The sequence below is a fragment of the Hymenobacter jeongseonensis genome (genome assembly GCF_015694725.1).
Taxonomy (GTDB): Bacteria; Bacteroidota; Bacteroidia; order Cytophagales; family Hymenobacteraceae; genus Hymenobacter; species Hymenobacter jeongseonensis.
This window is the reverse complement of record NZ_JADQDQ010000002.1, coordinates 113,803-792,033: the sequence shown is the minus strand read 5'-3', so window position 1 is coordinate 792,033 and position 678,231 is coordinate 113,803. Positions and strand designations below refer to the sequence as shown.

The following is a 678,231-nucleotide window of genomic DNA, read 5'->3' as shown; positions in this document are numbered from 1 at the left end:
AATCAGCAAACGGCTGTTTTTCACGACATCACTAGAGACCAGAGTGATACACGTTCTTTGACGTAAGGGGTAACAAAAACGAAGCGTAGCGCGCTTGCTCCGGCAACGGAGAAAGCACCTTAGCAATAAGGAGCGTTACGAAAGCGAAGTAAGCAAGAGCACACGGGGGATGCCTAGGGTCTGAGAGGCGACGAAGGACGCGATAAGCTGCGATAAGGCTGGGGGAGGGGCACATACCCGTTAATCCCAGCATTTCCGAATGGGGCAACCCCTTGGTTGGAAGAACCAAGAGCTGAGGAGCTTGACTCCCAGCGGCAAACGCCGAGAACTGAAACATCTAAGTACCGGCAGGAAAAGAAAATAACAATGATTCCCCAAGTAGTGGCGAGCGAACGGGGAGGAGCCCAAACCGGGTTGGTTACGGCCAGTCCGGGGTTGTAGGGTCGCGACATCTGATTAAATCGAGTTAGCAGAACTGCTTGGGAAAGCAGGCCAGAGACGGTGAGAGCCCGGTACGCGACAATTCTGATTTACGGTAGCGATACCCTGAGTAGGGCGGGGCCGGAGAAACCCCGTCTGAAGCGAGCGGCACCATCCGCTAAGGCTACATACTCCTCAGACACCGATAGTGAACTAGTACCGTGAGGGAAAGGTGAAAAGAACCGGGAATACCGGAGTGAAAAGAACCTGAAACCGTGTGCTTACAAGCAGTTAGAGGGAGTTCGTCTCCTGATAGCGTGCCTTTTGCATAATGAGCCTACGAGTTACTCCTCCCCGGCAAGGTTAAGTGGTTGAAGCCACGGAGCCGCAGCGAAAGCGAGTCTGAACAGGGCGCGGAGTCGGGGGGGGTAGACGCGAAACTTGGTGAGCTACCCATGAGCAGGTTGAAGGTGCGGTAACACGCACTGGAGGACCGAACGAGTTTCCGTTGAAAAGGATTTCGATGACTTGTGGGTAGGGGTGAAAGGCCAATCAAACTGAGAAATAGCTCGTACTCCCCGAAATGTATTGAGGTACAGCGTCGTGGTGAGGTCGTTGGAGGTAGAGCTACCAATAGGACTAGGGGGTGTCAGAGCCTACCGAATCCTGATGAACTCCGAATGCCAGCGGCTATACACGGCAGTGAGGCCTGGGGTGCTAAGGTCCCCGGCCGAGAGGGAAAGAACCCAGACCATCTGCTAAGGTCCCTAAATCTAGATTAAGTTGAACAAAGGAGGTCCAGTTGCTTTGACAGCCAGGAGGTTGGCTTGGAAGCAGCCATTCCTTTAAAGAGTGCGTAACAGCTCACTGGTCGAGCGACCGGGCATCGATAATACGCGGGCATCAAATCTAGTACCGAAGCAATGGATGTAACCTGCAAGACGGTTACGTGGTAGGGGAGCATTCTCCTTGCGGTGAAGGTGCGTCGTCAGGCGTGCTGGAGCGTGGAGAAAAGCATATGTAGGCATGAGTAACGATAATGGGGGTGCGAAACCCCCACGCCGATAGACTAAGGTTTCCAATTCAACGCTAATCGGAATTGGGTTAGTCGGGACCTAAGGGGAAGCCGAAAGGTGCACTCGATGGACAGCAGGTTAATATTCCTGTACTGATGATGGAAAGTGATGCAGTGACGCAGAAGTGAAAGCACCGCGGGCGGACGGAAGTGCCCGTTGAAGGCCGTAGGTATTGGGACCGTAGTTAAGTACGCGGACCTAGCCGAAAGCTGATAGTACCGTACGACCTTCGGGTCACGCGGATAGTGTGCCTAATCCGACTGCCAAGAAAACCTGCTAAGCGTTTTAATTCTATTATCACCCGTACCGCAAACCGACACAGGTAGTCAAGGAGAGTATCCTGAGGCGCTCGAGTGAATCACGGCCAAGGAACTCGGCAAAATGGACCTGTAACTTCGGGAGAAGGGTCGCTTCCTCGTTGCAAGACGAGAAGCCGCAGTGAAAAGGCCCAGGCGACTGTTTAACAAAAACACATGGCTTTGCTAACGCGCAAGCGGACGTATAAGGCCTGACACCTGCCCGGTGCCGGAAGGTTAAGAGGGGAACTTAGTCGCAAGGCGAAGGTTTGAATCGAAGCCCCGGTAAACGGCGGCCGTAACTATAACGGTCCTAAGGTAGCGAAATTCCTTGTCGGGTAAGTTCCGACCTGCACGAATGGTGTAACGATCTGGGCGCTGTCTCAGCCGTGAGCTCGGTGAAATTGTAGTCTCGGTGAAGATGCCGAGTACCCGCCACGGGACGGAAAGACCCCGTGCACCTTTACTATAGGTTGCCATTGGTGTTGGGTTCAGTATGTGTAGCATAGGCGGGAGGCGCTGAGCCGGGGACGCTAGTTCTCGGGGAGCCACCGTTGAAATACCGCCCTTACTGTGCCTGATGCCTAATCCTTCCAAGAAGGAGACAGTGGCTGCTGGGTAGTTTGACTGGGGTGGTCGCCTCCAAAAGAGTATCGGAGGCTTTCAAAGGTCCGCTCAGTACGCTTGGTAACCGTACGCAGAGCGCAATAGCAGAAGCGGGCTTGACTGTGAGGCCGACTAGCCGAGCAGGGTCGAAAGACGGATATAGTGATCCGGTGGTTCCGCATGGAAGGGCCATCGCTCAAAGGATAAAAGGTACGCCGGGGATAACAGGCTGATCTCCCCCAAGAGCTCATATCGACGGGGAGGTTTGGCACCTCGATGTCGGCTCGTCACGTCCTGGGGCTGGAGAAGGTCCCAAGGGTTCGGCTGTTCGCCGATTAAAGTGGCACGCGAGCTGGGTTCAGAACGTCGTGAGACAGTTCGGTCCCTATCTGTGGTGGGCGTTGGAAATTTGACAGGACCTGTCCTTAGTACGAGAGGACCGGGATGGACCAGCCGCTGGTGCGCCGGTTGTACCGCCAGGTGCAGCGCCGGGTAGCTACGCTGGGACGAGATAAGCGCTGAAAGCATCTAAGTGCGAAACTCACCTGGAGATGAGATTTCCCAATATTAAGGCCCGTCGGAGATGACGACGTGGATAGGCGGCAGGTGAACAAGCAGAAATGCAATAGCTGAGCCGTACTAAGTGGCCGAGGGCTTCGCCAATTAAGCAATTAATATAATCGTCGAACGCGCAACACACGCTTCGTTTTTGTCCCCTTACGTCAACGTTATTGAGTCCTGCACGAACACGCAGTGACCCGCCAGCAATGGTGGCTTTAGCCCGGGTGTTCACCTCTTCCCATTCCGAACAGAGCCGTTAAGCCCCGGTGCGCCTATGGTACTGCCTTCACCGGTGGGAGAGTCGGTCGCCGCCAACCTTATTTGCCCCAACGCCCCTGCGCCCGCCTTCACCGGCCCGCGCAGGGGCGTTTTGTATTTACAAGCCCCCACTTCCCCCCTCCGACAACTGGGCGTTATACTAGCGTTACAAGTTCTTCGCTGTCATATTAAGTGTGTAAATTTGTGTAAGTATTTAGCCTTTATTAATTGTGCAAGTTTCACCAGCACGTTATAGTCGTAGTATAGATTGGTTAACGGTATTGCTTTATGTAGTGCTGGTTGGAATAGGATGGGTTTGTATTTATGCGTCAAGTTATTCTTTTGATGCACCTGCTAACCCACTTGGAAGTTTAAGCTTTGATAAGCTGATGGCTTTTAACTGGTTCAAGCAATTACTGTGGATTGCGACGGCCGTAGTACTTGTGGTAGTGCTGTTGGTAGTGGACTACAAAGCGTATGATACCTTGGCGTACGTGCTGTATGGGGGGATGATAGTGCTGCTATTGGTGACGCTTTTTGTAGCGCGTCCCATTGCAGGGTCTCGTTCGTGGCTAGAAATTGGGCCGGTACGGCTGCAACCAGCAGAATTTGCGAAGTTTACGACTGCACTAGCTGCTTCGCGCTTTATGGCTGGTATCAATCTGCGAAATCAGAACTGGCGCGACCAAATGCTCTTGGCGGGAATAACCTTATTGCCACCGGTGCTTATTATCGCCTCAAACGAATCGGGGCAGGCATTGGTATTTGCTGCGTTGTTGCTCGCTTATTTCAGAGAAGGAATGTCGCCTTTGATACTGCTGCTTTTAGCAGCTGGGGCAGTTATTTTGTTGTTGGCACTGCTGGTGCCCAAATTGTGGCTTGTTGGTGTATTTACGGTCATTCTTTTGGCTGTATTAGGATTCAACCGTAAGATACTTCGGCATCATTTGCCGCTTGCTGTGGGGGTTTGGATTACAGTGGTAGGGATGGTAATTGGGGTCGATTTCTTTTACAATAACGTTTTACAACCCCACCAACGGCAGCGCATTGAAATACTCATTAATCCCTCGGCAGACCCGTTGGGCAAAGGATGGAATGTGACGCAAAGCAAAATTGCAATTGGGTCGGGGGGGCTGGTTGGCAAAGGGTTCCTGCAAGGGACGCAGACGAAATTTGATTTCGTGCCTGAGCAGAGCACAGATTTTATTTTCTGCACCGTAGGAGAGGAGTTTGGATGGGTAGGCAGCTTCGTGGTGATTGCACTGTACTTGGTGTTGCTATGGCGAATTATCTACGTGGCCGAGCGCCAAAAGTCAGTATTTGGGCGAACTTATGGGTACTGTGTAGCGAGTGTGCTATTCTTTCACATGACGGTTAATATGGGAATGACCATCGGACTGGCGCCCGTAGTGGGTATTCCGTTGCCATTTTTTAGTTACGGGGGGTCTTCCCTGTGGTCATTTACTATTTTGTTGTTTAGTCTGCTGGCGCTGGATGCGTACCGGAAGCAAGACCTGGTGCGCTGATGACGGCCAAGCAAGTGCCGATTTGGGTTTGGGCGGTTTTGGTCGCAGCACATGCGCTTGCTTTGGGATGGTCCCTGACTTCCGGGAAATGGTGTTTTCCAGACTCGGATAGGTACTTGCAGGCGGCTGAGAATTTGCGGCTCCATGGGGAGCTTTATGCAAGAGCATTGCCCGCTGCATTGCCCCAAGGGCAGTCAGTCCAAGAATATACTATTAGGCCAGCGGGTTATCCAATGGCGTTAATGGCTCTGAATGTCGGTAAGCTGCCTGTGCTGTTACTCGTAGTGCAGAATCTGCTCAGCTTATTTAATATTGGTTTGGTGCTGACGTGCTGGGCTTATTGGTGGACTCCATCAGCAAGAAATTGGGGCTGGGCCGTGTTGGGGTTGCTGACATTTCCGGCGCAGTACATTTATGCCAGTGCCGTGATGAGCGAAATGCTCTTGCAAACGGCGGTTGTGGCACTAGCAGTTAGTAGTATCCTGTTTATTAAGAGACCGAAATACCGCTATTTTGCTGGCGTGATGGGGGCATTGATACTGGCGTTGCTGTTAAAACCAGTTTTTTATCCTTTGACAGGTGGGTTGGCTGCGATAGGATTACTGGTCGCATGGTGGCGGAAAAAATGGAAGTTGGCCTTGTTGGGAGTGGTGCCGTTGCTCGTGGCTGGGCTGTATATGCAATGGAACGAGCAACGCACCGGATATTTTCACTTTTCGAGTATTGCTGAAATCAACCTGCTGCATTACAACGCGGCGGGGGTAGTTCGGCAACAGGCGGGACCAGCGGCGGAAGATGCCTGGGTGAAGCAGGTATTGCAGAAAGCAAATGCCCAGCCCACTTTTGCTCTGCGACAGCAACTGATTCGAACGGAGGCAACGGCCGTGTTGTGGGCACACCCGCTGGTATATGCCCGGCAACAGGCGTTGGGGATGGCCGCATTTTTCCTAGACCCGGGCCGATTTGACATAAGCCAGTTTGTGGGCTTGAAGCCCCCTATTGGCGGAGGCCTCTTGGCACAGGCCCGGTCCGGGGGCTTGTTGCAGGCGCTGGCTAACCTGCCCTGGGGGCTACTGGTGCTGCTAGCCGTAGTATTGCTGGCGAACGTGGCCCGCCTGGCGTTGGCCGTGCGAGGGCTTCTTTTGGTTAGAAAGGGTGGGCGGCTGATGCGTGCCGGGAGCTGGCTAGCGGTGGGGTTGCTGCTGTACGTGGCAACTGTGACGGGCCCGTTGGGAGCCGCGCGCTTTTTGCTGCCGGTGTGGCCGTTGCTGTTGGGGTTGGCATTGGTTGGTTTGCAGGGACCGACTAAGGGCCATCTATCCGTTTCGCAGCAAGCGGCGGCCATGCGTGAAGACTAATGCCAACGCTGCACAAAAGGCCGGAGCGAACAAGTAACCCATGCGCCCCAAGTCGCCCGAAAGTAGCATATGCAGCACTACAACGCCGAGCAAGCCAACCTCGGGCGCGCCCAACGTGGCATAGAATGGGGGAAACGAACGGCTGCGTCCTCTCTCCAACCACAAGGCGATGGGGATAAATAAGGTGAAAAGTCCAAATATGCTCAGCAATTCGCCAATGCCTTTGGGCGATAGGGCGCGGTGGACCGAGTAAGTCAGGTTCTCAATATGCTCCAGGGCATTGGAAATGGACTGAGTGGGTGGCGCACCAAGGCGGCTATCAACCAACTGGTGCACGGCAAACAGACCAGCTAAACCAATCGTCAACGCGAGCAGCTGCTTAGGCAACGAGAGTGTTTTGCGCCCAAACCAAAGCAGCCACGGCAACAGCAGAAAGAAAGATTCCTTAGCTATAGGGCCCAGGACTAGGGCCAAAATCAATTCCCAACTCCCCCCAGGGCCACGGCGAACGGCGTAATAACCCGCTCCAAAGACGAACAAGTACAAGCTGTCGGTGAGGGGCAGGCCGGCGGCATACACGGCCCACCGGCTGCTTAGAACGGCCAACATGGCGAGCGCTGCGGCCTCGGCGGAGGCGCCCGTGAGCCGAGCCGCATTGAACCAGTATGCGGCGGCGGCGGCCAGCACAAAACAGTTGACCAGATAAAAAGCAAAGCGTAGCGGCCACTGCCCGGCCGGGCGCTGCGGCCACACTTGCGCATAGGCTTTGGCCAGAGGTGCGGCAACGACTGCGGCCGCCGCGGGCAACAGCACCCGGTAGCGGTGCGTTACCCGGGTGCTATCGAAACGCCCAGAGGCCATGCGCAAGTAGCTGCGCGTATCGGGCGAATGAGAAAAATCAAAATGCACGTACATGGGATACGCCAGGCTGGCCAGCGCCGCCACTGCCACTAGCCAGGGCAGCAGCCAACGGCGGAACCGTGACCCCCCCAATACGGGCCTAGAAAAGGACGGGAAACTAGGCAAACTTGCGTTCGATGAGCTTCAGGAGCTTGTTGACGTGCTCTTCTTTACGGCTCCAGTCGTAGCGTTGAGACAAATCGCCCAAGACATAAGCGCGGGCCTGGTCGGCCGTCGTCAACGAATCGAGGTGTTGAATGGTAGCGTGGTAGTCCATGTTCTCGCCGTTGAACAACTCGTTGATGAAGCTGAAACGCTGATTGATGGAAATGGCTTCGCGCAACGTTTCAACCTTGGGGCCTGGGCGCTCGGCCACTTGGGAAGGCGCCGCGCTAGCGCGCAAGGTTTCGGCTAGGGGAGCGGCACTGGGCTGGCTGGCTTTCAGCTTTTCGTGGAGGGGCACGCTGGCCGTTTCCGGAGTGGGCACCGGCCGGATTGGAACCGGGGCGGCGGGTTCTGGAGAAACCGTAGGCGGGGCCGGAACTGGAATGGTCGCGGCCACTGGCGGCTGGACCACAGCCGCCGGAGCAGCCACGAAAGTTGGAACAGCAACGGGGACAACTTCTGGAGCCGCAACCTCGGGAACGGAGGCCGATTGGGGTTCAACCGCAGGCACAGCTGAAACGGTTGTGGTCGATACCGGGCCATCCTCGAGCAAATCGGCGGCGGTTAGCGGCAGCAGGGCGCTAAATTCGGTTACCAAGCGCTGCATAGGCTGGTGCGCCTTGTAGTTAGCTGCGTGGTACAATTCGAAGCGGTGCGTTAGAAAGTCGCGGCTCAGCTCGCTGCTGGCTGGCAGGCTGTCCACAAACCCTTCGTAAAAAGCTTTGTCCACGTCGATGTAGCGCAGGTTGGCACGCAGCTCCTGCGGCGTGAACGTCTCGGCGCTGCCCAGAATAAGGCGCTGGAAGCTAGCCGCCGGGTCCGCCACAATGGTTAGGGTGTCGGCAGCAGCTTGCGCCAGCAGGGGCTCAAAAGCGCCGCGGCTCAGGCTGATGTAGCGCGAGAGCACGTTCATGAACTGCGTGAGGGCCGCTTGCACGGGGGGCGCTTCAAAATCGAAATAAGGGCTGCGCAAGTGAGCCGTTTCCGATTGCCACTGGCCAAGTAATTGACGCACCACCAGCAGATTGAGCTGGCGAATGGGAGTGAATTTGAGCACCGCCGGGCCATCGAGGGTGGCGGTCGGCTCAGAGCCGAAATGCTGGTCGCAGAGCCGTGTGGCCAGACGGCGACCGTATTGCGCGCACTTGGCGAGGCTATATTTGTCGTTCATAAAAAGGCCGGGTTTCGGTGGCCGAAGTTAGGCATAAATGGCCCTGTTAACGATTGAAAACTTACCGGGCGCGGTGGTAGCGGTACCCGCCGATGCCACTCTACTGGCCGCCTTGCAAGCCGCTGGCCACGATTGGATGCACGCTTGCGGGGCCAAAGGCCGCTGCACCACCTGCCGCTTGCAAGTGAGGGCCGGCCTGGAAAACCTAAGCCCCCTCACAGCGGCTGAGGAGCGCTACCGGGCCGCTGGGCGGCTGCTCGCCAATGAGCGGCTGACGTGCCAGGCTCGCTTGGCTGCCGGGGAAGTAGTAGGCCGTGTGCCCGACGCCACGCAGTTGCCCCACGTCCGGTACAGCTAACCCTCAGCGCCGCCTTACCGGAATTATTGACGGCAATGCCCGGTGATGGAATCGCAGATGGTCAGCGTGTTTACCGAAAATGCCCCGGATTGGCAGCGGAATCGGTGCTTCGTGCTCGGCCGTTCGTCCCTAACTTTAGGTTTCCAACTCACCTCAAGTCCGCCTGTACTTTGTTTATTGAACCCCGCGTTGGCAACCGTCACAACGCCCCTCGCCGGGGCTGGATTGAAGTGGTGTGCGGCTCCATGTTCTCGGGCAAAACCGAAGAACTCATTCGCCGCCTGACCCGCGCCCGCATTGCCCGGCAGCAGGTGGAGATTTTCAAGCCCGCCGTCGATACCCGCTACGATGCCGAAGACGTGGTGAGCCACAACGCGGCCCGCATCCGCTCGACGCCGGTGGCTATTCCGTCCGAAATTTTGCTGCTGGCCGCCGGTTCCGATGTGGTGGGCATCGACGAAGGCCAATTTTTTGACGATTCGCTGGTAGAAGTCTGCCAACAGCTCGCCGACAACGGCACCCGCGTCATCGTGGCCGGGCTGGATATGGACTACCTGGGGCGGCCGTTTGGCCCCATGCCGGCCCTGCTGGCCACGGCTGAATACGTGACCAAAGTGCACGCTGTGTGCGTGTGCTGCGGCGAAATTGCTTCGTATTCGTACCGCAACGCCGCCAGCGAGAGCCAGGTGTTGCTCGGCGAAACCGACTCGTACGAAGCCCGGTGCCGGCCGTGCTTTGTGGCGGGCATGCAGGCCAAGTCGCTGGCTCCGGGGCCCCGCTCCGCGGCCACGCACTAAACCGTTGGGCTAAGCGTTGGCAAAAGCAGCCCCGCTGCTTGTACTTAAATCGTGTTTTTTGCTGAGCGTATGTTGCACGTTTTCCGTTGTTTGCTGGCGTTGGCCGGCCTGGTTTTATGGGCTGCTACTTCCCGTGCGCAAAGCACCGCTGGCTATGGCGATTGGCAGTTGCACTTGCCCACCAACCGCCCCCTGCGCCTGGCCGATGCCGGCGACCGGGTGTACGTGGCCACGGAAAGCAACTTTTATTTCCTGGATAAAAAGCTGAACACCACGCAGGTGCTTTCGCGGCGCGATGGGTTGAACGACGTGGGCGTGGTGGCCCTGGCCTACGACTCGGTGACGCAACAAACCGTGCTGGCTTACAAGAACACCAACGTTGACATTCTGCAGCCCAATGGCCGCGTGCGCAACCTGAACGACGTGCTGCGCAAGCCAATCCAAGGGAGTAAAGTAATTAATCAGGTGTCCATTGGGGCTGGAAAAGCCTATCTGTCAACTAGTTTTGGCTTGGTAGCGATTGATTTGGAAAAGCTCGAAATCACCGACACGTACAGCAATATTGGGCCGGGCGGCACCGTGGTAGCCGTGTACGATGCCGCGGTAGCCAACGGAAACCTCTTCGCGGCTACTTCCGTGGGGTTATTGCGGGGGGCGCTGACGAGCAACTTGCTTGATTACCGCAACTGGACCCAATACATTCCAGTGCCCCTTAGCGCCAATCCGGCGCAACTCGCCTACCGAACCCTAGCCGCTTATGCCGGGCAGGTGTATGCTGGGGTAGAAGCCAATGGGGTTTTCAAATACATTTCGGGGAATCCGGGCTCGTGGCAGTTGGTGCCCAATACGTATGCAGCCCAATTTCGCACACTTAGAAGCAGCAGCGCGGGTGTACTCGTTGTCGACGACAACGCTGGGGTGCGCCGCATTGACGGAAACGGCGCAGTGACCACCGTAGTGCCGCCAACCGGTGGAACCTTTACGCAGGACGCCGTACGCTCCCGCGACGGTAGTTATTACGTCGCCAACTATAATCTTGGCTTACAGCGCGTGCAGCCCGGCTCGGCCCAAGCACCGGAGACGTTTGTGGCCAACGGGCCTGAAACCAGCTTGGCGTTCAGCATCCTGGCCGATGCTCGAAGCAACAAAGTCAACGTTTTTACGGGAGGGTATTCCGAGCGGTACGTGCCCTCGGGCTTTCGAGCGGGCTTCTACGAGTTTGCCAACGGGCAATGGACCAATTTTACGTCGGCTACTTTGCCTTCGCTCACGGATTTTCCTAACCCGTTAAGTCCCGTGCGCGGCACCCGCACCCCAGACGGCACCCTGTACGTGGGAAACAACGGCGGTGGGTTGCTGGAATGGAAAGGCCCCGGGCAGTTTCGCCAGTTTGGCGATGGCACGCCCCCTGGCAGCCCGCTGTTGGGCACGTTTGGCCTTAAGGAACGGGTAGAAGTCACCGACGTGGCGGCCGACGCCACGGGCCTGGTGTGGGTGGTAAACCGCCACTTGCGGCCCGGCAATTCGGGCCTGTTTATTCTGGACCCGGTGGCCACCACGTGGCGCACCATTCCGTGGGTGTCCGGGTTGGAGACGCTCGAACGCATTGCGCTCGATGATAACGGCTACGCTTGGGTATCGGTAGCGCGCAAAACCGACCCGACCAATGCGGCGCTCGGAATCTTTGCCATCGACCCCGCTCCGGTTAGTCCCAATCCGCCGCGCTTTTTTACCACAGCGTCCGGTTTGCCCGACAACCAGGTATACGAGCTGGCCAAGGACCGGCGGGGCAGCATCTGGGCGGCCACCATCAAAGGCGTGGCGGTGTTCAATGACCCCAACGGGCCCTTCGACCCCAATGCCGGGTTCACGCTGCCCTTTGTGACCCGCGGCGAGGGCACTGGCTTTCCCGTGTTGTTTACGGAGGCGGTGCGCACGTTGGCCGTTGACGGTGGCGACCGGAAGTGGTTCGGTACCGATAATGGCCTGTGGCTGTTCAGCCCCGATGCCGACGAGGCGCTGCTGCATTTCACCACGGCCAACAGCCCGCTGCCGTCCAACCGCATCGTAGACGTGAAGGTGAACGACAAAACCGGTGAAGTGTGGGTGGCCACCGACGCGGGCGTGGTAGCCTACCGGGGGGCGGCTAGCATCACGGAGGGCACGCCCACGTGTGCGGCGGTGTTTCCCAATCCCGTGCGGGCCGATTTTACGGGTACGATGGGCATCACCGGGCTTGCCAATAACGCGCTGGTGAAGATTACCGACGTGGCCGGGCACTTGGTGTACGCAACCACGGCCAACGGCGGCACTGTAACCTGGAACATGAATAATCCCAACGGGCAGCGCGTCCGTTCGGGCGTTTACTTGGTGCTAACGTCGGATGCCGACGGCAAGAATACCTGCGTGAGCAAAGTGGCCGTGCTGAGCAAGTGACGGCAATAAGTGGAAGGACGTTGCTGCCGCGCAGTCCGATTCCGCCTATTTGCCACTCAACCAGCCCGCCACCGAATCAGTACAGCTAGCTATGCTAATAAAAACCCGGGGCATTGTCCTCAGCTACCTGAAGTACCGCGAAACCAGCATCATTGCCCGCATCTACACCGAGCGGCTGGGCGTGCAGAGCTACGTCGTGAACGGCGTGCGCAAGGCCAAGCCACCCGGGCGAATTGCCCTGTTTCAGCCGTTCACGTTGCTGGATTTGGTGGCCTACGTGGCGCGGGGCAGCGGCGGGCTCACCCGCCTCTCAGAATTTCGGTGTTCCGAGCCTTTCACGACGTTGCCCTATGAGGTGCAGAAGAGCAGCGTGGTCCTTTTCCTATCCGAAGTGGTGGGGCGGGCCGTGCGCGAGGAAGAGCAAAACGAGCCCCTCTTTCAATTTCTGCACGACTCCATCCTCGAATTTGACCAGCAGGCCGCGGGTAGCGAAAACTTCGCCCTCGTGTTTCTGTTGCGCTTGGCCAGCTACCTCGGGTTCGGCATCAGCTCGGGGGCCGAGCTTACCGACCAAGTAATTATGGCAGGCCACGTGCCTACCACCAAAGGTGCCACCGGCCCGGCCACGCTGCGCCTGCGTGAGTTTGAAACCTATTTCGACGAACTGTTGCGCGCCCCTGCAACGAGCAGCATCCCCAACGGCCGTGTGCGGCACGAACTGCTCACAGTACTCATCCGGTACTACCAGCTGCACGTTGAGCAACTCGGCGACATCCGTTCGCTGGACATTCTCTCGCAGGTACTGGCGGAGTAGCTTGGCTATTTGACGTCCACCAGCTCCACTTCGAAGCGGAGCACGGCATCGGCCGGAATATCGGCGCCTGCGCCGCGGGGGCCGTAGGCCAGGGCAGAGGGAATGAGGAGTACGGCTTTGCTGCCGGCACTGAGCATGGCAATGCCTTGGTCCCAGCCCCGAATAACCTGGCCGGTGCCGAGTGGGAAAGCAATGGGCTCGTTGCCGTGCTTGGCCGAAGAATCAAACTCTTTGCCGGTAGCCAAAACGCTCCCCCGGTACAGTACGCGCACGGTTTGGCCCTTTTTGGGGGGCAGACCTTTGCCCGGCCGCGTTACAATGTAGTACGTGCCGCCGGCTGTTTTCTTCGCTACGAGCTTGTTCTTCTTGAGATAAGCGTCAATTTGGGCATTGTCGCGCACTGTTTGGGCTATTGCCTTGCGCTGCGCTTGTTCGGCATACTCGGCTTTGATTTTTTCCTGGCGAGCCGTCATTTCCGCCACACTGAGCAATTCGCGGGCGCTGGCAATTACTACCAGCGCGTTGCCGCTCTTGCGGAGGAAAGGCGGCACGGGCTGCAGAAAGGTTTTGGCGAAGATGCTGTCGGCCTGAAAACGAAACACCGCGCTATCGCCGGGGAGAAGCAGGCCCAAGGCTTCTTCCAAGCCGCCGGGCGTGGGGCTGGCGGGCAGCGGCACCGGCTGCGGGGTGGGCTGCATCTGGCGCGAGTTCATCACCACCGAGTCGCGACCGGTGCGGAATTCCATAAAAACCATCAGCAGTTGGCCAGCGCGGCTGGCGTAGGGCGCATCGGTGGGCGCCAACGCGCGAGGCTGGTAGCGCCCGGCCGCGTCTTTTCGAAACAGCCGGTATTCCGTACCCGTTGGCAGGCGGGAAAATGCGCCCGCGGACGTTTGGGCGTGAAGAGGTTGCAGCAAGGCAAACAGCGCGCAGACCGCGCCAACAAGGAAATTCCGCATAAGGGAGGCTATTGGATAATCGGTAAGCAAGACAACACCACACGTTCGGGCCTTGCAAGAAATTCGCACGGTTGTCTTCTCGCTCCGAGCAAAAGAGGGAAGTTAGCGCACGCTTAGAATTTGCAGTTCAAACAGCAGTTCGGTATTTGGCGGGATAACGAAACGGCTCTCGTCGTCTGGGTCGCGCACACCCGCTACACCGTAGGCCAGGGAGGCGGGTATCCAGGCCCGTACCCGCGAGCCTTCGGGCAGCAGCGGCAGGAGTTCATCCCATCCCGGAATGACCTCGCCCCGGCCCACCCGGAAGCGTAACGGGCCGCCGGTGGCCACAGTGGCGTCGAAAATATGGCCGTCGGGCAAGAAACCGGTGTAGCGCACCGCCACCCGGCTGCCGAGTTGCGCCTGCGGGCCCGTGCCGCGCTCCCGAAACACAAAACGCACCCCGTTCCGCGTGACTTGCGGAATGGGGTGCGTCGTATCGGCGCCCATAGCGGGAGCAGTAGGGATGGACGGTACCGCCGGCTTCGCGCCCGGCTGGGCGCTGCCGGCCGTGGCAACGAGCAAGAGCCACATCAGCCACAGGCTACTCGTAATACGTGCCATGGCAGCGGCCTGCATCGTTATTGCTGGTTAAAAAACGTCAACGACTTCGACATCGAATAGCAACGCCGAGTCGGGAGGAATGCTGCCTTGCTGTCCGGTGCTACCGTACGCTAAACGGGAAGGAATGAGCAACAGCTTGCGGTCGCCTTTCTTCATCAGTAGCAGCCCTTCGTTAAAACCGGCGATGTTGCTGCCCACCGTGAAAACGGCGCATTGGCAGGCCGTGCGGTTCTCGAACGAATTATCGAAGATGGAGCCGGCGGGAAACCGCGAATCGCCGGGCGAAGCCGGATAACCCGTGGAGCCGGGCTGGGCGCCGTTGCTCAGCAGCCGTCCAATGTATTTGACGCTCACGCGCTTTCCGGCGGTGATGGGGGGGCCCTGGCCTTCAACGAGCGGAACCAGGTAAAGCCCCGAGTTGGTGCGTACCGCGTTGGTTATCTGGTTGCGCGCCAAATATTTCTGGATGGTGTCCTCGTCAATGACCCGCATCGTCTCGTCGTGCTCGCGCAGCGTTTTCTGCAAAGTCGTTTCGGTGTTGCAGCTCCACAGGGCCGGGGCCGCCAGCAGCAGGCCCAGCGCCAGGGCCATGTAGCGAGAACGCAGCAAAATATTTTTCATGAAGAAGGGATAAAAATAATCCGGCCAACGGAGGCCCGGGCAGCTGTGCCGCGCCGCCCGTTGGCCGGAATGCAGGATGCTAAAGGACTATTGGATATCAACTAGTTCCACTTCGAAGCGCAGGGGCGCATCGGCGGGGATGTCGGCGCCGGCGCCGCGGGTGCCGTAGGCCAGCGACGAAGGGATGAGCAGAATGGCCTTGGTGCCTTTGTTGAGCTGGGCAATGCCCTGGTCCCAACCCGGAATCACGGCGCCTTGGCCGAGGGGGAAGTCAATGGGCTTGCCGGCTTTATCCGACGAGTCGAACAGCTTGCCGCTGAGCAGCGTGCCGTTGTAGTTCACGCTCACGGTCTGGCCGGTTTTGGGCTTGGGGCCGGTGCCGGGCTTCAGCACCTGGTAGTACACGCCCGAGGGCAGCTTCTGCGGGTTCAGGTTGTTCTTTTTCGCGTACTCCTGCAGAATGGCGTCGTCCTTTTTCAACTGAGCCACCACTTCGGGTGCCGCCATTGCTTTGGCTTGGGCATCGGCCTGCTCTTTCATTTGCTTGGCGTACTCGGGCGAGGCCATGCGCTGCTTCATTTGGGCGGCCATGGCGCGCTTTTGCAACTCGGGCTGCATGGCCTGGGCTTCTTCCTGAGTGATGAGCTTGGGCGTGGTGGCCACGTACATCATCACCACGTTGCCGCCTTTGCGCAAGAACGGCGGCACGGGCTGGCCCGATTTGGGCTTAATCAGCGAGTCAACCTGGAAGCGGAACACGCCGCTGTCGCCGGGCTGTAGCATGGAAAGAGCTTCGTCGGGAGCTCCTTTTATTTTGATTTCCTGCAGGGGCAGGGGCACGGGCAGGCCCACGTCGCGGCGGGTGTTTTGCAAGATAGAGTCTTTGCCGGTGCGGTACTGCATGTTGCCCAGCAGGAACTTGCCCACCCGGTCTTTGTAGGTGGGGTCGCCCTCGGGGTTGATGTCGCGGCGCTCGTAGTCGTTGCCGACTTTCTTGAAAATCTTGTATTCGATGCCGGATTTGGTTTTGGCAAAGTCACCGCCGTCTTTGTTGCAAGCGGTGAGGGAAGCGAAACTCAGCACGCCGGCCGCCAAGGCCAGCTGCCGCGCAGAGCGGGAGGAAAAACGCATGAAAATATAAGAAGTGAAGAATCAGAAACGGTTCAAAGTTACGCCACCGGCGGCGCTACAGCGGCGGGCACGCCCGTAAGTTGTTCCTTGTACTCGGGAAGGATGCTCAGGAAGCGCTCCACCGTTGCATCGAGGGGCAAGTAACTGATGCCCCCGGCGGCGTTGTGGTGCCCGCCGCCATCGAAATGCCGGCGCGAAAAGTCGCTCACCGAGAACTTGCCCACCGAGCGAAAAGAAATTTTTACGGCCACGCCGCGGTCGATGAACACGGCCGCAAAGCGAATGCCCTCGATGCTCAGCGCGTAGTTAACCAGGCCTTCGGTATCGCCGGTTTTGCTTTGGTACTGGCGCAGCTCGTCCTGGGTGATGGCGATGTAGGCGGTATTGAACTCGCGGTTCACCACCAGTTTGTCTTTCAACACAAAGCCGAGGAAGCGCAGGCGGATTTCAGAATGCGAGTCGTAAATGCGGCGGTGCACCGACGAGAGGTCGATGTTGACCTTCAGCAGTTCGGCAATGATGAGGTGGACGTTGCGCGAGGTGCTGGGGTGGCGAAACGAGCCCGTGTCGGTCATAATGCCCGCGTACAGGGCCTCGCCAATGCCTTTGGTGATGAGGTCCTGGTCGCCCAGGTCCCGAATGATTTCAAAAATCAACTCGGCCGTAGCGGCGGCGCTGGGCACCGAAAAGACGATATCGGCAAAATCTTCGGGCTCCTGGTGGTGGTCGATGAGCACCTTGGTGGCCTTGGCCTGGCGCACGTACTCGCCCAACTCGTTGATGCGGCCCAGGCAGCTGAAATCGAGGCAGCAAATAACGTCGGCGCGGTTCACGAGGTCGCGCACCTGCCGGTCGTTCTGCCGCTTGTCGTACACCACCACTTCGTCGTTGCCCTCCATCCAATCCAGGAAGGCCGGGTAGTCGGAAGGCGTCACCACCGTGACGTGGTGGCCTTTTTGCTTGAGATAACCAGCCCAGGCCAGCGACGAGCCCAGCGCGTCCGCATCGGGCTTGTGGTGGGTGGTGATAACAACCTGCTGGGGCTGCGCGAGCAACGCCTGCAGGGCGGTGATGGAAGTGGACATCGACAACGTGAATGGTCCGAAAAAGAACTAAGGACCGGTGGCTTACGAAATTATTGGGCCGGCAAAAGTCGGAAGAAATCCGTTCCCAACAACGCCACCCCCCCGGAAGGTTCGACTAAACCGGTTGTAAGCTCGGCAACACCGGGCCAAGGAAACCCGTGCGCTTTGTGGCTACTTTTGCGCAACAATTACGTTTTTAACCAACCCCTCCAGCCCAACCAATGGCCACTAACCGCACATTCACGATGATTAAGCCCGATGCCGTCCAGGAAAACCACATCGGTGGCATCCTGCACATGATGGAAGAAGGCGGGTTCCGCATCGTGGAACTCCAAAAAATTAATCTTACCGCCGAGCGCGCCGGTCAGTTTTACGCCGTGCACGCCGAGCGTCCGTTCTACAACGACTTGGTGAAATACATGTCGAGCGGCCCCATCGTAGCCGCTGTGCTGGAGAAAGACAACGCTGTGGCTGACTTCCGCACCCTCATCGGCGCTACCAATCCCGCCCAGGCGGCCGAAGGCACCATTCGGAAGAAGTACGCCAAGAGCATCGAAGCCAACGCCGTGCACGGTTCCGACTCTGACGAGAATGCGCAAATCGAAGCAGATTTCTTCTTCGGCTCGAAGTAAATCGAAGTGCCTAGTTGCCAAAAAGCCCGTTCTGCACTGCGCAGGACGGGCTTTTTGTTTGTGCCAAAAGCTGACTGTTTTTGTACCAATTATGTATTGTCGCGCTTAGTTTATCGGCTGAAACCGATGCGCCCGGTGGTTTTGGCTTCGCTGAGAAAATCCGTTTTGTCGCGGTTGTAGAGGTCGGCCAGGGAGGTGGCTTCAGTCACAGGCTCCGTTTGGCCCAATGCGGTGGCCAGTGCCTGGGCTTTTTCTTTGTCCAGGGCTTCGAAGCGGTAGGAGGCAATCAGGCGGCCTTTGCGCAGCAGGGCTTTGTCGATGCGCGCCAAGTCAGCGTTAAAGGTGCAGATAATCTGGATGTGGAAGCCGTCGGAGAGCAAGCCATCGGAGAGGTTGAGCAGGTTGCTGACGGCGTTGCCGCCGTGGCCGTCGCGTTTGGCCAGCAATTCCTCGGCGTCTTCGATGAGCAGAATGGAATTGGTGTTGTCGTGCAGCAGGTTGATAAACTCCGGGTCGGCAATGCGGGTGGCCAGGTTGGGCGGGATGAAGAGCTTGGGCTTGTTGGTAAGGCCGCAGAGGTGGCGGATGTAGCTGGTTTTGCCGGTGCCGGGCGGGCCGTGCAAAATGATGATGCCCTTTTCGTCGGGCTGCTGCAGCCGCTTGAGAATGGCCTCGTGGGCTGGCAGCAGGTCGTCGTTGTAGTGGGTGGCCAAGTCCAGCGAGGGGATTTTGATGGGCAGCGGCGAAAATTCCAGTTCGCCAAACGCCAGGCGCAGCACCTGAATGCGTTCGTGCTCCAACTGGCCGGCATCGAGCTCGGCGGCCAGCAAGGCCTGCACTTGGGCCAGCTGGGCCGGGTCGGTTTGGGGGGAAAAAAACAATTGCCCCGCCCGTTCGCCGTAGGTGCCCCGCTCGTAAAACCACAGCAGCAGGTGTGGCGCCAGATTCAAAGCGTAGTGGCTGATATCGGGCGTTTTGCCCTTCTTTTCCAAATACACCGCGTGCGCCACGGTGGCGTGCTCCAAGTCGTAGGTTTCGGCCAATGCGAGGAGTACTTTTTGCCGGGCTTCGGCATTGGCCAACTGGTAAATTTCGCGGCGCGGCAGCACGCCAAACGCCGAATAGAACCAGGACACGGGCTGGAAGTACCCGTCTCGCTCGAAGGATTGAGATAGGTCAGGAGTCGCCACTGTTGGCAAGGAAGTCTTCGCACCTTTCGCTGTCATTCTCAAAAATACATTTTACTATCGGGAAAACAACCTGCTCGCATAGCAGAGACAAAGAAGCTCGTTTGCTGCAGCATAGATTATAACGACCAAAAAAGCCCCGCAAATTGCGAGGCCTTTTTGATGAACCTAAGACCGGAATGCCGCATGCAGCCCAACGGCCTTATTTAGGCTTGTTTTATTGCAAGTACTCCTTCGGGTTGCGCCTCTTGGGTTGCTTGGGGGTTGTGCTTGTGCTTGAAAATGATGACAAACAGCACGGCAATGGCCAAGGAATATCCGGCAAAAGTGAGCCAGATGCTGTGCCAGTCTTTGGCCCCGTTGGCATCGGTGAAATATTGCTGGATGATGATGCCGCTCACCGAGCTGCCCAGCACGGCCCCGAAGCCGTTGGTCATCATCATAAACAAGCCCTGCGCGCTGGCCCGGATGCTGGGCTGGGTTTGGGTTTCGACGAACAGCGAGCCGGAGATGTTGAAGAAGTCGAACGCCATGCCGTACACGATGCACGAGAGGATAATCATCCAGAGGCCATCGGCGGGGTTGCCGTAAGCAAACAACCCGAAACGCAGCACCCAGGCAATCATGCTGAACAGCATAACCTGTTTGATGCCGAAGCGCCGCAAAAAGAAGGGAATGGCCAAGATAAAGAGCGTCTCGGAAATCTGCGAGATGGACATGATAATGGCCGGGTACTTCACCGTCAGGGTATCCTGATAGGCCGGCGTCTTGTCGAAATCGTGCAGGAAGGTGTCGCCGTAGGCGTTGGTGAGCTGCAAAGCGGCACCCAGCAGCAGCGCAAACAGAAAGAAGGTGAGCATCTTCCGGTCGCGCAGTATCGCAAACGACTTGAGGCCCAGTATTTCCATCAGGCCTTGGCTGGAGGTATTGGTGGACTGCGGCGGGCACTTGGGTAGCGTAAAGGAATACAACCCCAACAGAATGGCCGCGCCGGCAGCCACGTAAAACTGGCTGGCCGATTTCTCGAAGCCCAGCAGGCTCACCGTCCACATGGCCACGATGAAGCCCACCGTGCCCCACACCCGGATGGGCGGGTAGTCCTTCACCACGTCGAGGCCTTCGGTTTTCAGCACCGAAAACGACACGGCGATGGACAACGAGAGCGTCGGCATGTAGAAAATCATGTTCAGCAGTATCACCCAGAAGAATGTGGTGGGGTTATCTACCAGCGGAATGGAGAGCAGCGTCAGGCCGCCCAGAATGTGCAGGATGCCGTAGAGCTTTTCCGCGTTGATGTACTTATCCGCCACGATGCCCATGAGCGAGGGCATGAAAATGGACGCAATGCCCATGGTGGAAAAGATGGCGCCGAACTGCGCGCCGGACCATTGCTTCGTTTGAAACCAGTACGCGCCAATTGTTATCAACCACGAACCCCAAATAAAGAATTGTAAGAAACTCAGTATGATGAGGCGCAACTTAGTATTCATGCGGAGTCGGAATAAAAGGACAGTGGGATTTAGCCGATAAAGATACACGCCTTCCCGCCAGATGTGGCAAGCAAGCGCGGCCAACTTTAGGGCTGTTTTACCCGGATTCAGGTACGCCGTTTACAATACAGTTATTCGTAGGGGCCGCAGCTGAGTGGAATACGGAGTTGCGCTCATGTGCTTAAGGCATTTTGAGGCACTAAAAAGCCCCGGCCAGTAACGGCCGGGGCTTCTTTATAATGATAATGCGCCGTTGCTTACGCCTCGTAGCTGGGCGAGAACGTGCCGGCCGGCTGGCCGTCGACAGTCGGGTAGTCGGTGTAGCCATCGGCGAAACCGTTGGGGCCGGGCGCGTAGAACGTGGCCTGGTCGGCTTCGGCCAGCGGCGCGCCGGTCTTGAGCCGCTCTACCAAGTCAGGGTTGCTAATGAAGGGGCGGCCAATGGCCACGAGGTCGGCGTGACCTTCAAGGGCTTGGTTCACGGCCTCGGTAGTGTTGTAGCCGCCGCTGAGAATGAGCGTGTTGGTGAATTTCTGGCGAATGGTGTCCACCGTCTGGGCGGGTACGGCCGGCGCGCCCATGCTCTCGTGGTCGACCAAGTGCAGGTAAACCACGCCGATTTTCTGCAATTCCTCGGCCAGGTAGGCGTAGGTCTCGTCGATTTCGGGGTAGTGCGCCATGTCGCTGGCCATGCCCCAGGGCGAAAGGCGGATGCCGGTGCGCTCGGCACCAATGGCTTCTACCACAGCGCGGGTTACTTCCAGCACGAAGCGGGCACGGTTTTTCACGCTGCCACCGTATTCGTCGGTGCGCTGGTTGCTGTTGGGATTTAGAAATTGCTCGAGCAGGTAGCCGTTGGCGCCGTGCAGCTCCACGCCATCAAAACCGGCTTCGATGGCCAGTTTGGCGCTGTGCACAAATTCGTCGCGCACCTGGGCCAGCTCCTCGGTGCGGATGGCGCGCGGGGTGGCGTTGGGCTGCATTTGCTCCTGGTCGGTCCACATGTCGCCGGCGGCGGCAATGGCCGACGGGGCCACACCTTCGGCACCCTCGGGCAGATTGTGGCCGTGGAAAATGCGGCCGGCGTGCATTAGCTGCACAAAAATGTGGCCGCCGTGGTGGTGCACGGTTTCCGTCACGCGCTGCCAGTTGGTGGCTTGCTCCTGGTTGAAAAGGCCGGGAATGCGGGCGTAGCCGAGGCCATTGGCCGCCGGAGAAGTGCCTTCCGTGATGATGAGGCCGGCCGTGGCGCGCTGGCGGTAGTACTCGGCCATCAGCTCGTTGGGCACGTTGCCCAAGGCGCGGCTCCGCGTCATGGGGGCCATCACAATGTGGTTGGTCAGGGTCAGGGCGCCAAGTTTGGCGGGTTCAAATGCTTTGTTCGACATATCTAAGAGATGGGCCGCGGTGCGTGGGGCGCGGCTGAGGTTGGATGAAACGCGGCTATAAAGCAGGTACGTACACGAATTGTTTTAACAGATGCTTTAATGGGTGGATGTATTTATCAGAAATAGGTTGAGAAACACAAAAAAGCCCGTTCATGTAATTGAACGGGCTTTTTTGAAGCAATTACTTACGCAGAATTTATTTCGCGCAATCAGGCATTACATAGGCGTGGCTTCGGCGAAACGCTTATTCACTTCGTCCCAGTTAATCAGGTTGTAGAACGCGGCGATGTAGTCGGGGCGGCGGTTCTGGTACTTGAGGTAGTAGGCGTGCTCCCATACGTCGAGGCCGAGGACGGGCAGGCCCTTGCAGCCCGAGTCGGGCATCAGCGGGTTGTCCTGGTTGGGCGTCGAGCAGATTTGCACCGAGCCGTCGGCCTGCTTGCACAGCCACGCCCAGCCCGAGCCGAAACGCGTGGTGGCGGCTTTGGTGAATTCCTCTTTGAATTTATCGTAGCTGCCAAACGCGGAGTTGATGGCTTCGCCGATGGCGCCGGTGGGCTGGCCGCCGCCGTTGGGCGACAGGATGGTCCAGAACAGGGAGTGGTTGAAGTGGCCGCCGCCGTTGTTGCGCACCGGAGCGGGTGCTTTGGCGATGTTGTGCAAGATTTCTTCGATGGATTGGTTTTCCATCTCGGTGCCGGCAATGGCGGCGTTTAGGTTGGTAACGTAGGCCTGGTGGTGCTTGCTGTGGTGGATTTCCATCGTTTGCGCATCAAACGTAGGTTCCAGGGCATCGTAGGCGTACGGGAGTTTGGGGAGTTCGAAAGCCATAATTGACAGATGTTTTGGGTGGTCAAGAGTGTAAGAAATGAAGCAGGAACTAAAACAGCCCAACTAGCTACCTAGTTACGACCGCCGCCCACTCAAGTTCAAAAGTATATTTATTTCCGCTTCAAACTAAAGAATTCTTGCATCAGGGCGGCGCATTCGGCTGCCTGCACGCCGCCCCGCAACTGCGTGCGCGGGTGTAGCAATTGCCCATGGCGCCGAAAGCCTACTTTGGGCTCGTCGGCGCCAAATACCACGGCCTTGAGCTGCGCCCAATAGCTGGCGCCGGCGCACATCACGCACGGCTCAATGGTGACGTAGAGCGTGCAGTCGGCGAGGTATTTATTGCCCAAATGATTGGCTGCTGCCGTCAGGGCCAGCATTTCGGCGTGGGCTGTCACGTCGCGCAGTTGCTCGGTTTGGTTGTAGCCCCGGCCGATTATCTGTTTCTCAAACACCACCACCGCGCCGATAGGAATTTCGTCGGCTTCCAAGGCTTTTTCGGCCTCAGCGAGGGCTTGCAGCATAAAATAGGCGTCGTTCATACCGAGTAGAGCAGTTGGGGTGAGCCAGGCGAAACAACCAAAAAGCTGCCCGAATGCCTTGGGAATGCCAAAATTAAGGCGAATAAAAAGCCCCGACTCCTGCATAGAGGTCGGGGCTCAATAGGGAATAATCAGCAACCTTATTTCAGCGCAATGGCATTCATCACGGCCTGGGCCGTGGGCTGCCACTGGGCTTGCTCGTTGGCTGGGGCCACAAAAGTGAAAACGTACAATTGCTGGCCCTGAATGGCGTATTGCACGGCTTGGTAGCGTTTTATCGGCGCCAATTGGTTGGTGCGCTGCCCGTCTGTAACAGTCGATACGAATTCGAAATAGATGAAATCGCGCCCTTTCACGGTCCGGATGTCTTCTTTCAGAAACTCAACCTTGGAATAGAGGCGCTGGATGCTGGATTTGTAAATCTTCAGCAGCACGCCGTAATCCATGCTTTCGAAAGTGGTGGGGCGCACAGCCACGCTGAAATCGACGCGGCCGCTGGGGTTGGAAAATACCGCCAACGGCTTGCGCGGCGAGGGGTACTTCGTGGCAATGCCATCGTCGGGCAACGGGGCGAACGTGGCTGGCACACCCACGCTCAGGCCCGTGGCCAGCTTGGTAGTGGTGAGCTTAACCGGGGGTGCAAAAGCCGTGAGGCCAAGCAACAGAAACATAAACAGAACCGAGGGAATCTTCATAGCAAGCAGAAACGATGCGGGGATAAAAGTAGTGCCACGACTTTTGTAGTCGTGGCACTGCCATGCGAAGAGCGGGAAAACTAGCGCCGCCGCACGGTGGGGTATTTAATCCGCACTTTTTTCCAGTACACGTAATTGCCGGTTTTAGCTTCTACCAGATAAGTGCCGGCCGGAATCCGACCCAGGTCCACCGGGGCGCCGGTGTTGGTAACGGGGTCGAGGTCGGTTTGGTAAATGACCTTGTTCTTATAATCAGTCATCACCAGCGTACCGGGCTTGGTAAACTGCTGGGTGAAGCTCAGCAAAATGCTGGTTGACTGCGGCTTAGGGTACACGTCGATGCCCGACAGCGTTTCGATGCGCTTGATGGGGCCATCGAGCGTGACGGCATCAGCCGAGCCTTTGGATTTGACGACGGTGCCGGACTCGTCGGCCTTGCTTTTGGTTTTGATTTTGGTTTGCGCCTGGGCAGCGCCGGCAAACAGCAGCGCGGCTGCGAGTGCGAAGGAGGGGAGGAATTTCATGAACTGGGAAAGGCTTGAGAAAACAAATGAACGCACTTGCCACCCGCCTTTGCATATCCCGTACCAAAAATGCTGGTTCGCTCCGTTGCGGGTTTAATTGGTGAATTGCCTTCTTGGAATGAGGGGCTAACTTTGCCCAAAACCCCATTGCCATGCTCCGTACCCACACCTGCGGCGAACTCCGCCCCGAACACATTGGTCAAACCGTCACGCTTTGCGGCTGGGTGCAGCGCACCCGCGACAAAGGCGCCATTCTTTGGATTGACCTGCGCGACCGGTACGGCCTCACCCAAATTGCCCTGGAAGAAGGCGTGGAAGCCGAAAACGTGCGCGAAACCGCCCGCCATCTCGGCCGCGAATTCGTGCTCAGCGTGACCGGCACCGTAGCCGAGCGTTACTCCAAAAACGATAAAATCCCCACCGGGGCCATCGAAATCCGGCCCGAGACGCTGGAAATCCTCAACCCCGCCAAGCTACCGCCCTTCCTCATCGAAGACGAAACTGACGGCGGTGACGACCTGCGGATGAAGTACCGCTACCTCGACCTGCGCCGCACCCCCGTGCGCAACAACCTCATGCTGCGCCACAAAATGGCCCAGGCCGTGCGCCGCTACTTGGATGGCCAGGAGTTCATCGAAGTCGAAACGCCGGTGCTCATCAAGTCCACGCCCGAAGGCGCGCGCGACTTCGTGGTGCCCTCGCGCATGAACCCCGGTGAGTTTTACGCTCTGCCGCAGTCGCCCCAAACGTTCAAGCAGCTGCTCATGGTGTCGGGTTTCGACCGCTATTTTCAGATTGTGAAGTGCTTCCGCGACGAGGACCTGCGCGCCGACCGCCAGCCCGAATTCACGCAGATTGACTGCGAAATGGCCTTCGTGACCCAGGAAGACATCCTGAACACCTTCGAAGGCCTTACCCGCTACCTCTTCAAGGAAATTAAAGGCCTGGATTTTCCCACCGTGCCCCGCATGACCTACGCCGACGCCATGCGCCGCTTCGGCAACGACAAGCCGGACACGCGATTCGCCATGGAATTCGTGGAGCTGAACGACGTGGTAAAAGGCCAGGGTTTCCCCGTGTTTGACAACGCCGGCCTGGTGGTGGGCATCAACGCTTCCACCTGCGCTCACTTCACCCGCAAGCAGCTCGACGAGTTGACCGATTTTGTGAAGCGCCCCCAAATCGGTGCTACCGGCCTCATTTATGCTCGCGTCGAAGCCGGCGGCGTGGTGAAGTCGTCGGTAGATAAGTTCTATTCGCAGGAAGAATTGCAGCGCTGGAAAGCCGCTTTCCACGCCAACGACGGCGACCTGCTGCTCATCATCGCCGGCGAGCCCAACAAGGCCCGCAAAGCCCTGAGCGAGTTGCGCCTCGAAATGGGCCAGCGCCTCGGCCTGCGCAATAAAGAAGACTTCTCGCCCCTCTGGGTGGTCGATTTTCCCCTGCTCGAATACAGCGAAGAGGAAAACCGCTACTTCGCCATGCACCACCCCTTCACCTCGCCCAAGCCCGAAGACCTGGCCCTGCTCAACTCGCCCGATACCATCGGCCAGGTGCGCGCCAACGCCTACGACCTCGTGATAAACGGTGTGGAAGTGGGCGGCGGCTCCATCCGCATTCACGACCGCGCCGTGCAGGCCCGCATGTTCGGCCTGCTCGGCTTCACCCCAGAAGAAGCCCAGGCCCAGTTCGGCTTTCTGCTCGACGCGTTCGAGTACGGCGCGCCCCCCCACGGCGGCATCGCCTTTGGTTTCGACCGCCTCTGCAGCCTCTTCGGCGGCGCTGATTCCATCCGTGACTTCATCGCCTTCCCCAAAAACAACTCGGGCCGCGATGTAATGATTGATTCGCCCTCGCCGATTTCCGGTGCGCAGCTCAAGGAACTGAGCATCGCCACGGCGGTAGTGGCAAAGTAGCCAATGAAGAAAAAGCCTCGTTTTAGTAAAAAGCAGATTGCTTATGAATACGAAATTGGCTATTCGCAAAGTGCGATTCTATTCAATTTCGTGTTCGGATTACCGCTGTCATTTGGGAGCTTGGTTTTAGCCTTCTGGTGGCAGGCATGGGTCTTTCTGTTTATTTCGGCGGCCGGTTTTTTTATGCTTTGGCGGGCTGTAAAAATGCTCCTTGACCAAAGCCCACAACTTAAAATCGGCTATCAGGGAATTTGGACTGTGAAAACAGGCCATTTACCTTGGACACGGGTGATGGCGGTAATGAAGCAAAGCATCGGATTTCGGGGTGGTGTGACAGAGCATCTGGCAATTGTTAATCGATTCAATCCGTACATTGATATTGAACAAATCTGGATTGACGAGTTGGATGTCGATATTCGTTCGCTTCGCGTGTATTTGAAAAAATGCGCCTCAGGCCAGACGTGAAAAGTATAGAAACAGAAGCGGCGACTGATATTTCAGTCGCCGCTTTTTTATTTCCTCTAATTCATGACGGATAGCTTAGATTGCTAATAGCTCAGGGTGCTTATTACAAAAAAAATGGTCCAGACAATCCATAAAATCGGTGTTTCCTGCCTAATGGGATGTCTTGTGGAATATGATATCAAGCGCATAATACCAAGCGCGATAAGTGGAAGAATTAAGTAGGTAACGGCTCGGCCAATGAGTGCGCTTGCAAGCGAGAATGCATTATTTCCTCCTGGGATGGAAGGATGAAAAACTAATTGGGTTACAATATTAATGGCTATGGATAGCCAAAACATGATAAAAAGGGTTGATTTTATTGGTCTTGTCATATAGCTCACGCAGTTGCAGACATGCGACAGGCGAATGTCTGCAACATCGAATATTGGTACCGCGAAACGAACCGTTTACCGGGCAATCAGTGCCCTTGAACGAACAGTAGCCTCATTTGACCGCAGTTGAAAATCCGACTGTGTCCGTGCCGAGTAGGTTTGAATGAATTAAGCATTTCAACACTCGCATATATGTCTAAGCTGTACATCTTCGCCGCCGTTTTCCTGTTCTGGACCGCCCTTGCCGTTTCCCTCATGCAAGTGCAACTGACGGCTTCGTCGATGCTTAAGCTGCGAGTGCCAACCTACCGTTCTGTGCCCGTGCGCGCCACGGTTATCGCCCAAATCAATACGCCAAATACCGCCGCTTCCTATAATTAATTATGTCGCCGTCGGTAGAGACGAGACTATTTATTCAATAATTACCGATTTCATCACGCTTCAGGAATTGCAGACCAAAACAAAGAGCCGCACCCATTGGGTGCGGCTCTTTGTTTTGGTCTGCAGTAGCAGTAATTAGAAGTTCCGCTCGCCCGTTTCGCGCTTGCCCAGCATTACGGAGCCAACCATTGCCGCTAGCAGCAGAATAGAAGCCAACTCAAATGGTAGCGCATACTGCTGAAACAGCACCAAGCCCAAGCGGTCGACCATGCCGATTTGCGAATCAAAGCTGGTGGGGTCGTAGCCAACGGGATTCACGTTGCGCATTGCGGCCACCAGTATCAGCAGCAGGGAGCCACCGGCGATGGCGGCTGCAAACTTGGCCAGGGCCGGCTTGTGTGGCTCAGTTTCTTCGTTCAAATTCAGGAACATAATCACGAATAGGAACAGTACCATGATGGCTCCGGCATACACGATGATGTTCACGGCCGCCAGAAACTGCGCATTCAGCAGCAAGTAATGGCCCGAAAGCGTGAAGAACGTGAGGATGAGAAACAGGACGCTGTGAACCGGATTTTTGGCCAGTACCACACCCAGCGCACTCAACAGGGCCACGAACGAGAGAAAGAGAAAGAGAGGAGACATTAGAACTAATAAAGAACGTTAGAGAAGAACGTCATGCTGAGCTTGTCGAAGCATCTCTACCGCTTCGTTGTATCGATTGAATTAGTCACCCGGTAGAGATGCTTCGGCTACGCTCAGCATGACGACCTAGTGACAGCCGTTACGCCAACTGCGAGCGCAGCTTATCGGCCTGCTCGGGGGTGAGCTGGATGCCACGCTTCGAGCGGTTGTCCGGCGTAACGGGCTCCACCAGCCGGTCTTTGCCGTAGATGAACTCGTCGCGCTCGAAGCGCGGTGGGGCCATTTTGTCGGCTTGCAGGTACACGGCGGCTTTCGGGCAGGCTTCTTCGCACAGGCCACAGAAGATGCAGCGCAACATGTTGATTTCGTAACTGACGGCATACTTTTCCTCGCGGTAGAGGTTTTCCTCGCCCTTTTTGCGTTCGCCGGCCACCATGGTAATGGCTTCGGCGGGGCAGGCCACGGCGCAGAGGCCGCAGGCGGTGCAGCGCTCCCGGCCGGCTTCGTCGCGCTTGAGCACGTGCAGGCCACGGAAAACGGGGGAGAAAGGGCGCGTCTCTTCGGGGTAGCGAATGGTGACTTGCTTCTTGGTCGCAGCCCGAAAAAAGTGCTGCATCGTAATCGACAAGCCCTGGAAAATAGCCGGCAGGTAAGCCCGCTCGGCCAGGGTCATTGGCTTTTTGGTCAGAACTTTGGCGCGTTTGCTTAAGGATTCCATGAGTCGTTATTTAATTACGCCGAACGTAATCAGGCCGCCCGTCAGCATGATGTTGAAGATGGCCAGGGGGATGAGAATGGTCCAGCCCAGGCGCATCAGCTGGTCGTAGCGGAAGCGCGGCAAGGTCCAGCGCACCCACATGAAGAAGAAGATGAAGCTGAAGATTTTGGCAAACAAACCCACCAAACCAAGAATGGTGATGATGTTCTGAGCCGTCACCAACTCCAAGCCCTGCGACGACACCAGCCAATTGCGCAGCTCAGCCTGGAAGGGAAAGTTGAAACCGCCGAAATACAGCACGCTCATCACGGCCGAGGCTACAAACACGTTGATGTACTCGGCAAAAAGGTATAGGCCCATTTTCATGGAGCTGTACTCGGTGTGGTAGCCGCCAATCAGTTCGGTTTCGCACTCGGGCAAGTCGAAGGGTGTCCGATTGGTTTCGGCAAAAGCACACACGATGAAGATGATAAAGCCCAGTGGCTGCTTCATCACGTTCCAGTTGAAGATATCCTGCCACACAAAAGGGGCGTCTGAAACTTGCTGGAAGGTGATTTCGCGTAGCGACAGCGTACCCGACATCATCAACACGGCAATCAGGGCGAGGCCCATGGCGATTTCGTAGCTGATGTTTTGCGAAGCAGCGCGGATTGCGCCGAGCAGCGAGAACTTGTTGTTCGAAGCCCAGCCGCCAATCATGATGCCGTACACGCCCAGCGACACCATGCCGAACACATAAAGCATCCCGACGTTGATTTCAATGCCTTGCAGGTGAATAGCAGTCTCGCCGAACTGCAGCACGTTGCCAAACGGAATTACGGCCGATGACATCAGCGCCGTGACCATCGCCAGACAAGGGCCGAAGACGAACAGCGCCCGGTTAGCGCCGGCAGGGAAGAATTCTTCCTTGGTGAAGAGCTTCACAGCATCAGCCAGTGGCTGCAGCAGGCCGAAAGGGCCGGCGCGGTCCGGGCCCACCCGGTCCTGCAGAAACGCGGCGATAACGCGCTCGGCGTAAGTGGAATACGTGGCAATCAGCAGGGAAACGCCGAAAACTACCAGAACGACGAGGCCTTGCCAGGCTAGGGGTGGAAAATCCATGTGTTATAATCGTTTGTCATGCTGAGCGCAGCCGAAGCATCTCGCTTGCATAACTAATTCAATCGATTGGTTTACTACCACACGCGAGATGCTTCGGCTGCGCTCAGCATGACGTGCTTTTGGTTGTTCTGTTCTATCCATTGATGCCGCCCAAGCGCAGGGGCGGGTTGCGTTCCAGTTCGCGGGTGGTGCTTTCTGGCAGATCCAGAATTACCTGCGGGTTCACCACTGGCAATTCGTAATGGTTCTGCGAAATAACTGAGGCGCGGTTGATATGCGCCGGGCCCTCGAGCACCCAATCCGAGGTTTCCTTTTTGTCGAAACGGCAGGTGTTGCAAATCCACTCTTTTACTTCGCCGTACTGGTCTTTGCGGGCCGTCACGCGGAGCACGTCCTTGCCTTTGTACCAGAGGGTTACTTTGCCGCAGCACTTCTCGTTTTCGCACTCGCGGTGGGCATTCACGGGTTTCGTGAACCACACGCGTTGCTTGAAGCGGAAGGTTTTATCGGTCAGCGCGCCCACCGGGCACACGTCGATGACGTTGCCGCTGAACTCGTTATCGATGATGTTTTCGATGTAGGTGCCGATTTCCGAGGCATCGCCGCGGCCCAACACACCGTGCACGCGCTCGGGGGTGAGCTGGTCGGCGGTGTACACGCAACGGTAGCACAAGATGCAGCGCGTCATGTGCAGCTGGATGAGCGGGCCGATGTCGATTTTCTCGAAAGTGCGGCGCTCTTCCTCGTACCGGGTAGTGCTCACGCCGTGCTCGAAGGCGAAGTCCTGCAGGTCGCACTCGCCGGCCTGGTCGCACACCGGGCAGTCGAGTGGGTGGTTGATGAGCAGCATCTCCACGATGCCCTTGCGCACATCCATAACCTGCTGCGAAGTTGTGTTTTCCACCACCATGCCGTCTTGCACCGTGGTGATGCACGATGCCACCAGCTTGGGCATGGGGCGCGGGTCTTTGGCCGAGCCGGCCGCCACGCGCACCAGGCAGGCGCGGCATTTGCCGCCCGTGCCCTTCAGCGGGGTGTAGTAGCACATGGCGGGCGGCACGATGCCGCCGCCAATCTGGCGGGCCGCGTTCAGGATGGTTGTTCCATCCGGAACTTCCACCTCAATGCCGTCGAACGTTATTTTAGCCATTGGTCTATCAGATTATAATTCTGTCGGTCATGCAGAGCGCAGCGAAGCATTGCGCTCGGGGTAGTAATTCTTTTTCAACGAAGCGGGCGAGATGCTTCGCTGCGCTCTGCATGACGGTCTTTTTTAAGCGAGTACCGCCGCGCCGCGATAAACTGCGCCAGGAGCCGTGGCCTCTTTCGGATGCTTCACGTGCCATTCAAACTCGTCGCGGAAGTGGCGCACGGCCGCAGCCACCGGCCACGCCGCCGCTTCGCCCAGCGGGCAAATGGTATTGCCTTCAATCTGTTTGGCTACGCTCACGAGTAGGTCGATGTCGTGCATGGCGCCGTGGCCGTGCTCCAGGCGGTGGAGTACCTTTTCCATCCAGCCAGTGCCTTCGCGGCAGGGCGAGCACTGCCCGCACGACTCGTGATGGTAAAAGCGGCTGAAGTTCCAGGTATTCTTTACAATACACGTGGTTTCGTCCATCGCAATGAAACCGCCGGAGCCCAACATGGTGCCCGTCACGAAGCCACCGTCGCTCAACGACTCATAAGTCATCAGACGATTTTCGCCGGCAGCAGTTTTCAGAATCAATTCCTTGGGCAGAATCGGCACGGACGAACCGCCGGCCACTACGGCCTTCAGGTCGCGGCCTTTCCAGATGCCGCCGCAGTACTCATCAGAGTAGATGAATTCCTCAACAGGCAGGCCCAATTCGATTTCGTAGATGCCCGGCTTGTTCAAATGGCCACAGGCCGAGATGAGCTTGGTGCCGGTGCTTTTGCCGATGCCGATTTTGGCGTACTCGTCGCCGCCCTCGTTCACAATAACCGGCACGGCCGCAATGGTTTCCACGTTATTCACTACCGTGGGGCGGGCGTATAGGCCCTGTACAGCCGGGAATGGCGGTTTGTTGCGCGGGTTACCGCGTTTGCCTTCCAGGGATTCCAGCAAGGCAGTTTCTTCGCCGCAGATGTAAGCGCCGGCACCGGGGTGCACGTGCAAATCGAGCGAGTAGCCCGAACCGAGGATGTTCTCGCCCAGGAAACCGGCCGCGTAAGCTTCGGCAATGGCCTTTTCCAGAATGCGCAGCACGTACAACAACTCGCCGCGGATGTAGATGTAGCTGGTGCGCGCGCCCAAAGCGTAGCTGCCCGTAATCATGCCCTCAATGAGCAGGTGGGGCAATTTCGACATCAGCTGACGGTCCTTGAAGGTACCCGGCTCCGATTCGTCGGCGTTGCAGACGAGGTAGCGCGGCACGCCTTCCGGCTTGGCCAGGAAGCTCCACTTCATGCCGGCGGGGAAACCCGCGCCGCCACGGCCGCGCAGGCCCGACTTCTTTACTTCCTCCACCACTTCGTCCGGCGTCATGGTTTTGAGCGCCTTTTCCACGGAGCGGTAGCCGCCGTGCTTGCGGTATACGTCGAAGGTTTCGATGCCTTCAACGTTGATATGTTCAGTTAATAGCTTGCGGCCCATAAGATTAAGCGTTGTGCTGATGGCCAGCCTTTAGTTGTTTTTCAGGGAGTTGGGCAGGCTGCTGTTCTCTTCCCACGATAGGATGGGCCGATGAATCTGCCCGCGCAGCTCGTTGAGCATGGCATCCACCGCTTCGGGCGTGTCGAGCTGCTCGTAGTACTTCTCGCGTACCTGCACGATGGGGGCGAAGCCGCAGGCGGCTAGGCACTCTACTTCTTTCAGGGTGAAATTGCCGTCGGGCGAAGTGCCGCCCACTTTGGCGCCGGTGATGCGCTCCAAGTTGGCGGTCAATTCATCGGAGCCGCGCAGCATGCAGGGACCGGTGCGGCAGATTTCCAGCACGTGCTTGCCCACCGGCTTGAGGTTGTACATGGTGTAGAACGACGACACCTCGTACACTTCAATCGGCTTGATGCTCAGCGTTTCGGCTACCAGGTCCTGCACTTCAGGGCTCACCCAGCCACCGAACTCGGCTTGGGCAATGTGCAGAATCGGCAGTAGGGCAGACTTGCTTTTGTCGGCCGGGTAGTGCGACAGCAGGCGCTTGATTTCCGCCTGAGCGGCGGGAGAAAATTGCGGTTTGGTGGGCGCGGTGGTCGGCTCCATAATCTGTAGCAAAAACTAGGCGTCCAGCTCGCCGGCTATGACGTTCATGGACGAGAGAATGACAATGGCGTCGGAGAGCGTAGTGCCCACGGCCATTTCGGGATAAGCCTGGTAATAGATGAAGCAGGGCCGGCGGAAGTGCAGGCGGTAAGGCGTGCGGCCACCATCCGAAATCAGGTAGAAGCCCAACTCGCCGTTGCCGCCTTCCACCGCGTGGTACACCTCGCCAACGGGGGCGTCGATTTCGCCCATCACGATTTTGAAGTGGTAAATCAGCGCCTCCATGTTCTTGTACACTTCCGGCTTGGTGGGCAGGTAGTAGTGCGGCGCGTCGGCGTGGTAGGGGCCGTCAGGCAACTTATCTACGGCTTGATTGATGATGCGCAGGCTCTGCCATATTTCCTCGTTGCGCACAATGAAACGGTCGTAAGTATCGCCGTTGGTGCCCACCGGAATGTCGAACTCGAAGTCCTCATAGGAGGAGTAAGGGTTCATGGCGCGCACATCGTAGTCGACGCCGGCGGCCCGCAGGTTGGGGCCGGTGAAGCCGTAGTTCAACGCTTTTTCCGCCGAAATCGGGCCCACGTTCACCACGCGGTCCATGAAAATGCGGTTGCGGTTGAACATGGCCTCAAACTCCTTCATCACGGCCGGGAAGCTTTTCAGCCAGGCGCGGAGCTTGTCGAGGGCAGCGGGGGAGAGGTCGCGCTCCATGCCGCCCACGCGGCCCATGTTGGTGGTGAGGCGGGCGCCGCACACCTCCTCGTATATTTCGTAAATCTTCTCGCGCTCCTGGAACACGTAGAGGAAACCGGTGAAAGCACCCGTGTCCACGCCCAGAATCGAGTTGCAGATAAGGTGGTCGGCAATGCGGGCCAACTCCATCATAATCACGCGGATGTATTGTGCCCGCTTAGGCACGGTCACGCCGAGTAGCTTCTCCACCGTCATGTGCCAGCCCAGGTTGTTGATGGGCGACGAACAGTAGTTCATCCGGTCGGTCAGCGTCGTAATTTGGTAGAAAGGCCGGCGCTCGGCAATCTTCTCAAAGGCGCGGTGGATGTAGCCGATGGTGGGCACGCCCGACACAATCCGCTCGCCATCCATTTGCAGGATGTTCTGGAAAATGCCGTGCGTGGCCGGGTGCGTCGGGCCTAGGTTCAGCGTCGTCAGCTCCTGGCTGAAATCGTTGAGCAGGGGCATAAGCTGGCCGTGGCGCTGAGCAGCGGCCTCTTCGATGATTTTGTGGGTGCCTGCCAGGGCGTCGTTTACTGCCATGATATGATTATCAGGGGCCTATCGGCCGAAAAACAGGTCGGTTTTGTCTTCGCGGGTACCGTCTTCGAGCGGGTATTCTTTCCGCATCGGGTGGTAGTCCATGTCCTCCACGTTGAGGATGCGAATGAGATTGGGGTGACCGGTGAAGATGACGCCGTAGAAGTCGAACGTCTCGCGCTCCAGCCAGTTGGCGGCGTTGTAGATGTCCGTGATGGTCGGCACCGTGGGGTCGGCCACGGGGAAGAAGATTTTCAGGCGCAGCCGGATGTTCTGCGTCAGGCTGTGCAGGTGGTAGATAACGCCCAGTTCCTTCCCCTCATTCTCGGGGTAGTTGATGCCGCACAACGTGGTCAGGAAGTGAAACTTCAACTCCTGGTCCTGCTGCAAGCCGGCAATAACTGCGTGGATGCGCTCCCGCGTGGTCGTGGCCGTGAGCAGGCCGTAAGGCTCCTCCACATCGGTAAAGGCGGCCTCGCCAAACAACTGGTGCAGCAAAGCCAGCACTCGCGCATTCTGGACCTTTATCGGGTCTTCGGCAACAGCGACTTCGGGGGCGGCGGCAGATTCCTGAGGATTCATTCGGGGTTGGTATTAGCCAGCAGTCGGAAAAAGGCGGCCTTTCTATCCGACTGCCAGCTACCTGATGCAGATTACTTAATGTTGTACGACGCCAGCAACGCCTGGTATTCAGGCGCGTTGCGACGGCGGAAGGATTCGTTCTTGGCCAGGTCCTGCACGCGCATCAGGCCGTCGAGCACCTGCTCGGGGCGGGGCGGGCAGCCGGGCACGTACACGTCGACCGGGATAATGCGGTCGATGCCTTGCAGCACCGAGTACGAGTCGAAAATGCCGCCCGAGCAGGCGCAGGCACCCATGGCCAGCACCCAGCGGGGCTCAGCCATTTGCTCGTACACCTGCTTCACAATGGGCGCCATTTTCTTGGCGATGGTACCCATTACCATGAGCAAATCGGCTTGGCGGGGCGAGAAGCTGGGCCGCTCGGAGCCGAAACGCGAGATGTCGTAGTGCGAGCCCATGGTGGCCATGAACTCGATGCCGCAGCAGGACGTGGCGAAGGGCAGGGGCCAAAGCGAGTTGGCGCGGGCAATGCCTACGACCTTTTCCAGCGAGGTGGCAAAGAAGCCAGCGCCTTCAACGCCCTCGGGGGCCTCAACCGTTTTAATTTCTGGAACGCGGGTATCCATAGAGTCGAAAAGTCAGATTGGACGGCCAAACGGCCTGATTGCGAACACCACCGGTACCGCAAAAGTTTGGGCAGATTAGGCTTCGTTCCAGCGCAGAATGCCCTTTTTGATGATGTAAGCGAAGCCCGCTAGCAGGAAAAACATGAACAGAATCATGGCAATGAAACCGTCGTTGCCCAAGGCCCGAAAATTCACAGCCCAGGGGTACATGAAGATGACTTCGACGTCAAACAACACGAATACGATGGCCGTGAGGAAGTATTTCACCGAAATCGGGGTGCGGGCGTTGCCCACCGATTCGATGCCGCATTCGAAGGAAGCGTCCTTCACGGTGCTGTTGCGCTTGGGGCCCACGAGGTGGGAAACAATCATGGCGAAGGCCACGAAAGCCAACGCCAAACCGAATTGAATGAGAATGGGGAGGTAATCGGAAGGCTGATAATTGGCAGCTGGCAGGACTAATAACATAGCAGTCAGATTAGAGCGTAGCAGCACCAACAGGCGCTGAAGGGCAAAGGTAGCGCCCACGGGTTTGGGGCGCAATGTTAAGGTTCAGGTATAACCAATAAGTGAAACCGCGCCATTCGGCTGCATCGGTTCTTTGCCGGCGTATCCTGCGCCAAGCAGACAAGAATGCGGCTGAGGTTTGATGCGGACACTGGGGCCTATTCAAGAAAACCTCAAGCTAGCGCCCACGTCTGTGGTTTAGGTTTCTTGGTCTGGCTGACGTAACATTAGTGAGAATATGTTTTCTTTTGTCAGGAAGCCGGAGGGCATGACTGCTTAGCTATGCGCAACGCCTGTAGAGAATGCCAAGCCCATGCCTCATCGCGAAAATCCAAAATATCTGACTGATAGTGCTTTGTTAGAGCGGGAACATCAGCTTTCTGTCATCTTCGACACCATTGCCGATGTGACGTTCGTGCTGAGTGTGGAGGACGACGGCCGGTACCGCTTCGTTTTTGCGAACAAAGCTTTTGAACGCACAACTGGGGTGCCGGCTGAAAAAGTAGCGGGCAGCTATGTAGACGAGGTAATTCCCGAACCGTCGCTGAGTTTGGTGCTGACGAAATACCAGCAAGCCGTTGCCACGCTGGAGCGCGTGGTGTGGGAGGAAGTGTCGGATTATCCGACCGGCCGGGTAACGGGCGAAGTGAGTGTGACGCCCGTGTGCGACGAAACCGGGCGCTGCCGCCAGTTGGTGGGCGTGGTGCACGACCTGACCAAAGAAAAGCAGGTGGAAGAAGCGTTGCGCCTGAGCAACGAGCGGTTTGCGTACGCCCTAAAAGCCACCACCGACGCCATTTACGACTGGAACATCGCCGGCGACACCATCTTTTGGGGAGAGGGATTTGAAGAGTTGTTCGGCCATCAGCTGGCCCAAAACCCGGTTCCCTTCAGCCAATGGGCCGACTACGTGCATTTGGAGGATAATTCGCGGGTGGTAGCGAGCCTGCATCGGGCGGTATTCAAAACCACCGACTCGTTTTTGGAGGAAGAATACCGGTACCAGCGGGCCGATGGCTCTTGGGCTTTTGTCGTCGACCGGGGCTACATGGTGCGGGACGCCGAGGGCCGGGCCGTGCGGATGATTGGGGCAATGCAGGACATTACGCCCCGCAAGCAGGCCGAGGAACGGCAGCGCTTGCTGACGGAAAAACTGTTTCAGCAAAACGCAGACTTGCAGCAGTTTGCTTACATCATCTCGCACAACCTGCGGGCTCCGCTGGCCAATGCCTTGGGATTTAGCGACCTGCTTTCCCGCATCGACAAGCACTCGGAGGTGTTCGACCAATCGGTGCAAAAGCTGCGCATCAGCCTCGAGCAACTCGACCAGGTGCTGGTTGACGTGAACGACATCCTGACGCTGCGGGACGAGCAGCACGACTACCGGCCCGAGCCGGTGCCTGTGGCCGCCGTGTGCCAGCAAGCCCTGCTGGAACTGGAGGGGGCGTTGCGGGCCAGTGGCGGCCAGTTCATCAGCACCATTCCCGAAACCTTGCGCCTGCCGGGCAGCAAGGCCTATTTTCATAGCATCTTCCACAATCTGATTTCGAACGCCATCAAGTACCGGTCGGATGAGCGGAGCCTGCTGATGGACGTTAGCGCGGTTGTCGGGCCTAAAGCCGATGTCGTCATTACCTGCCGGGACAATGGCTTGGGATTCGACCAGGAGAAAGTTGGCGATGAAATATTCCGGCTGTACCGACGCTTCCACGGGGGCAAAGCCGGGCGGGGCATCGGGCTATACTTGGTGAAAGCCCACATGGAGGCGATGGGCGGGCAAATTTCCGTTCGAAGCGAGGTAAACAAGGGAACCGAATTTATACTCTATTTTAGGAGCCGTGCGGATGAAAACCTACCTGATTGACGACGACAACCTCGCGATTTACCTCACCGAGCAATTGTTGCGGAGCCAAGGCTTTTCGGATTGCATCTGCACGTTCCTTTCGGCCGAGCAGGCCCTGGACACGCTGGTGACGGAGGACAAGGGCGCGCCACCGCAAGTGGTGTTTCTGGATTTGAACATGCCCGTCATGGACGGGTGGGAGTTTCTGGATGCCTTGGCCCCCTACGAGGAGCAGCTGCGCGGCAACTGCCAAATCTACATCCTCACGTCCTCACTCGCACTGACTGACCTGGAAAAATCGAAGCACTACGACCTGGTTGCGGGCTTGATTCACAAACCCCTCGACAGCGAGGAAATTCGGGCCATCCAATCAAAGCTGGAGAACGACACAAGGTCCATGAATTAGCGCCGGAGTAGGCATTGCGTTCCCTTGAAAGCAGCTTAACTTAAAATCAAAAAGCGCCGCTCCCATTGCTGAGAGCGGCGCTTTTTGATTATGATTAACAACAAGTGCTTACAAGCCCTTGTCGCGGTTCAAGTCCTCGGCTGGCTCCGAGCCCAGGAAGGGGTAGCGGTAGTCCGTGACCGGCACGAAGGTTTCCTTGATGGCACGGGGCGACACCCAGCGAATGAGGTTGAGCTGCGAGCCGGCTTTGTCGTTGGTGCCGGAGGCGCGGGCGCCGCCGAAGGGCTGCTGGCCCACCACGGCGCCGGTAGGCTTGTCGTTGATGTAGAAGTTGCCGGCGGCGTTCATCAAGCGGTTCGACGCCAAGTCGATGGCGTACCGGTCTTGGGCAAACACGGCACCGGTGAGGGCGTAGGGCGAAGTGGAGTCCACCAACTCGAGCGTCTCTTCAAACTTGTCGGCGTCGTAGACGTGCACCGTGAGTACGGGGCCGAATAGCTCCTCGCACATGGTCACGTATTTCGGGTCTTTGGCGAGGATGACGGTGGGCTCGATGAAGTAGCCTTTCGACTTGTCGTAATTGCCCCCGGCGATGATTTCGGCATTTGGGTCGGCCTTGGCGCCGTCGATGTACTTGGCCAGCTTATCGAACGACGCTTCGGTGATAACGGCGTTGATGAAGTTGCCGAAGTCTTCCACGTCGCCCATTTTGAAGGAGGCAAGGTCTTCCTTCACGTACCCGAGGATTTCCTGGGCCGTGTTGGAGGGCAAGTACACGCGCGACGCGGCCGAGCATTTCTGGCCCTGATACTCGAAGGCACCACGCGACATGGCCACGGCCACGGCCTTGGGATGCGCCGAATGGTGAGCGAGAATGAAGTCTTTGCCGCCGGTTTCGCCCACGATGCGCGGGTAGGATTTGTAGCTGGCAATGTTCTGGCCGATGGTCTTCCAGATGTTCTGGAACACGCCGGTAGAACCGGTGAAGTGGATGCCGGCAAAGTCGCGGTGCGAAAAAATGACGTCGCCAGCCGTGGGGCCGTCCACGTACACGAGGTTAATCACGCCGTCGGGCACGCCGGCTTCTTTAAATAGCTCCATCAGCACCTGGGCCGAGTAAATCTGGGTGTTGGCGGGCTTCCAGACAATAACGTTGCCCATCATGGCCGCCGACGAAGGCAGGTTGCCGGCAATGGACGTGAAGTTGAACGGCGTGAGGGCAAATACGAAGCCTTCCAGGGCGCGGTGCTCCACGCGGTTCCACATGCCGGGCAGGCTCTCGGGCTGCTGCTTGTAGATTTCCTGCATGTAGTACACGTTGAAGCGGAAGAAGTCAATCAGCTCGCAAGCGGCGTCGATTTCGGCCTGAAACGCATTCTTGCTCTGGCCCAGCATGGTGGCCGCGTTGATGCGGGCGCGGTACGGGCCGGCCAGCAAATCAGCCGCTTTCAAGAACACGGCAGCGCGGTGCTCCCAGGGCAATTCCGACCACGCGGTGCGGGCCGCCAGGGCGGCCTCAATGGCCAGTTTCACGTGGCTGGCATCGCCGGCGTGGAAGTGGCCCAGCGTGCGCTGGTGGTCGTGGGGCGGGGCAATGCGCTCCAACTTGCCCGTGCGTACTTCCTTCCCGCCGATGTACATCGGAATGTCCAGCTCCAGCTGCCGCAGGCTCTTGAGCTGCTGCTGCAATTCCAGCTTTTCTTTCGAGCCGGGCGCGTAGCCTTTGACAGGTTCGTTAATCGGGACGGGGACGTTGAAAAAGGCGTTGGCCATAAGTTTCGGGTTAGGTGTTTGCAGTAGTTTTGAGTGGGCGGGCAAAGGTAGGAAGGGAAGGCATCAGCTATAATAATGGGTGCCTTACGTGCCAGGGAGCATCGAATGATTCAGGAGATATTTTCAAGTCAAGCAGTATTGCATATAGCTGAGCCAAGTCGCTGGCGTAGTACCGTGACTCATTTAGAATTGCTAAATCCTCGTCCCCAAACTGAGCGTGGATTTTTAATAATTCGGTGTCAAATTTTGTGTCAATGACACAGTATAAATGCTGAGGATAAGTTAAATGGGGTTTTCTGTTGAGGTCATAATGAATGGATACCCATCTTCTCCACCTGCTGTCTTCACTAGTGATTTCGACTGCGATAGGCTGCTGAAGCATGTCTATTCTGTTCCAGACTTTGATAGGAATAAGCATGAGTTTATTGACTTAACGTTGGTCTATAGCCGCTTCACCAGCTCTTTCACTTGCAACTCCAAGTCTTTGAAGGAGCCGGTGTTGTAAATGGTGAAGTCGAAGTGTTGATAATCGTCCATAGCGGTTTCGCTGGGGTGGTCGTCGTCACGGGTGCCGTCGCCGCGCTGTTTCAGCGGGTCGCCTTCGATGCGAACCATCAGGCCGCCACGGGCCCGGATGGGGTCGGCTTCGTTGGCGAAGCGCACATCGGGCACCAGCACGCAGGCATCATGCGGCAGGGCAGCAAAAAAGGCATCGACCCACACCAGCGGTTCCCATATGCGCAGCGCCTGGCCTACTTGCTGCAGCATTTCGCCCCGGGTGCGATGGAATGTGGGTACCAGTTGGGCCTTGCCTTTTTGGGTATAGTAAGGCGCCACGTCTTCGCCCGTCAGGGCCGCGCAAACGGACTTAATGGAATCGCCAAACGAGCGAATTTGCCAGATGCGTACGGGCTGCAACTGTTGAAGCAGGCGCGCCACGGTGTCTTTGCCGCTGCCCCGGCGGCCCGACATGCCAATGAGATGTATCATAATGAGGTGTATACAATAAACCCGTCATGCAGCGCGCAGCGAAGCATCTCGCGTGCCACCACTAATTACTGATTGCATGCAAGATGCTTCGCTGTGCTCTGCATGACGGCCTTTCTGCATGACAGTTTTATTTCTTACAAAATATCCTTCAATTCGCTCAGGCAGCTGATTTCGTGTGTGATTTGGTTGAAGTGCCGGCGTTTATCGGGGTTGAAATACACTTGGTCGATGCCGGCGTTGTAGGCACCCAGCACGTCGCATTCCAGGTTGTCGCCTATCATCAGGCTTTCAGCGGCGGTGGCACCGGTGCGCTCCAGCGCGTGCTGAAACATGCGCGGGTCGGGCTTGAGGTGGCCGCTGTGCTCCGAGGTAATAACTTCCTCGAAATAATGCGTCAGGTTCGACGAAGCCAGCTTGATGCCCTGAATGTCGTTGAAACCGTTGGTGATGAGGTGCAGGCGGTAGTTCAGCTTCAGGTAGTCCAGCACCTCGTGGGTGTAAGGAAATACGGCGGATTTCCGGGGCAGAATATCCGTGAACTCGGCCGAAATTGTGGTCGGAATATCCGCTTCCTGCACGCCCAGCTTTGTCAAAGTGCGGGTGAAACGAATTTCGCGCAATTGCTTTTGCGAGATTTTATTGCTTTGGTACAAGCGCCACAACGCGTGGTTAACATCACTGTACACGCCGATAAATTCCTCGACCGTGAAGGTGCCGAAACGCGCAAAATCGTGGCGGTCATAAAGCGTGCGCAACGTTTCGTCGGCGTTTTTCTCAAAGTCCCACAGCGTGTGGTCAAGGTCGAAGAAGAGGTGGCGGTATTTCATTCAGTAGTTCGCAGTTAATATTTAATCCTTTAGAATGTCATGCTGAGTGCAGCCGAAGCATCTCTACCACGAGAGTAATTATTGTTGACTCAACGAATCGGCAGAAATGCTTCGACAGGCTCAGCATAACGGTCATTATTGGTAAAAAACTATCCCACGCTGCCTGCCAGCGCCATGCTGAGCACGCCCGCCAGCATGATGCCCTTGCACCAGGCACTCAGCTCCTCGAAGTGACGGCGGCGGTCGGCGCGGAGTAGCAGGCGGGCTAGCTGGGCTATGGGCAGCAGCACCAGCAGCACCAGCCACGTGCCCAGCGGCCAGTACCCGCTCACAAACAACCGGCCCGTGGCCCCCAAGGTTAGCAGGGCCAGGCAGGCCAGGAAAGTTCCGGCCACCCACTTGGTGCGGGCCACGCCTACTACCAAGGGCAGCGTGCGGCAGCCGTGCTGGGCATCGCCGCGCATGTCCTCCACGTCTTTCACAATCTCGCGCACAATGGTGAGCAGAAACGCGGCCAGGGCATAAGGCCACACCACGCTGTTGCTCTCGTTGCGCTCGAGCTGCAGCTGCAGCTCGGGCAATAGCACCAGCGCCGCTGTGAGCGTGGCAATGCTCACGTTGCCCACCAAGGCCACCCGCTTGAACCGGGCCGAGTAGCCCCACAGCAGCAGCGCCGTGCCCAGCGTCACGGCGCCCAGCACCAGATGCAGCCCGCCCGCCAGCAGCACGCCCGCGCCGCTCAGCAGCAGGTGGGCCAGCATGGCCTTGCGGCGGTTCACCACGCGGCCAATCACCAGCCGGTCGGGCCGGTTGATGGCGTCAATTTTGACGTCGTAATAGTCGTTGATGATGTAGCCGCCGGCTGCCACCAGCAGCGCCGCCAGCGCCAGCACCGCAAAACGCGGGTTGAGCAGCGCCGTGGTCAGCGGCAGCTCGGGCAGCAGCAGTCCCGCCCGTACCAGCATGAGACACAGCAGCATAATAAGCAAGTTGGGCCAGCGCACCAGCGTGGGCAAAGCCGTGCCAAGGCCTTCCACCGGGGGCGGGGGCACGGGGATGGGCAGCTTGGGCGGGAGGGACGGCATGGGGACTGGGCGAAGGGCAAAGGTCGGCTAAAGAGACGGGCTGCCGGGAGGCGGACCACAAAAAAAGCTTCTCCGAGGGGGAGAAGCTTTCTGCGGGTTGCCCCATGGTGTTGGGTTTGCTTAGACTTTGCGCACGTTGACGGCGTTGATTCCTTTGCGGCCTTCCTGTGTTTCGAATTCCACCCGGTCGTTTTGTTGCACGGTGGCCCCGTTGAGGCCGGTTACGTGCACGAAGAAGTCTTCCTTCGTTTGGTCGTCGGTCACGAAGCCGTAGCCTTTGGCTTCGTTGAAAAATTTAATGATGCCGGTTTTCATGCAAAAAAACAAAAATGGAAAGATGGGAAACTGCCCGGGTAAAGGCTGCAGGAATGCCTGAAATGGTTAATAATCCAATTCAGATGCAGCTTACGCGGGAAATCAACGGCGGGTTGGCTGCCCGTTCCCATAAGCCCGGCTGTTATTGGTTATCGCGCCACTCGTACACCCACTTGGCCTGAATTTGCTCCAGGTGGCCTTCGGTGGCCTGCTCGCGGGTGCCGTCGAAATTATTGAGGGTCAAGACCCATTCAATCAAATCGGTGAAGCGGATGCGGTAGATTTTGGCTTCGGTGAAGTCATTGCCAAACTTCTCGTAGAGGGCCATGGCAATGTCCTCGTGGTCGGCCCAGTGCATGGGCGGCTCAAAGTGGTTCATTTAGAAAGAATTAGTGGCCCAGGAAATGCTGGGGCGGAATGGTAACCACCAGCTGCATGTTGGCCTCGACCACGCACTGGCAGGCGAGGCGGGAGTTGATGCGCGGGTTTTCGGCGCGGTCAATGAAGTCCTCTTCCTTGTCGCTGATTTCAGGCAGGTCGTCGCCGCCTGAGTTGATGTAGACGTGGCAGGTGCTGCAACCGCACACGCCGCCGCAGTTGTGCTGGAGCTGAATGCCGTTGTTGAGGGCCACGTCGAGCACCGACTCGCCGGGGGCCGCCACGTGGGTTTGGGCCGGCTGGCCGTCGCTGAGTTGGAAGGTGATGGTAGTGGCGGGAACTGACAAAACGAGAAACAAAAAAACGAAAAAAGGGACGGCGTTTGCCGCCGCAAAGGTACTCTGCCCGGCCCCGGCATCAAAGTTGAGCCTGAATGCTGGCGGTGAGCTGCTCATACAGGGCCTGCCACGCCGGATGCGGGGCCAGCGCCGCCCGATGAGCGGCCAGCGCTGGAGCGTCGCGCCGCACGGCGGGACCGGTTTGCACCGCAAAAGGCGGGTTGGCCAGGGCTTTGTCCACCGTTTCGCGCACCAGCGGAGCGAGTAGGGCGGGCGGCAGGTTGGCTTCGGCCAGCAGGGTATCAGCAATGCCCAACAGGTGGTTGGTGAAATTGTTGGCAAACACCGCAGCTACGTGCAGCTGCAGGCGCTGGGCCGAGTTAAGGAGCCGCACGTGCTGGCTGAGGCTGCGAGCCAAGGTCAGAAGCCTTTCTTCGACCACTGAATCAGCGGCTTCGATGCAGAGCGGCACCGTGGGCCAATTAATGGCGCGGCCGGGGCTGAAGGTTTGCAGAGGGTAAAAAACGCCGCCGCGCACCGTGGGCTGCGCCTCAAATACGGACAGAGACAATGCGCCGGCGAGGTGCGCTACCACTGCCCCAGCGGGCCAGGTAGTACTGGCCAGCAGCGGGGCCACGGCGGCATCGGGCACAGCTAGCAGGTACACATCGGCGGCAGGAAGTGGGGCCGATAGGCTGGCCAGGGCCTGCGCGCCGGGCAGTTGCGCGGCCAAGGCTTCGGCCGCAGGGGCGGTGCGATTCCACACGAAGACTACCGTGTGCCCCGCCGCGGCCAACGCTGGGCCGAGCTGGCTGGCTACGCGGCCGGCGCCCAGGATTCCAACGCGCAGTGAATAAGCCGAGGGGTACTGCATTTAGGAGGGAATAGAGCTGAGCGCAAACCGGGCGAGGCTCCCGCACGGCGTAAAAAAGGCCGCTTCAATTATTGAAGCGGCCTTGAAAATTAATTTTAGAACGCTAGCTCACCGGCTGCGGGCGGCCAGCGTGGGCCGGGGCGGCCGCGCTGGCTGCCTCCGTGGCATCGGCCACGCTGCTCTTGCGGCCGCGCTGCCACACGCTCAGGCCAAAGCCGAACGCCATGAGCAGCGTGCCGCTCCACAGGAGGTTGATGAAGGGCTTTTCCATGGCTTTCAGGATGACGTAGTCCTTCTGCGTGGTGCTCACGGCGAAGGTGAACTTGCCGGCCGTGGGGTCGATGTTGGTGAGGCTCAGGCGCACGCCAAGGTCGTCCACCTCGTCGGGCACGCGGCCCACCAGGCGGTTGCGCACCACAAACACGGGGTGCACGTGGTACTGGCGCTTCTCGCCGTGCACAATCATGTCGGCCTGCAGGGCGAGGTCGCCTTTCTGCAGGTTGAGGCCGGCGGTTTCGTGGGCGGGCTCGATGGCGCGGAACACGGCAAAGTAGTCGTTCAGGAAAATGGTGTCGCCGACGGCCAGCACGTGGTCTTTTTCCTCGCTCCACTGCTTGTCCTTGCGCGGGTCGAGCACGGAGCTGACGTGCGAGTAGATGTCGTGGCCCCAGAACTTCTTGATGGCGGGCGAGGCCAGCAGGCCGCCTTCGCCCATCTCGTCGTTCACCTGCGCCCGGGGGTAGAGGGCAAACTGGTCACCCGTCTTCCGGTCCTTGTAATTGATGCGGTAGTAGGTGTTTTCGGGCATGATGGCGACGGTGTCGCCGGTTTTGTAGTAGGTCTTGCCACCGGCCACGATGGGCGACCGGGCCAGGGCCTTGTAGTCGTCGTCGGTGCGGAACAGGAACTGCTTGTCCACGTAGCCGGGCACGCCTGGCACGTCGAAGAACTGGCCGGTGTAGGTCAGGTCGTAGTTCTGCATGGTGGTGGTTTCGTTGCGCCACAGCAGCACGTTGTCGCGGTTCAGCGACTCATCAAATTCGCGCGAGTACAGCAGGCCCGACACGTTGCGCGAAATGATGTTGGAGTAGCCCGCCGAGGCCAGCACGCCCAGCAGCATCAGCGCGATGCCCAAGTGGGCCACGGCCCCACCCGACAGGCGTACCCCGCGCCGCAGCAAGGTGAAGATGGTGCCGAAATTGGCCAGCACGCCAAACAGGCCCGCCAGCGTGAGCACCACGTAAGCCGGCGAAATCGTGAGGCCATTGTAGCGCACCAGCAGCACCACCAGCGCCGTGCCCAGCAGCGTGAGCAGGGTAGGAGCGGTGAGGGAGTTAACCAGCGTCGTCTTGTCGTTGCGCTGCCACCACATGATTTGGGCTATGCCCGAAAGCAGCGCCACACCCACGCCCATCCACAACTGGGCTTTGGAGTAGTGGGCAATTTGGTCGGCGGGCAGGGCCACGTTGGTTTTAACCCCCAGCAAGCCCATAAAGGAATTATAAACCGGAATGCTGGTGGTGAACAGCACCTGGAACGCCCCCAGGCACAGCACCGTAGCACCTACAAACACCCACAACTCGGGGTTGTACAGCGTCAGCTCTTTCTCCGAAATTGGAATTTCCTTCCAGCGGTACACCAGCAGGGCAATGGCCAGCACCGAGAAAACCGCCATGTAAATGAACAACTGCCCCGACAGGCCCAGGTCCGTAAACGAATGCACCGAGGCATTGCCCAGCACGCCGCTCCGGGTGAGGAAAGTGGCGTACAAAATCAACACAAACGTGGCCACCACTAGCGCAAACGAGGTGCGCAAACCGGTGCGGCGCTTCTGCCACAGCACCATGCCGTGCAGCGAGGCCACCAGCACCAGCCACGGGATGTACACGGCGTTCTCAACCGGGTCCCAGTTCCAGTAACCGCCGAAGTTCAGGGTTTCGTAGGCCCAGTAGGCGCCCATTACCACGCCCACGCCCAGCACGCCGCCGCCGATGAGCGTCCAGGGCAAGGCGGGTTTCACCCAAGCCGTCAGCTCGCGTTTCCAGAGGCCGGCAATGGCGAAAGCGAAGGGCACCAGCGTGAGGGCGAAGCCCAGGAACAGCGTGGGCGGGTGAATCACCATCCAGTAATTCTGCAGCAGGGCGTTGAGGCCGGTGCCGTCTTTGGGCACGAAGTCGGGGTTCATTTTGAACACCGGCAGGTCGGTCATGAAGTCGCGCAACAGGATGAAGGGCGACGAGCCAATCTTGACGTCGCCGAGGACGATGCCGAGAATCATGCTCACCAAAAACAGCTGCACGCCGCTAAAAATGGCCATTACTGGCGCCTCCCACTTGCGGTTGAAGCGGATAATAAAGAAGCCCAGCACCACGTGCCAGAAAATCCAGAGCAGAAAGCTGCCTTCCTGGCCTTCCCAGAAACAGGAAATCATGTACTCCACCGGCAGGTGGTTGGAGCTGTGGCTCCAGGCGTAGTAATACTCGTAGCGGTGGGCCTGGATGATGTTGAACAAACACCCGATGATGGTGAGAACGGCCGCGCCGTGCACGAAAAACGCGCCGCGCGCAATGCGTAGCCAGTTGGTATCGTCGTCGCCGAGCGCCCGGCCCCGCGTGGCCTGGAAATAACTATAAGCCGCCACCAATGCCGCCGCAAACGCCACTATGACGCTCAGGTGGCCAATGTTTCCTATCAATAAATTCATGCTGTATTAATTAGCGGCCGTGGCCCCGTCCAAGTCCTTCTTCACGTACTTGCTCGGGCACTTGAGCAGGATTTTATCGGCTAGAAACACGTCGCCCTTCATCTGGCCCGTGATTACTACCTGCTCGGAAGCGTCGAAGTCCTGGGGTTTTGGTTCGAGATACACCACGCGCTGAGCCACCTGTAAGGTGTCAATTAGCGTGAAACTGAAATAGCTGGCATCCTTCATCGGGTCGTACTCCAAACCAATTGGGCGCTTCTGCCCGTCACGGGGCAGCTTGCCCACCACGTGCACTTTGGTGGTATTGCCCTCGGCCGCCCGCTGCCGAGCCTCGCCAAAGCCCACGTACACGCTGGCATCGGCCGTGGTGCTGAGAATGATAGCAGCAGCCACCGCAATAATGGCCATAACAAAAAGGTGCGACTTCTTCATATCGGGGAATAATCGGATGGGGGAATGACTCGATTCAGAATCGGGGCTATCCGTAAGTTAACAACAGCTAGCGGAGGGCATTGGGTGCCCGGCTATTTTTTTATTTGCTGCTCCAGCTTGCTCACTTTGCGGTCGAGGGAAATGAGGTAGAGGAGCAGGCCCGCCACAATAACCCCAACCACGGCCGCCACCACGTAGATTTTGCCATTGGCGCGGAGGGCGTCGGCCATTTCGGGCGCTTCGGCCGACTGCGCGAACGCCGTGGTAACCGAGAACAGCATCAACAGGAAAAAGCCAGCCAGACGCTGGAAAGAGCTAGTTTTCATCGTGTTTGAATTGCAGGAAAGCAAAGCGGCTGCTAACCTGGGTGAGCCAGAAGGCGAATAAAATCCAGCCGATGACGACCGGATAAAACAGCTTGCGCATGGTATCGTCGAGGTCGTACTGGCTGAAACCGGGGTTGCCGGTTTGGCCGGGGTGCAGCGACGGCCCGCTGAGCCGGGGCAGGATAAAGAGCAGCGGAATGACCGCCGCAAACGCGAAGATGTTGTAGATGGCCGACACGCGGGCCCGCTGCTGGTCGTCGCGGAAGGAGCCGCGCAGCACCAGGTAGGCGCCGTAAATCAGCATGGCCACGGCCGCGCCGTTCAGGCGCGGGTCGGGCGTCCACCAGGCGCCCCAGGTGAATTTGGCCCAGAGGCTGCCCGTGGCCAACCCCAGCATGCCCAGCACGATGCCGGTTTTGGCCGATTCGTGGGCCAGAATGTCGAGCCGCGCCGAGGGGTTGCGCAGGTACTGAATGGAATACCACACCGACACCAGCAGCACCATTATCATCGAAAACCACATGGGCACGTGGAAAAAGAGGTTGCGGATGCTCTCGTTCACGATGGGCAGCGGCGGCACGCTGATGAGCAGGCCAGCCGCCGAGCCGCCCACGAGCAGCACCACGGTCAGGGCCTTCCAGAGCCAGCCCGAGCTGCGCTGCTCAATCAGGCGCTGGCCGCCCCACACGCCCAGCACCGTGAAGACCAACCCCAGCACACTGCCAATAATTTTTGCACTACTCATAAAGGAAAGCTATGGGCCAGGCGCCACGGACTAGCCGCGCCACAGATAAGGAAACAACACATAAGACAGCGCCCCCACCAACATGTTTAGCGCCAAAAGCGTCAGCAGCGACTGGTGGCTCACGCTGCGGTCCAGCCCGTCCAGGGCATTCTTGCTGACTTTAATGAGCAGCAGCAACATGGGCACCATCACCGGAAATCCCAGCACAGCCATGAGCGTGGCGCCGTTGCCGCCGGCCTTGGCCGCAATGCCGGATACCAGCGTGAGCGTGGTGGCAAAGCCCACGGCGCCCAGCAGCAGATTGGCCAAAAACAACGGCGCATCTTGAATGGGATTGCCGAGAAACACCGTGTAGAGAAACAAGCCGAGCAGCGCCACCGCCACCAGCAGCAGGGCATTGTAGAGCATCTTGGCGAGGATGATGGCCTGGGGCCGTACCAGCGTGTAGTAGTAGAGTCGCTGGCCGGGACTTTCCTGCATAAAGCCCTTCGCCACGGCGTTGATGGCCGCAAACAGCAGGATGACCCACAGCAGCGCGTTCCAGGCCGGGGCCGGCGGCGTGCCGCCGCGCAGGCTAAAACTCAGAAAGCACACAAACACCGTACTGCCCACGTACAGCAGCAACCCGCCCAAGGCCGACTTCTGCCGCCATTCGAGGCGGAAGTCTTTGGCTAGCAAGGTGGTGATTTCGCGAAGTAGCGGCACGGGCACGGGTTTGGTTTCGGGCCGCAAAGATACGACCGAACCCGCCCGGAAGGGCATGAAAAAAAGAAGGTCCCGCTGAGCCTGTAAGCTCAGCGGGACCTTCTCTACTCCTTTGATACCGCTTAGAAGTCGTATCCAAGGGTGAAGTAGAATTTGGGCCCTTTGGTAATATAATTTTCCTGCCCCCAGGCCACATCCGCTTTGCCATAGAAGCCCAGCAGCGTGGAGCGTGCGCCTACGCCGTAGCCCACCAGGAACGGGTTGCGGAAGTTGATAACGGTAGCGGAGAAGAAATTGCCGTTGCCGCCGGTTACCTCGGTGTTCGACGAGTTGTCCGTGCCAAACGGATTGGTGCCGCTGTAGGCGGTGCCCGCATCAACAAAGCCGGTGAGCTGCAGATTGCGGAAGAAGCCGGAATAAATGGGCTTACGGGAAAAGTACTGCACAATGGGGATGCGCAACTCGCTATTGAACAGTACATAGCGCGGGCCGCTACGGGAACTGTAATCGAAGCCGCGCAGGTTGGTTACAAAGTCCTGGTTGAACACCTGGTCCGGAGCATCATAATTCATCGGAAAGCGGGCGTCTTCGTAGTCGGCGTTCAGCCAGTTGTCCATGCCGCCCAAGCGGAAGAGCTGCTGCCGCGGGCCAAAAAACTGCCCGTAGCTGGCTCGGTTGGCCCACACAATCGAACGGCTGATTTTCTGGTAGTGCCGCAGGTCAATCACAAACTTGCCGAAGTTGAGGCTCTTACTGTCCAGGTTGTTTTGTTGCTGCACGCTGGCTTTCAGCCGCGTGCCGGTCACCATGTTCACGCCGGTCGCAATGCTGTTATCGAACACAAGCTCGCCGTTATAGCCAATGTAGCTGGAGCTCTCGTCGTCTTCGGTCGACACATCGCCCAGCCGGGTGCGCGAGATGTTGACGAACCGGGGGCCGCCGCGTACGCTCAAGTTGTGCGTGAGCGGGTAGGCAATAGTGGGCGCTATTTCGTGGCGCCCGTAGCGGAAGCGGCCGCCGTTGATATCAAAGAAATAAGCTTGTTTCTGATAAGCCACGCCCCAGTCGTAGCGCTTGGTGAGGTTGGTGTAAGAGGCGCGGATGTTGCTGGTGCGCAGGTCAAACAACCCGAACAAACTGGCATCAATGCGCTGATTTTCCAGCACATCGGTCAAGGCAGCCTTGAATTGCAGGCCCATGCCCAGCAGCGGGTCTACAAACAGCGCGCTCGAAACGTTGTCGGCCATAAAGCGGGTGTCGTACCGGAACGGACCGGAAAGCGGGGCGTCAGCTTTGGCCTGCGCGGCCGCCGAAGCCGCCGTGGGCGTCAGGCGCCGCCGCTTGGTCTGCGAAGGCTGCGTCGGCTCGTCTTCCTCAAACTGATAATCACTCGTGTTTACGGGTTGCCCAGCCTTGGGAGCCGCGGGCCGGGGGACAGCGGCAGAGTCAGCCGGACCCGCAGTATCCGAAACCAGCGGGGAAGCTGGCACGGGCGCCGGCTTGGGAACGGCAGCGCGCGGTGCGGCCGACCGGTCTTCTAGGGTTTGCTGGCGAGCCGTTTTGGTGAGGGGCAAGCCCGTGGGCAGCGGGTAAGTCGGGTACACATACAGGATGTCGCGGGCCTGGGCCGGCGCCACAAACACCAGCCCCGAGGTCTGCGGATGGTAGTCGAAATCTTGGGTGTTAGGCAACCAATTGGTCAGCAGCGTGCGCTCTTTGGTCTTCAGCGAGTAACGGTACAGGGCCCGCACGCCGCTTTCTTCGCCCAAATACAGCACCTCGTCGTCCGAAACGGCGCGGGGCCGGGTCTCGTTCGAAATGGTGCTGACCATCGTCTCAACCGGCGTGGGGCGCCCGTCGAGGTGGTAAACAAACAGGTCGTAGTTGTTGACCACGTTCTGGAACGTGGCCGGACGGGCCTGCCCTGCCGAGTCGAGGTAGCGGTTCGAACTGAACACCAACCCCTGGCCACCGGGCAAAAACACGGGCTGGATGTCGTCGAATAAGTCGTCGGTGAGCTGTTCGGGCTTGCGACTGCCCGCCCGCAACAGGTAAATATCATTTTGGCCGTTGCGCACGGCACTAAATACCAAAGCTTTGCCATCGGGTGCGTAGCTCATGCTCAGCACCTGGTCGTACCCGGCAAACACCGACGCCGGCCGCGAAAACTGGATGGCTTCCCGAATTCGAGTAACCAAGCCGTGGCCGTCGGCATCGCGCAGGCGCAGGGCCATTTCGCCGCGCCGCACTTCGGCCGTGGCTACCTGGGAATTGCCCCGCCATGCCACCACGGGTAGCCGGGTTTCTACTTGCTGGTCAGGCGTTTTGTGACCTCCACGGCTGATGATGTGGCGGCCCGAGCCGTCGCGGTTCATCACCATCACGCGGTAGCGGCCCTGCTCGTTTTGGGCATAAGCCACCTGCTGCCCGTTGGGGCTCAGCATGGGCTGGGAGAATACATCGGCGTGGCGGTTGCGGCCACTCTGACTGAATTTTTTGTCGGGCTCAACCAGCGTGGCCACGGGCTGGCCGTTGAGCTCTCGGTAGTACGTCAGCCAATCCTTCATAAACACCTTGAAAGGCACATTCAGCGACGAGCTGATGCCCACTTCCACGTCGCGGGTGATGCGCGTCAGGTTGAGGATGTTCTGGATGGTGGTGTAGCCGTAGCGCTCGGCCACGTAGTTCCAGATGCTCTGACCCGCTAGCGTGGAGTTGCGCAGGAAAAACGGGGCCGTGCGGGTACCGGTGGGGTGCTGCTTGCTCATGTCGCGCATGAAGCCGTCCATGTCCACGCTCCAGCCTTCGGCCGCGTAAGCGGAAGCCCCGCCGATGAACCAATTGGGCAGCTGTAGCAAGTAGCTGCTTTGCAATACCTCTTTTAGCGAGCCGCCGTACATCATGTCGTTGAGCAGCACCTGCGTAATCTGGGTGCTGAGCTCGCGCTTGAACTCGGTTTCCTGCCCGGCGAAGGCAATTTGCACCTTGCTCATGCGGGCCAGCGGGGTTTCGCCCCCGTTCACCTGCTGCTGGGTGGCCGTGAGGCCGATGTTGCTTTGCCGCAGGTCGCCCACCGAGTTGTAAAACAACAGAGTGGTTTTGGAGTAGGGGTAATAGCCGATGAGCGCCGTGATGCGCTGGAGTTCTTTCTCGGCGTACTCGGCCGCCCGGCGGGCGCTGGGCTCGCCGCCGTCGTAGTACATTATGTTGAAGTTTTGGGTGCTCAACTGCTGCCACCTAAACTGCTTGTGCTGAATGCGAACGCGGCCAAACGGCTCCTGCGCCGTTTGGGCCCGCGCCGCCGGCGAAACCAGCAACGGGCAGAGCAGCGCCAGAACTCCCAGCGTGCGTTTCGCGGATAGTAGAATGTTCATAGTACAAGCAACGAGCAAAGACAAAAATTAGTCCGCTAAAACGCTAAAAATATTCCGAGTCCCCGGCCGCTTGCAGTCCGGTCTGCGGGCCGCTGAGGAGCGGTGAAGTAAAGGCAATTGGTACGAAATTGTTCCAAAGTCATACGTCGGCAAGGCAAACGAGCGGCAACTGAGTAGCTGCCGCTTTCCTAACAGGCCGTCAAGCTACGCCAACCGATTGCAGCGTGTTGTAGCGCTGCAAGCTGACGTCGGGCCAGATGTCGGCGTGTCCGTCCAGCCAGTCGGCCAAAAGCACGGCCAGCCGTGGGGCCAGCATCACGCCTTTCGAACCGTAGCCGCCGCAAAAGCTCAGCGCCGGCACTGTGGGGTGGGGTCCCAGTAAGGGGCGCCGGTCGCGCACGGCCGGCCGCACCCCGGCTTGCTGCCCCACAATGGCGAACGACAACTCGGTGATAACGGACAAGCGGGCCGCTAGTTCCTCGCGCGCCACGGCGGTAATGCCGTCGGCAAAAGGCGGCCATCGGTACGTGGCACCCACCCGGAACCGCGTCCCGCCCACAGGCACCACGTAGGCTCCTCGGTTAAGCACCTGCGCCGAACTCAAGCCGGGGCACTCCACGTCCAGTACCTCGCCCTGGTTGGGCGTTAGGGGCAGCCAGTGGAAGTAGGGGTTGCGCACGGCCGCCGCGCCTTCGCAGCAGATGACGTGCCGGGCCCGGACTTGGCCGGCGTAAACGGCGCCGTCGGAGCTGGTGGCGAGTTGCGCCCAGTCAAACGTTTCGCGCCGCAACCAGCCCGCGCGCGTGCCTTCGACGGCCAGGGCAGCCAGCAACTCGCGCACGGCCACGTGGCCGCCGTGCTGTAGCCACGCGCCGCCGAAGGGAGCATGCGTGCCGGGCAGGCCCGGGTCGGTGGTATCGAAGCCGGCCACAAAATCGCCCCACGGGTGGTCGGCGCTGCGGGCTAACACGGCATTCTGCTCTTCGAGCGAGCTGAATAGTTTGAAAATGGGCGTTTCGCTGAAAAAAGACTGCTCGTAACGCTGCTCCAGTTCCCGGTAGAACGCGGCCGCAAAAGGCAGTAGCTCGGCCCCGCGCCACGTGAGCGCGAAGCGCTTGCCGGCCACGGGATTCATGAGCCCCGCCGCCACATTCGAAGCCGAATTGGCCTGGCCGGGGTCGTACACCAGCACCCGGTGGCCCCGCTGCCGCAACACGTAGGCCAGGGTAGCGCCCGCAATGCCGTGGCCGACTACCAGAAAGTCACAGTCTGTCATGGCTGGCAAGGTAAGGAATGCCGCGCTTACTCTATTCTCAAGGTAGGAAGAAAATACGGTGGCTGGGCGGCCCGGCAGTAGGCAGCCCACGTATCTGTAATTCAAAGGCGCGGCCGATGATGGCAGCGGTGGGCAAAGGTTCGGGTTGCTGTCTTGCATGAGCGACCGGGTCAATTCTTCATTCGACGCAGCGTCGTACCTTGCCGCATTGCTCAGAGACTCTATTTCACATGACTGTCGCCGGTTTTACCTTCAACGCTTTTTCCGAAAATACCTACCTGCTGATTGACGAAGCCACCCGCCAGTGCGCCATTGTGGACCCCGGCTGCTACGCGCAAGCCGAGCAGCAGGCCCTGCGCGAATACGTTGAAGCCAATGACTTACAGGTAGCGCTGCTGCTCAATACGCACGCGCACATCGACCACGTTCTGGGCAATCAGTTTGTGCTGAATACCTGGCCGGGTACCCCGTTTCTGCTGCACCGGCTCGATTTGGCGACGCTGCGCGCCGTGCCCACATATGCGGCCAACTACGGCTTCCCGCAGTACCAGCCCGCCGAGCCCACCGGCGAGTTGGTGGCCGGCCAGCCCGTCCGCTTCGGCGACACGGAGTTGGAGGTGCGGTTTGCGCCGGGCCACGCCCCGGGCCACGTGGTGTTCTACCACGAGCCCACGGCCACCGTCATCGGCGGCGACGTGTTGTTTCAGCGCAGCATTGGGCGCACCGACTTGCCCGGTGGCGACCATGCCACGCTGTTGCACAGCATCGCAACCGAGCTGATGACCTTGCCCGACGCCACGGTGGTGTACCCGGGCCACGGCCCCGCCACCACCATCGGCGAGGAGCGGCGCAGCAATCCGTTCTTGAATTAGAACAGCCGCCGCAACTACTTAAGCGCGCTGTCCTCTTTCGGCCCGCTCACAAATTTCTAACCCCATTCAACCCTTGAAAAGACACCTGCCCAACGCCATTACCTGCCTTAATCTACTGTGCGGCTGTCTGGCGCTGACATACATTTTTGCCGGGCGACTGGATTTGGGGGCCTGGTTTGTGGCCGCCGCGGCCGTGGCCGACTTTGCCGACGGCTTGGTGGCCCGGGCCTTGCGGGTGTCGTCGGCCATTGGCAAGGATTTGGACTCGCTGGCCGATATGGTGTCGTTCGGTGTAGTGCCGGGGGCCATCCTGTTTAAGTTGCTGACGTTGGATGCCAATCTGGCTACCGGCGTCCTGCAGTGGTTGCCCTACGCCGGGTTCACGGTGAGTATTTTCTCGGCCTTGCGGCTGGCAAAATTCAACAACGACACACGTCAGACCACTTCCTTTATTGGCCTGCCCACGCCGGCTTGCACGCTGGTGGTGGCGTCGTTGCCGCTCATTCTGGCCCACGACCAATTTGAACTGGCATCGATAATCCTCCATCCCGGCCTGCTGCTGGGCCTCACGGCGGTGTTATCGGGCCTGTTGGTGGCTGAACTGCCGCTCTTTGCCTTAAAGTTTAAAAACTTGCGCTGGGGCGACAACCGGCGCCGCTTTTTGTTTCTGATGCTAGCGGCCGTGTTGTTGCTGTGGCTGCGTGCGGCGGCGGTGCCGCTGGTGGTGCTCCTCTACGTGTTGCTATCGGTGCCCAAAACGGCGGCGCGGTAGAACTTTCAGTTTAGCAGTCACAATAAATGCATTATTTGGTTGTTAAGAAGCCACCGCCCGGTGAACCTGCTGACGCGCAATGCTGTTGCGGGGCCACCAAGTGGCAGGCCTTAGCAGGGGAGGCAGGAGTTCAATAACATAATGTGTATGCGTCCTTTTTTCCGCTTTATTGCTTTTGCGGGCTTATTACTTGGCGTTAGAATCCCGGCTCAGGCGCAGGCTGGCGGACCGGTTGTAGCCCATGGCATTGTCAAATGGGGCGGCTACACGGAGGTGCCTACGTTGGGTTCACGCAAGCAAAAAGTGCCCACTTTCAACGAAGTCCACCAGGCGCTGGACGACCAAGTGGGCTGGTATAGCCTGCGGCTGAACGGTGCCGTGGGCCAGGGCGAGCTGGTGAACATGGTGTACGAACCCTTTTCCGCGGCCGATGCCAAGCTGTTCAACGCCAGCAAGCTGCCCGCTGGCCCGGAGCCCAAGCTACAGTCCGGTACCGAAATGAAGCAGGTGGTCACCCACCTCAGCCTGCGCCCCGTGCGCCGCAACCCCCAAACCGGCCAGCCCGAACGGTTGGTGTCGTTCGATTACCGCTACACTGCCGGGGCAAGCACCACTGCGGCCCGCCGCACCGCCACTACCCGCCCCCACGCCACGAGTTCGGTGCTGGCATCGGGCGACTGGTACAAGATGGGCGTGAGCGAAAGCGGCATTTATAAGCTCGACAAAACGGCGCTGCTCAGCATCATGGGCGTGAGCAGCTTGCAAGGAGTCAACCCCAATAACCTGCACGTTTACGGCAACGCCATGGGCATTTTGCCCCAGGCCAACGCCGCGCCGCGCCCGGATGATTTGGCCGAAAACAACGTGCTGTTTGTTGGCAACGCCGATAACTCGTTTGATGACAACGAATACGTGCTGTTCTACTCGCCGGGCGCGCATACCTGGGAAGCAGATGGCGGCTCATTTCGCCATCGGAACAACATTTACACCGACACGACTTTTTACTTTGTGACGGTGAACAATACGGCCGGACGCCGGGTGCCGACGGCTGCCGCGCTGGCCGCGTCCAGCACCACGCCCACCATCACCACCTTCGCCTACCGGGCCTTTTACGAGCACGACCTGGCGAACCTCATGCACACGTCCGGGCCGGGCGGTTCGGGCCGCAACTGGGTGGGCGAAGGCTTCGCCGTGAACGCGCAACGGGATTTTGCTTTCAGCAATATTCCCGACCTGCTGCCCAACACGCCCGTTCGGGTCACGGCTTCGGTGGTGGCGCGGTCCAGTACGGCGAGTGCATTTCAGCTCACGCTCAATGGCACGGCCTTGGGAAGCCAGCCGCTGGATGCGCGGCCGAACTACGATTTTGGCGCCATTGGCACCGTGAGCGTGGGCACGAAGCAGCTGCCGCTGGCCAGCCCCGGCACAGAACTGCGGGTGGGCCTGACTTACAACAGCAACGACCCCGGCGCCAGCGGCTACTTGGATTATCTGGAAATCACGGCGCAGCGGCAGTTGCGGCTTAGCGGCGACCAGTTGGAGTTTCGCTCGCTGTCCAACATCGCCCCGCAGGCCACTAACCTATTTGAACTGGCCAATGCCACGGGAGCCGTGGTGTGGGACGTAACCAACCCCCGCCGGCCCGCCGCGCTGCCCCTGACTATGACAGGCAGCACCGCCCGCTTCGTGGCCACTTCAGATACCTTGCGGGAGTACGTGGCCTTTCAACCCGGCGGCGCCTTTGCCCGGCCGCGCGCCTTTGGCAAGGTGGCCAACCAGAACCTACACGCGCTAAACAGCGACCCCAGTGCATTAATCGACTTGGTTATTGTGACCTATGCTCCGTTTAAAGCGGAAGCGGTGCGGCTGGCCAACCACCGCACCAGCCACGACAACCTGCGCGTGGCCGTGGTGACAACTGCCGAGGTGTACAACGAATACGGGTCGGGCGGGCAGGACGTCAGCGCCATTCGTGACCTGATGAAGCAGCTTTACGACCGCGCCCCGGCCGGCAAACAAATGCAGCTGCTGCTGTTCGGCGACGCGTCTTTCGATTACAAATCCGACCCGTACAACAACAAGGACTTCGAGCCAACGTGGTGGCGGGAGCGGGTGCCATTCAAGAACGACACGGATTTCGACGCACACAATCAAAACTACGTGCCGACTTACGAGTCGCGTGAGTCGCTGGCCCCTTTCTACGGCGGCGCTTATGGCCAGGCCAGCTATTCCTCGGACGACTTTTATGCCCTGCTCGACGACAACGAAGGCGAGTGGGAGGAGCAGCGGCCCGGGAGTGAGTTGCTCGACATCGGCGTGGGCCGCCTGCCGATTCGCACGCCCAAAGGCGACCCGAAGAACACGGCCCAGGCACGGCAGGTAGTCGACAAAATCATCAGCTACGATGCGCCGGCGGCTTATGGCAAGTGGCGCAACCGCATTACGCTGGTATCGGACGACGGCAACGGGGACTTGTTTGTGGGGCAGGGTTCGGAGTTGATTAGCCGCGTCATCGAAACCAACCATCCGGAGTACAACGTGCACAAAGTGTACCTCGATTTGTATCCGCAGCTGGCAGTGCCAGCCGGCCAGCGCTCGCCCGAAGCCAGCCGAGCCATCGACCAATCCATAGAACAAGGGTCGTTGATAGTGAACTACCTGGGCCACGGCGGCCCCAAAGGCTGGACCGATGAGCAAATCGTAACTAACGCCTCGGTGCTAGCCCTTCGCAACCCCAATAACCTCACGTTTTTCACCACCGGCACGTGCGATTTCAGCACGTATGACAACCCCGATTTTAATTCGGCCGGGGAAGAGTCGCTGACGGATAACCCAACGGGCGGCGCCGTGGGCCTGTTTACCACCACCCGCGTGGTAGATGCTGGCCAGAACGCCAGTTTGAACCAAGCGTATTTCAATCGGGTGCTACGGCCATACAATGGTTCGATGCCCAGCATTGGGACGGTTATCATGCTGAGCAAAAATGATTACCCCGGCGTGGGGCAGCCCGGCGTTATCAACAACCGCAACTACGTGCTGCTGGCTGACCCCAGCATGACGCTGGCTTATCCCCGGCAAACGGTGGTGGTAGACAGCGTGCAGCAAATAACCAAAGGCGTCAGTGCGCCAGCCGATACCCTCCGCGCCTTGGCGCGCGTGCAGATGCATGGCCGCGTGCTGAACAACGGCGTGGCCAATCAGGCTTTCACCGGCCGGGCGCAGGTTACCATTTATGACAAGCCGACCACCGTGATGACCTTGGGCAACGAGGTTGCCGGCGACGCACGGGACGCGCCGCGGCCCGTGGTTATTCAGGAAAACGTGATTTATGCCGGGCAGGCCGAGGTGAAAAGCGGTGCCTTCAGCCTCACGTTTGTGGTGCCCAAGGATATAAATTACAACCTAGGCATTGGCAAAATCAGTTTGTATGCCTTTGACGGTACCAACCGGGTGGATGCGCACGGCTACCAGCGGAAGCCCGTGGGCGGGTCGGCTTCCAACGTGGAGCAGGACACCATTCCGCCGGTTATCACCTTGTTCATGGATGATGAGTCGTTCGCTTTTGGGGGACTTACGGGGCAGAACACCACGTTGCTGGCCACGCTCATGGACGATAATGGCATCAATGCCACCGGCGCGGGCATTGGCCACGACATTACGGCCGTGCTCGACAACGACCCCAGCAAGCTCGTGGTACTCAACGAGAGCTACGTGTCGAGCGTGGGCGACTTCCGCTCCGGCAAAGTCAACAACCCGTTCAAAGACCTGGCGCCGGGACCGCACTCGTTGCGCCTCAAAGCCTGGGACACGTACAATAACTCGTCGGAACGAACCATTGAGTTCATTGTGGCCAACGATGCAAAGCTGGCCCTTACGCATGTGCTAAACTACCCCAATCCGTTTGCTAACTCTACTACGTTCTTCTTCGAACACAACCAAGCCGGTGGCCAACCCGACAATTTGGACGTACAAGTCCAGATTTTTACCGTAGCCGGCCATCTGGTTCGGACCCTCACGGCCACGGTGCCCAGCACCGAGGCGCAGCAACGCAGCATTACCTGGAACGGCCGCGACGAATACAATGACCAACTAGCCCGCGGCGTTTACGTGTACCGGCTGAGCGTGCGCTCGCGGCAGAACGGCTCCACGGCCTCGAAGTACGAAAAACTCGTCATCCTCAATTAATCCGCTTTTATTTGTGCCCGGCCCGCGTTGGTTGGCCTTCTTTCCCTTTCACTATGCACCTTCCCTTTTCCCGTTCGCGCGTGGCGCTGCTAGCTGGCCTGATGTCCCTGGTGGGCACGGCGCAAGCGCAGCAGAACCAAAGCACCATCACCACGGCCGTGCCCATTCTCACCCTCAGCCCCGATTCCCGCGCTTCGGCTCTGGGCGAGGCCGGCGTAGCCACGTCGCCTGATGCCAACTCGGCGTATTTCAACGCGGGCAAGCTGGGCTTTGTGCAATACAAGTACGCTGCTTCGGCGTCTTATTCGCCGTGGCTGCGCAACATCACCGACGACATGAGCTTGTCGTATTTGTCGGGCTACGGGAAAATTGGCGAACGTTCCGCCATTGGCGCCTCGCTGATGTACTTTGATTTGGGCACTATTGACTACCGCACCGGCGGCAACCTGCCGGCCGGCTCGTTCAGCCCCAAAGAATACGCCCTCACCGTGTCCTACGGCCAGCAATTGACCGATAATTTCGGGGTGGGCGTCTCGGCGCGCTACATCCGCTCCAACTTGGTTGGGACCGTGAACGGCAACGACGCCCGGCCCGGCAACGCGGCCGCCGTCGATTTGGGCGCCTACTATTCCAAAGACGCCACCATTGGCACCGGCTTGTACAATCTGGCGTTTGGTGCCTCGGTTTCGAACATCGGCAACAAGATTACCTACAACGACGCCGAGAACCCCAGCTTCCTGCCCACAACCCTGAAACTGGGCACCGCCCTGACCCGGGAGATTGACCAGTACAACAAAATCACACTCGTGTTTGATGCCAGCAAGCTCCTAGTGCCCTCGCCCTACTACGAGGACGGTGTATTGTCGACCGACCCCAGCATTGTGGCCAAGAACCGGGAAATTGCCAACAAATCCATCGTAAGCGGCATCCTGGGCTCGTTTGGCGATGCGCCCGGCGGATTCAAAGAGGAGTTGCGCGAAATCAACCTCTCAACCGGCTTAGAGTACAACTACAACGACCTGCTGTACGCACGCGGCGGCTACTTTTACGAAGCCCCCGACAAGGGCGACCGCCAGTACGCCAGCCTGGGCCTGGGCGTGCGCTATCAGGTATTCGGCATCGACGGCACGTACCTGATTCCTACCGGTAATAACTCGCAGAATAATCCCTTGGCCCAAACCATTCGGATATCCCTGCACTTCAACCTGAACAAGCTCTCCGAAGCCTTCGACGAGAACGGTGCCGGTGGCACCAGCGGCGACGTCCCCTCCAACTAATTTGGTTGCTGAGGCGCTAAGGCGCTCAGGTACTAAACAAGAAACGTCATGCCCCGCTGCTTCGGCAAGCGGGGCATGACGTTCTTTTTACAACATATTTGCTGGTGTTCGGCAGCAGCAAATCAATACATTACGTAATCAGTAAGTCAATCTTATGCTCGACCGTACCGTTGCACCTCCCGTTCAGCCGCTGGCCCGCGTTACGCTGCCTGCGGCTGAGGTATTGTCTCTCCCCAGCGGCGCCCGGCTGCACGTGCTGGCCAATAATGCCCAGCCTGTAGTTCGTCTGCAGCTGGTATTCCGGGCCGGCAAAACGGCCGAGCCACGGCCCGGCCTGGCTTCCCTCACCGCACGCATGCTGCTGGAAGGCACCACCACGCGGACCGCTCGGCAAATTGCCGACGAGGTAGCCTTCTACGGGGCCTCGTTGGAGTGCGACGCGGGCTTCGACCGCTCCACGCTCACGCTTTATTGCCTTACCCGGCACCTGCCGGCGCTGCTGCCCCTGGTGAGCGATGTGCTCACCAACCCTGCTTTCCCCGAGGCCGAGTTGGAGCAGCTGAAAACCCGCACCATCCAGAACGTGCGGGTGGAGCGCCAGAAAACCAGCTTCCTGGCCTCCGAACGATTCAACGAGTTGCTTTTTGGCTCGCACACGCCCTACGGCCAGCCCTTCGACAGCGATGCCTACCAGGCCCTGACGGCGGCAGAAGCCCAGCAATTTCACCATACGGCGTATGCCTTGAGCAACGCGGAAATATTTCTGTGCGGCGATGTGGCGGCCGAGCAAGCCCTGGTTGCCCATGCGTTCAGTGTGGTGCCAGCGGGAGGCGAGACGGTGGTTCCGGTGCCCGCCGCCAGCGCGGCCACGGAGGCGGAAACAGCGGTTGACGTGCCCTCAAACCGCGTGGTGGTGGCGGGCAGCTTGCAGGCGTCGGTGCGCATGGGCCGCGATTGGCCCGCGCCTACCCACCCCGACACCCACCGCCTGAAGCTGCTGGTGAATGTGTTTGGCGGGTACTTTGGCTCGCGCCTAATGCGCAACATCCGTGAGGACAAAGGGCTGACTTATGGCATCTACGCCAGCGTAGCCCCGCGCGAGCGGAGCACCAATCTCATCATCGGTACCGATGTGAAAGGCGAAAGCGCCGACTTTACGGTGCGCGAAATAGAGATGGAAATGCGCCGCTTGCAGGAGGAATTGATTCCAGCCGACGAACTGGAAACGGTGAAAAACTACCTGTTGGGCAAGTTTGCCAACGAATTATCGACTGTTTTTGAACAGTGTGATAAGTACAAAACATTAGTTTTCATGAATCTGCCCAGCGACTACTACACGGAGTTCGTGCAGCAAACCGAAGCTGCCGACGCAGAAACGTTACAAAAGCTGGCTCAGCAGTACCTAACCCCGGCGGCCATGAAGGTGGTGATTGCTGGCCCGGTAGAAGGCCCTGCTGACTAATAGGTTATCTGAAAGTGATTTGACTGAAATCCCGATTCCTTCAGTCATGCTTCGACTGCGCTCAGCATGAACTGAGAGGCTCAAAAATGTAAAAAGGCCCGAATCTGCACAGATTCGGGCCTTTTTGTTCCGAAGCCTTTGCCACGGAAAAACTACGCCGGTGTCTGGATAGCTGGGGGCGTGGGATTGTATTCCGGCGTGGCGGTGCGGTGCTCGGCGCTTTTCTTGCCTTTGTCGTCCTTCACATCGCGGCGGCTGAAGGGGCGGATGATGAGCCGCAAAGCCTGGTCGGAGCTGAAGTAGCTGAAGGCCCAGTCAACGAACGCCACCACTTTGTTGCGGAAGCCCACCAAGGTCATCAAGTGGACAAATAGCCAAGTGGCCCAGCCAAAAATGCCGTTGAAGTGCACATTGCCGGGAAGGTCGACCACGGCTTTATTGCGGCTCACAATGGCCATGGAGCCTTTGTTGGTGTACACAAAATTCTTGGGCGTTTCGCCGCGTAGCAGGCGCTGGAGGTTGTCGGCCAACTGGTCGGCTTGCTGCTGGGCCACAGGCGCGAGCATGGGCAGGCCACGGGGCATGTCGTCGGTCACCATGTTGGCCAGGTCGCCAATGGCGAAGATGTTGGCGTGGCCTTCCACCTGGTTCCACTGGTTCACGGTCACGCGCTTGTTGCGGGTCACCACCTCGGCGGGCAGGCCGGGTACTTCGGCACCGTTCACGCCGGCTGCCCACACCAGGTTTTCAGTGGGAATAAACTCCGTGTCGGAATAATAGGCCCGGCAGTGCTCGAAATTCTTGATAGACGTGTTGAGTAGCACTTTCACGCCGAGTTCGTCGAGGTAGCGCTTGGCGTCGGCCTGCGAGGCGGGCGACATGGGCCCAAGCAGCGCCGGACCGGCTTCGACCAGAAATATCTGCATGGCCCGCAAGTCCAACTCCGGATAGTCTTTGGGCAGCACGTGCTTGCGCATTTCGGCCAGCGAGCCGCTGATTTCCACGCCGGTGGGCCCGCCGCCTACCACCACGATGTTGAGCAGGGCCTGCTTTTCGGCGGGGTCTTCGGTGAGCAGCGCCTTTTCAAAATTCTGAAAAATGAAGCTCCGCAGGTTCAGCGCATTCGGGATGCTCTTAATCTGCATGGCGTTGCGCTCGATGCTTTCCAGGCCGAAAAAATTGGTAAGCGAGCCGGTGGCCAGCACCAAGTAGTCGTACCGGATGTTGCCCACGCTGGTCGTTATCGTGTTGCTTTTTGGGTCGACGTGCTGCACGTCGGCCATGCGGTAGAAGAAGTTTTTCTGGCCCGAAAAAATCTTCCGGATGGGGTAGGCAATGCTGTCTGCCTCCAACGCACCGGTGGCCACCTGATAGAGCAGGGGCTGGAAATTGTGATAGTTATTGCGGTCGACCACCACCACCTGCACGGGCGCGTGGCGCAACGATTTGGCCAGACGCAGGCCGCCAAATCCGCAGCCAATGATAACCACGCGCGGCTGAGCCGAAACGGGAAGGTTCGTATCCATGAAATAAAGCAAAAGGTAACCCTTGCTTTACCCGGAAAGCCCTCAATATGTTGCCGCTAAAAAATCATATAAGCTAATCGGCCACGAATGTGAAACGACAGCGCACTCCTAATAATCGTCGTTGTTCTTTTTCTTGAATTCCCCTTTTTTCACCTGCTCCACTAGCTTCAGCCAGCTGAAGGGGTTGAGCAGCGGGTTGTTGGAATACTGGTTGGGCGCCATGCCCATGCGCAAATCGTGGCTGTACTGCTGCCGGTCCATGGTTTGGCGGAAGTTGGCCACCGCGCCCATGGGTTGGGTCCGGAAAATGCGGTTCATCAATTCGGCGTTCAGGTTGGCGGCTGCGGCGCTGCCGCGCTCGGTGGGCAGGTTCAAAGCCAGAAAGGCCTTTTTGAAGTCGCGCTCGGTGGTGTAGGGAAACACGCGAACCTCCTCCAGCATGGTGGCGTCCTCCCGCAATCGAATGATAACCGAATAGCTCTGGCGTTGGAAATCAGCCGGAATTACAATGGTTTCGTTGGCGTAGCCCAGCGAGCGGATGATGACGCTGTCGCCGGCCAGCACGGCCATCGAGAAATAGCCGTAGGCGTTGGACGCCGTGCCGCGGCCGGCCTGGGGCACGTAAATGCTCGCGCCGGGCACCCCGAGCAGGCTGTCGCCGCTGGCCACAATGCCGGTGAACTGAATGACCTTGCGCTTGCCCTGGGCTTGGGCCGCAGGCGCTGCCAAGAGCAGCACGCCCAGCAAGGCCACGGCAAAAAATAAGGAGAAGCGACGAAGGCGCAGGAAATCAGGCATGTTTAAATAGGGGCGTATGACAAATATACGACGCCGGGTTCGGGGCCGATAGTAACTTTGGACGGAAAGAAACGAAGGTGTTACGCCCCTTCCCAGACAGCAGATGCGCTTGAAACATTTCACGGTTGCTTTTGGTCAGCAACTTTTTAAATCTTTGGGCGACGAAAGCCGGGTGCGCATCCTGCATTTGCTGTGGCGCAACCGCGAAATGGTGGTGGCCGACCTGGAACAAGTGCTGGATTTCACCCAGACCAAAACGAGTAGGCAATTATCGTACTTGAAAAATGCGGGGTTGGTGAGCGTGCGCCGGCTCGATAACTGGATGTACTACTCGCTGAAGGAAGAGGCGGCGGAATTGCTGCAGGAGTTGCTTGGCTTTATGGAGAAAGACCCGCAATTGCTTCAGGACCAACAGGTGTACCAAACGCTGTGGTCGAACCGCGAGTTGGCCGCGTATAAGCTGCAAAACCGGCACTGGCACGGAGGGAAGTAACTGGCGGTGGCCGCCGACAGCAACCGCCCGCGACCCGCCCGCTATTTATCGCTTCATGGACAACGACCGTCGTTTTTTTGTATGCACCAATCAGAAATCCGGAGTAGGGGAGGCCGTGGCCAAATCCCTGAAGAAGGAGCTGAAAGTGCAGGGACTGAAAAAGCTGCTCAGTGGCGGCGACCGCCAGCGCGTGCGCGTGCAAACCTGCAATTGTTTGGACCTCTGCAAACAATGCAAAAAAGGCCCGGGTGCGGCCCTGATTGTGTATCCCGAGGGCACAGTGTACGGCAACGTGCGTCCCGCCGATGCCGAAGAACTTGTGGCAGAGCATCTGGGGCGCGGGCACGTGGTAAAGCGCTTGCGCATCGATTAATCAGCGAAACAGGGAATGGGAATGCAGGACTTGGCCAACGGCATCAGGACATTAGGCCAACCGTAGACGGGAGTATTGCGTTGTTAGCTCAACTCAAAGTTTTTACTCCTTACACATGCGCTTTCCCTTCGCAGCTCTGGTGCTGACCGGGCTGACTTTTGCCGCCATTGCCCAACCGGCCGCGCCCGCGGATTCGGTTATTACCGCCACTTCTACTACGGTTCCGGCGCCACCGGTGGGCTTGCGCGCCCCTCAGGCCGATGGCAAGCCCAAGCGCCTCACCATCCTGCCCATCCCGGTTATCTTCTACCAGGCCGAAACCGGCTTGGGCTACGGCCTGGGCGGCCTGCTCAGCGGCCGTTTCTCCGACGATACCCTCACGCGGCCGTCCAACATCCGGGTGCAGTACTGGCAAACCCAGAAGAAACAGTCGCTCATTCAGTTGGTGCACACGGTGTATACGCCCGGCGAGAAGTTCTACCTCAACGGCGAAATCAGCGCCTACGACATCTTGCTCTATTACTACGGCACCGGCCCGGGTAGCAGCAGCAACGACGAGTCGGAAACGGCCTACAAGCTCTTTATTGTCAACCAACGCGTGCAGAAGCAAGTGGCTCCCAAGCTGTTCTTCGGCGCGCAGTACCGATTCACGGGCTTGCGCGACCTTGAAATCCCCGCCGGAACGGTGGACGGCGTGGGCACCAACGTAAACGTGTTTCTGCGCGACCCGCGCGTGACGCCCCGCCAGCGGGAAAACACCCGGGTTTCGGGCCTGGGCCCGGTCATTACTTATGACACCCGCGACGTGCCCTTGGCGGCATTCCGCGGTAATTTGCTCGATGCGAGCGTGATGTTCAACGGCTCCGGCATCGGTTCCGATTACCGGTTCGTGCGCTACCAGCTCGATGCCCGCCACTTCCAGCCGGTGTTTTCCGAGCGCACCATCCTGGCCATGCAGTTTCTGGGGCAGTTCCACACCGGTGATGTGCCGTTCCGGGAGCTAGCCGGTGTCGGCGCCAATCTGGGCGGCACGCTCTACAACAACGCCAACCTGATGCGCGGCATCTACGAGCAGCGCTTCCGCGACCGCCAGATGATAACCTTCCAGGCCGAGCTGCGCCAAAAACTGTTCTGGCGCATCGACGGGGCCGTATTTGGCAGCGTCGGCAACGTAAGCAACTACATCGACAAATTCAGCCTCAATCAAACCAAGTACGCCGGCGGGGCGGGCATCCGATTCAACTTCATCCGCCGCGACCGGCTCAACCTGCGCCTCGATTACGCGGGCGGCACGGGCAGCAAGCCCGGCATTCTCTTCGCCATCGGCGAAGCGTTCTAAGTCGGCTTGAGTCGCTAATATTTCCCGAAAAGACTCCTCTGCTTACAGAGGAGTCTTTTTTTGTTTGGCCTTCTCTGAATAATTGCCTTTCGGCTGTTCTATTGCCTGTTTAACTGCTGGGATTGTAATATATTTTGGCGCCGTTCACGCTTTTTAAAGCGGTTGGCTTTCAGAACAAAAGTCTGTTGGCACGGTTGAGAATAAGTAGAAACCGGCGCGCTGGGAATAAGCGCAACACTATCTTTATAATAGGGCCTGACGTACACGATTCTGATGAATCACGCTACGCCTGCCCGCTTTCTTGGCTCTCACGAAGCCACCGCCTCTACCCCGTCTTTACTGGCCTGCTCCCCCCTTGCGGGCCCGCGCCGCGGGCGCGATGCGGCGCGGTTGCATCGGCAGTTGCCGCCACCCCGCGCCGGGCTGCAAATGTGCGTCATCATCCCCGCGAAAGACGAAGTGCTAAACCTGCCCGCCACCCTGGCGGCATTGGCCAGCCAAACCGATTTGCACGGCCGCCTCTTGCCCGCTGGCTGTTTCGAGGTGATTGTGCTGGCCAATAATTGCACCGATGCCACGGCCGCCGTGGTGCGCCAGCAGGCTCAGCGTTTCCCCCATGTAGCGCTGCACGTAGCCGAGCTGTGCCTCTCGGCGGCCAAAGCCCACGTGGGCCGCGCCCGGCGGTTGCTCATGGATGAAGCCTGCGCGCGCTTAGAACAAGTGGGTGCCCCCCTGAATGGCATCATCGCCAGTACCGATGCCGATACCTGCGTGGCCCCCGCTTGGCTGGCCGCCATTCAGGCCGAAATAGCGGCCGGCGCCGATGCTGTGGGCGGCCGCATCCACACCGAAATCAGTGGGGAAGAAGAACTGCAGCCGTTGCGCCGCCTGCAAACCCACGACACCGTTTACCGCCTGCTGTGCGCTCGGCTCGAAGGCTTACTCGACCCCAACCAAGTGGACCCGTGGCCGCGCCACCACCAGCATTTTGGCGCCAGTCTGGCGCTCACCGTCCGCGCCTACCGCCTAGTGGGTGGCTTGCCCGAAGTTCGGTTTCTGGAAGACGAGGCTTTGTGCCAAGCCCTGCGCCGGCACGATTTGCTAATCCGCCACAGTCCCCACGTGCAAGTCCTCACCTCGGCGCGCCGCGAGGGGCGGGTGGAAGTGGGCTTGTCGTGGCAGCTGCGCGAGTGGCTAAATATGAGCCGCCTGCACCGCGAGCCGCACGTGGAAAGCCCGCGCCAACTAGCCGCACTGTGGCGGCTGCGCCGCCAGCTCCGAACGTATTGGACCAGCGGCCCTGCGACGGAGAGCGAAGCAGTGGCCGCCATCGCAGTCCGGCTTGGCTTGGCCGCCTCAGTGCTGCTGACCCAAATCAAGCAAGCCGCTACCTTCGGGGAGCTGTGGGAAATGGTGTTGGCTACCGCCCCGCGGGCTGTTATGGCGCTGGTACCATTGTCGCTGGCCCTGCGGGAACTACCGCTACTCATCAAACCGGCCCAAGAAGCTTGCCGCCCAGAGCCCGCTTCCTGCGAATCAAGCCTATACGCAGTGCGCTAGCGCAAAGAGTCAAGCCAATTCTTAACTCAAATCGCCCGTCATCCTGAGCGCAGCGAAGGACCTTATCAAGTCAGAACAAGTCGTTCCAGCATGATAAGGTCCTTCGCTGCGCTCAGGATGACGGGCGATTATAAAAATCTGATTGTCAAATATTTGAGATAGATGAATTATTCTTGACTTACTCAATTCTTGCGTGGCTTGTTACTTCTCGGTTTTGAGCCCAGCAGGTGGCGTGCCGCCGGGGTTTAGATTGGTTTCGAAGAGCTTGAGAATGCGCTTGTACTCGTCGGTCCAGGAACTGGGCTCCACAAAGCCGTGGTCTTCAACGGGGTACACGGCCAGCTCCCAATTCTCTTTTTTGAGTTCGATGAGGCGCTGCGATAGGCGCACGATGTCCTGGAAGTGCACGTTGGTGTCCACCATGCCGTGGCACATGAGCAGGGCGCCTTTCAAGCCGGCTGCGTAGTTGATGGGGGAGGAGCGGGCGTAGGCAATGCTGTCCTGGTAGGGTTCGTTGAGGATGTTGTCGGTGTAGCCGTGGTTGTAGTGAGCCCAGTCGGTTACGGAGCGGAGCGCGGCCCCAGCTTTGAACACTTCCGGCTGGGTGAACATGGCCATGAGCGTGATGAAGCCGCCGTAGCTGCCGCCGTAGATGCCGATGCGCTGGGGGCTCACGCCGTACTTTTCGGTGAGCAGTTTGGCGCCGTCCACGTGGTCGGAGAGGTCCTTGCCGCCCATGTAGCGGTAGATGCCCGTGCGCACGTCGCGGCCGTAGCCCGACGAGCCCCGGTAGTCAATGTCCAGCACGGTGTAGCCGCGGTCGACCAGCAGGTTATGGAACATGTACTCGCGCGAGTATTGGCTCCACCACTTGTGCGCATTCTGCAGGTAGCCCGCGCCGTGCACGAAAATCACGGCCGGGCCCTGCGCTTGCGGCGTAGCCGGACGGTACAAGCGGGCGTACACGTCGACGCCATCTTGCGCTTTGATGGTAATCAGCTCCGGGTCGCGCCAAGGGTAGGCTTCGAACTCGGTGGTGGTGGAGTGCGTGAGCTGGCGCATGGCGGCGGCGGGCCGGTTGGGCATCACGTACAGCTCCCAGGGCTTGTTGGCGTAGCTGTAGCGCACGGCCAAGGTTTTTTCATCGGGCGAGAGCGTGACTTCGCTGGCCCCGGGCTTGGTGGTGATTTGGGTGAGGGTGCCGCCTTCCAACGGCATCCGGAAAAACTGCTGCTCGCCGGGATTCGTCTTGTTGGTGATGAGGTACCAGGTTTTCTTATCCTGGCTGAGCTGGGCCTGCTGCACCTCAAACTTGCCGCTGGTGAGGGCTTTTTTCTGGCCCGTGGTCACGTCCACGGTGTAGAGGTGGGAATAACCCGACTCCTCGCTTTGGAACCACACCCGGCGGTTGTCGGCCAGCCAGCCCACGTTGCCGGCGCCGTTGCCAATGCCGGGGCCGCTAATCCAGGCCTCGTCGCGCTGCCGGTCCAGGAGGCTGATTTTTTGGGTGGCCGGGTCCAGCGATACCAGCCACCGGTCTTTGTTGTCGGCGGAGCGCATCACCAAGAAGGCGCGCTGTCCATTGTCTGACCACACCGGGCGGAAGGGAATTACCCGGCGGGTTTCGGTGGGCTTCTTTTCCTTCTTGGCTTTGGTGCTGTCGGCCGGCAGCGGAGCTTTGGCCTGGAGCTGATACTCTTTCCGATACGCCGGCAACTCGTCCAAGCCCTTCAGTTCTTTATAGCCCAGCACAAATGTGGTGTCGCGCCCAATGTCGTACAGGCCCATTTCGTAGGTCGTTTGGGTAGAGCCGACTTTGGTGCGGCTCGAAATGTCTTCCGTAAAGCCCGACGCCGTGACAAAGCTGGGCACGATGGCAACTTTCTGCTTGTCGGGCACTGCCTGGAGCGAGTAGGTCACAAACCGACCGTCGGGGCTGAGCTGCAGGTCTTCTACCGTTTTAGAGCCCAGGTAAATGGCTTTGGGACGCAGCTTGGCCAGGGCTTTTTGCTGCTTTTCCCGGGCCTTCACGTCCTGGTCGCGCTGCCGGATTACTTCAAACAAAGCCAATTGCTCGGCTTTGAGGAATTTCTCGGCTGGGCTCAGGTCGGCTCCCGCGGGCCGGGGTCCGCGCCGGAAATCGGTGCGCTGGGTGGTTTCGCCGGTGGCGGGGTCCCAGGTAAAGAGGTTGCCGCCGCGCGTGTAGCTCACCACGCGGTCGAGCAGGGCGAAATCGGCCTCCGTTTCCCGTTCTGCGGTATTGGTGACGCGCCGGACTTTTTGAGTTTTTAAGTCCAATAGATAAATGTCGCCGTCCTTCTCATACACCTTGCGCGTGTGGCGCTGGTCGTACTGCCCGCGGCTGGCCGGCAGGGCCCGTTGTTCGCGCAGGCTTACTTTTTGGGGCTTGCCACCGCCTGGCGCCACACTATAGAGCGAGTCGCGCCGCGCCTTTTCGGGGTTCCAATTGAAGTAAATGCGTTTGCCATCCTCGCCCCAATACACGCCGGATGGGGCGGCGCCCACCCACTGCGCGGGCTCGCGCATTATTTTTTCAACAGTTAGCTGGGGCGAAGTGGCCTTTCCGGCGGTTGGAGCCTGGGCTTGTGCAGCTACTGGCAGTACCAGTGGCAGTGCGGCAAGAAGAAAAAAACGCATAAATGAGGCAGTCAATGGAGAAACGCAACCCAAGAAAGACGGCAGAGTGGCCCAAGCCACGCCCGCCGTGCAAGGGCTGCCAAGTCAACAAAGCTACCCAGCAGATTTGGTTCTGCTTCACCAGATTGCGCTTCGGCAAAGACCTGACTACGCCCGCTTTTCCAATAGGTCGAGCCGGTAGGTTTCGTGCTGCTGCCCGGCAAGGTGGCGCAAGTCGCCCGCTTCCCCGGCTCGGGCAAGAAAGTATTCGTGCACGTCGTCGCCCGTCAGGGGATAGTCGTGCACCGGGGGCGTCCAGTGCACCAGCAGGAGCTGGCCGCCGGGCCGCAGCCGGGCCAGGAGTAGGTCAGCGGCGAGTGCCAAGTCCGCCGCCGACCAGTAGTAGCCCACTTCCGACACCAGAATCAGGTCGAACTGCTGGTCGGTGAGTTCTTCGGGTACCTGCATGCGCTGCACCGTTACGTGCGGCAATCTGGCGCAGCGCTGCCGGGCCTGCGCCAGGGCCGCTTCGCTCACATCGACGGCCAGCAGCTGCCCACAGCGCCGGGCCAGTTGAGCTGTCAACACTCCCAGCGAACAGCCAATTTCAAACGCTTCCGGGTAATGCTCACGGGGCAATGCCGCTAAGGTAGCCGCGTACTTTTCGCGTTCGTAGGGACTGCTTTCAAAACCCCACGGGTCGCGGTTGGCTTGATACACTTGGTCGAAATACTCCGGTGGCAGGGTGTTGGGCTGGTTCTCATTCATGACGGGAGGGCTTCAAAAAAGACTTCGTATGGACTGCTAAAGTGCGCCAGCATCTCGGCCGAGAGCAGAAATCCGCCCGGGTCATCCGTGAAAACCCCAGGCGTTACCTGCGAACGGTGAGCCGCAATGGCTCGTTGCTTCTGCGCCACCACGGCCCCGATATCCAGCCGAAACCCGGTTACCTTATCCGCGTCCGTAGGCAAATCAGCCGGGGCCGCCCGTTCCCAGGCCCACACCACGTATTCTAGCAGCCGCGGCGCGGTCGCCATGCCAGCCAAGGCCGCTTGCACGAGTTGGCTCGTGGCGCGGTGGTCGGGGTGCGGGTCGCGCCGCCAAGGCACCACCACGGTAGCGGCCTGGTATTGCTCCAGAAATTCTCGCAGTTGGGTCGCTGCTTCTGCAAAACTAGGTTCTTCGGCTGACGCAGGTACTCGACCGTCGGGCAAGCCCAGCAGGAGTGGCTCCTGGGCATCAGTGCCAAGGATGGATAGGGCGTGCCGAAACTCGGCTTCCCGCACCGCCCGCCGGGCCGGGCCGGAAAACAATTGGGAGGCCGGGTGCGACATGCTGCCGTCACTCACCAGCACTGCGGCCACGGGCATTGCCGCATGATGGAACAGTGCCATAAGCCCGCCACAGCCCAAGGCTTCGTCGTCAGGGTGCGGGGCGATGACCACTGTGGCGCCCAGACTGGCCACAAAGCTGGCGTCACGAATAGGATAGGCGGAAAAAGGAAGCGCGGTTTCAGACGACATGAGCAACGGGAGTCCCCAACCTTAGGCTACGAAATTCTTGCCGTCGAGTACAAACCGGCCGACATCGGCCAGCGCGCCATCGGGCGCGGGCTGACGCAGGTAGTGCGTTAGGTCGCGGTGCAGGCGCTCGAAGGGGAGGGGCTCAAGCAGGCCGCGGGCGCCCACGCAGCGCTCGGCCTTTTGCAGCATGTCGAGGCAGATGGTTTCAATGGCCGTGCGCGTCATGTTGGCGTAGGCCACGGTAGCTTCGGCTCCTTCATCGGTGGCCGCACCGAGGCGGCTGGCATGTTCGGCCGCGCCGCGTAGCCACTGGCGGCCACTTTCCAGGGAAAGGGCCATTTCGCCCAGACGCTGGCGTTGGTAAGGGTCGTCGGTGCGGCCCAGGCCGCGCAGGAAGCCCCGGGTTTCCTCAAACACCGCTTCGGCACCGCCCAGCTGCACGGCGGCAAACCGGATGGCCCCGCCGCTGAACGCGGGCTGCCGATAATAGGCATTGGGTTGCCCAATCAGGTCTTCGGGTTCCAATTCCAGCCCGGTCAGGTCGGCCCGGAAGCTGGCCGACGCCCGCATGCCCAGCGGCCGCCAAAAAGAAGCATCCAGCACCGGCGGCTGCGCATCGGCGGGCAGTACAAACAGCTGCCAACCCTGCCCGTCCGGCAACGCGCCCGTGATGAGGGGCCGCGCCACGTGGCCCGCACCGGAGGCAAAGGTTTTGGCGCCGCGCAGGCGGTAGCGGCCGTTGGGCAAGGCTTCCAGGTGCATGCCTTCGGCCGGATTCTCGGTATTCCAGACGCCGAACAGGTGCCCGGCGCGGGCATCGGCCGCGTAGCGCGCTACCTGTGCAGTGGTGCCGAGCTGTTGAATAAGCTGCAAAGCATTAAAATGGCCTTCGTACACCCGGCCCACGGCCAGGTTGCCGCGCCCGATGTTTTGCAAGGTTTTCAGCAGCGAATGCGTGGCGGCCGGGGTGTGCAGCTCGGCCCCGCCCAGCTTGGCGGGCAGGCCGGCCGTGAGCAGGCCCGCCGCGCGCAGCCAGTCAAATTCCTGGGTTGGAAACGCGCCGACGACATCGGTTTCGCCGGCTTGGGCAAATAGCCGGGGCGCCAGCTTGGCCGCCGCCGCTTCGGCTTGCGCGGGACTGGCCAAAGGACGGGGCGGAGCCGATGAAACCGCTAAATCAGTCGGCTCGGCGGCGGCCCAAGGCTCGGCATTAGTGGAGAGAAATAAGGCGGCCGACATAGACTTGCGGAACTGACGAGGTGGAATCAAGCTATACACTAAAACCCCCTCTATTGTTCAGTTTGGGCAGAACCGGCGCCATTGTTTTCCCAAAGCCACAATTCCGTAAGGTTTTGCCTAGGTCCCCGCCGGGTCGGGGCCGTACCTTCGCGGCGGCAATGGTGCCCTGCTTACTCGCCCTCTTTTATGTCGTCACGCCCTATTCGCGCCGCGTTGCTTTCCGTGTATCATAAAGACCGGCTGGCGCCCCTGGTGCAGGTGCTGCGGCAGCACGGCGTCACGCTGTACTCCACCGGCGGCACCCAGAAGTTCCTCGAAGACGAAGGCGCCGAAGTAACCGCCGTGGAAGACCTGACCGGCTTCCCCGAGGTCTTTGGCGGCCGCGTAAAAACCCTCCACCCCAAGGTATTCGGCGGCATTCTGCACCGCCGGCACGACGAGGGCGACCTCGCCCAGGCCGAGCAGCACGGCATTCCGCCCATCGACCTCGTAGTAGTGGACTTGTACCCCTTCGAAGAAACCGTGGCCAGCGGCGCCGAAGAAGCCGACGTCATCGAGAAAATCGACATCGGCGGCATTTCGTTGCTGCGCGCCGCCGCCAAAAACTACCGCGACGTGCTGGTTATCAGCAGCCGCGACCAGTACGAAGCCGTGGCCGAGCTGCTGACCACCAAAAACGGCAGCACCGACCTCGAAGACCGCCGCCACTACGCTGCCGCCGCCTTCGCCACCACCTCGCACTACGACACCGAGATTTTCGGCTACCTCAGCCAAGGCACCGCCGTGGCCGGCACGGCCCTGCGCCTAAGTGCCCAGCCCGCCACGCCCCTGCGCTACGGCGAAAACCCCCACCAGGCCGGCACGTTCTACGGCGACCTCACGGCGCTATTCGACCAGCTGCACGGCAAGCAGCTCAGCTACAATAATTTGGTGGACGTAGACGCCGCCGTGGCGCTGATGGCCGAATTTGCCGACAGCCAGCCCGCCTGCGCCATCCTCAAGCACACCAATGCCTGCGGCGTGGCCCAGGCCGCCACTCTTCGCGACGCGTATGTGAATGCCTTGAGCTGCGACCCGACCTCGGCGTTTGGCGGCGTTATCATTGTCAATAAGGAAGTGGATGCGGCTACCGCGGCCGAATTGAACCAGCTGTTTTTTGAAGTGCTGATTGCGCCCAGCTTCGCTGCGGATGCGCTGCCCGTGCTCCAAAGCAAGAAAAACCGCATTTTACTCCTGCAAAAGCCCGTGCAATTCCCGGCCAAGCAGGTCAAGACCTTGCTCAACGGCATCATCGAGCAGGATGCCGACCGCCAGAGCGAAGGCCCGGCCGATTTCCGCACCGTCACCCAGTCGGCGCCCACCGATGCGGAAACGGCTGCCCTCGAATTCGCCGGCAAAATCTGCAAGCACACCAAGAGCAACACCATCGTGCTGGCCCGCGCCGGCCAGCTGCTGGCCTCGGGCATGGGCCAAACCTCCCGCGTCGATGCTCTGCGCCAAGCCATCGAGAAGGCCCGCGCCTTCGGCTTCGACCTGCACGGCGCCGTGATGGCCTCCGATGCCTTCTTCCCTTTTCCCGACTGCGTGGAAATTGCCGGCGCCGCTGGCATCCGCGCCGTGGTGCAGCCCGGCGGCTCCATCAAGGACGCCGACAGCATCCGGGCCTGCGACGAGCTGGGCATGGCCATGGTGCTGACCGGCGTGCGCCACTTCAAGCACTAAGTAGAACCAGGGATTGCCAGGCCGAGGCAGAACGGCTCAGCTTGGAACTCCAAATTATCAAAAGCCCCGGTGCTGCTTAGTGTCGGGGCTTTTTATTATTCAAAATAAAATACAGGACTTTTCGGAGCCGGCTACAATGAAAAGCCGGGCGGCTGCGTTTGGCTTGGTTGCGCGGGCAAAGCCGAGCTGGCTTCTTCCTAAAATGCCATAAATCCATTCGTCGGGCCCGCCAAAACCTTCCGTACCTTTGCCCATTATTTTGCCCGGGCTAACGCCGGGGCTTCGCCTTATTGCAGCTAACTCAATGGGTTTCTTTAATTTCCTGACCAGCGACATAGCCATTGACCTGGGTACGGCTAATACGCTCATCATTCACAACGACAAAATCGTGGTGGATGAGCCGAGCATCATCGCCAAAGACCGCACCACCAATAAAGTCATCGCCGTGGGCCGCCAGGCCCAGCAGATGCACGAGAAAACGCACGACAACATCCGCACCATCCGGCCGCTGAAGGACGGGGTAATTGCCGATTTCCACGCCGCCGAGGAAATGATAAAGGGCATGATTAAAATGATTGACACGCGGAACCGGCTGTTTCAGCCCTCGCACCGCATGGTCATCTGCATCCCGTCGGGCATCACCGAAGTAGAAAAGCGCGCCGTGCGGGACTCCGCCGAGCACGCCGGGGCCAAAGAAGTCTGGATGATTCAGGAGCCGATGGCCGCGGCCATCGGCATCGGCATCGACGTGCAGCAGCCGGTGGGCTCGATGATTATCGACATCGGAGGCGGCACGACGGAGATTGCCGTTATCGCCTTGTCGGGCATCGTGTGCGACCAGTCCATCAAAACGGCCGGCGACGTCTTCAACCAGGACATTCTGGACTACATGCGCCGCCAGCACAACCTGCTCATCGGCGAGCGTTCGGCTGAGCGCATCAAAATTGAAGTAGGCGCGGCCCTTACCGAACTCGACGTGCCGCCGCCCGACCACGAAGTGCGCGGCCGCGACCTGATGACGGGCATTCCGAAAGTAATTAAAGTAACCTTCTCGGAAATTGCCATTGCCCTCGATAAATCAGTGGCCAAAATCGAAGAAGCCGTACTGAAAGCGCTGGAAATTTCCCCGCCCGAATTGTCGGCTGACATTTACGAAAACGGCATTCATCTCACCGGCGGCGGCGCCCTGCTGCGCGGCCTCGACAAGCGCTTGGCCGCCAAAACCAAACTGCCGATTCACATTGCCGAGGACCCACTGCGCGCCGTAGTGCGCGGCACCGGCAAAGCCATTAAGGACATCCAAGCATTTAAAGGCGTGTTGCTGACGTAATTTTTAGTACGAAGAAAAAACGTCATGCTGAGCGAAGTCGAAGCATCTCTACCGAGTTAGTAATCATTTACTACTGCGGGAGAGATGCTTCGGCTACGCTCAGCATGACGTTCTACTAACAGACGCTTTCCGATAATTAATTAAACCCCGTGCGGAATTTATTTCTATTTCTATTTCGCTTCCGCGGGGCGTTGGTATTTGGCTTGTTGGAAATAATTAGCCTGTATTTATTTATTACCAATAATTCGTACCAGCGGGCGGCGTTTTTTAATTCGGCTAATAAATACGCCGGCGTGGTATTGGAGCGCCGCACCCAGATTGCGGACTATTTCCATTTGGCCGAAATGAACCAGCAATTAGCGGTGGAAAATGCCAGCTTGCGCCAGCAGCTTTACCCGCCCGATTCGGTGGGTCGCGAAGCGGATTCGGTGGCCCTGCCTCCGGTCCGCACCGATTCGTTGAAGCGAATTCGGTACCAGCGGCCCGCCGCCCGGCCGGATACCATACTGCTCGGCCAGCAGCCCATTGCGGCCCGCGACCCGAGTTATCCACTTATTCCGGCCCGGGTTATCAACAATATGCTCCGTAATGTGGATAACTACCTCACGTTGAACGTGGGCAGCGCCAACGGCGTGCGTCCTGGCTTGGGCGTGATTGCGGCCAACGGTGTGGTGGGCCGCGTGAAGGTGGTGAGCGAGCATTACGCCACGGTCACCAGCTTGCTGAATTCTAAAACCAGCGTGGCTTCGAAAATCAAGCGCGACGGTACCTTCGGGACCATCCGCTGGCTGGGCGATGACCCCACCCACGCCATTCTCGACAACGTGCTGCGCGAAACCCGGTTGGTGAAAGGCGATACGGTGGTGACGTCGGGGTACAACGCGGTATTTCCAGAGGGCGTGTTCATCGGGACCATCGATTCTTTTGTCAAGGAACCCGACAAAAATTTCTGGACGGTGCGGGTGAAACTGGGAGTCAATTTTGCTAATCTTACCTACGTATACGTCGTGACCAGCCAGCCCAAAGCCGAGCGCGACACCGTAGAAGCCCGCGCGGGCGTGCCACGGGAAGGAGCCCCCCGCCCATGAGTGGATTACGGTTTTTGCTCGTCCAGATATTACGCTTCGCCCTCTACGCCGGCGTGCACGTGCTGCTGATTAGCCGGCTGGTGCTCTTCGATTTGGGCTGGTGCTTTTTCTACCTGGGCTTTCTGCTGTTTTTGCCTATTGGCACGCCCATCGTGGTGCAGTTGGTGCTGTCCTTTGCCATGGGGCTCACCATTGATATTTTTTATGACACGGGCGGGTTGCACGCCGCGGCAGCGGTGCTGCTGGGCTTTTTGCGGCCGTGGGTGCTGCGGCTGCTCACGCCGCGCGATGGCTACGACAGCGCCGATTCGGTGAACGTGCACCAAATGGGCTGGCAGTGGTTCAGCGTGTACATGGCGCTGCTCGTGATGATGCACCACGCGGCGTTTTTCCTGCTGGAGCTGGGTAGTTTCCGGCACCTAGGCCTCACGATGGGAAAAATGTTGGTCAGCGCACTCTTTACCACCCTCGCGCTGTTGATTGTGCAGTTACTGTTCTTCCCCGTGCGCCGTGGACGGAATTGAGGATAAGCAGACAGTCTCAGGCAGCGGGTTGCAAAAAAACGTCATGCAGAGCGGAGCGAAGCATCTCGCGTAACACCACTAGTTACTCCGAGCGAGATGCTTCGCTCCGCTCTGCATGACGGTTGATGCGACGGTTTAATAATTATTGGAAGTAGACAATGCAATACCTGGAAGGCCGCAAATACGTCGTGCAAGGCATATTTCTCGTGGTGGCCCTCATTTTTCTGACCCGGCTGTTTTTCATGCAGGTGCTCGATGGCACGTATAAGTTAGCGGCCGATAAAAATACCCTGCAGCGCCTGGTGCAAACGCCGTATAGGGGGTTGATTTACGACCGAAAAAATGAGCTGCTGGTGCAGAATACGCCCGTGTACGACCTGATGGTAGTGCCCCGCGAAGTGCAGCAGCTCGACTCGGCCCGCTTTTGCGAATTGCTGCAAATTCCGCTTGAAGACTTGCGCAGCAGCCTGCGGGCGGCCAAAAAATACTCCCGCAACAAGCCGTCGCCGGTGGTACAGAACCTGACCACGCCGGATTTGGCCGCTATTTCGGATAGGCTGAGCGACTTTCCGGGCTTTCGCATTCAGGCGCGCATGGCGCGGGCCTACCGCACACCCAACCTGGCGCACGCCCTGGGCTACGTGGGCGCCATCACGCCCGCCTTCCTCGAAAAACCGAAATACGCCAAGTACCGCCCCGGCGAAAACGTGGGCATTTCGGGCCTGGAGTCCTATTACGAGGAAACGCTGATGGGCCGGCGCGGCGTGCAGTACAAAATGGTGAACGTGCGCGGCATCGAAAAAGGCAAGTTTCGGGATGGGGAATTCGATACGTTGTCGGTGGCGGGGCAGGACTTGCACCTGAGCATCGACGCTGAGTTGCAGGCCTACGGAGAGCAGCTGCTGGCCGGGCGGCGCGGTTCCATCGTGGCCATCGACCCCAAAACGGGCGAAATTCTGGCCTTTGTATCGGCCCCGCATTATGACCCGAAACTTCTCTCGGGCAAAGGCTCGGGCAACCGCTACATGGCCTTGCTGAACGACCCCAACCGGCCGCTGTTCGACCGGCCCCTGATGGCCACGTACCCGCCAGGCTCGGTGTTTAAGCTGGTGAATGAGCTGGTGGCGCTGCAATTGGGCGTGGTGACGCCCTACACGCCGTTTGAGTGCAACCAGCGGCTGGTGCGCTGCACGCACCGCCACGAGCGGCCCAGCAACGTGAGCATTGCCATCAAGCAAAGCTGCAACCCGTATTTCTACCAAGTGCTGCAGGCGGCAGTGGTGCGCGGCCAGGCGCCCAACAAGTACGACGACGCCCGTATTGGCCTGGGGCAGTGGCAGAAAATGGTGAAGTCGTTCGGCCTCGGCGAAAAACTGGGTGTGGACATGAGCCAGGAAAAGCGCGGCCTTATTCCGTCGCCGGAATTCTACGACAAGAAGTTCTTCAACAAAAAAGAAAACCGCCAGCACCGTTGGAGCTACCGCAACGTGTATTCGCTGAGCATCGGGCAGGGCGAAATCGGCATCACGGGTCTGCAAATGGCCAACGTGCTGGCCACCATCGCCAACCGCGGCTGGTACTACACGCCGCATTTTGTGCGCAGCATCGGCAACGGCGGGCCGCTGCCGCAGTACCGCGAGCGGCACTACACGGCCGTCGATACCACGTTGTTTAAGCACATCATCCCCGGCATGATGCAGGTGGTGGACGGCAACGGTGGCACCGGCAACCTGGCCTCATTGGCCCAATTTGGCATTTCGGTGGCTGGCAAAACCGGCACTGTGCAAAACCCCCACGGCTTCGACCACGCCACGTTCGCCGGCTTTGCGCCTGTCAATAATCCCCAGATTGCCATCTCCGTGTTTATTGAAAACAGCGGTTTTGGCGGTACCAGCGCCGCCCCAGCCGCTGGCCTCATGATTGAAAAGTACCTGCGCGGCAAAGTGGCGCCCCACCGCAAAAACTGGGAGAACTGGGTGATGTACGGCGACTTCACCAAGCACCTGAAGAATTAAATGCGAACTGGACGGCAGTCAAGCAGCGAGGTGTTGTGTCTTAGTTGTTGTTTTTCGCCCCCGCTAACATTTCCTGCGTATTGAAGTTGTAGAGCCTCTTTCGTTCTCTTCAATTTTACTATTTATGGAATCTCTGCAAGGAAAAGTCGCCCTGGTAACCGGTGCCGGCAAAGGCATTGGCCGCGCCGTGGCGCTCGCCCTCGCCGCCGAAGGCGTGCAAGTGGGCCTTCTGGCCCGTACCGATAGCGACTTGCAAGTACTCGCCGCCGAAATCATTGCCGCCGGGGGCACCGCCGCCACGGCCGTAGCCGACGTAGCCGACCGCACCGCCGTAAACGTGGCCGTGGCCAAAATTCACAAGGAACTCGGCCCGATTAATATCCTTATCAACAACGCCGGCATTGGTCACTTCGCGAAGTTTTTGGAGATGGAGCCCGAGCAGTGGGAGCACATAATCCAGGTGAATGTGCTGGGCACTTACTACGTGACCCGCGCCGTGCTGCCGGACATGATTTCGCGCCAAACCGGTGATATCATCAATATTTCCTCCACCTCCGGCCAACGCGCCGCGGCCGGTAGCAGTGCCTACAGCGCTTCAAAGTTTGCCGTGCTCGGCCTTACCGAGGCGCTGATGCAGGAGGTGCGCAAGCACAACATCCGCGTGTCGGCGCTCACACCCAGCACTGTGGCTACGCCACTGGCGCTGGAAAACAAACTCACCGATGGCAACCCCGAAAAGGTGATGCAGCCCGAGGATTTGGCCGAGTTCATCGTTTCGCAATTGAAATTGAACCGCCGTATCTTCATCAAAGAAGCCGGCATGTGGTCGACGAATCCGTAATCTGAAAAACCCGCTTAAACGCAAAGAGTCCCCGCTGCTTGAAGTAGCGAGGACTCTTTGCGTTTAAGCGGTTGAGATGAGCCCGGCCTACAGAATGCCGCTCAGGAAGCCAGGAACAATGCCGAGCACGATGCTCAACAGCGCCAGCAGCGCCAGCGTTGCGGTCTGGATGCCATCGACGGGCACCGGCGTGGCGCCTTCTTCAGCAGGGCGCAGGTACATGGCAATGAGGGGGCGCAGGTAGTAGTACAAACCCACCATGCTCATTATCACGGCAAATACCACGAGGCCAATGTAGCCCTGCCCAGCCGCGGCGGCCAGCAGGAAAAACTTACCGAAGAAGCCGCCCGTGAGCGGAATGCCGGCCAGCGAGAGCATGGCCACCGTCATGCTGAAAGCTAGCAGCGGGTTGGTTTTGCCGAGGCCGTTGAGGGCGGCGTAGTCGTCGCGCTGGCGGTGGTCGGCCACCAGTTTCAGCACCCCGAAGGCGGCAATGGTGGCGATGGAATAAGCCAGAGAGTAAAAGAAAATGCCGCTGGCGGCATCGCCGGTGAGATTGCCCCGGCTGGCCACGAGGCCGATGAGCAGGTAGCCGGCGTGGCTCACGCTGGAATAAGCCAGCATGCGTTTGGTGCTGGTTTGAACGGCGGCGCCCACGTTGCCCAGCAGCAGCGTGAGGGCGCACATGGCCTGAATGGTAGGCAGCCAGAAGCCCTGGGCACCGGGCAGGGCCACGGCCAAGAGCTTGAGGAAGGCGGCAAAACCGGCCGTCTTCACCACGGTGCTCATGAAAGCGGTGAAGAAGGTGGGCGTGCCTTCGTACACATCAGGCGTCCAGAAATGGAAGGGCGCGGCCGAAACCTTGAAGCCGATACCGATAATCATCATCAAAATGCCGATGTATAGCATCGGCTGCAGGCTGGCATTCTCGGGCGCGGCCACTGCGCCGGCCAGGTCCGAAAGCACGAAGGTGCCGGTAGCTCCATAAAGCAGCGCAATGCCGAAGAGCAGAATCCCCGTAGCAAAGGCGCCCATGAGGAAGTATTTCAGAGCGGCCTCGTTGCTGCGCGAATCGCGCTTGCTAGAGCCCGCCAACACGTACATGCTGATGCTCAGGATTTCGATGCCCACGAAAAGCATGATGAGGTGGTTGTAGCCAATCATCATCACGGCGCCCACTAGCGAGAAAAGCAGCAGGGCGTAGTATTCGGCCAGGTTGGTTTCGCCGGCCACCACGTAGCTGCGCGAGAAGGGCAGCAGCACAATGGTCGTGAGCACCACGATGCCCGTGAAGGCCACCGTGTAGTTGTCCACCACCAGCATGTTGTTGAAATACGGCGCGTGCACCACGTTCCAGTCGGCCAAGTTGGCCCCGAACACAGCCAGCAAGAGCAGCATGGCGCCGGGCAGCAGCACCTTGTTCGAGCGCATGAAGCCCATGAACAGGTTGAGGATGCCGAAGATGGAGAGAAGAATGATGGAGGTCATGGGCTTACTGGGAGTCGGAACAACAGCGAGAAACTGTCATCCTGAGCTTGCGAAGGACCTTATCAAGGCCGCTCCGTTGAATTACTACTTCAAATCTGTGTGAGCTTGATAAGGTCCTTCGCAAGCTCAAGATGACAGGCGTTGGACCGGTCATCCACTAAAAACTACCGCCCAACCAGTGACAGAAGATTAATCACCGCTGGCTCCGAGATGTGCAGAAATGAATTCGGGAACAGGCCCAGCCAGAACACCAGCGCGATGAGTGGCACGAGTATCAACAGCTCGCTACCGGTGAGGTCGGTGATGGTTTCAGAGAATGCGGAATCGGGGCCGAGCATCACGCGCTGAAACATGCGCAACAGGTACACGGCTGAGAAAATGATGGTGAGACCGGCCACGGCGCCTACCCAGGCATTGTATTGGTACACGCCGGCCAGCAGCAGGAATTCGCCCACGAAGCCGCCGGTGAGGGGCAGGGCCACGGTGCTGAGCAGCATCACCAGAAAGCACACCGACAGGATGGGCGTGCGGCGGGTAAGGCCGCCCAAATCCGGGATGTAGCGGGTGCCGGTGCGGCGCTCAATGGCATCGGCCACGAAGAACATGCCCACTACGTTTACGCCGTGGGCCAGCATTTGAATGACAACGCCCTGCAGGCCAATTTGGGTGAGCGAGAACACGCCGGCCGCCATCAGGCCCACGTGGGAGAGCGACGAATAGGCAATGAGCCGCTTCAAATCGCGCTGCCGGATGGCGATAATGGCCCCGTAGATAATGCCGATGACGGAGAGAATGACGACCAGAAAGCCCCACTGGCTCACGCCCAGCGGCAGGACCGGCAGCAACCAGCGCATGGTGCCGTAAATGCCCATTTTCAGCATGATGCCCGAGAGCAGCATGGTGGCCGGGGCGGGCGCCTCGGTGTAGGTGTCGGGCTGCCAGGTGTGGAAGGGGAAGATGGGCATTTTCACGGCGAAGGCCGCGAAAATCAGCCAGAACAGCCACGACTGCTCGGCCGCGCTCAGCTTAAGGCTGTAGAACGCCGACAGCTCCGAAGAGTGCTGGGCTAGTGAACCAGCGGCGGGTCCGGTTTGCAGGTAGAGGTACACGAAGCCGGCCAGCATCAGCAGCGAGCCCACTACGGTGTAGAGGAAAAACTTGAGGGTGACGGCCACACGGCGCTCGCCGCCCCAGGCGCCAGCCAGGAAGTAAATCGGAATCAGGGCGACTTCCCAGAAGAAGTAAAACAGGAAGGCATCGAGCGACATGAACACGCCAAGCAAGCCCGTTTGCATGAACAGCACCAGCGCGTAGAAGGTCGAGGGATTGTCGTACTTATGCTTGAATGCCGACAGCAGTATCAGCGGCACTAGGAACGTGGTGAGGAGGACCAACAGCAAGCTCAAGCCATCGAGGCCGAGGTGGAAGTTGATGCCGGCCGAGGAAATCCAGGCGTAGTTGAGGTTGAAGGCCACCGTGCCGGTGGCTTTGAAGGCGAAAGCGGCATACACCGCCAAACCAAATTCGAGAAGCGAAGCGCCCAGGGCCAGGGCACGGGCGGCGGCTCCCTTGATGAATAGCAGCAGCAAAGCGGCAGCTAGCGGGAGGAAAAGCAGTACAGCAGTCAGCATGAACGAGCGGGTTGGGCGCGTTGCGGGGCAGGAGAACCGCCTCGCAAATTGACCGCAAACTTACGCACGGACCGGTAAGGCTCCGCTGTATTCCTTGAACTTCTGCCGTTGGAATGCTTTTCAGGGGGTTGGCGGGACTCAATAGCCAATAGAACGTGTCCTTTTGGTGTGAGCGTTTAGGTTTGTACCACCTTCTTCCTTGTTTCATTCCGATGTCTCCAATTCTGCGTGTGGCCCGGCCCACCGATGATTTACCAGCCGTAGTTCATTTTTACTGCCAGGGTCTGGGGCTGCAGCGCCTAAGTTCCTTTTCCGGGCACAACGGCTTTGACGGCGTAATGCTGGGTCATCCGGCTTGGCCCTACCACTTTGAATTTACGCACCAAGTTGGCCATCGCGTGGGGCGGGCCACTACGGCCGACAATTTGTTGGTATTCTATTTCCCCGATGCCTTAGACTGGCAAGCCGGCGTACAACGAATGGTGGACAGCGGCTATTCACCCGTGCGTTCCTATAATCCCTATTGGGACGAGCATGGCCGCACCTTCGAAGACCCCGATGGATACCGGGTTGTCCTTCAGCAAAGTATATGGCCGTTGTAAAATGCTTTTTATTTGAAAATGACTGAGCAAGGCCGTGTCATCTCGCGGCTGGCGCCCACGCCCAGCGGCTACCTGCACCTGGGCAACGCCGTGAATTTTGTGCTCACCTGGCTGCTCACGCGGCAGGCCGGAGGCGTGCTGCACCTGCGCATCGACGACCTGGACCGCGCCCGCCTGCGGCCGGCGTACCTCGACAATATTTTTCGGGTAATCGACTGGCTGGGGCTCGACTATGACCAAGGCCCCACCGGGCCCGACGACTTCCTGCGCCACCATTCCCAACTCCTGCACTTGCCTGAGTACAATGCTGTATTGCGCCGCTTGGCGCAGCAACCCGGCCTCGTGCACGCCAGCCAGCGCACCCGAACCGGCGGCCCCGAAGCCCCCGTGTCGCTCGAAACTCCTGGCGCCGCCTGGCGGGCCCGGGTACCAGCGGATACCATCATATCAATTGCCGATGCCTGGCAGGGAAATGCCAACGTGCCGCTTGGCGCGCTGATGCCAGATTTTGTAGTGCGCAAAAAGGATGGCGTGGCGGCATACCAAGTAGCCTCGGTGGTGGACGACTTGCGCCTGGGAACCTCCTTGGTGGTGCGCGGCCTGGATTTGCAGCCCAGCACGGCCGCGCAGCTCTGGTTGGCCGGACAGCTCTCGGAAACGGCACCTTTTAACGCGGCGCGCATTCAGTTCTTCCACCATCCGCTAATGACGGATGCCGCGGGCCAGAAACTCTCCAAGTCGCAGCAGTTGCCGCTAGACGCTGGTGTGCTGGCGCAGGGTGGCGGGGCACAATTCGTTTATCAAGCGGTGGCGAAGCTATTGGGTGGCGTGCCCAGTGCCATTACCTCACTCGAGGAGTTAACGTCATTATTGCCTCAAATTCACTTGGTCTAAAATCTTGTCATGCTGAGCGGAGCATCTTATCAGGTTGAGGCGAATCGTTCCTCGGAGATAAGATGCTTCGCTCCGCTCAGCATGACAGATAAATAGGGTGAAATCACCGCACTTCTTTCTTGATTTGCTCGGCCCAATAATCGGCCAGGCGGGTGGGTTCCGGTAGTTTGTAGCCGCGCAGGCAGGCTAGGGTGAGGCGGGTGGCAGTGGCTTGGTCGCAGCGATGGCCGGGGCTCACGAACAGCGGCAGCACCTTGTCTTTGCTCCGAATAACCTGGCCAATCAATTCGCCGGTTCGGGCGTCGGTGAGGGGCATGATATTGCCGCGCTCGATGCCCGGCTCCTGGAAAGTGCCCGTCAATTTCTGTTTCGCCACGCCAAAAGTGGGCATGTCGAGCAACACGCCGAGGTGCGCGGCAATGCCCATGCGGCGCGGATGTGCAATGCCGTGCCCGTCCACCATAATCACATCGGGCTTATTTTCGAGCTTGGCGAAGGTGTGAATAACGTTGGGCGCTTCGCGAAAGGAAAGAAAGCCGGGCACGTAAGGCATATCCACCGGGCCGTAGTTGTATACCTTTTCCACCAACTCCAGGGAAGGGAATTTTAGCACCACGAACACCGACAGAATGGTATCGGGCGTGGGAAACGACGAATCGCAGCCCGCAATGAGGCGCGGCTCCTGCGCCAGGGGCTCGGCGCGCACGCGCAGGCGCATTTCGTGCTGCTGCTGGGTGAGGGACTGCACCAGAACGGGGTCGGGTGGGGGGCCGGGCGGGCGGTAGTAGGCCATCAGGAGGAGAACGGTATAAATATGAAGAATGCGGCGGGGCGAAATCCACCCGGCGCCGGCAAATGGCGTATACGGGAAAGTCGTGCTTGCTTCCGACGCATCCCTCCTCATTCGAAAATTATCCCTCTTCCCGTGGCCAATCCCCATCATGCTGAGCAGCCCGCCGCTACCGGTTCCGGGCCGTGGCTGGAACGTCGTTACTTCATTGACGTGGCCCGGCCGCGCCTCACGCCGTCCCAATTGATGGCCGAAGTCCAGGCCGACGTCGCCCGGTTTGCACCCGAACTGCTGGCCGATTTCCAGAAAAAAGAAGGCTCGGAAAACGGCCTGCGGGTAGGCGAAGAATTTGAAATTACCATCCTCGGCCCCTGGAATGGCTGCGTGCGCGTGACCGAAGTAGGCGCCACGTTCTTCGAATTTATTACCCTGGAAGGCCACCCGGAGGCGGGCCGCATTCATTTTGAGGCGCATTACCTAGACGAGTCGCCCGACGTGCTGCGGTTCGAAATCCGCTCGCGGGCCCGCTCCCGCGACGGGCTGGTGGCCTTCGCTTACAACACCACCGGCATCGGCAAGCGTGTGCAGGAAGCTACGTGGGTCGAGTTCTGCCGGCGCGTGGCGGCGGCCAGCGGCGGCCAGGCCCTGAGCGACGTGACCGTGGAAACCCACACCCAAAACGAAACCGGCTCCCATGACCACGAGCGCCATGCGTAGTCCTGCCGTGCCCGGCCCGGTCACCAGCGCCGCGCCGCCGCTGTGGGAGCAGCAGAAAGCCCGCCTCGAGACCTACGCCAACACCGAAGTCAACTACGATTTCAGCCGCCAGAGCGAGTACACCACCGAAACCGGCTGGCGCCTCGATGACTACGAAACCGACCTGCCGGCCGAAGCCCCTGGACCGCCCGCCGCGGCCGGCTCCTTCGCGGCGGCACAGGACGTGTTGCAGCGCTACGCCTTTCCGCCGCCCGACCTCATTACCGGCATTTTCTCACCCGATGGCCCGCTCGAAAAGCGCATCATGGTGCTGCGGGCGCAGTTCCTGTTCTTCAAATTCTACTTTGGCGTGCGGGTGAGCGGCGTGACCGACGAGGCCGCCCGCGACACCCCCAACGGCCCCGAGCGGGTGTGGGGCTACGGCTACCGCACCCTCGAAGGCCACTTCGAGCGCGGGCAGATTGATTTCACCATTCACAAAAACCTGAACACCGGCGCGGTGCAGTTTCGCATCCACGCCGTGTCGCAGTCCGGACAGATTCGCAACCCGTTCTATTGGATTGGTTTCAAGTTGTTTGGGCGGATGCTTCAGCGCAAGTTTGCCCGCGAATCGTTGAAGCGAATGCGAACCATGGTGGACGCGGCGCTGGCGCAGGGCACACCCGCTGCGCCCGTATCGGCTGCGGCTGTCTGAGTGGGCCTGTTCCCGAGGAATCTCAGCTTGCCTGCAAAAGGCTGTTTTTAGTGGAATAGGCGCCGGTCGGCCCAAAAGGTGCCGAACGGAAACACGGACGCCACCAGCGCCAGGGCCGTCTTGCCCAAGGACCACCGGTACTGAATGGCCACCTGAACGACCAGCAGCACGTATAGCACAAACAGCACGCCGTGCGCCATGCCCACGTAGCGCACCGCCGTGGGCTGCCCCGCCAGATACTTCAGCGGCATGGCAATGCCCAGCAATACCAACAACGAAACTCCTTCCAGAAAACCAATCAGCCGCAGGCGGCCCAGCGAGGTAAGAAACAAATGAGCGGGGGTAAGGGACATAGCGCAATGCGTAGGATACTGCCGCAAAGATACCCCGCGCTTTTGGCGCCTCCCCCGCAAACCTTCGCCAACCGGTGCGGTTAGCCCACTTCCTGCTTCTAGGTATTCAAGCCTTGCGCCAACGGTGCCGACTTGGTGCCAGCTCCTAATTCAACACTAATAATTTCTCTTACAATGCTTCCTACCAAAGCCTACGCGGCCCCGGCCGCCAGCGTGCCCCTCGCACCGTTCAATTTTGAGCGCCGCGACGTGGGCCCGCACGATGTGCTCATCGACATTCAATTCTGCGGCGTGTGCCACTCCGACCTGCACCAAGTGCGCGACGAGTGGGGCGGCTCCGTATTCCCGATGGTGCCGGGCCACGAAATCGTGGGCCGCATCACGCAAGTGGGCGACCACGTCAAAAACTTCAAAGTGGGCGATATGGCCGGCGTGGGCTGCATGGTCGACTCCTGCCGAACCTGCCCCAGCTGCCAGGAAGGCCTTGAGCAATACTGTGAAGTGGGCATGGTGGGCACCTACGGCGGCCGCGAAAAAGGCACCGGCCAGCCCACCTACGGCGGCTACTCCAACCAGATTGTGGTAGACGAGCAGTACACCCTGAAAGTATCCGACAAACTGGACCCGGCCCGCGTTGCTCCGCTGCTTTGCGCCGGCATCACCACCTACTCGCCCTTGCGGCAGTGGAACGTGGGCGCCGGCCACCGCGTGGGCGTGATGGGCCTCGGCGGCCTCGGCCACATGGCCGTGAAGCTGGCCGCGGCCATGGGCGCCGAAGTCACGGTGCTCAGCACCTCGCCCGGCAAGGAAGCCGATGCCAAAGCCCTGGGCGCCCACAAGTTTGTGGTAACCAAGGACGCCGCGCAGTTGAAAAGCGTGAGCAACTACTTTGACTTCATCATCAACACCGTATCGGCTCCGCTCGACTTGGGCCAGTACGTGGGCCTCTTGCGCCGCGATGGCACCATGATTCTGCTGGGCGTGCCACCCGAAGCGCCTCAGCTGCACGCGTTTCTGCTCATCGGGAAGCGCCGCCGCATTGCGGGCTCGCTCATCGGCGGCATTGCCGAAACCCAGGAAATGCTAGACTTCTGCGCCGAGCACAACATTATGTCCGACATCGAGCTGATTGACATCAAGGACATCAACGAAGCTTATGAGCGCATGCTGAAAGGCGACGTGAAGTATCGTTTCGTAATTGACCTGGCCACGCTGAACAACTGAGACAGCCCCTTGCATAAGTAACCACAACGCCGACTTTCCACTAGGAAAGCCGGCGTTGTCTTATCCGGCGCGTTCGTGCGGCTACTGCGGCGGCGCTACGGCAATACGCTGCTGGCTGGTGCCAGCGGCTGTGGAGATGCGAAGCACATAGATGCCCGGGGCCAGCCCGGCTACCGACACGCCAGCTCCTACCTGCGCCGGCAGCCAGCGCCGTATCACCCGGCCCTGCAGGTCGGTGAGGGTGAGCGGGCCCGTGGGGGGGGCAGACAGGCGTAGCTGCAGCCAGCCATGCGTTGGGTTGGGAAATGCCTCAACCAGGGGAGGAGTAGCGGCTCCGCGCGTAGCCAAGACTGTGTTGATGAGGCGGGCCAGCCCGAAGCGCGGCTGGCCGGCTACGCTGGTGAAGTCGCCGCTGAGTATCATGGCATTGGTGCCCGGCTGCAGACAAACCGCCGTTGCCGCGGGCGAGAACGATTCATTCCCGACCACTACGGGCTGAAAAGTCGGGTCGAGGCTGCCGGTGGCGGTGAAGCGAGCTAGGCGTTGGGTTTGCGCCGTGGCGCCGGGGCCTACTACCGTCAGCTTACCATCGGGCTGCTCGGCGAAAGTCGAAGCGGCGTTGGCCGCCGTGAAGTTCGCGTCGGGGGTGCCGTTTGGCAGCAGCCGGAGCAGGCCAAAGGGCGCGGCATGGCCATTGAAAGAGGTGAAATCGCCGTTAACCAGAATTTTACCCCCGGCTAAGGGCAAGATGTTGAACAACGAGTTTGGGCCGCCCCCCGTGCCAATCGAAAAGGTATTGTCGACGGTGCCGTTTAGGCTAAGGCGTGCTATGTAGCTGCGGGTGGCATCGTTCCACAGCACCAAGGTCTGGCCATTGGCCAAGCCCAGGGGCTGCCGGAAGCCGGCCGTATTGCCGGTGCCCACTGTTGGCACCTGCCACACGGCGGAAGTCGGCGGCGCAAACTGCGTGTTCAGCGTGCCATCGGCCTGCAAGCGGGCCAGCATTTTCCGAGGCTGGCCATTCACCCGATAGAAGTCGCCAGCCACCAGCAGGCCGCCGCCCGGATGCACCGCGACGCTGGCCCCCAGCAATGGATACTGGTATTTCCACTGCAGAACCGTTGCGGCAAAAGCCGGGTCGAAAGTGCCATCGGCCAGGATGCGGCGCACCACCACGGTACTGTCGGTGTTTTGATACGTGGCGTAGAACGTGCCGTCGGCCTGCGGGAAGGCGGTATAAGAATATTCGCCACCATTGGGGCGGGGAGAGCCGGGCGGAAGTGTTAGCGGCGAGTTGTAGGTGCCGTTGGCGTTGATGCGGTGAAAGTTCAGAAAGCTCTGGCTGCTCACGTCCCGCCCGTTAAAGAAGGTGGTTTGGGGGGCACTCAGCACGAGCTGGCCGTTGTTTTGCGGCGTAATCTTGGCATTGGCGATGGTCTCCAGCAGTAGGGAATAGGTGGCGTCGGCCGTTCCATTAGGCAGCAGGCGCGCTAAGCCGCTGTTGCTCACCCCGCCAAAATCGGTGAAAAAGCCAGCGGCCAGGTAGTTGCCATTGGTGAGCTCTACAACATTCATGATGGCGTAAGCACCGCCATTGGTCGCAAAAGTGGCATCGACCGTGCCGGCCGGGCTCAACCGGGCCAGGCCATTTCGGTTGAGCCCGCCAAAAACGTTGAACGCACCCGAAACCAGCACACTGCCATCGGCCCGCAGGCCGAGGCCCAGGACCGCGCCGCTGAACGAAACGCTGGAAAAAGCGGGGTCGAGGGCGCCGGTTGGCAGCAGGCGGGCCACCATGCTGGCTCCGTTGGCAGGTCCCATCAGCGTGTTGCCTCCGACGAGGATTTTGCCGTCGGGCTGCCGCAGCATGTCGGATACTAAGGCATTGTCGACGAGGGGCGAAGCAAACGAAGCATCGCGGGCACCGGTGGGCATGAGGCGGACGATGGCCGTGCTAGCCTGCCCGTCCACCTTATCAAATTGCCCGGCCGCCACAATGTGGCCATCGGGCTGCACGATGATTCTTCGCACTTCGCCATAGGACCTCGTCGAATTAACAAAGCCGCTGCCAGTCGAGAAGCTGGCGTCGGGCCGGCCATCGGGCAGCAGCCGAATGAGGCCCTTGGTAGGCTGGCCGTTGAACTGGGCGCGCAGCTCGCCGCCCACCAGGATGTGGCCATCTGCCTGCACGGCAATGCTGCTGATGGCGCCGTTCAGCCAGCCGGTGCCGCCCGAGCCGAACGAGGTATCCAGGCTGCCATTGGCATTAAGCCGCAGAAGGCTCTGGGCGGGCGCGCCGTTGTAACTGGTCAGGTAATGTTCGGCGCCGAGCAGAATCTTGCCGTCGGGCTGCAGCGCCAGCGCCGTAATGTTGCCGTTGGGGCCGCTGCCGGCCTGGGCCCGAAATGTCAGGTCGGGGCTGCCGTCGGCATTGAGCCGCGCCACCCGCGGCGAAGCCTGCCCGTTCATCAGCTGAAAACTTCCGGAAATGAGCACCTTGCCGTCGGGCTGCTTGAGGGCGGCGAAGATGCCGTTGCCAGGGCCCGTGAGCGTGCTGGGCGCAAAGCTGGGGTCCAGCTGCTGGGCGGCGCACTGCCAGCCGGCCCAGCACCACAGAGTCGTTACCAAAAGGGTGTAGAAAAGGCGCATACCTGGGCAGATTTCGTTATAGTGTTTGTCGCCAAAGGTAAAGGCCATACTTGGGCGCGGGGCGCGCTGCTCCAACTTTATTTCAACAGGGTTGAGGCTCCGCTCGGTTTGGGCCAGTCCGAGGGCCGGCGCCGCATCGGCCCTCGATAGGCGCGCCATCGCGGAGCGGTGGCAAACGCAAAAAGCCCCGGGCAGGGCACGGGGCTTTTTTCTGAGCGTCGTAAATGCGCCTCATTGCTCTTTTGATAACCGCAGGTGCCGGGTTTGGCCGTTGTGGTAGCGTACCTGCACCACGTAGAGGCCGGGGGATAAGCCTTGCAGTTCCGCGAGTTGCAGGCTGGAGGTGCCCGCGGGCAGCGTCGGCTGCGAACGGCGCACTCGGCGGCCCACTTCGTCGAGCAAGCTCACCGTGGCCGGGCCGGCGGCGGTGGTTTGCAGGTCGAGGGTGACGGTGGAAGCAAATGGATTGGGGTAGGCCCGCAGCGCCACTGCCGCGGGCGCGCCGAAGGCGACGGATTTCGGACCGTAGAAATACTCTTGGCCGTCGAGGTCGATTTGCCGCAAGCGGTAATAGCGTACGCCGGGCTTGTTGGCCTCGGCATCGCGGTACTGGTAGGTGCGAGCGGAGCTGCTGTTTGGCGTGGCGGAGGGCATAAAGGCCAGCTTGCGGAAGGTGGTGCCATCGTCGGAGGCCTGGACGTCGAAGCCCTGGCTGTTGGTTTCCTGGGCGGTGGCCCAGGTCAGGACAGCATCCGGGCCCTGGGCCACGGCGGTAAAGTGAGTCAGCGTCACTGGCAGCGGCACGGTGCGGTCGCCGAGGGTGAAAACGGCCGCTAGCGTGCCAGGAATATTGCGGCGTATGAGCACATTGCTGGCCACGGTGGTGGCCGACAGGTTCTGGAACGGCGTTCCGCCCGTAAGCGAACGGAACAAGACCAGGTTGCTTTCCAGAATGCCGTTCAGCTCCCCGGTCAGATAGCGAAAGCCCAGGGTGAAGTCCAGGTTGTCGGGGTTGGCGGGCGTGAAGGCGAAGCTCCGTTTGACGCTGACGCTGTTGCCCGCGCCGTTGTACACGAAGCCGGTGAGGCGCGTGACCAGCGTAGTGCCCGGGCTGCCGCCTTCCGCCATCAGGCTGATGCCGATGTTGCCGAAGGAATTGGTTTCGAAGCGCTCAAGCCGGCGGTCGGGGGCGCGCAGGATGCCCAGCACGTAATTGTCCTCGTTTTCGCCCTCTACCTGCGCACTGGTGCCCAAGTCGACGTTGTAGAGAATGGAATTGTCGGTGCGGGTGACGAGGACGCCGCCCGGCTCGGCAAACGTGAGGCGGTTGGTGACTTCCATGCGGTTGGTGAGGGTTTTGGTGCCCCCGCCCTGGATTCGGATGCTGCGAAAGACGGCTCCGTCGAAGGTTTGGGTGCCGCCGGCCAGTGTAAATACGCCGCCGGTTTGCCCAAAACCACCGTGCGGGTCTTGGAAGTCGCCAAACACGCGCAACTCCCCGCCTTGCAGAAAATTGCGCGCTCCCATCACCCCGTTGTTGCCCTCAATGCGCAGGGTCCGGACTTGGGCCACGCCGCTGCGGATGGTGGGGTAGCGCCCGCCTTGGAAGTAGCCAACGGTGACGTCAGTAGTCGCGGTAGGCACTGTGCCCGTCGACCAGTTGGAGGCCGTGAACCAGTTGTCGTTGGTGGTGCCCAGCCACTGCACCGGCACGCTGCCGGTCACGTCGAAGGTAGTGGTGTAGGTGGTGTTGTTTCGGGCGCGGTCGAAAATGTCGTAGTCGGCGGCGCCGTTACCGGCTATCACGGTGCCCTGGAAGTACAGCTCCAGCACGTAGCGGCCGGGGCCGCTGGTGGCGGCCAGCAGGTTGGGGCTGGTGGTGGTGTTGGTCCACCGCTTGTTGTTGAGGCTGCCATCAGCGCCGGCCGCTTGAAATTCCAGGTTCAGCGGCACAAACGTTCCAGGGGCATCATTTTCCGCGTACACCCGGTAGAATAATTGCACCGATTGCACGTCGTCCCCGTTGGTATTGAAGGTGTTGGCTTCGGCGCCCAGCCGCAACTGTCCCGACCCACGGTCGAAGCTGCCAATGTTGCGCAGCCCGCTAAATGGCCGCGGGCAGGCCGGGCCATTGCACGGCGTCGTTATGGTGTAGTAAGTCGTTCCGTTGATGATGACGAAGTCTTTGTAGAAGCCCGCGTCGGCCGCAGCCGGCTGGGCAAACCCCGTGAGCAGGCAGAAAAGTAGCCCGGTGGTGGGCACGGCTTTCTGGGTCCAGAATATCCGCAGCACCTGTAGGCAGGGCACGAATAAATGCAAGTATAAGATATTCTGCATGGCTTTTAATATATAAAATAGTAGGACGGAGGACTACTAAATATACGAAAAAAGCCCCGAATTTGGGCAGGTTAATTCAATGTAAAAGTGGTTAAATCATATTAAATGCTCGTGGGTGTTATTACAAAACTCGCAGTCAGGCCCACAGAAAGGACCACCCACCGGGCGGCCCTTTCTATGTAAAAAGAAGAGGGTGCTAACGACGCTTTAAACCGCCGCAATGCGCATCAGGGGCACCGCGGGCCAGGGCATGTGCGTGAGCTGCACTTCGGGCCACAGCGCTTGCTGGCCGAGGTAGTGCAGAAACACACGAGCCGTGGTGATGACGTCCTTCTCGCAGTAGGTGACGATGCGCTTGAGGTCTTTTTCCGTCCAGTACGTGTGGCCTACCTGCGAGCCGTCGATATCGTCTTTGGGTGAGGGAATGCCGAATACGCCGGCCAGCAGGGCCAGGGAAATGGTGCCCTTGAAGTCCCCGAATTTCCAAAGGTCCATGGTGTCGAGCAGGTGGGGTAAGTCCCAGCCTTTGTAGCCCGCAATGTCGAGCATGGTCGGAATGGCCTGTCCGCAAATCAGCATGCGCCGGCCCAGGTAGCCGTAGTCGAACTCCCGGCCGTTATGGGCGCAGAGGTAATGGCCGATGCGTTTGGCGTCGTCGTGCTGCCGGGTGGTGGTGGCAGTGGGCAGCTTGGTGCCGTAGGGTTTGGCCTCGCCCAGGGCCCGGGCAAAGCCCCGTAGCACCTCGCACTCGTCGTCGCTGGCAAAGGACTTTACCTTGAACTCGAGCGTCTCGTCGGCGCGCTGGTAGAATTTGCCCACCGAGATGCACACAATCTTGCCGAACTCGGCGTAGAGGCCGCCGTTGGCAAACAGCTCTTCGTGCGACTGGCCGTCGGCCAGCTCGCGGGCGTGGCGCTTCTCGCAGAATTTCTTCCAGAGCGACTGGTGCGCCGCCGGCAGTTCGGCGTGGGTAGCGTGGCCGGGCACGGTTTCGATGTCAACAAAGAAAACGCGGGTCAGGTCAACGTTGCGGAGGATGTTCATGGCAGGGGCAGAGGAGAGCGGATATGAAGGTAGGGCCTGCGGTTCCCGCCGCGCAAATTCTCGGGCTTAAACACCGCCGATTCGCCGCCGGGCAGTTCCTTTGCCGGGTGGCCGTTGGCGGCGCACCCGGCCCGTGATGTTGTTTCCTTTGTTCTCCTCCGTTTTCCTGTTGCCCATGGCTGGGCCAGCGGCGGCCTTGGCGGTGCTGCTGGGGTTCAGTGCCGGCCGGCGTCGGGCCGTGCCGGGGCTGCTGCTGGCGTTGGGGCTGTTGGTGCCCACTTTCCTGCTGGCGCAATGCCTGCTCAGCGCGGCGGGCTGGTGCGTCAATCCCATCGACCCCGCCGTGCCCGGCCCGCTCTACGTGCCGTGGCCAGCCGAACTACTGCTGGCGCCGGTGTGCTACCTCTACTTTCGGGTGCTGGCCAACCCCGCGCTGCGGCAGCCGGGGGCATGGCGGCACCTGCTGCCGGGGTTGGGGCAAGTGGGCTTGTTTGCGGGCGTGGCCGTGCTGGGGCTGGGCTACCAGCACGGAGCAGGAGCGGTGCCGTTTGGCCGGCCGGGCACGGCGGCCGAATTGCTGCATTACCTGGTAACGCCGCTGGCCTTGGTTTGCTACGTGTCGCTTTTGCTCTATGGGTTTAAGACGCTGGACGACTACCGCCGCTACCAGCAGCACTTGGCTGCCCATTACTCGGACGCCGAGCGGCCCCGCTTTCTTAACCAGCGCCCTTTGCTGCTCGTGCTAATAGTCGGGTTTGGGCTGGGCCTGAGCTTTGTGGCGCTCGATGCCTGGTTTGGCCCGTTCAATAACCCCGAAATTTGGTACGGCTTTGCCGTGCGCGGCGCGCTGGTGTTTGGACTGGCGGTGGTTGGGCTGCAAGCTAGCTACGCCGCCACCGGCCCGATGCCGCGGTTGGGGATGCGCGTGGTAGCTTCCAGGCCGGGCACTGCGAACCCCAATTGGCCGATGGAACCCGCCGCTGGGCACGCCGGCGGCCTGGTGCCCGTGCCATTTGATGCCGAATCCGCGTTGCCGGCGTCTGGACCCGCTGAGCATGGGCTTGCGGCGCGCGCTGCAACTCCGTTGCCAGTGGCCCTGGAACCGCTACGAGCACAGCTACTGGCCTGCATGGATGCGGAGCAGCTTTGGCTGGCCCCTGAATTGACCCTGACCGACTTGGCCCAGCGCCTGGGTACCAACCCCGGCTTTCTGTCGAAAGTCATCAACGCGGGCTGCGGGCAGAATTTCAACGACTTTGTGAACAGCTACCGGGTGGCCGAGGCCCAGCGCAAGTTGGCAGACCCGCGCTTTGCGCATTTCTCGTTGGTGGGCGTGGCCCTGGAGAGCGGCTTCAACTCAAAGTCAACCTTTAACCGGGTGTTTAAGAAGCTGACGGGCTACCCGCCCAGCGAAGTGACACGGCCCAAATCATAGGTTGGGACGCCTCAAACCATAAACCAGGGCGGTATGCCCGGGGCAGGAGCCGACCTTTGCCTCGGCATTTGCCAGCAACCCTTGACGCTCCCAACACACTCGCAGCCGAGCTAGCTGGCATTTGCAACTCAATTCAATATCGGATTGATACAATAATTCAAGGTATCGCTGCGATATATAGCGGTGCATCACCTGACGGCTTGATTTGCAACTGGCTAGAAAAGATACAGCGCACCTCCTGCAACGACGAGGTTAATTCTAGTCTCCTTACAATACTTTTTATTCTTTCAATAACACTTTTCACTTAGCCTGTTTTACCCATTCTGTTGCACATGGCCTATTCCTACCGCTTTCTGTTGGCGTTTTTGCTCGTCGCGCTTGCTTTCACTTCACCGGTTTGGGCCCAACAGCCGGCTTTGCCCGCGGCCCCGCCCGCCGGTACCGGTTCCATCACGGGCGTGGTGCTCGACTCGCTGAACCGCCAGCCGGTGCCCTATGCCACGGTGGTGCTGCTGCCCCCCGCGCCCAACGACAAGGCCATCACGGGCGTGGCGGCCGACGACAACGGCCGCTTCAGCCTAAGCAAGCTCGTGGCAGGCCCGGCCCGGCTGCGCATCAGCTACGTGGGCTACGGTACCCAGACGCGGGCCGTCACCATCACAGCCGGGGCCACCGACGCTGGCACGTTTCGGCTGCCCACGGCCGGTACCGCGCTCGATGAAGCGCTGGTTATCGGCACGAAGCCGGTGGTGGAAGTGCGGCCCGACCGCATTGTGTACAACGCCGAGCAGGACGTGACCAACACCGGCGGCACCGCGGCCGATGTGCTGCGCAAAGCCCCATTACTGGCCGTGGACGGCGACGGCAACGTGCAAATGCGTGGCTCTAGCAACTTCAAAGTCCTGGTGAACAACAAGCCTTCGCCCACAATGGCCAGCAACCTGGCCGATGCCCTGAAAAGCATCCCGGCCGACCAGATTAAGAGCGTCGAAGTCATCACCACGCCGCCGGCCAAGTACGATGGCGAGGGCACGGCCGGCATCATCAACATCGTGTTGAAAAAAGGGGTGGACCGCGGCGTGAATGGCCGGGTAGGCGTATCGGGCGGCAACCGGAGCGCCAACACCAACGCCTCGCTCAACTTCAAAAAGGGCAAATTCGGCTTTACCTCGTCGGGCAGCGTGGGGCGCTGGTTCGGGCCCAACGAGTTTGAGCGGGTGCGAACCGGCCTGCTGGATGCCTCGACTCTCACGCAAAGCAGCGCGGGCCGCAACAACGGCGGCTTCTACTACGGCAGCCTGGGCCTCGACTACGACGTGAGCGAACGCAAAAGCTTCTCGCTGGCCGGCTCGCTGAACGGGTACGGCGGCGAGAGCACCAACTCGTTGGCCAGCCGGTTTGCGACGCCCGACGCCGCGCAAAACAGCTTGTTCTTCCGCAACACCGACAACCTGTTCAGCGGCCTCAACGCCGAGGTGACCGGCACTTACACCCAGACCTTTGCCCAGGCCCGCCGTGAATGGAGCGTGCTGGGCCAGTATTCGCGCAACGACAACACCTTCGGCTACGACTACGACCAGTTCGACAACTCGACGGTGCCGCTGGAAAGCGGGCAGGCCAACTACCGCGAGCGCAGCCGCGGCCGCACGCCCGGCTCGGAATACACCTTCCAGACCGACTTTGTGCAGCCTTTTGGTGAGAAGCAAACCTTGGAAACAGGCCTCAAGGCCATTTGGCGGCGCACCGGCTCCGTGGCCGACGTGGACGGCCTGCGCCGGGGCGAAACCACTGATTTTGTGCGCCTGCCCGGCCGCTCCACCGACTTTAGCTACGACCAGAACGTGCAGGCGGCCTACGCCACTTACTCGTTTGCCCCCAGCAAAAAGCTCAACGTGAGCCTGGGCAGCCGCTTGGAGCGCACGGCTTTATCGGCCGACTTCCAGACCACGGACTCGGGTTTCGAGCGCAGCTACGTGTCGCTGCTGCCCAACGGCAACGCCCAGTACGCCATCAGCGAATCGAACAGCCTGCGTCTGGCTTACAGCCGCCGCATCACCCGGCCCTACATCTATTACCTGAACCCCTTCCGCAACCTGGGCGACCCGCAGAATATTTCCTTCGGCAACCCCAACCTCAACCCCGAGCTGACTGACTCCTACGAGCTGAGCTTCAATACCAACGGCAAGGCGGGCTCACTCAACGTGTCGGCCTCGGTGCGACGCACCGACAACGCCATCGAGAGCGTGCGCCGGGCCACCGCCACGGTGGGCGTGACGGAAGAAACCTACGCCAACGTAGCCTCCAACGCCTATTACCAGCTCAACTTCTACGGGTCGGCCAAGCCGGCCAAGGGCTGGGACATCAGCGGCGGCCCCGATGTGCAGTACATCGTGCGCCGCAGCCCCACGCTGGGCATCGAGCGCACGGGCTTCACGGCGGGCCTGAATTTCAATACTTCGTACAAACTCCCCAAGAGCCTCACGGCGCAGGCGTTTGCCTACGCCTCGCTGCCCAGCCCCGAATTGCAAGGCCGGGGCGCCGCCAACCTCTACTACTCCGTGGGCGTGAAAAAGGGCCTGCTGAAAGACAAAGCCGACCTAACGGTGAACGTCACAAACCCATTCAACGCCTACTGGGCCTATCGGTCCACGGTGAGCACCCCGTCGTTTAGCGAGCAGCAGGAGTTTCGGGGCTTCCAGCGGGGCATTCGCGTGAGCTTTGGCTACCGGTTTGGCCAGGAGCAGCAAGGCAAGCGGCGCAAATCCATCTCGAACGACGACGTGAAAGGCGGCGCCAGCAAGCAGGGCGGGTAAGCCAATATATAAATGCCGTTATGTAGTATTGGTATGCCGTTCTTCTGGCAAAATAATCGAGGTAAAATGCTGTGAAATAATTGATTAAAGTTATTTCATAAGTGAGGGTAGAAAATGCCGAGGCAAAAGTTGATGACGTGTCGTTTCTTCGGGTTTAGCTTCTAAGACTCTGCTCTTCCCTGCTTGATGAAGAAATTCCGCAAACCGCTTGTCTTTGCCTTGTGTGCGCTGTTGGGCGCCGGGGTGGGCGTGCTGGGGGCTCGGTACGGGCCGGCCTGGGCGCATCCGGGCGGTGCCTGGAGCCGGGGGCAAGTGCTGGGGCTACTGCTCTCGCTGCCGCTGGCTTGGCTACTGGCCGTGCTGCTGCACGAGCTAGGGCACGTGGCGGCCGGGCACTGGCAAAGCTTTAGGTTCTACTGGCTAGCCGTGGGGCCGTTTATGTGGAAAAAGAAGGCCGGGCGGGTTCGTTTTGAGTGGAATAAAAACCTGAACACTGCCGGCGGCATGGCCCTGAGCGTGCCGCCCGACGACCACGAGCTGCGCCGGCGCTTCATCGCCTTTGCGCTGGGTGGCCCGCTGGCCAGCTTGGTGTGGGCCGGCGTGGCGATAGGACTATTTGCGCTGCTGCCCGCGGCTCCGGGTGCGGGACAGGTGCTGATGGGAACGATAGGCGCCAGTGGAGGCATTTCGGGACTATTGGTCGTGCTCACGCTGGTGCCCATGCAACTCGGCGGCTTCAGCACCGATGGGGCGCGGGCGGTGGCCTTGTGGCGCAACGGCCCCGCCGGACAGCTCGAGCTGGCAGTGCTCGCGGCCACGGTGCGCTCCATCGCCGGCGTGCGGCCCCGCGAGCTGCAGGGCCCGCTGCTGGAAGCTGCCGCGGCCCTGCCCGATGAGCTGCCGTTCAAGCTGTACGTGTACCATTACCTCTACCTGATGGCTCTGGACGCGGGCGCCACCGAAGCGGCTGGCCGCCACCTAGCAGCCTACCGCGACCGACTGGCCCAGATGCCCACTGCCATGCACGCCAGCGTTTGGCTCGAATCGGCCTTTTTTGCCGCCGCCCACCAGCACGACTTGGCGGCGGCCCGTGCGTTTCAGGCCCAGGCCCAGGTCACGTCCTTCACGCCCGCCGACCTACCTGCCCGCGTCGAAGCGGCCCTGGCCCGCTTCGCCGGCGAGGCCGACCGCGCCCGCGCCCAGGCGCAGCTGGCCCTGCAAGAGCTACCCAACAACCTTGACCAGGGCAGTGCCCAACACTACGCCGAGTGGCTGAACGACACGCTGGAATGGGCGAGTCAAACTGACTCCAATCCTGGCCGGATGGCGCTAGTTCTGAAATAAATAGCTTTCTTACGCCAATTTGCCTCCATGGCCTCGCCAGCGAGTTGGCCAGTAGGAGTAAGTAGGCAACCCGCACGGGTACCCACGCATCTGTTCGCTTTCATCTTTTTGTTTCCTTTTTCTGTAAAAACACATGGCCCTTACGATTACCAATCTATCCAAAACCTACGCCAACGGGGTGCAAGCCCTGAAAGACGTGAACCTCACCATCCCGACGGGCATGTTTGGCCTGCTGGGGCCCAACGGCGCCGGCAAGTCGAGCCTGATGCGCACCATTGCCACGCTGCAGGATGCCGATTCGGGCTCCATTATGCTCGACGAGCTGGACGTGCTGAAGGACAAAGACGGCGTGCGCCGCGTGCTGGGCTATCTGCCGCAGGAATTCGGCGTGTACCCGCGCGTGTCGGCCGAGGAGCTGCTTGACCATTTGGCGGTGCTCAAAGGCATCGGCAACAGCAAGCAGCGCAAGGAAATTGTGGAGTCGCTGCTGCAGCAAACCAACCTCTGGAACGCCCGCAAGAAGAACCTGGGCGGCTACTCGGGCGGTATGAAGCAGCGCTTTGGCATCGCCCAAGCCCTGCTCGGCAACCCCAAGCTCATCATTGTGGACGAGCCTACGGCCGGCCTCGACCCGGCCGAGCGCAACCGCTTTCACAACCTGCTCAGCGAGATTGGCGAGCACATCATTATCATTCTGAGCACGCACATCGTGAGCGACGTCACGGATTTGTGCCGCAACATGGCCATCATCAGCCAGGGGCAAGTGCGCCTCACCGGCGACCCGCTCACGGTGGTGGAGCAGCTGCGCGGCCAGGTGTGGCGCAAACTGGTGGACAAGGACGAAGTGGCCGGCCTGCAGGCCGAGCACCACGTCATCAGCTCGCGCCTGTTCGCGGGCAAAACCATCGTGCACGTGCTGAGCGACAGCCGGCCCGATGGCACATTCGAGGAAGTGAACCCGGATTTAGAGGACGTGTACTTCGCGCAAATCGCGGAGCGCAAGTCCGCCGTGCTGGCGTAGGCCTCCGCTAATCCAATTGTTCACAATACGCGAAGCGCGGCTTCGCGCAAAATCCTACGAACTCATGTTCCTCCCTATTTTTCTGTTTGAACTCAAATACCGCCTGCGCCGCCCGGCCACGTGGATATATTTCGGCATTCTGCTCATCATGGGCGCGCTGGTGACGGCGGCGGCCGGCGGCATTTTTGGCTCCGGCGTCAACGTCAGCCTCAGCGCCGACGGCGGGCACGTCAAGGTCAACTCGCCGCATTCCATCAGCGGGGCCATTGCCGTGCTCAGCTACTTTGGCCTGCTCATCACCTCGGCCATCATGGGCAACCCGGTGTACCGGGACTTCGAGCACCGCACCCATTCGCTGTTTTTCACCACGCCCATCACCAAAGCCGGGTACCTGGGCGGGCGGTTTTTGGGCTCTTTCGTGATTTGCGTGCTGGTTTTCACCGGCATTGCGTTGGGCGTGGCGCTGGGCGGCGTGCTGCCGGGCGTGGACGCTACCAAGTTCGGCCCCTACCACCTGAGCTACTACGTGTGGCCCTACCTGCTGTTTGTGATTCCCAACGTGCTGTTTACCGGCGCGGTGTTTTTTACACTGGCCACGCTCACGCGCAATATTCTGAGCACTTACATCGGCTCGGTGCTGCTGTTGGTGGCGTATCTGATTTCGCAGTCCTTCCTGCGCGACCTCGACAACATTACCCTGGCCGCCATGCTCGATGCCTTCGGCTCGGGGGCTATTTACTACACCACCCGCTACTGGACGGCGGCCGAGAAAAACACCCTGCTGATGCCCCTGAGCCAGTATATCCTGCTCAACCGGGCTCTGTGGCTGGGCGTGGCGGTGGCTCTGCTGGCGTTTTGCTACGCTCGCTTTCAGTTCTCGGCTTTTGCTTCGGACAAAGCACCGTCCAAGAAAACGCGGGCCGCAGCGGCGCTGGCCGAGCAGGTGGCCGCGCCCATGGGCGGGCGGCTGGTGCTGCCGCGCGTCACGCAGTTTTTCACCAACGAGATGAACCTGCGCCAGTTCTGGAGCCTCACCAAGCTGGAGTTTCGAGGCATCGTGCGCAGCGTGTATTTTGTGGCCATTGTGGGCGCAGGCGTCCTGTTCCTGTTCGTAACCGGCTGGCAGGTGGGCAAGGTTTACGACACCACCACCTACCCCGTTACCAACGAAATGGTGGCCTTGCTCAGCGGCACGTTCTCGCTGTTCATCCTCATTATTATCACCTACTACGCCGGGGAATTGGTGTGGCGTGAGCGGGACGCCGGCGTGGCCCAGATTACCGACTCGCTGCCCGTGCCCAACTGGGTGCCGTTTTTGAGCAAGCTCACGGCCCTGGGTTTGGTACAGGTGGTGCTGCTGGCCGTGGTCATGGTGTGCGGCATTCTGCTGCAAACCGCGAAGGGCTACTTCAAGTACGAGCCCGGCCTGTACATCCAAACCTTGTTTGGCTTGCGGCTGGTCGACTATCTGCTGCTGTGCGTGCTGGCCATGCTGGTACAGGTGATTGTGAACAACAAGTACCTGGGCCACTTCGTGATGGTGATTTATTACCTGACCGGCATTTTCCAGAGCCAGTTGGGCATCAACCACAAGCTGCTGGACTACGGCGGCAGCCCCAGCACCCCGTATTCCGACATGAATGGCTATGGCCACTTCATCACCGGCTTCACCTGGTTCAAGCTGTACTGGGCCGCGGGCGCGCTGCTGCTGGCCCTGGCCGCCAATATCTTCTGGGTGCGCGGCACCGATTCGGCCTTCACGCGCCGCCAAGCCGAAGCCAGCCGCCGCTGGGGCCGCCCCGCCTGGACGGCCCTCGCCCTGGGCCTGCTGGTGATGCTTAGCGCCGGTAGCTTCATTTTCTACAACACCAACATCCAAAACGAATACATCACCCCCAAAGCGGAGGAAAAGCAACAACTGAGTTACGAGCAGAAATACCGCCGCTACAAGGACATGCTGCAGCCCCGGCTCGTGGCCGTGAACCTGCGCACCGACCTCTACCCGGCCACCCGCTCGGTGGACATTGCGGGCAGCTTCTGGCTGAAAAACCGCAATGCCCGGGCGCTCGACTCTATCCTAATCAGCGTGCCTATTGGGGCCAAGGTGCGCCAGCTCAGCATCGGCCAGCCCGCCGCTAAGCTCCTGCTGAATGACAGCGTGTTGTACACCCGCTTCTACCGCCTGGCCCGGCCGCTGGCTCCCGGCGACTCGGTGGAAATGACGGCCACCCTGCACTACGGCGAAACCGGTTTTCCCAACTCCGGCTCCAACACCAGCATTGTCGAAAATGGCATCTTCATGAACAGCCAGGCCTACCTGCCCGGCTTCGGCTACCGCGAAGGGGCCGAGCTGAGCGACGACGACGTGCGCAAGCGCAATGGCCTCAAGCCCAAAGACCGCCAAGCTCCGGCCACCGACGTGAAAGCCCTCCAAAACATGGGCCTGAGCCAGGACGCCGACTGGATTCGCTTCGAAACCGTGCTCAGCACCAGCGCCGACCAGCTGGCCGTAGCGCCCGGCCGCCTGCTCAAGGACTGGACCAAGGGCGACCGCCGTTACTTCCACTACAAGATGGAGCAGCCCATGCTCAATTTCTACACCTTCCTCTCGGCCCGCTACAAGGTGTATAAGGACCAGTGGGTGGACTCGGCAGGCCGGCGCGTGGTGCCCATCGAAATCTACTACCAGCCCGGCCACGAGTACAACCTCAAGCGCATGGCCGCGGCCACCAAGGCGTCGTTTGCCTACTACACCAAGCACTTCGGGCCGTATCAGCACACGCAGGTGCGCATTCTGGAATTTCCAAAATATCAGAGCTTTGCCCAGAGTTTTGCCGGCACCATTCCGTTCTCGGAAAGCATCGGCTTTATCGCCAAAGTCGACCCCAACGACCCCGAAGACGTGGACTACCCGTTCTACGTGACGGCCCACGAAATTGCCCACCAGTGGTGGGGCCACCAGATTGCGGGCGCCAACGTGCAGGGCGAAACCATGCTCGTCGAAACCATGGCCCAGTACTCGGCCCTGATGGTGATGAAGCAGGAATACGGCGCCCACACCATGGCCAAGTTTCTCGACTACGAGCTGAACAGCTACCTGAACGGCCGGGCTTTCGAGCGTAAGAAGGAAGTGCCGCTGTCCAAGGTCGAAAACCAGGGCTATATCCATTACCGCAAGGGTTCGGTGGTGATGTACGCCCTGCAGGACTACATCGGCGAGGCCAACGTGAACAAGGCGCTGCACAGCTTCCTGGAGCAGCACAAGTTCGAAACCGCGCCCTACACCACGGCCCCGGCCCTGGTGGCCGAGTTCCGCAAGGTCACGCCCGACTCCCTGCAAGGCCTCGTGACGGATATGTTCGACCGCATCACGCTCTACGAAAACCGCCTTACCGACGCCTCGGTGAAGAAACTAGCCAACGGTAAGTTCCAGGTTAGCCTGACCGTGGACAGCAAGAAGCTGGTGGCCGATAGCCTCGGCACCGAGCGTCCGGCCCCGCTCGACGACTACCTGCCCGTGGCCGTGTTCCCCGCGTTGGGCAAAGACAAGAAGCCCGTGGCACCGCTGCTACTCACCAAGCGCCGCTTCCGCGCCGGCACCAACAAGTTTGAGTTCATCGTGAACCAGGAGCCTGCCAAAGTCGTCGTCGACCCCTACCACGAGTTCATCGACCGCGTGCAAAAAGACAACGTGAAAGAGGTCAAGCTCTAATCAGTAGTGACTTAAAATATGAAAGCCCCGGCCACATTTGGCCGGGGCTTTTTGCTTCCGAAAGGAGTCGGTTCAAGTTAGGAGATGGCCCGTTGGCTTGGGTGCATTCATTGGCTACACGCTGCGGCCCGCTTATGCTGCCTCCCGCAGTTTTTCTTCCTGACGGAATACCCAAAACGAGTAGCCGTAGCAAAAAGCCACCGTTCCGATGATGAGCACCAGCGTTACGGCCTCCATGAATTGCATGGGCACCACCAATGCCAGCGCCGCCAGCAGCAAGCCCGCACCGAAGAAAAGGTAACCGCCCACCCGGTGAGTCCGGGCCTACACCGTGGAGTTTTCCAACGTCCAGGGCGTGCGGATTCCTACAAAATAGTTGGGTTGAACAGTGGTAAAGTAGTTGCCTAGCAAGGCGAAAAACAAGCCAACCAACACCAGCACAACCCGCTCATTGCCAGCGGCCGGATGCAAGGCCGCGTAGATGCTATAGCCGGCCATGCTGCTAGCGAAGGCTACCAGAGCCAAGCGTAGCTTTTGAAAATTCACGGTGCTGTTATCAAAGCGTCGCTTGGGGTCGAGACGCGGCAGCACGGTAAGCAAGGCCGCAATGCCCACTGGCAAGGCAAACGCAATCAGCCACATGTTGCCGCGGCTAGTGTAGCCATTGGCGCTGCCGGAACCGCTGAAATGCGTGGGCACTTGCTCGGGAAGCGCCGGCCACGCATAGGCGAGGTATAGCACCGGCATGAGCAATGCCGCAAGGGTCAGGAGTTGCCAGGGAAGCAGGTTCTTTTTCATGAGGAAGACGAGAACGACGTAAACAGAAAAAATCAGGACTTGAATTGGTAAAGCCAGCCCAGTAGTTCGTCAAAGACGGTCATGTTGAGGGTATAAACCACAAACTGCCCTTGTTTTTGGCTGGTCACAAGGTCGGCTTGGCGGAGCAGGTCGAGGTGGTGGCTGATGGTAGGGGCAGAAAAATGGAATTGCTCGGCAATGGCCCCAGCGCTAGCCGGGCCGTTCCGGAGCCGCTCCAATATGGCCCGCCGCGTGGGGTCGTTTAGCGCTTTGAAAAGGGCGTTCATTCTGATGTTTCGTTAATTAGACAAATGTCTAAGTAAAGTTGGAATAAAAAAGCGCGACTCCCGGAAAAGGAGCCGCGCAGCTAAAATATAGTTGGTAATGATACTCTTGGGTAGCGGTAGTGGCTAAGCCGGTTGGCGGGTTTCCGCTTGGGCATCGGGCGTTGGCCGGCGCATGAAGGTCATGCCGCAGCGCTGCTGCATTTGTTGGCGGAATTTCTCGCGCTCATCGGGGCTGAGGGTTTCCATCCGGCCAGCCATGCGCTGCTGCCAAGCCTTGCGGCGCCGGGCCCAGTCGCCGGACTGCCCGCCCCGGAACCAGCCGCCGAACAAAATGCGGCTCAGCACCAGCAAGCCAAAGGTTTGGGCCAGCGTGATGGCCGGGCCGTTGAAAATTTCCGGCACCAGCCAGTTCCAGAGGTACTGGGTCAGGAAAACGGCCGCCGTGAGAAACAAGGCCGCGAAGAGCAAGAATCGGAGGCCGCGCAGCAGCCAGAATTTACGGTCCATTCGGAGGATGAGGTTAATGGTCAGGAAAAGTTTTTCCGTTGCGTCATCAATTTCAATGGGCAACTTGGCTTGTTGGAATGCAACTCAACGCCGGCTGCCGGCGAGCTATTCGCAACGGAGTAGCTACTAGTCAGTAAATAATTCGGTGTAAAGCTTTTGTAGCCGTTTGCGCAGGTGCAGCACGGCGTAGTGCTTGCGCGAAATGAGGGTTTTGAGCGGTACGCCGGTTTCTTCTTCCATCTCGCGGAAGGTTTTGTCTTCCAACTCGTGCCACACAAACACCTGGCGCTGGGCGGCCGGCAGCTCAGCCAGCGCTTCGGATAGGGCGTCCATCAAGGTTTCGCGCAGCAAGCGGTTTTCGGGCGAGTCGTCGGGGGCGGGCAGCAGGTCGGCCAACAGTAGGCCCTCGCCGTCATCGGAAGCCTCGGCCGCACCGAAGGCTTCTTCCAAACTCACCGGGCGTTTGCGGCGGTAGAGGTCGGTGATGCGGTTGCGGGCCACCCGAAAGAGCCAAGCCGCGGCCTGTTCCACGGGCTTGAGCATCCGGTAGCTTTCTACCAGCTCGGCAAAGACATCCTGCAGGAGGTCTTCGGCCTCGGCTTCGTCGGGGATGCGGCGGCGGATAAACTGCAGCAGCCGCGGCCGCTGCTGCCGCACGGCATCGGCAATCTGGCGGTCTTGCTGCGTAGCCGTCATCGGGGCAAGGGAGGAGGGGAGCGAAAGAGCCATGGTTTCCATTCTGAACAACTAGACGCAGGCCCCCCGAATTTACTTTAACTTTTTTTGGGCCACCCCGTAGCGCGGGCTTTGCGAGTCCGCACATAGAAGAACGTTCCGCTACGCGCGGACTCGCAAAGTCCACGCTACATAAAAGGGACCAGGTTTTTCCTTTTTCAAGGATACCTTTGCCGGCCGGCCGGCTGCACTGTTCTCCCGCCGGCCCTTTTCGCATGGACCAAACTATTCCTGAAGTAATCCGCACTGTTCCGCTGCAGTACTACGTCTTTTTCGCCTCGGCCCTGTTTGCCATCGGCGTGACGGGTGTGCTGGTGCGGCGCAATGCCATCATTATTTTCATGTGCGTCGAGCTGATGCTCAACGCCGTGAACATTCTGCTCACGGCATTTTCGGCCTACCGCGCCGACCCCAACGGTCAGATTTTCGTGTTCTTCATCATGGCTGTGGCCGCCGCCGAAGTTTCGGTGGGTCTGGGCATTATCGTCATGATTTACCGCAACTTCCAGACCACCGACGTCAACCTGCTCAGCCGGTTGAAGTGGTAATTATCCTGTCATCCTGAGCGGCGCGAAGGACCTTATGCCAGTTGAACGGTTAGCGTTCTGGCGTGATGAGGTCCTTCGCGTCGCTCAGGATGACAGTTCTTTTAGTATCGCTAGCATAGCCCTACAATGCAAGAAACTGTTCTCCCAGGCGCCAACGCCCCTTATTCAACGCTTCTCTACGTCCTGATTCCGCTGTTGCCCTTCTTGGGTTTCTTGCTGAACGGTTTGCTGAACCGCAAGCTGTCCGGTACCGTGGCCGGCCTTATTGGCAGCGCCACCGTGCTGGGTTCGTTCCTGATTTCGGTGATGCTGTTCCTCAACTTCGAGTATCAGTACACCGTGCAGCTTTTCGACTGGATTTCGGTGGGCTCGCTCCAAATCCCCTTCCAGTACCAAATCGACCAGCTCAGCCTGATAATGCTGCTGTTGGTGACAGGCGTGGGTTTCCTGATTCACGTGTACAGCATCGGCTACATGCACCACGACGAGAACGTGGGCAAGTTCTTCAGCTTCCTGAACCTCTTCATCTTCAGTATGCTGCTGCTTGTGATGGGCGCCAACTTCGTCATCCTGTTCATCGGTTGGGAAGGTGTGGGCTTGTGCTCCTACCTGCTCATCGGCTTCTGGAACAAGAACACCGCCTACAACAACGCCGCCAAGAAAGCCTTCATTATCAACCGCATCGGTGACCTCGGCTTCCTGCTCGGCATCTTTCTGATTTACCTGACGTTCGACTCGGTGCAGTATGCTGAGGTCTTCCAGAAGGCCAGCACCATGCAAATCGGAACGGGCGTTATCACGGCCATTACGCTGCTGCTGTTTGTAGGTGCCATGGGCAAATCGGCCCAGCTGCCGCTTTATACCTGGCTGCCCGACGCCATGGCCGGCCCCACGCCGGTTTCGGCACTTATCCACGCTGCTACCATGGTAACGGCCGGTATCTACATGGTGCTGCGCGCCAACGTGCTGTTCACCCTGGCGCCCGATACGCTGCAAGTTGTGGCCATTGTGGGCGCGGCCACGGCCCTGTTTGCCGCCACCATCGGCTTGGCGCAGAACGACATTAAGAAAGTGCTGGCGTACTCCACGGTGTCGCAGCTTGGCTATATGTTCCTGGCTCTGGGCGTGATGGGCTACAGCACGTCGCTGTTTCACGTGCTCACCCACGCGTTTTTCAAGGCGCTGATGTTCCTCGGGGCTGGCTCCGTGATTCACGCCATGAGCAACGAGCAGGACCTGCGCCGCATGGGCGGCCTCCGCAAGGCGCTGCCGATTACGTTCCTCACGTTCCTCATCGGCTGCTTGGCCATTTCGGGCATTCCACCGTTCTCGGGCTTCTTCTCGAAAGATGAAATCTTGGCGCACGCCTTCGAGCACAACAAAGTGCTGTGGGCCATGGGCTTGCTCACGGCGTTCCTCACGGCGTTTTACATGTTCCGCCTGCTGTTCCTGGCGTTCTTTGGCGAGTTCCGCGGCACGGCCGAGCAGAAGCACCACCTGCACGAGTCGCCGGCTTCGATGACCTTTCCGCTCATCGTGCTGGCCGTTCTGGCGGCCGTGGGCGGCTTCATGGGCGCGCCGATGTTCACGGGCGGGCACCACTACCTGGCCGAGTATCTGGCCCCGATTTTCACCTATTCGCAGCGCCTGCTGCCCGCCGCTTTCAACGCGGAGCCTGACCACAACACGGAGTTGATGCTGATGGGCTTGTCAGTAGCGGCCGGCCTGCTGGGCATCATTCTGGCGTATGTGTTCTACGTGGTGCGTGCCCAGCGGCCAGCCGAGGAAGAAGCGCAGCGTTCGGGCCCCGAGAGCTTGGTGTATCATAAATACTACATCGACGAGCTGTACAACGCGGTATTCACGCGGCCCATTATGGCGCTGTCCAACGGCCTGTATAAGTTCGTCGAAAACGGCATTATCAACCCGGTGGTAGGCGTGTTTGGCCGGGCCGTGAATGGCGGTGGCACCCTGCTGCGCTACGTGCAAACCGGCGCCGTAGAAACGTATTTGATTCTGATGGTCATTGGTATCGTGCTGATTCTGGGCCTGAATTTTGGCCGGTTTTAAATAGAGTATAATTAGTGGATTTTGACAATTCTGTCATCGACACATTTTAAAAGACATTTATAAATGCTTATTCAAGATTTATCAATAAGTGACCATGGCAGTTTACGGCGGCTATCGGCTACAATTGTATGGGAAACAAGCAAAACAGAAACGCAATTTGTTTACTTTGATGTTCCAGCAAAGTATGCGAGCTACCTGTATGAATCATATGATTGTTTCTTAGCCGGTGCTATTGTTCCCGCGTTTTTTGCTGGGGAAAAAAGAATAAAAATTGATGGAGAAATATGTCCTGTTCTGAGAAGAGGACTCGTTCATAACATGCACTGGCTTGCGCATTGGTATAAACCCAGTACATCGATTCCTGAAATTGAAAGTCAAACAAAAACGGGCTACGATTTGCCAAATAATCGCCATGCAGCGTCATTTTTATCTGGTGGAATTGATTCATTATCTACGTTGCGACTGAATCAACTAAATTTTTCCGAAGACCATCCACAGCGAATAAAAGATGGCATAATGGTGTTCGGGTTTGACATTGCTGGGCGTGAGCATGAAAAAAATCATGAGGAACAATTTGAAATTGCACTTCAGGCTCTCGAGAACATTGCGAGCGAGTCAAACATCAATTTAATTCCAGTTTATACTAACATCCGCCATTTAAATGACGACATAAGTTTTTGGATGACTAAATCGCACGGAGCTGCTTTAGCTGCTGTTGGTTTAGCTCTTAGTAATCGAATTAACTCTGTTTATATAGGTTCTTCCTATGATATTGCAAACATGCAACCCTGGGGTTCGCATCCAATTTTAGATAGCAATTTCAGTAGTCAATACTTAGCCGTTCATCATGACGGAGCGGAATTGTCTCGACTTGAGAAAACTGAAATTGTCGCCAATTGGAATCTTGGCTTAAATAACATTCGTGTTTGTGTTGCGAACGAGGGCGTACTAAATTGTGGTAAATGCGAAAAGTGTGTCAGAACGATGTTTCAACTTTACGCATTGAATAAACTTCAGGATACCAATGTATTCCCTGTGAAGAATGTTGAAGCGGGAATGCTAAAGACCATATCAATAGGCAGCAAATATGCTGAGATTTGTTACCAAGACTTATACCCAATATTCAAGAAAATGGGGCGCAACGACTTGGCGGAAGCTGTTAGTGGTTTGGTGAGCCGCAGGAAAAATTATTTGGTGAAAAGGAAAGTCATTGATTTTGCTAAAATCTACTTGAAAAAGTAGTTATGCCATAAGAGCAAGACTGGGTGTCGCGTGTGAGTGATTTCATACGCAGTTACAGTGCCTTAAACTTAATTACTTTGCTTCGGTCATCTGCTTTCTTCTATTGCAACGCCTGTAGAACTGCTTGGGTAAAGTACTAAGTGGCATTTTCATCTTTTGTTACCGTTAAAAAAGCCCTCTTGTTTAACAAGAGGGCTTTTTTATTTCATTGTGGCCGCTAGTACGGCCCGGTTTTGCACGCCCCAGGCTTGGATAGCGTCAATTACCGGTTCAAGAGAACGGCCGCATTCCGTAAGCGAATATTCCACGGTGGGAGGCACGGTGGGGTAGGGGCGGCGCGTAACGATGCCGTGGGCTTCCAGGAGTTTCAATTCCTTGATGAGCATGCGGGCGGTGATGCCGGCCACGTCGCGCTCCAGGTTTTTGAAGCGCAGGGTGCCGTGGTGCAGCAGGCTGTGGATGATGGCAAATTTCCACTTTCCCTCCAGCACGTCCAGCGTTTCGCGGAAGGGACAATCCAAAACCGGTTTTTCTTTCTTGATGGGCATATTTTAATTGCTTGATTATGAGCAAGAGTTACACGCGCGTCGCTAGTATACATCGGTGTAACTACTTGCAAAAGTATACCATTGAGCGGACCTTTGTTTGGTAACCACGATAATTCAACGCCTTATGTCTCAATCCGTCCTGCACCGCGCCGATACGCGCGGGCACGCCAACCACGGCTGGCTCAATTCTTACCATACTTTCAGCTTTGCCGGGTATCACGACCCCGAGCGGATGCACTTCGGCGTGCTACGCGTGCTGAACGACGACACCGTGGCCGGCGGCAAGGGCTTCGGCAAGCACCCGCACGACAACATGGAAATCATCTCCATTCCGCTATCCGGCGACTTGGAGCACCAGGACTCCACGGGCCGCCAAGCCGTCATCCGCGAAGGCGACGTGCAGGTGATGAGCGCCGGCACCGGCCTGGCCCACAGCGAGAAAAACCACAACTCCGATAAAGAAGTCAAATTTTTGCAAATATGGGTGTTTCCGAATCAGCGCAATGTGGCCCCGCGCTACGCCCAGGAAAGCTTTACGGCCGAAGACCGGCACAATAAGTTGCAGCAAGTGCTGTCGCCCTCGCCCGATGATGCCGGCGTCTGGATTCATCAGGACGCCTGGTTTCACCTCGCCGATTTGGATGCCGGTGTGAGCCTCGACTACGAGCTAAAACAGGCCGGCAATGGCGTGTACGCCTTTGTGTTGGAAGGGGATTTGACTATCAACGGCCAAGAATTACACCGCCGCGACGGCTACGGCCTGTGGGAAGTCGATAAGCTAAACATCAAGGCCGATGCTACGGCTCGGCTGTTGCTAATGGAAGTGCCGATGCTGGGCTAACGAGAGCAGCAGCGAAAACCGAACTGCTAGACTTCTTAAGTGCTTCAATACAAACGAGCACGCGTGTGCTTGTTGGGGTCGCTTTGCATTGCAATAGCAACTTTTTTAGATAGTAGGGGTATAGGAGCACATCTGTCACTGGCTTTCCTGGCCAGTGGCAGATTCACGCCTCTTTCACCCCCACTTTTTTATGCACCTAAAACCTCAACTCCTGCGCGGCCTCGCGTTGGGTACGGTAATGCTCGGCATGGCTGCCCCGCATTCGCAGGCCCAAACCGCTGATAAAAAAACCGCCGTCAGCCTATTCGGCAGCGGCTACCAGTACAAGGGCAACTACGGTTCCTATTTCTGGGACGGCAGCAACACCAACGGTGGCCCCGGTATCTCGCTGAACCGCTACGTTTCCAGTGGCCTCGACATGGGCGTAGCCCTCGGCTACGTGGAGTTGAAAGGCAGCCAGCCTTTAAATCCCGCCAATAAATTCAGCACCAACGTCATCAATGGCAACCTGACGTTCAAGTTCAAACTGAACAACGGCTGGGCCCTCAAAGAAGACGCCCGCATTCAGCCCTACCTGATGGTGGCGCCGGGCTTGGCTTACTTCAGCCGGGATGCTACCTACCGGGGCACTACCACCGACGAAAGCTCCACGAATTTTGACCTGTTCGGCGCTGCCGGCATCAATTTCCGCCTCAGCGATGGGGTGGGCTTGTTCATCCAGACCGGTCAGCACATTCCCTTCGGTGGCAACATCGACGGCGACCTTGTGCGCGACGACAACAGAATTGACGACCGGTATCTGCAGCATTCCGCTGGCCTGACCTTCGCCTTCGGGCAGATGAAGGACGAGGACAAGGACGGCGTATCCGATAAAAAAGACAAATGCCCCGGCACGCCCGCCGGCGTGGCGGTGGACCCCAACGGTTGCCCACTTGATAAAGACGGCGACGGTGTTCCGGACTACCAGGACAAGTGCCCCGACGAGAAAGGCTTGGCCGCCCTCGAAGGTTGCCCTGACCGCGACGGCGACGGTGTGCGCGACAGCGAAGACAAGTGCCCCGATACCCCCGGCAAAGCCGAGCTCGGTGGCTGCCCCGATGCCGATAACGACGGCGTAATCGACCAGAACGACAAGTGCCCCGATACCCCCGCCGGTGTGAAAGTGGACGCCAACGGCTGCCCGCTTGACCGCGACGGTGACGGTGTGCCCGACTTCCAGGACCGTTGCCCCGACCGTGCCGGTCCGGCCTCGAACCGTGGCTGCCCTGAGGTAAAAGCCGAAACCAAGAAGCGCCTGCAGGAAGCCACGAAGTACATCAACTTCGAGTTCAACAAGGCCGTGCTGCTCCCCAGCTCGTACCCCACGCTGCAGGACCTGGCCAAAATCATGGCCGAATACCCCGACTACACGCTGGGCATTTCGGGCCACACCGACAGCAAGGGTGCTGATAACTACAACCTGCGCCTCTCGGACGACCGTGCTGCTTCGGCCCGTGCTTACATGCTGAGCCAAGCCGTGCCCGCCGACCGCATTGTGTCGCACGGCTACGGCGAGACCAAGCCCATTGCTGACAACGCCACGGCCAAAGGCCAGGCCTTGAACCGCCGCGTGGAGTTTGACCTGTACCTCACCGGCGACCCCAACGCGTCGGAAGTGAAATACGGTCCGGCCCCGACCATCGCTCCAGAGCCGGTGAAAGCCGCTCCGGTGAAGAAAGCTCCCGCCAAAAAGGCTCCGGCCCGTAAGGCGCCCGTGAAGCGTAAGTAAGCTGCCTGCAGCAAACGCTAAGTGAAAAAAGGCCCGCTCGATGAGAGCGGGCCTTTTTTGTGTGACATTCCCAGACCTGGCGTCCTGGTTGGGCTCAGCCTACAATACTTGGTACGTGACGGCTAGATAGTAAAGTCCGCCCACGCTGGGCCCGCCCAAGTACGACTCGTAGTAGGTATTCAGCGCATTGCTGGCCCCGAGTTTGAAGCGCAGATTTGGGGCCGGTACGGTGTAGCTGAGCTGGGCGTCGAGGGTGCTGTAGGCGGCCACGTTGCCATTCACCAGAAAGGTTTGAGAATAGTAGCCCTGCTGCCAGCGGTAGTTCAGGCCAAAGCCGAAATTGCGGTAAGCTCGCTCGTTGCCCAAACTCAAATTGTAGGCCCAGCGCGGTGTGTTGAACCCGTCTTCCAGTCCGTCGCCCGATTCGGTGCGGGCTAGGCGGGTGTAGGTGACATTGGCGCCGGCCAGGTAGGAACGGGGCAACTCGTAGCGCAGGCCCAGCGAGCCACCGAAGTTGTACACTTTGCTTTGGGCGTTGGTCCAGAGACGGTAGCGGTTTTGGGTAGCCCGGGTGCTGAGATAAATCGCGGCGGAGTCCGGATTCAGGGTTTTGGGCACGTAGGCCTCCACTTGGGCAATGAAGTCGCGGTAGGTGTTGTAGTAAAAGTCGACATCGGCCAGCAACCGGCCGCCGGGCAACAACGCCGCCTTGTACCCCATTTCCAGGGAGCGGATGTGCTCGGGGTTGAGGTAGGAGTAAGGGTTTTTCACCAGCAGGGCCTTGTTCTGGGCAACGGCCTGGTTTTGAATGGCCTGGCGCTGAGCTGGCGTCGCATTCGAAGGCGTGTTGGCGTTGAGGTAGGCACTGTTTGCGGCCACAAACGCATCGACACTGGTACGCAGGTAGCTGTTTTCAAACACCCCGTCGGACATCACCCGCAGCCCGCCAATTCGTTTCACCTGCCCGCTATTCACGTTCGAAAACCCTTCAAACAAGCTCGGAAACCGGTAGCCTCTCTGGTAGCTGACCCGGAAATTGGCGCGCTGGCTGGGGGAGTACACAGCCGTTAGCCGCGGGTTGAAGCGTGCCGTGAAATAGTCGTTTTTATCTGCCCGCAACGTGGCCGTGAGGCGGATTTTCTCGTTTAGTAGCCGGGCGCCGGCTTGCAGAAAACCGCCGGTTTTGCTGTATGTCAGGTTGCTGTATGGGTCTTGTTTTCTTTTGGGATTGGTGAAATAGTTGCCATCGGGCACCACGATGTAGGTGCGGTGGTCGGCCCCAGCCAGCAGGTCGAAGTTGGCGGGCAGCCAGGTGCGGCCGCCCCGGCGCAGGGCTTCGGAAAGGTTTACCTGGCCTTCGGCGTGTAGTAGGTTGGCCCGCACGCGCAGGGCTGCGCCCACGTCCCAGTTGTTGACGTTCTGCACCCGGTTCAGACCTTCCTGAAACAGCCACGTGCCGGGCTGGGGGCGGTCCGCATCGGCGGCCGTGCGGGCGGTGGCGTGGGCCTGGGCCACTGGCTGGCCGGCCTGCGTAGCCGCGTTCCAGGCGGTGGTGTAGTCGCGGTTCCAGGCCGCATCGGGCTTGAAGCCGCGGTCAATGTTTTCGGCCGCGGAGCGCAGGTTAAAGCTCTGGCCGGTGTTTTCCTGGGTGAAGTAGGCGCGGGCCTGCACCACCGGCCCCGTGAGCTGCAGGGCGTGCTGCTGCAAGCGGTAATTCTGCAACTGAAAGCGGTTCGAGCGTTGGTACACGTTGTCGAACGCGGCCACGCGGTACGTGTAAGCCAGTTCGGAGCCGGGCGTCAAGGCGAAGTGCAGCGCGGCATCGGCCTTGAGGGTGCGCAGGTTATAGTCGGCCACGTCCTGCTCCTGGTAGCCGGTGCGGGCCACCTGGTAGTTTTTGCCGCCCAGGCTCAGCGTGCTGCGGTCCGACGATTCGTTGCCGTAGCTGTTCACGGGGTCGCGGGCGGGGTTGTCGGCTCCCAGCAGGCCGGTACTGGCATTGCCTGTGGGGTTGATGTCGGTTTGGTCGCGGGCCACCCAGTCGTACCCGCGCAGGTAGGTGCCGTTCACTTTGACGGCGAACCGGGGCGCCAGCACCGTGGCGTAGCGCAGGCTGGTTTCGGAGAAGAGCTTGGCCGCACTGCGTGGGTCGTTGAGGTGGTTGACGCCCGTTTTTTGCTGCACGGCCCGGCCCGCCGACTGAAAGGGGTTTTTGGTGCGCAAATTGGCCAGGCCGTTGATGGCATTGAGGCCGTAGAGGGCCGCTGCCGTGCCAGGCACAATTTCCACCGTGTTGATGTCCAGGTCGCTCGGCCCCAATACATTGCCAATGGGCCCGCCGATGTGCGGGGCCTGGTTGTCGATGCCGTCCACGAGCTGGGCAAACCGCACGTTGGTGGTGTTGGCAAAGCCCCGGGCATTGATGACTTTGAACCCCAGGCTGGGCGTAATTACCTGCACCCCTTTGAGGTGTTCGATGGCATCAAAAAAAGAAGGCGCCGGCGTGAGTCGCAGCGCGCGGGGGCCAAGTTTCTCTACGGTCACGGGCGACTGCAGGAAACTCTCCTCCACCTTGGATGCCGACACTACCACTTCCTCCAGTCCTACTTGCCGGCTGGTGTCGGCAGGCGCCACTTCCTGGCCGCTTGCTGGTAATCGAAGAAATAATGCAAAAGCCAGCAGGGGCACGCGCCTGCCAATGAGTACGTGAGGAAGCATAAGCGCAGTCGTTGTATTTGCAAAGATATAACGACTGCGCCTTTGAATTACGACGTGAGCTGCTGCGTCTCGGCCCGCATAAATTCGTGAAAACGAGCCTGCAAGGCCTGAACTTCGGCTATTGCTTCGTGGCCGGCAGCAGTTACCAGCGCGCCGCCACCGCGTGCGCCGCCGGTTTGGGTGGTTACCAAGGGCGTGGCGGCTTGGGCGTTCATGGAGCTCACTAGGTCCCAGGCCCGTTTGTACGACATGCCCATGGCCTGCGCGGCCTTCGAAATGGAGCCCAGCGCGGCAATCTGTTCCAGCAGCTCCAGCCGGCCAATGCCCAGAAAACGGCCGTCGTCGGTTTCAAGCCAGAGGCGGCCGTTGAGCCGGTAGGTTTTGGCGGGGAGGAGTAGCGCTTTCATGCGGCAAGTATAATGGCAGGGATTTTTGGGGCGCGGCGGGCGGCGGTAGCCGGGCGTTTCTAAGCATGGGGGCAGCCCCTGCATTGCAACAATTCAACGAATGGCTTGTCTGTGCAGGCAATGGCCGTTTTGGCGGCCGCTTGCTCCGGCCGCGGGGCGGGCCCAAAAGTTGTACTCGCTGCACTTGCCCCCGGCACTACCTTTCGACTGCGGCAGGCGCCGCTAAATCGTTTCATTCCCGCGTATGAAAAAACTGCTTCTTTCCGCCACCTTGCTGCTGGCCACCGCTGCGGTGGCACAAGCCCAGGATTTCCAGTATAAAACCCCGCCCAAGGCCCTGCAGGATATTCTGCTGGCGCCGCCTACGCCACGCGTGAGTTTGTCCTCGGACGGGAAAACCATGGCCCTGCTGCAAGTGCAGGACTTCCCCACCGTGGCCGAGCTAGCCCAGCCCGAGTTGCGCCTGGCCGGCCTGCGCATGAACCCCCGCACCAACGGCCAGAGCCGCGTGAGCTACGCCGTGGGCATCAAGCTCAAACCTCTGCCCAGCGGCGCCGAAATTGATGTGAAGGGCCTGCCGGCCCAGGCCCGCATCAGCAGCGTGAGCTGGTCGCCCGACAACAAAACCATGGCCTTTGCCCTCACCACGCCCGGCTCCGGCACCGACGGCCGCGTGGAGCTGTGGGTAGCCGACGTGGCCGGCGCCACCGCCCGCCGCCTGCTCGCCACTCCCCTAAACGACGCCTTTGGCAACTCTTTTGATTGGGTGTCGGACAGCAAAACCATCGTGGCCTTCACCGTGCCCGCGGGCCGCGGCGCCGCGCCCGCCGCCGATGCCGCGCCCACTGGCCCGGCCGTGCAGGAAAGCGGCGGCGGCAAAAAAACCGCCGCCCCCACCTACCAGGACTTGCTGAAAAGCCCCACCGATGAGCGGCTGTTCGACTACTACGCCACCTCGCAGCTGGTGAAGGTAAGCCTAGCCGATGGCGCCGCTCAACCCTTGGGCCAGCCCGGCGTGATTCAAACCGCCTCGCCCTCGCCCAATGGCAAGTACGTGCTGGTGCGCACCCGCCACCGTCCTTATGCCTACACGCTGCCCATTAGCCGGTTTCCGCAGCGCATCGACGTGCTGGATTTGGCCAGCGGCGCCTCGGTAAAAACAATTGCTGACCTGCCCCTGGCCGACGCTGTGCCCATCGGCAACGACGCCGCCGCCAGCGGCCCCCGCGGCCACGCCTGGCGCACCGACGTGCCGGCCACCCTCTACTATGTAGAAGCTCAGGACGGCGGTAACCCCAAAACGAAAGCCGATATCCGCGATAAGTTGTTCACCATTGAAGCGCCTTTTGCGGCAGTTCCCCAGGAGATGGCGGCGCTGCCGCTGCGTTTCGGCGGCCTGAGCTGGGGCACTAGCCAGCTGGCGCTGGTGGAAGGCTACCGCTGGGCCGACCGCCACCAGACCACCTGGCAGCTCAACCCCAGCAAGCCGGGTGCCCCGCTGACTGTGCTGTTCGATGGCTCGTCGGAGGATAAGTACAAGGACCCCGGCACGCCCTACGAGCACCGCAACGCCCAGGGTAAGTACGTGCTGCTCACCGGCGGCGCCATGAACCAGACCATCTACCTCATGGGCACGGGCGCTTCGCCCGAAGGCGACCGGCCGTTTGTGGACGAGATGGACCTAATCAGCAAGAAAACTGCCCGCTGGTGGCGTTCGCAAGCGCCGGTGTATGAAGTGCCGGTGGCCATTCTCGATGCCAGCGGCAAGAAGCGGATGCTGCTCACCCGCCGCGAGTCGCTCACGCAGTCGCCGAACTACTACCTGCGCGACGCCACCAAAAAGGACAAGCTCACGGCCGTAACCAAGTTCCCGAACCCCTACGCGGCCTTCGGCGGCAGCTTCCCCAAGCAGGTGCTGAAATACAAGCGTGCCGACGGTGTGGAGCTCACCGCCAACCTGTATCTGCCCCCGAACTACAAGAAGACTGACGGCCCGCTGCCCACGCTCATGTCGGCTTATCCTTTGGAATTCAAGGATAAAAGCACGGCCGGGCAGGTGTCTGGTTCGCCCTACACCTTTACGCGCCTGGGCGGCGGCTCGCCGGTGTTCTGGGTGACGCAGGGGTATGCCGTGCTCGAAAATGCCAGCGTGCCGATAGTAGGGGAGGGCATCAAAGACCCCAACGATACCTACATCGAGCAACTGGTGAGCAGCGCCAAAGCGGCCATCGACGAAGGCGCCCGCCTGGGCGTGGTCGACGCCGCCCGGGTGGGCGTGATGGGCCACAGCTACGGCGCTTTCATGACGGCCAACTTGCTGACGCACTCCAACTTGTTTAAAGCCGGTATTGCCCGCAGCGGCGCCTACAACCGCACCCTCACGCCCTACGGTTTCCAGGGCGAGGAGCGCAACTACTGGCAGGCATCAGAAGTGTACAATGCCATGTCGCCGTTCAACTACGCCGACAAAATCAAGACGCCCATCCTGCTCATCCACGGCGAGGCCGACAATAACACCGGCACCTATCCCATTCAGAGCGAGCGCTACTACGCCGCCTTGAAAGGCCAGGGTGCCACCGCCCGCTACGTGGTGCTGCCCGCCGAAGCCCACGGCTACGCCGCCCGCGAAAACCTGCTCCATGTGCTCTGGGAAACCAATGCGTGGCTCGATAAATACGTGAAAGCCCCCGCGCCTCAGCCAGCCAACTAAGTGTTAATTCGAGAAATAACCCGACGGTCGTGCTGAGCTGGCCGAAGCCTGACCGTTCTTTTTTAGCGGATTGAAGTCGATACCCGCCCGGGGCTGACGCTGGTTTTCAGCTTTCGTTTTGTAAAAAGCCCGGCCTACTGTGCAGTAGGCCGGGCTTTTTGGTAGAACGTTGGCTGTGTCTGATGTTATTCAAGCACCAGTTTGATGGCTTGATGGTGGCTGCCTTGCTGCACCCGAAGCACGTACACGCCCGTGGCCAAGTTGGTCAGGGTGCCCAGGGGCAGGGTGTTGGTACCCGTTAGCACGGTGGTGGTCTGGTTCGTCAACGTCCGGCCCAGAGCATCGGTGAGCTGCCAGCGCAGCGGGCCTGCTGCGCTGGTGCGCACTTGCAGCATCAGGCCCTCGCCGCTGCGAATGGGGTTGGGATAGAGCTGCACCGCGAAGCCGATTGCGCCCTTCACCCGCACCGTGCGCACGGGCGAGTACGTGGCCGTGCCGTCGCGGTCCACCTGGCGGAGGCGGTAGTACACCGGGTCGGCGGCGTAGCGGGCGATGCCGGGGTCTACCAATTGATACTGTTGGGGCTGGCTGGTGCTGCCGTGGCCCGCCACCTGGCCAATGCGGCGAAACACCTGGCCGTCGGGGCTGGCTTCTACGTCGAAATGGTCGTTGTTTTTTTCCGTGGCCGTGGCCCAGCGCAGCAGCGCGTCCTCGCCCTGCGGCTCGGCCGTGAAACGAACGAGCTCAACGGGTAATGGGTCGCTGAAATTACTCACCGTGAAAGTGCCTAGCTGTGTGATGCTGCCCGTGATGCTGCGCGCGGCGGCACTGGCCGCCGTGCCCTGCGGCACCCATGGGCCAGCGGCCGAGGCTGCCTGCCAGAGCTGGCCCAGCGTGGCCAGGTCGAAGCCGTTGTCGTCGTCGCTCACCCAGCTCAGGGTGAGGGCGGCAGGCGTGGCGGCGGTGGGCTGCCCGGCGTTGCTGGCCTCCACGGTCCATACCCGGTCAATGCCCGCCGGCGTCAGGCCGGCCCCGGTGCTGAGGCCCACCGTGCCCAGGCCGGCCGTGCGCGTGATGCTGACCGTGCCCAGGTTCTGCCCTTTGGGGTCGAGCACGGCGCTATTCGGAAAAGTAACGGGGTTTAGGCCGTTCACGGCCGTGCGAACGGCGCGCAGGTTGCCCTGCACGTAGCGGCCGGCCTGCTCGCCCGTCAGGCTGGCGCCTTCGGGCAGGGTGAGGGTAGTGGTTGGCGCCGTGCGCACCAAGCCGTTGAGCAAGGTAAGCTGGCCGCTGATGGTCAGGTCGGCTGGGATGCTGAGCGTGCGCTGGCCCGCGGCGCCGGCATTGTTGAGGGTAAGGTCCGCCACAGTGGCCGCGCCGGGGCTAAATACCTGGTTGGTTGTCCCAGTAAAGCGCAGCAGGCCTGTCGAAGTGAGGGTACCGGCGTTGTTCAGGTCGCCGGTAACCTCCACCGTGCCAGCGTTGAGCAGCGTGCTGGGCGCCGTGCTCTGCACGGCTCCGCTTATGTATAGCACGGCGCCGGACTGGACTGTGATGGCGGCGCCGTCGTTAGTCAGAACCTGGGCGAAGCCGGTCAGGGCGGACGAAAGCAAGCCCAGCGTGAGCGTAAAGCGAATTTTCATATCGAGGAGTAACAATGTAAATGTAAACGCACCGGAGCAGACGGGCTGCTCCGGCACGAAGGCAGCACCTAGTGCTGGGCCTGGGCGCCGCCCGCTTCCAGCGCCTGCAGCCGCTGCTCGAAGCTCTCGGTGGCGGCCGTGGCCTGGGCGGCTTTGGTTTCGGCTGAGGCGGTACGGGTCTTGAGGGCCGCGTTTTCGGCTTCCAGCGCGGCCACTTTGCGGGCCAGTTCCTGGGTGGCACTCACGTTGAGCATACTCAGGGCGTCGTAGTCCACGGAGCGGAAGTCGTCCACATACTTGCCGTACACGAACAGGCCGGCGGCGTGGGCGTCCGTGCTCGCGAAGCGCACGGAGTGGGCATTTACCACGGTCACGTCCACGTCGATGGAAGCGTTGGCAGGAGTGTAGAAGCGCATCCGGCCGCCGGTGGCGGGCAGCTCGTGGGGCTTGGCCGTGGTCACGGTCACTTGGCCGTTGGCGTAGCTCACGCGGGTGGCCTTTTCGTACACGTTGGGCAGGGCTTGGTAGCTGCGGGTAACTGATTGGGGAAGAAGTTCTTCCACTTCCTGGGCGATGACTTTCTTCACCACTTGGTTCGTGTTGTTGACTTGGTCGATGTAGGTGTAGTCGGTAATGCGCAGCTTGTTGAGCAACGCCAAGTCGGCAGCGCGGTTGCTCAGGCCTACCACGCGCTTGATGCGGCGGTCGGAGGTGGTTTGCAGTGCTCCGGCCACAATGTAGCTGTTCACCCACACCTCGCCGCCCTCGAAATAGGCCGACACGGCTTTGCCCACATTGGACTGCGTGGAGCTGACCCCTACGCCGCTGCCGGGGTTGAAAAAGGAGTAGTTACCGCCCGCGGTGATGGCATTAGTGCCGGAAATGGCTGCTTTCACGTGTAGGCGGGCAATGGGGTCGGTGGTGCCGATGCCCACGTTGCCGCCGTTTTTGACGAAGATGCGCCCGGCCGCCACAAAGCTCTCGCTCAGGTTCAGGCCGGTGTTGCTCAAGCTCCAGTTGTACTTATCGACGCCGCTGTCATTTGTGAAGCCCAGCATGGCCCCGTCGTTGTTGGCCCGCACCGTGAGCGGGTGGGCTGGGTTGGTGGTGTTCACGCCCACGTTGCCGTCGGCCGTGATGCGCATACGTTCCACGGCCCCAGAGCCGTTGGCGCTGGTTTTGAAGAGCAGGTGGCCGGTGTCGTCGAAGTCACGGGTCACGGCCTGGATGCCGGCCGAAACCACCGTGCGGTTAAAGCCCACGAAGCTTAGTTCGCCCAGGTTCTGGCCCACGCTGCCGCTCTGGCTGCTTAACTGGCCGATGCTCAGGGCCGTGAGCGGGGCAGTTTTGCCGATGCCCAACCGCTCGCGCACCAGCGCGTAGTTGTCCACTGTGATGTTGTTGCGGAAGCGGGCGTTGTCGCTCACTTCCAGTCGCTCGCCGGGCGCGGGGGTGCCGATGCCCACGTTGCCGTTGCTGAGCACCACAAACTGGTTCCGAAGTCCGTCGCCGTTGGCTGAGATGTAGACGTTGCCGGAGGTGGTGTAGAGGCCCACGTCGTTGCCGCCGCCGCCGAAGCCGCGCCGCAGGCCGTGGCTGCTATTGCCCAGGTACAGCGCCCCAAGTCCACCACCGGTCGTGCCCACCGTGATAGCCGGCGTGCCGAATTCGGCACGCACGTCAAGCTGGGTGTCCGGGCCGGTAGTGCCGATGCCCACCTTGCCGGAGCCGGAAAAAGACAAATTATGGCCGTTTAGCGGGATATCAGCCGCGGCGGTCAGGGCCGAGCCGCCCAGCCGGATGGTGGCCACGCCCCCACTCACGCTGCTGCTCAGGCCGGGGCCGGCGGCGGCGTTGGCGCCGGCTGGGCCCGTGGGGCCGGTAGCTCCATCGGCTCCGGCCGGGCCGGTGGGGCCAGTGGGGCCCGCCGGGCCTTGCGCGCCGGTTGCGCCGTTGGTGCCGTTGGCTCCCGCTACGCCGGCCGCACCAGTAGCGCCAGTAGCACCCGTAGCCCCCTGCGGACCCGCTGGCCCGGCAGGACCGGCCGTAGCCGGTAGAACCACGGTGTTGCCCCCGGCAATGCTCAGGTTTTGCCCGCTCACGCTCAGCGTGGGAGCGGGAACCGAGCCCAGCGTGCCGTCGGCACTCACGGCCACCACGCGCGGCGGGCCGGGAAAGGCGAATACCTGTAGGTTATTACTGTTAGCGTTCACCACGTAGGCCGTGGTGCCGCTCACGGCCACGCTGTTGGGCCGCTCGCCCGTGCCCACGGTGCCCAGCAGCACCGGCGCGCTGGACGTGGCCACATTGAATACCTGCAGGTTGGAACTGCTGCGGTTCGTGACGTAGGCAGTGGTACCGCTCACAGCCACGCTGCTGGGGAAGGCGTCCGTGGTTGCGGTGCCCAGCGGCACCGGCGCACCGGCAGCCGTCACGTCGAATACATGAAAGGTGTTGTTGCCTTGAGTTACCACGTAGGCTGTGGTGCCGCTCACGGCGATGCTCACGGGGAAGGTATTGATGCCGGTGTTGGCGGTGCCCAGTAGCACCGGGGCAGTGGGCGTGGCCACATCGAAGCTGTGGATATAGCCGCCGTAGGTGGCCACGTAGGCCCTGGTGCCGCTCACAACCACGCTGCGGGGCGAGCCGAACGCGCCCACAGAGGCCAGCAGCACCGGGGCGCTGGGCGTGGCCACGTCAAACACTTGCAGTCTGTTGAGGGTGCTGCCCACCACGTAGGCCGTGGTGCCACTCACCGCCACGCTGCGGGGCGCATGGTCGGTGTTGAGGGTGCTCAGCAGCACCGGAGCGCCGGTGCCCGATACGTCGTACACTTGCACGCCGGCATTGACCTGGTTTGCAAAGATGGCTGTGGTTGTCACGTAGGCCCTAGTGCCGCTTACAACCACACAGCTGGGCTGGCTGCTCGTGTTTACACTGCCCAGCAGCACCGGCGCGCTGGAAGTGGCCACGTCGAATACCTGCAAGGTGTTGCTGTTTTGGCTCACCACGTAAGCCCTGGTGCCACTCACGGCCACGCTCAAGGGCCCGTTGCCGACACTTACGGCGCCGGTTGGGGCCGTGAGGAAGCCGGCCGTGGCCGTGGCGCTGTATACCGGCGCGTTCACGCCCAGCGTGCCGTCGGGCAACACCACGGGCAGGCGGTTGGTGCTGCCGCCGAGGCCGCGCACGCGCAGGTTGCCATCAACGTCAAGCTTCTGGGTGGGGGCAGTGGTGCCGATGCCCACGTTGCCGGTCGGTGTGGCGGTCTGGGCCTGGGCGGCAGGGGCCGCGGCCAGCAGGGTGAGGGCTAGCAGCAGGGGGCTGAGCAGACGGGTAGGCCGGGCCAGCACGGCAGTAGTTAGCGAGGAGAAATTAGGCATACGCAATAAGAAATTGGAAAGGAGAAAATAGGCAGCGGCTGTAGCGAGTCAGCTATTAAAATGTATCGAAAGGGAGCTTTGAGTAGCCGGCCAATTTCCCGTCGAATAGTCGGATAGGCAGGCTCTGACCCTGGCCATCGCCTGGGGTGTCGCGCCTCGGTTTAAGGCAGCCGGGCAGCCACTGCGGCTACCTGGCTTCTTTGCAGCCATCCCACGGCCGCGGGCTGTCCTCTGGCGGCCGGACGCTGCCGGCTTCGGGGCCGGAGTCGATATCGGACCGGGGAAAGGCCCGGCCGCTGAACCAGTTACTATCGGGTAGTGAAGCATGGGGCAATAGTCCGGTGTAATAGGCGGTTTTTCCTAAAATGCAGCGTAGACAAAGTGTGTACATAATTTATAATGCATTATAAATCAGTAAACTAATTTCAGATTTCCAGCAAATGACTGGGATGGGATGGCTGCTTTCGGCAGCAGACTACAGTAGCAAAAGGCGTTAGGTTGGTAGCCATCATCCCCTGCTGGCGGCACCCGAAACGCCTCATTCGGTGGGACCAGACCGGGCGCGTGGGCGGCCAGGGCGCACTACTGGCCGGACCGGGGTTGGACCACCCCATAGTGGCCGCATTAAAGCGAAACCAGGTGGCAGGCGGCTATTTGCACACTATCTGCTCTCGCAAAAGACCGCGCCCAACCTAGCTGCGCGGGCGATTTTCACGCGGCCCAACCCCGGTCCGGCCAGTAGTGCGCCCCCAACCCGAGGGCTGGAGGCGTTGCCATTGCGAAACGAATCCGAGCCTACTTGCGGTCCTGGGTGACGCCCGCTTCCAGCGCCCGCAGCCGTTGCTCGAAGCTCTCGGTGGCGGCCGTGGCCTGGGCGGCTTTGGTTTCGGCCGAGGCAGCGCGCGCCTTCAACGCTTGGATTTCGGCCTGCTGCTGGTCGATGAGCTTTTGCTGGTCCTGGATGGCCTGCACCAGCAGGGGCGTGAGCTTGCCGTAGTCCACTGCCCAGGCCCGGCTTACCGTGGCGCCCGCGTCGCCGGGCGTCACGGCCTCGGGGTACACCCGGAACAGGTCCTGGGCCAGGAAGCCGGTGGTGCGGTTGCTGGCCGCCGTGCCGATGAAGTTGTAGTCCTGCACCCGCAGCTTGAGCAGGTCGCTCAGCCCGTAGTGGGTGGGGCGAATGTTCTCCTTCAGGCGCCGGTCCGAAGCCGTGTTGTAGTACACCGTGTTGTTGCCCAAGTTGGCCCCGATGGCGCCAATGGTACCCACGTTGGCTTTGTTGAAGATTAGCAACTCTGTGGAAGTGTTGCTGACCGAGTTGGTGGCCGGAAAGTTGAGTGTAAGCATCCCCGTGGGGTCGTTACTGGTCGAGGTGAGGATGAGCTGCTGGGCGGCGCTGCTCTCGATGTCCAGTTTGGCGTCGGGCGTGAAGGTGCCCAGGCCCAGGTTGCCGTTGTCGATGAAGCGCGCCCATTCTGTCACGTTGTTCAACCCATCGGACTTGCCGAAGCGGACGCCCGCGTACTCGTTGCCGCCGCCTTTTTGGTTAAGGAGCCAGGTTTCGCCCTCCCCGCTGGAACGGTTCCATTGCAGGTAGGCCCCCTGGCGGCTGATGGGGTTTTGCGAGCGGGCCATAATGCCCCCTTCCACGTCCAAGGCCTGCGTGGGGCCGGTGGTACCGATACCAATCTTGCCCGACCCGGAAAACGTGAGATGGTTGCTGCCCAGCGGCACGTCGGTGGCGGCGGTAATGGGACCCAGGCGCAGCGTGGTCACGCTGCCGCTGGTGCTACTGCTCAGGCCGGGGCCGGCGGCTACCAGCGGCAGCAGCACCGTGTTGCCCCCGCTGATGCTCAGGCTCGACCCGCTCACGCTCAGCGTGGGCGCGGTGCCCGACGAGAACGAGCCGTCGGGGTTCACCGTCACCGGCCGGCCGGTGCTGGCCGCGCTAAACACCCGGAGCCTGTCGTTGTCGGCATCGGTCACGTAGGCCGTGGTGCCGCTCACGGCCACCCCAAACGGCCGGTTTGTGCCCAAGGTGGAGAGCAGGGTAGGCGCACTGGGGTTGCTCACATTAAAGAGCTGCAACACGTTGCCGGTTTCGCAGATGACGTAGGCCGTGGTGCCGCTCAGCGCCATGTCGCTGGCCGCCATCGTCGTGCCGATGCTGCCTAGCTGGGTGGGTGAGCCGGGGTTGCCGGCGTTAAAAATCTGCAGGACGCTGGTGCTGGTGCTGTTGTGGCCCACCACGTACACCGTGGTGCCACTGACCGCGAGGCCGGTGGGGTACTGGATGGTGCCGATGGTGCCCACCAGGCTGATGGCGGCCGGGTTGCTGGCGTTGAAAATCTGGACGTTGCTGCTGCTCACGTTGGCCACGTACACCGTGGTGCCGCTCACGGCCACCGTCTGGGGGGCATTGCCCGTGTTGGCGGCGCCTAGCAGGGCCGGCGCCCGGGGGTTACTCACGTCGAAGACCTGCATGGTGCGGCTGTCGTTGTTCACCACGTAGGCCCGGGTGCCGCTCAAAGCCACGTCGTAGGTGTTGTTGCCCGTAGCGATGGAGCTTAGCAAAGCCGGCGCGTAGGGGTTGCTCACATCAAAGAGTTGCAGCGAGCCGCCTTGGTTGGCTACGTAGGCCACGGTGCCGCTCACCTCCACGCTGATGGGCGCCGCGCCCGTGCCCACCGAGCCAATGGCCACGGGCGCACCGGCAGTACCCACGTTAAAGACCTGCAGCGTATTGCTTTCGTTGTTGACCACGTAGGCCGTGGCCCCGCTCACGGCTACCCCGTTGGGGAAGTTGCCGGTGCTGGCCTCGCCGGCTGCCGCGGGCGTGGTGGCCGTGGGCGTGCTGGTGGTGTATACCGGGGCGTTGATGCCCAAGGTGCCATCGGCCAGCACCACGGGCAGGCGGCTGCCGGTGCCGGCCAGGCCGCGCACGCGCAGGCTGCCGTTCACGTCGAGCTTCTGCTGCGGGTCGCTGGTGCCGATGCCCACGTTGCCGGCGCTGGTCACGCGCAGGCGCTCGGCCTCGCTGCCGCCGGCCCCGGACGTGATAAGCACATTACCGCCCTCGCGGCCGGCCAGCAGCAGGTTGCCGCCGTTGGTACGCAGCACGGCGTCGCCGGGCCGGGCCAAGTCAGAGTAGTTGCCGGCGCCCTGGGCCAGACCCAGGTTGAGGGAGCCGCTGCCGTTGCTGAGGCCCACCCCAATGGCCTGGGTGGTGGTGCTGAGCCGGATGCTGCCGTCTTTCACTTCCAGCTTCTCGCCCGGAGTGTTGGTACCGATGCCCACGTTGCCCCCATTGAGCAAGGCAAACTGCGCGGTGCTGGTACCGTTGGCCGAGAGGTAGAGCGTGCCGCTGGTGGTGTAGAGGCCCACGTCGTTGCCGGTAGCGTAGTTGCGCTTCAGGCCGTGGTTGGCATTGCCCAGATATAGTGCCCCAAACACGCCATCGGTGCGGCCCACCGTGATGGCCGCGTTTTCGTCGGTCGTGCGCACGTCGAGCGTGGTAGCCGGGCCAGTGGTGCCGATGCCCAGTTGGCCGGCCTGATTCAGCGTCATCAGCGTGCTGGCAATGCCGGAGCTCTCGCCATACGTTACCCACTGAAACCGTTTATTGGCCAGCGCCGGCACCCCGTAGGTGAGGGCTTCCGACTCCATGAACAGGCCCCAGCGGCCGGCCCCCTGATATTTGCCCGAGCCAAAGGCATCCCAGCTGCGGGTGATGAGCGGCCGGTCCTGCTGGTTGAGCATCACGCCCAGCCCGCCGTTCACGTAGGCATTGCCCGTCACCGTGCTGGTGCCGCCCACGGTGCTGTTGCCCGTCACTGTGCCGTTGCCGCCGATGGTGCCGCTGCCGCTGATGTTGAAGTTGCTGCCGGCCTGCTGGGTGGTAGTATTCTGGATGAAGCCGGCCCCGGTGGCCGTGACGGCCGCCGTGGTCTGGGTGGTGCCGTCGGGGAACTTGAAGCCGCCCACGCTGCTGTACACCGTGCCGGCCACTTGCAGCTTCTCGGTGGCCGCCGTGCCGATGCCCACGTTGCCGCCGCTGCCGATGGCCAGGCCAGTACTGCCACCGTTGCCCACCAGAAGCTTCTCGGCCAGGTCCAGGTTCCGGGTGGCGGTGTGGTTGCCCAGGTTGTCGCCCGGCACGTTCACGAAGTTGCGGCCATCCAGGGCCGGGGCGGCGTAGGAGTTGGGCGAGGTCAGGATAATCACACCATTGCCCGTATTGTAGCTGGCCGTCAGTTGCACGTTGCTGCCGCCGGTGGGCGTCACCCAGGAGCTGCCGCCGCCGCCGCCGCCGCCGCCGTAGGCGAAATACAAATCGTCGGGGGAGCCAAAGCTGCCGCCCCAGTAGCCGCCCCCGCCCCCGGCGGCGTACTCGTTGGGAAAGTGGTTGCCACCCTTGCCAATAGCATTGCCGCTGCTTTGGGTGGCCCCGGCGCCCGGTGCCCCGCCCGGTGGGGATACATTGTCGGTCCGCCCATCTTCCCCGTTGGGCGCGCCGCCCCCGCCCCCGCCGCCGCGCCCGCCGCCGCCGCCGCCGCCGGCAGCGGTCAGGAGCCGGTCGGCGTAGGTATCGCCGCTGGCGCTGGTGCGAATGTCGCTGGCCCCGCCACCGCCACCGCCGCCACCCTGAGGCGGGTTAGGTCCCAAGCCGATGTAGCCGCCATTGCCGCCGCCATTGAAGCCGCCGCCAGTATTGCCCTCATAGAAAGCCGTTTCGCCCTTGCCCCCCACGTAGAGGTATAGCACTTGGCCCGGCGTCACGGTGAGAGTAGCCTGCACCCGGGCACCCCAGCCGCCGGGGTAGCTGCCCGACCGGTCGCCCCGACTAGCGCCGCCCTCCGCCCCGCGCGCCTCCACCTGCAGGCTGGTGACGCCGGCCGGCACGGTGTAGGTTTGCATGCTGCCGGTGTAGGCGAAGGTGACGCTGCTGGCTGGCCCCACAAACTGGTCGACGGCGCTGACGGCCTCGGTCCAGGCCGTGCCGTTCCAGACGTTGAGCTTGTTGGTGCTGGTGTTGTAGATGGTCAGGCCCGCCGCCGTGGCCGCCGGCCGGATGGCGTCGCGCCCGGTCTGCGTCATGCGAGGGGGGAGCAGGCCCTTGGTGCTGCTGCTCACATCAAGCGCGGCCGAGGCATTGGGCGTGGTAGTGCCAATGCCCACGGAGCCGGTGGGCGTGGTCTGGGCCTGGGCGGCCAGGGGCGCGGCGGCGAGCAGCGTCAGGCCCGCCAGCAGGGGAGTAAGCAGGTATTTCTGTGTCATCGGGATTAAGACTAAAAGCGCAGGATATTGAAGAAGACGGCGCGGGGCCGTGCGGTGGCCCTGCTGGCGCGGGGTTGCCAGGGCTGGCCGGCTACTGCGTTATGATGGCTGTGGCAAGTCGGTTCATGCTGAGCACCAACCAGTTGCTGCCGTCGCTTTGAATGGTCATCCGCTCGCCACGCCGCAGCGACGTGACCGTGGCGTCGGCCGTGTCGTCGGTGATGGTTTCGCTGTCGCGGCACACCACGAACACCCCGCCGTTGGAGGTGCGAGCATTAATCAGCACGTAGACGCGCCCGGCCCGGCCCACGGCGCTGGGTAGCGTGATGGCCGCCGCGTTCGAGACCCGCACGGTATGGTGCGCGTCGGTGACGGTGACGTTGGCCGCCGCGGTGGTGGATATCAAGTAGGGCACAGCCACGGCCCCGCCCACCGTGAGGGCACTGTTGGGGGCAGTAGTGCCAATGCCGACGTTGCCGGCATCGTCCACGGTCAGGCCACCGGTGCCGTTGTTGGAGAGCGGGTGGCCGTTGAGCTTTAGGGACTCGGTGGCGGTATGGTTGCCCAGGTTGTCGGCGGCCGCGGCGGTGGTTTGGGTGGTGCCATCCGGGAACCGGAAGCCGCCCGCGCTGCTGAAGATGGTGCCCACCACCTGGAGCTTTTCTTCCGGCTCGCTGGTGCCGATGCCCACGCTGGCTTGGTTGCCCAGCACCACGGTGTTGCTGCGGGTTACTTTCGTGTTGGCGCCCAGGGCCGTGGCATTTTCCAGGTCCATCCGGTTGTAGTCGGGGCCGCTGTTGGCGCCCAGGGCCGTCAGGTCGCTGCCGGTTTCGTTGAACAGGCCGCTGCCGTAACCCACAAACAGATTCTGGCGGCCGGTAGTGGACTGGGCGCCGGCGTTGTTGCCCAGGTATTGGTTGTTGTAGCCGGTGGTGTTGGCAAAACCGCTACGCACGCCGTCGAAGTGGTTGGCAAAACCCTCGGTGTTGGAGTAGCCGCTGTGGTAGCCGCTGAAGTGGTTGCCAGTGCCCGTGGTGTTGGAATAGCCGCTTTGGAAGCCCACAAACTGGTTGCCGACGCCGTCCGTGTTGGTATAGCCGCTCTGGTAGCCCACGAACAGGTTGGCCGTACCGGTCGCCAGGGCCTGCCCGCTCTGGTAGCCGATGAGCTGGTTGAGGAAGCCCGTGTTGGCCTCGGCATCCGGGGCCAGTCCCTGACCGGCCTGATAGCCCAGCAGCAGATTGTTGCCCAGGCCGTTCTGGCCCAGGTTCAGGCCGCCATCGGCCCGCACGCCCACGCCCACGCCATTTATGCTGGCGCCCGTGCCGATGAGGGCGTTATCCTGCAGGCCCAGGTCCTGGGTGGCGAGGTGGCTGCCCAAGTTGTCGCCGGGCACGTTCACGAAGTTGCGGCCATCGAGCACCGGGGCCGGCACCACCGGCGACGCGCTGATTTGCACCATACCATCGCCGGCCTGCTGCCCGGCCACAAACGCGAAGCCGACGTTGGCCGACGTAATCCACGAGCTGCCGCCGCCGCCGCCCTGCGAAGCGCTTGCGCCCGCAAAGCCGCCGTAGTAGCCGCCGCCACCACCGCCACCGTCGCTGCTGCTGGCCTCGCCCTGGCCCGGCGCGGAGCCGCCGGCCTGGGTGGCCCCGGCCCCGCCGCCATTGTCGCCCGCGCCGCCATTGGGGCCGCCGCCGGCGCCGCCGTTGCCGGCAGTGCCCGCCCCGTAGCCGCCGCCCCCACCACCGGCCGCCACCAGCAGGCGGTCGGTGAAGGCCGCGCCGCTGGCGCTGGTCCGAATGTCGGTGGCCCCGCCGCCGCCACCGCCGCCGGTCTGGCTGGCGCTGCTAAAGCTGCCCAAGCCGCCGCCGTTGTAGCCTGTGGCGCCGGGCGTGGCCGCCGAGCTGCCCCGGCCGCCCACATACACGTAAAGCACCTGGCCGGACGTCACGCTGAGCGAGGCCTTCACCCGCGCCCCGCGCCCGCCCGTGCCGCCGTCGGGCGTGGCCGCGCCGCCCTGGGCCCCGTAGGCGTTTAGGAACAGCGTCGTCACGCCGGGCGGCACCGTGTACACCTGTACCCCGCCGGTGTAGGTGAGAGTGGTAAAGACAGACCCCGTCGTTGCGTAAGTGGTGGAGGTCAGGCTTTCTTCCCAAGTCAAGCCGTTCCAGATGTTCAGCTTGTTGGTGCTGGTGTTGTAAACGGTGAGGCCCGCCGCAGGGCTGGCAATGGCGTCGCGCTGAGTTTGCGTCAGGCGGGGCGGCAGCAGGCCCTTGCTGGTGCTGCTCACATCGAGCACGGCTGAGGCATCGGGGACGGTGGTGCCAATGCCGACGGCGCCGGTGGGCGTGGTCTGGGCGTGGGCCAAGCGGGGCGCCGCAACCAGCAAGAGGAGGGCGGCCAGTAGGGCCAGGAAGTAGCGGTTTAGCATAAAGGTGTGGAGGAGAATACAGGAAAGGCAGTAGCAGCGAAAGCGCCTAGCACTGGCCGGCTGCTCATCCCAACTCATTAAAAAATGTTGCCCGCCACATGGCCTCCGCGCCGGAGCCGAGGGCCAACCTCTGGCTCCGGCGCGGCCGCCCAGCCCCCCGTGGAGCTGATGCCGAGTTAGTAGATGCGCGAGGGCAACGGCGATGAGTGGACGACACTTGCTACGTGCAGCAATAGTCCGGCTTAGCAGGACCAATTCCCTAAAACAGAGCGTAGACAAAGTGTGTACACCCTGTGCAACACCTTGTATGAAAGCGCGTTAATTTTCTGGCACACGGCCGCGCCCAGCGGCCTGATTCCGGGCTGGTCGGTCGGGAGTCAGGCCGCTGGGCGCGGCCCCACGGGCCAAACACGGGGTATTGGGGGCGCTAGGCTTCCGCCAGCTGCGCGTCGGCCTCCTCATCGGGCGGGGCCAAGCCGGGCTCGTTGTTGGCCGCGGCAATCTTTTTATAGAGCCTGGTTTTGGCCCGGCGCACGCTGGCCGGGTCGATGTTCAGGAGGGCGGCAATTTCCTTGGTCGAAAGATTGATGTGGAAATAGCTATACAGCCGCAGCTCGTTTTTGGTCAGGGCCGGGTACTTGGCTTGCAGCTCTTCGAAAAAGCGCGGGTGCACCTGCTCGAAGTGTAGCTTAAAACGGGTCCAGTCGTCGTCGAGGTACAGGTTGGTTTGCAGAATGGATTTGATGCCGGACAGCTCCTTTTGCTTGTGCGGATTCTGCGCGTTCATCTCCTCAATCTGCAGCTTGAGCTCGGCCAGCAGGGCGTTTTTCTGGGCCACATACAGGGTGGTGGAGGCCAGCTCGCGCTGGTTGGTTTCCAGCTTTTCCTGCAAGTCTTGGTTGGAGGATTGCTGCTGCTGGATGTCCACGCTCAGCTGTTGGGTTTCTAGCTCGCTGGCCTTCTGCCGCCGCTCCATTCTTCCGAAGGCCACCTGGATTTGTTGGTTTTCCCAGGCTATTTCCCGGTTCCGCAGCTCCTTCTGCCGGATATCGAGGGCCAGGTGATGGGCCTCCTGCTCTTTGGTCAGCAGGCTGCGTTGCAGGTTTTGGAGGCGAATGCTGATGGCGGCCGAAAAACACAGCGCGTGCGATACCACCGCCAGGTCGGGCAGCAATAAGCTGCCATCGTTGTTGAAGCCCAGTACTACGTGATGCACGGCCACGCTGATTATAAAAAGCAGCGGCAATACATTGGCTAGCAAGTAAATGCGGGCCAACGGCAGCCGGCGCAGGTAGGCTACCACGGTCGTGACCAGCAAGAGGCTCAGCACCCCCAGCACCAGAATGTTGTCGAGCAGCAGGGTGTAGTTGTTTAGGTGAAATCCGGTGGTATTGACCAGTCCCACCACCACGGTGAACGCCACGTAGCCCCCCAGCGCGTAGCGCAACCCGGCATCCAGCCGCGGCAGCCGGGCCCGTGTGGGCAGGTAGGCGCGGGTCATCTGCACGAAGCCCATGAGCAGCAGCACCACGCTCAGGTGCATCAGCACATTGTTCAGCGTGTAGGCGTAGGTGATGCCGGAGGGCAAAACAACCATGCTAAAGACCGGAGCCGGAAAAAGGACCCGAAAAAAGCCGCGGTATGCCGTGATATACAGCGCCGCGCCCACCTGAGTGCAGATATAATACAAGGTGGTGCGGTCCCGTGAGCGGGCGTAAACGTGCAGGTTGGTGAGTAGCAGCAGCAGCAGCACCGCCACCGACACCGCCCACGCTATACTGAAATAGCGCTCTGTTTCCTGCGCGGCCGATTCTTTTTCCAAATCCGCCCGCACGGAAATCGCCGGGGGCAGCGCCGCTTTCCGGCCCAGATTCACCAGCACGTAAAAAATAGCGGTGGAGCGGCCCTGCACCAGCAGCGGCAGCCGCCCTTTCATCCGTTTGGTGTCGGTGGCCACTGCTAGGCCGGCCCGCTGGCTAATCCAGGCCTGGGCATCTTCGTTGAAATAGAAAAGGGTGTTGTCGATGTTGGGCAACACCGTCAGCCGGGTGGCTTCGGCGTAGCGGCTCCGGTTAATGGCTTCTATTTTAAGCCAATATCGGTAGGCCCGCGCCGGAAAAAGCGAGTCGGATTGCGCAAATACCAGGGAGGTATCGGTCCGGATTCGTTCCCAGGAATAGTTATTGTCCGGCAACACGCCGATGCGCACCACTTCCGTGCCGACAGTGCTTACCCCGCCCGCCGCAGACTGCGCCGCAACGGGCCTCAACCCCGCCAGAAGGACGAAAAGGAGGACGCACAACGTCTTTTGCACAAAGGAGGCGTTGGTCGGCAACACCACCGGGAACCTACTATTCATGTATTATTAAATCATGTTTTATCTTATGCAAAACACTGGTAATTAAAAATTTGTCTAGTTAAGGACGAGTTCAGGGAAGAGATGAAACGGGCCAAGTTGTTCGCAAGCTGGTGCCGGTGCGCCGGGCATGCGTGCGCCCACGCTTTGGCCGCACAAAGTAAGCAAATCGGGCCGCAGGGGTGCCAGCGAGCGTAGGCGCAGCCCAATTTGGGCCGGCCAGCAGCGTTGCAGATGGCTGCCAAAACAAGGCGTCTTGACCCCGTTTCAACTTCCATTCCCGGCGCCGCCGACAGCTTCGTAAACCTGGAGCGTAGAAAACGCTTTCAAACGTGGGGCTCATGAATTTCGTTACCCTGCTGCATGATTGACAAAATTGCCTGGCTGCACCTGCACAACGGCCACCTGCTGAGCACCCGCAGCCGCGGCAAAGACCGGTACTACATCCCCGGCGGCAAGCGCGAGGCCGGCGAAACCGACCAGCAGACCCTGCTACGCGAAATCAACGAAGAACTGACTGTGGCCCTCGACCCGGCCAGCCTGGCATACGTCAGCACGTTTGAAGCCCCGGCCCATGGCCACCCCGCCGGCGTGCTGGTGCGCATGACCTGCTACCGCGCCCGCTACACGGGCACGCTGCAAGCCGCCGCCGAAATCGAAGAAGTGGTGTGGCTCACCTACCGCCACCGGCCCGAGGTATCGGCCGTGGACCAGCTGATTTTTGACTGGCTGCGCGAGCAAGGACTGCTAGCGGAGTAGGGGCCGGCAACTGCGGGCGGCAACCAATTTTTGAGGGGATAAGTACTACGGTAAGCCGCGGGCTTGCTCACTGGGCTTCGTGCATTGGCTTCGCTATTACTTCCCCGAATGACGCATAAAACTAATTTGCTGCTGGCCGGCCTTGGGCTCCTGGTCGCGTGTGGCGGCCCCAGCAAGCAGGAAAAGCAAGCGGCGGCGGCTACCACGCCGGCCCAAACCGTGACCACGCCCGCCGTCGATTCCCTGCGCTTGCCCGCGCCCTACACCACCAAGTCGGTGTCCAACCGCGTCAACATCGAGCCCTGGCCCGCCGGCAAAACGCCAACGGCCCCCGCGGGCTTCGTGGTGGCCGAATACGCCGCCGAGATGCAAAGCCCGCGCTGGATATACGTGACGCCGAATGGCGACGTGCTGGTGGCCGAGTCGAGCACCGTGCCCACCACCACGCCCAGGAAAGTAGTGGCCAAGCTGAATCTGGACAAATCCAAGTCGTTGCGGCCAAGCAGCGCCAATCGCATCACCCTTTTCCGGGATACGAATAAGGACGGCCGGCCCGATGTGCGCACCACCTTTGCCGCCGGCCTGAACCAGCCCTTCGGAATGTTGGTGCTGGGTAATTTTTTCTACGTGGCCAATACCGACGGTGTGCTGCGCTTTCCGTACCAGCCGGGCGCTACCAGAATCACGGGCGAAGGCCAGAAAATCCTCGGCCTGCCCGCCGGCGGTTACAACAACCACTGGACCCGCAACCTGCTGGCCAATGCCGACGGGTCGAAGATTTACGTGAGTGTGGGCTCGGGCAGCAACGTGCAGGAAAACGGACCCGAAAACGAAGTGCGCCGGGCCAACATCCTGCAAATTAATCCCGATGGCAGCGGGGAGAAAATCTACGCCGCCGGCCTGCGCAACCCCGTGGGCATGGACTGGGCCCCCGGCACCAACACCCTCTGGACGGCCGTGAACGAGCGCGACGAGCTCGGCGATGAGCTGGTGCCCGACTACCTGACCAGCGTACGCGAAGGCGGCTTTTACGGCTGGCCCTACGCCTATTTTGGCCAAAACGAAGACCCGCGCCGCAAGGGCGAGCGGCCGGATTTGGTGCAGAAAACCTTGGTGCCCGAAGTACCCCTGGGTGCGCACACGGCCTCGCTGGGGTTGGCTTTCTATGACCAAACGGCTTTCCCCGCCAAGTACCACAACGGCGCCTTCATCGGCCAGCACGGCTCCTGGAACCGCTCGGCTTTTTCGGGCTACAAAGTCGTGTTCGTGCCCTTTGCCAATGGCAAGCCCAGCGGTCCGCCCGAGGATTTTCTCACGGGCTTTCTGGCCGGCGGCGACTCGAAAAATGCCTACGGGCGCCCCGTGGGCGTCACCGTATTGCCCGACGGCTCCATGCTAGTGGCCGACGATGCCGCCGACCGCATCTGGCGCGTGAGCGTGGCCCGCTAGGCCCGGCTTATTGCTGATAATAAAGCTTGGGCGTTTTGGTGATGCCCCAATAGTGCAGCATCCAGCCGTTGAGCTCGGATTTTCGGTAGTCGGTGAGCGGCTGCCAGTCCATCATGGTGCAGGTGGCGGGCAGTTGCACAATGGGGGCGGGCGACTGCGCCAGCCGGGCAAACAAGTCCCGCTCGCAGGCATTGCCCTGGCTGCTTTTGTAGCGGTCGGTGAACGTGAAGATGCCCAAGCCCACGCCCACTAGCGCCGCGTAGCGCCACCGGGCCGGCTTTGGCAAGTGGGTGAGCAGGTAGTGAGCCGTCAGGCCAAAACAGCCGATAAGGACCAGGGTAACGGGCAAAATACTGTCGCGGCGCAGGATGTATTCGCGGTAGGCGCGGTAGCCGCCCAGCGGCAGCAGCAGCACGTACGCCAGCGCAAACAATGCCGCCCATTTCAGCGCCGTGCGCACCCGAGTACTGGCGGGCGTGCGGGGCTGGCGGCTGATGAGGTAGGCACTGGACAGCAGTAGGACCAGCAGCATCGGAAAGCCGAGCTTGCCCGTGAGCTGGTAGTACACGCCCAGCGGCAGCCGCCCGTAGCGCTGGGCTATGGGCAGCGTCGACCAGTCGTTTTCCAGGTTGTAGAGTCCGACATACATCGAATACAGACAAAATGCGCTGAACAGCCCAAACACCAGCAGCGGCCGCGGCAGCTGGCCCAATGCCTGGCGGGACCGGGTTAGTACCGAACCGTTGGCCGGGAGCAGGGAAAAGGCGCGGTACCAACTCAGCAGCAGCACGGCCGGGCAAACGACCAGCCCCGTGGACGAAGCCGCGGTGCCATGAAACGCCAGCACCACCGCTAGGCCCAGCAGCCCTACGTAGCTCAGCCACGACACCCGCAGCGGCTCGCCGTGCAGCGCCGCCCGCAGAAACGGCAGGAAGAACAGCAGCAGCAGGCTCATGGATAAGGCGTAAAACCCGGTGTAGGTAATCGACGCGTCAACTACCCCCATCTGGCTGTTGAAGCCGGCCGTTTGAAACAGCGGTGCCACCAGTGCGGCCGCGAGCAGAAACCCCGGGCTCAGCACATTGCGCTGGTTGCTGATGGCTACCGCCAGCACGTACACCAGCAGGCCGTGCACGGCCAGCTTCAGCAGCGCGCAGGCTGCGTACAGGCTATTGAGTGGGCTCAGCACCGGGTGCAGCCACAGCGGCACGTGCCGGAAGTAGGCGAAGAGAAAGTAATGGGCAAAGAAGCGGTTGGGCGCCGGGTACCGCTCCTGGCGCAGCAGCGGCCCCAGCCCAAACGGGTCGTGCAGCACTGGCGTATAGGGCTCGCTGGGCCACACCACGGGCGCCAGGTCACCGTCGAGCGGAAACTGCAGGTAGTGCCAGAACGAGTACCCGAAATCAAATAAGAGGAACAGCAGCAGCAGGTAATGCCAGTTTCGTTGCAGCACGCGGCAGGAGGGATTAAGAGGAAGCAGGTAGCGCCGGTGGCAGCTTAATAGCTGGGCTTGCTGACGCGCTGGCGCAGGTTGCCGCTCACGGTGTCAATATAAAAAGCAGCCCGGGTGCCCGTTTCGATAGCAAAGTGAATGCGTACTTCTGTGGGGCGGAGCGGCGCGCGAAAAATGGGTATTTGACTCAACTTTAGAATGCGCGCCGGAACGGGCTTCTCCGCCGAGATGATTCCCACTTTGCCATTGGCTTCGTCGAAGAGGTAGTGGCTGCGGGTTTGCCCTACGTACTTGGAGAGCATGCGGGAGCCGAGGCCGCCGTCTATGCTTTCCAGGTTGAAGGCTGCCAGGCGGCGCCCGTTCAAGTTCATCAATTCGGCATTGGGTCCCTTTAGTGGAAGGTGTTCGCCTTTGTTGTCGTACCCGCCCGTGTAAGCCACCAGCACCGTTTGGTCGTTCACCAGCAAGGTGCCCGCTACCTCACGGCCGGGTATGTTATCGATTTCGGTGCTCCGGCCGTTGGATTGCAGAATTTCGGTGCTGGTAAGCAGCGTGCGACCATTCGGGGAAAGCGCTGTTTCCGAGTTGCAACCCGACATCCAACGCGCCAGCTCCTTGTGGATGACGCGCCCGGTAGTGGCGTCCAGGAGCAGGAGTAACTCGCCGCCGGCATCGCTGTCCGGGGGGTAAAAGCTCAACTCGAATGCCAGGGCGTTGAAGGCCGGCAAGTAGCCCGAAAACACCGGAGGCATCGCCGCCGCTTCCACTGCCATGTCCTTCCCAACGGCTGCCCCAAAGGCTGATTTTAGGAGCTTTTGCACGAACTGGGGTTTGCCATCGGGCCGCAACAGCCGGAAGGTGTAGGTGCCTTCAAAGCCGGTAACGACGTTGCTTTGGGTGGAATCATCGGTTGAGCCGTCCACGTAAGCGGTGGGCGGCAAGGCGTAGCGTAGCGGGCGGGTGCTGTCGGTCTGGGCCGTGGTTTGGAGGCGAAACACGGTGCCGTTGATGCGTACCTGCGGGGCCACCTTCACCGAATCGAAAAAGCCGGGGAGCGTGGTGTACGGAGCAGCCGTATCGGCAAAGGCCAGCGGGCGCGGCGGGGCGATGGCGGCGGGCGCGGGCGGCGCCGGCGTTGTCTGGGGCGGGGCGGCTTCCTGCTGCGAGGTAGATTTCTGGTCGCAGCCGGCCAGGCAGAGCAACACGGACAGGAAGAAAAACGGACGCATGGGTTTCGGAAGGGTCACTTTGGGTAGCCAAAGTAACGGCCGGTTTGCGTTAGCGGCGCGGCGCGCCACGGCGGCTGCCTGGCCGGTCCGGCCTCGGGCGCGGGGGATGGCGCACCTGTGGCGGCTACCGCTTAATTTGCCTTAAATTCTCACCAACCTCACTCTATGAGAAGCTTCTATGCCTCGTGTGCCGCTGTGTTGCTAAGCGCCCCGGCCTTCGCCCAGGCGCCCATCAAGATGCTGCCCTACCCGCAGACCAAAAAGGTGGACACCGTGACCACCTATTTCGGCACCAAGGTGGCCGACCCCTACCGCTGGCTCGAAAACGACCAGGCCCCCGACACCAAAAGCTGGGTGCAGGAGGAAAACAAGGTGACGCAGGGCTACTTGGCCCAGATTCCGTACCGCGACGCCATCCGCAAGCGCCTCGAAACGCTGTGGAATTACGAGAAGTACGGCGCGCCCTACAAGGAAGGCAAGTACACCTACTTCACCAAAAACACCGGCCTGCAAAGCCAGTCGGTGCTGTACCGGCAGCTGGGCGCGGGCGCCCCGGAGGTGTTCCTCGACCCCAATACCTTTTCGAAGGACGGCACGACTTCCCTGGCCGGCATCAACTTCAGCAAAGACGGCAGCCTCGCCGCCTACCAGATTTCGGAAGGCGGCTCCGACTGGCGCAAGGTGATTGTGCTGAAGGCGGCGGACAAGTCCATTGTGGGCGATACGCTCAAGGACGTGAAGTTCTCGGGCACCGCCTGGCGCGGCAACGACGGCTTTTACTACAGCTCCTACGACAAGCCCACCGCGGGCAGCCAGCTAGCCGGCAAAACCCAAATCCACAAGCTGTTTTACCACAAGCTGGGCACCAAGCAGAGCACCGACAAGCTGGTGTTCGGCGGCGAGAAAACGCCGCGCCGCTACATCGGCGCTTACCTGACGGAGGACGAGCGGTTCCTGGTTATTTCGGGCGCAAACACCACCAGCGGCAACGAACTCTACATTCAGGACCTCAGCAAGCCCGGCAGCGCCATCGTGCAAGTGGTCGACAATGAGAAAAGCGAAGTGGGAATTCTCGACAACGTGGGCAGCAAGCTCTACATCGAAACCAACTACAACGCCCCCAACAAGCGCGTGGTGACCGTGGACGCCGCCAACCCCAAGCCCGCCAACTGGAAAGACCTGATTCCGGAAACCAAAAACGTGCTGAACGCTACCACCGGCGGCGGCAAAATCTTCGCCGACTACCTCAAGGACGCCACTTCCCTCATCGAGCAATACGACATGAGCGGCAAGAAGGAGCGGAGCATCGCCCTGCCCTCGGTGGGCTCGGCCGGTGGCTTCGGCACCAAGCGCGGCGAGAAGGAAACCTACTACACCTTCACGTCCTACATCTACCCGCCCACCATTTTTAAGTACGACATCGCCACCGGCAAATCGACGGTGTACAAGAAGGCCGGCGTGCAGTTCGACCCCAGCAAGTACGAGTCGAAGCAGGTGTTTTATAATTCGAAGGACGGCACGCGCATTCCGATGATTATCACCCACAAGAAGGGCCTCGTGCTAAACGGCAAGAACCCCACCCTGATGTACGCCTACGGCGGCTTCAACTCCAGCGTGACGCCCGGCTTCAGCACCTCCAACATTGTGCTGCTCGAAAACGGCGGCATCTACGCCGTGCCCAACCTGCGCGGCGGCGGCGAGTACGGCGAAAAGTGGCACGTAGCCGGAACCAAGCTGCAGAAGCAGAACGTGTTCGACGACTTCATTGCCGCCGGCGAGTACCTCAAGGCCAACAAGTACACCGACACCGAGCACCTCGCCATTTCGGGCGGCTCGAACGGCGGCCTGCTGGTGGGCGCCACCATGGCCCAGCGCCCCGACCTGGCCAAAGTGGCCTTCCCCGCCGTGGGCGTAATGGACATGCTGCGCTACAACCAGTTCACGGCCGGCGCGGGCTGGGCCTACGACTACGGCACCGCCCAGGACTCCAAGGAGATGTTCGAGTACCTCTACAAGTACTCGCCCTACCACGCCCTGAAGCCCGCCAGCTACCCCGCCACCATGGTCACCACCGCCGACCACGACGACCGGGTGGTGCCCGCCCACTCCTTCAAGTTTGCCTCCAAGCTGCAGGAGTCGCAGAAGGGCGACGCGCCCGTGCTCATCCGCATTGAGACCAAAGCCGGCCACGGCGCCGGTCGTTCCACCGCGCAGGTCATCAGCGAGCAGACCGATAAATGGTCCTTCATGTTCCAGAACATGAACGTGACGCCGTACCAGAACAACTAATCCGTAGCGGAATCAAAGCAAAAAAGCCGGCGGCTCCCTTGGGGCCGCCGGCTTTTTTTATTGTGAATGAAAAGGCCATTAGAACCTTTACACAAGAACCGTCATGCAGAGCGCAGCGAAGCATCTCGCTCGTTTAACTAATTTATATGTTTTTATAGGTTTGATTTTAGTGGCGGCACGCGAGATGCTTCGCTGCGCTCTGCATGACGGACTTGGCTGTTAGAGGATTTATAAAATTGAACTTAATACGCTAGCGCACTGGTAGGTTCGTCATCCAAGGCCTGAATTTGGGCGCGGTGAGCAGCAGGTAACATTGAGGCCTTCATCCAGCGCCCCAGCGCCAATTGCTGGGTGCGGCGATACACCGGCACCACGGGCCGCACCCAGGAAGTGGTGCCCAGCTGCAGGAGGTCGCGCACGGTGGCGGGCACCACCAGGCGTTGGCCGTGGCGCAGCAGCCAGTAGCGAAACGGCCCCAAGTGCTTGCGGTACTGCTGATATAAATCGGCCGTGAAACGGCTGTACTCCAGGTCGGTGGCCAAGTGTTGCTGGCGCACGGGCAGCCATTCGGTATAAGTGGCGGGCAGGCCAACAATGCCCATGCGCCGCCCCACGCGGGCAAACACGTCGAAAATTTCTTCCTTTTCGACGGTAGTTAACGGCCGCTCCAGGACCTCAAAGGCGCGGATGGAATAGTCGATGAGCAGAAACAGGACGTCGCGGTAGGCCCAGTCCGGAATGGCCATGCCGCGCTTGGCTTCCACGGCACCATGAATGGCGGCAATAGTGTCGATGGCCCGCTCGGCATCGGCCTGCGTGGAATACAGGATTTTGCGGGAGTACTCCACCGTCGAAAACAGCCGGGCCAGCGGGTCGGCGGGCAGGCGGCCGGTGAAATAGAGCCAATCCACGGCCTTGTTGAGGGCGAACTCGGCCGCCGCGCCTGCAAAAATGAACAGCACGGTGTCGGCCTTGCCCCAAATGGTGCGCACAATGGAGTGCTTCGCAACAAAATAAGCCATACCAGAAAAACGAAACTCGTCGCCTCTTAAACTAACTGTCTAACGCCAGCTGGCTGTGCTTAGTGCGACCATGCCCCACCGGGCCGGCCACACCGGGCCTGGCCGGGCTAGCGCACCACCACCAGCCGCTGCACCGAAACCGCGCGGCCCGATTCTACTTTCACGAAGTAGGTGCCGGCTGCCCAGCCGTCGGTATTCAGGGCATGGCTGCGGCCCGCTACGGGGTAGGTGCCCAGCGTGCGGCCCTGCAAGTCGTACACCGTGAGGCGGCTGTGGGCCGCGGCCGACGCCGGCAGCGCAATGGTTACCAGCGACGAAGTTGGGTTGGGGTAGAGTTGCACCGCAAACGCAGCCTTTGCACCGGCTGTAGCCGTGGGCTGTGCCAGCGCGAGGCGCAACATCCACGTTTCGCGCGCGCCCAGCGCGGGCAGCGCCGCCGTCCAATTGCTGAAACCGCCCTGCGCATTCACGGTAACCGAGCCGGCCGTCTGGCCCGAGTACAGGTCGGTGGCCTGATAGGTGCCCGCCGGCAGCGACGACACCGCCAGCGACACCGCCGCCGTGCCCGCTGCCACATTGCCAAAGTTGGACACCACCACCACTGCCTCCTGCTCATACACCCGGGCGTAGCTCAGCAGGTCGCCGCTGCTGGCCGCGAGGGGCAGCAGGTAGCCTTTGCGTAGCGCCTCGTGCGCGGTGCGTAGGCCAATCAGCTTTTTGTAATGGTTCAGCAGCGAGGCGGGGTCGGCCTGCTGGGTGGCTACGTTGAACTGCGCGTAGTTGGAGTTGACACCCCGCCACGGCGAGCCGGTGGTGAAGCCCGCGTTGGTACCGGCCGTCCACTGCATGGGCTTGCGCTTTTCCTCGTCCACGCCCGTGCCCAGCATGCCCACTTCCTCGCCGTAATACAGGAAGGGCACGCCCGGCATGGTCAGGTACAGGGCCGCCGCCTGCTTCATCAGGGCTTGGTTGCCGCCCAAAGCTCCCATTACCCGGTTTTGGTCGTGGTTGGTGAGGAAGGTAGCGTACTGCAGTTTGGGATATGTGGCGTCAACCACATTGAGTTGGTTGCGCAGGCTGGCCGGGTTGCCAGAGTTGATGCCGTTGATGATGGCCGAGGCCAAATCGAACTCAAAGCACACGTCCAGCCGGTCGTTCACCACGTAGGGCAGCACCCGGGGCGTGGTCGACCACGCCTCGCCCACGGTAAAGGCATTGGGGTTAACGCGCTTCACGGTGTCGTTGAATTCCTCCAGGATGCCAAGGGTTTCCGGCGTGTCTTCCAGGGTGCTGCCGTTTTCAACGAGGTACTTCACGGCGTCGATGCGGTAGCCGTCCACGCCCTTGGCCAGCCAGAAGCGGGAGGCGTCCCACATGGCGGCTTTCAACTGCGGGTTGCGCCAGTTCAAATCGGGCATTCCGCCCCAGAACACGCCGTAGTAATAGCTGCCGTTGCGCGGGTGCCACACGGTGCCGCCGCCCGGCCCGGTGCCCGGCACGGAGGGGCCCCAGCGGTACCAGTCGCGGTAGGAACTGGCGGGGCTGCTGGCCGACTGCGTAAACCACGGGTGCTCGCTGGAGCTGTGGTTCAGCACTAGGTCGATAATCACCCGGATGCCCCGGGCGTGCGCGGCGGCCAGAAAAGCCTCAAACTCGGCCATGGTGCCGTAATCAGGCTCGGTGGCCTTGTAGTTGGTCACGTCGTAGCCGTGGTAGCTCGGCGATTCCATCATGGGCATCAGCCAGAGCCCGGTCACGCCCAGGTCGGTGGTAGTGGCGGCGTTGCCGTCGTTCAGGTAATCCAGCTTGCTGGTCAGGCCCGCAAAGTCGCCCTTGCCGTCGCCGTTGCTGTCATAGAAGCTGCGCACGAACACCTCGTAAAATACGGCATCGTTCCACCAGTAGGTGCTGTAGCTGGTGGGCGACGTGCCGCAGTTCTGGCAAGTGCCAAAGCAGGTAGCTGCTGGCGTGTTCACATCGGCCGTGGCATCGAGCACGCGGAGTCGGGTGCCGGTGCCGTCGTCGGTGCCGCAGGCAGCGGGCACGGATTCGGCCTCGGCGAGCGTGTTGCCGTTCACAAACCGGTAGAAGAAGCGGCCGGGCGCGGGCAGGGCCAGCTGCACCTCGTAGGTGCCGTCGCCGTTGTCGTCGCGCAGCGCCACGGTGGTCGGGTCATTGTTGGCGCCGTAGCCGGCCAGGGCCTGGAAGTTGCCCACCACGTGCACGCCCGCCCGGCTCACGGTTTGGCCCTGCATGTTCACGGCCAGCCGCACCTGCGTGTTGCAGCCGCCGAAGCCCACGCTGGGCAGGCGCAGGGCCGCGGCGCCCAGGGTTACCTGGCGGTTCACGTTGCCGCCGCCATCGTTCACCCCGCAGGCGGCTGCGGGAAGCTCGGCGCCGGCCCAGGTATTTCCGTTCACGAACTTGTAGAGGTACACGCCCCCCGCGGGCACGTTCACCGTCACTTCAAAAATGCGGTCGCCGTCGGCATCGGTGAGGGCCGTGGTGGCCGGGTCCCAGTCGCCGGCAAAGCCCGCGGCGGCTTGAAAATTGCCAGCTACGTGTACGCCAGTGGCCGCTACGGTTTGGCCGGTCATGTTCACCCGGAAGGTGAGGGGCACGGCCTGCCCGGCCAGGGCCAGGGTCAGGAATACAAGCAGGAAGAAGTGTTTCATAAAGAAGGGGCGGAGGGTCGGACGCAGTACTTTGCATAAAGGTACCCCGGCCGGGCCCTATGTACACCGCCCAGCCCCACCCAAAGTGCCCCCGCAACTCCCGTGGCGCCTTACGAGAGGGCCTGCGGCGCGGGCGACGACCCGGCCGGCCGCGTCTTGTCGGCGGGCAGGGGCACAAACTCGGCGTTGTCGTTCGGCGGCAGGGCAATGCGGCCGGCCTGCCAGTCGGCCTTGGCCTGGTCGATGCGCTCGCGGCGCGACGATACGAAATTCCACCAGATGAATCGTTCGCCCAGCGGCTCGCCGCCCAGCAGCATCAGCGTGCTGGGTTCCAAGGCCACCAGCACCGGGTCGAGGCCGGCCGTGAACACCAGCAGCTGGCCCGGCGTGTAGGCGCGGCCGTTCACTTCCACGCGGCCCTTGGCTACGTAGGCGCCGCGCTCGGGATAGCCGCGGGGCAGGCCGAAGCGGGCACCCGTTTGCAGCACCACGTGCAGGTAAAACAGCGGCGAGTGCGTTTTGACGTCGTTTTTTAAGCCAAAAGCATCGCCGGCAATCAGCCGCATCCACACGCCGTTGTCGATGAAGATGGGCAACGCCTGGGGCTGATAGTTGGCGAATGCAGGGACCGTTTCCTCGTCCTTCTCGGGCAGCGCCACCCAGGTCTGAAGCATTTCCAGGGCGCCGCCGCTGAGCGTGGCCGGGTCTTCAAACCGCTCGGAGTGGGCAATGCCGGAGCCAGCCGTCATCCAGTTCACCTCGCCGGGCCGGATGATTTGCTCCACGCCCAGGCTGTCGCGGTGCGTTACCTGTCCGCCAAACAGGTAGCTCACAGTGCTGAGGCCGATGTGCGGGTGGGGCAGCACGTCGAGGGTGTGCAATTGGGCCGGGGCCACGCTCACGGGCCCGGCGTGGTCCATGAAAATGAAGGGCCCCAGCATGCGCCGCAACCGGTAGGGCAGAATGCGCTTCACTTCAAACCCCGGGCTGAGGGCGGCCGGGCGAGCGTCAATAACGAGGTCTAGCATAGCAAAGCAGGGAAAGGACAGGAGTAGAGCCGCTGTCCTGGCATCAAGTTCGCGCTAAAAATGGAATTGTGCCGTTGCGCGGCTGGCCGAGGAGGCCGGGGCCGCTGCTACCCGCCGGCGGCTAGTGGCCCAACGGCTGCAAATGGCGGTAAAGCATCGACGAGGCTGCTTCCAGCAGGGGCAAATCGGTGGTGCGCTCCTGGCAGCGCTGCATGTCGTAGTGGCACAGCGAGCCAAACGGCTGGCCCGCATCGTCGCGGATGAGCACGCCGCAGTACGACATCACGGGGGTGTCAATCAGGCCAAGCACCCGCGGGTCGGTGGCGGCATCGGTGATTTCCCAGGCAACCTGCTGCTGGCCTACCAACGAGCAATACGTGGCCTCCATGGGCGCGTCATCGCCCTTGGTCAGGCCAAGCTGGTAGCGGTCGAACAGCACTTCGCTGCGCAGCTGGTCGCCGTCGAAACGGAAAATTCCGGTGTAGCGGTGGGGCGTCCGGCCGTTCAGGAATTGCAGGGCCGCGTGCACGCCGTGCCGTTCTAGCTCCTGCCGGAAATCGGCAATCTCGCGTTGCATGCTGCTCTCTTGTTCCTGCCGGTTATCACTCATGGCTGACATTGTACAAATCGGCTTCCGTTGCGTCGGGCGGGGTTGGGCACCTAAACGCTTCAGCGTATCACTTCAAACCACCCTTTATAGGCGGTGCCGTCCGTTAATTGGCAAAGGTAGTAATAGAGGCCCGGCCCCGCTCCCTGGCCGCCGTAAGTATTGCGGTAGTCGCGGGACTGGTACACCGGCTGGCCCCAGCGGTTGAAAATGCTCAGGGCCGTGTTCGGGTAGCGCTCCACGTTTTCAATCACAAACAGGTCGTTTTGCCCGTCGCCGTTGGGGGTGATGACGTTATAGAAATACAGGCACCGGTCGTCGAGGGCAATGCGCAGGGTGGTCACGCACGTGGTTTGGGCCGGGTTGGCGGCTTGCAACACCGCCGTCGCGCCCGATGGAATGTCAATCTGAACGGCATTGGTGCCCTGCCCGCTTACAATGGTGCCGTCGGTGATGCTCCATTGGTAAGCGGCGGGCGGGCCGGCAATGCTGTAGGCGAGGCCGGTGCTGGACTGGCGGCAGTAGGCGGCCGGGCCGGTAATGGGCGGGCCCGGCTCCACGGCCACGGCCTGAAAGGCAGAGTCGGTGAGGCAGCCGGCAGCCGAGATGCCGCGCACCGTTACCGCTCCGGGGCCGTTGGTCGTCCAGCGCACCTGAATGGAGGGGCCAGCCGCCGGCCCGAGCACCTGCCCGCCCCGCACGGTCCAGCGGTAGGTGGCCGCCGCCGGGCCAATGGCGGTGTAGGTGGCCGCTGCAGCCCCGCACAGCACCGAGTCGCCTTGCACACGGGTAGGAGCGGCCGGCTTGGTTATGGTGACGCGAAAAACACCCGCGATGGTTTTGCTGCCGCAGCCGTCGTCGTTCACCGTCACGGCGAGGTCGTAAGGGGCGGTCCGGGCCAGGCCGCAATTGGCCAGCAAGCGGAAAGCGCCGGTCACGGTGCCCGTGCCGCCGATGCGGGCAATGCCCAGCGGGTTGATGGCATTGCCTCCGCCAGCTTGCCCGTTGAGCGTGGCTTGAATGGGCCCCGCTCCGTCGAGCAAAACACTGCTCACGGTCATCGCCAGGGGCTGGCCGGTGGGGTCCGTGGCTACAATATCGAAGGCCAGGGCTTGGCCTTCTTCCACCTGAAAACTGGTTTGGGCCAGGGTGGCCGCGGTGAAGGACGGGGGCGGGTTGGTGGGCCCGGAGCACGCGCGGACGACGACTTGCAGGTCGCGCCGCAGGGTGCCGAGCAGCACTTCCTCGCCGTTGATGGTCCGGTACTCCCGCACGTCGACGGCGACCAGAAAAGTGCCCTGTCGCACACCCAGGTAGCGCGACAGGCCGGTGCGCGGGTCTACTTCGGCGAAGCTGCCCGGCCCGAACGGCAGTGTGGCACTGTAGCCCGGCGCATACGCGACGAGGGCCCCGACCCCGGCCCCGTTGGGAACGCCAAAGCTGTAGCTCAGCCGGTCGCCGTCTACATCGTAGGCATTGTTGAGGATGGAAGCGGTGTCGCCGAGGCAGGCCACCACAAAGGCATCGTCGGAGAAAGCCGGCGAGGAGTTGGGGAGCAGGCCCGGCGTCATGTCCACCGAAATGGTGAAGGCTTGGCCGGAGGAAGTATTGAGGTTGGTGATGCCGGCGTTGCGGGCCGCGATGGAAACCACGGCCTGGTAGCCTTCGCGGACGAACGGCAGATTCACCGTCGTCAGGTACAGCGCCAGCGTGACGCGGGGCACCGACACGGCGCAGCCCGGGATTTCCTCGGCCCCCAGCACTGAAAACCCGTAGCGCTGCACCGTGAGTAGCGTGATGGGAACCTTGGGGGTGGCCCGGGAATCAATGCCAATGGTGATGGTGGGGTCGCCGCTGGGCCGCGTGTTGCCGTCGTAGTAAATGCGCGCCGTCAGGCTGTAGCGATGCGGCGCCCCGGCGGGGCCCCGGGCATCGAGGTATTTGTAGGTGAGCTCGCCGCCTACCAAATGGCTAGCCGATACGAACTGAGGTCCCAAAAACAACCACAACAACACTGCATTAAATAAAAATATTCGCATATAAACGGGATGAAAATACGCCCCAAGTTAAGCGCTAGGCCGAGGCAGTGGGAAGGCTGTCGAGCAAATAGTAAGGCCTGCGAGCAGTTGAGCATGGCACCTCGCCCCAGTAAAGCGATGCGCGCATGCGCATCCAACTCATAAGATGCCAATTAGCGGGCTCGTATCCAATAACCTTCGGGCAGCTATCACGGTATCACCAGCGTGCGAAGTGCTGCTTGCTACCGCCGAATGGTTGCGAAGCGAGCGATAGAAAAATTCTCCCCATCAGTTTTTAAGTCACTCATTTTGGCAGAAGATAAAGCAGTTAGCTTGCCTAGTTCGAAGGCGAACCCCGCTACCATCGTGCTGGCTGGCGCCACCGGCGATTTGGGCTTTCGTATAGCCCGGGCCTTGCTCAAGCGCGGCGCGGCGGTGCGGGCCCTGGTTCGGCCGGGCAATACCAAGCCGGAAGTAGCGCAACTGCGCGAACTGGGCGCCGAACTGGTGGAGGTCGATTTCAACAGCGTCATTGCCCTGACCCAGGCGTGCTCCGGCGCAGCCTGCGTGGTGTCGGCCCTGTCGGGGCTGCGCGACGTGATTATGGACGGGCAAAAGCGCCTGCTCGATGCGGCCGTGGTGGCCGGTGTGCCCCGCTTCATCCCGTCGGACTTCTGCATCGACTACACCAAACTGCCCGCGGGCTCGAACCGCAACCTGGACCTGCGCCGGGAGTTCAACCAGCGCCTCGACCAGGCGCCCATCCAGGCCACGTCGGTGCTCAATGGCATGTTTACGGACCTGCTCACCGGGCAGGCGCCGGTGGTGCTCTTTGGCCTGAAACGGGTGATGTACTACGGCAACGCCGACCAGCCGCTGGACTTCACCACCACATCCGACACGGCCGAGTTCACGGCCGCCGCCGCCCTGGACCCCACCACGCCCCGCTACCTGCGCGTGGCCGGCGAAGTGGCCACCGTGCGGGGCTTGCAGCGGGCCGCCACCGATGCCACCGGGCAGCCGTTTAAGCTGCTGCGGGTAGGGCCGCTGGGAGTGTTGGGCGTCCTGATTAAGGTGACCAAGGCCCTGATGCCGACCAGCGACGACGTGTTTCCGCCCTGGCAGGGCATGCAGTACCTGCACAACATGTTCACGGGCCTGCCCAAACTCGCGCCGCTGGACAACGGCCGGTATCCGGAAATTCGGTGGACCTCGGTGCGCGAAGTGCTCGCAACCCGCAAATAGTCCGTCTGGGAATCGAGTCGGCCCGCGCACGGCCGGCTCCGCGCCAGTGGCGCCCGGGCCGGCCGTGCGCGGGCCGGGGCGCCGGGTTTTTATTTCCGGTTTTGCCTACTGCTTACTACTGCCTGAGTATGAACTGATGATGTAGCAAATAGCTTATCAGTAGTATGTTGCGTGAAATTTTGCATGGCCAAAATTCCTCGAGAACAGCTACTTGGAACTAGGATTGACGTATATAATCACCTCAGTCCTAACCCTAAGCCACGTGAAAACGATGAAAGCTATTTCTCATTTCCTGGCCGCTGCCGCCCTTGTGACTGGCGCAGCCTGTAGCAGTACGAGCACCAGCACCGATACCGGCACCGCTGGTACCAGCACCGAAACCGGGAGCCCCACGGCCGGCGCTACCGGTATGGCCGCAAACGACATGGGCGCGCCGGCACCCGTCGTGACCGCTGCCGATGCCGCTACCGACGAGGCGACGTTTATGGGCACGTTTGCCAGCATGAGCGACGCCACGTTCCTGATGAACACGGCCAGCAGCAACTTGCTGGAAACGCAGGCCGGCCAGATGGCCGCCCAAAAAGCCCGCAACCCCGAAGTGCGGAAATACGCCGAGATGATGGTGAGCCACCACACCGCGGCCACACAGGAGTTGAAGGCGATGGCCTCTCCGCTGGGCGTGCAGCTGCCCCCAACCATGCTGCCGGTGCACCAGGCCATGCTCGACAAGCTGAGGGATAAATCGGGCAGTGACTTTGATGAGGCCTACATGGACCTGATGGAAAAGGCCCACAAGCTCGACATTGCCATGTTCGAAGTGAAAAGCAACGCCGCCGACAAGGTCCAGATTCAGGCATTTGCCACCAAGAGCCTGCCTGCGCTGCGCACCCACCTCACTATGGCCGACGCCATTGAGAAGAAAACCGATTAGAGGAGCAGCAGGGCTGTTCGTCCTGCTGCGCGGTACCTGAGCCTAACCCCCATAGACATGAAAACGATGAAAGCCATTCCTCATTTTCTGCTAGCAGGCGCCCTGCTGCTGGGGGCCGCCTGTAGCACCTCCAATACCAGCCGCGATGCTGTGAGCAGCACCCCCGCTACCACTACCACGCCGGCCGCTGGGGCCGATATGGCGGCTACCGGCGATACCGGCGCTGGTAGCGTGGCGGCGGCCGACGTGCCGGCCGGTGAAATTGTGGTCTTCATGAGTACGTTTCCTACCATGACCGACCCGGTTTTTCTCATCAACGTGGCCAGCAGCAACATGCTCGAAATTCAGGCGGGCCAAATGGCGGCGCAACAAGCCACCAGTCCCGATGTGAAGCAGTATGCGCAGCTCATGGTGACCCACAATACGCAGACGACGCAGGAAGTAAAAACCCTGGCCGTGCCCTTGAACGTGACGCTTCCCACCAACCTGCTGCCGGTGCACCAAGCCATGGCCGACCGGATGCTGAACAAAACCGGCAAAGCCTTCGACGAAGCCTACATGGACCTGATGGAGACGGCCCACAAGCTGGACATCGCCATGTTTGAAGTGAAGAGCAAAAACGCCGAAACGCCGACGGTGAAGAGCTTCGCCACGAGAATCCTGCCGGTGCTACGCTCCAACAAAGCGCTGGCCGACAAACTAGAGGACAAGGTTGACTGAGAGGATGAGCGGGGGGTGGCTACTGCCCACACTGGTATCAGCAACGCAATGGTGATACGAAGTCAGGCATCGCAACCGCTAAGAGCGTGTTGGGAATTTGATTGTTGGGTCATGCGGATGTCAATCAGGTCATGCTGAGCCTGGGAAGCATCTTCTCCCCAGCGAACGAGTCGTCCGAACGTGAGAAGATGCTTCCCAGGCTCAGCATGACAGAAACACTATTTTTTTCCAAGTGCCTAAAAGTTTCTGATAGCCGAAAAACGGGTTTGTTTATCGCATAAATGTCAAGCCAACCACACTAACGGGTTTACCATCAAACTGCCGCCAAGAAGCTGGCTAATAACTTTTTTGCATATTTACTTTGCAATGCAAAGTTCTTTTGTTTCATTTGTATCGTCCTCCAGCGATGGTGGATGGCAACCGTGTAGGCTGCTTCCTCGGGGTAGAACTGGGCACTCGCTCTCCGGCTCCGTTGCACTAGCTACAGTGCGTTTTAAGAAGTCTCTTTTTCTCAATTCTCAATCAAAAGCACTACTGTCATGACACTTACCCAAAGCATTGCTCGCGTTGCCCTTGGCACGGGGCTCCTGTTGCTCATCCCCCTCACGGCCAAGCTGACCATGGCTGAAATGGCTTGGAGCCCCGGCGATTTTGTCGCGGCCGGCATCATGCTATTCGGCGCGGGCCTCACGTTTGCGCTGATTGCGCGGATGGGGGACAATACCCTGTATCGTCTTGGCGCGGGGTTGGGGGTGGTAGCCGGCCTCCTGCTGGTGTGGGCAAATGGGGCGGTGGGGCTCGTTGGGAGCGAGGATAACCCCGCCAATGTGCTGTATGTGGCGGTGCTGGCGGTGGCCCTCATCGGGGCCTTCGTGGCGCGCTTCCGGCCGCTGGGGATGTCCAACGCCATGTTCGCGGCGTCGCTGACGTATGTGGTGGTTACAGCGATTGCGCTATTTGTCTGGAAGCCCACGGGCGCGGCTGCCGAACCCCAAGTGGCCCTTGTGAATGTGCTGGTAGCGAATGGGATTTTCGCTGCCTTTTGGGCCGTGGCGGGGCTGCTGTTTCGGCGCGCCAGCACCATTGGCTCGCATTCGGGCCGCCAACTGGTGTAGCAGTTGCGCACCCTGCAGCGCTCACCGCAGTTGCTACTGCAATCGGGCAAACAAAGACCGGTAAGGCTGGACCGACGGGGCCAGTTGCTTGTTCGACTGTTGCCGCATGGGCCTGGTGCTTTAATGCGCCTTTTTGGTGGCTTGGCGCGCCCCCTTGCCATCAGCGCATAGAAAAATTTATTTATCCAGTAATGCAACGGTAGGGGTCAGCGATACACCTGTTGGAAGCAGATAACAAACCCCTCCCTGCTCTCCGGCGTGCGGCCTCTCTTTACTGGTGGCTCGCTGTAATACCCCTACTTCCTCGACCACCTTTTTTCTGCACTTTTTATGAATAACCCCTTACTGCCAATGCTGGCCTTGGCCAGTGTGCTTGCTCACCAAGCCGCCGCTCAGGCACCCGCGGCCCCGGCTTCGCGGCCCGCGGGAGGCCCCAACGGCATCCCAACGGGTGCGCCGGGCGCCACGCCTCCGGCCCTGGTAACGCTGCCGACTGCCCGCGGCACCGGCCGCATCAGCGGCGTGGTACTGGATGGTGCCACCAAGAAACCAGTGGAGTTTGCCACCGTGGCCCTGCTGCCCGCCACCGGCGACAAGCCCGTGGACGGCACCGTAGCCGACGACCGAGGCCGCTTCACCCTGAAGGGCCTGGCTGCCGGCGAGTACCGCCTGCAGCTCAGCTTTATCGGCTACGGCAGCCTCACGCAGCCCGTGACGTTGGCCGATGGCAAAATGTCCCTGGATTTGGGCACCGTGGCCTTGACGGCCGCCGCCCAGCAGCTCAGCGATGTGACCGTGACCGGCGACCGCCCCGTGGTGGAAAGCAAGCCCGACCGCCTGGTGTACAACGCCGGCACCGACAACACCAACAAGGGCGGCACCGCGGCCGACGTGCTGCGCAAGGCCCCGATGGTGAGCGTGGACCCCGACGGCAACCTGCAACTGCGCGGCTCCGGCAACGTGCGCATCCTCATCAACGGCAAGCCTTCGGCTGTGATTTCGGGCGACATTGCCACCGCCCTCAAGCAGCTGCCCGGCGACCAGATTAAGTCGGTGGAGGTCATCACCTCGCCCTCGGCTAAGTACGACGGCGAAGGCTCGGCCGGCATTATCAACATTGTGCTGAAGGAAAACAACCTGCAGGGTGTGAACGGCAACGTGGGCCTGGCCCTGGGCACGCGCAACTCCAACGGCAACTTCACCCTGAACGCCCGCAAAGGGAAGCTGGGCGTGACGGCAGGGCTTAATGCCTTTTCGTTCTACGCCCCCGGCGACCAGGAAGTGGACCGCATTGACCGGGGCGTGCGCACGGTGGTTAATGGCCAGTCGATTCTGACTACGGGCCGGCTGTTTCAGCGCAACGACGGCACGGGCATGGGCGGCGGCGGCCAGGGCCGCGTTGGGCTGGAGTACGAGCCCGCGCCCAACCACGCCCTCAGCCTGACCTTCAGCACCGCCCAGTTCGGCAACCAGTTCGACCTCGACATCAACAACCGCTACACCCTTGATGAGGGGCAGCCCGCGAGCACCAATCCGCTGTTTGGCAACTACACCCGCGAGCAGACAATGGATGCTACCAACCGCAGCTACGACCTGCTGGGCTCCTACACCCGCAGCTTCGGGGCCAAGAGCCGCCGCGAGTGGACGGTGCTGGCCCAGCACAGCCGCAACCGCCGCGACAGCGAGTACGACCTGACCCAGTTTCCGCTCGTCAACCCCGATTTCAACAACCCGCAGTACCGCGAGCAGAGCCCCAACTTGGCCCGCAACCTCGAAAGCACGCTGCAAACCGACTACGTGCACCCGCTGGGCGAGAAGCAAACCGTGGAAGTGGGCGCCAAGATGATTCAGCGTACGGTGTTCAGCGACTACGAGGTGTTCCGCACCAACCTGAGCACCGGCGTATTTGGGCTGGAACCGAGCCTGACCAACAAGTTTGACTACGACCAGGACGTGCTGGCCGGATACGCCACCTACGGCACCAGCCTGGGCAAGAAGTACACGGCCCGCCTGGGTGCCCGCGTGGAGCGCACCGACCTGCGCGGCAACTTCCAAAACCAGGACGACGAATTCCGCCTGAGCTATACCAACGTGCTGCCCAACGTGGCCCTCACGCGCAACCTTAAGCAGCCGGGCTCCTCACTGCGGGCCACCTACTCGCGCCGCATACAGCGCCCCAGCATCTTCTACCTCAACCCGTACCGCAACGAGTCGGACCCGCGCAACATCTCGGAAGGCAACCCCAAACTCGACGCCGAATTCACCGACAACTACGAGCTGAACTGGAACACCTTTGCCAAAGGCACCAGCATCAACGTATCGGTGTATTCGCGCCAAACCAACAACGCCATCGAGCGGGTGTACACCACCAACGACGATGGCCGGGTGCTGGCCACCTTCGGCAACGTGGCCCGCAACCAGACCTACGGCCTCAACCTGTTCGGCTCGGCCAAGCCCCTGCCCAAATGGGACATCAGCGGCAACATCAGCGCCTTCTACGTGTACCTGAGCAGCAAAACGCTGAACACCAGCAACCGCGGCGTGGTGTACTCGGCCAACATCAACTCGGGCTACAAGTTGGGCAAGGGCATCAGCTTCCAGCTATTTGCCATGCTCAACTCGCCCCGCATTCAGTTGCAGGGCAGCAGCTCGCCCTGGCAGATGTACTCCCTGGGCCTGCGCAAAGACCTCTGGAAAGGCAAAGGCGACCTGACCCTGAACGCCGACAACCCCTTCAGCTCCTACGTGAAGCTGAGCAACGACTTCGACACCGGCCAGTCCATGTCGACCAACACCACCTACGTGTACAACCGCGGCGTGCGGGCCGCCTTCAGCTACCGGTTTGGCAAGCTGGAAAACAAGCCCAGCCGCCCCAAGCGCAGCATCCGCAACGACGACCAAAAAGCCGGCGACGGCGGCAACGGCCAGGGCGGCAATTAAACAATCCGCTGGCTAATTATATCGAGGGCAATAATTAGCAGCGCTAGAAACAGGGCCACTGTTCACGCCAGGGAAATAAACCCTCTTGGCGTGAGCAGTGGCCCTTTTTTCTAGCGCTGCTGGCTTGCCTTTCGGCGTGCACGGGTGCTAGTTGGCGCACTCCGTGGAACGGGCGTTTCGGTACCGGCGCTGCTGGTGCCGCAACCCGTGAAATGAATCAAACGGATGGCATAGCCCTGCCGGAATATAGCCCCTGAAAGGAACTGAAAGTAGCTGGATTGGAAAATGCTTTCTTAAACAAATTGCCCTAATTAATTGCGGCCCGGCGAGGAGCTAAATCAATTAGTTATACTTCGGTTTCCTTCCTCCCATTCCGTCAATTTTCGTATGAATATGAAACTTGAGCTGGTGCCGGTGCCGGTAGCCGACATCGACCGCGCCAAGCATTTTTATTCCCAACAAGTAGGCTTCAAGCTTGACCACGACGTGCGGCCCGGCCCTACGGTGCGGGTGGTGCAGCTTACGCCGCCGGGCTCTGGCTGTTCTATCGTGCTAAGCGAAGGACTGGCGGGCCTGGCCATGCCGGCCGGCTCCCTGCGCGGATTGCACCTGGTGGTAGCCGATATTGAGCAAGCCCGCGCCGAGCTGGCGGGCCGCGGCGTGGCAATGGGCGACGTTCGCGACCTGGGCGGCGGCATCAAGTACGCCGGCTTCCAGGACCCCGATGGCAATACGTGGACGCTGCAGGAAATCCCGCGCAAGTAGCGCCGGGAGGTAATACCCGTGGCACAAACTCCTTATTTGCATCTCAATAAGCAAAAACCAGCAAGATGGAAGCGCAAAAAAACGAAACGCCCCATACCCCTTCAACCCCCGACACAACACCCAAGGTGACTGGCATTGGAGGGATTTTCTTTTTTTCCGACAATCCGAAGGAAACCAATGAATGGTATGCCAAAAATCTAGGGTTTGAAACCTCTGAATGGGGTGCGACTTTTGAATCCAGAAACGCAGACAAGCCGGACGAAATAAACCAGCTCCAATGGAGTCCTTTTAAAACCGGAAGCGACTATTTCGCCCCTTCAAAAAAGGAGTTTATGATTAACTACCGGGTTCAGAATATGGAAGGGCTGGTAGCCAAACTGCGCGAAAACGGAGTAACCATTCTGGACAACATCGCTAATTCCGAGTACGGAAAATTCGTGCATATCATGGACAACGCCGGTAACAAGATTGAGCTGTGGGAGCCCTCTAGCTAGGGCCTACCAAATAGGGCGATACCCGTGAGAGCAACCAGGCTCCACAACAAAAAAGTGTAGCGCAGGCCGGGTGCTATTTTCTCCGAATGCGGGCAGCAAATATTTTTGTGGTTTCACACTTCCACTCCCATTGTTATGCGTCCCTTCCTTGCTGCTTTGGCGCTCGGAACGGCCTTCACCGCACTGTTTGGGGTGCAGGTGGCCGAAGCGCAAACGTCTGCACCCAGCCCCCGCCCTTCGCAAAAGCCCGCAGTGGCCGCCGCGAAACCTTTGAAAACCAAGCCCGGCTACAGCGTCGTGGACCTGATGCCGGACTTTAGAAAGTTTTGGGCCCAGGCCCGCGACAAGGACCAAGCCACGCAGGTAGCCCTCTTCAAAAAGCTGGTGGCTGACCCGCACCCGGAGGTATACAACCGGGATGTACTGGGCGGCCCGCCCGACAAGGCCTTTGCCGCCACTCTGCCCGAACGCTACCCCGCCATCCAGGCCTTGGTGCAGCCCAAAATGGACCTGGTGCTGCGCCTCAGCCAGCAAATTGGCCAGGATTTGCCGCGCTACGAGAATAGTTTCCGCAAGACCTTTCCGGACCTGAAGTACAACGGGCGCATCTATTTCATGTACTCGCTGGGGGCTTTTGATGGAGCCACCCGCACCGTGCGCGACAAGGAGGCGCTGCTGTTTGGGCTCGACATGATTGCCTACGTCTACGGACAGGAGGCCGACCCTGAGCCATTCTTTCACCACGAGCTGTTTCACATCTACCACAGCCAGTTTTTTGGCGAGGAACAAACCGTGGCCGCGGCGCTGTGGCGCGAAGGCCTGGCCACCTACGTGGCCCACGCCCTCAACCCCAAAGCCGCCGGGGTAAACCTCTTCGGGCTGCCCCGCAACACGCCCGAGCGTACCCAGGCGGCGTTGCCGCGCTACGTGGGCCCCTTGCGTGCCGTGCTCAATTCGGAGAAGAAGGAAGACTACAGCCGCTACTTTATGGGCATGGACGAGCAGGCCGAAACGCCCGCCCGCTCCGGCTACTACATCGGCTACCTGGTGGCCGAAAAGCTGGCGAAGCGGCATTCGCTACAAGAGCTGGCGCACGCGCAACTCAAGGACCTGCTGCCCGAAATAGAACAAGCGCTGCAAGAGCTGGAAGCCCAGCCACTGAAAAACTGAGCCTTGGTCGGTTCGGTAAAGTATGGGAATGCTGCCTTGCTCATATAAGCAGCTTGCCTGCTGCGGGTAAAGTCCCCCCGCGAAACAATCCTGCCGGGCGGGTAGTCTTAGAACGGGTCGCTTTATAACATAGCGGCCGCTACACTCGCTAATCATACGCTTATGAACATTGGAATCATCGGGGCCGGCCACATCGGTAGCGCCCTCGCCGTGCGGCTCACCAGCCTCGGCCACTCGGTATACATTGCCAACTCCCGCGGCCCCGAAACGCTGAAGGACCTGGCCCAAAAAACCGGCGCTATCCCCGTCACGGCCCGGGAAGCCGCTCGCCACGGCGAAATCATCATCGTGACCATTCCGCTGAAAAGCATTCCCGACCTGCCCAAGGACCTGTTCGAGGGCGTGCCCGCCGACGTGCCGGTCATCGACACCAGCAACTACTACCCCCTGCTGCGCGACGGCCAGTTGCCCGAGTTGGAAAGCGGCGCCCTGACCGAGAGCGAATGGGTGCAGCAGCACCTGGGCCGGCCGGTGGTGAAGGTGTTTAATAACATCTACGCCACACACCTCGAACAAAAAGGGCAGCCCGCCGGCACACCCGGCCGCATCTCGCTGCCCGTGGCCGGCGACGATGCCGCCGCCAAGCAAAAGGTAATGGCGCTGGTCGATGAGCTGGGCTTCGACGCTGTGGACGCCGGCAGCCTGCACGAGTCGTGGCGGCAGCAGCCGGGCACTCCGGCCTACGGCACCGACATGCCCGCCGCCGAGCTGCGGCAGAACCTGGCCAGCCTGGGCACCCAGCGCACGCCCGAGCAGCACACCGAATACCTGGCCAACCAAAACGCGGCCGAAAAACACCTGCAGTCCCAGGGCGTCCAGCTGTAAGGCTCCTGCTTAACCGTTAGCCGGTTGCCTTACGCCCTAACCAAAAGAGCCTCAGCAACTGCTGGGGCTCTTTGTTTTCAGGCAGGAACTAGCTTTGCCACATTGCGGCAGCAATGCACGGTGCTGCACTTTTCCTCTTAACCACTAATTGAGTATGCAAGACGCTATTCTGGACCTCGTTCGGCAGGCCCACGCCCTGACGGAGTCCACTGCGGTTACAACCAGCGACCTTACAACGCGCAAGCAACTAGTACTGGCCGATTTGTCCCTGCATCTCGTGCAGGCCGCGCTGCGCCAGGAGCAGCCCGAGCCCGCCGAGTTGAAGCGGTATCTGTTTAGCATCCTCACCGTGTGTGATGGCTTTATACCGGACCTAGACCTCAAGGCGATGGCAAACGTGGTGCTGCCGCAGCCGGGCCAGTAGAAACGGCAGAAGCGGCAGCTGCTCAAAATAATTATCGGGGCCTACCCGCCTCCCCGCCCGCTGCCCCCGCCGCTGAAGAAACAGCAGCTTCTGTGTAGCTTGCTTCAGCACAAATATTCTTCAGTACAAATATTTCAAGGTGCTACTCAAATTAAAAATCTGATAATATGCTGTATCTCGATACGCTTCAAAAATTTGCTCCATACGTTGAACGAGCTGTAAGCGCCTTGTTTGATGCAGCCTTTGATAATCAGTCTCATAAAGGGGATTTATTAATCATACTGGAAAACGGGTTTTACCAAGAGATTGACGTGCCTGGCAGAAATCTGAGTCCCTATTGCATTGGGCCTGGTAGCCAGTATTGGGATGAGCAAACCCAGTTTGAATTCTATGATAGCTATAGAAGAAATGTAGTCGATAGAGAATCTGCTTTCAAAGAACATTCAGCAGAAGAAAAAGAAAAACACATTAAAATGTCAATTCATCTGGAATTGATGGTGTACCTCAAATTTTGGGAATCTAATAGATTCTCTAAAATGCTTCTTATGCTTGTGAAGCTTGCGAATGGTGAGAACTATGATTGGAATTTTGATTTTAATAAAGTTTATGGACCTAATAAAATAACGGGTAAGAAAGAGAGAAAAGGACGCTCGTATATTCTAGAGGACTTGATTAAAGATGGAAGTATGGAAGTGTGTCCAGAATTTTCAATGTTAATGCAGGATTGTTACGCTGACCAAATAAGAAATGTAGTCGCACACTCACAGTTCTCTATGTCGCAAAGTCACATAGGATTTTCAAACTATGAGCCTGGAAAGTCATTTCACCAGTTGAGAAGTATTCCTTTTGAAAAATGGGAAGAATATATCACCATGGTAATACTGTTTTATGACTCAATTATTGGAAATATAAACCGGTACAATAACCATTACATTAGTTTGGGGGAAGGTGAGCCATTTGCTCTGCCACTTAGAATCAATCGAACTGATGGCTCTTTTTACGAAGAATTATATGCATACACAGGGGTGCGTTGGGCGTGGTACAGCAACGTACAGGGTGATTTTGCTGAATAGCAGAAATTTTGTCCATTCATTTTAGCGCTTTAATCCAATTTCCCGCCAAAAAGTCCGAAAACCCACTCTCGCACCCCGTTTGCTAGTCCCTTCGTACAAACTTCCTAACCCGAAGCACCTACTTAGAGACTCGCATCATGGACTTTAAAAACTTCACCATCAAGGCACAGGAGGCCGTGCAGAAGGCCACCGAAATAGCTGGGGGCAACCAGCAGCAGGCCGTCGAAACGGGCCATTTGCTGAAGGGCCTCTTCCAGAGCGACGAAAGCGTCTTCACGTTTCTGGCCAATAAGCTGGGCGCTAACCTCAACATCCTCACGCCGCGGCTCGATGCCATTGTGGCCGCTTACCCGAAGGTGAGCGGCGGCTCGCCCTACTTCGCCAACGAGGCCGCTGCCGCCGTGCAGCGCGCCAACACGGTGATGAAGGACATGGGCGACGAATTTGTGTCCGTCGAGCACCTGCTGCTGGGCATCCTCGGCGGCAAGGACGCCGTGGCTACGCTGCTTAAGGATACCGGCTTTAATGAGAAAGACCTGAAAGCCGCCATTCAGGAGCTGCGCGGCGGCCGCAAAGTCACGAGCCAGAGCGCCGAAGACCAGTACCAGAGCCTGAACCGCTACGCCCGCAACCTCAACGAGCAGGTGCGCGCCGGCAAGATGGACCCCGTGATTGGCCGCGACGAGGAAATCCGCCGCGTGCTGCAAATCCTCTCGCGGCGCACCAAAAACAACCCCGTGCTGCTCGGCGAGCCCGGCGTGGGCAAAACCGCCATCGTGGAGGGCCTGGCCCAGCGCATCGTGGCCGGCGACGTGCCCGAAAACCTGCGCGACAAAACCATCATGAGCCTCGACATGGGCCTGCTCGTGGCCGGGGCCAAGTACAAGGGCGAATTTGAGGAGCGCCTCAAGGCCGTTATCAAGGAAGTGACCGACTCCGACGGCCAGATTGTGCTCTTCATTGACGAGATGCACACCCTCATCGGGGCCGGCGGCGGGGGCGAGGGCGCCATGGACGCCGCCAACCTGCTCAAGCCCGCCCTGGCGCGCGGCGAGCTGCACGCCATCGGGGCCACCACGCTCAAGGAATACCAGAAATACATCGAGAAGGACAAGGCCCTCGAACGCCGTTTCCAGGCCGTGATGGTGGACGAGCCCACCCAGGAAGACGCCATCAGCATCCTGCGCGGCATCAAGGAGAAGTACGAGCTGCACCACGGCGTGCGCATCACCGACGACGCCGTGATTGCCTGCGTGGAGCTGAGCTCGCGCTACATCACCGACCGGTTTCTGCCCGACAAGGCCATCGACCTCATGGACGAAGCCGCCGCCAAGCTGCGCATCGAGTTGAATTCCATGCCCGTGGAGCTCGACGAAATCCAGCGCCGCATCATGCAGCTCGAAATTGAGCGCGAAGCCATTCGCCGCGAAAACAACAAGGACCGCGAAGCCGTGCTCAGCAAGGAGCTAGCCGAGCTGAACGACCGCCGCGACAGCCTGAAGGCCCGTTGGGAAAGCGAAAAAGCCGTGCTCTCCGGCATCCAGGCCCAGAAGGAAGCCATCGAGAAGTTCAAATTGGAGGCTGAACAAGCCGAGCGTCAGGGCGATTATGCCCGCGTAGCCGAGCTGCGCTACGGCAAGATTCAGGAGGCCGAAGCCAAGCTCAAGGAGCTGCAGGAGCAGGCCAACGCCAACAAAGACGGCGGCACCATGCTGCAGGAAGTAGTAACGGCCGAAAGCATTGCCGAAGTGGTGGCCAAGTGGACCGGCATCCCGGTGAGCAAGATGCTGCAGTCGGACCGCGAGAAGCTGCTGCACCTGGAAGAAGAGCTGGGCAAGCGCGTGGCTGGCCAGAGCGAGGCCATCGCGGCCATTTCCGATGCCGTGCGCCGCTCCCGCGCCGGCCTCCAGGACCCCAAGCGGCCGATAGGCTCGTTTATCTTCCTGGGCTCGACGGGCGTGGGCAAAACCGAGCTGGCCAAGGCCTTGGCCGAGTACCTGTTCAACGACGAGAATTCGATGGTCCGCATCGACATGAGCGAGTTTCAGGAGCGCCACGCCGTGTCGCGCCTCATCGGGGCGCCTCCCGGCTACGTGGGCTACGACGAGGGCGGCCAGCTCACGGAGGCCGTGCGCCGCAAGCCCTACTCGGTGGTGCTGCTCGATGAGATTGAGAAGGCGCACCCCGACGTGTTCAACATCCTGCTGCAAGTGCTCGACGACGGCCGCCTCACTGACAACAAAGGCCGGGTGGCGAACTTCAAGAACACCATCATCATCATGACCTCGAACACCGGGGCCGACATCATTCAGAAGAATTTCAAAGAGCTGAATGAGTACAACCACGACGAAGTGGTGGACCGCACCCGCGAGGAAGTCATCGAGCGCCTCAAGCAGCACATGCGCCCGGAGTTCCTGAACCGCATCGACGAAATCGTGATGTTCCAGCCCCTCAAGCGCAAGGAAATCCGCAAGATTGTCGACATCCAGTTCAAGCAAATCCAGCACCGCCTGGAGGAAGCCGGCATCCGCCTCGAAGCCAACGCCGAGGTGCTCGACTACCTCGGCGAGCAGGGCTACGACCCGCAGTTTGGCGCCCGGCCGCTCAAGCGTGTGCTGCAGCGCGTGATACTGAACGAGCTGTCGAAAGACATTCTCTCCGGCCGCGTCAGCAAAGACTCGGTAGTAGAAGCCGTGCTGGAAGACGGCGCAGTGAAATTCGAGAACGTGGAAATGCCAGCGGTGTAATTAATAGCGATGTAATTATTAATTGCTAATTAATTAAAAAGCCCCACCAACGTAATGCTGGCGGGGCTTTTTATTTTGAAAGTATGCGGTGGTTGGACAAGAAGCGCAATTATTTCTGTTATCACGTTCTTGGCGGCCTGCCAATCGTTTCGCTTACACTGGAAGCATTATACTTCTCCGTCACTGTCAGCCAGCGCTGTACGGCCAGCTTAGTGATGCGCTGAACTGGGATGACTGACTGGCGGCAGACTGGGCCGCTATTCCCTCGCTTGTGTGCGTGGACAGCCAATAAGACGCGGCGTCATCAGAAGATGCAGCCAACGATTTTTTCAGTGAGGTGAGTAAGTCAGCTTTATGCTTTTTGAACTGCTCCTTCGCCCAATTTTTATGAATTCGCTTAATAGCTACCGGAACAGTGGGAATGTTAAGCAGAACGGCTATTGCTAATCGATGATGGCCCTCGCCTTCCTGTTTGTGAAACTCACCGTTTCTGTCGATAGATACAGTTAATTCGTCATGAAACCGATTGCTCCCTAATTCTGACTGGGCTTTATATCCATTCCTCTTTATGTTGTCAAAATGCTTTTCTAGCCTTTTGAAGTACATGTCGATATCCTGGACCGATTTACATCCTCTTGCCTGCCAGCCAGGCCCAATTATACCAGAATCTATATACCGCTTCATTGATTTATATTGGTCAGACTCTTGGAAAGGCAAACCTTCAGAGTAAATCTGAAAAATGGTATTGCAAGAATCATTTTTCCGTAAAAAATCATGCACGGGCATTTTGGAATGGATGTCCCATTCCCCGTTTACCAACATTCGCGGAGCTGTTACAATTTTAGTAGAGTGAGCCCATTTAATCCTGTTCAGTTTTATTTTAAAAATATGCTTCTCAAATACAGCGTCTGGAAAATATTTGTATTGCTTTTCGAAGCCCATTCCCGCTAAGACGATGAGTTTATAGCGCAAGTAAACGAGATTGTTTTTTCTCTCTTTTAAAAAATATTTGAAGTCCATTGTACTAAACTTAAAGTTTTCGCATGATTATTTCTTAATTTTTTTTATCAGTTCCCATATTACTAAATCAGTATGCTAACAATTCAGTAACATGGGAACTGATAAAAAAAACACCTATCAGGTGTTTATGAAAAGGAAGGATTTATTGTAATCTTTTTGTAAAAATTACAATAAATCAATATGTTTGAAATTGATTGTTTACCTCAAAAAGCTGTCAACCAAAAGTTCTGGTCTTAGCCTCGTGGTTACTTTGCGTAAGTACATTCTATCACAATAAAAGGTTGCAGAGGCAATTGCAAATTTAGGAATACTATCTATACCTTTTATTACCGCAACGGTAGGTTTGTTTTTTAAATTTTGTTTTATTTACTTATATATAATTATATACAGTTGTCGCGGGTTTAGTGGCTTGTGACGTGTAAACATCAATGAGGCCACTCACTGTTTGGCATTTTTCGTTGAGTCGGAAAGAACCCCATAGCGCTTGATGCTTCTAATCTTTGCGCTTGCGTGCTGCTTTGCGTTCCAAACGTTCGCGGTAAGTGCGGCCAGCGGCCACGTGCTTGTTTTTGAGCTGCGCCCGGATGGCGGGCGGCAGCGGCGTGCCAGCCAGGTAGCTAGTGCGGAGCGCGTCGAATTTGGCGTCGGTGTAGGGCGCGTTGTGCAGGAACATGTACGTGACCCCACCCGTCATCAGCAGCAGGCCCAAAGCCACTTGCCCGCCGGATGGCTCGCTGCGTTGGGGCTGCTGGTAGGGCGAAGACGGGGTGCTGGTGCCGGAAGCGCCGGTCATGAGGCGCAGTCCCGGCAGGGCCAGCAGAATAGGCAATTGCCCACCTAGCCGCTTGGCATTGAAGAGCCCCTGCACGGCATCGAGGGTGTCTTGCCGGGCATCGGCCAGTAGCTGGGCTGGGGTAAGAACCGGCTGGAGCGGGGCAGAAGTAGGGGCTGGGCTGCCGGCGAGCGGGATGCTCGGGGCTATGCCTTTTGCCAACAAAGGATTTTCGGCCGATGCCGTGCCGTGCAACGGCGCGAAGTTGCCCCGCAGGCGCCGCGTCACGTTAGCGGGCAAGTGGCCGGTGGCCGCCAACTCGCTCAACACATTCCGCTCGCGGCCGGGCCGGAACTGGATGCGCTTGTTCAGGCCAATGAGCAGAAACGCCGAGCCTGCCACCACGCCGGGCGTCCAGACCCCGGCGCTGGTGCTTTGCTGGGCCGGCAGGGTAGAGGCCAGTATGCCGGCCGTGCCCAGGGCCAGCCAGCCCACCCCGCCTCCGCGCCGGCTCCGGAACAACTCATGTACGGCCCGGGCCGTGTCGGCGCGGGTGAGGGCGTTGAGCGAGGCCGACGCCGGCGCGGCTACCGGAGCGGGAGCCGACAGGGTTTGCGCGTGGGTAGTGGCAAAGCCCATTGATAGGAGCAGCGTTAGGTAGAGGCAGTAACGGAAAGAAGGACGCACGTTGGGCACCAGAATTAGGACTTGAAAATGCTTGATGAAGAGAAGTGCAACTGCCGGTTAGAATGGCCGAAAATGTTTGCACAAGCAAGCAAATGTAGGGAATGCTGGTGGCTGGCGGGGCGTATTTTTTAGTAGCAGTGACGCTTGTGTAACCTAACTCCCGGCTGCGGTAAGGTCTTGCCTACAGGGCAAAATGCCTGCGCTTTAGGCGTTGTATGACAAGTGGCGGTAGCCGTTGGCCTTGCTCATACGCTGCCATTATCGCTGTTTCCTGGGCCAGCGTAACTTCCTTATGGTGCTTCCTCCCGACAAGGTACAGCGGCACCCCCACCGCAGAAAGCAAGACCGCATTGCCAAACAAAAAAGCCCTAACCAGACCATCGTCGGTACTGGCACCTCCAATGGCTGCCACGGCACTAATTCCCATTGCAGTGCCACCCACCGCTGTTAATGCGCGGGCACTGCTTCTACGCTGGTCAAATAAGGCGCGCACAGCGCGGGCGGTATCAGCTTTGGTATAGGAAGCAGTTTGTGCAGCCGATGTAAATAATACACCGCAAAAGAGCACGCTTAGGAAGGTAGCCCGAATAAACATGGTTGTTGATTTGGTTTCTTGTGAAAACTAGCTAGCAAAGCCCCTGAATTTGTAAGCAGCGGTGTCGCCGGTTTCGGAACATCAGCCCTGGAAATCATGGAACTGCCCAGCTCGGAAAGTGACGCTGCCTATTAAGCAACGCTAAGGACCCGAGGCTGGCCCCGGATGCTATTTGGTGGTGCCAGAGGCTGCCGCATTGCCCTTCAATAAGTGCTTGCGTAGCTGGTGCTGGATTTTGCTGGGCAGGCGGTGATTGGCTTCGTAAGCCGCTACTACTTTGGCTTCGCGGCGAGGACCGTAGGCAATAAGTTGCTGGATGCCCACGCCCATCACGGGGGCGGCCACCACCCCATACACCAGGGCGAATCCGCCAAATCCTAATTCGAACAGTGGCCTATTGCCCCCAATAATGCCACCGCCGCCACCCGACTGGCTGCCCTTGCTCTCGTAGGCCGCCGATACGCCCGCCAGTGCCAAGTCCGCCCCGACGGCTCCGATGGTTAAGATGTTGCCCACGCGCTGCCGCTTGGCAAACAAGCGGCGAATGGCTTGTACTGTGTCGGCAGCCGTGGTAGGGGCAGCCACGGGCAGCGGGACAGGAGGTGCCAGCAGCAAGCCGGCCGGAGAACTTTGAGCAGAAGCTGAGCCGGCGAGCAGTAGGAAAAGAAGTGTGGAGCGGAACATGAGACCGTGAATGCGGTGAATGATGGGGCGAAGTAAGAGGCCCACTCACCGGTCTCCAAATGGGGCGGGGTTCACTATAAAGTCTGAATTATTTACCTCGTGTTGATGGAAATTCCATTGTTTTTGCTTTGGGGAATGCACTTTGGAGCTGCGTGTAATGGGTTTGAAAAGTCAGAAGTTTTCAAACTTTTAGTTTGTCACTACATCACCTCGGTAGAGATGCTACTGCGACTTAAAGTCAGATTTATTATTATATTTTATTAATAAACAAGGGTTTATGTTTGGTGTTTGGCAACGTTTCTGCTGAGGTACATACAGCGCGGCGGCTAGTTTGCTGGTTGCTGTTGGCAGCGCAAATACACAGTTCGGGAAAAACCCGACCTTCGCCCTACCGCCCGCTATTCAATGGGATTTTTAGGAATGTCTGTTTTTCAAACGTACCTGCAACTGGGGTTCTTGCACATCTGCACACCGCGGGCTGCCGACCACCTCACGTTTCTGCTGGCTCTGTGCGCGCCATATGTGTTGGCCGACTGGCGCCGAGTGCTGGCCCTGGTCACCAGCTTCACGGTGGGGCACTCGCTTACGCTGGCTCTAGCCACGCTCGGCGTGGTAGCCTTCAATCCCGCGGTTATCGAAGCGCTGATTCCAGTGACCATCATGGTCACGGCTGTGCTCAACATGCGCGGAGCCAACCGCGTGCTAACGCCGCGGGCACCAGCGGTGCTGGCTGCCGCGCCCAATGCGCTGGCCTTGGGCTTTGGCCTCATTCACGGCCTTGGCTTCTCCAACTACCTGCAGTCGTTGCTCGGGGCAACCAGCCGGCCCGTGTTGGAGTTGCTCGCTTTCAATGTAGGCGTCGAGTTGGGTCAGGTGCTCATTGTGGTGGCCATTTTGCTGGCAGGATTGCTGCTGCTGCGTGGCCTGGGGGTGGCGCGTCGCGATTGGTTGCTCACCACCAGCGGCGCGGCCTTGGGCATTGCCACCGTGTTGCTGCTCCAGCTATTGTGGCCCTGATGCCGGCAGCTTAGTGCTCCTGAGTATCCAGCATGATTTCCAGTCGCTTAGAGCGCGGCGTGTCAGCAGATAAAATTCAGCCCAACGGACACCTGATTGGCCTGCCCTCCGCAACCTCTGGTGTATCTTCGCCGACATTGTTTGCCTTCGTGTTTTCAGCTTTTTTCTCCTCATCATTTTCTCATGCGTCGTTTTCTATTTGCCGGCTTGGTGCTGGCTTTGGTCGGTGTGCAACCTGCTTTAGCCCAGAACACTAACTCGGGTACCGACAAATTCGCGCAGCTCGAAACCGTGCTGCCGTCGCCCAACTCGTACCGCACGGCCAGTGGGGCGCCGGGCAAGGACTACTGGCAGCAGCGGGCCGACTACGACATCAAAGTCACACTCGACGACGCCAAGCAGGCCATCACCGGCCGCGAGACCATCACCTACACCAACCTCTCGCCCGACGTGCTGCCCTACCTCTGGGTCCAGCTCGACCAGAACATTCTGGACAAAAACTCCATCACCAAGGCCACGGAGGTGAGCCAGTTGCAGGACCGCATGCCGTTCCAATCGGTAGAAGCCATGCTATCGGATTTCGACGGCGGTTTCAAGATTGAAAGCGTGACCGGCAAAGACGGCAAAACGCTCAAAACCGTGGTCAACCACACCATGATGCGCGTGGATTTGCCCACGCCGTTGCGCCCCGGCCAAGCCTTCGCTTTCAACGTGAAGTGGCATTACAACATCAACGACCAGCTGAAGGAAAACCAGCGCAGCGGCTACGAGTACTTTCCTGGCGACAAGAACTACCTCTACGAAATCGCGCAGTTTTACCCGCGCATGGCGGTGTATTCGGATAACCAAGGCTGGCAGCACAAGCAGTTTTTGGGCACAGGCGAATTCACCCTGCCCTTCGGCGATTATAAGGTGAGCATCACCGCGCCCGCCGACCACGTGGTGGGCGCCACCGGCACGCTGCAAAACGCCGCCCAGGTCCTGACCTCCACCCAGCAAAAGCGCCTCGAGCAAGCCAAAAACACCAAGAAGCCGGTGCTCATCGTGAGCCAGGCCGAAGCCGTGAGTGCCGAAGCCAAGCGTGCCACAGGCACCAAAACCTGGACCTTCGCCGCCAAGAACGTGCGCGACTTTGCCTGGGCCAGCTCACGCAAGTTTATCTGGGATGCCATGCAGATTAAGCAGAACGGCAAACCCGTGATGTGCATGAGCTACTACCCCAAAGAGGGCAACCCGCTCTGGGGTCAGTACTCCACCGAAGTGGTAGCGCACACCATCAAGACCTATTCGAAATTTACCATACCGTACGAGTACCCGGTAGCCATCTCGGTGCACGGCCCGGTGGGCGGCATGGAGTACCCGATGATTTGCTTCAACGGCGGCCGGCCCGAGAAGGACGGCACCTATTCTGCCCAGCGGAAATACGGAATGATTTCGGTGATTATCCACGAAGTGGGGCACAACTTCTTTCCGATGATTATCAACTCCGACGAGCGGCAGTGGTCGTGGATGGACGAGGGCCTGAACACCTTCGTGCAGTACCTCACCGAGCAGGAGTGGCAGCGGGACTACCCGTCGTCGCGCGGCGAACCCCGCAACATGGTTAACTACATGATGACGGACAAGTCGCTCCAGTCGCCAATTATGATTAACTCGGAGTCGGCCCTGCAGTTCGGCAACAATGCCTACGGCAAACCCGCCACGGCGCTGAACATTCTGCGCGAGACGGTGATGGGCCGCGAGCTGTTCGACCACGCCTTCAAGACCTACGCCACGCGCTGGGCCTACAAGCACCCCACGCCCGCCGACTTCTTCCGCACCATGGAAGACGCCTCGGCCGTGGACCTGGACTGGTTCTGGCGCGGCTGGTTCTACACCACCGACCGCACCGACCTGGCGCTCGAGTCGGTCAAGGCCTACTCCCCGAGCACGGGCGACCCGGCCGTGGAAAAGGCCCGCCTGCAGCAGCTGCAGGCCGCCCAGGTGCCCTCGATTTCGGCCCAGCGCAACGCCCAGGATGTGAAACGCACGCTGGTGGACGAGAAGCCCGAGCTCAAGGACTTCTACAACGCCTACAACCCGCTGGCCGTCACGGCCGCCGACCAGCAGCGCTACCAGGCCTACCTGGGCGGGCTGAGCCCGGAGCAGAAGCAGCGCCTGGGCCAGCAGCAGCACTTCTACGAGCTGAGCTTGCGCAACGTCGGCGGGCTGGTCATGCCCGTGATTGTGCAGCTCACCTACGCCGACAACAGCAAAGAAATCCAGACCATCCCGGCCGAAATCTGGCGCAAGAACAACGAGAAAGTGACCAAGGTGCTCGTCACCAAGCAGCCGGTCATTTCCTTCGTCATCGACCCGTTCCAGCAGACGGCCGACACCGATTTGAGCAACAACGCCTTCCCGCGCCAGCCCGCCGCCTCCCGCTTCGAGCTCTTCCAGCAGCAGCAGCAGGCGCCGGCCAACCCCATGCAGCAGGCAGCCAAATCGGCTGCTCCCACGCAGCAGGCGTCCCCGGCCCCCGGGCAGTAAGCCAAGTTATATCCAATAAAAAAAGCGGCTCAATTGAGCCGCTTTTTTTTATGTGCATTCGGACTTTGGGTGATTAGGATTTGGGGGCCTCGCCACCCACCATGCGCGAAATGAGGCCGTGGTCTTTGGTGGTTTCTGCCCATACCACGCCCACTACGTGCACCACGAAAAAGGCGATAATCAGGTACATCGTCACGTTGTGCGTCTCTTCGGCCAAGTGCTTGATGCTGCGCAGAAAAGCTACGTCATTGCCATAAATTAGGATGAGGCCGGTAATGACCATGATGGTCAGAAACGAGTAGAAAAGGGCGTAAGTGCTTTTGGCAAACAGTACCTTGCCGGCCTCGCTTTTGCCAGCGGCCGGGGTGAGGCGGTAGCGCCGGGCTACTTCCAGCAGGCGCGCCGAAAAGCGCAGCTCGGAAGGGCCACGCAGCTCCAGCACCACGCGCAACCCGAAGAGGGCCACCAGCGCCCAACCAAAGTAGATATGCCACTCCCAGATACGCTCGCTGAGGATGTGCGTGAGCGACCGGGCCTGTTGCACGCTCAGCGTAATGTTCTCCTTCGCCATGGTTTCCTGAAACTCCGGGCCGGCCGACCTGGCATTTACAATCACCTTCTGAAACAAAATGGTGATGAGCTGCAGGCTAACTAAGAGGGCGTTGCCCCAGTGCCAGACCCGCAGTGGCGCGCGGTAGTCTTTGGTGGGCGCTTCGGTGCTTGGGGCGATAGCGGGCATCATATGTAAAAAGCTATAGGGCTAGGCAGGCAAGGGGGCAGCCGTTTCCACGACGGCGGGTAGCTGCGTCTCGGTACGACCCGGGTACTCGAGCAAGGCGTGTTCGAGGCAGGTGAGGGCTGCGGCCAAGTCAGTCTGATTGAGTACGTAGGCCAACCGTACCTCTTGCTTGCCCAGGCCCGGCGTTTGGTAAAAACCGTTGGCGGGCGAGAGCATCAGCGTCTGGTTTTCGTAGGAAAAGCTTTCCAGCAGCCACTGGCCAAAGGTCTCGCTATCGTCGACGGGCAGGTGCGCCAGCACGTAGAACGCGCCGCCCGGCCGCGGGCATACCACGCCGGGCATGGCCTGCAGCCGGGCCACGGTCAGGTCACGCCGGGCTAGGTACTCGGCCTTGCTCTCGTCAAAATACGATTCCGGCAGTTCCGCCGCTGCCTCGGCCAGCAACATGCCCAGGCCGGGCGGGCTCACCCGCATCTGGGCGAAGCGAAAGGCCGCAATGTACACCTGCTTGTTGAGCGTAACCAAAGCCCCAATGCGCGCCCCGCACGCACTATAGCGCTTTGAAATGGTGTCGACTATTACGACATTTTGCTCGGCGCCCGGCAGTTGCAAGGCACTCACATATGGCGCGTCGTAGCAGAACTCCCGGTACGCCTCGTCCGAAAGAAGGTACAAATGATGCTTTTGGCACAGGCCCAAAATGCTTTCCAACTCCGCCCGGCTGTAGACGTAGCCGGTCGGATTGCTGGGATTGCAGATGAGCACGGCTCGGGTACGGGGCGTAATAACGCGCTCAAAATCAGCCAGTGGCGGCAGGGCAAACCCGTCTTCGATGTGCGCCGTGACGGGCACGATGGTCACGCCCGCCGCAATAGCAAAGGCCGTGTAGGTGCCATAAAACGGCTCCGGAATGATGACTTCGTCGCCGGGATTCAGGCAGGTGAGCAGCGCAAACAGAATGGCTTCGCTGCCGCCGGTGGTCACAATAATATCTTCCAGAGTCACGGGCAGATTGGCGCGTTGGTAATAGGCGGCCAGCTTGCGGCGGTAGCTTTCGGTGCCCGCGCCGTGGCTGTAGCCCAGCACGCGCACATCGGCATTGCGCATGGCGGCCATCGCGGCCGGCGGCGTTTCAATATCCGGCTGCCCAATGTTGAGCGGATACACAATTTTGCCCTGCTTGCGGGCCGCTTCGGCGTAGGGGGCCAGCTTCCGAAACGGCGAAACCGGCATGTCTTGCCCGCGCTGCGATACTTTTAACATAGCATAAAATTAAACTGCCCGGCAAGAAAACTGCTTGTAGCAAGCTGCCGCGAAGTAAGGAGTCAATTAGCTAAAACCTGTTTACAAGAACTTCTTATACAGGTTGAAAAGAATACGATTATCGGCTTCCGTCAGCGGCGCGTTCACGTTTTGCTGAATAAAATGCAGCTTAAACGCCTGAATGGCTGCCGGTAGATTCCGCGTGTCGTAGCCAATAATGCGCAGCGCTTCCTGGGGTTTGAATGCCGAGGTAGCGCTGTTTGCAGCCGCCAGTTGAGCGTCGATTATGGCGCTATCCGCCGGCAAAAGCACTGTGCCCGGCAACGTGCGAGGGCCAGCCAAGGCAACGAGGCTATCCAACGGCAGGGCCGGTACCGGGTCAGGGCTTGGTAGGGGCCCGGCGTCGTACCACAAGCCGAAGCCATTGTCGGCCAAGCGCTTCCAGGGGAAGAGGACGCTGGGGTCGGTTTTGCGGCTGGGCGCAATGTCGGAGTGCCCAATGAAGTTGGCGGTCGGAATGTTGTACGCCTTTTTCAGGCCCGCCAGCACGTTCAGCAAGCTGGTTAGCTGCGGTTCGGCAAAGGGCTGAAGGCCGTTGTTATCCAGCTCAATACCGATGGACGAGGAATTAATATCGGTATCGTTGCCCCACTTAGCCACGCCGCCGTGCCAGGCCCGCAGGTAGTCGTTGAGCATGTGAAACACCTGGCCATCGCGCCCAATGACGTAGTGGGCACTCACCTGCGTGCGCGTCAGAGTGAAGGTTTTCAGCGTCTGGGCCGTCGAATCCTGCGCCGTGTGGTGAATAATTACCATGTTGGGCTTGCGCAGGTTGAAGTTGGTGGTGCCCACCCAGTACTTGCCCAACAGCAGGCTATCGGCGCCTCTCGGCAGGGGCACGGGCGTCGTGCGCAAGGCTTTGGCGTAGGCCTTCACCTGCTGCTTATACGAGCGGTTGGTAGTGGCATAGGGGTTGCGCTGGACGGCGCAAGCACTTATTGCCAGGGCCGCGAATAGATAGAGCGAGCGGGAAACGAACAGGGTATTCATGAGTTGAAAGTTACGGCTAGATGTAGCTATCGCATAAAAAAAGCCCTTGAAGCAGCTGCTCCAAGGGCTTCTCTTGCCTTTTTAGGTAATTTACTTGGCGTAGGCCACGGCGCGCATCTCCCGGATTACGGTGATTTTAATTTGGCCGGGGTACTGCATTTCCTTCTCGATTTTCTGCGAGATTTCGAAGCTCAGCTCGGCGGCGCGCTCGTCGGTCACGTTCTCGGCGTCCACCATCACCCGCAGCTCGCGGCCGGCCTGGATGGCGAAGCACTGGTTCACGCCCTTGAAGCCGTTGGCAGTTTCTTCGAGCTGCTTGAGGCGCTTGATGTAGCTCTCCATCATCTCGCGGCGGGCGCCGGGACGCGAGCCCGAAATGGCGTCGCAAGCCTGCACGAGCGGCGAAATCATGGCCGTCATCTCAATCTCGTCGTGGTGAGCACCGATGGCGTTTACCACGTCGGGGTGCTCTTTCCACTTCTTGGCCATTTCCATACCCAGGATGGCGTGGGGCAGCTCGGGCTCCTCGGTGCTCACTTTGCCAATGTCGTGGAGCAGGCCGGCGCGCTTGGCTTTCTTCACGTCGAGGCCCATCTCGGCGGCCATGGTGGCGCAGAGGTTGGCTACTTCGCGCGAGTGTTGCAGCAGATTCTGGCCATAAGAAGAACGGAAGCGCATCCGGCCCACCATCTTAATCAGCTCCGGATGCAGGCCGTGAATGCCCAAGTCGATGATGGTTTTTTCGCCGATTTCGACGATTTCCTCCTCGATGTTCTTGCGGGTTTTGGCCACAATCTCCTCCACGCGGGCGGGGTGAATCCGGCCGTCCTTCACCAGCAAGTGCAGCGAGAGGCGGGCAATTTCGCGGCGTACCGGGTCGAAGCCCGAGATGATGATGGCTTCCGGCGTATCATCCACGATGATTTCGACGCCCGTCGCGGCTTCCAGTGCCCGGATGTTGCGGCCCTCGCGGCCGATGATTTTGCCCTTCACGTCGTCGCTTTCAATGTTGAAAATCGACACGCAGTTTTCGATGGCGTGCTCCGAGGCGGTGCGCTGAATGGTCTCCAGCACAATTTTCTTGGCGTCCTTGGTAGCGGTCAGCTTGGCCTGGGCCACGGTGTCCTTCACGTAGGAGCTGGCCTGAATCTGGGCTTCGTTTTTCAGCGATTCAACCAGCTGCTCGCGGGCTTCGGCGGCGGTTAAGTTTGCTATGGTTTCGAGCTGGCGTTGCACGGAGTGCAGCTGTTCGTCGGCGTTGCGCTGCTTTTCTTCCAGCTCGGCCATGGCCTCCTCGTGGTCGATGCGGCGCTTCTCGGCCTGGGTTTCCAGCTTGTCGCGCAGCTGCTGGGTGTCGGTCTGGTTTTTCTCGCGGGCTTTTTCCAGCTCCACCTCCTTGCGCTGCAGCTGCTCGAGCTGGCGCTGGGTGGTTTCGGTCAGCATCTTGATGCTTTGCTCTTGCTCCACCACGCCTTGGCGGCGTTCGGTCAGTTCTTGCTCCAAGGCCTGCTTGAGGCGGCGGCTTTCCACGTCAAACTCGTTGCGCAGGTTCTTGAACTTGTTCTTGGATTGCTCCAGTCGCTCATCGGCCTGCTTGATTTTCTCGTCGCGGAGGCGGTTGCCTTTCTCCTCGGCGTCGCGGAGGATTTCTTGGGCCTTGGCCGTGGCCTGGCCTTCGTGGTCCAGCCGGGCTTTGCCGGCCAGCTGTTTGCCAATCACGAAGCCCGCCACAAGGGCGACCACCGCGGTCAACAAACAGTACATTATTATGGGGGACATATCAGTATGGTTTGGGATGGGTAAAAAACCATAACTGGGAGGAACAGTTTTGCCCGGGCTACGGGCGGGAGCGGCCGATTGCCGCGCCGCCCTGCCGGGCCAACGAGTGTGCGGTGCCGCGCGCGGGTATTACCGCGTCAGCACCACGCCTGAAAGCAGCTCGTCGAAACGAGCCAGCCGCTCGGTCAGCGCCGCATCGGTGCCGTCCTTTTCCTTGCTCACTTTCAATTGGTCGGCCATGGTGGCCAGCGCAATCATGGCCAGGAGGTCCTGCTTGTCCTGTATGCCGTAGCCCTCCCGAAATTCGCGTAGCTTGTCGCCCAGCAGCCGCCCGGCCAGGCGCAGCCGTTCCTCATCCTGCACGTCAACGCGCATGGGATAGTCCCGGTCAGCAATACGAATTTTGATGGCTAGTTCGCTCATAAAGCGGAGGTTACGGCGGTGGGGTGAGGGTCAGTGGGTTAGTCTCTCAAATAGGCAAGACACTTGTCCAATTCGCGGATGTATTCGTTGAGGCGCAGTTTTAATTCGTTGGCGTGGGTGGGTTCCCCAGCTATGGTGTGTACAAGTTTAACAATATTTTCCTGGTTTTGTCGCTCCTTCAGTTGCCGGTCCCGGTCGCGCACATCAGCCCGCAGCTGCTGTACGGTGGTGTTGGCATCGGCCAGCTCCTCACGCAATTGCTGATAGGCAGCCACTAAGGTGGTAATCTGCCGCTCGAGGCGGTCGAGTTGCGCAAGCTGTTGGGATGAGGCCACGGTCAGGATAAATTTTTGCGTGAAGATAAAGCCAGTCCCCGAAAGCTACGCTTTACCCGGAACCCGCTTGCAACTTACTACTCAGGGCCATTTGAATTTGGCCGAACCATTGGACCCAAAAAGTAAGCCCGTCAGAAAAACCTGACGGGCTACTGGTCTCAGAGCAGGGCTTCTTTCGGCGAACGACTAGCCTTTCTTCGTCTTGGTTTTCATTTTGCCGTTGCTGTCTTTGGTCTTTGTTTTCTCATCGACGGGTGTCGTAGCCGCCGGGGCGCTAGGAGCGGCAGCTACTACCGGCTGGCCTTCCAAATCCAGTTCTACCACGGGGTAGCCGAGTTCTTTTAGGGCTGGCAGTTGCTTGCGGTCGCCCACCACCACGATGTACATCTTGTCGGCCGGCAGGTTTTTCTTGGCCGTAGCCTGCACGTCTTCCTTGGTCAGCTTTTTGAGAATTTGGCTGCGCTCGTCCACGTAAGTGATGGGCAGGTTATACTCCACAATCCGGCTCAGGAAGTTGGCTTTCTGCGGGCCGGTTTCGTAGCGCAGGGCGTCGCTCTGGCCGATGGCCGTTTGCAGGTAGCTGAGCTCATCGTCTGAAATTCCGTTGGCGTAGTTGGTGATTTCGCTCATGAACTCCTTCACCGAAGCGGCGGTGGCATCGGCGCGCACGCCAGCCTGGGCCGTGAACGGACCCGCGTAGCGGCTGCCCGCAAAACCCGAGCGGGCGCCGTAGGTGTAGCCCTTGGTCTCGCGCAGGTTGGTGTTGAGGCGGGAGAGAAAGTTTTCACCCAGAATGAAGTTGGCCAGGGTGGCGCGGTAATACTCACCCGTGGCATCGTAGGGCATGGCCAAGTAACCAATGCGGATTTCCGACTGCGCGGCCCCTTCCTTGTTCACAAAGTAGAAGCGAGTCTGGTCGGGCTGGGTGGCGGGCTGCCCCACCGGCAAGATTACCTCCTTTTTGGGCCACGCTTTGAGGAAGGCCAGTTGGGGCGTCAGGGCTTGCTGGTCCACGTCACCTACTACGGTGAGGAAGCTCACGTTGGGCGCATAATTCTGCTGGTAGAACTGCTTCACGTCGTCGAGCGTAAGGCTGCCGACGGTGGCGGTGGTGCCACTGGCCGCAACGCTCATCACGTCGGTGGGGCCATAAAGCAGGCGGCTGTACGTTTTGTCGGCAATGAGTACGGGCAGGGTGTTCTGGTTGGCAATGCCTTCCAGCGTTTGCTTCTTGAGACGGGCAAAATCAGCGGGGTCGAAGCGGGGGTGCAGCAGCCGCTCCTCCACCAAGGCCAGAGTGGCCGGCAGGTTTTTGGTCAGGCTCTGGACCGACACCACCGTGCGGTCGTCGCCAGCCGAGATTTGCACGCTGCTGCCCAGCTTGTCTAGCTCGGCCGAGAACTGCTCGCTGGTGTACTTCTCCGTGCCTTCGTTGAGCAAGGCGGCCGTGAGGCTGGCCACGCCGGCTTTGGCCGGGTTGGCTTGCTCCAAGCGGTGCCCGCCGCGGATGGTGAGCAGCATGGTCACGGCGGGAATCTCGGTGTTGCGCGTACCAATCACCTTGAGGCCGTTAGCAAATTCGTCGCGGTATAAAGCGGGTATTTTAACAACGGGATTGCCGCCCGCACCGGGCTGCTTGCTGCGGTCGAATTTGTCGGTGGCCTTCACGTATTTCAAGCTCGCATACTCGTCTTTCGGCGCTTGGTATCTGGATTTGTCCACCGTGAAGTTGTCGGGCTTGGCCGGGGCTACGCCGCCGGTTTTGGGCACCACGCTCAGGATAACGGCCTTCTTGCCGCGCAGGTACTTGTCGTACACGCGCTGCACGTCGGCCTTGGTCAACGCCTTGAGCTCCTTGGTTTCTACCGTGATGTAGTTGGGGTTATTGAAGAACGTTTGGTTGGCCGCCAGTTGGCTCACTTTGCCGCTCACGCTGGCCAGCCGGTTCACGCGCTGCGCTTCTTCTTGGGCCTTGAAGCGTTGCAAGTCGTCGTCGGTCACGCCGCGTTTCTCAAATTCGGCCATGGTGCTGCGCACGGTCATTTCGAGGCTATCGAGCCCCTTGCCAGAGAACGAGCGGGCCACCAGATTCATCTGGCCGCCCAGCTCGGCGCTTTGCTGATACGCCTGGGCTTGCACAGCTTTTTGGGTTTTCACCAGGTTTTTGTAGAGCAGCGAGTTCTTGCCGTTGCCCAGAATCTGAGCCAATGCGTCCAGCGGCAATTCGTCGGGGTGGCCGGCCGGCGCGGTCGGGAACACCATCTGCAGCATCGGGAAACGCACGTTGTCTTGGTAGCTCACGTAGCGGTCGGTGGTGAGCACGGGAGCGGGTAGCTTGGTTTTGGCCACGGCCGGGCCGCGCTTGATGGAGCCAAAATACTTCTCCACCAGCTTCACTACTTCGGCCGGCTTTACGTCGCCGCCTATGGTCAGCGTGGCGTTGTTGGGGCCGTACCAGCGCAGGAAGAACTTCTTCAGGTCCTCTACATTGGAACGGTCCAAGTCTTCCAGGTAACCAATGGTTAGCCAGGAGTAGGGGTGGCCGTAGGGGTACAGCGTTTTGCTGATGTACTCACTGGCCAGCCCGTACGGGCGGTTGTCATAATTCTGGCCGCGTTCGTTCTTCACCGTAGCCCGCTGCACTTCGAACCGCTCTTGCGTCACGGCGTCGAGCAGGAAGCCCATGCGGTCGGATTCCAGCCATAGGGCGCGCTCTAGCTGGTTGTTGGGCAGGGTTTCGTAGTAGTTGGTGCGGTCGCCGTTTGTGCTGCCGTTGTTGCTACCGCCAGCCCCAATGGTTACCTTGTCGAAAGTGCCTTTGGGGGCATGGTCCGAGCCTTCAAACATCATGTGCTCGAAGAAGTGGGCAAAGCCGGACTTGCCAATCTGCTCGCGGGCCGAGCCGACGTGGTAGGTCACGTCGACGTGCACCAGCGGGTCGGAGTGGTCCTCGGTCACAATCAGGGTCAGGCCGTTGGGCAGCACGTACTTCTCGTAGGGAATCACCAGCTGGCCCGGCTGCTTCGTTACTTTCTCCACCAGCTTCGTGCCGCCGGTAAGTGCAGTGGACTTGGTAGTGGGTTTAGGAGCCGGCTTTTGCTGCGCTATAGCCGGAGCTGCGGCTAGCAAGGCCGCACACAAAAGGGGTAACGTTGAATACTTCATGCGAGAGAAAAGGTAATTATGTCAAGAAAGCAAGATGAATCAGTCTGCAACTTAGCAACGTGGCCGTCACCAGCGCAAAAGACAGCAATTCAGTGTCCCTGCGCAAGACCACTAGACTGGAGCGAGAAGTTCGAGAATACGCTAACACCAGTCCTTTGTCGTGCCCAATAAGTCAAGGATTATTACGGCTTAAAAATCTCAGTCAACTCAACCAGCCACAACAAAAAGCGGGACGCCGGCTTTACGCCAACGTCCCGCTCATGGACTCAGTCTGGGAGTACCAAAGGAGGTTATTTACCCTTTTCCTTCTTGGTCTTCACCTTCATCTTGCCCCCGTCCTCGGTCTTGACTTTCATCTTCTCGTCGGTCGGAGCGGCGGCCTGGGCGGGCGCAGCGGCCACGGGCTTGCCGTCCACATCTAGCTCCACCACGGGGTAGCCCAGGGCCTGGATAGCGGGAAGCTGCTTGTTGTCGCCCACTACCACAATGTACATTTTGTCGGCCGGCAAGTACTTTTTAGCGGATGCTTGCACGTCTTCCTTCTTCAGCGCTTTCAGGATGTCGCTCTGCTGCTGCACGTAGCTGGGCTCGAGGTTGTACTCCACCAAGCGGGCCAGGAAGCCGGCTTTCTGCTGGCTGGTCTCGTAACGCAAGGCATCTACTTGGCCTACCGATGACTGCAGGAAGGCGAGTTCCTCGTCGGAAATGCCATTCGAGTAGTTGGTGATTTCGCTCATGAACTCCTTCACCGAAGCGGCCGTGGCATCGGCGCGCACGCCAGCCTGGGCCGTAAACGGACCGGCATACTGCGTACCGGTGTAGCCCGAGCGGGCGCCGTAGGTGTAGCCCTTGTTTTCGCGCAGGTTTAGGTTGATGCGCGAGTTGAAGGCGCCGCCCAGGAGGTAGTTAGCCAAGTAAGCACGGTAGTACGGGCCGGTGGCGTCATACTTCATATCCGTGAGGTAGCCCACGCGGATTTCCGACTGCGCAGCACCGGGCTTGTTCACGAAGTAGACCGTGGTTTTGTCGGGCTGCACGCCGGCTACATCAGCCGGAATGGTCACGTCCTTTTTGGCCCAGCTTTTCAGGAAGCCGAGCTGGGGCGTCAGGGCCTTCTGGTCCACGTCGCCCACTACTACCAAGTAGCTCACGTTGGGAGCGTAATTCTTGCTGTAGAACTCCTTCACGTCCTCCAAAGTCAGGCTGCTCACCGAAGCAGTGGTGCCTGCTACTGCAGTGCCGGCAATGTTGCTCGTGCCGTAGACCAACTTGTTGTAAGTCAGGTCAGCAATCACGGCAGGCTGCGTCGCGAAGTTGCCAATTAGCTCTAGCTGCTGCTTTTTGAGGCGGGCAAAGTCCTGGGCATCAAAACGAGGGTGCAGCAGGCGCTGCTCGAGCAAGGCCAGGGTGGCGGGCAGATTGGCGGTGAGACTCTGCACGCTCACGATGGTTTCGTTGTCGTCGGCACCTACCGAAATGCGCGAACCCAACTTGTCGAGGGCGGCGCTCATTTGCTCGCCGGTGTACTTCTCCGAACCTTCGTTGAGCAGGCTGGCCGTGAGCTGGGCAATGCCGGCTTTGCCGGGCATGGTTTGTTCCAGGCGGTGGCCGCCACGGATGGTCAGGCGCATGGTCACGGCTGGAATCTCCGTGTTCTGCGTGCCAATAACTTTCAAGCCGTTCGGCAACGTTTCCTGGTACAACGCGGGTACTTTTACCACCGGGTTGGCACCAGCAGCGGGCTGCTTGCTGCGGTCAAAATTGTCAGTAGCCTTCACGTACTTCAGACCTGCATACTCGTCTTTGCCCGGCTTGTAACCCGATTTGTCCAGCGTAAAATTGTCGGCTTTGGCAGGGGCAACCCCACCGGTTTTGGGCACCACACTCAGAATCACGGCGTGCTGGCCTTTGAGGTACTTATCGTACGCCCGCTGCACGTCGGCTTTGGTCAAGGCGTTCAACTCCTTGGTCTCAACCGTAAGGTAGTTGGGGTTGTTGAAAAAGGTCTGGTTGGCGGCGAGCTGGCTCACTTTGCCGCTCACGCTGGCCAGGCCGTTCACCGTCTGGGCGCGGGTCTGCGCTTTGAAGCGCTGTAGGTCCTCGTCGGTCACGCCGCGCTTCTCAAACTCGGCCATGGTGCTGCGCACGATGTTTTCGAGGCTGTCGAGGCCTTTGCCAGGGAAGGGGAGGGCCACAAAAGTAAACTGCCCACCTAGCTCCGAGTTCTGCTGATAAACCTGGGCCTGCACGGCTTTCTGGTTTTTCACCATATTCTTGTAAATCAACGAATTTTTGCCGCCACCGATGATGTCGGCCAAGGCGTCCAGGGGCAACTCATCGGCATGGCCGTGGGGTACAGTAGGGTATACCACCTGCAGCATGGGGAAACGCACGTTGTCTTGGTAGCTCACGTAGCGGTCAGTAGCCAGCTTAGGCGTTGCTACCACCGTCTTGGCCACGGCCGGGCCGCGCTTGATGCTGCCAAAATATTTCTCCACCAGCTTCACCACCTGGGCGGGCTGCACGTCGCCGCCCACAGTGAGCGTAGCGTTGTTCGGGCCGTACCAGCGCAAAAAGAAGTTCTTCAGGTCGTCCACGTTCGAGCGGTCCAGGTCCTCGAGCGAGCCGATGGTGGACCAGGAGTAGGGGTGGCCGTAGGGGTACAGCGCCTGGCTGATGATTTCGCCGGACCGCCCGTAGGGAGCGTTGTCCACGCGTTGGCCGCGCTCGTTTTTCACGGTCGAGCGCTGGATTTCAAACTTCTTCTGGCTCACGGCGTCGAGCAAAAAGCCCATGCGGTCGGCCTCCAGCCACAGGCCGGTTTCGAGCTGGTTGCTCGGCAACGTCTCGAAATAGTTGGTGCGGTCCGTATTGGTAGTGCCGTTGAGGGTGCCGCCAGCAGCCGTCACCAGCTTGAAGTGCATCTGGTCGCCGACGTGGTCGGAGCCCTGAAACATCATGTGCTCGAAGAAGTGGGCGAAGCCGGACTTGCCGATTTCCTCACGGGCCGAACCCACGTGATAAGTCACGTCCACGTGCACCAAGGGGTCGGAGTGGTCTTCCGAAACGATGAGCGTGAGGCCATTCGGCAGCACGTATTTCTCATACGGAATCACTAACTGGCCGGGCTGCTTCGTGACTTTCTCCACCAGTTTGGTGCCGCCGGCCGTGGTCGTGAGCGCCGTTTTGGCAGCATGTGCCTTAGCGCCTTTGGCGGCCGGCTTTTGCTGGGCGAAGCTAATGCTGGTCACCAGGGCCAAGCCCAAAGTGGACAGGAAACGTAAATTCATTTTTTGCTGGAAAAGGGAAAAATGAGAAATGAAGTAAAGAGTGTCCTCGTCTACATATTCTGCCGAGGCTTAGTGATGCGAAAGGTAAGGCCGGGGATTTATCTTTAAGGCATAATGTCGGCCTACTGATTGAACCAATCGGTCCGGTGCTTTACGACCGCTCCAACGGTCCGCCCAAGGCCGCCTTCCCGTATGGCTCAGGTTGTTCCACAAAAAAGCCCGTCCTGCTAAGCGAAGCAGAACGGGCTTTTATCGGTTACATGCCGGTGGCACCAAGCGGCTAGGACTTGCCTTTCTTGGTTTTTACCTTCATTTTGCCACCGTCTTCGGTTTTCATTTTCATCTTGTCATCGGCCGCGGGCACAGCTGCTTCGGCTGGGGCAGCGGCCGGAGCTACTGCGGCCACGGGCTTGCCGTCCACGTCCAGTTCCACCACGGGGTAGCCCAGGGCCTGGATAGCCGGCAGCTGCTTGTTGTCGCCCACCACTACGATGTACATCTTATCTGCTGGCAAGTACTTCTTGGCCGAAGCCTGCACGTCTTCCTTGGTCAGCTTCTTCAGGATGTCGCTCTGCTGCTGCACGTAGCTGGGCTCGAGGTTGTACTCCACCAAGCGGGCCAGGAAGCCGGCTTTCTGCTGGCCGGTTTCGTAGCGCAGGGCATCGCTCTGGCCAATGGACGCTTGCAGGAAGGTCAGTTCCTCGTCCGAAATGCCGTTGGGGTAGTTGGTGATTTCGCTCATGAACTCCTTCACCGAGGCCGCCGTGGCATCGGCGCGCACGCCGGCCGAGGCCGTAAACGGACCCGCGTAGCGGCTGCTGCCGAAGCCCGAGCGGGCGCCGTAGGTGTAGCCCTTGTTCTCGCGCAGGTTCAGGTTGATGCGCGAGTTGAAGGCGCCGCCGAGCACGTAGTTGGCCAGCGTGGTGCGGTAGTAGGGGCCGGTGGCGTCGTAGGGCAGGTCGGTGAGGTAGCCCACCCGGATTTCCGACTGCGCGGCACCGGGCTTGTTTACGAAGTATACCGTGGTTTTGTCGGGCTGCACGCCGGCCATGTCGGTGGGCACGGTCACATCCTTCTTAGCCCAGTTCTTCAGAAAGCCCAACTGGGGCGTCAGCGCCTGCTGGTCCACGTCGCCTACCACCACCAGGTAGCTCACGTTGGGGGCGTAGTACTTGTTGTAGAAATCCTTCACGTCCTCCAAGGTCAGGCTGCTCACCGAGGCGGTGGTGCCGGCCACGGGCGTGCCGGCGATGTTGCTGCCGCCGTATACCAGGCGGTTGTAGGTCAGGTCAGCAATGACGGCCGGCTGATTGGCGAAGTTGGCAATCTGCTCCACCTGCTGCTTTTTCACACGGGCAAAGTCCTGGGCGTCGAAGCGGGGGTGCAGCAGGCGCTGCTCGAGCAGGGCCATGGTGGCGGGCAGGTTCTTGGTCAGGCTCTGCACGCTCACGATGGTTTCGTTGTCGTCGGCGCCTACGCTCACGCGCGAGCCCAGCTTGTTGAGGGCCGCCGTGAATTGCTCGCTGGTGTACTTTTCCGAGCCTTCGTTGAGCATGCTGGCCGTGAGCTGGGCGATGCCGGCCTTGCCAGGCATGGCCTGCTCGAGGCGGTGGCCGCCGCGGATGGTGAGGCGCATGGTCACGGCTGGAATCTCCGTGTTCTTCGTGCCCACGACTTTCAAGCCGTTGGCCAACGTTTCCTGATACAGAACGGGCACTTTTACCACCGGGTTGGCCCCGGCGGCGGGCTGCTTGGCGCGGTCAAACGTGTCGGTGGGCTTCACGTACTTCAAGCCGGCGTACTCGTTTTTGGGGGCTTGGTAGCCCGCCTTGTCCACGGTGAAGTTGTCGGGCTTGGCCGGCGCAATCTTGCCGTCCTTCGATACCACGCTCAAAATCACGGCTTTCTTGCCCTTGATGTACTTGTCGTACACGCGCTGCACGTCGGCTTTGGTCAGGGCTTTGAGCTCCTTGGTTTCGACGGTGAGGTAGTTTGGGTTGTTGTAGTAGGTCTGGTTAGCAGCCAGTTGGCTTACCTTGCCGCTCACGCTGGCCAGGCCGTTCACCACTTGGGCCTCGGCTTGCGCTTTGAAGCGCTGCAAATCCTCGTCTTGCACGCCGCGCTTTTCAAACTCGGCCAGCGTGTTGCGCACGATGTACTCCATGCTGTCGAGCCCCTTGCCGGGGAAGGCCAGCGCCGTGATGCCGAATTGGCCGGCAAGCTCCGAGCTGCGCTGGTTGGCACTGGCTTGGGTGGCCTTCTGGTTCTTCACCAGGTTTTTGTAGAGCAGCGAGGTGCGGCCGCCGCCCAAAATGTCGCTCAAGGCAGTCAGGGCAATGTCGTCGGGGTGACCGGCGGGCACTGTCGGGAATACCATTTGCAGCATCGGGAAGCGCACATTGTCCTGGTAGCTCACGTAGCGGTCGGCGGTGAGCACGGGCGCGGGCAGCTTGGCCTTGGCCACGGCCGGGCCGCGCTTGATGCTGCCAAAGTACTTTTCCACCAGCTTCACCACCTGGGCCGGCTGCACGTCGCCGCCCACGGTTAGGGTGGCGTTGTTCGGGCCGTACCAGCGCAGGAAGAAGTTCTTCAGGTCGTCGAGGTTCGAGCGGTCCAGGTCTTCCAAGTAGCCGATGGTCAGCCAGGAATAGGGGTGGCCGTAGGGATACAGGGCCTTGCTCACGGTTTCGCCGGCGAGGCCGTAGGGGCGGTTATCGTAGTTCTGACCCCGCTCGTTTTTCACGGTCGAGCGCTGGATTTCAAACTTCTTCTGGCTCACGGCGTCGAGTAGGAAGCCCATACGGTCGGCCTCCAGCCACAGGCCGGTTTCGAGCTGGTTGCTCGGCAGAGTCTCGTAGTAGTTGGTGCGGTCCTGGTTGGTCGAGCCGTTGAGGGTGCCCCCGGCGGCGGTCACGAACTTGAAGTGCATCTGGTCGCCGACGTGGTCGGAGCCCTGAAACATCATGTGCTCGAAGAAGTGGGCGAAGCCGGACTTGCCGATTTCCTCACGGGCCGAACCCACGTGATAAGTCACGTCCACGTGCACCAAGGGGTCGGAGTGGTCTTCCGAAACGATGAGCGTGAGGCCGTTCGGCAGCACGTATTTCTCATACGGAATCACTAACTGGCCGGGCTGCTTCGTGACTTTCTCCACCAGCTTGGTGCCGCCGGCCGTGGTCGTGAGCGCCTTGCCAGGAGCGGTGGCCGATTTGGCAGCTGGTTTGGTCGCTGGTTTTTTCTGTGCTTCGGCCGGAGCCGCTGCGAGCATTGCCGCGCACAAAATGGGTAAAGCTGAATACTTCATTCGAGGAAAAATGGTGGTGGTAAAATGAATGCAGAACAATTCGGCCCGCAACTTAGCAACGCCCATGCAACCAAATGATGAGGAAGCGTTGAGCAACAGACGTACGGCGGGGCTTAAAGGTACCCGAAAACCAGCTTGGGTTGCACCGCTATTGCAAGCAGGAAACGGGCCTTGCCGGTTTGTTCAATTTACCGTGGCAAGCGTGTGTGGTGCGTTGTGAATTAAGTTGTTTTCACGAGGGTTTAGCGGCGCTAAGGAGTGCTCGATATATTCAACAAGAAAGCAAGGCAACGACAAAAAAAGCGGGACGTCGACCCAGTGTCAACGTCCCGCTTAAGGGCTCGGATTTGCTGACGCTAGCGCCGAATAACGGCGCCGGCCTGCTTCTCAAACTGGCCGATGAGACGCTGCATCACCTGGTCGATGGCTTGCTCGCTGAGCGTTTGGGTGAAGTCCTGCAGGGTGAAGCTCACCGAGTAGGATTTCTTGCCCGCGCCTAGGTTTTCGCCGGCGTACACGTCGAACACGTTCATGCTTTGCAGCAGCTTCTTCTCGGTGCGCTGCGCAATCTGACGGAGCTGGTCGAAGGTTACGCTGGCGTCCACCACCACGCTTAGGTCGCGGCGCACTTCCGGGAATTTGGACAGTTCGCGGGCCACCAAAGTCGGCTTGTATTTCTTGCTCAGCGCATCCCAATCCAGCTCGGCGTACCACACCGGCTGCGTCACGTCGAGGCGCTTGAGCACCGATGCCGCCACGGCCCCGAACTGCGCCACGGGCTGGTTGTGCACCAGCAGCGTGAGGCCGCCCGCCAGGTACGCCTGCTGCACCGGCTGCGATACGGCCCCGCCGAAGCCCAGCGCCGCCAGCACCTGCTGCACCGCGCCGGCCAAGTCGTGGAAAGTAGCTTTTTCCGACTTGCGCTGCCAGGTTTCGCCGGCCGCATTGCCCGTCAGGTAAATCACGAGCTTGTTCTTTTCCTGGTACTTGCCGTTCTCGTTTTGCGAGTACACTTTGCCGAATTCGTACAGCTTCAAGTCCCGCTGGCGGCGGTTGAGGTTGTGCCGAATGATTTCCAGCCCCGAATGCAGCAGCGTCGGCCGCATGGCGTTCAGGTCAACGCTGTTGTAATTCAGAATGCGCACCAATGATGTATCGGCGTCGCCTTCTTTATCGAAATACTGCGAGTTGGTGAGCGAATTGGTCAGAATTTCCGAAAACCCCTGCCCGCTGAGCAGCGAAGCAATTTTAACGCGCGTTACCTCCGGGTCGGGGTTCGGGAATTTGGCCAAATAGGAAGCCGAGTTGTTCGGCCGTAGTGCCACGTTGTTGTACCCATAAATCCGCAGAATCTCCTCGATGATGTCGGCTTCGCGGGTCACGTCCACCTTGTGCGGCGGTACCGAGAGCAGCCACGTAGCTTGGTCGCCTTCATCCAGGTTTTCGTCGGTGATGACAATGTCCAGGTCGGTCAGAATCTGGCGGATGCGTTCCGGCGCGATGTACTGGCCCACCAGCCGCTCCACGCGGGGCAGGCGTAGGCGCACCGTGGTAGGCTTGATGGCGGTTGGGTATTCGTCCACGATGGGCGCGGCCACGGTGGCTCCGGCCACTTCCTGGAGCAGCAAGGCGGCGCGTTGCAGCGCTACCGGCACCATGTTCGGGTCGGTGCCGCGCTCGAAGCGGAACGATGCATCGGTTTTCAACTGGTGCGTTTGCGAAGTGCGGCGCACAGCAGCAGGCCCAAAGTAGGCGCTTTCCAGGAACACGCGGGTGGTAGCGTCGCTCACGCCCGATGTCTTGCCCCCGAACACGCCGGCCAGGGCCATAGGCACGCCGTTGATATCGGCAATTATCAGGTCATCGGCTTTCAGGCTACGCTCCAAGCCGTCCAGCGTCACGAACTTCTCGCCGGCCTCGGCGCGCTTCACGCGAATCTGGCCGCCCGTGATTTGCTCGGCGTCGAAGGCGTGCAGGGGCTGGCCCAGCTCGTGCAGCACGAAATTGGTTACGTCCACCACGTTATTAATGGGGGAGAGGCCGATGCTGCGGAGGCGGCGCTGCAGCCACTCCGGCGAGGCGCCCACGTGCACATTCTCCAGCAGCAAGCCCGCATAGCGCGGGCAGGCTTCCGCGTCCTCAATGGTCACGCCGATGTTCATCGCCGCAGTTTCGGGCGCCACAAAGCCGCTGACATCCGGCAAGTGGCAGGGCTGGCGCAGCAAGGCGCGCAGCTCGCGGGCCACGCCATAGTGCGAGGCGGCATCGGCGCGGTTGGGCGTGAGGCCGATTTCATACACCGTATCGGAGCCCAGGCCGAAGTAGTCAGCGGCCGGCGTGCCGTTGGGCAACTCGGTTTCCAGCACCATGATGCCAGCGTGCGAGGTACCCAGGCCGATTTCGTCTTCGGCGCAAATCATGCCCTCGGAGGCCGCGCCGCGGATTTTGCTTTTCTTGATTTTGAACGGCTCGCCCTGCGCGGGGTAGAGCGTGGCGCCTTCCAAGGCCACCACCACGCGCTGGCCGGCGGCTACGTTGGGGGCGCCGCACACGATTTGCCGGGGCTTATCGTCGCCCACGTCCACGGTTGTCAGGCTGAGCTTGTCAGCATCAGGGTGGGGCTCGCAGGTGAGTACTGTGCCCAAAACCACGCCGCGCAGCCCGCCGGGAATGCTTTCCAGCTCCTCCAGGCTCTCCACTTCCAGCCCCGAGCCGGTGAGCAGAGCGCCAATTTCAGCAGCAGGTTTGTCGGTCGGAATGAGGGTTTTAAGCCAGTCTAAGGAAATGCGCATGAGGAGGTGTCAGTAGTCGGTTGCCGAAGGCCCGTGAGCAGGGCCGGACGGCAAAGGTACAAACCAGGGAAAGCCAGCTAAGAAGAAATGGGAGCTGGCTTCATAAGAATACTTGCTCCTGCCGGAGAGTCGTCAGCCGCTGCTTACTGTGCTTGTCTTTAACAGATATGCCTTAGCCATCCTGGTTGGTGGAGGCGTGGCGTGGGGCCATGCCAGGCCAACACGGGCCCTTGCACTAGCATCTTCTCAGTGGCAGAGGCAAGCAGCGAAATTCAGCTTCAAGAAAAGGGGTCAGAAAGGCAAAGGGAGGTTTTTGGCGTGCCGATTGGTCCAGCTAATGCTGGTGCCCTCAACTAATTGGTGAGTTAGGCGTTGGCACAAAAAAAACGTCCTGCCAAGCTCACGGCTCGGCAGGACGTTCTGCGGTGTTCGGTTGCCTTACTGGGCCGCTGGGTACCAGTTGCGCAGGCGCACGTCAATTTTCTTGTTAGCCGCATTCACGGTTTTCTTGAAGCCGTCTACGTCGCTCAGGCCGTTCTGGCCCCGGTAGTGGTAGGGGTACACAATGCCAGGCTTGAAGGCCAGTACGCCCTGCGCGGCCTGGTTCACGTCCATGGTGTAGGGCAGGTTCATGCACACGAAGGCCACGTCGATGCCCTTGAGGGCACGCATTTCGACAATGTCTTCGGTGTCGCCGGATAAATAGACGTTTTTTCCGCCCAAGCCCAGCACGTAGCCGTTGCCGCGGCCTTTGGTGTGCGGCGCGTCGGCCGTTTCGGGCAGGTTGTACATCGGAATGGCCGACACCGTCATCCCCAGCGTGTCGAGCCGCTGGCCGTTGTTCAGGATGCGAACCTGCGCCTTGTACTCTGCCGGCAGCTTCTCCGCCACTGCTTTGGGCACCACCATGAGGGCTTTGCCCACGGAAAGGCCCGCCAACGTTTGCGGGTCGAGGTGGTCGCCGTGAATGTCGGTGATTAGGATAACATCGGGCGCGGCCAGCCCGGCATAAGCCGCAGCCCCGCCATAGGGGTCCACGTAAATGGTTTTGCCGTTCCACGTCAGCACCACGCTGCCGTGCGTGATGGGCTGCACCGTGAGAGGGCCTTTTTTGGTTGCAATTTGGTCGGCGGCCACGCGCGGCGCAACCGGGGTGGGGGTGGCCGTTTGAGCCTGCGCCGAAGCCGCGAAAGCCGCCAGCGCGGCCGAGAGAAGAAGGGTGAATTTCATCGGTTTTTCGTTTGTTGGTTAAGAGTTGTCACTGGGATTTTCCAGTGGCTTGGCCCTGTGGCAGGAGCCGCCACCGAAAATCGTGACCATAACCCAGTTGCCTCGCACAAGTTTGCGAGCCGTTAAAGCACCAGCGGCACCAGCACCGACCGAATTACTCGTGGTACGACTTCTCGCCGGCCGGAATAGCTACCTGGAGGCGGTTGTCGGCCGGGGGCACCGGGCAGCTGTATTCGTTATTGTAAGCACAGAAAGGATTGTAGGCGGAGTTAAAATCCAGCTTCAGCTCGCCCACATTGAGCTTGGGAACCGGCGCATCGAGGTAGCGGCCGCCGCCGTAGGTTTCGCTGCCGTTGGTGAGGTCGGTGAACGGGATGAATAGGGTTGAATCTTTGCCGGACGCTTTTAAATAAATGGTTAATTGCTGCGGCTTTTTCTCTATATCAAATTTGGCCTTGCCCCAATTTAAATATTTCTCCGTGCGATTATCGCTCATTTGCATCGTTACCGTGTCGGGTTTTTCGTTGCGAGAAATAGCGGCATTAATTACAAATTCTAAATTGGCCGGATAATATTTCAGACTGTCAAAACTTGCCTTTTCTGCAGTAGCCAGGGGCGAATTTTCAGATTGGCGAAAGGACTTATTTTTTTCTTTGCGGGCTTTATTTATCTGCGCCGAAAAAGTGCTGATGTCGAGTTTTGTGTCGTTCAAGGAATAGAAAATAATTCCTATTACGGCGAGGGCAATTGCTATTTTTTTAATCATTCGAAATTTCTTTTTGAAAAGGTAGGCAACCGCAGGCACTCCGGGCGGCATCTTTGGCCCCGACTACCATTCCCGGTACTTGCTTGTTCTGCCTCATGCGCAAATTCTTCTTGCTGGCCTTCTACCTGGGCGGCCTCTTTTCGGCTTTTGCCCAGCAACCGGCCACTCTGCCTCAGCGGCCCACCGCTCGTCAGGTCAACAACTTGGTGCACACCAAGCTCGATGTTCGGTTCGACTACGCCAAGCGCTACTTGTACGGGCGCGAATGGGTGACCCTAAAGCCCTACGCTCAAGCCACCGACACGCTGCGGCTCGACGCCAAGGGCATGGACATCAATATGGTAGCGCTGGTGCAAGGCAGCACCACCACGCCGCTGAAATACGACTACAACCAGCACCAATTGCTGATTCGGCTGGGGCGCGTGGTGCCCGCGGGCGAGCCGTACACCATTTACCTCGAGTACACGGCCAAGCCCGACGAGCTGGGCACCAAGGGCGGCGCGGCCATCCGCGGGGCCAAGGGCCTGTATTTCATCAACCCCGATAGTGCCGTGAAAGGCAAGCCGGTGCAAATCTGGACGCAGGGCGAGCCGGACGCCAACTCCGTCTGGTTTCCGACCATCGATGAAACCAACCAGAAAACCACCCAAGAAATCAGCCTGACCGTGCCCAGTAAGTACGTCACGCTCAGCAACGGTAAGTTGGTGCAGCAAGTGGCCGCCGGCCCCGGCCTGCGCACCGACACCTGGAAAATGGAGGAGCCGCATGCACCTTACCTGTTTATGATGGCCGTGGGCGACTTCCGCATTACCAAAGACTCCTGGCGCGGCAAGGAAGTGAACTACTACCTCGAGCCGCAGTACGCGGCCCAGGCCCGGGCCATTTTTGGGAAGACGCCCCGCATGCTGGAGTTTTTCTCCCAACGCCTCGGGGTTGATTATCCTTGGAGCAAGTACAGCCAGGTGGTGTGCCGCGAATTCGTGGCCGGTGCCATGGAAAACACCACGGCTTCGCTCTTTGGCGAGCAGGCCCAGGGCTCGGCGCGTGAGCTACTGGACTGGCAGTATGCCGGCGTGGAGCGCGAAATTGCCCACGAGCTGTTTCACCACTGGTTCGGGGACTACGTGACGGCCGAAAGCTGGGGCAACCTGACCATCAACGAGTCGTTTGCCAACTTCAGTGAGGTGCTGTGGGCCGAGCACGAGTACGGCGCCGATGCTGGCCAGCAGCAGGCCGACATCAGCCTGCGCACCTACTTCCGCAACCCCAGCAATTTTCTGAAGCCCGTGGTGCGCCCGCAGTACCAAGAGAAGGACGATATGTTCGACGCCGTGGTGTACCAGAAGGGCGGCAATATTCTGAACATGCTACGGGCTCACGTGGGCGAGGACGTGTTTTTCCAAGGCTTGCAGCGCTTCCTCAAGCAGAATGCCTTTGGTACCGGCGAGCCCCACCAACTGCGGCTGGCCCTCGAAGAAGCTTCGGGCCAGGACCTGAACTGGTTTTTCAACCAGTGGTATTACCGCGCCGGGCACCCCGTGGTCACCATCGATTATAAATGGGATGCTGCCCGCAAGCGCCAGGCCGTGGTGGTGCGCCAAACCCAGGCCGGCGAGCCGTTCGTGCTGCCACTCACGGTAGACCTCTACACCAACGGCCGCGCCCAGCACTTCCCCGCCACCCTGCGCCACGCCGTGGACACGCTGTATTTCCCGGCCGCCACCAAGCCCGGCTTAGTGAACGTGGACGCTGCAAAAGTGCTGGTGTGGCAGAAGCAAGACCATAAAACCCTGGCCGAATTTGCCTACCAGTACCGCCACGCCCCGCGCTACCTCGACCGCCGCGAAGCCCTCACCGCCGCCCAAGCCCAGCAAGCGAACCCACTAGCGCAGCAAATCCTGGTGGCGGGCCTGGCCGACAAGTCGGCCGCGCTCCGCGAAATGGCCATCCAACTGCTCGACCTCAAAAACGTTGCCCTGCGCCAAGCCGCCGCTCCCCAACTGGAGAAGCTGGCCGTGGCCGATGCCTCGGTGCAGGTGCAAACCGCCGCCCTCAATGCTCTGAGCTCACTGAATGAAAAGCGTTACGCTTCGGTCTTTGCCAAGGCTCTCGCCAGCAAGTCGTACCGTGTGCAGGGGGCGGCGCTCCTGGGACTGGTGCCGCTGAATCCTGGGCAGGCGCTGGCTCGGGCCAAGACTTTCGAAACCGACAACAAAGGCGCCCTCACCGCTGCCTTGGTGAATGTGTATGGTCAGGCGGGCGGCCCGGAGCACTGGCCTCTAATGCTGGCTAAATACGATGCCGCCGACGCTACGGGCCAGTTCGATATGCTGCCCGGTTTCGGCGATATACTCGGGCGGCTCGACGACCCAACGGCATTGGCGCAAGGCATCGGCCGCATCAAAGACCTGACGGTAAAATACAAACCCTACATCAACTCCGAGCGCCTGATTGACCTGCTGCGGCAGATTCAGAAGCGGCAGTCCACGCGTCCCAACGGGGTTCAAGTTGCGGCGTTGGTTGAACAGGCAGCAACGGAAATTAATGCTGCGAAATGAGAGGCATGGTTGGGCCAAGGGTGAAATACCGTTTGGTCGAACTCGCTGCAACGCAGTCCATTGTACCAACTATGCGCCCGTGATAAATTTCCTATGCCTTGCCCGGACACTATGCTGTGAGAGGCGATTACGCTCGGAGAATTATACGATGGCCTTCTCTTGGCCGAGGCAGATGCCGACCTGCGGGGCGAACGGGCTGCCCGTAGCTGGTGATGAAGCTATTGCGGTTGCACAACGGACGCCACCAATTTAGTGTCGGCCCACTGCCAGGCCGCATCCAGCGCCCGTTTGGTGTGTTGCGCCTGCGCAACTTGGCCGGCCGCGCGCTGTGCTTGGTAGAGCCCGGACAAGGCCCAGCCGTTGTGCGGCAAGCGCGCCAGGTCCTGCTCGTACACGTCGATGGCGTCTTGGTACCGTTGGGCCGCGAGCAGAACGGGCCCGAGCTGGTGACGCACCGAAAAGAACCAGTCCGGCGGCTCGTTGTATTTGAGCTGGTCTTCCAGCGCAACGGCTTCGCGCAATACCGCGATGCTTTGCGGGTAGCGGCCCTCGCGGTATAGGATGGCGCCCGCCAGCTCGCGCTGGGCAATTTCCAGGATAGCCCGCATGGGGTTGATGCCGAACAGAATGCCCTTCAGCGCCGCCGTATCCCGCGCGAGCCGCCGCAGCTGCGCCAGTTCTCGCCGAGCCGGCTCAAGGTTCTGTTTTCCGGCCCAGGCCATGCCCCGGGCGTAATGGCGAATGGCTTCCGGGTACACCAGCGTGGTGTCGAAATTGGTCATAGCCAGCACTTGGTCCCAGCGCCCAAATTTCACGGCCACGTTGTAGGGAATGGTGTAAAAATGCTGCAGCGAGGGCCCCAACACCGGGTCTTTCATCAGGGGCTTGCTTACGTGGCCAGCTAGTTTGGCCGCGCCTTGCAGCGCCAAGCGGCTGGCCCCTTCGAGGGTGGCTGTGGCCGTCAGAAAGTGGTAGTTGTGCGGGTGGTAGGCCAGCGGGTAAGCGCCCTGGGCGTGGCAGGCCGCAGTGTAGGTGCTATCGGCTTGCAGGGCGCGCTGGTTGGCCAGCGTGCCTTGGTGGTAGGCCCCGGTGCGGATGTAGGTGTGCGACGGCATGTGCAGCAAGTGGCCGGCGCCCGGCACCAGGCGGGTCAGCCGCTGGGCACTGGCATTGGCCGCTTCGGGGTGCGCCGAGGCTTCGGTGGCGTGGATGTAAAAGTGGTTGGCCCCGGCGTGCTGGGAACTGCGCCGCAAAGCCTGCTCCAGGGTGGAGATGATTTCTGCCGTCCACGGTTGGGGCTGGCCATTTTTCTGCCAGATGTCCCAGGGGTGCAGGTCCATCAGGGCCTCGGCATAGAGGGCGCCCACGTCGGGGTCGTCGGGGAATTGCCGGTAGACCCCGCCCATGGCCGCGGCGTAGGCGCGGTCGTAGGCGGAGCGGTCGGGCACCGGGGTAGGCGGGTAGCGCCGGGCCAGGGCCGCAATCAACGCTTGCTCGCGGGGGGTGGCGCGGGGCGCTAGGCGCTGGGCCTGCCGCACGGCGCGGTAGGCCCGGACAAAATTATCGGCCTCCATCCCGGCGTTGTAATTGGGCCCCAGTACGTAAGCAAAGCCCCAGTAGCCCATCGCGCAAGTCGAGTCCTGGCGCGTGGCTTCGTGGAACGAGCGGGCAGCTTCGGCGTGGTTGAAGCCATATGCCAGCATGAGGCCCTGCCGAAAATAAGCCACGGCTTCCGGGCGCGGCGAACTGATGGCCATGGTGATGCCCGTGAGGCCGGGCAGCAGCGGGGCTTTTTGGCCGGAAGCGTACCACGCGGTATCGGCCGTGACGGGGGCCGCGCAAGAGGTCACCGTGAGGGGTTGGACCGGGGGTGCCACCGCACGGCCCGTCGGTGGCTGCTTGGTGAAACAGCCGGTGAGCAACGCCAGCGCTGCTACCATGGTGCAGATGCGATGAGGCTTCATGCGGGTAGGGCCTAAGGTGATTACTCCGGCTTTGGGAAGCCGAAATCAAGGCTGGCACTCTAGCTTAACCCTAAGCATTCCTAATAAGCTGAACTGGGACCAAGGTGGGAAAGCCGGCCAGGGGAAACGGGTAATAATTTAGGGTAAATCCCTCGGTATTACAAATGATTTCAGCCGCACTTGCATTCGTTGCGCTGAGCGACGGGTATTAGGCTCGTTTGCCATTGCTGCCGCGAACTCCGGGCATTCGCTACGAGGAACGGTAGGCAGGGGCGTGCTTGTATTGGGTCGATGAGCCAAGAAACAGGCGCGTTCGTTTCCCATAGCCAGAACACTCAATCTTTATATCAAGCCAATACCGCACCTGCCACCAAGCCGCCCCGGCCGGGGCAGGAGTGCCGGGGCGACGCTACAGCATGCCCTCATCGGCAAAGCTGTAGTAGCCTTGGTCGGAGTAGATGAGGTGGTCGAGAATGGGCAAATCCAGGAAGTTGCCAGCTTCTTTCAGCTTCTTGGTGAGCTGAATGTCGGCGGCGCTGGGGTTGCGGTTGCCGCTGGGGTGGTTGTGCACCAGAATAATGCTGCTCGCCAGCTGCTCCAGGGCTTCCTTGAAAATCATTTTGGGGTCGGCCACGGTGCCGGCCACGCCGCCGCGGCTGATGGCCGTTTTGCGCATCACCACGTTGGCCCTGTTGAGGAGAATGACCCAGAATTCCTCGTGCGGCAGGTCCATCAGGTTGGGGCGAATCAGCTGGTAGATGTCGCGGGAGCAGGTGATGGTGGTGCGCGGGGCGGCGTCGGCTTCTTTGCGGCGGCGGCCCAGCTCCAGGGCGGCCACTACGGTAATGGCCTTGGCCTCGCCGATGCCGGGGTGGCGGCAGAGCTGCTTCACGCTTTCCTTGGCCAACGCATTGAGGTCGTTGCCCACGCCTTGCAGCATGAGCTTGGCCACGTCTACGGCGGTCAGCTTGGTGGTGCCCGAGCCGAGCAGGATGGCAATCAGTTCGGCATCGGAGAGAGCGGCGCGGCCTTTGGCCATCAGCTTTTCGCGGGGCCGGTCTTCCTCGGCCCAGCTTTTAATGCCGAGGGCCCCAGGCGGCGCGTAGGGCGGAGTCGTACCCGGTAGGGGAGGCGTTGTAACCGGTAGGGGAGGCGTTGTAACCGGTAGAGTAGGGCGTTCGGTCAGGCTGTCAGGTGCTTCCATGCGGCACGGGGTTGGTAGAGGGGGAAATGTCAATTAAATGTAAAGCAAAAGCTCGGCGGGCACGTTTAAACACCAAGCCAGCTGTGGCGTTTAGCTACGGCGGCACCGTCCGCTTCAATTCTGATTATGCGAAATCCGTTGGTTTTATGGTTGGTTCTGGCCCTGATTGTTCTGGCCGAATGGTATGGGTATCAGGCAGTGCGCACCTTGGCGCAACACCAGTCGCTGGCGGCGCGCCGCGTTATTTCGATACTATACTGGGTGGTTTCTGTGGGCGTGTGGGGCCTGGCTTTTTGGGCCGGCTCGACCCGCCAAGCGGGCAATACCGTGCTCAAAAGCTACCTCATGAGCCTGCCCTTGCTGCTGCTGGCGGGCAAGTTTTTTATTCTGATTCCGCTGCTGCTGGAAGACGTGACCCGGCTGGTGCGCTGGGCCATGAGCTCGGCCACGAAGCCCGCGGGCGTGGACGTTGATGCCATTCCGCGCAGCGAATTTCTGGCGAAGCTGGCGTTGGGCCTCGGCGCTATTCCGTTTGTGGCGCTGCTCTGGGGCATGGTGCGCGGCGCCACCGACTACCAGGTGCGCCGCGTGACGCTGCGTTTCCCCAACCTGCCGGCTTCCTTCGACGGCTTCAAAGTGGTGCAGATTTCCGACTTACACACCGGCAGCTTCAACTCCACCGAGCCGCTGGAACGGGCCGTGGCGCTGATTAATAAACAGGCCGCCGACCTCGTGCTCATGACCGGCGACCTTGTGAACAACCGCGCCTCCGAAGTAGAGCCGCACATGCCGGCCCTGGCCAAGATTGAGTCGAAACACCCCATTTTCTCCAGCCTCGGCAACCACGATTACGGCGACTATGTGCAGTGGGAAAGCCCGGCCGAAAAGCAGGCCAACCTGCAGCGGCTGATGCAGAACCACGCCCAAATGGGCTGGACGCTCATCAACGATACCAGCCACACCATCACGCGGGGCGACGATAAAATTGCCGTGCTGGGCGTGCAAAACTGGAGCAGCCACGCCAACTTTCCCAAGCACGGCAACCTGCCCCAGGCCCACGCCCACAGCGGCGATGCGCCGTTCAAAATCCTGCTCTCGCACGACCCCTCGCACTGGGAAGCGCAGGTGCTGAATTACCCCGACATCGACCTGACGCTGAGCGGCCACACCCACGGCATGCAGTTCGGCCTAAACCTGCCCGGCCTGAAATGGAGCCCCGTGCAATACGTGTACAAGCAGTGGGCCGGCCTGTACGAGCAAGGCCGCCAAAAACTGTACGTGAACACCGGATTGGGCTATTTGGGCTACCCAGGACGCGTGGGCTTCCTCCCGGAAATCACAGTATTTGAATTGCGCCGGGCTTAGATAAACGGCCGCTGTTCAACCCGGGCCAGATAGGAAATAAACGGTTGTGGTAACATCCGTTACGGGCTTGCCGTAAAGGGCCCTCAACAACTTAACCATACCGGTTGTTTTCTTTTATTCCCTTCCCATGAAAAATTCCCTCTTAATCCTCGCGGGCGCTGCTGCCCTTTCGCTGGCTTCCTGCTCGCAGGAAAAAACCACCGATACCACCGTTGCCGCTGGCGACGGCATGACGACGACCACCACTACCACCACCACGGGCCCGATGACGGATGCCCAAATCGAAGCCCGCGCCCAGCGCATTGCCGATAAAATGGTGGCCGACATGAAAATCACGGACGAGGCCACGAAAACCAAAATCCGCACGGTGTACGTGAACCGCTACCGCCAGATGGGCGAAATGCAAACCAAGTACGCCACCGACACCACCGGCATGGCCGCCGCCATGCGCGAGTCGATGGCGACCACCGATGCAGAGTTCAAAACCATCTTCGCCGACCCCACGCAGTACCAGGCCTACGAGTCGAGCCGCATGACTTACTACGGCATGGAGGACGACGAGCCCGAGATGTCGACGACGACCGACATGAACTCGGATATGAGCACGACCACCACCGAAGGCACAATGTCGGCTGAAGGCGGCAAAATGAAAGTAAAGGCCGACGGCGACGTTAAAATCAAAGACGCCCAGGGCAACAAAACCAAGATTGATGGCGACGACGGCACCATCAAAATGAAGGAAGAAGAAGGCGGCAAATCCGTCATTAAATAACGACTAGCGGCATGCCGCTGAGCCCTGATTGGCCCGCACCTGCAACGGTGCGGGCCTTTTTTGTCTCCCTGGTGCACAACTTTGTTGTTGATTTGTGTTAGTGCGACGTGATAAATTCGGGTGTATTGAATAAAGTGCTGGCCGGCAATGGAGTTAGGAGGCGGTGGCTGCTGGCCACCGTCTTGCTGTGGTTGGGGGCGGCCGGCACGGCGCAGGCCCAGCAGCAAGTGCGGGTGAGCGGCACGGTATCGGCCGCCGACACCCGGCAGGCCATGCCGGGCACCACGGTGCAGGTGCAGCGCACCCGCCGCGGCGTGGTAACCGGTGCCGCTGGCAACTTTGCCGTGGACGCGCTGCCCACCGATACCATCCTGTTTCGGGCGTTGGGCTACAAGCCGCAGCGGCTGCTGCTGGGCGGCACCGGCCTCTCGCAGCTCATCGTGCGCATTCAGCTGGAGCGCGACAGCGTGCGCTTGGGCGAAGTGCAGGTGACCAGCGACCGCGCCGACCGCGCCCTTGTCAACCGGGCGCTGCGCAACATGAAAAAGCCTGCCCAACCGGTAGTGAAAGGGCCCCAGCGCCCCCCCAAACCCAAGCCGTTGTTTGCCGTTGACTCCGCCGCACCCAAGGCGCCGGTGCCCACCATTCAAAGCCCGGTGAGTTTGATTTACGACCAGTTTTCGCGCGAGGGCAAGCAGCGCCGCAAGATGGAGGAGCTTGAAGCCGAGCAAAAAGCTGAGAAGGCCCGCAAAGCCAAAGCGCAATACAACAAGGCGTTTAAGGACAACCGCGGGTACGAGCCGTAGGACGAAAAAGCAACGGAACAACGATGGAACGTCATGCAGCGCACCGCGAAGCATGACGGGGGGCAACCTGTTGGATAACTGCCATCCATTCTTTCCCGTAAGCTCAGGGTATGAAAATTGGGTATCCCTGCGTGAACGAGGCGATGGATTGCAGCGCCGCCAATACCTTCCGGTTGGCGTCGTACTCAGAAGAACGCCTGATTGCGGCGGTATCGGCCAACTTGGTTTGCCTGCGCCGCATGCTGGAATGGAACGTGGCCCAGGGCCTGCTCTTTTTTCGGATGGGCTCGGGCATTGTGCCTTTCGGCTCGCACGAAATCAACACCTTTTCCTGGCAAACCCATTTCGCGGCCGAATTCCAGGCCATCGGCGACTATATCAAAGCCAATGACTTGCGGGTGAGCTTTCACCCCGACCAGTTTGTGGTCCTGAACTCACCCAGTCCTGACATCGTGCGGCGCAGCATTCAGGAACTGGTGTACCAAGGCTCGATGCTGGATTTGATGGGCTTGGACGGCACGGCCAAGCTGCAAATTCACGTGGGCGGGCTGTACGGAGAGCGGGAGCTGGCCATTAGCCGGTTTGCGGCGGTGCACGCCACGCTGCCCGCGGCCGTGAAAGCCCGCGTGGTGGTGGAAAACGACGACCGGCTGTTTCCGCTGCGCAACTGCTTGCACCTGCACGAGCTGACCGGGGTACCCATCCTGTTCGACAATTTCCACCACGAGTGCCTCAACCACGGCGAGCCCATGGACGAGGCCTTGCGCCTGGCCACCGCCACCTGGCACCCCACCCGCGACGGCGTGCCCATGATGGACTACAGCTCGCAGGCGCTGGGCGAGCGCAAAGGCAAGCACACCGATGATTTGGTGGACGAGCGGTTCCGCGACTTCCTCACCAACCTGCACGGCCTCGACATGGACCTGATGTTGGAAATTAAGAACAAGGAAGCCAGCGCCCTGCGCGCCGTGGCCATTTTGCGCGAGCTAGGCCTGAGCGCGCCCGCGCCCAACATTCCCAGCCCGCCCCTCACGCTGCCGCCTGACCCCAACGCCCCGGCCAAAACCAAACGCCCCAAAAAAGCAGTGGCACAAAGCGAACAACCGTGAGCACCCAGCTTGCCTTCGTGGCCGTTTGCTCCCGCGTATTCCTCATTCTTTCCTCACCTCATCACCTTCAATAATGCCTTCCGACCACCTTCACGCCACCGTCAGCGCCCTGAAAAATGGCCTTACCAGTTTGCCCTTGGGCTCGGCCATGGATAACACCGAAACCTGGCAACACCAATTCCTGCAAAGCGGCGACCCCAGCCTGCAGGACATTGCCCGCGAACTCGGCAACCTGCAGTCGCTGCTGACCAGTGGGGCCCTGAGCGCCACGGCCATCGGCAATTCGCTTACCATGCTGGGCAACCAAACCAGCCAAATCAGTGCCCAAGCGGCCGACGATGTGAAAAAGCCGCTTGTTGAGCTGGCCGATTTGCTGCGCCGCCACGGCAGCGACCTGCTGGCCCACGCTGCCAAAAGCAAGAAATAGCGCCTCGTCGCAAGTTTTGTTAATCACACAAAGAGCCCCGCCCAGGTATTGGACGGGGCTCTCTGCGTAGCCAACGGGGTTGCGAATGATTACTGCGGAACGTTGCTGCTGTTGCTGCGGCGCGAGCGGCTTGGCACCACTTCGGTGGATTGCCGAGGGCGGCTGTCTTTGAGAATGGGCTGCTCCCGGGTATCGGGCACGGCCGTGGGCGATAGTTCGGGCGTGGCCGCCGGGGTGAAAACACCCTGGTCCGACAGCGGCCGGCTGGGCTGAGCGTCGCGGTTGGTAGCGGTGCGCTGCACCTGCGCAGGCCCCTGAATGGTGCTTTGGTTCAGGGCGGGGTTGACGGGGGGCACGGTGGTCTGCCCCTGGCTGCCCCCGCGAACGGGAGCGGTGGGGTCGAAGGGCACGGTTTGGGCTTGCGCCGGGGCGGCGAGGAATACGCTGGCCAGTAGGAAAAGCAGTTTCATGGCAGGAGGGAAAGGGTGAAAAGCAAAACACCGGCTGCTTCGTGAAGAAACAGCCGGTGTTCAGCTACTTACGGAACTCAACGGCGAAAGGTTACTCGTTGGGCTTCGCTTTGATTTTGATTTTATCTTTTTCGACTTTGGTCTTGGACTTTTTGACACCCGTGCCCATGACCTCGGTGCCCGATACGGTGCCGCTGGTGGTGCCCACGTTTCCGCCCGTGCCGGTGCCTGCCGGGGTACTCATCGCGCCCGACGTGGTAGCACTCCGCATCGAATCGGTGCTCATGCTGCCGCCGGTCGTGGTTCCGCTTGTGGTCATTCCGCTCGTGGTGCCACTTGTGCTACCGCTCGTGGTGGTGCCCGATGTAGTGCCGGTAGTGGTACCCATCGAGCCCGAAGTAGTTCCCGATCCAGCGGTGGTGCTGCTAGTGGTGGTACCGCCAGTGGTTGTCCCGGTGGTAGTTCCCGTTGTCTGAGCGAAAGCCGCGGTACTCAGACCGGTGGCCAGTAAAGTCGCTATCAAAAATTTCGTCTTTTTCATAAGTTAAGAATTAGGTAGGATAAGAGGAAATCGCACTAATGCGGGTAAGGATAAGCGATGTCAAGACTGCATTTATAGTAGGGAACTGCGAGGATTTGTACGGCCAGTAGCCGGAGGCTGTTTTCGAAGATAGGGAATAAATAGTTAGCTAATTATTTTAAGCTCAGCAATTTGCGTGCGAGTCGGTTGCCGCTTTCTTGGCTCAGAGCCGTGCTTGGTAAGAGAAGCTTGCGGGGCTGTTGCGGAAAAAGTTGCCACCTTCCTGTAACCTTCCCAACGTGGCGCGGTGTCCACAATCAAATACCCCAAAACACTACTCTTTACAGGTTGGACTCGCTATCGGACAATGCATTGATGCTGCGGGTGAAAGCCGGCGACGTGGACCGAATGGGCCTGCTCTTTGAGCGCTACCACCGGCAGCTGTTCGGCTTTCTCTACCACATGTTGGGGCGGGCCGATGCCAGCGAAGACCTCGTGCAAAACGTGTTCTACCGCATGCTCAAGTACCGCCACACGTTCACCGGTGAGGGCGAGTTTCGCACCTGGATGTACCACCTGGCCCGCAACGTACTGGCCGATTACATCAAGAAAAACCGCCACGACCGGCACCACACCGACGTGGCCGACATGGCCGAGCACCTCGGCGGGGGCCGCCGCGCCGACGAAGACCTGGAGAAAGACCAGGAAGTGGCCCAGCTGCACCAGGCTCTGGCGCAATTGAGCCCCGAAAACCGCGAAATCCTGGTGCTTAGCCGCTTCCAGGAGATGAAATACGCCCAGATAGCCCAGGTGCTGAACACCACCGAAGGCGCCGTGAAAGTGCGCGTGCACCGCGCCATGAACGAGTTGAAGACTACCTACCTCCGCATCGAAAACTAAGCTATACTATGAACTGTGAACGCACCAAAGAGCAATTAGTAGACTACTTGGGCAGTCAGCTTTCGGCATCCGAGCAGGCCGAGTTGACGGCGCATTTGGCTGAGTGCGCCGACTGCCGCGAGGAACTGCAGGCCGTGGAGAGCATGTGGCAAACGCTGGGCAAAGTGCGGGTGCCGGAGCCCAGCGCCCACATTCGGCCCGATTTCTACGCCATGCTGGCCACCTTCAAAGAATCGGTGGATACCACGCCCGACTACACGCTGAAAGGCCTGTGGCAGTGGTGGCTGAACTTGGACATTCCGCGGCCCATTCTGCGGGCGGTGTACAGCCTGTGCCTGCTGGGCGTGGGCCTGATTGGCGGCTATTGGTTCAGCAACTCCCGCACCACCGGCGCGGCCGACCAGCAGCAAATTGCCCAGCTGGCCACGCAGGTCGGCAACATGCGCCAGATGATGATGCTCGCCCTCATCGAAAACCCCTCGGCCAGCGAACGGCTGCGGGCCGTGAGCTACACCAAACAGCTCGACGAGCCCACGACCAAGGTGGTGGATGCCCTGCTGAGTACCCTTGATAATGACCCCAACGTGAACGTGCGACTCGCCACGTTGGAAGCCCTGGCGCCCTTGGCGCAAGACCCCGCGGTGCGCCAAGGGCTGGTGCATTCGCTGGCCCGGCAAGAATCGCCGCTGGTGCAAACGGCCCTAGCCGACGTGATGGTGCAACTGCAGGAGCGCCGTTCCGTGAAGCCGCTGCGGGAGCTGCTGAAGCAGGAAAACCTCGACGAGTCAGTGAAAAGCAAAATCGAACAAACCATTCAAACCCTCTCAACCGGCCGGCCCGCCGCGCCCTCAACCCCTCCACGCAATGACCAGACTAACCTTACTTCCCCGGCTCAGCGCGCTGCTGTTGCTACTGTCTAGCACCGCCTGCTGGGCCCAAACCAAAGAATTCAGCGAGAAAGTCAACCGGGAATTCACGCTGAGCGGCGACGCGGGCCGCAGCACGCTGGCCGTCTACAACATCCAGGGGTCGGTGTCGGTGCAGGGCTACGCCGGCAACAAGGTGGTGGTAGAAGCCACCCGCACCATCCGGGCCGACGACGCTAAAACCCTGGAAGAAGGCAAAGCCGAAGCCACGCTGGGCTTCCTGCAGCGCAACGACAGCGTGATTGTGTACATGGCCGGCCCCCAGGATTCCCGCCCCCGCAACAACTACCGCGGCAACTGGAACCACAAGGACATCGAGTACCGCTACGAGTTTGATTACGTGGTGAAAGTGCCCTACGCCATGAACCTGCGGGTTTCGACGGTGAACAACGGCTCGGTGCAGGTGCAGGACGTAGCCGGCCCGCTGAACGTGAGCAACGTGAACGGCCCCATCAAGCTCACCAACGTGAAGGGCACCACCAAGGCCCACACCGTGAACGGCAACGTGGAAGCCACCTACGCCGCCAACCCGCCCGGCGCCTCCAGCTACAAAACCATCAACGGCCAGATTAAAGTGAAGTACCCGGCCAACCTGGCCGCTGATATGCACTTCAAAAGCATGCACGGCGAGTTTTACACGGACTTCCCCAACCCCGAAATCCTGCCGGTGCAAGTAACCAAAAATCAGGAAGGCCGCGGCGGCGGAACCGTCTACAAGCTCACCAAAGACACCGCCGTGCGCCTCGGCAAAGGCGGCGCCGACCTCCGCTTCGAAACCCTCAACGGCAACGTGACCGTCTCCAAACTATAATTACCACCCATCCCCGATGACTAATTTCCTGAAAATAACCCTCACGCACCCCGTGCGGCGGGCGAGCCTTGCCCTGCTACTGCTGAGTTGCGCTGCGCTTCCCGGCCTGGCGCAAGACAACCCCAAAGAACAGCTCACCGTGAACCTGAGCTCGCCCAACAAGCCCGGCACGCTGGAGGTAGGCCTCGTGAACGGCTTCATCCACGTGACCGGCTACAACGGCAAAAGTGTGGTGATTGACGCCACCAGCCGGGCCGTTACCAACCGCCGCGCCGCTGCCGCCGAAACCGGCGGCCTCAAGCGCCTCTCGGCCGGCACCAGCCTCAACCTGACCGTGGAGGAAAAGAACAACAACGTGGAGATTTCCACCGAGTCCCACGCCCGGCCCGTCGACCTGACCATCAAGGTGCCCGAGAACTTTTCGCTCAAGATTAGCACCGTGAACAACGGCGACATCATTGTCGACAACGTGAACGGCGAGTTGGAAATCAACAACGTGAACGGCTCGATTACCCTGAAGCAAGTGTCGGGCTCGGCCGTGGCTACCACTGTGAACGGCAACCTGATTGCCACGTTCAACAAAGTGACTTCCGGCGCGCCCATGGCCTTTTCCACCCTCAACGGCAAGGTGGATGTGACTTTCCCGAGCAACGCCAAGGCCGCACTCAAAATGAAATCGGAGCGCGGCGAGGTCTACAGCGACTTCGACGTGGCCGTGGACAAGAGCACGCCCAAAGTGACCAAGACCAGCGAAAACGGCCTCACCCGCCTCAGTACCGACGACTGGACTTACGGCAAAGTGAACGGCGGCGGCGCCGAAGTGATGATGAAAACCTTCAACGGCAACATCTATCTGCGCAAAGCCAAGTAAAGGCTAACCCGAAAAGCGTCTGCCTGACTACAGAACGTCATGCAGAGCATTGGCAGGCAATAGGAACGTCATGCTGAGCGCAGCCGAAGCATCTCTACCGCGAGAGTATTCAATTACTTTCCCGGTAGAGATGCTTCGGCTGCGCTCAGCATGACGTTCTTTGTTTTAGCTGTCTTATAGAGTCTTTATCGAGTTTTTACAGAGTATCTGCAGAGAGTTGTGAAATTTTTTTCAGGCTCGCTGTAACGAATAGACCAAAGCCCGGTACTCCTTTCAATTCACCCCCAAATACCCACCCGTGACGACCACGAGTACGAGCGACGAAGAACTGATGGCCGCAGTGAAGGCCGACGACCTTGACCAGCTCGTGCCGTTGTTTGAGCGCTACCACGGGCCCCTGTTCAACTACCTCACCCGCCTCACCAACGACCGCGACACCAGCGAAGACCTCACCCAGACCGTGTTCGAGCGCATCCTCAAATACCGCAGCAGCTACCAGCCCACCCAGCCGTTCAAGGCCTGGGTGTACCAGATGGCTCGCAACGTGCACGCCGACTACTGGCAGCGCAAGGAAAAGCTGCGAGCCGCCGACGTGGAAGAAGTGGAAAAAACCGGCGGCCTGCGCGGCGCGGCCTTCTCCCAAATGCGCATCAGCAGCCACCACGACGACCTGCACGAAGCCCTGGCCCTGCTGCCCACCCCGCAGCGCGAAATTCTGGTGCTGAACCGCTTCCAGGGCTTCGGCTACGAGGAAATTGGCCAGCTGCTGGGCTGCACCGCCGAAGCGGCCCGCGTGAAAGCCCACCGCGCCCTGCAAGCGCTGCGCAAAATCTATTTCGCCAACTAAGCCCATGAAAACGCCCGAACTTTCTGCCTGCCACGAGCTGGAAGCGCTGCTTCCGGCCTACGTCGAGCGCAGTCTGCCCGCCGCCGAGGCCGACCGCGTGGCCGCTCACTTGGCCACTTGCCCCGGCTGCCAGCTCCAGGTAACCCAACTCCGCGCTCTGACCGACGACCTGGACGCCGCCCTGCCCGAAGCGCCTCGCACCGCCCTGCGCGCCAACTTCATGGCCATGCTCGAGGAGCAAAAAGCCTTGCTGAATCCCGAGTTACCGGTTGCTGCTGCTCCCGTGCAGCCCGAAGCCAAAGTGGTTTCGATGTGGCCCACGGCCATTGCCAACAACTGGATGCGCATCGCCGCCAGCATCGTGCTGATTGCCGCCGGCGTATTCTTAGGCCGTCAGCTCCCTTGGGGCAGCCGCAACGCTGACACTTTCGCCACTACTTCCGGCCAGCCAGAATCGACAGAGCTGCGGCAGGCGCTGGCCGGCCGCTCCACCTCTGCCAGCGACCGGATTCAGTTGGTGAGCAATTCCGGCAAAGAATCGGAACCCGGCGACCCCACGGTGCAGGTGCTGCTCAATACCCTCAACTTCGACGCCAGCCCCAACGTGCGCCTGGCCGCCTGCGAAGCCCTCTACCGCCTGCGCGAAGACCCGCGGGTGCGGGAAGGCTTGGTGAATTCCCTCGCCATCCAAACCGACCCCAACGTGCAGATAACCCTGATTGATATGGTAGTGTCGATGCGCGTGCGCCGCGCCGTGCCCCAGCTCGAACGCCTGTCCAAGCGCGCCGATGCCCTGCCTGTGGTGCGGGCCCAGGCCGAAGCTGGCATCGGCAAATTGATTTAATTAAAAGTCCGTCATGCAGAGCGCAGCGAAGCATCTCGCGTGCTTCAAGTAAACTGAAAATTGATTTTAGCCGTGGCGGGCAAGATGCTTCGCTAAGCTCTGCATGACGTTTCGGCGTGCGTTTTCCTCCTCTTTTCCTTACCCTTTTTCTGCAACGCGGCGCCGGCTTCCGGCGCCGTGCCCGGACCTCACTTGTCAAATTTTTAATAACATGAATAAGCTCATTTTACTCGCCATGGCGGGTGTGCTGGCCGCTCACACCGGGCAGGCCCAGGAATACAAGACCAAACTCGGCGGCAAGGACCGCAAAATCGTCATCGACATGCAGGGCAGCGACGTGACGGTGGAAGGCATCGACGGCAACGAGCTGGTGATAAAAGGCGACGGCTACGAAGAGCCCAACAAGCGCGCCGATGGCCTGCGCCCCATCTACAACTCGGCCGTGGACAACACCAAAATCGGCCTCGCCGTGACCCAAACCGACAACACCGTGCGCATTGTGCGGGCCTCGCGCAAAGATGCCAACTACGTGATTCGGGTGCCGCGCGGCTCTACCGTGCAGTACAACCAAACCAACTGGAACGGCGGCGACGTGGCCATCCGCGACGTGAGCGGCGACCTCGAAGTGAACGTGAAAAACGGCGACATCAAGCTCACCAACGTGACCGGCCCCGTGGTGGCCAACACCGTGAGCGGCGACATTACGGTGCGTTTTGCGCCGCTCCGCCAAGGCCCCAGCTCCATTTCGACGGTGAGTGGCGATGTGGACGTGAGCATGCCCGCCAACACCAAGGCCACCATGAAAATGCGCTCCGTATCAGGCGAAGTCTACACCGACTTCGACATCAACCTGGGCAAAGGCGACGACAACATGCGCCACATCGGCGGCCAGGTGGTCGACGGCAGCGTGAACGGCGGCGGCAACGCGTTGTCGCTCAAAACGGTAAGCGGCGACATTTTCGTCCGCAAAGCCAAGTAAGTCCACCTGAATAAAGCAGACTATAACAAATAGCCCGTCATGCTGAGCGGAGCCGAAGCATCTCTACTGCAACAGTAATCCAATCGACCCAACGAAGCGGTAGAGATGCTTCGGCTCCGCTCAGCATGACGAGCCAGATTAAAAATCCCAATTCCAGCTTTCCACCTTCATTTTCTGTAATGCCATGCGCCGCTTCCTATTCTTCCTGTTGCTGGTTCTTGCCGCGAGCGGCATCCAGTCGTTATCCGCCCAAAAAATCATTGAAAAATCGGCTAATCTTGCCAGTGGGCAGCGGTTGTTTCTCAACCTGAAGCACGCCAGTAACATCCGCATCCGGAGCGGGGCCAGCGGCAAAATGACGCTAAAAGCCACCGTGAGCATCAACCAAAACAAGCTCAACGATGCCCTGCTGCTCACCCAGGAGCAGAGCAGCGAGGAGGTGAAATTCAACTCCGACTTTGATAAGGAAATGCTGCGTAATTCCCAGCCCGGCGACTGCCCCAACGGCGGCTCCTATTACGGCGACACCTACAACACCACCATCAACAACGGGAAGGTGACTGCGGGCCGCGACCGCGAAGGCCGCACCGTAAACCAGGTGTGCGCCGACATTCAGTATGAAATCACGGTGCCGGCCGACGTGGCCCTGCGCGTGAGCACCATCAGCGGCGACATCGACATTGCGGGCCTCACCGGGTCCATCGAAGCCAAGTCAATTAGCGGTTTTGTGGATGTGACCTGGGCACCCACCAACGGTGCCGAACTGGCCATGAAAACCATTACCGGCGAGGTCTACACCGACCAGGACATTTCGTTCAGCACCGAGCCCAAGAAAAACCCCATCGTGGGCTACCTCGTCAGAGGCACGCTCAAGGGCAGCGGCCCGCTCGTCAAGCTCGAATCCATCAGCAACGACGTTTATTTCCGCAAACGGAAGTAACCATTCGCACGACCGGTAGTTTCTCCACAAAATCAGGCTCTAATACGCCTGGTGCTGGATTATTGATGTTTGAAAATTAGGGGTTCAGTTAGTCGGCAGGGCTCTTGTAGCCTTGGCGGCGAGGAAATTCCAGGCAGCGGGGCCGGGGCGCCATTGGTGGGGAGGGCTGCAACCCACTCCACCCATGGTAGAGGTTCCGGTTGGCTTTGGGTGAGTGAACACGGCCGCTTGCGCCCGCTCAGCCCCGCTGCCTGGAATCGATTTTCATCCGGAAGCAGCCAGCGATAATCTTAGGCGTCCTTCTCCACTCTTCTTCTGCAAACCGGTCACACTTTATGTTCTTTACCTCTATTCTGCGCCCTTTTTTTCTGCTTCTGGGGTTGCTGGCCCTGGTTTGTTCCCCAGCAATGGCTCAGGCGCCTGCCGCCGACAAGGACTCCGCCATGGCGACGCTGGCCCCCAAACGCCAACTGGCCGCGTTGCGCATGACCCAGCCCATCAAGCTCGATGGCGTGCTCGATGAAGCCGTGTGGCGCGAAGCAACCCCCGCCACCGACTTCATCCAGAACCGGCCCAATCCCGGCCCGCACGAAAAATTCCCCACGGAAGTGCGCGTGCTCTACGACGACGCAGCGATTTACATCGGGGCCGTGATGCACGACGTCTCGACTGATTCCATTCCACGGGAGCTCACCGACCGCGACAATTTTGGCAACACCGACTTCTTCGGCGTCTTTTTCGATACCTATCAGGACAAGCTCAACGGCTACGCCTTCTTCGTGACCACCGGCGGCGTGCAGATGGACGCCCGCTACTCGCCGGCCAGCGGCGAAGACTTCGCCTGGAACGCCGTGTGGGAAAGCCGCACCACCTTGCAAGGCACCGATTGGGTGGCCGAAATGCGCATCCCGTACTCGGCGCTGCGCTTTAGCACCGCCGAGATTCAGCAGTGGGGCCTGAATTTTATGCGGCAGCGCAAGCGCGAAAACCAGGCGTTTTTCTGGAACGAAGTACGGCCCGGTGTCGACGGATTCGTGAACCAGTGGGGGGTGCTCACGGGCCTGCGCGACCTCAAGCCGCCGCTGCGCCTTTCGCTCACGCCCTACGTGTCGAGCTACGTCAACCACTTTCCCTTCAACGAGCAGGGCAAGAAAAACACGAGCACGAGCTTCAACGGCGGGGCCGACGTGAAGTGGGGCATCAACGAAAGCTTCACGCTCGACGCCACGCTCGTGCCCGACTTCGGCCAGGTGCAGAGCGACAACCAAGTGCTCAACCTCTCGCCTTTTGAGGTCCAATTCAATGAAAACCGGCAGTTCTTCACCGAAGGCACGGAGCTGTTCAACAAGGGCGGGCTGTTCTACTCGCGCCGGGTCGGGGCCACGCCCATCGGCTTCGGGCAAGTGACCGGGCAGCTGCGCCGGGGCGAGCGCCAGGCCGACGGCAGCCGGCGCGGGGGCGAGTTCGTGGTGGAGAACCCGGGGGTGACGCGCCTGCTCAACGCCACCAAGGTGTCGGGGCGCACGAGCAAGGGCCTGGGCGTGGGCGTGTTCAACGCGCTGAGCAACGACGTGTACGCCACGGTGCAGGACAGCACCAGCGGCGTGCGCCGCGACGTGCTCACCCAGCCCTTTGCCAACTACAGCATCGTGGTGCTCGACCAGAGTTTGAAGAATAACTCCTTCGTGAGCCTCATCAACACCAACGTGACACGGGCCGGTAGCACCTACGACGCCAACGTCACCGGCGGCCTGTTCCGCTTCGCCAACAAGAAAAACGCCTACGCCGTGGACGGCCGCATGGTGTACTCGCGGCGCCGGGGCACATCTTTCGGCAGCGAGCGGCAAATCAACGACCAGGACGGCTACAAATACTCCGTGGGCCTGGGCAAAATCAGCGGCAACCTGACCTGGAGCCTCAACCACGGCATCGAGTCGGACACGTACAACCCCAACGACCTGGGGATTCTGTTTGGCAACAACAATATCTCGCAGTCCGCGCAGGTCGTTTACCAGAAGTTTAAGCCCTTCTGGAAGGTTAACAACTTTGCGATTTTTGGCGTGGTCAGCCAGACGCTGCTTTACAAGCCCACGCGCTACCAGGCGTTCAGCACCTACCTGGGAGCCAACACCACGTTCACCAAAAGCTTCATCCAAACCGGATTTGATTTTAATCTGGACGCCGCATCGCACGACTTTTTCGAGCCCCGTTCCCGGCCCCTGGGCGACTATTACGTGCGGGTACCAGGCAACGCCCGCCTGGTGTGGTTCATGAACTCTGACTCGCGCAAGAAATTTGCCTATGGCCTCAATGCCGGCATGCAGCACTACAACATCGACGACCGGCTGCCCCGGCCCCGCCGCACCGGATACAGCTTTGGCGCGTACCCGCGTTTTCGCGTCAACGACCACCTCACGTTCCGCTACAGCATCGATTGGAGCTTGGCCGTGAACCAAATCGGCTACGTCAACGGCGGCCTTGATGGAAGCCAGCTCCTCGACCAACCCATTATCGACCTCTTGGGCGGCGATTTCCGCACGGGCCGCGGCCCCGTGGATGCGCTGCTCGGCCGTCGCAACGTGGCCACGGTGTCGAACGTCGTTTCCACCGCCTACACCTTCACCAACCGCATGGCCTTCACGCTGCGGGTGCGCCACTACACCAGCAACGTGCACTACAATGATTTTGCGCAGCTGCGGCGCAACGGCGAAGAACAACTGGTGGCCTACCAGCGCAACCGCGACAACACGTACAACGCCTTCAACGTGGACGCGGTGTACTCGTGGTGGTTTGCGCCGGGCTCGCAAATCAGCGTGGTGTGGAAAAACGCCAGCGCCGACGAGTTATTCGCCGAGCGGGCCACGCCGCAGTACTTCGATAACTTCAACAGCACCATCAACACGCCGCACAACAACTCCGTGTCGGTGAAGGTGCTCTACTACCTCGACTACCTCAACCTGCGCCGGAAGCAGTAGGGGAGAATTGTAGCTAGAAGCAAACGCCTGTCGTGCCGCATAAAGCGCGACAGGCGTTTTTGTGGGAACTGCCTGCAAATTGTCCGTCCTTTGCACGGCTTTTTCACCATTCTCCGCAGCATGCCGGCAACTCCTGCCCTCGAACTTCGAACCGTAGCTGTGACGCGCTACGTGACCCCGCTGCGGGAAGGCGGCTCCCTCCCGGCCCTGGTAGAGGCCGACGACAACTTCCTTTACGTCCTAAAATTCCGGGGCGCCGGGCAAGGCGTTAAAGCCCTCATCGCCGAGCTTATTGTGGGCGAAATAGCCCGCACGCTGGGCCTGCGCGTGCCGGAACTGGTGTTTTGTGAGCTCGACGAAGCCTTCGGCCGCACCGAGCCCGACGAGGAAATCCAGGACTTGCTGCGCGCCAGCACCGGCCGCAACCTGGCGCTGCATTACCTCTCCGGCGCCATCACCTTCGATGCCCTGGTCACCACTATCGAGCCGCGGCTGGCTTCCCAAATCGTGTGGCTCGATTGCCTGACGCTGAACGTGGACCGCACCGCCCGCAACACCAACCTGCTCATGTGGCACAAAGAATTGTGGCTGATTGACCACGGCGCGGCCCTCTACGCCCACCACGCCGGCCCCGAATGGGCCAAGCCGCGCCCGCGCCCCTTCCCGCAGGTGAAGGACCACGTGCTGCTGCCCCAGGCCAGCGAGTTGGCCGAAACCGACACCGAAAACCGCACCAAGCTTACGCCTGAGCGCCTCCGCGCCATTGTGGCACTGGTGCCCGACGAGTGGCTGACCAACGGCGACGCCCCGCCCGCAGCGCAGCGCGCCGACTACGTTCGCTTCCTCGAAGCGCGCTTGGCGGCCTCCGAAATCTTTGTTCAGGAAGCCCAAGATGCCCGCAATGCAGCTATTTGAATACGCCGTGCTCCGCGTGGTGCCGCGCGTCGAGCGGGAAGAATTCCTGAATGTTGGGGTCATCGTTTATTGCCGCTCCCGGGGTTTCCTGGAAACCCGTTTTCAACTGCCCGAAGCCCGGCTGCGGGCCTTGGCGCCCGACCTTGATTTGGACGAAATAACCGCCCGCCTGCAGGCTTTCGAACGCATTTGCCAGGGCCGGGCCACGGGTGGCACTATCGGCCAGCTGCCCATTGCCGAGCGGTTTCGCTGGCTCACGGCCACGCGCAGCACGGTGGTTCAAACCTCGCCCGTGCATCCCGGCCTATGCGCCGATGCGAGTGAAACCTTGGCGCGGCTGTACTCCCAACTGGTGGAATAGGTTCGCTTCAGGCCGCGCTTTACAGCGCGAACGCCAGCCGAAAATCAGTCCCTTCTCCCGGAACGGACTGAACTTTGATGCTGCCGCCGTGCAAGTGCATTATCTGCTTGGCCAGGCTCAGGCCGATGCCGGTGCCGCCCTGCCGGGTGGTGAAAAAGGGGATAAAGATGCTGTCGAGCACGTCGGCCGGAATGCCGGTGCCGTTGTCGATTACGTCGATAACAACGTTGCCCTCTTCGGCGGCTTGGTGGGCTAGCAACTGGATGCGCGGCCGTGGGTGCTGGCGCACGGCATAAGCCGCGTTGAGCACGAGGTTGATGAGAACCTGCTCCATAAGGCGGGCGTCGACTTGCAGGGATAATTCCACGGGTTCCACCGAGGCCAGCAGTTCAATATTCGTCTCTGCCAGCTGGGCCGTCATGAGGCCGCGAATGTTGCTGAACAGTTCCTGCACGTACACGGTGGTGAGTTGCGGGGGGCTGATGGTGCTGAAATCGCGGTAGACCCGCGAGAACCGTAGCAGGCCTTCGCTGCGGTTGTGAATGATACCAATGCCCTCTACCACGTCCTCCAGCAGCGTTTGGACGGCCGGGGAGGCCGTTTCCAGCTCCCGGCGCAGGTCGCGGCGCAGGGTGTCGGCCAGCGAGGCGATGGGCGCCACCGAATTCATGATTTCGTGGGTCATCACGCGCAACAGCTTTTGCCAAGCTTCGGTCTCGGTTTCTTCCAGGGCGTGGCTCACGTTTTTGAACGCCACCAGCGTGAACTCCCGGCCTTGCAGCCGAAACGTAGTGGCCGAGAGCAGCAGCTGCATGGTTTTGCTGCCCACCGTGAGCTTCACTATGGTGGAAGCGCCCGGCTCTAGCTGACGAATGGCCTCGTACAGCACCGGCAGGCGTTTTTGCAGCGTGAGGATGTTCTTCAGATACGGCAGCTCCAGCGTGCGCTTAAACGACTCGTTGATGGACTCCACCCGCCCGTCGGCATCGTAGGAGATGATGCCCGTGTCGATGAGCTGCAGCACCGTTTGCAGGTAGGTAAACTGGGCTTCACGCTCGGCGCTGAGCTGCTGATAGGTGGCGCTGATTTGATTAAACGCCGCGTGCAGAGGCCGCAAGGCACGGTTGGGGTGGGCCTCGTTGTAATGCAGGGAGAAGTCGCGGTATTGCACGGCCAGCAGGAAATCGGCCAGGGCCCGGCTGCCGCGCGTGAGGTGCCGGCTCAGTTCCCACACGCCCAGCCCAAGCAGCAGCCCGGCCAGGGCCAGCAGCCCGTATTTGCCGTGCTCCAGCGCCCGCTCGGCCGCGTACAGCAGCCCGAACAGGACGAGCAGCCGCAGCACGATGCCAATTTCCAGCCGCTTAAAGGTCATGTTTTTCGAGGCGGCGGTAGAGGGCGGTGCGGGTGAGGCCGAGCTCTTTGGCCGCTTTGGTGATGTTGCCGTTGTGGCGCTCAATCACGCGCAGAATGGTGCTTTTTTCTACCTCATTCAGCTGCAAAGGCCCTTCGAATGGCAGCAAGCCGGCCGGCTGAGGGACAGCGGTTTCCATGGCCGAAAAGTGAAAATCCTGCGGGCGAAGGGTGTCGCTTTCAGCCAGGATAATGGCGCGTTCCACGGTGTGTTGCAGCTCGCGCACGTTGCCGGGCCAGCTGTGCTGCCGCAGCTTTTGCAGGGTGGCGGGGTCGAATTCCGGGGTGGGCTTGCGGTTGCGGGCGGCGTAGATGCCGGCAAAGTGGCGGGCCAGCAGCAGCACGTCGTCGCCCCGCGCCCGCAGGGGCGGCAGCGTGATTTCGACGGTATTCAAGCGGTAAATCAGGTCTTTGCGGAAGGACTGCTCAGCAGCCCGTTCGTAGAGCGGCGCGTTGGTGGCGGAAATCAGCCGAATGTCGATGGGCAGCGGCACGTTGCTGCCGAGCGGAATCACCTCCCGGTTCTGCAGCGCAGTGAGCAGCTTGGCCTGCTGCGCCAGCGAAATGTTGCCGATTTCGTCCAGAAACAAGGTGCCGCCCGAAGCAGCCGCAAATCGACCGATTCGGTCCTCGCGGGCATCGGTGAAGGAGCCTTTCTTGTGGCCAAACAACTCACTCTCGAAAATGCCCTCGCTCATGGCCGCGAGGTCGGCCGTGATAAAGGGCTTAGCGGCCCGGAAAGACCGTTGATGCAGGGCTTTGGCCACCAATTCCTTGCCGGTCCCGTTTTCGCCCAGCAGCAGAACGTTGGCCTCGGTGGGGGCTACTTTTTCGATTTTGTGAAAGACTTCCTGCATCGCCTCCGACTCGCCCAGCAGGGCAAATTCGGCGAACGAGGCCGCGCGCCGCGGACCGGCGGGCGCGCCTGCCGGGCGTCCTGCTTCCTTCGATGCAACAGCGGCGGCCAGGGTTTCCAGCAGTTGGGCGTTGTGCCAGGGCTTCACAATGAAGTCGGTGGCGCCGGCCTTAAGCGCCCGCACAGCCGTGCTGATTTCGCCGTGGGCGGTTATCATAATGACCGTGGCCGTGGGGTCCTTTTCGCGGATGCGGCCCAGCCAATAAAGCCCCTCGTTGCCGGTGCCGAGGGTGCTTTTGTAGTTCATGTCCAGAAAAATAACGTCGAAGCGCTGCTTGCTTAGGAGCGAGAGCAGCAGTTCGGGATTCTTTTCGGTCACAACTTCCTGCACCTCGGGTTTGAGCAGCATGCGAACCGCAAACAGCACGTCCGTGTCGTCGTCTACCACCAAAACACGCGCTTTCTTCAGGACCATGGAGCGTACCAGCTAATTCAGAATAGGAGCCCGCGCCCCGTTCCGGGTGCGAAGCACCGAAATACTAGCCACAATTGTACTACTTTCTAAAAAGCATCATGGAAGCGGCTAATGACCCTTTTTGGCGGCATCCGCTGCGCGAAGTGTATCACAAGCGAACGGTAGGTGTATCAAAACCGAACAGTTTTTGTGGCAGCAATACAGAATCGAATATTATTCCATTGATTTTCAATAAGTTATTAAATTGGCATCGTTCTTCGTTGCGTGTCACCAGTTGCCTTGCAAAGAGGCAACGCAAACACTGCCAGGGACATGGACGTAATTATCAAAAAGAAAACCTGGACCCCAGCCCGCCTGATGCTGCTCGGCGCGCTCGTGCTGGTGGTAGTGGCCGTGGTGGCCCTGCTGCTCACGTCGGCGGGCCCAGCCAAGCTGAACATTGACCCCGAGCGGGTGACCATTAGCGCGGTTTCGCGGGGGCCATTTCAGGAATTTGTGCCGGTGGATGGCGTGGTGATGCCCATCAAAACTATTTACCTCGACGCGCCGGAAGGCGGCACGGTGCAGCGCATTCTGGTGGAAGACGGCGCGGCGCTCGCGCCCGGCCAGCCCATTATTCAGCTCGTGAATACCGACCTGCAGTTGGAAATGGTGAACCGCGAAACGGCCGTGTTCGACCTGATGAACAACCTGCAAAACACGCGCAACCTGCTGCAGCAAAACCGCATTCAGCAACTCAACCAGCAGGCCGAAATCGATAACCAGCTGCGCGAGGCCAAGCGGATTTTCGACCTGAATAAGACGCTGTACGAGCAAAAAGTCATTGCGCGCCAGGAGTACCAGCAGACCAAAAACAACTACGACTACCAGCTGCGCCGGCGCCAGCTCAGCCGCCAGGCGGTGCAGCAGGATTCGCTGGCCATGCGCAACCAAATCAATCAGATGCAGCTGTCGGTGGGGCGCATGCAAAACAACCTGGCGCTGATGCGCCACAAACTCGACGACCTCACCATCAAGGCGCCCACGGCGGGCCGCATCACCTCGCTCAACGCCGAAATTGGGGAGTTGAAAACCCGTGGCCAGCGCATCGGCCAGCTCGACATGCTGACGGGCCTGAAGGTGCGCGCCACCCTCGACCAGTACTACATCTCGCGCATTTTTCCGGGCCAGAAGGGCACGATAACCGTGAACGACAAGCCCTACGAGCTGAGCGTAAAGAAGATTTTCACGCAGGTAACGCAAGGCGTGCAAGTAGACCTGGAGTTCACCGGCGCCGTGCCGCCTGACCTGCGCCGCGGCCAAACCGTGCCCGTCCGCCTGGCCCTGAGCGACCAAACCGTGGCCCTGCGCGTGCCCAAAGGCGGCTTCAACCAGAAAACCGGCGGCAACTGGATTTTTAAAGTGAACGCCGACGGCAGCAAGGCCTATAAAACCGACATCCGCCTCGGCCGCCAGAATCCCGATTACTACGAAGTCCTCGACGGCCTCAAGCCCGGCGACCGGGTGATTACCTCCAGCTACGAAGGCTACGAAAAGATGGGCGAGCTGGAATTGCGCGCCAAGAAAGAGTAGTTCAAAAATTGAAAGAATGTTATGCTGCGCGGCCAGTTCACCTCACCCCCGGACCCTCTCCCGTGAAGAGGGGAGCTGGACGAATGTAGCGTGGACTCTGCGAGTCCGCGCCCGCTGGAACGAGACCCGAACCATGTCCGAACGGCGCGACCGGGACGCGGACTCGCAGAGTCCACGCTACAGCTACCCTCCGCAACTCCTGCTTTTCTCACCTTCTGCAAAAAAGTACCTCCTAACCTCAACTCGCACTCCTTACTCCCATGATTAAAATCGAAAACCTCGAAAAGATTTACCGCACGGAAGAAGTGCAGACCAAGGCCCTGAACAACGTGTCGCTGACCGTGAGCGAGGGCGAGTTTGTGGCCATCATGGGGCCGTCAGGCTGCGGGAAATCGACCTTGCTCAACATCCTGGGGCTACTCGATGAGCCGGACGGCGGCAGCTTCGCCTTTGCCGGCACGGACGTGACCCACGCGCCCGAGCGCCGCCGGGCCGAGCTGCGCAAAAAGCACATCGGCTTCGTGTTCCAGAGCTTCAATCTGATTGAGGAGCTGACGGTGGCCGAAAACGTGGAGCTGCCGCTGATTTACCTGGGCGTGGGCGCGGCCGAGCGCAAGGAGAAGGTGGCCAAGGTGCTGGAGAAAATGCAGATTATGCACCGCCGCAACCACTTCCCGCAGCAGCTTTCTGGCGGGCAGCAGCAGCGCGTGGCCGTGGCCCGCGCCGTAGTCAACGGCCCCCGCCTGATACTGGCCGACGAACCCACCGGCAATCTCGATTCCAGCAACGGCAACGAGGTGATGGAGCTGCTCACGGAGCTGAACGAGGCGGGCACCACCATCATCATGGTCACCCACTCCGAGCACGACGCCCGCTACGCCCACCGGGTCATCCGCCTGCTCGATGGGCAGGTGGTGCTCGAACACGCGCACGTGTAGCGCCGCTCGCGCGCCTCGGTTTTTCTGATGCACTCACTCCTGATTCGCCGCACCCATGCTTCAGCATTCGCTACTCCTGATTTACCGGAACTTCAAGCGGTTCAAAACGACCTTTTTCATCAATCTGGTTGGCTTGTCGGTGGGCTTGGTGGGGGCACTTACTATTTACCTCTGGGTGCACGATGAATGGAGCTTCGACCGGTACCACGCCACTACCGGGCGGCTGTTTCGGGTGCTGGAAAACCAGCGCACGGCCGAGGGCATCAACACCTATGGCACGGCGCCGTTGCTGGCCGAGGCGCTGGCCGAGGAAATGCCCGAAATCCAGTACGCGGCCGTGGCTACTCCACCCAATTTCTTTCCTGGGTTCACGCTGGTGGCCAAGGGAAAAACAGTGCGGGCCGACGCCAAATTTGCCGGCAAAGACTTCTTCCACATTTTCTCCTACAACCTGCAACAGGGTGACGCCAGCCAGGTGCTGGCCAACAAAACCGCCGCTGTGCTCTCGCAGGAAATGGCCGCGGCGCTGTTCGGCACGGCGGCCAATGCCGTGGGCAAAACGGTGGAATGGCAACTGGCTGACCTCAAGCAAACCGTCGTTGTGACGGGCGTGTTTGGGCCCATTCCGGTCAATTCTACCGACCAGTTTGACGTGGTGCTCAGCTTTGATGCCTTCAAGGGCATCATGAAAATGGGGGAGTCGATTGACTGGGCTCAGGATGGGCCTTTTAACACCTTCGTGGTGCTGCACGAGGGTGCCGACGCAGTGCGGTTTCAAACCAAGATTTCAGGATTACTCCAACGCAAGCTGGCCACGAACAAGAAACGGGCCCTGCTCGTGCAGCCCTACGCCGACATATACCTCCACGGCGAGTATACCAACGGCATACCGTCGGGCGGGCGGATAGAATACGTGCAGCTGTTTTCGGCCATTGCGGTGTTCATCCTGGTGATTGCCTGCATCAATTTCATGAACTTGGCCACGGCCAAAGCTTCGCGCCGGCTCAAGGAAATCGGGGTGAAAAAAACGCTGGGTGCCAGCCGCTTTTCCCTGGTTGCGCACTACCTGGCCGAATCGGTGCTCATGAGCTTCATCGCGCTGCTCATTGCACTGGCGCTGGTGGAGCTACTGCTGCCGCAGTTCAACGCCATCACCAGCAAGCAGCTTGCGCTGTCCTTCCAGCCGCACTTGGTGCTTTCGGCGCTCGGCATCACGCTGATTACGGGGCTGCTGGCGGGCAGCTATCCGGCTATTTACCTGTCGGGGCTGCGGCCGGTGGAGGTGCTCAAGGGCCAGCTCGCCGGTTCGGTCGCCGACCTGTGGACGCGCAAGGGGTTAGTGGTTTTCCAGTTCATGCTCTCCGTGCTGTTCATCGTCTGCGTGTGGGTCATTCAGCGGCAGCTTGCCTTTGTGGAAAGCAAAGACCTGGGGTACAATCGCAACGGCATTATGTCTTTTGAGGCGGCAGGCAGGGCAGCGAAGCAGCCCAAAACGTTTCTGGCGGAGCTAAAGCGGTTGCCGGGCGTGGTGAATGCCTCTGGCATGTGGGGCTCGCTTGTGGGTACCTACGGCGCGGGGCGTCCAGTGGAATGGGAGGGCCGGAAAATTCTCGCCAACAACCTGGGCGTGAACTACGACATGCTCGAAACCTTGGGCATTACGCTGAAAGAAGGCCGCAGCTTTTCGCCCCAGTTCCGTGCCGACACCATGCAGATTATCGTCAACGAAGCCTTGGTGGCCAGCTTGGGCCTGCAAAATCCGGTGGGCCAGCTGCTGGACAACCAGCGGATTGTCGGCGTGGCGAGGGACTTTCACTACGAGTCGCTGCACGAGAAAGTGAAGCCCTTCATTTTTCGGCTGGAGCCGCTAACGGCCGGCACCATCCTGGTGCGGCTGGCACCGGGCCGGGAGCAGGAAGCCATCGGCCGAATCCAACAATTCTACGCCGCTTTCAACCCCGGCCAGGCGCTGCTCACCTACCACTTTCTCGACGATGATTATCAGGCCCAGTACGTCGCCGAGCGGCGCGTTGGGGTGCTGGCCCAGTACTTCGCCGGCCTAGCCATTCTGATTTCGTGCCTCGGCCTGTTCGGCCTCACGGCTTTCACGGCCGAACGGCGGCGCAAGGAAATTGGCATTCGCAAGGTGCTAGGGGCTAGCGAATTCAGTATCGTCTACCTGCTTTCGAGTGACCTCACGAAGCTCGTCGGCGTGGCTATTCTGCTTGCTTTGCCGGTTAGCTACGTGGTGGTGAAGCAGTGGCTGGAGAGCTTCGAATACCGCATAAGCCTGGAGTACTGGTACTTCCTGGGGGCGGGCCTTGTGGCCGTATCGGTGGCCTGGCTCACCATCGGCGCGCAGGCCTGGAAAGCCTCCCGAACCAACCCCACTCTTTGCTTACGGGATGAATAACCGGCTCTTTTCCAGCAAAGAGCCTTTGGCCGAAGGGCATCAATATTCTTTTTTCTGCAGGCCGTCAACCGGCCACTCCAACATTTTTCCGCCATGTTCAAGAACTATTTCCTCGTGGCCTACCGGAACCTCATCCGGCACAAAGGCTTTTCCTTTCTCAACATTGCCGGGCTGGCATTGGGGCTCACGGCCTGCCTGCTGATTGGGCTGTTCGTGTACGACGAGCTGCAATTCGACAAGTTCGTGCCCGACGGCGACCGGGTGTACCGTGTGTACACCGAGCAAACGAACAAGGAAATGCCCGATACCTACGCCCCGGTGTCGCCGGCCTACGCGACCACGCTCAAGCGGGAGTTTCCCGAAGTGGAGCAATCGGTGCGCATCCTGATGCAGTCGGCCACCAACCTGCTGGAAGTGGGCGACAAAAAAATCTACGTGGAAGACGGGCAGATTGCGGATTCGACCTTTTTTGGAATCTTTCCGCTGGCCTTCAAGTACGGCTCGGCGGCCGGAGCGCTGGACGCGCCCACCTCGATTGTGCTGGCCGAGGACGTGGCCAAGAGCTTTTTCGGCAACGAAAATCCCGTGGGCAAGGAGATAAAGATGAACAAATCACCCTTCGTGGTGAAGGGCGTGCTGCGCAACGACTTGTCGAAATTTCACCTGAAAATTAATTACGTCATCCCGCTCGCGGCAGCGCAACTGCCGGCCAAGCGCATGACGAATTGGGGCTGGCACCAGTTTTTTACCTACGTGAAGCTGCGCCCCGGCACCGATGCCAAGCAAACCGAGGCCAAGCTGCAGCGCTACATCGTGGAGAAAGTGCAGCCGACGCAGAAAGACGAGGAGATAAACGACAAGCCGTTTTTGCAGCCCCTGCAAGCCATCCACCTCTATTCGTCCAGCTTCAAGTACGACTTGTCGGTGAAGGGCAACATCACCTACGTGAAGGCGCTGAGCTTTATCGCAGCGTTTATCCTGCTGATTGCCGGCTTCAACTTCGTGAATTTGTCCACGGCCAAGTCCATGCAGCGGGCCAAGGAAGTGGGCATCCGCAAAACCATCGGGGCCAGCCGCCAGCAGCTGATGCTGCAGTTTCTGAGCGAAACCGTGCTGCTCACGCTGGTGAGCGTGGTGCTGGCCGTGGTGCTCACGGCGCTGCTGCTGCCGTCGCTGAACGCCTTCACGGGCAAAACCATGACGTTTGATTTGCTGCGCAATCCGGCGCTGCTGGGCCTGTTGGCGGCCCTGACGGTGGTGGTGGGCTTGGTGGCGGGCTTCTACCCGGCGCTGGTGCTGTCGAGCTTCCAGCCGGTGAAGGTGCTGAAAAGCGCCGTGGTCACGGACGGCATTTTTGGCCGGGTGCACTGGTTGCGCCACGGGCTGATTGTGGTGCAGTTTGCGCTGTCGGTGTTCCTCATCATTTGCGCCATCGTGGTGTTTCGGCAGGTGAGCTACCTGCACAACAAGGACCTGGGCTTCAACCGCGACCAAATCATGTTTTTCCCCATGCGGGGCGACAACATGAACCAGCACTATGACACCTTCAAAAACGAGCTGGCGCAAGTGCCCGGCGTGGCGTCGGTGAGCATCGGCTACGGCTTTCCGGGCGACCAGGTGGCCGGCGACGGCATCATGGTGCCCACCAATGGCGAGATGAAAGAGCACTCGACCACGCAGCTGATGGTGGACTACGACTACCTCAAAACCCTGGGCCTGGAGCTGGTGGCGGGCCGCGACTTTTCGAAAGCGCAGTCCACCGACAAGGACCACGCCTTCATCCTCAACGAAACGGCCGTGAAAGAATTTGGCTTCGGCACGCCGCAGCAAGCCCTCGGGAAAAAGGTGCAATGGAAGGTCTGGAGCGATAGAAACCCCGATTCGCTGAAAGTGGGCCAGATTATTGGCGTGGTGAAGGACTTTCACTACAAGAGCCTCTACGACCGGCTGGAGCCGGCCGTGCTCCAAATCTTCCCCGGCGCCTACTGGAAAGTGGCCGTGAAGCTCAAGGGCGAAAACCTCGGCAGCTCCGTGGACGGCGTGAAGCAGGTCTGGGCCAAATTCAGCCCCGAAAGCCCCATCGAGTACAAGTTTCTGGACGACAACTTCGACCAGATGTACAAAGCCGAGGACAAGCTCAAAACCCTGCTGTGGACGTTTACCGGCATTGCCATTTTTGTGGGCTGCCTCGGGCTGTTCGGCTTGGCCACTTATGCCGCGGAGCGCCGCAAGAAGGAAATCGGCATCCGGAAAGTGCTGGGCGCGAGTGTGGGCAACATCGTGGCGCTCTTGTCGAAGGAATTCCTGGTGCTGGTGCTGGTAGCGGCGCTTATTGCCTTCCCCGCCGCCTGGCTGGCCATGAGCCGCTGGCTGCAGGACTTTGCCTACCGCATCGACATGCCGCTGTGGGCCTTCCTGGCCGCGGGGCTTATCGCCGCCACGGTGGCCTTCCTCACAGTTGGGTACCAAGCGGTGCGCGCCGCCACGGCTAACCCGGTGAACAACCTGCGGGCTAACTAGCTTATGGCCAATTGAATGGAGGGCTGGGTTAATCTCACTTGTGTCCAAATTTGATTGAATTGCGAGCGTGTCAACTACCCATTTTCGCTCTCTGTTCGCCAAGCGCAACGGTAATTCCTTCGCTTGCTAAAGGCAAAACTTCGGCAGTAGTGGCTCCACAAAACCTTGTGGTGAACGGGAAAAATTCTCTGAACTAAAACAGAATCTTAAGCATAAAGAAAGGCTTTGTGAATGCTGATTCTAGCGGATTGTGAAATTTTTTATAAAAAATTTGTCATTGATAATCAGGCAGTAATGGATTAAAAACGTAAAATTTGGCATAAGCCTAACTCGCTACTTTGTTTTGCACAGTACCTGTTATATATTTGTACTGTTCGACGCCCAGTACTGGTGGCCGCACGTAACCTCAACCTTTTCACCTTTTTTCTCTGCAATCATGAAATTCTCCCTCGCCCCCCGCTCCGCCCAGTCCTTGGCTGGCGCCCCCATCCAGAACCGCATTCAGGGCCTTTCGGCAGCACCTTACTTGCGGGCTACCTTGCTCGGCGCGCTTGTCGTGTTGGGCAGCGCCGGCACCGCGTTGGCGCAGGATGCCCCAACGGTGAAAGCAAAGCAGCCCAATGCCCAGAGTTTGTGGGTAACCATCGACAACCCTGCGCAGCAGCGCATGCAGCTCCGCGTCGTCTCCCTCAGCACCAATAACTGCTTGGTAAACGAGGTCAATTCCCAGCCCTCGTACGGCACCCAATTGAATTTCCGCAACCTGCCGGCCGGTAAGTACGCTGTGCTGCTGCGCGTAGGGCAGGAGCGGTACCGCTACAATGTGCAGGTTGAAAGCCAGACGCAAACCATTATTTCGGTACCCGGCCTTACGGTGCCAAACGCCTCCGAGGCCGTGGCCTCAGTGGTTAGATAGTTCCTGTCGGCCAAGCCAAGCGTATTCCGTGAAGGCTGCGCTGAAAACCGAAAAACCCCGTTTGCGCCAGCAAACGGGGTTTTCTGTGATGATGCAGGAATGCAGGGCCTAGCTCAGACCAAAGTAATTAATGTGCTTCCTATATGTGCATTGCAAAAAAACACTGCTCGACTAGAGCAGCCGGGCAGTGCAGTGCTTCCAACAAAAAACGGGATTAGTGCGAAAAAACAGATGTGCTAACAGTTGCCTTGCCATTGGCGTTAGGCTCGGAGTACGTTAGGCGCAGCGTCTTGTCCGTTAGTTCGGTCACGGCAAAGCGCCTCGTGTAGTCGGCTTGGGTTTCAATCAACGAATCCGCCGTCGCAGTCAGGCGCCAAGTGCCATCAATTGGCGTAGAGGCCTCCCCATTGGACCGAACACCGCGTAGCAGCGAATACGTGCCGTCGGCCTTGTACGTAGCACTGGTAACCAACATGGATGGCTTGGTATACGGAAACAGGTCGGAAGTTGTAACCTGGTTGGTTGCTTCATCGGTCGCGCTTATGGTCAGGCCGGTTTGGCGCCAGGCGCCGGTGGTGAGCAAGGCAGGTCGGGCCAGAGCCAAAGCGGCGGCTGAAGATTGAGGAGAGCTATGTACTTTATCCAACTCCTTTTCGCAGGAAGCCAGCGTCAGCGCGGCCAGGGCCACACCTAATAATAAGGGCGTTTTTTTCATGCAAATAACTTTATAAATATTATGCAGCGCCTAATTCTAGGGCTGACATAGTTAGAAATAGCCTGCCTAAAAGCCAAGCAACTATAATCAATCCAGAACGGATGTCCTGTATTGCCAAGCCCAACTAATTCAAAATTATTTCAGTTCAGTTATTCGCGGAAAAATGCTATTATTTAAAATTAATGCCCGTAAAATTACATCAATGAGATTTAAGTAAAATGTTTGATTTGCAGATTGTTAATAATATTTATTTTTTGGAATGCTTATTTCCAATAGAATTTTTGTTTCATGCTTTAATGGTTATTTTATATATAAGAAGTATTAATGTTGTATAGTATGTCCAGCTCGGTTTGGAAGATTCCCTTTCCCGCATTTGCGATAACAAAGGCAGGTTGATGCAATCGAGATAGACGGCCAGCCAATAACCATTTGCAACCGCACCGGGCTAAAACCGAAAAACCCCGCCTGCTCGTCGCAAACGGGGTTTAAAGTGGAGATGCAGGGATTCGAACCCTGGTCCAGACAAGGAAATCAACGTGCTTTCTACGTGCGTATCTATGCTTGGATTTTCATGGCGGTACAGGCGCACATCAGGCCTTTGCACTGCCCCTAGCTGCAGTTGGGTTTCGCCCCCGAGTCACAGCTCCTCGAAGGCTATTTTCTACTTACGACGCTCCGAACTCCCAGGTGTAGAAACTTACCCGGGCGGAACGATGGCAATTACCTAATTCTGAACTAGGCAGCCATGGCGTACGAATAGTCGCCAGTTGTTGTTTGATAGATTTTTTGACAGGAGAGCTTCCATCAACTCCTGGCACGCTTACCCGCAATTTGCGCAAGCTGTCAATTCCGGTCATCCCCAAATGGTAAAGAACGAGTCCCGAATAACTGGTTAGGGCCAAGCGGGCCGCGAAGGTACGCGGTGAAGCTGAAACGATGGGGGAGGAGGGAAGGTTTCCATCAATGCGGGTGTTCGAAGATAGGAAGAACGAAGGCGTCTGAATAAAAAAGGTGGTCATGCAGAGCGCAGCGCAGCATCTCGCGTGAGTTACCAACTCAACGAAGCGGGCAAGATGCTTCGCTGCGCTCTGCATGACGTTCTGAATACCCAAAACCGCTTCCAAAGCCGCCCTTTTTTGGGTAACTTTGTAGACAGAACTTATGGATAATTTCGTCGTTTCGGCCCGCAAGTACCGTCCTTCCACGTTTCGTAGCGTGGTGGGGCAGCAGCACGTTACCACCACGCTGCAAAATGCCATTCAGAGCCAGCATTTGGCCCAGGCGTTCCTGTTTTGCGGCCCGCGTGGGGTGGGCAAAACCACCTGCGCCCGCATCCTGGCCAAAACGATAAACTGCACCAGCCTATCGGCCGAAACCGAGGCTTGCGGCACCTGTGCTTCCTGCGTAGCCTTCCAGGAAAACGCCTCGTTCAACGTCCACGAACTCGACGCGGCTTCCAACAACTCAGTTGAAGACATCCGCTCGCTGGTAGAGCAGGTGCGCTACGCGCCGCAGGCCGGCAAGTACAAAATCTACATCATCGACGAGGTGCACATGCTCTCGAACGCGGCCTTCAACGCCTTTCTCAAGACGCTGGAGGAGCCGCCGAGCTACGCCATTTTCATCCTCGCCACCACCGAGCGCCACAAGATTATCCCCACCATCCTGTCGCGCTGCCAGATTTTCGATTTCAGCCGCATCAAGGTGGAAGACATGCGCGGCCACCTGCGCTACGTGGCCACCCAGGAAGGCATCACCGCCGAAGACGACGCCCTGCACCTGCTGGCCCAAAAGGCCGACGGCGGTCTGCGCGACGCCCTGTCGATGTTCGACCAGATGGTGACCTTCGGCGGCAACAACCTTACCTACAAAGAGGTGGTGCAAAACCTGCACATCCTCGACTACGACTACTACTTCCGCTTAGTAGATAGCCTGCTGACCGAAAACCTCTCCGCTGCGCTTTTGCTGCTCGATGAGGTGATGCAGAATGGCTTCGACCTGCACAACTTCGTGGTGGGCACCGCCGAGCACCTGCGCGGCTTGCTCGTGTGCAAGGATGCCGTGACCGTGCAGCTGCTGGAAGTGTCCGACGGCATAAAGCAGAAGTACGTGCAGCAGGCCCAGGCCGCGCCATTGGCTTTCCTGCTCTCCGCCTTGAACCTCATCAGCCAGTGCGACCGGGAGTTCAAGCAAGCCAAGAACCAGCGCCTCCACGTGGAACTGGCGCTGATGAAGCTGGCGTATCTGAACGGGGCCGTGCAGTTTGTTCGCGAACTGAACCCCGCCAACGGCGAGGCTAAAAAAAAAACTAATGGCCTAAACGGTGGGGGAGAGGCTTCGGCCACTCCCGGGCCGGGCAGCAACGCCCACGCGCAGCATGCGCCGGTAGTATCTTCTGCGGCCATTACTCCGGCGGCATCTGGACCCTCCACGGTTTCTTATGCGGCCCCAGCAGCTTACGCCACGGAGTCGCCGGCCGCGCCTTACCATGCTGCTCCGCGCCCGGCCGCAGCTGCGGCATTGCCGATGCCGGCCGGGGCGCCCGTTGCCACTGGTCCGGCCCCGGCCGACGGTCCCGAGCCGCTGCCCGTGGAAAACGGCGTGGAGGAAATGCACGACACGCCCAGCATTGAGGCCGACCCAGTTGCCGCCATCACCGAGCGCCACCAGATGCGGGATACGCTGCCGCACGTCGAAATCGGCGTACCCAGCTTCGAGGGAATTGAGCCCGCGCCGCGCCCGACGCCGGACGCCGCCTTTGCCAAAATTCCCAGCCTCACCAGCAAGCTGCCGAGTCTCAAGAACATGAGCAGCCGCGCCGCTAGCCCCTCCGCGGCGGCGGTTTTGGCCGAGCCGCAGTTCACCAGCGGCCCGGTGGCGCCCATCGATGCCAATTTGTTGCAGCGGGTGTGGCAGGAACTGGCCGAGGAGCGCCGCGCCCAGGACCGCATGAGCGAATTCTGGGTGCTGAACCGCCCCGTAACGGCCAATGCTGAGCACAACATTGAGCTGGCCGTGGACAACCCTATCCAGGTGGACCAGTTCAATGAGATGCGGGTGGAGTTTCTGTCGGAGCTGCGCCGCCGCACCGGTCACCCGCGCCTCACGGTGCAGCCCATGGTGACGGCCGCCGCGCCTACCGCCAAGAAGCTGTACACGGCCTCCGACAAGTTTGAGTACCTGGCCGAGCGGTTTCCGGCCTTGCGAGAGGCCAAGCAGCGCCTAGGGTTGGAAGCAGACTTTTAAGGTCTCGAAGAAGGAGGGAAGCAAGGAATGAGAATAGGGTTGTGAGGGCTTTGTAGCCCAGTCACACCTATTCCACCTGTCAGATTGTACGAAGTACCCTAGCAGCTGCGAGGCATTTCTGGCAAAGCCATTCACTGCAAACGTTTGGGGTGAATTCTCGCCCTGTGACCAATGCCGTTGGTGAGGCGAAAGCAAACCGGCAAGTTAGCTGAAAAATTCGTTTTTTATTCCCCTATCAGCCAGCTACCTTTGTTTTTTGAATCCTCCCGGCTACCCTTCCGCGCCCTTCGTGAAAAACAATTTTTTGCTGCTGTTTCCGGCCCTGGCGGTGCTAGGTTTTGCCACGCAGTGCCAATCCAGTAAGCCAGCCGCCACTGCTTCGGTCGCGACTACCGCTCCTGCTGCCACGTCTGCCGCCCCGAAGGAATTCCGCTACGAAACCGTGCCCGGTGACCCGCTGCAGGTTCGTATTTATAAGCTAGACAACGGCCTGACCGTTTACTTGTCGGATTACAAGGATGCGCCGCGCATCCAGACCTACGTCGCTGTGCGGGCGGGTTCGAAAAATGACCCTGCCACCGCCACCGGCCTGGCGCACTACCTCGAACACATGGTGTTCAAGGGCACCTCGAAGCTGGGTACGCAGGACTGGGCCAAGGAAAAAGTAGAGCTCGACAAGATTGAGGCGCTCTATGAAGTATACCGTGGCCAACGCAACGACCCCGTCGCCCGCAAGCGCACCTACCACCAGATTGACTCGATTTCGGGCGTGGCCGCCAAGTACGCCGTGCCGAATGAGTACGACAAGGTGATGGGCGCCATCGGGGCCAAAGGCTCCAACGCGCACACCTCGAGCGAAGAGACGGTTTACCAGGAAGACATTCCTAGCAACCAGCTGGAGAAGTGGGCTGCCATCCAGGCTGAGCGCATGCAGGAGATGGTGCCGCGCCTGTTCCACACGGAGCTGGAAGCGGTATACGAGGAGAAAAACCGCGGACTTGACTCGGACTTCAATAAGGAGTTCGAAGCCCTGAACGCCGCGCTTTACCCCACGCACCCCTACGGTACGCAGACGACCATCGGCACGATTGAGCACCTGCAAAACCCGTCTATTACCGAGATTAAAAAGTATTTCGGTCAGTACTACGTGCCCGGCAACGTGGCCCTGTGCCTGAGCGGCGACCTGGATTACGACGCCACCATTCGGCTTATCGACAAGTATTTCAGCGCGCTGCCGGCTAAGTCGGCGCCCGCTTTCAACGTGCCCGTGGAAAAGCCGCTGACGGCGCCCATAACTCGTGAGATAGTAGGTCCGCAATCCGAGAACGTAATGCTGGGCTTCCGTTTGCCCGGCAAGTCGACCCGCGACGGCGTACGGCTGCGCATGCTGGACAGAATCCTGACCAACGGCCAGGCCGGTCTGATTGACCTTGACCTGAACCAGCAGCAGAAGGTGCTACAGGCGGCCTCGTTCACGGACATGAACTCGGACTATTCCACGCACATCATCTACGGCACGCCGCGCCAGGGACAGAAGCTGGAAGAAGTAAAGGGCTTATTGCTGGCCGAGTTAGCCAAAGTGAAAGCCGGCAACTTCCCCGATTGGCTGATTCCGGCCATTATCAACAACGACAAGCTGGAGCGCACCAAAGGCTACGAGAGCAATGAGGCCCGCGCCAGCGCCATGTACGAGGCCTTTATTCAGCGCGCTGAGTGGAAGGATTACCTGAAGCAAAAGGACGATTTCGCCTCCATCACGAAGGAGGAAATCGTGAAGTTCGCCAACGACAACTACGGCGAGAATTACGTGAACGTGTTCAAGCGCACCGGCACCGACCCCAACAAGGTGAAGGTGGTGAAGCCCGCCATCACGCCCGTGCCCGCCAACCGCGACGTGGCTTCCAATTACTACAAGCAGCTCACGGCCATGCCTAGCTCGGAGCTGCAGCCGGTGTTTGTTGATTACAAGAAGGACATCCAGGAAACGGCCATCAAGCCGGGCCTGCCGCTGTACTACACCAAGAACAGCGAAAACGGCCTGTTCAACCTGTATTACATCCTGGACATTGGCACCAACAACGACCCGCGTTGGGGCCTAGCGGCTGATTACTTGCAGTACCTCGGGGCAGGCCAGTACTCGGCGGCGCAGCTGCAACAGGAGTTCTACAAGCTGGGCTGCTCGTTCAACGTGAGCAGCGGCGCCGACCGCATTTTCGTGACCCTGAATGGCCTCGACACCAACCTGGAGCCCGCTATGAAGCTGTTCGAACAGTTGATTAATGCGCCCAAGCCCGATGCCGCGGCGTTGAAAAACATGGTGGCCGGCACGCTAAAGCAGCGCCAGGATGCCAAGCTGGAAAAGGGTGTGATTCTGAACGCGGCCATGGTGAACTACGTGAAGTATGGTCCCAAAAACCCCTTCACAAACATTCTGAGTGAGAAAGAGCTGAAAGCCATAAAGCCCGAGAAACTCACCGCGCTGATTAAGAAGCTGCCGACGTACCAGCATCGGGTGCTGTACTATGGCCCACGTGCGCAGGATGCAACGGTGTCTGTACTGACCGCCAACCACCGCACGCCTGCCAAGCTAACGCCCGCGCCGGCTGCCAAAGACTTTGCCGAGCAGCCGCTGAAGGATAAAAAAGTGTACTGGGTGGACTACAATATGGTGCAGGCCGAAATCCTGTTCCTGACCAAGGGCGACTTGTACAGCAAGGAAATGGTGCCCACCGTAGCGCTCTACAACGAGTACTTCGGTGGCGGCATGGGCAGCATCGTGTTCCAGGATTTGCGCGAGAGCAAGGCCTTGGCTTATTCGGCTTCTTCGCGGTACTCAAACGCGGATAAAGTGGGCCGCTCCAACTACAACATGAGCTACATCGGCGCCCAGAGTGACAAGCTGCCCGAGGCCATGGCCGGCATGGAAGCCTTGCTCACCGACATGCCCGTGGCCGAAGCCAATCTGGAAATTGCCAAAAACGCTATCCGCAACAGCATCAGCACCGAACGCATTACCAAAGGCAACGTACTGCTGAGCTATGAGCGCGCCCGCCGCCTCGGCCTCGACTACGATTTGCGCCGCGATGTGTACGCCAGCACCCAGAAAATGACTTTTGATGAATTGAATAAGTTTCAAAACGCCAAGATTAAAGGCCAAAACCAGGTGATTCTGGTGATTGGCTCGAAGGACCGGCTGAATTTTAAAGAGCTGGCCAAGTACGGGACGGTGCAGCAGCTCACGCTGAAGGAGATTTTTGGGTACTAACTAACCCACTACTGTCATGCTGAGCGCAGCGAAGCACCTTATCCCGTCTGCGCTCAGTTGAATTCTACTACGAAAGCCTAGCGCAATAAGGTCCTTCGCTGCGCTTAGGATGACCCCCCGATTTAAATAATACACGACCCCACATGGCAGAGCAAAAAATCACCATTAAAAATGGCAAGCTGAACGTACCGGACAAACCCACTATTCCCTTCATCGAGGGCGACGGCACGGGTCCGGACATTTGGGCTGCTTCCAAGCTTGTATTTGATGCGGCCGTGGAGAAGGCCTATGGGGGCAAAAAGCAGTTGATGTGGAAGGAAGTGCTGGCCGGTGAGAAAGCCTACAAGCAGACCAACAACTGGCTGCCCAACGAAACCCTCGACGCGTTCCGCGAATACCTGGTGGGCATCAAAGGCCCCCTGACCACGCCCGTGGGCGGCGGCATTCGTTCGCTGAACGTGGCCCTGCGCCAGGAGCTGGACCTCTACGCCTGCGTCCGCCCCGTGCGCTACTACGACGGCGTGCCTTCGCCAGTGCGCCACCCGGAGCTGACCGACATGGTCATCTTCCGCGAGAACACCGAGGACATCTACGCCGGCATCGAGTACATGAACGGCACGCCCCAGGCCCAGAAAATGCTGGAATTCTTGCAGGATGAGATGGGCGTGAAGAAAATTCGTTTCCCCGAGTCGTCCTCCTTCGGCATCAAGCCGGTGAGCAAGGAAGGCACCGAACGCCTCGTGCGCGCGGCCATCAACTACGCGCTGCTGCACAAGAAGCCGTCGGTGACCATCGTGCACAAGGGCAATATCATGAAGTTCACCGAGGGTGCCTTCAAGACCTGGGGCTACGAGCTGGCTGAGAAGGAATTCGGCAGCAAGGTATTTACCTGGGCGCAATACGATAAAATCGTGGCCAAGCAAGGCGTGGCCGTTGCCGACGCTCTGCAGAAGCAGGCGCAAGAGCAGGGCAAGCTCATCATCAAGGACAGCATCGCCGATGCTTTCCTGCAGCAGATTCTGTTGCGCCCCGCCGAGTACTCGGTAGTGGCCACCCTGAATCTGAACGGCGACTACATCTCCGACGCCCTGGCGGCCATCGTGGGCGGTATCGGCATCGCGCCGGGCGCCAACATCAACTACGTAACCGGCCACGCCATCTTCGAAGCTACCCACGGCACCGCACCCAAGTACGCCAACCAGGACAAGGTGAACCCCGGTTCGGTAATCCTGTCCGGCGTGATGATGCTCGAGCACCTGGGCTGGAAAGAAGCCGCCGCCCTCATTAACAAAGGCCTCGAAGCCGCCATCGCCAGCAAGCGCGTGACCTATGACTTCGAACGCCAGATGGAAGGCGCCACGCTGCTCAAAACCAGCGAATTCGCCCAGGAAATTGTGAACAATATGTAGTAGCTTGGCTGCTGCCTAAGCAACAATAGAAACCCCCCGCGTCGGGTTTGGCTGGCGCGGGGGTTTTGGTTTCTAACTGTTACTTTAAGGGCTATGCGTGCTTGCAAATTATAAGCGCAGTTCTAATAGTTAATTACTTAGAATATAATGCCCTCAAATTTTACTATTTAGCGTAAGCTCACTTCCTTAATTAACTTATACTCACATGAAATTCATTGTTTGGGTGGGCCTTCTAATGGGTGTGAGTAGTGCTTATGCGCAAGTATCCGTCTTGGTGAATCCTGACGGAACCCATTCTGTCGTTCATGAAAGCGGTTCTACCGCTGTCATAGTGAATCCTGATGGGACGCATTCAGTAGCAACAAAGAGCGGTAACACAGCAATTATAACAGACACAAAGGGCGGGGTCACGGTAATACCGGATTTGAGTACTAACCCAACAGTAATCGTTAATGCGAATGGTACTCACAGTGTGCTACATCGCAGTAGTAATGCCGACGTATTGGTTAATTCAAACGGTGCACATTACGTAATAACGCACACAGCGGGAGATACCATTCGTAGCCCTCTGCTGCATTGGCTTTTCAGAAAACCAAAGAAATAGCAGTTACTATCCGCCCTTTTTCAAATCCCGGAACACATTATTCAATCCCTCGGCCCAAGTCGGGTGAGCAAAAATCATATCCTGTAGCTGCTGATACTTGAGCCGCCCGGCCATGGTTACTTCGATGACGGCCATGATTTCGCCGGCTTCGGGGCCGAGCAGGGTAGCACCGAGCAGTCGGTCGTCTTTGCCGACAAGTACCTTCCAGAAGCCGCGCGCCTCGCTGGTGTGCTGGGCCCGGCCAATGGTGCGCACGGGCATGGTGGCCACGCGGTAGGGGATTTTCTGTTCCTGGGCCTGACCTTCATCGAGGCCGATGCGGGCCATGGGCGGGTCGGTGAACACCACGTAGGGGAGGGGGCGCTGGCGGGCCGAGCGTTTGTGGCCGTGCAATAAGGCGTCGCGCACCACGCGGTAGTCGTCGTAGGCCAGGTGCGTGAACTGCGGTCCGGGGTGAATGTCGCCCAGCGCGTACACGCCCTTCACGTTCGTTTGCAGGTTGTTATTGACCAGGATGTAGCCTTTGTCGTCGGTTTTGATGCCGGCGAAGCCGAGGCCCAGTTTGTCGGAATTGGGGCGGCGGCCGGTGGCCACCAGCAGGTGGGAGCCGCGCAGGCGCCGTTCGCCCGTGCTGGTAGTTACCGAAAGCGTGATGGTACCGCTGGGGCTGCGGCTCACGCCATGAGCCCGGGCGCCCATCACAAACTCTACGCCTTCATCGCCCAAGGCCTCTTGCAGGCCACGACACACGTCGTCGTCCTCCCGCTCCAGCAATTGCGGCCCCGATTCGACGATGGTGACCCGGCTGCCGAAACGCCGAAACATCTGGCCAAACTCCAAGCCGATGTAGCCGCCGCCCAGGATGAGCAAGTGCTCGGGCAGTTCTTTCAAGTCGAGCAGGTTGGTGGTGGTGAGGTAGCCGACATCAACGAGGCCGTCCACGTCAGGCTGGGCGGCGCGGGTGCCGGTATTGATGAAGATGAGCGGGGCCGTAAGGTCCTGGGTGTGGCCGGTGGCCAGCGCCACGTGCAGGGCATGCGGGCCAGTGAAGGCGGCATGGCCTTCGAATAGGGTAATGTTGGGCTGCTTCTTGGTGAGGTTGGCCCGGACGCCGTCGCGCATGGTAGCAACCACCCGGTCTTTGCGGGCCACGGCGGCGGCCAGGTCTACTTGTAGGGTAGCAGCGTTGGCCGTTTCGGGAGCCGCTACCTGGGCCGCAGTGCGCATGTGGTGCAGGCGGTCGGCGGTGGCGAGCAGGGTTTTAGTAGGCGAGCAGCCGTAGTTGATGCAGGAGCCGCCCAGCCGGTTTTCTTCGATGAGCGCCACCTTGCGGCCAGCGCCGGCCAGTGCAGTGGCAAGCGGGTTGCCGGCCTGGCCAGAACCGATGATGATGGCGTCGAAAGCAGTTGTGGGCATAAGCAGGGGAAGTAGGTCGTTGAGGTTGCCGTGCATACGGAACGGTTTGCCAATGTAACGAAGCATATCCCGGAAACATGATGGAAATAGGAGCAGCGGAGGACAAATGGCCCTTTCGACCGACTTGAATTTCCATTGCCCCACGCCAAATTCTTGGTTGCGTTCCAGCCACTAGCCAACCGTCGCCGCCTGTTGTGGTTGCCGGCGGCCAGCGGGCGAGCTTCGCCGGAAATAAGCTGGAAAGTCCAGCGAAAAGACGAAATTGCCGTACCAGGCGTTGTTTTGCCTTCTTCCTGCTTTCCCTTCCTCATGAAGCACCTGTTGCGCCTTGCCTATATTCCAGTCTTAACCGGCCTTTCCAGTTGCGCCTCGTTGTATTTCCCGCCGCCGCCCCACGCGCCGCTGCTCACGCACCAAGGAGAAGCCTACGGGTCGGTGAGCACTAATCTTCAGAATAATTTTGCCCTTCAAGGCGCTTATGCCATCACCAACCACTTGGGCGTAGCGGGCACGTTTTCATCGCTGCACCGCAGCAAGTCGCGCAAGACCGAAAACCTGGATTTTGGCGAGCTTAGTGTCGGCTATTTTACCCGCTTATCCGACAAGCGCGTGCTGGAAGTGTACGTGGGGGCCGGCGGTGGCGCCACCGAGCGCATCGAGCGCAATGCCGAAAAGATAACCACCCGCACGCTCGACGGCAGCCTCTCCAAGGTCTTCGCGCAGGTAAACTACGCCCGCAAGAAGCGCGACAACCTCCGCTTGTTCAGCCACGATTTTCCGCTCACCTATGGCGCGGCCTTGCGCATGAGCTACATGCAGCTCAACAATTTCCGCATCAACGGCGAAGTCGCACCCGGCGAAAACAACCTCTTCTTCGAGCCCATCACCTTTACCCGCACCCAAATTGCCGGGCCCGTGCAGCTACAGTTCCTAAGCGGCCAGATTTTTGGCTTTCGCAATAATAAATACCTGAAGGCCGCTAATTCGGTGTTTCAAGTCGGTATCATCGTGAACATCGGCGAAGGTTTTCTGACTCAGTAGGAGAACCTAGAAGCACAAAAAAGACCCAGCCAACTCAGCTGGGTCTTTTTTTGTGCTTAGGGCTTGCTTTCGAAAAAGTTCTTGAGCGGGCGCTTAAACAGCCCATTCGTAGTGCCCAGATACACGGTGTCGCCGAGTTGCGCGAGGTCAGAAAAATCAGCGTACCCGAGGCCATCGGTCTTCAACTCGCGTAGCTGCATCGTGGTGGCGTTCCGCCACCGCACGGTATAAATGCTGTTATTGATGACGCCATGTGTGATGCCCACCAAGCTGTCACCCACCGGGTAAAAAGTTGATAGGTTAAGCCCGGAATTAAAGCCATCCATGCGCTGCCAGCTGGCGCAGTCATTGGCCGAAGTCCAGACAGTGCCGCTGCCTTGCATGGCATAAACGACGCCTTTCCATTTGAAAATGGCCGTGGGGCCTACCGGGCCGGTGGCTTGGGCAAACGTGCCGTTTACCTGCTGGAACGAGCCATTTTGGTCGATTTTGAACAAGCCATAGTTCTCGCACCACACCAGGAGATAGTCGTCGATGGCCCAGAAGGCTTTTGAGCTGAGCTGACTCTGGCCTTGGGTGGGTATGCGAATGAGCCGCGAGCTTATCTGCGTAGTGCCAGCAACGGGTGACGCCGTGCTGGCCGTATTAACGAGCTTGCTCAAAACCAAGTGGAAGGCAAATTCGGGGAGGTTGGTGGTGCGGTAGCCGCACAGCAGGTAGTCGTTGCGGTTGATGGCCCCAAAAGGAAACCGCGAACCAATCAAGGAATTCTCAAAACGCGTGGCAGTGGGGTCGAGTTTGCGCAGGCGTAGCCGCGTGCCCCGGTCAAGAAACTTTGTTGGGTAAATGGTTAATACCGTGTCAGAAACGACGTCGCTGTAGCCATTCGGATTGGCGTAAAAGTTCGCGTTCATTGGAACGGCGTTGCGCACGTCCCAAGGCAGCGGGTCGAATGTCCAGGTACGGGACAAGGACCTGAAGCCGAAGCCCGTGTAATAGCCATTGGCAGCCTTCTCTGCAGAACCAGGAATGGGCGAGAGTACCTCAAACCTGCCAATTTGCTGCAGGTTGAGCGTGTTCGTCCCCGTCGTCACCCGCACAACGTTGCGCTGGTAGTTAATGAGGTGCTTTACCTCGGCCCAACTGTACTGCTTATCTACTTCCTGCACCACCAGCTTTTCCACTTCTTTGCGGCAGGCCGAGCCGGCGAGCAATACGCCCATGAGGAGGTAATAACCAAGTTTGCGCATAGGGAATTGGGTAGAAAAGGTGAGCGGGCGAGTAAAAATAATAGGCAATAAAAAAACGCTCCGGTAAAATACCGAAGCGTTTTCCACAATATCAATATGGGATAATACTACTTGCCGCCCAACACGCGCAGCATGGTGTCGCCAATCTCGGCGGGCGAATCCACCACGTGGATGCCGCACTCGCGCATGATGGCCATTTTAGCAGCAGCCGTGTCGTCGGCACCGCCTACGATGGCACCGGCGTGGCCCATGCGGCGGCCGGGAGGCGCCGTCTGGCCGGCGATGAAGCCTACCACGGGCTTTTTGTTGCCGGTTTCTTTAATCCAACGGGCGGCTTCGGCTTCCATGCCGCCGCCGATTTCGCCAATCATCACGATGCCTTCCGTCTCGGGGTCGTTCATCAGCAATTCCACCGCCTGCTTGGTGGTGGTGCCGATGATGGGGTCGCCGCCGATGCCGATGGCCGTGGTTTGGCCCAGGCCGGCTTTGGTGAGTTGGTCAACGGCTTCGTAGGTCAGGGTACCCGACTTGGAAACGATGCCGATTTTGCCTTTGGTGAAGATAAAGCCGGGCATGATGCCCACTTTGCACTCGCCGGCGGTCATCACGCCGGGGCAGTTTGGCCCAATCATGGTCACTTCCGGACGGTCTTTCAGGTAGTGCTTCACGGCAATCATGTCCTTGGTCGGAATGCCTTCGGTGATGGTGATAATCACCTTGATGCCAGCATCGGCCGCTTCCATGATGGCGTCGGCGGCGAAGGCCGGGGGCACAAAAATGATGCTGGTATCAGCGCCGGCTTTCTCCACGGCTTCGGCCACGGTGTTGAATACGGGACGGCCCAGGTGCTCGGAGCCGCCTTTGCCGGGCGTTACGCCGCCCACCACGTTGGTGCCGTATTCCATCATTTGCTGGGCGTGGAACGAACCTTCGGAGCCCGTAAAGCCCTGCACGATAACCTTGGAGTTTTTATTAACCAGAACGCTCATTCGGAGGTGTTTTTGGGAATATTAATGGATAGACGAGGGGAGCCCTGCCGGGCAACGGTGGTGCAAAAGTAGAGCTTTTTAAGGCTAGGGCAAGGTGGTGGCCAGGCAAACAGTTGAACCTCATGCCTGGCCTAATCAGAACGGTCTGGCTGAGCACCAACCAAGGTTGTCAACCTCAAGGGTAAGCAATAGCGCCGCCACGAAGCGGTAGTGCGGCTCCGGCTCTGCTTCAGCCGACGTGCTGGCTGGTGATTCCGTCCCGTTCAACCCCGCCTCCCCGCCATAATTCGTACCTTTGTCGCCAAATAATAGCTAGCCCCACCCAACTTTTTTCCATGTATTTCAACCACGTTATCGAGGCCGTTGGCCATACCCCACTCGTCAAGCTCAATAAAGTAACCGACGGCATCAAAGGCACCATTCTGGCCAAAGTGGAGTATTTCAACCCCGGCAATTCGGTGAAGGACCGCATGGCCATTCGCATGATTGAGGACGCCGAAAAAGCCGGCTTGCTCCAGCCCGGCGGCACCATCATCGAAGGCACCAGCGGCAACACCGGCATGGGCCTGGCCCTGGCCGCCATCGCCAAAGGCTACAAAACGGTGTTTGTGATGAGCGACAAGCAGAGCAAGGAAAAGCAGGACATTTTGCGGGCCGTGGGCGCCGAAGTGGTGGTGTGCCCCGTGGACGTGGCCCCCGAAGACCCGCGCAGCTACTACTCGGTAGCCCGCCGCCTGAGCCAGGAAACGCCCAATTCCTTTTATCCCAACCAGTACGACAACCTCTCAAACGCCGCCGCACACTACGACAGCACCGGCCCCGAGTTGTGGGAACAGACCGAAGGCAAAATCACGCATTTCGCTTGCGGCGTGGGCACCGGCGGCACCATCTGTGGCACGGCCAAGTACCTGAAGGAGCAAAACCCGGGCGTGGTTTCCATTGGCCTGGACACTTACGGCTCCGTATTCAAAAAATACAAGGAGACCGGGGTGTTCGATGAAAACGAAATTTACCCCTACAAAACCGAGGGCATTGGCGAAGACATTTTGCCCAAAAACGTTGATTTTGACCTGATTGACCTATTTATTAAAGTGACCGACCAGGATGCCGCCGTGATGACGCGCCGCTTGGCCAAAGAAGAAGGCCTGTTTGTGGGCTGGTCGTGCGGCTCGGCCGTTTTTGGGGCACTGGAATACGCCCGTGAGCACCTGAAAGAGGAGGACACCATGGTCATCGTATTGCCCGACCACGGCACCCGTTACCTCGGAAAAATCTACAACGACGAGTGGATGCGCGCCCAGGGCTGGCTGTAAGTGGCTTGACTATTGTGGGAATGCCTCGGGGCTGGTATCTTCGTGAAAGCTAGAAATCAAACGTTATACATGTCTGCGAATTTGAATCATATTGTACTGGTTGACGATAACGAAACCACCAGCTTTCTTAACAATCGGCTGTTGGGGCGTTTGGCGGTAGCCGAACAGGTCAGCACCTTTTCGCGCGCCGACGAAGCGTTTGAAAAGCTCTGGGGCGACTCCAACGGGGACGGGCAGGCGCCCGACCTCGTGTTTGTAGACCTAAAAATGCCCGGCATTTCCGGTTTCGAATTCCTGGAGCTGTACAACGCCCTGCCCCAGCCGGTGCAGGACAAAACAGTGATGGCCGTGCTCACCACCTCCATGCACGGCGCCGACACGGCCCGCGTGGCCAAATACCCCAACGTAGAATACCTCACCAAGCCGCTCACCGAAGAAAAGATGCGAAAGCTGCTCGAAAAGCGGTTTTAGTAAGCTTCAACCCTTTAAAATAAAAGGCCCCGACTCAATCCGAGTCGGGGCCTTTTATTTTGGTCTTAATCTTCTCGAAAAGTCCCTGAATACCGTCGTTCTTCTGCTTCAAGATGATATAGCGCACCGAAAAAGCCGTGGGAAAACGGGTCCAGTCAGCCGAATTAAACTCAACCGTGGGCTTAAAATCAACCGAAAGCACGACGCGGGCAAAAGGGATTTTATATTCGGCCCCCACAATGCCGTCGAAGCCCCAGAAGTTGCCATCGTCTTTGTGCGTGCCCACGTGCGCCCCGGCCCCGAAATAGTAGTTCAGGCTGGGGCCGAGGATGCCGAAGTGGCGCTCGGCCAGTACCGTGGCGCTGCGCTCGCGGGCCGAAAGCAGCGCCAGGCCCTCCAGCGTGGTGCTGGGCAATACCAGCTGCTGAACGGTGAGGCCGTAGCTGCCCCCGCCGCCCCGAACGCCCGCCGCCGTGCGGTATTTCTGCGCCAGGGCCGGCTGCGCGAGGCCCGCGCCCAGCCCGGCCGCCAATAGAATCGACGAGGGTTTCAGCCGAAAGGAAACAGAACGCAACAACTGGAAGGGAAATAACAAAAACATAATAACTAGTCGGGGCAAAGTCAGGCCGTGGGCAATGCTGCCCTTTACGGCGGTGCTTCCTACTACGTCATTGCCGCACCGAAAATTGCCTGGAACGGCACAAATCCGCGGAATCTGCTTATTTTACGGCCTCTACAAAGGCAAACTGCTGCCCGTCGAACAGGCCTTTGTCGCTTAGCTTCAGGCTGGGAATCACGAGCAGTGCCATAAAGGAGAGCATCATGAACGGCGCGCCTAGCGGCGAGCCCAACTGCTTGGCTAAGTCATCGACGGCGGCGTAGGCCCTGGCCACGGCGGGGCCTTCCTGGTCCGACATGAGGCCAGCCACGGGCAGCGGCACCAGAATTTCCTGGCCATCGGCGCCTACAGCGGCCAAGCCGCCTTTGGCCGCAATAACGAGGTTGACGGCTCGCGCCAGGCTGGCATCGTCGCAGCCCACGGCGGTGATGTTGTGCGAATCGTGGCCGACGCTGCTGGCCAGCGCCCCGTGCTTCAACCCAAAACCCCGGATGAACGCCAGGGCGGGCGCCACCTGCGGTTGGTAGCGGTTGATAACGGCCAGTTTGAGCACGTCGCCCCGCAGGTCCGGCACCACTAGGCCGTGGTCTACGTGCGCGGGCAGGTCTACCCGTGCCGTAATGAGCTGGCCATCGAAGCACTCGATGACGCGCAGCATTGGCTTCTCGGTTCGGGGCGCAGGGAGTTGAAAGTCCTCGGGCTTCACCGGCAAGGCGTGGAAGTTATTGACCGCCGCAATTGGCGCGGCCGGCAGAAGCGACTGCCCGTTTTCGGCCACCAGCACGCCGTTTAGGTAGGTCTGGAACACATTGAAATCCTGCAGATTGTCGACGGTGATAAAGTCGGCTGGGTCGCCAGCTTCCAGCAGGCCCACGGGCAGGTTGTAGTGCTTCACCGGGTTGATGCAGGCCACGCGCAGCACGTGAAAAACGTCATTGCCCAAGGCTACGGCGCGCTGCACTAGCTGGTTGATGTGGCCGAGCACCAGCGTGTCGGGGTGCTTGTCGTCGGAGCAGAACATCAGGTTGGCGTAGTGCTCGGGCAGCAGCTCGATGAGGGCGTCGAAGTTGCGGGCCGCCGACCCTTCGCGGATGAGGATTTTCATGCCCACGGCCAGCTTGTCGCGGGCTTCGGCCGCCATAAAGCATTCGTGGTCGGTGCTGATGCCTGCGCTGGCGTAATGGGCCGCGTCGTGGGCGCGCAGGCCGGGGGCGTGCCCGTCTATGGGGCGGCCGGCGGCTTGGGCAATGGCAATTTTGGCCATCACGTCGGCGTCGCGGTGCAGCACGCCGGGCCAGTTCATCATCTCGGCCAGGTAGCCGATTTTGGGGTTTTCGAACAGCTTCGCAATGTCAGCAGCCGTGATTTCGGCCCCGGCGGTTTCAAACGGGGTAGCAGGCACGCAGCTGGGCGCCCCAAAACAGAACTTGAAAGGGGAGTGGCTGGCATTTTCCAGCATGAATTCGACGCCGGCCACGCCCAGCACATTCCCGATTTCGTGGGGGTCCGATACGGTGGCTACGGTGCCGTGCGGCACGGCCATGCGGGCAAATTCGGTGGGCACCAGCAAAGAGCTTTCTACGTGCACGTGGGCATCCACAAAGCCCGGCAGGGCGTAGGGCAGGGCGGCATCGGGCGCGGAGGCGCCGGTGGGCGTGATGCTGGCAATGCGCCCGCCCGCTACCGTGATGGTGGCGGGCTGAATGGAACGGGCAAAGACGTCGACGACGTTGGCGGTGAGGGAAAAATCAGCGGAAATCATGCGGAAAGCGGAAAATCGTGGGGCAAAGCCGAGCGGTTCAGCCGGCAAAGAACCTTAACTTTGAGTAAATTACCTGCCATGAGGAAATCCCCGTTGTTTCTGCTTGTACTCGTGCTGCTGCTGAGCTTCGGTGCCAGCACCCTGAGCAGCTGCGCCCGCCGCACCACCCAACAAAAAAAAACCAGCTGGTACAAAAAGCACGGCCGCGGCAAAGCCGAGCCCTGCCCCTGCGACCGATAGCGCTGCAAAGGGGCAGGGTGCTGCGCCTCAAACGGTGGAGTAGGCCTTGCCCGTGGGTAGTTTGGCAGCAAACGGCCAACTCTGCACCCTCAACGTGAAATTCCAAGCAAGTTTACTCAACGCGTATGCGGAGGTGGCAGCTGCAACCGCAACCGCAACCCCCGCCGATAATTGCCCTGACTACTATGGCCGAAGCAACGCCCACTCCCCTCGATTCCATCCAAGCGGCTGCCGAGCAGGTGCGTGCGCAGTTAAACTTGAAAGCCTTTGACGCGGAAGGAGTGGCGCACCTGGCCAACTTCATTCGGGCCCAGCGCGGGCAGCTGAGCCCGGCCGACCGGCCCGGCGTGGTGATGGCGTTGGGGTGCTTCCTGGGGCATTGCCTGGTGCAAGTGTACCGGGGCGAATGGGGCACCGGCCGCGACGGCACCACCGGGGTTGGGCTGGGCGGAAGATTTTTTTTTAATCCCTTTTATTTAGTCGATGCGCAACTGAATGAGGGAGAAAGCGCGTCGGTAGCGGCTTTTTTTGCCTCGGTACCTGGCCGCTTGAAGACCCCACCCGCCGCTCGTAAGGCATGGATTTCGTAATCTTGCGGGGCCAATGGCCGCCCGCGTCGTTATGAAACAACTCGTTATCGCCATTGATGGTTACTCCTCGTGCGGGAAAAGCACGACTGCGAAGGCCGTAGCCGCCGCCCTGCACTACGCCTACGTAGACACCGGTGCCATGTATCGCGCCGTGACGCTGTATCTGCTGGAGCACCACATTCCATTTGATGATTTGGCCCGGGTGGAGCAGGCGCTTCACACCCTACAAATCAGCTTTCGCCGTAACCGCCGCACGGGCCGCAACGAGGTGTTCCTCGACGGCGTGAACCGCGAGGACGATATCCGCCAAATGGTGATTTCCAACTCGGTGAGCGAAGTGTCGGTCATTCCGATGGTGCGGCACGCCATGGTGGCCCAGCAGCAGCGCATGGGCCGCAAGCGCGGCGTGGTGATGGACGGCCGCGACATCGGCACTACCGTGTTTCCCGACGCCGAAGTGAAAGTCTTTATGACGGCCGAGGTGGTGGTGCGCGCCCAGCGCCGCCAGGAAGAGCTGGCCCTGAATGGCGAGCAAGTGGCCCTCGACGACATCATCGAGAACCTGCGCAAGCGCGACCACCTCGACTCGACCCGCACCGAAAGCCCCCTGCGCCGCGCCGCCGACGCCGTGCTACTCGATACCACGCACCTAGTGATTGAGGAGCAGGTGGATTTTGTGCTGGAGCGGGTGTCGGCCGCACTATTTGCGCCCGAAGTCCATAAGAACTAGGAATTCAGGAATTGCTTCACTCTCGGGTGCGCCAGCAACTTGGCTAGAAGCAGGAGAATGCCGCATAATTTAATCAGGGAGGCAACCAGTGAAATTTCACGGCCCCCAACCCAGTGCTCAATAATGAACAAGGTGCCGATGGCATCGCCGCAGAGCCCAAGGGCGTAAAGAATAAGCGCGTGTTTGGCTTTCATAACTGCTGGAATGAACGACAAATATGGACGCGCTGAATGAGAAGCTACTCCTTGTGGTAGAAAGCGAAGGAGGGAAGCGCCAAGAAGTTGGGCGGAATTTTGCTAAGCGTGCGGCGGCCTAGGCCGTACCTTTGCCCCGGCAAACTCCACGGTGCCGCGCGGTGTTAAACTTCCAGCATGAACGTCACGATAGATAAAAATTCCGGCTACTGCTTCGGCGTAGAATTCGCCATTCAGATGGCCGAAGACGAATTGGCGCAGGGCCAGCAGCTCTACTGCCTGGGCGATATCGTGCACAACCGCATGGAGGTGGAGCGCCTGCACCAGCAGGGCCTGCGCATCATCGACCGCGAGCAGCTAGCCGAGTTGCACGACACCAAAGTCCTCATCCGGGCGCACGGCGAGCCGCCAGAAACCTATCAGCTGGCCCTGCAAAACAACCTGGAGCTGATTGACGCCAGCTGCCCGGTGGTGCTCAAGCTGCAAAACCGGGTGAAGCACGCCTTTGACCTGAGCCAGCGCCAGGACGGCCAGATTGTGATTTACGGTCAGCCCGGCCACGCCGAAGTAGCCGGCCTCACGGGCCAGACCGGCAACCGCGCCATCATCGTGATGAACGAAGCCGACCTCGACCAGATTGACTTCGCCCGGCCCGTCACCCTCTTCAGCCAAACCACCAAAAGCACCGCCGGCTTCTACAAAATGAAGGCCTTGATGCAGGACCGCATCGCGGCCGCGGGCGGTGAGCTGGATAGCTTCGACGCCAACGACAGCATCTGCCGGCAGGTGAGCAACCGCGAGCCGGCCCTGGCCAAGTTTGCCGTGGAGTACGACGTGGTGCTGTTCGTGAGCGGCCGCAAAAGCTCCAATGGCAAAGCCCTGTTTTCGGTGGTAAACGCCGTCAATCCGCGCAGCTACTTCATCGAAAACGAAACGGAGGTGAACGAAGAATGGCTGATTGGGGCGCAAACCGTGGGCATTTGCGGGGCCACCAGCACGCCGCTGTGGCTGATGCAGCAGGTAGCCGAGCGCATTGAGGGCGTGAGCGCGTTGGCGTAGCGCTGGTGGTCAAATTATTCGTTTGATTTGAGGATTTCCATGGGTGGTTTTTCACGAGTACGCGTCGCGTTTGTGCTGGCGCTTGTGTGCGCCAGCATGCAGCCAACGCTTGCCCAAGACGCTGGTAGAAGCGCAGGGCCAGGTGCCGAGGCCACGGATGAAAACCTGACATTCAACCAAACGTTCGGTTTTGGAGAGGCGGTGGTGCTGACTCCGGAAGGAAAGACCCATACGATTTACATCCCACTCAGCGGGCTGGGATTTGGCAATTTGCTGCCCTATTACAAGCGGGAGGAAGACATAACCAATTTTGGAGCCCAACCGCTTTTCATCAGCGTAGACAAGGTCCAGGCCATTACTTGTAAGACCACAGGGCTATACCTTGAGCACATGGTGCTCAAGGGCAAGCGCCAGCACGTGCTGGGTGCCCGCGTGGAAGAAGGCCCGGTCGAGTTATTCAATTATACACAAACCAAGCACATCCCGGCCGGGTCTTCCCCCATCCAGACCACCTACATTGTGTATCCGAAGCGGCACTGGTACCTGCGGCGGCAAGGGGAGCTAGTTGAAGTATCCCGAGGCGGGTTCGTGGAGCAGCTGTCGGCCTTCTTTCAAGACGACCCAGTGGTGGTGGCGGCCTTAGCAGCCAAGACTTTGGGTTACCGCGACATGCGCGCCTTGGTGCGGATGTACAATGAGCACCAAACGCCGGCGCCTTCGGGGCTGATTCCCCCTAAATAGCCGCGCGGTTAGGCCGCGCCCACTTCCTGCTCGTACAGCCGCCGGTTCTCCTCATCAAAGGCCACGAAGACTACGGTGCCAGGAAACTCGTGGCTGGCCAGCCACTGCTGCACCTCGCGCACAGCAATAGCAGCCGCTTCCTTTTTGGGGTAACCGTAAATGCCGGTGCTGATGCCGGGAAAGGCCACGCTGGCCAGCTGGTGCTCGGCGGCGAGGCGCAGGCTGTTGCGGTAGCAGCTGGCCAACAGCTCCGGCTCGCCCCGGTGGCCGCCGTTCCACACCGGGCCCACGGTATGAATGACGTGCGTAGCCGGCAAGCGGCCCCCGGTGGTGATAACGGCTTCGCCCGTTTTGCAGCCGCCCTGGCGGGCCCGGATGGCGCGGCATTCTTCCAGAATCTGCGGGCCTCCCGCACGGTGAATGGCCCCGTCGACCCCGCCGCCCCCGAGCAGGCTGGAATTGGCGGCGTTGACGATGGCAGCGGCCTGTTGCTTGGTGATGTCGCCTTGAACGATTTGAATGCGGGGAGTCGCGTTAGGTGAATTCATGACGGGGAAATTGAGGAATGTTTCTCGGGGCGGTAGTGAAAAATTGCTGCCAGGACTTACGCTTCAGCCGCAGCATTTGATGCTTGGGGCAAGCCAACCGACGCTTCGGCAACACCGAATTGCGGGCCCCCGGGGGGAGCGGCTAGTTTTGACCATCGACTCCAATCACTTCCTAATCTTCACCCCGATGGAAACTTCTCACCACCCCGCCCGCAATCCCTACTTATGGCGCAAAGCAAAGTCCCGCGCCAAGTTTCGCACCGAATTGGGCGTATACGTGCTGGTGAATGCCGGCCTATGGGTGCTGTGGGCGCTAACGTCGCGCAGCCACGAGTTTCTACCCTGGCCCGCGTGGGTTTCATTCTTTTGGGGAGTGGGCCTGGTGATTCGCGGGGTAGCCGCCTACGGCAACTTCAATTATGAGCAGCGCACGCAGCACGAGTACGAGCGGTTGTTGCGCCAACACAAGCAGGGTGATTTTTCTCGCAAGTCGTAACCGTAGCTCGGCAATGCCAGTTTGAGCAAGTGTGCTTTATAGCTAACGCTGTGGCCGAGCGTTGCGAAATTGCTTGCCACATTGAGCAACCAAGCGCAGCCGTTGTGGTCCGGCTTGAACGCCGCAGGCCTCCCTATCTTCACCGCCATGAACCGTCCTATTAAACGCCTGCTGGGCCGCCGCGAGCTTGTGGACTTTCCGGCTTTTGAACTGGGCGGCATTGAGGCGAAGGTTGATACCGGGGCCTACACCAGCGCCCTGCACTGCTCCAATATCCACATCGAAACCGATGCCCAGCAACGGCCCCAACTGGTGGTGCACCTGCTCGACCCCGGGCACGAAGGCACCGACGGCCGGCTGCTGACCTTTTCCGAGTTTGCCCTGCGCGACATCCGCTCGTCGAACGGCGAAGTGCAGGAGCGCTACGTCATCCGGGCGGTGGTGCAGTTGTACGGGCAAGATTTTGAAACCGATTTTTCCCTTTCCGACCGGTCCGACATGAAGTACCCTGTGTTGCTGGGCCGCAGCCTGTTGCGCCAGGGGCGCTTCGTGGTAGACGTTTCAAAACGCAACCTTTCCTACAAATCCTTGGCCCGCGCCGCCGCCCGCCGGGCGCAGCGGTGAGTATTTTTGGGTCTGGAAGAGGCAGTGGGCCGGCGCGGGCACGACGGATTTGGGGGACTACTCCGGCCGACTTCCCTGGATTTTGCTTAATTACCCGTTGCTTCAGCTTTTCGCCGCGCTCCCCCGTACACTCGCACCCGGCCATTGGCCACCCGCATATTTACCTCCTTCCCTCCGATGAAACTGGCCATCCTCTCGCGTGAGCCGAAATCGTATTCCACCCAGCGGCTGGTGGAAGCTGCCCTCGCGCAGGGCCACGAAGCCGTGGTCGTCGACCACCTGCAGTGCAACCTGGTGCTGGAGAAAGGCCACCCCGGCATTATCTACCAAGGCGCGCGGCTGGAAGGCTTCGACGCCATCATTCCCCGCATTGGGGCCTCGGTCACGTTCTACGGCACGGCCGTGGTGCGGCAGTTTGAGATGATGAAAGTGCGCACCGCCGTCGACAGCCAGGCCATTGTGCGCTCGCGCGACAAGCTCCGCTCGATGCAGATTTTGAGCCGCGCCGGCGTGGGCATGCCCAAAACCGCCTTCACCAACTACTCCGAAGACGTGCCCGCCATGATAAACCAGGTGGGCGGCGCGCCGGTCATCATCAAGCTCTTGGAAGGCACGCAGGGCCTGGGCGTGGTGCTGGCCGAGTCGGCCAAGGCCGCCCAGTCGGTAATTGAGGCGTTCCACAACCTCAAGGCCCGCATCATTGTGCAGGAGTTTATTGCCGAAAGCAAGGGCGCCGACCTGCGCGCCTTCGTGGTCGACGGCGAAGTGGTGGGCGCCATGAAGCGCCAGGGCAAGGAAGGCGAGTTTCGCTCCAACCTACACCGCGGCGGCAGCGGCACGCTCGTCAAACTATCCCGGGCCGAAAAGGCGGCCGCTCTGCTGGCTACCAAGGCGCTGGGCCTCGGCATTGCCGGCGTCGATATGCTGCAAAGCAAGCGCGGCCCGCTGGTGCTGGAAGTGAACTCCTCGCCCGGGCTGGAAGGCATCGAAAAAGCCACCAAATCGGACATTGCGGGGCGTATTATCGAGTACACTACGCAACTGGCCGCAAAGCGCAAGAGCAAGCCCAAAGCCAAAAAAGAACCGGAGCGGGTAGACGCGCAGTCGGACGTTCCAGCGGAAAAGTAAGCTTTGGGAAGGTGTTGAACGGCTGATTTTCGCTTGATTCAATAAGCGGGAGTTAGCGTTTTGGCCATTCTCCCCGCTTTCTTTTCCCGCTTGTATTCTTTAACCGTGCCGGCACATGCCGCAAATTGTCCCCCCGTTTTACCTCAACGGCCTCACCATTCAGCCCGGTGAGCAGGTGCTCACGCGGCTGGTGATTTCCCGGCTGCCGTCGGGCACGGTGATTGACGTGCCGGTGCACGTGATGCGCTCCACCGAGCCCGGCCCCACGCTGCTGCTGATGGGCGGCATGCACGGCGACGAGGTGAACGGCATCGAAACCATTCGGCGGCTGGTGCGGCGCGATTTGTTGCAGCCGCTGCGGGGCAGCATCATCGCCATTCCCATCCTCAACATCTACGGCTTCCTGAATTTCAGCCGCGACGTACCCGACGGTAAGGATGTGAACCGCTCGTTTCCGGGGTTTCCGCGCGGGTCGCTGGCGGGGCGCGTGGCGCACCGCTTCATGCGCGAAATCATGCCCCTGATTGATTACGGCATCGATTTCCACACCGGCGGCGCGGCGCGGGCCAACTTCCCACAGGTACGTTGCCTGCTGGGCGTCGACCCCGAAGTGGATGCCATGGCCGAGGCCTTTGCGGCACCGTTTACGCTGCACGCGGCGCTGCGGCCCGGCTCCTTGCGCGAGGCCGCGCATCGGCTGGGCAAGCGCATCATCGTGTACGAAACGGGCGAAAGCCTGCGGCTCGATGAGCAAGGCATCGAGGGGGCGCTGGCCGGCACGCTGCGGGTGCTGCACCACATGGGCATGGGCCCGGCGGCGCCGGTGCCGTCGCGCCCCGGCATTGTGTGCCGCCGCCATACGTGGTTGCGGGCGCGCTTTGCCGGCATATTCCGGGCTTTGGTGGAGAACGGGCAGTTTCTGAAGAAGGGGGATATTTATGGTTCCGTGGCCGACCCCTACGGGCAGCAATCGGTGCGGCTGGAGTCCCCGTTGAGCGGCTACGTTATCGGGCTGAACCACATGCCCGTGGTGAATCAGGGCGATGCGTTGCTGCACATTGCAGTGCCGGAATAAGAAAGGGGAGAGGCTGAAAGCCGTTATCGGCGGTGGGCTAAACGGCGGCCGATGGTGGTGGCACGGTGTCCGTTCTTACTTTTGTCCTTTCCTCATCTTCACTCGTCAATGAAAAACCCCGTTCAGACAACCTTTAACATCGTGCTGCTACTGGCGGTGGCCGTTTTGTATTTCCTGCATTTTAGCAACCGCCCAGTGGCCCCGGCCATTGCGACCGATAAATCGGTGGCTGTGATGGCTTCGCCCGACCTGAACACCGCCGACACCATGGCCACGGCCGATGCCGCCGAAACCAGCACAGCTGCTGCTACGCCCGCTACAACGGCTGCCGTCGCCAGCACCGAAGGCAAAATTGCCTACGTGGAATCAACCAAGATGCTCGACGGCTACCAAGGCATGAAAGACGCCCGCAAGGCCTTCGAAAGCAAAGCCCGGGGCTGGGAGCGCCAGAACCAAGCCATGCTGACCAACTTCAAAGCGGCCGTGGAGTCCTACCAGAAGCAGGCCCCGTCGCTCTCGGCCGAGCAGCGCGCCGCTACCGAGCAGAAGCTTCAGGAGCAGCAGCAGCAAGTAGGCCAAAAGCAGCAGCAGCTCCAGGCCCAGGCCCAGGAAGAAGAAGCCAAGCTGACCCAAAAAGTGCTCGAGAGCGTGAACAAGAAAGTGGAAGCTTATGGCAAAGCCAAAGGCTACAAGCTGATTCTGATTGCGGCCCCCAGCGGCACCATTGCCTACGGCCAGAAGGACCTCGACATCACCACGCCCGTGCTGGCGTACCTGAACTCGGAGTACCGCAAGTAGCCGGCAGCCCCCATTCAGCTTTTCCCTAAAAAGAGCGTCCTGCTAAAGCGGGACGCTTTTTTTAATTAGCGGGTTAGGGTCTTAAACCTTGGTAACCATCTGGGGTCAAAGGCGGTAAAAAAAAACAGGGTTTTACCTAATCTGCTTTGGCTTATGAAGGCTCGTTCGTTTCGGTGGTTGCTGGCGTTGTTGTTTGCTGGCCAGTTGGTAGTCGGTAGCCCGGCCAGGGCCCAGGTGGTGGTGCGGGGTGGCTACTATGCACCGCCCCGGGTGTACTACGGTCCCCGGTACTACTGCCCGCTGCGCCCGGTGGTGGTGTACGCGGTGCCGCCGCCCCGGCCGGTGGTAGTGGCGGCGCCCTATTATGCCCCCCGCAGGTACTACGCGCCGCCGCGGCATTACTACGGGTCGCGGGGCCGCGGATACCACGGCCGTTATCGATAGTTTATTTTGGGATTTCAACTTGAAAAAGGCCTTGCTAAATTTTAGCAAGGCCTTTTTACCGGGGCCAATAAATCATAACGAGCCAGGCAAGAAGTGGCTTGCTTATCCGTTTTAGATAACCAGAAAGCCAAGGGGAAGGGAGATGCCGTTACTTTGCTCCCTGAAAACCTGACCGCTCCACTTTGAGGCAGGTGCCGTGCAAAATGCCTGATTCTCCGCTTTTCGCGTCCAAAAAATGCCCTTCCTGCTTCCAGTGGTCTACTTGGCAGCAGAAGCCGGATGACCGGTGCGAGCATTGCGGCAATTTGCTTGACCCGCAGGCCGCAAAAAGTGCCGTTGCGCGGGAGAAAGTGGCGAATCAAAAGACGCCTTCGGTCATTCTGATGGAAATTAACCCCGAGGACGCACCCCTAACGCGCTTTCTCAAGACCATCGTGCGGGGCGGGCAGCTGGCTTTTGCGGCCATCCTGAGCTTCATTATGTGGGTAGTGGCCGCGGTGGCGGGATGAGATGAAGCGCTGGCCCGAATTCCGCCATCCGCTGTTTGTGGGGGCCACGCTCGTGTACCTCGCCTTCCAACTGAACCGGCGCGCGCTGCACTGGCCCCTGCCGGAGCTGCTCACCAGCTACCTCGGCGATGTGGTGGCCATGCCCGTTGTGCTGAGCCTGGCGCTGGCTGCGCACCGGCGCTTGGTGGCCCGGTCGCTGGCCTTTGTGCTGCCCGATTCGTGGTTGGTTGGGGCTTGGGCCTATGTTTCGCTCTTTTTTGAGGCCTTCCTGCCCTGTGTCTCGACCGCGGCCGTAGCCGACTCATGGGACGCGGTGGCCTACGCCGCAGGCACCCTGACGTTTCGTTATTGGCTCAATCGTTCTCCGGGGCCGGTGCGGCCTGGCCATTAAATGCACTGCTTATTTGAAATGGACTTGCTGGCGTGCCAATGGCGCGGCAGCAGGGGTTTTGGCGTAGGTTTGGCTCGCATTCCCTTCGAATTTTTCTGCTTTGGCTACTGCATCGGTTCTTTCATCCGCCTCGACGTACCAGCGGCCCCGGTGGGTGCTGCCCACCATCGTGTTTGCGCAGTTTGCCTGCACCTCGCTGTGGTTTGCCGGCAACGCGGTGCTGCCCGATTTGCTGCGCGAGTCCGGCTTGGTCGGCACCTCGCTGGGCGCAGTGGTATCGGCGGTGCAGTTGGGGTTTATCGTGGGTACGCTGGTGTTCGGGCTGCTGCGGCTGGCCGACCGGGTGCCGCCGGCGCGGCTGTTCTTGCTGTGCGCCGTGCTGGGCAGCCTCACCAATGCGGCCCTGTTGCTGCCGGGCTCCCCGTCCGCTGCGGTGCTGGGGCTGCGTTTTGCCACGGGGCTGTGCCTGGCGGGAATTTACCCGGTGGGCATGAAAATCGCGGCCGATTATTATGAAAACGGCCTGGGCCGGGCTTTGGGCTACCTGGTGGGCGCGCTGGTGCTGGGCACGGCCTTGCCCCACTTGCTGCGGTGGCTGGCCGCCGATTTTGCCTGGCAGGCCGTGGTACTGGCTACGTCGGGCCTGGCGCTGCTGGGGGGCGTGCTGCTGTGGCTGCTGGTGCCGAATGGGCCGTTTCGGCGGCCGGGCGCCCGGCTGCAACTGGCAGCCGCGTGGGACGTGTTTCGCGAGCGGCCGTTTCGGCAGGCGGCGCTGGGCTACTTTGGGCACATGTGGGAGTTGTACACGTTTTGGGCGTTTGTGCCGCTGTTGCTGGCTACCCACGCCCAATTGCACCCCGAAGCCGGGCCAATAAGTCCCAGCTGGGCCTTCGGGCTAATTGCGGTCGGGGCACCGGCCTGCGTGGCGGGCGGCTACCTGGCCCGGCGCTGGGGCAGCCTGGGCACGGCCCGGGTGGCGCTGGCGGTGTCGGGGGCGTGCTGCCTGCTCAGCCCGCTGCTGCTGGCGTTGCCGCGGCCGGCGTTTGGCGTGGGCGTGTTGGTGTGGGGAATGGCCGTGGTGGCCGATTCGCCGCAATTTTCGGCCTTAGTAGCGCAGCGGGCGCCGCAAGCCGCCACGGGTACGGCGCTCACGCTCGTCACGTGTCTGGGGTTTGCACTCACCATTGTCAGCCTGCAGGTTTTTGCGGGCCTGCAGGCCTTGGTGGAAGCGCGCTACCTGTTTCTGCTGCTGGCGCCAGGGCCGGTGCTGGGGCTGCTGGCTACCCGCCGGGCCGCAAACAAATCGTCGGTGCAATAGCGCTTACAGGTCGCTGACGAACGGGGGAAACCGGCTGTGTGCCACGCTGCTTTTACCCATTTTTCGGGAAAGAGTCGCTTCCTATTCGTGTGAGAAAGGCCGTGCAATACGGCCCCGCCAACGGGCATCGTTACACCGTGTACCTTGCCGGCTGAAAACCTCATTTTCCCCTGCATGAAACCTTCGTACTTACTCCTGGGCGGGGCCGCGCTCTTGCTTGCGGCCTGCAACCAAACGGCTCCCGTTGCGGAACAGCCCACCACCGCACCTGCCTCCACGACCACCACCAATGTGCCCGCGCCGCCCCCGAACCTGGATTCTGCCGCGGCGCCTGCCGATAAGGTCGCCACGGCGCCCGCGCCCGTTGCGCCAGCACTACGCGAGGCCGAAACGCTGAAAGCTACTTTCCGCTTCAAGCCCGCCCCGAACGCCGACGACCCCAGCCACCCCAAAACCAACGCCCGCCTGCTGCTGCAGGGCGCCAAGCCCCTGGAAATCGACCTCGGCAATTTTGCCGGCAAGCCCGATGTCGTGGATGCCAACAAAGCCAAGCAGGCCGGCTTTCCCAGCGGCATGCTCATGGGGTTTCGTAGCTACCACGCCGCTTCCGGCACCAGCTCCGACCTGGCCGTGCTGAACGTAGACGGCCGCCGCCTGCGCATTGTGCAGCGCCGCGTGGAGGAAACCGCCGCCGAGCCCGGCACCTTCGAAACCTCCCGCGAGATTCCGCTGCCCGCCAACACCGCCGTAGTAGCCGCCCCTTTAAAATAGCTGCGTGCAATTTGCCAAAAAGGCTCTTGAGAAGCTTCGCTGCCGCAGCAGCGGGGCTTTTTTGGGGCAGCGGTGGGCAACTACAAAACAAGCTTGCGCAAATAGGAGGACTCAAGTAACTGGTTTTTAATTTGTAAGTTGAGGCATGAATACGAACCCGCTCCTGAGCCCCATGAAGGGCGCCACGCGCCGCGAAGTAGGCGGTGTAATCGTCGATGTGGTGCAGACCGGCAACGCCCGCGTCAAGCGCATTGTGTACCCGAAGGGGTTTCGGTGGTCCAAAAACCTGAAGGAGATGGTGGGCACACCGCTCTGCATGCACGCTCATGTGGGCTTCCTGGCCAGTGGCGAGTTCGACATTCAGTACGCCGACGGCACCATTGAGAAGTTTGTGGCGCCGCAGGCCGTGGCCATCGCCCCGGGCCACGACGGCTGGGTGGTGGGCGACGAGCCGGCCATACTCATCGAGTTCGACTTTGAGGGCGAAACCGTGGAGCGGTTGGGCTTGAAGCGCGGCTAGCAACCCCAAAAAATGGCGTTTAGGAAGTAGAGCACGCAGAAGAAGTGCGCAATTGCGAAGCGCGACGCTTGGCAGGAAAACGGTGCTGCAACCTTCGGCGCATGCCGCCGGTCAGGAGTTTGGCGGCCCCGGCTGGGGCATCTTTCTCCCATTCCTCACCCAAATTCTGCTTTTTATGTCTGTGTCGTTTGCCTTATACCGGTCGGCGTTGCTTTGCGTGGCGGCCGGTTCGCTGCTGCTGGGGTCCTGCCAAAAAAATGCCGACGTAGTGCCCGACGCGGCCGAAATTCCGATGCGCCCGCTCACGGCCGCTGAAAAAAGCACCGTTTCCAGCTCCAACGATTTTGCGTTTCGGGCGTTTGCCAAGCTCCGCAGCGGGGCTCCTACCGAAAACATGTGCGTGTCGCCGCTCAGCATTTCGGCCGCGCTCACCATGGCCTACAACGGGGCCGACGGCAGCACCAAAGCCGACATGAAGCAGACGTTGGGCTTCACGCCGCAAACCGATGCCGAAATCAACGACTCGTTTAAGTCATTGTTTGAATTGCTCACGGGCGTGGACAACCAGGTGAAATTCAACGCGGCCAACTCTATTTGGCACGGCCAGCAGTACCCGCTGGCGGCCCCGTTTGTGCAGCAAAACCAGGCGGCGTTCGAGGCCACGGTGCAAAGCGTCAATTTCGCTTCGCCCACGGCCAAAGACGCCATTAACAACTGGGTGAACACCAAAACCCAGGGCAAGATTACAAGCATTGTGGACCAGACCACGGCCAACGATGTCCTGTACTTAATCAACGCCCTCTACTTTAAAGGCAGCTGGACTTACCGCTTCGACCCGCAGCAGACGCGCCCGGCGCCCTTCACCCTCGAAAACGGCCAAGCCCGCACCGTGGACATGATGCGCCTCACCAAGGGCAAGTACCGCCTCTATTCCGATGGCCAACAGCAGCTCATCGACCTGCCCTACGGCGACCGCCACTTCAGCATGACCCTGGTGGTGCCCGAGGGCAAGGCCACCCTCAGCGACGTGGCCGGCCGCCTCACCCAGGCCCAACTCACCACCTGGCTGGCCGCGGCCGACACCACCACGCTGGAATTGCGCCTGCCCAAGTTTCGGCTCGAATACAAGCAGGAACTCAACGACGTCCTCACGCAGCTGGGCATGGGCGTGGCTTTCTCGAATCAGGCCAATTTCGGTCGCATGCTGGCCGGTAATTCCGGTGGGCTGTCCATCAGCAGCGTTATGCACAAAACGTACTTGGACGTGAATGAGGAAGGCACCGAAGCCGCGGCCGTGACGTCCATCGGCATCATCAGAACGTCGGTGCCGCCCGTGGTGCAGGTCGACCGGCCCTTCCTGTTCCTCATTCGGGAGAAGGAATCCAACGCCATTCTGTTCATGGGGCAGCTCACCAACCCCTAGGAGGAGGAAACGGGGTTGCAGCCCTGGCCTTTTTCACTAGCCCTTGTTTCCGTTTCGGAGGCAAGGGCTTTTGTTTTTGCCTAACCATCTGGCGGCTCGCTGGTTATTTCTGTCCACATTTCCTTCCACTAATTCCTTCATTACTATGGCAACAGCACCCAAGCCAGACGACATTCACGCCGCCTTCAAGAAGGACGTCAACATGACGGCCTCGGAGTTGGAGAAATGGCTGAAAACCGATGAATCCAAGTCCGTAGGCCAAGACAGCGGCGATGGCACCAGCATTGGCCATCATTCCGGCGAACGCATCATCGACATTCTGCACAAGAAAAAAGCCGACCTCACGCCCGACGACGAAGCCCACATGCACAAGGTGCACAGCTATGTGAGCCGCCACTCGGCGCAGGAGCCCCAGCACACCGCCGACGTAGAAACCTCCCGCTGGCGCTACTCTCTCATGAACTGGGGCCACGACCCGCTCAAGGACAAGAAGAAATAGCTGGGTAGGATGATAAACTCCCCTTCTTACCGAGGAGGGGAGTTTTTTATGCTTGCTGTTCAGTTGGCACCAGCACGCGCAGCGCACCGGGCTTAATCTCGGCTTCGACGTGGCTGGTGCGGCCTCGGTACTCGCCATCGACCTGAAAGTCGACGCGCCGCCGCACTTCCAGATTCACGGAGGTAGTGCAGAAGATTTCCACGGCTTTGGGGTCGAAGGGGCGGAAGCGCCAGAACATTTTCAGTAGCTCGCGGCCTACCAGGCGGCGCAGCACCACCACTTCAAACTTGCCGTCGGACACATCGCCGTCGGGGTTGATGGTGGCGCCGGTGCCGTAGACGCGGGCGTTGGCCAGCACCACCATGAAGGCAGTGCGCTCCACTTCGCCCTCATCCGTCTGGATGCGGACGCGCATCAGGCGTCGGCGCAGCAACGACCAGAACGCGGCCCGCGCGTAGCCCAGCATCCCGCTCCAGTTCTGGCGTTGGGCGTGGCGCACCAGTTGCGCGTTCATGCCAATATCACTCAGGTGCAGGCAGAGGTCGGAGCCATTGAGGTAGAGTACGTCCACTTCCTTCTCCTGGCCATGCACGGCGATGTCCAGCGCCTGCGTGGGGTCCAGGGGCAGGGTTAACTCCTTGGCCATGCCGTTGGCGGAGCCCGCGGGCAGCACGGCCAGGGGCAGGTTGGCAGCAATGGCCTGCTCGGCCACGATTTTCACGGTGCCGTCGCCACCCACCGCCACGAGGCGGTGGGGGTGGTCTTTTTCGATGCGGGCTTTGAGGGCTGCGCCGTCGTCCTGGCCGGTGAGCTCCAGCACCTCGGCAGTGTGGGGCAGGGGCTCAAAGTACTCGCGGATGGTCTTGTGCCAGTCCGTTTTCTCGGCGCTGCCCGAGGCCGGGTTTACTACAAAGAGGAAGCGTAGGGGAGAAGAAGGGGAGGGCATGGGCAAATATGTTAAGCTATTATCCGTCATGCAGAGCGCAGCGAAGCATCTCGCGTGGGGGAGTAATTCAATCAGTAAAATGGATTAGTGGTAGCACGCAAGATGCTTCGCTGCGCTCTGCATGACCTTCTGCTTTTTATAACGAAGAGCAACAGGAGTCGAAAGGCACCAGGATACCCAACTCATCCAATCCGCTCACTCCTTCGTAACGGGGTTTCCTCCCTTCCCGGCCGAACTTCTGCTTCTGATGACCGAAAAACTCCTCTCCCGGTTCCGCCTCACCCGGCAACCCACGCTGAAACTGTACCGCGGCTTTGGCAGCCCCGACTGCGTGGTGGTGCAGGGTCACGCTTTCCGGCAGAGCCCGCTGGCGCGCCGGTACGAGCGGGTGAATTTCTGGGCCAATGCCTGGGGCTTGCTGCGGCTGTTTCTGGTGCGGCCCTGGGCCGATGTGCCGGTGCGCGTGACCGTGGGCGGCCACACCGTGGGCGCCCGCACCGACGCCGACGGCTTCTTTCGGGTGGAAGTGCCGGTGCCGGCTCCCCTGCCAGCCGGCTGGCACCCGGCCATGGCCGAGCTGCTGGATACCGAAACCGGCGCCCGGCTGGCCCATGTCACCGCCGAGGTGCACGTGCCCTACGAAACGCCCTACGCTTTCATCTCCGACATCGACGACACGTTTCTGGTGTCGCACTCGGCCACGCGCTGGCAGCGGCTGTGGGTGCTGCTGAGCCGCAACGCCCGCAGCCGGGCTCCTTTTGCCGACGTGGCGGCCCACTACCAGTGGCTGGCGCAAGCTGGCCCGGCCACGCCCGCGCGGCCCAATGCCTTCTTCTATGTGAGTAGCAGCGAGTGGAACCTCTACGACTTTATTGTGGAGTTTGCGGCCCACCACCACATGCCCAAGGGCGTGTTTCAGCTCAGCCAGCTCAAACGTTTGAGCCAGCTCGCGCAGTCGGGCCAAAATAAACACGCCACCAAGCTCGACCGCATTGTGCGCATTTTCGCAGCCTGCCCCGGCCAGCATTTCGTGCTTCTCGGCGATGATTCGCAGCAGGACCCCGGCATCTATGCGGCCGTGGTGAAGCGCTACCCGGGCCGGGTGCGGGCGGTGTACATTCGGCAGGTGCACGCCGGGGGCCGGCCCGCCGCCGAAGCGGCCTTATCCGAAATCAAACAGGCGGGGGTGGAGACGTGCTACTTCGAGCACAGCCGCGACGCGCTGCAGCATTCGCAGCAAATGGTGCTGTAGCGCCAGTGCCACCGACCGCAAAACGCTTACCGTCCTGCTGGCCCGCAACAACAACCTGCTCCAGCAAATCCGGGTGTAGTTCAAGCCCTGCCAGAATTCGTCCGACAAGCACGAGGTGTGACTGCGCTTCCAAGGCTACACCAAGCTGATTGTGTTGGGCGGGAACGACCAGAAAGGCAATCTGCCCACAACGCCCGCCACCTAAGCCACAGGAGTAACAGAAAGTCCAGCCAGTTGCTGGCGGGACTTTTTTTTGTGAAATATATGGGGAGGAGATGGTAGCGCTTCGTCTAGAAATTCTACCTTTTCAATAAAAGGCTTGCCCGCGTTTAGCCTAGTGGCTGAAGCACTGGGCTACCTTCGTACGATGCCCTTTCTCCCGGTCACGCCCGCCTTCTTTGCTGCCTTGCACGACGCGGTCGTGGAGCAGTTCGTGTTCGATGCAACGGCAGGTCGCTTGCGGCTGACGCTATTGCTCGTGTCATTCACGAATAACCGGTTTTCCCACCGCCGCGAACAGGTCGTGCTCTCGGGCATCCGCCACGGGGCGGACGTGGAGGGGGTGCACCGGCTCATTGAGGCGGTGTTAAGCAAATCCGGCCAATTGGAACTTGGCTACCAACTGGACGAATGTCGCCTGCTGCCGCAAGCAGATTTCGAGCGCGAACAGGGCCGGCAGAAAGTGCTACTCGCCATCGACCACTTGCCCGTGTTGCATGTGGATTGTCAAAAAATCACCAGCCAGGCAGTAGAACTTCTATGAGTTTCCTAACTCCAAATGGCCACATCAACTAGACCCTCGTTTTCCTGAACGACTCCCACGAGGTGTAAGGATATGCTGACTGACCTGAAAGTGAACCCTTGCCTGGCTGCGTGATTTCAAGAAATTCGTTTGACTTTCAAAGTTTGCGAAAGGCTGCTTAGAGCTGATTTTCTGGAGCTTGGAGCGTGTTTGAGACTTTGCAAAAACGTTGTTTTTGTCATGCTGAGCTGGTCGAATCAGCTCTCCCGCTTCGTTGAGAAAACTCTAAATGAAGCGGAAGAGCTGATTCGACCAGCTCAGCATGACAATTCCCAAACACGTTCTTACTAGGTGGAGCGAGCAATTGCCTTTATTCAAGGTTCAGTCTGGGAGAAGCAGGCCGTTAGCGAGAATCAAAAGGTGCCGAGCGGCTGGTGGAAACGAAGGAAGCGGCAGGGTTATTAAAGCAGAGAATCTGCCAAGAAAATAAAAGCCTTAATTAAAAATCCTCGCCAGATACTGGTGGAGCTTTTTGCTGCTTGCGCACAGCGTAAGTCGGCCAATAGCAGTATCTCCAGCTGCTCTGCCGCGGCTTGCCGGGCAGTCAGTGCAACGTCGGTGGGCGGGCGGGGTCTGTGCAACGCCTGGGCATGGTGCCGGGCTATTCGCTCTTATTTCCTCGTTCTATGGTCCGCTTCCTTCTGCTGTGCCTGACGCTGCTCGCCGCCGCCCCCGCCTTTGCCATCCGGCCCGTGGCCGCGTGGTGGGCCACGCCCGATACCCTGGGCCTGAAGTACCGGCAAGTGGAGATGACCACCCCCGACCGCGTGAAGCTGGTGGCTTGGCTGATTGAGCCCTCGGCCCAGGCCACCGACCAGCACACCACGGTGGTCGTGGCCGGCGGCGATTCCTACAACATGTCCAGCAACATCTACACGGCGCGGGCGCTGGCCGAGGCCGGCTACGGCTCGCTGCTGTTCGACTACCGCGGTTTCGGCCACAGCCAGGCTGTGGTGCTCGACCGGCAGCGGCTGTACTACGAAGAGTTTGCCATTGACCTGCGCACTGCACTGGCCGAGGCCCGGCGATTGCAGCCCCGCGACCGAGTGGGCATCCTGGGCCTGTCGATGGGCGCCCTGGTTGGGTCGGAAGTAGCGGCCCGCGCCAAGCCCGATTTCCTCGTCACAGAAGGCTACCCCGGCGACTTGCCGGGCGTGGTGGCCTACCAAAAGGCCGCCTTCAACAAAACCGTGACGCTGCCCGCCGAAGCGGCGGCCTACCCGCGGGTGGCGGCCCGGGTGCGCTGCCCGTGGCTGCTCATCGCCGGTATCCAGGACAAAAACACGCCCCTGGCCGATTCGGCCGCCGTGGTGCAGGGCGCCCGCCGAAGCCAGCGCCGCCAACTCCTCGCCATCGACTGCGGCCACCTCGGTGCGCAGGAAAAACTAACCGAAACGTTCTTCGCCGAAGGCTACGTGCGCGCCATTGGTCGTTTTCTGGCCGGAGGCAAAGCCTAACTACTCGCTGGGGCGCCCGCCTACCGCCGTTCTACGAAAGTGAGGCGGTTGCCAAATGGGTCGGTGACGGTCATTTCCAGCGCCGTGGGGTCGTAGAAAGGCGAAAACAGGCTAGGGCGGTTATAATGGTAGTGCTGGGCCAGCAAGTGCTGGTGAAACGCGGTGAGGTCGGCAAAGTCGTCGATGAAGACCCGGGCGCCGGGCGAGCAGTCGCCGTGGTGCTCGGACAGGTGCAGCACCACGTCGTCGCGCGATACTTGCAGGTAGCCCGGGCTGCCCTGCGGGCGGTGCTCCCAATCTATCCGAAAGCCCAGCCAGGTCCGGTAAAATTCCAGCGCTTTGGAGTAGTCAAAAATGCGGAGGATGGGCTTCACCGTAGCCATGGCAAGAGAATTTAGAATGAAGCAGCTAGGAAAATTAACACAGCGTCCTGCCGTTCGGAATGGGTTGTTTTATTGTTTTCCCCGAACAACTTCGATGCAAACGGGCGCTTTGCTGCCTTTCGGTGCCTAGTTTTTGGTGCCGCATTCGGCACAGAACTTCTGGTCGGGCTTGAGAGAAGCGCCGCAGCCGGTGCAGAACCGTTCCTTGGGTTGGGCAGCGGCGTTGGGGGTGCCGCACTGGGGGCAGAATTTCTGGCCGGGGGCCAGTTTGGCCTGGCAGTTGGGGCACTGCACCAGCCCGTCGCGGTTCGTGAAGTCGATAGCTTTGGTGTAGTCCTGCTCGCGGGTTTTGGTGCGGATTTGCTCGCTGGTGGCCTGGGCCTGCTGGGCGCGCAGCTCCTCCTGCTCGTCGGGGGCGCAGTCTTCGCAAAGGCCAGCGGCCGCGTTCCAGCAGGCCTCGGGGCACACCCAGTGGCCGCAGCGCGTGCAGTGCTTGAAGTGCTGCTTGCCCTCGGCCACGGCCGTTTCCATGGCCGAGTCGTGGGCCTTGCCGCCCACGGCCCGCTGCAGGTGGTAAGCCGCATTCTCGGCCCCGCCAAAACCGCCAAACAAGCTACTGGCCGCGTGCAGCAAGCTATTGGCAATGCCCATGGCGTTGGGCTGAAACCGCGACATGTAGCCGTTGCGGCACCGGTCGCAGTGAAATTTGAACTGGAAGCCTTTGTCGGTGGAAAGGTCGTCGTGGTTGGCAACAAACTGTATCAAGGTGCTCATAGCAGAAAGGGTGGAGGATGGGGCAAAAGTAGGGGGCGCAACTTAGCTGGGCTGTAGTATCGAATTATTTAAGTTACTAATTCTCATTTCGCAATGCAATGAGATTGTTAGCGTGCTCCGCCAGCAAAATCCTAATTCCCAATAATGGGGCAGCTTTTGCGCCAAGGTGCAAAGCCGAAATGCAACTGGGTAATTCACCGCCTCCTGTCACGCTGAGCGGAGCGAAGCAACTATCCATCGCTGACCAAGTCGCTGTGGCGTGATAAGATGTTCCGTTCAGTATGACAAACGAAGCGGGAGGAAATGGCTTTTAAGTAGGCCAGCACTTGCTGAATGCCTGCCAATTTGCTGGAAATAGTCTTCAGATGCTGTAGCATGCTCTGCAACTGGCCGCCGCTGCTGGCGCGCAGGTTGCGGGCGAAAGCACGTACAGCGTTGGATGCTTATTGCTTTTGAGGCACGGGCGGCTGCGGCAGCCGCTGGCGTTTCAAATAGTAGTGCCAGGTGGTGGCGCCGACCAGCAACACAACCCCCAGCAGCATCGTCGTGGTCATGGCGCGCAGTGAAACAGGGTAGAGCAGGCTGCCGACGACAATGGTAGCGGCCCCCAGCCACCACAGTAGCTCTACCGGCAGTGGGGCGGTTTGCAGGCGCTGGGCGCGGAGGGCCGCCGCATCAGCGGGCGGGTAGAGCAGCCACTTCAGGCGCGGGAAGTCGTGCAGCAGCAGGCCGATGTTCAGCACCAGAAAGCCGGTGGTGAGGAAAGGGGTGCCGGTCCAGTGCTGCGACCAGGTGAGGAAAATGATGTTGAGCCACATGGGCACCAGCAGCACCGCGCCCAGCAGCGCGAACCGGCCGGAAAGCAGCAGCAAGCCAATCAGCAGCTGCGCCACGCCGATGAACTGCCCGAATATTTCCAGGCTGTGCTTGGCCAGGAAAGCGTGGTCCATGGGCGGGCCCATCAGGCCCGGTAGGTGGTTGTCGGACAGCTTGTAGAGCCCACCGCCCAACATGAGGGCGCCCAGCAGCAAGCGGCTGCCAACCACGTACAGCCGGCGCAGCGGGCCGCCAACTGCCAATGCCACCGCCGTGGCAACAACCGGAAGCGCAATGCAAAGGGTGTAGAAAAGAGTCGGCGAGGGATTCATGCAGAAAAGGCGAGCAAAGGTGAAATGTTGCCGAAAGACCCCGCAACACAAGATGCGGCTGCAATAAATAGAGAAATTCCTATTCACAAAAAAGCCCCGTCAGGAGCTGACGGGGCTTGTATTGCTTGGGCGGCTGAGCTTCAGGCTCGACCGCAATTAAGGCCGAATACTAGAACGTGAAGCGCAAGCTCACGGCCGCATCGTTATAGAAGCCGGTGTAGCCGTTGAAAACGTCGAAGAAGGGCTTGTAGTCAACCCCCACCACGAAAGGCAAATCGGGCAGCTTGTACTCCAGGCCCAAAATCAGGTCGGCGCCGAAAGCGACGTAGGTTTCTTCGTCGAAGCGGTAGTCGCGCACCAGGTACACGTCCCCTTTCCGGCCTTTGTAGTAGTAGCGCGAATCGGCGAAGTAGTACCGGCCCTGGTACGACCCGGCATGGAAGCCAGCGCCGTAATAAAACTGCAGGCCTTTCACATCGGCCACGCCATGGTGCTTCTCGCCGAGCACGGTGAGCCGGATACCGCGCGCTTTGTATTCTGTCGTGAGCAAGCCCTCGATGGCCACGCCGTTTTTGCCACTCAGGAAGTGCTTGACGGTAAGTCCCGAAGAATAGCCGCCGCCGCGCAGGCCAATGCCGGTGTTATAGCCCGAGCTGCTTCCACCGCCCCCTTTCTTGGATTGGGCGTGGGCCATGAAGCTCGGCAGGGCCAGCAGGAGGAAAAGAAGAATAAACTGTAAGCGTTTCATGTAACGATGACTGGTAAGTAACTGAAATTTGGACAAAACTAAGCGACTGGCGCTAAACTTTCGCCGTGGCTCGTTCACCAGTCGCAATCTCATCGGACAAATGGATGCGAATTCCGCCGCCGTCTTCCTCGGCTGCGCGCAGCATGGCCGCGGCTACCGTGGCTCCCGTCACGGGGCGGTATTTGTGTAGCGGCCCGCGCATGAGCGGCTTAAAAAGCCCCAGCACTACGGCGCCAATTCGCTCGCCCAGGCGGGGCTGCGCCCGCTCGCCCAAGAGCAGCGACGGCCGAAAAATGTGGATGGCCCGAAACGGTAGTTCCTGCACAGCGGCTTCCATTTCGCCCTTCACCCGGCTGTAGTAAACCGCGGCTTCGGCATCGGCCCCCAGGCTGGATACCACCATCAGCTGCGAGGCAAAATTGCCGGCCGTGATTGCCGCCAGTGACACCACATACAGGAAATCAACCTTGAAAAAAGCCTCTTTAGACCCGGCCTGCTTCATGGTGGTGCCCAGGCAGCAAAACACGTCGTCGGCAATGAGCTGCAGGCGCACGTCTTCCAGTTTGTCGAGGTCCGTCACCACCTGCGTGAGCTTGGGATGCACCACCGGCACCGCCTTGCGCCCCACCACTATTACCTTAGAATACCGCTCCGACGCCAGCAGCAGCGGCAATAAGTGCGAACCAATGAGGCCCGTGGCCCCGGCGAGTAAAGCGGTTTTGCGCATAGTTTGGAGGAAGCAAAAACAGAAACGCCTTTCCTCAGTTGAGGAAGGAATGTTCGAGCCCAGGGTTCGAACGGGGGAAGACTCGTTGAACGACTATTCAGGCGCGGAGTTGACCGGCAATATAAAACCTGTTACGATACAGCCATTCCAGTGCTGCGCAACTTCCCAAACGAAGTTCAGCGAAGCCAACCACCCCCGTTTCAACCTCTGGCTGAAACATGCCCCGTCTTGAGAATGAGGGGTGTTTCTCTGTTTTACTTCAGCATCGTGGCTTCGGGCTCGAGCAGCACTAGGCCCTGCCGAAACAGCGCCCCCAAGGCTTTTTTGAAGACCTTTTTGCTCATGCCCACGCGGCGGTACACGTCCTCGGCCAGGCTTTTATCGCCCAGCGGCAAGCGCCCGCCGGGAGCTGCCTGAATAGCTTTGAGCAGCGTATCGGTGGCCGATTCTACTTCGCCGTAGCCTTCTTTTTGCAGGCGTACGTCGAGCTTGCCATCGGTCCGCACCTGGCGCAGGAAGCCCGGCAGGGCCTCGCCCAGGCGCAGAGGCCGGAATACTTCGTTGTGAAACAGAAGCCCTTGGTGCGTGCCGTTCACGATGACGGGGTAGCCCAGCTCGGTTTCATCGGCCACAAGTAGGCGCACGGCGTCGCCGGGCTCGCCGGAGAAGGGCTCCTGGCTCAGGAATTGTTTCCACTTGGTGGAGGCTACCAGCCGGTCGCTTTCCTCGTCGAGGTACACGTACACCAGCACTCGCTCGCCGGTGCGCAGGTCGCGCCGCTGGTTGCGGAAGGGCAGGAGCAGGTCTTTCTCCAGGCCCCACTCCAGGAAAGCGCCGGCTGGGCCGTGGTCTTTCACCGTCATCACAGCGTAGGAATTGACTAGGGCCAACGGCCGGAGGGTGGTGGCAATGAGCCGGTCTTCGGAGTCGCGGTACACGAACACACGCACCACGTCGCCCACGCGGGTGCCGGGCTCGATGTATTTGTTGGGCAGCAGCAGGTCGCCGTCGTCGGAGGTGAGGTAGAGGCCGACGCTGGTTTCGCGGGCTACTTCGAGGTCGTTGTAATCGCCGAGGAGAAGGCTGGCCATGAGGTGCGGTATTAAGGGGTGAAGGGACAAAGGTCGGGAGGAAGTAGGCGAAAAGCGTGCAGAATGTGACATTAAGGCCACATAGGCCGCCGTGAACGTCATGCTGAGCGAAGTCGAAGCATCTCTACTGCAATAGTAAATCTGGTTGGATTGGATTACTACTGCGGTAGAGATGCTTCGACTTCGCTCAGCATGACGTTCATTTACACGCAACAAATAACCGTTCAAGAGACGCTAACCCCCTTATTTATGTAAGTTTGAGGCTCAGCTTTTCCTGTCGCTATGTTCGGTCTTGGGTACGCCAAATTCGATTCGATAACCTACGTTATCCAGTACAAAAACGGCAAAGTAGTACGCGAGGGGCGCGGGCTGGCCTTCTTCTACTCCACCTTCAATAGCTCGATTGCGGCCGTGCCGCTGGCCTCCAACGACCTGCCCTTCATTTTCAACGAAACCACGGCCGACTACCAGAGCATCACCATCCAGGGCCAGCTCAGCTACCGCGTGCGCGACCCGCGCCAGCTGGCCGAACTGCTCGATTTCACGGTGAAAAGCTTGGGCATCTACAAGAAAAACGACCTCGAAAAGCTCAACCAGCGCCTCGTGAACGAGGCCCAGACCGCTACCTCGGCCTACGCCCACAGCCTCACGCTGAAGGACGCCATCCGGTCTAACAAGTTCATCGAGGAGCAGATTCAGGCCGGGCTGCAGAGTTCGCCGGCCGTGGCCCAGTTGGGCATTGAGGTGCTGGGCGTGAACATCCTGGCTGTGAAAGCCACCCCGGAAATGGAGCGCGCTCTGGAAGCCGACGCCCGCGAGCGCCTGCAGCAGGAAGCCGACCAGGCCATCTACGAGCGCCGCAACTTTGCCGTAGAGCAGGAGCGCCGCATCAAGGAAAGCGAGCTGAATACCGACATCGCGGTGGAGGAAAAGCGCAAGCAGATTGACGAGAAACGCTCCGAAGCCCAGCTCCAGCGTGCCGCCAACGACCGCAAGCTGCGCGAGTTGCAGGTGCAGGCCGACATCGCCGTGGAAGCCAGCCGCGCCGGACCTCCTCACCCAGCAAACCGCCAACCAGCGCCAGGCCGCCGACGCCCAGGGCTACGTGACCGAGGCCACGCTACGCCCCTTCCGCGACTTGGACTGGCGCACCCTCACCGCCCTGCAAAACAACCCCGACCCGCGCCTCAATATCGCCCTGGCCTTCCGCGAGCTGGCCGAGAACGCCGGTAAAATCGGGACCCTCAACATCACCCCCGATTTGCTGGACAACCTGATGGGCGACGCGCCCGCGCCGTCGGCACCCGATGCGCCCAAGCCGACGCGCCGTTGAGGAGGACATCCAATATAAAAAGAACGTCATGCTGAGCGCAGTCGAAGCATCTCGCGTGTGGTAGTAACTCAATCGATTGATTTACTTCGGCACGCGAGATGCTTCGACTGCGCTCAGCATGACGTTCTGATTTCCCCGTTCTGCTAATTAGCTTTCTCACCTCCACCAAATGCCCAAAATCGAATACGCCATCATCGTGCGGGCCAAAACCCGGCTCGAACAGCTCAAGGCCCGCTACAACACCGCCGCCCAGGCTCGCTTCGTGGTGGAGCGCGCTGGGGGCAACTTCAGCGACTACGAAGCCGAACAAGCTGCCCTCGACCTCGCGGTGAGCCAAGTGCAGCGCGAGCTGGGCCAAGTGGTAAAAAGCAAGGTGGTGGACCGCGAATTTCTGCCCTCCTTCATCTTCGCCGATGACCAGGTGGTGGTGGTAGTGGGGCAGGACGGGCTGGTGGCCAACGCCGCCAAGTACGTGCGCGGCCGGCCCCTGGTGGCCGTCAACCCTGACCCCAGCCGCTACGACGGCGTGCTGCTCCCGTTCCGCCCCGACACCTGCCGCGCCGCCGTGCAGGCCCTCGTGCGCGGGGCCGACGTGCCCATCCGCACCCAGCCGCTGGCCCAGGCCACCCTGCAGGACGGCCAGCGCCTGCTCGCCTTCAACGACCTGTTCATCGGGGCGGCCTCGCACGTCTCGGCCCGCTACCGTCTCACCTTCAACGCTGCCATCGAGGAGCATTCCTCGTCGGGCATCATTGTGGCCACGCCCGCCGGCCGCACCGGCTGGCTCAGCTCTATCTTCAACATGACGGCTGGCCTCGACGAATTCCTGGGTGGCAAGCACGTGGCCGAACAGCCCCCCTTGCGCCCCGGCGAACTGCTATTTGTGGTGCGCGAGCCCTTTCGCAGCCAGCGCACGCAGTGCGGCTTGGTGGCCGGGCGGCTGCGCGCCAGCCAGCCCCTGCACGTCGAGTCGTTGATGCCCACCGGCGGCGTCATCTTTTCCGATGGCGTGGAGGCCGATTTTCTGCGCTTCAACGCGGGCAGCGTGGCCACCATCGGGCCCAGCCAGGAGGTAACGCGACTGGTGCAGCTGGGCTAGGCGCGGCGGGTACTTCTGGTGTTAAGTTTGGAAATCTATCCAACTATATTGAGTCCAATGCCCGCTTAAATTGCTCTACCCACTTTCTTAAAAGAAAAACTGCGCAATGCACCATACAAGCATGTGGTGCAAAACCCCCTGGAGAATTTCAGTGATTGGTTTCGGGTAAGTCGGCTTCCATTTTCCCCGGACTATACCGACCACGGCATTCAGCACATTGAGCCTTCATCGCATCTGCCGAGCACCCTCCGCCAATAATAGGAGCCAAGGCAACCGCCGCTCGCCCGGCCCGGCGCCGCCCGCCAGCACCTCGGTGGCGTAGGCTGGTGGAACCGGGCAGGGCGCCGCGGCTGCGCTTATGCTTCGGACACCACCAGCACTGGCACTGAGCTGTGAAATATGACCCGGGCCGTGACGCTGTTGTTGAACATCAGGCTCAGCCGGCTGTGGTGCCGGGCAATGAGCACCACCCAGTCGGCGTGCACGGCGGCACGGGCCGCGAGGATGCCCTGCTCCACTTCGGGGTGGGTGTCGTGGCGCAACTGCACGCTGGTGACGCCGCCCAGCAGGAGCTGCGGAAAGGCGAGGTCAGGGGCGGTGGTCGCGTCGGGGGCGGAGGTGCTCACGTGGGTTACGGTCACGGCGGGCTGCCAGTGGCGGAGCAAGGTATTGGCCGCTGCGGCGCTGCCCCCGAAGGTCACGGCCTCGTGGTCGGCCGCTACCAGCACCCGGGCCGGAACCTGGGCGTGCGCATATGCCTGGGGCACGATGAGCACGGGGCAGGGGGCGTCGCGCAGCAGGCTGAGCGCGGCACTTTCCACCAGCTCGTCGGGCGTTTCCTCGGTGTTGGGCTTGCCGGCGATGGCCAGCAGTGCGCTGTGCCGGCGCACGGCGGTAGCCACGGCCTCGGCGATGCTGCCACTCGTCATCTCGCTGCCACAGCCCACGCCACTGCGTTCGGCGCGGGCGCACCGCTGGTCGAGCAGGGCCTGAATCTCGGGCTCCGAGCGCTCCGGGTTTTTGCCCGTGAAGGCGTTGGGGTTCAGCAGGCCCGTGGGCTCCACGTGCAGCAGCAGCAGCCGGGCTTCGAGCGAAGCGGCCAGCACCGTCGCATAACGCAGGGCCTGGTCGGCCGCGGGCGTGAAATCAGTCAGAACGAGCAGTGTGGCCATGGCGCAGGGGAAAAGCGGGTTAGTGGAAGTACTGACGGGTGAAGTTATCAGCGTAGGCTTTCACCTGGTCGCGCACGGCCCGAAATTCATTCATTATTTTTTCGGGTGTGCCCGTGGCCTTGGCTGGGTCGGGAAAATTGTGGTGCAGCGTGGTGGCCGACGACGGAAACACCGGGCAGGCCTCCCGGGCGTTGTCGCACACGGTAATGACGTAATCGAACGGCACACTCGCGTATTCATCTACGTGGTTGCTGGTGTGGTGGCTGATGTCCATGCCATCCTCCCGCATCACCGCAATGGCTTTGGGGTTGACGCCGTGCGTTTCGATGCCCGCGCTGTACACGTTGGCTTTCCCATCGAGCAGCCGGGCGAGGTAGCCGTGCATGAGCTGGCTGCGGCAGGAGTTTCCGGTGCAGAGCACGAGGACGTTTTTAAGAGCTGGCATAAATAGAAAGGAATTATTAGGGTGCAATCAGATGGAAGCGGCAGCAATGGTAATGTTGTCAGCTCGTATCACCTCAGGCGCTAGCGGGCTCGGTGGCTGTAATTGGCGGTTGAATGCGCAGCACTCGGTCGCAGAGCACGGCCAGCAGCACGCCCGCCACCGGCCCCACGATGTACACCCAGGCCGCCTCCAAGTGGCCCCCAACCAGTGCCGGGGCCAGGGAGCGGACTGGGTTCATGGACGCCCCGCTCAGCGGCCCGGCCACTAAGGCCTCGAGCCCGACGGTGGCACTGATGGCCAAGCCCGCCAACAAGCCTTGCTCTTTCGAGCCCGCCGTGACGCGCAAAATCACCAGCATGAGCCAGAACGTAAGCACGGTTTCAACGCCCAGCGCCTCCAGGGCGGTGTGGGCTGGCCGCGTGGCGCCCAGCCCGGAGCCCGGTGCCGCCACCAAAGCCACCAGCCCGCTGCCCAGCACGCCTCCCATCAGTTGGGCCGCTACGTAGGGCAGCACCCGCCGCCCCGGAAACCGCCCCGCCACCCAAAAGCCAATGGTAACGGCCGGGTTTACGTGCGAGCCGCTCACGGGCCCCAGGCTTTGAATTAATAGGAAGACCACCAGCCCAAAGGCCGCGGCTATTCCGCCGTGGCCAAGGGCCTGGGTTTGCTCGTTCACAACTACGGCGCCGGTGCCAAACAGCAGCAGCCCCGCCGTGCCCAACGTTTCCGCTAGCAGGCATTGGCGCAGCGGTAAATTGCTCATGCCGGCGTGGCGGCAGCGCCCACCACCGGGCTGCGGCGCTCCAGCAGCAGGGTGTCGCGCCACACGCCGGCCAGCTGCCCTATTTTTTCGCGCCGGCCCACCACCCGGAAGCCCTGCGCTTCGTGCAGCTTCACGCTGGCGGCATTCTCAGGAAATATGCCGGCCTGCAGGGTCCACATGCCCCGGGCTTCCGACTCCGCCACCAACGCCGCCAGCAGCTGCTGGCCCACGCCCTGCCCGCGGGCTTCGGCCGCCACGTACACACTCACCTCGCCCACGCCGCCATACACGCAGCGCCCCGAAACCGGGCTCAACGCGGCCCAGCCCAGCACCTGCCCGGCGGCGTTGGTGGCCACCAGCCGGCTGTGGGCCAAGTGGCCGGGGTCCCAGGTTTCCCAAGTGGGCAGGTCGGTGGCAAAGGTGGCGTTGCCTGTAGCAATGCCCTGGGAATAAATGGCCAGAACAGCAGGCCAATGGTCATGAGTGAGTGGCAAAATCGTCATGGAGCAACGGGCAAGTAGGTTCGGATAGGAAACTTCACGAAAGAGGGCAATGGGCGCGGTGCTGAAATCCTGCACCGCGCCCATTTCAGTTTAGCAGCACCCGCCGCCCGGCGAGCAGCACGCGGTTTGCAGCTGGGGCAGTGCGAGCAGGTCGTTCGGAATGCCGCAGGCGTCCTGCGCCAGGCAAGCGGTTTGTTTGGCGGTCAGCACGAAGTCTTGGCCATCGAAGGCGAGCCCAAATTTGCCGATGGTGTCTTGCTGGTATTCCACTTCAATGTCCAGGTCGTCACGGCCCAGAATTTTGGCCGAAAGGTCAAGGATGTGCAGAAACTTCTGGGGCGCGAGTCGGTGGTCATAGTCGCCGGCTTCCCAGAGCTGGAAGTTGGCCGCGGTTTCGCGCCGCTCCACGCCTCCGCAATCGATAAAATGCTTGGTTACCAAGCCCACTTCCGTTACGTGGAAATGGGCCGGCAGGTAAGTGCCATCCGGCAGCCTGAAATTAACGGCCGCCAGCCCCGGCAAGGTCTGTTTCATCTCGGAGATTTTCATGACGTACTGGGTTAAAAGGTGAAAGCGTAAAACCTGAAAAAATATCAGCAGCAGCCATTGGCGGCGGGCGGTGGTAGTTCGGCCAGCAAGCCGGCCATGAGCAGCCGGGCGCGGTCCCAGCCCGCTCGGTCGATGCAGTAGCACACGCGCGGGCCGTCCACTTCGCCCTGCACCAGGCCCGCGGCCTTCAGCTCCTTGAGGTGCTGCGACACGGTGCTTTGCGACAGGGGCAGCTCCGTCACCAGCTCGCCGCACACGCACGACTGGCGCCGGGCCAGCAGTTGCAGAATGGCCACCCGCGCCGGGTGCCCCAGGGCTTTTGCTATTAGCGCAATTTCCTGTTCGGCAGCGGTGAATTGCTCGCGCTTATGAAGTGCCATTTGATTGTTAATTATGTTTATCGTCGATTAACGATTGCAAAGGTAAAAGGGTTTCCATAATCCCGCAATGGTTATGTGGGTTTATTTGAAAAGTAATATTTATTTGATGCGACGAATTGCATTTGCGAACTGGGTAAATGCAAAAACACAAAAAGATAATATTGGTAAAAGTGTATTGAAGCCTTATATTGCATAGCAAACAAGGCGGCCTGTAGTACAAAGTTCTATTAGCGCTTATTACATTATTTCCGGTTAATTTTTCGATATTATAATAAAAAGACAATTTGCTAAAACCCTGACCAAGTAATATTCGTTGGTTGGTATACTTCCATTCTTCCCTTCTGCTTTTTGCGTTTCACCTAAATTTCTACTGTTATGCTGCACTCGCTACGCGTTATTGTTCTGTTGGCTACGATAGCAGGTATGTCTGCATCCGCTGCCAAAGGCCAGGCCCTGGCCCGAGTAGGGGAAGAGGCGCCAGTTTCGTCGGCCGTCCCCCTGACGTCGGTGCCGGCGAAGGTTCGGCCGGCCGTGTACCCCGATTCGGTGTACGTGAACCCCGAGGTGCGGCCCCAGTTTACGGGCGGCGACAAAGCCTTTGCCGCATACCTGAGCAAGTCCATCCGGTACCCGCAGCAAGCCCTGCAGCGCCGCATTTCCGGCCGCGTGTTGGTCAATTTTATCCTCAACGCCGAAGGCAAGGTGCAGGACGCGCACGTGGTGAGCGGCCCGGGCAACGGCCTGAACGACGAGGCCCTACGCTTGGTGTGGCTGATGCCCGCCTGGGTGCCTGCCCGCGTGAACGGCGAGCCCGTGCGGGTGGCTTGCACCGTGCCCATTTCCTTTAATTTATAGCGCTGGTTTTTCGCCGTCTCAGCAATAAAAAAGCCCCAAGTCCTGATGCCAGGTTTGGGGCTTTTTTATTGCTGAGACAGCGCTTTATCGTTCTTATTGATAGAGCCCGGTGCCGGGTTGGCCGAGGCCAAAATCGGTAAAGGTGACGGTTTCGCGGGCCGTTTCGAACATGCGGATGCCGTTGGCGGTGTTCAGTCCGCGCGGGTAGTAGCCAATCAGCAGCTGAAAGGTGCGCAGGGCCGTGAATTCGTTGCGAAACCGCAAGCCTAGGCCAAAGCCCGTGTAGGGTGCCCCGCCGCTGAAGGGCGAGCCGCCCCGGGGCTTGTCGCTAATCCAGGCCGCATCGGCAAAGGCCAGGCCCGCCAGGCGGAAGCCCAGCAGGGAGAGCGGCGTAAACAAGGTAGTTTCGTAATTGACCACAAAGCGGCTGGTGGCAAAAATGGGTTGGGCCGGCGCAAACCCCCGCAGCCCGCGGGCGTCGGTGATGCCTTGGAGCTGCTCGCCGGGCCGGCGGTTGAGGCCCACGGTGGCCCGGCTGCTGAGAAAATGCCGGTACTGCCAGTTGCCAAAGTGGTAGAGTTTGGTGAACGACGTGAACTCGGTAGAAAGCAGGCCCTGCTCCCAACTGCGCTCGGTGTTCATGAGTTGAAACCCGCCTACATCGACCGCGCCGTAGAGGTAACCGCTGCGCGTGCTGAACGCCGCCGCTGCCATGCGCACGCCCAGGTAGCGGCGCTGCACCGCGCCACTCAGGTCGTAGCCGGCCGTGAGGCTGACCAGCGTGCCGGTGGGCACGTCCTCGGTGCGGCCAAAGCCGAACAGGTACCGGTCCTTATAATAGCGGCGCACCGAGTAGCCCACCGTGCCCAGCAGCAGGGTGCTGTTGCGGAAGTCGGGCGGGGGCGTGGGAAAGTGGACGCTCGTATCGGGTTGGGGCACGGCGCTGTAGCGGAGGTTGTAGGCCCGGGCCGAAACGATGATACGGCCGGGGTTTTCGTATCCCAGGTCGTAGGAGCGCAGGCGCAGGGCGCGCCCCACCCAGGCGTCCTGCACGGTGTAGCGCAGCGGGTAATAGGTAATGAGCTGGCCTTCGGCCGTGGGCACGAGGGCGATGTGCTGGTCGAAGGCGTTCAGGCTGAGGGCTCCGGCGTAGCGGGCGCTGGGCGAATAGAAATCGCGTTGCACCGCCACCCCACCGGAGCGGTAGTTGTACTCGTTGCGGTAGTTGGCCTGGGCGTACACAAAATTCCGAAAAGGCGCGGTGTAGCTGCCATTGTAGGCCCACTGCTGGGGAATGTCGGGGCCGTTCGGGGCCAGGTTCCGCCCGTACCGGTAGGAGTTTTTGAGCTGGTGGCCCATGCCCAGGAAGTTTTCGTCGCCGAGGGTGATGCGCCCCGCCGTGGCCGAGCCCAACTCAAAGCCGGCCGTGATGCTGAATACATCCGTAGTCAGCACCTGAATGTCGACGCTGTCGCGGGTCGAAGTTTGCTCGTTCACCAGCACGCGGGCGTCCAGAATCTCGGGTGTTTGGCGCAGCAGGCGTTCCGATTCGGCCAGGGCCTGGGGCTCCAGCAGCTGGCCGGGCCGGAATAGCAGCACCTGCCTCACCCGCGAGCGGGCCGTTTTGATGTGCAGCGTGTTGCCGGACTTTTCCCAAAACGTGCGCGGCAGCTTGGTCGAATCGGTGAGGCTGTAGCCGAACGAGTCCAAGGTTTGAATATCAACCCGCCGCACCACCTTGAAGCTGTGGCTGTCGAACTGCCGGTCTAGGAGCACCACGTCGAGGCCAGCCCGCTCTTCCTGGCGCTGGGTGAAGTCGAATAAGGCCGAAATGGCGCGGCCGGCAATGGTTTTGCGCCGCGAATACGCCTTGAGCCGGCTGAGCATGCGCTCGTCGTCGAAGCGTTGGCGCAGGGAGTCGGCCCGGTGGGGCAGGATTTCTTCGCTGGCCACCAGCGAATCGGGCGGCACCGCCGAGCGGGGGTCAAAATTCTGCGCCTGCGCCTGCCCAGCCCCCAAACCAAGCCAGAGCAGTGCAAATAAGAAACAATGACGAAAGCTCATAATGGGGCGCAACGCTGCAAATTACGAAAAGGAGCCTGCCGACCATCCGCGCCACCGAAATGGCCGCAGTTAACTCTCCCCGCCACCCGAAAACCCGCCCATTGCCAGCCAGCGCCAAGCCAGGCGGTTTTTGCTAAAGAATAAGAAATAGCTCCTCCTTTATTTTTCAATAAAAAGAAACTATTACCAAAAAAATTAGCTTAAGAACTAGCGCCAATTTGGCCGCTGTTTATTACTTTTAAGCCCGAAAGCAAGCCCTTCCTCATGAACGAGCGCATTCAAGAGAAACTAAGCATATTAGCTGATGCCGCGAAGTACGATGCTTCGTGCAGCAGCAGCGGCGGCAAGCGCAAAAACGAGAACAAAGGCCTCGGCAACGCCGAAGGCATGGGCATTTGCCACAGCTACACCGAGGACGGCCGCTGCGTGAGCTTGCTGAAGATTTTGCTGACCAACCACTGCATTTTCGACTGCGCTTACTGCGTGTCGCGCCGCTCGAACGACGTGAAGCGCGCCGCCTTCACCGTGGACGAAGTGGTGGACCTGACCATCAATTTCTACCGCCGCAACTACATCGAAGGGCTGTTCCTGAGCTCCGGCATTTTCTCGAGCCCCGACTACACCATGGAGCGCCTCGTGCGCATCGTGAAAAAGCTGCGCACCGAGCACAAGTTCAACGGCTACATCCATGTCAAAACCATTCCGGGCGCGAGCGAGGAGCTGATTGCCGAAGCCGGCCTGTACGCCGACCGCCTTAGCGTGAACATTGAGCTGCCGTCGGAGCTGGCCCTGACCACGCTGGCGCCGGAGAAAAACTACCAGGAGATTCTGACGCCCATGGGCCAGATTCGGGACGGCATCATTCAAAATAAAGAAGAGAAGGCGCTGTTCAAAAAAGTGCCCGCCTTCGCCACGGCCGGCCAAAGCACGCAGCTTATCGTGGGGGCCAGCGCCGAAACGGACCTGCAAATCATCAAGCTCACCGACTCGCTCTACCAGGGCTACGGGCTGAAGCGCGTCTACTACTCCGGCTACATTCCCGTGACCGACGACGCCCGCCTGCCGCAAGTCACGCAGCCGCCCATTATCCGGGAGCACCGCCTGTACCAAACCGACTGGCTGATGCGCTTCTACGGATTCCAGGCCGATGAAATTCTCGACCCTGCCCACCCGCACCTCGACCTCGAGATTGACCCCAAGCTGGCCTGGGCCCTGCGCAACCGCCACGTGTTTCCGGTGGATGTGAACACGGCTGAGTACGAAATGATACTGCGCATTCCCGGCGTGGGCGCCCGCTCGGCCAAGCGCATTGTGGCCGCCCGTCGCTTCGCCTCACTCAACATGGAAACCCTGCGCCAGCTGGGCGTGGTGCTGAAGCGCGCCAAGTATTTCCTCACCTGCCAGGGCGAGCACCAGCCCATCATCGGCGAGCTGAGCGAGCAGCAGGTGCGCCGCCAGATTTTGTTCGGGGGCGCTTCGGTGCGCTCGGCCTTGGTCACGCAGCAGTTGGATTTGTTCGCGCAAGCTTCTTAGTAGCTATGAATTACGACTCCCTTTTTTCGAACGGCCAGCCACCGCTGCAGAAAAGCAGCTTGGGCGGCGTGCAAAACGACATTTTTTTCTCCGTCATGAAAATCATTCACCGCCAGCCCCAGCCCGTTCGCACGGCCACCTCCGATAAAGTAGCCCGCGTGTCGTGCTGCTGCCGCATCAGCGAGCTCATGCCCCTGGTGCGCCAAATGCACGACGATGCCCGCGCCCGGCACCTGGCTCAGCTTGGCGAGCAGAGCCAGCAGGCGGCGTAAGTTGCCTTTCCCGCTGCGTATTCAGCTCTTAATGCCGAGCGTAGCGAGGCACCTCGCGTGCCATGTCAATCGTATTGATTAGTGGTGGCGAGCGAGGTGCTTCGCTGCACTCTGCCTGACGTTCTATTGAAACCCATTCGCCGCCCCTGCACCGCCCTGGCCCCTGCCGTTGTTCGCCGCACCGGCGCGCCTACGCTCACGGCCGTGCCGCTCGATTATACCTACGACGGCACATTTGAAGGCCTGCTGATGGTGCTGTTCACGGTGTACGATTGGCGGGCGGCGCCGAACAGTATCCAGCCCGAAGCCACCGCCCAGTCCGGCCTGTTTGCCCAGCCTGCCCACCGCGAAACCGACGAGACCCTGGCCGCCCGCGTGTGGGATGGCCTGCTGCGCACCATGGACCAGGAGGCCCGCGCCCGCCTCTACCACGTGTTTTTGAGCGAAGACTTGGAGCGCGAAATGCTAATCTTCCGCTACGTGGACCTGGCCTTGCGCTCTGACCGCGACATCTCGGAAAACTACGCCAACGCCGACGTGCGCCGCATCCAGCGCCTAGCCCAGCAAATGTTCCGCGAAAAGCACCGCATGGAGGCCTTTGTGCGCTTCGAGAAAACCACCGACGAGTTGTTCCACGCTACCATCGAGCCCGACTTTGATGTGCTGCCGCTCATCGCCGCGCACTTCACCAAGCGCTACGCCGACCAACGCTGGCTGATTTACGACAGCCGCCGCCACTACGGCCTATACTACGACCTCACCCGCACCGATGTGGTGCAGTTTGAGCTGGACAAGCCGCAGAAAGCGTCCGACCTGTCCGCCACCGTGCTCGATGAGCGGGAGCCGCTGTTCAAGCTGTTGTGGCAGTCGTACTTCGACCACGTGAACATTCCGGAGCGGAAAAACCTGAAGCTGCACCGCCGCCACATGCCCCTGCGCTACTGGAAATACCTCAGCGAAAAACAGCCGCGCGAAGTGCGTTTTGAGCCCATCAAGAACAAGCGGCCGCCTGTGGAGCCTAACTTGCGCCTGGAATAAAGCCCTGCTGCTCGGTTCCGGCGCGTAGTTGCCGGAGTAGCTACGGCAACGGCTGCGTTCATTCTTAACAAGTTAAGCAATGCAGAATATGGGTAGCATATTGGTTTTTGGAGCTTCGGGACAATTGGGACAGTGCTTGGCGCGCGTAGCGCAGGACCGGAACACGCCCAACTTGGTATTTCTGCCCGAAGCACAGGCCAATATCCTCAATACCGAGGCCTTGGCGGCGCTTTTTGCGCAGCACCAGCCCAGCTACTGCATCAATTGCGCGGCTTACACGGCCGTGGACAAGGCCGAAGACGAGCTGGAGATGGCCCGGAAAATCAACCGCGACGGCGTGGTCAACCTCAGCAAGCTGTGCGGGGAGCACGGCACCGTGCTGATTCAGATTTCTACGGATTTCGTGTTTGCCGGCACGGGCAACCAGCCGCTGGTGGAAACCGACGCCGCCGAGCCCATCAGCGTGTATGGCCTCACCAAGCTGGAAGGCGAGCAGGTGATTGCGGACCACACCGACCGGTATTTCATCCTGCGCACCAGCTGGCTGTACTCGGAATTTGCCAACAACTTCGTGAAAACGATGCTCAAGCTGGGCCGCGAGCGCGAGGAACTGCGGGTTATCTGGGACCAGGTGGGCACGCCCACCTACGCCATCGACCTGGCGGGCTGCATCCTCACCATCATCGAAACCCAAAACCAGCAGTTTGGCCTGTACCACTACAGCAACGAGGGCCTGACGTCGTGGTACGACTTTGCGGTGGCCATTTTTGAGCTGAGCCAAACCACGGTGCGGACCGTGCCCATTCGCACGGCCGAGTATCCCACCAAAGCCACGCGCCCGCTGTATTCGGTGATGGACAAGACCAAGGCCAAAACGCAATTGGGCGTGGCGATTCCGCATTGGCGGGCCAGCTTGCAGGAATGCATGAGCCGGTTGGACTAGCAGCAAACCAGCTTTGCCGTGGGGTTATGCCCGGCCGTAGCGCTTGCTTACCAGCAGTGCCACGGCGGTGAGGCAGCCGCCCACCACGCACACGCCCGGCCAGCCGCCGTGTACCCAGGCCAGCCCACCCAGAATGGAGCCCAGCGACCCGCCGGTGAAATAAGCCGTCATGTACACGGTGTTCAGGCGGCTGCGGGCTTCGGGTACGAGCGAGAATATCATCGACTGGTTGGAAATATGCGTGGCTTGCACCCCCACATCCAGCAGAATAACGCCCACCACCAACCCGGCCACGTACAGGCCGCCGAAGCCCAGAATAGCATAGGCTACCAGCGCCAGCATGATGCCCAGGGCAATGGTGTAGTCGGGGCCTTTCGTGTCGGCCGTCTTGCCGGCCAGCGGCGCGGCCAGTGCCCCAAACGCTCCTATCAAGCCAAAAAAGCCGGCCACGTCGCTGCCGTAGCCAAAGGCGGGGCCTTCGAGGTAGAACGCCAGCGTGGTCCAAAACACGCTGAAGGCTGCAAACAAGCTGGCGCCCACCAGCGCCGCCCGGCGCAGTGGCACTTGCTCGCGGGTGAGCGTGAGCAAGGACTTCATCAAGGAGCCATACGAGCCGGTGAAAGTGGGTTGGTCGGTGGGTAGTTTCCAGGCCAGCAGGGCGCTGAGCAACACCATCAGGCCAGCGCCGATTTCAAACATTGCCCGCCAGCCCAGGTGCAGCCCCACGTAGCCGCTCACGGTGCGCGAGAGCAGGATGCCAATCAGCAGGCCGCTCATCACGCGGCCCACAATGCGGCCACGGCTTTCTTCGGGCGCCAGGTGCGCGGCCATGGGCACCAGCAGCTGCGGCACCGCCGAGAAAATGCCGATGAGCACGCTGGCCCCCGCCAGCACCGCGAAGCTGGGTGCCACGGCCGCGAGGCCCATGCATGCGGCCGCGCCCAGCAGCATTATCAGCATCATGCGCTTGCGCTCCAGCTTGTCGCCCAGCGGCACCACAAACAGCATTCCCAGGGTGTAGCCTATCTGGGTGGCCGTAGCCACTAGGCTGGCGCTGCTATCGGAGAGGCGGAACGTGCGGCCGATGGCGGCCAGTAGCGGCTGGTTGTAGTAGATATTGGCCACCACCAAGCCGCAGGTAATGGCCATAAGCCACACCAGGGCATTGTCTAGCTTATGCGGGGTAGGTAGGGGAGAGGTTGGTAGCGGGATGAGCGTATTTTCAACAACGGATTCTTTCATAAAGGCGGACAGGCAGTGCTAGGGCCGCGCAAAGCGCAGTCTCGCCTAACAGCAGAACGCCGCCGATGGTTATAAGCCCGGCAAAACCCACGGAGTGGACTTGCGTTGAATCAGCCATGAGCCGAGGATTTACCAAAGAGGACGACGCCCAGACGCCGCCGATTATTCCGCCGCGGGCCGCGCTGCCGCCCGGCACGCCCAACTACGTCACGCCCACCGGCCTCGAGTTGCTCCGGGCCGAGCTCGTGGCCCTGGAAGCCGAGCGGGCGCAGGCCGAAGCCAACCACGATAACGACACCGACCGCACCCATCGGCTCTCGCTCTACAACGGCCGCATTGCCTTGCTCACCGAGCGCCTCGGGAGCGCCAAAGTGGTAGACCCGCGTACCCAGCCACCCAAGGAAGTCCGTTTCGGGGCCACCGTCGCGCTGCGAACCGTAAGCGGCGGCAAGGTTGGTTTCGAGCGCCGGTTTACCATCGTGGGCGTCGATGAGGCCGACGTGGCGGCTGGCAAAGTGGCGTTTGTGGCACCCATTGCCCGGGCGGTGCTCGGTGCCAAGCTGGGCAAAACCGCAACCCTGAAGCTGGGCCAGCAGGAAGAAGTGGTCGAAATTATGAGCATCACCTACCCCGAGGCGTAAATTTGGCCGCCGGGCCTTTGCCAACTTTCCGCCCGCTGATTCCTATGATTATCTACAAATCGACCGATTGGTGGGAAGCCCTGAGCCACTTGGGCTCCTCGTCCATCATCCGTTTGCTACTGAAGCGCGTCCTGTTTGTGGGGCTCTACGCCACGGCCGTTACGGCAGCGTCGGTGCAGTTCTCGCAGCTCATTTTCACGGTTGACAAGGAGTTTTTCTCGTTCCTGGGCATCATGCTCAGCTTGCTGCTGGTGTTTCGCACCAACACGGCCTACGACCGTTTTTACGAAGGGCGCCGGCTCTGGGGGCAGCTCGTGAATAACTGCCGCAACCTGGCCGTGCTGCTGCACGCCCGCCTGCCCGCCGACGACCACGCCAACCGCACCTACCTGGCGCAGGTGCTCTCCAATTTCCCCATTGCCCTAGACGGCCACCTGCGCCAGGGCGTGCGGTTCCACAAACTCGCGGAGGCCGATAGCGGCTACGTAGAGGAGTTGAAGCTAGCCGACCACGTGCCCTCACGGATTGCGTCTCAATTGCAGGAATTCTACGAGCGGCTGCTGGAAGAAGGCCTCATCTTGCCCACCCACCTCATCACTATCCAGCGGCACCACGAAGCCCTGCTCGACGTGGCTGGCGCCTGCGAACGCATCCAGAAAACCCCCATTCCATTCTCCTACAGCTATTTCATCAAGGGCTTTATCACGGTGTTCATTCTCACCATGCCCTTCAACCTGCTCGACACCTACCGCTACCTCACGGTGCCCATCACCATGTTCGGCGCCTACGCCCTGCTGGGCGTGGAAATGATTGGCGACGAAATCGAGGACCCTTTCGGCAAAGACAGCAACGACTTGCCCCTCACGCAACTCTCCAACCGCATCCGCGCCAATGTGCACGAAATCCTGCAAGTGGACCTGCACGAAGAATACCGTGCCCTGGCCGATGCGCCCTACAGCGTAGTGTTCTAGGAAGTAGCGTGGACTTTTAGTCCGCGCAGGAACGACACCTAAATGAAAGGCAAGCCGATGCGGACTCGCGGACTAAAAGTCCACGCTACACGGCTACCATCTGCTTCTTATAGGCCCCCGGCGTTACACCCTCGTACTTTTTGAACAGAGCCTGGAAGTAGGAGATGTTGTTAAACCCAGCCCGCATGCACACCTCGGCCACGCTGGCCAGCGGGTGGCGCAGCAGGCGCTTGGCCTCGCCCAGCCGTTCGCGGATGATGAACTCCACGGGCGTAATGCCGAACTCCCGCTTAAAGACGCGGAAGAACGTGGCCTTGCTCATGCAAGCCACCGCACTGAGCTTGTCGATGCTCAGGTTCTCGGCCAGGTGCTGCTTGATGTAGTCGACCACGGCGGCGAAGCGGTGCGTGGTTAGGTAGCGGGCGTAGTCGTGGAAAATGAGTTGGCGGGCCTGGGTCTGCATCAGGCGTACGAGCAGTTCCTGCAGGGTGAAGCTGGCCAGCACGTCCTTATTGGCGTCGGTGGTGCGGGACACGGCCACGAGGCGGCCCAGCGTATCGGTGAGCTCGGGGGTGTTGGTGAGGTGGGCGTACTCGGGCTGCTGCAGGGTCCAGGGCTGGTGGGCCTCGGCGCGGGGGTACCGCTCGTTGAGCAGGTCCACGGTGTGGCGGATGGTGTCGGGTGCGATGGCCACGGCCAGGCACTGGGTGGGCTGGCACAGGCAAGCGTCGGGAAAGTCAATTTCCATTAGCTCGTCCTTGTCTACCACCACCGACTCGCCGGGCAGGTAGTCGAAGGCGGCGCGGCCGGGCAGGTGCATCACCTTTTTGCCGCGCAGCATGGTGGTCAGGGCCAGGCCATCAAGGCGCAGCTGCACGCGGTGGGCGGCTTGGTGGGTTTCAAACACGTTGAGCTCAAACCCATCGAGGGAGTACACGGTGCGGTTTTCGACGAGGCTGTGCAGGCGCTCCATGGCGAGCGGGGCAACGGCGGCGGGGAGGTGGACGCGCGTGGGCATGGGTGGGATTTGGGTTAACCACGGCGCTGGGGACGCCGCAGGAGTAGGACAGGGCAAAAATGCGCAACCGTAGCCTCTAGTGGGGCGGGTTGCTCTGGCAAGTTGCGATTATTCCCGCACACTTTAAGACAATACCACAACCCGAGGAAAGGTTATTCAGAGACCTTTACCATCTGACTAACCCACTCAACCTTTTCTTTTTACAACGTCATGGCTGAAACCCTCGAAGCAACCTCCACCGTGGTGGAGCGTCCCAAGTTCAAGACTCATTACGACAATTTCATCGGCGGCAAATGGGTGGCCCCAGTCAAGGGCCAGTACTTTGAAAACCCGTCGCCCATCGACGGCAAAGCCTTCTGTCAGGTGGCCCGCTCCACCAAGGAGGACATTGAGCTGGCGCTAGACGCCGCCCACGAAGCCTTCAAAACCTGGGGCAAAGCCTCGGCCACCACGCGCAGCAACGTGCTGCTCAAGATTGCCGACATCATGGAGGCCAACCTGGCCCACCTGGCGGCAGCCGAAACCGTGGAGAACGGCAAGCCCATCCGCGAGACCATGGCGGCCGACTTGCCGCTCTGCATCGACCACTTCCGCTACTTCGCCGGCGTCATTCGGGCCGAAGAAGGCTCGGCCACGGAACTGAACGAAAACACGCTCTCGCTGGTGATTCAGGAGCCGTTGGGCGTGGTGGGCCAGATTATTCCCTGGAACTTTCCGCTCTTGATGGCCACCTGGAAGCTGGCCCCCGCCATCGCCTCGGGCTGCTGCGTGGTGATGAAGCCCGCCGAGCAAACCCCCGCCAGCATCATGATACTCATGGAGTTGATTCAGGACGTGGTGCCCGCCGGCGTGATAAACGTGGTGAACGGCTTCGGCCTGGAAGCCGGCAAGCCCCTGGCCAGCAACAAGCGCGTGCAGAAAGTTTCCTTCACCGGCGAAACCACCACCGGCCGCCTCATCCTGCAATACGCCGCCGAAAACATCATTCCCGTGACCATGGAGCTGGGCGGCAAGTCGCCGAACATCTTCTGCAAATCGGTGATGGATGCCGACGACGACTTCCTCGACAAGTGCCTGGAAGGCGCCGCCATGTTTGCCTTGAACCAGGGCGAAATCTGCACCTGCCCCTCGCGCCTGCTCATCCACGAAGACATTTACGACGAGTTTATGCCCCGCCTCATCGAGCGCGTGAAGGCCATCAAGCTCGGCCACCCCATGGACCCCAGCACCATGATGGGCGCGCAAGCCAGCAACGACCAGTACGAGAAAATCCTGAGCTACCTGGAAATCGGCAAGGCCGAAGGCGCCGAGGTGCTGGTGGGCGGCGATGCGCACTTCCACGACCACCCCGAACTCGCCGACGGCTACTACATCAAGCCCACCATCTTCCGCGGCCACAACAAAATGCGGATTTTCCAGGAAGAAATCTTCGGCCCGGTGCTGTCCGTGACCACGTTCAAGGACAACGACGAAGCCATTGAAATTGCCAACGACACCCTCTACGGTCTCGGCGCCGGCCTCTGGAGCCGCGATGCCCACGAGCTATACAACATGCCCCGCGCCATCCAGGCCGGCCGCGTGTGGGTGAACTGCTACCACGATTACCCCGCCGGCGCCCCCTTCGGCGGCTACAAGGCCTCCGGTTTTGGCCGCGAAAATCACAAGATGATGCTTGCCCACTACCGCCAGACCAAGAACATGCTCATCAGCTACAGCAAGCAGAAGCTGGGCTTCTTCTAAGCCAGTTGGTAGCTGACTGACGTAGTAGAAGCCCGTCAGTTAAAGTAGAACGTCATGCTGAGCTTGTCGAAGCATCTCTCCCGCTTAACTAATCTAATTAATTGGATTACTGTTGCAGTAGAGATGCTTCGACTGCGCTCAGCATGACGTTCTGTTTTTTCAATCCCCCGTTCAACTTTCCACTCAATGCCTACTCCCCGCGTCCTCGTAACCCAAGCCGCTGAGGCTACCATTGACCTGCTGCGCGACGAAAACGGCCCGCTCATGTTCCACCAAAGCGGCGGGTGTTGCGACGGCTCCTCGCCCATGTGCTTTGCCAAGGGCGAGTTCCGCATCGGCGGCAACGACGTGTGGCTAGGCCAGATTCACGGCTGCGACTTTTTCATGAGCACCAGCCAGTTTGAGTACTGGCAGCACACCCAACTCACCGTAGATGTCACGAAGGGCCGGGGCGCCAGCTTCTCGCTGGAAATCCCACTGGGCGTGCGGTTTCTGATTCGTTCGCGCCTGTTTACCGAGGAAGAATCCAAGGACATGGCCCCGGCGCTGCAAGGAGAAGAATACCTCGAATCACAAGCCTAGCGCCGGAGCCGCCACAGGTCCACGGTTTGGTCGGAGCTAGCGCTGGCCAGCCACTGGCCGTCGGGGCTGTACGCTACGTCGTAGGCATCGTCGGTGTGTTGGGCCAGGGTTTGCAGGAGCTGGCCGGTGGCCACATCCCAAATCCGCACCGTGACGCCTTTGTTGGTGGGGGAGAGGCCCAGGATATTCTGTGCGATTTCGCCCAGCGCCGTTTTGTCGCGGTAGGCTGCAGCAATATGCTTGTCATCGGGGCTGAACTCAAGGGAGTACACACACTCCGAATCGCCCTTAAACGTGCGCAGCAACCGGCCCGTAGTCACATCCCACAGCCGGATGCTTTTGTCGTCGCTGGCGCTGGCCAGTTGCCGGCCATCGGCGGTGAAATCTACGTTCAGAATCGCCTCGGTGTGGCCGGTGAGGGTGCGCAGCAACTGCCCACTGGCGGCGTCCCAAATCCGGATGTCGTTATCGAAGCTGGAGCTAGCCAGGGAGCGACCGTCAGGGCTGAATTTTACGCCCCACACGTTGAGCCGGTGGCCGGGCAGGCTGCGAATCAATGTGCCGCTGCCCAGGTTCCAGAGCTTCACGAGCTTGTCTTCGCCCGCGCTGGCCAGGGTGCGCCCGTCGGGGCTGAACGTCACGGCCCAGACCGTGCCCTCGTGCCCGGGCAAGGTGCTGAGTAGCCGGCCGTCGGCCACCTGCCAAAGGCGGATAACGTGGTCGTAGCCCCCGCTGGCCAGCACCTTGCCGTCGGGACTGAATTCGAGGGTGGTAACCCCAGTCGTCGGGTGTTTCAAATTGAGCAGCACCTGGCCCTGCTTGTTCCACACCTTCACGGTGCTGTCGATGCTGCCGCTGGCCAGCAGCGCGCCATCGGGGCTGAACTTGACTTCCCAGATGTGGGCTTTGTGCTCCTTGAATACGGTGTGCAATTGAGCCAGTCCGCCATCGACCTGCTGGGGTTTTTGCCCCCAGTAGGCGTACGCCAGCACCCCCGTCAGGAGCAGGACAAGGGCTAGGAGAACTGCGAAAATGCGTCTGGTGGCACTGGGCTTTTTAGGTAAGGTTGACATGAAGCAATGATGTTTTGCAGAAAAGAGAGGGTGTGTTCTGCGAAGCTAATAGCAGTCGAACGACTTTTTATCAGTTGCTTATGACGCGAATTCCAGCCCCACAAAAAAGCCCGGTCCTGTTGGGGCCGGGCTTTTTTGTGGGGCTGGAATCAAAGATTATTTCACGGCTGATTATTCTTGGAAATGGTACAGGAAAGTGACCACGCCCGCATAAGCAGGTTTCTTGGAACCCTCAATTTCCAGTGTCACGCCTACCCGGGCCTTGGCGATGCCGCGCAGGTTGGCTACCGACAGCAGGCTGGCGCGCAGCCGCACTTGGCTGTTCACGGTCACGGCCTGGTTGAAGCGCAGGCTTTCGATTTCGTAGTTCACCTGCATTTTCAGGTTTTCAATGGTTACGATTTGCTGCCACAAGTAGGGCAGAAGCGCCACCGTGAGGTAGCCGTGAGCAATAGTCGCCTTGAAGGGCGATTCGGCCTCGGCCCGCTTCGCATCGACGTGAATCCACTGGAAGTCGAGGGTGGCGGCGGCAAACTGATTAATCTGCTCCTGATTGACGGTGTGCAGCTCGGAAACACCCAGCTCTTGGCCCACGCAGGCCTCCAGCTCGGCAAGGCTGCGAATCGTTAGTTTGGACATAAAATGACGGTGGCGTACGGTTGCGGTTGAAGGGCCGCAAACATACGCCACCTAAGCGCCTCTGTGAAGCACTAGTCTAAGTTGTGATGAATAAAGACGGTCATGCAGAGCGCAACGAAGCATCTTGCGTGTGGTAGCAATTCCTGATGATTGGTTTAGTGGTGGCGGGCAAGATGCTTCGCTGCGCTCTGCATGACCGTCTTTTCGCTGCGAACTGCGCCGCTACCTTAACTGTTGCGGCCAAATACTCGGCGCAGCAACTCGGTGGTGCGGGCCACGGGGTTTTCGCGGATGTTGGCTTCCTCCTGCGCGATGAGCGTGAAGAGGCCGTCGATGGCTTTGCCGGTGGCGTATTGAGTGAGGTCGGTTTGCACGGGCTTGCCGAGGGGCAGCTGGTTGTAGGTGGTGGCCAGGTCGGTGTAGTAGCGGGTGGCGCCCACTTTGCTCAGGCTCTGCTGCATGATGGGCGCGAAAGCGCTAGTGAGCTGGCTGCTGGTGGTGCGCTTCAGGTACTGCGTGGCGGCGTCTTTCTGGCCCGTGAGGATGTTCCAAACGTCGGAAAATGTCAGGCTTTTGATGGCCGACAGGAAAATGGGCTTGGCGCTGCGGGCGGCGTCCTCGGCCCCGCGGTTCAAGCTCAACTCGAACTTATCGACCTGGCTGCCCAGGCCGATGCTGCGCAGGGTGGTGGCCACGCGCTGCGCATCGGGCGGAAACGGGATGCGGATGAGGCGGTTCCGGTAGAAGCCGTCGGTTTGTGACGCTTGGTCGGCTCCTTTGCCAATGCCCTGCAACAGCGCTTCTTTGAGGCCATTGGCGGCTTCTGTGTTCGCGAGGCCGCCAATGCCTTTGTTGCCGGTACTGCTGGTAGGCGTTTTGATGCCGGTGGGCAACTTGAGGTCTTTGAGGCTGGGGAAGCGAAATTGCGCGGAAGCGCTGAAGGACAAGCTCCACAGAAGAAGGAGAGCAGTGCTGAAGGCAAGTTTGTTCATGGAGCAGGGCGGCTGGCGAAAAGGAAAGCCGCTATTGCTTCGTTTTGCAACTGCCGTGCCACATCTGCTGCATGGCCGCTTACTGGCGGTTCAACGCCGGCGTCGTTCTATTATTCGGCGGGAGCAGCATTGGCCTGGGCCGTGGATTCATCGGCGCTGGCTTGCTCCATTTGCGCTTCCTGCTTCTGCGCCCAGATGCGGTGGCTTTCCTGCGGCATCACGATGGGCACTTGCAGGCAGATGCTGTGGGCCGGGAGCACGTGGCTCCAGTCGGCAATGAGCTGCTTGTAGGCTTTGCCCACGGGCCGGATGTTGCGGTTCAAGTCGTATAGGCCCAAGGGATTGACGCTGCCGTGGTTTCGGCGCAGGGCGGTGTCCCAGTCCACCTGGTCGGTGAGCGAATACCAGGTGAAGCCAACCACGGGCACGCCGTCGTTGCGCACGCGCAGCACGTTGGCCCATTCCTTCCAGAGCCAGTTCACGGCTTCGTCGCCGACGGAGCCTTGCCAGAGGTTGGTTTCGGTGTGCATCACGGGCAGGCGGTACCGGTCGTGGTACTGGCTGGTGATGACGTGGTAACCAAATATTTCGCCGGAAGCCTTGGTGCTCCCGTCGGCCGATACGCGGTGCTCGTTGGTCTTGTAGTAATCATTGCCCATGATGCAATGATGCTTCAAGTTGTTGTGCATGAAAAAGTGGTACTCGTTGCGGGTCATGCCGTTGTCCATCAGGTACTCGTACATCTCCGAATTGACCCGGCGGCCGTAGTTCAAATCCAACGACAGAAAGCGGCGGGCGTTCATGATTTCAGCCGGCCGGATGGCGGCGGGGTTTTCGGCGTGGAAGTACTCCGACGATTCGCTCTGAATGAAAATGGCATCGGCCCGCACTTCCAAAATGGCGTGCATGGCCAGCACGTTGGCCTTCACAATGTGCTTGAGGGCCGTGACGAAGGCAGTGTGAGTGGCCAGCTGCTCGTTCCACCACCCGAAGAGGGCCGAAAATTGCGCGCAGATGTACATTTCGTTTACCGGCGTGTAGAGCTGCACCCACGGAAACCGCTGGGCAAAAGCCTTGGCGTACTGCGCAAACAGCACCGGAAAGTCCGGGTTCTGGAAGTTGCCTATCCAATCGGGCACGCCGAAGTGGCACAGGTCCACAATTGGCGCAATGTTGCGCCGCAGCAAGTCCTGAAACGTGGCATCGGCAAACGTCCAGTCGTACTTATCCGGCCCGAGAAATGTGGTGTGAATGGGCGGCCCGTAGCGCAGAAAGCAAATGCCGAGCTCCTGCACGAGGTCGAAGTCTTTTTGCCAATGTTCGTAATGCCCGCATTTCGCCATTTCATCCATGCGCACCGTGCCGTTTTGGATGGTGGGGTTGCTGTTTTCGATGCCGGTGGCAAACATGAATTGAGGAACCATAGCGCACACGGAAAGTGAAGGAGCCAGCGTGATAACCAGGCCCGGCAGTAACCAACGTACTGTATCTGTCGGGTTCGCGTTGCGGCCAGGTTTTGGCGGCTGGTTTTCGACGCACGGGTCAGACTCAGCAGTTAAATACTCTAACCCGACTTCCCCGTTCTACGTTGTCAGAACGCCGGATTCCTCTCGGCCTCTCTCAGACCCGACTATGACGGCATTAGCGCATATTCTGGAACATAAACTGGTGGCCATCGTCCGCGGGGCCAACCCGCAGGACGTGCTGAAAATTGCGCAGGCCCTGCACGAAGGCGGCGTGCGGACCATGGAAATTACCCTGAATTCGCCCGGTGCGCTGGCTGCCATTGAGGAGATTTCGAGTGCGATGACCGGCAAAGTGCTGGTAGGCGCCGGCACCGTGCTCGACCCCGAAACCGCCCGCGCCGCGTTGCTGGCCGGGGCTCAATACATCATCTCGCCCACGCTCAACAAAAAGACCATTCGGATGACCAAGCGCTACGGCGCCGTGAGCATTCCGGGCGCCTTCACCGCCACCGAAATCCTGGCGGCCTACGAGTTCGGCGGCGACATCATCAAGGTATTTCCCGCCTCCGTGGGCGCCACGTATTTCAAGGACATTGCCGGCCCGCTGCCCTTCATTCCCCTGATGCCCACGGGCGGCGTTTCGCTCAACAACATTCAGGATTTCCAAAAAGCTGGCGCCGTGGCCTTCGGGCTAGGCAGTGCCTTGGTCGACACCAGCCAGCCCGTCACCGACGACTACCTGCAGCAGCTCACGGCCCGGGCCGAGCAGTTCGTGCAGGCGGTTGCTCCGCCGCTCACCGTCGCCCCATGAAAATCACCCGCTTCACCCTCTACCAAGTGCCGCCGCGCTGGCTGTTTCTCAAAATAGAAACCGACGCCGGCTTCGTGGGCTGGGGCGAGCCGGTGATTGAAGGAAAAGCCGCCACCGTAGCCGCAGCCGTGGCCGAGCTGATGGAAAACCTCCTCGGCAAAAACCCGCTCAACATCGAAGACCATTGGCAGGTGATGTACCGCGGCGGCTTCTACCGCGGCGGCCCCATCCTCATGTCGGCCATCGCCGGCATCGACCAGGCGCTGTGGGACATCAAAGGCAAGTACCACAACGCCCCGATTCACCAGCTGCTGGGCGGCCGGGTGCGGGATGTGATGCGCGTGTACACCTGGATTGGCGGCGACCGGCCCACCGAGGTAGGAATCGCGGCGGCCAACATGGTAGCCAAAGGCTTCACCGCCGTGAAAATGAACGCCACCGGCGAAATGGATTACGTTGACTCCTTTGAGAAAATCGACCTGGCCCTGGCCCGCATCGCGGCCGTGCGCGAAGCCGGCGGGCCGGGTCTGGGCATTGGCATCGATTTCCACGGCCGCGTGCACAAACCCATGGCCAAGGTGCTGGCCAAGGAGCTGGAAGCCTACCGCCCTATGTTCATCGAAGAGCCCGTGCTGCCGCAGAACAACGAGGCCCTGCGTGACATTGCCAACCACTGCTCCATTCCCATTGCCACGGGCGAGCGGATGTTTTCGCGCTGGGATTTCAAGCAGCTGCTCATCGATGGCTACGTCGACATCATACAGCCCGACCTCTCGCACGCCGGTGGCATCACCGAGTGCAAGAAAATCATCAGCATGGCCGAGGCTTTCGATGTGGCCGCCGCGCCGCACTGCCCGCTGGGGCCCATTGCGCTGGCCGCCTGCCTGCAAGTGGATGCCACCTGCCACAACGCCTTCATTCAGGAGCAGAGTCTGGGCATTCACTACAACCGCGAAAACGATTTGCTCGATTACCTGGTCGATAAAACGGTGTTCGATTACGAAAAGGGCTTTTGCAAGATTCCGGAAGGGCCGGGGTTAGGCATCGAAATCAACGAAGAATACCTGCTGAGCCGCGCCGCCATCGGCCACAACTGGCACAATCCCATCTGGCGCAACGAAGACGGGAGCGTAGCGGAGTGGTAGAAAGAACAGTGAAAAAGAACGTCATGCAGAGCGCAGCGAAGCATCTCGCGTGCTTCGACTAATTAGTTACCCCGAGCGAGATGCTTCGCTGCGCTCTGCATGACGAACTGGATTTTAATTCGAAACATGAACCCCACAACCACCTTTCTTAGCTGCGATTGGGGCACCTCCTCCTTCCGGTTGCGGCTGGTGGAGCGCGAGGGGCTGAAGGTGCTGGCCGAGGCTAGCTCCAAAGAAGGCAATGCTTCCACAGCGGAGCTGTGGAAGCAGGCCCACCAGCCACCGGCGCACCGCGTGCGTTTCTACCTGGCCATTCTGCAAAAACACCTGAAGATGCTGGAAGAAACCGTTAAAACCTCATTGGAGAGTATTCCAGTGGTGATTTCCGGCATGGCGTCCTCCACCATTGGCATGAAAGAGTTACCGTATAAACCGCTACCCTTTGCCACCGACGGCTCGGATTTGGTAACGGAAATCCTGCCCCCCAGCCCCGATTTTAACCACCCCACGCTGCTGGTTTCGGGCATCAGAAGCGACGACGACGTGATGCGCGGCGAAGAAGTGCAGCTCGTTGGCTGCCGCTTCGAAACCACGGCGGCGGAGCAGCTTTTCTTGCACCCCGGCACCCACGCCAAGCACGTGCGGGTGTACGATGGCCAAGCCGTGGCCTTGAAAACGTACCTGACGGGCGAGCTTTTTTCGCTCTTCTCGAAGCACAGCATTCTGGCTACCTCGGTCGAAGAAGGCGGCAAACTGAAGGAGGAAAACAACCGGCACTGGTTCGAAGAAGGCGTGCGCGCCAGCCAGCACGCCAACCTGCTGCACAATGCTTTCCTGGTGCGCACCAACGACTTATTCAAAAAAGCCAGCAAGCAGGAAAACTATTTTTATCTCAGCGGCCTGCTCATTGGCAGCGAGTGCCGCGACTTGCTCACCAGCTTGCCCGCCAGCATCCTGTTGGCCGGTGAGGATGTGCTAATCGAGCATTACAGCGCCGCGCTGCGAACGCTGGGAATTGCCGAACGGTGCCCCGTTGAAACGAAAACGGCCGTCGAAGTCACCCTCACCGGGCAATTAGCCGTTCTCCACCACCAAAGGCTGATGCAGGCTGGCGCCTGAAACCCGAGCGTTGCGTATGGAAGCTCACTCCATTTTATCTGTGCAAGCGGCCTTGGGCGAGGGGCCGATTTGGAACCCGGAAACCCGGCAGCTGTATTGGGTGGACATTGAGGGCCGCGCCTTTCACGTGTTCGACCCGAAAAGCGGCCAAGACGTTTGCTTCCCGACCACTGCGCGGGTGGGAGCGGGGGCGCCAATGCGCAACGGCAACGTGCTGCTAGCCCTGCAAACCGGCTTGCACCAACTCGACCTCCGCACCGGCCGCCTCACGTTACTCACCAACCCGCTCACCGACCCCAACCTGCGCTTCAACGACGGCAAGTGCGACCCGGCCGGCCGGTTTTGGGTAGGCACGTTTCATTTGGAGCAAAAGCCCAGCGCCGGCACGCTCTACCGTTTCGACCCCGATGGCAGCCTGCACGTGATGCTGCGCGGCATCACCAATTCCAACGGCATCATCTGGTCATTGGACCAAGCTACCATGTACTACATCGACACGCCCACGCTCACGGTGCAGGCGTTTGACTACGACAACGCTACCGGCACCATTGCCAATCCGCGGGTCATCATTCGCCTTCCCGAAGGGCCCGCCTCGCCCGATGGCATGACCATCGACGCGGAGGGCAAGCTCTGGGTGGCGCTCTGGTGCGGCGGGGCCGTGCACCGCTACGACCCGCACACTGGCGCCTTGCTACAGGTAATCAAAGTACCCGCGCCGCTCACGTCTGCCTGCGCCTTCGGCGGGCCAGATTTGAGAACCCTGTACATCACCACCGCCCGCCACGGCCTCACGCCGGAGCAGTTGGCGAAGTTTCCACTAAGCGGCAACCTCTTTGCCTTGGAGCCAGGAGTAAGTGGCGTGCCGGCTTGCTTTTATGGCGCAGAAATGGTCCCAAAGTGAACAAATCCGCCCGTCATGCAGAGCGCAGCGAAGCATCTCGTGTGTGGTAGTAAACCAATCGTTGATGATTAGTTATGGCACGCGAGATGCTTCGCTGCGCTCTGCATGACGGGAATTATTTCTTGTCTGCTGGCCCAGCTGGCGGGGTGCTGGGGCCTTCCAGTGGCGTGGTCGGGTCGCCGGGGTCTGAAGCGGGGCCGTGGCCGTGTTGCTCATGGTCCTCGGGTTTGTAGTTGGCTTGTAGCTCGGCTAGCTTGGCCTTGCCATAGGCCAGTTTGGTGATGCCGACGAACAGCACCGGCACGGCAAAAATGGCCAGGAACGTGGCCGCGAGCATGCCGCCCGTCACCGTCCAGCCGATGGTTTGGCGGGATACGGCGCCGGCGCCGGAAGAAAACGCCAGCGGCAGCACACCCAGGATAAAGGCCAGCGACGTCATGATGATGGGCCGTAGGCGCAGCGTGACGGCTTGAATGGTGGCCGCCACCACGTCCATGCCCCAATCGACTCGCTCTTTGGCAAATTCCACAATCAGAATGGCATTTTTGGCCGAGAGACCAATGAGGGTAATCAGGCCAATCTGGGCGTACACGTTGTTGGTGAGCTTGGGCAGGAACGTGAGGGCCACGATGGCGCCAAACGCGCCCAGCGGCACCGCCAGCAGCACCGAGAACGGCACCGACCAGCTTTCATACAGCGCCGCCAGCAGCAGAAACACGAACACAATGCTCAGCCCGAAGATGATGATGGTGCTGTTGCCGGAGCTGATTTCCTCGCGGCTTAGGCCCGAGAAGTCGTAGCCGTATTCGGCCGGCAGGGTTTGGGCGGCTACTTCCTGCAGGGCCGCGATGGCTTGGCCGGAACTGTAGCCGGGCTTGGCGTCGCCGTTGATTTCGGCCGCGCGGAACAGGTTGTAGTGCGAAATCAACGGGGCGTTTTCGGTCACCTTCGTGGTGATGAGCGAGCCGAGCGGCACGTTTTCGCCGGCTTGGTTCTGCACGTAGTAGTTGTTCAGGTCCGAAATGTCCTTGCGGTAGAAGGTGTCGGCCTGGGCCACTACGCGGAAGTTGCGGCCGTATTTCGTGAAGTCGTTGATGTAGGCCGAGCCCATGTAGGTCGACATCGTGGTGAAGATGTTGGTGAGCGGCACGCCCAGCTTCTTGGCCTTTTCGCGGTCCACCGTCACCTGGTAGCCGGGCGTTTTGGCGGTGAAAAAGGTGAAGGCCCGGCCGATTTCGGGGCGCTGGTTGGCGGCGGCCACGAACTTGTTCACCGTGGCCTCAAACGCTTTGATGTCGCTGGACTGCTCGCGCTGCTCCAGCTGGAAGCTGAAGCCGCCGGTGTTGCCCAGGCCCGGAATGGCCGGCGGCGGCACCACCACAATGTTGGCCCCTTTGATGGCTGTAAATTCCTTTTGCAGCCGCGCAATAATGCCCTGCAGCTGGTCCTGCTCCTCTTTGCGCTCTTCCCAGGGCTTCATCTGCACGAAGAAGGTGCCGCTGCTGGGCTTGAAGGAGAAGTTGAGGGCGTTGAGGCCGCCCACGCCGGTGTAGTTCTTGATGGCAGGCACTTTCTGGCCGATGATTTTGGCCATTTGGTCCATGATGACCTTGGTGCGGGCGCTGGACGCGCCCTGCGGCAATTCCACGGAGATAAACAGGCGGCCTTCGTCCTCCGTCGGGATAAAGCCCGACGGCTTGCCGCGGAACAGCAGGAACGTGCCCGCGTACACGCACACCAGCAAAATGAGTACGAATGGCGTGGCCTTCAGCGCCTTTTTCACGCCGTTGGAATAATGCTCCGTAGTGCGCTCAAACCATTTGTTGAACTTGTAAAACAGCTTGTTTAGGCCCTTGGAATCGGCTTTCTGCTCCGTGGGGCGCATCATCAAGGCGCACAAAGCCGGCGTGAGCGAAAGCGCCACAAACGCCGAGAGCACCACCGAAATAGCAATGGTGATGGCAAACTGCTGATATAGCTTGCCCACAATGCCCGGGATGAAGCCCACCGGCACAAACACCGCTGCCAGAATCAGGGCAATGGCAATAACCGGGGCGGTGATGTCCTTCATGGCCTTGGAGGTGGCTTCCCGCGCGGGCAGGTTCTCGGTGTCCATGTAGTGCTGCACGGCCTCCACCACCACAATGGCGTCGTCGACCACAATGCCAATGGCCAGTACGAAGCCGAACAAGGTGAGCGTGTTCACCGTGAATCCCAGTGGAATGAACATGATGAACGTGCCGATAATAGCCACCGGAATGGCCAGAATCGGGATGAGCGTGGCGCGCCAGCTTTGCAGGAAAATGAACACCACCACCGTCACCAGCGCCAGGGCTTCGAGCAAGGTTTCGAGCACTTCCTTGATGGACACTTCCACCACCGTCACCGATTCAAAAACGGCCTTGTAGACCACATCCGGCGGGAATTTCTTCTGCAGGTTGTCCATGGTGGCATAAATGCCTTTGGCCGTTTGCAGGGCGTTGCCGCCCGGCGTCTGGTTGATGAGCAGCAGGGTGGTGGGCGTGCCGTTGGTGGTGTTGTAACGCGAGTAATCGAACTGGCCGAGCTGCACGCGGGCCACGTCTTTGAGGTACACCACGGTGCCGTCTTCGGGCTTGGTGCGCACCACGATGTTCTCGAATTCCTCAACTTTGGTGAGGCGGCCGTTCACGAAAACCGTGTACTGGAAGGCCTGCGACGAGTACTGCGGCGCTGTGCCCACCGAGCCGGCGGCCACTTGCACGTTCTGCTCGCGCAGGGCATTGGTCACGTCGTTGATGTTGAGGCCGAGCTGCGCCATTTTATCGGGCTGCAGCCAGATGCGCATCGAAAAGTCCTGGCCCAGGGCCGTGACGTCGCCCACGCCGGGCACGCGCAGCAGGGCGTCGCGCACGTACACGTTGGTGTAGTTATCCAGAAAAGCAATGCTGTGGCTGCGCTTGGGCGAGTAGATGGCCAGCACCATGAGGGTGGTGGGGTTCCGCTTCTTCACGGTCAGGCCCAGGCGTTTTACTTCGTCGGGCAGGGTGGGCTGGGCCACGCTCACGCGGTTCTGCACGTCGAGGGTGGCGATGTCGATGTTGGTGCCAATGTCGAAGGTGACGTTGGTGCTCACGCGGCCGTCGTTGGTGGCGTTCGACTGCAGGTAGGCCATGCCGGGCGTGCCGTTCACCTGCGTTTCGATGGGGGTCATCACGGTTTGCTCCACCGTCTGGGCATCGGCCCCGGTGAAACTGCCCGAAATCTGCACCACCGGCGGCGAGATGTTGGGGTACTGGCTAACCGGCAGGTTGAGCAGGGAAATAACCCCCACCAGCACAATCACAATGGATATGACGATGGCCGTGACCGGCCGCCGAATAAAAACGTCTGAAATCATAAGCTAGATGGCGCGCAGCCAGGAACGTCATGCAGAGCGCAGCGAAGCATCTCGCGTGCAGTCAGTAGATTCAACCGATTGAATTGGTGGCGGCACGCGAGATGCTTCGCTGCGCTCTGCATGACGGGTTTATTTGGCGGCAGTAGGGGCACCCGAATCAGCCGGTTGAGCAGGAGCATTCGGGTCGTCCACTTTCACCACGGCACCCTGCCGCAGGTTCTGCACGCCTTCGCTCACAATGGTTTCGTTGGCTTTAAGGCCTTCGCGCACCACCACTTTATCATCTACGCGGGTGCCCAGGGCCACTTTTCGTTGGGCTACTTTGCTGCTGTCGCCCACCACGTACACGAAGAATTCGCCCATCTGCTCGGTTACGGCTTTGTAGGGGATGGTGAGCTGGCGGCCGGTGTCGTCGTTGCGCACGCGCAGGGTGGTGTTCATGCCGGCCAGCAGCAGGCGCTGGGCGTTGGGAAATTGCACGCGCACTTTCACGGTGCCGGTTTGCGGGTCCACGGCCCGGTCGATGGTCGTGATTTTGCCGGGGGCGCTGTATTCCTGCTTGCCCGCCATCACCAAGGTGTACACCGAATCCGCCTTAGCGGCGGGCTGCCGCTGGAGCTTCTGGAAACGCTGGATTTGCTGTTCGCCCACGGCCACGTCCACCGCAATGGGGTCATCGGAAGAAATGGTATTGAGCAGCGTGCTGCCCTGGGTGGCCAGGGAGCCCAGCTTCACCTGCGAAATGCCGATGGTGCCCGCAAACGGCGCCACCACCACCGAGCGTTTCAGGTTCTGGGCCACGGTGGTCACGGCCGCCTGGGCCGCGCTGATTTGCGAAGCGGCGTTGGCCACGTCGGTCTGGGCGTAGTCCACGCGCTGGCGGGCGATGGCATCTTGCTGGGCCAGGCGGTTGTAGCGCTCGGCGTCTTTGGCGGCGCGGGCGTAGTTGGAGCGGGCCACGGCCAGTTGGGCCTGGGCCTGGCGCAGGTCGGCCTGGTAGCGGGTTTGGTCCAGCTCGTACAGGCGCTGGCCTTTCGTGACGCGCTGCCCGTCTTTGATGAAAATGCCAGTCACGTAGCCGCCTACTTCGGCGCGCAGCTCTACTTCATTCAGCGGCACCACGGTGCCGGGATAGGTGTCGAAGCTGACCACCGGCTCTTCGCCCACTTTATACACCGCCACCGATACCGGCGGCGGGGGCGCGTTTTTCTTGGCTTCCTCTTCCTTTTTATTGCCGCAGGAGGCGAGGGCAAAGGCCGTGAGAATGACAGGGAAAAGCCGGGTGGAAAGGGTGTTCATAGTTGGAGAATAAGGGAAGTCAAGTAAGAATGTTGCTCACGTAAAAGGGACGGTCATGCAGAGCGCAGCGAAGCATCTCGCGTGCTGCCACTAATCCTTACGATTGGTCTACTACCCCACGCGAGATGCTTCGCTGCGCTCTGCATGACCGTTCAGATTTGAACTTTTGTTAGTTAAAACGTGATGTCGCCCAGTGCCCGCTGCACGTCCAGCTTGCTGGCCAGCACACCATATAAGGAGTTGTAATAGTTGAACTGAGCGTTTCGCAGGTCGTTTTCGGCGGTGATTACCTCCAGGTAAGTCTTGATGCCTTCGTCGTACTGCAGCTTGATGATTTTGTAGACTTCGCGGGCATCGGTCACGTTGGCGCGCTGGGTGTTCAGGTCGTTGAGGGCGCTTTTGTAAGTGGCCAGGGCCTGCTGGTATTCGGTGTTGATTTGGTTGCGGGTGTCCACCACGTCCAGGTCGAGCCGGTCTTGTTGCAGCTCGGCAATGCGCAGGTTCTGGAGGCGCCGCGTGCCCGTGAAGATGGGCACGGCCAACTGCAGGCCTATCTGCGAGTTGGGAAAGGCCGTGTTGTAGAGCTGGCTGAATTCATTGTTCTGAAACACCCGGTTGTAGTTGCCATAGGCCGAGAGCGAGGGCAGAAACCCGTAGCGAAAGAAGTCGATGTTGAGGCGCTGCAGCTTCTGCTGGGTCTGGAGCTGCTGAATTTCCACGCGCCGCTCCACGGCCAGCTGCGCGGCGGTGTCGAGCATCACTTCCTGCACCAGTTGCAGGGTGTCGTAGGTGAGCGTGAGCGGCGTTTTGGCGTCGAGGCCCATGAGCTGCTTCAGGTAGGCGTCCTTGCCTTTCAGCGCCTCGGTGGTGGTTTTGCGCTCGGCGTAGGCGTTGCGCACGCTGATTTCGGCCCGCTTGTAGTCAGTTTTGTCGGCAATGCCCACGTCGTACTGGGCTTTGGAATCCTTCAGCTGCTTTTCCTGCCGCCGGATGGCCTCGTTCAGCACCTTCAGCTGCTCCTGGGTGAGCAAAATGTCATAAAACGCCTTGCTCACGTTCGTCACCACGTCAATCTTGAAGCCCGTGGTGTTGAGCCCCGTTTGCTGGCGGATGTAGCGGGCCGAGCGCGCCGCCCGAATCACGTCGTTGCTATAAATGAGCTGCGTGGCCTGCAAGCCCAGCGTCGAGGTGTTTTTCAAACCAATCCGCACAATCTGCGGGCCGGCGGCGGGGTCGGCCAGGTTCGGAAAAACCGAAGTCGGCAGCTCTACATTGTGGGCCAGCGCCGCCGTGCCCTGAATCTGTGGCAGCCAGCTGCTGAGCCCGATGCGGATGTTGCGTTCGCCAATTTCCTGGTCAATCACCGCTTGTCGCACCGCCGGCTGGTTTTTCAGGGCAAATTCCACGCACTCCTGCCGCGAAAGGGGCTTGGCCGGCGGGGGAGTGGGCTGGGCCACGGCCCCTAACGGGGCAGCCACCGCCAGCACTCGCAGCAGCTTTGCCAGGGCCAGTTGTAGTTGTTTCATAGATAAATAAGCAGAGCAGCTAGTACGCGGATAGGTCCCATTATGATGCCTTTCGCTCCCGCCGCCCGCCGCTTCAATACGGGCTTGGCCCTGCCGCGTGTTTCCCTCCTTTCTACTCGGAAAAGGAACCCCAGCCTTGCCCCGTTGTCGACGAATTGCTGCGCTCGAAAGCCACCTTCACAGTACCACCGACACGTTTTGTCCGGGCGCCTACGCGCCTACTTGGCGCATACGCAAGCTTGGTAAACCGTTGCCCTCCGCAAAAGTTAAAAAATTAAATGCGGCGCCCGGAGCGGCCCCTACAGTTCAGCTATTTGCAGCTGAATATCCACGTTGCGCCCGTGGTCGTCGGCGCAGGAGATTTTTACGTTGCCCGTGGGTGGCCGGAAGAACACCCGCTCCGTGGCCGCCGCGGCGCGCAGAAACCGGTCGTTTACGTACCAGAATACCTGCCGTACCTCGCTGCCGGCCGCGCAGCTGAGCAGCAACTGCTGCTTTTCGGCACGGTTGAGCAGGTATTCGGCATTGGCCAGGGGCGAAGTTATAGCCAGCGCTGCGCCGGTTGCGTCGGTGCCGCGCACTAGGCGGCAGGCCGCATTGTGGGCTGGCAGGCGGGTGGCGGGCAGGCCCTGGGCTTCTCGAAACGCTAGTACTTCGGGCGCCGGGTTGGGGAACAATTGGCGCCGAAATCCCGCTTCGGGCACGCAGGCGCGGCAGTAGGAAATGGCTCCATCGGCCGATACGAGGGCTTCTTTCTGGTGCTCGCAGCGCCGGGCTGAAGAAATGCCGGACAAGTAGTAGTCGATGAGCTGGTTGGGGCAATTTTCGCCGGGAACGAGGCCGGTTTCGGCGCACACCAGCCGGAAGTCGAGGCTGGCGGGCGGGGTGGCCCAGCGGTTGGGCGAGTTGTAGGCCAGGGCGTTGAAGATGTCGAAGAGCAGGGGCGTGGCAATGTCGGTGCCTGTGAGCGCGGGGCTGCCTGCGCCGCTGAAATTGCCTACCCACACGCCCACGGTGTAGTCCTTGTTGTAGCCGATGCTCCAGGCGTCGCGGCGGCCGTAGCTGGTACCGGTTTTCCAGGCAATTTTGGGTAAGCGGGCGCTGCCTTGGTAGCCTAGCGGAAGGTCGGGTCGGGTGTGCTGGGCCAGGATGTCGGTAATGAGAAAGGCGGCAGCAGGGCTTACCAATTCCGATTTGGTCAATGGCTTTTGTTTACCCACTTTTTCAGTAAGCACAAGCGGTGCGTATCGTCCCCCATCCGCCAGCGTCACAAAGAGCCCCGTCAGCTCCTCCAGCGTGGCGCCGCAACCGCCCAGCACGGTACTGAGGCCGAGCCGGGGGGCGGTTTTGGCGACGCTTTTGAAACCCGCATCGCGCAGCTTGTCGGTGAAGGTGGGTACGCCCATTTCGCTCAACACGCGCACGGCTGGGATGTTGAGCGAGTAGGTAAGGGCGCGCTCCACGGTCACTTCGCCGCTGAAGTTCTTGTCAAAGTTCTCGGGTTGAAAGCCGCTGAAATTGCTGGGTACGTCAGGTAGTTTCAGCTTGGGCGTGACGAGGCCGCGGTCCAGCGCCAGCGCATACAAAAACGGCTTCAGCGTACTGCCCGGCGAGCGAACAGCCCGCACGCCGTCTACCTGCCCAGCGCTAGCGGCGTCCGCAAAATCGGCTGAGCCGACGTACGCTTCTACGGCGCGAGTACGATTGTTCACCACCAGCACCGCGGCCTGATTGATGCCTAATTCATGCAGACGGCGCACGTAGTTTTTGGTTAGGTCTTCGGCCTTGGTTTGGGGGCCGCGCTGCAAGGTGGAGCGAATGTTGGGCTGCCTCACAAACTGCGTGACCAAGCGCCGCGCCAAGTGCGGGGCCAGCGCAGGCGCCGCGTGGCGCTGCACGTCCAGCGGCTCGGCTAGGGCGTCTTCAATGTCCTGGTCGGGGAACAGGTGTTGCTTCTGGAACTGCCGCAGCCAGCGGTTGCGCTCGGCCACAATCAGAGCGTTGTTCTTGCCCAGCACCAGTGCCCGCGGCTGGTTCGGGATGATGGCCAGCGTCACGGTTTGGGCCAGCGAGAGGTAGTCGGGCGGTTGCTGGAAGTACAACAATGCCGCCGATTTCACGCCTTCAATGTTGCCGCCATACGGCACCAAGTTCAGGTAAAGCTGCAGGATTTCGGCCTTGCTGTAGTGGGCTTCCAACTGTACGGCGCGTAGCATCTCCTTAAGCTTATTGCCGAAGGTGCGCTCCTTAGGTTCCAGCAGCCGGGCTACTTGCATGGTGATAGTGCTGGCGCCAGTGGTGCGCCCCTTGCCAAAGATGTTTCGCCCCGCAGCCTGCACAATGGCCACGGGATTGACGCCGAAATGGTACCGGAAATACCGGTCTTCCTTATTGATGATGGCCTGCTGCAAGGCTGGCGTAATCTCCGCCAACTCGGTTTTCATGCGCCACTTCTGCGTGGGGTTGAGGTAGGCATGCAGCACGCTGCCGTCTGCCGCCAGCACGATGGGCGAATAGCGCGGTGCGGGAGGAATCGGAAAAAGTCGGTTGAGGCACAATAGAATCAGCAAGCCGCCTAAGCCCCCTGCTACGAGTCGAAATAATGCCCGCCGATTCATAGCCAAAGATATTCGCCTTATAAAACAAACCAGCCCGTCATGCAGAGCGCAGCGAAGCATCTCGCTGGATTACTACCTCAACATAGCGGGCGAGATGCTTCGCTGCGCTCTGCATGACAGGCTGGGGTTGCTGGTACCAGTTGGTAGTAGTGACTACCGCACCCGCACTACACCCGCCCCATTGTAGCTGTGGTATTCCGCATTGTACATGGCGTCCGCATTCACTGGGCCTAGCTTGAAGGTGCCTTTGCTCACGGCGCGGGCCAGGTAGTAGAACGACTTGGGCTTGCCGGTTGCGGTGGTGAAGAAGTTAATCCGGTCGTCGCGCACGTCGAGGTAGTCGGGTTGGGCAGCGTCTTTGGCCCAATCCAATTCGCGCACCGCGCCGATGCGGGAGTTTTCGATTTCCAGGCCGGCGGGTAGCAGGTCGGTGATGGCTACGTTCTTGATGGTGCCGGCCGCGTCGCCGGCTTCGATGGTAATTTTGACCACCACCAAATCATTCTGGCGGAAGGTGGGCGAGCCCAGGGGCTGGCCGGCGCGGTTCAGGAACTGGCGGCGCACTTTCAGGTAGCTGTCTTCCTCCTTCACTTTGCCGCTGGCCGATATGCCTTCGGTTTCCCAGAAGTAGTAGAGGTTGCCGCTGCCGGCGGTGCGCAGGCTCAGGTCTCGGTTGGCTACGTTGGCCATCGTCAGGTCTTTGCCCGTGAAGCTGCCGAGGGCTTTGCCATTGGCCGAGACGGTGGCTGTGGCGGTGCTCTTGGCGTCGCGCTTGGCGACTTTGCCCAGGGCCAGCAGGGCGAAGGCGCGCTCCTGGGTATTGAGCCAGCCGGCGGTGCGCAGCCGCCGGCTGAGCTGCCGGGCCAGTTCCAATACTTGCGGGTTATTGGGGTCGGTTTCGAGCAGGGCGTTCAACACGAGGCCCTGGTCGCGGATGGGGGAGTAGAAGGAGCCGTCCAAGGCGCGCTTGGCGGCTGTTTCGCCGCCGAACTTGGTGGGCAGCAGGGCCCGAAACTGGCGCTGGTTGCCGAGCAGGGCATGGGTGCAGGCCAGCAGGAACTTGGAGTCTTCGGCCAGCAGCTGGCGGTTGGCTTTGTAGTAGTTCAGGGCCACGGCATCCTGGCGGCCGGCCAGGGCCAGCACGTAGAGCGAGTAGGCGATTTCCTTGCTGGCGATGGTGCGCTCCCGCGCGATGTTGCTCGCGTCGAAGTACTGGTAGGGCTCGGTTTCGCGCTTTTTGAGGCGGAACTGCAGGTAGCGCAGGGTTTTGTCGAGCACCGACTTGTTCACGGCGAAGCCAGCGCGCTGGGCTTCCTGCAGGAAGTGGGCGGCGTAGGCGGTGGCCCACCAGTTGTCGTAGTCGCCGCCGGGCCAGTAGCTCAGGCTGCCGTTGTAGAGCTGCATCGCCTCAATCTTGCGGATGGCCTCCTGCACGTGGTAGTTGGGATTGTAGCGCTGGGCTTTAGGCTCGGCGCCGGTTTTCTGCTGCAAAGTGGCCGCCAAATCGGCGTAGTAGAGCTGCGGGAAAGCGGCCGACACGGTTTGCTCCAGGCACCCGTAGGGGTATTGCAGCAGGTAGCGCAAGTCCTTGCTGAACTCCGTGAGCGGCGAGCGGCTAATGACCAGCCGGCTGGTGAGCGAGGCGGGCAGGAAATCAGTTTTCAGGTTGAGCGGGAGCGAGGCGCCGCCGGCCAGCACGCCGCTGCCGGTGCGCTTTTCAAGCGAGGCGGCGGGGCGAACAGGTAGTTCGATGGTTTCGGTAAATATTTCTTTGCTCTGTGGCTCTCCAAGAACTTGACCCGTTGCAACAATGGTAACGCTCCCCGCTCCAATGCCTTGAGCAGCTTTGATGCGAAAAATTACTCGATTCTCTGAATTTGGAGGAATTGGAACAACGTGTGCAACGGGCTGATAACTTCCAGGAATGTCAGCGTAGGGAATAAACGGTTCAGCATTTACTAGTGGGCCGCTGAGCTTTATTTTAGCAGAAACCCCCATCTTTTTGCCAGTCGTATTCGTCAGCGTCACGGGCACGTCAATCGTGTCGCCCGGGCTCATAAACCGCGGTAGCGCTGTCGAAATCACAACCGGGTCGGCCACCTTCATCGTGTGCTCGGCGTTGCCGAACGCATCGTCCTTATAGGCCACGGCCATGATGCGCAGCGCCCCCGAAAACTGCGGCACGCGCACGCGGTAGCGCACCTTGCCGGCAGCATCAGCGGTGAGGACGCCGCTCCATTTGGCCACCAGTTTCACGCGGCGGTTGGGGACGGGGTTGGTGCGGCGGCGCAGGTCGGCGGCGTCGCCCCCGCTGCTGCTGGTGCCCAGCTCGGGCAGCAGGAAGGGGTACATGTCGAAGGCCGACACTTCCAGGGCGCGCTTCTGGTAGAAGTAGCCGTAGGGGTCGGGCGTGCGGTAGTTTTTGATTTGCAAAATGCCCTCGTCCACCACGGCCAGCGTGACCTGGGCTCGCGGCGCGGTGGTGATTTCCACTGTCTGGAACGTCTGCGAGCGGCTGGCGGCGGGCGCGGCAATGGCCACCGCGAGGCGGGCACCGGGCTTTTCCACGGTGAGCGGCACGAAGCCGCGGGCCACGGTGAGTGGCAGGCGGTTGTCGGAAATGGCGCGGATGGCCGTGGCCGTCACGTACACGTTGGGCACGTGCTCGGCCTTGATTGGGATTTTGACCTGGGCTGATTTCTGGTCGGTGGTCACGTAGAAATGGTCGAGCACGCGGCCCCGCTCCACGGTCACGAGGACGCGGCCGGCTAAGGGCGTTTTCAGCAGCAGGTTGGCGGTTTCGCCGGGTTCGTATTTGGCTTTGTCGGCTTCGATGGTCACCTCGCCCTCGTTGTTTACCTCGAAGGAATTGGCTTGGGTGTCGCCGTATCCATAGGCGTAGAAGCGTTGCGCCACGTAGCTCAGGGCGCCCGGCCGGCTGATGCGCACCTCGTATTCGCCCGAGTACAGGGGCGTGAAGCTGAACGGTGTGCCGTTGCCCACAGCCTGCGTCCGGCTCAATATCGTTTGCTCGCGCTGCTGCGAATTGTAGACGTAGCGGCCGCCCTGGCGCTCGAGCACGGTTTCCCAGAGCAGGCGCACCAGCTTCACCTGGGCCTGGGCGCTGGTGGGCTGGCCCTGCGGCGTGAGGGCCAGCAGGCGCACGGCGGTGGCCTGGCGCGTGCTCACCAGCTCCGGAATGTCCTGGATGCCGAACATCGTGGCCTGGGTCTGCACGTCGAAGGTGGCGAGGCGGTTCACGGGCCGGCCGGTTTCGTCGAACACGGTGGCGAAAGCCACACCTTCCAGCGTGCCCAGGTCGCGCACTTCGGGCACGTCGAAGGTGGCGGTGGCTCGGCCGGCGGCATCGGTCACGCCCTCGCGCACGGTTTTTTCGAAGCGCGAAGTGGGTTTGCTGGTGTTTTCTTCGTCGCTTTCCGACGTGGTTTTGCGCCGCTCGCCGCTGTTGATTGCAAAGGAATAGCCGGGGAAATTCTTGGGCTGAAACGTCTTTTCTTTCAGCGAAAACTCGACCTCAAACTTCCGGTCGGCCGCGGGCGGGCCGAATAGGTTTTGGGCGTTGATGGTGGCCGTCACGGTCTGGCCGGGCTGCAGCACGGTGGGCGCGGCGGTTACGCTCACCTTCAGGCGGTCGGGGATGAATTCTTCCACGCTGATTTGCTTGGACGTCAGCAGTACGTCGTTGCCAGTCAGCACTTCCAGCGTGTAGAGGCCGGTCATCACGGCGGGCGGCAGGATGAAGCGGCTTTCGAACGAGCCGGCCTGGCTCAATTTCTGGCGCAGGCTGCTGTATTCCTTGCCGGTGGGCAGCAGCAGGCGGATTTTCACGGGCAGGTTGGCGGGCGGGGTTTGCCAGTCTTCGGTGCGCACCACAGTGTTGGTGCGCACGGTGTCGCCGGGGCGGTACAGGTTGCGGTCGCCGTAGAGGAAGGCCTGGTAGCGGGCGGCGTTGCTGGTCAGGCCGCCCACCTCGAAGCGCGAGGTTTCGACGCGGCTTTTGGCCAAATCCAGGAAGGTGAAGTCGGCGCCTTTCGTGGCCGTTACCATGCCCAGCTTGAAGCGTTTCATGCTGGCGGCCGAGTCGAAGGCGGCCACGCCGGCCGCGTTGGTCGTCACGGTGCCGATTACCTGGTTGTTGCTGCTTACTAGGTTTACCGTCACGTCCGCCAACGGCTGGGCTGTGCGGATGGAATTGGCGAATACCAGCGTGCCGCCGGTGGCGCCCTGCTTAACAATTAGCCCCACGTCGGTCACGGCCACCAGCTTGCTCACTTGCAGCCACTGGCGCTCGGTGTCCTGCACGCGCACCACGTACAGCCCCTTCATGGCACCCTGAAACTCCAGGGCTTTCAGGTCGAGGTTGAGCAGACGCAGGCTGCCGGACTTGGGCAGACCGGTCACCGAAATAGTGCGCTCAGAAATGACGTTGCCGATGTTTTCAGTATCGTAATAGCGGAAGCTGCGGTCAATGTACTCGCCGTTCTCGTCCTGGTTGCTGCCTTCGTCCATCCCTTCGTCCTCGTCGTAGCGGGGGTAGCCGTAGGAGGGCTCGCCGCGCAGCAGTTGCTGGATGTTGTTGGCGTAAACCTTCGCGATGGTCACCTTCACTTTCTGCACCTCGTTGATGCGCAAACCCAGGTTGCGGGTGCCCAGGGCGTCGAGGTACATGGCTTTCTCGCCGCTGGCAAAGCTGATGCTGGGCCGCTCGGCCGCGAAGGAAACTGACTGGCTGTAGGGCTCATACAACTGCCCCCCCAGCAGACCGCGTGCCCCGGAGGCCAAGGTCACCTGGTAGGTTTTGCCCACCTGAAAATTGCCCTTCAGCGCAAAGCCGCTTTCCAGCGCCTCAATGGCGAAGGGCGCGCTGGGCGACACTTTGAGCGAGGTCTGAATGTCCGAAATCGCCACCGGCTGGTTGGTGAGCACCGTCACCACGGCCTCGCCGTTCAAGAGCGAGCCCGTCAGCTCGCGCACTTCCAGCAGCTGCGGCTCGGGCACTTCGAGTTGGGCTAGAAGGGGCTTTTCGGTGGCTTTGCCGCCCACGGCGGGCGTGAGGCCGGGCGCCACTTCCACCGTGAGGGCAGCGCCGGGCTTCACGTCCTGCGCGAAGCTGAGGCCCAATATCTTGTCCGGCTCGGCTGTGATGAGCTGCACGGCCACGGGCTTGCCGTCCTGGCTCACACGCAGGCGGGGGCGCAGGTCGGCTGGCCGCACGGGGTAGTTGAACACGAGGTTGGCGCGCAGCTCGGCCGTGCCCGCGGCCCTGGTCGAGCGGCCGTAGAATACCTGCGGCGTGGCCATGCCCAGGTAGGGCGTGTGGAAGCGCTTGCGGTTGAGCGCCAGCTGCTGTTTGCCGCTGGGCAGGGTTTGGGTTTGCAGCGCGGCATCGAACACGGTACTGGGCCGGAAAGGCTCCAGCGGCGAAAAGGTCAACTCCCTGTCCCCGGTCCACTTGAACTTGCCGCGCACGGCCGGGTTGAACTTCACGTACTGCGTGGTGTCCCAGCGGTTGAGTTGGGCGTCGGCCACCACAGCCTCGTCAAACGTGAAGACGAGGTTGGAATACGGGTCAATTTCTTCGCCGTCGGTTTGCTCGGTCGCGGCCTGTTCTTGGGCCGTTTTTTTGGAACACGAAGCGGTGGCCAGCAGCAGAAGTAGCAGCGGCAGGAAACGGAATCGGAGCAGCATGAATGGGGTGGGGGAAATGCGGCGGGAAGGTAGCGGTTTGCGCATATATAACAACGGTCTATTGTTCTGGTAAAGCGCTTCGGAACGAATGGCAACAATGGCGTAATGCCGCAAAGACGGGCCTTTTCTCTCGGCCAGAAATACCAGCTCGGAAAGCTGGACTGGCATTGTGATTTTACGCTAAATTTTATTAAATTAGAGATGCGCAATCGAGAAAGCAACAACGCATAATGCCTCTAAAAATTGCCGGGCAAGCACCGCTGGCGCTGTTGTAAAAGTCAAGTAATCTAGCGTTTAATTACTGCGCTGAGCATGGCCACTATCCTCTGAACTATGACAAGACCCTTTACCCGGACTCCTCATGCGACTGTTATTCTACCTGCTTTTAGCTTGGGGGCTGGCCGCTACCAGCACCAATTCTACACAAGCCCGAGCGTTGCTTCTGGCTAATGAGCAGGCGCAGAACACCCTCACGGTTGTCCCGCCGGCTGCGCTCTCGAATATCCAGAGGCTGCTGCTCGATACGGTGGCCTCGGCGGGGCTGCGGTCTTTGCAGTGGTACAACCAGCGCGCTACCCGGGCCTTTTATACCCAGCGCCATTACGCGCCTGCCTGGAGCGCCGGGCAGCAGCTCAACGAGGCCGGAGAGGTGGCCTTGGCACTCCTTCGCAAGGCCGAGGACTACGGTTTGCAGGCCGATAATTACCACATGCCCGCCCTCCAGGCTCTCACCAAAGCCCTGGCGCAGCCCGCGGATTCGGCTCGCGCCCGCGCTCAGTCGGCCCGGCTAGACGTACTGCTCACCGATGGGCTGTTGCGGTTTGTGCTGCACTTGCGCCGGGGCCAGCTGCGTGAGCTCACGCCCTCGCCCCTCGAAGAAGCCGACTCCGCATTTGTGCCCGCTGCCTGGGTAGCCAATGCCTTAGCTGGTCCCGATTTCGCGGCCGAGCTGCTGCGCTGCCAGCCCCAGCAGCGCGAGTACCAGGAGCTGCAGCAGGCGCTGGTTCGGTGGCGGAAGCGGCCCACTAAGCCGCAGGATTCCGTGCGCATCCGCCGTGCCCAGCAGCTGGCCCTCACGCTGGAGCGCTGGCGCTGGCAGGCCATTCCCGATACCAATTATGTGCTCGTAAATCTACCGGCCTACGCCCTGGAGGTGGTGGAACGCGACTCCGTGCTGCAAACCCACCGCCTCGTCATTGGCAAGCCCGAAAGCCCCACGCCCACGCTCAGCAGCCGCCTCAAGGTGTTCACCCTCACGCCAGAATGGCGGGTGCCCTACAGCATTGCCACGGAGGAAATATTGCCCAAGCTGCGCGACAATCCGCGTTATGCCGCTAGGCATAACTACTCCATTTACAACGCCAAAGGTGAGCTTATTGACCCCAAAAAGGTGGATTGGTGGGACGTGCGCAAGAAGAAGTTCAACTACACCATTCGCCAAAACCCGGGCCCGGGCAATGCCTTGGGGTCGGTTATATTCCGGTTTCGCAATCCCTACGAAGTGTTTCTGCACGCGACTTATGACACCCGCGACTTCAAGCGGCCCTACCGCGCCCTGGGCCACGGCTGCATGCGCATGGAGAACCCCATGAGCCTGGTTTCCTACCTGATGCGGGACGACAGCGTTCAAACCAAACTGCCCACCGAAGCCGAACTAGCCGCCGCGCCGGTCCCGCGCCGCATCACCCTTGAGCGCGCCATGCCGCTGCACGTGCGCTACGCCACCTGCGCCGTAGTGGCCGGCCAGCTGCGGTTTTATGCCGACGTGTACAACAAGGACGAGGAGCTGCGCCAGCAGCTGTTTGGCTCGCTCAAAGCTTTTTAGCGACATGCCGGGCCGCTGCCAGCTTCGCGAATCGCAGTAGCTTCGCGGCATTATGCTCTCCCATCCGCACGAAATCTTTTTGGAAGTGGCCCAGCGTCTGAGCTTCACCAAGGCCAGCCAGGCCTTGTTCATCAGCCAGTCGGCCGTGAGCAAGCAGGTGAAGGCGCTGGAAGAACACTACAAAACCGGCCTGTTTGAGCGCCTGGGCAGCAGCATTCAGCTCACGCCGGCCGGCCTGAAGCTCTACCAGAAGCTCCTGCAGGCCAAGCAGCTGCAGCAGGAGCTGCACCAGGAAATGAGCGAGCTGAGCACGGAGTTCGCGCCGAGCATGCACCTGCTCATCGGGGCCAGCACCACCATTTCGCTCTACGTGCTGCCGCCCGTGGTGTCGGCCTACCTGCGCCGCCACCCCAACCGCCAGCTCAGCCTCAAAAACCGCAATTCCGACAACATCCTGCGGGCCCTGCTCGACCACGAAATCGAGCTGGGCATCATCGAAGGCATTCACAAGGTGAGCAACGTGACCTACACGCCCTTGCTCACCGACGACGTAGTGGCCGTGTGCGCCGCCAACAACCCCCTCGAAACCCGCACCCTCGAAGTCCCCGACCTGCTAACCACGCCGCTGGCCCTGCGCGAAGACGGCTCCGGCACCCTGGCCGTGCTCGAAGAAGCCCTGGCGCGGCACCGAATCAAGCTGGCGGCCCTGCCGGTGCGCGTGCGCATGGGCGGCACGGAGGCGCTCAAAAACTTTGTACGCGTAGATACCTGCCTGGCCTTTTTGCCCCGCCAGGCGGTGGTGAAAGAGCTGGCCTCGGGCGAATTCTCGGAAGTGAAAATCAGGAATTTCCCGTTGAAGCGCGAGTTTAATTTCATTCAGCGCAAGGGCACCGAGAACAACGCGCCCTACAAGGATTTTCTGCTTTTTACCAAGCGCTACTATTCGAATAAGGCATAGCCTATTCCAAAATCCCATCCCAAAAAGGCATACTACGGCGGGGCCGCGCCCGTACTTTGCCTCATGAAACTGGTAGCCTCCGAATCCCTTTCGCGGTTAGTCGCGCTGCACTGCTCGGCCTGTGGCGCGGAGCATTCCGCCTTCGACCTGCAGCGCGTATCCATCTGCTGCAGCCTGCCCCTCGTGGCCGACTACGACCTGCACGAACCCCTGAGCCGCGACGTCATCGACCAAGCCGATACGTCGATGTGGCGCTACGGGGCCCTGCTGCCCTTGCTGCACCACGAAAACAAAGTGACCCTGGGCGAAGGCATGACCCCCGTGCTGAACCTGCCGCGCTTGGCCGCGCGCTACGAGCTGTCCTCCCTTCGGCTGAAGGACGAAGGCCAAAATCCCACCGGTTCGTTTAAAGCGCGCGGCCTTAGCATGGCCATTTCCAAAGCCAAAGAATTGGGCGTGGACGGCTGCATCATTCCCACGGCCGGCAATGCTGGCGTGGCCATGGCAGCCTACTGCGCCCGCGCCGGCCTGCGGGCCGTGGTGGTGATGCCGCGCCACACCCCGCAGGCCTTCAAAGAAGAATGCTACTGGTACGGGGCCGAAGTGGAGCTGGTGGACGGCCTCATCAGCGACTGCGGCGCCCGTGTGCGCCAGCGCAACGCCGACGGCGCCCTGCTCGACATCTCTACCCTGAAAGAGCCCTACCGCCTCGAGGGCAAGAAAACCATGGGCTACGAAATTGCCGAGCAGCTCAACTGGCAGTTGCCCGACGTGCTGCTTTACCCCGCCGGCGGCGGCACCGGCCTCATCGGCATCTGGAAAGCGTTCAAGGAAATGCAGGCCCTGGGCTGGCTGGCGCCCGAAACCCCGCTGCCGCGCATGGTGGCCGTGCAAGCCAAAAACTGCTGCCCGCTGCTCGAAACTTACGCCGGCCGCCAGCCCAACTGCCACAGCTACCAGGGCAGCGCGACGCTAGCCAATGGCCTGGCCGTGCCGCACCCCCTGGGTGAGGCCATGATGCTGCGCGTGCTGCGCGAGTCGCGCGGCACCGTGGTGAGCGTGAGCGAGGAAGACATGCTGGCCGGCATGCGCGACCTCGGCCAACAGGAAGGCCTATTCGTAGCCCCCGAAGGCGCCGCCGTCTGGATGGCCACGCGCCACTTGCTAGCCACCGGCTGGCTGCACCGCGACGAGAAGATTCTGCTCCTGAACACCGGCAACGGCCAGAAATACATGGACAACGTAGCCGGCCGCGCCGCACGGTAGCCCGCTGCCCGCGGCAAGGGCGTAGGTTTTCGCAGTACTTATTAGACCGTCATAGCGGAGTCGAAGCATGACGGTCTAACTCAGGCAACCGATTAGGGTTAACAGGTACTTTCCGGCTAAAACAGTCGGTACTGCGTCGTCGGTCCCGTAATTCGCACCGTGAAATCTGCTGCAACCTTTGCCTCGCCCGACGCGCTTTTCCCCATCTCGCTGCTGTGCTTATCGGGCAGTTGGGGCGGGCTGGAGCTGAACACCGTCCGCTTTGCGGACTGGATGCGGGAGCGCGGCTGGCCGGTGCAGCTTATCAACCTGCCCGATTCGCCCATTGCGGCCCGGGCCACCGAAATGCAGATGGACGTTGTGTTGCTGCGCAATCCCTGGAAAGCGGCAGATGTTCCGGCCGCTGGCCGTTTGGCTAAAATTCTGCGGGATTTTGGCGCCCGGGCGCTCATTGTCACTCGCAACGGCGACCTGGGTATGGCTGTGCTGTGCAAAACGCTCTACCTCCCCCAAATCCGGCTGGTGTACCAGCAGCACATGCAGTTGGGCCTGGCCAAGCGGGGCCTGGTGCACACCCTGCGTTACCGCGCACTCGATGCCTGGCTCGCTCCCTTGCAGCAGCTAGCCCGCGAGGTGCGGGAGAAAACCCGCCTGCCGGCCGAACGCCTGCACGTGGTGCCCTTGGGAATTGAGCTGGAAAAATTCGCACACGCCGGCCCAACCCAGGCGCAGGCCCGCGCCCAACTCAACTTGGTGCTGCCGCCCGATGCCGTGCTACTGGGCCTGATTGGGCGCTTTGATGAAGGAAAAGGCCAAGCATTTGTCGTCGAGGCGGTAGCTAAGTTGCGCAACCAATACCCTCAGCTCCAGTTACTGTTTGTTGGTGAATCGACGCGCAATGAGGGCAACGAGTACCGGGAAGCGGTGCTGGCGCGGGTGCAGGAGCTGGGCCTTGCCGATGCGGTGCACGTACGTGGCTTCACCCCGCAGCCCGAGGTTGCTTACCGAGCCCTTGATATTTCCATTACCGCCTCCACCAACGAGACCTACGGCATGGTCACCATCGAGGCCATGGCTACCGGGCTGCCCGTGGTGGCTTCGGCCACCGGCGGGACTCTCGAAATCGTGGCTGATGGCCGAACCGGCCTACTGTTTCCGTTGGGCAATGAAGCCGCATTTGAGGCTGCTATCGAGCGACTGCTGCACCCAGAATTGGCAGCGCAACTGGGCCAAGCGGCCAAAGCAGCGGCCCTGGCTACCTATTCGCACCAGCAACAGTGCGTGCTGACTGAAGAGGTGCTGCATTCGCTCTTCGCATAGGCCCAGTGTGAAAGGGCGTCACGCCAGGCAGGAGAAGCCGAACGGCACGTTGCCCGCTGGCCTCACCCATTATTAGGCAAAGCCGCAGTTGGGAAATTGATGGGCCAGGCCAGGCTTCAGCAGCTTGTAGGCCTCGCGCCAGCCCGCGCCGATTAGCGCCGCCAGGGCACACCAGCCCAGGTCGGCGGCGCCCACGGGGGCAAAATCAAACAGCCGCTGCGCCGCGGGCACCCACAAGCTCCCAAGCAGCAGTCCCAGCGTGAGGCCCAGCATCAGCCACAGCAGCCGGTTGGGAACCGCAATGGTGCGCACGAACGATTGCGAAAAGGACCGGCTCACCAGCGTAAGCACAATGTTGCTGAGCACCAGCGTGGCAAATACCAGCGTGCGCACTTCGGCCGCGGGCCGGCCCTGCTGCATGGCGATGTAGTACACGCCCAGCACGGCCAGGGCTATGCCCAGTCCCTGCGCAACGCTGCGGCCCAGCTCGCGCCGGCCCAGAAAAGTGGCCGTGAGCGGGCGGGGCCGCTCGCACATCTGGGAGGCCTCGGCGGGCTCGTTCTCGAAGGCAATGGAGCAGGTCGGGCCCATCACCAGCTCCAGAAAGATGACGTGCACCGGCCCCAGCAGGTTGGCCAGCGGCCAGCCGGCGAGCAGCGGCACTGCCACCGTGAGAATGATGGGAATGTGGATGGATACGATGTAGGAAATGGCCTTTTTGAGGTTTTGGTAGATGCGGCGGCCCTGCGCGATGGCCGTTACCATGCTGCTCAGGTCGTCGTTCACGAGCACGAGCGAGGCGGCCTGCCGCGCTACTTCGGTGCCGCGCCGGCCCATAGCCACGCCGATGTGGGCCGCTTTGAGGGCGGGGCCATCGTTCACGCCGTCGCCGGTCATGGCGACTACTTCGCCGTTGTGCTTGAGGGCATTGACTACTCGCAGCTTGGCTTCCGGAAACATGCGGGCAAACACAGCCGTGCCGGCCACGCGCTGCCGAAGCCGCGTTTCGTCCATGGCCAGCACGTCGGCGCCCGTCAGCAGAGTGTCGGCCCCGGCCAGGCCCACTTGGCGGGCTATGGCCTGCGCCGTTTCGGGAAAATCGCCGGTTATCATCTTCACCTGAATGCCCGCATCGCCAAACGTTTTGATAACGGCCGCCGCGTTTTCCTTGGCCGGATTTTCAAGCGCCACCAAACCCAGAAACGACCAGTTGAAATCGTCCTGCTCCGCGGGGTAACCGCCCGACGGAGCATCGGCCCGGGCCACGCCCAGCACCCGCAAGCCCTGCCCCGACAGCTGAAGGGCCACCGCCCGCACCCGGGCTGCTTGCTTGGTGCTCAGCCGGCACACCGCCAGGATATGCTCCACGGCGCCTTTGGCAGCTACCGCCACAGTTCCGTTGGGGAGGCGGCGCACGTGCGTCATCATGGGCGGGGTGCCAGCTAACGGATATTCGTGAATTAGCACAGCGTCGTCGGCCGGGCCGGGCTCGCTGGCGGCAAAGGCCTCCACGATGGCCTTTTCCATGGGGTCAAACGGCGTGGTTTCGCTGGCCCAGCGAGCGTAGGCTAGCACGGTAGTGGCGGTATCAGCCAGCGCGCCGGGCACTGTGCTCAGCTCATCGGTGGCGCCGTCGTACAGTTGGCGTACCCGCATGCCTTGTTGGGTGATGGTGCCGGTTTTGTCCACGCAAATCACCGTGGCCGAGCCCAGGCTTTCCACGGTTTGGGGCTGTTTGGTGAGCACTCCGGCCCGGCTCAGGCGGGCCGCCCCCAGGGCCATGAAGCTGCTGAAGGCCACCGGGATTTCTTCGGGCAGCACCGACATGGCCAGCGTGAGGCCGAACAGCAGGGCCGTAGCCCAGTCGCCGGAGCGGGCGTAGTTCACCCCCCACACCAGGGCAAAGGCACCGGCTCCCACCCAGGCCATGCGCCCCACAAACTGCGCTACCTGCCGCTGCAAAGGAGTTTTTTCGGGCGTGATGGCCTCCAGGCTGTGGCCGATGCGGCCCAGTTCGGTGCCCTCGCCCACGGCCGTGAGCGTGAGCCAAGCGCTGCCGGAAACGGCACTGGTGCCGGCGTAAATGAGGCTGTTGGCCATTTTGGTCACCGGCACGGCCTCCCCGGTCAGGATGGCCTCGTCCACGGCAAAGTCGTTGGCCGCGTCCACGGTGCCGTCGGCCGGGATGCGCCCGCCTTCTTCCACCAGCACGGCATCGCCCACCACCAACTCTTCGATCGGTACCGGGGCCAGCACGCCGTTGCGCCACACCTGGGCCCGGGGCTGGGTGAGTTCGCGCAGGGCACGCAACGCCCGGTCGCTCCGCAGGCTTTGGTACACCGAAATGCCCGCTACCAGCAGCAGAGCCACTACCAGCGTCACGCCCTCCGCCACCTGGCCCATGCTGAAGTAGAGGGCACAAGCCACCAGCAGTAGCAAAAACATCGGCTCGGTTACGACCTCCTTCACCAACATCAACCCCCCGGAGGAGTTAGCCGCAGCAAAAACGTTGCGCCCGTTGGCAGCCCGGGAGCGGACCACGGCTTCGCTGTGGAGGCCTTTGGTGGCGAGTGGCAGAGGTTGCATTGCAGCTAGGGTCTAATAGTATTGGAAGAGCACACCATCTTTTCCCGGCAGTGAATAATTCGGTTTTCGCAAGGCAAAAACTTTAAATTCAATGATATAATAACACTGGATGGGTGGAGGTAGGAAGGCTTTTTCGGAGCATTAGCAGGTGATTTTTTGCGTATCACGGCAGGAGTCCGCATAGGCGCGCCGGCTTGTGCAGCCTGGGCCGGTAGCGCCTAGCGCAGCCAGAGCGTCCGAGTTCACTGTCCCCCCTGTAGTGGAGTGCAAGGTCAGCCCCTAACTAGATGGAAAACATGACCAAAATCATCAGCGAGGCTAATATTCCGCAAGGCAGACCCTGGCAGCGTATTGACTGTCAATATATAATAGTGTTTATGTGCCGTAAGCTCGTCTGGCACCGACACGCCCTTGCTGCGCTCCTTATAAACCGCCATATTTCAAACTGCCGCAGGTGAGCAAGGGGACGTTTCCGCGGCATGCACGTTTGCGAATATCATCCGGGCTGCTCAATTCCAGCCGTCTTTGATAGGCAGAGGGAACTGGCAGAAAAATGCCGACTAGCAGACGGGCCTCAGGCACCGTGGGGCTAAGCTGCGGCCTGCAACCGCGCCAGTACTGCTTGGCCCGCCGCTTCGTCTATGCCGTCGATGCGGACTTTCTTGAACGGGGCAGTATGCCCGCTCAGTAGTTCTATGCTGCTTTTGCTCACGCCAAATACCTCAGCCAGATATGCCAGAAGGCACGCATTGGCCTTGCCATCCTGGGCCGGTGCATTCAGCCGCACAGTTACGGTGCCGTCGGCGGCGACTTGCAGCACCGTGGTTTTGGCCCCCGGCTTGGCGCGCAGGTGGAGGATAAACATGCGGGTTATTCCAAGGATGCAGCCGGTGGCGCCAGCCGGGCCTGCCCAAACGGGCACTGGTCCAGCACCACGCAGCGGTGGCAGGCGGGCGCGCTAAAGTAGCAGCATTTCTGCCCGTGAAACATGAGCGCCTCGTGGTGGTCGTACACCTGCTGGGCGTCCCAGCCGGGTGGCAGCAGCGCTTCCAGCAGCTTATGAGCCGGTCCTTCACCCACTTTCGGCCCAATCAGGGCCAGGCGCTGGGCCACGCGGTGATGGTGGCTATCCACGGGCATGGCCGGGATGCGCAGCGAGCTGAAAAGGAGGGTGGCGGCGCTGGTTTTGGGCCCCACGCCGGTGATGCTTTCCAGCCAGGCGCGGGCTTCGGGAATGGGCATTTCGGCCAGGAAATCCAGTGAGCAGGGCGCGTCGGTGCCGCAACGCTCTTTGATTTCGCGCAGCACGGCTTGGATGCGCGGGGCCTTTTGCTCGGGCCAGGTGCAGGCCCGAATGGCGTGCTGCACGGCCTCCACCGGCGCTTCCAGCACGGCTTCCCACGTGGGAAACGTCTTTCGCAGTTCCTGGTAGGCCCGGTGCGAATCGGCGTTTTTGGTCCGATGCGAAAGCAGGGCGCTAACCAGTTCGCTGAGCGGGTCTTTGGTGCTGAAGAAGCGGAACGGCGCGCCGTATTCGGCGCAAAGCCGCTCGTGCACCAGCAATGCTTTGGCTTGCCGGGTGGCAAAGTCGATGGCCAAGGCTTCAGCAGAAATAGTCGCGGCAGTGAGCTTCATGCCCGGACTACGCGTTTGGCGGACCTTGGGGTTGCGTCAGACCGAGCTTAGTCTAAAAATGGAAAGGCAGAACGCCGCATTTGCGAGTTCTGCCTTTCCATTTTTTTGATCTCATTGATTGCAGTGGTTGCCTTACCGCGCCGCGTTGTAGAGCGCAATGGCCTGACGCTGGTTGTTGGCCTGCTTGCCTTGCAGCACAATGGGAACTATGAGCACCGGAATAGCCACGTAAATGAGCGGCGATATGGACCGGCCGTTATCGGCAGGGCGCAGGGTTTGCAGCATGCCCGCTGCCAGCAGGCCGCCGCCCAAAATGTAGCTGCCCACGGTGGCGCGCTGGTAGCGCCGCGATTCGGCGAGCAGCTGCTGGGCGCCGGCATTGTCGTTGGTCGCGAGCATGAGGTTGCGAGTGCTCAGGTTTTGGATGGGGCCGTTGTCCTTGGAGAAATACTCGGTTTTCACCGTGCGGTAGCCGCCGTAGGGGTAGCGGCCAAAGCCGCCCATCCCGTAGCCTCCCATGCCATAGCCGCCCATGCCGGGGTAGCCAAACCCACCGGGACCGGAGTTGTACTGCGTCGTGGTGATGGAATACAGGCTAATACGGCCGGTTTTTTCGCGCCGCAGCGTGGTTTCTCGGGCTGCGCCGGGGAGGTTGGTGCGTACGTAGTGGCCGGTTTCGTCTTCGTAAAAACCAACTTCGGTGAGGTCGAACCGGCGCTGCCCATCCAGCAAAAGGTACGAGCGGCCAAACAGCGGCGTCTTCGTTTCCACATCGAAAGCGTTGTACACCATCCCGTTTTTCAGGCCCACTTGGAAGCGGGTCGGGCGGTTATTAGAGCCCGGCAGTTGGCCAGCGGGAGTAGGGGCATACACGGGCGCGGGCGCCGCCATGGGGCCGGGTAGGGGCGTGGTAACGGCTGCGCGCCGGGTGGTATCGGGCGGAGCCACGGGCACCGTGTCCAGTTGGCGGGGCGCCGGGTCGGTTCGGCGGGGCGCGGGCGGCGGTAGGGACGGGGGGGCGCCCAGCTGGCGGGGGGGCTCGTCCTGTGCCTGGGCCGCAGACCCGCTCAGCAACGCAGCAACCAAAGCCGGAAAAAGCACGAAAATTCTCATCGGAAGGACCATGGGACTAAACAAAGAACCAATGTGCGGCAAATATCTCAGCTCCGCATCAAAAAGCGTGCAAATGACCAGCGGCGGAGCAGAAACGCAAACGAAAGGTAGGAAGTGTAAATTCCCTCAACGCCGTGCGCATTTGGCCCACGGCCGGGGTTTGGGGCCGGCCAAGGTGGCCCTGCGGCGGGGGGGGCGCTAGTTGAGCAGCTTTTCCAGCAGGCTCAGGCTATCGGCCAGGTCGGTGCTGGTTTCGAAGTCGAGGGGCTTGAGGATGTAGCCGCTCACGCCCAGCCGCTCGGCGTCCAGCCGGTCCACGTCCATGCTGGAAGTGGTGGTGATGAACACCGGAATGTGCTGCAAATCGGCATTGGCCCGGAGTTCGGTCAGGAATTCGATGCCGTTCATGCGGGGCATGTTCAGGTCCAGCAAAATCACTTCCGGCAGCGGGCGAATGGGCTCGGCGCCGTTGCGGCCCAGCAGCAGGTCCAGCGCTTCTTCGCCGTTGAAAGCGGTGCGGAGCTGGTGCGGGACATTGAACTTGGCAAAGGATTTCTCCGCCGTCATCGTATCAAAAATATCGTCTTCGACTAGTAAAACCGAACGCATGAACTGAAGGAAAAAGAGGGGCGGGTCAGCTCCGAACCTATTGAGAGGCCGTCGGTGCTGTCAAAGCCAAAACCCCGAAAATGGGTTCCCAGGAGCGGGGTTACTTTGGCCAGGTAAAGATAAAGCCGGCTCCCTGGCCCGGGCTCGATTCGACGCGGATTCGGCCCTGGTGCTCGTTAATTATTTTCTGCACAATGCTTAGGCCGATGCCGGTGCTCTCGGCCGTGTGGCGGTCGCGCAAGGTTTGGAAAAGCAGAAAAATCTTCTGGTGGTACTCGGCCGCAATGCCAGGCCCGTCGTCCTGCACCCGGAACTCGTAGAAGCGGCCCGCGTCACGGGCGGTTATTTCCAAGTGCCCGGCGCCGCGCTGGTGGTATTTCACGGCGTTGCTGAGTAGGTTGGTGAATACCTGCTGCAAGCCCAGGCGGTCCGTCACGAGGGTGGGCATGTTGGGGCCGACGTGCAGCGTGAAATCGGGCGGCACTACCAGCTCGGCCACTTCGTCCAGGAGCTGCGCTACGTCGACGGAGGTTGCGGTTTGGGCCGTGCGCCCCACCCGGGCGTAGGCCAGCAAGCCGTTTATCAGGTCTTCGAGGCGGCTCAGGCGGCCTTTCATCTGGCCCACGTAGGTGCGGAGCTGGGGCGAGAGTTCGGCGGCCAGCTCTTCCTCAATCCACTTCACGATGGTGGTGACGCCGCGCAGGGGCGCCTTGAGGTCGTGCGAGGCCACGTAGGCAAATTGGTCGAGTTCCTGGTTGCGTTTTTCCAAGGCGCTGAAGGTGGAGTCCAGCGTTTGGGTCATGCGGTTGAGCGACGTGGCCAGGCCGCCGAGGTTATCGGCCGCCGAATCGGTGATTTTCACGGTGTAGTCGCCCTGCACAACCTGCTCGGCCAACTGCCGGATTTGGGCAATGCGCCGGCTGACTTCCGCGTTAATAGCGGCCAGCTCGTCTTGCAAGCGGCGGTTGTCGGCCAACTCTTGCACAATTTTTATGACCAGCCACACCACAATCAGCACCGCCAGCACCGCCGAAATAAGCACCACAATGGGCGTGGCCTTCTCAAACAACTCCTGGGAAGCACTGCGCTGGGCCAATAGAGCCATTTCCTGCTCCTGGATGCGGTTGTATAGCGTTCGTACCTGGCGCAGGGTTTGGCGGTCGGTGTCGAGCAGTGTTTGCATGGTCGACTTGCTGATGGAGTTATTCACCTCGGTCAGCGGCCGCAGAATGCGAAATTCCTGCTCCACCAAATTGCGCAGCGAATCGAGGCGCGCCTGTTGGATGGAATTGTCGGCGGTTAGCTCGTCCAGGCGGCGCAGGCTGGCCGGCAGCTGCCCGGTGGCCATGCTGTAGGGGCGCAGGTAGGCCGTGTCGCCGGTGAGGAGGTAGCCGCGCACGCCAGCCTGCGCGTCTTTGAGCACTGCCGTCACGTTGGAAACCTCCTGCATTACCTGGTAGGTGTGTTCCACCTGCTTGGTTTGCACGCTCAGCCCGCGAATGCTCCAGAACGAAGCCGCCGCCGTGAGCAACAAAATACCCACGGCCAAGGCCAGGCCGCCAATAATTTTAGGGTCAATTTTCGATTTCATTGGGTGCGAAGGTAGTGCGCCGCCCTACGCTTGGGCCGGCACCAGGGTTGGGCGCGGGCCCGGCGCCCGTATCTTCGCGGCCATGCCATTTGTTCCTTCCGACCGCCTCAGTAGCCCCCAAAACCCGCGCATCAAGCAGTTGCTGCGCCTGCAGCAAAAATCGGCCGAGCGCCGCGCCCTGGGCCTCACGCTGGTGGAAGGGCTGCGCGAGCTCACCATTGCAGTAGAAGCCGGCGTGGCCGTGGCCGCCGTGTACTCCTGCCCCGAGCTGGCCGGCGAGGCCGGTCTTTCGGCCCTGCAAAGCCTTTTTGCCGGAAATGCTCCGGCACCCGAGTGGTTTGAAGTGACGCGCCCGGTGTTTGAGAAAGTGGCCTACCGCGAAGGCTCCGATGGCATCTTGGCGGTGCTGCGCACACCGGCCCGCACCCTGGCCGACTTGCAACTGCCGCCCAACCCGCTCATCATCGTGCTCGAAGCCGTGGAGAAGCCCGGCAACCTCGGCGCCGTGCTCCGCACCGCCGACGCCGCTCCGGTCGATGCCGTGCTCATCGGCGACCCGCGCACCGATTTATTCAACCCCAACGTTATTCGCGCCAGCATCGGCTGCGTGTTCACGGTGCCCACGGTGGCTGCGCCGGTGGCCGATATTCTGGCTTTTCTGCGGGAGAAAGGCATTCGCACCTATGCGGCCGCCCTCGCGCCCGAAGCCCGCACCTACACCGAATGCGACTTCCGCGGCCCCACCGCTTTGGTGATGGGAACCGAAGCCGATGGCCTGACCCCGCAGATGCGCGAAGCCTGCGACGAAACCATCATCGTGCCCATGCGCGGCCGCATCGACTCGCTGAATGTGAGCGTGGCCACGGCCGTGCTCACTTTTGAGGCCGTGCGGCAGCGCGGCTAAGGGTTAATACACCACCAACTCGAACCCTAATTCTTTGGCCAGGCTGCGCACCTGCTCCACGTCCGCTTCGGCCACTATGCCCAGCGGGTAGGAGTCACTATCCAGCGTAAAGAGCACCAGCGCCAGCCCAATTTTCTCCAACGCATCCTGCACGGTGTCGAGCTGCTCGGGGCCGGGCTCGCGGCGGCCGATGAGGGTGTTGGGCAGCAGGGTTTGAGTCCGGTTTTGCCGCGCCAGTATGTCGTTCAGGCCTTCGGCAATGGCTGGGGCGGTATCCACCCAGTCACTTTCCCAGGCCAGGTCTTCCATCAACAGGGCATCGATGAGGGCAATGTCGCGCAGCTCCTGCGGGGGCAGCGCCGATAAGATGCCGCGCTCCGCCAACTCTTCTTCGTAGGCGCCCAGGTAGTTCTCTGGGTTGCTTAGCACCAGCGCAAGCCGCTCGCTCACCCGCTGGGCAGCCGCTTGGTCTTCAAGGGTAAAAATTTGGACAAACTGATTTAAGGCGGCTTGATTCATGGGAGTAGCGATGACCGGAGAACCGTTCTGTGAAAGTAACGCATAAAAAAGGCGCGGCTATTGCCGCGCCTTTTTTGTAAAAACAGCTGTGCTGAAGCTTAGTCAGCCTGCTTGGCGTAGCGCAGACGCTCGTTTTCGTCGAGCAGAATCTTGCGCATCCGAATCGACTTCGGCGTCACTTCCAGGTACTCATCCTTCTGGATGTATTCCATGGCTTCTTCCAGCGAAAATTGACGCTTGGGAACAATCTTGGCGTTGTCATCGGTGCCCGAAGCACGCATGTTGGTCAATTTCTTGCCCTTCTGGATGTTCACCGTCAGGTCATTGGGGCGGGTGTGCTCGCCGATAACCTGGCCGCCGTACACTTCCTCGCCTGGGTCCACGAAGAAAGAACCACGGTCCTGCAGCTTGTCGATGGTGTACGCGGTGCCAGCACCGGTTTCCAGCGAAATCAGCGAACCAGCAATCCGGCCGGGGATAGGGCCTTTGTGCTCCTCATAATCCACAAAACGGTGGTTCATGATGGCTTCGCCGCCAGTGGCAGTCAGCACGTTGTTACGCAGGCCAATCAGGCCGCGCGACGGGATGGTGAATTCCAAGTGCTGCAAGTCGCCCTTGGGCTCCATGATGGTCATTTCGCCTTTGCGCATGCTCACCAGCTCGATTACTTTACCGGCCGATTCCTCGGGCACGTCCACCACGAGTAGCTCGATGGGCTCGGTACGCTTGCCGTTTTCGTCTTCTTTGAACAGCACCTGGGGCTGGCCCACCTGTAGCTCGTAGCCTTCGCGACGCATGGTCTCGATGAGTACCGACAAGTGAAGAATGCCACGGCCGAAGACGAGGAAGGTATCCTCTTTGTCGGTCGCCTCCACGCGCAGGGCGAGGTTTTTCTCAGTCTCTTTGAAGAGACGGTCACGCAAGTGACGCGACGTCACAAACTTGCCTTCTTTGCCGAAGAACGGCGAGTTGTTGATGGTGAACAGCATGTTCATCGTCGGCTCGTCGATGCTGATGCGCTCCAATTGCTCGGGGTTGTCAGCGTCAGCCAGCGTGTCACCAATGTCGAAGCCTTCGATGCCCGACACGGCGCAGATTTCGCCGCTGCTTACCGAATCAACTTTCACGCGGCCGAGGCCTTCAAATACGTGCAGCTCGCGGATTTTTACTTTTTTGATGCTGCCGTCAGCCTTCATCAGGCTCATGTTCGAGCCTTCTTTCAGCGTGCCGCGGTGCACGCGGCCGATGGCGATACGACCCACGAACGACGAGTAGTCGAGCGAGGTAATCTGCATCTGGGGCGTGCCTTCCAAGGTCGGTGCGGGCGGAATCGACGAGATAACCGCGTCGAGCAACGGAATCAGGTTGTCGGTCTTCACTTTCCAGTCAGTGCTCATCCAACCTTGTTTCGAGGAACCGTACAAGGTCACGAAATCAAGCTGGTCTTCCGAAGCGCCGAGGTTGAACATGAGGTCGAAAACCTGCTCGTGCACCTCGTCGGGGCGGCAGTTTTCCTTGTCCACTTTGTTCACCACCACAATGGGCTTCAACCCCAGGGCAATGGCTTTGCCGAGCACGAAACGGGTCTGCGGCATGGCGCCTTCGAAGGCATCCACGAGCAGCAATACACCGTCGGCCAGCTTCAACACGCGCTCTACCTCACCGCCGAAGTCGGCGTGACCAGGGGTGTCGATGATATTGATTTTGGTGCCGTTGTAGCGTACCGATACGTTTTTGGAAACGATGGTAATGCCACGCTCGCGCTCCAGGGGGTTGTCGTCGAGGATGAGGTCGTCGAACTGCTGGTGGGCGTCGAAAATCTTAGATGCGTGGATAATCTTATCCACTAGGGTCGTCTTGCCGTGGTCAACGTGAGCGATGATGGCAATGTTCCGAATATTGTTGGCCATATGGGTTGTTTTTGCGGGTGCAAAGGTACGGATAAAAAGGCGTAAAGCCTTGTGGTAGTCAACTCTTACTCAGCACCCAGCCGAAGCAGGCGCTGCGCTGGCCGTCGCGCAGCCAAGCTTGTCGCCCTAAATCAATTAGCCGGGGCGTAAGGTTCCCGCCGGCTTTTCGCCAGCCCCGCAGACCGAACCGTAGCCCCGTCTCGTATGTTGGGCAACTGAATTTCACCTCACCCCCGACCATGCGTTTCCCCGTTTTATTATTAGTTGTTTCGGCCCTCACGCTCAATTCGGCCTGCTCGCAAAAGCGCGATGTAGCCGTCAATACGGCTCCTGCGGCCCGTACCACAGCTGGCAAAACCTACTTTCAGCCCAAAGTGGTGACCGGCAAACCCGACGAATTTCCGGTGCGCAAAACCGAGGCCGAATGGAAAAAGGCCCTCACGCCCGACCAGTATTACATCCTCCGCGAGAAAGGCACCGAACGCCCCTTCACCGGCAAATACCACGACAACCACGCCGCCGGCAGCTACTACTGCGCCGCCGATGGCAACCTGCTTTTTTATTCCGACACCAAGTTTGAGTCGGGCACTGGTTGGCCCAGCTTTTTCGCGCCCGCCACGGCTACCAGCGTGAAGGTGGCCTCAGACGACACCTTCGGCATGAGCCGCGACGAGATTGTGTGCGCCAAGTGCGGCGGCCACCTCGGCCACGTCTTCAACGACGGCCCCAAGCCCACCGGCCAGCGCTACTGCATGGACGGCAACGCGCTGGTGTTTCAAAAGAAGAAGTAGCCCGTCGTTTTTCAGAAAATTCACAAATGCAAGCCTCCCGACAATCCGCGTCGGGGGGCTTTTCGTTTATGTCCCTTGGCTGAATTCAAAACATTTGCTAAAGATGGGCAGTGAAAGCAGTTAGTGGAAAGGTTCTATTTTAAACGGCCTGAGTTTATGAACACTGTTTCCGACCCCGTTGCGTTTCTCCAGCAAGAAGTAGCGCACACGCGCCGCCTGTTGCTCAATAATAGCCTGTACTACCGCCTCCAAACGCTGGCCGATTTGCGGCGTTTCATGGAGCACCACGTTTTTGCCGTTTGGGATTTCATGTCGCTGCTCAAAGCGTTGCAACGGGAGTTGACGTGCGTGAAGGTGCCATGGGTGCCAACGGCCAATCCGGCCACGCGGCGCCTCATCAACGAGATTGTGCTGGAGGAAGAATCGGATGTTGACCTGCACGGCCAGCCTATGAGCCACTTCGAGCTGTACGTGCGGGCCATGGAAGAGTGCGGCGCCGACACGGCGCCAATTAGGCGCTTGGTAGCCGCCGTGAACGCGGGCCGGACGGTTTCACAGGGCTTGGATGCGGCGCAGGCACCGGATTCGGTGCGGCAGTTTGTCGAGACAACGTTTGCCATCATCCGTTCCGGGCAGGCACATGCGGTGGCAGCCGCCTTCACCTTTGGGCGCGAAGACCTGATTCCGGCCATGTTTCGGCAACTGGTGGGCGAATTGCGCACCCGGTTTCCGGGCCAGCTCGACACCTTTACCTATTACCTCGACCGGCACATTCAACTCGATGAAGAAGTGCACGCGCCCCTGGCCCAGCAAATGGTGCGCGAGTTGTGCGCCGACGACCCCGACCGCTGGCTGGACTGCCAGCACGTCACCATTCAATGTCTGGAAGCCCGCATGGTGCTCTGGGACGGCATTAGCCCCGGCAAAAGCCGCGTGGCGCAACTTGTTCGAACTACATAGCAGTTGCCCTCGTTTGAAGTCAAGCAGTCTGTTCCGACTGTTTTTCAGCTAACGGCAATGAGGAATCCCCGTTTTTTTATTGGTTACACGGCGCTGGCTTTGGGCCTTGGGCTATCGGCCTGCACGGCCACAGAACAATCGAGCGAAAGAGCCACACCGGGCGCCATTTCAAGCGGTGCCCGCCGGGACGTGGCGCCAACCGCCGCACCCGCGGTGCCTGCTGAAGTGAACACCGATGCCGACCGCCGTGCCATCTACAACAGCAGCGGAACCAGTTCTTCCGTGCCCGATGCCACCCCTAACCGGGTTCGCCTCGGCAACCAAGCCGCCGACATCAACCGGCAGAAGCGCATCGAAAATGTAAATACCGACGACCCCAACAATACTTCGCCCGAAACCCGCATTCGGCGCCTGAGCTACGACCCGCCCGTTGAAACGCCGGTTCGCAAGCCGTAGGGGATGTTTCCAGTAGAACGGCAACCAGCCAAGCGGTTCGTTGTTGCTTTATTGAAACGCGACTGCATTAGGCCCAAAAAGCCCGCCTCCGATTCGCTGGAGGCGGGCTTTTTGGGCCTAATGCACTTGGGGCTTGCGACGAGTTGCTATGCGCTTACTTCGCCGGTGCTGGGGCTATCGGCCGAATTCATCACGTCGGTAGTTTCGGGGGCCGGCGCGGCTTGTGTGCGGGGCTTGGGACCCCGGCGGGCGCCCGTAGCGGGCGTGCCCGGTTTGGGGCCGCGGCGGGCGGGGGCTGCACTGGCCGTGGCGGCAGGTTTGCGGCCCCGGCTGCTGGCCGAGGGTGCTTTCGCGGCTGCGGTGCCGGGCTTGCGGCCCAAGCTCTTGGGCGCTTCGGTGGCGGTTGCGGCGCCTTCCGATGCCTCATCGGCAGTTGCGGCGCGGGCCTTGCGTGGCGTGCCGTCTTTGTTCAGCGTTTGGCCTTTTTTGCTGCTGCGGGCTGCCGTGGTGGCGGGGCTGGCAGTGGCTTCGGTGGTGGAGTCCGCCGTTGTAGCACTGGTGCCGCCTGCCACGGAATCGTAGTGGCGCACGATGGTGTGCAGGGCTTGCTCAAACATGCGCTCCGTGTCGCCGTCGAGGCGCCGCGTGGCTTCCTTCACCACTTCCTTCAGCTTGGCCTTCGTTTCTTTGCGGATGCGAGACACCACTTCGTTCATGCGGTTGTTCAGCTCCTTTTGCAGTTGCTTCGCAGCGGTCTTCAGGGTCTTCTTCTGGCGAGCCTTATTATCGTCGCGGTCATCGTTGAGAAGAGTTGCCGCACGACCGGCTTTCTTGGCTGATTTGCGGGCCGATTTTTCTTCCGGCGTGCGTTTCGCACGTTTTTCCGTCTGTTTTGGTGAAGCAGGTTTTTTCATTTGAACGAAGGGTTATTGAAGGCTGTGAAGGCAGTGCATTACTGTCTTTTGTGCAAGAGTATTAATCCAATTTCCTCAAATATAAAATGAATTACGTGTCAAACGGCTTGCCTCGTTTTTTTGTTGATTAAATTCTGCGTTTTTTCTGTTGTTTCTTTGCAAAGCCCGATGCAAGTCGTGTTTTATAAATAAAAAAACACGACTTGCATCGGGCTTTAATTTTTTGCTAATTATGTCTCATATACCTAAGCGTTACACTGTTACCGCTGCTTTGCCATATGCCAATGGTCCCGTGCATATCGGGCATTTGGCCGGGGTTTATTTGCCTGCGGATATCTACGTCCGCTATTTGCGCTCCGCTGGTCGCGACGTCAAATTTATTTGCGGTTCTGACGAGCATGGCGTTCCAATTACCATTCGGGCCCAAAAAGAAGGCGTGACGCCGCAGCAAGTCGTTGATAAATACCACACCCTAATTCGCGATTCGTTCCGCGATTTCAAGGTGTCGTTTGACGTGTATTCGCGCACTTCATCAGCTACGCACGCTGAGGTTTCCAGCAGCTTTTTTACCAAGCTGAACGACGCTGGGCAATTTATTGAGCAAACCACCCAGCAGTATTTCGATGAGCAAGCGCAGCAATTTCTGGCCGACCGCTACATCGTAGGAACGTGCCCGAATTGTGGCAATGAAAATGCCTACGGCGACCAGTGCGAGCGGTGTGGCACGTCGCTCAGCCCCACCGAATTAATTAATCCGCGCAGCATGCTCAGCGGTGCGCAACCCATTTTGCGCGATACCAAGCACTGGTTTCTGCCCCTCGACCAATACGAGCCCTGGCTGCGCGAATGGATAATTGAAGGCCATAAAAACGATTGGAAAACCAACGTGTACGGCCAGTGCAAATCCTGGATTGACCAGGGCCTGCACCCCCGCGCCGTCACGCGCGACCTCGACTGGGGTGTGCCCGTGCCAGTACCCGGCGCCGATGGTAAAGTGCTCTACGTGTGGTTTGATGCGCCAATCGGCTACATATCAGCCACCAAAGAGGCATTTCCCGACGAGTGGGAATTATACTGGAAAGACGCCGACTCCAAACTGGTGCATTTTATCGGCAAAGACAACATCGTTTTCCACTGCATTATTTTTCCGGTAATGCTAAAAGCGCACGGCGAATTTATTTTGCCGGATAATGTGCCCGCCAACGAATTTCTAAATCTGGAAGGCGATAAAATTAGCACTTCTCGTAACTGGGCCGTGTGGCTGCACGAATACATGGCTGAATTTCCCGGCCAAGCCGATGTGCTGCGTTATGTGCTGTGCGCCAACGCTCCCGAGACCAAGGACAACGACTTTACCTGGAAAGATTTCCAGGCCCGCAACAACAATGAATTAGTTGCCACGCTCGGTAATTTCATTAACCGTGCCGCAGTCTTAACGCATAAGTTTTTCGACGGCAAGGTGCCAGCGGTAAGCCACTTGGAAGATTTCGACCGGGTCACCTTGGCGCAAGCTTCTGAATTTCCCGCTAAGGTTGGAGAGCTAATTGAAAATTACCGTTTCCGCGATGCACTAGCGGAAGTGCTGAATTTAGCGCGCCTCGGTAATAAATACCTTGCCGAAACCCAGCCTTGGCACCTCATAAAAACCGACGTGGCGCGCACTGGCACGGTGTTGCACGTGGCGCTGCAAATCGCCGCTGCGCTGGCGCCTTTGCTAGAGCCGTTCCTGCCTGAATCGGCCCAGAAACTGGCCACCATGCTCAATATCGAACTGGGCAATTGGGCCAGTGCCGGGCGTTCGGATGTGCTGCCTGCGGGCCACCAATTGCGTGAGGCGGCGTTGCTCTTCGCCAAAATTGAAGACGCCACCGTGGAAGCACAAGTGCAAAAGCTGCTCGATACCAAAAAAGAAAACCAGCTGGCCAACACGCCCGTAACGCCCGCCAAAGCCGACGTCTCGTTCGATGAATTCGGCCAGATGGATTTGCGCATCGGTACTATCGTAGCCGCCGAGAAAGTAGCCAAGACGAAAAAGCTATTAAAGCTCACCATCGACCTCGGCCTGGAGCAACGCACCATCGTGAGCGGCATCGCTGAGCACTTCATCCCGGAAGCCCTAATTGGCCAGCAAGTACAAGTGCTGCTCAATCTGGCACCCCGCGAAATTAAAGGCATCCAAAGCCAAGGCATGCTCCTGATGGCTGAAAATGCCGACGGCAGCCTGGCCCTAATGCAGCCCAGCAAAGCCGTGCGCAACGGCAGCGGAGTAGTGTAAGTAGTTTTTTTGTGAAAAAAAAGCCTGTCTGCAATTCGCAGACGGGCTTTTTTATGCAGTGTTGTTTTCGTGAATTACTTCACGTTCACCACATTCATGGCCCGGTCCAATCCCAGAGCGCCAAATGCTAAAATGGCTTCGGCTGCTTTTTCAATGCGGGTCGGTAATTCAATTAATTCGTCTGCCGAAAACGGATTCAACACGTAATCCACCTGCCGGCCTTTGGGGAAATTGGCATCCACGCCAAAGCGCAGCCGGGCGTACACATCACTACTCAGCGTGGCTTGTATATCCTTAAGGCCGTTGTGGCCGCCCGCGGAGCCCTGGCCTTTTAGGCGCAGCTTCCCGAAGGGGAGGGCCAAGTCATCGGTCACCACCAGCATGTTTTCTACCGGCACCTTGAGCGTGGCCAACCAGTGCGACGCCGCTTTGCCGCTCAGGTTCATGTAGGTGGTGGGCTTCACCAGTGTGTAGGCGTGGCCTTTGTGTTTGAACTCGGTTACGAAGGCGTGGCGGCCAATTTCGAAGCGAGGCGCGTCGAATTTAGCGGCCAGGTAATCCGCCACCATAAACCCAATGTTGTGGCGTGTGTCGGCGTATTCGGGGCCAATGTTGCCCAGGCAAAGAACCAGAAACTTCATACAATCGAATAGAAATTGCGGGCCTGCGCCCGAAGCAATTTGAGGTAACTAAAAAGCCGCCCCAAAATTGGAGCGGCTTTTCTATTTGTGCGAATTATTCTCAGGCAATGGGAATAATTCGGCCGAGCAATAATTACTTGCCAGCGGCCAGTTCGCCTTTCAGCGCACGTGGGATGGTGATGGTAGCAATGGGGGCCTCCGCGCTGGTCAGGATGGTGTAGCCCTTAGGCTCCACGGCACCTACCTTGATGGATTTGCCGAGTTCCATGCCGCCGATGTTCACTTCCACGTAGTCGGGGAGGTTGTCCATCGTAGCGCGCACGCGCACTTTGCGCAGCTTGCTCACCAGTTTGCCACCGGCCAATACGCCGGGCGAAACGCCAACGTATTTTACGGGGATGTCCATTTTAACCTCTTTGCCTTCTTCCAGTTCCAGGAAGTCAACGTGGAGGAGCATTTCGTTCACGGGGTGAAACTGGGCGTCCTGTACAATGGCTTTGTACATGGTGCCTTCCACGTTCAGGTCCACAATGTGTGCCTCCGGCGTGTACAACAATTCGCGGAACAGGATAGCGGGCACGGAGAAGTGCACGGTGTCCTTGCCGCCATACAATACGCACGGTACTTGAGCGTCGAGGCGCAATGCCTTGGCGTCCGTTTTACCGAGATTCGCTCTTTTAAACCCTACAATCTCGAGGCTTTTCATAAAAGTGGTTTTTGGGGATGAAAAATGGCCCGTTTGCCGCCGGAGTTGGTGGCAAACGGGCCGCAAAGGTACGGGAAGGGATTGGGAATTAAAAGCTAAGGCCTGCTATTGCCTCGCTATCCTTGCCTTAGACGCAGGCACGCACTTACACAAACAGCGAACTGATGCTCTCGTGCGTCACCACGTTGCGGATGGCCTGCGCGAACAGCGGCGCCAGCGTGATGACGTGAATCTTCTCGTTTTCCTCCCGCAGCGGAATGGTGTCGGTCGTAATCAGTTCGGTGAGCACGCTCTTGCGGATGCGCTCGTGGGCCGGGCCGCTGAGGAGCGGGTGCGTCACCACGGCGCGCACCGATTTGGCGCCGCGCTCCATCACCAGTTCGGCAGCTTTGCAGATGGTGCCGGCGGTGTCCACCATGTCGTCCACAAACACCACGTCCATGCCCTTCACGTCGCCAATCACCTGCATGGAGGCAATTTCATTGGCCCGCAGGCGCATTTTGTCGCAGACCACAATTTCAGCGCCGAACTTCTTGGCGAATGCCCGGGTGCGCACCACGCCGCCCACGTCGGGCGAGGCAAAAATCAGATTTTCGAGGTTGAGCGACTTGATGTAGGGCGCTGTCACGGTGGCACCGTCTAGGTGGTCCACCGGAATGTCGAAGAAGCCTTGAATCTGGCCGGCGTGCAGGTCGCAGGTCATCATCCGGTCGGTGCCCACGCTCTGGATGATGTTGGCCACCACTTTGGCCCCGATGCTCACGCGGGGCTTGTCTTTGCGGTCTTGGCGGGCGTAGCCCATGTAAGGCATCACAATGTTGACTTTGTGGGCCGAGGCGCGCTTGCAGGCGTCCACCATCAGCATCAGTTCCATGAGGTGCTCCGAGGGCGGAAACGTGCTCTGGATTAGAAACACCTCGCAGCCGCGCACGCTTTCGTCGAAGCTGGGTCCCATTTCGGTGTCGGCGAAGCGCTGGAGGGTAAGCTGACCAAGGGAGGTGCCGTAGGCGGAGGCAATATTTTCGGCAAGCGCCCGGGACGCGCTGCCGGCGAATATTTTGACCTGTTTCATAGGGGAAGGTGCTGAAGAATTGAGTTGAGGAGCGGGCTGCTCGTAGCGTCGAGGTTATCGATGCGGTGGAATGGAAAAAGCGAAAGGCGCTGACCACTCCGGAAATTTGGAGAAGCCAGCGCCTTGCGTTTACTCGAGCTTTGTCGTTGTCCGACCAGGGCTCGAACCTGGACTTTCTTGAATCAAAATCAAGCGTGTTGCCAGTTACACCATCGGACAGTTTCCCTGGCGGCTACGTGCCGTTTGGGAGTGCAAATGTACTACCGGAAAAATTCGAGGCAAGGTTTTGTTGAAAAATTTTTGCGAGAAAATTGCGGCGGCAGGGCGAAAAAAGCCTCTGATTTCACTTTTCTGGCTGACTTTCACGGCGTAATGTTGCTCAGTGGCGCGCAAACACAGTTGCCGGGCCGAATAGGGCACGGGTTGGAAAAGCCGTGCTTCTGCCGTAATTTTGCGGCCTGAAAAACGCATCATCTTTCTTATAAATACACCTCAATGGCGAATACCGGCAAAATCACCCAGGTCATCGGCCCCGTAGTGGACGTGAGCTTCGCGGGTGAAAACACGAAGCTGCCTAACATCCTCGACGCGCTCGAAGTCACCAAAGACAACGGCCAAGTGGTGGTACTGGAGTGCCAGCAGCATTTGGGCGAGGACCGGGTTCGGACCATCGCCATGGACTCGACCGAAGGCCTGACCCGCGGCGCCATCGTGCGCGACTTGGGTGCTCCCATGTCGATGCCGACCGGCGAAGCCATCAAAGGCCGTCTGTTTAACGTTATCGGTCAAGCAATTGACGGCATTCCGCAGCCTAAGTCTGACGGTCCGCTGCCGATTCACCGCTTGGCGCCTCCCTTCGAAGACCTAGCTACTTCGTCGGAGATTCTCTACACGGGCATCAAAGTAATCGACCTCTTGGCTCCCTATGTAAAGGGTGGCAAGATTGGTTTGTTCGGTGGTGCTGGTGTGGGCAAGACCGTACTCATCATGGAGCTGGTAAACAACATTGCCAAGGCCTATGCAGGTCTGTCGGTGTTTGCCGGCGTGGGCGAGCGTACCCGTGAGGGCAACGACTTGTTGCGCGAATTCATCGAGTCGGACATCATCAAGTACGGCGATGCCTTCAAGCACTCGATGGAAGAAGGCGGCTGGGACTTGTCGAAAGTGGACGAGACCGAACTGCTCAAGTCGCAGGCTACCCTCGTGTTCGGCCAGATGAACGAGCCCCCCGGAGCCCGTGCCCGCGTTGCTTTGTCCGGTTTGACCGTGGCCGAGAACTTCCGCGATGGCGACGGCACCGGTGCCGGCCGCGACATCCTGTTCTTTATCGACAACATCTTCCGCTTCACGCAGGCGGGTTCGGAAGTGTCGGCTCTCTTGGGCCGGATGCCTTCGGCCGTAGGTTACCAGCCCACGCTGGCCACCGAAATGGGTGCCATGCAGGAGCGCATCACCTCGACCAAGCGCGGTTCCATCACCTCGGTACAGGCCGTGTATGTGCCTGCCGATGACTTGACCGACCCAGCGCCGTCGACGACGTTTGCTCACTTGGATGCTACCACGGTATTGAGCCGTAAAATCTCCGAGCTGGGTATTTACCCCGCCGTGGACCCACTGGACTCGACCTCGCGCATCCTGTCGGCCGACGTAATCGGCAACGAGCACTACAACACCGCCCAGCGCGTGAAGGAGATTCTGCAGCGCTACAAGGAACTGCAGGACATCATCGCCATCTTGGGTATGGACGAACTCTCCGAGGAGGACAAGCAGGTGGTAAACCGCGCCCGTCGCGTGCAGCGCTTCCTGTCGCAGCCCTTCTTCGTGGCGCAGCAGTTCACCGGCCTGCAAGGCGTACTCGTTGACATCAAGGACACCATCCGCGGCTTCAACGAAATCATCGACGGCAAGCACGACCACCTCCCCGAGGCGGCCTTCAACTTGGTGGGTACCATCGAGGATGCCGTAACGAAAGGCGAGAAGCTGATTGCCGAAGCCAAGTAAGTAAGAACGTCAAGCGGAACGTCATGCTGAGCTTGTCGAAGCATCTCTACCGTGCAACTAATCCATTTTAGTATTGCGGTAGAGATGCTTCAGCAAGCCCAGCATGACGTTCTACTTTCGCCTGACTATTAACTCAAGAATATGCACCTAGAAATCATCACCCCCGACCGCAAGGTATTCGAAGGCGAAGTGACGTCGGCCCAGTTTCCGGGTGCCGATGGCTTGTTTGAAGTGCTGAACAACCACGCCCCGCTCATCGCCGCCCTAAAGGCCGGCAACGTTACGCTGACGAGTGCGGCTGGCCGCGAAGCCATCCGCATCGAAGGCGGCGTGGTGGAAGTGCTACGCAACAATGTGATTGTATTGGCCGAAGGCGCGGTAGCGTAGCTGCCTGCCGAAAGTTGCTGGCAAAAGCTGCCACTGAATATAAAAAAGCCGTTCTTGCTTGGCAAGGGCGGCTTTTTTGCGTTTAAGCCTTAAACAGGCCGCGTCCTTGTCAAACCATCGCCTGACCCAATAGCCTGCTATCTATATGCACAAACCTTTAAAGCCTTTTGCAGCGGTCGAGAATATCTACACGCCGCGCCAGCGGACCGTATTGCTGGTGTCGTCCCTTATCGGCTTGGCGGCCCTCATGGTGGTGGGGCTGGCGCAGTACTTGACCGCGTTTTTGGCGGCGGGTATCTTATTTGTGGTGTTTCGGCCGTGGTGGGTGGCGCTGGTGCATCGGCGCCGCTGGAATCATCGGCTCGTGACCATTGGCATCCTTCTGGTGACGGTGGTGGTGCTGGTGGTGCCGTTTTATGCGTTGAGCTCGCTGCTCTTGGAGCGGTTGGTGGCTTTTGCCAAGAACCCCGAGCAAATGCTGGACGCGCTGCACAAGCTAGAAAGGGCTACCGGGCTCAACATCACGCAACAGTTGAACGTGCGGCAGCTGCTGGTACAAGGCGCGGCCCGGGTGAGCGGCTGGCTGCCCTCGCTGGCCAGTAGTGCGCTCAATTTTCTGGTGGTGGTGGGCCTGATGCTCTTTACGATGTACTACCTCTTCATGCAGGAAACGTATTTTCTGCTAGGGTTGCACCGGTACCTGCCTTTCCGGAACGATACGCTGGAAGAGCTGGGCGTGTCGCTGAAAAACAATGTGAACGCCAATGTGCTGGGGCAAGTGCTGGTGGCGCTGGTGCAGAGCATTCTGACGGGCATCACGCTGTGGATTTTTGCCGTTCCCGACCCGCTGTTTTGGGGCGTGGTAGCTTTTTTTATGGCTTTTTTGCCGGTACTGGGCACGCCACTGGTGTGGGGGCCGGCGGCGCTGTACCAGTTTTCGCAGGGCCACAACGGGCAGGCCATTGGCATTTTGCTGGTGGGTTTCATCGTAATTATCAACGTGGATAACCTGCTGCGCATCGTGCTGGCGAAACGGATGGGCAACATTCACCCGTTGGTGACGCTGGTGGGCTTGGTGCTGGGCGTGGAAATTTTCGGGCTGATTGGGCTGGTGATGGGGCCGCTGCTGGTGTCGTACTTTCTGCTGCTGATGGAGGTGTTCCGGCGCGAAAACCGCCGAGCCCGCGAAGAAGAAGCCACGTAGCACGGAAGCTGGACGCCGTTGCCGACCTTTGCCGGACTGTTTCCCGCGCTGCCCTTATGAACCCGACGGCTATTCATCCCAAAATCACGCCCATCTACCAAACGTCCGTTTTCAAATTTGAAGACCTGGACGCTGTGCAGCAGTATTTTGACGAGCCAGGCAGCCGCTACCTGTACTCGCGCAACGGCAACCCCAACAGCGACGAACTGGCCGACGCCGTGAACTACTGGGAAGGCGGTGCTGGCGCACTGGCCACGGGCTCGGGCATGGCCGCCATTTTCGCCGCGCTGATGACCTATTGCCAAGCCGGTGACCACGTGCTGTGCGCCGCCGACATCTACGGCGGCTCGGCCGCGCTGCTGAATCTGGAGCTGTCGCGCCTGGGCATTAGCGTGAGCTACGTGCCGTTTGAGGAATTGTACGACCTGAAACCCTACGTGCAGGGCAACACCAAACTGTTGCTTTGCGAAACCATGAGCAACCCGCTGCTGCGCGTGGTTGACCTGCGCGCCATTGCCGCGGAGTGCCACCGGCACGGCTGTAAATTGGTGGTGGACAATACGTTTTCGACGCCGGTGCTGACCAAGCCGCTGGCCTACGGTGCCGATTTGGTGCTGCACAGCGTGACCAAATACCTGGCCGGCCATTCCGACGTGACGGCGGGCGCCGTGGTGGCCCGCACGCCGGAAGACGCCACGCGCTTGCGCCAAATCGGTACCGTATTTGGCCTCACCCTGAGCCCCATGGAAAGCTGGTTGAGCGTGCGTGGGATGAAAACCATGCGCCTGCGAGTGGCCGCCCACAGCCATAATGCGCACCAGGTTGCCGATTTTCTGGCGGTGCATCCGGCCGTGGAGGCAGTGTATTACCCCGGTTTGCCCAAGCACCCGCAACACTTGTTGGCCGCGTCGCAGGGGCATGGCTTGTTCAGCGGCATGCTCTCGTTTCGGCTGCCGGACGATGCAGCGGCCGTCAACCGTTTTATGCACCGCTCGGAGCGGTTTCCATTTGCGCCCTCCCTGGCGGGCGTCGATTCGTCGTGTTCGCACCCGCTCTATACCTCGCACCGGGCCCTGACCGATGAGCAGCGGACGGAGTTGGGTATTACCATGGGCCTAGTGCGCCTAAGCGTGGGCATTGAGCCGGTGGAAGAGTTGTTGGCTGATTTGGCGCATGCCCTTGCGTAGCTGAGGAAAGTAGGCTGCTTTGGAAAAACAGGGCTCGCCGGAGGCGCGGCTCATAACCCTGGCGCTATTGTTCCGTTTGGCGGGTATAGCTATTCCCGATTTCCATGCGCCGCCAGTCCCAGACCCTGCATTTCGACCCCAAACTCAGCCTCAACGCCGACAAAAAGCACGTGCGCGATGGCTTATCGACCACCTTGCGAACGGGCGAAAACCTGTGGATGAGTTGCGATGAGCGCACCACCGTGGAACGCCTGCGGCGGACCGGCGCCGCTGAGTTTGGCGAACATTGCTCCTTTAAGCTGGCAGATTTTCTGGACTTGCCGGGCGGCGCCGAAATAGAAATTGACATCGAGGGAATGGCCGAGGCCGGGCACTACCTCTGGCTGGTGGGCTCGCACAGCCTCAAACGCAAGCAGCCCGATGAAAAAGACCAGGACGTGGCCAAGCAAATCAAAAAGCTGGCGAAAACCGAGGACGACGCCAACCGCTACCTGCTGGCCCGCATTCCCATGCTCCTGAACCCGGAAACCGGCGACTACGAGCTGCATAAAACGGCGCCCCACCCCACCGAGAGCGACAAAACGCTGAGCGCGGCCCAGCTGCACGGCAACGGCGACACCAACGAGTTGATGGACCTGCTGGCCCACGACCCGCACCTGAAGGACTTCGCCAAGATTCCGGGGAAGGACAACGGGCTCGACATTGAAGGGCTGGCCGTGAACAGCCACGGGCAAGTGTTTGTGGGCCTGCGCGGGCCGGTGCTCCGCGGCTGGGCGTTGGTGCTGGAGCTGCGGCCTCGCGAAGACAAGCACGGCCGCATGCGACTGGGCAAAGTAAAGGGCGCCACTGAAACCTATTACAAAAAGCATTTTCTCGACTTGGGCGGCATGGGCCTGCGCGAGCTACGCCTGCGCGGCCACGACATGCTGCTGCTGGCCGGCCCCACCATGGACCTCGACGGGAGCATTGCCGTGTATTGCTGGCCCAACGCCACCCAACAAGCCACCGATAGCCTCATCGCCGGCAAGAAAATGCAGCGCATTTTTGACGTGCCCCACGGCCACGGCCCCACCGCCGGCAAGGACCGGGCCGAAGGCATGGCCCTGCTCGATGACCAGCACGTGCTTATCGTTTTTGACAGCCCTGCCGAGAAGCGCAAAACCGGCGACAACCAGGTGATGGCCGACTCCTACCGCCTGCCCGCCTGAGCCGGCAGCTAGAAGCACTCCGCCAGGGCGTCGGCCACGCGCCGTAGTTCGGTTTCCGTCATGGCGGTGCCGCTGGGGAGGCACAGGCCGCGGGCAAATAAATTGGCACAAACCTCGCCGCCGTACCTGGGGGCCGACTGAAAAAGCGGCTGCAAATGCAGCGGCTTCCAGAGCGGACGACTCTCGATGTTATGGGTTTCGAGTTGCTGGCGTACGGTTTCGGGCGTCACCCGAGCGGTGGCGTTGGCTGCGTCTTCCGCGGCCGTGGGCGTGAGCAGAATGGTGGTGAGCCAACGGTTGGAGCGGCTGCCGGCAGGCTCGGGTGCCAGGGCGACGGTGAGGCCCGGCAGCCGGGCCAGGTGCTCCTTGTACCACGCAAATATTTCGCGGCGGCGCTTCACCCGCTCGTCTAACAAGCCCATCTGGCCGCGGCCAATGCCCGCCAGAATATTGCTCAGGCGGTAATTGTAGCCCACTTCGGAATGTTGGTAATGCGGCGCCTGGTCTTTGGCCTGGGTAGCCAGAAAGTGCGCTTTCTGGGCCAGGCTGGCATCGTTGGTTACCAGGGCACCGCCGCCGCTGGTAGTCAGGATTTTGTTGCCGTTAAAGGAAAAAACGCCCACCGCCCCGAAGCTGCCCAATGGCTGCTTGTTGAAGGTAGAGCCCAAGGCCTCGGCTGCATCTTCCAGTATCGGCAACTCGTATTCAGCGGCGATGGCTATGATTTCCGTCAACTTAGCGGGCATGCCGTACAGGTGAACCAGTATGAGGGCTTTGGGCTTTTTGCCTCGGGCAATGCGGTCCACAATGGCTTCGAGCAGGCGCTGGGGGCACAGGTTCCAGGTGTCGGTTTCACTATCGATAAAAACCGGCGTAGCCCCCACGTACAAAATCGGGTTAGCCGTAGCTACAAACGTGAACGAGGGGCATAGCACTTCGTCGCCGGGGCCCACGCCCAGCAGCAACAGCCCTAGGTGAATGGCCGCCGTGCCCGACGATAACGCTACGCAATGGCCCACACCGGTGGCTTGGCAAATATCGGCTTCAAAGCCCGTCAGGTTGGGACCCGTTGGTGCCACCCAGTTGTCCTCAATCGCCTTGTGTACATAGTTCATCTCGTGCCGCCCGAGGTGAGGCGGGGAGAGAAATAGGCGGTCGTGGTCTTGGCTTCGCATGTAAATAGGAACTTAGTAGATAGCAATCGATAGGTGGAATAGCGGCGATAGGGGGCGGATAATGGAATTTGTCCGGTTATGCGGGGTAATTACTTACTGCTTATTGCTCGTGCCGGCACCCCCACAGCCGTGATGTTGGCCGGCAGGTTGCGCACGGCCACGGCCCCGGCGCCGAGAATGGTGTTCTCCCCAATGTGTACGCCGTGGATGACGGTGGCATTGGTGCCAAGGTAGGTGCCCGGCCCCAGTTGGGCAGCGCCGCCCACGTTGGCGTGGGGCATAAGGGAAGCAAAGTCGCCCAATACGGCATCGTGGCCCACCGTGCAACCCAAGTTGAGCAACACAAACCGCCCCAGAATAATGTCGCAAGTCAAAATGCAGCCTTGCTGCACGATGCTTCCCTCGCCCAAATCAATGCGCTGGTGCGGGCCCAACGCAACATGCGGATGCACCAGCACCGGAAACGACAGCTGCGGCGCGGTGAGCCGGCGCACCACGCTGGCCCGGCCCACGGGGCTCCCCACGGCCACAGCCACGGCCAGCGGCTCGGTGGTGGCATTCAGGTCGGCACTGGTGCCGAGGTAGGGGAGGCCCGCTACGGTAGGGGTGGCCGGCGCCTGGTCGTCGTAAAACCCGCGCACTTCCCATGTGGGGTGGGTGGCATTGATTTGTTGCAGCAACAGCAGAACCTCGCGGCCCAGGCCCCCGGCACCGAAAATGACGAGCGGTGCGCTGGGTTCGGCTTCTTCGTACTCGGAGAAAAAGAGCTTGGTCATGCGGCAATCTACGGGGAAACGGGGGGCGGTGGCGTCCCGCGGAAGGCCGCCGTAGTAGCCTCGCCGGGGGCGGCGACGCCGCTGCCGCGCAGCACCCGCCCGGCGGTGCGCCACAAGATGGTCATATCCAGCCGCCACGACAAATTATCGACGTACCATACGTCGTAGGCGAATTTTTCTTCCCAGGAAATGGCGTTGCGGCCATTCACCTGGGCCCAGCCCGTGAGGCCGGGGCGCACTTCGTGGCGCCGGGCCTGGGTGGGCGAGTACAGGGGCAGGTATTCGGGCAGCAGGGGCCGCGGGCCTACTAGGCTCAGGTCGCCGCGCAGGATGTTCCAGAGCTGGGGCAATTCGTCGAGGGAAGTGGCACGCAGCCAGCGGCCCAAGGTCGGCAGGCGCTGGGCATCGGGCAGGAGGTGGCCGGCGGCATTGCGCGCGTCGGTCATGGTTTGCAACTTATACAGCGTGAAGAGGCGCCCGTGCCAGCCCGGCCGGCGCTGGCGGAACAGCACCCGGCCGCGGTTTTGGCTGGCCGCCAGCCCGGCGGCTACGAGCAGCAGCGGCAGCGCGAACACCAGCAGCGGCAAGGCCAGGGCCACATCGAGCAGGCGCTTGCCGTGGCGGACGTAAAAAGAATCGGGAGCGGGCACGGCACAAAAGTACCTTTGCGGCGCAAGCTTTGGCTTGCGTCCTGCTCATGCTTGTTTTTCCCAACGCCAAACTCAACCTCGGGCTTTACATCACCGAGCGCCGCCCGGATGGCTTCCACAACCTGGAATCGGTGTTTCTGCCCTTGCCGTGGACCGATGCGCTGGAAATCCTGCCCGCCGAACCCGGGCATGCCACCAGCATTGCCCTCACCGGCCGGCCCATCCCCGGCGACCCCGCCACCAACCTTTGCGTGCGGGCCTACGAGCTGCTGCAAGCCGATTTTCCGCAATTGCCATCCGTTCAAATCTACCTTCACAAAATCGTGCCCATCGGTGCCGGGCTCGGGGGCGGCTCAGCGGATGCGGCCTTTGCCTTGAAGGCCACCAATGAGTTGTTTGGGCTGAATATTTCCGCTGCCGGATTGGAGGAATGCGCCCGGCGCCTGGGTTCCGATTGCGCTTTCTTCATCCAAAACAAACCCGTGCTGGCGGTGGAAAGAGGCGACGTTTTTCAGGAAATCAACCTGAACCTGAGCGGCACCGGGTGCGTGGTCGTTTATCCCAATCTGCACATCAGCACGCCCGAAGCCTTTGCGGGCATCACGCCTCGGCAGCCCGCGCACGGCTTGCGGGAAGCCCTCGCCCAGCCCCTGGGAACTTGGCGCAACACCGTGCGCAACGATTTTGAGTTGTCGCTAGCTCCCAGACACCCCGTGCTGGCTGCTATCAAGCAACAACTTTATGCTGCCGGCGCGGCTTATGCGAGCTTGTCGGGTTCGGGTTCGGCGGTGTACGGGCTGTGGGCGGCCGGGGTGCCCGCCGCCATGCCGTGGCCCGCTGAGTACACGGTGTGGCAGGGCGTGCTCTAAACTGGTAGGGCCGGCGTGGGCTCGGGGTCTTTATCCTTTAGGAGCCGCGCCACCAGCGGGTGAATGAGCACGCTGAACACAATGAGCAAGGTGCCCAGGTAAAAGCCCGTGGCCATGCGCTCCTGGGTAAATTGAGGCGCATGTAGCAGGCCTTGCATGTGCAGCCAATAAATGCCAGCTGCCATCGCAATGCCATAAACCGGCTCCAAATTGACGGTCAGGTTCACGGCAAAAGGGGAGAGGCGCTTCATCAATTCCACGGACGTTGAAAACGCATATACCGTGCACACGCCGGCCAGCAACAGCAGCCACAGCCAGTCGTATCCTTGCCAAGCCAGTTGCAGCCCCTGGCCTTGGGTGAAGTAGCGGCTATAAAACGGAAAGAACAGCACTATGCTTACGCACGCGCCCGCCATTTCGTAAAACGTGAGCCGCAGCGGCGGGTGAGTCTTTATCAGCTTGGCATTCAGGACGCTGAACAGGGCCGAAAGCCCCGCCGAGAGCACCGCTACGCCCAAGCCCAGGAGTTGGTCCAACTCGGCCTGGCTCACCAGGTACAGCCCCACCATGGTGATGAGCCCCAGGCCAACTTCGTAGCCGCGCACCCGGCGCCACAGCAGCAGCGGCTCAAGCAACGAAGTCCACAGGGCCAGCGTGGCCAGCCCTGCTAGGCACACGCTCACCGATGAAAGCCGCGCCGCCAGAAAAAAAGTGACCCAATGCGCAGCTACCAGCGCTCCCACCGCCAGCAGCCGCACCGCCTGCCCGGCAGGGATGCGCCAGACCTGCCTGCGGGCCAGCAGCAACACCGCCAAGCCAACCGACGCCAGCAGCGTGCGCCAGAACACCAGCTCCACCGGCGGCACCGTCAGCAGCTTGCCTAAAATAGCCGTGAAGCCCCACAAGAGCACGATGAAATGAAGCTTGAGGTAGTCTTTGAGCATAGAATAGAAACTAATAGACCGTCAGGCAGAGCACCGCGACGCATCTCGCTTGCGGCAGTGATAGCAGTCAATGGTGGCACGCGAGATGCGTCGCGGTGCTCTGCCTGACGGTCCTTTGATGGCCGCAAAGGGCCCTTATTTGGGTACAAAGCGATACAGCGCCAGCCCAATGCATGTGAATACCAGGCTGGGCACCCACGCTGCAATCAGGGGGTCGAGGCTGCCTACTTGCGCCAAGTTGCGGCTTAGCATCACAAAAATGATGAACACAAAGGCCAGCACAAAGCCCAGCGCAATCTGGCCGCCCACGCCCGCCCGCGATTTGCGGGCACTGAGCGTCACGCCAATCAAGGTGAGCACCACGATGGCAAACGGGTAGGAATACCGCTCGTATTTGTCGCTTAAATAGAGCTGGGTATCATCGGCGCCCCGCTCGATTTTGGTTTGGATATAGGCATTCAATTCGGGCAGGGTCAGGGTTTCGGCCAGGCGGTACGTGCTGGCAAAATCCTTCGGGTACAGGTTCAACGTAGTGTCGCGCGCGGGCACGGTTTCCAGTTTCTCTTCTCCCGTGCCTTGAAAGGTGCGAATTAATTGCGGCGACAAATGCCACACCCGTTTAGTCGAATCCCAATTAATGGCATCGGCCGTGAGGCGGCGGCGCAACATGGTGCCATCTATGGTTTCGAGCGCGAACCGAAAGCCGACGTTGTTGATGTTGTCGTAGCTCTCCATGAACACGTAGTGGCGTTTGTCCAAACGGAAATGCACGTTGCGCCCCTGAAACCGGTAAGGCAATTTGATATAAGCCCGCTCGAACGCTACCCGGGATTTGTTGCCAATGGGCAGTACCCAGCCCGTAAGGCCGAATATCAGCAGGCCCACCACCGCGCCGCCCATGGCGTAGGGCAGCATCAGGCGCTTAAAACTCACACCACTGGCCAGAATAGCCACAATTTCGGTGCGGGCTGCCAATTGCGCCGTGACGAAAACGACGGCAATAAAAATAGTAATTGGCGAAAGGAGATTGGCGAAATAAGGAAACAGATAAACGTAATAGCCGAAAATAACTTTCGACATCGGCAGATTGTGCTGAATAAAATCGTCGTTTTTCTCCGTGAAATCAATGACGCAAATCACCGAAACGAGAATAACCACCGAGAAAAAAAACGCGGCGAGAAATTTCTTGATGATGTACTTGTCGAGGATATTCACGTTAAGAGAATTATGAGTTTTGAATTAGGAGTTATGAATTGGAGGGCGGCTTTATTATCGAAACGCTAACTCCTAATCCATGACTCCTAATTACAATCTGGTCATCACCTGCTTCACCATCCGGTCTTTCCAGGGCCCAAACGTGCCGGCCACGATTTGCTTGCGTGCTTCCTTCACCAGCCACAGGTAAAAGGCCAAGTTGTGCGCCGAGGCAATTTGCGGCCCCAGCATTTCCTGGCACTGAAAGAGGTGCCGCAGGTAAGCGCGGGAATAAAACGTGCTGGCGTGCCCGCCTAGTTCGGCGTCTATGGGAGAAAAATCGGTGGACCACTTCTTATTGGTCACGTTCATGATGCCCTGCGTGGTAAACAGCATGCCGTTGCGGGCGTTGCGGGTCGGCATCACGCAGTCAAACATGTCCACGCCCAAGGCAATGTTTTCCAGAATGTTGGCGGGCGTGCCCACCCCCATCAGGTAGCGCGGCTTGTCTTTGGGCAGAATGTCGCAGACCAGTTCGGTCATTTCGTACATCAGTTCGGCCGGCTCACCCACGCTCAAGCCACCGATGGCGTTGCCCTCGCGGCCCTGCGCCGCAATAAACTCTGCCGACTTAATGCGCAAGTCCTTGTAAGTGCTGCCCTGCACAATCGGAAAAAGCGTCTGCTGGTAGCCGTACAGGCCTTCGGTGCTATCGAAACGCTGAATGCAGCGCTGCAGCCAGCGGTGCGTCATGTCGAGGGAGCGGGCGGCGTAGTCGTACTCGCAGGGCCAGGGCGTGCACTCGTCGAAGGCCATGATTATATCAGCTCCGATGACGCGCTGAATGTCCATCACGCCCTCGGGCGAAAACAAATGCTGGCTGCCATCAATGTGCGAGCGAAATTTTACGCCCTCTTCCTTGATTTTGCGGGTGTTGCTGAGCGAATACACTTGGTACCCGCCGCTATCCGTCAGAATGGGCCGGTCCCAACCGTTGAATTTGTGCAAGCCGCCGGCCGCTTGGAGCACATCCAGGCCCGGGCGCAGGTATAGGTGGTAGGTATTGCCGAGAATAATCTGGGCGTTGATGTCCTCTTTGAGGGTGTGCTGCGATACCGCTTTCACGGTGCCGGCCGTGCCCACGGGCATGAAAATCGGCGTTTCAATGGTTCCGTGGGCCGTTTCGAGGCGGCCGGCGCGGGCTTTGGTCGCGGGGTCTTGGGCGAGAAGGTCAAAAGTCATAAGCAGGGGCAAAGGTAGCCCGCCCGTTGCGCGTCCCGTACTTTTGCCGGCCCCTTCAAGTACGCTTCCCCGTTGCAGCTCACCGTCCCCACGTCCCCGTTTTTCTGGTTGTTGCTCGCGTGCGTACTGGTGCAGCTTTTTTACGCGGCGTATTTCTTCTGGCCCTTCGCCCGCCGCGCCCCCGAAGCGCCAGCTGATAGCCCCGGACCCGACACCGAACCCGTTTCCATCGTCGTTTGCGCCCGCAACGAGCTCGACAACCTGCGGCGCCTGCTGCCCCTGCTCCTCAAGCAGGATTACCCCGCCGGTTTTGAAATAATCCTCATCGACGACCGCAGCGACGACGATACCTACCTCTACGCCCAGCAGCTGGCCCAGTATTACCACGAAAAAGTGCGCTTGGTGAGCGTGGCCCGCACACCCCGCGGCTTCGCCCCCAAGAAATTCGCCCTCACCCTCGGCATCAAAACCGCCCGCTATCCGCGCCTGCTCTTTACCGATGCCGACTGCATTCCGGCCACCAACCAATGGGTGCGCCTCATGCAGCGCGGGTTTGCCGCCAACGACCAGCCAGCCGATTTGGTGGTTGGTTTCTCCGCCTACGCTGAAGCGCCGGGCTTTCTCAACCAGCTCATTCGCTTCGAAACCTTGCTCACTGCGGCGCAATACCTCAGCTTTGCTTGGCGCGGCTGGCCCTATATGGGCGTGGGCCGCAACTTGGCCTATACCCGCGGCTGCTTCACGGCCACCAAAGGCTTCGCTTCCCACATTCGCCAACTCAGCGGCGACGATGACCTAATGGTGCAAGACGCCGTGCGCCAAGGCCAGCGCGTGGCCGTGGTGGCCGACCCTGCGGCCCACACCCTGAGCGAGCCCGCCGCCACCTGGGCCGCGTGGTGGCACCAAAAACGCCGGCATTTGTCGGCTGGCCGGGCCTATCGGTTTCCCGACCGGTTGCGGGTGGGCACCTTCTTAGTAGCCAACATGTTGTTCTATTTGGCTGCCGTTGTGCTAGTATTTTCCCCAAACAATTGGATACCTTTGGCGGTGGTATGCGCCCTCCGAACCTTGTTTGTGAGCGCCGTATACGCCCGCCTGAGCCGGCGCCTCGACCAGTCCGTAATCGTCGGATTGCTACCGGTGCTTGACTTAGTTTATTTTGTTCAATATCTGGCCTTGGGAATTTCGCTGTTCCTTAATCGCACCCTTCGATGGAAGTAAACAATCAAGATATTCAAAAGCAGTTTTCAGCCAAAGCCAAGCACGACTTCAAGCTGATTCGCGCCGCCGTGGACCACGGCGACGAGAAAGCCTACGCCGAGCTGATGCACATCTACAAAAAGCCCGTGTACCACGTGGTGCTCAAGATGGTGCGCAACCAGGACGACGCCGAAGACCTGACCATCGAGGCTTTCGCCAAGGCCTTTCGCAACCTGCACAAGTTCAACCCCGAGTACGCCTTCAGCACGTGGCTGTTCCGCATTGCGACCAACAACTGCATCGATTTTATCCGCAAGAATAAAATCAAAACCATGTCGATTGACTCTGCCATCAAGGTGGACAACGGCGACGAAATCACCATCGATTTCCGCGACAACGACCTGAACCCGGCCGAGCACGCCGTGCGCAACCAGAAAATCGAAATCATGCGCCACGTGGTGTCGCGCCTGCCCGATAAGTACCAGCGCCTCGTGAGCCTGCGCTATTTCGATGAGCTCAGCTACGAAGAAATTGCCACCGAGCTCAAAGCCCCCCTCGGCACCGTGAAAGCTCAGTTGCACCGCGCCCGCGAGTTGCTCTATGACATGGTGAAGCACACTAAGCAGATTATTTAAATCAAAAAGCCCCGGCGCAAGTCGGGGCTTTTTTTATGGAATAAAACCGCCGTCATGCTGAGCTTGTCGAAGCATCTCTACCGCAGTAGTAATCAGATTTACTATTGCGGTAGAGATGCTCCGACAAGCTCAGCATGACGTTCTGGTGCGCTGCCTTTCGCACCTTTGCACCCATGAACCTCCTGCAGCACTACTTCCCCGAACTCACACCCCAGCAACTTCAGCTTTTTAAGCAACTGGAAACCGAGTTTCGGGCCACCAACGAAGCCATCAACCTCGTGTCGCGCCCCGACATGGATAATTTCACGGAGCGCCACCTGCTGCACTCCTTGGGCATTGCCAAAGTGGTGAAGTTTCCCAAAGGCAGTACGGTGCTGGATGTGGGCACCGGCGGCGGCTTGCCGGGCCTGCCACTGGCCATCATGTTTCCGGAGGTGCATTTCCACCTCGTTGACAGCATTGGGAAGAAAATCCGGGCGGTGCAGTTCATGGCCGCTGCTTTGGGCCTGGACAACGTGACCGCCGAACAAACCCGTGCCGAGCAGGTACGCCAAAAGTTTGATTTCGTGGTGAGCCGAGCTGTGGCGCGTCTCGCCACCTTCCACCCCTGGATAGCCCACCGCTACAAGCCCCAGGGTGCCCCCGGCGCCGGCCTCTACTACCTGAAAGGCGGCGACCTAACCGAAGAAATTGCCGAATCCGGCCTAAAAGCGAAAGTGACCAACCTGAGCGACTTCTTCAGCGAAGAATTTTACGAGACCAAGAAAGTCGTTTTTGTTGCCGCGAAGTAGCAAACGCCCTGGTCAAGCAAGGCGTGGTTACGCCGGCACTTCGGCCGTCAGGAACTCCACCGCCCGCCGTTCCGAGTAGTACTCGCCATCGGGCGAGCCTTCCGGAAAGCCCACGTGCCCGCCTTCTGGCGGCGTTTCCAAAAACACAAACGGCGAACTGGCCGCCACTTCCCGGGGGAAGCAAGAGGCCGGTAAAAACGGGTCGTTCTGCGCATTTACAAGCAGCGTGGGTACCTGAATGCCGCTCAGGTAGCGTCCCGAGCTGGCGTGCTGGTAGTAGGCATCGGCCGAGTCGAACCCGTGCATGGGGGCGGTGTAGCGGCTGTCGAATTCCTGAAAGTCGCGTAGCTCCTCAATGCCATTCAAGTCAACTTGCCCCGGCAGCAGCTCGGCTTTGGCCCGCACCTTCAAGCGCAATGATTTTAGAAAGCGCCGCAGGTACACTTGGTTTTGGGGGCGGCTAATGTGCACCGAGCTGGCCTGCAAATCGGTCGGTACCGAGAAAACGGCAGCTCGCTTCACCTCTGTGGGTACCCGCTCAGAGGCCTCGCCCAGATACTTCAGCGTCACGTTGCCGCCGGCGCTAAAACCCACGAGGTACACCCGCTGGTAGCGTCCGGTAGCCAGCGCGTGGCGCAGCACCAGGTCGAGGTCATCGGTGTCGCCGAGGTGGTAGGAGCGGAGCAGGCGGTTCATCTCGCCGCCGCAGCTGCGGTAGTTCCACGCCAGCGCGTCGAGGCCGGCGCGGTTGAGGGCGCGCACCATGCCGCGCATGTAGGGCCGCGAAGCGTCGCCTTCGAGGCCGTGCGAGACAATAGCCAAGCCATCGGTGGGGCGCATTGCGGGCAAGCGGCTCCAGTCGATGTTCAGAAAATCGCCGTCGGGCAGCTCCAGCCGTTCGCGCTGGTAGGCTACGTCGGGCACGGTGCGCCACAGGCTGGGTACTATGGTTTGGAGGTGGCCGTTAAAGAGGTAAAACGGCGGCTGATAGCGGGATTCGGATACGAGTGGCATGGCGCGGATAGGTTAACAAAGTAGCTGCGCAATGGTGGGAAAGGATAGGTAGTAAAGTTCGCACATAATCGGCATGCATACTAATTTTAGTTTGGGCTACTTAGACCTGGCGGCGTTGCCGTTGGCCAATGGGCTTCCCCTCAATATTTTTGCCAACATGGTTTGATATTGCCGAGCAGGTTCGTACCTTTGCCCTCCCAAACACAGAACTCAAGCATAACGCTCCCATATATTCCAACTCATGGCAAACCATAAGTCGGCCCTCAAACGCATCCGCAGCAACGAAGCTAAGCGCGTGTTGAACCGTTACCAGCACAAATCCACTCGTACAGCTATCAAGCGCCTGCGCGAAGCCACTGACAAAACGGCCGCTCAGGAGCTGCTGAAGAAAGTGTCGTCGATGTTGGACCGTTTGGCCAAAAAGAACATCATCCACAAGAACAAAGCTGCTAATAACAAAAGCAAGCTGACAAAGCTCGTCAACGCGCTCTAAGTGCGAGACGAGTTTAGTAGGGCCAGACTGCGCCGCCCCAAGGTCTGGTTCTACGCTCTTTACAAAAGCCCTGCTCCGCAACGAGCAGGGCTTTTTGCATTTGGCTTAAAGCATGCTTTGGAAGCTGTTTTCAGCAATGATTAGCGCCATGCGCCGCTGGTGCAATCTTCGAAAGCTCAGGAAACCGATTAGGGAAGGCTTTCGCCTAAGCCATTCGACGCGGGCGTGAGCTTGGGATAATCGTTGTACTTACCAACTGCGAGGCAAGAAAAAGGCTCCACCCATATGCGGGTGGAGCCTTTTTCTTGCCTCGCAGTTGTATAAACAATTACGGCGCACAAACAACAGAAGGTTACGCTACGCTCACCTTCACCATGTTGGCTTTGCCTTTATCCTGAATCGGCATTGAGCCGGTGTTGATGAAGACATCGCCGGCCTCCAAATGGCCGGTAGTGGTGAGGACGTAGCGGATATCGGCCACGGTGCTGTCTGTGCTGATGAGGCGGTCGTAGTAAAAGCCGCGGACGCCCCACACCAAGCTCAGGGAGGTGAGCAGCGGGCGGTTATCGGTGAAAATAAAGATGTTGGCTTTGGGACGGTACTTGGCCAGCTGGAAGGCCGTGTAGCCGTTGTGGGTCATGCCCGTGATGGCTTTGGAGCCCGTGTTCTTCGCCAAGTGACAAGCGGCCGAGAGCACGCTGTCGGCCATGAAATTGGCGCCGGCAGGGTCGATGGGCCACCACTTATGGAACAACTGCGGGCTGCGGCTTTCCACGCTCAGAATGGTGCCCACCATGGAACGGATTACCTCGGCGGGGTAGGCGCCCACGGCGGTTTCGGCAGAGAGCATCACCGCATCGGCACCGTCGAGCACGGCGTTGGCTACGTCGCTGGTTTCGGCACGCGTGGGGCGCGGGGCCGTAATCATGCTTTCCATCATTTGGGTGGCCACGATAACGGGCTTGCCGGCCGCGTTGCACTTGGCAATAATCATCTTCTGGGCCATTGGCACCTCCTCCATCTTCACTTCCACGCCGAGGTCGCCGCGGGCCACCATCACGGCGTCGGTGACGGCAATGATTTCGTCGATGTTACGCAGGCCGTCGGGCGTTTCAATTTTGGCCACTACGCGGGTTTTTTTGCCGGCCTCCGCAATCAGTTTTTTGATGAACAGGATGTCATCGGCTTTGCGGGCAAAGCTGAGGGCTACCCAGTCCACGTCGTTGGCCAGGCCAAACTGCAGGTCTTCCATGTCCTTTTCCGTCATCGACGGAGCCGACACTTCAGAATCGGGCAAGTTGATGCCTTTGCGGGGCTTCACGAGGCCGCCGTAGATTACTTCCACGTCCACTTCCTGGTCGCGGTCGGTAGCGAGGACTTTCAGCTCGATTTTGCCGTCGTCGATAAGAATCATGTCGCCGGCTTTCACGTCGCGGGCCAGGCCCAAGTAAATCGTGCTCAGGCGCGTGGCCGTGCTGATTTCCTTCTCGCCGCACACCAGCTTGATTTTGTCGCCTGCCTTGATTTCAACCCCGCCGCCCTCAACTTCGCCCAAACGAATCTTTGGTCCCTGCAAGTCCTGTAGCAGGCCCACTGAGGTGCGCATGTCCTTGTTTAGCCGCTGCACAGTATGGATAACCGAGAGGTGGTCTTCGTAAGAACCGTGCGAGAAGTTGAGGCGAAATACGTCGACTCCTTCCCGGATAAGCGTGCCGAGGCGTTCGTATGTATTGGAAGCGGGGCCTACCGTGGCCACGATTTTGGTTTTGTTAAAGGCAGGACGATTTTCCATGTATTGGGGGGTTGATTACAAAAAAACTCCCCTCCTTTGGTAAGGAGAGGATGTTCCAGCGAAGCTGAAACGAGGGCCGTTGAACTGGTTGACCGAAGAGCGAACAATTCCTGCGAACGGTTCTGCCCTGGGTCGGGCAATGATTCAACGGTACCAGCCTGCGCTTTGCGCAAGCATTCCCTTCCGGGGACTGGAAGGAGAATTATGAGGAGATTACAGAATTAAATTTTCCTTATATTTCAGCGTATTTGGGTCAAACTGACACACGTACTGCACGGCCTCCAAAGCTGTTAGTTGTTGCATCAATTCTTCATCGGCCAGGGCTCCGCAACCGTTGCTGACGGCCAGCAGATAGTCGTATTCTTTAATATCGGGGGCTAAGAACGGCTTTTTTAAGTTAGAGGGCGCAATGGAGCGGTTGCGCAGCAGGCGAAAAGTAAGCGTTTCGGTAGCGTGCAGGTAGTGCGTGAATACCAGGCGGCCCCGGCTGAGCAAGTTGAGCAGGAGCTCGGGTTGCTTGATGAGGCGCAGGCGCAGGGCCCGGTTCAGGGTCCAGGCCAGGGTATAGTCGCGGGTGCTGCTGACGAGCCCAAACAGGGCAAAGTCGCACTCGTAATCAACGTCGAGGGTGAAAGTCTTCATAAGGCCGCGGATAGGGCACCCGCCAAGCGGGCAGGGCAAAGCTACGGCTTGCAAGGGGGCGCTACTAGACCCGCCGCCATAATCTTATACCCGCAATTGGGAAGTGCGGGCGTGGGTTAGTTGGAAAATCTCTCGTTACTTTGCGCCGTAGTTTTCCCTAAACCCCACGGAAATGTCTGAAATCGCAGAAAAAGTAAAGGCCATTATTATTGATAAACTGGGCGTTGAAGCCTCGGAAGTTACCACCGAAGCCAGCTTCACCAACGACCTGGGTGCTGACTCGCTGGACACCGTCGAGCTGATTATGGAGTTCGAAAAGGAGTTCAACGTGAGCATCCCCGACGACCAGGCCGAGAACATCGGCACCGTGGGCCAAGCCATCAGCTACCTCGAAGAGCACGCTAAATAGTTTTTGTTACCTCGGAGCGCAACGCCGGATTTGAGCGGACTATTTTACCCGACTTTCTTGTTGCGCCCGGAATAAACAGGTAGTTCTGGGCATACCGGCCGGCCCGCCGCCGGCCGGTTTTGCTGTTTTATCCCGCTTCACATTTCGCGCCATTGGCGTTTGCTTATGTCGTCCATCCGACGGGTTGTTGTTACCGGCCTTGGGGCCATCACACCGCTGGGCAATACTGCCCCAGCTTACTGGGAAGGCCTGCGCACGGGCACAAGCGGCGCTGCCGCCATCACCCGCTTCGACCCGGCCAAGTTTAAAACCCGCTTCGCCTGCGAAGTGAAAGGCTACGAGCCCGATAATTTCTTTGACCGCAAGGAGCATCGCAAGATGGACCTCTTCACCCAGTTTGGGGTGGTAGCCGCCGACGAAGCCATTGCCGATTCCGGCATCCTGGAAAGCGGCGTGGACAAGGACCGGGTGGGCGTGATTTGGGGCTCCGGCATTGGAGGCCTGAAGTCGCTGCAGGAAGAATGCATCGCCTTCGGCCGCGGCGACGGCACGCCGCGCTATTCGCCCTTCTTTATCCCGCGCATGATTGCCGACTCCTCGTCGGGTAATATTTCCATTAAGAACGGTTTCCGCGGCCCCAACTTCGTCACCACTTCGGCCTGTGCCTCGTCGAACGACTCCATCATTGCTGCGTTCAACAACATTCGCCTCGGCCTAGCCGATGTGATGGTGACGGGCGGCTCCGAAGCGGCCATCACCGAATCGGGCGTGGGCGGCTTTAATGCCCTCAAGGCCATGAGCGAGCGCAACGACGACCCGGCTTCGGCTTCGCGGCCCTACGATAAAGACCGCGACGGTTTCGTGCTGGGCGAGGGCGCCGGCGCCCTCGTGCTCGAAGAATACGAACACGCCAAGGCACGCGGCGCCAAAATGTATGCCGAGCTGATTGGGGGCGGCATGTCATCGGACGCCTACCACATCACCGCGCCCGACCCCAGCGGCGAAGGCGTGGTGCTTGTGATGAAAAACGCCCTGCGCGATGCAGGCATCACCACGGCGGAGGTTGACTACATCAACACGCACGGCACCAGCACGCCCCTCGGCGACGGCGCCGAAATCAAAGCCATTGAGAAGGTTTTTGGCGAATTTGCTGAGAAAATCAACATTTCCTCCACAAAAAGCATGACCGGCCACTTGCTGGGCGGTGCCGGCGGCGTGGAGGCGGTGGCCTGCATCATGGCCATGCACCACGGCTTGGTGCCGCCCACCATCAACCTGCACACGCCCGACCCGGAGATTAACCAGGCGCTGAATTTTACGCCGAACGTGGCCCAGGAGCGCGACGTGCAGATTGCGATGAGCAACACCTTTGGTTTTGGCGGCCACAACACCTCGGTGATATTCCGCAAGCTGTAGGTGGTTCAAAACCGGCAGTTGAACAAGTAAAAACGTCATGCTGAGCTGGCCGAAGCAGCTCTACCGCGCAACTAATCTTGGTTAGTTTTGAGGAAGAGATGCTTCGGCCAGCTCAGCATGACGTTCTTGTTTTAAGATAATTCCCTTTTACGCGTTAGCACCTTCTACTTTGCTCGGTTTCGTTTCCCGTTTTTTTGGTTCAGATAAGGCATTCCGCCAGGCAATTAGCACGGTTACGGGCCTCACGCCAACCAATGTGAAGCTGTATCGACTGGCTTTCACGCACTCGTCGGCGGTGCGGCAGCAGCCCGCACTGGGGCGCCACCACACCAATGAGCGGCTGGAGTTTTTGGGCGATGCCGTGCTGGGCACCGTCGTGGCCGAATACCTTTTTCGGAAGTATCCCTACGAGCAGGAAGGTTTTCTGACGGAGATGCGCTCGCGCATCGTGAACCGTGAAAGCCTGAACGGCATTGCCCTCAAGCTGGGCCTCGATAAGCTGGTGCAACTGGACGCCGCCCAGGGCCGCGCCGCCCGTTCGCGCTCCGTAAATGGCAACGCGTTGGAAGCGCTGGTAGGCGCGGTGTACCTAGACTTGGGGTATAAAGCAGCCCGGAAATTTGTCCTCACTCGCTTGGTAAAAGGTTTTGTGGACGTTCATACCCTCACCACTACCACCGCCAATTTCAAAAGCAAGCTGGTGGAGTGGGCGCAGCGCCAAGGCAAAACCCTGCGCTACGATATTTCAGGCGAGGCCCGGCCGGGCGGCATGATGGAGTTTACGGCCTCGGTGCTGCTGGACGAGGAAGTGGTAGCCACCGGCATGGGCTTGAGTAAGAAGCAGGCCGAGCAGCTAGCCGCCGACCGGGCGCTGACGGCGTTGGGCGTGGCGTAAAACAAAGTCGTCAGCCCGCGGTGCGGGCTAGGCGAGGAAACGGTGTAGCAACCCGACTCGGCCATTCTGAGTTATTGGCAGGTCCTTTCTTCTAATTCTTGCCCTTCACCTATGCGCATTGCCGGTGCCGCCCTCAACCAGATTCCCATCGATTGGGAGCACAACCTTCGCAACATCCGCACGGCCATTGAACTGGCGAAGGAAAACGGCGTGGAACTGCTGTGCCTGCCCGAGCTTTCGCTCACCGGCTACGGCTGCGAAGACCTGTTTCTGAGCGACTGGATGCCCGAGGCGGCGCTGGCGCAGTTGCAACAGGTGCGGCCGTGGACGCACGGAATTTGCGTGGTGGTGGGCCTGCCCGTGCGGCTGAACATGCGCACCTACAACACGGCGGCCGTGCTACGCGACGGAGAAATTCTGGGCTTTGCCGCCAAGCAGTTTCTGGCCAACGACGGGGTGCACTACGAAACCCGGTTTTTTGAGCCCTGGGTGGCGGGCGAAACCACCTCCGTGGAGTGGGAAGGGCAGAAATGGGAGCTGGGCGACTTGGTTTTCGAGCATAAAAACGTGCGTTTCGGCTTCGAAATATGCGAAGACGCGTGGCGGCCCGACGACGTGCGGCCCGCCTGCCGGCTGGTGGGCAAGGTCGATTTGATTGTGAATCCGTCGGCCAGCCACTTTGCCATGAGCAAAACCGATGTGCGCTACCAACTGGTAATGAAGGCGTCGCGCACGTTCAATTGCACCTACCTCTACGCCAATTTGCTGGGCAATGAGGCCGGGCGCATCATCTACGACGGGGAGATTCTGGTGGCGCGCAACGGACACTTGCTGCTGCGCAACCAGCTGCTGAGCTTCAAGGAAGTGGATTTGGAGTGGATGGACGTTGATTTCACCGCCGAGCTGGCGCCCGCCGCCGAGATAGTGCCGCTGGCGGAGCCCGATGAGTACAAAGAGCTCAACCAGGCCATGAGCCTGGGCCTGTTTGACTACATGCGCAAGTCTCGCACCCGCGGCTTTGTGCTGAGCTTGAGCGGCGGGGCCGATTCTTGCTTCTGCGCCGTGGGCGTGGCCGAAATGGTGCGGCTGGGCGTGGAAGAGCTGGGCGAGGAGGAGTTCAAGCGCCGCAGCGGCTGCTTTCCGGCCGCGATTGAAACCGTGGTGCAGCAGGAAGGGGCCGGCGGCAAAGCGGCGCAGGTGGTGCGGGAAGAACCCTCGGCTGCTCCAGCGGCACTTAGCCGTAATCAGGAGTTGGTGCGGCACTTACTCAGCTGCGCCTACCAGGGCACCGTCAATTCGTCGGATGACACGTTCAATTCGGCCAAGGAATTAGCGGATAGCTTGGGGGCCCGGTTTCACAACTGGGGCATTGACGAGGAAGTGGCCGGCTACGTGGGCAAAATTCAAACGGCGCTGGAACGGGAGTTGACCTGGAAAACCGACGATTTGGCCCTGCAGAATATTCAGGCCCGGGTGCGGGCGCCCGCCATTTGGCTGCTGGCCAACGTGCAGAATGCCCTGCTCATCACTACCTCCAACCGCTCCGAGGCCAGCGTGGGCTACTGCACCATGGACGGCGACACGGCCGGCAGTATCTCGCCCATTGCCGGCGTCGATAAGGACTTTGTGAAAAAATGGCTGCGCTGGGCCGAAACCGAACTCGGCTACTCCGCGCTGCGCCATGTGAATGCCCTGCAGCCCACCGCCGAGTTGCGCCCCCTCGAGGATAAACAAACCGACGAGCGTGACCTCATGCCCTACACCTTGCTCAACCGTATCGAGCGCTTGGCCTTCTATGACCGCCTCAGCCCCAGCAAAGTACTGGCCACGCTAGAAACCGAAGCAACCGGTTTCGACCGCGAGCAACTGAAAACCTACGTGCGCCGCTTCTACTCGCTCTGGAGCCGCAACCAGTGGAAGCGCGAGCGCTACGCCCCCAGCTTCCACCTAGACGATTACAACGTGGACCCACGCTCCTGGCTGCGGTTTCCCATTCTCAGCGGCGGGTTTGCGGCCGAGCTGGCTGCGTTGTAGCTCTGCTATTGGTTGGAAGGAGCTCACGTGGAGCTGGGCTAGCGACCTGGCCTTCTACGCGGGGCTTTGACTCCGTTGTTTTTTCTTCATTAATCCAGAAGTGCGAAATATAAATTGCTGGTAGACATTGGGGTAAGGATAAGTTGGGGTAATTGGCGCAAGTTTTTGCAGCGAATAGAACCTACTAGCTCGAAAGCCATGCTGCCAGCGGATTGAAAGCCGGTGCTAAGTGGGTAATTTGTCAACACGTTAGCCCAGTACTTGTGGATTGCACGCTTCCGCTGCTCGTCGCAGTTGCTCCCGAAACTTCTATTCCCTTGCCTGTGGATTCGGGGGAAGCGGCTTTGGTAGCGGAGTTGCAGCTGGGCAGCGAAGTCGCCTTTCGCACCTTGGTGGCGCGGTACCAGGGCCGGGTTTACCGCACAGCACTTTCCTTGCTGCGCAGCCCCGAAGAAGCGGAAGATGTGGCCCAGGAGGTTTTTGTGGAAGTCTACCAGACCATTTCCCGTTTTCGAGGTGAAGCGTCGCTAACTACCTGGCTCTACCGGCTGGCCACCTCCCGGTCTCTCAAAACCCGCCGGAAGGCCCACGCTAAAAAGCGCTTTGCCTATTTCACCAGCTTGCTGGGCTTCGACAACGACATCCTGCACGAACCGCCCGACCATGCGCACCCGCAAGCGCTGCTTGAGGGGCGGCAGCAACTACAACTCTTGCTCGACCACATTGCGCGGTTGCCCGACCAGCAGCAGGTGGCCTTTACCCTGCGCCACGAGCAAGCACTGAGCTACGACGAAATAGCCGCAGTGCTAACCACCACCGTGCCCGCCGTGGAATCTCTGCTGTTTCGGGCCCGGCAAACGCTCCGCAAACACGTTCAACCCCACTTTCGCCATGTCTGATTCATCCTTTCGCACCTCGCCCGACGAGGAGTGGGCGGACCTGATGCGCCAGTTGCAAGACCAGCCGCAAGCGCAGCCCCGCCCGTTCTTTTACAACCGGGTGACCGCCCAGCTCTCCAGCCGAGCGACTGCCCACCGCCGCGGCTTGCCCGTGTGGATGCTCCGCCCAGCCTACGCCGCCCTGCTCGGCGTGATAATGCTCGCGCTGAGCGGCGATGCCAGTGCGTTGCGCGTAGCCCCGGACGTCCCCTCCGAAAGCTCTGCTGATTTTGGGCAGCCGCAGACTCCCTCGCCGCACTAAACGACCTGCTAAATGCGCTGAACGGCGACGCCTTTCCCAATCAACCCATCAAGTTCACCGGTAACAGTACCTTTGAGCCTTATTTCATCCTTGCGCTGTATGCTGCCTTTTCTCGCTTCTATTTACTGGAACGTTGACCCCATCATTCACGCCTTTGGGCCGTGGACGGTATTTGGCACCCAACTGGGGCCGATTACGCTGCGCTGGTATGGCCTGTTTTTCATGCTGCCCTTCGTGTTGGGCACCTTCATCCTGAATCATATCTACCGGTCGGAGCGCACCTCGCCGCAGTGGGTCGATGTGATTACCATTTACATGCTGGTTGGCACCATCGTGGGAGCACGGCTGGGGCACATGCTGTTCTACGACTTCGATGCGTTGGTGGCGGACCCCATGGTGGTGTTCCGCATCTGGCAGGGCGGCTTGGCGAGCCACGGGGCCACGATTGGTATCTTGTTGGCCTGCTGGCTGTTTGCGCGCAATAATAAGTTCGATTACCTGTGGGTGCTCGACCGTATTGTGATTGTGGTGGCACTGGGCGGCGCCTGCATCCGGACCGGCAATCTGATGAACTCCGAAATCGTGGGCAAGCCAACCAATGTACCGTGGGCTTTTATTTTTCCGCGTGATACCGAGCACCTCATCCAAGGCGTGGCCGTGCCGCGCCACCCCACGCAGCTATACGAGGCATTGTTCTGCATTTTCCTGCTCATCCTGCTTTATTCCCTCTGGAACCGCACCAAGGACCGCACGCCCCGTGGCCTGCTCTTCGGTTTGTTTGTGGTGCTGCTTTTCACCCAGCGCTTTTTGGGCGAATACCTGAAGGAAAACCAAGTGGCGTTTGAAGACGGCAACCTGTTCAACCAAGGGCAGCTGCTGAGTATTCCGATGATATTTATCGGGATTTGGGTGCTGTGGCGGGCGGGCAAAGACCCGCAGAATCCCTACGGCTACGCCCCGCGCGACCTAGGCAAGGAAGGCGACCCAGGAGCCACCGCCCAGGCACCGCCCCAGCCAGGCGCCTTGCCCAGTCTGAACCAGCCGCGCGGGCAGAAGAAATAAGTAATTAAAGCAAAAAAAGGCCCGCCTGGTATCCTACCAGGCGGGCCTTTTCGGTAGCGTCCATTCGGCTGCTTATGGCATCGTAAACTCGTACAGGTTGCCTTCTTCGGTGCTGATAACCAACGTATTTTCGTCTTTAAACTCGGCGCCCTCCGTTTGGCCGGCGCCCTGCAGGTCTACCTGACGGGGCGTGGCCTTGAGGATATCGGCCCACGAACTGCCGTCCAGAATAAACAGTTCGCCCCGCCCGAGGAGGACCAGCCGGCGTCCGCTGGGACTCAGGGCGGCATCGGTTACCTGGCCCGGAATGGCGATGCTGCCGGCGCGCGTGGCCGTGTGGGTGCCGGGTTGGTCGGATACGGTATAGACGTTGCTGGTTTGTTCCTGCGGGTCCTTCGTGAACAGCCACACCTTGCCCTCGTGCCACAAGGTGGCTTCGCAGTCGAAATTGCGCTGCTTTTTCTTGGGCGGGAACTCGTTCTGGTCCGGGTAGGTGAAGGAGATGGTGCCGATTTGCTGCGGATTGGCCGGATTCAGGCGCAGCAAGCGCAAGTCACGGCGGTCGGAGTTGTTGTTGCCGCAGTCGCCAATGAAATAGTTGCCTTGCGGGTCGCGGGTAAGGCTTTCCCAATCCTTGTTTTTGGCCCCGACGTCCACTTTGCTAGTTACGCTGCCCGTGCCGTCTATTTGGTAGAGCGTGGCCACGTTGCCGTTGTCGCCAAACGTGAAATAGCTGCCCGCTTGCGGACCCAGGGCCAAGCCCGAGCTTTCGGACACTCCATCGAGGCGGCCAACCCGGCGCAGGCCGGGCACGGCGGCGTCAATCATGCGGCTTTCGAGGGAGTCTTTCTTTTTCTTCTTCTTGGATTTGCCAGCCTGCTCAGTGGTCGACGTGCCTGCCGCGGTGGTTTCGTCGCTTTGGGCTTCGGAGCAAGCAGCAGAAGTGAGGAATACAGCCAACGCAGCCGGAAAGAGGGGAATTAAACGCATCGAAAATCGGGATTGATACAAGTGATAAAGCAGAAGATTACTGCTGCCTATACGGGCACAAATCCCTACGGTACGGGGTCGAAGCCGTGGCCGCCCCACGGATGGCAGCTGGCAATGCGCCGCACGGCCAGGCGCCCGCCGCGCCACGGCCCGTATTTGGTGATGGCCTCGGCCGCATACGCCGAGCAAGTGGGCGTGTAACGGCAGCTGGGCGCCGTGAGCGGCGAAATGAAGTGGCGGTAAAACCAGACCAAACCAAGAAAGAGGGCGCGAAACAACCGGGACATGGCATGAAGGTAAAGACTTGATTTAAAATGCGGAGTTTCCCCGGGGGCTACTTCGGCAACGCATTCAACTCGTCTTTCCACCGTTCCCAGTCGGGCATGAGCCGCTTTTGCAGGTCATAAAATGCCTTGGAATGGTCGCCTACCAGCAAGTGGCAGCACTCATGCAGCAGCACGTAGTCCAGGCATTCGGGGCGTGCCCGAATGAGTTCGGGGCTGAGCCGAATGCGGGCCGAGCGGGGCGTGCAACTGCCCCAGCGCGTGCGCATGTGGCGCACGAACAGCGTGGGGCGGGTGAGGTTGAACTCGGCGAAGCGCGGCCACACGCGTTCCAGCGACTCGGAAAAGTGGGCACCGGCCCGGCGGACGTACCAGGTGTGGAGCAATGCTTCCGTCTGGGGCACAGAAAGCGGCGCTGGAGAATGAACCACCAACTCATCGCCCACGATGGCTACACTGGGCCGTGCCGCTGCCACGAATCGCAACCGGTAGGGCTGGCCTTGGTAATAATGCACACTGTCGGCGTCGAAGCGCCGGGTGGGAGCGGGGGCCGGGCGGGCCGCGAAAGTGGCTTGGTGCTTCAGAATCCAATCGGCTCTTTTAAGCACCTGCTGGGCCACCCACTCGGCTGAAATACCGGCTGGGGCACTGACGTGGACGCTGCCATCGGGCCGCACGGCGAAGCCAATGGTGCGTCGCGACCGAAAGACGAGGGTATAGGTAAGCGGTTGATTCTTATAGAGAAGGGTTTCGCGGCGCGGCGCGGCAGAGAAAGAGCGGGGCATAGGGCAGCAAGTTCGGCAGTGAGGCCTGAACTGATAACCCCTGAACGGGGCAAAATAATTTCGGCTCAAACCTCAACCATTTGCCAGCAGCATGTTACCTTCCCCTCATGCAACACTGTTTACCTCGATATCTTTCAATTTTTAGTTTCTTTTTGGTTTGCTTCGGCTTGCTACCAGTTGCGTCTGCCGTAGCCCAGGGCAACGGGCCCGGGGTGCGGGGCGGGCGCGCAGCAGCGTTGGGCAACGCCTCAGTGGCACTGGCCGGCGAGGTGTGGAGCATGGGCAACAACGTGGCCGGGCTAAGCGAGATTCAGCGGCCCACGGTGGGGTTTTATGCTGAAAACCGCTACTTCAGCTCGGCCCTGAACGTGGGGGCGCTGACGGTGGCCCTGCCATTGGGCCGCCCGCTTGGCGTTGGGCCTTCGGCCGATGGTACGGCCCCTGCACCTGCCGCGGCCGCTGTTTGGGCCCGCCACGGCGTGGTCGCGTTCGAAGCCCAGCGTTTCGGGGGGCAGCTTTACAACGAAACCCGCGTGGGCGCCGGCTACGGCTACCGGTTCGGGCAAATCAGCTTGGGGGGGCGGGTCGACATGCTGCAAGTCAGCATCGAAGGCTTGGGCAGCCGGCGCGTGCTGCTGGGCACGTTGGGCGGCCAAATCGAAGTCATTCCCCAGCGGCTCAGCTTCGGCGCCTCGCTCTACAACCTCAGCCAAACCAAGCTGGCCAGCTACCAGACCGAGCGGGTGCCCACCGTGCTCAAAGCCGGCCTGGCTTATCGTCCCACCACGCAAGTGCTGGTGGTGGTCGAAACCGAAAAAGACGTGGAGCGTGCCGCCAACTTCAAGGCCGGACTGGAGTACCGGCCGGTGCCCGTGCTGGCAGCCCGCATTGGGCTTGCCACCCTCACGGAGCAAGCCAGCGCGGGAGTTGGTGTTCTGGCCGGGGCGTTTCAGATTGATTACGCGGCCACCTTCCAACAGGCCCTGGGCTTTAGCCAGCACCTGAGCGTGAGTAAATCCTGGGGTAAGTAATTTTTAATTACTAATTGAGAATTACTGATTAAAAATTGGGGATGAAAAAACGCGTTACTCTCATTCTGTTTTGCTGTTGCCGGTTAATTAATTACCTGAAAAATCAGGAGACTAATTCATGGGCTACCAGCTTTAGATTAGCACTGGTTTTCCTGGTAATTATTGCTTCGCAATTCGTAATAACTAATTCGGTATTCGCTCAGGACTACACCCGGCGGGCTCCCGACCTGGACCGCCTTACGCAGGAGCTGTTTGCGGAAATTCAATCGGACCAGGTGCCGTACGAAGACCTCTACGAAACCCTGCTCCAGTATTATCAAACGCCTATCAACCTCAACACGGCCACCCGCGAAGAGCTGCGGTCGTTGCTGCTGCTGAATGAAAACCAGATAACCACCCTGCTGCGCCACCGAGAGGCCAACGGCGACTTGCTGAGCGTATATGAGCTGCAAAGCATTGAGGGCTACGACCTGCGGACGATAAACCGCATTCTGCCGTTCATGAGCGTGCTCAGTGGCAACCAAAACGCCTCCCGTGGCTCGTTGTGGCAGCGCATTGCCAGCGAAGACAACAACGCCCTGTACCTGCGCTACGAGCGGGTGCTGCAGCAGCGCCAGGGCTACACTCCGCCCACGCTCTACCAGGGCAAGCCCACCACGCGCTACCTCGGCTCGCCCGACAAGATGCTGATACGCTACCGCGTGAGCCACACCAAGGACTTCAGCGTGGGTTTTTCGATGGAAAAGGACGCCGGCGAACCGCTTACCTGGAATCCCAAAAACGGGCAGTTTGGCGCCGATTACGTGTCGGCGCACTTGCTGATTCAGGAGCGGGGGCGGCTGAAAACCCTGGCCTTGGGCGACTACCAGCTACAGTTTGGACAAGGCCTGCTACTGTCGTCGGGATTGGGCGTGGGCAAGGGCGCCGAAACAATTACCACGTTGCGGCGCTCGTCGGTGGGCGTGCGGGCGTATTCATCGCTGCTCGAAAATACGTTTTTCCGCGGCGGGGCCGCCACGGTGCAGGTAGCGCCCACGGTGCAGGCCACGGGCTTCGTATCCCACAAAAACGTGGACGCCAACCTGCAGCAAGCCCAGGATTCGTTGGCGCAATTCGACGAATTTACCTCGGGCCTGCTGTACACCGGGTTTCACCGCACGGCCTCGGAAATAGCCAACCGCCGCCAACTGGCCGAAACCGTGGGGGGCGGCAACGTGGGCTACACCAGCCGCAACGGCAACCTGGCCGTCGCGGCCACCGGCGTGTTCACGCACTACGGCACGCCGCTACTCAAGCGCGCCGAGCCCTACAATCGGTTCGAGCTAAGCGGCCGTGATAATCTGGCCCTGTCGGTAAACTACAGCTATGTGTGGCGCAACCTGCTGGTTTTTGGCGAAACGGCGCGCACCACCAGCGGCGGCCTGGGCACGGTGAATGGCCTGCTGGCCAGCCTCGGCCCCACCGTGGACGCAGCCGTGCTGGTGCGGCACTACGACCGGGACTTCAACACCATCTACGGCAACGCTTTCGGCGAGAACACCCGCAACATCAACGAAACCGGGGTTTACATTGGTCTGAAAGTGCGCCCCGTGGCCCGTTGGGAAGTATCGGCCTACTACGACCAGTTTAGCTTTCCGTGGCTGCGCTACCGGGCCAGCGCCCCCACCGACGGCCACGATGCCCTGCTGCGTTTGGCCTTCACACCCACCAAAACCAACCTGCTCTACGTGCAGCTGCGCCAGCGCCTGAAGCCCCGCGACCTGCCTACCGATGACGCAACCCGCCCGGTGCCGCTGCCCGGCGAACAGCTCCGACAGAGCATCCTGGTATATTACAACACCGCACCGACCACCAATTTGGAGATGCGCACCCGTGTGCAAGCCTCGCGCCTACGCGACGACAACGGCCTGGCCTGGCGGCAAGGCTACGTGCTGGCCCAGGACTTTAGCTACCGCCTCAACTCCGCCCTCAAGCTCACGGCCCGCTACTCCATTTTCGATTCTGATGACTACGACACCCGCCAGTACGTGTATGAGCAGGACGTGCTGCTGGCTGTGTCCATCCCGGCCCTTTACGGCCAGGGCACGCGGATTTACGGCATCGCCGAAATCCGCGTGAACCGCGCCATCACCTTCTGGCTGCGGTATGCCGAAACGCGCTACCGGTACCAAAGCACCGTCGGTTCGGGCCTGGAGACAATTCAGGGGCCACTGCGCGGCGAGGTAAAAGCGCAGATGCGGGTGAAGTTTTAACCGAACACCAAAGGCAATTAAAAAGGCCCCGTTACTGTCAAGTAACGGGGCCTTTTTAGTATTTATAATGTTTCATCCAAACCAGCCGTCATGCTGAGCTGGTCGAAGCGTCTCTACCGCTTCGTTTAAGCAATAGCAATGAAGCGGTAGAGATGCGTCGACAAGCTCACCATGACTGTTCTTTTTGCTGCCTATTTAAATGAGTTTTAAGAAATGCCTTTGGTGCCATTCTGTTGCTCACGAAAAAAAGCGGTTATCAACTCTCCATCTTTAACAGCACGACCTGCGCTTTATCGGCAATGCTGATTTTGCGCCGGAAGTCCAGGTAGCCTGCATACGCGGAGCTGGGCAGTTGCCCGCGCTTGAGTTCGAGACGGCGAATGTATTGCACCGTGCCATCGGGCAAGGCAAGGTATTGGCTGGCGTAGGTACCGTAGGCGGTGCTGAATTGCACGGCCGTGGGCAAGGTTTCGGCCCGAAAGCCGGCGGGCAGGTGCAGGCGCACGGTGTCGGCGTGCAGGCAGGCTTCGGGCAGCCACACGGCGGCTTTGCGCTCGCCGATTTGCGCGGGCAGGGCGGGCATGCGGCTCAGCAGGTTGGCGGTGACGAACACGCGCTTGCCGCTGGGCATGGCAAAGCCCGGCAGCGAAAGCCCCAGGGTTTCGACCACGCCCGGCACGGGGCCGGCTGGGGTGGCCGCTAGGTTGAATTTGGTGAGGGTGAAGGTGGGTAGCCGGAGCCGGTCCGTCACATACTTCTTCTGTTCCGCGGGCCCGAGTTCGTGCAGCAGCTGGGAGTAAAAGTCCTGGTCCTGGCCGGTGCGCAGGGTGCGGGCCGTGGCCGTGGCACTGCCCACGGCGTCCAAAAACAAGTCGATGCGGCGCACCTGACGATTTTCGGCCGCTCCGTAACGAGGCGTGGTCACCAGTTTGCCGCCCTCGGGGGTGAGCAGCAGCGCGTGCCGGTTGCCGGTGAAGCTGCCCATGTAGCCGAATGGATTCGTCTGGCTGGTGCATTCCAGCCATAAGGTATCGGCGCGGCTTCCCTTTGCCGGGGGCACGCACAAAACAACGTGGTTGAACTGCGAGCTAGGGAAGTCGGTCCGCAGGTCCGGACGGTCGGAGCCCGCGCCTATCAAGGCCACGTAGGAAGGCACGCCTGCGGCAGCCAACAAGGCTTTGGTGTAGTTGCTCAGCGCCTTGCAGTCGCCGTAGCCGTTGCTGGCTACCGAGCTGGCCGGGAACGTTTGCCAGCCGCCCAGGCCCAGCTGCACCGAAATGTAGCGGGTGCTGCCCTGGAGCATTTCGTAAACGCGCTGGGCGCGGGCGCGGGCATCGGGCACGTCTTTCACCAAGGCAGCTACCTTGGCCAGCGTGGCGGGGGGCAACTGGTCGCGGCCCGCATTCAGCTCGTAGTTCCACTGCCCGAAGCTCTGCCAGCTGGAAGCGAAGCCCTTGTGGCCCTGCACTTCGAAGAGGCTAGGCGCCAGCATCACGGCCGGTGTGGAGTATGCCAGGGGCGGGGCGGCTTCTTCTTCGTCAACGGCAGGCAGGTCGGCTAGTTTCCATTCGTAGGTTTCTTGGCCGCCGGCTGTGGTGTGGGCCACGGTGCCGCCCGCCGGCAGCTGCCGCTCCTGGTAGCGCAGGGGCACGGCAGCGGGCGTGGTCACGCGCAACGTGGCGCTTTGCACGGCCAGGCCCTCGGCTTCCTGCGGCTGCCATTCGGGGTAAAACAAGGTGTTGTCCGACACCACTTCGTAGTCGAATTCGACGGTGTAAGGGGCCTGGGGCTGGCGCAGGTCGGCGTAGCGCACCCGCACATCGGTCATGAAGCTGCCGCCCGCGTCGCCCACGCCCTGGTCGTGGATTTCGGCGGCCCGCAGCTGGTGCAGCAGCCGGCCATCGCCGTCGTACACGGCACCGCGGAGGTAGTTCACGGCATTGAGGGCATCGTAGCTCACGGCGTGGCGCCCGAAATCGTCGCCAGCCGCATCGAGCACGGTTACTACCCGGTGCACGGTGTGCACCAGCCGGCCCGCCGATTTCACGGTTACTACTTCGTCATCGGCCCGCAGCACCGCGTGAGCACCCTCGCGCAGCGTGGCCGGAATGTCCGCCACGGCATACTTAGGTGCGGGGGCACTGGGAGTAACTAATAGAAAGCTGCTCAAAGGCAGCGCAGCGAGTAGGGGTAGCAGTGCTTTCACGGAATAACGGGGTAAGGAATTAGTAATAAGAAGCTAGGCAGAACGACGGATTAATTAAAACAAGTAAGTCCGTCATGCTGAGCTGGCCGAGGCATCGTTAGCGCTTAGTCGAGAAAGGAAATTACTCTCGTGGTAGAGATGCTTCGGCCAGCTCAGCATGACGTGCTAACGGCATAACCTTGTTTTTATCAGAACCAACAGGCCGGTCAATTACGCCTTCTTTTTAATCACCAGCTTCTCTCCCTGCTTCGCCAGCATCAGGCGGTAGAATTCGCGCAGGTGGACGTATTCCTCGGCCACGTACATGGTTTTGCGCAGGCTGAGGCGGCTGGTGAGCTGCACCACGCCCGGCGTGGTGGCGGTGACGCTGTAGAGGAAGCGGCCGCCGCCGTCGGGCATCTCTACCACGGCGGGCTTGGGGGTTTCGGCCAACTCGTAGCCGGCGGGCAGCGTCAGGGTAACCATGGTGGTTTCGTCCTGCAGTGCCCCGAAATCCACGGGAAACAGCCGGTCGTCGTGGCGGAAAGGGTTCTGCTCGGTGCCGAAGTCGCGGAGCGGGCACAGGTACAGCGTGCCGGCGGTGGTGTTGTCGTCGGCGGGCTGGGTAAACTCGTAGTCCATGGCCAGGGGCTTGTCCACGTTTTCGCGGTTGGCAACGGTGAATTTGGGCAGGGTCCAGCCGGTGTGTTGGCTGGTGAGCCCAGCAAAGTACTTTTTCTCGCCCTGCTGGCTCAATTCTTTGCGGGCATCCACGCCCGAGTAGCCGCCGTGCTCTTCGTGCACTTTGCCGGTGAGGCCGCCTTGGGCGTCCAGCGTCATGTTCACTTGCTGGTAGTGCACGTAGCGCTGACTGGGGGCGAGGTCGACCCAGCGGCCTTCGGACGCCTTTTGCGTGATGAGGCGACCGGTTTGGTTGAGGCAGCGCTCGGGTAGCACCCCGCAGGGCAGCAGCGGCTCGGTAGCATCCACCAGCAGGTCTTTGCCGTCGGCGAGGGGCACCAAGGCCACCACGTAGTTGAAGCGGTCGAGCATGGGCAGCGCCTGATTGACCCGGCCGTGGTCGCGGGTGCTGAGCATCAGGGGGTGAGCGGCAAGGCCGGCATTGCGCAACGCCGAAATAAGCAGTAGGTTCACATCGGCCGAGGTGCCGCGGTGGGCGTCGAACGCCTTGCGCAGCGAGCCCGTGGTTTTGAGGCGGTCGGTGCCATCGTAGCGCACGGCAGCCATCACTAGCTGGCGTACGGCGGCGGCGCGGGCGGCGGGGTCGGGGTATTTGGCGGTCAGGGCCAGCACTTGGTCTTTGAGGAAGCCGCCCCGGTCGAGCTGCATGCCAAAGTCGTCGTCAATCAGCAGCTCCGTGTTAATCTTTTCCCAGGTGCCGGCCACGTTGCTGTAGGCCTGCCCCGGAAACTTTACCCCCGCCAGCTGGAAGTTAATCCGGTCCACATAATCGTCCGAGGTGGTCATGTACGGCTCGTTGCGGAAGGCGGGCACGTCCTTCATGGCCCAGTGGTAGGTGGTAGTGGGCACCGTGGCCGTTTCGTTGCTCGCGGCTTCGCGGGAAGTAGAAAAGCCGCTGCCCGTGTTCCTGCCCGCCGTATGCTCCGTGAATTGAGTCATATTTTCCGACTTCTTTTGCACGGCCAGTGGGTGGTAGCCCTGGAGCAGCATCTTGTAGTCGAAGTACTCGGGAATGGACGCCCGAAATTCGCTCCAGCGGGTGGGTACCTCGCGTTGGAATGCCCAATCCTGGAAGTTAAAGAAGAAGTCCGACGTGACGATGTACGAGTACTCAATCACTGAGCCTTCGCGCACGTCGGGCAGGGTAAACTTGCGCACCCGAATGTTATTGGTGCGCTCCTCAATGAAGGTATTACTGCTTTCCAGCTTGGTTTTCTGCACTTGTCCCTTCACCAAGTTGTAGGTGACGCCGCGCAGGGACGAGAGTTTTTCCTCGTTGGTGTTGCGGTGGTAAAGTGGCACCTGCACGGTAGCCAGCTCATAGCCCGATTTCTTCAGTATTTTAATGCGCGTAGTCCGTTCCGAAATCAGCTTAAATTCATTGTTGATGTACTGAAACGTGGTGTTGCCGAAATCACACAGCACCACGGCCGACGCCGCGCTGTCGCCCACGAAGGGTTCGGGACCCAGGTCTTTGGGGTCGGCCTTGCCAAATTTGATGGGCTCGGGTTGGGCCTGGGCGGCGAAGGCATTGAGCAAGACGGCGGCCAGGATTGCCGGATAGAGTAGGGGTAATTTCATGCAAAAAGGAATAAAAAATGTAGGGTAAGATGCAGGCGCCTAAAGCCGATTAGGAGCCGATGAATAGCGGCTTTTTTGAAATGAATTGTATTGGCAGCTAAGAGTAGGCTTGGGGCTAGCTGCCGGCTTTTTTCTGGATGATGAGCTTTTCGCTCTGGCGGGCCAGCAGCAGGCGGTAGAGCTCGCGCAGGTTGGCGTATTCCTCGGCCGGGTACACGGCATTGCTCAGGGTAAGGCGGCTGGTGAGCTGCACCACCCCCGGTTTGGGACTGCCAACCGTGTAGCGAAACCGGCCGGTGTCGTGGGGCAGGTTGATGGCCGCGGGCTTGGGGGTTTCGGCCAACTCGTAGCCGGCGGGCAGCGTCAGGTTCAGCACCAGCAGTTCTTCCTGCGGCGCGCCAAAGTCCACGGCAAATGCCCGGGACTCGCGCCGAAACGGGTTTTGCTCAGGGCCGAACTCGCTCAACGGGCTCAGGTAGATGGGGCCGGCGGCGGGCTGCCCCGTGCCCGCCTGGCTGAATTCGTAATCTACACTCAGGGGTTTGTCCACGGCTTCGGCTTGGTTCACGGTCAGTTTGGGCAGGTTCCAGCCTTCGTGGCGCTGTTGCAGGCCGGCGAGGTACTTTTTCTCGCCCTGAGAGGCAATTTCGGTGCGGGCATCGGCCGCGGCGTAGCCGCCGTGCTCTTCGTGCACCTTGCCGCTGAGGCCACCCTGGGCATCCAGCGTCATGTCGATTTGCTGGTAGTGCACGTGGCGCTGGCTGGGGGCGAGGTCGACCCAGCGGCCCTCGGCGGGTACTTTGCTCACGAGGCGCGCCACGCGGTTGAGGCAGCGCTCGGGCAGCACCCCGCAGGGGAGCACCGGCTCGGTGGCGTCCACCAGCAGGTCTTTTTCGCCGGGCACGGGCACCAGGGCCACCACGTAGTTGAAGCGGTCGAGCATGGGGTATTCTTTGCTCACTCGTCCGTGGTCGCGGGTGCTGAGCAGCAGCGGATGCGCCTTGATGCCCACCTGCTCCAGCGCCGCCAGCAGCAGCAGGTTTACGTCGGCCGAGGAGCCGCGGTGGGCATCAAATGCCTTGCGCAGGGGCTCCGGGGCATACAGGTGGTCGTTGCCGTTGTAGCGCACGGCGGCCATCACCACTTGGCGCACGGCGGCGGCGCGGGCCTTAAGGTCGGGGTATTGGGCGGCCAGGCCCTGCAACTGCTCTTGCAGAAAGCCCACCCGACTGATGCGCCCCCCAAAGTCTTCCGATTCCAGGAGCCGAGCGTTGATTTTATCCCAACTGCCGGTCAGGTCCTTATAAGGCTGGTCGGGCCACTGTTCACCGGTGAGCTCAAAATCCATCCGTGCGGTGTAGTCCTTGGCGGTGGTCATGTATGGCTCAGGCTGGAAAGCCGGCACGTTCTTCAGCACCCACTGGTGGTTCTCGGTCGAAGCCGTGAGGGTCATGTTGCCTGCGCTTTGCCCGGCCCCAATGCCGGCGTTGTCTGACACTTTGTTGTCCAGCAATAAGCTCACCGAGCCCGTGCTCAGCACGTTGACGTCGAGCGGCCGGTTGCCCTGGTAAATAATATTGTACTTATAAAATGTGGGAATGCTGGAGCGGTACTCGCTCCAGCGCACCGGAATAGCGCGCTGAAAAGCCCAGTCCTGGAAATTGAACAAGTAGTCCGATGCCAGGGTGTAGGAGAATTCTATCACGGAGCCTTCGCGCACATTGGGCAGCGTGAATTTCTGCACGTTGACATTGGCGGTGTGCTTTTCGAAAAACGCACCGTTGGCTTCCAGCTTGGTTTTCTCCACTGCCCCGTTCACCAGGTTGTAGGTAACGCCGCGCAGGCTGGACACCTTTTCTGAGTTCCCTTCGCGATGATAGAGCGGGATTTCGACCGTGGCCTCTTCGTAGCCCGATTTTTTCAGGATTTTGATTCGTGTGACCCGCTCAAACACTACTTCCAGGCCGTCGCCTTTGCCCCGCAGGCGCGAGCGACCGTAGTCGCACAGCACCACGGCCGCCGCCGCGCTATCGCCCAAAAAAGGCGCGGCCGTGAGGTCTGCCTTGTCAATCTGGCCGTACTTAATGGGGTCGGGCACCGTCTGGGCCCAAGCGGTGCCCGAAATCAGAAAACTGCCGAGCAGCACGGGCAGCACCCGGCCCAACCGGCAAAGCAGTAAAGTTGCTTGCATCAACAAAAAAGAATGGGGTAGACAGTCTTCGAAACCCTAAATGTAGTGGTATTCAGGGGTTACTTGTTGATGGTGAACGGGTAATTATTTTTGGCTGAGTAGAGGTAGCTGCCCGCCATGCTGGACTATTTACTGAGCTAACCTGCATCATTCTGAGGCCCGAAGCCAAAACCGGGTAGCCTGTGAGCTGACACAACCGGGCCAATTATTTTCGCCCGCCCGGCTCCACCGCAACGGCTGCCGGCCGGTGGCCTCCATGCAGGCTTCACACCACTTCTTCGGGGGACGGTTCGGGCGCTGGTTCCGAAACCACGGGGTGCACCATGGGCCCCGACGATTTCACCATGAATAAATACACCACCGCCCCGAGCACGCACACCAAGCTCAGGCCGTGCACGTAGGGCAAGCGGCTGGGTTGGTTGGCGAAAATCCAGCCCGCCAGCAGCGCGCCCAGCCCGATGCCGATTTCGAGGGCGATGTACATGGTGGCCACGGCTTGGCCCCGGTAGTCGGGGTGGCTCAGGTCGATGGTCCAGGCGTAGAGCGCCGGCGAGTTCAGCCCCGCCCCAATGCCGAACACCACGGCCGCCGTCAGAAACCACTCCACGGACGGCGACCACACCAGCAGCGCCAGCCCTACGGCCAGTATCACGCTGGACCAGCGCAGCACCGGCACCCGCCCGTGCACATCGGATACCTTGCCCGCGATGAGGCGGATGCCCAGCGAGGCCACCGTTAAAAAGATGTAGAACAAGCCCTTGGTGGGGCCGTCCAGGCCCAGCAGCCGGCTCTGGTCGGGCACCACGGTGAGCACCGCGCCGTAGGGGAACAGGCACAAGCCCGTGACCACGGCCGGCGACAGCACCCGGCGGTCCAAAATTTCGGTCCACTTCAGGCGCAACAGCCCCGGGCGAAAGCGCTGTCGCTGGGCCTTGGGCAGGGTTTCGGTGAGGCTGCCTTGCACCAGTAGCGAGAGCAGCGCCACCGCGCTCGAGCAATAAAACATGGTGTTCAGGGAAAACGTCTGGGCTATCCAGGAACCCACGGCCGGCCCGAAAGCCAGGCCCATGGCACCGGTTACGCCCAGCAGGCCCATGGCCTCGCCGCGCCGTTCCATGGGCACAATGTCGGCGATGTAGGCGGCCGTGCCCGTGGGCTTGAAGCCCGTGCTGAACCCGTGCAGCAGCCGCAGCGTGAGAAAGCCCGTGACCGTGACGGCCCACGGGTAGAAAAACCCGCACAGAAAACACACCAGTGACCCAAACACCATCACCGGAATGCGCCCCACCGTATCGGCCAGCTTCCCTGAATACGGCCGCGAAATAGCCGCCGTGAGCGTAAACAAGGCAATGATGTAGCCCTTGTACTCGCCGCCGCCCAGCCGCGACAAGTGGTCGGGCAGCTCGGGCAGCAGCAGGTTGAAGCTCAGGAAAAACAGAAACGACGACAGACACATCAGCCAGAAGCCCAATGAATAAGTGGGGCGTGGTTTGGCGGCTTGAAAAGTGGGTTTGGACGTGCTCAAGGTGCTTTTGTAGAATCAGGGTGCATCCAGGTAGGCGAGCGTTTCACGCATCTGCCACCCTTTCTGCCACCTTTTTAGGCTACTGTGCGGGCCGTTCGCCGGTACCAGGTGAGCAACTCGCTCTCGTCGATGCCGAGGTAGAGGTTGAAGCTGGCTTCGGCTTGGTGGCCAGTGGTCATCATCACCTGGGAGCGGGGCACGCCTTGGGCGACTTTGAGGGTGGCAAACGTTTTACGCCCGGTGGGAAACAGCACCGGCAGGCGGGTGATGCCGGCCAGGTGCTGCACGTGCGGTAGGTAAAGGTAAGGGAATGTCACCCGGGGAAGGTTTTGGGGGCTGAGTTGGTGTAGCTAAGTCGGATAGAAGCAGGAGGTGTATTTCTTCTGCGATGACAGCAAAAAAGATTGGGGCGCCGCCCGACCAATGGCGTAAATACGACGACGTATTCAAGGTCTAGGCCTTGCGCCTGGACAGCGAAGGCCGCCGCACGCAGGCGGCCGCCCGGCAGTTGGGTCGTACCTGGTGAGGCATCAGCCCCAAGCTGCTTTACCGCCGGCAGCAGTCCCAACTCGTGGCCAAAGTGGGCAGCGTGGCGGTGGCACGCTACCCGTAGGTGCGCGCCCTTCTGGTAGCCAACAAGTGGCTGGCGCAGGTGCTCGATATTTAAAAAGCCTTGGTCCTCTTCGGCCAGCCGATACAGTGAGTACCTATCAGCACATCGCCCGGCGCGCCGGCTAGGTGCCTGTGCACCAGCTCTGCCACATCTTGCGGGTGGCGCCCAGCTCCTACTATACTTGGCACCTGCAGCAGAGCCAGTCCGACGCTTAGCAGGGTCAATAAGTGGTTGTTAGATAATTATTTGACTGTCGTGCTCAGTGCTATTGTACGCGCTGGCTGCGGACCGAGGTGCAGGCCCAGAGGCATCAAGTGGGCCGGGGACGTATCCGCCACATACTTCAAGCGCACAACTTGCTGGCCCATCAGCCCCGCTCGTTCGTGCCCCACACCACCGACTCCGACTCCGCCGTGCGCGCGGCCCCAACCGCCTGCTCTGTCAACGGGCCCCCACCGCCCCCAACCGAGTGTGGGTCGGCGACGTCACGCACCTGCCCCGCCAAGGGGAGACTGGCTCTACCTGGTCAGGTGGCTCGACAGCTGTTCGCGCAAAACCGTCGGCCGGGACGTGCGCGACACCGTGCCCAAAGACCTCGTGAGCGAGGCGTTGCGCCGCGTCTTGGCCGTGCGCCGGTCCTCGGCCGGGCTCCGCGTGCACTCTGACCGGGGCCGCCAGTTCACGGCCACCCGCTTCAAAGAATTACTTACAAAACACGGCGCACCGCAAAGCATGAGCCGGCGCGGCAACTGCTCCGACGCCGCCGAATCGTTTTGGAGCCGCTTCAAAGCCGAACTGCTCGGCGGCTACTACTTCCCGGGCTTAGCCCAAGCCCAGCTCGAAATCACCCACGACGTCGCCTTTTACAATGCCAAACGCCGCCCCTGGGCCCTCGGCTACCACGCCCCTAATAACTTCAAAACCCATTTTCAAACCACGTCCCAACGCTGTAAGGATTAGCTAGACTACCTCAGTTTTGAGCAAGAAAACAATTAAAGAACTTAGTCGCGTAGGAATTACCTATCTTTTTACCATTCGGGCCGTTTTCGTGAACAAAAGCGACCTTTCACAGTCGCTCGCTGAAAGTGTCTATCCGACCTGGTGAGGGAGTAGCCAAAGAAGTCGAAAAAGAATTACGGGAGGCCAACTAGAATAATTCTGCTTGCTGCGGAATCAGCACTGCCGTTATGATTGCCTGCTAGGCAATGCAAATGCCTCTTTTATCGGTAATTTCCGTCACAGCATCCTTACTAGGGACAATTTTCAACAGCCTGTATACTCCATACTAGCCATCGCGAACACTCTTGAGAAAGCAAATGGTGCATTAGTCTTGATAGCTGCGCCGTTTACTGAGCCTTGGGCGCGAGGGGCGCGTACGTCAGTTCCTGAATCTGAAAGCCGGTGCCGGAATAAACGCGAAGCGTAGAGATTGGCTCGGTAGGAAAAAACAGCTCGCTCATCACCGTGAGGCCCTGGTCGGCAAAGACTTCGACGGAGGTGGCATCGACCAGGAGCGTGAGGTCGGCTTGGGGCGTGGTGGCCAAGCGGGGTGCCGTGTGCCGGCCCGCAAACTTGTCGCTAAACCCCGTCTGGCCCGATTTGGTCCGGTCGATGAAGTAGCGGTTGGTGGGCTTATCGAAGCCGATAACGACTTCTTCGCCCTTGGCATTGGAAAGCACAACGGAGAAGCTGGCCAGCTGCTTAGCACTGATTTTCAATTGGAACTTATCACCTACGCTCTTGAGCTTAGCCGTGAGGTCAAGCTCCTTATTGACGGCAAGGTCCTTTAATGTGGTGGCCGAGGAGAAGAGCTTTGTCGTTTCTTTCACAGGCTGCGAGACTAGGTAAAGCTGCGAGCCCACTTGCTGCAAGGCCAACTCCCGGGCTACCGTGGTGGCGTTGCGCCAGGGCGCCGTGGGCACCTGGTTGGCGTAGTTCCAGTTGCTCATCCAGCCCATGAAGATGCGCCGGGGGCCGGTGTTTGCGAACGTGACGCCGGCGTAGTTGTCAGGGCCGTAGTCGGCCCATTTGGTATCGGTGCTGCTCGGGGTGAAGGTTTTGCCGTCGAAGCTGCCCACGAAGTACTGCGTGCCCGAGCCGCCATTCGGCCCGCCGGGGTTCAGGTTCACGATGAGCACCCAGTGGGTTTTGCCGTTGAGCGTCAGCGGAAACAAGTCGGGGCATTCCCACACGCCGCCGTGGGCGCCCAGTTTCTCGCCAAACTCGCTTTCCTTGGTCCAGCTTTTCAGGTTGGGCGACGAGTAGAAGGTAATGCGGTCCTTGGTGGCCAGGGTCATCACCCACTTCTTGCCGGCCTCGTACCAGCTCACTTTGGGGTCGCGAAAGTCCGCAATGCCGGGGTTGGGCAGCACGGGATTGCCCTCGTACTTCTTCCAGTTTTTGCCCTCGTCGAGGCTGTAGGCCAGGCTTTGGTACTCGTGCTTGCTCTGGCCTTTCTTCTCTTCCTCCGAGCTGTGGTGGGTGAAGATGGCCACCATGGCGTCTTTGCCAAAGCCGGCGGTGTTGTTTACATCTATCACGGCGCTGCCCGAGAAAATCCAGCCCAATTTGTCGGGGTACAGCGCAATGGGCTGCTCTTTCCAGCTCACCAGGTCGGTGCTGGTGGCGTGGCCCCAGTGCATCGGGCCCCACACCATGGCATCGGGGTAGTACTGGAAAAACAGGTGGTAGGTGCCCTTGTAGTACACCATGCCGTTGGGGTCGTTCATCCAGTGCGCGGCGGGGCTGAAATGGTAAGCCGGGCGGTATTGCGGCGTAGGCTGGGGCGCTGCAGCGGGCGCCGCCGTTTGGGCGTGGCCAAGTTGAGCCAGGCCCAACAGGGCCAACAGCAAGAGGTTCTTTTTCATGGGAGAAACAAGGCGCTGAAAAGCTTAAGAGGGAAAAGACACCGACTGCGCCTGACGCAGCGCGGCCACATCGGCGGGGGTGATGAGGGGCGTGGCGCCCTGGTAAGTGGCCACCAGCGCCCCCGTGGCGCAGGCAAACTGCAGGCACTCCTGCGGCGGCTGGCCGGCCAGCCAGCCGGTGAGCAGCGCCGCCAGAAAAGCATCGCCGCTGCCGATGGTGTCCGTTACCTCCACCGGCACGCCGGGGCTGCGGTAGAGTTGGCCGCCGGTCCAGAGCAGGGCGCCGTCGGCCCCGAGCGTCACGCACACGGCCTGCAGGTTGAAACGCGTGGCCAGCCACTCCAGCGCCGAATCATCGTCGGCACTCTTGCCAAACCATTCCAGGATTTCAGCCAGCTCGTGGTGGTTCATCTTCACCAAGTCGCTGTGCTCGAGCAGGTACTGCACCACCGGCCGGGTGTAGTGCGGCGGGCGCATGTTCACATCGAATACCCGAAACTTTGCCTGCGGCAGCAGCCGGTACAGGGTTTCGCGGGTGGCGGGGGTGCGGGCGGCCAGGCTGCCGAACACCAGCATCGCGGCCTCGGCCACGAGCTGACTCAGGCGCTCCTCGTACTGAATGTAGTCCCAGGCCACGGGCTGCACAATCTTGTACACCACCTCGTTGCGGTCGCCCACGTTGGCTTTCACCACGCCGGTCAGGTGGGTTTGGCCCTGCTGCACGTAGTCGGTGCTCAGGCCGCGCTCGTGCAGGAAAGCCACCAGTTCGGCGCCCAGGTCGTCGTCGCCGACGCGGCTGATGAGCTCCACGGGCTGCCCCAACTGGTGCAGGTGCACCGCGACATTGAAAGGAGCACCGCCGGGCTGCTTGCCCGAGGGCAGCACGTCCCACAGGGTTTCGCCGAAACAAACTATTTTGGGCTGCATAATCAAGATACCGTTAAGGAGTTAGTGAACAACCAAGGTCTTTTCCAGCTGCTCCAGGCTGGTGCCTTTGGTTTCGGGCATGAAGCGCCACACAAACACGAGCTGCAGCACCATCATGGTGGCAAAAAACGCAAACGTGTGGCCCCCGCCCAGGTGCTCGGCAAACCAGGGGAAGGTGAAGGCGATAAGTGCGGCCATCACCCAGTGGGTGGAGCTGCCCAAGGCTTGCCCCTTGGCTCGCACGTTGTTGGGGAAAATCTCGGAGATAAACACCCAGATAACGGCGCCCTGCGAAAACGCAAAGAAGGCGATGTACACGAACAGCAGCACCGGCACCAGCATGCCCCCAAACTGCTCGGTGTAGAAGGCCCGGGCCACCAGGGCCAGCGTGGCAATCAGCCCAACCGAGCCGATGAGCATGAGCTTGCGGCGGCCAAAGCGGTCGATGAAGTTCATGGCCAGCAGCGTGAAGGCGAAGTTGACCAAGCCCAGACCGGCCGAGGACAGCAGCGCCGAGCCCTTGCCCAGTCCCGTCATTTCGAAGATGCGCGGGGCGTAATAAATAATAGCGTTGATGCCCGATACTTGGTTGAACACGGCAAAGAGCATGGCCAGCAGCACCGGACCACGGTAGGCCTGGGCAAAGAGCGAGGTGCTCTCGGATTCGTCGGCCGCGTTGGTGCTCAAAATGTTGCGCACGTCCTCGTCGGCCGTTTCGGCGCTAATGAGGCGCAGCACCTGGCGGCCTTCCTCGACGCGACCCTGGCCCAGCAGCCACCGTGGGCTTTCGGGAATGCGGAACAGCAGCAGGAAGAAAGCCACGGCCGGCACAGCCTGAATGCCCAGCATCCAGCGCCAGTCGTGCTCGCCGGTGCCGGCCAGCAGGTAGTTGGAGAGATAGGCGGCCAGGATGCCGAACACGATATTGAACTGGAACATGCCCACCATGCGGCCCCGCACCGCCGGTGGCGACACCTCCGAGATGTAGAGCGGCGCCGTGACCGACGACGCGCCTACGCCCAGGCCGCCCAGAAACCGGAACACCACAAACAGCACCCAGCTACTGGTGAGCGCCGCGCCCAGCGCCGACACCAAATACAGGACGGCGATGAACACCAGCGTTTTGCGCCGGCCCAATTTATCGGAAGGAATGCCCCCGAAGATGGCGCCGAACACGGTACCAATCAGGGCAATGGCAATGGTGAAGCCGTGCTCCACGGCGCTCAGGCCCCAAAGCTGCTGGATGGCTTTTTCAGCGCCCGAAATCACGGCCGTGTCGAAGCCGAACAGGAAGCCGCCCAGCGCGACCACCAGGGACCAAAAGAATACGTTGCGGTTTTTCACTGTGGGATAGATTAAGAGTATAAGGAAAGGGGTGTTACCCTGGAAAGAGCGTTCGGGGTGCATCCAGCAGCGGCAGAGCGTAAGCATCCTCTGGCATACCAAGCCTATGTAGCCTATAGAGAGGGCTTGTGTCCACCCACCACGGTTCGGCTCAGCCGCTACCGGATGGTTCCACGTATTTGTTCGCTGTTTACCAACCTGGATTCTGCTTGTACAGGCCTTTGCTGAAGTTAATCTGGTTGATGGGGATGGGCAGGTACTCGTCGCGGCCTTTTGTGAAGCGTGCATCCTTTAAGTACAGGCGCTTGGTCTTTTCTTTGTCGAAGTAGGCGTTCAGGTAGTCGCCGGCAATGCCCCAGCGCACCAGGTCAAAGAAGCGGTAGCCTTCCATGGCAAACTCCAGGCGCCGCTCAAAGCGCAGGGCTTCGCGGGCGTACGACTGGTTCCATTGGGCGGCGCCGTACTGCCCGATGTTGTAGTTGGAAATGGCGGTGCCAGCCGTGGTTTTCAAGCGGCCCGTGCTGTTCTGGGCCCGCTGCCGGAGCTGGTTGATGAGGGGCAGCGCTTCCGAAGCGCGGTTCAGCTCAATCAGGGCTTCGGCCTTCCACAGCAGCACATCGGCGAAGCGAATAAGCGCCCAGTTCTTCGAGGAATTCATGAAGGGCGGCGTTTTCTGGAAGCTGGGGTCGGAGGGCAGCACCGTTTCCTTCATCGACATGTACACGCCGTAGGTGTTTTGGTCGCGCAGCCAGGAGGTTTCGAAAATGAACGTCGGCAGGTACTTGTAGGGGTGCGACGGAATGGCCACGGTGTGGTCCAGGCGCGGGTCCACGGTATTGGCCTGGAAGTCCGCTGGAGTCGTCAAATCAGAGCTGTTGAACGTGTTGAACAGCGGCAGGCCCTGAGCGTCGGTCTTGAAAGAGTTGACCAGGTTTTGGCTGGGCTGGTGAAACCCGCAGCAGCCGTAGTCGGGGTTCATGGGGTAGTTCAGCTCGTTGCCGCGGTTGGTGCGGCCCTTGGGCGTGCCGTCGTTGCGCGAGAACTGGATGGCAAATACCGACTCCACCCCGTTGTCGCCAATAGTGAGAAAGTTGGTGGCAAAATCCGGGTGCAGCGAGTATTTGCCCGAGGCAATAACTTGGTCAGTCAGCGCCACTACCTCCTGCAGCTTGCCTTGGTCCACGCTCGTCACGGCGTTATTGTCACCCTGCACATAGGCTTGGTAGAGCAACGTTTTAGCCAAGTAGGCTTGCGCCGCCGACTTTGTTACCCGCCCCGTTTCGGGCTGGGTTTCGGGCAGGTTGGCCACGGCAAAGCGGAAGTCATCGGCAATTTTGGTCCACAATTCGTCATTGCTCAAGCCAACATTCGACACCTCGCCGTACTGGTCCGTGGGCACCGATTGGTCGATGTACGGCACACGCTTGAACAGCTCCTTCAGCAGGAAGTAGTAGTGCCCGCGCAGGAAGCGTACTTCGCCCTGGCGCACGGCCTTGGTGGGCATAGCCGCCGCATCGACCCCATCGAGGCGGCGCAGCGCGTCGTTGCAGCGCGACACGCCGATGTACAGCAGGAACCACAGCTCGTCGGTGTTGCCGACGTCCACGCGGTTGAACGTGAAGGTTTCGTAGAAGTGAAAGGCGTCGACATCGGCCGTGCCGTTGCCGCCCTTGTAGGCGTCGCCGCCGCGCACGTTGCCGTAGGGCCACATGGAGGTGTAGGGGGCGCGGTACACGTCGTTGCCAAGTTGGGAGTAGGCGGCAATCACCTGCTTTTCAATGTTGGCGGGCGTGTTGAGCTCCTCGTCGCTGAGGACCCCGGTGGGCTGCACATCAAGGAACTTGTTGTCGTTGCAGCCGGAAGCAAATGCGAGTAGCGACAAAGCCACCACGCTGGTTTTAAATAGTTTCATGAGAGTAGCGCGGGTGGGTGGTTAGAAGGAGACGTTGAGGCCGGCGGTGAAAATGCGCGGCAGCGGGTACTGGTAGTTGGTCACCTCGGGGTCGGCGCCGGTGTATTCTTTGCTTTTGACCGTGAAGATGTTCTGGCCCTGCACGTACACGCGCACGCCCTGCAGCTTGCCCCGGCTCACCCAGCTGCTGGGCAGCGAGTAGCCCAGCTGCACGTTGCGCAGCTTCAGGTAAGAAGCGTTTTCGATGAAGTAGGTGGAAGCGCGGCCTTCGTTGTTGGTGTTGATGAGCGTCGCGGCCGGAATAGTGGAGCCGGTATTGGTCGGCGTCCAGGCACCCAGCAGGCGTTGGCCCCAGTTCTCGCCCGAAGCCAGCGACGAGAAGTCCGTCCGGAATTTGGCGTTGTTGAAGGCGTCAATGCCTTGCACCCCTTGGAAGAACACCTGCGCATCGAAGCCCTTGTAGCCGGCATTCAGGTTCAGGCCGTAGTTGAAGTTCGGCACGCCTTCCGTCAGCCAGGTCTGGTCGAAGTTGTCCACCTTGCCGTCGCCGTTCAGGTCCTTGTAGCGAATGCGGCCGGGTGCCGCGCCCACCTGCGTCGGGCCGCCGCTCACCTCGGCGAAGTTCTGGTAGAGGCCATCGGCCACGTAGCCGTACACCGCGTTGATGGAGTGGCCCAGCCGGGTTACGTCCTGCCCGTTGCCGCCGTAGGCGTTAATAACTTCATCGGGCAGGAACGTGAGCTTATTGCGGTAGGTGGAAAGGTTGCCCGTGATGCCGTAGGTCAGCCCGCCGGCCAGCTCGCTTTGGTAGCTGAGCAGGAATTCCCAGCCTTTATTTTGGATGGAGGCACCGTTCACGAACTGGTCGCCGCCTTCGCCCACCACCGCCAGAAAAGGCAGGTTCACGAGGATGTCCTCGCTGTTCTTGACGAAGTAATCGACTGAGCCGGAGAGCTTGTTTTGCATCAGGCCGAAATCAAAGCCAACGTTGGTTTGGGTCGTGGTTTCCCACTTAAGGCCCGGGTTGGCGCGCTGCACGCGGCGGTAGCCCGAGGGCAGGTTCGTGTCGTTGCCGTAGATGTCGTAGGCCGTGCCGCGGTCGTACTCGAAATTGGGGTCCAGGGTGCCCAGCAACGACTGATAGAGGCCCCGCGAAGCGAAGTTGGCAATGTCCTGGTTGCCGGTCTGGCCCCAGCCGGCGCGCAGCTTCAGGTCGGAGAGAATGGGCAGCGCGTCCTTCACAAAGGCCTCTTCGCTCAGGCGCCAGCCCGCCGACAAGGCCGGGAATACCCCAAACCGCTCGTTTTCGCCGAAGCGCGAGGAGCCGTCGCGGCGGAGGGTAGCCGACAGCAGGTACCGGTCGGCGAAGGAGTAGTTGACTTTGGCGAAGTAGGAGGCCAGGCGGAAGGCCGTGGCCCCGCCGCCGTTGTCTTTGTTGGCGGCACCCGCATCGAGGTAGGCGTAGTCGGGGTTTTCGCTGGCGAAGTTGGTGCGCGAAGCAAAGCTGCTCTCGTCGTAGTAGCTGATGCGCTCCGTGCCGGCCACCACGCCCAATTGGTGCTTGCCGCCCAGGGTCATGTCGTAGTTGAGCGTGTTCTGCCACACCCAGTTGCCCCAGAAACGGTTGTTGTCGGTGACGCGGTTATTGGCCTCGGAGAGGAAGCCCGCCTTGTAGGTCTTATAAATCTGGCGGTACTTGAAGAGGCTGTAGTCGATGCCCAGGCTGGTGCGCAGGTGCAGGCCTTTCAGGATTTCGGCATCGGCAAACAAGTTGCCGAACACCCGGCCCGTGTTGGAGCGGTTCTGCTTGTTGTCGGTGAGCAGGCGCAGCGGGTTGTCGCGGTCGCTCATGCCCGCCACCGGCCCGCCCCAGCCCACGCCATCCACGGTGCGCACCGGCACAATGGAAGGCAACTGCGTGGTGCGGTCGCGCACGAGGTTCAGGTCAAATTCCGCCCGCTGGGACTTCACCACCGTCAGGTTTTCGCCCACTTTCAACTTGCCATCCAGGAAGTTGTAGTCGGAGTTGAGGCGGGCCGTCATGCGGTCGAAGCTGGTGTGCTTCAGGGTGCCGCTGTTGTCGTAGTAGTTCAGCGAAAACAAGGCGCCGCCCCGCTCACTGCCACTGCTCAAACTCAGGTTGTAGCTCTGAATCAGCGCGTTTTGCTCCGTTTCCTTGAACCAGTCGGTGTTGGCGGCGCGCTGGGTTTTGTCAGCGTCGATGAACTCTGGCACCGTCACGCCGTTGAGCACGAGCTTCCCGCTGGCGTCGCGACTAGTCTGAAAGGTGTAGTAGGGCAGGCTGGGAACCGTGCCGTCGTTGATGGCGGCCTGGGCGTACACGCGGCCGTAGTCCTGGGTGTTGAGCAGCTTGATGTGCGGCCCCGGCTGCTGCACGCTGAAAAAGGTGGAAAAATCGACCCGCGTCGCGCCGCGCTTGGCCTTCTTCGTCGTGATGATGATGACCCCGTTGCCCGCCCGCGAGCCGTAAATGCTGGCTGCCGAAGCATCTTTCAGCACCTGAATCGACTCGATATCGTTCTGGTTGATTTGGTTGATGCCCTCTTTCGTGGGAATGCCGTCGATGACGTAGAGCGGGTCGTTGTTGCCCAACGTGCCGATGCCGCGGATGCGCACGGTGGCCGTGCTGCCCGGCGCGCCGTCGGTGTTGATTTGCACGCCCGGTACGCGGCCTTGCAGGTTGCGCGTGACATCGTTGGAGGCCATGTCCTTGATTTCGTCGGTCTTCACCACGGCCACGGCGCCGGTTAGGTCGGCCTTGCGTTGGCTTTGGTAGCCGGTTACGACTACTTCATCCAGCGCTGCGGCGTCGGCCACCATTTGCACGGCCACTGACGTCTGGCTACCCACCGCGATTTCCTGTGTCTTGTAGCCCACGAAGGAGAGCACCAGCGTGGCGTTGTCGGGCACGGTGAGGGCGAAGCTGCCGTCCGGTCCGGTGCCCGTCCCAAGAGCGGTGCCTTTTACGAGCACTGTTACGCCGGGCAGGCCTTCGCCTTTTTCGTCGGTCACACGGCCCGTGATGGGACGGTCGGCCTGGACCGCTGGTGCCGCGATAGTCTCACTAGAGTAGGCCCCATTGGGGTGCGCGGTGGCCAGCATGGGCACGGCGGCCAGCATCGACGGCAACAGCAGCCGTCGCGCCAGAAGTACTTGTTTGCGCATGGGAATTTGAAAAAGTGAAAGTGGAAAAATGCAGCGTTTGTGCATCAAGCCACACTCCTTCAGGGGCGCTTCAGTACTTACACCGCTCGTCCGGAAACGATTGTAGGCGGCAGGCAGCACGGGAGCTGCAACTGAGAGGGCAGGAAAATAAGGGAGCAGGCACGACGGCTTCATATCCCAAAGGTGGGGCAGCGCCGGGCCCAGCAGGTAGCGCGATTAACCCAAATAGTATCACTATTCGTTCGCCTACAACAAATATTACAACGTGCTGATAATCAGAAAATATACAAGGCGAATTTATCCTAAACAGTCCCTAGTCTATCACTCATGTTACCGGACTGTCAGAATTGATTCACGCGCTCGGCGTCGTGTGCAGTGCCCGGAACTCGGAGGGCGAGATGCGGTACTTGGCCTTGAAGCTGGCCGAGAAGTACGACGGCGAGGTGAAGCCCAATTGGTAGGCTACATCGGCAATATTGAGCTCAGGGTTGAGCAGTTGCTGCCGAGCTTTGGTCAGGCGGATGTCCTGGATAAAGTCAGTAACGCCCGTGCCCAGCAGGGCCTTGGTTTTGCGGTAGAGCTGCACCCGCGAGGTGCCCAGACTGCGGGCCACGTCTTCCACGCTCAGCTTGGCATTGCCTAGGTTGGCTTCCACAATGGCCGTGAGGTCGGCCAGGAATTTCTGGTCGACGCGCTGCGGCGCGACGGTGGCCGTGTCCACCGACAGCTCGCGCCGGAAATGCTCGCGCTGCCGGTCGCGGTTGCCGAGCAGGGTGCGCAGGTTTTCGAGCAGGAAGGTTGGGTTGAAGGGCTTGGTCAGGTAGAGGTCGGCACCGGCTTGCACGCCCTCCACTTGCTGCTCGGGCGCACTGCGCGCCGTGAGCAATACCACCGGAATGTGCGAGGTGCGCCAGTCTCCCTTGAGCCGGGCCACCACCTCCAGGCCGGTTACTTCGGGCAGCATTACGTCGCACACGATTAGGTCAGGGATGGTGTCGGCGGCCAGGCGCAGGCCGGTGGCGCCGTCAGTGGCGGTCTGCACCTGGAAGTGCGGGCGCAGCTTCTGGGCCAGAAATGCATTCACCTCCGCGTTGTCTTCAATGACCAGCACCAGGGCTTTGTTGTCTTTGCCGGCGCGGCGGGCCGCCGGGGTTTCTTCCGCTACGGAGAGGTCTAGTTCCTCCTCGGCCAAGGCCAGGGCCGGCGCCGGGGCTTCGGTGCTGCGCATGCTGGCCGGCAATTCCCGCGGCAGGGTCACCGTAAAGATGCTGCCTTGGCCCGGCGTACTCGTAAACGTCAGCTCGCCCTGATGCAGCCGCACCAATCCCATCGACAGGGCCAAGCCCATGCCCGAGCCCTTGGCCACGCCTTGCTGCCCCTGGTAAAACCACTCGAAGATGTGCGCCCGGTCCTGCTCGCTGATGCCGCGGCCCGTGTCTTCCACGCTGATGCGCACTTGGCCCTCGGCTGGCAGCGGCTGAATACTGACGGTGATTTGCCCGCGCTCGGGCGTGAATTTCAAGGCATTGGACAGCAGATTGAAAATGACCTTGTCCAGAATATTGACGTCGAACCACAGCCGGATGCTGGGCTCGGCGGGCAGAAACCGCAGACTGATGCCCCGCTGCCGGGCCGGCTTCTCAAACACGTCCATAATGTCCCGCACGAAGGCTACCACGTTGCCTTCGGTGGCGCGCACGGGCATTTTGCCCACGTCGATTTTGCGGAAGTCCAGCAACTGGTTGACTAGCTGCAGCAGGCGCTGAGTATTGCGCCGCACCAGCCCCAGGTCGTGGCGCTGCGGGGCCGAGAGGTCGGCACCGTTGGTGAGCAGCTCTTCCACCGGCCCCATGATGAGGGTGAGCGGCGTGCGCAGCTCGTGCGAGAAGTTGGTGAAGAAGCGCAACTTGGCCTCGGTTTCGACGCGGGCCTGCTCGGCCAGCGCCTCAATCTGGTTGCGCTGGGCCCGGATTTCCTCGTTCTGCCCGGCCAGCTTGCGCGTGATGCGCCGGTTGACCTGGAAGGCCCGCCACAGTATCACCCCCAGTACCAGCGCGCCCAGCAGCGCCGCTGCCAGGATATACAGCACGGTTTGCTGGCTGGCATAAGTGGCCAGCTGCTCCCGGAGCAGCTGCTGCTGCCGCTGGATGTCCTGCTGCTGGCTCCCCAGCTTCTCGGTCTGCATCTTCATCGTCAGCACATTGGTCGAGTCGATGACCATGGTGCTGAGTATGTTTTCCTTCTCGAAGGGCTGTTTCTGCAGAATCTTCATGGCGGTGCGAATGGCCTCTTCACCGCCCGGTGAGTACAGCAGCGTGGCCGTGAGCACCTTGTCCTGCACCAGCTGGATGCCGCCCTGCGGCCCGGCCAAGCCGTCGACCCCGATGATGCGGATGCGGCGGTCCAGCCCCAGTTGCTTGCAGACCTGGTAGGCCCCAAGCGCCATCCGGTCATTGTGGGCAAAAATCAGGTCCACCTCCGGGTGGGCGCGCAGCACGGCGGGCAGCGCCCGCAGCACCGACGGGCGCTTCCAGTCGCCCTGCACCTGCGCCACCAGGCGCATGCCCGGATAAGCAGCCAGCCCCTGCACAAACCCGCGGTGGCGGTCTTCGGCCGGCGAAGCGCCGGCCGCGCCCAGCACTTCTAGCACATTACCCCGCTGGCGCAACAAGCTGCTGGCGTAGTTGCCCGCCGTCTGGCCCACTTCCAGGTTGTTGCCGCCCACGTAAGCGGTATACAGCTTGGAAGTGGTGCGGCGGTCCAGTATCACTACCGGAACACCGCGGTTAAAGGCTTCCTCGACAATGGGCGTGATGGGCTCGGCTTGGTTGGCCGAAACAATCAGCAGGTCCACGCCTTCGTTCAAAAATTCCTGGATGTGGCGCCGCTGCAAAGCGCTGTTGTCGTGCGCGTCCTTCATCCGAAAATTCACCTGCGGATAAAAGCTAAGCTCTTTCTTCATGCCTGCGAGCATTGCCTGGCGCCAGGCATCGCCGTTGGTGCACTGCGAGAAGCCGATTCGGTAATGTTGGGAAACCGGAGCCGAACAGCTAGCTGCGGCAAGCAGCAACAGAAACAGCACGATGCCCCGAATGAGCACCGCAAGGTGCTGGAAAGCAGCAGCCAGTGGTATCATAATAGGGAAACAGGAAGAGGATAATTTGCGGAAGAGAAGCCCTTGCTAATTTTAAAGGTAGGCCGCCGCGCCACATAATGCCCAAAATATAGTATCGCCGACTCAGGGCCTGGCATTTGTCAGCCGAGGGACTCAAGCCTTGTGGTCCGCATTGGGGGTAGGGCAGGAACTGGGATGCCGGTCCATGCCGCGGCGGTACAGGTCGGCCACCAAGTCGAGCTTATGGATGTAGACCGTGTCTCCCAGGCGCAATTGCACGAGCATCTCGTCTAGTTCGACCCGCGCGGCCAGGGCGCCGGCGGCTTTCAACCGAAACAACCGGGCGTACTCCGCGCGCTGTTCCGCTGGGTGCGCCGCTAGAAAGTCCAGTTGTGGCTGGTGATAATTCTCAAGCACATGTCGGGGCTGGAGTGGCTGTTTCATGCCGTAAGAGAACGACGAAGGACGGAGAGTAGCCAATGGTGAATCAGCAAGTACCAGCCTCGAATCTCTTAGCGGGGTTTCGGTTCCTACTCTCGCACTACCCCGTTGCTACTCGGCTTCCTGCCCGGTGATAAGGCCGCGGCGAACAAGGTGTGATGATGTTCACTTGTCGGCAAGAGAAGTTTCCGTTGGCCGTTCGCAATGCCAAATCCCGTTGGAGGAAACCGGGGCTACGCATTCAAAACCAGGCCCTGACCCCGCGCTTTAGCTGGATATAAATGCCGTCATCTCCCCGGAATACGTCAGCGTGAGCTGGTGCATGGCCCGGGTGCACGCAACGTAGAGCATGCTCTTATCAACCTCCGTTTTATAAGTGCGGGCCGAGGCAAAAGGCACAATGACTTCATCAAATTCGAGGCCCTTGGCCAAGTGGGCCGTGGTGATGATGACCCCTTCTTTGAACGTCGTGGACTCGTCCGTGAGCAGGTAAATGCCGGGAGCCTGCAGCGCCTGGTGGGCTTGCTCGGCCTGCCGAAGCGTCTTGCAGATAATGCCCAGGGAATGATTGCCGGAGCTGCGAAAGGCGGTTATCATCCCCTCAATGGCCTGCAACTCCGCTTCCTGGCGGTCGAAGCGGGCGACGACGGGCGCCGGCCCGTGCCGTTCCAGGGGGATGATGTGGGAGTTAGGCGTGATGCGCTGCGCAAAGGCGGTAATCTCGACGGTTGAGCGGTAGCTACGGTACAGTCGCACCACCTCGGCTTGCGGGAACACGCGCTCGATGGTTTCGGCCGAGGAGGCGCTGTACGGATTCACCGTCTGGCTGACATCGCCCAGGATGGTCTTGCGGCAGCTAAACACGCGCGATAACACCGCGTATTGCACGGGCGTATAGTCCTGCATCTCGTCCACCAGCAGGTGCTTGACGTGGTCGTAGGCCGTGATGCCTTCCAGCCGTATCCGCAGGTAGATGAGGGCAAAGACGTCGGCGTATTCCAGGCGCATGCCGTGCTCGAAGCGGAAGAGCACGGGCTTGCCAATCCAGCGAAAAAAATCCCGGTAGAAGTCCAGCACGTTGTTGAACTTGAACATGCGGGGAATCGCCTCTCCAATGGCCCCTTTTTCCTGGCCGGTCAGCTTGCGGCGGGTGGCGTCCCGCACGTGGTTGCGCACGTCCTCGGCCACCAGCGCCAGGCGTTTCAGCAGCGGCACCCGGTGGTAGGCCTTGAACTTGGCCTGAATAAACGGCAAGGGCACAACGGTCCGGCCAACGCGCAGGTCTGTGCCAGCGAAGTAATGGTTTTCCACGTGCAGCAGGTACTGGTTGAGCTGGCTGAGGAATTCCGACGAAGACTTGAATTGCATGCGCTCGATGAACGCCGGGTCGTGCTTGTCCAGCAGCGCCGATACCTGTTCGAAAAAGGTCTGGAACGGGTAGCGGTTTTCGAGCAGGTCGGCCGCCAGCTCGTCCATGCCCAGCTCGGGCAGGTGCTCTTCCCCCAGCTCGGGCAGCACGTTGGAAATGTAGTCGGCGAAGACCTTATTGGGCGAGATGATAAGCACGTCCTGCGCCCGGATGCTCTCCCGGTAGCGGTACAGAAGGAAGGCAATGCGGTGCAGGGCAATGGAGGTTTTGCCCGAACCGGCCACGCCCTGGATGACCATCACCGGCGCGGTTTCGTTGCGAATCACCGCGTTCTGGTCGCGCTGGATGGTCGCGACGATGTTTTTCATCTTGTCGTCGCTGGACTTGGCCAGCTCGCGTTGCAGCACGTCGTCGTGAATGTTCACGTCGCTGTCAAGCATAAACTCCAGGCGCCCGTCGCGGATTTTGTACTGCCGCTTCAGCGCAATGGTGCCCTGAACCGTGCCGGACGGGGTGGCATAGGAAGCTTCCCCCAGCTCGAAGTCGTAGAACAGGGACGAGATGGGGGCCCGCCAGTCGAAAATCAGGCCCTGGCGCTTTTGCTCGTCGATGAAGGAGTAAATGCCGATGTACACCGGCAAGGAGTCTTGGTTTCGCGCAACGAAATCGATACGGCCAAAATAGGGCGACTGCACCAGCTTGAGCAGTTTCCGTTTCCGGGCCACGGCCGCTTCGCCCGTGAACGCCATGCGGTTGATGGACTGGCCGGCGGCCACCATATCCGCGTCGTCCATGCCGGACTGGTGCTCGTGGATGTACTCTTTCTTCTCGCGCAGCTCATCAGAAAACTGCCGCACCGACGCATCTACCCGCCGGATGGCCAGCGTGAGCTTCTCCTTGATTTCTTCCAGGTATTCTCTCTCTTCGTGTTCCGTCGCGTTCATCCCGAGTGGCTCTGTGAAATGGGCCACAAAGGTCACCTTAAATTCCAGCTTACCGAAACGTTTCGCCGCTAGCATGAGCCACACGCTGCTCCGGCAACCCGGCAGGCGGGGGGGCTCTACAAGCGGGCAGTTCGTGCTTTTAGCGGGCAATTTTAGTGCCGACAACGAACGATTATCGGTACTAATATTTGAGCTGCTAGATTCGTTTTGAACAGGTTATATCCTAGCACTACTTCTGCCCCGACGACTCAGCTACCACCAAAAAGAGCGGCTCCTTTTCAGGAAGCCGCGCTTTTCCGTCGGGCTTTACCAAGCCCTATTTATTGTACCGGCCTGCCCGTGGCATCCAGCAGGGTAACCTTGCCGTTGGCAAACTTTTTTACCTCGTCCAACTGCGTGGCCTTGTCGCCCACCACGACGTACACCAGCTCTTTTTCCTGCATGTATTTGCCGATGGTGGCTTTGAAATCCGACACCCCCATTTGCATGAGCTGCTGCTGGTCGTCCTCGATGAATTTCGGGGACTTGTTGAACTTGCTGATGCGCCGCAGGATGTTCAGCTTCGCGCCCTGGCTTTCGTAGACCAGGGTGTTGCCCTTCAATATTTTGCTTTTGGCAATGTCCACGTCGGCCTGGCTAAAGGTCGGGCCGTAATCGGTCAGCAGCTGGCGGATGAGCTGCAGCGAGGGCCCGGTGGCGTTGGCGCGCACGCTGGTCGACACCACAAACGGGGCCAGTTCCTTTAGCTCCTGCACCGACGAGCCCGCGCCGTAGGTATAGCCTTTTTGAATGCGCAGCAGCTGGGTCAGGCGCCCGCTGGCCCCGCTGCCCAGCACGGCGTTGGCAAACGTGGCTTTGCTCAGGTCGGGGTCCGAGCCGGCCAGCGCCAGCTTGCCGATGTAGAGCACCGACTGCTTGGCATCGGGCACGTCGATGAAGTAGACGTTGCCGCCCAGGGTTTGGGCGGGTATCGTCTGCTTCGGCACGCTGACTGCTTTGGCGGCCCAGCCGGTTTCCAAGGGCCGCAACGCCGCCGCCACCGTGTTCTGGTCGATGGCGCCCACCACGTGCACGGCCGCCCCGGAAGGCGAGATGTTCGCGTGGTAGTACGCTTTCAAATCGTCGAGCGTGAGGCCGGCCGTGGTTTCCAACGTGCCGCTGCTCGGGGTGCTGAAAATGTGATTGGGGCCGTACAGCAATTTGAGAAAGTTCTGGCTGGCCACGGCGGTGGGGTTGGCTTCCTGCCCCTTCAGGTTGGTGGCCAACGAGCGTTTGAGGCGGGCAAACTCGGCCGCGTCCCAGCGGGGCTGCAGCAGGATTTCCTGCACCAGGGCCAGCGTGGGCGCGAAGTTGCGGGCCAGGCAGCGCGCCTGCACCCGGATTTCTTCGTTGGCGCTGTTCACTGAAATGGTGGCCCCGAGCAAGTCGATGGCTTCTTCCAGCTGGGCCGGCGTTTTCTGCGCCGTGCCCTGCATCAGCAGCTGGGCCATCAGCGCGGCCGTTCCGGCTTTGGCCAGCGGGTCCAGGGCATGGCCGCCGGGAATGGTCACGTCAAACGAGACGAGCGGAATTTCGCGGTTGTCGATGCCGTATACTTTCAGGCCGTTGGCCAGCGAAGCATTCCAGATGGCGGGCACTTTAAACAGCGGGGTTTCCAGGAAGGGCGGCTCCGACCGGTCGTTTTTGGTGACGGTTTTTTCAAACTCGGCTTCCTTGCCCTGGCCCACGTCCTCGTTCTGCACCCCGGCCACCACTTTTTCCTGGTACACCGTGGCCAGTTGCGCGCCCTGCACTACCAAGTTTTGCTGGCCCTTGGGCACCACGCTGGTCATCACGTAGGGCTTGCCTTTCAGGTACTGGTTGTACACACGCATCACGTCGTCGCGCGTCACGGCCTGGGCCAGTTGGGCGGCTTTGCTGATGTAGGCAGGGTCGCCGGCAAACTCGTTGTCGCGGCCCATTTGCAGGGCTTTGCTCAGCACCGACTCCACGCCGGCGTACAAGTCGGTTTCGATTTTGGCCCGAATGCGTTGGAGCTCGGTATCCGAAAAGCCCTGGGTTTCGAAGCGCTGCAGGCCCTCCTGAATGGCGCTGTGCACCTGCTGCAAACTCGTGTTCGGATTGGCGCGCACCTGCAGGATGAATTCGCCCGCCAGTTCACTGCTGTACTGATAGGCCCCCACATTAGGCGCCAGCTTCTGCTCTTCTACAATCACTTTATAGAGAGGCGAAGTGCGGTTGCCGGCCAACAGCTGGCTCAGCACGTCCAGCGCATAGGTATCGCGGTGGTACTCCTGGATGCTGGGGAATACCACCTGCAGCTGTGGCAGGCGGGCAAAATTGTCTTCCAGATACAGCGACTTGGTTTGGGTCAGGCCCGCGGGCCGAGGCTTGAGGGGCTTCACTTCCGGACCTTTCTTGATTTCGCCAAACCAACGCTGCACCTTGGCCTTGGTTTCGGCGATGTTGATGTCGCCGGAAATGACCAGCGTGGCATTGTTCGGGCCGTAGTACTGGTGGTAGAACTCCTGCACATCGGCCAGCGTGGCGGCCTGCAAATCCGGCAACGAGCCGATTACCGTCCAGTTGTAGGGGTGGTCGGCTGGGTACAGATTTTTGCGCAGCACCTCGTTGGTAAAGCCGTAAGCCACGTTGTCGTAGTTCTGCCGCTTCTCGTTTTTCACCACTTGGATTTCACGGGCCAGGGCCTCGGCGGTCACGGTTTTAATCATGTAGCCGAGCCGGTCGGAGTCTATCCACATGATTTTGTCGAAGGCATCCTTGGGCACGACTTCGTAGTACTGGGTGCCGTCGTTCCAGGTGCTGCCGTTGCGCTGTCCGCCCCATTCCTCGATGAGCTTGCGGTTAGCCCCGACCGGCGCATTCTCCGAGTCGTTGAAGGACATGTGCTCGAAGAAGTGGGCAAAGCCCGTTTTGCCGGGCTTCTCGCGGTTGGAGCCCACGTGCATGACCGTCGCGAAGGCCACGATGGGGTCCGAGTGGTCTTCGTGTAGCACGACTTCCAGGCCATTTTCCAGCACAAATTTTTCGTAGGGCAAGGAAAACGCGCGGGCTTTGGCGGCTGCCGGTTGCTGGGCAGTTTTGCAGGAGGAAGTAGCCGCCAGCGAAGCGGCCGAGAGCAGCAGGGCCGCAAGTTTAGTAGCGTGTTGACGCATCGTCCGGAGGAAAGTAAGGAATGGTCGAGAGAAGAAAAGCAATAGTAGTGCTTATCCGCAGAACGAGCGGAAACGAGAAAGTAGGGGTTTGACCAACCGCCGCTTTACGAGGGCTTCCCCAACCACATTTGGCTTCGCATTTGCCGTGCCCCGACGAGCGGATTTAGTTTGCTCTACTTCAGCTTTTTTACTTTTTATATTTTCTTAAATTAGTGCCTCTGTTTCACGCGCGGAGTCCCTGTTGCTTTGCAATTTTCCACTTGCTGCCATCAAGCCCCGCGGATGGGGCCTAACTGCGGACAATGCTTGGGAACTCGTCCCTGGGCAACGAAGGGCAGGAATAGAGCATCTCTCGCGCTTTATCTACGGCCATGATTAAACTGGAGGGCATTCGCAAAAGCTACGCCGTGGGGGCCCACCGCCTCGAAGTGCTCAAGGGCATCGATATGCACGTGCGGGAAGGGGAGCTGGTGAGCATTATGGGCTCCTCGGGCTCGGGCAAAAGTACCTTGCTTAATATCCTGGGCATGCTCGACGACTTTGACGCGGGCAGTTACTTTTTGGCTGGCACGCGCATCGACCGCAGCATGTCGCAGGCCCGGGCGGCGCAGTATCGCAATCGGTTTTTGGGCTTTGTGTTTCAGTCCTTCAACCTGCTGGGCTTCAAAAACGCCATGGAAAACGTGGCGCTGCCCCTGTATTACCAGCAAGTGGGCCGGCGCGAACGCAACCGCCGCGCCCTGGAATACCTCGACCGGGTGGGCCTGCGCGATTGGGCTACCCACCTGCCCTCGGAGCTGAGCGGCGGCCAGAAACAGCGCGTGGCCATTGCCCGGGCCCTCATTAGCCAGCCCAAGCTAATTCTGGCCGACGAGCCCACCGGAGCCCTCGACACCCAAACTACTCAGGAGGTGATGGACATTTTCAAGCAGGTGAACCGCGCCGGGATGACGGTCGTCATCGTGACCCACGAGCACGACATCGCCGCCCAAACCGACCGGATGGTGCGGGTGCGCGACGGCCGCATTGTGAGCGACGAAACCGAAGAGCTGTCTGAGCAACCCCGCCACCTGCTGGCTACCTAACGCTCCTGTGCGATGTTCGACCTCGATAAATGGCAGGAAATCCTCGACACCATGCGCCGCAACAAGCTGCGCACGGGTCTGACGGCGTTTGGAGTGTTTTGGGGCATCTTCATGCTGGTGCTGTTGCTGGGAGCGGGCAAGGGCATGGAAAACGGCATCTTCAAAGAGTTTGGCGCCACGGCACGCAACAGCTTGTTTGTGAGCGGCGGGAAGACCTCGCTGCCGTGGCAGGGCATGAAACCGGGCCGCGAAATCAAGCTTTCGAATACGGACATGGAAGCCGTGCGCCGCAGCATCGACGGCGTGGAACTGGTGGCGCCCCGCAACCGGCTCTCGGGCGAGTACACCATTGAGCGGGGCACCAAAAACGGCTCGTATCAGGTGTTTGGGGCCAATGGAGAATTCTTCGTTATCAACGGCGAGGAGTTGAAGCAAGGCCGCTTGCTGAGCCCTCTCGACCTGGCTGAGCAACGCAAAGTGCTGGTGATGGGCGAAAAAGTCCGCAAGGTGCTGTTTGGCGACGAGCCGGCGGTGGGCCAGTACGTGCGCATCAAAGGGGTGTATTTCCGGGTAGTGGGCATCTTCACGACAACCCAAAACCAGGGCCGCAACGAGGAGCGCGCCTACGTGCCATTCAGCACGTTCCAAACCACGTTTAATCAATACAACCAAGTGCACCTGCTGGGCCTGACCACCCGCAGCGGCTTGCCCGTGAAAGACCTGGCCGACCAGGTGCGCCTGCTGCTGGCCCGCCGGCACCAGTTCGACCCGGCCGATAAGCAGGCCCTAAACCTGAACAACAACGAGGAGGAGGTGCAGCGGTTTCAAGGCTTGTTCTTGGGCATCAAGCTGTTTGTGTCTGTTATTGGGGTACTGACGCTGGTGGCCGGCGTGGTGGGCGTGAGCAACATCATGCTCATCATTGTGCAGGAGCGCACCCGCGAAATCGGGGTGCGCAAAGCTTTGGGGGCCACGCCATTCAGCATCGTGAGCATGATAGTGCAGGAATCGGTGGTGATAACCGCGCTGGCGGGCTACCTGGGCCTGCTGGCCGGGGTGGCAGTGCTTGATGGCATTCGCTACGCATTGGAGAAAGCAGGAGGGACGACCTCCTACTTCGACCGCCCGGAAGTGAACCTGACCGTGGCCATCAGCGCTATTGTGCTGCTGGTGGTGGCGGGCGCCGTGGCGGGCTTAGTGCCCGCTACCAAAGCGGCAAACATCAAACCCATTGAAGCGTTGCGGGCTGATTAAATCCACCGTTGCTAACTCCCGGCAGTCATGTTTGACCTTGATAAATGGCAGGAAATCCTCGGCACGGTGCAGCGGCACAAGCTGCGCACGGGCCTGACGGCGTTCGGAGTGTTTTGGGGCATCTTCATGCTGGCGGTGCTGCTGGCGGCGGGCAAAGGCTTCCGCAATGGCGTGGAGAAGGAGTTTGACGTCGCCAAAAACTCGGTCTTTGTGTGGTCGCAGCGCACCAGCGTGCCTTACATGGGGCTGAAAGCCGGCCGCCGGCTGCAGTTCACCAACGACGATGTGACGGCGCTGGAACGCGAAGTGCCCGAGGCGGCGCTGGTGCTGCCGCGCGCCTCGCTGCATGGCACGTTCACGGTGCAGTACGGGACCAAAAACGCGTCGTTTTCCGTCAATGGCGAGTACCCGGGCTACCCCGCGGTGCAGGCCGTCAACCTGACGAGCGGCCGGTTCATCAACACCATGGACATCACGGGGCGGCGCAAAGTCGCCGTTATTGGCGACCGGGTGCTGGACGTGCTTTTTGGCCAAGCCAACCCGCTGGGCCGTTACATCAACATCAAAGGGAGTTATTTTCAGGTGGTGGGCGTGTTCAAGGGCACGGGCAAAGCGGAAGAGGCAGAGCGCAACGGCCAAACCATCATTGTGCCCCTGACTACGCTGCAGGTGGCCTTCAACCAAACCAATCAAGTCGACTACTTCGCCTTTATCCCCTTGACGGGCACCCCGGCCTCCATCGTCGAGACCAAAGCCAAGCAGGTGCTGGGTCGCCAGCACAAAGTGGCCCCCACGGACGACCGCGCCTTGGGGTCGGCCAACGTGGAAGAGGAGTTTGCCCGCGTGCAGGGGTTGTTTTCGGGCATCACGGCCTTTAGCTGGCTGGTCAGCATCGGCACCATTTTGGCGGGCATCATCGGGGTGAGCAACATCATGCTCATTGTGGTGAAGGAACGGACCAAGGAAATTGGCATCCGCAAGGCGCTGGGGGCCACGCCGGGCAGCATCGTGAGCCTGATTGTGCAGGAAAGTATTGTGCTGACGGCGGCGGCGGGCCTGGTGGGCTTGCTGGGCGGCACGGCCCTAATGGCCGGCATCAGTGCCATGATTGAAGGCGAGGACATTAGCTTTTTTGCCAATCCGCAGGTTGACGTGGGCGTGGCCCTGCTGGCGGTGGCGCTGCTGGTGGGCGCCGGCGCCCTGGCGGGACTGCTGCCCGCCACCATTGCCGCCCGGGTGCAGCCCGTTGTGGCGCTGAAAGACGAGTAACCCACCATTCCGCACTTATCCTTCCACCTAGAGACTGTTGCTATGAAAAACGACATGCTTGCCGAACCCCTGGTTCAGGCTCCGCCCGCCCCGCCGCCCCCCGTTTCGGAGCCGTACGCCCCCGTGCCCCCGCCCGGCCGGCGTATCATTACCCTGAGCCGGGTGCTGTGGGGGCTGCTGCTGCTGGGGCTGCTGGCCGGGTTTGGGTGGCTGGCCCGCTACTTCTACCGCCAAGCCAACGCCGACCCCGTCACGTACAAAACCGAAACCCCCGTGGTGACGGACATCGTGAAGAAAACCGTGGCCACGGGCAGCATTGTGCCGCGGCGGGAAGTACAAATCAAGCCCCAGGTGTCGGGCATTGTGGATGAGCTGTTTGTGGAAGCCGGCCAGCCCATTCAGCAGGGCCAGCTGATTGCGCGCATCCGCACGGTAGCCAATGCCGGCAACGTCAACGCGGCGCAAAACAGCATCCAGGCGGCCCGCATTGCCCTGCAAACCAGCCGTGTGGAGCTGGACCGTCAGCGTACCCTGTTTGAGCAGAAAGTTATTGCGGAGCAGGAATACAACCGCTTCGTGGCCGATTTCCGGGCCAAGCAGCAGTCCCTGGATGCGGCCCAGAACGATTTGCAGATTGCCCAGCGCGGGGCCTCGCGCAACACCGGCGGCGCTTCCAATTCGGTGCGCTCCACCATCACCGGCCTGTTGCTCGATGTGCCCGTGAAGGAGGGCTCGTCGGTAGTGGAGCGCAATAATTTCAACGAAGGCACCACCATTGCAACGGTGGCCGACATGAAGAGCCTGATTTTTGAAGGCAAAGTGGACGAAAGTGAAGTGGGCAAAATCAGAGAGGGCATGGCCCTGAACTTGACCGTGGGGGCGCTGGAAAACCAGACGTTTCCCGCCACCCTCGAATACATTGCCCCCAAAGGCGTGGTGGAGGAAGGGGCTACCAAATTCTTGGTGCGCGCCAAGGTCAAGCTGCAGCCGGGGCAGTTCCTGCGGGCTAACTACTCGGCCAATGGCGACATCGTGCTGGGCCGCCGCGAAGACGTGCTGGCCATCCGCGAAAGCCTGCTGCAGTTTGGCAAGGTGAACAAAGACAGCGTGTTTGTGGAAGTAGAAACCGGGCCCCAGCAGTTTCAGAAGCGGCTGGTCAAAACGGGCCTGTCCGACGGTATCAACGTGGAAGTCCTCAGCGGCCTGCGCAAGACCGACAAAATCAAGGTGCTGGGCCCACCGGCCGAAGACAAAGAGGACTAATGCGGCATCTGGTAGATTACTTTCAAGAAGATTAAAATAAAACGACAAACGCGAGAGAAGTCGCCAACATATACTGACGGCTTCTTCCCCCTTGCGCTTCGTAGGAATAGCCTTTGCGACTTGCAACAACCGAAGTGCCCTTGTTTAATAAGCTTGGCCATGGTGGTGGGGTGGCCAACTGCTTCCCGCGCAGGTTGGAGGCCACGATGTGTCCGCTGGGGTCGACGAGAAAGTTATGGGGAATGGCCTTCAATCTGTATTGACACGCCACGGGCTGTCAAAGGCGCGCAAGTCCGAGACCTGCGTCTAGGGCATGCGGTTGTCGGCGATGGCCTGGGCCCACTTGGCGAGGTCTTTTTCCTGGTCCAACGACACCCCCAATCCCTCGAAGTTGTGCCCCTTGAAGGCCTCGTAGGATTTCGCCAGGGTGGGTTTTCGGCGCCTTTGAGCACGTATGGATAGGGCATCGGGACGGGCGTTTGGGACAAGGCTAGGCAAGGGATTAGGACCAAGAGGACGGCATTCTGCGCGGCGCTGCACGTGCGCCGGTTTGGCTGTTCCGATTTTATATCACGGTGTACGTCGTCGTTCGAACGAACCTTGTGCCACTGACCGATGTGCTAGTTTCTACGAATGAAAAAGTCGTGGTTGTCAACTCCTGTATCCGGTAACGCATCGCGGCAGGTTGGTTGGGATCGAAAACAATTTCCGTTTCGTTGGCTGCGAGGCCCCAGATACCAACCGTGGTTTGTTGGGCGCCGGAAGGAGAGCATTTACTAGCCCCTTGGTTCAGGAAATACGACCGGTCCGAATTGAAGTGGGTGAAGTCGTCATCGGCGCTCGGCTGCATGGTGTTATAAGGCAGCACATCGTTCGTTATCACGGCGCCCGAAGCCGTTGTTTGGGTTTCAGTAATGCTCGTCAAAATGCCAGTTGGGAGTAGTCAGCAATGCTTCGCGTTCCGATGGGATGGGGAGTGTTGAGTCACTGGACTTGCTGCACCCGGCAAGCAATAGCAACCCCACGGAAAGAAGCGGGGATAGCCGTTGAATTGAAGCAAGTATGAGGCAGTATGAAGCGGCTAAGACCTATTAAAAGATAAAAAAGGGCACCGCTTCGGTGATTGATAAAAGCGTGTGAGGCGACCTAAAGGGCAGTATTAGGCCAGCAACCGCGCCTTGCGGGCGTTGTACTCCTGCTCCGTAATCGCGCCTTTTTCCTTCAAACGGAACAGCTTGTCCAGTTCGTCGCTTACGCTGGAGCCGGGCGCATAGGTGTAGCCCATTGGGGGCGTCCGGCCTTGGTTGTATTCATTGTTGAAGTCCTCGTCCGACATCATCAGCCAGACGATGGTGTGGTACAGGCCGATGAGCGAGGGGATAAACGTCCAGAATAGCAGGAGGCAGGCAATGCCCCTGCCGGTTTTGCCCAAGTAGAAGTATTGGCCGCCGAAGCTGCCCAGGAAGAAGGCAATGAACATGGCGGTGATGCGGTCTTTCATGCAGGAGAGGGAAAACGGGAGTGAGAAATCAGGTTCAATGGTGGCCGAGATGACGCCGTAACTTAAGCTTATGTCGGGTGGTGGAGAGTGCGCCGCGCGAAGTTGTAAGCAATGATTTGAAGAACGACAGGGCTTATGCGTTCAATTCCTGGCAAGATAGAACGGCTCCGGTTTTCCTCTGCCAAAACGGCCGCCTTGTACTTCCGGCCCCAACCTTGCCTCGCTCGCCGCAATGCTTAATTTCCTGAAAACCATTTCCGCCAAAAATCCCAACAGTTCCCGCGGTGGCGGCGACAAGCCCCCCGTAAGCGTGCGCGAACGGGTATCGGCGCTGCGCAATCTGCCGGCGTTTCTCAAGCTTATCTGGCAGACCAGCCCGAAGCTGGCGCTTTCCAATATTGCCCTGCGATTGCTGCGGGCGGGCCTGCCGCTGGCCATGCTCTACGTCGGCCAGCTCATCATCGATGCCGTGGTGGCGCTTACCAAACTACCGGCCCCGGAGCGGGTGCTCACGCCCGTGCTCACCTTGGTGGCGCTGGAGTTCGGCCTCGTGCTGCTTACCGATGCCCTGGGCCGCGGGGTGGCCCTGCTCGATTCCCTGCTCGGCGACCTGTTCGCCAATCAGTCTTCCATCCGCATCATGGCCCACGCCGCCGAGCTGGACCTGGACCAGTTCGAGGACAGTACTTTTTATGACAAGCTGGAGCGCGCCCGCCGCCAAACCCTCTCCCGCACCGTGCTCATGAGCCAGGTGCTGAGCCAGGGTCAGGATATGGTGACACTCATGTTGCTGGGCGGCGGATTGGTGGCCTTTCAGCCGTGGCTGCTGGTGTTGCTGCTGCTGGCCGTGGTGCCGGCTTTCTTGGGCGAGTCTCACTTCAACGAGCGCAGCTATTCCCTTAGCCATTCCTGGACGCCCGAGCGCCGCGAACTCGACTACCTCCGCCAAACCGGTGCCTCTGACGAAACAGCCAAGGAAGTGAAGATTTTCGGTCTTTCCGATTTTCTGATAAACCGCTTCCGGGAGTTGTCCGACGACTTTTACCGCCAAAATAAAAGCCTGGTGCTGCGCCGGGCCGGTTGGGGCACGCTGTTCGCAGCCGTTGGTGCGGCCGGCTACTACGGCGCTTATATCTACATCATCGCCCGGGCCGTGGGGGGGCAGATTTCCCTGGGCCAGCTCACGTTTCTGGCCGGCTCCTTCGCCCGTCTGCGGGGCTTGCTCGAAGGCATCCTCAGTCGTTTCAGTTCCGTGGCCGATGGGGCCTTGTATTTGCAGGACTTTTTCGACTTCTTTGCCCTGCGGCCCCGCATTGTGCGGCAAAAGGTTTCGGGCGAAACGGCGCGGCCTTTCCCTCGGCCCATTCAACACGGTTTCGAGTTTGAAAACGTCGGGTTTCAGTACAAGAATGGTACAAAATGGGCCATCCGTAATCTGTCTTTCAAACTGGAAGCGGGCGAAAAGCTCGCGTTGGTAGGAGAGAACGGCGCCGGCAAAACCACGTTGGTGAAGCTGCTGGCGCGGTTGTACGACCCGAACGAAGGCCGCATTCTGCTCGACGGGTACGACCTGCGGGAGTACGACCCCGCCGAGTTGCGGCAGGAAATCGGCGTCATTTTCCAAGACTTTGTGCGCTTCCAGCTGCCGGCCGGCCAAAACCTGGCCGTGGGCCGCATCGAGGAACGCACGAACCAGCCCCGCATCGAAACCGCCGCTCAGCAAAGCTTGGCCGATTCGGTCATCGCTAAGCTGCCAGGTGGCTACGACCAAATGATTGGCCGGCGCTTCAACGGCGGCGTGGACTTGAGCGGCGGCGAGTGGCAGAAAATTGCCCTCGGCCGGGCTTATATGCGCGATGCCCAACTGCTCATTCTTGATGAGCCCACCGCCGCCTTGGACGCCCGCGCCGAGCACGAAGTTTTTCAGCGCTTCGCCGAGCTTACCAAAGGCAAAACGGCCGTGCTTATCAGCCACCGATTCAGCACGGTGCGCATGGCCGACCGCATTCTGGTGATTGAAAACGGCCAGTTTGTGGAAATCGGTTCGCACGAAGACCTGCTGGCGAAAGGCGGGCGCTACGCCGAGCTGTTTGCGCTGCAGGCCGCGGGGTACCGGTAAGGCTTGGATATCAGGCAGGTTTATGTAACTTAGTTGGCTACATTACCCTCCTGCTAGCCATGGCCATACCGTTACGCATTGTCTTGACCCTCAGTCTCGCGATTAGCCTGAGCAGTTGTGTCACCACGCAGGAGGCCCGCGTCGAATCCGACTACAGCTACAGCGGCAATTTCCGCCGCTACCGCACCTACGATTTCATGCGAACCCACGGGCTGCTGAGCGACACCAGCCGCTTGGGCCTGGTGCTGCGCGATGCCATCCAGACCCGGCTCCAGCAGCAAGGCTATCGGCCCACCGCCAAGCGCCCCGACCTGCTGGTGAACTACCGCGTGTTTGAGGGCGCCGTGAACCTGCGCGGCTACAACCAGGAAGAACTCGAGCAGTGGGTGGCCCAGCACGAGGAGGTGGAGGAAACCGATGCCAAAAGCGTTTCGGAGCCCAGCAGCCACCCGTACCAGCCCATTCGCCGCCTGCTCACCGATGGCACCCTGATGGTGACGCTGGTGGATGCCCGCTCGCAGCGGGCCATTTGGAACGGCTACGCCTCGGGCGTGGACGTGCCCGACAACGCCCGGGCCGAAATCGTGCTGCGCCGGTCCGTGCGCTCTATTTTCGACCGGTACCGTATTCTGGCCAAAGGCTACATTCTCACGCCCGAAGGCGTCGAGGCCGGCGGGCATTAGCTCTTGAGCTTGGGGGAGCGGCTAGACCGATTGTTTGTGATTTTCGGGCTGAACCTCAGTCATTAAGGAATTGATTTTCGTAAATGAAAGGGCCATTCATCCGTCAATCCCAACCGTTATGCGCACCGTTCTTTCCATCCTGAGCTTGGTTTGCTTAGCGGCCACTTTTTCGGCCTGCATGACCACCCGCGAAGCCCGCGTTGACTCCGATTACAGCTACCGTGGCAATTTCCGCCACTACCGTACCTACGATTTTGTGACCGGAACTGGGCTCACCGCCGACACCAGCCGCCTGGGCCAGTCCGTGCGAGAAGCAATTAAGCAACGCTTGCAAGTACAGGGCTACCGCCAAGCCAAGCGCCGGCCCGACATGCTGGTAAACTTCCGAGTGTACGAAGGCGACATGAATTTTCACGGCTTTGTGCAGGAGGACCTTAGCCAGTGGATAAAGCGCAACATTGAAGAAACCGACGACACGCCCCGCGAAGAAATGCAGGGCTACCAGCCCGTGCGCCTGCTGCTGGCCGAAGGCACGCTGCTGCTCACCCTCATTGACGTGAAAACCAACCGCGCCGTCTGGAATGGCTACGCCTCGGGGGTAAGTGTGCCCGAGGGCCCCATGGGTGAAATCGTACTGCGCCGCTCCGTGCGCTCCATTCTGGACCGCTACCGCGTCTTTACCGAAGAACTGGCCAACGGCCAACTGCCCCGCACCGAACCCGATGAACAGGGCCGGTAGCACCTCCTGAGCTACTGGCTCGGCCGGTGGCGTTCCCAAATCAGCTCGGCGGCAATGCTGATGGCAATTTCTTCGGGCGTCTGGCTACTGATGGGCAACCCAATCGGCCCGTGCAGGCGCGCCACGGTTTCTTCGGCATATCCTTCGGCCAGCAGCCCGCGGCGCAACTCGGCCACTTTGGCGGCGCTGCCCATCACACCCAGGTACCGGAAGGGCAGCCCCATCAACTGGCGCAGCACCACGGCATCGGTGCGGTAGCCCACGGTCATCACTACCACGTATTGGTGCGGGCCGGCCACGATTTCAGCGGCGATGTTCTCGTAACTGACCACTCGCCGATGGTGCGCGGCGTGGTTGGCTGCCAGCGTGGGCAAGGCGGTCCGGTCGTCGAGCACGGTTAATTCGAAATCCAGCAGTGCCAGAGTTTTTGACAAAGCCAGGCTCACATGCCCGCCGCCTACGATGGTGACTTGGTCGCGGAAGCCCAACTGCTCGCGGTAGCACCAGTTTTGGCCCGGTTGGTAGTCATAAAAATCATAGGCCTGTTCTGCTAAGCGCCGCAACTGCAGGCCAGAATCAGCGCTTAGCAGAAACTGGCTGACTTTTCCCTGTTCCAACGCTTCCACAATGGCTTCTACTACCGGCAAGTCCTCGGCTGCCAGGGGCCACAGCAGCACCTCCTGCTCGCCTGAACACATCATGCCGGAGCGGTCAGCGGGCGCTTCGCGCCGGTGAATCTGAGGCAGTAGTACGGGATTAAAGTCGCCGGCCAGCAAGCGTTGCCGTGCCAACTCGATGAACTTGTGCTCCATAATGCCCCCGCCGATGGAACCTGCCAATTCGGTGGCCGTCACGGCCATCTTGAAGCCCTGGCGGCCGGGGCTGCTGCCCGTGCTGCGCACCACGCACAGCAGCGCCACCGGCGTGCCCGCCCGCAGGCTGGCCGCCGCGAGGGCCCAAACCGGTAAGTCGCGGGGAGAAGCGGGCATGGGAAAGGTGTTTTACTTGTTCAGTGCGCCCTGTTCAATCCAGCACTTGAGAATGTCCCGTTCTTCTTGGGTCATCTGCGTCTTGTTGTTCTGGGGCATGGTCTTGGTGACCACCACGCGCTGCATAATTTTGTCTTTTAGGCGAATAATGTCCTCCGGCGTGTCGTACACCACGCCGTTGGGCGGCGACTTAAACACGTCGTCGGTGGGCTTGGCGGAGTGGCATTGCACGCAGCGGGTCTGCACTATCATGTTCACCCGGCTCATGGTCACTTCCTCGGTGCAGGCGGCGGCCGCGGTGCCGGTTTCGGATTTTGGTGCGGTCACGAACACCACGCCGAGCAGCAGGGCCACCGAGGCCGGTAGCACCCAGGCGTTGGACTGGTGCTTTTCGCGCAGGTTCAGCCAGTGCTTCACGCCGGCCGTGCCCAACGTGATAACCGCCAGAATGGCCCACGGATACGCGTGGCTGAAGGTGCTGGGGAAGTGGTTGCTCACCATCACAAACAGCACGGGCAGCGTGAAGTAGTTGTTGTGCAGCGAGCGGGCCAGGGCGTTTTTGCCCAGTTGGGGGTCCAGTGGTGTGCCTTCGGTAGCAGCCTTCACCATGGCCTTTTGGGCCGGGATGATGGTGAAGAAAACGTTGCCCACCATGAGCGTGCCCAGCATGGCCCCGAAGTGGATGTAGGCCGCCCGGGCGCTGAACACCTCATCGTAGAAGTAGGCAAACGCCGTGGCAATGGCGAAGCCAATCACCATAAACCACTTGCTGCGCACCAGCGCCGTGCGGCACAGCCCGTCGTACACCAGCCAGCCCACGATGAACGAGGCCACCCCGATGCCCACGCCCGCCAGCGGCGAAATGTCCAGCACGCGCGGGTCAATCAGCATGGAGCTGGCGTTGAAATAATACACCACAAACAGCAGGCTGAAACCCGAGAGCCAGGTGAAATAAGCCTCGTACTTAAACCAGTGCAGGCTTTTGGGGATGACTTTGGGTGCTGATTTGTACTTCTCCAGATAGTAAAAGCCGCCGCCGTGCACAGCCCAGAGGTTGCCGGCCAGTTCCTCGCGCACGTTGTCGGTGCGGTTCAGGGCGTTTTCCAGAAATACGAAGTAGAACGAAGCGCCAATCCAGGCGATGCCGAAGGTGATGTGCATGAGGCGCACCACAATGTTGAGCCACTCCATAATGTGGCCGGCCCAGGGCGAATCGCGCACCAGCACGTAGCAAATGCCCACGGCCGCCGCCACGGCCAGCAAGATGAGGGCGTAGGAGTAGCCCTCCAGCGTGAAGCCGCTGGTGCCCACCACGCCGCCATCGGGCCGGGTTTTGGCCACCCGCTGGAGGGCGAATATGACACCCAGCAGCAGCAGAAACGTGAGTATCAGGGCAAAGAGGGTAACGTATTGAATCATAGTTAAGCAGTAGTACAATAAGGGCCGCCATGCAGAGCGCAGCGAAGCATCTCGCGTGCCATGAGTAATCCAATTAGTAGGGTTAGTGGTGGCACGCGAGATGCTTCGCTGCGCTCTGCATGACGTGCCTAAACCCCTTTCCTACACCGGCAATTAATTAGCCCAGGAAAAAGTCCCGAATTTAGCGCCAAACTTCTCCTCCATGCCAAACCTTGCTCTGCGCAGCCAACGCGTCGTCACGCCCGATGGGGTGCGCGCCGCCACCATCCTCATCGAAAGCGGCCAAATCGCCGCCCTGCTGCCCATTGATGCGGAAGTATCAGGTTCTACTATCCTCGATGTGGGGACCCGCGCCATCCTGCCCGGCGTCATCGACCCACACGTGCACATCAACGAGCCCGGCCGCACCGACTGGGAGGGCTTCGACACGGCCACCCGGGCCGCGCTGGCCGGCGGCCTCACCGCGCTGGTTGATATGCCGTTGAACTCGGCCCCAGTTACCACGTCGGTGGCGAATCTGGAAATAAAACGGGCCGCTACCAAAGGCCAGCTGCACACCAACGTAGGCTTCTGGGGCGGGGTGGTGCCCGGCAACGCCCACGAAATTGAGCCGTTGATTGCGGCTGGCGTATTGGGTTTCAAAGCTTTTCTGACGCACTCTGGGATTGATGATTTTCCCAATGCGACAGAGGACGATTTGCGCCGGGTGATGCCCATTCTGGCGCGGCACCAGCTGCCGCTCTTGGTACACTGTGAGTTGTCCGAGGACAACGACGCTTGGAAGCAGAACGACCACCGCTCGTACCCGAACTACCTGGCTTCGCGCCCCAAAAGCTGGGAGGACGAAGCCGTGGTAATGATGATTCGTTTGTGCGAAGAATTCAATTGCCCGATGCACATCGTGCATTTATCGTCGGCCAATTCCATTGCGCCCATCGCTGCTGCCAAAGCCAAGGGCCTGCCCCTGACCGTGGAAACCGGCCAGCATTACCTCTATTTCAATGCCGAGGATATTGCCGACGGCCAGACGCAGTTCAAGTGCGCCCCGCCCATTCGCGAAAAGGCTAATAACGACCAGCTGTGGGCCGCGCTGCAAGCCGGCATCATCGACTTCGTGGCCACCGACCACTCGCCCGCGCCGCCCGATTTGAAGCAGCTCGAAAGCGGCGACTTTACCACGGCTTGGGGCGGCATTGCTTCGCTGCAATTTGCCCTGCCCGTGCTCTGGACGGCGGCCCGCAAGCGCGGCGCCACCCTGAATGACCTGGCCAAGTGGCTAAGCGAAAACCCCGCGAAACTGGCCGGTCAGCACTACCGCAAAGGCCGCATTGCCGTGGGCTACGACGCTGATTTGATTGTTTTCGACCCTGAAAAAACCTTTGTGGTGCAGGAGGAAATGATTCAGCACAAACACAAAGTGTCGCCTTACATTTGCCAGGAATTGGCGGGGGTGGTAGAATTAACTTTTCTCCGGGGCGAACCCGTTTATCAGCGCCCTGCCTTTACCCATCTCAACCACGGCGAACTTTTAACCCGGTAGCTGAATGCAGCACGAATACCTAGCGCGCGCGGAGCGCATCATGCAGCGCATTCAGCAATTGGCGGCCATCAGCGAAGAGGCCGACGGCGTGACGCGCACCTTCGGCACGCCCGCTTTCCTGGAAGGCCGCGACCTCGTGCAACGCTGGCTGGAAGCCGCCGGCCTGCCCACCCGCGTCGACGGCATCGGCAACCTGCGCGCCCGCCTCGAAAGCCGCAACCCCGACGCGAAAACTTTCGTGCTGGCCTCGCACATCGACACGGTGGTAAATGCCGGCAAGTTCGACGGTCCGCTGGGCGTGCTCATGGGACTCGATTTGTTGGAACAACTCATCGAGCAAAAAGCCGACCTGCCGTTTCACATCGAGCTGATTGCCTTCAGCGACGAAGAAGGCGTGCGCTTTCATACCACGTACCTGGGCAGCCAGGTCGTGACCGGGGCCTTCGACCACGCCCTGCTGGCCCGCACCGACGCCGCGGGTGTGACCCTAGACCAAGCCCTCACCATCATGGGCGGTGATGCCTCGCAGTTGGCGCTCGATGCCATTCCGGCCGCCGAGTGGCTGGGGTACTTCGAGATGCACATCGAGCAGGGCCCGGTGCTGTGGGAGCGCAACGTGCCGGTGGCGCTGGTCACGGCCATTGCCGGGCAGCAGCGCGTGGAATTGGTGTTTCGGGGCATGGCCGGCCACGCCGGCACCGTGCCCATGGCCATGCGCCAGGACGCCCTGTGCGCCGCCGCCGAGTTTGTGCTCACGGCCGAGCAATTTGCCCAGGCCCACGGCCAAGGCTTGGTGGCCACCGTGGGCAAGCTCAATATCAGCCACGCGGCCAGCAACGTCATTCCCGGCGAGGTTACCTGCACCCTCGACCTGCGCAGCCCCAATCAGGCCCAACTCGCCGATGCGTACCGCGCCCTGCTCAACTTCGCCGAAGGCCTCGCCGCCCCGCGCAACGTGGAGTTGGTGTGGAAACTGGTGCAGCAAACCGCTCCCGTGGCTTGCAGCCAGCCCCTGAACGACCTGCTGGGCCAGGCCATAACCGAAACCGGCTACGAAACCATTTCGCTGGTGAGCGGTGCCGGGCACGACGCCGTGCCCGTTTCGGCTGTTGCGCCCGCCACCATGCTGTTTATTCGCTGCTACAAAGGCATCAGCCACAACCCGTTGGAGGACGTGGAGCTGCCTGACCTGGCCGCCGCCATTGCCGTGGCCGACCGTTTTATCTCCCTTCTCCGCACCCAAACGCCCACCCGCTAATATGGAAATGTCGGCCCTGACCCGCTCGGTTGTCAAGCGCAACCACGCCATCATCGCCCCCGATGGCTACATCAACAGCAACGTGCCCGGCTGGACCGGCTGCACCGTCAACGTCATCATCAACGAGCAAATGGGCGCCCGCCTCTGCCAAACGCTGATTACGCTCACCGACGCCGGCAAACTCGTGGGCGAAACCAAGGACTCGCAGATTTTCTTCTACGTGGTGCAGGGGCAAGTTCAGGTAGCAGTAGGCGGCGAAACCCGCACGTTGGCCGTGGGGCAATACGTCTACATTCCGGTGGGCCAGGCCTATGAATTCACTGGGCCGGAAGCGGGCACGCAGCTGCTTACCTTCCACAAAGTGTACGAACCGCTGGCTGGGCACGCCACGCCGGGCGTGTTCTTCGGCGAGCGGGACTATAGCAAAGCGCCCATTTACATGAACGACGAGGCTCTGCGCATCCAGGAGCTGCTGCCGAATGTGCCGGGCTTCGACATGGCCGTGAACATTTTTACCTACGGCATCGGCGGCAACCTGCCGATGGTAGAAACGCACATCATGGAGCACGGCCTGCTGTACCTCGAAGGCCAGGCCATCTACATGCTCGACCAGTGCTGGTACCCCGTGAAAAAAGGCGACTCCATCTGGATGGCGCCCTATTGCCAGCAGTGGGCCACGGCCATGGGCCAGGAGCCGTCGGTGTACATCTATTACAAAAACGTGAACCGCTTTCCAACGGTGTTGTAGCGCGGACTTTTAGTCCGCGAATAGATTAACGGCACACACGCGGACTAAAAGTCCGCGCTACATTAAATGACATTACAAGAACTCAACCACCTCCCCAAGCCAGCCTTGGCCGATGCCTTAAGCAAATGCTGCGGCTCCACGGCGTGGGTAGAGAAAATGGGCGCCTTATTTCCCATGGCCGATACCGAAACGCTGAAGCGAGAGGCCACAACCCAATGGAATAAACTAAGCGAAGCCGACTGGCGAGAAGCCTTCACGCACCATCCCAAAATCGGCGGCGATGTGGCGGCTTTGCGTGAGAAATTTGCCACTACCAGTACGTGGGCCGAAGGCGAGCAGGCCGCAGTAAAACAAGCTTCGCAGGCAACGCTGGAAGCTTTGGCGGCGGGTAATACGGAATACGAGCAGAAGTTCGGCTACATCTTTATTGTCTGCGCCACTGGAAAATCAGCGGAAGAAATGCTGGCTTTATTGCAAGCCCGCCTGCCCAATAAGCCCGAAGATGAAATAGTAATTGCCATGGGTGAACAGGATAAAATAACCCGCATTCGCCTCGAGAAAATATTAGCCGCATGAGCCAAATAACAACGCATATTCTCGACACCACCAAGGGCAAACCCGCTGTAAATGTCACCATTGCACTATTGCAGCAATCCGGTGATAATTGGCAGGAAATTGCGCGCGGCGTCACGAATAAAGACGGCCGAATTGCGGATTTATTACCCAATTCGACGCAACTGGAATTGGGCGTTTATAAAATGAAATTCTTTACCAAAGAATATTTCGCGCAGGACGAAACGGCAAATTTTTATCCCTTCGTAGAAATCGTTTTTGACGTGGCAACGACTGAGCATTATCACGTGCCGCTGCTGCTGAATCCCTTCGGCTACGCCACCTACCGCGGCTCCTGATTTGGTGTTTACGCCATTTAAATAAAAAACGTCATGCTGAGCGCAGCCGAAGCATCTCGCGTGCCACCAGTAATTAGTTATTGCACGCGAGATGCTTCGGCTGCGCTCAGCATGACGTTCTGATTAGCTGAAAACGAACAACTGACAATTAAATTCCCACCATGAAACTCAGCTTACCCGAATCCGACAAAGCCGCCTTGCTCGACCAATTGGGCGTGGCCAACCTGCAATTCCAGCAAATCTATCCGGGCGACAAGCCCGACCGCCAGCCTGTGCACACCGTGTACGGCGGCGCCAACCTGTTCAAGGCCGATACCTGCGTGCGGATGGGCGACATTGCCCTGAATAACCTGCAGACCTACGCGCCCAACTTCGTGGAGATGGCCCGCGTGCTGCAGCTCAAAAACCACGAGCACCTGCCCACGCTGGCTGCTGATGTGGCCGACCTTACCGCTCGCCTCGATGCCATGACGCCCGCCGAGCGCAAGCACGAGCCTGCCTGGCTGGCGTACTCCGTCTACAATAAAATTGTGCAGAAGCTGAAGCGCGAAGCCGTGGAAGACTTCCGCGTGGATTTCGAAGATGGTTTCGGCAACCGCCCCGATGCCGAGGAAGACGAAACCGCCGTACGCGCCGCTCAGGAAGTGGCCAAGGGCATGGCCCAAGGCACGCTGTCGCCCTTTATTGGCATCCGCATCAAGCCCTTCACCGAGGACATGAAAGCCCGCGGCGTACGCACGCTCGATATTTTCCTGACCACGCTGCTAGCCGAAACCGGCGGCAAGCTGCCCGACAACTTCGTGGTGATGCTGCCCAAGGTGACCATCCCGGAGCAGATGACGACGATGGTGCGCCTGTTTGAGCTGCTGGAAAAGGCCAACGGCCTGGCGCCCGGCACCCTCAAAATGGAAACCATGGTAGAGGCCACGCAAATCATCATGGACGAGGAGGGGCGCAACCCGCTCATGCGCATCATCCGGGCCAGCGAGGGGCGCTGCATTGCTGCCCACTTCGGCACCTACGACTATACCGCCAGCTGCGGCATCACGGCCAAGTACCAGACCATGGGCCACCCCGTGTGCGACTTCGCCCACCACATGACCAAGGTGGCGCTCGGCGGTACCGGCATTTTCCTCTCCGATGGCGCTACCAACGTCATGCCCATCGGCCCGCACCGCGGCGATAATTTGACCTTCGCCCAGCTACGCGAAAACCAGGAATCGGTGCACAACGCCTGGCGCCAAGCATTCCACCACAGCACGCACTCGCTCATCAACGGCATGTACCAGGGCTGGGACCTGAACCCCGCGCAACTGCCCATGCGCTACGCCGCCACCTACAACTTCTTCCTGAGCAGCTACGATGACGCCGTGCTTCGCCTGAAAACCTTCGTGGAGCGCGCCGCCATTTCCACCCTCACCGGCGACATTTTCGACGACGCCGCCACCGGCCAAGGTCTGCTCAACTTCTTCCTGAAAGCGCTGAACTGCGGCGCCATTTCCGAGGAAGAAATTGAAGCCACCGGCCTGACCCGCGACGAAATTAACACCCGCTCGTTCTTCCGCATTCTGGAAGGCCGTCGGAAGCAAGTTGTGGCTTAAACGGCAACTTACGCCAGCAGTACAACAAAGCAAAGGGCCTCTCACTGTGAGAGGCCCTTTGCTTTGTAGGTTCAATTTGGAGGCTGCCTAAGAAGCTATGGATGCGGGAGTCCCAACAGCCGTAGCGTTCCAGCCTGTCTCAGCCGCCGAAAACTCCGGGTACAGGCTTACCAGCACCTTTTCCGGCGTCATGGGAGCGGAGAAGGGCAGGGCGGTGCGCGGCTGGAAGGCCCGCACGGCGTCGCGCAGGGCGAAGTAGGTGCCGATGCCGTACATGAGCGGCGGCTCGCCCACTGCCTTGGAGCGCAGAATGGCCTTGGGGTGGCCCGGCGTGTCGAGGAAATGCACGTCCAGTACTTTGGGGGCGGCGTAAATGTCTGGGATTTTGTAGCTGTTGAGCGAGTTGCTGAGCAGCCGGCCTTCGGCGTTGTAGGCAATTTCCTCCATCGTCATCCAGCCAATGCCTTGCACGGCGCCGCCCTCAATCTGGCCGCGGTCAATTACTTCGTTGAAGCTCTGGCCAAAATCGTGGGCAATGCGTAGGGCGTCCACCGTGTAGGTGCCGCGCAGGCAGTCGACGGTGACGGTGGTGATGGCCGTGCCGTAGACGTGGTAGGCGAAGGGGTGGCCCTGATTGGTCGCGGCGTCAAAATGCAGGTCGGGCGTGGCGTAGTGGGCGTTTTCGGTGAGGGCTACGCGCTTCCAGAAGGCCGATGATACCAGCTTTTCCCAGTCGGTTTCGGCCGGTACTCCGGCGGCGAGTACCTGCTCGTCGCGGATTTCCAAGCCTTCGTAATTCAGCGTGTACTCGGTGCAGGCGTGGCGCAGCAGCCGCTCGCGCAGGGCGGCGCAGGCCATTTCGGTGGCTTTGCCGTTGAGGTCGGCGGTGGCACTGGCGGCGCTGGGCGAGGTGTTGGCCACGCGGGTGGTGTTGGTGCTTTCCACCTTCACGCGGTTCACCGAAATGCCCAGGGTGCGGGCCGCTACGTGCGCAATTTTGGTGTTCACGCCCTGGCCCATTTCCACGGCGCCGGTGCTCACGCCCACCGAGCCATCGGAATAGATGTGCACCAGGGCACGGGCCTGGTTCATGGGCGTTTTGGTGAATGAAATGCCGAAGCAAATCGGCATTACCGCCAAGCCTTTCTTTTGCAGCTTGTTCTGCTGGTTGAACTGCTCGACTTCGGCCCGAGTACCTGCCAAATCAAATTCCTTGGCCGCGGTGTCCCAGGCCTGCTCGGCGTGGCACATTTCGGCGGGCTGGCGGTAGGAGAACAGGTCGTTTTCGCGCAGCAGATTCTTGCGCTGAATCTCGCAGGCCGGAATGCCCAACTCCTCCGCGGCTTTGGCAATGGCCGACTCAATGACAAACATGCCCTGCGGCCCGCCAAAGCCCCGAAAGGCCGTATTGGGCGGCAAGTTGGTGCGGCAGCTGAAGGCCGTAGCCGTCACGTTGGGCACAAAATAGGAGTTGGTGGCGTGGAACAGGGTGCGCTCCATCACGGCCGGGGAGAGGTCGGCGGCCGCGCCGGCATTCTGAAAAAACGTGACTTCATAGGCCACGATTCTTAGGTCCTTATCTAATCCAATTTTGAAGTCGGACGAGTAGGGATGGCGCTTGCCGGTCATGCGCATGTCGGCCATGCGGTCGAGCACCAGCTTCACCGGCTTTTTGGTGCAATACGCGCCCAGTGCCGCCAGCGCGCCCCACGGCGTGGCTTGGTCCTCTTTGCCACCAAAACCGCCGCCGAGGCGCGTCACGTCCACTTCTACTTGGTGCATGCCCAGGCCTAGTACGTGCGCTGTGTGGCGCTGCACGGCCGTAGGGCCCTGGGTAGACGAGATGATGCGCACGCCGCCCATTTCCGTGGGAAAGGCGTAGGCGCCCTGCGTTTCAATGTACAAATGCTCCTGCCCGCCACTCTCGGCCACGCCCTCGAACACATGCGCGCACGAAGCCCAAGTGGCCGCCGAATCACCAATTTTAAAGGTGCGCGGCGGCACAATCAGTTCGCCCTGCGCGGCGGCCACGCGCGGGTCCGTGATGATGGGCAGCGGCTCAATATCAACCTTGATGAGCTTGAGCGCGGCATGCGCCTGGTGCTCGTGGCGGGCCAGTACCAGAGCCACCGGTTGCCCCCGGAAGTGCACGTGGCCGTGAGCCAGCAGCGGCTCATCGGGCACAATGCCGCCAATCTGGTTGTCGCCCGGAATATCGTCAGCCGTGAGAATCCGCACTACCCCGGGCGCCGCTAGGGCCGCGCTCAAATCCAGATTTACAAGTACGCCATGCGCCAGTGGGCTCTCGAACACGGCTGCGAACAGAGTGCCCTGCTGCGTGGGTACATCGTCGAGGTACTGCGATTCGCCGCGCACGTGGCGCTGGGGGTCAAGGTGATTCATGGCTATGGCAGGCTGAAATAGCCCAAGATTGAACGTCATGCTGAGCGCAGTCGAAGCATCTCGCTCGCATCGTTGGATGATTGAGTTTACTATAGCACGCGAGATGCTTCGACTGCGCTCAGCATGACGGTCTTTTCTAGTGTTTAAATGAGGTTGCTTACCACTATTTCCTCCGGCGCAAACCGCAGAAAATGCGCCAGTAGCAATTGGCGCAACAGCAAGCGCTTGTATTCCACCGTGCCGCGCACATCAGAAATCGGGCTAATTTCGGTTTGCATCACCTCATTGGCCGCGGCCACGGTTTCCGCTGAAAGCTCACGGCCCACCAGAAAGTCGCTGGTGCGCGCCAGGTACAGCGGCACAGGGCCCACGCCGCCCGCCGACACCCGCGCGGCTTGAATGATGCCGTTTTCGACCCGGAGCCAAGCGGCAGAGTTCACGCTGGCAATGTCCAGATGAGTGCGTTTGGAGACCTTTTCAAAGTTGAAAAAATCGCCTGGCAGGGAAGTCGGAAAGCTGATTTCAGTGACTTGTTCGTCGGCAGTTTTTGCCAGCCTTTTGTAGCCGAGGTACACGTTAGGCAGCGCTAATTCACGAGTCGCACCGGTGAGGTCCGCCAAGGTGATGGAAGCTCCTAAGGCCAGGAACATGATGGTCAGGTCCCCAATCGGTGAGCCGTTGATGAAGTTGCCGGCCACAGTGCCCATGTTCCGAATGGGCGTGCTCGACACCAGTTTCAGGTACTGCGGCAGTTGGGGAATCAGGCTGCGCATCAACTCCGATTCGAGCAAATGGCTGGCCGTGGTGGCGGCGCCTAGTACCACGCGCCCCGCTGCTTCCTGGCGAATGCCGCGCCTTCCGCTTTGGTCAAAAACCAGGCGTACCGGCTGCTCGCGCAACTCTTCGAGGCGCTGCACCAGCAAATCAGTTCCGCCGCCCAAGAGTGGGTGCGCGGCGTGCGGGAAACTACTGCCGTGGCCATTTTGGCTCTGGGCGTGGCCGCTGGGCGACGTGGATACCGCCCCGGCATCGTTACCGGCAGTTGCGAAGGAGGCTTCGTTTAAAGCCTTAGCCTTTGCTTCCGCATCGGCCAGTTGGGTGCGCAGGCCCGCTAGCTTGGCCGGGATTCCTTCAAAATAGGCGGGCACGAACTGCTTTTCGCTAAGCCAGGCCACCGCGTTTTGCGTGGGCCGATTTGCCAGTTGGGCGGTGAGGGTAGCGGCGGCGCGCTCCAGGGATTTGTAGCCGGTGCAACGGCAAATGTTGCCGTCGATGGCCGCGATGGTACTTTTCTCCGTCGCCGGCTGCTCGCTCAGGCTGTGGCCCGTGAGCGACATCACGAAGCCCACCGTGCAGAAGCCGCACTGCGAGCCGCCTTCCTCCACAATGGCCTGCTGCACAGGCGTGAGCTGCCCAGCGGCCGCGTTGATGCCTTCCACCGTTACGATGTGCTTGCCGTGGGCATTGCCCAGCGGCGTGAGGCAGCTGGTCATGCTCTGGTAAGTTACCTTTTGTCCATCGGTAGTCAGCTCGCCTACCAGCACGGTACAGGCGCCGCAGTCGCCCTCGCGGCACCCGATTTTCGTGCCCATCAGGTGCTCGTGGTAGCGCACAAAATCGAGCAGGGCACTGGCCGGCGCCTCGGTGGTGCGAATGGGCTGGTCGTTGAGGTAGAATTCTATCATGGAATGGCGAAGAAAGACAAAAAGGCTGTCATGCTGAGCGCAGTCGAAGCATCTCGCGCGCACCGTTTAAGGATTGAGTTACTACCGCACGCGAGATGCTTCGACTGCGCTCAGCATGACAGCCTTACTGCCTAATACTCGGTTTTGCCTTCCTTTTGTTCCCAGGCCTGAAACCCGGCCAGGGCTTCTTCGCGCAGCAGCTGCGTCATGGGCAGGCGGCGGGAGTCCATGGGGCGGTCCAGTTCCTCGTAGATAAACTGGTCGTCGAAGCCGATGGCCGCGGCATCGGCCTTGGTGTTGCCGTAGAACACGCGGCGGGGGCGGGCCCAATAAATGGCCCCCAAGCACATGGGGCAGGGCTCGCAACTGGTGTACAGGTCGCAGTCATCGAGCTGGAAACTGCCCAGCTCTTTACAGGCCTTGCGGATGGCATCAACCTCGGCGTGACAGGTGGGGTCGTGGGTGCTCGTAACTTGATTGAAGCCGCGGGCAATGATTTGCCCATCTTTCACCACCACTGCGCCAAAGGGGCCGCCGTGCCCGGCCTGCATTTTCTCGATGGACAGGCGAATGGCTTCGCGCATGAATTCGGGGTTGGGGGCTTCCATAGGTGGGGCGGTGTAGGAGTACAGGAGCGGAATTTATTCAAAAAACGGGCAGCAAAGAACGCCACGGAACTCTATATCTAACCTGCCTGCTGCCACCCCGCCCGCGAAAGGGTCTTGTCCGGTTCCCATGGCAACTGGAGTAGTGCGCTACTTCAGCAGATTTGGGAGGCGAAGCTGGAAACCCACCGAAGGCACAAACGTGACCCCACTAAGCGAAGTGCTAGCCCCGTTGAGCAGCGCGTACTGCCCGTAGTTCTGGTAGAAAATGGATACCGCCGGAATCACGTAGAAGTAGCGGTAACCCAGTTTCAGGTTCACGAAGCCGCCGTAGGACGAAAAGTCGCGGCTTTGGGTAGGCAGCGCGGCAATTTTCTGGGTGTTGAGGTACACATTGTCCGGTGCAAAACCATAGCTCACCCAGCTATGGGCATACACCACGCCGTAGCTAATGGCCCCGATTTCTTCCTCAGGCCCGAAGGAATGGCTGAAAATGAGCGGCACCAGAAGGTCGTTGCGGGTGGCTTTGAAATTTAGCACCGAGTTGATGTCGGACAGAAAGGGCAGGCTGGGTAATTTGGCCCGCTGGGTGGCAAACTGCAGCCCGATGCTGGCATAGGTGGTTCCCGATGCGGCCCCGGCCCCCGGGCTTTCGGGCGAGCCGGTGGGCCCGAGTAGCTGAAACTGGGCATCGAATACGTGCGACCCAAAGGCGTATTTGTAGCCGGCATCGAGGCGCGGCATGATGCCGTAGCGGATGCTGAGGTCGGAGGTGGGCTGCACGGGGTCCAGAATGTAGGCCAGGGCGGCGGCTTGCAGGTTGGTTACGGCCCCGCCGTAGCCCACGGTGTCTTTGCCGGCGGCCGTGCTGGCGGCATCGCGCAGGGCCGAGCCGGCCTTGCCAAGCGGCGCCGTCGCCACATTAAAACCCAGGTTGTAGCCCACCCGAAATTCCCCCTGCGGCGTGACTTTACCCGTAGCCACAATGGCGCGGGGCGCGGTGCAGGAAGTAGCCAGCAGGAGGGAAGCGGCGGCCAAAACCAGGGCCGGCCGCCGAAAAGAAATGCGCAGAAAAGAGTTCTTCATAAAAGCTTACGTTAGCAGTGTGCGGCTAAAACGAAAATCGAGCCGAAACAGCCATAAACCACGGCCATAATCAACCCAAGCGTCTTACCCATCGGGGCAACCACCCAGGCGTGCGGAGCCCGGCCGCGGGGCCGCGAGCTTCCTTCCGCAAAGTGCTTGCAGGAACAATAAACGGCGCCCGTCGCGGAATTTCAGTTATTTGCCGCTTAATAACCCAGGCTGTGCACGCGCTGCCCCTTATACCCCGGCAATTCAGATGAACATCTTATACGGAGTGCCCGGCGAGGGCCTTGGCCACGCCACCCGCAGCAAAGTGGTTATCGCGCACTTATTGGCCCAGGGCCATCAGGTGTGCGTGGTGAGCAGCAGCCGCGCCTACCACATGTTGGCAGCCGCGTTTCCGGGGCGGGTGCACGAAATCCGGGGTTTTCACCTGGCCTACCGGGGGCTGGCCGTGAGCAAGGCCCGCACCGCGGTGCTCACCCTACGCACCGCGCCCGACGACCTACGCGTCAACTTTGCTAAATACCGGGAATTGCTCTGTGATTTCGAGCCGGAATTAATTATTTCCGACTTTGAGTCCTTCACATATCTGTTCGCCAAAATGCGGCGCCTGCCCATAATCAGCATCGACAACATGCAGATTATCAGCCGAGCCAAGCTTGACGTTGCCGTTCCGCCAGCGGAGCGTGGCAATTACAATTTGGCCAAAAGCATAGTGCGAGCCAAGCTGCCGCACAGCCGGCATTATTTCGTGACCACCTTCTTCGACTTGCCGCTGGAAAAAGACGAAACCACGTTGGTGCCGCCCATCATTCGGCCCGAAATCCTGGCGGCTAAGCCTACTGCCGGTAGCCACGTGCTGGTGTACCAGTCGGCTACTACGCAGCAGAATTTGGTGCCGCTGCTGCAGCAATTGCCCGACCAGGAATTTCGCGTGTACGGCTTCAATAAGGAAGAAAGCCACGGCAACGTGCAGCTGCGGGCCTTTTCCGAAGCCGGGTTTATTGCCGATTTGGCCAGCGCTCGGGCAGTGGTTACCAACGGTGGGTTTTCGTTGATTTCGGAGGCCGTGTTTCTGCGCAAGCCCATCTGCGCCATTCCCATTCCGGCGCAGTTTGAGCAGTGGCTCAACGCGGCTCAGGTTGAAAAGCTGGGCTACGGGCGGCATTTTGCCGACATCACCGCCGACAACCTGCGGGCGTTTCTCTACGGCCTGGGCGGGTTTGAAGCGGCCCTGGCCAGCTACCAGCAGCAGGGCAACGAGGTACTGTTTGCCCAACTCGACGAAGCCCTGAAGGAAATTGGTGCCGAACACCTTTCCGTCGAGCCCGCGCCACCGAAAGCTTCGTGGGGCGGGGAATAGTCCCTTGTTTTATTTGGCGACGGGCTTTTGCCGTCATACTTCCTTCGTCACGCTAATGTGGCGCATCGTTTTTTGTTCTCTTACTGGTTCTTATGGCTTTTCGCTTCCCTCGTTTCTGGCCCATGCTGCTTTTGCTGGGTGCCTGTGCTCGCACCCCGCGCCCCAGCGCCGACCAGGCCAATAAGTACCACGATGCCACCATTCGGCAGATTGGCACCGCGCAGGATGAGCGCAACACCGCCGCGCTGCTGCCCTTTCTCACCAACGCCACCCCGGCTTACCGGCGCGAGGCGGCGCTGGCGTTTGCCTCCGTGCAGGCGCCGGCCGCCGTGCCCGGCCTGATTCCGCTGCTGCGCGATGCCGACCCCAGCGTGCGCCGCGCTGCCGCCTATGCCCTGGGCCAAACCGGCGACAGCACCGCCGTGGATAGCCTGGGCCTGCGCGCCCGCCAAGAAAAAGACAACGCGGTGCGCCGCTACCTGTACGAGGCCCTGGGCCGCACCGTCACCCGCCGCACCCTGCCCGAACTGTGGCGCGTGGAAACGGCGAACGACACGGCGCGCGCGGCGGCCCTGGCCTGGGGCCTGAGCCGCGCCGCCCTGCGCGGCATTAGCTCGCCCGAGAGCATTCGCCAGGCGGTGCTGGTGCTGAATACGCCCAAAATGCCCACCCGGGCCCGGTTGTTGGCCGTGTCGGGCTTGTCGCGCACCCGCGGCTACGATGCCGATTTGGCCCGATTAGCGCAGGAAACCCTGCTGCGGCTGGCCCTGAAAGACCGTTCATACGCCGTGCGGGCCGCGGCGGCTGCCACTCTGGGCAAAATTGCCGCACTGCCTGCGCCAGCCGTTCCCCTTGAGGCGGCGACGGCTCCGGTTGCCAAACCGGCCGGCAGCCCGGCGGCGGTGCTGGCCCGGCTCGCCGTGAAGGACAGCGACTACCGGGTGCGTCTGAGCGCCATCCGGGCCCTGCCGTTTGGGCCAGAATCCTACTCCGAAAGCCGCAAAGCCGTGTTCTATGCCCTCAGTCACGACCGTGCCCCGGTGGCCCTCACGGCGGCCGAGTGGCTGCTAGCCCACGCCAAGGGCGAATCCGGACCTTTATTGGCGGCCCTCGCCGATGGCAACAAGCAAGCCTCGCCCCGGGTGCGGGCCGCGTTGCTGCAAGCCGCCGTGCGCCACGCCAGCTCCGCTTCCCGTCCCAGCCTCACCGAAACCATCCGCAAGCGGTACGCGGCAGCTCCCACGGTGTACGAAAAGGGGTTCTTATTGCAAGCGCTGGCCGAAGACCCGGCTTCGTTTGATTTTGCGCAGGTGGAAGCCGCCGCGGCCGGGCAGTCGCCCGTGGTGGCGGGCTATGCGTTGGGCGCCCTGCTGGCCATGCGCCGCAGTGCCGAATTCCCCGCGGCGCGCCACCCCGACTTTGCTGCGGCCATGCGGCAGGCCCTGGCCAGTGGCGACGTGGCCCAAATAGGGGCGGCGGCCGAAGCCATGGCCGATGCCAAACTGTACCCCGAGACCCAGGCCGCCGACGTAGCCGCGTTGCGCCAGGCGCAGGCCAAGCTGCAACTGCCGCGCGAGATTGAGGCCTGGCAGGGATTGCAGCAGGCCCTCGACAAGCTGGAAAAAGCTCCTAAGCCAACGCCGTCGCCCATTGCCACGGCGCAGCAGCACCCCATCGACTGGGCCGTGGTGCAAAGCGTGCCGCTTGGCCAGCAAGTGCGCTTGCGTACTTCCAAGGGCATCATTCTGCTGGAGTTGAAGCCCAACGAAGCGCCCGGCGCGGTGGCCAGCTTCGTTACGCTCGTGGGACAGAAATTCTACGACAACCTGTATTTCCACCGCGTGGTGCCCAATTTCGTGGCGCAGGGCGGCGACCCGCGCGGCGACGGCAACGGCAGCGCGCCCTATAATCTGCGGTCGGAATTTGGCGATATCCACTACGAAGAAGGCAGCGTGGGACTGGCCTCGGCGGGCAAAGACACCGAAAGCTGCCAGTTCTTCATCAACCACACCGCCACCCCGCACCTCGACGGCCGCTACCCCATTTTTGCCCAGGTGGTGGGCGGCATGGACGTGGCCCACAAGCTCGAAATCGGCGACCAGATTCTGGGGGTAGAGCTGGTGAAATAAGCGGCGTGGGCCCGGCTATCTTGCCGGGGTATTTCTTTACGTTTGTAGTTCCCCAACCCTTGGTCATCATGGAAAAAGTCACTTCGTACGCCCAGCAATTCCAAACCCTGGTGGTGCTCTATCTGCCCCGGCTGCTAATGGCTGGCCTCGCCTTGATAATAGGCTGGTGGCTGATTGGGTGGGCGACGCGGCTGTTGTCGCAAGGCACCAAGCGCCTGGATGTTTCGCTGAGTTCGTTTCTGGGTAGCCTGGTCAACATCGTACTCAAGGTGCTGCTGCTGATTTCGGTTGCGGGCATGATAGGCTTCGAAACCACGTCGTTTGTGGCCATTCTGGGAGCGGCGGGCTTGGCGGTGGGCCTGGCCTTGCAGGGCACACTGGCCAACTTCGCTGGGGGCGTGCTCATCCTTATTTTTAAGCCTTACGTGGTCGGCGACACCATCGAATCGCAGGGAAAATCGGGCGAGGTGCGGGAAATTCAGATTTTCAATACCATCCTGGCTACGCCGCAGGGCGACACCATTATTCTGCCCAACGGAGCCACGTCCAACAACGTGATTGTGAACAAGACGGCCCAGAACAAAGCCATGGTGGAGGTGCTGGCCGAGGTAACGAATTCCACTAGTCTCGATACGCTACGCAGCTGGGCCGTGCCCCTGATGCAGGCCGATGAGCAGTTGTTGAAAGACCCGGCTCCGCAGGTGGTTGTCACGTCGCTCACGCCGGGTGGCATGACGGTGGCGTTCCGGGCCTTCACGCCGGCCGGGCAAAACGGGCCGGCTCATGCCCGCCTCATCGAGCGGTTGCAGCGGGCCTTCGCCGAGCAGGGCGTTGCCGGCCCGGTACCGGTGTCACACAGCTACATCCGCAACCTGCCCGAGTAGAATTAACACTGGCAGGTTGCTTTCAGCCAGAATGTTGTGTTTTTCTAGGCCCCATAGATAAGGCGGGACGACGGAGTCGCTTCGTAGCAACTGGCAGCGTAGGACTCCCACAAAACCATGCCTTCGGTCTTGTTGACCTACGGCGAAGGCAAAATGGTTGTGTTCGGGAATGAATCAACTGTAATGGTTGCAATACGTTACCTTGTGTTAACGAGGAGAAACTGGATATGACCACTGCCGAGCTACAACACGCCTTGGAGCAGCAGGAAGCTGAAAACGCAGCCTTGCGCGCGGCGCTGGCCAACGCCGCGAGCGCACCCGGCCGTGCGCTAACCTCCGGCCCGTCTTTGCCTAACTACGAGCAACTGGTGTTGCTGATGCAGGAACTGTACCCTGCCGTGTTGCTGACCAATGCGAGCGGACGGGTTACGTGGGTGAATGACGGTTTTTCGACCCTGTGCGGGTTTGAACTGCACGAAGTGCTCGGGCGCTTGCCCGAATCATTCCTGCGTCCCCACCTCGATGACCCGCAGACCTTGGAGTACATCAGGGCCGGGTTGCGCGACAAAGTCCCTTTTCAGTACGAGGTGCGCAACCCCCAAGGCGGCAACCATGCTTGCTGGATTCGGGTTAAGGTGCAGCCCATCCGCAACGAAGCTGGGGAAATGGTGCTGGCGGGTTTATTGGAAGACATTTCGGAGTGGAAAAAAAGCCAACTGACCCTGGCCGAGAGCGAGCACCGATTCCGGGCCCTGGCCGAAAACGTGCCCGTTGTGCTTTATGAATGGCGCCACAACTTCGACGGCACGTTCGGCCTCAACTACATGAGTCCAAAGCTGTTCGAGCTATTTGGAATTCCGCTCACCGGCATCGGCAACGTGCTCGAATTTTCGCACTGCGACGATTTGCCCGCGCTCTGGAAGTCCATTAAGGAGTCTATCCGCACGCAGGCGCCGTGGTTCTACGAAGGGCGGGTAACCGTACCGGGCCAGCCCTTGCGCTGGCTTCGGGGCAGTTCGGTGCTCACGGGCTGCGACGAAAAAGGCTTGACCTACAGCGGTATTCTTCAGGATATCACCCCCCTGAAGCAAGCGCTCCGCGAAAACGACCTGCGCTGGCGTCTGGCCGTGGAGGGCTTCGGCGATGGCATTTGGGAACAGAACCTGCGCAGCCCACAACACGTGACGTACTCGGCCGATTATAAGGCCATGCTCGGCTACCAGGAAGATGAGTTTCCAGATGGGTACGAGTCTTTTGCCGCCCACTTGCACCCCGAAGACACCGCCCTGACCCAACAGGCCATCAGGACTTACCTGGAGGGAAATTCGACCCTGCTGGCGGTCGAGTTTCGGATGCGCTGCAAGGATGGCAGCTACAAATGGATACTCAGCCGCGGCTTGGTGACCGAGCGGGCTCCCGATGGCCAGGCCCTCATTTTCTCGGGCACGCACACCGACATTTCGGAGTTGAAGAAAGCCCAGGTAGCCCTCGATGCCTCGTCCCGGCGCCTGTCCACGGTTATCGCCAACTTCCAGGAAGGCTTGGTGCTGGAAGATGAAAACCGCCGCATCGTTCTCTCCAACGAAGCGTTCTGCAAGTTGCTGGCCGTGCCCACAACCCCGGCCCAGCTGGTGGGCAAAGACGGCGGCTGGTTGACGGAAGGCTCGAAATCCTACGTCAACAAGCCCGCGCAGTACGTGGCGCGAATTCAGGACCTGCTCAACCGCAAGCAGCCCGTGGTGGGCGATGTGCTGACCCTGCTCGATGGACGCACTATCAAGCGGGACTTTGCGCCGATTTTCGACCAGAGCGGCTACATCGGCCACTTGTGGAAGTACGAGGACATCACCACCCGTACCAAGGCCAACGAGGACCTGAAGCGGCGGGAAGAAAAGTACCGCGGCATCATCGAAAACATGTCGTTGGGGCTGGTAGAAGCCGATTTGGAAGACCACCTGCTCTACGCCAACCAGAGTTTCTGCAGCATGACGGGCTTTTGCACCGATGAGTTGATGGGCAGTCGTCTGTCGCCCATGCTGCTGACCGGCGAGGACTTGGCGCTGGTCGAAAGCAAACAAGCCATCCGGCAGCAGGGCATCGCCGATTCCTACGAAATTGCGGTAACCACCAAAACCGGTGAATTGAAGTGGCTCTTGGTGAGCGGGGCCCCGCTCTACGACGACAACCAACAGTTGATAGGCTCCATCGGCATTTACCTCGACGTAACGCCTCAGAAGGTGTTGGAAGCCAGCTTGCGCGAGGCCAAAGGACTGGCCGAGATAAGCACACGGGCCAAACAGGATTTCCTGGCCAACATGAGCCACGAAATCCGCACGCCCATGAACGCCATTCTGGGCATGAGCCAGCTGCTGGCCAAAACCGCCCTCGATGGCCCGCAAGTGAGCTACCTGAACGCCATCACTGCCTCAGCCGAGAACCTGCTGGTCATCATCAACGACATTCTGGACTTGTCCAAAATTGAAGCTGGGCGCATGGTAGTCGAAACAATTGGCTTTAGTCCCGGTCGAATATGCGCGCAAGTTGAGAAAACATTGCTCTACAAAGCCGAGGAAAAAGGCCTGACCATCCTGACCCGCATCGACCCGCTGGTGCCGGAAGTGCTGCTCGGTGACCCTTACCGCATCACCCAGATTCTCTTGAATCTGGCCGGCAACTCGGTGAAATTCACGGATAAAGGAACGATAGTCATCGTCTGCCAGCTGCTGCCTAGCGAATCGGGCGAAGCTGCGGTCGAGTTTATGGTTCAGGATACCGGCATTGGCATCGATGCCGAATACCTGGCGCAAGTGTTCGATGATTTCAGCCAAGAGGATTCTTCGGTAACCCGCAAGTTTGGCGGCACGGGCCTGGGATTGGGCATCAGCCAAAAGCTGGTGGAACTGCTCGGCGGCACCCTGCACATTGAAAGTCAAAAAAACCGCGGTACCACTAGCCGCTTTACCTTGCAGTTCCCCATCGGCACGGAGCAGGATTTGCCCCAAAAGGACCTTTCCGACGTCAGCAGCATGCAACACGCGTTGCGGGGCAAGCGTGTTTTATTGGTCGAAGACAATGTGTTCAACCGCATGCTAGCGACTATTTTCCTCACCAACGCTGGCATGGACGTGACGGAAGCCGCCAACGGGGAGGTGGCGGTAGCCGTAGCCGCGCATCAAAGCTTCGACTTGGTGCTGATGGACGTGCAAATGCCCGTGATGAACGGCTACCTTGCCACGGCGCTGCTCCGCGAGCGGTTCGGCTCCACGGTTCCCATCATTGCCCTCACGGCCAATGCCATCCAAGGCGAACGCAGCAAGTGCATAGCCGCTGGCATGAATGACTACTTGACCAAGCCCTTTCAGGAGGCCACGCTGGTGAAGATGGTGTACGATTGGGTGGCGGGCCCGCTCAGTACTTTGCAGGCACAACTGCTGCAGGCCACCCGCGACAAATAGTCGTCAGCTGCGACAGCCCAAGGGCTAACGGTTCACAAGCTTCAGGGCGCCTTCGCCGTAGCGGGCGCCCACTACTGGGTGCGCAGTCAGCAATTGCTCCAGCCGCCGCAAATCGGTTGCGGATAAGACGATTTCGGCGGCTGCGGCATTTTCTTCCAGATACTTCCGGCGCTTGGTACCGGGAATCGGGATGATGCCCGCATCCTGCGCCAACAGCCACGACAGTGCCAGCTGAGCGGTGGTGACGCCTTTTTCAGCGGCTAGTTGGTGCAGGCCGGCCACCAACGGCGCGTTGGCATCGCCTACTTCCTCCCCAAAACGGGGCATGCTCCGGCGCAAATCCTGCGCGGCCAGTTGCGGGCCCGGATTGGTGAGCAACCCGCGGCCCAGCGGCGAAAACGGAACCAGACTTACGCCCAACTCGCGGCAGGCCGGCAGAATCTCCGCTTCTACGTCGCGGGTAAACATAGAATATTCCGATTGCAGCGCCGCGATGGGGTGCGTAGCCTGGGCGCGGCGCAGGGAGGTCGCCGAAGCTTCGGAAAGACCCAAGAACCGAACCTTGCCGGCCTGCACCAGCGCCGCCATGGCGCCCACCATTTCCTCCACGGGCACGGCCGGGTCGATGCGGTGGGCGTAGTATAAATCGATGGTATCGATGCCCAAGCGCTGGAGACTGGCCTCGCAGGCCCGGGCAATGCGCTCGGGTCGCACATCAACCGTCGCTCCACCCCGGCCATCGGTCACAAACCCAAACTTGGTAGCCAGAAAAACAGACGACCGGTTCGGCACCAGCACTTGCCGCAGCAGTTCTTCGTTGGCCCCAAAACCGTAGACATCGGCCGTATCCCACAGGGTCACGCCCAAATCCAGAGCGCGGTGCAGCGTTGCCACGGCTTCGTGCGCGTCGCTGGGACCATAGGCGTAGCCGGAAGCCATCGACATGCAGCCCAGGCCCAGCGCGGATACTTGCTGACCAGTGTGGCCCAGTTCACGGGTTTTCATTGGAAGTAGTAATGGGTGAGCTATTCCTAGGAAGAAGGAGGGCTCGGAACGAGATATAAAACGACCTGCTGGGCCTCCGCCCGGCAGGCCGTCTCAGAAATGCCTTTAGGCAGCTGTGCTATTCCTCATCGCGGCCGTGCACCTGCGCCGGCGGCGAAGTAGCTTCCACCGCGGTGAAGCTCTCGAGTATTTTGTAGGTATGCTCGGCGCCTTGGGGCACCACCCACGAATTTCCGGTTTCCAGGATTACTACCTGGCCGGCCAAATGCAGCTCGGCGCGCCCACTCAGCACAAATCCTACGGTTTCGTAGGTGCGCGAAGCAGCTTCTTTGGGCTCGCCGGGCTGCTCGTTTTCCCACATGCGCATGGCCACATGCTTGCCGGAAGCGAGGTATTTTTCGCCGTCTTTGCCCTTGGGCGAGTAGCGCGAATCGACTTTGGTAATGGTGGTGTCGGACATGGTGTTGATTGTAAAAAGTCGGGAAAGAAGTACCTTTTGGCCCGGTCGTATGGCAGCGAAGCCTTCGGATGGCGCTTCCAGCTAAACGGTCAAGTTGTTCCAACCGTTGTCTGGGCGCTCCGAAACCTTCGCCATCCCGACTGGTTTACTCCCTCGGTTCTTACCACCCTTTTTCTGTTGCCGTGCTCCCTTCTTCTTTTGCTGCCGAACTGGCCCAGGCCCACTCCACGGTGCCCGATGCCTTGCCTGGCACCGCTTTCTGCGCGTTGGCCGATGGCTTGCTGGCGCTTCTTTTTCCCCAGCGCGCCGAGCGGCCCTTGTCCACGACCGACGCCGTGGCTTCCGAACTTTACCACTTCCGGTCCGAGCTAGCGGTACTGCTGGCGCAAGTGCCCGCGCTGCCCGCGTCGGCGCCCACCCTGGCCGACGAGTTTACCGCCCAACTCCCGGCCTTGCGCACCGCCTTGCTACGCGACGCCACCGCCATCTTGGCCAGCGACCCCGCCGCTCAGGGCCTCGGCGAAATTATCAGCTCGTATCCTGGTTTCTATGCCACGGCTCTGCACCGGCTGGCCCATGCCTTGCACCAGCGCGGCCTGCCGCGCCTGCCGCGCCTGCTCAGCGAGTACGCCCACCAGCGCACCGGCATCGACATTCACCCCGGCGCCCAAATCGGGGCGGCGTTCTGCATCGACCACGGCACGGGCCTCGTCATTGGCGAAACCGCCGTCATCGGGGCCAATGTGCAGATTTACCAAGGCGTGACCTTAGGGGCGCTAAGCGTTACCAAGGGCTTGCAGGGCACCAAGCGGCATCCCACCATCGAAGACCATGTTGTTATATATGCCGGGGCTACTATCTTGGGCGGCAGCACGGTGGTGGGCACCCGCAGCATCATCGGCGGCAACGTGTGGCTGACCGAAAGTGTGCCCTCGCACTCGCGCGTCTACCACCGCGCCCACATCCAGATATCGCGCAACGTCGACCCCGCCGCCGAGTTAGTATTTTCCATTTAATCCAATGAGTGAATGAGCAGATGGCCAAATGGGTGAATGAATAGTTTGCCTCCGTAAGCCTGTTTGTCAACTCATCCATCCATTCAGCCATTTGCTCATTTACTCATTGCCCTCATGAAAGCCAATTCCATTCTCGACACCATCGGCAACACGCCGCTGGTGCGCCTCAACCGCATTTTCGCCACCATCCGTCCCGACGTAGAAGTGTGGGTGAAAACGGAACGCGCCAACCCCGGCGGCTCTATTAAAGACCGGATTGCACTGTCGATGATTACGCAGGCCGAAAAGGATGGCATCCTCACCAAAGACAGCCTGATTGTGGAGCCTACCTCCGGCAACACCGGCGTAGGCCTGGCCCTGGTTGCCGCCGTAAAAGGCTACAAGCTGACCCTCGTGATGCCGGAAAGCATGAGCATTGAGCGCCGCCGCCTCATGGCCGCCTACGGGGCTACCCTGGAACTCACGCCGCGCGAGAAAGGCATGAAAGGAGCCATCGAGCGCGCCCAGGACATTGTGGCCAGCACGCCTGGCGCTTGGATGCCCATGCAATTCTCCAACCCCGCCAACTTGCAAATCCACGCCGAAACCACGGCCCAGGAAATTTTGCGCGATGCGCCCGAAGGTTTTGACTTTCATATTACCGGTGTGGGCACAGGCGGCCACATCACCGCCGTGACGGAAGTGCTGAAACCCTTATTCCCCAACATGAAAACCTTTGCCGTAGAGCCGGAAGCCTCGCCGGTTATCAGCGGTGGTGCGCCGGGACCGCACCCCATCCAAGGCATTGGCGCGGGCTTTATCCCCGAAAACCTGCACACCAACATCCTCGACGGTACCATTCAGGTGTCGCATCAGGAAGCGTATGAGATGACGCGCCGCGCCGCTCGCGAAGAAGGTTTGTTCGTGGGCGTTTCGTCGGGTGCTTCGCTGGCGGCCATTGCCAAAAAGCTGCCCGATATGCCCCAGGGCGCCCGGGTCCTGACGTTCTGCTACGACACCGGCGAACGCTACCTATCGGTCGACGGCCTGTTTGTGTAACGCAACTCCCGCTTCCGGCCAACAAAAAAGCCCGACCAGGAAACTGGTCGGGCTTTTTTGTATTCACATCTTCAGTGGAGAATATCGGAGTCGAACCGATGACCTCTTGCATGCCATGCAATTGATACTAGGTATTCTCGGCTTATTTTAGTTTGTTTTGGCTTGTATATCAAATGTTTATTGAAATAAAAATTCATTCTGATTTGCTTTTGATTAGCTGGTTTTGCTAGCTTTGTTTACACCATGTTTACACCGAAAAAAGGCATGCACACCACCGTAAAAGCCGTTCTATACACATCTAAGGTACTTAAGAATGGTGAGCATCCCATTTTGTTGCGCCTAACCCGGGACCGGAGGCAGCTTAAAATTGGCTTGGGCATCAGTTGTCACCTGGATGAGTGGGATGCCAAAACCAACCGACCCAAGCGAAAGCACGACCTATATCATGAGATTAAGCGGGCGATTGACAAGGCAGAGCACGATGCGGAAAAGGCGATTCTCGACTTTGAGAACAACGATAAGCCTTATACCCTCGAAAGCCTCAAAGCCAAACTTGGCAAGGTTCAAACACGTGAAACAGTTCTTGGCTACTTCGACCATTGGGTAGCTCGCTTGCGGGGTTCTGACCGGTTGGGCTATGCCGACATATTCCATGCCACCAAGAAAAGTCTGATGGCCTACCGTGGCGACAAGGACTTTAGCTTTTCGGATGTTAACAATGCTTTCCTTACTCGCTGGGAAGAGTACCACTTGCAGCGAGGCACCAAACCCAACGCCTTCTTTGTCTATTTACGGACGTTTAAGACGCTTATCAATTATGCTCGCAAGGAGGAAGTGGTAGCGGAAGAATACGACCCATACAAAGGAATCAACTTTGCTAAGTACCGGCGCATTCAGACAACACGCCGCGCCATTTCCAAAGCTGAATTGCAGCGCATCAAGGATTTGAACTTGGTTGATAACCCGGCCCAAGCGCAGGCCCGCCGCTACTTCCTGTTTAGCTTTTACTGCCGTGGCATCAACTTCGTGGACATGGCGTACCTGCGCTGGAAGGATTTTCGCGACGAGCGCATCTTTTATAGCCGTCGTAAGACGAAGGAGAACTTCAATGTGAACGTTCTTGCCCCTGCCCAAGAAATCTTGGATTATTACCGCGAACAAGCTTCTGCTAGCCCTTCGCCCTACATTTTCCCCATCCTGAGCGACTTTCACCAGACCGAGCAACAACGTGACTACCGGGTGCAAAAGGTGTTGCGGCAAACCAACAGTAGCTTGAAAGAATTGGCCACCTTGGCTGAGGTAGACACGCCACTAACAACCTACGTAGCCCGACATTCCTTTGCTACGGTTCTCAAACAATCTGGAGTTCCTATTGCCCAAATCAGCGAAATGATGGGGCATGATAGCGAAGCTACCACCCGAATCTATCTCAAGGGGTTTGATAACGATGTTTTGGATATGGCCAGTCAGGCTTTGCTATAGCTGATGTAAAAAACTCATAAACGGTTTGATTAAACCCCTCCCTACTTCATTGATTAATTATCATCGTTAGAATAATCACTTTCGAAATAGCCACTTTGTTCTAGGATTTTCATGAATATTCTTTTTTGCCTCGATTCATAAGTCTTTAAATCATTATTCAATGCGTACCAATGAGCTATTAATTTATTTACTTCATCCCACGAAAGCGTGAATTTTAAATTATTCCTTTTGTAATATAAGCTGGTATTATTGAATAAATTTTTGTTAGGGAAGGCTTGCCGATAAAGCGAGTAAGTTTCAAGTAGCTCTTTTAGTAGTTCAGGCAGGCCATCCATAATGCCTGCTCTCGAGTTGACATCAGTTTTGTTATAGTTTGCATCTAATTCCCTGCTACTACCTTCGGTATCAACATCATCTATAACGCCGACTTTTGTTTTACCGGAGTAATGCGATTTTATAATATGCATTACACAAGGTGAGTCGTCGGGTATTAATCTTATATTGCTAGAGCTGCCAAAGAAGCGGTGTATCGGGTCCTGTGAGAGATTGTGCCACTCCATTGAAACTACTAAGACGATGAGGCCACAACCTAAGTTTGCTGCTATTTCGAAGTTCCGTATACCTGGGTTTGCATAAGAACGCTCATATTTTCTAAATGCCTTTAAGTCCTTGTAGTCAATAATATTAATCGAAAAGTTGAATTCATTATGTTGCTTGCTTATTGATTTTCCTCGACGCCTTAGGTCTGGATACACATCATTTACTTCAACCGTTTCACCACAGGAGTTGCCGATGTACCATGATTTAGCCCGCTTGTGTGTATACATAAGTGGCTTATCACCATCGAAATGGATTAAATAATTGTCAAAAAAACTTGTTTTTTTCTCTCTGCCCGAAGCTAAGTAGGTGTTATCCCCTACGATTCTATTAAGTTCAAATATTTTATTTAAAAAAAATGAGGTGAATGCCTTATTGTCTTTTATATAGTTCCCATTGATGCTTTTTAAGGCATCATATCCACCTTGGGATAGCACAAACTTTGATACATCACATAGGCAGAACATGATGTATGATGGCTCAGATTTAAATACGTCCTGAACAGTTTTGCCTATGTGTTTTCCAAATACAAAGACTGATTTTTCATCAAAGCGCCATAGTTTGGCATTTATTACCTTTTTTTCCATACTGCCATTTCTTAATCGTTGAGCTACCTCACAATGGTAACGCAAAAAGGAGGGATGTGAATTGAGCCTTTTATTGAAGGCTTCGATATTTCATATAACCGAAAAATGCCCTGGTAATCAAATGCTTCCAACAATTGGGTTGGTGTTGTCATTCTTAGCTTTATGCCGCTCAAAATATGAAAAGTAGCAAACCAAACCAAGAATACTGGTTTTACTACCCGACGACTGTAATTGCTTTTGGAAAGTTCTCAGGCCATACAATTCATTCTGTCCTAGAGTCAGAACCTGGGTATTTGGACTACTGCTTGCGGAAAATCGATAATTTCATGTTATCTCGGCGATATTTTAGGGTTTTGGAAGCTGGAAGAAAAGATTATTGCTTCTCCAAGGAAGCAATAGAATCGCTTGGAAGGAAAATGGATATGGCTGACCTGTGGATGTCAAAAAATGTTAAAAATGATTTCATAAACCCATATACTTTTGAAAGTAAATTAAAAATGCCCATAGGTAAAGCTTTGTATAATATATGCAGCTTAAAGCGTTACTTTCATTTAATGGAGAGCCAGAAGCTGGATGAAATTGCGGAGGGCAATAAGTTATGGTTCGACAAATACTTCAGAAATTTCTGTGAAGCTGACAAAGGAGATAAAATAGGTGTTAAACTTACCTTTTTTCTAATAAATCACAGCTTTAAAAGTGTTTGGTTTCAGTGGATTAAGGAAAATTGGTTCGATTACACAGACGGTCAAGATCTGTATACTTATTGCATTAATAGCCTTGAACGCGATATAAATACTGCTTTAATAGTAATTATAGATACATCAAAATCTCTTTATTCTAAAAGTACAACTAGAAAGAGTTCTGTTTATAAAGACAATAAATCGGAGGTAGACGAATTCCCTGCTAGGAACGAATGCCTTTTACCATCTGTCGACTACTGGAGGCACTTATTAACATTTGATGGCCAAACAAAAAATAACTGGGTTTTTGATTATTTAATAAATCGACTTAAGTCATCAAGAGTTTCGAAAGGTGAGGTTTCTGTAGATGTAAAACCACCACTTTCCAGAGAGCTTGCGAATAGGGGTAGAGCTAGTTTTTATTTAGACGACCAATTATTTACAGAGTCGTTTGAGAATTATTATAAAAGTATTCCAAACAACAACTTTCTCAATCAAGGGAAAGAGAATCAAGAAATTTATGAACATTATGACCGGTTTGGGTCCTGCGAAGAGGATGAAACTAATCACGACGAAGATGCTTGGGATGCCTTAACTGACGGCCAGTATGGTGACTGGGAGGATAGAAACGATTGAGTTATCTGTTGCACCATTCAAACCCATCGTGCTTCTAGCTACGCAATGGAGAGTTGTGTATTTGCCTGATGCTATGGCACCAGTGCTTGTAATTATCATTATTAACCGCTATTGCTAAATAGGGCTAGCCTTTTGGCTTGTTCAAGCACGGTATCTATTGCCCTAACCTGTAAATCGGGTGGGTATCCATATTTATTTAGGATGCGCTTTACCAACCGTCTCAGGTTGGCCTGTACACTTTCCTTCATCGTCCAGTCAATGCTAGTATTCTTACGCACAATGTCCACCAACTCGCGGGCAATAATGCGCAACTTGTCGTCACCCATTACTTCCATCGCACTTTCACTTGCTCCGAGCGCATCGTAGAAGGCCAGTTCGTCTTTATTAAGATTGAATTTGTCGCCTCGGGCGTCCTGGTCTTTAAGCTCTTTGGCTAGCTTAATCAACTCGTCAATGATTTGAGCAGCCGTGATGACGTTATTCTGATACTTCTTCATTGCCGCATCAAGCATTTCAGAAAACTTGCGGCTTTGGACCACGTTGCTGCCGGCCCGGCTTTTAATGTCCTGGCTAAGTAGCTTTTTCAGCAGTTCCAGGGCCACGTTCTTCTGCTTCATGCCCTGCACTTCGGCCAGGAAGTCATCGGAGAGAATGGAAATATCGGGCTTTCGTAGGCCAGCTTCTGCAAAGATGTCCACCACGTCGCCGGCCACTACGGCATCAGAGACGATTTGCCGGATGGCGGTTTCTACTTCCTCATCGGATTTGCCAGTGGGCTTGCCACTGTCGGCTAGCTTGAGCAAATAGGCACGCACTGCCTGGAACAGGGCAATATCATCGCGCAAGGCCAGCACCGTAGGATGGGGGACGGCAATGGCAAAGGTCTTGAGCAAGCCAAGCGTTTGGTCGAGGAAGCGCTGGCGTCCGTTGTCGGGCAGGGCTAAGATGCAGTTAGCTAGGTCTAGGATGCCGGTTAGCTTCTCTTTGGTCGAGAGATCGAAATACCCCCCGTAATCACAACCGTGCAGCAGGGATACTACGGCTTCGTGAAAGTTGAGCGTGGCGGCTACTGCTTCGGCTTGGTCGAGAGTAGGCTTACCTTTGCCGCCGCTTTCGGTATAGGTAGCCAAGGCACGCTTCAGGTCGGTGGCAATGCCAAGATAGTCCACCACCAAGCCGCCGTCTTTGCCAGGAAATACCCGGTTAACGCGCGCAATGGCCTGCATCAGGTTGTGGCCCTTCATGGGCTTATCTACATACAGCGTATGCAGGCTAGGCGCGTCGAAGCCCGTAAGCCACATATCCCGCACAATGACGAGCTGCAACCCATCTTCTGGGTCTTTCATGCGGTCGGCTAGGGCGGTGCGGGCCGCTTTGTTGCGAATGTGGGACTGCAGGTCTTCCGTGTCGGAACTTGAGCCAGTCATCACCACTTTCATCTTGCCCAACTTGTCATCGGTGGAATGCCAATGGGGACGCAGCTTTACGATTTCAGCGTAAAGGGCGGCACAAATGCGGCGGCTCATGCACACAATCATGCCTTTGCCCGTCAGCACGGACGTGCGGGCCTCGAAGTGCTGCACGATGTCCTGTGCCACACTACGCACCCGGTCGTCGCTGCCTACCAAGGCCTCCACCCTGGCCCAACGGGCTTTCAGTTGCTGCTTGGCGGTAAGTTCCTCGCTTTCTGTCAATTCATCAAATGCCGCATCTACCAGCCCTTCTTCCCCATCCTTGAAGTTGATTTTGGCCAGTCGGCTTTCGTAGTATATGCGCACGGTGGCCCCATCTTCTACCGCCTGTTGGATGTCGTACACGTCAATGTAGTCGCCAAAAACAGCCTGCGTATTGCGGTCAGTGCTTTCCACGGGCGTACCCGTAAACCCAATGTAGGTAGCATTGGGCAAGGCATCGCGCAAGTGGCGGGCGAAGCCGTCGATGAAGTCGTATTGGCTGCGGTGGGCCTCGTCGGCGATGACCACAATGTTGCGCCGGTCGCTGAGTTCGGGGTAACGTGCGCCCTTCTCGTCTGGTAGAAACTTCTGGATGGTGGTAAATACCACGCCCCCGGCTGCTACGCTCAGCTTGCGGCGCAGGTCTTCGCGGTCTTCGGCCTGCTGGGGAAGCTGGCGCATAAGCTCGTAGCAGTCCGAAAAGGTCTGAAATAGCTGCTGGTCGAGGTCGTTGCGGTCGGTGAGAACAACCAGCGTGGGGTTGCCCAGGGCCTCGTTCACCACTAGCCGGCCAGCGTAGAATACCATACTCAGGCTCTTGCCCGAGCCCTGGGTGTGCCATACCACCCCGGCTCGCTTATCGCCGCGCACACTGGCTGCTTTCTGGGTGGCGACTACAGCTTTGCGCACGGCAAAGAATTGGTGGTAGGCGGCCAACTTCTTAATGGTGCCGTTGCGGGCGTGCTCAAACACCAAGAAGTGGCGCAGTACATCGAGCAGATGCTGAGGTTGTAGTAGGCCAGCGCATAGAGTCTCAAGCTGGCTTTCGTTGTCCGGAGCTAGGCCCTGGTCATCTTTGGCTCTCCAGGCGGCAAAGCGCGACCAGTCAGCCGATATGGTCCCGGCTTTGGCCTCGAAGCCATCAGACGCTATGAGCAGGGCATTGTACACGAACAGACCCGGAATGGCCTTTTTGTAAGTTTGAAGTTGCTGAAAGGCCTGCTTGCAGGTGGCTTTGGCATTGATGGCGTTTTTGAGCTCCAGCACCACAAGTGGCAAGCCGTTCACGAAAAGCACTATATCTGGGCGCTTATTCTGCCCGTTTTCAATGACGGTAAACTGATTGACAGCCAGAAACTGGTTCTGTTCGGGCTGCTGCCAGTCTATCAGCCATACCCGCTCACCCCGCACTTCGCCGGTGATTGGGTCGCGGTACTCTACAGGTACACCTTCAGTAAGAAGGCGATGGAAGGATTCGTTGGCCGCCAGCAGTGCTATCCCATCCCCCACGCGCAAAACCTGACGCAGGGCATCGTGGCGGGCCTCTGCTGGTATGTGGCGGTTGTGCCGCTCAATGAAGGAGCCCAGCTTGCCTACCAATACAACGTCATCGTAACGCTGGCGTTCGTCGCCGCCGTGGGGGCTATCAGGTGGGCCTAGTGTAGGGCCATATGTGTATTGGTAGCTTTGTGCTTGCAGGCATTCCAGCGCGAACTGTTCTATATCGTCTTCGGTCATCGGGGACGAAGAAAAGCTTGGTAGGAGATTAGACAAGAAGATTATGCCACCAGCTCTTCGGCCTGTCGCACCGTCAGGCGCCCGCTCAGCAGCTGCGGCAGCAGCGTGTCGCGCAGCGTGGCAAGGGTGCGGGATTGGGTCTGATTAACTAAAATCTGATCAAATAATGGCTCTATGGTAGTGTGGAATGCTTGAAGTATATTATCATCGGGCCGTGACAAGAGGATTTTCGCGAAGTTTCCAGTATTCAAATTGGGTATTGTAGAGCCACCACCCGCAAGCATTTGCAAATGCAATTTCAGGTTTTTTAAACTTAAGAAAAGAAAGTAGCGGAAGTGCTCCAAATTCGGAACTATAGAATTTATCTGCTGATTTGTCTGGCTTTCTTCAGACGTGATGCTGATAAGTCCCACTGTGCCAATGCAGCTTACACAAATAGAGTGCTTTGGTATACTTTTTTTTCTCTGGGTATTTGCGCCCTCTCTTGTTAAAGTAGCGCCTGTTTCTATTATGAATATGTTGCCATGCATATCAGGGATCTTAATAAACGGCAAGCTCCCTTTGAAAAATTCTGAATTATTAGCGGGTGTTTTACCACAAACAATTTTACCTAGTTCTTCTAGGGAGCTCACCTGCCACCCCTTTGGAATCTCGCCCAATTCCGACGTTACCAGCTCGCCGCCACTGCTGCGGTAGGGTCGGCCTGCGGTGGGAAAATCGAATGTCACGAACCACTGCCGGAACAAGGTTTGGGCCAGTTGCTCCAGCGTCTGGTTCATGCGCTGGTTTAACTCAATTTTGTCGTCAAGGCTGGAGAGGATTGCTGCTATTTGTTGCTGTTGATAAAGAGGCGGAAGAAGAATAGGAAATGATTTAAGGTATGCAACATTGGTTTTAGGTACTCCTGTAACGGATGCATCCTGTATCAGCTTTTTTCTACTAGCATCTGATGAAACCAAATAGTATATAAACAGGGGGTCAGCAAGAGCAGATTGTACCGTAAGTTTCATCTGATTTGATGAAAGGAGAAAACGGTTGTAACGATGCTTCGTAGGAATGAACCCTGTTTGACCAAGTGTGCCTTTTTTAGTAAAAATAATATCCCCTGCAAAGCATAAGCTACGCGAAAGCTTAGCTGCTGTATTTTCTGACACAAAGACAAATTCATCATCTTTGAAACGGCTACTTCCCAATGACAAGTTGGAGCCTCGAATTACAGGTATACCCTGTTCTGTGTACGATGAAGCTGGAAGATTAGAGCCAAAAGGCCCATCTACTAAACCGTTTTCACGGCATGCAATAGCACCAAGCGTAGTTTTTTGCCATTTATTTTTACTCATAACTAATTTCGATAAGCGCTTTTTTAATAGCCTTTTCCAGTAAGCAACTTTCTTCAAATTGAGCAAATAATTCGGAGGAAAGAACTTGTACCTTCTCGTTAAGTTCTTCTACATCCTCAACGTTCTCTGTGCCCACATAACGCCCTGGAGTAAGCACACAGCCTTGGGCTTGCACCTCTGACACAGGTGCAGCGCGGCAGAAGCCCGGCTCATCCTGATACAACATGGGCACTTCGCCAAGAGCTACAGTGGAGTCTTGGCAGCGCCAGTTGTGGTACACATCGGCCACACGACGGATATCAGCTTCGGTCAGCTCACGGTTGCGGCGGCTAATCATAGAGCCCACTTGACGGGCGTCGATGAATAGGATTTCGCTGCTCCGGTCACGTTGAGAGTTACTGGCTCGGTCTCGCGCCAAAAACCAGATGCAGGCCGGAATCTGAGTATTGAAGAACAACTGAGTAGGCAAGGCCACCATGCAGTCCACCAGGTTGGCTTCTACCAACTGTCGGCGTATGACATCTTCGCCGCCCGAGGAGCTGGTCATGGAACCATTGGCCAGCACGATGCCGGCCCGTCCCCGCGATGAGAGCTTGTGAACAAAGTGTTGGAGCCATGCAAAGTTGGCGTTGCCAGTGGGCGGTACCCCGTACTTCCAGCGGCGGTCGTCCCGCAGCTGCTCGCCGTTCCAGTCCGAGATGTTGAAGGGGGGGTTGGCAAGCACAAAATCTGCCTTAAGGTCGGGGAAGGCATCGTGCAGCAGCGTGTCGCCCAACTCAATGGTGGCCTCTATGCCCCGGATGGCTAAGTTCATGCGGGCCAGCCGGTGGGTAGTGGGGTTACTTTCCTGCCCATATACCGAAATATCATCCTTGCGGCCCCGGTGCTGCTCAATGAATTTGTCGCTCTGCACAAACATGCCTCCGCTACCGCACGCACCGTCATAGATGCGGCCTTTGTAGGGTTCCAGCATGGCTACCATCAGTTGCACAATACTGGCCGGAGTATAAAACTGCCCGCCCTTCTTACCCTCAGCATCGGCAAATTGGCCAAGGAAGTACTCATACACACGGCCTAGCAAATCCTTGCTCATGTGCCCGCTGCCCCCCATGCCAATGGTGCCGATAAGGTCAATGAGTTGGCCCAAGCGCATCTTGTCCAGCGTGGGCCGGCCGTAAATCTTGGGCAGCACACCCTTTAGTCGGGCATTGTCTCGCTCAATGGCCTCCATCGCTTCATCGAGCTCGGTGCCGATGGTTGGCAGCTTGGCGTGGCTTTGCAGGTACTTCCAGCGGGCCGCTGGCGGCACGTAGTACACATTCTCGGCCGTGTACTCGTCGCGGTCTTCTAGCGTGCCGTAGCGGGCCTCTGGCTCGGCCACGTAGTAGTCGCTCTTGGGGTCACTTAACTCTTGGTCGAGTTGCTGGTGCCTGGCCTCGAAGGCATCGGAAATATATTTGAGGAAAATCAAGCCGAGTACAACATGCTTGTATTCGGCGGCATCCATGTTGGCCCGCAGCTTGTCGGCTGCGCTCCAAAGAGTTTTTTCTAGTTGGTTATCAGTCATATAAATGTGCCCGGAAACCGTCCATTTGGTTTCCGGGCATGCAATATAAGCCGCTAAGCTAGCGTGAGGTGCAAGTTATCCAACCATAGTCAAGTTCGAAACCATCAAGTCAAACAGCGCTTAGAAAAGCGTTGCCGTTGCCGTGAATTCTCTAGAGAACTTAAGGCAACAGCAACGCTTTTCTAAGCGCTGATTCTCATGCCTCACCTAATAGGTTTTCTCGAAGCGTGTTCCGGATTTCTTTTGAACATCTCACACAAGCTTGTGCGGGCTCTAAGTTAGAAACTTCATCTTCTTCACCTTCTTCATTTTCCATGATTTCTTGCATTTCATGAAAATGGTCAATTATAAAGTAAAGGTCTGCTAGCCGTCTGGTAGCCGGATGGCCAGCTATCATCAATCCGGGATGCTGGCGATACTGTCTGGTGGCTTTACCTAAGTCTTCAATGAACCCATTAATATCATCGAAGGAATAATATCCCCCAATTGCCTCTATAAATTCAACTACCAAAGTAGTATATATTCTATGAAGCCGTTGAAGTCGTTTTTGGATTTGGTGGGCCTTGTTTTGAGGCAAAGTAGCGATTGCATATACCCTTCGTTTGTTTGTTTCAAGTAAGGGGGAATGCAAGGGGGGCGCTATACGTGTATCATACTCGGAATTAAAAGTAGAAGTATTTGCCTTTTCGCGGTTATGATAGCGCGATTTGCATGTCCTATTACAATACTGTTTATCAGAGCGGCCCTCCACGTTAGAGCCACACCATAGACATTTGCGATCTGTATTTTCTTGATGCTCTTTCATGAAAGTGCTGCATTTAATTACATTGTGAAGGCTTATAATGGTTTATAGACCTCTGGAAAATTCGTTTATAAACGATTGTTTACTGGGTAGTCCCAAAAAATCGGGTAGCCGTTCGGTTCCGTAATTGCCCATCGGACTGGTCCTGTCTCTAGCATTATGGGTTGAGCAAAAGCTAAAAATTCATCGGCTAAGTCCCAGTTTGACGGGCGTCCTAGGTTGGCATCTTCCAAATCGGAGTGTACTTGTACACGGAGCATAGCCTTGTGCATTTCCTTTGCACAGGCGTTCCATTTATCGGTTGCTCCTGTATCAGGAAACAAGTGAATTTCTCGGTGGCGCAAAGCCGTTAACACCTCTGGGTACTTGAACTGTGGGGCTCCACACCCACCAGTAGCCATCCATAGGAATTCTGGTAGGTATACTGAACAAATCACTGCCGTCTTTTCAGATTCCACTACTGCGATGGGCTTGGAATCACTCGCCGTCAGTAGGTGCTGACCGAAAAGGCATTGACGTAGATGAAAGTCAGATTGCCGCAACTTGGTATGTGCCCATTGAGGAAAAATGTCACTTCCATCAGGGTTCTTTTTGAGGCGGTTTAAGGTTTCTGCATCATAGCTAATGATCTTACCGGTGCGCGCCTTGTAGAGCTCATCTACTTGCCAAAATATGGTGCCACCTCCACGAGCCGTTCCGATGTAGTATCGACAGGCCAAGTCCAAGGCTACTTCCTCCGTTAGTAGAATGCTTAAACCACGCACAAAAGCATTGTTTGCGTAGTGGCCTAGCGAACGCTCAACTACGTCCGAGGGCAGAGTGCCGATGATGGGCTTAAGAGCGGCGAGTTTAGTCGAAGAAGTAGGCCTGTAAAGTGCAGTGGGCGAGTTACCATCGGGATGGTCAGCAAAGTATTGCTTGGGCGTATAGTGGTAGCTACATGAATTTTCATGATTACAGCGACCAACCCTTTCACTAACATGCTCGCCGGTTTCGGTACTTATGTAGCGTGTAAATTGTCGAACCTTCTCGCAGGAAGGGCATGTGTATCGACTAGACGGCTTTGTAAAGCGCTCTAGAATGAATTTGAAGTCATTCATTGGTCGTTAAGAAAGGCCGTCGAATTTCTTCAACATGCGTGAAACAGTGCTCTTATTGGCATACCCCAGGGCTTCAGCAATATCTGCTAGCGGTTTGCCTTCGTTCCGCATCTTAGCCGCAGTTTCACACTTTTCCTGAGTGTAGCCAGTCGATTTTTCGCCGGCGCCATCACTCCCAGCGTTTGGGAGTTTAGTAAGTGTTTCAAGGGATTGACGCTCACCTGTTTCCTGGAAAGTCAGGTCGTCATCAAATGTGAGAACATAGCTGTCCTTCTTGTCTTCCCGCCCCAGGTAGTTGCCTTTCAAAATACAGAGGTGGCGCTTTTCGGAATAGATGGGGTCTACCCGCAATTCCATCACCATGCGCATCTTCGCTTCAAAAGCTTGTGAACCTACCACATGGTGCTTCGATGGTACCTGCTCGTCGCGGTACTTACCGGTGTGGTGTAAGAGAACGATGAGGCAATCATGCTTGACTGTGAGCTGGTGGAAAGGCTTGAAGAAGGCCCGTACAAACTGGCTGTCATTAAGCCGACCCTCAAATAAATCACTGAATGCATCCAGAACGATCAAATCCACTGGGTAAAGCGATAGCAATTCATCTAGTTGGTCAACCAAGCCGTCGTGTTCGAAAAGGTATAAAAGCCCCTCATACTCTTCGATGCCATTGCTACGTCCCCTTATTTGCTTTCTAGTTAAGAAGGCCAAGCTGCGCTGGTCGTCCTCGGTACTCACGTACACGGCTCGCCCATGTGTTAGCGAGAGGGGCAAGCCCATAAACGTTTTATCCCGCAGCGCGACAGCCAAAGCGAGTTGGCGCAGGAAAGCCGATTTGCCCGTGTCGCTGCTCCCGACCAGAGCCACCAATCCCGTTTTGGGCAGGATGGGGTCGAGCAAGGTTGCCATCTTGTCGTTTCCGCCTTCTAACAGGGTCCGAGCCGAGATGAACTTTCCTAATTCACGAGGACTTAAATTGCCCTTTTTCGCGATCTGCTCCTGCAAGATACCAGGCGTAAGGTACTTGTGGCCGCCTTGTTCTTTGATTTGATTAGACATGGTGCTTTCCCTTTAATGTGGGGAAAACGCCTTCCTTCCTTAAGTTGGCATCAATGGTATTAATCGACTTCCTTGCCGTCTTATCGAAATACGCTTCCAATTCTTGCGCATCAAACTCAACGCTTTTACCAACACGGCGGGTCGAGATGGTCCGCTCCGAGGAAAGGCGGTAGAGGAATGACTTGCTGACCCTGTGCTTTTGGACAGCGTCAGAGATGGAGAGGTAACGAAGCGGCTCGGTGAGAGCGGGGCTAGGCCGTCGGACAATTCGTTCGACTTCCTCGCGGATTACTTGCCGCAGGTCGTCAGGGGAGAGAGAAATGACTGTGAGTTGCATGGGGAACAGTTGATGAGAACTGCCCCTAGAAAGCACATTACGTCACGTTCCGTAATCCCCAAAGTGTTCACAGTGATTACTTGTGTAGCTGATTACCAGTTATTAAACTTTCTCCAGGTTGTCTGGAATGCAGTCGAATATGCCAGTGTATTCTGCAGTGTATACCCTTGAATAATGGCGTTTGTTAGACTTTTCTGTCTTGTTCGGTTTGAGATAGTCTGCTATTGAAACCGCAGGATTGAACGCTCGTTGAATTGCGCCAGCTACGGGTGCAGTAATCCAGTTCTTTTCCTCAAGAACAATGAAGAGCTCCGCTAATCGGTTTTGTGGACCTTGCCATTGCATCTTTTTCAAAGGCTTGTTATTGCTGCCAACTGGATTGGTATCCTCGACTTCCTTGGCAATCTCCTCGGGGGTTGCGTGGTACAGGGCAAGCGGGCGATTTCCTGATTGATAGTTTTCATACATAGTATTCAGTTTACGTGCGGCGTAAACAGATATCAAAAAATGCCATAAATTTCTCATGCTGGGTTCACTCACAAGCGCTCCTTCGTACAGCCCAGGGAATCTATGCACTTTAACGCTTTCAACATTTCTACGGTAAATTCTGGATTCCAAAATGCCATCTTCATAGCGTTCGCGGTGGCTAATCCACGGCAGCGGTACTTTACCCCATCTTTTGACCACGATTTTATGGGTGACCTTTGGAAAGTGGGCCTCATTTTTTCGCTTCTCGGAAATTACCTCTGTTAGCAAGTGGATCAACGTTGCCCTGAGCGACAGTCCGAGTTTGTAGCTAACGTCAAAGCGATCAATAACTGCCTTACCTATTCCATCCTGGGGCTCATTGATAAGTAAGCTAAACCCTCGTAGCATGAAGTCCTTAGCGAAGCCAGGGTCATTCGCATAAGGATAGGTATTCTTAGCCCTCAACGCAAGCCAGGTAGCATATCGGTTAGTAGTAGCTTGGAACTGCTCATAGGAGAGCGTATTCGTGTTCAAAAGCTTGTGTTGGGATGAAGGCATAAGCAATGTAGAATTGGTTGTTGTTTACACCATGTTTACACCAATGATTGGGGTAAACAAAAAAAGCAGTTACGGAAAGTTCCGTAACTGCTTCATTTGCTTCACTTTACTAAGTGTGGAGAATATCGGAGTCGAACCGATGACCTCTTGCATGCCATGCAAGCGCTCTAGCCAGCTGAGCTAATCCCCCGATTTTGTGGGTTACCGCCGTGCCAATTGCGCTTTGGTTCGACAAAAGTACGGTTCGTTTGCGGTTTGGCAAGTCCACGGCGCAGTTTTTTTAGTTAATCCGTGCAAGCCCCAAGAAATCAGGCACAAAAAAAGAGGGCCGGAATTGCTTCCGGCCCTCTTGAGAGCTACGCTAAGCGGAAAAGCTTAGTTGAAGATGTAGCGGATGCCCACCTGGCCCTGCCAGCGCGAACCGATACCGCCGGTGTCCTGGCGGAAGGTGTCGGTCAGCTTGGTGCCGGTGGTCACGCTTGTGTCGGCGTTGCGAACAGGGTTCACCAGGTAACGGTACTCGTATACTGGCTGGGTCTGGGCGTTGTAGCCCACGAACGTCAGCGGGTTGGTACGGTTGGCAGTCTGGAACGTGCCCCACTCGCTGTTGATGAGGTTGCCCACGTTGAAGAGGTCAACGCTCAGCTGGAGCGTGTTGCGGTTGGTACCTAGGTTGGTGAAGATGTCTTGCAGCAAACGGAAGTCCAAACGGTTCTGCCACGGACGAGCGGCACCGTTGCGTTCAGCGTACTCGCCGCGGCGCGTGCTGAGGTAGTCATCTTGGTTGATGTAGTTGTTCAAGTCGGCCCACTGCTGGTCGGCGGTGTAGATAACAGCCGGTACGGGAGTTGCACCAGGAGTAGTAGCAGGGATGGCAGGAACCAGCGTGATGTTGCGCAGGTTGATTTCGCTCTGCGTGCGGGGCACGTACATCAAGTCGTTCGACGTCTGGTTGTCACCGTTCATGTCACCCGAGTACACGTAGGAGAAGCGGCCCGCGGGAGCGGCTTCGTAGAACAGCGAGAGCGTGGTACCCAAATGGTTCAGGTACTCGCGGCGGTAAGAAGCCGAAAGGATAACGCGGTGCTGCTGCAGGAAGTTGGAGTAGCTCAAAGCATCGGAGTTCGGGTCGCCCGACACCGCGCGGTCACGCCAGATGGACTGTGCAATCGAACCACCGTCGTTCACCGAACGCGAGTCGGAGTAGGTGTAGGCCACGCTGGCGTACAAGCCGCTGCTGAATGACTTCTGCAGCTGACCCGTTACAGCGTAAGAGTAACCCTTGTTCGTGTTCTTCATCAGGATAGCATCGCTGATGTTGGGGCGAGCGGCCGTGTTGCCACCCTGCGCAGTTGCTATCGGACCGTAAATCTGGAAGTTACGCGTCGTAGTAGCCAAGCCATTGCTGATTACTGCGGGCGAGTTCACCGTGTAGAAGATGGCCCGGGTATCGGCGCCAGTTGCGCGGTTAGCTGGGCTGCCTTCGGTGCCGGGCAGGTTCACGTTCTGGTGGTATACCGCGTTGATGTCTTTCGTGTAGAAAGCTTCGAGGGTACCGATAACGCCGCCGATGAGCTCCTGGTCAACGGCCAGGTTGGTGCGCCACACTTGGGGGAATTTGAAATCCGAGTCGGTTACAGCGAGGTTGTAAGCCGTGTTGGCCGCCGCGTTCTGTGGGCGGTAAGCGTCCACATTGGCGTTGAAGGGATAAACCGAAGCGTTGGGGCTCACAACGCCCGTGGTGGTGTTGGTAGTGGGCACCGCGCCCGAAGTGCTGAACGAACCGAACTGCACGCCGTTGTTGCTGGCCTGGTTGGAGAGCCATACAAACGGCACGCGGCCGGTGAAAATGCCCGTACCACCACGCAGCTGCGTTTTGCGGTCGTCGTTCACATCCCAGTTGAAACCAACGCGGGGCGAGAACAGCACCGTTTTGTTCGGTACGTCGCCGGTGTTGATTTTAACACCATCGCGGAAGGTCAGGGCTGCGGCATTCGTGTTCTGAACCAAGTCGGAGGTCAGGTAAGGCAAGTCAGCACGCAGACCAATGGTCAGGCGCAGGTTGTTGCGGGGCGACCATTCGTCCTGGGCGTACAGGCCCAACTGAGCGGCCGTGATGTCGGCGTAGGGGAAAGAGCCATCGGACAGGGCCGAATACTGCAGGTTGTAGCGCTGCGGACCGGGGCGGGTTGCGCCAGCGCCCAGCGGGCTGTAGGTGGCGTTGGTGCGGTCGTAGTTGAAGCCCGCCGAGGCGTAAAAGTCCTCCAGTGAGTTGAAAGAATAGTTGCCGTAGTAGTTCGGCGCAAAACCGTTGCGGAACTTGTAGAACTCGTTGTAAGTACCAACGGTCACGTTGTGCTTGCCGAGGTAAGCCGTGAAGTTGTCACCCACCTGGAACACATCGGAATTGAGGATGTTGAAGGCCGAGAAAGGCTCGTAGCCGAAGGTGGTCAGCGAGTTGGTGGCGTTGATGCCGTTGAGGCCCGCGCCGGTGCTAAGGCCAACCGAGGTACCGATGTCAACCAGTGGGAAAATGCCGCCGCTGCTCTCGCGGAAGTCGCGGAAAGCCGAGTAGCCTACGGTCAGGTTGTTGGAGTACTTGCCACCGCCGAGGGTGCTGTTCAGTTCGCCAATCAGGGAGTTCAGGTTGTTGTTAATTGTATAGTACGACGACAAGTAAGGCAAGCCGAACCGCGACTGCGAACGTTGGCCGGCAATAGCGCCCGAGGTGCTCGGAGGAATGTCAGCGTACGAGCGTAGGTAGTTGTACTTGATGTTGAAGCGGTGGTTGGCGCTGATGTTCCAGTCCAGCTTAATGGTGGCCTTGTCGCTGTTCGAACGCAGGTTGTAGTTTTCGTAGGGACCGGGGTTGTAGCCGTACTGCTCCTGTAGGAAGCTGCTGAGCACGTCGAGGTCGCGGCCCGAAGCGTTGGAAATCGTGCTGTTCTGGTCCGGAGCCGTGGTGCTGCGGTTGGCGGTGAAGTTGCCCGTGGGCGGGTCGTTACGGCGTTCCGATTCGGCGTTGACGAAGAAGAACAGCTTGTCTTTGATAATCGGGCCGCCTACGCGGAAACCGATGTTGTTCAGGTTGAACTTAGGATAGTCCGACGTCACGTCGCCAACCTTGCTGCCTACCAGGTCCTGGTTGCGGTAGAAGTCGTAGATGGAAGCCGAGATTTTGTTGGTGCCCGAGCGGGTTACGACGTTGATGCCGGCACCGGTGAAGGAGCCCTGACGAACGTCGAACGGAGCAATGCTCACCTGAATCTGGTCGATGGCGTCCAGCGAGATGGGCTGGGCGCCGGCCTGGCCGCCTACCGTCGATTGCAGACCGAAGGCGTTGTTGAAGATGGCACCGTCGATGGTGATGTTGTTGAAACCGCTGTTCCGACCGCCGAAGCTCTGGCCGTTGGCCTGCGGGGTGAGGCGGGTGAAATCGCCCAAGGAGCGGTTCAGGGTGGGCAAGCGCTCAATGGTTTCGCGCTGCACCGTGGTGCTAGCGCCGGTGCGGTCCGCACTCATGATGGGGTCGCGGCGGCCGCTCACGGTTACTTCCGAGAGTTCGGTGGTCGCATCGCTCAGCTTCTGGTCGAAGCGCAGGTTCTGGCCCAATGAGAGGCTCAGGCCTTCGCGCACCACGTCTTTATAACCAACGAAGGTGACGCGGACCGTGTAAGGACCACCCACCCGCATGTTCTGAATGTTGAAACGGCCTTCCGAATTGGTAGGAGCGGGGTACTGCGTGTTGGTAGGGGTGTGGATGGCAATAACAGTCGCACCGGGCAGGCCCATACCATCCTTGTCGGTGATTACTCCACTCATGGCCGCCGTGGTGGCGCCCTGAGACCAGCCGAGGCGGGCAGTGAAGAGCATCAACGCCAACAGCAACAAGTGGCGTAAACGTAAATTATTCATACGAAAAAAAGTTGGTGGAATTAGTGAGCTTGGTGAAAAGCGGTGCAAAGGTACGGCAGGCGGGAAAGGCCGGCATTACCACAATTTTACTATTTATCTTTTTCGGCACACTCGACCGTTTACGCCGCAAAGGTAGCGGTCTGATTTCACAGTTGAGGTCGAACAGCTCGAATAAAACGACTGAGGTAATAATCGGATTCCAAGCTGTTTTCCACTACTCCCAAGGAAGTTGAAGCGTGGATAAAATCCACGCCCTCATTATCTACCACCGTTACCATGCCCACGTGCGTGATGGTGCGGCTGCCCGGCGAACCGCCAAAAAAAACCAAATCCCCCGGCTGCAACTCGGTGGTGCGCACCGGGATTCCCCACACGGCTTGCTCGTTTGACGAGCGCGGGATGCGCACGCCCGCCTCGCCAAAGGACAACTGGAGCAGTCCCGAACAGTCGAGCCCCAGGCGCGTGGTGCCGCCGTAGAGGTAGGGGGTGCCCTGGTAGGAGCGGGCGGCCTCAATCACCGAGGCCAGGGTGCCGGTGGCACTGCCCGGGCGAGGGGTGCGTTTGGTGACAATCTTGGTTTTGTTGCCGCTGGGCGTTCTGCCAATGGTTTTGGCTTTGCCGGTGGGCCGGGTGGCGGCATAGCGGCCGCTCTTCTTCAGGCGTACCATTTCGCGGGCCGAGCGGTATTGGCCGTCGCGGTAGTTCAGCTTCTGTTGGCAGCCGGCCAGCCAGAGCAAAGTCAGCAGCAATGCCGGTAGTATCTTCGTTGTCACCCTCCCCATTGGCTGCAAATATAGTTTACGCGGCCTGTCCAGTTTATCCGCCGATGCCGTTCAACGCCTTGACTCCCGAATTAATTGTTGCGTTTGAGGCCATCGTGGGCCCCGCGCACGTCCTCACCGCCCAACGGGCCGAGGCCGCGGCAACCGCCGATGCCTACGCAGACTACGGCCGCGACCACACCGAAGACCTGCATTTCGCGCCCGATGTGGTGCTGCGCCCCGCCAATGCCGACGAAATCAGCCACATCATGCGCCTGTGCCACGAGCACCGCATCCCCGTCACGCCCCGTGGCGCGGGCACGGGCCTGAGCGGCGGGGCCCTGCCCATCCACCACGGCTTGTTGCTGAGCACCGAGCGGCTCAATAAAATCATTCAGATTGACGAGCGCAACCTGCAAGCCACCGTGGAGCCGGGCGTGGTAAACGAGGCGTTTCAGAACGCGGTGAAGGAGGTAGGTCTTTTTTACCCACCCGACCCGGCCAGCAAGGGCAGCTGCTTTTTGGGCGGCAACCTGGCCCACAGCAGCGGCGGCCCCAAGGCCGTGAAATACGGCACCACCCGCGACTACGTCCTCAATCTGCAAGTGGTGCTGCCCACCGGCGAAATCATCTGGACGGCTGCCAATACCCTCAAAAATTCCACCGGCTACAACCTGACGCAACTCATGGTGGGCTCAGAGGGCACGCTGGGTATCATCACGCAGGTGGTGTTTCGGCTGTTGCCCTACCCGCAACATAATATTCTGATGCTGGTGCCCTTTCGGCAGGAAGCGCAGGCGGCAGAAGCGGTTTCGGCGGTGTTTCGGGCGGGCATTATCCCGTCGGGGATGGAATTTATGGAGCGCGAAGCCATTGCCTGGTCGTCCGACTACCTGAAAATTCCCCTTACGCTGCCCGAAGACATCACGGCCCACTTGCTCATCGAGCTCGACGGCCAGGACCTGGACCAACTATATAAGGAAGCCGAGCAGGTGTACGGCGTGCTGGAGCACTACGACGTAGGCGAAATTCTGCTGGCCGACAACGCCACCCAGAAAGACGAACTCTGGAAAATCCGCCGCAACATCGGCAATTCGGTGCGCTACAACTCCGTGTATAAAGAAGAAGACACCGTGGTACCCCGCGCCGAACTGCCTACGCTGCTGAAAGGCGTGAAGGAAATCGGGGCCCGCTACGGTTTCAAGAGCGTGTGCTACGGCCACGCCGGCGACGGCAACCTGCACGTCAACATCATCCGCGGCGACATCGACGACGACATGTGGAACGTAGGCCTGCGCCAGCCCATCGCCGAGATTTTTGAGCTGTGCGTAAAGCTGGGCGGTACCATTTCTGGCGAGCACGGCATCGGCTTGGTGCAGAAAGGCTACATCGGCATCGCCTTGGCCGAAACCAACCTGAACCTGATGCGCGGCATCAAAAATGTATTCGACCCGCACGGGATTCTGAACCCGGGGAAGATATTTTAGGCTTTTATTGGCAACGTCCGTCATTCTAAGCTAGCTCAGGATGACGGACGTTGTTTTTATCAGGCAACCTTTTCTCCGCTCACCGTAGGCCGCAGGGTAGGGGCGGCGCGCTTGCGGCTGGCCTGCTCATACGCGTAGCCCAGGGCCAGCAAACGGCCTTCTTCATATGCCGGGCCCACGAACGACAAGCCTACCGGCAGCCCCAGCACCTGTCCCATGGGCACGGTAAGGTGCGGGTAGCCAGCCATAGCCGCGGGCGACGAAAAATCTACGCCCGTGGAATAGTCGCCATTCACCCAATCGATGCACCAAGCCGGGCCGGTGGTGATGCCCACAATGGCCGTGAGTTGGTTGTCGCGCAGCAGGCCACCCAGGGCCTTGCGTGATTCCGTAACGGTTTTTTGCACGGCGGCTTTGTATTTGGCGCTGGTCAGCCCGTCGGTTTTTTCGGCGTTGACCAGAATTTCCTGCTTGAAAAACGGCATGGCCACCGTCTCGTTTTTGGTGTTGAAGGCAATGATGTCGGCCAAGTTCTTCACGGCCGCGCCGGCATTAGCCAAGTATTTGTTCACGCCGTCCTTGAATTCGTACAGCAGCACGTCGAATTCGGCCTCGCCCAATGGGTTGGTCTGCTTCACCAAGTCAATTTCTACAATGGTGGCGCCCTTGGCTTTCAGCAGGGCGACGGCTTCTTTCAGTAATGCCGCTACGGCTGGCGGGCCGTTCAGGTGGGCTTTTTCAACGCCCAGGCGCTGGCCGGTGAGGGCGTCGGCTTTCAGGAACGTGGTATAATCGGTGGGTAAACCAGCCGGAATGGGCAGCCTAGCCGGGTCGGCCGGGTCGGCTCCTTGCAGCGCCCCGAGCAGCAACGCCGCGTCGCGCACGGTGCGGGCCATAGGGCCGGCCGTGTCCTGGGTGCTGGAAATGGGAATGATGCCGCTGCGGCTCAGCAATCCTACCGTGGGCTTGAGTCCCACCAAGCCGTTGCACGAGGCCGGCGATACCACCGAGCCGTCCGTTTCGGTGCCAATGGCCACGGCGCACAGGTTGGCTGCCACGGCTGCGCCCGAGCCGGAACTCGAGCCGCTGGTGCTGCGGTCCAGGGCGTAAGGGTTGCGGCTTTGGCGGCCGCGGCTGCTCCAGCCGCTCACCGAGTGCGTGGAGCGGAAATTGGCCCATTCACTCAGGTTGGTTTTGCCCAGCAGCACGGCGCCGGCGGCCCGCAGCTTCTGGACGATAAATGCATCCTGCTTGGCCTTATGGCCTGCCAGCGCCAATGCGCCGGCTGTGGTCATCATCTGGTCGCCGCTGTCGATGTTGTCCTTAATCAGCACCGGAATGCCGTGCAACGGGCCGCGCACCTTGCCGGCTTTGCGCTCCTTGTCCAGCGCATCGGCAATGGTCAACGCCTCCGGGTTGGTTTCGATAACGGCGCGCAGCATGGGCCCCTGCTCGTTCAAATCTTTGATGCGGCCCAAGTATTTTTCGCACAGGCTGCGAGCGGTTTCGGTGCCTTTGCCCATGCGGTCCTGCAGGTCGGCCACAGTGGCTTCATACAAGGCAAAAGCAGCGTCGTTGGCATCAGAAGCGCCAGAAGCTACCTCACCGGCCGTGTTCTCCGGGGCAGTTTGGCAGGCTGCCACGGGCAGTAGTGCGGCAGTGACAGCGGCCAGGGCCCCGCGATTCAGGAAAAGACGACGGTTCATAAATGCAAGCAGGCTTAATAGTCGGGTGAGAGCAGTACAATGGTTCTGGTTAGCAATAATACTGCGCAATCGGGGTTGCCGCTCGCTTCGCGCAGCTCTCTAAACTGAACACTTCACTGCACTTTGATGGCAGCGCCGAAACAAGAAAGCCGGCCCTGCTAGGGACCGGCTTTCTTGTTCTATAACTTTCGCAAAGTCACAGCTTCACAGGCGCCGTGACTTTCGTTTTATTGCTGCCCTTTGAGCAGGTCTTCGCCGCCGTAAGGGGCCCCGGAGCTGATGTCGCCCCGCAGGCCGCCGGTGCTTTGGCCGGTGGGAGTGCCAGTGGCCACATCGGTTGCTACCGTGCCGGAAGCCGTGCCAGTGGGGGCTTCGCCCGTTATTTCGGCGGCGCGGGCCACGTAGCGGCGTTTGGCTTCCTCCTCGGGCACGCCTTTGAACTGGTTCCAAGAGTCCCACTGGGCCTGCGAGAGGCCAGCGGGGCCGCTGGCCTGGTCGGCAGCGTTGGGGTCTACTTCGCCGGATTTCATGTTCACGTCGCCTTCGGTGGCTTGCTTGTAGAGGCCGTAAAGCTCGGTCATGTGGGCGGCGGCGGCATCGCCGGGCAGGTTGTTGACTTGGTCGGCCGCGGCCTGGAATTGCTGGTTAAGGTCCATGGAGAGGGAAGCTGGTGGGATTGAAAATGAAGTGATGCACGGCAGGCAATTGCGCTGGTGCGGGCTAAACAGGGCACGATTACGGGACCCACCGTTGGGCTAAAAATCCGTAAAGGCGGCGAAGTCGGTAGAAATCGTACTTAATTTACTCTACTGACAATACCTTACGGCTGGCCTTTAGGTTGCGGAGTCGTACTTTTGCTGGCTACTATGTGTGGAATTACTGGAGTATTTGCCTTTACGGAAACGGGTCGTCAGTCGCTGAACAACCTGCAAGCATCAACCGATGCCATCATTCGCCGCGGTCCCGACTCGGAGGGCCATTTCGTGTACGACCGGTGCGGGTTGGGCTTTCGCCGGCTGGCCATCCTCGACCTCTCGGCCGATGGCAACCAGCCCATGTCCGACGCGGCGGGGCGCTACACCATCGTGTTCAACGGTGAAATCTTCAACTTCCGCGAGCTTCGGGAGAAGCTGATAAAGCGCGGCTGTCAGTTTCATTCCCAAACCGATACCGAGGTTATTCTGCAGCTCTACATCACGGAAGGCCGCAGCTTTATCAAAAAGCTCAACGGCTTCTTTGGTCTGGCCATTTTCGACAAGGAAGAGAATTCCCTCTTCATTGCCCGCGACCGGTTTGGGGTGAAGCCGCTGCTCATTTACCGCGACGAAGACCAGCTGTTTTTTGCGTCGGAAATGAAGTCGATGATGGCGCTGGGCGTGCCGCGCAAGCTTGATTTTGTGGCACTGAGCCAGTATTTGCAGCTGAACTACATTCCTGGGCCGGCTAGCATATTTAAGGGTGTGAAAAAGCTACTGCCCGGCCACTACCTCTACATCAAGGACGGCAAGGTGGTGGGCAAAGCGTGGTACAAGATTCCCTACGACGCCAAAAAAGTTGCCAAAAACAAGCTCACCTACGAACAGCAGCAGCACAAACTGGTAGAGCTGATGGACGGTGCCGTGCAGCGCCGCCTCGTGGCCGACGTGCCACTGGGGGCTTTCCTCAGCGGCGGCATCGATTCGAGCGTGATTACGGCCCTGGCCGCCCGCCACACGCCCCACCTCAACACGTTCAGCATTGGCTTCAAAGACGAGCCTTTCTTCGACGAAACCAAGTACGCCAATCTGGTGGCGGCCCGTCATAAGACGAACCACACGGTGTTCTCGCTGACGAACAACGACCTCTACGAGCACATTCACGACATGCTGGCGTACCTGGATGAGCCGTTTGCCGACTCCTCCGCCTTGGCCGTGTACATCCTCAGCCAGCGCACCCGCCAGAAAGTAACCGTGGCCCTGAGCGGCGACGGTGCCGACGAAATGTTTGGCGGCTACAACAAGCACATGGGCGAATTTAAGGTGCGACAGGGCGGTTTCAAGGCCGAAGCCGTCACGGGGCTGGGCTTTCTTTGGGACGTATTGCCTAAGTCGCGCAACAGCTTTATTGGCAATCGTGTGCGGCAATTCCAGCGCTTCTCGCGGGGCATGCTCGCCGGCGTGAAGGACCGGTACTGGGACTGGGCCAGCTTCGCCTCGGCCGAGGATGCCCGCAATCTGCTGAGCGCCGCCAGCCGCCGCAAAGTGGGCAAAAAAGCCCTGGTCAAGCGCCGGAAAGACATCCTGGAAGACCTGCACGCCGACGGCGACCTCAACGAGGTGCTGCTCACCGACATGAAGCTGGTGCTGCCCTACGACATGCTCACCAAGGTGGACCTGATGAGCATGGCCAACTCGCTGGAAGTGCGGACGCCGTTCTTGGACTACAAAGTGGTCAATTTCGCCTTCTCGCTGCCCGTGAGCAGCAAGGTGGACGCGACCATGAAAAAGCGCATCGTGCAGGATGCCTTCCGCTCCGAGTTGCCCGTGGAACTCTACGACCGGCCCAAGCACGGCTTCGAAGTACCCTTGCTGAAGTGGATGCGCGGCGAACTGCGGTCCCTCATTGAGGACGACCTGCTGCGCGACGACTTTATCGAAAGCCAGGGCATCTTCGACGTAGACGCCATTCGCGCCCTCAAAACCCAACTCTTTTCGCGTAACCCGGGCGACGTGCACGCCCGCATTTGGGGCCTCATCGTGTTCCAGACCTGGTGGAAGCAGTATATGGCCTAAGGCCGTGGTAGCGCGGCTGATACGGTGGTGGCAGCAGTTGGGCCGGCTCCAGCAGCTTGGCGTACTAGCGATGGTGGTCCTTACATTGTTTCGGCTGAGCTTCATTGGCACGGGCACCATGGCGTTCGTGGACGAGCGTCGCTACATCACCGCCATGCTTGGCCTGCGCTCGTTGGGCGAGGGCCACGTCCGCGACTTTCTGCAAGCTATCAACTCGATGGGAGCCCGCCCCGGCGATGGCCTCTGGCGTGTGATACCGGGCCTAGGCCAAGCCGCTTTGCTAGTACTTTTTAATCTCAACCCGAACGCACCTCCTTCTTTGCAAGTGCCGCAGGCGTTCAATGTGCTCATTCTGGGCCTGAATGCGCTGCTGCTGTATAAGATTTACCGACAGTTTTTCACCGTCGGCTTTGCCCTAGCAGGCGTGGCGCTGTACTCAAGCTTGGTAAATACCAACGTGTACCTGCGGCATCTGCTGCCGTATGACCATGCGCTGTTTTTTTTCCTGCTGGCGTTGTGGCTGTTGCTTTCGCAACCCGAGTGCCATGCCAACAGTCGGCAGGGACTGGTCGGCCTGCTTTCGGGATTTAGCTACTTGGTGTATCCGGGCTATTTTATGGGGGTACTGGTGCTGTTGGGGCTTGGATTGGTGTTCGCAGCAGCTCCAGCGTATCGAAGAGAACGCCGTTTTAAAGTGGTTCAGCTTAAACCCATTGCGGCGCAATTGGCGGGGCTGTTCGTGCTGCTGGGGCTGTTTGAAATCCTCGCCCAGCTTTCCGGTACTTCCTACTTCGCTAGTAGCCGCTACATTGCCACCACCATCACCCAAGGCAGCTATGCGGAGGGATTTAGTTTCATCGCCAAGTATTTCTGGCAAGTTGAAGGCGCGGTAGGGGCGGGGCTGCTACTGCTAGCTGCAATAGGATTGGTCCTAAGCATTCGCCAACTGCCCGTATTGGTTGCCCCACGTAGCGAAAAAGTATCTGATAACCCATTACTCTTAATATTATTACTCATCGTCTTCGGCGCTTGGGTAGGCTATGCGGCCGCGGTTCAGTTTGGCCATAGTCTGGTTTTTTACGGCCGTATCGTACATTTCTTCGTACCCTTTATTGTGTTGGCAGCAGTAGCTGCCCTGAGCCAAGTAGCGGGCCAGTGTCAAGCTGCCAAACGCATCTTGCAGGTGGGCAGTGTGATGGTAGCGCTGTGGCACTTCGGGGCCTTCAGTTTGGTCTACCGAGCCGTTAAATACCCCGGCGATGTTGCCTACGCTCACGGAATTCACGATGCCCGGCAGATTGAAAGCATTGAAACGACGGCTTGCGGACGTGGCCTTATTACGTATCGGGTATTTGGGCCGCGTCTTCGCAACCAGCCTACCGCCAAGCAGCCACGCTTTCAATTAGTGAATTTTGCCTACCTCTACCCGTTACGCTGTTACCTAGCCCCTCGGCCGCGCATAGGCCGGGTGGTTTCCTCAGTACCGTACTTCATGAAATTTACTCCCTACCAATTCGAGGGGCACGATGAAGAGGAAAGAATTCTTCTGCAAAAGCAAAACTATGTTTTTGAGATATTTACTGTTCATTTGTGATGTTTAATTGCTCACAAATAGGCGGTTACGGCTGGCTTTGTTGAGGAAGTAAAAAGGGATTGCCAGCATATTCGAACTCAGTTGAAGCGTAGAAGACTAAATTTGCTTAATAAATTATTAACTCCTCGGCTTTAGGCAGCTTATGAAAATTGCAATTGTTGGAACCGGATACGTTGGTTTGGTAACGGGTACGTGCTTTGCCGAAGTCGGCATAGATGTGGTTTGTGTCGATATTGACCAAAAAAAAATAGATAATCTTCATCAGGGCATTCTCCCCATTTACGAGCCTGGCCTCGAGGAAATGGTGAGCCGCAACGTTGAGAAGGGCCGGCTTACGTTTTCTACCAGTTTGGCAGAGGCCATTCAGGACTGTGATGTCGCCTTCATTGCCGTAGGCACTCCTCCCGGCGAAGACGGTTCGGCCGACCTGAAGTACGTACTGGCTGTGGCCCGGGGCATTGGCGAAAGCATGAGCAGCTACGGCGTAATCGTGACGAAAAGCACCGTTCCGGTGGGAACGGCGGCCAAAGTGCGGGCGGAAATTGAGAAAGCGCTGGAAAAGCGCGGCGTAGAATTAGAGTTCGATGTGGCTTCTAATCCGGAATTCCTGAAAGAGGGCGCCGCTATCGATGACTTCCTCAAGCCCGACCGCATTGTGGTAGGAGTTGCTTCGCCGCGAGCCGAAGAGGTAATGACCAAGTTGTATAAGCCCTTTGTGCTCAACGGTCACCCCATTATTTTTATGGACATTCCATCGGCTGAGATGACGAAGTACGCGGCAAACTCCATGCTCGCGACCAAAATCAGCTTCATGAACGACGTGGCGAACCTCTGCGAAATCATGGGCGCCGACGTCAACAAAGTGCGGCAGGGCATTGGCTCCGATGCCCGCATCGGCACCAAGTTCATTTACCCCGGCATTGGGTACGGCGGCTCCTGCTTCCCCAAGGACGTGAAAGCGTTAATCAAAACCGCCAAGGAAAACGGCTACGACATGCAGGTACTGCGCGCCGTAGAAGAAGTAAACGAGCAACAAAAATCGGTGCTTTTCGACAAAGTAAGCCGTCACTTCGCGGGCGAGTTGCGGGGTTTGAAAATGGCTGTCTGGGGTCTGTCCTTCAAGCCCAAAACCGATGACATGCGGGAAGCGCCTTCTTTGGTCATCATCGAGAAATTGCTGGCTGCAGGCTGCATTGTCACGGCCTACGACCCCGTGGCCATGCCCGAAGCACACCATACGTTAGGGGATTCCATTACGTATGCGAAGGACGAGTTTGCGGCCCTCATCGACGCCGATGCACTATTGGTAGTGACGGAATGGCCCGATTTCCGCTCCCCTAACTTTGACGTAGTGGCCCGTTTGATGAAGCAAAAGGTGATTTTTGACGGCCGCAACATCTACGAGGCCAACGAGCTGAAAAGCTTGGGCTTTGCTTACCACTGCATCGGCGTAAGAACCGAGCACCACGAGCCGGCTGTTTCTTAGTTCTGTTTAAATGTTATTCCGCCGAAGGGAGCAACTTATCATCGCCACCTTGGTCTCCAATCTTAATCTCAATTGTGCAAGCGTGATAAGATGCTTCGCCCCGTTTTGTGCTACATGGTGAATACTGAAGAAAAAAAACGCGTCCTTATCACTGGCGGAGCTGGGTTCTTAGGCTCGCATCTCTGCGACCGATTTATCGCCGAAGGCTACCACGTCATCGCCATGGACAACCTGATTACGGGTTCGCTCCAGAATATCGAGCACCTGTTCGGGAACAAGGACTTTGAGTTCCACCAGTCCGATGTCAGCAAATTTGTATTCGTGCCGGGCAAACTTGATTACATCCTGCACTTTGCCTCGCCCGCTTCGCCGATTGACTACCTTAAAATTCCCATTCAGACGCTGAAAGTGGGTTCGTTGGGGACGCATAATTTGCTGGGGCTGGCCCGGGTGAAAGGCGCCCGTATGCTGATTGCCAGCACTTCGGAAGTATACGGCGACCCCGAAATCCATCCGCAGGTAGAAACGTATTTTGGCAACGTAAACCCCGTGGGCCCGCGCGGCTGCTACGACGAAGCCAAGCGCTTCCAAGAGGCCATCACCATGGCCTACCACAACCACCACGGCCTGGAGACGCGCATCATCCGCATTTTCAATACCTATGGTCCGCGCATGCGCCTCGATGACGGCCGCGTACTGCCAGCATTCCTCTCGCAGGCCCTGCGGGGAGAGAACCTGACCGTATTTGGCGACGGGTCGCAAACCCGTTCGTTCTGCTACGTAGATGATTTGGTGGAAGGCATTTACCGGTTGTTGCTCAGCGATTACCATCTGCCCGTCAACATTGGCAACCCCTCAGAAATCACCATTAAGGAATTCGGGGAAGAAATTGCTCGCCTCACCGGTGTAGAGTTTAAACCGACCTACCAGGCCTTGCCCGAAAACGACCCCATGAAGCGGCGGCCGGATATTACCAAAGCAAAGGAAATTCTGGGTTGGGAACCCAAAATCGACCGTGCCGAAGGCCTGCGCCGCACGCTGGAATATTTCAAAGAGCACGTCAAGTAGAACGGCATGGCCGATTATCCCGCTCCCTATCTGATTCAGTTTCCGAAGTTGGGCGCTGCGGATATCGGTTATATCTCCGTTGGTGAAAACACGAAAGACCCGCTGCCCTTTGCTATGCAGCGGGTCTTTTGGACGTATCACACCCCCGAAAGCATCCTGCGGGGCCGCCATGCGCACCACCGTACCGAGCAAGTGCTCATTGCCGTGGCCGGCCGCATTATCGTTACTACCGAGCAAGCCAACGGGGATATTCAAATATTCCGGCTCGAAGACCCTTTTGTGGGGCTTTACGTGCCGCCTTGCGTTTGGCATACCATGCAGTATTCACACACCGCGGTGCAACTTGCCTTGGCATCGCAGCCCTACGAGGAAGCCGATTACATTCGGGATTTTCAGGAATTCCGTCAGCGATGGTCACCCCAGAATTAGGCCACTTGGTGGCGGCCCGTGCAGCCGAGCTGGCGTACTACTCGCCCTATTATTTTCTGCGTCAGCTTTCGGGAGAGTTGCAACAGCAGGTATTTGGTACGGGAGCGGCCGCTCGCTGGAAACAGAAAGCCGGCCAGGAAATCCATTGCACGAGCACTGGTTCAGTGGACATACGGTGGTTGTTTCAGCAATTGGCCTGGGATACCGAGTACTTCGGGACGCCTGTATTCCGCTTGTTCACCGGGCTTTTTGCTGCACAAACAACGTTGGAGGCGCTTGCTGAGTCGGCCACGGCGTTGCGCCATCACTTTGCCGCACGCAAGGGCGCATTTTACGCCTTCAGCATCGTGCCGGCTGAAGACATTCGACTATTGCAGGGCCTGACGACTGCTGGCTGGCGATTGGTTGAAACGCGCACCACTTTTTATCATGACCAGTTGCACGATGTCGATTTTCCGCGGTACCCGGTGCGGCCCGCCAGATTGGATGAAGCTACGCACATTGGCCAAATTGCCGCCGCTGCCCGCAATCCCTACGACCGATTCCATGCCGACGCCTGGTTTGGGGCAGCGCGGGCCGATGCTTACTTAGCCCGCTACGCGGAAAACACCGTAACTGGCACACTTGCCGCAACGGTTTTGGTCCCGGACGTGCCCGGATTGGCGGTGGATTCCTTTTTAGCAATCAGCGACCTGCCCGAAGATTCAAGCGCTTTGCAGGCAAAAATTTCGCGGGTGCTGCTCACGGCCGTGGGCCCAGCCAACCGGGGCTGGCACACAAAGCTCGTCGCCGAAACCCTGCATCGGGCGCGGCTACTTGGTCTGGAAGCGGTACTGATGACTACCCAAGCCACCAACCACGCCGTTTTCCGCACTTGCGAAAAGCTTGGCTTCCGGTTCGGAGCCACCACGCACGTCATGGCGTGCCATGGCCATTAAATTTGCGGCATGAATGTCCCGTTTCTTTCCTTTGAGGCCCAGCATGCGCCACTAAGCGGCGCGCTAACGCAAGCCTTTACCCGTGTCCTCGATTCGCAGTGGTACGTGTTGGGAGAAGAGGTACACCAGTTTGAACGGGAGTATTCGGCTTTCAATGGAGTGGCTCATACCGTGGGGGTAGCCAATGGCCTCGACGCCTTAGCCCTAGCCTTGCGCGCCTTGGAAATTGGGCCAGGCGATGAAGTAATCGTTCCCTCTAATACCTACATCGCTACTTGGTTGGCTGTTACGCAAGTAGGTGCCACCATCGTTCCCGTTGAGCCCGACCTTGCTACCAGCAACCTCGACCCCGACCGTATAGCCGCCGCCATAACGTCGCGAACCCGCGCCATCATGCCAGTACATCTCTACGGTCAAGCTTGCCGCATGACCGAAATCATGCACTTAGCTGCTGATTACCAACTGTTTGTAATAGAAGATAATGCTCAGGCACAGGGAGCGGGTTTCAACGGAAAACCCACGGGCAGCTACGGCCACATTAACGGCACCAGCTTTTACCCCGGCAAAAACCTAGGAGCCCTTGGCGACGCCGGCGCCATCACGACCGACGACGAACGCCTCGCCCAAAAAGTGCGTGTGCTGCGGAACTACGGTTCCCAGCAAAAATATTATAATGAAACCATCGGCTTCAACTCTCGCTTGGATGAACTCCAGGCTGCCTTGCTGCGGGTAAAATTGCCAGTCCTGCCAGAATGGACGCGCCAGCGCCAGCAGATAGCCGCGTGGTATGAGCAGTATTTAACGGATGTGTCCGGCCTGCGCTTGCCCAGCGTGGCCGCGGGGGCCACGCATGTGTACCACCTTTACGTGGTGCACACGCCCGACCGTGCCGGTTTGCAGCAGCATCTTACCCGCCACGGCATCGGCACGCTGGTTCATTATCCCATTCCCCCTCATTTGCAACAAGCTTATCAATCCTTACAGCTATCAGTTGGAAATTTTCCGATTGCTGAAGAACTGGCGGCTACCTGCCTAAGCTTACCCATGTGGCCAGGCATGAGCGAAAGGCATGTGGCGGCTGTTGCAACAGCCATTCGCAGTCACCAATAAGTCGCTTAATTTGAATTACTACGAGCTCCATATTCTGTAAATTCCGCGCCTGCACCTGCCCTCTATGCCCAAACTTTCTGTTATTGTTCCCTGCTATTTCAACGAGGACAATATCCCCGTCACAGTTCGTGAATTGGTAGCAAATGAGGCAAGATTCCCCCCTGAAGTCACGTTCGAATACGTATTCGTGAACGACGGCTCGGGCGATGACACGCTCGGTGCCCTGCAGAAAGCACAGTCCTTATTCCCCGGGCGTATCCGTATCGTCGATTTGGCCGGCAATGTAGGCTCCTACAATGCCATCGTTGCCGGCATGGCCTATGCCACCGGCGATTGCCTCGCTGTCATCACCGCCGACCTGCAGGACCCACCCGAACTAATGGCGCAAATGTATGCCCATTGGCAGCAGGGGTTCAAACTGGTCATCGGCAACCGGCAGGACCGTGAAGAAACGGGCTTTGCACAAACCCTGGCTAAGGTTTTTCACTGGCTGATGAAAAAACTGGCCCTCCGCAACATTCCCGATGGAGGGTTCGATTTTGTCTTCTTCGATCAACAGGTCGCCGCCGAGGTATTGAAACTTCATGAGCGCAACTCCAACGTGTTTTACCTGATGGTATGGTTGGGCTTTGCGTACGTGAACATTCCGTATACCCGCCGCAAACGAACCATCGGGAAGTCACGCTGGACGCTCTCCAATAAGATAAAGCTCCTTATCGACTCGTTGATGGCTTTTTCCTTCGTTCCCATCCGCGCCATATCGGTAATGGGATTGGGATTGGGTGTAGTCGCCCTCATCTACGGCCTCTACGTCATTGCGCTAAAAATTGTCAGCCCAAACGAGCCCGCCGGGTGGACGACTCTTATGGTGGTGTTGCTCTTTGTCTCAGCCTTCCAAATGATTGCTCTGGGAGTAATTGGGGAGTATGTGTGGCGGGGGTTGGATGCAGCCCGCAAGCGGCCTTTATATGTAGTACGTGGTGTAATTGGGTAAGCGTAGCTGGAGAGAAAACCAATTATGTTCAGCTTATTGATTCCGCACAATAATGATTAGAATATGCTTCTTATCGTGCATCAAATGGATACTGACGGCTTATCTGCTCAATATGCCTAAGTTTCATATTGGAAAGGTGGGGTGCCCTTTCATTAGCAAAATAGGTGGCAACCTACAGCGGTAGTTACGTTAAAAGCCGTTCAGTATAGAGTGGTTATATATAGAATTATAAGGTGAATTATAAAGTCGTATTTATTTGCTCAGTGCATTTTAGTGGGTGTTTAGCACTCTCATTGTAGTCGTCGAGATGCCACAGGTAGCAAATCTTCAAAACAGGTTGTACGGTAACCAGCAACGAGCAATCACTTTGTTGTTTATTGTGGAGAATTGCCGCAAAAAGGCAATTTCAGGCAGCACGACTGCCGTTCGTATTGGGTCAAATGGGTAGTTTACGCCTTAATAATAGAAGGCTTTACACTGAACTGAGCGTATCATATAGGTAATTTTATGGCAACGAACGGCACTGTTTAGCCATAAAAGTCGTAGATTTGCAGATTCTAATCGTTGGTTAAACAACGACGTATTAAAAAAAATATTATATGAAAGGCGGAATTATAGCGCGTTCTCTTAATAGCATTAGATATTATCTAACTCCTTCTCAAAAGCGAAAAGCATTATGGATGATGGTGCTACTGCTCATAACATCTTTTTTGGATGTATTGGGTTTAGCATCCCTCGTTCCAGTAATGATGGTAGCCGCTGAACCAGGAGGAGTTCAGAAAAGTAAACTATTCTCACCGGTATACAACTTCTTTGAATTTGAGTCAGAGAGGACTTTCTTGCTCTACTTAATAATAATAATATTTGTCTTCTTTTTGGTTAAAAATGCATTTTCAACTTGGGTGAATTATATGCAAAACCGATTTGTAGCTAATATTGCATTAACTGTAATTAAATCACAGATAAACAAGTATATAAATTTCCCATTTTGGTATCTGAATGATTTAGGTTCGCCAAATTTAATGCATAGTACTGTCAACATCCCTGGAAATTTTGTTGGAGGGATAATGCGTCCCCTATTTATCTTTTTCTCTGAAGTGGCAATTGTATTGGTTACCGTTATAAGTATTATTCTTTATAAACCATTGCTATTCGGAATCTTAGCACTTGTTCTGGTCCCTACTACCTTATTGACTTACCGTGCATTGCGCAACAGGTCACAGATGATTGGCAGTGAAATCCATAGACTAAGGCCAATCTCGCAAGGAATAATTGGTGATTTGTTCACAGGGTTTGTAGAAATCAAACTGGCCAATAAGCAACACCGATTTCGCGATTCTCTACTTAATAATCAAGAAAAGGTACAGCGATTGGACGCTTTGAGTTACTTGTACTCGATGTTGCCATTGAAAATGATAGAAATGGTCGCCATATTAGGAATATTAACCATCTTCTTATATGCTATTTTTAGCCCTGGTAGTTCGTCTTCTCTAATATCTTTGGTGGGACTATTCGCTGCAGCAGCTTACAGGCTGATGCCATCGGTTAATAGAATGATTACCTCAATGATGCAGTTGAAAACAACTCAGTATGCAATAGAAAATTTGAGTTTATACCGAGACAAGAAGTATAATGAAACTCCGCCTGTGGAGCAATTGCCAGTGTCATTCAAGAAGACTCTGCATTTTGAAGACGTTACATTTAATTTTCCAGGCGTTTCAAAGTCAGCAGTTAAAGCCATTGATATAACTATTAAGAAGGGCGAGAAAATTGGATTTATCGGAAGTTCAGGCTCTGGTAAAACGACCTTAATGAATATCTTACTGCGCTTTTATGTAGAGCAGAGTGGTCACATATTAGTTGATGGCCAGCCATTAACATCCCAGCATTTGTTGGCTTGGTATCGAATTATTGGATATGTAAAGCAAGATACGTTCCTTATGCAAAGGTCTATTCGTGACAACATCACCTTGGGGGACAGCGATGTGAACGAAGAGCGTCTTAATTATGCACTTAAGCAGGCCTCATTACAATCATTTGTATCGGGTTTGCCAGAAGGGATTAATACCCTAGTAGGAGAGAGGGGTTCCAAACTTTCTGGTGGTCAACGTCAACGAATCGGTATTGCAAGGGCGCTTTATAAGCAGACCGAAATACTGGTGCTGGATGAAGCAACAAGTGCCCTTGATAACGAAACAGAAAGGGAAGTAAATGAAGCAATTGATAAACTCGCAGAAACTGAAATTACGATTTTAATCATTGCGCATAGAATAACAACTTTGCGAAACTGCGACAAAATTTACGAGTTGCGAGATGGGCAAATTATAGCAGAGCATCGATACGAGGAATTAGTTAAGGCTATTGTTTAGCAGTTGTTATCAGTCAGCAACTTTATCGCTGGTTGGTATATAGCTGTTCGCTGTCGATACTAAATCAGAATTTTCTCTCTCATATGTTTAGAGTATCTGTAATCCTGCCGGTTTATAATGTTGGATTGTATATTGAAAATACGATTCAAAGCATCCTGCAGCAAACTTTCAAAGATTTTGAATTAATAGTATTAGACGATTGCTCAACTGATGATACTGTAAAACGTGTACTTGCATTCACCGACTCTAGAGTGAAAGTGATTGTGAACACTCATAATATGGGTCGGGCCGGAACAGATAATATCGCGTTAGAATATGTTAGTGGAGAATATATAGCAAAAATGGATGGTGACGACATTTGCCATCCTGAACGTCTCGCTCAACAGGTAGCGTATTTAGATAAGCATCCAGAAGTGAATGTGGTTGGTAGCTTCATGCAGAATTTTGGTTCAAGCAATTACCTGAATCGTTACCCAGCACATCCAGAAGATGCACAAGTATTAACATTATTTACGCTGCCTACTGGAAATCCATCGGCAATGCTGCGTGCTAGCTTATTCTTCGAACATAAAATGCGTTATGATGCTTCTCTGCGACAAACTGAGGACTATGAGTTTTGTGCCCGCTACATCCGACAACTGCGCATTGCAACTATTCAGGCCCCCCTTATTAAGTACCGTGTTCCACCTCATATTCAAAAAAAAGCTGTACTAAACGAAAGGGCGAATGTCTCTGATGTAGTAAGAGAAAATTTGCTGCGCCGTTGGGGGATTCCATTTACAGCGCGGGAACTTCAGATTTATAATAAAATAGCTATGCTACAACCATTACAAGATATTCAACTCAGTGAAGTTGAGGCGTGGTTGTATAAAATGGTGAGTTATAACGAAAAGTTTCCTCTGTTCAACCAAAATGCCTTGCAGCGAGGCCTGGGTGTAAGATGGTTTGAGGTTTGTTACGGCCAGCCACTTGAAGGTTTTAGGAGCATGAAAATTTATAATCAAAGTGAGTTTTCATCGTATGCTTCTATTTCAAAGCGTCAACAATTGAAATTTTTACTCAAATCGTTACGTAGTTTTTAGTAACAAAATATAGGATGGCGCTACTGATTGGTTAAGGAGATATTAAAAAATAGTGTAAATTGCGCCGTTAGTTCAATGGTTTGTGAGTGCTTTAATTATTTGATTTCAAAATGGCATTGTTAATATCGGGGGAGCGACGTATCACTCGAATCAATAAGTTTAAGTAATTAGAATAATATATTTACTTTTTAACAAAGCTGATATTCAGTTTTTACTAATAGATGAGGACAATAATATTTTGAAATAATCAAAATTCGGACAAGTCAAACAAGCGACATCAATTTCAGATGTCTATTAAAAATTCAACCTGACATGAATAAGAAATTCTTTAAGCAATTCAAGGAAAGAGTATCCAATAGAGTGAAAATAGCGGCAGGTATTAAACCTGAAGATTTGTATCCGCATACTCAGGATGTTATACTTGAATTCAACCATATTAAGTTATATTACTGGCGCCCTCAGTGGACTCTTGCCCAGAATTTTGGCGACCATCTTTCGAAAATGATTGTTGCTAGAATTTTAGCTAGCCGTGAGTTTTCATTAGAGGAAGAGACGTCGAATAAACATCGCATGTTTGCTATAGGCTCCATTATGCAATTGGCTGAGGATAATGAGGTTATTTGGGGGTCGGGTGTAAATGGTTGCTTTGGGCCAGACGACCACAAGTTTAAAACCTTAGATGTCCGAGCCGTGCGTGGCCGTTTAACTGGTGATTTTTTAAGGGCACGTGGAATTCATGTTCCAGAAGTATACGGAGACCCTGCATTATTGCTGCCGTATATTTTCCCTACAAAATTTAAACGCACAAATAAGCTAAGCTATGCTGTCGTTCCTCACCACGGGGACTACAATTTGCTGAAAAAACTTGGTACTGAAAATCTCATAGATCCTATGGGGAGTTGGAATGTTATCATTTCAAAGATTTTAGAAGCGGACTTTATTATTGCAAGTTCATTGCATGGAATTATAGTAGCTGAGGCTTATGGAGTTCCAGCACGTTACTTACGCGTCTCTAATAATCAAGACCTTTTTAAGTATAATGATTATATGTCTGGAACTGGCAGAGGTGAAATCCAATATGCAACTACAGTAAAGCAAGCTTTGGAAATGGGTGGTCAAGAACCCATCAAAGAATTTGACCATACTAAGTTGTTAGATGCATTCCCTTTCGATTTGTGGGCAAGTAAATAAGTCCCTGTCGTATTTCGTGGTGATAGCTGTATTCTATTAATGCTATAGTACAATGGAAGGCTTAGTTATCTCACTGCATAATTACGTTGAGCGGTAATGCTTTTTAGTTTAAAATTTGAGCTTTATGAATAGGAATCCAGAAGGAGTTTCGGTTGTAATATGTTGCTATAATAGTAGTACACGCCTTCCTGAAACATTGCTCCACCTATCAAGGCAAGAATTTAAATCTGCAGTACCGTGGGAAATACTAATAATTGATAATGGCTCAACAGATAACACATTCAACTTTGCACTAAACGAATGGTCAAAGATTAACAGCAATGTTCCTTTCTCTGTAATTTCTGAGCCTACGCCTGGAACTGCAGCAGCTCGTGAAACTGGTATCCAAAAATCAAAATACGAATTCATATTATTTTGCGATGATGATAATTGGTTGATTTCTAGTTATGTAGAAACTGCTTACGAGGCCATGGTAAGTAATAAGTCGATAGCAGCACTGGGTGGACAAGGCAAAGCAGTATGCGAAACCACTCCCCCCAAGTGGTTTGAAAAATTTAAGCAGAACTATGCAACTGGGCCCCAGGGAAGACCAGGAAAGCCTAGCGAGATATCATTAGTGAGAGGTTTTTTATATACTGCGGGGTCTGTATTTAGAAAATCATGCATCGAAAACTTATGGAATCAGAGTTACAGAGGTGTTTGTGAAGGAAGGACAGGTAAAAATTTGAATGGTTCAGAAGATGTTGAGCTTTGCTATAATATCATTTTGAATGGCGGCCATATTTATTATGATGAGAGGCTAGTTTTTGAACATTATATGACAAGCCCTAGGCTGACTTGGCCTTATTATAAGAAAATGGTTAGAGGATTTGGTAAAGGCTTTAGTTTTACAATGCCTTATAAATTGTTGATAAATAAGGAAAGTAAACGGTTTGCAATGGGAATTTCATGGCTATACATATCGGCACTTTATTTAATACTTAAAAATGTATTTATCGCCATTCCTAAATCCTTTTTCAAAAATAATTATTTAGTAGTAAGGGCTGATTTAGAAAGCAATTTTGCTTTCTTAGTTGCATTAATCGAAAATCATACAGCTATCGTCGCATTATATAAAAATTTGTCAACTGCCCCTTGGATAGCTGATTATTATAAGCCACATAACATATCATAAGAGCTTGGGGATTGTATCTGTTATAGATGCACAGCCCCACCTATGGTGGAACTCAGTCTGAGTTGGAATGGTCCTCCTAAGCGCTTGGCCCGCGATTATGAACACCCTGCAGGCTTATTGCAAAGTGTTCATAGGCTAAGAATGCCTTCTATTTATATGAGTCATTGTTAATTTAAGAAAATAGTTATCCCTGTTTATTTGATGTGCCTGCAATATTTGTTATTTCGTCTGTTATATAAAGTGGACGATTTTTTACTTGTTCAAATGTTTTACCAATATAGAGCCCTATCATCCCTAAAACGGACAGTAGAAGGCCGGAGAAAAACCAAATAGATAGAATCAAACTCGTGTACCCAGGTTGTGAAATGGAGCCCCTCCAATAACGTATCAATGTGATGGGAATAAATAAAAATGTTCCCCCTGAAAGTATCAAACCTAACTTTACTGTTAGTATTAAGGGCTTATCTGAGTAAGCCAAAATTACCTCTAGACCTAAATGCAATCGTTGATTTAAAACGTAGCTGCTATTGCCGATGGGGCGTTCAGCATGCATTACGGATAAATAACCAATGCGAAAGCCTACCCAGCGCACCATGACAGGAAAGTAGCGAATGCTTTCACGCATGCTAAGCACTGCGTTAATTACTTTGCGATTGTAAATGCCGAAATTGGCGACCGAAGAATCCTGCTTCGTGTTTGTGAGATAGGATAATATTTTATAAAACAATCGAGAGAATAGTTTTTTGCTCCATATATCTTGCCGGTTGATACGGCGTGCCATTACAAGGTCATAGCCTTTGTTTAATTCGGCAAACAGTGCTGGGATTTCTTCGGGTCGGTCTTGCAAATCACAATCCATAATTACTATATATTCACCACGACAACAATCAAGACCCGCTGTAATGGCGCGATGTTGACCAAAGTTGCGACTGAGTCGCATTCCATGCACTCTGGTGTCTGCGGCTGTCATTTCTTTAATAAAATCCCAAGAATTATCTGGGCTGCAGTCATCAACCAAAATGATTTCAAAATTGGAAGAAATAACTACTAGATTTTTTATTAAACGCGCTACTAGTTCAATAATCGTTGCTTCGGATTGGTAAACCGGGCAAATGACGGATAGAAAAATTCCTTTATTATTAATCATTATATTTAAATATTATTCAAATTGAACGAGCTTATTATGTGCTAAAATCTGTACTAAATGAGGCCTAAAGTTCTGTCAAGAAAAGTAATGGTCTTGCATACAAAAGGGAATCTGTTGGCGCCATTTAGTAAATCCGACCAAAGATGTACGAAAGGGGCCTGACTGATACCCAGTGGCAAGGTATATAAGAAAATGTGCCTGATTTGCGCTGCTATAAGTACTCCATTTGGAAAATTGTCAATGCCTCGATAGATCTGATTAAAAACGGCAGCAGTTGCGATTGCTACCGTGCTACCTTCCATCGTTTCCGTGGGTATATGCCCGTTTTACCGCCGGTAAGCGAGCCGAATGCTGGGAAGGGCTCAACTAGGAGTTGTGGCGCTGCTCCCGGTAGCGTCCTCGCCTTCATGAAAGCCAATCCAGAGCGACGCCGTGCTTGACTCCTACTGTATGAGAGTGTAGCGAATGTTTGGGCTGGCGAAAGGTTAAGGTAGGCACAAGACAATTTTAAGCTATCCCTAGGCTCAGAGACGGCAATTTTATGCCCTTACCCATTTTCGGAGTGGTTGCTCTCAATCAGTTTGTTGCGTTAAAAATGGCAACTTAACCGCACCGATGAATGCGAAACAACTGCGACCTTTACAACCATTTATTTAGTAATCGGCACTGTAACCGTGAGGTTTCACGAACTCTAAGCGCGTCGGCTAGCATTCATAGCCACTAATTATTCTTATTAGCTTATTAGCCCGTAACCCTAGTTCGCAAATCGGCAATGACTGCTCTCGTAGTGATTGAATATAAAATGCAATGCAAGGCGTAACTTTGGTGAACGCATGGAGAGTTTGATTCCTTTTAATAAACCTTATTTTTCCGGCAACGAAACTCGATACATCGAGCAAGCCGTTCGTTCCGGGAAGCTCTCGGGTGATGGGCAGTTTACACAACTAGCGCATTCTTATTTCGAGCAAAATTGGGGCTTTCGAAAGGCTCTCCTAACTACTTCGTGCACCGATGCGTTGGAAATGGCCGCATTGCTGCTCAAAATTGGCCCAGGCGATGAAGTTATTGTGCCTTCCTTCACATTCGTGAGCAGCGCGAATGCTTTTGTGCTAAGAGGTGCTAAAATCGTATTCGCCGATAGTACTGCTGCAAACCCAAACCTGGATGCCGGTGCTTTGGAATCGCTTGTTACATCACGCACCAAAGTCATCGTACCAGTGCATTATGCCGGTATAGCTTGCGATATGGATGTGGTGCTCGCAACGGCTGCACTCCATGGGATTGCTGTAATTGAAGATGCTGCTCATGCCATTGATAGTTTCTATAAAGGGCAGCGTTTGGGCAGTTTGGGAGCTATGGCAGCCTTTTCGTTTCATGAGACCAAGAATATCATTGCTGGTGAAGGGGGGCTTTTAGCGCTCAATGATTTGCAATTTGCGCAACGGGCGGAAATCCTTCGAGAGAAAGGAACCACCCGGTCTGCTTTTTTTCGGGGCGAAGCAGTAGAGTACAATTGGGTGGATGTGGGTTCATCATTTTTGCCTTCGGAAATTACGGCTGCTTATCTCTGGGCACAAATCGAAAACTTGGCCGATATTCAGCGCCAGCGCAAAGCGATTTGGGAGCGTTATTATACGGAGTTGGCTCCGTTGCGTATTCAAGGCGTGGGATTACCTGTGGTTCCAGATTATGCTACTAACAATGGCCACCTATTTTATTTGGTGTGTCGCAATCGGGCCGAACGCAATAAGTTGATTGCGAGCCTGAGACAGCGCGGCATTTTAGCCGTATTTCACTACCTGTCACTGCACCAAAGCCCCTATTATACGGGCCGGCATGATGGCCGCGAGTTACCCTGGGCTGACCATTATGCGGAATGCCTGGTGCGCTTGCCTCTTTTTTATGAACTTAGTGCCGCCGACCAACAACGTGTTATAGAAGCAGTACTGTGCTTTTATCAGACCATCTAAATTTTACCTGTGCGAATTTTATTTTTAGTGCCTTATCCCCAGGGCAAGGCGCCATCGCAGCGATTCCGTTTTGAACAGTATTTGGACCTGTTGCAGGCCCATGGCCATACCTATCGCCTCGCTTCGTTCATCGACGAGGATACGTGGGCTATATTATATAAGTCGGGCCATACTTTGGCCAAACTGTGGGGAATTATGCGCGGTTTTGGAAGACGCGTAGCGCACGTACTTGCTGCTCCTAACTACGATTTTATTTTCATCCACCGGGAAGCTGCGCCGCTTGGTCCACCAATATTCGAATGGCTCTTAGCCAAAGTATTGCGCAAGCGCATCATCTACGATTTTGATGACGCGATATGGATACCAAATATATCGGAAGCAAACCGAGTGGCCGCTGGCCTCAAATACCACCACAAAGTAGCAAGCATATGCCGTTGGGCCTATCGTATTAGTTGCGGGAATGCGTATTTGGCGGCATATGCTCGGCAGTACAACGAATCGGTGGTCATCATGCCCACCACCATCGATACGGAGCATCTCCATAATCAGGTGCGGGACCAGCTGGCACCTGGCCCGCTCGTTATCGGCTGGACCGGTACCCACTCCACGCTCAAGTACTTGGAGCCGATTATCCCTGTACTTGCTCAGTTAGAAGACGAGGGCCTAGACTTCGAGTTTCGGGTTATATCCAACCAAGCACCAGGGTTGAAATTACGCTCGTTGCGCTTTGTGCCGTGGCGGAAGGAAACTGAAATTGCTGATTTGCTAACGTTCCACGTGGGACTTATGCCTTTGCAAGACGACCCTTGGGCAAAAGGAAAGTGCGCTTTTAAAGCACTGCAATACATGGCTTTAGGCATCCCGGCACTAGTTTCTCCAGTGGGCATGAATACCGAAGTGGTGCAGAACGACCATAACGGGTACGTTTGCTACGAGCAAGCGGACTGGCATATGCAGCTAAATAAGTTGCTCACCGACGGCTCTGGCAGGCAAGCGTTGGGAGCAAATGCCCGTGCTACCATTGAGCAGCGATACTCAGTAGTGGCCAACACGCCAACCTTCCTGAAATTGTTCAGTTAAAAGAAGTTCGTGCCATTTGGGGGGAGTTGTCAGCAACCCGAAATGACGACCTATTTCCAAGTGACTTGGCAGATAGAGTGATGCTTTGTAATATGTACAGACCACTTAGATAAAAGGGCATTAGCGGTATTTTATACCGAACCAAAGTGCCAAAATTGCCACTAGAAATTCCGACTGAAATAGCAAACACCAAGCTGAAAACGAAGCAGAGCGTCAGAACAGGTGTGGTGCTGATGGCTGTAAGGGTTTTTAGAATTCCTACTCGCCATAGTATTCGAAGGGTAAGAATAATAAAGTAGCTCGCTTCCAATGCAGAAAGCGCCATCGTGGGGTTGCGGGCTTCCCAAATGAACGGCCGGAACAACGCAACTACCAATGCTTGCGGTGCCAATTTGGCCATGCCCCCTAAGGTGCCATCCTGTTCCCCAATATTGTACCCAGAACCTTGCTCCTTGTTACTAACACCCTGCAGATAATCCGCTGTCAGCTTACTCTGAGCACCAATTTTGTCAATGTTAAACCGCGCATCGGCTGCGGAAATCTGGACGAAGGCATAGCCTGCTACCATAAGCCCAACACTTAAGAAGATAGGCTTTGCAATCCAACGCACAACTGTACTCTTGATTTTACTGGTACTCTCATTAAATACCCATAGTAAAGCCGGAGGCATGAAGGCAAGGAGAATGTAAACCTTCATAGAAAGGATAACTGCCACTGCGGCAGAGCCTAATATCGCACACCGGAGAATATTGCGACGCTCGATTGCCCCACGGTAGAATGTGTAAAACAACCACCCCAAGGCTCCCATACACAAAGAGTCCTTGAGAAGGCCGGAACCCCAAAAAAATACGGAGGGCAGGAAAAATACGGCGATGGCGAGTTCCTTGTATACTTGAGGCCGAATTTTGGCAAACGTCATGTACATGACCCACATGCCACTAAACGTAATTACTGCAAATAAGACGGCAATAACCGTATAGGTATTAAAGGAAAGAAGGGCAAATACTCCCGCGACTCGAATTACAAAGTATTCATTGCTGCCGCGTCCAAACCACCACATTCGGTCTGTGTACTGCTTAATTGCAGGGGTAACGTCGCCGGAAGTAGTTACCAGTTCAAAGCCTGCTGAAAAAGAGTCTCCAAAGGCATGGTAGATAATGCTAGCGTGCCGATAGTAATTGTTGGTGTCACCACCGTAGAGCGTATGATAAAGAATGCCCAGCGCAATAGCGCCGATAATTTTCACAGTTAAAGCAGGGATAAAATAGCGAACTGTGTATTTGTTGGTGACCGAAGAACGTATTTGATAAGCTATTATGTATATAATAGCCAAGTATATAGGGGTTATATATAAGTCTTTTAATTCCATGTTTATTATGCTCTCCCATATTTTTTAAGCCAAGCTTTCGCTTCTTTATACTGCTCTGACTTGTGAGCAGCCTTATCTGCAACGACGGTATAATAACGTTTGGCGGTTGCTATGTCCTTTTCCTTAACAGCTAGGCGAGCCAGATTCATGTTAGCGAACAGATAGAAACCGCCGGAGGTATCACCGGTGCTTTCTGAAAACACGATGCAACGCTGGTAATAATCTTTGGCTTTGGCAAAATCGCGGTAGCGGTTTTGCATTAAATACCCCAAAAAGTAACTGGCGTAGCGCCCGCTGATTCCTTCGTACCCGGGCATGCCCTTATTTATCTTATCAAGGATTTCCCGACTTACTCGCTCACAGTCCGAGAACTCGCCTTGGTCGTAGGCTAAGTGAGCGTAGAAGCGTTGGAAATAGCCATTGTCGGGAAAGGTGGTGGCCAAGGAACGAGCAACAGGCAGCGCTTCTTCGGCATTATTTTCCTCGTTTTTGAGGATGCGCATGAGATAGACGCGGGCTTCGGTAGCAGTATAGAAGCCATTTTGGGCTACGCTGCGCAACTGTTGCATGCCGACTTTCTTATCACCCTTGGGGAAAAAAAGCAGCACCGGCTTGAGCAAGGGGTAGTTTTCACCAATCCAGACGGCGTAGTAATTGAACAAGGCCTGCCCAAACTGAAATTCGGGACTCAAACTATTAGCTTCCTGGCTCTTTTTGAGGAAGTTGAGCGAGCGCCGGGCACCTACCGTAGCCTTGCGCCAATCGTGGCGCTCGCCGTGCATGCGGGCACTAAACCCATAAGCAGCGGATAGAAAAAAGCTGGCCTCGTAGTTATTATTATCCGTGTCGTACAGCTTCTGGGCCTTGGTGATGGCCGTGTCCATATAAGCAAAGAAGGGTTTGTCGTACTGCTTGGTCTGGATATTGGTGGGGACGATTTTCCACCACGTGCTCAGCCCCAATAGGAAGTAGGGCATGGGGTGGTTGGGGTAGCGCCGCCGCAGCGAGCGGAATTGCTTTTCGGCTTTGTCGTATTTGAAATTGTAAATGTTGTAAACCGCGCCGTCAAGCTCCTGCTGAATGTCTTTGTCGAGCAGAAGCCAGCCTTTGGTGTCGATGGCAGAAGGCAGAATGCCGACCGTATCGAGCGCCACCGTTTTCATGGGCGGCGGAGTACGCATTGTATCAGACTTCTGGGCTGTGCCAAGCAGCGGCATAAAAAGCAGCCCCCAACAGATACAAAACAGCGAACGCAACATAGGTAGAAAATCGAAAGCGGACCCTAGCCGTGTCCCATCCAAATTCAGGGTAGGGCAAACGGGCCTGCTAAAGTACGGAGTTTGGTCTAGCTTTGGACGAAATTCCCTTTTCCCATGCACCTGTTGCAATCCCTTTGCCGTACTGCGGCACCCGCTGGCAACGAAGTGGCTCTTAAGCGCTTTGTGCTCGATTATGTGCAGCAAGCCAAGGCCGCTTGGCAGCACCAGCCGGTCATCATCGCCGAGGACCGGTTCCAGGACTGCTTGCTGTTGGTCTTTGGCCAGCCGCGCACGGCCGTCTTTGCCCACCTCGACAGCATCGGCTTTACCGTACGCTACGGCAAGCAACTGGTCCGAATTGGCGGTCCCCAAGCCGAGGCCGGCTACCGGTTGGTGGGGCACGATTCGCAAGGAGACATAGATTGCACATTGACCATAGCCGAGGAAACCGGGGAATTGGGCTACGCGTTCCACCGGGATATTGACCGCGGCACGGAGCTCACGTTCTATTGCGACTTCCGCGAAACCGAAACTACCATCCAAAGTTGCTACTTAGATAACCGTTTGGGGGTGTGGAACGCGCTGCGCCTCTGCGAAACCTTGGAGCATGGCATTGTGGCTTTTTCCTGCTGGGAAGAGCACGGCGGTGGCTCGGTTGCCTATCTGGCGAAGTTTATCAACGAAACCTACGGCGTACGGCAGGCGCTGATATCCGACATCACGTGGGTGACCGAAGGTGTGCATGCCGGCCAAGGGTGTGCCATTTCGCTGCGCGATTCCCTGATTCCACGCCGGGCCTACGTGGACCGCATCCGGGCCATTGCCGCGCAGTCGGGCATTCCCCACCAGTTGGAAGTGGAAGGCAGCGGCGGTTCCGATGCCAAAGAGTTGCAGCATGCCGCCGCGCCCTGGGATTGGTGCTTCATCGGGGCGCCCGAAGACCATGTGCATTCGCCCGACGAATTGGTGGATAAGCGGGACATTGCCAGCATGCTAGCGCTTTATCAGGTTTTGATGCGAGAATTGTAATGCCGCCCTATATCTTTGGCACCCTTGCTTGCTAATTACAAGTTCTTTCATCAACCCTTTTTTGCTTCTTATGACCCCATATCTTTACGCAGTGCCCGCGTTGGGCGTATTTGCGTTGCTGTACACGTGGTTGCGCGCCGGCTGGGTATCCAAGCAGGATGCCGGCGACGAGCGCATGACGACCATCGCCGGCTACATCGCCGATGGTGCCATTGCCTTTCTCAAAGCGGAATACAAAGTGCTGGCCCTTTTCGGGTTAATTGCTGGCGCTTTCCTTTTTTACCTGGGTACTGCCAGCGGCAACTCCAGCCCCGTCATTGTCATCGCCTTTCTGATTGGCGCCGTGTTCTCGGCGTTGGCCGGTTTCATTGGGATGAAAATTGCCACCAAAGCCAACGTGCGCACCGCCCAAGCTGCCAAAACCAGCCTCAGCACCGCGCTGAACGTTTCCTTTTCCGGGGGCTCGGTGATGGGCATGGGCGTGGCCGGTCTGGCGGTGCTAGGCTTGGGCTCACTGTTTATTGTGTTCTATAAAATGTTCGTGCCCAGCGGCCTGGCCAACGGCGAGGAAATGGTGAAAGCGCTGGAGGTGCTCACGGGCTTTTCGCTCGGGGCCGAAAGCATTGCCTTGTTTGCCCGCGTGGGCGGCGGCATCTACACCAAAGCCGCCGACGTGGGCGCTGACCTCGTGGGCAAAGTAGAGGCCGGCATTCCGGAAGACGACCCCCGCAACCCCGCCACCATCGCCGACAACGTGGGCGACAACGTGGGCGACGTAGCCGGCATGGGCGCCGACCTGTTCGGTTCCTACGTGGCCACTATTCTGGCCACCATGGTGCTGGGCCGCGAAGTAACCGTGACCAACGACCAGTTCGGTGGTCTTTCGCCCATTTTTCTGCCGATGGCCATTGCGGGCATGGGCATCATTGCCTCGCTCATCGGCATTTTGTGTGTGCGTGTAAAGGAAGGCGGCAACGTGCAAGGAGCCCTCAATACGGGCAATTACATTTCCGTAGTGGTGTCGGCAGTGGCTTCGTACTTTTTGATAATGTGGATTATGCCTGCGGGCAATTTCACCATTCGCGGGGTGTCGTTCGATGCTATGGGCATCTTCTATGCTGTTATCGTCGGCCTTGTGGTGGGTACGCTGATGAGCATCATCACCGAGTATTACACCGCCATGGGCAAGCGCCCGGTGAACAGTATCGTGCAGCAAAGCAGCACCGGCCACGCCACCACTGTTATCGGCGGCTTGGCAGTAGGCATGGAAAGCACAGTGCTCCCAATCATCGTGTTGGCCGCAGGCATTGTACTAAGCTACGAAGCGGCGGGCCTCTACGGCGTAGCCATTGCGGCGGCTGGCATGATGGCCACCACTGCCATGCAATTGGCCATTGACGCCTTCGGCCCCATTGCCGACAACGCCGGTGGAATTGCTGAGATGTGCGAGCTGCCCAAAGAAGTGCGGGAGCGGACCGATATTCTGGACGCCGTGGGCAACACCACCGCGGCCACCGGTAAAGGCTTTGCCATTGCCTCGGCGGCGCTGACTTCGTTGGCTTTGTTCGCAGCCTTCATGGGTACGGCCAATATCACCTCCATTGATATTAGCAAAGCGCCGATTCTGGCGGGCGTATTTATTGGCGCCATGATTCCGTTCATCTTCTCGTCTTTGGCCATTGCGGCCGTGGGCCGAGCCGCCATGGCCATGGTGCAGGAAGTGCGCCGTCAGTTCCGCGAAATTCCGGGTATCATGGAAGGCACGGGCCGGCCGGAGTACGAAAAGTGCGTTGCCATCAGCACGCAGGCCGCTATTCGGGAAATGATTCTGCCGGGTGCCATTGCCTTGCTGACGCCAATTATCGTAGGATTTGGCTGCCGCGGACTGTTTTCGAATGCGTCTTCGGCCGAAGTATTGGGTGGCTTGCTGGCTGGTGTCACGGTGAGCGGCGTGCTCATGGCCATGTTCCAGAGCAATGCCGGTGGCGCTTGGGACAACGCCAAGAAGTCCTTCGAAAAAGGCGTGCTAGTAAACGGCGTGATGCAGTACAAAGGCTCGGACGCACACAAAGCGTCCGTAACCGGCGATACCGTGGGCGACCCCTTCAAGGACACTTCCGGCCCGAGCATGAACATCCTTATCAAGCTGATGAGCATCGTATCGCTGGTGATTGCCCCGCACATTGCCGAGAAAGGCGGGGAGCGTGGCGTGGCCCCGGTGAAGCTGGAAAATGAGCGGAACGAAGTTGCAGCTCGCCCGCACGTGCGTTTTGCCGATAACTTCGCCCCAACCGCCATGCGGGTGATTTATACCGCGCTGAGGGAAGTGAAGTAGTAGCGCACTATCAAGTGGCTACGTCGCCCTTTGATTTCTAAGGAAAAGCGGCGTGACCTTACGCAAGCCAGAAAAGGCCACTCTAACGGGTGGCCTTTTTTATTGATGGTACCGATGTAAAAGCGTATTTGACCACCGTCAGCCTCGGCAAAAGCCAAACGATGGAAGAGTGGCAGTAACCAATCCGTGGTTCAATCAGTAGCTTTGCACCTCATTCTTCCCGCGCCGCATGGGTCACTCCCACATCACCATCCACAACAAAGCTTTCCGCCCGTATTTATCGGTTGCCCAACTGGATGAGGCCGTGACCGCGCTGGCTACCCGCATCAGCGCCGACTATGCCGGGCGCGAGCCGCTGTTTGTGGTGGTGCTCACCGGGGCCTTTATGTTTGCCTCCGACCTGCTCAAGCGCATTGCCGGGCCCTGCGAAATCGTCTTTATCCGGGTGGCCTCGTACGAAGGCACGGACAGCAGCGGCGTGGTGCAGGAAATCCTGGGGTTGCGCGAAGAAGTGCAAGGCCGCCACCTCATCATTGTCGAAGACATTGTGGATACCGGTACCACCATGCACCACCTCGTGCCCAAACTGCAGGCCAACGGCCCGGCCTCGGTCGAAATCGCCACTTTGTTTTTCAAGCCGGAAAGCCTGCGTCACGAAATTGCCCTGCGCTACGTGGCCCTCGAAATTCCCAACGACTTCGTGGTGGGCTACGGCCTTGACTATGACGGCTTGGGCCGCAACCTACCCGATGTGTACGTGGCCGTGTAGCCCGGCTTTTGGTAACGATTGATTAACTTGCCCAAACCCACCTTCCTCTTTCCCCTCGCGCAACTTCTCTATTCATGTTGAATATCGTGCTGTTCGGCCCGCCCGGTGCCGGTAAAGGAACCCAGAGCCAAAAACTCATTTCCCGATACAACCTCGTCCACCTCAGCACTGGCGACTTGCTCCGGGCCCAGATTACCCAGGGCACCGAGCTCGGCCTCACTGCTAAAAAGCTGATGGACGAAGGCTTGCTGGTGCCCGATGCCGTAGTAATTGGCATGATAGACAGTGCCCTGCAAGCCAACAAAGCCACGGCTGGCGGCTTCATATTCGATGGCTTCCCGCGCACGGTGCCCCAAGCCGCGAGCCTCGACCAATTGCTGGCGCAGCACAATAGCAGCATCAACTGCATGATTGCGCTGGAAGTAGGAGAGGAGGAACTGGTGACGCGCCTGCTCGAGCGCGGCAAAACCAGCGGCCGCCCCGACGACCAGGACGAAAGCAAAATCCGCCGCCGCGTGACGGTGTACAACACCGAAACCGCTCAGGTAGCGGGCTACTACGCGGCCCAGAATAAATTCCACGCCATCAATGGCATTGGTCCGATTGACACCATCTTCAGCCAAATCTGCGGTCTTATCGACCAGCACAAGCCCGCCGCGCCCGAAAGCCCGGCCCAGGCAACTCAAGAGGTGAAAGCGTAACTTTACGTTTTTAACACGACTGTTTTATTGCAACTGTCATCCTGAGCGCAGCGAAGGACCTTAGCACGCTTGCACGGTTTAGCGTTACTGCAAATCGTTCGGCGGGACTAGGGTCCTTCGCTGCGCTCAGGATGACAGTTTTTTACACTCAATACCCCCATTCCCGTGGCTTCTAATAACTTCATCGACTACGTTAAACTCATCTGCCGTTCGGGCAAAGGCGGCGCGGGCTCGCACCACTTTTTCCGGGCCAAGGGCCTGCCCAACGGCGGCCCCGATGGCGGCGACGGCGGCCGCGGTGGTCACATCATCCTCGAAGGCAACTCCCAACTCTGGACGCTGTTGCACCTGCAATACCAAAAGCACGTTTTTGCCAAAGACGGTGAGGGTGGGGGCGAAAACCTGCGCAGCGGCGCGCAAGGGGAGGATATCGTGCTGCAAGTGCCCCTCGGCACCGTGGCCCGCGACCCTGATGGCACCCATTTGCTCGAAATCACGGAACACGGCCAGCGCCTCATTCTCGTGCCCGGCGGGCGCGGCGGCTGGGGCAACGACCATTTCAAGAACTCCATCAACCAGGCGCCCACCTACGCGCAGCCTGGCGAGCCGGCTATCGAGGCCATCATCATTCTGGAACTGAAGCTATTGGCCGATGTGGGCCTCGTGGGCTTTCCCAACGCGGGCAAGAGCACCCTGCTGTCAGTAGTATCGGCGGCCAAGCCCAAGATTGCCGACTACGCCTTCACCACCCTGGTGCCGAACTTGGGCGTGGTGGCCTACCGCGACTACAAATCCTTCGTGATGGCCGATATCCCTGGCATCATTGAGGGCGCAGCCGAGGGCAAAGGACTCGGTACGCGCTTCCTGCGCCACATCGAGCGCAACTCTACGCTGCTCTTCATGATAAGCTGCGACAGCCCCAACATTGCGGCCGAGTACCAGGTGCTGCTGGGGGAACTGGAACAATTTAACCCCGAATTGCTGGAAAAGAAGCGCCTGCTGGCCATCACCAAGTCTGACATGATTGACGAGGAACTGGAGGCTGAAATTCGGGAGACTTTGCCAGCAGATATTCCGTCCATCTTCATTTCCAGCCTGACGAATAAAAACATCATGCAGCTGAAGGACATGATTTGGAAGGTGTTGGAGGAAAACCGCAAGAATGCTGCGCCGGCCAAGCGCGAAGGTTTCGGCGAGGAAGAGCGCGAAGAGTGGGCGTCCTAACGCTTTCAATTAGGCAGAAACTGCTGCAGTAAGCGTTGCCTATTTTGTTTTCTAGCCTGATGAATTAGAACATCGTGTAACTTAAGAGCATCATTTATAGCAGTCGATGCACGATTAGAAAATCATCAATTATCTAATCCTTCGATGTGATAGATGCTAGGGTTCGAAAAAGCATATCGCACGATGACAGAGTCACCTTTTTGAAGGTTGTTTCTATTTCCGAAGGAAGTGGTTTGGTGGTTACCCGATTGGCTCCGGAAACTAGCTCTAAACAGCTTTTCCTTACCACCGTAGCGAGTACGTGATTCCCATGCAGCAATTACGACTCCGGTTGTAGCAATACCTTCCTTTTTAAGCTGTTTCTGTATTAAGAAGTCGACCCATCTTCCCCAAGACATTCCTAATGCAATAGGTAGTGAAACTGCGATAAGTAGGCCTAGCCTTGATGGAAACGTTTTGTAAAAAGTATAGGGAATACCAGCAAAAATGAAGGCATAAGCGAGTAGGCCCGCGAAATCCGAACTCATTGTACGCGCTGTTAGAGCCGCAAAGAGCACAAGGATGGAACCTGCTAATAGGCCAGCCCATTTGTATTTCATCGCTGTAAATATAGCGTCGACTATTTATTAGCTTCTAATGCCACTATGGCAGCCCGCAGCCCTTTGGCAAGTTCCTTGTGCCCGCCAGTTGACAAACCGGCTAACACCGTGAAAAACCCATTCCGACGAATATTTCCTAAAATGGCTGACGATAAGAACTTGCCCCAGGACGACAACCTGACCGCCGACCCCACGCACGTAGCTGGCGAAATGGCCGATGGTGACGGCGAAAATACCGCTGCCACTGAAACCGGCGCCGAGGCGACGGCTGCTCCCCACCACGAGGCTACCCGCACCGATGCGGAGCTAGCCGAACTCAAGGACAAGTACTTGCGCCTGGCGGCAGAGTTTGAAAACTACAAGCGCCGCACAACTAAGGAGCGAATTGAACTGTTCAAAACCGCTAGCCAGGAGTTGATGACGGCCTTGCTGCCCGTACTCGACGACTTCGAGCGCGCCCGCAATGCCACCGCCGAGACCACCGATGCGAACGCCGTGCGTGAAAGCATCGAAATAATTCAGACCAAGCTGAACAAAACCTTGCAGCAAAAGGGTTTGACCGCAATGGAGGCGAAGGGCGGCGACTTCGACGCTGAACTGCACGAGGCCATTACCCAAATTCCGGCGCCCAGCGACGACCTGAAAGGGAAAATCGTGGATGTGGTGGAACAGGGCTATTATTTGGGCGACAAGGTTATCCGCCACGCCAAGGTTGTGTTGGGGCAGTAAGTATCTTTGCGAAGATTAGGCCCCCGATAATTATTAGAAGAAGATGGCAACCAAGCGCGATTATTACGAAATACTAGGCATTGCCAAGAATGCGGAAGGCGACGTTATCAAGTCGGCCTACCGCAAAATGGCCATTAAGTACCACCCCGACAAGAATCCTGACGACCCGACCGCCGAGGACAAGTTCAAGGAAGCGGCCGAAGCTTACGAGGTGCTGAGCAATGCCGATAAGCGCGCGCGCTACGACCGGTACGGCCACCAGGGCATGGGCGGCAATGGCGGCGGCCCGCAGAACATGGAGGACATCTTCTCGCAATTCGGCGACATTTTTGGTGGCGGCGGCGGTTTCGAAGGCTTCTTTGGCGGCGGGCGCCAGGGCGGCCGGCGCCAGCGCAAGGGCTCGAACCTGCGCATCAAGCTGAAGCTTGACCTGGAGGAAATTGCCAACGGCGTCGAGAAAAAAATCAAGGTGAAACGCTACGTGGCTTGCCAGCCGTGCAGCGGCACCGGGGCCAAAAACGGCACCGACCTCAAAACCTGCCCCACCTGCCAGGGCCAGGGCCAAACCAAGCGCGTGGTGAACACCATGCTCGGCCAGATGGTGAGCAGCAGCACCTGCCCCACCTGCAACGGCGAGGGCAAAACCATTGTGAGCACCTGCGACGTGTGCAAAGGCGAAGGCCGGCAGCTGCACGAGGAAGTTATTCCCATTAACATCCCTGCTGGGGTGGCCAACGACATGCAGCTGAGCATGAATGGCAAGGGCAACTACCCCGAGCGCGGCGGGGTGCCCGGCGATTTGCTTATCCAAATCGAAGAGGAGCCGCACGAATTCCTGAAGCGCGACGGCAACAACATCATGTTCGAGCAGTACATCTCGTTTGTAGATGCCGCCTTGGGCGCCAGCCTGGAAGTGCCGACCATCGAGGGCAAAGTGAAAATCAAGGTGGACCCTGGCACCCAGCCCGGTAAAATCCTGCGCCTGCGCGGCAAAGGCATCAAGGACCTGAACGGCTACGGCCGCGGCGACCAATTAATCCATCTGAATGTGTGGACGCCCAAGCACGTGAGCAACCAGGAGCGCGAGCTGCTGGAAAAGCTGCGCGACTCGGACAACTTCACGCCGCACCCTGGTAAGAACGAGAAAGGCTTCTTTGAAAAAGTAAAAGAGTACTTCGCGTAAGTCTCGAAGCGTCGTTTTGAAAAGCCCCGTTTGGCCGTTGGTCAGGCGGGGCTTTTTTCGTGGGTCATGCTGAACGCAGTGAAGCACCTTGTTAAGCATAAACAAGTCGTTCGGACGTGATAAGGTGCTTCAGTGCATTCAGGATGACAGCCGATTGTAGTTATTGCGGAAATTTTCACTGGCGGGTGTAATGCCGCGCCGCTGCCGCCGATTCACTCCCTGAAAAACTCTTACCCGCCGCATGGCCGCCGCCGTCCCGTCTGCTGATTTTGTTGCCGCGCTGAACGAATACCAGCCGCTGCTGCGGCGCGTATCCCGCCTCTACTGTCAGGACGCCGAAGACCGCCAAGACTTGTTTCAGGAAATGGTGCTGCAATTGTGGCGGGCATGGCCGCGCTATGTGCCGCAGCCGGGCGTCAAGCTCAGCACCTGGCTCTACCGCATTGCCCTGAACGTGGCCATTTCGAACCTGCGCCAGCGCACCCGCCGCCCCGCACCGGGCGAGTTGGACGCCGAGGCGCTGGCCGTGGCTTTGGCGCCGGAAACCGGCCCCGATGCCGAGGACCGGGCGGCGTTGTACCAAGCCATTGGCCGGTTATCGGAAGTGGACAAGGCCTTTATTCTGCTCTACCTCGAAGACCGGCCCTATGATGAAATGGCCGACATCCTGGGCATTACCCAAAACAATGTGCGCGTGAAAATGCACCGCGTGCAGGAAAAACTTCGCTCCTTTTTACTCCACACCGTCTGATGGAACTCGATGACCTCCGCCGCCAGTGGCAGCAGCCGGCGCCCGCCGAGGCGCCACCCGCGCTCGACACTGCTGCGCTGACTCAATTGCTGGCCCGTGGCTCGCGCAACCCCGTGAGCCGCATGCGCCGCAATGTCTGGTTTGAAATGGGCTTTATGGCGGTGTGTTTGCTGGGGAGTCTGGTGGTGCTGCCTTTCACGACGGAAGCCTTCACGCAAGCCCTGCTCGGCTGGCTCATTGTGTTGTGCGTGTTCAGCGGGTTTTACTACCGCCGCAAGCTGGCCGTGCTGCGCTGCCTGAGCGACTCCAGCGGGGCCCTGCGCGACTACGTGGCCCGGCAGCTGGCCAGCTTGCGCAGGCTCGTGCAGCTGTATTACCAAGTTACCATGTGGTCGTTGCCGGTTTCCTTTGGCATTGGGTTGGTATTCATCGCCGCCAAGCTGATGCAGAAGCTGGAAGGGCAGAAGTTGCTGCTATCCATGGGTATTTTACTAGGAATCTACATCGCGGTGGGAGTGCTCACTTTCTTCGGCTTGCGGTGGTTCACGCGCTTGTACCTGCAGCGCCTCTACGGGCGGCACCTCGACCGCCTCGAAGCCAGCCTGCACGAACTGCGCGACGAGCCCACTGCTTAAAATCAGCGACATTCTTCTACATTTAACCCGTTAACCAAACCTTCTTTTTCTGTGAAACCTATTCTTGAAGCCATTGACGTGCGCAAGGCCTACGCCGCGCACGTGGCCCTCAGCGGCGTGAGCCTTGCCATTCCGGAAGGCAGTATTTTCGGGTTGCTAGGGCCGAACGGCGCCGGCAAAACCTCGCTCATTCGCATCATTACCCAGATTACGGGGGCTGATTCCGGCGAAATCCGCTTCCGCGGGGAGCGGCTCAAGCCCGAGCACGCGGCTCAAATCGGGTACTTGCCGGAGGAGCGCGGCCTCTACAAAAAGATGAAAGTGGGCGAGCAGCTGCTGTACCTGGCCCAGCTGCGCGGCCTGACGAAGGCCGATGCCACCCAGCGCATCAAGCAATGGATAGCGCGGTTCGAGCTCAAAGATTGGGTGAATAAAAACGTGGAGGACCTGAGCAAAGGCATGCAGCAGAAGGTGCAGTTCATTGCCACGGTGATGCATCAGCCCAGCCTCATTATTCTGGATGAGCCGTTCTCGGGCTTCGACCCGATTAACGCCAACCTGATTAAGGACGAAATTCTGGAACTGCGCAAGCAGGGCGCCACCATCATTTTCTCGACGCACCGCATGGAATCGGTGGAGGAATTGTGCGACAACATTGCCCTGATAAACCGCTCGCGCAAGGTGCTCGATGGGCCCGTTGGCCTGATTCGGGACCAGTTTAAGACCAATACCTACGTCGTGGAGGGCAAGGGCAAGCTCATTTTGGTGCACCCCGATTTTGAAGTGGTGGAGCAAATGGAGCGCGAAAACGGCCATTTCTATGCCCGGGTGCAGCTGCACGCCGGCGTGCGGCCCAACGACCTGCTGCGCTACCTCATTGCCAATGTGGAAGTTGAGTCCTTCCGCGAGCAGATTCCGAGCATCAACGAAATCTTCATTCGCCGCGTGCGCGAAACCATGCCGGAGTCGCTGGTTGAGGAAACCGTTTAAAATCGTTTGTCAGGCTGACGAACCGAAGGTCGGCGTCAGCCAAGGAGGCATATTACTTACGGCTGCTTCCGCTTGCAATTCAAATTCCAGCAATATGGGCGCGATAAGGTCCTTCGACCTCGCTTGATTCGCGACATGCTCAGGATGACAAAACTAATAACCTCATGGCTTCCAAATTTTTACTCGTTGCCCAACGCGAATACTTAACCCGCGTTCGCAAAAAAGCATTTATTGTTCTCACGCTCGCGGTGCCCTTGCTGATGGCCGCCTTTGGGTTCATCGTGGTCAAAGTGGCTAGCTCCGACAACGACTCTACCGACGTGGTGGAAGTGCGCGACGACAGCGGCCTGAACATCGCCAGCCGCCTGGCCAACTCCACACAGCTACAGTTCGAACCATCCGCTGGCACGTTGGCCGAGGCCAAAAAAGCCTTTCAGAAAGCCAAGCACGCCGGCTTACTATACTTGCCCGCTGGGCTCGACGTGGAAAAGCCCGAAGGAGTGCAGTTCTACGGGAAAGGCAACATCAGTCTGAAGAAGCAACAGGCCGTGGAAACCGCCTTGAACAAGGCTTTTTCGGAGCTGAAGATGCAGAAATCGGGCCTCTCACAGGACCAGCTTGACCGCCTGCGCTCCAAGGTAAGCCTGCAGGCCATTAGCCTGGATGACACCGGCAAAGAAGCCGACAGCAACGCCTTGGCCACATCGGGCATGGCCTACGTGCTGGCGCTGGCCATTTACCTGTTTATTTTCATCTACGGCGTGCAAATTATGCGCGGGGTAGGGGAGGAAAAGTCCAGCCGTATTATGGAGGTAATGCTGTCTTCGGTGAAGCCGTTTGATTTGATGATGGGCAAGATTGTGGGCATCGCGGCCGTGGGTCTCACCCAGTTTCTGCTCTGGGGACTGCTGTCGTTTGGCGTGAGTTCGGTAATAGCACCCCTGCTGGTGAGCAAAATGGATAAAAAGGCCAAAACCGAAATGGCCACCAGCGCGAAGGCTAATCCGAACAACATGGACAACGGCCCGCAATCCGGCGGTGAAAAATTTGAACAGCAAATGAACGAGCAAGGCTCCGTCAAAGTGATGACGGGTCGTTTCAAAGCATTCGAAATCTTAGCTAACCTGCCGCTTGGTACCATTCTGTTTGGGTTCATCATCTACTTCCTAGGCGGCTACCTACTCTACGGCGCGCTGTTTGGGGCCGTGGGTGCCGCCGTGGACGACCAGACCGATACCCAGCAATTCATGCTGCCCATCACCATGCCGCTCATCTTGAGCTATATCGTGGGTGTCTCGGTTATTCTGCGCAACCCCGATGGCCCGGTGGCCTTCTGGATGTCGATGATTCCCTTCACGTCGCCTATTGCCATGGTTATTCGGCTGCCGTTTGGGGTGCCCATGTGGCAGCTGGCCTTGTCCATCGTTCTGCTTATACTCGGCTTCATCGGCACGGTGTGGGTAGCAGCACGCATCTACCGCGTGGGTGTGCTCATGTATGGCAAAAAAGTGACCTACAAAGAGCTGGGCAAGTGGATGTTTTATAAAGGCTAAGAGTCCTTGACGAACTTTTAGCGCCATAGCGCTGAACTTTGAACGTCATGCGGAGCTTGCCGAAGCATCCCTCTTGTGTAGTCTCTAATGACTAATGCAGGAGGGATGCTTCGGCAAGCTCCGCATGACGTTCATTTTTAACCATGGTTTCAATGTCCCGTTTCCTTTTGATTCTCTGTTTTGCCTGCACTGGTTTCGCCTTCACCGGCGACCGGCCGGCTTACCGCCTCTTCACCGCCGCCGGCCAGCCAGCCGACTACGACCAGATGCTAACCGACCTGGCCCAGGCCGACGTCGTGCTCTTCGGCGAGCAGCACAACGACGTGATGGCCCACTGGCTGGAGCTGCAAGTGGCCAAGGACCTCCAGAAACTCAAGAAGCCCGGCCAGCTGGTGCTGGGCATGGAAATGTTTGAGCGCGACGTGCAACCGCTGGTATCTCAATACGCCACTGGCGCGCTGGCCGATACCGCCTTTGAGCGCCAAGCCCGCCCGTGGCCCAACTACGACACCGACTACCGTCCGCTGCTGCTATTTGCCCGCGAAAACAAAATTTCCGTCATCGGTACCAATGCGCCGCGCCCTTTTGCCCAAGCCGTGGCCCGGGGCAGCCTCAAGGCGCTGGACAAGCTGCCCGCCACCGACCGCGCCTTGCTGGCACCGCTGCCGCTGAAGGTTGACTACGACCTACCGGGCTACAAGAACATGGCCGCCATGTTTGGCGGCGATAGCAAAACCCACGGCGGAGGCGCCCAGAACATCATCCAGGCCCAGGCTTTGAAAGATGCTACCATGGCCCACTTCATCCGCACCAGCCGGCAGGAGGGGCAAACGCTGCTGCATTTCAACGGCAGCTACCACTCCGACCACCACGACGGCATTGGGGCATACCTGCGCCAGTACGCGCCCAAGCTGCGCGTGCGCACCCTAAGCGTGGTGAGCCAGGAACAGCTGCAGCAGCTGGACAAGGAACAGGTGAACATTGCCGATTTTGTGGTGGTGGTGCCGGCCGACATGATTAAGTCCTATTAAGCGAGGCGCATCACCTCTTTCCTTCTATTATGATTTCGACCCAAGACTACCACGGGCTGCTTGATGCCGCTAATTTGAAAAGAATCGGCAAGGCCTTGGCCGTGCTTGATGCCATCAATTCGCCGGAGCTCGAATACCGCTACTACACCTATAACGCGGTGTGGGGCGAAAATGAAGAAGTGCTGGAAGTGAGCGACGGCGAAGGCGACCAGATGCTCATCTTGTTTCGCCCGGAAGGCTGCGTAATCAACGGCTACCTCGACGGCTACGACCAGCCCGACAAAACCCAGGTCACGCGCGGCCTGCCGGAGTATTTCGACGATTTCATCTTCGGCGAGCCAGTCAATTCCATTGGTACCACTTTTTGCCTGTGGTACACCGCCGCGCACGGCTGGCAAACCGGCCTGGTAAAAAACGAGGACGATGGCTCCGAAGAGCTGCTCTTCATGCTCGACGGCAACCCCGAAACCTACGCGGAGTGGGCCGACGAGTACTACGGCGAAGAAACCGACCGCTCGCCGATGGACGTGGCAGCTGTTGCCAAGATTTATCAGGGCGAAACGCTCACCAAGGCCACCGTCCTGGGTATTGTGGATGAGGTGGCCGACTGGGCGCAGCTAGAAGAGGACTTGCAGGCCATCGGTTATCCCTATGATTTCGGCTAGGTACCAAAAGCCGGTACAGTTTGTATCTTTAATCACGCCATTTACTTCATGTTATGCTGCTTAGAGAAGCCCGGATTGCCGATATTCCGCTGATGGCCGAGGTGCGCCTTTCAGTGAAAGAAAACGCGCTGAACACCCCGGGCGCGGTGACCTACGAAGACTACGTGGAGTACCTCACGCACCGGGGGCAAGGGTGGGTGGCGGAGGTTGAAAGCCGCATTGTGGGCTTCGCCATTGCCGATTTGCAGGGCCACAACATTTGGGCGCTGTTCGTGCACCCGGCTTTCGACCGGCAGGGCATCGGCCGGGCCCTGCACGATACCATGCTCCACTGGTACTTCAGCCAAACCGCTGAGCCCGTGTGGCTGGGCACCGCCCCCGGTACGCGGGCCGAAGCCTTTTACCGTAAGGCCGGGTGGCAGCAAACGGGCACTCGGGCAAATGGGGAGGTGAGGTTTGAGTTAGAAGCGAACCGCAAAGAGCAGTAGCCGCTGGCAGGAGTGCCGATTAATAATCAGTATTTAGAAGGCCGCTAAAATTTCATGCGCTGAATGCGTACGGCGTTTAAAATCGCGAGCAGCGCCACGCCCACATCGGCAAACACAGCCTCCCACATGGTGGCCAATCCGCCCGCTCCCAGCGCCAGCACCACGGCCTTCACCCCAAAGGCCAGCCAGATGTTTTGCCACACCACGGAATGGGTGGCGCGGGCAATGCGGCGGGCAGTAGCAATTTTGCTGGGGTGGTCGGTCTGAATCACAACATCGGCGGTTTCGATGGTGGCGTCGGAGCCGAGGCCGCCCATGGCGATGCCCACGTCGGCCAGCGCTACCACGGGCGCATCGTTCACGCCATCGCCCACAAAGGCCAGCCGACGTCCCGCACTGAGATACTGCTGCACATAGCGGGCTTTGTCTTCGGGCAGTAGGTTGCCGTGGGCTTCGGCAATGCCCAACTCCTTGGCCACGCGCTGCACGATGCTGTCTTTGTCGCCGGAAAGCATCACCAGTTTGGTAATGCCGTCGGCTTTGAGCTCGCGCACGGCTTGGGCGGCGTCGGCCTTGGGCGCGTCGGCCACGGTGAGGTAGCCGGCATATTGCCTTTCGATGGCAACGACGACGATGCTGTCTACCACTTGATCAACTTCGGCCGGATAGGGCACGTTAAATTTGGCCAGCAGCCGGGTGTTACCAGCCAGCACCTCCTGGCCCTCAACCTGGCCGCGCAGGCCGTGGCCCGCAATTTCCTCCACTTCCTCAACCCGGACCCCTTGCGCTGCCGTGCCCACGTGCGCCACCACGGCTTGGGCAATGGGGTGCGTTGATTTGGCTTCCAGCGCCCCAACCAGCCGCAGCAGCTGGGCCGCAGCTGTGCCCGGGGCTGGCTGCACCTGCTGCACGGCAAACACCCCCTGTGTGAGGGTGCCGGTCTTGTCCATTACCACGGTGTCGATTTCCCGCATGACATCCAGAAAGTTGGAGCCTTTGAACAGGATACCCGCCCGCGACGCGGCCCCAATGCCGCCAAAATAGCCCAGCGGAATGCTCACCACGAGGGCGCATGGGCAGGAGATGACCAGGAAAATAAGGGCCCGGTAGAGCCAGGTGCGAAACACGTAATCGTCTGCCACGAAGTATGGCACCACGATGACCAGCACGGCCAGCGCCACCACAATGGGCGTGTAAATCCGGGCGAAGCGCGTGATGAACTGCTGCGTTTTGGCCTTGCGGGCTACCGCGTCCTGCACCATGGCCAGTATCCGGGCCAGCTTGGTGTCCTGGTACGTGGCCGTCACGGTGAGCTGCACCAATTGCTTCAGGTTTATCATACCGGCCAGCACGGCCTCGCCCACCTGCTTGGTTTGCGGAGCCGATTCGCCGGTGAGGGCAGCGGTGTTGAAGCTGGCCGGGCCCGTGCTGAGAATGCCATCGAGCGGAACCTGGGCGCCCGGCTTCACTTCGACCACGTCGCCGAGCTGCACCTGGCTGGGCGCTAATACCAACGTTTGACCGCCGCGTACTACCGTTACCTCGGTGGCCTGAATTTCGAGCAGCGCCCGAATGCTGCGCTTGGCCCGGTTCACGGCCGCGTCCTGAAACAGTTCGCCAATGGTGTAGAACAACATCACCGCCACGCCCTCCGGGTACTCGCCAATGGCAAACGCCCCGATGGTGGCCAGGCTCATCAGCAAAAATTCATTAAAGACATTGCCCGACGGAATGCTCTGGATGGCCGAGCGAATCACCTTCCAGCCCACGAGCACAAAGGCCACGCCGTACCAGAGCAGCCGCACAACGCCCGTGAAAAAGGGCACCTCTTCTGGAAAATAGTCCAGCACCAGCCCCACTAGCAACAGTACCAAGCTCACACCGGGCCACAGGTAGGGGTTGGCCGTGGAGTCAGCGCCATGGGAATGCCCGTCGTGCGAGTGGCCTGCGTGTTCTTCCGGGGCCGCTGGCTGCTGTTTGGGCTGGGGCAGGGCCGGCGCATGGTCGTGGCCCGGCACGTCGTGCCCCTGCGGCGAGGCGGCGGCATCCGGGGTGAGTTGGTCGCGGGTGAGGGCGCCCGTGTTTTCGGGCTTCACCTGCTTGGCAGTGTTCAACTCTTCGCGGGTATCGGAGGAATCAGTCATTCGTTTGTCGGGGCTAGTCAGGCGTTGGCGCGGGGCGGTTCGCCAAGTCCTCTTACGCGCTTTTTTTCAGAAGCAGCAAATTAGGCTCGACATTAGTAGCCGGGCTGGCAACGCTGTAATTTCATTGGGTTTTGGATATTGGGTAAAGGCCACCATTCACCATGGAAAATTTGCCTTATGCTATAACTCCCTCTGCCAATGCCATCTATTTCTAAGTTTTTAAATTCCGAGTCCTGCTGAGCGCAGCCGAAGCATCGCTACTCCATAGTGACTCAATGAAGCGGTAGAGGTGCTTCGACTGCGCTCAGCAGGACGGGAACCATGTTTCTTTTAACTTCCAAACACGCGCAAAGTCTCTCGAATTGTTAACCAAAAAAAGCCCCAGCCAATTCAGGCTGGGGCTTTTTTTGCGTGTTGTGCTATTTGCCGTCGCCTGTTTCGGGCTTGACTTTCTTCATCGCTTCCGTCAGCGACTGCTGCAGCTTGGCGCCAGAGTCGGCCGCTGCCTTTACATCGATTTTATACTCCTTCTGAAGTTGTTCCCAGTCTTCAATCGGAATAAACACTCCGGTTATTTTGCCTTTCTCGTCCGACAGATATTTGATGTCCATGGCGTGCTGAATTAAAGTGAGCGAGTGATGCCGGTTGCCTCCGCAGCTGCTTGCTACTGGCCCGGATGATACGTTTTTTCGGCGTTGGCTTTTACGTCTTCCGGGTAAAAACGCACCTCCTTGAAGCGGCCGGTGGTGTACAAGTCGGCTTGGTCGGTGAAGTGCGACTGGCCGGGGCGGCTGTGCTGACCGCCCGTTACCACGGAACGGGCCTTGATGCGCGGCCCAAACTCCACTACGGCCACGAAGCTGTTGCCCACGGTGCCGTAGCGCTTCTTCGTGCCCGGGTAAGCCCGCGCCCCAAAAGCGGCCAGCGACCCCCACGACGACGACGTGAAAGCCACGGGCAGGCTGGGCTTTTGGTCGTCGTAAGTTTCCTGAATATTGCCCGTTAGGCGCTGGAAGCGGTTGATGTCGCCCCAAGGCGTTTTCCAAGTGCCAAAATAGCGGGTTAAGTCATCGAGGGCTTCGGCTAAGGCCGCTACTTTTTCCGGCGGGCTGGTGTTGGCCAGCGCAAACTTGGTGAAACTGATGTAGTCGAGTTGCGGCTGGGCTGCGGGCACGCGGGCCCGGGCTTTGGCCAGCAGCCGCTCGGCCCAGTAAATGGCCACGGTTTGGGCCACGGAAGTAGTGCTGTAATTGTGGTTCCAGGCCCGCAGCACTTCAATGGCTTCAGCCATGGCCGGGGCGTTGGTTTTCTCAACGGAAGTGGGCTGGTAGGCCGTGAGCAAGGCCGGCAGCATGTCGTCGAAGGCGGTGAGGTGCGGGTCGTTGGCAGCGGCAATCAGGGTGTCGAGCGTGAAAACGGGCTTGTTGCCCAGCACGCGCACGGCGTTGAGGCCGCGGTAGTTTTCAGCGTCGGGCGCCATGTACGAGGGGAATTTAGCGGGCGCCGGGCTGCTGGACCCCGCCACGGTAAACGGCGTCGAGTTGCAGTTTTGGATGAAGCCGCTGGCCGGATTGTGCACTTGCACCAGCTCCGTTACGCCGTGCAAGCCTTTCCATTCGGTGGCGGGGTTGCTGCCGTCCACGGGTTGGCTCCAGTCGAACTTGGCGTCGCGTTTCGGCATGAAGTTGCCGTGCCAATAGGCGATGCTACCCTTGCTGTCGGCGAACACGGTGTTGTTGGAGGCATTGCCGTTCAGCTTCATCACGTCCTGAAAGCTGGCGTAGCCGGTGGCTTTGGTGCGCAGGTACGACTGCTGCAAGGCGGCCAGCGGCTCGTTCATCATGCGCACCGCCACCCACTGGTTGTCGGCTTTCTGGCCCACAATTGGGCCGTGGTGGGTGCGGTATATAGCAAATTCCCGGCGCAGGATTTTGCCGCCGTCACGATAGGGGAGGGAGACTTTTTCAACTTTCACGGGCCGCAGCTTGCCGCCGTATTTGTAGAAAATGCCGCCGTTTTTCTTTTCAATGGTTTCGAGGTACTCGTCCATTGAGTCGGCCTGGCTGGAGGTGTGCATCCAGCCGCAATTTTCATTAAAGCCTTGGTACACAAAAAACTGGCCCCAGGTTACGGCGCCGTAGGCATTCAGGCCCTGCTGGCTCACCATCTGCACTTCCGAGCGGAAGTAGAACGACGTGTGCGGGTTGATGAGCAGCAAGGCGTTGCCGCTGGCGCTTTTGCCGGGCGCAATGGCAAACCCATTCGAACCCACCGGCTCCCGCTCGCGCTTCTCGAAGTCGGCATTAATCCACGAGCTGGATTTCTTCTGGCTGTAAAAAGCCTTCAGCCGCTCGATGCTCACCACGCTGATGTTGCCGCCAATGCTGCCTTCGCTGAACATGAGCGGCATCCAGGGCTGGAAGCGGCGCAGCAGCTTGGGCTTCACGGTGGGGTGGGTGGCCAGGTAGTAGTTGGTGCCGGCCGCGAAGGCGTCCAGCAGCTTCTTCATTTCCACCGGCGTCTTCTTGTAAATAGCGATGGCCTGGGTGCTGTCCATGAAGAGACGGGCGCGCAAATCGTGGTATAGTGCGGCCTCGCCCTCCACCTCGGCCAAGCGGCCAATGGCATCGAGGTAATTCATCTCCACCCGGTCGAAATCGTCTTCGCACTGCGTGTAGAGCAGCCCAAATACCGCGTCCGCGTCGGTTTTTCCATAAATGTGCGGCACCCCGTAGGTATCGCGGGTGATGGAGATTTGCTGGGCTTGCTTCTTCCAACTGGCTAGCTCCGGCGCACTGAATTGTTGCGCTTGGGCCGAGAAAGTTGTCAACAAGAAAAACGGCAGAAACAATGGACGCATAAGGTCTGGAATTGAAGTGATAGCCGCTGCGAAAGTAAACGAAAAAGCCCCGGCCATATGGCCGGGGCTTTTCCTACATATCAGCATAATTGGCCGAGGCGGCCAGCCGTTGCGGTTTACGCCGAGAACGACGAGCCGCAGCCGCAGGTGCTCTTGGCCTGGGGGTTGTTGAAGACGAAGCCGCGGGCGTTGAGGCCGTCCTGGAAGTCAACTTCCATGCCCAGCACGTACATGGCGTGCTTTTTATCCATGATGAGTTTCAGGCCGTCGAGGTCGTAGGTTTCGTCCGCGTCCTTGGCTTTGTCGAAGCCGAGCAGGTAGCTCATGCCCGAGCAGCCACCGCCCTGCACGCCAATGCGCAAGCCGTAATCGGCGGGCACGTTCTTTTCCTGAATGATATTCTTCACCTCGACCACCGCGCGGTCGGTGAGGCTAATGGGAGCGAGGGTGGCAACGGAAGCCATAATTAAAAGACGATTTAGAACGAGGTGGACGACAAAGATACAGCGGCCGCCGGAGTAGCTCGCGGCACCGCGTCTGCGAAAGAAACAGCAGTTGGGGGGCAGTGGTTCACGGCGTAAGTTTGCGGCCGCTGCCCGCCAGGCCAGCATGTGGCGCTGCTCGCATAAACCGGCAACAATTTCGTTCGCAGGTTGGTATCAACCGCTCTTCACCGTCTCACCGTAGGTTTCTTATGGATTCAACCACTTATTTCTTCGACCTGCTCAAAATTATCCTGCCGGCGCTCATCGTAGCCGGTGCCATTTACGTGCTTTTCAAGCAATTTCTGGAAAAAGAACAGCAGCGCCGCCTGATTGAGCTACGCCTGGAGAGCAACAAAACCACGCTGCCCCTGCGCCTGCAGGCCTACGAGCGAGTGGTGCTGTTCCTGGAGCGCATTTCGCCCAATAATATCTTGGTGCGCCTGAGCAGCGCCGGCCAATCCGCGCCCGACTTTCACCGCCTGCTCCAGCAGGAAATCCGGGCCGAGTACGAGCACAACCTCTCCCAGCAGCTCTACATCTCCGGCGACGCCTGGACCATGGTCAAAGAAGCCAAAGAAAACGTGCTCACGATGGTAAACCGGGCCTTCCACGGCATCCAGAACCCCGGCCAGGCCCGCGGCACCGAACTCGCCAAGCGCATCCTAGAAGGCCTGATGATGGATGGCGCCGAGCCTACTGCCCAAGCACTGGCCGTGGTAAAGAACGAAGCGGCTGGGCTGTTTTAAAGTGCAGTAGCTGTTTTGATGCTCGACAGCACATCATGCTTTGCCCAACCCATCATCAAAAAGCCCAGCCTTTGCATTGAGGCTGGGCTTTTTGATGACCAAAGCTATTGCTTTGGTCAAATGAATTGCTTGCAGTTACACCGTTATGCCCACCGCCTCAATGGCGCGCTGGTAGCATTCCTCATACAGCGGCACAATTTTCTCCACAGCAAACTCCTCGGCGCGCGCGCGCGCGGCGGCTTTGAAACGCGGTAGGTTCTCGTCGTCCAGCACAAAAAGGGCGTTTTTGACCATGTCTTCCACGTCGCCGATTTCGCTAATCATGCCCGTTACGCCGTGCACGTTGAGCTCGGGAATGCCGCCGGCATTGGTGCTCACCACAGGCACTTCGCAGGCCATGGCTTCGAGGGCCGCGAGGCCGAAGCTCTCGTTTTCCGACGGCATCAGGAACAAGTCCCCCACGCTCAGCACTTCCTCCACGGCTTCGAGCTTTCCCAGAAAGCGCAGGTCGCGGTGCACATCGAGGTCGCGGGCCAGTTTTTCCATGCGCGAGCGGTCCGGGCCGTCTCCTACCAACAGAAGCTTAGCTGGAATTTGCTTCCGCACGCCCACAAAAATCCGGAGCACATCTTCTACGCGCTTCACGGTGCGGAAGTTGCTGGTGTGAATCAACAGTTTTTCGCCTTCGGGCGCAATGGCGGCGCGGAAATGCGCTTTTTCCTGCTTCTTGAAGCGGTAAAGGTCGATGAAGTTGGGAATGACGGTAATGTCCTTTTCCACCGCGAAGTACTCGTAGGTTTCGCGTCGCAAGTCAGCCGAAACTGACGTAACGCCGTCGCTCTGGTTGATGCTGAAGGTCACCACCGGCTCAAAGTTGGGGTCTTTGCCCACCAGCGTGATGTCGGTGCCGTGTAGCGTGGTCACCACCGGAATCTGAATGCCCCGGGCTCGCAAAATCTGCTTGGCCATAAACGCCGCCGAAGCGTGCGGAATGGCATAGTGCACGTGCAGCACGTCGAGCTTTTCGTTCTGCACGATGTCAACCATCTTGCTGGTCAGCGCCAACTCATAAGGCGGAAACTGGAAGAGCGGATACGCCGGCACATACACCTCGTGGTAAAAGAGGTTTTCGTTGAAGAAATCCAGCCGCACCGGCTGGCTGTAGGTAATAAAGTGTACCCGGTGCCCGCGCTGGGCCAGGGCTTTGCCCAATTCAGTGGCCACCACGCCGGAGCCGCCAAACGTGGGATAACAAACGATGCCGATGTTCATAGGAGAGCTAACGCGAAAATGGGCCTCGCGTTTTGCCTAACCAGATTTGGCCCGGGATGTTGGCGTCGACGCGAAATTGTTGGTAAATACCCCAACCAGCGCCGATAGTTGCTCTTATTTCCTGTGTCAAGTATTTTCCCAAGCCGCTAGAGAGCGAAGAAGTAGGTGCCCGTAAGCTGGATTCCTCGATTGTAAGCCGCGTCGCGAGCGAAATCATGGCCGTAATCGTAGAGAAGAGAAGGCTCGGAAGAATGGAGATTGACCAGACCTAACTGGTAAGCCACTTGTAGTTGCGCGGGGCCCCGTCGATAGCCAATGCCCACGTTCACGCCCGCGTCAACGCGTGAGTTGTCGGTGTCGGAGCCGTAGCGAATTTTCTCGTTGAAATGGAGCGGCGCAAATTTGACGAATGGAGAATAATTAAGCGTAGTGCCCCGCCGCCGGCCTCCTATGCCCAACGCCGCGTAAGGCCCCCCAAATAGCTGGAAGTTGCTAATAGAGTAAACCACGTTCACGGGCAACTCCAGCCAATTGTAACGGTTGGTGCTGTGAGTATTGGAACCGCTCACGCCTGCGACGCCACTCATGGAAGTTGCGGCATCAAACTGCTCGCCTTTTTGTGAGAACAACAGGGTCGGTTGCAGGGCAAACCTGTCGAACGCTATTTCCAGCACTGCCCCCGCCTGCCAGGCATAAATGGCGGACTTATCAGCCGAGTAGCTAAAATTGGAGAAGCGAGTGCCGGTGTTGGCCGGGTCAAGGGTGGTAGTGGCCCGGTTGACGCTGCCGCGCAGGCCCAGCTTGAAAGAAGGTTGGGCCGAGGCCGTGGCCGCGCTCAAAACGATGGCCAATACAGAAGTAGTCAGTAGTTTCATGGAGCAATGCAGTTAAACTTCAACTACAATTACTGCCATGAGGGCTGGCCCGCTAAAAAGGTTGCGCGGGACCTACTTTTTTGAATTCCCCGCCGCCAACGACTTATAAATCACGTCGTGAATGCGGGTGCGGATATTATACTGCCGCAGCTTGTTGTTGCCCGCATCCGGATACACCCGGTTCGACAGAAAGATGTAGAGAATCTCATTGTCCGGGTCCATCCACACGCAAGTGCCCGTGAAGCCGGTGTGGCCGAAGGTGCTGGGCGACGACAGGTTACTAGTGGGTCCGGTGGGTTTGCTCGGGTCGCCGTGGTCCCAGCCCAGGCTGTGGCGGTTGCCGGGCACCCGGCTGCGGGCAAATTCCGTCACCACCGGGTTTTGGAAGTAGCGGGAGCCGCCGTAGCGCCCGTTCTGCAGGTTCATCTGCATCAGCACCGCCAAATCGTTGGCTGTCGCAAACAAGCCGGCGTGGCCGCCCACGCCGCCCACGAGGGCCGCAGTTTGGTCGTGCACCGTGCCTTGCAGTTGCCCGCGGCGGTAATAGGTATCGTTTTCGGTGGGAGCAATGCAGCTCTTCGGGAAGCGCTGCAGCGGGTTGTAGGTCATGCTCCCCAAGCCCAGCGGCCGGTAGAAATTCTGCTGCAGAAAATCGTCCAGCGGCTGGCTGAGAATCTTTTCGCACACCCGCTTCATCACAATAAAGCTCAGGTCGGAATACTCGATGGGGTACTTGCCCTTGATTTTGGGCATGAGGCTCGACCGCATCGTCCAGGCCCACACCGAATCATCGGCGGCTTTGGTGCTGTACTCGCCGGGCGCTACTTCGTTGGGGAATTCTTCGGAGCGTGTGCTGGCGTAAAAAGTAGGCTTGAGGCCGCGGCTGTTCACCGTGCGCTCCCACGTCGGAATGCCCGGCTTGAGGCCCGCCTGGTGCATCAGCACGTCGCGGATGGTCATCTCGCGCTTGTTGGTGCGCGCCAGCTCGGGTAAGTAGGTGGCCACCTTGGCGTCCAGGTTCAGCTTGCCCTGGTCTTTGAGGTACATCACGGCCTGCAGGGTGCCGGCCACCTTCGTTACCGAAGCCAGGTCGTACAAGGTGCTGCTGGTTACGGGCTGCGACTGGTCGTAGGTACAGTAGCCGTAGCTCTGGTCAAATACCACGGTGCCGTTGCGGGCCACCAGCACCTGGCAGCCTGGTGCCGCTGCGTAGGTCTGGCTTTCGAGAGCAATGTTGTCGATTTGGGCCAGTACGCGCGAGTTCAGCCCCTGGCTTTCGGGGGTGGCGTAGCGCAGGCGCTGCAGCTCTGGCGTGGCAATGCCGGTGTTGACTTTGAGCGTGGGCGACACCGTAACCGGCAGCTTGCCGCGCGCCGGCAGCGCCCCAAAGAGCACCTGCGGCACCACCAGCTGGGCCGCGTAGTGGTCTTCGTAGCCGCAGACGAGCGTGCGGGCACCTTCCAGATACTTCAAGCCGTAGGCATTGCCCATGGCCACCACCACCGTCTTCAGGTTGGGAACGGCCTGCAGCTGCTTGATGAATTTCAACGCTCCGTCGCCCATGCCGTAGCTGTGGCTGGGCGTGTTGTTCATGCTATGCAGGCTCACCACCACCACGTTGTAGCCGCTGAGGCGGGCCGCAATTCGGGTAAACGTGCTGTCATCGGCGTAGCGGTTCGGAACTGCATACACCGAGCCGGGCTGATACTTATTAAAAATAGTAGCGTAGGGCCCTTCGGCCTGGGTGCCGATGGTGATGGCGGCAATTCGCAGGGTATCGAGCCGCCTGAAGGGAAGCAGGTTGTCGTCGTTTTTAACAACGGTGACGGCGTGCTCGAAAATATTTTGCGCCAGCACTTTCGTAGAAGTCTGGTTGAGGCTGTCGCGAAGCACGGCCAAGGGGGCCGGCTGGTACTTCGACAGACCAGCCCAGTGCTTGGCCCGCAAAATCTTTTTGATGCGGAAATCCAAATCCTCCTGGTTGAGCTTGCCCGCCGCCACGGCCTCGCGAATGCGTAGCAAGGCCGAGGGTACGTCTTCCGAAAACAGCAGCACGTCGTTGCCGGCGGCCAGTGCCATGGCGTCGAGTTCGCCGTCCTTATACAGCTTGCTCACGCTCTTCATGTTGAGCGCGTCGGTGAACGTCAGGCCTTTGAAGCCCATCTTGGTTTTGAGCAAGTCCGTAACCAAGGCCCGCGACAGGGTGGTGGTTTTGGCGTTGGTGGTATCGAAGAGCGGCATGTAGAGGTGGGCCACCATCACGCCCATTACGCCCGCTTCGAAGGATTGCTGGAAGGGCACGAGGTCCACTTTGCTCAGCCGCACCAAATCGGTGTTGATAACCGGCAGCGCCACGTGCGAGTCGGTATCGGTGTCGCCGTGGCCGGGGAAGTGTTTGGCCACTGCCATCACCCCGTTATCCTGCAAGCCTTTGATGTACTGAATGCCCAGCTTGGCCACCTGTTCCTGGTCTTCGCCAAACGAGCGGTTGCCAATGACGGGATTGCCGGGATTGGAGTTCACATCAATCACCGGGGCGAAGCTGATGTGCACGCCCAGCGCCCGCATCTTGCGGGCAATTTCGCGGCCCATCTGGAACACGTATTTGGGGTCGTCCATTGCGCCCAGCGTCATTTGCTTGGCAAAGTGGGCCGACGAATCGAGGCGCATATCCAGGCCCCATTCGGCGTCCATGGCAATGAGCAGGGGCACCTTGGCGGCGGCCTGCAAGCGGTTGGTGATGATGGCCTGCCGCTTGGGGCCGCCCTGCAGAAACATGACGCCGCCAATGTTCTGGCTGCGCACCAACTGCTCGATGCGGTTGACGTGGGCTCGGTCTTTATTGGAGTAGGCCGCCACCATAAACAACTGGCCCAGCCGCTGTTCGGGCGTGAGCGAATTGAACACGCTGTCAACCCAGGCCGTTTCGGCGGGGGAGGTGGGCAGCGGGTCGCCCGGCAGCTTGGGTACTTCGGAAAACGACAGCAGCAAGCCCGTTGCCAACAGCATGACCGCAAGGGCTAGCTGGAGAGGGATGCGCATCAGCCCCGTGGGGTTGGTGGGTTGGTTCAAGGGCAAACGGGCCGCGAAGGCCGTACTTTTGTCGTGGTTATCAGCGGAACCTGCTGGCTAGGTTTGGAGGTTCCAACCCCAACCGGCTTCGAGGCGAAATAGTCACGGCAAATGCCGTAAAATTTCGTGCCGAAGTGGTGGCATTTAGCCGCGAAGGTACGCAGAAAACCCCGTTCCGGGTTTGAAACGCGGCCGATTTCTGATTATTGCCGGTCACGTTTCCACTTGTTGACGTGCTGGTTAGCTCCATTTGTTTCCGCCAGCGCAAGCTGCAGCGTACGTCTTCTCCCATGCCCGATATCATCCACCTGCTCCCCGAATACCTCGCCAATCAGATTGCGGCCGGCGAAGTAGTGCAGCGCCCCGCCTCCGTGGTGAAGGAGCTGCTGGAAAATGCCGTCGACGCCGGCGCCACGCAGGTTCAGCTCATTGTGAAAGAAGCTGGCAAGCAACTGGTGCAAGTCGTGGACAACGGCGCTGGCATGTCGCCCACCGACACCCGCATGAGCCTGGAGCGCCACGCCACCAGCAAAATCCGCTCTACCGACGACCTGTTTCGCATCCGCACGCTGGGTTTTCGGGGCGAGGCCCTGGCCAGCATCGCGGCGGTGGCCCAGGTGGAGATTCGCACCAAGCAGCGTGAGCACGACACCGGCTCGCTGCTGCTGGTCGAAGGCTCGCAGGTGACCAGCCAGCAGCCCACCGCCTGCCCCGATGGCACCAGTATTGCGGTCAAGAACTTGTTTTTCAACGTGCCGGCCCGCCGCAATTTCCTCAAGAGCAACGCCGTGGAAATGCGGCACATCCTCGACGAGTTTCAGCACGTGGCGCTGGCCAATCCGCACATTGCCTTTTCGCTCTATCAAAACGAGTTGGAAGTATTCGGCCTGCCCGCCGGCAAGCTCAGCCAGCGCATTGTGGCACTGCTCGGCAACGGCTACAAGGAGCAGCTGGCCGCCTGCGAAGAAATTACGCATTCCATTTCAGTGAAAGGCTTTGTGGGCAAGCCGGAGTCGTCGAAGAAAAGCCGGGGCGACCAGTTTTTTTTCGTCAATAACCGCTTCATTCGCTCGGCCTACTTGAACCACGCCGTGCTGGCGGCCTACGAAGGCCTGCTGGCCCGCGATACCCACCCGTTCTACGTGCTGTTTCTGGAGCTGGACCCCAAGGCCATCGACATCAACGTGCATCCCACCAAGACGGAAATCAAGTTCGAAGACGAAAAAACCGTGTACGCCGTGGTGCGCGCCGCCGTGAAGCAGAGCCTGGGCCTGCACAACATTGCCCCCTCGCTGGATTTTGATGGCGATGTGAATTTCGCCCCTATCCGCCCGCTGCGCACTGGCAAAGGCACCGGCCAGGTCCCCACCGAAGCCGACGACCACCTGCCCGCGGCTACCTCGGCCGCCCGTGCCGCCAGCAGCGACGGCTACCGCCCCGATGCCTTGGCCGCGGCGGCAATTTCCGGTCGCCCCTCAGCCGGGCCTTCGGGTTTTGCCAACTTCAACGCCGATACCCACCGCGACGGCTACGAGCGCCAGCTGCCGCCGCGCCCCACCGAGCAGGCCCGCCGTGAGCTCGAAGCCTTTTACCGCGAGCTGGGCCAGCCCGTGAAGGACCAGCCCGCGCTGGACAGCGCCACCATGCGCAGCTTCGAAACGTCGCCCACGAGCGAGCCGACTGCGATTGGCGCCGAAGGACTGTCGTTGGGCCTTGCGCCGCCCGAGGGGCTGGCCACCCCGCCGGCCGCTGCCCGGGAGCGGGAGGGCAGCGGCAGCCGGGCCCTGCAAGTGCAGCAGCGCTTCGTGCTGGTGCCCGTGAAGTCGGGCGTGCTGCTCATCGACCAGGAGGCGGCCCGTGAGCGCATCCTCTACGAGCAGTACCGCCAGGAACTGGGCCGTGCCGTGGGCACTTCGCAAATGCTCCTGTTCCCGCGCACGGTCACTTTCAACCCCGCCGATTTTGCCGTGCTGCGCGAGCTGACCGAGCCGCTGCACGCGCTGGGCTTCATTTTTGTGGAGTTTGGGCCCAACACCATTGCCGTGGAGGCCATTCCGGCCGGCATGCCCGCTCAGGACGAGAAGGAGCTGCTCGAAAGCCTGATTGAGCAGTTCCGAACCACGGCCGGCCCGCTCAAGCTCGACCAAAGCGAAAGCCTGGCCCGCGCCCTGGCCCGCCGCGTGGCCGCTGGCACGGCCGCCACGCGCCTGCCCGAGGCCGAGCTTAGCGCCCTGGCCGACCGTCTTTTTGCCTGCCAGGTGCCCGGCTACACGCCCGACGGGCGCAAAACCCTGGTGCTGCTGGACGGGCAGCAGCTGGCCGATTTTTTCCGTAAGTAACCTTCTTCGGGTCCTGCGTCTTTTAGGCAGGACCGTTGCTACGGCCGGCCCTTTCCCACGGGCCGGCTAATTCACCGTTCACCGATTCTCCCACCAGCGCGTTGCTGCGCGGCCCCTGGTTGGGGCTTTACTTTGTTGCATGCTCAACCTGACTACGACTGTTCGAAACCTGCTTTTTGCGAACATTTTCTTCTTTGCGGCGCAGACGTATTTCCTGCCTTTGCTCACCCAACTAGGCAGCCTGTATCCCATCGGTTCTCCGTATTTCTATCCGTGGCAGTTCGCCACTTCCATGTTTCTGCACGGTAGCTGGATGCACCTTATTTTCAATATGTTCGGTCTGATTTCCTTTGGCCCGCTGCTGGAGCAGCGCTGGGGACCGCAGCGTTTTCTGGTGTTTTGGTTGTTTTGCGGCATCGGGGCCAGTGTGCTCTATGAAGGGGTGCGCTATTACGAAGTGAATAAGCTGGAGCAAGCCCGGCAGGAGTTTCGGCAGGAGCCGTCCGGCGCCAATTTTGTGGAGTTCTTTCGCGAAAACATGCCCGACCAACAAGGCGTAGAGCAAGTGGGCCGGGAGATGTCGAAAAATCCCAACGACCCCGAATACATCAGCTCGGCCAATTCCACGTTGGACGCCATTGTGGAGGCCAGCTATAAATCGGGAATGTTGGGTGCCTCCGGGGCACTTTTTGGCCTGCTCTTCGCCTTCGCTTATTTATTCCCCAACACCGAATTATTTCTGCTTTTTATTCCCTTTCCCATCAAAGCGAAGTATTTTGTATTCCTCTACGCGGCCTACGAGCTGTATGCCGGCGTGCACCGCACGCCCGGCGACAACGTGGCCCACTTCGCGCACCTGGGCGGCCTGCTCTTTGGCTTCATTTTGGTGAAGTATTGGGAAGGCGGCCGGGAGCGTTTTTATTAAAGAATCAACCCGGTTTATCCGCTAGCTGCTGAATTCGTCCCATTCGTTTACTTCGTGCCATGAGCATCGTTCAAGATATCCGCACTGCGTTTAGTCGCCGCGACAATGCCCTCATGCAGCTCATTTTTATTAATGTGCTGGTTTATGCCGCGTTGGTTGTCATCAATGCCGTGCTGGGCCTGAGCGGCGCCAATACGGCCCGAACGCTGATTGCGCGGCAACTCGAGTTGCCGTCCGACTTGTGGGTGCTGCTGCGGCACCCGTGGACGGTGCTGACCTATGCCTTCGTGCACCGCGACTTCTTTCACATTCTCTGGAACATGCTGAACCTGTACTGGTTCGGTAAGTTAATTCGGGAATACTTGGGTGACCGGCGGCTGGTGAGCCTATATATTCTGGGCGGCATCGCGGGGGCCGCGCTATTTCTGCTGAGCTACAACCTGATTCCAAAACTAGCCGATGGACCCGGCGCATTGGTTGTGGGCGCTTCGGGCGCTGTTACGGCCATAATCGTGGCGGCGGCCACCCTGCTGCCGGATTACACTTTTTCGCTCATCCTGATTGGGCCGGTCAAGATTAAGTGGATTGCGGCCGTGGTCGTCATCCTTTCCTTGGCTGGGGTAAACGGCGGCAATGCCGGCGGCGAAATTGCGCACCTGGGCGGCGCTCTGCTTGGGTTTGTGTTCATCAAGCAGCTACAGGCGGGGCGCGACCTGGGCCGCCCGGTGCAAGCCGTGGGCAATTTCTTCGCCAACCTCTTCAACCGGCCGCCGGCCATGCGCGTGAGCAGCACCCGTCGCCCCGAACCCGTGACCGCCACCTCGGTCAGCGGCAGCAAAAAAGCAACCGTGGCCAACCAGCCCTTGCAGGACGAAATCGACACGATTCTCGATAAAATTTCGCGCTCCGGCTACGAAAGCCTGTCCAAGGAAGAAAAGCAGAAACTCTTCCGGGCAAGCCAGCAGTAGGGGCAGGCCAAGATTACGCCAGCCTCAGCCAAGCCTTGGCCAATTCTACGTCTTCGAATAGCCGCATCTCAAACTGCGTGCCCACGCGGGTACTCATCTCGGAAGCTGAAGCCTGCCCGAAAATGCCCGGCGACACGATGTGCGCAAAGCGCTTCAGCCCCAAGGCCAAGGCCTCCGGCATCCAGTTGGCCGCAATCCAGTCGTTTGCGGCGCTCCACGAGCCCACCACTTTGCGGTTGTCGTTGAGCATGTGCGGGCACGGATTTTCGCGCAGGAAATCGAGAGTAGCCTGGCAGCCCTGAATAACTTTCTCGGTGGGCAATACGCCTACCCAATCGTTGTACACCCAATTGTTGGCCTTATCAAACTCAATGGTCAGAAACACCTTGTCAAAGGAGTTGGTAAGCTCTTTTTTCATACGGGTAGGTGGGTGGGAAGCTTACGGGGCCTGCAAAGTAGGAAATCTTTTGCCGCCATCAAGCAAAGAAAAACGGCCGGCCTTTTTAAAAGGTCGGCCGTTTTCACGAAGCTGAAAAAACCGCCGTTACGCGGGCTGGCCCATCTTGTCCAATGCGTCCATTACCTCCTTCACGTGGCCGCGCGAGGTTTCGAGCATGGCCTTCTCTTCGTCGTTGAGCTGCAGCTCAATCACACGCTCCACGCCGTTTTTGCCGAGGATAACCGGGGCACCGAGGTACACGCCGTTGATGCCGTACTCGCCTTGCAACTCCAGGCACACGGGAAACACGCGGCGCTGGTCGCGCACAATGGCTTCCACCATTTGCGCGGCGGCCGCGCCGGGCGCGTACCACGCCGACGTGCCCATGAGCTTCACCAGCTCACCACCGCCGTTTTTGGTGCGCTCTACAATAGCGTCGAGCTCGGCTTTGCCGATGAGTTCGGTAACGGGGATACCGCCCACGGTGGTGTAGCGGGGCAGGGGCACCATGGTGTCGCCGTGGCCACCCATCAATACGGCCTGAATGTCTTTGGGGCTCACGTTCAGGGCCTCGGCCAAGAAGGCGCGGTAGCGGGCCGTGTCCAGGATGCCGGCCATGCCGAATACTTTTTCACGGGGCAGTTTGGCGGTGAGGTGGGCTTGGTAGGTCATCACGTCGAGCGGGTTGCTCACCACGATGATGACGGCATTGGGCGAGTATTTTACTACCTGCTCGGTTACCGACTTCACGATGCCAGCATTCACCGAAATTAGGTCGTCGCGGCTCATGCCAGGCTTGCGGGGCAGGCCCGAAGTAATCACCACCACATCCGAATCAGCGGTACGGGCGTAGTCGTTGGTGACGCCCACGGTGCGCGAATCGTACCCAATAATTGGGGCTTTCTGCCAGATGTCAAGCGCTTTGCCTTCGGCAATGCCTTCCTTGATGTCCACCAGAACAATTTCGTTGGCAATTTCACGGGTGGCGAGCACATCGGCGCAGGTTGCGCCTACGTTGCCGGCTCCGACTACGGTAACTTTCATAGGAGAAGGTGTTGGGGTTGGGATTACTCGGGCAAAAGTAACGCCTGCATCGTTACCCTTCACTTGTAATTGTAGCGTGGACTCTGCGAGTCCGTGCGTGGGCAAACGAGAGGCGAACGATGCAGCCCCACGCGGACTCGCAGAGTCCACGCTACATTCTTTGCACAGTCAGCACCCGCTCGGTGGTTTCTTCCACCTTGAACCGGTCGTCAACTCGCCAGCCCACCACCCAGCAGATTTTGCCATCGGCCGAGGTCAGCACGCGCACGTCGTCTTTCAGGTTGAGGGGTACTTTTTGGTCGATGAGGAAGTCGCTGAGTAGCTTTTTGCCTTTCATACCCAGGGGCATGAACCAGTCGCCTTCCTGCCACTTGCGCAGTGTGAGCGGGAATTTGATTTTATCCGCATCGAGCGCCGCCGTGCTTTTGGAGCGCGGAATGATGAAGTGCTTGGCGTCGTCGTGCAGTTCAGCTTTTAGGCGCATGCCGTCGGCCAGCAGGTCGGTTTGGCCGGCAGCCAGCTGGAACGTGCCGAACTGGGTGAGCCGCCGCGGCGTGATAACCAGATTCTCGCGGTCCTTCACCAGCCGGTGCGTGGGCGAGTCGAAGCGCCGGCCCGACTCGCCGGGGAAAGCGGCCACAATGTCTTTCACCATCAGCCAGGAAAAGCCGAAGGGGCGCAGCATTTCGTGCAAAACCAGCGTAGTGGCGGCGGTTTTCTGCAGCGTGGCGATGTTGAGGTACGTTACTTCGGCCTCGTCGCGGCGCGCCTGGGCGGTGGTATCTTCCACGTAGCGGCGCACAATTTCTTCGGCTCCGCCCACGCGTTCGGCGGTACCGTGCATGGTCTGGTCGAGGTTGGGATTGATTTCGCGCAGCACGGGCAGCACCTCGATGCGCAGCAGGTTGCGCTGGTACACGGGGCTGTCGTTGCTGTCGTCTTCGCGCCAGCGCAGGCCGCGCTCCACCAAGTATTCGTGCAGGTCGTCGCGGCCCAGGCCCATCAGCGGGCGCACCACGAGGCCGTTTTTGGCCTGAATACCGTGCAGGCCCGCCAGGCCGGTGCCATGGGTCAGGTTCAGCAGCATGGTTTCGGCCTGGTCGCGCTGGTGGTGGGCCGTGGCGATGTAGGCCAGGCCCTGCGTAGCGCGCACCTGCTCAAACCAGCGGTAGCGCAGGAAGCGGGCCGCCATTTGGGTCGAAATGCCTTCTTGCTCGGCAAATTCCTTGGTCTGGAAAAACTCGGCGAAGTAGGGGAGGCCGTATTGCTTGGCCAGCTTGCGCACAAACTGCTCGTCGGCGTCGGCGTCTTCGCCGCGCAGGCCGAAATGGCAGTGCGCCACGGCCACCTGCACGCCCAGGCGGTGCAGCACGTCCAGCAACACCACCGAATCGAGCCCGCCGCTGACGGCCACCAGCACGGAGTCGTTTTCGATGGAAAATAAGTTGTGCTCTTCAATAAACTGGCGGACACTGTCTAACATGAATCAACAAAAAATAATAGGAGGGCAAAATACTTGCTGAGCTGTTGCGGCCGAACGAGAGGTAATTGTCGGCTAATCGCACGAACTACAAAAAAACTTATGGCAACACCGGCTTCTGCAGCCGGGCCAGCACCATTTCCAGGCGCTGCGTTTCCGACAGGTCGCCGCGCAGCTCCAGCACCGGACTGGTAAACTGGCCGAGCCAGGCGGTGTGGGTAGCCAAGGTGCGGCTGCCGCCGCAGGAATTATCATCGTAGCCGGCGGCCCAATCCAGAAAGGCTTGGGTTTGGGCAGCACGCGTTGGGTCCGTAAAAATAACGTTGCCGTAGCGCTCCAACTCGCGCTGGTGCAGGCGGCGCAGGCGCAACGCCGGTGGAAGCCACAGAAATACGACCAAATCCAAATCCGTGAGCCACTGGGTGCCCCAGCTTACGAGCGAGCCGCCCAGCACCCAGGCCGGATGAGCCGTGAAGTCTTCCGCCAGCGCGGCGTCGCGTGCGGCTGCGGGGCGGCGCACGGTGAAGGGCGGGTCCGAAGGCAACCAGTAGTACGCGTCGGTATCGAAATAGGGAAGGCTAAGCGCCTGGCCCAAGGCACGGCCCAGGGTGGTGACGCCTGTTCCGGACGCGCCGAAAAGGTACAGTTTCATAAAGTGACGGATTGCGTCGGCCCGAAATGCCCGCTTTGGGCACTAGTCTGCAAAGATGCGCGTTACGCCCGGCCTACTGCCGTACCTTTGAGCCCCGAATGGCCTTATTCCGCGTCTTTTTTCTTCTGCTCGTTCTGTTGCTGCCACTGTTAGGGCAGGCACAACGCCCGACCCCGGCGCCCGGTCAGCCGGCCCCAGCCGCTGCCAAAGGCGCGCCCATCAAGCTCCTGACGACTGAAAAACTGCTCGGCGGCGATTTTAACGGCGTGAAAATCCGCAAGCTGCTAGGCAACGTCAGCTTCCAGCAGGACGACACGTTTCTGTATTGCGACTCGGCCTACCAATACCTCGAACGCAACGAGGTGGAAGCCTTCAGTAACGTGCGCGTGCTGCAGAGCGACACCATGACCATTACGGGCGACCGCGGCTTTTACGACGGCGACAAGCGCACGGCCCGCATGACGGGCAACGTGGTGATGCGCGACACCCGCATGACCCTGACCACGCCCAGCCTGGTTTACGACCTCAACCGCAAAACGGCCTCCTACACCGAAACCGGTCACCTCACCGACCCGCAAAACACGCTCGACAGCCAGCAGGGCTTTTACGATACCAACTCCAAGGTGTTCGTGTTTACGAATAACGTGCACCTCGTCACGCCCGATTCGGAGCTGAACAACGACTTGTTGCGCTACAACACGGTTTCGAAAATTGCCTACTTCGATGGACCGACGCGCATCAAAGGCAAGAGTGGCAATCTTTATGCAGAAGGGGGCAATTACAATACCATTACCCGGGTTTCTAACTTCAAGCAAAACGCCAAAATTGATACCCCCAACTACTTGTTAGGCGGTGATGAGTTGGTGTATGATGAGGTGAAGCAATACGGGGTGGCCCGCGGCCACGTCAGCCTGATTTCAAAGAAAGACAACCTGACCCTGCGCGGCGACGTGGGCCGCTACTGGCGGGGCCTGGGCCGTACCAAGCTCTACGGCGGCCGGCCGGTGGTGCGCAATATCAGCGAAAAGGACACCTTGTACATGGCTGCCGACACGTTGATAAGCGTGGAAGCCCGGCCCGGCCAAACCACTACCCGAACGGTGCTCTACGCCTACCCGAAGGTGCAGATTTTCCGGGGCAACCTGCAGGGGATTTGCGACTCGCTGACCTACGACCGGCAGGATAGCATCATTTACCTCAACCGCGACCCGGTGCTGTGGCAGGCCAAAAACCAGCTCACCGCCGATTCCATGCAGATTCGCTCGAAGCGCGGGCGCGTGGATGAGATGCGGCTGTACGCCAACGCGTTTGCCGTGAGTCAGGACACGCTGCTGAACTTCAACCAGACCAAGGGCCGCAACATGATGGCCTATTTCCGCGACAACAAGATGCGGCGCGTGGATGTGCTCGGCAACGCGGAAAGCATCTTTTACGCGCTGGACAACGACACCGCCACCACGGGCATGAACCGCGTGCTGTCGGCCAACATGCGGCTGCTGTTTGTGGAGAGCAAGCTGAACAAGATTTCCGTACTCACCAATCCGGAGGCCAAGTTCATTCCGCCGCACGAGCTCAAGCCCGACGACGAGCGGCTGAAAGGCTATAACTGGCGCGCCAAGGAACGGCCCACCCGCCGCCAGGTGTTGGGCAAGCAATTCGACGACCGGCCTAAAAAACGACCAGCCCCCAAGAGAAAAGCGAAGTCTACGGTCAAACCCAAGGCGCCCGCTAAGAAAAAAGCACCTGCCAAGCGCGTGGTAGCGCCCAAGCCTGTTGCTCAACCCACCAAACCAGCCGCTACGGTGCTGCCCGCCAAACCGCCCGCGCGGCGGTAGTAGCTGCAACCTTTCGCGGCGGGCGGGCACTCTTGTTCCCGGCTGCCGCACCAGAAGCCGCGTTCGTTTGCCTTCGCCGGCTCAAATCGTTACCTTTGCACCCCTTATGCCGATTTCCCGCCTCACGGTTCTGTTTCTGCTCGTTAGTACGCTCATTCTGGGCTCTTGTGCCAGTAGCTACCAACGTTTGCTGAAAAGCCCCGACGTTAATAAAAAGTACGAAGCCGCCGTCGCCTATTACGACAAGGGCGACTTCTTTCGGGCGGGGACGCTGCTCGAAGAGCTGATTCCGCTACTGAAAGGCCGGCCCGAGGCTGAAAAGGCCCAGTTTTACTTTGCCAATACCAATTTCAAACAGCGCAATTACGTGCTGAGTGCCTTCTACTTCAAGCAGTTCAACGACACCTATCCCAACTCGGAGTACTCGGAAGAAGCGGCTTATTTGAATGCCCGCTCGCTGTTCCTTGACTCGCCCAGCTTTGAGCTGGACCAGACCAATACGGTGTCGGCCCTGGAATCCATCCAGGATTTTCTGAACCGGTACCCCGAAAGCAAGTTCAAGCCGGAAACGGAGAGCATGTCGCAGGAACTGCAGAAAAAGCTGGAAAATAAGGCATTCGAAAGCGCCCGGCTCTACTACCAACTGCGCTACAACCAAGCCGCGGTGGTGGCCCTCACCAATTTTCAGCAGCAATTCCCTGCTTCGGCCTATGCCGAGCAAGCCGCCTTTCTGCGCCTTAGCGCCCAGTACGCTTGGGCGCAGGAAAGCATCGAATCCAAGCAGCGCGAGCGGTTTTTGGAGGCGGTGAGCTTTTACCAACAGTTTCTGGATACCTATCCCCGCAGCAAAAGCCTGAAGGAGGCGCAGGCGATGTACGACATCAGCCAAGCCCAGATTCTCAAGCTGAAAGACGTTCCGGCGTCGGCTTCTAACTAATTTGTAATTAATATCAGCCCATGAAAGCTAATCCCAACACCCCGTCGAGCTCCATCATCACGCGCAACGTGGCCGACATCACCGGCGACAATGGCAACGTGTACGAAGCCATCGCCGTGATTTCCAAGCGCGCCAACCAGCTGTCGGTGAAGCTGAAAGAAGAGTTGAACGACCGGCTGGCCGAGTTCGCCTCCACGGTTGATAACCTGGAAGAAGTGTTCGAGAACCGCGAGCAAATCGAGGTTTCCAAGCAGTACGAGCGCATGCCCAAGCCCACCAGCCTCGCCATCGAGGAGTTTCTGCAGGGCAAAATTCAGTACACCACGCCCGCTCCGGAGGAAGTTCCGGTGCCCCGCGAGCTGTTCTAGGGTCTTTTAGAACGTATTGGCACGTCATGCTGAGCGCAGTCGAAGCATCTCTACCACGTAAGTAATTTATTTGCTTTTGTGGGTGAGATGCTTCGACTGCGCTCAGCATGACGTTCTTGTTTGTTGCAACCAAACCCCATGGCCGAATCAGTAACCCGCAGTTCCCTCCACGGCCGGCGCATTCTGCTGGGCGTCAGCGCCAGCATTGCGGCTTACAAAGCGGCGCTGCTCACGCGCCTGCTCGTCAAGGCCGGCGCCGAGGTACAAGTCATTCTTACCGAAGCGGCCACCGCTTTTGTGACGCCGCTCACGCTTGGCACGCTCTCCAAAAAGCCCGTTCTGACGGGCTTTTTGCGTGATGCCGCCGCCGGCGAATGGCACAACCACGTGGAACTGGGCCTCTGGGCCGATGCCTTACTAATTGCGCCCGCCAGCGCCAATACCATCGGTCAGCTGGCCAATGGCTTGTGTCCCAATTTGCTCTGCGCCGTATATTTGTCGGCCCGGTGTCCGGTTTTTCTGGCCCCGGCTATGGATGTGGACATGTTTGCCCACCCCGCGGTGACCCAAAACCTAACCCGGCTGCGCTCGTTCGGCAACCACGTCTTCGATTCGCCCAGCGGTGAATTAGCCAGCGGCCTCAGCGGCCCCGGCCGGATGCTGGAGCCCGAGGAAATTATGGCGGAGCTGGAGCGGTATTTTAACGATTTGCAGGCTAGCTAGAAAGAACGTCATGCTGAGCTTGTCGAAGCATCGCTACTGCGCAAGTAATCAGATTACTATTGCATGCGAGATGCTTCGACAAGCTCAGCATGACGTTCTTTAATTCTCTTTAAACAGTCATCAATGCACGTTCTGCTCACCGCCGGCCCTACTTACGAACCGCTGGACCCCGTTCGCTTTCTCGGCAACCGCTCGACGGGCAAAATGGGCTACGCCCTGGCGGAGGCCTTTGCCGCCGAGGGCATGCAGGTAACGCTCATAAGCGGCCCAAGCGCCTTGCCCGACCCCGTCAGCCCGGGCATCCGCACGGTGCGCGTGGAAACGGCGGCGCAAATGTTCGCGGCGGCGGCCGAAGTTGCGGCGGCGGCCGATGTGTGGGTGTTTGCCGCGGCCGTGGCCGACTACCGCCCGGCGGAAGTGGCGGTGGATAAAATCAAAAAATCGGGCGACACGCTCACGCTCGAGCTGGTGAAGAACGTGGATATTGCCGCCACGCTGGGCCAACGCAAGCGGCCTGAACAATTTGCCGTCGGTTTTGCGTTGGAGACTACGAACGAGCTGGCCCACGCCCAGGACAAGCTGCGCCGCAAAAACTTCGACCTCATTGTGCTGAATTCTTTGCGCGATGCGGGCGCGGGTTTCGGCCACGACACCAACAAAGTGACCGTGCTGGACGCCGCCGGCCAAATCGTTAATTTTGAGTTGCAGTCCAAGGCCGACGTGGCCCGCGGGCTGGTCAGCTTGGTGCTGCGCTATCTGAATCCAACCCCATGATGCGAAAACTGCTCGCGTTTCTGCCCCTGTTTGTGCTGCTGCTGGCAGCTGGTCCCGTTGCTTCGGCGCAGGAACTGCTGGCCGAAGTGCAGGTGACCACCCAAAACGTCACCATCACCGACCCCACCATCGTGACGCAGATGCAGAACGACATCCGGACGTTCCTCAACAGCCGCTCGTGGACCAACGGCACCTACCGCCCCGAGGAGCGGATTCGGCTGCGGGTGTTCATCGGCATCACGGGCATTCCCCAAAACGGCACTTACAATTCCACCATGCGGCTGATTTCGACGCGCCCGGTGTACGGCACCGGCTACGAAACCAACGTCATCAGCGTGGTTGACCGCAATTTCAACTTTAACTACTCGCCGCAAAATCCGCTGGATTTTTCGCCCAACAGCTTCGTTTCGAACCTGTCGTCGTTGCTGGGCTACTACGCCTATATGGTTATCGGCATCGACCGCGACACGTTCTCACGCTTGGGCGGCACGCCGTATTATGAGCTGGCCCGCAATGTGGTCAATTATTCGGCCAACCAATCCAGCACCAGCGAGCCCGACGAAGGATGGCGCGGCACCAATTCCCGGGAGCGGCATTTTTTGCTTGATAACATCACCGACCCCCAGTTCGAGTCATTTCGCACCGGCCTGTATGCGTACTACCGCCAGGGTTTGGACCTGTTTGTTGAGAAGCCCGACGAAGCCCGCGCCTCGGTCATGACGGCGCTCACCGGCATTCAAAAAGCGGCCGTCACGCGGCCTGGCACCTTATTCACCCGGGCGTTTTTCGATGCGAAATCCGATGAAATCGCCAATATCTTCCGCACCAGCCAAGACCAGCGGCTGAAGCAGCAACTCGTGACCATGCTCACAGAAGTGGACCCGGGGAATTCGGCTAAATACCAAACGGTACTGAAATAAAACAGGAATCAGAACTGCGTAACGGTTGAGTAGAGGGCCGCAAAGCATTTCGCGTGCTGCCACTAATTCGACCGGTATGCGGTTTTAATTACTACCACACGCGGGATGCTTCGCGGCCCTGTGCATGACGTAATAATTTTTTATGCTAGTCGATTTACGGATTAAAAATTACGCTCTCATTGAACAATTGGAGCTGCGGCCGTCGCCGCTTTTAAATATTATCACAGGTGAAACCGGTGCCGGTAAATCCATCATGCTCGGCGCTATTGGCCTACTGTTGGGTAACCGTGCCGATTCGCGCATGCTGTTCGATACCGAGCGCAAATGCGTGATTGAAGGCCAGTTTGATATTGCTAATTACCAGTTGCAAGACATCTTCGAGGCGGAAGATTTGGACTACGACGTGCAGTGCATTCTGCGGCGCGAAATCAGCCCGAACGGCAAGTCCCGGGCCTTTGTGAACGACACGCCCGTGACGCTGGAAGCCCTGCGTAAAATCGGCGCTAACCTGATGGATATCCACTCACAGCACGACACACTGCTGCTGGGCGACGCCGTATTTCAACTCAATCTGCTGGACTTGTATGCGGGGCTGGTGCCGCAGCGCACGCATTACAGCAACGCCTTCCGGCAGTACCGCAAGCTGGAAGCCGACCTGCTCACGCTGGAAAGCCAGGCCGCTCAGGCTAGCAAAGAGCTGGATTACAATAGCTTTCTGCTGAATGAGCTGGAAGAAGCCCGCCTCGACACCGAAGACCAGGACGCGCTGGAGCAGGAAGTGAAGCAGCTAGAGCACGCCGAGGAAATCAAATACAAGCTGAGCCAGGCACTGCACGGGCTGCGCGACAGCGAAACCTGCGCCACCGGCAGCATGAAGGAAGCCGTGATGCTGCTGGGCCAAGTAGCCAGCTACGGCGAAAACTTCCAGGAGCTGCGCCAGCGCCTCGACAGCTGCCTGATTGAGCTGCACGACATTGCCGACGAAGTAGAAATCGCCGAGCGCCGCACCGAAGGGGACCCCGCCCGCGCCGAAGAGCTGCAGGACCGCCTCAACGTGCTCTACACCCTGCAGCGCAAGCACCAGGCCCGCGACTTGCCGGCCCTCATTGAGGTGCGCGACAGCCTGCGCCAAAAAGTAAGCTCCGTGCTGAACTTGGATAAGGAAATCAACCGCCTGCGTAAGGACTCGGACGCGGCCTTGGCCGCCGTGACCAAGCAAGCTGCCAAGCTCTCGGAAAGCCGCCGCAAGTCGTTTCCCACGTTTGAAAAGCAGCTGGGCTTGCTGCTGGCCGACTTGGGAATGCCGCACGCCCGCATTGTAGTCCAACACAGCATTGGCCCGCCCGCTACCAGCGGCACCGACGTGGTGAGCATTCTCTTCACCGCCAACAAAGGCGCTCAGCCCCAAACGCTGAGCAAAGCGGCTTCGGGCGGTGAGTTCTCGCGCCTGATGCTGTGCATCAAGTACATGCTGGCCGATAAAACGGCCTTGCCCACGATAGTATTTGACGAAATTGATACCGGTATTTCCGGCGAGATTGCCGTGAAGGTGGGCCGCATGATGCAGCAAATGGCCCAGAAGCACCAGCTGGTGGCCATTTCGCACTTGCCGCAAATGGCAGCGGCTGGTGATGTGCACTACTTCGTGTACAAGGAAGACCGCGCCGACCGCACCGTGAGCCGCATCCGCGAGCTGAACCAGGACGACCGCATCAAGGAAATTGCGCATATGATTGCGGGCGCCAAGCCCAGCGAAAACGCCTTCCAGAGCGCGCGGGAATTGCTGGCACTGCGGGGCGAGGTGGCGGCTTAAGTGCGGCTGAGCAGCTGAGTGACTGAGTTGAATTGCTAACTTGCGCTGGAATCCAAGATGGCCCAGCAGCTTGCTGCTTTCACCTAGTCACTCAACCACACAGTCACTCAATGGCTAACAATCTCCTCGCCGGCAAAGTCGGTATCATTTCCGGCGCGCTCAACGACCAATCCATCGCCTGGAAAGTAGCCCAAAAAGCTCACGCCGAAGGTGCCCGCTTCGTGCTCACCAATGCGCCGCTGGCCATGCGCATGGGCGAAATCAACAAGCTCAGCGAGGAGTGCAACGCGCCCATCATTCCGGCCGATGCCACGTCGACGGAAGAGTTGGAGGCCCTGTTTTCGGGCGCGCAGGAGCAGCTGGGCGGCAAGATTGACTTCGTGTTGCACAGTATTGGCATGAGCGCCAACATCCGCAAAAAGAAGCACTACGGCGAGCTGGACTACAAATTCTTCAACCAGACCATCGACGTGTCGGCCCTGTCGTTTCATAAAATGATGGCCGTGGCCGAGAAGCAGGACGCCATGAACGAGTGGGGCAGCATTGTGGCCCTGAGCTACATCGCGGCCCAGCGCGCCTTCCTCGACTACACCGACATGACCCAGGCCAAGGCCATGCTCGAGAGCATTGCCCGCAGCTACGGCCAGCGCTTCGGCAAGCTCAAGAAAGTGCGCGTGAACACCATTTCGCAGTCGCCCACCAAAACCACCGCCGGCACCGGCATCACCGGCTTCGACGCTTTTTACAACTTCGCCGACATGATGTCGCCCCTTGGCAATGCTCCCGCCGAGGCTTGCGCCGACTACTGCATCGCCATGTTCTCGGACCTGACCCGCTACGTGACCATGCAGAACCTGATGCACGACGGCGGCTTCAGCACCACCGGCATTTCGGCTGAGGTGGTGGACTTGCTGACGAAAGCGGCCGGCGCGCAAGAATAAGCGCGGCCTGTTATAGAAAAGAAAAGAAAAGCCCGGCTAATTAGCTGGGCTTTTTTGCGTTTGCAGCTCCGGGGAAGTCAATTGTGGCAACCAAAATCCCGTCATGCTAAGCGGAGTCGAAGTATTCTTACCACGCAAGTAGTCAATTTGACCAAGCGGGAGAGATGCTTCGACTCCGCTCAGCATGACGGCGTTTTTGATTAGGTAGTCGCAACAACTGCCCTATTATCACATCCTAGTATCAGTAGCCGCGGCTCAGTTCTACCAGATTCTTTAGCGGCTGGCCGGTGCGCAACAGCGCCAGATTGCGTAGCAGCACGTCTACTTTGCCTTCGTCTTCGGAAGGCTGGCCGCCGCCGGTGTGCTGGGTGAGCAGCACGTTGGGTAGTCCCCAGAGTGGGTTGTCGGCGGGGAGGGGCTCGGTGGCGGTTACGTCGAGCACGGCACCGCCTAAGTGACCGGTTTGCAGGGCTTTGATAAGGGCGGGCTCGTCGGTGGTGTTGCCCCGGCCCACACTGGCGTAGATGCTGCCGGGCCGCATGGCCGCCACTAAATCGGCTGAGAAAAAGCCGTCGGCGCTGCCGGGGAGGCAGTTTACCACAATGTCGGTTTCGGGCAAGGCGGCTTTTAACTCTTCTTTGGAGTGAAGCTGTGCGTGTGGGTCGGTGCGAGCCAGGAGTTGCACTTGGCACTCGAAGCCGCTGAGCTGCTGCCGCACCGCCAGGCCGATGGCGCCAGAACCGAGGATGACCACGCGCCGGCCGCGCAGCAGCTGGGCGCGGTTGCGCACAAACGCGCCGCCCACCCATTTCTTCTCGGCTTGCAGCACGGCTAGCTCGGGCAGGTGGCGGTAGAGGGCAAGCAGGCCGGCCACCATGGTTTCGGCACAGGGCCAGGCAAAAAAGTCGCCCATGTTGGCCACGGGCACGTCCAGCTGTACGTTGCGGTAGCGCTCAAATCCAGAAGAATCAATTTGCCAAAACTGCAACTGGGGTGGCACCGTGGCAAACCAAGCGGGTGGCGGGTTGCCGAGCAGCACTTCAGCGGTTTGAAAAGCAGCTACCGACTCTTCTTTCGACAATTCGTGGTTGAAAGTGACTGTTATATCGGCCGGAAGGTGCTGTTGCAAGTAGGCGCGGGCAGGGGCGCTCAGGGGCGAATAGACGAAAAGACGCATAGGGGGGCCATCGAAATGGCGACTGACAAATGAAATAAGGCAGGAGCCGAGGCCCTTGTACGGCGCTTGCAAAGGTGCTGCCGACGCAAGGCAATAATTTAAGCCGGGGCCCCAAGTGAAAGAGCCCAACCATGGCTGGCCGGGCTCTTTTGAATGGAAAGGGTAAGGGCGCTAGCGCGAGCTTTCGTTGCCGTCAACGGGCGCACTTTGCTTGTGCACGTTGGCGGCCACTAGCTCGTCGGTAATGATGTTGCTGGCTGTTACTTGCACTTTGTTCATAAGGCCGGAAATGACCTTGTGCTGGCCAGCCATGAGGGCTTTGTAGCCGTCCTTGGCCACATCGGCGGGGTCGGCGCCTTGGCCATCGGCCACATTCTTGGCACGGGTCATGTCGGCTTTCTCGAAGAAATCGGTTTTGGTGACGCCCGGCAGTAGGTTGGTAATGGTCACTTTGCTGTCCTTGTTCTCTTCTTGAATGGATTCAGCAAAGGAGTTTACGAAGGCCTTGGTGCCGTGGTAGACGGCTTGAAGTGGCCCGGGCAGTTCGCCCGCAATGCTGCCCACCAGCAGAATTTTGCCCTCGTTGCGGGCTTTCATTTCCTGAAGGTAAAGCTTAGTGAGCACCACGTAGGCCCCGATGTTGAGCTGAATGATGTCCAGCTCGCGGTAGATGTCGGTGGTGTCGAAGGTGCCGTACTGGCCCTGGCCGGCATCGTTTACCAGCACGTCAATCTGCGTGCCCGTGGCCTTCACCTCGTTGTAGAGTTCAAAGGGGGCGTCGCGCTTGAACAGGTCCTTGACAATGGTCTTCACCTGCACGCCGTATTGCTGCCGGATTTCGGCCGCGGCCTGCTCCAAAAGGTCCGGCTCGAGGGCTACCAGAATGAGGTTGTACTTGTCTTGCGCGAAGCAATTGGCCAGCTCGCGGCCAATGCCGCTGCTGGCGCCCGTGATGAGGGCGGTTTGTTGTGTTGCCATTAAACTGTGGAAAGGTTAGGTTGGAAAGAGTAACTCCTAACGGTTCCAATTTGGTCGGGGTTATGGTTTAGCTTAACCCCTTACGCAGCCTCAAGTTGCTTGCGCACCTTCAGTGGTAGCTTGGCCCGCACGGCTTGGTAGGAGTACTCGATGTACTGCTCCCACTGCGCCCGCGACAGCAGGTGAATGTTGTCGATGTTCACCCAACCGTAGCGCCCCATGTACTTGTTGCGGCTGAAGCTGGGGCTGTTTTCCATCGTTTCCACGTCTTCCATAGGCACGCGGAAGGAGGCGGTGGGCGGCAGCTCATCGGGCGAGGTGACGAGGTACATTTTGCCGCCCACATTGAAGCACAAATGCACGTCCCATTTGATGTCTTTGGTGGTGCCGGGCAGGCGCTGGCAAATGGCTTGCAGGTCTTCGATGGTCATAGGATGCGTCGAATTAATTCAGAATAACATCGTGATGACGAAATGACAATGTCTATTGAATGGGAGTCTTATTTAGCCGGGCTTTTCTTTTCGTGACAGCAACTATTAGCTCAAGATTCTTATCACCACTGATAGATATTTCTTGCTTCAATTCACTAATTGCCTCAGGATACTTTTTTTGTAAGTTGTATATGAACGCACTTGCATAATATGCGCCGCCTTCATCTTTGAATAGCTTTTTCATTTGTTGGCACTTCCGTAACCCTTCTTCTAACCTCCTTGCTTCGATATTTTTCGCAATTAACTTATGAAGCAACGCTTTTTTGGTCGTGTCTGAAATTGATGTCGCTCGAAACTTGCTTTCCAGTATTTTAATGGAATCCAGGTTAGCCGTTGAACTATCGATAGGATACCATTTATCATACAGTGCTTCAAATTCTGCCCCATAGGCATCGCATGAAACAACTAAATTCTGCATCATGCCAGACATTCTATCTAAGTCTCTTGACTGCAGAGTATCCATCTTAGACTTCATGTTGTTCGCCGCTGCAATTGAATCTTGCAAGCTATAGCCTTCAGGAAGATTTATTGTCTGAGAGTGAGTTATGCTCTTTATGCAAGGTGTCAGTCGAGTGTCAATATCACCTTTTTGCTTGCTAAAACAGTCACATGCTTCTTGGCTCATTTCTGCAATTGACTTCTCCTTTTCGTCGGTGCTTGTAACCTCGCTGGAATATTTAATCTCGCAGGAAGAAGCAAAAATTAAAACGCAAAGCAAGAGTTTGCTAGTATATCGTAGAGTCATAGCTCAAATGTACTGCACTTACGAAGCCGTATCCAGCACCTCATCCCCATCATCGGCCATCGTCTTGGCCAACTTCTCAATATTTAAACTCCGGGCCGAGGCGTCGAAAATCTCGCGGTAGGTGCCGTGTTTGGCGTAGAGTTCGTCGTGGGTGCCGCTTTCCACGAGGCGGCCTTTTTTCATGACGTGGATGCAGTCCGAATCCACGATTTGGGCGAGGCTGTGGGAGATAATGACCACCGTGCGGCCCTGCTTGATGGCGTCAAGCGAGTTTTTGATTTGCTCGGTGGCGATGGCGTCGAGGCTGGCGGTGGGCTCGTCGAGGAAGATGATGGGCGGGTTTTTGAGGAAGAGCCGGGCGATGGCGATGCGCTGCTGCTGGCCGCCGCTGAGCTGCTGGGCATCAGACTGGTACTGGCGGGGCAGGTCCAGAATCTGGTCGTGGAGATAGGCTTGTATGGCGGCGGCTTCGATGTCGGCCTGGGTGGCGGTGAAGTCGCCGTAGCGGATGTTTTCTTCGATGGTGCCCTTGAAAATGTGGTTTTTCTGGAGGACTAGGCCGATGCGCTGGCGCAGGGCCTGGGTATCGTAGTCGGCCAGGGGGCGGCCGTCGAGGAGCATTTTGCCGGAGTCGGGGGCGTAGAACTTACAGAGCAAGTTGATGATGGTGCTTTTGCCGGCGCCGCTGAGGCCGACGAGGGCGGTGGTTTTGCCTTCTTCGATGGTGAGGCAGACGTCGTGCAGTGCCTGGGTGCCGCTGGGGTAGGTGAAATCGACGTTGCAGATTTCGAACGTGCCGCGCACGTTGCCGGGCTGAATGGGGCCGGTTTCTTCCAACGCCGAGTCGGCGTCGAGGATGGCGAAGAAGCCTTCGGAGTAGGTGAGGGCCTCGTTCATCTCGTCGTAGATGCGGTGGAGCTGTCGGATGGGCGCCGACACGTTGTTGAAGAGCAAAATGTGGAACATGATGGCGCCGATGGAAATCTGGCGGTCGAGCACGAGGTAGGCGGTGAGGACGATGATAACGACCACGCCAATCTGCTCGACGAAAGTTTTGAGGCCGTCGTAGCGGAAGTTGGTTTTGCGCGTCACCAGCTGGGCATTCACCAGCTTGGCTTGGGTGTCGGCCTGCTTTTCGGCCTCGTATTCTTCGCGCACGAAGCTTTTGATGACCACAATGCTGTCGATGATGCTGATGATGCCGTGGTTTTTGCTTTCGCGCAGCTTTTGCAGGCCGCGGCGCACGCCCTGCAGGCGGTCGGCCTGCCGGAAGCTCAGCCAGAAATACACCGGCAGAATGGCCAGTGCCACCATGCCCACCCATTTATTGGCCACGAACATTACAACCAGGGCCACAATGGCGTTGGCAAACAGCGGCAGAATGTCGATAAAGAAGTTTTGGACCAGCTTCATCAGGCTCTCCACGCCGCGGTCGATGCGGGTTTGGAGCTTACCGGTTTGGTTGCCCTCGTCGGAGAAAAAACCCAGCTCGTAGCTCAGAATCTTGCTCACGGCCGTCTGCGACAGCACGCTGGAGATGTTGATGCGGATTTTCTCGCCGTAGTATTTCTGCCCGAAGGTGATGACGGTGTTGATGATTTCCTTGCCCAGCAGGATGCCGCTCACCCAGGCCAGCATGTTCCAGCCAGCGGCCAAGCCCAGGTTGCGGTCGAGCAGGCCCTGCACGGTGTCCACGGTGTAACGCAGCACGAAGGGGTTGACCTGCGCGGCTAGCGAGCCCACCAGCGTGAGCAGCAGCGTAGCAATGACGAGCGGCCGATAGGGCCGCACGAAGGGCAGGAGGCGTTGGATAATTTGCCAGAGGCTCATCTAAGCGGGGCGGTAGGTGGAACCGGTTAGACGAGCGGGGCGGGGGTGGGGTTGTTATTGACTTATTGCTGCGGCGGCAACACTTTTCGCAAAACTCTTTATTCTAGCGCGTGTAGTTGAATTGCAGGACTGGCATTTTGCTGTCATATCAGCACTAATTGTTTCTATAATTTTTGGGTGTGCTTTATCATAGTTATCCAATCCGCTGTAGGCAATGATTTCTACCCATCTTTTATAGCGTTGCCCCGAAGGGTCCTTGTCCATATAATCGAAAAATTCCAGCGGAAATGTAGTCGCGTAAGCCAAAGCAGGCTTTCCCGGGTATTCACCTAAAGCACCGTCACTGATAGCAATTGTGAAATCAAGACACCAGCGGTAAAAAGGGCGTATTTCCTGGTTTTTAGTAGTGACAAGAGCTAAGAGCTGCGTAGTAGAATCGTTGTCTGACGGCCTGAAGAGGGACTTGTAAAGTGCTTTTGCGAGCGGGGAAACCTTTGGGTTATTGAGATAGAATGAAGCGGGTTTTCCACCAACCGAATTTGGCAAAGGGTATCTGCGCCCGTTGTGCTTATCTATCCAAATGGGCTTTTCTGCTTTAATCTGGCCTGTCTGATTTGCATGCGCTGGCGTGTTCGCCGTGTTCATTGCATTATTAACGCCTCCTAAACCAGCGGCGAGAATCAAAAGAATAAAGGTTGAATTCATGGCGCCTTGAAGGTAAGAAGCTTCCCGCTTGCGCGCGTCGCTGACGCACTGACCACTTGCTTAGAATCTGCAACGCCCCTATAGAACGACAAGTTTATATTAGAGCAAATGCGAAATGGATGCAAGCGCACTATGAATCTAGAATTTCGTGATTTGTCTATATTGCCGGACTCTAAGTAACCTGTCTCAATTAGGGTCACTAAAAGCGGAGGAATCTTAAGACTTACGAGTTACGAAGAGCTGATATTTATGAGCGAAAAGGCATTCACCCGAAACAGTATTTACTTCACAGCAATTGTAACCATTGGCATCTGCTCACTGCTAGCATGGGATTACTATCACGGAGGAGTGCCTAGCCACCATTTTTTGGCCCAGAAAGAAATGCCAGCCATTTCTAATTGGTGGGGCGGTCTGTTGGTGCCGCTGCTGACTTGGTTTTTGCTTTATCGCATAAAACAGCGAGTTTACGGCAGTAACGACAGCCATTCTGAGTCGCCCAATTTCCTGCGCCGGGAACTGTATGGATTTCTGGGGGCCCTATTATTCGGTATTTTAATTTCAGTGCTATTTACCAGCGGTCAAAACGACATTGCGGGTAATTTGATGTTAGGGCTATTTGTATTTGCCTTTCTATTTCCAATTCATCGTCCCGAATGCCTGCTTGGATTTGTGCTTGGTATGACATTCACATTCGGTGGCGTGCTTCCGATTATTATCGGGATGCTATTGGGGATAATATTTATGGTATTGTATCGGGTTATCCGGCCGGCAGTATTTTATGTCGGGGCAAAAATTGCGTTTCTGATTTCGGCAAATAGGCGGAAACTTAATAGCTGAACTAGCGGCGTGTTATCCACGCATTGTTGCTGTAACAATCGGCTTTGGTTTAACAGCGGGCGGCCTTTGCCCAAGCGGGTCAATACTCAAGCGGCGATAAACCCGAGCCAGTTTGAAAGCTGCTGAGAAGTAACTGAAACGCCTCCTTGCCTGGCCCGTAAAGACTTAACGTCTCTACCTGTGCCTACCATGGAAAACCAACCCTCCGCCGCCCCGCCCCACACCGGCCAGCCCCTCAACCGCGTGGATGGCCGCCTGAAAGTGACCGGGCAGGCCCGCTACGCGGCCGAGCACCCGGTAGCAGGCTGCGTGCACGGCGTGCTGGTGACCAGTGCCATTTCCCGGGGCCGCATCCGGCGATTGGATACCGCGGCAGCCGAGCGGGCGGCGGGCGTGCTCGCCATTGTGTCGCACTTGAACTCGCCCAAGGTGCCCGGTTATCAAAATGCCGAAACCAACCACAACCCGCGAGTAGAAGGGCAGGAGTTTCGGGTGTTCTTCGACGACCAGATTCATTTCAGCAACCAGCCCGTGGCCCTGGCCATCGCCGATACACTGGAGCGCGCCCAGCATGCGGCCACGCTGGTGCGGGTTGAATACGAGCGGGCCGCACACCAAACCAATATGGCCGCTAGCATCGGTACCAACCTAGTGCCGGGCAAGGAAAAAGACCACGCCCGCGGCCAGGCCAATGCCTACCGCACCGCCCCGGTGCGGGTGGAGCAGGAGTACCGCACGCCGGTGCACGTGCACAATCCCATGGAAACCCACGCCGCCATTGCCCTCTGGCAGGGCGACCGGCTCACGGTTTACAACAAAACCCAGGCCCCCAAACTGGCCCAGCAGGACCTGATGCGCATGTTTCAACTGCCCGAGGCCAACGTGCGAATTCATTCGCCGTTTGTGGGCGGGGCGTTTGGGGGTTCGTCGCGCATCTGGCCGCCCGAAATGGCCGCGATTTTAGGGGCCAAAGTGGTGGGCCGCCCGGTGAAGGTGATGGGCCGGCGCGACCAGGAGTTCAACATGGTGGGCTACCGGCCGCAATCCATCCAGAAAGTAGGGCTGGGCGCCCTGCCCGATGGCACGCTGGTGGGAGTGACCCACGAAGCCTTCGGCATGACCTCGCGCCACGAGCAGTTTGCCGAGCGCATCGTGCATCCTACCAAAACGGCCTACCGCACACCCAACATCAACACCACTTACCGCCTAGTACCGCTCGATATGAGCACGCCCTGCTGGACCCGGGGCCCCGGCGAAACCACCGGTTCGTTTGCTCTCGAGTCGGCGATGGACGAGTTGGCCTACGCCCTGAACCTGGACCCGCTGGCCCTGCGCCTGAAAAACTATGCCGACACCGACCCCGAAAAAGACAGGCCTTGGAGCAGCAAGTACTTGCGCGCCTGCTATGAGCGCGGCGCGGCCCTTTTCGGGTGGAGCAAGCGCACGCCCGCGCCGCGCTCCATGCGGGCCGGCGAGTACCTCATGGGCTGGGGCATGGCCTCGGGCATCTACAAAGCCGAGCGGCAGGGCGCTACCGCCCGCGCCCAGTTCCGCGCCGACGGCACCCTGCTAGTGCAAAGCGCCACCGCCGATACGGGCCCCGGCACCGGTACCATCATGACCCAAATTGCTGCCGACGCCAGCGGCGTGGCCCCCGCCAATATTCGCTTCGAGCTGGGTGACTCGGCGCTGCCGCCCGCGCCCATTCAGGCGGGCTCACACACCACGGCCTCGGTGGGCTCGGCGGTGCACGATGCTTGCGCGGCGCTGAAGCAGCAGCTTGTGGCGCTGGCCCGGCAAATGCCTAAGTCGGCCCTCACGCGGGCCAAGGCGGCGGATATCGTGGTGGAAAACGGCAGCATTCAGGTAGCGGGCCGCGCTGCCAGCCGCGTGAGTTACGCCGAGGTGCTACAGCACCATCAGATGCCTTCGCTGGAAATCACCAAGGAGTCAAAGGGCGGGCCGGAGATGGAGAAATACTCGGGCAAGTCGTTTTGCGCCAGCTTTGTGGAAGTGCAGGTGCACCCGCTCAGCGGTGCGGTGCGCGTGAGCCGGGTGGTGTCGGTGGTGGATGCGGGCCGGCTCATGAACCTGAAAACCGCCCGCAGCCAGGTGTACGGCGCCGTGACCTGGGGCATCGGCATGGCCCTGATGGAAGACGCCCGCCTCGACCACCGCTACGGCCGCTTTGTGAACCACGACCTAGCCGAGTACCACATTCCCGTCAATGCCGACGTGCCCGACATCACCGTCGAGTTCATCGACCGCCCCGACCCGCTGCTGGACCCCATGGGCGCCAAGGGCCTGGGCGAAATCGGCATGATAGGCTTCGCGGCCGCCGTGGCTAATGCCGTGTACCACGCCACCGGCAAGCGCATCCGCGAGCTGCCCATCACCCCGGACAAGTTGGTAGGAGGCCGGGCCGATTCCTAAACTTGAACCATGAACATTCAAAACGCCTACAACGCTTGGTCCGAAACGTACGACGCCGTTCAGAACAAAACGCGCGACTTGGAGGCCGTGGCCATCCGGCAACTGCTGGGGCCTATTCCATTTTCAAACGTGCTTGAAATCGGTTGCGGCACCGGCAAGAACACCGAATGGCTGGCCGCTAAAGCCGCGCAGGTAACGGCCGTTGATTTCTCGGCGGAGATGTTGGCGAAAGCCAAAGCGAAAATCACTGCTGACAATGTCCGTTTCCAGCAAGCGGATATTACCGAAGCGTGGGATTTTGTTGCTGCGCCAGTTGATTTAATTACCTGCAGCCTGATTCTGGAGCATATTCAGGATTTAGATTTCGTTTTTCAGCAAGCAAAGCAGGTATTGAAACCCGGTGGATTTTTTTATATCGGAGAATTACATCCATTCAAACAATATGTCGGCAGCAAAGCCCGATTTGATAATGGGAGTGGGGTTTTTGAATTGAAATGCTACACGCACCACGTCTCTGATTTTACAGAATCAGCACGGAATAACGGATTTATTTGTGAGCAAATTCAGGAATTGTTTGATGATAATAATCGGGAATCAGTGCCGAGAATACTGGCTTTTTTGCTTAGCAAACAAGTGTAAAAAAACTTGCGTTAATTATTTGTGATAGTAGCTTAGCCTTTAAGAAATCCTGCTGTTGAAATGGGAAGTTTGCATTCCGTGTTGCGCCAACGCTAAGCCAATCTGCACAAATGCACCGGCCTTAGTTATTATGCCGCCGGCCGGTTGCGTGGACTGGTGACACTCACTAAAATTGGGGTATTGCGTAAAGGCAGCTTCAGAAGCGCCGCTGGATGCGGTAAAAAAGAAAGGCCCTCGTCAATCGACGAGAGCCTTTCTTTTTTACCCGCGAAGGTTCGGATTACTTGTTTGCTTCTTTCGCGGCCTTGGCGGCTTTTTTCTCGGCTTTCTCAGCCTTGATTTTTACTTTGTCGCCTTTGATTTTGACCTTCTCCACATCGCCGCCCTGGCTGTAGCCCCGGCCGGGACCACCGCCGCGCTTCATGCGGTCGGCCTGCATGGCGGTGTACTTGGTGTACTGGTCAGCGGTCAGCACTTCCTTGAACTGTGCCTCGTACTTGGTGCGGCTGGCTTCCATTTGCGTGCGCATCTGGTCGCGGTTGCTCGCGTCGCGGCCCTGGCCGCGCATGGACTGTATTTCCTGGGTGCGGGCCAGCAGAATTTGCTGGATGCGGGCGGTTTGGTCGGCAGTCAGGCCAAGTTCCTGGGTCATGCGCTGGCTCTGGCGGGCGGCCATTTCTTCGGGTGTGCCTTGGCTGCGGCCGGGGCCGCGGCCTTGCATCGGGCCGGCAGTGGGTGGCGTTGGCGGGGCGGTTTGGGCAGCAGCACTACCAACGGTTAGGGCAAAGGCAGCCAGCAGGGGCAACAAATAGGTCTTCATGGATTCTGAGTTATTGAAATTGAAAAGGAGCGGAACCAAGTCCCGGCGCCTTGGTAAGACGCCGGGGCTAGCAGGAGGTTTAATGCGTTAGGTAAGATTAGCGACGGTCGTTGCGGTGGGCGGCTTCCCAGCGGGCGCGTTCCTGGGCCGTTACGCGGTGTTTTTTGTCGTAGCCGTAATTGAAATCTTTGTTGTTGCGGTCGTCTTTCCGGTCGTCTTTGTAGTCGCGGCGGTCATCTTTCCGGTCATTTTTATCATCGCGGCGGTCGTCTTTGCGGTCGTTCTTATCATCCCGACGGTCGTCTTTCCGGTCATACTTCTGGTTCTTTTTCCAGTCGTTGCGGTCGTTGCGGTGTGCAGCTTCCCAGCGGGCCCGCTCGGTAGCGGTTACGCGGTGGTTGCGGTTGTAGCCATAGTTAAAGTCTTTGCTGTTGCGGTCGTTGTAGCGGTCATTTGGGTCGTGGCGCTCAATCGAGACGGCCGCTGGCGCAGCGGCGAAGGCAGTGGATGAAGCCAACAAGGTGGCGGCGGCGATGAGGGAAAAAAGGGAAGCTTTCATGGTTTCTGAAATGAGGAAGTTGAAGAGTGAAATGCAGGCGGTGGGCTCGGGTGCTGCAGGCAGCGGGCTCCAGAAAAAGTGAATCGACTTGTTCTGCCGGGGTAATTGCAAACCATCGGCCGAAAACAGTTCAAAATTCCGAAGCTGGACAGGAAGGCCCGAAGCACCGACCAACGGGCCGAATCCGCAGACTGACCCGGGGTTTTGTCGGCTTGGGCCTTTATTGCCAGGGGCCGCTATTGGGGTAAGGCTGAGGTTAGCGGCCGTGCTACTCGCTACCTTAGGCTCCACAAATCCACGTTAATACCCATTTCAATGAACAAACTAGTGCTTCTTGCCGTGGCCGGTGTGCTGGCCAGCGGAGCGCCCGCGGCCGCTCAATCCTCCGAAAAACTCGATGCGGCTGCGTTGGCCAAAATCCGGGACGAGGGCATGAACCGCTCCAAGGTGATGGAAACCGCTTTCTATCTCACCGACGTAAGCGGCCCGCGCCTCGCCAATTCCGACGGCCTGAAGCGCGCCAACGAGTGGGCCAAAAAGCAACTCACCCAGTACGGCCTGGCCAACGCCAACATCGAAGCCTGGGGTGATTTCGGCCGCGGCTGGGACATCGAGAAATCGTACGTGGCCATGACGGCGCCCTACTACCACACCATGGTGGGCGCTCCCAAAGCCTGGACGCCCAGCACGCCTGGGGCCCTCCGCCTGCCCGTGGTGGTGGTGAAAGCCGCCACCACCGCTGCCGACCTTGACCAATACAAGGGCCAGCTGCGCGGCAAGATTGTGGTGATGAACGTGCCCACCCCGCCCAAAACCAGCACCGACCCCGACCTGCGGCGCTATTCCGACGAGGAACTGAAAAAGCTGATGGAACCAGCCCCGCCCCGCCCGGGCGTAACCACCCCCGATGCCGCCGCCCTGGCCACCCGCCGCACAATGGCCGAGCTCCGCACCAAAACCGCCGAAATGCTCATCAGCGAAGGTGCGGCGGCCGTGCTCAGCGCGCGCGGCGGCATCTACGGCACCTTCAACACCACCAACGGCGCGCCCTACGCCGCCGATGCCAAGCCGGTGCTGCCCGAAATAGAGATGACCATCGAAGACCAGCTCCGCCTCATTCGCTTGGTGGAAGCCGGCATCCCGGTCGAGGTGGAAATGGAAACCAAAACCCGCTTTCAATCCCAGGATTTGAAGGGCTACAATGTGGTAGCGGAAATCCCCGGTACCGACCGCAAGCTGAAAAGCGAAGTGGTGATGCTCGGCGGCCACATCGACTCCTGGCACGCCGCCACCGGCGCCACCGACAACGCCGCCGGCTGCGCCGTGATGATGGAAGCCGTCCGCATCCTCAAAGCCACGGGCCTGAAGCCGCGCCGCACCATCCGCATTGCGCTGTGGGGCGAGGAGGAGCAGGGCCTGCACGGCTCGCGTAACTACGTGAAAAACAACTTCGGCGACCCCGCTACCATGAAGCTGCTGCCCGCCCACGAGAAGCTGACGGCCTACTTCAACCTCGACAACGGCGGCGGTAAAATCCGCGGCATCTACGCGCAGGGCAACGAAGCCATTGCCCCCATTTTTAGCGAATGGCTGAAGCCCTTCAACGACCTCGGCGCCACCACCGTTACGCTGCGCAACACCGGCAGCACTGACCACGTGGCCTTCGACGCCGTGGGCCTGCCCGGCTTCCAGTTCATTCAGGACGGCCTCGACTACTTCCCCCAAACCCACCACACCAACCAGGATACCTACGACCGCCTCATCGCCGATGACCTCAAACAGGCGTCCGTGGTGGTGGCCTCGTTCGTGTATAACGCCGCCATGCGCGACCAAAAGCTGCCCCGCAAGGCCTTGCCAACCGTGCCAAAGGCCCAGTAAGTAAGAGTTGGCAACTAAAAAAAGCCCCGCCGACCAATGGTCAGCGGGGCTTTTTACTTGAACTCGGACAGCAGAATCGGGCTAATCAACCAGCCCCAACGACCGGGTGAGCCTGTTTTTCGGTAGCGTGATGGTGACGCTTTGGTCCTGTTTTTCGGACCGAATGCGGCGGCGTTCTATCAGGTCCTGTACTTTGTCTTTGTTGGCATCACGAGAAAAAAGCACGCTGGCTACGTCCGTAATCAGCGAAACAGCCCGCGGTACCGGTACGCTCACTTGCTGGTAATCAGGGTCGGGGCGAACACGCGGGGCGGGAACCGGGGTGCCCTGGGCCAAGCTACTTGTGACTTTGAGCAACAACGCAGCAAGTAAAACGGGTAGTTTCTTACTTGACATGAATACCGGATGGATGCCGCAAAGATGCCGCATTCGCGCCGGTTTACCCTAGTTTTTCCTTGAAAAGTCGCAACGTGCGGTCCCAGGCTACCTTGGCTACTTCGGCGTTGTAGCGGGCCGGCGAGGTGTCGTTGTTGAAGGCGTGGTTCGCGCCTTCGTACACGTAGAGCTCGTATTTGGTGCCAGCCGCTTTCAGGGCCGCTTCGTAGGCCGGAATGCCGGCGTTCACCCGCTCGTCGAGGCCGCCGTAGTGCAGCATTACGGCCGCTTTTATTTTGGCTACGTCTTCGGCTTTGGGCTGCGAACCGTAATAGGCCACGGCGGCGCCCAGCTTGGGGTCGTTCACGGCCAGCTGGTTGGCCATGGCGCCGCCCCAGCAGAAGCCCACCGTGCCGGTGCGGCCGTTGCAGTCGGGGCGGACGCGCAGGTATTCCAGGGCCTTCAGGTAGTTGTTTAGATTTTTGGTTTTGTCGAGTTGGCCAATAAGCTCGCGGCCTTTGTCTTCGTCGGTAGGGGTGCCGCCGAAGGGCGACAGTGCATCTACTCCCAAGGCCAGGTAGCCGGCCTGGGCCACGCGCCGCGTCACGTCCTTGATGTGGGGCGTGAGGCCCCGGTTTTCGTGAATAACCACCACCGCGCCGCGCTTCTTGCGGCCTTTGGGGTGCACCAGGTAGCCGCGCATGGCCGCGCCGTCGCCAATCCAACTCACTTCCTCCGCCTCCAAGTCATCGGCTTCGGGCACGATGGTGGCGGCTTGGGCGTAGCCTGGCTCCAGCACCGAAAGAGCGGCGATGGCCAGGGCCGTGCCGCCGGCTAGTTTGGCCAGCCGGTCCAGAAACTCCTTGCGGGTGAGCGGGGCGTGCGTGTATTCGTCGAAAAGGTTGATGATGCGCTGGTCCATGGGGCTAAAAATACTGGTTTACTGTTGAATGCAGGCGGCAGGGTAGAGGCTATTCGGCTTCCCGGTTCACGGTATCGGGGCTGAACGCGGGCACGCAAATCGACCAGTATTCGCACTCTTCCTCAAACGGATTGGAGTACCGCACCCGGGCCCCGCCGTTTATCAGCAAAGCCTGCCCGGCGTGTAACTCTACCACGTCGCCGTCGATTTCAAACCGCTTCCGGCCCCGCACCACAATGGTCATTTCATCGAAGCTGGGCGTTTGGTGCGGCTCGCTCCAGTGCGGCGGCGCCACCATGTGGGCCAAGCTATAGGCCGAGGTACCGGTGCTGGCCCCGCCCACATGCTCTTCAATGAGCTTACCGTCGGTGGTGGGCACTACAAAAGGAGCGGGATTGAGAACGTAGCGTTTTTCAGACATCGTTGGGAAATAAATTAAAGCATTGGCAAAGAGCAAAAGCTCCCGATTTATCAAGGGGCAGTGTTAGCCGTTTGCGTAGCGCCCGTTACGGCTTTAGCTTTTCCAGTAACTCGAAAGCGCGCGAATTGTATTTCCACACAAAGAAATAAGGCGTTTGTACCGCGCCAAACTGCACCCGAATGCGCTCCACAGCCGGCAGCATGCTGCCTTCAAAGTCGAAGCAATCCAGCCCCAATACCTCGCTGGCGTAGCGAATGGCCTCCCAAATCAGCAGGATGCCGGCGCCGCTTTCGCGCAGGGCGGGGTTGTCGCCCGAGAGATGGTAATAAGCCGCTTGCTGGTCCCAAATAAGGTACGCCGCCGAGTGAATCCGCTCCTGCGCATCCACCGCGAAAAACATTTGGCGGGCGCCGTTGGTGGCCAGTGCGGCATCGTGCTGCTCAAATTGCGCCCAGGAATAGGGCATGGGCAGGCCTTGGCGGTCGAAGCTCATTTTATTGAGTTTATAAAACTGCTCGGCCGACAAATCATGCACCACCCGTACCTGCTGCTGCGCCTTCTGAATGTTGCGGCGGATGTTCCGGTTTATCCCTGCCTCGACCTGCGCTAGTTGCTGCAGGCCGTGGAGGCGGTAGGTGTAGTAGGTGGTTTGGTGAAACTTCTGCCAGTAGAAGGGCAGCCAATTAACGGCCGTCGGGTAGAAATTTTGTTTAAAGGCGGCAAAATTCGGTAGCTGCCTAATTAATTCCTCCAGCAACAGATGCTCTTTTTTGAGCACCCCGCGAAACTCCGGCAGCAAATACGGCCCCAGCCACTTCACAAACGGCGGCATGGTCACGTACCGAAACGGCCCTTTTTGCTTGTAGAAGTAAGGCAGCGCGGCTACCACCCGGTTATCCTCTTCGACCAGTACCACTTCCCAGTCGCCGCCGCGGGCGCAGGCGTCTAGGTACCACGCCTGGGCAAACACCGGCACGTCGGGCGCAGTGCGGCAGAAGTCGCGGTAGCGGGCTTTGGCGGGCGTTTCCAAACGAATTATTTGGGGCTAACCTCCGGGCAGGGGCCTTTGGTGAACGTGCGGACGCCGGCATTGCTGGCCACGCAGGCGTTGGAGTAGGTTTTGCCGTCGCAGCCACACACCGGGTCGTACTGCATGGTGCACATGGCGTCTGCCCGCACTTTACTGGCGTCAATGCAGTCGGCAGTGGCGGGAATCGAAGCCGCGGCGGGGACCTGGCGCTGGCACGCCGATGCCAAGAGCAGGGCCGCAAACAAAAGAGGGAGCGTTTTCATAGGGTGGGCCGGGGAAGAACAGCGAATCTACGCCGAGGCCCCGGGATTAGTGGCCCAACGAAAGCGCCGCCGTCGTTATGCCCCGGCATGTTACGGAAAATTTACCAGCAAGCTGAACCCCGGGCAGTGCCTTTCGTATAGTCAGCCAGACCAAACGCGGTTTCAAGTCAGAAATTCTATTTTTGAATGCAACGCAGCGCTTCCTCTAGCACATCTTTCACCCCCCATTCACCCTTCATTACCCATTACCATGTCGTACCACGAAGAAGACAACAACGCCGGTAAAATTCTGTTAGCCGCTATCGCCGGTGCCGGCGCTGGCATCATTGCCGGTATGCTATTGGCTCCCGACAAAGGTTCGGCCACCCGTGAAAACTGGAAAGGCGTAGCCACCAAATACAGCGGCCAGCTCGGCGAACAAGCCACGAAGCTTGGTTCGGACCTCGAAGCTAAATTCAAAGAATACGCTGGCAAACTCGAAGACCTCGGCGTAACCCTGCCCGGTAGCAGCCTCAAAATCAAAGGCAACTGGGACGAGGCCAAAGGCAAGCTGAAATCGCAGTACGCCCAGCTCACCGATGAGGACCTGACGTATGCCGAAGGCGAAGGCGACCAATTGGTAGGCCGTTTGCAGGAGAAACTCGGCAAAGGCAAAGCCGAAATCACCAAGCTACTGAACGATTTGTAAGTCGGCTTTTAGTCGCTTACTGATAAGTCCCGCGCCGCAAGGTGCGGGACTTTTTTTATTAAGTTTTTACGAGGAAAAACCTGTAAAGCCTGATAGGAGTTAGTTCTCCTTTTTAATTCAGTTCTAACAAGTGGCAGGATTTCCCGTTAGATAACTAATTGCAAACAAAATCATTTTTCTATATATCATGAAAGACGACAAAGGCAAAGTCATTCTCTCGTTGTTGGCCGGCGCTACCGCTGGCATCGTAGCCGGCCTGTTACTGGCTCCCGAAACCGGCGACCAAACCCGCTCCCAATTGCGGGAATCGGCCTCCAAGTGGGGCGGCGACCTCAGCAAGCTGCTGAAAGACACCCTGGCCAAAGTGCAGGGCGAAGCCGCCGGCCACACCAATCCCGAAGCAGCCGTGAGCGAAGACAAACAAGCGGCCGACCGCCTGCTCCAGGGGTTGGAAGGCAGCGTCTCTACGGCCCATGACGCCACCGACGACCCCGATTACGATGGTTTTGGCGACGAGCCGCGTCACCAGCCCCGCGCCTAGCACCAAACGCAGGAGAAACATAATTTTGGCATTTTCACATTAAGCGTAACCTGCGCGTATCGTCTCCGTAAAAACCAACACAACTGCCTTGAAAGAAGGCCGAAACGTATTACCGGTAAAATTGCCGACCGTAGGAGCTTCTATTGAAATTGGTTAAACAACTCAGTAGTAAAATCAAACGTGTCCATCGCAAGCTTCTGGCAACAACAGCGGTTTGAAGGGTAAGACGGTTGTAAAAGAAAAGCCCCGCACGATATTTCGTGTGGGGCTTTTCGATTTTACCGACCAATCGGTTTTAGCTATTCTCTTTTTCAGTTTTGGCTTGCTGCACGTTCTCCGGCTTCATCTGCGGGAAGAACAGCACGTCCTGAATGGAGTGCGAGTTGGTCATAATCATGCTCAGGCGGTCGATGCCGATGCCCAAGCCGGCTGTGGGCGGCATGCCGTATTCTAGGGCGCGCAGGAAGTCCTCGTCCAGCACCATGGCCTCGGTGTCGCCGCGCTTGCCCAGCTCCAGCTGGTCCTCGAAGCGCTTGCGCTGGTCGATGGGGTCGTTGAGCTCCGAGAAGGCGTTGCAGATTTCCTTGCCGTTGCAAATGGCCTCGAACCGCTCCACCATGCCGGGACGGTCGCGGTGCTTCTTGGCCAGCGGCGACATCTCCACCGGATAATCGGTGATGAACGTGGGCTGAATCAGTTTGGGCTCCACGTGCTCCCCGAAAATTTCGTCGATGATTTTCGCTTTGCCCATGCTGGGGTCCAGGTGCACGTGCAGTTCGTGGGCCGTTTCGCGCAGCTGTGCTTCGTCCATCTCGCCGATGGCCTTGCCGGTGTACTTCTCAATGGCCTCAAACATGGTGTAGCGCTGCCAGGGCCGCTGGAAGTTGATGACATTCTGGCCCACCTGCACTTCCGTTTGGCCGTGCAGCGTGGTGGCCACGCGCTCCACCATTTCTTCCACGAGGTCCATCATCCAAGCGTAGTCCTTGTAGGCCACGTACAGTTCCATCTGGGTGAATTCCGGGTTGTGGAAGCGCGACATGCCTTCGTTGCGGAAGTCCTTGCTAAACTCGTACACACCATCAAAACCGCCCACAATCAGGCGCTTCAGGTACAGCTCGTTGGCAATGCGCAGGTACAGCTCCATGTCGAGCGTGTTGTGGTGCGTCTTGAACGGCCGTGCCGCCGCGCCACCGTACAAGGGCTGCAAAATCGGCGTTTCCACCTCCAGGTAGCCTTTGTCATTGAGGAAATTCCGCATTGACTGCACCAGTTGGGTGCGCTTGATGAAGGTATCGCGCACGCTGGGGTTTACCACCAGGTCCACGTACCGCTGGCGGTAGCGCTGCTCGGGGTCGGTGAAGGCGTCGTAGGTCACTTTCTCGCCGGTAGCCTCGTCAATTTTCTCCTTCACGATGGGCAACGGGCGCAACGCCTTGGCCAACAGCTTAAGCTCCGTGACGTGGATGGACGTTTCGCCCACCTGCGTCTTAAATACGTGGCCCTTCACCCCAATAAAGTCGCCCAAGTCGAGCAGCTTCTTAAACACCACGTTATACAACGTCTTATCTTCGCCGGGGCAGATTTCGTCGCGGTTCACATACAGCTGAATGCGGCCCGAGGTATCCATCAGCTCGGCAAACGACGCTTTGCCCATTACCCGCGACGACATCAGCCGGCCGGCCAGGGTCACTTCCTGGAAGTTGTTCAGCTCGGGGTGGTAATTGTCGTGAATTTCCTTGGCGTAAAACGTCACGTCGAACAACTCCGACGGGTACGCTTCAATGCCCAGCTTTTCCAGTTCTTCGAGTTTGTGGCGGCGGAGTAGTTCCTGTTCGCTGAGGTGCTGCATGTTGGTCTGAACCACGGAGGCATTCGGATTTTGCGGATTCCACGGATTTCGTGGACGATTTCAACCGAAAAATCAGGCTAACGGCCGGTGCCGGTAGGGACGTGGTAAGTAAAAGTGAGCCACAAAAGTACAGCACGAAAAAAGCCGCTCCGAACCGGAGCGGCTTTCCATGCGCAAATTCGATAATTAAGCGGCCATGCGGTACTGCGGAGCCTCCGTAGCAATGGCCGGGGCCGTGGGCGGCGTGGGCGCCAGCACCGGCTCGACGCGGGTGCGCAACCGCTCCTGCACGAAACCTGCCTGCAAATGCACCGGCAACTCGGCCACCAACTGGCGGTAGCGCTCCAGACCCAGGGCTTTGGCCACGTAGGTCTCGTGCACGCCGTTGAGGTAGCTCACGATGTTTAGCAGCGAGGCATGGAACAGGCGGAAGTCAATGTCGGCCTCCACGTAGCGCTCAATCTCGCGGCTGGTCTGCGAAATGCGCAGGCGGCCCAGCAAGTCGAAAATGGTGGTGTAACCCAGGCGCCAGGTAATCTGCTGCCAGTGCGACGCCGTCCATTTATCCAGCGGGCGGCCCGTTTTCTGGCTGCGAATGGCCGTGTTGGGGTTGGCCTGCACCTGCGCGCGGGTCCACTGCGCCTTCATCTTGCGCGTGGTGCGCAGGAACTGGCCAATCTGGGCCTGGGCGTCAATCTCCTTGCTGGCAATGTGCAGCCCAGCCTTGTAGCCCGCCAGCGGCAAGCGGTGAATGCTGAAGTCGCCGTAGGCACCAGCCGCATAAAACGATACCGGCCGTGGGTACGCATTCTTCACCACCAGCCGGCCCACCTCGCGGCGAATCAGTTGGTTATTGCTCGAACGCACGCCCGTGGTATACAGGAAGGCCTGCAAGCCCGATAAAATGGCGTGGTAAGCTTGCGGAAACGTCCAGTGCAAGGCGTTGCGCAGGAAGTTGTCGTCGCCCAACTCGGCCGTGGCGCGCAGGGCATACTCCGTGCTCCAACTGGTGTGCAGCAGCTTAGTGAGCGCGGCCACGTCGGCATCGTTTAGCTCCGCAGCGTGGCTGCGGAAGAACGGCAGATTCTGGAGGCCGCCGAGCACGTCGTCATTCTCCTGAATGTGGTAATTGATAGCAAAGAAGTAGTTGAGGAAAACCTGCGCTGGAATAGACTTGCGCCAGGTTTCATCAGCTAGCTTCTGCTGCTGGTCCTCGCTGGTAGCCTCTACCTGCGGGATGAGCGGGATGATGCGGGTTTCCTCTGTAGTCTTCATGATTGGTAAACAGCATTTCGCTGCTTTTTAGTTGCCTGATTGCTAAATTTTTTGACGGATTTTGACTATGATTAACGCTTTGTAAATCAATATTTTGGTGAATAAAATGTTAAAAAAAGTACGAGGTTTGGTTGAGGTGATTTACTAATATGATTGTCATGCCAAAAAGATGCCAAAAAAAGCCCCGCTCTGGATGGAGCGGGGCTTTCTATAAACCATACGTCTGGGCTGGCTGACTAGCCGAAGCCAGGCCTTAGCGCACAGGCAATTATTTTATCTCATCCTGAATCACGGCTACGGCTTCGCCGATGGTGATATCCTTCTTCAGGGCTTTGGTATAGCGCGAGGCCCGGTTCACCTTCACGGTATCGCCGCCCACGGCCCGCACATCAGCGGCTAGGGGAGAGAAGGCGAGGGCGGTAGCTGTTTTCTGGGCCGCCTCATAGCGGTCCGAAATGGCTTTGGCCTGCTTCTGCTCGGCGCGGTAGGCGCTAAGCTTCAGCGAAACCGTGGTTTCGTCCTTGCGCTTGCGCATGCTTTTCACCATTTCGTCCATCACCTTAAAGCTGGGGTCGTTGGCCACCCGGGCTTTGCTGTTGGCGCGGAGTTTATCGATGACCGGAGGGTTGCTCCAGGGTTGAAAGCGAGCCGGCTGGATTTCATCCCACTTCAGCGGGTAGTCCATCTCTTTTTCCCCCTGGTCGAGGTACGAGTACAAGTCCGGAACAACAATATCTGAAACTACGCCTTTGAACTGGGTCGACCCGCCGTTCACACGGTAAAACTTCTGGGTGGTGAGCTTGAGCGAGCCAATTGGTTTCACGCTGTTCAGCTCAGCGGGCAGAGCTTCGTCGAGGTCGAAGATGCGCTGCACCGTGCCTTTGCCGTAGGTGCTGGTCGAGCCCATCACGATGCCGCGGCGGTAATCCTGCACGGCCGCTGCCAGAATCTCGGAAGCAGAAGCACTGTATTTGTTAACCAGCAACACCAGCGGGCCGCTGTACTGCACCCCGGTGTCGTTGTCGGTCAGCACCTGCGTGCGGCCTTGGCCGTCGCGCACCTGAACCATGGGGCCACTTTCCATGAAGAGGCCCGCCATCGATACCGCATCGGTGAGCGAACCGCCGCCGTTGAAGCGCAGGTCCATAATCACGCCCTTCACGCCTTCGGCAGTGAGCTTGGCCAGTTCTTTCTTCACATCATCCGACGAGCTGCGGCCGCCGTTGTCGTTGAAGTCGGCGTAGAATCCGGGCAAGCGCAGGTAGCCAATCTTCTGGCCTTTGTCGGTGATGATGGAAGACTGTGCGTACTTCTCATCCACCACCACCACGTCGCGGATGATGGGCACCACTTTGGTGCTGCCGTCGGGCTTTTTCACCGTGAGGCGCACTTCCGAGCCTTTCTTGCCGCGAATCAGCGTCACCGCTTTTGTCGTGCGCCAGCCTTCAATGCTCACGGGCTCGGCTCGGCCTTGGGCAACGCGGATGATGGCGTCGCCCTTTTTCAAGTCGCCCTGCCGGGAAGAGGCCGAACCAGGGATGATTTCATCCACGTAAATCAGGCCGTCTTTCTCGCGCAGTGTAGCACCGATGCCCTCAAAGCGGCCGGTCATTTCGTAGTCGAAATCTTCCTTGGCTTTGGGCGCAAAGTACTCGGTGTGGGGGTCGTAGGTGTTGGCGATGCTGTTGGCGTACGTAGCCAGCCGCTCGGTGGTCTCGTTCTCGCTCAGGTCGGCAAACTGGTCATCGTAGTATTTGAGAACGCGCTTGCGCGCCTCGGCTTCCATTTGGGCTGGCGTGCGCACGGGTTCTGCAGCCGTGGGAGCGTCAGGATTGGCGGCGCTGGGGGCGGCAGTGGCAGTACTGGGCTTGGCTTCCTTGGCCTTTTCCTGGGCTTCCATCATTTCCGATACCCGGCTGAGGGTTTCGTACTTCAGCAGCTTGCGCCACATTTCGCGCTGGGCCGCCTTGGTAGCAGGAAAAGCAGCTTTCTCGAAATCGGTTTGAAACGTTTCTTCAACCGTAAAATCAAAAGGCTTGGCCAAAATCTCGCGGTACAACCCCTGCATTTCCTTGGTGCGCTCCAATATCAGCTTGGTGCTGAGGTCAAGGAATTCGCTGGAACCGCGTTTTACTTGGTCATCGATTTCGGTCTGGTAGCGGCGCAGTTGGTCCACATCGCTGGCCAGCAAGAACTGCTTGCGGTAATCAAGGTGCTTCAAATACAGGTCGAAAACGCGTTTGGAGAAAGCGTCATCAATTTTCTCGGGTTGGTAATGCGCTTGGGTCAGGCCCTGCAACATGGTTCCAATCAGCACTTGGTCCTTGCTCGGTACCGCCGAGTCGGCCCGGCGCATGAGGCGGTAAGATGCCAGAACAAACACGGCTGCCACCAAAAAGGCATACAGTCCGACTTTCAAGCGGGGAAAAGACATTAGCAAGAATATAAAGCAGGGATGAAAATCAAATGTACGGAGAGCACGAAGCAATGGCCGGGGCTCATTACTTACGTCAAAAACGCCTACACGGGTGAAATAAGTGCCCGAATAGGCGCATCGCTGGTTTTCCTGATATACAGACTAGGTTGGGCGGGTAGAAGTTGCAAAAAAAAGCCTTCCCCAAGCGGGGAAGGCTTTTTTTAATTGTCAGGCCGAAGCCTGGGAGCAAGATTAGTACTTGTAAATCTTGTCGCCGTTGTGGCGACGGAACTCCTCTTCGAAGTAACGAGCATCTTCTTCGTTGCGGGGTTTCACGCCCATCACGATGCCGCCTTCTTTGATACCGGTTTCGTACTCAGCAGCATGCTCCTCGGGAATGCCCGAGCCTACCAAGGCACCTACTAGGCCACCCGTGAGGCCACCGGCACCAGCACCAGCCAATGCAGCGGCCAACGGACCAGCAATAACAAGGCCCAAGCCGGGCAAGGCTACCGAAGTACCAATGGCAGCAATGGCGCCGATGATTGCACCAGCCGTGCCACCGATGGCCGAACCAACGCCAGCGCCTTCCATGGCCTTGTCGCCAAGTTCAGTGCTAGGCGTGTTGTCGCCAAAGTGAGTCTTGCGGGTTTCGTCCGACATCAGCACGTTCACATCGTCTTTGCCGTAGCCACGCGACGAGAGCGACTGATAAGCACGCTCAGCGCTGTCACGGTCACGGAACATACCGCTCATGTTGGTGCTGGGAGTCGAGTCGTAAGGCTGACCGGTAACTGCATGAGCAGCGTGGTCGGCCGTATTTTGCACGCCATCAATGGCGCGTCCTACTACTGCGCCGGGAGTGCCGGCAACAGAAGCGCCCTTTGCAGTTGCGCTGAAATCATCGCCTTCAACCGAGTTGGTAGGCGTATTGCCCAGCGAAGCGCCGGAAGTAGTGGAAGTGCCAAAACCGCTGTCGCTGCCGGTACCAGCGTTGTAGCTGGTGCCTTCGTTGCTTGAACCGGTGCTGTTGCCCAGGCCAGTGCCCGTGTTGCGGGTGCCGTAGTTAGAGCCTGCGCCAGTACCAGTGTTCTGCGGGTTGTTTTGATCGTTGGTATTCATGGTGAAAGAAGTGGAAATGTGGGAAGGATAAGCCAACCTAGCGGCTGGTTGAGGACCTTAACGGGACCACCGCAGTAGAGGTTACATCCCACTAATTTTCCATTCATTCACTTCGGTGTCCAACCCACGAGCTTAAAACCGATACCAGCGTTAGAAATCAGCCATTAACTGGCTCAAGAGAATTTTTGAAAATTCGTTTCATCGCGCCAGAATTCCCGGCACGTGCCAATAAGGTCTTTCAAAAAATCTTCGTTCTGCTTCAGCGTGCGCCATTCGCCCATTCCCATCTTTTCGCAGAGCTTATAAAAATTGTCGCCTTGCCCTTTTGAGCCTTGCACTTTAACCAAGCAGCTGAGGGGTGGGCGTCCTTCTTCGTGCTCCGTCATGGATATTTCGGCAAGCATCTCGTTCAGTCGGGATTTTTCGTGCGAAATCTCCAGATTTAACCCCAGTTCAGCTTCCTGCACCAGCGTGAGGTAGCTTACGGTTCCGGATTGTTGGCGGGAATAACGGATTAAATAAGTGCGTATGCGACCAATCATGGCAGGGCAACAAATGAGCAAAAACCGGTTTAGGGGCTGAAAATTAGCGAAATTAAATGGGAAGGCACCGCAATTGAGAACTGCCCTGGCCGGATAATTAACGCCATGTGGGGGCTGTCCCTGCCAGAATCGTTCCGAAATAGTCAACAGTTGAGCTTGAATAGCCGGCATATGAGCCGGGAATGCTGAATGAACGGCCCTGCACCAACACTATTCAACTCTAGAAGTACCCGATAAAAACCAAAACGGTCATACCAGGCAAAACCTTGGCATGACCGTTTTCCGGCGATTGATTGGCAAAAGCCAACCCTCGAAACCGGCTTGGGTTACTGCTGCTGGCGGCGGCGGATTTCCTTTTGGATGAGGAGAAATTCGCGGCTGCTTTGGCCGGCAATGGCCGTGTTTTCATCGGCCCGACGCAACAAGTAGGGCATCACAGCAGCTACCGGGCCATAGGGCAGGTATTTGGCGGTGTTGTAGCCGGCGTTGGCCAGGTTGTAGGTGAGGTTGTCGCTCATGCCGTAGAGTTGGGCAAACCATACCCGCGGGTCGTTCGGCGCGATGCCGGCTTGCTGCATGAGTTGGGTGAGCAGTAGGGAACTGGCCTCGTTGTGAGTACCGGCGCAAATGCTGATGCGGTCGATGTGGTCGATGCAGTAGCTCAGCGACTCGTCATAGAGGGCGTCGGTGGCGTTTTTGGTGGGGTTGATGGGGTTTTCGTAGCCGCGCTGCTTGGCTACGCGGGCTTCTTTTTCCATGTAGGCGCCGCGCACCAGCTTGGCGCCGATGTAATAGCCGGCCTCGGCGGCGGCATCATGCGCGGCTTTGAGGGCATCGAGGCGGTCATGACGGTAGAGCTGGTAAGTGTTCCAGACGATGGCCGTTTCGCGGTTGTATTTGGCCATCATGTTGTAAGTCAGTTGGTCGATGGTGTGCTGAAACCAGCTTTCCTCGGCATCGACAAACAGGCGCACTCCGTGCTGGTGGGCGCGGGCGCACAGCGCCTCGACGCGGGCGACGGCGCGGGCGTGCGCGGCTTCTTCATCAGCAGTGAGGAGCTTGCCGGCCTGGATTTTCTCGAGGATGGCCACGTTGGCCACGCCCGTTACTTTAAATACCGAAAACGGGATGTGCTTGGAGCGGTGGGCCTCCTCGATGGTGGCCAGGATTTCGTCGCGGGTGTGGTCGTAGCTGCGGTCGCTGCCTTCGCCCTCTACCGAGTAGTCGAGGATGGTGCCGATGTTGTATTTGCCCAACTCATTGGTGACGGGGCGGCATTCGGCAATGGTTTCGCCCCCGCAGAACTGCTCAAAAATGGAATGCTTGATGAGGAACTTCGTGCCGGGCAGGCCCCACTTGAGGGCTGCTTTCATGAGGCCGCTGCCGGTTTTTACCAAGGTGCCGTTGTTCATAGCCGCAAACAGGGCGTAGACTTTACGCAACTGGGCATCGGACTTGGAGGCGAAAGCCACGCGCGTATCATCAAAGGAAATGGGCGGGGCCTGAGTAGGGGAGGCGGGCGACATAAGGAGCAACTGGAGGGTGGGAATGGGGCGTAGCCAAGAAAGCGGGCGAAGGTAACCGGTAAACAACGTTTCGAGGAAACGAGTTACGTTTGCCGAGCTTTTCGGCATGGGCCGGGAATTCGCCCTCATTTGTCCCTTAGCAAAATGTCCCCAGTTACTGATACGTTCTTTACCAGAATGTTGGCCAAAAAAGGTCAGCCGATTCTCATTGCGGGCCCGTGCTCGGCCGAAACCGAAGAGCAGGTGATGGCCACGGCGCACGGCCTGAAAGCGCTGGGAAAAATCGACTTGTTCCGGGCGGGTATCTGGAAGCCGCGCACCCGGCCCGGCTCGTTTGAAGGCATGGGGGCCGTTGCCTTGCCGTGGTTGCAGCGCGTGAAGGCCGAAACCGGCCTTCCCACCGCCATTGAGGTGGCCACGCCGCGCCACGTAGAAGAAGCTTTGCGGCACGGCATCGACGTGCTTTGGATTGGTGCCCGCACCACCGTCAACCCATTTGCGGTGCAAGAACTTGCCGATGCCCTGGCCGGTACCGGCGTGCCCGTGATGGTGAAAAACCCTGTGAACCCCGACGTGGCCCTGTGGGCTGGCGCACTGGAGCGCATGGAGCGGGCCGGCATCACCGACTTAGCGGCCATCCACCGCGGATTCAGCACGTTTGCGCCCAGCCGCTACCGCAACGCGCCTACCTGGATTTTGCCCATTGAGCTGAAAACGCGCTTCCCGCACATTCCCCTCATCTGCGACCCCAGCCACATTGGCGGGCGGCGCGACTTGCTGCTGCCCATTGCCCAGAAAGCCCTGGATTTGGACTACGATGGCCTTATCATCGAGTCGCACCCCGACCCCGACCACGCCCTGAGCGACGCCGAGCAGCAGGTGACGCCCGTGCGGCTGGGTGAAATCCTCAACGCACTACAGTACCGGGGCAATGCCTCCGACAGCTCGGAAGAATTCATCAACCACGCCGAGGAATTGCGCCAGAAAATGGACGTGGCCGACCGAGAGATTGTAGAAGCCCTGGCCCGCCGCATGGCCTTGGTAGAAGAGCTGGCCGAATACAAAAGGGAAAACAACGTGAAGATTCTTCAGCTTGACCGCTGGCAGGAAATCTTTAATACCCGCCAGGAATGGGCGTCCCGGCTGCACGTAAACGAGAAATTTGTGGGCGAGCTCTACAAGCTGATTCACCTCGAAAGCATCCGCAAGCAGACCGAAGTGCTGAATGGGCGCCCCGTAGACGGCCCTACGCACTTGGGGCCGGGCCTATAGCCGCTCGTAGGTATACTTTATGCCGGCATCGGCAATACACTTGTTGTTGAGGCCGCTGTCTAGCTGCAACAATGAGCCTGCAATGGTTGAGATATAATCTTGCGATGCCTTATGGTCGGACTTGAGGCGCAAAACCTGGATTAGAGTATTGGTTCCGCACGGAATGATGTTGGCATCGGAGTAAGTGCCGCTATCGGAAAGTTGGCCGTCTTGGTAAAATTTATAGCCCGTGGCGGTGAACGTCACGGTGCGGTTCGGTACTGGCGAGCTGGGGCAATAGCATTCCTGTTTGGTCAATTTCCAGGAGCCAATGAGGCCGGTGAAGGCGTCCGATTCCTTTTTACAGCCGGCGAGGGTGAGGGCGGCAAGTAAGCATAGTAGGCCGTAGGCAAGGAGGTGCTTCATGGTTATTCGGGGCTGAAAATCAGGTGAGTGAATTTCTATCGCACCCGCTGGTAGGTGTCGCGGGGGGCATCGCAGGGGCTGCCGTAATCCAGCACAAGGGTGTTACCGGTTACGGTGGCCTCAGCGTGGGTTAATTGGCGATTGTCACTCACAAAGTCGAAGCGCAGAACTGGAATCAGGACCGAGCCGCCGCAGGTTTTGCCCGATTCGAAGGCGTAGGTGCCGTACCCGGTTTGCCGGTTTTCTTTATAGAAATAGAATTCGGTGTCGGAAAAAGTAACCATTTCGCTGGGTAGGGCGCTGGGAGGACAAAAGCATTGGCGGTTAGTGAGCTTCCAAGTGCCGGCCAGGCCGGTGCCCAGTTCGGCGTCTTCTTTGCAGCCAGCCAGAAGGCTGAGCGTCGCCAGGGCAATAAGTCGGAAGGAGCGGGATAAAGAGTGCATAATTAAGAAATAAAACCAGTTAGCGACGAGTATAGTTGATAGCCGAGGCCAGCAGCAGCAGCTTCCCCAAAGCAAAAAAAGCGAAGTTGCCCAAGGCTTAAAAGGGTCGTTGCGGTGCCTTCTAACCGGAAGCAGAGCGTGATTACAAGCGCATGACCGCTAACTCCGCCACAAGGTTGCTTGGTATAGCAGCGGCTCACAAATTTTTATCCTGACTTTTGTCCCATGGATAGTTCTGTTCTAATCGGGCCCGAGGCCCTGCCGGCCTTAGCCGAGTTGTTGTTCCGGCCGGCCGTAACCCGCGTGTTTGTGCTGGCCGACGGCAATACCTCGCGCCTGTGCTTGCCCTTGTTGGAAAAACACTTGCCGCCTGATTATTGCCTCATCGAAATTCCGGCCGGCGAGGAATACAAAACTTTGGAAAGCTGCACCACCGTTTGGAGTACGCTCACCGAACAGCGCGCCGACCGCCACGCCGTGCTGGTGAACGTGGGCGGCGGCGTGGTCACGGATTTGGGCGGCTTTGCGGCGGCGCTGTATAAGCGCGGCATCCGGTTTGTGCAGGTGCCCACCACGCTGCTGGCGCAGGTCGATGCCAGTGTGGGGGGGAAGACGGGCGTTGATTTTCAGGGCTATAAAAACCAACTGGGCGTGTTTCAGGCCCCGGCGGCCGTCTTTATCGAGCCGCAGTTTCTGCAAACGCTTGACCCCCGGCAGCTAAAATCCGGCTATGCCGAAGTGCTCAAGCATTGGCTCATTGCCGATGCCGCCGCCTTTGACCAGAACCGCCGCTTGGGCTGGCTCACCGATGACTGGACGGACATCATCCGCGAATCGGTGGCCCTGAAACAGCGCATCGTGGCGCAGGACCCGCTGGAAAGCGGCCCGCGCAAGCTGCTCAACTTCGGCCACACCGTGGGCCACGCCCTCGAAAGCTACCTTCTCACCCAGCCCAGCCGCGAAGCCCTGCACGGCGAAGCCGTGGCCGCGGGCCTGGTATGCGAAAGCTGGCTTTCGGTGCAGCGCGGCCTGCTGAGTTCTGACGATTTAGACAGAATCGAAACCTTCGTGTTCTCGGTATTTGATAAAATTGCTTTTGTCAGCCTTGAAACGGATGCCATCGCCGAGTTTGCCCTGCAAGACAAGAAAAACGCGGGCAACACCATCAATTGCACGCTGCTCAATGGCATTGGCAACGGCGTATTTGACCAGCCGGTGACGGTGGTTGAAATTGCCGAGTCGCTGCGGTACTACCATCGGTTGTCGGCCTAGCTTCACGCACACTTTCTTCTTACTACTTCATTCAGGCGCAGGCGTGCGTTCCTTAACTATATGCAATTGTCTTGGCCTGGTGGTCCGCTTCACGGTATCGCCCAACTTCCAGCTTCCAAAAGCGAAGCCAATCGCGCCCTTATCCTGCAGGCCCTGGCCGGCGGCGGCACCCTCCGCAACCTCTCCGATGCCAACGATACCCAACTCATGCGCCGCCTGCTGTCCGCCGCGCCCAGCACCGCCGTGCTCGATGCCGAAGACGCGGGCACCGTCATGCGCTTCCTCACGGCCTACCTGGCCGTGACGGACTGGCACGGCCGGCTCATCGGTACCGCCCGCATGCAGGAGCGGCCCATTGCCGTGCTCGTCGATGCCTTGCGCCAGGCCGGGGCGCGCATTAGCTACCTCAACAACGAAGGATTTCCGCCGCTGGAGCTGGCGGGTTTTGCCGATGTGCCCAGCCGGGCTGAACCCACGGAACTGGCCGTGCGCGGCGATATCAGCAGCCAGTATATTTCGGCCCTGCTGATGGTGGGACCCCGGCTGCCGGGCGGGCTGCGCCTGCAACTCACCGGGCACATCGGCTCGCGGCCCTACATCAACATGACCGTGGCCCTGATGAAGCTTTTCGGGGCCGACTACTCGGTGGAAGGCGACACCTTTCTGGTCCGTTCCACGCCGTATCAGCCCACCGATTACACGGTGGAATCGGACTGGTCGGCGGCCAGCTACTGGTATTCTTTGGTGGCTTTGGCGCCGGCGGGCTCCGAAATTACGCTGCCGTGGTTGCGTCAGGCGTCGCTGCAAGGCGACCAAGCCATCGTGGGCATGATGGCGCATTTTGGCGTGGAGACTACGTTTTTGCCGGATGGGGTGCACCTCAGGCAGCAGCCCGTGGCGGCAGGAGCACCGGCGCTGGCGTTTGATTTTACCGACTGCCCGGACCTAGCGCAAACCGTAGCCGTAGTGGCCGCCGCCCGCAGCATTCCGGTGGAGATGACGGGCCTGGAAAGCCTGCGCATCAAGGAAACCGACCGCATTGCGGCGCTGCAAACGGAACTGGCCAAATTCGGTGGCGACCTGCGCGATGCGGGCGAAGGGCGCTTCCAAGCCGAGTCAACCGGGTTTAAGGTGAATGGACAGTCGGTGGCTACTTACCACGACCACCGGATGGCGATGGCTTTCGCGCCGCTGGCCGTGTTGGGCACCCTCTTTATCGAGTCGCCCACGGTGGTGAAAAAGTCTTACCCGCAATTCTGGAAAGAACTGGCCAAAATTGGATTCACCGTTACCGAAGCCGACTGAAATAAGCGGCAGACTGCAGCAAGCGACTGCCGTACCAGCTGAATAATTCGCCGTCAACAATTTCAACCGTCGCCCCGGGGCAGATTGTCTGAAATTCCGCGAGGTGCTTTTCTCCGAACGGATACGGCTCGGAGGACAAGAAAATGCGCTGGGGCACGGTGGCAGCGAGTTGCTCGGCGGTGATTTCCGGGTAGCGCGTCAAGCCGGCGAAGGCGTTGACGAAGCCAGCGCGGTGCAGCAAGTCGTCGATAAACGTGCCGGTGGCGGCCACCATGTAGGGTTTCTGCCAGATGAAGTACGCCACCGTCGCTGCTGGCTCAGGCCCGTTTAGCTTCGCAAATGAAGCGTCTATTTCGCTAGCGAGGGCGGCGGCTTTGTCCTTGGTGCCGGTGATAAGTCCGACGCGCCGAATCATATCCAGCGCTTCTGGCAGGGTGCTGATGTCGCTTAGCCACACCGGGTAATGGGCGTCTAGCTGCTCAATACCGGGTTGGTAATTTTCCTCCTTGTTTCCGATTATCAGGTCGGGTTTTAGAGCGGCGATTTTGTCGAAATCGAAGTTTTTGGTGCCGCCGATTACCGTGGCTTGCGAGCGGGCTTCGGCTGGATGAAGGCAGAATTTGGTGACGCCCACTACTTTTTCACCCAACCCCAAATCAAACAGTAGCTCCGTTTGCGAAGGCACCAGCGAAACGATGCGCTGCGGGGGGAAAGGCACTGCTACGCGGCGGCCCATCTGGTCGGTCACAGTGAGCGGCAGGAAAAGAATAGGCGGTAAATCCATGTGAAAAATTCTTCTACTGAACGCAGGAAAGGACCTTATCACGGCTGAGCGAGTCGCTTCAACGTGATAAGGTCCTTTCCTGCGTTCAGAAAGACAAATTAAGAAAACTGCTTACTTGAAATACTGGAAATCGTGGTTATCCTCGATGCGGAGCAGCGTTTCGTAAATCAAGCGGGTCACGCTGTCCACGTCATCTCGGTGCACGGTTTCAACGGTGGTGTGCATGTACTTCAACGGAAGCGAAATCAGGGCTGCGGCCACGCCGGAACCGGAGTAGGCAAAGGCATCGGTGTCGGTGCCGGTGGCGCGGGTGGCGGCAGCGCGCTGGAACGGAATCTCGGCCTTTTTGGCGGTGTCGATGATGAGGTCGCGCAGGTGGTTCTGCACCGCCGGGCCATAAGTGATAACCGGCCCCTTGCCGCAGGAAATGTCGCCGGCCGTCTTTTTCTCGTACATCGGCGACTGGCTGTCGTGCGTCACGTCGGTGATGATGGCCACGTCGGGATTAATGCGATGGGCCACCATTTCGGCGCCGCGCAGGCCAATTTCCTCCTGCACCGCATTTACAATGTAGAGGCCGAAGGGGAGCTTTTTCTTGTTCTCCTTCAGCATGCGCGCTACCTCCGCAATCATGAAGCCACCCACGCGGTTATCCAGCGCGCGGCCCACGTAAAACTTGTCGTTCAGCACCGTGAACTCGTCCTCAAACGTGACCACGGAGCCCACGTGCACGCCCATTTCTTCCACTTCTTCGGCGCTGCTCGCGCCGCAGTCCAAAAACACTGTTTCAATGGTGGGCGCCTTGTCCTGCTCCACCTTACGCACGTGAATGGCGGGCCAGCCAAATACGGCCTTCACAATGCCCTTTTCGCCGAAGATATTTACCCGTTTGCTGGGCGCCACCAATGGGTCGGAACCGCCGTTACGGCGCAGGTAGAGATAGCCTTCTTTGGTGATGTAATTCACGAAATAGGAAATCTCATCGGCATGCGCTTCGATAACCACCTTGTACTTCGCTTTGGGATTAATTACGCCCACCACTGTGCCGTACGTGTCCACGAAGTACTCGTCGATGTACGGTTTGATGTATTCCAGCCACAGTTTCTGGCCCTCTTTCTCGAAGCCGGTGGGGGAGGGGTTATTGAGGTAGGTTTGAAGGAAAGCGAAGGACTCGGGACGCATAAGAGTGGTAGGGTGTTAGTATGTCATGCAGCGCGCTGCGAAGCATCTCGCGTGTGGTAGTAATCAAATTGAAACAACGAACGGAGCGAGATGCTTCGCTGCGCGCTGCATGACGTTCGGGTTTGTTTTTACAGAGGAATATTGCCGTGCTTTTTGCGCGGCAGCACATCTACTTTATTCTCCAGCATTTTAAACGCCCGAATGAGCTTTTGCCGAGTTTGCGAGGGCAATATCACCTCGTCTACGAAGCCGCGGTGGGCGGCACGGTACGGCGTGGCGAATTTCTCCTGGTACTCGTCTACTTTCTCCTGCAACTTGGCGGCTGGGTCGTCGGCGGTGGCGATTTCGCGCTTGAAGATGATTTCGGCCGCGCCTTTGGCACCCATTACGGCGATTTCGGCGGTGGGCCAAGCGTAGTTCATGTCGGCCCCAATGTGCTTGGAATTCATTACGTCGTACGCGCCGCCGTAAGCCTTGCGGGTGATGACGGTGATGCGCGGCACGGTGGCTTCGCAGAAAGCATAAAGCAGCTTGGCGCCGTTGGTGATAATGCCGCGCCACTCCTGGTCGGTGCCGGGCAGGAAACCGGGCACGTCTTCCAGCACCAGCAGTGGGATGTTGAACGAATCGCAGAACCGCACGAAGCGCGCGGCTTTGGTGCTGGCGTTGATGTCGAGCACACCGGCAAGCACAGCCGGTTGGTTGCCCACAATGCCGATGCTGCGACCGGCCAACCGGGCAAAGCCAACGACGATGTTCTCGGCGAAATTCTGGTGAACTTCAAGGAAAGAATTCGTGTCGATAAGGCCTTCAATCACTTCCCGCATGTCGTAGGGCTGGTTGGCGTTATCGGGAATTAGCGTGTCGAGCACCGGGCGGCTTTCGTCAGCGCTGGCATCGTAGGGCTGCGCGGGCGCGGTTTCCTCGCAGTTCTGCGGCATGTAGCTCAGCAACTGCTTGAGGTGGGTGATGCAGGCCACTTCGTTGGCGCAGCTGAAGTGCGTGACGCCGCTCTTGGCCGAATGGGTGCTGGCCCCACCAAGTTCTTCGCTGGTTACTTCCTCGTGGGTCACGGTTTTTACCACGTTCGGGCCGGTCACGAACATGTAGCTCGTGTTTTCCACCATCAAAATAAAGTCCGTGATGGCCGGCGAATACACCGCGCCGCCCGCGCACGGCCCCATGATGGCCGACAGCTGCGGCACCACACCCGAGGCCAGGGTGTTTTTATAGAAGATGTCGGCGTAGCCGCCCAGGCTCACCACGCCTTCCTGAATGCGGGCGCCGCCCGAATCGTTGAGGCCAATAACGGGCGCCCCGTTCTTCATGGCCAGGTCCATGATTTTTACGATTTTCTCGGCGTGGGTTTCGCTCAGCGAACCGCCGAAAACCGTGAAGTCCTGCGAGAAAACATACACCAGACGGCCGTTCACGGTGCCGTAGCCTGTCACCACGCCATCGCCGAGGTAATGCTCTTTGTCGAGGCCAAAATCTTTGGCCCGGTGCATCACAAACTTGCCGATTTCCTCAAACGAACCTTCGTCTATCAGCAGGTCGATGCGTTCGCGGGCGGTGAGTTTGCCTTTTTTGTGTTGGGAATCGATGCGGGCCTGGCCGCCGCCGAGGAGGGCTTCTTCGTTTTTGCGGGCCAGCAGTTCGGTTTTGGACAAGTGGGCGTGAGCGTGCGGGTCGGGCATGAGCAGGGATAAGCGCGCGGGTGGGACTGGAGCGCGGTAGTGGGAGGCCAAAGGTAGGTTACGGGTAGATTACGGCCGCGGTATTTTGGGAAGATGAGGAGTGTTGTACAGTTCTGCTTGGAGCGTTCTTATAAGTTCTTGCCCAGCAGTTGCAGCATAAACGCGTACTGCCGCGCCGTGTCGTTGATGGACTTAAACCGACCCGAAGCTCCGCCGTGCCCAGCACTCATGTCGGTATGCAGGAGGAGTTGGTTCTTGTCGGTTTTCAGGGCGCGCAGCTTTGCCACCCACTTGGCGGGTTCGTAGTACTGCACCTGCGAATCATGTAGGCCGGTCGTAACAAGAACGTTGGGGTAGGCCTGCGCGGTCACGTTGTCGTAGGGAGAATACGAGAGCATGTAGTTGAAGTATTCTTCGTCGGCGGGGTTGCCCCATTGGTCGTACTCGCTGGTGGTGAGCGGAATGCTGGGGTCCGACATGGTGGTCACCACATCCACAAAAGGCACGGCCGCAATCACGCCTTTGTAGAGGTCGGGCCGCATGTTCATCACGGCGCCCATGAGCAGGCCCCCGGCACTGCCGCCCATGGCAAATAGCTTATCGGTAGAAGTGTACTGCTGCTTGGTTTTGTCGGTTGCCACTTTGGCATCGCGCTTCGTGGTGAGGTATAGCGAGCAATCGATAAAGTCGTTGAAGCTGTTGATTTTGTTCAACATGCGGCCATTTTCGAACCACTGGCGGCCCATTTCCTGCCCGCCCCGAATATTGCACAGCGCGTAGATGAAGCCGCGGTTGAGCAAGCTCAGGCGGGCCGCGCTGAAGGTTGGGTCCTGCGAGAAGCCGTAAGAACCGTAAGCATATTGCAAAAGCGGCGCGGTGCCATCCAGCTTCGTGCCCTTCTTGTACACGATGGACATGGGAATGAAGACGTTGTCGCGCGATTTCACGAATATGCGCTCCGTCACGTAGTCGCGTTTGTTGAAGCCGCCTTGCACGGGTTGCTCCTTCAGTAGCGTGCTGGTGCGCGTGCTCATGTCGTACTCAAAGGTGGATGCCGGCGTGGTCAACGACGTGTAGTTGTAGCGCAGCAGGGGCGTATCCATTTCCGCATTAATGCCCACGGTGGCGGTATAGGCCGGCTCGTCGAATGGCAGGTAGTGCTCCTGTTTGTCCTTGAGGCTCACCACCCGCAATTGGCGCAGGCCGCCTTTGCGCTCGTTCAGCACGAGATAATCCCGGAACAACTCAAAGTTGTCGAGGAAAATTTCCGGATGGCGGGTGATGGCATCGCGCCAGGTGGCTTTGGCCGTGTTGGCCACGGGCGTCACCATGAGGCGGTAGTTGGGCGCTTGCCAGTTGCTGCGCACGTAGAACTTATCGTCCAGATGCTCCACGGTATACAGGTGGTCTTTCTCCCGCCGCAAAAACGTCTTGAACTGTCCCGTCGGCGTGGCCGCGTCGAGGTAGCGGTATTCCGACGACAGGGAACTGGTGAGCACAATGCCAATGAATTTCTTCGACTTGGAACGGGTCACGCCCACGTTAAAGGTGTTGTCGCGCTCCTCGTGAATCAATACATCGCCCTTGGGGTCGGTGCCGAGCGTGTGCCGGTATACTTGGTAGGGCAGCAGGGTGTTGACGTCTTTTTTGGTGTAGAACACCGTTTTGTTATCGGCCGCCCATACCACTTCGCCGCCGGTGTTGGCAATGCGCTCGGGATAGAGCATTCCCGTAACGAGATTCTTGAAACGAAGCGTGTACAAGCGCCGGCTCACCGTATCGGCCGTGTAGGCCAGCAACTGGTTGTTGTCGCTCACCGCCCAATCGCCGATTTGGTAATAAGGGCGGCCCGCCCCCAACTCGTCGGCGTTGAGAATCACTTCTTCGATTTCTACGGAACTGCCTTTCTTGCGGCAGTATATCGGATACTCGCCGCCAAAGTCGAAGCGCGAGTAATACAGGTAGCCGTTATCGCGGTAGGCAACCGTTGCATCCTCTTGCTTGATGCGGCCCTTAATTTCTGCTACCAGCTTCTGTTGCAGGGTTTTTGTGCCGGCCATTTGCTTATCGTAATAAGCATTTTCGGCGGTGAGGTATTTCAGCACCTCGGGGTTCGTGGGCTGATTGAGCCAATAGTAGTTATCGGTGCGGGTAATGCCGAAATCAGTAAACACCTTGGGCTTGATGGCTGCTACTGGTGCTGATTGCGCCAAGGCTACGCCAGTGAGGGCCGCACCGGCACCAGTGAGGGCAGCTCTTTGTAAAAAATTCATAAAGGGCCTGTGATTTATTGTAAGCTCGGCAATGTCGTTCAGAATCAGCTAGCAAGTTAAGAGGGGCACAACAAAAAAGCCGGCTCCATTGCTGGAACCGGCTTCTTATCCTCTCGCCAAGCGAAAGCCAAGCAGAAATTACTTCTTCGAATCTGTATCGGGCGCTTCCGGCGTTTCGGCCGGCCGCTCGTCGCTGGCGAGGTTCTGGGCCTCACCGCTCTTGCTCACGGCGAAGGTCAGTTCTTCGGCCCCCTCCGCATAGTCGGCCGTGATGACGTCGCCGTGCACCACTTGGGCTTTGAGGATTTCCTCCGCAATCGGGTCTTCGATATACTTCTGGATGGCCCGGTTCAGCGGACGAGCACCGTACTTCGGGTCATAGCCCTTATCGGCCACAAAATCCTTGGCGGCTTCCGTCAACTCAACCCGGTAACCCAGGGCCTGCACCCGCGAGAGGAGCTTGCTGAGGCTGATGTCGATGATTTTGTGAATGTCCTTTTTGTCCAGCGAGTTGAAGACGATGACATCATCCAAGCGGTTCAGGAACTCGGGTGAGAACGTCTTCTTCAGGGCATTCGTGATGGTGCCCTTGGTCAACTCGTCCATGTTGTCCTGACGGGCCTTCGTGCCGAAGCCGATGCCAGCGCCGAAGTCCTGCAAGTCACGCGCCCCGATGTTCGAGGTCATGATGATGATGGTGTTGCGGAAGTCCACCTTGCGGCCAAGGCCGTCGGTCAGGATACCGTCGTCCAGCACCTGAAGCAGCAGGTTGTACACGTCCGGGTGCGCCTTCTCAATCTCGTCGAGCAGGATAACCGAGTACGGCTTGCGGCGGATTTTCTCCGTCAGCTGGCCGCCCTCTTCGTAACCCACGTAGCCGGGAGGCGCGCCCACCAGGCGCGATACGCTGAACTTCTCCATGTATTCCGACATGTCGACGCGCACTAGTGCGTCGTCCTTGTCGAAGAGGTAAGTAGCCAGCACCTTGGCCAGTTCCGTCTTGCCCACGCCCGTCGGGCCGAGGAACACGAACGAACCAATCGGCTTCTTGGGGTCCTTCAAGCCCACGCGGGTGCGCTGAATGGCTTTCACCAATTGCTTAATGGCTTTGTCTTGGCCAATTACTTTGCCTTGCAACTCCTCGTTCATGTTGAGGAGTTTCTGGCTTTCGTTCTGGGCCACGCGCGAAACGGGAATGCCGGTCATCATGGCGATAACCTCGGCCACGTTCTCCTCTTTCACCGTGTAGCGCTTCTTCTTGGTTTCCTCTTCCCACGACTTTTTAGCCGTTTCGAGCTGGTCCAGAAGTTTCTTCTCGGTGTCGCGGAGCTTGGCGGCTTCCTCGTATTTCTGCGATTTCACCACGCGGTTTTTCTCGCCTTTTATGTTCTCAATCTGCTCTTCGAGCGTGAGAATATCCTCGGGCACCACGATGTTGTTGATGTGCACGCGGGCACCGGCCTCGTCGAGAATGTCGATGGCCTTGTCCGGCAGGAAACGGTCGGACATGTAGCGGTCCGACAGCATCACGCACTGCTCAATGGCCTTATCGGTGTACACCACGTGGTGGTGGTCCTGATACTTGTCCTTGATGTTGTGCAGGATTTCGATGGTTTCCTCGGGCGTGGTCGGGTCCACCATCACCATCTGGAAACGACGGGCCAGAGCGCCGTCTTTCTCGATGTACTGGCGGTACTCGTCCAGCGTGGTGGCGCCGATGCATTGAATCTCGCCGCGGGCCAAAGCCGGCTTGAACATGTTCGAAGCGTCGAGCGAACCCGAAGCCCCGCCGGCACCCACGATGGTATGCAACTCGTCGATGAACAGAATCACGTCGGGCGACTTTTCCAGCTCGTTCATCACGGCCTTCATGCGCTCCTCAAACTGGCCACGGTATTTGGTACCAGCTACCAGCGAAGCCAAATCAAGGGTCACGACGCGCTTGTTGAAAAGCACGCGGCTCACTTTCTTCTGGATGATGCGCAGGGCGAGGCCTTCGGCGATGGCCGTTTTGCCCACGCCGGGCTCACCGATGAGAATCGGGTTGTTCTTTTTGCGGCGGCTCAGGATTTGGGCCACGCGCTCAATCTCTTTTTCGCGGCCCACGATGGGGTCGAGCTTGTCGTCCTCGGCCAGCTTGGTAAGGTCGCGGCCGAAGTTATCGAGCACCGGGGTGCGCGATTTTTCGCCGGGCTTCTTGGTGGTGCCGGCGCTGCCGGAACCGCCGCGTCCGCCGGGACCGGAGGAGCCAAACAGTTTGTCGTTGTCGTCGTCGTCGGTATCCGGACCAGCTTTGGGGCTTGGCGAGGCGTTGCCGTGGTAATCCAGCGAGTCGCGCACAGTTTCGTAGTTCACGTTAAACTTGGAGAGAATTTGAGAGGAAATATTGTCTTCGTCCCGCAGGATAGACAACAGGAGGTGTTCGGTGCCGATGATTTCGGACTTGAAGATTTTAGCCTCCAAATAGGTTATTTTCAACACCTTCTCGGTCTGCTTGGTGAGCGGAATCGAGCCGGTGATGCTGGTGCCCTGGGTCGCGGTGTTGCGCGTGGCCTGCTCCAACGAGAACTTGAGCTCGTCGATGCTCACGCCCAGCTTGCGCAGCAGGCCAAGGGCCGTGCCTTCCGCTTCCCGAATCATGCCGAGCAGCAGGTGCTCAGTACCAATGTAGTCGTGACCAAGCCGGATGGCCTCTTCCCGACTGAGGGAAATAACCTCTTTGACGCGGTTTGAGAATTTAGCTTCCATGCCAATAAACGTAGTGAAAAATCAAATAGCCCCGCGTCGGGAATAATATACGCTAAACGGGTTGGGCCGATGTCGCTTGAAAACAAGCAGTCTCGGGCGAAGGTTCGGGCCAGTTACGGCACGTAAGCAGTTAATCTAACGTCGACAGAAAATTACAGGTTGCTGCAAAAAGTACAGCTATTGTAAAAAAGCGCCGGCCGCCGGGCCCTGCGAGAACAGCAGGTCCAGCACGCTCAACCCTGGCTCAAAACCTGGGCCAAACACTTGGGGGTACGGCCGCACCAGGGGAGGGGCTGCCGGACTGTCAGTTTCTACCGCTTTGGGGTTGCTTTTAGGTGTCAACCAGTCGCGCCTATCGGCGATGATTGATTGACTGCTTGTAAGACCAAATTTGTCCAAAGAAGGTTGCGCGGAGTAGTCGGGGAGGTATTCGTCGGTGAGGTGGAGGGGCAGGGTCAGTCGAAAACAGCGCAGCAATAACTGCAGAAACTGCAGGTTCAGGTCGAAGAGCAAGATAGGCTTACGTACGTAAATATCATGCAGGTAGTCGGCATAGTACTCGAAATAAGGACTGTTGCCGTAGGCCGTTTGCAGGGTGCGCCAGTGCCGATGAATCCAGTTTTGGCGGTAATCAATTTCGATGGCTGAAATGCTGACCTTTTCGGCCCGGTTGCCATCGATAACCGGCACGGTGAGCGGCTGCACGCCCTGCGCCGTGCGGATGAGGCAACGGTTGCGGTACGTCTGCTTGCGGTAATGCTCGTGGGCTTCCAGTAAGATGCCGTCGGCCCGGAGCAGTTCGGCGAAAAGGGCTGCTGGCGGATGGTAGTGGATTTCGGTGAGAAGAATCACGGATTTCGAAGGATTTGGCGGATGGCACGGATTTTAGGTAAAGAACGGACACTGGTCCGCGCCGGCTTTCAACTCGTTACTTTTGCACCATGCGTTTCTTCCTCTTATTTGCCGTCTGCGCGCTTTCGTGGGCCACTTCGTTGGTTGCCCAGGCGGGGACTTCGCCCATTATATTGGACGTGGCCCGGTTTCGTAACCTCAATAAAGTAGAGAAAGGAGCGGAGGTCGAAATCTACGTGACCATTTCCACGCAAGCCCTCACCTACCGACAACGGGCACCCCGGGCTTTCCAGTCGGCCGCCACCGTCACGTTGGAGGTGTTGAAAGCCGATGGCAAACCCGCTTATCGCGAAGTGGTGATTTTGAAGCCCCCGGTGCTCACCGATACGTCCATCGTCATCAAAAACCCCCAGAGCTTCCTGAAAAGGATTTTGCTGCCGGACGGCAAGTACACCGTGCGTGGCACCGTGCGCGACCAATACCGGAGCAGCAACGGCGAAACCACCGTCGAAAAGCCTCTGTTACTGGAAACCCCAACGACCACCTTTCTTTCCGACATCGTGCTGCTGGCCCGCCCGGCAGTCCGTAGCGGCGGAACGGATAATTTTGCCCGGAGCGGCTACCGCCTCACCCGGGCTCCCGGCAATGTGTACAGTCGGGGTGCCGAAAATATATTTTTCTATACCGAGCTGCACGATGCGCCCGCCGGGCAGCCCGTGCGCATTCACTACCACCTCACCACGCCCGATGGCTCGGCGGCCGATGCCGACGCCATTCTCACCCCCGAGAGCGGGCGGCCAACCAGTGTGGTGGGCCAATTGCCCCTGGGGCCGCTGCCCGATGGGCCGTTCACGCTGTTCGTGGAGGTATACGGCGGCCCGGGCAATAAAAAGCTGCTGGCCGGCCACCGGGTGATTGGCGACCGCAGCGCCGTAGACTACGCGCCGGCCGGCGCCGCTGTGCCCCGATGAGAGGACGGACCATTTCGGGAAATACAGCCCAGCGCGCCGCGCCGCGCCTGACCTACCCCTGGCAGTATGAGCCCCTACGGTGGTTGCTGCTGGGGCTGGCCCGCTTGCCATACGGCGTGTTGTATGTCATTGCCGAAGGCTTCTATTTTCTGCTCGCCTACGTGGTGCGCTACCGCTGGCGCGTGGTGCAGCAGAACTTGCGCAATTCCTTTCCGGAAAAGTCTGCCGCGGAGATTGACCGCATCGGCAAAGCTTTTTACCGGCACTTTGCGCAGGTGATGGTCGAGACCATTAAACTAGCCCACATGTCGGACGCTGAGCTGAAGCAGCGCGTAAACTTCCGTAATCCCGAAGTGTTGGAGCGCCATTTCCGGGCCGGCCGCATGGCGTTGGGCCTTTCGTCGCACGCCGGCAATTGGGAGTGGGTGCTCACTTCTGGCGCGGTTTGGCTTTCGGCGGAGGTCGATGGCGTGTACAAGCCGCTCAGTAATCCGTTTTTTGAAAGCTTCATGCACCAGTTGCGCACCCGCACCGGTGCTGGCCTGATTCCCATGCGCGACACCTTGCGCGACATGGTGCAGCGCCGGGGGGAGCCGCGTGTGGTGAGCCTGCTCTCGGACCAAGCCGCCGGGCCGGAGGACCGTCCGTACTGGACCACCTTCATGAACCAGGATTCTGGTTTCTACACCAGCGCCGACCGGTTGGCAGCGCGGTTTAAGTGCCCGGTGGTGTATGTGAGCATCAAACGAATTCGGCGCGGCTACTACGAAATCGTCCTTACCGAGCTGTACGACGGCAATGCGCCGTTGCCAGCTGATGAATTTCCCATTACGGATGCTTTCGTGCGCCACTTGGAAGCCGACATCCGGGCCGCGCCCGAGCAGTACCTCTGGACCCACCGCCGCTGGAAGCACAAGCGACCCGCATAAAAAGAGCCGCCTGCTACGGAAGCAGGCGGCTCTTTTTATATCAGGATTGGGCCAGTGCCAATTGGTTTACAAATACTGCTCAATATCGCCCGCGCCCTGGCGGATTAGCTCGAAGTCGTCGTTGGTGCAGTCGATGATGGTGCTGGGAACGTTGCCCCCGAAGCCGCCGTCGATGACGAGGTCAACCAGAAGGCGGTATTTCTCGAAAATCAGGTCCGGGTCGGTCACGTATTCGTCGATGGTGTTCTCGTCCTCCCGCACCGAGGTGCTCACGATGGGATTGCCGAGTTCCTTCACCAATTGCAAAATAATTTGGTTGTCGGGCACCCGAATGCCGACCGTTTTGCGCTTGGTGCCGCCGAACCGCGGAGCGTTGGAACTGGCCTCAAAAATGAAGGTAAAAGGCCCGGGCAGGGCTTTTTTGATGACTTTGTAAGTAGAGGTGGTGATGCCGTGGGCGTAGTCGGAAATGTGCGACAGGTCGTGGCAGATAAAGCTTAGGTTGGCCTTGTCAGGGAACAGCTTCTTGATGCGGCACACTTTGTCAACGGCCTTGGCATTGGTCACATCGCAGCCAATTCCGTAAACCGTATCGGTGGGATAAATGATGACTCCGCCTTTGCGCAACACCTCAACGGCTTGCTGAATACGGCTTTGAGGCGGGTTTTCGGGGTGAATGCGGAGAAGGGTGGCGGGCATACGGAGGGGTGAGAGATTGAAAAATTGACGGCGCACTGAGGCCGGATAGGGAGGGCTTGAACCGGCAGCAAGTAGCCAGCAGTGGCCCAAGACGCGGGCAAGGTACTACGGCCGGCCGAAACGAAGCAACTACCGCGCAGCTTACGTTGTGCGGTGGCCACTGTTCGTACTTTTGACGTCGCTTCTCTGATTCTCTTATTGCTTCCCATGTCCCAGCCTGCCCAAAAGTCGATTCTCGAACGCCGCGACCAAGCCCTGAAACGCCGCCGGCGCTGGGCTACCGTCAGCATCATTTTTACGCTTGCGCTGGTCTGCTTCTCTTATTATTTCTATCAGGTGTTTTTCACCGCCAACATCGAAACCAAAGGCAAGCCGACGCACGTCATCATCCGGCGCGGCGATGACTGGAAGACGGCCCTGCAAAACATCGATGCGACCGGCGTAGTCGTCGACAAGCTGTCGCTGCACTTTGTGGCCAAGCTCATGAAGTACCCGGAGCACGTGAAGCCCGGGCGCTACGAGTTAAAGGAGGGCTACACCAACCGCCAGCTTATCAACGTGCTGAAAGCTGGCCTGCAATCGCCGCTCAAGCTCACGTTCACCAACGTGCGGCTGCGGGGCGAACTAGCCAATAAACTATCGAACCAGATTGATGCCCAGCCGGCGCAAATCGATTCCCTGCTGAGCAGCCCTGCTTACACCCGCAGCCTGGGTTTCGATACAACGACCGTGCTCAGCATGTTCATCCCGAACACCTACGAGCTGTATTGGAACACCTCGGCCAATAACCTGATGCAGAGGATGAAGAAGGAGTACGAGAAGTTCTGGACGCCCGCCCGCGACGCCCAGCGCGAGAAACTCAACCTGACCCGCGCGCAGGTGAGCACGCTGGCCAGCATTGTGGAAGCAGAGCAGCAGCAGCACGCCGACGAGCGGCCGCGCATTGCCGGCGTCTATCTCAACCGCCTTAAGCGCGGCATGAAGCTCCAGGCCGACCCCACCGTGGTGTACGCCAACCGCGACTTCACCATCAAGCGCGTGCTGAACGTACACCTCCAAAAAGACTCGCCTTACAATACCTATAAGTATGGCGGCCTGCCGCCCGGCCCCATCAACCTGCCCAGCATTGCCAGCATCGACGCGGTGCTAAAGCCCGAAAGCAACAACTACTTGTACTTCTGCGCCAAGGAAGATTTTACGGGCTATCACGCCTTTGCTACCAACGAGCGGGACCACATTCTTAATGCCCGCCGCTACCAAGCGGCGCTGACGCGGGCCGGCATTCGGTAATTAGCACGCCGTCGTGTAGAGCGCTGCGAAGCACGACGGTTAACCAACCATCACAGCATGTTCTCTTCCGATATCCAAATCCGGGTCCGCTACGCCGAAACCGACCAGATGGGCTACGTCTATCACGGCAACTACGCGGCCTATTTTGAGGTAGCCCGCACCGAAGCTTTCCGCAAGTTGGGCATCAACTACAAGGACATGGAAGCCGACGGAGTGGGCATGCCGGTGGGCGAAATTCGCACCCGTTTCCGCCGGCCTGCGCGCTACGACGACCTGCTCACGGTGCGCCTGCTGTTGCGCCAGCCGCCCGAAGGCACCCGCGTCACGTTCGAATATGAGATATACAACGAGGCGGGCGACTTGCTCACCGAAGGCCACACGCTGATGGTGTTTGTGAAAACCACCACCGGCCGGCCCGTTACCATGCCCGAAAACATCCAAGAGCGGCTGGCTCCGTATTTTAGCGAAGAAGAGTTGGAAAGCCCCGTGCTGCCCACGCCCGGCGCCATTCCGCCGGATGCGCCCGCACCGGCCGCATTTCGAAAATAAGCGTTGAGCAAGGTAGAACGGCCGATGTGGTAAGCCCGTCAACATTTCGCTAGCGTACTAGTTGGCCCTGCAATTGGTTTAGCAAGGCGGGATAGGTGTTTCGGCAGGCACCGCCCGACGGTTTTGTAACTTTATTAGTGGTCCATGAAAGCTCCCGCCATCCGTCGTGCCCGCTTCCCCGATGTGCGCCAGCAGCGCTCGTACCGGCGGCTGATTGTGGGCTTGAAGCGGTTGCGGCTGCCCGGGGGCCATGCGTCGCTCTACGACGTGCTCGACCGCATTTTGCACGAACTGCGCCTCGATAGCCTGGAGAAGCGTGCCGCCTACATGGCCTTCAACCTCACGGTGGCCCTGTTCCCAACCATTATTTTCCTGTTCACGCTTATTCCGTACATTCCCGTGCCGAATCTGAACGTGGACATCTTGTTGTTTCTAAGCGACTTTATGCCGCGCGAGTTGTACGCGGCCACCGCTTCCACCATTGAGGACATTGTGAATATTCCGCACGGCGGGTTGCTCTCCTTTGGTTTCGGCACGGCCCTAGTGCTCAGCTCCAACGGCATTATGGCCCTGCTCGATGCCTTTGAGAAAAAATACCCGTGGTTTAAGCACCGCAGCTACTTCCGCAAGCGGATGATTGCCACGGGACTTACGTTTGTGCTTTCGCTGATACTGGTACTGGCCATCGTCGGGATTTTCTTTGGAACTTACCTCATCGACTGGCTGGTTTTTTACGAGGTGGTGCCCGAGCGCCTGACCGATTTGGTGCTCACCCTTATTCGCTACGGCTCCCTGGTGGGCCTGTTTTTGAGCACGACGTGCGTGATTTATTACTTCGTGCCGCCTGTGCATGACAAGTGGCCGCTGATTTCGGCCGGGGCCATCGTGGCCACGCTGCTCATTTTTCTGGTGTCGTTTCTGTTCACGCTCTACGTGCGTATTTTTAATTCCTACAACACTTTTTACGGCTCCATCGGTGCGCTAGTGGGCTTCATGGTGTGGCTCGAATTTGTGTGTATGACGCTGATTATCGGCTTCGAAGTGAACGTGAGCATGGACGCCGTAACTGGTCGCCGCCGGCAGATGCTGCTGGAGCAGCTGGCCGAGAAAGCCGGGCAGGAGGGAGCCGCGGCTGGCCGGTAGCTTCGCGTGGAGCCTTTGTGCCAGAGCTTTCGTTCTGAGCACACTAGAAGAAATTTTACAAATATTCCCCATTCTTCCTTCCGCATTCCCTATTTCTTCCTACTTTTGCACTCCCCAATCACTCGGGGAGCCTGTTAGAGAGGTGGCAGAGTGGTCGAATGCGACGGTTTCGAAAACCGTTATACCGGCAACGGTATCGGGGGTTCGAATCCCCCCTTCTCTACAAAAGGCTTTTTCTGCGCTGGGAAAAGCCTTTTTTGTTGATTTACGTACAACAGCGCACCAGTAATTGACCCAGAGAGCTGGCAGAGTGGTCGATTGCGGCGGTCTTGAAAACCGTTGAGGGTCAAACCTCCGGGGGTTCGAATCCCTCGCTCTCTACTAAAAACCCCGTTTCCAATCCGGAAGCGGGGTTTTATTTTTTCAGGCTCTTGTGCAGTTCCGGCCGAAGCCAGATGAAGCAGCAGCATCCCAAAACCACTATTCTGGCGGACTCATCAAAAGCAAGTTAGCCCCGGGTGGCGATGCCTATTGCGAGCCAGGGGCGCGGGCTAAAGTGGGGATTGGAGGCGCTGAGTGGCTGTTTGGGTTGCTACTCGTCTATAACCTTAAGGGAAAATTGAAAGTATATGACTATAGCCTAAGTGGCTTTGCGCACTCGCGTGCGTACCCCGTTAGGCTGTATTCATCACCAAAACCGTTTCTATATGAGACATTTACTTACCCCGATAGTGGCCTTATTGGGCGTGACGCTGCTGGGAACCACGCAAGGGTACGCTCAGACGGCCGACCGCAAGACGGCCATCAGCCTTTCGGGCAGCGCCTATCAATACAAAGGCAATTACGGCTCTCACTTTTGGGACTTGGGCCGTGCTAATGGCGGGCCCGGTCTGGGCATCAGCCGCTACCTGACCTCGGGCCTGGACCTGGGGCTGCACCTGGGCTACGTGGAACTGAAAGGCAGCCAACCGCAGAGCGCGGCGAACAGCTTCAGCACCAACTTGGCCACAGCCAATCTGGGCTTGAAATTCAAGCTCAACAACGGCAACATCATCAAGGAGGACGCTGTGATTCAGCCGTATCTGATGCTGGCGCCGGGCCTGACGTACATGAGCCGCGAGGGCACGGTACGGGGCAACAACGTCGAAGGCAATGCCATGCTGTTTGACATCTTTGGTGCGGCCGGCATCAATTTCCAGATAACCGAAGGCATTGGTTTGTTCATTCAAACCGGCCAACATGTGCCGCTGGGAGCTAACATCGACGGCGAACCCAACCGCGACGACGACAGCTTCGACGACCGCTACCTGCAGCACACCGCCGGCCTGACCTTTGCCTTGGGCAAGCCCAAAGACACCGACGCGGACGGCGTGCCCGACCGCAAAGACAAATGCCCCAACACGCCGTCCGGCGTAGCGGTAGACCCCAACGGCTGCCCCTTGGATGGCGATGCTGACGGCGTGCCGGATTACCAAGACAAATGCCCCACCGAAAAAGGCGTAGCGGCACTGGAAGGCTGCCCCGACCGTGACAATGACGGCGTGCGCGATGGCGATGACGCCTGCCCCGACACCCCCGGCACTGTGGCCCTCAAGGGCTGCCCGGATGCCGATAGCGACGGCGTATCCGACCCCAACGACAAATGCCCCGGCACGCCAGCCGGCACGCAAGTAGATGCTAATGGTTGCCCGCTGGTGCTGGACCAGGACGGCGACGGCATTCCCGACAACGTGGATAAGTGCCCCGGCACGGCTGCCGGTGCCCGCGTCGACTCGACGGGCTGCCCTATGGTTATTGACCCCAAAATTCAGGGCTTGGAAGTGCCCATCCGTTTCAAGACCAACAGCACCGTCATCGAGCGCAGCTCGTATCCGGCCCTGAACAAAATGGTGAAGGCCCTGAACGACAACCCCGACTACAGCCTGCGCATCACCGGCCACGCCGATAGCCGCGGAACCGACGAATACAACCAGGGCCTGTCGGAGCGTCGTGCCGAATCGGTGAAACGCTACTTCACGGGCAAGGGTCTCGATGCGAGTCGCATCCTGACCGAGGGCCGTGGTGAAGCCGAGCCTGCAGCTCCTAACACGTCGGCCGCCGGCATGTCCCGCAACCGTCGCGTTGAGTTCAAGTTCGACTTCGTGCCGACGCCTGCCCCGCTGCCCTAATTACGAGCAGCTAGGGTAAAAAAGAGCCGGCTGATGGTGAAGAGAATTACTTCTCTTCACCATCAGCCGGCTCTTTTTGCGTTGAGACAATAATAGCCGCTTGCACGCACTACATAAACTACAAGTGTCTATGCGGTTTGCCCAATGACGACCAAGCTGCGGACTACCGTTTTTCCATCAGATACACGGTTTCGGTAATGGCACCGACGCCGACTGTGCTTTGCGTGATGCTTACAATGCGCCAACCCTGAGCGTAGAGCTTATTGATTTTCACCATTTCGGCATGATGTAGTTCGACGGCTATGGCCGTGCTGCTCCGCTCAGAGCTGGGGGTGAGGCCGGTGAGTTTCATTACTTGGCGGCGGCCATCGGGGTAAATAGTCGTTATCTCGGGCGAGTGGGAGGCTCCGGGGCGTCCGCTACCAATCACGGCCAGGTAGCCGGCTGGTGCGGCTTCCTTGGGATAAAAGGCCCACGAGGCGGCGGTAGCGAGTGCTAATGAAGTGCCAATCAGTAGCTTTTTCATAGTTGTTTAGGAGTAAATTCCGGTTGTCCTCGTACTGAAAAGCAGTTCAGAATAGGAGTAGTTAATTACTAGAACAAAACTACTTCGCGCTGCCCATGGAGCCACTGCCCAGGTGCAGTAGCTGTTGCTAACAGTGCGGTGCTGTCGACTGGTCGGTTACAACGAGTCGGGTAGCAAGGCCGCTGCCGCGCTATCCAAATACCAGTGCAATTCGCCAGCGGGCGCAATTAATTGAGCGGGAAACTGGTCTGGGTCTCGCTTCCCGGTGAGCACACGCTCCACGGCGGCAGCCTTGCCGGCACCGTACACCAGAAAGGCCACCGCCCGGGCCTGGTTGAGCAAAGGCGCCGTCAGCGTTATTCGGAACACGTGCTTGTCTTCCAGAAATACTTCTTTGGCGCCAATACTTGCGTCGTGCAAAACCGACGTGTACGGAAAGAGCGAAGCGGTGTGCGCATCGTCGCCCAGGCCTAGGAGCACGAGGTCGAACCGTGCTTCCTCGCCCGCAAAAAAATGCTCCAAGGTGCGGGCGTAGGCCTGCGCAGCCTCCGCTGGCGGCAGCGATGTATCTACGGCAAACACCTGCTCGGGCAAAATGCCCAGGGGCGCCAGCAGCGCCGTTTTGGCCATCAAATAGTTGCTCTCCGCATCGGTGGGCGGCACGTAGCGTTCATCGCCGAAGAAGAAATACACCTGACGCCAGCTGATTTTGTCGCGGTAGGCCGGCGATGCCAGCAGCTCGTACAATTGCTTAGGAGAACTGCCGCCAGACAGGGCCACCACAAACCGGCCCCGCGCCGCCAGGGCTTGGCCCACCAACTCGCAGAAATAATCGGCCAGGTGGCGCAGAACGTCCTCCGCCGTGGGGTAAATGTGCAGCGGCATGGGCTATTTGTTTCCGTTGAGGGGCAGCGTAAACCAATGGAACCCGTCGCGCGCAATCAGCGCTTCGGCCACTTCGGGGCCCCAGGAGTCGGCCGAGTAGTTGGGGAAACTCTGGCTGGCCCGGCCCTGCCAGGAGTGTAAGATGGGCATAATGAGGTCCCAGGCCGCTTCTACCTGGTCGCCGCGCATGAAGAGGGTCTGGTCGCCGAGCATGGTGTCGAGCAGCAGCGTTTCGTAGGCTTCGGGGGCTTCGCTGGTGTAAGTGCCTTTGTAGTCGAACACCATGTCCACGGTGTTGAGCATCATGTCGAGGCCGGGGCGCTTGGCTTGCACTTGCAGGCGAATGCTCATCTCGGGCTGGATGCTGATAATGAGGCGGTTTTGCTGCCAGCTTTCGGCCGTTTCGGGCGGGAAAATGCAGTGCGGCGCGTCCTTAAACTGAATGGTGATGATAGACGCCGAGCGGTGCATGCGCTTGCCGGTGCGTACGTAAAACGGCACGCCCTGCCAACGCCAGTTGTCCACGAAAAACTTCACGGCAGCAAAAGTTTCGGTGTTGGACTGCGGGTTGGCGTCTACTTCTTCGCGGTAGCCGGGCACCTGCTGCCCCTCCATCCAGCCCGAGCCGTACTGCCCGCGCACGGCCGATTCGCGCACGTCTTCCGGGCCAAACCGGCGCATGGCGCGCAGCACGTCCACCTTGCGGTTGCGCACTTCGTCGGCCGTGAAATTGACGGGCGGCTCCATGGCCACCAGGCACAGCAGCTGCAGCAGATGGTTCTGAATCATGTCGCGCATGGCGCCGGCGCCGTCGTAGTAGCCGCTGCGGTCGCCCACGCCCAGCTGTTCGGTCACCGAAATCTGCACGTGCTCAATGTAATTGCGGTTCCACAGCGGTTCCAGCAGGGCATTAGCAAAGCGAAAGGCCATGATGTTTTGCACCGTTTCCTTGCCCAAGTAGTGGTCGATGCGGTAAATCTGGCGCTCGTCAAAAATCTGGCCCAGCAAGTGGTTCAACTCGCGCGACGAATCCAAATCGTTGCCAAACGGCTTTTCGATGACGATGCGCGTGCGGTCTGGGTCGGTGGTGAGGTTGCTTTTGGCCAAGTTCGAGGCGATAATGGGGAAGAACTCGGGCGCCACGGCCAAGTAATAGATGACGTTGGCTTGGGCCTTCCATTCCTTCTCATACGCCGCGATGCGCTTACCAAATTCTTGGTAAGTGACTGCATTCTTGACATCGGCCACCTGGTACACAATGTGTTCCGAAAACCGAGCCCACTCGGCTTTTCCGGCTTTACCAGTCCGCGAAAACTCGTTGATGCCGTCCAGCATTCGCCGCCGGAATTCCTCATCCGAGAGTTCGGTGCGGCCCGTGCCGATGAGGGCAAACTGCTCGGGCAGCCAGCCGTCGAGAAACAAATGGTACAGGGCCGGGGCCAGCTTGCGGGCATTCAAATCGCCGGTGCCGCCAAAAATCACGAAGATGGTCGGCGGCATTTTTTTGGTTGAGCTCATGAAAAGGGCATGCAGAAATGATGAAGCAACGGGCAGCCTACTTGTTCGGAATCACGGGCTGCTCGCTGGCCGCGGCCGGCCCCGCCTGCGTGGTGCTTTTGTTGGCCGCGTCCTCGTGCAAGGGCGTCCATTGCGAGTGAAAAACGCCTTCGTGGCCAATCAGCTCGTAGGTGTGGGCGCCGAAATAATCGCGCTGGGCCTGAATCAGGTTGGAAGGCATGCGGGCGCTGCGCAGCGCATCGAAGTAGCTCAGCGAAGCCGCGTAGGCCGGCGCCGCCAGTCCGGCCGAAACCGCCGCCGCTACCACCGTCCGGGCGCCGGGCACGGCCTGGCTCACCTGTTCGCGCACCCGCGCATCGAGCAGCAAATGCGCTAGGCCGGGCGCTTGCTGATACGCGTTAAAAATATCGTTGAGAAACGCGGAACGAATGATGCAGCCGCCCCGCCAGATTTTGGCAATTTCGGCCAGCTGCAAGTCATAAGAAAACTCCACTGATGCCTGCGCGAGCAGTTGCATGCCCTGCGCGTAGGTGATGACCGTGTTGAAGAAAAACGCTTCTTCCAAGCTGGCCAGAAATGCTTCGGCATCGACGACCAGCGGCGCCGGCGCCGGGCCATACAGCGTGGCCAGCTGCTCGCGCAGGGCTTTTGCTTTTGAGAGGTTGCGCATGGTCACGGCCGTGTCCACGGTGGGCAGCGGTACTTCCAGGTCCATGGCCACTTGCGAGGTCCACTTGCCCGTGCCCTTGGAGCGGGCCTCGTCCTTGATGTCGTCGAGCAGCAAATGGTCGGTATTGGGGGCGCGGAAGGTAAAGATGTCCTTCGTGATGTCCAGCAAGAACGACTGGAGCCGGCCGCTGTTCCACTGCGCAAACACCCGGCCGATGGCGGCATTGTCCAGCCCCAGGCCGCGCTTCATCAGCTCGTAGGTTTCGGCAATGAGCTGCATCAGGCCGTACTCGATGCCGTTGTGCACCATCTTGACGAAGTGGCCAGCCGCGCCGGGTCCGATGTACGTCACGCAGGGGGCGCCGTCGTCGGCCCGGGCCGCAATGGCTTCGAACAGGGGTTGCACCACAGCGTAGGCCTGTTTGTCGCCGCCGGGCATCATGCTGGGCCCAAAGCGGGCGCCTTCTTCGCCGCCCGAAATGCCCATGCCGAAGAAGTGAAATCCCGCGGCGGCCAGCGCGGCATCGCGGCGATTGGTATCGGTGAAGTATGAATTGCCGCCGTCGATGATGATGTCACCGGGCGTGAGCAGGGGCAGCAGTTCCTCAATTACGTTGTCGACAATCTTGCCGGCTGGCACCAGCAGCATGATGGAGCGCGGCGTGTGCAGGCTTTGCACAAAGGCGGCAATGTCGGTGAAGCCCAGCACCGGCTTGCCTACTCCTTCCTCGGCCAAGAGCCGAATTTTTTCGGCGTCCTTGTCGTAGCCGGCCACGGCAAACTCATGGTCGGCGAGGTTTAGCAGCAGGTTGCGGCCCATGGTGCCAAGGCCAATCATGCCCAAGGAGAAAGAAACAGGGGGTGTCGTCATAAGGAGAGGAGGGACATAATGAGGGGCTTTGAGCCGGCAAAAGGTAAGGGACTCTTGCTGAAAGCCTCCACCGGAAGCGCCCAGCCTACAAGCCTGCGTGCCATAAAAACCCGTTCCGAGTTACGGTTTTGCTTATAACCAAACGGGAGAAGAGCCCATTTGTTACCGGGGCCAACGGGACAAGTCCGGTGGCCAACCCCAAGGCGGTAAAGCTTAAAACCGGAGGCGGCTAGCTTGTGCGCTAAGGCCTCGACATTGTCGCATTTAGTCCGGCGGCGCGGCCGGAGAAGTAATTCTCTGCCGACGACCTCATCGGCATTCCCATCCCAATTCATAGCCAAGCGCCTCACCCTGGCCCTGCCAGTTGGCTCGGGCAAGGTAATGGCCCGGATTCATTCTATTTCGGGGCAGCTTGTGCTTCAGCAACAGTTGACCGGTTCTGCGCCGGAGCTGCAAGTCGGGCGCTAGGCCCAGGTTGTCCACCACATCGGGCACCAGGCCTTGGAGTTGCTGCAGGTAGCCGCGCGCCGCGGCGCTCACTAGAAAGGCGAGCTGGTCGGCGCCCGGCGCGTGCTGCAGCAACTCGGCCAGGGTGCGAAAGCGCTTCTCCGGATTGAAGAGCTGGGCCTGCATCCGAAACTCGGCATACGTGTCTTCAAACACCAGCTGGTCCCAGGGCCGGGCCGCACTGGCGTCGATGAGTTTGCGGTAGCACAGGGTGATGATGCGGGCCGTCATGGCAGCAGAAGCAGGAGCGTCGCTAGCTTAGGCCGCAACCCCGAAGGTGATGGCCAGCTGGAAACCGTCGGTGGTGTTGCCGGTGACGGTGGCCAGCTCCAGGCCCACCCCGTCGCTGAACACGTTGTCGCGGGCGTTGGTGGTGTAGCCCGACAGGCCCTTGCCGTAGCCGTTCACGGCCGCTACGGCCGAGCCCGTGCCTTCGGGGAAAGCAATCTGAGTGACCTTGAGCGAGACGCCGCTCGCGCTGTACACGTGCACGTGGATGTGGGTGGCACGCCCGGAGTACCAGCCCGGAAAAATGCTGGTGAACGTCACTTGGCCGTTGGCATCGGTGGTTTGGCGCCCCCGCAGGAAGTGCACGGCTTGGTAGTTGGTGCTTTGCATCCCGCCGCCGCCGTATTCCGAGTAGTTGCCTTCGGCGTCGCAGTGCCAAATGTCGACCAGCGCCCCGGCCAGCGCCGCGCAGATGTTGTTCGCATTGATAATGGTGATTTTGGCCGTCATCACGTGGCCGGCCTTGCCGTCGCGGATGTCGCTGCGCACGTAAGAGGCCGGCGCTTTGGTGGGAAAGGGCCCTTCTGTTTCGGTAGGCGCCACGCTGCAACAACCTGTGGCACCGTCGGTGCCCGTGGCGGGCGTTACCGTTTCCGACTCTTTGCCGCAGGCCGAGAGCAGTACTGGCACCGATGCAGTGCCCAAGAGCAGGGATTTAAGAAAATGCTTCCGTTCCATGAGGCTAGCTGTTTTAGGACAAGTGAAGTATGCCGTAAAAGTGCAGGCAGGCAAAGACGGAAATCAGGCGAAATCGACCGTTTCACCGAACGATTCGACGGTTGGGTAAATTCAGCTAGCTGGATGCAGCCGCAGGGCCGCAACCCCAAGCTGCTGCGCGTATGCGCCGGTGGGCGCTATTTGTCATCAATGGTTGCTGGTACGATTGATTGGCCCTAATCCCTGCCTCGGCCAATGGGAAGGCTTCAGTTACTCCGCCATGTGCCAGAAGTGCCGCAAATTCGCTTATTTTGGACATGGAACCCACCTCTCTGCCCGCGCCCGAAGGCGACCACTTGCTCGAAGACCTCGCCGCCTATACCGACTTGCTGAATCCGGAGCGAATCTGGCAAAAGGAAGAGCGGCTCGATGACATAGAGGAGGCCGAAGAACAGGCGGCCGACGCCGAACCGCCCGCCGCGGCCGAAGAAGGCGAACCCGCGTGATGCAGGCAGTGGCAGAAGCAAGTAATTAGGCTCGCAGGAGCCTGCCGTTCCGCAGCTGCCGAAGCCATCGGGTCCTGAGGAATGAGGTGTTGCGACAACACAAAAAATGGCCCTTCCGATTGCCGGAAGGGCCATTTTGATGTTTGCTAATACTTCGAAGATTACTTCGCCAGCTTCGTTTTCAGGTTTTCGTTCAGCGCTTCCAGAAACTCCTCGGTGTAGAGGTAGTCGCGGCCGTGCTCCACTTTGCTGCCGTGGATGCAAACGGCCAAATCCTTGGTCATTTTGCCGCTTTCCACGGTTTCGATGCACACGGCTTCCAGCGCCTTGCAGAAATCGATGAGTTCCTGGTTCCCATCAAGCACACCCCGGAACTCCAGGCCGCGCGTCCAGGCGAAGATGCTGGCAATGGGGTTGGTGCTGGTGGGCTTGCCCTTCTGGTGGTCGCGGTAGTGGCGCGTCACGGTGCCGTGGGCGGCTTCGGCTTCCATGGTCTGGCCGTCGGGCGTTACCAGCGTGGAAGTCATCAGGCCGAGCGAGCCGAAGCCCTGGGCCACGGTGTCGCTCTGCACGTCGCCGTCGTAGTTTTTGCAGGCCCACACAAAGTTGCCGTGCCATTTCAGGGCCGAGGCCACCATGTCGTCAATCAGCCGGTGCTCGTAGGTAATGCCAGCGGCCGTGAATTTGGCCTGGTAATCCTGCTCAAATATCTCCTGGAAGATGTCCTTGAAGCGCCCGTCGTACTTTTTGAGGATGGTGTTTTTGGTCGACAGGTACAGCGGCCAGCCTTTCATCAGGGCCTGGTTGAAGCAGGCGTGCGCGAAGCCGCGGATGGACTCGTCGGTGTTGTACATGGCCAGGGCCACGCCGTCGCCCTGAAAGTTGTACACGTCGAACGACTGCACCTCGCCGCCGTCCTCGGGCGTGAAGGTGAGCGTGAGCTTGCCCTTGCCCTTGGTCACCAAATCGGTGGCCCGGTACTGGTCGCCGAACGCGTGGCGGCCGATGCAGATAGGCGCGGTCCAGTTCGGCACCAGCCGGGGCACGTTGCTCATCACAATGGGCTCGCGGAATACGGTGCCGTCGAGGATGTTGCGGATGGTGCCGTTGGGCGACTTCCACATCTGCTTCAGGCCAAACTCTGCCACCCGCTCCTCGTCGGGCGTGATGGTGGCGCACTTAATGCCCACCCCGTACTGCCGGATGGCATGGGCCGCGTCGATGGTGACCTGGTCGTTGGTTTCGTCGCGGTACTCGATGCCCAAGTCGTAGTATTTGATGTCCAGCTCCAGGTAAGGCGTAATCAGCTTGTCTTTGATGAACTTCCAGATGATGCGCGTCATTTCGTCGCCATCGAGCTCTACTACGGGGTTGGCTACTTTAATCTTGGTCATTGCTAGTGGGAAGGGAGTTGGGAGAAAGGATATTTTGGTTTGAAAAGGCCGTCGCCAGATTAGTAACTACCGCGCTTTGCGGGGCTAATATTAGGCAGGATTTACCGTCCAGTTGCGCACGTCCCTCTTCGCCAAGCCTGCTGCGTACTGCCGCCGCCGCTGATGCAAGGCCCCGCAAGGTGACATCAGGCCAGGGGCATGCGTGCGAACTGCACGGGTGATGCCACCGGCCAACCAGTTGCAGATTTGGGTAATAACCAAGCATTTTCGCAGTGCTTTCATCCCCTCACCCACGTTTATGGTTCAATTTCAGCGCCTGGCCCGGGCCACGGCTCTAAGCATTATTTTTCTGCGCATCACCGGCGGCACGCCCGGAGTAGTTGCCCGCCAGCTAACGAGTGCCGCATGAGCAAGCCTAACGCCGGGACGCTACGCGAAGTAGCCGCCGTCTTTTTCCGCCTCGGGTTGCTGGCTTTTGGTGGGCCGGCCGCGCACATTGCCATGATGGAGGACGAAGTGGTCCGCAAACGCCAATGGATGACGCCCGAGCACTTCCTCGACCTGATTGGTGCCACCAACCTGATACCGGGCCCCAACTCGACGGAGATGACCATGCACTGCGGCCACGAGCGCGCCGGCCTGCCGGGCCTGGTGGTGGCCGGCCTGGCCTTCATTCTGCCGGCGGTGGTGATTACGGCCGGGTTTGCCTGGCTTTACCAGCAGTACGGGCACTTGCCGCAAGCCGCGCCATTCGTCTATGGCATTCCGCCGGCGGTGATTGCCATCATTCTGGGGGCGGCTTACACGCTGGGGCGCAAGGCCCTGAAATCCTCCTGGCTGGCGGTGTTGGGCGCGGCCACGCTGGTGGCGGCCCTGCTGGGGCTGAATGAAATAGTGGCCTTGCTGGGCGCGGGCGCGGTGGGGGTGTTGGGGCACTTGCTGCGAAACCCGCCCGCCCCGGGGAAGGCTGCCCGGCTGCTGCCCCTGCTGGCCCTCCCGGCCGGGCCGCTGGCGGAAAGCTCGTCGGCGGGCGGTATTTTCTGGACTTTCCTCAAGGTTGGGGCCACGCTTTACGGCAGCGGCTACGTGCTGTTTGCCTTTTTGGAGGGCGAGCTGGTGGCCCGCGGCTGGCTCAGCCGGCAGCAGTTGCTCGATGCCATTGCCGTGGGGCAGTTCACGCCGGGGCCGGTGCTGTCATCAGCCACGTTCGTGGGCTGGCAGCTCGACGGATTGCGCGGGGCAGCGTTGGCCACAGTGGGTATTTTCCTGCCTTCGTTCGTGTTTGTGTTGGTGCTGAACCCGCTGCTGCCCCGGCTGCGGCGGTCCAAGCTGTTTTCGGTGTTTCTGGACAGTGTGAACGTGGCCTCGGTGGCCCTTATTGCCGCCGTGCTGGTGACCATGAGCCGGGCTGCCCTCACCGACTGGCGCACGGTGCTCATTGCGTCCCTCAGCCTGGCCGTCACTTTTGTCTATAAAAAGCTAAACAGTGCCTTTGTGGTGCTGGGCGGGGCACTGCTGGGCTATCTGCTGACGCTGGCGTAGTGGAAGGATTGATAAAAAAGCAGTTGGAAGCCCTCTGGATGGCCTTCCAGTTTAGTAGCAGAACCCTGATTTATGGTGTAAATTATTATCATCTAAGTAGTATTTATTATTAATAAATATTTTAAAAGTTAAAAATAATATTGAAAAAGTTTGATAGTATAGTCTGATGGTTTAATTTAGGTAATGCTAATGCCACCAGCCGCACTTCCTAGGTACGGCGGCTGCGGCCCCTGACCTCGCGCACCATCCCTTTTGCTGGGTGGTTCTTCAATAGAAGCCCAAGAGGGCATCGCCAAGGCCGATTCCGACCTTCCTTTCCGGTAGACTTACGCTTGGCTCCCTGGCGCGCCCAGGGCTTTCGTAAGCCGCCACTCCGTCTACTATTGAATGGGTTTCCCAGAGCCGTTGGCTAGTGGGGCGGGACGATTTTGCTCTTGCTTTCTATCGACGGAGTACGTCCTGCGCTCAAGGGCGAAATAGGAGCTGTGGGCTGAAGGTCAAATGCTTGTAGTCAGAATTGCGGGCTAGCCAAACGAATGATTTCTTTCAAAACTTCACCTTTTACCGTGCATCCATGAATACTCTATTCCACAAATCACCTTTTATATATAGCGGATTTATAAACCGCAAATGGGTATCGATTTCGAAGGTGAAGTCTACAGTGGTAGCTACACTCGTTCGATTCCTATTTATGCTGACCGTTGGGCTTCTGGTGCTCAGCTATGAGAGCAGGGCACAGGACCCGGGCGTGGGCGGGACGGTAGCGAATTTCGAAGTGGACTCCGATTTTAAATCCGGCATCGTTCCCAGCTGGTGGAGCACTACCAACTACACGAACTATGCATCCCGGTACGGGTTCGACTGGTCGCAGGGGCCGGGAACGGCCGGTAGGGCAGTCCTAAAACAGGAAGGCGGCATTTCCGTACCCGGGGTGACGGCTGACCGCCGCAGCATGTGGCAGGAAGACGGCAACTGGGGCAGCAACAGTGCCAAAGCGGAAGTGGCCTCCTTCGCGGGGAGCTCCAACAAAAACGGCAACAACATTGCGGCCGGCAAAAGCCCCTATGCGCTGCAGCTGGGCGGAAGCGGGCCCCAAAAAAATGACATCACCAACACCTACCTCCACGCCCGGGAAGATGCTCAGGGCCACACGTGGCTGTTTTTTGGGGCGGAAACCAGGGCAACGAACGGCAATAGCTACCTGGACTTCGAATACAACCAAAACGGGGTAACGGTGACCAACACCCAGCTCATCGGCAATGGGCCGGTCAACGGACGTACCGTCGGTGATTTCCTGCTGGTTATTAACTACACCGGGGGCGGCAACCGCCCCGTTGTGGGGGTGCGCACGTGGCTGGCATCAGGAGCTTGGTCAAACGAAATTTCGCTGTCCAGTACCACCCTGAAAGCCTTTATTACGACCAATACCGGTTCCATTGAGCCCGTTGCGCCGAATAAAGCTTTTACGAGTGATGGCGCTTACACCAATACGGTGATGGCGCTGCAGTTTGTGGAAGGCGGCATTGATGTGAGTGCTATTCCCGAACTGAATAATTTGGATAAGTGTAATCCGGCGGCCACCATCACCGTTAAAACCCGTTCCTCTAGCTCGTACACGGCCGAATTGAAGGACCTAGACGTGCTGAGCTTCCCGCTCACGCCTGCGGCCACGGCCGCAGTGAATGCCGTGCCGGCCCAGTGCAAAGACGCCAGCGGCACGACGGCATTTAGCGTGAGCGGTACTTACTCCAACGGCACGCCGTCCTGGAGCGTGTCCAGCGGGGGAACGCTAGCTAATCCGGTATACAACCCGGACGGGACGGCAACGGTGACGGTGAATGTCCTCAACACCACTACGACCGCCGTTAGGGTTACGCTGACCACAAGCAGCACAAACTCGTCTTGCCCCACCGCCTCCAACTACCGAGACCTGATACTAAATCCCACGCCAGTGGGCACGAACACCACAATGGCGTCTTGCCCGACGGCCATTAGCGGCACCACGGCCGTGTTTGACCTGACCAGCAAAAACGGCACCGTTACGGGCGGAGCGGCTGGGGTCACCGTGGCGGGCTGGTACGAGACGTATACGGCCGCCACCAACGCCTTCACCAATCCCATTGCCACCCCGGCTACTTACACGTCGGGCAGCAAAACAGTCTTTGCCAAGCTTAGCACTACGGATGGTTGCATCGGTGTGGCCAACAATACGCTGTCGGTAACGGCTTCGCCGGTGGGCACGAACACGTCGATGAGTTCCTGCCCCGCCAGCATTGGCGGCACCACGGCCGTGTTCGACCTGAATAGCAAAAACAGCACCGTTACGGGCGGCGCGGCGGGCGTGACCGTAGTGGGCTGGTACGAAACGTATACGGCCGCTACCAACGCCTTCACCAACCTGATTGCCACCCCCGCGGCCTACACTTCGGGCAGCAAGACGGTGTACGCCAAGCTCAGCGGGGCCGCACCGCTCAATTGCGCGGGCGTTGCCAACAACGCGCTGTCGGTAACGGCCTCGCCGGCGGGTGCAAATACGTCAATGAGTACTTGCCCTACTACCGCAGGTGGAAGTACTGGTGTATTTGACCTGACCAGCAAAAACAGCGTTGTTACGGGAGGCGTTTCGGGCGTGACCGTAGTGGGCTGGTACGAAACGTATACGGCCGCCACCAGCGCCTTCGCCAATCCCATTGCCACCCCGGCTACTTACACGTCGGGCAGCAAAACGGTATACGCCAAGCTCAGCGGGGCCGCGCCGCTCAATTGCGTGGGCGTTGCCAACAACGTTCTTTCCTTAACCGCTTCGCCGCTACGGCCGAACGTAACCATTACTGAGCCCAAGCTGTGCGGGCCAACCACGGCAACACTAACAGTGCCGGGCTCTGTCTCGGGTGCCACCTATACGCTGGTAAACGGCGGGGCGACCACCTCCAAAACAGGTACCGGCAATGACCTGAACTTTGGCGGCCTGGCCGCAGGCTCAGGCTTTAGCATCACCGTGACCCTTGAGGGCTGCGAGTCGGCGCCTACCACCTGCGAGAACTATACCACGCCCGCCGCGAAGGCCGTGATAATCGACGCCCAATCTCTGTCGGCCCCGCTGCAAGGGCGCATCCAAACCGAAGCTTACCCCAATCCCACTAGCAAGGACGCCACCATCAACTTCTCCGTGCCGAAAAGCGGACACGTAGTAGTAAGCGTGTACGATGCCCTGGGCCGGCAAGTAACTACGCTGTTTGATGGCGAAGCCGCCGCGGGAGAGCCGAAGACGGTCGTGCTGAAAGGAGAGCACCTGGGCACCGGCAACTACTATTATCGGATAGTAGCCAATGGCCAGACCAAAACCAGCCGCATCAGCTTAGCGAAGTAAGTGTTCAGGGATTTTTAATGCTTACCATAGAAAGACCCGCTCAATTTGGGCGGGTCTTTCTGTGAATCGTAAGAGCCAGTTGGTCACTATGGGTAGCTGGGTTTTGAGTAGTGATGCTGATAAATTATCTAATTGTCAGCGTGATATAGGTATTCGCTGGCTTCATTGCAGGGTGTGTTTGATTTCATAGTCTGGGTTTGAGCAATGCCCTTCTACTGTTCATTTAGGAGTGCCAAATTCAACCGAATATGAACACGCGAACTTATTATTATTACAATAATTTTTGTTGTTTTATTTATTTTTTGTATTGACTTTTGGATGAAATGAATGTAACTTAGAAGAAGTATTCTGATAAGTAAAAGCCCGTAGCTTTCTTCCTAGGCCCGGCGGCTGCGGCTTGTGACCTCGTGTGCCTCCCAGCTCCATGGGCAGGACTAACAGTGGAATTGTTGATTGCAGCAATTGGCCCTGTGACTCTTCTTGCATCCTTACGCTTCAAGCCAAGCTGCCCCTCGGCTGAGGGCTCGTGAGTGCCTCCCTTCTTAACTCTATTCTGGGTTTTCCCTGGCCTCTGGCTACGGAACGGGATGCTTTTGTCCCGCGATTTCTGGTCCACTTCCACCATATCCCTGCGAAGGGCCTTGGTCTGCTGCTTCACTAGTAGCCACTCCCGACCCGAATTGAATACCAAAATATTTCCGTTAAACGTCATGAATACGACCATTAAGACACCCAATTTTACCTATGCAGAACCATGTACGCGTGCATTAGCTTCCACTTCTTTTGCAAAACGTGCCACTGCTAGTTGGCTGCACTTCCTGATGCTCCTAGTCACCGGGCAAGTGTCATCAGGAAACAAATCTTTTACAGGTTTCCTGCCAAAAGCAACGTGGCGGGTTGCCTTGATATTTGTGACCTTTTTGCTAATGGCTGGTACTTCTTTTGCCCAGGTGGTATTACCCGATGAAGACAGGTGTACCTCCAAGGACTTGGAACTGGTGAGTGCCAGGCTGGATGTGCCTGCCTGTCAATCCTGTACTGGTAATTCATTAATAACTGCGCCGTTGTTGCTGGCCATTGACAACAAGACAGGCTCCACCCGTACCAGTTTTGCTTTTTGGGGGGACATAGTAATAACGAATAGTGCTGGTGTAGTGACTTACCAAGCTGAGGTAACCGGCTGTAACGGTAAGATAGTCAGAAACGACATTACCGAATTGCCCTATACTGTAGTTCAAATCAGAGAAATTATTAACTTACCCACCTCTGGCTCTGGCTTAAGTAGTAATGGTCAAATTACCTATGAATGTGGTTCAACACTAGATTTAACAAATCTATTTTTAGCCTGGACGGATGCTTCGCCAAAGAGTACCTGTGGGACTTTAAAATCTGAACTCATTGCACCTAAATGCGGGACCTTACCTGCTATTGCCATCTCTACTGGCTTATCTGCTGGGGCTATTGTAACTCCAATATCTTGCTTTGGGGAAGATGACGGGGCAATTAATTTATCTGTTTTTGGCGGCGTAGCTCCCTTCACTTATGACTGGGCTGACCTTACAGGCCCAAATGAGCCACAAGACCGCTCTAACCTTGGCCCCGGAGATTATTCTGTAACTGTAACTGATTCCAAAGGCTGTACTGCAACATATTCTACAACCCTCACTGAGCCAGCCGAAGTCCTGGAACCTACCGCAACGGTAGTAGAGCCAGGTCTTTGTGGTGGACCTGCTACTGGTACGGTGACAGTAACCGCCCCATTGAGTTCGGGGACTGTGCAGTATCAGTACAATAATAATGGAGGTGCCTGGCAAACTAGCCCTATCTTCGGTAACCTAGCTGCCGGGTCAAGTTTCAGCATTAGGGCAAGAATAGTTGGCACCACTTGCGAATCACAACCGTTTGATTGCGAAGATTATCAAAATCAGCTTAATGGTATTACAGCCATACAAACTGCCAAAGCCCCAGCCCCCCTTGCATTAAAGAGCAGCATCCAAACCGAAGCTTACCCTAACCCAACGGGCCGGGATGCAACCATCAACTTCTCGGTACCCAAGAGCGGGCGGGTAATGGTCGAAGTATACAACTCTATCGGAGCCCGCGTAGCCACTCTCTTTGATGGCAAAGTCTCTGCTAACGAACAGCGGTCTGTAGTTCTCAAAGGAAGTGCCTTGCCTTCGGGAACCTACACCTACCGTGTGATTTCCAACGGTAAAACCAAAACGAGCCGCATTAGCCTGGTGAAATAAGCACCGGTGAACACGAATCCCAAAAGACCCGTCCAAGTCGGACGGGTCTTTTTTATTGCGCTGATGACTTCGTTGTGCAATTGAGGTTCACCCGCAAACAGCAGCTGCTGTTCGATTAAGGTAAAACGAGTGGCATTTGGCTATAATTCTCCACTGGCTAAGCTTACGGCTGGCTGTCCAGTGCAAACCGCTCGAACGCGGCCGTCACGGCCTTGGGGCCTTGCGCAATCACGCCCACCCGCACGCCCCGGTCCCAGGGCGGCAGGAACTTGCCGTCTAAGGCGCCGTCGCTGGCCATCAGGTTGGTCCAGGTGGTGCCATCGGCGCTCCAGGCAAAGCGGTAGCTGTTGCCGCCGCTCACCTGCATGCGCAGCTGGATGGCTTTGCCGGCCGCCGCGGGCAGGGCGGTTTCGGCCAGCACCTTTTCCTTGCCGGCGCGCCGTTCCCAGAGGCGGATTTGGCCGCCGCCAGCCGTGAGGGCCAGGGCGTTGTTAGGGTCGCCGTGGGCGGCCAGGCCGGCGGCGGTGCCGGGGGGCAGCGTAGCGGGTGTGAGCAGGGTAGTAGTAGCGGTATAGTTGCCCGTGAGCGTGTGGCGGCCCAAAGCGGCCCCGCCTTTGTCGGGGTGAGCGGTGAGGCGCAGCTGGCCGCCGCGCAGGGCAAACTGGGGCTTGTCTTCCACCGGCCACTGCCAGGCCAGGCCCAGTTTGGCCCCGGTGAATTCATCGGCAATGGGCTGGGTCGCCACCGGGCGGGCCGGAGCAGTGCTGCCCGGCTGGCTCATGAACTGGGGCCAATTATCCGCATTCCAGGTAAACTCGGTTAGCACGCCCTGGCGGCCCACATTCTCAAAGCTGCCGGCGGCGTAGGCGTGGTGCAGCAGCAACCAGCGGCCGTCGACGCCCTGCGTCACGGTGCCGTGGCCGGGACAGCGCCAGGCCTCGGTGGCGGCGATGACCGGGTTGCGCGGGTTCTTTTCCCAGGGGCCGAGCAGGCTCTTGGCCCGGGCCACGCCTGTGCCGTAGGTACACGCCGGCCCGCAGCAGCCGTTGGCAGCATAAAAAGCGTAGAAATAGTCGCCGTGGCGCACCATGCTCACGCCTTCCACTAAGTTGCCTTCCCAAGGTTCGGTGTTGCGAAACAGCTCCTTTTTCTCGCCGGTGAGGGCGGTGCGGGCTTCGTTGAGCGGCTGTGCCCAGATGGGCGTGGGCTGGTTGATGCTGTTGCCGTCTTCCTTCCAGATTAAATACAGTTGCCCTTTCTCGTCGCGCATCGGAAAGCCGTCAATCGAGCCGGCCGCTTGGGCCACCAGTGGGCCGTGGTCGGTGTAGGGACCCTCGGGGCGGTCGGCGCTGGCCACGGCCACGGCTAGGTTGCCGCCCTTTTTGTGCGCGGTGTAGAACACGTAAGTTTTGGCGCCCTCCTGGGTGATTTCCGGGGCCCAGAAATAGTAGTCGGCCCAGTCGGGCAGCTTGTCCGGAAACACATGGCCCACTAGCTTCCACTCCGTCAAATTATCGGATTTCAGCAACGGAAAAGCCGGTCCCCAGTTGGAAGACGTGGCCGAGGCCCAGTACGTCGCACCAACCTTCACCACGGACGGGTCGGGGTAGTCGCCGGGCAGCACGGGGTTGGCAAAGAGAGCCGGGGCTGGGGCAGCCGTTGCAGCGGCGGCCAGGCCCGTTGTCGAACTCTCCTTGCTCCCGGCATCACTCACCTGGGAAACCGTTGGCGTGCGTTGGCAGGCTACGGCCAGCAGCCCGCTAAGCGCAATAATGGCATTCCATTTCGAAACGGTAATATGCATATTTTCAAGCGAAAGACAAGCTTTGTGAAAGCTAATTAAAGCTGCGTGCCAGCGGAGCCGCCGTTACTCTCCGCTGGGCCGGGGCAGGGCCACGCCGACCGTGGCGGGCGTGCCAAAGTCGGGCGTGCCATCGGCCCGGTACGTGAAGGGCTGCATGCGCGGGTTGCGCTCGTTGCTGCAGCCCTGGCCCGCGCGGCTGTTGGCGTGGTAAAGCAGCCAATCCTGCTGCCCGTCTTTCGATTTGAAAAATGCGTTGTGTCCCGGTCCGTAAGCGCTTGCGGCGGGGTTTTTTACGAAGACCGGAGTTGGCGTTTTGGTCCAGGACGAGGCCATCATCGGGTCGGCCGTGGCCGTGGTGCTGAGCAGGCCCAGGGCATAGTCGTCGGTGGTGCAGTGGCTGGCCGAATACACCAAGAAGGTTTTGTCGCCGTGCTTCAAAATCTGCGGGCCTTCGTTCACGGGCAGCACGCCTTGCCGCTCCCAACTGAATTCGGGGCGGGAGAGCTCCACGCGCGGGCCGGTCAGGGTCCAGGGGTTGCTCATGGCCGAGATATAGAGGCGCTGTTCTTCGGTAGCAGCATTGTCATGGCCCGACCACAGCAAATAGCGCTGGCCGTTTTGCTCCAAAATGGTGGCGTCAATGGCCCAAAAGTCTTGGTTGGGGTTGAAAATGCGGCCCTTCTCCAACCAAGTGCCGGTGGTGGGGTCGGCGGCGCTGTTTTCCAGCACCCACAGCCGCTGGCCGCCGCAGCAATTGCCGGGACCTGCCGTGAAATAGATGTACCACTTGCCGTCCAGAAAGTGAAGCTCCGGGGCCCAGATGTCCCGCGAATTGCTTCCGTTGCTCGGCGGCGTCCACACCACGGTGGCGGGGGCGTTGCCCACGTCCGCCATCTTGGCCGTCTTGCGCAGTGTGACGTTGTTGCCAGTGGTGGCCATGTAATAATAAAATCCGTCCTTTTGATAGACCCACGGGTCAGGACCCGACGAGAGCAGCGGATTGGTGAAGGTGGTGGCCACCGGGAGCGGCGGCACCGGTGTCGGTGGTACCGGCGCGGGGGCAGGGGCTTTGGAGCACGCTAGCAGCCCGAGCAGAAGCCAGGACGCGGCAATGGAGCGAAGATGAATCATAAGTTGAACTACGCGGGAAAGAAGGATATAGTGGGAGAGATATAAAATTAAAGGAAATATAGTTTGCAAACGTTTGCACTACGCGCCGCATGACGTCATTTTCTCCCTAGCGCAACGGTTCAGGCAGTATTTTTTTTACTTCAACAAGTTCATTCGCCGGAAGGCCGGGCTATTGGCTGGCCAAGCGTCACGGGCTTCCCAAAATGCGGAGTGCCATCGGCTTGCCAGGTAAAAGGCTGAGCGCGGGGCGAACGGAATCGGCCGCAGCCCTGGCCGGGCTCGTCGTTGGCGTGGTACAGTATCCAGTCCTCGGTGCCGTCCGGCGATTTGAAGAAGGAATTGTGGCCCGGCGCAAACACCTTGGCGGCCGGGTTCTGCTGGAAAACGGGGGTGGTATGCTTGGTCCAGGAGCCGGGTTGCATTAGGTCGCTGCCGGCCGCGGCCGTGAGCATGCCCAGGGCGTAGGTATCGGTCCAGCAGCCGCTAGCCGAATAAATGAGCACCAGCTTATTGCCGTGGCGCAGCAGTTGGGGCCCCTCGTTCACGTCCACGTGGGGCGGGTCTTGCGGGTTGTTCAGGTCGCCGTTGCGCTCCCAAGGGAAAATGGGTGTCGATACTTTCAGGCTTGGCCCGTCAATCGTCCACGGGTTTTTCATGCGGGCCAGGAAGATGCACTGGCGGCCGTTTACATCGCCTTCCCAGCCGGACCACACCAAGTAATACTGGCTGTTGTACTCAAAAACGGAGCCGTCGATGGCCCATTTGTTGGCGCTGTCCTGGAGTTGGCCCTTGTCGGTCCAGGTGCCTTGCATGGGGTCGGGCGAGGCGTTTTCCAGCACCCACAGCCGGTGGGTTTGGTTGGTGCCGGCATCGGCGGCGTAGTAGAGGTACCACTTGCCGTTGAGGAAATGCAGCTCCGGCGCCCAGATGTCGCGCGAGTTGGGGCCGGTGGCCGGCGGCGTCCACACCACCTTGCTGGGCGCGGTTTTGAGCTGGCTCAGGGACTTGGTTTTCCAGAGCGTGATGTTGCGGCCGGTGGTGTGCGTGTAGTAGTAATAGCCCTCGTGGTAGATGCTCCACGGGTCGGCCCCGGCGGGCAGCAAGGGGTTGGTGAAGGTCGGCTTCGCGGCTGGGGGTGCCTGCGCGGCGCTCGCCTGCGCCAGCAACAGGCAAATCCAAACTAAGAGTAACCGCATAGAAAGGTGATTCATGGACAAGCCGAACTGCGTGAGCAAAAGGAGAGGGGCTACTTTCCGTTTATCTTCTTAATCAAGTCCGTCTCGTCCTGCCGGTAGGGCGTGCCGTCTTTGCGGAACACCTCGTGGAACCACTCCACGGGCTCGCCGCCGTCGGCAATGGGCACGTCCCACTGGTACTTGGTGTTGGTTTTGCCATCCACCAAGCCCCAGTTGATGGCGCCCACGTTTTGCTGCTTGAGCAGGGGCATGATGTTAGCGAAGCGGCTGTTGCGGGGCCGCGCCATGTATTCGGTGCAGATGAGCGGCCGGCCGTGGGTTTCCAGCAGCTCGATGATGCGCTGGTGCGAGGGCGTTTCGTCGTAGCAGTGGTAGGTCACAATGTCGGAATTCAGCGCCTGGTACTTGTTTAGCGCTTCAAAGCCCCAGTTCCAGAGGCCCATGCTCAGCGGTTGGCTGGGGTTGACTTCGCGGGCCCAGGCAAACACGTTGCGCACCAGCGGCAGCGAGGTATTCAGTTTATCGGAGTTGCCGGGCTCGTTAAATAAGTCCCAGAGCAGGACGCGCTGGTCTTTGCTAAAGCTGCGGAGCACATCCTGCACGTAGGGCTTCAGGGCAATGAACTGGCTGGAATCGCGCGAAATCACGTCCCCAGGGTCCTGCATCCAGCCCGAGTTATGAATGCCGGTTTTGGGCGCGGGCTGCAGGCCGGGCTGCGGAATTTTGTTCCAGCAATCGTCGAAAAAGACCAGAATGGTTTTGATGTGGTGCTTGTCGGCCAAGGCCAAGTAGGCGTCCACGCGCTGTTTGAAGCCCTTTGGGTCCTGCTGCCAGGCCAAGCTGTGCAAAAACACGCGCATGGTGTTGAAGCCGATTCCCTCGGCCCAACCCAGCTCGCGGTCGATGGTGGTGGGGTCGAAGGTGGCGGCCTGCCACATCTCGAGCTGGTTGATGGCGGTGCTGGGCGCAAAGTTGGCCCCCGACATCCACGGGTGGGTTTTATACCAGGCGTTGGCCTTCTCCACGGACCAGCGCTGGCCCTGCGCGGCCGCGAGTGCCGCCGTGCCCTTGGTTTTAATCTTGGTTTTCTGGGCAAATGAGCCGGTGGAAGCCAGCGCCAGCAACACGAAGAGGAGGAGTTTTTTCATAGAAAGGGGAGGAGGGAGAGAAAGCCAGCGGCGTGGCGTAGCCGCCACGGCGCCATGTTGAGGGAGGAAAGATAGGGGGGCTTTCGGGTTTTGCGTGCTTTTGTGCACAATCGATTGTTTATGCCTAATTTTCACGCCCTGGCCAATCAAGAGAAGTGCCGCTGACACTTCGAGGTGCCGGCTTTGCCTCCTTCCACTCGTTTTCAATTCCTCATACTTTGCCCATGCCCACTCGCCGAAACTTCCTGCTGCAAGCCTCGGCTGGCATGGCCGCCCTGGCGCTGGCCAGCCAAGCCACGGCCTGCTCCAAACCCCGGACTTACACCAATCCCGTGTACGCGGCCCAGTTTCCTGACCCGTTTGTGCTGCGCCACGAAGGGAGATACTATGCCTTCGGCACCACCGGCAAGGCCCGAACCAACGACGGCCGCATTTTCACCCTGCTCACCTCCGACAACCTTGTGGACTGGCAAGCTGCTGGCGGCGCCCTCACCCCGCCCGCCGGCGCCGAGGATGCCGATTTCTGGGCACCGGAAGTGGTGTTCCACCAAGGCACGTTCTACATGTATTATTCCATGGGCGGCGGGGCCATTGGGGCCACCGTGGGGCACCGCCTGCACGTGGCCACCAGCAAAAAGCCTGAGGGCCCCTACACCCAAGTTGCCCTGCTCGACGTACCCGCCAGCAAGTTCACCATCGATGCCCACCCGTTTCAGGACACCGACGGGCAGTGGTACCTGTTCTACGCCCGCGATTTCATTGATACCGACAACAACTACCGCCCCGGTACCGGCCTGGTGGTAGACCGCCTGCTCAACATGACCCGCTTGGCGGGCGAGAGCCGCACCGTGATGCGCGCCCGCCACGACTGGACGGTGTTTGAGAAAAACCGCACCATGCCGCTCTACGACAACAAAACCTTTGCCGAGTGGCACACGCTGGAGGGGCCGTTTATTCGGAAGCACGCGGGCAAGTACTATTGCTTCTACAGCGGGGCCAACTTCCTCACGCCCCGCTATGGGGTGGACTATTGCGTGGCCGATTCCATTTTGGGTCCGTACTCGGATGTCGGGGCCGAACAAGGGCCGCGCGTGCTGGCTGCAGTGGCCGGCCACGTGCGCGGGCCCGGCCACCATTCCCACGTGCTAAGCCCCGATGGCCGGACCGAATACCTCGTGTACCACGCCTGGAACAAGGCCATGACCGAGCGCCAGCTGTGCATCGATAAACTGGCTTGGACGGCCGACGGACCCCGTTGCGAAGGCCCCACGTACCTGCCCCAACCCATGCCGGCATAACCATCGGCCCGGATACCGGGTTTGGGGCTGACAGTCTGCGGGCAACGGGTGGCAACGGTGGAGTGCCGTTTGCCGTTGCAAGCGCTCCAAGTTGTGCTTATTACGCTCATGCTCCGTTTCCTCCCCTTGCTGCTGGCGGTGTCGCTGGCTTTCGCGGCCCGCCCGGCGGCCGCATACTCCGTCCTCACCCACCAGGCCAACATCGACTCGACGTGGGAACGCAGCCTCATGCCGGCCTTGCAGCGGCGCTACCCCGGGGGCACACCCGAAGAAATGGCCGACGCCAAGGCTTATGCCTACGGCGGGGCCATTATCCAGGACATGGGGTACTACCCATTCGGCAACGTGCTGTTTACCAACCTGACGCACTATGTGCGGTCGGGCGATTTCGTGCGGAGCCTGATAAACCAATCGGAAAACCGCAACGACTACGCCTTTGCGATGGGTGCCCTGGCCCACTACGCGGCCGATATCAGCGGGCACGCCGAGGGCACCAACCGGGCCCTGGCCAGCGTGTATCCCGACCTGGCCAAGAAGTTCGGCCCCGTCATCACCTACGAGCAGGCGCCCAAGCAGCACACCCAGCTCGAGTTTGCCTTTGACGTGGTGCAGCTGGCCAGCGGCAAGTACCACACCCAGGAATACCACAAAAACTTCGGGTTCAAGGTGAGCAAATCGGTGCTGGAGCGCGCCTTTCTGCAAACCTACGGGCTGGAGCTGGGCAAGGTGATTGCCAACGTGGACCTGAGCATCGCCTCCTTCCGCTTCGCCGTGAGCCAGCTGATTCCGACCGCCGCCCGCGCCGCCTGGCATTACAAGCGCCAGGATATCATGAAGCTGAGCCCGGGCGCCAAGCGGCGCGATTACTTGGAGCGCATCAGCTCCCGGCAGTTCCGCAAGGAGTACGGCAACGAGTACGAGCGGCCCGGCTTTGGGGCCCGCATCATTTCCTACTTCGTGCGGGTACTGCCCAAAATCGGGCCGCTCAAGCCCTTTGCCTTCAAGCTGCCCACACCCGAAGCCCAGGCCCTGTTCAAGGCCAGCTTTCAGACGGTGCTGGTGAGCTACCGAGCCGACATTGCCCGGCAGCCGGCCGATACGTCGGCCTCGCCCCTGGCCCTGCCCAATACCGATTTCGATACCGGCCGCCCCACCAGAGCGGGTGCCTACGCGCTGGCCGACGAAACCTATGGCCAATGGGTGCGCATGCTTTCCAAGGACAAGTTTGAAAAAATTAACCCCAGGGCCCGCCAAAACATCTTGGCCTTCTACAACGCGGGCATCCAAATCCCGGCCTCGGAGGAAGAGAAGGAAGCCAGCAAGCTGCGCGAAACCCAGGAGGCCCTGGTTCAGCTTCGGGCGCTCAAGTAGCCACTGCACAATCACTAACTGCAACTGTTTGAATAGAATGCCCGGCTTTTTGCCGGGCTTCTTTTTTTCACCTATATTTCCATACTTAACTGCACAACGGCTTCATGTTAGTCATTGAAAACCGCTCAGTTGGCGTGTGTGGGCACACCGCCCGCGCCTGCTGAGGCAGCAGCAGCTTTTTGGGTACCGCATTTGCGTCGTTTGGTCGCTAGTTCGGCTTTTTGGATGTTACTGTTTCATTGTTTTTTCTTCTGCTCACTTTTTTCTCGCTTGTTAAACCACCACTTATGTCAAAAAAATACTCGACGGTGCAGTCGTTCCGCTGGTTGCGGCTGCTCACCTTATTGCTGCTGTTGCTGCCGCTAGCCGGCAGGGCACAGATTGTAATTAGCCAGGCTTATGGCGGTGGCGGCAATGTTGGCTCGGTTTACAAAAACGACTTTATTGAGCTCTTCAACCGCGGCACGGTGAGTGTGGACGTAACCGGGTGGACCGTGCAGTATGCCAGCGCGACTGGTACTTTCTCGGTGGGTGGTGCTAGCAGCTTTACCACGCTGTCGGGTACCATTGAACCCGGTAGGTATCTGCTGATTAAGCAAGCTGCAGGAGCGGGAGGAACCACTGATTTGCCAACAGCGGATGTGACCGGAACCATTCCGATGGGTGGTGCCAGCTTTAAAGTGGCGCTGGTTCGGAACAACACGGTGGCAACTGCAAGTGCGGGCCCTACCACGACTTTCTCCTCAAATGTGGTCGACTTTGTTGGCGTGGGCACAGCAAACGCTTATGAAGGCGCCACTGTAGCTCCACTTTTGACGAATGCAACGGCCGCTATACGGGCGAGCAATGGCTGCACTGATGCCAACAACAACGGGGCAGATTTTACGGCTGTAGCGGCCAATCCGCGCAATTCTGCTACTGCAGCCGCGCCATGTGGCGCGGCTACGGGAACCTGCGCCGCTCCCGGCGCGCCCACCTTCGCTAGCACCACCATCAGCACCTCATCGGTCAGCTTTGTGCCCGATGCCACCAACACGGCCAACTACACCGTAACGGCAACGCCAGCCTCTGGGCCGGCCGTCACGGCTTCGGGCGCAGCATCGCCTATCACCCTAACGGGGCTCTTGGCTGGCACCACCTATACGGTAACCGTGGCCGGCACTTGCGTATCAGGTGGCACTAGCCCGCTCTCTACTTCCGCTTCCCTCACTACGCTCGCGTCGACCGTAACGTGCGTGGCGCCGACGGATGTTGCCGTGGGCACCATTGCCACTACCGGGGCCAGCGTGTCATTCACCGGCGATGCGTCGGCAACGAATGGCTACACCGTAACGGCTACTCCCAGCGTGGGCTCGGCCATAACGGCTACCGGCAGCGAATCCCCGATTGCCCTCACGGGCCTCGCCAACAATACCACCTACGAGGTAACGGTAAGGAGTAACTGCGACGGAAGCACGGAAACCTCGACCCCAGCCGTCAGCTTTACGACGTTGTTGGCGGCTCCTACCCTCACCAGCATCAACCCAACCAGCATGGTGGCCGGCGAAACCAGAACGATTGCCTTTGCAGGCAGCAATTTTGTGAGCGGGTCCACCGTCAATTTCAACGGAACGAGCGTGGCCACCACCTTTGTGAGCATCACCAGCCTCACAGCCGAAATAGCGGCTCCGTTATCGTCTGCAGACGCGGTTTTTCCGGTGTCGGTGACGACAACCGCTGGCACCAGCACCACCCGCAACCTCACAGTGCGGGGAGTCGTAACGCCCATTAGTATCAGCGCCGTCAACACGGCTTATACCGAAAACTTCAACACGCTGGCCACCAGCGGTACCAGCGGAACACTGCCCGCTGGCTGGTCATTTATCGAATCAGGGTCAAGCGATGACCAATTGTACACCGCCAGCAGCGGCACGTTAACTGCTGGCGACACCTACAGCTACGGAACGGGAGCGGCTGCTGACCGCGCCCTAGGCTCGCAGGCCAGCGGCAACTTGCAAGCCACCTTTGGGGCCTCGTATACCAACAATACCGGCGTTGCCATTACCAACCTCCGCATCAGCTATACCGGCGAGCAATGGCGCCTTGGCGAAGCGGACCGCAACACCTTTGATAACCTAGCCTTTGGGTACGCGAGCAGCGGCGCCTCGTTTGCCGCCGCTAGTTTCACCCCGTTTTCCGGGCTGGACTTTACGACGCCTAACATCACCGGTACGGCGCCGCTTTCGCGCGATGGCAACGCCAGCGCCTACCGCAGCACCATTACGCGGACCATCACGGGCTTGAGCATTGCTCCGGGTGAAAAATTCTTCATCCGCTGGGCAGATTCCAATATCTCGGGTTCTGATGATGGCTTGGCTATCGACGACTTCTCGCTCACGGCCAATGCCGTGCCGCCCAGCATTGTGGTGAACGACGCGCGAAACCTGAGCGGTGACTACACCAACGTGACCATTACCAGCTCGGGCCGCGCCACCCTGAATGGCCCGCTGACGATAGCCGGAACCCTGCTGGTGCAGGCCGGCGGTTCGTTGTTGCAAAGCTGCCAGCCCATCACGGGCCCCGGCGACTTTGTGCTGGAAGCCAACGCCGGACTGGTGATTTGCGACCTCGCGGGCATTGCCACCACCGGCGCCGTGGGCGCCGTGCGGGTAACGGGCACCCGCACGTATAGCCCCGGTGCGGGCTACATCTACAACGGCACGGGGCTGCAGGTAACGGGCACCGGCCTGCCGGCCCAAGTGGGCGCCATCGGCGTGGCCAACCCCTTGGGTGTTACCCTGAGCCAGGCAGTGTCCGTGGCCAAGCAGGTAACGCTGCAAGTCGGCAACCTGAACACAGGTGACTTCACGTTCACCCTGCTTTCGGATGCCGAAGGCACTGCGGTAGTGGACAATGGTTCGTTCGGCAGCGTCGTGAACGGCAGCACGACCGTGCAACGCTACATCAGCAGCGCAAATCCTTTGGGCTACCGCCACTATTCGGCGCCGGTGAGCAACACCACCGTCAACGACCTCGCCACAAGCAATTTCACGCCGATTTTTAATACGAGCTATAACACGAGCCCCACGCCCGGCACGGTAAAGCCGTTCCCCACGGTATTCCGCTACGACCAGAACCGCATTACCACGGCAATGTCGAACTATCCCGCATTTGACAAGGGTTGGTTTTCGCCCGCCGCCGGCGATGCCATGGCCGTGAACCGCGGTTACTCGGTGAATGCGCCCAACACGGCCCTCGTAGATTTCGTGGGTACCCTGAACAACGGCCCGCAGCTGTCCGGCCCCCTGAGCCGGGACCCCCAGGCGCAGGCCGGCTGGCAGTTCCTCGGCAACCCGTACCCCGCCCCCCTCAACTGGAGCACCGTGACCCCGGCCCAGCGTCCTAACATGGACGCGGCCATGTACGTGTACCAGAGCAGTGGCCAGTATTCGGGCAGCTACCGCAGCTTTGCCAACGGCATCGGCGGCTCGCCGCTGATTGTGACCGGCTCGGGCTACTTTGTGCGCGTATCCACGGCCGGCACCATCGGCGCGGTAAACCTGACCAACGCTAACCGGGTGCCGCTCTTCGGCGATACGCCCATTTTCGGACGCGGTACCGCCGACAGCCGCCCCCAATTGCAGTTGCAGCTGCGCGGCACCAGCGGCCGCGACGAAGCTTACGTGTACTTTGAAGCCGGTGCAACCGCTGGCCTGGATGCCCAGTACGACGCCGTGAAGATGTCCAACCCCAGCGGCCTGAGCCTGGCTTCGGCCACTGGCAGCGCGGCGTTGGCCATCAACGGCCTGCCCGAACTGGGCGCTTCGGCGGTACTTGTGCCCCTGAACGTGGCCGTGCCCCGCGCCGGCAACTACTCGTTCGAGGCTGCTGCTGTGACCAACCTGGCCGGTACGACCGTTACCTTGGTAGATGCTCTCACGGCCACCCGCACGGTGCTGACGGCAGGCGGCACCTATGCCTTCGCCGTGGCCGGCACGTCGGCCACGGGCCGGTTCTCACTTGAGTTCCGCACCAGCGGCGTGTTGGCTACCAACGCTGCCCAGGCCCTGTCGGCCCAGACTCAGTTGTTCCCGAACCCTGCCTCGGCCTCGTTCCGGGTGCAGCTGCCGCTGCTGCGCAGCAAGGCCGCCGTATCGGCGACGCTGAGCAACGCCCTGGGCCAGACCGTGCTGACTCGTTCCCTGAGCGCGCCCGCCGGCCAAGCCATCCACGCCGAGTTTGACGTACGCGGCCTAGCCCGCGGCATCTATACCCTGCGCCTGACCATGGACGGTGAGCAAGTAGTTCGCAAAGTGGTGGTGGAGTAATATTCCCGTTACCATTTATCGAAAAGGCCGGCCCTAAGGGTCGGCCTTTTTTGTGGCTAAATTCAACAAAGTCTTGGGCGAATTGGGAGAGTTGTAAATTGCCCACAAAGCGCGGTTAAACCTCCGGTGGCCTCACCCGTCAATGGCAGTACAAATCCTACTACTCATTACCAATTATTTTCCATCATCATGAAATTAAGAGCCGCATTTCTGCTGTCCCAGGTATTGCTGGTGCTGCTGTTGGCGCCCGTCGCCTCCGTGGCCCAGGACCGTCGCCCGTCCCGCCAGGCGCCCTCCGCACGCCTCGAAATACAAGCCTACCAAAAGGCTCGCGTGCAACCGGTGCTGCGCCAGCAGCGCCTGAAACTGGAGGCTCAGCTCGCTCCGGCCGACCGTACCCAATTGGCGGCTTACCGTGCCCAACTGAAGACGTTGCGGGAGCAAGGCCGTGCCCTGCGGAAAAGCGCCGCGCCGGCTGGTACGCGCCCCACCTTTACGGAAGCCCAGCTGCAGCTGCGCCAGCAGCTACATGCCCAAACGAAAACCGTGATGCAGGGAGTGGCGGCGATGGCCCGGAAATACCAGCCAACCATTAAGCAGTTGGTCCAGGAGGTGCAGCCGCAGCAAGAGCAGTGGGCGGCCGATATGCGGGCCATCGCCTTTAAAAACGCAACACCCGAGCAGCAGCAAAAGATTACGGCACAAGCCAGTCGAAAGCCACACCATAGCTCCAGCAACCGCTTCTTCAGGCCCACTGACTTTTTGCTAATGGATGTCTCGGCAGCAGCGGCAACTGAAGCGGGGCGGGCCGGGGTAAATTTCAGCTTCTATCCCAACCCCGTGACGACCACCAGTCAGCTCGACTTCAACGTAAAGCAATCCGGCCCCGTGACGGTGGATTTGCTCGACGGGAAAGGCAACACGCTGCGCACGCTGGTGGCAGAACCCAACGCCGAACAAGGCCCCCACTCTCAGCAGCTGAATTTGCGCGATTTGGCGGCTGGTACTTATTTCTACAAAATCACCACCAAATCCGGCTCCGAGACGAAGCGGTTTGTGAAGGAATAACGGGTTGTTTTTGTAGAGACTGAACTTAAGAATTCATCCACGAAAAAGCCCCAGCACTGCGCAGTGCCGGGGCTTTTTCACGTTAAAAACGACTCTGGTTGACAGACCGTTATTGTCCCTGCACCAAGCCTCCGCTCAAGCGGCGCAGGATGGTTTCGGCCTGCTTGGCTTGAAAGCGGATGTCGAGCAGCCGCACTTCGGCATCAAGCTGGGTGCGTTGGGCTTCGCGCAACGCCAGGGGCGTGAGCAGGCCGAGGCGGTAGCGCTCCAAGGCAATGGCCACGTTTTCGCGGGCCAGCAGGATGTTGGCTTCTTCGAGCTCCAGCAGCTTCAGGCGGTTCTGGTATTGCGCAAACGACTGCTCGGCGTCGGCGTCGAGTTGTAGTTGGGTTTGGCTGAGCTGTAACTGGCTTTGCACTTCGCCAATGCGGGCATTCTGCTCAAGCCGGTTGCGGTTGAAACCGTCGAAAATGGGCACGGAAGCTACTACGCCGTAGTTCAGGCCGTAAGTACGGCCGGTGTTGGTCACGAGCTGGCTGCCAAAAAAGGCGGCGCCGTTCACGTTCCGGTTCAGGCCGTAGCCCGACGTCAGGCCCACTTGCGGGAAGCGCGAGGCACGTACCAGCTTGCGGTCGTAAGTGGCCACTTCGGTGTTGGTTTTGGCAGCTTGCAAGCGCGGGTTATTTTGCTGAATGGCTTGCGTGATGGCCGCTTGGTCCAGGCTCCGGGTCACCACAATGGAATCGGCGGGGCTGAAGTCGGTGCGGGGCGTGCGGCCCAGCAAGTTGTTGAGGTTAATTTTGGCGGTGGTCAGCAGTTCCTGCTGTTGGATGAGAAGCGACTGGTCAGCATTATAATCCACGCGGGCGGTCAGCACTTCCACCTTGGCGCTCACGCCCACATCTACCCGGCCCTGAGTGAGGTCGATGCGGGCCTGACCAATTTTCAGTGCTTCTTCAATGGATTTGATTTTCCCTGACTCGCGCACCACGGCGTAATACGCGTCGGTGATGGCGGCTACCGTTTCTTCCAATGTAGCGCGGGTAAGCTGGCGTTGGCTTTGGCTCAGGGCTTTTAATCGGTCGTAGGCGATGAACATGCCGAATCCGTCGAAGATGGTCCAAGTGGCGGCCACGTTGGCGTTCAGCAGGTTCGATTGGGCATTGTTGGCTACGCTGGGTTCGGGCCGGCTCGAGGATTCCTGCCGTACGTTGTTGCGGTTGAAAGTGCGGGTGAGGTTGCCGTTCACCACCGGCAGCTGGCCGGCGTTGCCGCGCGTCACGTTGTTTTCCGCAATCTCCTCATCCGTGCGCGAGAGCCGGATGTTGAAGTTGTTTTCCAAACCGAGCTGAATGGCTTGGGCCAGGGTAAGCGGTGGCGCAGTGGCTACCGTCACCGGTTTGGCCGTTTGGGGCTTGGCCTTGGGCTTTTCAACGGGTTGCTTCGGCATGAGCACCGGCTGTTGGGCCTGGGCTGCACCAGCGGCGGCAAGGAGGAAAAGGAAAAGAAAACGGGACATGGAGAGAATAAAAATCAGCAACTTGGCTCCCCGACGGGGAGCCAAGTTTTACAATTAAGCAGCTATTGCGGGCTCAGTAGCCGGCTCGGCTTTCTTGTGCTTTTTGGCCGTAGCGAAATAGGAGTACATCACCGGCACCACGTACAGCGTGAGGCCCGTAGCGAAAAACAGGCCGCCCACCACGCCGATGCCCATGGCCCGGCGGCTCAGAGCGCCCGCACCCGTGGCAATGGCAATGGGCAGAATGCCCAAAATAGCGCACAGCGACGTCATCAGAATAGGGCGGAAGCGGGCTGTAGCGCCTTCAATCAGGCCCGTCATGTAGTCTACGTTGAATTTCTCAACGCGCTGGTTGGCGAATTCCACGATGAGAATACCGTTTTTCGTCACCAGGCCAATCAGCATAATGATGCCAATTTGCGAGAACAGATTCAGCGTTTGGTTGAAGTACCACAAGCTGAGCAAGGCGCCCGAAAGGGCCAGCGGCACCGTCACCATGATGATGACCGGGTCGCGGAAGCTTTCAAACTGCGCGGCCAGCACCAGGTAAATCAGCACCAGCGCCAAGCCGAAGGCGAAGAGGAGAGAGGAGGAGCTTTCCTCAAAGTCGCGCGAGGCGCCGGACAATTCAGTAGTAAACGTTTCGTCCAGGTTTTTCTCCGCGATGGCGCGCATGGCCGCGATGCCGTCGCCCAGCGTTTTGCCGGGCGCCAGCGAGGCCGAGAACGTAGCCGAATTGTAGCGGTTGAAACGGTAGAGCTGCGGCGGCGTGCTGCTTTCCTCGAGGCGGATGACGTTGTCGAGCTGCACCAATTCGCCTTTGTCGTTTTTCACCGACAGCAGGCGCACGTCCAGCGGCTGGTTGCGGTCTTCGCGGGCCACTTGGCCGATAATCTGGTACTGCTTGCCATTGCGGATGAAGTAGCCGTAGCGCTGCCCACTCAGGCCCGACTGCAGGGTTTGCGAGATGCTCTGCACCGAGATGCCGAGGCTCTGGGCCTTCTCGCGGTCAATGTTCACGCGCAGTTCGGGCTTGTTGAACTTCAGGTTCACGTCCACGAACTGGAACGTGGGGTCTTGGCGGGCCAGTTCGAGGAACTTCGGCACGGACTCGCGGAGCTTGTCGAAGCTCTGGTTCTGCATCACGAACTGCACCGGCAGGCCGCCGCCGCCGCCACCGCCAATGCTTTGGTCTTGCGATACCGACGTGCGGGCCGCCGACAGGCGCTTCACGCCCGCCGTTAGGCTTTTGGCCACATCGTCCTGGTTTTTCTCGCGGGCATCGGCTTCCACCAGCAGCACGCGGGCCGTGCCGGAGTTGGAGCCGCCCCCAAAACCGGGCGAAGTCACCGCAAACACACTGCTCAGGTTTTTCTCGCCCGCCGAATCCATTGCCATCTTGGTGACTTGGGCCATGTAGCTGTCCATGAACTCAAACGAGGCGCCTTCCGGCCCCGTCGCGTTGATGTTCACCCGGCTCCGGTCCTCGATGGGGGCCAGCTCCGAGGGCAGCGCACCCATAAAGAACCAAATGCCGCCGCCCGTCACGGCTATCATCACCCAGGCCATCCAGCGGTTGCGCAGGAATGTTTCCAAGCTGCTTTGGTAGCCGCCAATCATTTTCTCAAAGAAGGGCTCGGTTTTGCGGTAAAACCAGTTGTGCTTTTCCTCGCGCTTCAGCAGTTTCGAGCACATCATGGGCGTGAGTGTGAGCGACACGAAGGCCGAAATCAGCACCGAACCCGCCACCACAATGCCAAACTCGCGGAACAAGCGCCCCGTGATGCCCGTGAGGAACACCACCGGCAAGAACACCGCCGCCAGCACCACCGTGGTGCTGATTACGGCCATTAGAATTTCCTCGGAGCCTTTGATGGCCGCTTCCTTTGGTTCCTCGCCATCCTCAATGCGCGAGTAAATATTCTCTAGCACCACAATGGCGTCATCCACCACAAGGCCAATGGCCAGCACGATGGCCAGCAGCGTCAGCACGTTGATGGAGAAATCGAGCAGGTACATCACGAAGAAAATACCTACCAACGACACCGGAATGGCCACTACCGGAATGAGCGTAGAGCGCCAGTCGCGCAAAAACAGGAAGATGATAATTACCACCAGCACAAAGGCCTCGATGATGGTGTGCTGCACCTCGCTGATGGACTTGCGGATAAAAATCGAGTTATCGAAGCCTGGCTTCAATACCAAGTCTTTAGGCAGGTCCTTAGCATACAGCGCAATTCGCTCGTTAAACTCCGTGGCAATGTCAATCTGGTTCGAGCCCGGCTGCGGAATCACAGCCAGGCCCACCATGGGCACACCGTTTACTTTGAAAATGGTTTGGTCGTTTTCGGGGTATAATTCGGCGTAACCGATATCGGACAGGCGAATGAGCGACACCTCGTCCTTGCGGATAATCAGGTTGTTGAAGTCCTCTACGGTGGTCAGGCGGCCCATGGTGCGCAGGGTGAGCTGGGTAGCTTCGCCTTGCACCGAGCCGCTGGGCAGCTCCACGTTTTCGCGGGTCAGGGCGGCTTGTACGTCCACTGGCGACACGCGCAGGGCCGACAGTTTCACGGGGTCCAGCCAGAGACGCATGGAGTACTTGCGCTCGCCGTACACGCGCACTTCCGACACCCCGGGAATGGTCTGAATCCGCTCCTTGAGGGTGTTGTTGGCGTAGTCCGTCAGCTCCAGCAGGGTGCGCTGGTCGCTGCTCAGGTAAGTCATCACAATGGGTTGTGAGTCGGCGTTGGCCTTGCTCACCACCGGCGGGTCAATGTCGCGCGGCAGGCGGCCTTGGGCGCCCGAAACCTTGTCGCGCACGTCGTTGGCGGCGCTTTCCAGGTCGGCGTCGAGGTCAAACTCGACCGTAATCTGGGTGCGGCCGTCGCGGCTGTTCGACGTCAGGTTCTTGATGCCGGCGATGCCGTTCAGGGCTTCTTCCAACGGCTCGGTTACCTGGCCCTGCATCACGTCGGCCGAAGCCCCGGTGTAGCTTGCCGACACGGTGATAATCGGCGGGTCCACGCTCGGGTACTCCCGAATGCTGAGGTACCGGAAGCCGATAACGCCGAAAATGATGATGACCAGGCTCATCACAATGGCAAGAACCGGGCGATTGATGCTGGTGCTGGATAAACTCATGGGATGAATTGTAGTTGCTGATTCGGAACAAAAACTCCCTTCCTGAAAGGGGAGGGGAGTCCTGGTTGATTACTTCGTCACGCGCACCGCGTCTCCCGGCTTCACTTGCAGAATGCCGGTGCGTATCACGCTGTCGCCCACCACCAAGCCATCCGTAATCTGAATCACCTTGTCGGAACGGATGCCGATTTTCACTTTCTTCGGCACCATTTTGTTGTTTTTCACGGTGTACACGCTGTAGCCGCTGGCCTCCGGAATCACGGCTTCGGTGGGCACCTGCAGGGCGGTTTCGCTTTCGCCCAGCTTCAGGTTCACGCGCACGAAGGCGCCGGGGCGTAGCTCGTTGCCGGTGTTGGCGAAGCGGGCGCGCACGGGCTGGGTGCGGCTCACGGGGTCAATCTGCGGGTCGATGGCGTAGACCTTGGCGTCGTATTTTTTGTTGGTGGTTTCGTCGAGCACGCTCACCACGTCGCCCACCCGCACGTTGGCAGCAAAGCGGCCGGGCACGGCAAAGTCAATTTTGACGGGCCGCACGCGCGAGAGCGTGGTGATTTCGGCGCCCGGGCTCACGTAGGTGCCCACCGTGGCGGTGGTCAAGCCCAGCACGCCCGAGAACGGGGCCCGCACATACGCCTTGTCCAGGGTAGCGCGCAGGGCCTGCAAATCGGCCTGGGCCGTGAGCAGCTGGTTGTTTGAGGTTTCGTATTCCTGGGCGCTGATGTATTCCTTATCCAGCAGCGTGCGCTGGCGGCGCTCCTGGTCCCGGAAAAGCTTGATGTTATATTGCTGCTTCTGAATGGCCGCCTGGGCCTCGTCGGCGTTGATGCTGAACAACAGCTGGCCCTTGCTTACCGACTGGCCTTCCTTGATGTTGAGGCTGGTGATTTTGCCCGATAGCTCGCTTTTGATGACAACCGATTCTTCGGCCAGCACCGAACCGGTGGCGGCTACTTCGTCGGTGAGGTTGGTGGCGGCCACCACGTACACTTGCACGGGGGTGCGCTGGCCTTTGCCGCCGGCGCCGCCAGGGCCGCCTTTGCCGCCCGCTGCGGCGCCTTTTTTATCACCGCCCGCCGCATTGCTGGGGAAATACTTCATTTTCACAAACACCATGGCGGCAATCACCAAGGCCGCAATCAGCCAGCCCAGCCAGCCGCGGCCTTTCGATGGCGGCGTTTCCGGGGTAGGGTCGGAAACGGGAGGGGCGGCGGTAGGCCCGGGCGTGGTGGTAGTATCCCACTTCGGAGCAGGAGCAACGGTGTTGGTTTCAACTGGCATAGGTGGCAAGAACGCGCAAGCGGCGGCGGATGTTTAAGTCAGGGCCCGACGCCCACGCCAAGCGGTAGGAAGGGTGGTCGGCCGTAGCGTATATAGTGCAAATTTTGCCTCAAAGGTTGCGCCCTTCTCTATAAAATAGACGTAGAGCGGCATCACCGGGACCGAAACCTATCTTCGTCCCGATGAAGCCAACCACTCAAACCGCGCCCGAGCCCCGCAATTTTTTCCAGGACGTGCACGAAGTCGTGCGCCTCATCCCGCCCGGCCGTGTCACTACCTACGGCACCATTGCCCATTACCTGGGGGCCCGGCACGGCGCCCGCACCGTGGGCTACGCCATGATGGCCGCCCACACCGCCGAGCACCACGTGCCCGCCCACCGCGTGGTAAACCGGCTCGGGCACCTCACCGGCCGCCTGCACTTTGCCACTCCCTTCGCCATGCAGGAAGCCCTGGAAGCCGAAGGCGTGCGTGTGGAAGAAGACCGGGTGGTCGAGTTTGCCAAGCTGTTCTGGGACCCGCAGGTGGAACTGGCGTAGTGGCCACCTTACTCGGTTTATTTGGTGCGGGCCCGAATGACGCGCAAGTCAAATACGCCCTTTTTAACGGCCACTCGTTCCAGCAGCGGGTTGGCCGGGTCGGCGAGGTCGCGGGCAATTTCGACGTAGGACGTGGTGCCGAAGGTGGGAATGAAAGCAGTGCAGCGCCCCGGCGCCGTTTGCAAGCACAGGCTCACCTCGCGCACCTTATCCGTGTAAGGAATGGCGGCAAACTGATGTGCGTCGAGCTCGGCTACAACCTTTCCGTTGAGCAGCACCTGAACCGGCCCGGGGGAGTTGCTGGCGCGGCGGTACACATAAATCATTGCCGTATCGGCCGCTGCCGCTCCGCTGGCCTCGGCAAATGGCGAAACGGCCCCCGTTACCATGTCCAAGGTAAAATCGGCGGGCTTGCCCGAGGTGGCCACCGCTGCGATGGCGCCCCCCGCAGCACCACCCAGGAAGCCGGCCGTGCCTACTGCGCCGGGGTCGGGCCCGTTGAAGCCCACGAAGTGAAACGAGTCGCCGGCCCGCGTGAGGGGCTGGTAGTGCCGCTTGTGCCAGATGTAGACCTGCTGCCCGTCCGAGAAGCCCCACGCGTCGCGCAGGGCCACTGGCGCACCCGTGGCTGCGGCCACCGTCGGTTCTACTTCCAGCGTGCCCTCCCAGCCCTTGGCAGTGCGGGGCGTGGTCCGGACACTCAAAGCCGGTTCAGTAACGGGTTGGTTGTTGCGGAACGCCAGAAACGTGGGGTAGTAGCCTTTGGGGCGCACCGAATCGACCAAGGCCGGGTAGCGGAGCGCCGCGGCGGCTGGGCGGCCCACCTGCTGTAGTTCGGCCAACGTGCGAGCCGGCTGGGGCGGCAGCTTTTCCCAATCGATGGTTTGGCACTGGGCGAGGCAGCGCTGAAATGCCAAGGCCAGATTGGTGGGGTGTTGCGCCGTGGTTTCCATGCCCCTGCTTTCCACCAGTTCGGCAGCGTTCAGCACGTAATAGTAGCCGTCGGCGAGGTGCGCGTACACATCCACCGACAATTCGACGGTGGCTTTTTCCGAAAAAACATTGATTTCTTCGGCCAGCTGCAGCTGCCGCACCACCAGCACAATGGCGTGGTCGGTAGGCCGAGCGGGGAGTTGGGCGTGTAGCCAAGCGGTCAGAGCTTGCGGCACCGAGGGGCGCAGGTCGGCCGACTGCCGAACGTTGTTCAGGCCCCGGTGCACGGTGCCGATGCCTGCCCGCCGGGCCCGGGCATCGAGCACTTGCTCTACGTGCACGGCCAGGTTTGGTAAGACGAGTGTGGCCGTGCTCAAGTCTACATAATACAGCTGCGCTTGCCCGGCAACCGGCAGGCCCAGCCAAAAAGTAAGCACCCAGAGAATCAGCGCGGGTAAAGGACGAGTTTGCATCCCGCAAATCTTACATTTATTCTATTGAACTCCAACGGGAGCTTCCGCTTACCGGGCCGTATATTTGTTGTCCCCGGAGTGTGCCGGGGCTCTTTATTTTGGTATGAAGCACTTTTTTACGGTCCTCCTAACGGTTCTGGTTACGCTGCCGGCTCTGGCCCAGACTACATTTTCCATTCGCGGGCGCGTACTCGACAAAGTGACCGGCGAAACGCTGCCCGGTGCCACCGTGCAGGTATCGGGCGGCGGCCAAAACACCGGCAGTGGCGCCGACGCCGACGGCTCGTTCAAAATTCCCGGCCTCCCGGCTGGCACCTACACTGTGCAGGCCAGCTTTATTGGCTACAAACCGCTCACCCAAACCGTCAGAATCACGACCCAAAACGTGGTGGCATCCTTCTCACTTAGCGCCGACAACGCCAGCCTGGAAGAAGTGACGGTGGTAGCGGCCCAGGCCCAGGAGCGGTCCACGCCCGTGGCTTTCTCGGCCGTGAACGAGGTGAAGCTCCGCGAAACCCTCTCCAACCGCGACCTGCCGATGATTCTCAACGAGACGCCCGGTGTGTATGCTACGCAGGGCGGCGGCGGCACCGGCGACTCGCGCATCAACGTGCGCGGCTTCGACCAGCGCAACGTGGCCGTGCTCATCAACGGCGTGCCGGTGAACGACATGGAAAACGGCCAAGTATACTGGTCCAACTGGGACTTGGGCGACGTAACCAAATCCCTGCAGGTGCAGCGCGGCTTGTCGGCTTCCAAGATTGCCGTGCCCTCGGTGGGCGGCACCATCAACGTGCTCACCAAGGGCTTCGACGATAAGAAATCGGCGCTGGCACGCGTCGAAACTGGTTCCAATAATTACCAGAAGTATTCGCTCATGCTTAGCTCGGGGCAGCTGAAGGGCGATTGGGCCGTGACGGTTTACGGCTCGCGCCGCACCTCCGACGGCTGGGTAGATAAAGCCTTTGACGATGCCTGGACCTACTTTGGCACCGTGAGCAAGCGGGCGGGCAAGCACAACCTCTCGCTCACCGGCCTGGGCTCGCCCCAAAGCCACGGGCAGCGTTCTTTTGCTTCGCAGGTGGCGCTGATTTCGGATGAAAAAGCCCGCGAAATCGGCGTTAAGCCGGTGGCTAACGGCAACCGCGGCTTCCAGTACAACCCGTATTGGGGTACGCTCGACCGCTACAGCATTGATGCCAACGGCAACAAGGTGAGCAACGGTCAGGAAGTACTCAATGAGCGCACCAACTTCTACCATAAGCCCCAGATTAACTTCAACGACCTGTGGCAGGTCAGCGACCGTCTGTTTGTTTCAACCGTGATGTATGCCTCGTATGGCAAGGGCGGCGGGTCCAGCGGCCTCACCAGCGGCAACTCCACCACCATCGCCCAAAACAGCGTCACGGGCCAAACGGATTTTCAGAAGATTTACGACGACAACGTGGGCCAGGGCATCAACCCCAACCCCACTGGCCGGGCCACGCAGTTCCTCATCAACAGCGTGAACAGCCACCGCTGGTACGGCTTTGTGGTGGGCGGCGACTACTTGCTCAACGACAAGCTGACGCTGTCGGCCGGCGTGGACGGCCGCGACTATACCGGATTGCACTACCGCGAAGTGCGCGACTTGCTGGGCGCCAAATTCGCCACCAATTCTGGCAACCGCAATGTGGACCCCAACACCCCGCTGCAAGTAGGCGACAAGCTCGGCTACAACTACGACGGCAAAACCCGCTGGATGGGCGGCTATTCGCAACTCGAATACAAAACCCCACTGCTGTCGGCGGTGGTCAGTGCCACGCTCTCGCAGGTGGCGTACAAGCGCATCGATTATTTTCTGGAACGGGCGGCTGACAACAAGCCCATCGAAACCGACTGGACCCGGTTCACGGGCTACAGCGTGAAGGGCGGGGCCAATTACAACATCTCGGAGCACGACAACGTGTTCGCCAATATCGGCTACAACAGCAAGGTGCCGTTCTTCAACCTGCTCTACACCAACGCCGGCCGCAAGTACGACAACGTAAAGCCCGAGGGCATTTCGAGCGCCGAAATCGGCTACGGCATCACCTACCCCAGCCTGAAAGTGAGCCTGAATGTGTACTACACGCTATGGGCCAACAAAACCACTACTTCGTTTTCGAACGCCACCGGCGAGGCCGTGTACAGCAACGTGCGCAACGTGAACGCCCGCCACGCCGGCGTGGAGCTGAGTGTAGCCCAGGAAATCAGCCGCCGCGTGCAACTGAACGCGGCCATTGCCCTGGGCGACTGGCGCTGGACAGGCCGGGGCCTGCTGAACCAAACCAAGGAAGACGGTTCGTTTGTGAACCCCGACGTGGTAGACCAACCCGTGTACCTCGACGGTACCCACGTGGGCGATGCCGCCCAGAACCAGTTCCAGATTGGCCTGCGCTACGAGCCATTTCGTGGCGCCTACATCCGGCCCTCGTTCCTGCTCTTCACCAAGTACTACGCCGATTTCAACCCCGAAACCATTCTCGACCCCACCACCAGCACCGACTCGTACCGCCTGCCTACTTCGCGCAACGTGGACCTGCACATGGGCTACGAGTTCAAGCCGCTGCTGAACGAGCGGGTGCGCTTCGCGCTGAAAGGCTCGATTCTCAACGTCTTGAATGAATACTATTTCACCGACGTGTCGAACCGGTCCAATTCCAACACCAGCAGCCCCGCTGACTTGCAGGCCTTCTTCAACCGCGGCCGCACCTTTACCGTGGGCCTCTCGGCCACGCTGTAATTCCGGATTCTCCGTTTAAGCATTGACGTAAAAATCCCCGCTATCTGCCTTGCAGATAGCGGGGATTTTTAGTTGTAAATCAGAAGGCCAACAACGCTGGCCTGGGCCGATTAAGAATAGAAGGCAAGGCCCTTACAGCCGGTCGCCAGCGGCGGCGGCAGCCAGCACGGCACTGCGCATTTCTTCGGGCGAAGTGTTTTTCACGAGGTAGCTGTGGGCGCCTTCGGCCAGCACGGTGCTCACCAGCGAAGGGTCGTCGTGCATGGAAATGATGACCACCCGCACGCCCGGGAACTGGGTGCGCAGCAGCCGAGTGGTTTGCAGGCCGTCGAGAATGGGCATTTGCATGTCCATCAGCACTACGTTGGGGCGGCTGCCTTGGTCCAGAAGTTCGAGCAGCTCCTGGCCGTTGCCGGCCTCGCACACCACTTCAATGCCCGCATAGCCGCTGAGCAAAGCCCGCAATCCTTTGCGGAAGAGAATGTGGTCGTCGACGATTGCCAGCCGAACGGGCGTGGAGCCGACTACGGGCTTGTTGTTGGGAGTCATGAAGAAAGGGTGAAAGTGGGAGTGGGCATGCCCGCAGGCAGCAGCGTAACAGGTAAAATAGCCTCGACGCGGGTTCCCACGCCGGGCTCAGAATGGTAGTGGAGCTGGCCCCCAAGCACCGCCACGCGGCTGCGCAGGTTGATGAGGCCCATGCCCACGGGCTGCCCGTGGGGTCCCGGAGGCGGCAATTCTTCCAAGGCGTCTAAGTCGAAACCCTGGCCATCATCGGAATAAGTAAGGGTGAGCAGGCCGGGCACGGCTCCCATGCGCAGCACAATGTGGGTGGCATCGGCGTGCACCAGGCCATTGGTGAGCAGCTCCTGGGCAATGCGGTACACCATGAGCTCGTGCGGCGGAATGAGCCGGCCCATGGGGCTTTCCTGCTCCAGCCGTACTTCGGGGCCGTTGTCGGCGGGCACGGCCTGCACCAGCGCGCGCAGGGCCTGAGCCAAGCCCAGTTGCTGCAGCGTGGCCGGCTGCAGGTTGCGGGAAATGCGCCGCACCTCGGCCACTGCCTGGTCAATGAGGGCACTGGCTTCGGGGGCGGGCGGGCTTCCGGGGGCAAACAGGTGCAGCTTGGCCAAAGCCAGGATGGTGCCGACGCCGTCGTGCAGCTCACCGGCAATGCGCTGCCGCTCGTCTTCCTGGGCTACCAGGGCGGCGGCTAATGCTTGCTGCTGGGCCGCTGCCTTTAGCTGAGAAAGCTCGTGTTGCTGCTGAATTTTGGCCCGCTGGGAACGCGCGATAAACCACACCAGCCCAAATACGAGCAGTGTAGGAATGAGCAACAGCAAGGGCGAGAGTTCGGTCACATGAAGGCCCTCAGCAGCGGGCGGGAATCACAAAAGAAGGTAAAAATTCACTGCTCATTCAGCAAGAATGTAAACGGGGCACCAAGTATAGCGCACGCGCTACAGCCCTGGTTACGGGAAAGTAAGCACAAGATTCCTTCTGAGGACAAAGAGGGCCAAAAATGCACCTTTCGCAACAAAAAAACCGAGGCCTCGAGTACCGTGATGAATAAACGTTTATCAGAATAGGTGACCCAACTACTGCCGTGGTTAGTCGTGCCTCAGCAACGAGTGGTGGCAGCGGCTACCACGGGCGGCCGGGGCCGCCGGGCAGGTCGTCGTTTTCTTCCGAGTCGTCCTCGTTCTCATCATCTTCTTCATCGTCCTCGTCTTCCTCCTCCGGCAACTCGTCCGCTTCGTCCTCTTCGTCTAAGGTGTCGAATACCCGGTCCAACGATGCTTCGGCGTGGCGCAGTTTGTGGCGGCAAAGCCGAATGAGTTCAGCCGAGCGTTCCACGCGCGTGGTGAGGTCGTCCACGTCCACGGCATCTGTTTCGAGGGCGCGCAAAATGGTTTCCAGCTCTTCAATGGCTTCGCGGTAGGTCATTTTTGGGGGAGCAGTAATCAGTAAGTAGTTATTATAAGTTAATGCGGCGCTGTTAGCGGGTCTTCGTTGTTGGCTTAGTGGGCGCTTTAAGCTCCAGCTGGCAGCTATTAAGCGCTAAGCGCATTTCCTGGCGGTGCAGGTACCGCTCCATCGTCAGCTGTAGCCGGAAGCGCTGGCGCAACACAGCTTCGCGCCGGCGCCGGTGATGGCGGATAAAGCGACTCAACAAGGCCCGGCCGAACCGGCGCAGGCCGCGCTGCTCGCGGGCCAGGGCCCGGCGTGCCGCGCGCGGTAATTGGTGCCGGAAGCGAACCAGGCCCTGGCCCAGCTGCCGGAGTTGCTCGCGCGGGGCCTGGATGGCCTGGCGGGCGCGGGCGCGCAGGGCGTCGTGGGCAGCGTCTAGTTGGCGGTGGGCAGCGTAGCGGCTTTGCCCGCTCAGCTGGTCGAGGCGGGCGTGGCGTTGGCTCAGCTGGCGCCGGGCCAGCGCCGCCACCTGCTCGCCGTAGCCCAGAAAAGCAGCTTCGAGCCGGGCCAGTCGCTCGACCAGAAATACGGCCACGGCCGTGGGGGTTTTCAGGGCGTGGTGGGCGGTGAGGTCCACAATGGCTTCGTCGCGCTCGTGGCCAATGCCGGTGAGCACGGGGAGCGGAAACGCCCCCACGGCCGCGGCCAGCCCGTATTCGTCGAAGGCCAGCAAATCGGTGCGGCTGCCCCCGCCCCGAATTATCACCACGGCATCGAACTGGCCGCGCCGGGCGCGCACGCCATCCAGCGCCGCCCGGATGCTGGCGGGCGCTTCGTCGCCCTGCATCATGGCCGGAAACAAGGTCAGTGCAAAATCATAAGGCGCCTCGTCGAGCTGCTGCACGAAGTCCTGAAATCCGGCCGCCGTGGGCGAGGAGATAACCGCCAGCCGTTGCGGGGCCAGCGGCAGCAAAAGCTGCTTTTGGCGTTCGAGCAGGCCTTTTTCTTTTAGCAGGCGCAGGGTTTTCAGCCGCAGCAAAGCCAGCTCGCCCACCGTGTAGCTGGGGTCGATGGCCACGACGTCGAGGCTCAGGCCGTACTGCTCGTGGAAGCGCACTTGCACGCGCAACAGCAGCTTCAGCCCGGGGCGCAGGGGCTGGCCGGTGTGCCGCTCGAAGGCCGGCGCCAGCTGCTGGTAGCGCTGGCTCCAGAGCGTGGCGCGGGCCTGGGCTTTTACGGGCGTGCCGCGGCTGTCGGTGGTTTGCTCGGTGAGAGTGAGGTAGCAGTGCGCGCCGGCAAAGCGCGGCACGGTCAGCTCTGCCACTTCGGCTACCACCCAATAGGAGTCGGCCAACTGCTGCTGCAATGCTTGGCGCACGCGGCCCAGCAGGTCGGCCAGCCCGAGTGGGGGAGGAGGCACAAGGGGCGGAAGCTCAGGTCGGCGGTTGTAAAGCGGCATCGGTGCAAGTTACGGGCGAGGAGAACGAAACCCGCTTGGCTGGCAGGGCGGGATAATAGCCGGTTTCATCCCGCTACGGTCGTGCAACGCTGAAAAAACTCGAGTGTCTGTAACTTCACGGCGTAATTTCCCAACCCAACACTCTTTTCATGTATTTAACTTCTATTGCACGGCGGCTCAGCTTAGCGGTGCTTGGCCTGGGCAGCATGGCTACCACGGCCGCGGTGGCCCAAACCACCAAGCCCGCAGCGGCTGCCACCCAAAAAGGCGTTGGCCTCAACGTTGCCAACATTGACCCGTCGGTGAAGCCCTGCGAGGACTTCTTCCGCTACGCTTCGGGCAACTGGCTGAAAAACAACCCTATTCCGGCCGCTGAATCGCGCTGGGGCTCGTTCAACGAGCTGGCCGACCGCAACAACGCCACCCTGCGCAGCATCCTGAACGATGCCGCCAAGGACGCCGCCAAAGCACCCAAAGGCTCGAATGCGCAGAAAGTGGGCGACTTCTACGCCTCGGCCATGGACTCGGCCGCCATCGACGCCGCGGGCCTCAAGTACCTGCAGCCGCACCTCAACCGCATCGCGGCCATCAAGGACCTCGGCGAGATGCAGCGCTTCCTGGCCGACCCCAAAGCCCACGCCGGCAGCGTGTGGTATGGCTTCTACGTGGGGCAGGACGAAAAAATCAGCACCCAATACGCCGTGCAAATGGGCCAGGGCGGCCTTTCGCTGCCCGACCGTGACTACTACCTGAAGGACGACGCCCGTTCGAAAGCCATTCGCGCCGCCTACGACACGTATCTGGTGAACACCTTTAAGATGCTCGGCGACAACGAAGCCACGGCCAAAACCAATGCGGCCGCCGTTACGCGCATCGAAACCCGCCTGGCCAAAGCCAGCAAGAGCCGCGTGGACCTGCGCGACCCCTACGCCAACTACAACAAGATGACGCTGGCCCAGGCCGACGCCGCCTACCCCAACCTGGCCCTGCCGCTCACGCTGAAGGAAAACGGCCTCGCCGCGGCCAAAGAGGTAATCATCGGCCAGCCCGATTTCCTGAAGGAAGTGAGCACCATGCTCAAAGAAGAGCCCATTGCCGACCAGAAGCAGTACCTGCGCTTCCACTTGGTGAGCAGCGTGGTATCGGCGTTGCCAAAGACGTTTGTGGACGAGAACTTCCGCTTTGCGCAAACCCTGACCGGCGCCAAAAAGCAGCAGCCCCGCTGGAAGCGCACGCTGGGCGCCACCGACCGGGCCCTGGGCGAAGCTTTCGGCCAGATTTACGTGCAGAAAGCCTTTTCGCCCGCCGCCAAGGCCCGCGCCAAGGAGATGATTGAGAACCTGCGCGTGGCTTACGCCGACCGCATTAAGGCGACGGACTGGATGAGCGAGGCCACCAAAAAGGAAGCCCTGACCAAGCTCAACGCCTTCGTGGTGAAGATTGGCTACCCTGACAAGTGGAAGGATTACTCGGCCCTGAATGTCAGCCGCGAGTCTTACCTCAACAACCTGTTGTCGGCCCGCGAATGGGCCAGCAAGGACCAAATCAGCAAGTTTGGCAAGCCGATTGACCGCAACGAGTGGGGCATGACCCCGCCTACAGTTAATGCCTACTACAACCCGCCGATGAACGAGATTGTGTTCCCGGCCGGCATCCTGCAGCCGCCCTTTTATGACCCCAAGGCCGACGACGCGGTGAACTACGGCGGCATTGGCGCCGTGATTGGCCACGAAATGACCCACGGCTTCGACGACCAGGGCCGGCAGTACGACTCCAAGGGCAACCTGCGCGACTGGTGGACCAAGGAAGACGCGGATAAATTCAACGCCAAAGCCGACATCGTGGGCAAGCAGTACGACGCCTTCATGCCGCTGGACTCGGTGCACGTGAACGGCAAACTGACCATGGGCGAGAACCTGGCTGACCTCGGCGGCCTCACCATTGCCTACGCCGCGTTTAAGAAAACCCCGCAGGCCAAAGCCGGCAAAACCATCGACGGCTTCACGCCGGAGCAGCGCTTTTTCCTGGGCTACGCCCAAATCTGGCGCAACAACTCCCGGCCCGAGGCCCTGCGCCAGCAGGTGCAGACCGACCCGCACTCGCCCGGCGAATTCCGGACCAACGGCCCGCTCATGAACATGCCGGAATTCTTTGAGGCCTTTGGCTGCAAGGATGGCAGCAAGATGATGCGCCCCACAGCCGAGCGGTCCAAAATCTGGTAAGCCAACTTGCTTAGAAAAGCTGCCATTCGATGATTAGAACGTCATGCTGAGCTTGCCGGAGTTAACGCTCTGGCAAGCCCGGCATGACGTTCTGGTTTCCGGCCGGATAGCCGGCATTGGATTACACTAAAACCAGATGAAACCCGAGGAATACAGGAGTTTGGTCTAATTGCCAAAATTTCATTGTTATTCCTCTTTTATTAAGATTATCAACGCCAAACGGTTGTTGTATCTTGCCCTTCTTAATGTTTCGCTCACTTCACTCTCCTATGCATCAATTCTCCTTTGTGCGCAAAGCTGCCCTTTCGGCGGCTTTGCTCGGATTCCTGGCCGGTGGGGCCCAAGCCCAAACCAAGGTCAAAACCAAGTCCAGCGCGGGCAAGACTAAAACCACGGCGCCTGCCGCTGCCAAGGGCCAAACCGGCACGGGCATTTCGCTTGCCAACCTCGACCGCTCGGTAGACCCGTGTACCGACTTTTACCAGTTTGCCAACGGCAACTGGCTGAAAAATAATCCCATACCCGGTTCCGAAACCAGCTGGGGCGGCTTCAACGAACTGCGGGCCCGCAACCGGGGCGTGGCGCGGCGCATTCTGGAAAAAGCTGCCGCGGACCGCACCGCCAAACCCGGCTCCAACATGCAGAAAGTGGGCGACTTCTACGCCGCCGCCATGGACTCGGTGGCCATTGAGAAAGCGGGCCTGAAGTATTTGCAGCCCCGCCTCAATAAGATAAATGCCATCCAAGATTTGGCGGGCATTCAGAGCTACCTCGCCGACCCGAAGAACATTGGCAAAGGCTGGTACGGCTTGGGCGTGTCGCAGGACAGCAAGAACAGCTCCGTGTATGCCGTGCAGATGCGGCAAGGCGGCCTCACCTTGCCCGACCGCGACTACTACCTCAAGGAGGACGCGCGGTCCAAAACCATTCGCGCCGCCTACCGCAACTATCAAGTCAACCTGTTCAAACTGTTGGGCGACGACCAAGCCACGGCCGAGAAAAATGCCGATGCCGTGACACGCCTCGAAACGCGCATGGCCAAGGCCAGCCGCGAGCGGGTGGCCCTGCGCGACCGCGAAAAAAATTACAACAAGATGACCGTGGACCAGGTAGCGGCCGCGTACCCCAACCTAAACATTCCCTTGCGCCTGCAGCAAAGCGGCTTGGCTAGCGCGAAGGAAATCATCGTGGGCCAACCCGAATTCCTGAAAGAAGCCAGCGCCATGCTGAAAGAGGAGCCCATTGCCGACCAGAAGCAGTACCTGCGCTGGCACCTGGTGGAGGCCGTTACGGCGGCCTTGCCCAAAGCATTTGTGGATGAGGAATTCCGTTTTTCGCAGGTCCTGACCGGGGCCAAGCAGCCACAGCCGCGGTGGCGCCGGGCGTTTGCCGCCACGGACGGCGCCCTGGGCGAAGCTTTTGGCCAGATTTACGTTGACGAAGACTTCAGCCCCGCGGCCAAGGCCCGCGCCAAGCAAATGGTGGAAAACCTGCGCGTGGCCTACGCCGAGCGCATTCAGGCCACCGAATGGATGAGCGCCGCCACCAAAGCCGAAGCCCTGAAGAAGCTCAACGCCTTCGTGGTTAAAATTGGCTACCCCGACAAGTGGAAGGATTATTCGGCGCTGAACATCAGCCGCGAAAGTGCTCTGAATAACCTGTTTGCCGCCGCCGATTGGGGCACCAAAGACAACCTCAGCAAGTTTGGCAAGCCGATTGACCGCACCGTGTGGGGCATGACGCCGCCCACGGTGAATGCCTACTACAACGCGTCACTGAACGAGATTGTGTTCCCGGCCGGCATCCTGCAGCCGCCCTTCTACGACCCCAAGGCCGACGACGCGGTCAACTACGGCGGCATCGGCGCCGTGATTGGCCACGAAATGACCCACGGCTTCGACGACCAGGGCCGCAAGGTGGATTCGCAGGGCAACCTGCGCGACTGGTGGGCCAAAGAGGACGGCGAAAAGTTTGTGACCAAAGCCGCGGTGGTGGGCAAGCAATTCGATGCCTTCACGCCCATCGACTCGCTCCACGTGAACGGTAACCTGACCATGGGCGAAAACCTGGCCGACCTCGGCGGCCTCACCATTGCCTACCAGGCCTTCATGAAAACGCCCCAGGCCAAGGCCGCCAAGTCGGTGGACGGCTTCACGCCGCAGCAGCGCTTCTTCCTGGGTTGGGCCCAGGTATGGCGTACCAACATGCGCCCGGAGTCCCTGCGCCAGCAAATCCAGACCGACCCGCACTCGCCCGGCCAGTACCGGACCAATGGCCCGTTGCAGAACATGCAGGAGTTTCACGAAGCGTTTGGTTGCAAGGATGGTAGCAAAATGGTGCGCTCGACTGCCGACCGCGCCAAAATCTGGTAAGCTTCTTGTTAGGAGTAATTTGAATCAAGGGTGAGAAACTGTTCTCCCTCCTGATAGACGAAGGCCCGTTTCCCCTTGGGAGCGGGCCTTTTTATGTGGCAATGATTACCGCTCAGGTTGCCGGAGTCGGGATATATACCTAGGTTTGATGCCCCATTGACTGCCTCCGGCCGCATGCACCACCTCGTTTATACCAGTTCGGCCACCCTGCCATTTCCTGAACAAGAGCTGCGTCGCTTACTGGTGCAGTGGCGCGCAAACAACGCCCGCCTGGGCGTGACAGGGGTGCTGATGTACAGCGATGGCGACATCATGCAGGTGTTGGAGGGCGAAAGTGATCGGGTACACGACTTGTTCGACGTCATTGCAGCAGATGTGCGGCACCAAGGCGTGACCAAAATAGCCGATGGGCCGGTGCGTGAACGCGCTTTTGCCGATTGGTCGATGCGATTCCGCGCCGTGGACATCGCCGACTTCCAGCGCCACGTTGAGCAGCTGAGAGATGCCCCCAACCACGCCAGCGACTTGGCGCCCCTACTCGAAGCTTTCATGGCCCCGGAAGCATGGTAGGCCGTGGTGTTTCAGGGTATGGTCTTAAACTACGCCTACATTCTGAGTCCACAAAACACTGTTTTACTTCCCGATAAACTAATTAGGTATCCTGGAATTGAAGTCTTTAGCCATTCACACGGCTGCGGTTGGCTCTCCACTGAAGCACACCCGTCCACAGTTTAAACAGCGCAGAGGTCAAAACCAGGCTGGTTAGCCCCGCCGAAAGCACGACAATGGAGGCGTGGTAAACGTTGTCGAAGCCGACGGCCCAGCCCAACTGAAGGCGCACGGCCACCACCGCAGCCCCCAAAGCGGCCATCAGCCCCCAAAAGGACGCCATGTCCCGTTCGGGCGCGGTGGCTTTCTCGCGGGGGAGTTGCCACAGGTACCAGGCCAGGGCCACCCCGCCCGCTACCGAGGCCAGCTTTTGCAGCAGCGAGTAAAACCGCATGTTGACCGCTCCCTCCATCACCCACTCCCGCAGCACCGGAAACCACTGCACGCTCCGCCCGTCAACGTGTGTGAAGCTGTCAACCGCTATGTGCGAAACGGTGCCCACCAAGAGCGACAACACCAGCGTGCCGGCATGCCGCCGGGCATACGTACTCCAGTCAAATCCCGCGTACCGACTGAACCGCGCGTGTAGGAAACCGGGCAAATGTGCAATCAACGCATCGCGCACCACCAGGTGGAAAACGAAGGCCAGCACTAACCCCAGCGGCAGATTGAAGTAGAAAATGCTGCGCCACGTGTGACTGTAAGGGTCGTGAGAGCTCATGCGAATGAACTTCTCGAAATCCGGCGTCATGCTGCCAACTATCAGGCCCGTGGCGGAGCGCCAGCGACGCGGAAGAGCAAGCAACGGCAGAACCACCGCCGGGTGAGAAAACGTGAAGGGCATGTCGGAGAATAAGCTTGCTCTAACGGGACAAAGGCGCAATTAGTGCAAAGCAAGCCGCAAATTGTACTGCGGGCGACTACAGCGGCGGGCTATCTTTGAGCTCGCCTCTTTATTCCGGAAAGCATCGCGCGTGCCTTGCCGGACAACTCATTCCCAGCGTCCTATGAAAGCATTACTTGGCGTTTTTATTCTTTTGCTACTATTCAAAACGGCGCCGGCCCAGCCCGCTCCGGGCACGCCCGCGTTGCTGGATGCCGGCTGGCGTTTTCACCGGGGCGGGGCGCAAGGGGCAGAACTGCCCGCGTTCGACGACAGCGCTTGGCGCTCGGTGGACCTGCCTCACGACTGGAGCATCGAAGACCTGCCCGGCACGGCCTCCCCGTTCAGTCCCGACGCGCCCAGCCAGGTGAGCGGCGGCTTCACCACCGGCGGCACCGGCTGGTACCGCAAGCAGTTTGCCCTACCGGCCAGCGCCGCGGGCCAGCGGGTGCAACTCCTGTTCGAGGGCGTGTACATGAACGCCGAGGTGTGGATTAACGGCCAGTCGCTGGGGCGGCACCCGTACGGCTACACCAGTTTTTGGTACGATGTGACGGACCATGTGAAGGCCGGCGCGGCCAACGTGGTGGCGGTGCAGGTGCACAACGAGGGTGCCAATAGCCGCTGGTATTCCGGCTCGGGCATCTACCGCCACGTGTGGCTCACCACCCGGGCGCCGTTGCATGTGGCGCAGTGGGGCACCTACATCACCACGCCCGAGGTCACGGCCCAGCAGGCGCAGGTGCGGGCCGTCACCACGGTCCGCAACGCCAGTACCCAAGCCGCCGACATTACCTTGGTTACCCGAATTCGAAGCCCCAAAGGGCGGGAAGTGTCGGCTACAACTTCCAAACAGGCGGTGGCGGCTGGTGCGGCGACGGATGTTGCCCAGGTCTTCACCATTCGTGCTCCGGAACGCTGGTCTGTGGACCAGCCAAACTTATATTCGGCCGTAACTGAAGTCTACCAGAACCAGCGCCTGCTCGACCGCGTGGAAACGACTTTCGGCGTGCGAACCGTGACAATGGACGCTGCGCGGGGCCTGCTGCTCAATGGCCAGCCACTGAAGCTGAAGGGCGGCTGCATTCACCACGACCACGGCCCGCTGGGGGCTAAGTCCTACGACCGGGCCGAGGAACGCAAAGTGGAACTGCTCAAAGCCAGCGGCTACAACGCCCTGCGCTGCTCGCACAACCCGCCCGCGCCCGCGCTGCTCGCGGCCTGCGACCGGCTGGGCATGCTCGTCATCGACGAAGCCTTTGATGCCTGGCGCGTGGCCAAAAACCCGTTCGACTACCACCTGTACTTCGACCAGTGGTGGCAGACCGACGTGGCCAGCATGGTGCGCCGCGACCGCAACCACCCAAGCGTGATTATGTGGAGCCTAGGCAATGAGATTCCGGAGCGGGGCACACCCGCCGGAGCGCAAACTGCCAAGCAGCTGGGCGACTACATTCGCGGCCTGGACCCCACCCGGCCCATCACCGCCGCCGTGAACGGGCTGAATCCAGACAAAGACCCGTTTTTTGCGGCTCTCGACGTGGCCGGCTATAACTACGCTGCCGGCGGCGACCACCACCAGGAAGCCATTTATGCCAAGGACCACGCCCGCCTGGCTCAGCGCGTGATGTACGGCGCCGAGTCCTATCCCCTCGAAGCGTTTGGCAGCTGGATGGACGTGGTGGACCACCCCTACGTGCTGGGCGATTTTGTGTGGACGGCCGTGGACTACATTGGCGAGGCCAGCATCGGCTGGCTGGGCTACTGGCAGAACCAGGGCTTCTACCCCTGGAACCTGGCCCATTGCGGCGACCTTGACATCTGCGGCTGGAAACGGCCCCAGTCCTATTACCGCGATGCCCTGTGGAAGTCGGACCAAGTTTCCGTATTTGTGCAGCCGCCCGTTCCTTCCTTTCCCCTGAACAAGGACAAGCAGGAGTGGAGCAAGTGGGAGTGGCACGACGTGCTGGCCGACTGGACCTGGCCGGGCCAGGAAAACAAGCCCCTGAAGGTGGACGTGTATTCGTCGTGCGAGCGGGTGGAACTGCTGCTCAACGGCCGGTCGCTGGGCAGCCAGCCCACCACCCGTGCCACCCGCTTCCAGGCCACGTGGTCGGTGCCGTACGAGGCCGGCGTGCTCCAAGCCGTGGGCTACAACGGCAACAAGCGCGTAAGTACCGCCGAACTGCGGTCGGCCGCTGCCCCTACGCAACTGAAGCTGACGGCGGACCGCGCTGCCCTCCGCGCCACCGGCCAAGACCTCAGCTACATCACCGTGGAGGTACAGGACAAGCAAGGCGTGCGCAACCCCAAGGCCGAAGTGCCGCTGCAGTTTGCCCTCACCGGGCCGGGCACCATCGTGGGCGTGGGCAATGCCAATCCGCGCAGCACCGAAAGCTACCAGCGCCCCCAGCGCACCACTTGGCAAGGGCGCTGCCTCGTGATTGTCAAAACCAACCCGCAAGCCGGTAAAATCATGTTGCGGGCCTCGGCACCGGGGCTGCCAGCTGCGGAACTGACGCTAGCTGCAGAATAAGTGGACAGGCTATCGGAGGCTTTGTAACTTCCCAAACACAGTTATTTCACCACTTCCACTTTGATGGGAATGTCTTTCAAGGGCCACTTATCGGGTTCTACGGGTTCGTTGGCGATTTTATCGACGACTTCCTGGCCTTCGATGATTTCGCCAAAAACCGTGTACTGGCCATCGAGCGAGGGCACGCCGCCGATGGTGGCGTAGGCTTTCACTTGAGCCGGGGTAAGCTTGCGGCCGGCCATGGCCTGCGACTGGGCGGGCGTGAGCTTCTCGCCCACCACGAAGTAAAAATCGGTGTTGGAGGACAGGCGGCCGGGGTTCTGCTCGTCGTCGTAGCGGGCCATGCCCAGGGCGCCTTTTTTGTGGAAATGTTCAGGCCGAAATTCCGGCGGCAGGCGGTAGCGCTTCAGCCGGATGGTGCGGGCGCCGTAGGTTTGGCCGCCCTGCACGGCAAAGTCTTTCACCACGCGGTTGAACATGGTTTCGTTGAACACGCCCTTGCGGGCCAGCAGCAGGAAGTTGGCTTTGTGGATGGGCGTGTCGTCGTAGAGCTTCACCCGAATGTTGCCCAGGCGGGTGCGCACCAGCACTTCCGAACCGGGGTATTGGCGGCCGTAGGCCAGCAGCGCGGCCGGCGCGGCGCTATCGGTGAGCGTGGCCAGGTCGGGGCCGGGGATGGCCGGCGCGGCTTTGGGCGTGTCCGCAGCGGGTGGCGCCTGGTTGCAGGCCGCCAGCAGCACCAGGCCCAAAACGGCCAGTCGGGAGTGAAAGTAAATGGACATAAGTAGGGGAAATAAAGCCGAAGCGGGGGCAAGATAAGGCGGCACCAAGGCCCGTTATACGGCCACGAAAAAGCCCGCGCCGGAGGGCGCGGGCTTTTTCGTGGAGAAGAGCATCGCAAAGGGCCAGTAGCCATTCAGCGCATTTGCGCAGCCCGCCGCTATTGAGGAGTGCTACCCTTTTGCTTAATTTTTTCGGTGCCATCGGCGCCTTTGGTCTTCACCTTCAGCTTATCGATGGCCGGAGCCGGCGCGGCGGTGTCGGCGTTTGAAGCAGGTTCGGCTGGCTCGTCTTCCTTCACTTCTTTGGGGGCCGCGCCCATGTCTTTGGCCGACTTGATTTCGTCGGCAACTTCCACCTTTTTGGCTTTTTGCTGGGCCAGCAGCAACTGGTCCTGGCTCAAGGTGTTGCGCTTCCAGGCGGCCAGTTCAGTGGACAGCTTTTCCTTCTCCTCCTTCGTGGGCTTGCCTTGGTGCATCAGCTCGTTGAGGTTGGGCTTGCCGGCGTCCTGCCAAGCCGTGAGCCAGAGCGAGGAAATCATGGTGGGGGCCATTTTCATGCGGTAGCTCACCATGCCGCCCACGGCTTTTTCGTAGGCATCGGCAAACACGTCGGAGTAGCGGCGCGTGGTTTTGCCGTAGCGGTGCGAGAACGTGAAGCGCACGTCGGGCTTCATGGTTTTCTCGATTTTGCTGGCCCGGTCAAAGGTTTCGCCCAGGAAGCCGTAGCTCTCCTGAATGACGCCCCACACGGCTGCCAACGGGTCTTTTACGTACTTGGCGTCGTCGCCAAACAGTTTGTAGTCGTTAATAAACCGCTCGGGCAACTGGCTTTCCCAGAGGCTGTGCAGGCCTTTCTGGTCGGTGAGTTGGCCGTCGTAGTTAATGGTGGTGTGCAGCGGTACGTAGGCGTCGCCCATGTAGTGGCTCAGCTCGGCCGAATAGGTGATGATGCCCACCGTGTCGCGTTGGCGGAACGCCTCGGTGAGCTTGTCCTTGGTTTCGAGAATCACCCACGGAACGGTGCCGTACTTCTGCAGGGTGTCGGCCGTGAATTTGGTCACCGCCTTTTCGTATTGCCGGGGCATTTTCCCAAAAGGGTTGTCCTCGGAGTAGTGGTCGATGTCGATGAAGTGCTTCGGCGCTTCGGTGGGGTCGGAGTTGCGGCGCTCGTCGGGGGCCGTGCTTTGGCGCACCAATTCGGCCATGTGCCGGTAGTAAAACGCCTGCATCGATACCGGAAGCTCATACACCGCCACCTGCGTGATGGTGCGGTGGCCGAAGAATCCCCAGGCACCCGCGGTGCCGTGGGCCAGCACAAGGGCCGCCAAAAGCAGCGGCAATAAGGTTTTTTTCATGAAAATTGGAATGATTGCCGGTTTGAATAAAATCGCCCTCCCAAAGTTCGGCAATGGCCCTGACATTCAAGAAGAGGCCGCTCTGCCACTGGCTAATTAGGCGCCAACCCCATTTGCTCTGGCGGCCCCATTCCACTTTTCTCGTTTTCCGGAGCTTGCAACCATGACGCTCTACACCGTGCGAACCGGTGTACCCGCCTCCTCGGCAATGCGTTTTTTGCTGGGCTGTGTGGCGCCGTTTGCTTCCTGCCGACGTTGCAGGATTTCGGCGAGTTTGCCGTAGATGAAATCAGCGGCCTGTTCCCGCAGCTTACTGGCCGTGCCCGAAAACTGCTCGCGGTATTCGTAGGCGTGGCCTTCGAGCAAGATGGTGACGAACATGGTACCCACCGGCTTGTCCGGAGTTTCGGAGGCACCGGGACCGCACAGGCCGGTCACGGCCACGCACACATCGGCGGCGGGCAGGTGGCGGTGTAGGCCCAAGGCCATTTCGTTGGTGGTTTGCTGGCTCTCGGCCGAGTAGGTGGCGAGGGTTTCTTTTTTTACGCCCAGCAGCTTTTGCTTGGCCTCCACGTGGTAGGTAACCACCGAAGCAAGCAGCACTTCGCTCACGCCCGTAGCCGGTGCCAACTGCGCCGCTACCAAGCCGCAGGTGCAGCTTTCGGCCAGTGCCAAGGTCAGCTTATGCTGGAGAAACTGCTGGACGAGGGCATTTAAATCAGGTTTTTTCATAGAAGGAAAGCACATCAACGGCGCTGTTACATACGCCGGTGCCCGCTACCGTGGTTGCAGTCGAGCTTTCCCAAGCCGCTGCCCGCCGGGCCGCAAAGTGCCGTCAGCCGGCCCGAACCAGCCAACTCAACCCTGCAAATGATTTTAGCGCGACAAAGCAGCTTTGCACAGTTCGTAGCAGGGCAGCTGCTTAACTTATTCAAACAGGCTGTCTTCACATAGTTTGTCATCCAAAGCCCAGCCTTTTGAGCCGCCTAGCTGGCCCGGCTGCCTGCTAATACCCGCTAATCCTGCCGGTATTTTACACCGGCTTTCATCACAAAGCGAGGCCGCATCATGGCCGAGATATCCTGCAGCGGGTTGCCGTCTACGGCGATTATGTCGGCCAATTTGCCCACTTCCAGTGTGCCCAGGTCGCTGCTTCGGCCCAGCAGTTCGGCGGCGCTCAGCGTGGCGCTGCGGATGGCCTCGGCAGCCGGCATCCCCGCTTCGGTCATGTAGCCAAATTCCAGCGCGTTCACGCCGTGGCGGTACACGCTGGCATCGGTGCCGAAGGCAATTTTTACCCCGGCCTTGTAGGCCCGCCCGAAGGTGCCCTGCAGCTTGGGGCCGATGGCCAGTGCCTTGGGCGTGACCAGGGGCGGGTAGTAGTTCGGGATTTTGGCCGAGTCAGCCACCGATTTGCCCGCCGTGATGGTGGGCACGTACCACGTGCCGTATTTCTTCATCAGTTTCATGGTTTCGTCGTCCATCAGCGTGCCGTGCTCGATGCTGGTGACGCCGGCCCGCACGGCCCGCTTCATGCCTTCGGCGCCGTGGGCGTGGCAGGCCACGGCCAGGCCCAAGTCGCGGGCGGTTTCCACTACGGCCCGGATTTCCAGCTCGGTCATCTGCGGTGCCGAGCCGTCTTTGGCCACCGAGAGCACGCCGCCGGTGGAGGCGATTTTGATGAGGTCGGAGCCGCGCTTGTACTGCTCGCGCACTGCCTGCCGGGCTTGGTCGGGGCCGTTGATGATGCCCTCGGCCGGGCCAGGCACGCCCATCAGGTCAAGGCGGTAGCCGTTGGACGGGTCCATGTGCCCGCCCGTGCCCGAAATAGCTTTGCCCGCCGTAATGATGCGCGGCCCCACCACCAACCCGCGGTTGATGGCGTTGCGCAAGCTCACGTTCACGCCCGAACCACCCAAGTCGCGCACCGTCGTGAAGCCCGCCATGAGCGTTTTGTTGACATGGTCAATGGCTTCGTAGGCCACGTCGGCGGGGTTTTGGGTGAATTCCTTGATGAAGTTGTCCTTGCTGGTTTCGCCTTCCACGTGCACGTGGCAGTCAATCAGGCCAGGCAGCACCGTGCGGTTCTCGAGGTTGATGACCTTGTCCTGAGGCCCGCTGGCTGCGGTGTAGCCGCTTTGCACCGCCACAATACGGTCTTTTTCAACCACAATCGTTTGCTGGTTCAGCAGCTTGCCGCTGCGCACATCCAGCAGCTGGCCGCAGTGCAAGTAGGTTTTTTGGGCGAAAGCCGTCGGTGCGGTCAGCAATAGCGCCGCCGTGGCCCATGCGTGAATAGATTTGCGCGTCATACGTTTGTGTGAATGAGCTGCCAAGGTACAACGGCACTCAGCACTTACCAGAACCGTATTTTACCCACTTTCATGACCACGCAAGAAGAATTCGACGCGGCCAGCGCGCGCGCCCAGCAACTGCCCTCCAAGCCCTCCAACATGGTGCTGCTCCAGCTTTACGCCCTCTACAAGCAAGGCACCGAAGGCGACATCTCCGGCGACCGGCCCGGCGGCTTCGACTTCAAAGCCATTGCCAAATACGATGCCTGGTCCGGCCTGCGCGGCACCAGCCAGGAAGACGCCCGCCAGCAATACGTGGAGCTGGTGAACGAGCTGGCCGGGTAAGCGCACTCCTGAAAACTCCGAACGTCATGCTGAGCACCGCGAAGCATCTCGCGCGCCACCACTAACTCAATCGGTTGGATTAGTGACGGCGCGCGCGATGCTTCGTTGCGCTCTGCATGACGTTCTGTTTTGTGCCCGCTCACTCGAACATTAAGTTTCTTAGTCACTCTTCCATGGACATCTCCCGCAAAAAGCCCTCGTACCCGCTCACGCCGGAGCTGCGCCAGTACCTGCGCACCTACGACCGGGAGGCCCCGCTGCCGGTGACCTACGACGACCTGCGGTACTTCAGCAGCTCCTTTCCGCTGCTCGACCGGGCGGGCATGGACACGCTCTGGCAAACGGTGTTTTTCGAGCCCCAGGCACTGCGTGAACTCAGCCAGGGCCTTACGGAAGTGTACGCGCTGCTGAAGACGGCCGGCGATTTGTCGTTCAGTGAACACCTCGTGGCCGACCGCATCGACTACTGTCAGTTCGGCAATTCCAACCCGTTTCGGGTGCGCATCGTCAACCAGTTCAACGACAACTACGACTACTTCTACGTGAAGCGGGCCGACGCCTCGCGCCTCTACGGCCTGGAACTGGAGCACCTGCTGTCGCCCAACTCCATGAACTTTTTGGTGAGCGGCGACACCCTGATTGAGGAGCACATTGCCGGCATTCCCGGCGATGATTTTATCCGCCTGCGCCTCAATCAGCCGCACATCAACCAAGTGCGCATCGCCAAGGAGTTTGTCAAGTTCAACGAGCGTTGCTTCGTGCGCCTGCTCGGCGACATGCGCGCCTACAACTACGTCATCGACGTAACCCCCGACTTCGAGGACGAGCAATACCGCGTCCGGGCCATCGACTTCGACCAGCAGAGTTACGAGGGCCGCCGCATCATGTACCTGCCGCAGTTTTTCAAAGACAACGCCGACGTGGTGGCCATGTGCGCCCAACTGCTCAAGCCCGAAACCGTGCGCCAGTACCAAACCGAAGAGCGCGCCCTTATGGCCCGCCGCGCCCGCGCCGAACGCTACCGCCTCCGCGACCTACTCGACGTGATGCGCCGCCACGACTTGGCTCCGCTCGATAAAGTTGAGCAGCTCAAGGCCGAACTCAACCGCTTCCACCATACCGATGCGTTCGACAAGTGCGATTCCATGGGCGACATCGTGCGCCAGAACCTGTGGCTGATGCTAGGGGCTGGCGTCCGGCCGGCGGCGGGGTAGGGGGAGTGGCCGACGAAACGCTGCTTGCGGCCAACTCACGCAGCGCCGAGTGGTGGAGTAAGGATTGTAAACTAAACTTGAATCCTACGGCAGCAAAAAGCCCGCTGGCCAATTGGCCAGCGGGCTTTTTTTATTGCTCGAATGCCGGATTACACAGCCGGTTTCGGCGCGGGCAAATCAAACGCCACGGCGTCGTGCTCGAAATGGCCTTTGTGCGAGCCGTCGCAGAACGGCTTTTGCTTGGAGAGCCCGCAACGGCAGATGCTGATGCGCTGGCGACCGCCCAGTCCATAGGGCTGGCCTTGGGCGTCAACTAGTTCAATGTCTTCGCCCTCCACGCGGAGGGAGCCATTGGAAAGAACGGTGAGTTTAGTGGCCATGGGGTTGAATGAGTCGTGTAAAAAATGAATGCTTGAAAGAGGATTGATGCGAAGAGTATAATCGGAACGGCTTTCAGTCGCGAAACTGTGGCGGAAACAACCGCCTCCAGGTCAGCCAGACCGCAGGCGGTTATGAAAGCGGCTTGCGCATGATGTAATCGTTCATGAAGTAGGGGCCGATGGGCACATCTACCTCGCGGTGCCGGGCAAAGCCGCGCCGCTCGTAGAAGGCAATGGCGGGGTTGTAGCGGTTCACGTTCAGGTCTAGAAATTGGCCGCCGGCCTCGCGGGCGGCATTTTCTACGGCTTCGATGAGGTGCACGCCCAGGCCCTGGCCCTGCCGGGTGGGCAGCACGTAAATCTTGTGCAGCTTGAAGCCCGCCCCGCCGTCTTCTTCCGCCGGCTGGGGGCTGAAGGACGCAAACCCAGCCGGCTCGCCCGCCACGTAGGCCAGCAGAAACGAGTGCTGCTGCTCGGCCATTTGCCGCTTAAGCGAGGCCGGCGTGTAAATCACGCGGTACATGTAGTCAATCTGCTCGCGCGAGATGATGAACCGATACGTGGGCTCCCAGGTAGCCTCGGCCAGCTGAATAATGGTCGGAATGTCGTTGAGCGTGGCGGGCTCAATGCGCGGCGGCGCGGTAGGGGCGTCAGAAGTCATAAGCAGCAAAACACGAAATTGGGGCGAAAAAAACGAAACCAAGCCGCCTGTTTGGATACGGTTGGCCCGCTCCTTGCGTTAGAGCTCCTATTCTGGTTTTTCACACTTCCTTCTTTATGAAATCTGCACCCTTTCTGATGCTCTTGCTGGCCGGTCTGCCATTTGTGGGCGCCGCCCAAAACACAACCGCCGACAGCCTGCGCCAGCGTGGCGAACTCACCGGCGCCCGCCGTCCCACCGGCGATTTGCTGGCCAAGCCCCGTACCCCAGCCGCCGCCCCGCGCCGTGCCGATTCGGACCCTATTCAGCAGCGCCTGCTGAGCACCGACGTGAACCTGGCCCGCGTGAGCGCCACCCAACTCCCCGACCTCTACGAACGTTTCATTGCCACCGCGCGCGCCGAGCGCCGCAAGTGGAGCTACCAGGACTGGGACAACGCCGGCGTGGTGCTGGCCCGGCTCAACCAGCGCTACGAGCAAGTGCGCACCGAACTGCCGTTGGAAGAGCGGCTGCGTGTTCGCTCTTTTCAGGGCGAGTTTCATACCCTGCGCGGAGCGCGGCAAGTAAAAGACAAGATAGACGAGTAGCGGCCCGCTACTGCTCGGGCGATGACAGCACCACGGGGCTGTCATCGCCCGAATGCTGTTGTTCCTTCAGCCATTCCATGGCCGTCGCGAGGTCTTCAAACAGCTCAATGGCCATGTGGGGCCGCAACGCCTCCACAAATATCTGGGTCGCAAAACGGTTCTCCCGGTCGGGCGAAAACACGTAGGCCATGGCCTTCACACCCGCCTGCAGGGCCGAGGGCAGCCATTCGTATTGCAGCCAAGGCAGGGCTTCGCTCCAATCGCCGCTGGTGTCGCTTTTGTCGTTCAGAATCAACGAGTACTGAAATCGGTCTCGCCATTGGCTCCCCAACTCGACTCCCCTGATGATTTCGGCCCCGGTGAGGTGGCCGTGCCAGCGCACGCACAGCAAGGAATCGTCGGGGTAAATGGAATACTCCGCCAAAGCGGCTCCGTGCTCATCAGTAAGCGCTAAAAGCTGGGTAGGATGGGAAGAAGACATGGCAGGACGGAGCGCAGATGGGAGGCGAACCAAATATAGACAACTGTCAATAAATAGGTTGCAATTACCGCGTGCTGCTACCTTTGCGGTTCTGCTTTTCTCTCGTTTTTTTCGTTCGTAGCGCATGCACATTGCCATTGTCGGCAACATTGGGGCTGGTAAAACCACGCTGGCCCATAAGTTGGCTCAGCATTTCCGGTGGGAAGTTTTTTTGGAAGACGTGGACGACAATCCTTATTTGAAGGATTTCTACCACGATATGCCCCGTTGGGCCTTCCACTTGCAAGTGTATTTCCTCAACGGCCGCTTCCGCCAAACCCAGCGCATCAAGGAGTTGCAGAAAGCGGGCAAAGGCATCATTCAGGACCGCACCATCTACGAGGATGCGCACATCTTCGCGGCCAACCTGCACGAGTCGGGCCTGCTCGAAACCCGTGACTACAACAACTACTACGCCTTATTTGAGTCGATGGTGGACCTGGTGGCGCCGCCCGATTTGGTGCTGTACCTCCGCGCCGACCTGCCCAAGCTCATCAGCCAGATTGAGAAGCGCGGCCGCGACTACGAGAACACCATCAGCATCGAGTACCTCAAAAACCTCAACGAGCACTACGAGAAGTGGATTGGCACCTACAGCGCCGGCCGCCACCTCATCGTGGACGTGAGCGAGCTGGACTACGTGCGCAATCCCGAAGACCTCGGCACCATCATCGACAAGATTAACAACACGCTTTTTGGCCTGTTTTAGCCGCCCGTATTTGCCTCTGTTTAACGGTCCTGCTCATCTGGCGTCCGCGCAGCCGAAGCATCTCTCCCGGGCCACTTGTCATGCTGACGAAGGAAGCATCTTATCACAGCCGAACGATTGGTGCCAACGTGAGAAGGTCCTTCGCGCTGCTCAGGATGACAGACGAGTCAGTAGAGATGCTTCGGCTGCGCGGACGCCAGATGAGCAGGACCGTTCTTTTTGACACATTACCTATTCCGCACTCGGAAGTGCTTCGTTAAAAAAGTCCACCAGCGGCCGAGCCGCGGCAATGCCCGCCACAATCTTCGCTACAAAATATGGGGCCAGTACCTCGGCATCGGTGTAAAAGCGGCCTGCGCCGTAGGTTTTTAGGCGCAGCCAAGCCAAGTCCGGGTCATCGGCTGAGTAGCCTCGGGGCGGGCGCGTCAGTTGCGGGCCAGTTGTATCAATTCCTTCAGGGAAGTGCGCCAGTAATTCTGGTGACTGTCGGCGCCGATGAAATTCGTCGGCGTTGTAATGAATTTCCTGCCGGATGGCCGCCAGCATCGCCGGGATAGGGTGGAAGGTGCCCACCCCCAACCAACTGCGCCCGTCGGGCTGTATGGCCAGGAAATAGCCCGCCCGGGGCGCGTGGCGGCCGCCCAGCTTCAGGCCCGCCCCCATGCGGCGCTTGTAAGGCTCGGGGTCGCGGTGGGCCCGGTCGTTTTTGTGGAGCCGAAACATGACGTCTGCCGTGGTCAGGTCGGCCAGGTCGGGGTCGGTGGTCGCGGCCTGGGCTAGGACCTGCTGCACCAACTCAATGCATGCGGCGCGGGCGCGTTGGTAGTCGGGGCGGTGGGCCGCCATCCATTCCGTGTTGTTGTTGGCCGCAAGGCGAGCCAGAAAGTGCAGCAGAAAATCAAGTTCCATTCAAATAAGCGGGCTTATAACTCGGGAAAGCAGAACGCTGTTCCCGCTGCCCAAGTTGCCGCCCGCCTCTGCCCGATGGCTTACTTGCGGCTGAGCACCGTCACCACATCGCCCACGCGCAGCCGCCCTACACCGCCCCCGGTCACGTTCTGCCCGAACATGACGCTGTTTTCTACCTGCCGGTACGTAGCCAGCGTACGCAGCGGGTCGCCGAGAGGGCTTTTGGTGGCCGTTTGCTGGTCAATGGTGGTCAGCACGCAGCGGCCGCAGCCGCGCACGGCCCGAAAGGGCACGGGGCCAATCTGGAAGTTCTCCCAGGTATCGTCTTCGTACGGCTCCCCACCCCCAAACACCAGGTTGGGCCGAAAGCGGTTCATGGGCACGGGCTGCGTGAGGCGGGTATTCAAATCTGCCAGCGCGGCTTCGCCAATGAGCAGGAAGGGGTAGCCGTCGGCGAAGCTCACCAGCTGGCCTTCGGGGTTCAGGTCGGGCTCCACGTCGCGCCGCACCATGTCGGACATGTACACCAGCTTGCAGGGCCGCCCCAGGGCTTCCGCCAGCCATTCGTCGGCCTGCGGCGTGCCGCGCCAAGCCCAGGCCATGTCATCCCAAATGGTGACGAAGAGCGTGCGCTCCGGCGTGGCTTCGAAGGGAATGAAGAGCGGCAGCAAATCGGGCCGCTGGCGGTGGGTAATCAGAAAGCCGTTGTAGGCCGGGGCCACCGTCAGCAACGCCAATTCGGGCAGCTGCCGTTGGGTCATGAATCGGTTGCGCTCGTCTACCAGCAGCCAGCGGCGGTCGTGCCGAAGGCCCCGAGGCGTCACCTCGGCCTCGGTCACGGCATACCCACCCAGGGATTTGACGGGGTAGAGGTACAGGCCAGTAAGGGTTAGGGAAGCAGACATACCGGCAAAAGTACCCGTCGATAATGACATAGAGGCGTGAAATGCTGATTTGGTGACATGCAAAGGCGCTGGATTTATGGCATCACCACCACCACCTAAGCTCTTTGCGCAGTCAAAAACATCCACTGGCCGGTTCACTATTATTCCACCACCAGCAAATCGGCTTCGCGCACAAACGCTACCCGCTGCTGCCATTGCACCCGGTACCAGATATCCTGGCGCCCCAGCACCAGCAGGCGGTCACCGATGGCGGCGGTGCTCAGCCACGCGGCGCCGGCGCTGGGGCCCGCCATAAGCGCCGTTCCCGTCCGAGCCACCAGCCCTGCCGGCTTCGGCCGCAGGAAGTGCAGGTAAGCCCCCAGCGCCCCCACGTAAACAGCGTAGCCCACCCACGCCCCGCGCGGGCTGCGGCGCCACAGCAGCCAGATGGCGCTCACCAGTGCCCCGCCCAGCAACAGCTGCAGGCCGGGGTAGTAGTAGCGCTGGGCCTGCACCCGCAGTTCCTGCTGCCACGTGATGGGGTAGCCCACCAGCCGGTGCTGGGCCGCCAGGGAGGCCAACTGCCGCCAAGTGCGCACGCGTGGCTCACGGGCCTGGGCCAAGCTCAGGTAAAGGAGCGCAGCCGGGTAGTGGCCGAGCTGTTGCTGGGCATAGGCCATTTTCAGCAGCAGCGCCGGCGAAGCCCGGCGCTGCTGCCACACTTGGTGCTTGTAGGCAGGCACGGCGGCCGCATATTTCCCCTTCGCAAACAGCGAATCGGCCTGTTGCAAAGCCGCGGGAGCACTAAAAACAGAATCTTTCAATAATTTATTTTGGGGCAGATTTGCACCCAACCCGCAGATAGGCAGGAGGATTAATGCCAGCAAAACGGGCCATAGAGAAAGAGAAGAGACTTTTTTTTGAATCAAGGTTGTGTAATCCGGGAGGTGCTTGTACTTTTGTGCCCACAAACAGGGTATCGCCCTTGTGAAGTGCAAGGTACCGATTCTGTAGCTCAGCTGGTAGAGCAGTACACTTTTAATGTACGGGTCCTGGGTTCGAATCCCAGCGGGATCACAGCAAAAGCCCCTCTAAGTCAAGTACTTACAGGGGCTTTTTCATGTTCGTTAGGTTTTGCGCCAAGCTGATGCTGGCCCGTCCCTACTATGAGCTCTTCAGGCCTGCTGGTTTCGTCCAATTTCTCGGTTCTGCTAGCTATTCGGCTTACCTGCTGGGTCCGGGTGATTAAGACAGCTACTCTGCTGGTTAAAAGATCCGAATGCGGCAGGGGCGCTCAAATCACACTGTTTCGGGTTGGTCGTAACAGAAGCAGCCCATCTGCGTGGAGTGGGTTTTTCTTTATTGTTGGGCTTTGATCAAGAGGGCCTACCTTGGTGCCCACTTATCAACGCCCTTATGACCGACAAGCAAATCACCAGCTTCGATGATAGCCTCTCTACTGTTTCAGGCCTAAACTGGCTCCCGTGGATTGGTGAAAAGTTTCCTCAAACCGGTGTGTTGCTGGTCGGAGAAAGCTTCTACGAGGATGGCGACGGCTGGCTTTCACAAAAAGACGCCACCCGAAAGCTGGTGGAAAATCACGGGCTGAATTCCTTCCAGGCCAAGTTTGCCAAGTCGAGGTTTTTCCGCAATACCGAAAGCACCCTGCTTGCTCAACCCACCAGCAGCTTTGCCGAGCGGGAACGGGTGTGGACGTCCGTCAGCTATCTAAACTTGGTGCAGCAACCAATGGCTTCTCGCAAGATTCGTCCCACTGTGGAGGATTTTGATCTGGGGTGGCAGGTGTTGCTTGACGTGGCCAAAATCATCCAGCCACAAGTGTGCATCCGGCTGGGAATTGCGGGCATTGGGCGATTAGGACATTTGCTGGCCACCAAAACCACCGGGTGGCAGTACGACTCAGGGGACTTCAAAAAGCGTCCGCTGGTTATCAATTTGCGGCACGGTGATTACCGCCTGAAAATCGTCTGCGTCAACCACCCGTCGGGAAGCTTCGGCTACAAGTACCAAGCGTGGGCCAAGGTAATTATCGAAGCTATACCGCTGGACTTCAATAATTAAGTGAAGCGGGGTTATTGCTGAAATGGCGGCAAAAGTTGTCGTTTCCCGAAGGTGTCGATACATGGTGCTGGCATCACCACTATAAAATGTACGTACTTCTTCTGCCCATCATTGCTAGATCACCACACTTTTTCGCTGCTGGTTATTTACAGAAGTAAGTGTCGATTCTGTCTTTGTAGTTCGAGATACTATCGAGTACCCGATTCAAATTTTTGATGTGGTCGGTCAACTGGTGGTATCGTTCACTGACAGCTTTGAAATCCTTCTCAAATGGCCTGTATTCAGGAAATTTGTCATGAAAAGCTATGTCCACATGGTCTTGTTCCAGTTTATAAGACGGTACGCCTTGTTGTTGCGCCAGAAGCTCCCGCAACGCTTGCTTTTCGTTGATATACTCTTTGTTTTTACCTAAGTAGGCTAAAAAATCGGGCTGTAGCAATGCCATCGTCGCATTTGCTTCCTGAATTTTAGTGACTAATGCGAGAAGCTCGTTGACCAGTATTGGCTGTATTTTTTTGTTAGCCTGCTCAATGCGGGTAATGAAATTACTGACAGAAGCGATTTTGTCAAACGCTAGAATTTTGGTTATTAGGTCTAGTGCACCGCTGATTTTCTCGCCTTTGTACTCAACTAGGTAGTGGCCAGCTTTGTCAAGCTTAAAGCGTCCTTTGTGTGGCTCCTTTCGGCTAATTACCAGCAGTTCATCGCTGACGACCATTTCTTCCAGTTCCTTCACCATTATATCGCACTCGTCGATGATGTACTTGGAGATAAACTGTTCCTCGTCTGTAAGCGACAGGTTGCAGGCATCTCGGCAGTATAATAGCGCATTGCGCCAGTATCTGTTTTCGAGCTCGTAGCATTTAGAATATCTGACAATCTCTGTCACCCTCGCAATGGCGTACTGCACCCACTCAGAAAAGGGTATAATTTCCACATCCTTGAATGTGAGCTTCGTAAAGAAGTAGCTGGCCCCGCCATAACCAAAGTTGGTCTTTACTTCAACCGTAAAATTTGGTGTTAGCCTGTGTACCGGGTTAGACCAGCCACAGATACGGTGCGAGTACGCTAAAATGTTCTGATTTCTTTTGCAACTTTCGTACGCCAGTTCAATTGCATAAGCTTTGCACCATTTTGTGTAAAGCTCTTTGATATATTTTTTGCAATTTTCAACATCGTCGGTAGGGTCGTAGTATTCACCAGGTTTTGTGCTCTTCTTTTTCGATTTAATAATGTTATGCATCAATTTAATGAATGATAAACCCTGGTCAAGCTTAATCTGAAAGCTCTGGTAAGCTGCATTCAATTCAATGCAGTATCTATATTCTTTGGCCCTTACGAGTTGGTCGAAAGTCCTAGTTCTGGCTAGATGATCTTTCAAGCGGTCCAGCGTGGTATGCTCGCTATCGCATAACTGCCTTACCAACTCTAGTTCATTCTCAAGTGGATTACTGTACGCCACATGGCCGACTTGTACTACCCCTTTGCTGTCTTGGTGTAGCACGAGCAACTTGCCGTCGTTGATTTCAGAGTTAGGTGTTTCCGCCATGATTACTATTTAAATGTTCTCTTGGCGGCATCATAGCGCCAACGTTTGATAGGTTGGGGGATGTCTTTCATGACGATGGAGATATAAGGCTCGATTCTGTCCTGATTCTCCCAACCAACTCCGAATGGGCTGCTCTTGCCGTCCATTCTGCTTTACTATTTAGAAGTAGCCTTTTAGTAGTACCCCTTCCCTGCGACGCAATGCCGAACCCCTCCCCGTGGGCTTTCCATGTCGCCTGCGTAACGAGGGATGATGTGGCAGTGAAAGTGAAAGACAGTTTGGCCTGCTGCCTCCCCGCAGTTCATGCCGAGGTTGTAGCCGTCAGGCCGGTACGACTGCTCGATGTTTTGCTTCACCAACTGAATGACTTCCGGTAGCTCTTGCAACTCCTCGGGGCTGAGGGCAAAGTAGTCGTTGCGAAGCTGCTTAGTTATGATGAGCGAGTGGCCCGGGCTTACCGGGTACCCATCCCGGATTACGAAAAAGTGCTCGGTTTCTAGGACGTGCCGCTCTTGGGGGATGCTAAGAAAGACTGAGGGTTTTTCCATTGTTGAGGAAAGTGATGAGCTTGCGGTAGAAGGGGTCGGTCTGCGGATTGTAGCCAGCCGAGCCACCCCAATAATACGGTCCTAGGATGGTCTTCACCGCATCGTAGTGCTTCCGCAGGCTCTTGGCCCGCTGGGTCGGGGTGGAGCCTAACTCCTTCTCGATTTTAGCTTTCCACGGGTGATTGCTGCCCATGATGTTCTCGTTGCGCAGAATGAGCTTGTGAACGAAATGCTCGCCCACCAGCCGGTCGCTCTTGCTTAGGTTACAATCCGGGTGGACCAGCACCAAGTTCCAGATCTCGTCGTGGTGGACGACTTGGCGGGGAAGGACGTGATCGACGTGGACGTCGCCCTTGGCTATGGGCTCGCTGCAGTAGAAGCAGGTGCTGCCTTGATAGCCTTCGAGAAAGGGAATGTTCGCCGTCAGGGTTGTGCGCTGGTAGCCATTCACGATGTAGACGTCCCGCAAGTCATTGTTTAGGTGCGAGTGATCGTGGGCAATTTGAAAGGCACCCTCGAGTAGGCCCCAACGACTATCTAGTTGGCTGTGCAAGTCGGCTACGTCACCCTCGGCTATCCGAAATAAGTTGTCGGTTAGGATGAGCGAACGACCGAAATCAGCGTGATAGAATTTGTCCTTGACGATTTCCTTGTTTGTGCCGATGGTCTGAAACCGGGGGATAACGTCGTGAAAGGCCCTTAGCCCGACTTCTTCCACGGCCTGGGCATACGTGAGCTTGCCGAGCTGGTACTCCTTCACGATCCGCTCCATGATAGTGAGTCGGGCCGGGTTGGACTGCTGGGGCATGGCTTGGCCCAACGTAAGCCGGGCGAGGTAGTTATCGAAGTACGCTTGGGAAAGGGCGTGCCAGGTCACAACGCCTTGATTGGCTTGGGAAAGGTCCAGCAGGGTTTTACCCAAGGCTATCTTATAGGTGGCCGCATTTAGGCCATAAAGGATGATCCCGTTCCAATATTCTGTTTCGCTGAAATTCAAGGTGAGCCGGGAAAAGGTTGGTAGGTATGTTCAAGTCGCTGAAATGGTGTGCTCTCTACTTCAATTAATTAGGCTTTTTGCAAGGTTTAAGCGTATTTTTTCCCCTGCCCGATGCTCTCGCCAAATTGTTTGCTCCTTGCCATCAGTTGAATTGATGCCTATATAACCGGAACGATGGAACGCTTCTGATACTCGTGCCCCTTCAAGTGATTTTTTGCGCCGAATGGTGCTGAGCATAAGGTGATTTCGATCAAGTAGCTTTGCATTTTTCATTACGAGCATCAAATTCTGGAACAGGCTGCCTTCATTGCGTTCCGCATCCTCAACGGTCAAGCAGATACTGTCGGCTTCCACGTGAATCGTCCGAGTAATGTAAGTGTCATCATCAGCGAAGAAATGGCCGATGGTAATGGAATGATGTGTTTGAGCTAACCAATCCAACTGCTGGGCCAGTCGAAGTTTTCCATACGGGTACTGCTTGATTGCTATGGCAATGGCTTCGACGTTATTTAAAGCCTGCTCTCTTTTTAACTTCAGTGCCATTGCAGCTTGCAACTGCATTTCCAATTCACAAACGACCTCTTTGGCCTCACTGAGTTGCGCTTGGACTTGTTGAATGAGGAGGTCGGGATCCTGTGGCATCTGATCAATTACTGCTGGTAGGCTTTAAGGTAGGTAACCATCGGGCCATGTCAGCCGACGAACCATTTCAAAGATATCGGCTCGTCGGTTTGCTACCTCTTTTACAACGGGCAACGTACGCTTGGCTCGGGGTCACTTGCCCGCTGCATTGCTCCTTTTGCGCCGCAAACGGCATTGATTTCTTGCTGCTGAAAACATCGGCCAGAACCTATTTTACCAACAAGCAGGCCATCTGGTCTGAGTTTCTCAAGACGCTCTAGCAACAGCCGTGAGCCATTCCACGGCGTCTGTCATGCCTAACCCACCGAGGCCCGGTATTGGATCGGCTCCAGAGTGCAGGAATTCTCCAGCACGCCCGATAACACAAACACTTTGGGGGCTTTGCCGAATCCAAACACCCGGTAAAGCTGATAATTGTCCAGCACCCCGGATACCTTGACTTCATTGCGGGAGGCGAAGAACGGCGTCATGGCGCCAAACCGGGTAGTCTTTACCTCAATCGGCCGTTCCTGCCCGGTTTCTTCAAAGGAGAGCACGTCGTATCCCAAGCCGTCGCCTTGGGTTTGGGAAACGTGCTCGATGCGTTCGGCCAAGCGGCGATAGCCTGCTTTCCATAATCGTGCGTGTTCCACTTCCAGTACGAATTGTTCGCCTGCTTTGCCTAATGAGGCGTTGTTGGCTTCTCGCTCCAGGTAGTTCACACCCAAGCGTGGCTGCTGGTGACTCACGCTGCTCCTGCTACTTGGCGCAACTCCTGGTTTTCGAGCAGGTGCCGGAACGAAAGCTTGGTCGAAGTCAAGGGGTGCAATAGCAACCATTACCGACTGTTCCACGATGTTCTTCACGGTCACCTGAAGTCCTTTGTTGGCCGATAGCCGAGATTCCACTACCTCCCGCAACAGTTCTTGGTAGTTGCTACGGGGCTTGTAGCCGTCGACGTAGGGATAGCCAAGTTCCAACAACACGGCGCTGATGTTGGCGTGCTTGAATTCGACCGAACTTAAGGTGCGCCCGCTCAATAGCCGGATGAGTTGTCGGTTCGTTTCTTTCTTATTCACTGGCTCCCCACGCAACTCCTGCGCCAGCATATCAAAGTAGGTCGTGACAATTGCTTCGACTTCGACACGGGACCAGTGGGACATGGTAGCAATGGGTTTTTCGTAAATCTCGGCACCAACTAGTAATTGCTGGAAATTTAGGCGATTACGGCGAGGGCTATCAAAGAGAAGCTACTTCGGTGAACGAACGGGTATTTTGTGGAAGGGTCTGCTAAACCGGTGCTAGGTTTTCATAACATCGGGCCCAGAATGCTAGGTATTGTAAGGTATTTTGTAGTAGTAGCCAGCGCCGGTATAAAACGTCAACTTCAACGGGACCCTGCACCGAGTTAAAGCAAACATGGACCAACCCAACGCTATGGGCCAAGGCAGCTGCTAGTGGAATACGCAGTTATGGGGTCGGGGAGGGTAGCCTCCGCTTTGCTGCTGCGGCCACTTCCCCTCACCAATGATTAACCAGAGAACAGGCAATAATGCTAGCCAGCCAACCAAGGGGAGGGGCAGAGTCCTATCATAAATGTGTCCGTTTTTTCGCACCGTTGGTCCGAGTATCCGAATTTTCTGCTCACGAACCCTCAACCTGTAAAGGCCAGCCATCACAACGCAGGCAGGCGAGTGCAGCTCATTTTCCTATCATAAGTGTGTCCGTCTTTTTGCGCACCAACTAAATCATGTCCATCAGCACGGGATTAGCTGCAAGAGGGGAGAAGCACGCAAGCGGGAGAGGATTCCTATCATAAATGTGTCTGTTTTTTCGCACACGTCTTGCATCAACAGTGCGAAAAAACGGACACATGCGTTATTGCCACCTCAATGCCAGGGGCTGTACGTGCAAAAAAACGGACACATTTATGATACTGATTGCATACCTTGGAACCCTCCGTCATCCCACCATTAGGGTGGGGGTAGTGTTATGCTGAGGATTTGAAAGTAAACAAGCGTTGAAGCCAAACTTCTGGGCAATGGCGTCATATAATAACCATATATAACGCATGAATAACCAGCCCACTACCCCCGAGCGCAAGCTGTGCAAGACCATCACCCTGACTACTTCCGTGCACACCGACTTGACCACCATGGCCAAGCGGCTGGGCCTTGAGTACGATCGCAGGGTGGCGGCCAGCGAGGCCATCCGCATCTTGCTTACCGCCTACGAGGCGGCCACCTAAACTACAGGCTACGGCCCCCGACGTCATCTAGGGGGATTGCAAGACTGGCTGGCCAGCCAGTCTTGCGCCTACCGTTAGCACCCCGATGACACGACCGATGACGATAAAGAAAAGATTTTCCACGGCCGAGAAGGCCCTTGCTGCTGGCACCTTGCAGCCCCTGCGGGTGTGGTTGCCTGCCACCGTAAACGTGGCCATGTTCCGTACGCAGTTCCAAGACTGGGTAGCGGCCGAGCAAATCACCTTTGAGAACGGCCAAGCCGAGTTTCTGGAAGACGAGTGCCTGCACCTGTTTGCCACGCTGGGCCTGACGGCGTACCTGACCATCTACCGCTCGAAGCGCAGCTCGGACACGTTCCAGGACGGCAGCAAGGCGGTGAACCGGCTCACGGGGGATGCCTACACGGGCATCAGCCGGAAACTGCTGCGCCAGCAGTTCAGCAACAACTACGGCAAGTACCTGGAGTTCCTGCGCACCCACCGCTACCTGGAGGTGTACCACTACTACGACATGGAAGGGCTGGCCAGCAAAGGCGACGACCCCTTTGACGTGCCCCCGACCAAGCGCAACTATTCGTACGAGCCGAAGGGCCACAAGCGGGCCAACACCGGTTCGTATATCGGCATGAAAGCGGGCGACAAGGGAGAGGGCCACCCGAAGCACTACCGCCTGCACAACGACCATGCGCTGGAGGAAGTCGTCGGGTTCGATGCCATCCGCCCCGTAGAGTTGGGTGCCAAGTATTCGTACAAAGCGCACAAGCACTACGCCAAAGAGAAAGCCCAAATCCTGCGGAAGCGAGCCGGGCACTCGGTGCATCGCCAGCGCCTAGCCGAGTACGTCGATACGCTGGTGCGCAACGTGGACTACGTAGGAATGGAAGCGTGGCTGCGGGCAACGGCCGACGACGTAAACGAGATGTCGCCTGTATGGAGCCTCTACTACGCCGACCAGTTGCGTCAGGGCCAAGTGCAGTTCGAGAACTTGTGCGACGACTTTGGCCACCGTCTACACACGCCGCTCACCAACATGGTCACCGGCCTTCGCCGGTTCTACCGCCCCAACGGCAACCAGGTGTACTCGCTGGACATTCGGTGCTCGCAGTTCGTGCTGGCCGCCTACCTGTTCGAATACCCGGAGCAGTGCTTCCAGTTGCTGACTAAGAATGGGGATATGGACGCCGCCACGGTGCGCTACGTGCTCGGCACCCTGCACGCCGCTTACCAAGCCGACGATAAGGTGCGCCGCTTCTGCTACGATGCCGTGCACACGGACTTGTACGCCACCACCGCCACGGAGCTGGGCCTGCCGGGTCGTTCCACTGGCAAGGACTTGTGGTTTGGCGCTTTCTTCTCCACTACCGGGGTGTTTGCGCAGCCGAAGTACCAGTTGGGCCAGTTGTACGGCTCCTTGCTCACCGTGACGAGTGGTTTGAACGACCCGTTGCCGGGAAGCATCGTGCAGCGAAAACTGATGCCTAAGATGCTTCAGTTACTGGAGCAGCGGTTGCTAATCGAGGGGGTAGCCAAGCGCCTGACCGAAACCTACGACGGCGAGTTTGCCACCATCCACGACAGCATCCACACGGAGTTGGCGGGCATCCCGTATGCTACCCGTGCTTTTGAAGCAGTGTTTGCAGCGGCGAATCTGCCCACGCCGCCGTACAAGATTGAAACGACGGACGACAACGGGCTAGAGACCAAAACCCTCGTAGAACTCGTAGCAGTTATTAAGAAACTCACCCAGCCAGAGCCATAGGGCTATGCGTTGCTGGGTGTGGGAAGTGAGGACGTGTTTACCGACGCTGAGGACTTTCTCGTAGCTCCAAATGAGACCGTACGGGAATGGCTGCCGGAAGTCAAGCCGACCGAGTCGGAACCCGCACGAGTTAAGAAACAAGGTTTGAGTCTACACGAGTTTCTGTTCGACGGAGAGCCTGCGCCAAAGGTCTATACGGACTGCTGCCAGCGTTGTGATAACTAGAAAACGGCCACCCCAGAAACTAGGGTGGCCGTTTTAATTTGAGGCGAAATTAAAAAGTAATAGATTACGAACGACCTCCGGTACTTACAAGTATTACTTGAGGGAAGAAGTCCCAATTATCAACCATCATTGTATTGTTATTTAAAATCTTGACATAACCGCTGGAAATATGGTTTGGCGCATAAGGACCGCCCATTTGCTTCCAAGTCTGTCCGTTTTGCAATTCGTACAATTTACCGTTCTCGAAGCCTGTAAATGGCTCTTTGGTTTGATTTTCAATAACATCTACTCTCTCAACGAAAGTATATGTTTGATCATCGAGGAAAGCTAAAACAAGGTTTCCGTTGATATTATAAACCTCAACTTTTGGTAAGTAACCGTGCGCAGATAAAGTGTGCGAATCAGTTCGCTGAAAGTACTCTCCAGACTTCAGCTTAAAAAGCTGCTTGCCATTAAAGAAAAGCTTTTCGTTAATATTACCTCTGTATAATAGGGTGCCTTTTTTGAAGTCATTAAATGTTAGAGCCATGTTACTTGATGTTCTATTGATTTTGACGAATGAGTGTGATTAAAGTGTTTCAGTTACACTTTAACTAGTAAATAAGATTAGTTATATTGTTGTATTAAGCCAAGGGGATAAGAGCATTGCCATTCCTAAAGTTATCTACAATGTGAAAATGCTGTAGCCCCATTTCATTTATAAAAGCAGGAGAAACGTGTTCCAAGACAATGAATTGAAAGCTCGATTCCTTCTCTTTAACAGCGTATTCAATGAAATTGTCAAGCATGCGGAAGGCTTCACGTAGCTTGATCTGGTCATCACTCTCAATTATTGCATCCTCCAATTTAATATCGGCGGTGTTGCCTGTTGCCGTACTTTTTCTTATAGCCTCTTCATAATAAGGCCGGCTGAGCTGGTCTAAGATTAGAAATTGTGGAATGTATTTACTTTTTCTCTGTAAGAAGAAGTCATGTAAGCCTAGGAATAAACAAAGATGAAGGAACAAGTGGTTTGAACTGCTCCCGACATCAGAAATTGTTATAGCTCCAGGTTTTCTTAGTTGAAGTATTTTGTCCTTCTCGTTAAAGAAGGCCTTATAGGTTTGGTAGACACCAAGTGATATTGAATTTGATACGTATTTTTGTATTTGCTCTTGGAGTAAATCAATAATTAATCCTGCGTTATCCGTTAAATTGCGCTGCTTTCCTTGTAGTTCAGATATCTCACTTTGGATATCCTCAATCTGTGCAGAGAAATCTATTTCGTCAACAACTTGCGTGTATAGTTCCAGCTTTGCTTTGATCTCGCCGATAAGCATCAATCGTTGAGCTTCATCAACGAAGTCAGGAGACTTGGTTGGATATAAGCTAATCTTTTCCTCAAGTTCACTTAAAGATTTATTAAGAGTAGCTTTTTCATCGGATAGATTGGCTGCAAATGGCTTTTTCTGAATAAGGTCTGCTTTGAGTTTGGACAATCTGCCTTCTAAGCTTTCAAAAATCCTTACCACAGAAGGCGCAAATACAAGATCAGAAAGATTCGCCTTTAAAATGCTGACAGGAGCTAAGCTATCAACATTTACTTTAACTGTTTCTAAGTATTCATTATAACTGTTCTCGAAAAACTCGATATTTTTAAGTCGTCTATTAATGTCTCTTTTTTGCCTTTGTAGGTTCTCGATTTCTATAATATTTTCTTTCCTATAAGAAGACATATAATTCTGCACGATGTTATTAAGTACGTTTACCCCTTCATTAATAGTGGGTAAACCAGACTCTATTAAGCCAGAGTCTTGTGCTTTGCTGATTAGTTCAATAATATTGCCTTGAAATACCCCACGCTGTTTGGAAAACATGTCCTCTTTGCGCTCAACGGCAATTTGATCTTTTGTGAGTTTGGATAGCCTTTCAGCTATCAATACTCCTTCTGGACTTGTAGATTCGAGCGCTAAACCAAATATCCTATCTAGGGCTTCTTTATACCTTGGGTTATTTACTTTATCGAAAAATTGCTCCTCATTTATTATTACGTTGTCGGACTGGGTATTAAATAATAAGAAATAGCGAAATGATATTTTTGCCCCAGCTTTCAGGGTTTTACCACCGTATGGGATGACTAAGCTCGAATCAATTGAGAATTCACCTTCCAGTATTTTTTTAAGTTCTGGTTCAGAGATATTAGTTTCTGGCTTTACGGGTATTTCGCCTGTAGAAGAAAAGTAGTATTCGCTGGAGAGTACTCCTTCTTTAATCTTACTCCTAGCAATTGTATATGCTTTGCCGTTTATTGATAAGTTAATACCATACCAATCTGTGTTCTCATTGATTACTTCTTCAGCAATCTTGCTTGGCGTTGAGCTTTTACAAAGGCAATAATCTACTATCCTCAATATAGTAGATTTCCCAGTCGAACTATCGCCCGTTACTAGGTTTACTTTGTTTGGAAGAAAATCCAGATCTCTGCGTTGGCCATTGGCGAGCCAGAGAATTATTTTGTTGATAACAAACTTCATAGGTTGATTCGCAAATTAAGGTAAAGTGTATTACTGTTTGCTGCCAGCAAATGAGCAAGCTTTGCTGCGGCTTTTGTTAATTCATTTGCTCGAAGCCCTAGCTTGCTATGAAATTTATACTTTAGTAACTTCTCTGTTGGATATACGAAATTATTATTGAGAATTAGATATCCTGCTTCAATTGCAATAGTTAAACAATTGAAACTCATGCTAAGAAGCGATTCATAACGATCTGGGAAATTAATGAATGTTTTGGGTGACTTTACTAAAAATTCCTCAATGCTTCTAATTCTTACATTAGGTGTGCGTAAGAATTTTAATGTTTCTGCATGAAGCAGAAGTGGGCTTATGAGTAGAAAATTTGCAATGTCTATGCCGTTGCTTTTTTGTAAGGTTGACAAAATGCCAACGAGGCCAATGGCAGTGTTGTTGAAGAGATATTTGTCGTTAGGCTGCGCCATATTTTCGTTTCCAGTATAAAACCCAACCAATCTTTTTCAAGTCGGACAAGTGGTAAAACTGGCCATTACTAAGTTGAATACCTAGTTGTTGGCCTCTTATTTTTAAATCCATATTTCTGATCTCATCTAGGCATGATTGAGCCAGTTTTATTAGGTTGCTGAATTCATCAGTGGTAAAAGTAGTTAAGTCTGCTTTTCTTACGCTTCTATGTGTTTTTTTGAAAATGTTGTCCCAAATGGTTACAGATTCACTTTGGAATTTATCCCATTGGCTCTCAGTTATCTGTCCTTCTTGTAGCCATCGCATTAAATTGTTGAAAACAGTGAGTTTATAGCTAGTGTATTTGATTATATCATCTATTTCATCTTCATATACATCTTCAATATCTATAAGCTGCTCAATAAAATGTTGTTCTAATGGGTTATCAATTATGCAGTCATATTCTTCAATGAGAAGTTCATCGCTTCTGCCCATTTGAAAATATAGTTCGTATTTTCTGTGAAACTCGTCATATGTAAAGATGAATTTTTGATGATTCTTTACCGTTTCGTAGCTTGCTTGACGTAATGCGCCATCTAATAGTTTTAATAGAGAATCTATTTTATTTTCTCTTATAAATAGTTTGTGGAGCTCATTCTTGATCTTTTCTAATATGTCGTCAAAATCAGTTTCTATCTTTAAATGAAATAGAAATACGGATAATGTTCTATCACTCAGTAATAAAACCGTGCTGATATACAGTTTGATGGTTGTGTCGGCTGTCTTAGAGTGTAAATTCTCTAAATATGCTCTAATGTCGGTTATGGTGAGTGTGCTTATTCTGAAATCAGATAGCTTATTCAGAAAATCGTTGCGTGGCCCCGCACCTTTGTTTGTAATTAATACGAACCTGTTAATATGACAAAAATTAAACTTTGTATCTTCTGTCTCAGTTGGTATAACTAGTTGGGCTGATTCTTCAATTAATAGGGCCCAATTGTATAGCGTTTTCCAGAAATCAGAATCCAATTCTGTGAGATTACTATTTTGTGGGTTGATAGTGTGCTTAAGCTGGGCAAGAATAGTTACGCCATTAGCTTGTTCAATGTGAACATCATCTTTTACTTCTAGTCCTATTGTTTCATCTTTGTTTAGATTTAATAAGCAAAGTAGGAAATAGTAATATTGGTAGTCAAAGCCAACAACTTTGTCTTCAGCCGCTGTAATATCACTTCTCGATTTCTGTATCGCAGTCATACTGATTTTATACTAGCCCTTGATTAGATTGCCCTTATAGTTGTTTGGACGCATTAAAGGTAGTAGTAACAACCTGAGCGGAAGCATCAACTACTCATACTATATGTGTCCATGAGTGTTTAATGATGAGCGAACGGACAGCCGTATGCGATACCCCATGCTTCTCTGCCAGCTTGTAAGCGGAGATACCCCCTGCTGCATACTCTACCCGAATACTTCTCACTGCTTCCTCATTGAGCTTTGCATTGGGCTTTGCGCTACCTCTTGGCCGATGGATGCGGGTGTCGGTCGAGGTGCGGCTGGAATTGTCGGCACTAGAAAGCCAGCGTAGGTTGCCCAACTGGTTGTCCGTCTTCACGTAGTTGATGTGGTCCACGGTGGGTTTAACCATGCCTTCAGGCTCCGATAGAAAGGCAAGGGCCACCAACCGGTGAATATGCACGAGCTTCACCTTACCGCCCACGCTCAGGCCAACGTGGTAGTAGCCCAGCTTGCCCAACTGTGGCTTGAGCATCCGATTGAAACGGACGGAGTACACGTTGCCCTCGCTCGATACCTGGTAAATGCCTTCGTAGCTGGTGATGTCCCGCCACTGTTCTGTATTTGATGTTTCCATCACCTTCTACTTTCATAGAAGGCGAAAGTCCTGCCTTACTAAATAGCGGTAATACTACCGCCAGTCCTTCGGGGGTCGAGAAACACCTACTTCATGAGTCTTGGCTGTAAGTGCTGCGGCATCTTGGGCAATCGTAGTATTGATTCGTTCGACAACCCTATCCCGGCTTCTCTCCCAATCGTCATTACGCTGGTCGCCATCTAGGCCGAACAATGATTCGACCTTTGTAGCCAGTTCATTGATTTCCAACTTGTCATTGAGCATTAGCCCCTGGGTGTGTGGCAAGACGCTCTTAATGTCGCTGAAACCGAAAGGCGGAATAACTACTGGAATATGTTGTTTCGAGAGTGCCCATGCAGCTCCTAACTCTGCCAAGCAGATAGGGCTAGCATAAAAATTTGACGAGAAAACGAATAGCACAAGCACATCATTTGAGATCTGCGCCTTAATCTCATTAAGAAAATTGGCGCCCAATGGGATGCCGTAACCTCTAACAGAAGTGCAGAAAATCTGACTTCTATTCAACCCCATAAGCTTGAGTAAATCAACCAGTTCTTCTACGTATTTCCGATCCGTTGTTGCATGGCTAATGAATACTCGGTTCACTCTTGAACTGTCCGAAAGCTTTTCAGAAGAAGATTGAGAGCCAAGTCTATTATGCTGCATTTCTTCTTTTAAATCGAGTAAATATTCAGTCAATGTTCCTATAGCGATTGTTAGACAGTAATCCACTGCTACTTGCCGCCGAGCTTTGAAGGCTTCATCAGTTTCAGCGACGAGTTTGGAGTTGTGCTTAGGAGTGTACTTTATCGATTGAATCTGCTTGGTTTGATATGATTCAGCACCAAAAACCGCAAGCATAGTGCTGTTAGTATGATGCTGCCAAGCCTTGAATTCGGAATGTGTTCTGGATTTGCCTTTAACAGATTCGGCTTTTTCCAAGGCCCTTTCCAGCCGTTTGATTTTTAGTTCAAGGTCCATTCTTAGGGTTTATGCGTGCCTCAAAGTAAGGGTATTTCATCGGATAAGAGTGATAAGCAGTGCACTTGGTTTGAACCAAGTAAGAGCGTCGCTATAAGCTTTAAGATGCTCGCATCTTCTGCTTCAGCACATCGCCGTCAACCTTGATGTAGCGCCGGAGCGTGGCCGCATCGGTTGAGCCAATCATGGCCAGTATTTCTGTCTCGGCAAACCCACGGGCAAAGCAGTTGCTGATGAACGTGCGTCGGCCAGAGTGTAGCGAGATGAGTTCGTACTTGGGCTTGGTAAAGGGGATGGCTTCGGCCAGCTTGTGGCGGTAGACGGTGATAGGTGAGTCCAGCCCCATTTCCAGACAGCACTTCTTAATGGCAGCGTTGACTTTCTGCTCAGGCACTAGGTTTAGGTCCCAGTCATAGCGTTGCAGGATGGCAATGGCGTTGGGCGTGGCGGGGATGCGGGTCCAGCCCCGGTTCTTTTGGGTCCGCAGCACCAGCAGCCCCTCTTCGAGCCGTAGCTCTTTACTGCGCACGATGTCGGACCAGCGGTAGCCGGTTTCGCAGGCGTAAACGAACAGGTCGACGTACTTCCGGATAGCACCTTTCCACGGATGCAGATAGAGCTGTTCGACCTCAGCAGGGGAGAGGTGGACCACTTCTTTGTCCTCGGTGTACACCTTGAATTTCTTATAGGCGGGATTAACGGCGATGGCGTGCTCTTCCTCGCACCACTTCAGAAATGCTTTGAGCCGTTTCACGACGGAGCCGAAGAAGCCATTGAAGCTGCCCTTGGTGTAGAGTTCGTGCTTGGCCAACGTTTCGTAGAACGGGGCATCCATGCCTTCAAACGTCAGTACCCATCGCTTGGCCTTGCTGAAATCCCGCATATTCTGCACGAAGGCGAGCCGCTGCTTCTTGGTGCCCTCTGTGACATGGAGGCTATCGACATGATACTTGGCTAGCATTTTTTCAAACGTGGGCTGGGCGGGCTTGCTGATCACCAGCGGCACAATAGTAGCTTCAGTAACTGTGGCTGCTAGTGTAACTGGCGTAGCAACCAACTCACCGCCTTGGAAGCGGGCTCGAACAGCTTCGATGGTTGGCTCAATGCCACAAAGCAGGAGATGACGAGCGCATTCCATCAGGCGAAAGCGTAGGTCACCAATGAGCAGGTTGACCGAACCAGATTCTTTGTAGCACTCCCTAACGCATCCCTTTGTTTTATCCCATTTGCTTTCGGCGATGGATAGCCCTGTGGCGTGAGAGAAGTACACCGTCTTATGGGTATACCAGACGTGGATGGGTGATTCGCCTAGCCGGTTGGCCTTGCGTAGGAATGCCCTGGTTTGCATGATTATCTTGGATTAGTACTAATAATAGCAAGATAGCGCTATGCAGCTAGAATGGTTACTAGACAAGTTTATATTTTGTGAAAAAAGACTTGGTTCAGCTCTCTAAACTACGTAAGATATTGCAAATCAGATAATAAATTAGCCCGCTAACAGCGGGACGGGTCCTGGGTTCGAATCCCAGCGGGATCACAGCAAAAGCCCCAATCTGGAAACAGGTTGGGGCTTTTTCTTTGGGGCTGACGGCACAGCCGCAGCTGGCTTTTGGGCGCGGAATTTTGAGAAATGTCTAAACCCAGAAAGGCCCCGCAGAAGTTTATTCTGCGGGGCCTTTTCATTGCAGCGTGCAAATGGCTACTTCAACATTTCGTGTAGTACAGTTTGCATGGAGACGGTCCGGTTGCCGGCTTCCTGAATGATGAGCGAACCGGGAGAGTCGAGCACGGCATCGGATACTTCCACGTTGCGGCGTACGGGAAGGCAGTGCAGGAATTTGGCCCGGTCAGTGTAAGACATGTGGAGTGGCGTGAGCATCCAGTCCGGGTTGTTGGTGAGCGCCTGGCCGTAATCCTGGTAGCTGCTCCAGTTTTTGGCTTGAACGTAGTCGGCGCCCTCCAGCGCTATTTTCTGGTCGTATTCGATGCGGGCCCCTTTGGTGAATTTGGGGTCCAGCTCGTAGCCCTCGGGGTGGGTGATGACGAAATCGACCCAGTCGATTTCTGAGAACCAGTCGCAGAAGGAATTGGGCACGCACTGGGGCAGGGCGCGCACGTGCGGAGCCCAGGTAAGCACCACTTTCACACGCTCCTTCTGCTTGGTTTCGGCCACCGTAATGAGGTCAGCGAACGACTGCAAGGGGTGCAGCGTGGCGCTTTCCAGGCTGATGACGGGCACAGTGGCGTATTGCAGAATCTTGTTGAAGACGACTTCGCCATAGTCCTCGGCCTTGTCCTTGAGGGTGGGGAAGGTGCGCACGCCCAGCACGTCGCAGTACTGGCTCATCACCGCAATGGCGTCCTTGATGTGCTCCTGGGTGCCGCCGTTCATCACCGCGCCATCGGCCATTTCCAGGGTCCAGGAGTCGGCCCCGGCGTTGAGTACCCAGGCTTGCGCGCCCAGGTTGTAGGCCGCTTTCACCGAACTGAGCCGGGTGCGCAGGCTGGGGTTGAAGAAAATGAGGCCGACGGTTTTGTTACGCCCGATGTGCTGGTAGCCGTAGGGGTTAGCTTTGATTTCCAAGGCTTGCTGCAACAGGGCTTTGTAGTCGCCTGCATCGGCGAAGGAGGTGAAGTTTTTCATGGGTTTTTCAGTGTCAAAAAGAACGTCATGCTGAGCGCAGTCGAAGCATCTCTACCGCAGTAGTAAATAGTTACTCTCGCGGTAGAGATGCTTCGGCTCCGCTCAGCATGACGCTCAATATAAAAGTTGTTTTCGCTGTTGTTCTGCCGATTTACATCGTCTTATACTCGTTCCAGCTTTTAATCTTCAAATCCTTCATTTCCAGCGAGCAGAAGGCCTGGATAAACGCCTTCGCCAGCCGCGCATTCGTCAGCAAACCAACGCCGAAATCCACGGCCGTGCGGCGGATTTTGTAATCATTGTCCAGCTCGCCTTTCGACAGGTTTTTGGGGATGTTGATGACCAGGTCTATTTTCTTTTCCTTCAGATATGTCAGCACGTTGGGCTCCTGCAGCTCATTGGGCCAGAAGAGCAGGCTGCTGGGGATGCCGTTTTCGGCGAAGAAGCGGTGCGTGCCTTGCGTGGCGTACACGGTGTAGCCCTTTTTTATGAGCAGCGCGGCGGGCGCGAGCAGCGCCACTTTGGAGATGATGGGGCCGCCGGAAATCAGCACGGTTTTCTGCGGGATTTTGTAGCCCACGCTCAGCATCGATTTCAGCAGGGCTTCCTCGGCGGTGTCGCCCAGGCAGCCGACTTCGCCGGTGCTCACCATGTCAACGCGCATCACCGGGTCGGCGCCGGGCAGGCGGGTGAAGGAGAACTGCGGGGCCTTCACGCCCACGAAGGGCAGGTCGTAGACCCGCTCGCTTTCGTCACGCTCTACTTTCTTGCCCAGCAGCACCTGAGTGGCCTTTTTGATGAGGTTGTTGCCCGATACTTTCGACACGAACGGGTAGCTGCGCGAGGCCCGGATGTTGCATTCAATTACTCGGATTTCGCCGTTTTTTTCCAGGAACTGAATGTTGAATGGGCCGCTGATTTCGTAGCGCTTGGCAATCTTTTCGGCGATAATTTTGAGCTTGCGGATGGTGCCCACGTACACCCGCTGGGGCGGGTAATACATGGTGGCGTCGCCGGAGTGCACGCCGGCAAACTCCACGTGCTCCGAGATGGCATAGCTCACGATTTCGCCGTGGTCGGCTACGGCATCCAGCTCAATTTCCTTGGCTTCCTGGATAAATTCCGACACCACTACGGGGTATTCGTCGCTCACATCCACGGCGGTTTGTAGGAAAGCTTCCAACTCGAAATTATTGGAAACCACGTTCATCGCTGCGCCCGACAGCACGTAGCTCGGCCGGATAAGCACCGGGAAGCCGACTTCACGCACGAACTCGTACATGGCATCCAGCGAGGTCAGCTCTTTCCAGCGCGGTTGCGCAATGCCCAGCTCGTCCATGATGCTGGAGAACTTGTGGCGGTTTTCGGCCTCGTCGATGCGGGCCGGGGCGGTGCCTAGGATGGGCGCTTCTGCCTCGGCCAGGCGGGTGGCGAGGTTGTTAGGAATCTGGCCGCCTGTGGAGAGAATGACGCCCTCTGGCTGCTCAAAATCCAGAATATCCATCACCCGCTCGAAGCTCAGCTCCTCGAAATACAGACGGTCCGAGACGTCGTAGTCGGTCGAAACAGTTTCAGGGTTGTAGTTGATAATGATGGTTTTGTAGCCTTCTTCGGCGGCTGTTTGCACGGCCTGCACGCCGCACCAGTCAAATTCCACCGACGAGCCGATGCGGTACACACCCGAGCCCAGCACCACCACCGACTGCGCGGTTTCGCGCGTCAGGTCGTTTTCGGTGCCGTGGTAAGTGGTGTAGAGGTAGTTGGTTTTAGCCGGAAACTCGGCCGCCAGCGTGTCAATCTGCTTCACCACGGGCAGCACGCCCAGGGCCTTGCGGCGGGCGCGCACTAGCAGCTCATCGGCTTTCACGTCGCCTTCGCCCAGCAGCTTCACGGCAATCTGTTGGTCGGAAAAACCGGCCTTCTTCACGTCGCGCAGCAGCTTGGTTTCCAGTCCGTCCAGGCCCGCGCTGCGGCCGGCGGCGAGCTGGTTGCCCAGCTCGAAAATGACGTAGAGGCGCTGCAAAAACCAATGGTCAATCTTGGTCAAGTCATGCACTTGCTCCAGCGTGTAGCCGGCCTCAAAAGCACTGTTGATGGCGAAGATGCGCTCCTCGTTCGGCTCGCTCAGGAGTTGGTCGATGGCAGTGTGGTCCAGCTCGTCCTCGGGCCGGTTGGCCACGAAGCCGCGCTTGCCGGTGTCCAGCATCCGCAGGCCTTTCTGGATGGCTTCCTCGAAGGATTTGCCGATGGCCATGACCTCGCCCACGCTCTTCATGGCGCTGCCAATCTGGCGGTTAACGCCCGCGAACTTGCCCAAGTCCCAGCGCGGCAGCTTTACCACCACGTAGTCGAGCGCCGGCTCGAAGAAGGCCGACGTGGTTTGCGTGACGCTGTTTTTCAGGTCGGCCAGTGAGTAGCCTAGGCTCAGCTTGGCGGCCACGAAAGCCAGCGGGTAGCCCGTGGCCTTGGAGGCCAGCGCTGAGGAGCGCGACAGGCGCGCATTCACCTCAATCACGCGGTAATCCTCCGAAACGGGGTCCAGCGCGTACTGAATGTTGCATTCGCCCACGATGCCCAGGTGGCGAATGGTCTTGATGCCGATGCTGCGCAGCTTGTGGTACTCGCGGTTGCTCAGCGTTTGGGACGGGGCCACCACGATGCTCTCGCCGGTGTGAATGCCGATGGGGTCGAAGTTTTCCATGTTGCAGACCGTGATGCAGTTATCATAGGCATCGCGCACCACTTCGTACTCCACTTCCTTCCAGCCCTTCAAGGATTCTTCCACCAGAATCTGGTCGGAAGTAGTGAAGGATTTTTGGGCCAGTGTCCGCAACTCGTCCATGTTGTTGGCGAAGCCGCTGCCCAGCCCGCCCAGCGCAAAGGCCGCCCGCACGATGATGGGGAAGCCGATTTTCTCGGCCGCCGCCAGCGCGTCGTCCATCGTGGTCACGGCCACGCTGCGGGCACAGAGCACGCCAATCTGCTCCAGCTTCTCCTTGAAAATATCCCGGTCCTCGGTGTCGATGATGCTCTGCACGGGCGTGCCCAGCACCTTCACGTTATACTTCTCGAATACGCCAGCGCGATACAGGGCCACGGCGCAGTTCAGCGCCGTTTGGCCGCCAAAGGCCACCAGAATGCCATCGGGCTGCTCTTTTTTGATGACTTCCTCCACGAAGTAGGGCGTCACGGGCAGGAAATACACGTCGTCGGCAATGTTGTCCGACGTTTGCACGGTGGCAATGTTGGGGTTGATGAGGATGGTGCGGATGCCTTCCTCCTTCAGCGCCTTGAGGGCCTGCGAGCCGGAATAATCGAACTCCCCGGCCTCGCCAATTTTCAGCGCGCCGGAACCAAGGATGAGAACTTTGTTGGGTTTGTTCATTCTAAGGATTGGGTAACAGCCCGCTCGTGCGGTGATGTTAAAAGGCAGTTGTGCGAAGTCGGCTACCGCCGATTGTTCACGTAGCTAGGGTCTCTACTTGGTAAAAAGGGTGTCGCTTTTCACGATTTCCCACTTGCCGGACGGTCGTTTGGTCGTCCAGATTTTTATTGCGGCATCGGCCTGCTCACCATCTAATACAAAGCGGAAGAGTAGGGTGTCTTTCGTAGCACTCATATCTTCAACCTTGAAGTTTCTGCCGGTTATTCTCCCGGTTCTACTGGTTATGCTGGGAGAAACTCGAGCCGAACTCATGGCATCATTAACTAGGTCACCTGGCTCACCCAGCACGGCTTTCAGAACCGTTTGCTGTCCCATGTATTTGGCAAAGCAGAACACTGCAAAAGCTAACGCTCCTATTAGTAAGTATCCCCAGTTTGGGAAGGGTCTGTCTTTTACCTGCATGTGAATAGTGCGCCGAGAAGTGACAAAGTTGAAGCAAAGAAGGTCAGGTAAAGTGGCTGCAAATGGCGATTCGAGCGAGATGCTTTGCTACGCTCTGCCTGACGCTCATTTTCGTCCGTACTACTTTGATGCTTTATACTCTACCACCGCTTTCAAAAAGTCATCAAACAGGAACTCCGTATCCTGCGGGCCGCCGGCGGCTTCGGGGTGAAACTGGGTGGAAAAGAATGGCTTGGTTTTGTGCTTGATGCCTTCACAGGTGCCGTCGTTCAGGTTCTCGAATAGAATGTCCCACTCAGCGGGCAGGGTGGCAGTGTCGACTGCAAAGCCGTGGTTTTGGCTGGTGATGTAGCAGTGCTGGGTGCCGGTGAGCTTTACGGGCTGGTTGTGGCTGCGGTGGCCGTATTTCAGCTTGAAGGTGTCGCCGCCCGCGGCCAGGCCCATGAGCTGGCTGCCCAGGCAGATGCCGAAAATCGGCTTGTCCTGTTGCAGGGCTTTCTGGAGGTGTTGGATGGTGGCTTCGCACATTTTGGGGTCGCCGGGGCCGTTGCTCAGGAACAGGCCGTCGTAGTCGAGGGTCGTGAAATCGTAGTCCCAGGGCACCCGAATCAGCTCCACGTCGCGCTCCAGGAAGCAGCGGATGATGTTGGTTTTGGTGCCGCAGTCCACAAGCACGATTTTGTGCTGGCCGCTGCCGTAGTGCTGCACGCCGGCCGGGCTCACCTGGGCCACCAGGTTTTCAAGGTTGGGGTCGTGCAGGGGTACGTCGGTTTCGGCCACGATTTTGCCCAGCATGGCGCCTTTCTCGCGCAGCTTCTTGGTGAGCATGCGGGTATCGACGCCGAAAATGCCGGGGATGTTGTACTCCTTGAGCCAGTCGCCGAGGCTTTTGGCGGCGTTCCAATGGCTGTGCTCCTCGGAGTAGTAGTTCACCACGAGGCCGGCAATGTGAATCTTATCCGACTCGAAAATCTTCGAAATCGACTCGTACAGCTCCTCGCCGGGCACGCCGTAGTTGCCCACCATGGGGTAGGTGAGCACCAGAATCTGGCCGGCGAAGGACGGGTCGGTGAGGTTTTCGGGGTAGCCGGTCATGGCCGTGCTGAACACCACTTCGCCCGCGGCTGAGGTGAACGCGCCGAAGGATTCGCCCTGGATTTCGGTGCCGTCTTCGAGGATGAGTTTTACGGTTTGGGACATTTATAGGGAGGGAATGTAGAGACGCAATACTTCGCGTCTCAATCGTTGCTAACGTTGTCGGGGTTGGGTGTGTGGCGGGCCGTTTAACGACGAGACGCGAAGTGTCGCGTCTCTACACCGTTCTCGTGTTTCGTTCCGCGACTTTTGCAGCCGGCCCGATACAATTTCGGCTGGAACAGAACCATAAATCAGGGGTCTGTTCCAGCCGATGCAGGAGGGATGCCGAACGGGAGCGAAAGCGTGTAAATCAATCGGCTCCACGTACTGCCGATTCCAGATGTCAGGCATCGGGAAATCGGGCGGGCACAACTGCGGGATGGAAACGGGAGTGGCCGCTCTTTCGCGGAAAGAGCCGGCCGACGGCTGCGCAACGGGGGCCAATGGCAGCGGGCAGCTTATCAGAAGGGGAGCCGGGCTCGTGAACTTCGTCGTGCTACTCATTAAGGCTGCAAGTTAGGCCCCCGGCCGCTCAATTCCTCACTTCGGCCGGAATAAGTGTGTACAGCGCCTGCAAAAACCGGTTGATTTCGGCCTTCGTGATGTTGAGCGGTGGCAGCAGCCGGAGTACCGTGGGGTCGGAGGCGTTGCCCACGAAAATGTGGTGTTCGGCGAGCAGCTGGTCGCGGATTTCTTTGATGGGGAAATCGTATTTGATGCCCACCATCAGACCGCGGCCGCGGATTTCTTCGGCGCCGGCGTGGGCCAGCAGTTCGGTGCGGAGGTAGTCGCCCATTTCGGTGGCGTGGGCCAGCAGGTGTTCGTTCTCGACGACTTCGAGCACGGCCAGGGCGGCGGCGCAGGCCAGGTGGTTGCCGCCGAAGGTGGTGCCCAGCAGGCCGTAGGAGGCTTTCAGATGGGGCGCAATCAGGATGCCGCCGATGGGAAAGCCGTTGCCCATGCCCTTGGCCACGGAAATGATATCGGGCCGGATGCCGGCGTGCTGGTGCGCGAAAAACTTGCCGCTGCGGCCGTAGCCGCTCTGCACTTCGTCGGCGATGAGCAGCACGTTGTGCGCGCCGCACAGCAGCGACAGCCCCTGCAGGAAGTCATCAGAAGGCATGATGATTCCGCCCACGCCCTGAATGGGCTCGATAATGACGGCGCAGACATCGCCGCCGCGCAGGATTTCGGCCACCGCCTTCAGGTCATAATCGACGAAGCTGATGGCGTGGCCGGCATTGAAGGGGGCCACGATTTTAGGGTTGTCGGTGGCGGCCACCGCGCCCGAGGTGCGGCCGTGAAACGCGCCTTTAAACGCCACCACGCGGGTTTTGCCGGTGTGGAAGGAGGCCAGCTTCAGCGCATTCTCGTTGGCTTCGGCCCCCGAGTTGCACAGAAACAGCGCGTAATCGTCGTAGCCCGATACCTGGCCCAACTTGTGCGCCAGCTGCGTCTGAATCGGAATCTGCACCGAGTTGGAATAGAAGCCGATGTTCTGCAGCTGCTCGGTGAGGCGCTGCACGTAGTGCGGGTGGCTGTGACCGATGGAAATAACGGCGTGGCCGCCGTAGAAATCCAGGTATTCCTGGCCCTGGTCGTCCCACAGCTTGGCGCCGAGCGCCTTTACCGGCGTGATGTTGACGAGGGGATAAACGTTGAAAAGCTCCATTAGAAAAGCACCGATTTAAGGTTGAGGCCTGTCGTTTCGGGCAGGCCAAAAATCAGGTTCATATTCTGCACCGCCTGGCCCGAAGCGCCCTTTACCAGATTGTCAATAACCGAGGTAATGAGCAACTGCTTGCCCTGTTTCTGCACGTGCAGCAGGCATTTGTTTGTATTCACCACCTGCTTGAGGTGAATTTCCTTGTCCGACACCGTGGTGAACGGCGCGTCGGCATAAAACTGCTTATACAGCTCCCGCGCCTCGTCCTGCGTCAATTCAGATGGTGTGTATACGCTGGCGAAAATGCCCCGCGAGAAATTGCCACGGTAGGGGATGAAGTGAATCTCCGCTTCTGATTGCGGCTGCAGCTGCGCCAGGCTCTCGCCGATTTCGCCGAGGTGCTGGTGCGTGAAGGGCTTGTAGATGGACACGTTGTTGGTGCGCCACGAGAAATGCACCGTTTCCGACAGGCTCTGGCCCGCGCCGGTTGAGCCAGTGATGGCCGACACGTGGATGTCGTCGGTGAGCTTGCCAGCCTTAGCCAGTGGCAGCAGCGCCAACTGAATGGCGGTAGCGAAGCAGCCTGGGTTGGCAATGCTTTGGGCCTGCTGGATGCGGGCTTTATTTAGCTCCGGCAGGCCATACACAAACTCGCGGCCTTCGAACTCGGCATCCGCGTTCAGGCGGAAGTCGTTGCTCAGGTCGATGACGTGGGTGGTTTCGGGCAGAGTGTTTTTTTGTAGCCAGGCTTTGGAATTGCCGTGGCCCAGGCACAGAAATACCACGTCTTCATCACCGGCCAATTCGGAGGTGAAAGCCAAGTCCGTTTCGCCCACCAGGTCGTCGTGCACCTGGTACACGGGGTTGCCGGCATTCGACGAGCTGACGATGCCGCCCAACTCTACGAACTCGTGGTTAAGCAGAATGCGAATAAGCTCGCCAGCGGTATAGCCGGCCCCGCCCACAATGCCGGCCTTAATTTTCATCGTGCAGGCTGGCGCTAATTTTCAGCTGGTTGCCGAAAATCTTGATGAAACCACGAGCGTCACGGGCATCCCAGGCGTTGTTTTCCTCGCCGTAAGTGGCCACTTTCGACTGCATCATGTCGTATTTCGACTCGATGCCGAGCAGGTCGAACTGGTAGGGTTTGAGTTGCACGAATACCTTGCCCGACACGTGGTTCTGCGACGATTCTAGGAAGGCTTCCATGTCGCGCATCACTGGGTCGAGGTATTGGGCCTCGTGCAGCAGCGTGCCGTACCAGTTGGCGATATAGTCCTTATGCAGCAGCTGCCAGCGGGTGCTGGTGTGCTTCTCCAGCAAGTGGTGCGCCTTGATGAGGATGAGCGGCGCAGGCGCTTCAAAACCCACGCGGCCTTTGATGCCTAGGATGGTATCGCCCACATGCGTGTCGCGGCCGATGGCGAATGCCGAGCCCAGTTCATTCAACTTTTGAATCAGCGCTACCGGGTCCAGCGTCTCGCCGTTCAGCGCCACGGGTTCCCCTTTTTCGAACGTGATTTCCACGCGTTCCGAATCCTGCCGCTGCAATTGCGACGGGTAAGCACTTTCGGGCAGGGCCTCGTGCGAAGTCAGTGTCTCGACGCCGCCCACGCTGGTGCCCCAGATGCCTTTATTAATAGAATACTTCGCCTTTTCCCAGCTCATTTCGAAGCCAGCTTTTTGCAGATACTCAATCTCGGCCTGGCGCGAGAGTTTGAGGTCGCGGATGGGCGTGAGGATTTCCGTTTTGGGTGCGATAACCGAGAACGCTACGTCGAAACGCACCTGGTCGTTGCCGGCGCCGGTGCTGCCGTGCACGATGTAATCTGCTTCGTTGGCGCGCGCATACTCGGCAATGGCCAGCGACTGGAACATGCGCTCGGCACTCACGCTCAGCGGGTAGGTGTCGTTTTTCAGCACGTTGCCGAACAGCAGGTAGCGCAGGCAGTCCTGATAAAAGCGCGTGGTCACATCAATCACCTCGTGCTTCACCGAACCCAATTCGTAGGCACGCTTCTCAATGGCGGCCAGTTCCTCAGCCGTGAAGCCGCCGGAATTGACAATTACCGTGTGGACTTCCAGGTCGAGGTCGCGCGACAAATACACGGCGCAAAACGAGGTGTCGAGGCCGCCGCTATAGGCGAGAATAGCTTTTTTCTTCATTATTTATAGTGCAGAATCGGTTTCAGTAGCGGGGTTTTGGGGAAGGGGCAGGGTGGGGGTGAGGACGGCAAAGTCAGGCACTTGAACCTGCACCAACTGCTTTTCGGGCGTGTCATAGAGCATGCCGGTGCAGAGACACATCTTGCGCTCGTTCTCCATCAGGATGCTGTAGTTTTTGCAGCTTTTGCAGCCCTTCCAGAAGTCTTCGCTGGTGGTCAGCTCCGAGAAAGTCACGGGCTCATAACCCAAATCCGTGTTGATTTTCATCACGGCCAAGCTGGTCGTGATGCCGAAAATCTTGGCCTGCGGGTACTTGGTGCGCGAAAGTTCGAACACGGCCTGCTTGATAGCCCGGCCCACGCCGCCCTTGCGGATTTCGGCGTTTACAATCAGGCCCGAGTTGACGACAAAGGTCTTGTCATCAAAGGTTTCAATGTAGCAGAAGCCGGCTAACTCGTCATCAACGAAGGCGATAACGCCGTCGCCGCTGGCCATTTTCTGGGCCACATATGAAGGCTCGCGCTTGGCGATGCCGGTGCCCCGCGTTTTGGCCGACTCGACGTACCATTGGCATAATTGTTCAGCGTACTGTTCGTCCGCTTCCGTTGCAACCCGTATTGTCATTGATTATAAAATACTTAGGGATAGATGCGCGGCTGTCCGGAAACCCCGTCCGTAAGTTTATACGGGGAATTCCTGCTAAAGCCCAAACCTGTCTGTAAGTTGAGCGGATACTAACCCGGCTCAAAAGGGCTGGCCAAGGGGCCAACATGCGGCTGCTGAAGCCGCTAGGGTCGTCGCACCAAAACGCAAGCGGTTTTGCAAACACCAGCAACACCTGGCCAAGCGGCAGGGGCAAGCGGAGTAGGCAAATAAACCGAGACGGTCATGGCGGAGAATTATTGGTTTGGACGCTTTAACGAGGGGTCGACCCAAGTGGTTCAAATCTGCCGCAAATGTAAAAGGTCCTACTTTTGCATGCAATGTTTCCCCTCTTATTTTTTGAAACTGCCACCTGCCCGGCTGGCGTTGCCCACCAAAAAAAGTTGTAATGAAGCCCCAGCTGAAGATATTTAAAATAGGCGGTGGCATTATCGACCACGTGCCGGATTTGCTGGAGTTTTTACGGCTCTTTGCCAAAGTGGGCGGCCCCAAAATACTGGTGCACGGTGGTGGCAAGGGCGCCAGCGAGATGATGGCCAATTTGGGCATTGCGCCCCGCATGCTGAACGGGCGACGCATCACCGATGAAGCCACGCTCGATATCGTGACGATGTTTTATGCGGGTAAAACTAACAAGCAGATAGTGGCTGCGCTGCAAAGTATGGGGGTTAATGCGCTGGGCCTTACCGGCGCCGATGGCAACGTGATTCTGGCCAGGAAGCGCCCGGTGCGGGAGGTAGACTATGGATTTGTTGGCGACCTGAATGAGGAGAGCATTAACACGGCGAGCATTCACCAGTTCTTAGCCATGGGAATGACGCCCGTATTCTGCCCCATTAACCACGATGGACAAGGACAATTATTAAATACCAACGCCGATACCATTGCTGCTTCGGTGGCAAAGGCATTGAGCAAAGAATATAAGGTGGAGCTGCATTTCTGCTTTGAGAAACGGGGCGTTTTAGCTGATATATCGGATGAAAACTCGGTTATCACCAGAATAAACCTGTTCGACTATGCTGAGCTGAGAGAAAGCGGAATAATTGCGGATGGCATGTTGCCCAAATTAGAAAGTGCGTTTGATGCCTTGCAGTTTGGCGTTGATAAAGTAATAATTGAGCATGCGCTTTACATCGATGATGCCCTGAATACGACTTTATGTCTGAAATAATTAGTCAGTTGAGTAATGATGCCGTTGGCTTATTAATTCGGCTAATTAAAACGCCTTCGTTTTCGCGCGAAGAATCCAACACAGCGGACTTGATTCAGGAGTTTTTGGCGGCGCATGGAGTTGATGCTAAGCGACAGAAAAACAATGTGTGGGCCGTATCTACGCATTTTGATGCCCGCAAGCCGACGGTGCTGCTGAATTCACATCATGACACGGTAAAAGCGGGTGCGGGTTGGAATTACGACCCTTTCGGAGCGGTGGTGGAAGGGGATAAATTAATTGGGCTGGGGAGCAACGACGCGGGTGCTTCGGCTGTGAGTTTGCTGGCTGTGTTTCTGTATTTTCAGAAGCAGCAAAATGCGTTTAATTTGATTTGCGCAATTACTGCGGAGGAGGAAATTTCGGGTGCCAATGGCATTAGGAGCGTGTTGCCAGCGTTGGGAAAAATCGACTTGGGCATTGTGGGCGAACCAACGGGGATGAACCTCGCCATTGCGGAAAAAGGCCTGATTGTGCTCGATGCCACTGCCTATGGAAAAACCGGCCACGCCGCCCGAGAAGAAGGCGAGAATGCGCTTTATAAAGCGCTGGACGATATTCAATGGCTACGCGGCTATCAGTTTCCCAAGATATCACCATTCCTGGGTGCGGTGAAGACGACGGTGACGCAGATAAGCGCCGGCACGCAACACAATGTGGTGCCGGACCGCTGCCAATTTGTAATTGATGTGCGGACCAATGAACTGTACCAGAATGCTGAAATAGTCGAAATTATCCGCGCTAATCTGCAGTCGGAAATAGTGCCGCGCTCCACGCATCTCAATTCTTCACGCATTAGCGAAAACCATCCGTTGGTGCGCAAAGGCGTGGCAATGGGCAAGCAGGTGTACGGCTCGCCCACGCTCTCGGACCAGTCGATGATGCCATTTCAGACCTTGAAAATAGGCCCGGGAGAAAGCGCCCGCTCTCACACTCCGGACGAATTTATTTTGCTAAGTGAAATACGCGCCGGAATTCGTGATTACATCGAGTTGTTGCTCGGGTTAGAGCTATAAATTGTAATCTCACGCCTGTTCGGGCGCGGCAATGTCAATTTCGTGCATTTGCATGAGGGCAGCAGTTTTACGTTTGGCGCGTTCCGGGTTCTTGTCGCGCAGCAGCTTGCCGATGTTGGCCGGGGTGATTTGCCACGACACGCCAAACCGGTCTTTGAGCCAGCCGCACGGGCCCGGTTTGTCGCCACCGGCGGTTAGCTTGGCCCATAATTCGTCGATTTCAGCTTGGTTTTCGCAGCTCACGGAAAGCGAAATGCCATCGGTAAAGGTGAAATGGGACCCGCTGTTTATGGCGATGTATGACGGTGTAGTAGGTGGTGTTGGTGATGGCGGAATCTTTGAAAATGCTGGTGTACAGCTTCGCGGCAGCCTCGGCCTGGTCGTTGTAGCTCAGGAAGGTGGTGATTTTCTACATGGCGTTGGAGAACTGGTGAAGAACCCAAAATAGCGGCTTCTACGGGCTAGCTGGCTAGATGATTACGCCAAATTGCCGGGTATTTTGCGTTAATTTTTGCGGGTAGTTAATGCCCCTGTAAGAGGCTTAAGCTGGCAACTATTGGGGGCCGTCCTACCTTTGCCCGCATGAAAATCTGGGAAAAAGGCATTGCCGTCGACAAGAAAATCGAGCAGTTCACCGTAGGGCACGACCGTGAGCTAGACCTTTATCTGGCGCCGTTCGACGTGCAGGCATCCCGGGCGCAGGCCAACATGCTGGCTGCGGTGGGCCTGCTCAGCGAGGCCGAAAACCAGCAGCTGCAACAAGGGCTGGACGAGCTAGCGGCTGAAATAGCGGCGGGTAACTTCGTCATTGGCGAGGATTTCGAGGACGTGCACTCTAAAATCGAATTCTATCTAACCGAAAAATTCGGCGACGCAGGCAAGAAAATCCACACGGCCCGCTCGCGCAACGACCAGGTGCTGACGGCCATTCAGCTGTTTATCAAGGATTACACGGAACGCGTTGCGGCCAAGATTATTACGTTGGCGGAGGTGCTGCTGAAAAAAGCCGAAGTGCACCAGGCGGATATTTTGCCGGGCTACACCCACTTTCAGGCGGCCATGCCGAGCAGCTTCGGGCTGTGGTTTTCGGCCTACGCCGAGCATTTGCTGTTGGATTTGAGCTTGTTTGAGGCCGCGCACACGGTGGCCGACCAAAACCCGCTGGGCTCCGGCGCGGGCTTTGGGAGCAGCTTCCCGATTGACCGGGAAATGACGACGCGGGAAATGGGTTTCGGCAACGTGGCCGTGAGTGCGGTGGGCGCGCAAATGCTGCGCGGCAAAACCGAAAAAACACTGGCCTTTGCCATTGCCGGGGCCGCAGGCACGCTGGGCAAACTGGCGTATGATTTGGTGATGTACAACAGCCAGGATTTGGGCTTTGTGACCTTGCCGAAGGAGTTTACGACGGGCTCCAGCATCATGCCGCACAAGAAAAACCCCGATGTGTTTGAGCTGGTGCGCGGCCACGCCAACCGCCTCCAGGCGCTACCCAACGACATTATTCTGGCCACCAGCAACCTGCCCAGCGGCTACCACCGCGACTTTCAGCTGCTGAAGGAGCTGCTGTTTGGGCCGATGATGCAGTTCGTGGACCTGCTTGATATTTTGCTGTTTGCGCTGCCCGAAATCAAGATTAAGTCCGGTATCATCGACCAGGCCAAATACGACCCTATTTTCTCCGTTGAAAACATCAACCAGTTGATAATTGCTGGGGTGCCGTTTCGCGATGCCTATCAGCAGGTGGGACGCGCGGTGGAAGACGGCAGCTACGTGCCGCACCGTGAGTTTCAAACCACGCATTTGGGCAGCATCCACAACCCCGGCCTGGCAGAAATTGCGGGCAAGATTCAGCGCTGGAAATCGCAGAGTGCTTTACTGGCCAATGCAGCAGTAGGGGAGTAGGCTGGGCTTTATTCAGCATCAAGACCACACCAGCACAACGGTGCCGGCCAAAATAAGCACCGCCCCCAGCATGCCGCGGGCCGAAATAGTTTCGCCCAGAAATACCACCGCAAGCAGCAGGGCTAAGGCTACGCTCAATTTATCGACGGGCGCAACTTTGCTCACTGGTCCTAGCTGCAAGGCGCGGAAATAGCATAGCCACGAGGCCCCGGTGGCCAAGCCTGACAACCCTAAAAAAAGCCAGGTACGCCCGCTCAAGTCGGGTAGCCCGCTCGTGGCACCCCGCGCCAGCGCAATGCCCCAGGCCAGCACCAAGATGACCACCGTGCGAATGGCCGTTGCCAAATCAGAATCGACCCCCCGAATGCCTGCCTTGGCAAAAATGGCGGTGAGGGCCGCAAAGAGGGCCGAAAGCAACGCGTAAGGAACCCAGGAAGCCATGGTGCAGTGAAAAAAATGAATGGATGCGCAACGTATTGAAACGAAGTACGCAGGTGGCCGCATAACCGCGGGCTTGGGGACGGCGTAGGGTTTAAGCAGAGCCATTCTGTGCTTTTTTCTGTTACCTTTTCACCTATGCCCGATTCCGCTGTTCCGTTCCGCCGGCCCGATTTGCTGCGCCTTGACTACGATACTTACCGGGCCCTGCCCGCCATTGCCAATTCCGACCTCTCGCGCCTGCGCGATGCGTTGGATGGGCGCCCGCCTCGCCCCCAAACCAGCTCCAACGAAGGCGCCCTCAGCTTTGGTACCGCCTTTCACACCGCCCTGCTCGAGCCGGCGGAGTACGTAGCCGGCCAGCCTGGTCTCAACGATACGCTGGTCTGGTGGCTAGTCGAGGGCGTCAAACTCAACAGCCAACTAGCCGAGCTGCTCACCCAAGGCATTCCCGAAACCAGCGTGCTTTTCACGGAGCCCGAAACCGATACGCTGTGCAAGCTGCGCGCCGACCTGGTGGTCGACCAGCCCGACCAGCCCTTCACCATCATCGACTTCAAAACCACCATGGCCCGCGACGCCGACCATTTCCTCTGGCAATGCTCGGCCTATGATTACGACCGCCAAGCGGCCTTCTACACCGATGCCATGCGGGCCGAGCGGTTTTTGCTGGTGGGCGTGCAGAAAGTGGAGCCGTTCAGTGTGTTCACCATTGAAGTGAGCGAGCAAATGCTCGCCGAAGGCCGCACCAAGTACCAGCGGTTGCTGCGTTTGCTGAAGGCCCCGGCCACGGCACCCGCCTATCGAGCCGAGGCCGTGCAAGCAGCCGTGGATGCGTTGGGACTGCAGGCGGAAGAGTAATAGCTGAATTTGTTTGAACATCAAAAAAGCCCTCCCTGATTTCAGGAGGGCTTTTTTGATGTTCAAACTTACACTTACTTATTAGTTAGTAAGTGTTATATTTGCCCAGTTATGAATGCTCAAAACCCGCAAGCCACTCTGGCGTTTGACACCCGAACCCGCATTCTCGACTTAGCCGGGGGCTTGTTGATGGAGCGCGGTTACAATGCGTTTAGCTACCAGCACATCGCGCGGGAGTTGGGCGTGAAGCCTGCCGCCATTCATTACTATTTTCCTAGTAAAGACGACTTGGGCACCGCCATTGTAACGCGCCAGCTCAAGCGCCTGCGCAAGTGGCGCGACCTGCCCCGCGTAGCCGACTTGCCGCCCGCGGAGCAGCTCGAAGCCCTGTTCGCGGTGTATGATAACCACGCGCGCCAAGAGTGCCGCGTGTGCCTGTTTGGCGCGTTGGCGGCTGATTTTCGCACCTTGCCGCCCGCCATGCAAGCCGAACTCCGCACTTTCAATGGAGAGCTGACGGCGTGGTTGGCCCAGGTATTGGCAGTGGGAAAGGCTACCGGCGCACTCCGGTTTGTGGGCAGCCCTTCGGCCAAGGCCGTGCAGGTGCTCACGACCCTCGCCGGGGCCCTGCAGGTGGCGCGGGTCCACGATGAAACCCCTTACCATACCATCGTAGGCCAACTTCGGCTAGAATTGCTCGTGTGAGCTGCCGTCTTTCTAATTGGGAATAATCCGGTGCTTCTTTTCGCTCTTACCTGCTTGCCATGACCAATACCTTCTCACCTGCCCAGGATTATTATAACGCCGATGTTGTCGTTGCTTCAACCGCGCCCCGGATGCGCTATCCCTCGCCTCCGGCTGGGCTGCAGTGGCTGCGCATGCAGTTGAAAGTGTTATCTGCAATAGCTCCGGAATTGGCTTTTCGACAAGCCTGGAAGCTGTTTTGCACGCCCCGCCGCCTGCCTCAGAAGGCATGGGAAGCACCGGCGCTGGCCGATGCGCGCCGCCGCACCATTGCCTACGAAACCGGCTCTGTGGCCGTGTACGAGTGGGGGCCGGCTGCGGCTCCGGCCGTGGTGCTGGTGCACGGCTGGGAGCACCGGGCGAGTTTCTGGCGGGCCTGGGTGCAGCCGCTGCTGGTGGCGGGCTACCGCGTGGTGGCTCTGGATGGGCCCGCGCACGGCGCTTCGGCCGGGAAGCAAACCACCCTTCCTGCTTTCGGCGGGGCGGTGCAGGCGGTGATTGATACCGTGGGCGAGGTGCGGGCCGTTGTGGCGCACTCGTTTGGAGCGGCCTCGGTGGCGGGCCTGCCGGTGCGGCTGCCGGCTGGGGTGCCCCTGCCACGCTTGGTGATGCTGAGTGCCCCAATCGGCCCGCGGGAGGTGGCCGGGCGCTTCGCCGATTTCCTGTATCTGTCCAATGACTTCGTGGCGCGGTTTGCCCAGTTCGTGGAGCAGGCCACCGGCCGGCCCGCCGATTCGTTCGGCGTCGCCGTTGCCGGCCCCGGCACTGGCGCCGAAAAAGTGCTGGTCATCCACGACGAGGACGACGAAATAATTCCTTTCTCGGAAGGGCGGGCCATTGCAGCTACTTGGCCCGGCGCGGTGTTGCACGCCACGCGCGGCCTGGGCCACAACCGCATCATGCGCGATGCTGGCGTGGTGCAGGCGGCGGTAGAATTTATTGCTTAATTCTGGGCCCGATATAAAGGGGGTAGTTCTGCGGTTGCCGTTTCGCGGTTTGCTTAAATACTGCTCATGCCTTCGGCGGCTAATTGGCGCAGCACATCGCGCAAGCCATCCGGCTCTTGCAGCAGAGTCCCAACGTGCTGCACGTATTCCGCTTCGGCCCGCAGGTCGCGCTTCAGTTGCCGTAGCTCCGCCTCTTGCTTTTTGGCCGAAGCGCCTTGGAAGCCAGTGGGGCCATACTTCATCTCGTTCATCTCCTGCTTTAGGGTGATTTGCTGCTGAAGCAGGGCACGGGTGTAACGGGCCAGCACATCGTCCGAATCGGCATCGGCCGGGCCCGATTCGGCCAGCAGCTGCAGCAGGGTGTAGAGGTCGTCGGCCTCGTAGGCCTCTGTGATGCGCTGCATCTGGGCAGTTTTGCCGGCCTGCTTTTCGGGGTCGCGCTCCAGGTCGGGGTGGTGGGTGCGGGCAAGCTGGCGGTAGATGGTTTTGGCGTTGGATTCGAGCTGTTTCTGGTCGGCTTGCTCGGCTTCATCCTTGGCGCGCTGCGCTTTGGACTTGCGGCGGGCGCGAGCGGCGGCGGCGGCTTGCTCGTGCGGCGGCAGGGTGGGGTCGGGGATGTATTGTTCCTGCGTCTCGGCTTTGGCATGGGGCTCAGGCTTGGCTTGGGCCTCGCGGCTGTTGCGGCGGGCGGCGGGGGCGTATTTGCGAATTATCTCGCTTTCGTCTTCGCCAAACCGTTCCTCCAAAGCCCGGGCATTTCCTAAAATCAACTCCGTAATCTGCTCTTCTTCCAAGCGGCTGAAATAGCCCAGCAGCAGGGATTCTTCTAAAGTTGGAAATAAGTTGCGGCGGGCGGCCACCACGGCGGTAGCGGCGGGGCCTACTTGCTGCCAGTAGCGCCGCCGCGCTTCCGCCTGCTCGGCGCGCAGGTCGCGCAGCCGCTCGCGCAAATTCTCAACGTCCAGAATGGCTTGCCGAAATGCCAGCTGGGCCGGGGAGCCCGCCGGTTTTTCATCGAGCCGCACGGGTACGGTAACGGGCGCGGGATGCGCAGAAGCAGCGTTTTTCATGGGTTGCAAAGGTAGGGACGTGGCGGGGTGCGGCTTACGGCCACAGCTCAAACGCCACCCGGAACGTGTTGCAATGCGCATCCACGATGTCGGCCAGCCGTTCGGAATAGCCGCCGCCCATGCTCACGGCCACAGGAAGTTGGTGTTCGCGGCACAGGCGCAGCACCAGTTCGTCGCGCTGCCGGCAGCCCGCTGGGGTCAGGGCCAGCTTGCCCAACTTGTCGGTGGCCAGCACGTCCACACCTGCTTGGTAGAACACGAAATTGGGCTGCACCTGGGCCAGCAGCCTCGGTAGGTTGTGCTGAAGCAGGCGCAGGTATTCCTCATCGCCCGTGCCCAGCTCCAGGGCAATGTCCAAATCAGACTTCTCCTTCCGGAGCGGGTAATTGGCCCCGGCGTGCATGGAAAACGTGAACACGCGCGACTCGTGCTCGAAAATAGCCGCCGTGCCATCGCCCTGATGCACGTCCAAATCCACAATTAGCACCTGCTTCGCCAAGTCGTTAGCCAGCAAATGCGCGGCGGCAATGGCTTGGTCGTTGAGTACACAAAACCCCTCGCCGCGGTCGGCAAAGGCGTGGTGGGTACCGCCGGCCAGGTTCAGCCCTACGCCATCCTGCAACGCTTTCAGGGCCGATTGCAGGGTGCCGGCGCTGCTGCTGAGCGAGCGCCGCACCAGCTGCGGGCTTTGCGGCAGGCCCAGCCGCCGCACTTCGGCGGGGCTCAGGTTTAGGTCGCGCACTTTGTGCCAGTATTCCGCCGTATGCACCCGCAGCACGTCTTCCTCCGCGCACAGGCCGGGTTCGTAGAAGTCATCGGCTGCCGCAATGCCTTGCCACAGCAACTGCTCGCGAATCAGGGCATATTTGGCAATGGGGAAGCGGTGCCCTTCGGGAAGTGTGAGGGTGTAGTGGTCGGAAGTTGCGAGACGTGGCATGTGGCTGTACATACCAGGGATAGGTGGTGGAGGTTTGTGTTACCAGAATTTGTTTGAAAATTAATTGAGCGTTAAAACTGCTTAAAAGAATCGGATTTGCATTTTGTTGAAATATTTAATAATTAATTTCAAAAATAATTTGCTGTATGAAAATTAATTACCAACCTTTGTCGCACCAAAAGCAAACAACCATGTACCGCCACCTGATATTCACCAGCAATTCGGATAAGATGCAGCCAGAAAAGCTGCTTCCGCTCGGTACGTTTGCCTGATTTTAGCATCTGCTAAAGCCCGACACCGCCCGAGCCCATAACGCTCGGGTTTTTTGTTGTTAGCCGGTTTACAGCCGCTTACCCATTCAATCCATGCACCGCATCTGCCCCGAATACCTGCCCCAGCAGCCCCAGCGCCGGCCCGATTGCGGCTCGCTGAAACGGTGTGGTCGTGCTTTTCTTCTTTGTTGGTTACGTCGATAATCCCGGCGTAAATCACGCGAAATAGAAAAGCCCGGCCCACAAAAAGCCGGGTTTTTTCGTCTTTTTAATTTCCAAATAAAAGCGATTTTTTATTTGAACGGAAGAGGTGCGTCTAATTCAAATTAATAATTAGATACACGAACATCAAATCGGTTTTTCTGAATAATTAATTCAAAAACTGAATTCAAATACTGCTTTCCATCCTTCAAAACACCCACCTTATGCGCTTCAACTTCTTCTCTCGAAACAGCGCGCCCACCGTTAACCACGAGGGCGCTGCCGCCTTCACGCTCACGCCCCAGATGGAGCTGTACGCCGCCGTAGCCACGGCCGCGCTCAGCGACCATTTCTACGAGAATGCCGACACCCGTTTGGCGCGCTTGCGTGAATTGGTGAGCAAAAACGAGCCCTTGTTTGTGGCGCAATTGGCGGTGTATGCCCGTGAAAGCCTGCATTTGCGCACCGTGCCCTTGGTGCTGTGCGTGGAACTGGCCCGCTTGCACCGCGGCGACAATCTCCTGAGCCGCTTGGTGGCCCGGGTAGTGCAGCGCCCCGACGAAATCACGGAATTGCTGGCTTACTACGCCCAGGCCAACGGCCGGAGCGGGACCAAAATCCTCAACCGCGTCTCTAAGCAGCTGCAGAAAGGCCTGGCGATGAGCTTTAATACCTTCGATGGCTACCAGCTGGCGAAGTACGACCGGGACGGCGCGGTGCGCTTGCGCGATGCCCTGTTCCTGGTGCACCCCACGGCGCGTGATGCGGCCCAGCAGGCTTTGTTCGACCAGTTGGTGCGCGGCGAATTGCCCACGCCCTACACCTGGGAAACCGAGCTGTCGGCGGTAGGGCAGGTGGCCTACGCCACGCCTGCCGAGCGGGCGGCTGCGGTAGCCCGAACCTGGGAAACGCTTATTGCGAGCGGCAAGCTGGGCTACATGGCCCTGTTGCGCAACCTGCGCAACATCCTCGAAGCCAACGTGTCGGCCACCGCCATCACGCAGGTGTGTGCCACGCTGGCCAATCGGGCCGCGGTGGCGCGCAGCAAGCAGCTGCCGTTCCGCTTCCTGGCGGCCTTTCGGGAGGTGAAAGCCTTGTCGAGCGGCCACGTGGCGGCGGTGCTCACGGCGCTGGAAGCAGCCATTGCCCACAGCGCGGCCAACCTGCGCGGCTTCGGTCCCGAAACCCGCGTGGTGGTGGCCTGCGACGTGTCCAGCTCCATGCAGCAGCCCATTTCAGCGCGCAGCAAAGTGCTGCTCTATGATGTGAGCCTGGTGCTGGGCATGTTGCTCCAAAGCCGGAGCCAGAACGTGACGGCCGGTATGTTCGGCGATACGTGGAAGCGCATCAGCCTGCCCCGCGGGCCGGTGCTTCGCAACGTGGAGGAGTTCTACCGCCGCGAGGGCGAGGTGGGCTACAGCACCAACGGCTACCTCGTAATCAAAGACTTGCGTCAGCGCCGCGAGGTGGTGGACAAGGTGATGATGTTCACGGACGTGCAGCTGTGGAACAGCCGCGGCGACGGCGGCACCCTGGCCCAGGAATGGGCCGAGTACCGCCGCACCGTGGCCCCCAACGCCCGCCTCTACCTCTTCGACCTGGCCGGGCACGGCACCGCCCCGCTGGAGGTGCGCCCCGAAACGGGCGTGGCCCTCATCGCGGGGTGGTCCGACAAAATTTTCGACGTGCTCACGGCGCTCGACAATGGCGGCTCGGCGCTCAGCGAAATCGAGAAAATTGAACTGTAAAGCCTTCTTAAAAAACGGCCGGGCAATAAAGCGGAACCCCCGGCCGCTGCGGCGCAAGGTGGCGTAGGCCGGGCCTACTTCGCGGGTGCACATCGAGTGGCTGCTTCGGCGGCGGTGGCTCACTGCCATTCACTCAACGTAGCCCACCGCTCATTCCCCTTGCTTAAGCTGAAAAAAAGCTGTTGAAATGAGGAAGACGGCTGCCTAATTGGGGCAGTCGCCGACCGGAACGGCGCCACTGTTGTGGCCCGTTCCAACTCGGACAAATCCGAACTGTTCAGGTGCGGTAGGCAGGCGATACTTCGCTGGTTGAAAGCTGCTTTTTCGGAAGCAGTAAGATGGGTTCGAATCCCCGGTCGTGGCCTTGGCTGCGGCTGACACGCCGGCCGCTTGTTGCCCTGAATTTTCGGATGATGCCGATGCTACATGTTTTCCGGTGGGTGCCGTAGCCGGGCCTTCCTTCGCTCCAAATTTGGTGCGGTCGCGGGTTCGACTCCCGAAGTGCTGCCGCAAGGCAGGGCGCCTGCGTATTGGTAGGGCCGCGCCAGCTGGCCGGGCGCCTGTTGCCCCGCTTGAAAACATGATTTTTTGTTCATTAAAAACGGGCTGGTGCCGTAGCGCCGCCATACTTCGCTTTGGACGATGGGGTCGCAGGTTCGATTCCTGCCCGCTGGCTTCGGCTAGTGGTAGCTCAGTTGGGTAGAGCACATATGTGGGCGGCGCGCCCGTTGCCCGGTCCGTTTTTTATCTTTTTTCATTAACGATTCAGACGCCCAATAGCGCGTTTGTTCTTCGTGCAAACACCATTGTTATGGCCACTCTTTTACGCGGCAACGACCTTCGCACCCTCGGGTTTCCCGAAGGCCGGGCCATTGGGCTTGCCCTCGCGCAATTGCAGCGCAAGCACCTCAAAAAACTCTCCCAAACCGACCAGCTCGCCTTGTTGGAGCAACTTTTAGCCAACCCCAAGGAATTCCTCACCGACCTGGACTGGAGCCATACGGCGGCGGCTTTGCTGCCGGCGCCCTCCCGGCACATTGCCCTGGTCGAGCGCAAGCCCTACGTCACGTTCGGCGCCGAGCACATCGAACAGGGAGCGGTGCACCAGATGGAAACAGCCATGAAACTGCCCGTGACCGTGGCCGGGGCCCTCATGCCCGATGCCCACCACGGCTACGGCCTGCCCATCGGCGGCGTGCTGGCCACCGATAACGCGGTGATTCCCTACGCCGTGGGCGTCGACATCGGCTGTCGAATGGCTTTGTCGGTATTCGACTTGCCGCCCAAGTACCTCACCCAGCGGGTGCAGGAACTCCGGAAAATCCTGCTCGACAACACCCGCTTCGGCTCCGGCCGGGGCTGGGAGCGGGGCCACCGGATGCCCAGCGCCGTGCTGGACCGGGATGAATTCTTAGAAATCCCATTCCTCAAAAACAAGCGCGACAAAGCGGCCGACCAGGTCGGGACTTCCGGCTCCGGCAACCACTTCGTTGAATTCGGCATTGTCGACATCACCGAAGCAGAAAACGAACTGGGCGTGCCCGTGGGCCAGTACCTGGGCGTGCTCTCGCACTCCGGCTCGCGGGGCCTGGGCGCGGGCATTGCCGAGCACTACACTCGCCTGGCCAAGGACGTATGCAAACTGCCCACCGAAGCCCAGCACCTCGCCTGGCTCGGCCTCGACACCGAAGCCGGCCAGGAATACTGGGCCGCCATGAACCTGGCCGGTGACTACGCCTCGGCGTGCCACGCCCAAATTCACCAGCGGCTGGCGAAAGCCTTGGGCGAACGGCCCGTGGCCAAAGTGGAAAACCACCACAACTTCGCCTGGAAGGAGCGGCTGGCCGATGGCCGCGAGGTCATCGTGCACCGCAAGGGCGCCACGCCAGCCGGGGCGGGCGTGCTCGGCATCATTCCCGGCTCAATGACGGCCCCCGGCTTTATTGTGCGGGGCAAGGGCTTGGCGGAGTCACTTTCTTCGGCTTCGCACGGCGCCGGCCGGCTCATGTCGCGGACGCGCGCCAAGGCAGAGTTGACCGAATCCGGTGTGCGCAAGCACCTCGCCGAGCACGGCATCGAGCTGATTGGGGGCGGCCTCGACGAAGCCCCGATGGCCTACAAAGACATTCACACCGTGATGGCCAGCCAGCACGAATTGGTGGATGTGCTGGGTTCGTTCACGCCAAAAATTGTGCGGATGGACGGGGCGTAATTCGGTTGTGCTTTTCAGCGATTTAGGAAAGGCGCTCTACAATCCAATGGCAGGGTATTTGGCGTAGGTCTTGGCGGGTCCCGCTAGAGACCGTTGTTTTCATAGTTCAAAAAACCCCTTGCCGTTGGTGATGGGCTTTTTATTGACGCGGCTCGGTAGCGTTACCTTTATTGAATCGGAATCGGGTAAATAATTATCAAAAAAGCCCCGGCTGCAATAGCCGGGGCTTTTTATTTTTTATGTTGACGCAAAACAGAGGCTTTGCTCTCGCAACGCCTCTGTTTTATTGCACAACGAGGCGTTTGGCCACTAAGCCAGCCGCGGTGCGGGCAACCACAGAGTACACCCCGGATGCCAACGTACCCAAGGGCAGTTCCAGCGTTTCCGCAGTTCCAGCAGCTAAGGTGCGGGTTAGTACCACGCGGCCCACGTTGTCGACGATGGTTACCACCGTGGCCTGGTTGCCGCGCAGTTTGGCGGGCAGCACCAATGTAGCCGAGCCGTGGGCTGGGTTAGGGTACACATTGGCCAACTGGGCCAGGGCCGCTGGGGCCGTGGCCAGCACGCGTGCCTGGGTGGTAAATACCACAGCGTAGCGGCCATTGGCTGCGCCAGCAGCCAGGTTCAGGCTCAGCGATGGCGTGGTGGTCAAGTCGGTGTAGTTGCCCATGATGGCATCGCGCAGATACGCGCGGTAGTTGCCGGGCAGGTTGGCGAGCTTCTCAACGCTGAGCGTGTAGGTGCCGGCGGCCGGCACGGCCATGCGCAGGGGCAGCACCACCTCGGCTCCCGTGAGCGTGGGCTGGCCGTTGATAGCCAAGGCCTCCAATGAAGCCGTTTCCGAGGCCAGTGACAGGCCAGTGGAAGCAGGCAGGGCGTGGGCGTCGAAGGTATTGTCGAAGCTCGCCGTGGCGCCGCGCTCAAAGTAAACCGCGGCCTGCGTGCTGGCCTTGGCATTACCCAGAGCGAGCATAAGCTGCGGACGCGTATCAGCGGTGCCGCGCTGGAAAGGAGCATCCTCGTCCGTGGTGATGCGGTCATCGTTGGTGAAGACGAGGCTGCCGGTCTGGCCCACGGCCGTGCGAACAAAGAAGCCCTGCGCCACGGGCAGCACGTTGGTGCCCCCGTTTGTGCCAACGCCATTGATGTAAGCGGCGTAGGAGCCCGAGTATTGGCCGCTGCTCTTGAACACGTACAGGCCGTTTTCGAGGCCATTCTTTTCCACCCTATTCCAGTCGAGGGCCGAAGGATAGGGGTTGCCGCGCAGGTGCCAGCCGCTTTTGGGCTGGTTGCCGCGGGTGAGGTCGCTGGCCGTCTTGGTGCCGTTGTTCACAAAGCCGACGAAATCTACTTTGGCCTGGGGCGAAATATTGACGGTATAGCCACGGGTCACTTCCATCGTATTGCCGATGAACAGTGGCGAGAAGAAGCCTTTGTCGAAATCCATGGCCGAGGTGCCGCTGGTGTTGACGCGGGTTTCATTGTAGCCAAACACATTCGGGAAGGGGCGAACCGTATTGCCCTGCGTGTTGTAATCCGGGTTGATAATGGGTGTAAAGCCCGTGGTGGCCAGGTCCTCGAAGGTGCTGTTGCTCGTGGGCGCACTGTAGTGGCGGTAGCCCAAGCCCGAGTTGCGGTTGGGATTGATGTAGCGCTGCACCGTGGCGGTGCCGTTCAGAGAAGCCGCCCCAACGTTTACCACGTAGGCCGTGCCGGTGTTGTCGGACAGCAGCGTGAATGGCTGCCCATTGCCAATGGTGAGGCTTTGGTTAAGCTCCAATCGGTTGCGGACCGCCACGGGGCCCGTAGTTGAGGCCGTGTTATTAATCACCGTCAGGTTGGGGAAGCAGGAGAGGGCCGTGCCGCCAATGGTGAGCGGCTGGTTGCCGCTGAGGGCCACGCTGTAGTTCAGCTCGAACGTGCCGGTGCCGGCCAGGCCAGAGCAGCTGGTGGCCGATGTGCCTGAGTTGTTGGTGAAGGTGCCGTAGGCGTTGAGCGTGGCGTCAGCGGCCAAGGTCAGCACCGCGCCCGAGGCGAGCGTGACGGCGCGCACCTCGCGGGCGTCGCTCACGGTGGGCTGGTTGGGCCGGCCGCCGGGAATGATGACATCGGCCGACGAGGTCGGTACCTGGTTGGGCGTCCAGTTGGCGGCGTTGCCCCAGGCGGTGCTCACGTTGCCGTTCCAGGTGAGGGCGCCGCTCTGGCCGCTCAGATTGATGGTGTAGGTTGACTCGTTGGCGTCGTTGCTGTTGATAACCAGCGTACCCGTGCGCGTGCCCGAAGCACTGGGCGTGAACGTAACCGTGACCGTAGCCGCGCTGCTGCCGGCAATGGTGAAGGGCGACGTGGTCCAGTCGTTCGTGAAATCGCCGGTCGAGGTGATGCTGCTGATGACGAGCGGGGCCGTGCCAGTGTTCTGAATGGTGAACGCCCGGCTGTTGGAAGTGCCCGCGTTGGTAGCGGGGAACGTGAACGTGCTGCCGCTGGCATAAGATGTAGCGCCTTGCAACACGTTGATTTCCGGCGCCGGGGCCGGGCTGCCGGTGCCGTTCAGCGTCAGCTCAAACGTGTTGTTGTTGCCATTGGTCGCATCGCTGAGAATGGTAATGCTGCCCGATTGGGCACCCGTGCCAACGGCGTATGTCACCGTGAGCGTCGTGCTGCTGCCAGCGGCCACCGTGGCCGGTACGCTGAATGTCTGGAAGCCAAAGGCCGTCCCGGTGCTAACCGTAACACTGCTGATGGTGAGCACGGTATTGCCCGTGTTGGCCAGCGTGAAAACGGCCGTTTGCGTGGTTCCGGTGGTCTGGTTGCCGAAGGAATACGAAGGAGAGCCCCCGTTGGCGATGGGCGAGCCGCCCTGGGTCACGACCAGCGTCGGGGCCGGGATGGGCGTTGGGGTAGCTGTGGTAAAGCTCACCGTGGCGGCGCTGGAAGGCGAATTGACTGCGCAGTTGCTCACAATCCGTACCGTGTACGCCGTATTCGCAGTCAGGCCTGTTAGCTCAACGGAGGTAGCTGTCCCCGGCAGGGTTTGCGTGGTGGAGGCCGGCGAGGTGGTCACGGTGTAGCCGGTAGCCGAGGCGCTGCCCGTAAAGGTGACCGTGGCCGAAGTTGTGGTAATGCTGCCCGTTGTCACGGCCAGCGCCGTGGGGGCGTTGCAAGCCGGAACTTCGTTTACTGTAAACACGGCCGGGGCCGACGTTCCGCCCCCGGGAGCGGGGTTGGTCACGGTCACATTGTAGGCGCCGGGCGTGGCTTGGTCAGCTGCCGTCAGGCTGATGGTTAGCTGCGAAGCCGATACAAAGCTGGTGGTCCGACTCGTGCCGTTAAAATTCACCACTGATGCCGACACGAAGCCCGTGCCGTTCACCGTGAGAGTTTGTGCGGCGGCTCCGGCCGTCACGGAGCTGGGACTCAGGCTGGTTATTGCAGGGGCTGGATTGGGCGCGGCCGTGGTGGTGAACGTGGTTGAAGCCGTGGAAGAGGTGGTGTTGCTGGCACAGTTGCTCACGATGTTTACCGTGTAAGCAACGCCTGGAGTCAGACCTGTTAAATCAACGGAGGTAGCTGTCCCCGGCAGGGTTTGCGTGGTGGAGGCCGGCGAGGTGGTCACGGTGTAACCGGTGGCCGAGCCGCTGCTCGTGAACGTCACGGTAGCGGAGGTCGAAGTAATGCTGCCTGCCGTTACGGCCAGCGCCGTAGGAGCGTCGCAGACGGGCACAACCTCGAAAGGAGACTCGTTGCTGGTGCCGCCGGGAGCGGTTGGGTTCACCACCGTCACCTGCTTTGTGCCCAGAGTCGTGATGTCAGAAGCCAGAATTTGGGCGGTGAGCTGCGTAGCTGAAACAAACGTCGTGGCGCGCTCAACACCGTTAAAAAACACCTTTGACCCAGCTACTAGGCCCCCGTTTACCGTTGCGCCGTTCGCGAAGCCAGTACCGTTTACGGTCAGCGTAAAGGCCGGGCCGTTTATCGTTGCCGAAGCCGGAACAAGGCTGGTGATGGTGGGCGCAGGAGCTACTGCGATATCTATAATATGAAATGGAATAAACCCATTCGCTGATACTACGTTCCTTTTGTTAGTAGCTTGTCCGGTGCTTAAATTTAAATCGTAGAGGTCAGTATTAGAATAAGTTGGGTTGGGCTGTGTGAGCAATGATAAATATGCTTTATTGGTAGTACCGTCAAAATATATATCGATACTAACAGTAGAGCCTGGGTCAAGGCCATAAAACGTAGTAGGGTTATCCTTGTCTTGTACTCGGATTCCGGAGCTTGGCACCGTATTAAGAGCGCCAGTATTTGGGTCAGGCAGCGTAGCTAGGATACCGGAAGGGGCACTCACATTCGGCCGAACGTCAGCACTGTAGAGCGTAGTAGTGGCTGGGGAGCCAAGCGAGTTGGTATAGGCTACGGAGCCCACTCGAGGGTCTTTGCCTGCGTTGACATCACCGGTTGGGTAATTCAGCGAGCCGTCCTGCTGAACAACAGCACCAGTTATGGGATTGAGGCGGTAATTATTATCGTTGGAACTTACCACTCGGATGCGGTCAGCAACCGGGTTAAAGTCAAACCCAATACGCTCAGCCGTGCCTCCCAAATTCAGCGCAATAGCACTGCCTACGGGAGTCGCTACCCCACTGATGGGTTCCAACGTGTAGAGTTGGGCATTAGCAGTGCCGGTTGGGTCCGAAGCATTGTAGCCCAGCGCGTACATCTGGCCGGTACTTGGCCGGTAATCAATGCCAACTAACAGCTGGCCGGTGGTTACGCCCGTAATACGAACGGCTAAGTAAGTGCCACCTTTCGGGAAGCCGGTAGCAGCGTCGACAGGAGCAAGCCCCTGCGTGCCCGCGACGGCTCCGCCTTCAATCAATGACCCGCTTACTGGGCCAATGGCAGTGCCCAGGCCATAAATCGTGGATTGGGCGTGGGAGGCAGAACTGCCCAGTGCCAGCACGGAAAGCAGTGCCACACTCATTGCCCCACGAAGCCGCTGGCCCGCAGGCAGCAGCGAAAGTAAGTGTTTGAACATAAGAGGTAAGAAAGGGTGGGTGGAATGTGATATAGAATGGCTGGTTGCCCAGCTGGTTGCCGCCGTTGGCGACAGGTACGGTTTTTTAAAATTTATGGACAACCATTGACCGAAAAAATAGCGTCGGCATTTTTGCTATAGCAGTAGCCAGCCACAAGCTAACTTATGGCTTATAAACTAATTAAGGAAATTACTGACTAAGTATTGCTTGACTGCCGCTGCGGTGCTGTTAGCCATTAGCATAGGCCCGGAAGCTTATAACCGACAGATGATTATGCTGTTGGCACGGCTGGCCGCTGCGGTTAAGCTGTCGCGGATTCCAGTACCCGCACCACGTCGCCCACCCGAATAATGCCGCCTTGGGCAATGTGCGCCGTGAGGCCGCCCTGGCCCCGCATGGCGTTGTAGCCGCCGGGCCCCAGCACCTCCTCCATGCGCGAGCAGGGGTGACATTCGCCGGTGATGTCCAGGATAACCTCCTCGCCAATGCGGATTTGACGGTTTTTGAGCGCCAGCAGGTTCAACCCGCTCACGGCGAGGTTGCGGCGCAGGCGGCCGGGGTCCAGCGGCGCATCCAGGCCCAGAAAGCTGGACACTGCGGTCAGGGACTCGTGCTGAATGAGCGTGACTTGGCGCTTGCCGCCGGCCTTGGGCCGGGCGTGGTCGCCGAGCATGTGCGAATCGGTTTTCAGCTCAGCTTCCAGCACCGCTACCAGTGGTTCGCGCCGCACGGGCCGCTGCCCAATCCATTCGATGCGTCCGGTTTGGGGCAGGGTGGAGAGCAGCCGGGCTATTGTGGATTTATCGTCGCCGAAAAAGGGGAATGCCATGGTGTAGAAGTACGGTTGGAGAGGGTGGTGTGGTTACAACTCGTCGGGCGTGCCAAATCCCTCACGGATTTCGGTGTGCACGATGCGCCCCCCGAGGCTGCCCGCCCGCGCCAGCAGCCCGAAACTAAGGCCGGTAGCCACGAGCGCCAACGCCGCGACCAAGCGGGCCCGCGGCGAATTGTTTTTCAGCAACAGGAGCGCAAGCAGGGCCAGCGTCGCGGCGCCTTCCAGCACCCAAAACCCCTGCTCGGCTGCCGTTTCGTGGTCCTGAATTAGGGCGCGGCTCACGCGGGGCAGGGTCTGCACCACCTCGGCGGCGCCTTCGCCCGTGAGTTGCGCCGGCAGGCACAACACGCCCGCGGCCAGTACGGCCACCAGCCCGGCCCGAATCATGGTGGTGTTCTTCTGCAAAAGGCCCGCTCCCAGCAGCACCAGGGCAAAAAGGCTGCCCAGAATCGGCACATGGTTAACAAGAAGGTGAAGATGGGCTTGGTTCATGGAGCAGCGGGAGGGAGGCAAAGGCGGAGTAAACGAGTCGGGCAAAGCTACTTCGGGTTCGGGCCCGACGGGCGGCTGGTTAACGCAACCGTTTCGGGCCCGATACGACTCTTGGTAAATGAACTGCCAGCATCTAACAATCGTTATTCAACCAGTTACCAATCTGCGTTGCGCAGCGGCTTTCACCAGTTGCTTCACAATGAAAACAAAGCGTTGCCGTTGCTTGCTTGAACTCTTGCCCAATGACCATCAAATTGCCGCTAAGATGACTGATGGCGTAGTATTTGAGTTCGTTTTGCGCGCTTGCTTTTAGGGGTAATTCTGGCATTGTGCTTGCCATCATCCGGTTATTAGTCATTCCACTTTGTTGCCTCTCTCGCTATGACTTTCCTCCCTCGTTTCCTTAGTCGCTTAGCTGCTCCGGCACTGCTGGCTCTTCCGTTCGTTTTTGCCAGCCCGGTGCACGCCCAGACGGCGCCCGCGCCCACCGATGTCATCCGCGAAATCACCGATGCGGTGGGCCTCAAGGCGCGCTTCGAGCTGCGCGCCACCCGCGAGATTGACAACGCGGCGGCGGTGGTTTACAACGGCAAGCGTTTCCTGCTCTACAACCCCGACTTCCTGAACGCCGTGAACCGCGCCGGCCACACCGACTGGGCGGGCATCAGCATTCTGGCGCACGAAATGGGCCACCACCTCAACGGCCACACGCTGCGCGGCGGCGGCTCGCAGCCCGCCGATGAGTTGGAGGCCGACGAATTCTCGGGCTTCGTGCTGCGGAAGCTAGGCGCCAACTTGGCCCAGTCGCAGGCGGCAATGGCTACCGTACCCAACGACCAGGATTCGCCCACGCACCCCGGCCGCACGCCGCGCTTGGCCGCCATCAGCCAGGGCTGGCAGCGGGCCAATGGCCAAATCGTGGCCAGCTCCCGCGTGGCCGCGCCTTCAGCGGCGCCCGCTGTGGTGGCGGCCCGCCCCATGCAGGCGGCTACCAACCCGTTGGAGCGGCGTTTCCCCACGGCGCAGGCTACAGAAGATGAAGGGGACGTAATTGCAGCGAACCAAAGCACGGTTGGGGCGGTGCGCCTGGTGGGCCAGCTCACGTTTCGCAACGACCCTACCCAGCGCTACTACCTTACCAATGCCCTGAAAGTGGTGCGCGTGGATGACGAGGACAACGCCGAAGTAGTAGGTAAAATCAGCCGCACCACCAGCGGTACCTTCCCCTATGTGCTGACCGATGGCCAGCAACGCCGCCTTTTCATCACGGCGCGTGGCGACGTGTACGACAAGCAAGGCCAGCGCGTAGCCAAACTGCACGACCCCTCTTAGGGCCGTAAAAAATGAGGCCCTTAAAAGCCCGCTTGTTCATTCAGGCGGGTTTTTTGGTGCCCTAGGTTCGCTGTTGATGCTTTAAAACAGGAAGGCCGTTGTTCCTTCGTGGCTTCGTTCACGCTGCCTGTTCTCATCCTCATGCCCCAGTTGCCTTTTTTGCTTGTTGATGCCTTTACCACCCGGCCGCTGAGCGGTAACCCCTGTGCCGTGGTGCTTGATGCGGATGCCCTGACGCCGGCCACCCGCCAGCAACTGGCGCGCGAGTTCAATCAGTCGGAAACAGCTTTTGTGGATAGCGCCGCGGCTGGCAGTACCGAGTTTACCGTCCGGTTTTTCACACCGGCTGAGGAAATCCCATTGGCCGGCCATCCTACCATTGCCACGGTTGCGGCCTTGTTGCACGCCGGCCGGGTAGCCCTGCCCGCCGATGGAACCCCGCTGGTTTTGACGCTCCAGTTATTGCACGGGCCCATTCGGGTGGAGGTGCTGCCCGCCGCTGCGGGCCAGCCGCCGCTGATTTGGATGACCCAGCGCCGCCCCGTTTTCGGGGCCGTCCACGCGCCCGAAGTCGTGCTGCCGCTCTTCGGCCTAACTCCCGACGACTTGCTGCCCAACGCCCCCATTCAGACGGTGAGCACGGGCACGCCCCAACTCATGGTGCTCCTGCGCGACCACACGGCCCTGCGCCGGGCGCACGTGGCCGATGCTGCGGGCCTGGGCCGCTACCGGGCCGCGAGTGATTTCTTCAGTCCCCACCTGTTTTGCCTGGGCGGCGCCACGGTGGCAGGCCACACGTTTGCCCGCCACTTTGGTACCCCGCCCGACATTTCGGAAGACCCCGTCACGGGCTCGGCCACGGGTGGCATGGCGGCTTACTTGTGGCACCACGGCTACCTCCGCTCGCCGGAATTTCTGGCTGAGCAAGGGCACGACATGGGCCGCGCCGGCACGGTGCAGGTGCGCGTGAGCGGCCCGCGCGAAGCCATCGACGCGGTGCAGATTGGAGGCACGGGCGTGGTGGTGCTGGAGGGCAGCTTGCGCGGGGATTTGTAGGGGATGAGGCAACCCAGAGCCGGGCTTTTGTGTTGAAAATATCATATCCCTCAAATCTTTCCCATCTGTGCCCGAACTACCCGAAGTCGAGACCTACCGCCGCTTTATTGACGAATTGGCCGTGGGCCAAACCATTGCCGCCGTGCAGGTGAACGATGCCCACGTGCTGGCCACGCCCGAAGACCAACTGCGGGCCGGGTTGGTGGGCCGCACCATCTCGGGCACCAGCCGTTTGGGCAAAAACTGCTTTCTGGAGCTGGACAACGGCAAAGTGCTGGTGCTTCACTTCGGCATGACCGGCGACGTGGGCGCCTACCGCGACGAACCCGACGCCCCGCGCTTTACCCGCGTGGCCCTGCACCTCGAAGACTCGGGCCTGCGGCTGGCTTTCATCGACCCACGCAAGTTCGGCCGCATTCGCTTGGCCGATAGCGCCGCCGCGCACCAGAAGGCCAAGAAAATCGGCCCCGATGCCCTCGAAATCACCGCCACCGAGCTGCACCAGAAACTTAGCCGCCGCAAAACTTTGCTCAAGCCCCTGCTGCTCGACCAAAGCATCACTGCCGGCCTCGGCAACTGGATAGTGGACGAGGTACTGTTTCAAGCCAAAATT

Annotated in this window: 552 protein-coding genes, 5 tRNA genes, 2 rRNA genes, 1 other RNA gene and 3 pseudogenes (1 of these 563 only partly in view); 269 read left to right on the top strand and 294 right to left on the bottom strand. The window is 58.8% G+C overall.

The annotated features are described in order from the left end of the window. Positions 1 to 142 precede the first annotated feature (142 nt). From I2I05_RS06930 to I2I05_RS06915, 4 genes are all read left to right on the top strand, one after another. A 23S ribosomal RNA gene (locus tag I2I05_RS06930) occupies positions 143 to 3,061 on the top strand. Positions 3,062 to 3,164: 103 nt separating this feature from the next. After that, a 5S ribosomal RNA gene (gene rrf / locus I2I05_RS06925) occupies positions 3,165 to 3,276 on the top strand. A 171-nt stretch (positions 3,277 to 3,447) separates the two neighbouring features. Further along, positions 3,448 to 4,743, top strand: a complete 1,296-nt coding sequence (gene rodA, locus I2I05_RS06920) for a rod shape-determining protein RodA (RefSeq protein ID WP_196281481.1) — start codon at positions 3,448 to 3,450, stop codon at positions 4,741 to 4,743. A 242-nt stretch (positions 4,744 to 4,985) separates the two neighbouring features. Beyond that, on the top strand, positions 4,986 to 6,101 hold the full coding sequence (locus tag I2I05_RS06915) for a hypothetical protein (RefSeq protein WP_196281480.1): 1,116 nt from the start codon (positions 4,986 to 4,988) through the stop codon (positions 6,099 to 6,101). Here the strand turns inward: I2I05_RS06915 and I2I05_RS06910 are convergent. Then, a complete protein-coding gene (locus I2I05_RS06910) occupies positions 6,060 to 7,094 on the bottom strand; it encodes a hypothetical protein (protein ID WP_196281479.1) in 1,035 nt (344 codons plus the stop codon). The two genes, I2I05_RS06915 and I2I05_RS06910, sit on opposite strands and share 42 nt — an antisense overlap. Before the next feature lie 25 nt (positions 7,095 to 7,119). Then, positions 7,120 to 8,337 (bottom strand): hypothetical protein, encoded by a 1,218-nt coding sequence (locus I2I05_RS06905; protein WP_196281478.1) that lies wholly within the window; start codon positions 8,335 to 8,337, stop codon positions 7,120 to 7,122. Positions 8,338 to 8,374: 37 nt separating this feature from the next. On the opposite strand from I2I05_RS06905, the gene I2I05_RS06900 reads away from it, so the two are divergent. From I2I05_RS06900 to recO, 4 genes are all read left to right on the top strand, one after another. Then, entirely contained in the window at positions 8,375 to 8,695 is a 321-nt protein-coding gene (locus tag I2I05_RS06900; protein ID WP_196281477.1) for a 2Fe-2S iron-sulfur cluster-binding protein, read from the top strand. A gap of 170 nt (positions 8,696 to 8,865) precedes the next feature. Beyond that, on the top strand, positions 8,866 to 9,492 hold the full coding sequence (locus I2I05_RS06895; protein WP_196281476.1) for a thymidine kinase: 627 nt from the start codon (positions 8,866 to 8,868) through the stop codon (positions 9,490 to 9,492). Between the two features lie 69 nt (positions 9,493 to 9,561). Further along, positions 9,562 to 11,928: a type IX secretion system anionic LPS delivery protein PorZ gene (porZ, locus tag I2I05_RS06890; protein WP_196281475.1), complete on the top strand. Its 2,367-nt coding sequence runs from the start codon at positions 9,562 to 9,564 to the stop codon at positions 11,926 to 11,928. 91 nt (positions 11,929 to 12,019) lie between these two features. Continuing rightward, on the top strand, positions 12,020 to 12,742 hold the full coding sequence (gene recO / locus I2I05_RS06885) for a DNA repair protein RecO (protein WP_196281474.1): 723 nt from the start codon (positions 12,020 to 12,022) through the stop codon (positions 12,740 to 12,742). 5 nt (positions 12,743 to 12,747) lie between these two features. On the opposite strand, the gene I2I05_RS06880 is transcribed toward recO, so the two are convergent. The 5 genes from I2I05_RS06880 to I2I05_RS06860 all read right to left on the bottom strand — a co-directional run bounded on the left by I2I05_RS06880 (position 12,748) and on the right by I2I05_RS06860 (position 17,141). Then, positions 12,748 to 13,701 (bottom strand): FKBP-type peptidyl-prolyl cis-trans isomerase, encoded by a 954-nt coding sequence (locus I2I05_RS06880; protein WP_196281473.1) that lies wholly within the window; start codon positions 13,699 to 13,701, stop codon positions 12,748 to 12,750. Between the two features lie 102 nt (positions 13,702 to 13,803). Continuing rightward, positions 13,804 to 14,304 (bottom strand): FKBP-type peptidyl-prolyl cis-trans isomerase, encoded by a 501-nt coding sequence (locus I2I05_RS06875; protein ID WP_196281472.1) that lies wholly within the window; start codon positions 14,302 to 14,304, stop codon positions 13,804 to 13,806. A gap of 27 nt (positions 14,305 to 14,331) precedes the next feature. Continuing rightward, positions 14,332 to 14,925 carry an FKBP-type peptidyl-prolyl cis-trans isomerase gene (locus I2I05_RS06870; RefSeq protein ID WP_196281471.1) on the bottom strand — a complete coding sequence of 198 codons (594 nt, stop codon included), beginning with the start codon at positions 14,923 to 14,925 and terminating at the stop codon, positions 14,332 to 14,334. 87 nt (positions 14,926 to 15,012) lie between these two features. Beyond that, positions 15,013 to 16,056, bottom strand: coding sequence for an FKBP-type peptidyl-prolyl cis-trans isomerase (locus I2I05_RS06865; RefSeq protein WP_196281470.1), 1,044 nt, complete (start codon positions 16,054 to 16,056; stop codon positions 15,013 to 15,015). Positions 16,057 to 16,094: 38 nt separating this feature from the next. Beyond that, positions 16,095 to 17,141 (bottom strand): DHH family phosphoesterase, encoded by a 1,047-nt coding sequence (locus tag I2I05_RS06860; RefSeq protein WP_196281469.1) that lies wholly within the window; start codon positions 17,139 to 17,141, stop codon positions 16,095 to 16,097. A 221-nt stretch (positions 17,142 to 17,362) separates the two neighbouring features. Between I2I05_RS06860 and I2I05_RS06855 the strand changes: the two genes are divergently transcribed. Then, positions 17,363 to 17,773, top strand: coding sequence for a nucleoside-diphosphate kinase (locus I2I05_RS06855; RefSeq protein ID WP_092674941.1), 411 nt, complete (start codon positions 17,363 to 17,365; stop codon positions 17,771 to 17,773). Between the two features lie 110 nt (positions 17,774 to 17,883). Here the strand turns inward: I2I05_RS06855 and I2I05_RS06850 are convergent, their stop codons facing one another. From I2I05_RS06850 to I2I05_RS06820, 7 genes are all read right to left on the bottom strand, one after another. Continuing rightward, positions 17,884 to 18,909 carry an AAA family ATPase gene (locus I2I05_RS06850; RefSeq protein ID WP_196281468.1) on the bottom strand — a complete coding sequence of 342 codons (1,026 nt, stop codon included), beginning with the start codon at positions 18,907 to 18,909 and terminating at the stop codon, positions 17,884 to 17,886. A gap of 257 nt (positions 18,910 to 19,166) precedes the next feature. Continuing rightward, complete coding sequence (locus I2I05_RS06845; RefSeq protein ID WP_196281467.1) at positions 19,167 to 20,450, bottom strand: nucleoside permease; 1,284 nt, start codon at positions 20,448 to 20,450, stop codon at positions 19,167 to 19,169. Positions 20,451 to 20,707: 257 nt separating this feature from the next. Next, positions 20,708 to 21,838 carry an alkene reductase gene (locus I2I05_RS06840; RefSeq protein WP_196281466.1) on the bottom strand — a complete coding sequence of 377 codons (1,131 nt, stop codon included), beginning with the start codon at positions 21,836 to 21,838 and terminating at the stop codon, positions 20,708 to 20,710. Positions 21,839 to 22,054: 216 nt separating this feature from the next. Continuing rightward, positions 22,055 to 22,669 carry a superoxide dismutase gene (locus I2I05_RS06835; RefSeq protein ID WP_196281465.1) on the bottom strand — a complete coding sequence of 205 codons (615 nt, stop codon included), beginning with the start codon at positions 22,667 to 22,669 and terminating at the stop codon, positions 22,055 to 22,057. A gap of 110 nt (positions 22,670 to 22,779) precedes the next feature. Continuing rightward, positions 22,780 to 23,211, bottom strand: a complete 432-nt coding sequence (locus I2I05_RS06830) for a nucleoside deaminase (RefSeq protein WP_230688185.1) — start codon at positions 23,209 to 23,211, stop codon at positions 22,780 to 22,782. 140 nt (positions 23,212 to 23,351) lie between these two features. Continuing rightward, positions 23,352 to 23,906 carry a hypothetical protein gene (locus tag I2I05_RS06825; protein WP_196281464.1) on the bottom strand — a complete coding sequence of 185 codons (555 nt, stop codon included), beginning with the start codon at positions 23,904 to 23,906 and terminating at the stop codon, positions 23,352 to 23,354. 80 nt (positions 23,907 to 23,986) lie between these two features. After that, entirely contained in the window at positions 23,987 to 24,430 is a 444-nt protein-coding gene (locus I2I05_RS06820; protein WP_196281463.1) for a T9SS type A sorting domain-containing protein, read from the bottom strand. Positions 24,431 to 24,582: 152 nt separating this feature from the next. Here I2I05_RS06820 and aspS point away from each other — a divergent pair, with 152 nt between their 5' ends. The 3 genes from aspS to I2I05_RS06805 all read left to right on the top strand — a co-directional run bounded on the left by aspS (position 24,583) and on the right by I2I05_RS06805 (position 27,563). Further along, the gene (aspS, locus tag I2I05_RS06815; protein ID WP_196281462.1) at positions 24,583 to 26,346 is read left to right on the top strand and encodes an aspartate--tRNA ligase; all 1,764 of its coding nucleotides are present in this window, start codon (positions 24,583 to 24,585) and stop codon (positions 26,344 to 26,346) included. Between the two features lie 3 nt (positions 26,347 to 26,349). Beyond that, positions 26,350 to 26,811, top strand: a complete 462-nt coding sequence (locus I2I05_RS06810) for a hypothetical protein (RefSeq protein ID WP_196281461.1) — start codon at positions 26,350 to 26,352, stop codon at positions 26,809 to 26,811. Positions 26,812 to 27,374: 563 nt separating this feature from the next. Then, entirely contained in the window at positions 27,375 to 27,563 is a 189-nt protein-coding gene (locus I2I05_RS06805) for a hypothetical protein (RefSeq protein WP_196281460.1), read from the top strand. 135 nt (positions 27,564 to 27,698) lie between these two features. On the opposite strand, the gene I2I05_RS06800 is transcribed toward I2I05_RS06805, so the two are convergent. The 10 genes from I2I05_RS06800 to I2I05_RS06755 all read right to left on the bottom strand — a co-directional run bounded on the left by I2I05_RS06800 (position 27,699) and on the right by I2I05_RS06755 (position 36,198). Continuing rightward, complete coding sequence (locus I2I05_RS06800; protein ID WP_196281459.1) at positions 27,699 to 28,208, bottom strand: NADH-quinone oxidoreductase subunit J family protein; 510 nt, start codon at positions 28,206 to 28,208, stop codon at positions 27,699 to 27,701. Between the two features lie 139 nt (positions 28,209 to 28,347). Then, positions 28,348 to 28,926, bottom strand: a complete 579-nt coding sequence (locus tag I2I05_RS06795) for a NuoI/complex I 23 kDa subunit family protein (RefSeq protein ID WP_196281458.1) — start codon at positions 28,924 to 28,926, stop codon at positions 28,348 to 28,350. A 6-nt stretch (positions 28,927 to 28,932) separates the two neighbouring features. Continuing rightward, positions 28,933 to 30,027, bottom strand: coding sequence for an NADH-quinone oxidoreductase subunit NuoH (gene nuoH / locus I2I05_RS06790; protein ID WP_196281457.1), 1,095 nt, complete (start codon positions 30,025 to 30,027; stop codon positions 28,933 to 28,935). 133 nt (positions 30,028 to 30,160) lie between these two features. Then, positions 30,161 to 31,177: a 2Fe-2S iron-sulfur cluster-binding protein gene (locus tag I2I05_RS06785; RefSeq protein WP_196281456.1), complete on the bottom strand. Its 1,017-nt coding sequence runs from the start codon at positions 31,175 to 31,177 to the stop codon at positions 30,161 to 30,163. Between the two features lie 123 nt (positions 31,178 to 31,300). Further along, positions 31,301 to 32,641 (bottom strand): NADH-quinone oxidoreductase subunit NuoF, encoded by a 1,341-nt coding sequence (nuoF, locus tag I2I05_RS06780; RefSeq protein WP_196281455.1) that lies wholly within the window; start codon positions 32,639 to 32,641, stop codon positions 31,301 to 31,303. A 30-nt stretch (positions 32,642 to 32,671) separates the two neighbouring features. Beyond that, positions 32,672 to 33,247, bottom strand: a complete 576-nt coding sequence (locus I2I05_RS06775; protein WP_196281454.1) for an NADH-quinone oxidoreductase subunit NuoE family protein — start codon at positions 33,245 to 33,247, stop codon at positions 32,672 to 32,674. A 15-nt stretch (positions 33,248 to 33,262) separates the two neighbouring features. Continuing rightward, on the bottom strand, positions 33,263 to 34,450 hold the full coding sequence (gene nuoD, locus I2I05_RS06770) for an NADH dehydrogenase (quinone) subunit D (protein WP_230688207.1): 1,188 nt from the start codon (positions 34,448 to 34,450) through the stop codon (positions 33,263 to 33,265). Between the two features lie 93 nt (positions 34,451 to 34,543). Further along, on the bottom strand, positions 34,544 to 35,104 hold the full coding sequence (locus I2I05_RS06765; RefSeq protein WP_196281452.1) for an NADH-quinone oxidoreductase subunit C: 561 nt from the start codon (positions 35,102 to 35,104) through the stop codon (positions 34,544 to 34,546). Between the two features lie 71 nt (positions 35,105 to 35,175). Further along, positions 35,176 to 35,730 carry an NADH-quinone oxidoreductase subunit B gene (locus I2I05_RS06760; protein ID WP_092674994.1) on the bottom strand — a complete coding sequence of 185 codons (555 nt, stop codon included), beginning with the start codon at positions 35,728 to 35,730 and terminating at the stop codon, positions 35,176 to 35,178. A gap of 75 nt (positions 35,731 to 35,805) precedes the next feature. Then, positions 35,806 to 36,198 carry an NADH-quinone oxidoreductase subunit A gene (locus I2I05_RS06755; RefSeq protein ID WP_196281516.1) on the bottom strand — a complete coding sequence of 131 codons (393 nt, stop codon included), beginning with the start codon at positions 36,196 to 36,198 and terminating at the stop codon, positions 35,806 to 35,808. 352 nt (positions 36,199 to 36,550) lie between these two features. On the opposite strand from I2I05_RS06755, the gene I2I05_RS06750 reads away from it, so the two are divergent. Both I2I05_RS06750 and I2I05_RS06745 read left to right on the top strand, forming a co-directional pair. After that, positions 36,551 to 38,101, top strand: a complete 1,551-nt coding sequence (locus I2I05_RS06750) for a sensor histidine kinase (protein ID WP_196281451.1) — start codon at positions 36,551 to 36,553, stop codon at positions 38,099 to 38,101. Further along, positions 38,082 to 38,486 (top strand): response regulator, encoded by a 405-nt coding sequence (locus tag I2I05_RS06745; RefSeq protein WP_196281450.1) that lies wholly within the window; start codon positions 38,082 to 38,084, stop codon positions 38,484 to 38,486. The genes I2I05_RS06750 and I2I05_RS06745 overlap by 20 nt, the downstream gene beginning before the upstream one ends. Positions 38,487 to 38,594: 108 nt before the next feature. Here the strand turns inward: I2I05_RS06745 and pruA are convergent, their stop codons facing one another. From pruA to I2I05_RS06670, 15 genes are all read right to left on the bottom strand, one after another. Then, complete coding sequence (gene pruA, locus I2I05_RS06740; RefSeq protein WP_196281449.1) at positions 38,595 to 40,259, bottom strand: L-glutamate gamma-semialdehyde dehydrogenase; 1,665 nt, start codon at positions 40,257 to 40,259, stop codon at positions 38,595 to 38,597. Between the two features lie 441 nt (positions 40,260 to 40,700). Then, positions 40,701 to 41,249 carry a nucleoside/nucleotide kinase family protein gene (locus I2I05_RS06735; RefSeq protein ID WP_196281448.1) on the bottom strand — a complete coding sequence of 183 codons (549 nt, stop codon included), beginning with the start codon at positions 41,247 to 41,249 and terminating at the stop codon, positions 40,701 to 40,703. 134 nt (positions 41,250 to 41,383) lie between these two features. Beyond that, entirely contained in the window at positions 41,384 to 42,076 is a 693-nt protein-coding gene (locus I2I05_RS06730; RefSeq protein WP_196281447.1) for a YjjG family noncanonical pyrimidine nucleotidase, read from the bottom strand. 149 nt (positions 42,077 to 42,225) lie between these two features. After that, a complete protein-coding gene (locus I2I05_RS06725) occupies positions 42,226 to 43,161 on the bottom strand; it encodes a geranylgeranylglycerol-phosphate geranylgeranyltransferase (RefSeq protein WP_196281446.1) in 936 nt (311 codons plus the stop codon). A gap of 120 nt (positions 43,162 to 43,281) precedes the next feature. Then, on the bottom strand, positions 43,282 to 43,476 hold the full coding sequence (locus tag I2I05_RS06720; protein ID WP_068188929.1) for a cold-shock protein: 195 nt from the start codon (positions 43,474 to 43,476) through the stop codon (positions 43,282 to 43,284). A gap of 142 nt (positions 43,477 to 43,618) precedes the next feature. Next, positions 43,619 to 43,855, bottom strand: coding sequence for a Fe-S cluster assembly protein IscX (gene iscX, locus I2I05_RS06715; RefSeq protein ID WP_196281445.1), 237 nt, complete (start codon positions 43,853 to 43,855; stop codon positions 43,619 to 43,621). 10 nt (positions 43,856 to 43,865) lie between these two features. Next, entirely contained in the window at positions 43,866 to 44,201 is a 336-nt protein-coding gene (locus tag I2I05_RS06710; protein WP_230688184.1) for a 2Fe-2S iron-sulfur cluster-binding protein, read from the bottom strand. A gap of 70 nt (positions 44,202 to 44,271) precedes the next feature. Next, positions 44,272 to 45,066: a Rossmann-like and DUF2520 domain-containing protein gene (locus tag I2I05_RS06705; RefSeq protein WP_196281444.1), complete on the bottom strand. Its 795-nt coding sequence runs from the start codon at positions 45,064 to 45,066 to the stop codon at positions 44,272 to 44,274. Between the two features lie 103 nt (positions 45,067 to 45,169). After that, positions 45,170 to 47,770 (bottom strand): cytochrome c biogenesis protein CcsA, encoded by a 2,601-nt coding sequence (ccsA, locus tag I2I05_RS06700; protein ID WP_196281443.1) that lies wholly within the window; start codon positions 47,768 to 47,770, stop codon positions 45,170 to 45,172. Positions 47,771 to 47,776: 6 nt separating this feature from the next. Next, the gene (locus I2I05_RS06695; protein ID WP_196281442.1) at positions 47,777 to 48,202 is read right to left on the bottom strand and encodes a cytochrome c maturation protein CcmE domain-containing protein; all 426 of its coding nucleotides are present in this window, start codon (positions 48,200 to 48,202) and stop codon (positions 47,777 to 47,779) included. Positions 48,203 to 48,294: 92 nt separating this feature from the next. Continuing rightward, a complete protein-coding gene (locus I2I05_RS06690; RefSeq protein WP_196281441.1) occupies positions 48,295 to 48,528 on the bottom strand; it encodes a CcmD family protein in 234 nt (77 codons plus the stop codon). Next, positions 48,518 to 49,273: a cytochrome c biogenesis protein CcsA gene (ccsA, locus tag I2I05_RS06685; RefSeq protein WP_196281440.1), complete on the bottom strand. Its 756-nt coding sequence runs from the start codon at positions 49,271 to 49,273 to the stop codon at positions 48,518 to 48,520. The genes I2I05_RS06690 and ccsA (I2I05_RS06685) overlap by 11 nt, the downstream gene beginning before the upstream one ends. A gap of 30 nt (positions 49,274 to 49,303) precedes the next feature. After that, a complete protein-coding gene (locus I2I05_RS06680) occupies positions 49,304 to 50,035 on the bottom strand; it encodes a heme exporter protein CcmB (RefSeq protein WP_196281439.1) in 732 nt (243 codons plus the stop codon). 65 nt (positions 50,036 to 50,100) lie between these two features. Beyond that, positions 50,101 to 53,352 (bottom strand): PD40 domain-containing protein, encoded by a 3,252-nt coding sequence (locus I2I05_RS06675; protein WP_196281438.1) that lies wholly within the window; start codon positions 53,350 to 53,352, stop codon positions 50,101 to 50,103. Between the two features lie 199 nt (positions 53,353 to 53,551). After that, positions 53,552 to 54,628, bottom strand: a complete 1,077-nt coding sequence (locus I2I05_RS06670; protein ID WP_196281437.1) for an NAD(P)/FAD-dependent oxidoreductase — start codon at positions 54,626 to 54,628, stop codon at positions 53,552 to 53,554. Positions 54,629 to 54,858: 230 nt separating this feature from the next. Here I2I05_RS06670 and I2I05_RS06665 point away from each other — a divergent pair, with 230 nt between their 5' ends. The 5 genes from I2I05_RS06665 (at position 54,859) to I2I05_RS06645 (ending at position 63,196) form a co-directional block, all read left to right on the top strand. Continuing rightward, positions 54,859 to 55,500 (top strand): MBL fold metallo-hydrolase, encoded by a 642-nt coding sequence (locus I2I05_RS06665; RefSeq protein ID WP_196281436.1) that lies wholly within the window; start codon positions 54,859 to 54,861, stop codon positions 55,498 to 55,500. 73 nt (positions 55,501 to 55,573) lie between these two features. Then, positions 55,574 to 56,272 (top strand): CDP-alcohol phosphatidyltransferase family protein, encoded by a 699-nt coding sequence (locus tag I2I05_RS06660; RefSeq protein ID WP_196281435.1) that lies wholly within the window; start codon positions 55,574 to 55,576, stop codon positions 56,270 to 56,272. A 147-nt stretch (positions 56,273 to 56,419) separates the two neighbouring features. Further along, positions 56,420 to 60,457 carry a type IX secretion system sortase PorU gene (gene porU, locus I2I05_RS06655; RefSeq protein WP_196281434.1) on the top strand — a complete coding sequence of 1,346 codons (4,038 nt, stop codon included), beginning with the start codon at positions 56,420 to 56,422 and terminating at the stop codon, positions 60,455 to 60,457. 53 nt (positions 60,458 to 60,510) lie between these two features. Next, positions 60,511 to 61,734 (top strand): type IX secretion system outer membrane channel protein PorV, encoded by a 1,224-nt coding sequence (gene porV / locus I2I05_RS06650; protein ID WP_196281433.1) that lies wholly within the window; start codon positions 60,511 to 60,513, stop codon positions 61,732 to 61,734. 154 nt (positions 61,735 to 61,888) lie between these two features. Further along, a complete protein-coding gene (locus I2I05_RS06645) occupies positions 61,889 to 63,196 on the top strand; it encodes a M16 family metallopeptidase (RefSeq protein ID WP_196281432.1) in 1,308 nt (435 codons plus the stop codon). A gap of 152 nt (positions 63,197 to 63,348) precedes the next feature. Here the strand turns inward: I2I05_RS06645 and I2I05_RS06640 are convergent, their stop codons facing one another. Beyond that, the gene (locus I2I05_RS06640) at positions 63,349 to 64,722 is read right to left on the bottom strand and encodes an NAD(P)/FAD-dependent oxidoreductase (RefSeq protein ID WP_196281431.1); all 1,374 of its coding nucleotides are present in this window, start codon (positions 64,720 to 64,722) and stop codon (positions 63,349 to 63,351) included. Positions 64,723 to 64,830: 108 nt separating this feature from the next. Continuing rightward, positions 64,831 to 65,520: a carboxypeptidase-like regulatory domain-containing protein gene (locus I2I05_RS06635; protein WP_196281430.1), complete on the bottom strand. Its 690-nt coding sequence runs from the start codon at positions 65,518 to 65,520 to the stop codon at positions 64,831 to 64,833. 103 nt (positions 65,521 to 65,623) lie between these two features. Between I2I05_RS06635 and I2I05_RS06630 the strand changes: the two genes are divergently transcribed. The 4 genes from I2I05_RS06630 to I2I05_RS06615 all read left to right on the top strand — a co-directional run bounded on the left by I2I05_RS06630 (position 65,624) and on the right by I2I05_RS06615 (position 69,285). Further along, positions 65,624 to 66,013: an ArsR/SmtB family transcription factor gene (locus tag I2I05_RS06630; protein ID WP_196281429.1), complete on the top strand. Its 390-nt coding sequence runs from the start codon at positions 65,624 to 65,626 to the stop codon at positions 66,011 to 66,013. A gap of 55 nt (positions 66,014 to 66,068) precedes the next feature. Continuing rightward, on the top strand, positions 66,069 to 66,386 hold the full coding sequence (locus I2I05_RS06625) for a (2Fe-2S) ferredoxin domain-containing protein (protein ID WP_196281428.1): 318 nt from the start codon (positions 66,069 to 66,071) through the stop codon (positions 66,384 to 66,386). Positions 66,387 to 66,501: 115 nt separating this feature from the next. Further along, positions 66,502 to 67,725 (top strand): BamA/TamA family outer membrane protein, encoded by a 1,224-nt coding sequence (locus I2I05_RS06620; protein WP_196281427.1) that lies wholly within the window; start codon positions 66,502 to 66,504, stop codon positions 67,723 to 67,725. Positions 67,726 to 67,998: 273 nt separating this feature from the next. Continuing rightward, the gene (locus I2I05_RS06615) at positions 67,999 to 69,285 is read left to right on the top strand and encodes a glycosyltransferase (protein WP_196281426.1); all 1,287 of its coding nucleotides are present in this window, start codon (positions 67,999 to 68,001) and stop codon (positions 69,283 to 69,285) included. A gap of 201 nt (positions 69,286 to 69,486) precedes the next feature. Here I2I05_RS06615 and I2I05_RS06610 read toward each other — a convergent pair whose 3' ends face one another. The 4 genes from I2I05_RS06610 to I2I05_RS06595 all read right to left on the bottom strand — a co-directional run bounded on the left by I2I05_RS06610 (position 69,487) and on the right by I2I05_RS06595 (position 74,684). Continuing rightward, positions 69,487 to 71,943 (bottom strand): S9 family peptidase, encoded by a 2,457-nt coding sequence (locus I2I05_RS06610; RefSeq protein ID WP_196281425.1) that lies wholly within the window; start codon positions 71,941 to 71,943, stop codon positions 69,487 to 69,489. A 147-nt stretch (positions 71,944 to 72,090) separates the two neighbouring features. Then, complete coding sequence (locus I2I05_RS06605) at positions 72,091 to 72,690, bottom strand: SAM-dependent methyltransferase (protein ID WP_196281424.1); 600 nt, start codon at positions 72,688 to 72,690, stop codon at positions 72,091 to 72,093. Continuing rightward, a complete protein-coding gene (locus I2I05_RS06600; protein WP_196281423.1) occupies positions 72,687 to 73,445 on the bottom strand; it encodes a PIG-L deacetylase family protein in 759 nt (252 codons plus the stop codon). The genes I2I05_RS06605 and I2I05_RS06600 overlap by 4 nt, the downstream gene beginning before the upstream one ends. A 21-nt stretch (positions 73,446 to 73,466) precedes the next feature. Beyond that, on the bottom strand, positions 73,467 to 74,684 hold the full coding sequence (locus I2I05_RS06595) for an acyl-CoA dehydrogenase family protein (protein WP_196281422.1): 1,218 nt from the start codon (positions 74,682 to 74,684) through the stop codon (positions 73,467 to 73,469). A 186-nt stretch (positions 74,685 to 74,870) separates the two neighbouring features. On the opposite strand from I2I05_RS06595, the gene purH reads away from it, so the two are divergent. From purH to I2I05_RS06565, 6 genes are all read left to right on the top strand, one after another. Next, entirely contained in the window at positions 74,871 to 76,406 is a 1,536-nt protein-coding gene (purH, locus tag I2I05_RS06590; protein WP_196281421.1) for a bifunctional phosphoribosylaminoimidazolecarboxamide formyltransferase/IMP cyclohydrolase, read from the top strand. A 304-nt stretch (positions 76,407 to 76,710) separates the two neighbouring features. After that, positions 76,711 to 77,736 (top strand): rod shape-determining protein, encoded by a 1,026-nt coding sequence (locus I2I05_RS06585; protein WP_196281420.1) that lies wholly within the window; start codon positions 76,711 to 76,713, stop codon positions 77,734 to 77,736. A 149-nt stretch (positions 77,737 to 77,885) separates the two neighbouring features. Further along, positions 77,886 to 78,824, top strand: coding sequence for a rod shape-determining protein MreC (gene mreC, locus I2I05_RS06580; RefSeq protein ID WP_196281419.1), 939 nt, complete (start codon positions 77,886 to 77,888; stop codon positions 78,822 to 78,824). Continuing rightward, positions 78,821 to 79,348 (top strand): hypothetical protein, encoded by a 528-nt coding sequence (locus tag I2I05_RS06575; RefSeq protein ID WP_196281418.1) that lies wholly within the window; start codon positions 78,821 to 78,823, stop codon positions 79,346 to 79,348. Before mreC ends, I2I05_RS06575 begins: the two co-directional genes overlap by 4 nt. 158 nt (positions 79,349 to 79,506) lie before the next feature. After that, positions 79,507 to 81,363, top strand: coding sequence for a penicillin-binding protein 2 (mrdA, locus tag I2I05_RS06570; protein WP_196281417.1), 1,857 nt, complete (start codon positions 79,507 to 79,509; stop codon positions 81,361 to 81,363). A gap of 124 nt (positions 81,364 to 81,487) precedes the next feature. Beyond that, complete coding sequence (locus I2I05_RS06565) at positions 81,488 to 82,204, top strand: 3-ketoacyl-ACP reductase (RefSeq protein WP_196281416.1); 717 nt, start codon at positions 81,488 to 81,490, stop codon at positions 82,202 to 82,204. Between the two features lie 87 nt (positions 82,205 to 82,291). Here I2I05_RS06565 and I2I05_RS06560 read toward each other — a convergent pair whose 3' ends face one another. Next, positions 82,292 to 83,692 (bottom strand): NADH-quinone oxidoreductase subunit N, encoded by a 1,401-nt coding sequence (locus I2I05_RS06560; RefSeq protein WP_196281415.1) that lies wholly within the window; start codon positions 83,690 to 83,692, stop codon positions 82,292 to 82,294. A gap of 164 nt (positions 83,693 to 83,856) precedes the next feature. After that, a complete protein-coding gene (locus I2I05_RS06555) occupies positions 83,857 to 85,323 on the bottom strand; it encodes a complex I subunit 4 family protein (RefSeq protein ID WP_196281414.1) in 1,467 nt (488 codons plus the stop codon). Between the two features lie 212 nt (positions 85,324 to 85,535). On the opposite strand from I2I05_RS06555, the gene I2I05_RS06550 reads away from it, so the two are divergent. Continuing rightward, complete coding sequence (locus I2I05_RS06550; RefSeq protein ID WP_196281413.1) at positions 85,536 to 85,925, top strand: VOC family protein; 390 nt, start codon at positions 85,536 to 85,538, stop codon at positions 85,923 to 85,925. An 18-nt stretch (positions 85,926 to 85,943) separates the two neighbouring features. Next, the gene (locus tag I2I05_RS06545) at positions 85,944 to 86,819 is read left to right on the top strand and encodes a glutamate--tRNA ligase family protein (RefSeq protein ID WP_196281412.1); all 876 of its coding nucleotides are present in this window, start codon (positions 85,944 to 85,946) and stop codon (positions 86,817 to 86,819) included. A 103-nt stretch (positions 86,820 to 86,922) separates the two neighbouring features. On the opposite strand, the gene nfi is transcribed toward I2I05_RS06545, so the two are convergent. Beyond that, on the bottom strand, positions 86,923 to 87,612 hold the full coding sequence (gene nfi / locus I2I05_RS06540) for a deoxyribonuclease V (RefSeq protein WP_196281411.1): 690 nt from the start codon (positions 87,610 to 87,612) through the stop codon (positions 86,923 to 86,925). A gap of 132 nt (positions 87,613 to 87,744) precedes the next feature. On the opposite strand from nfi, the gene I2I05_RS06535 reads away from it, so the two are divergent. Next, entirely contained in the window at positions 87,745 to 88,326 is a 582-nt protein-coding gene (locus I2I05_RS06535; protein ID WP_317192324.1) for a DUF1990 family protein, read from the top strand. Beyond that, complete coding sequence (locus I2I05_RS06530; RefSeq protein WP_196281409.1) at positions 88,319 to 89,020, top strand: DUF1990 family protein; 702 nt, start codon at positions 88,319 to 88,321, stop codon at positions 89,018 to 89,020. The genes I2I05_RS06535 and I2I05_RS06530 overlap by 8 nt, the downstream gene beginning before the upstream one ends. Positions 89,021 to 89,067: 47 nt before the next feature. Here the strand turns inward: I2I05_RS06530 and I2I05_RS06525 are convergent, their stop codons facing one another. Beyond that, entirely contained in the window at positions 89,068 to 89,373 is a 306-nt protein-coding gene (locus tag I2I05_RS06525) for a DUF3817 domain-containing protein (protein ID WP_196281408.1), read from the bottom strand. A gap of 174 nt (positions 89,374 to 89,547) precedes the next feature. On the opposite strand from I2I05_RS06525, the gene I2I05_RS06520 reads away from it, so the two are divergent. Then, positions 89,548 to 90,597: an NAD(P)-dependent alcohol dehydrogenase gene (locus I2I05_RS06520; RefSeq protein WP_196281407.1), complete on the top strand. Its 1,050-nt coding sequence runs from the start codon at positions 89,548 to 89,550 to the stop codon at positions 90,595 to 90,597. 81 nt (positions 90,598 to 90,678) lie between these two features. On the opposite strand, the gene I2I05_RS06515 is transcribed toward I2I05_RS06520, so the two are convergent. The 3 genes from I2I05_RS06515 to I2I05_RS06505 form a co-directional block, all read right to left on the bottom strand. Continuing rightward, entirely contained in the window at positions 90,679 to 93,246 is a 2,568-nt protein-coding gene (locus I2I05_RS06515) for a T9SS type A sorting domain-containing protein (RefSeq protein WP_196281406.1), read from the bottom strand. A 231-nt stretch (positions 93,247 to 93,477) separates the two neighbouring features. Further along, the gene (locus tag I2I05_RS06510; RefSeq protein ID WP_196281405.1) at positions 93,478 to 95,583 is read right to left on the bottom strand and encodes a T9SS type A sorting domain-containing protein; all 2,106 of its coding nucleotides are present in this window, start codon (positions 95,581 to 95,583) and stop codon (positions 93,478 to 93,480) included. Between the two features lie 207 nt (positions 95,584 to 95,790). After that, positions 95,791 to 96,627, bottom strand: a complete 837-nt coding sequence (locus I2I05_RS06505) for a ribonuclease H-like domain-containing protein (RefSeq protein ID WP_230688183.1) — start codon at positions 96,625 to 96,627, stop codon at positions 95,791 to 95,793. A gap of 148 nt (positions 96,628 to 96,775) precedes the next feature. Between I2I05_RS06505 and I2I05_RS21830 the strand changes: the two genes are divergently transcribed. From I2I05_RS21830 to I2I05_RS06480, 5 genes are all read left to right on the top strand, one after another. Beyond that, positions 96,776 to 98,062, top strand: a complete 1,287-nt coding sequence (locus tag I2I05_RS21830; RefSeq protein ID WP_230688182.1) for a helix-turn-helix domain-containing protein — start codon at positions 96,776 to 96,778, stop codon at positions 98,060 to 98,062. A gap of 332 nt (positions 98,063 to 98,394) precedes the next feature. Then, on the top strand, positions 98,395 to 100,875 hold the full coding sequence (locus I2I05_RS06495; RefSeq protein ID WP_196281404.1) for a TonB-dependent receptor domain-containing protein: 2,481 nt from the start codon (positions 98,395 to 98,397) through the stop codon (positions 100,873 to 100,875). 186 nt (positions 100,876 to 101,061) lie between these two features. Further along, on the top strand, positions 101,062 to 102,219 hold the full coding sequence (locus tag I2I05_RS06490; protein WP_196281403.1) for a M50 family metallopeptidase: 1,158 nt from the start codon (positions 101,062 to 101,064) through the stop codon (positions 102,217 to 102,219). Between the two features lie 133 nt (positions 102,220 to 102,352). Beyond that, positions 102,353 to 103,240, top strand: a complete 888-nt coding sequence (locus I2I05_RS06485) for an ABC transporter ATP-binding protein (protein ID WP_196281402.1) — start codon at positions 102,353 to 102,355, stop codon at positions 103,238 to 103,240. Between the two features lie 64 nt (positions 103,241 to 103,304). Then, entirely contained in the window at positions 103,305 to 106,952 is a 3,648-nt protein-coding gene (locus tag I2I05_RS06480) for an ABC transporter permease/M1 family aminopeptidase (protein WP_196281401.1), read from the top strand. A 132-nt stretch (positions 106,953 to 107,084) separates the two neighbouring features. On the opposite strand, the gene I2I05_RS06475 is transcribed toward I2I05_RS06480, so the two are convergent. The 5 genes from I2I05_RS06475 to I2I05_RS06455 form a co-directional block, all read right to left on the bottom strand. Next, complete coding sequence (locus I2I05_RS06475) at positions 107,085 to 107,261, bottom strand: hypothetical protein (protein WP_196281400.1); 177 nt, start codon at positions 107,259 to 107,261, stop codon at positions 107,085 to 107,087. A gap of 15 nt (positions 107,262 to 107,276) precedes the next feature. Further along, entirely contained in the window at positions 107,277 to 107,750 is a 474-nt protein-coding gene (locus I2I05_RS06470) for a DUF1648 domain-containing protein (protein WP_196281399.1), read from the bottom strand. A 32-nt stretch (positions 107,751 to 107,782) separates the two neighbouring features. Further along, on the bottom strand, positions 107,783 to 108,037 hold the full coding sequence (locus I2I05_RS06465) for an autorepressor SdpR family transcription factor (RefSeq protein WP_196281398.1): 255 nt from the start codon (positions 108,035 to 108,037) through the stop codon (positions 107,783 to 107,785). A gap of 123 nt (positions 108,038 to 108,160) precedes the next feature. Next, complete coding sequence (locus I2I05_RS06460; RefSeq protein WP_196281397.1) at positions 108,161 to 108,544, bottom strand: hypothetical protein; 384 nt, start codon at positions 108,542 to 108,544, stop codon at positions 108,161 to 108,163. A 126-nt stretch (positions 108,545 to 108,670) separates the two neighbouring features. After that, entirely contained in the window at positions 108,671 to 109,240 is a 570-nt protein-coding gene (locus tag I2I05_RS06455) for an RNA polymerase sigma factor (RefSeq protein ID WP_230688181.1), read from the bottom strand. Positions 109,241 to 109,494: 254 nt separating this feature from the next. On the opposite strand from I2I05_RS06455, the gene nuoK reads away from it, so the two are divergent. The 3 genes from nuoK to I2I05_RS06440 all read left to right on the top strand — a co-directional run bounded on the left by nuoK (position 109,495) and on the right by I2I05_RS06440 (position 113,139). Beyond that, positions 109,495 to 109,827 carry an NADH-quinone oxidoreductase subunit NuoK gene (gene nuoK, locus I2I05_RS06450; RefSeq protein WP_188562078.1) on the top strand — a complete coding sequence of 111 codons (333 nt, stop codon included), beginning with the start codon at positions 109,495 to 109,497 and terminating at the stop codon, positions 109,825 to 109,827. Between the two features lie 126 nt (positions 109,828 to 109,953). Then, on the top strand, positions 109,954 to 111,897 hold the full coding sequence (gene nuoL / locus I2I05_RS06445) for an NADH-quinone oxidoreductase subunit L (RefSeq protein ID WP_196281395.1): 1,944 nt from the start codon (positions 109,954 to 109,956) through the stop codon (positions 111,895 to 111,897). Between the two features lie 63 nt (positions 111,898 to 111,960). Next, entirely contained in the window at positions 111,961 to 113,139 is a 1,179-nt protein-coding gene (locus I2I05_RS06440; RefSeq protein ID WP_196281394.1) for a hypothetical protein, read from the top strand. A gap of 200 nt (positions 113,140 to 113,339) precedes the next feature. On the opposite strand, the gene I2I05_RS06435 is transcribed toward I2I05_RS06440, so the two are convergent. Then, a complete protein-coding gene (locus tag I2I05_RS06435; RefSeq protein ID WP_196281393.1) occupies positions 113,340 to 113,687 on the bottom strand; it encodes a winged helix-turn-helix transcriptional regulator in 348 nt (115 codons plus the stop codon). 124 nt (positions 113,688 to 113,811) lie between these two features. On the opposite strand from I2I05_RS06435, the gene I2I05_RS06430 reads away from it, so the two are divergent. Together I2I05_RS06430 and I2I05_RS22305 are read left to right on the top strand one after the other, a co-directional pair. Beyond that, on the top strand, positions 113,812 to 114,528 hold the full coding sequence (locus I2I05_RS06430) for a pirin family protein (protein ID WP_196281392.1): 717 nt from the start codon (positions 113,812 to 113,814) through the stop codon (positions 114,526 to 114,528). 190 nt (positions 114,529 to 114,718) lie between these two features. Continuing rightward, positions 114,719 to 116,296 carry an OmpA family protein gene (locus I2I05_RS22305; RefSeq protein WP_196281391.1) on the top strand — a complete coding sequence of 526 codons (1,578 nt, stop codon included), beginning with the start codon at positions 114,719 to 114,721 and terminating at the stop codon, positions 116,294 to 116,296. 99 nt (positions 116,297 to 116,395) lie between these two features. Here I2I05_RS22305 and I2I05_RS06420 read toward each other — a convergent pair whose 3' ends face one another. Together I2I05_RS06420 and I2I05_RS06415 are read right to left on the bottom strand one after the other, a co-directional pair. After that, positions 116,396 to 119,014, bottom strand: a complete 2,619-nt coding sequence (locus tag I2I05_RS06420; protein WP_230688180.1) for a TonB-dependent receptor — start codon at positions 119,012 to 119,014, stop codon at positions 116,396 to 116,398. Between the two features lie 47 nt (positions 119,015 to 119,061). Continuing rightward, positions 119,062 to 119,421 (bottom strand): winged helix-turn-helix domain-containing protein, encoded by a 360-nt coding sequence (locus I2I05_RS06415; RefSeq protein WP_196281390.1) that lies wholly within the window; start codon positions 119,419 to 119,421, stop codon positions 119,062 to 119,064. A gap of 244 nt (positions 119,422 to 119,665) precedes the next feature. Here I2I05_RS06415 and I2I05_RS06410 point away from each other — a divergent pair, with 244 nt between their 5' ends. Next, the gene (locus I2I05_RS06410; protein ID WP_196281389.1) at positions 119,666 to 122,131 is read left to right on the top strand and encodes a prolyl oligopeptidase family serine peptidase; all 2,466 of its coding nucleotides are present in this window, start codon (positions 119,666 to 119,668) and stop codon (positions 122,129 to 122,131) included. Between the two features lie 185 nt (positions 122,132 to 122,316). Here I2I05_RS06410 and I2I05_RS06405 read toward each other — a convergent pair whose 3' ends face one another. From I2I05_RS06405 to I2I05_RS06385, 5 genes are all read right to left on the bottom strand, one after another. After that, positions 122,317 to 123,774: a T9SS type A sorting domain-containing protein gene (locus tag I2I05_RS06405; RefSeq protein WP_196281388.1), complete on the bottom strand. Its 1,458-nt coding sequence runs from the start codon at positions 123,772 to 123,774 to the stop codon at positions 122,317 to 122,319. A 68-nt stretch (positions 123,775 to 123,842) separates the two neighbouring features. Further along, positions 123,843 to 127,157, bottom strand: coding sequence for a tail fiber domain-containing protein (locus tag I2I05_RS22125; protein WP_196281387.1), 3,315 nt, complete (start codon positions 127,155 to 127,157; stop codon positions 123,843 to 123,845). 795 nt (positions 127,158 to 127,952) lie between these two features. Further along, complete coding sequence (locus I2I05_RS06395; protein WP_196281386.1) at positions 127,953 to 132,434, bottom strand: glycine-rich protein; 4,482 nt, start codon at positions 132,432 to 132,434, stop codon at positions 127,953 to 127,955. Positions 132,435 to 132,525: 91 nt separating this feature from the next. Beyond that, on the bottom strand, positions 132,526 to 134,871 hold the full coding sequence (locus tag I2I05_RS06390; RefSeq protein ID WP_196281385.1) for a glycine rich domain-containing protein: 2,346 nt from the start codon (positions 134,869 to 134,871) through the stop codon (positions 132,526 to 132,528). 427 nt (positions 134,872 to 135,298) lie between these two features. Continuing rightward, a complete protein-coding gene (locus tag I2I05_RS06385) occupies positions 135,299 to 137,230 on the bottom strand; it encodes a 7TM diverse intracellular signaling domain-containing protein (RefSeq protein WP_196281384.1) in 1,932 nt (643 codons plus the stop codon). A gap of 360 nt (positions 137,231 to 137,590) precedes the next feature. Between I2I05_RS06385 and I2I05_RS06380 the strand changes: the two genes are divergently transcribed. Beyond that, positions 137,591 to 137,986 carry an NUDIX hydrolase gene (locus tag I2I05_RS06380; RefSeq protein ID WP_196281383.1) on the top strand — a complete coding sequence of 132 codons (396 nt, stop codon included), beginning with the start codon at positions 137,591 to 137,593 and terminating at the stop codon, positions 137,984 to 137,986. 108 nt (positions 137,987 to 138,094) lie between these two features. Then, entirely contained in the window at positions 138,095 to 139,435 is a 1,341-nt protein-coding gene (locus tag I2I05_RS06375) for a PQQ-dependent sugar dehydrogenase (RefSeq protein ID WP_196281382.1), read from the top strand. Positions 139,436 to 139,442: 7 nt separating this feature from the next. Here I2I05_RS06375 and I2I05_RS06370 read toward each other — a convergent pair whose 3' ends face one another. Both I2I05_RS06370 and I2I05_RS06365 read right to left on the bottom strand, forming a co-directional pair. Then, entirely contained in the window at positions 139,443 to 140,888 is a 1,446-nt protein-coding gene (locus I2I05_RS06370; protein WP_196281381.1) for a hypothetical protein, read from the bottom strand. Between the two features lie 44 nt (positions 140,889 to 140,932). After that, on the bottom strand, positions 140,933 to 142,117 hold the full coding sequence (locus tag I2I05_RS06365; RefSeq protein WP_196281380.1) for a hypothetical protein: 1,185 nt from the start codon (positions 142,115 to 142,117) through the stop codon (positions 140,933 to 140,935). A gap of 165 nt (positions 142,118 to 142,282) precedes the next feature. Between I2I05_RS06365 and I2I05_RS06360 the strand changes: the two genes are divergently transcribed. Next, a complete protein-coding gene (locus tag I2I05_RS06360) occupies positions 142,283 to 144,406 on the top strand; it encodes a prolyl oligopeptidase family serine peptidase (RefSeq protein ID WP_196281379.1) in 2,124 nt (707 codons plus the stop codon). Between the two features lie 242 nt (positions 144,407 to 144,648). On the opposite strand, the gene I2I05_RS06355 is transcribed toward I2I05_RS06360, so the two are convergent. From I2I05_RS06355 to I2I05_RS06335, 5 genes are all read right to left on the bottom strand, one after another. Next, entirely contained in the window at positions 144,649 to 145,428 is a 780-nt protein-coding gene (locus I2I05_RS06355; RefSeq protein WP_196281378.1) for an oxygenase MpaB family protein, read from the bottom strand. Positions 145,429 to 145,535: 107 nt separating this feature from the next. Next, positions 145,536 to 148,103: an alpha-amylase family glycosyl hydrolase gene (locus I2I05_RS06350; RefSeq protein ID WP_196281377.1), complete on the bottom strand. Its 2,568-nt coding sequence runs from the start codon at positions 148,101 to 148,103 to the stop codon at positions 145,536 to 145,538. 110 nt (positions 148,104 to 148,213) lie between these two features. Next, the gene (locus I2I05_RS06345) at positions 148,214 to 149,131 is read right to left on the bottom strand and encodes a pirin family protein (protein ID WP_196281376.1); all 918 of its coding nucleotides are present in this window, start codon (positions 149,129 to 149,131) and stop codon (positions 148,214 to 148,216) included. Positions 149,132 to 149,252: 121 nt separating this feature from the next. Continuing rightward, positions 149,253 to 149,741 carry a hypothetical protein gene (locus I2I05_RS06340; protein ID WP_196281375.1) on the bottom strand — a complete coding sequence of 163 codons (489 nt, stop codon included), beginning with the start codon at positions 149,739 to 149,741 and terminating at the stop codon, positions 149,253 to 149,255. A gap of 59 nt (positions 149,742 to 149,800) precedes the next feature. After that, positions 149,801 to 151,777 carry a T9SS type B sorting domain-containing protein gene (locus I2I05_RS06335; protein WP_196281374.1) on the bottom strand — a complete coding sequence of 659 codons (1,977 nt, stop codon included), beginning with the start codon at positions 151,775 to 151,777 and terminating at the stop codon, positions 149,801 to 149,803. 312 nt (positions 151,778 to 152,089) lie between these two features. On the opposite strand from I2I05_RS06335, the gene I2I05_RS06330 reads away from it, so the two are divergent. From I2I05_RS06330 to clpB, 12 genes are all read left to right on the top strand, one after another. After that, positions 152,090 to 153,001, top strand: a complete 912-nt coding sequence (locus I2I05_RS06330; protein WP_230688179.1) for an NmrA family NAD(P)-binding protein — start codon at positions 152,090 to 152,092, stop codon at positions 152,999 to 153,001. 271 nt (positions 153,002 to 153,272) lie between these two features. Next, complete coding sequence (locus I2I05_RS06325; RefSeq protein WP_196281372.1) at positions 153,273 to 153,932, top strand: DUF4142 domain-containing protein; 660 nt, start codon at positions 153,273 to 153,275, stop codon at positions 153,930 to 153,932. A 57-nt stretch (positions 153,933 to 153,989) separates the two neighbouring features. After that, on the top strand, positions 153,990 to 154,652 hold the full coding sequence (locus I2I05_RS06320; protein ID WP_196281371.1) for a DUF4142 domain-containing protein: 663 nt from the start codon (positions 153,990 to 153,992) through the stop codon (positions 154,650 to 154,652). 539 nt (positions 154,653 to 155,191) lie between these two features. Further along, positions 155,192 to 155,767, top strand: coding sequence for a hypothetical protein (locus I2I05_RS06315; RefSeq protein WP_196281370.1), 576 nt, complete (start codon positions 155,192 to 155,194; stop codon positions 155,765 to 155,767). 330 nt (positions 155,768 to 156,097) lie between these two features. Next, positions 156,098 to 158,707 (top strand): outer membrane beta-barrel family protein, encoded by a 2,610-nt coding sequence (locus I2I05_RS06310; protein WP_196281369.1) that lies wholly within the window; start codon positions 156,098 to 156,100, stop codon positions 158,705 to 158,707. A gap of 387 nt (positions 158,708 to 159,094) precedes the next feature. After that, complete coding sequence (locus I2I05_RS06305; RefSeq protein ID WP_196281368.1) at positions 159,095 to 159,472, top strand: VOC family protein; 378 nt, start codon at positions 159,095 to 159,097, stop codon at positions 159,470 to 159,472. Between the two features lie 65 nt (positions 159,473 to 159,537). Beyond that, the gene (locus I2I05_RS06300) at positions 159,538 to 159,966 is read left to right on the top strand and encodes a VOC family protein (RefSeq protein ID WP_196281367.1); all 429 of its coding nucleotides are present in this window, start codon (positions 159,538 to 159,540) and stop codon (positions 159,964 to 159,966) included. Positions 159,967 to 160,101: 135 nt separating this feature from the next. Beyond that, complete coding sequence (locus tag I2I05_RS06295) at positions 160,102 to 161,136, top strand: DUF2268 domain-containing putative Zn-dependent protease (RefSeq protein ID WP_196281366.1); 1,035 nt, start codon at positions 160,102 to 160,104, stop codon at positions 161,134 to 161,136. Positions 161,137 to 161,298: 162 nt separating this feature from the next. Further along, positions 161,299 to 162,021, top strand: coding sequence for an NADPH-dependent F420 reductase (locus I2I05_RS06290; protein WP_196281365.1), 723 nt, complete (start codon positions 161,299 to 161,301; stop codon positions 162,019 to 162,021). Positions 162,022 to 162,175: 154 nt separating this feature from the next. Further along, positions 162,176 to 162,445: a hypothetical protein gene (locus I2I05_RS06285; protein WP_196281364.1), complete on the top strand. Its 270-nt coding sequence runs from the start codon at positions 162,176 to 162,178 to the stop codon at positions 162,443 to 162,445. A gap of 167 nt (positions 162,446 to 162,612) precedes the next feature. Next, the gene (locus tag I2I05_RS06280) at positions 162,613 to 163,518 is read left to right on the top strand and encodes a hypothetical protein (protein WP_196281363.1); all 906 of its coding nucleotides are present in this window, start codon (positions 162,613 to 162,615) and stop codon (positions 163,516 to 163,518) included. Positions 163,519 to 163,655: 137 nt separating this feature from the next. After that, positions 163,656 to 166,265 carry an ATP-dependent chaperone ClpB gene (gene clpB / locus I2I05_RS06275; RefSeq protein WP_196281362.1) on the top strand — a complete coding sequence of 870 codons (2,610 nt, stop codon included), beginning with the start codon at positions 163,656 to 163,658 and terminating at the stop codon, positions 166,263 to 166,265. A 186-nt stretch (positions 166,266 to 166,451) separates the two neighbouring features. Here clpB and I2I05_RS06270 read toward each other — a convergent pair whose 3' ends face one another. The 4 genes from I2I05_RS06270 to I2I05_RS06255 form a co-directional block, all read right to left on the bottom strand. After that, entirely contained in the window at positions 166,452 to 167,285 is an 834-nt protein-coding gene (locus tag I2I05_RS06270) for a hypothetical protein (RefSeq protein ID WP_196281361.1), read from the bottom strand. Between the two features lie 493 nt (positions 167,286 to 167,778). Further along, positions 167,779 to 168,744: a hypothetical protein gene (locus tag I2I05_RS06265; protein ID WP_196281360.1), complete on the bottom strand. Its 966-nt coding sequence runs from the start codon at positions 168,742 to 168,744 to the stop codon at positions 167,779 to 167,781. Between the two features lie 181 nt (positions 168,745 to 168,925). After that, on the bottom strand, positions 168,926 to 169,339 hold the full coding sequence (locus tag I2I05_RS06260; protein ID WP_196281359.1) for a hypothetical protein: 414 nt from the start codon (positions 169,337 to 169,339) through the stop codon (positions 168,926 to 168,928). Between the two features lie 168 nt (positions 169,340 to 169,507). Further along, positions 169,508 to 169,924 (bottom strand): hypothetical protein, encoded by a 417-nt coding sequence (locus I2I05_RS06255; RefSeq protein ID WP_196281358.1) that lies wholly within the window; start codon positions 169,922 to 169,924, stop codon positions 169,508 to 169,510. Between the two features lie 519 nt (positions 169,925 to 170,443). Between I2I05_RS06255 and I2I05_RS06250 the strand changes: the two genes are divergently transcribed. Together I2I05_RS06250 and I2I05_RS06245 are read left to right on the top strand one after the other, a co-directional pair. After that, positions 170,444 to 171,040: a HupE/UreJ family protein gene (locus I2I05_RS06250; protein ID WP_196281357.1), complete on the top strand. Its 597-nt coding sequence runs from the start codon at positions 170,444 to 170,446 to the stop codon at positions 171,038 to 171,040. A 183-nt stretch (positions 171,041 to 171,223) separates the two neighbouring features. Next, positions 171,224 to 173,569 carry a M1 family metallopeptidase gene (locus tag I2I05_RS06245; RefSeq protein WP_196281356.1) on the top strand — a complete coding sequence of 782 codons (2,346 nt, stop codon included), beginning with the start codon at positions 171,224 to 171,226 and terminating at the stop codon, positions 173,567 to 173,569. A 73-nt stretch (positions 173,570 to 173,642) separates the two neighbouring features. Here the strand turns inward: I2I05_RS06245 and I2I05_RS06240 are convergent, their stop codons facing one another. The 12 genes from I2I05_RS06240 to I2I05_RS06185 form a co-directional block, all read right to left on the bottom strand. Continuing rightward, a complete protein-coding gene (locus I2I05_RS06240) occupies positions 173,643 to 174,311 on the bottom strand; it encodes a cytochrome b/b6 domain-containing protein (RefSeq protein ID WP_196281355.1) in 669 nt (222 codons plus the stop codon). Positions 174,312 to 174,329: 18 nt separating this feature from the next. Next, positions 174,330 to 175,571: a pyridoxal phosphate-dependent aminotransferase gene (locus tag I2I05_RS06235; RefSeq protein WP_196281354.1), complete on the bottom strand. Its 1,242-nt coding sequence runs from the start codon at positions 175,569 to 175,571 to the stop codon at positions 174,330 to 174,332. An 81-nt stretch (positions 175,572 to 175,652) separates the two neighbouring features. Further along, positions 175,653 to 176,621, bottom strand: a complete 969-nt coding sequence (locus tag I2I05_RS06230; RefSeq protein ID WP_196281353.1) for an N-acetylmuramoyl-L-alanine amidase — start codon at positions 176,619 to 176,621, stop codon at positions 175,653 to 175,655. 90 nt (positions 176,622 to 176,711) lie between these two features. Further along, positions 176,712 to 178,400: a ribonuclease Y gene (gene rny, locus I2I05_RS06225; protein WP_230688178.1), complete on the bottom strand. Its 1,689-nt coding sequence runs from the start codon at positions 178,398 to 178,400 to the stop codon at positions 176,712 to 176,714. Positions 178,401 to 178,529: 129 nt separating this feature from the next. Continuing rightward, the gene (locus tag I2I05_RS06220) at positions 178,530 to 178,823 is read right to left on the bottom strand and encodes a cell division protein ZapA (protein WP_196281352.1); all 294 of its coding nucleotides are present in this window, start codon (positions 178,821 to 178,823) and stop codon (positions 178,530 to 178,532) included. Between the two features lie 38 nt (positions 178,824 to 178,861). Continuing rightward, the gene (locus I2I05_RS06215) at positions 178,862 to 179,158 is read right to left on the bottom strand and encodes a hypothetical protein (protein WP_196281351.1); all 297 of its coding nucleotides are present in this window, start codon (positions 179,156 to 179,158) and stop codon (positions 178,862 to 178,864) included. A gap of 186 nt (positions 179,159 to 179,344) precedes the next feature. Beyond that, positions 179,345 to 182,323, bottom strand: coding sequence for a M16 family metallopeptidase (locus tag I2I05_RS06210; RefSeq protein ID WP_196281350.1), 2,979 nt, complete (start codon positions 182,321 to 182,323; stop codon positions 179,345 to 179,347). Between the two features lie 290 nt (positions 182,324 to 182,613). After that, positions 182,614 to 185,613: a M16 family metallopeptidase gene (locus tag I2I05_RS06205; protein WP_196281349.1), complete on the bottom strand. Its 3,000-nt coding sequence runs from the start codon at positions 185,611 to 185,613 to the stop codon at positions 182,614 to 182,616. Between the two features lie 280 nt (positions 185,614 to 185,893). After that, positions 185,894 to 188,917 (bottom strand): M16 family metallopeptidase, encoded by a 3,024-nt coding sequence (locus tag I2I05_RS06200; protein WP_196281348.1) that lies wholly within the window; start codon positions 188,915 to 188,917, stop codon positions 185,894 to 185,896. Between the two features lie 356 nt (positions 188,918 to 189,273). Beyond that, positions 189,274 to 191,709 carry a phenylalanine--tRNA ligase subunit beta gene (pheT, locus tag I2I05_RS06195; protein ID WP_196281347.1) on the bottom strand — a complete coding sequence of 812 codons (2,436 nt, stop codon included), beginning with the start codon at positions 191,707 to 191,709 and terminating at the stop codon, positions 189,274 to 189,276. Between the two features lie 438 nt (positions 191,710 to 192,147). Continuing rightward, positions 192,148 to 192,939 carry an MBL fold metallo-hydrolase gene (locus tag I2I05_RS06190; protein ID WP_196281346.1) on the bottom strand — a complete coding sequence of 264 codons (792 nt, stop codon included), beginning with the start codon at positions 192,937 to 192,939 and terminating at the stop codon, positions 192,148 to 192,150. A 154-nt stretch (positions 192,940 to 193,093) separates the two neighbouring features. Beyond that, entirely contained in the window at positions 193,094 to 193,705 is a 612-nt protein-coding gene (locus tag I2I05_RS06185; RefSeq protein ID WP_196281345.1) for a DUF1684 domain-containing protein, read from the bottom strand. Positions 193,706 to 193,800: 95 nt separating this feature from the next. On the opposite strand from I2I05_RS06185, the gene I2I05_RS06180 reads away from it, so the two are divergent. Then, a complete protein-coding gene (locus I2I05_RS06180) occupies positions 193,801 to 196,263 on the top strand; it encodes a M1 family metallopeptidase (protein WP_196281344.1) in 2,463 nt (820 codons plus the stop codon). Positions 196,264 to 196,481: 218 nt separating this feature from the next. On the opposite strand, the gene I2I05_RS06175 is transcribed toward I2I05_RS06180, so the two are convergent. Both I2I05_RS06175 and radC read right to left on the bottom strand, forming a co-directional pair. Further along, positions 196,482 to 198,227 carry a tetratricopeptide repeat protein gene (locus tag I2I05_RS06175; protein WP_230688177.1) on the bottom strand — a complete coding sequence of 582 codons (1,746 nt, stop codon included), beginning with the start codon at positions 198,225 to 198,227 and terminating at the stop codon, positions 196,482 to 196,484. Between the two features lie 409 nt (positions 198,228 to 198,636). Next, positions 198,637 to 199,431: a RadC family protein gene (gene radC, locus I2I05_RS06170; RefSeq protein WP_196281343.1), complete on the bottom strand. Its 795-nt coding sequence runs from the start codon at positions 199,429 to 199,431 to the stop codon at positions 198,637 to 198,639. 126 nt (positions 199,432 to 199,557) lie between these two features. On the opposite strand from radC, the gene I2I05_RS06165 reads away from it, so the two are divergent. From I2I05_RS06165 to I2I05_RS06145, 5 genes are all read left to right on the top strand, one after another. Further along, positions 199,558 to 200,796 (top strand): metallophosphoesterase, encoded by a 1,239-nt coding sequence (locus I2I05_RS06165; RefSeq protein WP_196281342.1) that lies wholly within the window; start codon positions 199,558 to 199,560, stop codon positions 200,794 to 200,796. A gap of 127 nt (positions 200,797 to 200,923) precedes the next feature. Next, on the top strand, positions 200,924 to 201,568 hold the full coding sequence (locus I2I05_RS06160; RefSeq protein WP_196281341.1) for a hypothetical protein: 645 nt from the start codon (positions 200,924 to 200,926) through the stop codon (positions 201,566 to 201,568). A 107-nt stretch (positions 201,569 to 201,675) separates the two neighbouring features. After that, positions 201,676 to 202,374: a carboxypeptidase-like regulatory domain-containing protein gene (locus I2I05_RS06155; protein ID WP_196281340.1), complete on the top strand. Its 699-nt coding sequence runs from the start codon at positions 201,676 to 201,678 to the stop codon at positions 202,372 to 202,374. A gap of 110 nt (positions 202,375 to 202,484) precedes the next feature. Further along, a complete protein-coding gene (gene uvsE / locus I2I05_RS06150; RefSeq protein ID WP_196281339.1) occupies positions 202,485 to 203,483 on the top strand; it encodes a UV DNA damage repair endonuclease UvsE in 999 nt (332 codons plus the stop codon). A gap of 73 nt (positions 203,484 to 203,556) precedes the next feature. Continuing rightward, positions 203,557 to 203,910, top strand: a complete 354-nt coding sequence (locus I2I05_RS06145) for a hypothetical protein (protein ID WP_196281338.1) — start codon at positions 203,557 to 203,559, stop codon at positions 203,908 to 203,910. 89 nt (positions 203,911 to 203,999) lie between these two features. Here I2I05_RS06145 and I2I05_RS06140 read toward each other — a convergent pair whose 3' ends face one another. Beyond that, positions 204,000 to 204,380, bottom strand: a complete 381-nt coding sequence (locus tag I2I05_RS06140) for a hypothetical protein (protein ID WP_196281337.1) — start codon at positions 204,378 to 204,380, stop codon at positions 204,000 to 204,002. Between the two features lie 137 nt (positions 204,381 to 204,517). On the opposite strand from I2I05_RS06140, the gene I2I05_RS06135 reads away from it, so the two are divergent. The 12 genes from I2I05_RS06135 (at position 204,518) to I2I05_RS06080 (ending at position 216,269) form a co-directional block, all read left to right on the top strand. After that, positions 204,518 to 204,856 carry a hypothetical protein gene (locus I2I05_RS06135; protein WP_196281336.1) on the top strand — a complete coding sequence of 113 codons (339 nt, stop codon included), beginning with the start codon at positions 204,518 to 204,520 and terminating at the stop codon, positions 204,854 to 204,856. A 419-nt stretch (positions 204,857 to 205,275) separates the two neighbouring features. After that, positions 205,276 to 205,800 carry an RNA polymerase sigma factor gene (locus I2I05_RS06130; protein ID WP_196281509.1) on the top strand — a complete coding sequence of 175 codons (525 nt, stop codon included), beginning with the start codon at positions 205,276 to 205,278 and terminating at the stop codon, positions 205,798 to 205,800. Positions 205,801 to 205,808: 8 nt separating this feature from the next. Next, entirely contained in the window at positions 205,809 to 206,720 is a 912-nt protein-coding gene (locus tag I2I05_RS06125; RefSeq protein WP_196281335.1) for a HEAT repeat domain-containing protein, read from the top strand. Continuing rightward, the gene (locus tag I2I05_RS06120; protein WP_196281334.1) at positions 206,665 to 207,537 is read left to right on the top strand and encodes a DUF4097 family beta strand repeat-containing protein; all 873 of its coding nucleotides are present in this window, start codon (positions 206,665 to 206,667) and stop codon (positions 207,535 to 207,537) included. The genes I2I05_RS06125 and I2I05_RS06120 overlap by 56 nt, the downstream gene beginning before the upstream one ends. A 16-nt stretch (positions 207,538 to 207,553) precedes the next feature. Beyond that, positions 207,554 to 208,408 carry a DUF4097 family beta strand repeat-containing protein gene (locus tag I2I05_RS06115; RefSeq protein WP_196281333.1) on the top strand — a complete coding sequence of 285 codons (855 nt, stop codon included), beginning with the start codon at positions 207,554 to 207,556 and terminating at the stop codon, positions 208,406 to 208,408. Positions 208,409 to 208,706: 298 nt separating this feature from the next. Then, the gene (locus I2I05_RS06110) at positions 208,707 to 209,255 is read left to right on the top strand and encodes an RNA polymerase sigma factor (protein WP_196281332.1); all 549 of its coding nucleotides are present in this window, start codon (positions 208,707 to 208,709) and stop codon (positions 209,253 to 209,255) included. A 4-nt stretch (positions 209,256 to 209,259) separates the two neighbouring features. Next, positions 209,260 to 210,099 carry a zf-HC2 domain-containing protein gene (locus I2I05_RS06105; RefSeq protein WP_196281331.1) on the top strand — a complete coding sequence of 280 codons (840 nt, stop codon included), beginning with the start codon at positions 209,260 to 209,262 and terminating at the stop codon, positions 210,097 to 210,099. A 211-nt stretch (positions 210,100 to 210,310) separates the two neighbouring features. Further along, the gene (locus tag I2I05_RS06100) at positions 210,311 to 211,078 is read left to right on the top strand and encodes a DUF4097 family beta strand repeat-containing protein (protein ID WP_196281330.1); all 768 of its coding nucleotides are present in this window, start codon (positions 210,311 to 210,313) and stop codon (positions 211,076 to 211,078) included. Between the two features lie 184 nt (positions 211,079 to 211,262). Further along, positions 211,263 to 212,018 (top strand): DUF4097 family beta strand repeat-containing protein, encoded by a 756-nt coding sequence (locus tag I2I05_RS06095; RefSeq protein WP_196281329.1) that lies wholly within the window; start codon positions 211,263 to 211,265, stop codon positions 212,016 to 212,018. Between the two features lie 407 nt (positions 212,019 to 212,425). Then, positions 212,426 to 214,993, top strand: coding sequence for a DUF5916 domain-containing protein (locus tag I2I05_RS06090; protein WP_196281328.1), 2,568 nt, complete (start codon positions 212,426 to 212,428; stop codon positions 214,991 to 214,993). A 120-nt stretch (positions 214,994 to 215,113) separates the two neighbouring features. After that, entirely contained in the window at positions 215,114 to 215,908 is a 795-nt protein-coding gene (locus tag I2I05_RS06085; protein ID WP_196281327.1) for a HipA family kinase, read from the top strand. Further along, on the top strand, positions 215,886 to 216,269 hold the full coding sequence (locus I2I05_RS06080) for a DUF3037 domain-containing protein (protein WP_196281326.1): 384 nt from the start codon (positions 215,886 to 215,888) through the stop codon (positions 216,267 to 216,269). Before I2I05_RS06085 ends, I2I05_RS06080 begins: the two co-directional genes overlap by 23 nt. Positions 216,270 to 216,288: 19 nt before the next feature. On the opposite strand, the gene I2I05_RS06075 is transcribed toward I2I05_RS06080, so the two are convergent. Continuing rightward, positions 216,289 to 217,641, bottom strand: coding sequence for a sensor histidine kinase (locus I2I05_RS06075; RefSeq protein WP_196281325.1), 1,353 nt, complete (start codon positions 217,639 to 217,641; stop codon positions 216,289 to 216,291). Beyond that, positions 217,631 to 219,010 (bottom strand): sigma-54-dependent transcriptional regulator, encoded by a 1,380-nt coding sequence (locus tag I2I05_RS06070; protein WP_196281324.1) that lies wholly within the window; start codon positions 219,008 to 219,010, stop codon positions 217,631 to 217,633. The genes I2I05_RS06075 and I2I05_RS06070 overlap by 11 nt, the downstream gene beginning before the upstream one ends. Positions 219,011 to 219,322: 312 nt before the next feature. Between I2I05_RS06070 and I2I05_RS06065 the strand changes: the two genes are divergently transcribed. The 5 genes from I2I05_RS06065 to I2I05_RS06045 all read left to right on the top strand — a co-directional run bounded on the left by I2I05_RS06065 (position 219,323) and on the right by I2I05_RS06045 (position 227,369). Beyond that, positions 219,323 to 220,582 carry an efflux RND transporter periplasmic adaptor subunit gene (locus tag I2I05_RS06065; RefSeq protein ID WP_196281323.1) on the top strand — a complete coding sequence of 420 codons (1,260 nt, stop codon included), beginning with the start codon at positions 219,323 to 219,325 and terminating at the stop codon, positions 220,580 to 220,582. A gap of 260 nt (positions 220,583 to 220,842) precedes the next feature. Continuing rightward, the gene (locus I2I05_RS06060; RefSeq protein WP_196281322.1) at positions 220,843 to 221,520 is read left to right on the top strand and encodes an ABC transporter ATP-binding protein; all 678 of its coding nucleotides are present in this window, start codon (positions 220,843 to 220,845) and stop codon (positions 221,518 to 221,520) included. 55 nt (positions 221,521 to 221,575) lie between these two features. Continuing rightward, positions 221,576 to 223,933, top strand: a complete 2,358-nt coding sequence (locus I2I05_RS06055; protein WP_196281321.1) for an ABC transporter permease — start codon at positions 221,576 to 221,578, stop codon at positions 223,931 to 223,933. 93 nt (positions 223,934 to 224,026) lie between these two features. Next, positions 224,027 to 226,453 carry an ABC transporter permease gene (locus I2I05_RS06050; RefSeq protein ID WP_196281320.1) on the top strand — a complete coding sequence of 809 codons (2,427 nt, stop codon included), beginning with the start codon at positions 224,027 to 224,029 and terminating at the stop codon, positions 226,451 to 226,453. 436 nt (positions 226,454 to 226,889) lie between these two features. After that, positions 226,890 to 227,369 carry a hypothetical protein gene (locus I2I05_RS06045; RefSeq protein ID WP_196281319.1) on the top strand — a complete coding sequence of 160 codons (480 nt, stop codon included), beginning with the start codon at positions 226,890 to 226,892 and terminating at the stop codon, positions 227,367 to 227,369. A gap of 214 nt (positions 227,370 to 227,583) precedes the next feature. On the opposite strand, the gene I2I05_RS06040 is transcribed toward I2I05_RS06045, so the two are convergent. Next, the gene (locus I2I05_RS06040; RefSeq protein ID WP_196281318.1) at positions 227,584 to 228,084 is read right to left on the bottom strand and encodes a hypothetical protein; all 501 of its coding nucleotides are present in this window, start codon (positions 228,082 to 228,084) and stop codon (positions 227,584 to 227,586) included. 488 nt (positions 228,085 to 228,572) lie between these two features. Beyond that, positions 228,573 to 228,945, bottom strand: a transfer-messenger RNA (tmRNA) gene (gene ssrA / locus I2I05_RS06035). A gap of 300 nt (positions 228,946 to 229,245) precedes the next feature. On the opposite strand from ssrA, the gene I2I05_RS06030 reads away from it, so the two are divergent. The 3 genes from I2I05_RS06030 to icd all read left to right on the top strand — a co-directional run bounded on the left by I2I05_RS06030 (position 229,246) and on the right by icd (position 236,004). Beyond that, the gene (locus tag I2I05_RS06030; protein WP_196281317.1) at positions 229,246 to 231,330 is read left to right on the top strand and encodes a DNA polymerase III subunit gamma/tau; all 2,085 of its coding nucleotides are present in this window, start codon (positions 229,246 to 229,248) and stop codon (positions 231,328 to 231,330) included. Positions 231,331 to 231,619: 289 nt separating this feature from the next. Further along, a complete protein-coding gene (locus I2I05_RS06025) occupies positions 231,620 to 234,595 on the top strand; it encodes a M16 family metallopeptidase (protein ID WP_317192323.1) in 2,976 nt (991 codons plus the stop codon). A 143-nt stretch (positions 234,596 to 234,738) separates the two neighbouring features. Then, entirely contained in the window at positions 234,739 to 236,004 is a 1,266-nt protein-coding gene (gene icd, locus I2I05_RS06020) for an NADP-dependent isocitrate dehydrogenase (RefSeq protein ID WP_196281316.1), read from the top strand. A gap of 610 nt (positions 236,005 to 236,614) precedes the next feature. On the opposite strand, the gene I2I05_RS06015 is transcribed toward icd, so the two are convergent. Next, positions 236,615 to 238,024: a mercuric reductase gene (locus I2I05_RS06015; RefSeq protein ID WP_196281315.1), complete on the bottom strand. Its 1,410-nt coding sequence runs from the start codon at positions 238,022 to 238,024 to the stop codon at positions 236,615 to 236,617. Positions 238,025 to 238,333: 309 nt separating this feature from the next. On the opposite strand from I2I05_RS06015, the gene I2I05_RS06010 reads away from it, so the two are divergent. After that, positions 238,334 to 239,065, top strand: a complete 732-nt coding sequence (locus I2I05_RS06010; protein ID WP_196281314.1) for a hypothetical protein — start codon at positions 238,334 to 238,336, stop codon at positions 239,063 to 239,065. A gap of 56 nt (positions 239,066 to 239,121) precedes the next feature. Here I2I05_RS06010 and I2I05_RS06005 read toward each other — a convergent pair whose 3' ends face one another. Together I2I05_RS06005 and sucD are read right to left on the bottom strand one after the other, a co-directional pair. Further along, on the bottom strand, positions 239,122 to 240,315 hold the full coding sequence (locus I2I05_RS06005; RefSeq protein WP_196281313.1) for a hypothetical protein: 1,194 nt from the start codon (positions 240,313 to 240,315) through the stop codon (positions 239,122 to 239,124). A gap of 107 nt (positions 240,316 to 240,422) precedes the next feature. Further along, positions 240,423 to 241,304 carry a succinate--CoA ligase subunit alpha gene (sucD, locus tag I2I05_RS06000; protein ID WP_196281312.1) on the bottom strand — a complete coding sequence of 294 codons (882 nt, stop codon included), beginning with the start codon at positions 241,302 to 241,304 and terminating at the stop codon, positions 240,423 to 240,425. Between the two features lie 335 nt (positions 241,305 to 241,639). Here sucD and I2I05_RS05995 point away from each other — a divergent pair. Both I2I05_RS05995 and I2I05_RS05990 read left to right on the top strand, forming a co-directional pair. Next, a pseudogene (locus I2I05_RS05995) lies at positions 241,640 to 242,614 on the top strand (PLP-dependent cysteine synthase family protein); the annotation flags it as partial. Positions 242,615 to 242,698: 84 nt separating this feature from the next. Continuing rightward, a complete protein-coding gene (locus tag I2I05_RS05990) occupies positions 242,699 to 243,088 on the top strand; it encodes a response regulator (RefSeq protein ID WP_196281310.1) in 390 nt (129 codons plus the stop codon). Positions 243,089 to 243,122: 34 nt separating this feature from the next. Here the strand turns inward: I2I05_RS05990 and I2I05_RS05985 are convergent, their stop codons facing one another. Together I2I05_RS05985 and ade are read right to left on the bottom strand one after the other, a co-directional pair. After that, positions 243,123 to 243,665 (bottom strand): hypothetical protein, encoded by a 543-nt coding sequence (locus I2I05_RS05985; protein ID WP_196281309.1) that lies wholly within the window; start codon positions 243,663 to 243,665, stop codon positions 243,123 to 243,125. Between the two features lie 142 nt (positions 243,666 to 243,807). Continuing rightward, positions 243,808 to 245,469, bottom strand: coding sequence for an adenine deaminase (gene ade, locus I2I05_RS05980; RefSeq protein ID WP_196281308.1), 1,662 nt, complete (start codon positions 245,467 to 245,469; stop codon positions 243,808 to 243,810). Between the two features lie 78 nt (positions 245,470 to 245,547). Between ade and I2I05_RS05975 the strand changes: the two genes are divergently transcribed. From I2I05_RS05975 to cmk, 3 genes are all read left to right on the top strand, one after another. Further along, on the top strand, positions 245,548 to 245,709 hold the full coding sequence (locus I2I05_RS05975) for a hypothetical protein (protein ID WP_196281307.1): 162 nt from the start codon (positions 245,548 to 245,550) through the stop codon (positions 245,707 to 245,709). Positions 245,710 to 245,894: 185 nt separating this feature from the next. After that, positions 245,895 to 246,299: a hypothetical protein gene (locus tag I2I05_RS05970; RefSeq protein ID WP_196281306.1), complete on the top strand. Its 405-nt coding sequence runs from the start codon at positions 245,895 to 245,897 to the stop codon at positions 246,297 to 246,299. Positions 246,300 to 246,330: 31 nt separating this feature from the next. Continuing rightward, positions 246,331 to 247,029 (top strand): (d)CMP kinase, encoded by a 699-nt coding sequence (cmk, locus tag I2I05_RS05965; RefSeq protein WP_196281305.1) that lies wholly within the window; start codon positions 246,331 to 246,333, stop codon positions 247,027 to 247,029. Here the strand turns inward: cmk and I2I05_RS05960 are convergent. Continuing rightward, positions 247,026 to 247,223: a gliding motility protein GldL gene (locus tag I2I05_RS05960; protein ID WP_196281304.1), complete on the bottom strand. Its 198-nt coding sequence runs from the start codon at positions 247,221 to 247,223 to the stop codon at positions 247,026 to 247,028. The two genes, cmk and I2I05_RS05960, sit on opposite strands and share 4 nt — an antisense overlap. Positions 247,224 to 247,400: 177 nt before the next feature. Between I2I05_RS05960 and I2I05_RS05955 the strand changes: the two genes are divergently transcribed. Beyond that, positions 247,401 to 248,282: a 4-hydroxy-3-methylbut-2-enyl diphosphate reductase gene (locus I2I05_RS05955; RefSeq protein WP_196281303.1), complete on the top strand. Its 882-nt coding sequence runs from the start codon at positions 247,401 to 247,403 to the stop codon at positions 248,280 to 248,282. Between the two features lie 96 nt (positions 248,283 to 248,378). Then, complete coding sequence (locus I2I05_RS05950) at positions 248,379 to 249,023, top strand: hypothetical protein (RefSeq protein WP_196281302.1); 645 nt, start codon at positions 248,379 to 248,381, stop codon at positions 249,021 to 249,023. Positions 249,024 to 249,031: 8 nt separating this feature from the next. On the opposite strand, the gene I2I05_RS05945 is transcribed toward I2I05_RS05950, so the two are convergent. Continuing rightward, the gene (locus I2I05_RS05945; RefSeq protein WP_196281301.1) at positions 249,032 to 249,571 is read right to left on the bottom strand and encodes an O-acetyl-ADP-ribose deacetylase; all 540 of its coding nucleotides are present in this window, start codon (positions 249,569 to 249,571) and stop codon (positions 249,032 to 249,034) included. Between the two features lie 187 nt (positions 249,572 to 249,758). Here I2I05_RS05945 and I2I05_RS05940 point away from each other — a divergent pair, with 187 nt between their 5' ends. The 13 genes from I2I05_RS05940 (at position 249,759) to I2I05_RS05885 (ending at position 259,567) form a co-directional block, all read left to right on the top strand. Continuing rightward, positions 249,759 to 250,067, top strand: a complete 309-nt coding sequence (locus I2I05_RS05940) for a 2TM domain-containing protein (protein WP_196281300.1) — start codon at positions 249,759 to 249,761, stop codon at positions 250,065 to 250,067. Between the two features lie 147 nt (positions 250,068 to 250,214). Beyond that, positions 250,215 to 250,691: an ATP-dependent zinc protease family protein gene (locus I2I05_RS05935; RefSeq protein ID WP_196281299.1), complete on the top strand. Its 477-nt coding sequence runs from the start codon at positions 250,215 to 250,217 to the stop codon at positions 250,689 to 250,691. A 177-nt stretch (positions 250,692 to 250,868) separates the two neighbouring features. Then, positions 250,869 to 251,819 (top strand): 30S ribosomal protein S6--L-glutamate ligase, encoded by a 951-nt coding sequence (gene rimK, locus I2I05_RS05930; protein WP_196281298.1) that lies wholly within the window; start codon positions 250,869 to 250,871, stop codon positions 251,817 to 251,819. Between the two features lie 115 nt (positions 251,820 to 251,934). Further along, the gene (locus I2I05_RS05925) at positions 251,935 to 252,894 is read left to right on the top strand and encodes a succinylglutamate desuccinylase/aspartoacylase family protein (RefSeq protein ID WP_196281297.1); all 960 of its coding nucleotides are present in this window, start codon (positions 251,935 to 251,937) and stop codon (positions 252,892 to 252,894) included. 108 nt (positions 252,895 to 253,002) lie between these two features. Then, entirely contained in the window at positions 253,003 to 253,692 is a 690-nt protein-coding gene (locus I2I05_RS05920) for an OmpH family outer membrane protein (RefSeq protein ID WP_196281296.1), read from the top strand. A gap of 153 nt (positions 253,693 to 253,845) precedes the next feature. After that, positions 253,846 to 254,136, top strand: coding sequence for a hypothetical protein (locus tag I2I05_RS05915; RefSeq protein ID WP_196281295.1), 291 nt, complete (start codon positions 253,846 to 253,848; stop codon positions 254,134 to 254,136). Between the two features lie 383 nt (positions 254,137 to 254,519). Further along, a complete protein-coding gene (locus I2I05_RS22120; protein WP_262895139.1) occupies positions 254,520 to 254,645 on the top strand; it encodes a hypothetical protein in 126 nt (41 codons plus the stop codon). A gap of 1 nt (position 254,646) precedes the next feature. Beyond that, positions 254,647 to 255,036 (top strand): hypothetical protein, encoded by a 390-nt coding sequence (locus I2I05_RS05910; RefSeq protein ID WP_196281294.1) that lies wholly within the window; start codon positions 254,647 to 254,649, stop codon positions 255,034 to 255,036. A 100-nt stretch (positions 255,037 to 255,136) separates the two neighbouring features. Continuing rightward, entirely contained in the window at positions 255,137 to 256,354 is a 1,218-nt protein-coding gene (locus I2I05_RS05905) for an MFS transporter (RefSeq protein WP_196281293.1), read from the top strand. 174 nt (positions 256,355 to 256,528) lie between these two features. Next, entirely contained in the window at positions 256,529 to 257,125 is a 597-nt protein-coding gene (locus tag I2I05_RS05900) for a hypothetical protein (protein WP_196281518.1), read from the top strand. Between the two features lie 145 nt (positions 257,126 to 257,270). Further along, positions 257,271 to 257,645: a cupin domain-containing protein gene (locus I2I05_RS05895; RefSeq protein WP_196281292.1), complete on the top strand. Its 375-nt coding sequence runs from the start codon at positions 257,271 to 257,273 to the stop codon at positions 257,643 to 257,645. 175 nt (positions 257,646 to 257,820) lie between these two features. After that, the gene (locus I2I05_RS05890; protein ID WP_196281291.1) at positions 257,821 to 259,068 is read left to right on the top strand and encodes a serpin family protein; all 1,248 of its coding nucleotides are present in this window, start codon (positions 257,821 to 257,823) and stop codon (positions 259,066 to 259,068) included. Positions 259,069 to 259,213: 145 nt separating this feature from the next. Beyond that, positions 259,214 to 259,567, top strand: a complete 354-nt coding sequence (locus I2I05_RS05885; RefSeq protein ID WP_196281290.1) for a DUF3140 domain-containing protein — start codon at positions 259,214 to 259,216, stop codon at positions 259,565 to 259,567. 46 nt (positions 259,568 to 259,613) lie between these two features. Here I2I05_RS05885 and I2I05_RS05880 read toward each other — a convergent pair whose 3' ends face one another. After that, on the bottom strand, positions 259,614 to 260,513 hold the full coding sequence (locus tag I2I05_RS05880) for a diacylglycerol/lipid kinase family protein (RefSeq protein WP_196281289.1): 900 nt from the start codon (positions 260,511 to 260,513) through the stop codon (positions 259,614 to 259,616). A 247-nt stretch (positions 260,514 to 260,760) separates the two neighbouring features. Between I2I05_RS05880 and I2I05_RS05875 the strand changes: the two genes are divergently transcribed. From I2I05_RS05875 to I2I05_RS05865, 3 genes are all read left to right on the top strand, one after another. Next, the gene (locus I2I05_RS05875) at positions 260,761 to 261,765 is read left to right on the top strand and encodes an App1 family protein (protein ID WP_196281288.1); all 1,005 of its coding nucleotides are present in this window, start codon (positions 260,761 to 260,763) and stop codon (positions 261,763 to 261,765) included. Between the two features lie 367 nt (positions 261,766 to 262,132). Next, positions 262,133 to 262,528 carry a hypothetical protein gene (locus I2I05_RS05870; RefSeq protein ID WP_196281287.1) on the top strand — a complete coding sequence of 132 codons (396 nt, stop codon included), beginning with the start codon at positions 262,133 to 262,135 and terminating at the stop codon, positions 262,526 to 262,528. A gap of 665 nt (positions 262,529 to 263,193) precedes the next feature. After that, complete coding sequence (locus tag I2I05_RS05865; protein ID WP_196281286.1) at positions 263,194 to 264,024, top strand: alpha/beta hydrolase; 831 nt, start codon at positions 263,194 to 263,196, stop codon at positions 264,022 to 264,024. A 20-nt stretch (positions 264,025 to 264,044) separates the two neighbouring features. Here I2I05_RS05865 and I2I05_RS05860 read toward each other — a convergent pair whose 3' ends face one another. The 6 genes from I2I05_RS05860 to I2I05_RS05835 all read right to left on the bottom strand — a co-directional run bounded on the left by I2I05_RS05860 (position 264,045) and on the right by I2I05_RS05835 (position 268,895). Further along, positions 264,045 to 264,407 carry a glyoxalase superfamily protein gene (locus I2I05_RS05860; protein WP_196281285.1) on the bottom strand — a complete coding sequence of 121 codons (363 nt, stop codon included), beginning with the start codon at positions 264,405 to 264,407 and terminating at the stop codon, positions 264,045 to 264,047. 126 nt (positions 264,408 to 264,533) lie between these two features. After that, positions 264,534 to 265,181: a zinc ribbon domain-containing protein gene (locus I2I05_RS05855; protein ID WP_196281284.1), complete on the bottom strand. Its 648-nt coding sequence runs from the start codon at positions 265,179 to 265,181 to the stop codon at positions 264,534 to 264,536. Between the two features lie 443 nt (positions 265,182 to 265,624). After that, on the bottom strand, positions 265,625 to 266,329 hold the full coding sequence (locus I2I05_RS05850) for a DoxX family membrane protein (protein ID WP_196281283.1): 705 nt from the start codon (positions 266,327 to 266,329) through the stop codon (positions 265,625 to 265,627). Between the two features lie 169 nt (positions 266,330 to 266,498). Then, positions 266,499 to 267,077, bottom strand: a complete 579-nt coding sequence (locus I2I05_RS05845) for a hypothetical protein (RefSeq protein WP_196281282.1) — start codon at positions 267,075 to 267,077, stop codon at positions 266,499 to 266,501. Between the two features lie 52 nt (positions 267,078 to 267,129). Beyond that, positions 267,130 to 267,804 (bottom strand): NAD-dependent epimerase/dehydratase family protein, encoded by a 675-nt coding sequence (locus I2I05_RS05840; RefSeq protein WP_196281281.1) that lies wholly within the window; start codon positions 267,802 to 267,804, stop codon positions 267,130 to 267,132. A gap of 254 nt (positions 267,805 to 268,058) precedes the next feature. Further along, entirely contained in the window at positions 268,059 to 268,895 is an 837-nt protein-coding gene (locus tag I2I05_RS05835; protein ID WP_196281280.1) for a CvfB family protein, read from the bottom strand. A gap of 282 nt (positions 268,896 to 269,177) precedes the next feature. Between I2I05_RS05835 and I2I05_RS05830 the strand changes: the two genes are divergently transcribed. The 3 genes from I2I05_RS05830 (at position 269,178) to I2I05_RS05825 (ending at position 271,327) form a co-directional block, all read left to right on the top strand. Next, the gene (locus I2I05_RS05830) at positions 269,178 to 270,128 is read left to right on the top strand and encodes an SPFH domain-containing protein (protein ID WP_230688176.1); all 951 of its coding nucleotides are present in this window, start codon (positions 269,178 to 269,180) and stop codon (positions 270,126 to 270,128) included. Further along, positions 270,034 to 270,228 (top strand): hypothetical protein, encoded by a 195-nt coding sequence (locus tag I2I05_RS21800; RefSeq protein ID WP_230688175.1) that lies wholly within the window; start codon positions 270,034 to 270,036, stop codon positions 270,226 to 270,228. Before I2I05_RS05830 ends, I2I05_RS21800 begins: the two co-directional genes overlap by 95 nt. Before the next feature lie 169 nt (positions 270,229 to 270,397). After that, positions 270,398 to 271,327, top strand: a complete 930-nt coding sequence (locus tag I2I05_RS05825; RefSeq protein WP_196281279.1) for a diacylglycerol kinase catalytic domain-containing protein — start codon at positions 270,398 to 270,400, stop codon at positions 271,325 to 271,327. A gap of 356 nt (positions 271,328 to 271,683) precedes the next feature. Here I2I05_RS05825 and I2I05_RS05820 read toward each other — a convergent pair whose 3' ends face one another. From I2I05_RS05820 to I2I05_RS05795, 6 genes are all read right to left on the bottom strand, one after another. After that, positions 271,684 to 272,499, bottom strand: coding sequence for a universal stress protein (locus tag I2I05_RS05820; protein WP_196281278.1), 816 nt, complete (start codon positions 272,497 to 272,499; stop codon positions 271,684 to 271,686). 19 nt (positions 272,500 to 272,518) lie between these two features. Further along, positions 272,519 to 272,944 (bottom strand): arsenate reductase ArsC, encoded by a 426-nt coding sequence (locus I2I05_RS05815; RefSeq protein WP_196281277.1) that lies wholly within the window; start codon positions 272,942 to 272,944, stop codon positions 272,519 to 272,521. 73 nt (positions 272,945 to 273,017) lie between these two features. Then, positions 273,018 to 273,707, bottom strand: coding sequence for an MIP/aquaporin family protein (locus I2I05_RS05810; protein WP_196281276.1), 690 nt, complete (start codon positions 273,705 to 273,707; stop codon positions 273,018 to 273,020). Continuing rightward, complete coding sequence (locus I2I05_RS05805) at positions 273,704 to 274,210, bottom strand: GNAT family N-acetyltransferase (protein ID WP_196281275.1); 507 nt, start codon at positions 274,208 to 274,210, stop codon at positions 273,704 to 273,706. Before I2I05_RS05805 ends, I2I05_RS05810 begins: the two co-directional genes overlap by 4 nt. A 90-nt stretch (positions 274,211 to 274,300) precedes the next feature. Next, on the bottom strand, positions 274,301 to 274,759 hold the full coding sequence (locus I2I05_RS05800; RefSeq protein ID WP_196281274.1) for a DUF6428 family protein: 459 nt from the start codon (positions 274,757 to 274,759) through the stop codon (positions 274,301 to 274,303). Between the two features lie 44 nt (positions 274,760 to 274,803). Beyond that, on the bottom strand, positions 274,804 to 275,139 hold the full coding sequence (locus tag I2I05_RS05795) for an ArsR/SmtB family transcription factor (RefSeq protein ID WP_196281273.1): 336 nt from the start codon (positions 275,137 to 275,139) through the stop codon (positions 274,804 to 274,806). A gap of 423 nt (positions 275,140 to 275,562) precedes the next feature. Here I2I05_RS05795 and I2I05_RS05790 point away from each other — a divergent pair, with 423 nt between their 5' ends. Further along, positions 275,563 to 275,994 (top strand): energy transducer TonB, encoded by a 432-nt coding sequence (locus I2I05_RS05790; RefSeq protein ID WP_196281272.1) that lies wholly within the window; start codon positions 275,563 to 275,565, stop codon positions 275,992 to 275,994. Between the two features lie 93 nt (positions 275,995 to 276,087). On the opposite strand, the gene I2I05_RS05785 is transcribed toward I2I05_RS05790, so the two are convergent. Continuing rightward, positions 276,088 to 278,058 (bottom strand): BamA/TamA family outer membrane protein, encoded by a 1,971-nt coding sequence (locus tag I2I05_RS05785; protein ID WP_196281271.1) that lies wholly within the window; start codon positions 278,056 to 278,058, stop codon positions 276,088 to 276,090. 264 nt (positions 278,059 to 278,322) lie between these two features. Between I2I05_RS05785 and I2I05_RS05780 the strand changes: the two genes are divergently transcribed. The 4 genes from I2I05_RS05780 to rfbD all read left to right on the top strand — a co-directional run bounded on the left by I2I05_RS05780 (position 278,323) and on the right by rfbD (position 281,844). Further along, positions 278,323 to 279,591, top strand: coding sequence for a putative DNA modification/repair radical SAM protein (locus I2I05_RS05780; protein WP_196281270.1), 1,269 nt, complete (start codon positions 278,323 to 278,325; stop codon positions 279,589 to 279,591). A gap of 5 nt (positions 279,592 to 279,596) precedes the next feature. Further along, positions 279,597 to 279,863 carry a hypothetical protein gene (locus I2I05_RS05775; RefSeq protein ID WP_196281269.1) on the top strand — a complete coding sequence of 89 codons (267 nt, stop codon included), beginning with the start codon at positions 279,597 to 279,599 and terminating at the stop codon, positions 279,861 to 279,863. A gap of 126 nt (positions 279,864 to 279,989) precedes the next feature. Beyond that, positions 279,990 to 280,901, top strand: a complete 912-nt coding sequence (locus I2I05_RS05770) for a TIGR03915 family putative DNA repair protein (protein ID WP_230688174.1) — start codon at positions 279,990 to 279,992, stop codon at positions 280,899 to 280,901. A gap of 79 nt (positions 280,902 to 280,980) precedes the next feature. Beyond that, on the top strand, positions 280,981 to 281,844 hold the full coding sequence (gene rfbD, locus I2I05_RS05765) for a dTDP-4-dehydrorhamnose reductase (protein WP_317192322.1): 864 nt from the start codon (positions 280,981 to 280,983) through the stop codon (positions 281,842 to 281,844). Positions 281,845 to 281,868: 24 nt separating this feature from the next. Here the strand turns inward: rfbD and I2I05_RS05760 are convergent, their stop codons facing one another. Beyond that, complete coding sequence (locus I2I05_RS05760; RefSeq protein WP_230688172.1) at positions 281,869 to 283,086, bottom strand: MFS transporter; 1,218 nt, start codon at positions 283,084 to 283,086, stop codon at positions 281,869 to 281,871. Positions 283,087 to 283,202: 116 nt separating this feature from the next. On the opposite strand from I2I05_RS05760, the gene I2I05_RS05755 reads away from it, so the two are divergent. Both I2I05_RS05755 and I2I05_RS05750 read left to right on the top strand, forming a co-directional pair. Further along, the gene (locus I2I05_RS05755) at positions 283,203 to 283,727 is read left to right on the top strand and encodes a GreA/GreB family elongation factor (RefSeq protein WP_196281267.1); all 525 of its coding nucleotides are present in this window, start codon (positions 283,203 to 283,205) and stop codon (positions 283,725 to 283,727) included. Between the two features lie 44 nt (positions 283,728 to 283,771). Then, positions 283,772 to 284,698 carry a bestrophin family protein gene (locus tag I2I05_RS05750; RefSeq protein ID WP_196281266.1) on the top strand — a complete coding sequence of 309 codons (927 nt, stop codon included), beginning with the start codon at positions 283,772 to 283,774 and terminating at the stop codon, positions 284,696 to 284,698. 85 nt (positions 284,699 to 284,783) lie between these two features. Here the strand turns inward: I2I05_RS05750 and I2I05_RS05745 are convergent, their stop codons facing one another. Then, on the bottom strand, positions 284,784 to 285,716 hold the full coding sequence (locus I2I05_RS05745) for a helix-turn-helix transcriptional regulator (protein ID WP_230688171.1): 933 nt from the start codon (positions 285,714 to 285,716) through the stop codon (positions 284,784 to 284,786). Positions 285,717 to 285,926: 210 nt separating this feature from the next. Between I2I05_RS05745 and I2I05_RS05740 the strand changes: the two genes are divergently transcribed. Then, positions 285,927 to 287,456 (top strand): aldehyde dehydrogenase family protein, encoded by a 1,530-nt coding sequence (locus tag I2I05_RS05740; RefSeq protein WP_196281265.1) that lies wholly within the window; start codon positions 285,927 to 285,929, stop codon positions 287,454 to 287,456. Between the two features lie 186 nt (positions 287,457 to 287,642). After that, positions 287,643 to 288,038, top strand: a complete 396-nt coding sequence (locus I2I05_RS05735) for a DUF779 domain-containing protein (RefSeq protein WP_196281264.1) — start codon at positions 287,643 to 287,645, stop codon at positions 288,036 to 288,038. Here the strand turns inward: I2I05_RS05735 and I2I05_RS05730 are convergent. The 4 genes from I2I05_RS05730 to I2I05_RS05715 all read right to left on the bottom strand — a co-directional run bounded on the left by I2I05_RS05730 (position 288,035) and on the right by I2I05_RS05715 (position 292,166). Further along, a complete protein-coding gene (locus tag I2I05_RS05730) occupies positions 288,035 to 289,111 on the bottom strand; it encodes a WD40 repeat domain-containing protein (RefSeq protein ID WP_196281263.1) in 1,077 nt (358 codons plus the stop codon). The two genes, I2I05_RS05735 and I2I05_RS05730, sit on opposite strands and share 4 nt — an antisense overlap. A 171-nt stretch (positions 289,112 to 289,282) precedes the next feature. Next, positions 289,283 to 289,750 (bottom strand): MaoC family dehydratase, encoded by a 468-nt coding sequence (locus I2I05_RS05725; protein WP_196281262.1) that lies wholly within the window; start codon positions 289,748 to 289,750, stop codon positions 289,283 to 289,285. 227 nt (positions 289,751 to 289,977) lie between these two features. Then, positions 289,978 to 290,742 carry a DUF4197 domain-containing protein gene (locus I2I05_RS05720; protein WP_196281261.1) on the bottom strand — a complete coding sequence of 255 codons (765 nt, stop codon included), beginning with the start codon at positions 290,740 to 290,742 and terminating at the stop codon, positions 289,978 to 289,980. A 110-nt stretch (positions 290,743 to 290,852) separates the two neighbouring features. After that, the gene (locus I2I05_RS05715; RefSeq protein ID WP_196281260.1) at positions 290,853 to 292,166 is read right to left on the bottom strand and encodes a family 1 glycosylhydrolase; all 1,314 of its coding nucleotides are present in this window, start codon (positions 292,164 to 292,166) and stop codon (positions 290,853 to 290,855) included. A gap of 208 nt (positions 292,167 to 292,374) precedes the next feature. Between I2I05_RS05715 and I2I05_RS05710 the strand changes: the two genes are divergently transcribed. The 4 genes from I2I05_RS05710 (at position 292,375) to I2I05_RS05695 (ending at position 296,184) form a co-directional block, all read left to right on the top strand. Further along, positions 292,375 to 293,019: a bifunctional 4-hydroxy-2-oxoglutarate aldolase/2-dehydro-3-deoxy-phosphogluconate aldolase gene (locus tag I2I05_RS05710; protein ID WP_196281259.1), complete on the top strand. Its 645-nt coding sequence runs from the start codon at positions 292,375 to 292,377 to the stop codon at positions 293,017 to 293,019. Beyond that, positions 293,016 to 294,164: a galactonate dehydratase gene (dgoD, locus tag I2I05_RS05705; protein ID WP_196281258.1), complete on the top strand. Its 1,149-nt coding sequence runs from the start codon at positions 293,016 to 293,018 to the stop codon at positions 294,162 to 294,164. The genes I2I05_RS05710 and dgoD overlap by 4 nt, the downstream gene beginning before the upstream one ends. 126 nt (positions 294,165 to 294,290) lie before the next feature. Next, complete coding sequence (locus I2I05_RS05700; RefSeq protein ID WP_196281257.1) at positions 294,291 to 295,283, top strand: 2-dehydro-3-deoxygalactonokinase; 993 nt, start codon at positions 294,291 to 294,293, stop codon at positions 295,281 to 295,283. 16 nt (positions 295,284 to 295,299) lie between these two features. Next, positions 295,300 to 296,184: an SMP-30/gluconolactonase/LRE family protein gene (locus I2I05_RS05695; protein ID WP_196281256.1), complete on the top strand. Its 885-nt coding sequence runs from the start codon at positions 295,300 to 295,302 to the stop codon at positions 296,182 to 296,184. 115 nt (positions 296,185 to 296,299) lie between these two features. Here I2I05_RS05695 and I2I05_RS05690 read toward each other — a convergent pair whose 3' ends face one another. From I2I05_RS05690 to I2I05_RS05670, 5 genes are all read right to left on the bottom strand, one after another. Further along, entirely contained in the window at positions 296,300 to 299,563 is a 3,264-nt protein-coding gene (locus tag I2I05_RS05690) for an efflux RND transporter permease subunit (protein WP_196281255.1), read from the bottom strand. A 129-nt stretch (positions 299,564 to 299,692) separates the two neighbouring features. Beyond that, complete coding sequence (locus I2I05_RS05685; protein ID WP_196281254.1) at positions 299,693 to 300,862, bottom strand: efflux RND transporter periplasmic adaptor subunit; 1,170 nt, start codon at positions 300,860 to 300,862, stop codon at positions 299,693 to 299,695. Positions 300,863 to 301,035: 173 nt separating this feature from the next. Next, positions 301,036 to 302,388, bottom strand: coding sequence for a TolC family protein (locus I2I05_RS05680; protein WP_196281253.1), 1,353 nt, complete (start codon positions 302,386 to 302,388; stop codon positions 301,036 to 301,038). A 299-nt stretch (positions 302,389 to 302,687) separates the two neighbouring features. Beyond that, positions 302,688 to 304,892, bottom strand: coding sequence for a penicillin-binding protein 1C (gene pbpC / locus I2I05_RS05675; protein WP_394368726.1), 2,205 nt, complete (start codon positions 304,890 to 304,892; stop codon positions 302,688 to 302,690). Positions 304,893 to 305,159: 267 nt separating this feature from the next. Further along, positions 305,160 to 310,715: an alpha-2-macroglobulin family protein gene (locus I2I05_RS05670; protein ID WP_196281251.1), complete on the bottom strand. Its 5,556-nt coding sequence runs from the start codon at positions 310,713 to 310,715 to the stop codon at positions 305,160 to 305,162. A 361-nt stretch (positions 310,716 to 311,076) separates the two neighbouring features. Here I2I05_RS05670 and I2I05_RS05665 point away from each other — a divergent pair, with 361 nt between their 5' ends. The 4 genes from I2I05_RS05665 to I2I05_RS05650 all read left to right on the top strand — a co-directional run bounded on the left by I2I05_RS05665 (position 311,077) and on the right by I2I05_RS05650 (position 316,084). Continuing rightward, positions 311,077 to 312,540: a L,D-transpeptidase scaffold domain-containing protein gene (locus I2I05_RS05665; protein WP_196281250.1), complete on the top strand. Its 1,464-nt coding sequence runs from the start codon at positions 311,077 to 311,079 to the stop codon at positions 312,538 to 312,540. A gap of 52 nt (positions 312,541 to 312,592) precedes the next feature. After that, positions 312,593 to 313,498, top strand: a complete 906-nt coding sequence (locus I2I05_RS05660; protein ID WP_196281249.1) for a LysR family transcriptional regulator — start codon at positions 312,593 to 312,595, stop codon at positions 313,496 to 313,498. Positions 313,499 to 313,561: 63 nt separating this feature from the next. Beyond that, positions 313,562 to 314,764 (top strand): threonine synthase, encoded by a 1,203-nt coding sequence (locus I2I05_RS05655; RefSeq protein ID WP_196281248.1) that lies wholly within the window; start codon positions 313,562 to 313,564, stop codon positions 314,762 to 314,764. A 159-nt stretch (positions 314,765 to 314,923) separates the two neighbouring features. Further along, positions 314,924 to 316,084, top strand: a complete 1,161-nt coding sequence (locus I2I05_RS05650) for a glycosyltransferase family 4 protein (protein WP_196281247.1) — start codon at positions 314,924 to 314,926, stop codon at positions 316,082 to 316,084. A 72-nt stretch (positions 316,085 to 316,156) separates the two neighbouring features. Here I2I05_RS05650 and I2I05_RS05645 read toward each other — a convergent pair whose 3' ends face one another. The 6 genes from I2I05_RS05645 to I2I05_RS05620 form a co-directional block, all read right to left on the bottom strand. Further along, complete coding sequence (locus tag I2I05_RS05645; protein ID WP_196281246.1) at positions 316,157 to 318,670, bottom strand: cation-translocating P-type ATPase; 2,514 nt, start codon at positions 318,668 to 318,670, stop codon at positions 316,157 to 316,159. Between the two features lie 589 nt (positions 318,671 to 319,259). After that, the gene (locus I2I05_RS05640) at positions 319,260 to 319,535 is read right to left on the bottom strand and encodes a DUF167 domain-containing protein (protein ID WP_196281245.1); all 276 of its coding nucleotides are present in this window, start codon (positions 319,533 to 319,535) and stop codon (positions 319,260 to 319,262) included. 5 nt (positions 319,536 to 319,540) lie between these two features. After that, positions 319,541 to 320,305 (bottom strand): endonuclease III domain-containing protein, encoded by a 765-nt coding sequence (locus I2I05_RS05635; protein ID WP_196281244.1) that lies wholly within the window; start codon positions 320,303 to 320,305, stop codon positions 319,541 to 319,543. A gap of 132 nt (positions 320,306 to 320,437) precedes the next feature. Continuing rightward, the gene (locus I2I05_RS05630; protein ID WP_196281243.1) at positions 320,438 to 321,418 is read right to left on the bottom strand and encodes a hypothetical protein; all 981 of its coding nucleotides are present in this window, start codon (positions 321,416 to 321,418) and stop codon (positions 320,438 to 320,440) included. Positions 321,419 to 321,616: 198 nt separating this feature from the next. Further along, positions 321,617 to 322,027, bottom strand: a complete 411-nt coding sequence (locus tag I2I05_RS05625) for a response regulator (protein ID WP_196281242.1) — start codon at positions 322,025 to 322,027, stop codon at positions 321,617 to 321,619. Between the two features lie 100 nt (positions 322,028 to 322,127). Next, positions 322,128 to 323,618, bottom strand: coding sequence for a sensor histidine kinase (locus I2I05_RS05620; protein ID WP_196281241.1), 1,491 nt, complete (start codon positions 323,616 to 323,618; stop codon positions 322,128 to 322,130). A gap of 82 nt (positions 323,619 to 323,700) precedes the next feature. Here I2I05_RS05620 and I2I05_RS05615 point away from each other — a divergent pair, with 82 nt between their 5' ends. Beyond that, on the top strand, positions 323,701 to 324,522 hold the full coding sequence (locus tag I2I05_RS05615) for a TrmH family RNA methyltransferase (RefSeq protein WP_196281240.1): 822 nt from the start codon (positions 323,701 to 323,703) through the stop codon (positions 324,520 to 324,522). 3 nt (positions 324,523 to 324,525) lie between these two features. Here the strand turns inward: I2I05_RS05615 and I2I05_RS05610 are convergent, their stop codons facing one another. Together I2I05_RS05610 and typA are read right to left on the bottom strand one after the other, a co-directional pair. Continuing rightward, positions 324,526 to 325,041, bottom strand: coding sequence for a DUF6630 family protein (locus I2I05_RS05610; RefSeq protein WP_196281239.1), 516 nt, complete (start codon positions 325,039 to 325,041; stop codon positions 324,526 to 324,528). A 98-nt stretch (positions 325,042 to 325,139) separates the two neighbouring features. Beyond that, entirely contained in the window at positions 325,140 to 326,951 is a 1,812-nt protein-coding gene (typA, locus tag I2I05_RS05605; protein WP_196281238.1) for a translational GTPase TypA, read from the bottom strand. A gap of 239 nt (positions 326,952 to 327,190) precedes the next feature. Here typA and msrB point away from each other — a divergent pair, with 239 nt between their 5' ends. From msrB to I2I05_RS05590, 3 genes are all read left to right on the top strand, one after another. Further along, on the top strand, positions 327,191 to 327,742 hold the full coding sequence (msrB, locus tag I2I05_RS05600) for a peptide-methionine (R)-S-oxide reductase MsrB (protein WP_196281237.1): 552 nt from the start codon (positions 327,191 to 327,193) through the stop codon (positions 327,740 to 327,742). A 156-nt stretch (positions 327,743 to 327,898) separates the two neighbouring features. Next, complete coding sequence (locus I2I05_RS05595) at positions 327,899 to 328,702, top strand: DUF3050 domain-containing protein (protein ID WP_196281236.1); 804 nt, start codon at positions 327,899 to 327,901, stop codon at positions 328,700 to 328,702. A 57-nt stretch (positions 328,703 to 328,759) separates the two neighbouring features. Further along, positions 328,760 to 329,158, top strand: a complete 399-nt coding sequence (locus I2I05_RS05590; RefSeq protein WP_196281235.1) for a hypothetical protein — start codon at positions 328,760 to 328,762, stop codon at positions 329,156 to 329,158. Positions 329,159 to 329,304: 146 nt separating this feature from the next. Here I2I05_RS05590 and I2I05_RS05585 read toward each other — a convergent pair whose 3' ends face one another. Continuing rightward, positions 329,305 to 330,072, bottom strand: a complete 768-nt coding sequence (locus I2I05_RS05585) for a hypothetical protein (protein WP_196281234.1) — start codon at positions 330,070 to 330,072, stop codon at positions 329,305 to 329,307. Between the two features lie 232 nt (positions 330,073 to 330,304). Between I2I05_RS05585 and metG the strand changes: the two genes are divergently transcribed. Continuing rightward, a complete protein-coding gene (gene metG, locus I2I05_RS05580) occupies positions 330,305 to 332,347 on the top strand; it encodes a methionine--tRNA ligase (RefSeq protein ID WP_196281233.1) in 2,043 nt (680 codons plus the stop codon). Positions 332,348 to 332,421: 74 nt separating this feature from the next. Here metG and pth read toward each other — a convergent pair whose 3' ends face one another. The 5 genes from pth to I2I05_RS05555 all read right to left on the bottom strand — a co-directional run bounded on the left by pth (position 332,422) and on the right by I2I05_RS05555 (position 335,240). Then, entirely contained in the window at positions 332,422 to 332,988 is a 567-nt protein-coding gene (gene pth / locus I2I05_RS05575; protein ID WP_196281232.1) for an aminoacyl-tRNA hydrolase, read from the bottom strand. Between the two features lie 133 nt (positions 332,989 to 333,121). Then, positions 333,122 to 333,694: a 50S ribosomal protein L25/general stress protein Ctc gene (locus I2I05_RS05570; protein WP_196281231.1), complete on the bottom strand. Its 573-nt coding sequence runs from the start codon at positions 333,692 to 333,694 to the stop codon at positions 333,122 to 333,124. 145 nt (positions 333,695 to 333,839) lie between these two features. Then, the gene (locus tag I2I05_RS05565) at positions 333,840 to 334,766 is read right to left on the bottom strand and encodes a ribose-phosphate pyrophosphokinase (RefSeq protein ID WP_196281230.1); all 927 of its coding nucleotides are present in this window, start codon (positions 334,764 to 334,766) and stop codon (positions 333,840 to 333,842) included. Between the two features lie 146 nt (positions 334,767 to 334,912). Beyond that, positions 334,913 to 334,985: transfer RNA gene (locus tag I2I05_RS05560), tRNA-Gln, on the bottom strand. Next, complete coding sequence (locus I2I05_RS05555; protein ID WP_196281229.1) at positions 334,971 to 335,240, bottom strand: hypothetical protein; 270 nt, start codon at positions 335,238 to 335,240, stop codon at positions 334,971 to 334,973. The genes I2I05_RS05560 and I2I05_RS05555 overlap by 15 nt, the downstream gene beginning before the upstream one ends. 21 nt (positions 335,241 to 335,261) lie before the next feature. Between I2I05_RS05555 and atpD the strand changes: the two genes are divergently transcribed. From atpD to I2I05_RS05530, 5 genes are all read left to right on the top strand, one after another. Further along, positions 335,262 to 336,767, top strand: a complete 1,506-nt coding sequence (gene atpD / locus I2I05_RS05550) for a F0F1 ATP synthase subunit beta (protein ID WP_196281228.1) — start codon at positions 335,262 to 335,264, stop codon at positions 336,765 to 336,767. Between the two features lie 141 nt (positions 336,768 to 336,908). Next, positions 336,909 to 337,154, top strand: coding sequence for an ATP synthase F1 subunit epsilon (gene atpC, locus I2I05_RS05545; RefSeq protein ID WP_196281227.1), 246 nt, complete (start codon positions 336,909 to 336,911; stop codon positions 337,152 to 337,154). Between the two features lie 145 nt (positions 337,155 to 337,299). Further along, complete coding sequence (locus I2I05_RS05540; protein WP_196281226.1) at positions 337,300 to 338,358, top strand: AI-2E family transporter; 1,059 nt, start codon at positions 337,300 to 337,302, stop codon at positions 338,356 to 338,358. A gap of 56 nt (positions 338,359 to 338,414) precedes the next feature. Next, positions 338,415 to 339,545, top strand: a complete 1,131-nt coding sequence (locus I2I05_RS05535) for a trans-sulfuration enzyme family protein (RefSeq protein ID WP_196281225.1) — start codon at positions 338,415 to 338,417, stop codon at positions 339,543 to 339,545. A 104-nt stretch (positions 339,546 to 339,649) separates the two neighbouring features. Beyond that, the gene (locus tag I2I05_RS05530; protein ID WP_196281224.1) at positions 339,650 to 340,753 is read left to right on the top strand and encodes a DUF3616 domain-containing protein; all 1,104 of its coding nucleotides are present in this window, start codon (positions 339,650 to 339,652) and stop codon (positions 340,751 to 340,753) included. 8 nt (positions 340,754 to 340,761) lie between these two features. Here I2I05_RS05530 and I2I05_RS05525 read toward each other — a convergent pair whose 3' ends face one another. The 3 genes from I2I05_RS05525 to I2I05_RS05515 form a co-directional block, all read right to left on the bottom strand. Beyond that, complete coding sequence (locus tag I2I05_RS05525) at positions 340,762 to 341,928, bottom strand: DegT/DnrJ/EryC1/StrS family aminotransferase (RefSeq protein WP_196281223.1); 1,167 nt, start codon at positions 341,926 to 341,928, stop codon at positions 340,762 to 340,764. Between the two features lie 89 nt (positions 341,929 to 342,017). After that, positions 342,018 to 342,704 (bottom strand): acetyltransferase, encoded by a 687-nt coding sequence (locus I2I05_RS05520; protein ID WP_196281222.1) that lies wholly within the window; start codon positions 342,702 to 342,704, stop codon positions 342,018 to 342,020. A gap of 8 nt (positions 342,705 to 342,712) precedes the next feature. Next, positions 342,713 to 343,354: a sugar transferase gene (locus I2I05_RS05515; RefSeq protein WP_196281221.1), complete on the bottom strand. Its 642-nt coding sequence runs from the start codon at positions 343,352 to 343,354 to the stop codon at positions 342,713 to 342,715. A gap of 47 nt (positions 343,355 to 343,401) precedes the next feature. On the opposite strand from I2I05_RS05515, the gene ispE reads away from it, so the two are divergent. After that, positions 343,402 to 344,223 (top strand): 4-(cytidine 5'-diphospho)-2-C-methyl-D-erythritol kinase, encoded by an 822-nt coding sequence (ispE, locus tag I2I05_RS05510; RefSeq protein ID WP_196281220.1) that lies wholly within the window; start codon positions 343,402 to 343,404, stop codon positions 344,221 to 344,223. Here the strand turns inward: ispE and I2I05_RS05505 are convergent. From I2I05_RS05505 to tgt, 3 genes are all read right to left on the bottom strand, one after another. Next, positions 344,220 to 345,167, bottom strand: coding sequence for a DMT family transporter (locus tag I2I05_RS05505; RefSeq protein ID WP_196281219.1), 948 nt, complete (start codon positions 345,165 to 345,167; stop codon positions 344,220 to 344,222). The genes ispE and I2I05_RS05505 overlap by 4 nt on opposite strands. A 135-nt stretch (positions 345,168 to 345,302) precedes the next feature. Beyond that, complete coding sequence (locus tag I2I05_RS05500) at positions 345,303 to 346,382, bottom strand: LptF/LptG family permease (protein WP_196281218.1); 1,080 nt, start codon at positions 346,380 to 346,382, stop codon at positions 345,303 to 345,305. Between the two features lie 90 nt (positions 346,383 to 346,472). Then, positions 346,473 to 347,603 carry a tRNA guanosine(34) transglycosylase Tgt gene (gene tgt / locus I2I05_RS05495; RefSeq protein WP_196281217.1) on the bottom strand — a complete coding sequence of 377 codons (1,131 nt, stop codon included), beginning with the start codon at positions 347,601 to 347,603 and terminating at the stop codon, positions 346,473 to 346,475. A 72-nt stretch (positions 347,604 to 347,675) separates the two neighbouring features. Here tgt and I2I05_RS05490 point away from each other — a divergent pair, with 72 nt between their 5' ends. The 3 genes from I2I05_RS05490 to rsmG all read left to right on the top strand — a co-directional run bounded on the left by I2I05_RS05490 (position 347,676) and on the right by rsmG (position 350,229). Then, positions 347,676 to 348,824, top strand: coding sequence for a glycosyltransferase (locus tag I2I05_RS05490; protein WP_196281216.1), 1,149 nt, complete (start codon positions 347,676 to 347,678; stop codon positions 348,822 to 348,824). Further along, positions 348,815 to 349,438, top strand: coding sequence for an RNA polymerase sigma factor (locus I2I05_RS05485; RefSeq protein WP_070728736.1), 624 nt, complete (start codon positions 348,815 to 348,817; stop codon positions 349,436 to 349,438). Before I2I05_RS05490 ends, I2I05_RS05485 begins: the two co-directional genes overlap by 10 nt. A gap of 173 nt (positions 349,439 to 349,611) precedes the next feature. Further along, a complete protein-coding gene (gene rsmG, locus I2I05_RS05480) occupies positions 349,612 to 350,229 on the top strand; it encodes a 16S rRNA (guanine(527)-N(7))-methyltransferase RsmG (RefSeq protein ID WP_196281215.1) in 618 nt (205 codons plus the stop codon). Between the two features lie 27 nt (positions 350,230 to 350,256). Here the strand turns inward: rsmG and I2I05_RS05475 are convergent, their stop codons facing one another. Further along, positions 350,257 to 351,243, bottom strand: coding sequence for a YheT family hydrolase (locus tag I2I05_RS05475; protein WP_196281214.1), 987 nt, complete (start codon positions 351,241 to 351,243; stop codon positions 350,257 to 350,259). A 241-nt stretch (positions 351,244 to 351,484) separates the two neighbouring features. Between I2I05_RS05475 and rpsT the strand changes: the two genes are divergently transcribed. Next, positions 351,485 to 351,736: a 30S ribosomal protein S20 gene (gene rpsT / locus I2I05_RS05470; protein WP_046245794.1), complete on the top strand. Its 252-nt coding sequence runs from the start codon at positions 351,485 to 351,487 to the stop codon at positions 351,734 to 351,736. A 352-nt stretch (positions 351,737 to 352,088) separates the two neighbouring features. Here rpsT and pyk read toward each other — a convergent pair whose 3' ends face one another. Next, a complete protein-coding gene (gene pyk / locus I2I05_RS05465) occupies positions 352,089 to 353,528 on the bottom strand; it encodes a pyruvate kinase (protein ID WP_196281213.1) in 1,440 nt (479 codons plus the stop codon). Positions 353,529 to 353,741: 213 nt separating this feature from the next. Continuing rightward, positions 353,742 to 354,170 (bottom strand): IPExxxVDY family protein, encoded by a 429-nt coding sequence (locus tag I2I05_RS05460; RefSeq protein ID WP_196281212.1) that lies wholly within the window; start codon positions 354,168 to 354,170, stop codon positions 353,742 to 353,744. Between the two features lie 172 nt (positions 354,171 to 354,342). On the opposite strand from I2I05_RS05460, the gene I2I05_RS05455 reads away from it, so the two are divergent. The 7 genes from I2I05_RS05455 to lgt all read left to right on the top strand — a co-directional run bounded on the left by I2I05_RS05455 (position 354,343) and on the right by lgt (position 361,186). Further along, positions 354,343 to 354,579, top strand: coding sequence for an acyl carrier protein (locus tag I2I05_RS05455; RefSeq protein ID WP_035564218.1), 237 nt, complete (start codon positions 354,343 to 354,345; stop codon positions 354,577 to 354,579). 165 nt (positions 354,580 to 354,744) lie between these two features. Next, positions 354,745 to 355,995 carry a beta-ketoacyl-ACP synthase II gene (gene fabF, locus I2I05_RS05450; RefSeq protein WP_196281211.1) on the top strand — a complete coding sequence of 417 codons (1,251 nt, stop codon included), beginning with the start codon at positions 354,745 to 354,747 and terminating at the stop codon, positions 355,993 to 355,995. A gap of 169 nt (positions 355,996 to 356,164) precedes the next feature. Continuing rightward, a complete protein-coding gene (gene rnc / locus I2I05_RS05445; RefSeq protein ID WP_196281210.1) occupies positions 356,165 to 356,890 on the top strand; it encodes a ribonuclease III in 726 nt (241 codons plus the stop codon). Positions 356,891 to 357,001: 111 nt separating this feature from the next. Next, entirely contained in the window at positions 357,002 to 358,924 is a 1,923-nt protein-coding gene (gene nadE, locus I2I05_RS05440) for an NAD(+) synthase (protein WP_196281209.1), read from the top strand. A 323-nt stretch (positions 358,925 to 359,247) separates the two neighbouring features. After that, positions 359,248 to 359,823, top strand: coding sequence for an RNA polymerase sigma factor (locus tag I2I05_RS05435; RefSeq protein WP_317192325.1), 576 nt, complete (start codon positions 359,248 to 359,250; stop codon positions 359,821 to 359,823). Beyond that, positions 359,816 to 360,124: a hypothetical protein gene (locus I2I05_RS05430; protein WP_196281207.1), complete on the top strand. Its 309-nt coding sequence runs from the start codon at positions 359,816 to 359,818 to the stop codon at positions 360,122 to 360,124. Before I2I05_RS05435 ends, I2I05_RS05430 begins: the two co-directional genes overlap by 8 nt. A gap of 99 nt (positions 360,125 to 360,223) precedes the next feature. Continuing rightward, positions 360,224 to 361,186: a prolipoprotein diacylglyceryl transferase gene (lgt, locus tag I2I05_RS05425; RefSeq protein WP_196281206.1), complete on the top strand. Its 963-nt coding sequence runs from the start codon at positions 360,224 to 360,226 to the stop codon at positions 361,184 to 361,186. Positions 361,187 to 361,258: 72 nt separating this feature from the next. On the opposite strand, the gene I2I05_RS05420 is transcribed toward lgt, so the two are convergent. The 3 genes from I2I05_RS05420 to I2I05_RS05410 form a co-directional block, all read right to left on the bottom strand. Further along, complete coding sequence (locus I2I05_RS05420; RefSeq protein WP_196281205.1) at positions 361,259 to 362,176, bottom strand: hypothetical protein; 918 nt, start codon at positions 362,174 to 362,176, stop codon at positions 361,259 to 361,261. A gap of 65 nt (positions 362,177 to 362,241) precedes the next feature. Continuing rightward, positions 362,242 to 362,463, bottom strand: a complete 222-nt coding sequence (gene yidD, locus I2I05_RS05415; RefSeq protein ID WP_196281204.1) for a membrane protein insertion efficiency factor YidD — start codon at positions 362,461 to 362,463, stop codon at positions 362,242 to 362,244. Between the two features lie 47 nt (positions 362,464 to 362,510). Beyond that, positions 362,511 to 363,245, bottom strand: coding sequence for a M48 family metallopeptidase (locus I2I05_RS05410; protein WP_196281203.1), 735 nt, complete (start codon positions 363,243 to 363,245; stop codon positions 362,511 to 362,513). Positions 363,246 to 363,412: 167 nt separating this feature from the next. On the opposite strand from I2I05_RS05410, the gene I2I05_RS05405 reads away from it, so the two are divergent. Next, positions 363,413 to 364,276 carry a hypothetical protein gene (locus I2I05_RS05405; RefSeq protein ID WP_196281202.1) on the top strand — a complete coding sequence of 288 codons (864 nt, stop codon included), beginning with the start codon at positions 363,413 to 363,415 and terminating at the stop codon, positions 364,274 to 364,276. Positions 364,277 to 364,551: 275 nt separating this feature from the next. After that, the gene (locus I2I05_RS05400; protein WP_317192320.1) at positions 364,552 to 366,528 is read left to right on the top strand and encodes a helix-hairpin-helix domain-containing protein; all 1,977 of its coding nucleotides are present in this window, start codon (positions 364,552 to 364,554) and stop codon (positions 366,526 to 366,528) included. Positions 366,529 to 366,784: 256 nt separating this feature from the next. Here the strand turns inward: I2I05_RS05400 and I2I05_RS05395 are convergent, their stop codons facing one another. The 5 genes from I2I05_RS05395 to I2I05_RS05375 all read right to left on the bottom strand — a co-directional run bounded on the left by I2I05_RS05395 (position 366,785) and on the right by I2I05_RS05375 (position 375,029). Next, positions 366,785 to 368,734, bottom strand: coding sequence for a DUF3857 domain-containing protein (locus I2I05_RS05395; RefSeq protein WP_196281200.1), 1,950 nt, complete (start codon positions 368,732 to 368,734; stop codon positions 366,785 to 366,787). 210 nt (positions 368,735 to 368,944) lie between these two features. Beyond that, on the bottom strand, positions 368,945 to 370,996 hold the full coding sequence (locus tag I2I05_RS05390; RefSeq protein WP_196281199.1) for a DUF3857 domain-containing protein: 2,052 nt from the start codon (positions 370,994 to 370,996) through the stop codon (positions 368,945 to 368,947). 115 nt (positions 370,997 to 371,111) lie between these two features. Next, positions 371,112 to 373,187 carry a DUF3857 domain-containing protein gene (locus tag I2I05_RS05385; protein ID WP_196281198.1) on the bottom strand — a complete coding sequence of 692 codons (2,076 nt, stop codon included), beginning with the start codon at positions 373,185 to 373,187 and terminating at the stop codon, positions 371,112 to 371,114. A 265-nt stretch (positions 373,188 to 373,452) separates the two neighbouring features. Then, a complete protein-coding gene (locus I2I05_RS05380) occupies positions 373,453 to 374,712 on the bottom strand; it encodes an MFS transporter (RefSeq protein WP_230688170.1) in 1,260 nt (419 codons plus the stop codon). A gap of 74 nt (positions 374,713 to 374,786) precedes the next feature. Continuing rightward, positions 374,787 to 375,029, bottom strand: a complete 243-nt coding sequence (locus I2I05_RS05375; protein WP_196281197.1) for a site-specific integrase — start codon at positions 375,027 to 375,029, stop codon at positions 374,787 to 374,789. A 551-nt stretch (positions 375,030 to 375,580) separates the two neighbouring features. Here I2I05_RS05375 and I2I05_RS05370 point away from each other — a divergent pair. Continuing rightward, positions 375,581 to 376,285: a DDE-type integrase/transposase/recombinase gene (locus I2I05_RS05370; RefSeq protein ID WP_317192319.1), complete on the top strand. Its 705-nt coding sequence runs from the start codon at positions 375,581 to 375,583 to the stop codon at positions 376,283 to 376,285. A gap of 386 nt (positions 376,286 to 376,671) precedes the next feature. On the opposite strand, the gene I2I05_RS05365 is transcribed toward I2I05_RS05370, so the two are convergent. The 9 genes from I2I05_RS05365 to I2I05_RS05325 all read right to left on the bottom strand — a co-directional run bounded on the left by I2I05_RS05365 (position 376,672) and on the right by I2I05_RS05325 (position 394,606). Next, positions 376,672 to 378,192 carry a glycoside hydrolase family 32 protein gene (locus tag I2I05_RS05365; protein WP_196281195.1) on the bottom strand — a complete coding sequence of 507 codons (1,521 nt, stop codon included), beginning with the start codon at positions 378,190 to 378,192 and terminating at the stop codon, positions 376,672 to 376,674. A gap of 24 nt (positions 378,193 to 378,216) precedes the next feature. After that, positions 378,217 to 379,119 (bottom strand): carbohydrate kinase family protein, encoded by a 903-nt coding sequence (locus I2I05_RS05360; protein WP_196281194.1) that lies wholly within the window; start codon positions 379,117 to 379,119, stop codon positions 378,217 to 378,219. Between the two features lie 21 nt (positions 379,120 to 379,140). Beyond that, a complete protein-coding gene (locus I2I05_RS05355; RefSeq protein ID WP_394368725.1) occupies positions 379,141 to 380,463 on the bottom strand; it encodes a sugar porter family MFS transporter in 1,323 nt (440 codons plus the stop codon). Positions 380,464 to 380,653: 190 nt separating this feature from the next. Further along, positions 380,654 to 382,375 (bottom strand): RagB/SusD family nutrient uptake outer membrane protein, encoded by a 1,722-nt coding sequence (locus I2I05_RS05350; protein ID WP_196281193.1) that lies wholly within the window; start codon positions 382,373 to 382,375, stop codon positions 380,654 to 380,656. Between the two features lie 21 nt (positions 382,376 to 382,396). After that, positions 382,397 to 385,561 carry a SusC/RagA family TonB-linked outer membrane protein gene (locus I2I05_RS05345; RefSeq protein WP_230688168.1) on the bottom strand — a complete coding sequence of 1,055 codons (3,165 nt, stop codon included), beginning with the start codon at positions 385,559 to 385,561 and terminating at the stop codon, positions 382,397 to 382,399. A 352-nt stretch (positions 385,562 to 385,913) separates the two neighbouring features. Beyond that, positions 385,914 to 388,697: a substrate-binding domain-containing protein gene (locus I2I05_RS05340; protein WP_196281192.1), complete on the bottom strand. Its 2,784-nt coding sequence runs from the start codon at positions 388,695 to 388,697 to the stop codon at positions 385,914 to 385,916. A 132-nt stretch (positions 388,698 to 388,829) separates the two neighbouring features. After that, on the bottom strand, positions 388,830 to 389,120 hold the full coding sequence (locus tag I2I05_RS05335; RefSeq protein ID WP_196281191.1) for a recombinase family protein: 291 nt from the start codon (positions 389,118 to 389,120) through the stop codon (positions 388,830 to 388,832). 264 nt (positions 389,121 to 389,384) lie between these two features. Then, entirely contained in the window at positions 389,385 to 391,430 is a 2,046-nt protein-coding gene (locus I2I05_RS05330; RefSeq protein ID WP_230688167.1) for a HelD family protein, read from the bottom strand. Between the two features lie 320 nt (positions 391,431 to 391,750). After that, entirely contained in the window at positions 391,751 to 394,606 is a 2,856-nt protein-coding gene (locus I2I05_RS05325) for a M16 family metallopeptidase (protein WP_196281189.1), read from the bottom strand. Between the two features lie 371 nt (positions 394,607 to 394,977). On the opposite strand from I2I05_RS05325, the gene I2I05_RS05320 reads away from it, so the two are divergent. The 4 genes from I2I05_RS05320 to I2I05_RS05305 are packed head-to-tail and all read left to right on the top strand — an operon-like array spanning position 394,978 to position 399,477. Then, positions 394,978 to 395,691, top strand: a complete 714-nt coding sequence (locus I2I05_RS05320) for an ABC transporter ATP-binding protein (RefSeq protein ID WP_196281188.1) — start codon at positions 394,978 to 394,980, stop codon at positions 395,689 to 395,691. 12 nt (positions 395,692 to 395,703) lie between these two features. Then, positions 395,704 to 396,945 (top strand): ABC transporter permease, encoded by a 1,242-nt coding sequence (locus I2I05_RS05315; protein WP_196281187.1) that lies wholly within the window; start codon positions 395,704 to 395,706, stop codon positions 396,943 to 396,945. 27 nt (positions 396,946 to 396,972) lie between these two features. Continuing rightward, positions 396,973 to 398,214 carry an ABC transporter permease gene (locus tag I2I05_RS05310; protein ID WP_196281186.1) on the top strand — a complete coding sequence of 414 codons (1,242 nt, stop codon included), beginning with the start codon at positions 396,973 to 396,975 and terminating at the stop codon, positions 398,212 to 398,214. Between the two features lie 42 nt (positions 398,215 to 398,256). Then, the gene (locus I2I05_RS05305) at positions 398,257 to 399,477 is read left to right on the top strand and encodes an efflux RND transporter periplasmic adaptor subunit (protein ID WP_230688166.1); all 1,221 of its coding nucleotides are present in this window, start codon (positions 398,257 to 398,259) and stop codon (positions 399,475 to 399,477) included. 306 nt (positions 399,478 to 399,783) lie between these two features. Here I2I05_RS05305 and I2I05_RS05300 read toward each other — a convergent pair whose 3' ends face one another. From I2I05_RS05300 to I2I05_RS05290, 3 genes are all read right to left on the bottom strand, one after another. Beyond that, positions 399,784 to 399,975, bottom strand: a complete 192-nt coding sequence (locus tag I2I05_RS05300; RefSeq protein WP_196281185.1) for a hypothetical protein — start codon at positions 399,973 to 399,975, stop codon at positions 399,784 to 399,786. Between the two features lie 67 nt (positions 399,976 to 400,042). Beyond that, a complete protein-coding gene (locus tag I2I05_RS05295; RefSeq protein ID WP_196281184.1) occupies positions 400,043 to 400,402 on the bottom strand; it encodes a hypothetical protein in 360 nt (119 codons plus the stop codon). A 234-nt stretch (positions 400,403 to 400,636) separates the two neighbouring features. Further along, positions 400,637 to 400,978, bottom strand: a complete 342-nt coding sequence (locus I2I05_RS05290) for an NINE protein (protein ID WP_196281500.1) — start codon at positions 400,976 to 400,978, stop codon at positions 400,637 to 400,639. Between the two features lie 232 nt (positions 400,979 to 401,210). Between I2I05_RS05290 and I2I05_RS05285 the strand changes: the two genes are divergently transcribed. The 3 genes from I2I05_RS05285 (at position 401,211) to I2I05_RS05275 (ending at position 404,519) form a co-directional block, all read left to right on the top strand. Next, a complete protein-coding gene (locus I2I05_RS05285; protein ID WP_196281183.1) occupies positions 401,211 to 403,097 on the top strand; it encodes an ABC transporter ATP-binding protein in 1,887 nt (628 codons plus the stop codon). 59 nt (positions 403,098 to 403,156) lie between these two features. Next, positions 403,157 to 403,780, top strand: a complete 624-nt coding sequence (locus tag I2I05_RS05280; protein ID WP_196281182.1) for a DUF4136 domain-containing protein — start codon at positions 403,157 to 403,159, stop codon at positions 403,778 to 403,780. A gap of 118 nt (positions 403,781 to 403,898) precedes the next feature. After that, positions 403,899 to 404,519, top strand: a complete 621-nt coding sequence (locus tag I2I05_RS05275) for a DUF4136 domain-containing protein (protein WP_196281181.1) — start codon at positions 403,899 to 403,901, stop codon at positions 404,517 to 404,519. 11 nt (positions 404,520 to 404,530) lie between these two features. Here I2I05_RS05275 and I2I05_RS05270 read toward each other — a convergent pair whose 3' ends face one another. Then, entirely contained in the window at positions 404,531 to 405,508 is a 978-nt protein-coding gene (locus I2I05_RS05270) for an XdhC family protein (RefSeq protein WP_196281180.1), read from the bottom strand. 12 nt (positions 405,509 to 405,520) lie between these two features. Next, on the bottom strand, positions 405,521 to 406,927 hold the full coding sequence (locus tag I2I05_RS05265) for a urate hydroxylase PuuD (protein ID WP_230688165.1): 1,407 nt from the start codon (positions 406,925 to 406,927) through the stop codon (positions 405,521 to 405,523). A gap of 202 nt (positions 406,928 to 407,129) precedes the next feature. On the opposite strand from I2I05_RS05265, the gene allB reads away from it, so the two are divergent. From allB to I2I05_RS05235, 6 genes are all read left to right on the top strand, one after another. Beyond that, positions 407,130 to 408,467, top strand: coding sequence for an allantoinase AllB (gene allB, locus I2I05_RS05260; protein ID WP_196281179.1), 1,338 nt, complete (start codon positions 407,130 to 407,132; stop codon positions 408,465 to 408,467). Between the two features lie 4 nt (positions 408,468 to 408,471). After that, positions 408,472 to 409,725: an allantoate amidohydrolase gene (locus I2I05_RS05255; protein ID WP_196281178.1), complete on the top strand. Its 1,254-nt coding sequence runs from the start codon at positions 408,472 to 408,474 to the stop codon at positions 409,723 to 409,725. A gap of 7 nt (positions 409,726 to 409,732) precedes the next feature. Continuing rightward, on the top strand, positions 409,733 to 410,473 hold the full coding sequence (allE, locus tag I2I05_RS05250) for a (S)-ureidoglycine aminohydrolase (protein WP_230688164.1): 741 nt from the start codon (positions 409,733 to 409,735) through the stop codon (positions 410,471 to 410,473). Between the two features lie 66 nt (positions 410,474 to 410,539). Continuing rightward, positions 410,540 to 411,049, top strand: a complete 510-nt coding sequence (uraD, locus tag I2I05_RS05245) for a 2-oxo-4-hydroxy-4-carboxy-5-ureidoimidazoline decarboxylase (protein WP_196281176.1) — start codon at positions 410,540 to 410,542, stop codon at positions 411,047 to 411,049. Further along, complete coding sequence (uraH, locus tag I2I05_RS05240; protein ID WP_196281175.1) at positions 411,046 to 411,384, top strand: hydroxyisourate hydrolase; 339 nt, start codon at positions 411,046 to 411,048, stop codon at positions 411,382 to 411,384. Before uraD ends, uraH begins: the two co-directional genes overlap by 4 nt. A gap of 161 nt (positions 411,385 to 411,545) precedes the next feature. Next, positions 411,546 to 412,985 carry a DUF6986 family protein gene (locus tag I2I05_RS05235; protein WP_196281174.1) on the top strand — a complete coding sequence of 480 codons (1,440 nt, stop codon included), beginning with the start codon at positions 411,546 to 411,548 and terminating at the stop codon, positions 412,983 to 412,985. Positions 412,986 to 413,072: 87 nt separating this feature from the next. On the opposite strand, the gene I2I05_RS05230 is transcribed toward I2I05_RS05235, so the two are convergent. The 4 genes from I2I05_RS05230 to I2I05_RS05215 form a co-directional block, all read right to left on the bottom strand. Further along, positions 413,073 to 415,388, bottom strand: coding sequence for a xanthine dehydrogenase molybdopterin binding subunit (locus I2I05_RS05230; RefSeq protein WP_196281173.1), 2,316 nt, complete (start codon positions 415,386 to 415,388; stop codon positions 413,073 to 413,075). 143 nt (positions 415,389 to 415,531) lie between these two features. Then, positions 415,532 to 417,073: an FAD binding domain-containing protein gene (locus I2I05_RS05225; RefSeq protein WP_196281172.1), complete on the bottom strand. Its 1,542-nt coding sequence runs from the start codon at positions 417,071 to 417,073 to the stop codon at positions 415,532 to 415,534. A gap of 131 nt (positions 417,074 to 417,204) precedes the next feature. After that, a complete protein-coding gene (locus I2I05_RS05220; RefSeq protein WP_196281171.1) occupies positions 417,205 to 417,681 on the bottom strand; it encodes a nucleoside deaminase in 477 nt (158 codons plus the stop codon). A 147-nt stretch (positions 417,682 to 417,828) separates the two neighbouring features. Continuing rightward, positions 417,829 to 418,764, bottom strand: coding sequence for a hypothetical protein (locus I2I05_RS05215; RefSeq protein WP_196281170.1), 936 nt, complete (start codon positions 418,762 to 418,764; stop codon positions 417,829 to 417,831). Positions 418,765 to 419,020: 256 nt separating this feature from the next. On the opposite strand from I2I05_RS05215, the gene I2I05_RS05210 reads away from it, so the two are divergent. The 4 genes from I2I05_RS05210 (at position 419,021) to I2I05_RS05195 (ending at position 426,598) form a co-directional block, all read left to right on the top strand. Further along, on the top strand, positions 419,021 to 420,130 hold the full coding sequence (locus tag I2I05_RS05210; protein WP_196281169.1) for an MJ1255/VC2487 family glycosyltransferase: 1,110 nt from the start codon (positions 419,021 to 419,023) through the stop codon (positions 420,128 to 420,130). A 92-nt stretch (positions 420,131 to 420,222) separates the two neighbouring features. Then, on the top strand, positions 420,223 to 422,259 hold the full coding sequence (locus tag I2I05_RS05205) for a peptidylprolyl isomerase (protein ID WP_196281168.1): 2,037 nt from the start codon (positions 420,223 to 420,225) through the stop codon (positions 422,257 to 422,259). Positions 422,260 to 422,327: 68 nt separating this feature from the next. After that, positions 422,328 to 423,143, top strand: coding sequence for a mechanosensitive ion channel family protein (locus I2I05_RS05200; protein WP_196281167.1), 816 nt, complete (start codon positions 422,328 to 422,330; stop codon positions 423,141 to 423,143). Between the two features lie 227 nt (positions 423,144 to 423,370). Next, positions 423,371 to 426,598, top strand: a complete 3,228-nt coding sequence (locus I2I05_RS05195) for a PAS domain S-box protein (protein WP_196281166.1) — start codon at positions 423,371 to 423,373, stop codon at positions 426,596 to 426,598. A 24-nt stretch (positions 426,599 to 426,622) separates the two neighbouring features. Here the strand turns inward: I2I05_RS05195 and I2I05_RS05190 are convergent, their stop codons facing one another. Both I2I05_RS05190 and I2I05_RS05185 read right to left on the bottom strand, forming a co-directional pair. Then, positions 426,623 to 427,603, bottom strand: coding sequence for an aldo/keto reductase (locus tag I2I05_RS05190; RefSeq protein WP_196281165.1), 981 nt, complete (start codon positions 427,601 to 427,603; stop codon positions 426,623 to 426,625). 118 nt (positions 427,604 to 427,721) lie between these two features. Continuing rightward, positions 427,722 to 428,063, bottom strand: a complete 342-nt coding sequence (locus I2I05_RS05185) for a cupin domain-containing protein (RefSeq protein WP_196281164.1) — start codon at positions 428,061 to 428,063, stop codon at positions 427,722 to 427,724. A gap of 182 nt (positions 428,064 to 428,245) precedes the next feature. Here I2I05_RS05185 and I2I05_RS05180 point away from each other — a divergent pair, with 182 nt between their 5' ends. The 3 genes from I2I05_RS05180 (at position 428,246) to I2I05_RS05170 (ending at position 431,599) form a co-directional block, all read left to right on the top strand. Next, positions 428,246 to 429,079: a serine O-acetyltransferase gene (locus I2I05_RS05180; RefSeq protein WP_196281163.1), complete on the top strand. Its 834-nt coding sequence runs from the start codon at positions 428,246 to 428,248 to the stop codon at positions 429,077 to 429,079. Between the two features lie 114 nt (positions 429,080 to 429,193). Then, positions 429,194 to 430,117, top strand: a complete 924-nt coding sequence (gene cysK, locus I2I05_RS05175) for a cysteine synthase A (protein ID WP_196281162.1) — start codon at positions 429,194 to 429,196, stop codon at positions 430,115 to 430,117. Positions 430,118 to 430,360: 243 nt separating this feature from the next. Then, complete coding sequence (locus I2I05_RS05170) at positions 430,361 to 431,599, top strand: site-specific integrase (RefSeq protein ID WP_196281161.1); 1,239 nt, start codon at positions 430,361 to 430,363, stop codon at positions 431,597 to 431,599. A 53-nt stretch (positions 431,600 to 431,652) separates the two neighbouring features. On the opposite strand, the gene I2I05_RS05165 is transcribed toward I2I05_RS05170, so the two are convergent. Continuing rightward, positions 431,653 to 432,828 carry a hypothetical protein gene (locus I2I05_RS05165; protein ID WP_196281160.1) on the bottom strand — a complete coding sequence of 392 codons (1,176 nt, stop codon included), beginning with the start codon at positions 432,826 to 432,828 and terminating at the stop codon, positions 431,653 to 431,655. Between the two features lie 131 nt (positions 432,829 to 432,959). On the opposite strand from I2I05_RS05165, the gene I2I05_RS05160 reads away from it, so the two are divergent. After that, positions 432,960 to 434,099: an exodeoxyribonuclease X C-terminal domain-containing protein gene (locus I2I05_RS05160; protein ID WP_196281159.1), complete on the top strand. Its 1,140-nt coding sequence runs from the start codon at positions 432,960 to 432,962 to the stop codon at positions 434,097 to 434,099. 101 nt (positions 434,100 to 434,200) lie between these two features. Here the strand turns inward: I2I05_RS05160 and I2I05_RS05155 are convergent, their stop codons facing one another. The 11 genes from I2I05_RS05155 to I2I05_RS05105 all read right to left on the bottom strand — a co-directional run bounded on the left by I2I05_RS05155 (position 434,201) and on the right by I2I05_RS05105 (position 449,206). Next, a complete protein-coding gene (locus I2I05_RS05155; protein ID WP_196281158.1) occupies positions 434,201 to 437,290 on the bottom strand; it encodes a type I restriction endonuclease subunit R in 3,090 nt (1,029 codons plus the stop codon). Positions 437,291 to 437,331: 41 nt separating this feature from the next. After that, positions 437,332 to 438,687, bottom strand: a complete 1,356-nt coding sequence (locus I2I05_RS05150; protein ID WP_196281157.1) for a restriction endonuclease subunit S — start codon at positions 438,685 to 438,687, stop codon at positions 437,332 to 437,334. Beyond that, entirely contained in the window at positions 438,623 to 440,197 is a 1,575-nt protein-coding gene (locus I2I05_RS05145; RefSeq protein WP_196281156.1) for a class I SAM-dependent DNA methyltransferase, read from the bottom strand. The genes I2I05_RS05150 and I2I05_RS05145 overlap by 65 nt, the downstream gene beginning before the upstream one ends. 196 nt (positions 440,198 to 440,393) lie before the next feature. Continuing rightward, positions 440,394 to 440,828 (bottom strand): hypothetical protein, encoded by a 435-nt coding sequence (locus I2I05_RS05140; protein WP_196281155.1) that lies wholly within the window; start codon positions 440,826 to 440,828, stop codon positions 440,394 to 440,396. A gap of 239 nt (positions 440,829 to 441,067) precedes the next feature. After that, a complete protein-coding gene (locus tag I2I05_RS05135; RefSeq protein WP_196281154.1) occupies positions 441,068 to 442,099 on the bottom strand; it encodes a DUF6371 domain-containing protein in 1,032 nt (343 codons plus the stop codon). 6 nt (positions 442,100 to 442,105) lie between these two features. Beyond that, on the bottom strand, positions 442,106 to 443,155 hold the full coding sequence (locus tag I2I05_RS05130; protein WP_196281153.1) for an AAA family ATPase: 1,050 nt from the start codon (positions 443,153 to 443,155) through the stop codon (positions 442,106 to 442,108). Then, on the bottom strand, positions 443,148 to 443,492 hold the full coding sequence (locus tag I2I05_RS05125; protein ID WP_196281152.1) for a helix-turn-helix domain-containing protein: 345 nt from the start codon (positions 443,490 to 443,492) through the stop codon (positions 443,148 to 443,150). Before I2I05_RS05125 ends, I2I05_RS05130 begins: the two co-directional genes overlap by 8 nt. A gap of 102 nt (positions 443,493 to 443,594) precedes the next feature. Then, the gene (locus tag I2I05_RS05120; protein ID WP_196281151.1) at positions 443,595 to 444,518 is read right to left on the bottom strand and encodes a hypothetical protein; all 924 of its coding nucleotides are present in this window, start codon (positions 444,516 to 444,518) and stop codon (positions 443,595 to 443,597) included. Positions 444,519 to 444,634: 116 nt separating this feature from the next. Beyond that, a tRNA-Ala gene (locus tag I2I05_RS05115) sits at positions 444,635 to 444,708 on the bottom strand. 185 nt (positions 444,709 to 444,893) lie between these two features. Continuing rightward, complete coding sequence (locus I2I05_RS05110; protein WP_196281150.1) at positions 444,894 to 448,433, bottom strand: TonB-dependent receptor; 3,540 nt, start codon at positions 448,431 to 448,433, stop codon at positions 444,894 to 444,896. 146 nt (positions 448,434 to 448,579) lie between these two features. After that, positions 448,580 to 449,206 (bottom strand): C40 family peptidase, encoded by a 627-nt coding sequence (locus I2I05_RS05105; RefSeq protein ID WP_317192318.1) that lies wholly within the window; start codon positions 449,204 to 449,206, stop codon positions 448,580 to 448,582. Between the two features lie 68 nt (positions 449,207 to 449,274). On the opposite strand from I2I05_RS05105, the gene I2I05_RS05100 reads away from it, so the two are divergent. Beyond that, positions 449,275 to 450,681 carry an FAD-binding oxidoreductase gene (locus I2I05_RS05100; RefSeq protein WP_230688163.1) on the top strand — a complete coding sequence of 469 codons (1,407 nt, stop codon included), beginning with the start codon at positions 449,275 to 449,277 and terminating at the stop codon, positions 450,679 to 450,681. A gap of 59 nt (positions 450,682 to 450,740) precedes the next feature. Here I2I05_RS05100 and I2I05_RS05095 read toward each other — a convergent pair whose 3' ends face one another. Together I2I05_RS05095 and I2I05_RS05090 are read right to left on the bottom strand one after the other, a co-directional pair. Continuing rightward, on the bottom strand, positions 450,741 to 452,387 hold the full coding sequence (locus tag I2I05_RS05095; RefSeq protein WP_196281148.1) for an amidase: 1,647 nt from the start codon (positions 452,385 to 452,387) through the stop codon (positions 450,741 to 450,743). A 227-nt stretch (positions 452,388 to 452,614) separates the two neighbouring features. Continuing rightward, entirely contained in the window at positions 452,615 to 453,043 is a 429-nt protein-coding gene (locus tag I2I05_RS05090; protein WP_196281147.1) for an acyl-CoA-binding protein, read from the bottom strand. A gap of 210 nt (positions 453,044 to 453,253) precedes the next feature. Here I2I05_RS05090 and asnB point away from each other — a divergent pair, with 210 nt between their 5' ends. The 12 genes from asnB (at position 453,254) to I2I05_RS05030 (ending at position 468,593) form a co-directional block, all read left to right on the top strand. After that, on the top strand, positions 453,254 to 455,158 hold the full coding sequence (gene asnB, locus I2I05_RS05085) for an asparagine synthase (glutamine-hydrolyzing) (RefSeq protein ID WP_196281146.1): 1,905 nt from the start codon (positions 453,254 to 453,256) through the stop codon (positions 455,156 to 455,158). Positions 455,159 to 455,375: 217 nt separating this feature from the next. Continuing rightward, positions 455,376 to 456,752, top strand: coding sequence for a hypothetical protein (locus I2I05_RS05080; protein WP_196281145.1), 1,377 nt, complete (start codon positions 455,376 to 455,378; stop codon positions 456,750 to 456,752). 142 nt (positions 456,753 to 456,894) lie between these two features. Next, a complete protein-coding gene (locus tag I2I05_RS05075) occupies positions 456,895 to 458,238 on the top strand; it encodes a UDP-glucose dehydrogenase family protein (protein ID WP_196281144.1) in 1,344 nt (447 codons plus the stop codon). 114 nt (positions 458,239 to 458,352) lie between these two features. After that, complete coding sequence (locus I2I05_RS05070) at positions 458,353 to 459,306, top strand: UDP-glucuronic acid decarboxylase family protein (protein WP_196281143.1); 954 nt, start codon at positions 458,353 to 458,355, stop codon at positions 459,304 to 459,306. A 6-nt stretch (positions 459,307 to 459,312) separates the two neighbouring features. Next, positions 459,313 to 459,735 (top strand): sugar 3,4-ketoisomerase, encoded by a 423-nt coding sequence (locus I2I05_RS05065; protein ID WP_196281142.1) that lies wholly within the window; start codon positions 459,313 to 459,315, stop codon positions 459,733 to 459,735. Next, entirely contained in the window at positions 459,717 to 460,673 is a 957-nt protein-coding gene (locus I2I05_RS05060; RefSeq protein ID WP_196281141.1) for a GNAT family protein, read from the top strand. Before I2I05_RS05065 ends, I2I05_RS05060 begins: the two co-directional genes overlap by 19 nt. Before the next feature lie 9 nt (positions 460,674 to 460,682). Next, on the top strand, positions 460,683 to 461,783 hold the full coding sequence (locus tag I2I05_RS05055) for a DegT/DnrJ/EryC1/StrS family aminotransferase (protein WP_196281140.1): 1,101 nt from the start codon (positions 460,683 to 460,685) through the stop codon (positions 461,781 to 461,783). A 64-nt stretch (positions 461,784 to 461,847) separates the two neighbouring features. Further along, the gene (locus I2I05_RS05050; protein ID WP_196281139.1) at positions 461,848 to 462,777 is read left to right on the top strand and encodes a glycosyltransferase family 2 protein; all 930 of its coding nucleotides are present in this window, start codon (positions 461,848 to 461,850) and stop codon (positions 462,775 to 462,777) included. A gap of 599 nt (positions 462,778 to 463,376) precedes the next feature. Continuing rightward, the gene (locus I2I05_RS05045) at positions 463,377 to 465,146 is read left to right on the top strand and encodes an ABC transporter ATP-binding protein (protein WP_196281138.1); all 1,770 of its coding nucleotides are present in this window, start codon (positions 463,377 to 463,379) and stop codon (positions 465,144 to 465,146) included. Positions 465,147 to 465,229: 83 nt separating this feature from the next. Continuing rightward, positions 465,230 to 466,228 (top strand): glycosyltransferase family 2 protein, encoded by a 999-nt coding sequence (locus tag I2I05_RS05040; protein WP_196281137.1) that lies wholly within the window; start codon positions 465,230 to 465,232, stop codon positions 466,226 to 466,228. Positions 466,229 to 466,540: 312 nt separating this feature from the next. Continuing rightward, positions 466,541 to 467,419, top strand: coding sequence for a polysaccharide pyruvyl transferase family protein (locus I2I05_RS05035; RefSeq protein WP_196281136.1), 879 nt, complete (start codon positions 466,541 to 466,543; stop codon positions 467,417 to 467,419). Between the two features lie 124 nt (positions 467,420 to 467,543). After that, positions 467,544 to 468,593, top strand: coding sequence for a glycosyltransferase (locus I2I05_RS05030; protein WP_196281135.1), 1,050 nt, complete (start codon positions 467,544 to 467,546; stop codon positions 468,591 to 468,593). A 184-nt stretch (positions 468,594 to 468,777) separates the two neighbouring features. On the opposite strand, the gene I2I05_RS05025 is transcribed toward I2I05_RS05030, so the two are convergent. Beyond that, complete coding sequence (locus I2I05_RS05025; protein WP_196281134.1) at positions 468,778 to 469,740, bottom strand: glycosyltransferase family 2 protein; 963 nt, start codon at positions 469,738 to 469,740, stop codon at positions 468,778 to 468,780. An 833-nt stretch (positions 469,741 to 470,573) separates the two neighbouring features. Here I2I05_RS05025 and rffA point away from each other — a divergent pair. Together rffA and I2I05_RS22300 are read left to right on the top strand one after the other, a co-directional pair. After that, positions 470,574 to 471,710: a dTDP-4-amino-4,6-dideoxygalactose transaminase gene (rffA, locus tag I2I05_RS05020; RefSeq protein ID WP_230688162.1), complete on the top strand. Its 1,137-nt coding sequence runs from the start codon at positions 470,574 to 470,576 to the stop codon at positions 471,708 to 471,710. A 9-nt stretch (positions 471,711 to 471,719) separates the two neighbouring features. Beyond that, complete coding sequence (locus tag I2I05_RS22300) at positions 471,720 to 472,790, top strand: glycosyltransferase family 4 protein (protein WP_196281133.1); 1,071 nt, start codon at positions 471,720 to 471,722, stop codon at positions 472,788 to 472,790. On the opposite strand, the gene I2I05_RS05010 is transcribed toward I2I05_RS22300, so the two are convergent. Further along, positions 472,783 to 474,036, bottom strand: a complete 1,254-nt coding sequence (locus I2I05_RS05010; RefSeq protein ID WP_196281132.1) for a hypothetical protein — start codon at positions 474,034 to 474,036, stop codon at positions 472,783 to 472,785. The two genes, I2I05_RS22300 and I2I05_RS05010, sit on opposite strands and share 8 nt — an antisense overlap. A 128-nt stretch (positions 474,037 to 474,164) precedes the next feature. Further along, positions 474,165 to 475,340 carry a tetratricopeptide repeat protein gene (locus tag I2I05_RS05005; RefSeq protein WP_230688161.1) on the bottom strand — a complete coding sequence of 392 codons (1,176 nt, stop codon included), beginning with the start codon at positions 475,338 to 475,340 and terminating at the stop codon, positions 474,165 to 474,167. A gap of 192 nt (positions 475,341 to 475,532) precedes the next feature. On the opposite strand from I2I05_RS05005, the gene I2I05_RS05000 reads away from it, so the two are divergent. From I2I05_RS05000 to obgE, 5 genes are all read left to right on the top strand, one after another. Then, entirely contained in the window at positions 475,533 to 476,447 is a 915-nt protein-coding gene (locus I2I05_RS05000) for a M20/M25/M40 family metallo-hydrolase (protein WP_196281131.1), read from the top strand. A gap of 70 nt (positions 476,448 to 476,517) precedes the next feature. Then, positions 476,518 to 478,782, top strand: coding sequence for a sodium-translocating pyrophosphatase (locus tag I2I05_RS04995; protein ID WP_196281130.1), 2,265 nt, complete (start codon positions 476,518 to 476,520; stop codon positions 478,780 to 478,782). A gap of 229 nt (positions 478,783 to 479,011) precedes the next feature. Beyond that, positions 479,012 to 479,551: a hypoxanthine phosphoribosyltransferase gene (hpt, locus tag I2I05_RS04990; RefSeq protein WP_196281129.1), complete on the top strand. Its 540-nt coding sequence runs from the start codon at positions 479,012 to 479,014 to the stop codon at positions 479,549 to 479,551. A 74-nt stretch (positions 479,552 to 479,625) separates the two neighbouring features. Continuing rightward, positions 479,626 to 480,252, top strand: a complete 627-nt coding sequence (locus I2I05_RS04985; RefSeq protein WP_196281128.1) for an adenylate kinase — start codon at positions 479,626 to 479,628, stop codon at positions 480,250 to 480,252. Positions 480,253 to 480,417: 165 nt separating this feature from the next. Next, positions 480,418 to 481,476, top strand: a complete 1,059-nt coding sequence (obgE, locus tag I2I05_RS04980; protein WP_196281127.1) for a GTPase ObgE — start codon at positions 480,418 to 480,420, stop codon at positions 481,474 to 481,476. A gap of 125 nt (positions 481,477 to 481,601) precedes the next feature. Here obgE and I2I05_RS04975 read toward each other — a convergent pair whose 3' ends face one another. After that, positions 481,602 to 482,075 carry a DUF3592 domain-containing protein gene (locus tag I2I05_RS04975; RefSeq protein WP_196281126.1) on the bottom strand — a complete coding sequence of 158 codons (474 nt, stop codon included), beginning with the start codon at positions 482,073 to 482,075 and terminating at the stop codon, positions 481,602 to 481,604. Positions 482,076 to 482,216: 141 nt separating this feature from the next. Between I2I05_RS04975 and I2I05_RS04970 the strand changes: the two genes are divergently transcribed. From I2I05_RS04970 to I2I05_RS04930, 9 genes are all read left to right on the top strand, one after another. Continuing rightward, a complete protein-coding gene (locus tag I2I05_RS04970; protein ID WP_196281125.1) occupies positions 482,217 to 482,804 on the top strand; it encodes a nucleotide exchange factor GrpE in 588 nt (195 codons plus the stop codon). 43 nt (positions 482,805 to 482,847) lie between these two features. Continuing rightward, complete coding sequence (dnaJ, locus tag I2I05_RS04965) at positions 482,848 to 483,987, top strand: molecular chaperone DnaJ (protein WP_196281124.1); 1,140 nt, start codon at positions 482,848 to 482,850, stop codon at positions 483,985 to 483,987. A 241-nt stretch (positions 483,988 to 484,228) separates the two neighbouring features. After that, positions 484,229 to 484,738, top strand: coding sequence for a sigma-70 family RNA polymerase sigma factor (locus tag I2I05_RS04960; protein WP_196281123.1), 510 nt, complete (start codon positions 484,229 to 484,231; stop codon positions 484,736 to 484,738). Beyond that, positions 484,738 to 485,373 (top strand): hypothetical protein, encoded by a 636-nt coding sequence (locus tag I2I05_RS04955; protein WP_196281122.1) that lies wholly within the window; start codon positions 484,738 to 484,740, stop codon positions 485,371 to 485,373. Before I2I05_RS04960 ends, I2I05_RS04955 begins: the two co-directional genes overlap by 1 nt. Before the next feature lie 51 nt (positions 485,374 to 485,424). Next, positions 485,425 to 486,363 carry an ABC transporter ATP-binding protein gene (locus I2I05_RS04950; RefSeq protein ID WP_196281121.1) on the top strand — a complete coding sequence of 313 codons (939 nt, stop codon included), beginning with the start codon at positions 485,425 to 485,427 and terminating at the stop codon, positions 486,361 to 486,363. 164 nt (positions 486,364 to 486,527) lie between these two features. Next, positions 486,528 to 487,916 carry an ABC transporter permease gene (locus I2I05_RS04945; protein ID WP_196281120.1) on the top strand — a complete coding sequence of 463 codons (1,389 nt, stop codon included), beginning with the start codon at positions 486,528 to 486,530 and terminating at the stop codon, positions 487,914 to 487,916. A gap of 152 nt (positions 487,917 to 488,068) precedes the next feature. Beyond that, positions 488,069 to 488,947 (top strand): ChaN family lipoprotein, encoded by an 879-nt coding sequence (locus tag I2I05_RS04940; RefSeq protein WP_196281119.1) that lies wholly within the window; start codon positions 488,069 to 488,071, stop codon positions 488,945 to 488,947. Between the two features lie 29 nt (positions 488,948 to 488,976). Beyond that, positions 488,977 to 489,612: a hypothetical protein gene (locus tag I2I05_RS04935; protein ID WP_196281118.1), complete on the top strand. Its 636-nt coding sequence runs from the start codon at positions 488,977 to 488,979 to the stop codon at positions 489,610 to 489,612. 53 nt (positions 489,613 to 489,665) lie between these two features. After that, a complete protein-coding gene (locus I2I05_RS04930) occupies positions 489,666 to 490,100 on the top strand; it encodes a GNAT family N-acetyltransferase (RefSeq protein WP_196281117.1) in 435 nt (144 codons plus the stop codon). 44 nt (positions 490,101 to 490,144) lie between these two features. Here I2I05_RS04930 and I2I05_RS04925 read toward each other — a convergent pair whose 3' ends face one another. From I2I05_RS04925 to I2I05_RS04910, 4 genes are all read right to left on the bottom strand, one after another. Then, positions 490,145 to 492,244, bottom strand: coding sequence for a heavy metal translocating P-type ATPase (locus tag I2I05_RS04925; RefSeq protein ID WP_196281116.1), 2,100 nt, complete (start codon positions 492,242 to 492,244; stop codon positions 490,145 to 490,147). Positions 492,245 to 492,663: 419 nt separating this feature from the next. Beyond that, positions 492,664 to 492,855: a hypothetical protein gene (locus I2I05_RS04920; RefSeq protein WP_196281115.1), complete on the bottom strand. Its 192-nt coding sequence runs from the start codon at positions 492,853 to 492,855 to the stop codon at positions 492,664 to 492,666. A 53-nt stretch (positions 492,856 to 492,908) separates the two neighbouring features. After that, positions 492,909 to 495,104, bottom strand: a complete 2,196-nt coding sequence (locus I2I05_RS04915) for a penicillin acylase family protein (protein WP_196281114.1) — start codon at positions 495,102 to 495,104, stop codon at positions 492,909 to 492,911. Between the two features lie 116 nt (positions 495,105 to 495,220). Then, entirely contained in the window at positions 495,221 to 495,568 is a 348-nt protein-coding gene (locus I2I05_RS04910) for a HesB/IscA family protein (RefSeq protein WP_196281113.1), read from the bottom strand. Between the two features lie 230 nt (positions 495,569 to 495,798). Between I2I05_RS04910 and I2I05_RS04905 the strand changes: the two genes are divergently transcribed. Then, positions 495,799 to 496,335, top strand: coding sequence for a DUF7935 family protein (locus I2I05_RS04905; protein WP_196281112.1), 537 nt, complete (start codon positions 495,799 to 495,801; stop codon positions 496,333 to 496,335). A gap of 135 nt (positions 496,336 to 496,470) precedes the next feature. Here the strand turns inward: I2I05_RS04905 and bshA are convergent, their stop codons facing one another. The 3 genes from bshA to I2I05_RS04890 all read right to left on the bottom strand — a co-directional run bounded on the left by bshA (position 496,471) and on the right by I2I05_RS04890 (position 501,524). Then, entirely contained in the window at positions 496,471 to 497,607 is a 1,137-nt protein-coding gene (bshA, locus tag I2I05_RS04900) for an N-acetyl-alpha-D-glucosaminyl L-malate synthase BshA (protein ID WP_196281111.1), read from the bottom strand. A 146-nt stretch (positions 497,608 to 497,753) separates the two neighbouring features. After that, positions 497,754 to 498,482 (bottom strand): outer membrane beta-barrel protein, encoded by a 729-nt coding sequence (locus tag I2I05_RS04895; RefSeq protein WP_196281110.1) that lies wholly within the window; start codon positions 498,480 to 498,482, stop codon positions 497,754 to 497,756. A gap of 72 nt (positions 498,483 to 498,554) precedes the next feature. Then, on the bottom strand, positions 498,555 to 501,524 hold the full coding sequence (locus tag I2I05_RS04890) for a glycoside hydrolase family 3 N-terminal domain-containing protein (protein WP_196281109.1): 2,970 nt from the start codon (positions 501,522 to 501,524) through the stop codon (positions 498,555 to 498,557). Between the two features lie 320 nt (positions 501,525 to 501,844). Between I2I05_RS04890 and mutL the strand changes: the two genes are divergently transcribed. The 3 genes from mutL (at position 501,845) to I2I05_RS04875 (ending at position 505,786) form a co-directional block, all read left to right on the top strand. Beyond that, a complete protein-coding gene (gene mutL / locus I2I05_RS04885) occupies positions 501,845 to 503,893 on the top strand; it encodes a DNA mismatch repair endonuclease MutL (protein WP_196281108.1) in 2,049 nt (682 codons plus the stop codon). 139 nt (positions 503,894 to 504,032) lie between these two features. Further along, on the top strand, positions 504,033 to 504,818 hold the full coding sequence (locus I2I05_RS04880) for a rhomboid family intramembrane serine protease (RefSeq protein WP_196281107.1): 786 nt from the start codon (positions 504,033 to 504,035) through the stop codon (positions 504,816 to 504,818). Between the two features lie 59 nt (positions 504,819 to 504,877). After that, positions 504,878 to 505,786: a rhomboid family intramembrane serine protease gene (locus I2I05_RS04875; protein WP_196281106.1), complete on the top strand. Its 909-nt coding sequence runs from the start codon at positions 504,878 to 504,880 to the stop codon at positions 505,784 to 505,786. 13 nt (positions 505,787 to 505,799) lie between these two features. Here the strand turns inward: I2I05_RS04875 and I2I05_RS04870 are convergent, their stop codons facing one another. The 4 genes from I2I05_RS04870 to I2I05_RS04855 form a co-directional block, all read right to left on the bottom strand. Further along, complete coding sequence (locus I2I05_RS04870) at positions 505,800 to 506,204, bottom strand: hypothetical protein (protein WP_196281105.1); 405 nt, start codon at positions 506,202 to 506,204, stop codon at positions 505,800 to 505,802. A 126-nt stretch (positions 506,205 to 506,330) separates the two neighbouring features. Continuing rightward, positions 506,331 to 507,269 carry a malate dehydrogenase gene (mdh, locus tag I2I05_RS04865; protein WP_196281104.1) on the bottom strand — a complete coding sequence of 313 codons (939 nt, stop codon included), beginning with the start codon at positions 507,267 to 507,269 and terminating at the stop codon, positions 506,331 to 506,333. Positions 507,270 to 507,420: 151 nt separating this feature from the next. Further along, a complete protein-coding gene (tilS, locus tag I2I05_RS04860; protein ID WP_196281103.1) occupies positions 507,421 to 508,752 on the bottom strand; it encodes a tRNA lysidine(34) synthetase TilS in 1,332 nt (443 codons plus the stop codon). A gap of 97 nt (positions 508,753 to 508,849) precedes the next feature. Continuing rightward, a complete protein-coding gene (locus tag I2I05_RS04855) occupies positions 508,850 to 509,401 on the bottom strand; it encodes a P-loop NTPase family protein (RefSeq protein ID WP_196281102.1) in 552 nt (183 codons plus the stop codon). Positions 509,402 to 509,538: 137 nt separating this feature from the next. Here I2I05_RS04855 and I2I05_RS04850 point away from each other — a divergent pair, with 137 nt between their 5' ends. The 8 genes from I2I05_RS04850 (at position 509,539) to I2I05_RS04815 (ending at position 517,712) form a co-directional block, all read left to right on the top strand. Further along, on the top strand, positions 509,539 to 511,236 hold the full coding sequence (locus I2I05_RS04850; RefSeq protein ID WP_196281101.1) for an OstA-like protein: 1,698 nt from the start codon (positions 509,539 to 509,541) through the stop codon (positions 511,234 to 511,236). Positions 511,237 to 511,342: 106 nt separating this feature from the next. Beyond that, positions 511,343 to 512,173, top strand: coding sequence for an outer membrane protein assembly factor BamD (locus I2I05_RS04845; RefSeq protein WP_196281100.1), 831 nt, complete (start codon positions 511,343 to 511,345; stop codon positions 512,171 to 512,173). A 20-nt stretch (positions 512,174 to 512,193) separates the two neighbouring features. Beyond that, complete coding sequence (locus I2I05_RS04840) at positions 512,194 to 512,541, top strand: DNA-directed RNA polymerase subunit omega (RefSeq protein ID WP_196281099.1); 348 nt, start codon at positions 512,194 to 512,196, stop codon at positions 512,539 to 512,541. A gap of 138 nt (positions 512,542 to 512,679) precedes the next feature. Beyond that, complete coding sequence (locus tag I2I05_RS22295) at positions 512,680 to 513,264, top strand: flavoprotein (protein ID WP_196281098.1); 585 nt, start codon at positions 512,680 to 512,682, stop codon at positions 513,262 to 513,264. Positions 513,265 to 513,387: 123 nt separating this feature from the next. Then, positions 513,388 to 514,038: a phosphopantothenoylcysteine decarboxylase domain-containing protein gene (locus tag I2I05_RS22290; RefSeq protein WP_196281097.1), complete on the top strand. Its 651-nt coding sequence runs from the start codon at positions 513,388 to 513,390 to the stop codon at positions 514,036 to 514,038. Further along, positions 514,035 to 514,958, top strand: a complete 924-nt coding sequence (porD, locus tag I2I05_RS04825; RefSeq protein ID WP_196281096.1) for a type IX secretion system protein PorD — start codon at positions 514,035 to 514,037, stop codon at positions 514,956 to 514,958. The genes I2I05_RS22290 and porD overlap by 4 nt, the downstream gene beginning before the upstream one ends. A 142-nt stretch (positions 514,959 to 515,100) precedes the next feature. Beyond that, positions 515,101 to 516,771, top strand: a complete 1,671-nt coding sequence (gene recN / locus I2I05_RS04820; RefSeq protein WP_196281095.1) for a DNA repair protein RecN — start codon at positions 515,101 to 515,103, stop codon at positions 516,769 to 516,771. A 110-nt stretch (positions 516,772 to 516,881) separates the two neighbouring features. Then, on the top strand, positions 516,882 to 517,712 hold the full coding sequence (locus tag I2I05_RS04815) for an enoyl-ACP reductase FabI (RefSeq protein ID WP_196281094.1): 831 nt from the start codon (positions 516,882 to 516,884) through the stop codon (positions 517,710 to 517,712). A 241-nt stretch (positions 517,713 to 517,953) separates the two neighbouring features. On the opposite strand, the gene I2I05_RS04810 is transcribed toward I2I05_RS04815, so the two are convergent. The 6 genes from I2I05_RS04810 to I2I05_RS04785 all read right to left on the bottom strand — a co-directional run bounded on the left by I2I05_RS04810 (position 517,954) and on the right by I2I05_RS04785 (position 523,638). Beyond that, positions 517,954 to 518,889, bottom strand: coding sequence for a D-2-hydroxyacid dehydrogenase (locus I2I05_RS04810; RefSeq protein WP_196281093.1), 936 nt, complete (start codon positions 518,887 to 518,889; stop codon positions 517,954 to 517,956). 171 nt (positions 518,890 to 519,060) lie between these two features. Beyond that, positions 519,061 to 519,867: an SDR family NAD(P)-dependent oxidoreductase gene (locus I2I05_RS04805; RefSeq protein ID WP_196281092.1), complete on the bottom strand. Its 807-nt coding sequence runs from the start codon at positions 519,865 to 519,867 to the stop codon at positions 519,061 to 519,063. Between the two features lie 80 nt (positions 519,868 to 519,947). Continuing rightward, positions 519,948 to 520,298, bottom strand: a complete 351-nt coding sequence (locus I2I05_RS04800; RefSeq protein WP_196281091.1) for an MmcQ/YjbR family DNA-binding protein — start codon at positions 520,296 to 520,298, stop codon at positions 519,948 to 519,950. A 52-nt stretch (positions 520,299 to 520,350) separates the two neighbouring features. Continuing rightward, on the bottom strand, positions 520,351 to 521,103 hold the full coding sequence (locus I2I05_RS04795) for a hypothetical protein (protein WP_196281090.1): 753 nt from the start codon (positions 521,101 to 521,103) through the stop codon (positions 520,351 to 520,353). A gap of 18 nt (positions 521,104 to 521,121) precedes the next feature. Further along, complete coding sequence (locus tag I2I05_RS04790; RefSeq protein WP_196281089.1) at positions 521,122 to 522,933, bottom strand: ABC transporter ATP-binding protein; 1,812 nt, start codon at positions 522,931 to 522,933, stop codon at positions 521,122 to 521,124. 54 nt (positions 522,934 to 522,987) lie between these two features. Further along, positions 522,988 to 523,638 (bottom strand): hypothetical protein, encoded by a 651-nt coding sequence (locus tag I2I05_RS04785; protein WP_196281088.1) that lies wholly within the window; start codon positions 523,636 to 523,638, stop codon positions 522,988 to 522,990. Between the two features lie 249 nt (positions 523,639 to 523,887). Between I2I05_RS04785 and I2I05_RS04780 the strand changes: the two genes are divergently transcribed. The 3 genes from I2I05_RS04780 to I2I05_RS04770 all read left to right on the top strand — a co-directional run bounded on the left by I2I05_RS04780 (position 523,888) and on the right by I2I05_RS04770 (position 527,547). Beyond that, on the top strand, positions 523,888 to 524,475 hold the full coding sequence (locus tag I2I05_RS04780; protein WP_196281087.1) for a hypothetical protein: 588 nt from the start codon (positions 523,888 to 523,890) through the stop codon (positions 524,473 to 524,475). 189 nt (positions 524,476 to 524,664) lie between these two features. Then, the gene (locus I2I05_RS04775; protein ID WP_196281086.1) at positions 524,665 to 526,908 is read left to right on the top strand and encodes a xanthine dehydrogenase family protein molybdopterin-binding subunit; all 2,244 of its coding nucleotides are present in this window, start codon (positions 524,665 to 524,667) and stop codon (positions 526,906 to 526,908) included. Between the two features lie 9 nt (positions 526,909 to 526,917). After that, entirely contained in the window at positions 526,918 to 527,547 is a 630-nt protein-coding gene (locus I2I05_RS04770; protein ID WP_196281085.1) for a class I SAM-dependent methyltransferase, read from the top strand. A gap of 280 nt (positions 527,548 to 527,827) precedes the next feature. Here I2I05_RS04770 and I2I05_RS04765 read toward each other — a convergent pair whose 3' ends face one another. Both I2I05_RS04765 and I2I05_RS04760 read right to left on the bottom strand, forming a co-directional pair. Continuing rightward, positions 527,828 to 528,367, bottom strand: a complete 540-nt coding sequence (locus tag I2I05_RS04765) for a hypothetical protein (protein ID WP_196281084.1) — start codon at positions 528,365 to 528,367, stop codon at positions 527,828 to 527,830. Positions 528,368 to 528,464: 97 nt separating this feature from the next. Further along, entirely contained in the window at positions 528,465 to 528,926 is a 462-nt protein-coding gene (locus tag I2I05_RS04760) for a hypothetical protein (RefSeq protein WP_196281083.1), read from the bottom strand. A 315-nt stretch (positions 528,927 to 529,241) separates the two neighbouring features. On the opposite strand from I2I05_RS04760, the gene I2I05_RS04755 reads away from it, so the two are divergent. Further along, entirely contained in the window at positions 529,242 to 530,804 is a 1,563-nt protein-coding gene (locus I2I05_RS04755) for a M28 family metallopeptidase (protein ID WP_196281082.1), read from the top strand. A gap of 81 nt (positions 530,805 to 530,885) precedes the next feature. On the opposite strand, the gene I2I05_RS04750 is transcribed toward I2I05_RS04755, so the two are convergent. From I2I05_RS04750 to I2I05_RS04730, 5 genes are all read right to left on the bottom strand, one after another. Next, complete coding sequence (locus I2I05_RS04750; protein WP_196281081.1) at positions 530,886 to 531,164, bottom strand: hypothetical protein; 279 nt, start codon at positions 531,162 to 531,164, stop codon at positions 530,886 to 530,888. A 79-nt stretch (positions 531,165 to 531,243) separates the two neighbouring features. Next, a complete protein-coding gene (locus tag I2I05_RS04745) occupies positions 531,244 to 532,101 on the bottom strand; it encodes a dienelactone hydrolase family protein (RefSeq protein ID WP_196281080.1) in 858 nt (285 codons plus the stop codon). A gap of 49 nt (positions 532,102 to 532,150) precedes the next feature. Next, a complete protein-coding gene (locus tag I2I05_RS04740) occupies positions 532,151 to 532,522 on the bottom strand; it encodes a cupin domain-containing protein (protein ID WP_196281079.1) in 372 nt (123 codons plus the stop codon). Positions 532,523 to 532,607: 85 nt separating this feature from the next. Continuing rightward, positions 532,608 to 533,552: a GNAT family N-acetyltransferase gene (locus I2I05_RS04735; RefSeq protein ID WP_196281078.1), complete on the bottom strand. Its 945-nt coding sequence runs from the start codon at positions 533,550 to 533,552 to the stop codon at positions 532,608 to 532,610. Between the two features lie 5 nt (positions 533,553 to 533,557). Then, entirely contained in the window at positions 533,558 to 533,815 is a 258-nt protein-coding gene (locus tag I2I05_RS04730; protein WP_196281077.1) for a Kazal-type serine protease inhibitor domain-containing protein, read from the bottom strand. Between the two features lie 250 nt (positions 533,816 to 534,065). Here I2I05_RS04730 and I2I05_RS22285 point away from each other — a divergent pair, with 250 nt between their 5' ends. Further along, positions 534,066 to 534,503, top strand: a complete 438-nt coding sequence (locus I2I05_RS22285; RefSeq protein WP_196281076.1) for a CsbD family protein — start codon at positions 534,066 to 534,068, stop codon at positions 534,501 to 534,503. Positions 534,504 to 534,690: 187 nt separating this feature from the next. Continuing rightward, complete coding sequence (locus I2I05_RS04720; protein WP_196281075.1) at positions 534,691 to 535,044, top strand: YtxH domain-containing protein; 354 nt, start codon at positions 534,691 to 534,693, stop codon at positions 535,042 to 535,044. 295 nt (positions 535,045 to 535,339) lie between these two features. Here the strand turns inward: I2I05_RS04720 and lysS are convergent, their stop codons facing one another. The 6 genes from lysS to I2I05_RS04690 form a co-directional block, all read right to left on the bottom strand. Then, positions 535,340 to 536,896, bottom strand: a complete 1,557-nt coding sequence (gene lysS / locus I2I05_RS04715; protein ID WP_196281495.1) for a lysine--tRNA ligase — start codon at positions 536,894 to 536,896, stop codon at positions 535,340 to 535,342. A 186-nt stretch (positions 536,897 to 537,082) separates the two neighbouring features. Further along, a complete protein-coding gene (locus I2I05_RS04710) occupies positions 537,083 to 538,171 on the bottom strand; it encodes a hypothetical protein (protein WP_230688160.1) in 1,089 nt (362 codons plus the stop codon). Positions 538,172 to 538,439: 268 nt separating this feature from the next. Continuing rightward, positions 538,440 to 540,605, bottom strand: coding sequence for a carboxy terminal-processing peptidase (locus I2I05_RS04705; RefSeq protein ID WP_196281074.1), 2,166 nt, complete (start codon positions 540,603 to 540,605; stop codon positions 538,440 to 538,442). A gap of 234 nt (positions 540,606 to 540,839) precedes the next feature. Further along, positions 540,840 to 541,709, bottom strand: a complete 870-nt coding sequence (locus I2I05_RS22440; RefSeq protein WP_394368724.1) for a hypothetical protein — start codon at positions 541,707 to 541,709, stop codon at positions 540,840 to 540,842. A gap of 173 nt (positions 541,710 to 541,882) precedes the next feature. After that, positions 541,883 to 542,422: a hypothetical protein gene (locus I2I05_RS04695; protein ID WP_230688159.1), complete on the bottom strand. Its 540-nt coding sequence runs from the start codon at positions 542,420 to 542,422 to the stop codon at positions 541,883 to 541,885. Positions 542,423 to 542,577: 155 nt separating this feature from the next. Further along, positions 542,578 to 543,777, bottom strand: a complete 1,200-nt coding sequence (locus I2I05_RS04690) for a proline dehydrogenase family protein (RefSeq protein ID WP_196281073.1) — start codon at positions 543,775 to 543,777, stop codon at positions 542,578 to 542,580. 177 nt (positions 543,778 to 543,954) lie between these two features. Here I2I05_RS04690 and I2I05_RS04685 point away from each other — a divergent pair, with 177 nt between their 5' ends. Next, positions 543,955 to 545,049 (top strand): chorismate mutase, encoded by a 1,095-nt coding sequence (locus tag I2I05_RS04685; protein ID WP_230688158.1) that lies wholly within the window; start codon positions 543,955 to 543,957, stop codon positions 545,047 to 545,049. Here the strand turns inward: I2I05_RS04685 and I2I05_RS04680 are convergent. Together I2I05_RS04680 and I2I05_RS04675 are read right to left on the bottom strand one after the other, a co-directional pair. Then, positions 545,044 to 545,454 carry a hypothetical protein gene (locus I2I05_RS04680; RefSeq protein ID WP_196281071.1) on the bottom strand — a complete coding sequence of 137 codons (411 nt, stop codon included), beginning with the start codon at positions 545,452 to 545,454 and terminating at the stop codon, positions 545,044 to 545,046. The two genes, I2I05_RS04685 and I2I05_RS04680, sit on opposite strands and share 6 nt — an antisense overlap. 35 nt (positions 545,455 to 545,489) lie before the next feature. Further along, positions 545,490 to 545,897, bottom strand: coding sequence for a hypothetical protein (locus tag I2I05_RS04675; RefSeq protein WP_196281070.1), 408 nt, complete (start codon positions 545,895 to 545,897; stop codon positions 545,490 to 545,492). A gap of 225 nt (positions 545,898 to 546,122) precedes the next feature. Here I2I05_RS04675 and aroB point away from each other — a divergent pair, with 225 nt between their 5' ends. Then, the gene (gene aroB, locus I2I05_RS04670) at positions 546,123 to 547,169 is read left to right on the top strand and encodes a 3-dehydroquinate synthase (RefSeq protein WP_196281069.1); all 1,047 of its coding nucleotides are present in this window, start codon (positions 546,123 to 546,125) and stop codon (positions 547,167 to 547,169) included. Positions 547,170 to 547,229: 60 nt separating this feature from the next. Then, on the top strand, positions 547,230 to 548,474 hold the full coding sequence (locus tag I2I05_RS04665) for a 3-phosphoshikimate 1-carboxyvinyltransferase (RefSeq protein WP_196281068.1): 1,245 nt from the start codon (positions 547,230 to 547,232) through the stop codon (positions 548,472 to 548,474). On the opposite strand, the gene I2I05_RS04660 is transcribed toward I2I05_RS04665, so the two are convergent. The 6 genes from I2I05_RS04660 to I2I05_RS04635 form a co-directional block, all read right to left on the bottom strand. After that, positions 548,458 to 549,258, bottom strand: coding sequence for an ABC transporter substrate-binding protein (locus I2I05_RS04660; RefSeq protein ID WP_230688157.1), 801 nt, complete (start codon positions 549,256 to 549,258; stop codon positions 548,458 to 548,460). The genes I2I05_RS04665 and I2I05_RS04660 overlap by 17 nt on opposite strands. 111 nt (positions 549,259 to 549,369) lie before the next feature. Further along, positions 549,370 to 550,440 (bottom strand): M42 family metallopeptidase, encoded by a 1,071-nt coding sequence (locus tag I2I05_RS04655; RefSeq protein WP_196281067.1) that lies wholly within the window; start codon positions 550,438 to 550,440, stop codon positions 549,370 to 549,372. A 128-nt stretch (positions 550,441 to 550,568) separates the two neighbouring features. Continuing rightward, a complete protein-coding gene (locus I2I05_RS04650) occupies positions 550,569 to 552,137 on the bottom strand; it encodes an acyl-CoA carboxylase subunit beta (RefSeq protein ID WP_196281066.1) in 1,569 nt (522 codons plus the stop codon). A gap of 128 nt (positions 552,138 to 552,265) precedes the next feature. Beyond that, positions 552,266 to 554,410 (bottom strand): S9 family peptidase, encoded by a 2,145-nt coding sequence (locus I2I05_RS04645; protein ID WP_196281065.1) that lies wholly within the window; start codon positions 554,408 to 554,410, stop codon positions 552,266 to 552,268. A 138-nt stretch (positions 554,411 to 554,548) separates the two neighbouring features. After that, entirely contained in the window at positions 554,549 to 557,158 is a 2,610-nt protein-coding gene (locus I2I05_RS04640) for an ATP-dependent Clp protease ATP-binding subunit (protein WP_196281064.1), read from the bottom strand. A 177-nt stretch (positions 557,159 to 557,335) separates the two neighbouring features. Beyond that, positions 557,336 to 558,010: a WbqC family protein gene (locus I2I05_RS04635; RefSeq protein WP_317192316.1), complete on the bottom strand. Its 675-nt coding sequence runs from the start codon at positions 558,008 to 558,010 to the stop codon at positions 557,336 to 557,338. Between the two features lie 89 nt (positions 558,011 to 558,099). Here I2I05_RS04635 and I2I05_RS04630 point away from each other — a divergent pair, with 89 nt between their 5' ends. Continuing rightward, positions 558,100 to 558,981, top strand: a complete 882-nt coding sequence (locus tag I2I05_RS04630) for a hypothetical protein (RefSeq protein WP_196281063.1) — start codon at positions 558,100 to 558,102, stop codon at positions 558,979 to 558,981. Then, positions 558,978 to 559,910, top strand: coding sequence for a lysophospholipid acyltransferase family protein (locus tag I2I05_RS04625; protein WP_230688156.1), 933 nt, complete (start codon positions 558,978 to 558,980; stop codon positions 559,908 to 559,910). The genes I2I05_RS04630 and I2I05_RS04625 overlap by 4 nt, the downstream gene beginning before the upstream one ends. A 66-nt stretch (positions 559,911 to 559,976) precedes the next feature. On the opposite strand, the gene I2I05_RS04620 is transcribed toward I2I05_RS04625, so the two are convergent. After that, positions 559,977 to 560,609 carry an L-threonylcarbamoyladenylate synthase gene (locus I2I05_RS04620; RefSeq protein ID WP_196281062.1) on the bottom strand — a complete coding sequence of 211 codons (633 nt, stop codon included), beginning with the start codon at positions 560,607 to 560,609 and terminating at the stop codon, positions 559,977 to 559,979. A 207-nt stretch (positions 560,610 to 560,816) separates the two neighbouring features. Here I2I05_RS04620 and mltG point away from each other — a divergent pair, with 207 nt between their 5' ends. The 6 genes from mltG (at position 560,817) to I2I05_RS04590 (ending at position 565,759) form a co-directional block, all read left to right on the top strand. Further along, positions 560,817 to 561,899 (top strand): endolytic transglycosylase MltG, encoded by a 1,083-nt coding sequence (gene mltG / locus I2I05_RS04615; protein WP_196281061.1) that lies wholly within the window; start codon positions 560,817 to 560,819, stop codon positions 561,897 to 561,899. Positions 561,900 to 561,956: 57 nt separating this feature from the next. Beyond that, positions 561,957 to 562,448, top strand: a complete 492-nt coding sequence (locus I2I05_RS04610; RefSeq protein WP_196281060.1) for an acyl-CoA thioesterase — start codon at positions 561,957 to 561,959, stop codon at positions 562,446 to 562,448. A gap of 144 nt (positions 562,449 to 562,592) precedes the next feature. Then, positions 562,593 to 563,591 (top strand): YihY/virulence factor BrkB family protein, encoded by a 999-nt coding sequence (locus I2I05_RS04605; RefSeq protein ID WP_196281059.1) that lies wholly within the window; start codon positions 562,593 to 562,595, stop codon positions 563,589 to 563,591. A 136-nt stretch (positions 563,592 to 563,727) separates the two neighbouring features. Then, positions 563,728 to 563,814: transfer RNA gene (locus I2I05_RS04600), tRNA-Ser, on the top strand. Between the two features lie 73 nt (positions 563,815 to 563,887). Continuing rightward, a tRNA-Ser gene (locus I2I05_RS04595) sits at positions 563,888 to 563,972 on the top strand. 326 nt (positions 563,973 to 564,298) lie between these two features. Next, positions 564,299 to 565,759 carry an OmpA family protein gene (locus tag I2I05_RS04590; protein WP_196281058.1) on the top strand — a complete coding sequence of 487 codons (1,461 nt, stop codon included), beginning with the start codon at positions 564,299 to 564,301 and terminating at the stop codon, positions 565,757 to 565,759. Positions 565,760 to 565,922: 163 nt separating this feature from the next. On the opposite strand, the gene I2I05_RS04585 is transcribed toward I2I05_RS04590, so the two are convergent. The 6 genes from I2I05_RS04585 to I2I05_RS04560 all read right to left on the bottom strand — a co-directional run bounded on the left by I2I05_RS04585 (position 565,923) and on the right by I2I05_RS04560 (position 571,668). Next, complete coding sequence (locus I2I05_RS04585) at positions 565,923 to 566,285, bottom strand: hypothetical protein (protein ID WP_196281057.1); 363 nt, start codon at positions 566,283 to 566,285, stop codon at positions 565,923 to 565,925. A gap of 156 nt (positions 566,286 to 566,441) precedes the next feature. Then, a complete protein-coding gene (gene pgl, locus I2I05_RS04580) occupies positions 566,442 to 567,170 on the bottom strand; it encodes a 6-phosphogluconolactonase (RefSeq protein WP_196281056.1) in 729 nt (242 codons plus the stop codon). Between the two features lie 3 nt (positions 567,171 to 567,173). Beyond that, the gene (zwf, locus tag I2I05_RS04575) at positions 567,174 to 568,688 is read right to left on the bottom strand and encodes a glucose-6-phosphate dehydrogenase (protein ID WP_196281055.1); all 1,515 of its coding nucleotides are present in this window, start codon (positions 568,686 to 568,688) and stop codon (positions 567,174 to 567,176) included. Between the two features lie 37 nt (positions 568,689 to 568,725). After that, a complete protein-coding gene (gene gndA / locus I2I05_RS04570; RefSeq protein ID WP_196281054.1) occupies positions 568,726 to 570,228 on the bottom strand; it encodes an NADP-dependent phosphogluconate dehydrogenase in 1,503 nt (500 codons plus the stop codon). A gap of 309 nt (positions 570,229 to 570,537) precedes the next feature. After that, complete coding sequence (locus tag I2I05_RS04565) at positions 570,538 to 570,966, bottom strand: hypothetical protein (protein ID WP_196281053.1); 429 nt, start codon at positions 570,964 to 570,966, stop codon at positions 570,538 to 570,540. A gap of 27 nt (positions 570,967 to 570,993) precedes the next feature. Further along, positions 570,994 to 571,668 (bottom strand): dioxygenase family protein, encoded by a 675-nt coding sequence (locus I2I05_RS04560; RefSeq protein ID WP_394368723.1) that lies wholly within the window; start codon positions 571,666 to 571,668, stop codon positions 570,994 to 570,996. 329 nt (positions 571,669 to 571,997) lie between these two features. On the opposite strand from I2I05_RS04560, the gene I2I05_RS04555 reads away from it, so the two are divergent. Next, entirely contained in the window at positions 571,998 to 572,186 is a 189-nt protein-coding gene (locus I2I05_RS04555) for a hypothetical protein (protein WP_196281051.1), read from the top strand. A 161-nt stretch (positions 572,187 to 572,347) separates the two neighbouring features. Here the strand turns inward: I2I05_RS04555 and I2I05_RS04550 are convergent, their stop codons facing one another. Further along, positions 572,348 to 573,580 (bottom strand): NADP-dependent isocitrate dehydrogenase, encoded by a 1,233-nt coding sequence (locus I2I05_RS04550; protein WP_196281050.1) that lies wholly within the window; start codon positions 573,578 to 573,580, stop codon positions 572,348 to 572,350. Between the two features lie 405 nt (positions 573,581 to 573,985). On the opposite strand from I2I05_RS04550, the gene chrA reads away from it, so the two are divergent. The 3 genes from chrA to I2I05_RS04535 all read left to right on the top strand — a co-directional run bounded on the left by chrA (position 573,986) and on the right by I2I05_RS04535 (position 580,741). After that, the gene (gene chrA, locus I2I05_RS04545; RefSeq protein WP_196281049.1) at positions 573,986 to 575,122 is read left to right on the top strand and encodes a chromate efflux transporter; all 1,137 of its coding nucleotides are present in this window, start codon (positions 573,986 to 573,988) and stop codon (positions 575,120 to 575,122) included. 691 nt (positions 575,123 to 575,813) lie between these two features. Next, positions 575,814 to 578,492, top strand: a complete 2,679-nt coding sequence (locus I2I05_RS04540) for a T9SS type A sorting domain-containing protein (protein WP_196281048.1) — start codon at positions 575,814 to 575,816, stop codon at positions 578,490 to 578,492. A gap of 710 nt (positions 578,493 to 579,202) precedes the next feature. Further along, entirely contained in the window at positions 579,203 to 580,741 is a 1,539-nt protein-coding gene (locus I2I05_RS04535; protein ID WP_196281047.1) for a T9SS type A sorting domain-containing protein, read from the top strand. A gap of 163 nt (positions 580,742 to 580,904) precedes the next feature. Here I2I05_RS04535 and I2I05_RS04530 read toward each other — a convergent pair whose 3' ends face one another. The 4 genes from I2I05_RS04530 to I2I05_RS04515 form a co-directional block, all read right to left on the bottom strand. Continuing rightward, a complete protein-coding gene (locus I2I05_RS04530) occupies positions 580,905 to 582,545 on the bottom strand; it encodes a family 43 glycosylhydrolase (protein WP_196281046.1) in 1,641 nt (546 codons plus the stop codon). A gap of 63 nt (positions 582,546 to 582,608) precedes the next feature. Further along, positions 582,609 to 583,676, bottom strand: coding sequence for a glycoside hydrolase family 43 protein (locus tag I2I05_RS04525; RefSeq protein ID WP_196281045.1), 1,068 nt, complete (start codon positions 583,674 to 583,676; stop codon positions 582,609 to 582,611). Positions 583,677 to 583,825: 149 nt separating this feature from the next. Continuing rightward, on the bottom strand, positions 583,826 to 584,872 hold the full coding sequence (locus tag I2I05_RS04520; protein ID WP_196281044.1) for a glycoside hydrolase family 43 protein: 1,047 nt from the start codon (positions 584,870 to 584,872) through the stop codon (positions 583,826 to 583,828). Positions 584,873 to 584,922: 50 nt separating this feature from the next. Next, entirely contained in the window at positions 584,923 to 586,020 is a 1,098-nt protein-coding gene (locus tag I2I05_RS04515) for a cellulase family glycosylhydrolase (protein WP_196281043.1), read from the bottom strand. 224 nt (positions 586,021 to 586,244) lie between these two features. Here I2I05_RS04515 and I2I05_RS04510 point away from each other — a divergent pair, with 224 nt between their 5' ends. The 4 genes from I2I05_RS04510 (at position 586,245) to I2I05_RS04495 (ending at position 594,064) form a co-directional block, all read left to right on the top strand. Continuing rightward, on the top strand, positions 586,245 to 587,318 hold the full coding sequence (locus I2I05_RS04510; RefSeq protein ID WP_230688155.1) for a glycoside hydrolase family 43 protein: 1,074 nt from the start codon (positions 586,245 to 586,247) through the stop codon (positions 587,316 to 587,318). Positions 587,319 to 587,426: 108 nt separating this feature from the next. Beyond that, complete coding sequence (locus I2I05_RS04505; RefSeq protein ID WP_196281042.1) at positions 587,427 to 588,689, top strand: zinc dependent phospholipase C family protein; 1,263 nt, start codon at positions 587,427 to 587,429, stop codon at positions 588,687 to 588,689. A gap of 287 nt (positions 588,690 to 588,976) precedes the next feature. Then, positions 588,977 to 592,996 carry a lamin tail domain-containing protein gene (locus I2I05_RS04500; RefSeq protein ID WP_196281041.1) on the top strand — a complete coding sequence of 1,340 codons (4,020 nt, stop codon included), beginning with the start codon at positions 588,977 to 588,979 and terminating at the stop codon, positions 592,994 to 592,996. A 189-nt stretch (positions 592,997 to 593,185) separates the two neighbouring features. After that, on the top strand, positions 593,186 to 594,064 hold the full coding sequence (locus I2I05_RS04495) for a T9SS type A sorting domain-containing protein (RefSeq protein WP_196281040.1): 879 nt from the start codon (positions 593,186 to 593,188) through the stop codon (positions 594,062 to 594,064). Between the two features lie 109 nt (positions 594,065 to 594,173). Here I2I05_RS04495 and I2I05_RS04490 read toward each other — a convergent pair whose 3' ends face one another. From I2I05_RS04490 to I2I05_RS04480, 3 genes are all read right to left on the bottom strand, one after another. Further along, positions 594,174 to 595,583: a TolC family protein gene (locus tag I2I05_RS04490; protein ID WP_196281039.1), complete on the bottom strand. Its 1,410-nt coding sequence runs from the start codon at positions 595,581 to 595,583 to the stop codon at positions 594,174 to 594,176. 54 nt (positions 595,584 to 595,637) lie between these two features. Then, positions 595,638 to 598,727, bottom strand: coding sequence for an efflux RND transporter permease subunit (locus tag I2I05_RS04485; protein ID WP_196281038.1), 3,090 nt, complete (start codon positions 598,725 to 598,727; stop codon positions 595,638 to 595,640). 69 nt (positions 598,728 to 598,796) lie between these two features. Continuing rightward, a complete protein-coding gene (locus I2I05_RS04480) occupies positions 598,797 to 600,005 on the bottom strand; it encodes an efflux RND transporter periplasmic adaptor subunit (RefSeq protein WP_196281037.1) in 1,209 nt (402 codons plus the stop codon). 182 nt (positions 600,006 to 600,187) lie between these two features. Between I2I05_RS04480 and I2I05_RS04475 the strand changes: the two genes are divergently transcribed. Continuing rightward, on the top strand, positions 600,188 to 600,544 hold the full coding sequence (locus I2I05_RS04475; RefSeq protein WP_196281036.1) for an MGMT family protein: 357 nt from the start codon (positions 600,188 to 600,190) through the stop codon (positions 600,542 to 600,544). A gap of 17 nt (positions 600,545 to 600,561) precedes the next feature. Here the strand turns inward: I2I05_RS04475 and I2I05_RS04470 are convergent, their stop codons facing one another. Beyond that, positions 600,562 to 601,950 carry a hypothetical protein gene (locus I2I05_RS04470; RefSeq protein WP_196281035.1) on the bottom strand — a complete coding sequence of 463 codons (1,389 nt, stop codon included), beginning with the start codon at positions 601,948 to 601,950 and terminating at the stop codon, positions 600,562 to 600,564. 103 nt (positions 601,951 to 602,053) lie between these two features. Here I2I05_RS04470 and I2I05_RS04465 point away from each other — a divergent pair, with 103 nt between their 5' ends. Then, positions 602,054 to 604,714 (top strand): TonB-dependent receptor, encoded by a 2,661-nt coding sequence (locus I2I05_RS04465; protein ID WP_196281034.1) that lies wholly within the window; start codon positions 602,054 to 602,056, stop codon positions 604,712 to 604,714. Between the two features lie 132 nt (positions 604,715 to 604,846). On the opposite strand, the gene I2I05_RS04460 is transcribed toward I2I05_RS04465, so the two are convergent. The 4 genes from I2I05_RS04460 to xseA all read right to left on the bottom strand — a co-directional run bounded on the left by I2I05_RS04460 (position 604,847) and on the right by xseA (position 608,045). Next, complete coding sequence (locus I2I05_RS04460) at positions 604,847 to 605,263, bottom strand: response regulator (protein WP_196281033.1); 417 nt, start codon at positions 605,261 to 605,263, stop codon at positions 604,847 to 604,849. Then, on the bottom strand, positions 605,260 to 606,075 hold the full coding sequence (locus tag I2I05_RS04455; RefSeq protein WP_196281032.1) for a sensor histidine kinase: 816 nt from the start codon (positions 606,073 to 606,075) through the stop codon (positions 605,260 to 605,262). The genes I2I05_RS04460 and I2I05_RS04455 overlap by 4 nt, the downstream gene beginning before the upstream one ends. Positions 606,076 to 606,358: 283 nt before the next feature. After that, entirely contained in the window at positions 606,359 to 606,661 is a 303-nt protein-coding gene (gene xseB, locus I2I05_RS04450; protein ID WP_196281031.1) for an exodeoxyribonuclease VII small subunit, read from the bottom strand. Positions 606,662 to 606,713: 52 nt separating this feature from the next. After that, positions 606,714 to 608,045: an exodeoxyribonuclease VII large subunit gene (gene xseA, locus I2I05_RS04445; RefSeq protein ID WP_196281030.1), complete on the bottom strand. Its 1,332-nt coding sequence runs from the start codon at positions 608,043 to 608,045 to the stop codon at positions 606,714 to 606,716. Between the two features lie 188 nt (positions 608,046 to 608,233). Here xseA and I2I05_RS04440 point away from each other — a divergent pair, with 188 nt between their 5' ends. The 3 genes from I2I05_RS04440 (at position 608,234) to I2I05_RS04430 (ending at position 613,248) form a co-directional block, all read left to right on the top strand. Next, the gene (locus I2I05_RS04440; protein ID WP_196281029.1) at positions 608,234 to 610,306 is read left to right on the top strand and encodes a M13 family metallopeptidase; all 2,073 of its coding nucleotides are present in this window, start codon (positions 608,234 to 608,236) and stop codon (positions 610,304 to 610,306) included. Between the two features lie 269 nt (positions 610,307 to 610,575). Further along, entirely contained in the window at positions 610,576 to 612,678 is a 2,103-nt protein-coding gene (locus tag I2I05_RS04435; protein ID WP_196281028.1) for a M13 family metallopeptidase, read from the top strand. A 174-nt stretch (positions 612,679 to 612,852) separates the two neighbouring features. Further along, entirely contained in the window at positions 612,853 to 613,248 is a 396-nt protein-coding gene (locus I2I05_RS04430; RefSeq protein ID WP_196281027.1) for a BLUF domain-containing protein, read from the top strand. 106 nt (positions 613,249 to 613,354) lie between these two features. On the opposite strand, the gene I2I05_RS04425 is transcribed toward I2I05_RS04430, so the two are convergent. Further along, positions 613,355 to 614,131 carry a DUF4184 family protein gene (locus I2I05_RS04425; protein WP_196281026.1) on the bottom strand — a complete coding sequence of 259 codons (777 nt, stop codon included), beginning with the start codon at positions 614,129 to 614,131 and terminating at the stop codon, positions 613,355 to 613,357. A 163-nt stretch (positions 614,132 to 614,294) separates the two neighbouring features. Here I2I05_RS04425 and I2I05_RS04420 point away from each other — a divergent pair, with 163 nt between their 5' ends. Next, a complete protein-coding gene (locus I2I05_RS04420; RefSeq protein WP_196281025.1) occupies positions 614,295 to 616,706 on the top strand; it encodes a glycoside hydrolase family 2 TIM barrel-domain containing protein in 2,412 nt (803 codons plus the stop codon). 41 nt (positions 616,707 to 616,747) lie between these two features. Here the strand turns inward: I2I05_RS04420 and I2I05_RS04415 are convergent, their stop codons facing one another. From I2I05_RS04415 to I2I05_RS04400, 4 genes are all read right to left on the bottom strand, one after another. Then, a complete protein-coding gene (locus I2I05_RS04415) occupies positions 616,748 to 617,488 on the bottom strand; it encodes a peptidylprolyl isomerase (protein WP_196281024.1) in 741 nt (246 codons plus the stop codon). A gap of 158 nt (positions 617,489 to 617,646) precedes the next feature. After that, positions 617,647 to 618,843 carry a zinc dependent phospholipase C family protein gene (locus I2I05_RS04410; RefSeq protein ID WP_196281023.1) on the bottom strand — a complete coding sequence of 399 codons (1,197 nt, stop codon included), beginning with the start codon at positions 618,841 to 618,843 and terminating at the stop codon, positions 617,647 to 617,649. A 171-nt stretch (positions 618,844 to 619,014) separates the two neighbouring features. Then, positions 619,015 to 619,575 (bottom strand): CinA family protein, encoded by a 561-nt coding sequence (locus I2I05_RS04405; protein ID WP_196281022.1) that lies wholly within the window; start codon positions 619,573 to 619,575, stop codon positions 619,015 to 619,017. Between the two features lie 284 nt (positions 619,576 to 619,859). Next, positions 619,860 to 621,155, bottom strand: coding sequence for a metal-dependent hydrolase family protein (locus I2I05_RS04400; RefSeq protein ID WP_196281021.1), 1,296 nt, complete (start codon positions 621,153 to 621,155; stop codon positions 619,860 to 619,862). Positions 621,156 to 621,227: 72 nt separating this feature from the next. Here I2I05_RS04400 and I2I05_RS04395 point away from each other — a divergent pair, with 72 nt between their 5' ends. Together I2I05_RS04395 and I2I05_RS04390 are read left to right on the top strand one after the other, a co-directional pair. Further along, complete coding sequence (locus I2I05_RS04395) at positions 621,228 to 621,482, top strand: acyl-CoA-binding protein (protein ID WP_196281020.1); 255 nt, start codon at positions 621,228 to 621,230, stop codon at positions 621,480 to 621,482. Between the two features lie 173 nt (positions 621,483 to 621,655). Continuing rightward, complete coding sequence (locus I2I05_RS04390; protein WP_196281019.1) at positions 621,656 to 622,696, top strand: hypothetical protein; 1,041 nt, start codon at positions 621,656 to 621,658, stop codon at positions 622,694 to 622,696. 149 nt (positions 622,697 to 622,845) lie between these two features. On the opposite strand, the gene I2I05_RS04385 is transcribed toward I2I05_RS04390, so the two are convergent. Beyond that, entirely contained in the window at positions 622,846 to 623,076 is a 231-nt protein-coding gene (locus I2I05_RS04385) for a CDGSH iron-sulfur domain-containing protein (protein ID WP_196281018.1), read from the bottom strand. 130 nt (positions 623,077 to 623,206) lie between these two features. Beyond that, positions 623,207 to 623,737 carry a GNAT family N-acetyltransferase gene (locus tag I2I05_RS04380; protein ID WP_196281017.1) on the bottom strand — a complete coding sequence of 177 codons (531 nt, stop codon included), beginning with the start codon at positions 623,735 to 623,737 and terminating at the stop codon, positions 623,207 to 623,209. Positions 623,738 to 623,853: 116 nt separating this feature from the next. Between I2I05_RS04380 and I2I05_RS04375 the strand changes: the two genes are divergently transcribed. After that, positions 623,854 to 624,324: a hypothetical protein gene (locus I2I05_RS04375; protein WP_196281016.1), complete on the top strand. Its 471-nt coding sequence runs from the start codon at positions 623,854 to 623,856 to the stop codon at positions 624,322 to 624,324. Positions 624,325 to 624,331: 7 nt separating this feature from the next. Here the strand turns inward: I2I05_RS04375 and I2I05_RS04370 are convergent, their stop codons facing one another. After that, positions 624,332 to 624,805 (bottom strand): hypothetical protein, encoded by a 474-nt coding sequence (locus I2I05_RS04370; protein WP_196281015.1) that lies wholly within the window; start codon positions 624,803 to 624,805, stop codon positions 624,332 to 624,334. A gap of 124 nt (positions 624,806 to 624,929) precedes the next feature. Here I2I05_RS04370 and I2I05_RS04365 point away from each other — a divergent pair, with 124 nt between their 5' ends. Beyond that, positions 624,930 to 625,553: a deoxynucleoside kinase gene (locus I2I05_RS04365; RefSeq protein WP_196281014.1), complete on the top strand. Its 624-nt coding sequence runs from the start codon at positions 624,930 to 624,932 to the stop codon at positions 625,551 to 625,553. A gap of 231 nt (positions 625,554 to 625,784) precedes the next feature. Here I2I05_RS04365 and I2I05_RS04360 read toward each other — a convergent pair whose 3' ends face one another. From I2I05_RS04360 to I2I05_RS04350, 3 genes are all read right to left on the bottom strand, one after another. After that, on the bottom strand, positions 625,785 to 626,462 hold the full coding sequence (locus tag I2I05_RS04360) for a DUF2461 domain-containing protein (protein ID WP_196281013.1): 678 nt from the start codon (positions 626,460 to 626,462) through the stop codon (positions 625,785 to 625,787). A gap of 80 nt (positions 626,463 to 626,542) precedes the next feature. Further along, a complete protein-coding gene (locus tag I2I05_RS04355) occupies positions 626,543 to 627,367 on the bottom strand; it encodes an MOSC domain-containing protein (protein ID WP_196281012.1) in 825 nt (274 codons plus the stop codon). A 140-nt stretch (positions 627,368 to 627,507) separates the two neighbouring features. Further along, positions 627,508 to 628,170, bottom strand: coding sequence for a tetratricopeptide repeat protein (locus I2I05_RS04350; RefSeq protein WP_196281011.1), 663 nt, complete (start codon positions 628,168 to 628,170; stop codon positions 627,508 to 627,510). Positions 628,171 to 628,350: 180 nt separating this feature from the next. Here I2I05_RS04350 and I2I05_RS04345 point away from each other — a divergent pair. Beyond that, positions 628,351 to 628,423 (top strand) — tRNA-Lys (locus I2I05_RS04345). Between the two features lie 339 nt (positions 628,424 to 628,762). Beyond that, the gene (locus I2I05_RS04340) at positions 628,763 to 629,428 is read left to right on the top strand and encodes a hypothetical protein (protein ID WP_196281010.1); all 666 of its coding nucleotides are present in this window, start codon (positions 628,763 to 628,765) and stop codon (positions 629,426 to 629,428) included. 142 nt (positions 629,429 to 629,570) lie between these two features. On the opposite strand, the gene I2I05_RS04335 is transcribed toward I2I05_RS04340, so the two are convergent. The 5 genes from I2I05_RS04335 to I2I05_RS04315 all read right to left on the bottom strand — a co-directional run bounded on the left by I2I05_RS04335 (position 629,571) and on the right by I2I05_RS04315 (position 634,306). Continuing rightward, positions 629,571 to 630,977 (bottom strand): hypothetical protein, encoded by a 1,407-nt coding sequence (locus tag I2I05_RS04335; RefSeq protein WP_196281009.1) that lies wholly within the window; start codon positions 630,975 to 630,977, stop codon positions 629,571 to 629,573. Positions 630,978 to 631,150: 173 nt separating this feature from the next. Further along, a complete protein-coding gene (locus I2I05_RS04330; RefSeq protein WP_196281008.1) occupies positions 631,151 to 631,525 on the bottom strand; it encodes an HIT family protein in 375 nt (124 codons plus the stop codon). Further along, complete coding sequence (locus I2I05_RS04325; RefSeq protein WP_196281007.1) at positions 631,500 to 632,447, bottom strand: HNH endonuclease; 948 nt, start codon at positions 632,445 to 632,447, stop codon at positions 631,500 to 631,502. Before I2I05_RS04325 ends, I2I05_RS04330 begins: the two co-directional genes overlap by 26 nt. A 135-nt stretch (positions 632,448 to 632,582) precedes the next feature. Continuing rightward, positions 632,583 to 633,164, bottom strand: a complete 582-nt coding sequence (locus I2I05_RS04320; protein ID WP_196281006.1) for a hypothetical protein — start codon at positions 633,162 to 633,164, stop codon at positions 632,583 to 632,585. Between the two features lie 296 nt (positions 633,165 to 633,460). After that, positions 633,461 to 634,306 carry a DUF3883 domain-containing protein gene (locus tag I2I05_RS04315; RefSeq protein WP_196281005.1) on the bottom strand — a complete coding sequence of 282 codons (846 nt, stop codon included), beginning with the start codon at positions 634,304 to 634,306 and terminating at the stop codon, positions 633,461 to 633,463. Between the two features lie 908 nt (positions 634,307 to 635,214). Between I2I05_RS04315 and I2I05_RS04310 the strand changes: the two genes are divergently transcribed. Together I2I05_RS04310 and I2I05_RS04305 are read left to right on the top strand one after the other, a co-directional pair. Next, positions 635,215 to 635,391 (top strand): hypothetical protein, encoded by a 177-nt coding sequence (locus I2I05_RS04310; RefSeq protein WP_196281004.1) that lies wholly within the window; start codon positions 635,215 to 635,217, stop codon positions 635,389 to 635,391. Positions 635,392 to 635,476: 85 nt separating this feature from the next. Then, positions 635,477 to 637,150: a hypothetical protein gene (locus I2I05_RS04305; protein ID WP_196281003.1), complete on the top strand. Its 1,674-nt coding sequence runs from the start codon at positions 635,477 to 635,479 to the stop codon at positions 637,148 to 637,150. Between the two features lie 289 nt (positions 637,151 to 637,439). Here the strand turns inward: I2I05_RS04305 and I2I05_RS04300 are convergent, their stop codons facing one another. The 16 genes and pseudogenes from I2I05_RS04300 to I2I05_RS04230 form a co-directional block, all read right to left on the bottom strand. Continuing rightward, the gene (locus I2I05_RS04300) at positions 637,440 to 637,904 is read right to left on the bottom strand and encodes a hypothetical protein (RefSeq protein WP_196281002.1); all 465 of its coding nucleotides are present in this window, start codon (positions 637,902 to 637,904) and stop codon (positions 637,440 to 637,442) included. A gap of 94 nt (positions 637,905 to 637,998) precedes the next feature. Beyond that, positions 637,999 to 639,888 (bottom strand): DUF3732 domain-containing protein, encoded by a 1,890-nt coding sequence (locus I2I05_RS04295; protein ID WP_196281001.1) that lies wholly within the window; start codon positions 639,886 to 639,888, stop codon positions 637,999 to 638,001. Next, positions 639,885 to 640,349 carry a three component ABC system middle component gene (locus tag I2I05_RS04290; RefSeq protein WP_196281000.1) on the bottom strand — a complete coding sequence of 155 codons (465 nt, stop codon included), beginning with the start codon at positions 640,347 to 640,349 and terminating at the stop codon, positions 639,885 to 639,887. Before I2I05_RS04290 ends, I2I05_RS04295 begins: the two co-directional genes overlap by 4 nt. Then, positions 640,336 to 641,586, bottom strand: a complete 1,251-nt coding sequence (locus tag I2I05_RS04285) for a hypothetical protein (protein WP_196280999.1) — start codon at positions 641,584 to 641,586, stop codon at positions 640,336 to 640,338. Before I2I05_RS04285 ends, I2I05_RS04290 begins: the two co-directional genes overlap by 14 nt. A 94-nt stretch (positions 641,587 to 641,680) precedes the next feature. Next, a complete protein-coding gene (locus I2I05_RS04280) occupies positions 641,681 to 642,202 on the bottom strand; it encodes an NUMOD4 domain-containing protein (RefSeq protein ID WP_196280998.1) in 522 nt (173 codons plus the stop codon). A gap of 54 nt (positions 642,203 to 642,256) precedes the next feature. Beyond that, entirely contained in the window at positions 642,257 to 643,183 is a 927-nt protein-coding gene (locus I2I05_RS04275; RefSeq protein WP_196280997.1) for a toll/interleukin-1 receptor domain-containing protein, read from the bottom strand. A gap of 100 nt (positions 643,184 to 643,283) precedes the next feature. Then, positions 643,284 to 644,189 (bottom strand): tyrosine-type recombinase/integrase, encoded by a 906-nt coding sequence (locus tag I2I05_RS04270; RefSeq protein ID WP_196280996.1) that lies wholly within the window; start codon positions 644,187 to 644,189, stop codon positions 643,284 to 643,286. A 93-nt stretch (positions 644,190 to 644,282) separates the two neighbouring features. Beyond that, a pseudogene (locus tag I2I05_RS22435) lies at positions 644,283 to 644,531 on the bottom strand (Arm DNA-binding domain-containing protein); the annotation flags it as partial. A 351-nt stretch (positions 644,532 to 644,882) separates the two neighbouring features. Next, positions 644,883 to 645,827, bottom strand: a complete 945-nt coding sequence (locus I2I05_RS04265; RefSeq protein ID WP_196280995.1) for a Rossmann-fold NAD(P)-binding domain-containing protein — start codon at positions 645,825 to 645,827, stop codon at positions 644,883 to 644,885. Between the two features lie 151 nt (positions 645,828 to 645,978). After that, complete coding sequence (gene carB / locus I2I05_RS04260; protein WP_196280994.1) at positions 645,979 to 649,212, bottom strand: carbamoyl-phosphate synthase (glutamine-hydrolyzing) large subunit; 3,234 nt, start codon at positions 649,210 to 649,212, stop codon at positions 645,979 to 645,981. A 93-nt stretch (positions 649,213 to 649,305) separates the two neighbouring features. Further along, positions 649,306 to 649,674: a hypothetical protein gene (locus tag I2I05_RS04255; protein WP_196280993.1), complete on the bottom strand. Its 369-nt coding sequence runs from the start codon at positions 649,672 to 649,674 to the stop codon at positions 649,306 to 649,308. Between the two features lie 120 nt (positions 649,675 to 649,794). Then, positions 649,795 to 650,874 (bottom strand): glutamine-hydrolyzing carbamoyl-phosphate synthase small subunit, encoded by a 1,080-nt coding sequence (carA, locus tag I2I05_RS04250; protein WP_196280992.1) that lies wholly within the window; start codon positions 650,872 to 650,874, stop codon positions 649,795 to 649,797. 469 nt (positions 650,875 to 651,343) lie between these two features. Further along, positions 651,344 to 652,483 carry an aspartate aminotransferase family protein gene (locus tag I2I05_RS04245; protein WP_196280991.1) on the bottom strand — a complete coding sequence of 380 codons (1,140 nt, stop codon included), beginning with the start codon at positions 652,481 to 652,483 and terminating at the stop codon, positions 651,344 to 651,346. Next, on the bottom strand, positions 652,483 to 653,463 hold the full coding sequence (gene argC, locus I2I05_RS04240; RefSeq protein ID WP_196280990.1) for an N-acetyl-gamma-glutamyl-phosphate reductase: 981 nt from the start codon (positions 653,461 to 653,463) through the stop codon (positions 652,483 to 652,485). Before argC ends, I2I05_RS04245 begins: the two co-directional genes overlap by 1 nt. Continuing rightward, entirely contained in the window at positions 653,453 to 654,643 is a 1,191-nt protein-coding gene (gene argG, locus I2I05_RS04235; RefSeq protein ID WP_196280989.1) for an argininosuccinate synthase, read from the bottom strand. The genes argC and argG overlap by 11 nt, the downstream gene beginning before the upstream one ends. A gap of 3 nt (positions 654,644 to 654,646) precedes the next feature. Beyond that, the gene (locus tag I2I05_RS04230) at positions 654,647 to 655,267 is read right to left on the bottom strand and encodes a GNAT family N-acetyltransferase (RefSeq protein WP_196280988.1); all 621 of its coding nucleotides are present in this window, start codon (positions 655,265 to 655,267) and stop codon (positions 654,647 to 654,649) included. Positions 655,268 to 655,694: 427 nt separating this feature from the next. On the opposite strand from I2I05_RS04230, the gene argB reads away from it, so the two are divergent. After that, the gene (gene argB, locus I2I05_RS04225) at positions 655,695 to 656,477 is read left to right on the top strand and encodes an acetylglutamate kinase (protein ID WP_196280987.1); all 783 of its coding nucleotides are present in this window, start codon (positions 655,695 to 655,697) and stop codon (positions 656,475 to 656,477) included. Next, entirely contained in the window at positions 656,465 to 657,532 is a 1,068-nt protein-coding gene (locus I2I05_RS04220; protein WP_196280986.1) for a M20 family metallo-hydrolase, read from the top strand. Before argB ends, I2I05_RS04220 begins: the two co-directional genes overlap by 13 nt. Positions 657,533 to 657,541: 9 nt before the next feature. Here the strand turns inward: I2I05_RS04220 and I2I05_RS04215 are convergent. Continuing rightward, a pseudogene (locus tag I2I05_RS04215) lies at positions 657,542 to 657,890 on the bottom strand (VOC family protein). 224 nt (positions 657,891 to 658,114) lie between these two features. Between I2I05_RS04215 and argH the strand changes: the two are divergent. Continuing rightward, a complete protein-coding gene (argH, locus tag I2I05_RS04210; protein WP_196280985.1) occupies positions 658,115 to 659,434 on the top strand; it encodes an argininosuccinate lyase in 1,320 nt (439 codons plus the stop codon). A gap of 18 nt (positions 659,435 to 659,452) precedes the next feature. On the opposite strand, the gene I2I05_RS04205 is transcribed toward argH, so the two are convergent. After that, complete coding sequence (locus I2I05_RS04205) at positions 659,453 to 659,875, bottom strand: EamA family transporter (RefSeq protein ID WP_196280984.1); 423 nt, start codon at positions 659,873 to 659,875, stop codon at positions 659,453 to 659,455. A 135-nt stretch (positions 659,876 to 660,010) separates the two neighbouring features. On the opposite strand from I2I05_RS04205, the gene I2I05_RS04200 reads away from it, so the two are divergent. The 3 genes from I2I05_RS04200 (at position 660,011) to I2I05_RS04190 (ending at position 662,424) form a co-directional block, all read left to right on the top strand. Next, positions 660,011 to 660,733, top strand: coding sequence for a PD-(D/E)XK nuclease-like domain-containing protein (locus I2I05_RS04200; RefSeq protein WP_196280983.1), 723 nt, complete (start codon positions 660,011 to 660,013; stop codon positions 660,731 to 660,733). 111 nt (positions 660,734 to 660,844) lie between these two features. Further along, positions 660,845 to 661,438: a TetR/AcrR family transcriptional regulator gene (locus I2I05_RS04195; protein WP_196280982.1), complete on the top strand. Its 594-nt coding sequence runs from the start codon at positions 660,845 to 660,847 to the stop codon at positions 661,436 to 661,438. A gap of 59 nt (positions 661,439 to 661,497) precedes the next feature. Further along, entirely contained in the window at positions 661,498 to 662,424 is a 927-nt protein-coding gene (locus tag I2I05_RS04190; RefSeq protein ID WP_196280981.1) for an alpha/beta fold hydrolase, read from the top strand. A 53-nt stretch (positions 662,425 to 662,477) separates the two neighbouring features. On the opposite strand, the gene I2I05_RS04185 is transcribed toward I2I05_RS04190, so the two are convergent. Beyond that, entirely contained in the window at positions 662,478 to 663,494 is a 1,017-nt protein-coding gene (locus I2I05_RS04185) for a J domain-containing protein (RefSeq protein ID WP_196280980.1), read from the bottom strand. A gap of 34 nt (positions 663,495 to 663,528) precedes the next feature. Next, the gene (locus I2I05_RS04180; protein WP_196280979.1) at positions 663,529 to 664,431 is read right to left on the bottom strand and encodes a histone deacetylase family protein; all 903 of its coding nucleotides are present in this window, start codon (positions 664,429 to 664,431) and stop codon (positions 663,529 to 663,531) included. Between the two features lie 697 nt (positions 664,432 to 665,128). On the opposite strand from I2I05_RS04180, the gene I2I05_RS04175 reads away from it, so the two are divergent. Further along, entirely contained in the window at positions 665,129 to 666,652 is a 1,524-nt protein-coding gene (locus I2I05_RS04175) for a TROVE domain-containing protein (protein WP_196280978.1), read from the top strand. 811 nt (positions 666,653 to 667,463) lie between these two features. Further along, positions 667,464 to 668,864, top strand: a complete 1,401-nt coding sequence (locus tag I2I05_RS04170; protein ID WP_196280977.1) for an RtcB family protein — start codon at positions 667,464 to 667,466, stop codon at positions 668,862 to 668,864. Between the two features lie 283 nt (positions 668,865 to 669,147). On the opposite strand, the gene I2I05_RS04165 is transcribed toward I2I05_RS04170, so the two are convergent. The 4 genes from I2I05_RS04165 to I2I05_RS04150 all read right to left on the bottom strand — a co-directional run bounded on the left by I2I05_RS04165 (position 669,148) and on the right by I2I05_RS04150 (position 675,588). Continuing rightward, positions 669,148 to 673,902 (bottom strand): DUF4394 domain-containing protein, encoded by a 4,755-nt coding sequence (locus tag I2I05_RS04165; RefSeq protein ID WP_196280976.1) that lies wholly within the window; start codon positions 673,900 to 673,902, stop codon positions 669,148 to 669,150. 302 nt (positions 673,903 to 674,204) lie between these two features. Further along, the gene (locus I2I05_RS04160; protein WP_196280975.1) at positions 674,205 to 674,732 is read right to left on the bottom strand and encodes an MOSC domain-containing protein; all 528 of its coding nucleotides are present in this window, start codon (positions 674,730 to 674,732) and stop codon (positions 674,205 to 674,207) included. A 33-nt stretch (positions 674,733 to 674,765) separates the two neighbouring features. After that, positions 674,766 to 675,230, bottom strand: a complete 465-nt coding sequence (locus I2I05_RS04155) for a hypothetical protein (protein ID WP_196280974.1) — start codon at positions 675,228 to 675,230, stop codon at positions 674,766 to 674,768. Between the two features lie 133 nt (positions 675,231 to 675,363). Next, entirely contained in the window at positions 675,364 to 675,588 is a 225-nt protein-coding gene (locus I2I05_RS04150) for a hypothetical protein (RefSeq protein WP_196280973.1), read from the bottom strand. Between the two features lie 23 nt (positions 675,589 to 675,611). Between I2I05_RS04150 and I2I05_RS04145 the strand changes: the two genes are divergently transcribed. The 3 genes from I2I05_RS04145 to mutM form a co-directional block, all read left to right on the top strand. Next, complete coding sequence (locus I2I05_RS04145; protein WP_196280972.1) at positions 675,612 to 676,562, top strand: M48 family metalloprotease; 951 nt, start codon at positions 675,612 to 675,614, stop codon at positions 676,560 to 676,562. A 141-nt stretch (positions 676,563 to 676,703) separates the two neighbouring features. Further along, positions 676,704 to 677,618, top strand: a complete 915-nt coding sequence (locus I2I05_RS04140) for a PhzF family phenazine biosynthesis protein (RefSeq protein WP_196280971.1) — start codon at positions 676,704 to 676,706, stop codon at positions 677,616 to 677,618. A 67-nt stretch (positions 677,619 to 677,685) separates the two neighbouring features. Next, on the top strand, positions 677,686 to 678,231 hold the 5' portion of the coding sequence (mutM, locus tag I2I05_RS22280; RefSeq protein WP_196280970.1) for a DNA-formamidopyrimidine glycosylase. The gene runs 318 nt beyond the window's last position; 546 of the gene's 864 nt are visible here — the first part of the coding sequence; its start codon is at positions 677,686 to 677,688; its stop codon lies beyond the right edge, outside the window.

Excerpts from the sequence above, each read along its gene's own strand:
- I2I05_RS06185 (WP_196281345.1), bottom strand. The coding sequence starts at position 193,705 with ATGATTAAAAAAATAGCAATTGCCCTCGCCGTAATAGGAATTATTTTC.
- I2I05_RS05640 (WP_196281245.1), bottom strand. The coding sequence starts at position 319,535 with ATGTTTATCCTCCACCTGCGCGCCAAGCCGGGGGCCAAAACCACGGTG.
- I2I05_RS05330 (WP_230688167.1), bottom strand. The coding sequence starts at position 391,430 with ATGAACGCGACGGAACACGAAGAGAGAGAATACCTGGAAGAAATCAAG.
- I2I05_RS06015 (WP_196281315.1), bottom strand. The coding sequence starts at position 238,024 with ATGCCCACAACTGCTTTCGACGCCATCATCATCGGTTCTGGCCAGGCC.
- I2I05_RS04365 (WP_196281014.1), top strand. The coding sequence starts at position 624,930 with ATGCACATTGCCATTGTCGGCAACATTGGGGCTGGTAAAACCACGCTG.
- ispE (WP_196281220.1), top strand. The coding sequence starts at position 343,402 with ATGCTTGTTTTTCCCAACGCCAAACTCAACCTCGGGCTTTACATCACC.
- I2I05_RS06080 (WP_196281326.1), top strand. The coding sequence starts at position 215,886 with ATGCCCGCAATGCAGCTATTTGAATACGCCGTGCTCCGCGTGGTGCCG.
- recN (WP_196281095.1), top strand. The coding sequence starts at position 515,101 with ATGCTAGTCGATTTACGGATTAAAAATTACGCTCTCATTGAACAATTG.
- I2I05_RS06120 (WP_196281334.1), top strand. The coding sequence starts at position 206,665 with ATGACCAGACTAACCTTACTTCCCCGGCTCAGCGCGCTGCTGTTGCTA.
- I2I05_RS04675 (WP_196281070.1), bottom strand. The coding sequence starts at position 545,897 with ATGCACTCTTTATCCCGCTCCTTCCGACTTATTGCCCTGGCGACGCTC.
- I2I05_RS22125 (WP_196281387.1), bottom strand. The coding sequence starts at position 127,157 with ATGCCTAATTTCTCCTCGCTAACTACTGCCGTGCTGGCCCGGCCTACC.
- I2I05_RS04890 (WP_196281109.1), bottom strand. The coding sequence starts at position 501,524 with ATGCGCATCCCTCTCCAGCTAGCCCTTGCGGTCATGCTGTTGGCAACG.
- I2I05_RS05210 (WP_196281169.1), top strand. The coding sequence starts at position 419,021 with ATGAACATCTTATACGGAGTGCCCGGCGAGGGCCTTGGCCACGCCACC.
- argH (WP_196280985.1), top strand. The coding sequence starts at position 658,115 with ATGAAAATCTGGGAAAAAGGCATTGCCGTCGACAAGAAAATCGAGCAG.
- I2I05_RS05630 (WP_196281243.1), bottom strand. The coding sequence starts at position 321,418 with ATGAGAATTTTCGTGCTTTTTCCGGCTTTGGTTGCTGCGTTGCTGAGC.
- porD (WP_196281096.1), top strand. The coding sequence starts at position 514,035 with ATGATGCGAAAACTGCTCGCGTTTCTGCCCCTGTTTGTGCTGCTGCTG.
- I2I05_RS05555 (WP_196281229.1), bottom strand. The coding sequence starts at position 335,240 with ATGATGCGTTTTTCAGGCCGCAAAATTACGGCAGAAGCACGGCTTTTC.
- I2I05_RS04360 (WP_196281013.1), bottom strand. The coding sequence starts at position 626,462 with ATGGAACTTGATTTTCTGCTGCACTTTCTGGCTCGCCTTGCGGCCAAC.
- hpt (WP_196281129.1), top strand. The coding sequence starts at position 479,012 with ATGGGTCACTCCCACATCACCATCCACAACAAAGCTTTCCGCCCGTAT.
- I2I05_RS06840 (WP_196281466.1), bottom strand. The coding sequence starts at position 21,838 with ATGTCGAACAAAGCATTTGAACCCGCCAAACTTGGCGCCCTGACCCTG.
- I2I05_RS06040 (WP_196281318.1), bottom strand. The coding sequence starts at position 228,084 with ATGAAAAAAACGCCCTTATTATTAGGTGTGGCCCTGGCCGCGCTGACG.
- I2I05_RS04660 (WP_230688157.1), bottom strand. The coding sequence starts at position 549,258 with ATGGATTTACCGCCTATTCTTTTCCTGCCGCTCACTGTGACCGACCAG.
- I2I05_RS05205 (WP_196281168.1), top strand. The coding sequence starts at position 420,223 with ATGGCTTTTCGCTTCCCTCGTTTCTGGCCCATGCTGCTTTTGCTGGGT.
- I2I05_RS04525 (WP_196281045.1), bottom strand. The coding sequence starts at position 583,676 with ATGATTCATCTTCGCTCCATTGCCGCGTCCTGGCTTCTGCTCGGGCTG.
- I2I05_RS05080 (WP_196281145.1), top strand. The coding sequence starts at position 455,376 with ATGGGAGCCCGCCCCGGCGATGGCCTCTGGCGTGTGATACCGGGCCTA.
- I2I05_RS05185 (WP_196281164.1), bottom strand. The coding sequence starts at position 428,063 with ATGTCCGACACCACCATTACCAAAGTCGATTCGCGCTACTCGCCCAAG.
- I2I05_RS06600 (WP_196281423.1), bottom strand. The coding sequence starts at position 73,445 with ATGTCGTCTGAAACCGCGCTTCCTTTTTCCGCCTATCCTATTCGTGAC.
- I2I05_RS05750 (WP_196281266.1), top strand. The coding sequence starts at position 283,772 with ATGATTATCTACAAATCGACCGATTGGTGGGAAGCCCTGAGCCACTTG.
- I2I05_RS05265 (WP_230688165.1), bottom strand. The coding sequence starts at position 406,927 with ATGATTCAATACGTTACCCTCTTTGCCCTGATACTCACGTTTCTGCTG.
- I2I05_RS04475 (WP_196281036.1), top strand. The coding sequence starts at position 600,188 with ATGAAGCCAACCACTCAAACCGCGCCCGAGCCCCGCAATTTTTTCCAG.
- I2I05_RS06365 (WP_196281380.1), bottom strand. The coding sequence starts at position 142,117 with ATGCGTCCGTTTTTCTTCCTGTCCGTGTTGCTCTGCCTGGCCGGCTGC.
- I2I05_RS06855 (WP_092674941.1), top strand. The coding sequence starts at position 17,363 with ATGGCCACTAACCGCACATTCACGATGATTAAGCCCGATGCCGTCCAG.
- I2I05_RS06845 (WP_196281467.1), bottom strand. The coding sequence starts at position 20,450 with ATGAATACTAAGTTGCGCCTCATCATACTGAGTTTCTTACAATTCTTT.
- I2I05_RS05525 (WP_196281223.1), bottom strand. The coding sequence starts at position 341,928 with ATGCGAAGCCAAGACCACGACCGCCTATTTCTCTCCCCGCCTCACCTC.
- I2I05_RS05840 (WP_196281281.1), bottom strand. The coding sequence starts at position 267,804 with ATGCGCAAAACCGCTTTACTCGCCGGGGCCACGGGCCTCATTGGTTCG.
- I2I05_RS06695 (WP_196281442.1), bottom strand. The coding sequence starts at position 48,202 with ATGAAGAAGTCGCACCTTTTTGTTATGGCCATTATTGCGGTGGCTGCT.
- I2I05_RS04530 (WP_196281046.1), bottom strand. The coding sequence starts at position 582,545 with ATGCATATTACCGTTTCGAAATGGAATGCCATTATTGCGCTTAGCGGG.
- I2I05_RS06905 (WP_196281478.1), bottom strand. The coding sequence starts at position 8,337 with ATGAACGACAAATATAGCCTCGCCAAGTGCGCGCAATACGGTCGCCGT.
- I2I05_RS05320 (WP_196281188.1), top strand. The coding sequence starts at position 394,978 with ATGATTAAACTGGAGGGCATTCGCAAAAGCTACGCCGTGGGGGCCCAC.
- mdh (WP_196281104.1), bottom strand. The coding sequence starts at position 507,269 with ATGAAAGTTACCGTAGTCGGAGCCGGCAACGTAGGCGCAACCTGCGCC.
- I2I05_RS05615 (WP_196281240.1), top strand. The coding sequence starts at position 323,701 with ATGCCATTTGTTCCTTCCGACCGCCTCAGTAGCCCCCAAAACCCGCGC.
- I2I05_RS05475 (WP_196281214.1), bottom strand. The coding sequence starts at position 351,243 with ATGCCACTCGTATCCGAATCCCGCTATCAGCCGCCGTTTTACCTCTTT.
- I2I05_RS05280 (WP_196281182.1), top strand. The coding sequence starts at position 403,157 with ATGGCCATACCGTTACGCATTGTCTTGACCCTCAGTCTCGCGATTAGC.
- I2I05_RS04245 (WP_196280991.1), bottom strand. The coding sequence starts at position 652,483 with ATGGAGCTTTTCAACGTTTATCCCCTCGTCAACATCACGCCGGTAAAG.
- mltG (WP_196281061.1), top strand. The coding sequence starts at position 560,817 with ATGTCCCAGCCTGCCCAAAAGTCGATTCTCGAACGCCGCGACCAAGCC.
- I2I05_RS04665 (WP_196281068.1), top strand. The coding sequence starts at position 547,230 with ATGCAATTGTCTTGGCCTGGTGGTCCGCTTCACGGTATCGCCCAACTT.
- I2I05_RS04655 (WP_196281067.1), bottom strand. The coding sequence starts at position 550,440 with ATGCGTCCCGAGTCCTTCGCTTTCCTTCAAACCTACCTCAATAACCCC.
- I2I05_RS22305 (WP_196281391.1), top strand. The coding sequence starts at position 114,719 with ATGCACCTAAAACCTCAACTCCTGCGCGGCCTCGCGTTGGGTACGGTA.
- I2I05_RS05925 (WP_196281297.1), top strand. The coding sequence starts at position 251,935 with ATGCCGCAAATTGTCCCCCCGTTTTACCTCAACGGCCTCACCATTCAG.
- I2I05_RS04310 (WP_196281004.1), top strand. The coding sequence starts at position 635,215 with ATGAATAACCAGCCCACTACCCCCGAGCGCAAGCTGTGCAAGACCATC.
- I2I05_RS06125 (WP_196281335.1), top strand. The coding sequence starts at position 205,809 with ATGAACTGTGAACGCACCAAAGAGCAATTAGTAGACTACTTGGGCAGT.
- I2I05_RS06610 (WP_196281425.1), bottom strand. The coding sequence starts at position 71,943 with ATGCGTTTTTTTCTTCTTGCCGCACTGCCACTGGTACTGCCAGTAGCT.
- rffA (WP_230688162.1), top strand. The coding sequence starts at position 470,574 with ATGGAGAGTTTGATTCCTTTTAATAAACCTTATTTTTCCGGCAACGAA.
- I2I05_RS04190 (WP_196280981.1), top strand. The coding sequence starts at position 661,498 with ATGACCAATACCTTCTCACCTGCCCAGGATTATTATAACGCCGATGTT.
- I2I05_RS06290 (WP_196281365.1), top strand. The coding sequence starts at position 161,299 with ATGAACATTGGAATCATCGGGGCCGGCCACATCGGTAGCGCCCTCGCC.
- I2I05_RS04605 (WP_196281059.1), top strand. The coding sequence starts at position 562,593 with ATGAAAGCTCCCGCCATCCGTCGTGCCCGCTTCCCCGATGTGCGCCAG.
- bshA (WP_196281111.1), bottom strand. The coding sequence starts at position 497,607 with ATGAACATCGGCATCGTTTGTTATCCCACGTTTGGCGGCTCCGGCGTG.
- I2I05_RS06810 (WP_196281461.1), top strand. The coding sequence starts at position 26,350 with ATGAAGAAAAAGCCTCGTTTTAGTAAAAAGCAGATTGCTTATGAATAC.
- I2I05_RS04185 (WP_196280980.1), bottom strand. The coding sequence starts at position 663,494 with ATGAAAAACGCTGCTTCTGCGCATCCCGCGCCCGTTACCGTACCCGTG.
- I2I05_RS05420 (WP_196281205.1), bottom strand. The coding sequence starts at position 362,176 with ATGCGTTTAATTCCCCTCTTTCCGGCTGCGTTGGCTGTATTCCTCACT.
- I2I05_RS05390 (WP_196281199.1), bottom strand. The coding sequence starts at position 370,996 with ATGAAATTACCCCTACTCTATCCGGCAATCCTGGCCGCCGTCTTGCTC.
- I2I05_RS04555 (WP_196281051.1), top strand. The coding sequence starts at position 571,998 with ATGGAACCCACCTCTCTGCCCGCGCCCGAAGGCGACCACTTGCTCGAA.
- I2I05_RS05745 (WP_230688171.1), bottom strand. The coding sequence starts at position 285,716 with ATGCCCACGCGCGTCCACCTCCCCGCCGCCGTTGCCCCGCTCGCCATG.
- I2I05_RS05530 (WP_196281224.1), top strand. The coding sequence starts at position 339,650 with ATGCGCCGCCAGTCCCAGACCCTGCATTTCGACCCCAAACTCAGCCTC.
- I2I05_RS05880 (WP_196281289.1), bottom strand. The coding sequence starts at position 260,513 with ATGCCCTCCCCTTCTTCTCCCCTACGCTTCCTCTTTGTAGTAAACCCG.
- sucD (WP_196281312.1), bottom strand. The coding sequence starts at position 241,304 with ATGAGCGTTCTGGTTAATAAAAACTCCAAGGTTATCGTGCAGGGCTTT.
- I2I05_RS04440 (WP_196281029.1), top strand. The coding sequence starts at position 608,234 with ATGTATTTAACTTCTATTGCACGGCGGCTCAGCTTAGCGGTGCTTGGC.
- icd (WP_196281316.1), top strand. The coding sequence starts at position 234,739 with ATGGCAGAGCAAAAAATCACCATTAAAAATGGCAAGCTGAACGTACCG.
- nfi (WP_196281411.1), bottom strand. The coding sequence starts at position 87,612 with ATGGCCTACTACCGCCCGCCCGGCCCCCCACCCGACCCCGTTCTGGTG.
- mrdA (WP_196281417.1), top strand. The coding sequence starts at position 79,507 with ATGCAATACCTGGAAGGCCGCAAATACGTCGTGCAAGGCATATTTCTC.
- I2I05_RS05070 (WP_196281143.1), top strand. The coding sequence starts at position 458,353 with ATGGTGAATACTGAAGAAAAAAAACGCGTCCTTATCACTGGCGGAGCT.
- I2I05_RS06300 (WP_196281367.1), top strand. The coding sequence starts at position 159,538 with ATGGAAGCGCAAAAAAACGAAACGCCCCATACCCCTTCAACCCCCGAC.
- I2I05_RS06420 (WP_230688180.1), bottom strand. The coding sequence starts at position 119,014 with ATGCTTCCTCACGTACTCATTGGCAGGCGCGTGCCCCTGCTGGCTTTT.
- I2I05_RS05335 (WP_196281191.1), bottom strand. The coding sequence starts at position 389,120 with ATGAAACAGCCACTCCAGCCCCGACATGTGCTTGAGAATTATCACCAG.
- I2I05_RS04720 (WP_196281075.1), top strand. The coding sequence starts at position 534,691 with ATGAAAGACGACAAAGGCAAAGTCATTCTCTCGTTGTTGGCCGGCGCT.
- I2I05_RS05520 (WP_196281222.1), bottom strand. The coding sequence starts at position 342,704 with ATGACCAAGCTCTTTTTCTCCGAGTACGAAGAAGCCGAACCCAGCGCA.
- I2I05_RS04500 (WP_196281041.1), top strand. The coding sequence starts at position 588,977 with ATGTCAAAAAAATACTCGACGGTGCAGTCGTTCCGCTGGTTGCGGCTG.
- I2I05_RS06045 (WP_196281319.1), top strand. The coding sequence starts at position 226,890 with ATGAAATTCTCCCTCGCCCCCCGCTCCGCCCAGTCCTTGGCTGGCGCC.
- I2I05_RS06805 (WP_196281460.1), top strand. The coding sequence starts at position 27,375 with ATGTCTAAGCTGTACATCTTCGCCGCCGTTTTCCTGTTCTGGACCGCC.
- I2I05_RS05130 (WP_196281153.1), bottom strand. The coding sequence starts at position 443,155 with ATGTCTAATCAAATCAAAGAACAAGGCGGCCACAAGTACCTTACGCCT.
- I2I05_RS05805 (WP_196281275.1), bottom strand. The coding sequence starts at position 274,210 with ATGACGATTTTGCCACTCACTCATGACCATTGGCCTGCTGTTCTGGCC.
- I2I05_RS04760 (WP_196281083.1), bottom strand. The coding sequence starts at position 528,926 with ATGAAAGCTTCCCTTTTTTCCCTCATCGCCGCCGCCACCTTGTTGGCT.
- I2I05_RS04630 (WP_196281063.1), top strand. The coding sequence starts at position 558,100 with ATGCGTTTCTTCCTCTTATTTGCCGTCTGCGCGCTTTCGTGGGCCACT.
- uvsE (WP_196281339.1), top strand. The coding sequence starts at position 202,485 with ATGAAAATTGGGTATCCCTGCGTGAACGAGGCGATGGATTGCAGCGCC.
- I2I05_RS06735 (WP_196281448.1), bottom strand. The coding sequence starts at position 41,249 with ATGATACATCTCATTGGCATGTCGGGCCGCCGGGGCAGCGGCAAAGAC.
- I2I05_RS06800 (WP_196281459.1), bottom strand. The coding sequence starts at position 28,208 with ATGTCTCCTCTCTTTCTCTTTCTCTCGTTCGTGGCCCTGTTGAGTGCG.
- rimK (WP_196281298.1), top strand. The coding sequence starts at position 250,869 with ATGAAACTGGCCATCCTCTCGCGTGAGCCGAAATCGTATTCCACCCAG.
- I2I05_RS06620 (WP_196281427.1), top strand. The coding sequence starts at position 66,502 with ATGCGCTTTCCCTTCGCAGCTCTGGTGCTGACCGGGCTGACTTTTGCC.
- I2I05_RS05255 (WP_196281178.1), top strand. The coding sequence starts at position 408,472 with ATGCAGCACGAATACCTAGCGCGCGCGGAGCGCATCATGCAGCGCATT.
- I2I05_RS06510 (WP_196281405.1), bottom strand. The coding sequence starts at position 95,583 with ATGCAGAATATCTTATACTTGCATTTATTCGTGCCCTGCCTACAGGTG.
- I2I05_RS05810 (WP_196281276.1), bottom strand. The coding sequence starts at position 273,707 with ATGAGCAATTTACCGCTGCGCCAATGCCTGCTAGCGGAAACGTTGGGC.
- dnaJ (WP_196281124.1), top strand. The coding sequence starts at position 482,848 with ATGGCAACCAAGCGCGATTATTACGAAATACTAGGCATTGCCAAGAAT.
- I2I05_RS04300 (WP_196281002.1), bottom strand. The coding sequence starts at position 637,904 with ATGGCTCTAACATTTAATGACTTCAAAAAAGGCACCCTATTATACAGA.
- I2I05_RS06390 (WP_196281385.1), bottom strand. The coding sequence starts at position 134,871 with ATGCTAAACCGCTACTTCCTGGCCCTACTGGCCGCCCTCCTCTTGCTG.
- I2I05_RS05535 (WP_196281225.1), top strand. The coding sequence starts at position 338,415 with ATGAACCCGACGGCTATTCATCCCAAAATCACGCCCATCTACCAAACG.
- I2I05_RS06230 (WP_196281353.1), bottom strand. The coding sequence starts at position 176,621 with ATGAATACCCTGTTCGTTTCCCGCTCGCTCTATCTATTCGCGGCCCTG.
- I2I05_RS05825 (WP_196281279.1), top strand. The coding sequence starts at position 270,398 with ATGCCCAAAATCGAATACGCCATCATCGTGCGGGCCAAAACCCGGCTC.
- I2I05_RS06355 (WP_196281378.1), bottom strand. The coding sequence starts at position 145,428 with ATGGCTTATTTTGTTGCGAAGCACTCCATTGTGCGCACCATTTGGGGC.
- I2I05_RS06865 (WP_196281470.1), bottom strand. The coding sequence starts at position 16,056 with ATGCGTTTTTCCTCCCGCTCTGCGCGGCAGCTGGCCTTGGCGGCCGGC.
- I2I05_RS05305 (WP_230688166.1), top strand. The coding sequence starts at position 398,257 with ATGAAAAACGACATGCTTGCCGAACCCCTGGTTCAGGCTCCGCCCGCC.
- I2I05_RS06350 (WP_196281377.1), bottom strand. The coding sequence starts at position 148,103 with ATGAAACACTTCTTCCTGCTTGTATTCCTGACCCTGGCCCTGGCCGGG.
- I2I05_RS05660 (WP_196281249.1), top strand. The coding sequence starts at position 312,593 with ATGCTCTCCCATCCGCACGAAATCTTTTTGGAAGTGGCCCAGCGTCTG.
- I2I05_RS06270 (WP_196281361.1), bottom strand. The coding sequence starts at position 167,285 with ATGGACTTCAAATATTTTTTAAAAGAGAGAAAAAACAATCTCGTTTAC.
- I2I05_RS06875 (WP_196281472.1), bottom strand. The coding sequence starts at position 14,304 with ATGGCACGTATTACGAGTAGCCTGTGGCTGATGTGGCTCTTGCTCGTT.
- I2I05_RS06095 (WP_196281329.1), top strand. The coding sequence starts at position 211,263 with ATGCGCCGCTTCCTATTCTTCCTGTTGCTGGTTCTTGCCGCGAGCGGC.
- I2I05_RS05945 (WP_196281301.1), bottom strand. The coding sequence starts at position 249,571 with ATGAATTCACCTAACGCGACTCCCCGCATTCAAATCGTTCAAGGCGAC.
- I2I05_RS04880 (WP_196281107.1), top strand. The coding sequence starts at position 504,033 with ATGCTCAACCTGACTACGACTGTTCGAAACCTGCTTTTTGCGAACATT.
- I2I05_RS06750 (WP_196281451.1), top strand. The coding sequence starts at position 36,551 with ATGCCTCATCGCGAAAATCCAAAATATCTGACTGATAGTGCTTTGTTA.
- aspS (WP_196281462.1), top strand. The coding sequence starts at position 24,583 with ATGCTCCGTACCCACACCTGCGGCGAACTCCGCCCCGAACACATTGGT.
- I2I05_RS04205 (WP_196280984.1), bottom strand. The coding sequence starts at position 659,875 with ATGGCTTCCTGGGTTCCTTACGCGTTGCTTTCGGCCCTCTTTGCGGCC.
- I2I05_RS06325 (WP_196281372.1), top strand. The coding sequence starts at position 153,273 with ATGAAAGCTATTTCTCATTTCCTGGCCGCTGCCGCCCTTGTGACTGGC.
- I2I05_RS22295 (WP_196281098.1), top strand. The coding sequence starts at position 512,680 with ATGGCCGAATCAGTAACCCGCAGTTCCCTCCACGGCCGGCGCATTCTG.
- aroB (WP_196281069.1), top strand. The coding sequence starts at position 546,123 with ATGGATAGTTCTGTTCTAATCGGGCCCGAGGCCCTGCCGGCCTTAGCC.
- I2I05_RS06435 (WP_196281393.1), bottom strand. The coding sequence starts at position 113,687 with ATGCCCATCAAGAAAGAAAAACCGGTTTTGGATTGTCCCTTCCGCGAA.
- I2I05_RS06210 (WP_196281350.1), bottom strand. The coding sequence starts at position 182,323 with ATGAAGTATTCAACGTTACCCCTTTTGTGTGCGGCCTTGCTAGCCGCA.
- I2I05_RS04430 (WP_196281027.1), top strand. The coding sequence starts at position 612,853 with ATGCACCACCTCGTTTATACCAGTTCGGCCACCCTGCCATTTCCTGAA.
- I2I05_RS05885 (WP_196281290.1), top strand. The coding sequence starts at position 259,214 with ATGGCAACAGCACCCAAGCCAGACGACATTCACGCCGCCTTCAAGAAG.
- I2I05_RS04480 (WP_196281037.1), bottom strand. The coding sequence starts at position 600,005 with ATGCCAGTTGAAACCAACACCGTTGCTCCTGCTCCGAAGTGGGATACT.
- I2I05_RS05720 (WP_196281261.1), bottom strand. The coding sequence starts at position 290,742 with ATGAACAAACTTGCCTTCAGCACTGCTCTCCTTCTTCTGTGGAGCTTG.
- I2I05_RS05095 (WP_196281148.1), bottom strand. The coding sequence starts at position 452,387 with ATGAACCGTCGTCTTTTCCTGAATCGCGGGGCCCTGGCCGCTGTCACT.
- I2I05_RS05005 (WP_230688161.1), bottom strand. The coding sequence starts at position 475,340 with ATGCGTACTCCGCCGCCCATGAAAACGGTGGCGCTCGATACGGTCGGC.
- I2I05_RS05040 (WP_196281137.1), top strand. The coding sequence starts at position 465,230 with ATGTTTAGAGTATCTGTAATCCTGCCGGTTTATAATGTTGGATTGTAT.
- I2I05_RS05670 (WP_196281251.1), bottom strand. The coding sequence starts at position 310,715 with ATGCTGCTCCGATTCCGTTTCCTGCCGCTGCTACTTCTGCTGCTGGCC.
- nuoL (WP_196281395.1), top strand. The coding sequence starts at position 109,954 with ATGCAAGAAACTGTTCTCCCAGGCGCCAACGCCCCTTATTCAACGCTT.
- I2I05_RS04265 (WP_196280995.1), bottom strand. The coding sequence starts at position 645,827 with ATGAAAAACTTCACCTCCTTCGCCGATGCAGGCGACTACAAAGCCCTG.
- I2I05_RS04540 (WP_196281048.1), top strand. The coding sequence starts at position 575,814 with ATGCTGACCGTTGGGCTTCTGGTGCTCAGCTATGAGAGCAGGGCACAG.
- I2I05_RS05125 (WP_196281152.1), bottom strand. The coding sequence starts at position 443,492 with ATGCAACTCACAGTCATTTCTCTCTCCCCTGACGACCTGCGGCAAGTA.
- I2I05_RS04930 (WP_196281117.1), top strand. The coding sequence starts at position 489,666 with ATGCTGCTTAGAGAAGCCCGGATTGCCGATATTCCGCTGATGGCCGAG.
- I2I05_RS04535 (WP_196281047.1), top strand. The coding sequence starts at position 579,203 with ATGAATACGACCATTAAGACACCCAATTTTACCTATGCAGAACCATGT.
- I2I05_RS06730 (WP_196281447.1), bottom strand. The coding sequence starts at position 42,076 with ATGAAATACCGCCACCTCTTCTTCGACCTTGACCACACGCTGTGGGAC.
- I2I05_RS05385 (WP_196281198.1), bottom strand. The coding sequence starts at position 373,187 with ATGCAAGCAACTTTACTGCTTTGCCGGTTGGGCCGGGTGCTGCCCGTG.
- I2I05_RS04790 (WP_196281089.1), bottom strand. The coding sequence starts at position 522,933 with ATGAGCCTCTGGCAAATTATCCAACGCCTCCTGCCCTTCGTGCGGCCC.
- I2I05_RS04970 (WP_196281125.1), top strand. The coding sequence starts at position 482,217 with ATGGCTGACGATAAGAACTTGCCCCAGGACGACAACCTGACCGCCGAC.
- I2I05_RS05215 (WP_196281170.1), bottom strand. The coding sequence starts at position 418,764 with ATGAAGAACTCTTTTCTGCGCATTTCTTTTCGGCGGCCGGCCCTGGTT.
- I2I05_RS04960 (WP_196281123.1), top strand. The coding sequence starts at position 484,229 with ATGGCCGCCGCCGTCCCGTCTGCTGATTTTGTTGCCGCGCTGAACGAA.
- I2I05_RS05625 (WP_196281242.1), bottom strand. The coding sequence starts at position 322,027 with ATGCGTTCGGTTTTACTAGTCGAAGACGATATTTTTGATACGATGACG.
- nuoH (WP_196281457.1), bottom strand. The coding sequence starts at position 30,027 with ATGGATTTTCCACCCCTAGCCTGGCAAGGCCTCGTCGTTCTGGTAGTT.
- I2I05_RS04740 (WP_196281079.1), bottom strand. The coding sequence starts at position 532,522 with ATGTCTGAAAAACGCTACGTTCTCAATCCCGCTCCTTTTGTAGTGCCC.
- I2I05_RS04745 (WP_196281080.1), bottom strand. The coding sequence starts at position 532,101 with ATGGACCAGCGCATCATCAACCTTTTCGACGAATACACGCACGCCCCG.
- pyk (WP_196281213.1), bottom strand. The coding sequence starts at position 353,528 with ATGGAAAATCGTCCTGCCTTTAACAAAACCAAAATCGTGGCCACGGTA.
- I2I05_RS04935 (WP_196281118.1), top strand. The coding sequence starts at position 488,977 with ATGATTTCGACCCAAGACTACCACGGGCTGCTTGATGCCGCTAATTTG.
- I2I05_RS04695 (WP_230688159.1), bottom strand. The coding sequence starts at position 542,422 with ATGCCGGCTATTCAAGCTCAACTGTTGACTATTTCGGAACGATTCTGG.
- I2I05_RS06415 (WP_196281390.1), bottom strand. The coding sequence starts at position 119,421 with ATGAAAGCGCTACTCCTCCCCGCCAAAACCTACCGGCTCAACGGCCGC.
- I2I05_RS05975 (WP_196281307.1), top strand. The coding sequence starts at position 245,548 with ATGAGGAAATCCCCGTTGTTTCTGCTTGTACTCGTGCTGCTGCTGAGC.
- I2I05_RS06835 (WP_196281465.1), bottom strand. The coding sequence starts at position 22,669 with ATGGCTTTCGAACTCCCCAAACTCCCGTACGCCTACGATGCCCTGGAA.
- I2I05_RS06250 (WP_196281357.1), top strand. The coding sequence starts at position 170,444 with ATGTCTGTTTTTCAAACGTACCTGCAACTGGGGTTCTTGCACATCTGC.
- I2I05_RS06305 (WP_196281368.1), top strand. The coding sequence starts at position 159,095 with ATGAATATGAAACTTGAGCTGGTGCCGGTGCCGGTAGCCGACATCGAC.
- argB (WP_196280987.1), top strand. The coding sequence starts at position 655,695 with ATGAAGCCCCAGCTGAAGATATTTAAAATAGGCGGTGGCATTATCGAC.
- I2I05_RS05940 (WP_196281300.1), top strand. The coding sequence starts at position 249,759 with ATGGAAACTTCTCACCACCCCGCCCGCAATCCCTACTTATGGCGCAAA.
- I2I05_RS05835 (WP_196281280.1), bottom strand. The coding sequence starts at position 268,895 with ATGGCCAGCCTTCTCCTCGGCGATTACAACGACCTCGAAGTAGCCCGC.
- xseB (WP_196281031.1), bottom strand. The coding sequence starts at position 606,661 with ATGACCTACCGCGAAGCCATTGAAGAGCTGGAAACCATTTTGCGCGCC.
- I2I05_RS05350 (WP_196281193.1), bottom strand. The coding sequence starts at position 382,375 with ATGAAACTATTTAAAACCAGCGTGGTGGCTTTGTCGCTACTCGCATTT.
- allE (WP_230688164.1), top strand. The coding sequence starts at position 409,733 with ATGTCGGCCCTGACCCGCTCGGTTGTCAAGCGCAACCACGCCATCATC.
- mutL (WP_196281108.1), top strand. The coding sequence starts at position 501,845 with ATGCCCGATATCATCCACCTGCTCCCCGAATACCTCGCCAATCAGATT.
- I2I05_RS06065 (WP_196281323.1), top strand. The coding sequence starts at position 219,323 with ATGGACGTAATTATCAAAAAGAAAACCTGGACCCCAGCCCGCCTGATG.
- I2I05_RS05225 (WP_196281172.1), bottom strand. The coding sequence starts at position 417,073 with ATGATAGAATTCTACCTCAACGACCAGCCCATTCGCACCACCGAGGCG.
- I2I05_RS04505 (WP_196281042.1), top strand. The coding sequence starts at position 587,427 with ATGCTCCGTTTCCTCCCCTTGCTGCTGGCGGTGTCGCTGGCTTTCGCG.
- I2I05_RS06115 (WP_196281333.1), top strand. The coding sequence starts at position 207,554 with ATGACTAATTTCCTGAAAATAACCCTCACGCACCCCGTGCGGCGGGCG.
- I2I05_RS04620 (WP_196281062.1), bottom strand. The coding sequence starts at position 560,609 with ATGCCCGCCACCCTTCTCCGCATTCACCCCGAAAACCCGCCTCAAAGC.
- nuoF (WP_196281455.1), bottom strand. The coding sequence starts at position 32,641 with ATGGGCCGCAAGCTATTAACTGAACATATCAACGTTGAAGGCATCGAA.
- I2I05_RS05000 (WP_196281131.1), top strand. The coding sequence starts at position 475,533 with ATGCACCTGTTGCAATCCCTTTGCCGTACTGCGGCACCCGCTGGCAAC.
- tilS (WP_196281103.1), bottom strand. The coding sequence starts at position 508,752 with ATGTTAGACAGTGTCCGCCAGTTTATTGAAGAGCACAACTTATTTTCC.
- I2I05_RS04330 (WP_196281008.1), bottom strand. The coding sequence starts at position 631,525 with ATGGAAAAACCCTCAGTCTTTCTTAGCATCCCCCAAGAGCGGCACGTC.
- I2I05_RS04905 (WP_196281112.1), top strand. The coding sequence starts at position 495,799 with ATGGATTCAACCACTTATTTCTTCGACCTGCTCAAAATTATCCTGCCG.
- I2I05_RS04815 (WP_196281094.1), top strand. The coding sequence starts at position 516,882 with ATGGCTAACAATCTCCTCGCCGGCAAAGTCGGTATCATTTCCGGCGCG.
- I2I05_RS06180 (WP_196281344.1), top strand. The coding sequence starts at position 193,801 with ATGCGCAAATTCTTCTTGCTGGCCTTCTACCTGGGCGGCCTCTTTTCG.
- I2I05_RS04355 (WP_196281012.1), bottom strand. The coding sequence starts at position 627,367 with ATGTCTGCTTCCCTAACCCTTACTGGCCTGTACCTCTACCCCGTCAAA.
- I2I05_RS04770 (WP_196281085.1), top strand. The coding sequence starts at position 526,918 with ATGAACATTCAAAACGCCTACAACGCTTGGTCCGAAACGTACGACGCC.
- I2I05_RS06165 (WP_196281342.1), top strand. The coding sequence starts at position 199,558 with ATGCGAAATCCGTTGGTTTTATGGTTGGTTCTGGCCCTGATTGTTCTG.
- I2I05_RS04920 (WP_196281115.1), bottom strand. The coding sequence starts at position 492,855 with ATGGACATCAAATATCTGTCGGACGAGAAAGGCAAAATAACCGGAGTG.
- I2I05_RS06605 (WP_196281424.1), bottom strand. The coding sequence starts at position 72,690 with ATGAATGAGAACCAGCCCAACACCCTGCCACCGGAGTATTTCGACCAA.
- I2I05_RS04305 (WP_196281003.1), top strand. The coding sequence starts at position 635,477 with ATGACACGACCGATGACGATAAAGAAAAGATTTTCCACGGCCGAGAAG.
- I2I05_RS04810 (WP_196281093.1), bottom strand. The coding sequence starts at position 518,889 with ATGCGTCTTTTCGTCTATTCGCCCCTGAGCGCCCCTGCCCGCGCCTAC.
- I2I05_RS06235 (WP_196281354.1), bottom strand. The coding sequence starts at position 175,571 with ATGTTAAAAGTATCGCAGCGCGGGCAAGACATGCCGGTTTCGCCGTTT.
- uraD (WP_196281176.1), top strand. The coding sequence starts at position 410,540 with ATGACATTACAAGAACTCAACCACCTCCCCAAGCCAGCCTTGGCCGAT.
- I2I05_RS06785 (WP_196281456.1), bottom strand. The coding sequence starts at position 31,177 with ATGGCTAAAATAACGTTCGACGGCATTGAGGTGGAAGTTCCGGATGGA.
- I2I05_RS04690 (WP_196281073.1), bottom strand. The coding sequence starts at position 543,777 with ATGTCGCCCGCCTCCCCTACTCAGGCCCCGCCCATTTCCTTTGATGAT.
- I2I05_RS06085 (WP_196281327.1), top strand. The coding sequence starts at position 215,114 with ATGCCGGCAACTCCTGCCCTCGAACTTCGAACCGTAGCTGTGACGCGC.
- I2I05_RS05860 (WP_196281285.1), bottom strand. The coding sequence starts at position 264,407 with ATGGCTACGGTGAAGCCCATCCTCCGCATTTTTGACTACTCCAAAGCG.
- I2I05_RS05785 (WP_196281271.1), bottom strand. The coding sequence starts at position 278,058 with ATGAGCTTTCGTCATTGTTTCTTATTTGCACTGCTCTGGCTTGGTTTG.
- I2I05_RS06520 (WP_196281407.1), top strand. The coding sequence starts at position 89,548 with ATGCTTCCTACCAAAGCCTACGCGGCCCCGGCCGCCAGCGTGCCCCTC.
- I2I05_RS04680 (WP_196281071.1), bottom strand. The coding sequence starts at position 545,454 with ATGAAGCACCTCCTTGCCTACGGCCTACTATGCTTACTTGCCGCCCTC.
- pth (WP_196281232.1), bottom strand. The coding sequence starts at position 332,988 with ATGAAGTTTCTGGTTCTTTGCCTGGGCAACATTGGCCCCGAATACGCC.
- I2I05_RS05195 (WP_196281166.1), top strand. The coding sequence starts at position 423,371 with ATGACCACTGCCGAGCTACAACACGCCTTGGAGCAGCAGGAAGCTGAA.
- I2I05_RS05895 (WP_196281292.1), top strand. The coding sequence starts at position 257,271 with ATGAATACGAACCCGCTCCTGAGCCCCATGAAGGGCGCCACGCGCCGC.
- chrA (WP_196281049.1), top strand. The coding sequence starts at position 573,986 with ATGAGCAAGCCTAACGCCGGGACGCTACGCGAAGTAGCCGCCGTCTTT.
- I2I05_RS06455 (WP_230688181.1), bottom strand. The coding sequence starts at position 109,240 with ATGACGGCTACGCAGCAAGACCGCCAGATTGCCGATGCCGTGCGGCAG.
- I2I05_RS05935 (WP_196281299.1), top strand. The coding sequence starts at position 250,215 with ATGAACCGTCCTATTAAACGCCTGCTGGGCCGCCGCGAGCTTGTGGAC.
- rsmG (WP_196281215.1), top strand. The coding sequence starts at position 349,612 with ATGAACCTCCTGCAGCACTACTTCCCCGAACTCACACCCCAGCAACTT.
- I2I05_RS05910 (WP_196281294.1), top strand. The coding sequence starts at position 254,647 with ATGAAGCGCTGGCCCGAATTCCGCCATCCGCTGTTTGTGGGGGCCACG.
- I2I05_RS05845 (WP_196281282.1), bottom strand. The coding sequence starts at position 267,077 with ATGAAACGCTTACAGTTTATTCTTCTTTTCCTCCTGCTGGCCCTGCCG.
- I2I05_RS06405 (WP_196281388.1), bottom strand. The coding sequence starts at position 123,774 with ATGAAAATTCGCTTTACGCTCACGCTGGGCTTGCTTTCGTCCGCCCTG.
- I2I05_RS06385 (WP_196281384.1), bottom strand. The coding sequence starts at position 137,230 with ATGAATAGTAGGTTCCCGGTGGTGTTGCCGACCAACGCCTCCTTTGTG.
- I2I05_RS06745 (WP_196281450.1), top strand. The coding sequence starts at position 38,082 with ATGAAAACCTACCTGATTGACGACGACAACCTCGCGATTTACCTCACC.
- I2I05_RS06090 (WP_196281328.1), top strand. The coding sequence starts at position 212,426 with ATGGCTCAGGCGCCTGCCGCCGACAAGGACTCCGCCATGGCGACGCTG.
- I2I05_RS05870 (WP_196281287.1), top strand. The coding sequence starts at position 262,133 with ATGCCCTTTCTCCCGGTCACGCCCGCCTTCTTTGCTGCCTTGCACGAC.
- I2I05_RS04515 (WP_196281043.1), bottom strand. The coding sequence starts at position 586,020 with ATGAAAAAACTCCTCCTCTTCGTGTTGCTGGCGCTGGCTTCCACCGGC.
- I2I05_RS06310 (WP_196281369.1), top strand. The coding sequence starts at position 156,098 with ATGAATAACCCCTTACTGCCAATGCTGGCCTTGGCCAGTGTGCTTGCT.
- I2I05_RS05030 (WP_196281135.1), top strand. The coding sequence starts at position 467,544 with ATGAATAGGAATCCAGAAGGAGTTTCGGTTGTAATATGTTGCTATAAT.
- I2I05_RS05275 (WP_196281181.1), top strand. The coding sequence starts at position 403,899 with ATGCGCACCGTTCTTTCCATCCTGAGCTTGGTTTGCTTAGCGGCCACT.
- I2I05_RS05065 (WP_196281142.1), top strand. The coding sequence starts at position 459,313 with ATGGCCGATTATCCCGCTCCCTATCTGATTCAGTTTCCGAAGTTGGGC.
- I2I05_RS04140 (WP_196280971.1), top strand. The coding sequence starts at position 676,704 with ATGCCCCAGTTGCCTTTTTTGCTTGTTGATGCCTTTACCACCCGGCCG.
- I2I05_RS04275 (WP_196280997.1), bottom strand. The coding sequence starts at position 643,183 with ATGGACCTTGAACTAAAAATCAAACGGCTGGAAAGGGCCTTGGAAAAA.
- rpsT (WP_046245794.1), top strand. The coding sequence starts at position 351,485 with ATGGCAAACCATAAGTCGGCCCTCAAACGCATCCGCAGCAACGAAGCT.
- I2I05_RS04855 (WP_196281102.1), bottom strand. The coding sequence starts at position 509,401 with ATGAAACTGTACCTTTTCGGCGCGTCCGGAACAGGCGTCACCACCCTG.
- I2I05_RS05800 (WP_196281274.1), bottom strand. The coding sequence starts at position 274,759 with ATGAAAATCTCCGAGATGAAACAGACCTTGCCGGGGCTGGCGGCCGTT.
- I2I05_RS04335 (WP_196281009.1), bottom strand. The coding sequence starts at position 630,977 with ATGGCGGAAACACCTAACTCTGAAATCAACGACGGCAAGTTGCTCGTG.
- I2I05_RS04805 (WP_196281092.1), bottom strand. The coding sequence starts at position 519,867 with ATGGCAACACAACAAACCGCCCTCATCACGGGCGCCAGCAGCGGCATT.
- I2I05_RS05920 (WP_196281296.1), top strand. The coding sequence starts at position 253,003 with ATGAAAAACCCCGTTCAGACAACCTTTAACATCGTGCTGCTACTGGCG.
- I2I05_RS06060 (WP_196281322.1), top strand. The coding sequence starts at position 220,843 with ATGATTAAAATCGAAAACCTCGAAAAGATTTACCGCACGGAAGAAGTG.
- I2I05_RS06280 (WP_196281363.1), top strand. The coding sequence starts at position 162,613 with ATGCTGTATCTCGATACGCTTCAAAAATTTGCTCCATACGTTGAACGA.
- I2I05_RS04145 (WP_196280972.1), top strand. The coding sequence starts at position 675,612 with ATGACTTTCCTCCCTCGTTTCCTTAGTCGCTTAGCTGCTCCGGCACTG.
- purH (WP_196281421.1), top strand. The coding sequence starts at position 74,871 with ATGTCGTCACGCCCTATTCGCGCCGCGTTGCTTTCCGTGTATCATAAA.
- I2I05_RS06130 (WP_196281509.1), top strand. The coding sequence starts at position 205,276 with ATGCTGCGGGTGAAAGCCGGCGACGTGGACCGAATGGGCCTGCTCTTT.
- I2I05_RS05050 (WP_196281139.1), top strand. The coding sequence starts at position 461,848 with ATGCCCAAACTTTCTGTTATTGTTCCCTGCTATTTCAACGAGGACAAT.
- I2I05_RS05915 (WP_196281295.1), top strand. The coding sequence starts at position 253,846 with ATGAAGGCTCGTTCGTTTCGGTGGTTGCTGGCGTTGTTGTTTGCTGGC.
- I2I05_RS05900 (WP_196281518.1), top strand. The coding sequence starts at position 256,529 with ATGAAACCTTCGTACTTACTCCTGGGCGGGGCCGCGCTCTTGCTTGCG.
- I2I05_RS05055 (WP_196281140.1), top strand. The coding sequence starts at position 460,683 with ATGAATGTCCCGTTTCTTTCCTTTGAGGCCCAGCATGCGCCACTAAGC.
- asnB (WP_196281146.1), top strand. The coding sequence starts at position 453,254 with ATGTGTGGAATTACTGGAGTATTTGCCTTTACGGAAACGGGTCGTCAG.
- I2I05_RS06760 (WP_092674994.1), bottom strand. The coding sequence starts at position 35,730 with ATGGATACCCGCGTTCCAGAAATTAAAACGGTTGAGGCCCCCGAGGGC.
- I2I05_RS04775 (WP_196281086.1), top strand. The coding sequence starts at position 524,665 with ATGGAAAACCAACCCTCCGCCGCCCCGCCCCACACCGGCCAGCCCCTC.
- I2I05_RS06530 (WP_196281409.1), top strand. The coding sequence starts at position 88,319 with ATGCGTAGTCCTGCCGTGCCCGGCCCGGTCACCAGCGCCGCGCCGCCG.
- I2I05_RS05790 (WP_196281272.1), top strand. The coding sequence starts at position 275,563 with ATGTCTGCATCCGCTGCCAAAGGCCAGGCCCTGGCCCGAGTAGGGGAA.
- I2I05_RS04150 (WP_196280973.1), bottom strand. The coding sequence starts at position 675,588 with ATGACTAATAACCGGATGATGGCAAGCACAATGCCAGAATTACCCCTA.
- I2I05_RS05455 (WP_035564218.1), top strand. The coding sequence starts at position 354,343 with ATGTCTGAAATCGCAGAAAAAGTAAAGGCCATTATTATTGATAAACTG.
- I2I05_RS04425 (WP_196281026.1), bottom strand. The coding sequence starts at position 614,131 with ATGCCCTTCACGTTTTCTCACCCGGCGGTGGTTCTGCCGTTGCTTGCT.
- I2I05_RS05875 (WP_196281288.1), top strand. The coding sequence starts at position 260,761 with ATGACCGAAAAACTCCTCTCCCGGTTCCGCCTCACCCGGCAACCCACG.
- I2I05_RS04220 (WP_196280986.1), top strand. The coding sequence starts at position 656,465 with ATGTCTGAAATAATTAGTCAGTTGAGTAATGATGCCGTTGGCTTATTA.
- I2I05_RS04160 (WP_196280975.1), bottom strand. The coding sequence starts at position 674,732 with ATGGCATTCCCCTTTTTCGGCGACGATAAATCCACAATAGCCCGGCTG.
- pruA (WP_196281449.1), bottom strand. The coding sequence starts at position 40,259 with ATGGCCAACGCCTTTTTCAACGTCCCCGTCCCGATTAACGAACCTGTC.
- I2I05_RS06870 (WP_196281471.1), bottom strand. The coding sequence starts at position 14,925 with ATGAAAAATATTTTGCTGCGTTCTCGCTACATGGCCCTGGCGCTGGGC.
- I2I05_RS06545 (WP_196281412.1), top strand. The coding sequence starts at position 85,944 with ATGACTGAGCAAGGCCGTGTCATCTCGCGGCTGGCGCCCACGCCCAGC.
- I2I05_RS04625 (WP_230688156.1), top strand. The coding sequence starts at position 558,978 with ATGAGAGGACGGACCATTTCGGGAAATACAGCCCAGCGCGCCGCGCCG.
- I2I05_RS05565 (WP_196281230.1), bottom strand. The coding sequence starts at position 334,766 with ATGAAACAGGTCAAAATATTCGCCGGCAGCGCGTCCCGGGCGCTTGCC.
- I2I05_RS06145 (WP_196281338.1), top strand. The coding sequence starts at position 203,557 with ATGCCTTCCGACCACCTTCACGCCACCGTCAGCGCCCTGAAAAATGGC.
- I2I05_RS06345 (WP_196281376.1), bottom strand. The coding sequence starts at position 149,131 with ATGCTAGACCTCGTTATTGACGCTCGCCCGGCCGCCCTCAGCCCGGGG.
- I2I05_RS06585 (WP_196281420.1), top strand. The coding sequence starts at position 76,711 with ATGGGTTTCTTTAATTTCCTGACCAGCGACATAGCCATTGACCTGGGT.
- I2I05_RS04840 (WP_196281099.1), top strand. The coding sequence starts at position 512,194 with ATGAAAGCTAATCCCAACACCCCGTCGAGCTCCATCATCACGCGCAAC.
- I2I05_RS05045 (WP_196281138.1), top strand. The coding sequence starts at position 463,377 with ATGAAAGGCGGAATTATAGCGCGTTCTCTTAATAGCATTAGATATTAT.
- I2I05_RS06720 (WP_068188929.1), bottom strand. The coding sequence starts at position 43,476 with ATGAAAACCGGCATCATTAAATTTTTCAACGAAGCCAAAGGCTACGGC.
- rfbD (WP_317192322.1), top strand. The coding sequence starts at position 280,981 with ATGCAGAATATGGGTAGCATATTGGTTTTTGGAGCTTCGGGACAATTG.
- I2I05_RS04285 (WP_196280999.1), bottom strand. The coding sequence starts at position 641,586 with ATGACTGCGATACAGAAATCGAGAAGTGATATTACAGCGGCTGAAGAC.
- I2I05_RS06245 (WP_196281356.1), top strand. The coding sequence starts at position 171,224 with ATGCGTCGTTTTCTATTTGCCGGCTTGGTGCTGGCTTTGGTCGGTGTG.
- I2I05_RS04390 (WP_196281019.1), top strand. The coding sequence starts at position 621,656 with ATGGACATCTCCCGCAAAAAGCCCTCGTACCCGCTCACGCCGGAGCTG.
- I2I05_RS04730 (WP_196281077.1), bottom strand. The coding sequence starts at position 533,815 with ATGAAAACGCTCCCTCTTTTGTTTGCGGCCCTGCTCTTGGCATCGGCG.
- I2I05_RS05360 (WP_196281194.1), bottom strand. The coding sequence starts at position 379,119 with ATGCAGCCCAAAATAGTTTGTTTCGGCGAAACCCTGTGGGACGTGCTG.
- I2I05_RS06285 (WP_196281364.1), top strand. The coding sequence starts at position 162,176 with ATGCAAGACGCTATTCTGGACCTCGTTCGGCAGGCCCACGCCCTGACG.
- clpB (WP_196281362.1), top strand. The coding sequence starts at position 163,656 with ATGGACTTTAAAAACTTCACCATCAAGGCACAGGAGGCCGTGCAGAAG.
- I2I05_RS04945 (WP_196281120.1), top strand. The coding sequence starts at position 486,528 with ATGGCTTCCAAATTTTTACTCGTTGCCCAACGCGAATACTTAACCCGC.
- I2I05_RS06190 (WP_196281346.1), bottom strand. The coding sequence starts at position 192,939 with ATGAAATTCACCCTTCTTCTCTCGGCCGCGCTGGCGGCTTTCGCGGCT.
- I2I05_RS05585 (WP_196281234.1), bottom strand. The coding sequence starts at position 330,072 with ATGAAAAAACCTGCTTCACCAAAACAGACGGAAAAACGTGCGAAACGC.
- I2I05_RS05120 (WP_196281151.1), bottom strand. The coding sequence starts at position 444,518 with ATGCCTTCATCCCAACACAAGCTTTTGAACACGAATACGCTCTCCTAT.
- I2I05_RS04290 (WP_196281000.1), bottom strand. The coding sequence starts at position 640,349 with ATGGCGCAGCCTAACGACAAATATCTCTTCAACAACACTGCCATTGGC.
- I2I05_RS05740 (WP_196281265.1), top strand. The coding sequence starts at position 285,927 with ATGGCTGAAACCCTCGAAGCAACCTCCACCGTGGTGGAGCGTCCCAAG.
- I2I05_RS05970 (WP_196281306.1), top strand. The coding sequence starts at position 245,895 with ATGGCCGAAGCAACGCCCACTCCCCTCGATTCCATCCAAGCGGCTGCC.
- I2I05_RS05135 (WP_196281154.1), bottom strand. The coding sequence starts at position 442,099 with ATGAATGACTTCAAATTCATTCTAGAGCGCTTTACAAAGCCGTCTAGT.
- I2I05_RS06205 (WP_196281349.1), bottom strand. The coding sequence starts at position 185,613 with ATGAATTTACGTTTCCTGTCCACTTTGGGCTTGGCCCTGGTGACCAGC.
- lysS (WP_196281495.1), bottom strand. The coding sequence starts at position 536,896 with ATGCAGCACCTCAGCGAACAGGAACTACTCCGCCGCCACAAACTCGAA.
- I2I05_RS04230 (WP_196280988.1), bottom strand. The coding sequence starts at position 655,267 with ATGACAATACGGGTTGCAACGGAAGCGGACGAACAGTACGCTGAACAA.
- I2I05_RS06645 (WP_196281432.1), top strand. The coding sequence starts at position 61,889 with ATGCTCGACCGTACCGTTGCACCTCCCGTTCAGCCGCTGGCCCGCGTT.
- I2I05_RS06775 (WP_196281454.1), bottom strand. The coding sequence starts at position 33,247 with ATGGAGCCGACCACCGCGCCCACCAAACCGCAATTTTCTCCCGCCGCT.
- I2I05_RS05955 (WP_196281303.1), top strand. The coding sequence starts at position 247,401 with ATGAACGTCACGATAGATAAAAATTCCGGCTACTGCTTCGGCGTAGAA.
- I2I05_RS04765 (WP_196281084.1), bottom strand. The coding sequence starts at position 528,367 with ATGAAGACCTATTTGTTGCCCCTGCTGGCTGCCTTTGCCCTAACCGTT.
- I2I05_RS05960 (WP_196281304.1), bottom strand. The coding sequence starts at position 247,223 with ATGAAAGCCAAACACGCGCTTATTCTTTACGCCCTTGGGCTCTGCGGC.
- I2I05_RS06315 (WP_196281370.1), top strand. The coding sequence starts at position 155,192 with ATGACACTTACCCAAAGCATTGCTCGCGTTGCCCTTGGCACGGGGCTC.
- I2I05_RS06825 (WP_196281464.1), bottom strand. The coding sequence starts at position 23,906 with ATGAAGATTCCCTCGGTTCTGTTTATGTTTCTGTTGCTTGGCCTCACG.
- yidD (WP_196281204.1), bottom strand. The coding sequence starts at position 362,463 with ATGTCCCGGTTGTTTCGCGCCCTCTTTCTTGGTTTGGTCTGGTTTTAC.
- I2I05_RS06690 (WP_196281441.1), bottom strand. The coding sequence starts at position 48,528 with ATGAAAACTAGCTCTTTCCAGCGTCTGGCTGGCTTTTTCCTGTTGATG.
- I2I05_RS04985 (WP_196281128.1), top strand. The coding sequence starts at position 479,626 with ATGTTGAATATCGTGCTGTTCGGCCCGCCCGGTGCCGGTAAAGGAACC.
- I2I05_RS06575 (WP_196281418.1), top strand. The coding sequence starts at position 78,821 with ATGAGTGGATTACGGTTTTTGCTCGTCCAGATATTACGCTTCGCCCTC.
- atpD (WP_196281228.1), top strand. The coding sequence starts at position 335,262 with ATGGCGAATACCGGCAAAATCACCCAGGTCATCGGCCCCGTAGTGGAC.
- I2I05_RS04650 (WP_196281066.1), bottom strand. The coding sequence starts at position 552,137 with ATGCCCGACCCGCACGCTCACGCCCACTTGTCCAAAACCGAACTGCTG.
- I2I05_RS04795 (WP_196281090.1), bottom strand. The coding sequence starts at position 521,103 with ATGACTCTACGATATACTAGCAAACTCTTGCTTTGCGTTTTAATTTTT.
- I2I05_RS05485 (WP_070728736.1), top strand. The coding sequence starts at position 348,815 with ATGGAAGTAAACAATCAAGATATTCAAAAGCAGTTTTCAGCCAAAGCC.
- I2I05_RS06335 (WP_196281374.1), bottom strand. The coding sequence starts at position 151,777 with ATGCGAATATTTTTATTTAATGCAGTGTTGTTGTGGTTGTTTTTGGGA.
- I2I05_RS06495 (WP_196281404.1), top strand. The coding sequence starts at position 98,395 with ATGGCCTATTCCTACCGCTTTCTGTTGGCGTTTTTGCTCGTCGCGCTT.
- I2I05_RS04165 (WP_196280976.1), bottom strand. The coding sequence starts at position 673,902 with ATGTTCAAACACTTACTTTCGCTGCTGCCTGCGGGCCAGCGGCTTCGT.
- I2I05_RS04315 (WP_196281005.1), bottom strand. The coding sequence starts at position 634,306 with ATGTCCCACTGGTCCCGTGTCGAAGTCGAAGCAATTGTCACGACCTAC.
- I2I05_RS04585 (WP_196281057.1), bottom strand. The coding sequence starts at position 566,285 with ATGAAAAAGCTACTGATTGGCACTTCATTAGCACTCGCTACCGCCGCC.
- atpC (WP_196281227.1), top strand. The coding sequence starts at position 336,909 with ATGCACCTAGAAATCATCACCCCCGACCGCAAGGTATTCGAAGGCGAA.
- I2I05_RS06440 (WP_196281394.1), top strand. The coding sequence starts at position 111,961 with ATGCTTATTCAAGATTTATCAATAAGTGACCATGGCAGTTTACGGCGG.
- I2I05_RS04590 (WP_196281058.1), top strand. The coding sequence starts at position 564,299 with ATGAGACATTTACTTACCCCGATAGTGGCCTTATTGGGCGTGACGCTG.
- I2I05_RS04495 (WP_196281040.1), top strand. The coding sequence starts at position 593,186 with ATGAAATTAAGAGCCGCATTTCTGCTGTCCCAGGTATTGCTGGTGCTG.
- cysK (WP_196281162.1), top strand. The coding sequence starts at position 429,194 with ATGAAAGCCAATTCCATTCTCGACACCATCGGCAACACGCCGCTGGTG.
- I2I05_RS05815 (WP_196281277.1), bottom strand. The coding sequence starts at position 272,944 with ATGCCAGCTCTTAAAAACGTCCTCGTGCTCTGCACCGGAAACTCCTGC.
- I2I05_RS06340 (WP_196281375.1), bottom strand. The coding sequence starts at position 149,741 with ATGAGTGATAACCGGCAGGAACAAGAGAGCAGCATGCAACGCGAGATT.
- I2I05_RS06595 (WP_196281422.1), bottom strand. The coding sequence starts at position 74,684 with ATGTCGGCCGCCTTATTTCTCTCCACTAATGCCGAGCCTTGGGCCGCC.
- I2I05_RS05285 (WP_196281183.1), top strand. The coding sequence starts at position 401,211 with ATGCTTAATTTCCTGAAAACCATTTCCGCCAAAAATCCCAACAGTTCC.
- I2I05_RS05820 (WP_196281278.1), bottom strand. The coding sequence starts at position 272,499 with ATGGCCACACTGCTCGTTCTGACTGATTTCACGCCCGCGGCCGACCAG.
- I2I05_RS06505 (WP_230688183.1), bottom strand. The coding sequence starts at position 96,627 with ATGAACATCCTCCGCAACGTTGACCTGACCCGCGTTTTCTTTGTTGAC.
- I2I05_RS04640 (WP_196281064.1), bottom strand. The coding sequence starts at position 557,158 with ATGGAAGCTAAATTCTCAAACCGCGTCAAAGAGGTTATTTCCCTCAGT.
- I2I05_RS06525 (WP_196281408.1), bottom strand. The coding sequence starts at position 89,373 with ATGTCCCTTACCCCCGCTCATTTGTTTCTTACCTCGCTGGGCCGCCTG.
- I2I05_RS06625 (WP_196281428.1), top strand. The coding sequence starts at position 66,069 with ATGGACAACGACCGTCGTTTTTTTGTATGCACCAATCAGAAATCCGGA.
- I2I05_RS04320 (WP_196281006.1), bottom strand. The coding sequence starts at position 633,164 with ATGCCACAGGATCCCGACCTCCTCATTCAACAAGTCCAAGCGCAACTC.
- I2I05_RS06295 (WP_196281366.1), top strand. The coding sequence starts at position 160,102 with ATGCGTCCCTTCCTTGCTGCTTTGGCGCTCGGAACGGCCTTCACCGCA.
- I2I05_RS04435 (WP_196281028.1), top strand. The coding sequence starts at position 610,576 with ATGCATCAATTCTCCTTTGTGCGCAAAGCTGCCCTTTCGGCGGCTTTG.
- I2I05_RS04520 (WP_196281044.1), bottom strand. The coding sequence starts at position 584,872 with ATGCGGTTACTCTTAGTTTGGATTTGCCTGTTGCTGGCGCAGGCGAGC.
- I2I05_RS06100 (WP_196281330.1), top strand. The coding sequence starts at position 210,311 with ATGAATAAGCTCATTTTACTCGCCATGGCGGGTGTGCTGGCCGCTCAC.
- I2I05_RS05160 (WP_196281159.1), top strand. The coding sequence starts at position 432,960 with ATGAAAAGTAGCAAACCAAACCAAGAATACTGGTTTTACTACCCGACG.
- I2I05_RS05090 (WP_196281147.1), bottom strand. The coding sequence starts at position 453,043 with ATGGACCTTAACCAGCAATTCCAGGCCGCGGCCGACCAAGTCAACAAC.
- I2I05_RS06005 (WP_196281313.1), bottom strand. The coding sequence starts at position 240,315 with ATGCGCAAACTTGGTTATTACCTCCTCATGGGCGTATTGCTCGCCGGC.
- tgt (WP_196281217.1), bottom strand. The coding sequence starts at position 347,603 with ATGACTTTTGACCTTCTCGCCCAAGACCCCGCGACCAAAGCCCGCGCC.
- I2I05_RS06070 (WP_196281324.1), bottom strand. The coding sequence starts at position 219,010 with ATGGTCCTGAAGAAAGCGCGTGTTTTGGTGGTAGACGACGACACGGAC.
- I2I05_RS06030 (WP_196281317.1), top strand. The coding sequence starts at position 229,246 with ATGGATAATTTCGTCGTTTCGGCCCGCAAGTACCGTCCTTCCACGTTT.
- I2I05_RS05665 (WP_196281250.1), top strand. The coding sequence starts at position 311,077 with ATGCGACTGTTATTCTACCTGCTTTTAGCTTGGGGGCTGGCCGCTACC.
- I2I05_RS06665 (WP_196281436.1), top strand. The coding sequence starts at position 54,859 with ATGACTGTCGCCGGTTTTACCTTCAACGCTTTTTCCGAAAATACCTAC.
- uraH (WP_196281175.1), top strand. The coding sequence starts at position 411,046 with ATGAGCCAAATAACAACGCATATTCTCGACACCACCAAGGGCAAACCC.
- I2I05_RS05315 (WP_196281187.1), top strand. The coding sequence starts at position 395,704 with ATGTTCGACCTCGATAAATGGCAGGAAATCCTCGACACCATGCGCCGC.
- I2I05_RS04755 (WP_196281082.1), top strand. The coding sequence starts at position 529,242 with ATGAACAAACTAGTGCTTCTTGCCGTGGCCGGTGTGCTGGCCAGCGGA.
- I2I05_RS06705 (WP_196281444.1), bottom strand. The coding sequence starts at position 45,066 with ATGCAGTACCCCTCGGCTTATTCACTGCGCGTTGGAATCCTGGGCGCC.
- I2I05_RS05725 (WP_196281262.1), bottom strand. The coding sequence starts at position 289,750 with ATGTCCAAACTAACGATTCGCAGCCTTGCCGAGCTGGAGGCCTGCGTG.
- I2I05_RS05430 (WP_196281207.1), top strand. The coding sequence starts at position 359,816 with ATGTCTGATTCATCCTTTCGCACCTCGCCCGACGAGGAGTGGGCGGAC.
- I2I05_RS06860 (WP_196281469.1), bottom strand. The coding sequence starts at position 17,141 with ATGTCCACTTCCATCACCGCCCTGCAGGCGTTGCTCGCGCAGCCCCAG.
- I2I05_RS04705 (WP_196281074.1), bottom strand. The coding sequence starts at position 540,605 with ATGTCTTTTCCCCGCTTGAAAGTCGGACTGTATGCCTTTTTGGTGGCA.
- I2I05_RS05035 (WP_196281136.1), top strand. The coding sequence starts at position 466,541 with ATGAATAAGAAATTCTTTAAGCAATTCAAGGAAAGAGTATCCAATAGA.
- I2I05_RS05590 (WP_196281235.1), top strand. The coding sequence starts at position 328,760 with ATGAGGAATCCCCGTTTTTTTATTGGTTACACGGCGCTGGCTTTGGGC.
- ccsA (WP_196281440.1), bottom strand. The coding sequence starts at position 49,273 with ATGAGTAGTGCAAAAATTATTGGCAGTGTGCTGGGGTTGGTCTTCACG.
- I2I05_RS05850 (WP_196281283.1), bottom strand. The coding sequence starts at position 266,329 with ATGAATCCCTCGCCGACTCTTTTCTACACCCTTTGCATTGCGCTTCCG.
- I2I05_RS05365 (WP_196281195.1), bottom strand. The coding sequence starts at position 378,192 with ATGAAAAAGAACCTCTTGCTGTTGGCCCTGTTGGGCCTGGCTCAACTT.
- I2I05_RS04370 (WP_196281015.1), bottom strand. The coding sequence starts at position 624,805 with ATGTCTTCTTCCCATCCTACCCAGCTTTTAGCGCTTACTGATGAGCAC.
- I2I05_RS05780 (WP_196281270.1), top strand. The coding sequence starts at position 278,323 with ATGAACGAGCGCATTCAAGAGAAACTAAGCATATTAGCTGATGCCGCG.
- I2I05_RS06140 (WP_196281337.1), bottom strand. The coding sequence starts at position 204,380 with ATGAAACTGCTTTTCCTACTGGCCAGCGTATTCCTCGCCGCCCCGGCG.
- I2I05_RS05270 (WP_196281180.1), bottom strand. The coding sequence starts at position 405,508 with ATGCCCGCTTCTCCCCGCGACTTACCGGTTTGGGCCCTCGCGGCGGCC.
- I2I05_RS05025 (WP_196281134.1), bottom strand. The coding sequence starts at position 469,740 with ATGATTAATAATAAAGGAATTTTTCTATCCGTCATTTGCCCGGTTTAC.
- I2I05_RS05230 (WP_196281173.1), bottom strand. The coding sequence starts at position 415,388 with ATGAATCACCTTGACCCCCAGCGCCACGTGCGCGGCGAATCGCAGTAC.
- I2I05_RS05700 (WP_196281257.1), top strand. The coding sequence starts at position 294,291 with ATGAACCCCACAACCACCTTTCTTAGCTGCGATTGGGGCACCTCCTCC.
- I2I05_RS04510 (WP_230688155.1), top strand. The coding sequence starts at position 586,245 with ATGCCCACTCGCCGAAACTTCCTGCTGCAAGCCTCGGCTGGCATGGCC.
- I2I05_RS04175 (WP_196280978.1), top strand. The coding sequence starts at position 665,129 with ATGCGCTTCAACTTCTTCTCTCGAAACAGCGCGCCCACCGTTAACCAC.
- I2I05_RS04255 (WP_196280993.1), bottom strand. The coding sequence starts at position 649,674 with ATGCAGGTAAAAGACAGACCCTTCCCAAACTGGGGATACTTACTAATA.
- I2I05_RS06915 (WP_196281480.1), top strand. The coding sequence starts at position 4,986 with ATGGCTCTGAATGTCGGTAAGCTGCCTGTGCTGTTACTCGTAGTGCAG.
- I2I05_RS05730 (WP_196281263.1), bottom strand. The coding sequence starts at position 289,111 with ATGTCAACCTTACCTAAAAAGCCCAGTGCCACCAGACGCATTTTCGCA.
- I2I05_RS05595 (WP_196281236.1), top strand. The coding sequence starts at position 327,899 with ATGAACACTGTTTCCGACCCCGTTGCGTTTCTCCAGCAAGAAGTAGCG.
- I2I05_RS05235 (WP_196281174.1), top strand. The coding sequence starts at position 411,546 with ATGAAACTCAGCTTACCCGAATCCGACAAAGCCGCCTTGCTCGACCAA.
- I2I05_RS04340 (WP_196281010.1), top strand. The coding sequence starts at position 628,763 with ATGACCGACAAGCAAATCACCAGCTTCGATGATAGCCTCTCTACTGTT.
- I2I05_RS05735 (WP_196281264.1), top strand. The coding sequence starts at position 287,643 with ATGCCTACTCCCCGCGTCCTCGTAACCCAAGCCGCTGAGGCTACCATT.
- I2I05_RS06320 (WP_196281371.1), top strand. The coding sequence starts at position 153,990 with ATGAAAACGATGAAAGCCATTCCTCATTTTCTGCTAGCAGGCGCCCTG.
- I2I05_RS06560 (WP_196281415.1), bottom strand. The coding sequence starts at position 83,692 with ATGACCTCCATCATTCTTCTCTCCATCTTCGGCATCCTCAACCTGTTC.
- I2I05_RS04550 (WP_196281050.1), bottom strand. The coding sequence starts at position 573,580 with ATGACCAAGATTAAAGTAGCCAACCCCGTAGTAGAGCTCGATGGCGAC.
- I2I05_RS06765 (WP_196281452.1), bottom strand. The coding sequence starts at position 35,104 with ATGAATCCTCAGGAATCTGCCGCCGCCCCCGAAGTCGCTGTTGCCGAA.
- cmk (WP_196281305.1), top strand. The coding sequence starts at position 246,331 with ATGAAACAACTCGTTATCGCCATTGATGGTTACTCCTCGTGCGGGAAA.
- I2I05_RS06755 (WP_196281516.1), bottom strand. The coding sequence starts at position 36,198 with ATGTTATTAGTCCTGCCAGCTGCCAATTATCAGCCTTCCGATTACCTC.
- I2I05_RS05830 (WP_230688176.1), top strand. The coding sequence starts at position 269,178 with ATGTTCGGTCTTGGGTACGCCAAATTCGATTCGATAACCTACGTTATC.
- ade (WP_196281308.1), bottom strand. The coding sequence starts at position 245,469 with ATGATTTCCGCTGATTTTTCCCTCACCGCCAACGTCGTCGACGTCTTT.
- I2I05_RS22290 (WP_196281097.1), top strand. The coding sequence starts at position 513,388 with ATGCACGTTCTGCTCACCGCCGGCCCTACTTACGAACCGCTGGACCCC.
- I2I05_RS05775 (WP_196281269.1), top strand. The coding sequence starts at position 279,597 with ATGAATTACGACTCCCTTTTTTCGAACGGCCAGCCACCGCTGCAGAAA.
- nuoD (WP_230688207.1), bottom strand. The coding sequence starts at position 34,450 with ATGCCCCTGCTCAACGATTTCAGCCAGGAGCTGACGACGCTGAACCTA.
- I2I05_RS06555 (WP_196281414.1), bottom strand. The coding sequence starts at position 85,323 with ATGCTGACTGCTGTACTGCTTTTCCTCCCGCTAGCTGCCGCTTTGCTG.
- I2I05_RS06200 (WP_196281348.1), bottom strand. The coding sequence starts at position 188,917 with ATGAAGTATTCAGCTTTACCCATTTTGTGCGCGGCAATGCTCGCAGCG.
- I2I05_RS04155 (WP_196280974.1), bottom strand. The coding sequence starts at position 675,230 with ATGAACCAAGCCCATCTTCACCTTCTTGTTAACCATGTGCCGATTCTG.
- I2I05_RS04465 (WP_196281034.1), top strand. The coding sequence starts at position 602,054 with ATGAAGCACTTTTTTACGGTCCTCCTAACGGTTCTGGTTACGCTGCCG.
- argG (WP_196280989.1), bottom strand. The coding sequence starts at position 654,643 with ATGAAGAAAAAAGCTATTCTCGCCTATAGCGGCGGCCTCGACACCTCG.
- I2I05_RS06640 (WP_196281431.1), bottom strand. The coding sequence starts at position 64,722 with ATGGATACGAACCTTCCCGTTTCGGCTCAGCCGCGCGTGGTTATCATT.
- I2I05_RS06105 (WP_196281331.1), top strand. The coding sequence starts at position 209,260 with ATGAAAACGCCCGAACTTTCTGCCTGCCACGAGCTGGAAGCGCTGCTT.
- I2I05_RS05680 (WP_196281253.1), bottom strand. The coding sequence starts at position 302,388 with ATGAAACAACTACAACTGGCCCTGGCAAAGCTGCTGCGAGTGCTGGCG.
- I2I05_RS04915 (WP_196281114.1), bottom strand. The coding sequence starts at position 495,104 with ATGCGTCCATTGTTTCTGCCGTTTTTCTTGTTGACAACTTTCTCGGCC.
- ccsA (WP_196281443.1), bottom strand. The coding sequence starts at position 47,770 with ATGAATTTATTGATAGGAAACATTGGCCACCTGAGCGTCATAGTGGCG.
- carB (WP_196280994.1), bottom strand. The coding sequence starts at position 649,212 with ATGAACAAACCCAACAAAGTTCTCATCCTTGGTTCCGGCGCGCTGAAA.
- I2I05_RS04280 (WP_196280998.1), bottom strand. The coding sequence starts at position 642,202 with ATGGAAACATCAAATACAGAACAGTGGCGGGACATCACCAGCTACGAA.
- I2I05_RS04785 (WP_196281088.1), bottom strand. The coding sequence starts at position 523,638 with ATGAATTCAACCTTTATTCTTTTGATTCTCGCCGCTGGTTTAGGAGGC.
- I2I05_RS04800 (WP_196281091.1), bottom strand. The coding sequence starts at position 520,298 with ATGACCATCGAAGACCTGCAAGCCATTTGCCAGCGCCTGCCCGGCACC.
- I2I05_RS06075 (WP_196281325.1), bottom strand. The coding sequence starts at position 217,641 with ATGACCTTTAAGCGGCTGGAAATTGGCATCGTGCTGCGGCTGCTCGTC.
- I2I05_RS06795 (WP_196281458.1), bottom strand. The coding sequence starts at position 28,926 with ATGGAATCCTTAAGCAAACGCGCCAAAGTTCTGACCAAAAAGCCAATG.
- I2I05_RS06360 (WP_196281379.1), top strand. The coding sequence starts at position 142,283 with ATGAGAAGCTTCTATGCCTCGTGTGCCGCTGTGTTGCTAAGCGCCCCG.
- I2I05_RS04385 (WP_196281018.1), bottom strand. The coding sequence starts at position 623,076 with ATGGCCACTAAACTCACCGTTCTTTCCAATGGCTCCCTCCGCGTGGAG.
- I2I05_RS04995 (WP_196281130.1), top strand. The coding sequence starts at position 476,518 with ATGACCCCATATCTTTACGCAGTGCCCGCGTTGGGCGTATTTGCGTTG.
- I2I05_RS04420 (WP_196281025.1), top strand. The coding sequence starts at position 614,295 with ATGAAAGCATTACTTGGCGTTTTTATTCTTTTGCTACTATTCAAAACG.
- I2I05_RS04710 (WP_230688160.1), bottom strand. The coding sequence starts at position 538,171 with ATGAAGACTACAGAGGAAACCCGCATCATCCCGCTCATCCCGCAGGTA.
- I2I05_RS06470 (WP_196281399.1), bottom strand. The coding sequence starts at position 107,750 with ATGAAAAAGAACCTGCTTCCCTGGCAACTCCTGACCCTTGCGGCATTG.
- I2I05_RS05890 (WP_196281291.1), top strand. The coding sequence starts at position 257,821 with ATGTCTGTGTCGTTTGCCTTATACCGGTCGGCGTTGCTTTGCGTGGCG.
- zwf (WP_196281055.1), bottom strand. The coding sequence starts at position 568,688 with ATGAGCTCAACCAAAAAAATGCCGCCGACCATCTTCGTGATTTTTGGC.
- I2I05_RS06465 (WP_196281398.1), bottom strand. The coding sequence starts at position 108,037 with ATGAACGCCCTTTTCAAAGCGCTAAACGACCCCACGCGGCGGGCCATA.
- I2I05_RS06375 (WP_196281382.1), top strand. The coding sequence starts at position 138,095 with ATGACGCATAAAACTAATTTGCTGCTGGCCGGCCTTGGGCTCCTGGTC.
- I2I05_RS06240 (WP_196281355.1), bottom strand. The coding sequence starts at position 174,311 with ATGATGCCCGCTATCGCCCCAAGCACCGAAGCGCCCACCAAAGACTAC.
- I2I05_RS05685 (WP_196281254.1), bottom strand. The coding sequence starts at position 300,862 with ATGAACACCCTTTCCACCCGGCTTTTCCCTGTCATTCTCACGGCCTTT.
- I2I05_RS06490 (WP_196281403.1), top strand. The coding sequence starts at position 101,062 with ATGAAGAAATTCCGCAAACCGCTTGTCTTTGCCTTGTGTGCGCTGTTG.
- I2I05_RS05570 (WP_196281231.1), bottom strand. The coding sequence starts at position 333,694 with ATGAAAAGCCTCGAGATTGTAGGGTTTAAAAGAGCGAATCTCGGTAAA.
- I2I05_RS04870 (WP_196281105.1), bottom strand. The coding sequence starts at position 506,204 with ATGAAAAAAGAGCTTACCAACTCCTTTGACAAGGTGTTTCTGACCATT.
- carA (WP_196280992.1), bottom strand. The coding sequence starts at position 650,874 with ATGTCCCAAACCGTAAAACTCATCCTCGAAGACGGCACCGAAATCCAG.
- I2I05_RS04685 (WP_230688158.1), top strand. The coding sequence starts at position 543,955 with ATGTTGGCCAAAAAAGGTCAGCCGATTCTCATTGCGGGCCCGTGCTCG.
- I2I05_RS05340 (WP_196281192.1), bottom strand. The coding sequence starts at position 388,697 with ATGATACCACTGGCTGCTGCTTTCCAGCACCTTGCGGTGCTCATTCGG.
- I2I05_RS05620 (WP_196281241.1), bottom strand. The coding sequence starts at position 323,618 with ATGAAATCGAAAATTGACCCTAAAATTATTGGCGGCCTGGCCTTGGCC.
- I2I05_RS06485 (WP_196281402.1), top strand. The coding sequence starts at position 102,353 with ATGGCCCTTACGATTACCAATCTATCCAAAACCTACGCCAACGGGGTG.
- I2I05_RS04295 (WP_196281001.1), bottom strand. The coding sequence starts at position 639,888 with ATGAAGTTTGTTATCAACAAAATAATTCTCTGGCTCGCCAATGGCCAA.
- I2I05_RS04940 (WP_196281119.1), top strand. The coding sequence starts at position 488,069 with ATGTCCCGTTTCCTTTTGATTCTCTGTTTTGCCTGCACTGGTTTCGCC.
- I2I05_RS04780 (WP_196281087.1), top strand. The coding sequence starts at position 523,888 with ATGAGCGAAAAGGCATTCACCCGAAACAGTATTTACTTCACAGCAATT.
- I2I05_RS05655 (WP_196281248.1), top strand. The coding sequence starts at position 313,562 with ATGAAACTGGTAGCCTCCGAATCCCTTTCGCGGTTAGTCGCGCTGCAC.
- I2I05_RS06675 (WP_196281438.1), bottom strand. The coding sequence starts at position 53,352 with ATGAACATTCTACTATCCGCGAAACGCACGCTGGGAGTTCTGGCGCTG.
- I2I05_RS04405 (WP_196281022.1), bottom strand. The coding sequence starts at position 619,575 with ATGAAAAAACCTGATTTAAATGCCCTCGTCCAGCAGTTTCTCCAGCAT.
- pheT (WP_196281347.1), bottom strand. The coding sequence starts at position 191,709 with ATGCGCATTTCCTTAGACTGGCTTAAAACCCTCATTCCGACCGACAAA.
- I2I05_RS05075 (WP_196281144.1), top strand. The coding sequence starts at position 456,895 with ATGAAAATTGCAATTGTTGGAACCGGATACGTTGGTTTGGTAACGGGT.
- I2I05_RS04180 (WP_196280979.1), bottom strand. The coding sequence starts at position 664,431 with ATGCCACGTCTCGCAACTTCCGACCACTACACCCTCACACTTCCCGAA.
- recO (WP_196281474.1), top strand. The coding sequence starts at position 12,020 with ATGCTAATAAAAACCCGGGGCATTGTCCTCAGCTACCTGAAGTACCGC.
- I2I05_RS05855 (WP_196281284.1), bottom strand. The coding sequence starts at position 265,181 with ATGAGCACCTTGATACAGTTTGTTGCCAACCACGACGACCTTTCCACC.
- I2I05_RS04395 (WP_196281020.1), top strand. The coding sequence starts at position 621,228 with ATGACCACGCAAGAAGAATTCGACGCGGCCAGCGCGCGCGCCCAGCAA.
- I2I05_RS22285 (WP_196281076.1), top strand. The coding sequence starts at position 534,066 with ATGTCGTACCACGAAGAAGACAACAACGCCGGTAAAATTCTGTTAGCC.
- porZ (WP_196281475.1), top strand. The coding sequence starts at position 9,562 with ATGTTGCACGTTTTCCGTTGTTTGCTGGCGTTGGCCGGCCTGGTTTTA.
- I2I05_RS05690 (WP_196281255.1), bottom strand. The coding sequence starts at position 299,563 with ATGATTTCAGACGTTTTTATTCGGCGGCCGGTCACGGCCATCGTCATA.
- I2I05_RS05760 (WP_230688172.1), bottom strand. The coding sequence starts at position 283,086 with ATGAAAGAATCCGTTGTTGAAAATACGCTCATCCCGCTACCAACCTCT.
- metG (WP_196281233.1), top strand. The coding sequence starts at position 330,305 with ATGTCTCATATACCTAAGCGTTACACTGTTACCGCTGCTTTGCCATAT.
- I2I05_RS04645 (WP_196281065.1), bottom strand. The coding sequence starts at position 554,410 with ATGAATTTTTTACAAAGAGCTGCCCTCACTGGTGCCGGTGCGGCCCTC.
- I2I05_RS06820 (WP_196281463.1), bottom strand. The coding sequence starts at position 24,430 with ATGAAATTCCTCCCCTCCTTCGCACTCGCAGCCGCGCTGCTGTTTGCC.
- I2I05_RS06565 (WP_196281416.1), top strand. The coding sequence starts at position 81,488 with ATGGAATCTCTGCAAGGAAAAGTCGCCCTGGTAACCGGTGCCGGCAAA.
- I2I05_RS05865 (WP_196281286.1), top strand. The coding sequence starts at position 263,194 with ATGGTCCGCTTCCTTCTGCTGTGCCTGACGCTGCTCGCCGCCGCCCCC.
- I2I05_RS06055 (WP_196281321.1), top strand. The coding sequence starts at position 221,576 with ATGCTTCAGCATTCGCTACTCCTGATTTACCGGAACTTCAAGCGGTTC.
- I2I05_RS05540 (WP_196281226.1), top strand. The coding sequence starts at position 337,300 with ATGCACAAACCTTTAAAGCCTTTTGCAGCGGTCGAGAATATCTACACG.
- I2I05_RS06480 (WP_196281401.1), top strand. The coding sequence starts at position 103,305 with ATGTTCCTCCCTATTTTTCTGTTTGAACTCAAATACCGCCTGCGCCGC.
- I2I05_RS06830 (WP_230688185.1), bottom strand. The coding sequence starts at position 23,211 with ATGAACGACGCCTATTTTATGCTGCAAGCCCTCGCTGAGGCCGAAAAA.
- I2I05_RS06680 (WP_196281439.1), bottom strand. The coding sequence starts at position 50,035 with ATGCCCTTCCGGGCGGGTTCGGTCGTATCTTTGCGGCCCGAAACCAAA.
- I2I05_RS04410 (WP_196281023.1), bottom strand. The coding sequence starts at position 618,843 with ATGAAAAAAACCTTATTGCCGCTGCTTTTGGCGGCCCTTGTGCTGGCC.
- I2I05_RS06430 (WP_196281392.1), top strand. The coding sequence starts at position 113,812 with ATGTCTCAATCCGTCCTGCACCGCGCCGATACGCGCGGGCACGCCAAC.
- I2I05_RS04170 (WP_196280977.1), top strand. The coding sequence starts at position 667,464 with ATGGCCACTCTTTTACGCGGCAACGACCTTCGCACCCTCGGGTTTCCC.
- I2I05_RS05795 (WP_196281273.1), bottom strand. The coding sequence starts at position 275,139 with ATGGCACTTCATAAGCGCGAGCAATTCACCGCTGCCGAACAGGAAATT.
- typA (WP_196281238.1), bottom strand. The coding sequence starts at position 326,951 with ATGGCCAACAATATTCGGAACATTGCCATCATCGCTCACGTTGACCAC.
- radC (WP_196281343.1), bottom strand. The coding sequence starts at position 199,431 with ATGGAAGCACCTGACAGCCTGACCGAACGCCCTACTCTACCGGTTACA.
- msrB (WP_196281237.1), top strand. The coding sequence starts at position 327,191 with ATGCGTTTCCCCGTTTTATTATTAGTTGTTTCGGCCCTCACGCTCAAT.
- I2I05_RS04470 (WP_196281035.1), bottom strand. The coding sequence starts at position 601,950 with ATGCAAACTCGTCCTTTACCCGCGCTGATTCTCTGGGTGCTTACTTTT.
- I2I05_RS06515 (WP_196281406.1), bottom strand. The coding sequence starts at position 93,246 with ATGCGCCTTTTCTACACCCTTTTGGTAACGACTCTGTGGTGCTGGGCC.
- I2I05_RS05110 (WP_196281150.1), bottom strand. The coding sequence starts at position 448,433 with ATGAATAATTTACGTTTACGCCACTTGTTGCTGTTGGCGTTGATGCTC.
- I2I05_RS05200 (WP_196281167.1), top strand. The coding sequence starts at position 422,328 with ATGGAAAAAGTCACTTCGTACGCCCAGCAATTCCAAACCCTGGTGGTG.
- I2I05_RS05635 (WP_196281244.1), bottom strand. The coding sequence starts at position 320,305 with ATGAAGCTCACTGCCGCGACTATTTCTGCTGAAGCCTTGGCCATCGAC.
- lgt (WP_196281206.1), top strand. The coding sequence starts at position 360,224 with ATGCTGCCTTTTCTCGCTTCTATTTACTGGAACGTTGACCCCATCATT.
- gndA (WP_196281054.1), bottom strand. The coding sequence starts at position 570,228 with ATGACGACACCCCCTGTTTCTTTCTCCTTGGGCATGATTGGCCTTGGC.
- I2I05_RS04460 (WP_196281033.1), bottom strand. The coding sequence starts at position 605,263 with ATGACTCCCAACAACAAGCCCGTAGTCGGCTCCACGCCCGTTCGGCTG.
- porV (WP_196281433.1), top strand. The coding sequence starts at position 60,511 with ATGCACCTTCCCTTTTCCCGTTCGCGCGTGGCGCTGCTAGCTGGCCTG.
- I2I05_RS05345 (WP_230688168.1), bottom strand. The coding sequence starts at position 385,561 with ATGCGCAAACAAGTACTTCTGGCGCGACGGCTGCTGTTGCCGTCGATG.
- I2I05_RS05645 (WP_196281246.1), bottom strand. The coding sequence starts at position 318,670 with ATGCAACCTCTGCCACTCGCCACCAAAGGCCTCCACAGCGAAGCCGTG.
- I2I05_RS05410 (WP_196281203.1), bottom strand. The coding sequence starts at position 363,245 with ATGCCCCGCTCTTTCTCTGCCGCGCCGCGCCGCGAAACCCTTCTCTAT.
- I2I05_RS04895 (WP_196281110.1), bottom strand. The coding sequence starts at position 498,482 with ATGAAACTACTGACTACTTCTGTATTGGCCATCGTTTTGAGCGCGGCC.
- I2I05_RS06380 (WP_196281383.1), top strand. The coding sequence starts at position 137,591 with ATGATTGACAAAATTGCCTGGCTGCACCTGCACAACGGCCACCTGCTG.
- I2I05_RS04380 (WP_196281017.1), bottom strand. The coding sequence starts at position 623,737 with ATGACTTCTGACGCCCCTACCGCGCCGCCGCGCATTGAGCCCGCCACG.
- I2I05_RS05950 (WP_196281302.1), top strand. The coding sequence starts at position 248,379 with ATGCAGCCAACGCTTGCCCAAGACGCTGGTAGAAGCGCAGGGCCAGGT.
- I2I05_RS05310 (WP_196281186.1), top strand. The coding sequence starts at position 396,973 with ATGTTTGACCTTGATAAATGGCAGGAAATCCTCGGCACGGTGCAGCGG.
- I2I05_RS04910 (WP_196281113.1), bottom strand. The coding sequence starts at position 495,568 with ATGGCTTCCGTTGCCACCCTCGCTCCCATTAGCCTCACCGACCGCGCG.
- I2I05_RS06010 (WP_196281314.1), top strand. The coding sequence starts at position 238,334 with ATGAAGCACCTGTTGCGCCTTGCCTATATTCCAGTCTTAACCGGCCTT.
- I2I05_RS04875 (WP_196281106.1), top strand. The coding sequence starts at position 504,878 with ATGAGCATCGTTCAAGATATCCGCACTGCGTTTAGTCGCCGCGACAAT.
- I2I05_RS04400 (WP_196281021.1), bottom strand. The coding sequence starts at position 621,155 with ATGACGCGCAAATCTATTCACGCATGGGCCACGGCGGCGCTATTGCTG.
- I2I05_RS04200 (WP_196280983.1), top strand. The coding sequence starts at position 660,011 with ATGCCCGATTCCGCTGTTCCGTTCCGCCGGCCCGATTTGCTGCGCCTT.
- I2I05_RS04485 (WP_196281038.1), bottom strand. The coding sequence starts at position 598,727 with ATGAGTTTATCCAGCACCAGCATCAATCGCCCGGTTCTTGCCATTGTG.
- I2I05_RS05060 (WP_196281141.1), top strand. The coding sequence starts at position 459,717 with ATGGTCACCCCAGAATTAGGCCACTTGGTGGCGGCCCGTGCAGCCGAG.
- I2I05_RS05155 (WP_196281158.1), bottom strand. The coding sequence starts at position 437,290 with ATGACCGAAGACGATATAGAACAGTTCGCGCTGGAATGCCTGCAAGCA.
- I2I05_RS06050 (WP_196281320.1), top strand. The coding sequence starts at position 224,027 with ATGTTCAAGAACTATTTCCTCGTGGCCTACCGGAACCTCATCCGGCAC.
- argC (WP_196280990.1), bottom strand. The coding sequence starts at position 653,463 with ATGAAAATTAAGGCCGGCATTGTGGGCGGGGCCGGCTATACCGCTGGC.
- I2I05_RS04955 (WP_196281122.1), top strand. The coding sequence starts at position 484,738 with ATGGAACTCGATGACCTCCGCCGCCAGTGGCAGCAGCCGGCGCCCGCC.
- iscX (WP_196281445.1), bottom strand. The coding sequence starts at position 43,855 with ATGAACCACTTTGAGCCGCCCATGCACTGGGCCGACCACGAGGACATT.
- I2I05_RS05290 (WP_196281500.1), bottom strand. The coding sequence starts at position 400,978 with ATGAAAGACCGCATCACCGCCATGTTCATTGCCTTCTTCCTGGGCAGC.
- nuoK (WP_188562078.1), top strand. The coding sequence starts at position 109,495 with ATGGACCAAACTATTCCTGAAGTAATCCGCACTGTTCCGCTGCAGTAC.
- I2I05_RS04975 (WP_196281126.1), bottom strand. The coding sequence starts at position 482,075 with ATGAAATACAAATGGGCTGGCCTATTAGCAGGTTCCATCCTTGTGCTC.
- I2I05_RS06550 (WP_196281413.1), top strand. The coding sequence starts at position 85,536 with ATGTCTCCAATTCTGCGTGTGGCCCGGCCCACCGATGATTTACCAGCC.
- I2I05_RS04415 (WP_196281024.1), bottom strand. The coding sequence starts at position 617,488 with ATGTCCATTTACTTTCACTCCCGACTGGCCGTTTTGGGCCTGGTGCTG.
- I2I05_RS04375 (WP_196281016.1), top strand. The coding sequence starts at position 623,854 with ATGAAATCTGCACCCTTTCTGATGCTCTTGCTGGCCGGTCTGCCATTT.
- I2I05_RS06670 (WP_196281437.1), bottom strand. The coding sequence starts at position 54,628 with ATGACAGACTGTGACTTTCTGGTAGTCGGCCACGGCATTGCGGGCGCT.
- I2I05_RS06175 (WP_230688177.1), bottom strand. The coding sequence starts at position 198,227 with ATGAAGCCTCATCGCATCTGCACCATGGTAGCAGCGCTGGCGTTGCTC.
- I2I05_RS06630 (WP_196281429.1), top strand. The coding sequence starts at position 65,624 with ATGCGCTTGAAACATTTCACGGTTGCTTTTGGTCAGCAACTTTTTAAA.
- porU (WP_196281434.1), top strand. The coding sequence starts at position 56,420 with ATGCGTCCTTTTTTCCGCTTTATTGCTTTTGCGGGCTTATTACTTGGC.
- I2I05_RS06615 (WP_196281426.1), top strand. The coding sequence starts at position 67,999 with ATGAATCACGCTACGCCTGCCCGCTTTCTTGGCTCTCACGAAGCCACC.
- I2I05_RS04490 (WP_196281039.1), bottom strand. The coding sequence starts at position 595,583 with ATGTCCCGTTTTCTTTTCCTTTTCCTCCTTGCCGCCGCTGGTGCAGCC.
- I2I05_RS05190 (WP_196281165.1), bottom strand. The coding sequence starts at position 427,603 with ATGAAAACCCGTGAACTGGGCCACACTGGTCAGCAAGTATCCGCGCTG.
- I2I05_RS05695 (WP_196281256.1), top strand. The coding sequence starts at position 295,300 with ATGGAAGCTCACTCCATTTTATCTGTGCAAGCGGCCTTGGGCGAGGGG.
- I2I05_RS04195 (WP_196280982.1), top strand. The coding sequence starts at position 660,845 with ATGAATGCTCAAAACCCGCAAGCCACTCTGGCGTTTGACACCCGAACC.
- I2I05_RS04610 (WP_196281060.1), top strand. The coding sequence starts at position 561,957 with ATGTTCTCTTCCGATATCCAAATCCGGGTCCGCTACGCCGAAACCGAC.
- I2I05_RS06220 (WP_196281352.1), bottom strand. The coding sequence starts at position 178,823 with ATGAGCGAACTAGCCATCAAAATTCGTATTGCTGACCGGGACTATCCC.
- I2I05_RS05505 (WP_196281219.1), bottom strand. The coding sequence starts at position 345,167 with ATGCTCAAAGACTACCTCAAGCTTCATTTCATCGTGCTCTTGTGGGGC.
- I2I05_RS05710 (WP_196281259.1), top strand. The coding sequence starts at position 292,375 with ATGACGGCATTAGCGCATATTCTGGAACATAAACTGGTGGCCATCGTC.
- I2I05_RS06725 (WP_196281446.1), bottom strand. The coding sequence starts at position 43,161 with ATGCCGTCCCTCCCGCCCAAGCTGCCCATCCCCGTGCCCCCGCCCCCG.
- I2I05_RS04925 (WP_196281116.1), bottom strand. The coding sequence starts at position 492,244 with ATGACTGATTCCTCCGATACCCGCGAAGAGTTGAACACTGCCAAGCAG.
- fabF (WP_196281211.1), top strand. The coding sequence starts at position 354,745 with ATGTCGTCCATCCGACGGGTTGTTGTTACCGGCCTTGGGGCCATCACA.
- I2I05_RS05715 (WP_196281260.1), bottom strand. The coding sequence starts at position 292,166 with ATGGTTCCTCAATTCATGTTTGCCACCGGCATCGAAAACAGCAACCCC.
- I2I05_RS06880 (WP_196281473.1), bottom strand. The coding sequence starts at position 13,701 with ATGCGGAATTTCCTTGTTGGCGCGGTCTGCGCGCTGTTTGCCTTGCTG.
- nadE (WP_196281209.1), top strand. The coding sequence starts at position 357,002 with ATGCGCATTGCCGGTGCCGCCCTCAACCAGATTCCCATCGATTGGGAG.
- I2I05_RS05170 (WP_196281161.1), top strand. The coding sequence starts at position 430,361 with ATGTTTACACCGAAAAAAGGCATGCACACCACCGTAAAAGCCGTTCTA.
- dgoD (WP_196281258.1), top strand. The coding sequence starts at position 293,016 with ATGAAAATCACCCGCTTCACCCTCTACCAAGTGCCGCCGCGCTGGCTG.
- I2I05_RS04845 (WP_196281100.1), top strand. The coding sequence starts at position 511,343 with ATGCCGATTTCCCGCCTCACGGTTCTGTTTCTGCTCGTTAGTACGCTC.
- I2I05_RS05460 (WP_196281212.1), bottom strand. The coding sequence starts at position 354,170 with ATGAAGACTTTCACCCTCGACGTTGATTACGAGTGCGACTTTGCCCTG.
- I2I05_RS05145 (WP_196281156.1), bottom strand. The coding sequence starts at position 440,197 with ATGACTGATAACCAACTAGAAAAAACTCTTTGGAGCGCAGCCGACAAG.
- I2I05_RS05755 (WP_196281267.1), top strand. The coding sequence starts at position 283,203 with ATGAGCCGAGGATTTACCAAAGAGGACGACGCCCAGACGCCGCCGATT.
- I2I05_RS22120 (WP_262895139.1), top strand. The coding sequence starts at position 254,520 with ATGGAAATTAACCCCGAGGACGCACCCCTAACGCGCTTTCTCAAGACC.
- I2I05_RS06460 (WP_196281397.1), bottom strand. The coding sequence starts at position 108,544 with ATGGACCGTAAATTCTGGCTGCTGCGCGGCCTCCGATTCTTGCTCTTC.
- allB (WP_196281179.1), top strand. The coding sequence starts at position 407,130 with ATGCCAAACCTTGCTCTGCGCAGCCAACGCGTCGTCACGCCCGATGGG.
- I2I05_RS06260 (WP_196281359.1), bottom strand. The coding sequence starts at position 169,339 with ATGTTTATTCGGGCTACCTTCCTAAGCGTGCTCTTTTGCGGTGTATTA.
- I2I05_RS06635 (WP_196281430.1), bottom strand. The coding sequence starts at position 65,520 with ATGCCTGATTTCCTGCGCCTTCGTCGCTTCTCCTTATTTTTTGCCGTG.
- I2I05_RS05610 (WP_196281239.1), bottom strand. The coding sequence starts at position 325,041 with ATGAATCAAGCCGCCTTAAATCAGTTTGTCCAAATTTTTACCCTTGAA.
- I2I05_RS05220 (WP_196281171.1), bottom strand. The coding sequence starts at position 417,681 with ATGGAAGCCCCCAACCCCGAATTCATGCGCGAAGCCATTCGCCTGTCC.
- I2I05_RS06160 (WP_196281341.1), top strand. The coding sequence starts at position 200,924 with ATGAAAAATTCCCTCTTAATCCTCGCGGGCGCTGCTGCCCTTTCGCTG.
- I2I05_RS06410 (WP_196281389.1), top strand. The coding sequence starts at position 119,666 with ATGAAAAAACTGCTTCTTTCCGCCACCTTGCTGCTGGCCACCGCTGCG.
- I2I05_RS22440 (WP_394368724.1), bottom strand. The coding sequence starts at position 541,709 with ATGAATACCAACGATCAAAACAACCCGCAGAACACTGGTACTGGCGCA.
- rny (WP_230688178.1), bottom strand. The coding sequence starts at position 178,400 with ATGTCCCCCATAATAATGTACTGTTTGTTGACCGCGGTGGTCGCCCTT.
- I2I05_RS04565 (WP_196281053.1), bottom strand. The coding sequence starts at position 570,966 with ATGACGGCCCGCATCATCACCCTGTGCTACCGCAAACTCATCGACGCC.
- I2I05_RS05325 (WP_196281189.1), bottom strand. The coding sequence starts at position 394,606 with ATGCGTCAACACGCTACTAAACTTGCGGCCCTGCTGCTCTCGGCCGCT.
- I2I05_RS06900 (WP_196281477.1), top strand. The coding sequence starts at position 8,375 with ATGGCCCTGTTAACGATTGAAAACTTACCGGGCGCGGTGGTAGCGGTA.
- pgl (WP_196281056.1), bottom strand. The coding sequence starts at position 567,170 with ATGCCGCTGCACATTTACCCCACGGCGGAGGACGTTCTGCGCCACCTG.
- I2I05_RS06395 (WP_196281386.1), bottom strand. The coding sequence starts at position 132,434 with ATGACACAGAAATACCTGCTTACTCCCCTGCTGGCGGGCCTGACGCTG.